This window comes from Burkholderia sp. AU27893 (assembly GCF_002223205.1).
Lineage (GTDB): Bacteria > Pseudomonadota > Gammaproteobacteria > Burkholderiales > Burkholderiaceae > Burkholderia.
Window position 1 is genome coordinate 967,720 of the sequence record NZ_NKFD01000001.1, and the last position, 909,225, is coordinate 1,876,944.

Consider the following 909,225-nt stretch of genomic DNA (forward strand, 5'->3'; position numbering starts at 1 on the left):
GGATCAGGTGCGTGCAGAGCACGAACGTGTCGCCACGGAACTCGAGCACGCGAAAGCGGAGTTGCGTGCCGCAGCCGACCGGGAAGGGCGGCTCACTGCCAGCCTGGCTGACGCGCAGACGGAACTCGATCGTGTCAGGGGCACCATCTGGGGCAAGGCGGATAATCTGTACCGGCGCCTGAGCCGATAGCCCATGCCCCCGCGAATGATTCAAGATATCTAACCATGCCGCGATACCAGCATCTTCTGTACTTTGCACAACGCGTCTATCATCGCCTGCCGTTGAGCCAGGAGGCGAAGTGGCGCGTCCGCAAGGCCATTTCGCCGGTCATCACGTCGTTGCGCCACGGCACGTCGATTCGTCAGGCGCTGCGGTCTGCCGTCACGCGTGAGGTGTTGCTCGACCACGCGCGTGAGTCGCGCCTGCAACACCTGATGCTCGACCTCGCGCAGCGTGGCGTGAGAAATGTCAGCCATATCATTGCCGTGCCGTTCCTTGGAACGGGAGGCGCGGAGAATGTCGCGCTCAATTTCTCGAAAGCACTCCGCGAGCTCCATCCCGACCGTCAGATCCTGCTCGTCGTTGCCGATCGCGATCTGGTCGACGAACGCGTTGCGTGGATCGACGGTGTGCATGTGGTCGTCCTGCGCGATTTCACGCGCGACGATTCGTACGCGCTGAAGCAGGCGCTGCTGTACGACATGCTGCTGGCGATCCGGCCTGCCGTATTCCACAACATCAACAGCGAGGTTGCGTGGAACGCGATCATCGCGCAAGGGCGGCAGCTCAAGGAAATCACGCGCCTGTTCGCCAGCATTTTCGCGTTCCAGTTCGCCGAGGACGGCAAGAGCAAGATAGGCTATGCGGCCTATTTCTTGCAACCGGGGTTGCCGGCGCTGACTGCGCTGCTGTCCGACAACCAGCGCTTCGTGACCGATGCACGCGCCGAGTACAGCCTCGGGCAGCAGGGCGACAAGCTGCGCGCCGTGTACAACCCCAGCCGCATGGCGACCGCCGGGTGGAAGGCCCGGGCGCTCGCGCGCATCGCGAGCCGCGGGCAGGATCTGGCGGGGCGTCGACCGGCGTTTCTGTGGGCTGGGAGACTCGACAAGGAAAAGCGCGTCGACCTGCTGCTGGCGCTAGTGCGGGCGTGCCCGCACATCGATTTCTACGTTTACGGCCAGGCCGTAGTGAATGTCAGCGAGCAGCTTCCCGATCTCGCGAACCTGCATCTGATGGGGCCGTTCACGTCCCCGGAAGAGCTGATGCGTGATCGTGCGTACACCGGCTTCATCTTCACGTCGAAATGGGAAGGCATGCCGAACATCCTGCTTGAAATCGGGACGTTGGGCGTACCGATCATCGCACCGTCGGTCGGCGGCGTGGGCGAGCTGATATCGGATTCGACCGGATATCTGCTGTCGGAGAAGCCGGATGTCGCCGATTATCGCGCGGCGATGGAGTCAGTCATTTCGAATTCGCAGGAAGTCGAAGCGCGCGCACGCGCGCTCGTCGAGCTGATCGACGGGCGACATACGTGGCAGCGGTTCGTCGAGCACGTCAAGGAGTTGGAAGGTTATGGGATCTGACCGGAAGGAATCGGGCACGGACGACTCGCGTGATTTGTCGTTGCCGCTCGTATCGGTGGTAATCCCCTGTTTCAATCAGGCGCAGTATCTGAATGAGTCTATCTCGTCGGTGCTCGACGCATACCGCGGGCCGTTGGAGATCATCGTCGTCGACGACGGCAGCACGGCATCCCGGACCGATATTCACTTGCGCGCGGCGGAAGCGCTGTCGCCCGCAGTACGGGTGATTTCGCAGCAGAACGCGGGGCTTTCGGGCGCGCGCAACACGGGTATTGCCGCTGCGAACGGCGAATTCGTGCAATTGCTGGACGCGGACGACCTCATCGTTCCGCCGAAGCTCGACTTGCAGGTTGCGCATTTCCAGGTGGCGAATGCGCTCGACGTATCGGTGTCCAACTTCCTGTTGTGTGACGATTCCCGCTCGGTCTTTTCGAAGCATGACGAGGCAATCGCACATTCGGCGCTCGTGCTGTCCGATTTTCTGTACAAATGGGAGCGAGGCTTCGCGATCCCGATTCATTGTGCACTGTTCCGCCGCGCCGTGTTGCTGGATGCGCCGTTCGATACATCCGCGCGCGCCAAGGAAGACTGGCTGTTCTGGTGCGGCCTGAGTGCGCGCGGCGCACGTATGGCCTATATCAACGCACACAACGCGATCTACCGGCAGCACGCGCAAAGCATGCGCCGGTCCTATGTGAAGATGGGCAAGAGCTGGCTGCACGCGGCTGCGAAGATCGATGCGATGGTGTCCGCGCGCGAGCCGGCGTTTTTCGAGTCTGCGGTCGACTGGTTCGAGAATTTCTATCGGAAGCACCCTGCGTACGCAGAGGAAATCGCGCAGTTGCGCGGCCACCCGCGTGCAGCCGGATCGGGCGCTGCCGCGTCGCCGGTCGTTCCAGTCGATCTGCACGCGCAGAAGCTCGCGCGCCTGCAGGCGGCTATTGCGAAGATGCCCGTGTCGGAGACGCCGCTGATCAGTGTCGTGATCCCCGCATACAACCATTTCGACTATATCGATGGTTGCCTGCTGTCCGTAATCGAGCAGCAGGACGTCGCATTCGAGATCATCTGCGTCGACGATTGTTCTCCCGATGCGCGTACGACGGCGCTGCTGCGTGCGCTGCAGGGAACTCACCCGAACGTGCGGATTGTACTCAACAGCGAGAACAAGGGTATTTCGCGTACGCAGAACGAGGCGGTCGCGCAGGCGGCCGGAGAATACATTGCGTTCGTCGATTGTGACGATGCTTTGGCGCCGGGCGCGCTGTCCCGTGTCGTGCAGGTCGTGACGCAGGGGCAGCCGTGCGATTACCTGTTCACGGACCGATTCGACATCGACGAAAGTGGCAACGAAATCCGGCGGGCCGACTACGGCGGGTATCCGGCTATTGCGTTCAGGAGCGACGAGGGCATCAAGGAAGATCTGCTCGACGGCATGGTCGCGTCGCATCTGAAGGTCATTCGACGCGATGCATATCTGCAGTCAGGTGGTTCGATCGACGCGTATTCCGGGATCCAGGATTGGGAACTGGCGCTGAAGATCGCGGAATTCGGCAGTTTCCATTACCTGCATGAGCCGCTCTATCGGCATCGGATCCATACGCGATCCGTCACGTCGTCGGACAGCGTCGGCCAGTTCAGGAAGACCAATATCGTGCGCCGGCGGTTTGCCACCAGATGGCTCTGTGGCGGGCGCGATCGAACCGGGCCGGCCGTGCAGTTTTCGAGCGACGCGAAATCGATGCCGTCGATAGCTCAACTGAAGGAAGCGTGGCGGCAGGGGCGGCGATGCGAGATGTTCGTCGCGGCGGATGCGCCGCCCCCCGTGCTCAATTTCCTGCGGGAATTCAATTCGTACTTCGACCGCATCACGTGGACGAGTGCCGAAACCTACGCAGGCTTGCTCGGATATGTGCAGCCCGGTGTAATGGTCGCTCACGGACAGGAGCGGCCTGACTGACCGGAGCGGTACGCCACGGCGTGCGCCTCGTCCGGCTCAGGCCGGACGTTTCACCATCGGTGCGGCTGGGTTGCCGACGACGGTCACGCCCGGTGGTACGTCCTTAGTCACGACGGCCCCCATACCGATCACCGCGCCCTTGCCGATCGTCAAAGGTTTGTCGGGCGTGCCCTGCTTCAGCACCGCGCCTGTGCCAATATACGCATCGTCTTCGATCACGATCCGGCCGTTGCAGGCGACGCGCGGAGCGAAAGTCACAAAATCACCGATCACACAGTCGTGGGCGACGTAGCTGTAGATGTTGCACTGGAAATGGCGGCCGATCCTGATATCCGATGTGCACATCGAGAAATCGCAGAACACCGCGCCCTCGCCGATCTCGACGTTGTCGAGCGACACATGCGAACCGGAAGTCAGCGAGCCGAACGCGAGGCCTTCGCTTTCGCAGCGCTGGACCAGCGTGCGGCGGGCCGCGGACGAACCGAGCGACACGACGACCGCGCGGTCGCGATGCGCCGGCGTGATGAGGGCATCGAAGGAAATGACTTCGACGCCGTTCTGGACGGTGCCGATTTCCGACGGCGTGTCGGAGACGAAGACGATTCCGGATGCCGAACCAGCACCGGTCCGGGCTTGATGTTGTCGTGCCAGCGGCAGGATCTCGCGCCCGAACCCGCCGCACCCGTAAATAGCGATTCGCTCCATCATTCACTCCGGTCTGAATGGGGGGCAGTCTAACGGTAGCGATACCTGGCGGGCAACCTCATTATCCGGGGTGGCGCATCCGGTTTGCTCGGTATGGCGGCGGGACGGACTGGGGATCACTTTCCTGTAAACGGCCGCATGATCGCCCGCAGCAGCGGGCCGAGTACCGGAATCCGGTGAAGGCGCAGATACGCGCGATAGATGATGAAAATCCGCGCGCGCTGAAACGCGACCCACTGGTTCGCGTACTGCCGCAGTTCGACCGACTCGTTCCTGAGGATATCGGCCTCGCGCGCATGAACGAGCAGCTTTGCGCGCGCGTCTGCGAGTTCCCGTCTCAGTCGACGCAGTTCTTCCTGGTTTTCCGCGGACGAAGCGGCTTGATTGGCGGGCACCTGGGCAGGCTGACGGGATTCTTGGTGGGAGGCGTTCATACCGAATATCCGCTGAATGTTCGCGACGTACTGTGCGTCGCCGTGCTTGTCGTGAACGTAGTCGGAAGCGCGCTTCGACAGCGCTCCGAGCAGATCGGGTTGTGCGTACAAGCGCTCGATGGCCACTCGATACGCGTCGACGGCTTCGTCGATGTCGTTGGATGCCTCGATGAGCATGCCGGTCTGACCGTCGAGCACGGCTTCGCCGATGCCGCCGATGTTCGGTGCGATGACCGGGAGTCCCGAGCCCATGGCTTCGAGAATCACGTTCGGCAATCCGTCGAACCACGACGTATAGACGAGGGCGTCGTACTCGTGCAGCGGAAGATCCGCGAATGCTGAAAACGGCCCTTTGTAATTTGCACCGGACAGGTCGATTTCGAATCCTGGCGTGATGCCGCCATACAGGTCGAGCGTGATGCCGGTGTCGCTCTGCGCGAAGTACTTGGACAGCGCGACGGCCAGTTGCGGCCGCTTCTGGCCGTCCAGCCGCGACGCCCACAGCAGGCGTCGTCGCGGCGTCGCATGAATCGTCGGCTCCTTGATGCCGTGCAGCAGCGCGGGAAGATTGATCCAGCGGGACGCGCTGGCACCGAAGATGAACTTGTCGTCGATGACCGTCTGTTCGTTGTCGGTGACGATCCGTGTGATGTGCTGGATGTTGTTCGTCAGAAACTCGACCGCGCCGCCCGAAATGATCGAGACGTCGTCTTCGTAGACGCGCGTGTCGCAGAAACGGTAGTACGTGACATCGCGTCCGCTGAATTGCGCGAAATGGCGGCTCAGCATGCGATGAGAAAACACGCACGCGCGAATGTGCAGCCGGGCGTCGGGCGCCGCCGCGCGAATCAGGCGTGCGGTGATGCGATCGCGTTGACGATCGTCGAGATCCTTGCCGAGCACCGCGACGTCGATGAAGATCGCTGCGTCGGGAAGGCGCGACAGCCACGCATGCTTTTCCATCGGCTCGCCGGACAGCACGAGGATCCGTTTCGACGCGCCGCATGCCAGCAGGCCGTTCATCACGTCGAGAACGTAGCGCTCCGCGCCGCCGGCGGGCAGAAACGGAATCAGGAACACGTCCGTGATCGGTCCGGCGTCGCGAATGGCTTCGCACATTTCGTAGTAGACCGCGGAGGGCTCGGGCGTCGACCAAATAGCGCTCGTCTGGCTGCCGTGCCGCAGCGACAGCGTATCGACGGCAGGATCGATCCGGTTGGCGGCTTCAGTCATATCCGACAGCATCCGGCTGCCGAGGAACTTCTGCTTGACGTCGTACCACGGCGGCAACGCACGTTCGCCGGCGCGATACGCACGATAGTCGTCGGCAAACACACGAAGGTAGACGTCCGGGTCGAACAGGTCGGTGTCCGGCGTCTCGAGTTCGACGCTCTGATTACGCGCGGCAGCCATGATGCTTTGCTGCCGCTGACGGTAGTACAGAACCGTATCGGGGATGTAGTGCGCCTTCATCCCGAGCGCGATCGCACATGAATTGAAGTGCCAGTCTTCGAATGCGTGGCCGCGTTGCGTGTCGCAGTGAACGTACTTGAGACGATCGAATGTCGAGCGATGGAAGAATACGCGCGACACGTACGGATGGATGTCAGCAAGCAGGAACGGCATCAGGTCCGCTTCGCCATACTCGGTAATGAAGTACATCGAACCGAATGCGATCAGGTACTGCGGGAACAGTAGTGCGTCATTGCCGTACCGCTTGGCAGCTGCCAGCGCTTCGACGAAGAAATTGAACGACACGAGATCGTCGGCGTCGGCCGTGGCGAAATATTCGCCTTGTGCAATTGCGCAACCGGAGTTTCGGCTCAAGCCCAGCGACCGGTTCGATACCTCGATCGTCTGGACTCCATCGAAACTGGAGAAGTCCGCCGACGCGATGACGGAACGGGTTGCTTCGTTCGGGTTATCGAGGACGACGACAATTTCCAGGGTGATACCGCGGGCTCTTGCGAAGTCTGCCGCTTCAGTCAGGGACCGCAACGTCCGGTTGATGATGCCGCCCTCATTGTGGGCGTTGAGAATCACCGAAATATCAAACATAGGGTGCAACTGGCCGGATGCGTATCGAGGTCACGCATTATATACAGAAGCATTTGGCGTTTCGGCGCCCGCCGGGGCGGCGGGCAGCGCACGCGATGGCTGCCCGCACCGTGCGGACGAGCCCCTACCTTGTACCCCTTTTTCCATTCATGGCCCCGTGGTGCGCGCCGCCACGTCATAATTGCTACAAATGGCAATCTCGGTTGCACGCGCTGGCCTGCCTGCGCACACTAGTAACGCGCCTTACGCGCCAAATGTAAACAATAGTCAGCTCGTGACTTCTCATCCGCAAGCATCCACTCGCTCACCGCACCCCGTCGACGAAATACTGTCGATTTCCATCGTGACGTACCATCCGGACGAGGCACTTCTCGCTCGTACGTTCTCCAGCCTCCGTGCGGCGTGCGCGCGTCTCCGGGCCGTGCGCGGCGGCGGTGTCGTCAGCGTTACCCTTGTCGACAACGGCGGCTTGCCGGATTTCGCAGCCGATCTTGCCGCACTCGAGCAGGCTGGCATCTCCTGCAGCGTGCTGTCCGGTCACGGCAACGTCGGCTACGGACGCGGCCACAACCTTGCGATCGAAGCAGCACGCAGCCGCTATCACCTGATCCTGAATCCCGATATCGACCTCGAGCCGGATGCACTCGTGCACGCGCTCGACTTTCTCGACGCACATCCTGAAGCAGGTTTGCTGTCGCCTCGAATCGGTGACGAATCGGGCCGGATCCAGTATCTGTGCCGCCGCTATCCGGCGCTGGTGGATCTTCTGGTCAGGGGATTCCTGCCCACGGCGTTGCGGCCGCCGTTCGAGCGCCGGCTGGCAAGTTACGAGATGCGCGACCGTATCAACGAAACCGACGTCGTATGGGATCCGCCTATCGTCAGCGGCTGTTTCATGCTGTTCCGCACCGACGTGCTCGCGCGTCTGCGGGGCTTCGATCCACGCTATTTTCTCTACTTCGAGGACTACGACCTCAGCTTGCGGACTGGCGAGTGCGCACGCACGGTCTACCTGCCGCTGGCGCGCGTGATTCATCACGGCGGCGGCGCATCCCGCAAGGGTGCCGCGCACATCCGCATGTTCGCGGCGTCGGCGCTCAAGTTCTATAACCGCTTCGGCTGGAGGCTGTGGTGACCCGCATCGTCGTGACAGGCGCAAACGGCTTCGTCGGCCGCGCGGTCTGCCGACTGGCGCTCGCGGCAGGACATACGGTCACGGCGCTGGTACGCCGTCCCGGCGGATGCGTCGACGGCGTTCGCGAGTGGGTGCATGACGCGCCGGATTTCGCCGGGCTCGCACACGCGTGGCCCGATGATCTGGAGGCCGATTGCGTGATCCACCTGGCCGCGCGAGTCCACGTGATGCGCGACGAGTCGCCCGATCCGGATGCCGCGTTCGAGGCGACCAACGTCGCAGGGACGCTGCGCGTTGCCGAAGCGGCGCATGCGCACGGCGCACGCCGCTTCGTGTTTGCCAGCAGCATCAAAGCGATTGCCGAGGGCGATCGCGGCGTGCCGCTCGCGGAGGACGTCGTAGCCGCACCGCAGGATCCATACGGGCGTTCGAAACTGCACGCGGAGCAGGCACTCGCGCAATTCGGGCGGCAGGCGGGCATCGATGTAGTCACCGTCCGTCCGCCGCTCGTCTACGGCCCCGGCGTGCGGGCCAACTTCCTGCGAATGATGGACGCCGTCGCGCGAGGATTGCCGCTCCCGCTCGGCGCGATCGAGGCACGCCGCAGCCTCGTCTATGTCGACAATCTCGCTGACGCGCTGCTGCGGTGCGCAACCGATCCAAGGGCAGCGGGCGAGTGCTTTCATGTCGCAGACGACGACGCGCCGGCGGTGGCCGGGTTGCTGAGGCTGGTCGGCGACGCGCTCGGCAGGCCGGCACGGCTGTTCCCGGTACCGGCCGCGATGCTGAGCACGCTCGGCAGGCTGACCGGCCGCAGCGCCGCCGTCGACCGCCTGACGGGCAGCCTGCAGCTCGACACCGGCCGCATGAAGCGCATGCTCGACTGGAGACCGCCGTATACGACGAGACAGGGCCTCGAGGCGACCGCCGCGTGGTATCGTTCGCGCGACAAACAGAAATAGACAATATGCATCCCGCGATTACCACGTGGCTCACGGTGGCCGGCGTCGCAATAGCCGCTGCCTTCGCCTCGACTCTTATCCTGAGGACGCTGCTCGCGACGGGGCTGGCCTGGCGCCTCGCGACCGATATTCCGAACGACCGTTCGCTGCATGCACTGCCGACGCCGCGTGTCGGCGGCTGGGGCGTCGTGCCGGTCTCCGTGATCGCAATGCTGTGGCTCGCGCCGTCGATGTGGCTGGTGGCCGTGGCCGCCGCGGGCCTCGCAGCGCTGTCGCAGCTCGACGATCGGCGCGGGCTGCCCGCGCGGGTCCGGTTCGCGGCACACCTTGCCGCGGTCGTCGCGCTGATCGCCGTCTATCCGGCCGCCGCGCCGTGGTGGCTACTGGTCGCCATCGGTTTCGGAATGGCTTGGCTGACCAATCTGTACAACTTCATGGATGGTGCGGACGGCCTTGCCGGCGGCATGGCGCTATTCGGCTTCAGCGCGTATGCGGCCGCCGCCTTGGCGGGCGTGCAGCCGGAGCCGGATCTCGTGGCGGGCGGCGCGGCCATCGCAGGTGCCGCGTTCGGCTTCCTGCTGCTGAATTTCCATCCAGCGAAGCTGTTTCTCGGTGACGCGGGCTCGATTCCGCTCGGGTTCATGGCGGGTGCGCTCGGCTACTGGGGCTGGCGAGGCGGGGTTTGGCCGATTTGGTTTCCGGCGATGGTGTTCTCGCCCTTTATTGCGGATGCATCTGTAACACTTGTGAGACGTTTGTTACGCGGCGAAAAGTTCTGGCAGGCGCACCGGGAGCATTATTATCAGCGCATGGTGCGCTCCGGCTCCGGCCATCGGCGCACTGCCATCTACTGGTACCTCGTGATGCTCGCGGGCATAATTGTAGCTCTGTGGGCGTTGGGCCGTCCCACACTGCAGCAGTGGGGGCTGTTTGTCGCCTGGTATGGCGTTCTTGCGTGCATCGGTTGCGTGATCGACGCCCGCTGGCGCCGTGTCGGCATGGCCACCGAAAACAAATCTTGAGGTCTCCCGCCGATGTTGCGATCCAAAGCATCTTGGCTGTCATTGAGTGCTTTCCTGTTCGACCTGCTGGCGGTGCTTGCAGCGTGGTTGTTCGCCTATCTCGTCCGCTTCAACGGTAGTGTCCCGACCGATTTCCTGAGCGGCGCGCTGATGGCGCTGACGTGGGTGCTGCCCGTGTACGCGCTGATGTTCCACGTGTTCGGCCTCTATCGCGGGCTGTGGGTGTTCGCGAGCCTGCCAGACCTGATGCGTATCGCGAAGGCAGTGGGCGGCGGTGGCGTGATCGTGATGATCGGCGCCGTGATGTTCCAGCCGGTGCCGATCATTCCACGCTCGGTGCTGCTCGTGTCGCCCCTGATGCTGTTCCTGGCGATGGGCGGCGCGCGCGCGCTCTATCGCGCGACGAAGGAGTATTACCTGTACGGCGGGCTCGTAGGCAAGGGCAAGCCGGTGCTGGTGCTCGGCGCCGGCACGGCAGGCGCGAGCCTCGCGCGCGAACTGTCCCGCTCAGGCGAATGGCGCCTCGTCGGCCTGCTCGACGACGACGTCAAGAAGCAGGGCCGCGAAATCTACGGCTACAAGGTGCTGGGCTCCTTCAATGATCTCAAGCACTGGACCGACGCACTGAAGGTCGAATACGCGATCATCGCGATTCCGTCAGCGTCGGTCGAGACGCAGCGCCGCGTCGCGACGCTGTGCGTGCGGGCCGGTGTGAAGGCGATGGTGCTGCCGTCGCTGACCGCGTTGATGCCGGGGCAGGGTTTCCTGTCGCAGGTCCGGAACATCGATCTCGAGGATCTGCTCGGCCGCGATGCCGTGACGATCGACACGCCGCACGTCGAGGCGCTGCTGCGCGGCCGCGTCGTGATGGTGACGGGCGCGGGCGGGTCGATCGGCTCCGAGCTGTGTCGGCAGATCCTGCGCTTCGCGCCGGCGCAACTCGTCGCATTCGACCTGTCCGAGTACGCGATGTACCGGCTAACCGAGGAACTGCGCGAGCGCTTCCCGGACCTCCCGGTCGTGCCGATCATCGGCGATGCGAAGGATTCGCTGCTGCTCGACCAGGTGATGTCGCGCCACGCGCCGCACATCGTGTTCCACGCAGCCGCCTACAAGCACGTGCCGCTGATGGAGGAGCACAACGCGTGGCAGGCGCTGCGCAACAATGTGCTCGGCACCTATCGCGTGGCCCGCGCGGCGATTCGCCACGATGTGCGTCACTTCGTGCTGATCTCGACCGACAAGGCCGTCAATCCGACCAACGTGATGGGCGCGAGCAAGCGCCTCGCCGAAATGACCTGCCAGGCGTTGCAGCAGACGAGCGGGCGCACGCAGTTCGAGACGGTGCGTTTCGGTAACGTGCTCGGCAGCGCGGGCAGCGTGATCCCGAAGTTCCAGCAGCAGATCGCGAAGGGCGGCCCGGTCACGGTCACGCACCCGGAGATCACGCGTTTCTTCATGACGATCCCGGAAGCGTCGCAACTCGTGCTGCAGGCATCGAGCATGGGGCATGGCGGCGAGATTTTCATTCTCGACATGGGCGAGCCGGTGAAGATCGTCGATCTGGCGTGCGACCTGATCCGCCTGTATGGTTTCTCGGAAGAGCAGATCCGGATCGAGTTCACCGGGCTGCGGCCCGGCGAGAAGCTCTACGAGGAGTTGCTGGCGGACGACGAGGCGACGACGCGCACGCCGCATCCGAAGCTGCGGATCGCGCGGGCGCGGGAAGTGCCGGACAATTTCCTCGACGAACTGCTGCCGTGGCTGATGCAGCATCGTGTCCTGCCCGACGACGAAGTGCGGCGCGACTTGCGCCGCTGGGTGCCCGAGTATCAAACGGCTGCCGTTCCGGCGCTGAAGAGCGTACGGGTCGCGTCGAACCGCTGAACACCGAGGGCCGTGTGGGTCGCGCCACGCAGCGGCCAGCCGACCGGTCAAAAAGAAAAGCGCCCCGCGGGGCGCTTTTTTCATGCCGGGCCGAGACCAGCTCAGCGACTGGGCCGGTGTTTGCGCACCACCATCCACCGCGGCGCCTTGAACCGCACGATGCTGAGGTACAGCCACACGTAAGTCAGCGCAAACAGCACGACGAACACGAACAGGTGCACCGTATGCCGCCAGAACAGCGTCGCGGGTATCACCGCGACGAGGCACAGCAGCCACAGGTATGGCGACGTCAGCGAATTGCGGCGCGTCAGGTCGTGCGCGTGCTTCGTGCCGACTGCCCAGCGCATCAGCCGCTTGTACACGAGCATGTGCAGGTGCACGCCGTCCGGAATGCCGGGTGACATCCCGCGGATGAACTTCTTCCGGTAGATCGAGAAGCAGGTCTCGAAGATCGGGTACATGAACAGCAGCACCGGATACCACGCGGACACCTCGCGATTGCGCATCACGAGCATGATCGCGAGTTCGGCGAGCATGAAGCCGATGAAATACGCGCCGCCGTCGCCGAGGAAGATCAGCCCGGCCGGGAAATTCCACAGGAAGAAGCCGAGCACGGCGCCCATCATGATGATCGAAGCGGACATCACGACCGGGTCGTTCACGTGGAACGCGACATACGCGAGCGACGCGAACATCATGAAGCTGACCATCGACGCGAGCCCGTTGAAGCCGTCGATGATGTTGATCGCATTCGCGAGTGCCGCGACCGCCAGCACCGTGATGAACGCCGAAATGACCACGTAGCCGAGCAGGAAATCGAGCGGCGGCACGCTGATGCGCTTGACCGCGATGCCCAGCAGCCAGAACGCGAGCGCGGCCGCGCCCATCGTGCACAGCAGCCGCGCGCGCGGCGACACGCGCTTGGTGAGGTCCTCGACGAGGCCGGACAGGAAGGCCGGCAGCCCGCAGGCGGTGATGCCCAGGATGCTGCCGGCGATCGTCGGATAGCGTCGGGACAGGATCAGCGCCGCAACGACGACGCCCGCGAGGATCCCGATGCCCCCGACCCGCGGCACGGGCCGCACGTGGAATTTCTGCACGCCGGCCAGGTCGCTGTCGATCGAGAATTTCTCGTGAAGGTGCGCATAGCGCACGATGAACAGCGTGACGAGCAGGGAGACGATGAAGCCGGACGCGAAGCTGAGCATGGGATCGCTCGAAAAATGGACAGCGGATTATACAAAACCGCGCGGGTTCCCCTCCTGCCATCGCCAGTGATCGGCACACATTTCTTCGATGCCGAGCGCGGCACGCCAGCCGATGATGTCGGCCGCGGCCTGTGGGTTCGCGTAGCACTCGCCGATGTCGCCCGGGCGGCGTGCGACGAGCTCGTACGGCACCGGGCGGCCCGACGCCTTCTCGAACGCACGCACGACTTCCAGCACGCTGTAGCCCTGGCCGGTGCCGAGGTTGACGACGAAGCTCGCGTCGCGCTTCGCGAGCGCGTCGAGCGCGGCGATGTGCCCCTTCGCGAGATCGACGACGTGGATGTAGTCGCGCACGCCGGTGCCGTCCGGCGTCGGGTAGTCGGAGCCGAACACGCGCAGCTTTTCCAGCTTGCCGACCGCGACCTGCGCGACATACGGCATCAGGTTGTTCGGGATGCCGGCCGGATCCTCACCGATCAGCCCGCTCGCGTGCGCGCCGACCGGGTTGAAGTAGCGCAGCGTGGCGATGCGCCACGACGGGTCGGAAACTTCGAGATCGCGCAGGATTTGCTCGGCGATCAGCTTCGACTGGCCGTACGGGTTCGTCGCGGACAGCGGGAACGATTCGTCGATCGGCGAGCGCTCTGGCACGCCGTATACGGTCGCGGACGAGCTGAACACGAACTGCCTGACGTTGCGCTCGCGCATCACCTTGAGCACGGCAAGTAGGCCGCCGATGTTGTTCTGGTAGTACTCGAGCGGCTTCGCGACCGATTCGCCGACGGCCTTGAGCGCCGCGAAATGGATCGTGCCGGTGATCGGGTGTGCATCGAATACCTTGGCGAGCGCGGCTTCGTCGCACACGTCGACCTGATGGAACGCGGGCGTCTTGCCCGTGATCCGTTCGACGCGGCGCACGGATTCGGCCTTGCTGTTGACGAGGTTGTCGACGATCACGACGTCGTAGCCGTTGTCGAGCAGCTCGACGGTCGTGTGCGAGCCGATATAGCCCGCTCCGCCCGTGACGAGGATGGTGCCTTTAGCGGTCATTGCTGATGCGCTCCTTCAGAGGGTGATACCGGTTAACGAATGGATAGTACGCCGGTAGCGTTCGACGACCTGCTGTTCGTCGAATTCCGCCGTGACCTTTTGCCGGCCGCGTGCACCCATCGCGTCGCGTCCGGCCGTTCCGAGTTCGATCATGCGGAGCAACTGCTCCGCGAGGCTCGCGCTGTCGCGCACGCGGCACAGGAAGCCGGTTTCACCGTCGGCGACGACGTCGCGGCAGCCCGGCACGTCGGTCGCGACGATCGGGCGGCCCATCGCCGACGCTTCCATCAGCGTGCGCGGCACGCCTTCGCGGTACGACGGCAGCACGATGCAGTCGGCCGCCGCGATATGCGGGCGCACGTCGTGCGCCTCGCCAAGATACTCGACGACGCCTTCGCCGACCCACGCATCGACATCCGCGCGGCCGATCGCGCTTGGATTGTCGACGCCGAGCGGCCCGAGCAGCTGGAAGCGCGCATTCGGGAAGCGCGCGTGCACGATGCGCGCGGCCTCCACGTATTCGCGCACGCCCTTGTCCCACAACAGCCGGCCGATCAGGATGAAGACGGGCGCGTCGCCGGCGGGCAGCGGCACGGGTGCGAACTGTTCGAGATCGACGCCTTCGCCGTGCAGCAGCCGCGCGCGATCGGGATGCGCGAGCAACTGCTCGTCGGTGAAGGTCGCGAGATCGTCGCGGTTCAGGAACCACACTTCACGCGGGAAGCGGAACGCGAACCGGTACAGGCGCTTCGCGACGCTTGCCGCGCGGCTCTTCTGGATGAAGACGTAGCCGAGCCCGGTCGTCACCGCGATCGACGGCACGCGCGCGAGCCACGCGGCGACCGAGCCGTAGATGTTCGGCTTGATCGTGTAATGGAACACGAGATCGGGTTTCAGCGCACGGTAGTGACGCACCAGCGCGGCGAGCGTGCCGAGATCCTCGCGTGGGCTCGTGCCTTTCGAGGCAACCGCGAGCGCCACGTAGCGGCAGCCCATCTGCTCGAGCAAGGGCACCGTGCGGTCGTGCGGCGCAATGACGATGACCTCGGCGCCGCGCGCGACGAGCGTACGGATCAGCCCGTGGCGATACGTGTAGATCGCCCAGGCCGTGTTGCAGACGAGCGCGATGCGCAGCGGGGAGGTGGCGGACATGAAAAAAAGAATAAATAAAGCGTCGAAATTGCCGAAAGGGCCGGATGCGCGTCAGGCTGACGGCCGCGCGGCGAACAGCGTCTGCTTGATCCGCTGCAACGTCCGGTACGGCGTCACGAAATGCAGCAGGTTCTTGGCGAGGCCGGCCCAGTCGTACGGGTTCAGCGCGTTGAAGTGGCTCAACAGCAGCGTGAGCGTCGACACCAGCTGGCGCCGGCGCTTGGTCGCACTGATCCCGCCCTCGTTCAGTTCGTAATAGAGACCGAGTTCCGGCAGGTTCGCGCAATCGTAGCGTTGCATTAACCGTAAAAAAAGATCGAGATCCTCGGCCGCACGGTATTTGGCGCGATAGTTCCCCACTTCCCGCACCGCGTCGATGCGCAGCATCACCGACGGATGCACGAGCGGCGAGCGCAGGAAGCGCGTGCGGCGCAGCGTGCGGGGATCGGCCGGCGGGGTCAGCATGAAGCGCGGCTCGCCGGCGCGGGACACGACCTGCGTCCACATGCCTACACAGGCCACGCGCGGGTGGGCGCCGAGATAGGCACGCTCCTTCGCGAGGCGCTGCGGCGCGGCGAGATCGCCCGCGTCGATGCGCGCCGCATAGCGGAAGCCGCGTGCGGCGAGCGCATCGATGCCGGCCGCGAGCGCACGCTCGATGCCGCCGTTCTGCGGCATGCGCAGCACGTCGATCGTGAGGCCGGGCAGGTCGGGCGCGACGATCGGCGGCGTGCTGCCGTCATCGACGATCAGCACATGCACGGGCGTGTCCTCGCGAAACGAGGCTAGGGTCCGGACGACGTCGTCGTGCCCGTTGTAGGCCGGCATCAGCACGGCCACGTCGTCGAGCGGGGTCGGGCAATCAGGGGACGTCATGGTCGCAGCTTGAAACGGATGTAATAAAAATTGACGGCGGCGGCGGCCAGGTAGCCGGCCGCCAGCCCGACGAGCGCGCCGTACAGGCCGAGCCGCGGGATCGCGAACAGGTTGACGAGTGCGGCGATCGCGAGCGCGAGCAGCCATTTCGACAGCAACACGAATTTTGCTTGATATTTGAGAACGATAAGATTGCCTATCGCCTCGATGCCGGCGGGCACCGACAGCCAGACCGCCCAGCGGAAGATGTCGACCGAGGCCTCGTAGCCGTGGCCGAACACCTTGCCGACGATCAGCGGGGCGGCGGCGTCGAGCACGAGCGCGCCGGCCGTCATCAGGCAGGCCGTCATCGCGATCAGCCGGACGATGTTGCGGCGCAGCCGCGCGACGTCCTGCACGCGGTAGACGAACGCGGGCGCGATCGTCTGCGCGAGCATCAGCGCGAGCGTGATCCAGTTCTCGTTGAGCTGCTGCGCGGCCGAGTAACGGCCGAGATCGGCGAACGACACGTGACGCTCGAGCATCAGGCGGTCGAGCTTCAGGAACAGGTACATGCAGATGAGGCCGAGCCAGAACACGGTGCCGGCCGTTGCAAAGTGCCTGAACAGCGGTTTGTCGAACGTCCAGCGGAGCGCGCCACCGTTACGATGCCGGTAGTACAGCAGCAGCGCGAAGCCGATGGCGGCGGCCTCGAGCGCCCACAGCCACGCGAAGCGGGCGGGGCCCGCGGCCGCGCGGACCAGCAGCCAGACGAGCAGCGCCTTCACCAGCGCGGTGACCATGCTGGTGACGAGCTGCGGCTTGCTGTAGGTCATGCTTTGCAGCCACGCGTTGATGACGCCGACGAACGGCTCGCGGAACACCATCGTGACCGCGAGGCCCGCGAGCATCGCGCCGACCAGCGGATCGAAGGCGCCCGCGGCGATCGCGATCCACGTCGCGACGAGCGCGGCGACGGAGACGGCGATGCGCAGCGCGAATGCGCTGCCGAGTACCGCGCCGAGCTGGGCGGGCGGGCGCTGGACGATGGTCGGGACGAGGATTTCCGCGCCGCACACCCAGGTGAGCGGCGCCAGTACCAGGAGGAGCGTATTCGCATACTGCCATTTGCCGAACACATCTGGCCCGAAATAACGGGCCAGCAGGCCGCTGATCGCGATCGCGACGCCGATCTGCGTGAGCCGTTCGAGCCCCAGCCAGACGAGATTCGCGACGGCCTTCGCGACGTCCGGGTTGCCGAAGCGCTTCAGCATGCGCGGCGGCGGCGAGCGCGCAAGCTGGCCGGCAGGGCGCCCGGGGGCTGCAGGTTGGCGGCGACGGGACGGCTAGGCATTAAAATGGGCGGTATGCGCGTCATCAAAACCCTCGATTATAAGTGGGATCGCGGTCGCTCCCGCCGTTCCGCGCCAGCGGTTTCACGCCGTGCCGGGCCGCATGTATCATGCGCGGCACCGGCGAGCGGCGGCCAGGCAAGCCAGACAATTTTCCATGCACGCAACTGAGAGAAGAGAATCGATGATCTCCCAATCCATCTTCAAGGCATATGACATTCGTGGCGTGGTCGGCAAGACGCTCGACAACGACACCGCGCGCGGGATCGGCCGGGCGTTCGGCAGCGAAGTGCGTGCGCAGGGCGGCGATGCGGTCGTCGTCGCGCGCGACGGCCGCCTGTCCGGGCCGGACCTCGTCGGCGCGCTGGCCGACGGCCTGCGTGCGGCGGGCGTCGACGTCGTCGACGTCGGCATGGTGCCCACGCCGGTCGGTTATTTCGCGGCGAATGTCCCGCTCGCGCTGAAGGGCGGCGAGCGCCGCGTCGATTCGTGCATCGTCGTCACGGGCAGCCACAACCCGCCCGACTACAACGGCTTCAAGATGGTGCTGCGCGGCGCCGCGATCTACGGCGAGCAGATCCAGGCGCTGTACCGGCGCATCGTCGACGAGCGATTCGAGACGGGCAACGGCTCGTACGAGCAGTTCGACGTGGCCGATCAGTACATCGCGCGCATCGTCGGCGACATCAAGCCGGCCCGCCCGATGAAGCTCGTCGTCGACGCCGGCAACGGCGTGGCCGGCCCGCTCGCGACGCGCCTGTTCAAGGCGCTCGGCTGCGAGCTCGTCGAGCGCTTCACCGACATCGACGGCACGTTCCCGAACCACCACCCGGATCCCGCCCACCCGGAAAACCTGCAGGACGTGATCCAGGCGCTGAAGGACACCGACGCCGAGATCGGCTTCGCGTTCGACGGCGACGGCGACCGCCTCGGCGTCGTCACGAAGGACGGCAAGATCATCTATCCGGACCGCCAGCTGATGCTGTTCGCGGAAGAAGTGCTGTCGCGCAACCCGGGCGCGCAGATCATCTATGACGTGAAGTGCACGCGCCACCTCGCGCAATGGGTGAAGTCGAAGGGCGGCGAGCCGCTGATGTGGAAGACGGGCCACTCGCTCGTGAAGGCAAAGCTGCGCGAGACGGGTGCGCCGCTCGCCGGTGAAATGAGCGGCCACGTGTTCTTCAAGGATCGCTGGTACGGCTTCGACGACGGTCTCTATACGGGCGCGCGCCTGCTCGAGATCCTCGCGAAGACGGCCGACCCGAGCGCGCTGCTGAACGGGCTGCCGGACGCGATGAGCACGCCCGAACTGCAGCTGTGGCTCGACGAAGGCGAGAACTTCCGCCTGATCGACAAGCTGCAGAAAGAGGCGAAGTTCGACGGCGCCGAGGAAGTCGTGACGATCGACGGCCTGCGTGTCGAGTACCCGGACGGCTTCGGCCTCGCGCGTTCGTCGAACACGACGCCGGTCGTCGTGATGCGTTTCGAGTCGGAGACGCAGGAAGGGCTCAAGCGCATCCAGGAGGACTTCCGCCGCGTGCTGACGGCCGCGAAGCCGGACGTCAAGCTGCCGTTCTGAGCGTGGGCGGCCTCGGGCCGCCACCGGCGCGACGGTGAGTCCGATCGTCGCGCCATCCCCGAAAAGCGGCGCACGCCAAGGGCGTGCGGCCGCTTTTTGTCTGTGTGACTCGCCGGGCGGGATAAAATCCCCCCTTTATGCTTGTCGCCGGCTGCCTGCCGGCGTTTTTTCAGCGTGCAAAAGATCCTGATCGTACGCGTGTCGTCGCTGGGCGACGTCGTGCACAACATGCCGGTGATCGCCGATATCCGGCGGCGCCACCCCGATGCGCAGATCGACTGGCTCGTCGAGGAAAGCTTCGTCGACCTGGTCAAGCTCGTCGACGGCGTGCGCAACGTGCTGCCGTTCTCGCTGCGCCGCTGGCGCAAGAAGCCGTTCTCGGGCACCACGTGGCGCGAGATCCGGGCCTTCCGCCAGCGCCTCGCGGCCGAGCAGTACGACCTCGTGATCGACTGCCAGGGTCTCATCAAGACGGCCTGGGTCGCCAGTTGGGCGCGCGGCTCGCTCGTCGGGCTCGGCAACCGCACCGACGGCGCCGGCTACGAGTGGCCGGTGCGCTTCTTCTATCGCAAGCGCGTGCCGATCGCGCCGCGCACGCACGTCGTCGAGCGCTCGCGGCAACTCGTCGCGGCCGCGCTGGGCGACCCGGCGCCGACGCCGGCCGATCCGGTCGAGTTCGGCCTCGATACGCGCGCGGCGGCGCTCGCGGTGGCCGCGCTCGGGCTGAACCTGCCGGTGCCGTACGTGGTGTTCGTCCATGCGACGTCGCGTGCCGACAAGCAATGGCCGGACGCCGCGTGGATCGAGCTCGGCCAGGCGCTCGTGCGGCGCGGTGCGTCGCTCGTGCTGCCGTGGGGCAACGACGCGGAGCGCGCGACCAGCGAGCGGCTGGCGCAGGCATTCGGCGCGGCGGCGATCGTGCCGCCGAAGCTGTCGCTGCCGGCCGTGGTCGGCCTGATCGACGGCGCGGATGCGATCGTCGGGGTTGATACAGGTCTGGTTCACATCGCGGCCGCGCTGAAGCGTCCGACGGTCGAACTGTACAATTTCGCGACGGCCTGGCGGACCGGCGGCTACTGGTCGCCGAACGTCGTCAATCTCGGCACGGCGGGGCAGCCCCCGTCGATCGCGCAGGTGAAGTCGGCGCTCGCGGGCTTCGGTCTCCTGTAACGCAGTCACACGCGCGAACCCACGCGAACCGAACATGAGCGAATCCCAGATCATCGAAGTCCCGTCCGCCGACTGGAGCGGACACAACCTGTCGGCGCCGCGCGAGCAACTGCTGGCCGCCGTCGAGGAAGGCAAGGTGCTGTATTTTCCGCACCTGCGTTTCGCGATCGAAGGCGGCGAGGAAGCGCTGCTCGATCCGGCGCTCGCCGACCCGAAACGCAAGAACATCAGCCTCGCGCCGAACGGCGGCGCGCTCGCCGGCGTGCTCGGCGACAGCGTCACGCAGTCGGCGGTGCGCGCGCTCGTCGCGCGCTTCCAGCAGCAGGCCGGCACGCTCGTCGACGGCCTCTTTCCCGAATACCGCGGCAAGCTGCGCGTCGCGCCGACGAGCCTGCGGTTGATGCAGGTCGAGACGCGCCAGACGTCGTGGCGCAAGGACGACAGCCGGCTGCACGTCGACGCGTTCCCGTCGCGGCCCAATTACGGCGAGCGGATCCTGCGCGTGTTCACGAACGTGAACCCGGCCGGCGTGCCGCGCGTGTGGCGCGTCGGCGAGCCGTTCGAGGACGTCGCGAAGCGTTTCCTGCCGCACATCAAGCCGCAGTTGCCGGGCGCCGCATGGCTGCTGAACCTGATGCACGTGACGAAGTCGCCGCGCAGCGCGTACGACCACCTGATGCTGAACCTGCACGACAGCATGAAGGCCGATCTCGACTACCAGAAGACTTGTCCACAGCAAACGATGCCGTTTCCGCCGGGCAGCGTGTGGATATGTTTCTCCGATCAGACTTCGCACGCTGTGATGTCCGGCCAGTTCATGCTCGAACAGACCTTCTTCCTGCCGGTCGATGCGATGGTGCGCCGCGAATGCGCGCCGCTCGGCATCCTCGAACGCCTGACGGGCAGGGCGCTGGTTTGAGCGCGCATTTTCGTCGCAGCAAGACCAGGGGCGCGGCATGCTGAGGGTGATCTATCGCGCGCTGTGGTGGCTCGTCGCCCCGATCGCCGTCATCCGGCTATACGTGCGCTCGCGCAAGGAACGCGGCTATCGCGAACACATCGGCGAACGCTTCGGCCACGTGGCCGGCCGCTCGCGCGACGACCGTGCGCCGCTGATCTGGGTGCACGCGGTTTCGGTCGGCGAGACGCGCGCGGCGCAGCCGCTGATCGACGCGCTGATGCACGCGCGGCCCGACGCGCGGATCCTGCTCACGCACATGACGCCGAGCGGCCGCGCGACCGGCGAACAGATCTTCGGCGATCGCGTGCAGCGCTGCTACCTGCCGTACGACATGCCCGGCGCGGTGCGGCGTTTCGTGCGCGCGTGGCGGCCGACGCTCGGCCTCGTGATGGAAACCGAGGTGTGGCCCACGCTGATCGACGAGTGCCGCCGTGCGGACGTGCCGCTGGTGCTGACCAATGCGCGCATGTCCGCGCGTTCGTTCCGGCGGGCATCGAAGTTCGGCGCGGCGACGCACGACGTGTTCGGCGGCTTCTCGCGCGTGCTCGCGCAGAGCCCGGCCGATGCGGAGCGGCTGACGTCGCTCGGCGCGCGCAACGTGACCGTGCTCGGCAACCTGAAGTTCGACATGACGACGCCCCCGGAACTCGCGGCGCGCGGCCATGCGTGGCGCGAGGCGATCGGCACGCGGCCCGTGTGGGTGGCCGCGAGCACGCGCGAGAACGAGGAGGCGCTGGTGCTCGACGCATTCGCGGCGATGCGCACGCCCGGCGCGCTGCTGGTGCTCGTGCCGCGTCATCCGCAGCGTTTCGCGGAGGTCGAGGCGCTCGTCGAGCGCAGCGGGCTCAAGTGTGTGCGACGCTCGGTGTGGGCGGCCGACAAGGCCGCGCTCGCGTCTGGCAGGCCGGCTGCCGAGCCGCTGCCGGACGACGTGACGGTGCTGCTCGGCGATTCGATGGGCGAGCTCGGCGCGTATTACGCGGCGGCCGACATCGCGTTCATCGGCGGCAGCCTGCTGCCGCTCGGCGGCCAGAACCTGATCGAAGCGTGCGCGGTCGGCGTGCCGGTGCTGATCGGCAAGCACGTGTTCAACTTCACGCAGGCGACCGCCGACGCCGTCGCGGCCGGCGCGGCGTTGCAGGTCGAGGATCCGCTCGATCTCGCACACGTGCTCGACGCGCTGTTCGCCGACAAGGCGCGGCGCATCGCAATGGGCGCGGCCGGCGCGGCGTTCGCATCGCGTCATCGCGGCGCGACCGCACGTACGGTCGACGTGCTCGCGGCACTGTTGCCGCCCGCTGAACGCGGCGTGCGCTCGCTGCCGGACGCGCAGGACCCGTCCGACGACTAGACGATGGCGGCGCAATGCCGCCGGAAGCCGATGTGGCGGCACCGTGAGGCGCCGCCACGTCGCTCAGACCGTCAGCAAACCCTTTTTCTCGATGAACGCGATCACGTCCGCGACGCCTTCGAGCGCCTTCAGGTTCGTCATCACGTAAGGCCGCTCGCCGCGCATCTTCTTCGTGTCGGACGCCATTACGTCGAGGTTCGCGCCGACCAGCGGCGCGAGATCCGTCTTGTTGATCACGAGCAGGTCGGACTTCGTGATGCCGGGGCCGCCCTTGCGCGGAATCTTCTCGCCGCCCGCCACGTCGATCACGTAGATCGTCAGGTCCGACAGCTCGGGGCTGAAGGTCGCCGCGAGGTTGTCGCCGCCCGATTCGATGAACACGATGTCGGCGTCGGGAAAGCGCGACAGCATCCGGTCGACGGCCTCGAGGTTGATCGACGCGTCCTCGCGAATCGCCGTGTGCGGGCAGCCGCCCGTCTCGACGCCCATGATGCGTTCCTCGGGCAGCGCGCCCGCGACCGTCAGCAGCCGCTGGTCTTCCTTCGTATAGATGTCGTTGGTGATCGCGACGAGGTCGTATTGGTCGCGCATCGCCTTGCACAGCATTTCGAGCAGCGTGGTCTTGCCGGAGCCGACGGGGCCGCCGATGCCGACGCGCAGCGGCGGCAGTTTCTTCGTGCGGCGGGCGGTGGAGGGAGCAAGTGCGTTCATGGCGGATAAGCGTCGGGTTCAGGAGCGGAACAACCGCGAATACTGGGTTTCGTGCCGCGCGGACAGGATGCCGAGTTGCGGCGCGAACGTGTTGACGGCGTCGGATGGCGTCGCGAGCGCGCGGCGCACGGCCGCGTCGATCGCACCGCGCAGCGCGACGATGATGCGTTGCCCGGCGAGCTGGCCGAGCGGCACGGCCTTCAGCGCGGCGGACGTCTGGTTCTCGACCCAGCCGAATGCATAAGCGGCGAGCACCGCATCGGCGCTCGCGTCGTGCGCGGCAGCGGCGTACGCGAATGCGGTGGGCAGCGCGATCGGCGCAATCGCCGCGAGCGTCGCGCGGCGCGCGCCATCGCCCCATTCGAGCGACGCGCAGAGCCGCGCGAGCGACCAGCCCATCTGTTCGGTCTCGCGGCGCAGTTCCGCCGATTCGCGGCTCGCGATGAACCACGCATTCTCGGCGGCGAGCGCCGGCGCGTCGTGCGCGTGCCAGCGCGCGAGCTGGTGCGCGAGGAACGGCAGCTCGCCGTGCGCGAGCACGTCGGTCAGGCCGCTCGCGATCCAGTCGCGCGCGGTATCCGCGTCGTGGATCAGGTTCGCGTCGAGTGCCGCTTCGAGCCCCTGCGAATAGCTGAACGCGCCGATCGGCAGTGCAGGCGATGCAAGATGCAGCAGCGCGACGAGTTCAGTGGTGGTCATGGCCGTGGCCGTGCGCGCAACCGGGACCATGCTGATGGTCGTGGTCGTGGTCGTGGTCGTGGTCGTGGTCGTGGTCGTGTGAATGGGAATGCGAGTGGCCGTGATGCTCGCCGAACACCTGCTGCGCGAGCGCGTAGTCCTCGGCGAAGGTCGCATCGTGCCCGTGCTTGTGGCCGCCGCCGTACGCGCCGGCTTCCGGCTGGAACGGTGCAACGGTCTCCTCGACCTGCGTGCCGAGCCGGCGCAGCATGTCCGCGAGCACCGGGTCGGCTTCGAGTTTCAGGTAGCCGTCGCCGATCTCGACCGGCGTGTGGCGGTTGCCGAGGTGGTACGCGGCGCGCATCAGCGTGAGCGGGTCGGCCGCGCGCACGCGCAGCACGGTCTCGGGCGCCGCGGCAACGCGCACGAGGGCGCCGTCGTCGGCGACGAGCACGTCGCCGTCGCGCAGGATCGTGCCGCGCGGCAGCACGACCGCGACGTCCTCGCCGGTGTCGAGCGTCGCCGCGAGGCGGCTCTTGCAGCGGGCGTCGTAGGTGAGCGTGAGCGTCGGCGCGCGCGCGACGAGCGACGCGGCGAGTTTCACGTTCGGGGCAATGCGTTTGTCGAGGGTGCGCATGAATCGAAAGCCGGCAATCAGGTCAGAACAGGAAATAGCGCTGCGCCATCGGCAGCACCGTGGCTGGCTCGCAGGTGAGCAACTGGCCGTCGGCGATCACGTCGTAGGTTTCGGGGTCGACGCTGATCGACGGGCGCCACGCGTTGTGGATCATGTCGGCCTTCGTCACGTTGCGGCAGTTGCGCACCGGCACGATCTGCTTCGCGAGCCCGTAGCGTTCCGCGATGCCCGCATCGGCGGCCATCTGCGACACGAAGGTCAGCGACGTGCGCGCGAGCGCACCGCCGCGGGTGGCGAACATCTCGCGATAGTGGACCGGCTGCGGCGTCGGGATCGACGCATTCGGGTCCCCCATCTGCGCCATCGCGATCATCCCGCCCTTCAAAATCATCGACGGCTTGATCCCGAAGAACGCCGGCTCCCACAGCACGAGGTCGGCCCACTTGCCCGGCTCGATCGAGCCGACTTCGTGCGCGATGCCGTGCGTGAGCGCCGGGTTGATCGTGTACTTCGCGACGTAGCGCTTCGCACGGAAGTTGTCGTTGCGCGTGCTGTCTTCCGGCAGCGCGCCGCGCTGCACCTTCATCTTGTGCGCGGTCTGCCAGGTGCGGATGATCACCTCGCCGACGCGGCCCATCGCCTGCGAGTCGGACGACAGCATCGACAGCGCGCCGAGATCGTGCAGGATGTCCTCGGCCGCGATCGTCTCGCGGCGAATGCGCGATTCGGCGAACGCGAGATCCTCGGCGATCGACGGATCGAGGTGATGGCACACCATCAGCATGTCGAGGTGCTCGTCGAGCGTGTTGATCGTGTACGGGCGTGTCGGGTTGGTCGACGACGGCAGCACGTTCGACTCGCCGCACACCTTCAGGATGTCGGGCGCATGGCCGCCGCCCGCGCCTTCGGTGTGGTACGTGTGGATCGTGCGGCCCTTGAACGCGGCGACCGTCGATTCGACGAAGCCGCCTTCGTTCAGCGTGTCGGTGTGGATCGCGACCTGCGTGTCGGTGTCGTCGGCGACGGACAGGCAGTTGTCGATCGCCGCGGGCGTCGTGCCCCAGTCCTCGTGCAGCTTCAGCCCGATCGCGCCGGCCGCGATCTGCTCGACGAGCGGCTGCGGCAGGCTCGCATTGCCCTTGCCGAGAAAGCCGAGGTTGATCGGCCAGCCGTCGGCGGCCTGCAGCATCCGTTCCATGTGCCACGGCCCCGGCGTGCAGGTCGTCGCGTTGGTGCCGGTGGCCGGCCCCGTGCCGCCGCCGAGCATCGTCGTGACGCCCGACGCGAGCGCCTCGTCGATCTGCTGCGGGCTGATGAAGTGGATGTGCGTGTCGATGCCGCCGGCCGTCACGATCAGCCCTTCGCCGGCGATCACTTCGGTCGCGGCGCCGATCGCGATCGTCACGCCCGGCTGGATGTCCGGGTTGCCGGCCTTGCCGATCGCGGCGATGCGGCCGTGCTTGATCGCGATGTCGGCCTTCACGATGCCCCAGTGATCGAGGATCACCGCGTTCGTGATGATCGTGTCGGGCACGTCGGCGGCCACGCGCTGCGACTGGCCCATTCCGTCGCGGATCACTTTCCCGCCGCCGAATTTCACTTCCTCGCCGTAGGTCGTGTAGTCGCGTTCGATCTCGATCAGCAGCTCGGTATCGGCGAGCCGGACGCGGTCGCCCGTCGTCGGCCCGAACATTTCCGCGTACGCGCGGCGGCTCAAGCGTAGTGTCATGTGTTGTTCCTGAAGAGCGGGGCGCGGCTTACAGCGGCCCCATCACCTTGCCTTGAAAACCGTAGACGGCGCGATCGCCCGCGAGCGCGACCAGTTCGACGGTGCGCGTCTGGCCCGGCTCGAAGCGCACGGCGGTGCCGGCCGCGATGTTCAGGCGAAAGCCGCGCGCGGCCGCGCGATCGAACGACAGTGCGTCGTTGACTTCGAAGAAGTGGTAGTGCGAGCCGACCTGCACCGGGCGGTCGCCGGTGTTCGCGACGACGAGCGTCAGCGTCGCGCGGCCCGCGTTCAGTTCGTGTTCGCCGTCGTCGGTGAGGATTTCGCCGGGGATCATGCGGGGCCTCACGGAATCGGGTGATGGACGGTCACGAGCTTCGTGCCGTCGGGGAAGGTCGCCTCGACCTGGATGTCGGGAATCATCTCCGGCACGCCGTCCATCACGTCGTCGCGCGTGAGCAGCGTCGTGCCGTAGTGCATCACCTCGGCGACCGTCTTGCCGTCGCGCGCGGCTTCCATCAGCGCGGCGGTGATGAAGGCGACCGCCTCCGGATAGTTGAGCTTCAGGCCGCGTGCGCGACGGCGCTCGGCCAGCAGCGCCGCCGTGAAGATCAGCAGCTTGTCCTTCTCGCGGGGAGTCAGTTTCATGAAGGCAAACGTTCAGTAAAACGTAATTTTTATCGGTGCGCGCGCAACGGGGCGGACGCGCGGTTCATCGTAGCACCGCGCTGTTTTGCGTGCGTCGTGTATCGGTTATGTAAGGAGCAAGGCGCGTGCCATGTGCATGGAACGCAGTGGAATGCGCGCTTGTGGTGCGCGATGCATGGGCAACGTGCAGCGCCGGCCGCGACGCTGCGCCGAAACGGTGCGTGGTATGACCGCGCTCAGGTTTGCCAGAGGCGCAGCGGCCGTGCATCGACGCCGTGCACGATCGGCCGCAGATGCAGCCAGCACTCGATGAAGTGGCGTTGCAGCGCTTCCATCGACGTCGACAGCGCACGAACCAGCACGACGCCCGGCGTCACGCAGGTCGCGCCCGCGCGCAGCGTGCCATCGAACGGCATCCGTGCGGCGAGCGATTCGGCGAGCGCGGCGTCGCACGCGGCGCCAGTGGCCCACAGCGTGCCGTACGCGGGAAAGCCGGCGAGACCCTGCAGCGCGCCTCGCAGCGGGTCGTGTGCATCGAGCAGCGCGCGTTCGGTCCACAGCGGCCGGCCGTCGGCAGCGACGAGCGCCGAAGTTGACGCGATGCGGCCCGCCGACCAGGTTTCGCCGGCCGCCTGCCGGCCGAGCTGCGTTGCATCCCAGCCGATCGCGCTGGCGCCTGTGCCGAGCTTGACCGTGAAATCGAGCGACGCATGCGCCGAATCGAAGAACAGGTTGTTCTGCGGCAGCCAGTCGAGCTTCGCGTGTTCGCCGACCGTGATGCCGATGCGCTGCGTCGCGTCCAGCCCGTTCGACTTGTACCACTTGGTCGCGCCGGGCGTCGTCAGCACCGCGTGCGTGCCGTCGCCGAGCGCGATGTCGATGTCGAGCCGGTCGCCGCCCGCGACGCCGCCCGGCGGGTGGACGATCACCGCGTGGCAGATCGCATCGCCTTCCGGATACAGCGGCCGCTGCACACGCAGCGGGCCGTCGTGCAGTCGGTGCGCGAGCGTCGTGCGCGCGCCGTGCCGCTCGAAGCCGAGTTCGAGGCGGCCGCGCCACGACTTGGCGACGGCGGGGCGGGACAGCGGGGCGTGGGAATCGGGGGCGGACATCGGCGGGAAGCAGGGGACGGGCGCGGGGAACGAGGATGCTACCGCAACAATAATGCAGATGCCGCGCGCCGTGAAAGCAGCAGATTCGGCAGAGCCGCGATTCCGCTCCGTGCGCGCCCGGGGAGGTGGTGCGGAAATGACGCCACGTTGCTGGCGCCGCTACACCTGGTTTGTTGGCGTGGTGTCGGTCACCGCGTCAGCCGGCGCATGTTCCCGGTCGGATACGCGTTGAGTGTTTGCGGAAAATAGCGACTTCATTTGATGTTCTGCAAATAATCAGCGCAAGGATCACGAGGTCGGAATCTCCGCACGTCACACCGCGATCAGTTCGCGCACGCCGTTCGCTTCCATCTCGTGCGCGTCGCCGCCCGCGACGATCTCGCCGCGGCTCATCACCCAGTAGCGGTCGGCGATCGACTGGGCGAAGTCGTAATACTGCTCGACGAGCAGCACGGTCATCTTCGATTCGTCGACGAGCTGGCGCAGCGTGCGGCCGATGTCCTGGATGATCGACGGCTGGATGCCTTCGGTCGGCTCGTCGAGGATCAGCAGCTGCGGCTCGCTCATCAGCGCGCGGCCAATCGCGAGCTGTTGCTGCTGGCCGCCCGACAGGTCGCCGCCGCGTCGCGCGCGCATGTCCTTCAGCACCGGGAACAGGTCGTAGATGCGGTCGGGCACCTTCGATGGCGCCTTGCGGCTCGCCGCGCCGACGAGCAGGTTTTCCTCGACGGTCAGCCGCGGAAAGATGTCGCGGCCCTGCGGCACGTAGGCGAGCCCGGCCGCGACGCGCGCATACGGCGGCATCGCGCCGAGCGTGGTGCCGCGCCACGACACGCTGCCGCTCTTCGCGGCGACGACGCCCATCAGGCAGCGCAGCAGCGTGCTCTTGCCGACCCCGTTGCGGCCGAGCAGCACGGTGAGCTTGCCGTCGTCGGCGGTGAGGCTCACGTTGCGCAGGATATGGCTGCCGCCGTAGTACTGGTTCAGTGCATCGATCTTCAGCATCGCATCATCGTCCAAGGTAAGACTCGATCACCGCGTCGTCGCGCTTGACCTGGTCGAGCGTGCCTTGCGCGAGCACCGCGCCTTCGGCCATCACCGTCACGCGGCCGGTGTCGCCCGCGAGCGCCGCGACGAATTCCATGTCGTGCTCGACGACCATCATCGAGCAGGTGCCGCGCAACGTGTTCAGCAGCTCGGCGAGTTCCATCGTTTCGTGGTCGGTCATCCCGGCTGCGGGCTCGTCGAGCAGCAGCAGCGCGGGGCGCTGCATCAGCAGCATGCCGATCTCGAGCCGCTGCTTCTGCCCGTGCGACAGCTCGCCGGCCGCGCGAAACGCCTGGCTTTCGAGGCCGATCAGCGCGAGCGTCTCCTCGATCTTCGCCTGCGCGGCACGGTCGAGCCGGGCCCGCAGCGACGCGAGCCAGCCCTTGTCGGTCTGCATCGCGAGCTCGAGGTTCTCCCACACCGGATGCTGTTCGAACACGGTCGGCTTCTGGAACTTGCGGCCGATGCCCGCGCGTGCGATCTCGGGCTCGTTCATCCGCGCGAGGTCGATCGTCTGGCCGAGAAACACCTTGCCCGCGTCGGGACGTGTCTTGCCGGTGATCACGTCCATCATCGTCGTCTTGCCCGCGCCGTTCGGGCCGATCACGCAGCGCAGCTCGCCCGCGTCGATCGCGAGCGACAGCTTCTTCAGCGCGCGGAAGCCGTCGAAGCTCACCTCGATATCCTCGAGGTAGAGGATCGTGCCGTGCGACGTGTCGATGCCGGCCGGCACCACGCGCCCCATCGACGCGGTGCCGCTGACGGCCCGCCCTTCGTCCTCGGGCGGCGGCGTGAATTGGTAGAGGGCCGTTCCGTTCATGCGCGTTTCCCCTTCGCGAGCACGGTTTCGACGAGGCCCATGATCCCGCGCGGCAGCAGCAGCGGCACCAGCACGAAGATCAGGCCGAGGAAGAACAGCCAGTATTCGGCGAAGTAGGCGGTAAACAGGCTCTTCGCGCCGTTCACGGCGAACGCGCCGACGATCGGCCCGATCAGCGTGCCGCGTCCGCCCACCGCGACCCAGATCGCCATCTCGATCGAGTTGCCGGGCGACATCTCGCCGGGGTTGATGATGCCGACCTGCGGCACGTACAGCGCGCCCGCGATGCCGCACAGCACGGCCGACACGGTCCACACGAACAGCTTGTACGCGAGCGGGCTGTAGCCGAGGAACATCAGCCGCGTCTCGCCGTCGCGCACCGCAGTGACGACACGCCCGAGCTTGCTGGTGACGATCGCGCGCGCGGCGATGAACGCGAGCACGAGCGTGGCGAACGTCAGCAGCAACAGCACCGTGCGCGTGCCGGGCGACGTGATCGCGAAGCCGGCGATGCGCTTGAAGTCGGTGAAGCCGTTGTTGCCGCCGAAGCCGGTCTCGTTGCGATAGAACAGCAGCATCGCCGCGAACGTCATGGCCTGCGTGATGATCGACAGATACACGCCCTTCACGCGCGAACGGAACGTGAAGAAGCCGAACACCCACGCGAGCACGGCCGGCACGAGCACGACGAGCGCGAGCGCCCACGCGAGGTGCTGCGTGCCGCTCCAGTACCACGGCAACTGGTGCCAGTCGAGGAACACCATGAAGTCGGGCAGGTCGCTGCCGTACTTGCCGTCGCGGCCGATCTCGCGCATCAGGTACATGCCGATCGCATAGCCGCCGAGCGCGAAGAACAGCCCATGACCGAGGCTCAGGATCCCGCAGTAGCCCCACACGAGATCGAGCGCGAGCGCGGCGATCGCGTAGCACATCAGCTTGCCGGTGAGCGTCATCGCGTACGCGGACAGATGGAACGCGCTCGACTCGGGCGCGACGAGCGCGGCGAGCGGCACGCCGATGCCGATCGCGACGCACAGCGCGATCAGCGCGAGCCACGCGCGCCGCGACAACAGTGCGGGGCGGGGCGGCAGGCCGAGCGCGAAGCGCTCTTCCGCGCGTGCGGCGGCAGCCGGCTGCGGCGAGTCGGCTGCCGGGTTCGACAGGGAGGGGGTGAGTGAAGTCACGTCAAGCCTCCGCACTGCGGCCCTTCGGGGCGAACATGCCCTGCGGACGTTTCTGGATGAACAGCACGATCATTACGAGCACCGCGATCTTCGCGAGCACGGCGCCCCAGAACGGCTCGATTGCCTTGCTCGCGAGGCCGAGCCCGAAGCCGCCGAGCACGGTGCCGGCGATCTGACCGACGCCGCCGAGCACGACCGCCATGAACGAATCGATGATGTAGTTCTGGCCGAGGTCGGGGCCCACGTTGCCGATCTGCGACAGCGCGCAGCCGCCGAGGCCCGCGATGCCCGCGCCGAACGCGAACGCATACGCGTCGACGCGCGCGGTCTTCACGCCGACGCACGCGGCCATCCGGCGGTTCTGCGTGACCGCGCGCACGAACAGGCCGAGCCGCGTCTTGGTCAGCACGGCCCACGCGACGAATACGACGGCGAGCGCGAACGCGAGGATCGCGAGCCGGTTGTACGGCAGGATCAGGTTCTGCATCACGGTCACGCCGCCGCTCATCCACGACGGGTTCACGACCTGCACGTTCTGCGCGCCGAACAGCATCCGCGTCGCCTGGATCAGGATCAGGCTCACGCCGAAGGTGGCGAGCAGCGTCTCGAGCGGGCGGCCGTACAGGTGCCGCAGCACGAGCCGTTCGAGCACGATGCCGACGAGCGCGGCCGTCACGAAGGACACCGGCACCGCGACGAGCGGATACCAGTCGAACGCGCCGGGCGCGTAGCGCTGGATCAGCGTCTGCACGACATAGGTTGCGTACGCACCGATCATCAGGAATTCGCCGTGCGCCATGTTGATCACGCCGATCAGCCCATACGTGATCGCGAGGCCGAGCGCGGCGAGCAGCAGCACGCTGCCGAGCGACAGGCCCGCGAACAGCGTGCCGACGATCTCGCCGCGGCGCTGCAACGCGTGCAGCGTGTCGAGACCCTGCTGCGCGGCGTCGCGCACGCGCGCGTCGGGCTCCGCATAGCTGCCGTCGGCGTTCTTCGCGACGAGCGGGCGCAACTGCTCGATCATGTCGAGGTCGTGGCGCGCGGCCACTACCTGCACGGCTTCGAGGCGCTTCGCCGGATCGGCATCGTGCAGCGCGGCGATCGCCCACAACGCATCGAGGCGGCGCTTCAGCGCGGGGTCGGTTTCCTTCGCACGCGCGCGGTCGATCATCGGCTTGAGCGCCGGGTCGGGCGATTTCAGCAACGCATCGATCGCGTCGCGGCGTGCGGCGACGTCGGGCGACGCGAGCGCGAGCCCCGACAGCGCGCCCGCGATCTTCGTGCGCAGCAGGTTGTTCAGCATCACGGGTTGCGCGTCGCCGGCCGGCGTCGCAGCCTGCGTGAGCGCGTCGTGCGCGGTGTCGCCGGTCTGGATCAGCAGGCGGCCGTCGCCGGTCGCGAGCGCGTCGCCGGTCGACAGCGCGTTGAGCAGCGCGACGGCGCGCGGATCGGCGTCGGCGGCGAGCCGTTCGATCGCGGCCGTCTTCGCGTCGAAATCGTCGCCGGCGAGCGCGGCGGTATCGGCGGCCGTCAACGCGAACGCGGCGTGCGGCAGCCCGCCCGCGAGGGCGGCGCACGCGACGAACGCGACGGCGGCTCGGCGAAAGCGTGTAGGCATCGGGAAATCCTGTCGGGCGTGGGAAAGCGGATGCGTGCGGCGATGCGCGGGCGCGTGCGGTTCATCACGGCAAGCGCGGCCCGCGCAGCGGGGGCGGCATCGGCGTGCGAGCAGTACGTCGCGCGTGACACGCGACGTACTGCGCTGCATCAGGCGAGCGCCGCGCGCTGCCGGCGCAGGAAGGCCGGGATCGACGTGACGATGTCCGGCTTGCCCTGGTTGCCCGCGATGAACGGGCTCCACGGTTGCGCGCGCACCGCGGTCTTGGTCTTCCACACCACGTTGAACTGCCCGTCGCCGCGAATTTCGCCGATCATCACCGGCTTGTGCAGGTGATGGTTGCCGTCCATCGCGAGCGTGAAGCCCGACGGCGCGGCGACGGTCTGGCCGATCATCGCGACGCGCACCTTGTCGACGTCGGTGCTCTTCGCCTTCTCGACGGCCTGCTTCCACATGTGGATGCCGACGTAGGTCGCTTCCATCGGGTCGTTGGTCACGCGCTTCGCGCCGCCTGGCAGGTTGTTCGCCTTCACCCACGCGGCGAACTGGTCCTTGAACTTCGTGTTGGTCGGGTTCTTCACCGACATGAAGTAGTTCCACGCGGCGAGGTGGCCGACGAGCGGCTTCGTGTCGATCCCGCGCAGCTCTTCCTCGCCGACCGAGAACGCGACGACCGGCACGTCGGTCGCCTTGATCCCCTGGTTGCCGAGCTCCTTGTAGAACGGCACGTTGGAGTCGCCGTTGATCGTCGAGATCACGGTCGTCTTGCCGCCTTGCGAGAAGTTCTTGATGTTCGCGACGATGGTCTGATAGTCGCTATGGCCGAACGGCGTGTAGACCTCCTGAATATCCGCATCCTTCACGCCCTTCGATTTCAGGAACGCACGCAGGATCTTGTTGGTCGTGCGCGGATACACGTAGTCGGTGCCGAGCAGGAAGAAGCGCTTCGCGCCGCCGCCTTCCGCGCCCATCAGGTACTCGACGGCCGGGATCGCCTGCTGGTTCGGCGCGGCGCCCGTATAGAACACGTTGCGCGACATTTCCTCGCCTTCGTACTGCACCGGGTAGTAGAGGAGGCCGTTCAGTTCCTCGAACACCGGCAGCACCGACTTGCGCGACACCGACGTCCAGCAGCCGAACACGCACGCGACCTTGTCCTGCGTGAGCAGCTGGCGCGCCTTCTCCGCGAACAGCGGCCAGTTGGACGCGGGATCGACCACCACGGGCTCGAGCTGGCGGCCCATCACGCCGCCGCTCTTGTTGATGTCGGCGATCGTCATCAACGCGGTGTCCTTCAGCGACGTCTCCGAGATCGCCATCGTGCCCGACAGCGAGTGCAGGATGCCGACCTTGATCGGGCCGGTGCCCGCGTCAGCCGCGTGAGCGAACGGGCTCTTGCCCGCGAGCGCGAGTGCGCCGGCCATCGAACCGAACTTCAACAGACTGCGACGTTTCATCGGGATCCCCTTGTCGTGTTGGATATGCGTGCGCCGTGAAGGCGTCGGCCAACGAGTAACGCAAGGCATGTGCCAGTCGTGCGGATGCACGTCCGGCGTGCCTGCGCGGGACGATATGAGGCGTCGGGACGGTGCGGATGACGCGTCGTGCAGCATGCGCGGTCCGTCGCGGTGCAGGTTCACGGGCGCAAATGGTGCACGGTCGGGGTTCCGCGTTCCGGTGCCTGCACCTGCACGCGGTGCGGGAACCGTCGTGCACCACGACTTCACATCACGCGGGCAGGGCGAGGACGCAGCGCGGTGCCGTTGAAGTGATGAACCGGAGCGGAAAAGAGAAACGGGCACGCGATGCGTGCCCGTTCGGGGGATCAGTGCGGCCGGCGCCAGGGTGCCGATCGGCGACGCGGCGCGTGATGCGCCGCGGGCAGGATCAGTAGCGCGGCACGGCCGGATCGACGTCGCGCGACCACGCGTCGATCCCGCCTTGCAGGTTGTACAGCTTCGTGAAACCACGCGATTCGAGGAACATCGCGACCTGCGCGCTGCGCATCCCGTGATGGCACACGCAGACGATTTCCGCGTCGTCGTCGAGCTCTTCGCTGCGCGCGGGAATCTGCTGCATCGGGATCGATACGCTGCCGGCGATATGCGCGGTCGCGATTTCCCACGGTTCGCGCACGTCGAGCACGACCGGCGCGGGGCGCGCCTTGTCGCCGAGCCATTCCGCGAGCATCGCGGCCGTCAGGATCTGCATGGTGGCTCCGCCGCTCAGAACTTGAAGCGCGACGGCTCGATCGCGTTGACGAGGTGGTCGATGTACGTTTCGAACACGTCGGCGACGCGGTACTGCTTGTCGTCGATGCGCGTGATGATCTGCGCCTTCATCACCGGACGGCCGCCGACGAATGCCGCGAGGCGGCCGCCGACCTTCAGCTGTTCGAGCATTTCCTGCGGCACGACGGGCAGGCCGCCCGCGACGCAGATCACGTCATACGGCGCCTTGCCGGCCCAGCCGCGCGAACCGTCGCCGAGGACGACTTCCGCGTTGGTCACGCCGTCGTTGCGCAGGTTGTCTTCCGCGAACTTCGCGTTGGTCGGATCGATCTCGACGGCCGTCACGTGCTGCGCGCGGTGCGCGAACAGCGCAGCCAGGTAGCCCGAGCCGGCGCCGATCACGAGCACGTTCTCGTGCTTCTTGACCGTCAGCTCCTGCAGCACGCGCGCTTCGACGCGCGGGAACAGCATCTTGCTGTTGCCGCCGGGCAGCGGCAGTTCGAGGTCGGCGAACGCGAGATCGCGGTATTCGGCCTGAACGTAGTTTTCACGCTTGACGATCGACAGCAGGCCCAGGACGTCGAGATCCAGCACGTCCCACGGCCGGATCTGTTGTTCGATCATGTTGAAACGCGCGTTTTCGATATTCATGGTGTGGTCACGCAGCCTGATCGGCTATCAGCGGGGATAGAGAAACTTCGTGATTGTACCAAACGGGGCGGCCGCGAAGCCTTCAGGCGGCCTGCAACAGACCTTTACCCCTTGCTCTTCTTGATCTGCGCCTCGAACGCGAGGTCGAGCTTGCTCGCCTTGCGCGGTTTTTTGGGGCCGAATTCGTCGACGAACTTGACGAACTCGTCGAGCGGCAGCGGCTCGCAGCGCTTCTCGGCGGTGCCGCCGGAGCGGTCGACGAGATAGAACAGGCCGCCCGCCATTGCGACGGCCGCGAATTGCGGGTTGCCGGAGCGGGTCTTCAGGCGTTCGACCGCGTGGGTCGCTTTGGTGGTGCGCATCGTGCGGATTCTGGCGGGGCGTAAGCCCCACACTGTATCAAACCGGCCACCCACGTGCGGTCGGCCGGGCGCGTCGGGCTCAGACCGTGCGCGAGTAGCGCTGCTGCGGCGTCTGGCCGAGATACGCGTCGAATGCCATAGCGATGTTGCGCACGACCATCCGGCCGGCCGGATGGATCGTCAGGCGGTCGGCCGCGACCGTCAGCAGCCCGTCGCGCTCGAACGGGCGCAGCGCGTCGAGTTCGCGCGCGAAATGATCGGCGAAGCGGATGCCGTGCGCGGCCTCGACGTGCGAGAACGGCAGGTCGAGATTGCACATCAGCTGCGTGATCACGTCGCGGCGCAGCCGGTCGTCGGGCGTGAGCCGCACGCCGCGCGCGATCGGCAGCCGGCCCGCGTCGAGCGCGGCGCCGTACGCGGGCAGGTCCTTCGCGTTCTGCGCGTAGACGTCGCCGACCTTGCCGATCGACGACACGCCGAACCCGACGAGGTCGGTATCCGCGCGCGTGCTGTAGCCCTGGAAATTGCGCTGCAGCGTGCCGTTCTTCTGCGCCCGCACGAGTTCGTCGGACGGCCGCGCGAAGTGGTCCATCCCGATGTACACGTAGCCGGCCGACGTCAGCATGTCGATCGCGAGGCCGAGCAGCGCGATGCGCGTTTCCGGCGGCGGCAGCGTCGCGTCGTCGATCTGGCGCTGCATCTTGAACAGGTGCGGCATGTGCGCGTAGCCGAACACCGACAGCCGGTCGGGTGCGAGTTCGATGATCGTTTCCAGCGTGCGCGCGAACACGGACACGGTCTGGTGCGGCAGCCCGTAGATCAGGTCGACGCTCACCGAATGAAAGCCCGTCGTGCGCGCGGCGGAGAGCAGGTCGGCCGTCATCGCGAGCGGCTGGATGCGGTTGATCGCCTGCTGCACGACCGGATCGAAATCCTGCACGCCGAGGCTCAGCCGGTTGAAGCCGATGTTGCGCAGGTGGACGAGCGTCGCGGGCGTGACCGTGCGCGGGTCGATCTCGATCGAGAATTCGGCGTCGGCATCCGGCGCGAGCGCGAAATGCTCGCGGGTGGCCGCCATCAGCTCGGCCGTTTCGTCGTCCGACAGGAAGGTGGGCGTGCCGCCGCCCCAGTGCAATTGCGTGACCGGGCGCGCGGGATCGAACAGCGCGGCCTGCAGCGCCATCTCGCGCTTGAGCTGGTCGAGATACGGGCGCGCGCGGCGGTGGTTGTTGGTCGCGATCTTGTTGCAGCCGCAGTAGAAGCACGCGGTGTTGCAGAACGGGATGTGGAAGTACAGCGACAGCTCGCTCGACGATGCACCGGGGTCGGTTGCCGCGCGCACGTAGTCGGCCGGGTCGAAATCGTCGCGGAACTGCAGCGCGGTGGGGTACGACGTATAGCGCGGCCCGTTCGCGCCGTATTTCGCGAGCAAATCGGGACGGAACAGTGTGTCGGCAGAACCAGCATGCATGACGGTCTCGCGCTTTTTTAGATGCTTTCGAGTATATAAACGCGCGATTCGGCTGCATTGTGTAATAACGTCGCAGCCGGCGATGGCACAATGCGGGGTAGGGCTGCCGGCACCGCGTCCGGTTGCCGCACCGTTTTTTGTTGTTCGTTCGAGAGAGCCGAGTGTCCGTCGAATTGCCTGTCCGCCCGGCGTCAGCCGTCCCGCCGCCGCATGCGTGCCGCGAGGGCTGCGGCGCGTGCTGCATCGCGCCGTCGATTTCCAGCCCGATTCCGGGCATGCCGGACGGCAAGCCGGCCGGCGTGCGCTGCGTGCAGCTCGGCGACGATCTGCGCTGCCGGATCTTCGGCCGCCCCGAGCGGCCCGCGTGCTGTTCCGGGCTGCAGCCGGCCGCGGACATGTGCGGCGCGTCGCGCGACGACGCGCTCGCATGGCTCACGCGTCTCGAGGCCGCGACGCGGCCGTCGCAACCAGGAGAGTGTTCAGCATGACCGCACCTTGCGCGCCCGGCCGGCGCCGTTTTCTCGCCGCAACCGTCGGCGCCATCGGCGTGACGCTGTCGCTCGCCGCGTGCGCGTCGACGTTCCCGTTCATCCCCGATCACTACACCTTCTCGCGCGGTGACGTGCAGAAAGCCGTCGCGCGCAAGTTCCCGTACCAGAAGACGGTCGCGCAGGTCGTCGACGTGTCGCTCGCGAACCCCGCCGTCAACCTGCTGCCCGACCAGAACCGCGTGGCCGTGCAGCTCGATGCGCACTTCGTGAGCCCGTTCCTGCGTGCGCCCGTCAGCGGCAAGTTCACCGTGTCGGGCCAACTGGCGTACGACGCGCCGAGCCGCTCGGTCGTGCTGAAGTCGCCGGCCGTCGACAGCCTCGCGCTCGACGGCGACGCGCAGATGTACGCGCAGCAAGTCGGCGCGGCCGCCGGCCTGCTCGCGACGCAGTTGCTGACCAACTATCCGATCTACACGTTCAAGCCCGAACAGCTGCAATTTGCCGGGGTGAACTACGAACCCGGTACAATTACGATTCTTACAAACGGCATACGCGTGGCGATCGTCGAAAAATGACGACGCATCGCGCTCGGCCGGAGGGGGGCCGCGCGCGGAAGAGTGGCTCATTCATTCGACCATTTCGGAGTTGGGCCACGGATGGACTGGATCCTGATCTGCAAGGCTTTGATCCTCGGCGTCGTCGAGGGGCTGACGGAATTCCTGCCGGTGTCGAGCACCGGTCACCTGATCGTCGCGGGCAGCTTCCTGAATTTCAACGATTCACACGCGAAGACGTTCGACGTCGTGATCCAGTTCGGCGCGATCCTCGCGGTGTGCTGGGAATACCGGCAACGGATCGCGTCCATCGTGTCCGGGCTGCCGAGCCGGCCCGACGCGCGGCGCTTCACGCTGAACGTCGTGATCGCGACGATTCCCGCCATTGCGCTCGGCCTCCTGTTCGAGAAGAAGATCAAGGCCGTGCTGTTCTCGCCGGTCCCCGTTGCGTTCGCGCTCGTCGTGGGCGGCGCGATCATCCTGTGGGCCGAGGCGCGGCAGCGCGAACGCAGCGAGCCGCCGCGCGTGGTGTCGGTCGATGCGCTGACGCCGCTCGACGCGCTCAAGGTCGGCATCGCGCAGTGTTTTGCGCTGATCCCCGGCATGTCGCGCTCGGGCTCGACGATCATCGGCGGGATGCTGTTCGGCCTCGACCGGCGCGTCGCCACCGAATTCTCGTTCTTCCTCGCGATCCCGATCATCTTCGGCGCGACGCTCTATGAAACCGTCAAGGACTGGCAGGCGTTCACCGTCGATTCGCTCGGCCTGTTCGTGCTGGGCGCCGTCGCAGCATTCGTCAGCGCGTTCGTGTGCGTGCGCTGGCTGCTGCGCTATGTCGCGTCGCACGACTTCACCGTGTTCGCGTGGTACCGGATCGCGTTCGGGCTGTTCGTGCTGCTGGTCGGGTACAGCGGCTGGCTGAACTGGGCGTGACGCGAACACGAAGGCCGGCGCGTCTCGCATGAAAAGAAAAAGCCCGATCGGCATAGGCCGGTCGGGCTTTTTCTTGTCCGGAGCGGGGCGCCGTGCGCCCGACTCAGCGGGAGGGCTCAGCCTGCGCGCTTGCGGAACACCAGGTCCCACACGCCGTGGCCGAGCCGCAGCCCGCGCCGTTCGAACTTCGTCACCGGGCGGTAGTCGGGGCGGGGCGCGTAGTCGGCGGCCGTGTTTTCGAGCGTCGGCTCCGCGCCGAGCACCTCGAGCATCTGTTCCGCGTAGTTCTGCCAGTCGGTCGCGCAGTGAATGTACGCGCCGGGCTTCAGGCGCGACGCGAGATGCGCGACGAGCGGCGGCTGGATCAGCCGGCGCTTGTGGTGGCGCGCCTTGTGCCACGGATCGGGGAAGAAGATGTGCACGCCGTCGAGGCTTTCCGGCGCGAGCATGTGCTCGAGCACTTCGACCGCGTCGTGCTGGATGATGCGGATGTTCGCCAGATCCTGCTCGCCGATCAGCTTCAGCAGCGCGCCGACGCCCGGCTCGTGCACCTCGACGCCGAGGAAATCGTCGCCGGGGCGGCTCGCGGCGATTTCCGCAGTCGATGCGCCCATGCCGAAGCCGATCTCGAGGATGCGCGGTGCGCTGCGGCCGAACACGACGTCCCAGTCGGGCAACGCCGGCGCATACGGCACCACGAAGCGCGGGCCGAGCTCGTCCATCGCGCGGCGCTGGCCGGTCGATACGCGGCCGGCACGCGTCACGAAGCTGCGGATACGGCGGTGGTGCAGCGGATTGACTGCGTCGGCGCCTTCGGCGGCTTCGTCAGGAATGGCGTCGTCGTGCGGCGGCAGGCCGGCTTCGTTCGGATCGTCGTGCATCATCGGTGACAGAGAAAGGCTCGGTTGCGGGCGAGGGCCCGTTGCGCAGCAGTGCGCCGGGGGAACCGGCACATGGTACAAAAAAGCCGCCTTCGACGAGGCGGCTCATGCGCAGGCTGCGATGCAGCCGGAAAGTGGAGCGGGCGATGGGAATCGAACCCACGTCATCAGCTTGGGAAGCTGAGGTAATGGCCATTATACGACGCCCGCAGAACGCGCAATTCTACAGGGGTTCGGGTGGGGATGGCAAGGGGGAGGTTTTAGGGCGGTGGCGCTGGCTTGGGTGAGCGGGGTGCGAGGCCGGGAAACTCCCGGCTTCAGCAGGGTTGGCGCGGTCGGTGACAATTGCGTTCCGATCGCTTCAATCGGCCGGTGCCCAAGCGGCCAAGACGAACAGGGCTTGCGGCGGGATAGCCGGAATAAATCGGGAGGTGTGCATGGCCCGCCTGAGAAAGACAATGGCATCGCTCCGGATCATAGGTGACGATCTCGTGCCGAGCGAAATCACGCGACTGCTCGGTTGCGCTCCAACTGATGCGCATGCGAAGGGAGAAGCGCTCGTTAGCAGGAAGACCGGACAACGCCGCATTGCCAGATTCGGGAAGTGGTCGCTGAGGGCGGCGTCACGTGAACCGGGAAATCTTGATGCCCAGATTGCAGAGCTGGTCACCGCAATGACCGACGACCTCAACGTGTGGCTGGCAATCACGACTCGCTACAAGGCCGATATATTTTGCGGCCTCTTCATGGGCCGATGGAACGATGGCGATTCGATTTCGGCTGCATCTCTGCTCGCATTAGGATCGAGGGGCATTAGTCTCGATCTCGACATGTATGGACCTGTCGAAGACGAGTCTTCCGATATGGCTCCGGAGACGTCTCATGCGTAATGAATGACCGTTCGCACGAAGGAGCGACATGAATCCGAGGCGTGTTCATTCGCTGGTTCTCAAGCACTATCCGCAGATCGATCTCGTCAAGTGCGAATGGATACACCTCTTTCGGCATGGCGTCGTCGATCGAGACTTGCTGCGAAAAATGCTCTCCACGATCGGGGCCGATGATTTCGTCATCCACGTCCACCCGAAGGTCGGCGATTTCTTGCCGATGGAGCCAGCGCTCGATTTCATAGCCGAGAACGTCGGGAACGGCTATATCCGGATCGCGGGTCGTGCCTTCACCGGATTTGTCTTCATCGTAAACAACGGTGTCGCGGCAACCTGGCCGCGATGCCTGACGCGTAGCCAGATCGATCTGCCTGAGAACCGAAAATGAACCGCCCACTGTCAGCTTTCGAGATGTCGCTTGCTCGCTGGATGCTGGTGCATGGCGAACCGGAGGCGCAAGCGTTTCTTGAGCAACTCGCGGAAGCCGAGGTCATGCCATGGCGCTGTCCATGTGGTTGCGCGAGCAGCTTTCATCGACTGCATCCTGCTACTTCTCGAAGACATTCCGGGAGTCAAGGCAGGTAACGTGGAGGAGAGGCTTATCGAATTGGCGTAGGCGATTTACATTGGCCTCCCGCTCGAATCCAGCGACTTCCACTCCCGCGCCGCCGCTCGATCAAGCAGCGGTAGCCGACGCAGACAAACAATCGATGGAAAAACAGAACCCACGATGCTGAATACCCTCACCATGACCTCCGAGCAGGAGCTGGATGCGCGCGCCAAAGCGTTTTACCTGCTCAAGAAATGGACAAGCGTTACGTTCCTGGATCATGCCGTTGATCTGTTCAGGGATTTTCTTCACGCGTATGCCAGGCAATTGGACACACCGAGCCCCAACCAGGCGGAATTGGAGGCTGCGTATGCCTGCGATTTCCTGAATGCGTTGGTGAGGATGGGGCAAGGCGTGGAGACTTTGCGGCAAGGTGCCGACAAGCGATCGGCTTACGATGCGCTCATCACCGGTAGCGAGAAGGGCGGCGAGCTTTTGTTCGGGCGGAGTGCGCACGAGATCGGTCGAACCTACGACCCGTTTTTCCACGCGCTTGGCGTGAGGGATGCGAGATATTCGGATTTCGAATATGCAACGGGGTATGCGGAAGGGGCATGGATTGAAGAGTTGAGCTGTCTGGCGCTCAAGTGTACGGTCGGATTCGGTTATACCGGGATGCTTGCATACGGAACACGCGAGGATGGCGGAACCCGCGTTTTCGAGCACTGGACCTATGAATCCATGTTCGAAAATGCGCCCCTTCCGGCTTGGCGGTATTGGCCGCCCGGTCGCAGCTACCCCGCAACGCTTCCGCCCTGTCCCCCGAAGAACGAATCGGCAAGCGGCGAGATTTACAGCGATCAGGAGATTCCGGTCGAGGGTATCTGGGAGCCATGGTTGCCGTCCGGCAAGGTGGGCTGTCCGAGCTACTTCCTCGGAGGCAGTGTTGCCCACAAGTACCTGCTGGAAGGGTCCAACAACGAAGAGGTGGTGCGCTGGCGGCTGTTGTGGGAAGACAAGCGTTACCGGGACGGCAGCATTCCGGCGGAGGAGGAAACTTACCTCCCCAAGCCCGTCGCACAACCGAGGCTACGGGTGCTGCCCGGCGAGCCTTGCCCGCGCACCGGTTACTGGCAAAGCCCGGCGGTGAAGGATTCGGTTCATGTCGAGGCCGGAGCGCCCATGCCGGGGCCGCAGCGCACAGCGTGGGGGATGGTCATTTGGCATTATGCCGATCCTCAACCGGACAATTGAATAACTGCCGAAGCGGCGCACCCGCTCGCAGGCCGGTGTCGAAAATAGACGAGTCCGCGTCGGACGCATACAAGTCCCCACGGCGCTTTCGAACTAACGTGACAGGCCTCTTACACGATCGTTAGTCTGGAGCCGACATGTCCGATTTCATCACCGTTCTGCGCGAAACCTGCCCGACCCCCGTCCTCGATGCGACCAAGTGGAAGCGCATCGGCGGCGATCCGCACACCGTGAACCTGAACGCCTATCTCTCGAAGGACGGCAGCAAGATCATGGGTACCTGGATCTGCACGCCGGGCAAGTTCGAGGTGAACTACGAAAAATGGGAGTACTGCCACTTTCTCGACGGCTACTGCATCATCACGCCGGAAGGCGAGGAGGCGGTGCACCTGAAGGCCGGCGACGTGTTCGTGATCGAACCCGGCATGAAAGGCACGTGGGAAGTGGTGGAAACGGTGCGCAAGTACTTCGTCTTTGCCTGAGCGGGCCGGTCGATTCGATCGACGCATCCCGTCGTCGCCCGAACCCTTCCCGGTTCCCGGAGCCGGGCAAGCAAGCGGATGATGCCGGCTCAATGGAACGCGTTCCGGATCGGAATGCCGCGCTCACGCAGCGGCTGCAGCACGATCGTCCGCCACGGTAACGCTCGCCTGCAGCGTGCTGCGACAGCGCCTATGATGCAGCGGTCCGCCCATCGTTCCGGCCGCATCGCGTGCCTCATGCGCCAGCGCGTCGGCTGCCACCTTCGGAACCCCGATCATGCGCATCACCGCGATCCACGAACGAGCGATTCCCGTGTCCCGCTATGCCGATCCGGCGATCCCGTCCGGGAGCCTGACGACGAGCGTTGTCGCGGTCACCACCGACGTCGTGCGCGATGGCCGCCCGGTGACAGGCTACGGCTACGCGTCGATCGGCCGTTTCGCGCAGGGCGGCCTGATTCGCGAACGATTCGCACCGCGCCTGCTGGCCGCCGCCGACTCACTCGCCGACGAAGCCGGCACGAACCTCGACCCGTTCCGTGCATGGCGCGCGATGATGGCCGGCGAGAAGCCCGGTGGGCACGGAGAACGATGCGTTGCAGTCGGCACGCTCGACATGGCGATCTGGGATGCCGCCGCGAAGATCGCTGACCTGCCGCTCCATCGCTTTCTCGCCGATCGACTTGAGCGCACGGCGGCACCGCGCGTGCGTGTGTACGCGGGCGGCGGCTACCGCTATCCGCATGACGATCTCGCGCGTCTGTCGGACGAAATACGCCGTATCGCCGATCTCGGCTACACGCACGCGAAGATCAAGATCGGCGGCGCGGATCTCGATCAGGACCGCAGGCGCATCGAAGCGGCCGCAAGGCAATTGGCGGACAGTTCGCACCTCGCGGTCGACGCGATGAACACGTACGACGCGACGACCGTCGACTCGGCCGCCGCGATGCTCGCACCGTTCGATCTCTGGTGGTTCGAGGACATCTGCGATCCGCTCGACCTGCCGCTCCAGGCGGACATCGCCACGCGCTATGCACCGCCGATCGCGGCCGGCGAGGCGCTGTTCTCGCTCGCGGAAGCGAAGCTGCTCGACCGCTACGGCGGCCTGCGCCCCGAGCGCGACGTGCTCGTATTCGATCCGGTGCATGGCTACGGGCTGCCGGGCTATCTGCAGATCGTCGAACACTTCGCATCGCGGGGCTGGCGGCGCGATGCGTTCTGGCCGCACGGCGGCCACCTGTTTTCGCTGCACGTCGTCGCGGCGCTCGGGCTCGGCGGTGCGGAAGTCAGCCCGTTCGCGTTCCATCCGTTCAGCGGACTGGCCGATGGCGCAAGCGTCGACGCCGGATACGCACGCGTGCCGCAAGCGCCGGGCATCGGCTTCGAGCTGCATGCCGGCGCGCACGACGTGTTTCGCACGTTATCGGGCCGCTGACGCCCGCAGCGCATCGATCGCGAAACGCACCGCGAAGCCCAGCATCATCACCGCGACGAAGCAATCGAGCATGCGCCATGCGAGCGTGCGGGCGAACCACGCGCGGCATGCGCGGGCGCCATACGCAAGCATCAGGAACCACGCGAGCGAAGCCGTCATCGCGCCGATCGCAAACGGCGCGCGAGCCGCGGGCGTGTGGCTCACGATCACGGTGCCGAGCAGCAGTACGGTGTCGATCCATGCATACGGATTGAGCAGCGAGACGGCGGCGGTCGCGAGCACCGTGCGCGAGCGCGTGGGTTCGCGGCCCGTGCGTGGACCGTCGACGTGCTCCGGCTGTCGTCGCCGGATCGCCGAGCGCAGCGCGAGCAGGCCATAGCCGGCGAGATACGCGATGCCGGCCCACAGCGCGGCCGACACCACGCCAGGATGTCGCAACAGCAACGACGACAACCCGTGCGCGCCGAGCGCGATCAGCAGCGCGTCGCTGCCTGCACAGACGAGGGCGATGGAAAGCAGATGGGGGCTCGAGATCGAGCGCTTGATGACGAAAGCGTCCTTGGGGCCGACGGACGTGAACAGTCCGGCGCCAAGCAGCAGGCCTTCGAGGAAGGCAGAGGTGTCGAGCACGAGCGGGCCGACAACCTCTTAAGCTGAACCGGTGATGGTTACGATGCGAGCAACGTTAAGGGGCGCCGGGGGAGGTTGTCAATGCCCCCGGCGCCCGTGTGCCGTCAACCGGCGGCGGTCACGATCAGTGCGTAGCCGCTTCCCCGAGATTGAGCGCGACCAGCGCACAGACGGTCAGCGCGATGCCGGCGAGCTTCAGCGACGACACCGATTCATTGAAGCAGACGATACCGATCACGGCCGTGGCCGCGGTGCTGGCGGCGGCCCAGCTCGCATAGGCCAGCCCCAGTTCGAGGCGCTTCGTCGCGAGCGCCATCAGCCAGACCGCGCATGCGTAACAGACGACGGTGAGTGCGGAGGGGAGCGGGCGGGAAAATCCGGCGGAGTATTTCAGTCCGACGGAGCCGAGCACTTCGGCGAAAACACTGGCGCCCAGCAGAAGCCAGGCAGACTGGAGCGGGGACACGAACGGCCTCCTTCCCCCGACGCTTATACCGAGCGGCGAGGAGAAGTGAGGGTGTCAGCGGTACCCAGGATGGACTGAGTTTAGTACGCGCGCCTTGGCAGCACAAGGAAGGCACAAGACACGCGGCGCCCCGGTCACGCACCGTCGGCCTGCCCGGTTGCCCACTCCGGCCGCTGCCCGAGCGCATCGAACAGCCGGACGATCTCCGCTTTCACCTTCTGCACCGCGTTGCTGACGAGCGCCGTATCGTGCCAGCACAGCGACAGGTCGCGCGCGAACAGTCGGTGCGCGACCGTCGACAGCTTGAGCTTGCGCTCCTCGATCTCCACGTGCGCGGCCGTCCACGGCAGGATCGTCACGCCGAGCTGCGCCATCACGGCCGCGAACAGCAGCCCGGTCGAGCTTGCCTCGAAGCTGATCTCGTATGACAGCCCGGCCTCGCGCATCGCCCAGTCGACGCGGTTGCGGATCGTGTTCGGCGCGCTCGGCAGCACGAGCGGCATCCGCGCGATCGCGTCGAGCGGCACGGGATCGTCCGGCACCGGGAACCCGGGCCACGTGATCAGGTACAGCGTTTCCGTCAGCAGCCGGTGGACCGCGATGCCGCGCGTGTCGACCGCGTCGACGACGATCGCGAGATCGAGCCGCGTGCGTTCGAGCAGCGTGTCGAGATCGGCGCTCGGCGCCTCGATCAGCTCCAGCATGATGCCGGGAAAGCGGTCGCGCACCGCGCGGGCGAGCGGAATGGCCAGCACGCGCGCGGTGCTCGACGGCATGCCGACCGTCACGCGGCCCTGCGGCGTGTCGGCATCGCGGCGCAGCAGCTCGCGCGTGCCGTCGGCCTGGCGCAGCAGCTCGAGCGCGTGCTGGTACAGCGTGCGGCCGGCGGCGGTCGGCGCGACGCCGCGCACGCTGCGCTCGAGCAGCTGCATCCCCAGATCCCGTTCGAGATTGCGCATTTGCTGGCTGACCGCCGGCTGCGCGACATGCAGCGCCTCGCTCGCATGCGTGACGTTGCCGCATTCGACGACCTTCACGAAATAGCGCAACTGCCTCAAGTCCATCGTCGCCCCTCCCGATTCGAGCCATAAGCGAATCCGATCGAGCAAGATGAATATCATATTTTTCCCCGATCGATGGTGTTTCTATACTCGTCTCACAAAAGAGCCAGCCTCCCGGCCATCCCGGACCGGACGCGGCAAAAGCGCCGGCCCCGCCGGCAAGGAGACGAAGATGTTCAAGGCGATCGACGCGCCGGCGGCCGGCGCGAAGCCGCGGCGCACGCCGCTCACGCGCGAGCAGGTCAAGGGTTTCTGGGCCGTGTATGCGGGCTGGGTGCTCGACGGCGTGGATTCGGTGATCTACGCGCTGGTGCTGATTCCGGCGCTGACCGAGCTGCTGCCGGCATCCGGCATTGCGGCGACGCCCGCGAATCTCGGGATGTACGGCTCGATCCTGTTCGCGCTGTTCCTGATCGGCTGGGGGCTGTCGTTCGTCTGGGGGCCGCTCGCCGACCGCTTCGGCCGTGTGCGCACGCTCGCCGCAAGCATCCTGATCTACTCGGTGTTCACCGGCGCGGCCGCGTTCGTGCACGACGTGTGGGCGCTGGCCGCGTGCCGGCTGATCGCCGGGATCGGCGTCGGCGGCGAGTGGGCGCTCGCGGGCACCTACGTTGCCGAGAGCTGGCCGGAAGACCGCCGCAAGATGGGCGCAGGCTATCTGCAGACGGGCTACTACTTCGGCTTCTTCATCGCGGCGTGCCTGAATTACACGATCGGTGCGACCTACGGCTGGCGCGCGATGTTCCTGTGCGGCCTCGCGCCCGCGCTGCTCGCGGTGTTCACCGTGATGCGCGTGAAGGAGCCCGGCCAGTGGCGCCGGCATGACGCACGCGACGGCGACGTGGCCGACGCACGACGCGCCCATCCGCTGCGCGAGATCTTCGCGCCGGCCTTCCTGCGCCGCACGGTGACGAGCGCGAGCCTCGTCGGCGTCGCGATCGTCGGGCTGTGGGCCGGCTCCGTGTACGAGGCGAGCGCGGTCAGCACGCTGGCGGCGCGTGCGGGTATCGACCACATCGGCGCGATGCGGCTTGCATCGATCGGCGCGGCGATCCTGTCGTGCGCGACGATCGCCGGCTGCCTGGTGGCGCCCTGGCTGTCCGAGCGGCTCGGCCGGCGCACCGCGCTCGGCGTGTATTTCGCGGGCATGGCCGCATCGATCGTGTTCGCGTTCGGCTGGGCGTTCTACCAGCCGAACGGCCTCGCGGCGTTCATGGTGTCGCTGGTGTTCCTCGGTTTCTTCGGCGGTAATTTCGCGATTTTCTCGCTGTGGCTGCCCGAGCAGTACCCGACGCGCGTACGGGCCACCGCGTTCGCGTTCAACGCGTCGGTCGGCCGCTTCATCGGCGCGGGCGTGAATTTCCTGCTCGGCGCCGCGATACACGGCTACGGCTCGCTCGGCGTGCCGGTTGCATGGACCGCGGCCGTGTTCGGGCTCGGCATCCTGATCCTGCCGTTCGCGGTCGAAACGCGTCACCAGACGCTGCCCGAATGAGCGGCGCGCCGCGAACGCTCGGCATCTAGCCACACCCCCTCATCAATATCAGGAGTCCAGAATGCAGGCATTACAAGGAATCAGGGTCGTCGATCTGAGCCGCGCGCTGTCGGGGCCGTTCTGCTCGATGGTGCTCGCCGATCTCGGCGCCGACGTGATCAAGGTCGAGTCGGGGCCGCACGGCGACATGAGCCGCGCATGGGGGCCGTTCGATCGCGGCGTGAGCACGTACTACCTGTCCTGCAACCGCAACAAGCGCGGCATCTGCGTGGATTTCCGGCAGCCGGCCGGCCTCGACGTCGTGCGTCGGTTGATCGCGCAGGCCGACGTCGTGATCGAGAATTTCAAGGCGGGCACGATGGACGCGATGGGGCTCGGCTATGCCGCGTTGAGTGCGCGCGATCCGCGGCTCGTGATGGGCAGCGTCACCGCGTTCGGCCCGCGCGGCCCGTTGCGTGACTGGCCGGGCTTCGACCAGATCGCGCAGGGCTATGCGGGGCTGATGAGCCTCACCGGTTTTCCCGACGGCGAGCCGACCCGCACGGGCACCGCGATCGGCGATCTCAGCTCGGGGATGTGGGTCGCGACCGGCGTGATGGCCGCGCTCTACGAGCGTGAGCGCACCGGGCGCGGGCAGCATGTCGGCACGTCGCTGCTCGAGAGCCTCGTGTCGCTGCTGAGCGTGCACGGGCAACGCTACCTGAGCCTCGGCGACGTGCCGCGCCGCACCGGCAACGCGCATGCGGTGATCGCGCCGTATGGCGTGTTCGAGACGGCCGACGGGCCGCTCAACCTCGCGCCGATCACGACCGACATGTGGCTGCGGCTGTGCCAGCTGCTGGACCTACCCGAGCTGCCGAGCGATCCGCGCTTCGCGACCAACGATGCGCGCGTCGCGCACCGCGACGCACTGAAAGCGTTGCTCGAAAGCCGGCTGCGCACGCGCGGCAAGCGTGAATGGACGCAGCGTTTCGTCGACGCCGGGCTGCCGGCCGGGCCGATCAACACGCTCGACGAAGTGTTCGACGATCCGCAGCTCGCCCATTGCGGGCTGGTCGAGCCGGTCGCGCATCCGACGCTCGGCACGCTGCGCCAGGTCGTCACGCCGCTCGGCGGGATGGGCGACGAGGCGCCGGCGCCGCGCACGCGCCATGCGCCGCCGCTGCTCGGCGAGCATACGGTCGACGTGCTGCGCGAAGCGGGCTACGGCGACGACGCTATCGACGCGCTGCTGGCCGAGCGCGCGATCTTCCAGGCGGAAGCGCTGGCGGAGGCCGTGCAATGAGCGACATGACGAAACGCAAAGGGGCGTCGAACGTGACGGTCGACAGGGTCGGCGAGCGGATCGCGCGCGTGCGGTTCGCGAATCCGGCGCGACGGCATGCGCTCGACGCACCGTTGCTCGATGCGCTCGTCGCGCGCCTCGACGCGCTGGCCGAACATCGTCCGCCGCCGGTCGTGATCCTGTCGAACGATGGCAGCGGCGACGTGTGGAGCGCGGGGCATGACCTGCGCGAACTGGCCGACGATCGCGACCCGCTCGCCTACGGCAAGCCGCTCGAACGGGCGCTGCGGCGCGTGCGGACCTATCCGGGCGCGGTGATCGCGGCGGTGTCGGGTTCGGCGTGGGGCGGGGCGGTCGATCTCGTGATGAGCTGCGACCTGGTGGTCGCGGCGCGCGACGCGCGTTTCGCGATGACGCCCGCGAACATCGGCCTGCCGTATTCGACGAGCGGCCTGCTGCGCTTCTACGACAACCTGCCGATCCACGTGCTGAAGGAGATGTTCTTCTGCGCGCAGCCGCTCGATGCGGAGCGCGCCGCGCATCACGGGCTCGTGAACCGGCTGGCCGACGCGGGCGGCGTCGACGATGCGGCGCTCGACATCGCGCGCACGATCGCCGCGAAGGCGCCGCTCGCGGTGTACGCGGTGAAGGAGCAATTGCGTGTGCTGCAGGACGCGCGGCCGTTGCCGGCCGATGCGTTCGAACGGATTGCCGAGCTTCGCCGGCAAGCGTGCGAAGGCGCGGATTTCGACGAAGGGCTGCGTGCGTTTTCGGAACGCCGCGCGCCGGTGTTTCGTGGCGTCTAGGCGATGGGGTGTGCGAGCGGGGCGCGCAAGCGGTGAAAAGCGTGCGGACGTGCTCGTGTCGTTGTGCCGGTAGCGGTTGCGTCGTGCGCGGCCGCCGTCGCGTGCCGCGTCACCGTGCATCACATGCCGAGCGCGTGCACGCCGACGAGCAACAGCGCGCCGATCGCGATCAGCAGCAGCGCGTGAATGCGCGTGTAAATCACGCACAGCGTCGACGCAACCGCGATCGCGCGCGCGGCCCAGCCGCCGTCGAGCGCCTGCAGCAGCACCCACACCGACGCGAGGATCATGCCGGCCGCGACCGGGCGCAGGCCGGCCTCGAGCGCGATCTGCCAGCGCGCGCCCTGGTGCCGTCGCCACAGATGCGCGACGCCGTAGATCAGGAACGCGGTCGGTCCGAACAGCGCGAGCGTCGCGACCACCGCACCCCAGAAGCCGGCCACCTGCCAGCCGATCAATGTCGCCAGCAGCGAGCCGGGGCCGGGCGCCATCCGCGCGATCGCGAAGTCGTTCACGAATTGCGTGGCGGTCATCCAGTGATGCACATCGACCACCTGCCGCTGGATGTCGGCGATGATCGCCTGTCCGCCGCCGATCGTCGCGATCGACAGCGGTGCGAACACGCCGAACAGCGCGGCGTAGCGTTGCGATGCGGTCATCGCGTGTCGCTCCCGGCTGGTGTTGCAGCCGCGCGCCGGTATTCGAGCGCGACGCTCAGCGTGCCGCCGACCAGCACGGTCCACACGAGCGGCCAGTGCAGCACGGCGACCGACACGAACGTGAGCGCCATCACCGCAAACGGCAGCGCGCGGCGCGGCAGCCGGCGCACCGCCGTGATCGCCATCGAGATCGACAGCCCGATCGCCGCGGCTGCCGCGCCGGCGAGCGCGACATGCGTGAGCGGAAAGCGCGTGAGGGTCGAGAACACTATGCCGAACAGCACGATCAGCACGGCGGGCGGCGCGATGATGCCGGTGAAGCCGGCCACCGCGCCGCGCCATCCGGCGAGCCGGTAGCCGATCCAGATCGCGAGGTTCTTCACGTTGACGCCCGGCAGCGCCTGCGACAGCGCAAGACCGTTGAGGAACGCCTCCTCGTCGAGCCAGCGCCGCTCGTAGACGAAGTCGCGCATCATCCGCCCGCTGAGCCCGCCACCGAAGCTGGTCAGGCCGATCTGCGAGAACGCGATGAACAGCGCGAAGACGCCGGGCGGCGATGCGTCGCCTGCCGGCGGTGCAGTTGAGGTGGCGGAGGAGGGCGGGGGCATCGGGCGGGCGGCGCGTGGCGGTTGGGCGGTCGCCCATGTTAGCAAGCGGACCCTGTCAGCACGCTGACATGGGCTCGGTGGTGACACGATCCGCGCTTGAGGCCGAGTCGACGGGTGTGTTCCGGCACGATCGATGTACCCGCGCATCCGATGCGCTCCGGCGTCCCGGCACAGCCACATATCCACCACATTCGCGCATCCGGGACATCCGGCACATCCGATGCATTCCTTCAGCACACCCGGCACCGCCGTACATCCGCACCCCGTCGCCGCTACGCGCGTACGATCGTCACCCCTGCCGCCTTGATCTGCTTCGTCAACCTGGCGTCGGTTTCCTTTTCTACCGCCACGGTATGCGTCAGCGTGATCCGGAACTCCGTCGCGGGTGCAACCCGTCGCCGCTACGCGCGCACGACCGTCACCCCCGCCGCCTCGATCGGCTTCGTCAGCGCAGCGTCGGTTTCCTTCTCGACCACGACGGTATGCGCCAGCGTGAGCTCGCCGATCACGAATTGCGACGCCGCGCGCAGCTTCGACTGCGACGCGAGCACGACCGTCTCGGCCGCGCGTTCGGCGAGCGCGCGCTTGATCGCCGCTTCCTCGAAATCGCCGGTGCTGAGCCCCGCGACCGGATGCACGCCCGTGACACCCATGAAGTACAGGTCCGCGTGGATGCGCGCGATGCCCTCCATCGCCGCCGCGCCGACAGCCACGATCGAATGCTTGTAGAGCCGCCCGCCGATCAGGATCACGTCGATCGACGGATGCGCGGCGAGCGCCACCGCGACACTCGGGCTGTGCGTGACGATCGTCGCGCGCAGGTCGGCCGGCAACTGGCTGACGAGCAGCGCCGAGGTGGTGCCGCCGTCGACGATCGCCACCTGGCCGGGCGCGATCATCTCCGCGGCCCGCCGCGCGATGCGCCGCTTTTCCGCCGTCTCGAGCGCCTCGCGCTGCGCGAACGGCGCAACGGCGGGCGATGCCGGCAGCGCACCGCCATGCACGCGCTGCAGCAGGCCGTCGGCCGCAAGCTCGCGCAGGTCGCGGCGGACGGTATCTTCGGACACGCCGAATTGCGCGCTCAGTTCGACCGCCAGCACCTGGCCGTCGCGCGCGAGTGCGTCGAGGATCGCTTTCTTGCGTTGAGTCGTCAGCATCGTGGTTGCACGAATTTTCTTGGAATTGCACGAATATGCACGTTACCATGGGCGCCGTCTTTTGTCGAACCGGAGGCCGGGATGGCTGCAACGCGGGACCGTGTCCGCATCGTCGATACGACGGTGCTGTCCGATGACTGGTATGTGCTGAAGAAGGTGACGTTCGATTTCCTGCGCCGCGACGGAACGTGGCAGCGCCTGAGCCGCGAGACCTACGATCGCGGCCATGGCGCGACCATCCTGCTGCGCAATGCCGGGACGGGCGACGTGCTGCTGACGCGGCAGTTCCGGATGCCGGCGTTCGTCAGCGGGCATGACGGCATGATGCTCGAGGCCGCCGCCGGCCTGCTCGACGACGCGACGCCCGAAGCACGCATCCGCGCGGAGGCCGAGGAGGAAACCGGCTACCGCGTGCGCGGCGTGCGCAAGGTGTTCGAGGCGTTCATGAGCCCCGGCTCGGTGACGGAGAAGCTGCATTTCTTCGTCGGCGAATACGATGCGTCGCTGCGCACCGGCGACGGCGGCGGCGTCGCGGAAGAGGGCGAGGATCTCGAGGTCGTCGAGATGCCGCTGCAGGCGGCGCTCGACGCGATCGAGCGCGGCGAGATCGTCGATGCGAAGACGATCATGCTGCTCCAGTACGTCGCGCTGCGGGAAACCGCCGGCGCGCGCACGGCATGACGCCGCTGCTCGTGCTGGTCGCCGGCCCCTATCGCAGCGGCACGGACGGCGACCCCACGCGCATCGCCGCGAACCTGCACCACCTGGAGGCGGCGGCGCTTGCCGTGTATCGCCGCGGACACGTGCCGATGATCGGCGAATGGGTGTCGCTGCCGCTCGCCGTTGCGGCCGGGTCGCGACAGGTCGGCGACGCGATCAGCGAGACGTTCCTGTATCCGGCCGCGCACCGGCTGCTGCGCCGCTGCGATGCGGTGCTGCGCATCGACGGCGCGTCGCGCGGGGCGGACATGGACGTCGGTCTCGCACGGCAGCTCGGCAAGGCGGTCTATTTCGCGGCCGACGACATTCCGGCCGCGCAGGACGATTCGGATCGCTGAACAGGCGGGGAGGCGGCCAGCCGGAGCGCCGCCCGCCGCCCTCAGCGCTGGCCGGCTGACTGTATCCGTCGCGGCGGGGCGAGCAGCAGGTCAAGCCGTTCATTGCGCATGCCGCGCCGCACGCGAACCGGCGTATGATCGCGACGCCACCCGCGCACCGTCCGACGCCACCGCCACTCCACCATGCCGTTCTCCGATTCCGCTGACGCCACCGCTGCTGCCGCCGCCGCGCAACTGCCCGCCGATCTCGTCGCTGCCGCCGTCGCCGCGCTCGCGCGTGCCGACGCCTTGCTCGTGACGGCCGGCGCCGGCATCGGCGTCGATTCCGGGCTGCCCGATTTTCGCGGCACGGACGGCTTCTGGCGTGCGTATCCGGCGCTGCGCCACGAGCGTTTCGAATTCCACGAGATCGCCTCGCCGCACGCATTCCGCGCACGCGCGCCGCTCGCGTGGGGCTTCTACGGGCACCGTCTCGCGCTTTACCGCGCGACGGAGCCGCATGCGGGCTTCGCAATCCTGCGTCGCTGGATCGACGCGATGCCGAACGGCGGCTTCGTGCTGACGAGCAACGTCGACGGCCAGTTCCAGAAAGCCGGCTTCGATCCGGCGCGGATCGTCGAGATCCACGGTTCGATTCACGCGATGCAGTGCCTGCGCCCCTGTTCGGCCGACACGTGGGAAGCGGCGCCGTTCGTGCCGGACGTCGACGAAGCCACCTGCCGCCTCGTCGGTGACATGCCGCGCTGTCCGCACTGCGGTGGCCTTGCGCGGCCGAACATCCTGATGTTCGGCGACACCGGCTGGCTCGGGGCGCGCTACGACGCGCAGGAGCGTGCGCTGGAAGACTGGCTCGCGCAGGCCGGGCGCGTCGCGGTGGTCGAGATCGGCGCGGGCACCGCGATCCCGACCGTCCGCCTGCTGAGCGAACGTCTCGGCGCCGACGTGATCCGCATCAACGCACGCGAAGCGCATGCGCGCCGTGCGGACGTGATCGGCCTGAAGGGCGGTGCGCTGGCGACGCTGAGCGCGCTCGACGCAGCCTGGCAGCGCGCGTGAGCCTGCGGGTGGACTAACGGCCCGAACGCCCCGGACGGGCCGGCATCCCGCAGGCGATCGCCGTTGCAGGTGCGCGGCGAATCCGCATACAGTTCAGCGTGTGCCGCCCGCGCCCGCGCCATCTGCGTCCGGGAACGGGCCTCGCCCCCCGGCAACCGGGGGCCAGCGGCTGACGCCAGCCGCATCCTCGACCGGAGCGCCCTTGTTCTATTCGATCGTCGCGATCTTCGTCGGCGCCGGGCTCGGCGCGTTGCTGCGCTGGTTCCTGAGTCTCGTGCTCAACGAATTCTTTCCCGCCGTGCCGCTCGGCACGCTCGCCGCGAACCTGATCGGCGGCTACGTGATCGGCATCGCCGCCGTGGTGTTCACGACCCGCATGGGGTTGCCGCCCGAGTGGCGGCTATTCGTGATCACGGGCTTTCTCGGCGGCCTCACGACGTTCTCGACCTATTCGGTCGAAGTGATGACGCATGCGGTGCAGGGCGAATTCGGATGGGCGTTGGCGGTGGCTGCCCTACACTTGACTGGATCGTTCGCGCTGACGGCGCTCGGCATGTGGACCGCGCGCGCGTGGCTCGCGGCGGCCTGAGCGTGCCGCCATCGGAGGGTGCGATGGACAAGGTCTTCCTGCGCTTCTACGTGCACGAGAAACATCGGCTGCACTGGAAGCCGCTGTGGGAATGGCTGCTGGAGGAAGCGAACCGGATGGGCGTCGCGGGCGGTTCCGCGTTTCGCGCGATGGCCGGGTTCGGCCAGCATCGCGTGCTGCACGAGGACCGCTTCTTCGAACTGCAGGGGTCGCTCGCGATCGAGATCGAATTCATCGTCACCGAGGACGAGGCGCAGCGCTTGCTCGAGCGGCTGTCGCACGAGAAGGTGCGTGTGTGCTACGCGATGATGCCGGCGCGCTTCGGCGTGATCGACACGCTCGGCGAACCGCCGGCGCAGGGGCCGGCGGCGTAGGGGGGCGACGCTAGCGTTCGCGTCAGATGCCGAACATCGTCAGCGACACGGCGGCGCGCGTGACGATCATCAGCAGCACCTGCACGATCACGAACAGCAGGATCGGCGACAGGTCGATGCCACCGAGGTTCGGAATGACGCGGCGCAGCGGGTTCAGGAACGGCGCGGTGAGCTGGTAAAGGATCGGCATCGCCGGCGAGCGCGGGTTGAGCCACGACAGCAGCGCCATCAGGATCGTCATCCAGATCACGAGATTGAGCGCCCACTTCACGACGGTGAGCAGCGCGACCACGACGAGCGTCGCGATCACCGCCGCCGGATCGAAGCCGGCCATCACCACCATCAGCACGACGTAGACGAGCGCGGTGAGCAGTGCGGCGACGACGCTGGCCCAGTCGATGCCGCGCACGCCCGCGATGACGCGGCGCAGTGGCAGCACGAGCCAGTTGGTCGCCTGCAGCACGGCCTGCGTGACGGGGTTGTACGGTGGCACGCGGACGGCCTGCATCCAGACGCGCAGGATCAGCGCGGCGCCGAACAGCGTGAAGACGGTATTGAGCAGAAAACGGGCGATCTCGCCGAACATCGTTGGCATCCTTTTTAGTCAGTAGCGTGCGGCCGCCAACGCCGGATGGCGGCGCATCGGCCGACACATTATCACGCCTCGTCTTGCGACGGGGAGGGGGGTGCGGCGGTGCGCGCGAGCGACGTTTCGACGGCTTCGGCGAGCGCCGGCAGCGATGCCGGCGGCGTGGCGCGCTGCGCCGCGAGCGCGATCGCGCGGCGGGTCAGCAGCGCGTACAGCGTCGCGTGATCGCCGCCGCGTGTTTCAAGCAGGGCCAACTGGCGTTCGACGATGCCTGTGTCGCCGCGCGATACCGGGCCGGAGAGCGCGTTCGCGAGCCCCTTGTCGCGCGCGGTTTCGATCGTGCCGGCCAGCATCGGCAGCAGTGCGCGCAGCGCGGCGTCTTCGTCGAAACCGAGGCCCCGCCACAGCTCGACGGCTTCCGCGAGCCCGCACAGCGCGAAGCTCGCCGCGTAGTGCGCGGCCGCGTGATAGAGCATCCGGCCGCCGGCCGGAATCGACAGCGGATGGCAGCGGAGTGCGGCAGCAAGTCGCAGCAGCGTCGCGTGCAACGCGCCGTCGGCTTCGATCGTGACCGAGCAGCCGTCGATGCGGGCGAGGTCGGCGTCGGTGCCGCCGAACAGGTAGAGCGGATGGAAGCCGCCGGTGGCCGCGCCTTGCCGCTTCGCCGGATCGAGCAGGGCGACCGCCGACGCGCCGCTGCAGTGAACGACGGCCTGCTGCGCGGCGCGCGATGCGTCGAAGCGCAGCGCCGCGGCGGCCGACGCGAGATGGTCGTCGGGTACCGTCAGGAAGATCAGGTCGGCGATGTCGGCGACTTGCTGCGGCGAGTCGACTGCAAGGCAGCCGTCGATGCGCGCGGCGAGCGCCGCGGCCGACGCTGGCGTGCGGCTCGCGATCGCGACGACCGGAAAGCCGGCCTGCGCGAAGCGCTGCGCGACGCAGCGCGCGAGACGGCCGGCGCCGATGAAGCCGAGGCGGGGTGTGTCGGGAGCGGACATGGCGGCGGGTGTAAGCGAAAACGAAGCAGCCGCCAGTATCGCAGGAATGACAGCCGGGCCGCGAAAGGGCAGTTTCTGTGCGGGCACGTGGCTGGCGTAACGGCATGCGCGCAATATCGGCAAGTATTTCACCGCCCGGCACACCGTGGATTCAAGATCGCGGACCCTGACCCCGAAACATATCGCCCCCGTATCCGGCTTGAAATGTCGGCATCTTGTCTCAAATTTGTAATCGTTCATTACGGTTGCGTGCCTGCTGCGCGCGCCGTATCCGGTAAGACTGACCGGTCATGAGGTGGCGACCCGACTCGTCGGACGGAGTTGCGCGACCGGCAAGGGTCGCCGCAGGCGCTGCGAGCCGCGCCGCGCGGCGGCTTCGCCCGCATGCAATTGCAATTTGCAACAAATGCACGACACGCGAGGGGCGGGTTTTCGCTACATTGCTTCCATGCGACGTGCACGCCCGCCGTTGCCGACAGGGGCGCATAAATTACCGCTCCAGCAGGAGAATCGAAGTGAAAAAGCTCATTCCGTTCATCGCCGCCGCCGCGCTGGGCCTGGGTGCCGCAAGCGTTGCGCAGGCTCACGTGTCGATCGGGGTCGGCATCGGTATCCCGGTCGCGCCCGCGTATCCCGTCTATGCACCGCCGCCGCCCGTGTACTACGCGCCGCCGCCTCCGCCCGTCTATTACGCTCCGGCGCCGGCCTACTACGCGCCGCCGCCCGCCGTGGTCGTCGGCGGCTACTATGGCCGACCGTACTGGCACCATGGCTACTATGGTGGCGGCTGGGGCCATCACGGCTACTGGCGTCGCTGATTCGTGCCGCGCGGCCTTGGCCGCGCGTGGCAAAACGGCGCAACGTCCCGCAAGGGGCGCTGCGCCGTTTTTTCTGGGGAGCCGCCGTTTGACCGTGGTGAGTGGCCCGTGCGGGCCGACTCCGATTACACCGCGTGCACGATCAGGTCGCGGTAGCCGCCGACGATCACGCTGTACGAGAAATACGCGAACAGCAGCGCCGACGCGACATGGCACGCGCGCATCAGCCCGGCGCCCGCGCGCTTGCGGCCCTGGCTCGCGAGCGTACACATGAAGAGTGTCCACGCGAGGCCGCCGAGGAAAAAGCCCGACAGGAACACCGACGCGGTGGCCGGCGTGGTCGCGCCGGCTTTCGCGATCAGCGCGCCGCCGACCGCCGCGAACCACAGGATCGCGCTCGGCGACGACATCGCGAGCAGCATCCCGCGCAGGAAACTGCGCCGTGCGCTGGCGCGCGGCGGCGGCGCGTCCTCGGCATCGTTGCCGGTCACCTTGGCCGGGGCGAGCGCTTCGCGCGCCATCTTCCACGTGAGGAACAGCAGCACGGCGCCGCCGCCGATCCACACGATCCAGCGCACCGGCTCGAACTGCAGCAGCACGGCCATCCCGCCAAGCGCGAGCGCCGCATAGACGAGATCGCCGACGCACGAGCCGATGCCGAGCCAGAAGCCCGGCCGGAAGCCGTGCGACAGCGTCAGCGACAGCATCGCGACATTGACGAGGCCGATGTCGAGGCACAGCGACAGCGACAGAAAGAAGCCGTCGGACAGCATGGAGGCGGGCGGAAAGGTCATCTTCGTTGTTCTTGTAGCGGCGACAGTCCACGGGCCGGCAGGCGCCGGCCGCATGGCATCAGAGGCCGATCTCCTGCCAGAGCCGGTCGACGCGCGCCTTCACGGCCGCATCCATCTCGATCGGGCGGCCCCATTCTCGGCTGGTCTCGCCGGGCCACTTGTTGGTCGCGTCGAGGCCCATCTTCGAACCGAGACCGGCCACCGGCGACGCGAAGTCGAGATAGTCGATCGGCGTGCTGTCGACCATCACGGTGTCGCGCACGGGGTCGACGCGCGTCGTGATCGCCCAGATCACTTCCTTCCAGTCGCGGATGTTCACGTCCTCGTCGACGACCACGATGAACTTCGTATACATGAACTGCCGCAGGAAGCTCCACACGCCGAACATCACGCGCTTCGCGTGGCCCGCGTAGCTCTTCTTCATCTGGACGATGGCCATCCGGTAGCTGCAGCCTTCGGGCGGCAGGTAGAAGTCGGTGATCTCGGTGAACTGCTTCTGCAGCAGCGGCACGAACACCTCGTTGAGCGCGACGCCGAGCACGGCCGGCTCGTCAGGCGGCTTGCCCGTGTAGGTCGAGTGGTAGATCGCGTCACGGCGCATCGTGATGCGCTCGACGGTGAACACCGGGAACCACTCCTGCTCGTTGTAATAGCCGGTGTGGTCGCCGTACGGGCCTTCGAGCGCGTGCTCGTACGTGGCGGACGCATTGCCGGCCGGGCGCGGCGGTGCGCCGGCCGGAGCCGGGGCAGGGGTACCTTCCTGCGGATAAATGAAGCCTTCGAGCACGATCTCCGCGCGTGCGGGCACCTGCAGCGTGTCGACGCCGGGCGTCAGGCACTTCGCGAGCTCGGTGCGGCTGCCGCGCAGCAGGCCGGCGAACTGGTATTCGGACAGCGAATCGGGCACCGGCGTCACCGCGCCGAGCGTCGTGGCCGGATCGGCGCCGAGCACGACCGCGACCGGGTACGGCTTGCCGGGGTTCCGCAGCGCGAATTCGCGGAAGTCGAGCGCGCCGCCGCGATGCGCGAGCCAGCGCATGATCAGCTTGTTGCGGCCGATCAGCTGCTGGCGGTAGATCCCGAGGTTCTGCCGCGACTTGTTCGGCCCGCGCGTGACCGTCAGGCCCCACGTGACGAGCGGCCCGGCGTCGCCCGGCCAGCAGGTCTGGATCGGCAGCCGGTTCAGGTCGACGTCGGCGCCTTCCCAGACAATCTCCTGGCACGGCGGCGACGACACCGATTTCGGCGCCATGTCCCACACGGCCTTCGCGAGCGACAGCAGCTTGCCGGCGTCCTTCAGGCTCTTTGGCGGATCGGGTTCCTTCAATGCGGACAGCAGGCGCCCGAGATCGCGCAGCGAGTCGAGCGCGGCGTCGTCGCCCGCATCGACGCCCATCCCGAGCGCGACGCGGCGCGGCGTGCCGAACAGGTTGCCGAGCACCGGGAAGTCGTAGCCGGTCGGCGCGTTGAACAGCAGCGCAGGGCCGCCGGCGCGCAGCACGCGGTCGCACAGCTCGGTCATTTCGAGCACGGGCGACACGGGCTGCGTGACGCGCCGCAGTTCGCCGAGCGCCTCGAGGCGCTGGATGAAATCGCGTAAGTCTTTGTATTTCATGAAGAGGGTCCGGGCCACCCGCCAGGCGGGCAGCGATGGGTGGGCGCAGCGGCCGGCTGCGACCCCGAATCGACCGACGATTTTACCCGCGCCGCCGCATGCCCGCCCGGCGGAGAAAAAAGTCGACTGCGCGCAAACCCCCTACGGCACGGGGATTGCGTTCTGAAGAGTACTGTTAAATTACTTTTTGTTATGATTTCAATGTTTTATAGTGTTGACGATCTATAAAACCCTGCTAGAATCCGCTCACATTGGCTGCAGGGTAAAAGGCTTCGAGCCGCCAATCACCGATCTTTGACGCAGCGCGTCACCGTCCGCCGAATCCTGCACGGCGTATCCGACGGCTTTAGTCGTAGTCTCAGCCAGCGCCACCAGACGCTGGTTTTTTGCGTGGGTGCCACCGCGTATGCCCGCCTCGCCCAGTGTGCGAAGGTGCCGGCCCTCTTACACCGTGGCCTCGAACGGTACTTATACCGTTTCCCCGATGTCTGCACGCCCCAACCAAAGCGTGCGGCGTCGTGATTCCGCGGCGCGTTACCTGTCTCGCCATCGAGCTGAGCGAGCCGCACGAGTCATGTTCATGGGAGATGATCTGAATGAACGCTTGGTTATCGTGGCGTCCTAGTGAGCAGCATGCGCAATTCGTGCGCAGCATGCTGCGTCGCGGGACGCGTGTCAGTCACCATCTATTCAGCGTTGTCGGCTGTCTCGCGGTCGCAGTGGCGCTTGCACTGTGGCTGCTGCCAACCGTCCGCGGCACGCTGGCCGCGAAGCTGATGCCGGTCGTATCCGCGGCCGTGCAAGCCGGCCCGGCCCGTCTGCTGACCGGCCATCCGCTGCCGAACTTCGCGCCCGCCGGCGCGCAGCCGCAGCAGGAAGAGAACAGTCCCGAAACGGACGCGCTTGCGGTCGGCCTCGATGTCGCACCGGAAGCTGCCGCCGCGCAGGGCGATGCGTCCGACCCGGCCCGCAACGGCCCGTCGCCCGTCGCGCTGGCGAAGCTCATCCCGACCCAGCGCGTGGCCGCCGATGCGCGTGACGACCGTGCGCTCGCATCGAATCGCGAACAGGCGCTCGTCGCGACCTACCTGTCGCGCCGTTACCGCGTCGCGCAGGAGCCGCTCGGCCAGCTCGTCAAGGCTGCGTTCCAGACCGGCCGGGACGTCGGCCTCGATCCGCTGCTGCTGCTGTCCGTGATGGCGATCGAATCGGGCTTCAACCCGTACGCCGAGAGCGGCGTCGGCGCGAAGGGGCTGATGCAGGTCATGTCGAAGGTCCATTCCGACAAGTTCGAGTATTTCGGCGGCACCGATACCGCACTGCAGCCGCTCGCGAACCTCCAGGTCGGCGCGCTCGTACTGAAGGACTGCATCGCACGCGGCGGTTCGCTCGCGAACGGCCTGCGCCTGTACAACGGCTCGACGAACCCCGACGACAACGGCTACGGTTCGAAGGTGATGGCCGAGCGCGGTCGCCTGCGTGACGTCGCGCGGGGTCGTAGCGTGCCGGTCAATGCGCCGCAGGCGCTGGCGAAGCCGATCGTCACGGCCGCCGCCGTGACGGCAGCCGCAGGCGGCGCGAAGCGCGTGCATGCGACGCTCGAAACGTCGGCGAAGTCGGCGGCATCGAAGGAAGCCACGTCGCAGGACGACGCGAGCGTCGACACCGCGAAGCAGTCGCACGGCGATCGCTCGGAGCTTGGCGCGTAACTTGCGCACGGCTTCAGCCAGCAGGATGTGAAAAAGGCACCCGGATCGGGTGCCTTTTTGCTTTTGCGGGGTGCGGAATTGGCCGCCGCGCCGGCCGCGTGTCAGTACTGCCCGAACAGTGTCGCGAGCCGGTCGACCGCTTCCTCGAGCCGCGAGTAGGCCGTCGCATAGGACAAGCGGATATAGTCACGCGGCGCATGGACACCGAAGTCCATGCCGGGCACCAGCACGACGCCCGCGTCGTGCAGCATCGCCGTCGTGAGCGCGGCGCTGTCGCCGGCCGCCGGGTGGTCGACGCCGCCGCAGTGCGCATACACGTAGAACGCGCCGTCCGGCATCACGGGCACCGTGAAGCCGAGCCGTTCGAGCGCCGGTGCGATGAAATCACGCCGGCGCTTGAATTCGAGCCGGCGGGCTTCGTAGATGTCGAGCGCGGCCGGCTCGAAGCACGCGAGCGCCGCGTGTTGCGCGAGCGCGGACGGGCAGATGAACAGATTCTGCGCGAGCTTCTCGAACGTGCCGACCAGCGCGGGCGGCACCACCAGCCAGCCGAGCCGCCAGCCCGTCATGCTGAAATACTTGGAGAAGCTGTTCACGGTGACGACGTCGTCGCCGAACGACAGCGCCGACACGGGGGCCGCGTCGTAGCTGAGCCCCTGGTAGATCTCGTCGACGATCGTGAAGCCGCCGCGTGCGCGCACGGCTTCGACGATCCGCTTCAGTTCGTCGGGTTCGAGCGACGTGCCGGTCGGGTTCGACGGCGACGCGAGCAGCACGCCGCGCGTGCGGTCGCCCCAGCGTGTGCGGACGTCGTCCTCGGTAAGCTGGAAGCGCGCATCCGGGCCGCTCGGCACGAGTACCGCGCGGCCTTCGGCCGCGGCGACGAAGTGCCGGTTACACGGATACGACGGGTCGGGCATCAGCACCTCGTCGTCGCGCCCGACGAGCGCGAGGCACGCGAGCAGCAGCGCGGCCGACGCGCCGGCCGTCACGACGATCCGTTCCGGGCTGATCGTGAGGCCGTACGCGCGTGCGTAGTGCGCGGCGATCGCCTCGCGCAGCGGTGCGATGCCGAGCGCGCTCGTATATTGGGTGACGCCACGGCGCAGCGCGGCCGCGGCCGCTTCGACGACCGGCTCCGGTGCAGTGAAATCCGGCTCCCCGATGCCCATGTGGATAACATCGCGCCCGGAGGACTCGAGACGCTGTGCCTCCTTCATCAGTTCCATCACGTAGAAGGGCTGGATCGCGTCGACGCGTGCGGCGAGTCTGACGAGCGAATCGGTGGCGGTATTCATCGGGCGGGCAGGGCGAGGGGGGCGGGGCAAAAGAAAAAACGGGCGCATGCGCGCCCGTTCCGGATCAACGGGTTCAGCCGTTGCGGCGCGCCTGCGTTTCGGCGGGGCGCAGCTTCGCGGCGAGCTTGTCGAGCACGCCGTTCACGTACTTGTAGCCGTCGGAGCCGCCGAACGTCTTCGCGAGTTCGACAGCTTCGTTGATGATCACGCGGTACGGCGTTTCGACGTGGTGCGTGAGCTCGAACGTGGCGATCAGCAGCACGGCGCGTTCGACCGGCGACAGCTGGTCGATCGGGCGGTCGAGCGACGGCGTCAGCGCTTCGACGAGCGTGGCGTGCTCGCGGATCACGCCGTGCAGGATCGCGTCGAGCAGCTCCTTGTCGGCCTTGTCGTAACCGAGCGCGCCGCGCAGTTGCGCGTCGATCTCGCCGGAGGATGCGTTCGACAGCAGCCACTGGTACAGCCCCTGCGTCGCCAGCTCGCGCGATTGTCGGCGGGCGCTCTTCTTCATGCGCGCTCCTCTTCGTCGTCTTCCTCTTCTTCGTCCTCGTCGTCATCGCCGAGCTGGTCGAGGGCCATCGTCAGGTTGGCCATCTCGACGGCGACGCGTGCGGCGTCACGACCCTTTTCGGTCATGCGCGCGACGGCCTGCTCGTCGTTTTCGGTGGTCAGGACCGCGTTCGCGATCGGCAGGTTGAAGTCGAGGCCGATGCGGGTGATGCCCGCGCCGCTCTCGTTCGACACGAGTTCGAAGTGGTAGGTCTCGCCGCGGATCACCGCGCCGAGCGCGATCAGCGCGTCGAACTGGCCGCTTTCGGCGAGCTTCTGCAGCGCGAGCGGGATTTCCAGCGCGCCGGGCACCGACACGAGCAGCACGTCTTCACCGGTGACGCCGAGGCGTTCCAGTTCCTCGACGCACGCGTCGGCGAGGCCGTTGCACACGGGCTCGTTGAAGCGCGATTGCACGATGCCGATACGCAGGCCGTCGCCTTCGAGATTCGGTTGGTATTGTCCGATTTCCATGATCTTGTCCGTGGTGTGGATGAACGGTTATAGGGCGAAAGCGCCGTGGCGGGTTACGCGTTGGACGCCGGGCAGGACTTGGCTTCGCCGCCGGGCATCGGAATGAAGCCCGTGACTTCCAGTCCGTAGCCGGACATGCTGCCCAGCTTGCGCGGATTCGACAGCACCTGCATCTTGCTGACCCCGACATCGCGCAGGATCTGCGCGCCGATGCCGAACGTCTTGAAATCAACCGGCCGGCGCTTGAGCACAGCGGCCTTTTCTTCCTCGTCGAACGCCTTGAAGACGTCGATCAGGTGTTCCTTCGTGTCGCCGCAGTTGAGCAGCACGATCACGCCGAGGTCGCGCTCCGCGATCTCGCGCATCGCGGCGTCGAGCGTCCACGAGTGCGTCGACACGCCCGTCTCGAGCAGGTCGAGCACCGACAGCGGCTCGTGCACGCGCACCGGCGTATCGACGTCCGGCGACGGCGTGCCGCGCACCAGCGCGATGTGCGGCGAGCCGCTCGGCTGGTCGCGGTACAGCACCGCGCGGAACGTGCCGTGCGCGGTCTGCATCGTGCGCTCGGCGATCCGCTCGATGATCGATTCGGTGCGGCTGCGGTACTGGATCAGGTCGGCGATCGTGCCGATCTTCAGGTTGTGTTCCTGCGCGAACTCGATCAGGTCGGGCAGGCGCGCCATCGTGCCGTCGTCCTTGATGATCTCGCAGATCACCGCGGCCGGCGTGAGGCCCGCCAGCGCGGTGAAGTCGCAACCGGCCTCGGTGTGGCCCGCGCGCACGAGCACGCCGCCCGGCTGCGCCATGATCGGGAACACGTGGCCCGGCTGCACGATGTGCTCGGGGCGCACGTCATGTGCGACCGCCGTGGCGATCGTGTGCGCGCGGTCGGCGGCCGAGATGCCGGTCGTCACGCCTTCGGCCGCTTCGATGCTGACCGTGAACGCGGTGCCGTACTGCGTGCCGTTGCGGTAGGTCATCAGCGGCAGGTGCAGCTGCTTGCAGCGTTCCTGCGTCAACGTCAGACAAACCAGGCCGCGGCCGTACTTGGCCATGAAGTTGATCGCTTCCGGCGTGACGAATTCGGCGGCGATCACGAGGTCGCCCTCGTTTTCGCGGTCTTCTTCGTCGACCAGGATCACCATCCGGCCGGCTTTCAGCTCGGCGATGATGTCGAGCGTGGAGGCGAGCGTCATAAGGGGGCGTGAAAGAGGAAAGTGCGTATTTTACGCCAGCCGGACGACGTTTCGGCTGGCGCGGACCGCGCGCGCCCGGCGAGCGCTCCGGAAAGCGCTGCGGCCGGCCTGCGCGGCAGGCCTGGCGGGGCCGCCGCGCATTGGCGCACGTGCGTGCGGACGGTGGCGGGCCGGGCTTGCCCGGCCGCGCGTCACGCGTGCTGGTCGCGCCCGCCCAGGTAGTCGAGCTTGCCGAGCTCGACGCCGCTGTGGCGCAGGATGTCGTACGCGGTCGTCACGTGGAAGAAGAAATTGGGCAGCACGAAGTTCAGCAGGTACGACTGGCCGGTGAACTCGATCGGGCCGACGCGCATCTTCAGCACGATCTGGCGCGCCTCGCTGCCGTCGATCTGCGCGGCGTCGAAGCTTTTCAGATAGTCGATCGTCTTCTGGATGCGGGCGTGCAGTTCGTCGAAGGTCTGCTCGACGTCCGGGTAGCTCGGGATTTCGACGTCGGCGAGGCGCGCGGCGCAGCCCTTGGCCGTGTCGGTCGCGATATAGACCTGGCGGACGAGCGGCAGCATGTCCGGGTACAGGCGGGCGCCGACGAACACCGACGGATCGATCTGCTTTTCGGCCGCATGGGCCTGCGCCTTGCCGAGAATGTGCTGAAGATTGGTCAGGCCACGGATCAGGACAGGCACCGAGGCCTGATACATCGAAATGGACATGGGGACGACTCCTTGAGGAAGAGGGTGACCAATACGCGGCGCGCCGTGCGTTGCGGCGCTGGAACCGCTGTCGACGCATCTTAGCGCGGCGGCATGACCCGTGCGCGTCGTTGGCCATTCGGCCAGCTGTCGGGGCAGGTGGGCGAGCGACGAGCGCACGCGTCGTGGCGTCGGCCGGCGACGCGCGGCGCGAAATGGGATCGGAGATCAGGTGGATCGAGAACGCGCAGCTGCCCGCGCGATCCTCGACCGTGTCGACGGTCAGGCTCACGCCGTTGAGCGCGACCGACCCCGTTCAGTGCGCGGCGTCGGCCGGCGCGAAGCGCGCGAGGATCCGCAGGTCGTCGCCGACCCGCTCGAATCCGTGGAACGACAGCCGCGTACGCGCGTCGAGGTTCGCCGGCGCGGCGAGGTCGAACATGCCGGCCGCATCGGCGCCCAGCAGGCTCGGTGCGAGGTAGACGAGCAATTCGTCGACGCACTGCTCGCGCAGCAGCGAGCCGTTCAGCTTGTGGCCGGCCTCGACGTGCAGCTCGTTGACGCCGCGCGCGCCGAGCGCCGCCAGCATCGCGGGCAGGTCGACCTTGCCTTGCGCGTTCGCGATCGGCACGATTTCCGCGCCACGGGACTTCAGCACGTTCGCGCGCACTTCGCCGGCGGCGTCGAGCCGGCCGCAGAAGATCAGCAGCGGCGCGCCTTCGAGCAGCCGCGCGTCGAGCGGCAGGTCGAGGCGGCTGTCCACCAGGATGCGCTGCGGCTGGCGCGGCGTGTCGATGCCGCGCACGGTCAGCAGCGGGTTGTCTTCACGCACGGTGCCGATGCCGGTGAGGATCGCGCAGGCGCGCGCACGCCATGCATGCCCGTCGAGGCGCGCGGCCTCGCCGGTGATCCACTGGCTTTCGCCGGACGGCAGTGCGGTGCGGCCGTCGAGCGACGCGGCGGTCTTCATCCGCACCCACGGGCGGCCGCGCGTCATGCGCGACACGAAGCCGATGTTCAGTTCGCCCGCTTCATGCGCGAGCAGCCCGCAGCGCACGTCGATGCCCGCGTCGCGCAGCATGCCGAGACCGCGCCCCGACACCTGCGGGTTCGGGTCTTCCATCGCGGCGACGACCTTCGCGACGCGCGCTTCAATCAGCGCGTTCGCGCACGGCGGCGTGCGGCCGAAGTGGCTGCACGGCTCGAGCGTCACGTAGACGGTCGAGCCCGCGACGTCGTGGCCGCGTGCGCGCGCATCTTTCAGCGCCTGCACTTCCGCGTGATCCTGGCCGGCCGGCTGCGTGAAGCCTTCGCCGATCACGTCGCCGTCCTTGACGATCACGCAGCCGACACGCGGGTTCGGCGCCGTCGTATACATGCCGCGCGCGGCGAGCGCGAGCGCGCGCTGCATGTGGGCGAAATCGATGTCCGAGAACATGCGCGCGGCCCCGGGTCAGGCAGCGAGTGCCGCGAATGCGCGGCGCGCGGCCGCGAGCGTCGCGTCGATCACCGCATCGTCGTGCGTGCTCGACACGAAGCCGGCTTCATACGCGGACGGCGCGAAGTACACGCCTTCGTCGAGCATCAGGTGGAAGAAGCGGTTGAAGCGCTCGGTGTCGCTCTTCGTCACTTCGGCGAAGCTGGTCGGCACGCGTTCGGCGAAGTAGAGGCCGAACATCGCGCCGATCGAGTCGGCCGCGAACGGCACGCCGGACGCACGCGCTTCGGCCGCGAGGCCGTCGGCGAGACGCTTCGTCTGCGCGGTGAGCGCGTCGTAGAAGCCGGGCGCCTGGATCAGCTGCAGCGTCTTCAGGCCCGCGGCGACCGCGATCGGGTTGCCCGACAGCGTGCCGGCCTGGTAGACGCCGCCGAGCGGCGCGAGGTGGGCCATGATGTCGCGGCGGCCGCCGAACGCGGCAGCCGGCATCCCGCCGCCGATCACCTTGCCGAGGCAGGTGAGGTCGGCCGTGATCCCGTAGTACGCCTGTGCGCCGCCGAGCGCGACGCGGAACCCGCACATCACTTCGTCGAAGATCAGCACGGCGCCGTGCTTCGTGCACAGCGCGCGCAGCGCGTTCAGGAATTCCGGCGTGCCGCGCACGAGGTTCATGTTGCCCGCGACCGGCTCGACGATCACGGCGGCGATCTCGTCGCCGAACGCGCCGAACGCTTCCTCGAGCGCGGCGACGTTGTTGTATTCGAGGACGGTCGTGTGCTTTGCGATGTCGGCGGGCACGCCGGCCGACGTCGGGTTGCCGAACGTCAGCAGGCCCGAGCCGGCCTTCACGAGCAGGCTGTCCGCGTGGCCGTGGTAGCAGCCCTCGAACTTGACGATGCGGCTGCGGCCCGTGAAGCCGCGCGCGAGACGCAGCGCGCTCATCGTGGCCTCGGTGCCGCTCGACACCATCCGCACCTGCTCGATCGACGGCACGAGCTTGCAGATTTCCTCGGCGATCTCGATCTCGGCTTCGGTCGGCGCGCCGAACGAGAAGCCGTCGGCGAGCACGTTCTGCACGGCCGACAGCACTTCCGGATGGACGTGGCCGACGATCATCGGGCCCCACGAGCCGATGTAGTCGATGTACTGCTTGCCGTCGGCATCCCAGAAATACGGGCCTTGCGCGCGTGCGACGAAGCGCGGCGTGCCGCCGACCGAACGGAATGCGCGCACCGGCGAGTTGACGCCGCCGGGAATGGTCTTCTGGGCGCGTTCGAAGAGGATCTGATTGTTGGACATGGACGAAACCTGCGAGAGAAGGGCGCGGGGGCCTGTGCACGGGCCGCGGCGCCTGGGCGGAACGATCGTCCGATTGTACCGGAGACGCGCGCGGCCGGCCCGCGGCGCGGTCTGCGGCGTATCGGCGCGCGAGGGGGCGCGCGGGCCGGGAAGGGCGAGCGGTCGATTCGGCCCCGTTTATCGATCCGGCAACGGGGGCGGCTTGCGCTTGCCGGTCAGCTCGGCCCAGCGCTTCTCGAGCGGGCCTTCGACCATCGGCTTGATCACCGTGCCGGAGCTTTGCGCGTCCCAGGTCTGCACCGAGTACGGATGGACCCGTAGCGCGTCGCGCGCGATCACGACGTCCTGGTGCGCGTCGACCAGCCAGTCGTACACGAAGTCGATGCACAGCCGGTAGCCGCGCTTCGTCGACGGATCGGGTACCTCGTACGGCGCGCGCGTCACGTAACCGGAGCCGAACACGCCCTTGGGCTCCTTCGCGACGCGATGCAGGAACACGCGGTCGCCCGGCAGGATGCCGCGCGCGAAGCCGCAGCCCCACACGTCATGCACGGCCTCGCCGGCCTTCACGCGCGCGGCGACGTCGGGCAGTTCGGGCCACGGCCACTTCTTGGGGCTCCAGATCAGCAGGAAAGCGGTCATCGATTCGGTCGTGCGCTGTATTGGTCAGACAAGAAGGGGTGAGTCGCTGCAAGCTTAATCGAATCCGGCGCTCGATCCCGCGCGGCGGGTACCGTGCAGTGCCTTTCGGGCCCACTGCGCACTCGGCAGCCTGCACGAAAAAAAGTTGCGCGTACAATCATGGGCCTGGGCGTGCCGTTCGCGGCGCGGCCTCCCGTCTTCACCGCCACGCGCGCCCCGATGCGCGCGGGCTCCATTCCGGATACCCATGTCTCACGTCATCCGACGCCGGCCCGATGCCCGGCTGATCCTGTTGCTCGGCGCGCTCGCCGCCTGCGGGCCGATCGCTACCGACATGTACCTGCCGAGCCTGCCGTCGATCGCCGCCGGCTTCTCCGTCAGCGCCGGCGCCGCGCAGCGCACGCTGACGAGCTTCATGGCCGGCTTCTCGATCGGCATGCTGCTGTACGGCCCGCTGTCCGACACGTGGGGCCGCCGGCCGGTACTGCTCGGCGGCATCGCGCTGTTCACGCTTGCGAGCATCGGCTGCTTCGTGTCGACGTCGATCGACATGCTGATCCTCGTACGCTTCCTGCAGGCGCTCGGCGCCGGCGCGGCGTCGGTGCTGTCGCGTGCGATCGCGCGCGACGCGCACGAGCCGACCGACGCGGCGAAGGTGCTGTCGATGGTGGCGATCGTCACCGCGGTCGGGCCGCTGCTCGCGCCGCTGATCGGCGGCCAGATCCTGCGCTTCTCCGGCTGGCGCGGCGTGTTCGTCGTGCTGGCCGTATTCGGCGCGGTATGCGCGGCGACCGCGTACCTGCGCGTGCCCGAAACCTGGCCGAAGGAGCGGCGCAAGAGCGCGGCCGTGCTCGCGTCGTTCGCGTCGTACGGGCGCATCCTGTCCGATCCTGTCGCCTGGGGGCACATGCTGTGCGGCGGGATGGCGTTCGCGTCGATGTTCTCGTACATCACCGCCACGCCGTTCGTGTACATCGAGTATTTCCACGTGTCGCCGCAACACTACGGGCTGCTGTTCGGCCTGAACGTCGTCGGCATCATGATCGGCAACTTCGCGAACACGCGGCTCGTCGGCCGCCTCGGCTCGCTGCGCATCATCGCGGCCGCGTCGCTCGTGAGCTGCATCGCGTCGCTCGCGGTCGCGCTCGTCGCGTTGACGGGGTGGGGCGGGTTGTGGTCGATCGTCGTGTGCCTGTTCTTCGTCGTCGGCGTGGTCGGGATCCTGTCGGCAAACTGCACGACCGACCTCATGCATCGCTATCCGCACAACGCCGGCGCGTCGGCGGCCGTGTTCGGCGCGATGCAGCTGGCGCTCGGCGCGCTCGCGAGCGTCGCGATCGGCGCACTCGCGGACGGCACGCCGTTCGCGATGGGCGTGACGATCGGCGTGTCGGGGGTGCTGTGTTTCGCCGGCCGCTTCCTCGTGCTGCGCTGGCACGGGCGGCCCGTCAAGGCGGGCGCCTGATCCGCGGCCTGACGACAGCATGAAAAACGCCACCGCGCGCGCTGCGCCGGTGGCGTTTTTGTTTCGAACGCGGGAAGCGGCTGCCGCCGCGCCGCGTCAATCCCGTGCGACGTCCTTCGCCGCCGGCGACGCACCGTGGCTCAGCCAGTCGAGCACGTCGGCCGTTTCGTCGTCGCTCGCGCGTGCCCGCGCCTGCGCGACGGCCTCGGGCAGTTCGCCGTTCGTCGACGCACGGCGGATCGCGACGCCGACCGCGAGGATGTCGATCATCAGCAGATGCAGGATCCGCGAGATCATCGACAGCTGCGACTCGCGCATCTCGATGTGGTCGGTTTCGAGCGCGACGGTCGCGCGCTTCGCGAGCGGCGTGTTGCTCGACGTGATCGCGATCACCTTCGCGCCGGCCTGCATCGCGACGTCGAGCACGCGCAGCAGCTCGGGCGCGCGTCCCGACTTCGACACCGCGACGATCACGTCGCCCTTGCCGAGCAGCGCGGCCGATGCGGCCTGCATGTACAGGTCGCCGTACGCGATCGTCGGGATCCCGAAGCGGAAGAACTTGTAATGCGCGTCCTGCGCGACGATGTTCGAGTTGCCGAGCCCGTAGAACTCGATGCGCCGCGCGCCGTTCAGGATCTCGATCGCGTTCTCGACATGCTCGAAATTCAGGTGCTCGCGCAACTGCAGGATCGCGGACACCGTGTTGTCGAGCACCTTCGCGCCGAAGTCGGTGGCCGTGTCGCCGAGATGCACCTGGCTGTGGCTCATCGGGATCGTGCCGGTGAGGCCGGTGGCGAGCTTCAGCTTGAAGTCGGACAGCCCCTGGCAGCCGAGCGAGCGGCAGAAGCGGATCACGGTCGGCTGGCTCACGTCGGCCTTGCGCGCGATGTCGACGATCGGATCGTTGATGATCGAGCGCGGATGGTTCAGCGCGAGATCGGCGACGCGGCGCTCGGCCGGCGTCAGCGCGTCGCGCATCTGGCGGATCCGTTCGAACACGGCCGACGACGCGCCGCCCGAGCGGTTCGACAGTTGCTCCGCGAGGATCGCCGATACGCCGAGGAACGCCGGGTATTCGGCGGTGATCAGGTAGGTCGGGATGTTCTCGAGGTAGTGCGTGAAGCGGCCCTTCGCCTCGAAGCGCGCGCGGAACGACGAGCGCGTGAACAGTTCGCCGAGCTTCAGCGCGACCCCGCCGCCGATGTACACGCCGCCGAGCGCACCGAGCGTCAGCGCGACGCTGCCCGCGAACGCGCCGAGAATCCCGCAGAAGCATTCGACCGTCTCGAGCGCGAGTGCGTCGCCCGCATGCGCGCGCTCGACGATCTCGACCGTGTCGACGGTCGCGGCCACGCGCTTCTTGTCGCGCGCGGCGAGCGCGCGATAGATGATCTCCATGCCGGGGCCCGCGCACACGCGTTCGAACGACACATGCGGAAACTTCTTGCGCGCGTACTGCAGCACCAGGTCCTCGCGCTCGTCCTGCGGCGCGAACGATGCATGGCCGCCTTCGCTGCCGAGCGCGATCCAGCGGTCGTCGGCCGGAATCAGCCCCGACACGCCGAGCCCGGTGCCGGGCCCGAGCAGCCCGATCACGCTGTTCTGGCGGCGCGCGCCGCCGCCGACCTGCACGCGCTGCGCGTCGGTCAGCCCCGGCAGCGCCATCGCGAGCGCGGTGAAATCGTTGACGACGAGCAGCGTGTCGAAGCCGAGCGCGCGGCGCGTCGCCTCGATCGAGAAGCTCCAGTCGTGGTTGGTCATCGTGACCTGGTCGCCGTCGACCGGGTTCGCGATCGCGATCGCCGCGTGGTTCACGCGGCTGATCTTCACGTCCTTCAGATACTTGCGGATCGCGTCGGTGATCGTCGGATAGTCGGCGCCGGGATAGACGCGAATCTGCGTGATCTCGCCCGGGCCGGTTTCCAGCGCGAAGCGCGCGTTGGTGCCGCCGACGTCCGCGAGCAGGCGTGGGCCGTCGGCATGCTGACCCGCGACGACCGCCTTACTTTGCGCACCAGTAGACATCGAGCTGGGTCCCCTTGTCGTTGGCCAGTTGGGAAATCGCGTTCTTCTGCAGCGACGCGGCCGCGGCGTCGAGCACCGCGCGTTTGCGTTCGCCCGCGATCAGCAGGAACAGCCGGTCGACGCGCTTGAGCGCATCGAGCGAGAAGCTCACGCGCGCATGCGGCGCGGCGCCGGGATGGACGGCGACGAAACGCTCGGGCGTCGTGATCGCGTGCTCCCATTCGGGCGCATCGGCGAAGATCGACGCGGTATGGCCGTCCTCGCCCATGCCGAGCACCGCGACGCTCGGCACGCGGTAGTCGGCGTTCGCGTTCAGCGCGGCGACGTGAGCGTCGAGCGCGGCGCGCGTGTCGACGAGCGGCAGGAAGCGGGCAGGGGCGGCGGCGTGCTGCAGCAGCGTGTCGCGCACGAGCTGCGCGTTGCTGGCTGCGTCGTCCTCCGGCACCCAGCGGTCGTCGACCAGCGTCACGTCCACGCCGGCCCAGTCGAGCGTCGCGTGCGACAGCGTTTGCAGGAACGGGCGCGGGCTCGTGCCGCCGGACACCGCGAGCGTCGGGCGCGCGGGGCCGGCGAGCGCGGCGCGCAGCGCATCGCCGACGGCGCGCGCGAGCGCTTCGCTTTGCGCTTCCTGGGTGTCGAAAGCGTGAATCTCGATCACATCTCCTCCGGACTGCTTTGTCTGTTCAAATCGTACGAATCGTGGGGCACGTTGCCGCGTACGGTGGCGTGCGCGGCAACGGTTTGCATCAGTTCTCTTCTTCGAGCCAGCAGGTGTCGTGCTGCGCGAGCATCGCGCTCGCCGCGGCCGGCCCCCACGTGCCCGCCGCATACGGCTTGGGCGGCTTCAGCGTGCGTGCCCATTCGTTCAGGATAGGCTCGACCCAGCGCCATGCGGCTTCCTGTTCGTCGCGTCGCACGAAGAGGGCGAGACGGCCGTTGATCACGTCGAGCAGCAGGCGCTGGTACGCCTCCATCTGCCCTTCCTTGAAGAACTGGTCGAACGCGAGGTCGAGGTGCACGCTCGCGAGGTTCATCCCTTCGCCGGGCTGCTTCGCGAGGCAGTACAGGCGGATCGTCTCGTTCGGCTGCAGCCGGATCACGAGGCGGTTCGAACCGGGACGCAGCGCGGTCGGCCCGAGCGCCGAATGCGGCACCGGGCGGAAATTGACGACGATCTCCGCGACGCGATCGGCCAGCCGCTTGCCGGTGCGCAGGAAGAACGGCACGCCGGCCCAGCGCCAGTTCTCGATCTCGACCTTCAATGCGACGAAGGTTTCGGTCTGGCTGTCGGGCTTCACGCCCGGTTCGGTCGCGTAGGCCGGCACCTGCGCGCCCTTGATCACGCCCGCATGATACTGGCCGCGCACGGCCACCTTGCCGATGTCGCGCGGATCGACGGGCTTCAGCGCGCGCAGCACGCGCAGCTTTTCGTCGCGCACCGAATCCGAATCCATCGAATGCGGCGGCTCCATCGCGACGATCGACAGCAACTGCAGCAGGTGGTTCTGCACCATGTCGCGCAGCGCGCCCGTATTGTCGTAGAAATCGCCGCGTGCCTCGACGCCGAGCTCCTCGGCGATCGTGATCTGGATGCTCTCGACCCATTCGCGGCGCCACAGCGGCTCGAACAGCGCATTGCCGAAGCGCAGCGCGAGCAGGTTCTGCACGGGTTCTTTACCGAGGTAGTGGTCGATCCGGTAGATCTGGTCTTCCGCGAAGATTTCGCCGACCGCGTCGTTGATCGCGTTCGACGACTTCAGGTCGTAGCCGAGCGGCTTCTCGAGCACGATGCGCGAGCCTTCGCTCAGGCCGACCGACGCGAGCGCCTTGCAGATCGGCACGAACAGCGACGGGCCCGTCGCGAGATAGAACACGCGGATGCCGGGCAGCGATGCCACCGCGTCGCGCAGCACGACGTAGTCTTCCGCGCGGCCGAGATCGAGATGCACGTACTCGATGCGATCGAGGAAGGACTTCCACGCAGCTTCGTCGAACGCGTTGCCGGCGGCCTTGGCCGCGTGCGGCTTCACGTGCGTGTCGACCCATTCGAGATAGGACGCCCGATCCGATTCATGACGCGCCACGGCGACGATCCGGCCGCTCTCCGCCAGCATGTTCGCACGGTGCGCCTCGAACAGCGCTGGCAGGATCTTGCGCATCGACAGATCGCCGGTGCCGCCGAAAAGTACGAAGGTAAAGCTGGAATCGGTATGCATGTGTCTCCGCCGTGTTGGGGGTGCTCGGAAGCGATCCGTAGTGCGATAAAAATATTTTTGACACTGAATTGTAGTTTAACTACAATCCGCCGCAAGGGGTAGCACCTGGGTGAAGAAAAAAAGAAGTGCGGTCGATGAACCGCGCGAGCTTCGCCTTAGGGAACGCCATGTGCCGAATGTTATCGGACATTGACGGCGCGCATCGTCAGCGCGGCGTCGGCCCCGGGCTCGCGCCGCATCATCGCGGCGGGCCAGAAACACAAAGAGGAGACACGCCGTTGAATCTCGATTCACGCTTTCTGTAAGAGCCCGGCCGGTCATCGGCCCCGTACGCTGCATGCGTCCCGCGGCTCGATTTCCCCGTCGTTATCAAGAAGCCGGTTCCCCGTCGGGGAACCTCACGAGTTGATTCAGTCTGGAGGAGATAAGTAATGAAAGTTCGCTCGATCATGGGTGCGCTCTGCGCTGCAGGTCTGATGGCCGGCGCCGTGGCGGCGCAGGCAGCCGAGAATGTGACGGTGCTGCACTGGTGGACCTCGGGTGGCGAGTCGAAGGCCGTCGGCGTGCTGAAGGACGACGTGCAGAAGCAGGGCTACGTGTGGAAGGATTTTGCGGTCGCGGGCGGCGCCGGCGCCGCGGCCATGACCGCGCTGAAGACCAAGGTGATCAGCGGCGACGCACCGTCGGCCGCGCAGATCAAGGGCCCGCTGATCCAGGACTGGGCCGACCAGGGCGTACTCGTCAACATCGATTCCGCTGCCGGCGACTGGAAGCAGAACCTGCCGCCGGAAATCGACAAGATCATCAAGTACAAGGGCCACACCGTCGCGGCGCCGTTCTCGGTGCACCGCGTGAACTGGCTGTACATCAACAAGGCCGCGCTCGACAAGGTCGGCGCGAAGGTGCCGACCACCTGGCCTGAATTCTTCGCGGTGGCCGACAAGCTGAAGGCCGCGGGCATCCAGCCGGTCGCGATGGGCGGCCAGCCGTGGCAGGACCTGACGCTGTGGGAAGACGTCGTGCTGTCGCAGGGCCCGGCGTTCTACAAGAAGGCGCTGGTCGACCTCGACCAGGCGACGCTGACTTCGCCGCAGATGCTGTCCGTGTTCGATACGGTGCGCAAGATCCAGGGCTACTTTGATACCGGCCGCAACGGCCGCGACTGGAACCTCGCGACCGCGATGGTGATCAACGGCAAGGCCGGCATGCAGTTCATGGGCGACTGGGCGAAGGGCGAGTTCGAGAACGCCGGCAAGAAGGCGGGCAAGGACTACATCTGCGCGGCAGTGCCGGGCACGGCGAATGCCTATACGTTCAACGTCGATTCGTTCGTGTTCTTCCAGCAGAAGGGCGAGAAGAACGCGACGCCGGGCCAGCTCGCGCTCGCGAAGACGATCATGACGCCGGACTTCCAGGAGCAGTTCAGCCTGCTGAAGGGTTCGGTGCCGGTCCGCCTCGGCGTGAAGATGGACAAGTTCGACGACTGCGCGAAGAAGTCGTATGCCGACGAGCAGACCGCGATCAAGTCGGGCGGCTTCGTCCCGTCGCTCGCGCACGGGATGGCGCAGAGCGACGCGACCGCCGGCGCGATCACGGACGTCGTGACGAAGTTCATGAACTCGCAGCAGGATTCGAAGAGCGCGGTCGCCGCGCTCGCGAAGGCCGCGAAGGTCAAGTAACGCGCGACAGGCGCCCGGCCGGAAACGCTTCATCGGCCGGGCGTTTTTGCATGTGCAGCAAACGGGCTCGCCCGCGAAGCCCGTGCCGTACCCGGCGCCGGCCCGGCCTGCGTCGCCCTCGTTCCAGGAGTCGAATCAAGTGGCTGCCCCTCTTAGCGGAAACGGATCCGGCGCTGCCGCCGCACGGCGTACGTCGCCGATGTCGGCCTTCGCCGATCGCTGGATCCCGAAGCTCGTGCTTGCGCCGAGCGTCGCGATCGCCGTGGTGTTCATCTACGGCTTCATCCTGATTACCGGCTATCTGTCGCTGACCCGTTCGCGGCTGTTGCCGAACTACGAATTCGACGGCTTCGGCCGTTACTCGGACCTGTTCCAGAACGACGTGTGGTGGACCTCCGCCGCGAACCTCGGCTGGTTCGGGATTCCGTTCATCGTGATCTGCGTCGCGCTCGGGCTGTTCCTCGCGATCCTGCTCGACCAGCGGATCCGCAACGAAGGCGCGCTGCGCGCGGTCTTCCTGTACCCGATGGCGCTGTCGTTCATCGTCACCGGCACCGCGTGGCAGTGGATCCTGAACCCGGGCCTCGGCCTCGAGAAGGTGATGCACGACTGGGGCTGGACGAGCTTCTCGTTCGGCTGGCTCGACGATCCGGACAAGGCGATCTTCTGCGTGGTGATCGCGGCCGTGTGGCAGTCGACCGGCTTCGTGATGGCGCTGTTCCTCGCGGGGCTGCGCGGGGTCGACGCGGAGATCTTCAAGGCCGCGCAGGTCGATGGCGCGACGCTGCCGACCATCTACCGCAAGATCGTGATCCCGAGCATGCGCCCGGTGTTCTTCTCGGTGCTGCTGATCCTCTGCCACATCACGATCAAGACCTTCGACCTCGTCGTCGCGCTGACGGCGGGCGGCCCGGGCACGTCGTCGTCGCTGCCGGCCATGTTCATGTACACGTTTTCGTTCAACCGCGGCCAGCTCGGGCTCGGCGCGGCGTCCTCGGTGATGATGCTCGCGACCGTGGTCGCGGTGCTGGTGCCGCTGATGTATATGGAATCGAGGAGCACCCGCAATGCAGCCTAAGATGACGATCAGCCGGGCAGTGATCTATGCGGCACTGATCCTGTTCGCGCTGTATTTCCTGTTCCCGATCTACGTGATGCTGTCGACGTCGTTCAAGGATCTCGACCAGCTGCGCACCGGCAACCTGCTGACGCCGCCCACCACGTGGACCGTCGACCCGTGGGTGAAGGCCTGGAGCGGCGCGTGCACCGGCGTGCGCTGCGACGGCATGAAGCCGTTCTTCCTGAACTCGCTGCAGATGGTGATCCCGGCCGTGCTGATCTCGTCGCTGATCGGCGCGTTCAACGGCTACGTGCTCACGCACTGGCGCTTTCGCGGCGCTGACGCGCTGTTCACGATGATGCTGGTCGGCTGCTTCATCCCGTTCCAGGTGATCCTGCTGCCGATGGCGCGCCTGCAGGGGATGCTCGGCCTCGCCAACACGATTCCGGGCCTCGTGTTCGTGCACGTCGTGTACGGCATCGCGTTCACGACGATGTTCTTCCGCAACTTCTACGTGAGCGTGCCGGCCGAGCTCGTGAAGGCCGCGCGCATCGACGGCGCGGGCTTCTTCACGATCTTCACGAAGATCCTGCTGCCGGTGTCGCTGCCGATCTTCATGGTGTGCCTGATCTGGCAATTCACGCAGATCTGGAACGACTTCCTGTTCGGGATCGTGTTCTCCGGCGTCGATTCGATGCCGATCACGGTTGCGCTGAACAACCTCGTCAACACGTCGACGGGCGTGAAGGAATACAACGTCGACATGGCCGGCGCGATCATCGCCGCGCTGCCGACGCTGCTCGTCTACATCGTCGCCGGCCGCTACTTCGTGCGCGGCCTGACGGCGGGCGCGGTGAAGGGGTAAGCGCGGCTTCATCCGATACGACGAACCGGCCGCGCCTTGCGCGCGGCGCATCGAAACGAACCCGACGCGGCGCCGGAGTGTGCCGCGCGAGACGAGACAGAGGATTCACAGCATGGCAAGCCTTTCCATCCGTGACGTGTACAAGACCTACCCGAACGGGGTGCCGGTCCTGAAGGGTGTCGACATCGAGATCGAGGACGGACAGTTCCTGATCCTGGTCGGCGGGTCGGGCTGCGGGAAGTCGACGCTGCTCAACATGATCGCCGGGCTCGAGACCGTGACGAGCGGCGAGATCTGCATCGACGGCAAGGTCGTCAACGACCTGTCGCCGAAGGATCGCGACATCGCGATGGTGTTCCAGTCGTACGCGCTGTATCCGTCGATGACGGTGCGCGAGAACATCTCGTTCGGCCTGAACATCCGCAAGGTGCCGAAGAGCGAACAGCAGCAGATCGTCGAGCGCGTGTCGCAGATGCTGCAGATCCAGCACCTGCTCGACCGCAAGCCGGGCCAGCTGTCGGGCGGCCAGCGCCAGCGGGTCGCGATGGGTCGTGCGCTCGCGCGCGATCCGTCGCTGTTCCTGTTCGACGAGCCGCTGTCGAACCTCGACGCGAAGCTGCGCATCGAGATGCGCGCGGAAATCAAGCTGCTGCACCAGCGCCTCGGCACGACGATCGTCTACGTGACACACGACCAGATCGAGGCGATGACGCTCGGCGACCGGATCGCGGTGATGAAGGACGGCGTGGTCCAGCAGTTCGGCGCGCCGCAGGAGATCTACGATTCGCCGTCGAACCTGTTCGTCGCGGGCTTCATCGGCGCGCCGCCGATGAACTTCATCAACGGCAAGTTGGTCGAGCAGGGCAGCGGGATCGCGCTTGAAGTCGACACGGGCGTGAAGCGCGGCGTGCTGAACCTGCCGTTCGATGCGGCGAAGCTGAAGTCGCACGTCGGCCGCGAGGTGATCCTCGGCCTGCGCCCGGAGCGCATCACCGACGTGCGCCATGCGCACAACGGCGACGCGTCGCATCTGCAACCGTTCGACGTGCGCGTCGACGTGACCGAGCCGACCGGGCCGGACACGCACGTGTTCGCGCAGGTAAACGGCAAGCGCATCGTGAGCCGCGTGCATCCGGCCGCGAACCCGCAGCCCGACCAGACGCTGTCGCTGCTGTTCGACGTGTCGAAGGCGGTGCTGTTCGATCCGGCGTCGGAGGAGCGGATCGCGTAAGGTCGCGCGAGCGCTGAACGAAGAAAAAAGGGCCGTCTTCGGACGGCCCTTTGGTTTTTTGGCGTGGCGGATGATGCCGCGGCGGCGCTCAGTGCGGCAGCCTTACGTCGAACTTGAACGTCGCGAGCCGCGCGACGAGGATGAAGCCGGTCGCGAGCAGCACGCTGTAGACGGAATCGAACTGCAGCCATACGAGCAGCAGGTAGAACCAGCAGCCGACGAACGCGCAGGTCGCGTAGGGCCGCGAATCGCGCAGGATCAGCGGGATGTCGTTGCACAGCACGTCGCGGATGATCCCGCCGACCACGCCCGTGATCACGCCCATCATCACCGCGATGAAGCGCGGCATCTCGGCATCGAGCGCGATCGCCGTGCCCGAGATGCTGAAGATCCCGAGCCCGATCGCATCGGCGACGAGCAGCAGCCGCTCGGCCGATATTCGCGACAGCATCCGCAGCACGAACGGCGCGAACAGCGCGAGCACGAAGATCACGATCACGTAGTCGTCATGCACGACCCAGTAGAACGGCCGGCGCTCGAGCAGGATGTCGCGCAGCGTGCCGCCGCCGAACGCGGTGGCGAGCGCCACCACGAACGTGCCGACCGAGTCGAGGCGGTTCTTGCGTGCCTCGATGAAGCCCGAGATCGCAAAGGCCAGCGTGGCGATCGCCTCCAGTACCGCGATCGCGAGCGTCAGCCTAGGATGCGGCACGCGGCCCCCGGTCGCCCGGCGCCGCGAACGGCTGCAGCAGCACCAGCACCGCGCCCGCGCCGCCGTCGTGGCCGCGCGCCTCGCAGAACGCGATCACTTCTTCCTTCTGCACGAGCCACGCGCGCACCTTGCCTTTCAGCACCGGTTCCTTGCCGATCGAGCCGAGCCCCTTGCCGTGGATCACGCGCAGGCAGCGCAGCCCCTTCTTGCCGGCTTCGCGGATGAACTCGGCGAGCGCGTCGCGCGCCTCGTCGCGCCGCATCCCGTGCAGGTCGATCTGCGCCTGCACGATCCATGCGCCGCTGCGCAGCTTGCGCACGACGTCGCGGCTGATGCCGGGGCGGTGGTAGTACAGCGAGTCGTCGCTGTCGAGCAGCGTCTCGGGATCGAATTCGTCGGACAGCGTCGCGTTCAGCACGGCTTCCTCGTCGCGCTGCGTCTGCTTCGGCACCGGGTCGGGCGGCGTGCGGCCGGCCGCCGCGCGCGGCGGCGCGTTCAGCGGGCGGATCGCGCCGATCTCGTTGCGGAACAGGTTCGCGTCGGCTTCCGCCTTGCGCTCGGCCTTGGCCGTTTCGATGCGCTCGCGGTCGCGGCGATCGGCTTCGCCTTGCAGCGACTTGCGCAGCGCGCCGAGGCCCGCGAGCCCCTGGCCGCGCAACGCGGCGGGATCGGGCGCGGGCGCCGGCGCGACGGGCGCGGGGTTCGCGGGACGGGCGGCGATCTGGCGCTTTGCGGGATCGCTCGGATGGGGCTGGTTCTTCGCCATGATTCGGTACGCAGGGCAGGCGCGTTCGGGCGCGCGGGCAAAAAAAAGCCGCTGCACGGCGGCAGCGGCTTGTCCGGCCAGACCCGCTTCGCGGCAGCGGACGCCATTGTAGCGCCCGGCGCGACAGGTCTCGCGGCTTACTTCTTGTCGTGCAGGCTTTCGAGGTAGCGCTGCGCGTCGAGCGCGGCCATGCAGCCCGTGCCGGCGCTGGTGATCGCCTGGCGGTACACGTTGTCCTGCACGTCGCCCGCGGCAAACACGCCCGGCACGCTCGTCGACGTCGCGTTGCCGTGCAGGCCGCTCTTCGTCAGGATGTAGCCGTCCTTCATCTCGAGCTGACCCTGGAACAGGTCGGTGTTCGGCTTGTGGCCGATCGCGACGAACACGCCCTGCACGGCGAGATCTTCCGTCGAGCCGGTCTTCACGTTCTTGATGCGCAGGCCGGTGACGCCCGAATCCTCGCCGGTCACTTCGTCGAGCACGTGATCCCACTTGATCACGACCGCGCCTTCCTTTTCCTTCTCCAGCAGGCGGTCGATCAGGATCGGCTCCGCGCGGAACTTGTCGCGGCGATGGATCACCGTGACCTTCTTCGCGATGCCGGTCAGGTAGAGCGCTTCCTCGACGGCCGTGTTGCCGCCGCCGATCACCGCGACTTCCTGGTTGCGATAGAAGAAGCCGTCGCAGGTCGCGCAGGCCGACACGCCCTTGCCCATGAACGCTTCTTCGGACGGCAGACCGAGATACTGCGCGGACGCGCCGGTCGCGATGATCAGCGAGTCGCACGTGTATTCGCCCGAGTCGCCGATCAGGCGGATCGGCTGCTCGTGCAGCTTCGCGGTGTGGATGTGGTCGAACACGATTTCGGTGTTGAAGCGTTCCGCGTGCTCCTGGAAGCGCGCCATCAGCTCCGGACCCTGCACGCCTTTCGCGTCTGCCGGCCAGTTTTCGACGTCGGTCGTGGTCATCAGCTGGCCGCCCTGCGCGATGCCGGTGATCAGCACCGGGGACAGGTTGGCGCGTGCCGCGTAGACGGCAGCCGTGTAGCCGGCAGGGCCGGAACCGAGAATCAGGACTTTGGCGTGTTTGGGCGTGGACATGTGCGAATCCGTAAAAGGCGGCCGCGGCGGGCGGGGTAGGGCTCGCCGTACGATCCGGGTTGACCGGGATGCCGTCATAGATGGGTATCAGACGCGCATTATAAAGGCCCCGTTGCCGCGTTGCCGAACGAGAGTTTCAATCGTCGCGATAGTGTCGGGCGGCGCAACGGACGCGCACGCGGGTGGGCGAGGCGCGCGGCGGCGCGCTGCCGCACGGGGGCGGCGGGGCCTGGCGCCGGGGCGGGGAGCGTGACAGCGGTGCCCGACGGAGCCGGACGGCCGGGGTGAAAGGGCGCTGCGGCGCGCGTCCGACGGGCCGTCCGTACCCCGGCCCCGTTATGTAACCGTCATTTACACTTGGCGGCCCGGTGCAGCGTTTACAATAAGCGGGATCGAACGACAGGCGGGCGCATGGCTCGTCCTCTAAATACGGATTCATGGCAAAAGCTCCTTATTCCGCCCAGGCACAGGCGTTGCCGCACCGGATGTCGAAGCTCCTCACGGAGATCCGCTGGATTCTCCAGGTCGCGCTCTGCGCATTTCTGGTGATGGCCCTGCTGAGCTACAGCCGGCGCGATCCGAGCTGGACGCACGCCGCCCAGGTGGACCACATCACGAACTGGGCCGGCCGCGTCGGCGCGTGGACGGCCGACATCATCCTGCTGCTGTTCGGCCTGTCGGCCTACTGGCTGATCGTGCCGCTCGCGCGGCGCATCGCCGTCAACTACCGCCGCATCACGCGCCACGAGGCGGTCTCGGACGAACCCGAGCGGCCGATCGGCTGGCTCACCGAAATCCTCGCGTTCGTGCTCGTCGTGCTGGCGTGCGACGGCATCGAGGCGCTGCGCATGTGGTCGCTGAAGGTGCAGTTGCCGCGTGCGCCGGGCGGTGTCGTCGGCGAGGCCGTCGCGGGCGCGATGTCGCACGCGTTCGGCTTCACGGGTGGCACGCTGCTGCTGCTGATCGCGCTCGCGATCGGCCTGTCGCTGTATTTCCGCTTCTCGTGGCTGTCGGTCGCCGAGCGCGTCGGCGGCGCGATTCTGTCCGCCGTCAACGTCGCGAAGCTGCGTCGCGAGGCCGAGCGCGACCGCAAGCTCGGCGAGGCCGCGGCCGTGCGCCGCGAAGGCAAGGTCGAGGAGGAGCGCGTGCGCATCGAGGATCACGAGCCCGTGACGATCGTGCCGCCGGTCGTCACGCCGGCGAAGTCCGAGCGCGTCGAGCGCGAGCGCCAGGTGCCGCTCTTCACCGACCTGCCGGGCGATTCGACGTTGCCGCCGGTATCGCTGCTCGACTCCGCGCCGAAGGCGCAGGAGGCGATCTCCGCCGATACGCTCGAATTCACGTCGCGCCTGATCGAGAAGAAGCTGAAGGACTTCGGCGTCGAGGCGAGCGTCGTCGCCGCGTATCCGGGCCCGGTCGTCACGCGCTACGAGATCGAGCCGGCCACCGGCGTGAAGGGCAGCCAGATCGTCAACCTCGCGAAGGATATCGCGCGCTCGCTGTCGCTCGTGTCGATCCGCGTCGTCGAGACGATTCCCGGCAAGAACTACATGGCGCTCGAACTGCCGAACCAGCGCCGCCAGACGGTCCACCTGTCCGAGATCATCGGCTCCGAGGTGTACGCGGCCGCGTCGTCGGCGCTGACGCTGAGCCTCGGCAAGGACATCGGCGGCAAGCCGGTGTGCGCGGATCTCGCCAAGATGCCGCACCTGCTGGTGGCCGGCACGACCGGCTCGGGCAAGTCGGTCGGGATCAACGCGATGATCCTGTCGCTGCTATATAAAGCGACCGCCGATCAGGTGCGCCTGATCCTGATCGATCCGAAGATGCTCGAAATGAGCGTCTACGAAGGGATTCCGCACTTGCTGTGCCCGGTCGTCACCGACATGCGTCAGGCCGGCCATGCGCTGAACTGGACGGTCGCGGAGATGGAGCGCCGCTACAAGCTGATGAGCAAGCTCGGCGTGCGTAACCTCGCGGGCTACAACAACAAGATCGACGAAGCCGCGAAGCGTGAGGAGAAGCTGCCGAATCCGTTCAGCCTGACGCCGGAAGATCCCGAGCCGCTCGGCCGCCTGCCGAACATCGTCGTGGTGATCGACGAGCTGGCCGACCTGATGATGGTCGTCGGCAAGAAGGTCGAGGAACTGATTGCACGGATCGCGCAGAAGGCGCGCGCGGCCGGCATCCACCTGATCCTCGCGACGCAGCGTCCGTCGGTCGACGTGATCACCGGCCTGATCAAGGCGAACGTGCCGACCCGGATCGCGTTCCAGGTGTCGTCGAAGATCGACTCGCGCACGATTCTCGACCAGATGGGCGCCGAATCGCTGCTCGGGATGGGCGACATGCTGTACCTGGCGCCGGGCACCGGGCTGCCGGTGCGCGTGCATGGCGCGTTCGTCGCGGATGACGAAGTGCACCGCGTCGTCGAGAAGCTCAAGGAGCAGGGCGAGCCGAACTACGTCGAGGGCCTGCTCGAAGGCGGCACGGCCGACGGCGACGAGGGCTCGGCCGGCGCGGGAACCGGCGAAGGCGGCGAGGAGTCTGATCCGCTGTACGACCAGGCGGTCGAGATCGTCATCAAGAACCGCCGCGCATCGATCTCGCTCGTGCAGCGCCACCTGCGGATCGGCTACAACCGCGCGGCGCGGCTGCTCGAGCAGATGGAGCAGTCGGGGCTCGTGTCGGCGATGTCGTCGAGCGGCAACCGCGAAATTCTTGTGCCGGCGCGCGACGCGGAATGAGTCCGCGGCGTTCGCAGCGCCGGCCACCCAGGGAGAAAACCGCAATATGCAGCAACATTCGTTCGCAATGTCCCTTCGTTCGACGCGGCGCTGGCTCGGCGCGGCGCTCGCCGGCGCGTCGCTGATGCTCGCGGCGACGCACGCGTTCGCGGGCGGCACCGAGCAACTGAAGGCGTTCGTGTCGCAGGTGCGTTCGGCGAAGGGCGACTTCACGCAGCAGATCGTCAAGGCCCCGGCGAAGGGTGCGAGCGCCGCGCAGGCCGTGCCGAAGCCCACCGACAATTCGAGCGGCACGTTCGTGTTCGCGCGTCCGGGCAAGTTCATCTGGACGTACCAGAAGCCGTACCAGCAGGTGCTGCAGGCCGACGGCGACAAGCTCTACGTGTACGACCGCGACCTGAACCAGGTCACCGAGCGCAAGCTGAACGGCGCGCTGGGCGCGAGCCCCGCCGCGATCCTGTTCGGCAGCAACGATCTGGAGAAGAACTACACGCTGCGCGATGCCGGCGAAAAGGGCGGCATCGAGTGGCTCGAAATGCTGCCGAAGGCGCAGGACACGCAGTTCCAGCGGATCGGCATCGGCTTCAAGAACGGCACGCTCGCCGCGATGGAACTGCACGACGTGTTCGGCAACGTCACGCTGCTGACGTTCACGAACATCCAGACGAATCCGGCGCTGAAGGGCGATACGTTCAAGTTCGTCGTGCCGAAGGGCGCCGACGTGATCACCGGCTGACCGGCGCCCGCGCGCTGCTGTTTCACCGAAGGGCCTGCCGGCGACGGCAGGCCCTTGTTGTTTCTGGGCGCCGGGCGCTGGACGCGAGCACCCGGCACCAGGCGCGGCGGTGCTTTCGTGCGGCTGTCATAATGTCGGGTCCGGCGGCCGGTTCGGCCGCCATTGTTTGATGTGGAGCCAGGGTTCATGTCCGACCTGTTTCAAGTCGAGCCGCGCCGCCCGCTCGCCGAGGCGCTGCGGCCGAAGACGCTCGCCGAGGTGATCGGCCAGACGCATTTGCTGGGCGAAGGCAAGCCGCTGCGGCTCGCGTTCGAATCGGGCAAGCCGCATTCGATGATCCTGTGGGGGCCGCCCGGCGTCGGCAAGACGACGCTCGCCCGGCTTACCGCGCTCGCGTTCGACTGCGAGTTCATTGCGCTGTCCGCGGTGCTTGGCGGCGTGAAGGACATCCGCGAGTCGATGGAGCAGGCAAAGGACACGCTGAACCGCACCGGCCGCCACACGATCCTGTTCGTCGACGAAATCCACCGCTTCAACAAGGGGCAGCAGGATGCGTTGCTGCCGTTCGTCGAGTCGGGGCTCGTGACCTTCATCGGCGCGACGACCGAGAACCCGAGCTTCGAGGTCAACTCGGCGTTGCTGTCGCGAGCGCAGGTGTACGTGCTGAAGTCGCTGGACGACGACGAGATGCGCCAGTTGCTGAGGCGCGCACGGGAAATCGCGCTCGACGGCCTGTCGTTCGACGACAAGGCGGTCGATACGCTGGTCGGCTATGCGGACGGCGATGCGCGGCGCTTCCTGAACCTGCTCGAGCAGGCGCAGACGGCGGCCACCTCGGCCGGCACCACGACGATCGATGCCGAATTCGTCAGCAGCGCGATGACGCTGAACGCACGGCGCTTCGACAAGGGCGGCGACAACTTCTACGACCAGATCTCGGCGCTGCACAAGTCGGTGCGCGGTTCGAGCCCGGACGGCGCACTGTACTGGTTCTGCCGGATGATCGACGGCGGCGCGGATCCGAAGTATCTCGCGCGGCGGATCGTGCGGATGGCGTGGGAAGACATCGGCCTCGCCGATCCGCGCGCGCTGCAGGTGGCGAACGACGCGGCCGAAACCTACGAGCGGCTCGGCTCGCCCGAAGGCGAGCTCGCGCTCGGGCAGGCGGTGATCTATCTCGCATGCGCGGCGAAGAGCAACGCGGGCTACAACGCGTTCAACCAGGCGATGGCGTTCGTGAAGCAGGACAAGTCGCGCGAGGTGCCCGTGCATCTGCGCAACGCGCCGACCAAGCTGATGAAGGAACTCGGCTACGGTCATGCGTACCGTTACGCACACGACGAGCCGAATGCGTATGCCGCCGGCGAGACGTACCTGCCGGACGGGATGCGCGAGCCGCGCTGGTACAAGCCGGTGCCGCGCGGGCTCGAATCGAAGATCGCCGACAAGCTCGCGTGGCTGCGCGAACTCGACCGCGAGGCCGGCAAGAAGGACTGAGCCGGGCACCGTCCGGCGCGGCCTGCGCCGATGCGGCCGCAAACGCGTCAGCGCTTGCGGGCCGGCTGCTTCTTCCAGTAGCCGAACGGCTCCTGATGGCACTCGATGTCGAGTTCGGTGACGCGGGCGTGCAGGCTCTGCTGCGCATCCGCGATCGCGAGGTTGTAGATCGCGGGCGCGATTTCCTCGACGAAGAAGTTCAGCAGGGCACCCGCCTGGATATTGCCGATCGGCTCATCCATGTTTTCCGTGAAATAGCGTTGCAGCGACGCGATCGCGCGGTCGCGTACGTCCTTCTCCAGTTCGATGGCCATCGGGTTCCTTGAGTCGTTGTGACGGGGGCGCGTGCCGCGTTCGATGCGTTGCGGCGGGCACGCCCGGGTGTTTCGCGATCCGCGGCGCGTCGATGCCGCGCGATTTCGCGGGTGCCGGCGGGCGGACCGGCAATGCGATACTGCCATGGCCGTCGCGCCACGGTCATCGCCCGTTTGCAGCATTGTCCGTCCGGCCAGTGCCGTGTCGGCCCCGCGGTGCGTTAGAATTCCCGTCTTACACAACGATTCTCCAAGTCCTCCCATGCTCGACATCCAGTTGCTGCGCAAAGACCTCGACGGCGTCGCCCAGCGCCTCGCCGATCGCGGCTACACCCTCGACATCGCCGCCTTCTCCGCGCTCGAAGCGGAACGCCGCGCGATCCAGACCCGTACCGAAGAGCTCCAGGCGCGCCGCAACAGCCTGTCGAAGCAGATTGGCGCGATGAAGGGGAAGGGCGAGGACACGTCGGCCGTGATGGCCGAGGTCGGCGGGATCGGCGACGAAATGAAGGCGGGGGAAGCCAAGCTCGGCGAGATCCAGGCGCGCCTGTCCGACCTGATGCTGGGCATGCCGAACGTCGCACATGAAAGCGTGCCGGTCGGCAAGGACGAAGCCGACAACGTCGAGGTGCGCCGTTGGGGCACGCCGCGCCAGTTCGATTTCGCGGTGAAGGATCACGTCGACGTCGGCACGCCGCTCGGCCTCGATTTCGAGACCGGCGCGAAGCTCGCCGGCGCGCGCTTCACGATGCTGCGCGGCCCGATCGCACGCCTGCACCGCGCGCTCGCGCAGTTCATGATCGACACGCACACGCAGCAGCACGGCTATACCGAGACGTATACGCCGTACATCGTGAACCCCGAGATCCTGTACGGCACGGGCCAGCTGCCGAAGTTCGCGGACGACATGTTCCGCGTCGAGAAGGGCGGCGAGGATAACAAGGTCACGCAATACCTGATCTCCACGTCGGAAATCTCGCTGACCAACACCGTGCGCGAGTCGATCGTCGACGCGTCCGCACTGCCGATCAAGCTGACCGCGCATTCCCCGTGCTTCCGCTCGGAAGCCGGTTCGTACGGCCGCGACACGCGCGGCATGATCCGCCAGCACCAGTTCGACAAGGTCGAGATGGTGCAGGTCGTCGCGCCGGAAACGTCGTACGCCGCGCTCGACGAGATGGTTGGCCATGCGGAAGCGATCCTGCAGAAGCTCGGCCTGCCGTACCGCGTGATCACGCTGTGCACGGGCGACATGGGCTTCTCGGCCGCGAAGACGTTCGACCTCGAAGTGTGGCTGCCTGCGCAGAACACCTATCGCGAGATCTCGAGCTGCTCGAATACCGAAGCGTTCCAGGCGCGCCGGATGCAGGCGCGTTTCCGCAACGCGCAAGGCAAGCCGGAGCTCGTGCATACGCTGAACGGTTCGGGTCTCGCCGTCGGCCGTACGCTCGTCGCGGTGCTGGAGAACTACCAGAACGCGGACGGCTCGGTCACGGTGCCGGAAGCGCTGCGTCCGTACATGGGCGGCATCGAGCGTATCGACGCGCCGGCACAGGCGTCGTAACGCGGCCTTCAAAGCCCTCGCAAAAAAATTTGCAGAAAGGGCTTGTCAGCTGCGAAGCGCTCGTCTTATAATCTTTTTCTCGCGGAAACGACCAACCGCGAGATGCAGCAAGGAAGGAGAGGTGGCAGAGTGGTCGAATGTACCTGACTCGAAATCAGGCGTACGGTTTCCCCGTACCGTGGGTTCGAATCCCACCCTCTCCGCCAAAATACGAAGCCCCTTGATCCGGAAGGATCAAGGGGTTTTTCGTTTTGGGTTCGCGGTGCGTACGTCGAGTCGCAAGCCGTTGTCGTGACAACAGCTCGACCTTCGGCAATTCGGATCGTGCAAATGAGGGGCGCCCACCGCAGGCATGATCGTGCCGCGTCCTCGATACAGCCGCGCTGAATGGCAAACGCAGCATCGATCGTGCTGAACGCCGCGATGATCGTGCCGACGCCGGCCCAAGGTGGCCGCTCCACTACCTGTCCCACGTGATCGCGAGGATCGTACTCGGCGTGCCGTCGATCGTCGTCGTGCGCCGCTGGATGGCGGGCCCGCGCAGGGGCGCGACAATCGGGCCGCGCGCCACGCATCTCAGCGCACTGGCCGGCCACGATACGTGCGTCCGGCCTTTGCCGCTTTCCTCTGCTTTAAGCCCGCGCTTGCCGCGCCGTTAACACGGTGCGGCGGCCGGCGCTCGTGCCGGATCGCATCGTTCCCCGTCGATTCAAGGTTCCATGAAGCTGAGCTACAAGATTCCCCTCGCATTCGCCGTCGCGCTGCTGCTGATGTTCGGTGGCGCGCTGTACGGTATCCACATTCTCAATCGGTCGATCGATACGTTCGCCCAAGACGTGCAGACGAACGTCGGCGACGAACGGCTCGTGTCGGCCACGCTCGTGCAGTTCAAGCTGCAGGTTCAGGAATGGAAGGACACGCTGTTGCGCGGCAAGCAACCCGACAAGCTCGACAAGTATTGGCAGGCTTTCCAGACGCGCGAGCGGACGGTCGACACGCTCGCCGCGCAGCTCGTTCACCAGTTGCCGCCCGGCGAGAGCCGCTCGCTCGTCGAGCAGTTCATGCGCGCGCACACGGCGATGGGCGAGGGCTACCGGCGCGGGTTCGACGCGTTCAAGGCGGCTGGCTTCGAGCCGTCGGCGGGCGATGCCGCGGTGGCGGGCGTGGACCGCGAGCCGGCAGCGCTGCTGGAGCGGGCCGCGAAGTCGATCGCCGACGAGAGCGCCGCGGTGTCGGCGCAGGCAAGCCGCGATGCGCAGCACGCCACGACCGCGAGCCTCGTGCTGATGCTGGTCGTGCTCGGCGTCGCGATGGTGGGCGCGTTCCTGTTCAGCCGCGCGATCCTGCGTCCGCTCGACCGTGCGGTGGCGTGCGCGCAGGCCGTCGCCGAAGGCGACCTGACGCGCGACGTCGACGCGGCCGGCCGCGACGAGATCGCCGATCTGCTGCGCGCGTTGCAGACGATGCAGACGAGCCTGTCGGGCGTCGTGCTCGAAGTGCGTACGCACGCCGAAGCCGTCGCGACGGCGAGCGCACAGATCGCGTCGGGCAATCACGACCTGTCGGCGCGGACCGAGGCGCAGGCCGCGTCGCTCGAGGAGACGGCCGCCAGCATGACCGAACTCACCGGCATCGTCCGCCAGTCGGCCGAGCACGCGCAGCACGCGGCGCAGCTGGCGCACGACGCGTCGAACATCGCGGCGGCGGGCGGCGGCGTGATGACCGATGCCGTCGGCACGATGAACGGCATCGCCGACAGCTCCGCCAAGGTCGGCGAGATCATCGCGGTGATCGACGGCATCGCGTTCCAGACCAACATCCTCGCGCTGAACGCAGCGGTCGAGGCGGCTCGCGCGGGCGAACAGGGGCGCGGCTTCGCGGTCGTCGCGGCGGAAGTGCGCACGCTCGCGCAGCGCAGCGCAGCCGCGGCGAAGGAGATCAAGGGGCTCATCGAGCAGTCGACGAGGCGGGTCGACGAGGGCGCCGTGCTGATCGGTCGAGCGGGCGAATCGATTCACGAGATCGTTGGCGCCGTGCAGCGCGTCACGACGATCGTCGGCGAGATCTCGTCCGCGTCGCAGGAGCAGAGCGGCGGCATCCAGCAGGTGAACATCGCGGTGACGCAGATGGACGAAGCGACGCAGCGCAATGCGGCGCTCGTCGAGCAGGCTTCGGCCGCGACGCAGGCGCTGGCCGAGCAGGCGAGCGCGCTGCGGCATGCGGTGGCCGTGTTCAGGCTGCCGGAACTGGCGTGACGGCGGCCGCCGTCGCGCCGGACTTCGATGGAGCCGGGGCCGCCGCAGCGTCGGCTTTCCGCGACGCATCTGCGCCGATCGACCCCGGCCCGTCCCCCGCGATCACGCCGCGGCCGGATATTGCGCGAGCACGCGGGCGCGGATCGACGGCTTGATGTTCGACTGCGCCATGTTGCCGCCGTAGTGCGCGACGACGCGCGGATTCATCACGCGATACCAGAGCGGCGGCACGTACGCGAACAGGATCATCGTCGCGTAGCCGGCCGGCAGTTGCGGCGCATCGTCGAAGTGGCGCAGCGCCTGGTACGAGCGCGTCGGATTCGCATGATGGTCGGCGTGCCGCTGCAACTGGTACAGGAACAGGTTGGTGACGACGTGATTGCTGTTCCACGAATGCTGCGGCGAGCAGCGTTCGTAGCGGCCGTTCGGCAACTTGCGGCGGCCGAGCCCGTAATGCTCGACGTAGTTCACGACTTCCAGCAGCGACGCGCCGTAGACGGCCTGGATCACGAGGAACGGAATCACGACCTTGCCGGCCATCGCGATCGCGATGCCCCACACGACGACGGTCATCGCCCACGCGTGCAGCACCTCGTTGCGCCAGGTCCACGGCGAATGCCCGAGCCGTTCGAGGCGCGCCTTCTCGAGCCGCCACGCCGAGCGGATGCTGCCGGTCACGGTGCGCGGCAGGAAGGCCCAGAACGATTCGCCGTAGCGCGCGCTCGCCGGGTCCTCCGCCGTCGCGACGCGCACGTGGTGTCCGCGGTTGTGCTCGACATAGAAGTGGCCGTATGCCACCGGCGCGAGCGTGATCTTTGCGAGCCAGCGCTCGAAGCGGTTGGTCTTGTGCCCGAGTTCGTGCGCGGTATTGATCGAGATGCCCGTCGCGGCGCCGAGCGACAGCGCGAAGCCGACGTAGTCGTACCAGGCGAGCGCATGCGTGCCGACGATCCAGACGCACGCGAAGAACGCGACGTATTCGACGAGCGTCGCGAGATAGACGATCAACCGGTAGTAACGCTCCCGTTCGAGATGCGGCACGACGTCCTCGGGCGGGTTGTCGCGGTCGTCGCCGATCAGCGTGTCGAGGATCGGGATCACGCCGAACGCGAACAGCGGGCCGAACCACCAGAACACGTGCAGGCCCGTCGACAGCGCGAGCTGGGCGGCGAGGATCGGCAACGTGATCGTCAGCGCGCCGAGCAGCCACAGGTAACGCTTGCCATCCGACCAGCCCGAGGCCGATCCGTGGGTCATTGCCATTGTCTCCCTCCTGCCGGCCGGCCCGAGGGCGGCCGCCTGTACGGTTGTTCGAATTCTCGTTGGTCCGCGAAGCACGCGCGGCGAGCCGGATCGTCACCCGGTTCTGCCTGTTATACGACCCACGCGCACGCTTGCCAAACTCCGGCACTAGGCGCGCGGCTCCAAACGGACGGGCGTGTGCGGCGCAGGCAGGGAAGGGCCCGCGCACGCTGATTGAAACATGCGGGGAACGCTGGTTCGACCCGTACGGGCGACCGGTTTGTCAGACGGATGGCGTGTCATGACGCGTGCGGATGGCGGCGTGACTGGCTCGCAACAAATGTTGCGATGCAATATGCGGATGGCAGCAGGTACCCGTGATACCGATTTTCCGGGCGCCAATCTTACGGATCATTACGATATCCGTGCTGAAATCCGCGGGGCCCGACGGGCGACTGCCCGATGTCGCAAGGCGACGGGGGGGCCATGCGTCGGACGAGGCCGCCGCAACCGTCTTTCGGCCGCACGCATCAGCACGGCGATGCTGCACCTGCACATGAACGGGCCGACCGGCCGCGGGCGGTGCGTGCTGCCTTTCGATTCGCGCTGTCATTTGAAAATAACGATTTGACTCATGCCCCGCTTTCGGTTGAAGCTAGTAGCTTGCTGTCCGAAGGGGGCTGTGCCTGCATGAGTTCGACCTTGACCGTTCGTCGTATCGTTGCCGACCAGGGCGGCGTGTATCGCGAACTCCGCGCCGCATCGCTGCGCGAGCCCTACGCGCCCGGCGAAGCGCCGGAGGCCGAATTGCTGAACGTCGAAACGGACGCGGCGTCGGCGATTGCCGCGCAGCGCGCCGTGTCCGACGAGTCGACGACTTTCCTGCTGTATACCGAAGGCCATCCGGCCGGCATGATCGGCGCGTATTTCGACAATACGCCCGATCGGCGCGCGTTCGTCAGCGAGCTGTGGGTGGCGCACGCGGTGCGTCATCTGCGCGGCGGCGTGCTGCTGCTGGAGACGGCCACCGCCTGGCTCGCCGAGCGCGGCGCCCAGGACGTCTATGCGTGGATTGCCGATGCGAACCGCAACGCGATCCGCTTCTACGAGCGGGCGGGGTTCGGCAATACCGGCGAACACGCGCCGATCGCACGGATGCCCGGCGCGATGAAATCGCTGTACGTATCGCAGGTGAAGCACTGACGTGACGTCGGAACTCGGGCCGCACGGCGCGATGAGGATCGGGTCGCCCGCTTGCCTGCCCGCCTGCCGGTTGCGCGCCCGCCCGGGCTGTCGCCACCCGGTTCCCCAAAAATAATGGCCGCGCGCGTGGACGCCTGTAAAATACGCAAAAAATTTTTGCAGAGTGTCCATGTCGCTTAAAAAATCGCCATTCTTCGAGCTGCGCAGCGGATCGGTCGATACGTTGCTGTTCACCGTGAAGACGACCGATCTCGATGCGTTGCGTACCGAACTGGTCAAGCGCTTCGAAGCGACTCCCGAGTTTTTCGCCGACGATGTCGTCGCGATCGACGTCCGCCGCCTGGCTGACGGCGAGCGCGTCGCGCTCGCGGACATCCGCCAGATGCTGAACGACGTGCGGATGCGTCCGGTGGGCGTCGTCGCACTGGCAACGCAGGGCTGGGCGGGGGAAGCCGGCCTGCCGTTGCTGGAGGCGCGCGATCGCCGCGCGCCGGCCGCGAAACCTGCCGACGAAGCGGAACCGGCGGCAGTGCCAGCCGTCGCGCCCGCCACCGCTGCGGCAGCCGCAGCGGCGCCCGAACAGCCGTCGGAGCCCGTGCCGACGCCGGTGCAGGCCGGCGGCCAGACGCTCGTGATCGACCGGCCGTTGCGTTCGGGGCAGCAGATTTACGCGAAAGGAGACCTCGTGGTGCTCGCGCCGGTCAGTCACGGCGCGGAGATCATCGCGGAAGGCAACATCCACATCTACGCGCCGTTGCGCGGCCGCGCACTCGCGGGCGTGCACGGCAATCACGACGCGCGCATTTTCTGCACGTGTCTCGAACCGGAACTGATTTCGATCGCGGGTATCTATCGAACAACCGAGAACCCGTTGCCCGCCGAAGTACTGGGCAAATCGGTGCAGATCCGGCTCGAAGAGGAAAAACTGATGATCGAACCGCTGCGCCTGACGTAACACACGCGGTGCGCTCCGGATCGATCGGCTCTCATTGACGAACACAGGGTATTGGGTAAATGGCAAAAATCATCGTGGTGACCTCGGGCAAGGGCGGCGTGGGCAAGACGACGACCAGCGCGAGCTTTGCGTCCGGTCTCGCGCTGCGCGGCCACAAGACGGCCGTGATCGACTTCGACGTCGGCCTGCGCAACCTCGATCTCATCATGGGCTGCGAGCGCCGCGTGGTGTACGACCTCGTGAACGTGATCCAGGGCGAAGCGAACCTGAACCAGGCGCTGATCAAGGACAAGAAGTGCGAGAACCTGTTCATCCTGCCGGCGTCGCAGACGCGCGACAAGGACGCGCTCACGCGTGACGGCGTCGAGAAGGTGCTGAACGACCTGGTCGCGATGGACTTCGAATACATCGTCTGCGATTCGCCGGCCGGTATCGAGGCGGGCGCACTGCACGCGATGTACTTCGCGGACGAAGCGCTGATCGTCACGAACCCGGAAGTGTCGTCGGTGCGTGACTCGGATCGCATTCTCGGCATCCTGTCGTCGAAGACGAAGCGCGCGACCGAAGGCAAGGATCCGATCAAGGAACACCTGCTGATCACGCGTTACAGCCCGAAGCGCGTCAGCGAAGGCGAGATGCTGTCGCTCGAGGACATCAGCGAGATCCTGCGCATCAAGCTGATCGGCGTGGTGCCCGAGTCGGAAGCCGTGCTGCATGCATCGAACCAGGGTCTGCCGGCCGTGCATATCGACGGTACCGACGTGGCGGAAGCGTACAAGGACGTCGTCGCGCGTTTCCTCGGCGAAGACAAGCCGCTGCGCTTCACCGATTACCAGAAGCCGGGCCTGCTGCAGCGCCTCTTCGGCAGCAAGTAACGGAGGCCGCCCATGTCCATCCTTTCGTTTCTCCTCGGCGAGAAGAAAAAGTCCGCATCGGTCGCGAAGGAGCGCCTGCAGCTCATCATCGCGCACGAGCGCGTCGGCGGCCGGCCGCCGGCCGATTACCTGCCGGCGCTGCAGAAGGAGCTGGTCGCGGTCATCTCGAAGTACGTCCATATTTCGGACGATGACATCCGCGTGAGCCTCGAGCGCCAGGACGATCTCGAAGTCCTCGAAGTGAAGATCGAGATCCCGCAAGCCTGACCGTTGCAGGTATCCCTCCGCACGGCGGCACTTGCCGCCGTGCGCGTCTTACGCCCTGTTGCACTTTCGGGCATGCCGTAACACGGCGTCTGTCGGCCGTTCGCGCCCCTCCCGCATTGAACGAATACGCTCGCGTAACTTGTTCAACCAGGAGGTTGTGATGGCTGTCTCTACCGTTCAACGTCGTATCGTTTCGCTCGCCTTGCTTGCCGCGAGCCTGTCAGCCGTCGTCGCGCCGCTTGCCGCGCATGCGGACGAGATTCTCGTCGGCACCCCCGTGATCGTGCCGCAGGGCCGCATGGTCGTCGCCGAGCCGGTCGCCGTGCGCACCGAGGAAGTCGTGATCGTCGCGCCGAACGCCCCGCCGCCGGTGCGCTACGAGGTCGTGCCGGCCTCGCGCGTGGGCTATGTGTGGGATCGCGGGCACTGGCACTGGGAGCATGGCCGTTACGTGTGGATCGGCGGCCACTGGGAAGCCGAGCGCGTCGGCATGCAATGGGTGCCGGGCCACTGGGACCAGCGCGGTCCGAACTGGTTCTGGACCCGTGGTCACTGGGCATGATGGAGGCGGGCGATGAAAAGAACCGCAATCGCCATCGCGCTCGTCGCGATCACGCTGGCCGGATGTATCGTCGTGCCGGCGCGGCCCGTGTACTACCGACCGGCGCCCGTCGTGATCTATTGAGCGTCGCGCGGGCCGGGCTGTGCCGGGTCGTGCGCCCCGGCTGCGGCCGGCTCGTCGTCGTGCGGCGCTGGGGCATGTGCTGCGTCCTCGGCCGGCGCGGTGGCGGGGGACGCTTCGTCGCCCGTGCCGCCTTCGTCGCGCAACGTGTCGAGCGGATCGGCGGGCGCCGCGGCCGCATCCTGCGGCTCGGTGATGCCGGTTGCCGCCGTCGCGCTCGCCGCGGTTGCCGCAGCCGGTTCGGCGGCTGTGACGGGCGGCGCGAGATAGCGCAGCGCGAGCGTTTCGTAGAGCGGCGGCGCGAAGAAGCGCGACACGCGGCTCGACACCAGCGCGGTGGCCATCAGCGAAATCACGAGCGCGTGACCGTTGATCATCTCCATCACGATCACGAACGACGTGATCGGCGACTGCGTGACGGCCGCCATGTAGCCGACCATCGCGAGCGCGATCAGCATCGGCAGGCTCATGTTGCCGAACACGATATGCAACAGGTTGCCGAACCCGGCGCCGATCGACAGCGACGGCGCGAAGATCCCGCCCGGGATGCCCGGCAGGTACGACGCCACCATCGAAATCATCTTCAGGAACGGATAGAACACCGACAGGTGCTGGCTGCCGTCGAGCAGGCCGCGCGCCTCGGCATAGCCGCTTCCGAAGGTCGTGCCGCCCGATACGAGGCCGACGACGGCGATCGCGAAGCCGCACAGTGCGGCGAACGTGATCGGCCGCTCGCGATACAGGCCCAGCAGCTGCGCGGGCAGCCAGCGTCCCGTATTGAGCAGCAGCCAGCAGAACACGCCGCCTGCGATCCCCGTGACGATCGCGGTGACCAGCACGGCGAGCGCGAGCAGTTTCGGGAAATGGGGGCCGGCATCGATCGTGCCGAAATACGTGTAGTTGCCGTTCAGGCCGAGCGCAACGACGCCGGCGAGGATGATCGCGGTGATCAGCACGCCGCTCGCGCGCGCGGAGAAGCTGCGCGTCAGCTCCTCGATCGCGAACACGATTCCGGCGAGCGGCGTATTGAACGCGGCCGACAGCCCGGCCGCCGCACCGGCGAGCACCAGTTGGCGTTCGATCTGCGCGTTCGAGCGCGGGTAGAAGCGTCGCAGGTTGAACATCAGCGCCGCGCCGACCTGTACGGTCGGCCCTTCGCGACCGATCGTGAAGCCGCCCAGGATCCCGAGGAACGACACCAGCACCTTGCCGAACAGGATGCGCAGCGTCAGCAGCCGGGAGCCGAACGCGCTCGGGCGCGCATGCAGCGTCGCGATCACCTGCGGGATGCCGCTGCCCTCGGCGCCGCGGAAGAAGCGGCGCGTGATCCATACCGACAGCGCGGCGATGGCCGGCGTCAGCAGCAGCGGCAGCCACGCGGCGTGATCGCGTATCGTGCGGAAGGTTTCGTAACCCCAGTCGATCAGACGCGCGTAAAGTACGGCCGCGAGGCCGACGACGATCGCACCGAGCCAGAAAACGCCGTACTGGCGCCAGATCCTCAGCGAACGACGGGTGAGGGCGGGAAACAGGGCGGGAAGAGCGGGGCGTGGCATCGGCGCGGGCCGGCAGGCAAAGATCGAATTATAAAAAGATCCGGATGCGGGCGGGGAGCGAGAATGTTCCTGAAAGGAGATGCATTTTGTTGCAAAAGTAATTTCACGTAATGTCTGCGCATGTAACCATCGTGAGCACGCCAAATTGACTGGCTTATTCCACACATCGTGAAACGTATCCTCATCGTGAAAGTGACGTCGCTTGGCGACGTTGTCCAGACGCTACCCGTCGTCGCGGATCTGCATCGCGCCTTTCCCGGCGTAACGGTCGACTGGGCAGTGGATGAATCGTGCGCGGAGGTCGTGCGCTGGCATCCGGGCGTCAGCCGTGTCCTGGGCGCGCCGCTGCGCCGTTTCAAGAAGATGCGCAATCGTGGCGACCTGAAGGCGATCACGGCGTCGATCGGCGCGCTGCGGGCGCACCGCTACGATGCGGTGATCGATCTGCACGGCGTCTACAAGAGCGCCATCATTTCGGCGCTCGCGCGCGCCGCGCGCCGCGTCGGCTACCAGACGCAGGATCTCGGCGAAACGGGCGCACGCTTCGCGTATTCGCATCGTTTCGGCCCGCGGCCGGACTGCGACGCGTGGCACGGGATGCGCGTGAGCGCGGGCGAGGCGCTTGGCTACGTGCCCGAGGGTATCGCCACGTACGGCATCGTCCCGCCGCGGAACGTGAACCTGCCGGCCGCCGTGACCGATGGCGCCCCATTCATGCTGCTGTTCCATGCGACGTCCAACCCCGACAAGAAATGGCCGGCCGACCACTGGGCCGCGCTCGCCACGCAGATGATGGCGCGCGGCGTACGCGTGCTGTTGCCGTGGGGATCGCCTGCCGAGCATGGCGATGCGCAGGACATCGCCGCACGCGCGCCGGGTTCGGTCGTGCTGCCCGCGATGACGGTGCGCGAGCTCGGTGCGGCGCTTGGCCGGGCTGCGCTCGTGGTGGGGGTCGATACGGGGTTCGTACACATGGCGCACGCGCTGCAGCGGCCGACCGTGATGATTTTCGTCGCGACGTCGCGCCATCATTGCGGCATCGGCGGCGCGCCGAATGCACTGTCGATCGGCGAGCCGGGCACGGTGCCGTCGGTCGACGAGGCGCTGGACGCGATCGATACGGTCAGCCCGGCCTACGGCGCGCTGCGCGCGCGGCTGACCGCCTGACGAGGGGGTGGGGCGAAGCGGTTCAGGCGAGCAGCGCCTCGACCGTGAGGACGGCGGCGACGGCCGCCAGATTCGCCAGCAGCGCCTCGAACACGAGGCCGCGCCAGGTCTGCGGCCGGAAGCGCATCGCGAGCAGGATCGCGCCACCCAGCGCGAGTGCGAGGATCAGGACGAGATCGGCATTGCCGAGGCGGATGTTCATGGCGGCGGCTCCTTCGGGGCGGGATCCCGGGGGCGCGCAGCGGCGCCCCCGGGATCGAGTATAGGCAGCGCCGGCCTGCGCACAACCCGGGTCGCCCCGGAGTCTCAGACGAGCGATGCGTCGCGTGTCTCGCGCATCAGCAGCACGCCGATCAGGCTGATGGCCGCCGCAACCGACACATAACCGCCGACCCACGACAGCCCGCCGCGCGCCGCCAGCAGTTGCGCGATATACGGCGCGATCGACGCGCCGAGGATCCCGCCGAGGTTGTACGCGACGCCCGCGCCCGTGTAGCGGACGTTGGTCGGGAACAGCTCCGGCAGCAGCGCGCCCATCGGCGCGAACGTCACGCCCATCAGGAACAGCTCGATCGTCAGGAACAGCGCGACGAGCGGCATCGAGCCGCTGCCGAGCAGCGGCTCCATCGCGAAACCCGACAGCAGCGCGGCGATCGCGCCCGCGACGAGCACCGGCTTGCGGCCGAAGCGGTCCGATGCCCACGCGGACAGCGGCGTCGCGAGTCCCATGAACACGACCGCGAAACACAGCAGGCCGAGGAAACTCTGGCGCGGAATATGCAGCGCCGACACGCCATACGACAGCGAGAACACCGTCGAGATGTAGAACAGCGTGTAGCAGACGACCATGGCGAGCGCACCGAGCAGCGTCGGCCGCCAGTGTTGCGTGATCAGCGTCGCGACCGGCACGCGCACGCGCTCGTTGCGATCAAGCGCGGCCTGGAACGCGGGTGTTTCGGTGATCTTGAGCCGCACGTACAGGCCGAGCGCGACGAGCACCGCACTGACCAGGAACGGGATGCGCCAGCCCCAGCTGCGGAACTGCTCGTCCGACAGCGACAGCGCGAGCGCGAAGAACAGCCCGTTCGACATCAGGAAGCCGACCGATGGCCCGAGCTGCGGGAACATCCCGAACCAGCCGCGCTTGCCCTGCGGCGCGTGCTCGGTCGCGAGCAGCGCGGCGCCGCCCCATTCGCCGCCGAGGCCGATCCCCTGGCCGAAGCGCAGCACGCACAGCAGCACCGGCGCGAGCGCGCCGATCGCGTCGTAGCCGGGCACGAAGCCGATGGCGGTGGTGGATACGCCCATCACGAGCAGCGATGCGACGAGCGTCGACTTGCGGCCGATGCGGTCGCCGAAGTGCCCGAACAGGAACGAGCCGATCGGGCGAGCGATGAACGCGATGCCGAACGTGACGAAGGCGGACAGCGCCTGTGCGGTCGCGGACCCGTGCGGAAAGAACACGGGGCCGATGACGAGCGCGGCGGCCGTTGCGTACACGTAGAAATCGTAGAACTCGATCGCGGTGCCGATGAAACTGGCGAACACGATGCGCCGGTGGCTGACGGCGCCGGCCGAACCGGTTGCGTGTGCAACGGTCGGGGGGGATGCGGACATGGATGTCTCCGTTTTGTCGTTGGGGCGGTCGGCTGGGCGTGCGGCCGGGCAGGCGGATGCCTGCCGGGGGCAGCCGAGCGGATGATGCGGTGGCGGCGTGGACGCGCGCCGTGGCGCGGACGTCACCCGCCGGTCGACGAGGGAGACGGGTATGTCGCCGCCGCCCGGTGCCGGCGTGGTCGGCTCGCATGCCGGGTGGGGCGCGCGAACGCGCGCGCGGCGTGATGACCGCGCGATTGCGGAAAATTATAGCCAGCGCCGCCGCGCACCGGCAATCGCGGGGCCGCCGCCGCTTGACTTCGAAGACGGTTACTCAGTCGATCGATTGCGCCTGCGCCGACGCGGTGCTTTGCAACTGGAAGTGGCCGTCGTCGTTGAAGAGCCAGCCCTCCATCAATTCGAGCCGGCCGTTGCCGTCGAGCAGTCGTGACGGTGGCGGCGGCAGCGGCGCCGAGCGGCGCAGCGACGCGAGCGCGAGTGCTTCCGCTTCGCTGTCGCCGTTGCTGCGATAGACGGACGCGTTGACGAGCCGGCCGCTGCCATCGACGGTGAAGGCCACGACGACGAGCGAGCGGAGCATGGCCTGGGGTACGCCGTGCAGCATGCCGGACGGATTGCGTTCGGCGACGCGCTGCGCGACTTCGACGCGGTACTGGTCGAGGCTGCCGCTGCGGGTGATCGACGGAATCGTCAGGATCGAGTGCAGCGACGGAGGCGGCGTGATCGTGCACGCCGCGAGCATGGCGACGACGGCCAGTGCAACTGCACGCAGCCGGTCGACATGCAAACGGGGAAGAGGGCACATGGGAGGCTAGCCGGAAGTGACTATAAAAAAATGATAGGCGCACGGACGCGGGCCGATATCGGGAGAAACGCATAAGGGGCGATGCCGGATGTTGCGATCGCCGATGACGCGAAGGCGTGCGCTCGCGCAGCGCGGTGTGACGTGACATATGACAGCGCGCTCGCGTGGCTGCCGCACGTGTGCATCCCGGCGTGCGTGTTGCAAGGTTGAAAGAAACGCGAGGCACGCGAGTGGCACGCAGGCGCGTGGCGAGTGGCCGGCGCAAGTGGAGCGGGTCGTCGCAGGCAGCACCACGAGCGCGCCCGCGCCATCTTCGGCGATGCGTGCGGCCCGGTTCAGAAGCCGTGCGTGACGAGCGACAGGATCGACAAGTCGGGGTGCGTGCCGTCGATGATGCTCTTGCCGACGTGCACGGCTTCGTGGACAGCCTCATCGAGGCTCGCGAAGCTTTCCTCGCCGTCCGCATGGAAGGGCACCGCGTGGTCGGGCAAGGCGGGATTCGCGCCCGGATGGCACACGTAACCGGTGTAGGTGTAGCGCGTGTCGCTGCCGGGCACGACGGCCGGCACGACATGGACCTCGAAGCCTTCGTAATCGACGTGTTCCGTCGGTGTCGACAGTTCGGTCATGGCGATCTCCGTGTACCGCACGCAGGGGTGGCGCGCGCGGCATCGAGTACGCGGCGGCGGTCGTGTCGCCGTGTTGATCGAATTCTAGGTGATCGAGCGGCCGCCGGGGAGGATGGCTTCCGGCGCGGTGCGATGCAATGCGATGGCGGGCCGCTGCCGACGCCCGCAGCTCAGGTGCTGCGCGAGAGCCGGCGCGAACGCCCGTGCCGTTTCGGCGGACGGGTTCGCGCGCGGCGCTGCATCATTGCTTGCAGCGCGCGTCCTTGCGCTGCACGACGATGATCACCGGGTATTTCTGGCCGTGGTCGAGCTCCACGCGCGCCACGACGGTCAGCGTCGCCGGATCGGAATCGTCGTACACGCTGACCTGCTCGTTCCGGAGATAGGTCACGCCGGTGCAGTTCGACGTGCGTCCGTCGTCGCCCACCTTGCACTGGAGGTCGTTGTCCTTCACGTAGTTGTACGGCGACGGGCTCGCGAGGTATTCGCTCAGGCCGCGCGGCGAGCCGCCGACGCCCGTCACGTAGGCGATCGCGCACGACGCTTGCGCGTCGCTGCCGGCGGCAGTGTCGGCCGTCGCCGGCGAGCTGACGGCAACCAGCAGGGCAGCGAGCGACGAGACGATGAAGGGCTTCATGACGTGGGTTTCCCGTTTCGCGAATCGGAGCGCCGGATTGTAACGGCATCCGGCGTGACACGTCGGAACGTGAGGGAAGGGCGTGTGCGGACCAACAAAAAACCCCGTCATTCGGTGAATGGACGGGGTTTGGCGAACTTTCTGGCGGAAGCGGTGAGATTCGAACTCACGGACAGTTTCCCGTCGCCGGTTTTCAAGACCGGTGCCTTAAACCGCTCGGCCACGCTTCCACACGAGGCGGCATTGTAACCGAAATGCCGCGTGGTTCACCCCTTCAATCGTCGCGCAGGAACAATTCCTGCAGGTCGTTGAGGAAACGCTGGCCCAGCGGCGTCGGCGCGATCTGCGCGAAATCGCGCGCGATCAGCCCGCGCCGTTCCGCTTCCTGCAGCGCCGGCTCGATGGTGCTCATCGGCAGGCCCGTGCGTTCGGCGAAGCTGTGCACGGGGAAGCCCTCGACGAGCCGCAGCGTGTTCAGCATGAACTCGAACGGCAGGTCGCGTGCGCCGACTTCACGCTCTTCCTGCACGGCCGTGCCGGCCATCGCCTGCTCGATGAAGGTCGCCGGATGCTTGTAGCGTGCCTGCCGCAGGATCCGGTTCGGGAACGACAGCTTCGTGTGTGCGCCCGCACCGATCCCGAGATAGTCGCCGAAGCGCCAGTAGTTCAGGTTGTGCTTGCACTGATGATTCGGCTTCGCATACGCGGACACTTCGTAGCGTCCGTAACCCGCCTCGGCCGTGCGCGCGTGAATCCATTCCTGCATGTCGGCCGACGCGTCGTCGTCGGGCACGACCGGCGGGAACTTCGCGAACAGCGTATTCGGCTCGAGCGTCAGGTGATACAGCGACAGATGCGGTGGCGCGTACGACAGCGCGGTCTCGATGTCGGTGCGGCATTCGTCGAGCGTCTGGTTCGGCAGCGCGAACATCAGGTCGAGGTTGAAGTTGTCGAAGTTCTTCGCGGCGATCTCGACCGCGGCGCGTGCCTGCGTCGTGTCGTGAATCCGGCCGAGCGCCTTCAGGTGCGTTTCGTTGAAGCTCTGGATGCCGACCGACAGGCGATTCACGCCACTCGCGCGAAACTGCGCGAACTTCGCGGCCTCGAACGTTCCGGGATTCGCTTCGAGCGTGATCTCGGCATCGGCGTCGAGCGGCAGCAGCGCGCGCACGTCGGACAGCATCCGGTCGAGGCCGGCCGCCGACAGCAGGCTCGGCGTGCCGCCGCCGATGAATACCGTATGCACCTGGCGGCCCCACACGAGCGGCAGCGCCTGCTCGAGATCGGCGCGCAGCGCGTCGAGATACTCGGTTTCCGGAAACCGTTCGCCCTTCCACTCGTGCGAATTGAAATCGCAGTACGGGCACTTGCGCACGCACCACGGGAAATGCACGTACAGCGCGAGCGGCGGCAGCGACGTGAGCCGCACCTGGCCGGGCGACGTGAAGGTCGCGACGACGCGCGCGCCGGTTTGCGCGGCCTGGCTCATGCGACCTCCGCTGGCGAACGGGTATCGGGCATGCTCATGCTTCCTCCGCGAGCCGCGCCAGCAGCGCCTTCAGTGCCAGCGCGCGATGGCTGTGCGTGTTCTTCACGGCCGGCTCGAGTTCGGCGGCCGTCGCGCCGAGCGACGGCAGGTAGAAATACGGGTCGTAGCCGAATCCGTGCTCGCCGCGCGGCGTGTCGACGATTTCGCCGGCCCAGCGTCCTTCGGCGAACAGCGGCTCCGGGTCGTCCGCATGGCGCACGAGCGCGAGCACGCAGCAATAGTATGCGCGCCGGTCGTCGACGCCGCGCAGCTGCTCGACGAGATACGCATTGTTCGCCGCGTCGCCCTTGTCGCGGCCCGCGCGCTGCGCGTAGCGCGCCGAATAGACGCCCGGCGCGCCGCGCAGCACGCGCACGCACAGGCCCGAATCGTCGGCGATCGCCGGCAGCCCGGTGAGCCGCGACGCGTGGCGTGCCTTCGTCAGCGCATTCTCGATGAAGGTGCCGAACGGCTCTTCCGCTTCCGGCACCGCAAGGTCGCCCTGCGGGACGATCTCGATGCCGACCGTCGAGAACAGCGCGGTGAATTCGCGCAGCTTGCCGGCGTTGTTCGACGCGAGAACGATGCGCGACAGCGGCGCGGTGGTGTGGTCGTCCGGCATGTCAGGCGCCCAGCACGTCTTTCTGAAGCTGCACGAGCTCGGCGATCCCGCCTTGCGCGAGGTCGAGCAGCGCGTTCATCTCGGCGCGCGAGAACGGCACGCCTTCGGCCGTGCCCTGGACTTCGACGAAACCGCCGGCGCCCGTCATCACGACGTTCATGTCGGTGTCGCATTGCGAATCTTCCGCGTAATCGAGATCGAGCACGGGCGCGCCCTGGTACACGCCGACCGAGATCGCGGCGACGTGGTCGGTGATCGGCGAGCGCGTGAGCTTGCCGGCCGCGATCAGCTTCGACACGGCGTCGTGCGCGGCGACGAACGCGCCGGTGATGCTCGCCGTACGCGTGCCGCCGTCGGCCTGGATCACGTCGCAGTCGATGTGGATCGTGCGCGGGCCGAGCGCTTCGAGGTCGAACACCGCGCGCAGCGCGCGGCCGATCAGGCGCTGAATTTCCTGCGTGCGGCCGGTCTGCTTGCCGCGGGCGGCTTCGCGGTCGCTGCGCGTATGCGTCGCGCGCGGCAGCATCCCGTATTCGGCGGTCAGCCAGCCTTGCCCGCGGTCGCGCAGGAAGTCGGGCACGCGTTCGGAGACGCTCGCGGTGCAGAGCACCTTGGTGTCGCCGAATTCGACCAGCACCGAGCCTTCGGCATGTTTCGTGTAGTGGCGCGTAAGGGCGACCTTGCGCAGTGCGTCGGCGCGGCGGCCGCTCGGGCGGGAAACGGAGGACGTCATGTGGGAATCGCGGAACGAGAGGAAACCCCGATTTTAGCGCCGAACGGCGGGCGTGCCCGGCGGGGTGGTCCGCAAAAATGGGATAATGCGCGCTTCCCGCCCCGCGCTTTCCGATGCGCCGGGCGCCTCGACATATCCCCGCCCGCGAGGGCACCCAGACGGCGAGACGAACCATGATCTACAGCATGACGGGCTACGCGAGCGCGACGCGCGAACTCGCGACGGCCACCGGCAACGGCGGCACCAGCGTGTCGGTCGAACTGCGCACCGTGAACTCGCGCTTCCTCGACCTGAATTTCCGGATGCCGGACGACGTGCGCGCGTGCGAACCCGCGCTGCGCGAAATGCTGATGAACAAGCTGTCGCGCGGCAAGGTCGACATCCGTATCAACCTGCAGCGCGGCGAGCAGAGCATCGGCGCGGGCGCGCTGAACCAGTCCGCGCTCGGCCAGCTCGCCGAGCTCGAGCGCTCGGTGCTCGACGCGTTCCCGGGCGTCGGCCGCCTGCGCGCGGGCGAGATCCTGCGCTGGCCCGGCGTGATCGCCGAGAGCGGCGTGTCGGCTGACGCGATCCGCGAGGCGGTGCTCGCGTGCGGCAAGGAAGCGATCGGCGAGCTCGTCGTCGTGCGTTCGCGCGAAGGCGCGCAACTGGCGACGATGCTGCTGTCGAACGTCACCGAGATGGAGGCGATCGTCGCGCGCATCACGCCGCTCGTGCCGGAGCTGATCGCGAAGCACCAGCAGAAGATCGTCGAACGGCTGCAGGAGGCGCTCGGCATCGCGGCGCCCGAAGGCAGCTCGACGATCGTCACGCGCGAGGAAGCCGCGGAGCGCATTCGTCAGGAAGTGACGATGTACGGGATCCGGATCGACATCGCGGAAGAGTTGTCGCGACTCACCGCGCACCTGAACGAAACGCGCCATGTGATCGAGAAGGGCGGCCGCGTCGGCAAGCGTCTCGACTTCATGATGCAGGAACTGAATCGCGAAGCGAACACGCTCGGCTCGAAGGCGGCGGCGAAGGAACTCGCCGACGCGTCGATGGCGCTCAAGCTGTTGATCGAGCAGATGCGCGAGCAAGTGCAAAACCTGGAGTAAAGCAACATGACGGAATCTACCCGCGACGCGCACGCGTCGCATTCGCTGCACGGCGGCGTCTATCCCGGCAACCTGTTCATGGTCGTCGCGCCGTCGGGCGCCGGCAAGTCGACGCTCGTGAATGCGCTGCTGTCGAAGGACAGCGACATCTGCCTGTCGATCTCGTACACGACGCGCAAGCCGCGCCCGGGCGAGCAGGACGGGCAGCACTATCACTTCACGACGGTCGAGGATTTCCGCGCGCGTCACGCGGCGCACGAATTCCTCGAGAGCGCGGAAGTGCACGGCAACTACTACGGCACGTCGCGCGTCTGGATCGAAGAGCAGATGAAGAACGGCCACGACGTGCTGCTCGAGATCGACTGGCAAGGCGCGCTGCAGGTGAAGAAGCAGTTCCGCAACGCGGTGGGCATCTTCATCCTGCCGCCGTCGCTCGACGCGCTCGAGGAGCGCCTGAAGAAGCGCGGCCAGGACGAGCCGAACGTGATCACGCGCCGCCTGCTTGCCGCGGGTAGCGAGATCGCGCACGCGTCCGAAGCGGAATACGTGGTGATCAACGAGAACTTCGAGCGTGCGCTCGCGGAGCTCGAATGCATCGTCGCGGCCACGCGCCTGCGCTTTGCTTCGCAGTACGCGCGACACACGGAGCTGTTCATCGAGCTCGGCATCCATCTGCCCCACGCGGAATGACGCGGGGGACGAGGGACATAAGGTAGAATAAGGACTATATTCAGAAGGAATTACCAACATGGCTCGCATTACCGTCGAAGACTGCCTGAAGCAAATCCCGAATCGCTTCGAACTGGCGCTCGCCGCCACCTATCGCGCGCGGCAGCTCGCGCAAGGCCATACGCCGAAGATCGAAAGCCGCGACAAGCCGACCGTCGTCGCGCTGCGCGAAATCGCTGCCGGCCAGGTCGGCGTCGAGATGCTGAAGAAGGTGCCGGTGTAACGCGCATCCGGCCCGTTCCAGCCATGTAATCCACGCGCGCAACGACTCGACCTGGAGGCGAATATGAGCACCACCCCATCGTCCGCCTCCGCGGATTCGACCACCGAAGCCACGGCCCAGTCGCCTGCGCGCCAGTACATCGACGCGGTCCTCGAACAGTCCTTCCGGCATCTGTTCGGGCCGACCGCCACACCGGAGCAGCCGCGCAAGCACGGCGTCGTTTCGATCGCGAAACTGACGGGCGTGCTTGCCGAGTATCTTCCTCCGGAAGAAATCAAAGAGGTCAAGGCGGCGTTCCACTTCAGTGACGAAGCCCACCTCGGTCAATATCGCCAGAGCGGCGAACCCTACATCACCCATCCCGTCGCCGTTGCAGAAATCTGCGCCGGCTGGAAGCTCGACGCGCAGGCCGTCATGGCCGCGCTGCTGCATGACGTGATGGAAGACCAGGGCGTGACCAAGAGCGAGCTGGCCGAACGGTTCGGCCCGAAGGTCGCCGAACTGGTCGATGGGCTGTCGAAGCTCGACAAGATGGAATTCCGCAGCCGCGAGGAAGCGCAGGCGGAAAACTTCCGCAAGATGCTGCTCGCGATGGCACGCGACGTGCGCGTCATTCTCGTCAAGCTCGCCGATCGTCTGCACAACATGCGCACGCTCGGCGCGGTGCCGATGGAAAAGCGCCGCCGCGTCGCGCGGGAAACACTCGACATCTACGCGCCGATCGCGCACCGCCTCGGGTTGAACAACACGTATCGCGAGCTGCAGGACATGAGCTTCGCGAATTTCAACCCGCATCGCTACGCGACGCTCGAGAAGGCCGTGAAGGCCGCGCGCGGCAACCGCCGCGAAGTGATCAGCAAGATCCTCGAAGCCGCGCAGCGCGCGATGGCCGATGCGAAGATCGACGCCGAGATCACCGGCCGCGAAAAGACCATCTACAGCGTGTACCGCAAGATGCGCGACAAGCAGCTGTCGTTCTCGCAGGTGCTCGACGTGTACGGCTTTCGCGTCGTCGTCGACAGCCCGCTCGACTGCTACACGTGCATCGGCGCGCTGCACGCGCTGTACAAGCCCGTACCCGGCAAGTTCAAGGACTACATCGCGATCCCGAAGATCAACGGCTATCAGTCGCTGCACACCACGCTGGTCGGCCCGTTCGGCGCGCCGATCGAGTTCCAGGTGCGCACGCGCAAGATGCACGAGATCGCCGAGGCAGGGGTCGCCGCGCACTGGCTGTACAAGAACGGCAGCGCGGATCTCAGCGACGTGCAGAAACGCGCGCACCAGTGGCTGAAGTCGCTGCTCGACATCCAGAGCGAAGCCGGCGATTCGAGCGAATTCCTCGAGCACGTGAAGATCGACCTGTTCCCGGATGCGGTCTACGTGTTCACGCCGAAGTCGAAGATCATGGCGCTGCCGCGCGGCGCGACGGCACTCGATTTCGCGTATTCGATCCACAGCGATCTCGGCAACCAGTGCGTGGCCGTGAAGATCAACAACGAGTTGCTGCCGCTGCGCACCGAGCTGAAGAGCGGCGATATCGTCGAGGTGATCACGGCGCCGTATTCGAAGCCGAACCCTGCGTGGCTCGGCTTCGTGCGTACCGGCAAGGCGCGCTCGGCGATCCGGCACTACCTGAAGACGATGCGCCTGAACGAGTCGGTGCAGCTGGGCGAGCGGCTGGTCGACCAGAGCCTGAAGGGCTACGGTCTCGCGCTGGCCGATGTCGAGCCGGAAGTGTGGGAGAAGCTCGTGCAGTGGACGGGCAACAAGAGCCGTCAGGAAATCTTCGCGGACATCGGCCTCGGCCGCCGCGTGGCCGCGGTGATGGCCAAGCGCATCGAGGTGCTGATGAGCGGCCGCGATGCGGACGACGATCTGCCGAAGTCCGAGCGGCATCCCGCGCACCACGCGCCGCCGGTCGTGATCACCGGCACCGAAGGGATGTCCGTGCAGTTGTCCGCATGCTGCCGGCCGATTCCCGGCGACGCGATCATGGGCTACATCGGCATCGGCCTGGGGATGGCGATTCATACGACCGATTGCCGCGTGGCGCAGCGTATCCATCGCCGTGATCCGGGCCGCTGGATCGACGTCGAATGGGCGCCGCAACCGGGCCGCCTGTTCGATGTCGCGGTGAAGGCGCTCGTGAAGAACACGAAGGGCATCTTTGCGCGCGTGGCGGCGGACATCACGTCGGCCGACGCGAATATCGTGCATATCGCGATGGACGAGGATCTGACGCACGAGTCGACGGTGCTGCGCTTCGTGATCCAGGTCAGCGACCGCGTGCATCTCGCGAACGTGATGCGACGCGTGCGAACCAATCCGGACGTGATGCGGATCATGCGCGAGCGTTCGACCGACGACGGTGCGCATGCGCGCCACGACGGAGGCATGCGCATCGAGCGCGAGCGTCAGGATTATTGATGCGTGGCCCGCAGGGGCGATCGATGGACGGCGGCCAATGGCCGCCGTTTTCATATGGGCTGCCGGAGAGGTGAACGTGCGGTGTGGTCGACGCTCTTCCGAAAAGGGACGCTACGCAACCGGAGGTTGCCGTGCGTCGAGCAAGGGAAGGAAGGGGAGGCGGAAAAGAAAAAGGGCTTTCCCGGAGGAAAGCCCTTTTAAGGTGGCGCGGCTGGCAGGATTCGAACCCACGACCCCTTGGTTCGTAGCCAAGTACTCTATCCAACTGAGCTACAGCCGCACGCAAAACGGTACTGCTTGACTGTCGGAACCTTCTGCGATGGGAAGGCCCCCAAAAAAGTGGCGCGGCTGGCAGGATTCGAACCCACGACCCCTTGGTTCGTAGCCAAGTACTCTATCCAACTGAGCTACAGCCGCACGCAAAACAAAACTTCTACTGCTTCGAACTGAAAGGGCCTTCGGTTCAGAAGGCCCTCGAAAAAAGTGGCGCGGCTGGCAGGATTCGAACCCACGACCCCTTGGTTCGTAGCCAAGTACTCTATCCAACTGAGCTACAGCCGCACGCAGAAGCGAAATTATAGCAGGGTTGTATAAAAAGGGAAGCCTTATTCGCAAATTGGGTGCATGGCCTTGCCGGGGCGCCCTTCGTGTACCCTTGGAGCATCAGTCATCCATGTTGAATTCGCATCATGAACAAGGCGTTTGTCAAAGAGTCGGACGGCGACGACGACGATCTGGACCAGGCCCAGCCCGCGATTCCGGCGGGCTCGAAGAACTACATCACGCCCGCCGGCCACAAGCGGCTGAGGGACGAACTGCTGAACCTGATCGACGTCGAGCGTCCCGAGGTCGTGCGGCTCGTGTCGTGGGCCGCGTCGAATGGTGACCGGTCGGAGAATGGCGACTACATCTACGGCAAGCGGCGGCTTCGCGAGATCGATCGCCGCATCCGCTTCCTGACGAAGCGGCTCGATCTGGCCGAAGTCGTCGATGCGAGCCGGCAGGAGAATGTCGACCAGGTGTTTTTCGGCGCAACGGTCGATTACGAGACACCGGACGGCGAGGTTCACACGATCACGATCGTCGGGATCGACGAGGTCGATCTCGATCGCGGCTGCGTCAGCTGGATTTCGCCGGTCGCGCGCGCACTGATCAAGGCGAAGATCGGCGATACCGTCATGCTGATGACGCCGGCCGGCCCGCAGCCGATCGACGTGCTCGACGTCCGTTACCCGGCACCGGGCAACGCCTGAGCGGCGCACGGCGCGGCCCGGCAAAGAAAAAGCGCCCCGATGGGGCGCTTCGTCATCCGGCGTGCGGCGGAATGCCGGTCGCTCAGAAGCGATGGCGCAGGCCGGCCGTGACCGCGATCTGCTTGTTGGTCGATGAAGCGCCACCGAGGCCATTGACATAGGCGCCGATGCCCAGGCCGTCCGTGCTGACGCGCTGATACACGCCTTGCACATACACGTCGGTCCGCTTGGACAGGGCATAGTCGGTCTGCAGGTTGAACTGGTTCCAGCCCGGATGGCGGCCGTCCAGGAAGCCGGCAGTGTACGTGTACGACCCGGCCAGCGACAACGCCGGCGTGAGCGCGTAGCGCGCGTTCACTTCGTAGTTGTTGAAGCGGGCAAACGTGCCGTCGAGACCCAGCCCGTTCGACACGCCCGAGGCACCCGCGGAGATACCGAGCGCCCGGTTCACGCGCGATTGCGTGAACACGAAGCCGGCCGTTGCCGGACCGAACGTGTAGTTCAGGCCGCCGCCGAATACGCGCTGACGCTTGCCGACGAACGTATTGTCGCCCGCCACCGCGCCGCCGCTGTTGGTGACTGCCGCCGACGTGAGGCCCGAGATGTCATTGTTCAACTGCAGGTAGCCGGCGCCGATATTGAAGCCGGCATAGGTGTACGACACGCCCGCGCTGTATGCGCGATTGTTCGAGAACTGGTTGCTGTTCGAGAAACCGTACAACGCGCCGAACTTCAGACCGCCGAAATTGATGCTCGTGTACTTGACGGCGTTATTGATCCGGAACGAATTGTTCAGGTTGTCGTTGTCGAACGGGTGGGCAAACTGGGTGCCGCCGAATTGCGTGCCGGTCAGCGACAGCGGCCCGATGTAGTCGACGACGCTATCGTATTGGCGACCGAGGGTGACGGCGCCGAACTGGTCATGAGACAGACCGACGAACGCCTGGCGGCCGAATTCGCGGCCATTCTGGCCGAGCGTGCCGTTGGCGATGTTGAAGCCGTTTTCCAACACGAAGATTGCTTTCAGGCCGCCACCGAGATCTTCCGTGCCGCGCAGGCCCCAGCGGCTGCCGTTGATCTGGCCGCTGCGTTCCGACCATGAGCTGTGGCCGCCCTGGTTGTTCGTATAGGTGATGCCTGCATCGATCAGGCCATAGAGCGTCACGCTGCTTTGGGCGTGAGCCGCCGTAACGAATACACCCGACAACGCGGTGACGATCAGGGTTTTTTTCATGGATCTGTCTCCAAACAGGAAGATGTCGATCGAACCTGCTGCGGACTGGCGTGTTGTGCTTGACATTGCGGCCGGTCCGGCAGAGCGGCGGTGCGCTTATCAAAAGCCATTTGCAGTGTACGGAGAGCGTGGAGTGGGGGAGCGATGCGCTTTAAGCAATAATATATTTTGGAATCCGCAAAGATCGGCGATATGGCGCAAACGATTGACCATCAAGGATTTGCGGCGGTGCAGCGAAGAAAAATGGCGATCAGGACTACGTAGCGAGCGTTGCGCGATCGCGACAGATGGTCAGCCGGAGACGCGGACCGTCGTCATCCGATTATTGACACATCGGCAATAGAGGTTTGTGCGGAGCATGGCTAATGAAAGGTTGTTCTCTCGCTATACTGCGATCTCTGCTTTCCGAAGCAGACTTTTTCGTTGACGGAAAAGATCTCCAAACCTTTGTCGGCGCGACTTCCCAGTCGCGCTTTTTTTTTGCCCCCTCGATTCGCGCGTTATTGCGCGAACGAGCGCCGTTTGCGCTTGGCCGCGGGTGCGGCCTCCTTGGCTTCGTTGGGGGGCGGCGTGTATGTCCAGTCTTCCATCACGTAGTGACGGGCATCGAGAGGCGACGAGAGCAGGTTCTGCCAGTGATCGCCATGCCAGGTCGTATCGAATTCGGTGTCGCACGGCGCTTCGCGCGAGGACTCGGCCAGGGCGCGGGACTTGCGGTGTACGCGTCCGAGCCGGCTCGCGAAGCGCTTGATTCCGTCCAGCCACATGACCTTCTCCTTCCTTCCGACGTTAAGTGAGCATCGCAATGTCCCCGGGTTTCCGCAACCCGGAAAAAACCCGAGGAATTTACCGAGCCGATTTGTCCCCGGTAGGAATTTCACGGCCACGATTATTAATGTTCTGATCCCGGTAATATTGACAGGTTTTTGATGCGAATCAATTAATCAAAGGTGCCGGTGTACCGATTCCAGTGGTATTAGCGCTTTTTTGATAAAACTATCGTCAAAAATTTTCTTGACGCGCCCGGATTGTCCAATTTATAAAGTCAGCACTCCGTCCTCGGGCGGCGTGCTGGTGCTGGTGTGGGTGCTGGCGCAATGTTTCGGGATTTCGGGAAACGGCTATAAAAATAGCTTTTTTGGATCTAATCGAGTGGGGAACGAAGACATGGATACCGGTATCGTGAAATGGTTTAACGATGCTAAAGGTTTCGGCTTTATTACGTCGGACAATGGCGGTGAAGATTTGTTTGCACACTTTTCCGAAATCAAGATGGACGGCTTCAAGACGCTGAAGGAAAACCAGCGTGTTTCGTTCGACGTGAAAGTCGGGCCGAAAGGCAAGCAGGCAGCGAATATCCAGGCGGTCTGACGCGCCACGCATTGCCGATCACGTCCGGCCCCCGCATTGCGGGGGCTTTTTGTTTTACGGGGGCGGAACATTCGGCTTCAGGCTGGCCGCGAACCCGAATGCCGGTGCATACTCACGGAAGCATCGTTTCCCAGTCTTTTCATGTCTGATTCCCCCCGACCGTCCGATCCCGCCAGCGAACAGCCGCTCGTTTTCGTCGACCTTGAAACCACTGGCGGCTCGCCCGCCGAACACCGCATCACCGAAATCGGCGTGGTCGAAATCGGCCCGTTCGGCGTGTCGACGTGGACGACGCTCGTCGATCCGGGGCAGCCCATTCCGCCGTTCATCCAGCAACTGACGGGCATTTCGGACGAGATGGTGCGCGATGCGCCGTCATTTGCGTCGCTGGCGCCGGGTTTGTTCGAGCGGCTCGACGGCAAGCTTTTCGTCGCGCATAACGCGAGCTTCGACCGCGGCTTCCTGCGGGCCGAATTCGAGCGCGCCGGCTTCGCGTTCAACCCCGATGTGCTGTGTACGGTGCGGCTGTCGAAGGCGCTGTTCCCGCGTGAATCGCGGCACGGCCTCGACGCGTTGATCGAACGTCACGGCCTTGTGCCGGCCGCGCGCCACCGGGCGCTGGCGGACGCCGACCTGCTGTGGCAGTTCTGGCGCCTGTTGCACGACATCGTGCCGCTCGAGCGGCTGCGCGAGCAGATCGCGCGCACGACGCGCCACTTCCGTCTGGGCGGCGACCTGACCGAAGCCTGGCTCGATACCGCGCCGCCCGGCTGCGGTGCGTACGCGCTGTTCGGGGAGGAGGATGTGCCGCTGTATGTGGGCCGCAGCGTGCGTGTGCGGCAGCGGCTGCGCGCGCTGCTGACGGGCGAGCGCCGTTCGTCGAAGGAAATGCGACTGGCGCAGCAGGTGCGGCGGGTCGAATGGCGCGAGACCGGCAACGAGTTGGGGGCGATGCTGGCCGAAGCGCAATGGATTGCCAAGCTGCGGCCGGCATACAACCGGCGCCCCGCGGCCGACGCCCGTGCCGGCGCTGCGCCCTGGCCGTTCGAAGGCGCGGTCGCATTCGAGGCGAGCGGTGAGCGCAACCTGTTTCATGTGATCGACGGCTGGCGCTATCTCGGCGCGGCGGAGTCGCTCGACGCGGCCGCCCAGCTCGCGGCCGACGGGACGGACGGTGCGTTCGAGCCCTTCACCCACCGGCTGCTGCAGACGCACCTTGCCCGCGGCCTGCAGCTGATTCCGCTCGCCGCGCTCACGCCTGCGGGGCAGGCGGGTTAATCAGGGCGAGCTCGCGCGACCCGCGCCCGCGGTCGTCAGCCGATCGCGCTTGCGCCGCCGGCCGAGCAGACGTGCGAAAGCGCGATGTCGAGCGCCTGCGTTTGCGTGGCGTCGTAGCGCGTGAGCGTCTTCCAGTTGGCGATGCTGCGCGCGAGCCGCGCCTGGCAATCAGGCGCATCTCGCAGCGGTGCAACCTGCGCGAGCCCCGCGAGCATTTTCTGCGTCAGCCGGTCGAGCGCCGGGCGCGTGCTGGTCGCGAGGTCGGGCGGCGTGCCTTCCGGCGGCCGCGTCGCGCGCCAGGTCGCGAACAGCGCATTCTGCACATCCTTGCTCGCGGTGATCTGATCCTCGAAGAACGTCCGTGCGAACGCGGGATCGACGCCGGCCTGTGCCGCGCGCTTCTCGACCGACACGAGCAGTTCCGCTTCGCGCGGCCGGTCCTCGATGGCCTTGTGATTCGCCCATTTCCATCGCGCGACCGGTTCGGCGAGCGCGAGCCGCTGCGACGCGAGCGCGACGATATTGGTGAGGGCAGTGTCGTCACCGTCTGCATTGGCGAGGCGCGGGGACGAAAGGAGGGCGACGCCGAGCGCGGCGACAGCGAGGCTGGCACGAATGGCTTGCTTCATCGGAACGATCGGGAGAGCCGCGCGGGCCGGAAGTGGAAAACCAGAAGGATAGACGAAGACAGTCGCGCGGCGTAGCGCAGCGACCGGAGAATCAGCAGGCGAGCTGATCCAGCACCGTCAGGCTGTTACGGCCCGGGTGCGAGGCGAATTGCGCGCGATGCGCATTGATGAACCGCACGATAGCGAGGATCGGCACGTGGCGGTTACAGAACCGAACAGGCGTTCACTTCGGCGAGTACAGCTTGTGCTGCTCGTCGAAGAATGCCCGCACGTGGTCGGGCAATTCGGCGAGGAATTCCACGCCGACGGGTTCCGGATCCGGGCTCATCACTTGCTCGGGCGGTGGCATGCGGGTTGGTCTTTCGTCCATGGTCATTTCTCCAGCAGGTTCGATGATTATCAACCTCGTGCTTGGATTTATGCCAGTGGCGAATCGTTAGATTTTGTCTCTGTTGTATTAACGGCACATGCGCTCTGACGCGCGCTGCGATGCCGACTATTGCATCGTGCGGAATCGGCAACAATCGGGCCGCTTGTTATACTTGCGCGCACTTTTTCTGGACCGCGATGAAACGAACGACGCGATGGATCGGCCTCGTATGGCTGGCGCTGGTACTGAACGTACTGTCGCCCGTCCTCGGCTATGCGCGTCTTGCATCGAGCGGCTCCGGCGAGCTCACGCTCGAGTTGTGCAGTGCAGCGGGCGGCCGCCAGGTCGTGCTCGCGCAGGCGGGCGGCGAGCACGATACGTCGTCGTTCGATCATGTCGGCGTGCCGCACTGCGTGTACTGCCCCGGCTTCGCGGCGAACGTGGCGTTCGGATCGAGCCTGCCGGCCCTGCCGGGCTTCGTGCGGACGTTCGCCTATCGCGCGGCCGCGCCCGCCATTGCCGATTTTCCCCGCCCGGGCATCCGTCTCGCGCAGCCTCGCGCCCCGCCTGAAAACGCTCCGATCTGACTGATGTCGTTCGCGCGCGCCGGTGGCGCGCGTGCCGTCCGCGGCCGGGCCGCGTGCCGCGCCGTCCGTGCGCGGCGCGTGCTCGTGTCCGGCGGCGTCCGATCACGTTTTCAGGAATTCACTCATGTCCTCTCCCTTCGCCGCGCGGCCGTCGCGCGGTCGGCTCGCGCTCGCATGCGCGGCCGCTTTCGCGTGGCCCGCCGCCCATGCGGCCTCGACCGACGCTGCACGCAGCGCAACCACGCGCGGTGGCGTCGAGCGTGCCGCCGATGCCGCCGCTCCCGCTTCGGCCGTCGCAATCGCGCCGCCGGCGGCCGGCGAGACGCTGACCGCCGTCAGCGTGACAGCGCAGCGGCAATCGGTCGATCCGGATACACCGGCCGTCGTCACGTCGATCACGCGCGAGCAGATCGAGTCCCACACCAACGTCACCACCGAGGACGCGCTGAAGTACGCGCCGAACCTGATGGTCCGCAAGCGCTATATCGGCGACCGCAACAGCGTGTTCGCCGGTCGCGACTTCAACGAACTGCAGAGCGCGCGCGGGCTCGTCTACGCCGACGGCGTACTGCTGTCGAACCTGCTCGGGTCGAGCTACGCGTATCCGCCGCGCTGGTCGCTGATTCCGCCGGACGATATCGCGCGCGTCGACGTGCTCTATGGTCCCTTTTCAGCGCTGTATCCCGGTAACTCGATCGGCTCGACCGTGCTGCTCACGACGCGCCGCCCGGAAAAGCTCGAGGCGTCGCTGTCGACGCAGTTCTTCACGCAGCGCTACCACGACGGCTACGGATTCGCGGACAGCTTCGGCGGCAATCACCAGACCGCGCGGATCGCGAACCGGGTCGGCCGGTTCTGGTTCGCGCTGTCGCTCGACCGGCTCGAGAACAACGGGCAGCCGATGCAGTATGCGAGCCCCAATTCGGCATACAACCCGAAGCTCGGCGCGGCCGAGCCCGTGACGGGCGCCGCGACCGACATCGGGCCCAATGGCAAGCCGCGGACGATCGTCGGCGCGCAGACGATCGAGCGGACCGAGCAGCTCAACGAGACGGTGCGGATGGGCTATGCGTTCACCGACCACGTCGATGCGACGCTCACGCTCGGGCATTGGGAGAACCATTACCGGCAGCACGGCGAAACCTTCCTGCGCGATGCGGCAGGCGGCCCGGTCTATGGCGGCAACGTGTCGATCGGCGGCCGGAACATGACCGTCGCGCCGAACGCGTTCGCGCCGCAGCGCGGCGACCAGGAGAACTGGCTGTATGCGCTCGGCCTGAATGGCCGGCTCGATTCCGGCTGGCGGCTGTCGGGCGTCGTGTCCGCGTTCGACGTGTCGCGCGACGTGCAACGCTCGGCGTCGACCGTGCAGGGCGGTGCAGGCACGCTGTTTCAGGGCGACGGCACCGGCTGGCGCACGCTCGACCTGAAGGCCGAGGCGCCGGAAGCGAGGGGCCACACGTTCACGTTCGGCTATCACTACGACAACTACTTCCTGCGCAACGTCACGTACAACACGGCCGACTGGCTGGCCGGGCCGACCACGTCGCTGTCGAGCGTCTATCGCGGCGACACGCGCACGCAGGCGCTGTTCGGGCAGGACGCGTGGCGTTTCGCGCCGGGCTGGCTCGCGACGCTGGGGCTGCGCTACGAGCGCTGGGATGCGTACGGCGGAGCGCTCGGCAATGCAACGGGCACGCTCGGCTATGCGGACCGCGGCGCGAATGCGCTGTCGCCGAAGGTCGCGTTGCAATGGGATGCGACCGACGTCTGGCGCTTCAGGCTGTCGTTCGCGACCGGCACGCGTTTCCCGACGGTCGGCGAACTGTTCCAGGGCACGATCTCGAACAACGCGATCGTCAACAACAACCCGAACCTGCGGCCGGAAAAGGCGATCGACTGGGACTTCACGGCCGAGCGCGACGTGGGTGTCGGCGTCGTGCGTGCCAGCGTGTTCCAGAGCGACCTGCGCGATTCGATCTACAGCCAGACGACGGTGTCGGGCGCGACGACGGTGACCAACGTCTCGAACGTCGATCGCGTGCGCGTGCGCGGCGTCGAACTCGCATTCAGCGGCGAGAACGTCGGTTTGAAGGGCCTCGCGATCGACGCGAACGTGTCGGCGAGCAACGCGCAGATCCTCGCCGACGCCGCGAATCCCGCGTATGTCGGCTCGCGTTTTCCGCGGATTCCGCGCATGCGTGCGAACCTTCTCGCGTCGTATCGCTTCGACGAGCACTGGCTCGCGAGCGTCGGCGTACGCTACTCGGGCCGTCAGTTCAACACGCTCGACAACAGCGACGTGAACCCGGACGTCTACGGCGGCACGAGCTCGTTCACGGTCGTCGACCTGAAGGCGCGCTACCGCTTCGACCGTCACTGGACTGCGTCGCTCGGCATCGACAACCTGACGGACCGCCGCTATTACGTGTTCCACCCGTATCCGGGCCGTACTTTCTATGGAGAACTGAAATGGACGCTGTGAGATCGCTCGCGGCAGGCGGTGCGCTGTGGTGCGCGTTGCTGTCGTCAGCCGATGCCCGAGCGTTTGCGCGCGGCGCTCGATGCGGGATGGTGAGGGGAGATGCCGCGCACCCTATGGATCGGGCGCGATGATGCACGCGTAGCGCGCAGTGGACTGCTGGCGGCCGACATACCCGACGGCTGGTTGCAGCGCGCGAAGCACTGAACGGGCCGGCGGCGCGCGGCGAGCGTGCCGCGCGCCGGCCTGAGGCGAAAACGCGCCCGAAGGCGCGTGGAGAGAAGCGTCAGGCCGCTCGCTTGAATAGCCGGATCACGAACAGCAGGATCACCGCGCCGACGACCGCGACGATCACCGAACCGATGAAGCCGCTGCCGACGCTGATGCCGAGTATCCCGGCGAGCCAGCCGCCGATCACTGCGCCGACGATCCCCACGATGATGTCGACGATCAGCCCGAAGCCGCCGCCCTTGACGAGCAAGCCGGCAAGCCAGCCGGCGATCGCACCGATGATGAGCCACATAATCAAGCCATGAGCCATGGTTGTCCTCTCCTTGAGTTGTGTCGATTGACCGGACGTCGGGCTGCGCTGCCGCAAGCTGAATGAAGGCGGCATCGCGACCCGCCGCGCCGCCCACGCAATGTAACGCGATAGACGGGTCGGAATCGTTAAGTAATGTTATGCATCCTTCACCGGATTTTCCAGGGAATTTGTCTACATAGGGCATGGCTTGCGCACGGGCAATGCGTGACGAAATGAATTTGTAAGAAAGGCTGCCGGTGAAATCGGTTGGCCATCGGCGTCATCGTTCGTGCATCGATGCCTGCATGCCCGTGTCGGGCAATCCGTCGCCTGCGTCGGCGATCAGCCGTGCGACGATCGCGGGCTCGCCGATCGCTTCTATCGACAGCAGGGCGAAGCGGGCAAGAAAGAGCGACGCATCGGCTTCGCCGATACGCGTCATCGTGCGGCACAGGTCGGTGTAGAGCATGTCGCGTTCGGTGTCCGTCATCATGCGGTCTCCTGAGGATCGGTTGATGCGCTCGGTCGAAGTGCGCGTTCGAGCGCGGCGGCCACGTCGCCGGCGCGAGCGTCGTGCCAGCGGCCGAGTACGTGACCGTCCGGACGCACGAGATAGACGGTGCCGTCGCGCGCGCCGTACATGTCGAACAGCCGGCCGTCGTCGTGTCCGCCGCAGGCCGGTTGCCGCGGCGCCGCATGCCGCGCGAGCGTGACGAGCGCGAACGGTATCCGCGCTGCGTGCAGGCGCTGTTCAAGATCGACGAGCGTCGGATCGGGCACGCCGTCGGACGTGAAGCAGAACGCGGTGAAGCGCGGGGCGACGAGATCGGTCAGGTGGCCGCGGCGTGTGTCGCTGCCGTGCGCCGTGTACAGCATCAGCGGACATTCGACGAGCACCGTGCCGGGCGCGGGGCCGGCTGAAAACGTGTCGCGTTCGGCTGCGTTGAGCGACGACGTCGCATACGCGATGGCGGTCGTCTGGCGCGGATTGATCAGCGAGCGCAGCGCCGGATGCCGGACCGCGAGCGACAGCACGGCCTTGCGCATCAGTTCGAACGCAAACGACGGCGGCGCCATGAACTCGGTGCTCTTCGTGCCGTAGCGCAGGTTCTCGTGCGTCGCGAACACGCGTTCGTCCGAATAGTTGTCGAGCAGCGTGTCCGATGCGAGCCCGCGAGTCACGTACGCGAGTTTCCATGCAAGGTTGTCGGCATCGTCGATGCCCGAATTCGCGCCGCGCACGCCGAAGATCGGCACGAGATGCGCGGCGTCGCCGCAGAACAGCACGCGGCCGTGCCGATAGCGTTCGAGCGTCAGCGCATTCGCCTTGTAGATCGTGATCCAGATCGGCGACCAGTCGCCGTGCTCGCCCATCGTGTCGAGCAGGTTCTGCACGCGCGGGATCACGTTCTCCGGCTTGATGGCCGTTTCGGGATCCTCATCGTCGCGCAACTGGTAGTCGATTCGCCACACGTTGTCGGGCTGCTTGTGGATGAGTACCGTCGAGCCCGGGTTCGACGACGGGTCGAAGTACGCGAGCCGTTCGGCCGGCCGGTCGCTGTCGAGCGCGATGTCGACGATCACGTAGCGGCCCTCGTAGCTCGTGCCCTGCAGCGACAGGCCGAGCGCTTCGCGCATCGTGCTGCGCCCGCCGTCGCATGCGACGACCCAGTCGGCGTCGAGTGCGTAGCTGCCGAGCGGTGTGTCGACGTCCAGGCGCGCACCGCCCGGTTGCCGGGCCACGCCGGTGACTTTCGTCTGCCAGCGGATCTCGATGAGTTCTGGGCGGCGCAGCGCGGCGTCGAGCAGGAACTGCTCGATGTGATATTGCGCGAGATTGATCATCGGCGGCAGCTTCTGGTTTTCGTCCTGCGGCATCGTGAAATGCAGCACTTCGTCGCGACGGTAGAAGCTGCGTCCGCCGGTCCACGGCAACCCCGTGCGCAGGAAGTCGTCGAGCGCGCCGAGCCGCTCGATGATTTCGAGGCTGCGCCGCGAGATGCAGATCGCGCGGCTGCCGTGGCAGACCGCATCGTCGGCCTCGAGCAGCACGCTGCGGATGCCATGGTTCGCGAGGCCGAGCGCGACGGCGAGGCCGACGGGGCCACCGCCGACGATCGCTACGCGATGCCGGTGCGTATCGATACCGTCGTCGCAGGCCGGCAGATACGCGGGATGGCGCTCGGCGACGAACGGGTAGGGCTTGAAGTCGATATTCATCGTTGGCTTCCGGGGGAGGGCGGTTCGACGTGCACGCGCGCCGGGGCAAACGCGTGCAGGCAGTCGAAGCAGTATGGAAGCCGGACGGAAGTCCGCTGTCCCCATTCCGGGTACAGCAAGCCGACCGGGATTTACCCCGATTCGGTCACCGCAAGCCCGTTCGGTTCAGGGCTGCAGGCAGAGCGCGAACAACTGGCGCTGGCTCGAGATGCCCAGGCGCCGGTACGCGCGTTTCTGGTACGTGACGACGCTCGACGCCTTCACGCCGATCGTGTCGCTGATCTCTTGTGCGGTCTGGCCTTCGAGCACACCGCGCAGCACGTCGAGTTCACGCTTGGACAGCGCCGGACAGGCGCTGCGTAACCGCGCGAGCATCCGTTGCGGGATGCCGATCTGCGCGGCACCGGCGAGCGCGTAGTGATGCTTCGCGGCCTGCGCGATCAGCGGCGCGAGCGCTTCGATCTCCGCGATCTCGCGCGGCTGGAACGCGCCGCTGCGATGCGCGCGGTACAAATTGATCGACAGCCAGCTCGCATCGTCGGGCTGCATCAGCAACGACAGCCGGTCGGACACGTCGGGGCCGCGGTAGCAGGCCGCTCGATACGCTTCATGATCGATCTCGTCGCCGGCCTGCTGGTGCAGCAGCAGGTCATGGCGGCGCGTGCCGCGGGGTGCGCTCGACACGATCTTCTGGTTGCCGTCGAGCGCGTAGAAGTGTCGCGCGTAGGTGTCGGCGACGTCGCGCAGGTAGCGGCCGCCGCGACGATCGGCGACGGATAGCGTGCGCGGACGGTTGCCGAACTCGTACGCGAAGATCGTGCATTGCGTGACCGACAGCGCATCGTCGAACAGCTTCAGCACTTCGGCTGCGAATGCGTTGGGCTCGTTGCCGCCGATCGCGGCAACAAGGCGCGTCGCACGTGATACGTCCAGTTGCCCGGTGAGGTTCGGTCGCTCGAGACGCCAGGTGCGCATGATGCTCGGAAAGGGCGGAGTGGTCCGGCGATTGTAATCGGCTGCGTGCGGCGCGGGAGTCGGGTGATGCCCGCAGCCCGCAGGCGGAGCGGAAGCGGAGAGAAGAAGGGCAGCGCACGATTGGGTGCCCGGAATGAGAAAAGGGCTGACAAGCATCGCTTGTCAGCCCTTTATAACTTGGTGCCGGAGATAGGAGTCGAACCTACGACCTTCGCATTACGAATGCGCTGCTCTACCAACTGAGCTACACCGGCATCAGAGAAACGAAATTATAAGGTGAAATCTGAGACCTTGGCAATAGGTTTTGCGAAATTTTTTCAGCTTGCTGCTGCTGTTTCGCGAAACGCATCGACTCGGCAAACTTCCCCGCTTCGGTTCACTGCGATGCGACCCGTTGGGGTCACATCGAGAGCCGCGATTCTACGTACGTCGCGCGACACTGTCTAGTGCTGCAGTGCAAATTTATTGCTTTTCTTGATGGTAGCCCGTCACGCGCTCGACTTCGTTCTTCGAACCGAGGAACACCGGGACGCGCTGATGCAGGCCGGTCGGCTGCACTTCCATGATGCGCTGCGTGCCGGTCGTCGCGGCGCCGCCCGCCTGTTCGACGATGAACGACATCGGGTTCGCTTCGTACATCAGGCGCAGCTTGCCCGGACGATCGGGCGTGCGCTTGTCGGCCGGGTACATGAAGATGCCGCCGCGGTTCAGGATCCGGTGCACGTCGGCCACCATCGACGCGATCCAGCGCATGTTGAAGTTGTCGCCGCGCGGGCCGTCCTTGCCGGCGTTCAGTTCGTCGACGTAGCGCTTGACCGGGTCGTACCAGTGGCGCGCGTTCGATGCGTTGATCGCGTACTCGCGCGTGTCGGCCGGGATCTGCATGTTGCTCTGCGTGAGCACCCACGAGCCGACTTCGCGGTCGAGCGTGAAGCAGTTCACACCGTTGCCGGTGGTCAGCACGAACACCGTCTGCGGGCCGTACACGGCGTAGCCGGCCGCGACCTGCTGCGTGCCGGGTTGCAGGAACGATTCCTCGGTCGCCTGCTTGCCGTCCGGGCAGCGCAGCACCGAGAAGATCGTGCCGATCGACACGTTCACGTCGATGTTCGACGAGCCGTCGAGCGGATCGAACACGAGCAGGTATTCGCCGCGCGGGTAGTTCGCCGGGATCGGGAAGAACGTTTCCATTTCTTCCGATGCCATCGCGGCGAGGTTGCCGCCCCATTCGTTCGCGTCGAGCAGGATTTCGTTCGACAGGATGTCGAGCTTCTTCTGCACTTCGCCCTGGACGTTCTCGCTGCCGGCGGTGCCGAGCGCTTCGCCGAGCGCACCCTTCGACACGTTGTAGCTGATCGCCTTGCATGCGCGTGCGACGACTTCGATCAGCAGGCGCAGGTCGGCGGGGAGGTTGTTGGTCTCACGTTGCTGTTCGATCAGGAACTTCGACAGCGTGGTGCGGCGGGCAATGGACATGACAGACTCCGGAAGGCCAAAAGAATCCTTGAATAGCCGCAATTTTACCCGCCGCGCCTCCCGTGCCACCGGCTTTTTTCGTCCGGTTACATGGCCGGGCGGGCGGCCCGGCCCGGTTTTCCGGTGGTGGAAACCGGCGGGACGCGCTTGACGCCAGCGGCAGGCGGCGCGGTCGACCCCTGCGATTGCGCGCGGTTCCAGCAGTCTTCACACCAAAAAAAGCCGGTGCCGCGATGGGCGGCACCGGCTGTATCGCGCAGGCGCGATGCGGGCGATGGCGTTACGCGAGCGCCTTCTCGACGATCTCGCGCACGTCACGCGATTTCGCACCGGCGGCGACCTGCTCGAGCGCTTCGCGCATCCGGTCGCGCAGCGCCGGCGTGAAGCGGCGCCACAGTTCCAGCGAGCGCGCGAGGCGTGCGGCGACCTGCGGGTTGATCGCGTCGAGCGCGAGCACCTGTTCGGCCCAGAACGCGTAACCCGAACCGTCCGCCGCGTGGAATTGCGCGGGGTTGGCCGCGCAGAAGCTGAAGATCAGCGAGCGCGCGCGGTTCGGATTCTTCAGGTTGAACGCCGGATGCGCGAGCAGCTTGCGAACCTTTGCGAGCGTCGGCTGCGCGGGCGTGCCGCGTTGCGCGGCCTGCATCGCGAACCACTTGTCGATCACGAGCGCTTCCTTCTCGAAGCGGCGGTAGAAATCGTCGAGCGCGTGCTCGGCCGGTTCGGTCGCGCCGGCGGCCGCGGCGGACAGCAGCGCGCCGAGCGCGGCCGCGCGATCGGTCATGTTGTTCGCCGCATCGTATTGCGCGCTCGCGAGGCGCACCGCATCGGCCGGATCCTCGAGTTCGGCGAGATACGCGAGCGCGAGGTTCTTCAGCGCGCGGCGGCCCGAGGCCTCCGGCGTCGGTTCGTAGGCGCCGGGCGTCTGGTGCTGCTCGTAGGCGGCGAGCCATTCCGCGCGCAGCGCGGTCGCGAGCTGGCGGCGCACGAACTGGCGTGCGCGATGCACGGCGGCCGGATCGGCTTCGGCCATCTGGTCGGCGAGGTAGGTTTCCGACGGCAGCGTCAGCGCGAGTTCGCGGAACGCCGGCGACAGGCTTTCATCGGTCAGCACGCGGCGGAATGCGGCGACGAAGTTCTCGCCGAGCGTGAGCGGCTCGTTCGCGGCCGCACGCGCGGCGAGCGTCAGCAGCGCGCGTGTCGCGAGGCGCTGGCCGGCCTCCCAGCGGTTGAACGGATCGCTGTCGTGCGCGAGCAGGAACGCGAGGTCATCGTCGCTGTAGTCGTATTCGACGATCACCGGCGACGAGAAATTGCGCAGCAGCGACGGCAGCGGCTGTTCCGGCACGTCGACGAACGTGAAAGTCTGCTCGGTGTCGGTGAAGTCGAGCACGCGCGTCGTGCCTGCGGCGGCGGCTTCGCCGTCGAGACGCAGCGGCAGGTCGCGGCCGTCGCGCCCGATCAGGCCGATCGCGAACGGAATCAGCAGCGGCCCTTGCTGCGTTTCTCGCGCGGCCGGCGACGCGTCGCCGTAGCCCTGCGCGAGCGTCACCGTGTAGCGGCGTGCGGCCGCGTCGTACGCGGTGCGCACCGACACGCGCGGCGTGCCGGCCTGGCTGTACCAACGCTCGAACTGCGCGAGGTCGCGCCCGTTCGCGTCGGCCATCGCGTGACGGAAGTCGTCGCAGGTCACCGCGTGCCCGTCGTGGCGCTTGAAGTACAGGTCCATCCCCTTGCGGAAGCCGTCGCGGCCGAACAGCGTCTGGTACATCCGCACGACTTCCGAGCCTTTCTCGTAGACCGTCATCGTGTAGAAGTTGTTGATCTCGACGTAGCTCTCCGGGCGCACCGGATGCGCCATCGGGCCCGCGTCCTCGGCGAACTGCAGCTGGCGCAGCACGCGCACGTCCTCGATGCGCTTGACCGCGCGGGCCGCCGATTCGAGGTCGTCGCCCGCGGCCATGTCGGCCGAGAACTCCTGGTCGCGGAATACCGTCAGGCCTTCCTTCAGGCTCAGCTGGAACCAGTCGCGGCAGGTCACGCGGTTGCCGGTCCAGTTGTGGAAGTACTCGTGGCCGACCACCGATTCGATGTTCGCGAAGTCGGTGTCGGTCGCGGTCTCGGGATTCGCCAGCACGTACTTCGTGTTGAAGATGTTGAGCCCCTTGTTCTCCATTGCGCCCATGTTGAAGTCGCCCACCGCGACGATCATGAAGCGGTCGAGATCGAGCTCGAGGCCGAAGCGTCGCTCGTCCCAGCGGATCGAGTGGATCAGCGAATCCATCGCATGACGCGTCTTATCGAGATCGGCCGGCTCGACCCACACCTGCAGCAGCTTCTCCTTGCCCGAGCCGGACGTGATCTTCTCCTCGATCGCGACGAGCTTGCCCGCGACCAGTGCGAACAGGTAGCTCGGCTTGCGGAACGGGTCTTCCCATTTCGCGAAGTGGCGCCCGTCGGGCAGGTCGCCCGAATCGACGAGGTTGCCGTTCGACAGCAGCACCGGGTACGCGGCCTTGTCGGCGCGCAGCGTCACCGTGTACGACGCCATCACGTCCGGGCGATCGAGGAAATAGGTGATGCGGCGAAAGCCTTCAGCTTCGCACTGCGTGAAGAAGTTGCCGCTCGACACATAGAGGCCCGACAGCGTCGTATTCTGGTCGGGTGCGCAGGCACTTTCGAGCGTCAGCTCGAACGTATCGGGGACGTTCTCGACCGTCAGCCCGTGTTCGTGCGCACGCACGGCGCCATGCGGCGCGCCGTCCAGCCAGGCGCCGACGAATTCGAGCGCTTCGCCCATCAGCTCCAGGTGCGGTGCGGGCGCGGCGTCCGGATTGCGGCGCACGCGCATCGTATTCCTGACGATCGTACGGGCCGGCGCGAGATCGAATTCGAGCGCGACGGCATCGATGAGGAAGGCCGGCGGCGTGTAGTCGGCGCGGCGGATCACGGTGGAGGAGGCGTTGTCGGACATGGTCGTCGAGATCGGTGGAGTGGGGGACGGGCCCGTGGCACGGGCCGGGCGAACCGGGCCATTGTACAAAGGCTGGCGGCCGCGTGCCGGGCGAACTTTTTACCGGTTCCGGGAGTCCGCGTATTATCGGCATCCCGTTACGGTTCGCGCGGTGCGACGAACGGGTGACGGATCGAAGAGGATCAACATGAAACGCGAATGGATTCAACGCGGGGCGGGCTGGGCGGCAGTGCTGTGCGTGGCGCTGCTGACCGGCTGCACCAGCTATGTGACGACCCAGGTCACGGCCTTCTCCGACTGGAGCGGCAGCGACGCGACACGCACCTATGCGTTCACGCGTACCGAGGCGCAGAAGAACAGCATCGAGCAGTCGACCTACGAGCCGATCGTCGCGAACGAGTTGTCGACGTATGCGTTCCGGCAGGTGCCGCAGGCGCAGGCGCGGTACCTCGTCGGGCTGACCTATGCGGTCGGCAGCGATCTCGTGACGGTGCCGCAGCCGGTCTATTACGATCCGTGGTTCGCGCCGGGGCCGTACTGGCGGCGCGGGCCGTGGGGCCCGTGGGGTCCCTGGGGGCCGATGCCGGCCGGCTACGTCGCGCAGACGTACCAGGTGTTCGACTACACGCTCGGCATCCGCATCACCGAGCGCGCGACGGGCAAGGAGGTGTACAACGTGTCCGCGCGCACGACCGGCGACAACGGCACGCTGCTGTACGCGATGCCGTTCCTCGCGCGCAGTGCGCTCGCCGACTTCCCGCTGTCCAACGGCGCGGTTCGTTCGGTCCGGCTGCCGGTCGACAAGCGCGGCGGCCCGGCGGCGCCGGCTGCCAACGAACGCGTGGTGCCGGCCGCGCCCGCGTCGGGTGCTGCCGCCGCGAAGTAACGCGGGATCCCGCTCGGCGCGGCCGTCCGGCCGCGCCGGCCATGCCTTCCGTCACACCCCGATACCCAGCAGCGCCAGCGCGCCGAGCACGACGAACAGCACGGCCGCGATCGCGTGTACGAGCTTCGTCGGCAGGTGGTGCGCGAAGCGGTCGCCGAGCAGGATCGCGGGCACGTTCGCGAGCATCATCCCGAACGTCGTGCCGGCCACGACACCGATGTAGTCCTGGAAGCGCGCGGCCAGCGCGACGGTTGCGATCTGCGTCTTGTCGCCCATTTCCGCGAGGAAGAATGCGACGAGGGTCGCACCGAACACGCCGAGCCGCGAGCGGTTGGCATTGGCTTCGTCGGCATCGAGCTTGTCCGGCACGAGGATCCACAACCCCATCGCGATGAACGAGAACGCGAGCGCCCAGCGCATGATCGACGGCGTGACGAGCACGCCGAGCCACTCGCCGAGCGCGCCGGCGAAACCGTGGTTTACGAGCGTCGCGACGAGCACGCCGAGAATGATCGGCACCGGCTTGCGATAGCGCGCGGCCAGTACGAGGGAAAGCAGTTGGGTCTTGTCGCCGATTTCAGCGAGGGCGACGGCGCCGGTGGAGATCAGGAAGGCTTGGGACACGGATGGGGTTCCACGGGCCGATGTTGTGCGTGCGAGCGACGATCCACCGCGCGCCGGGCCCTGATGCGGCGCGCTGTGAACCATCGGTCTCGCCAGGCCTAGGTGGCTGCGTCCGCCATGGCCGTACGGCCAAGTCTGTTGACGGACGCCTCCGTCACGATGCGCGCCGGGAGCGCGGGACATCGAGCGGAGCGGCTACTCCCCAATGAGCGGCGAATTCTAGCACGGCGCGTTGCGCGCGGGAAAGCGGTTGGCGGGCGCAGCGCCCCGGGGTCGGGGCGGGGTTGGCCTACGGTAATTTCGGCGGCGCGCGGCCCGGCGCGCGCGGCGGTGGAGGCCCGCGCGTGCCGAGGCGAACCCCGGCAGGTCGTTACGCGGCAGGGCGGCGTGCCGCGCCGCGCTCGTGGACGAGTTGGCCGGCCGCATAGGTGCGATACACCGCACGGTCGTCGCCGAGCAGCGCGAACGCGAACAGCAGTTCCTCGAGCGAATCCGCGCGCTTCGTGCGGCGCGCGAGCAGCGGCGTGGCCTGCGGATCGAGCACGACGAAGTCGGCCTCGGTGCGCGGGGCGAGCGTGCCGACCGTGTCGGCGAGGTCGAGCGCCTGCGCGGCGCCGGCGGTTGCGAGCCAGAACATCCGCGTCGCGGTCAGGTGGTGGCCCGACAACCGCGCGACCTTGTGCGCTTCGTTCATCGTCTGCAGCATCGAGAACGACGTGCCGCCGCCGACGTCGGTCGCGAGCGTGACCGGCACGTCGTATTCGCCGGCCTTGTCGAAATCGAACAGCCCGCTGCCGAGGAAGAAGTTCGACGTCGGGCAGTGCGCGACGACGGTGCGCGTCTCGGCCATCCGGCGGCGGTCCTCGTCGTCGAGGTGGATGCAGTGGCCGTACACCGCGCGCGGGCGCAGCAGCCCGTAGCGGTCGTAGATGTCGAGATAGCTGCGATGGCCGGGGAATAGCTCGGCCACCCATTTCACCTCGTCGACGTTTTCCGCGACGTGGCTCTGCACGAACACGTCCGGATGGCGGCGCGCGAGTTCGCTGCACGCCTCGAGCTGCGCCTCGGTCGACGTCGGCGCGAAGCGCGGCGTGAGCGCGTACATCTGGCGGCCCTTGCCGTGCCAGCGGTCGATCAGCTCGGCACTGTCGTCATAACCCGATTGCGCGGTATCGCGCAGGAATTCGGGGCAGTTGCGGTCCATCAGCACCTTGCCCGCGATCATCCGCAGGTCGCGCGCATCGCTCGCCGCGAACAGCGCGTCGGCCGACTGCTTGTGCACCGTGCAATAGACGAGCGCGCTCGTCGTGCCGCACGCGAGCAGTTCGTCGACGAAGAAGTCGGCGACTTCGCGCGCATGCTCGGGATCGCCGAACTGGCGCTCGGTCGGGAACGTGTACTTGTCCAGCCATGGCAGCAGGCCCGGCGCCGGCGACGCGATCATGTCGGTCTGCGGATAGTGGATGTGCGTGTCGATGAAGCCGGGCACGATCAGCTTGTCGCGCAGGTCATGGACGATCGCGTCGCGCGCGAGCGTCGCGGCGAGCTGCGCGTACGGGCCGGCCGCGACGACCTTGCCGTCGTCGACGATCAGGAGGCCATCGGTCTCGTAATTCGCGGCCTGGCTCGATTGCGCCGGGTCGCCGTTGAAGGTCAGCAGCTGGGAACGGAAAGCGGTTTGCGTCATGACGAATGGTCCTGCATCAAGGTAAGGCGAACAGAAGAAAACGGGCGACGCCGCACGAGGGCAAGGCGGTGCCTGGCGAGCGGGTGCGGCACGCTGCGTGCGGCACGACCGGAAGCGATTGCGCGGGCGAACGTGGCGGCCGAAGCCGCCGGCGAGTGGTTGCCGGCGGGCCTCGCAGCCGTTGCGCCCACGACCGATGCGGTGGCGAGCGAAACGGCAAATCGCGACGGCAGGCACGCGCGAGCGCCGACGCACAGCGCCGCGGCCGCACGCTCACGCACGCGGTCGTCCCGGCGCAAGGCCGGGCCGGTGGTCGCGAAGCGGATGCCGTTGCCGTGTTTCATCTGTCAGCGTTCCTCGATGCGGGCCGTCACGCGGCCTGCCAGTACGCGTCGAGGCGCGCGTACAGTGCGTCGCGCTGCGCCGGTTCGATGAACGACGCCTCGAAGCCGTTGCGGATCACCGCATGGACTTCGGCATCCGTGAGTTGCAGCCCTTCGGCCGTCGCGAAGTAGTTTTCATTGACGTAGCCGCCGAAATAGGCCGGATCGTCGGAGTTGATCGTCACCGCGACGCCGCGATCGAGCAGCGCCTTCAGCGTGTGCTTCGCCATGTCGTCGAACACGCACAGCTTCAGGTTCGACAGCGGGCAGACGGTGAGCGCCGTGCGGGATTTCGCAAGGCGCTCGACGAGCGCCGGATCCTCGATGCTGCGCACGCCGTGGTCGATCCGGTCGACCTTCAGCACGTCGAGCGCTTCGTAGATGTACGCGGGCGGGCCTTCCTCGCCAGCGTGTGCGACGAGCTTCAGCCCGAGCGCGCGCGCCTTCTCGAACACGCGTGCGAACTTCGTCGGCGGATGGCCAAGCTCGGACGAGTCGAGACCGACGCCGATCAGGCGATGGCGATAGCGCTCGAACAGCGGCAGCGCGGATTCGAACGTCGCGAGCGCGTCCTCTTCGGACAGGTGGCGCAGGAAGCACAGGATCAGCTTGCTCGACAGCCCGCGTTGTTGGGCATCGGCGAGTGCACGCTCGATGCCCGCGACCACCGTCTCGATCGGCACGCCGCGCTCGGTGTGCGTCTGCGGATCGAAGAACAGCTCGGTGTGGACGACGTTGTCGGCGAGCGCGCGTTCGCAGTACGCGGCCGTCATGTCGTAGAAATCCTGCTCGGTCAGCAGCACGCTCGCGCCGGCGTAATAGATGTCGAGGAACGACTGCAGGTCGGTGAACGCGTATGCGGCACGCAGCGCGTCGATCGACTCGTACGCGAGCTTCACGCCGTTGCGCTGCGCGAGTGCGAAAATCAGTTCGGGCTCGAGCGAGCCTTCGATATGGATGTGCAGCTCCGCTTTCGGCGCGCGGGCAATCTTGTCCTTGAATGTCGGGGTCATGGCGTCGTTCTTGGTCGGTCAGTAGGTAGGGGAAGCCTGCGTGGACGCGTTCGCATTCGCGTTTGCCTCGACGGCCTGCAGCAATTGCGCAGCCACCGAGATCGCGATCACTTCGGGCGCCTTGTCGATGATGCCTTCGACACCGATCGGGCAGCGCATCCGCGCGACCTGGGCCGGGTCGATGCCGATGGCTGCAAGGCGATGATCGAACTGCGCGCGCTTCGCGTGCGAGCCGGTCATCCCGAAATACGCATAGTCGCCACGTCGCAGGATGCGCTCGGCCAGCACGAAATCGAGTGCGTGGTCGTGCGTCATCACGACGAAGTAGGACTGCGGCGGTGCGGCGTCGACCGCGTCGGCCGGGGCAGCGGCCGCTTCGATCGCGAGGTTGCCGATGCCGGCGAGCGCGTCGGCCGGCGGGAACACCGCATCGGGCCCGTCGATCCAGCGCACGTGGCACGGCAGCGTCGCCAGCACCTTCACGAGCGCGGTGCCGATGTGCCCGGCGCCGAACAGCACGACGGGGAACGCATACGGCGCGATCGTTTCGGTCATCAGCGACACGCCGCCGGTTTCCCACAGCAGGCAGTCGGCACGCGCGGCTTCCGATTCGGGCTCGCTCAACAGCGGCGCGCCCGGCGAGGGGCCGAATGATACGCTACGCACGGTCGCGACGCCGGCCGCGACACGCTTCGCGAGCGACATGATCCAGCCGAGATCGCCCACGTCGAGCCGCTCGAACGCGAGTACCACGGCGCCGCCGCAGCACTGGCCGAGACTCGGGCCGAGCGCGAGCCGTTCGAGCCGGCGTGCATGCGGCACGTGCGCGCCATCCTTGAGCAGATGCCGCGCGATCTCGATCGCCTTCCATTCCAGATGACCGCCGCCGATCGTATGGCGGGCCGTGTCGCGCGTGACGAGCATCTTGGTGCCGGCTTCGCGCGGCGCGGAGCCGTCGGTGTGCGCGACCGTCACGAGCACGGCCGCTTCGCCATGCGCGAGCAGTTGCTGCAGATCGCCGAGCCAGGCTTCCATCAGCACGCTCCGTTCGGGACGACGCGGCACGACACGCGGCGCGGGCTGGCGGGCGTGGCGGCAACGATGACGGACGGGAGCGAGGCGGGCCGGCCGCACGGCCGATGCAGTGCGGCGGCAGCGCGCGAACGGCGTGCGCGGACGGCCCCGCCGGATACGCGGACGCCATGAGGGTGACGGATGCGGATGGTTTGCGTTGTCATGATGAATCCAGTCGACATTGCGGATCGGGCGCGCGTTACGCAGGGGTGGTGAGACCGCCTGGCCTCGCGCACGTAGATCGCCATCCAGTCACGAAGATAGCACCGCAAGGCGACGGGAACATCGCCAGGCGGTGATCCGGGCTATCAGGAGGCGATCATGTCGATCATAGGCCCGCCGCGCGGGATCGGGGCGCCAATGCGTGCACATCGGGCCGAAACGCAGGCGTGGCGGGGCTGCGCGCGGAAGTCGCGCGATGCGCGTTCGCCCGGAGACCCGGGCGGCGGCGGGGTAGGTGTTTACGCGTGACGGGCCGGATGCGGCTCGTCGGGCTGGGCCGGCGGGCGCTCCGCAGCCGGGCGGTCACCGACCGGCGGTCGTGTGCGGCCCGCGCGAACGGGCCGCGCGCAGGCCGGTGCGAAACCGGCCGGTCAGGCCGCGAGCTTGCGGCGATGGCGCCAGAGGCTCGCGGCGACCGCGACCAGGATCACGGCGAAGGCGATCAGCGACCAGCCGGGCAGCAGGATGCCGAAGATCGGCGGGTAGACCGTCTCGCACAGCCCGGCGACCTTGAACATGCCCGGGAACCACTGCGCGGGCGGCAGGCTGTCGACGATCGGCTGCAGCGTGTCGAAACCGCAGCTGAAGCCCGGATTCATCTGGATCGACAGATGCCGGGCGGCCGTGCCGACGCCGCCGGCCGCGGCGATCGCGATCAGCAGCTCGAGCACCCAGACCCCGCGCCAGTTACGGATCCCGGCGGCCAGGAACGCGAAGATCCCGATCGCGCAGAAGAAGTAGCGCTGGATGATGCACAGCGGGCACGGATCTTCGTTCTTCACGTACTGCAGGTAGAGCGCACCGGCCAGCAGGGCGATGCACACCCATCCGAGCAGCATCAGCAGGCGGCGTTCGCGGCGGATGGCGAGCGTGTAGTCGTTCATGTCGGCGGGGTTCCTCGTGGGTCGGTCCGGAAAACAATCGCGCGATTTTAGCGCGAACGGTCTGGCACGAAACTGACAGCGCGCGTGCGGCAACCTGCCGCACCGCGCGTCGTGCCCGCCGACGCCCGCTCGGCGGCGCTCAGCGGATCGTGTTCAGCACGGCCTCGACCGCCTGGCCGATCGCGAGCAGCGCGTCGTCGCGATGCGGCGCGGCCGCGAGCATCAGGCCGACCGGCGCCGCGTCGCGCGGATGGCAGGGCAGCGACAACGCGCATGCGTCGAGGAAGTTGAACGCGCTCGGGTTGCGCAGGATCAGCGCGTTGGTGCGCGTGAAGGCATCGTCGTCCGCTTCGAGTTCGGCGATGCGCGGCGGCACGACCGGCACCGTCGGCGCGACGAGCGCATCGAAGCGCGACCAGACCGTGTGGGCCGCTTCGTCGAGCATCGCCATGCGCGCGGCGAGCAGGTCGAGATAGTCGGCCGCGCTCGCGGGTTCGCCCTTCAGGATCCGCGTGAGCACGCGCGGGTCGTACTGGTCGCGGTGCTTGGCGAGCAGCGGGCGATGCCACGCGTAGGCCTCGATCGGCGAGAAGCCGAAGCGGTTGACGTCCGGCAGCCGGTCGAGCGCGGGGAAGCGCACTTCCGTGACGATCGCGCCGGCGGCTTCGAGATGCTTGAGCGCGGCGTCGAGCGCGGCCGCGACGTCGGCATCGACGCCGTCCGTCACGTAGTTCGTCAGCACGCCGAGCCGCACGCCTTCGAGCGGCCGGGCGGCCGGCACGTGCGGTTCGAGGCCCGCGAGCATCCGGTCGACGAGCGCGCAGCAGGCGACCGTCAGCCCGATCGGGCCGAACGAGTCGAGCGTCGTCGACAGCGGCACGCCGCCTTGCGTCGGGATCCGGCTCGCGGTCGGCTTGAAGCCCGTCAGTCCGCACAGGGCGGCCGGAATGCGGATCGAGCCGCCCGTGTCGGTGCCGAGCGCGACGGCGGCCATCCCGTCGGCGACGGACGCGGCCGCGCCGGACGACGAACCGCCGGAAATCCGCGCGTCGCCCGGCACATCGCGGTGGTACGGCGAGCGCGGATGGCCGAAGTGCGGGTTCAGCCCGAGCCCCGAGAACGCGAACTCGCTCATGTTGGTGCGGCCGACCAGCACCGCGCCCGCGCGCTTGAGCCGCGCGACCGCGACCGCGTCGGTGCGCGCGGCCGGCGTGCCGTCCAGCACGCGCGAACCCGCGCGCGTCACCTGGCCCGCGACGTCGAACAGGTCCTTGACCGACACCGGAATGCCCGCGAGCGGCGACAGCACGGTGCCCGCCGCGCGCAGCCGGTCGTGGGCGTCGGCGGCCGCGCGCGCGTTGTCGGCATCGACTTCGGTGAAGACGACCGCGCCCTGGCCCGACGGATCGGCGATCCGGTCGAGCGCGGTGTCGACGAGCGCGCGGCTCGTGGTCCGGCCGGCGGCGAGGTCGGCGGCGAGCTGGGCGAGCGGGGGGAAGGGCGTGAAAGTGGTCATGGCGGCTCAGGGGCGAAGATGTTGAAGAAGCGTGGAGCGGAACGAATCGATATGACTTTCGACGGCCGCGCGTGCGCCGGCGGCGTCACGCGCGGACAGCCGATCGAACAGTTCGCGATGCTCGTGCTGGACGTCGGCGAGATGGTGAGGTTCGGACAGCGTGACGAACCAGAAGCGCAGCGAGCGCTCATGCAGCCCGCGCAGGATGTCGGCGAGGACCGCATTGCGCGCGGCCGCGGCGATCGCCTGGTGGAAGGCGCGGTCGAGTTCCATCATGCCTTCGACGTCGTGCGTGTCGACGCAGGCCTGCCCGTCGTCGAGCAGCGCGGCCAGGCGCGCGAGATCGTCGGGCGTTGCATGGCGCGCGGCGAGTTCCGCGCAGTGCGCTTCGTTGATGCGCCGCACGTCGATTACCGCGACGATGTCGTCGAGCGACAGCGGCTGCACCATCAATCCCTTGCGCGGCATCACGGACAGCAGCCCTTCGAGCACGAGCCGATGCACGGCCTGGTGCACCGGCGTGCGGCCGATGCCGGTGCGGGCGACGAGATCGGCTTCGTTGAGGGCGGCGCCGGGCTTCAGGCGCATCGTGATGATGTCGCGCTGGATCAGCGCATACGCGCGGTCGGCGAGGCTGGCCGTCGGTGCGGCCAGGTGCTCGCGGGTGACGTCGGTCAGGGCATTCATGCGGGATGCGGCGCGGCGGCTGGGCGGAGCGCGATCATGGCGCTGGCGGTCGGGAAGCGTGGACGATCCGTGGATATTATTGTGATATATCACTGGTGTCCAGTACTGGTGGTGCCGTATCAGCGTGGCCGGCGCGCGGGCGGGGACGCTCCCCGACGCAGTTCGCCGCCGATTTGCAACAATATCGACAGGATGTTGCAGGTTTGCCGCTCGATCGTGCGCTGAAGCATAATGAATCCTCGTTATCCATACGCGTGAGCGACGTACCAGACCATCGTCATGAGCGAAAACACGCCTTCCCCGGCCGGTCTGCCCGGCACCTCCTCCGTTTCTTCCGATTCACCCCGTACCGATCCGGCGAAAGCGCCCGATGCGCCGGCCGCCCAGGCCGCCGCGCAGAACGTCGCTGCTGACGGTGCGTCACCGGTTACGGCCGCGTCCGAGCCGGGCGCGCCCGGGGCGACAGGCGCCGCCATCGATGGCGCTGCCGCCGCCGCGCCGCCGAAGGCGGGAACGCCGCCCCCCGGATTCGGCGCGCAGCCTGATTTCGACACGCCGCGCCCGCCGCCCGCGAGCGCGCAGAATGCGCCGCCGGCCTATCTGAAGCAGAGCGACACGCCGTGGTCGGTATTCGGCCGGATCGTGGCCGCGCGCGCCCGCCGGCTGTTCGACCGTGCCGGCCAGCGCATCACGCAGCGCACGCTGCGCATCGGCGTGTCGGCGCGGATCTTCCATCCGGAACCGGGGGCGAAGGGGCTGCGAGGCAAGACGCTCCAGTACCTCGAGGAATCGATCGCGCACTGGGTCATGTCGCGCGACGTGCTCGTGTTCATGATTCCGACCGTCGGCCATCAGGGCATGATTCACCCGAGCAACATCCGCCTGCGCGACTACGCGAAGCATCTCGACGGCCTGCTGCTGCAGGGGGGCGCCGACGTATCGCCGCAAACCTATGCCGCGTCCGACGCCCGCCCCGAATGGCCGGGCGATCGCGTGCGCGACATGTACGAGCTCGAGCTGCTGCACGAGTTCGTTGAATCCGGCAAACCCGTTCTCGGCGTGTGCCGCGGCTGCCAGCTGATCAACGTCGCGTTCGGCGGTTCGCTGTACCAGGACATCGCCACCGACGTGCCGACCGCGAATGCGCACGTGAGCGAGCATTACGACCAGCATCGTCACGCGATCCGCTTCCCGGATTCGTCGACGCTTGCGAGCATGTTCCCGGGGCGCAGCGAAGCGATCGTCAACTCGATCCACCATCAGGCGATCCGCGATCTCGGCCGCGATCTGAACATCGAGGCCGTGTCGGCCGGCGACGGGATCATCGAAGGCATTCGCCATCGCCGTTCGCCGTTCGTCGTCGGCGTGCAGTGGCACCCGGAGTTCCATCGTGCCGGCGGGTCGGAGCTGCTCGACTGCACGCCGCTGCTCGATGCATTCCTGCGCGCGGCGCGCGAAACCCGCCTGTAGCAAGCCGCATGCTTCGCGTCGTACGACGGCCGGCCGCATCCCGACAAATTCGAGATGCGGCCGTTTCGTTTTGAACGATAATCGCGAGTTCCGATTCGTTTGCCGGAGTCTGACGTTGGCTTTCCGAAATTTTTCCCCTGCACGATGCGCGACGTGGATCGTTGCGCTGGCTGCCTGCGCGCAAGCGGGCGTGGCCTGGTCCGCTGACGCGACGGCGCCCACCGCCGGTACGCGTCCGGCGGTCACGAGCCTGCGTGGCGACACGGCGGCATCCGCCACGGCTGCGACGGATGCCGCCGCACGAGGCAACGTCGCGGAGCTGACGCAGATGCTGCACGACGGCCGGATCGTCGAGATGCGCACGACGTACAACGGCAGCTACGGTGCGAGCCTGATGTTCGACCCGCGCGAGATGACGTACTACGTCGCGCTGTTCCAGGACAAGCATCTGTGGCGCGTGATCCGGTCGCAGGAAAAGACCCGCGCCGAGATGGTCTATGCGAACTTCGTTCAGCAGACCGTACAACTCGCCGATATCGAGATCCGCCGTACCGAGCTGGACGCGCAGAAGGCGTTTCTCGAGCGCGTGATCGCGCTGCAGGCGAATCGTGCGCAGCAGTTGCAGGCCGACCTGAGCGTAGCGCGTAGCCAGCAGGCTGAAGTCGCGCAGCGGCAGCGCTCGGCGCAGGAGCAGGCGCAGGCGCTGCAGGTCGAGAAGCGGGCTGCACAGATGCAGCTGCGCGATCTGCAGGAGCAGGTGCGACAGCTCGAGAAGCAGACCGAGACGGGGCTGCCCGCGCACAAGTAACGAGTCGTCAGACGGACGCAGAGACGAGCAAAACCCGGCGAAGCAAGCTTCGCCGGGTTTTTTCATGGCCGGCCGTTAGCGCGCGAATGCGCCCGGCGTATCGGTCAGGCGGCGGTGGGACAGCTGTGCCGTCCAGTCCACGCCGGTGGCGGGCGCGTGCGTTGCAGGGACAGGCTCGGTAGCGCGCAGCGCGCTCGCCATCGCGATCAGCGTGAGCGGATCGTCGAGCGTGTCGCGCATGTCGCCAGTTGCACGCGGCAATGCGGCGAGCCGATCGCGGGTGCGGGTGTCGACCGTGCTGCCGCTGATCGGCGGTCGCGTGGCCATCCGCATCACGGTTGGTGTTCGGACCGGCGCCGCCGCCATGCGCGTGCCGCTGGAACGAGGCGATGCGGCAGTGGCGGTCGGCGGTACGCTGGACGTTGCCGTTGGACGAAGCGAGGCGGGAGGACGCGCAACCTGGTGCATGGCCGGCAGGGGCTCGGCCGTTGTCGCGACAGGCGCTGCCATCTTGCGCGGCGAAGGCGCGCTCGTCGACGTACTCGGCTGAACTGCAGCGACCCGCACGGCAGCGGAGGACGACGTCGCGTGATCCGGTACGCCACCGGCCGCGTGAATCGCGTAGGCAGGCCCGAACCCTGCAATCGGTTCATACGTGGCAATCAGCCAGCCGATGATGCCGAGCGCGCCGATACTCCAGCAGATCGCGTACTTCGCACGCCGGTCGCGAAAGCCGCCGGCGATACGGGGGAAGCTCGGGGCCGCAGCGGCAGGCCGTGCAACCGGCGACCCGGCACGCGTCGGTGCCGACGCCGTGATCGGCAGCGGCTGCCAGTGGCATGCGCGGTGCGGCCGGTCCACGTCGATGCAGGACGTCGTCAGTGTCGCGAGGCAGTGCTTGCCGGGCCGCGCACCGGGGGCGCCGCGAAAGGTCCAGTCGCGGCCGAGCGACGGCACGTGATCGAGCGGAGCGACGCGGGGGCGGGCGAGTGCGCCTGCAACGGGGACGAGGGACGATGGAGTCATGAGGGCGGGGCGCCATGCGACACGGGCATCCGTGCCGGTGCGGCGCGGATATGTCGTCGCAAATCGAGACATTGTCGTCAGCCGGCGAAGGCTGGTCGATCAGATCAATCTGATTTTTGCTGCCGTTTCGGGGCGACTTGTACGAGGAGAACGTCGCGACCGCACCGGCAGGGGCGACACAAGGCAAATGTCGGCTTGGCGTGGCATGATGCGTGAACCATGCCGGTGCGCGCGTCGTTGCGCGGTGCGCCGCCGGCGGGCAGCGATGCCCGTGCGCGCCGGCCCGGCGCCGCGTGCGTCGTCGGATCCATGCGGCGCGGATTCGCGCCATCCGAGCTGAGCGAGAAAAACATGTCCACAGCGTCACCCGCCATCGCGCAGGAATCGAAAGTCCGCACCGTGTTCCGGGTCGTCAGCGGCAACTTCCTGGAAATGTACGACTTCATGGTCTACGGCTATTACGCGTCGGCCATCGCGAAAACCTACTTTCCGAGCGGCAATGCATTCGCGTCGCTGATGCTGTCGCTGTCGGTGTTCGGCGCGGGCTTCCTGATGCGGCCGGTCGGCGCAATCGTGCTCGGCGCGTACATCGACCATCACGGCCGCCGCAAGGGGCTGATCCTGACGCTCGGCCTGATGGCGATCGGCACGCTCGCGGTGGCCGCGATACCCGGCTATGCGACGATCGGCGTGCTCGCGCCGGTGCTCGTGCTGCTCGGCCGGCTGCTGCAGGGCTTCTCGGCCGGCGTCGAACTCGGCGGCGTGTCGGTCTACCTGTCGGAGATCGCGACGAAGGGGCACAAGGGGTTCTATACGTCGTGGCAGTCGGGCAGCCAGCAGGTGGCCGTCGTGTTCGCCGCGCTCGTCGGCGTGCTGCTGAACCGCGCACTGCCGGCCGAGGAGATGACCGCGTGGGGCTGGCGCATTCCGTTCCTGATCGGCTGCCTGATCGTGCCGTTCCTGTTCCTGATCCGTCGTTCGCTGAAGGAGACCGACGAGTTCCTCGCGAAGCGTCATCGTCCGACGATGGGCGAGATCATGCGTTCGATGCTCGATAACTGGGGCGTCGTGGTGGCGGGCATGGGGATGGTGATCATGACGACGGTGTCGTTCTACATGATCACCGCCTATACGCCGACGTTCGGCAAGGAGGTGCTGCACCTGTCGTCGCTCGATGCACTCGTCGTGACCGTCTGCGTGGGGGTCTCCAATCTCGTGTGGCTGCCGCTGTCCGGTGCGTTGTCCGACCGCGTCGGTCGCCGCCCGGTGCTGATCGCGTTCACGGTGCTGACGCTGTTGACGGCGTACCCGGCCGTGCTGTGGCTCGTCGGCGATCCGTCGTTCCTGCGGCTGCTCGCGGTCGAGCTGTGGCTGTCGTTCCTGTACGCGTCGTACAACGGGGCGATGGTCGTTGCGCTGACCGAAGTGATGCCGGCCGACGTGCGCACGGCCGGTTTCTCGCTGGCATACAGCCTGGCGACGACGATCGGCGGCTTCACGCCCGCGATCTCGACGCTGCTGATTCATCAGACCGGAAACAAGGCGGCGCCGGGGTTGTGGCTGAGCGTTGCCGCGATTTGCGGGCTGATCGCGACACTCGTGCTGTATCGCACGTCCGAGGCGCGCAACCAGTACAAGGCGGCCTGACCGGCAGCGGTATGACGCGCGGCGCCGGCCGCACACCATGCAATGAAAAAGGGAGCGCGGCGCGCTCCCTTTTTTCGTGTGCGTTCAGGCTTCGCGCAGCATGCCGGCGACCGCGGCCGCCACGTCGTGCCATTCGCCCGGCGCCGGCTGGCGCGCGAGCCTGGCCTGCGGATACCACGGGCAGTCGTCGCCGGTGAACCAGCGCCAGTCGGGCGCGAACGGCAGCATCACCCACAGCGGCTTGCCGAGCGCGCCGGCGAGGTGCGCGACCGCCGTATCGATCGTGACGACGCCGTCGAGCCGATCGATCAGCGCGGCCGTGTCGGCAAAGTCGTTCAGCCGGCCGTCGAGCCGATGCACGCGCGGATGCGCGTCGACGCGCGCGCGTTCGTCGTCGTCGAGTGCGGGCTGCAGCACGATCCAGTCGATGTCCGGCAGCGCGAGCAGCGGTGCGAGCGCGTCGAACGGCATCGAACGGTTTTCCTGCGCCTGCCGGCGCCCCGACCACGCCAGGCCGAACTTGCGCTTCGATTGCCCGCCGAGCGAGCCGCGAAAGCGCCGGCCGGCGCCGTCGGGGGCGTCGAGGTAGCGCGAGCCCGCGACGATGTCCTCCTTCGTCTGAAGCCCGAGCAGGAACGGCAGGCTCATCAGCGTGCACGCGACATCCGCGGCAGGCGGTCTTGCCGCGCCCAGCGCGACGAGCGTCACGCGCCAGCGCGCCGCGGCCGGCGCCAGCAGCGTAACCAGTTCCGGCTGGACTTCGAGCACGACGCGCGCGCAGCGTGCGCGGGCGAGCGGCACGAAGCGGACGAACTGCAGCGTGTCGCCGAAGCCCTGTTCCGCGCGGATCAGCAGCGTGCGCGACGCAATCGGCTCGCCTTGCCAGCGCGGCAGCGTGCCGAGCGGCGTCGCGCCGGGCGTGTCGTGGCGGGCTTCGTACGCGGGCAGGCCGCGCGTGAAGTCGCCGAGCGTCAGCAGCGTGACCGCGCGGTGCAGCCGTGCCAGCGTGAGATCGGGCGCGACGCGCAGTGCCTGGTCGAAAGCGCGCAGCGCCATCTCGTGCGCACCGAGCGCGTGATGGGCGTTGCCGAGATTCAGCCACGCCAGGCTGAACGACGGATCGAGACCGACCGCACGCTCGTAGTAGGGCAGCGCGTCGCGGTGGCGGCCCTGCGCGCTCAGTGCGTTCGCGAGCCCGAACAGTGCGAGCGGAAACGACGGATGCAGTGCGAGCGCGGCTTCGAACGCGGCGGCCGCCTCCGCATGCCGGCCGACCGCATCGAACGTGTTGCCGAGATTGAAATGGGCGGCGACGAAGCGCGGCTGCGCGGCGATCGCCGCCTGGAAATGCGCGATTGCGTCGTCGGCACGGCCCATCGCGTTCAGCGCCATCGCGAGGTTGTTGTGCGCGCCCGCATGCCCGGGCCGCAGCTCGAGCGCGCGATGGAACGCGGCGAGCGCGTCGTCGTGGCGGCCGAGCGCGTTCAGCGCGTTGCCGAGATTGTTGTGGATCGATGCATCGTCGGGCGTGAGCCGCAGCGCGCGGCCGAATGCATCGATCGCATCGTCGTGGCGCTGCAGCGCCGCATACGCGTTGCCGAGGTTGTAGTGCGCGAGCGGAAATTCGGGCGCGAGCGTCAGCGCGTTGCGAAAGCGGTCGACTGCTTCGTCGAGCCGGCCGAGCGCCTTCAGCGCGTTGCCGAGATTGAGCTGCAGCGCGGCGTCGCCCGGCCGCAGCGCGACGGCGCGGCCGACGAGATCGGCCGCCTCGGCGTGCTGGCCCTGCTGGTGCCGCAGCACGCCGAACAGATGCAGCGCGTCGGCGTCGGCGGGATTGGAGGCGAGCGCGTTGCGATAGCCGTGCTCGGCCTCGGCGAGGCGGCCCGCGCGGTGTGCGGCATACGCCCGGTCGAATGCGGAATCCATAACGCGATAACTGACGGAAAGCGCGTATTTTCCCACACCGCGCGGGGGGGCCGCGCGTCGGCCGATCGGCATATGGCCCCGTCACGCGGAGCGGCGTAGACTTGCAGGATCGCGTGTCATCGAGGTTCTCATGGCTGACACACTGCCCGATATCCCGCCCGTGCTGATCGTCGGCGCGGGGCCGACCGGCCTTGCCGCGGCGATGAGCCTCGCGCGAGCCCGCGTGCCGGTGCGCATCATCGATCGGCTCGCCGCACCAGCGCCGTATTCGCGCGCGATCGGCATCCAGGCGCGCACGCTCGAATTGCTCGAGCAGCATCGCGCGGTCGAACCATTTCTCGCGCTCGGTCATCGTGCCCATGCGGCCGCGCTGCATGCCGACGGCCGCGTGATCGCGCGGCTCGATTTCGATCCGTTGCAAACGCGCTATCCCTACCTGCTGTTTCTCGACCAGACCGTCACCGAGCGCCTGCTTGCCGACCATCTGGCCCGGCTCGGCGTGACGGTCGAGCGCGGCGCGACGCTGACCGCGTGCGAGGCGGGTGGTGCGTCGCTCGACGTGTCGATCCGCTGCGCCGACGGCCGCGACGAATCGTTCGCGCCGTCGTACCTGATCGCTGCCGACGGCGCACACAGCACGGTCAGGCATCTGCTCGGCCTGGGCTTTGCCGGGCATGCGTTCGAGCAGACCTTCCTGCTCGCCGATTTCGCGGCCATACCCGACTGGCCGGACGAAGAGATCCACCTGTTCACGACATCCGACGGCATCGCCGGCCTGTTTCCGATGGGCGGTGGACGTTACCGGCTCGTGGCCGACCGGCCGCCCGGCAGCGACGCGTCGCCCGATGCGCCGACCCCGTCGCTCGCGGAATGCGACGCGATCGTGCGTGCCCGTGCCGGCGTGTCGATCTCGCCGAGCGATCTCGCGTGGTCGTCGTATTTTCATCTGCACAGCCGGATGGTCGACCGGCTGCGTCACGGCCGCGTGTTCTTCGCGGGCGACGCCGCGCACGTCCACAGCCCGGCCGGCGCGCAGGGCATGAACACCGGCATCCAGGAGGCGTTCAATCTCGGCTGGAAGCTCGCGCGCGTGCTGGGCGCGGGCACGCCCGAGCGGTTGCTCGACACGTATCACGCGGAGCGTCATCCGATCGAGCGCGACGTGTTGCGGCAGACCGGTTTCGTCACGCAGATCGTCGAAGCCGAGCGTGGCGCGATGAAGCTGCTGCGCGATCACGTCGTGCCGGTGCTGGCGTCGTTCGGGCCGATGCGCGACGCGGTGCGGCGCACGGTCAGCGAGCTCGGCGTGCAGTACCGGAAGAGTCCGCTGACGCTCGAGCGCGTGCTCGATGGCGGGCCGCGCGCAGGCGAGCGGGCACCCGACGCGCACGTGCGGGTGCTCGACGGGCCGCTCGGTCAGGCGCCCGGAACGGCGCGACTATACGATCTGCACGATCCAGCGAGCTTCACGTTGCTGCTGCTGGAAGAGCCGGTGAATGCCGACACCGGCGCGGTGCCGCCGATGCCGGCCGATGCGCAGGCGCTCGTGCAGGGGCTCGACCGGATCATGCCGGATGCGGTGCGCGTCTGGCGCGTCACCGATGCCGAAGGCGGCGATACCGGGCTCGCGCAGGAATACGGCCGCTCGCGGCCGTCGTTTTACCTGCTGCGCCCGGATGGTTACGTCGCCGCGCGCGGGCGCACGGCGACCGACGCAAACGCGCTGCTGCGCCATTGCGAAAGCTGGTTCGCGGGCATGTCGCGGTCCGCGTAGCGGTGCCGTCAGGCGCTCGCCGCGGCGGGTACGAGCGACGCGCGGTGCGCGGCGATCGCGTCGCGCACGATCGGTGCCGCACGTTGCCCGGCCTCGCTCGACGGATCGTCGAGCGCCGCGAGCAACGCGCGGCGCATGCGCGGTTCCCAGAAGCGCCGGATATGGTCGGCGATGCCGGTCAGCGCTTCGTCCCGATCGGGCATCGATTCGAAGAACGCGCCGATCTGGTTGGCCATGTCGACCAGGTGTCCGTTGTCCATCGCTTCCTCACTTGCCTGTCGACACGCCGGCGGTCGCGGCTTCGCGGCGCTCGAGCAGGTCGAGCTGCTCCGCGTTGAAGCGCGCATACGCTTGCTGCCAGTCGGACGGCTGCGCGACGGGCAGCACCTGCACGGCCGTCACCTTGTACTCGGGGCAGTTCGTCGCCCAGTCCGAGCTGTCCGTCGTGATCACGTTCGCGCCCGATTCGGGGAAGTGGAACGTCGTATAAACGACACCCGGCTGCATGCGTTCAGTCACGAGCGCGCGCAGCACCGTCTGCCCCGCACGCGACTCGATGCCCACCCAGTCGCCGCTGTGGATACCGCGGTCCTGCGCGTCGTGCGGATGAATCTCGAGGCGATCCTCTTCGTGCCACCGCACGTTCTCGGTGCGGCGGGTCTGCGCGCCGACGTTGTACTGCGACAGGATGCGGCCCGTCGTCAGGATCAGCGGATAGCGCTGCGTGACTTTCTCCGGCGACGCGATGAACTGCGTGATCACGAACTTGCCCTTGCCGCGCACGAATGCGTCGATGTGCATCGTCGGCGTGCCTTCCGGCGCGTGCTCATTGCACGGCCACTGAATGCTGCCGAGCGTGTCGAGCTTCGCGTAGGACACACCCGAGAAGGTCGGCGTGAGCCGCGCGATTTCGTCCATGATTTCCGACGGATGCGCATAGTCCATCTCGTAGCCGAGCGCGCGCGACAGCATCAGCGTGACTTCCCAGTCCGCGTAGCCCGCGAGCGGCGGCATCACCTTGCGCACGCGCGAGATGCGGCGTTCCGCGTTCGTGAACGTGCCGTCCTTCTCGAGGAACGACGAGCCGGGCAGCAGCACGTGCGCGTATTTCGCGGTCTCGTTCAGGAAGATGTCCTGCACGACGATGCATTCCATTGCCGACAGCGCGGCCGCGACGTGCTGTGTATTCGGATCCGACTGGACGATGTCCTCGCCCTGGCAGTAAAGCCCCTTGAAGCTGCCGTCGAGCGCCGCGTCGAACATGTTCGGGATGCGCAGCCCCGGTTCCGGTTGCAGCTTCGCCGACCACGCCGCTTCGAACTGCGTGCGCACGACCTCGTCGCCGATGTGCCGGTAGCCGGGCAGTTCGTGCGGGAACGAGCCCATGTCGCACGAGCCCTGCACGTTGTTCTGGCCGCGCAGCGGATTGACGCCGACGCCTTCGCGGCCGATGTTGCCGGTCGCCATCGCGAGGTTCGCGATGCCCATCACCGTCGTCGAGCCCTGTGCGTGTTCGGTCACGCCCAAGCCGTAATAGATCGCCGCATTGCCGCCCGTCGCATAGAGGCGCGCGGCTTCGCGTACCAACTCGGCCGGCACGCCCGTCACGTCGGCGGTCGCTTCGGGCGAGTTGTCGGCTCGCGAGACGAACTCGCGCCATTGCTCGAATGCACGCGTCTCGCAGCGCTCGGCGACGAATGCGTCGGCGACGAGCCCTTCGGTGACGATCACGTGCGCGAACGCGTTGACGATCGCGACGTTGGTGCCGGGACGCAGTTGCAGGTGGTGCGTGGCCTTTACATGCGGGCCGTCGACGACGTCGATGCGGCGCGGATCGATCACGATCAGCTTCGCGCCTTCACGTACGCGCCGCTTCAGCCGGGAGCCGAACACCGGGTGGCCGTCGGTCGGGTTCGCGCCCATCACGACGATCACGTCGGCCTGGCCGACCGATGCGAACGTCTGCGTGCCGGCCGATTCGCCGAGCGTTGTCTTGAGGCCATAGCCCGTCGGCGAGTGGCACACGCGTGCGCAGGTGTCGACGTTGTTGTTGCCGAACGCGGCGCGCACCAGCTTCTGCACGAGGTAGGTTTCCTCGTTCGTGCAGCGCGACGACGTGATGCCGCCGATGGAATCGCGGCCGTACTTGTCCTGCAGCTTGCGGAATTGCGTTGCCGCGTAGGTGAGCGCTTCGTCCCAACTGACTTCGCGCCACGGGTCGGTGATCTTCTCGCGGATCATCGGCTTCGTGATGCGGTCCTTGTGCGTCGCATAGCCCCACGCGAAGCGTCCCTTCACGCACGCGTGACCCTCGTTCGCGAGGCCGTTCTTGTGCGGCGTCATGCGCACGACCTGCGTGCCCTTCATCTCGGCCTTGAACGAGCAGCCGACGCCGCAGTATGCGCAGGTCGTGACGACCGAGTGTTCGGCCTGCCCGAGTTGCACGACGGATTTTTCCTGCAGCGTGGCGGTCGGGCAGGCGGCGACGCACGCGCCGCACGACACGCATTCCGACGCCATGAACGATTCGCTTTCGCCGGCGGCCACGCGCGATTCGAAGCCGCGTGCGGCGATCGTCAGCGCGAACGTGCCCTGCGTTTCCTCGCAGGCGCGCACGCAGCGGTTGCAGACGATGCACTTCGACGGGTCGTACGTGAAGTACGGATTCGATTCGTCCTTTTTGTCGCGCAGGTGATTCGCACCGTCGAAGCCGTAACGCACCTCGCGCAGCCCGACCACACCGGCCATGTCCTGCAGCTCGCAGTCGCCGTTGGCTGGGCAGGTGAGGCAGTCGAGCGGATGGTCGGAGATGTACAGCTCCATCACGTTGCGACGCAGCGACTGCAGCCGGTCCGACTGCGTGCGCACCTTCATGCCCGCTTCCGCAGGTGTCGTGCACGACGCCGGATAACCGCGCCGGCCTTCGATCTCGACGAGGCACAGCCGGCACGAGCCGAACGGTTCGAGCGAATCGGTCGCACAGAGCTTCGGGACGTTGACGCCGGCTTCGATCGCCGCACGCATCACCGACGTGCCGGCCGGCACCGTGACCGGCTGGCCGTCGATTTCGAGCGTGACGTCGGTATCGGCATGCCGTTGCGGCGTGCCGTAGTCGGTATCGTCGAACGGATCGAGGGCACGCGCCTGCGCAGCGCTCTTGCACGCGCATTGGCCCGAGCCGCAGCCGCCTTGGCGGACGTTGTTCGTGTCGAGGGACATGCAGGGCTCCTTCTGGGTCAGGCCGCAGCCTTGACCGGACCCGACGCGGCAGGTTTGCCGGCAGCGAGCCCGAAATCTTCGGGGAAATGGTCGAGCGCGGACAGCACCGGGTAGGGTGTCATGCCGCCCATGGCGCACAGCGAACCGGCCAGCATCGTGTCGCACAGGTCGCGCAGCAGCGTGACCTGCCGCTCAGACGTATCGCCGTGGCGAATGCGTGCGATGGTCTCGACGCCGCGCGTCGAACCGATCCGGCACGGCGTGCACTTGCCGCACGACTCGATCGCACAGAACTTCATCGCGTATTCGGCGAGCTCGGCGAGGTTCGACGTGTCGTCGTGCAGCACGATGCCGCCGTGGCCGACCACCGCGCCGATCGCCGTATACGCTTCGTAGTCGAGCGGCACGTCCCACTGGTGGTCGGGCAGGTAGGTGCCGAGCGGGCCGCCCACCTGCGCGGCACGTGCGGGCCGGCCGCTGGCCGTGCCGCCGCCGAAATCGAACAGCAGTTCGCGCAGCGTGACCCCGAACGCGAGTTCGACGAGGCCGCCGTGGCGGATGTTGCCGGCGAGCTGGAACGGCAGCGTGCCGCGCGAGCGGCCCATCCCGTAATCGCGATAGAACGCGGCGCCGCGCGCGAAGATCACGGGCGCCGTTGCGAGCGTGATCACGTTGTTGATGACGGTCGGCTGGCCGTACAGGCCGGCGAGCGCGGGCAGCGGCGGTTTCGCGCGCACGACGCCGCGCTTGCCTTCGAGCGATTCGAGCAGCGCCGTTTCCTCGCCGCACACGTACGAGCCCGCGCCTTTCGCGACGTGCAGCTCGAACGCGTGCGCGGAGCCGAGCACGTGCTCGCCGAGCCAGCCGGCTTCGCGTGCACGGACGATCGCGGCTTCGAGCGTGGCGATCGCGTGCGGGTATTCGCTGCGTACGTAGATGTAGCCGACCGTCGCGCCGGTCGCGACGCCCGCGATGATCATCCCTTCGATCAGGCAGTACGGGTCGCACTCCATGAGCAGGCGGTCGGAGAAGGTGCCCGAATCGCCTTCGTCCGCATTGCAGACGATGTATTTCTGCGTGGCGCGTGCTTGTCGCACCGTGCGCCACTTGATGCCGGCCGGGAACGCCGCACCGCCGCGGCCGCGCAGCCCCGATTCGATCAATGTTTCGCACGCGGCATCGCCGTCGAGCGCGAGCGCGTTCTTCAGGCCGGCGAGGCCTTCGTATCGCAGGTAGTCGTCGATCGACAGCGGGTCGGTCAGGCCGATGCGGGCGAACGTGAGACGCTGCTGGCGCGCGAGATAGGGCAGCGCGTCGACGAGGCCGACGCCGCTCGGATGCGTGCCGCCTTCGAGCCAGTTTGCGTCGAACAGGGCCGGCACGTCGGCGGCCGACAGGTTCGCATAGCCGACGCGGCCGGCGGCCGTGCCGACCTCGACGAGCGGCTCGAGCCACAGCAGCCCGCGCGAACCGTTGCGGACCAGTTCGATGGCGATGCCGCGGCGTTCGGCTTCCGCCTCGATCGCGGCGGCGAGCGCGTCGGCGCCGAGCGCCAGCGCGGACGAATCGCGCGGGACATGGACGCGGGTCGTCATGCGGCCTCCGGGGTGCGGGCGACGGCGTCGGCAAGCAGCGCGTCGAATTTTTCCGGCGTGACCTTGGCATGCAGCACGCCATTGACCGTCAGCGACGGCGACTGCGCACACAGTCCGAGGCAGTAGACCGATTCGAGTGCGACGTCACCGGGGGCATGCGCATCGGCGGCATCGCCGTGCGCCGTATCGAACCGGCAACCCGTGCGGGCTTCCGCATGCGCGGCCAGCGCTTCGCAGCCCATGCTGCGGCACGCTTCGGCGCGGCACATCTGGATCGTCACGCGGGCGGGCGGCGCGGTGCGGAAGTGGTGGTAGTAGGTCAGGACGCCATGCACTTCGGCGCGCGACAGGTTGAGTGCGCGGGCGAGCGGCGCGACGCAGCCTGGCGGCACGTAACCCGCGTCGTCCTGGATCGCGTGCAGGATCGCCACGAGCGACCGGCCGGCGCGTGCATGGCGCTCGACGAGCGCGTCGGGCGCTTGGGAATTCGGGGACATCTTGTGCTCCTCCAAAGTCTCATATGCGCTCGATGTTCATATAGTGCGCATCGCAACTTCGTTCTGATTGATTTTAACCAACGATAAGCGGAAGATTTGGCGGTCGCAATAGGAAATCGGAGTGCATAATTGATTCGCATCGAATGCGACGCGTATCTGACCGTACGCGACACGGAAGGCCGTGCGGCCAGCCTGTCGGATGTTGCGCCGTTGCTCGAACTCGTGGCCGACACGGGCAGCATTGCGCAGGCCGCGCAAGCGAAAGGGCTGTCCTACCGGCACGCATGGGGCATGCTGCGTGCGCTGGAGGCGTGCATCGGCGGGGAACTGATCGAAACCGCGCGCGGCAAGGGCTCGACGCTGTCGGCGCTCGGGCAGGCCGTCGTCGAAGCGCAGCGCCTCGCGCGCAGCCGGCTCGACGGGAACCTGCGCACGCTGGCCGCCGAAGTGGCGAGCGACCTGAACCGGCGGCTCGCGCAGCGCGACGGCGCCGTGCGGATCCATGCGTCGCACGGCTACGCGGTCGCGACGCTCGTCTCCGCGCTGGTCGATGCGCAGGCGGCTGTCGACATCAAGTATCGCGAGAGCGTCGAGGCCGTGCAGGCGCTTGCCCGCGGCGAATGCGACCTGGCCGGCTTCCATCTGCCGCGCGGCGCGTTTCGCGCGCAGTGCGCGCAGATCTACCGGCCGTGGCTCGACGATACGCGCCACGTGCTGATCCACCTGACGCGGCGCCAGCAGGGGCTGTTCATTCCGCGCGGCAACCCGAAGCAGGTTCGCGGGCTCGCGGATCTCGCGCGCCATGACATCCGCTTCGTCAACCGTCAGCCGGGGTCGGGCACGCGCATGCTGCTGGATCTCGCGCTGCGCGCGATCGGCATCGATCCCGAGCGCATCGACGGCTACGCGTCGGCCGAGCTCACGCATTCGGCGATCGCGGCGTTCGTCGCGAGCGGGATGGCCGATCTCGGTTTCGGCGTCGAGCCGGCCGCCCATCATTTCGGGCTCGATTTCATCCCGGTCGTCGATGAAGACTATTACTTCGCATGTGAGCGCGCGCGGCTCGACGCGCGGCCGCTCGCCGGTGTGCTGGCGCTGCTGCGCGATGCGCGCTTTGTCGAGCGCGTCGCGCATCTCGACGGCTACGATCCGGCTGCGTGCGGAACGCTGACGAGCATCGCGTCGGGGCTGGCCGGCGGCGACGGCGCGGGCGTGCCGGCGGGCAATTCCCGGTAACGCGGACGCACTCGAACCGCGATGCAGCAGCAAGGGATTTGCGCTACGCTTGCCGCTTGACCAACGTTCCAACAAGTACGCCGTTCAAGCGTCATCCCGCCATGAAATTTTCCGTTCCCCTCACCGCGGCAGTGTTGACCGCGGGGCTGCTGGCCGCTGTTTCGCCGTTTGCGCTCGCGCAGAATTCGCCCGGTGTGCCCGGCGGTATCCTGAGCGAACAGTTTCGCCTGAACGAGCATCCGCAGATGCCGTTCGCGGCGTCCGCGCCGTCGCAGAAATACCAGAGCGGCAAGAAGTCGGCCTTGCGCCGCAAGGGTGACCTGGGGGACCCCAACGGCTGCAATCTGAAGTGTCCGATGGATAGCCGGTAACCTGGCCGACGGGCGCGTCCGAACGAGAGGGCCGCCTGCAGTGCCGATTCGATCGGCGGGTGTTGCGCGCGCATGTCGACCTGGCTGTGCGATTGGTGATGGCAGGAGTCCCGTACGATTCCGATTTTGTCCGAGCCCCGCGAAGCGTTGCCGCTTAGCGGGGCTTTTGCTTTCCGTCGAATCGTCATGCGATGCGATACCGGGCGATGAAGAGGAGGTGCGTTGCCGGCCTGGCGGCTGATTTAGGGTTAACCCGTAAATCAGGAAGGATGTCTTCCAGAAACCTGCCTTATTCTTAAGCATCCGCCTACATAAACTTCGGGTTGTCAGCGATGAACAAGGTGTTCACCGCGAACACGGACAAATCTGGAGGTAGGTCATCATGAAATCGCTCGTTCAAGCTGTTGTCGTTGCTGCCGCTCTCGTTGCCCCGGTCGTGTCGTTCGCCCAGTCGGGTTCGGCGATCACCCGCGCGCAGGTCCGTGCCGAACTGGTCCAGCTGCAGCAGGCTGGTTACAACTCCGCTCGCGGTGAAGATCCGCACTACCCGGAGGCGATCCAGGCTGCCACCGCGCGTGTTGCGGAGCAGCAGCGTGCCGCGCTGGCGCAAGCGCAAGGCGCCGACGCGAGCGGTTACGGCGCACAGGCACAGGGCGCATCGGCATCGGGTTCGCGTGCGATGGGCGTGCGTCCGGCCACCGCTGAAGAAATGAAGTCGCTGTATCGCGGCAGCTAAACCGCGTATTGCCCGGTGTGCGTGAATGCCGGGTGCGACGACGCGTCGCGCCTGGAGCCGCAGCACCCGGGCGGGCCGCTGCCTGGCGCGATCGATGAGTGCGCGGGCACGGCAGGCTATCCGTCACCTCCTGTCGCCGGAAGTCCGGTGGCATTCCGCCCGGCCCACCCGTGGCTGGGCGCTTTTTCGGAAGGAGCGGGTGCGTGCGTTTCGCCGGCAACAAAAAACCCCGCAGACTTGCGTCATGCGGGGTTCGTGCGGCGAGCGCGGAATTTGGTGGAGGCGGCGGGAATCGAACCCGCGTCCAGAAGCGCTCCACGACTAGTTCTACATGTTTAGTTCTGTCATTTGATTTAACCGCAGCGACGCGGACGAACACGCTGCACTACGGCGATTCGCTAGGTTTTCGACCCTGGCGTCGCGACGCCGACAGGGCTTAACTGACGTAAATGACCTCTGGCGGTATTGCTACCGGTCTTGCGACACTAGCCCGTCAGTGAACTAGGCAGAGGACGGCGGCCGTTAGGCTGCCAGTGCGAACGTATCGTCGTTTGCAGTTACGATTTTCCCATTGATTAACGAGGTGACGGGTCCTCGACATGCCCTAGCCGCTTCACAACCCCTGTCGAAACCAGGTCGCCCCCGCGGATAAGATCGATCATTATAGCCCAACATCGCGCAGCAGTTCGCGCAGTTGCAGCGTCGTGTCGACGAGATGCTGCGCTTGCCAGTCGGCCGGCGCGGCGCCATCCCCGCAATAGCCGTACGCCGCCGCGACCGTCGCCATGCCGGCGGCACTCCCGGCTTGAATGTCGCGCAGGTCGTCGCCGACGTAGACGATGCGCGCAGGCGCGAGCGTCAGCTGGTCGGCCGCATGCAGCAGCGGGGCCGGGTGCGGCTTCGGGTGCGGCGTTGTGTCGCCCCCGACGACGCAGGCGGCGCGCCGCGCGAGGCCGAGCAGGTCAACGAGCGGCGCCGTGAGCCGCATGGCCTTGTTCGTGACGATGCCCCAGCGCACGCCGCGCGCGTCGAGTTCGTCGAGCACGTCGTCGATACCGGGGAACAGCGTCGTATGCACGCACAGATCCGTCGCGTAGTTGGCCAGGAACTCGTCGCGCATCGCTTCATAACCGGGCGTGTGCGGATCGATGCCGAACGCGCCGCCGAGCAGGCCGCGCGCGCCGGCCGAGGCTAGCGGCCGCAGCACGTCGAGCGGTGTCTCGGGCAGGTCGCGCACGCGTTGCATCTTGTTGACGGCGGCCGCGAGATCGGGGGCCGTGTCGGCGAGCGTGCCGTCCAGGTCGAACAGCACGGCATCGCAGTGCAGCAGGCGCGGTTCGTCGAGTGCCGCCCGCGCGGTCGAGAGGGGAGTCGTCATGCCGGTTGGAAGGTCACGCGCCGCGACGGCACGCGACGAGGTAGTTGATGTCGGCGTCGTTCGACAGCGCGAAGCGCTTGCCGATCGGGTGATACGTGATGCCCTTGATCTCCACGATGTGCAGATCCGTTGCCCGCACGAAGCTGGCCAGTTCCGACGGACGGATGAAGCGCGCGTAGTCGTGCGTGCCCTTCGGCAGCATTTGTGCGATGTACTCCGCGCCGATCACGGCGAACAGGTATGCCTTCAGGTTGCGGTTCAGCGTCGAGAAGAACACCCAGCCACCCGGCTTCACGAGCGTCGCGCAGGCGGCGACGATATCGCCGGGCGACGGCACGTGCTCGAGCATTTCCATGCACGTGACGACATCGTAGGTGCCCGGTTCGCGCGCGGCAATTGCTTCGGCCGCGATGGCCTCGTAATCGACCGAGATACCGCTTTCGAGACTGTGCAGGTCGGCGACGCCGAGTGCTTCGGTCGACAGATCGATGCCTTTCACCTGCGCGCCCAGTCCGGCCATCGATTCGGACAGGATGCCGCCGCCGCAGCCGATGTCGAGTGCGCGCTTGCCGGCGAGGTGCGCATGCGCATCGATCCAGCCGAGCCGGACCGGGTTCAGGTCGTGCAGCGGCTTGAATTCGGCATTCGGATCCCACCACCGATGGGCGAGGTCGCTGAATTTCTGGAGTTCGTGCGGATCGGCGTTGGTCATGTCGGCAAACGGGCTACGGAAGGAGGGCGGTGCTGCGATTCGTCAGCCCCGAGTATATAAGAAGCGGACGAGCGGCGAAGCGGAGAGCGCCTGGGCGGGCGTCAAAGAAAAAGCCCCGCCGGAGCGGGGCTTTGAAGCAGTCGAAAACCGCGGCTTAGTTTGCCGGAACGGTCGTCTTCTGGACTTCTTGCGTACCAACCACTTCGACTTCCACGCGGCGGTCCGGTGCGAGGCAGGCGATGAGTTGCTTGCGGTTCTTCTGGTTGCAGCCAGTCGTAACCGGGTTGCGCTTGCCCTTGCCTTCCGTGTAGATCTTGTTGGCCGGCACACCCTTGCTGACCAGGTACGACTTCACGGCTTGCGCACGGCGCAGCGACAGACGGTCGTTGTACTTGTCCGAACCGATGCGGTCCGTGTAGCCCGTTGCGACGACCACTTCCGTGTTCATGCCCTGGATCTTCGACGACAGTTCGTCCAGCTTTTGCTTGCCCAGCGGCTTGAGCGTTGCCTTGTCGAAGTCGAACAGTGCGTCAGCTTGATACGTGATCTTCTGGCTCGTGATGGCCGGAGCGACCGGAGCGACCGGAGCCGGTGCCGGTGCCTGGGCGACCAGTGCGCCATCGCACTTCGCGTTGGCGGTGGCCGGCGTCCAGAACGCATCGCGCCAGCAGAGCTCGTTCGTACCGTTCATCCACACCCATTCGCCCGTGCCGTTGACCCAGTTGTCATTGACGGCTTGGCGCGACGCCGGCACCGACTGTGCCGAAGCGGATGCAGCCATAACTGCGGTAGCTGCAATGAACGCGAGCTTTGAAAGTTTATTCATATTTCTCCTCTCGAAATTGAGATTACCGCAGGTTTACTGCGAGCCTGTTGACGGTGACAAGTCATACATTGCTCGAAGTATAACATTGGTGCGGCACAAAAAACGCGGCGCCGCCTCTGTGTAGACTTCGAGCAGCGTCTAACTTTCAGTGCGTTGGCATTTTGCCATATCGTTCCCTTCCTACGAAAAAAAATCCTCCCCACCCCAAGATCGCTTCAACTTTGTGGTGCATGCGCAACACTGACCTGCCGTAACTTTTAGGAATTGTCAAGAGTGTGGCGGCGAAATTGCGCCGATGGAGGCAGTTGTTTACTCGTGCGCGAGGAACACGTGACGCGGCATTCATCTGTGATGACGAGCCGGGTGCGATTGCGGTGTGCAATGGCGGCCGATTCGTCGACGCCGCGATTTTTGCTATTCATATATAGAGGGGGCGAATTGGCGGCTGATGGGCGCATGTTAGAATCTCGCGTTGCGTTGCGCATGCAGCGCCCACGCGAAAGGCGTTCGCCGTCTTCGCTCCGAAACGATACGGATACATGGATCAATTCGCCAAAGAGACCCTGCCCACCTCCCTAGAAGAGGAAATGCGCCGTTCGTATCTCGATTACGCGATGAGCGTGATCGTCGGACGTGCCCTCCCGGATGTCCGCGATGGCCTGAAACCCGTGCACCGGCGCGTGTTGTTCGCGATGCACGAACTGAACAACGACTGGAACCGCGCGTACAAGAAGTCGGCGCGTATCGTCGGTGACGTGATCGGTAAGTACCACCCTCACGGCGACACCGCGGTCTACGACACGATCGTGCGGATGGCGCAGGACTTCTCGCTGCGCTACATGCTGATCGACGGGCAGGGCAACTTCGGCTCGATCGACGGCGACAATGCCGCGGCGATGCGTTACACCGAAATTCGCATGGCGAAGATCGGTCACGAGCTGCTCGCCGACATCGACAAGGAAACGGTCGATTTCGAGCCGAACTACGACGGCAACGAAATGCAGCCGTCGGTCCTGCCGTCGCGCATCCCGAACCTGCTGATCAACGGCTCGTCGGGTATTGCGGTCGGCATGGCGACCAACATCCCCCCGCACAACCTGAACGAAGTCGTCGACGCGTGCCAGCACCTGCTGGGCAACCCGGAAGCGACGATCGACGAGCTGATCGAGATCATCCCGGCGCCGGATTTCCCGACGGCCGGCATCATCTACGGCGTCGCCGGCGTGCGCGACGGCTATCGCACCGGGCGCGGCCGCGTCGTGATGCGCGCGGCCACGCACTTCGAGGAGATCGACCGCGGCCAGCGGATGGCGATCATCGTCGACGAGCTGCCGTACCAGGTGAACAAGCGCTCGCTGCTCGAGCGGATCGCCGAGCTCGTCAACGAGAAGAAGCTCGAAGGCATCTCCGACATCCGCGACGAGTCCGACAAGAGCGGCATGCGCGTCGTGATCGAGCTCAAGCGCGGTGAAGTGCCGGAAGTGGTGCTGAACAACCTGTACAAGGCGACGCAGCTCCAGGATACGTTCGGCATGAACATGGTCGCGCTCGTCGACGGCCAGCCGAAGCTGCTGAACCTGAAGGAAATCCTGCAGTGCTTCCTGTCGCATCGACGCGAAGTGCTGACGCGCCGCACGATCTACGAACTGCGCAAGGCCCGCGAACGCGGCCACGTGCTCGAAGGTCTCGCGGTCGCGCTCGCGAACATCGACGAGTTCATCGCGATCATCAAGGCCGCGCCGACGCCGCCGATCGCGAAGGCGGAGTTGATGGCGAAGCCGTGGGATTCGTCGCTCGTGCGCGAGATGCTCACGCGTGCCGAGAGCGAGAACGCGGCGGCCGGCGGCCGCTCCGCGTACCGCCCGGAAGGCCTGAACCCGGCGTTCGGCATGCAGGCCGACGGGCTGTACCGCCTGTCCGACACGCAGGCCCAGGAAATCCTGCAGATGCGTCTGCAGCGCCTGACCGGCCTCGAGCAGGACAAGATCATCGGCGAGTACCGCGAAGTGATGGCCCAGATCGCCGACCTGCTGGACATCCTCGCGCGCCCCGAGCGGATCACGACGATGATCGGCGAGGAGCTGACCTCGGTGAAGGCCGAGTTCGGCGACGCGCGCCGCTCGAAGATCGAGCTGAACGCGACCGAGCTGAACACCGAAGACCTGATCACGCCGCAGGACATGGTCGTCACGATGTCGCATGCGGGCTATGTGAAGTCGCAGCCGCTGTCCGAGTACCGTGCGCAGAAGCGCGGCGGTCGCGGCAAGCAGGCGACGCAGATGAAGGAAGACGACTGGATCGAGACGCTGTTCATCGCGAACACGCACGATTACATCCTGTGCTTCTCGAACCGCGGCCGCGTGTACTGGGTCAAGGTCTATGAAGTGCCGCAGGGCTCGCGCAACTCGCGCGGCCGCCCGATCGTCAACATGTTCCCGCTGCAGGAAGGCGAGAAGATCAACGTCGTGCTGCCGGTCAAGGAGTTCTCGGCCGACAAGTTCATCTTCATGGCAACGTCGCTCGGCACCGTGAAGAAGACGCCGCTCGAGGCATTCAGCCGTCCGATGAAGAAGGGCATCATCGCGGTCGGCCTCGACGAAGGCGACTTCCTGATCGGCGCGTCGATCACCGACGGCGCGCACGACGTGATGCTGTTCTCGGACTCCGGCAAGGCCGTGCGTTTCGACGAGAACGACGTGCGTCCGATGGGTCGCGAGGCGCGCGGCGTGCGCGGCATGCAGCTGGAAGACGGGCAGCAGGTCATCGCGATGCTGGTTGCCGGCAGCGAGGAGCAGACGGTGCTCACCGCGACCGAGAACGGTTACGGCAAGCGCACGCCGATCACCGAGTACACGCGTCACGGCCGCGGCACGAAGGGTATGATCGCGATCCAGACGTCCGAGCGTAACGGCAAGGTCGTGGCGGCAACGCTCGTCGACGCCGAGGATCAGATCATGCTGATCACGACGGCCGGCGTGTTGATTCGCACCCGTGTCTCGGAGATTCGCGAGATGGGGCGTGCCACGCAAGGTGTTACACTCATCAGTCTCGATGAGGGTACCAAGCTCTCTGGCCTGCAGCAGATCGCGGAGGCCGAAGAGGGAGAGGGCGAAGCCGACGAGGCGTCGGACGGCGAAGCCTGAAGAACGGATGAGACTCTAGCCGCCGCAGGCGCGAAGCGCCGCGGCCGGCGAGCAACCATTCATATTTCCAAAAGGGAGTGATGATGCAAAAGCAATTCAAGCAACTGGTTCTGCTGGCTGCACTGGTGCCGACGTTCGCGATGGCGCAAGCGCTGTCGAATTCCGCACCGGCAGCCCCGGCAGCAGCTGCGCCGATCGACGCCGACAAGAAGGCAGCGATCAAGGATCTGCTCGACGCGATCGACGCGCCGAAGCTCGTGTCGGCAATCGGCAACAGCGCCGAAATGCAGGCCAAGCAACTCGTCCCGGCGATCCTGTCGGACGCGCTGTCGGAAAACAAGACGCTGAACGACAAGCAGAAGCAGGCTGCCGTTCCGACGCTGCAGAAGAACGCGGTGCCGAAGCTGGTTGACGGCGCAGGCAAGGTGTTCGGTACGCAACAGTTCCAGAACGACGCGATGTCGGCTCAGTACGACGCCTACGCGAAGTACTACAGCACGTCGGAGATCAAGGATCTGACGACGTTCTACAAGAGCCCGACGGGCCGCAAGTTCATCCAGGTTCAGGATCAGGTCGGTCGCGACGTGGTCAACGGCCTGATGCAGAAGTACATGCCGCAAGCTATCCAGGCAACGCGCACGCAGGCTGACAAGGAAGTCGCTGCAGTCAAGCCGGGCAAGTAAAGCCGTCCGGGCACGCCCCCGGCCGTTCGGCCGGGTTTGGCGGGAGCCTGACGACAGTGCGATAATGGCCGTTTGCGCGCGAGCGCAAGCGGCCATTTCTTTTCTGGCGCGTTCTGCCGGCGGCGAGCCGGTCGCGTCCCTCCGAGGTTTTCACGATGCGCGTCTTTAATTTCTCCGCCGGCCCTGCGGCGATGCCCGAGGAAGTGCTGCGGCAAGCGGCCGACGAAATGCTCGACTGGCATGGCAGCGGCATGAGCGTGATGGAAATGAGCCATCGCGGCAAGGAATTCATGTCGATCCACGAGGCCGCGCTGACCGACCTGCGCGACCTGCTCGGCGTGCCGGCCAGTCACCGGATCCTGTTCCTGCAGGGCGGCGGTATCGCGGAAAACGCGATCGTGCCGATGAACCTGCTCGGGTCGCGCAAGACGGCCGACTTCGTCGTCACGGGCTCGTGGTCGCAGAAGTCGTTCAGCGAAGCGAAGAAATACGGCACGCCGCATCTCGCCGCCACCGGCAAGACGGAAGACGGCTTCACGCGTGCGCCCGCGCGCGCCGAATGGCAGCTGTCGGACGATCCGGCCTACGTGCATCTGTGTACCAACGAGACGATCGACGGCGTCGAGACGTTCGAGATTCCCGATCTCGGCGACGTGCCGCTGGTCGCGGATGTCTCGTCGCACATCCTGTCGCGTCCGATGGACGTCGCGAAGTACGGCGTGCTGTTCGGCGGCGCGCAGAAGAACATCGGGATGGCCGGCGTGACGCTCGTGATCGTACGCGAGGATCTGCTCGACCGCGCGCTGTCGATCTGCCCGTCCGCGTTCGAATGGAAGACCATCGCCGCGAACAACTCGCTGTACAACACGCCGCCCACCTACGCGATCTACATCGCGGGCCTGGTGTTCCAGTGGCTGAAGCGGCAGGGTGGCCTCGAAGCGATCGAGGCCCGCAATATCGAAAAGGCGAAGCTGCTCTACGACACGATCGACGCGAGCAGTTTCTATCTGAACAAGGTCGAGCCGGCAGCACGTTCGCGGATGAACGTGCCGTTTTTCCTGGCCGACGAAACGCGCAACGAAGACTTCCTTGCCGGCGCAAAGGCGCGCGGGCTGCTGCAGCTGAAGGGCCACAAGTCCGTCGGCGGCATGCGGGCGTCGATCTACAACGCGGTGCCGCTCGAGGGCGTGAAAGCGCTCGTCGAGTACATGAAGGATTTCGAGCAGCGCGGCGCCTGACGGCGGCGCTGTTCAAACAGCACGGCAAAACGCATGGACGACGAACTGAATTCCCGCCTGAAACCGCTGCGCGATCGCATCGATGCGATCGACGCGCAGCTGATCGCGCTCCTGAACCAGCGCGCCGCGGTGGCGCTGGAGGTGGGCGAGGTCAAGAAGCATTTCAACGCGCCGGTGTTCCGGCCGGAGCGCGAGCTGCAAGTGATCGCCCGGCTGCAGGACATGAGCGCGGGGCCGCTCGCGAGCGAGCACATCAGCGCCATCTGGCGCGAGATCATGGCCGCGAGCCGCGCGCTCGAGCAGACGATCCACGTCGCGTTCCTCGGGCCGGTCGGCACGTATAGCGAGCAGGCGATGCTCGAGTATTTCGGCCAGTCGATCGAAGGGCTGCCGTGCCCGTCGATCGACGAGGTGTTCCGCTCGGTCGAGGCCGGCGCGTCCGCGTTCGGTATCGCGCCGGTCGAGAATTCGACCGAAGGCGCCGTGTCGCGCACGCTCGACCTGTTGCTGCAGACGCAATTGCTGATCAGCGGCGAACTCGCGCTGCCGATCCATCACAACCTGCTGACGCAGAGCGGCACGCTCGACGGCGTGAAGCGCGTCTGCGCACACGCGCAGGCGCTTGCGCAATGCCAGCAGTGGCTCGCGGCGAATGCGCCGCAGCTCGAGCGGCAGGCGGTGGCGAGCAACGCGGAGGCTGCGCGTCTCGCGGCGGCCGATCCGACCGTCGCGGCGATCGCGGGCGACCGCGCGGCCGCACATTACGGCTTGCAGATCGCGTTCTCGCTGATCCAGGACGATCCGCACAACCGCACGCGCTTCGTGATCGTCGGCAAGCAGCCGGCCGGGCAGAGCGGTCACGACCAGACATCGCTGATCGTGTCGGTGAAGAACGAACCGGGCGCCGTGTTCAAGCTGCTCGAGCCGCTCGCGCGGCACGGCGTGTCGATGACGCGCTTCGAGTCGCGTCCGGCGCGCGTCGGCACGTGGGAGTACTACTTCTACATCGACATCGAAGGGCACCGGGACGATGCGTCGGTTGCGGCCGCGCTCGCGGAACTCGGCCAGAAGGCCGCGTTCCTGAAGATACTCGGTTCGTATCCGCGCGCACGCTGATGCGTGGCGCCCCGTCGCCTGTTTGCGCAGGCGTTGGGGCCACGCGGGCAGGGCAGGCCGATCGGTGCTGCCGAAGGCGGGTTCGGGCGGCATCCGGCGCAGGTTGCGCCGGATGCGGTCCCGTGGCCCTGAATCTGGAATTCCGTGTGCGGGGCGTCGTCCTGTGCGCGTAACTTGGCTCTTGTCGTGTCAGGCTTTGCATTCAATAAACTGGTCATCTTCGGCGTCGGCCTGATCGGCGGATCGCTGGCCCGCGCGCTGCGCGAGCGCGCGCCGGGCGGCGCGGGCGAGGTTGTCGGCGTGGGCCGTTCGCGTGCTTCGGTCGAGCGTGCGCTCGCACTCGGCGTGATCGACCGCGCGGCGGCGCTCGACGACGACGCGCAATTGCGCGACGCGTTGACTGGCGCCGATCTGGTGCTGCTGGCGGCACCTGTCGCGCAGACGGGCCCGTTGCTCGCGCGCATCGCGCCGTGGCTTGAAGCGGCGACGATCGTCACCGATGCGGGCAGCACCAAGTCCGATGTCGTTGCGGCCGCGCGCGAAGCGCTCGGCGCGCGGATCGCGCAGTTCGTGCCGGGTCACCCGATCGCCGGCCGCGAGTCGAGCGGCGTCGAGGCCGCATTGCCGGATCTGTACGTCGGCCGCAACGTCGTGCTGTGCCCGCTGCCGGAGAACGCCCCCGAATCGGTCGCGCGAATCGACGCGATGTGGCGTGCGACCGGCGCCGACGTGCGCACGATGAGCACGGAGCAGCACGATCGCGTATTTGCGTCGATCAGCCACCTGCCGCACGTGCTGTCGTTCGCGCTCGTCGAGCAGATCCTCGGCGAGGCCGACGCGGAACTGAAATTTTCGTACGCGGCAGGCGGCTTCCGCGATTTCACGCGCATCGCGGCGTCGAGCCCGGAGATGTGGCGCGACGTGTGCGTCGCGAACCGCGCGGCGCTGCTCGATGAGCTCGATGGCTACACGCGGGTGCTCACGCGGCTGCGCGCGGCGATCGATGCCGGCGACGGCGCGGCGCTCGAAGCGGTGTTCACGCGCTCGCGCGCTGCGCGCAAGGCATGGCAGGAGCGCGGCGGTACGCCCGCTGCCGAACCGGTCAAGAAATAACAGGACGATTCCCATGGACTATCTCGATCTCGGCCCGTACTCCAGTGCATCGGGCACCGTGCGCCTGCCCGGCTCGAAAAGCATTTCGAACCGCGTGCTGCTGCTCGCGGCGCTTGCCGAAGGCGAAACCACGATCACCAACCTGCTCGACTCCGACGATACGCGCGTGATGCTCGACGCACTCGGCAAGCTCGGCGTGAAGCTCGCGCGCGATGGCGACACCTGCGTCGTGACGGGCACACGCGGCGCATTCACCGCGAAGACGGCCGACCTGTTCCTCGGCAACGCGGGCACGGCCGTGCGGCCGCTGACCGCCGCGCTCGCGGTGAACGGCGGCGACTATCGCGTGCACGGCGTGCCGCGCATGCACGAGCGGCCGATCGGCGATCTCGTCGACGGTCTGAGGCAAATCGGCGCGCAGATCGACTACGAGCTGAACGAAGGCTACCCGCCGCTGCGGATCAAGCCGGCGAGCATTTCCGTCGACGCGCCGATCCGCGTGCGCGGCGACGTGTCGAGCCAGTTCCTCACGGCGCTGCTGATGACGCTGCCGCTCGTGAAGGCGAAGGACGGCAAGATCGTCGTCGAGGTCGATGGCGAGCTGATCTCGAAGCCGTACATCGACATCACGATCCGGCTGATGGAGCGCTTCGGCGTGACCGTCGAGCGCGACGGCTGGCAGCGCTTCGTCGTGCCGGCCGGCGTCCGCTACCGCTCGCCGGGGCGGATCATGGTCGAGGGCGATGCGTCGTCCGCGTCGTACTTCCTCGCGGCCGGCGCGCTCGGCGGCGGCCCGCTGCGCGTCGAAGGCGTGGGGCGGGCGAGCATCCAGGGCGATGTCGGCTTCGCGAACGCGCTGATGCAGATGGGCGCGAACGTGACGATGGGCGACGACTGGATCGACGTGCGCGGCATCGGCCACGACCACGGCAAGCTCGAGCCGATCGACATGGACTTCAACCTGATCCCCGATGCGGCGATGACCATCGCGGTCGCGGCGCTGTTCGCGAACGGCACGAGCACGCTGCGCAACATCGCGAGCTGGCGCGTGAAGGAAACCGACCGCATCGCCGCGATGGCGACCGAGCTGCGCAAGGTCGGCGCGATCGTCGAGGAAGGCCCGGACTACCTCGTCGTCACGCCGCCGGAAAAGCTCACGCGGAACGCGGCGATCGATACGTACGACGATCACCGGATGGCGATGTGCTTCTCGCTCGTCAGCCTGGGCGGCGTGCCCGTGCGGATCAACGATCCGAAGTGCGTCGGCAAGACGTTCCCCGACTATTTCGACCGCTTCGCCGCGCTCGCCAAAGCCTGACCCCACTGTTCTGATGAAATCGACCCGACCCTTTCACCCGACTCCCGTCATCACGATCGACGGCCCGACTGCTTCCGGCAAGGGCACCGTCGCCGCGCTCGTCGCCGCGCATCTTGGTTTCCATCTGCTCGACAGCGGCGCGCTGTACCGGCTCGCCGCGCTCGCGAGCGTGCGCTACGGCATCGAGGCCGAGGACATCGACGCGCTGGTGAAGCTGATCGACGATCTCCACATCACGTTTCGCGAAGGCTGCGCGCAGCTCGACGGCGTCGATGTGTCGAACGACATCCGCGCCGAAGCGGTCGGCAACCGCGCGTCGGCGATCGCCGTACACGGGCCGGTGCGCACCGCGCTCGTCGCGCGCCAGCGCGCGTTCCGCAAGACGCCGGGCCTCGTCGCGGACGGGCGCGACATGGGTACCGTGATCTTCCCGGACGCCGTGCTGAAGGTGTTCCTGACGGCCAGCGCCGAGGCGCGCGCGACCAGACGGCATAAGCAATTGATGCAAAAAGGTTTTTCTGCTAATATTGATGACTTGCTCCGGGATCTCCGTGAACGTGATGCGCGCGACAGCAATCGCGCGGCCGCGCCGCTCAAGCCCGCAGCAGATGCCAAGCTGCTCGATACGTCGGCGCTGTCGGTCGACGAAGCGGTCGACCAGGTGCTGCAGTGGTACCGGGCGCTCGGCCAGCCGGCCTGAGAAGGCGGGCAGCGGTAGGTGCTCAGCGCGTAAGTGCGGAGCGTGTTTCGAACCCTTAACCCCGTGTGGACCTCGATCTGGCCCTTTCAGCCTGCCATTCCGGCCGGCGTGGCGCAGCGATCCATGCACAATCAGATTTTTATGTCCGACCTGCAAACCTCTACCCCGAATACTGAATCTTTCGCGGCTCTGTTCGAAGAGTCGCTGACCCGCCAAGACATGCGCGCCGGCGAAGTGATTTCCGCCGAAGTCGTGCGCGTCGACCACAACTTCGTGGTCGTCAATGCAGGCCTGAAGTCCGAGGCTTACATTCCGATCGAGGAATTCCTGAACGATCAGGGCGAGGTTGAGGTGCAGTCGGGCGATTTCGTGTCCGTCGCGATCGACGCACTCGAAAACGGCTACGGCGACACGATCCTGTCGCGCGACAAGGCGAAGCGCCTTGCATCGTGGCTGTCGCTGGAAAAGGCGCTCGACAACAACGAACTCGTCACCGGCACGATCACCGGCAAGGTGAAGGGCGGCATGACCGTGATGGTCAACGGCATCCGCGCGTTCCTGCCGGGTTCGCTGGTCGACACGCGTCCGGTCAAGGACACGACCCCGTACGAAGGCAAGACGCTCGAGTTCCGCGTGATCAAGCTCGATCGCAAGCGTAACAACGTCGTGCTGTCGCGTCGTGCAGTGATCGAAGCAACCCAGGGCGAAGAGCGCGCGAAGCTGCTCGAGACGCTGAAGGAAGGCGCGATCGTCAACGGCGTGGTCAAGAACATCACCGACTACGGCGCGTTCGTCGACCTCGGCGGCATCGACGGCCTGCTGCACATCACCGACATCGCATGGCGTCGTGTGCGTCACCCGAGCGAAGTCCTGTCGGTTGGCCAGGAAGTCACCGCGAAGATCCTCAAGTTCGACCAAGAGAAGAACCGCGTCTCGCTGGGCATCAAGCAACTGGGCGACGATCCGTGGGAAGGCATCTCGCGCCGTTACCCGTCGGGCACGCGCCTGTTCGGCAAGGTCACGAACATCACCGACTACGGCGCATTCGTCGAAGTGGAATCGGGCATCGAAGGCCTCGTCCACGTGTCGGAAATGGACTGGACCAACAAGAACGTTGCTCCGTCGAAGGTTGTCCAGCTGGGCGACGAAGTCGAAGTCATGGTCCTCGAGATCGACGAAGACCGTCGTCGTATCAGCCTCGGCATGAAGCAGTGCAAGCCGAATCCGTGGGATGACTTCAGCCGCAACTTCAAGAAGGGCGACAAGATCACGGGCGCAATCAAGTCGATCACCGACTTCGGCGTGTTCATCGGTCTGCCGGGCGGCATCGACGGCCTGGTTCACCTGTCGGACCTGTCGTGGAGCGAAGCTGGCGAAGAAGCTGTTCGCAAGTACAAGAAGGGCGACGAAGTCGAAGCAATCGTGCTCGGTATCGACGTCGAGAAGGAACGTATTTCGCTGGGCATCAAGCAGCTCGAAGGCGACCCGTTCAGCAACTACGTTGCAATGAACGACAAGGGCTCGATCGTCGACGGCGTCGTGAAGACGGTCGATGCGAAGGGTGCGGTCGTTACGCTGACGGGTGACATCGAAGGCTACCTGCGCGCGTCGGAAATCTCGCAGGATCGCGTCGAAGACGCACGCAACGTGCTGAAGGAAGGCGACAAGGTCAACGCGATGGTGATCAACATCGATCGCAAGTCGCGCGGCATCAACCTGTCGATCAAGGCGAAGGATTCGGCTGAACAACAGGAAGCGATCCGCGGCCTGCAGTCGGACTCCAGCGCTGCTGCGACCGGTACGACCAACCTCGGCGCGCTGCTGAAGGCGAAGCTCGACGGCCAGAACCAGTAAGCCTCACGAGGTCTGCTGAAGTATGACCAAATCCGAGTTGGTCGCGCAGCTGGCATCGCGATTTCCGCAACTTGTCCTCAAGGATGCGGATTTCGCGGTGAAAACGATGCTCGATGCGATGTCTGACGCCCTGGCGAAAGGGCATCGCATTGAAATTCGGGGTTTCGGCAGCTTTGGCCTCAACCGTCGCCCGGCGCGCGTCGGACGCAACCCGAAGTCAGGGGAGAAAGTGCAGGTGCCCGAGAAGTTCGTGCCGCACTTCAAGCCTGGCAAGGAATTGCGCGAACGCGTCGACGGCCGCGCCGGTGAGCCGCTGAAGGCTGATGATCCGGACGACGAGCGTTGAGCGTCATCCGGTTTGCCCGGAACCCATCCGGCGAAGGCTGAAAAGAAAAGCGCCCCTTGCGGGCGCTTTTTTCATTTCCGGCGATCGCCGCGCAACGGCGGCGCGCAGGATCTGCGCAGCCGCGGAAACGCATCCTTTACAATACGGGTCGATTCGGCGCGACGAAGGGGAGTCGCGCGCCGCGGCAAACCTCAACAAAGAGAGGGCTTCATGAAGTTTATCGTCTGGCTGATCCGGGTATTGGTGTTCGTACTGCTGCTGGTGCTTGCGCTGGCCAATACGCAAACCGCGACGCTGAATTTCGTTGCCGGCTATTCATGGCAAGCGCCGCTGATCCTGATCGGCCTGGCGTTCTTCGCCGTTGGGCTGCTGGCCGGCTTGCTGTCCGCGCTGCCTTCGATCTTCCGCCTGCGTCTCGAGAACGGGCGCCTGAAGCGCGATCTGCGTGCGGCGCGCGAAACGCCGGCCGTCATCGACCAGCCGCCGATGCCGCCCGTCATTTAACACGGACGCCGCGCGATCATCGCGCGGTTTTCGTCTCTGCTTCGATATTTCGCATGGATCTGGATTTTTGGTGGTTGCTCGCGATTCCGGTCGCATTCGCGCTGGGTTGGGCGGCGTCACGCTATGACCTGAAGAATCTCCTGTCGGAGAGTGCCAACCTGCCGCGATCGTATTTTCGCGGCCTGAATTTTCTGTTGAACGAACAACCCGACAAGGCGATCGATGCGTTCATCGAGGTCGCCAAGCTCGATCCCGAGACGGTCGAGCTGCACTTCGCGCTCGGCAACCTGTTTCGCCGCCGCGGCGAGACCGATCGTGCGATCCGCGTGCACCAGAACCTGCTGAGCCGCACGGACCTGCCGGTCAACGAGCGTGACCACGCGCTGTACGAGCTCGGCCAGGATTTCCTGAAGGCCGGGCTACTCGATCGTGCCGAAGAGGCGTTTCACAAGCTCGCCGACGGCGATTACGCGCTCGGCGCGCAGCGGGCGCTGCTGACGATCTACGAGATCGAGAAGGACTGGAACAAGTCGATCGATACGGCAAAGCGCATCGAGTCGATGAGCGACAAGCCGCTTGGCGTCGAAATCGCCCAGTTCCACTGCGAACTCGCGCAGGATGCGCTACAGCGCAAGAACGCGGCAGCGGCCGCCGAGCAGCTGCGCCTGGCGCTGGCCGTGAACCCGCAGAACGTGCGCGCGACGGTGCTGTCCGGTGACGCGGCGGAAGCCGAGGGCAACCACGCGGCCGCGATCGAGCACTGGAAGCGCGTCGAGGCGCAGAATCCCGCGTATCTGCCGCTCGTCGCCGACAAGCTGATGAAGGCGTATGTCGCGCTCGGCAAGCATGCCGAAGGCGCCGAGCTGCTGATGGGGTATATCGACCGCTATCCGTCGAACGACCTGCTCGACATCGCGTACCAGCACATCGCGGGGTTGCGCGGCCAGGAGGCGGCGCACACGCTCGCGCGCACGCAGATGGAGAAGTCACCGAACCTGTCGGGGATGCTGCATCTGCTCGACGCGCAAATCGCCGCGGCCGACGAACCGCGCCGTAAGGAACTTGAAATGATGCGTGCGCTGATCAAGCAGCGCACGAAGAATCTGCCACGGTATACGTGCCAGAATTGCGGTTTCCGGGCACGGCTCTTCTATTGGCAGTGCCCCGGATGCAGCGGCTGGGAAACCTATGCGCCGCGCCGCGTCGAACCTGCGATGCCGGGCTGATCCCGGCACGCGGAGCCAACGCGCTGCGGTTGTCGCCGGGCTCGTCCCGGCGGCCAAGTTAGTCAATTACCGGGAAGTACCGGAACATCTATGAAAATCACCATCATCGGCACCGGCTATGTCGGTCTCGTCACGGGCGCGTGCCTCGCGGAGATCGGTCACGACGTCTTCTGTCTCGACGTCGATCAGCGCAAGATCGACATCCTGAACAACGGCGGGATGCCGATTCACGAACCGGGGCTGCTGGACATCATCGCGCGCAACCGCGCGGCGGGGCGCCTGCGCTTCTCGATCGATATCGAGGCGAGCGTCGCGCACGGCGAGATCCAGTTCATCGCCGTCGGCACGCCGCCCGACGAGGACGGCTCGGCCGACCTGCAGTACGTGCTCGAAGCCGCACGCAACATCGGCCGCCACATGACGGGCTTCAAGGTGATCGTCGACAAGTCGACGGTGCCGGTCGGCACCGCGCAGCGCGTGCGCGGCGTGGTCGACGAGGCGCTTGCCGCCCGCGGTCTGGCAGGCAGCGTCGCGCATCGCTTCTCGGTCGTGTCGAACCCGGAGTTCCTGAAGGAAGGCGCCGCGGTCGAAGACTTCATGCGTCCGGACCGGATCATCATCGGCGTCGACGACGACGAGACGGGCACGATCGCGCGCGAGAAGATGAAGAAGCTTTACGCGCCGTTCAATCGCAACCACGAGCGCACGATCTACATGGACGTGCGTTCGGCCGAATTCGCGAAATATGCGGCGAACGCGATGCTTGCCACGCGCATCTCGTTCATGAACGAGATGTCGAATCTGGCCGACAAGGTCGGCGCCGACATCGAGGCCGTGCGCCGCGGGATCGGCTCCGATCCGCGCATCGGCTATCACTTCCTGTACGCCGGCGTCGGCTACGGCGGCTCGTGCTTTCCGAAGGACGTCCAGGCGCTGATTCGCACGGCCGGTGAGAACGGCCAGCCGCTGCGTATCCTCGAGGCCGTCGAGGCGGCCAACTATGCGCAGAAGGACGTGCTGATCAGCAAGATCGAGCAGCGCTTCGGCGCCGACCTGAGCGGCCGCGAGTTCGCGGTCTGGGGCCTGGCGTTCAAGCCGAACACCGACGACATGCGCGAGGCGCCGAGCCGTCGCCTGATCGCCGCGCTGCTCGAACGCGGCGCGACCGTGCGTGCGTACGATCCGGTCGCGGTCGACGAGGCGCGGCGCGTGTTTGCGCTCGATTTCGGCACCGATCCGGACGCGCTGGCGCGGCTGCATCTCGTCGAGACGCAGGACATCGCCGTGACGGGGGCGGACGCGCTCGTGATCGTGACCGAATGGAAGGAATTCCGGAGCCCCGACTTCACGCGCCTGAAGGCCGAACTGAAGGCACCGGTGATCTTCGACGGTCGCAATCTCTATGAGCCGGATGCGATGGCCGAACTGGGCATCGACTACTACGCGATCGGCCGGCCGTATGTCGATCCCCAGTCGTCCACCCGTGGCTGACCACACGATGAATACTCTTCGCGAAGTCGTTCCGGTGCCGCGCGAGCAGCTCGCGCGCTCGCGTGTGCTTGTCGTCGGCGACGTGATGCTCGACCGTTACTGGTTCGGCAACGTCGATCGCATTTCGCCTGAAGCGCCGGTGCCGGTCGTGCACGTGCAGCGTCAGGAAGAGCGCCTCGGCGGTGCGGCCAACGTCGCGCGCAACGCCGTGACACTCGGCGGCCAGGCCGGGTTGCTGTGCGTCGTCGGGTGCGACGAACCCGGCGAGCGGATCGTCGAGCTGCTCGGCAGCAGCGGCGTGACGCCGCATCTCGAGCGCGACCCGGCGCTGCCGACCACGATCAAGTTGCGCGTGCTCGCGCGCCAGCAGCAACTGCTGCGCGTCGACTTCGAGGCCATGCCGACGCACGAGGTGCTGCTCGCGGGGCTCGCGCGCTTCGATGCGCTGCTGCCTCAGCACGACGTCGTGCTGATGTCGGATTACGCGAAAGGCGGCCTGACGCACGTCACGACGATGATCGAGAAGGCGCGTGCGGCCGGCAAGTCCGTCCTCGTCGACCCGAAGGGTGACGACTGGGCACGCTATCGCGGCGCGTCGCTGATCACGCCGAATCGCGCTGAACTGCGCGAAGTGGTCGGGCAGTGGAAGTCGGAAGACGATCTGCGCGCGCGCGTCGCGAAGCTGCGCGCGGAACTCGGCATCGACGCGCTGCTGCTCACGCGTTCGGAAGAAGGGATGACGCTGTTTTCCGCCAGCGGCGAACTGCACGCACCGGCGCTCGCGCGCGAGGTGTTCGACGTGTCGGGCGCGGGCGATACCGTGATTGCAACGGTCGCGACGATGCTCGGCGCGGGCGTGCCGCTCGTCGACGCCGTCGTGCTCGCGAATCGTGCGGCAGGCATCGTGGTCGGCAAGCTCGGCACGGCCACGGTGGACTACGACGAACTGTTTCACTGAGCGCATGCGGTGGCGCGACGAGCGCGCCGCACGCATGGCTCGCACTTTTCAGGCAGGACGATCATGACCCTCATCGTCACCGGCGCAGCCGGTTTTATCGGCGCGAACATCGTCAAGGCGCTCAACGAGCGCGGCGAAACGCGCATCATCGCAGTCGACAACCTGACGCGTGCGGACAAGTTCCGGAATCTCGTCGATTGCGAGATCGACGACTATCTGGACAAGACGGAATTCGTCGAACGTTTCGCACGTGGTGATTTCGGCAAGGTACGCGCGATTTTCCACGAAGGCGCCTGTTCGGACACGATGGAAACCGACGGCCGCTACATGATGGACAACAACTTCCGCTACAGCCGCGCGGTGCTCGACGCCTGCCTCGCGCAGGGCACGCAGTTCCTGTACGCATCGTCGGCCGCGACCTATGGCGGATCGACGCGCTTCGTCGAGGAGCGCGAGGTCGAGGCGCCGCTGAACATCTACGGCTATTCGAAGTTCCTGTTCGACCAGGTGATCCGTCGCGTGCTGCCGACCGCGAAGAGCCAGATCGCCGGCTTCCGCTATTTCAACGTGTACGGCCCGCGCGAGACGCACAAGGGGCGCATGGCGTCGGTCGCGTTCCACAACTTCAACCAGTTCCGTGCGGAAGGCAAGGTGAAGCTGTTCGGCGAGTACAACGGCTATGCACCGGGCGAGCAGACGCGCGACTTCGTGTCGGTCGAGGACGTGACGAAGGTGAACCTGTTCTTCTTCGATCATCCTGAGAAGTCGGGCATCTTCAACCTCGGCACGGGCCGTGCGCAGCCGTTCAACGATATCGCGTCGACGGTCGTGAACACGCTGCGTGCGCTCGACAACCAGCCGCCGCTGACGCTCGCGCAGCAGGTCGAGCAAGGGCTAATCGAATACGTGCCGTTCCCCGATGCACTGCGCGGCAAGTACCAGTGCTTCACGCAGGCCGATCAGACGAAGCTTCGCGCGGCCGGCTACGACGCACCGTTCCTGACCGTGCAGGAAGGAGTCGACCGCTATGTGCGTTGGCTATCTGGCCAGGTTTAAGCGGAAGCGTTGCATCGATAGACTGGGTCTCACGGTCGGCAGCCGCCGGCCGTTTTTCATCGGAGATCCAGCACATGATCAGGAAATGGTTGGCCGCAGCGGCAATGCTCGGCACGATCGCGTCGGCCTGGGCGGCCGTTGACGTCAACACCGCGAACGAGGATGCACTCGTCGGCATCAAGGGCATCGGCCCGGCTCGGGCGAAGGCGATTCTCGACGAACGCGGCGCACGCGGTCCGTTCAAGAATGCGGAAGATCTCGCGTCGCGCGTGAAAGGCATGGGCGGCCATACCGTCGAGCGGCTTCAGCAGGAAGGCCTGACGATCGGCGCGGCCGGCACGGGTGCCACGCCGCCGGCACCGGGCAAGCCGCTCGGCAAGCCCGCGGCACCGCCTGCCCGCACGGCACAGAAGTAACGCGACGCGCGCGACCGACAACGAGCTCCTTCAGTCGCCATCATTGCGACGGCTTCCCGCGGCATGCCGCGGGTTTTTTGCGTGGGCGCGGTGTCTGCGGTGGCGGGTTGCACGGCACGCGTATTCCATCGTCGCAATGGGGTTGCCGGCGTGAGCAGCGGTGCTGGTTTACAATCGATCGATTGATCGGCCTCGTACTCACGGTATATCCATGGCTTACAAAACTATCGAAGACACGATCGGCAATACGCCGCTCGTCCAACTGGTCCGCTTGCCGGACGATGAAATTCGCGCGCGCAACAACGTGCTGCTCGCGAAGCTCGAAGGCAACAATCCGGCTGGTTCCGTGAAGGATCGTCCGGCACTGTCGATGATCAGCAAGGCCGAGGCGCGCGGGCGCATCAAGCCGGGCGATACGCTGATCGAGGCGACGAGCGGCAATACGGGTATCGCACTGGCGATGGCGGCGGCGATCCGCGGCTACAAGATGGTGCTGATCATGCCGGAGGACCTGTCGGTCGAGCGCCGCCAGAGCATGGCTGCCTACGGCGCCGAAATCATCCTGACGCCGGTGAAGGGCGGGATGGAGCTGGCGCGCGATCTCGCGGACCAGATGCAGCGCGAAGGCAAGGGCGTGATCCTCGACCAGTTCGCGAACCCCGACAATCCGATTGCGCACTACGAAGCGACCGGCCCGGAAATCTGGCGCGATACCGAAGGGCGCATCACGCACTTCGTGTCGGCCATGGGCACGACGGGCACGATCATGGGCACGTCGCACTATCTGAAGGAACAGAATCCGGCGATCGAGATCGTCGGTGCGCAGCCGGAAGACGGTTCGCGCATTCCCGGCATCCGCAAGTGGCCGGAAGCGTACATGCCGACCATCTTCGATCGCAGCCGGGTCGACCGCGTCGAGAACGTGAGCCAAGCCGCGGCGGAAACGATGGCGCGCCGGCTCGCGTCGGTCGAAGGCATCTTCGCGGGCATTTCGTCGGGCGGCGCATGTGAAGTCGCGATGCGCATCGCGCGTCAGGTCGAGAATGCGACGATCGTGTTCATCATCTGCGATCGCGGCGACCGCTACCTGTCCACGGGCGTGTTCCCTGCCTGAACGCGGGCAGGTGCGCGCAACCCGCGTGCGATAAAAAAAGCGCCGCTTGTGCGGCGCTTTTTCTTTGAGCGGCTGGTACTTATTGCGACTCGGTGTCGACGGTGGCCGGCTGAAGTGCGCCGCTCGCTTCCATCTGCGCCTTCACCGCCTCGCCAAGCTGGTACACGGTGAGCGCATAGAAGAAGCTGCGGTTGTAGCGCGTCAGCACATAGAAATTCTTGAGGCCGAGCATGTACTCGGTCGCACGCCCCGGCGACGGCAGGTCGACCACCGTCACCGGGGTACCGCCTTCGGTCGTGATGTTGACCGTCGGCTCGTTCAGCGTCATGCCTGCGCGCAGCAGTTGCGACAGCGCCCAGTGCGGCTCGGGCTGGCCGTCGGCCGCGGCTTGGGCGATCCCCAGGCTGCCCGTATCGGGCGTGATCTGCCAGACTACCGGGCGGTCGGTTTCCCAGCCGTGCTGCTTCAGGTAGTTCGCGACGCTGCCGATCGCATCGACAGGACTGCTGCGTAGGTCGACATGGCCCGTGCCGTCGAAGTCGACCGCATACTCGCGGATGCTGCTCGGCAGGAACTGCGGAATCCCGATCGCGCCCGTATATGAGCCGAGCACGGTGGTCGGGTCGAGCTGGTTGTCGCGCGTCCAGACCAGGAAGTCCTCGAGGTTCTTGCGGAACGTCGCCTGGCGGCTGTCGCGATTCGGCGTGTCCGGATAGTCGAACGTGAGCGTCGTCAGCGCGTCGAGCACGCGGAAATTGCCCATGTAGCGGCCGTAGATCGTCTCGACGCCGATGATGCCGACGATCACCTCGGGCGGCACGCCAAACTGCTCGGATGCGCGCTGCAGCGTTGCCTGGTTCGCCTTCCAGAATTTCACGCCCGCGTTGATGCGGATCGGCTCGATGAAGCGCGAGCGATAGACGCGCCAGTTCTTGACCGTCGGCGACGGCGCCGGCTTCACGAGCTTGACCGCTGTCGCCGAATAGCTGATGCGCGAGAACAGCGCATGCAGGCTCGCGGAGTCGAAGCCGTTGCGGCTGACCATCTCGTCGATGAACGCATCGACCTTCGCGTTGTTCGCGTAACGCTGCGGAACAATTTCCTCTTCGAAGGTCTGGCCTGGTGGCGTCGGCTGCTGCGGCTGGGCCTGTGCGACGAGCTTGCCCGCGGACTTCGCGGGTTGCGTCTGCGCGCCGGCAGGCGCGGTGCCGAGGGCCGCGACCATAGCGGCCGCGACGAGCGGCACGCGAGCACGGAACAGCGCGGAGAGAAGGGCGGCAGGCTTGCTGGAATTCATGTCGAAGCGGGCGGACAAGGCGATTGGGTTCGGCGCAGTATACCCGACGGATCCGGCGCGCCGGGGCGTGGCGGGCCCCCGTTGTGGTAAGTTAGCGGCGAATTCGCGGCAGACGATGGACATCATTGATGGAGACCTGCGGTGCACCGTGCGCCGCGGATGACAGCTTATGGCAACCGCTTTCTATACGCACCCCGACTGCATGCTGCACGAGATGGGGGAATGGCATCCGGAATGCCCGGCCCGCCTGTCGGCGATCCAGGATCAACTGATCGCGAGCCGCATCGACGACCTGATCGTGCACGAAACCGCGCCGTTCGCGAGCGAGGTGGCGCTCGGCCGGGTGCATACGCAGGCGCACATCGACTACATCCGGAGCATGACGCCGGTCGACGGCTACGTCGAGATCGATCCCGATACGTTGATGAACCGCGATACGTGGCGTGCGGCGCTGCGCGCGGCCGGTGCCGCGATCGCGGCGACCGACGCGGTGATCGAAGGCCGCTATGCGAATGCGTTCTGCGGCGTGCGCCCGCCCGGCCACCACGCGGAGCCCGCGCGCGCGATGGGTTTCTGCTTCTTCAACAACGTCGCGATCGCCGCGCGGCACGCGCTCGACGTACACGGTCTGGAGCGCGTGGCGATCATCGATTTCGACGTGCATCACGGCAACGGCACCGAGGCCGCATTCGCGAACGACGAGCGCGTGCTGATGTGCAGCTTCTTCCAGCATCCGCTGTACCCGTTCTCGGGCGTCGATCATCAGGCGCCGAACATGGTCAACCTGCCGATGCCCGCGCGCAGCAACGGGATGGCGATCCGCGAAGCCGTCGACATGTTCTGGCTGCCGCGCCTCGATGCGTTCAAGCCGCAGATGCTGTTCGTGTCGGCGGGTTTCGATGCGCATCGCGAGGACGATATCGGCAACCTCGGCCTCGTCGAAGCCGACTTCGAATGGCTGACCGCTCAGATCGTCGACGTGGCCCGCCGGCATGCGCAGGGCCGCATCGTGAGCTGCCTCGAAGGCGGCTACAACCTGTCCGCGCTCGGGCGCAGCGTCGTTGCGCACCTGCGCGTGCTGGCCGGGATCTGATTACCGATTAACCGGCCGGGCCGGGCGCGCTCAGCGCGCCGGCACGCGCGCGTGAATCCACGCGATCAGCGCGTCGATCACGCGATCGCGTTCGAGATCGTTCATCGTTTCGTGAAAGCCACCTTCGTAGAGCGTCAGCGTGCGATCGGGCGAGCCGACGCGCGCGCCGAACGCCCGGCTGCCGTCGGGCTCGGTCAGCTTGTCCTCGGTCCCGTGATAGACGAGCACCGGAACGCGTAGCCCACCGCGGCCGCTTTCGATGCGCGCCATCGCGTCGAGAATCTCCGCACCAGTGCGCGCGGGCACCGCGCCGTGATGCACGAGCGGATCGGCACGATTGGCCGCGACGATGGCCGGATCGCGCGACAGCAGTGCCGCATCGATCCTGATGGCAGGGAAGGTCGGCCAGACGCGGCTGATGACGCGGCTCACCGCGAGCATCCAGCGCGGCACGTCGCGCCCTGGCGCGAGCGCCGGGCTCGACAGCACGAGGCCCGTCAGCAGGTGGCCGCGCGTCGGCGCGCGTTCGATCACGTACAGCGCCGCGACCGCGCCACCCATGCTGTGCCCCATCAGGAACAGCGGCGAATTGCCGCGCGCGGCTTCGGCGACAAGCGCATCCGCATCGTTCAGGTAGCCGTCGAAGCGCTCGACCCACGCGCGCTTGCCGGCAGACTGGCCGTGCCCGCGCAGGTCGATCGCGAGCACGTCTATGCCGGCCGCATTCAGCCGGCCGGCGAGCGCAGCATAGCGGCCCGCGTGTTCGGCAAGACCGTGAACGAGCGCGATCGTCGCGCGCGGCGGCGTGGAGCCATCGCCGGCGGACCACCGGTACGACGCCAGTTCGAGCCCGTCCGCGGTACGCAGCCGGCCCATGGTGGGCGCCGGCGGCGACGAAGGCGCCGGTCCGGCGGTGGCGGGCGTGGCGGCCGGCGTCGTGGTGGCGGTCATCTGGTATGTCCCCTGTCGGTTGGCATATGTGTTCCGGATCATAGTCGCGGCACCGTCGCGGCGCGCCAGCGGGGCTCCTCTAATTTCGTGTGGTTATGAAAAGATCGAAATCAATTATTAAGGGGAATGAGGGGTTTGCGGTAAAATCGGCGGCTATTCCAGATGCATCGGCGGCCGACTGGCGGGCCAACTCGCCAGCCGGGCCGCCGTTTTGTTTACATGATCGAATTACGCAATCTTTCGCAGCGATTTCCCGGGCCGGGTGGCTGGGTCGAGGCGCTGCGCAACATCAACCTGACGATTCCGCAGGGTGAGGTGTTCGGCATCATCGGCCGAAGCGGCGCCGGCAAGAGCACGCTCGTGCGCACCATCAACCTGCTCACGCGGCCGACCGAAGGCAATGTCGTCGTCGGCGGGCGCGATCTCACGCTGCTGCCGGCTGGCGCGCTGCGCGAGGCGCGTCGCGAGATCGGCATGATCTTCCAGCACTTCAACCTGCTGTCGTCGCGCACGGTGTTCGACAACGTCGCGCTGCCGCTCGAACTGGCCGGCGCCAGCCGTGCCGAGATCGAGGCCGCCGTGCTGCCGCTGCTCGACCTCGTCGGGTTGTCCGCGCAGAAGGATCGCTATCCGTCGCAGATCAGCGGCGGGCAGAAGCAGCGCGTCGGCATCGCCCGCGCGCTCGCGAGCCAGCCGAAGGTGCTGCTGTCGGACGAAGCGACGTCCGCGCTCGATCCCGAGACCACGCGTTCGATTCTCGACCTGCTCAAGCGCATCAACCGTGAGCTCGGCCTGACGATCGTGCTGATCACGCACCAGATGGAAGTAATCAAGCAGGTGTGCGATCGCGTCGCGGTGCTCGATGCGGGGCGCGTGGTCGAGGAAGGCCGCGTGATCGACGTGTTCCTGCAGCCGCATCACGAAGTGACGCGCGCGCTGATCGGCGACGTGATCGCGCAGGAGTTGCCGCCCGCGTTGAAGGCGCGCGTGGCCGAGCGGCTGAAGACGGGCAGCGGGCATTTGCTGCGGCTCGCGTTCACGGGCTCGGGTGTCGACCAGCCGATCCTGTCGGAGACGATTCGCCGGTACGAACTCGATTTCAACATCCTGCATGGCCAGATCGACGAGATCCAGGGGCAGGCGTTCGGTTCGCTCGCGGTGCTCGCGGGAGGGGAGCCAGGCAAGGTCGGGCAGGCGCTCGCGTTCCTGCGCGAGCAAGGTGTGGTGGTAGAGGAGCTTTCGTATGTTGAGTGAGATGTTCGATATGTTCGTGCAGTCGTTCTGGGAGACGCTGATCATGGTCGGCATCTCCGGGGTGGTCGGCGCGCTCGTCGGCCTGCCGCTCGGCGTGCTGCTCTACCTGACCGACCGCCAGGGCGTGCTGCAGAACCTCGCGGTGAATCGCGTGCTCGGCGGCATCGTGAATGCCGTCCGCTCGACGCCGTTCATCATCCTGCTGGTCGCGGTGATTCCGTTTACGCGGCTCGTCACGGGTTCGTCGATCGGCACGGCCGCGGCGGTCGTGCCGCTGACGCTGGCGGCCGCGCCGTTCATCGCGCGTCTCGTCGAGACGGCGTTGCGCGAAGTCGACCGCGGGCTGATCGAAGCTGCGCAATCGATGGGCGCGACCACGTCGCAGATCGTCTTCAAGGTGCTGCTGCCCGAATCGCTGCCGGGCGTCGTCGCGGGCCTGACGATCACGTTCGTGTCGCTGGTCGGCTATTCGGCGATGGCGGGCGCGATCGGCGGTGGCGGCCTCGGCGATCTCGGGATCCGCTACGGCTACCAGCGCTATCTGCCCGAAGTGATGTGGACGGTGGTCGCGATCCTGATCGTGTTCGTGCAGATCGTGCAGTCGTTCGGCGACTGGCTCGTCCGCCGGCTGAGCCACAAGTAAAACAAGATTGATCCGTCAGGGGACACTCGATGCAACGACGCTTCATGCTGAAATTCGCGGCGGCACTGGGCGCGGCCGCGCTGTTTGCGGGCGCACACGCGCAGGCCGAAACCATCAAGGTGGGCGTGACGGGCGGGCCGCACGCGCAGATCATGGAAGTGGTGAAGAAGGTCGCGGCGAAGAGCGGCCTCGACATCCGCATCGTCGAATTCTCCGATTACGTGCAGCCGAACGCCGCGCTTGCGTCGGGCGACCTCGATGCGAACAGCTACCAGCACGATCCGTATCTGCAGGCGCAGGTGAAGGACCGCGGCTACAAGCTGGTCAAGGTCGCGGATACCGTCACGTTCCCGATGGGCATCTATTCGAAGCGTGTGAAGTCGCTGGCCGAACTGAAGCCGGGCGCGCGCATCGCGGTCCCGAACGACCCGACCAACGGCGGCCGCGCGCTGCTGTTGCTGCAGAAGCAGGGCCTGCTGAAGCTGCGCGCGGACGCGGGGCTGAAGGCGACGCCGCTCGATATCGTCGACAATCCGCGCAAGCTGAAGATCGTCGAACTCGATGCGGCGCAGATTCCGCGCTCGCTCGGTGACGTCGATGCGGCTGCGATCAATACCAACTACGCGATGGAAGCGGGGTTGAAACCGAAACAGGACGCGATCGCGATCGAGGGCCCGAACGGCCCGTACGCGAACATCCTCGCGATCCGCGAGGCCGACCGGAACAAGCCGTGGGTCGCGAAACTGGTCGCGGCCTATCATTCGGCCGACGTGAAGCAGTTCATCGAAGGCAAGTTCGGCGGCGCGGTCATTGCCGCCTGGTAACAGGTGAAGCACGCGGGCGCCCGGCGAGATTAGAGTCGATGATCGAAAGCCCGGGCTTTGCGTCCGGGTTTTTTCTCTTTTAAAATAGAACGACCGTTCGATATCATTGGCGCGTCGCCAAGAAGCGGTATCCTCGACAACCACGAAGGTTGGGTCCGCTTGGCCGCGCAGTCATGAGGCCTCGCTATAGAATGGCCTCTGGTCGTATTCGTAACTTTGGAGCGTGTGCATGAAAATCCTGGTGCCAGTGAAAAGAGTGGTCGATTACAACGTGAAGGTCCGCGTGAAGTCGGACAACACGGGTGTCGACATCGCGAACGTGAAGATGTCGATGAACCCGTTCGACGAAATCGCGGTTGAAGAAGCCGTGCGCCTGAAGGAAGCGGGCGTGGCGACCGAAGTGATCGCCGTGTCGGTCGGTGTCGCACAGGCGCAGGAAACGCTTCGTACGGCGCTGGCGATCGGCGCGGATCGCGCGATCCTCGTCGAATCGAACGATGGCGTCGAGCCGCTGGGCGTCGCGAAGATCCTGAAGGCGCTGGTCGACAAGGAACAACCGCAACTGGTGATCCTCGGCAAGCAGGCGATCGACGACGATTCGAACCAGACCGGCCAGATGCTGGCCGCGCTGGCAGGCCTGCCGCAAGCGACGTTCGCCTCGAAGGTCACGGTGGCCGACGATAAAGCAACGGTCGCACGCGAAGTCGATGGTGGCGCGGAAACGCTGTCGCTGTCGCTGCCGGCCGTCATCACGACCGACCTGCGCCTGAACGAGCCGCGCTACGTGACGCTGCCGAACATCATGAAGGCGAAGAAGAAGCCGCTCGAAACCGTGAAGCCGGAAGACCTGGGCGTCGACGTTACGCCGCGTCTGAAGACGCTGAAGGTGGTCGAGCCGCCGAAGCGCGCAGCCGGCGTGAAGGTGCCGGACGTGAAGACGCTGGTCGAGAAGCTGAAGACCGAAGCCAAGGTGCTGTAAGAGGGAGCGGAAAGAAATGACGATTCTGGTGATTGCAGAACACGACAACGCGTCGATCAAGGCCGCGACGCTGAACACGGTGGCGGCGGCAGCGAAGATCGGCGGTGACATTCACGTGCTGATCGCGGGCCACAACGCGCAAGCGGCTGCGGACGCAGCAGCGAAGATCGCGGGTGTGTCGAAGGTCCTCCTGGCCGACGCGCCGCAACTCGAAGCAGGCCTCGCGGAAAACGTCGAAGCGACCGCGCTGAACATCGCGAAGGACTACTCGCACATCCTCGCGCCGGCGACGGCCTACGGCAAGAACATCGCGCCGCGCATCGCCGCGAAGCTGGACGTCGCACAGATCTCGGACATCACGGCAGTCGATTCGGCCGACACGTTCGAGCGCCCGATCTACGCGGGCAACGCGATCGCGACGGTGCAGTCGAGCGATCCGATCAAGGTCATCACGGTACGTGCGACGGGTTTCGATCCGGTGGCAGCGGAAGGCGGCAGCGGGTCGGTCGAGAAGATCGAAGCGGCAGCCGATGCCGGCAAGTCGCAGTTCGTGAGCCGTGAGGTGACGAAGCTGGACCGTCCTGAACTGACGTCGGCAAGCATCATCGTGTCGGGCGGTCGTGGCCTCGGCAGCGGGGAGAACTACACGAAGGTGCTGGAGCCGCTGGCGGACAAGCTGTCGGCAGCACTGGGCGCTTCGCGCGCGGCAGTCGACGCCGGCTACGTGCCGAACGACTACCAGGTCGGCCAGACCGGCAAGATCGTCGCACCGCAGCTGTACATCGCGGTCGGTATCTCGGGTGCAATTCAGCATCTGGCCGGCATGAAGGATTCGAAGGTGATCGTTGCGATCAACAAGGATCCGGAAGCGCCGATCTTCAGCGTGGCCGATTACGGCCTCGTCGGCGATCTGTTCGCGCTCGTGCCGGAGCTCGTAGCCGAGCTCAGCTAAAGCAGTGTGACGCTTCAGCGGTAAGCACACGAGAAGAGGGGCGCGACGAGCGCCCCTTTTTTTCGCCGTCTGCAGAAGGGGAAGAGGGTGACACCTCGTGAACCATCACGCCGCTGACCGGCATGACAACGCGATTCGATGAAATGAAAACGGCGCCCCGAAAGGGCGCCGTTCTTTTTGATGCCGGCCGTTCGCACGGCCGCGGGCGTGTCAGCTTATGCGTATGCCGGGCGCGTCTGGCCGGCCACGTCCTTCAGGTAACGATGCACCGACAGGTCGTCAGCCTGGATCGCGGGCATCTTGCCCGAGATCAGGTCCGCGAGCAGCTGGCCCGAGCCGCACGACATCGTCCAGCCGAGCGTGCCGTGGCCGGTGTTCAGGAACAGGTTCGACACCGGCGTGCGGCCGACGATCGGCGTGCCGTCCGGCGTCATCGGGCGCAGGCCCGTCCAGAACGTTGCCTTCGACGTGTCGCCACCGCCCGGGAACAGGTCGTTCACGCACATTTCGAGCGTTTCACGGCGCGCGGCACGCAGCTTCTTGTCGAAGCCGACGATTTCCGCCATGCCGCCGACGCGGATGCGCTGGTCGAAACGCGTGATCGCGATCTTGTAGGTCTCGTCGAGCACGGTCGACACGGGCGCGGCCGCTTCGTTGACGATCGGCGCGGTGATCGAATAGCCCTTCAGCGGATAGACGGGGATCTTCATCAGGTTCGAGATGAAGCTCGTCGAGTACGAGCCGAGCGCGACGACATACGCGTCGGCGCGCACCGTCTCGCTGCCGCACTGCACGCCGGCGATCTTGCCGCCCGCGATCGCGAGTGCATCGATCGGCGTGTTGTAGCGGAACTTCACGCCAAGCGATTCGGCGAGCGCCGCGAGGCGCGTCGTGAACAGCTGGCAGTCGCCCGTTTCGTCACCCGGCAGGCGCAGGCCGCCCGTCAGCTTGTGCGAGACGGCGGCAAGCGCCGGCTCGGCTTTCTTCAGGTCGGCCGGGGACAGCAGTTCGAACGGCACGTTCGCTTCCTGCAGGACGGCGATGTCCTTCGCCGCGCCGTCGAGTTGCTGCTGCGTGCGGAACAGTTGCAGCGTGCCGCCCGTGCGGCCTTCGTACTGGATGCCGGTATCGGCGCGCAATGCCTGCAGGCAGTCGCGGCTGTATTCGGCGAGGCGAACCATGCGGCCCTTGTTGACCGCGTAGCGCTCGGCCGTGCAGTTGCGCAGCATCTGATACATCCACTGGAGCTGGAAACGCGTGCCGTCGAGGCGGATCGCGAGCGGCGCATGCTTTTCGAACATCCACTTGACGGCCTTCAGCGGCACGCCGGGTGCGGCCCACGGCGCGGCATAGCCGGGGGAGATCTGGCCTGCGTTCGCGAAGCTCGTCTCGAGCGCCGGGCCGGCTTCCCGGTCGATCACCGTGACTTCATGGCCGGCGCGCGCGAGGTAATACGCGCTTGCCACGCCCACCACACCGCTGCCCAGAATGACGACTCGCATAGCTGCTCCAGATGGAAGGGACCAGATCGAGGCCGGGCGCACCTGCGTCTCCGTGTAACCTCTAGCTGATCTAGTTTTTTGCGCTATGGTATTGTCGAATGTGTAGGTTTTGTTATCGTATTTTTCAGGTTTTCAGCATAAACAAATGAGAACGCAACGTCAGCCCGTACGCTCGCTCGACAAGCTCGACCGACGCATCCTGAAACTGCTCCAGGACGACGGCCGGATGGCGATGAAAGACCTTGCGGAACAGGTTGGACTGACCGTCACGCCGTGTATCGAGCGTGTGCGGCGCATGGAGCGCGATGGCGTGATCACCGGTTATCACGCACGGGTCGACCCCCACCAGCTGGATGCCGCGCTGCTGGTGTTCGTCGAGATCACGCTCGGCCACAAGGGCGGCAACATGTTCGAGCAGTTCCGCCGCGAAGTGATGAAGATCGACGAGGTGCTCGAGTGCCATCTCGTATCCGGTGATTTCGACTATCTGATCAAGGCGCGGATCGGCGAAATGGCCGACTACCGGAAGCTGCTCGGCGACATCCTGCTGCAGTTGCCCGGCGCCGTGCAGTCGAAGAGCTATGTCGTGATGGAAGAAATCAAGGAGACGCTGACGATCGCGGTGGGTGACTGACGCGCCTGAGGCGGCCCGTCAGGCCCTTTATCCCGCCCTTGGCATGCTGCACCCAATACTGTATAAATATACAGTATTGGGTGCAGGCGAATGGGTGGGCACATGGACGATCGATCCGACAACGAATTTCCGATAGCGCCGCCCGTGCCCCGCAAGGGGCGCGGTGCGGTCGACAACCTGCAAGGGCGATACGAGATCGCGCAGCGCGAAGCGGTCGACGACGGCTGGACCCACGAGTCGGACGATACCGATTTCTCCGCGCCGCTGCGCACGCAGGTCTTCGAGGAGCGTGCGAAGAGCATCCTGACGCGCAACCAGTCGCCCGACATTCCATTCAGCGTATCGCTCAATCCGTATCGCGGCTGCGAGCACGGTTGCATCTATTGCTTCGCGCGGCCGACACACAGTTATCTCGGCCTGTCGCCGGGGCTCGATTTCGAAAGCCGCATCTATGCGAAGGTCAATGCGGCCGAACTGCTCGAGCGCGAGATTTCACGCAAGCGCTACGTGCCGGAGCCGATCGCGCTCGGTGTCAACACCGACGCCTACCAGCCGGTCGAGCGCGACCTGCGCATCACGCGCAGCGTGATCCAGGTGATGCACGATCGCGGGTTGCCGTTCGCCGCGATCACGAAGTCGTCGCTGATCGAGCGCGATCTCGACCTGCTCGCACCGATGGCCGAACGCGGGCAGGTGATGGCGGCGGTCACGATCACGACACTCGATGCCGATCTCGCGCGCACGCTCGAGCCGCGCGCGGCAACACCGGCGCGCCGGTTGCGTACGATTCGTGCGCTGAGCGAGGCGGGCGTGCCGGTCGGCGTGAGCATTGCGCCGATGATCCCGTTCGTCACAGAGCCCGACATGGAGCGTGTGCTCGAGGCGTGCGCGGAAGCCGGCGCGACGCATGCGAGCTACATCATCCTGAGGCTGCCGTGGGAAGTCGCTCCGCTGTTCAAGAACTGGCTTGCCGCGCATTTTCCCGATCGCGCGGAGCGCGTGATGAACCGCGTGCGCGACATGCGCGGCGGGAAGGACTACGACTCGGAATTCTCGAAACGGATGAAGGGCGAGGGGATCTGGGCCGACCTGCTGCGGCAGCGTTTCCGCCAGGCCGTCAAGCGGCTCGGGTTGAACGAGCGCACGAACGGAATTCTCGATCTGTCGCAGTTTCGCGGTGCGCCGGCCACCGCGGCGCCGCGCGTTGCTGTTCGTTCAGCCGCAGCGCGGTCGACGCAGTCGCGTGACGACTCGCAATTGAACCTGTTCTGACCGGTGTGCCAAACCGGCACCGGGCGCCGGTGCGTAGCGGCCGTTACGCTTACTGTGAAATCTGCTTGGCCGCTTCGACCTGCGACTCGAAGTACGTCTGGAACGACAGCGCGAGTGCGGTCATCAGGAGGAAGGCACCGATCAGCAGCGAGAAGATCACCACGAAGATCACGGTCCAGCCCGACTTGCTGTGCTTGCCTGTCTCCGCGTTGAATTGCGCGTCCCATTTTTCGTCGGGGCGCAGCCCGTAGACGAGCGCGGCAAGGAACGCCGCCAGCAGCGAGATCGCGCCGGGAACGGCAAGCCACCAACCGAGGCCCGCGCTGCGCTGGGTTGCGGCGAGCAGGAGGAAGCCCGGAATGCCGACGATCGTCGCGAGCAGATGCGCCCAGCCGAACACGTCGCGAAAGCCATACAGATAGAAGCGGTGCGCGCCGAGCGATCCGAACAGGAACGCGAGGGCGGCGGTGAGCGTCTTGGAGCGAAAGCGGCGGGACGGAGCGGTGCTGCTGGACATGGATGGCGGCGTATTGTCGTTGGCATGGGCGGCCGGCGGGCCGGCGCGGGCGCGCGGCCCGGCACGCATTCTACGATGCCCGGTCGGGCCCGGTCACCCCTGTCCTGCGTCAAGGTGCCGCATAGGTCACGCGGTAGATCGCACCCGCATAGTCGTCGCTGACGAGCAGCGAGCCGTCCGGCAGCGGCAGTACGTCGGCGGGGCGCCCCCATACCGTGCCGTCGGGTCGCAGCCAGCCCGTGACAAACGGGGTCTGGCGCGCCTGGCTGCCATCCGCCGAGACGACGACGCGCATCACGCGGTAGCCGACCTTCGTGCTGCGATTCCACGAGCCGTGTTCGGCGATGAAGACGTTATTGCGATACGACGCCGGAAACATCGACCCTGTATAGAACCGCATGCCGAGTGCCGCGACGTGCGCACCGAGTTTCAATACGGGCGGTACATAGCGGCGGCATACGTCGGCGCTGCCGAATTCGGGGTCGGGCGTGTCGCCGCCATGGCAGTACGGGAAGCCGAAGTCGAGGCCGGCGCGCGGTTCGCGGTTCAGCTTGTCGTCGGGCACGTCGTCGCCCATCATGTCGCGCCCGTTGTCGGTAAACCAAAGCTCGCCAGAATCGGGGTGCCACGCGAAGCCGACCGTATTACGTACGCCGCGGGCAACGACCTCGTTCCCGCTGCCGTCCGCCCTCATGCGTGCGATGATCGCGTAGCGGTTGCGATCGGCGAGACAGACGTTGCACGGTGCGCCGGTCGGCACATACAGCTTGCCGTCGGGGCCGAACGCGATGAATTTCCAGCCGTGATGGTGTTCGGTCGGCAGCGCGTCGGTGACGACGGCAGGTGCGGGCGGCGTGGCCAGCCGGTCGTCGATACGATCCAGACGCAGAATGCGTGAGACGGCGGATATATAGAGTGCGCCGCCACGGTAGGCGACGCCGACGGGCATGTCGAGCCCGGACGCTACCACGTAGCGCGCACTGATCCGGCCCTCGTGCATGACGAATGCGTGAACGCGGCCTTCCCGGGTGCCGACATACAGGATGCCGCGCGGCGACCACGCCATTTCGCGCGCGGTCGGTACCGCGTCGACCAGCACTTCGACGTGGAAGCCGGGTGGCACGACGAGTTCGCCCACCGGCAACGGCGCGGCAAACGCCAGTGCGGACGCGAGGCAGGCAAGGCCGGCAAGCAGCGCCGCGAAACGGTGCTGCGCGCGGCGCATCGAGGCGGCGCGAAGGGGCGGCATGACGGTGTGGAACGTCGCGGACACGACGATTGTATGCCCGGCGGACAGGCTGCCTCCCGATTTTTTACGCGTAAGTGTTTGTTGTACCTCTGGTTTCCGGCTATAATCGCGTGTTTCAGTAGTTTCGAACCCGGTTTTCCCGAAGGACATCATATGGTTATCATCCGTCTGGCTCGTGGCGGCTCGAAGAAGCGCCCGTTCTACAACATCGTTGCTACCGATTCGCGCAACCGTCGTGACGGCCGCTTCATCGAGCGCGTCGGCTTCTACAACCCGGTCGCTACGAAGGGCGAATCGCTGCGTATCGCTCAGGATCGCCTGACGTACTGGCAAGGTGTTGGCGCGCAACTGTCGCCGACCGTCCAGCGTCTCGTGAAGGAAGCGCAAAAGGCGCAACCGGCTGCCTAACATGGCACGGTGTGCCGGTCGTGCCGGCTGTGAGGTGCATTGATGGCGGGTCACGATTCCGGTAATGCAAGGCGCGGGCGTGCGTCGTTTGGCGCATTCGTCCGCAAGCCGGTCGAGCGCGACGCTGTCGCGAACGCCGGTCAGGCTGCCGAGCAGCAAGGCAGTCTCGAAGTGGCGCAAGCCTGGCCCGACGATGCCGTCGAGGTCGGGGCGGTGGTCGACGCCTATGGCCTGAAGGGTTGGGTCAAGGTGGCGACGCATGCCGACGCCGGCCGCGGTGGCGATGCGCTGCTCAAGGCGCGCCACTGGTGGCTGGAACGCGGAGCGGAGCGGCTTTCCGTCCGCATCGTGCAGTCAAAGGCGCACAGCGACACCGTCGTTGCGCAACCCGCGGGCGTCAGCGACCGCGATGCCGCGTACGCGATGCGCGGCTTTCGCGTGTTCGTGCGCCGGGAAGATTTCCCGGCATTGGCCGCGGACGAATTCTATTGGGTCGACCTGATCGGTCTCGACGTCGTCAACGAGCAATCGGTGGCACTCGGGAAGGTGAGCGGGATGATCGACAATGGCGTGCATTCGATCATGCGTGTCGAGTATCCGGCGACCGGCAAAGACGGTCAGCCGACCACCGACGAGCGGTTGATTCCGTTCGTCGGCGTATACGTCAAAACGGTGGATCAGGCGGCGCGTCGTATCGTCGTCGACTGGGAAGCCGATTACTGAAATGAACCAGGTTACCGAGAGCGCGGTGCAGTTCGACGTCGTCACGCTCTTTCCCGAGATGTTCCGTGCACTGACCGACTGGGGGATCACCAGCCGGGCCGTCAAGCAAGGGCGCTTCGGGCTGCGCACCTGGAACCCGCGTGATTTCACGACGGACAACTACCGCACGGTCGACGATCGTCCGTACGGCGGCGGTCCGGGCATGGTGATGCTGGCCAGGCCGCTCGAAGCCGCGATCGATGCCGCGAAAGCGGCGCAGGCGGAGCAGGGCATCGCGAGCACGCGTGTCGTGATGATGTCGCCGCAGGGCGCACCGCTCACGCACGATCGTGCGGTGCGGATGGCGCAGGAGCCTGGTGTCGTCGTGCTGTGCGGCCGCTATGAAGCGATCGACCAGCGCCTGCTCGATCGTTGCGTCGACGAGGAAATCAGCCTCGGCGATTTCGTCCTGTCCGGCGGAGAATTGCCGGCGATGGCGATGATGGATGCAGTCGTGCGGTTGCTGCCCGGCGTGCTGAACGATTCGCTGTCGGCCGTGCAGGACAGCTTCGCTGATGGCCTGCTCGATTGTCCGCACTACACGCGCCCCGAGGAGTATGACGGCGTGCGCGTGCCGGACGTGCTGCTCGGCGGGCATCATGCCGAGATCGAGAAGTGGCGGCGTCAGGAAGCATTGAGGAATACGTTGCGGAAGCGGCCGGATCTGATCGTCCGGGCGCGCCGCGAGAAGTTGTTGAGTCGCGCCGACGAGGCGTGGCTTGCGAACCTCGCACGCGAAGCGAAGGACGCCTCCTGAGGCGGCTGCGCGAGCGGGAATTGGCGGTGCCGTACATGCGTGTGCGGCGCCTGATGTGAATCCATCCTCTATCGGGGCCAGGCCTGGAAGCAGGCGGGTGTGAACGCCGACACGATGGCATAAGGAGTCAGTAATGAATCTGATCGCAAAACTTGAGCAGGAAGAAATCGAGCGCGCGCTCGCCGGCAAGACGATCCCCGAATTCGCCCCGGGCGACACGGTAATCGTGAACGTGAACGTGGTTGAAGGTAACCGCAAGCGCGTTCAGGCTTACGAAGGCGTCGTGATCGCGATTCGCAACCGTGGTCTGAACTCGAACTTCATCGTCCGCAAGATCTCGTCGGGCGAAGGCGTCGAGCGTACGTTCCAGACGTACTCGCCGCTGCTGGCAAGCATCGTCGTGAAGCGCCGCGGTGATGTGCGTCGTGCGAAGCTGTACTACCTGCGCGAGCGTTCGGGCAAGTCGGCTCGTATCAAGGAAAAGCTGGTGTCGAAGGATCGCGCCGCAGCAGCTTCCCAAGAGTAAGAGCTGTAAGGAAAAAGCACCCAACCGGGTGCTTTTTTCATTCTGGCGCGAGAATATGCTCGATACGACACGAACCCGAGAGCCCCATTGAATCGCCGCCCCATCATCGATCCCGAAGTCCTGCCGGTCGAAGGCACCGGCGCCGGCCTGCCGGCCATCGATTCCCGCCTGATGACGCCGTCCGGCCTGCGCGACCGTTTCGCGCGCACGCTCGAATGGAGCGTCGAGCCCGGCGAGGCGAGGCTGCAGGAGGGCGTCGATCCACGCAGCGCGGCCGTCCTGGTGCCGCTCGTCGTCCGTGAGTCCGGTCTCACCATGCTGCTGACCCAGCGCGCCGATCACCTGAACGACCACGCCGGGCAGATCAGCTTCCCCGGCGGTCGTCGCGAACCGTTCGATCGCGATGCAACCGCTACCGCGTTGCGCGAGGCGAAGGAAGAGATCGGTCTGGCAGACGAGCGTGTCGAGATCCTCGGCGCGCTGCCCGACTACCTCACCGGTACGGGCTTTTGCGTGACACCGGTGGTCGGCCTCGTGCATCCGCCGTTCACCGTGCAGGCCGACACGTTCGAAGTGGCCGAGATTTTCGAGGTCCCGCTCGCGTTCCTGATGAATCCCGCGAACCATCAGGTGCGTGTGTTCCGCTGGGAAGGTGGCGAGCGTCGTTTTTTTGCGATGCCCTATCCGAATGGCGAACCCGGCGGGCATTACTTCATCTGGGGCGCAACTGCCGGCATGTTGCGCAATCTGTACCGCTTCTTGGCCGCCGGCTAGGCGTGCACGATTGTCGGCGTGCGTGGCCGGCTGGCGGGCGACTGCACCGGCAGCCATCCGGTGCTTACGCTGTGCTATCGTTATGCAAAAAATGACATAACTCCGAAGACGGCGCCACGCATGACTTTCTTTTCGGTTCTCCTCGCTCTCATCATCGAACAGGTCCGCGCGTTGTCGCCGAACAATCCGGTGTTCGCGCTGTTCCAGTTTCATGCGGAAACCGTCGCGCATGGTCTCGACGCGGGCAAGCAGAAGCACGGCATCCTCGCCTGGCTCGCGGTCGTGCTGCCGTGGGTGCTGATCGTCGCGCTGATCTATTTCCTGCTGTTCAAGGTGAGCTTCGTGCTCGCATTCATCTGGAACGTCGTCGTCGTGTATTTCACGCTCGGCTTCCGTCAGTTCAGCCATTACTTCACCGACATCCACCTCGCGCTCAATAACGACGACGTGCCGCGCGCGCGCGAAATCCTGCACGAGTGGACAGGCATCGACACGGTCGATATGCCGGTCGGCGAAATCGTCCGCCATACGCTGATTCACGCCGTGGTCGCATCGCATCGCCACGTGTTCGGCGTGTTCTTCTGGTACGTGCTGCCGATAGGGCCGGCCGGTGCCGTGCTGTACCGGATTTCCGAATACCTCGCGCGCAGCTGGTCGACGCCGGGCGACGATCGCACGGCGGCCTTCTCTACGTTCGCGCAGCGCGCGTTCTTCGTGATCGACTGGATTCCCGCGCGATTGACCGCGCTCGGCTTCGCGATCGTCGGCAATTTCGAGGACGCGATCTATGCGTGGCGCAACCACACGCGCCAGTGGCCCGATCCGAACGATGGCGTCCTGCTGGCAGCCGGCAGCGGCGCGCTCGGCGCACGCCTCGCGGGGCCGCTCGCGGAACCGTCGAGCCTCGATGCGCTGGCCGTCGGCGACAGCGGTCCGTTGACGGTCGGTGACGATTGCACGCCGCGTACGCTGCAATCCGCGGTGGGCCTCGTCTGGCGTGCGGTGATCCTGTGGATGATTCTGCTGCTGATGCTGACGCTCGCCGTCTGGGTGTCGTGACGGGGCAGTGCGGTACCCGATGAAAGGCAGAAGGCCGGCTTGAAGCCGGCCTTTTTGCTGTGGATCACACGTCAAGCGGATCGCGCACGGCGCCGCATTGCCAGCACGCGGTGAACTGGGCTTCGAGCGCCTCACCGCACTGCCGGCAGCGCCACGGCGCGGCGCCGGCCGCCGGGCCGTGCGACGCGGCATCGAGGAGCTTGCGCGCGAGCGCGTCGTCGCGATCGTCGTCGAGCCACAGTTCGGGCGTGCACGCGTCGGCGGGCAGGCCGCCGAGCGCGCCGGTCGCGTAGCAGTTATGCAGCTCGCAACCGATGCCGGCTACCTGAAGCACGTTGGCCCAATGCTGCGCCGTCGCGAGATCGGGTGCCTTGAAACGCATCGCGGCTCCTGTCGGTGAACGCCGGCCCGCACGGCACCGGCTGGCCGCCGCGCGCGTGCCGCGCGGTCAGCGGACGATCTGGCTCGCCTCGTGCACGAGCTGCGCATACAGCGCATGCCGCGACGGGGCGATGCGGCCGTCGGCGACAGCGTCGAGAATCGCGCAGCCGGGTTCGTGCAGATGATGGCAATTATAGAAACGGCAGTCGGCCAGCAGCGGCCGGAACTCCGGAAAGGCGCGCTCGAGACGGCCTTCCGTCAGGTGGTAGAGGCCGAATTCCTGGAAGCCGGGCGAATCGATCAGCGCGCCGCCGCCGGCCAATGGGTACAGGCGCGTGAACGTCGTCGTGTGACGCCCGCTGTTGAGCGCGGCCGAAATCTCGCGCGTGGCGGCTTCGGCATCGGGAACGAGCAGGTTCACGAGCGTCGACTTGCCCATCCCGGACTGGCCGAGCAGGATCGTCGAATGCCCGGCGAGGTGCGGCATCAGTTGCGCGCGCGCGTCGTCGGGCGAACCCTTCACCGACAGCTCGAGCACGTCGTAGCCAAGGGCGCGGTAGGGCGCGAGGCGCTCGCGCGCGACCGGCAGCGCGGCTTCGACGTCGATCTTGTTCAGCACGACGAGCGGCTTCAGCTCGTTCGCCTCGGCGGCGATCAGCGCGCGGCCGAGCAGGTCCTCGCTGAAGTAGGGCTCGGTCGCGAGCACGATCAGCAATTGATCGAGGTTGGCCGCGAACAGCTTCGACTTGAACTGGTCGGAGCGGTACAGCAGGTTGCGCCGTTCGCCGATCTCGACGATGACGCCCTGGTCGGCCGACGCAAGTTCGTACGCGACACGGTCGCCGACCGCGATCTCGCTCTTCTTGCCGCGCGGGAAGCACTGCAGCATCGGGCCGCCGTCGTCGGGCGCGACGATGTAGTGGCGCCCGTGTGCCGCGATCACGCGGCCTTCGGCACGTTGCGCGCCCGACGCGCGCGGGGCCGGCTTGCGGGAGGTCGGCCGGCTCATGCGTGCTGCATCAGGCGGTCGATCCGCTGCGATGCAGGCGGATGCGAGTAGTAGAAGGCCGTGTAGACGGGGTCGGGCGTCAGCGTCGACGCGTTGTCCTCATAGAGCTTCACGAGCGCGCTGACGAGATCCTGCGCGTCGGTCTGGCTGGCCGCGAATGCGTCGGCCTCGAATTCGTGCTTGCGCGACGTGAGGCTGCCGAACGGCGTCGCGAAGAACAGGAACACGGGAATCGCGAGGAAGAACAGTACGAGCGCGGCGCCCGCGTTGCTCGTGTCGAGCGACGGCGTGACGCCGAGCCCCGTGTAGAACCACGTGCGTTGCGCCAGCCAGCCGAGCAGCGCAAGCAGCACGAGGCTCAGCACGAACGACACGAGCATCCGCTTCATCACGTGGCGGCGCTTGAAGTGGCCGAGTTCGTGCGCGAGCACGGCTTCGATTTCCTGGCCGGACAGGCGCGCGAGCAGCGTGTCGAAGAACACGATCCGCTTCGACGCGCCGAAGCCCGTGAAGTACGCGTTGCCGTGCGCGGAGCGGCGGCTGCCGTCCATCACGAACAGCCCCTTCGCCGCAAAGCCGCAGCGCTTCATCAGCGACTCGATGCGCGCGCGCAGCGCGTCGTCCTTCAGCGGTTCGAACTTGTTGAAGATCGGTGCGATGAAAGTCGGGTAGATCAGCAGCACGAGCATCTGGAACGCGACCCAGACGATCCAGGTCCACAGCCACCACAGGCTCCCGGCCTGGTTCATCAGCCACAGCACGACGAACAGCAGCGGCAGGCCGAGCGCGCCGCCGAGCAGCGAGTTTTTCAGCATGTCGGTGAAGAACAGCCGCTTCGTCATCCGGTTGAAGCCGAAACGCTGTTCGATCCCGAACTGGCGGTAATACTCGAACGGGACGTCGATGACGCTCGTGATCACGAGTACTGCCGCGACGAGCGCGACCTGCTGCCCGTAGCCGCGGCCGAGCCAGCCGGTGAGCAGCGTGTCGAGTGCGCCGACGCCGCCGAGCAGCGTCAGGCCGACCAGCACGGCCGCGCTGACGACGATTTCGAGCATCGTCAACCGGGTGCGCTCGACCGTATAGTCGGCCGCGCGCTGGTGGGCCGTCAGCGGGATGGTTGCGCTGAACTGCGCGGGGACGCTGTTGCGGTGCGCCGCGACGAAGCGGATCTGCCGCGACGCGAGCCACAGCTTGGTGACGACCATCGCGAGCACGGCGAGCGCGAACAGCAGGGTGAACGAAAAGGGTGACATCGAAGGCGCCAAAGGGTTCTATGCGAGAATTATATGTTCTTGCGGACCGGCCCCGCTGATGCGATGCCGGCCGCCCGGGCGGCGCCGCGCGCCGTCCGCCATTTTCCAGGATGACTCATGACCGATACCGCCGCTTCCGCCAGCCAGCCCGCGCTCGTGCGCAACGAGTTGAACCTCGTCTGGCTCGACATGGAGATGACGGGCCTCGACCCGGATAACGACCGCATCATCGAGATCGCGGTCGTCGTGACCAATTCCACGCTCGACATCGCCGTCGAAGGCCCCGTGTTCGCGATCCACCAGAGCGACGAAACGCTCGCGAAGATGGACGACTGGAACAAGTCGACGCACGGCCGCTCGGGCCTGATCGACCGCGTGCGCGCGTCGACCGTGACCGAGGCGGAAGCCGCCGGGCAATTGCAGGCCTTCCTCGCGCAGTACGTGTCGCCCGGCAAATCGCCGATGTGCGGCAACTCGATCTGCCAGGACCGCCGCTTCATGGCGCGCTGGATGCCCGAATTCGAGCGGTTCTTCCACTACCGCAACCTCGACGTCAGCACGCTCAAGGAGTTGTGCCGCCGCTGGCAGCCCGCGATCTACAAGGGCTTCCAGAAGCGGGCGATGCACACGGCGCTCGCGGACATCCACGAGTCGATCGACGAGCTGAAGTACTACCGCGAGCATTTCCTGATTCCGGCCGCGTCCGCTTCGGCAGGCGAGTCCGCGCCGGCCGCCTGAGCGGGCCGGCACGCGCCTAGCGCGGTGCGCGCTGAGCGCTTTTCGGCCGGAACGCCGCGACCACCGCGGCGTCGGTCTCGATGTACGGGCCGCCGATCAGGTCGATGCAGTAGGGCACCGCGGCGAAGATGCCGGGCACGGTCGACTTGCCGTCGGCGTCGCGGAGCCCTTCGAGCGTTTCCCGGATCGACTTCGGCTGGCCGGGCAGGTTGACGATCAGCGCCGCATGGTCGGCCGTCTCGCGGATCACCGCGACCTGCCGCGACAGGATCGCGGTCGGCACGAAATTCAGGCTGATCTGCCGCATCTGTTCGCCGAATCCCGGCATTTCCTTCGTCGCCACGGCCAGCGTGGCCTCGGGCGTCACGTCGCGGCGCGCCGGGCCCGTGCCGCCCGTCGTCAGCACGAGGTCGCACCCCGCGACATCGACGAGTTCGGCGAGCGTGGCGGAGATCGTCGGCGCGTCGTCCTGGATCAGGCGCGTTTCGGCGCGCCACGGCGACACCAGCGCGCCGGCGAGCCACTCCTGCAGCGCCGGAATGCCCTTGTCTTCGTAGACCCCCTTGCTTGCGCGGTCGCTGATCGACACGAGGCCGACGACGAGCTCGTCCGGGTGGTTACGCTTCGTCGTCGTCATGGTCGTCTCCGGCGTCGTCCGCCGCTTCGTCGTCCGCATGGGACGTGCCGCCGGCGGTCTTGATCCACTGGAACAGCTCGCGGAAATAGCGCGGCGGCTTGCCTTGCTGCGCTTCCTTGCGTGCGTTGCGAATCAGCGTGCGGCCTTCCTGGATGTCGGCTTCCGGGTGCTGGCGCAGGAATTCGGTCAGCGCGTCGTCGCTCGCGAGCAACTGTTCGCGGGTGCGTTCGATCCAGTGCAGGCGGGCCGTCGCGGCCTTGTTCACGCCGCGCTGCGCGTCGAGCGCGGTGCGCAGCGCGGCCGTCTCGTCGTCGGTCAGCGAGCGCATCACGCGGCCGACGTACTGGAGCTGGCGGCGCTTGCCTTCGTGATCGGTGATCCGGCGCGCCTCGCGCACGGCGTCGCCGAGGCTTTCGGGCATCGGCATGCGTTTCAGCGCGTCTTTCGGCAGATCGACGAGTGCCTGGCCGAGCACCTGCAGCTCGTGCATCTCGCGCTTCAACTGGGATTTGCTGGGGCGATCGTAGCCATTGTCGTCGTCTTCGGCGGCATGCTCGATCGGCTGGATTCGGGTTTTGCGTGTCATGGACGGCATTGTATCGCGCCGCGGACACCCCAAGCTTGTCGGTGTCCGGCCCCGGACCTTGCTATGATCGCAGGATACGCAACATTTTGAACATGCGGGCGCCCGCCCGCCACCGGATATCAAGACGATGGCAGCCAATCTCGACGTACAAGCGCGCTATTTCCCGCACACGCAGGACCAGCTCAAGGAAATCGCCTCGGACATCCTTCGCCATGCGAAGGCGCTCGGCGCGACCGACGCCGCGACCGAAATCTCCGAGGGCGACGGCCTGTCGGTGTCGGTGCGCCGCGGCGAAGTCGAAACGATCGAGCACAACCGCGACAAGATGGTCGGCGTGACCGTGTTCATCGGCAAGAAGCGCGGCAACGCGAGCACGTCGGATTTTTCGCCGGGCGCGATCAAGGATACCGTCGCCGCCGCGTACAACATCGCGCGCTTCACGGCCGAGGACGAGGCGGCCGGCCTGGCCGAAGCCGAGCTTCTCGAAACTGACCCGCGTGACCTCGACCTCTACCACCCGTGGGCGCTGTCGGCCGACGAGGCCGTCGAGCTCGCCCGCCGCGCGGAAGACGCCGCATTCGCGGTCAGCCCGCAGATCCGCAACTCGGAAGGCGCGAGCGTGTCGGCCCAGCATTCGCAGTTCGTGCTGGCCACGTCGCGCGGCTTCCTGTCCGGCTACCCATACTCGCGTCATTACATCGCATGCGCGCCGATCGCGGGCAGCGGCCGCCACATGCAGCGCGACGACTGGTATACGTCGAAACGCAGCGCGATCGATCTCGCGGCACCCGAAGCGGTGGGCCGTTACGCGGCCGAGCGTGCGCTCGCTCGGATGGGCGCACGCCGCCTCGATACCCGCAAGGTGCCCGTGCTGTTCGAGGCGCCGCTCGCGGCCGGCCTGCTCGGCGCGTTCGTGCAGGCGGTGAGCGGCGGTGCGTTGTACCGCAAGACGTCGTTCCTCGTCGACAGCCTCGGCAAGCCGGTGTTCGCGCCGCACATCCAGGTCGTCGAGGATCCGCACGTGCCGCGCGCGATGGGCAGCGCGCCGTTCGACGAGGAAGGCGTGCGCACGCGTGCGCGCAGCGTCGTCAAGGACGGCGTCGTCGAAGGCTACTTCCTGTCGACCTATTCGGCGCGCAAGCTCGGCACGCAGACCACCGGCAACGCAGGCGGCTCGCACAACCTTGCGCTGCGCAGCTCGAACACGCAGGCGGGCGACGATTTCGACGCGATGCTGAAGAAGCTCGGCACGGGCCTGTTGCTGACCGAGCTGATGGGGCAGGGCGTGAACTACGTGACGGGCGACTATTCGCGCGGTGCGGCGGGCTTCTGGGTCGAGAACGGCGTGATCCAGTATCCGGTCGAGGAAATTACCGTCGCGAGCACGCTGCAGGAAATGTTCCGGCATATCGTCGCGATCGGTGCCGATTCGATCGTGCGCGGCACGAAGGAAACGGGCTCGGTGCTGATCGAGCAGATGACGATCGCCGGGCAGTAAGCGGCGCACGGCATCGGCCGCCATCGAACGAAAAAGCCCGACCGGCGTGAACCGGTCGGGCTTTTTTCATGGTGCGTGACGCGTCAGCCGCGCTTGCGCTCGTAGACGACGAACGCATAGCCGAACGTATTCGGCGCGGCCGCCTGGTGCGCATCGCGCGACACTTCCTGCCACTGCGCGGCGTCGGGCGCCGGGAACGAGGCGTCACCGTCGAAGTCGGCATCGATCTCGGTGACGACCAGCTTGTCGGCGAGTGCGAGCCCTTCGGTGTAGAGTTGCGCGCCGCCGATCAGGAACGCCTCGGGCACGCCGTCGCGTGCGGCGAGCGCCAGCGCATCGGCGAGCGACGTGACCGTGTCGCAGCCGTCGAAGCGGCGCGTCGCGTCGCGCGTGACCACGATATTGCGGCGGCCCGGCAGCGGCCGGCCGATCGACTCGTGGGTCTTGCGGCCCATCACGATCGGCGCACCCATCGTCGTGCGCTTGAAGAACGCGAGATCCTCGGGAAGTTTCCAGGGTAACTGGTTGTCGCGGCCGATGATGCCGTTGCGGGCACGCGCGACGATCAGGGTCAACGTCGTCATGAAGGTCGGGGAAAGGAAAACCGGAATGGCGCCGATTCTACCGGAACGGCGGCACGCGCCGGTTCCGGGTACGCGCATCCGCCTTTCCGCACTGCGCGCCGCGACGCTCGAGGCAAGGCGTCGCGGCGACGGAATGAATAAAAAGAGTGCCCGCCGGGGGACGGAGCACAAGAACCGTTTCGTGTTGCAAGCGTGACGATGCCGACGTCGTCGCGCTCAAATCAATACGTCATCCTGATCAAATGAATCGGCTCGTGCATCACTGATGGGTACTGCCTTGCGTGGTGCCTTCCATCGCGTGCTGCAAATCGCCCTGCTGCGGTGCCGGACGTGGCGTCGGCAATTGAGGCGGTGGCGGGATCTCGTCCCACAGGGTCACCGACGTCCGGCCGGCCGGCAGCGGTTGCGGTGACGACACCGTCACGATGCCGAACCCGTTGCCGTGCTGCATGCTCGGTGCGTTTTCCGCAAGCAGCATGACGCGAGCCGGATTCGTGCCTTCGTCTGCGCGTACGGGGGTGGGCGGGCCGGCGGCCGCGACTGCAATGGCCATCGGCACGAAAGAAAGTAAAGGATGTTTTCGCATGGTCGCTGTCTCCGACGGTTTTCATGTTCAGCGAAATGCATGCCATCGCGCCGGGACCGTTGTCGAGACTGCGATTCGTGCTCAAGCGTTGCGAATTGTCTCGAAAAACCGCTGAAAATGTTTCAGGCGTGAAACGAGGGGGCTCGGGAATACTGCTGATTCAATCGATACGCTTCAAGGATGAAAATCGTCGCAAGTGTTGATGACGGAGAGTATCGCTGCGCCGGGGCTATGTGCAGACGATTGACATGCATCGACCTCCTGAGCGATACGGCCGCATCGCTCACCGCGCTGAAATCGGATTGTCGTATTCAGTGCCTATAACTAAGCTGTCTTGATCAAAATAACTGGACGCGAGATAAGCGCCATCATGCGAGGCTTTGTCGTCGCCACGCATCGGCATGGCGAATCGAGCCGCCTTCGGCTGACCCGATTCGATCCTTTTGGCACGTGACCTGACGTGCACGGCAATCGTTAGACGGTTGATGAACGGGGTGAGCATATGGGCGCCGATCTGCGGCACGTGATCTACTATTCGCGCGAACCGAACGACGCGTTGCGCGGCCATTTCGACGAATGCGGTTGGCGTGTCGATCTCGCGGAGACCGTGCGAGACGTTCGACGTGTCGTGCAGCATGGTGTCGCAACGGCCGGGCTGCTCGATTTTTCGCCGGGCTTCAAGCCTTCCGACCTGCGTGAACTCGAATCCTGTCTGAGCATTCAGCACATCGGCTGGATCGCGGCGACGCGCCGCGGCCAGTTGCAGGACGCTACGCTGCGCCATCTCATTCGCGACTACTGTTTCGACTACGTGACGATGCCATACGAGACCGCGCGGATCGTCGAGACCGTCGGCCATGCACACGGGATGATCGCGCTGACCGAAACCGTTGCGCCGCCCGTCGGCGCCGGACGCAGCGAAGGCGAAATGGTCGGGACCTGCGATGCGATGCTCGGGCTCTTCAGGACGATACGCCGCGTCGCGGCGACCGACGCGCCGGTGTTCATCTCCGGCGAATCGGGTACGGGCAAGGAACTGACGGCGGTCGCGATTCATGAACGTTCGTCGCGCGCGCAGGCGCCTTTCATCGCGATCAATTGCGGTGCGATTCCGTCGACGCTGCTGCAGGCCGAACTGTTCGGCTACGAGCGCGGCGCGTTCACCGGCGCGAACCAGCGCAAGATCGGCCGTGTCGAGGCTGCCAACGGCGGCACGCTGTTTCTCGACGAAATCGGCGACTTGCCGCTCGAAAGCCAGGCGAGCCTGCTGCGCTTCCTGCAGGAAGGCAAGATCGAGCGGTTGGGTGCCCATGTGTCGGTGCCCGTCGACGTGCGCGTGATCTGCGCGACGCACGTGGACATGGAAGCGGCGCTGCGCGAAGGGCGGTTCCGCGAGGACCTGTTCCATCGCCTGTGCGTGCTGAAGATCGAGGAGCCGCCGCTGCGCGCGCGCGGCAAGGACATCGAGGTGCTCGCGCGCCACATGCTCGAGCGTTTCAAGGGCGACGCGCATCGTCGCCTGCGCGGCTTTTCCCCCGATGCGGTCGCGTCGCTGTACGGCTATTCGTGGCCGGGTAACGTGCGCGAACTGATCAATCGCGTGCGCCGCGCGATCGTCATGTCGGAAGGCCGGATGATCACCGCGGCCGATCTCGAGCTGAACGAGTTCGCGACGCTCGCGCCCGTGTCGCTGCTGGAGGCGCGCGAGGCGGCCGAACGGCAGGCGATCGAGCAGGCGCTGTTGCGCCATCGCGGCCGTTTCGCGGATGCCGCACGCGAACTCGGCGTGTCGCGCGTCACGCTCTACCGGCTGATGTGCGCACACGGCATGCGCGATCGCGGCGACACGCTGGCAGGGTTTTCGGCGCCGTTGCCGGAGCTTCCTCACCACGCTTGCTAAAATTGGCGGGTACGGCCGCCCTCGCGGCCGAAGGAACCCGCATGAAACAGTATCTCGATCTCGTTCGTACCATTCTCGATACCGGCACCTGGCAGGAGAACCGCACGGGGATCCGCACCATCAGCATGCCGGGCGCGATGCTGCGCTTCGACCTGCAGCAAGGCTTCCCGGCCGTGACGACCAAGAAGCTGGCCTTCAAGTCCGCGATCGGCGAACTGGTCGGCTTCCTGCGCGCGACGCGCAGCGCGGCCGATTTCCGTGCGCTCGGCTGCAAGGTGTGGGATGCGAACGCGAACGAGAACGCGCAATGGCTCGCGAACCCGTATCGCCAGGGCGTCGACGATCTCGGTGACGTGTACGGCGTGCAATGGCGCCAGTGGCCGGGCTACAAGGTGCTCGACGCGGGCGCCGACGCGCAGATCGCCGATGCGACGCGCCGCGGCTTCCGGATCGTCACGCGTTTCGACGAAGACGGCGCGCCGAAGGTGCTGCTGTACAAGGCGATCGACCAGTTGCGCCAGTGTCTGGATACGATCATGGAGAATCCGTCCGACCGCCGCATCCTGTTTCACGCGTGGAATCCGGCCGTGCTCGACCAGATCGCGCTACCCGCGTGCCACCTGCTGTACCAGTTCCTGCCGAATGCGACGAAGCGCGAAATCTCGCTGTGCCTGTACATCCGCAGCAACGACGTCGGCCTCGGTACGCCGTTCAACCTGACGGAAGGGGCGGCGTTGCTGGAACTCGTCGGCCGGCTGACGGGCTACACGCCGCGCTGGTTCACGTACTTCATCGGCGACGCGCACATCTTTACGGAACCTAAAAAAGTACCAACCTACCACTGACATTGGGTTACAGCCCAATTCCTCTCGGTACTTTCTCAAAAAGTACCAGCCTACTGGGTCAGCGGTCCGGTCTGTCCATTACTCTGTCCCCAGATATTTGCTCGTTGGGATTGACCCAAAAGTCAGCTCTCAGCATGAGCGCCCAGCTTACCTTCGGTCGGTAGACCCCTTGGACGAGTGACGCGCAGCATAGTCGGCACCGAAGCCCGATGCGCCACGCTGACGCTTAAGCGTCTATCTAAAATTTAAGCTCAGTCGCTAGATGTGGGATGCCAGATACCACCACTCTTGAGGTTTATCGTTACGTCGACGCCAGCGACTTGGCAGACGTTCTGGGTATTTCCTTGCGCGCGGTTGTTTTTCGAGCACGTCACCACCCTTGGCTGCTTCCGCCGCGTGCTCCGCTGTACGACCGAGAGCTCTTGCGCTGGCGCGCCGATGTCGTTGACAGTTGGATGACCGGCACTCGGTTTTAGATGTTTCCCCGTGGTCTTAGGGGGCGCCTCTGACATCAGTTCTTTTCTTTCGGCCGACCTTGATAGGTACCGGTTGCTCAGTAGGTTCTACAAGCAAGAGCGATTCTTGGACTCCGAGCGCATTGGCGAGCGAGACCAAATTGTCCAAAGTTACGTTCGCCGACCCTCGTTCAATCTGGCCTAGATGATTCCGGTGCAATCCCACGCGGTCCGCGAGCACCTCTTGCGATAGCCCAAGTTTGCCTCGCAGCAGCTTTAGATTTGTAGCAAGCCGCAGCCGCGCGGCCTTCTGCTGGGGTGTTGTGGTGTCTTCCATATGCGACAGGAGCATCGCCTATCGCATGCCGTGAATCCACCCTGTATAAAGTGGCAATTTATAAATTGCCAATCTTTACATTGCATATATTTCGTTTTAGACTTTAGGCGATGGGCGCACATGCCTGAATAGACGACTTGCATGTGGGACGGCTCAACAATTCGCGCTCTGCCTTTGCGAGGCAGGGCAGAGCGCGCTTTTTTGCAGGAATGACGTGCCATCGACGTCGCGCAATCGTTTGAGGATGCTAGGCAGGATGCTGAAGCTGTTAGTGAAGGTCCCGAATGCCAACCGGCGCCTATTCCATTGTGGCGGACAGGCTGGGCTCCGACTCTCTCCACGACGGTGTCGCTCGGTGTCAGCGGCCGCCTCACTTTCGCGGCAGCAAGCTGTGGGCGCTAGCAATGAAAACTCAGTCCCGCGGGTGGTCGCACGAGGCCACAAATGCAGGTGACGGAAATCCTCCCCGACCAGACGAAGATTGATGCGACCCAACGACGTGGCCAGTGCCTCGAATGCATACGTCCTCGCCTTCTTGCGTGCGGGGCACTTCTGCGCGACGCCAGAACGGATTCGCTATCTCTGCACGCGCGCTTTTGCCTTGCGTTCGAGTGCATATATTTTTGCTGCCTTGAGCTAGCAGCCGCTAGTGGGGTGACGCTTGAAACGCTTACACATCCGAGCTTCGACATTCTTGATGCCGCAATTCCGACTCTAGAGGTCTCCGCTCAAGACAGCGTAACAATCGATTTGCTGCTTTTTTGGACGGAGCGCGGGACGCCTTTCTTGCCGGCAGTTTCGGTAACGGAGGTATGCGATGTGGCAGCACGGGTTCTCGACGCTACCTTCCGCCGGTTTGGGCGCACGTGATGATATGGGCCGGAAGGCTACAAGTAAGTCCCTGCTAAAGGACCGAGTGACGCGCTCCATCCGGCGACGGACAGGTGTCGTCGTACTCCGGTCAGAACTCGCGAAGTTGGGAAGTTCATCTCAACTAACGCGAGTGCTGCGCATCTTGGTCGACACTGGGCGCCTTGTGCGCGTAGGGCATGGAATATACGCGAAAACGAGGACGAATCGATTTACAGGCCGTTACGCGCCTGCGGCCCCATTTGAGGCCATAGCTGCCGAGGTTTTCAGAAAGCTCGGCATTGATGTCGGTCCGGGCACCCTCGCCAGAGATTACAACTCTGGCGTCTCCACGCAGATACCGATGGTGGCAGTCGTGACCACTGGCCGACGACGTATTACCAGGCGAATTCAGGTGGGTAGCAAAAGTGTCACATATGAGCGCGTCGGCAAGGGCACGCCATGAGGCGAATCGAGAGCCGAGAGGACTATTGATGTGTGATGCCCCGGGCTTGTCGCAACATAGCTCTCCCGTGCAGACGGACGTCGCGGTGTATCTGGGCGACTGCAGTGGTGATAGCGTGCTCGTGGTGTGCGATGGCACTTGCGTCGAACCGGGCGGGTCGACGTCGCAGCGTGCTCTGCGGGCGCTCGCCCATCCGACACCGCGTGGCCCATACCCGGTGTCGGAGCGCTTCACGATTTTCGTTCACGAGACTTCCTGCCGCGCGGCCGCGGGCGCGCGACTAGTGGCCACCTTTCGAATTGACGTTCTATGCAAAGGAAGTTTCGCTTACGCCAGCGCACGAACGGCTCAATCGGTTGCGCAGCTTCCGCCAACCGCGTATGTGATTGGCGACGACGTGGTCACCACAGCTCGTCGCCTGTTGGAGGCTTGGCCAGTGGTGCTTCAGACAGACGACGATAGGCAATGCTAAAAGAATTTTCCGGGCCGACTTACGAGATACCGCGCCCGCGACACACCGGCGGGCGCCTGCTCTTTCTCGATTACGATGGGGTGCTACATCCGGAGAACGTATTTTTGCTTCACAGGCGCGGTCCAACTTTGCAGAACTCTCCGGGTCACCAACTTTTTGAGCATTGCGAACTTCTTGAAGAACTGCTTGCATCGTACAGTGATGTTCGCATTGTCCTTTCGACATCGTGGGTGCGTCGCTACCGCGGAAGCATCCGCCGCGTGTCTTATAGATTGACGCCGGGCTTGCAGGCAAGAGTGATTGGTGCCACGTACCACTCGAGGATGGACCCAGCCGAGTTTGCGCAGGCACCGAGAGGCATGCAGATATGGGGCGACGTGCTGCGGCGCAAACCCTCGGCGTGGCTCGCACTCGACGACGATTATTTGCATTGGCCCGCATGGTGCCGTGAACAGCTTGTGCGCACCGACCCTATGTTCGGCATCGCCGAGCCGAGCGTGCTTGCGGAGCTGAAAACAAAGCTGGACAAGGCCTTTGGCGGGTACGGGCTCAAAAGTCACGGTTGAGTTGTGGGCCGGTGGGCACGGCTCGGTGCGCCGAGTCATTGCGACGGCAGAGATTGGCCGAATACGTGATGGTGCGTTTCGAGGAACAGTTCCTCAATCCGGGCGGTGACGAAGTCGTCGCGGCGGACTGCCTGCGATGGTCGGCGAGGGTGCGGCACCTTGTTGCACGCTGTCTTGCTGCCGCGCTAAATGACGGTGGGGAGGAACTGCCGCCGCGACCGACGCTCCCGATGCTACCCGTGCATGACAGCGACGGACCTAGTTACGTCAGACTGAGCGGGTACCCGAACCCCCTCAGACTTTTTTCCGTCGGCGCATTGCAAACGGTAGCCGCCCTCACGTAGCGGACGACCCTCAACCAATGGATTGCGCTTACGTTGAAGACTGTAATGACTTCCTGCGCGGGCGGCTGTAGTCGTAGTTCTCAAGACTTCTCAACAAAATTGAGAAACCTACAAGGCGCGCTTGCCCTACCGCGTGAGCCTCGTCGAATAAGGTGTGGCCGGAAGGACATCATTCGCGGCGGTCTCTATGACCGCCGCAGGGCGCATGTGGTTGGCGACCTTCGCGCCTGTCAGCATCGCTCGACATGGCAGACGGAAGGTCCGCTAGCTATCGCACGCGCTGCAACGTCACGCATCCAGAAGGTTTCCGATAAGGCTTTGTATGCTGCGGCCGACCCGAGTGTTAGTCACCTAGGCGACCTCTTGACTGCAATCTACGAAAGTGACTTTTCGACGTGGCCGCCCCAACCGCTAAAGGACCGGCTGCTCCATCCGAGTTCCGACTTGTACAGCCAAAACAAGGTCCGTTTCCTGAGCGACAAGGAGACGGCAGCACTGCAAAACAAGCTTAACCGGCGACAGCTCGCTTGGGTGCAGGTCGAGCATTGCGGGGCCTTACGTTCTCGGGTCAAACGTATTGCGTCTACTGTTGACGAGGAGGGATTCGACGACTTCCCGCTCATCGGGCGGGAAATCCCGAATTGCCCGGGGGAATCAACAAATATACAGGCTTGTAGCCAACGGACCACGGCGATACGTAGCGACCGTCGTCCTCTGTCCGCAGTCGGTGTATGCATTGCATCGCATCGTCCCAGGCGAAGGTCCGGGCGCGTACGGAAACGTATTCTGCGATGTCGTCGACGGACATCGTCGGCACGGGATTGCCATCGGTGTCTATCAAAGCTTGTTCTGGGTTTGATGAGAGGTCAACGAAGAATTCGCTCGCTCGTAAGCCTTCGATATGGAGCCAAAAGACTCGTGGGTCCGAGTGCAACTCCATAACAGATTTCACTGCTGGAAATCCTGCAATAGTCGGAATTCCCAACTGACGTGCAAAACTCGCGAAGCGAAATAATTCCGAATTCACCTTGCCCGCTAGAATAGTGTCAGACGGCGTCACCTTCGGACGTCTCGCGAACATGGCTAGAATTCTGACCGAGAGCCCATTGTGCATCTCGGCGGACGTGCGGTTTCCCTCCCTTGTTTTCCAGTATGACATTGGGATAGCCCATCCGAACTCTCGGACGAGCGCGCGCTGTAGTAGTGGGACAAGGGCGTACTCAGCAGTACGCTCTCCAAAAAAACTTGCCATCTCGCTTTGGGCTCTTTGCTTTTGGGGAGTTGTTTTTCCTGCAGGGTTCCGGATGTCTATCGCATCAACTGTGGTTGCTGTGGTTGTCTACCCAGGCGCGGCACCAGTCGAGGCCAGCCAGTTGCGCCTCGTCTTCGCTTTCAAAGCTACCAAGCACCCCCGATGTTTCAACGAGCTTGTTGTTTCGCGTGACAGTGTCGCTGGCGGCGTATTCGTGGCCTTGCCGGATAACATGTCCCCAAAGCAAATAGCCCTTGTAGACTTTTGCTTCCATCAGCGAACGACCTCCGCCCCGGCACCGTTCGAGTCGACGCGCAGCACATTGCCTTTGTGCGTCAACGGAGGCGGTAGGTTCTGCACGCGCGGCCCGGCGTTCACGCGTACAGCGCGGCCAGTATGCTCTCGCTTGGTCGGCGTCGGGAGGTAGGCAGCCACGCGGGATGGCTTCATCTTCGTTGACCGCTTTGCCGACAGTCGACGCGCTGCTGGCTTGTGGTGGGCGGCATGACTGCCGTGCAGCGCATGCCTTGCCTCCGGTGGATTCCATACTTCGCGATAGTGTTCGCCCGCGTGGGCAACGGAAGCCGCCGCAAGCAACATCACACTTAGAACACGCAACACCTCATCCTCCGACGTTCAAGGCGAACTGAACCATTTCGCTGCAGCCGGTTTCCCGGCCGGCACATTCGCCATCGCCGGCATCGGGTGACCAACCGATTTGCAAATTCGGGCGCCCATGGCTCGGGACTTCCAAGAACTGCTTAGCCGAAAACAGCGCGTCGAACAAATGATACTGTGTATGCGTACAGGTTGTCGTAGTTTGCTCGCGTTCCGGGTTTCTCCTCGGCTAAGAGTCTCAGCCGCCCCGTGGCGACCGGCGCGCATGGCCGACAACCGGCGCTTTATATGTCGCGAAAGCCCGAATACGGCTACTTGGTCGACCTTCGGCCAATCCCCTAAAATGACCGGAAAAAGGCGTATATTTCAGATGCTCCGGGAACCCAACAGCGCGACTTTCATGCGATTCGCATCGGTAACTCGCCGCCGCACTCCCTGCATAGAAGAACAGGCAACAGAGCAATCGATATGACGGCTCGACTCGAATAACGTTATCGACCACGACGGCGATTCAGTTGAGGTCGATGAGAATAGTGGGGAACGGGGTGATGACGCACTTGCAGGCAGATGAAACCGAAGACTCAACGACCGATACGGACGTAAAGCTACCGAGCGTTCAGGTATTCGCGGACCTTACGATAGGTTACGCGGCGATTCAAAACAACGTTCCGGTCATCCGTGAAATTATGGTCACGAACGACGGGGGAGCGGTACTCTCTGATGTCGAACTGCTTGTCAAATGTGTACCGGCCTTTGCCGAGAGCGCACGTTTCCGCTTCGAAGCATTGGCGCCAGGCGAAAGCCGCCGTCTAGCACCTGTCGACCTGCGTCCCGACCACCAGTATTTCAGTCAGCTAGACGAATCTGAGCGGGCGGTCATCACGGCATCACTGCGTGTTCAGGAAACGGACCTCGTAACGGAAACACACAATATTGACGTACTGGCCTACGACCAGTGGGCCGGCGCGCGGTCGCTGCCCGAACTGCTGGCTGCGTTTTGCATGCCGAACTCGCGGGTCGTGGACAAACTTCTCGCGCGGGCATCCGGGCTTCTGCGGCAGACGTCGGCCGACCTGTCCATGGACGGCTACCGGTCCAAAAATCGCGAGAAGGTCTGGAAGCAGGTGTCAGCTATCTACAGCACGATAGTTGCCGAGGATATCCAATACTCCAATCCACCGGCGTCGTTCGGAAACGACGGCCAGAAAATCCGAACCCCAGAGCGTATTCTCGATGGCAAGCTGGCGACATGTCTGGACCTTGCCATGCTGTTCGCGTCCTGCTTGGAACAGGCTGGGCTGCACCCTGCCGTGTTGTTCAAAGAAGGCCACGCGTGGGTGGGCGTTTGGCTGATAGAGAGTAGCTTCCCCACCGCCTTGGTGGACGATGTTCAGGCGATTCGCAAGCGGGTGAAATCTGGCGAGTTCATGGTCTTCGAGACCACCGGAGTGGCGAGCGGCCAGAAGCCATCCCTCAGGTGGGCCTGCACTCGTGGCGAAGAACACTTAAACGACGAAGACCAGTTCGCGTATGCAGTGGACATTCGTCGCGCACGAGAAGTCCGGATTCGTCCACTGCCGTCCCGTTCGTCGCCGGTCGAAGAGCCTGCTGTCCCGATTGCGAAAGCCGAGACGCCCGTCATTGAAGACGTACCGCAACTGCCACCGCTCGACCCGGTCGTCGTACCATTGCGCGACGACGCGACACCCGACACACCAGAGGGTCGCCTAGCGAAATGGAAGAGCAAGCTGCTCGACCTGACGCTCCGAAACAAGCTCCTGAATTTTAAACCCACCAAATCCACACTACGGGTCATCTGCCCGGACCCGGGTGCACTGGAAGACCGACTGGCAGAGGGAAACGAATTCCGCGTTCGTGCGAGACCGAAGTTGATGTCCGGTTCGGATGGTCGCGATGCCAATGTGTACGCCGGCCGCAATGGTACGGCTGCATTGGATGACTTGGCGACTGACGCCCTTAGCCGAAACGAAATCGTTACAGACATCGAAGAAGAGGCGCTGGACGGCAGGCTGCTGGAAATATTCCGCGCGGCCAGCACGGGCATGGAGGAAGGCGGGGCCAATACCCTGTTTCTGGCTTTCGGGATGCTCGAATGGCAAGAAAGCAAAGACGCCGAATCCAGCCACCTTGCTCCGATTTTGCTCATCCCGGTAACGCTGTCCCGCCAGTCTGTGAGAAGTGGCTTCCGCTTGACGCGTCACGATGACGACGCGCTCGTGAATCCGACGCTGCTGCAAAAGTTGCAGCAAGATTTCAGCCTGAAGCTACCGTCGTTCGACGTTTTGCCGACCGATGACCGTGGCATCGATGTCAACCGGATTCTGCAGTCCTTCCGGCTACATGTGGGCGAACTGAAGGGGTGGGAGGTCAAGGAGCAGGTCAATCTGGGTATCTTTTCCTTTACGAAGTACCTGATGTGGAAGGACCTCCAAGACCGCCAAAAACAGCTCCAGGAAAACAGCGTTGTCGCTCATTTGATTAACAATCCCGGCAAGGCATTTGCCGACAGCGCGACTGGCTTCGAGCCCAGTACTCTGGATGAGAAGTTCCGGCCTCAAGACCTATTTACGCCATTGCTGTCGGACTCGTCGCAGTTGCGTGCCGTTTGCGTCGCTGCCGAAGGCAAGAATCTTGTCATCGAAGGCCCGCCAGGGACGGGTAAGAGCCAGACTATCTCGAACCTGATTGCCCATCTGTTGGCCACCGGGAAGACGGTGTTGTTCGTTTCGGAGAAGATGGCGGCGCTGGAGGTGGTGCATCGCCGGCTCAGCAGTCTGGGCTTGGGACCATTTTGTCTCGAGTTGCATTCGTCCAAGGCAAAGAAAGCGGACGTCCTGAAACAGCTGGGCATCGCGCTTGATGCCGCCGGCGCTCGCGCTGTGAAGGACTGGGAGCGAGAGTCCGAAAGACTCCTGAGGCTCCGCACAGACCTCAATGGCGTAGCGCGTGCGCTCCATCGCACTCATCCGAACGACCTGACCGTGTACGAGGCTATCGGAACCAGTCTGCAGCACGCGGAAATGCGGCCTGGCGCGATGCCATGGACCGATGCGGATGCGCATGACCGCGCCCAGCTAGAAGCTCTGCGCGAGACCTGTCGCCAGATGGGCGCTCTGGCCGGCCAGTTGACTGGCTTGCAGAATCATCCGTTGGCAGTCGTCAACAAGACCGAATGGATGCCGTCCTGGCAACAAGAGTTTCTCGATGCGGTTTCGGCGTTTGAAGCCTACATCAAGAAACTGGATGAGGCCACATCGAACCTGCTGAATCAGCTGGGCCTTCCCAAGGTTGCTTTCTCCCTGAACGGGCTTGGCAAATTCGATGTACTGGCCGACGTGCTTTCCGCCGCGCCCACAGTTCCGGTCGAGGTGGCCAGGGCGGCGCATGACGAGTCCGTGCGCAACCGGCTCGCCGCCCTTCGTCAGCATGGTGTGGCGCGCAATCAGGCGTGGGAGCCGTTGAGCAAACACTACGTCGACGACGTTGCCACTCTGAATGCGTCCGAGCTCAGACTGCATTGGGCCGCCGCGACCAATACCTGGTGGCCGAAGAGCCTGTTTGCGCAGCGCGCGGTTACCGGACGACTGCGCTTGTACCGACAGGACCAGCGTCGGCCGCAAACCGGGGATGTTCCGGCCGTCATCGCCGCATTGACCGCCGTCAATGCCGAGGACAAGGTCATCGAGTCCATGTCTCATGACGCGTCGCAACTGCTGCATGAAGCATTCGCTGCGTCGAAGACGGACTGGAACGCCGTTGAGGCGGCCGAGCGATGGGCGACGTCATTCGCGGACGCCGTAACGGCAATCGCGGGCAATGACATCGAATTGGCCCAGACGCTCCGCGCAAAGCTGCAGCCATTTGTTTCCGACAACCGGGGCATGCTGAAGGCAGACACGCCTCTCGGCTCCGGTTTGTTGTCGTATCGCGATTGCTGCCGAGACGTGATGGTTCAACTCCGCGCGGTCATTGAGCTTGGCCATTGTCAGGCAGACCTCGGACTTGACCCAGCTGCCGCCGGCGTGGTTCCTCGACTATTGAGCCTGCTTCAAGGATGGCAATCTGCTTCGAGGCAGCTGCAGCCGTGGTGCCTATGGAGGAAATCCCGCGCCCATGCAATCAGCAGCGGGTTGCAAGGCATTGTGGACGCACTGGAGGCTGGCCAAGCGCCTTTGTCCAGCGTGGCGACGTTCTTCGAGTACAGCTACCAGAGCTGGTGGCTGCGCAAAGCGATTGACCGGGAGCCGGTGCTCTGCAATTTCTCGAGTGCCGAGCATGACCGCAAGATTGCTGAGTTCAAGGAGGCAGATGAGCGTTTTCAGAGGCTGACCCAGCAATACATTGCGGCCAAACTGGCGGGCCAGATTCCCGCGAGCGTCGAGGTTGTGCCTGGTGCCGATTCCGAACTTGGAAAACTACGCCGCGAACTGCAAAAGCAGCGAAAGCACATGCCGATTCGCCTGCTGGTACAAAGCCTGCCGAGCCTGATGACCCGTTTGAAGCCATGCTTGCTGATGTCGCCTTTGTCGGTCGCCCAGTATCTGGACGCGTCGCACGCCCAGTTCGACGTGGTCATCTTCGATGAGGCGTCCCAAATTCCGGTGTGGGATGCCGTCGGCGCCATCGCTCGCGGCAAGCAGCTTGTCTGCGTCGGCGACCCAAAGCAACTGCCGCCGACCAGTTTCTTCTCTCGGTCAGATGACTCGGAAGACGCTGCGGATAGCGATGATGTGCAGGACCTGGAGAGCATTTTGGACGAGTGCCTCAGTATCGGCCTGCCTGAGCTGCGGCTGAATTGGCACTACCGAAGCAAGCATGAGGGGCTGATTACCTTCAGCAATGTGACGTACTACGACAACGAACTTGTCACGTTCCCGTCGCCGGTGACAAACGACCAGAGCGTGCGTTTTGAACGCGTACCGGGTGTCTACGACCGCGGTGGCTCGCGAACCAATCGGGCGGAAGCCGATGCCATCGTCAAGGCGATTGAGCGGCACTATCTGGATTCGGCGAAGCGGCATCTGACGCTCGGCGTAGTGACATTCAATCAGGCGCAGCAAAGCCTGATTGAGCGCATGCTGGATGAACGCCGCCGCGCGTCTCAGCAGCTAGACCAGGCAATTTCACAGGCTGTGCAGGAGCCGCTGTTCATCAAGAACCTCGAGAACGTTCAAGGTGACGAGCGGGACATCATCTTCTTTTCCATCACCTATGGTCCGGATGCATCGGGCAAGGTAAGTCTCAACCTTGGGCCGTTGAACTTGGAGGGTGGCCATCGGCGTCTCAACGTGGCCGTATCGCGTGCCCGCGTCGGTGTCGTGATTTTTAGTACGCTGCTTCCGGAGCAGATTGACCTGTCGCGTGTCCGGGCTGCCGGCGTACGAGACCTGAAGAACTACATGGAGTTCGCCATTCGCGGCCCTCGTGCCTTGGTTGAGCAAAGTGTGCCGACCGGACGGGAGCCCGATAGCCCGTTCGAGCGTCAGGTGATATCCGCTCTTCGTGAGAAAGGGTGGACAGTCCATCCGCAGGTAGGCGTGTCCGGATACCGGATTGATATTGGCGTGGTCGACCCGCGTGCGCCGGGCCGCTATCTGCTGGGTGTCGAATGCGACGGCGCCATGTATCACTCGGGCGCAACTGCCCGCGACCGTGACCGGCTTCGACAGCAAGTCCTTGAAGGCCTTGGTTGGGAGCTGTACCGAATCTGGTCTACCGACTGGTGGCTGAATCCAGAAGAGCCAATGCGAAAACTTGTTGCCCGACTGGAGGAATTGGTGGAGACGGTGCCGACGGAGGATGAGCCGGTTGTTGAGCTGCCAGAAGAAACTGCACCCGAGGAAGAGTCGCACGCCTTGTATGCCGGGGCCGAATCGGTCGTAGGGTCGATTGCGCCTGCTACTCAGTCGCTCGAATACGAACTAGCCAGTCTTGATAAAGGCAATCCGGACCTCTTCTATGAGCGCGGCTCGATTTCGACTTTGACAAGCCAGCTACTCAAGGTAATCGAAACAGAAGGTCCGGTATCGCAGGCGATAGTGTTCAGGCGCGTGACGCGCGCTTGGGGGCTGTCTCGCGTCGGAAGCCGCATCGAGGCTCATCTGAGCGCATTGGTGCCCCGGCAGATAACTCGAACAACGGACGACGGTGTCGCCTTCTACTGGCCGGAGCATGCCAATCCGAGTACTTGGGAAGGTATTCGAGTGCCGGGAAGCGACCCGGAAACGCGACGCGGCATTGACGAGATTAGCCTCGAAGAATTGGGCAATGCGGCCGCGTACATCCTGTCGCAGCAAGGTGGCACATCGCACGATGGACTGGCAAAAGCGGTTTGCCGGTTGCTGGGCGTGGCCCGGACAACTTCCGAGGCTGGAGCGCGGATTTCACGAGCATTGACCCATGGACGAGTTAAGACGGTAGTGGCCATCGAGGACGGTTCTGTCCGTTTACGGAAATGAGCTGTTGCGTGCGCGGCATGGCATCGGCGCTGAAGGCGTATATTTATAAAGGGAAGTCATGAGCTTGGCGGTTCATCAATACCACATGGCGGATGTCCAGATTCAAAATGTTGCCGGGGAACGTGGCCTCGGCATACATGCATTGAGATTCAGTGTTAACTTCTCAATCACCAACCAGTATCCCGGCGACCCGCCGGGTATGTTCATCGATTGCCTGCGTGCAAACGTGTTGGTTCATGCATCCAATAGAGGGCGCCTCCTTCTGGGAACCGGAGAGTTCGAGAAACCACTGGTTATCCGCAGGCTGATGAATTCCTCAACGCAGTCGTCGCTGCTCCGCGTGACGTTCGGCGATGCGCAATTGCTGGCACTGGAAGAGCTACGGGGCGGTGGTGGCGTGGTGTTCGAAGTCGAGGTCATAGGCCTGGCCCATGCTCCTAATGACACCCACCCGACAGAGCATAGTGTCCGCGTCGAGATGAATCTCAGCCATTGGGTGAAAGTCTTGGAATCCTTGGGGGCAGCCGATTCAATTGTAGTTGGGGTAGACATTCCCCTGAACGCTCCCACGCGGATGGTTCATGTAGTGACGTGCCTGAAAAAGGCGCGTGATGCACTGGTCGCTGGAGAATATCATCACGCTGTCGGCTCCTGCCGGCTCGCTCTGGACAGCCTAAAGGAAGCATCGCCAGTCCTTCAGGAATTGAGCAAATCTGTCTGGGGAGGGAGGAGTAGCGAGTTCTCAAAACCGCAACGTGCGGCTGCGATTTACAACGCGCTCCGCAACTACACCCATCTCAGTCATCACGTAGGTGGCGAGGGCCAGCCCGAGGTCTTTAGTCGCCGGGACGCCGCAATGGTCTTGACCACGACGGCTTCGCTAGTCGGCATGGTGTTTGAGCTGGAGGAGTCGACCGACCCCGTCACTGGGGAGTAGGGCGAATCTGATGCAGCTCCGCCCGAGCGGCGCAGGGGCGCGAATAAGAGGTCAGAGCTCTTCACTACATTCGGTGTGAGCCAGAGCGTAATGCGCGTGCCCTTCGAGACCAACCCAAACAGGAAAATGCAGCATGGCACTGTTAAAGAATTTCCTTGGAATTTTGGGGCTGAAATCCCGGACGGCACCCGAGCCGACGTTTCGACCAGAGGCCAGTGCGTCGATTTCCAACGCGACAGGCGAGCCGCCTGTTGCGTCCGCTCGCGAGCCCATTCGGCTACCGTCAAAATTTGACGACCTTGTGGATTTTGGTTTAGCGGAACACTCGCCCAACAAGCATTGGTCTGTCGGCTACTGGGACCCGGGCCCGGACCCTTCGCAACAGAGACAAAGAAGTGTCCGGCTTCGAGATAACACCACCGGCAAGATTGTTGCTGTGCTCAACACACTGGAGCGTCCGTTCGCAGTCGACGTTGCTGACACCGGCGTTTTTGGGGTACATGACGCTGGGCAGGCTTCCGAACTGTCCTCCAAGTTGATTGTTTTTGATGTCACAGGTGCGCAGCTCTACGAACGCGCTTATAGGGCGAATCTTTTCGGGTTCGGTATCTCGTCTTGTGGCAGGTATGTAGCAAGTCAAACCTGCAATTCTGGCAACGAAGACAGCAACCTGTTCGAGGTACACGACGTCGCACAGCGTCGGGTGCTCGCCTCGTGTGCGCCTGTTGCAGGTTGGAGTTCGGAGTACACATTCGAGACAGAGGATGGTGAGCTCAAGCGCGTCGTCGCAAGAATCAATCACTTGGGGAAGTTCGCATACTCTCCGACAGGGGCGTTTCTGGATGCAAAGAAGTTTATGACGGCGCGGCTCTCAAAGGGCGACCCGTGGACCCGCATCCGTGCTGCAGGAGAGCTAGTCCAGACCGACGGGTCCGCTACGACACTGAAACGCGCCTTCGATGTCGTCGACGCAACTATTTCGGCATTCAAGCCTGGCGAGGATGCAAGATGGCTGGCAGGCGGCTATCGTCTTAAGGGGGAGTTGCTGGAAAGAATGAACATGTCGGTTGCGGCGATTGAGGCTTATCGTGCCGCATTGGGCATCGATGCAAAAATTGGTGTCAAAAAACGATTGACTGCCCTCGAGAAGGGACTTGCGAATGGAACGTTGCTTGGTAAGGGGGCGGAGTAATGCCGAAACCGCGACTTCGCACTTTTCGACTAAAGATGGCAGTTATACTTCGCTCGAGCAACAACCAGATTGCTCAGATATGCAAATTTTTTCAAAACGGGAGAGTTACAGAATGGCGGAAAACTATAAAGCACTGAAGGCGCAGCTCGACGCGCTCCATGAGCGTACCGAAGCAGCACGCCTCGCCGAGCTTGAAGCAGTTGTTGCGCAGGTTCGCGAACTTGTCGCCGAGTACGGCATCACCGAAGACCAGATTTTTGGTCGCAAGCGTGCGAAGAAGGCGGAGAGCCCAGCAGCGGCTGCTGAGCCGAAGTACCAGAATCCGAAGACTGGCGAGACGTGGTCTGGCCGCGGTCGCGCCCCGCTATGGATTCGAGACGTAAAGAACCGGGACCGTTTCCTCATCGCAAAGTAAGGCATCGAATTCGGCAAGACCGCGCGCGTCGGAGTTTGAGCGTGCGGCTTGGAGAACGTGCCTTTACGTCAGGCCTTGCGTTCAAACTCCCATAGCGCCGGTTGCGACCGGTACGCGCCGGAACGGTCAGGAGCGAACACGTCTGGCATGCGCTCGCCCTGTTGCACCATCACGCCAGGCACATGGTGGCCCTGTGCTTTCCAGATACCGGTCTCCGGGCATACCTGACCGGTGCGCACTGTCTTCGGTCCGTTGTTCGGAAGTGCCGGCGGATTCCCCTTCGCGGGGTCGAAGTTGCGCGCGAATTCAGCTAGGTCCTTCGGATACAGCAGATGGTCCCGGAAGGGACTGTCGTCCAGCTCCAGCAGATAGGCAACCGCTGCGGCTTCGATGGCCCAATAGCCAACGTACGTCCCCTTGCCGCCCTTCTGTGCTTCGAGGTGGCCGTCATGCCACACCGCCGCGGCCATGCCCGGGTACCAGGCTTCGAGATATTGCGTGATGTCGTCGACACACTCCTGTTGCGCTTCGCGGTAAAGGCTGAAGACGAGCGGCCGATACGGAACATCGTGAAACCAGCTGTCGACGTCAACACGCCCCTCGAGTTCATACGCGAGCAGGTCTTCGTAGAGTGTGTCCTTCCCGCGGTAGGCCGGGTCGAACATCGCGACGATGCGCGGCAGCAAGTCACGCCGATGCAGCAGGTAGCAAAAGCCAATCAGCTGCATCGCGGTCTCATAATCGCCGATTTCACTGAACGCGAGCGGCGGCTGCCGGGCATCTGCTTGATGCACGCGCTCGGCTATCGTGAGTTGTTCGAATGCGGAGACCACCGAATCGAATTCGTCTCTTAGCAGGCTGATGTCCGCGCCGCCCGTATACATGAGCAGAAAGCGACGATAGCTGTCCGAGGCAACAATGCCTCTGGTCAGCGCCTTCCTCTCGTTTTCCGTGTCACCGATAGGAGTCAGCCTGTCGGCCCAACTCGCGATGTTTTCAGAAAACGAAGCCAGCAGCCACTTGAAGTAGTCCTCGCCCAGAAAACGCTGTCGTCGCTTCGAATCAAAATCGCTCATTTCAAATATCTCGTGTCAGGTACGCGATTTTAGCCGCTCGGCTTTGCGCTTGACCGCTTCAGCCACCTCGCCGTCCTTGTAGTGGTGAGTGAATGGTAGGTCGTGGTCGACGTGCCCATGTTCGTCCCCCGTCGCAAGTGCTTCGACGTGTTGCGCAGCTGAGGGGAGGTAGAACGGCACATACAACAAATGTCGCGAGTAGCCTGCATTCAGAATAGATAGCTCGATATCTCGCGACACGGCCTCCGGCAGATTCTTCAGAATCCAGGCGTTGCTCATCTGGACGATGCTGGCTTTCGGGTCCTTCGGAGCCACTGGCTCAGTTGTCGGAACCGCTTCGCCTGGCGCAGCAGCCCCCTCGTTTTGCGGCTTCCGTTGGGCCTTGACGTCGCTACTGGCGGCAGGCTTTCCTCCCCCGGTGCTCGGAGGTTTTCCACCTCCTCCGCCAGACGTGGGTTTGCCGGACCCTGGCTTACCTGAGCCACCACCAGCGGGAACAGTGGGACCCTCGTCATCGGGCGGTTCGAGAAGGTCGTCTGCGGCGGGCCGCACCTCATCCTTAATTGTCCCGAGTTTGCTCCAGATACTATGCTTTGCATTCGGGTCCTTCAGCTTGCGCTTCGTCGTCGATGCCTTCATTTCGACGATGGCGTAGTCCTTCATCTGGTTGCTGAATGGTGCCGCACGCCATACGCCGTCGATGCCATGACCGCGTGCCTTGAGTTCGAACAGTTTGTTGAGCTTGCCTTTGTCATTGAGCTTGCCCATGACCCGCAGGCCAGGCTGCTCGCTCCACTTGCCGCTCAGGCCTTTGTCGTGAGTCTGCCAGCCATTGCCCCACTTGAGCTTTTCATAGCAGTAGTAGTCCCCGATATGTTCGCCCAGGATGCCAGTGATTTCGGTCGTGATATCGGTCACCGCGAGCTTGGCGTTCACCACTCCCCTGGAGGGCGTTGGCACCGGGCGGTCATGACCCGCCTTCGCCTCTTCACCCCTCGCGCCAGGTTTTTCGGTGGTCCGATGCTCCTCCAGGGTGCTGACTGCGGATGAATTCGGCTGCTTCTTGCGCCAGTGGAGCAGCTTGCGCTGGACGAACTGGGCGAGCCAGTAAGGCAGGTTCGTTTCGACGAAGGTCAGCGCCTGCATAAACGTGACTTGCATTGCGGACGGCATCTCGCGATACAGCCAAGACTTCTGGATGTGTTCGCGCGCCTCGGTCAGATACTTCTTGACCCCGGTGGCATCGAACAGCTTGTCAATCAACGCATCCGGGCTGGTCTGGATGTGCGCTTGCTGGAGCACCAGGCGCAGAATGTCGAACAGCAGCGGGCCGTAAATTTCTGACTTGTGGTTGACGAGACGAAACGTACGCTTGACCCCAGCGCCGACGACCGGGACCCAGCCTACGACGGCAAACACCAAGTCGATGCCGGCCTCGATTTTCGTCATCTCGTCCGCACTTTCGCGTGCGTTCCATACGGTCCAGACGCTCTCCGTGGTGTCGTAGACGTTTTGCGCGACGTAGAACAGCGGGACAGCGTTGGTTGCCATCGACCATCCAATCTCTTTGACCGCGTCTTCTATCGCTTGTTGGTCGCTTTCGTTCATTTCGCGTCCGGCCGTCCAGAAAATTTGTTGAACAGGCTGTAGAGGTTTTCCTCAGTAATGCCCTCGTGCCCGGCTGCATGCAGTTCTTTGAGAACATCAGGCTGCGCGAGCTCCGTGGGCACGGGGACTGGCTGGGGCGTGAATGGGCGGGCGTCCTCCCCGAAGAAGACCTTTGCGGTGCCGTCTGGTACGTCGCGCAGGACCGCGTGGCCGTTTCCATCAAGCTTGCCGGCCAGAGTCGTCCCGTTCTCAAACACGACTTTGTAGGGAGCTTGAGGCACAGCCTTGAGGTTGTCGTCCGTGAGATTCAGTTCGAGCTTGTTGTGCAGGTCGCCCTTGGGCAGGGCCGGTAAATCGTAGGGTGCGCTCGTGGGGCCGGCGAAAGCATGCTGCGCTCCCTTGATGTCTATCTTGCCCGGAGCGTGAATCTCGATATCGCCGCCCTGAATGCGGATATACGCGCCACCTGAGGTCAGCAGGATGCCCTGGTTCGCGGCCACTTCGACCTTCTCGGTCGCCGATAGCACCTTTACCGTTTTTTGCGCGGTCACTTCGATGTTGTCCGACTGCGCCTGGATTTCCACCTTGCCCTTCGCAGCGAAGAGCTTCATCCCGGCGTTCTGGGCGAACAGGCTGATGCGTTCGGCGACACTCGCGAGCAGCGATTTTCCGGCCGCGATGTGGGTGCTCTGGCCGCTGACCACGTTCACGTGTTCGTCCGCCCCCAAGTGCACCGACCGCTGCGTCGACAGTGCAATGCCCACCGGGCTTGCGGCCAGAAGAATAGGTTTTTTGAACGCGTTGGCTGCGCCCGTGCCGCCTCCCGCCGTGCGGCCGCCGCTCCCCTGGTCTTGCCCCTGAACGTTGTCTGTCGTGGCGTCCGTGAAAGCCTTGAGCGCGTCGTGACCAGCTTTCAGGCTTTCGGCCTGGTGCAGGGTGCTGACATCGGAAAGCGACTCGACCAAGTTGTGAGCGCTGGTGAGTTGCTGCTGGGCTTGTCGGACCTCCAATTGCTGGTGCGCCGCACCCGAACCAGGATGGGTCGTGAGGAAAAGCCCCCGATTGGCGCGAATCGCGCCGTAGGCATCGGTGCGAAGGTCGAAGCCGCTGCCGAGATAGCTGCCGCGGACATTGCCGTCCTGGGCAATCAGGTATCCCAGATGAAGCATGGAACTGCCTTGCGACGAGAACAGTTGCAGCCTGTTCTGCCCGGTCGCATCGTCCATCACGAGATGGTTGTAACCGTTGCCGCCGTATTCCTTAGAGCTGAAGCCTGACAGGATGCCGTTCGAATGCCAGCGCGGCTGCGTTGCGCCGTTGTAGACGCGGCCTATTGCAATGGGGCGGTCACAATCACCACCAAGCCATTCGATAGTCACTTCTTCGCCAACGCGCGGCACGTGCACGCTGCCGTAGCCGCCGCCAGTATCGGAATAGGAAACGCGCACCCAGCATGTCGCTCCGACGCCCTCACGCCGGTCCCAGTGCATACGCACTAGGATTCGGTTCAGCGCATCGGTATAGACCTCTTCGTTGCCAGGGCCGACGACCGTCGCCGTCTGAAGATGCATGACGGGCTTACGGTGTTCGAACGGGCTGCGAAACGGCACCTTCTGGCGCTGGGCCTCGACCTCTACGAGGAAGAAGCCCTCGCTGCCGGAAGCATCTTTAACCGCGAACGCGGGTGCCGACTCCTCGTAAGCGTCACGAACCTCGGCAAGACGTGCGTCCAGACTATGCGGATAGGGGCGAGTTTCCCCAATTGGAAGATTGTTGCGGATGTACCAAGTGGCCTCGACCACCGCAAACTTGCGGTCCTCGGCGCTATCTCCGTCGTGCTCGGGGTGGTCTAGCAAACTGAACCAGCCGCCGACGTCGATACTCGGTGCGCTAGCTATGCCGTGGAATCGCTTCGCGCGCGACTCCCATTCCTCGAGCTTGAGCTTGGTTAACCGGTCTCCGCGGTCATCATCGAGGTACGTGTATGGCCCCGTGTATTCGTAGACCTCAGCCTGCTGCGGAAGCTCGCCCTGGTTCGCGACGGTCGGAAACGATTTCTCCTTGCGCGCTTCGGGGTTCTTATAGTCGAACGTACTCGTCGAGTACGACGTGCTCTGTAAGGTCCGCGTGCCCGACCAGTGCACGAACGCGTCGGGCTGGCGCGTGACGCCGGCCCGATAGAACCGGACCTGTTCCGGCTCAAGCGGCTTGAGTGAATACAGGTCGTCTGTGACGACGAGGGTGTGAGATTTACCGTCGTCGGCATGCTCGAAGTAATAGAACCAGCCTTCTGACTCCATCAGCCGGTGCACGAAGTTCCAATCGTCTTCGTACTGCACGCAGAACGAGCGTGCAGGCGACGGTTTGCTCACCTCGATTCGGTACGCTCCAACTGCCTGAGGATGCCCTTGGAACACTGTTTCGAGAATCGCTTCGACGGTCTGGTCCTGGAATATGCGCGCGTCCTTGCGGAACTTCAGGAAATGAAGCCAAGACGAGAAAATCAGTTGCAGGCTGACCAGTCGCCCGTCGGCGCCCAAGCGTTTTGCCGTATGCACGTAGCCGTGCTTCGGCCGGTAGGTCTTGTCGGCCTGCTGAGTCCAAAGTGTGACGGGCTGCGCAATGAGCGACTTCAGTTCGATTGAATCCTGCAGCGAAACAACATCGACAGCAATCTCGAAATTGCCACCCAGCCGAGCAGTACCCACCACGATATGTGGCAGCAGCACATCCGGCCCGGCGGGGGTATCCAATTTCGCAATCCGGTCGGACTGGAGTAACCCCGAATTTATCAACGCGATAAGGTCCTGCGCTCCCATTTGATTTTCCTTGTGTCGGCGTCTCTCAGAGCCGAGCAAAATCATATAGGGAAGACCCTACGCAGGCAATATGACAGACACTATCTTGTACCCGTAACGGGTTGGGATGGCGATATTCTCTCGAAACTGTTCCTTATCTCGAAATAATCTGGCTCCGGGGCCCCTCTCCTGTAGCGCTACTTTTATGGCTACCTCCTTGCGTAGCGCTTCGGCGGAGACAGATGCCTGTTCGAGTGTGCCGGAGCGAGCGCCCGGCACTATGTCAAAGAGGGCCGGCTCGGGTTATGTAATTTTCCCTGTCAGATTATTATCGAGTTGAGTGTTTGTGTTTTTAAAATAAGCCATCAAGATTGGAGTGAAAAATAAACAATAAATGAGATGAGCCCAAAAAGAAATCGCAGCATGGGTACTTTGAAGATACCATCGATGGCGCCGGACTGCTGAGTTGATTGCTCTGGATTCGCGCCGATACTAAGCAAGCTAAAAAATACTGCGATTAAATTTCCACTCAAAAATATTACGATGGCGAGTCCAAGGCCGCTAATGAAGTTCATCTCGCTGAAACCTTCGCCGATGCCTATAGGCACAGCGGCCCCAGCAAGCAATGCAAAAGAATGGATGATAAGTCCCAGCCATGGTTTGACAATGTATCGGTATGCGCGTGCCTCTAGAAACCAACCGGACAGCATGAATAGTATGCCTGTCGTGGCAAGCCCGGAAAGTATAAATTCGCTATCTACAGATGACAGATGTTCAAAGAAATGAAGGCCGATATTTTTATGAAATAATCTTGACGCTAAGAAATGAACCAGCAGCATACACAAACCAACGGCACACCCCGAAATCTCCATGGAGATAATATGCTTAAGCGCCAGCCACTCAGCGTCGCTGCACTTAGACCGGATGGTCTTTTTGATGTGGTCGTAAACTGCCTTTATATGCTCAGTTTGTTTCATCTATTTGTATATCCTTTTTTCTCGACTAAGAGTTTTCTTGATGCAACTTTCTTGGTCAAAATGATTTGCGGAATGCTGTGCTTCGGCATGATGTTGTGGCGGCACTACGCCCGCCAACGGGCCTGGTTGGCCGCGACCAACAGACAATCTTCCCAAGCCATCGAACGGGTTAACGGAGCAGACACTGAAAACTTGACCACGAACGAGTAGATTGTCTGCATCGCGGAAGGGCTTTCAGAACCCATGCTCTACGTACCGCCATCCCGATGCACGGAGGGAGCGTGCCCTAGTCGTCGGAAATTGCAAGTTGTCGCGCATGCTGCCGTGACCTCGGAACCCACAAGAGCGCTCCTGGCAACAATAATCAGCCCCCCGTACGCGCGGGTTTTGTCGCGCGCTACAAAAAACATGAGATGCACGAACTGACAAAGCTTAAGTGCGCTGCATACGGAGCATTGTTCCCGGGAATCGGTATGTCTCCCTCTCAATATTGAGATATTCTCGGTCTGCTCGACGGAATCTAAGTACTCCACTTCCGTCTGGGCAAGAAGCACCCGCAAGTGCTTGAAGGATGTGCCGAGCCGAATAGTCCAGACCTCGCGCGCCTGCGTTTGAGGACCTTGCGCCAGGAGGCCAGCTTGAACCCAAAACAAGGCGACCGGGAAACCAGATGGCAGCGACGTCGATTGCCAGGTCGCCAGTTCTACGAGGTTTGTCGATGACGCAGTGGTTCTTACAACTCTGGGATAGCTTCCTGGCTTTTCTTGGACTCGCAAGAGCGAGCAAGCGCAAGGCTGTTCCGCAGAGGCCCGTTCAGCAGCCCCCAGCAGTGAGGCCGCAACAGCCGAAACCAACGGTGACTTCTCCTGTAGCGACTATCAAGGAAGTCTATGCTGGCGATGCGTTCGATATCAAACCTAGCACTCAGCGGAATGCTCGGGAACATATGTATCGGGAAAAGAAACCCGGTAGCGGAGAACGCATTGGCCCGACAGACAACCAACTGAAGCTGATTTTCTCGACACGGGCCGCGCTTCCGGTACTAGCGGGCGCTGGCTCAGGCAAGTCGACGTCACTCGTGAATCGCTTCCTATTGGCGACTAACTACCTGAACGTACACTTGCGTCACATCACTGTGTTCACGTTCACGCGGAAGTCACGTCGCGACTTTATCGAGAAATTGGTCGAGGAGTCTCAGTTTTGGCCGACGCCGATTACTCTGAAAGAAGCAGAAGCATCGGTTCGAACCTTTCATTCAAAGGCTTTGCAGCTGTTTCGTGCAAAGAGGGGGCGAGATGTCGCCGTATTCGAGTTCCTGAAAGATGACGTTCCTGCGGTAACGAAGAGCGCGGAAGTCGTTACCGCGCCTTCTGATGTTACTCCTTCGAGCGACGATTTGCTCAGCGAGGAGGAGAATAGTGCGAACAACGTTGATAGCCTGATGCCCGGCGACCTGTCGCGCCCCCAGCTGCGCTTGTTGCACGACGCTTATACGGTTCGTTTCTCCCAAAGCGGTACGTTTCGTGACGTTGTGAAGGAGCTCTTGAAATCATCGTTCCTTTCGCCTCCAATCGATAAGGATGACAAAGATGCTATCGAAGCTGTTCGTTTTGAGAAAAATATTCTTCGCCGAGATGAACAGTTTTCTGCTTATGTGGAGGCCGATTGGCGCCAACGCGGTTTGTGGCCTTTGCCGGGCGTTAGGGAGCTCAAGTTGCCCGCCGAACGCTGCGCTCTGACTGTTGACAATGGGCAATATGTGGCTCACGGCTACATCCCCTCGGTCGATACCTACGTGGTGCTGGGCGTGCATAGTGAGATACGTGACACGATGAACGGGTTCGGACGGACGACCCCAGTTAAGAACTTTCTCGCCTCGAAAAACAAGCAGGCTCTGCTCCTGGCGCAATGTGAGCAGAAGATTCGGTACGTCACGGACGAGGAGGACTTGACGGCACTGAAGAAGCAGCTCCACTGGGCGGCACTGCCAGAAACGAACACCGCTCCGAAGTTCAAAATTCGTATTCCCGGCGAGCGCAAACTGGTCCCCGTGTTTTACGCGCTCTTTACGTTTGGGCAGTTTGCGGAAAATCTTTCTGTTGACCCTCGCTCGCTGGACCAGCTTCCCCTTCTTGGCACAGACTCGGTTGAGGAGCAGTTCGGGCGTGCTTGCGCTGAATACTACTCGTCCTTTTACGAAGCGCTGGAGGCTCGCAGGGTCTGGACGTTCAATCAGATATTCCGAGCCCTCGCCGATGAGCGAGATGTGCTTGGGGAAATGGATGCCGCTGACCTATCACCTGTACAGCATTTGCTCATTGATGAATTCCAGGACATCTCCCCGGCAATCGTCAAATTCGTGACGGCCGCGCAGACAAGCCTGTGGAAGAAATCCGGACACGCCATTCAGCCAACCCTGATAGCAGTCGGGGATGATTGGCAATCAATCTATGGATGGCGCGGAAGCTCGCCGAAATTTTTTATGGATTTCCACAAATATTTCCGTGGCGCGCCGAAGCAAGCGCTGCAACTGAATCAAAACTTTCGCTCGTCGGCAAACATCATCCGTGCAGCAGAGGATGCGCTAATAGACTTGCGGGAAAGAATGGAGGACAAACTGCGCGGAGTGGCCGAATCACAGTATAAGGACTTGCCAACCCCGGTTTGCCAGGTGACCGAGTTCAAGAGTGACGACGTCGTGCGAGTGGTTCGCACTCTGCTGCGGAAGAAACAGAACGGTGAGCGCGTGTTCGTCTTGAGTCGAGCGAAACTGGATGCAACGGCGAAGGCTGTCCGGAATGCATTTCGCGGGGTCGACGAGAGTGACCTGCTGGTGACAACCCTGCATCAAAGTAAAGGGCTGGAAGCGGATTATGTCGTACTGCTTGGTGAAATACGCTACGTTGGTCGCAACGTATTGCGGAACAGCGTGTATCTCAAGGCAGAACTGGCTAGCAGTGCTCACGGACGTGAGCGGGCCTATGATTTAGCCCAACAGGATGAGGCGTTGCGCCTTGCCTATGTGGGTATCACTCGAGCAAAGCAGTTTTGTATTTGGTTCGCGGAGCCCAAGAGCGAAGGGGTGTTCGAGCGCCTCCCGCGTCGGTCGGACTACTCTACTCGAGCAAGCGTGGCGGACGTCGCCTCGCTGGCGGAGCAGGTCGCGTCAAAGGAAAGCGTTCCGGCCCAATAGAAAACGACGGTTAATAATCCACCCGCAGCGCGGGTCTTGCTAGATACACGTACCTATGAAGAAAATGGAACAGTTTCCGTCATTTCAACAGCGGTTTGCCTTTGACCGCAACCAGCTAGACCGCATCAATCAGCTTATGCTGCTGAAAGGTCTCTGTCTGGAGTATCAAAATAAGCTGGAGCTCTGCTATGAAGTCCCTTCTGGTTCGGGGCTGACATCCTTCTATTGCGGTATCTCAGACGAGGTGGACGCACTAGTCTACAACTTTGTGAATGATGAGATTGCGACTTGTCTCGATGGCCGTGGACCATCGAGGCAAGTGTTTCGCCAAATCGCTGGTAACACGGACGCAGAAAATATAAATAAACTTAACGCAGCTTTCATAGATTTCGAAAGGATGACGGCTGAATACAGAGACCACTATGTAGGTCGATGCTATCTGGACTTCATGGTTGGGACCTACTCGGTTTTCGAGACGTGGATGACGAGGATTCGTAACGCTCTCATGGAGAGGAATCCACGAGCGCCGAGCCAACGGATGCGAAAACTGAGGGAGCTGGTCGAGCAGTATCCGACTGCTTTGGACGCGCCGCAGCGAGACGCGATTCTCGAGAGAATTGCGAAGTTGATGAGAGGGCAGCAGTCTAGTGCTGGAATAGTTGATTTTGTCTTCTCGAAGATATCGACGTATTCGAGGCCAAACGCAGAACAAGACCGTAGCCTCATCAGAGGGTATGCGGCGTTGAGAAACTCTGTTCACAACATGGGTGTCAGCGAATCCAAAGATGATCACGAGCTTGTTGGAGAGGGATTCGAAATCACTTTGCCGAAGGGGTTGTCATCTTATACGCAGGACCATAGCGACCGGACGCGCGCGTGTGCCGAGCTCGTCAAAATCTACACGGCTGTCGTCGACTCTTTGGACCTCGCTGGTCATCCTTGCTGTATGGATGTTCAACCCTGCAATCCGTAAGACTCGAGTCTCAGAACGTTACCGGAAATAAAAGGAAGTTGACACCGAGCCGAGCTTCCACCAGTTGTGTGTGTTACGGGAGACGTCAATTTGTCAGCATGTTCCCCCACAATCGCTTGTACGCTCCCGCGTTACTCGGTGGCAAATCGACGTTGCAAGCCGGCGGAAGCGGGCGTTGTCGGAGTTACGCCCAACTCCGATGTTCCGGGTCGTGGTTTGCCGCCCCGCGTGTACGTTGTTACGGCTGCCGTGCAGCTGTTCGCAGCATGTTCGACCAGTTGCGTGTCCGGTTGGCGGACCGAGTTCTCAGGCGACTTGCTTTGCATTGAACTGCCGTAGACTTATCCTCTGCTCCCAAAAATCGAAGCAAAAATGCCACATTCAGTCCTTTTCACAAAAGTGTTGATGGTAATCGGGAAGGTGTGGGAAGCCGTCAAGCCTAAAGTCCTAGCGCGCTACACCGTGTTAAAGGCAGAACGAGATGCCTACGAGAGCGGAACGGACCTCACCCCGGAGATGCAGAAGTCGTTTTCTGAGACGTACGGGCGGTTGCTCGGTGGAGCCACTGACGACTCGGAGTTGAACAAGCGCGTAGCGATTGTGGAGCGAACGTTTTCCGTCCCTCCGTTCCTTAAAACGCCAGCCATAAGGGAATGGTTATCGGGAAGTGACGTACGTGCGGCGTTCTTCGGCGTAGCGAAAGGGAAGTGTCTTCAAAGACTGGAGGATACGTCGCTACGTGAAGGTCTCGCCGAGTCATATTCAGTACGGACCGGGGAGCGGCGAGAATTGGCCGACGGTGCGATAAATATCGTAGTCGATGGGCTAGTTGCAGGATATCGGGCGCGGTTTGAAGACCAGAGCAAGCTCGTGGTCGAGACCGTCAGCGCGAAGGTCGAGGACGTACAGCAGGGGCTGAGTCAGGGATTTGCAGGCGTTCACGAGCACTTGAATGCGTTGTCTCAGGACGTCGCGGGTAACCTAGGACAGGCCGTTGAGCCACTCGCGACTGGTGCGGTCGAGCAGGAATTAGACAGAATCATTCAAGCGCGAATATATGACCCGGCGGCGCATCAAAGAATTCGTGCACTGGCCGAACGGGTGCGCGTTGGGGACTTGGTGGGTGCATCTCACGGTGCCAAACAACAAGTTTACCTCTGGGCTGCGAAGATTTTGTCCGGCCGAGACGAAATGCGCAGCGAGGCAAATACCTACTTCGAACTTGTCGACAAGGCGCACTGCAAGAGCGACGTTTCCGTCGTCTCCGCAATATTGCAGGCGCACGATGGCCAAGGAGACGCTGCAATACAAACTTTGAGGGATATCTCGTCACCCGACGCGCGCGCAGCAATGATTTTCGTGTTGTCCAAGAGCCGGGGGTTTGAGTCCGCGGTGTCGTGGTATGAAAGCCTCGAGCCGGCGGCGGCTTTGCATGACATAACTCCTGTTGGGTGGTGCAGTCTCGCGACCGCTTACAGTGAGCTTGGGAGATGGGAATCCGCAATTGAAGTACTCGAAAATGCGCGTCCTCTTGCCGGACAGTACGCGGATTTGCTGTTTATCGAGGGCATGTACCGTGCAGCGATGACCGTGCCAGCTGAACTCCGTCAGCAGGCTCTCGAAGGCAGTCTCATGCTTGGCAGCGTGCCGCAGCACGAAGACGATGCCAGTGAAGTTTGGCGGTCTGGCAGCATCGAACTGCTCCGCAAGGCAGAGATTGAAATTGCCCCCATTAACGAACGTAGGGCGGAATTTGCGTTCTTCACGAGAATGTCGCTGGCTCTGAGAAGCAAAAACGATGCGGTGCGTTTACAAGCAGAGGAAGAACTGTCGCGTCTGGCCGTTGATAAGTCGCAGGCGGTTAAGCTGTACCCTGTTCTACGGCAATATGACAGGCAAGCCGACAAGGAATCTCTCATGTCTTACCTTGATGTCAGGGAGACGCTCGGAGGGCTCTCTGAGGACGAATGGGTCGCTCGATTCTTTCTGGCGCTCGATATCTTAGGTCGACCAGAAGATGCCCCAAAGCTATTGGATTTCCTTGAACGCCATCGCAGCGGCTTGAGCGGTGTGATACAACCTCGTGCTCTGACGAGTGTCAGAATAAAAGCGTTGCTGGCATCCGATGGTCAAGCGATTCGTGCGCGCGAGGAACTAGAGTCCAATCGAAGCGTGTTTTCTGCCGACCATGCTGCTCAGTTAGAGGCCGAAATCGCGGCGACGGAGGGCGAGGATATTCGACCCAGGTTGGAGCGCATCTATACAGAATCTCCAACGATTGTGAATCTCCATTTGCTCGTTGAGCACTTGCTGAAGGTTCAAGACTTCGTTGCGTTGGAGCCAAAGGCCCGGGAGCTTTACCAACTGGAGCGTGCGTTACCAAACGCTAGAATCGTCGTTGCATGTCTTTCTCACCGAACGAATCTGGACCCCAGAGAAATGGTTGAGTTCCTTGAAGCAGAGCACGACGTGGTCGGAAATGACCTAGAGTTGAAATCGCAGCTTGCCTGGAGTCTCCTGCAGTGCGGTGAGTGGAAAAAAGCGCGTGCACTGAACGACGAGCTTTTGGTAGCGCAGCCAAATGCCGAAAGTCACGTCGGTCTCGATATCAACATCGCAATCAAATCGGGTGACTGGGAGCACTTCGCCGCAATATTCGACCGAGAATGGCCGCGGAAGAATAACCATTCTCCACGTACGCTGCTCTTGTTAGCCCAATTAGCCAACGATGGGCACGTGCCCACCGAGAAGGCATTTGAACTTGTTCGACTTGCAGCGGAAAAGGCATCCGATAGTGCACCAGCACTCGTCGCGGCTTATAACGCTGCGGTGACCTTGGGCCGTGAGGATGAGCTCAGTGCAGCTTGGCTGCATCACGCAGCGGCGACAGACACATCCGGTGTTATCAAGCGAATCCCAGTTCGGGAACTGACCGAGGAGATTTTGCCCTCTTTACAGAAGAGGAATGAAAGCTTGTTGGACCACCTGCAAAAGAGCACGGCCCCAATACAGTTGATTGCATCGGTGCTCAAAATGCCGATTGCCAGGCTCTATTGCGCTATTCCTTCAGCAAACGAGAGGCAAACCGATGCACGTAAACGTGTCGTTCTTCCGTTCTTCGGCGCCAGACTGGAGAAATCGACACTCGCTAACTGTGACCCAATTGGTTTCGATATCACGAGTATTCTGACGCTCACAACACTAGGGCTGTTCGATAGGGCGTTGGAGTTCTTTCAGCGTGTCCATATCGCGCCTGACACCCTGGAGTTACTTCTCGTCGAGAGCCGCCACATGCGATTTCGGCAGCCGTCGGAGTTGCAGCTTGCTCACAGCATACTTGCGGCGCTGCGACGCTTGACTCTCCGCACCGTCGAGGATGGGAATCAACCGCCAGACTGGCTCATTCAGGAGGTCGGGCCGAGATTGGCGCAGCTATTGGAGTCCGCGAAAACCACCCAAGGTTTCGTCATTACTGCGTTTCCGGTATTTCGTGCCGGTTCGCTCAATGAGGCTCCGGCCAACTTGAGGGAATATCAGGGTTATGTGGTCTCCTGCCAGACGTACATCGATTTGCTGTTGCGAACTGGAAAGATTGCTCAGGCGGTTGCGGAGAATGCCGCCTCGAAGATTACCTTGATGGATTCGGGGCCCAAAACCCAACTCCCAACTGCATCGCACGACACTCTGTTCTACGTCGACGACGTAGCCATTCGCTATTTTCATCGGTCTGGCACTTTAGATGCGGTAGCGCAGGCTGGTCTTACGCTCAGGTGTTCTCCTGGTTTGAAAGACGACCACGAGCAGTTGGAGGCTGAGGCGGATGAGCGAGAAAGTCTCGTGGAGGTAATTGATTCTGCGCGCTCGGCGCTTAGACGTGCGCTGGAGGCAGGTAAAGTCCATTTGATAGCGGAACGTCCACGAAGTGAGAAGCTTAGAGCGCTTCGGGACGGAGAGGCCGAAACGCTGCCTACGCTGCTAGCTTTTCTGCAGGCAGGACATCCCGTTGAGAATCTTGTTATCGATGACCGGTATTTCACCCGAATACCCGGTTTCGAGGATGAACTCGGAAAGCTCATTCATACTTACTCGACGCTTGACGTCATTGACTCCATGATTTCGGAGGGTTTTTTAAGCCCGGCGGAAGGCGCGCATGCGAGGCATCGCCTGCGCTTGAGAGGCGCGACGTATATCAACGTCGATGGCGGAGAGCTTGCTGGCATGCTTGACGCCTGTGGAGTGGACAGCTCCAGTCTCCTTCGAGAGAGTTATGAAGTACGGACCCTTCGTCAATCTCTAACGCATGCCTGTGCGCTTGACACTGGGAGCGTTCAGGACCGTCAGTTCCTTCAGTCAATTTCCACGGCTCTTGTCGACACAATCGCTCGCTCGTGGGAAACAGCTGATGTCGCTCCGGACAGAGCCATTGCGCTCACGAGGTGGGCATTGGACGCGCTTGGTAGGCCCCTCTGGACAGCCGTCGGTAACGGTCAAAACAATCCTCGGGCCGCTGCCCTCGAGATGGCCGCTGTAACCATATCCGGTTTGTTACTCAAGGCGACGTTTTGGCAACGTGACCGCCGGATGAAGTTCCAGGAACTGCTGGACGATGAGCTGCTGCAGCCTGCGGTGTACGCAAATCGTGACCTTCTGGGAAGGATTACCGCCCTTATCCAAGTGCAATTGGATGCATTCAAGGCACTGAAGGATGAACTGGACGCAGACTCGAAGCAGCAACTTCACATCTTCGTTGCGCTGCTTCCCAGCCGAATTCGCGACTACTTGCAGAACGAACCCTCGATGAGCGACCTCGTCAGCGAGACCGTCGAACATGCGGTGCAGTTCGGTACGCATTCATTCACGGTCAGTGCTCTATATCAAGCAGCAAGGCGTACGGCTGAGGACGGCCTGAATGAATTCGACGGTTGTCGCATGCGTTTGGAAAGCGAAACGATTCTGGCTGAGCTCCTCGAAGATGGTACTTGGATGGGACTTCCGTTCCCAGAGCTCGCTGGGTTGATGAAGGATGACGCTGCCCGTCTGGCCGCAGTACGCCAAGCGGTAAGCGAGCTTGGTCCAACATTTACTGATGGCGAGCGCATCATTGCCTCCGTAAGCAACGATATCTTAGCGGAGAGGGACTTCGACCTACTGCTCGAGGAGCGCATTAACGGCGTGAAAGCCAGATGGCTGAGGATACGGGGTGAGCGAGAGCGGCCCCCGGAGCTGAACACTCTCGTGCCTGATAGCACCAGGTACTACGCTGCGCTTCTAGGTCCCGTAGAAAGGAGTCTCGGCTTCCCGGAGTATGCGGCCGAAACCCTGCTTCCGTACCGAACTCGGCTAATTGAGCGTGACCTCATTGAAGGTTTGCGTATCGCATGCTTGGGGTTCTTCGACATCATTTTGGCTCCGTCGCGGCTAGTTCAGCATGTTGAGAACGACGAGCTCTGGTTCGCCGTTCAGAGCTTGAAGGAACTTGGAGACCCATACACACTGCTTGGATTAGCGGAAATTGGGATTGTCCGTGCAAGCGACCCTCGGTTCGTACAGTTGGCGCGGGATTGCATCGAACGCCTCTGTAAAGAACACATGGCCGGCGCTCACTTATTCGCCGCAGCGGCTTTGTTCAATAGGTTGGCACTTTCCGAGATACAGACACTGGATGATGCAGCTCTAGTACAGCCCCATTGGAAGCGCATGGCCGCCCGGATGCAGGCCGGCGTGATTTTGCAGGGCTATGGCAATCAAAATTTCATCATGCCGGCGTTGGAGTCATGGGTCGCGGAACATTTGCAGCCCACGCGAGTTGCCGCAGAGGTTATGGACCTCCACGTAGACCCCTACTACGCGGCGTCGTTGAACACCGCAGAGGCCATATGGGACAACGTATTCAAATTGCTCGTTACCGTGGGCGGAAATGCTGCAGGTGGTGTGTTGAGCGATAAGCTGGAGAATCGAATAAAAGAGCTCGTGAATAGGCGTCTAAGTCAGAACTTCGCATCGTTTCACACCGCTGGCCCTTGCGGGAACATGCGCAATCGTCAGGAGGCGAAGCTGACCCCAGCAGAGACATCGAACGCCCGGGAGCGATTGGCTGAGTCTCCGTTCTCGCCAGTATGGAGCGCACTCGTTGCAACCTCACAAGTCATACATGTTGAGTCTGGAATATACGAAGCGGGAATGAATGGGCTTAGGGAGCTTACGTTGGCGGCGGACGATGTCGATTGGGACAACAAGCTTCGCTGTGTCGCCGATGTCGCTCTGCTGGCGCTTATAGAGGCGGATGTAAAATTGGCGGAGGTGGTACGCGACTTCCTGTTTCGCGTCGCGGGCACTACGACCAACGACATGAGGTTGATGCCGATTCTGCACGCCCTATTTATAGCAGCGGGGGCGTTCCGAGAGACTGAGAAGCGCGCTACAGTGATAGAGGATGCTACGAAGACCCTTTCGCTTCTCTTGCCTGCGGGAGAGCTATCTCGCACCGCTGCGGAAGTGCTCCGAGCTTGCTCGAATCTCAGGCGCTGGTATTCTGGGCCCGCTTCTTGGGCCGAACTCTATGCTTTGAGCGCGGGCTGACTTGCGCCCTTTCCGGTCCGTGCATGGCAAGGACTGGAAGGACTCGCCAGTCACATCGCATGCGTGGCATACCGTCGAGGCACGCCACGTGTCCCTGGTTAGCAGAAAGCGAATTTGCGAATCGAGAGTTCATGATTTCCTTTTCTCAAGCCGTCAGCCTCAAAGAGATAGAGGCAGCCTATTCTGAGTTTCAAGTCGAGGAGACACTGCGTTTACCCACGACGCTGAAATTCGGTGGTGGCGCCGGAGTTCCCGGCTCGCTAATACAGCTGACCGCAGCATGGTCGCGCAACGTCTCACAACCCACTCTCCGCTTGTACAGCAAACATATCGGAGAAGCTGCGGAAGCATTGTCTAAAGAACCGCATGGCATAGCGGCAGCGTACTTCGCAGATGCTATTGAGACTGCAGCGGGAGAAGTGATGTCGACGCGGGCCGCGCTTGCTAACGCCGTCGCACGGATTGAAGCCATGCAGTCGAGCAGCTTTAGAGAAACAATGCATGGGAGAGGGGTATTTCTCGGTTGCTTTTCACGTGCGAAGAATGAGTTCCTGATTCCCTTGTACTCGCGAGCTGAGGTTGGCGCCATACGGTCCCGAGACGAGTTCGTCACGCTCACTTCTCGAATAATTGCGGCGTGTGCTCCATCAGCGGAACAGCAGATGACCGAGACAAGACGAATCTGGCTCGGAACGCTTATCTACGAACTCTTCAAAAATACGGACGAGCACGCTACAACTGATGAGCAAGGTCGACCGTACCCGAAGAATCTTCGCGCAGTTATGGCGAAGTTCATCACCTACGACGCGGAAACTGCTGCCGCTCATCTAGGCGAGGGTGACCCCAGACTTTCGTTTTACCTGTTGCACAATATCGCCAACCGGCGCACATCGAAGGGCTCTGATGAGCGCTGGCAGAACCGGCAATCTGCTCTGCTCGAGCTTACAGTACTTGACACTGGTCCTGGACTCGCGCGTCGTTGGCTTTCGCGCCACGGTGACCCGGGCGACAAGATAGAGCAATTGTCGATTGCTGACGAGGTGGCCCTCGTCAAGAAGTGCTTTGAGCTTCATGCGACGACCAAGACAACAGCAGGTAGCGGTGGAGGGCTTTCGTACGTGCTTCAGACGCTGCAACGGCTGAACGCCTACCTTCGATTGCGGACCGGTCGCGTCTGCCTCGTACAAGACTTCTCCGCCCCGAAGGCAGAAGCCTTGTTTGCACCAACGCACTGGCTCAAAGAGCAGCCAGTATTACCGATGACGGCTGGCGCTTGCTATTCGATTGTGGTGCCGCTCTCGAAGGTGCTGCTATGAAGGGATATTTCGCATTCGATTGGACATTTGCGGATGGCGTCCCGACAAGGAATTTTCACTTCCTCTTTAAACCGCCGGGCAAACTCAATGAGGCAAACCTTGCTGACGCCATCGAGACTGGCCTTCAAAGTGTAAATCCGCCCGACGTGGTCGCAATCATCTGCGAAGCAACTGATGCGGGCCTAATCGTCTCTGCTTTTGGGGACCGGCTCCTCACGCAAGCGGCGAACCGTGCATCGACCAAAGTCTGCATATGCGTTTGCTCCTTTAAACGCGATGGAGCTGTCCGCCTACACCGTCAGCTTCGGAACCCAGTCGACAAGCTTGATGACATCCTACAAAGCCAGTCAAAAGCGATTCGCAAGGCAGGGCTAGAGAAGCTCTTCGATGCGCGGCGCGTGTTCGTGGTGGCACCGCCTGGTTTCACATTCGTGAAGCCATCGCAAAAGCGGTCGACTCACTTCCTACGAGCCGAGGAGGCCCTGACGGAAGTCGAGAGCGCACAGTTCCTCGCGTTCGCACTGCTGGAGAAGTTGAACAAGCGAGCGTTGGCAGTTGGCGCAAAGCTGGACGTCATATTCGTGGATACGATGGCAATCGCGTCCGTTGCCTACGCGCTTCGAGAAATCTATTGTGCGCTTTACGACCTTCCGCGCCCGCGCGTCGTAAGCTTCCATTCGCACGATGGGCTGGATGAGGTTGATGCCCCCTTGTACGGGACGTCGTTCACAATGATTTCAGCTTCGTCGTCGATGAATCTTGAGCAGGAGTGGAAAAAGAGGACGCGTTGTCATCCTGACGAAGTTGTCACGCTCCTAACGCTGGATTGCGCAAGGCATCATGGAGATGCCCTTTACGCGCTGGAAACGCCAGATGGCATAGAGGATGACCAGCAACAGCGCTACGGGCAGCTCAAGGACCTATCAATTGTTGGTGAAAGGTTTGCGCCGGAGGACCTCCTCCCAAAGTCGGTGCTTTTGAAAAAGGCTAAACACCGTGTTGAGGCGGTCGCGCGATTTTGCGAAGCATTCGCAAAGACCGGCCGGCTCGCGGTCCAGTCACGCGGAAGTGTCCCTACAGCCAAGGTGCGGCCCGTCTATCTCGACGGGTGTGCCCTACTGGAAAACGGCGAATTTGCGAAGTTCACTGATAACGTCCTGTGCCAGAAGACGCCGGCATCGGTCAAAACCATCGTCTACCAGAGCGATGCTGCTTCGCACGAAATCGCAAAGCGTTGTGCGAAGCGTTTGCAGGAGGTCATGAATCGGGCAGAGCCACTGCGTGTAGTGTCGGACGTCGAAATCGAGGCGCAGACATCGATGCCGGACCCCATAGGGGCAATGCTCATCGTCGCTGCTGTGGTTGGGCGCGGTACAAAGCTTCTCTCAATCAGTCGCGATTTGCGGGATATCCATCGCGGTGCGAGGACCTATCTCATCGGCGCTCAGATTGCCGAGACGGCTACGCAAGTGAATGCACTTACTCCCAATCTCAAGCACTCTGCGAGCCAAGCCACTATCAATGTTGAGCGCTTCATGGGTATCGCGATTGGCCCAGGGATATCGGAGTCTTTTCTGAACGAAGCGGACATCTTCAAGAATGTACAGCAGGAGTTTGGAGCTTCTTTCCAAGACAGGATAGGTAACCTTCGCGGTTCGGAATGTGGTCTGGCGGGATGCGCGTTCATCGCATCCGACGACGAACTTACCGAACGCCTGAAGCTTCGAGCGGATTTTGCGTACTGGACACCGTTCTATAAGGAGGACGACGAGACGAGTGCTGGCGTCCTCGCGACGGTCGGGGCGCTGCTCCAGAACGCCAGAGAAGGCAAGTTCGATGACGAAGCGAACCGTCTTTCCACCGATGCATTTCAGCAGGTAATTTTGCATCCAGAGAACTTCACTCGATACAACGACGGTGCCATCCAGGCGGCATTGCTTCGGTGTGCTCGTGTCGGCGAGTTGGATTATTCTCGGGAGCGAAACTCAAGCCAGTTCATGTTGGATTTCCTCTCAAATGTCTTCGAGCAATACGGGAGAAGACAGGGAGAAGCGGCTGGGGAATTTGCTCTTGCTTTGCATACGGGGCGATTGCGCCTCGACGCGCGCCATTTTAGGGAATTGCAGGAGCGTATCGAGCCAAAGCTTGCTGGTGACGCTCCGCGACTGAAGTTGCTACGCGTGCTGCTGGGGCTGGAGGAGATGCCAAGGAACGCCAGCATGCCGGATGAATTCTAAGTGGACACGCTGGCCTCTGATGTGTCTCGCTGGGTCAGCGTGCTATTACCGGCGATAGTCAAGTTTCGACCCGGCATGCCGTTATCCAAGGTGTCGCCTTCTCGTCATGCCTTTCTGTGACTACGGCTGTCTGGTGTTACAAATTTCTATATGTCAAACGTATGTCAGAAAATCTAAAAGTGGTGGTTGTTGATTCGCTGAGTGCATATATCGACGTAGTGTCGGCAATCAACAGCGCGGAAAATGACACGGCTTGGTTTCGGGGGCATTCGAGCGCGACCTACCGATTGACGCCGGGGGCGCTTCGAGACTTGGTTGCGTTTCGCGATGCATACGGACGGCCTTTAGATGGTACTGAGGTACTAAGGGCGAGCGGATATGAGCTAACTGGAGTTAGCCCGGAGCGAATGCTAAGTGATTTCAAGCGTCGTTCGATACCATTTTTGGATTTCGTTCCGCGCAATGATTTCGAATGGTTGTTTTTGATGCAGCACCATGGTGTACCAACGAGGCTTCTCGACTGGACCACAAACGCGTTGGTCGCTTTGTATTTTGCGATTGAAGACTCGCAGTCTTCGGGCGTAGCTTCTGATGAAGACCGCGAAGAAGAGATTGACGAATTCGCCAAAAATGCAGCGGCAGTCTTCGCGATGAATCCGCACAAGGTGAATCACGCGATGCACGCAGACATTGATGAGGTTGTAGATGTGGCCGCAGACTACGGCTACTGGGAGGCGTACACGCGACCTACTATGTTGTCGTCCGAGCACTTCGATAACTACGCGCCGCTCTGTATTACAGCGCCCCAGCTATCGCCGCGAATTCGGGCTCAGTCCGGGCTGTTTACAATCCATGGCAGAGACGTGAACCCGCTCGATTGGTTCTCCGCAGTTAGGCCACTTATTACTAAGATTTTGATTCCACAGGAAAAGACTCCGATTATCTGGCAGCAGCTTCGACATTTTGGGTTTACCAAGTCATTCATATATCCCGGCCTCGATAGTGTTGCTCATGACGTGCGTTTCGATGAGCAGCGGCGGTGGGGGCACGAGCGTAAGGCCTATCTTGAAAAGCTGGAGCGTGAAAGAAGTTCGAAGGAAAAGCGTGCGAAGAAAAAGCGAGACGCTCGCAAGAAATCAACTGCGGCGACGCGTGGAGGAAAAATGACTAGGGAGAAGAAAAATTGAAGGCATATAAATTCAGGCCTGCAAGTCAAATTCAGTATGCGTTTGACATCATGCTCAACAGCCGTTTGTTTTGTGCGGACTGGCGGCAGCTGAATGACCCGATGGAGGGCATGTTCGCCTATTCTTATAAGAGCTCGCGCGAAGACGACATTAAGGAACAGGTTGCCCGAGTCGTAGAGCAGAAGAAGGGGCTCAAGGTTTGCTCGCTGGCGAAGACCTTCGACTGTCACCTGCTTTGGGCTCACTACGCCTCTGGCTTCGAGGGTCTGGCAATCGAAGTCGAGTTGCCGGACGATGCCCCTGAAATCAAAGAGGTCAGCTATCGTGGCGTCTTCGCGTCGCTAACGTTTGGGGACGACTTCTCGCCTGAGCAGGCCGCCGAACAGGTGTTGTCGTCGAAGTACCGCGAATGGGAATACGAACAGGAGGTTCGCGTGTTGCAACGAGACGCGTACTTCTATCTGCCGAGCCCCGTGAAACGGGTCATTGCTGGGCATCGAATGGAGCCCGCGCTGTTCAAGGCTTTGCAAATCGTATGCGAAAGGAAAGACATCGAGCTGAGTCGCGTGGGCATCGGCGATGATGGGATAGATGCTGACTACGTGGAGCCCTTGAACATCTGAGATGGACAGAGACCGCGCGATGCCCGCTGATGGAAGGGTGAGACGACGTCCTAGCGTAGGGTGGGCTCACCGCGGTCTCGTTGTTTCGTACGCGCACGAGGCAGCCTGTGCCCACCGTGCGCTTGACCGATGGTTCAGATGGCAATTGGAGCGGAAATGCTCGGATGCGGGTTGTAGCCGACGATTTCGAAATCTTCGAACTTATAGTCGTAAATTGATTCCGGACGTCGCTTGATGTTCAACTGAGGCAACTCACGAACCTCGCGCTCCAACTGCGTATGAATCTGGTCCATATGGTTCGAGTAAGCATGCAGGTCACCGATGCTGACCACGATTTCGTGCGGCGTCAAATCACACTGCTGAGCGAGCATGTGCGTGAGCAATGCCAGGGAGGCGATGTTGTATGGTAGCCCGAGGAAGCTGTCCGAACTTCTGATGTACAACAACGAGGACAGCTTACCTTCCGCGACGTAGAACTGATACAGCAGATGGCAAGGCGGCAGAGCCATCCGACCTTGTCGGGCGTTTTCTTGCGGACTGATTGACTCGTCGGGCAAGTATTCCGGATTCCAGCCGTGGAACAGGATGCGCCGACTGTTCGGGTTATTGCGAAGCGTGTTGACTACGTAGTCAATCTGGTTGATGGTACGACCGTCTTTGGTCGGCCATGCCGTCCATTGCTTGCCGTAGACGGGACCGAGCTCATTGTCTTCGGTGGCCCACTCGTTCCAGATTGAGACTCCGTTTTCCTTCAACCAACTGACATTCGTGCTCCCGCTAAGGAACCAGATTAGCTCGTTGGCGATGCTCTTGAAGTGCAACTTCTTCGTCGTCAGCAGAGGAAAGCCCTTCGACAGGTTATGTCTAATCTGCCTCCCGAACACGGACTTGGTCCCAGTGCCAGTACGGTCACCTTTGGCGACACCGTTCTCCAAAATATCTTGAAGAAGTTCCAAATATTGCTTCATGTCGACATCCGATTATTCGGTTTCCCGGCCGGTGGGCGGGACGATGGAAAAATTGTTCCGAGCTTTGAGCGCGGCAATCTCGCTGTCTTTCTTGGCGATTGTGCTTTGGAGGGACAGGATTTCCTCGTATAGCAACGCGTTTTGCTCGAGGATACGTCTGATTCGCTTCCTCAGGTCATCGAGGGTGGGTTCAGCAGTTTGCTCGGACGTTGACTGGGCCGCGGCCGGCGTTACCGCACCAGCTTTGAGCTTCCGCTTTAAGGTTTGAATCCTATCGCAGGCCCACTGCCTGTTGCGTATAGTATTCCGGGATAGGCCCGTCAACTCGCATATGGCGGCGACCGTCGCCTTGCGCTTCCCGCGCTTGGTAGGGTCCTCGAGCAGCCCGAGGGCATTCAGGATGAGTGTATCATTTTTCGTCGAAGTGTCTGCCTGATGCTCGGTGAGCTCCTCGGGGCGGCCATCAGTCATCTACGGTCTCCAGGTCCAGGGTGGCGATGTGCTTGTCCAATGTTTGAACAAGGCCCAGCCAGATAGTCTTGTAGCCCGGATTGGTCTCACGCTCCGCCTCACCATGGGCGTGTTCCCTGCGCATAGTGAGCACCTGCGCTGCCCGTTGCGTAATCACGTGACTCGGGCATTCGGGGTCACACTGATAGTCGCCGTAGCAGGGCGGCACTTCTGCGTTCGGAATAGCAAAGTTTCTGCCGCAAGCTCCGATGCTTGTCGGCATCAGCTTGACGCCGCGCTTGGCCATATCCTTGATGTACTGTTCGCGCTCGTTGCCGAACAGGCCTAGACCCGCAAAGAACGTGTCGATACGCGCCTTGTGAGCAGCGCCGCCGCCTCCGGCGAACTTCGCGTCCTCGCCAAAGAGGTCTAGGAGAGCGGTCTCACGAGCCTCGGCGATGCGGGTCGTAACGCTTGTCATCAACTGCTGCCGGTAGTTCCCGTAACCCGCCGTTACTTCGTTGGGCATGGCGTTGAACTGGCTGTGAAAATGCTTGAGCTGCATGCTGATGAACGGTAAGCCGACCTCTTGGTTCGCAAGCTGTGCCACGAGTGTTTCGCGACATTGATGAACTGAAAATGTCCAATCGATGAAGAGTCCATCTACGTCAATTCGTGCTAGCCATCGTTCAAACTTCGTATTGAGCGCACTACCCCTGTACCCGAATCCAGTCTCGGCCTTTCCAGGGACCGATGACGAAAAAAGATACGGATTGCCGGTTTGTTCCGTAATGAACATGAGGACGTCGTACGCGTCTCTTGTTAGGTCGACGGCCAGCCAACCTTCACAGATTGGAACATCTTTCGGACGATGCTTTACCTGTTTGGAGACAAGGAACCAGTAGCCGTGTTCAAACGTGAGACAGTCGCGCATCAGGAAATGAGTCTCGGTGGCGCGCATCCCTGTGAACAACAGGATAAGAAGCAGGGATGCGAGATGCCCCTCGCTGATGATGTCGTTGACCACGGTCAGGGGGATGCGATGTTTCCTTCGGAACCGTTGGCTTTTACCTTTTTCTACGAAATCGTAATATTCCGTCATCGCCGATGCCAAGGTTTCGCTTTCGGGGAGAGTAATCGAGCTAGCTAAGGATTGACATTCCTTATCGTGGATGACCAGCGCGGCGGCACTCTTGAAGCGTGTCATAGCATGCTTGCAGTAGTTCAGCAGGAATAGGAACTGGGCATCCGGCAAGGTTGGGATGCCGCCTTCATATTTAGACTCACCCCATGCAATTGACGATTTTTCGATGTCGAGCAAGCCCCACTGGAGCGGGGCGCTGAGATTTCTCTGAACCATTGGGTCGGAAATCAGCTTCAGCGCGCGGCGAAGATGCTCGGAGCGGCCCGGATACTGTGGAATAGTCTCTTTAAGAAGGGCGAACGGAATATCACTCAGACGAGTGATTTGAATGTGTAGTCTACGTTTCCCTTCGTTGATGACCATCGAGAGGAATTTAGCCAGTTCATCAATACGCCCTCTCACCGTCTTCGGGTCGAGTTGCTCTTTCCGCGCTCGCGCGTGCTTGATGAGCTGTGGAAAATACCCATGAATTACTGCGGAAATCTTCAGGTCTGCGACTATTGCATCGGTTAGACAATACTCATACGTGGTCTTTGAAAATGAGCTGGGATGCCGCAGAGTGGCGCCTTTGCCATCGACGTAATCGCGCCACACAAAGCTTGAACTGGCGGGACCTGTATAGAGAGGCGAAGTTGTTTCGATGAAGGGCCAGATATCGTCGCCAAAGCGTCCAAGCCAGACTGGCATGTCGTTTCGAAAGACCGCTTGCCCAGCGGTGACATCGGACAAGGCAGGAAGTCGAGCGGAGGTCCTCACGTTTCAGAATCCCTGGTAAATCAAGTGGTCAACGAGCAAATCGTCCATCGTCGCTGCAACGTGCTCGGCGGTTCGAATTACTGCTGCCGGAAACACCATATCTTCTGCGAGGATGCCGTCGATGAGCTTTACTGCGTCTTCAAAAAGCGATTTTCGACCTCGGATGGCCGGTGAGTCTGATTCAAGCGCCACATTCACACGCCTGCGGTATACGATGAGTTTTGGAAGGGTGCGTTCCGTGACGATAGAACGGTCACATCGTATGCACATGTTCCAGAATCGACACGGGGTGCCATCCACATGCTTCGTGACAGCCCGGACGTTCTCGCTCGGGTTGTACGGGTTCTTGCATCCGCATCCCGACAGTGTTTCGTGAAAGCAATCAAGTTCAGGACTCGGGGATGTCGGTGCGCGAGGTACCCGCGCTTGTTCCGTTTTTTGAAATTCTCTAGAGCGTTGCGCAATGCGCTCGAGCGCCTCGGAAACGGTGCGATTGAAGGTCGGCTTTAAGCCTTGCTCATCGAGGTACGTGGCGGTAGTCTGAATGCTCTCATGCCCGAGCGCGACTTGTACGTCGAACAACGTGGCGCCGGCCAGTACCATATTGGTGGCGAGCGTTGGACGGCAGCGAGCGAGACTGAAGTTAAAGTTCTTCCCGAAGAGGCTATAAAGCCCTTCGTCGGTGCAAAACCGACGGTACCATTTTCCGGCTTTCCTTTTGGGGTCTATCGCGACGATGACGCGTTTGCCTTCTCTGTGCGAGCATTCGACGTCTTCGAATATGAAAAGGCGGCGAGCAATCTCCGGGGGAGCGTCTTCCCTGATACGCGACGTCAGCCCTAGAACCAAGCCAACCAGCTTCCCAAGCTTTTGAACTACGGACTCGTCAAGATACAGCTCTTCCATGTCAAGTAACGGAAGATGAAGTTCTCTGTCCTCTGAGCGGGTCGAACTGCCGGCCCGTCGTTTCCGATACGTAATGACAGGCTGTCCGGTGAGCCGGTGTTCGCGCTGGTAGGAGTCGATTTCAAGCTCTTTGAGCGCCTCGACGTTCAGGCCAGCGAGCATACTGAATTCGGCCGCCAACGGCATGATTAGGCGGTCATCGACATGCGGCCAGACACCCCAGCGGATGAATAGCTTTGACAGGCGTTGCATCGTGCAGACGGCGACAAGATTCTGCCGCCGGTCATAGAAGTCCTCATACATCGCGAGAGCGTTACACGCGTATTGATTCTCGAACAACCAGAGTAAGGCACGCTCGTCGCGTTGCAGCACATGAATTGGGTCAATGCCGACGCTTTGCTCCGGGGTGTGTCCCATCCGCAACCTTTGGGCGACTACCGCTGGGTCCACGGCATAGGCTCTGGCGGCAGCACCTACGCTCGAATAGCTGATGCCTTCAACCGAAATTTGAATTGAAGTAAAGCGTGGCGAGGGCGGGGGCGCGAGGCCCACGGCCTGTTCCGGCGTCCAGCCCGTTCGAATTCGCTGGGAAATTACCCCGTGCTTAACACCATATCGTTTCGCCGCTTCAGAAACGGTGCATAGTTGGCCGTCTATCGAAATCGGAGGAAGAGTATTCTGGCGACGATACGGGATGCCCTGGCCAGTCGGAGTGTAGCCATTGAGGACGCTATTGGCCAAGTCAATCCAACGGGCGATGGCTGCGTTAACGACTTCTTGTTCGCTTTCAGTGTACGCGGACCGCTCCTTAGTTTCTGAGGCGCCCTTGAACACCGGCGGGTGGTAGACCACGGTGTCGACAATGCGAAGCGCGTAAGCCATATCCATGACCTGACGAACCGATTTGTACACGCCATATCGAGATTTGCTCTTGAGGTCTTGGCCGACTAGCCATCTGTTGAAGCGAATCAGTGCGTCGGCTTCCCAGTGTATTGTCAAGTAAAAACGCTTGTTGCTCTCGAGTTCGGGGTAGTAGGCGCTCGTCTCCGCGACGAACTGCAAGTACTTGTTGCGCGCATAACGGAAACGCTCAGCGCTCAAGCCTTCGTACTCGGCCTCCACTTGGAAAAACATCCACTTGATTTGGGCGTATGGGTCTGCGAGAGTTGGCTTGGGTGGCTTGTAGAGGCGGACTGGTTCGTTACGCATGGTGCCCCCGCTTTTCATTGTGCTGTAGCGGCCCGAGGTAGGTTTGCTCGCGGATAGATTCAGCCTCGTCGAGGCGATTCATTTCTTTGCCGGCTTTGGTTAGCCTCTGCAACAGGTCGGGCGGAATTTGCGTGTAAATCTCGGTTGTCTTCAAATGGGCATGCCCAAGCATTTGCTGAACCAACAACATCCTGTCTTGGTAGGTCTTCCCGATGTCCGAGCACAATACTGAAAAGGCAGTGCCGTGACGCATCCAATGGGTCGCCATAGCATCGATGAGGCGAACTCTTCTGACAGCTTTCTTGAATTGCTTCGACGCGTTTCTGGGGCTCCACCGCAGTTGATTTGCGGTCAGAAACACCGGCTTGTTGGGGTCATTGATATCCCAATCTGAAGCGAGCTTGTACTCGCGACTACTGTGATAGCGCTTGATGCGCCTGAGGACAGCCCGCGACATCAGGGTGATTTTTTCGGGTTTCTGGCCTCCACGCCCCTTGACACGCCGGGCGCAGATTGGAATGAATTGAAAGGCGGGGTCGTACATCGAGTCATCGGGAATGTCGCTAGCCACGAGATTCACCAACTCAGAGATTCTGAGGCCCATGTCGTACTGTGCGTGGAACATGCACCGCTCGCACTCGTTGTGCATGCCATTCAGGAGCTGCACAACGATTTCTGCAGAGACATACCTCGGACTACGGGCATTCGGTGGTGCGACCACGTAGCGAAGCGTGCCGGCACGGCCATATGGGGAATTCTCTGGGTCCCGCAGATTGCCGGCTTCTTGCGTTGCCATCCAGTCCAAGAATTGCTTCACGCAGGCCTCTCGTGAATGCAAGGTGTTATGGCTTTCGGCTCCTCGCGTTTTCATGTCGCGAGTCCACGCTTGGATGTCTTGGCGACTGAGCAGCACGAGATTTTCGTCGACGCTCAGGTTCGGATACGGCCCATCCCGCTCAATCCAACGACAGAGATAAGAAAGGGTACGGGCGTACTGCTCGACAGTGCTCATGCTGATGCTCAAACCAGCTTCGGCTCTTAGCTTGCGCAGCCAGAGATGGACGCTTTTTACGACGACCCCGTAGCTGTCCAGCACGCTGTAGAGCGGGTAGGTGCTCGAATTGACCGACAACTGAAGAACGTCGCCGCTGGACAGTACGACGACTTCGGAGGAAGCACTGCCGGTCACTTTCACCAATTGAGGTACAAGGCTGTTGGCAAGCGGCACTTATGAGCCTCCCGGTAGGAATGTCTTTCCGTAAACCGCACGTCTCTGAGTCTGATGGGCAACTGGCAAGAGCGCCGGCGGAATGATACCTGGAGATTGATGAAGTGGTAAAAGAATATGGTTCCATGAAATTTCTTGCTTGGGATGACTAGATAGTCCGGTTTTCCGTGGGAGATGCGCCGGATTGGTATAAAAAATTTGGTTCCAGAAACATATCTACGAGAACCAGCTCGACATGCTGCAGCGCCAGCTCACGCGCGAGCCTTACGAGAGCCCGCGGCTCGAGATTGCCGAGCGTGTGCCGGAATACGCGAAGACGGGCGTCTACGCGCCCGAGTGGCTGGAACAGATCGAGCCGTCCGATTTCTCGCTCGTCGGCTACCGCCACCATGAGCCGCTGACCGCACCGATGGCGGTCTGATCGAGCAACCTGGGCCGCGCGGTTGCATCTAGCCGCGCCCCGTAGAAGAAAGGCCCGACCGGTTGATCCCGGTCGGGCTTTTTTGTTTCACGTTTGCGGCGCTTACTGGCGATGCCGCTCTTCGTGACCGCCTTGTGGCGGCGAGTTGCTCGGGTGAGGCGCCTCGACGTGCGGCGCCGGTTGCGGCCGCGGTTCCATGTGCGGTGCGGGCATCGACGGCCGCGGTTCCATGCGTGGCGCCGGCTGCGGTCGCGGCTCCATGCGCGGCGCCTGTGGTTGCGGGCGCGGCATGTCATGCACGGCGGGGGCCGGCGGACGGTACTCGTTCACACGGGGCGGCGCGACTTCGCGATGCGGCGCCGGTTGTGTGAATTCGGCGTGCGGTTGCGGCGCGGGTGCGGCCCGTTCCGGTTGCGATTGCCCATGCTGGGCCGGCGACTGGAAATCGGGGCGTGGACGCGGCTGCGGAATCTGCGCGGTGTTGTCGAGCCGCGGTTGCGGCAGGGCGCGTGGTGCTTCGTTCCGGCTGCCGGGCTGCGCGCCCTGCGGCGCCGGCACGCCTTCCGGATGCGGCACTGCCGCGCTTCGCACGGGCGGCAGCGCATTCTGGCCCGCCGCGTGAAGCGCGGTCGGCGGCGCAGGGCGTTGACGTTCCATCGGTGTGTGCGGCTGCATCCACATGGGTGACGGCGTTTCGGCCGCGTGGGCATTGCCGATGCCCGCCGGAGCGTTGTTCGCGACCGGCGGATGCGGGACGCCGCTACCGGGCCCGAATGCCTGATGTGGCACCGGGTTGCCGGGCGCCTGCGGCATGCCGCCGTTGGCGAAACGCGCTGCGTTGGAGGTTTCGCCGTTCGCCGGCCGGGCGCCATTCGGCATGCCCGGCGTCGGTGTGCCCGGACGCCCGGCCTGCACGGTGGCCGGCTGGCCTTCGCGAGGCGCGCGAGCCGGTTGCACGACAGGGCCGTGCGGATTCACGAGCTGCACGTTGTGCATCGCCCATGCGCCGCCGTCCGGCTTGCCCGGAATGCGGACCGGGCGAGCCGTATAGTCGGCCGGCACGTTCGTCTTCACGACAGGTGCGCCGGCACCCGGTACGCGCCCGCCTTCCTGCGCGAGGTGGGCCGCCGCCTGATCGCGATACGCGGCCGGGACGGCGGGATTGCGCGTCGCGACGTACGGGTGCTGGGCAATCGCGGCAGGCGGGCGGTAGCTCGCATTGCGCAGCCCGCCCGTGAAGCTCTGGCGCACCGGTGCAATGCCAGGCGTCCCCGGCGTGACGTGCGCGTTGCGCCATTGTTGCGGATCGACGTGCTGCGAGAAGTGCGCGACCGGCTGGCCGTGCACGAACGCGGAGGCCGGTACGGCCGTGATCGCGTGCGGCGCGCGGAAGTTCACGTACGTCTTGTTGATGTTGGTGATATTGGTGACATTGGTGATGTTCGTCACGTTCACGGTCTTGTTCACGTTGACGTTGTTCACCACGATGTTGCGGTTCACGCGGTCGTAGTAGTGCGGGCTCCAGCCGCCCCAGCCGGGATGCCACGGTTCGCCCGGGCCGAGCGCGAACCACGCGCAGCCGGCCGCGGCGACGCCGCCCACCGTGAGCGCGACACTCCAGTCGGGCCCGCCGCCACCGCCGACGAACGCGACCAGTGCCGGCGCATAGACCGGCGGCTGGCTGACGACCAGCGGGCCCGGCACCCAGGCCCAGCTATCGTCCACGTATGCCCAGCGGCCGTAGTGATACGGAGCGAAACCCCACGGCGCGTCGTCGACCCATGTCCAGCCCCACGGTGCCTGCCAGATCCAGTGGCCGTCGTGATACGGCGCCCAGTCGGCAGGCGTGTCGTTCGGTACCCAGACCTGGCCGTAGTTCGGGGTTTCGCGCCACGTGCCGTTCGCGTCGAGATCCTGGTAGCCGGGGATGTCGCGGGACACATAGCGGGCCGATACCGAGCGCTCCTCGGCCGCGTCGCGGCTGGCGGCCCACTGGTCGAGCGGATCGGGGCCCGGAGCCGCGGATTGCTGCGCGACCTGGAGGTCGGTGCCCGTGAACACGACCTGCTGCCCGGGCGACAGCGGGTACTGGCCGTTGCTGCCGTAGACGGTCGCGCTGCCGCTGCGCACCGTGACCGTCGTGCTCGCACCGTTCGGCGCGACGTCGACGCGATAGTCGCCGGGGCCGGTGATGCCGAGCGCGAGATTAGGCGTGTCGATTTCGTACGATCCGCCTGCGGGCAAATCGCGCACGTGCGTCGATACGGTGCCGAGCCCCACTTTCAGCTGGGTCGTCGTGTCGTCGAGGTTCAGCACCGACAGGCTCGTCGACTCGCCGAGCCGGACTGCGGTCGAGCCGATGTGCAGTTCCGAGCGCGCACCGGCATCGTTCCAGAGCTGGTCGCCGGTCGTCAGCGGCCGGTTCACGGCAGCATACGACCACGTATCGGTGCCGGCCGGTTCGGTCGTCACGGCGCCCGACAGGTAATTGAGCCGCGCGACACGGCTGGGTGGATCGCCGCCCGGTTGCCGTGCCGCGGCCGCATAGGGCGGCGCGCCGGCCGATTGCGCGAATGCGGGGGGCAGTGCCGCAAGCGCGACGAACGCGACCAGCGTGCAGCGGGCGGTTCGCTTGAGCGTGAACAGGGTGGCCATGGTGAGCGTCTTCGTCATCATTGTCGCGGCGCGTCGATTCGTGCCGCTGAGTTCACAATATCCGTTCGGCCTGTTTCAATGCTCGGTGTTTTGTAAGTCGAATGGCACGCGGTGTAACAAAACCTGTCCATCGCGCGCCGTTGTCGTGCAGACGCAATCCAGACGTCAAGCGGACGTAAGCCACTCGTCGAAAACCTGCTGTCCGGGCACCGTGACGCGCAGCACGCGCGGCCGTGCGGCGCGCTCGATCCAGCCGTGCGCGCAGAAGCGCTCGAGCAGCGCCGCACCGAGTGCGCCGCCGAGATGCGAGCGCCGTTCGCTCCAGTCGAGGCAGCCGCATGCGAAGCGCCGCCGGCGCGTGCGCTGCTGAGCGACGTCGATGCCCCATTGCGCGAGCGCCTGGGTGCCGAGTTCGGTAGTCTCGATCGCATCGCCGTCGGCAAGCAGCCAGCCGCGCGCGGTGAGCCCGTCGAAGATGCGCACCGCGAGTTCGCCGGCCATGTGGTCGTAGCAGGTGCGCGCATAGCGCAACTCGGCCGGGACCGTGCGGGACGGCGCCGGTACCGGGCGATGCGGCGCGGCTGCGCGAGCGACGTTCGCAAGCGCCTCGAGCGATGCCGCGATGTCGGCCGATGCGATCCGGTAGTAGCGGTGCCGGCCACGCACGTCGAGCGCGAGCAGGCCGCCCTCGGTCAAGCGCGCGAGATGGGCGCTGGCAGCGGACGGCGACAGCCCCGCGATCATCGTCAGCTCGCCAGCCGGTCGCGCGCTGCCGTCCATCAGCACCCACAGCATCGCGGCGCGGCCCGGGTCGGCGATCAGCGAGCCGATGCGGCTCAGGCCCGGAAAGTGGTGGTCGTCTTGGTCGGTCATCGTCGTGTCTCGTCAGGCGGGATGATCTTCAGTGTAGTGGGCGTGCGCATTCGATGTTTCGCTTTTGGCTGAAATGTGGGATGCACTGGCGCAGGCGTCGTCGATGCGGCGGAACCGGGCCGCGGCCGCTTGCGGGGCGCGCGTAGAATGGCCGAAAGCGGCCGCAGCGGGCGGCCGCACGTGACACGATGCAATGATGAAGACGATTTTCTGTTTGCTGGCGGCCGCGCTCGTCTGCGCGGCCTGTGTGCAAGGCGGTGCGGGCGCGTCCGGCGAGCGCGGCGGCAGCATCGAGATGTACGGAACGATCGATCAGGGCATCACGGTGCGCCGCTGACCGAGGCGGCCGTGCACGCCTGGGCATATCGCCGGAAGCCGCGCCACACGGGGCGCCCCGCGACGCGTTGCCGCAGTGCAACGTATAATGGCCCGATTACAGCGCCCCTGCCGCCTGGAGCCAACAAGATGTCCCAACCGTCCCCCGTACCGGCCGCCCTCGACCGCACCGAAACCGTATTCCGCTTCCTCGCCGAGCCGTCGTCCGTGAACTTCGGCGGCAAGGTGCACGGCGGCGCGCTGATGAAGTGGATCGACGAGGTCGCATATGCATGCGCGGCCGTCTGGTCGAGCCGCTATTGCGTGACGGTCAGCGTCGGCAACATCCGTTTCCAGCGTCCGATCATGGTCGGCAATCTGGTCGAGCTGAAGGCGCGCGTCGTCGCGACGGGCCGCACCAGCATGCACATCCATGTGTCCGTGCATGCCGGCGATCCGAAGGGCGGCATGCTGCGCCAGACGACCGATTGTCTCGTCGTGTTCGTCGCGGTCGACGAGAACGGCAACCCGGTGCCGGTGCCGCCGTTCGTGCCCGAGACCGACGAGCAGAAAGTGCTCGCGAAATATGCGGCCGACGTGCGGGCCGCGCTCGACAAGATCGTCGAGATGAAACCGGAAGAGGTCGCGAAGGGCGCGGTCTGACCGCAGCGGGCGCCGCGCATCGCGCCGCGCCCGTCATCCTGCCTCTTCCGCCGTTCCTGCCGTTACTGCCGTTACTGCCGTTACTGTGACCCGATCATCTGCTCGGGACGTACCCACGCATCGAATTCCGCCTCGGTCAGGTAGCCGAGCGCGAGCGCGGCCGCCTTCAGCGTCGTGCCTTCCTTGTGCGCCTTCTTCGCGATCTGCGCCGACTTGTCGTAGCCGATGTGCGGATTGAGCGCCGTCACCAGCATCAGCGATTCGTTCAGCAGCAGGTCGATCCGCGAGCGGTTCGGCTCGATGCCCACCGCGCAATGGTCGTTGAAGCTTTGCGCGCCGTCGGCGAGCAGCCGCACCGACTGCAGCACGTTGTGCGCGATCATCGGCCGGAACACGTTCAGCTCGAAATTGCCGCTTGCGCCGCCGACGTTGACCGCGACGTCGTTGCCGAACACCTGACAGCAGAGCATCGTTACGGCTTCGGACTGCGTCGGGTTCACCTTGCCCGGCATGATCGAGCTGCCCGGCTCGTTTTCAGGAATCGACAGTTCGCCGAGCCCGCAGCGCGGCCCGCTCGCGAGCCAGCGGACATCGTTCGCGATCTTCATCAGGCCGGCCGCGACCGTCTTCAGCGCGCCGTGTGCGAACACCAGCGCATCGGCCGCTGCCATCACCTCGAACTTGCTCGGCGCCGTCACGAACGGCAGCTTCGCGAGCCGGCCGATTTCATCGGCGACGCGCACCGCGAACTCCGGATGCGCGTTCAGCCCCGTGCCGACCGCGGTGCCGCCGAGCGCGAGTTCGTACAGGTGCGGCAATGCCGATTCGACGTGACGGATGCCCTGGTCGAGCTGCGCGACGTAACCGGAAAACTCCTGGCCGAGCGTGAGCGGCGTCGCGTCCTGCAGGTGCGTGCGGCCGATCTTCACGATGTCGGCGAACGCCTTCGACTTCGCGTCGAGCGTCGTGCGCAGCGTGCGCAGCGCCGGCAGCAGGTGGTTGACGATCGCGTACGCGGCCGCGACGTGCATCGCGGTCGGGAAGACGTCGTTCGACGACTGGCCGCGGTTCACGTCGTCGTTCGGATGAACCTTGCGCGCTTCGCCGCGCTCGCCGCCCATCAGTTCGCTCGCGCGATTCGCGATCACCTCGTTGAGGTTCATGTTGGTCTGCGTACCGGAGCCCGTCTGCCACACGGCGAGCGGGAATTCGCGCGGATGCTTGCCGGCGATGATCTCGTCGGCCGCGTCGATGATCGCGCGCGCCTTGTCGTCGGCCAGCACGCCGAGCGACTGGTTCACGGCCGCCGCGGCGCGCTTGACGATCGCGAGCGCGTGGATCAGCTCGGGCGACTGCTTCTCGGTCGAGATCCGGAAATTCTGCAGCGAGCGCTCGGTCTGCGCGCCCCAGAGCCGGTCGGCCGGCACGGCGATCTCGCCGAACGTATCGCGTTCCATCCGAACTGCTTCGTTCATGATCCACTCCTCCAGAAAAGGGGAAAGGCCGCGCGTGGTCGCGCGGCATCAGACGTAATCAGACGTATCGTGAGGCAGTCGCGCCGCTTGCGCGGCGTCTCGGGATCTTCAGCCGACTAGCATAGCGCCGGCCCGGATTTCGCGTCTTGTCGCGTTCAGTGCGGCGACGTCACGAGCGACGCGCTCTTCAGATGGAAGCGCCACGCCATCAGCACGGCCACGCTGGCGAGTCCGGCCGCGAGGCCCCACCAGAGGCCGCGGGCGCCGAGGCCCACGTGGAACGCGAACCAGTAGCCGGTCGGAAAGCCGATGCCCCAGTAGCCGAGGGTGGCCGCGAGCATCGGGATGCGCGTGTCCTTCAGGCCGCGCAGCGCACCCGACCCGACGGTCTGCGCGCCGTCGACGATCTGGAACACCGCGGCGATGCCGAGCAGCGACGCGGCGAGCGACACGGTGGCCGCGTTGGCCGGATCGTCGAGGTTCAGGTACAGGCCGACGATCGCATGCGGCGCGACGATCAGCACGATGCCCGACAGCGTCATGAACGCGACACCGAGGCCGAGTGCGACGAAGCCGGCATGCCGCGCGGCGACGGGCGCCCCTGCGCCGACCCAGTAACCGACCCGCACGTTGGCGGCCTGGCCGATCGCGAGCGGCACCATGAACGCCACCGACGCGACGTTCAGCGCGATCTGGTGCGCGGCCAGCGACGTCGCGCCAAGCACGCCGACCGTCAGGCCGGTCGCGAGGAATAGTGTCGACTCGACCCCGTAAGTGATCGCGACGGGCCAGCCGATGCCGATCAACTCGCCCATCAGCGGCAGCTTCGGGCGGGCGGCGGTGACGAAATGACGGAAGCGCTGCCGGCCGTGCAGCAGCCAGATCAGGGCGAATGCGGTGAGCCAGATCGTGATCGTCGTTGCGACGGCCGAACCGAGGAAGCCGAGGCGTGGCAGCCCGAACGCGCCGTGGATCAGCCCGTAGTTCAGCACGCCGTTCACGCCGACGCCGCCGATCGACACCCACAGCAGCCGGCGCGCCGCGCCGATCGCGGGCAGGAACGCGCGCATCAGCCCGACGCCGATCAGGCTGCCGAGCGCGGCGAAGCGCAGGATGCCCGTGTATTCGCCGACGTGATGCGCGAGCAGCGGCGGCTCGTGGAACATCAGCAGGATCGGTTCGGACAGCGACAGCGCGATGATGGCCGGAATCGCGAGCAGCACGGACAGCGCGAAGCCGGTCCAGTAGATGTGCGGGACGCGCTCGTCGGCCTTGGCGCCGCGCGCATGCGCGACGCTGACGCTGACCGACGACAGCACGCCTTGCAGCACGGTCACGATGACGAAGAAGAAGTTTGCGCCGAGCCCGCCCGCCGCGAGCGAATCGGGGCCGAGCGAGCCGAGCAGCACCGTGTCGGTGACGCTCATCGCCATCTGCGAGAGCTGCGCGATCGCGAGCGGCGCAGCGAGGCGCGCGGTATCTGCGGCATGACTGGACAGGGACGGCGGCGCGGCGGCCGTCCGCGTAAGACCGGAATGCGACATGGAATGGGCGCTCGCGCGGGTGCGGGCCCGCGCTATATGTATTTATTTTGAGAGACGGCTAGCTTACGGCTTTATTCGAACGGTGTCGAACGCGCGCGCCGATGGCCATGTCGCAGGCAGGGGGAACCGTCGACCCTAGGCTTCGCGCACGGCAATGCGCGTGTCGCCGAGCAGGACGACCTGGCCCGCGCGGATCTTGCAGGTCTTGCGCAGTTCGACCGCGCCGTCGACTTTCACCGCGCCGGACGCGACGATCAGCTTCGCGGTGCCGCCGCTGTCCGCGAGGCCGGTGATCTTGAGGAGGTTGTGCAGCTCGACGTATTCGCCGGTCAGCGTGAAATCCAGATTGGGCATGACGAAGGAGGTGCGCATTGCGCGGGAGGAATCGCCTCGCATCATACGGCACCGCGGGCCGGCGCGCGAGCGCGGCCGGCTGCTGCCCGCAGTTGTTAGGGAGTGTGAGCCATTCGTCAGTAAATGAAACGGTGGGTAACAGTCTGAGAGATTCGAGAACCGGCCGCGCGGGCTGCGGGTCTTTTGTCGTACCTGCTGCGTGTTGCGGCGGGGGACGCAACGGACCGCATCGCTGCGGTTCGGGCGCACAACTTCCTGAGGAGAATTGCCATGTCCAAGATTCGTACGATGCTGATCGGTGCCGCGTTGACGGCGTTCGCCACCTCGGCCGCATTTGCCCAGACGGGTACGGCGGTGCAGGGCGCAGCCGGTGCCGGCGTGCAGGCGCAGACGCCGGCGGCCGGTGCCGGCATGCAGGGCGGTGCGGGCGCGAATGCGTCGGGCAATGCCGCCGGCGGTGCAACCGATGCAGTCGGCGCCGCAGCCGATGGCGCGAAGGAGTCGACATCGTCGGCCGTCCACTCGGCCAAAAAGCACACGAAGCATGCGGCGAAGTCGGCCAAGAGCCATGTCGGCTCGGCCAAGGCGAAGGCCGGCGAAGCAACCGAAGGCGGTGCGTCGGTCGGCGCGGAAGGCGGCGCATCGGCCCAGGGCGCCACGCAGTAAGCGGTGGCAGGCGCCGCGCGGCGCTCGCCCTCGACGGCGCGTCGCGACGGCGGCCGTCCGGCGGCCCGGTTCGCGTTGCGCGAACCGGGCTGCTTTCATGGGTCGATGCGATCGGGCGCGCCGTTACGGCCGCCGTTGGCTTTGCCCTTGGCCCGGCTGACCCGGTGCCGGCCGCACGGCAGCCGGGGTGAATACGCTGCGCAGCCACGCGGCGAGCCGGGCGAAGACGTCGTACGGTTCCTCGACGAAGATCTCCGGCTTCAGCAGCCGCAGGTACTCCATGATCTGCTGCGCTTCCTGCTTCTGGAACGAGCCGTGCGCGAGCCCGAGCCGCAGCAGCCCGCGCAGTTCGCCGAGCTTGTCGCGCGCGGTGCTGCCGATGCTCATCTCGCATGCGAGCTTGGCCTCGTAGACCCGTTGTCGCAGCGATTCCGCGAGCCGCCACGCAGGTGTCTGCATCAGTTCCTCGAGCGTCTGGATGTCTTGCGCGGCCCCCTTGATCTGCGAGGCGAGCGGATCGATCAGCGACGGGTCGGCCTGCGCTTCGGCGACGATCGCTTTCGCCCAGTCGCGGCAAGCCTTCGCGAGTTCGTCGGGGGTCCATTCGGAGCGCGACGCGAAGCCGAAGCCGAATTCGCCGGCCTGTCGCATCAGGATCGCGACTACGTCCGGAAATTCCTTGTCGAGCGTGCGTTTTGCCCACGCGTACTGGCCGCCCTGCAGCATCCGCTGCACCGCGTGTTCGGTCAGCGGCACCATGTTGTCGAGCAGCTTGGCGCGCAGGAAATCCTCGAACGACGGCGTCGCGAACTGCGGGTCGAGTTTCAGCGACACGCGGACGAACGCGTCGTAGTCCTTGCGCAGCGACTCGAGTGTGTCGTCCTTGAGGGAAAGGGTGATCTGGCCCATGAATCGTCTCGATGGCGGCCCGTGCAAGCCGGCGGCCGGCACGGCGCACCGGGACGGGCGCAGCGTCGACTGACCGGTGCGCGCCGAGGCCGGTGGCGGGTATTCATTCCCTATATCGGCGCGCCGGGCGGAAACTTGAGCGCGCGCGACCGAGCGTTTGCTCAGGCGGGCAGCCAGTGGGGCAGCACGACCCCTTGCCAGAAAAAGAACACCGCGAGCCCCACCGCGATCGTCACGAGCGGGCGGCGGGTGGCGGCCGACACGAGCACGGCGGCGAGCGCGCCGACGAGCTGTGGATTGCGCCAGGTCAGCTCGGCGGTGCCGCCGTGCGGCGAGACGACCATCGGCACGATGATCGCGGTGAGCACGGTGACGGGCACGAAGCCGAGCGCGGTCCGCACGAGCGGCGGGAAGGTCAGCCGTTCGCCGAACAGGAACAGCGTCGAGCGGATCGCGTACGTGATGACGGCCATCCCGAGGATCAGCAGCGCGTAGCTCACGATGCAGCCTCCGTGCGCGAGCCGGCGCGTGTGCGTTCGTGCCGCAACGTGAGCGCGACGCCGACCGCGACGCCGGCGGCGACCGCGCCGAGCAGCCCGAGCTTGTACGGCCAGCCCTGCCAGAAGTAGGCGAGCGTGCCGGCCGTCACGGCTGCCGCGAAATAGCGCAGCGTGCCGAGTTGCGGGACGACGATCGCGATGAAGGTTGCCGCCATCGCGAAATCGAGGCCAAGCGACTGCAGGCCCGGGAATGCCGCGCCGAAGCCGATGCCTGCGAGCGTCCAGACCTGCCAGTTCAGGTACATCGCGAGCCCCGAGCCGAAGAAGTAGTGGGGGCCGATCGCGCCCGGCGGGAAATGCCGGTAGTGCGCGTAGGCGACCGCGAACACCTCGTCGGTCATCAGTGCGCCGAGCGTCGCACGCCAGCGCAGCGGCAGGTGGGCGACATAGGGCGCGAGCGTCGCGCTGTACAGCAGGTGACGCAGGTTCACGATCAGCGTGGTCGCGAGCACGACGACGAAGCTCGCGCTGCCCGCGATCAGGCCGAGCGCGATGAACTGCGCGGAGCCCGCGAACACGGCGAGCGACATCAGCGCGCCATGCCATGCGGCGAGCGGGCCGCCGCTCACGAGCGTGCCGAAAATCACGCCGAACGGGGCGGCGCCGATCATCATCGGGATCGTGTCGCGCGCACCGTCGAGCCATTCGTTCAATGGGCGGCGGGCAGGCGATGCGGGTATCGGATTCAAAGGGTGCTCCTCCATGAACGGGAGGATAGCGGGCAAGGGGGGGGCCGGCTTGTATGTTCTTGCGCTTGCGGGACGGCGGTATCGCGATGGCGTTCCGGACGCTGCGCGTCAGCTCGCCTGCCAGCGCCCGGGCGGCACGCCGAACATGCGTTTGAAATGCCGGGTGAAGTGGCTTTGGTCGACGAAGCCGCTGGCCGCCGCGACGTCGGCGACGGGCACGCCCGCGCGCAGCGGTGCCAACGCGCGCTGCAAGCGCAACTGGTTGCGCCACGCATGCGGCGGCATGCCGGTCGTGCGGGTGAACAGGCGCGCCGCGTGAAATGGGGACAGGCCAACCGCCTGCGCGACTTCGTCGAGCGTCACCGTGCACACGAGGTCGGCGGCGAGCCGCTCGCGCATGACGTCGACGCGCGGTTCGTCCGCCGCGAGCGGCGCCGGTCGCGGCTGTGCGTCGGCATGGCGCACGATCAGCGTCGACAACGCATCGAGCATCGCCGTTTCGGCGGCGAGCGGATCGTATGCGCGCGGTGCGCCGCTCGCCGGATCATGCGCCGGCTGCCCGTGCGTCTGCAAGGTCAGTGCGCGTTCGCTGCCGGCCTCCATCATCCGGTGCGCCAGCGTGAGCCGGGCCGCAAGATCGGCGTCGCGAATCACGTCGGGCGCGAACCACGGCGGGTCCTGCGGGCGGCCGGCGATCGCATTGGCGAGTTCGTGGATGAATTCGACCGGTATGTAGCTGACGCGATAGCACCAGCCTTCCTCGGCCGCGCGCGACCCCGTATGCACCTCGCCGGGATTGATGACGGGCACGGAGCCGGTTTCGGCGACATAGCCGCTGCCGCGATACGTGTAGCGCTCCGCACCTTCGAGAATCACGGGGATCGTGTACGCGTCGTGCCAGTGGGGGGCGAACGCATGATCGCGATAGGTGGCCGTGAGGAGGTCCGCGTCCGGCAGCAGCGGCGTGCGCCAGTAGCGTGCGGAGTCGGGAAGGCGGGTGGCGGACATGATCGGGCGCGGGAGCGGTCGAATCGACAGTGTATCGCTCGCGCGCCCGGCAGGCGCGGGCTTTACTTGACCGGAATCGTCGTGCCGGCCGGCATCGGTACCGCGGTGACGGCATTCTTCGGGCTGCCGCTGACGATGCGGTCGCTGTAGGTCAGGTAGACGATCGTGTTGCGCTTGGTGTCGACCACGCGCACGACGTGCAGGGTCTTGAAGATGAACGACATGCGCTCGCTGAACACGTCGGTCTGCTGCTTGAGCGGCTCCTTGAAGCTGATCGGGCCGACCTGCCGGCATGCGATCGACGCTTCGCTCGGATCCTCGGCGACGCCGAGCGTGCCCTTGATCCCGCCGGTGCGGGCGCGCGACACGTAGCAGGTCACGCCGTTCACGATCGGATCGTCATACGCCTCGACGACCACGCGATCGGAGCCCGTGACGCGGAAATGGGTGTTGACGCTGCCGACTTCCTCCGCGTGCGCGAGCGGCGCCGCGGCGAACGCGGAAAGCAGGAGGGCGAAGGGGGCTGAGCGGAGGAGGCGGTGCTTCATCGACGGAACCGGATGCGAATGCGGGACAGAGACTCTAGCATGCGCGCGCGACCGGACGACGAAAGCCGAATGGTGGGCCGGAAAAACAAAAGGCCCGTCGAATGACGGGCCTTTCGCTATTTGGCTCCCCGACCTGGGCTCGAACCAGGGACCTACGGATTAACAGTCCGGCGCTCTACCGACTGAGCTATCGGGGAATAAATCGGTACATCTGCATGCGTGTTTGTCTACCAGCAAAAAGCCCGTCCACTTTCAACGGGCCTTTGCGTTTTTGGCTCCCCGACCTGGGCTCGAACCAGGGACCTACGGATTAACAGTCCGGCGCTCTACCGACTGAGCTATCGGGGAACAAACAACAACAGCAGAGAAACGAGATTATATGGGGCGTTGATCAGGTCGTCAATACTTTTGAGCCGCGGCGCACAAAAAAATTTCTGCGGCCGCCGCGCGATCAGCGCTCGAGCAGGTGCAGCTTGTCCTGCACGTCCTTCCACTCGTCCGCGTCGGCGGGTGCCGGCTTGGTCTTCGTGATCGACGGCCAGTCCTTCGCCAGCTCGGCGTTCAGCGCGGTGAACTGCTGCTGGTCGCCCGGAACGTCTTCTTCGGCATAGATCGCATTGGTCGGGCACTCGGCGACGCACACGGCGCAGTCGATGCACTCGTCCGGATCGATGGCGAGAAAGTTGGGACCTTCACGGAAGCAATCCACCGGGCACACATCCACGCAGTCCGTGTATTTGCACTTGATGCAGCCTTCGGTCACAACGTGAGTCATTAAAACGCTCCTGCTTGGCGGTATATATGGGGTGGCGTTTGCGCCAAAACCGGCATTGTAACTGAAGCGCAAAACCCGCATGGCGTGGTCGGCTATCCGGCTTATATCGTTTCGTGATTAGTTTATGGGGCCGTCCAGCGGGCGCCGAAGGGACGCCCCAGCGGCAGTGCGTGCCCGATACGCCGGAACGGGCAGTGCGGTCGGAGCGGGGCGGCAGGCGGTTTCACGATGGTCGGGCCCGCATTCGGGTAACATGGCCGGCAGACCGGGCGGCGCGCGGTGCGCCGGGGCCCGGTCACGATATTGGCGCTGCCGTCATCATGATCATCACTTCGCTGCTCGACACGGATCTCTACAAGTTCACGATGATGCAGGTCGTCCTGCATCACTTCCCCGCTGCAAGCGTCGAATACCGTTTCCGGTGCCGCACGCCCGGCGTCGATCTCGTGCCGTACATCGACGAGATTCGCGACGAGGTGCGCGGCCTGTGCGCGCTGCGCTTTTCCGACGTCGAACTCGACTACCTGCGGCGGATGCGCTTCATCAAGAGCGATTTCGTCGACTTCCTCGCGCTGTTCCACCTGAACGAGAAGTACATTTCGATCACGCCGTCGCCGAAGGGCAACGGTGAAATCGACATCGAGATCACGGGGCCGTGGCTGCACACGATCCTGTTCGAGATCCCGGTGCTCGCGATCGTCAACGAAGTGTATTTCCGCAATACCCAGCGCGAGCCCGACTATCGCGAAGGCCGCGAACGGCTGCGCGAGAAGATCAAGCTGCTCGGTGCGAAGCCCGAGTTCGCCGACTGCAAGATCGCCGACTACGGCACGCGCCGGCGCTTCTCGAAGGTCTGGCACGAGGAGGTCGCGCTTACGCTGCGCGACGGCCTCGGCCCGCAGTTCGCGGGCACCAGCAACGTGCTGTATGCGATGAAGCACGGCATCACGCCGCTCGGCACGATGGCGCACGAGTATCTGCAGGCCTGCCAGGCACTCGGCCCGCGGCTGCGCGATTCGCAGATCTACGGCTTCGAGATGTGGGCGAAGGAATATCGCGGCGACCTCGGGATCGCGCTGTCGGACGTCTACGGGATGGATGCGTTCCTGAACGACTTCGACATGTACTTCTGCAAGCTGTTCGACGGCGCGCGCCACGATTCGGGCGATCCGTTCGAATGGGGCGAGCGGATGCTGCGTCATTACGAGATGAACCGTTGCGACCCGCGGACCAAGGTGCTCGTGTTCTCGGATGCACTCGACATCCCGAAGGTCATGCAGTTGTACGAACGTTTCCGCGGCCGCTGCAAGCTCGCGTTCGGCGTCGGCACGAACCTCACCAACGATCTCGGCTACGTGCCGCTGCAGATCGTGATCAAGATGGTCCGCTGCAATGGCCAGCCGGTCGCGAAGCTGTCGGATTCGCCGGGCAAGAGCATGTGCGACGACAAGGCGTATCTGGCTTACCTGCGCCAGGTGTTCGGCATCGCGCAGCCGGTCGAGGAAGACGCGTCGAAGTAAGCATCGGCCGAACGGCCAAAACTGCGTGGCGGCGAGGTCGGCCGGTATAATCCGACGGTATCGCCCGCCAACGTCACGAGGACCGTTCATGGACACTTCCGCTGCCCGTCGCCAGATCCTCGCGCGCATCCGCGCGGCGCAGGGGCGTGCGGCCGAACCCGATGCGGCCGAGCGCGACGGCGTTGCCGATTATCTCGCCCGTCATCCGGAGGGCCCGCGCCCGCCGGCGCCGGCCGATCTCGTCGCGGCATTCGTCGACGAAGCGGCACGCCTGTCGACGACGGTCGACGAAGTCGCGACGCTTGCCGACGTACCGGCCGCCGCGGCTCGCTACCTTTGCGCTCACGGCCTGCCGACGCAGGCCGTCGCGTGGCGCACGCTGGCCGATTTCGACTGGGCGGGCGCAGGCCTGTCGGTCGAATGCCGCAAGCCGCGCGACGGCGATCTGGTCGGCCTTACCGGCTGCTTTTGCGCGACTGCGGAAACGGGCTCGCTGGTGCTGCTGTCCGGCCCGGACACCTATGCGTCGGCCGGCCTGTTGCCGGAAACGCACATCGCGATCGTTCCCGCGTCGCGGATCGTCGCCGGTCATGAAGACGCCTTTGCGCTGATCCGCTCGGAGCGCGGCGAATTGCCGCGCGCGGTCAACTTCGTCTCGGGCCCGTCGCGCACGGGCGATATCGAGCAGACCATCGTCCTGGGCGCGCACGGCCCGTACCGCGTTCACGCGATCGTCGTACGGGGCGCATGACGCACCCGCTGCATCCACTACCACTCGAACAAGGAAGTTCTGCATGAAACGACATGCCGCCTGGGCGGGCATGGCGTCGGGGATCGCGCTTGGCGCCGTCCCTGCGCTTGCATCGGCCGCAACGCTCGACGGTGCCACGCTGTCTGCTTTCTGGGGCATCCCGTTCGCCGGGATCCTGCTGTCCATCGCACTGTTCCCGCTCGTCGCCCCCGTGTTCTGGCATCACCACTTCGGCAAGATCGCGGCCGGGTGGGCGGTCGTGTTCCTGGTCCCGTTCGCGTTCGCGTTCGGCGCGGGCACCGCGTTCGGCACGCTCGTGCACGCGCTGCTCGAGGAATACATCCCCTTCATCGTGCTGCTCACCGCGCTCTATACGGTCGCGGGCGGCATCTGCGTGAACGGCAACCTGCACGGCACGCCGAAGCTGAACACGGCGATCCTCGCGCTCGGCACGCTGCTCGCGAGCGTGATGGGCACGACGGGTGCCGCGATGCTGCTGATCCGGCCGCTGCTGCGCGCCAACGACAACCGCAAGCATGTCGTGCACGTCGTGATCTTCTTCATCTTCCTCGTCGCGAACGCGGGCGGCTCGCTGTCGCCGCTCGGCGATCCGCCGCTGTTCCTCGGTTTCCTGAATGGCGTGAGCTTCTTCTGGACGACCACGCACCTTGCGCTGCCGATGCTGTTCATCTGCGTGGTGCTGCTGACGCTGTTCTTCGTGCTCGATACGTACTTCTACCGGAAGGGCGGCGAGGAGCGGCCGGCCACGCTCGACCCGACGCCCGACAGCGACCGGCTGTCGATCGACGGCAAGATCAATTTCGTGCTGCTCGCGGCCGTGATCGGCCTGGTGCTGATGAGCGGCGTGTGGAAGCCGGGCGTCACGTTCGACGTGCGGGGCACGCACGTCGCGCTGCAGAATCTCGTGCGCGACGTCGCGCTCGTGGGCGTGACGCTCGCCTCGCTCGCGCTGACGCCGCGCTCCGCGCGCGAGGGCAACGCGTTCAACTGGGCGCCGATCGAGGAAGTCGCGAAGCTGTTCGCCGGGATCTTCGTGACGATCGCGCCGGTGATCGTGATCCTGCGTGCCGGTGCCGACGGCGCGTTCGCGCAGATCGTCCATCTCGTCACGGGGCCGGACGGCAAGCCGATCGACGCGATGTACTTCTGGGCGACCGGCATCCTGTCGTCGTTCCTCGACAACGCGCCGACCTACCTCGTGTTCTTCAACCTCGCGGGCGGCGATGCGCAGTCGCTGATGACGACCGGTGCGTCGACGCTGGCCGCGATTTCCGCGGGCGCGGTATTCATGGGCGCGAACAGCTACATCGGCAACGCGCCGAACTTCATGGTGAAGGCGATCGCCGAATCGCGCGGCGTGAAGATGCCGAGCTTCTTCGCGTATCTCGGCTGGGCGCTGGTCGTGCTGATACCGGTATTCCTGCTGACGTCGTGGATCTTCTTCTCGGCGTAAGCTGACGATTTTCAACCTAGAGCGGGCGGTCCCGGCGGCGCATGGCGCGCGGCGATCCGTCCGTGGCATGCGGAGATGGCGATGCAGAAGATCCTGGTCGCGCGTCCGATCTTTCCGGACGTGATCGAGCGGCTCAAGCAGTATTTCGACGTCGACTGGAACAACGGCGACGCACTCGCGCCCGACGCGCTCGCCGCGCGTCTGGCCGACAAGGACGGCGCGCTGACGGCCGGCGATCCGGTCGGCGCGGCGGAGCTCGCGGCAGCGCCGCGCCTGCGCGTCGTGGCGAACATGGCGGTCGGCTACAACAATTTCGACATGGCCGCGTTCAACGCGGCAAACGTGCTCGGCACCAACACGCCCGACGTGCTGAACGAGTCGACCGCCGATTTCGGCTGGGCGCTGATGATGGCCGCGGCCCGCCGGATCGCCGAGTCCGAGCACTGGCTGCGCGCCGGCCACTGGCAGAAGTGGGCGTACGACGGTTTCCTCGGCAGCGACATCTACGGCTCGACGCTCGGCGTCATCGGGATGGGGCGCATCGGCCAGGCGCTCGCGCGCCGCGCGCGCGGCTTCGGGATGCAGGTGATCTATCACAACCGGTCGCGGGTCGCGCCCGAGATCGAAGCCGAGCTCAATGCCGAATACGTGTCGAAGGACGCGCTGCTTGCCCGCGCCGATCACGTCGTGCTCGTGCTGCCGTACACGAAGGAGAACCATCACACGATCGGCGCGGCCGAGCTCGCGAAGATGAAGCCCACCGCGACGCTGACCAACATCGCGCGCGGCGGGATCGTCGACGACGCGGCGCTGGCCGTCGCGCTGCGCGACGGGACGATCGCCGCGGCCGGCCTCGACGTGTACGAGGGCGAGCCGACGGTCCATCCGGCACTGCTCGAGGTGCCGAACGTCGTGCTGACGCCGCATATCGCAAGCGCGACCGAAAAGACGCGCCGCGCGATGGCGAACCTTGCCGCCGACAACCTGATCGCCGCGCTGGGCGAGGGGCCGCGCGCGGGGCAGCCGCCGAATCCGATCAACCCTGACGTGATCGGGAAGCCGCGCGCATGACGATGACGTTGTTGCTTGCGGCGGTCGTCGTGCTGGCCGTCGCGCTTGCGGTGGCGATCGTCGCGCTCGTGCGTGGCGGTGGCCGCCACGACGATGCGGCGATACTCGGCGACCAGATCGAGGACGCCGCGCATGCGCAGGCGCGCGCAGTCGAGCGGCTCGAACGCGAATTGCGCGGCGAGATCGTCGAGAACGCGCGCGGTTCGCGCACCGAGCTGGCCGGCAGCTTCGCGCAGCTTCAGCAGACGCTCGCCGCGCAACTGACGAGCGTGGCCACTGTGCAGAACAACCAGATCGAGGGGTTTGCCCAGCAGCTCGGCAAGCTCGTCGCCGGCAATGCGCAGCAGTTCGACGCGATGCGCGAAAGCGTGCAGCGCCAGGCGCAGCAGGCGCGCGAGGAGCAGACGGGCGCGCTCAGGCTGTTCGGCGACACGTTGAACCGGCAGCTCACGCAACTGACCGAAGCGAACGACCGCCGGATCGGCGAGGTGCGCGCGACGCTCGAGCAGCGGCTGAAGGAAATCGAGACGAACAACGCGGCGAAGCTCGAGGAGATGCGCCGCACCGTCGACGAGAAACTGCACGCGACGCTCGAGCAGCGGCTCGGCGAATCGTTCAAGCTCGTGTCGGACCGGCTCGAGCAGGTGCATCGCGGGCTCGGCGAGATGCAGACGCTCGCGGCAGGCGTTGGCGACCTGAAGAAGGTGCTGACCAACGTGAAGACGCGCGGCACCTGGGGCGAAGTGCAGCTCGAGGCGCTGCTCGAACAGATGCTGACGCCCGAGCAGTACGCGAAGAACGTCGCGACGGTGCCGAAGAGCAGCGAACGCGTCGAGTTCGCAATCCGGCTACCGGGGCGCGAGGCCGGCACGCGTGACGCGCCGCCCGTGTGGCTGCCGATCGACGCGAAATTCCCGCGCGAGGACTACGAGCGACTGATCGACGCGCAGGAGCGTGCCGATGCGGTGGCGGTCGAGGAAGCGGCTCGCGCGCTCGAGGCACGCGTGCGGCTGGAGGCGCGCACGATCGCCGAGAAGTATGTGGCGCCGCCGCACACGACCGATTTCGCGCTGCTGTTCCTGCCGACCGAGGGGCTCTATGCGGAGATCCTGCGTCGTCCGGGGCTGACCGACCTGCTGCAGCGCGACTATCGCGTGACGGTCGCCGGCCCGACGACGCTCACCGCACTGTTGAACAGCCTGCAGATGGGTTTCCGTACGCTCGCGATCGAGCAGCGGTCGAGCGAGGTGTGGCAGGTGCTCGGGGCGGTGAAGACGGAGTTCGGCAAGTTCGGCGACGTGCTCGCGCGCACGAAGTTGCAGCTCGAAACGGTCACGCGCTCGATCGAGGCCGCCGAGCAGCGCACGCGCGTGATGAACCGCAAGCTGAAGCAGGTCGAGGCGCTGCCGGGCGATACGGCGGCAGGGCTGCTGGGTGCGGAAGGGGCCGACGGTGCCGATGCGGACGATGCATGACGCACATGGCCGACATCGGCCGGAAAGCAAAAACGGGCGCCGCGGCGCCCGTTTTCTTTTGACGCGATGGCCGGCGTGGCCGGCTCGCCGTCAATGCCCGGCGAGCGTATCCAGTGCGTCGCCCGTGACACGAACGATGCGCCAGTCGGGCAGCACGGTTGCGCCCATCTTTTCGTAGAAATCGATCGCCGGCTGGTTCCAGTCGAGGACCGACCATTCGAAGCGTCCGCAACGGCGCTCGACGGCCAGGGCGGCGAGGTGGCGCAGCATCGCGGTGCCGAGGCCCGTGCCGCGCTGCGACGGCTGCACGTACAGGTCCTCGAGATAGAGGCCGCGACGGCCGAGGAACGTCGAATAATTGTGGAAGAACAGCGCATACGCGACGATCGCGCCGTCGTGCTCGGCCACCCTTGCCTCGGCGGAGGGGTGCTCGCCGAACAGCGCGTCGGCGAGATCGGCCTCGGTCGCGACGAACAGGTGCGCGAGCTTCTCGAACTCGGCCAGTTCGCGCATCAGCGCGAGGATCGCGCCGACGTCGCCTGCGTGGGCCGCGCGGATCAGCGGTGCGCCGCTCACGCTTCTTCCGGCGGGTCGGACAGCACGATCTCGATGCCGCCGAAGCGCGATGCGACCCAGTTGTACGCGTGGCATGCGATCCACAGCAGCACGAAGCCGAGGATGGCGTTCAGCAGCAGCGCGCTCAGGATCGTGCTCAGTTCGACCATCCCGTAGCGGACGTAGGCGACGAGAATGCCGAGCAGCACGATCGGGACGCTGAACGTCAGGTAGACGAGGATCAGCGCTTTTGCGGTCTGCCCCGCGGCGATCGACGAAATTTGTTTCTTCATGTGCGGATTGCCCCCGTAGAGATATACCGATAGTGGAATTCAGATCAGGCCGTCGAGCGGCAGGATGTCGACCGGGGTGCCCGCGTCGACTGCCGCGGTATCGTGGCCCAGGACGATGAAACAGTTGGCGGCCGAAAGGCCGCTCAGCGACGCGGAACTCTGCGAGCCGGCCGGCGCGACGTGCCAGCGGCCGTCGGCGGCGCGCGTCGCGATGCCGCGCAGGTAGTCGGTGCGGCCCGGGCGGGTCTTCAGCGCTTGCGTGCTGAGTGCGGTATGCATCGCCGGCGGCTGCGCTTGCGCGCCGGCCAGCGTCAGCAGCGCGGGGCGCACGATCGCGTAGAACGTCACGGCAGACGCGACCGGATTGCCGGGCAGCCCGAAGAACAGCGTGTGACCGGCGCCGTCGGCGGCCCCAGCGAGCGTGCCGCACGCGAGCGGCCGGCCTGGGCGCAGCGCGAGGCTGGCGAACGTCACGTCGCCGAGCCGTGCCATGACGTCGCGCGTGAAGTCGGCTTCGCCGACCGATACGCCCCCCGACGTGATCACCGCGTCGGCCTGCGCGGCGACCGCGCTGCGCAAGGCGGCTTCGAGCGCGGCCGGGTCGTCACGGACGATCCCGAGATCGACCGCGTCGACATGCAGCCTTTCGAGCATCGCGATCAGCATCCCGCGGTTGCTGTCATACAGTGCGCCAGGGCTGAGCGGCTCGCCGGGCTCGCGCAGTTCGTCGCCGGTGGAGAACACGGCGACGCGCACGCGCCGGCGCACCGAAACGTCGGTAATGCCGAACGACGCGAGCAGGCCGAGATCGGACGGCCGCAGGATGCGGCCGGCGGCAAGTGCGCACGCGCCGCGCGCGAGATCCTCGCCGGCCTTGCGGCAGTTCGCGCCGCGCGCGATGTCGTGGGCGGCGAAGTAGATCGTGTCGCCGTCGACGCGTACGCGTTCCTGCGGAATCACCGTGTCGCAGCCTGCCGGCATCGACGCGCCCGTCATGATGCGCACGCATGATCCGGCCGCCGCGGTGCCGTCGAACGGATGGCCGGCGAGCGCGGTGCCGGTGACCGCCAGCGTGACCTCCGCTTGCGGCGATGCGTGCGTGCCCATACTGCCGTCGAACGCATAGCCGTCCATCGCCGAGTTGTCGTACGCGGGAATGTCGAACGGGGCGTTCACGTCGGCCGCGAGCACGCGGTCGAGTGCATCGCGCAGCGTCACCGTGTCACACGCGTCGACCGGCACCGCGAAGCGGCACGCGAGCGCCTGCGCGTCGGCGAGCGACAGCGGGCCATCGGAATCGGGTGCGGTTCGGGGGGCGGGCGAGGATTGCGTGATCATCAGTCGGACTGCGCCGCAAGGCGTATCGGGTTCGTGGCCGGTGGCGCGAGGAGGGTGCCTGGGCGCGGGTTGCGCGGGCGGCGGGCGGGAACTGCACGGATGCCGTCAGCGGCGGGCCAGCGCGGCGAGTTCCTGCCAGGAGTTGGCATTGTAAAACGCACGCCCGTCGTGAAACTCGACTTCGACCGTCTTGTGGCGTGCGTACCACGCACGCACCTTGCGGTCGCCGGCGGCGAGCCGGGCGGCGAGATCGTCGGCCAGCGACGTGCGCAGCAGCGCGAACGTCGGCTGCGGCGAGCGCACGTGTTGCGCGTCGACGGTCACCGCCATGGCGATGTCGGCCTGCCGCGCGTCGAGCGCCGCCTGCAACCGTGCGACAAGGTCGGCCGGCAGATAGGGTGTATCGCATGGCGAGCACGCGACGAGCGGCGCGCGTGCCGCCCGCATGCCGGCAAGCAGGCCCGCGAGCGGGCCGGGGAAGTCGGGTGTTTCGTCCGCGACGATGCGCGCGTCGAATGGCGCACCGAGTTCGGCGTAGCGATCGGCATGGCGATTCGCGCTGATCAGCGTCTCGTCGACCTGCGGCGAGAGCCGGCGCAGCACGTGCAGCGCGAGCGGCGTACCGTCGAGCAACTGCAGGCCCTTGTCGACGCCGTCCATGCGTGTGGCACGTCCCCCTGCGAGCAGCAGGCCGGCGATCGAGGGAGAGGCGGAAGCGGGCATGGTAAGCGGGTGGGATGGGCAGCGTGCGTCAGCCGCCGATATACGACATCTCGACCCGCTTGCCGGCGCCGTCGGGCACGGCGTCGGCCGACGCGCTGCCGCGCAGCTGCGAATAACGGTCGGTGCGGGCCTGCCAGATGCGGGCGATCGCGGTCGCGATCTCGGCATCGCTCGCGCCGCCGCGCACGAGCGCGCGCAGGTCGTGGCCGGTCGACGCGAACAGGCACAGGTACAGCTTGCCTTCAGTCGACAGCCGCGCGCGCGTGCAGTCGCCGCAGAAGGCCTGCGTGACGCTGGAAATCACGCCGATCTCGCCGCCGCCGTCCGCATAACCCCAGCGCTGCGCGGTTTCTGCCGCCGTGTGCGGATCGAGCGGCACAAGCGGGAAGTGTTCGGCGATTCGTGCGATGACGTCGGCCGATGGCAGCACCTCGGTCATGTTCCAGCCGTTCGACGTGCCGACGTCCATGTATTCGATGAAGCGCAGGATGACGCCGGTGCCGCGGAAACGCTCGGCCATCGGCAGGATCTCGCTGTCGTTGGTGCCGCGCTTCACGACCATGTTGACCTTGACCGGCGCGAGACCCACGGCCTGGGCCGCGAAGATGCCGTCGAGCACGTCGGCGCTCGCGAACTCGGCATCGTTCATGCGCTTGAACAACGTATCGTCGAGCGCATCGAGGCTGACCGTCACGCGCGTGAGCCCGGCGTCCTTCAGCGCGCGCGCCTTGCGGGCGAGCAGCGAACCGTTGGTCGTGAGCGTCAGGTCGAGCGGGCGGCCGTCGTGCGTGGTCAGGCGGGCGAGGCGCTCGATCAGGAATTCGAGATTCTTGCGCAGCAGCGGCTCGCCGCCCGTGATGCGGATCTTCTCGACGCCGTGTGCGACAAAGAGTCGCGCCACGCGTTCGATTTCCTCGTGCGTGAGCAGCGCGCTGTGCGGCAGGAACGGGTAGTCCTTGTCGAAGACGGCGCGCGGCATGCAATACACGCAGCGGAAGTTGCAGCGATCCGTCACCGAAATGCGCAGGTCGCGCAGCGGCCTGGCGAACGTGTCGGCCAGCGTGCCGTCCGGGGCGTGCGCGACGCCGGAGACGTCCGGCATCCCGCTGACGTCGGCGAGAGGAATGATGCGTCGGGACATGTTGAAAGAAGTGCGAACCAGACCTCTATTTTAGCCGTAAGCGGCGGACGGGTCCGGTGGGCGGAAACCCGCAGCGCGGACATGAAAAAGCCCGCCGGAGGCGGGCTTTTCCTGGTCGGACGATGCGTCGATCAGTGTTGCGTCGTTTCGACCTGCTGCATCGGGGCCGTATCGACCGGCGGCAGCGCCTTGCGTTCGCGCGGCACGCGAGCCGGACGCGGGAGGCGCGACGCGGCTTCCTGCGCAGCGGCGAACTTGTCGGCGTCCGTGTTCACCCAGACGAGACCAGCCTGCTCCAGCACGGTATCCAGGCTCGCCGAAGCGGGCGCGGCTGCCGGTTGGGCGGAGGCCGGAGTCGGGGCCGGTGCCGGTGCGGCGACGGCCTCGACCGGCGCGGCTTCGACATGGGCCGGCTCCCCAGCCACCGGAGCGGCTTCGGTCGTCACGGCCGGTGCGGCTTGCTCGACGGGGGCCGGCTGCGGCGCCTCGACGGCGGCAGGTGCTGCCGGCACTTCGAACGCGTCGGTCGGCGAGACCGCGACCGGAGCCGGACCGGCTTCCGTATCGACGGCCGGTGCGGCCGGTGCCGGTTCTGCTGCCTGGGCGGCCACTGCTGCTTCGACCGGCGCTGCTTCGACGTGTACCGGTGCCGGCTGCGGCTCGACAGCGGCCGGTGCTGCCGGTTCGGCATGGTGCTCGACCACGGCTTCGGCGACGACTGCGCTTGCCGCGGCGGCTGCCACGACGACTGCCGGTGCGGCCGGGTGGGCCGGTTCGGCAGCAGCCGGTGCTTCCGGCGTCACGGCTTGCACCGTCACTTCGCCTTCTGCGCCTGGCTCGGCGTGGTCGACGACTGCACCGTCTTCCTCGCGCTCGCGACGACCGCCGCGGCGGCCGCGACGGCGGCGGCGACGCTCCTCGCCATCACGCGCGCCGGCTTCCGCATCGGCTGCCAGCTCGGCGCCGGGCAGGGCTTCCGTGACGGCCTTGTCGGCTTCCGGTTCCGGATGGGTTTCGCCACGGGTCACGGTTTCCAGCGTGGCCGCATGCTGCGTCGGCTTGCGGCGCTCGCCGCGCTCGCGACGTTCCTGGCGTTCGCCACGACCGGCTGCTTCGACGCCTTCCGGCTGCTCGACACGCTCGCGCGGTTCGCGGTTCTCACGCGGTTCGCGCGGCTCACGGCTTTCACGCGGCTCGCGGCCTTCGCGCGGGCTACGGCCCTCGCGACCTTCGCGGTTCTCGCGACCTTCACGCGGTTCACGACCCTCGCGCGGTTCGCGGCCTTCACGCGGCTCACGACCCTCACGCGGTTCGCGCACTTCCTTGGCTTCGCGCTCCTGGCGTTGCGACTGGCCACGGCCTGCCGCGACCTGGTCGCGGCCGCCTTGTGCCTGCTGGGCGCCGCCGCGACGGTTGCGGTTGCGATCGCCGCCGCGTTCGCCGCGTTGCTCGGACTTCTCGGCGCGTTCGCCGCGAGCCGGACGGGCTGCCTGCTCCTTCGCCGGGGCCGGAGCAACCGGTGCGGGTGCGGGCGCCGGCGAGACGCCGAACAGACCCTTCAGCCAGCCGATGAAGCCGCCGGTAGCCGGCGCGACAGGCGCGGGCGCGGCAACGGGTTCGACCGGGCGCTGCGGGGCCGGGCTCGGGGCCGGACGCTCGGGCGTGATGCCCTTGACCGCGGCTTCCTGCTTCGGCTTCACTTCCGCCGCGCGCTTGCTGTAGCCGGTTTCCGACTCGAGTTCGCGGGCGGCTTCCTCGGCCATCTTCCAGGACGCGCGCGGGTCGTCGAGACGTGCATCGTCGTGGCGCAGGCGCTCGAGCTTGTAGTGCGGCGTATCGAGGTGCTTGTTCGGGATCAGCACGATGCCGACCTTGAAGCGCGACTCGATCTTGTTGATTTCCTGACGCTTTTCGTTGAGCAGGAAGGCGGTCACCTCGACCGGCACCTGGCAGTGGATCGCCGCGGTGTTTTCCTTCATCGCTTCTTCCTGAATGATCCGCAGGACCTGCAGCGCGGACGATTCGGTATCGCGGATGTGACCGGTGCCGTTACAACGCGGGCAGGTCACGTGGCTGCCTTCCGACAGGGCCGGACGCAGGCGCTGGCGCGACAGTTCCATCAGGCCGAAGCGGGAGATCTTGCCCATCTGGACGCGCGCGCGGTCATGCTTGAGCGCGTCTTTCAGGCGCTGCTCGACTTCGCGCTGGCTCTTCGCCGATTCCATGTCGATGAAATCGATCACGATCAGGCCGCCGAGGTCGCGCAGGCGGAGCTGGCGGGCGACTTCGTCGGCCGCTTCAAGGTTCGTGCGGGTCGCCGTTTCCTCGATGTCCGCGCCCTTGGTCGCCCGCGCCGAGTTCACGTCGATCGCGACGAGCGCTTCGGTGTGGTCGATCACGATCGCGCCGCCCGACGGCAGCGGCACCGTGCGCGAGTACGCGGTTTCGATCTGGTGTTCGATCTGGAAGCGGGAGAACAGCGGCACGTCGTCGTGGTAGCGCTTCACCTTCGCGACGTTGTCCGGCATCACGATGTCCATGAATGCGCGGGCCTGATCGTGGATTTCGTTCGTGTCGATCAGGATTTCGCCGATGTCGGGCTGGAAATAGTCCCGGATCGCGCGGATCACGAGGCTCGATTCCAGATAGATCAGCATCGGCTGGCCGGGGTTGCCGCTTTGCGACGCCGCTTCGATCGCGCGCCACAGTTGCAGCAGGTAGTTCAGGTCCCACTGCAGTTCCTCGGCGCTGCGGCCGATGCCCGCGGTACGGGCGATCATGCTCATGCCGTCCGGGATCTGCAGTTGCGCCATCGTCTCACGCAGTTCCTGACGCTCGTCGCCTTCGATCCGGCGCGACACGCCACCACCGCGCGGATTGTTCGGCATCAGCACCAGGTAGCGGCCGGCGAGCGAGATGAACGTGGTGAGGGCAGCGCCCTTGTTGCCGCGCTCTTCCTTCTCGACCTGGACGATCAGTTCCTGGCCTTCGCGCAGGGCATCCTGGATGCGCGCGGAGCGCATGTCGATGCCTTCCTTGAAGTACTGGCGGGCGACTTCCTTGAACGGCAGGAAGCCGTGGCGGTCTTCGCCGTAGTTGACGAAGCACGCTTCGAGCGACGGCTCGATACGGGTGATGACACCTTTGTAGATATTGCCTTTGCGCTGTTCGCGCCCGGCTGTCTCGATGTCGATGTCGATGAGCTTCTGCCCATCGACGATGGCGACGCGCAGCTCCTCCTGCTGCGTCGCATTGAACAGCATGCGTTTCATGAACGACTCCAGGCGGCTCTGCTGGCGGCGCCTCGCGGTTGTCAGTCGCGAGGGCGGGAACGACGGCAGGCCGCGCCTTGTTGTGTTGTCACGAGCACGCTGGAGCGGGAACGATGGCGGGGAGAATTGCCTGAAGAGGCGCTTGGGCCCGAAAGACGGGGCCGGCGGCCATAGGGCACCTGCGAACACGGCTTCAAAGCACGGCGTCCACACACCGCACGCTGTCAAAGCGCGCTAAGCCTGAGGCCGGGCACTGCCGCGGGGCGCGTCGTCGTGCGACGCGCGTGCCAACGGGCGGCAGATGCTGCGGCTCGGGCCGCAGCGGGGAGTATCGAATCCAGCCCGACTTTCCCGCCTGGGGTGTACTTCCCTGGTTTGACGTCGCCAGGCTCCGCACGCTTCGCGGAGCCAAATCGGGCGCAACGCCGTAATTTTCGCAACCGGCAGCCTGCGCGGACGCACTTCGCGCCGTCGGGCTGCCGATCAAATTCTTTTCAACCAACTTTCCGTTACCGCGGCGCCTTGCCGACCGAATCCGCCTGTGGGCGCGATCCTTGCCGACGGGCGGCGCCGTGCGTGCAACTTGCTGCATCTCTTTGATTAGGGGCGAGCAGCAGACCCCCGGCGCAAGTAAAATAACGGTTTGCGCTTGCGCCTTGCCCGGTTGATCCGGGTCGGCCGGTGAGGCCGCCCGCAACGTCAGGCTGGGCAAAATTATATTCAGTATGAACGAGTTAGGCAAAATATCCCAGAATTCGGTCGCAAGCGGCCAGGTATCGATGATCGAGATCGACGAAAACTCGGCCGGTCAGCGTATCGACAACTTCCTGTTGCGCGTCTGTAAAGGCGTGCCGAAAAGCCATATTTACCGGATCCTGCGCAGCGGCGAAGTGCGCGTGAATAAGGGCCGGGTTGATGCGCAGTACCGGCTCGCGTTCGGCGACATCGTCCGCGTGCCGCCCGTGCGCGTGGCCGCCGCCGACCTCGCGCGTGCCGAAGCCACCATCGTGCCGCCCGCGCACTTCGACGTGCTGTTCGAGGACGACGCGATGCTCGTCATCAACAAGCCGGCCGGGGTGGCGGTCCACGGCGGCAGCGGCGTCGCGTTCGGCGTGATCGAGCAGATGCGCCAGGCGCGCCCGCGCGCGAAATTCCTCGAACTCGTGCACCGGCTCGACCGCGAGACGTCCGGGATCCTGATGCTCGCGAAGAAGCGCACGGCGCTGGTGGGCCTGCACGAACAGATTCGCGAGAACAAGATGGACAAGCGCTATTTCGCGTGCGTCCATGGTGAATGGCAGTCGGACTGGGGGCGTCGCCGCGCGGTGAAGGCGCCGCTGTTCAAGTATTCGACCCCGGAAGGGGAGCGCCGCGTGCGGGTGCAGGACGACGGGCTGCCGTCGCATACGGTGTTCAACCTCGTCGACCTGTGGCCCGAGTACGCGCTTCTCGAAGCGGAACTCAAAACGGGTCGGACCCATCAGATCCGGGTGCACCTCGCGCATCTCGGCCTGCCGATCGCCGGCGACGCCAAGTATGGCGATTTCGCACTGAACAAGGCGCTGGCGCGCGCGAATGCGCAGCCGTCGTTGAAACGGATGTTCCTGCATGCTTACCGGTTGCGGCTCGCCCACCCGCTGACCGGCGAGGCACTGCAGTTCGATGCGCCGCTGCCGGACGAATGCCGGCGCTTCCTCGATCAACTCAGCGCACTGCGCGATACCGCCTGAACCGCATGGCTCGACAGCAATTTGACCTGATCGTCTTCGACTGGGACGGCACGCTGATGGATTCGACTGCGCACATCGCGCACAGCATCCAGGCCGCATGCCGCGATCTCGGCTTGCCCACGCCGTCCGACGAGGCGTCACGCTACGTGATCGGCCTCGGCTTGCGCGATGCGCTGCAGATTACGGCTCCGACCCTCGATCCGTCCGACTATTCGCGGCTCGCCGAGCGCTACCGCTATCACTATCTGCTCGACGACCAGCGCATCGAATTGTTCGCCGGCGTGCGCGAACTGCTCGCCGAGCTGCGCGACACGGGCTATCTGCTCGCCGTTGCAACCGGCAAGGGTCGGGTCGGGTTGAACCGCGTGCTCGACCAGTCGAAGCTGACGAGCCTGTTCGATGCGACGCGCTGCGCCGACGAAACCTTCTCGAAACCGCATCCGGCGATGCTGCACGAACTGTCCCGGGAACTGGGGCAGGACCTGGCGCGCACCGTGATGATCGGCGACACGACCCACGACCTGCAGATGGCCGCGAGTGCCGGGGCCGCCGGCGTCGGCGTCGCGTATGGCGCGCACACGGCCGACGCACTGGCCGCGCTCGCGCCGCGCTTCGTCGCGCCGGACGTCGGCGCGCTGGCCGCGTGGCTGCGGGAGCACGCATGAGCGCGGCGCCGGATGCCGTGCGCGTGTGCGCATCGGAGGCGCTGGCAGACGGCGGCGCCGGCGTGCGCGTCGATGCGACGCTGCGCGGCGAGCAGGCCGTCGTGTTCTTCGTGCGCTACGAGGGCCAGGCATACGGTTACCTGAATCGCTGCGCGCATGTGCCGATGGAGCTCGACTGGGCCGAAGGGCAGTTCTTCGAATCGTCGGGCCTCTACCTGATGTGCGCGACGCATGGCGCGATCTACGAGCCGAACACCGGCAAGTGCGTCGGCGGCCCGTGCCGCGGCGGCCGCCTGCGGCCGGTCGAGGTCGACGAGCGCGACACGTCCGACGGGCGTGCGGTATTCTGGGTGCCCGACGCCGACCTGCGTCCCGCCGTTCCCGCCACGACCGACTAACGACAATCCTGCATGGCCGACCAACCGAATTCCCCGGATTCTTCCTCCCGTCCCGAAAGCCGTGAACCGAACTGGGAGCGTGCCGCGCTCGAGAGGATCGCGCTCGCGGCCGTCAAGGAGCAGCGCGCGGCGCGGCGCTGGAAGATCTTCTTCCGCTTCGCGTTCCTCGCCGTATTCGTGCTGTTCGCGTTCGCGCTGATCGATTTCTCGAGCGATTCGAAGTTCTCGTCGAGCGGGCGGCATACGGCGCTCGTGACGATCGACGGCGAGATCGCGGCCGGCGTCAATGCAAACGCCGACGACATCAACACGGCGCTCGACGCCGCGTTCGACGACGACGGCACGGTCGGTGTCGTGCTGCGGATCAACAGCCCGGGCGGCAGTCCGGTGCAGGCCGGGATGGTCTACGACGAGATCCGCCGGCTGCGCGCGAAGCATCCGGATAAACCGTTGTATGTCGTCGTGACCGACATGTGCGCATCGGGCGGCTATTACATCGCGTCCGCGGCCGACAAGATCTTCGTCGACAAGGCGAGCATCGTCGGGTCGATCGGCGTGCTGATGGACGGGTTCGGCTTTACCGGGCTGATGGGCAAGCTCGGCGTCGAGCGGCGCCTGCATACGTCGGGTGAAAACAAGGGCTTCTACGACCCGTTCTCGCCGGAAACGCCGAAGATGGACGCGCATGCGCAGGCATTGCTCGACCAGGTGCACGCGCAGTTCATCAAGGCCGTGAAGGATGGCCGCGGCAAGCGGCTGCACGAGACGCCCGACATGTTCTCGGGGCTGTTCTGGACCGGCGAAAAGAGCGTCGAGCTCGGGCTGGCGGATGGTTACGGCACGACCGACACGGTCGCGCGCGACGTGCTGAAGGCGCCGGATCTCGTCGACTATACGGTGAAGGAAAGCCTGACGAACCGCGTCGCGCGCAAGTTCGGCGCGGCCGTCGGCGGCGCCGCGATGAAGGCGCTGACGGCCGGCGGCGCGTCGGTCAGCCTGCGCTGACCGGAGGCAGGCGGGCCGCGATGGCCCGCCGTTCATCTGGCTCTGGCGGATCGCCTGCCGCGTTCAGTTCGCCAGCAGCAGGAAGATCGCAGGGCGCTTGTGCAGATTCGGCGCAGGCGCCTTTTTCCAGTCCGCGACGGTACGGCTCGCGATCGTCTCGGTCGCGAGGGTCAGGTCGGCCGCGACGCAGATCTGCGTCGACGGTGCGCAGGTCGCGACGAGCGTGTCGAGCATCGCCTGATTCCGGTACGGCGTTTCGATGAAGATCTGCGTCTGGCGCGCCTTGCGTGACAGTTGTTCGAGTTCGCGGAGGCGTTTGGCGCGCGCGGCCGCGTCGACCGGCAGGTAGCCGTTGAACGCGAAGCTCTGGCCGTTCAGGCCCGATGCCATCAGCGCAAGCAGGATCGAACTCGGCCCGACGAGCGGCACCACCTTCACGCCGCGCTCGTGCGCGCGGCGCACCAGCAACGCACCGGGATCGGCGACGGCCGGGCAGCCGGCTTCGGACACGAGGCCGGCGTCCGCACCGGCCAGTATGGGCGCGAGGAGGCGATCGATGGCGCCGGCCGGCGTGTTGACGTTCAGTTCGCTGATCTCGATTTCCTGGATCGGGCGCGTCGTGCCGATCTTCTTCAGAAATGCACGCGTCGTCTTCGCGTTCTCGCCGATGTAGTAGCCGAGCGTGCCGGCGCGCGCCTGCACGGCCGCGGGCAGGACCGCTGCGAGCATCGATTCGTCGCCTTCGCCGAGCGTGTTCGGGACGAGGTAAAGCGTGCCGGCGGTCATGCGCGGTCTCCACGGGTGGTTGCAAACAACGGATAGTCGGCGGCGCGCAGCATGCGCGTGAGCGCGATCAGCGGCAGGCCGACGAGCGCGGTCGGATCGTTCGAGTCGATCGCGTCGAGCAGCGCGATGCCGAGCCCTTCGGACTTCGCGCTGCCGGCGACGTCGTACGGCGTTTCGGCGCGCAGGTACGCATCGAGTTCGGCCTCGGGCAGCGAGCGGAAACGCACGTGCGTGACGACGTCCTCGACCTGCGCTTCGCCCGTCCGGCTGTCGTACAGGCACAGCGCGCTGTGGAATTCGACTTCGCGGCCCTGCATCGACACGAGTTGCGCGAGCGCGCGCTCATGGGTGCCGGGCTTGCCGATCTGGAGCCCGTCGAAGGTCGCGACCTGATCCGACCCGATCACGAGCACGCCGTCGGGAGCGTCGATCGTCGCGGCGACGGCGCGCGCTTTCGCGCCGGCGAGCCGCAGGGCGGTCGCGGCCGGCGTTTCGCCGTCGTGCGGGGTTTCGTCGAGGTCGGGCGACACGACGTCGAAGGGGATGCCGAGGCGCTCGAGGAGCGCGCGGCGGTAGCGTGAACTGGAGGCAAGAATCAGCCGCGGCGGGCGGCAAACGGTATCCGGCATGGTCGGTTGGATCGGTGAGTCGTCAGGTGTTGGGCGGCGTTGCGCGGACGCAAGCTTAAGTGATTGACCGCAAAAGGTAAAACAGGTATGCTTTCCCGCTTTTCGTCGGCAGGCTTCCGTTGTGGTGGCGCCTGTCGGGTCTTCGGAAGTAAAGTACGTCATCCGTGGATGAGCCGTACGCGAGCGGTACCAAGCCGGATTCGCAAGTCAGCCTGTAGGCAGGAGCGCATATGAACACTTCTTCTGGCAAACCGGCTGCGGCGCTTGATCCGCATGCAATCGACCTGTTCGAGTTCGCCCGCAGCGGGCGGCAGGCAGCGGGTGCGGTGCGCCTCTCGCAACTGCCGCGCATGTTAAACGAAGTGCCTGCGGACGCGCCAGATCGCGACACGGTCTTCACATGGCAGGCGGAAGGGTTCACCCAGAAGGAGTTGCAGGACGACGGCGCCGATGGGCAGCAGCCGTATCTGCGCCTTGCGGTGCACGGCGATGCGTGGCTCACGTGCCAGCGCTGCATGACCCCGTACGACCAGGCGTTCGACGTCGACATGACGTACCGGGTCGTCGCGACCGAAGAAGAAGCTGAAGAATTTCCGCTCGACGACGATGAAGCCGATGTGATCGTGGGCTCACGCCAGTTCGATCTCGTCGACTTGATCGAAGAGGAATTGCTGCTTTCGTTGCCGCTCGTGCCCAAGCACGAGGTTTGCCCGGCAGTTCACGAAAGCCTCGTGTCGGGTGCGAGCGGTCCCGCGGCAGAGGCGGACGAAGAGTCCGACGAAGCCGGGGACGAAGGCAAACGGCCGAATCCGTTCGCAGCGCTGGAAGCGCTGAAGAAGGACGGTGACGGCACCAAGAAACACTAAGCAGTTGTGGCGCGGGAAGGCGTAAAGGCTTTGGGCCAGGGTAGTTAAGCGCCGGATCGGGCTGTGTTAGAATCCGGAAAATTATTTAGGAGTTAGTCATGGCAGTCCAGCAAAACAAGAAGTCGCCGTCGAAGCGCGGCATGCATCGTTCGCACGATTTCCTGACGGCAGCGCCGCTGGCAGTCGAGCCGAGCACGGGTGAAGTGCATCTGCGTCACCACGTCAGCCCGAACGGCTACTACCGCGGCAAGAAAGTCGTCAAGACGAAGAACGACTAAGCGTCAAGTCACGCGTTGCGCGCTACGCTTGCCGTTCGCGTGACAACTGGTTCGCTTGACACTTTCCTGGCTCAACAAAAAGGCGGCATTCAACTGCCGCTTTTTTGTGCCTGAAATTCGTCGCATTCCATGACCGTAAAGCTCACAATCGATTGCATGGGAGGCGACCACGGCCCGTCCGTGACCGTTCCCGCGGCAGTCAAGTTCGTCCGCGCGCATCCCGATGCGCACCTGATGCTCGTCGGCATCGAAAGCGCGATCCGCGCTCAGCTGAAAAAGCTGAAAGCCCTCGACGATCCCGCGCTGACCATCGTTCCCGCCACCGAAGTCGTGGCGATGGACGACCCTGTCGAAGTGGCGCTGCGCAAGAAGAAGGATTCTTCGATGCGCGTCGCACTCAACCACGTCAAGGAAGGCGCGGCGCAGGCCTGCATCTCCGCCGGCAATACCGGCGCGCTGATGGCCGTTTCCCGTTACGTACTCAAGACGCTGCCCGGCATCGAGCGGCCCGCGATCGCGTTCGCACTGCCGAACCCGACCGGCTACACGATGATGCTGGACCTCGGCGCGAACGTCGACTGCGAGCCGCAGCACCTGCTGCAGTTCGCGGAAATGGGGCACGCACTCGTGGCGGCGCTCGAAGGCAAGGAGCGTCCGACGATCGGCCTGCTGAACATCGGCGAAGAGGTGATCAAGGGCAACGAGACGATCAAGCGCGCAGGCGAACTGCTGCGCGCCAGCACGCTCAATTTCCGCGGTAACGTCGAAGGCAACGACATCTACAAGGGCACGGTCGACGTGATCGTGTGCGACGGCTTCGTCGGCAACGTCGCGCTGAAGACGTCCGAGGGGCTCGCGCAGATGCTGTCGGACATCATCCGCGAGGAGTTCGGTCGTTCGCTGATGTCGAAGCTGATGGCGCTGCTTGCACTGCCTGTCCTGATGCGTTTCAAGAAGCGCGTCGACCACCGCCAGTACAATGGCGCGGCGCTGCTGGGGCTGAAAAGCCTCGTGATCAAGAGCCACGGTTCGGCCGATGCCTACGCGTTTGAGTGGGCGATCAAACGCGGGTATGATGCCGTCAAAAACGGCGTGCTGGAGCGCCTCACGCGCGCGATGGCGGATAATTCAGTGTCGCTCGGCGAAGGCGAGCACGACGCGGGCGGTGCGGGCCATGCAAGCCCCGCCGCAGGCCATCACGCCGAACCTCCCGCTGCGCAATCCTCTAAAGCATAAATGGCCCAATCGACTCTCTATTCCCGCGTGCTCGGCACGGGCAGCTACCTGCCGCCTGACCGCGTCACGAACCAGCAGTTGACCGATCGCCTTGCGAAGGAAGGCATCGAGACGAGCGATGAATGGATCGTTGCGCGCACGGGTATCCATGCGCGCCATTTCGCCGCACCCGACGTCACGACCAGCGATCTCGCGCTCGAGGCGTCGCGTCGCGCGATCGAAGCCGCCGGCATCGATCCGCAGTCGATCGACCTGATCATCGTCGCGACTTCGACCCCCGATTTCGTGTTTCCGAGCACCGCGTGCCTGCTGCAGAACAAGCTCGGCATCAAGAACGGCGGCGCGGCATTCGACGTGCAGGCCGTGTGTTCGGGCTTCGCGTATGCGATGGCGACGGCCGACAGCTTCATCCGCAGCGGCCAGCACCGCACGGCGCTCGTCGTCGGCGCGGAGACGTTCTCGCGCATTCTCGACTTCAAGGACCGCACGACCTGCGTGCTGTTCGGCGACGGCGCGGGCGCGGTGATCCTGTCCGCGTCGGAAGAGCCGGGCGTGCTCGGCAGCGCGCTGCACGCGGACGGCAGCTATTCGCACATCCTCTGCACGCCGGGCAACGTCAATCGCGGCGTGATCGAAGGCAGCGCGTTCCTGTACATGGACGGGCAGGCCGTGTTCAAGCTCGCGGTCAACGTGCTCGAGAAGGTCGCGATCGAGGCGCTCGCGAAGGCGAATCTCGCGCCCGAGCAGATCGACTGGCTGATTCCGCACCAGGCCAACATCCGCATCATGACCAGCACCTGCCGCAAGCTCGGCCTGCCGCAGGAGCGCATGGTCGTGACGGTCGACCAGCACGGCAACACGTCGGCCGCGTCGATCCCGCTGGCGCTCGATACCGCGGTGCGCGACGGTCGCATCCAGCGCGGCCAGCACGTGCTGATCGAAGGCGTCGGCGGCGGCTTCACCTGGGGCGCGTCGGTCTTCCGCTACTGATCCGCGGCGCGCGACGGCTGCGCGCGGATCCCATCGGCGCGCCATTCGCGCGCGCCGTCCGAATCGATTCAATTGGGGACGATATGAAATTTGCATTCGTATTTCCGGGGCAGGGCTCGCAGGCGGTCGGCATGCTCAACGCATTCGCCGATCTGGCCGTCGTGCGCGAGACGCTCCAGGAAGCGTCCGATGCACTCAATCAGGATCTCGGCAAGCTGATCGCCGAAGGCCCGGCCGAAGAGCTGAACCTCACCACCAACACGCAGCCCGTGATGCTGACCGCAGCCTATGCGTGCTACCGCGCGTGGCAGCAGGCGGGCGGCCCGGCGCCGTCGATCGTCGCCGGCCACAGCCTCGGTGAATACACGGCGCTCGTCGCTGCAGGCGCGCTCGCGTTCAAGGACGCGGTGCCGCTCGTGCGCTTCCGTGCGCAGGCGATGCAGACGGCCGTGCCGGTCGGCCAGGGCGGCATGGCCGCGATCCTCGGCCTCGATGACGACACGGTGCGCGCGGTCTGCGCCGAAGCCGCGGAAGCGGGCGTCGTCGAAGCGGTGAACTTCAATGCCCCCGCGCAGGTCGTTATCGCAGGCAACAAGGCCGCGGTCGAAAAGGCCTGCGAGATCGCGAAGGCGAAGGGCGCGAAGCGCGCACTGCCGCTGCCGGTGTCGGCGCCGTTCCATTCGTCGCTGCTCAAGCCGGCATCGGATCAACTGCGCGACTATCTTGCGAACGTCGACGTCAAGGCGCCGCAGATTCCGGTCGTCAACAACATCGACGTCGCCGTGGTCAGCGATCCGGCTGCGATCAAGGATGCACTGGTGCGCCAGGCCGCGGGCCCGGTGCGCTGGGTCGAGTGCGTGCAGCACATCGCCGGCACGGGCGTCACGCACGTGATCGAATGCGGTCCGGGCAAGGTGCTCGCCGGCCTGACGAAGCGCATCGACGGCAACCTGACGGGCGCGTCGGTATTCGATCCGGCTTCGCTCGACGAAGCGCTCAAGCTGGTGACCGCCTGACGCGGCGCCTTTTCTCAAGAGACGGATATTCGATTCATGGACAAGACTCTCGATAAACAGGTTGCGATCGTCACCGGCGCATCGCGCGGCATCGGCCGTTCGATCGCGCTCGAGCTCGCGCGCCTGGGTGCGACGGTGATCGGCACGGCGACGAGCGAATCGGGCGCCGCTGCGATTACCGCGGCGTTCGCGGAAGCGGGCGTCACGGGCCGCGGTGCGGTGCTGAACGTCAACGACGCGGCAGCCGCCGAGGCGCTGATCGACGCGACCGTGAAGGAATTCGGCGCGCTGAACGTGCTCGTCAACAACGCGGGCATCACGCAGGATCAGCTCGCGATGCGCATGAAGGACGAGGACTGGGACGCGGTGATCGACACCAACCTGAAGTCGGTGTTCCGCCTGTCGCGCGCCGTGCTGCGCCCGATGATGAAGGCGCGTGGTGGCCGCATCATCAACATCACGTCGGTGGTCGGCTCGGCCGGCAACCCGGGTCAGGTCAACTACGCGGCTGCGAAGGCCGGCGTGGCGGGCATGACGCGTGCGCTTGCGCGTGAAATCGGCAGCCGCGGCATCACCGTGAACTGCGTGGCGCCGGGCTTCATCGACACCGACATGACGAAGACGCTGCCGGAAGAACAGCAGGCCGCGCTCAAGACCCAGATTCCGCTCGGCCGCCTCGGCAGCCCGGAAGACATCGCCCATGCCGTCGCGTTCCTTGCATCGCCGCAAGCCGGTTACATCACCGGTACGACGCTGCACGTGAACGGCGGCATGTACATGTCGTAACGATTTTCGTTTACCATCCGCGCCGTATCCCGTTTTTCAGGCGGATCGGCGCTTGATCGACCATCAAGCCAACGCGCGTTTTGGCGTCAGCAAACCTGATAAAATGCGCGCACTTGTAAATCTGAACTTTCCCTCGGAGGGGTAATGGACAACATCGAACAACGTGTCAAGAAGATCGTCGCTGAACAACTGGGCGTCGCGGAAGCCGAGATCAAGAACGAAGCTTCGTTCGTGAACGACCTGGGCGCCGACTCGCTCGACACGGTCGAACTGGTGATGGCTCTGGAAGACGAGTTCGGCATGGAAATCCCGGACGAAGAAGCAGAGAAGATCACGACCGTTCAGCAAGCGATCGACTACGCTCGCGCAAACGTCAAGGCGTAAGCGCCTTTCGCGCTTGTCCGCCTCGTCGCCGCGATCTTCGCGATTGACGCGCCATCCTGCCGGCTTCGCGCCGGACGGACTAACAGCCACAGGGCTCGCAGGGCTGGTTCCTGTGGCCACTGTGGCTTTTGTTTTTGTCATCCAATAATGGAAAAGAGGTTACCGTGAGCCGCCGTCGTGTTGTTGTTACAGGCCTGGGGCTGATTTCGCCTGTTGGCAATAATGTTGCCGACGGCTGGGCCAATCTCGTCGCCGGCAAGTCCGGTATCGCCACCGTCACGAAGTTCGATGCGTCGAACCTCGCCTGCCATTTCGCGGGCGAAGTGAAGGGTTTCAGCGCCGAGGAGTACATCCCGGCGAAGGAAGCCCGGAACATGGATACGTTCATCCATTACGGCATCGCCGCCGGCGTCCAGGCCATCAAGGACAGCGGGCTGGAAGTGAACGAAGCCAATGCGGAACGCATCGGCGTGCTGGTCGGCTCCGGCATCGGCGGCCTGCCGATGATCGAAGATACCCACCAGACCTACGTCGATCGCGGCGCGCGCCGGATTTCGCCGTTCTTCGTGCCGGGTTCGATCATCAACATGATCTCGGGCCACCTGAGCATCATGTTCGGCCTGAAGGGCCCGAACCTCGCGGCCGTGACGGCCTGCACGACCGGCCTGCACAGCATCGGCCTCGCAGCGCGCCTGATCCAGGCCGGCGACGCCGACGTGATGGTTGCGGGCGGCGCCGAATCGACCGTGTCGCCGCTCGGCATCGGCGGTTTCGCGGCAGCGCGTGCGCTGTCGACCCGCAACGACGATCCGGCCAGCGCATCCCGTCCGTGGGACAAGGACCGCGACGGCTTCGTGCTGGGCGAGGGTGCCGGCGTGATGGTGCTCGAGGAGTACGAAGCGGCGAAGGCGCGCGGCGCGAAGATCTACGCGGAAGTCTCGGGCTTCGGCATGACGGGCGACGCGTACCACATGACCGCGCCGAACATGGACGGCCCGCGCCGCTGCATGGTCGCGGCACTGCGCGACGCCGGCGTGAACGCGGACGAGGTCCAGTACCTGAACGCGCACGGCACGTCGACGCCGCTGGGCGACAAGAACGAGTCCGACGCGGTGAAGGCGGCCTTCGGCGAGCATGCGTACAAGATCGTCGTGAACTCGACGAAGTCGATGACGGGCCACCTGCTGGGCGGCGCGGGCGGCCTCGAATCGGTGTTCACGGTGCTGGCGCTGCACAACAACGTGTCGCCGCCGACCATCAACATCTTCAACCAGGACCCGGAGTGCGATCTCGACTACTGCGCGAACACCGCGCGTGACATGAAGATCGACGTTGCCGTGAAGAACAACTTCGGCTTCGGCGGTACCAACGGCACGCTGGTGTTCAAGCGCGTCTGACGCCGCAATCGCTTGACGAGTCCATTCGATGCTCCGGCCGGGCGCCCGCAACGCTTTGCGTTGCGGGCCTCGGCCGTGTCGTATTTCGTGCTGGCCGTGTTCGTCGCGTCGGCTACCGCGTCGGCCTACCTGTTCTGGGCGCCGCGCGCGGGCGCGGCCGCCGGCGCAGGCGTGTCGGCCGTGACGGCCGCGCTGCTGGCCGTGTGCGCTGCGCGGGCCTGTGGCCGCCGGCTGCCGGCCGAGTTGCAGATCGACGCATTCGGGGAAGTCGCGGCGTTTGGCCGCACCGGGCGCCTGCTGGCCCGCGGCCGCGTGACGGGGCATGCGCACTGGAGCAGCCTGCTGCTGGTGCTGTCGGTCGGGCAGGGCGCCCGGCGGGCCCGGCCGCTGCTGATTCCGGCCGATGCGCTCGACGCCGCATCGTTCAGCGCGCTGTCCGTGCTGGCGAGAACGGCGGGCGCGGCGGGGCGGGTTTGACGGCGGCACGGTTACCTACCGTAACCAGCGGCCGGCGCGGGAACGCTACAATAGCGCTCCGCGTTGCATCCCTAGTTAACGGATTTGTCAGGTGAGTGAAAAAGAAATCGATCAGGCTCTGGTCGAGCGCGTACAGAAGGGCGACAAGGCAGCGTTCGAACTCCTGGTCTCCAAATACCACCGCAAGATCATTCGGCTGATTTCGCGCCTCGTGCGGGATCCCGCCGAGGTCGAGGATGTGGCCCAGGACGCGTTCATCAAGGCGTATCGTGCGCTGCCGCAATTCCGCGGCGAGTCGGCGTTCTATACGTGGTTGTACCGAATTGCCGTCAACACGGCGAAGAACTACCTTGCGACGCAAGGCCGCCGGGCGCCGACCTCGACGGAGGCCGATGCGGAGGAAGCGGAAACTTTCTCCGACGCAGACCAACTAAGGGATATCAACACGCCTGAGTCGATGTTGATGAGCAAGCAGATTGCCGAGACGGTCAACGCTGCCATGGCTCTGCTGCCCGAAGAACTGCGCCAGGCAATTACGTTGCGCGAGATCGAGGGCCTGAGCTACGAAGAGATCGCGGAAATGATGGGCTGTCCGATCGGGACGGTTCGGTCGCGGATCTTCCGCGCACGCGAGGCAATCGCTGCCAAATTGCGTCCGCTGCTCGATACGCCCGAAGGCAAGCGCTGGTAAGCGCGACAGGCGGAGCGACGCGGGTCGGGGTCTAGTTACGGTTAGAGTCGTGAAGTCACGACGGGGTGTGCAAGATGGGGAGCATCATGGGGTCGGTCAATACGCAGTCGCAGGCGTGCTCGCGCGGCGAGCGCCTTTCCGCGCTGGTCGACGGCGAAATGTTCGAGGGCCCGGACAACGGGCAGTTTCTGGCTGAGCTCAACCGCGCGGATCGCGCTGCGTGGGCCCATTACCACCTGATCGGCGATGCGCTGCGCTCGGACGAGCTCGCGCTGTCGCCTGCGCTGAGCGTTGCGTTCACCGCGCGCATGTCGGCTGCGCTCGAAAGCGAGCCGCACCTGCTCGCGCCGGCGGCCGCACCCGTCGCGCGCAAGCTGCTGTCGCTGCGCCGGCGCGTCGTGCCCGCGTTCGCGGTCGCTGCCGCGGCGGCCACGCTGACGTGGATCGTCGTCCCGCAAATGCAGACGGCCGGGGTCCAGGTCGCATCGGCCGGTGCGCCGCAAGGCGGCAACCTGCAGCGCGTGACGGTTGCGCAGGCATCGGCCCAGCCGGGCCTGCAGGACGTCAACATCATCCGCGACGCCAGCCTCGACCAATATCTTGAAGCGCACCAGCAATTCGCGCAGCAGCCCGTCGTCACGGGTTCGATGCCGCTGATCCGCGCTGCCGTGACCACCACGCCAGGCCAATAAACCCGATGCGGACATTGCAGTTGAATCACGCCATCTCCGGATGGAAGCGGCTGCCGGCCCTCCTGCTTTGCGCAGCCGCCCTGTTGTCCGTTCAATCCCTTCCTGCCAGCGCCCAGCAACCGGACGATCCCGTCGCGACCCGCAAGGGTGCCGCCGACTGGCTCGACCGCGTCCAGCAAGCGGCGCAGCAGCAGAGCTACGAAGGCACGTTCGTCTACCAGCGCGGCGGGTATGTGCAGTCGTCGCGCATCGCGCACGTCGCGTCCCGCGACGGCGAGTTCGAGCGCATCGAGACGCTCGACGGCAAGCCGCGCAAGCTGCTGCGACATAACGACGAGCTGTACACGTTCGTGCCCGAGCGCAAGCTGTGCGTGGTCGAGCGCCGTCAGACGCGCGACTCGTTCCCCGCGCTGCTCGGTGCGAGCGGCGAGCATGTGATGTCCGTCTACGACGCGAAGTTGCTCGGCAAGGACCGCGTGGCAGGGATCGACGCGCAGGTCGTCGAACTCGTGCCGAAGGATGCGTACCGCTTCACGTACAAGCTGTGGGCCGACGCGCGCACGGGGCTGCTGCTGCGCTCGCAGACGCTCGATGCGAACGATCATGTGCTCGAGCAGATCGCGTTCTCGCAACTGCAGACGGGCGGTGCAAGCGGCGACAAGGCCGCGATCGCGGCCGGCATGCGCAACCTGAGCGGCTGGACGGTCGTGCGGCCGCCGGTCGCGACGGTCGACATGGAAGCGCAGGGCTGGCAGCTCGCCCCGAGCGTGGCCGGTTTCCAGAAGATTCGTGAAGTGCGCCGGCCGATGGCCGCGCGCGACGCGGGCGAGCCGCCGATCCCGGTCGATCAGGCCGTCTTCACCGACGGTCTCGCGACGATCTCGGTTTTCATCGAGCCGGCCGAAAAGAATACGCGCAAGGAAGGCGCGGGCAGCACCGGTGCAACGAACGTTCTCGTGAAGCGCCGCGGCGACTACTGGATCACCGTACTCGGAGAAGTGCCGCCGGCTACGTTGCAGCAGTTCGCGTCTGCCATAGAATACAAGGCTTCCAAGTAACGCTACGGCTTCCGACATGATGAAACTCACGCTGCGCAAATGGCTCGCAGCGGCGGCGCTGTCTGCCTGCCTGCCGCTCGTGCCGCATACCGCATTTGCGGTGACGGCTCCCGCTGCCAGTCTGCCCGACTTCGCCGACCTGGTCGAAAAGGTCGGGCCGGCCGTCGTGAACATTCGGACCACCGCCAACGTGCCGACGAGCAGCGGCCCGCGCGGCATGCTCCCGCCGGGCTTCGACAACGGCGACATGTCGGAATTCTTCCGCCGCTTCTTCGGCATTCCGCTGCCGCAGGCGCCGGGCAACGGTAGCGGCAATGGCGGCGGCAATCCGAAGAACGCGCCGACGCCGGACAATCCGCCCGACACCGAGCAGAATCGCGGCGTCGGCTCGGGCTTCATCGTGTCGGCCGACGGCTACGTGATGACCAATGCGCACGTCGTCGACGACGCGGACACCATCTACGTGACGCTGACCGACAAGCGCGAATTCAAGGCGAAGCTGATCGGCGTCGACGATCGCACGGACGTCGCGGTCGTCAAGATCCAGGCGTCGAACCTGCCGGTCGTCGCGATCGGCGATTCGAACAAGGTGCGCGTCGGCGAGTGGGTCGTCGCGATCGGTTCGCCGTTCGGCCTCGACAACACGGTCACGGCCGGCATCGTCAGCTCGAAGAGCCGCAATACGGGCGACTACCTGCCGTTCATCCAGACCGACGTCGCCGTGAACCCCGGCAACTCGGGCGGCCCGCTGATCAACATGCAGGGCGAGGTGATCGGCATCAACTCGCAGATCTACAGCCGTACCGGCGGCTTCATGGGCATCTCGTTCGCGATTCCGATCGACGAGGCGATGCGCGTGGCCGACCAGCTGAAGGCGACGGGCAAGGTCACGCGCGGCCGGATCGCGGTGGCGATCGGCGAGGTGACGAAGGACGTGGCCGATTCGATCGGGTTGCCGAAGGCCGAGGGCGCGCTCGTCAGCAGCGTCGAGCCGGGTGGCCCGGCCGACAAGGCGGGCATCCAGCCGGGCGACATCATCCTGAAGTTCAATGGCCGTTCGGTCGATGCGGCGTCGGATCTGCCGCGCATGGTCGGTGACACGAAGCCCGGTACGAAGGCGACGGTCAGCGTATGGCGCAAGGGTCAGGCACGCGATCTGCCGATCACGATCGCGGAAACGCCGGCCGAAACGACCGCAAAGGCCGAGCAGCGCAAGAATGCGCCGCAGAAGCCGCGCCAGACCAATTCGCTCGGTCTGACGGTCAGCGACCTGACGGCGGAGCAGATGAAGACGCTGAAGCTGAAGAACGGCGTGCAGATCGACGGCGTCGACGGCCCGGCCGCCCGGGCGGGGCTGCAGCGCGGCGACATCGTGCTGCGCGTCGGCGACACCGACATCACGAACGCGAAGCAGTTCGCCGACGTGACCGCGCAGCTCGATCCGCAAAAGGCGGTCGCGGTGCTGGTGCGGCGTGGCGACAACACGCAGTTCGTGCCCGTGCGGCCGCGCCAGAAGTAACGCGCCGATGTTCACGCTCTACGGCCGCGGCTGGTGCCACCTGTGCGACGACCTGCGCGACGCACTGGCGCCGGTGGCGGCCGAATTCGGCATCGCGGTCGAATACGTGGACATCGACACGGATCCGACACTCGTTGCCCGCTACGACGAGGATGTGCCCGTACTGCTGCTGGACGGGGCGGAGGTATGCCGCCACCGGTTCGACGACGCACGGGTGCGCGACGCGCTGGCGGCCCGGCGCCGAGCCTGACCTGCCGCCGACGGGCGTCGTTTCGCACAGGGCTTGGCCCGGCGTTGGAAATACCGCCCGGCAAAGGCCTTTTCGGCTAAAATAAGCTGTTTTTTCACCGACTTACACAAGGCGTGCTCTGCAGTCGTCGAGCGCGCCTTTTTCGCTTGATCGGCACTGAATGGATCATATTCGCAATTTCTCGATCATCGCGCACATCGACCATGGCAAGTCGACGCTCGCGGATCGCATCATCCAGGTATGCGGCGGCCTCGCCGACCGTGAAATGGAAGCGCAGGTGCTCGACTCGATGGACATCGAGCGCGAGCGCGGCATCACGATCAAGGCGCAGACTGCCGCGCTGTCCTATCGCGCGCGCGACGGCAAGGTCTACAACCTGAACCTGATCGACACGCCGGGGCACGTCGACTTCTCGTACGAAGTCAGCCGTTCGCTGTCCGCGTGCGAAGGCGCACTGCTGGTCGTCGATGCGAGCCAGGGCGTCGAGGCGCAAACCGTCGCGAACTGCTATACGGCGATCGAGCTCGGCGTCGAGGTCGTTCCCGTGCTGAACAAGATCGACCTGCCGGCCGCGAACCCCGAGAACGCGATCGAGGAGATCGAGGACGTGATCGGCATCGACGCGACCGACGCGACGCGTTGCAGCGCGAAGACGGGCCTCGGCGTCGAGGACGTGCTCGAGTCGCTGATCGCGAAGGTGCCGCCGCCGAAGGGCGACCCGGCCGCGCCGCTGCAGGCGCTCATCATCGACTCGTGGTTCGACAACTACGTCGGCGTCGTGATGCTGGTGCGCATCGTCAACGGCACGCTGCGCCCGAAGGACAAAATCAAGATGATGGCGACCGGCGCGCAGTACCCGGTCGAGCACGTTGGCGTGTTCACGCCGAAGTCGCGCAATCTCGAATCGCTGTCGGCAGGGCAGGTGGGCTTCATCATCGCCGGCATCAAGGAGCTGACGGCCGCGAAGGTGGGCGACACCGTCACGCACGCAACCAAGGCCGCCGCCGAGCCGCTGCCGGGCTTCAAGGAAGTGAAGCCGCAGGTGTTCGCGGGGCTGTATCCGGTCGAGGCGAACCAGTACGACGCGCTGCGCGAATCGCTCGAGAAGCTGAAGCTGAACGACGCATCGCTGCAGTACGAGCCGGAAGTGTCGCAGGCGCTCGGTTTCGGTTTCCGTTGCGGCTTCCTCGGGCTGCTGCACATGGAAATCGTGCAGGAGCGGCTCGAGCGCGAGTTCGACATGGATCTCATCACGACCGCACCGACGGTCGTCTACGAGGTCGTGCAGAGCGACGGCTCGACGATCATGGTCGAGAACCCGGCGAAGATGCCGGATCCGGGCCGCATCGCCGAAGTCCGCGAGCCGATCGTCACCGTGAACCTGTACATGCCGCAGGACTACGTGGGCTCGGTGATCACGCTGTGCGAGCAGAAGCGCGGCTCGCAGATCAACATGCAGTATCACGGCCGCCAGGTGCAGCTCACGTACGAGATCCCGATGGCCGAGATCGTGCTCGACTTCTTCGATCGCCTGAAGTCGGTGTCGCGCGGCTATGCGTCGATGGACTACGAGTTCAAGGAATACCGTTCGTCGGACGTCGTGAAGGTCGACATGCTGATCAACGGCGACAAGGTCGATGCGCTGTCGATCATCGTGCACCGTTCGCAGTCGCAATATCGCGGCCGTGAAGTAGCGGCAAAGATGCGCGAGATCATTCCGCGCCAGATGTACGACGTGGCGATCCAGGCCGCGATCGGCGCGCACATCGTCGCGCGCGAGAACATCAAGGCGCTGCGCAAGAACGTGCTCGCGAAGTGCTACGGCGGCGACATCTCGCGAAAGAAGAAGCTGCTCGAGAAGCAGAAAGAAGGTAAGAAACGCATGAAGCAGGTGGGTTCGGTCGAGATCCCGCAGGAAGCGTTCCTCGCGATCTTGCGCGTCGAAGACAAATAACAGGACTGATCCTTTTATGAATTTTGCGCTGATTCTTTTTGTGCTCGTCATCTTGACTGGCGTAGCGTGGGTGCTGGACAAACTGGTGTTCCTGCCGAAGCGTCGCAAGGCGGCCGACTCGGCGATCGAGGAGTTCGATCGCCAGCAGTCGCGCATCGACAAGCGCTTCGCGGATGAAAACGCGGCGCAGACGCGTTCGAAGCTGCGCGACGAGAAGCTGCGCCAGCCGTGGTGGCTCGAGTACACGGCGAGCTTCTTCCCGGTGATCCTGGCGGTGTTCGTCGTGCGTTCGTTCGTCGTCGAGCCGTTCAAGATTCCGTCGGGCTCGATGGTGCCGACGCTGCTCGTCGGCGATTTCATCCTCGTCAACAAGTTCGAATACGGGCTGCGCCTGCCGGTCACGAACACGAAGATCACGCAGGGCAGCCCGCTGTCGCGCGGCGACGTCGTCGTGTTCCGTTATCCGAAGGACGAGTCGGTCGACTACATCAAGCGTGTGATCGGCCTGCCGGGCGATACCGTCGCGTACCAGGACAAGCAGCTCACGATCAACGGCCAGCCGGTGCCCGAAACGCCGCTGCCCGATTTCTTCGACGACGAGCGCCAGAATTACGCGAAGCAGTTCGAGGAAACGATCGGCAACAAGAAGAACGCGATCCTCAACAACCCGGCCGTGCCGCCGTTCGTGATGGGCGCATACGACTATCCGTTTCGCGACAACTGCACGTACAACAGCCGCGGCGTGATCTGCAAGGTGCCGCCCGGTCACTACTTCATGATGGGCGACAACCGCGACAACAGTGCGGACAGCCGCTACTGGGGTTTCGTGCCGGACCAGAACATCGTTGGCCGCGCGTTCTTCATCTGGATGAACTTCAGCGACCTGAAGCGCATCGGTTCCTTCAACTGATCGCAATCGACTCACTCGCACTACGCGACGCACGGGCCGCGTCGCGTAGTGCCGAACTACTTTAAGAACCGGCGGTAACACCGCCTCGTCACGCCTTTTCGCGTCCGGCCGTGCCGTTTCGGCCCGACCGGGCGCCCGCGTTATACTCCTGCACATGCCCTCATCCCAGTTGGAAAGCCGGCTGCGCTACGAATTTCGCAATGCGGAATTGTTGCGCCAGGCTTTGACCCATCGCAGTCACAGTGCCACGCACAACGAACGGCTCGAGTTTCTCGGCGATTCCGTTCTGAATTGCGCGGTGGCCGCCCTTTTGTTCCAGCGTTTCGGCAAGCTGGACGAAGGCGATCTGTCGCGCGTACGCGCCAACCTCGTCAAACAGCAGTCGCTGTACGAAATTGCTCAGGCCCTGAATATCTCGGACGGACTGCGGCTCGGCGAGGGCGAGCTGCGCAGCGGCGGGTTCCGCCGCCCGTCGATCCTCGCGGACGCGTTCGAAGCCATCATCGGGGCCGTGTTCCTCGATGGCGGCTTCGAAGCCGCCCAAGGGGTCATCAAGCGCCTCTATATCCCGATTCTCGACCACATCGATCCGCGCACGCTCGGCAAGGACGCGAAGACGCTGCTGCAGGAATACCTGCAGGGGCACAAGATCGCGCTGCCGACCTACACGGTGGTCGCGACGCATGGTGCGGCGCACAATCAGCAATTCGAAGTCGAATGCACGGTGCCGAAGCTCGATGTGAAGGTGTCGGGCTCCGGTGCGAGCCGGCGCGCAGCCGAGCAGGCTGCCGCGAAGAAGGCGCTCGATGAAGTGATGGCGGCCGCGCCGATGCTGGCCGCGAAGCCGAAGCGCTCGAAAAACGCGCGCGGGTCGAAACACGTCGAACCCGAAATCGTGCCGGGCGTGAAGGGCGTGCAGGAAGCGCTCGACCTGCGCTCGCCGGAGCGGAAGGAACGCGCGGCGGCGCGCGAGGCGAGAGCGGCCGGTGCGGCGCCTGCGGCTACCGCTACTTCCGGTACCGAGCCGGCCGCGGCGCCGATGGCCGCGATTCGCGCGGCCCATGTCGATGCGGCGGCGGAAAAGGGCGAACGCGAACGGGCGGCGAAGCCGGCGGCCGACAAGTCTGTCGACAAGCCGGCCGAGCGAGCCGACAAGGCCGCGGAGAAGCCCGCGGAAGCCGTGCCCGCCGCACGCGCTGCCGACAAGCCGGCTGGCCAGGCCGCCGACCCGGCATCGTCGTCCGCCGACAAGTCTTCCGCCGGTACCGACCCCGCTTCGCGTGCGGCTGCGCGCACACGCGACGCCGCGGCACCGGATGCCGAGACGCCGCCGGGCGGCGCGAGCCTCGCCGCCGCGCAGGCGCGCGTGGCCGATGCCGACCACTGAATTGCCCATCGATCGTGCCGCGCGCCGCGCGGCCGTTTCCGAACCTGTCTCCCAAACGATATGAACACTCCCGCTCCTACCGGTTTCCGTTGCGGCATGATCGCGATCGTGGGCCGCCCGAACGTCGGCAAGTCGACGTTGATGAACGCACTCGTCGGCCAGAAGATCAGCATCACGTCGCGCAAGGCGCAGACGACCCGCCACCGCATCACCGGCATCAATACGTTCGACGACGCGCAATTCGTGTTCGTCGACACGCCGGGTTTCCAGACCCGCCACAGCACCGCGCTGAACCGTTCGCTGAACCGCGCGGTCACGTCGACGCTCACGTCGGTCGACGTGATCCTGTTCGTGATCGAGGCCGGCCGCTTCGGCCCCGACGACCAGAAGGTGCTGGACCTGATCCCGCCCGGCATGCCGACGCTGCTGATCGCGAACAAGATCGACCGCGTGAACGACAAGGCGACGCTGTTCCCGTTCATGCAGAAGGTGAGCGAGCTGCGCGAATTCACCGAGCTCGTGCCGCTGTCGGCGCAGAAGCCGGAAGACATCAAGCGCCTGCTGGACACGATCAAGCCGTACCTGCCGGAAGGCGAGCCGATCTACGGCGAGGACGAGCTGACCGACCGCAGCTCGCGTTTCCTCGCAGCCGAAATCCTGCGCGAGAAGGTGTTCCGCTGGACCGGCGACGAACTGCCGTACACGAGCACCGTGCTGATCGACAAGTTCGAGGAGGAAGGGCGCCTGAAGCGCATCTTCGCGACGATCCTCGTCGAGCGCGATTCGCACAAGGCGATGGTGATCGGCAAGAAGGGCGAGAAGCTCAAGCAGATCAGCACCGAGGCGCGGATGGACATGGAGAAGCTGTTCGACGGCCCCGTGTACCTCGAGACCTTCGTGAAGGTGAAGAGCGGCTGGGCCGACAACGAGGCAGGGCTGCGCGCCTATGGGTACGAATGACACGCTGACGTCGACTGAAGACGCGGTGACGGCCGGCGCGAACGACGCGCCGCTGCCGGCACCGCCTGAACCGCCGCGCAAGGCGCGGCGCGCGACGTCACGCACGTCCGATTTCCGTGTCGCCGAGCAACCGGCGTATGTGCTGCACAGTTATCCGTATCGGGAAACGAGCCTGATCATCGACGTGCTGACGCGTGATCATGGCCGGCTCGCGCTCGTCGCGAAGGGCGCGAAGCGTCCGCACTCCGCGCTGCGCGGCGTACTGCAGACCTTCCAGCCGCTGCTGCTGTCCTGGTCCGGCAAATCCGAGGTGCGCACGCTGACGGGCGCCGAGTGGGTAGGCGGGATGCTGCCGCTCGGCGGCGACGGGCTCTTGTGCGGCTTCTACGCGAACGAGCTGCTCGTGAAATTCTGCGCACGCGAGGATCCCCAGCCGCCGCTCTTCAATCATTACGTGCTGACCCTCACGCGCCTTGCGCACGGCGAACCCGCGGTGCAGGTGCTGCGCTCGTTCGAGCGCGTGCTGCTGCGCGAGACCGGCTACGCGATGGCGCTGAACCGCACGGTCGCGCGCCGCGCGGTCGAGCCTGATCGTCGCTACGTGTTCGATCCCGAGCGTGGCGTGCGCAATGCGGACGACGAAGTCCCATCGCACTGGCCGGTCATTTCCGGACAGACGTTGCTCGATATGGAGCAGGACGATTACCATCGAGCCCAGACGGTTGCGCAAAGCAAGACGCTGATGCGCTTCCTGCTGAACACCTACCTCGGCGGTACGCCGCTTGCCACGCGTCAGATCCTGATCGACCTGCAAAACCTATGAGCTTCTTCCTGACCACGCCCACCGCCATCGACCTCGGCGTCAACATCGACCACGTCGCGACGCTGCGCAATGTGCGCGGCACGACCTATCCCGATCCGATCCGCGCGGCGCTCGCCGCCGAAGAAGCCGGTGCGGATGCGATCACGCTGCATCTGCGCGAGGATCGCCGCCACATCGTCGATGCGGATGTGCGCAAGCTGCGTCCGCTGCTGAAGACGCGCATGAACCTCGAATGCGCGGTGACGGCCGAGATGCTCGATATCGCCTGCGAAGTGCGTCCGCACGACGCGTGCCTCGTGCCCGAAAAGCGCGAGGAACTGACGACCGAAGGCGGTCTCGATGTCGCCGGCCACTTCGAGGCCGTGCGTGCGGCATGCAAGCAGCTTGCCGACGTGGGTGTGCGCGTGTCGCTGTTCATCGACCCGGACGAGACGCAGATCCGTGCCGCGCACGAAGCGGGCGCGCCGGTGATCGAGCTGCATACGGGCCGTTACGCCGAAGCGCACGACGAAGCCGAACAGCAGCGCGAATACGAGCGCATCGTCGCGGGCGTTCAGGCCGGCGCGCAGCTCGGCCTGAAGGTCAATGCCGGCCACGGCCTGCACTACACGAACGTGCAGCAGATCGCCGCGATCGACGGCATCGTCGAACTGAACATCGGCCACGCGATCGTCGCGCACGCGATTTTCGCGGGCTGGGACAACGCGGTGCGCGAAATGAAGGCGATCATGGTCGCCGCACGCGTTGCCGCGCTGCATGGCGGCGCGCGCTGAACATGGCATGCCGCCGCACGTCGCGCGTCATGCCTGACCCGGCCCGGCCGGGTCGTACCGGCGCGTACTGACATGGCGATCTACGGTATCGGCACCGACATCGCCCAGGTGAGCCGCATCGCGGCCGTGCTCGAACGCACGGGCGGCCGGTTTGCCGAGAAGGTGCTGGGCCCCGACGAGCTGCGCGTGTTCCATGCGCGCCGTGCCCGCTCCGAGGCGCGCGGCATCGCGTTCCTCGCGACGCGCTTTTCCGCGAAGGAAGCGTTCTCGAAGGCGATCGGGCTCGGCATGCACTGGCCGATGACGTGGCGTGCGCTGCAGACCCTCAACCATCCGAGCGGCGAGCCGTACGTGGTCGCGTCGGGCGAGCTGGCCGACTGGCTGGCGGCCCGCGGCATCACGGCGCGCGTGACGGTCAGCGACGAACGCGACTATGCGGTGTCGTTCGTGGTCGCCGAGACGGACGCGGCGCCTGCACCTGTTTCCCGAACCTCCTCCTGACGGAATTCCCGATTCGATGAAAACGACTCCCGGCCCGGTCATGCTCGACGTCGTCGGCACGGCCCTGTCGCGCGACGATGCGCGGCGCCTCGCGCATCCGAATACCGGCGGCGTGATCCTGTTCTCCCGGCACTTCCAGAACCGCGCGCAACTGACCGCGCTGACCGACTCGATCCGCGCGGTGCGTGAAGACATCCTGATCGCCGTCGATCACGAAGGCGGGCGCGTGCAGCGTTTCCGCACCGACGGCTTCACGGTGCTGCCCGCGATGCGCCGCCTGGGCGAGCTGTGGGATCGCGACGTGCTGCTCGCGACGAAGGTCGCCACGGCCGTCGGCTACATCCTGGCTGCCGAACTGCGTGCATGCGGCATCGACATGAGCTTCACGCCCGTGCTCGACCTCGACTACGGGCACTCGAAAGTGATCGGCGATCGCGCGTTCCATCGTGATCCGCGCGTCGTGACGCTGCTCGCGAAGAGCCTGAACCACGGGCTGTCGCTCGCCGGGATGGCGAACTGCGGCAAGCATTTCCCGGGGCACGGCTTCGCGGAGGCCGACTCACACGTCGCGCTGCCGACCGACGACCGTACGCTCGACGCGATCCTCAAGCAGGACGTCGCACCGTACGACTGGCTCGGTTTGTCGCTGTCCGCGGTGATTCCCGCGCACGTGATCTACACGCAGGTCGACAAGCGGCCGGCCGGTTTCTCGCGCGTGTGGCTGCAGGACATCCTGCGCGGACGGCTCGGCTTCACGGGCGCGATCTTCAGCGACGACCTGTCGATGGAAGCCGCGCGCGAGGGTGGCACGCTCACGCAGGCGGCCGACGCCGCACTCGCGGCCGGTTGCGACATGGTGCTCGTCTGCAACCAGCCGGACGCGGCCGAGGTCGTGCTGAACGGGCTGAAAGCGCGGGCCACGGACGAGTCGGTGCGACGCATCAAGCGGATGCGCGGGCGCGGCAAGGCGCTCAAGTGGGACAAGCTGGTCGCGCAGCCCGAGTATCGGCAGGCGCAGGCGCTGTTGAGCAGCGCACTGGCCTGAGCGGGGAGGGGACGGCGCGACCCGCGCCGTTCCGGTTGCCGAAACAGAAAGCCGCGCAATCGCGCGGCTGTTTTATGCCTGACAGCTGGTGCGAACCCGGCAGCCTCAGGAGCCACGCAGGTTGAAGTCGTGTGCTTTGACGCAACTAACGGTCAAACCCTGCCAGCGCCCTCGAGCACCGCCACCTGCTCAGTTCACCTTCATCCGCTGCAGCTTGTTGTACAGCGTCTTCGGACTGATGCCGAGCAGCGTTGCCGCACGGTGGCGCGTGCCGCCGACGGCGTCGAGCGTCGCACGGATCAGCAGATCCTCGACGTCGGACAGCGGCGTGCCGACCTTGATCTGCACGCTGCTGCCGTTCAGTGCGGCGCCGGCCGAGAAGCTCGGCTCGCCCGCGCGCAGCGTCTCGATGAAATCGCCCGATGCGTCGTACGCGAAGCGCACGCGCTCCTGCAGCTCGCGCACGTTGCCCGGCCATTCGTAGGACAGGCATTCACGGACGAAGCCCGGCGCCGCGCGCTTGTCGGTCGTGCTGCGGCCGGTTGCGCGCGCGTCGCGGTTCAGTTCGTCGATCAGCGCATCCGCGATCGCGAGCGCGTCGCCGTCGCGATCGCGCAGCGGCGGCATCGTGATCGATGCCGCATCGAGGCGCAGCCACAGATCTTCGCGCAGCGTGCCGTTCGCGACCGCTTCGCGTGCCGGGCGTCGCGTGGCCGCGATCAGCCGGAAATCGCTCGTGATCGAACTCGTGCCGCCGATCCGCATGAAGTTCTGCGAATCGAGCGCATGCAGCAGGGCTTCCTGCAGCACGAGCGGCAGTGCGGTGATTTCGTCGAGGAACAGCGTGCCGCCGCCGGCCTGTTCGAACAGGCCCGATTCGCGGCGCTCGGCGCCATCGAACGCACCGCGCTCATGGCCGAACAGCACGCTGTCGAGCGACGCACCGTGCCGGCCGGCCTGGGCGATCGTCCGGCAGTCGAACGACACGAACGGCCCCTTGCGGCGCCGGCTCAGGTCGTGCAGCGTGCGCGCGGCCAGCTTCTTGCCGGTACCGGCTTCGCCCGAGAACAGCACCGCCGTTTCGGTGCGCGCGTTGTGCTCGATCATGTCGTACACGTGCTGCATCGCGTCGCTGCGGCCGACCAGCGCGCCGAAGCGGCCGAGATGGCGCAGCGACGCGCGCAACGACTGCACTTCGTCGATCAGTTCGTACGGACGCGGGATCCGTGCAAGCAGGCTGCGCAGGCGCGGGATGTTGATCGGCTTCAGCAGGTAGTCCCAGATGCCGTGACGCAGCCCCTCGATGGCGCTCTCGACCGTCGCATTGCCGGTCAGCACGATGACGGGCAGCGAGCCGTTCGGCTGTTGCTGCGGCAGGTGCTGGAGCAGGTCGAACCCGCTGCCGTCCGGCAGGTTCAGGTCGACCAGAACGACATCGGGAATCGAGCGGCCGAGCGCCGTGCGCGCTTCCGCGAGCGACGTGGCCGTGTCGACCGAGAAGCCGTCCGCGGCGAGCAGCGCGGTGAGACCGGACAGACTGTTGGGATCGTCTTCGACAATCAGGGCGTGTGGCATGGTGGACGCGAGTCGAGTCAAGAGAGGCGGGCTGTCGGTCATCGTGGCCGCAGCCGCATGTCAGATTAAAAACTGATTTTATGCCCCGCTGAACGCGTAACGAGCAATATTTCTCCGGCGCTATAAAACAGTTACCGATGATACAAATTGAATATCTTTACTGGTGGCTTTTGTGCTTTACATGAGCCTGACTCTCGCCGGTTGTTGGCGCCGGACAAACAAAAAGCGCCCCGAAGGGCGCTTTGTTCGATGCGGGTATCGCTGGCGATTACGCGCGGCTGCGGTATTCGTTCGTACGCGTATCGATTTCGATCTTGTCGCCGGTGTTGCAGAACAGCGGCACTTGCAGTTCGAAGCCCGTTGCGAGCTTCGCGTTCTTCAGCACCTTGCCCGACGACGTGTCACCCTTGACTGCCGGTTCCGTGTAGGTGATCTCGCGAACCAGGACCGTCGGCAGTTCGACCGAGATCGCCTTCTCGTTGTAGAACACGACTTCGCAAGCCATGCCGTCTTCGAGGTAGTTCAGCGCTTCGCCCATCATTTCCGCTTCGACTTCGAACTGGTTGTAGTCGGCGTCCATGAACACGTACATCGGATCGGCGAAGTACGAGTACGTCACTTCCTTGCGGTCGAGCACGACGACGTCGAACTTGTCGTCCGCCTTGTAGACCGCTTCCTGGCCTGCGTTCGTCAGCAGGTTCTTCATCTTCATCTTGACGACGGCGGAGTTGCGGCCCGACTTGTTGTATTCAGCCTTGGCGATGACCCATGCGTCGCTGCCGATCTGCACGACGTTGCCTACGCGGAGTTCCTGTGCGGTTTTCATAAAAAACTGTCCTGATCAAATCAAATAAATAGGTGCCTGAGCGTTGCGCAACGGCTGACGGCGCAAGCGGTGCGTTCCGGTGGACGCCAAAAGCGAGCGCTTGCCTGGTCAGCCGTCGGATAACCGCTTATTTTAACTGAGATTTTGCGTATTCCGCCAGCTTTCCGGCGAGATCGCCGACGGCCGCGAGCGCATCGGCCCAGCGGGCCGCGTTGGCGTCCAGTGCGGCGCGGTGCTGCCAGAAATCGGCCCAGTCGGGTGTGCCGACGCCGTTCCATGCATGCCAGAACCGCTCGAGCGCCGCGCGCGGCGCGGCGGCGAGGCCGGCCGACAGGTGCGCGAGCGCGGCGTCGAGCTTCGGCAGATGGACGTCGTCGGCCTGCGGGTAAATGTGCCACACGAACGGCTTGCGGGCCCACTGCGCCCGGACGAACGAATCCTCGCCGCGCACGAAATTGAGGTCGGCCACCCACAGCAACGGATCGTAGTCTGCCTGGGGGACGAACGCGAGCCCGTGAGCAGCCAGGTTGCCGCTGCGCGCATGCGTGCCCGCGCCGAACGACTCGACCCCAAAAAAACGCGCAACGGCAGGCGATACGCGGCCGGCAGGCACGAGTGCGACGACCGGTGTCGGGCCGTCGCGCCACTGCGCGAGCAGCGTGTCGACGGCCGGATTCTCGTACGCGAACAGGCTGACGACCGTCGTACCGGGGGCCGGCGGCGCGCCGCTGGTCGCGCGCTGCCACCAGGCATCGCGCGCCGCCGCATCGGCTTCGAAGGCCGTGCGGCGCGCATCGAGGTCGTGTTCCTTCAGGACGCCGCCGGTGCCGGCCGACAGGCCGGGGAAGAAAAACGTCTTCAGCAGCGGGTAGCGCGGATGCGGCGACGGCCGCAGATGGAAATCGGCGACCCAGTCCTCGGCGCTCAGGTATTCGAGGTTGATCCACACGGGGCGCCGTTCGCGCCGCGCCATCGCCGCGAGATACGCGCCGGGCAGCTCGCACGCGAACGCTTCGATCACGACATCGGCGATCTCCAGCGCGTCGCCGGCTTCCGCATGCCAGTGCTCGATCACGATCGCGTCGACCGTCTGCCGCCCCGCGTCGGGATCGACCCCGGGCAGCAGGCGTGCGAACGTGCGCAGGTCGTCGACGAACAGGCGAACCTGCCAGCCGTGCTCGTGCGCGAGCTGGCGCGCGACGCGCCAGCAGACGCCGATGTCGCCGAAATTGTCGACCACCGTGCAGAAGAGGTCGCAGGCGATCGGTTCGCCCGGCGCGAGCGGCGCGGCGGGCAGGGGGGCAGCGGTGGTGCGGGGCATCGAAGCGGGCCGGTGAATGCTCTAAACTGGCGATTCTAATAGACCCGTTCCGCGTTACAAGGCGCCCGGATCACGCATGACATCCCCTGAAGCTTCCGATACCCCGTTCGAACCGAAGAAGATCCTTGCGCAGTTGCCGCACATGCCGGGCGTCTATCGCTACTACGACACGGCGGGCGCCGTGCTCTATGTCGGCAAGGCCCGCGACCTGAAGAAGCGCGTATCGAGCTATTTCACGAAGACGCAGCTGTCGCCGCGCATCGCGATGATGGTCACGCGCATCGCGCGCATCGAGACGACCGTCACGCGCTCGGAGGCCGAGGCGCTGCTGCTCGAGAACAACCTGATCAAGGCGCTCGCGCCGCGCTACAACATCCTGTTTCGCGACGACAAGTCGTATCCGTACCTGAAGCTCACCGCGCACCGTTTTCCGCGGATGGCCTACTACCGCGGCTCGGTCGACAAGCAGAACCAGTATTTCGGGCCGTTCCCGAGCGCCTGGGCCGTGCGCGAGAGCATCCAGATCCTGCAGCGCGTGTTCCAGCTGCGCACCTGCGAGGATTCGGTCTTCAACAACCGCACGCGGCCGTGCCTGCTGCACCAGATCGGGCGCTGCACGGCGCCGTGCGTCGGCGCGATCTCCGGCGAGGATTACGCGATCGACGTCTCGAACGCCGCGCGTTTCCTGCTCGGCCGGCAGTCCGAAGTGATGAAGGAGCTCGAGCAGAAGATGCATGCGTTCGCGGCCGAACTGAAATTCGAGCAGGCGGCGGCCGTGCGCAACCAGATGAGCTCGCTCGCGACGGTGCTGCATCAGCAGGCGATCGAGGTCGGCAGCGACAGCGACGTCGACATCCTGGCCGTCGTCGCGCAGGGCGGGCGCGTGTGCGTGAACCTCGCGATGGTGCGCGGCGGCCGGCATCTCGGCGACAAGGCGTATTTCCCGACGCACGTCGAAAGCGCGCTGACGCTCGCCGAGGGCGGGATCGGCGACGAGTCCGAGCTGGCGGAGGCGGCCGATGTGTCCGCCGATGTATTGCCCGACCTCCCCGCGGAAGAACCCGGCCGCACGCGCGGTGACGCAGTGGCGTCGGTCGAGGCCGAAGTGCTCGACGCGTTCATCGCGCAGCACTATCTCGGCAACCGCGTGCCGCCGGTGCTGGTCGTGAGCCATGCGCCCGCGAGCCGCGACCTGCTCGAACTGCTGTCCGAGCAGGCCGGCCACAAGGTGTCGCTGGTGCGGCAGCCGCAGGGGCAGCGGCGTGCGTGGCTGTCGATGGCCGAACAGAATGCGCAGATCGCGCTCATGCGGTTGCTGTCCGAGCAGGGCTCGCAGCAGGCGCGCACGCGTGCGCTCGCGGAGACGCTCAGCTACGAATGCGACGATCTCGCGACGCTGCGGATCGAATGCTTCGACATCAGCCACACGATGGGCGAGGCAACGCAGGCGTCGTGCGTGGTCTACCACCATCACAAGATGCAGTCGGGCGAATACCGTCGCTACAACATCACCGGGATCACGCCGGGCGACGACTACGCGGCGATGCGGCAGGTGCTCACGCGCCGCTACGAGAAGATGGTCGAGCAGGCCGCACAGGCGGCAGCCGCCGACGATGCGGCCGGCATCGACGGCGAGTCGACGCGCCAGGCCGAGGCGTCGAGCCTGCTGCCGAACATCGTGCTGATCGACGGCGGCAAGGGTCAGGTCGAAATCGCGCGCCAGGTGTTCACCGAGCTCGGTCTCGACACGTCGATGCTGGTTGGCGTCGCGAAAGGCGAGGGGCGCAAGGTCGGCCTCGAGACGCTCGTTTTCGCGGACGGCCGCACGCCGCTCGAACTCGGCAAGGAAAGCGCCGCGCTGATGCTCGTCGCGCAGATCCGCGACGAGGCGCACCGCTTCGCGATCACCGGCATGCGTGCCAAGCGGGCGAAGGCGCGCCAGACATCGCGGCTCGAGGAACTCGAGGGCGTCGGCGCGAAGCGCCGGCAGCGGCTGCTCGCGCGGTTCGGCGGATTGCGCGGCGTGGTGGCCGCGAGCGTCGAGGAACTCGCGAGCGTCGAGGGCATCTCGCACGCGCTCGCCGAGCAGATCTACAAGCAGCTTCACTGACGCGGCCGTGCGGCCGGCCGCCTTGCCAGCGTTCTTGTGGCAGGCCGGTCGACACGGCACAATTGCGAATCCTTTACTGTCCCGCATGCCATGCCGTTCAATTTCCCGATTTTCCTGACGTGGGTACGGATCGTGCTGATTCCGCTCGTCGTCGGCGTGTTCTATCTGCCGGACACGGTGATGGGCGGCGCGCACCGCAATCTCGCGGCGGCGGCGATCTTCATTCTTGCGGCGCTGACCGACTGGTTCGACGGCTATCTGGCCCGCAAGTGGAACCAGACGTCGTCGTTCGGTGCATTTCTCGATCCGGTGGCGGACAAGCTGATGGTGACGGCCGCGCTGCTGATCCTCGTGCAGATTTCGCGGGTCGACGCGGCAATCGCACTCGTGATCGTCGGCCGTGAGATCGCGATTTCGGCGCTGCGCGAGTGGATGGCGCAGATCGGCGCGTCGAAGAGCGTCGCGGTGAACCAGCTCGGCAAGTTCAAGACCGCCTGCCAGATGGTCGCGATTCCGATGCTGCTGTTCTACGGGCCGCTGCCGCTCGGCGTCGCGACGATCGACACGCGCGTGTGGGGCGAATGGCTGATGTATCTCGCCGCGGTGCTGACGATCTGGTCGATGCTGTACTACATGAAGCTCGCATGGCCACAGATTCGCGAGCGCGGCGGCGCGTGATGCGTCCGGTCGAGCAGGTTTTTGTAAAAAGGGCTGGAAAAGCCCTTGACACACGAATGTGCCTTCGACATAATCTCGCTTCTCCGCTGCACGACGAAGTAAGTGTGTGACGGGGAAGCAGTAGCGCAGCAATACGCGGGAGTAGCTCAGTTGGTAGAGCGCAACCTTGCCAAGGTTGAGGTCGCGAGTTCGAGACTCGTCTCCCGCTCCAGATTTTTTCTGGCAGCGTGTTGGTCGGCAAAGCGCTGCGGATGCAGGACACATGCGGGAGTAGCTCAGTTGGTAGAGCGCAACCTTGCCAAGGTTGAGGTCGCGAGTTCGAGACTCGTCTCCCGCTCCAGATTTTTCTGGCAGCGTGTTGGTCGGCGAAGCGCTGCAGATGCAGGACAATGCGGGAGTAGCTCAGTTGGTAGAGCGCAACCTTGCCAAGGTTGAGGTCGCGAGTTCGAGACTCGTCTCCCGCTCCAAGTAATGGGGAAGCCACGCTTCCCTTTTTATTTGATGGACTTTCAGTCCTCGAATAAAAAATCTGTCGCTTGCCTCACGGCATGCGCACAGTCCGCTTTTGGCGCGATAGCAAAGCGGTTATGCAGCGGCCTGCAAAGCCGTTTAGGCCGGTTCGACTCCGGCTCGCGCCTCCAGATAAAGCCCCGCTTCGGCGGGGCTTTTCTTTTTTCTGCGCCCAAAGCCACTTTCCCCGACTCCCCGACGTTGCAACCGCCACGCGTCCGACGTGCGATGCGCGGATTGAACAGGAGTCGTCTGGAACGAAATTCACGTATGCGTTACGAGACTGAAACGGAAGCACGCGTTGATGCGACGAATGACCCGTCGCACGCGAGATTGTCTGCGACAGTGCGCATCGTACCGATGGTATTGCGCAACCTCGATTGAGTGCCTTGCGCGAAGCAGGCAGGTGGCCGTATCCGATCGACGTCAGCTTGGAAGAACGTCCGCATGACGCGTCGTGCCCGACACGTTCGTCACGATGTCGACGGTAGCGTTGCAGGTCTGAAACACTTCATGCGGTCAACACGGAGGCGTTTTTTTCGCATACGCCTGGCGTGTAACGACAGCGGGCGCCTGCTTCACATGGCACGCCGCTTGCGTTATCGAATTCAGAAATCGAAAGGCTCAATGCGCGCCATGCGACTTCGGCGCCACCTGGCCAATCGACCGGGCGGGGGACAGTTCAATGAAGTCAAATCGACGAGTGGACAGTGCGCGCGTATCGATCCGCAGCACGATCGTCATCGCAAACGGCTGCCGGATCCCGGCGGCCGGTTTCGAACGCGCGCCGTCCCGAGAACCGTCCAGGGCAGGGCCGCATCGTGCCGACGACGATTGTCCGGTTGCCGCGGCTCGCTTCGGCTAAGATCCACCCACCGTTCCGATGCCGCTCATCATGACCGCACGTTCCCGCAATCGTCTGACAGCGTGGCTTGGCATGTTTGCCATGCTGCTCGTCGTCATTGCGCCGCTCGTGAGCCATGGCCTGGTCTCCCATGACCAGAATGCGCCAGTCGCATCGATCTGTTCGGCCGACGGACAGCCCGACGCAGACAATCACGCCCCTGCCGCTGACCATTTCGCGGCTTGCGGGTATTGCGACCTGCTCGTGCATCATGCGCCTGCACCGTCACCGTCCTTGCCGCAATGGCTGGCGGTTCCCGGCTACGCCGTCGCACATCCACCGGCTTCACGCCCGTTCGTCCTTCGGGATATCCCCAGCGCGGGCCGGCCCCGCGATTCGCCGTTCTACCTCTGACGTAGTCACTTCAGCAGTTGATCCGGGCAGGCTCCCCCGCGGCGCATGAAACGCCCGCGGCCACGAGCCGGCAATCGGGTCATCTCGCACCGCGCGTCCGTCACGTTGCGGATCACGCGCGTGCATGCACACGACATGAGAGGGGAACGAAATGCGAATCGAATCGAAGCAGACCGTCGACGCGGCGCTGGCCGCGCTCGCCTGTCTGACGGGCTTGACCCTGCCGGTTGCCGCCCACGCCTGCGCGACCTGTGGCTGCTCGCTGAGCACGGATGCCGCGACCGGGTATTCGGCCATGCCGGGCTGGCGTATCAGCCTGGACTACACCTTCATCCCGCAGAACCAGTTGCGCAGCGGAACGCATGCGGTTTCGAACGTCGTACCGGCGGCGATCAATGCGGCAGGCGGCAGCCAGGAAGTCGAGAACCAGACGATCAATCGCTACTGGAACCTGGGCATCAGCTACAGCCCGAACCCCAAGTGGAATTTCAGCGCGATCGTGCCGTTCGTCGATCGGGGCCACTCGACGTACGGGAATGCCACGCCGGACCAGCTCACATCCGACAATCTGAGCGGCGTCACCAGCAAGGGGCTGGGCGACATCAAGCTGATCGCCAGCTATCAGGGCTTCCTGCCGACCCGCAATCTCGGCGTGCAACTGGGGGTCAAGCTGCCGACGGGAAAGTACGGCGGCCAGAACGTGCTGACGGGCGCCAACGTCGGGCGTAGCCCGGTGTTCTTCTCGTCAGGCCCGAACAGCGCGAACGGCCAGGCCCTCGATACGAGCCTGCAGCCCGGGACGGGCAGTACCGATCTGATCGTCGGTGCGTACTACTATCAGCCAATCAGCCAGAATTTCGACGCGTTCGTCAACGGTCAATTCCAGGTTGCGGTGGTCGAGAATCTGCGCGGCCTCGGCGAGGACTTCCGGCCCGGTAACCAGGCGACGGTCAGCGTCGGCCTGCGTTACGAGGAGAACCCGAGGATCGTGCCGCAGCTCCAGATCAACGTGACGCGCAAGAGTTCGGACCAGGGGGCGCTCGCCGACACCGGCAACACGGCCGGCACGGTCGTTTATCTGTCGCCCGGCGTGACGGTGAACGTCGTGAAGAACCTGAACGTCTATGCGTTCGTCCAGAAGGCGCTGTACAGCAGGCTCAGCGGCTATCAGCTGTTTCCGCGCTGGTCGGGCACGGTGGGGGCGAGCTATGCGTTCTGACGGTTTTGGCGGAAGCAGCGGACGTCGCCGGGCGAGGCGCGACTGGCTGCGCATGGCTGGAGGGCTTGCACTGGGCGCCGGCGTCGGCGGATGGCTGCCGGCGGCGCAGGCCGGCAGCCTGACGGTCGGCCGTCCGGCGCCCGGCCTCGTCCTGCATACGCTCGACGGACAAAGCATCGCCAGCGAGGATTGGCGGGGTTATGTCGTCATCCTGACCTTCTGGGCCACATGGTGCGAGCCCTGCCGGACCGAACTGCCGCTGTTGTCCGCGTATGCCGCGCGCCATGCGGCGGACGGCCTGCGCGTGCTCGGCTTCAGCCTGGACGGGGCGGACAACCTCGCGGAGGTGCGGCAGGTGGCGGCCGGCCTGAGCTTTCCGGTGGGGCTGTTGGGCAGTGCCTATGCCGGAGGCTACGGGCGCATGTGGCGGATCCCGGTGAACTTCACGATCGACCCGAACGGGCTCCTCGTCGACAATGGCTGGGACGATCCGCAACCGTCGTGGACTGCCGATCGTCTCGAGCGCGTCGTTGCGCCGCTCTTGCGGAAATAGCGGGCACACGGTCCGGCAGCGTGCGAATGAAGTGAACGCCGCTGTCGGTCCGGCCGAACGGCGGCATGGCGCGCACACGGGTTGTGCGCGACTTCATTCGGCTCAACCATCCACCGGCTGCGCCGGCGTGTCGAGCGTCAGCTGATAGAACGCCGCATCGAGCCAGCGGCCGAACTTGAAGCCCGCCTGCGTGATCGTGCCCGAGTGCACGAATCCGAGCTTCGTATGCAGTGCGATGCTTCCCGCATTGGTCGCATCGATACAGCCGACCACCACGTGCACCTGCGCTTCACGCGCGCGCCGGACCACTTCGCGCAGCAGCACCTCGCCCAGCCCGCGGCCGCGCTGGTCGCGATGCACGTACACACTGTGTTCGACCGTGTACTTGAAGGCGGGAAACGCGCGGAACGTGCCCCAGCTCGCAAAGCCCAGCAGCGTGCCCGCTGCGTCGACCGCGCCGATGACCGGGAAGCCGCCCGCGCGCTTCGCCGCGAACCACGCGACCATCGCTTCCGGCGGACGCGGCTTGTAGTCGTACAGTGCGGTCGAGTTCGCGATCGCGTCGTTCAGGATCTCGAGGATGGCCGGCGCATGCTCGGCTTCGCTGCAATCGATCAGGCGCACGTCGTCGCGCTGTTTCGGGGAATTCATACCGGCTCCTGTAGGCAATAAATAGGGCGCGCGCATCGCTGCTGCGATGACGCGCTCATCAGGGGTTCCACACGCCGGCGGCGGCAGACGCATCGCAGATCGCGACGACATAGCGCGCGGCATGCGACGACGGATTGCTGAAAATCAGCGGCTGGTCGAGCCGCATGGCCAGGCAGTCGCCTTCGTGAAGTTCGTGAAGCGCGTCGCCGAACGTGACGTCGACGCGGCCACTGATGACCCATACCTGCTGATGCAGCGCGCTTTCGCGTCCGCCGCTGTCGTACGCGACGCGTGCACCGGGCGGGAAATCCACCTCGACGAGCTGGATCGGCGACGGCCAGCCGGCCGGGGAGAGGTTGCGCCGCACATAGCCGGACGCGGGATCTCGCCATTCGGCCTGCTGCGCGCGGCGGGCCAGCGGCTGCGCGGGCGTATCGTCCGGGTCGCCGCCGAACAGGCCGGCCAGCGACACGCCGAGCCCGGCCGCGAGCTTGTCGAGCACGACCGCCGTCGGGCTCGCCGAAGCGCGTTCGATGAGCGAGATCATCGAACGACTGACGCCGGAGCGCGCGGCCAGCGCATCGAGCGTGTAGCCTCGCACGGTGCGCAGGTCGCGTACGCGCCGGGCAATGCGTTCGTTGATGCCGGTGTCGTCGGCAACGGTGGTCGCTGATTCTTTCATGATGGATTTATTTTCCAGCAAACTGGAATTCGATGTCAACGGGATCGACCTCAGTCGGTTCGACGGAATTCGAATGGCTTGCCCGGCGGTCGTGCGCGGCGTAATATACGAATCGACTACGTTTCGCTTAATTGGGGATATATGGGCATCATCAAGATTTCCGAGCACATGCACGAGCGGCTGCGCTCGACCAGCACGGCGCTGAGCCGCTCGATCAATGCACAGGCCGAACACTGGTTGCGCGTCGGGATGCTGGCGGAACTCAATCCGGCGCTGTCCTACGGCGACATCTGCCGGATGCTGATCGAGGCCGAAGCACGGGGCGGCGAGACGGGGCCGGCGGAACCGGTCGAGCACGGTATCGAGCAGGTGGCGTAATGGCGAAACGAGAAATCCCGATCCGCGGCGGCGCGGAAATCGCCAAGTCGCGTGAAGCCGCGAAGCTCGCGTCGCAGGTGCTGACGATGATCACCGAGCACGTGAAGCCGGGCGTCACCACCGACGAGCTGGACGTGCTCTGCCGCAACTACATCGTCGACGTGCTCGGCGCGATCCCGGCGAACATCGGCTATCACGGCTATCCGAAAACCGTGTGCGCGTCGGTCAATCACGTGGTGTGCCACGGCATTCCGACGTCGCGGCCGCTGCGCGACGGCGATATCGTGAACCTCGACATCGCGGTGATCAAGGACGGCTGGTTCGGCGATACGAGCCGCATGTATTTCGTCGGCGAACCGAACGAACTCGCGCGGCGCCTCGTCGCGACGACCTATGAGGCGATGCACGCGGGCATCCGCGCGGTGCGTCCGGGTGCGACGCTCGGCGACGTCGGATACGCGATCCAGCAGGTCGCGCATCGCGAAGGATTCAGCGTGGTTCGCGAATATTGCGGGCACGGCATCGGCGATGTCTATCACGATGAGCCGCAGGTGCTGCACTACGGCCGCCCGGGCACCGGCGTGCCGCTCCGGCCGGGGATGATCTTCACGATCGAGCCGATGCTCAACGCGGGCAAGCGCGACACGCGCATGCTGGCGGACGGCTGGACGGTGGTCACGAAGGACCATTCGCTGTCGGCCCAATGGGAGCACATGGTCGTGGTGACAGAAACGGGCTTCGAGGTGCTGACCGAGGACGCGAAGCCTCAGGCGTTCCCGGTGTTGTCGGGCACGCACGCCGCCTGATACCTGCAGTGCGCCACGAACGGTGGTGCGGTGGCACAGTGGAACGGGCCCCTTTGCGGGGCCCGTTTCGTTTTCGTTCGAGGCCGCGAAGCGCGGCGCGATTTACGCGTGAACGCGGGGACCAGTTGCTCGGTGGCGGAGCGCGGCCCGGCCTGGGCTCAACCGCGTGCCTTCTGCCACGCGGATTCGACGAACACGCGGCACAGCGCTTCCATCCCCTTGCGGTCTTCGTCGTCGAAGCGCGCGGCGACCGGGCTGTCGACGTCCCACACGCCGATCAGCGTGCCGTCGGCGGCCACCAGCGGCACGACGATTTCCGATTCCGAGGCGGCGTCGCACGCGATATGGCCGGGGAAGTCATGCACGTCGCGCACGACTTGCGTCTCGCGCGTCTGCGCCGCCGTGCCGCACACGCCCTTGCCGAGCGCGATCCGCACGCAGGCGGGCTTGCCCTGGAACGGCCCGACCACGAGTTCCGTCCCGTCGAAAAAGTAGAAGCCGGCCCAGTTGAGACGGTCGAGCGAGTGGTAGACCAGCGCGGAGAAGTTGGCCGCATTCGCGGTCAGGTCGCGTTCGGACTCGACGAGCGCGCGTGCCTGCTCGACGAGCGTTGCGTATTGGTCGGCCTTGGAGGCGTTGGGGTCGTTGGACAGCGTGAACATGGCGGGAAAGCAATCAGGGTTGTGGAATGCGCGATGCGCGTACCGCAGTCTACGGCACGCGCGCAGGGTTTGCAGCGCCCGGTCGCGCATGAAGCGGCGCGCTCAATCGGGCTCGAGTTCGGCAAACCGCTCCGCGAGAAAATCCAGCAGGGCACGCACCGCGGGCAGCAACCCCCGGCGCGACGCGAACACCGCGTGCACGATTTCGCGGCGCGGCGCCCAGTCGGGCAGCACGGTCACCAGCTCGCCGCGCGCGACCTCGTCGCGCACCATCATCGTCGGCAACTGCACGATGCCGACGCCCGCGACGGCCGCCGCGCGCAGCGCGAGCATGCCGCCCGTCACGAAGCGCGGCTGGTGATGAATTTCCGCGTGAGCGCCGTCGGGCCCGCGCAGCCGCCACACGTGCGCGGACTGCGGGGCGCCGTGATCGAGGCTCGGCAGGCGCGCGAGATCGGCGGGAACGGCCGGTGCGCCGTGCTCGCGCAGCAGCGCCGGGCTTGCGACGAGGCACTGGCCGCGCTCGGCCAGCACGCGCAGCGCGAGATCGCTGTCTTCGAGCGGCGGCGGGCGTACACGGATCGCGACGTCGATCCCTTCGCCGACCACGTCGACGCGCCGGTTGGTCGCTTCCAGATGAATCTCGACGCGCGGGCATGCGACCATGAACGCGGCGATCATCGTGCCGACCAGTGAATCGAGCAGCACGATCGGGCAACTGACGCGCACGATGCCGCGTGGTTCCTCGTGCAGCAGCGCGATCGCCTCGTCGGCGGCGTCGGCCTCGACGAGCATCGCGCGGCAATGCGCGTAATAGGTCTGGCCGACGTCGGTGACCGTGAAACGGCGTGTCGAGCGCTGGATCAGCCGCATCCCGAGCCGCGCCTCGAGCAGCGCGATGCGGCGGCTCAGCTTCGATTTCGGCATGTCCAGCGCCCGCCCGGCCGGTGCGAAGCCACCGTGTTCGACGACCTGTACAAAGTAATAGAGATCGTTCAGATCCCGCGCTTTATCGTTCATGAAATGAAACGCTGCGTGCGATTTTGGGAGTCTACCGGATCGATCGTTCCATCACTATATTTCTACCCAGGATGCGAAACACGTGTTTCGCCGCAATTCGGAGAAGGCAATGAAGAAGATCCAGGGTGTGTACAGTGCGCCGCGCGGCCATTGGGTCGGCGACGGTTTCCCGGTGCGTTCGATGTTCAGCTACCAGTCCCACGGTGCGCACCTGAGCCCGTTCCTGCTGCTCGATTACGCCGGCCCGACCACGTTCGAGCCGGGCTCGGCCTCGGCACCGCGCGGTGTCGGCCAGCATCCGCACCGCGGGTTCGAGACGGTGACGATCGTCTATGACGGCGAGGTCGCGCACCGCGACTCGACCGGCGCGGGCGGCGTGATCGGCCCGGGCGACGTGCAGTGGATGACGGCCGCGAGCGGGATCCTGCATGAGGAATTCCACTCGGAAGGGTTCACGCAGCGGGGCGGCCCGCTCGAGATGGTGCAGCTGTGGGTGAACCTGCCCGCCGCGGACAAGATGGGCGCGCCCGGCTACCAGACGCTGCTGAACGCCGACATCCCCGTGGTCGAGCTGCCGGACGGCGCGGGGCGTGCGCGGATCATCGCGGGTGAGTTCGACGGGCGGCGTGGGCCGGCCCGCACGCATACGCCGATCGACGTGTGGGACGTGCGGCTCGTGGCCGGCGGCCATGCGCGGTTCCCGATCGCCGAAGGGCGTACGCTCGCGGTGGTCGTGCTGAGCGGCACCGTGCAGGTGAACGGCGAGACGGTCGCCCGCGAAGCGCAGTTCGTGCAACTCGGCCGCGACGGCAGCGATGTCGAGATCGAAGCGAACGGCGACGCGAAGCTGCTGATCCTGAGCGGCGAACCGATCGACGAACCCGTCGTCGGTTACGGGCCGTTCGTGATGAACTCGCAAGCGGAGATTCGTACCGCGATCGACGACTTCAACAGCGGCCGCTTCGGCCAGATGCCGGCATGACGGACAGGCCCCGCGCAATGCGGGGCCTTTTTTGTGCGCGGGCAGTCGGTCGCGCCGCGGGTGCGCTTCGAGGCATAATCGTCGATTGCCGCGCGCCGGCCGGCGCGCCCGAATCAGGACCGACCATGAACGCATCCGCTGCATCCCCGAGCGCCGCCGATCTCGACTGGCGCTGGAAGTCCTTCGACGCGCTGACGGCGCGCGAAGTCTATTCGATCCTCGAAGCGCGCAGCGCGGTATTCGTCGTCGAGCAGAACTGCGTGTATCGCGACATCGACGATGCGGATCAGGCCGCATGGCACCTGGCCGCCTTCGATCCGGCAGGCCGCCTGGCCGGCTATCTGCGCGTGCTGCTGCCCGATGCGCAGCACACCGACGTCCGCATCGGCCGCGTGCTGACGACCGCCGCGTTTCGCGGCGCAGGTCTCGGCAACGGGCTGCTGTCGCGCGCGCTCGAGCATATCCGTGCGCAGTGGCCGGATACGCCGGTGAGCCTGCATGCGCAGGCCCACTTGCAGCGTTTTTACGGGGCATTCGGCTTCGCGCCGAGTTCGGACGTGCACGACGAGGACGGCATCCCGCACGTGTGGATGAGCAGCGCACGCGCGTAATGCGATGCGCCGCGCCGCGCGGCAGTCAGTGCGCGGCGTGCGCGACCGGCGGCCGGGCTGCGCGCTGTGCCGCGGCCCGTTCATCGATCAGGCGGCCGCGCGCGGACAGCCGCAGCCAGTGGCGCAGCGCGATCAGCGCGCCGATCACGCTCATCATCGAGCCGGGAATCCACAGCAGCAGGCCGCCGATCTGCTGGTCACGCAGCGGGTTCAGCCATGTGAACGCACGGCCGCAGATCGAATAGATCGGATACAGCTCGTGCGGCGTGAAGAAGATCAGCGCGCCGAGCGCGATCTGCGGCGGAATCGCCGCGACGACGATCAGGATCCGGCGGCCCGGCGACAACCGCGCGGGCGGCGCGGGACGCGGATCGACGACGAGCCACCAGAACAGCAGCCCGTCGATCACCATGCTCCAGTTCATCACGCGATAGAGACGCCAGTCGAGCATCGCGATGAAGTGAATCGGCGACAGCAGCCAGAAATAGATCAGCCCGACGAACAGCACGACCGCGACGACGGGATGGAACACCACGTCGAGCGTCGCGCGCACGGGCGCCCACGCGAGCGCGGGGCGCACGAAACGCTGCCGCCAGCGGAACGGAATGCCCGCGCGCATCGCGGCGCCCGGATACGACAGCGCGATGAAGAACGGCCCGAGGTGGTGCAGCACCAGATGCTGCGCGCGGTGCAGGAAGAATTCGTGCTCGAAGAAATAGTCGAGCCGCGTATGCAGCGCGATGTAGAGCGCCGTCAGCCCGAACCAGAACGATAACTGCCGCAGCGGCGACACCTTCGCCTTCTTCACGCCGCGTGCGAACAGCACGGCGGCGGTCAGCACCGCGATCACCACGGTGGGCGACGGTTCCCACGGATCGAGCCAGTACAGGAGGTTCATCGCGCGCGCATCACTTCGCCTGGGCCGGCGATTTCACGGCGAACGGCGCATCGATCGTTTCGCCGTCGGAGAACTTCAGGCGCAGGTGTACGGTGTCGCCCGGCTTGATCGCGTGCTTCGGCTCCTCGAGCATGAAGTGGTAGCCGCCCGGCGCGATGTCGACCTTGCCGCGCGCGGGGATCGTCAGCTTGTCGACCATTTCCATTTTCTGCGTCGAGCCGTTCGAGACGGTCTGGTGCAGCATCGCCATCCCGTAGTCGGGGCTGTCGACGTCGACGAGATCGACCGGCTTGTCGCTCGTATTCACGAGCGTCACGTAGCCGCCGGCCGGCAGCTTGTTCGGCAGCCAGCGCACCCAGGCGTTCTGCGCGGTGATCGCGCCGGCGGCATACGCATGGGCGCCTGCGCACAGCGCGGCGAGGAGGGCGAGCGTCTTGAGGGGCGTTGTCGTTTTCATGTCGGGATGCATTCAGGTAGTGGGGGCGGTGTCGATGATCCGGCGCAGATCGGCGGCGATGGCGTCGGGCGAGTCGCGGTCGGTCGCAAGCAGGCGGGCGCGGCCGCGCGCGTCGAAGATGTAGACGGCCGAGCTGTGCGTGACTTCGTAGCCGCCGGACGGATCGCGTTTTTCCATCTGGTAGGCGACGCGATAGCGCTTCGCGAGCGATTCGATCTGGCGGTCGGTGCCGGTCAGGCCGCGCGCATGCGCGGCGTCGAACGCGGCGACATACGATTGCATTGCCTGCGGCGTGTCGCGGGCAGGGTCGACCGAGACGAACAGGATGCGCACGTTGTCGGCCTGCGGGCCGAGCTTCGCCAGCACTTCCATCAGCCGCGCCATCGTTTCGGGGCAGACATCGGGGCAGTGCGTGTAGCCGAAGTAGACGAGCGCGACCTGGCCGTGGAACGCATCGGCGTCGACGGGGTGGCCGTCGCCGCCCGTCAGCGTGAACGACAGGTCGGGCAGGTGGCCGGTAACGTTGGTCAGGTTCCAGCGCGGCTCGTCGTGCGTGCACGCGGCGAGCGCCACGGCGGCGGCGAGGGCCGCGGCCGTGCGGATGAGGCGGGAGAAGCGCCGGTGCGGCGTGGTGCAGGCAGACGACATCCTGGGGCTCGATCGGACGGAATGGTGGCCGGCCGGCGCGGCGCCATGCGTCGCGCGGCAGGCGGTTGCGACTGTAGCGCAATTCGCGCGCCCGCGTCCTTTCGAAACCCGTACGCCGCGAACGAGCGGGGCAATATGTCGCAGTTGACGCGCGCGGCGGCGTGACGCCAGCGCCGCACCGGTTTCGCCCATCTCGATGCGCAGGCGCGGTAAGATGCGCACAATTCCATTCGCGCAGCGGCCGCCCGGCGTTTGCCGGCCGGCCCTCATACTATCGAATCGATGCAATCCGTTCCGGCTTCCCTGTCCCTGACCGACACCGCGTTCTTCTTCGACTTCGACGGCACGCTCGTCGAACTGGCGCCGACGCCCGACAGCATTCATGTTCCGCCGTCGCTGTTGACGCTGCTCGACGCGTTGCAGCGCCGCTCGCACGGCGCGGTCGCGATCGTGTCCGGGCGCGGCATCGACAACATCGACACGTTCCTGAAGATGCCCGGCATGCCGATCGCCGGCCTGCACGGCGCGGAGCGCCGCGATGCGAACGGCGACACGCAGCGCATCGGCTTCAACGACGAACGCCTGCTGCGCATCGAGCGCGAGCTGGCGGCCGTCGTCGACCGTCATCCGGGCATGCTGCTCGAAATCAAGGGCGCGGCCGTCGCGCTGCACTACCGCAACGCGCCCGAGCGCGAGGCGACGGCGCGCGCGGCCACCGAGCGCCTCGTCGCCGACTATGCCGATGCGTATGTGCTGCAGCCGGGCAAGATGGTGTTCGAGATCAAGCCGAAAGGCGTCGACAAGGGGCGCGCGCTCGCCGCGTTCCTCGACGAGCCGCCGTTTGCCGGCCGTGTGCCGGTGTTCGCGGGCGACGACCTGACCGACGAGAAGGGCTTCGCGGTGGTCAACGCGCGCGGGGGGCTGTCGATCAAGATCGGCGCGGGCGAGACGTCCGCCCGCACGCGGCTCGATTCGGTCGACGCGCTGCATGAGCAAATCGCGCGCTGGCTCGGTGCGGAGCAGCCGGACGCATGAGTCGCCTCATCATTGTTTCAAACCGCGTCGCGCCGATTTCGGAAGGCGAACCGGCGGCGGGCGGTCTTGCGATCGGTGTCTACGATGCGCTGAAGGAGACGGGCGGCATGTGGTTCGGCTGGAGCGGCGAGGTCGTCGCGTCCGGCGCACCGCAGATCCGCGTCGAGGAGCACGGGCCGGTCACGTTCGCGACCATCGGCCTGTCGCGGCGCGATTACGACCAGTATTACCGCGGCTTCTCGAACGCGACGCTGTGGCCCGCGTTTCACTACCGCACCGACCTGATCCAGTACGACCGTCACGAGTTCGAAGGCTATGGCCGCGTGAACGTGTGGCTCGCCCAGCAGCTCGTGCCGCTGCTGCAGGACGACGACGTGATCTGGGTGCACGACTATCACCTGATCCCGTTCGCGCGCGCGCTGCGCGCGGCCGGCGTGAAGAACCGCATCGGCTTCTTCCTGCACATCCCGTTTCCGGCTGCGCAGGTGCTCGTCAGCGTGCCGCCGCATCGCGACCTCGTCGAGTCGCTGTGCGCGTTCGACCTGCTCGGCTTCCAGACCGAGCCCGACCTGCGCGCGTTCTGCGACTACGTCGAGTCGGAAGCGGACGGCGCGATCGAGCGCAACGGCCACCTGGCGACGGTGCGCGCATTCGGCCGGACGCTGCGCGCGGCCGCCTATCCGATCGGCGTGCATCCGGACGAGATCGCATCGCTCGCGCAGGCCGGCGAGCACGGCAAGGCGGTGCGCACGCTCGCGACGTCGCTGCGCGGCCGCAAGCTGATCATGAGCGTCGACCGGCTCGATTACTCGAAGGGGCTCGTCGAGCGCTTCCGCGCGTTCGAGAAGCTGCTCGAGCACGAGCCGTCGCATCGCAATCGCGTGTCGTTCCTGCAGATCGCGCCGTCGACGCGCGCGGAGCTGCGCGCGTACCAGGACATTCGCCTGCAGCTCGAAGGGGAGTCGGGGCGCATCAACGGACGCTTCGCCGAGCTCGACTGGGCGCCGATCCTCTATATCCATCGCCAGTACGACCGCCAGCTGCTCGCTGCGCTGTACCGGCTCGCGCGGGTCGGCTACGTGACGCCGCTGCGCGACGGGATGAACCTCGTCGCGAAGGAATACGTATCCGCGCAGAACCCGGAGGACCCGGGCGTGCTCGTGCTGTCGCGCTTCGCCGGCGCCGCACGCGAGCTGACGGGGGCGCTGATCGTCAATCCGATCGATATCGACGGGATGGCCGATGCGCTGTCGCAGGCGCTGACGATGCCGCTCGCCGAGCGGCGCGCGCGTTATACGGACATGATCGCGCAGCTTCGCGAGAACAACGTGTCGGTGTGGCGCGACAACTTCCTGCGCGATCTGCAGCACGCGTAAACGGCGGGTCATCGAGCAATAAAAAAGCCGCAGTGCGTGAAGCACTGCGGCTTTTTTTTGTCGGCTGCAGCCGAGGTGTCAGGCCACGCGTTCGCCGGTCGGCGTGCTGCCGTCCGGTGCGGGGTGATGGCGGCCGTGCTGTTTCGCGAGCAGGTCGCGGTACAGGCCCGGGCGGTTGCGCAGCACGTCGGGCGGGCCGTCGTCGATCACCTTGCCGTTGTTCATCACGATGATCCGGTCGAAGTTGCGCAGTGTCGACAGGCGGTGGGCGATCGCGATCACCGTGCGGCCGACCATCAGGCGGTCGAGCGCGCTCTGGATCGCTTCCTCGGATGCGCTGTCGAGCGCGGAGGTCGCTTCGTCGAGCAGCAGGATCGGCGCATCCTTCAGGATCGCGCGCGCGATCGCGATGCGCTGGCGCTGGCCGCCCGACAGCTTGACGCCGCGGTCGCCGACGATCGTGTCATAGCCTTCGGGCATCGCTTCGATGAATTCCGCGCAGCGCGCGTCGCGCGCGGCCGCGAGCACTTCGTCGCGGGTCGCGTCGGGGCGGCCGTACGCGATGTTGTCGTAGATCGTCCGGTGCAGCAGCGAGATGTCCTGCGGCACGAGCGCGATCGCCTGGCGCAGGCTGTCCTGCGTGATCGTCTTCACGTCCTGGCCGTCGACCTGCACGGCGCCGTCCTGCGTGTCGTAGAAGCGCTGCAGCAGCGCGAGCACGGTCGACTTGCCGGCGCCCGACTTGCCGATCAGGCCGACGCGCTGGCCCGGCTCGATATGGAGGTCGAAGTGGTCGAGGATCGCGCGGCGGTGCGGATACGCGAACGTCACGCGCTCGAAATCGACGCGGCCGCCCTTGGCCGACAGCGGCTGCGCGTCGGAGCGGTCAGGCATCCCGTGCGGCTCGAGCAGCGTCTTGACGGCTTCGGACAGGCGCGCGATGTGCTGCGTGACGTCGACGAGCGCGACCGCGAGATCGCGCGTGCCGTGCAGGATCGTGAAGCCGAGCGAGCTGACGAGCACGATGTCGCCCGACGTTGCGCGGCCCTGGTCCCACAGCCACAGCGCCCAGCCGAGCAGGCCGGCGGACAACATCGCGGTGATCACCGCGTGCAGCAGGCGCAGCTTCTCGAGATAGAGCAGGCTCTGCTGGCGCGCATCCATCTCGGCCTTGACCGTCGCGCCGAAGCGCTTCTGCTCGCGCAGCGTCATCCCGAACGCCCGCACGAGGCCCATGTTGCCGATCACGTCGACGAGCTCGCCGTCGACCGCCGCGGCCTTCGCCGCGAACGCGTGGTGGCGGGCCGAGCCGCGCCCGGCGAGCTTGAACAGGATGACGGACAGCACGGCCGAACAGCCGAGCAGGCCGGCGGCCATCATCGGATTGACGACGATGATCATCAGGATCGCGCCCATCACCGCGATGCACGGCGGCAGCACGTTCCACGCCATCGTGTTCTCCGACGTGTAGACGGCGTTCGACGTGGCCGTGATGCGGCTCGCCAGCGTGCCGGGCTGCTTTTCGGCGTAGTAGGTGGGCGAATGGCCGATCAGGTACTGGAACAGGTCGCGCCGCAGGTCGCCGGTGACCGCGACGAACGTGTGCGCGGCGAACCAGCCGCCGACGCGCCACAGCAGGTTGTCGGCCGCAATCAGCCCGACGAGCAGCGCGAACGCGCTCCACAGCGGGCCGGGGTGATGCCGCCCGGTCGCCAGCACGTCGATCAGGTGCTTGATCGCGTATTGCGAGCCGAGCGCGCAGCCGACGGCGGCCAGCACGCTGAAGAGCACGATCAGGTGGGCGACGGGGTGCAGGCGGATGTAGCGGAACAGGAACGCGATCGGTCGATGCGCGTAGCTCGACAGCTTCGCGTTGTGGGCGTTGCGCTGGGCAGGGGTGAGAGATTCCAAAATATGCGTGCGGTGATTCGGTGAGTGAGCGTGGCGGCTGGATCGCAGGCCGGCGTTCGCCCGGACTGAATAATCCGGCATTGTAAACAAGCCCGCGTGTCGCGCTGCGCGAATCTTGCCTTGGCCAGGGGCTCGCGGTCGATTTTGAGATAAAATCCGGCATCCCGTCCTGCCTCATGTGCCGGAATCACGCTGCCGGCGGTCACGGGGTCAAGGAATGCCAAAAGGGCCTTCCACTCTAGAACGGACACCCAAGTCCGCGGGTTGCAAAGTGTTGCACCTTTGTAACAAAGTAAAGTGTTTGAAATGTTGTGCGCCGTATCGGGATTAACCCTAGATAATCGGCTCCGGGTTCGATTCCAGGTTTTTACGAACCCCTGTCAACGGGTCTTCGTTTCAAACGTTCTATGCCTGTCGCGTCGCCGACGCTCCTTGAGCAGCGCGGGTTCGACGCCCCCGGCAGGCTGATTCGTCCGATCTTCGGACGACACGCATCCAGCCCGGACCGCCGGCAGGTTGCCGACCCATACCTGGTTTTTAGCCGATTTTTTAGGAGTTACGCATGCGAATCGCCCAAATCGCTCCGTTGCACGAAGCGGTGCCCCCGAAACTGTACGGTGGTACCGAGCGAGTGGTGTCCTACCTCACCGAAGCACTCGTCGAGATGGGGCATGACGTCACGCTCTTCGCGAGCGGCGATTCGCAGACCTCCGCGAAGCTCGAAGCCTGCTGGCCGCAGGCGCTGCGCCTCGACCCGACGATCCGCGACGTGATGGCCCCGCACATGCTGCTCCTCGAGCAGGTGCGCCGCCGCGCGGAAGAGTTCGATGTCCTGCACTGCCACATCGACTACTACCCGTTCTCGCTGTTCTCGCGCCAGCCGGTCCCGCATCTGACGACGATGCACGGCCGTCTCGACCTGCCGGAACTGCAGCCGATCTTCAACGCATTCAGCGACGTGCCGGTCGTGTCGATCTCCGACAACCAGCGCATCCCGCTGCCGCAGGCGAACTGGCTGTCGACCGTCTACCACGGCCTGCCGGAAAACCTGCTGACGCCGATCCCGAACGTCAAGCCGAGCTACCTCGCGTTCCTGGGCCGCATCTCGCCGGAGAAGCGCGTCGACACGGCGATCCGCATCGCCGAGCAGGCCGGCCTGCCGATCAAGATCGCCGCGAAGCTCGACAAGGCTGACCGCGCGTACTACGAAGAGAAGATCAAGCCGCTGTTCGCGCTGCCGCACGTCGAGTACATCGGTGAAATCAGCGAGTCCGAAAAGACCGAATTCCTCGGCAACGCGCACGCGCTGCTGTTCCCGATCGACTGGCCGGAGCCCTTCGGCCTGGTGATGATCGAGGCGATGGCTTGCGGCACGCCGGTGATCGCATTCAAGCGCGGCTCGGTGCCGGAAGTGATCGACAACGGCGTGTCGGGCTTCGTCGTCGAAGACGAGCTGTCGGCCGTTGCCGCGCTCAAGCGCCTCGATACGCTGCCGCGCGAGAAGGTCCGCGCCGCGTTCGAAGCCCGCTTCTCGTCGAAGGTGATGGCGCAGAACTACGTGAAGGGCTACGAGGAGCTGCTGCGCCAGAAGCGCCGCACGGTGCTCCGCGAAGTCAACGCAAGCTGATTGCGGGCCGCCGCCGCGCTGCGGCGCGCGGCTTGCCATCGACGCCCCGTCCGGGTTCCCGGCGGGGCGTTGTCACATCCACGGCGCGGATCTGTTGTATTCTCGCCGCGCCCGACGCCGCGAACGGCCCCCGAAGCGGCCCGGCAGGGCATCCGTCCGTCTGTCCAGACGGTAATGTCCCTATAATGGCCGTGCCGTGAAATCCGGCCCCGCACGAATATCCAGAGGAGAGCAGTCTTGGCGAGAACGAAATCCACGCGCGCAGCGCCGGCCCCCGGCGCCGGTGTGATCTTCGCGTTGCGTGCGATCGGTCTCGTGCTGCTCGCGCGCTGGCTGTTCTCGATGTCCCAGATGGGCTATCGCTCGTCGCTGTCGGCGATGGTGTCGTCGCCCTGGGCGTTCATCTACCTGCTGCTGATCTTCCTGCTGCTCGCATTGCCGGGCGCCGTCGCGCGCGCCGAACGGCCGTTCCATCCGCTGCCGCAATGGCTGCGCCAGGCGCTACGCGTCTTCGCGCTGATCGGTTTCCTGTTCGCGGTCTGGTCGATCGGCATGTTCGTCTGGGTGGACGGCTGGCGCCTCGCGCTGCATGCGGTGACGGCGACCAACGGCTGGCTCGTCGCCGCACCGGCGCTTTATGCGGCGATCGTCTGGATCTGCCGCCCGCGGCCGCTGTGGCGGACCAACGTGGCCGCCCGCCGCTTCGCGGTCGGCCGTTATGCGATTTCGCTCGACGTGCTGACGCGCACCGCGATCGTGTGGATGGAAAGCCGCAAGGTCGGCCAGTACGATGCGCGCGAGCTGTCGGTGCGCTGGCCCGGCCGCGCGGCGCCTGCCGCAGGCGACGTTGCAGCGGACGCGCAGCCGGCCGTCGTGCCGCCGCGCCGCGGCAGCTTCTTCAATCGGCCGAAGGTCGAACTGCTGTGGGATTCGCCGGCGGCCGTCGGCCATAACCGGCAGATCGTCATGCGTGCGCCGCTCGCGACCGAAGGCGATCGCGTCGCGGTGCTCGCGCTCGACGCCGCGCTCAAGCAGATCGTCTGACAAGTCCCGCGCACGGCATGCGGGCGACAAGGAGGCGTGATGATCGTCCGCTGGTTGCTGGCTGCCATTCACCTGAGTGCGTTCGGCGTCGCGTTTGCCGCGATTGCGGGGCGTAACCGCGCGTTGCGCCGGCTCATCGCGTCGGCGCAGGCGGCCGACTTGCCGGGCGTATTCAAGGCGGATGCCGCGTGGGGGCTATCGGCACTCATGCTGATCGCGACGGGCCTGATGCGCGCGTTCGGCGGTTTCGAGAAGGGCGCCGCGTACTACCTGCACGAACCGCTCTTTCACCTGAAGATGACCGCGCTCGTGGTGCTCCTGCTGCTCGAGGTCGTGCCGATGCTCGGGCTGATCCGGTGGCGCATTGCAACGCGTCAGCAGCGGATGCCCGATCTCGGCCGTGGGCGCACCTATGTGCGGATCGGCCATTGGCAGGCGGTGCTGGTGATCGTCATCGTGTTCGCCGCGTCGGGGATGGCGCGGGGGATTGGGGCGGCCGGCTAGGCCTGGCCGGGTAGGTGCGGCCGGCTAGGTCCGGCCCAGGCTCGACCGGGCGACCCTGCCGCCCGGCCGCACCCGCACTCAGCGCACGAGGCAGGGGCGCTTGTTGTTGAAGGTCCAGCCCGGAATCAGATACTGCATCGCCGCCGCGTCATCGCGGGCGCCGAGCCCGTGCTGCTTGTACAGCTCGTGTGCGACCGCGACGGCATCCATGTCGATATCGATGCCGAGCCCCGGCCGTTTCGGCACTTCCACCAGTCCGTTCTCGATCTTCAGCGGTTCGCGCGTCAGCCGCTCGCCGTCCTGCCAGATCCAGTGCGTGTCGATCGCGGTGACCTGGCCGGGTGCCGCGGCCGCGACGTGCGTGAACATCGCGAGCGACACGTCGAAGTGGTTGTTCGAATGCGAACCCCACGTGAGGCCCCAGTCGCGGCACATCTGCGCGACGCGCACCGAACCCTGCATCGTCCAGAAGTGCGGGTCGGCGAGCGGGATGTCGACGGCCTGCAACTGCACCGCGTGACCCATTTGCCGCCAGTCGGTCGCAATCATGTTGGTGGCGGTCGGCAGCCCGGTCGCGCGGCGGAATTCGGCCATCACCTCGCGGCCCGAGTAGCCGTTCTCCGCGCCGCACGGATCTTCCGCGTACGCGAGCACGTGATGCTGGTCGCGGCACAGCCGCACGGCCTCGTCGAGCGACCACGCGCCGTTCGGGTCGAGCGTCACGCGCGCGTCGGGGAAGCGCTCGGCGAGCGCCGTCACGGCCTCGATCTCGCTCGCGCCTTCGAATACGCCGCCCTTCAGCTTGAAGTCGTTGAAACCGTAGCGCGCATGCGCGGCCTCGGCCAGCCGCACGACGGCCTCGGGCGTCAGCGCGGCTTCGTCGCGCACGCGCGTCCAGTCGTCGGTCGCGCCGCTGCCGTCGCGGTAGGCGAGCGCGGTCTTCGTGCGGTCGCCGATGTAGAACAGGTAGCCGAGCATTTCGACGCGCTCGCGCTGCTGGCCCTCGCCGAGCAGCGCGGCGACCGGCACGCCGAGATGCTGGCCGAGCAGGTCGAGCAGCGCGGCTTCGAGCGCGGTGACCGCGTGGATCGTCGTGCGCAGGTCGAAGGTCTGCAGCCCGCGGCCGCTCGCGTCACGATCGGCGAAGGTGCGCCGCACGTCGTTGAGCACCGCGTGGTAATTGCCGACCGGCTGGCCGACGACGAGCGCGCGCGCATCGTCGAGCGTGCGGCGGATGCTTTCGCCGCCCGGGACTTCGCCGACGCCGGTGCGGCCCGCGCTGTCCTTCAGGATCACGAGGTTGCGGGTGAAGAACGGGCCGTGTGCGCCGCTCAGGTTGAGCAGCATGCTGTCGTGGCCGGCGACCGGAATCGCTTGCAGGTCGACGATGCGCGGCGTGTCGTGGGAGGGCGAGGCAGTGACGGCGTTCATGGGCGGCGATGGCGAAAGGGTGGGCAATGCCGTGCGGCAAAAGCTTTGCCGCGCGCGACGGGAGGTGCGATCATTCGACAACCGACATGCGCGGCGCGCAAGCCCCGCAGGTCGACGCAACCCGAAACGGGGTGGGAGCGACAACCTGACCAGTGCAGCGCGGAACGCGAACGCTGGCTGATCGTCAAGCATGGGACCAGGCGTTGCAGGCGTGCTCGCTTGAGTCGACAGGAGATCCGTGTTTCGATCATCAGTCGTCGGATGACTTGTGACGCAGTATAATGAATCATCGGCTTTCGCTCAAACCCCGCGTAAACCCTCGGCTCACATTACGATCATTCAAAAAGGAACCGGCCTCATGTCCGTGCCTACGCTTCCCGCAGCGCCGCGCCGTCGCGCACGCAGCCTCGCACAAGATGTCGTCGACGCGCTGACCGCGCAGATCGAAAACGGCACGCTGCGTCCCGGCGACAAGCTGCCGACCGAAACCGAAGTCATGGCGGCGCAGGGGGTGAGCCGGACGGTCGTGCGCGAGGCGATCTCGCGGATGCAGGCGAGCGGCCTCATCGAGACGCGCCACGGCATCGGCAGCTTCGTGCTGGAGCCCTCGCGCCGCCAGACGCTCGGCATCGACCCGGCGACGATCACGACGCTGCGCGACGTGCTCGCGGTGCTGGAACTGCGCATCAGCCTCGAGAGCGAATGCGCGAGCCTGGCCGCGCAGCGCGCGAACGATACCGACCTGGCCGCGCTGCGGCGCGCGCTCGACGCGATCGCATCGGGGGCGGGCGGCGGCCGCGACACGGCGCAGCTCGACTTCCAGTTCCACCTGCAGATCGCGCAGTCCACCGGCAACCGCTATTTCGTCGACATCATGACGCAGCTCGGCACGTCGATCATTCCGCGCACGCGCGTGAATTCGGCCCGCTTTGCCGGCGACGATCTGGAGCGCTACGTCGGCCGGCTGAACCACGAGCACGAGGATATCTACGAGGCGATCGCACGCCACGACCCGGAAGCGGCACGTGCCGCGATGCGCACGCACCTCACCAACAGCCGCGAGCGGCTGCGCCGCGCGCACGAGGCGGCCGAGGCCGAGGCCGGCTGACGCACCGGGCGGCGCGGTCCACGGTGCCGCCGGCCCGGTCGAATCTCCTCAACATCAGTCGTCATACAAGATCGATCTCCATTCGTCGATCGCCGGGGCCGGGCGGCGTGGCCGCCGCCGGCCGCCGGCCGCCGGCACCGCCGATCAGCCTCCCTTCGTCGTGATCGTCTTCCACGCGCCGCTCTTCACCTGGTACAGCGTCGACATCCCGCTCTTCAGCGAGCCGTCGCTCGCGAACGAGATGCGGCCGGTGACACCTTCGAAGTCGATCTTCTTCAGCGCCGGGCGATAGACCTTCGGGTCGGTCGAGCCGGCCGCCTGCATCGCCTTGATCGCCGCCCACGCCGCGTCGTAGCCGAACTGCGCGTACGACAGCACGTCGACGCCGAAGCGCTTCTTGAAGCGCGCCTCGAAATCCTTCCCTTGCGGCAGCTCGTCGAGCGGCCGGCCGTATTCCCACGCCATCGCGCCTTCGGCGGCCGGGCCCGCGATCTTGATGAACTCGTTGTCCTTCACGCCGCCGCCGCCGACGAACTGCGCGTTCAGCCCAAGCTGGCGCATCTGCTTGATGAAGTTCGCGGCGAGCGAATCGAGGCCGCCGAAGAAGATCAGGTCGGGGTTCTTCGCCTTCAGGCTCGTGATCTGCGCGCGGAAGTCGACCGCCTGGTTGCTGGTGAATTCGCGGCCGATGAGGTTGCCGCCCGCGGCCTTCACGGCCTTCTCGAACTCGTCGGCTTCGCCCTGGCCGAACGCGGTGCGGTCGTCGATGATCGCGATGCGCTTCGCCTTCGTCACGTCGACCGCATACTTGCCCGCGTTGCCGGCGTTCTGGCCGTCGGTCGCGATCACCATGAACATGTTCGCGAGCCCGCGCGCGGTGAGCGTCGGGTTGGTCGCGGCCGGGTCGATCACCGGGATGCCGGCCTTGTCGTAGACGACCGACGCCGGAATCGTCGTCCCCGAGTTGAAGTGGCCGACCACGACCGACACATTCTGGTCGACGAGCGCCTGCGCGGCCTGCACGCCGATGCGCGGGTCGGCCTGGTCGTCCTGCACGACGAGGTTGAAGTGGGCAGGCTTGCCGGCGATCTGCACCTTCTGCGCGGCGGCGTCATCGAGCGCGAGCTGCACGCCGTTCTGCAGGTCCTTGCCGTAACCGGCGTTCACGCCGGTGAGCGGCGCGGCGAAGCCGACCTTCACGTCGGTCGTATCGGCGGCCTGGGCGGCCTGTTGCGAGAGGAGGGCAAGCGCGGATGCAATCGACACCGACAGCAGGGAATGACGGAATTTCATGTTGTTCCTCTTGTTCGACACCTGCGAGTAAGTACCGCATGCGCCCGGGCGGGCCGGGTGCGTGCGACGGGCGGGCGGTTCGACCGCTTCTCGGAATCGGGCGGGGAGGTCGGCATCGTTATCCTCGGAAGAATCTCCCGTCAGGCGCCGCGAAGAAGCGCCCCGATCGCCTCGATTTATAGGTCGCCGATATGCCCGGGTCTTGGCAATTCGCCGCGCATTCGGTGCGGATTTGCGCATAGCTTCCGCGCGTGCGGCGGCAGCCGGTATCGGGAGTTTCCCGTCGCGAACGGAGCGGGCGGAGAGGAGGGGGAAACAGGGAGGCGGCGCGGCCCGCCGGGGCCGCGCCGCGCACGCGACGCCGTCAGTCGGACAGGGCGTCCGATGCGGCTTCGGCTTCGGCATCGTCGTGCGATGCGTGCGTGCGGATCAGCGGATCGCTGGTGCTCGGGCGGCCGGTTTCGACGTGACCCGCGAAGCGACGCAGGAAGCCGAGCAGGCGGCCGTCGCTGACGGTCAGGTCGTACCAGCCGTGGCTGCCGCGCAGATCCCAGTAGTCGTCGACCTGCTGGCCCGGCGCGAGGTCGAACGTGCGCGCGCGGCCGTGGCCGTACGCGTTCGTGACCTTGAGCCGCACGGCCTTGTGGCCGCGGTTCATCAGGCGCAGCGTGATGTTGCCGTTCGCGACGTCGTAGCCGTAGATCACCTCGGGGTTCACGTTCGCGCTGCCGACGCCGGTCGCGAACGGGCCGCGGAAATGGCAGTAGAAGCCGTTCGGGCCGTACACGTCGAGGTCGTACAGGCCGAGCGACGCCGCGGCGCTCCACGTGTCGGCGATCCGCTTGCCGGCTTCGACGGTGTACGCCCACGGGCCGTCGAGGCGATTGCGCGACTGCACCTGGAACGCGGCGCCTGCCCGACCCGTGTTCGCGAAGGTCAGCCGGAACAGGCCGTTCACCGATTCGACGCGGCCGTGCACGAACAGCTCGTACGGCAGCGCGCGTGCCGGACGCAGCCCGGCCTCCTGCTTCGGCAGCTTCTGCAGCACCGGCGGCACGGGGATGTAGTCGGGATGGCGCAGGCGGTCGGGCGGCGCATAGCCGCTCGTGTCCGGCAGCGTCGGCCAGCCGGCGTCGGCCGTCGCGAAATCGAACGCGGCGGTCAGGTCGCCGCACACCGCGCGGCGCCACGGCGAGATGTTGCCGGCCTTGACCGGGTATTGCGCGCCGAAACGTGCCTCGATGAATTGCAGCAGCGACGTGTGATCGTACGTCTGCGAGCAGACCCAGCCGCCCTTCGTCCACGGCGACACGACGAGCATCGGCACGCGCGGCCCGAGCCCGTACGGGCCGGCCATGTGCGATGCGTTGCCGGGGAACACCTCGTTGGTGGTCGCGACCGTCGACAGCCCGTTGTCGCGCGACTGCGGCGCGAACGGCGGCGGCACGTGGTCGAAGAAGCCGTCGTTTTCGTCGTACGTGATGAAGAGCGCGGTCTTGCTCCATACCTCCGGATTCGACACGAGTGCCTGCAGCACCTGCTCGATGTACCACGCGCCGTAGTTCGCCGGCCAGTTCGGATGCTCGGAATACGCTTCCGGCGCGCAGATCCACGACACCTGCGGCAGCGTGCCGTTCTTCACGTCCTGCTGCAGGATGTCGAACAGCGTGCCGCCCGCGCTGATGTTGGTGCCGGTGCGTGCCTTGTCGTACAGCGGCGTGCCGGGCAGCGCGTTGCGGTACTGGTTGAAGTAGAGCAGCGAGTTGTCGCCGTAGTTGCCGATGTACGGGTTCTGCGTCCAGCCCCACGACCCGGCGGCGTTCAGTCCGGTGCCGACGTCCTGGTAGATCTTCCACGACACGCCGGCGTTTTCCAGCACTTCCGGATAGGTCGTCCAGCCGTAGCCCGCTTCCTCGTTGCCGAGCACCGGGCCGCCGCCCGTGCCGTCGTTGCCGACGTAACCCGTCCACATGTAGTAGCGGTTCGGGTCGGTCGAGCTCGGGATCGCGCAGTGGTACGCGTCGCAGATCGTGAACGCGTCGGCGAGCTGGTAGTGGAACGGGATGTCGTCGCGCTTCAGGTACGCCATCGTCGTGGTGCCCTTGTTCGGCACCCACTGGTCGTAGCGGCCCTTGTTCCACGCGGCGTGCATGTCCTGCCAGCCGTGCGGCAGGTCCTGCAGGAACTGCAGGCCGAGCTTGTCCGCGCCCGGGTGGAACGGCAGCAACTCGGCCGGGCCGACCGGCTGGTGGAACACCGACTTGCCGTTCGCGAGGCGCAGCGGACGCGGGTCACCGAAGCCGCGGACACCGCGCATCGTGCCGAAGTAGTGGTCGAACGAGCGGTTCTCCTGCATCAGGATCACGATGTGTTCGATATCGCGGATGGTGCCGGTGCGGCGGTTCGCGGGAATCGCAAGCGCATCGCGAATCACGGGGGGGAACAGGTTCAGCGCGGCGGCACCGGCAGTGCCGGCAGCGACGCGCAGGAAGTCACGACGGTTCGATCGGGTCATGGTCGTTATCGTGCGGTAAAGGGGGGAGCCGATTGGCAGGACCTGCTGGAAGGGCGCGCCCGGGTCGCAGGATGCGGCTGCGCCGGGTGGTGCCGCCGCGAGCATAGCGGGGAATCGGTGTCATTCATGTGAAGTCCGGAAACGTTTGCATCCGCATCAAAGCGATATCGAAGCGGCGTCGGGGTGCAGGTCGCGGGCGGTCGCGGTGCGGCAGGGATGACGCGGGAAAGCGATGCGGCGCGGGATGCGCGCCGGTGAAGCGGAGGGCGATGCGGGCGTGTCAGGCGTCCGTGACCCACGCGCCGAACCATTCGCTCGGGCGCGCGATTTCGTCCTGCGCGGCGACGAGTTCGAGCTCGTAGCGGCGCGCATCGTAGGTCGCCTTCACGACCGCATGCACGGCCGCGAGCGTGTGCTCGAACGCCGCGCGCACGGAGTCGCCGCGCAGCCGGCAGGCGACGAAGATCGCGCTGGTCAGGTCGCCGACGCCGACTGGATGGCGCGGAAACGCGTACAGCGGGCGCTGGCCGATCCACGCTTCGGTTTCGGTGACCGCGAGCATGTTGAAACGATCGGCGGGGCTGTTGCGGTCGTGCAGGTGCTTGACGAGGATGATCTGCGGGCCGCGACGGATCAGCCAGCGGCAGGCTTCGACGGCTTCGGCGACGGTTTCGATGCGCCGCCCCGCGAGCTTCTGCAGTTCGGTGTGGTTCGGCGACATGCCGTCCGCGAGCGCCGGCATCTCCTGGACGATGAATTCCTCGACGCCGGGCTCGGGCCGGATGCCGCCCGTCTGGCCCATCGCCGGATCGCAGAAGTACCACGCGTTCGGATTCATCGCCTTCACCGAGCGGACGATCTCGACGGCCGCACGTGCCTGCGGCGGTGAACCGAGGAAGCCGGACAGCACGGCGTCGCAGCGCTTGAGTGCGCCGATCGCGGCGATGCCGTCGACGAGCTGCTCCATCTTCGCGGCATCGATCGCGCTGCCGGCCCAGTGACCGTACTGCATGTGATTCGACAACTGGACGGTATTGAGCGGCCAGACGTTGACGCCGAGGCGCTGCATCGGGAACACGGCCGCACTGTTGCCGGCATGGCCGTAGATGACGTGCGACTGAATGCTGAGGACGTTTTTCATGGGAAGCGCCTGCACGCGTTTCAGGGTCACGTCACACGATACCCGAGTTCGTCGCGCGCGCGGAAGTCGCGCGGCCCCGGAGTGTTGCGCGCCGTCGTCAGCGCGACCGCGTAGAATCGCGGGGCGCGAGACGGCCCGGCCGCCCGCGTGCGTCTCCAATCACCGTGATCGCCATGCTTTCGATTCGCAAGATGTTGTTTGCCGTGCGCGCCGCCGTGCTCGGCGCGGGTGTCGCCGTCGCGTGCGCCGCGCCTGCCGTCGCGGCCGCCGCATCGCCCGCCGGCAACGACGGGCCCGTGTATGGCCCGCGCCTGGAAGGGTTCACCTATCCGGCGCCCGTGCATCTCTACACGTTCGTGTCGCAGCGCGAAACCCTCGAGATGGCCTACCTCGACGTGCAGCCGGCCCACCCGAACGGCCGCACCGTCGTGCTGCTGCACGGGAAGAACTTCTGCGCGGCGACCTGGGAGGACACGATCGGCGTGCTGAGCCGCGCCGGCTATCGCGTGATCGCGCCGGACCAGATCGGCTTCTGCAAGTCGTCGAAGCCCGATCGCTACCAGTACAGCTTCCAGCAGCTCGCACGCAATACGCATGCGCTGCTCGAATCGATGGGGGTGAGGTCGGCGACGGTCGTCGGCCACTCGACGGGCGGGATGCTCGCGATGCGCTACGCGCTGATGTATCCGAAGGCGACCGACCAGCTCGTGCTCGTGAACCCGATCGGCCTCGAGGACTGGAAGGCGCTCGGCGTGCCGCCGCTGCCGGTCGACTACTGGTATGCGCGCGAGCTGAAGACCACGGCCGACGGCATTCGCCGCTACGAGCAGGGCACGTACTACGCGGGCAAGTGGTCGCCGTCGTACGAGCGCTGGGTGCAGATGCTGGCCGGGATGTACCGGGGCGCCGGTCGCGACGCGGTCGCGTGGAACTCCGCGCTGATCTACGACATGATCCTCACGCAACCGGTGGTCTATGAACTCGGCGCGATCCGCGTGCCGACGCTGCTGATGATCGGCGACAAGGATACGACCGCGATCGGCAAGGACGTCTCGCCGCCCGACGTGCATGCGAAGCTCGGCCGCTACCCGGAACTCGCGAAGCGCACGCAGGCGGCGATCCCCGGCGCGCAGCTCGTCGAGTTCCCGGCGCTCGGCCATGCGCCGCAGATCCAGGATCCGGACGCGTTCCACAAGGCGCTGCTCGACGGGCTGGAGGCCGTGCACCCGCAGTGATGCGGGGCCGGCCGCGGGCGGCCCGGGCGTGCGCCGTCAGTGCGCTTCGCCCGCGAGCTCGTCGCGGATCTGCGCGGTCAATTCGAACGAGCGCAGCCGTGCCGCGTGATCGTAGATCTGCGCGGTGACGATCAGCTCGTCGGCTCCCGTCTGCGCGATGCGGTCGCGCAGCTTGTCGCGCACCGTGTCTCGCGAGCCGACGGCCGCGAACGACAGCGAATGCGCAACGGTCGCGAGTTCGAGCTCGTTCGCCTCGAGCACGTCGACCGGCGGCGGCAGCTTGCCCGGCGTGCCGCGCCGCAGATTGATGAACTGCTGCTGCAGCGACGTGAACAGGCGCCGCGCCTCGTCGTCGGTATCGGCGACGAACACGTTGACGCCGACCATCGCATGCGGCTTCGGCCATGCGGCCGACGGCCGGTACTGCGCACGATAGATCTCGAGCGCGCGCATCAGGTAATCCGGCGCGAAGTGCGACGCGAACGCGAACGGCAGCCCGAGCATCGCGGCGAGCTGGGCGCTGAACAGGCTCGAGCCGAGCAGCCACACGGGCACGTCGAGCCCTGCGCCGGGCACCGCGCGCACGCGCTGGCCGGGCACCGGCTCCGCGAAGTAGCGCTGCAGCTCGGCGACATCATCCGGAAACGAGTCGGCGCTGCCGATCAGGTCACGGCGCAGCGCGCGCGACGTGGTCTGGTCGGTGCCGGGCGCGCGGCCGAGGCCGAGGTCGATGCGCCCCGGATACAGCGACGCGAGCGTGCCGAACTGCTCGGCGATCACCAGCGGCGCGTGGTTCGGCAGCATGATGCCGCCCGACCCGACCCGGATCGTCCGCGTGGCGCCCGCGACATGGCCGATCACGACGGCCGTTGCCGCGCTCGCGATGCCGGGCATGTTGTGATGCTCGGCGAGCCAGTAGCGCTGGTAACCCCAGCGTTCCGCGTGCTGCGCGAGATCGACGGTGTTGCGGAATGCCTGGGAGGCGTCGGCGCCGGCCGGAATGGGGGCGAGATCGAGTACGGAAAACGGAGTCATCGGATGGCCTTCGAAAGGGGCGCGCGCGGTGATGCGCTGACGCAACAAATGCCAACGATTTTGCCAAAGGGTTCCGGAACGTGCTGGAGGCGGCCCGATACCCATGCGCGGCTCAGGGGTGCAGGGTCGAATTCGGTGGTCGTTGCAAAAATCAGTCTAATCGCCGATTAATTACCGATCTTTACGTCGATTGGACGTGAATCCGCATCGACGTACAAATTTGCACGAAACGTACGATTTTCAAGACTGCAATACGCCTGCAAACCGCTTACGCTAACGTGAACGCGGGTGCGCCCAAATGGTTCGCCGACTGCACAGCTTTGCCGGAATTGCACCAGTCCGTTTCTCGTAGTGCCAAGCGCGGGGTGCCGCAGGCTGCTAAAATCCGGCGCCTACCCATGTTGTGCCGAAGGTAGCCATACGAATCTTCCCGCATCCCGTCCGGGCGTCGCGCGGAGATGCACCACGCGAAGCCGGGCATGGCCGTATCCGAAGGATGGGTCGAGCCTCCCCCTATATACAGGCGCTGCTGGAACAAGGAGTCGGGTCGTGCCCGCGTTCGTCGTTGTCGGAATACCGAATCACGCTCAATCATGCGCAAGCGTTCTCCATGGCGTTCAGTTCGCCGGGAGGCGTCGCGCATGACGGCCACCGCAACGATGCTCGACTGGCTCCTGATCGTCTTCACGCTGGCCGCCGCCGGCTATGCGCTCGTCGCCGCGTTCGCGCCGCGGCCGCGCACGCCGCGCACGGCCGTGCGCGACGGCTTCGAGCCGGTCAGCGTGCTCAAGCCGCTGTGCGGCGCGGAGCCGCATCTGTACGAAAACCTCGCGACGTTCTGCGAGCAGCGCCATCCGCGGTATGAAGTGCTGTTCGGCGTCGCGTCGGCGGTCGATCCGGCGATTGCCGTGGTCGAACGGCTGCGCGCCGATTATCCCGAGTGCGACATCACGCTCGTGATCGACGCGCGCGTGCATGGCAAGAACCTGAAGGTCAGCAACCTGATCAACCTCGCCGAGCGCGCGAAGTACGGCCGCATCGTGATCGCGGACAGCGACATCGCGGTGAAGCCCGACTACCTGGAGCGCGTGACGGCGCCGCTCGCCGACGTGTCGGTCGGTGTCGTCACGTGCCTGTATCATGCGCGCAGCGTCGGCGGGTTCTGGACGCGGATCGGCGCGCAATTCGTCGACGCATGGTTCGCCCCGTCGGTGCGGATCACGCACCTCGGCCGCTCGAGCCGCTTCGGCTTCGGCGCGACGCTCGCGCTGACGCGCGACACGCTCGACCGGATCGGCGGCTTTCCCGCGCTAAAGGACGAACTGGCCGACGATTTCTGGCTGGCCGAGTTGCCGCGCCGCCTCGGGCGACGCACCGTGCTGTCGGAGGTCGAGGTCGCGACCGACGTGATCGAGCCGTCGTTCGGGCCGCTGTGGCACCGCGAGACGCGCTGGCTGCGCACGATCCGTTCGCTGAACCCGGCCGGCTTCGCGTTCCTGTTCATTACGTTTACCGTGCCGTGGCTCGCGATCGGCGCGGCGCTCGCGCTGCGCCTCGACGGCACCTTCGCCGGCGCGCTGGCGGGCTGGGCGGCCGTGGTGGGCGCGTTCGGGCGGCTGGTGCTGCACGCGCGCGGCGAGGACGGCTGGCGCGCGTTCTGGCGCGACCTGCCGCTCGTCGCGGTGCGCGACACGCTGCTCGCGCTCGAATGGCTCGCGGCCGCGTTCGGCACGCACGTGGTGTGGCGCGGCGCGAGGATGACGGTCGTCGGTGGCGAACGCGCGACGGCGGCAGTGGAAGCAGTGGACGGCCGCTAGGGCCGTTCCGACCGAACCCGGCCCGAGGGCCGAGACGCGCTGCGCGGCGAGGCCGCGCGGCGCGACATGACAGAGAGGCGGGCGCCGGCAGGGCGGCCCGCGGTTTTTTGACTGAATCGTTGTGACGAATCGAACTATGCAGGCTACCGGAGCATTCATGAAAACGCTGTTCTTGCAGGCCCCTTCGTATGACGGCTTCGACGGCGGAGCCGGTTCGCGCTACCAGGCGAAGCGCGAAATCCGTTCCTTCTGGTATCCGACGTGGCTCGCGCAGCCGGCCGCGCTCGTGCCGGGCAGCCGCGTCGTCGACGCACCGGCCGACGGCCTGTCGGTCGAGGAAACGCTGAAGATCGCCAACGACTACGACCTGGTGATCATCCACACGAGCACGCCGTCGTTCCCGACCGACGCGATGTTCGCGCAGGACCTGAAGAAGATGAAGCCGTCGATGCTGGTCGGCATGGTCGGCGCGAAGGTGATGGTCGATCCGCACAACTCGCTCACCGCGAGCGAGGCCATCGACTTCGTGTGCCGCGAGGAATTCGACTACACCTGCAAGGAAATCGCCGAAGGCAAGCCGTTCCCGGAGATCAAGGGCTTGAGCTGGCGCGCGAAGGACGGCTCGATCGAGCACAACGAAGCGCGTCCGATCCTCGAGAACATGGACGAACTGCCGTTCGTCGCGCCCGTCTACAAGCGCGACCTGAAGATCGACAACTACTTCATCGGCTACCTCAACTATCCGTACGTGTCGATCTACACGGGCCGCGGCTGCAAGTCGCGCTGCACCTTCTGCCTGTGGCCGCAGACGGTCAGCGGCCATCGCTACCGCACGCGTTCGGTCGAGAACGTGCTCGCGGAAGCGAAGTGGATCCGCGACAACATGCCGGAAGTGAAGGAACTGATGTTCGACGACGACACCTTCACCGACGACCTGCCGCGCGCGGAAGCCATCGCCATCGGCCTGGGCAAGCTCGGCATCACGTGGTCGTGCAACGCGAAGGCGAACGTGCCGTACAAGACGCTGAAGGTCATGAAGGAAAACGGCCTGCGCCTGCTTTTGGTCGGTTTCGAATCCGGCGACGACCAGATCCTCGTGAACATCAAGAAGGGCGTGCGCACCGATTTCGCGCGCCGCTTCAGCGCGGACTGCAAGAAGCTCGGCATCAAGATCCACGGCACCTTCATCCTCGGCCTGCCGGGCGAGACGCAGGAGACCATCAAGAAGACGATCGAGTACGCGAAGGAAATCAATCCGCACACGATCCAGGTCTCGCTCGCCGCACCGTATCCGGGCACGACGCTCTACAAGCAGGCCGTGGAAAACGGCTGGATGGAAGAGAACAAGACCATCAACCTGGTGAGCAAGGAAGGCGTGCAGCTCGCGGCGATCGGCTATGCGCACCTGTCGCGCGACGAGATCTATCACCACCTCGAGCAGTTCTATCGCCAGTTCTACTTCCGTCCGTCGAAGATCTGGGAGATCGTCCGCGAGATGCTGACGAGCTGGGACATGATGAAGCGCCGCCTGCGCGAAGGTGTCGAGTTCTTCCGCTTCCTGCGCGCACACGAGGCCTGATGCATGGGGACGCAGCCGGCGGCGCGGGCGCTGATCTTCACCGCGGACGACTTCGGGCTGCACCCGCGTGTCAACGCGGCGGTCGAGCGCGCGCACCGCGACGGCGTGCTGAATGCCGCCAGCCTGATGGTCGGCGCGCCCGCCGCGCAAGATGCGATCGAGCGCGCGCGGCGGCTGCCGTCGCTCGCGGTCGGCCTGCATCTGGTGCTCGCGGATGGGCCGGCCACGCTGCCCGCGCATGAGATTCCCGCGCTCGTCGGCCCCGACGGGCGGTTCGGCGATGCGATGGCGAAGGACGGCTGCCGCTTCTTCTTCCTCCCGCATGTGCGAGCGCAGCTGCGCCGCGAGATTCGCGCGCAGTTCGATGCGTTCGCGGCGAGCGGCCTGCCGCTCGACCACGTGAACGCGCACAAGCATTTCCACCTGCATCCGACCGTCCTGTCGCTGATCATCGAGATCGGCCGCGACTACGGGTTGCGCGCGGTGCGGCTGCCCTACGAGACGAGCGCGCCCGCGCTGCTCAAGCCGTGGATCGCGCTCGTGCGCGCGCGGCTCGACCGCGCGGGGCTTGCGCACAACGACTACGTGGTCGGCATCGAGCATACGGGCGCGATGGACGAGGCCGTGTTGCTCGATGCGCTCGCCACGCTGCCGCCGGGCGTCGGCGAGATCTACTGCCATCCGGCCGAGGCCGGCGACGGCCCGATCACGCCGACGATGGCCGGCTACCGCCCGGTGGACGAACTCGATGCGCTGCTGTCGCCGCGCGTCGCGGCCGCGCTGAAGGCGGCGGGTGTCGCGACCGGCGGCTTTGCCGACGTGTTCGGCCAGCCCGCCGCACGGCGCGCCGCGCCGGCGTCGCGCGCACCGGGAGCGCAGCCGTCATGACCAAGTGGATCAAATGGCTCGGCTGGCCGCTCGGCATCGGCATCCTGCTCGCGCTGGGGCTGCACGAAGGCATCGGCGACGTATCGCAGATGCTCGCGCGCGCCGGTTATGCGTTGCTGTGGCTCGTGCCGTTCCATGCGCTGCCGCTGCTGCTCGACGCCTACGCGTGGCACCTGCTGCTCGACAAGCGCTCGTCGCTGCCCTTCCTCTGGTGGATCGCGACCGTGCGCGAGGCCGTGAACCGGCTGCTGCCGGTGGTCGGGATCGGCGGCGAGATCGTCGGCATCCGCCTCGCGCGCTGGCAGGTGCCCGATGCGAGCCGCGTGACGGCATCGGTGATCGTCGAGTTGCTCGTGACGATCGTCGTCCAGTATGCGTTCGCCGCGCTCGGCCTCGTGCTGCTGCTCGCGACGACGAACAGCATGGGCGGCGGCACGATCGGTCTCGCGTTGCTGCTCACGCTGCCGCTGCCGGTGCTCGGCGTCGTGCTGATGCGCCGTGGCGGCGTCTTCCATGCGATCGAGCGTTTCGCGGGCCGCCTGCTCGGCGATTCGCACCGGTTGCTGCAGGGCGTCGACGGCAAGCGGCTCGACGCCGATATCGACGGGCTGATGTCGCGCACGGGGCTGCTGTTCAGCGCATTCTTCTGGCAGCTGGCCGGCTACGTGCTCGGCGCGCTCGAGATTTACTGGGCGCTCGCGCTGCTCGGCCATCCGGTGTCGATCGGCGGCGCAATCGCAATCGAGGCGATGGCGCAGGCCGTGCGCCATGCGGCGTTCATGGTGCCGGGCGGCCTTGGCGTACAGGAGGCGACCGTCGTGCTGCTCGCCCAGATGTTCGGCGTCGATCGCGAGACGGCGCTGTCGCTCGCGCTGGTCAAGCGCGGCCGCGAGGTGCTGTTCGGCTGCCTGGCGCTCGGTTCGTGGCAACTGGCCGAACTCGTGCGCACGCGGCGCCGTATCGGCGTGCCGCCGGCCGTGCCGCGCGCGCCGCAAGCGACGAGCCGCACGACCCGGGCCGAGACTGAAACCGAAACGATGCACTGAATACGAGACGGGCCGCGCGCCCGTCTCGCGCTTTTGGCGTTGCGCGGGTATCCTTGCCGCGTGTTTTCTCGACGCGCATTTCTTCCGATGAATTTCCGTTTCCGGCTGCTTCCCGTGACGATGCTGGCCGCCGCGCTGGCGCTGACCGGCTGCGACGACAAGCAAGGCAATCTCGACGTGCAACGTATCAGGGATTTCTTCAACGCGATCAAGCCCGCGCCGCTGCTGCTGAAGGGGCTGAAGGTCGGCGAATCGACCGAGGCCGACGTGCGCGGCACGATGGGCAAGCCCGAGACCGAGCGCGACTTCACCGACGGCTCGAAGCGGCTCGAATACCCGCGCGGCCCGATGGGCAACCAGACGTGGTTCGTCGATCTCGATGCGAACGGCCGCTACACGGGCGCGACGCAGGTGCTGACCGCCGAGAATTTCGCGAAGGTGCGCCCCGGGATGAACGAGGACGAAGTGCGGCGCCTGCTCGGCAAGCCCGGCGACATCGCGCAATATCCGCTCAAGCCCGAGATCGTCTGGAGCTGGCGCTGGCTCGAGGACGGCGTCAACACCGACGCATTCTTCAACGTCCATTTCGGCCCGGACGGGCTTGTCTATACGACTTCGCGCTCCGACATCCTGAAGGGACGGTAGGCGCAGCCGCAGCCCCCTTCGGCGCTATATCGAAAAAGCGACCGGAAAATTGCAAAAAGTCCGCTTCCCTGCCGGTTATCCGGTTGTCAGGGAGCGGCTTTTTTCCTTTTGAAACAGCGGTGTAGGCCGCAGTTGCAAATGACGGGACGGATTGTTGCGACGCAGCAATCGCGTGCAAGGTGGTTTGAGGCAATCAATTTCGCTTGCGACTATCCGCGTCAGCCCGGCGCGGGACAGGCAGACGCGTCGGCATCCATTCCAACTCTGGAGACGCGCGTGTTCCTTTACGGCTTTGGTCCCGTCCTCTGGGCCGGCACCGTGCAGACCATCGAGCTGTCGGTGCTGTCGCTCGCCACTGCGGTGGCGCTGGGGCTGATCGGCGCGGTGGCGAAGCTGTCGCACAACCGGGTGCTGCGAGCGATCGCGACCGGCTATACGACGCTGATCCGCTCGGTGCCCGATCTCGTCCTGATGCTGCTGTTGTTCTACAGCATCCAGATCTGGCTGAACCAGTTCACCGACTTCGTCGGCTGGAACCAGATCGACATCGACCCGTTCGTGGCCGGCGTGCTGACGCTCGGTTTCATCTACGGCGCGTACTTCACCGAGACGTTCCGCGGCGCGTTCCTGTCGGTGCCGCGCGGCCAGCTCGAAGCCGGCGCGGCGTACGGGATGAGCGGCGCGCGCGTGTTCGCGCGGATCATGTTTCCGCAGATGATGCGCTTTGCGCTGCCGGGCATCGGCAACAACTGGCAGGTGCTCGTGAAGGCCACCGCGCTGGTGTCGATCATCGGCCTCGCGGACGTCGTGAAGGCCGCGCAGGACGCCGGCAAGAGCACGTTCAACATGTTCTTCTTCATCCTCGTCGCGGCGCTGATCTATCTCGCGATCACGACCGTTTCCAACCTCGTGCTGATCCAGCTCGAGAAGCGTTATTCCATGGGCGTGCGGCACGCAGATCTATGATCGAAATTCTCCAGGAATTCGGCCAGGCGTTCCTTTACTGGGACGGCCAGCGACTCTCCGGCCTCGCGGTGACGCTGTGGCTGCTCGTTGCGTCGATTTCGCTCGGCTTCGTGTGCGCGGTGCCGCTCGCGGTCGCACGCGTGTCGAAGAACAAGTGGGTGTCGACGCCGGTGCGGTTCTACACGTACGTGTTCCGCGGCACGCCGCTCTACGTGCAGTTGCTGCTGCTGTACACGGGCATGTACAGCCTCGAGTTCGTGCGTTCGCACTCGCTGCTCGACGCGTTCTTCCGCAGCGGCTTCAACTGTGCGATTCTCGCGTTCGCGCTGAACACCTGCGCGTACACCACGGAGATCTTCGCGGGTGCGATCCGTGCGATTCCGCACGGTGAAGTGGAGGCGGCGCGGGCGTACGGGATGTCGCCGTTCACGATGTACCGCCGCGTGATCCTGCCGTCGGCGCTGCGCCGCGCGCTGCCGCTGTACAGCAACGAGGTGATCCTGATGCTGCACGCGACGACCGTCGCGTTCACCGCGACCGTGCCGGACATCCTCAAGGTCGCGCGCGATGCGAATTCGGCGACCTACATGGCGTTCCAGTCGTTCGGGATCGCCGCGCTGATCTATCTTGCGGTATCGTTCGCACTCGTCGCGGCGTTTCGCCGCGCGGAGCGCCACTGGCTTGCGTATCTCGCGGCCGCCCGTCATTGAATTACTTCGAGGAGAGCCAGTTGGCCGAGATCACTCAAACGAGCGCTGCCGCTTCCACCAAGCTTGCCGCGGTCGACATTCACAAGCGCTACGGTGACAACGAAGTGCTCAAGGGCGTGTCGCTGAACGCGAAGGCCGGCGACGTCATCAGCATCATCGGCGCGAGCGGCTCGGGCAAGAGCACGTTCCTGCGCTGCATCAATTTTCTCGAGCGGCCGAATGCGGGGCAGATCGTCGTCGACGGCGAGGCCGTGCGCACGAAGACCGACCGCGCCGGCGCGCTCGAAGTCGCCGATCACAAGCAGCTGCAGCGCATCCGCACCAAGCTCGCGATGGTGTTCCAGCACTTCAACCTCTGGGCGCACATGAACGTGCTCGAGAACGTGATGGAAGCGCCGGTGCACGTGCTCGGCATTTCGAAGAAGGAAGCCGAGGAGCGGGCCCGCGAGTACCTGGAGAAGGTCGGCTTGCCGCCGCGCGTCGAGAAGCAGTATCCGTCGCATCTGTCGGGTGGCCAGCAGCAGCGCGTGGCGATTGCGCGGGCGCTCGCGATGCATCCGGACGTGATGCTGTTCGACGAGCCGACGTCGGCGCTCGACCCGGAGCTGGTGGGCGAAGTGCTGAAGGTGATGCAGAAGCTGGCCGAGGAAGGCCGCACGATGATCGTCGTCACGCACGAGATGGGGTTCGCGCGCAACGTGTCGAACCACGTGATGTTCCTGCATCAGGGGCGGACCGAGGAAGAGGGCGATCCGAAGGAAGTGCTGGTCCGCCCGCAGAGCGAGCGGCTGAAGCAGTTCCTGTCGGGCAGTCTCAAGTAACGCGACAGGGCAGGTTTCAACCGTGGTACCGGTGTCTCGTCCCGCAGGCGCCACCCGCACGACGCAGGTGGCGATCGTTGCATTGCCGCCCGTGTCGATGTCGGGCGTGGGTCCGATCGTCGATGCGCTGAACCTCGCGAACGAGATCGACGGGCGGCTGCTGTATCGCTGGCAGGTGTGTTCGTGGGACGGGCGGCCGGTGCCGCTCGCCGGCGGCGCGCAGTGGCATGCCGATGCGGCGTTCAACGATGCGATCGCGTGTGACTGGGTCATCGTCGTGTCGGAGCGGTTTCAGCAGTTTGCCGACTATCGGTTGTTTCTCGCGAGCCTCGCGAGGGTGGGGCAGCGCACGCCTGTCGTCACCGGGATTCATCATGGCGTGTGGTGGCTTGCGATGGCCGGGCAGCTTTCCGGGTATCGCGTGAGCGTGAACTGGGAGACGTATCAGCAGTTCGCCGAACAGTTCGAGCGGTCGATCGTCACGCAGCAGATCTTCGAGATCGATCGCGATCGGGCGACCTGTGCCGGAGGGCAGGCTACCGTTGATTTCATGCTGGCCATGATTGGCCGGGAACATGGGCCGGATCTCGCTGAGAGGATCGCCGATGCGCTCGGCGCCGGGACTTTGCGCAGCGGCGAGGAACGGCAGCGGATTCCTTTCGTGACGGCGCCGGGCGAGCGGCATCCTCGGTTGAATGATGCTTTGCTGCTCATGGAAGCCAATGTCGAGGATCCGTTGACCACCGATGAAATCGCCGAGCTCGTGGGCGTTTCACGCCGGCAACTGGAACGGCTCTTTCGGCAGTATCTCGGGGCGATGCCCTCCAAGTATTACCTCAATCTTCGGTTGCTCAAGGCTCGGACCCAGTTGCAGCGGACCAGCAAGTCGGTTGTTCAAGTCAGTCTCGCCTGTGGGTTTTCTTCTGCTGCGCACTTTTCTAATGCTTACCGCGAAAGGTTTGGGGTCACGCCTCGGGAAGATCGGCGAGCCTGGCTCGAGAAGCAGACCGGCGGCGGCGGAGAGCCTCGCGGGGGCGCGCTTGTCGAGCGCGCGGGGAAGGATTGATTTTGTTTTTTTTGGCGGTTCGCTTGCGTTGGGCGTGAAGCACCTGTTGTCTTAGCGGTCTATTTGCGTCGCCCCTGCGCGGGGCGGCGGTTACTTTTCTTTGTCTTGCCAAAGAAAAGTAACCAAAAGAAAGGCGCTGTGAAAACGCAAGACCTCCCGGTGCCATGGCACTCGGAGTGGACCGCGCCTAAGTGTCCGCGCCAGTCCAGAACACGGAGTGGTGCGAGCAATGGTTCTGACATCCTCCACTGCCCAACAGAGCGGTATACCGCCCGCCAGCTCCATCCTCGCTACGCTCGGCTGCAAGGTACTTCACGTCGCGTTGCATGCGCTCACTTGCTTCTGCCAGCGCTGCATCAGCAAAGCACGCAACCCTCTTTTCTCACACCATTCGGACCCGATCGGACTGCTTGCCATCGGTGAATGTTGGATAACGGCGTGAGCACGTAAGTGCGTGCTGCGTCCCTTTTTCGTGGTGAATGAGGGCATGCCTTGATTCGCTGAATTCGGGGTGCTCGCAGCGATTGCTGGAACTGATTGACCTGGAGCGTTACTGGCGGGGGTGTCCCTGTCGGCCGAGCGTAGCGAGGGCGGAGCTAGCGGGCGGTATACCGCTCTGTTGGGTAGTGGGAGGTGTCAGAACCATTGCTCGAACCACTCCGTGTTCTGGACTGGCGCGGACACTTAGGCGCGGTCCACTCCGAGTGCCATGGCACCGGGAGGTCTTGCGTTTTCACAGCGCCTTTCTTTTGGTTACTTTTCTTTGGCAAGACAAAGAAAAGTAACCGCCGCCCCGCGCAGGGGCGACGCAAATAGACCGCTAAGACAACAGGTGCTTCACGCCCAGCGCAAGCGAACCGCCAAAAAAGCCTCAAAATACGCCCACCGAAACCGAACCCCCGCCCGCCCGGAAGGGCAAAACCAAACCGCACTATCCGCTTCCGATAGAACCCGTCGCAATTCCGCAAGACGCTTGCGTCACCCTTACCTAAACTTGATCCTGTTGAACCCTCTTACGAAACCGAAAGGAACGACCATGACGACCTCGACCGTGACCCGCCAGACATTCGACGAAGTGATGGTGCCGGTATTTTCCCCCGCGCCGTTCGTGCCGGATCGCGCAGAGGGCTCCCGCGTGTGGGACACGGCCGGCCGCGAGTACATCGACTTCGCGTGCGGCATCGCGGTCACGTCGCTGGGCCACGGCCACCCGGAACTGCTGAAAGTCCTGGACGAACAAGGCCGCAAGCTCTGGCACATCGGCAACGGCTACACGAACGAGCCGGTGCTGCGCCTCGCGAAGCGCCTCGAATCGCTGACCTTCGCCGACCGCGCGTTCTTCGCGAACTCCGGCGCGGAAGCGAACGAAGCCGCCCTGAAACTCGCACGCCGCGTCGCATTCGACCGCCACGGCGCCGACAAATATGAAATCGTGTCGTTCGTCCAGTCGTTCCACGGCCGCACGTTCTTCACGGTCAGCGTCGGCGGCCAGCCGAAATACTCGGAAGGCTTCGGCCCCGTGCCGGAAGGCATCAAGCACCTGCCGTTCAACGACATCGAAGCCGCGAAGGCCGCGATCGGCCCGCAAACCTGCGCGGTGATCGTCGAGCCGGTGCAAGGCGAAGGCGGCGTGATCCCGGCCGATCCTGCCTTCCTGAAGGCACTGCGCGAAGCGTGCGATGCGCACGGCGCGCTGCTGATTTTCGACGAAGTGCAAACGGGCGTCGGCCGCACGGGCCAGTTCTACGCATACATGGATACCGGCGTCACGCCGGACATCCTGACGACCGCCAAGGCGCTCGGCAACGGCTTCCCGATCGGCGCGATGCTGACGACGAACGAACTCGCCGCGCACTTCAAGGTCGGCGTGCACGGCACGACGTACGGCGGCAACCCGCTCGCATCGGCGATCGGCGACAAGGTCGTCGAACTGATCAGCGATCCGGCACTGCTCGAAGGCGTGCGTGAACGCAGCGTGCGCCTGAAAGGCGCGCTCGAGCGCATCAACGCACGCTTCGGCATCTTCAAGGACGTGCGCGGCAAGGGCCTGCTCGTCGGCGCGGAACTGACCGCCGCATTCGACGGCCGTGCGAAGGACTTCGTCACCGCCGCCGCGGAAAACGGCCTGATCATGCTGATCGCCGGCCCGAACGTGCTGCGTTTCGTGCCGTCGCTGGTGATCCCGTTCGACCTGCTCGACGAAGGCATGAAGCGCTTCGAGAAGGCAGTCGAGCAGGTGCTCGCCGCCCAGGAAGCCACCGCGCGCTGATCGGCGCACCCATCGCAGACAGGAACGACGATGCTATTTGTTCGCCCCGGCAAACTCACGGATCTCGATGCGCTCGCGCACATGGCGCGCACCGCGCAGCCGGTCCTGCACTCGCTGCCGCACGACCGCGCGGCGCTCGAAGCGCGTGTGGCGCTCTCCGAGGATTCGTTTCGCGCGGACGTCGACTTCGCCGGCGAGGAGTTCTACCTCTTCGTGCTCGAGGATTCGTCGACCGGCAAGTTGCTCGGCACGGCGAGCATCGTGGCCGCAGCCGGTTACTCGGAGCCGTTCTATGCGTTCCGCAACGACGCATTGATCCACGCGTCGCGCGAGCTGCACGTGAACCGCAAGATCCACGCGCTCACGATGTCGCACGAGCTGACCGGCAAGAGCCGGCTGGCGGGCTTCTACGTCGATCCGTCGCTGCGCGGCGACGCGGCCGCGCACCTGATCTCGCGTGCGCGGATGATGTACATCGCCGCGAACCGCCGCCGCTTCACGCCGGAAGTGTTCACGCTGCTGCTCGGCGTGAGCGACGGCAATGGCGCATCGCCGTTCTGGGAAGCGGTGGGCCGCAAGTTCTTCGGCCGCGACTTCACCGACGTCGACATCGCGTCGGGCGGCCGCAGCCGGACCTTCATCGCGGAAGTGATGCCGGCGTATCCGCTCTACGTGCCGCTGCTGCCGGAAGCCGCGCAGCGCGTGCTCGGCGAGCCGAACGAATCGGCGCTGCTCGCGTACGACATCCATCTCGAGGAAGGCTTCGAGCCCGACCGCTTCGTCGACATCTTCGACGCGGGCCCGGTGCTGACCGCGCAGGTCGACCGCACCGCGTGCGTGAAGCACGGCGCCGAGCGCACCGTGCGCGAGGCCGCGCACCAGCAGGGCGATGTCGCCTACATGGTGTCGACGGGCAGCGGCGAATCGTTCCGCTGCGTGCTGGCCGACCTGCCGGGCGAGGCGGGTGACGCGCCGCTGGCCGGCGACGTGCGCGTGGCGCTCGATGTGAAGGATGGCGATGTCGTGCGCTGCGTGCCGCTGCATCGCCGCGACGATGAAGATTTGAAGGGAGACGCAGCATGATCGTCGTTCGGGTCGTACAAACGGGCGACGTCGACGCGCTCGTGTCGCTCGCGAAGGAAACCGGGCCGGGCCTGACCACGTTCAAGCCCGACCGCGACGCGCTCGCCGCGCGCATCGAGCGCACGCGCCGCACGCTCGCGGGCGAGGCGGCGGCCGGCGAGGCCGGCTACTTCTTCGTGATGGAAGAATCGAAGACGGGCGACATCGCGGGCGTGTGCGGGATCGAGACGCAGGTCGGCCTCGAACAGCCGTTCTACAACTATCGCGTGAGCACGGTCGTGCACGCGAGCCAGGAGCTCGGCGTGTGGACGCGGATGTCCGCGCTGAACATCTCGCACGACCTGACCGGTTACGCGGAAGTGTGCTCGCTGTTCCTGAGCCCGCGCTATCGCACGGGCGGCGTGGGCGGCCTGCTGTCGCGCTCGCGCTTCATGTTCATCGCGCAGTTCCGCGAGCGCTTCCCGGAACGCATCTGCGCGGAACTGCGCGGCCACTTCGACGAGGACGGCACGTCGCCGTTCTGGCGCGCAGTCGGTTCGCACTTCTACCAGATCGATTTCAACGCGGCCGACTATCTGAGCTCGCACGGCCGCAAGTCGTTCCTCGCGGAGCTGATGCCGCGCTATCCGGTGTACGTCGACCTGCTGCCGCAGGACGCGCAGGACGCGGTCGGCCTCACGCACCGCGACACGCTGCCGGCCCGCAAGATGCTCGAGGCGGAAGGGTTGCGTTACCAGAATCACGTCGACATCTTCGACGCGGGCCCCGTGCTCGAATGCCACGTCAACGACCTGCGCACGGTGCGCGAGAGCGTCGTCGTGCCGGTCGCGATCGGTGTGCCGGATGCGCGGGATGATGCGCGGGGCGGCCATCCGCCGAAGTCGCTCGTGTCGAACACGTCGCTCACCGATTTCCGCGTCGGTGTCGCGCCGGGCGTGGTCGCGAACGGCGCGTTCGTGCTGTCGGCCGACGACGCCGTCGCGCTCGACGTGAAGGCCGGCGATCCGGTGCGCGTGCTGCCGCTCAAAGTCAAACAGGGATAAACGAATCATGACGGAACTCTTCATCGACGGCGCCTGGGTCGCAGGCTCGGGCCCCGTGTTCGCTTCGCGCAACCCCGGCACCGACGAGATCGCATGGCAGGGTGAAAGCGCGTCGGCGGCCGACGTCGATCGTGCGGTCGCCAGCGCGCGCCGCGCATTCGCCGGCTGGTCGGCGCTCGACTTCGAATCGCGCTGCGCGATCGTCAAGCGTTTCGCCGCGTTGCTCACCGAACGCAAGGAAGCGATCGCGACCGCGATCGGCCGCGAGACGGGCAAGCCGCTGTGGGAAGCGCGCACGGAAGTCGCGTCGATGGCCGCGAAGGTCGGCATCTCGATCCAGGCTTACCAGGAACGCACCGGCGAGAAACGCCAGGACATGGCCGACGGCGTCGCGGTGCTGCGTCATCGCCCGCATGGCGTGGTCGCGGTGTTCGGCCCGTACAACTTCCCCGGCCACTTGCCGAACGGCCATATCGTGCCCGCGCTGATCGCCGGCAATGCGGTCGTGTTCAAGCCGTCGGAGCTCGCACCGGGCGTCGCGCGTGCGACGGTCGAAGTGTGGAAGGAAGCGGGGCTGCCGGACGGCGTGCTGAACCTCGTGCAGGGCGAGAAGGACACGGGCATCGCGCTCGCGAACCATCGGCAGATCGACGGGCTGTTCTTCACCGGCAGCTCGGATACCGGCACGCTGCTGCACAAGCAGTTCGGCGGCCGTCCTGAAATCGTGCTCGCGCTCGAGATGGGCGGCAACAACCCGCTCGTGATCGGCGAAGTCGAGGATATCGACGCGGCCGTCCATCACACCATTCAGTCGGCGTTCCTGTCGGCCGGCCAGCGCTGCACGTGCGCGCGCCGCATCTTCGTGCCGCAGGGCGCGTTCGGCGACCGCTTCCTCGCGCGCTTCGCCGACGTCACGTCGAAGATCACGGCCGACGTGTTCGACGCCGATCCGCAGCCGTTCATGGGCGCGGTGATCTCGGCGCGCGCCGCGGCGAAACTCGTCGACGCACAGTCGCGCCTGATCGAGCAGGGCGCGAAGGCGATCATCGCGATGACGCAGCGCGATCCGCGCCTCGGCTTCGTGAACGCTGCGATCGTCGACGTGACGGGCGTCGCGAACCTGCCGGACGAAGAGCACTTCGGCCCGCTCGCGCAGATCGTCCGCTATGCGACGTTCGACGAAGCGATCGAGCGCGCGAACGACACGGCGTTCGGCCTGTCCGCCGGCCTGCTGGCCGACGACGCGAATGCATGGGAACACTTCCGCCGCACGATTCGCGCCGGGATCGTCAACTGGAACCGGCCGACCAACGGCGCGTCGTCCGCCGCGCCGTTCGGCGGCACCGGCCGCTCGGGCAACCATCGCCCGAGCGCGTACTACGCGGCCGACTATTGCGCGTATCCGATGGCGTCGGTGGAAAGCACGCAACTGACCTTGCCCGCGAGCCTGTCGCCGGGCCTGCATTTCTGATCGAGGGAACGACGATGAACGCACAAGAAGCCAATTTCGACGGGCTCGTCGGCCCGACCCACAACTACGCCGGGCTGTCGTTCGGCAACGTGGCGTCGCTCAACAACGAAAAGTCGGCCGCGAACCCGAAGGCCGCCGCGAAGCAGGGGCTGCGCAAGATGAAGCAGCTCGCGGATCTCGGCTTCGCGCAAGGCGTGCTGCCGCCGCAGGAGCGGCCGTCGCTGCGCCTGCTGCGCGAGCTCGGCTTCTCCGGCAAGGACGCGGACGTGATCGCGAAGGCCGCGAAGCAGGCGCCCGAACTGCTCGCCGCGGCGAGCTCGGCATCGGCGATGTGGACCGCGAACGCGGCCACCGTCAGCCCGTCCGCCGACACGAGCGACGGCCGCGTGCACTTCACGCCGGCGAACCTGTGCAGCAAGCTGCATCGCGCGATCGAGCACGAAGCGACGCGCCGCACGCTGTCGACGCTGTTCGCCGACCCCGCGCATTTCGCGGTGCACGAAGCGCTGACCGGCACGCCGGCACTCGGCGACGAAGGCGCGGCGAACCACACGCGCTTTTGCGCCGAATACGGCAAGCCGGGCATCGAGTTCTTCGTGTACGGCCGTGCGGAATACCGCCGCGGGCCGGAGCCGAAGCGCTTCCCGGCGCGCCAGACCTTCGAGGCGAGCCGCGCGGTCGCGCATCGCCACGGGCTCGCGGAAGAAGCGACGGTCTATGCGCAGCAGGATCCGGACGTGATCGACGCGGGCGTGTTCCACAACGACGTGATCTCGGTCGGCAACCGCGACACGCTGTTCACGCACGAGCGCGCGTTCGTCAACAAGCAGGCGATCTACGACACGCTGACCGCCGCGCTCGACGCACGCGGTGCACGCCTGAACGTGATCGAGGTGCCCGAGGCTGCCGTGAGCGTGAACGACGCGGTGACGTCGTACCTGTTCAACAGCCAGCTGCTGTCGCGCGCGGACGGCTCGCAGGTGCTCGTCGTGCCGCAGGAGTGCCGCGAGAACGGCAACGTCGCGGCCTATCTCGACGAACTCGCGGCCGGCAACGGCCCGATCCACGACGTGCTCGTGTTCGACCTGCGCGAAAGCATGAAGAACGGCGGCGGCCCTGCGTGCCTGCGCCTGCGCGTCGTGCTGAACGAAGCGGAGCGCGCGGCCGTCACGTCGAACGTGTGGATCAACGACACGCTGTTCGCGTCGCTCGACACGTGGATCGACCGGCACTATCGCGACCGCCTCGCACCGGAAGACCTCGCCGATCCGGCACTGCTCGACGAATCGCGCACCGCGCTCGACGAGCTCACGCAGATCCTGCGCGTCGGTTCGCTGTATGACTTCCAGCGCTGATTCCCGCATGGCCGACGCGTTGCTCGACGACTTCCTCGCGTTCACGCTGGCCGGCAGCGCACCGACCGCGACGGACGGTACCTGCGCCGCCGGCGCCGTGCGCTGGCAGTGGCGCGGCGACGGGCTGCTCGCGCTCGAACCGGTGGCGGCCGAGGCCGCCGGCGCGGCGCGCGCGAGCGTGCTCGTGTCGGCCGGCGTGCACGGCGACGAGACGGCGCCGATCGAGCTGCTGTCGATGCTCGTGCGCGATCTCGCATCGGGCGCGCTGCCGCTCGCGTGCCGGTTGCTCGTCGTGCTCGGCAACGTGCCGGCGATGCGTGCCGGCGAACGCTATCTCGACGACGACCTGAACCGCCTGTTCAGCGGCCGTCACGCGCAGGTGCCCGACAGCCGCGAAGCGCCGCGCGCCGTGCAGCTCGAAGCCGCCGCCGCCGCGTTCTTCGCGGCCGCACCGGCCGGCGCCGCGCGCTGGCACATCGACATGCATACGGCGATCCGCGCATCGGTGTTCGAGCAGTTCGCGCTGCTGCCGCACACGGGCATGCCGCCGACGCGCACGATGTTCGAATGGCTCGGCGACGCGCGCATCGCGGCCGTGCTGCTGCATACCGCGAAGGGCAACACGTACTCGCATTTCACGGCCGAGCATTGCGGTGCGCTTGCGTGCACGCTGGAGCTCGGCAAGGTGCGCCCGTTCGGCCAGAACGACCTGGCGCGCTTCGCGCCAGCCGACCGCGCGGTGCGCAAGCTCGTGTCGGGCGCGTCTCGTGAGGCTGACGTTCCGTTGCCGCGCGTGTTTACGGTGATCGACCAGATCACGAAGCAGAGCAATGCGCTCGAGCTGTTCGTCGCGGCCGACGTCGCGAACTTCACCGCGTTCGCACGCGGCACGGTGCTCGCGCAGGACGGCGATTACCGCTACACGGTGACGCACGACGAGGAGCGCATCGTGTTCCCGAATCCGTCGGTGAAGCCGGGTTTGCGCGCGGGCCTGCTCGTCGTCGATACGACCCGCGAGACGGTCGCCGCGCTCGTCTGACGGTGGCCGGTTGCGCGTGGCCGCGGCAACCCGCGGCCCGCGCCTCGCCCGGCTGCCATTCCTGTTTAGAGATAGCGTCCAACCGCCGCGCGGAAGGCCCGCGGTTCGCGCTTGCGTATTTGCGACATCGTCTTGCAAGTTCGACGGGTCGCCAGGCTGACGTCGGCGCCCGCAGCGCAGCATCACGTGCCGGCGGCTGCTTTGCCATATCGGGCCGCGCGGATTGGTACAATCGCGGCCTTGCGGCTGTTGCGCCGCATCACGGCGCGGCGGCAGCGTTGCGGTGGTCATCCGACCCTGCAATGATGCATGCGCCCGTAGTTCCGGAACATTCGAGTATCGAGGAGAACACCTGATGAAGTTGGATTGGCGTAAAGTGGCCGCGCATGCGGTGGTGGCGGCATCGGCCGTGGCGGCAGGCAGCGCGATGGCAGCGGATCTGAAAGAGATCCGTTTCGGCGTCGAAGCCTCGTACGCGCCGTTCGAATACAAGACGCCCGACGGCAAGCTGACCGGCTTCGACATCGATATCGGCAACGCGGTGTGCGCGAAGCTGAAGACGAAGTGCGTGTGGGTCGAGAACGACTTCGACGGCCTGATCCCGGCGCTGCAGGCCCGCAAGTTCGACGCGATCAACTCGGACATGACGATCACCGACCAGCGCAAGCACGCGATCGCATTCACCGATGCGATCTACACGATCCCGAACCAGCTGATCGCGAAGCAGGGCAGCGGCCTGCTGCCGACCCCGCAATCGCTGAAGGGCAAGCGCGTGGGCGTGCTGCAAGGCACGATCCAGGAAGCGTACGCGAAGAAGAAGTGGGCGCCGGCCGGCGTCGAAGTCGTGCCGTACCAGACGCAGGACCTGGCCTACGCCGACCTGAAGTCGGGCCGTCTCGACGCGACGTTCCAGGACGCGGAAGCCGGTTCGAAGGGCTTCCTGACGAAGCCGCAAGGCCAGGGCTTCGCGTTCGCGGGCGGTACCGTAAGCGACGCCGAGATCCTCGGCTCGGGCGTCGGCTTCGGCCTGCGCAAGAACGACGCGGCGTTGAAGACCGCGCTCGATCAGGCGCTGAAGGAACTGAAGGCCGACGGCACGATCGACAACCTCGCGAAGAAGTACTTCAGCGTGCCCGTGACGCTCAAGTAAGCGCGGCGTTCGATCGCACGATGCAAGCAAACCGGCCGCTGATGCGGCCGGTTTGTTTTTTGGGGGGCGGAAATTGGCGGGAAACCGCGGACGGGAAACCGCGCAGCAGCGGCCGGCGGCGGCGTCAGGCCGGAAAGAATCGGCCCAGTTCGCGCGCCAGCTCGTTGAGCACGGCCATCTCCTGCTGCGTGATCTTGCGCGCGGGCTGCGCGCCGGCCCAGTCGCCGTACAGCAGCGCGACGGTCGTCGTGCCGACGCGCACCGGCAGCAGCACGAACGCGCGCGTGTCGTCGAAGGCGTCGAGATACCACGCGGGCAGCCGCTTGAGCATCTTCGGCTCCTGCGCCTGCTCGATGAAGATGCCGACCGAGTTCGAGATCGCGAGATGAAACACGTCCGGCTCGAAGCGCTCGTCGAAGCGCAGCCGGTCGAGCGTCGTATCGACGCCCGGGCCGAAGCCGAGGCGCGCGGCGAACATGCCGTCGTCGTGGCGCACGAACATCACGGTGCGCGTGAACGCGAGGCCGGCCAGCAGGCTTTCCGACGCGAGCGCGAGCACCGGCGTCAGCACGTGCTCGGACGGCAGCGCACGCAGGTCCGCGAGGCCGGCTTCGAGGCACGCCTCGGGCGCGGCCTGGGCGCGCGCGATCGCATCGGCGTTCGCGCGCAGCTCGACGATCTCGCGCATCACGGTGTCGCTCGCTTCCTCGCGCGCGAGCCGCTCGGCGATCTCGACGAGCGCGTCGGATTCCATGTCGAGTTCCGCGCCGTAGTGCTGCGCGAGCGCCGCGATACGCGCGTCGCGCTGCGGGCTCGCGGGCATCACCAGCGCGCCCGCGACGTCGGTCGAGCAGCGGCTGATCGCGCGCAGCCAGCGGACGCGGTCGGCCGGGCCGTCATCGGTCGCACGGCCCGCATCGCGGTCGTCATCGTCGTTGCCGAACGCATCGGCGTGGACCACGTGGTCGTGATCGGCCATCCCCGCGCGGATCACGTCGGGCAAGCGCCAGCGCGCGGCCGCCTCGAGCCCGATCTCGTCGAAGCCGACGCCGAGCACATCGATGCAGGCGGCCGCTTCGTCGCCGTTCAGCTCGGCCGCGCGGCGGCGGATCCGGTCCCATTCGCTGTCGAGGTAGCAAACCACGAGCAGCTTGCCGACCTGGCGCATCAGCGTGCAGACGACAGCTTCCTCGCCCGAGCGCAGCTCGGCGCGCTCGGTGAGCTTGCGCGCGACGCAGCCGGACAGCAGCGCGCGGTTCAGCTCGAGCTTCGCGTCGATGCGCCGCGGTGTGCTGTGGTGGAAATGGTCGACGAGCTTGAGCCCGACGACCAGGTGGCCGACGGCGTCCATGCCGAGCACCATCAGGGCGCGGGTCACGGTCGTGATGTTGCCGCCGAACGCCATGTACATCGCGGAGTTCGCGAGCCGCAGCACTTTCTGCGTGAGCGCGAAGTCCGACAGCACGACGCGCACGAGCGCGGTGAAGTCGAGGTCGTCGTTCTTCATCGCGGCCATCGTCGCGCGCAGCGATTCCGACAGCAGCGGGAAATCGCCCCGTTCGTTCATCCGCGCCCACAGCTTGTCGAGCAATGCGGTGCGGGGCAGGTGTTCGGTGATTGACATACGGATCTGTCCGGTTCGCCGCGCGCGTCAGGCGGCGGCGTGCAGGTGCAACTGCTGCGCCTCGAAGCGCCGCGCGAGCTCCTCGGACGGCAGCGCCTGGCAGACGAGCCAGCCCTGGATATGATTGCAGCCCATCTCCGTCAGCAATTCGCGCTGCGCCTCGGTCTCGACGCCTTCGGCGACGAGTTCGAGATCGAGCGTCTGCGCGAGGCCGACCACCGCCGACACGATCGCGCGGTCATTGCGCGAGGTCAGCAGGTTCTCGACGAAACTGCGGTCGATCTTCAGCTTCGCGAGCGGGAAGCGCTGCAGGTACGCGAGGCTCGAATAGCCGGTGCCGAAATCGTCGATCGCGAAGCGGATGCCGAGATCGGTCAGCTCCTCGAGCAGCCCCTTGGCCTGCGCGGGATCGTGCATCAGCAGGCTTTCGGTGATTTCGAGCACGATGCGGCGCGGGTCGATGCCCGTCAGCGCGATCGCCTCGCGCACGCTCTGCGTGAAGCGCGGGTCACGGAACTGCTGCGGCGACACGTTGACCGCCACGTACTGCAGCGCAAGCCCCTGGCGGTCCCAGGCGACGAGCTGCATGCACGCGGCCTTGAGTACCCAGTTGCCGAGATAGTTGATCAGGCCGATCGATTCGGCGAGCGGAATGAAGGTCGCCGGCGGCACGAGGCCGTGCACTGGATGACGCCAGCGGATCAGCGCCTCGACCCCGACCACCGCGCCCGACTGGCTGCGCGTGATCGGCTGGAAATGGAGCGAAAACTCGCCGTTGCGCACGCCGTCGTACAGGTCGGCCTCGAGCTTCAGCCGTTCGGCGTCGGCCGGATCGTCGACGGGGGCGTGGAACGCGAGCGCATTGCCGCCCGACGCCTTCGCCTGCGCGAGCGCGTGGTCGGCGCGGCGCAGCAGCGGGCTGTGGTGCTGCGCGCGGTGCGGCGCCGAGCGCTCGTCGGGGTAAAGCGCGATGCCGATGCTCGCGGAAAGGTGCACGGTCTGCCCCTGGTACACGTAGGGCTCGCGCACCGCGGCCTGCAGCCGGCGGGCGAGTGCGTCCGCCGCATTGCTCGCCTGCGTGCGGTCCGGTGCGCCGAGCACGACCGCGAACTTGTCGCTCGCGACGCGCGCGAGCTGCTCGTTCGGCGTGACGAGCGCCTTCAGCCGCTGCGCGGTCTCGCGCAGCAGCGTGTCACCCGCGTCGTAGCCGAGCGCGCGGTTGATCCGCTGGTAGTCGTCGAGGTCGAGCAGCAGCAGCGCCGCGCACGAGCCGTCCCCGTCGGCGGCCTGCTGCGCGCGCATCAGCGCGGGCACGAGCGCGGACAGGTTGCCGAGCCCCGTCATCGGGTCGTGGTGCATCTCGTAAGTCAGGCGCGCCTCGAGCGCGCGCCACGACGACACGTCGAACGCCGCGATCGCGAACCCGTCGACCCCGTGGTGGCGGCTCTTGAACGCGCGGATCTCGACGTCCAGCGGGTAGGTGAGCGACTTGACGATGCACATCGTCGCCTTCTCCACTTGGCCCGAACGCGCGGCGCGTGCAAGCAGGCCTTCGAGCGCCGCGGTATCCTGTTCGGCGATCAGGTCGCGCAGCGTCAGCGTGTGCAGGTAGTCGCGGTGGTAGCCGATGAAGCGCAGGCTCGCGTCGGACACGTACAGAAAGCGCAGCTCGCGGTCGACATGGGCGAGGAAATCCACCGTGCCGACCGTCTGTTCCAGCCAGTTGCGCACGGAGTCGTCGCGTCGCGGCGCGCCGGCGCGCGCGGGCATCAGCGCGCCGCCCGACCAGGCGAAGCGGCGCAGCGTATGCAAGGCGCTGCGCCAGGAGCCCTTGCGTGACGTCTGTTTCCTGTTGGCTTCCATGTTTCTCGCTGACGTGAAGGGCTGGAACCGGTTGTCCGGAAGGAATAACGGCAGACTGTGCGGAATCTTTAACGGACCGGCCGCGGACGGCGTTGCCGCTGGACCGGATCGGTCACGCGGGTGTTCGGCAGGCGAACGCCGGCGGGGCCTACATTGAGGCTGACTTTATAAGAAATGAGGACGCAGATGAAGCGAAAACTGTTGCTGGGCGCCGCCGTGGCGGCGCTGGTGGCCGGCCATGCGCTGACGGCGCAGGCGGAATTGAAGCCGGGTGCCGCGGCGCCCGATTTCACGACGCAGGCGTCGCTGGGCGGCAAGACTTACACGTACTCGCTCGCGGACGCGCTGAAGCAGGGGCCGGTCGTGCTGTATTTCTACCCAGCCGCGTTCACGACGGGCTGCACGATCGAGGCGCATGCGTTCGCGGACGCGGTCGACCGTTACAAGGCTTACGGCGCGACGGTGATCGGCGTGTCGGCTGACAAGATCGACACGCTGACGAAGTTCTCGGTGAGCGAGTGCCGGAGCAAGTTCCCGGTCGCGGCCGATCCGGACGCGAAGATCATCCGGGAATACGATGCGAAGCTGCCGGCGATCGACAAGGCGAACCGCGTGTCCTACGTGATTTCGCCGGAAGGGAAGGTGCTCTACGAATACACGAGCCTGTCGCCGGACAAGCACGTCGAGAACACGCTCGCCGCCGTGAAGGCGTGGGCTGACGCGCATCCGAAGCAGTAAGCGGGCGCCCCGCACGGCAAAGCGGCCCGTCGTGCGGGCCGCCGGTACCGAGCGACGCAGCCGCCGCGCGTGAGAGGCTGTTATGCGCGCAATGCCTGCTCGATCGGCACGCTGCCGCCGACGAAGCCGACAATCTTGCGCGAGATGCCGAGCTTGATCGCCTCGATCGCGGCCCAGGCGACATCCTGGCGCGACACGGGGGGGGCGCCATCGAACCATGCGTCGGTGAGCGCGATCTTGCCGACGCCCGGATCGTCCGTAAGCGGGCCGGGGCGCAGGATCGTGTAGTCGACGCCCGACGCGATCACGCGATCGTCGCCTTCGCGTTTCATCTGCGAATAGTGGCGCAGCGCGTCCGGGCCGAGTTCGGGCCGGTACGCGGACAGCGAGCTGATCACCACCAGCTTCTGCGCGTTGTAAGCCAGCGCGTATTCGGCCGCGCGGGCGACCGCGTCGCGGTCGACCTGCTCCTCTTCGGCCGCGCCTTCCGATTCGGCCGAGCCGGCCGCGTAGATCACGTGCGAGATGCCCTGGAATGCGTGCGAGAAATCGTTCGTCAGGTCGGCCTCGACCACCCGTGCGCCTGCGAGCGCATAGCCGTGGCGGCGCACGAGCGCCGTGACCTCGAACTCCGGCTGCTTGAGCAGCAGATCCGCGCAGGCCTGACCCGTTCGGCCGGTCGCGCCAATCAGCAGTACCTTCGTCGTCATGAAACCGCTCCTTGCTCGATGCGTCGTCCTTCCAGATAGGGACGGACGACCGATAACTCAAGTGTAATGTCGATTTGCCGCGGCGGCGGGGGTGTATTAAGGGGCATACCGGCAACGGGCATACCGGCATCGGGCATACCGGCTGCGCGCGACCGACATCGACATTCCGGCCGCCAATCGTTCACAGGGATGCGGGAATGACGCGCCGACCGGCTATCATGTGCGCGATGCTTTTTTCGCCGTTACGTCCTACAACGCATCGGCCCACTGGTTGGAGTACACATGGCATTACCCCTGGACAACGTCAGCATGGCCGTGTTCTGCGACTTCGAGAACGTCGCGCTCGGCGTGCGCGACGCGAAGTACGAGAAGTTCGACATCAAGCCCGTGCTGGAGCGCCTGCTGCTGAAGGGCAGCATCGTCGTGAAGAAGGCCTATTGCGACTGGGATCGCTACAAGGGCTTCAAGGCGTCGATGCACGAGGCGAGCTTCGAGCTGATCGAGATTCCGCACGTGCGCCAGTCGGGCAAGAACTCGGCCGACATCCGGCTCGTCGTCGACGCGCTCGACCTCTGCTACACGAAGTCGCACGTCGATACGTTCGTGATCATCAGCGGCGACTCGGATTTTTCGCCGCTGGTGTCGAAGCTGCGCGAGAACGCGAAGAAGGTGATCGGCGTCGGCGTGAAGAAATCGACGTCGGACCTGCTGGTCGCGAACTGCGACGAATTCATCTTCTACGACGATCTGGTGCGCGAGCAGCAACGCGCGCTCGCGAAGCGCGAACAGCAGCAGCGCGCGGGCAACGGCGGCGCGAAGCGGCCGGACGAGCCGTCGTCGCGCAAGCACGACATGGACGCGCGCAAGGCCGAGGCAATCGCGCTGGCCGTCGAGACGTTCGACGCGCTCGCGTCGGAGCGGGACGACGTCGGCAAGATCTGGGCGTCGGTGCTCAAGAGCGCGATCAAGCGCCGCAAGCCGGATTTCAACGAGTCGTATTACGGATTCCGCGCGTTCGGCAACCTGCTCGACGAGGCGCAGGCGCGCGGCCTGCTCGAAGTGGGGCGTGACGACAAGTCGGGCGCGTTCGTGTCGCGGGCACGCCAGCAGGCGGCCGCGGAGCACGTCACGGCGGGCGGCGAAGGCGGCGGGCACGGCGGCGGACACGGCGGCGCGCACCACGGTACGCGCGCGGCCGAGCCGGCGCGGGCCGGGCGCAATGCGCAACGTCGCGGGCAGCGGGCGGAAGCGGTCACGCACGAAAGCGTGCAGGTCGAAGCGGACGAGACGGAAGTGGCCGACGTCGCCGAGGTGGCTGAGGCGGCACCGATGAGGTCGCCGGCGGAAACGGTCGAAGTGGCCGAAGTGGCCGACGCGCATGGCGATGCGAAGGATGGCCGCAAGCGCGCGCGCAAGACCGCGGCGAAGAAGGCCGGCGCGAAGAAGGGTGCCGCCGCGAAGAGCACAGCCCGTCAGGCAGCCGGGACGCCGGACGACGCCGGGCACGGCGCGCCGAAGCACGGCGACAGCAAGCACGCGCACGGCAAGCATGCCGACGACGCGCATCGCGACGCGGAGCAGGGCGACGAGCAGCATGTCACGATGACCCACGCCGGGCCGGCGGCAGGCGATGCCGGCAGCGAGCGTGCCGCCGCCCAGCCATCGCACGACGCGGCGCCGGCTGATGCCCATGCCGACGCGGTTGCGCAAGCGCCGGCCGCTGCCAAGCCGAAGAAGCCGGCCCGCAAGGCCGCCCCGCGCGCGCGTCGTCCGCGCAAGACGGCGGTGGACGCTGCCGAGTAACGTCGGTCGGCCGGACGCCGTCCCGAGCGGGGCGGCATCCGCGTCACGGTACGGGCCGGTGCAACACCGGCCGGTCGAACTAGCCGTTCAGCACGTAAGGCTGCGTCATCACTTCGAGGAAGTGGCCGTCCGGATCGTCGAAGTACACGCCTCGGCCGCCGTTGTGGCGGTAGATGTCATCGGGTTGCCGCTTGGCCGGATCGGCCCAGTGCGGCAGCCCGCGCTCGCGAATGCGCGCGAGCACGCGATCGAAGCCTGCTTCGTCGAGCAGGAACGCGTAGTGCTGCGACGCGATCGCTCCCGACCGTTCATAGAAATCGAGCGACACGCCGTTGCCGAGCGGGACGACCAGCATCGCGCCGAACGGCGTCGGCGGCGGCAATTCCAGCAGCTCGGTGAGGAAGCGGCTCGACGCGTGCTTGTCGCGGCACCAGACGATCGTATGGTTGAGCTGGACGTTCATGGTGGGTCCCCGTGAAGGGCGCAGCGGTGGGCATGGACTCACGATAGCCGATCGTCGCCGCGGTTCAAGCGCAAAAAAACGGCCGCACAAGGCGGCCGCTTCATCACTCCCCGGCAATGGCCGGCCCGCCGTTATTCCCGCGGCGGTTGCGCCGTTTCTCGGCCCACACGCGGAAGCGATCCATATACAGGTAGACGACCGGCGTCGTATAGAGCGTCAGCACCTGCGACACGATCAGGCCGCCGGCGATCGCGATCCCGAGCGGCGCGCGCAGCTCGGCGCCGTCGCCGTGGCCGAACGCGAGCGGCAGCGCGCCGAGCAGCGCGGCCATCGTCGTCATCATGATCGGGCGGAAGCGCAGCAGGCACGCCTCGTGGATCGCGTCGAACGACGACTTTCCGTTGTTGCGCGTCTGGTCGATCGCGAAGTCGACCATCATGATCGCGTTCTTCTTCACGATCCCGATCAGCAGGATCACGCCGATCAGCGCGATGATGCTGAACTCGGTCTTGCACAGCAGCAGCGCGAGCAGCGCGCCGACGCCGGCCGACGGCAACGTCGACAGGATCGTGATCGGGTGGATGTAGCTCTCGTACAGGATCCCGAGCACGATATAGACGGCCAGCAACGCCGCGAGGATCAGGATCGGCTGGTCGTTCATCGACTGCTGGAACGCCTGCGCGGTGCCCTGGAAGCTGCCGACGATGGTCGGCGGGACGCCGACCTGCGCCATCGTCTGGTAGATCACCTGCGTCGCCTGCGACAGCGACACGCCGGGCGGCAGGTTGAACGAGATCGTCGTCGCGACGAACAGCCCCTGGTGGTTGACCGACAGCGGCGTCGTGCTCGGCCCGAACGTCGCGATCGCCGACAGCGGGATCATCGTCGACTTCGACGTCGACACCGACGCACCCGACGACGCGCTCGACTTGCCGCTCGCCGCGATCGAGTTGAGCGCCTGGTTGCGCGCGGAGTCGGACGCGATCGCCGCGGCGCTCTGCGTGGCGGTGCCGGCGCTCGACGTGCCGGCGGCCGTCGCGACGTAGGTGCCGGCCGCTGCGTTGGTGGTCTGCGAGCCGTTCGCGCTGCCGCCCGACGTGCTGACCCACACCTGGTTCAGCATCTCGGGGCTCTGCCAGTACTTCGGCGCGACTTCCATCACCACGTGGTACTGGTTCAGCGGGTTGTAGATCGTCGAGACCTGGCGCTGGCCGAATGCGTCGTACAGCGTATTGTCGATCTGCGCGGGCTTGATGCCGAACCGCGCGGCCGTCGCCCGGTCGATCGTCACCATGGCTTCCATGCCGCCTTGCTGCTGGTCGGAGTTCACGTCGGTCAGCTCGGGGCGCTTCTGCAGCGCCTCGGTCAGGATCGGCCCCCACTTGTACAGGTCGGCGCTCGAATCGCCGAGCAGCGTGAACTGGTACTGCGCGTTGCTCTGCCGGCCCCCGACGCGAATGTCCTGCGCGGCCTGCAGGAACGTGCTCGCGCCGGCGACATCCGACAGCGGGACGCGCAGTTGCTGGATCACCTGGTCGGCCGACAGCTTGCGCTCGGTGCGATCCTTCAGCGTGACGAACATGAAGCCCGAGTTGGTCTGCGTGCCGCCGGTGAAGCCCGCGACGCTCTTCACGTTCGGGTTGCCCTGCACGATCCGCATCATCTCGGAGAACTTCAGCTTCATCGCCTGGAATGACGTCGACTGGTCGGCCCGGATGCCGCCGATCATCAGCCCGGTGTCCTGCTGCGGGAAGAAACCCTTCGGCACGACGATGTACAGGTACACGTTCAGCCCGATCGTCGCGAACAGGGTCAGCAGGATCAGGAGCGGCCGGCGCAGCGCCCACGACAGCGAGCGCTCGTAGCCGCGCTGCATGCGGCTGAAACAGCGTTCCAGGAAACGCCCGAAGCGGCCTTCGTTTTGCGGGTCGTGCGACTCGGGCAGCAGGCGCGCGCACATCATCGGCGTGACCGTGAGCGACACCGCGAGCGAGACGGCGATCGCGAGCGACAGCGTCAGTGCGAACTCGCGGAACAGCCGCCCGACGATGCCGCCCATCAGCAGGATCGGCAGGAACACCGCGACGAGCGAAATGCTCATCGACAACACCGTGAAGCCGACCTCGCGCGCGCCGTCGAACGCGGCCTGCATGCGCGACTTGCCGTTCTCGATATGCCGCGAGATGTTCTCGAGCACGACGATCGCATCGTCGACGACGAAGCCGGTCGCGACGATCAGCGCCATCAGCGACAGGTTGTCGATCGAGAAGCCGAGCAGGTACATCGCACCGAACGTGCCGATGATCGAGATCGGCACCGCGACGCTCGGGATCAGCGTCGCGCGCCAGTTGCGCAGGAACAGGAACACGACCATCACGACGAGGCTGACCGCGATCAGCAGCGTGTGCTCGGTGTCCTTCAGCGACGCGCGAATCGTGGTCGAGCGGTCGAGCACGGGCGTGACGGTGATGTCGGCCGGCAGCGACGCGGTGAGCTGCGGCAGCGCCGCGCGCACGCGGTCGATCGTGTCGATGATGTTCGCGCCGGGCGAGCGGTAGAGGATCACGAGCACCGCGCGCTTGCCGTTCGACAGGCCGAGGTTGCGGAGATCCTCGACCGAATCGACGACGTCCGACAGGTCGGACAGCCGCACGGCCGAACCGTTGCGGTAAGCCACGACGAGGTCGCGGTATTGCGACGCCTCGGATGCCTGGTCGTTCGTATAGAGCTGGTAGCGCTGCGGGCCGAATTCGATCGCGCCCTTCGGCGCGTTGGCGTTCGCGGAGGCCAGCGCCGCGCGCACGTCCTCGAGGCCGATCCCGTAGTGGAACAGCGCCTGCGGCTCGAGCTCGACGCGCACGGCCGGGTTCGCGGAGCCGCTCACCGACACCTGGCCGATCCCGTCGATCTGCGACAGCGACTGCTGCAGCACCGTCGACGCGGCGTCGTACAGCTTCGCGGGCGACGAGGTCTCCGACGTCAGCGACACGATCATGATCGGCGAATCGGCCGGGTTGACCTTGCGGTAGGTCGGGTTGCTTTTCAGCGCGGCGGGCAGGTCGGCGCGCGCCGCGTTGATCGCGGCCTGCACGTCGCGCGCGGCGCCGTCGATGTCGCGGTTCAGCCCGAACTGCAGGATGATCCGCGCGTTGCCGACCGTGCTCGTCGACGTCATTTCGGACACGTCGGCGATCGAGCCGAGGTGCCGCTCGAGCGGGCTCGTCACGCTGGTCGCGACCGTTTCCGGGCTCGCGCCCGGCAGCGACGCCTGCACCGAGATGGTCGGGAAGTCGACCTGCGGCAGCGGCGACACCGGCAGCTTGACGAACGCGAACAGGCCCGCGAGCGCGACGCCGATCGCGAGCAGCGTCGTCGCGACGGGGCGGGTGATGAAGGGGCGCGACAGGTTCATCGATTACGCATCCGTGCGCGGGCCGGCTTGCGGGCCGTGGCGTTCGAACCAGCCGCGCACGCGGCGTGCGAGCGAGTCGAAGCCGAGGTAGATCACGGGCGTCGTGAACAGCGTCAGCACCTGCGACACGATCAGGCCGCCGGCGATCGCGATCCCGAGCGGCTGGCGCAGCTCGGAGCCCGCGCCGGAGCCGACGATCAGCGGCACCGCGCCGAGCAGCGCGGCGAGCGTCGTCATCAGGATCGGCCGGAAGCGCAGCAGGCACGCCTGGTAGATCGCCTCGCGCGGCGGCTTGCCTTCGACGCGCTCGGCCTCGAGCGCGAAGTCGATCATCATGATCGCGTTCTTCTTCACGATGCCGATCAGCAGCACGATGCCGATGATCCCGATGATGTCGAGGTCGTGCCCGGTGATCATCAGCGCGAGCAGCGCGCCGACGCCGGCCGACGGCAGCGTCGACAGGATCGTGATCGGGTGGATGTAGCTCTCGTACAGCACGCCGAGCACGATGTACATCGTGACGACCGCGGCGAGGATCAGGAACAGCTGGTTCGACAGCGATGCCTGGAACGCGAGCGCCGCGCCCTGGAAGCGCGTCTGGAACGACGCGGGCAGCCCGATGTCCTTCTCGGCGGCGTCGATCGCCTTGACCGCCTCGCCGAGCGACGCGCCCGGCGCGAGGTTGAACGAGATGGTGGTCGACGGGAACTGCGACAGGTGCGCGACCAAGAGCGGCGACGGCCGCTCGTGGAACGACGCGATCGACGCCAGCGGCACCTGGCCGCCGCCCGCCGACGGCAGGTAGATGTCGTTCAGCGATTGCGCGTAGTGCTGGTCCTTCGGCTCGGACTCGAGAATCACGCGGTACTGGTTCGACTGCGTGAAGATCGTCGACACGATGCGCTGGCCGAATGCGTCGTACAGCGCGTTGTCGACGGTCGCCGGCGTGATGCCGAAGCGCGCGGCGCTCGGGCGGTCGATCTCGATGTAGACCGACTGGCCGTTGCTTTGCAGGTCGGTCGCGACGTCGGCGAGCGACGGCTCCTGCTGCAGCCGGGCCACGAGCTTCGGCACCCAGGTCGCGAATTCCTCCGAGTTCGGGCTCGTCAGCATGAACTGGTACTGCGTCGGGCTGACGGTCGAGTCGATCGTCAGGTCCTGCACCGACTGCATGAACAGCGAGATGCCGGTGATGTTCGCGACGCGGTGCTGCAGGTCGCGGATGATCTGCGCGGCCGACTCGGAGCGTTCGTCGCGCGCCTTCAGGTTGATCAGCATCCGGCCGCTGTTCAGCGTGATGTTGCTGCCGTCGACGCCGATGAACGACGTGAGGCTCTCGACGTTCGGATCCTTCAGGATCTCGGCCGCGAGCGCCTGCTGGCGTTCGGCCATCGCGCCGTACGAGATCGACTGCGGCGCCTGCGTGATCGCCTGGATCACGCCGGTATCCTGCGCGGGGAAGAAGCCCTTCGGCACGTAGACGTACAGCAGGCCGGTCAGCGCGAGCGTCAGCAGCGCGACGACGAGCGTCGAGCGCTGGCGGTTCAGCACCCATTCGAGCGCGACCGCGTAGCGCGCGATCACCCAGTCGATCGCCCGGTGCACGCGCGCCTCGAAGCGGTGGCTCTCGGGCGGCGGCGAATGGCGCAGCAGCTTCGCGCACATCATCGGCACGAGCGTGAGCGACACGATCGCCGAGATCACGATCGTCACCGCGAGCGTGATCGCGAATTCATGGAACAGGCGCCCGACCACGTCGCCCATGAACAGCAGCGGGATCAGCACCGCGATCAGCGACACCGTCAGCGAGATGATCGTGAAGCCGATCTGCCGCGAGCCCTTCAGCGCGGCTTCGAGCCCCGTTTCGCCTTCCTCGACGTAGCGCGCGATGTTCTCGATCATCACGATCGCGTCGTCGACGACGAAGCCGGTCGCGATGGTGAGCGCCATCAGCGACAGGTTGTTCAGCGAGAAGCCGGCCATGTACATCACCGCGAGCGTGCCGATCAGCGACAGCGGCACCGACAGGCTCGGGATGATCGTCGCGTAGACGTTCGCGAGGAACAGGTACATCACGAGCACGACCAGCGCGACCGCGAGCATCAGTTCGAACTGCACGTCGCGCACGGCGGCGCGGATCATCGTCGTGCGGTCGGTGACGATCTCCACGTCGAGCGCGGCCGGCAGCGTTTCCTGCAGCTTCGGCAATTGCGCCTTGATCGCGTCGACGGTCGCGATCACGTTCGCGCCCGGCTGGCGCTGCACGTTCAGGATGATGGCCGGGTCCGAATTCACCCACGCGCCGAGCTTGGTGTTCTCCGAGCCGGCGACGACCGTCGCGACGTCGGTGAGCATCACCGGGCGACCGTTCTTGTAGGCGACGACCGCGCTGTTGTACTGGTCGGCGCTCGTCAGCTGGTCGTTCGCGTTGATCGTGTACGCGCGCGTCGGGCCGTCGAAGTTGCCCTTCGGCGTGTTCACGTTCAGGTTCGAGATCGTCGTGCGCAGGTCGTCGAGGTTCATCCCGTATTTCGCGAGCGCGGTCGGGTTCGCCTGGATCCGCACGGCCGGGCGGTTGCCGCCCGACAGGCTGACGAGACCGACGCCCGCGACCTGCGAGATCTTCATCGCGAGGCGCGTGTCGGCGAGATCCTGCACCTGCGTGAGCGGCAGCGTCTTCGACTTGACGGCGAGCGTCAGCACCGGTGCGTCGGCCGGGTTGACCTTCGCGTAGATCGGCGGGGCAGGGAGGTCGGACGGCAGCAGGTTGCCGGCCGCGTTGATCGCGGCCTGCACTTCCTGTTCGGCGATGTCGAGCGGCAGGTCGAGCGAGAACTGCAGCGTGATCACGGACGAGCCGGCCGAACTCTGCGACGACATCTGGTTCAGCGACGGCATCTGCCCGAACTGACGTTCGAGCGGCGCGGTGACCGACGAGGTCATCACCTCCGGGCTCGCGCCCGGGTAGAAGGTCTGGACCTGGATCGTCGGATAGTCGACTTCCGGCAGCGCGGCGAGCGGCAGGAAGCGCAGCGCGACGAGACCGGCCAGCATGATCGCCGCCATCAGGAGGGCGGTGCCGACCGGCCGGAGAATGAAGAGGCGGGATGGATTCATCGAGCGGCCCGCGCGTTACTGGGCCGCGGGGGCCGCTGCCTGCGACGCGCCGTGCTTGTGTCCGCCGCGATGGCCGCCGGCATCCGATGCGCCCGACGCGCCTTTCGGCTTGTCGGCCGGGATCGAGATCTTCGCGCCTTCGCGCAGGCGGTCGGAGCCGTCGGTCACCACGCGCTCGCCGACCGACACGCCGCTGACGATGCTCGTGCGTTCGCCGTCGACCGGGCCGATCGTGACCTTGCGCACGGTCACCGTGTTGTCGGGTTTCACGACGTAGACGAACTGGCCGATCGAGCCGGTCAGCACGGCCGAGGTCGGCACGATCGTCGCGTTGCGCAGCACGTCGACGAGCAGGCGCGTGTTCACGAACTGATTCGGGAACAGCATGCCTTCCTTGTTATCGAAGTTCGCGCGCAGCTTGACCGTGCCCGTGCTCGTGTCGATCTGGTTGTCGAGCGTCGCGAGCGAGCCCGTCTCGAGCGGCACCGTGTTGTTGCGGTTGTACGCGGTGACCGACAGTTTCTGGCCCGCGTTCACCTGCTTGAGGATCTGCGGCAGGTTGTCTTCCGACGTCGTGAAGATCACGCTCATTGGCTGCAGCTGCGTGATCACGACGAGGCCGTTGGTATCGCCCGGCGTCACGTAGTTGCCGGGGTCGACCTGGCGCAGGCCGACGCGGCCCGACACCGGCGCGGTGATGCGCGCATACGTGAGGTTCAGCTTCGCGGAATCGATCGCGGCCTGGTCGGTCTTCACCGCGCCTTCGTATTGCTTGACGAGGGAGGCCTGCGTATCGACGGTCTGCGACGCGATCGAGTCCTGCGACAGCAGCGTCTGGTAGCGCTTCAGGTCGAGGCGGGCGGTTGCGAGCAGCGCCGAGTCGCGCGCGTGCGTGCCTTCGGCGTTCTCGAGCGCGACCTGGTACGGGCGCGGGTCGATCTGCGCGAGCAGGTCGCCCTTCTTGACGATCTGGCCTTCCTGGAACGCGACCGACTGCAGGTAGCCGGACAACTGGGTCTTGACCGTCACGTTCGCGAGCGGCGTGACGGTGCCGAGCGCGGACAGCACGATCGGCATTTCGCCCTGGGTCGCGGTCGCGACCTGCACGGGCTGCGGAACGTTCGCCATCGCGGCGGGGCCGCCACGGCCGCGCTTTGCGCCGCCGGCGCTGGCCGCCGTGCCTTGCGCCGTGCTGCCGGCCGCCGGCGTGCGGTTCCACGGATGCCACCAGAGCAGGCCGCCGATGACGACGACCGCGAGTGCGCCGGCCATCAGCGTGCGGCGCGGGCGCCGCGCGGCGGGGGACGCGGGGTCTTTCGAAGGAGGCGTGGGCTTTTGTTCGTTATCCATCGTGATCTGTCAGGAAGACGGCGCGGCGGGCCGGAAATCGGACTGCTGGGCTGCGCGTGGGCAAGCGGTGCCGGGGAGGGGGCGCCCGGCTCGGTCCGGGCCCCCGCCGGTGTGCGCGGGAAAAGAGCGGTGCGCACCGCGAGTGCGGCGCGACGATGGGCATGATCCTACGTCCCGTCCCCGTTACAGTCCAGTGGTCTATCTTTCAACGGGTTACGGTCGTTACAGAACGCGACAGTGCGATGACGAAACGCTTACACGCCGATGCGACGGGCCGGTGCGCCGCCGATCTCGCGGGTGATTTTCGCGATGCATTCGTGCAGCGCGGGCACCACGTGTTCGTGCAGCCATTCGGGCGGGCACTGGTGCGATGCGCCACCGCAATTCACCGAATAGCGCTGGCCCGACGGGCCGACGAAACCGGCCGCGACGGCATTCAGGCCCTCGCGCCATTCGCCGATCGCGATCGCGTGGCCGTCGCGCATCGCATCGTCCAGCGCGGGGGTCAGGCGGGCGGACACATGCGGCCAGTCGTCGCCCGCCGTGGTGCGCAGCGACTCGAGCAGCAGGCGGCGTTCGTCGTCCTCGAGTGCGGCGAGATACGCGCGGCCGACCGCGGTGCGCGCGATGTCCATCCGCGAGCCGATCTCGAGGCGCGTGACGAGCACGGCCGAGCGTGGACGGATCACGTCGATCGCGACCATGTCGAGCCGGTCGCGCACCGCGAGGTGCACGGACAGCGACGTGCGTTCGGCCAGCTCGATCATGAACGGCCGCGAACGCGCGCGGATGTCGAAGTTGCGCAGGAAGCCGTGGCTCAGTTCGAGCACTGACGCGGTGAGCACGAAGCGCTCGCTGTCGGGCAACTGGAACAGGAAGCCGGCGCTGACGAGCGTCGCGGTGATGCGCGAGACGGTCGGCTTCGGGATGCCGGTCAGTTCGGTCAGCTCGCGGTTGCTGACGGGCGCGTCGGCCGCCGCGATGCGGCGCAGCACGGCGAGGCCGCGGGCGAGGGCGGTGATCTCGTCGGGCGACGATTCACGGTCCCGCGACGCGGGAGGGGTTACAGTTGTCGACACGAGGGATTCTCTCTAATTCCGAAACTCGATTTCAATTTTGTTGGTATTGTAGGACTATTGTCAAAGGATGCATGTTCTGCGGGCGAACCGGTCATCGGATGAGATTTTACGGGTTCACCCTTGGTTTATTAGGAAAACGCTCAAATGAGCGTTGCCAGAAAGTGCATGAACCGGTGCAAATACCGCTTGACTTGTCGGGCGGAAACGGAAAGAATGTCTCACGTTTTCGAAACATCGTTTCAAGAGTTTAACCGGCAACGATGTTTCGCGCAGTCTCTCAGGTTCTAGCACGGCCCTCGGAATGGCTAGAACTTTTTTAGCGCCACGGTCTCCGTGGCGCTTTTTTTTGCCCGTTTTCCGGCAACCGCCCGGTTTGCCGCGATCGAAGATCCGCTTCGTTGCAGCGGGGCCGGCACCGCTTGCCGCGTCCTGCACGATCCACCGCCACCCCCGCGATTTTAATTAATTTCTGCTATCGGGAAAATTCCGGCAATACGTCGACGGTCGTCGTGCGCGTTGCATCGGACAAATCCTGGGCCACGACGCGTCTGCCCGAATGTCGCACGTCCCCTTCGTGCGGAGCATGTCGCCCCTTCGCGTGCCGGAGCCCCCCTATGCAAAAGTAGGGGGGTGACCCATCCCGGCCAGCCGCGCACCTCTGCAGAATCCAGATACGGGCCGATGCGAAGACTTCGTCGGCCCGCGTCCGCAGCACAGCATGACGTCCAGCCCGTATCGCTGGTTGACCCCTTGGATGGAGGTCATATGTTCCGTACCCGCGCGTGTTGCAGCAGTGTGGCGGCACTGTTGCTCCTGATGTGCGCCGTTCCCTCGTTCGCCCAGTCGTTCCGGGTCCAGTGCCCGTTCACCACGCCGTCGCACCCGACCGCGCTGGCGCCCGGTGTCGGCGAACCCGCTTACACGAAGCCGACCTATACCGGCCAGAATTCCACGTCGACCGGCGCGGTGAACGGCGCGATCAAGTGCCAGCAGATCTCGGGCGGCGACGGCTACGCCACGATGGCCAACGGCGTGCAGACCTATCTGTTCGCGTTCGGCCCGCTGTCCGGGCTCGCGGACATCAAGGCCGGGCTGCCCGGCACGGAGCTCGCGTCGGTGTTCAACACCGTCGGCGACCCCAGGACGGACCCGACCTACAACGGCGCGGTCGGTCTCGCGCCCGATCCGGATGCCGGCGGCGCGCTGACCGGCCACGTCGATCCGCGCCCGATCATGGACATCGGCGTGATGAACGGCAACCAGCCCGCGCCGATGATGGCGATCGACGAGGACGACGAGTTCTTCCTCACGCTCACGAACGTCGGGATGATCATGCGCCCCGACCTGTTCGAGAAGCACACGGTGCACTTCCACGGCTATCCGAACGCGTCGTCGTTCTATGACGGCGTGCCGGACGCGTCGGTCGCGATCAATATCGGCGCGAGCTTCACGTACTACTATCTCGCGCCGGATGCGGGTACCTATTTCTGGCACTGCCACATCACGCCGCCGGAGCACCTGCAGATGGGCATGGTCGGCCAGATCTACGTGCGGCCGCGCCAGGACCGGGTGCCGAAGGGCGTGTCGCTGTACGACGCGCTGATGACGCAGCAGTCGGACCTGCGCACGCGCTGCGGCAACGACATTCTGTGCTCGACGCCGCTGCCGCCGCAGAACAACGGCCTCGTGCGGGCGGCCAACGTCAACATTCCGCCGACCACGCCGGAGACGCTGTCGCTCTACGCATACAACGACGGCGACGGCTCGACCGCGTACGACGTCGAGTATCCGATCCAGATCCATGGCTTCGATCCGAACTTCCACTTCGTCGGCATGACGTTCAATCCCGAACCGTTCACCGACATGAAGGACAAGTTCTTCCTGCTGAACGGCCGCAGCTATCCGGACACGGTGACCCAAGGCGCGATGTCGACGCCCGCGTCCGACAGTGCGATGCATCCGTCGCAACCGCTGCCGACGCTGGTCAACATTCCGGCCGGCGGCCGCGCGCTGTTGCGGATCTCGGATCTCGACGTGACCGAATACCAGACGCTGGCGTCGCTCGGCATCCCGATGCACGTGATCGCGCTGAATGCCCGCATGTTGCGCGACATGGCCGGCAACAACATGGCCTACGACACGAACTCGATCACGCTCGGAGGCGGCGAGTCGCTCGACCTGATTCTCGACGCCAGCGACAAGACGAAGTACCACTCGGGCCAGATTTTCTACCTGTACACGCCGAACCTCGATCACCTGTCGAACGATCAGGAGAACTTCGGCGGCCTGATGACCGAGGTCCACATCTGCAGCGCCGTGGATCCGGTCACGAAGCATTGCACTCTTTGATGACCAGGGGCCGCCCGCATCATCGGGCGGGCCCCCGGCCGGGAAGTCCTGCCCTGAGGAGAAAAGCCGTGGGACACATCACTCATCATGCGTGGACCGCGACGCTCGCCCGTCTCGGACGGCTCGCACGCGTCGGTGTCGCGACGCTCGCCGCGTTGCTGTCGGTGCACGCGCACGCCGCCGCGCCGGGCATCACCGGCAAGGTCTTCAACCTCACGGCCCAGGAAGCGCGCATCACCCAGCCGGACGGCACGAGCGTCTATTCGTGGGGCTACGGCTGCGCGGCGACCAGCGCGACGCCGCTCGTCTTCTCGCCGTCGACGATCACCGGCGCGACCTGTCCGACGATGCAGATCCCCGGTCCGACGCTGATCGTCAGGCAGGGCGACGTCATCACCGTGACACTCACCAACAACCTGCCGGCGGCAGCCGGCAACACGTCGATGCTGTTTCCCGGCTTCGTCGTGTGCACGGGCACCCTGAGCCCGGACGGCAAGACCTGCACCGGCACCTCCGGCGTTGCCGGGCTGCTCGCGCAGGAGGCGCAGCACGGCGCGACGGTCACCTACACGTTCGTCGCGGCGACGCCGGGCACGCATGCGTACTACAGCGGCACGCAGGGCGATCTGCAGATCGAGATGGGGATGTACGGCGCGATCATCGTGCTGCCGAATACGGCGGTCAACACGGCGGGCTGCATGGCGCTGCCGGATTCGGGCCGGCCGTTCGGCCAGCGCGATTTCCGCAACGCGGCGGCGGCATTCGACAACAGCGCCGCGTGCTATGACCGTGAGTATCTTTTTCAGTTCTCCGAAATGGATCCGCGCATCCATCAGCAGGCGGAGCAGCAGGTCGCGGCGAATACGTCGTGCACCAGGCCGACCGGCTGCATGACGGTCGAGACCGAGCCTTATCACCCGGCCTATTTCATGGTCAACGGCCGCTCGATGCCGGACGATATGGATCCGAACTACGCGCCGCAGTACCCGCACCAGCCGTACAACGGCAACCCGCACATGCATCCGGGCGAACTGGTGCTGCTGCGGATCATCGGCACCGGCCGCTGGCAGCATCCGTTCCACGAGCACGGCAACCACGTGCGCGTGCTGGCGCGCGACGGCAACCTGTTGCTCAGCCCGGTCGACCCGAGCCATCCGGCGAACCCGCGGCTGCCGGCCGGCCCGCTGCTGTTCACGACCACCACGACGCCGGGCGCGACGATGGACGGGATTTTCTACTGGACCGGCAAGGGCCTGAACTGGGACGTCTACGCGCACTACCCGGGCGACGGCTCCGTCTGCGTGCCCGACGCGAACGGCTACTACACGACGGCGTCGAACCCGCCGGCGCCGCGCAACGCGCCGAACTACTACGAGTGGTGCCAGGACCACGGCAAGGCGCTCGAGAAGGCGCCGTTCGGCAAGGTCGCCAGCGGCGGGCCGGTCACGTTGCCGGACTCGAACATCCTGACGAACGGCTTCTGGTATGGCGGCAGTCCCTATCTCGGGCCGGACGCGACCGTGCGTGCGACGGCGCCGACCGGCACGTCGCCACCCAGCAACACGATCCTGAACCCGCCGGCGACGGAAGCAGGCTTCGCGTTCATGTGGCACTCGCATAACGAGCGCGAGATCACGACGAACAACATCTTCCCGGGCGGAATGATGATGATGATGCTCGTTGATCCTCCGGTATTTCCGATCGACGAATCCAATTAGGGGTGGGGAGAAAGACGATGAGATCCACCAAGCTCACGGCGACGCTCCTTGATCTGTTCAAGGCGGGGGTCGCGGCATCCATCTTGCTGACGGCAGGCGAAGCCTGTTTCGCGCAAGCGGTCGTCAATCTGACGGCGAAAGCGTCCACGGCGTTGATGCCGGACGGGCAGGCCGTGCCGATGTGGGGCTACAGCTGCACGCCGGCTGCCGTGGCGACGGTGCCGGCCGCGAATGCGACCTGCGCGGCGGCGAATCCGGCCGCCGGCGCGAACTGGTCGCCGGTGGTCGTCACCGTGCCGGCCGGGCAGCTGCAGATCAACCTGACGAACAACCTGCCTGCGCCCGTGCCGACCTCGCTCGTCATCGTCGGCCAGCTGGGCGGCGGTCTGGGCGACAAGCCGACGACCACGCCGAGCCCGGTCCATCCGACGCAGACCGCCACGACCTGGCCGATCGTCACGGCGACCTCGACCGCGCCGATGGCGTCGTTCGTGCCGCCCGCGCAAGGGCCGCGCGTCCAGTCGTTCGGGACCGAGGTGGCGGCATCGACCGATCCGAAATCGCACACGACGCTCACCTGGACCAATCTCAAGCCCGGCACCTACCTGCTCGAGTCGGGCACGCACCCGTCGATCCAGGGGCCGATGGGCCTCTACGGGGTGTTGGTGGTGAAGAGCCCGAGCGTCCCCAGCTCGACGTGCGCATCGACGAAACAGGCCTATCCGAATTCGGTGTCCTGCTATGACGCCGACGTGCCGCTCGTGATGAGCGAGATCGATCCGGTGCAGAACGCTGCTGTTGCCGCGGCAGTCGCGACCAAGGGCTTCAGCGAAACCGCCGCGTGGTCGGGGCAGCCCGGCGGATGCGGCGACTCGAAGTCGGTCACGTTCGGCACCTGCTATCCGCCGGTGGTGAACTACGATCCGCGCTACTACCTGATCAACGGCGTGGCCTTCGATCGCACCAACCCGAACGCGTCGGCTTTCCCGCCGAGCGCGATGGTGCCGCCGTCGACCGGGCAGGTGCTCGTGCGCCTGGTGAACGCCGGGCTGCGCATGCACGTTCCGGCCGTGGTCGGCGCGCAAACGGGCAATCCGTCCGTTCCGGGCTTCACGCTGATCGCCGAGGACGGCAACGTGATTCCCGGCGCCGCGCGCATCCAGAACGCCGTGTTCATGGCGGCCGGCAAGAGCTACGACGTGATGCTGAACGCGCCGGCCGCCGGTGCGATGCCGGTATACGACCGCGAGTTGAGCCTGTCGACCAACAACATGCGCGATGGCGGGATGCAAGGCTACATCGCGGTCAACAACGCCCAACCGTCGGCGACTGCCGGCATCGGCGAAACGCCGACCGCCGCGGGTGCGAACTATTACTTCGTGCCGGGCACGACGCTTGCCGTGTCGGATCCGGCCAAGGGCGTGATCGCGAGCGACTCCGGCGTGTACGGCGTGAAGGTCAAGACGCCGCCCGCGAGCGGCACGCTCACGTTGAACACCGACGGTACGTTCACGTATCTATCGAGTAGCAGTGCGAACGACAGTTTCGTCTATCAGTCGACCAACGGCACGCCGCCGGTGACGGCGAAGGTGACGTTGACCGCCTGCACCACGAGCAACAAGTGCCTGTCGGTCCCGACGGCCGGCAATGCGAGTTTCGCGAGCAACATCGCGTCGCAGATCCAGGTCGGCGCACCGGGCGTGCTCGCCAGCGCGAACGATCCGGCCGGGTTGCCGCTCACCGCGCAAATCGTCGCGTCGAGCGCGACGAACGGCACCGTGACGCTGAATCCGGACGGCTCGTTTACCGCGGTGCCGTCGACGCCGCGGGTCGGCAACGGCGCGGCCGCGCAGACGATGACGTTCCAGTACAAGGTCACCAATACGCAGATGCAGACGAGCGCGAATGCAGGGACGGTGACCGTGACCTTCAATCCCGGCAGCGGGCTGGTCGTGAACGTGATGGACGCGCCGAGCATGGCGCCGGATGCGACCGCGCCGAACAAGGCGGTCAAGCTCACCGACTATCGCTGGATCATCGAGGAAGACCGCACGATGCAGATCGATCCGGCCTGCCAGGTGAATTCCGCGACGGGGCGGCCGGCGAACTGCCCGCCGCTGCCGGTCCCGAGCCTCGGCACGAACTTCCACACGAGCTACATGCCGGTGGTGGCGTCGGGCTGCGTCGGCACCGTCGCATGCGAATCCGGCCAGACCGTGTACGACCCGGTGTCCAACACGCACGTGGCGACCGTATGCGACGTCGGCAACGGCGTGTGCCGCACGGGCCCGAACGTCTCGCAACAGGCGCCGGTCGATCCGAAGTACGTGGCGCTCGATCCGACCAAGCATTACTACATCTCGATCCTGCCGGGCGATGCCGGTAACACGTTCACGAACGGCGGCGGCGTGTCGCCGGACGGCAAGCGGCCATTCAGCATCGCGCTCGACTGCCCGTCGGGCCCGAGCGGCGCGGATTTCGCGCCGGGCACCGGCAAGTGCGGCCACAGCATGGGCGGCGCGCCGATTGCGCCCGCGCAGGTCGCGGCGGCGAAGGCCGGACAGACCGGTGCGGGACAGGCCGGGCAGCTCAACGTGCTGTTGACGGAAACGCCGTACCAGACCGCGAAGCTGTCGGTGTTCGTGTTCGAGGACGATGCGCCGCTGAACGGCGAAGTGGACGTCAGCGGCGGGTCCGACGGATTCGGCACCGCACGCGAGCCGGGGCTCGGCGGATTCGAGATCAAGCTCTGGGACGATGCGGGCGGCACCGGCGACCCGACCGGACAGATGACCTACGACATGTTCAACATGCCGCTGTCGAATTCGCTGCAAGGCACCGTCGATCCGCTCACCGGGCTCAATGCGTGCCCGATCTCGACGGCGACCGACGGCCTGGTCGGCATGATTCCGACCTGCCCGAAATACGAATCGGACGGCAAGACGCTGTCGCCGCTCGTCGGCCAGGCCATCATCGCCAACCTGATGCCGGGCCGCTACGGCGTGATCGCGACACCGGCTGCCGACCGGATCGGCCGCGGCGAGGAGTGGCTGCAGACCAACACGCTCGACGGACAGAAGGCGCACGACGCGTTCATCAAGGTCGGCGGCCCCGCGTACTTCCAGGAGTTCGGGCCGGCCGGCTATCACGTGTCGATCGGCTTCGCGAATCCGAAGATCATCAACGCGCGCAGGACCAACGCGGCCAAGACCGGGATATGCGACACCGGTCCGTGCCCGAACACGCTCACGGGCCGCGTGACGAACCTGCACTACAGCCGCCCGCCGAACGAGAACCTGTACAGCAGCGGTTCGCGCGACTCGCTGGCGTTCTCGCAATGCTATGTGAGCGTCGGCGATCCGGACAGCGAGGACTACGGCTTCACCAAATGCGACAGCCAGGGCCGGTTCACGATCAGCGGCTTGCCGAGCGGCACGACCCGCATCACCGTGTTCGATCAATGGAACGACCAGATCGTCGACGGGCTGGCCAAGGCGGTCCAGTTGCCCGCGGCCAACGGAAGCACGACGGTCGACGTCGGCGACCTGTCCGTGCTGCAGTGGCATACGAACCTCTATACGCGGACCTTCATCGACCTGCACGGCGACGGCGTCTCGCATCCTGACGACCCCGGCATCGCGCTGGCATCGGTCAACATGCGGTTCCGCGACGGCAGCTTCTCGAACTTCAACGCGACCGACGGCAATGGTTACGCGCCGTTCAACGAAGTGTTTCCGCTGTTCAACTGGTATGTGGTCGACGACGACCTGACGCGCTTCAAGTCGACCGGCACGCACGTGGTGTACGATGCGGGCGGTCCGGTGGACGGCACCGGCGCTGCCGGCAGCGGGCACTCGACGGTGGCCGCGTACTTCGCGAACACGGCCGAAACCGTGCCGCTGCCGTCGAACCTGCATGTGCCGGGCGCCCGGTATTGCGCGGACGCGGACTGCGCGTCGACCGGCAGCGGCTCGACCGGGCGGGTCGATCCGCCCTGGACGGGCACGGAGGCATGGCAGGGCTTCTCCGGCCAGAACTCGTTCATCGAGTACGGCAAGACGCCGTTCGCGAAGGGCGAGAACGGCGGGATACGCGGCGAGGTGATCTACGCGTCGACGCGGCCGTTCGACGATCCGACGCTGCTGATCCACACGAAGTGGACCCCCGACGTGCCGAACGTCACGGTCAACCTGTACCAGGAGGGCACGGCCACGGACGGCACGACCAACCTGACGCTGGTGGACACGACCAAGACGGCGAGCTGGGACGACTGGGCGCAGGGCTTCCGCGCGGACGGCGTGACGCCGAACATGAACTGCCCGGGCCAGGATCCGAACGACCCGTTCTACTTCACGCTGAAGAACAGCACCAACTGGCTCGATCCGCAACATCGCCAGCTGCCCGCGAACGCACAGTACAAGTGCTACGACGGCATGCACGCGTTCAACCAGATCCAGCCGGCGCCGTATGACGGGATGTACAAGTTCCCGAGCGTGACCGCGACGGATGCGAACGGCAAGCCGGTCGCGTCGAACTGCACGATCTGCGTCGGGAAGAACCCCGTCGACGGCACGCCGATGCTGCCGGCCGGCAAATACGTGGTCGAGATCATCGTGCCGCCGGGCTACGAACTGGTGAAGGAGGAAGACAAGAACATCCTGATCGGCGACAACTACATCGCTCCGGTGACGCAGCAGTTCGCCGGCATCGGCGCGGTCTTCATCCTGCCCGACCAGGCCGCGGTGAACTCGACGTACAACAAGAACAACCCGCAGAACCCGACCACGAACCTCGGTTCGACGCCCCATGCCGAAGGCGACACCGGCAGCGTCGAGCGGTTCTGGCCGTGCGTCGGCGAGCTGCGCATCGTGCCGGACTACATGAGCCTGTTCCCGGGATCGAAGGAAGTCGCGCCGTTCGCGGGTGCATCGCGGCATCTGTGCGATCGCAAGGAGGTGATGCTGACCGACGAGGAATCGGTGCTCGCGAAGTTCTGGATTTTCAGCTCGACGCACGTCGCGGCGCACTACACGGGCTTCATGCTCGACGACTTCTCGTCGGAGTTCGACCCGTATTCGCCGCAGTTCGGCGAGAAGTTCGCCGTGCCGAACGTGCCGATCTCGTTCAAGGATTTCTCCGGCAACGAAACCTCGCGCACCTATACGGACCAATGGGGCATCTACAACGGGCTGACGTTCTCGACCTGGGAAGTGAACCCCCCGAACCCGACCGGGTATGCGCCGACGATGATGGTCGCGTGCATGAACGATCCGGGCCCGATCCCCGATCCGCAGCACCCCGGCAAGACGATTGCCGACCCGCTGTACAACCCGGCATACAGCCAGTTCTGTTACGAGATTCCGTTCATGCCCGGACAGACGCAGTACATGGATACGCCGGTGGTGCCGGTGCAGTCCTTCGCGGACGGCTATAACCAGCCCGACTGCGCGTATCCGGATGCGACGCCGGCGATCTCGAGCGTGACCGGCGATGCGATCGGCGCCGGCGCGGGCCCGTGGGTCAGCGCGCCCGGCAAGCAACTGACGATCAACGCGCTGGGCGACCAGCAGGTGGTGAACCACGCGTATACCGGACCGAGCCAGACCACGGCGCCGTTCAACCAGAAGTTCATCACGCGCCACTACGGCTTCGGCGCGACGCAGGGCACCGGCTCGGTCACGATCGCGGGCGTCAATGCGACGGTCGTGTCGTGGAGCGACTCGAAGATCGTGGTGCTTGCGCCCGACCTGAGCCTTCCGTCGCTCCCGTCGCTGAAGGTGCCGTCGACCTGCACGATCCAGCAGATGGGCGCACCCGCGACGCAGTGCGGCGAGCTCGTGATCACGGCCGGCAACGGCAAGCGGTCGATCGATGCGGTCACGGTGACGATCGGCGGCAAGGCGCCGACCTACGTGAGCGGCGAGAACGGCGCGAGCAATGCGCTCCAGACGGCGATCAACAATGCGAGCGCGGGCGACATGATCGTCGTCGGTCCGGGCACGTACAACGAGATGCTGGTGATGTGGAAGCCGGTGCGGCTGCAAGGCGTGGGCGCAGCGTCGGTGACGATCAATGCGAATACGCATCCGTCCGGCAAGCTCGATCCGTGGCGCAGGCTCATCGCGTGCCTGTTCGGCACGTCGCTGAACGGCGGGGTGATTTCGGCCACGTACGACCCGACGAAGCCGATCTCGTCGACCAACAACCCGTACGATCCGTCAGGCACCTACCAGTGCCCGGTGCAGATGCAGGGGCACGTGGATCCGATTCCGTTCGAGCCGACCGTCGGCTGGGACAGCAATCAGAACGGCAATCTGGGCGAGCTGCTGATCGAGCCGTCGCTGCTGGGCGCGTATGAAGGCGCGGGCATCACGGTGCTGGCCAAGGGGGTGCAGCCGAGCACGAACTGCACCGCGAACGGCATCTGCACGATGCTCACGGCGCACGACTGCACGACGGACCCGAACAACCCGAACTACGGCAACTTCCTGTGCAACCCGTCGCGCATCGACGGGGTCACGGTCACCAACAGCTCGCAGGGCGGCGGCGGGATCTTCCTGCACGGCTGGAACCATTACACGGAGGTATCGAACAACCGCGTGACCGGGAATGCCGGCACGCTGTCGGGCGGCATCACGGTCGGCCAGGTGGAAGTGCCGGACGGCAACATCGCCGCGGATGGCGTGACGCAGTTGCCGTTCATGTACAACACGTTCGTCAACGTTCACCACAACGCCGTCACGGCAAACGCGTCGTATGGCGACGAGATCAACTCGACCACGCCATCTTCGGCCGGCGGCGTGACGCTGTGCTCGGGCGCCGACTACTACCGCTTCAACTACAACTGGGTCTGCGGCAACATGAGCAGCGGTGACGGCGGCGGCGTCTCGCACTTCGGGTTCAGCTACAACGGCGACCTGTCGCACAACGTGGTGTTGTTCAACCAGAGCAACAACCCGACGTTGCCGACGTACGGCGGCGGGATCATCGCGCAGGGGGTGCCGCCCGACGGCACGTTCTGCGAGAACTCGACCGTCGACGTCGATTGCGCGCCGCAGCTGTCCGACGGCATCGGCCCGAATCTCGTGATCGACGGCAACCTGATCATGGGCAACACGGCGGAAAGCGGGAAGGGCGGCGGGCTGCGGCTGCAGAACGTCAACGGCACGGACGTGCAACGCAATCTCGGCAATCCGAACAACTGGTACCAGGTGCGCGTGATCAACAACATCATCGCGAACAACGTGGCCGGCTGGTCGGGCGGCGGCGTGTCGCTGCAGGATGCGGTGCGCGTCAGCTTCATCAACAACACGGTGATCGCGAACGATGCGACGGCGTCGGCGGGCGTGCTCTTCAATACGCCGGCCGCGTCGCAGTCGAACGTGGCGCCGCCGGGATGCACGAGCAGCACGACCAGTGCGGACTCGACCTGCACGAGTTTCATCGAGACATCGACGCAGCAGCCGGCAGGACTGGAGACGACGACGCATACGCAGAACCTGATGGCGGCGTTCGTTCCGCCCGCGGGCTTCACGGGGCAAGTCACCTGTCCCGCGAACGCGCCGAACTGCACGAAGTTCTCGAATCCGGTGCTGAGCAACAACCTGTTCTGGCAAAACCGCTCGTTCTATATCTCGGTGAGTGCGCAGCCGAACCCGAACATACCCGGCGTGCAGAACGCGGTCACGCTGAACCCGGTCCTCAACCAGAAGGGGCAATCGACAGGCTTTTGCGTGACGGGCGGCGCGACTCCGCCGTTCTACTGGGACATCGGCGCGTACGGCGACACCGGGCCGGCCAATCACCAGTCCGGGCTGACCATGAACCCGCAGTACTCGATCATGACCAGCACGGCCGGCTACGCCGCGACCAACAAGGCAGCGGACCCGCAGACGACCAGCCAGTACTGCAACGGCTCGCGGGTGCCGCCGGAAGCCGGCGGGAACGGCTTTGCCGTACCGCCCGGGATCGCCGACGCGGTGTTGCCGAACCCGTTGTTCGGGCTGATGCCGTCGGCCACGCCCGATGAAGGCAACCAGTGGATCAACATGTCGTACGGGCCGCTGTCGCTGTCCAACGAGGCGCTCCAGCCGGGCAGTGCCGGCTACAACGTGATGATGGGCAACTACTCGATCAAGGGCACGTCGCCGGCGATCGGGGCAGCCACCGCGAACGGCGCGCCGAATCACGACATCTTCGGCACGCCGCGGCCGCAAGCCAACGGCTACGACATCGGCGCGGTCGAGTACGTCGCGCCTGGCCTGCTCGGCGGCCTGCTCGGCGGCGGTACGCCGATCGACCCGCTCGCATTGGGGAGCCAGCCGACCGGCCTGGCCGCGCTGATCCCCGGAGGCGGCGGAATTCCGGGCGGCGGTGGCATCCCGGGTGTCGGCGGTATTCCGGGCGGCGGTGGCATCCCGGGCGGCGGTGGAATCCCGGGTGTCGGTGGCATCCCGGGCGGCGGCGGCATCCCTGGCGGTGGTGGCATCCCGGGCGGCGGCGGCATCCCGGGCGGCGGTGGAATTCCGGGTGTCGGTGGCATCCCGGGCGGTGGTGGAATTCCGGGCGGTGGAGGCATCCCGGGCATCGGCGGCATCCCGGGGATCGGCGGAATCCCGGCCATCTTCAGCCGTAACGTGCCGCTGCCGCCGATCAAGGCGCCGGCGCTGCGGCGGCCGCTGGCAGGGGCGCGGCTGGCTCCGCCGGTGACCCGGCCGCTGCCGGCCGGCGCGTTGGCGCAGTCTCCGGCGCTGGCGCGGCCGCAATCGGCTGCGCTGCTGCAGGCCCCGGCCCGGACGCCGCCGCGTGCCCGCACGCAGACGCCTGGGCAGTCGCCGGCGCAGACACGCGCGCAGCCGTCCGTGCGGCTTCCGGCGCCGACCCCGGCGCAGGCGCTACCCGCGCCGCTCACGGGAGCGATGCAATGAAACGGGCGGCCGTCCGTGCGGCATCGATGCTGCTCGCGGGCGCTGCCTGCCTCGCCGCGGTCCGGCCTCAGCCGGCCGCGGCCGGGCAGGATGCGCCGGCCGGACCCGCGGCCATCCGGCACTCGCCGTACCTGCCGGTGAGCCTGCCGCGGCAGGCGAAGGCCTATTACCAGATGGCGAAGGGCATCGACAACTTGCACGTGCGCAGCACCGCGTCCGGCAACCTGATCCGTTTCAGCTACCGCGTGACCGATCCCGACAAGGCGCGGCTGCTCGGCGACACGAAAGCGACCGTCTATCTGTACGGCGAAACGAGCCACGCAATGCTCGTGATTCCGGTGATGGACCAGATCGGCGCGCTGCGGCAGACCGGTCAGCTCGAGACCGGACGCGAATACTGGATGGTGTTTTCCAACAAGGGAGGGCCGATCAAGCGCGGCGAACGGGTCAGCATCCTGATCGATTCGCTGCACATCGACGGGCTGGTGGTCGAGTAATCACATACATGCGCATGCCGCCGCGCATCGGCAACGGGCGGCCTGCATGCGGGGAGAGCAGTCATGAACCGGTTTCTTTTCAAGTCGATTTCGGCGGCGTGTGCCGCCGGCTTGTTGACTTGCGGCCAGGTCGCATCCGCGGCCTCGGCGGCGGGGAATGCGCAGGAGGCGTCGGCGTCGCACATGGATGCGGCGCAGATCGCCGAGCGCAATGCGGCGGCCCGTGGCGGGCTGCAGGCGTGGCGGGCGGTGTCGTCGATCAGGATGACGGGGCAGCTCGATGCGGGCGGCACGAAGAACGTCAGGCTGCCGTTCACGCTGACGTTGAAGCGCCCGCGCAAGAGCCGGCTCGAAATCCAGTTCGAGCAGCAAACGGCGCTGCAGGTGTACGACGGCTCGCAGGGCTGGCTGGTCCGGCCGTACCTCGGCCGCAACGACGTCGAGCCGTATACGCCGGCGCAACTCAAGTCCGCCGCGTCATCGGCCGAACTCGACGGGCCGCTGATCGACTACGCGGCCAAGGGCACCACGATCCAGGCGCTCGGCACGGAGCAGGTGGAAGGGCATCGCGCGTATGTGCTGAAGCTGACGTCGAAGGAGGGCGCGACGCGCCGCCTGTGGGTCGACGCGTCGAGCTTTCTCGAACTGAAGATCGACGGCGAGCCGCGCGTGCTGGACGGCAAGACGCACAGCGTCGCCGTGTTCTATCGCGACTACCGGAAGGAGAACGGCCTCGTCATGCCGCACACGCTCGAGACCGTCGTGAGCGGCGTCAAGGGCGCGCACCGGATCACGATCGAGCATGTCGCGCTCAACGAGCCGGCCGACGACGGGATGTTCGGCAAGCCGCCGCTCACCTTCGCGAAGGCGCCGAGTCACCCGGCCGAGACCCGGACGAGGTGACCACCATGGGACGGATCGGATCGTGGGTGCTCGCCGGCTGCGCGATGGCGGCCGTGTGCGGGTGCGAGCAATTGCCGGGGCAGGGCCTCGGCGTGGACCAGATCGTCGAGAAGAACATCGCGGCGAGAGGCGGGCTCGACGCGTGGCGCAAGGTCCAGACGATGGTCTGGTCGGGCCATGTGGACAGCCCGAACGCGCCCGTGCGCAACATGCCGTTCGTCCTGGCGATGAAGCGCCCGAACAAGACGCGCTTCGAGATCACCGTGCTCAACCAGAAGGCCGTGCGCGTGTTCGATGGCCGCGAAGGCTGGAAACAGGCCGCGAGCGGCAGCGCCGGCGTGCGGCCGTATACCCCGGGCGAGCTGCTGTCCGCGCGCGACGAGCAGGTGATCGACGGCCCGCTGTTCGACCACGATGCGAAGGGCATCGGCGTGACGCTGGAGGGCGTCGACCCGATCGGCGGGCACGATGCATACCGCCTGGCGGTGAAGTTGCCGTCCGGCGCGGTCCGGCATGTGTGGATCGACGGGCGGAGCTTCCTGGACGTGAAGGCCGACCGCCAGGTGCGCGGGCCGAGCGGCCCGCTCACGGTGGAGGTGAACTACGGCAACTTCAAGCTCATCGACGGCCTGCAAATTCCGCTCAGGATCGAGAGCGGAACGGCAGCCGCGCCGACCAAGGACACGCTGATCATCGACAAGGTGTCGCTGAATCCGCCGCTCGACGATGCGCTCTTCGGCCGGCCCGTATCGCCGGGCGGACGCCGTGCGGCGTCGATCGATGCGCGCGTGTCGGCGGCCCCGCCGGGCGTGGCCCGGCCGACGGTACGGCCATGAACGGCATCCGGGGGCGAGCGCGCGCCCTCGCGGCGGCGTGGCCGCCGGTCTCGCGCGGGCGGCTGGCGCGGTGGGCGGTGCTGGCCGCGCTGTGCGCAAGCGCGGGCCACGCGATCGGCGGCGAGCCGGCGGCGCCCGTCGTGCCCGCGGACGCGGGAGAAGCCCTCTTCCAGCGGGGCATCCTCGGTTCCGGTGCGCCGCTCGAAGCGGTGCATCAGGACGGCGTGCGCCTGCAAGGCGCCGCTGCCGCCTGCGTCAATTGCCATCGGCGCAGCGGGCTGGGCTCGAAGGAGGGCAACACCACCATCCCGCCGATCACGTGGCGCTACCTGGTGCATCCGCGCGCGCAGACCGCCGAGGATCTCGACATCCCGTACGTTCCGGGCATGCGCACCGATCGCGAGCCGTACACGGAAGAGCGGCTCGCGCGCGCCGTGCGCGACGGAATCGACCCGGAGGGCAGGCCGCTCGGCAGACTGATGCCGCAATATGCGCTCGGCGACGCCGACATGGCCGCGCTGACCGGCTATCTGCAGCGTCTCGATCGCCGCCCGCCGTCGGGCGTGACGGACACGGTGCTGCATTTCGCGACGATCGTCACGCCGGACGCGGACCCGGTGAAGCGGGCGGGCATGCTCGACGTCCTGCAGCACTACTTCGCGGACAAGAACGCGTTTCCGTTCGGCACGACGCCGCCGCTGCGTTCCACGCGAAAAATGATGTTCATGGTCAATCGCCGCTGGGAACTGCACGTGTGGGAACTGAACGGGCCGCCGGACACGTGGCGCGCGCAGTTGACGCAGTTTCTCGCCCGACAGCCGGTGCTGGCCGTGGTGTCGGGGCTCGGCGGCAGGAACTGGGCGCCCGTTCACGACTTCTGCGAGGCGCAGGCCGTGCCCTGCCTCTTTCCGAACGTCGAGGTGCCGGTCGAAGCCGATCACGATTTCTATTCGGTGTACTTCTCGCGCGGCGTGCTGCTCGAGTCGGACCTGATCGCGAAGCGCGTGCTGGACGAAGTCGGCGCGCGGCCGGTGAAGACGGTCAGGCAAGTCTATCGCGCGGGCGACAACGGCGAGCGCGGCGCACAGGCGCTCGCCGACGCGCTGAAGGCGCGCGGCATCGCGGTGTCGAATCATGCGCTCGCACCGCACGACGGCGTCGCGCGCGCGTTGCGCGGGATGCCGCGCGACGATGTGCTCGTGCTGTGGCTGAGGCCGCCCGATCTCGCGGCGCTCGAGCATGTGCCGCCGACGGTGGACACCGTGTTCATGTCGGGGCTGCTCGGCGGGCTCGACAGCACGCCGCTGCCGACGAGCTGGCGCGCCGTCACACGTGTTGCCTATCCGTTCGACTTGCCCGAAGGGCGGCGCGTGCGCGTCGACTACGCGTTCGGCTGGTTCACGATCCGGAAGATTCCGATGGTCGCGCCGCAGGTGCAGGCGGATACCTATCTCGCGTGCGGCCTGCTCGCCGAGACGCTGAGCCACATGGTCGACGCGTTCGTGCGCGAGTATCTCGTCGAGCGCATCCAGGACATGCTCGAACGCCGCATCCTGACCGGCTACTACCCGCGCCTGACACTCGCGACCGGGCAGCGCTTCGCGTCGAAGGGCGGCTATATCGTCCGGTTCGCCGGGCCGGACCGCACGAAGATCGCCGCCGACGGAGACTGGATCGTTCCCTGAGCCGTCGCGCGCCTTCGGATGGAGTAGGAAACAGGCTGCGTATGGAGGGAGTCGCCCCATGTCGGTTTCGATGCGCGCATCGCACACTGAAGACATCGTGCGACATGGCGATGTCGCGCCGGAGCATCGCGGCATACGATGCGGGGAGGGAAACCGTCATGACTACGTTCCTGGCCGGCCATGATGTTCGACATCGCCGGGCACGTCGCGGCTGGCTGGCCGCGCTCGCGGTGCTCGCGTTGCTGCAATTGCCGGTCGCGCACGCGTTGCCGATCTTCGCGCGCCAGACCGGGCAGAGCTGCGTCGCGTGCCATGCCGGCGGACAGTTTCCGGAACTCACGCCGTACGGGCGCGAGTTCAAGCTGAACGGCTACACGTTCGGCGAACGCACGATTCCGCTTGCCGCGATGGCGATCGGCGACCTGAGCAAGACGCGCTACAACAGCGATTCCAGCGGCGCGCCGATCAACCCCAAGGACGGCCTGCCGATCTTCGACTTCGCGAGCGTGTTCCTCGCCGGGAAGATCACCGACCATCTCGGCGGCTTCGCGCAGTTCACCTACATCGCCCACGATCATCAGGACGGGGACGGGCGATGGAAAGGCCACTGGACGTCCGACAATACCGACTTCCGCTTCGTCGACCGGATCATGTCGTCGGCGAACGACCTGATCGTCGGCCTGACGGTGCACAACAACCCGACCGTGCAGGACGTATTCAACACCGCGCCGGCATGGGGTTACCCGTACATTTCGTCGACCATCAGCCCGGTGGCGAAGATCCCGAACCTGCCCGTGCTCGAAAGCGGGTCGCTCGCGACTCAGGCGGTCGGCACCGGCGCCTACCTGTACTGGAACAGCCTGCTGTACGCGGAGCTGACCACCTACAGCACCGCGGACGGCATCTGGTCGTTCCTGAGCCACGGGAACAACGAAGGGAATCCGAATCACCCGCAGATCTATCTGCGCGGCTACAACCCGTATGCGCGCATCGCGCTGACCCACGATTGGGGCCCGCATAGCGTGATGGTCGGCGCATTCGGCTTCAGCGTCGACGTCTACCCGAACGACGCGAACAATTTCCCGATTTTCGGGACCGGCGTCACGCGTTTTCGCGACTATGGTCTCGACGCGCAATACGAATACCTGCTCGAGCCGCACACGATCACCGCGCAGGCGCGCTACGTGAGGGAGAACATTCACGATCCGAACAATTTCATCGTGAGCGACAACACGTCCGCGAACCTGAATTCGCTGCGGCTCAAGGCGTCGTACGTCTACCAGGCCAAGTACGGCGTCAGCCTGTCGTTCTTCAACACGACGGGCACCGCGGACAGTACCGCCTATGCGGCGAGTGCGAACTTCCATCCGAATACGCAGGGCTGGACGCCGGAAATATTCTGGATGCCGGATCAACACGTGCGCGTCGGCATCCAGTACACGCACTTCACCAAGTACCTCGGCGCGACGACCAACTACGACGGCAACGGACGCAATGCGAGGGACAACGATACGTTGTTCGTCTATCTATGGCTCGCTTCGTTCTGACATTCGGCGGGGCGGCGGATATTACGGCAGGGAGAGCGCTGACATGAACAAGGTGACCCATTTCGCTTGGCTTGCGCTGGTGCTGGCGGCATCGGGTTGTCACGACCTGGAGCGGTCGCGGGAAGTCGATAATCCGGCCGTATCGGGCAGGACCATCGCGCTGCAGGTGTGCTCGAACTGCCACGGCGCGACCGGCGTGTCGGTGTCGCCGATGTTTCCGAAGCTCGCCGGACAGCGCAAGGAATACCTCGTCGACCAGTTGACCGACTTCAAGCATCACGCGCGTGCCGATCCGAATGCGAAGCGCTACATGTGGGGATTCACGCATCTCACCGATGCGCAGATCGACGAGATCGCCGACTATTTTTCGGGCCAGCCGCCGGTCCTCGGCGCGTCCGACGATCACGCGCTGCTCGATGCGGGCAAGGCGATCTTCGTGTCGGGGTTGCCCGACAAGGGCGTGTCGGCGTGTGTCGGGTGTCATGGCCAGCATGGCGAGGGCATGAGCCGGTTCCCGCGGCTCGCCGGCCAGCACGCGGACTACGTGCTGAAGCAACTGAGGGTGTTCCGGGAAACCGATTCGCGGCCGCGCGGCGCTGTCATGAAGTCGGTGTGCGCGAACATGACCGAGCAGGACATGCGTGCCGTCGCGGCGTACGTCGAGGCGTTTCCGCTGGAAGCCGACGCACCGGCGAGCCCGGCGGCCGAGCAATGAACACGCGCCGCTGAATCGGCGTCGCGTGCGGCGGGTGCCGCGCAGCGGACAGACGAACGGCGACGGCGGCGACCATTTGGGTGTCTCGTCTTCCCCGGGGCGGGGCACCTTCTTTTAAAACGGGCAGTTCCACTCCGGTGAAGCACATGAAGGCCATTCAATCCCCACGCGGCGGCATGGCGTCCGTCGCCGCGTCGCTGCAGCGGCGACTTCGTGCGCCGGCCGCGATGCGCTCGCGCGAGCCGGATCACGACCGTGCGTTCCTCGCGCGCCTGTCGGTCATCGACTGGCTGTTCGCCCTGGCGCTCGTGGTGGGCGCGGCCCATGCGCTCGTGCACTACAACGCGCACATGGATGACTACGACAAGGCGGTGATGATCGGCACCGTGCCGGCGCTCATCGCGCTCGGCTGGCGCTGGAAGCCCGCGCGACTGATGATGGCGTCGATCGCCGTGCTGGCGCTGCTGTCGATCCAGATCTACCAGGGCGATCTCGCGCGCGCCGATTCGGCGTTCTTCCTCAAATACTTCCTGTCGAGCCAGTCGGCGATCCTGTGGATGAGCGCGCTGTTCGTGCTCGCGACGATCTTCTACTGGATCGGCTTGCTCGCGCGCTCGGAGTCGGGCTCCGCGATCGGCCAGAAGCTTACGTGGGTCGCCGTGCTGATGGGCTTCACCGGCCTGATGGTGCGCTGGTACGAGTCCTACCTGATCGGTTCGGACGTCGGGCACATTCCGGTATCGAACCTGTATGAAGTGTTCGTGCTGTTCAGCCTGATCACCGCGCTGCTCTATCTGTATTACGAAGGCCACTACGGCACGCGCGCGCTCGGCGCGTTCGTGCTGCTGGTGATCAGCGCGGCCGTGGGCTTCCTGATGTGGTACTCGGTCGCGCGTGACGCGCAGCAGATCCAGCCGCTCGTGCCGGCGCTGCAAAGCTGGTGGATGAAGATCCACGTGCCGGCGAACTTCATCGGCTACGGCAGCTTCGCGCTGTCGGCGATGGTGTCGGTCGCGTACCTGATGAAGGAGCGCGGCGTGCTCGCCGATCGCCTGCCGACGCTCGACGTGCTTCACGACGTGATGTACAAGTCGATCGCGGTCGGTTTCGCGTTCTTCACGATCGCGACGATCCTCGGCGCGCTGTGGGCCGCCGAAGCATGGGGCGGCTACTGGAGCTGGGACCCGAAGGAAACCTGGGCGCTGATCGTTTGGCTCAACTACGCGGCGTGGCTGCACATGCGCCTGATGAAGGGCCTGCGCGGCACGGTGGCCGCATGGTGGGCGCTGACGGGCCTGCTCGTGACGACCTTCGCGTTCCTCGGCGTCAACATGTTCCTGTCCGGGCTGCACAGCTACGGGCGGCTCTGAGGCGCGCGCGGCGGCGCCTACCGTGTTCTACCCATGCAGTTTGGCGAGCATTACCACTACAAGCCGGATGCGCGCCGAGCCAGAATGGTTCAAGGGCGTATCGCCGCATTGCGCGGTGACGTAGGAGGAGCCATGAGACGCGTCTATTTCCTGTTGCCGACGACGCAATGCGCGCAGTCGGTCGTCGGCGAGCTGCTGTCGCTGCGAGTCGAGTGGCGACATATCCATTGCCTCGCGAATCACGCCGTGATGCGCGACGGGTTGCCGGAGGCGACGCTCGCGCAGCGCAGCGACCTGCTGCCGTCGCTCGCGCGCGGCACCGCCGTCGGCTTCGGGACCGGCATGCTGCTCGGGCTGCTCCTGCTGGCGTTCCCGCCCGATGGCTTGCGGATCGGCGGCGGCGTCGTCGTGGCGATCACGCTGTTCGGCGCGGCCTTCGGCGCATGGGTGTCGACGATGATCGGCGTCGACGTGCCGAGCACGCGCCTGAAGCGCTTCGAGGACGGCATCGAGCACGGCGAATTGCTGATGATGATCGACGTTCCGACCGACCGCGTTCACGAGATCGAAGACGCGATCAAGCTTCACCACACGGATGCGCACCTGCAAGGCGAAGATCCGACCATCCCGGCGTTTCCCTGATCGCCACTCGACCCGCCGGCCGGTGTCGCGCCGGCCGACGCCGGCGTTTCAACTCGCGGCGAGCAGCCGTTTGTAGCGCGCCAGGACGCGCGGCACGTACTCGCGCGTCTGCGGCATCGACGGAATGCGATAGCCTGCCCGAATCACGGCGTTCTCCCCGGCATTGTAGGCAGCGAGCGTGAGCTCGACGTTCTCCTTGAACAGGTCGAGCAGGAAGCGCAGATACCGCGCGCCGGTCAGCACGTTGTCGCGCGGATCGAACATGTCGACGCCGGCGAAGCGCCGCGCCGTTTCCGGCATCAATTGCATGAGCCCGAGCGCGCCTTTGTCCGAGACTGCCTTCGGGTTGTATCCCGATTCGACGTCGATCACCGCGCGAAGGAGTTCGGGCGGAATATTGAACGACCGGCTTGCCTCGGCGATGACGTCCGCCAACGACGACGCGATCGCCGCTTTCGGCGCGGCGCGCTTCGCTTCCGCTGCGCTCGGCCTTTCGGCGGCGACGATCACTTTCAGATTGGCCGTGCCGGGCTCGTTGGTCAGGACGATGGCGCCGTTGCTCGTCACCGTGCCGAAGATCTGCGCGTGCGCGGTGCACGACCACACCGAGCCGAATCCCGCGCATGCGGCAACGAGCGCTGTTCCCAATACGGATGAAGGGCGGCTGTGCATCTTTCTGGCCTCCTGCATCTGCATTGTCGTTGCGGGTACATCGGATCGGCAATGGGGCGACCTCCTACACTTCGATACCGCCAGCGACACGCCGCGCGGCGATGCAGAACTGTTACAAAAGAAATCGCCGGTAATCTCCGGTCCGCGGGCGAAGTTGACGATTCTTACGCGGAACAGTTGGTTTCTGCTCAATGCGCGCGCCGTTGCGGAATGATTTGTTTCCTGCGCGCAGGAAACGATCGGGTAGTCCCGCCATCCGTAGTCCTACTGATGGGACGCACGGAATCAATTCGATTCAGCCCTGAAACATTCCGGCCCGTGCGCCACGTTTCGGCGAGGGCGTGTCCGTCGCGGACGCGCGCGCGCGGCGCGCTGGCCCGAACCTTGCACGGAGCACAAGTGTGACCTGTTGGTCGCGAGACAGGTCGCCAGACCGGACAAGGCAACAAGAACACATCCGGCACCGTGCAAACGAGGCGTCGAGATCCGACGTGGTGCAAGCGCGGAAAACTTGGGGGAAGCCGTGAATACAAAATGTCGCGTGATGATTGCGGAAGATCATGATCTTCTGCGAAACGGGCTACGGTCGATGCTTTCCGCGCAAGGCGACTACGAAGTCGTCGGCGAAGCGCGCGACGGCAAGGAAGCGTGCCATCTGGCCATGACGCTCGCGCCGGACCTGATCCTGATGGATCTGTCGATGCGCGGGATGAACGGTATCGATGCGAGTGCGACGATCAAGCGGCGTGTACCGACGATCCGCATCGTCGTGCTCACCGTGCACCAGAACGAGGAGTACGTGCGCGAGGCGCTGCGTGCCGGCGTCGAAGGCTACGTGCTCAAGGACGTTTCGTTTGACGAATTGCTGCTCGCGATGCGCATGGTCATGCAGGGAAAGCGGCACCTGAGCGCGGATGTGTACGGCTACATGGTCGACTCGTTCGTGACCGGCCGCGAAACGCCCGCGCCCAAAAAGGCGTGGGACATCCTGACCGCGCGCGAACGCAGCGTGTTGAAGCTGATCGCGGAAGGGCGCACGAACCGGCAGGTCGGCCTGTACCTGAGCCTGAGCCCGAAGACGATCGAGAAGTACCGGGCGAGCATGATGCACAAGCTCCATCTCGCGAATCTGACGGAACTGGTGCTCGTCGCGATGAACATGGGTCTGTTGACCACGCTCGCGGCGAAATGCGCGGAAACGGATGTGGCCGACGTGCCGGCCCGGCCGGTCGACGACGACGTGCAGGTGCCCGACGCCGTCGCGCGGCTGGACGACTATCCCGCTGGCGGCGCGAAGCGCTGAGCGTCGCCGGTATCAGAGCGGCCAGGTTGCCGAGACGCGCGTGCCCGTCGTGGCGGACGACTGGATCCCGAACGTGCCGCCGTGCGACTCGATGCGGTGCTGCATGCCGATCAGCCCGAGCCCCGCTGCGCGTGCGTCGTCCGTCGCAAGCGGATGGCGCTCGTAGCCGACGCCGTTGTCGTCGATCGTCAGCCGCAGCCCACCGGCATCGTGTTGCAGGCCGAGCATGATTTCGGTGGCCTGCGCATGCTTGACGACGTTGTGCAGCGCCTCCTGCGCGACCCGGAACATGTCCGCTTTCAGATGCTCGGGAATCTCGTCGTCGTCGACGTCGCAATTGAACTCGACCGACAGCGGGCTCGCGTCACGCTCGATGCGGTGGCACAGCGACGCGAGCGCGGCCGGCAGCCCGAGCCTGTCGAGCATCGGCGGCTTCAGTTCGCCGCAGATCTGGCGCACTTCGCCGATCGTTTCGCGAATCCGCAGCACGGCGACGTCGAGCAGCGCCGTCGCGTCGGCGATCTCGCCGCGACGAAGCCGCATGAGCGCGTCCTCATTCATCAGCTTGATGAGCGTCAGCGCCTGGCCGAGCCCGTCGTGCAATTCCGCGGCGAGCCGATGCCGCTCCTTCTGCTGGCCCATCAGCAGATACGTGTGGCACGCATGCACGCCCGCATCGTTGGCCGCGTCGCCGCGTCGTGCGGGCTCGGGCATCGGCGATTCCTCGAACAGCGTCAGCCACAGCCGGGTGCCGGGCAGTGCCTGCCGATAGATGACGAATTGCGCGGGATGGCCGCTTCGCCCGCCGAGCATCGCCGTGAACGAATGATGCTCGAGCGCGGCGCTCGCGGAGAGTGCGTCCGCGAGCCCGACGTGGGCGTCGTCGGGCGCCAGGTCGCGCAGCGGCCGGCCGACGAGTTCGGCGCCGCTGTATCCGAACAGCGCGACGGTGCTGCGATTGACCGATACGAACGCGCCGTCGTCGGCGAGAATGGCGAGCGCCGCGCCCCGTGCGTCGGTGACGATGGCGCGGCGGCGATCGTCGTGACGAAGCGCACTGCGCAGCTTGCGCATCGCGTCGATCAGATCGAGCAGCCGGATCCTTGGTCCTTCGGGCTGGCGTTCAGTCATGGTGGCTCCCGAGGCGCGTCTTCAGGAAAACGTAAGGTTTCGACCATTCTAGGACGTGACCGAGGCGGGCCGCAACATGGGGATTGCGCGCGTTCGTCATAGGGAAACGCCTGCCGCGCGCATTGCGGGATCGTGCCGGGCGGGCATGTCCTACCGGCCTTTGGGGGGCGTCATCCCATGACGCTCTCCGGCAAATTCATGACACTGCATGGGCGGGGCACGGAATTGTCCGCTGCCTCGCTCGTGTCATGGAGGCCGGTATGAACAGGATCGCCAGATCGACAATGGGCGCATGCGTGGTGGCGGGCATTGCCCTCGCCGCGGCGCCCGCGTGGTGCGCGTCCGACGGCGGCGCGATGGAGAACGCCGGCGCGGCGGCGGTCGAAAGCGCGGCGGCGGCCGGGAGCGCCACGGAAAACCCGGCGCCGGAAGCCGTCGACAGTTCGATGGACAAGGACATGCAGAACGGTGTCGAACACGCTGCCGGAAGCGCAGCGGACGGCACCGACGGGAATGCCGCCGGCGGCGCGGCGATGCCCGCGCCGGAGCACCCGATGGAGCACGCGATGGAGCCGGCGAGTGACCCTGCCGCGGCGCCCGCAGCGCCCACCGCAGGACCCGCGATGGCGCCCGCGACCGACGCCCCCGCGCAGCCTGTACCGGCCGCGCCTGCCGGTAACGCGGTCGACAAAGCCGGCATGACCGACGGCGCGACGGAAGCCGCGGGCATGCACATGCATCACGCGATGATGCCGGGGACCGTGCACACGATGGTCCAGTATGCGGCGCCGACGGTTCAGCTCGTGCGAGACGACGGTCGGACCGTCTTGCTGGCCAAGGAGCTCGACGACGGCCGGCCGGTGATCCTGACGTTCATCTACACCAGCTGCACGACCATCTGCCCGATGATCAGCCAGACGCTCGAGCAATTGCAGGGCGAACTCGGCGCCGACCGCGACAAGGTCCACATCATGTCGATCTCGATCGATCCGGAGGCCGACACGCCGGAGCGGCTCAGGGCTTACGCGGCCCGCTTCGATGCCGGTCCCGAATGGCAGCATTACACCGGGACCGTCGAGGCGAGCGTGGCCGCGCAGCGCGCGTTCAACGTCCTTCGCGGCGACAAGATGAACCACACGCCGGTGACGTTCGTGCGGGCCGCGCCGGGCCAGCCGTGGCTGAGGATCGACGGTTTCGCGACGCCCACCGAGCTGCTCGCTGCCTATCGCGACGTCGTCGCGTCCAACTAGTGCCTGTTCCCGCCGACAGCGGGCCGTGGGTGCCACGTTTCTGCGAGGGAGCGTCGAAATTGGACAACAAGCATCGTGTGCTGATCGTCGAGGACCAGCATCTGTTGCGCGTCGGCCTGAGTCATCTGGTTTCCGAGCTGGCCGACTACTGCATCGTCGGCGCGGCGAGCGGCGGGGTCGAGGCGTGTCATCTCGCCGAGAAGACCCGGCCCGACCTGGTCCTGATGGATCTGTCGATGCCGGGCGGCAGCGGCTTCGAGGCAATCGCGTCGATCAAGCGCAACGTGCCGCATGCGCGGATCATCGTCCTCACGGTTCATCACGGCGAAGACGACGTGAGCGACGCTTTCGCCGCGGGTGCGGACGGCTACGTGCTCAAGGACTCGCCGTTCGCCGACCTGGTGCGCGAGATGCGCTTCGTGATGCAGGGCAAGTGCGTGGTCAGCCTCGACGCCTATCGCGCCCGCGTCGGCCTGCATGGGTTGCGCGACGCGAACGCGCACAAGGCGCGCTTGTGGAGCGCGCTGACCAATCGCGAGCGCACCGTGTTGCGCCTCGTCGTCGAGGGGCACACGAGCCGGCAGGTCGGCGAGTGCCTCAAGGTCAGTCCTAAAACCGTGGACAAGCACCGCGCCAATCTGATGCGCAAGCTCGGCATCGCCAACCTGACCGGCCTGGTTCATTTCGCGATCGACATCGGCGTGCTCGCGCTGAACGACGACGACCGTGTGTGAATTCCCTCCATTGGCGCATCGCCCAACTGGGGGGGATCTACCCATGGGGATGGACGGCACTCCCTACTTCTGGCGCGTACCCGCGTGAACAAGAATGCAATCAACGGCATCCGCGGCGCCGACGCCGCGGGTTGATACAGGGAGGGAAGCCGTGAGCCATGGATCGTCCTCGATACCGGCCGGCGGGCCGGACCGGCGGCCGCGCGACGAACGAAGCGTGTGCCGCGCACGCGCGAGCCGCGGCTTCACGTTGCTCGAACTGCTCGTCGTGATGGTCATCATCGGGTTGCTGGCGGGGCTCGTCGCGCCACGGTATTTCGAACAGGTCGGCAAGTCGAACGTGAAGGTCGCGCGCGCGCAGATCGTGTCGCTCGGCCAGGCACTGGATCAGTACCGGCTCGACGTCGGTTCGTATCCGACCACCGAGGAAGGGCTCGATGCGCTCGTGAACAAGCCGCAAAGCGCGTCGCGGTGGAGCGGCCCCTATCTGCAGAAGGCCGTCCCGGTGGATCCGTGGGATCGGCCCTATCAGTATCGTTCACCGGGCGAACACGGCGACTACGACCTGTTTTCGCTCGGCAAGGACGGACGCGGGGGCGGGACCGGCGAGAACGTGACGATCTCGTCGTGGTAGCGGCGCGGTCAGGGTGCGCGGCGTGAGCAACCGCAAGGAGAGTCGACGTGAAATTCGTGCTGCGGGTATTCGATACGAGCGGGTCGGTGCAGACGCTGCGGATCGACAGCGATTCGCCGGCGAACGCCGCATCGCTCGCTCGCGCGCGCGGCCTGCGCGTCGTGTCGGTCAGCGCGGATGCCGCCCGGCAGCGGCGCGGCACGAACCGGTTCGGGATGCCGCGCGCGCGCTTCGACGTCGACATGTTCGCGCGCGAGCTGGCGGCGCTGCTCGATGCGGGCGTCGGCCTCGTCGACGCACTGCGCACGCTCGGCGGCAGCACCCGGCGCGAAGCGTCCGTCCAGGTGTATCACGACCTGCTGCGGCATCTCGAGGAAGGGCAGGCGCTGTCGATGGCGCTCGAGCACGCGAGCCCGATCTTTCCGCCGGTGCTGGTGGCGTGCGTGAAGGCGAGCGAGCAGACCGGCGGGCTGGCCGACAGCCTCACGCGTTATTCGGTCAACAGCGCGACGCTGCGTGAGCTGCGCGCACGCGTCGTGTCGGCGGCGATCTATCCGACGGTGCTGCTGTTCGTCGGCGCGGCCGTCGTGCTGTTCCTGCTCGGCTTCGTGGTGCCGCGGTTCGCGACGCTCCTCGAACACAGCGGGCGCGAACTGCCGCTGATGTCCCGGCTGCTGATGGCGTGGGGCGGCATGGTGCACGCGCATGGCACCGGGCTGGCGGTTGGCCTGGCCGTGCTGGCGGTCGCCGCCGGGCTCGCGCTGCGGCGGCCGGCCCTGCGGATCTGGCTCGCCGATCGCCTGCTGGCGCTGCCCGGCATCGGGCAACACTTCCGCGTGTTCCGCCAGTCGCAGTTCTATCGCACGACCGCGATGCTGGTCGACGGCGGCATTCCCGCGATTCGCGCGTTCGACCTCGCGCGCGGCCTGGTGGGCCGTGCCGATCAGGCAGCGCTCGCAGCCGCGCTCCAGCAGATCCGCAACGGCGCGAAGATGTCCGATGCGTTCCAGCAGGCCGGCCTCGCGGACGCGATCGGCTATCGCCTGCTGACGGTGGCCGAAAAGACCGGCGCGCTCGGGCCCGTCCTCGACCGGATCGCCGGATTCCAGGAAGCGCAGGTTTCGCGCACGATCGACCTGATCTCGCGACTGATCGAACCCGCGATGATGATCGTGATCGGCGTGGTGATCGGCGGCATCGTCGTGTTGATGTACATGCCGATCTTCGAGATCGCGTCGAGCATCCAGTAGGCCGCCCCGGAGATTCGCATGGACACCGTCACTTCTCCCGTCGATCCCGATCCCGACGCGGATGCCGGCCGGCGCGACCTGCGCGACTTGCTTCGCACGCTCGGCGAACGCCACGGGTCCGGTATTCGCGCGCTCGAGGCATTGACCGCGCACACGGCGCTCGGCGCCGACGAAATACGCGAGCGGCTCGCCGCGCAGTTCAGGATGAAACCGATCGGCATACGCGAGCTGAACCGCCTGGAGCCGGATTTCGAGCGGGTGCCGTTCGTCGAGGCGATGGCGCGTCTCTGCGTGTGCCTGCGCGATCCCGACAGCGGCGCGCTGCTGTTCGCGATTGCCGATCCGCTCGATGCCCGCACGCGCGGCTGGGTCGAACACCGGATGCGCGCGCACCCGACGCTGCCGTACCGATGGGCGCTCGCGAGTGCGGGCGACCTGAGCGCGTATCTTGCGGTGCGCGAGAAGGACATCCGCGCGATGGATTCGCTCGCGTTCGACGACCCGATCCAGTGCGCGCCCGATCCGGCGTCGCTCGCGTTGACGCTGCAGGGCATCAGCAGCGACGACAGCCCCGTGGTGCGCCTGCTCAATTCGACGATCTACGATGCGCTCAAGATGCTGGCGAGCGACATCCACCTCGAATGCAGGGCGGCCGGCTTGATGATCAAGTGCCGCGTCGACGGCGTGCTCACGGTGGTGGGGCGGGTGGAGGGCCGCGACGTCGCGGATCAGGTGCTGTCGCGCGTGAAGGTGATTTCCGAACTCGACATCGCGGAGCGCCGCATCCCGCAGGACGGGCGCTTCAAGGCGATGTACGCGGGACGCGAAATCGATTTCCGCGTGTCGATCATGCCGAACCAGTTCGGCGAGGATGCCGTGTTGCGGATTCTCGACCGCTATCAGCTCTCCCAGGCGTCGGGCGGCCTGACGCTCGAGGCGCTGGGGTTCCAGCCGGCCGACACGCGCTTCATGCGGTCGGTCGCGTCGATGCCGTACGGCATGCTGCTCGTCACGGGGCCGACCGGCAGCGGCAAGACCACGACGCTTTACGCGATCCTCACCGAAATCAACAACGGGCTCGAGAAGATCGTGACGATCGAGGATCCGGTCGAGTACCAGCTGGGCGAGATCCTGCAGATTCCGGTCAACGAGGCGAAGGGCCTGACGTTCGCGCGCGGCTTGCGGTCGATCCTGCGGCACGACCCGGACAAGATCATGGTCGGCGAGATCCGCGATCCCGAAACCGCGCAGATCGCCGTGCAGGCGGCGCTGACCGGCCACCAGGTGTTCACCACCGTGCACGCGAACAACGTGTTCGACGTGATCGGCCGGTTCACGAACATGGAGGTCGATCCGTACAGCTTCGTATCGGCGCTGAACGGCGTCATCGCGCAGCGGCTGCTGCGCCAGTGCTGCACGGACTGCCTCGACGAGGACACGGTGGACGCCGATGCGCTCGCCCGTTCGGGCATCGACCCGGATACGGCCGGCAGCTACCTGTTTCGACGCGGCACCGGGTGCGCGATGTGCCGCGGCAGCGGCTATCGCGGCCGGCGGGCGATCGCGGAGGCGCTGCGCATGAACGACGAACTGCGGCAACTGCTGTCCGAGCGCGCGCCGCTCGGGCACATCAAGGCCGCGGCGCTGCGCTACGGGATGACGACGTTGCGGGCGTCGGCGCTCGACCTGGTCAGGCGCGGCGAAACGACGCTCGAGGAGATCAATCGTGTCACCATGGTCGAATGATCGTCTTGCCGTCGGTGTCGGGACGCGCGAGATCGCCGTCGGCATCCGCACGCGCGCACTGTGGCGGCCGGACCGGCGCGGGTTCGTCGCCGATCCGCTCAGCGTCGCCATTCCCGATGAGCAGTTCGGCAGCGAGGCGGGGCTGCTCGATGCGCTGCGCGCCGCGCTGGCCGCGATGCACGATGCCGATGCCGGCGCGAAGCGGGCGCCGGTGCGCGGCGCGCATGTCGTGCTCGACGATTTCTGGTGTTGTCATGCGATCCTGCGCGGAGACTTCCGCGCGCTGCATGCACGCGAGCTGGAGGAAATCGCAGTCGCGCATTTCTCCGACACGTACGGCGTTGCCGCGGAGTCGCTGGTTGCGCGCTTCGACGTGCGGCGCGGTGGCAGGGTGCTCTTTGCCAGCGCGCTGCCGCGTACGCTGTACGACGGCATCCTCGGTGCCGGTGCGTCCGGCGACGTGCCGATCCGCGGCCTGCGCGCGGCCCTTCCGGAGACGCTCGACCGGTTCGCGGTGAAGCCGGACGGCGATGCGATGCTGCTCGTCGTCGACGAGGCGCTGCTGCAAGCGGTCATGATCGAGCACGGCGAGTGGGCCGCGTACGACACGCAGCGCCTCTTTCCGGGCGAGTCCGGCGACGCGTCGCGGCTCGCCGAGCTCGCCGAGCAGCTGTTCGAGCGCTCGGCGCTGCGCACGGGCCTGAAGCTCGACGCCTGCAAGGTCTATCTGTTCGGCACCGACCTCGACGTAACGCCGTTCGGCGCGCGTTGCGCCGCGGTCGCGCTGCCGGGCCGCGCGGGGCACGACGGTTCGCCCGCGCGCCGATTGCTGGAGTACGCGCCATGATCCGCACGCTCGACATCGATTTTTGCCGGCGCCGCGCGCGCATCGGCGCCGGCGGAATGATCCTCCTCGGTGTCGCCGCGCTGCTGTGGAGCGCGTGCGCCGTCCGGCTCTGGCACACGTACGCGGAAAACGATCGCATTAGGGAGAGCCTGACGGTCGTCCAGCATCGCCTGCTCGCGCAGCAACACGTCGCGAAGCCGCCGCCGACCGCGGCTGCCCGGCTTGCGGAAAAGCAGAGCCAGGCCGTGCTGCGCGAGCTGACCGTGCCGTGGCAGACGCTCTTCTCGATCGTCGAGGACTATCCGGGCCATGACGTCGCGCTCATCGGCATCGACCAGAACCCGGCGCAAGGCCAGATTCGCATCACGGCCGAAGCGAAGGACCCGGACGCGATGATCGCGTACCTGAAGTACTTGCAGACGAGCGTCGTGCTGCGCGAGGCGACGCTCAACGGTCATCTCGTCGAGGAGAACGTGGCGGGCAAGCCGGTGCGTTTCCAGATCACGGCCGTCTGGAGGAAATCATGAAAGCCGATCGTTTCGCGGACCGCCTGCTCACGCTTCGCTTCGAGTGGCGACGCGCCTTCGGTCTGCCGGGGCTCGCCGGCGTGCTGATGCTCGGCGCGGCCGCCATCACGTACGCGGCGATCGCGGGTGTCGAGTCCGACACGCGCGCGATGCTTGCGCCGGCCAGTGTGGTGCGCGCCGCACCCGGCCATCGTCGCGTGGATGTGCGCGGCACGGCGGCGGACGCGACCCCGCTCGACGCGCTGCCCGCGCTCTTTCCGGCTTCTTCGCAAAGCGCGGAAGACATCGCGTCGATCTTCGAGCAGGCGCGCGACAGTCACCTGACACTCGGGTCGGCCGAGTACCAGATGACGACCGAGTCGGGCGGGCGCTTCGCGCGCTACCAGGTGCTGCTGCCCGTGAAGGACCAGTACGGCGCGATCCGGCATTTTCTTGCATCGGTGCTGAACAACGTGCCGAACGCGGCGCTGCAGGAGATCCACGTCGAGCGTCCGGCAGTGGGCAGCAGCATTCTCGACGCGCGGGTGCGTTTCGAGCTCGTCTACCGGAGCGCCCAGCCATGATCTCCGCCGCCATGAAGCCCGCTTCGCGCCATCGGCTCGCACTCGCGCTGGCTTGCCTCGTCGTCGCCGGTGCCGGATATCGCGTGCTGGTGGCGGCGATGCAGCAGCCGGCGCCGGCTGCCGCAAGCATCGTGGTGCGTCACGACGGGGGGCGGGCGGCGCTCGCGCCGGCCCGTGCGCGCGTCGCGCCGGCCTCTCAGGCCGCAGCGCCCGCGCCCGCGTCGCATGCAGCGGCGGCGACCCCGCGCGAGCAGCTCGCCGCATTGCGTGCGCCCGTGTCCGTCGAAGCCGCACACGATCCGTTCACGGCGTCGTCATGGCTGCCGCCGCCGCCCGTCGTGCCGCCTCCGCCCGAGACGCGTCCGGCGCCGCCGACCGCGCCGCCGGTGCCGTTCGTCTATCTCGGCCAGCAGGATGCCAAGTCGGCGAAGCCGCAGGTGTTCCTCGGCAACGGAGATCAGTTGCTGATTGTTTCGCCGGGTGACGTGATCGGCGGCCAGTATCGGGTGGAGTCGGTGTCCGCGTCGAACGTGGTGCTCACCTATCTGCCGCTGAACCAGGTCCAGACGGTGCTCATTCCAGTGGAAGGAAAGTAAATGAAAACCATACGTACACGGGATGCGCGCCGCGATGGGGACGACGGCCGGTCGACATGCCTTGGCTCCGCCCCCCGGGCCGCTGCGCGCTTGGCACTGCCGACCAGCCGGTGCGCGACGAAACGCGCGCTGGCGATCGCCGTGGCGCTGCTCGCATGCGGTGGATGTGCGCATGTGCCGAACCTTCACGACGATCCGACCAATGCACAGGTGAAGATCGACGCAATGCACGACCGCAAGGAGGCCGTCGACGATCTGCTCGACAACGCGGACGCGTTTCGCCAGAAGAACGAGTTCGACGACGCGGCCCGCTCCGTCTACATGGCGATGCAACTCGATCCGACCAGCGAGCGCGCGCGCCGGATCGGCACCATGATCGACCAGGACCGCAAGCATCTTGCGATTCTGCAGGAAGCGGACCGCATGATGAAGCGCGGTTCGTACGCGCAGGCGGCCGAGCGCGTGCATCGCGTGCTGGTCGAGGATCCGGCCAATGCGATGGCGGCAAGCATGCAGGCGGAGCTGAGCGAGAAGCGCCGCCAGCAACACGCGGAGCGCGACGACAAGCTCGCGGCGTCGTCGATCATGCGCACGCCGGTGTCGCTGCAGTTCCGCGACGCGAACGTGCGGATGGTGTTCGAGGCCTTGTCGCGGACATCCGGGCTGAACGTCATTTTCGATCGCGACGTGCGCGCCGATCTGAAGACGACGATCTTCGTGCAGAACGCGTCGCTGCAGGACACGGTCGACATGATCCTGTTGCAGAACCAGCTCGACAAGAAGCAGATGAACGCGAACACGCTGTTCATCTATCCGGCGACGCCGGCCAAGGAGCTCGAGTACCAGGAGCTCAAGGTGCGGACGTTCCAGTTGTCGAACGTCGACGCGAAGCAGGTGCAGTCGCTGCTGAAGAGCCTGTTGAAGGTGAAGGAAGCGGTGATCGACGAGCGCTCGAACACGGTGACGATCCGCGGCACGCCCGACATGATCAAGGTCGCCGAGGAGATGATCGCCGCCCAGGACTTGCCGGAGCCGGAAGTGATGCTCGAGGTCGAGGTACTGGAGGTGTCGCACGACCGGATGTCGCAGTTGGGCATCAACTGGCCCAGCTCGTTTACGGTGTCGACGCCGAGCTCGGCCGATACCTGGGGCGTGCTGCACCATCTGCCGATCAATGCGCTGAACGTCAGCAGCCTGTCGGCCACCGCGGACTTCAAGCTGACCGATACCGACGCGAACCTGCTCGCGAGCCCGCGCATCCGCGCGCGCAACAAGGAGAAGGCGCGCATCATGATCGGCGACAAGGTCCCGGTGATCTCGAGCTCGAGCACGCCGAGCACCAGCGGCCCGTCGTTTACGCAGATGATCCAGTACCTCGACGTGGGCATCAAGCTCGAGGTCGAGCCGCAGGTCTATCGCGACGGCGACGTCGGCATCAAGCTGAATCTCGAGGTCAGCAACATCACCAACACGATCTCGAGCGGCAACTCGCAGGGGCTGAGTTCGCTCGCTTACCAGATCGGTACGCGCAGTGCGTCGACCAGCCTGCGGCTGCGCGACGGCGAAACGCAGATCATGGGCGGCCTGATTTCGGACGAGGATCGCCGCAACGCGAACAAGGTGCCGGGTCTCGGGCAGTTGCCGGTGCTCGGCCGCCTGTTCTCCGATCACGGCGGCGATCACAAGAAGACCGAGATCGTGCTGCAGATCACGCCGCATATCGTCCGGCCGCAAGTGGCGGCGGATGCGGACACCCAGGAAGTATGGTCGGGCACCGACGTCAACGTGCACGCCGACCAGCTGCGACTCGATCCGGTTGCGCTGAACGCGGAGGCGCAGAACGCGGAGGCGCCCGCCGCGCCGGCGGCGAGGGTCGTTCCGGGCAGCGTGGGGGGCGGGACGTCGGGCGGCAGGGCGCCGACCCCCCTGGAGGCTGCCGCGATCCGCGCGCAGCCGTCGCCCGAGAGCGGCGCGTTCGGACAGATGCCGGCCGCACCGCGTACGACGCCGCCCCCCGAACCTTACGGCGGGCGGTTCTCGAGGCCGCAAGCGGCATTGCCGGCACCGGCCGGCGGGAGCGGCGGGGCAGCCGCGGCGGAGCCGCCGCCCGCGGGCAACGAAGTCGCGCCCGCGCCGGGCACCACCGTGACGCCGGTTGCGTCGCCCACGCCGGCCGAGCAGGCTGCCCCGGCCGTCAATGCACCCGCCGCCGCACCGGCGGCCCCGCCCCCGACGCTGCAGATGCCGGCGGGCGACATTCCGAGCGAAAACCCGCTTCGCCCGGTCGGGAAGTGAGCCGTGGCCGCGCGCAATGCAGCGACTTGCGTCGGCCGCGGCAGCCGCATCGGCCTGCGCGGCTTCACGTTGATCGAGATGGTCATCACGCTCGCGCTCGTGGCGATCCTCGCGCTCGCGGTCATGCCGTTCTCCGAACTGCTCGTGCAGCGGCAGAAGGAACAGGCGTTGAGTGCCGCGTTGCGCGAGATCCGCACCGCGCTCGATGCGTACAAGGAGGCGAGCGACGCGGGGAAGATCGACAAGGAGGCCGAATCGTCCGGCTATCCGCCGTCGCTGACCGTGCTCGTGACGGGCGTGAAAAACGCCCGCGACCCGAAGGGCGGCCTGGTGATGTTCCTGCGCCGCGTGCCGCGCGATCCGTTCTTCACCGGCGACCCCGATACGCCGGACGAGGACACCTGGGACGTGCGTGCATACGGCACGCCGCCGCAACCGGCGGCGGACGGGCCTCCGGGAGGCTTCGAGCCCGGCAAGGACGTGTTCGACGTGACGTCGAAATCGGCACGTATCGGCATCAACGGCATTCCGTACAAACAGTGGTGACCGGCCATCATGAAACTCGCTCGCATCCGCAGGATCCGCGGCTTTACGCTGATCGAAATCGTGGTCGTGATGGCGCTCATCGGACTGCTTCTGACGTTGGCCGTGCCGCGCTACATGCACAGCATCGAGCATGGCAAGGAGCAGGTGAGGCTGCAGAACCTGGCGGTGATGCGCAATGCGATCGACCAGTATTACGGCGACAACGGGCAGTATCCCGAGACGCTCGACGAGCTGGTCGCGAAGCACTATCTGCGGGCGGTGCCGGTCGATCCGGTCAACGGCGACGACAAATGGGCGACGCTTGCCTCGCCGGACGAGAACAAGCCCGGCGTGTACGACGTCGGGCCCGCGAGCGCCGCGCAGGGCGTGCTGCCCGGCGTCGCGGCAACGGCTGCGCCTGTGGCGGGGGCAGCGAAATGAAGCGGGCCGGGCGCCGCGTCGCGCGCGCGCCGCAGGCCCGCTGCCGGCGGCAGCGCGGGCTCGTGCTGCTTGCCTTGCTGATCGCGCTGATGCTGATGTCGATCGCACTGGCCGGCGCGCTGGACGTCTGGTCGCTGCAGCGGCGTCGCGAGCAGGAGCGGCAACTGCTGTTCGTCGGCGACCAGTACCGCAAGGCCATCGTCAGCTATTACCGGCTCGCGCGCGCGTACCCGCAGACGGTCGACGATCTGCTGGAAGACACCCGCTTCGCGAAGCCCATGCACCACCTGCGCCGCGCGTATCCGGATCCGGTCAGCGGCAAGAACGACTGGTCCTTCTTGTGGCGGGGCGACCGCTTCTACGGCGTGTTCAGCAGCTCGGACGGCGCGACGATCAAGCGCGCGGGATTTCCGGATCGGTACATGGATTTCGAAGGGGCCGAGACGTATCGGCAATGGAAGTTCCTGTACCTCGCGCCGGGGCTGTCCGCGCCGCCCGCCGACGCGCCGGCGACTGCCCCGGCGATGCCGGCCAGTGCGCCGAGCCTGTCCGGTTTTCCGGGAGGCACGCTGCCGGGACAGGGCCTGGCCGGCCGGCATTGACGCGCTCGCCGCACAAAAAAAAGCGCGACGCCCGCAACGGGCATCGCGCATCAAACGGCGTGGAGCGCCGACGAATGAACGTGATGAAGAAACGGGCCCGCCGGCGATGGCGGGCCTTCTCGCGTGACCCGGTCAGGCCTTCGCGAGCTGGATGCTGGTCTGCTCGGCCGTCAGGTAGCCGACGCTGGCGCCGAAGCGGTCCTTGAAGTTCGCACGCACGAGCGGATCGAGCGTCGGCTTCACCTTGTCGTGCAGCGGCGATTCCCAGTCGCCCGCGTGCTGGAAGTTGCTCATGATGTAGGTCCAGCCGTTGATCTCGTCGACCGCGTGCAGGCCCGTCGATTCGGCGCCGGCCGGACACGACAGCACGCGTACCAGCGACTTCGTGTCGACGTTGTACGCCCACAGGAAGTTGTTCACGTGCATGCCCGAGTCTTCGCCGATGAACAGCGTGCGCAGCTTTTCGGAGAACTTCAGGTTGTCCGGGTTCGCGATCTTGTCCGGGTTCGCGAGGTTGCCGAGCCCGTCGGCCGCGGCGAGATCCTCGCCGACGAGCGCGGCCGGCGCGCCCATGTCGACCGGCACCCATTCGCTGTCGATCGCGCTGCCCGTCGTGTCGCGCTGGCTGCCCTTCAGGTTCAGCGCATAGACGGCGCCCGCGGCGATCTTCTTGTCGAGCGCGACGTCGCGCGACACCGCATTGCCCTTGACCATCGACGTCTCGATCCGCGACATCGCCGTGTAGACGATCTTGTCCTTCGCGTTCACGGTCGTGCCTTCGAGCTTCGTGAAGCCCATGCTGCCGCCGAGCAGCGCCGCGTAGCGGTGCGTCTCGAGGAAGGCGGCCGCCTTTTCCATCCCCGGCTTCACGCGCATCCAGTTGAACTTGCCGCCGAAGTGGATCTTCGTGTAGCTCGCATCGTTCGGGTCGGTGGTCGCGAGGTCCATGATGTCCGACGCCTTCAGCGTGTTCGCGAGCGCTTCGATCTCGCCGCTGGTTGCGTGGCCGATCCTGATCCACGTGAGGGTCGCGGTGCCCGCGCCGGCGGACGACGTCTGCGTCCACTTCGCGACGTACAGCGTGCCGGCCGACAGGTCGGCCGCCTTGTCGGCGACGAACATGAACAGGCCGCCGTTGGTGGCGTCGTCACCCATCATCACGGTGCGCTGGTCCGGCATCACCTGGATCAGCTCGTGCGAGATGCGGCCGAGGCAGTAGTGCTTCTTCACGGTGCCCGTGCCGTCCGGATTCACGGTGATCTCGGGCAGGTGGCCGTAGTGGTAGGGGTTCGCCTTCGTCTCGTCGCCGAACGTGTTCTTGCTGAACGCCTTGAACTGCGCGTCGGTCGCAACCTTCGTCGCGTCCGGCTCGTACTCCTCGCTCGACAGGTGCGTGCCCCACGGCGACAGGCTCGCGCCGCACGTGATCCACAGGCCGTGCGCCTTCGACGTGTCGACGTTGTGGTACTTGACGACCTTCAGCGCGCCGTTGGCCGGATCCTGGTCGAGCGTGAGCACCGCGATCGGCGACGGCAGCTGGCCGTACTGCGAGGCGCTCGCCTGGTCGCGCGTCGTGTATTCGAACTGCACGACGGCGAACACCGTGTTGCCCTTCACGCCGGGCACGTTCGCGTTCTTCAGCGTCAGCAGCGAGCTGCCGTCCGGGCAGTCGGAATAGAACTGGCGCTCCTTGCCGGCCACCGAGCGATCGATGATCGGCTGGTTGTTGATGTCGTAGTAGCCGCCCGCGAGCGTGGTGCCGCCCTTGCCGTCCGGCACCTGGTCGCCCGTCACGAAGAACGGCCGGTACGCGAGCTTGAAGTTGCGCGCCGAGCCGTCCGAGAACGACACCGACAGCGTCGAGCCGACCGTCGTCGTGGCCATCGCGGCCGCGTTGTCGAGCGTCGGGGCGGCCATCGCCGAGAACGTCGCCGACGTGTACGCGGCGGCGACCGGGGCCGGCGTCGACGCGGGATTGTCGTCGCCGCCGCAACCCGTCAGCAGGGCCGGCAGCGCGAGGCCGGAAAGGGGAAGCATCGGCGCGCCGGCGAGGATCTTCAGGGCCTGACGACGGGCAGCATTGGGCAACGCGGGCATGTGGAGTCCAGTTTCAGTTGTTGGAAGAATGGCCTTCGCGAAGCAGGCGCTCGACAAGCTTGGCGAAGGCAAATTGAAAACTGGACGGAAGTGTAAGGACGCTCGATGAAAGTTTTTTGAATTGAAAACGTAATGTGGCGTCGGGCGTTCGTCAGGCGCTCAATCGCGTTCGGGCGTCGCCGAGATGCGATGGATCGACAGGTCCGCGCCGTCGAACTCGGCTTCGCGATCGAGGCGCAGCCCGACGGTCGCTTTCAGCGCGCCGTAGACGAGCGTGCCGCCGGCGGTCGCTATCGCGATGCCGCCGAGCGTGCCGACGAGTTGCGACAGGAACGACACGCCGCCGAGACCGCCGAGCGCGGGCACGCCGAACACGCCAGCCGCGAGGCCGCCGAGCGCGCCGCACATGCCGTGCAGCGGCCACACGCCGAGCACGTCGTCGATGCGCCACTTGTTCTGCACGCAGGTGAACATCGCGACGAACAGCGCACCGGCCGCGGCGCCCGTGACGAGCGCGCCGATCGGGTGCATCACGTCGGAGCCCGCGCACACCGCGACGAGGCCCGCAAGCGGCCCGTTGTACGTGAAGCCCGGGTCGTTGCGGCCGGCCATCCACGCGGCGAGCGTGCCGCCGACCATCGCCATCAGCGAGTTCACGGCGACGAGGCCGCTGATCTTGTCGAGCGTCTGCGCGCTCATCACGTTGAAGCCGAACCAGCCGACCGCGAGCACCCACGCGCCGAGCGCGAGGAACGGGATGTTCGACGGCGGGTGCGCGGCGATCCGGCCGTCCTTCGCATAGCGGCCGTGGCGCGCGCCGAGCAGCAGCACGGCGGGCAGCGCGACCCAGCCGCCGAACGCGTGCACGACGACGGAGCCCGCGAAATCATGGAACGGCGCACCGAACGCGTGCGTGAGCCAGGCCTGCACGCCGAAGCGCTCGTTCCAGGCGATCCCTTCGAAGAACGGATAGATGAAGCCGACGATGATCAGCGTCGCGACGAGCTGCGGATTGAACTTCGCGCGCTCGGCGATACCGCCGGACACGATCGCGGGGATCGCCGCCGCGAAGGTCAGCAGGAAGAAGAAGCGCACGAGCGCGTAGCCGCTGTGCTGCGACAGCGTGCCGATGTCGTCGAAGAACTCGACGCCGTACGCGATCGTGTAGCCGAAGAAGAAATACGCGAGCGTCGACACCGAGAAGTCGACCAGGATCTTCACGAGCGCGTTGACCTGGTTCTTCTTGCGGACCGTGCCGAGTTCGAGAAAAGCAAAGCCCGCGTGCATTGCGAGCACCATGACGGCGCCGATCAACAGGAACAGGGTGTCGACGCCGGATTTCAGACCAACCATGCCGTGGCTTCCTTGCGCAAAAAACGGGCAAGGAACGCAAGTATCGAGCCAACTTGGTGAACGACTGCGTGGAGTTGGTGCTTCAACACCGTGCGGTGCGGCAATCCGGTGAATCGTGCACGGGAAGGGGGCGTGGTCGATGCGGATGCGATGCGAGGCCGGGTGCACGCGTGTGGTGCGACGTGTGCGGAACTGGTGCGCTCGATATGTCGATTGACGCGGCGTGGTGCGTGATGGTGCGTTGCCGCGCACCGTTGCGGCGCGTCAGTGGCGCGGGAACAGCAGCGGCGGCCGGCGCAGCCGCAGCGCGCACGCCGACCAGTAGGCGGCGACGGTCGTCAACCCAAGCGCGGCAAACGCGAGTGCCGCGAAGCCCGCCAGCGACTGACCGTCGGCGGTGGGGCCAAGGATGCCTTCCGCGACGATCAGCGCGGCCGTCCAGAAGCCGATCACGGCCTGCGTGAGCAGGCGCGCGGACGCGACGCGGCGCGGGCGCCCGGATTCGGCCAGGCGGCGCGTCGACGGCGGGCGCAGGGACAGGAACAGGGTGGCGGCAAGCACGGCGGCCAGGGCGATGAGCCAGTCGACGAGGAAATCCATGAGAAAAAGGGGGCGCGTCCAAAGCGGATTGAAGCGTGCCCACTTTAATGTTCTCGCGTGTGCGATTAAATCAGACGAGTCCGAAATTGAAAGCCATTTTTAAACACGGCGCGTGATTGGCCCTGTTCCACAGGCGGTATCATCGACGTCGGTCCAACCACGAGGCCGCGCGACGTGCGGCCGGAGATTGCTGATGAACAAGAAGACATCGCGGGCGCGTCGCGTGCCCGGGTCCGTACTGGCGGCCGTGGCCGCCGGTGCGCTGCTGTTGCTCGCGGGCTGCGAGAAGTCCGGCGCGCCGGCCACGCAACCCGACACGGCCGCGAGCGCGGCCGCCGATGCCGCGAACAATGCGGCCAAGGCGCTCGACCAGGTCGCGAGCACCGTCGACCAGCAGCTCAACGCCGCGAAGGCCGGCATCGCGTCCGCGGCGTCGGCCGTGCCGCCGCTGTCCGCGAGCGGCCTCGCCTCCGCCGCGCAGGCGCAGATCGACGCGGCCGCGTCCGCGGTCGTCGCGCATGCGGCTTCCGAAGCCGGCGCGAAAATCGCCGAAGCCGGCAAGAAGCTCCAGCAGTGGAGCCAGCAGAATGCGCCGGGCGCCAAGCCCGCGAGCGGAGAGTGACGCGGGCTTGCATGATCTGCGAAATGTAATTATGATGGTTACACATGTCGCCGGCTGCGGAATGGGCCGGCGTCGTCAAGTGAGTCAGGAATGAATACCAGCAGCCGGTTCGCGTTTGCCGTCCACGTGCTTGCCTTGCTGTCGATGCAGGAGGGCGTGCCGTTGTCGTCCGACATCATCGCGGGCAGCGTGAACACGAATCCGGCGCTGATCCGCCGGTTGTTGTCGATGCTCGCGGCCGCGGGGCTGACCACGTCGCAACTGGGCGCGGGCGGCGGTGCGCTGCTGGCGCGCGAGCCCGGCGCGATCACGCTGCTCGACGTCTATCGCGCGGTCGACGATGCGCAACTGTTCGCGCTGCACCGTGAGGCGCCGAATCCCGCGTGTCTCGTCGGGCGGCACATCCAGGGCGCGCTGGTCGACTACATCGGCGACGCGCAGCGGGCGATGGAAGCGTCGCTGGGCACGCGCACGCTGGCTGACGTGACGGCCGACGTGCTGGAGCTGGAGCAGCGCACGCAGCAGGCGACACGCGCCGGCGGGTGAGCGGCGGCAGGGCAGGAGGCCGGGCGGCGCGAGAGGCGCGGCGACCGGCGCGACGGGGGCTTTGCCCCGTTTTTTTCGGTCTTATATGTAATTAACTACGTTACATATTTTTCTTACTGGAGAATCGATATGACGCAACGTACCTTGAATATCGCGCTGTTCGGCGCCACCGGCACGATCGGCTCGCGCATTGCCGCTGAAGCCGCGCGACGCGGCCATCGCGTGACCGCGCTGTCGCGCAATCCGGGCGCAGCCGGCGACGGCATCACCGCGAAGGCGGCCGACCTGTTCGACGCGGCCAGCATTGCGGCCGCGCTGCCGGGCCATGACGTCGTCGCGAGCGCGTACGGCCCGAAACAGGACGATGCGGCGAAGGTCGTCGCAGCGGCGAAGGCGCTGGTCGCCGGCACGCGCCAGGCGGGGCTGAAGCGGCTCGTCGTGGTGGGCGGCGCCGGGTCGCTCGAAGTTGCGCCGGGCAAGCAGCTCGTCGACAGCGAAGGTTTCCCGGAAGCGTACAAGGCGGTCGCACTCGCGCACCGCGATGCACTCGACTACCTGAAGACGGTCGGCGATCTCGACTGGACGTTCTTCGCGCCGGCCGCGCTGATCGCCCCGGGCGAGCGCACGGGTACGTTCCGCACGGGCGTCGGCAAGCTGATCGCGGACGCACAAGGCAACAGCAAGATCTCGGCGGAAGACTACGCGGTCGCGTTCGTCGACGCGCTCGAGCAAGGCAGCTTCGTGCACGAGATCGCGACGGTCGCGTATTGAGCGGTGCGCTGACGCTGGCCGGCGGCGCGTGAGCGCCCGGCGGGCCGCACTGTGCAGGAACGCCAGGCGATTCCCCTTTCACGGGCGGAATCGCCTGTTTCATTTGGCGCATGCGGTGTGGCGGAGATTCGCTCGCTGCGCGCGCATACCGGATCGGTATTTATACCGGTCGACGCGGCGAAGCCGTTTTCATATTGTTCCCCGTTGTGCAGGATGCATAGAATAAATTTCTATCTACGAGGGACTGGAGAAATGGACGCCATCGATCGCAAGCTGCTGGAGCTGTTGCAGGCGGACGCCACGCTACCGATCGCGGAACTGGCGCAGCGCGTGAACCTGTCGCAGACGCCGTGCTGGAAGCGCGTGCAGCGGCTCAAGGAAACCGGCGCGATTCGCGCGCAGGTTGCGCTGTGCGATCCGCGCAAGCTCGGGGTCGGCACGACCGTGTTCGTCGCGATCCGCACGAACCAGCACACCGAGGAATGGGCGCAGCGTTTCACGCAGGCCGTGCGCGACATGCCGGAAGTGGTCGAGGTGTACCGGATGAGCGGCGAGACCGATTACCTGCTGCGCGTCGTGGTAACCGGCATCGACGATTACGACCGCGTCTACAAGCAGCTGATTCGCGCGGTGCCGCTGTTCGACGTCAGCTCGTCGTTCGCGATGGAGCAGATCAAATATTCGACCGCGTTGCCCGTGCGCGATCTTGCCGAGCCGGCCTGACGCGGCAACGAAACGCAGCGATGAAACGGCGCGGGCGCGCATCGCGCCCGCGGGTTCAGCGGCCGCGCGCCAGTGCGCGCGCGCGTTCGTCGGCCAGCGCGTCGCGGCGCACGAAATCCGCGACGAACGGGCTGGCCGGATGGTGATGCAGCGCGTACGGCGTATCCCATTGCGCGAGCTGGCCGTCCTTCATCACGCCGATCCGGTCGGCGATCGCGAACGCTTCGGCCTGGTTGTGCGTGACGAGGATCGCGGTGTGGCCCGTGCGTTTCAGGATGTCGCGCAGCTCGAACGCGAGCCGCTCGCGCGTATCGACGTCGAGATTCGAGAACGGCTCGTCGAGCAGCAGTAGCTCCGGCGACGGTGCGAGCGCACGCGCGAGTGCGACGCGCTGCTGCTGGCCGCCCGACAGCTCGTGCGGATACGCGCCGCCGGCATCGGCGAGGCCGACGAGTTCGAGCATTTCCGCGACACGCACGCGCCGTTCGGCCTTCGGCATGCGCCGCAGCCCGAACGCGACGTTGTCCGCCGCGCTCAGGTGCGGGAACAGCGCGTAATCCTGGAACATCATGCCGATGCGCCGCCGCTCGGGCGGCACGTCGAGCGATGGCGCCGCGACGGGCACGCCGTCGAGCACGATGCGCCCCATGCGCACCGGCTCGAAGCCGGCGATCGCGCGCAGCACGGTGGTCTTGCCGCAGCCGGACGCGCCAAGCAGGCAGCCGATGTCGCCGCGCGGCAGCGCGAGGCTCAGCCCGTCGACCACGGTGCGGCGGCCGTGCGGCGTGTCGTAGGCGAGGCAGAGGTCATCGAGTTCGAGCAGGTTCACGGTGTCAGGCTCCGATCTTGTGGCGGGTGCGGGCGAGCAGGATCACGGGCACGAGCCCGGCCAGCACGATCGCGAGCGCGGCGACCGCGCCTTCCTCGTAGGTGCCGCGCGCGGCTTCCGCATACAGCCAGGTCGCGAGCGTGTCGAAGTTCAGCGGGCGCAGCAGCAGCGTCGCCGGCAATTCCTTCATCGCGTCGACGAACACCAGCAGCGCGCTCGTCGTGAGCGCGGGCCGCAGCAGCGGCAGGTGCACGCGGCGCAGCGTGCCGCCGGCCGTCTCGCCGAGCGAGCGCGCCGCCTGTTCGAGCGACGGCGGGATGCGCGCGAGGCCGGCCTCGATGCTGCCGGCCGGGATCGCGAGAAAGCGCACGGTATAGGCGATCACGAGCGCGGCCGACGAGCCCATCAGCAGCAGCCCGTCGCGGCCGAGCACCGCGCCGAACAGCCGGTCGGCCGCCGCGAACGGGATCAGCAGGCCGATCGCGAGCACGGTGCCGGGCACCGCGTAGCCGAGGCTGGCGATGCGCGCACCCACGCGGGCCGGGCCCGCGCGGGCGCTGTCGCGTTGCGCGCGCGCGGCCCATGCGACGACGAGCCCGCACGCGAGCGTCGCGACGGTGGTGGCGGTGGCGATCGTCAGCGTGTTCGCGAGCCCCGTCATCAGTTGTGCGGATACGCCGCCGACCAGATGCAGCCGCTTGGCCGTCTCGACCGCGAGGTACGCGGCCGGTGCGCCGAAGCCGAGCAGCACGGGCAGCCAGCCGAGCACGGCGGCGCCCAACGCGGCCGTGCCCGTCAGGCGGCGCGGCGCGATCGGCCGCATGCGCCGGCCATGCGCATAGCGCTGGCGGCGGCGCCCGTAGCGTTCGAGCACGATCATGCCGACGACGATCGCGAGCATCGCAAGGGCGATTTGCGCGGCACTGGCGAGGTCGGAGCGCGTGATCCACGTCGTGTAGACGGACACGGTCAGCGTTTGCACGCCGAGGAATTCCGACGCGCCGATATCGTTCAGCGTTTCGAGCAGCGCGAGGCTCACGCCCACCGCGATCGCGGGCCGCGCGAGCGGCACGACGACGCGCCAGAACGTGGCGATGCGTCCCGCGCCGAGCGTGCGCGCGGCTTCGAGCAGGCTCGCGGACTGCGTGACGAACATCGCGCGCGTGCTCAGGTAAACATACGGATACAGCACGAAGCCGAGCACGAAGATCGCGCCGGGCAGCGAGCGCAGGTCGGGCAGGCGGAACTGGCGCGGGCTGTCGAAGCCGAGCAGCCAGCGGATCGCGCCCTGCACCGGGCCGATCGGGTGCAGCAGGTCGAGATACGCGAACGCGACGATGTAGGTGGGAACCGCGAGCGGCAGCAGCAGCGCCCACGTCAGCATCCGGCGGCCGGGAAAGTCGTACGCGGTGACGAGCCACGCGCAGCCGGTGCCGACGATCGACACGATCGCGCCGACGCCCGCGAGCAGCAGCAACGTATTGACGAGCGCCTGCGGCAGCACGAATTCGGCGAGATGGCGCCAGTGCGCGAGATCGGCGTCGAACGCGGCGGCCACGAGCACCACGAGCGGCGCCGCGACCGCCGCGGCGATCGCCAGCGCCGCGAGCAGCCACAGGCTGCCCGCGCGCGGCAGCAGGCGCGGCCGGCAGGGCGCGCGGCGCGCGGCGCCGGCGGGGGGGGCGTCAGTTGTCAAAACCGACCTTGTCGACCAACTGGCTCGCCTGCTTGCGATGCTTCGCGATGTCCGCCAGCGGCAGCGGGTCGATCTTCAGCGTGCCGAAGCTGGCGATCACCGGGTCGAGCTTCACGTTCGCGCGCACCGGGTATTCGTAGTTCGCCTGCGCATACAGCGCCTGCGCTTCCGGCGACACGAGGTACTCGAGCAGTTTCACCGCGTTGGCCTTGTGCGGCGCATGCTTCGCGACCGTCGCGCCGCTGATGTTCACGTGCGTGCCGCCGCTCTTCGCGTTCGCGAACGTCGGTCGCACGACCTTGATCGCGTCGCCCCACTTGCGCGCGTCGCTGCCGCGCTCCGCATTCTTCATGTGACCGACGTAGTACGCGTTCGCGAGGCCGACGTCGCAGATGCCGCCAAGGATGTCGCGCGCGACGTCGCGGTCGCCGCCCGTTGCCTTGCGCGCGAGGTTCGCCTTCACGCCGCGCAGCCACTTCTCGGTCGCCGCTTCGCCGTCGTGCGCGATCATCGCCGCGACGAGCGCCGTGTTGTACGGGTGCTGGCCCGAGCGGATGCAGACCTTGCCCTTCCATTTCGGATCGGCGAGATCCTCGTAGCGGAACGCGTCGACCTTCAGGTCCTTCTCGACGTACAGCACGCGGTCGCGCAGCGACAGCGCGTACCAGTCGCCGTTCGCGCCGCGCAGGTTCGCCGGAATCGCGTCGTCGAGCGCCTTCGAGCGCACCGGCTGCGTGAGCCCGCCGTCGACGAGATCGAGCAGGTTGCCGACGTCGACCGTCATCAGCACGTCGGCCGGCGACTGCGCGCCTTCCGCCTTCACGCGCTCGAGCAGGCCGTCCTTCACGAACACCGTGTTGACCTTGACGCCGCTCTGCTTCGTGAAGGCGTCGATGAGCGGCTGGATCAGCTTCGGTTCGCGAGTCGTGTACAGGCTCACTTCCTCGGCCGCGTGGGCCAGCGGCGCGAATGCGGCGGCGGCAAGGGCGAGGGCGCCGGCAAGCGGCAGCAGGCGGGTGCGCGGATTCGACATGAAGACTCCGGGAGGGGCAGGTGGACGATGGGAGCGTTCCGGGGCGCGCCTGCCGCCCGAGCGACCCGAAACATTACAAAATGAAAGACTCGAGATTCTAGATCGAAATGGGAACGATTATCAAATGAAAGCTTGCGGCGGCCGGAGGAAGGACGGAGAAGGGGGATCGGAACGGCGCGTCGCAGCGGGCGCGCAAGCGCGTAGAATGCCCGCTTCGATGAATTTGACGGAGTCGCCCCGACCATGAACGATCAGCGCAAGAAGAACCCTGTCCGCAACGTGAGCATCCTGATCGTCGTGGCCGTGCTGCTCGTGATCGGGACGATCCTGTACAACGCGATTTCGCAGAAGCACGCGTACGACGAGGCCCATCCGGCCGAGGCCGCGAGCGCGGCGTCGCACTGACGTGCCGAAGCGCGGCCCGCGGGGCCGCGCACGCAGGTGCAGGCGAAGGGGATGAATCCCCGGCTGTTGGCGCGCGGGATGCCGCGCGGAGCCGGGAGAGAAGCGGGCGCCGGAACCGGCGCGCCGCGCAGGCAGGTCAGTCGTGCGTCAACGTGACGCAGGGGCGAACTTCGGGCGGATCCGTGCGTAGAACACGGCCGCGAGCAGCGCGAGCCAGGCCGCGCCGACATACAGCGCGACGCGCGTGTCCTCGAACCAGCCGAGCATCACGATCACGAAGCCCATGAACGCGATCGTCAGTGCCGGCGCGACCGGCCACAACGGCACCTTGAACTTCAGCGCCGCGACTTCGGCGCTCGACAGCCGGCGGCGCATCGCGACCTGCGACAGCAGGATCATCAGCCACACCCACACGGTGGCGAACGTCGCGATCGCGGCGATCATCAGGAACACGTCCTTCGGCATCAGGTAGTTGAGCAGCACGCCGACGAGCAGCGCGACCGCCATCACGAGCACCGTGACCCACGGCACACCGTGCCGCGACGTCGTCATCAGCACGGCCGGCGCCTGGCCCTGGCGCGCCATCCCGAACATCATCCGGCCCGCGCCGAAGATGTCGCTGTTGATCGCGGAGATCGCCGCGCTGATCACGACCAGGTTGAGGATCGTCGCGGCCGACTTCACGCCGAGCGCCGAGAAGATCTGCACGAACGGGCTGCCGTCGTTGCCGACACCCGTCCACGGGCTGATCGACATCAGCACGACCATCGTCAGCACGTAGAACAGCAGGATGCGCGCGGGCACCGCGTTGATCGCGCGCGGAATCACGCGCTCCGGATCCTTCGCCTCGCCGGCGCTCATCCCGATCACCTCGATCCCGCCGTACGCGAAGATCACGACCGACAGCGACGCGATCAGCCCGCCGACGCCGTTCGGCAGGAAGCCGCCATGGTTCCACAGGTTCGCGAACGTCGGCACGTCGGCCGAATGGCCGAAGTGCATGCCGGTCAGCAGGATCGCGACGCCGCCGCCGATCATCGCGATGATCGCGCCGACCTTGATGATCGACAGCCAGAACTCGAGCTCGCCGAACACCTTCACGTGGCACAGGTTCAGCCCGCAGATGATCGCGACCACGCCGAGCACCCAGATCCATTGCGGGACATCCGGAAACCAGAATCCCATGTAGATGCCGAACGCGGTGATGTCGGCGATCGCGACGATCACCATTTCGAGCGTGTAGGTCCAGCCGGTGACGAATCCGGCGAACGGGCCGAGGTTTTCGGTCGCGTAGTGGCCGAACGAGCCGGCGACAGGTTCGCGCACGGCCATCTCGCCGAGCGCGCGCATCACCATATAGACGGCCGCGCCGCCCAGGATGTACGCCAGGATCACGGCCGGGCCCGCGAGCTGGATCGCGGATGCCGACCCGTAGAACAGGCCCGTGCCGATCGCCGAACCCAGCGCGAGAAAGCGGATGTGCCGCGCGCTCAGGTGGCGCTGCAAGTTTTTCATCGTGTCTCCGATATCGTTATGCGACGGACCGGGCGAGCGGGGCCGGTCCGATTGGCTCAAGTTGTATAGACAACTTAAATGTGAACGAATGATAACAAGCCGGGCCGGGTGACCGGAATCGGGTATTCCCTGACTGGCGCGCCGGGCGCAATGGGGGGGGCGGTCGCGCTTCGAGCGCGCAGGCCGCGTGGAACGGGCGGGTCATGCTTCAGGGATCGCTGAATCGGGGAGCGCCGGGGCCGAGCCGCGGCATGCGCGGGCTGGCCACCGGCGGGGTCAAGCCTGGGTCAGGCGGGCAGGCGGATCACGCTCGCATCCTTGCGGATCAGCAGCGACGACGCGAGCATCTGCTTGCACTGGTGCGCGAGCACCTTCAGGTCGTGCGTGAGCTCGGCCCCCACCGCATCGGATTGCTCCGCGGACACGACCATCGCGTCGAGGTCGCGCGTGATCTGCTTCGACGCGTCGAGCTGGTCGGCGGGCGGCGGCTCGCCCGCTTCGGCCTTCTCGAGATTGTCGAGCACGGCGGCGAGGCCGCGATGCAGCGCGTCGTCGTGGAGGATGCTGCCGTCGGCCGCGCAGGCTGCGCGGATCAGCGGCGCGGCGGCCGTGATCTGCGCGCCGAGCACGTGCGTCTGCACGAGCAGGTCGTTCAGTTCGGGCACGAAGCGCTGGTGCGCCTTCGGCTCGATCATCATCCGCTGGAACGCCTGCCCGAGATTCGCGAACGCGATGTGTACGTCCTTGCGCGCGAGGCGGTAGCGGTAGTCGTCGTCGAGGGCCGTGGTCGGCGTCTCGATGGCTGCGGCGACGACCGGCACGACGGCCGCGCCGTCGGCGGCCGGCATCGGCGGCGGCGACATGCCGCGCCCGGCGCGCCACACGGCTTCGAAATACTTGCGGGTGGCGGTGAGCATGTCGGCGACCTGCTTGCCCATCAGCCGGTATTCCCAGTACGGGAACAGCCGGCTCGCGGCGATCGCGATCATGCAGCCGACCACCGTGTCGATCGCGCGCTCGCCGATGATCCGCATGCTGCCCGGCGCGAGCAGGTGGAACATCAGCAGCACGTACGACGACGTGAACACGACGCTCGCCGCGTAGTTGAACAGCAGCAGGCTGTAGCTCATCACCATCGACCCGAACATGATCGCGATCAGCAGATGCGTATCCTTGACCGTGTAGATCAGCGCGACGCTCGCCGCGCAGCCGATCAGCGTACCGACGATACGCGCCGCGTTGCGCTGCTTGGTGAGCGAGTAGCCGGGCTTCAGGATGATGATGGTCGTCATCACGATCCAGTACGCGTTCGTGAGCGGCAGCAGCCGGCCGAGCCAGAACCCGACCGCGACCGCGATCGTCACGCGCAGCGCGTGGCGGAAGCTCGGCGAGCGCATGTTCAGGTTCGAGAAGATCAGGAGCGGCGACATCCGGCGGCGCTGCAGGAAGCGCGTGAGCGCCTTGTCGATCTTCAGTTCGGTTTGCTGCGGATCGGCGTGGCCCGACAGGTTGCGGCGCATCCGGTCGATCAGGCGCGTCGCGCTCCAGATGCGCCGGAACGTGGCCAGCACGGCCGCATAGGCCTCCGCGTTGGTGGCCGGGAAGTTCTTCTTGCGCATCAGCTCGATCTCGTACTCGATCGCGCGCAGCTCGGCCTTCACGCTGATCCGCGAATGCGGTGCGCGGTTCTCGAGCACCGCGAGGCCGATTTCCTCGAGATCGGCAGCCGCCTTGCGGATCAGGTCGCGGTAGAAAATGATCAGGTCGGAGCCGCCGAACGTGTTGCGCACCAGCGGGTAGTCGGTGTGGGCGCCGACGAACAGCTCGTGCAGGTCGACGCTGTTGATGAACAGGTTGTACATCGTCGTGCGGCCGGGGTCGAGCTTGCCGCGGCGCAGCTTCGGCAGGTTGCGCAGCACGATGTCGCGCGCGGTTTCCTGCGTTTCGACCGCCGTGATCTGCTTGGCGACGAGATTGCGGTAGCACTCGTCGAGATCGGCATCGAGATCGTAGAACTGCGCACGCGCGAGCAGGTAGTCGGCGCACGCGAACAGGCTCTCGGCCAGCGCCTGCTGCTCGATGCGGCGCGCCTGCCATTGCGACACGAGCGTGGCCCAGTACGTGTACCAGAGGCCGCCCGCGAGAATCCAGCCGGCATTGATGAACGCCTGCAGCGGCGTGAACTTCTCCTCGAGCGTCATCACCATCATGAACAGCGTCGCGAAGCTGATCTGCGGCCAGCGGTTGCCGTAGACGACGATCAGCGACAGCACGAAGGTGAGCGGCACGATGGTGAGCCACAGCACGAAGATGTTCGGTGTCGCGAGGCCGGTGGCGAGCGCGGCCAGAAAACCGATCACGCTGCAAGCGAGCATTTCGTTGTGCTTGTACTTGAGCGGGCCGGGCATGTCGACGACACAGGCGCCGAGCGCGCCCGTCGAGATCGTGAAGCCGAGCTCCCGGTTGTGAAACACGATCAGGCACAGCACGGCCGGCAGCGAGACGCCGACCGCGATCCGCAGGCCGCCGAAAAAGTACTGGCTGTAGAAAAACTTTCTGATTTCGACCGAATAGCGCATCGATGGGCTGAATAGCAGACGAAGACGCCCGGGGGCGGCATCTTGACTGGCGACGAGTCTATCGTATTTCGCGATCCGTAAAACCTGGCCGTCCGGACGAGGTTCGCGACGGCGGCCCATTTGCTATCCTTGGTGATCCTGTTCGCCCGGCCCGGCCGGCGCGAGGTTCCGACGCCCGCTTCATGCTCCATCTCTTCTATTCGAATCGTCACGAAACGCTGGCCGACGCGCTGCTCGAGGATCTGGCCGCGTTCCCGGCCCGCAATGGCCCGTGGGCGCCGCAACAGGTCATCGTGCCGAGCGCGGCGCTGCGCCGCCGTCTCGAGCTCGACATCGCCGCGCGCAACGGCGTGTGCGCGAACGTCGAGTTCACCTATCTCGCGCAATGGCTGTGGGCGCAGATCGGCCGCGTGCTGACGGTTCCTGCGCGTTCGCCGTTCGCACCCGATCGCCTCGTGTGGCGCTGCTACCGGCTGTTCGCGCAGGCGGCCGACGGCGCGCCGTGGCTCGCGTCGCCGCGGCTGGCCGCGTATCTGTCCGCGTCCGACGATGCGATGCGCTACGAGCTGGCACACCGCGTCGCGGCCGTGCTCGATCATTACCTGACCTATCGTCCCGAATGGCTGGCCGCATGGCAGGCCGGCGAGTCCGTGCTCGCCAGCGACGGCGCGCCGCGCGGGATCAGCGACGCCGCGCGCGACGACGAGCGCTGGCAGGCCGCGCTGTGGCGCGCACTGCTCGCGGAACTGAGCGACAGCGGCACGCCGCCGGCGCACCGTTTCCTCGTCGAGGCGCGCCATCTCGATCCAGAAGCCATCGCGCGCGCGGACTGGCCGGAATCGGTCAGCGTGTTCGCGCTGCCGACGATGCCGCCGCTGCACGTCGCGTTGTTGCGCGAACTGTCGCGCTGGATCGACGTGCGCGTCTATGCGCTGAACCCGTGCCGCGAATTCTGGTTCGACATCGTGACCGCCGCGCATGCCGAGGCGCTCGATGCGGCCGGGCGGCTCGATTACCAGGAAGTCGGCCATCCGCTGCTCGCCGAATGGGGCCGGCAGACCCAGGCGCAGCTGCACATGCTGCACGAGCTGACTGAAAGCGCCGCATCGGGCGACGCGTCGCGTTTCGTCGAGAATCCCGCGCCGACGTGGCTCGCGCGCGTGCAGAACGCGATCCTCGAACTGCAGCCGGAGGCCGAAATCGGCGACACGCCGGCCGAGCGCGGGATCGAGGTGCACGTGTGCCACAGCCTCGCGCGCCAGCTCGAGGTGCTGCACGACCGGCTGCTCGCATGGTTCGACGCCGACGCGAGCCTGCAACCGTCCGACGTGCTCGTCGCGGTGGCCGATCTCGCGGCCGCCGGGCCGCTGATCGACGCCGTGTTCGGCACGGCCGGCGCCGGCGGCTCGCGTGTGCCTTACCGGATCACCGGCTTGCCGCCGTCGCAGGCGAACCCGGTCGCGCGCGTGCTGCTCGACTGGCTCGCGTTGCCGGAGCGGCAGGTCGGCGCGCCCGAGCTGGTCGAATGGCTGCGTGTCGACGCGGTGGCGGCGCGCTACGGCATCGATGCGGCGGCGCTGGAGACGGTGCAGACCTGGCTCGCGGCGGCCGGTGCGCGGCGCGGGCTGTCGCCGCTCGTGAGCGACGATGCCGCCGTGCCGTCGCCGCGCCATACGTTCTCCGATGCGCTCGCGCGGCTCTTTCTCGGTTATGCGATGCCGGAAGGCGCGGCGCCGGTCGGCGCGTGGCTGCCGATCGAGGCGGCCACCGGCAGCGAGGCCGAACTGCTCGGCCGGCTCGCGCGCTTCACCGACGATCTCGACGGCTTCGCGCGGCGGCTGGCCGAATCGCATACGCCGCAAGGCTGGAGCGAGCTGTTCGCCGATACGCTCGCGCGGTTCTTCGATTCGGGCGCCGCGTATGCGGACGCGCTCGCGGGCGTGCGCGACGCGCTCGACGCGATGCTGGCCGCGATGACGGAGGGGGCGCCCGATGAGGCGTTGCCGGCGGCCGTCGTCCGGGCGGGGCTGGCCGCCGCGCTCGACGATCCGGCGCGCGGCGGCGTGCCGTGGGGCGGCGTCACGTTCTCGTCGCTGACGAGCCTGCGCGGCCTGCCGTATCGCGTCGTCTGCCTGCTCGGGATGGACGATGGCGTGCTGCCGAGCCTCGCGCGTGCCGACGAATTCGACCTGATGGCCGTGTTGCCGAAGCTCGGCGACCGCCAGCGCCGCGACGACGAGCGCAACCTGTTTCTCGACCTGCTGCTCGCCGCGCGCGACCGGTTGATGATTGCCTACACGGGCCGCAGCATTCGCGACAACGCGCCGTTGCCGCCCGCGGCACTCGTCGACGAACTGCTCGACCATCTCGCGCTCGTCACGGCCGGGCCCGACGCGGCGCCGGACGCGGTCGATGCCGCGCGGCGTTCATTCGTCGTCGAGCATCCGCTGCAACCGTTCGCGGCCGCGTATTTCCAGCCCGGCAGCGAACTCGTTTCCTTCGACGCCGAGCGTGCGACGCTCGCGTCGCTGCTGGCCGCCGAGGCGTCGCGCGACGGGCCGCGCGAGCTGCCGTTCTTCGCGCAGCCGCTGCCGGCCGAACCGGTCGAGCCTGTCGCATTCAGCGAATTCGAACGCTTCTGGCGCCATCCCGCGCGTGCGCTGCTGCGCGCGCGGCTCGGCATCGTGCTCGCCGACGCGCAAGCCGAACTGCTCGACACCGAGCCGTTCGCGCTCGACTTCGCCGGCAGCGATGCGCTCGCCGAGCGCGTGCTGCCGTTGCTGATCGAGTCGGACGCGGGCGGCGTGCTCGATCACGCGCTGCGCATCGCGGACGCGAGCCCCGAACTGCCGGGCGGTGCGACGGGCGCCGTGTGGCGCGACCAGGCGCTCGGTTCGATGACGCAACTTGCGTCGAACGTGCGCCGCGCGCTGGCCGACGGGATGGAGCGGCGGCCGTTCACGCTTACCGTGGTGCCGGCCTGGCCGGATACCGAACAGGCGCTGTTCGGCGCCGACGACGCGCGGCTGTCGGCCGACGCGGTGAGCGCGCCGCTCGACCTGCACGGCACGCTGAACCGGCTCACGCCGGCCGGGCAGATCATCTATCGCTATGCCCGGCCGAGCGCGCGCGACTACCTGTCCGCGTGGCTCGCGCATCTCGTCTACTGCGCGGCGGAGCCTGGCGGCCCGCGCCGCACGCTGTGGTTCGGCAGCGGCGGCGCATTCGAGCTGACGCCCGTCGCGGCGCCGCTCGAGCAGCTCGCGCCGCTGGCCGCGCTGTTTCGCGCGGGGCGGCGCATGCCGCTGCGGTTTTTCCCGCGCAGCGCGTGGGCGAGGGTGTCCGATGGCGAGGCGAAGGCTGCGAGCGTCTGGATCAACGAGCGGGTCGTGAGCGAAGCCGACGATCCGGCCATCGCGATCGCGTGGCGCGGTGCGCATGCGTCGCTCGACGAGCCGTTCGGCACCCTTGCGCGGCTCGTGTTCGATCCGCTCGTCGCCCATCTGAAGGAGGTCGCATGAGCGCCGTGTCGCAGCCGCAGCAGGCGCTCGAACTCGATGTGTTCGCGTGCCCGCTCGACGGTGTCAACCAGATCGAGGCGTCGGCCGGCACCGGCAAGACCTGGAACATCTGCGCGTTGTATGTGCGCCTGCTGCTGGAGAAGGATCTCGGTGCGGATCAAATCCTCGTCGTGACCTTCACGAAAGCGGCGACCGCCGAGCTGCACGAACGGATTCGCGGCCGGCTCGCGCAGCTCGCGCATGCGCTCGACACCGGTGACGACGGCGGTGATCCGTTCATCGAGCGTCTGCTGGAAACCACGCTCGGCGAAGACGGCGCGCTCGATCCCGAAACGGCCGCGAAGCGGATCCGGCGTGCGCTGCGCGCGTTCGACCAGGCCGCGATCCATACGATCCATGCGTTCTGCCAGCGCGCGCTGCAGGAAGCGCCGTTCGCGGCGGCAATGCCGTTCGCGTTCGACATGGAGGCCGACGATGCGTCGCTGCGCTTCGAACTGGCAGCGGATTTCTGGCGCACGCGTGTCGAGCCGGCAGCCGCGCGCTGGCCGGGCTTCGCGACCTGGCTCGTCGAGTCGGGCGCCGGCCCGGCCGCGCTCGATGCGCAGCTCGCGCGCCGGCTGAAGAAGCCGCTCGCCGCGCTGCGCTGGGACGGCGTGACCGAGCCGGACGAATCGGCCGAGGCGGCGGCCGCCGAATGCTTCGCCGAGGCCGAGCGGATGTGGGCCGCCGAGCGCGACGCGATCGATGCGTTGCTGCGCACCGCGCAACCCGCGCTCAACCAACGCTCGCACAAACCCGAGGCCGTGGCCGATGCGCTGGCTGCATGGACCGCGCATTTCACGCAGGGCGACGCGACGGTTGCGCTGCCGAAGGCCGCGCTGAAGCTCACGCGCACCGCGCTCGTGAAGGCCACGAAAAAAGGCGGCGCGACGCCCGAACACGCATTCTTCGACGTGGCCGACGCGCTCGAAGCGGCCGTGGCCGCGGCCGAGGCCGCGCATCGTGCGCGCTGGCTCGCGCTGATCGCCGAATGGCTCGACATGGCGCCGGGCGAGCTGGCCGAGCGCAAGCGCACGCGGCGGGTCGTCTCGTTCGACGATCTGCTCGCGAACCTGTACCACGCGCTGCATGCGCATCCGTGGCTCGCCGAGACGCTGCGCGCGCGCTATCCGGCCGCGCTGATCGACGAGTTCCAGGATACCGACCCGCTGCAGTTCGCGATCTTCGACCGGATCTTCGCGCCGGGCGGGCCGCTGTTCCTGGTCGGCGATCCGAAGCAGGCGATCTACAGCTTCCGCGCGGCCGATCTGCATACCTATCTCGCCGCGCGCGCGCGGGCGAGCGCGTGCTACACGCTCGCGGTCAACCAGCGTTCGACGCCCGCGATCGTCGATGCATGCAACCGCTTCTTCATGTCGAATCCGCGCGCGTTCGTGCTCGACGGGCTCGACTATTACGCGGTACGTGCCGGCACACGCGTGCGTGCGCCGTTCGTCGACGCAACCGATCCGGGCCCGGCCGGCGACTTCCGGGTGTGGGCGTTGCCGGGCGGCGAAGGCACGTTGCTCAAGCGCGACGCGCAGGCGCAGGCCGCTCAGGCCTGCGCGGCCGAGATCGCACGGCTGATGCGCGGCGCGCGCGAAGGGCGCGTGCGGCTCGGCGAGACACCGCTGTCGCCGGGCGACATCGCGGTGCTGGTGCAGACGCACCGGCAGGGCAGTCTCGTGAAGCGCGTGCTGGCCACGTGGGGCATCGGCAGCGTCGAACTGGCGCAGGCTTCGGTGTTCTCGACCCATGACGCCGAGCAGCTCGAACGTGTGCTGGCAGCGATCGATGCGCCAGGCGACCTGCGGCGCTTGCGCGCGGCGCTCGCATCCGACTGGTTCGGCCTCGATGCCGGCGCGCTGTGGCGGATGGAGCAGGGCGACGGCGACGCGCAACGGGAAGCATCGGCGGCGGACAGCGCCGACGCGATGAGCTGGGTCGAGCGCTTCTCGCGGTATCGGCTGTTGTGGCGCGAACGCGGCTTCGCGGTGATGTGGCGCACGTTCACGCGGGAGCTGCGGATTGCCGAGCGCCTGATGGCCGGCGCGGACGGCGAGCGTCGCGTGACCGACATCAACCATCTGGCCGAACTGACGCAGGCACGCGCGTCCGCGCAGCCGGGCATCGCGCCGACGCTGCGCTGGCTCGCCGCGCAACGGCTCGACGGCGGCGGCGAGGAAGCGCAGCTGCGGCTCGAATCCGATCGCAACCTCGTGCAGATCGTCACCGTGCACAAGTCGAAAGGCCTCGAATACGCGATCGTGTTCTGTCCGTTCCTGAACGACGGCGGGTTGCGCGAGCTGCCCGCGTCCGCATTGCCCGATGCGCGCGAGTATCACGACGATGCGGGCGACGCGGTGCTGCATTACGGGTGCGACGAGGAGGCAGCCGAGCATGCGGCGCGGCAGGCGCTGCGCGAGCAGGCGGCGGAACGCGCGCGGCTCGTCTACGTGGCGCTCACGCGCGCGGTCTATCGCTGCTACGTCGTCGCCGGGCCGTACCTGTCGTCGCGTTCGACGCGTGAATCACGACGCAGCGTGCTGAACTGGCTCGTCGCGGGCGCCGGCCAGTCGTTCGATGCGTGGCTCGACGAGCCGCCCGACGAAGCCGCGCTCGATACGGCGTGGCAGGCGCTCGCGGGTGGCCCCGTGAGCGTCGCGCCGCTGCCGGCGCCTGTGCGCCCCGAGCGCCTCGCGGCCGGGCACGACGCATCGCAGACGCTCGCGGCGCGCCATGCGACGCGCGTGCTGCGCGATGCGTGGCGGATGGCCAGCTTCAGTTCGCTGACCGCGTCGATGGCGCGCGAGGAGGCGGGCGTCGCTGCCGTGCCCGATGACGAGCTGCGGCCCGATCACGATGCGCTTGCCGCGGTGGCGCCGGATGGCGAATGGCTGTTGGCCGATACGGTTGCGCCCGAGCCGCCGGACGACGATATCCTCGTGTTCCCGCGCGGCGCGGCGGCCGGCGAGTGCCTGCACCGCCTGTTCGAGCTCAGCCGCTTCACGGATCCCGAGTCGTGGCCCAGGGCCGCGCTCGGCGCGCTGCACGACCGGCCGGTCGAGGCCGTGCCCGAGCTGGCCGCACGCCTGCCGGCGATGATGGTGCAGCTGGTCGACGATGTCGTGCACACCGAGCTCGTGCCGGGCATGCGGCTCGCCGATCTCGATCCCGCGAAGCGGCTCGACGAAATGGGTTTCCTGTTCCCGGCGCCCGCGCTCGACCTGATGGCGCTGCGCCGGCTGCTGGTCGCGCACGGCTATCCGGACGTTGCACTGGAGGCGGGCATGCTCGCCGGTTTCATCAAGGGTTTCATCGACATGATCGTCGAACACGACGGCCGCTTCTGGATCGTCGACTGGAAGTCGAACCATCTCGGCACGACGCCGGACGCCTATGGTCCGCGCGCGCTCGACGTCGCGATGGCCGATCACGCGTATCACCTGCAGGCGCTGCTCTATACGGTCGCACTGCACCGCTATCTGCGCGGGCGGCTGCCCGACTATGACTACGACACGCATATCGCGGGCTACCTGTACCTGTTCGTGCGCGGTGTACGGCCCGACTGGCGCAGCGGCGGCGAACCGGCCGGCGTGCATGCGCGGCGGCCCGAGCGCGCGCTCGTCGACGCACTCGACCGGATGATGGAAGGGGGCCGCGCATGAACGTGAACGCGCAGGACGACACGCTCGAATTTACCGGCGGCCTCGTCGCGCGGCTGCCCGAACCCGCCGATTTCGGCATCGCGCTCGCGGAAGGGTTTGCGCGCCGCATCGGCGATCTGGCTCGTCGCGCCGGTGCGCCGGCCGCGGCCGCGCGCTGGGCGGCGCGTGCCGCGTTCGCGACGAGTCGTGCGACCGCGGGCGGCCACGTGTGCGTCGCGCTCGGCGCGCTCGCGCAGCGCTACGAAGCCCCGCTCGACGAAGTCCGCGCGGCGCTTGCCGCGAGCGGCGTGGTCGCGTTCGGCACGCTCGCACGCGGTGACGAGCGGCCGCTGATCGTCGACCGCCACGACCACCTGTACCTGTCGCGCTATTTCGACTACGAGCGGCGGCTTGCCGATGCGCTCGTCGCGCAGGCCGGCGTGGCCGCGCCGGACGAAGGTCTCGCGCCCGACCGGTTGCGCGACAGCCTCGCGCGTTACTTCGGGCCGGCAACCGGCGAAGTCGACTGGCAGCGCGTCGCGGCGATCGTCGCGCTGACGGGCCGCGTGACGATCGTCAGCGGCGGCCCGGGCACGGGCAAGACGACGACCGTCGTCGGCGTGCTGGCCTGTCTGCTCGACGCGCATCCGGGGCTGCGCGTTGCGCTGGCCGCACCGACCGGCAAGGCCGCGCAACGGATGCAGGAAGCGCTGCACGCGCGGGCCGGCGACCTGCCGCCCGAACTTGCGGCGCGCCTGCCGGAGACGTCGTTCACGCTGCATCGGTTGCTGGGCGGCGGCGGGGCGGCCGGGTTCCGGCATCATCGCGACAATCCGTTGCCGTACGACCTGATCGTCGTGGACGAGGCGTCGATGATCGACGTCGCGCTCGCCGCGCATCTGCTCGATGCGCTCGCGCCGGGTGCGCGGCTCGTGCTGCTCGGCGACAAGGACCAACTGGCCGCGGTCGAGGCGGGCGCCGTGTTCGCGGAGTTGAGCGCGCGACCGGCGTTTACCGCCGCGGCGCGCACGCGCATCGCGCGGGCGCTCGGCATCGACGAGGCGGCATTCGTCGCGGCGCTGCCGGTGCAGGACGCCGCCGCGACCGCCGCCGCTCCCGCTGCGCATCCGGCTTCCGCCGCGGTCGAGGCGCCGGCGCGTGCTGCGGCCGCTATGCGCAAACCAGCTTCGCGACGGAAGGTCGACGTGCGACAGGCATCGCTTTTCGACGACGAGCCGCAGGATGACGACAGTTCGCCGTCCAGCGTCGCGCCGCCGCCGGCCGTAGATCCGGCGCTGACCGAAACCGGTGAGCCGGGTGAGGCCGGCGAGCCAGGCGACGCCCCCGCGTGGATCGAGGTCGACGAACTTGCGTGGCTCGACGCCGTCGAGCTGCCGCCGTTCGACGCGGGCGACGTGGCGCTTGCATCGATCACATCGATACCGCCGGGCGAACCCGCCGCCGCGCCCGCCACGCCCGCACCTGCACCTGCACCCGCACCGCTCGCCGACTGCGTGGTCTGGCTCGAACGCAATTACCGCTTCGGTCTCGATTCGCCGATCGGCCGGCTGTCGCTCGCGATCCGCAGCGGCGACGTGCAGGCCGCGCTCGACGCGCTGCCCGCCGACGATTCGGCCGCCGCGTCATTCCATGACGATGCGGGCGAGTCGCTCGCGTCGTCGACGGTCGAGCGGCTCGCGCGGCGCTTCGGCGCTTACCTCGACGCGTTGCGCGACACACTGGCCGCGCCGGCGCCCGATCCGCTGCCGCTGTTCGACGCGCTCAACCGGTTCCGGATCCTGTGCGCGACCCGTAGCGGCTTGCGCGGCGCGGAGCACGTCAATGCGCTCGTGGCCGCGCACGTGCGCCACGCGGCGCGCGTGCCGCTGGCGGTCGGCGCGCACTGGTTCACGGGGCGGCCGATCATGGTGACGCGCAACGACTATGCGCTCGGGCTGTTCAACGGCGATATCGGCATTGCGCTGCCCGACGCGCACGGCGTGCTGCGCGTGTGGTTCAAGCGTGCGGACGGCACCGCGCGCGCGGTGTCGCCGGCCGCGCTGCCGCCGCATGAAACCGCGTTCGCGCTGACGGTCCACAAGTCGCAGGGCTCGGAATTCGACGAAGCCGCGCTCGTGCTGCCGGCTTCGTTCGGCCGCGTGCTCACGCGTGAGCTCGTCTATACGGCCGTCACGCGTGCCCGCACACGTGTGCAGGTGATCGGGTCTCGGCGCGTACTCGCGCAGGCGGTCGCGACGCGCACGCAGCGCGATTCGGGGCTCGCGGCACGCGTCGACGAGGCGCTTGCACGGCGCCGCGGGGAGGCTGCGCGATGATGATCCGCTATACGCTCGATCCGGCCGAAGTCGAATGGACGGCCGTGCGCGCGCAGGGCGCGGGCGGGCAGAACGTGAACAAGGTGTCGAGCGCGATCCACCTGCGCTTCGATATCCGCGCGTCGTCGTTGCCGCCCGTCATCAAGGAGCGGCTCCTCGCGCTGTCCGACCAGCGCATCACGCGTGACGGCATCGTCGTGATCAAGTCGCAGGAATATCGCACCCAGGAGAAGAATCGCGAAGCCGCGCTGGCGCGACTCGATGCGTTGATCAGCGGCGTTGCATTCACGCCGCGTGCGCGGGTCGCCACGCGGCCCACGCGTGCGTCGAAGGAGCGACGGCTCGAGCACAAGTCGCGCCGCAGCGTGGTGAAGTCGGGACGAGGGAAGGTGACCGACTGACGAATGGATGCGCCGACGAACGGCGGGCGCGACAGCCGAACGCTTGCCATCGCACCGATTAGCGCATGACGGTCCCGGCGCTGTCGAGCACGAAGTCGACGCAGAACACGACCAGCCGGCTCTGCGCGCGGATCGCGACGGCGGCCGTATAGCAGTCGCGGCCTTCCGTCAGCGAGAAGTGCGGGCCCATCAGCGCGACGCGTCCGGGCGCGGCGATCGCGCGCTGGAAATACGGGCGCCGCGACCAGTTGCTGTGGGTTTCCGGGAAGAGCGGTGAAAGGCGGGTGACGCCCGCCTGGCCGTCGTCGGCGCGCGCGCCGATCGACGGCAGGAACTGCTCGCCGGTTTCGTCGGTGACGAACACGCGGCGCGCGGCCGGCACCGCGAACACGCGTTGCGCGGCGTCCTGCAGGTTGCCGCTTGCGGAAAATGCCGCCGCCCCCGACAGCACGAGCCGCTCGATCGCGTCGAAGCCGGGCTGCTCGGCGGCAACCGGCGTGTGCCGGCGCGCGATGAAGCGCTGCCACGCGGCGTCGAGCATCGCGGGTGCTGCCGCGCTGGCATGGGCGATCGATGCATCGGGCTGGCCGAACTGGAAACCCTGGACGAAATCGATATCGGCTTCCATCAGCGCCTGCAGCGAGTCGTCGCTCTCGACACCCTCGGCGAGCACCATCGCACCGGCCTGATGCAGCATCGACACGAGGTGATGCATGATGCGGCGATCGTCGGCCGAACCGGTCGAGCGTACGACGAGCGAGCGATCGAGCTTGACGATGTCGGGGCGCGCGCGCCACACGCGGTCGAAGTTCGAGAATCCCGTGCCGAAGTCGTCGATCGCGATCAGGAAGTCGCGATGCTGGATCATGTCGATCGTGCGGGCGAGCTCGGCTTCGTCGCGCGACGGCTGTTCGACGACTTCCAGCACGATGCGGTTCGGCGGCAGCGCGAAATGCCGGCACAGCGCTTCGACGAATTCGCGCTGCACGAGGCCCGAGTCGAGCACGCGCGGGTTGACGTTCAGGAACAGCCAGCCGTCGCCGATACCCTGCGCGATGAAGTTGGCCGTGTGCAGGCAGCGCGCGAGCCGGTCGAGCAGCAGCGCGTCGGCGTCGGCGCGCGTCTTGTCGAACAGCGCGGCGGGCGAGATCAGTGCGCCGTTCGGATCGACGACGCGCAGCAGCGCCTCGTAGCCGACGACCCGCTTGTGCGTGATCGACAGCACGGGCTGGAACACGCTGCGCAATGTCGTGGTGCGATAGGTGGCGACCCAGCCGCCGGGCGTCGGCGTGAGGCGTTCGAGCAGGGAGTCGAGCGAGAGGTCGCGGGCGGGCTTCATGTCAACGGTGCCCGGGGCCAAGCGGCGCAACGGCAGCGCGCCGCCACGCTGAAGCAGTCGCACGCGCCGGCGGACGCGAAAGGACGTGGGACATCGAGACCGCCTTCTGCGGGTAAGTGTCCGAAGTGTAACGGGAATGCGGCGGCTCGCGTATCAGGGAAACTCCAGACACACGCGGGAACGGCACTGCGGCCGGCGCCGCTCCCATGCGCGCAGCGCATGACCGCCGCGTCGCGTCGGGCGTCGCCGCCGCACATGACAATCGGGCAGCATGGCATGCGCGGCAAGGCGAGGCGGGAAATGCAGACAGCCGCCAAATGGCGAACGAAGCTCGCCGTCAGCGGAATGCCGGCTGCGCCGCGGCACTATTCGAGGGCGCGGCGATGAATAGCCGGCGCCCGGTCGTCACGCATCACGGCCGGAACGATGGCGGCGCGTGCACCCGAATGTATCGTCAGGTCGCTTCGCCGCTGCGCGGCCGGATCCCGGGAATCCGCTTGATCGCGCCGGTCGCGAGCGCGGTGCCGACGAGCACGATCACGCAGCCTTCGATCATCACGGCCGACACGTGTTCGCCGAGGAACAGCGCGCCCCACAGCAGGCCGAACACGGGAATCACGAACGTCACGGTAATCGCCCGCGCGGGGCCGATGTGCGCGATCAGGTGGAAGAAGATGAAATACGCGATGCCGGTGCAGGCGACGCCCAGCGCGAGCACCGAGCCCCATGCGTGCGCGCTGACCGGCGCGGCAGGCCACGTGGCGATCGCGAACGGCAGCAGCAGGACGGTCGAGCCGATCATGCTGCCGGTCGCGTTGACGAGCGGATCGACGCCGGTCAACTTGCGCTTCGTGTAGTTGGCCGCGATGCCGTACAGCAGCGTCGCGCCGAGCGCTGCAGCGGCGGCGAGCGCGGTCGCGGCGGCGCCCGTTTCGCCGTGCGCATTCGCGATCTGGTTCCACACGAGCGTGAGCACGCCGGCGAAACCGATCACGAGCCCGAGCGCGCGCGGCAGCGACAGCTTGTCCTTCAGCCACAGGTAGGCGACGAGCGCGCCCCACAGCGGCGTCGTCGCGTTGATCACCGACGTCACGCCGGCCGACAGCGTCAGTTCGGCGAACGCGAACAGGCAGAACGGGATGCCCGAGTTCAGCGCGCCGACGACGAACAACGGCCACGCATGCCGGCGCAGCCGGGCGCCGAGATCGGCGGGTTTGAAGCGCGTCAGCGCGAAGCCGGCGAGAAACAGCGCGCCGATGCCCACGCGCAACGCCATCAGCGGCGCGACGCCGAAATCGACCACGCCGACGCGGATGAACAGGAAGGACGCGCCCCACAGGGCGGCGAGCACGGTCAGCAGGAAAGCGTTCTTGGGTGACATCGATCGGCGAGGGCGGGGACGGGATGCGAGGAATCTTACACCGCGTTACTGCCCGTCGTTTCACGATCGGATGAAACGACAAGAAACGGTCATTCCGCCGGTTTGCCGCCGGGCCGCAGACGCTCCGCCTCGTGCGGCGCGGCCGGTCAGATTAGTGATGGCGCCAGCCGCCGCGTCCGCCGAAGCCGAAATTGAGCGACAGCGCCGGGCCCCAATAACCGCCCCATGCTGGCGCATAGGCCGGCGCCGGATAGTAGTAGGCGGGGGCCGGATCGACATACACGGGCGCGGGCTGCACCGGCACCGGCGCCGCCGTGTAATAGCCGCCCGGATAATAGCCGTACGGGTAATAGCAGCCGGCAAGCGTCGTGCAGGCAAGCGCCGCGGCGACGAGGGTCCTGTTCATGATGTGTCTCCGGCGGAGCCGGCGATCGGCAGATGCTTGAAGCTTAGGCCGAGTCCCGATGACACGGTATGAGAAACGGTAACCGATCATTTCCGGGGGGAGCGGCCGCGCCTGTTGCGGCACCACAGACGAAAACGGCGCTTCCGCACCGCGAAAACGCCGTTGAACCACCGGCCTGCGGCTGGGCGGCGACGCCCGGCCGGCCGATCTCGGACTGCTTACTTGCCGACCTGGTTACCGATGATGCCGCCGGCCGCCGCGCCGCCCAGCGTCGACAGCGCGTTGCCGCCGATCGCCGCGCCGGCGACGCCGCCGACACCCGCACCGATTGCCGTATCGCGCTGGCGTCGCGACATCGAATCGCAGGCCGACAAGCTGGCCACTGTCGCGACGAGGAGAGCGCATACCCCAAAACGCCGAATCGAATTCATGATCGTTGTCCTTGTGGTAGTGAACGGGAAGGCGCACGACCGGCTGGCGGCCGCGCATGAACCCAATCTACGCGCCGTCCCGCGCGGCTGCTGTAAGGACTTGTTAAGGCTCGCGCGGTTTCGTAATCAATTGTTTCGCATGCGCCGGCGGGCACGCGACATGCGCAAAAAAGCCCGCTCGAAAGCGGGCTTCGTGCGTGGCGAGGCGATCCGGCGGGAATCGCCGGACCGCGCATTCGCTTACTGACGGTGATAGATTTCGGCGCCGGTCTTGACGAACTCGACCGCCTTCACTTCCATCCCCTTCTTCAGCGCTTCGGTTTCCGACACACCCTGCTGCGCCGCGAACTCGCGCACGTCCTGCGTGATCTTCATCGAGCAGAAGTGCGGGCCGCACATCGAGCAGAAGTGCGCGACCTTCGCCGAATCCTTCGGCAGCGTTTCGTCGTGGAATTCGCGCGCCTTGTCCGGATCGAGGCCGATGTTGAACTGGTCTTCCCAGCGGAACTCGAAGCGCGCCTTCGACAGCGCGTTGTCGCGCACCTGCGCGCCCGGGTGGCCCTTCGCGAGGTCGGCGGCGTGCGCGGCGAGCTTGTACGTGATGATGCCTTCCTTCACGTCGTCCTTGTTCGGCAGGCCCAGGTGCTCCTTCGGCGTCACGTAGCAGAGCATCGCGGTGCCGAACCAGCCGATCATCGCGGCGCCGATGCCGGACGTGATGTGGTCGTAGCCCGGAGCGATGTCGGTGGTCAGCGGCCCGAGCGTGTAGAACGGCGCTTCCTTGCACCAGTCGAGCTGGAGATCCATGTTCTCCTTGATCAGCTGCATCGGCACGTGGCCGGGGCCTTCGATCATCACTTGCACGTCGTGCTTCCACGCGATCTGCGTGAGTTCGCCGAGCGTCTTCAGCTCGCCGAGCTGCGCTTCGTCGTTCGCGTCGTAGATCGAGCCGGGGCGCAGGCCGTCGCCGAGCGAGAAGCTCACGTCGTACGCTTTCATGATCTCGCAGATCTCTTCGAAGTGTTCGTACAGGAAGCTTTCCTTGTGATGCGCGAGGCACCACTTCGCCATGATCGAGCCGCCGCGCGACACGATGCCGGTCATCCGGTTCGCGGTGAGCGGCACGTACTGCAGGCGCACGCCCGCGTGGATCGTGAAGTAGTCGACGCCTTGCTCGGCCTGTTCGATCAGCGTGTCGCGGAAGATTTCCCAGGTGAGATCCTCGGCCTTGCCGTTGACCTTTTCCAGCGCCTGGTAGATCGGCACCGTGCCGATCGGCACCGGGCTGTTGCGGATGATCCACTCGCGCGTTTCATGGATGTGCTTGCCGGTCGACAGGTCCATCACCGTGTCGCCGCCCCAGCGGATCGCCCAGGTCATCTTGTCGACTTCCTCGCCGATCGACGACGTGACGGCCGAGTTGCCGATGTTCGCGTTGATCTTGACGAGGAAGTTGCGGCCGATGATCATCGGCTCGGATTCCGGGTGGTTGATGTTCGCGGGGATGATCGCGCGGCCGCACGCCACTTCCGAGCGCACGAATTCCGGCGTGATCTCGGCCGGCGCATTCGCGCCGAAGGCCGCTGCGCCGAACGCCTGGCCCGGGTGCTGGCGGCCCATCATCGCGGCGAGCTTCGCGCCGTTCGGGCCGCTCGCCTTCAGGCTCTCGAGGTACTCGGCGCGGCGCTGGTTCTCGCGGATCGCGATGTATTCCATTTCCGGCGTGATGATGCCCTGGCGCGCATAGTGCATCTGCGTGACGTTCTTGCCGGCCTGGGCGCGGCGCGGGTTGCGGTGCAGGCCCGGGAACCGCAGGTCGGCGGTGGCCGGGTCGGCCGCGCGCTCGAGACCGTACTGGCTCGACAAGCCGTCGAGCACTTTCGTGTCGCCGCGCGCTTCGATCCAGCCCTGACGCAGCGCGGCCAGGCCCGCGCGGATGTCGATCTTCACGTCCGGATCGGTATAGGGGCCCGACGTGTCGTACACGTAGATCGGCGGATTCTTTTCGCCGCCGAAGCCGGTCGGCGTGTCGGCCTGCGTGATCTCGCGCATCGGCACGCGGATGTCGGGCCGGGAGCCGGTGACATAAACCTTGCGGGAATTCGGCAGCGGGGCGACGGCCGCGGCATCGACATGAGCGTCGGCGGACAGAAACTTCGGATTGGCGTTCATGCAATCTCCTGTGTGAGCGCCGGACAGGCGCTTCGGCGCTTGCCCGGAGCCCTTGACGTATGTGGGGCTCGAGCTAAGCAGGAGACGAGGCTTGGTGAGGCGGCGGATTTCGTCAGAAGGATGGCGGCGAAATCCGTACGCTTCCCTGCGCTGGCATTATCCAGATCAGGTTCAAAGGGTATTTCTCACCCGCAATGCCGGTTGTTTGACCGGGCGCATTGCAGGACCCCCGCGTTAGCAGGGCACACGATACACTGGCTTGGCGGCGGTTTCAACCGGGAGAGGATCGGCTGTCCCGGTGCGGCCGCAGCATGGCGGGCGGCACGGTGGCCCGTCGAAATGGCAGCGCGCGTCGCCGCCGCATGGCCTCCCGGCCCGGCCGGCCACGGCAATGCGGTGCAGCACGGCGCGCTTTCGCGCAACCTCAAAAAAAATTTTCGCAGCGGCTGTCATTTCCCGCGACGTCGTCCGTCTATTCGGCTCCTTAAACCCATGTTGTTCTGGAGAGATGTCATGAAAAAAGTACTGATTGCCGCTTGCGTCGCCGCTTTCGCCACGATCGCCACGGGCGCGTATGCGCAGAACGATGCGATGTCGCAGCCGGGTTCGTCGATGTCGAAAGACGCGATGGGCCACGACGCGATGGCCAAGGATGCAATGGGCCACGACGCGATGAAGAAGGACGGCATGAAGAAGCATGCGATGAAGAAAGACGCGATGAAGAAGGACGCGATGTCGCACGACGAGATGGGCAAGCCGTCGGGCGACAAGATGGCGCCGTCGAACTGACGAAAGGCGGACGCGGCGCGGCCGGCGCGTGCGTCGCACGGCGGCCGCCCGCATCGCATCGCGTCCCGTCGACTCATTCCGGGAGTCTTCATCATGCAAACCGTTCCCGCCACCGGCCGCGCGGCCGCCACGCCGCCCGCGCGCCCGATCCATCCGCTGTGGGTGCGCGCGAGCCACTGGCTCAACGCGCTCGCGGCGATCCTGATGGTGCTGTCCGGCTGGCGCATCTACGACGCGTCGCCGATCTATCCGCCGTTCACGTTCCCGCACGGGCTCACGATCGGCGGCTGGCTCGGCGGCGCGCTGCAATGGCATTTCGCGGCGATGTGGCTGCTCGTCTTCAACGGCCTGTTCTACCTGACGATGTCGATCGCGACGGGGCGCCTCGCGCGCAAGATGCTGCCCGTCACGCCGGCGTCGATCTGGCGCGACATCCGTGCCGCAGTGGGCGGGCGGCTGTCGCACGCCGACCTGAGCGTGTACAACGCGGTGCAGCGCGCCGCGTACCTGACCGCGATCGTCGATCTCGTCGTGCTGGTGCTGTCGGGGCTCACGATCTGGAAATCCGTGCAATTCCCGCTGCTGCGCGAATTGTTCGGCGGCTACGACAACGCGCGTGTCGTGCACTTCTGGGCGATGTCGCTGCTCGTCGGATTCATTGTCGTTCACGTCGCGATGGCGCTGCTGGTGCCGCGCTCGCTGCTCGCGATGCTGCGCGGGCGCTGACCCGTCAACCTCGGGTGAAGGAAATCATCATGTCGGAATCCGAAACCAAGCGCGACGGTTCGCGCTGGACGCTCGACCGGAAGTCGCTCGAACTCGACGTGCGCCGCGAGCTCGAGATGCCGTCGCGGCGGCTGTTCAACCGGCGCGTGCTGACGCTCGGCGGCCTGACGATGCTGACCGGCTGCACGCTGAAGGACGACGCGTCGGTCAACACGTTCCTCGAGACGGTGTCGCGCATGAACGATCGCGTGCAGGCCTGGCTGTTCAGCGGCGAGCGGCTCGCGCCGACCTACACCGAAGCCGACATCACGCGACCGTTCCCGTTCAACGCGTACTACGGGATCGACGACGTGCCGCACGTCGACGCGTCGACGTACCGGCTCGTGCTGTCCGGCCGCGTGACGGGCAAGCGCGTGTGGACGCTCGACGAACTGTATGCGCTGCCGCACGCGGAGCAGATCACGCGGCATATCTGCGTGGAAGGGTGGAGTGCGATCGGCCGCTGGGGCGGTACGCCGTTCGGCGCGTTTCTCGCGCGCGCCGGCGCCGACACGCGGGCGAAGTACGTCGGCTTCAAGTGCGCGGACGATTACTACGAAAGCATCGACATGCCGACCGCGCTGCATCCGCAGACGCTGCTCGCGTTCGACTACGACGGCCAGCGGCTGCCGCCGGAGTTCGGCTTCCCGATGAAGCTGCGGATGCCGACCAAGCTCGGCTACAAGAATCCGAAGCACATCATGGAGATCTTCGTGACCGATACGTTTCCGGGCGGCTACTGGGTCGACCAGGGGTACAACTGGTTCGGCGGATCGTGAGCGGGGCGTTGCGAGCGGTGGCGGCGCGTGCGCGTGCCGCGATGCGTCGGGCATCGCGGCATCGCACGTGACGCGTCACGCGGATTCGCGCACCTGGAGGTCGACGCGCAGGCCGACGGCCGCCGCCATGTTCACGAGCGCGTCGAGCCCGAACAGGTTGATCTTGCCGCGCATCAGGTCGGAGACGCGCGGCTGCGTGACGCCCAGTCGTTCCGCAGCCTGGGCCTGACTGAGCTCGAGCTGCGCGATGCGCTGCTTGAGCGCGATCATCAGCTCGGATCGCAGCTTCATGTTCTCGGCTTCGGCCGGCTGGCCCTCGATTGCGTCCCAGACGCTCGAATAATGGTTGGTGGTCATCGTTTCCTCTCCATCGTCAGCGCGCGATAGCGCCGGGCGGCCAGTTCGATATCGGCTCGGGTGGTGCGCGTCGCTTGCTTGCGGAAGCAGTGCAGCACGTAGACGGCGTCGGCGAACGTCGCGACGTAAATGATCCGGAACGCGCCGCTCGCATCGCGCAGGCGAATTTCCCGCACGCCGACGCCGACGGTGCGCATCGGCTTCCAGTCGTCGGGCGCGAACCCGCGTTGTACCTGGTCGATCTGGTGGCCGGCTTCGCGTCGCGCAGGCAGCGGAAAGCCGCGCAGATCCGCGAGCGCGCTGCCGACGAAAACAACAGGCTTCGGCGGGAGAATGGTCGAATTATACAAAATTTTGTATGGGCGGTGCAGGTGTCGAAGGAAGGTCGTTCCGCGCATGCGGCGCGTGAGCCGACCGTCACGATAAGGGGGAAGTGCTGGCTGGCGCGCAGGACTGGCCGTTCGGCCGATGGCTGACTCGATCGCGACGGATGGCGTGAATGGCGTGAATGGCGGGTCGGATCGACACCGTGGCAACGCACGCGTGTCGCGTATCCGGCCCCCGATTTCAGCCGCCCGCCGGCAGGGAAATGTCGCGCGGAAACATCATTCGCGATCCTTTCAGACTGGTCCGACGATGCTTTCGAATCCTTGATGCCATAATGCCGAGCGTGCGCAGCCGAAGCGGTTGCGCGCGTTTTTTTGTCCCTCTGCCGCCGCTTGCCGGTTCTCTTTCGTCGCCGTTCGCACTGCCATGTCGTTCCGCACGTTCGCTCTGCCTTCCCGGTCCCGCCAGGGCCGTTTGCCGGCATCGCCGGTGTCTTTCAGCGGAGCACGCGGCGTGACGTGCGGGCAGGCTGCTCGATGACGCCGCTCGACCGTCTCCTCGATTTCTTCGCCCGCTTCTCGTTCCGGATCCGCCTGCCGCAAAGCCGCGGCGGCCGCGTCGCGCTGGCGCTCGTCTTCATCTATTTCGTGTGGGGTTCGACCTACAGCGGCCTGCATTTCGCGCTGCAGTCGTTTCCGCCGCTGCTGCTGTCGGGGCTGCGCAACCTGCTCGGCGGGATCGGCCTGTTCATCTTCGCGCTGCGGCGCAAGCCCGAATGGCCGACGCTGCTCGAAATCCGCAATGCGGGGATCGTCGGCACGATGCTCGTCGCGCTGTCGTCCGGCACGATCGCGCTCGGGATCAGTCTGGTCAGTAGCGGCTCGGCCGCGGTGATGGTGGCCACGGTGCCGCTGTTCGCGACCGTGATCGCCGCGGTTGCCGGGCGGCCGGTCACGAAAGGCGAGTGGTCGGCCGTGGCGCTCGGGATGGTCGGCATCGTCGTGCTGAATTCGGGCGGCGCGGCCGCGCAGAGCTCGGCGCTCGGCACGATCTGCGTGCTGGCCGGCGCCCTGTTCTGGGCCGGCGGCGCGCATCTCGCGACGCGGCTCAAGCTGCCGTCCGACCTGTTCCTGTCCACCTCGCTGCAGATCGGCCTCGGCGGCATGATCTCGACGCTCGTCGCATGGCTGGTCGGCGAACGCGTCGAGCACCTGATGGTGGGGCCGGTGTTCGCGTTCCTGTACCTGATGGTGTTCTGCACGATGGCCGCGTATGTCGCGTACGGCTACCTGATCCGCCACACGAGCCCGATCATCGCGAGCAGCTGCATGTACGTGAACCCGATCGTCGCGGTCGCGCTCGGTGCGCTGCTGCTTGGCGAGCCGGTGACGATGGCGACCGTGGTCGCGACCGTCGCGATCCTCGGCAGCGTCGGGCTGTCGTTCGTGTTCGATCCGGCGCGCCGGCCCGCGGCGCGCGCGGCGGCTGCCAGTTCGGCGGCCGCGGCAGCCGCATCGACGGTGGAGGCGGCAGCGGCGCCCGAACCGATCGCGGTGCCGGATGCGGCGCCGATCCTGGCGCCTTCCGCCGTTCAGTTGGCCGTGCCGGCGCCGGGCGCCGTGATGGATCCAGCCGCGGTCATTGAACCGGCACCGGCATTCGCCACGCCGCCCAGCGCCGAACCAGCACCGGCGTTCGCGCCGTCGCCCGCCGCTGAACCGGCACCCGCGTTCGCTACGCCGCCCGCCGTCGAACCGGCCGCACCGCGCGCCGACGCGTGACGCGGCCGTGGCCGGTCGCGCTCAGTCGCGCCGGCCGCCGCGATGGTGGAACCAGCCCCCGAACGCGGTGAACACCAGCCCGGTTGCACACATCCCGATCCAGCCGAATGCGTGCCATGCGGCGACGCCGGCCGACGAGCCGAGTGCGCCGCCGATGAAATAGCACACCATGTACACCGTGTTGACGCGGCTGCGTGCCTCGGGCTTCAGCGCATAGATGCGCGACTGGTTCGAGATCTGCGCGGCCTGCACGCCGACGTCCAGCACGATCACGCCGATCACGAGCCCGACGAGGCTCGAGCCCGACAGCGCGAAGATCACGAACGACAGCGCGAGCAGCGCGATCGCGAGCGAGATGATCGCGCGCGGGCCGCGCTTGTCCGCGAAGCGGCCCGCGTACGGTGCCGCGAGCGCACCCGCCGCGCCGACGATCCCGAACAGGCCGGCTGCCTGCGGGCCGAGATGAAACGGCGCACCGGCGAGCAGCAGCGTCAGCACGGGCCAGAACGCGCTGAATGCCGCGAACAGCGCGGCACCCGTCAGCGAGGCTTCGCGCAGCCCGCGCAATTCGACCGCCAGATGCCACATCGAGCCGAGCAGCTTGCCGTACGACAGCGTCGACGTCGGCGAGCTGCGCGGCAGCCGCAGCACGATCACGGCGGCGAGTGCGACGAGCGCCGCGACCGACGCGGCGAACACCGCGCGCCAGCCGAAATACTCGGCGACGAAGCCGGCGGCCGTCCGCGCGAGCAGGATGCCGAGCAGCAGGCCGCTCATCACGGTGCCGACCGCATGCCCGCGCTCGGCCGGCGGCGCGATCTCGGCGGCGAACGGCACGGCCTGCTGCGCGATGGTCGCGAGAATACCGATCGCGAGGCTCGCGACGGCGAGCACGGCCAGCGACGGCGCGGTGGCCGCGACGATCAGCGCGACCGACAGGCCGGCGATCTGCATCAGGATCAGCCCGCGGCGGTCGAAGCGATCGCCGAGCGGCGCGAGCAGGAACATGCCGGCCGCGTAGCCGAGCTGCGTCGCGGTGGGCACCGCGCCGATCCACGAAGCGCCGTCGGGAAACGCCGAGCGGAAGCTGTCGAGCAGCGGCTGGTTGTAGTAGATGTTCGCGACGGACACCCCCGCGATCGTTGCCAGCAGCAACAGCAGGCTGCGCGAATAGTGGGGCGAGGCGGCGTCGGTCGGACGGTCGGTGGAGGCGGTGGACATGGCGGCGCGAACGGAAGTGGGGCGGCGCGGCGCGCGGCGCACGCGGCGGGTGCGCAGGCCGGCGGGGCGCCGTCGAGGCTGCCGATCATACCGGAGCGACGGGAATCCTGCCGGACGAGGGCAGACCGGCCAACCCGGCCGAACCTGCGTAACCGACCGGCCGTTGCCCGTCAGCGTGCGTCAACCCGTCAGTCGACCAGCTCACCCGTCGGTTCATAGAACGGATAAGGCCCGGCGCCTTCATCGATATATACGTGATGCGACGTCATCCCCGCATCGGGCACGTAGTGATGGACCGCGAACGCCGGCGGTTCGAGCCGGAACGCGGAGGGCCCATCGGGCCGCAGGTCGAATGCGACCTGATGCGCGGGCGACGGCACCGCGGCGGCGAGCGTGCCGCCGAAGCGCGTGAACATCGTCCGATGCACGTGGCCGCACAGCACGCGCTCGACGTTCGGATGGCCGCGCAGCAGCGCGTCGAGTTTCGCGGAAGCCGCGGGCGCGAGGCGCAGCTTGTCCATGTGGCCGATGCCCGATGCGAACGGCGGGTGATGTAGTGCGACGATCACCGGACGGTCGCGCGCCGCGTCGAGCTGCGCGGCGAGCCAGGCGAGCCGTGCATCGCACAGGTCGCCGTAGCTGGCGCCCGGCACCTGCGAATCGAGCGCGAGCACGCGCACCGCGCCGACGTCGAGCGCGTATTGCACGAATTCGCCCGCCTGCAGTTCGGCGCGATCGGCGAACTCGCGGCGCAGCCCGGCGCGGTCGTCGTGATTGCCGATCATCAGGTAGTACGGAATCTCGAGCGCGGCCAGCAGCCCGCGCAGGTTGCCGTACTCCTCGTCGTGGCCGAAATCGGTCAGGTCGCCGGTGACGAGCACCGCATCCGGGCGCGGCACGAGCGCGTTCAGTTTTTCGATGCAGCGCGTGAGCGCGGCCGCGGTGTCGACGCGCCGGTATGCGAGCTGTCCCGGACGCTTGATGTGGAGATCGCTGATTTGAGCAAGCAGCATCGTCGTTCCTCGGAATTGTGTGATTGTTGTCGCGGCGTCGTGCGCCGCGGTGGGGTGTTGCTTGAATGATGCCGGAAGGACGGATCAGGCGCCGAGCGCGATCAGGCCTTCCGGCGCGACCGTGAGGCCGACCGCCGTGCCGCGTGCGAGCGCGATGCGGCCCGGCACGTCGATGACGAGCGCGTCCGGAGCCGCGTGCTCGATCGTGAGCCGTGTGCGCTCGCCGAGGAATGCGCATGCGCTCACGGCACCGCGCAGCGGCGCATGCGCGGGATCGGCGAGTTGCGCATCCTCGGGGCGGAAGAACCACTCGTCGGCGGCGTGCGGCGTCGCGATCGCGCCGCCCGTGGTCACCAGCGTGCCGTCGCGCCATTGCCCGGCGAGCCGGTTCAGCGTGCCGATGAACTGCGCGACCGTGCGGTTGGCCGGGTGGTAGTAGATGTCGCGCGGCGTGCCGATCTGTTCGATGCGGCCCGCGCCCATCACGACGATCCGGTCGCCGAGCTCCATCGCTTCGGCCTGGTCGTGCGTCACGTAGACCGTCGTCACGCCGAGCTCGCGCAGCAGCGCATTCATCTCGCGACGCAGCGTGTCGCGCAGCTTCGCGTCGAGCGCGGTCAGCGGCTCGTCGAGCAGCAGCACGCGCGGCCGCACCGCCAGTGCGCGGGCCAGTGCGACGCGCTGGCGCTGGCCGCCCGACAGCTGGTCGATCGGCTTGTCCGCATGCGCGTCGAGCCGCATCATCGCGAGCAGCTCGTCGACGCGCTCGCGCAGCGCGCGCGGCTCGGTCTTGCGGATCTTCAGCCCGTAGCCGACGTTGCCGCGCACCGTCAGGTTCGGAAACAGCGCGTAGTTCTGGAACACCATGCCGACCTGCCGGCGCTCGATCGGCAGCGCGGTGACGTCGTCGTTGCCGAATGCGATTGTGCCGCCGGCGTCCGGCGTGTCGAGGCCCGCGATCAGGCGCAGCGTCGTGGTCTTGCCGCAGCCCGACGGGCCGAGCAGCACGAGCGTTTCGCCCGCGCCGATCGACAGGTCGAGCGGTTCGAGCACGCGCGTGCCGCGGAACGTCTTCGCGCAGCGGGTCAGGGTGATGGGAGTGGAATCGAGTTTCATGTCTGCGAGAAATTCAGCGCGGGCGCTTCTTGAGTGCCCGCGTGCCGGACGGATCGACGCCGAGCCACTGCATCGCGACGAGCAGCGGCAGCGTCATCAGCAGGAACAGGATCGTGTACGCGCTGCCGACTTCGAGGCGCAGCGACGCATACGTATCGGCGAGCCCGACCGGCAGCGTCTTGGTGTCGGGCGTATGCAGCATCCACGTGAGGTTGAATTCGCCGATCGACAGCGTGAGCACCGCGAGCGCACCCGCGACGATGCCGGGGCGCAGGTTCGGCAGCACGATCGTGACGAAGCGCGTGACGAACGATGCACCGAGGCTCGCCGCGCCTTCCTCGAGCGTGCGCAGGTCGGCGCCGGCCGCGACGGCCGCCACCGCACGCACCATGAACGGCAGCGTGAACACGACGTGGCCGACGACGATGAACCACAGGCTCATGCGGAACGCGGTGAAGCCGCCGTACACGACCAGCAGCGCGAGCGCCGACGCGAGGCCGGGCAGCGCGACCGGCAGCACGAGCGCCTCCTCGATCGCGCGCGCGGCGCGGCTCTTGCTGCGCGCGAGCGCATAGCCGGCCGGCACGCCGACCGCGAGCACGATCGCGAGCGTCGCGAACGCCACGTAAAGCGACAGCGCGACCGAGCCGTGATACTGCTGCCACACTTGTTCGAGCCAGCGCAGCGTGAGGCCGCTCGACAGGCCGCGGAAATAGTTGACGGTGAGGCCCGCGAGCACCGACATCACGACGGGCACGATCAGGAACGCGCACAGCAGCAGCGTGACGCCCCATTGCAGCGCGGCGATCGCGCGCGCGCCGGTGACGCGCGGCGCGCGGCGGGCGACGCCGTTCGCCTGCGCGGGAGCGGGAGCCGGGGCCGGCGACGGCCCGGAAGAGCCGGAAAGCGATTGCATGCGGAAATCCTCAGGCCGCGGCGGCGGCGGTGTGGCCGGTGAAGCGGCGCGCGAGCGCGAGCACGGCCCAGGTGACGATGCCGAGCACGATCGACAGGCCGGCCGCCGTCGCGATGTTCGCGTTCAGCGTGAACTCGGTATAGATCGTCATCGGCAGCACGTTCAGGTCGGTGGCGAGCGTGAACGCGGTGCCGAACGCGCCCATCGCGGTCGCGAAGCAGATCGCGCCGGCCGCGATCAGGCCCGGCGCGAGCGCGGGCAGCACGATGTCGACGAAGATGCGCCACGGTGATGCGCCGAGCGAACGCGCGGCTTCCTCGAGCGACGCGTCGAGCTTGGACGCGGCCGCGATCACGGTGACGATCACGCGCGGAATCGAGAAGTACAGGTAGCCGATGAACAGCCCGGCGACCGAGTACGCGAACACCCACTTGTCACCGGTGAGCTTCGCGGACAGCATGCCGATCAGCCCCTGCCGGCCGGCGAGCATGATCACCATGAACCCGACGACGACGCCCGGGAACGCGAGCGGGAACGTGAGCAGTGCGAGCAGCACGCGCTTGCCCGCGAATTCGCGGCGAGCGAGCAGCAGGCCCGAGATCGTCGACAGCGCGAGCGTCGCGAGCGTGACGCCCGCGGACAGCGCGATGGTTTCGCCGAGGCTCTTCATGTAGCGCGCATTGCCGAGCAGCGCCGCGTAGTGCGAGAAGAACGCGCCGTCGGCGGACACCTGCACGAGCGCCGCCATCGGCAGCAGCCAGAACGCGGCGAACACCGCGAGCGCCGGCGCGACGAGCGCGACGCGCCAGCGCAGCGGGAAAGTCAGGTCAAGCATCGATGAGGTCCGCCGCTTACTGCATGACCTGCAGGTATTGCTGGCCGAATGCCTGCTGGCCGGCTGCCATCTTGCCGAAGTCGACCGGTTTCGCACGCGCATATTCGCTCGCCGGCAGGAACTTCGATGCGATGTCGGCGCCGAGCGCTTGCGCGCGCACCGGGCGCAGGTACGCGTTGGCCCACAGCTTCTGGCCTTCGTCGGACAACACGAAGTCGAGCACCTTCTTGCCGTTCGCGTCGTGCGGGGCGCCCTTCACGAGACTCATCACGTACGGCACCGCGATCGTGCCTTCCTTCGGAATCACGAACTCGACGTTCGCGCTGTCCTTGTACTTCGCGCGATACGCGTCGAAGTCGTAGTCGAGCAGGATCGGAATTTCACCCGACAGCACGCGCGCATACGCGGTCTGCTTCGGCACGATCGGTGCGTTCGCCTTCAGCTTCCTGAACCAGTCGAGCGCCGGCTTGAAGTTGTCGAGGCTGCCGCCGAGCGCCTGGTTCACGGCGACCGCGCCCGCATAGCCGACGAACGCGCTCGACGGATCGAGATAGCCGACCATGCCCTTGTATTCCGGCTTCAGCAGGTCGGCCCACGAGCGCGGCACCGGCTTGCCGTCGAGCGCATCCTTGTTCACGAAGAAGCCGAGCGTGCCCGAATGGATCGCGAACCAGTAGCCTTGCGGGTCCTTCAGGTTCGCGGGGATGTCGTTCCAGTGCGCGGGCTTGTACGGCGCGATCACGCCCTTGTCCTTCGCCTGGAACGCCGACGACACGCCGAGGTAGACCACGTCGGCGACCGGGCTCTTCTGCTCGGCGATCAGCTGCGCGATCGACTGGCCCGAGTTCTTGTTGTCGAACGGCACGCGGATGCCGGTCTTCTGCTTGATCGCCGCGATCTGCGCGGCCCAGTCGGCCCATTCGGGCGGGCAGTTGTAGCAGATCGCCGTTTCGTCGGCGTGGGCGGCGGGCGCGCCGGCGATGAGCGCGGCAAGGGCTACGGGAGCGGCAAGCGCGCGCAGCAGCGAGGTCAGGCGAAAGGACACGGTGGGTCTCCGGGCGAGGGTGAGGCGCTGGGGTGGCGTGGTGGTGTGCAGGGTGTGCGGCGCGGGCTCAGGCCTTGCGCAATTGCAGGTCGGTGGCCGGCGGCGCCACGGTCGCGCCGTCGCGCACCACGTGCGGCAGGATCAGCGACGTGCGTTCGATCGCTGCGCCGCCGATGCATTCGACGAGACGCTGCCATGCGTGGCGGCCGATGTCGCGGTTCGGTGTCGCGACGCTCGCGAGCGGCGGCGCGAGCAGTTCGCCGAGCGCGATCCCGTCGAAGCCGAGCACCGACAGGTCGTCGGGAATCGAGAAGCCTGCGCGGCGCAAGCCGCGCATCACGACCATCGCGAGCAGGTCGTTGCTGCAGAAGAGGGCGGTCGGGCGCGTCGCGTGCGCGGTGAGATGCGCGAGCACCGCATCGGGCAGCTCGGGCGCGTTGAAGTCGACTTCGACCGGCGGCAGCGGGGCGACGCCGATTTCCTCGAGGGCCTGCGCATAGCCGAGATGACGCTGCCGTGCGCGATCCGACGCGGCGAGCGAGCCGGCCAGCATCAGCACGCGGCGGTGGCCGCGCGCGGTCAGCAGCCGCACGCCGTCATACGCGGCACGGCGGTTGTCGACCGACACCGACGGGCGGCGCTGCGTGTCGTTGTGCATCAGCACGTAGTGCGGGCCGTCGTGGTCGAGCATGTCGAGCAGCGGGTGGGTATCCGCATCGGCGACGGTGAGGATCAGCCCTTCGACGCGCTGCTCGCGCAGCGTCTCGATCGCGTGGCGCTCGCGCGCCGCGTCGTATTCGGTCGTCATCAGGATCAGCTTGAAGCCGGCCGCGGTCGCGAGTTCGTCGATGCCTTGCAGGCAGTCGGCGAACACGGGGTTCGACAACGTCGGCACGACGACGCCGACGAGCCGCGTGCGCTCGCCGCGCAGCTGCCGGCCGAGCGGGCTCGGGCGGAACTGCAGTGTGTCGATCGCGGTGCGGATCGTTTGCAGCGTGGCGGGGCTGACGGTATGCGGGGCGTTGATCGCGCGCGAGACGGTGGCGATCGAGAAGCCCGCGAGGGCAGCGACGTCCTTGATGGTCGAGGTCATGAAAGCTTGCGATGTAAACGTTTTCGGCCGGGAAATTATCGAAAACGTTTGTGACTTCGCGATGACGCACGCGACGCTTGTTTCGCAAAAGGTACGACACAAACGTCAGACGGATAGGGCCGTCGGACGACGCGGATTCGATTGTATCGGGGATGGTGCGGCGCGGGAGGAAATCGTTGGCGGCGGTGTGGCGGGCGGCGATTACGCGTGATGATGCCGCGCGACGGTGGGGGGCATCGCGATGCGGCGCCGCGGAATAAGGGAACGCATGGGCAAGCAATGGTAGAATCGCGTCCGCCCTCTTGCCGGGGTGATGAAATTGGTAAACATAGCGGACTTAAACGATTGAGTGCCCGGTCGGAAACGGTCGGTGCAGAACCCTTCAAATTCGGCGAAACCCCTGATGCGCGCATCGAGGCAACGCCGAGCCAAGCCTCGCGGCCGCCGCGAGGAAGGTGTAGAGACTAGACGGGGGGCGCCTAAGGCGCATGGGCAGCAGGCAAGCCCGCGCGCGACGGCGAAGGCATAGTCCAGCGCACGAACGGCATCGCGCACGCGACGCCGGCTTTGAAAGAAGCAGTGTGACGAAAATCCGCCGCCTTAACTGGCTTGCCGGTTCGAGTCCGGTCCCCGGCACCACGACACTTCAACATGAACTTTGCTGACTTGTTGAACCGTGTAGAAACAACGGGTTAGCGACCCGACACTGTTGATACATACAGGGTATTTTCCCCACATTGTGGGGAGGGTTGTAGAATGGATTCCCCATTTCCTACGCACGGCTCTCCCCACAATGGCATCGATCACCCCACACAAGAACGGCTTCCGCGTGCAGGTCTATGTCGGCGGCGCGCGCGATTCGAAAGTGCTGCGCACACGGCGCGAGGCAACGGCATGGGGAGCGCAGCGCGAGGCGGAACTGAAGCGCCTGAGTGATACGCCCGCCGCTGACCTTCACACGCTCGGCGAAATGCTCACTGAGTATTCGAGCCGTGTGTCGACGAAGAAGGGCGGCACGAAGTGGGAACAGAGTCGCATCGCGTCCTTCATCAAGCAGTTCCCCGAATACGCTGAGCGGCCACTGTCGCAGGCTGACACCCCGATGTGGGCCGAATGGCGAGACCGGCGGCTGTCAGGCTACGTCGGGCCGGATGGTAAGAAGGTGCGCGGCATCACGAACGGCGCTGTGCTGCGCGAGATCAATCTCTATCGAAACGCGTACACGATCGCACGCCGGGAATGGAAGTGGATCGACACGAACGCGTTCAGCGATCTCGGCGCGCCGCCGGACAACCCGCCGCGCACGCGTCGCGTCGCCCCCTGGAAAGAGGTTCGCCCTATCGTTCGCTGGCTCGGTTATCGAACCGGGCAGGAACCGACGACGAAGAGTCAGGAGGTAGCGCTCGCGTGGCTCGTCGCACTACGCAGCGGCATGCGTGCAAAGGAACTGCGTGGGCTCGGAAAGGATACGCTGAACATGAAGACTGGCGTCGCGCGGCTCGATCACAAGATGCAATACCTGACTGGAAAGCCGCGCGAGATTCCGCTCCCTCGCGCCGCGTTGCGGCTGCTGAAAGCGGTAGCGCATCGTGACCGGTGTTTTACGGTCGAGGCGGGGTCGATGGATACGTTGTTTCGCAAGGCGAAGAAGGCGCTGTTGATCACTGGGATGACGTTTCACGACTCGCGAGGCGAGGCGCTAACGCGCCTGGCTCGCAAGGTCGACGTGCTGACGCTGTCGCGCATCAGCGGGATCAAGGATCTGAAGCTGCTGCAGGAGCACTACTATCGCGAGACGTCCGAGCAGATCGCCGCGCGGCTTTAAACATGCGCCTCGCGCGCCTTGTCAATTTCCTCGATCGGGATCAGGCCGCACCGGTTCAGCTTCAGGTCGCCGGCCTTCACCATTTTGCTGACCGTCCAGCGGCTGATCCCGAGCATTTCGGCCGCTTGCATCTGCGTGACGTGCGTCGGGCGCGGGTGCGTCTCCGCGTAGAGCTGCACCGCGCGGCGGGCCACGTTCATTACTTCGTTCGTTTCCATCATCGTGTCCTCGTGGTCATGGCAAGCTCGACGCGGCGACTGATCTCTCGATCGTATCCGGCGAGCGTGGATTGCAGGTTGGGTGCGAGACGCGGCCCGGCGGACGGCGTATCGAGCGGCGCGCGCGGTGCGGCGACCGGTGTCAGCTGGTACGCAGTGTCCGTCGTGACGCGCTGATCGATCCGGATGCGGCCGGCGTAGAACAGCGTGTCGAGGAAGCACTGCACGAACGCCGTCGACGTCTGGAGTTCGGCCGCTATCTCGCGCGCGGTGTGCGTGCCGCTCGCGAGAACGCCGACCACGGCTGCGCTGTTGATGCGGCGGCTAGACATGGTCTTCCCCTTGTCGTTGCGCGAGGGCGGCGTCGATAGGGAACTCGGGGCGTGCCATCCAGTGTGACGGCACAACCTGCTGGACAGGTGCGCACGAAAACGACTGATTCACCCACATTCCGTAGTTCTCCAGCCACGATGCGACCACTACAATCGACGCAGTCGCATGGACGTAGCGGGCGAACATCACGAGTGGCGTCCCGTCCTTCGGCGCAGTCTCGATCGGCTGCCATCCCGTCACCTCGGCGCGCGGCTCCGGCTGGCAGACCTCGCATCCGTCACCGAGAACCCGTGTGCGCATATCGCAGGTGCATTGCGGCTCCGGCTGCTGAGCGGCGAGGAGGGCGGTCAAGCGCCCGAGCAGGCGAAGTTCGGCGTCGTAGAACGCTTTGTCATCTGCATCGGGCCACTCGCCGTCGATCGAGCATCCGGCTTTCAGTGCATCGGCGCTTCGCGAAATGCTCTGGCAGGCGTCCATGATCGTGGCGCGGTCGGCCGCCGTCAGCGTCTTATTCATGCTTGGCTCCTTCGCCACACGATGCATCGCGCGCGGCCTCGAATGCATGACGTTTTATGCTGACGACGAAAACCACGTTCTCCCATTCACCGGTGGCGATGTCGCGCATCGAGACGCAATCCGTGCCGAATGAAACTTCCACGTAGCCGCGCTTTTGTTTTCCACCCGTGATCGAATCGGCCAGGAATTGCACGCCGACGTTATTCACGCCGACCCTCTGGATCAGTTCGTCGAGCTTCATGACTTGTCTCCTTCGAGAAGGGCGCGGTCGAGCCGCTCGATTGCAGCCTGGATCAGTGCACCGGCCTTTATGAGGTTTCTGCGTTTTGTCGTCGGCTTCCACCATTCAGACGGCCACGGCCACATGAACTCATTGTGTTGTCCACGCTCGGAGGCGTGAATCGCATAACAGGCGGCGGCCAGTTCCAGATCTCCACTGCAATGCTCGTCGTCGTGCTCCGCTGTCCAGCCTTCCTGCTCGACCTGTCGGCGTCGCTCGGCGAGAACATCGCGCGCCGCGTCCGTCATTTCCTGCCGAGTGGCGACCTGCGCGGGCGGGGCGGCGTTCTCGATCACCTCCAACGCTTCGTCCCATGGGCAGTTCAAGTTCGAGTGCTCGCCGATGCCCACGCCAAAATGCTTGGCAATGGCTGCGGCCAGCTTGTCGGCCGTCTCTTGATACTCGTCGCGTTCGCGCAGCGTCTGGTCCCACAGTTCGTCATCGCTCGGGCGCGCTGCCGCTGCGGGCTGCGATGCTGCCGCGCGCTCGTTCCAGGCAGCGCGCGCGGCCGCTTCCGGCGTGTCGAGCCGTTCGGCGCGCAGTCCGAATGCTTCGCGCTCGTACCACCACGCCTCGAACGACGCCCGCTCGTCTGCCGGCGCTGCCGCTGCATCTGCGGCTTGCGCCCGGTAAAGGTCAAGTTCGAGGCGAAGTTTCGCGGCTTCCTCTGGCAGCTTCTGGAGCGTTTCAGCGGCAGGGCGGTCAGCTTCCTCGCCGAGTAGCGCCGCTGCGACCCCCGCGAGCACCGTGCTCAGGCGCTCGATGACGTACTTGTCCTCTGCCGCTGCATCTGCGGAGGGTTCGCCGTCGCCAGATTCGAGATAGAAGCAGCCCCGGTCATTGCATGTCTGAGCCGTCGTCGCACCGCAGTGCTTACACGCTCCCGCCACCTCAGTGCGAGGGGCGCGAGACAGGGCATCGCATGCTTGCCGCCGAGCTTCGTCCAGTTCGTACAGCGCATCGCGCATGCCGGGAATCGCTTCCGCAGCCAAATAGGCGTCGCGGGTGAGAAGTTCTGCGCGCTTGTCGCAGGCGTTTTCAAGACGGTCGAGTGCAGCTCGCAGCACCCCCTCCGCTCCCGCCACCTCTGTGCGAGGGGCGCGGGCACCTGCAACGAAACCGTCACGATAGGCGAGCGCTTCTTTGATCGGCGTATCCGACGTGGCCCACTGGCCGGCCGCGAGCATCGCGCGCTCGTTCAGATCGGCCACATCAGCAGGAATGCGGGATTCCAGCTCTCGGTCAATGCAGGTCAGGCAGACGTAGCCGCCCATCCAGTCGATACGGAGCGGCGTGTGCTTGTACTCGCCGCAGCATGCGCAGTTGGTCGCCTGCACGCTGGAATAAGTGTATGCCCCAGAAACTTCCGCCCCATTGCCCGTGCCTTCGAGCGGGGCGGATGGTGCAGCGAGTGCACGCTCTGCCTGAGCCTTCATGCGACCAAGCACGTCGATCTGGTGCAGCCAGTACGAGGCATCGCTCCCGTTGCCGTCGTCGCTCGCAGCGTCCTTCAGTGCTCGGCAGGCTTTCTCGAAGTCGCCGTGATGGCTTACGACGTCCATCAGGCATTCGCGCGCGTCATCGGCCGGCGCTGCTTCGTGCTGCTCGACAGGGCGCCCCGTTATGAGTTTCGCGTGCTGGTCCGCCAATGCGCTTACGAACTCGCCGTCGTTGGCGTCGACCTGATCATCGTTCAGGTAGCGGGACGGGTTTTCGTCGCGGTACTTCTTCATCGCGGCCCGCACGATGTCATAGAACGCATCGCGCGAGATCGTAGGTACCGTCAGCGCATCAGCGCTCTTGTCGGTGGTGTCGCTCATCGTCATCCTCAATCAGTAGAACAGTATCAATGTCGTCCGCGCGGTTCGCATGTGGCATGCGTTGACATGAATAAGCCGGCGTGACGGCGCCCACCCATCACCCACGCGGACGGCATTGAAGCCGGGTTGCCGCGCGTGTGGGGCGCGCGGCGGGTGGGTCACTGTTCTTGCGCGTCTCGGGCCAGGTCGCTGCCTTCGAACGGATCTCGGTCGTCGTCGTCCTGCGCATCGCCGAACAGTCCCGGGTCGACGTAGTTGTCCGGCGGCGTCAGCGTGATGCCGATCTCCTGCTGCAGCCGCGTCGCGATCTTCCCGTGGTCGACCTCGTCCTTCGGATGCGCGGTGATCTTGAAGTGCACACCCACCGAGCCGCCTTCCTGCGTGGTGAAACGGATATCCTTCAGGCCGCATTCGGCGAGTAGCACGTCTTCTGTGCCAGTCGCGCCGATGTGGAAGCGCAACAGATAGCCTTCGTACTTCCGGTCCCACGCGAGGTTGCGCATGAACGGATAGCGCAGCTCGGTCAGGCCGTCGTGTTCCATCGGCAGCTCGCCGGGCTTCGGCTGCGGCTTGCGGTACAGCGCGTTGCGCAGGCCCGCATCGAACATTTCAAGCACTTCGCCGCCTTGAACGACGTAGAGGCCGATCGAGATAGCGGCGACGCGCTCGGCGCCATGTTTCTCGCTGACGTTCGTGCACGAGACGATCTTCGCGAGGGTGTTGTCGAGGTTGAACATGCTGGCTCCTGTCGGGTAGGGGAAGGGTTACGCGTCGAGCAGTGCTTCGCGCCGGCGGTTGTACGCTTCGATCAGGCGCTCGCGGACGTCGCCAGGGTAGTAGCGGAAGCTATCGAGGCAGACTGCGAGCGCATCGACGTCGGCACATGCTTCCAGTTGCGCGAGCGCCGTGGTTTCGTCGTCGCCCGGTCCGGGTTGCGGATCCGCCGGCTTGCGCGCCGCCGCGCCGCGCAGCTCGCGCATGCGCGCGTTGTATGCGTCCTGCGCGGCCTGCGCTTGATCGCCCGGGGGCAGCTTCATCGCCAGCGCGCGGGCCGCGTTCATGGCGTTGCGATCGGTGGCCGTCGCGATCGCCTTCAGCACGTCGTCGAGGCGCACGACTTCGAGCGGCAGCACCGTGTGCAGTGCCTTCTTGCCCTTCGTCGCAGTCAGCGACAGCGAGATCTCGCGTTCGATGTGGCTCAGGTGGCTGATGCGAATGCCGCCCACGACCATGCCGCCGAAGCGCACCGCCTGGTCGTTGTAGAGTGTCATCGACTTGCCGGTCCAATTGCGGCCGTCCTCGCCCCACGCGAAGATCAGCAGCTTCCGCATGGTCTTGCACGGCTTGTACGGCCGGCCCTCGTCGTTCTCGTAGTGCAGGATCACGGGCTGATCTTCGCTGCCCATGCGCACATCGGTCACGGTTATGGTCATGTCGCCGGCCAGCAGCTGCTCTGCGTTCAGCTGGTCGGATTTCGGCACGATGGTGCCGCGGAGGTCGGTGATGTCAGACATATGCGATCTCAATCTCTTGTGAAGTGAAGGCGTAAGGGGGCAGGTCAATCTGCGTGGTCTTGTTCGAGTAGCCGGGCCAGCGCTTCAGGCGCACGCATTCCTCGTACAGGTCGAGCAGCCGGCGGCACTCCATGAATCCTTCCTCACGGCTTTCAGGTCCGAGCGTGTACGAGGCGGCCGCGTAGGGCCACTCGGTCTCGACGGCTATGAACGTGAATTTCTCGACGGTGACGCCGGCCGCTGCGCTGTAGCCGGCCGAGTAGAACGCGTCCTGCACGTGGTAGCGCTTGCGCGCGATCTGGCGGCGGAACTCGTCGGCGGCCGCGCAGCTGAACGTCTTCAGGTCGAGCAGCTCGACCGACTTGCGCGACAGCGCATGCACCCAGTCCGGCCGGCAGCGGCATTCGACGCCGGTCATTTCGTCCGTCCAGAACGCTGAAACTTCGGCGCGGCCCTGAGACAGCGCGTCCTGAATCTCCGGCAGCGCGCGCACGGATTCCGCCTGGCGCATCGCGACGTCGTACTGCTCGACCGTGATCACGCGCTTGTCGCCGCATGCGTCGAGGAATTCGCGCCACCATTCCATCGCCGCGACGCTGTCGGGCGACGGCTTCTTTGCGTTCCACTGCGCGTCCGTCGGCTTGCGCGGCGCGCCCTTCGGTGCCCAGACGTAGCGCGCGTCGAACTGGTCGGGCTCGAACACTGCGCAGTGCGCGAGGTGCCCTTCGAGCTGGCCGGCCTTCTCGACGCGCGGCGGCCGCAGCGGATTGCGATGCCGGCTGTAGAAGTGGAACGGCGACAGCGCGAGGTCATCGAGTTGCGACTTCGAAACGGGCGACAGCGCGTGATACGCGTCGATCGACAGGTTGTAGTCGAGCATCACGCCCCCCACACGCCGCGCGGCGCTTCCGGCGTGGTGCTGAGGTATGCGATGCCGACCGCGCACAGGAACGCGACCACGATCGCGACGATGATCCCGGCGACCGGGCTGCGTTCGAACAGGCGGTCGAGCGCGTCGCAGAGGTAGGTGATCGGGTTCATCGCGCAATCCCCGCGAGCAGTTCATAAGCCGGCGCAATGCCCGATGCGATCAGCCAGAGCGCGCCGAGCACCGCGAGCCAAAACCAGTCGGGGAGGCGGGTGAGAGGGGCGCGCATGTCAGTCCTCCCGGTGCTGATAGGCGGTCAGCGCGTCGGTCGCAAGCTGCTGATCAGCGACGCTCGCCATGATCCGGTCATAGTTCCACGTCGTATCGCGGAACACGCGGCCGTCGCAGAAGTCGTGCATGCACGAGATCACGTCGTTCGCGATTTCCTTGTCCTCGTCGGTGACGATCGTGAATCGGTCGATCGCGTCCCGCACGCGGTAGGGGCCTTCCGACCAGTCGCCACGCGTTGCCATCATCGCGAGTGCCAGGTCGATGCGCTGATCCTTGCCGCGCAGCGCTTCGATCACGTCGTCCCATGTCGACTCGTCCGACAGTTCGTAGCGCAGTACGATTCGGGCGAGTTCGATGTTCGCTTTCCGCGCTTCGCGCTCAGCCTCTGCGGCACGCTGACGCTGCAGTTCAGCTTGCTCGGTCTCGCGCGCCGCCGTCGCGGCGTATTCGTCGTATCGGGCCTTGAGCGTCTCGTACGTGTGTGTCGCGTAAGCGAATCCGTCGTCCGTCTTGATAAAGCGCGCAATGTCGCTGATCCAGCCCGCGTCGCGCGTGACGTTCTTCGGGTAGCGCGAACGCGATTTCGTGTCGCGCTCGGTCCATGACTTCGGCATGCCGATTTCTTCCATGAACGCCCGGACGCGATCAGCCGTGCCCTTGTTTCGCTCGATGGCTTCGAGGTTCGCTTCGTGCAGCGCAACGTCCTTCGCTCGGGCAGCTTCCAGCTGCGCCAGCGCATGATCGGCGGTCGCCTTCGATGTCGGCGTGCGGCAGTTCGACAGCGAACTTGCATAGCTTTGCGGGCTCGCCATGCAATTGGCGACGAAGCCGCACTGCGCGACGGGCATGATCTTGCGGTCGGTGCTCACAGCGCACCTCCTGCAATCGTCACGTGCCGCACCGGCTCCGGCGCAGCCTCGGGTGCCGTCGTCGCGAGTGAGATCACGGCGTCGATGGTTTGGCGCAGTTCGGCTGGGCTGTTTGCCTCGGTCAGCCATTCCGCAGCCGCACGAAGGCGATCGAGCATCTTCGGCGCGGCCGCGAACAGCCGCGCGTATTCCTTCCCGTGCGGCGACGTCGAGCAGTCGGCGACGAGCCAGCCGGCCGCGTCGGCATCAGTGCGTTTCGTGCGCACGTACCAGCAGCACGCTTCGAGTTCCGGCGCTTGCTTGGCTTCTTCCGCCTCGCGGTAGAAGCGGTTTTCGCTCTTGTCCATGTGGTCCCTCGGTGTGGTGTGCGGCCGGTGTTACGCGCGCGACGTGGCGAGCCACGCGGCGAGGCGCGTCATGGCGCTGTGTTCGACGTACGTCTCGGGATTCTTCTTCTGGATCGCACCCGGCAACGCGTCGAGGAACGCGTGAATTTGATCGCGCTCGGATTGCGCCGAGTCGCGACCTTCACGCGCCCACTTCGCTTGGTTCTTTTCCGATTCGAGCTGCTTTTCCAACTCCACGATTCGGGCTTGTGCTGCCTTCAGGAGCGTCGAAACTGCGGGCTTGCGTTGGGCCATGATGGTCTCCAGGTGGTTGCGGTAGGTGCGCGGCTCAGCCGCGGTGGTGGTCGTCGTCGTTGACGCGTGCGATCTCGCGCACGATCACGACCAGGGCGAGGATCAGCACAGCAGCGGCGCCGATCAGGAGGCGGGTGGTGGTCATGTCACTCACCGTCCGCGTAGAGATGGGCCATGCCGGCCGCCGCGGCGATCTCTTTCGCGAGATCAAGAAAGCCGGGCTGGATCGAACCGCAGAAGTGCGCGACGAAGATGCGCGCGCGCGTTTCGGCCGGCTCGTTTTCCAGCGCCTTCGCCGTACGGCGTGCAGCTGCAATCAGCTCTGCGACCGCGATCTCGGTGCCGCGGTCGCGCGCGGCTTCCATCGCTTCGGCAATAGCCTCATCGCGCGCGATCTCGTGGTCGACGCGATACTCGTGCAGGGCCGCGATGCGCCGCGGGGTGATTGTGGTGAGGGGTTGGTGGCGCAGCATTTCAGCCGCCCACGCGTACGAACGAACCGGCAGCGAAAACCTCTCCCGTCGCGTCGAACAACTCACGGCACATCGCGTTCTGCATGCGCGCGCCGCTGTCGTCGAACGCGACGGCCAGACGTGCGCCGTTCGCCAAGATTCGCTGCTTCAGCTCGAACGCGAAGACGTCAGCAGCCGACGGCAGCGCGCGCGGGGTGATCGGGTGGTGGTGGAGCATGGTGGCCTCTCTAAAAGCGTTGCTTCTGGAGGCTATAGTAGCAGCGCTGCTTTTAATGTCAAGAGCATTGCTACTATTTGTGGGGCAAAGAAATCCCGCGATTGCGGGCTATTGGGTCAGTCTTCGCCGTATTCGCCGCTCGGCAGCGGCAATCCATCAAACGCGAGATAGGTCGTGCTGCCGTAGAACAGCGCGAAAAAACAGATCAAGCCGATCCACCATCGCCCGGTCTTTCGGCCGATCCAGACGCTTGCGTAACCGGACGCGGCCATTAGGACCGCAAAGATTACGAACGAACCGATGTGGAAGGCGAGCGCACGCATCGGTCAACTGCAGGGATAGTCGCGCGCGAGCGCCGCGCGCACCGCGAGCACGGCCGGCATCCGCTTCAGCTCCGGCCGCTCGTTGAGCATGCGGGCGACGGACTGCTGCAGCTCGGGCCCCTTTGCTTTGCCCGATGCGCAGAGGTGGCGCGGTGCTTGATCTGGCTTCATGAGCCCCTTCATTTCGGCTGCCTGCAGCACGCCGTCATCATCGAGGACGCCGACGATATACATGGTCGCAGCCAGGTGCAGAGCACCGTCGTTGGACGACAGCCACTCCTGCAGCTTCGCGCCGGTCGTGATTTCGGCGTGTGCGCCGATCGTCGTCGCGAAAAGGAACGCGGCAGCGGCCGCCTTGTAGCGTGTGCGCATGGTCTACTCCAGTCCGCCCGATCCGCTGCGATCGCGCACGCGGCCGAGAATGGTTATGAACTGCGCCGCCTGCTCGGCGCTGATGGTTTCTTCTGGGTATTTCTTGTTGTCGCTCACCAGCACAAGCGACCCATCGTATTTCTTCAGAATGCGCTTCACGCGGAAGCCGTCGCCATACCGCAGAGCGTAGACCTTGCCGTCACGGATCGCGACGTCGGCGCAGTCGATCAGAACCGACTCGCCGTCGTATAGGTGCGGCTCCATGCTGTCGCCGACGATCTTCACGCGCCGCGCGTTCTCGGGCTTGATACCCATTTCTCGGAGGAACCGTAGAGAGTACGTATGCGGTTCGCTCTCTCGTTCGATTTCCCATTGGATATGGCCGTTTCCGGCCTCGCACTGGAGGTTGTATCGGGGAATTGCCACGTAGCCGTCGGGCGTCTCGGCGCCGCTTTCGATTGGAATGATGGGAGTGCCCGGCGACTCGTCGCTCGCGCGCACGAGGCTCGCGAGCGTCGGGCTGATGTCGGACGGCTTTACCCCAAGCACGCGGGCGAACGACAGCAGAGCCGGCAGATTCAGCGGGATAACGCCGCGCAGATACTGGCCCACGGCACCCTGAGACCCGATACCGGTCTCGCGTCCGAGCCATTCCTGCGTCGCACCTTCGTTGCGATCCTTGTACGCCAGCCACGCGGCCTTCAGCCGCGCTACATCCTGCAGTTCATTCGCCGTGAGTTCGCGGCGCTTGGGGTTCTTTTCCATGATCCGATTCTATTAGCGCGGCTACTTTTCTTACGGGATACTTGAAAAGCATCGCTTCTTAGTTACAATAGGAGCATTGCTACTACGGAGGCGCTATGCGACTCGATGCGTACATGCGCGAGCACAAGCTCACTCAGGGCGCGCTCGGCGCGATGCTCAACCCGCCTGTCAGCCAGTCCCAGGTCAGCCAGTGGTTCCGCGGCCGCACGAGCATCACGCTCGACCAGGCGCTGCAGATCCAGACCATTACCAACGGGCTCGTCACGCCGGCCGACTGCGCTCGCGTGAACGAACCCGAACCCGCCCAGGTGGCCGCATGAAAACCACGAAGGCGACCCGGGCCGAGTACCGGAACGAGGTCAAGACGCGTCTGCGCGACGCCGCGTACGAGGCATTGCAGACGTGGAAGGCTCTGCACGGCATCGACAGCGATTCGGCTGCGCTGGCGCGGCTCACCGAGCTGATGCTGTTCGGCGCAGTCGGAACTTTGCCGGCGCAGCTGGTGGCCGTCAGTGCCGGTGTGGGACAGATCGGCCCGCAGGTGCGCGCATGAGCGGCGACCGCGTAGAGCAGCCGGTGCTGCTGCCGCTGGCCGCAGCGGCCGACCTTGCGACGCAAGCGGCGAAGCAGGGCGTGTCGACGCCCGATTACCTCGGCTACCACGTGCTCAAGAGCGCGTACGGCGTGATGCACCCGGCCGTGATCGAGTTCGAGACGCGGCCCAAAGCGGGACAGTCGGGGACGGATGACGAGGTCGCGCCATGAATTTCTACAAGCGCCACATCGGCGACTACCTGAAGGACACCGCGCACCTTTCGCTGCTCGAACACGGCGTCTACACGCGGCTGCTGGACGTGTACTACACGCGCGAGGCCGGCATTCCCGATGACCAGGCAGCGCGCCTGATCGGCGCCCGCGCGCGCGACGAGCTGTCCGCGCTGAAGGTCGTGCTCGGCGAGTTCTTCGAGCTGGTCGACGGGACATGGGTGCAGCAGCGCTGCGAACGCGAGATCCACGCCGCAGGCGGCCAGCAGGAGGGCGATGGAGAAGCGCCGCGCTCCGGCAAGGCGATGCGCCAGAAGCAGTACCGCGAGCGGCGCAAGGCGATGTTCGACCGTCTCCGTGATCTCGGCGTGACGATGCGTTTCGACGCCTCGATGGACGAATTGCACGACGCACTGTTACGCGCAACTGAGACGTCACGCGTTACGCCTGAAGCGTCACGCGTTACGGATGGCATAACGGGCGTGACGCATAACGTTACGGCTACCAACAGCCAGACTCCAGAAACCATAAGCCAGACACCACAGGGGGAACACAGCGCGCGTTATGCCGACACCCTCGCACGCGAGCGCGTGAAACCCGGCGAACTGTCCGCTGCGATGCGTGAGCATTCGATCGAGGCATCCCCGCACGACCCGCGCATCATCGCCGCCGCCGAGCGCGGCGTGACGCCCGCAACGATCCGCGCTGCATGCGTCGAGGCGAAAACCTCGAAGCCGAACGAGCGCATTCCGCCCGCCTACGTGCTGTCGATCGCGACGCGCTGGCATGCCGACGCTGCGCAACCGCCGCGGCCCGGCGGCGGCAACGCGCGACCCGTGCGCCAGAGCGCCGCCGAACAGCGCAACGCGATCAGCGACCGCAACGCCGAAGCGTGGTTGAACGGCCACGCCGAACCCGATCCTACCGTCATCGACATGGAGCCCTGACCCATGACCCCGAACGACAAACGCACCTTCGTCGACGCGCTGAAGCTCGCGCACAAGACCGCGCGCCAGCCGCTGCCCGAGCCCGACGTCATGGGCGTTTTCTGGAAGCAGCTCGAACCGTATCCGCTCGACGCGGTGCTGCGTGCGATCTCGTGCCACGTCGCGACGAGCGAGTTCGCGCCGACGCCCGCCGCGTTGCTGAAGCACCTGCCGCGCGAATCCGACGGCCGGCCCGACGCCAACGAGGCATGGGCGATCGCACTGCGCAGCCGCGATGAGCGCGACACCGTCGTGTGGACGCAGGAATGCGCCGAGGCATTCGCGGTCGCGCTGCCCGTGCTCGAAGGCGGTGACGAGGTCGGCGCGCGCATGGCGTTCAAGGCCGCGTACGAACGCACCGTCGAGCGCGCCCGCGCGGAATGCCGGCCGGCGCAGTGGATCACGTCGCTCGGCCACGATCCGGACCTGCGCGAAGCCGTCGTGACCGAGGCCGTGCGCTCCGGACGCCTGGCGCTGACGCATGCGCAGGCGATCGTTCCCGCGCTCGCCGCGCCCGTCGATTCGTTCGATGCGAAGGTGGCCGAGAGCAACCTCGCTCGCCTGCGCGCGCTGGTCGGCGGCATCCCGAGCGCGCGCGAGAAGCTCGACCGTATCCGCGCAGCGCACGTCGCGCGCGACGCCGCCGCAACGGCCGATGCGAAGGATCTCGCGGCCGCACGCGTCGCCGACTACCTGACGGCGCACGCATGAGCATGGACGGCGTGACCGGCGAAACCTGCGCGGCCCAAGGCTGCCCGATGCTCGGCTCGTTCGGCGTGTCCGGAAAGTGGTTCTGCTGCTGCCACTTCCGCGGCTCGTCTGCGAGCAGCATCGCCGTCACGTCCGTCCTCAACCAACACGCCGCGATCGTCGACCGCGTGAAGCTGCTGCGCCGCACTGGCGGCAGCTACGCCGACATCCTCGCGGCGGAGAACCAGCTGATCGAGCTGACGCGCGAGGTCGGCAAGCAGTACGAGATTGGAGGGAGCGGGGAATGACATACCACACGAACGACGCGCGCGCGTGCGCGCATTTGGGGCAGGAGGCCGGATGCTGACCCTCGGAATCGACCCGGGCATTTCCGGCGCGCTCGCCGCGCTCGACCACAACGGCGCACTGCGCATCGCGGACATGCCGACGCGCAAGAAGCAGGGCACTGGCAAGGTGCGCAACGAGGTCGACCCGCATGTACTGCAGCGCACGTTGCGCGACCTGATCCCCGCGAGCGACAGCGTGATCGTCGTCATGGAGGCGCTGAACACTTTCGCGGGCGGATCCGTGCAGACCATGGCATCCCTCGAAGCGACGAAGGCAGTGATCATGACCGTGTGCGAGCTGACGGGCTACGCGGTCGAGGTCGTCGCGCCGCGCACGTGGCAGGGCTTCTACGGCATCAAGCGCACCGATACCGAGGACACGAAGCGCCAAAGCCTGCGCATCGCGCGCGAACTGTACGGGCAGGCGTTCTGCCCTTTGGCGAAACACGACGGCCGCGCCGACGCGATCCTGATCGCGCGCTGGGCGCAGAGGAATCTGACGTGAAAATCATCTTTCTCGCAACGATCCTGGGTGCATGCTCATCATCAATCGCGCATGCCGAATCCTTCCGATTTCTTGACGGTCGCGAGCATCCCCCGCTTCCGGAGGTCGTGCTTTCCTTGAGCCCTGACTATTCGCGGATTGATCTCTATCCGGAAAGCATCAAGGCCGACGAAATGCGCGCTGTGATGCATTGCCGCGGCACCGTCAAGATCATCGACGAATCGACGATCGTCTGCTGGAGAGCTGGTGCGAAATGAACCTCGTCCAACTCGCCGGAATGCTGACGCGCGATGCCCAGTTCCGCGCCTGGGTCGGCGGCTTCGTCAACGGCGATCCGGTCACGGTCGACCAGGCCGCGCAGTTCATCCGCATCGTCTGCAAGGTCGAGTCGCGCCGCGAGCTGGCGACCGACACGCACGCGGCTGACCGCTTCAACCACTTCCTGCGCCGGCCGTTCCTCGACTGGCGCGACAACCAGCAGCACCAACGGAGAGCAGCATGAGCGACATCAACGCAGCACCGAGCAGCACCGAGCCCTCGAACGAGGCGGCAAAAACGGACATGCAGGGGGCTGGCACGGCCGCGGTGGGGGAGCCGGCAGGGAGTGGATCCGACAGTTCCGTGCTGCTTTCGACGAGCGATGCGAGCGAAACGCTTTCGACGTCAGCGTCGACATCATCGCCCGCGGCTTCGGATGCCTCCACGTCTGCTACGACGAGCACGGGCGACTCGTCGTCGAGCGCATCGACCCTCGCGAACTCCGCTGATGCGGGAAACGCCAGCGCTGCCGACACGGGTTCGTCGGCCGATGCAGGCGCTGCAATCGACACTGGTGACGCGCAGGCGGTCGCGGCATCGGGGGAGTCGAGTGCTGCCCCGGATGCGGCCGCTTCGACGCCCGCGAATGCGACGGGCAGCGCGGATGCCTCGCTGAACCCGACGGCGAGTGGCGTAGCCCTCGATGGTGGTGACGCGGGAAACGCCGGTGCGTCGCCTGCGGCTGGACAATCCTCAAGCGACACTGCATCGTCTGCGCAGGATGCATCGCAAGGCGGCGACACCGCGGCGGCTGCCTTGCGCGCTGAACTCGATGCTGCAAATTCGCGGATCGCCGCGCTCCAGCAACAGGTGATGGACGAGCAGGAGCGCGTCATCAAGTGGCAGGGGCTGTACAACTCGGCCACGGAAGCGAAGCCGCACGCCGAGTCGATCCTGCAGAAGCTCGAAGCCGGCGAGGCTATCGTGCTCGGCGACCTGCAATCGCGCCTGCGCGCCTTCGTGGACGCCCTGTAACGCATGACCCGAGTCGAGCCCGCCCGCGCCGTCGATTGGTTCCGCGTCCTTGAGGACGTGCGGCGGGCCGACTTCACTCTCGCTGAGATCGCGCAGTACACGCAGATCCCGCGCACGACCCTGCTCGGCTATCGCAACCTCGGCGCCGAGCCGAAGCACTACGCGGGCGTCACGCTGCTGAAGCTATGGGCCCAGGTCACGGGAAACGCGCCCGACGACGCGCCCACCGTTCAGCGCATGCCGTCCGTATCCGAATCCCTGCGATAGACGGGAATCCGACACCCCGCGCGCCCGATACTCGCCTGCACCATCCATGGAGGTGCAGGAATGTCCACCAAACGAACCTACGCAACGCAGGTGCCCGGCGCGGCCGCAGTCATGCCGACCGACGACGGCCCCGCGCCCATCGTTGGCGCCGACACCGATGCGGTGCTGACCATCGCCGGCCGCGAAGTGCCGCTCGCCGAGATCGTGATCGGCGCATTCGAGACGAGTGGCATGTCGGCCGAGGAATGGGCCGCGGTCGATCCGCAGGTGCGCGACAACCTGGTCGGCAAGAAGCGCAAGGAACTGGAGCAATCGCTCGCGGGTGCGGGCGAACTGCCGTCGCAGGAGACGGCGCGCAAGGCTGCTCTCGCCGCCGTCACCGCGCGCCGCGAGCAGCGCGAGGCTGTCGCAGCAGGTATGGCCGCCACCGGCAAGCCGGCCGAGCGCAAGCTTCCGCACCGCGACGAGATCGACCCGATGGAAATCGCAGGCCCGGTGCTCACGCAGCAGGGCTGGATCGTTCCGTCGAAGCCGCGCGAACTGCCGCGCAACTTCAAGTAACGGGGGCGGACATGTGCGACATCCTCGGCGCAATCGGTAGCCTTTTCGGCGGCGGCAACCGCGGTTCCATCGTTCCCTCTGCCTCGACCACGACATCCGCATCGAGTGCGGGCAGTACGGCTGACGCGCAGGCAGCGCAGGCCGCACAGGAACAGGCGGCGGCCGACAAGAAGCGGCGCGCGTCGCAGAGCCTGCTGTCGACCGGCGCAGGCACGGGCACCGGCGGCACCGGCTCGTCGTCCGTCCTCGCTTCCGCGAAATCCTCTCTCGGCCAGTAAGCCATGATCGACAGCCTCGGCGAAACCCTCGCGAAGCGTCTCGAAACCCTGAAGTCGAAGCGCCAGGTTCACGAGCTGGTCTGGCGCAACTGCTTCATGCTCACCGATCCGGTGCGTGCATCCGGGCTCGACGGCCCGATGATGGACGCGAACCAGATCGCGCAGGCCGTGTCGCTGATCTTCGACTCGACGGCGACCGATGCGAAACGCACGCTGGAGGCGTCGATCATGTCTGGCATGACGCCTGCGAACTCGCTCTGGTTCACGATGACCGTGAACGGGACCGATGACGACGGCGAGCGCTGGCTCGATGAGGCAAGCGAAGTGCTGTGGCAGAACATCCACAGCGCGAACTTCGACAGCGAGGCGGCCGACGGCATCGCCGACTGCATGGCCGGCTGGTTCGCGCTGTACGTCGACGAGAACCGCGACACCGGCGGCTTGTACTTCGAGCACTGGCCGATGGCCGGCGTGTACTGCGCAGCATCGAAGCAGGGCGGCCCGGTCGACATCGTGTTCCGCTGCTACCAACTGACCGCCGAGCAGTGCGTGACCGACTTCAAGCAGCGCGGTGACTCGCTGCCGCCCGAGATCATCGACAAGGCGAAGACGAAGCCCGACGAGCTGATCGACCTGTGCCAGGCGATCTACCCGCGCGACGTGTACATCGTCGGTGCGCTGCGCGCGAAGAACATGCCGATCGCGTCGGTGACGTTCGCATGCAACCACAAGTACGTCATCCGCGAGTCGGGCTATCACGAAATGCCGGTCGTGGTCGCGCGCTGGAAGAAGATCCCGAACAGTGTCTACGGCGTCGGGCCGCTGCTCGACGCGCTGCCCGACATCCGCACGCTCAACGACATCGTCAAGCTCGAATACGCGAACCTCGACCTCGCCGTGTCGGGCATGTGGATCGCCGAGGACGACGGCGTGCTGAATCCGCGCACCGTGAAGGTCGGCCCGCGCAAGGTGATCGTCGCGAACAGCGTCGACAGCATGAAGCCGCTGCAGCCGTCATCGAACTTCCAGCTCGCCGAGACGCGCATCGAGAAACTGCAGGGGCAGATTCGAAAGACGCTGATGGCTGACCAGTTGCAGCCGCAGGACGGCCCGGCCATGACCGCGACCGAAGTGCATGTGCGCGTCGACCTGATCCGGCAACTGCTCGGGCCGATCTACGGTCGCCTGCAGGCCGAGTACCTGCAGCCGCTGATCGCGCGCTGCTTCGGCCTCGCGTACCGGGCCGGCGTGTTCCCGCCGCCGCCGCCGTCGCTTGGCGGCCAGAACTTTGCGGTGCAGTACCAGTCGCCGCTGGCGCGCGCACAGAAGCTGGAGGAAGTCTCCGCGATCGAGCGCCTGATGGGCGACCTGACCGTGATTGCGCAGGTCGACCAGAGCGCGATCGACAACGTCGACACCGACGAAGCCGTGCGCCAGACCGCGAAGAACCTCGGCGTGCCGGACGCGATCATGCGGCCGGTCAAGGACGTCGCCACGTTCCGCCAGAAGAAGCAGCAGGCCGCCGCGCAGCAAGCGCAGCAGCAGATGGGCATGGAAGTGCAGGGCGACGTCATGAAGTCGATGGGTAGCGCGGCCGCCGGCCGCATGGTGGCGAACCAATGAAAGCGCAGATCGAAGGGGCACCCGTCGAGCAGCGCGCGACGCCGGACGACTATCGGGTCGTTTTCGAGAGCCCGGTCGGCGCGCTCGTGCTCGACGACCTCGTGCGGCGCTTCACCGGAGCCGTGTTCGTTTCCGGCGGCCAGGACGGCGAGCGCGAGACCACATTCCGCCTCGGCCGCCGCGAGACCGTCGAGCACATTTTGCGAATGATCAACCGCGCCAACGGCGCAGAACCCGAAGGAGAGTGACATGTCCGGCACCTCGCAACTTACCGGCAGCGGCTGGATCGCCTACGGCGCGCCGCGCACCGATGACAAACCGTACGGCGTGCCGTACTACAGCGGCAAGCCGCAGGATCAGGTCGGCGAGAACGGCGACGTGACGATCGATCCCGTGACGCTCGTCGTCTACAAGAAGACGGCGGGCGCATGGGCCGCGCTCGCGCCGAGCGGTGCCGTCACCGTGCAGAACTCGGCCGGCACGGTCACGCGAAACCTGACCGCGACGAACGGCGTGGTGACGCTGGCCGCCACCGATGCCATCGTCGCGAACGGCGTCACGATGACGCTGCAGAAGTCGGACGGCACGACGTCGTCCGGAAACGCAACCCTCAACAGCCCGGCCACCGCGATCGTATCGGCCGGTGCGCTCACCGCCGTGAAGGCCGCGGCATAACGGAGGTCTCATGTTCTTCAGGAAATTCGTGCTGATGGACGCTGCCGGCGGCGACGGCGGTAGCGCAGGCGGTGGTGCTGCTGCGGCCGGCGGCGAAGGTGGGGGCGGAGCATCAGCTTCCGGCGGCGGTTCAGCGCTTGCGGCCGGGGCCGGCGCTGGCGCCGAAGGAGCGGGTGCAGGAGCGGGCGCGGCTGGCGGTGCTTCCGCGGCTGGCGCAGGTGGCTTCGACTGGCTGCCCGAGAAATACCGCGTGAACGGCGCCGACGGCGCGCTCGATCTCACTGCGTCCGCGCAGAAGCTGGCCGGCGGCTACGGCGAGCTGTCGAAACGCATGGTCGACGGTGGCGCGCCGCCGGCCGCCGCCACCGAGTACCAGGTGACGATTCCGGAACAGTTCAAGGATGCGGTCGGCGACCTGAATAACGACAAGCTGTTCACCGAGTTTCGCGCGGACATGCACGCGCTCGGGCTGTCGCAGAAACAGTTCGACGGCGTCATGGCGAAATACTTCTCGGTCGTCCCGGGCCTCGTGGCCGGCGGCCAGCAGTACAGCAGCGAATCGGCGACGGCGGACCTGCGCAAGACGTGGGGCGACGATGCGACGTTCCAGAAGAACGTGGGCCTCGCGTTCCGCGCAAGCAGCGCAGTCGCGAAGGCCGCGGACATGTCGTTCGACGATCTCGAAAAGGCTGGTCTCGCGAACAATCCGACGTTCATCCGGATCATGGCTGCGCTCGGCCCCGAGTTCGCCGAGGACGCGCCGACCAACGGCAGCGCGGGCGGCTTCATGTCCGAAGACGATGTGAAGAAGCTGATGATCTCCGAGGCGAACACGAACCCGAAACACCCGGACCACAAGGCGACGCGGGCGCGGATCGACGCGTTCTACAACCGCAAATATGGCAACACGCCGATCGTCTGACGACAAATTGCAGCAGCCAACTTGCCCCGCTTCGGCGGGGCTTTTTTATGCGCGCTCGATTTGGTCGGGATTCCGACAGGCACGTCGGCCGAAGATGCAACGCATTCGGCCCGCGGTGGCGCGCGGAACACCCGATGAGCCCGGAAGCGCACGTTCGCCGACGTGAGCCCGTAACAGGCCCGCGACACGCGGAACACCCTGAAGGCGGAAAGACGACATCGAACCTTTTGGGAGTTCTCTCACCATGAGCACGAACAACGAAACGATCACCCAAGCCTTCGTGCAGCAGTTCGCCGACGGCTACATCATGGCCGCGCAGCAGAAGGAATCGCGGCTGCAGGCTACCGTCAGCAACTACGGCGACGTCACGGGCTCCAGCTTCACCGCGAACAACATGGGCGCGACCGAGGCAAACGACGTTACGTCGCGTCTGTCGGATACTGTCTGGAACGACAACCCGAACGACACGCGCGTCGCCCTCATGCAGGACAAGGACTGGTCGACGCCGATCGACAAGTACGACCTGCCGAAGCTGAAGGCGAACCCGCAGGGCACGTACATGCAGAACGGCCTGGCCGCGCTCAACCGCAAGAAGGACGCCGTGATCTACCAGTCGCTGATCGGCACCTCGATCACGCGCGCGGGCGAAGCGCTGCCGTACGGCTCGATCGCGCTGCCGTCCTCGCAAAAGATCCTCGACGGTGGCGTCGGCATGACGAAGGCGAAGCTGATCACGGCGAAGAAGCTGTTCCGCAAGAACGAGGCCGACGAGCAGAACGGCGAAGATCTGTACATGCTGTACGACGCCGAAATGCTGGAGGACATCCTGAGCGATACGACGCTCACCTCCGCCGACTTCATGGCCGTGCAGATGCTGCAGGACGGCAAACTGTCGGGGCACTGGCTCGGCTTCACGTGGGTTCCGTACGAAGCGCTCAACACGTCGGGCACGGTGAAAACGACCGTCGCATACGCGAAGTCGTCGACTCAGTTCGGCGTCGGCCTGAACCGCGACATCGACATCGGGCCGCGCCGTGACAAGCGCAACGCGATCCAGATCTACATCGGCGAGTCGTACGGCGCCGTGCGCACCGACGAAAAGAAGGTCGTGACGATCGACTACCAGTTCTGAGCGTGATGTGACGGGTGGCGCACCGCGCCACTCCGCATCGATCTCGACACGAAACAGGAGCACATCATGGCAGAAACCAACTCGGTACAGATGGCGAAGGTGCTCGGCGCACCGAACGCGAAGCTGCAGCCGAACGAAACTGGCGGCCGCTCGCGGATCATGTTCGGCCAGGTCACGTCGATCGCGGGCGCGATCGGCGACACGATCTACTTCGGGCGCATTCCGGGCGGCTCGCGCATCACGGGCGTGACGATCAACAACGCGGCGGGCACGGCGTCGTCCACGCTCGCGATCGGCGTGCGCAAGACGAGCGACAAGTCGGGCGCGGTGCCCGCGGGCCTGTCGGCGGCGACGGCGATCAACGCGGCGCAGGGCGTGTCGGCGCTGACGGGCTCGCTCGTGAACGCTGGTCAGTCGTACGTGACGCCGTACGAGAGCGATGTCTACGGCACGATCGCTGGTGCAGCGACGCCGGCATCGCCGGGCCAGTTGATTTCGGTCACGGTCCATTACGTGAACGACTGATCCGCGCCATCCCGGCGCGGTGTAGGACGTATGCCGGGGGCGCTTGCTCCCGGCTTTTTTGTTTGAGGACCGACCATGACCAGCAGCATTTCGATCTGCTCGAACGCACTGCTTCAGCTCGGCGACAAGCCGATCGCCTCGTTTAACGAACCGACGGACCGTGCGAGAGTGTGCTCGAACCTCTATTCGGAAGTGCGCGATGCGATGCTGCGCGCGCATCCGTGGAATTCCTGCACGAAACGCGTCGTGCTGGCACCACTCGTCGATGCTCCAGCATTCGACTATCCGTACCAGTTCCAGCTGCCGGCCGACTGGATCAAGACGATCCAGGTCGGCAGCGCGCGCTGCCCGCTCAACTTCGCAGCGGAGGGACAGCGCATCCTCGCGTTCGTGCAGGCGCTTCCGCTGGTCTACATTTTCAGGAACGAGGTCGAGGCGACCTGGGAATCGACGCTCGTCGACGTCGTCACGGCGGCGATGAAAATGCGCCTTGCGTATCCGATCACGCAGTCGGCCGCGATGGCGCAGACCGCGACGGCCGAGTTCACCACGTTGCTGAAGCAGGCCAAGGCGATCAACGGTCAGGACGACGACACCGAGACGATCGGCGACTTCCCGCTACTGGAGTCGCGCCTGTCCAGCTACACGACTGCGCCTGGTCGCGCGCCGGGGCGGTAAGCCATGGCGAAAGTCACCACGATCCAGTCGAATTTCAACGCGGGCGAGCTGTCGCCGCCGCTCGAAGGGCACATCGACCTCGACCGATATGCGAACGGCGTGAAGACCATGCTGAACGCGGTCCCGCAGATCGAGGGCGGCGGCCGGCGCAGATTCGGATTTCGGCAGATGGCGGCGACGAAGACGACAGGCGCGACGCGGCTCATCCCGTTCGTGTTCAGCAAGTCGCAGGCATATTTCGTCGAACTCGGCGACTCGTACGCTCGCTTCTATTCGGTCGACGGCCAGATCCAGCAAAGCGGCACGCCGATCGAAATCGCGACGCCTTGGACCGCCGACAAGCTGTTCGAGCTGGAATACGCGCAGGGTAGCGATACGATGTTCGTCGCGCATCCGTCTATGCCGATGAAACGGCTAGTACGCATCCTGCAGACCGCATGGACAATCAGCGACGCGCCGTTCGATCCGGGGCCGATTGACGAGATCGGCACGCGGCCGCCGACGTCGATCATCCTGTCATCGACGTCACCTGGTGCGGCTACTGTCACGGCCAGCGCGGATACCTTCCTGCGCGGCGATGTCGGCCGCAATATTCTCGCCGGTCCCGGCGTGGCCGCGATTACCGCCATCACGAGCTTGACGACCGCAACCGTGATGATCACGAGCGCTTTTACGGCTTCGTCGTTTGGGGTGAACGGGTGGAAGATCGACGGATCGCCGCAGGCGCCGATCACGCCGAGCAATGCAAAACCGGTGGACGGCGCCGTGACGCTCGTCGCCGACGGACCGGCAATCGGCGTACAGAGCATTTCGCAGACCGGTACGACGATGACCCTTGAGAGCGTGAATCCGCACGGGCTGTCGGTGGGTCAGGAAATCGTTCTGTCGGGCTTCGAGTCGGCCGGGCTGGACGGACTGTATCGCGTTGCTACCGTACCTGACGCTACGCACATCACGTTCAATTTCTCGGGCACGCTCCTGGAAGGCAGCGTGCTTGGCGCGATGTATCTGCATGGCGGCGGTGAAGCGTGGCGCACGACCGACGTCGGCTCATATGTCGCCATCAATGGCGGCCTCGTCGAACTCACCGAAGTCGTCAATCCGTCGAAGGCGTATGGGCGCATCGTCCGGATCTTGTCGGCGACGATCACCGCGCCGTCGAATGGCTGGTCGCTGAAGTCGTTCATGTGGAACCCGACGGACGGCTATCCGTGTGCGGTGAGCCTCTACCAACAGCGGTTGTACTCGGCCGGCTCAAGCGGCTTCCCTGAGCGCATCTGGGCGAGCGGAATCGGCCTCTACTACGACTACACGCCGGGCACGAACGATAGCGACGGGTTCTCGTACGACGTCGCGTCCGATCAGGTGAACCAGATCATGCACCTTGCCTCGTCGCGCATCCTCACGGTGCTGACGCAGGGCGAGGAATTCACCATCGACGGCGGCTCGGCCGGCGCCATCACGCCGACGAATATCAACGTGCGCAGTCAGTCGATCTATGGATGCGCGCGGCCGCGCCCGGTGCGCGTCGGCAATGAGCTGATCTTCCCGCAGCGCGCCGCGAAGAAGCTCCGGTCGATGGCTTACGACTTCAACACCGATTCGTTCCGCTCGCAGAATCTCACGCGCCTCGCCGCGCACATCACCGAGTCGGGCATCGTCGATCTGGCGTTTCAGGCTGAGCCGACGCCGGTCGTGTGGATGGTGCGCGCCGACGGCGTGCTCGTGTCGATGACCTATGACCGCGATGAGAACGTGTGCGGGTTCGCGCGTCACACGACGGACGGCCTGTTTAAGTCGGTGTGCTGCATTCCGGGCGACGAGGGCGATGTGCTGTTCGCGGTCGTGCAGCGCACCGTGAACGGCAACACGGTGCAGTACGTAGAACGGCTCGACGCGAGCGTGCAGACCGATGCAGCGATCGTCGGCACAAGCGACGCGGGCGGCACGGTATGGGTGAATCTCGGCTCGCTGGAAGGCAAGACGTGCGACGTGAAGGCCGATGGCGTCTACATGGGCGAGTTCACGGTAACGGGCGGCCAGGTGACTCTGCCGCGGCCGGCGAAGAAATTCGAGATCGGCCTGCACTACGAGAGCACGATCGTCGCGCTGACGCCGAACCTGTCCGGCGGCCTCGGCACGTCGCAGGGCAACCAGCAACGCACGGGCCGCGTGATCCTGCGCGTGCTGAACACGATCCGATGTCTGGTCAACGACCAGATCATCCCTTTCCGCGAGTTCGGCGAGAACGTGCTCAACAAGCCGCCTGAGCCATTCACGGGCGACAAGGACATCACCGAATTCGGATGGGATTCGTCGTCCGAAATCACCATCACGCAGGACCAGCCGTACGACTGGTACGTGCTCGCGCTCCTGCGTCAGTTCACCGTCAACACGGGCTGACCATGATCCGCAACGCTACTCCTGACGATGTGCCCGCGCTGGTCGAACTCGGCGCGCTGATGGCCGCCGAGTCGCCGCGCTACCGGCGTTACCGCTTCTCCGCGCCGAAGCTCGTTGCGCTGTTCGAGCGGCTGATTGCGAGCGAGGACGGCTTCCTGATGATGGCCGAGCGCGACGGCCGACCGATCGCCGTTATGGCTGCGATGGTCATGGAGCACTGGATGTCCGAGGACAGAATCGCGTGCGACTTCGGCCTGTTCATCGATCCGGCGCACCGCGGCGGAATGCTTGCCGCGCGCTTCGTGCGCACCTATCGCGAGTGGGCGTGCGAGCGCGGCGCTATCGACACGTTCCTCGGCATTTCCACTGGCGTGCACGTCGAGCAGACGGCACGCTTCTACAAAACGCTCGGTCTCATCGAGGCCGTCATCACTTTCGAGGTGCCGCATGTGTGACCCGATTTCGATCATGGGTGCTGTGACCACTGGGGCGAAGTATCTGCCCGCCGCCGCGTCCGTGCTGACGTCCGCGAGCGGCGCGGCGCAGCAGGGCACGGCTGCCGAGCAGGCCGCGCAGTTCAACGCGCAGCAGCAGCTGATGCAGGCGGACCAGACGCAGGCCGCCGGCTACCAGCAGGCGAAGCGCATCCGCGAGCAGGGACAGACGACGACGGGGCAGGCGACGGCCGCGCTCGCCGCGTCGGGCGTGAACGTCGGCACCGGCACCTCGAACGACGTGCGCGAGCGCATCGGCCAGAATACCGAGACCGACGCGCTGAACACGATCCTGAGCGCCGACACAAAGGCGCAGGCGATGCGCGGGCAGGCGCAGATGACGTTGGCGGCCGGCCAGCAGCAGCAGCGCGCCGGCAACATGGGTGCGCTCGGCTCGGTGCTGTCCGGCGCGTCGAAGTTCATCACCGGCTGGAAGTCGCTCGCCAGCTCGTAATCCGGAGGAAACATGGCACGAATCCCACTCGGCGATCCGGCAAGCGCAGTTGCGCAGCCCGCGCCGGCGGTCCAGGCTGACCCGAACGCGTTCGGCGCGGCTACCGGCCGCGCGATGCAGGGTATCGGCGATGCCGGCACGCAGATCGCGGCCGGCCTGTTCCAGCAGAAACAGAAGCTCGACGAAGACCTCGCGCGCACCAACGCGGCTGTCGCCTACCAGTCGCACGCGACGAACGTGCAGTCGGCGATGAAGACGGCCGGTGAGCAGCTGGCAAGCGGTGCGATCGATCAGCCGACCTACCAGCAGCAGGTGGCCGACGCGCAGAAGCAGTCGTTCGAGTCGACGATCGGCGCGCTGCCGGGTGGCCACTACAAAAACATCGCGACGACGCAGTCGGCCGGCCTCGATCGCACGGTCGCTCTCGGCATGCAGGAGGCGCTGACGAAGAACACGCAGCAGCTCATCGCGACGAACGCGGCGACGCTGCTCGACACCGCCGGCAAGAGCATCGCGACGAATCCGGCCAGCATCGACGGGACCGTCGCGAGCACGAAGCAGGCATACCTGAGCGCGGCTGCGTCCGCCGGCATCCCACAGCCGCGCGCGGCGCAGGTCGCGCAGGACTGGGCCGACAGCCAATATGCGGCGCACGCGCAGTCGGCGGCGATCGCGGCGCGCGGCACGGGCGACCTCGCCGCACTCACGCAGTTGGAGAAGGACCTGACCTCCCCGGACGGCTACTACGCGGGCAAGCTCGACGCTGGCAAGCGCAATCAGGTGCTCGCGTCCGTCGTGTCGAACCGGTTGTCGCTGGAAAACCAGATGAACAGCGAGCAGCAGGCGCGCGAGCGCGAGGCTGTGACGGCTTTCAATCAGGGCACCGACTTGATGACGCAGGGCAAGCGCTTCAGCCCCGAATACATCCAGCAGCTCACGGCGGCGACCCGCGGCACGGAACTGGAAGGCCAGACGCAGCAGCTGATCGCGCGCGCGGCGGCCGGCGCCGGTTTCTCGACGCTGTCGGTGCCGCAGATGCGCGCCGCTGTGCAGGCGAACGAGGGACGGCAGGTCACCGCCGGCACCGATCCTGTCGAGGCGGCCGCGATCAAGCAACAGAAGCAGATCCTCACGGCGACCGATGAAGCGTACAAGCGCGACCCATGGAATGCGGCGCTGGAGCGCGGTGCGATTGCCGGCGTGCCCGCGATCGACACGTCTGGCATTACGCAGCTCGCGTCGTCGCTCGCGGCGCGCGCGCAGCTCGCGCCAGTCGTCGAGGACAAGGCCGGCCGCCGCGTGTCGTTGCTGACGCCAGACGAAGCGCGCAGCGTGCTCCAGACTGTCGACGCGCTGCCGACGAACACGAAGGCGCAGGCGCTCGCGATGCTCGGTCGCTCGATGGGGAACGCCGCGCGCATCAACGACCTGGCTGAGCAGTGGAAGGACAAGAGCCCGGCGGCGGCGCTCGCGATGAAGGCCGGTGCGGCCGATCCGTCGGGCGGCCCGCTGATGATGCAGAGCGGTATGCCGGTTGCGCAGTACATCCTCGACGGGCAGGACGCGTTGGCGAACAAGCTGGTGAAGGTCGATCCGGCGGCCGCGACCGGCATGCAGGCCACGATCGCGAAGCAGATCGGTGACGCGCTGCCGCCGCAGCAGCTCGGCGATGCGCGCGAGACCGCGTACTTCGCGGCGGTCGCGAGCGCGCGGAAGAACGGCCGCGACGTGCCGAACTCGACCGACATCCTGACCGGCGTCAACGTGGCGACCGGCGGCCTGTCGAAGACTGGCGGCGTCGATCCTCGCGGCGACCGGTACATGGCCGCGAAGCCGTGGGGATGGTCCGATGACGATTTCGACGGCGGCGTCAAGGCGGCCTCGGTCTCGAACATCGAGAACCAGCCTGGCGGCCGGCCGGTCGACAGCGTCATCGCGAACGGCACGAAAATTCCCGTCGACCAGTTCATGCAGCAGTTCGCGAGCTACCGCCTGCAGCGGGTCGGCATCGGCGGCACCTACACGGTGCTGACCGGCGCGCGGCCCGTGACCGACGCGAGCGGCGCACCGCTGCTCATCCACCTGACGAAGCCAGTACCGAAGCGCTGACATGCCAATCGATCCCCTCTACGAAGACACGACGAGCGCCTACCTGACCGGGCAGGGCAACGTGCAACTGCCGCCCGAACCGAAGCCGCAGTCGTCGACAGGGCTTGGCTCGGTCGGGCTGGCGGTCAGCCTCGGCGCCGTGCAGGGTGCAGCGCGCCTCGCGGGCGCCGCAGCGGACCTGACGTCCGGCGCGAGCCAGATCCTGACCGACCCGAGCGAATCGCTGCTCAATCCGCAGCTTCAGGAGGAAACCGACCGTCGGCTCGGCGAGACCTTCAGGAAACAGCGCGAGGGCACGCTATTCACGTCGGCCGCAGGGCAGCGACTGTACAGCCTGTCCGACATGCTGCGGCCCGACCCGAACAACACGACGACCACGGACCAGATCGTGCAAGGCGCCGTCAGCAGTCTGACCCAGATCGTGCCGGCCGCAGTCCTCGGTGGTCCTGTGGCCGGCGCGGCGGTGGGCGGTACGTCTATCGGGCTCGGCCGCGCGGAGGAACTGAAGCGCGAAGGCGTCGACGTCGGCACGCGGTCCGCCGCTGGTGCAGTAGAAGGTGCGTTCGGTGCAGTCGGTGCAGTGCTGCCTGCCGGTGGCTCGACGATTGCGCGGACACTCGGGCTTGTCGCTGTCGGTGGTCCCGGCATGGCGATAGCGCAGGCTGCCGCAGAAAAATCGATACTGAAAAACGCCGGCTATGACCACCTCGCCGACCAGATTGACCCGCTCGACCCGATGAACCTGAAAGCGTCGCTTTTCGTATCGGGTATCTTCGGCGCCGGTCATATCGGGGGCATCGCGATGAATGCACGCGCGGCGCGCGCCGCCGACCCGGCCACGCCGCTACCGACGCTCGACGTCGCCGTGCGCAAGCAGCTGCCATACGACTCGCCGATCCTTTCCTCATACATCACGTCCGCCGCGCAGCGCGAGGGCGTGCCGCCGGGCCTCATGCTGGCGCTGATCCACGCGGGCGAGAAATCGAACTCGAATCAGGTTTCGCCGAAGGGCGCGGCGGGCGTCGCGCAGATGATGCCGGACAACCTGAAGAAGTTCGGCGTGACCGACCCGAAAGACCCGCTGCAGTCGATCGACGGCATGGCGCGCTACCTGAAGGCGACGCAGGACCAGTACGACGGCAACGTGCAGGCGATGATCGCCGACTACAACGGTGGCCCGCGGCAGGCTGCTGCAGTGTTGCGCGGTGAGCGGCCGCCGGCCGCCGAGACGGCAGCGTACATGGATCGCGTGAACGACTACCTGACGAACCGCGTCGGCGACGATCTCCGCTTCAACCCATCGCCGCAGGAGGTCGACGCCGCGCTGATGGCGCGAGGGCAGCGCATCGTCGACGACGCATACGTGTTCGGCACGCCGGACGACGTGAACGGCATGGCCGCGCATCAGGACGCATTCGAACTCGCCGCGCGCCAGATGGACGAGGGCGGCTATCCGGACGTCTCGCGCTACTTCACGCCGGACGACGTGACGCGCGCGAACGCGCTCGAAGGGCTGATCGCTGACGCCGAGTCGTACCGCGGCGATCTCGCGTCGACGGCGGCCAATCTGGCAGATCCCGGCGCCGTGGCACAGGCGCGCGCCGAACTCGACCAGCTGCGCGCGAACGCACCGGACACGTCGCCTGAAAGCGTGAAGGAACTGACACGCCAGCTGCAGGACCAGGGTGCGAAGTACAAGGCAGCGGCTGCCGAGGCGCAGCGCCGCATCGACGCCGCGCAGGCTGACCACGAGGCGCAGGTCGCGCGGCTGGAAGGGATGATCCGGCAGAACGCTGAAGCGCAGCGCGCGAGCGACCAGCTGCCGACGCTCGACTCTCAGATCGAGCAGATGCGCACCGCGCGCGCCGGCATCGACGTGCCGGCCACGCGTCGCACGCAGATCGCTGACTTCGTGTCGAGTCTCGCCCGCGCGCAGCGCGAGGCAGACCGCGCGCCGGCCGTGCGCCGCGCCGAGGCAGCGCAGCGCGGCGCCGACGTGACGGCTTCCTCTGCCGAGCAGACGCCCAGCGGCGCGAGCGGCGTGGCCGCCGCGCGTGCGCCGTCGAGCGCCGATGTTCTGGCGGCCGCAGTGCGCGACCTGACTGGTGCGGGCGAGCCGGCCGCACGGCCGACGTCCGCTGTCGAGTCGAACTTGCGCGAAGCCGCGGCGGCGACGCCCGACGCACAGGTCGAATTCGACGCCACGGCGGGCGAGTTCCGCGGCTCGCTGCGCGACGCGCTCGACACGATCGACGCCGAGCACGCCGCGACGATGGCTGACGCCAAGCTGTTCGAGGTGGCGGCGAACTGTTTCATTCGGACGATGGGGTAATTCATGCACGCAAAATGCGCAGCGGCCGTCACGCAGGCGGCCGGCCGAGACCTGACGAAGGCCGAACTCGACGGCATCGAGAACCGCGTGCGCGCCGGCATGCGCGCCGTGTCGCGGCAGGACCGCGCCGCGTGGAACTCGATGACCGAAGCCGAGCGCGTTCAGGCCGGCGCCGACTGGGCGCGGCAGCAGTTGGAGGGCGAGGCTAACCTCGACAAGGCCCGCAAGCAGCTGCAGATCGCGAAGCAGATCGAGACGACCGACCGGATTCAGGAAGCGCTGTATGCCGATCCGGAGCGCGCGCATGCGAAGCGCGCCCGCGAGAAGGCGGTGAAATCGGACATCGAGCGCACCTACGAGCTGGCGGGCGGCATCAAAGCCGACTACATGCGGCAGACGATGGGCGCGATCGAGGGGATGAAGCACGGGCAGAACTTCCTCGCGCGCGCGTTCGACGTCGACAATCCGGCGATGGAACGCGACATCATTCGCGAGATCTACCGCGGCGCCGATGGTTCAACCGGAAACGAGGTGGCGAAGGCGGCCGCCGAGCAGATCAGCGGCACTTCGAATGCGATGCGCGAGCGCTTCAACCGGGCGGGCGGCAACATCGGCCAGCTCGACTACGGCTACGTGCCGATCCGCCACTCCCAGGCGAAGATCCTCGGCAACGGCTCCGATGCCGCCAGGCACGCATGGGCCGACTTCGTGCTGCCCCGGCTCGACCGCTCGCAGTATCTGGACGATGCAGGAAATCCGCTCGACGATGCCGCGCTGCGCCGCGTGCTGACCGGCGAGGACCGCGAAGCATGGGAAGCGCGCAACATCGCCGCACGCGGCATGGGCGTTGAGCCGCGCAAGCAGGGCGTCTGGGACACGATCGCGTACGGCGGCGTCAACAAGATCGTGCCCGGCGAGACGACCAGCGGCGCCGCGCGCGCGAATGCCGGCTCGCAGCACCGCGTCCTTCACTTCCTGAACGCCGACGCGCACATCGAGTACAACCGCACGTACGGCGAGGGCTCGCTCCTGAATGCACTGATCGACCACGTCGGCGGCATGTCGAAGAACATCGCTCTCGTCGAGCGCTACGGCCCGAACCCGACGCGCAACATGCGCACGCAGATGCAGCTGACCGCGCTGCACGACAACACTGAAATGCGTACGCTCGAAGGCGGCATGACGTCGGTCGGCGCCTACTGGAACTACGTGACGGGCGCGACCAACACGCCCGTCAATCCGGCGCTCGCGAGGCGCTTCGAGACGCTTCGTACGACGGTCAGCGCAATCAAGCTGCAGGGCACGATCCTCGCCGCTCTCGGCGACGTTGGCACGATGTTCGTGACGGCCGGCTACAACCGTGTGCCATTTTTCAAGACGCTCGGCACGGCAACACGGCTGATGGCGCCCGGCTCGAAGGATTACCGCAGCTGGCTCACGTCGCAGGGGCTGATCGCGGAAACGCTGGAGCACGGCCTGAACCGGTGGGGAACCGATCACCTCGCGACGACGTGGGCGAAATGGCTGTCGGCGCAGACGATGAAATTCGGCGGCGTCACGGGCTGGACGGATGCGCTGCGCACCGCGTTCCAGGCGCAGATGATGCGCGGCCTCGCCGAGATCGGCGGTACGGAGTGGGGCAAGCTCACCGAGTGGGACCGCCGCTCGCTGACGCGCTCGGGCATCACCGCCGACGACTGGGCGCTTGTGAACCGCGCCACGCCCGGCGAGTACAACGGCTCGAAATACCTGACGCCAGACGCGCTATATGGGACCGGCGACGCGCGCGCCGCTGACGTCGTGCCGAAGCTGCTCGGCATGATCCGCGACGAAGGCGAATTCGCTGTGCTGAATCCCGACCTGCGCACGAAGGTGCTCGCCGCGGCGACACCGGGCACGTGGCAGGGCGAGCTGCAGAAGACGTTCATGCAGTTCAAGTCGTTCCCACTCGCGATGATCTCGCGGCACTGGGGGCGTATCGGCGAAATGCGGCGCTCCGGTGACTTCCGCGTCGAGGGCGCGCCGACGCTCGCGAGCCCGATGGCGTACGCGGCCGCGCTCGTCGTCAGCACGACGCTGATCGGCGCGCTGTCGACGCAGATCAAGAACCTGATCGCCGGCAAAGATCCGGAGCCTATGGCCGACAACGTGAAGCATGCGGCCGGCTTCTGGACGCGCGCTTTCTCGGTGGGCGGTGGCGCGGGTTTCGCGGGTGACATGCTCACGGCCGCGTTCCAGAGTGCCGACTACGGTTCGCTGTTGAGCAGTGCAGTCGGCGGCCCGGTTCTGTCGACGCTGTTCCAGCCGCTGCGCGCGATCTCGACGAACGTGCAGGACGCCGCGCAGGGCAAGGATACGCACGTGGGAGCTGACCTGCTGAAGGTCGCGCAGTCGAATATGCCGCTCGTGAATCTCTGGTTCTGGAAAACGGTGTGGAACCGGCTGATCTGGGACAACATCGCCGAGAACCTGTCGCCGGGCGTGACATCGCGGAACGTGGCGAAGTCGCGCCAGCAATACCACAATGACTACTTCTGGGAACCGGGAACGAGCGCGCCGCAGCGCGCGCCGGATCTCAGCAACGCGTTCCAGGGGGAGTGATGCGCATCGATCAATACGAGCGCCTGCAGGCGCTGTCCGAGAAGCTGACCGACGTGTTTCTCGACGAAGCCGATCCGGACGGCTGGCCGGGCGCTGGGATTGCGCTCGCGACGATGGATAAGGCGACGCGCGGCGACCGCTACTGGTCGAAGAAGAACGCGGCCGCGACGGTGATGCTGATAGGCCGCGTGCACTCGCTGGTGAGCGTGATCCAGCTCGCGAGCAAGGGTGGCGACGGCGCGGCCGCTGGCGGGGTGAGCGAGACCGAGGCCGAACTCGACGCGGAGGTTGCTGCTGCCGAGAAGGAGGCCGAGCGGCTGCTCGACCAGGTGCAGCAGCGCGCGCGGAAGGCCGAGTTCGACAAGCGCGCACATGGAAAATCGTAAGGTCGGGTTCCTCGCCTTTTTCCTGATGTGGGCGAAGCAGCAGGGCTGGAAGGTTCCCCTGCTGCACGTCCGGGTCTGCCATTGGCTGGAGACCTGTGACGAGCCCATGCGCGTGCTGCAGGTGTTCCGCGGCGCGGCGAAGTCGACCATCTACGCCGTGTTCAAGGCGTGGTGCCTGTACTGCAATCCGAATCTGCGCTCGCTGATCTGGTCGGCCGACGGCCCGCTGTCGAAGAAGCTCACGCGCGACGTCATCAACGTGCTGCGCCGGCACCCGCTCTGCGCGGGCATCCTGCCGACGAAGCCAGGTGCGCAGATGTTCTGGGTGAACGGCGCGAATGATCCGCGCAATGCCAGCATGACGGCCGTCGGTGTCGACCAGAACGTGACGTCTGCGCGCGCGGACAGCATCGACTACGACGACGTCGAGGTGCCGAAGAACATCCGCACGCCCGAGGCGCGCGAGAACCTGCGGCTGAAGATTCAGGAGGCGACCTTCATCCTCGTGCCCGGTGGCCAGGAGACGTACATCGGCACGCCGCACACGCACGACTCGATCTATCCCGAGCTGATCGCGGCCGGCGCCGCGTCACTGAAGATCCCGCTGTTCGAGGCCGGCGTGCGGTACGAGGACACGTCATCGGAGACGCGCTACCGATTCGATTTCACGCCCGGCGACGACGGTCTGTACGTAATGGCCGGCATCTTCAAGCACGCACGGCTGTTGCGCGAGGGCGTCGACTATCGTGTCGAGGGGCGCGAGGTCGTATTCTCGCGGCCGCCGGGCATGGTGATCGATATCTACGCGCACTGCGCGTGGCCCGAGCGCTTCACGCGCGACGACATCGAGAAGCGCCGCAAGAAGTGCCGCACGCTGAACTACTGGGATTCGCAGTACCAGCTCGAAGCGAAGCCACTCACCGAGGTCCGGCTCGATCCCGAAAAGCTTCGACCGTACAACGTGCACCCGATCGTCGAACGTGCGAACCGCGAAATGCGCATGATGCTCGGAGACACGCGCATCGTCAGCGCGCGCGCGTACTGGGATTGCGCGACTGGCAAGGTCGGCAGCGACGACTCGGCGTTTTCTCTGGTGCTCGACGATGCGGCCGGAAACTATTACTGGCACGTCGCTCAGGCGATGCTCGGTGAGTTCGCCGAATTTTCGAGCGGCGAGAACTCGAAGATCACCGGCGGCCAGGTCATGCAGGTATGTGATCTGGTCGAGCGCTTCGCTATCCCGCTGATCTACGTCGAGACGAATGGTGTCGGCTCGTTCGTGCCGCAGCTGCTGCGCAAGGCTCTGCGCCAGCGAAAGCTTGTGTGCGGCGTGAAGGATATCGCGGCGACCGTCAACAAGAACGAGAAGATCCTCGCGGGCATCGAGCCGCCGCTGAAGTCGGGCGTCCTCTGGGCGCACGTCGACGTCCTCGACAGCCCAGTGTGGGACCAGATGCAGTCCTTCAACCCGTTAGTGAAGCGGCAGCCCGACGATTTCATCGATTCGGGAGCCTCTGCGATCCTCGAAACGCCTGTCAGGATTGGCAGGATAGTCGGGAATCCGACAGCCGCAGAGGGGCACGATTGGCGTCCATCAGTGGGCGTCCATGAGGTGACGCTCGAAATGTAGCGCCGCGCCGCGGCGCCTTTCGCAGAGAGGTTGCCGCGTGACCGTCCCCGTCCAGAATCCCATCGTTGCGTACGTCGGAAACGGCATCACCACGGTGTTCGCTTTCCCGTTTCGCCTCCTGACTGAAGATGACCTCACGGTCACAATTAACGGTTCGCCGTCGCCGATCGCATACACGATCTCAGGCATCGGCGAGGACCAAGGTTCGGTGGTATTCGCCTCCGCACCGACAGCTGGCACGCGCATTCTGTTGTACCGAAACGTCGCGCTGATGCGCAGCGAAGACTACCAGGACAACGGCGACCTGCTGGCCGACACGGTGAACGCCGACTTCGATCGAATCTGGATGGCGCTTCAGGGTCAGGGATACCTCGTCGGCAGTGGGGACCCGTCGCTTTCGCGCGTGCTGATGCTCGGTCGAGACGATACGAACGGATCAGGCGCATATCGTGCGAACAGCAATCGCATCTCGAATCTCGCTGATCCGATCGACAACAAAGACGCTGTGAACGTCGATGCGGCACGCGCGATCGCTGAATCCTTTGTCCCACCGGGTAATGGTGGTGGCGCTGCGATGACCTCCGGCTTTGTCAGGCCGATTGTCCCCTTCGTAAATCAACTGTTTCTGGACAGGAATCTAGGCCCGTTCGGAATGCCGATCTATTGCTATCAGGTGTTTCCCGAAATTATTTGGTGCAGCTTTGCTGGAGTGCCGGTATGAAATTCTACGAAAAACTGTTGCTTGCGTTCGCTTGGGGCATTGCCGCGATTGGCATGTCGGTATTCGGCATTACGCATGCTCGTGCGCAAAATTTCCCCGTCTACAACCTGATCGCGAAACCGCTTGTCGGCGCACCGACGGTGGACCTTACCGCTTCGATGGATGGCGGCACGTACATTTCTGGCTCGGGGGTGTTCAGCTTCTATCCGACCGTCGGCCACGATGCGGGCGATCATCAGCGCGCGCAGGCGTACTTCAGCTTCGTACCGACGAAGCCCGCGACGATCAGCGAGACCGGCATATCGATCAACGCCAACATGAATTCTGGGTTCGCGAAGACATGGTCGCCGTCGACCGCCTACAGCGTCGGCGACTATCTCGACGTCAACGGGAACGTCTATCTGAACACGACGGCCGGGACGTCTGCATCCTCTGGTAGCGGGCCGAGCGGTAGCGGCTCCAGCATTGCGGACGGCTCGGCTGTGTGGGCATGGCAATGTCATGATCAATGCAACGCGAAAATGCCGCTGTTTATATCGGCGGTCGCCGGCAGCAACGCCGGTCACGTGTGGGCGGCCGACGTCGATCTCGTGCTGAACTCTGGCTGGCGCGGGCAATTCGCCGCTGCATTCGAATCGGATATCACCAACAACTCCGGTGCTGAATGCCCTGGGTGCCAGAATTTTTTCGCGACGGGTGATCCTGGGCCAAACCCTGTTCAGGCGGCGTACTCCGCATATGGGCCGTCCGACACGCTTTACTCGTGGGTGAACGGCGTGCAGGTCGTTGGAACCAAGGCGTACAGGAATGCGGCCTTCTACGACTTCTCGTTCGGCGGCCAGTATGGCATTCAGCTGGCGGGCAGCTACGGAACCGCCGGCATCATGATGTCGCACGACTTCGCGCAGATTCGATTCGGCGCGGGCGACAGCTCGAACCTGAACCGCTGGCGGATCATCTCGAACATCAATCACGGGAGCGACGGCGCGCTGACCTTCCAGCACTCGACCGACAATTTCGCCTCGAATTTTACGAACCCGCTGATCCTCGGTAACGAGGGCACCGTAACCTTTACGACGGGTCCGGTTCTCACGCCTACGGTTGTGAGCAGCCTGCCGACGTGCACACCTTCATTCGCCGGATACACGCGCGTTGTGCGCGACGCTGCGTCTCCGACCTATGGTGGCGCACTCGCTGGCGGGGGCACTTCGTACGCGATCGCTTTGTGCACCGGCACTGCTTGGACTTCTCACTGAAAACGACAACAACGACGAGGGAAACGCATGCAGAACGGACAGCCCGGCTGGCTCGATTGGAAGGTCAACGTGCAGACGCTCGTCACGGGGGTGATCGGCGCAGCAATCGCACTGACGGTCGCGTACTTCACCCTTGTGGGTCGCGTTTCGAAATTGGAGGACCACGTCGCTGCGATCGAAACCGCTGCAGCAACCCAGAAGCAGGACGTTCGTGAAGCGCTCAACGAGATCAAGGTGAGCGTGAAGGACACAAACTCGAAGGTCGACCGCCTCAATGAACAGCTGTTCGTGAGCAGTGCAGGCGCTCGGCCCGACACGCGCAGATGGAGCAAGCCGTGAGAAAGATCCTCATCGATGACCTGAACCAGATCGGCAAGTGGTGGTCGGTTCGCGTGAGCGCGCTGATGCTCATCCTGCTCGCTGCAATTCCGCCGCTTGCCGATCAGTATCCGCAGCTTGCGCCGTCGCTGCTCTCGCTGTTCCCGAAGCACGGGCAACAGTGGGTGCCGATCGTCGGCGTGCTGTTGACGGTCGCCGCGCGTGTCGTCAGCCAAGCCGGCCTGATCAGCAGCATCAGGGCACTATTCCGCAAGGGGAGCGACGATGGCTCGCATTGACGTGTATGCGGCAGGAGGGCGAAACCGTGTCGCCTTCCTCGATATGATCGCGGCGAGCGAGATTGGCGCCATGCTGCTTGCGAAGTCGGATGACGGGTATAACGTGCTCGTCGGCTCGACGCCAGCGCGGCCGTTGCTGTTCGCCAGTTATGCGACGCATCCCAACGTGCTCAACCGCAATATCCCGGTTCCGTCGACGGCGGCGGGCCGCTATCAGATCCTGAACCGCTGGTGGCGCATCTACCAGGCGCAGTTGAAACTACCCGACTTCGGCCCGGTGTCGCAGGATCGCTATGCGCTGCAGCAGCTGCGCGAGCACGGCGCGCTTCCGCTGATCGACGCCGGCCGGTTCCGCGAGGCTGTAGCGAAGGTGTCGAACGTCTGGGCCAGCCTGCCGGGCGCCGGCTATGGGCAGCACGAGAACGACGTCGAACGGTTGCTGGCCGCGTATCAGGCTGCCGGCGGGGAGATTCAATCGTGACAGCAATCCTACCCATCCTGGTGAAATTCGGCCCGTGGCTGCTCGCGGCGGCTGGCGTGCTGTTCGGCATGTTCCGGCATCAGCAGGCCGCTACGGCCACGGCCAAGGCGGCGGCCACCGTCGCGCAGGCCCAGGCTACCGTTGATGCCGGCAACGCCGCGGCAGCGCAGGTCGGACAGCAGGCGGTGGCGACAGCGGCCGTCGCTCAGCAGCAGGCAGCGGCGACGCCGGATTCAAACCTCGACGCGCGGCTCGCCGACCTCGGTGCGCTGCGGAAGGATTGACAATGCGATCACTCAACATTTTTCTCGGCGCTCTCTGTGCGATTGCGCTGATCGAATCAGCACACGCGGAGCCTAATATCGTGCGGCGTCATGGCCCATCGATACAAATGAACCATATCGTCGTGTGCGAAGACCTGAACGCCCCGAACCCATCTGGCCGGGGTTTCCCGGCTATACCTGAGACGGGTGAACTTACGCCTGAAGGCTATGCTGAATTTCAGAGCATGCTGAAAGCGCGGTTTCCTGACTGCCCGGCCACAGACAACCCGACATCGGAGGCGCGATGAATGGGCAAGCTGTCTTCGTCATCGGCTGTGGTTTGCTACTGGCCGGCTGCCAGACCTGTCCGACGGTGCCGCCGGCGCGCATCGTCGATACCGCTTGCCTGTGGGTCAAGCCTATGACGGCATCGCCAGCTGACACGCCCGAGACGAAGCGCGAAATCCTCGAGTACGAGCTCGCGCGGCGAGTGAACTGTCGGACGTCTGCCCCAACTCAAAAATAGCGCTGTGCGAGCGCGTCGCAGGTCTCATCGTCCAGCTCATCGAGGCCCGTCGCTCGCACCCAGCATGAGCATCCGTGGTTCGGTCGTACGCGCATGGGCGAGCACCGCGGGTGCGTGCAGTGCGCAATACCGGCGCCGGGCTCCGCGGTTCCGGCCCAATGCTCGCAGGTCCAACACGTGCGCATGACCGTGCGGATGTGCAGTCCGATATATGGGGTCGCTTTGGTTTCCACGATGCAAGTCAGCACTGTATGGCCGTACAGTGTAGCGCTCCGGTTCGGTTCCGGATGAAAAGCGACGAAATTCTCCCCATTCATTACGCACGCCGCGCTCGCTCCCTTGCAAATAAAGGGAAGGCCGTTTCCGGTCCCCGGCACCATCGATTGCATTGACGCGATTCGATTTGACGAAGGTGTAAAAAACCCGCGAGAAATGAAGCCCTCGCGGGTTTTTTTGTGGGTGTGACGCGTGACGCCTTCATCGTCCGTGCCGCTTCGCTGCGGCGAAAACGGCGCCATGTGATACTGGCACGCACGTCGCGCCGCACGCGTTCGCCGCCCCCGGCGAACGCAGCGCGCCGGCCGATTCCGCCATCGCTTGCGCCTCGCCACACCACCTGTCATGAACGACTCGACCCACCACTATTACGAACCCTCGCAAGGCCACGGCCTGCCGCACGATCCGCTGAACGCGATCATCGGCCCGCGCCCGATTGGCTGGATCGCTTCCCGCGGTGGCGACGGCACGCTCAATCTCGCGCCCTACAGTTTCTTCAACGCGTTCAACTATCGTCCGCCGATCATCGGCTTTTCGAGTACCGGCGCGAAGGACAGCCTGCGCAACGTGCAGGAGACCGGCGAGTTCGTGTGGAATCTAGCGACGCGCGATCTCGCCGAGCGGATGAACCAGACCTGCGCCGCCGTGCCGTACGAGGTCAACGAATTCGAACTCGGCGGCCTGACCGCGGTGCCCTCGCGGGTCGTCAACGTGCCGCGCGTCGCGGAAAGCGGCGTGAACTTCGAATGCAAGGTGACCGACGTGATCCGGCTGCGCGATCATCATGGCGTCGAGACGCCGGCCACGCTGGTGCTGGGCGAGGTCGTCGCGGTCCATATCCGTCATGACCTGCTGAAGGACGGCATCTTCGACACGTTCGGCGCCGGCATCATTCTTCGTGCGGGCGGCCCGTCGGCCTACGTGCACGTGAAGCCCGACAGCCGCTTCGACATCTTCCGCCCCGACGCGTGACCGGTCGCGTGCCGGAGTAAGCCGGCAAGGCGGGCCGCCGGCCCGGCCGCACCCGCCCCCGAAAGACCCCGCCGAGATCGACGATTTCGCGGGGTCTTTTGCGTCTTACCTTCGCATGACCGCCGCGCGCCGACCCGTGCGCGGCCCGATGCCCGATCGCCGTCTACCCGTCTACCCGGCGACCCTGCGCCGCAGCAAACCCATGCTGCGCCGATGCCGCCGGTCGCCCCGATGCGCCGCAGCGATTCCCCATGGCAAATCTGCTCACCGCAATCGAGCGGCTTGGGCATCGACGTGCGCTGCCGCAAGGCATAAATTTCCAAGGTTGACGTGCCTATCCGCACGCCAGCTCGCGCGCAGGCCGGCAACCGGCCTGCGCGTTCCCAAACAGCGTGAGACACAATCGAGCGTGGAGACGACACGATGAGCCTGTCAGAGCCATTGCGTCTGCATGTGCCGGAGCCCACCGGGCGCCCGGGCTGCAAGACGGACTTTTCCTATCTGCATCTATCGCCGGCCGGCGCCGTTCGCCGCCCGCCGATCGACGTTGCCGCGGCGGACACCGCCGATCTCGCCCGCAGCCTCGTGCGCGTGCTCGACGACAGCGGCAAGGCCGTCGGCCCGTGGGCACCGGATCTCGACGATGCGCGGTTGATCGCCGGCCTGCGCGCGATGCTCAAGACCCGCATTTTCGACGCGCGCATGATGATCGCGCAGCGTCAGAAGAAAATCTCCTTCTACATGTTGAGCCTCGGCGAAGAGGCGATCGGCACCGCGCACACGATGGCGCTGCGCGACGGCGACATGTGCTTCCCGACCTACCGGCAGCAAAGCATCCTGATCACGCGCGACGTCCCGCTCGAACGGATGATCTGCCAGCTGATGTCGAACGAAGGCGACCCGCTGAAAGGCCGCCAGCTCCCCGTGATGTACTCGGATCGCGAAGCGGGCTTCTTCTCCATCTCCGGCAACCTCGCGACGCAGTTCATCCAGGCGGTCGGCTGGGCGATGGCGTCGGCGATCAAGGGCGACACGAAGATCGCGTCCGCGTGGATCGGCGACGGCGCGACGGCCGAATCCGACTTCCATACCGCGCTCACGTTCGCGCACGTGTACCGCGCGCCGGTCGTGCTGAACGTCGTCAACAACCAGTGGGCGATCTCGACGTTCCAGGCGATCGCGGGCGGCGAAGGCACGACCTTCGCCGGGCGCGGCGTCGGCTGCGGGATCGCGTCGCTGCGCGTCGACGGCAACGACTTCCTCGCGATCTACGCGGCGTCGAGCTGGGCGGCCGAACGCGCGCGCCGCAATCTCGGCCCGACGCTGATCGAGTGGGTGACCTACCGTGCGGGCGCGCACTCGACGTCGGACGATCCGACCAAGTACCGGCCGAGCGACGACTGGTCCCATTTCCCGCTCGGCGATCCGATCGAGCGCTTCAAGCGCCACCTGATCGTCAAGGGCATCTGGTCCGACAGCGCGCACGAAGCGTTGACGGCCGAGCTCGAGGCCGAGGTGATCGCCGCGCAGAAGGAAGCGGAGAAATACGGCACGCTGGCCGACGACCGGATTCCGTCGCCGGCGTCGATGTTCGACGACGTGTACAAGGAGCTGCCCGCGCACCTGCGCCGTCAGCGCCAGGAACTGGGAGCGTGATCATGGCGCAACAAGAGGCAGGCACGGCAACGCAGCCGATGACGATGATCCAGGCGCTGCGCTCGGCGATGGACGTGATGCTCGGGCGCGACAGCGACGTGGTCGTGTTCGGGCAGGACGTCGGTTATTTCGGCGGCGTGTTCCGCTGCACCGAAGGACTGCAGAACAAATACGGCAAGTCGCGCGTGTTCGACGCACCGATCTCCGAAAGCGGGATCGTCGGCGCGGCGGTGGGGATGGGCGCGTACGGGCTGCGCCCGGTGTGCGAGATCCAGTTCGCCGACTATTTCTACCCGGCGTCCGACCAGATCGTGTCGGAAGGCGCGCGGCTGCGCTACCGCTCGGCCGGCCAGTTCATCGCGCCGATGACGATCCGCATGCCCTGCGGCGGCGGCATCTACGGCGGCCAGACGCACAGCCAGAGCCCGGAGGCGATGTTTACGCAGGTGTGCGGGCTGCGCACCGTGATGCCGTCGAATCCGTACGACGCGAAGGGGCTGCTGATCGCGTCGATCGAGAACGACGATCCGGTGATCTTCCTCGAGCCGAAACGGCTGTACAACGGGCCGTTCGACGGCCATCACGACCGGCCGGTCACGTCGTGGCTCAAGCATCCGGCGAGCGCGGTGCCCGAGGGCTACTACACGGTGCCGCTCGATACGGCCGCCGTAGTGCGCCCCGGCAACGACGTGACGGTGCTGACCTACGGCACGACGGTGCACGTGTCGCTCGCCGCGGCCGAGGAGACGGGCATCGACGCGGAGGTGATCGACCTGCGCACGCTGTGGCCGCTCGACCTCGACACGATCGTCGCGTCGGTGCGCAAGACCGGGCGCTGCGTCGTCGTGCACGAGGCGACGCGCACCTGCGGTTACGGTGCGGAACTGGTGTCGCTGGTCCAGGAACATTGCTTCTACCACCTCGAGGCGCCGGTCGAGCGCACGACGGGCTGGGATACGCCGTATCCGCATGCGCAGGAGTGGGCGTACTTTCCGGGCCCGGCCCGGGTCGGTGAAGCGTTGCGACGCGTGATGGAGGCGTGAGATGGGGATTCATGTCATCAAGATGCCGGATATCGGCGAAGGGATTGCCGAGGTCGAGCTGGTGGCCTGGCACGTGGAAGTCGGGCAGACGATCAAGGAAGACCAGCCGCTCGCCGATGTGATGACCGACAAGGCGGCGGTCGAGATTCCGTCGCCGGTGACGGGCAAGGTGATCGAGCTCGGCGGCCGGATCGGCGAGATGATGGCGGTCGGCAGCGAGCTGATTCGCCTCGAGGTCGAAGGCGACGGCAACCTGAAGGCCGGCGCACCGGTGCGGGAATCAAAGGTAGCAACCGCACCGGTCGCTTCGGCGCCGTCGAAGTCGGTGGCCGACGCGCCGGCGGAATCGTCCGCCAAGTCGGCGGCGAAGCACGGACCCGCGGAGCCGCGTCGTGCGAAGCAGGCCGAGCACGCGGAGCGCGTCGAGTCGCCGCGCGCGGCGCTCGCGCCGGGTGAACGGCCGCTCGCGTCGCCGGCCGTGCGCCAGCGCGCGTGGGACATGGGCATCGAGCTGCGCTATGTGCGCGGCACAGGTGAAGCAGGGCGGATCCTGCATGCGGACCTCGATGCGTATGCGGGTACCGGCAGCGATGCGGCGCGCGGATCGCACGCGTATGGCTACGCCGAACGCAACGACGAAACCGACGTGCCGGTGATCGGCCTGCGGCGCGCGATCGCGCGCAAGATGCAGGAAGCGAAGCGCCGCATTCCGCACTTCAGCTACGTCGAGGAGATCGACGTCACCGAGCTCGAATCGTTGCGCACGGAACTGAATCGCCGCCACGGCGACACGCGCGGCAAGCTCACGCCGCTGCCGCTGCTGATCCGCGCGATGGTGATCGCGTTGCGCGACTTCCCGCAGATCAATGCGCGTTTCGACGACGAAGCGGGTGTCGTCACGCGCTACGGCGCGGTGCACATGGGCGTTGCGACGCAGACGGACGGCGGCCTCACGGTGCCCGTGCTGCGTCATGCGGAAGCGCGCGACGTGTGGTCGATTTCCGCCGAGATCGCGCGGCTTGCCGACGCGGTGCGCGCGAACCGCGCGCAGCGCGACGAGCTGAGCGGCTCGACGATCACGATCTCGAGCCTCGGCGCGCTTGGCGGCATCGTGTCGACACCGGTCATCAATCATCCTGAAGTGGGCATCGTCGGCGTGAACCGCATCGTCGAGCGGCCGATGATCCGCGACGGCGCGGTTGTCGCGCGCAAGATGATGAACCTGTCGTCGTCGTTCGACCATCGCGTCGTCGATGGCGCGGATGCGGCCGAATTCATCCAGGCCGTGCGCGCGGTGCTCGAGCGCCCGGCACTGCTGTTCGTGGAGTGATCACGCAATGAAGAACGAACACACCACGCTGCTCGTGATCGGCGGTGGCCCGGGCGGCTACGTCGCCGCGATTCGCGCCGGCCAGCTCGGCATTCCGACCGTGCTCGTCGAGCGCGACCGGCTCGGCGGCACCTGCCTGAACATCGGCTGCATTCCGTCGAAGGCGCTGATCCACGTGGCCGATGCATTCGAACAGGCCCGCGGCCACGCGGGCGAGGGCGCACTCGGGATCCGCGTGCGCACGCCCGAGATCGACATCGCGAAAAGCGTCGCCTGGAAGGACGGCATCGTCGACCGGCTGACGCGCGGGGTCGGCGCGCTGCTCAAGAAGAACGGCGTGCGCGTGCTGCACGGCGATGCGCAGGTGGTCGACGGCAAGACCGTCGACGTCGTCGGCGGCGGCCATACGACGCGCATCAGCTGCGAGCACCTGTTGCTCGCGACCGGCTCCGAGCCGGTCGCGCTGCCGTCGATGCCGTTCGGCGGGCATGTCGTGTCGTCCACCGAGGCGCTGTCGCCCGAGACGTTGCCGAAGCGGCTGGTCGTCGTCGGGGCCGGGTATATCGGGCTCGAACTCGGGATCGTCTATCGCAAGCTCGGCGTCGACGTGAGCGTGGTCGAAGCGGCGGAGCGCGTGTTGCCCGCGTACGATGCCGAACTCGCGCGGCCGGTTGCCGATTCGCTCGCGCGGCTGGGCGTGCGGCTGTTGCTCGGCCACAAGGTGCTCGGGCTCGCGGAGCACGGCGCGGTGCGCGTGCAGGCCGCCGATGGCGCGGAGCAGACGCTGCAGGCCGATCGCGTGCTGGTGGCGGTCGGCCGCCGGCCGCGCGTCGACGGCTTCGGGCTCGAGTCGCTGCCGCTCGATCGCAACGGTCGCGCGCTGTGGATCGACGACGAATGCCGGACGTCGATGCGCAACGTCTGGGCGATCGGCGACGTCGCCGGCGAGCCGATGCTCGCGCATCGTGCGATGGCGCAGGGCGAGATGGTGGCCGAGCTGATCGCCGGCAAGCGCCGCAAGTTCATGCCCGCGTCGATCCCGGCCGTGTGCTTCACCGATCCGGAGATCGTCACGGCCGGCTGGTCGCCGGACGACGCGCGGGCGGCCGATGTCGACTGCGTGAGCGCGTCGTTCCCGTTCGCGGCGAACGGGCGCGCGATGACGCTGCAGGCGACCGACGGCTTCGTGCGCGTCGTCGCGCGGCGCGACAACCACCTGATCGTCGGCTGGCAGGCGGTCGGGCGCGGCGTGTCGGAGCTGGCTGCCGCGTTCTCGCAGTCGCTGGAGATGGGCGCGCGGCTGGAGGATATCGGCGGCACGATCCATGCGCACCCGACGCTCGGCGAAGCGCTGCAGGAGGCCGCGCTGCGTGCGCTTGGGCACGCGGTGCATGTGTGACCGGCGAGCCTCCTGAAAAAGCGCCGCGGATGCGCAACGCGCGTATCCGCGGCGATATTTACGACAGGTAGACGGCAGACACGTTCATTCGATATCCGGCACGCTGCGATGCCGGTGCTCCGGGTTTCGCCTAGTCCTCCGGATCGTATTGACCGTCGTCCGTCCTGCTGCGGCCGGCGGATGCCGCCCGCATCCTCAATTCCCGCGGCGTTACGCCGAAGTGCCGCCGAATCGCGGTCGACAGGTAGCTTTGCGTGCCGAATCCGCAGTCCAGTGCGATCGACAGGATGCTGTCCGACGTATGTTCGAGCAGCAGGCGTGCGCGTTCCAGCCGCCGCTCGATGATGTATTGCGCCGGCGTGCGGGAAAACTGCATCCTGAATGCGTCGATCGTCGCGCGCTCGCTCATGCCAACCAGTCGGCAGAGGTCGGCCGTGTCGATACGGCTTTCCAGCGACGCATCGATGAACCGGTTGATCGTCTGTGCGCACAGCGGCGCGCTGGCGGCGTCGGCTGTCAACGGCTGATCGGCGGCGTGCGGGTTTCGCCGGTAGGTGGCGCCGGGCGGTTCGCCGAAGCGACGGTAGTACTCCCGAATGAAGCGCGCCGTGATCGAGAATCCATGCGCATGCAACGTCGCATCGAAATCCGGCCCGTCGCCTCGCGCGAGCGCGCGGTTCACGTGGCGAAAGCGCGCTTCGTTGCGCAGCTCGGTCGATGACCGGCCTGTCAGGCGGCGGATGCCGTGCTCCAGCGCCTCGGTCGCGCAGCCGAGCACGTGCGCGATCGCGCCGAGCGTTTTCCACCGCAGCGGCGCGTCCTCGAGCATGTGGATTGCCATGCGAGTCTGGTGTTCGGGCGTGCAATGGTCGCGGTCGAACAGCGCGCCGTGGTTGTTCGCGTGGCCGGCCACCATGATCTTCAGCATGTGTTCGAGCAACGCGTCGACGGCGACGCCGGGAATGGGCGACATCCTGATCATCCGGCGCAGGCAACCGGCCGCGGCATTCCATTGCATCCGCAGCTCGGGCGAGACCGGTGTCAGCCCGAACTCGACCGGCTCGAGCCCCGGCCGGCCAATCCATTGTGCGAGAAAGCGGTTGACCCGGTCCGCATCGATGATGACCGACAGATGGCCGAATCCGTCGCCCCCCGTCGTGCAGAACGAGTGGCCAGTCGACGAAATCGGCATGACGTCACCCGTCGTGCAGGCCGCATCGTCACCGTTGCTTTCGTAACGAGCGTGGCCACGACGGCAGGACAGGAACAGGTAGTTCGGACGCGCATCGTTCGAGCGGAAGTGAAAAGGCATCAGGTAGTCGACGTCGTAGACGCCGATGCCGTTCCATTCATGTCCCGTCATGCTGACATTCCGACGAACCGCGTGCTGCGCCGTGAACTGGTTGTCGGCATAGATCGTGCCGATGAAATCGGACACTTCGTCGGGGTCGTCGCTGTGAAACCGGTGCGTCCTGCGAAGCGGGTCGCTCATGCTGGTTTCCACTCCGAACGGATGCCGGCGCGACTCGATGCCGGCGGCGGTGTGACGGGACGCACGCAACCGGCGTGCGTGCCCACTATTGCACCTTGCCGGCGCACCGTGCGTCAAGAATTGTCAAACGGGCGGCTGCACGCGGAAGGCCCGTGTTGTCTGATGAAACACCGCGCGGCAACGTCGATGTGTCCGCTCGGCCGGCTTCCGGATTTTCATTTTTCCGGTACGCATTCTTGAAAGAACCGGCACGGTCGGAACGCTAATATGGTTGAACCGATTGTTAGTCAATCGTGGATAGTGCATCTCGACGCGCCCCGTTCATTCGCGCCATCGGCTCGACTACACTCGATCCATCCCAATATTTTCAGTGATCCGGAGTTTTCGAATGAACACAGCATCGATGGCAGACAAGGTCGTATTGATCACTGGCGTCTCGTCCGGTCTCGGTCGCGAACTGGCGCAACGGCTGCTCGCAGAAGGCGCGCGGGTCGCGGGCACCGTACGCGGAGCGGAGCAGGTCGCCGAATTCGAACGGCTTGCGCCCGGGCGTGCGCTCGGTGTCCTGATGGACATCACGCAGCCCGACACGGTAGCGGCGGGCGTGCAGCGTGTGATCGAGCAGTTCGGCCGGATCGACGTGCTCGCCAACAATGCTGGCGTCGGCACGGTCGGCGCGGTCGAGGAGACGACCGAAGCCGATGCGCAGCAGATCTTCGACGTGAATTTTTTCGGCGGGTTGCGCCTGATCCATGCGGTCTTGCCCACCATGCGCCGCCAGCGCTCGGGGCACATCGTGCAGTTCTCGTCGATCGCCGGGTTCGCGGGCTACCCGGGGCTGGGCGTGTACGCCGCGGCCAAGGCCGCGACCGGCGTGCTCGGCGAGGCGTTGGCCGGCGAGCTCGCACCGCTCGGCATTCATGTGACGGTGCTGACGATCGGCATTTTCGAAACCCAGTTCGCCGGACGTTCGCTGGCGTATACGTCGAACCGGATCGACGACTACGCGGACACGCCGGCCGGCCAGTTCCGCGGATTCATCGGCCAACTGCAAGGCAAGCAGCCCAATGTGCCGGAAAAGGGCGCACAGGCGATCGTCGATATCCTCAAGGCGGAGAAGCCGCCGGTCCATCTCGCGCTTGGTGCCGATGCGGTGGGAACGATGCTCGGCCGAGCCGAATCGATCGAGCGTGATATCCGTGCATGGGAAACCGTGTCGCGATCGACTCAGCGCGACTGAGCGGGTATCCGGTTCGTTCGGGTAAGGTCCGGATCAATAGTATCGGTGTGCTAAGTAACGGGAAGGAATCGTCGTGAATCGGCCCTCGTCGCGATCGATATCGCGCGGGCCAGGCATGCGTCCGGATGCGCTGGACGCGAAACCGTGGAGAAGCAGACATGAACAATCGAACAAGCGTGGCGATCGTGACCGGCGCATCGCGAGGTATCGGCGCGGCAATCGCGCGGCGCCTGGTGGACGACGGGCTGGCCGTCGTCATCAATTACGCAGGCAAGGCGAGCGAGGCCGAGGAACTGGCGAGCGATCTCGCGGGCGAGGGCGGGCGGGCGGTCGCGGTCCAGGCGGACGTCAGCGATCCGGCTGCCGTGGCGCGGCTGTTCGATGTGGCCGAAGCGAAGTTCGGCGGCGTCGACGTGCTGGTGAACAACGCCGGAATCATGAAGCTGGCGCCACTGGTCGATAGCGACGACGCGCTGTTCGACACGCAGATCGCCATCAACCTGAAGGGGACGTTCAACACGCTGCGCGCGGCGGCGCGCCGGCTGCGCAACGGCGGGCGCATCGTCAACCTGTCGAGCAGCGTGGTCGGACTGAGGCCCGAGACGTACGGCGTCTATACGGCCACCAAGGCAGCGGTCGAAGCGATGACGGGCATCCTGTCCAAGGAGCTGCGCGGTCGCTCGATCACCGTCAACGCCGTCGCGCCGGGGCCGACCGCGACCGACCTGTTCCTGAACGGCAAGTCGGCGGAGCTGATCGAGCGCCTGTCGAAGATGAATCCGCTGGAGCGTCTCGGTACACCGGCCGATATCGCGAACGTGGTCGCGTTCCTCGTTGGTCCGGACGGCGGCTGGATCAACGGGCAGGTGCTGCGCAGCAACGGCGGGATGGTTTGAGTCCGCACGGTTCGTATCGAAGGATCGCAGTCGTCAATCAAGGAGCATCGTCATGGGCAAAACCATTCTCATTACCGGTGCGTCGAGCGGCTTCGGCCGCCTGACGGCCGAAGCGCTGGCGGCGGCCGGCCACACCGTGTTCGCGTCGATGCGCGATACGGCCGGACGCAATGCGCCGGTCGTCGCGCAGATGGCCGCGCAGTCGAAAGCGCAGGGCATCGATCTGCGCACCGTCGAGATCGACGTGCAGTCGCAGGATTCCGTCGACGCCGGCGTCGCCAGCGTGATCGCCGAGGCCGGCCGCATCGACGTGCTGGTGCACAACGCGGGGCACATGGTGTTCGGTCCCGCCGAAGCGTTTACGCCGGAGCAGTATGCGCACCTGTACGACGTGAACGTGCTGAGCACGCAGCGCGTGAACCGCGCGGTGTTGCCGCATATGCGGAAAAGCGCCCGAGGCCTGCTGCTCTGGGTCTCCAGCAGCAGCTCGGCGGGCGGCACGCCGCCGTACCTGGCGCCGTATTTCGCGGCGAAGGCCGCAATGGATGCGATCGCGGTGCAGTATGCGCGCGAGCTGTCGCGCTGGGGCATCGAGACGTCGATCGTCGTGCCGGGCGCATTTACCGGCGGCACCAACCATTTCGCGCATGCGGGCGCGCCGGCCGACGCGTCGCGTGCGGCCGAATACGATGCGGGGCCGTATGCGGGCTTCGGCGAGCAGGTGCTGAAGGCGTTTGCGGACATCGTGCCGGCCGACGCCGATGCAAGCGAGGTGGCACGTGCGATCGTCGACATCGTGGGCATGCCGTTCGGCAAGCGTCCGTTCCGCGTGCACATCGATCCGACGCAGGACGGCGCGGCTGTCGGCTTCGCGGTGCTCGACCGCGTGCGTGCGGAGATGCTGCATCGCGTCGGCCTGTCCGACCTGCTGCAGCCGAAAGCGAATGCGTGACGCGCCGGGCGGCCGGCCGCAGCCGGCGCGTGGCCACTGATCCGGAACGTCATCCCGGACGTGGATCGAACAGGAAATGAATCAGGAGAGCGAAATGGCAAATCATGAAATCAAGGGCAAGACCGTACTGATCGCCGGCGGCGCGAAGAACCTGGGTGGCCTGATCGCACGCGATCTGGCCGCGCATGGCGCGAAGGCCGTCGCGATTCACTACAACAGCGCAGGCTCGAAGGCGGACGCGGAGACGACGGTCGCGGCGATCAAGGCGGCCGGCGCCGAGGCGGTCGCATTCCAGGCGGACCTGACGAGCGCGGCGGCCGTCGAGAAGCTGTTCGCCGATGCGGTTGCGGCGGTCGGCCGCCCGGACATCGCGATCAACACGGTCGGCAAGGTGCTGAAAAAGCCGTTCACCGAAATCAGCGAAGCGGAATACGACCAGATGAGCGCGGTGAACGCGAAGTCGGCGTTCTTTTTCCTGCGCGAAGCGGGGCGGCACGTGAACGACAACGGCAAGATCGTCTCGCTGGTTACGGCGCTGCTCGGCGCATTCACGCCTTATTACGCCGCGTATGCGGGTACGAAGGCGCCCGTCGAGCACTACACGCGCGCGGCGGCGAAGGAGTTCGGTGAGCGCGGCATTTCGGTGACGGCAGTGGGGCCCGGCCCGATGGACACGCCGTTCTTCTATCCGGAGGAGGGGGCGGACGCGGTCGCGTATCACAAGACGGCCGCCGCGCTGTCGAAGTATTCGAAGACGGGGCTGACCGACATCGAGGACGTCGTGCCGTTCATTCGTCACCTGGTCAGCGACGGCTGGTGGATCACCGGCCAGACGATCCTGATCAACGGCGGCTATACGACCAAGTAACACACCTCGGCTGCCCGTGTTTTGCCCGGCACGCGTTGCCTGCCCGTCACGCGTCGGGGCAGGACGACGGGCGGCCGTCTTTCATCGAGGATCGGCATCGTGAACACCGACATACTCCACCATCCGGTCGTGCGGCGCGCGATCGACGCGCTCCAGCAAGGCGATGGCGCGGCATGGGCCGCGCTGTTCGAGCCCGATGCGACGCTGTACGACGACGGCCGGCCACGAGACCTGCACGCATTCAACCGGGACGCGATCGGGACCGAGCGCTTCACGACGATCGATCGCGTCGACAACGACGGGCTCGAGATCCACGGCCGGTTTCATTCGGATCGCTGGGGCACGTTCCGTACGTACTTCAAGTTCCGGGTCGACGCCGATGGCCGGATTACCCGGCTCGACATCGGGCAGGCCTGAGCCGTCCGCATGCCGCCCGTTGCCGCTCCGGCCGGCGGCTTCCCCAAGGAGAACGCGACCATGTCGAACCCCTACCAGTCCGTGCTCGACGCGCAACGTGCGCGTTTCGACTCGGACGTCACGAAAACCCTTGCATGGCGCATCGCGCAGCTCGACCGGATGGAGCGGATGCTGCACGATCACCAGGACGCGCTGTGCGCGGCGCTGTACGAGGATTTCGGCAAGCCGCCGTTCGAGCAACTGTTCGAAATCTCCGTGCCGACCGGTGTCATCCGCTACTACCGCGAGCATCTGCACGAACTGATGGCGCCGCAGACAGTGGCGATTCCGCCGGCGCTGGAGGCGGCCGGCAACGCCGGCATGATCTACAAGGAGCCGTACGGCGTGACGCTCGTGATCGGCCCGTTCAACGCGCCGATTCTGTTGCTGCTGGATCCGGCGATCGCGGCATTGGCAGCCGGCAATACGGTGGTGCTGAAGCCGGCGAACACCACGCCCGCGACGGCCGCGCTGCTGAGCCGGCTCGTGCCGCAGTACTTCTCACCGGAGGACGTCGCCGTCGTCACGGGCGGTCGCCAGGAAATCGGCGCATTGCTGGAGTTGCCGTTCGACTTCATCTTCTTCACCGGCAGCTCGGCGGTCGGCAAGGTCGTGATGCGCGCCGCCGCCGAGCATTTGACACCGGTCTTGCTGGAACTCGGCGGGCAGAACCCATGCATCGTCGACGAAACCGCGAATCTCGACATCGCGGCCGACCGTGTCGCGTGGGGGCACAACGCGATCTCGGGACAATGGTGCATCGCGCCCGGCTATGTGTACGTGCATGAATCGGTGGCCGAGGCCTTCATCGCGAAGCTCAAGGCGTCGATCACCGCGATGTACGGCGACGATCCGCAACAACGCCCCGATTTCGCGCGAATGATCAGCGAACACGATGCCGAACGCGTCGCGTCTTACATCGTCGCCGACAAGGTCGTGCACGGCGGCCGCCACGACATCGCGGCACGCTATGTCGAGCCGACCGTGCTGTACCCGTCGACCTGGGACGATCCGGCGATGCAACAGGAAGTGTTCGGCCCGGTGCTGCCCGTGCTGCCGTACCGCGAACTGCGCGAGATCGTCGGCATCATGAAGCGCAAGCCGAAGCCGCTCGCGTGCTACGTGTTCAGCAAGCGGCAGGCGAGCATCGACTGCGTGCTCAACAGCCTGTCGTTCGGCGGCGGATGCGTGAACCAGACCAACCTGCATTGCTGGATCGACAGTTTGCCGTTCGGCGGCGTCGGCAACAGCGGGATGGGGAAGTACTACGGCAAGGCCGGCTTCGACGCGTTGAGCAATACCAAAGCGATGCTGATCGGCAATCCCGACGCGGTGCTCGACGTGTTCCCGCCGTATGCGGGAAAGGACATCGGCAAGATGCTCGGCGTCTTCGCGTAACCGGGGGCACGATGCATACACTTTGGACGATCGTCGCCGGCGTGCTGTTGCTGACCGTGTTCCTGTTGTTCGGGCAATTGTGGGGCACGCACGCGGCATCGCTGGCGTTTGCCGCCCAGGCGTTCGTGCCGGTCTGGCTCGTTGTCTCGCTGGCCAACCTGTGGGTTGGCGTGCATCGGGCCGGCTACGGCGTACGCGAGGAGCTGCCGATCCTCGCGATCGTATTCGGCGTGCCGGCCGTGGTTGCGGTGGCTGCCACGCTGCTGTTCCAACGCACCTGAATGGCAGGAGGACGACGGGCCGGGTGCGGGCACGGCCGTCGTCGACGTGCCGCTTCCATTCACCCGTCGTTCATCTCTTCGCCATGAAGATCGATATGCCATTGTTTGCCGCGCCGCCGGCGCAGGCCGTCATCACGTTCTGGATCGATGCCGGGCCCGCGCAATGGTTCGCAAAACATCCCGATTTCGATCGCCGCTTTCGCGAGCGCTTTCTCGATACGCACCTGGCCGCTGCAAGGCGCGAGCTGGACGGCTGGTTGTCGACGCCATACGGGACGCTCGCGCTGCTGTTGCTCACCGACCAGTTTCCGCGCAATGCGTTTCGCGGCACCGCGCGCATGTATGCGACCGACGCGCTCGCACGGCAGTTCGCGATGCACGCGTACGAGCACGATCAGATGGCGCAGGTCGAGCGGCCGCTGCGCCTGTTCTTCTGTTTGCCGTTCGCCCATTCCGAAGACCTCGACGACCAGCGGATTTCCGTCGAACTGAACGGCAGGCTCGGCCAGCCGTGGCTGTCGCATGCGATCGGGCACCGGGAGATCGTCGCGCGCTTCGGCCGCTTCCCGCATCGCAACGCGCTGCTCGGCCGCGAGACGACGCGCGACGAGGCGCGCTTTCTCGCATCCGGCGGCTTCGCCGGATGAGCCCACCGGTTCGCGCGGCATGGCCGCCGTGGCGGCCATGCGTGCGTCAGCGCAGGAACTCGATGCCGAACGTGCCGGCCGTATCGACGATATGCCCCGCGTGCGGTGCCTCGAAATGACCGGGCAGCAGCAGTGCGCCGTGCTCGACGCAATGCGCGAGCAGCTCGAAGCGGCTCTTCGCGGCGAGCGTGCGATCGTCGCAGACCTTGCTGCTCCATTGCCAGAACGGGATCTGGATCGGCGAGTGCAGCATGTCGCCGCTGAACACGCCGCGCGAGCCTTGCGACGTCAGCTCGATGCGCACGTGACCCGGAGAATGGCCCGGCGCGTGGCGGATCAGGAACGTGTCGTCGAGCTCGTAGGTGTCGTCGAACATCGTGGCCTGGCCGGCCTCGATCACGGGCAGCACGCTGTCGTTGTACATCGGGCTGAACCACGCGGGGCCGGCGGGGCCTTCGCCCCGGATCGCGCGGACCAGGTGATCGTGCTCGACCTGCGAGATCACGTAGCGCGCGTTCGGGAAGGTCGGCACCCACACACCATTGACGAGCTGCGTGTTCCAGCCGACGTGATCGGCGTGAAGGTGGCTGCACATCACGTAGTCGATCTCCTCGGGCTGGATGCCGAGTGCGCGCATCCGGTCGAGATAGCGCGTCGACAGCCGGTGCATTTCCGGCAGCCCCGGCCGCTCCTTGTGGTTGCCGATACAACTGTCGATCAGCACCGTATGCCGGCCGGTCCGCACGATCCAGCTGTGCACGGGCATCGGGATGCGGCCGCTTTCGGGATCGTAGTGTGTCGGCGCGAGCCAGTGCTCGTGTTCCGCCACGCGTGCGCGGTCGAAGTCCGGCAGCCAGCTCTGCGCGGTTTCGCCGAGCAGCGTCGTGTCGTACAGCCGGATGATTTCGACGTTGCCGAGCGCGAGGGAAAAAGCATGCGGTTCGGCATTCGTGATGTGCGCATGGCAATGCGCATGCCCGCAGGAATGGGTCATCGGTGTCTCCTGAATGAATTGGAATGAATCGAAGCGGGGCGTGGTGCGCTGCCCCGCGCGCGACTGTCTATATCCGTGCCGTGGCGCGTGCCTGCGCCTGCGGCACCGGCACGGCTTTCCCGGTCATGAAATCCGCCGCGCGTTCGGCCATCATCATGATCAGCGCGTTGGTCGGCCCGCGGATGATGCGCGGGATCGCGGAGCCGTCGACCACCCGCAAGCCGGCCACGCCGCGCACGCGCATCTGCGTATCCACCACGGCCGCCGGATCGTCGTCGCGGCCCATGCGGCACGTGCCGACCGGGTGATGAAGGGTGATCGCGATGCGACGAATGAACGCGTCGACATCTGCATCGCTCTGGACTTGCGGGCCCGGTGCGATCTCTGCGTCGATGAACGGGCGCAGTCCGGCCTGCGCGCCGATTTCCCGCATGCGCCGGAACATCTCCCGCGCAGCGATGCGATCATTCTCGGTGGCGAGGAAGTTTTGTTCGATCCGCGCATGCTCGGCCGGATCGGCCGACTTCAGCGACACGCGTCCGCGACTTTCGGGCGTGAGGAAAATGCCCTTGATCGCGAACGAATCGGCATACGCATGCTTGAACGGCTCGAAATACGGCGCGGCGTTCATCGCGCCGGCCGCGAGGATCAGCTGCACGTCCGGCAGCGGCAGGTGAGGCTGGCTCCTGACCAGGCCAAGCGCGGCGGCGGGGATCGTGCTCGAGAAGCCGTTGCCGCCGGCAAACGTGCGCACGACGTCGAACGCGATGCGATCGGCACGCATCATCCGGTGCAGCGGGCCGGGTTCCTTGCGGCTCCAGCGCAGGTCGAACACGATGTGATCGTGAAGGTTCGTGCCCACGCCGGGCAATTCGACCGTCGACGCGATGCCGTGCGTGCGCAGGCTGTCGGCCGCGCCGATGCCGGAGAGCATCAGCAGTTGCGGCGAATTGATCACGCCGCCGCAGAGGATGACTTCGCGGCGCGCATCGGCGCGGTAGTCGGATTCGCCCCGGCGATACTCGATCGCGATGGCGCGCGGCGCGCCCCGGTCGGTATCGAGCACGATGCGCTTCGCGAGGGCGCCCGTCACCAGCGTGACGTTGCCGCGCGCGAGCGCCGGGCGCAGGTAGGCGACCGCGGCGCTGCAGCGCAGGCCGTTGCGGATCGTGGCCTGCATCGGCCCGAAGCCTTCGACGGATGCGCCGTTGTAGTCGTCGTTCTCGGGATAGCCGCAGGCACGTGTCGCGTCGAGGAAGCCACCCACCAACGGGTCGCGATAGTCGAGCCGGATCACGGTGAGCGGGCCGCGGCCGCCGCGCAGCGCCGATTCGCCGCGCTCCCACGATTCGGAGCGCTTGAAGTACGGCAGCACCGCGTCGTAGGACCAGTCGGTCAGGCCGAATTCGTCGGCCCAGCCTTCGTAGTCTTCCCGCGCGCCGCGTGCGTAGGCCATGCCGTTGATCGACGACGAGCCGCCCACTACCTTGCCGCGCGCGCATTCGATCCGGCGGCCGTCCATGCCGGCTTCCGGCTCGGTGAAATAGCCCCAGTCGAACAGCCGGTTCTTCAGGATCTGGCCCCACGTCAGCGGCACCTTGATGTACGGCGAGCGATCCTGCTCGCCGGCCTCGATCACGAGGATGCGGACGTTCGGGGCCTCGCCGAGCCGGTAGGCGAGTGCGCAACCGGCCGAGCCGGCGCCGACGATCACGTAGTCGTACGTATCGGTTTTCATCGACGCACCTCGCGGTGCCGGGCGGCAGGGCAGGCCGGCGCGACCCGCGAACGCGGGGCGCGGCGACCGGCCGGAACAGACGTCGAACGAACCATGATGTCTCCAGGTGGGCCTGAACGCAGGCCTCTCGGTTGTGGGTTCATTCGATTGTGCGTAACCTGAAACATATCTTCCAATACGTATTACGGTGCCATCCGATACCCGGATGGCTATGGGCGAGGGGACTGTGCGCGGATTCGATTCGTATCTCACTTTTCAGAAGCTCGAGGTGTTCTGCACGGTGGTCGAGCTCGGCAGCGTCACGCGCGCGGCCGACCGCCTGTGCATCGCGCAGCCGGTCGTGACTGCGCACGTGCGCAGCATGGAGAAGCGGCTCGGCTACGCGCTCGTGAAGCGCGCCGGCCGCAACATCGCACTCACGGAAGCCGGCGAGCGCATCTATCGCTGGGCGACCGAGGTGATCACGCGCACTCGCGAGGTCGAGCGCGAACTCGCCGGTCTCGAACAGGGCGAAATGGGCACCGCGGTGGTGGCGACGTCGATGTCGATCGGCTCGTACGCGTTGCCGCCGCTGTTCGCCGAGTTCCACCGGCGGCAGCCCGACGGGCTCGTGACCGTGCAGATCCTGACGCCGCAGGCGGCCGTCGATGCGACCCGTGTCGGCGGTTGCGATTTCGCGGTCATCCTGATCGCGGCCAATCAGGATCTCGAAGGGTTGGCGACCATTCCCGTGTGGGAGGACGAACTGCTGCTCGTGTGCGGCGCGTCGAGCCCGTGGGCCGCGCAGCCGGCCGGCGATCTCGACCTGCGCCGCGTGCCGTTCGTGAGCACGCCGCGCAACCAGCCGCGCCGCGAGCTCGAAGAGGCGCTGCTGCGCGAGCGCGGCCTCGAACAGCGCAAGGTCGTGATGGAACTCGGGCATCCGGAGGCGATGAAACACGTGGTGCGCGAGAACCTCGGCGTGAGCTTCATGTTCGCGTCGGCGGTGCGTGCGGAGGTCGAGCGCGGCGAGCTGGTCGTGCTCGATCGCCCGGAGCTGTCGATGAAGGTGCCGATCTATCTCGTGCATCGCGACGACAAGCGCTTCTCGGCGTTCCAGGCCGAACTCGTGCAGTTCATCGTCGATTCCGCGTCGCCGGGCGCGGCAGCGGGCGTCCCGAATTCATAGTCATCGGGCTATCTGTTTGGCGATCAATAGCTAATAGACCTATGGTCGGCGCGGTCCTAAGCTGGCCGGGTGCTTGACGGTCCGCCTCGCGACGCGAAGCGGGCGTGCGCACTGCCAGTCAACCCGAAAACAGGCCGACCCATGTGTACTCTTCATCTTCAATCCGGCGGCGCAGCCGCGTATGCGGACGATGCCGGGCGTCCCGCCGATGCGCCGGATCCCGCGCTCGTCGAGGATCTCGTCTGCGCGAACCGCATCCTGTTCGACCAGGGCATCGTCGATGCCTTCGGTCACGTCAGCGTCCGTCACGACAAGGATCCGCAGCGCTTCCTGCTGGCGCGCAACATGGCGCCGGGCACCGTCGGCATCGACGACATCGTCGAATTCACGCTGGACGGCGTGCCGGTCAATGCCGGCGGGCGCGCCGTCTATCTGGAGCGTTTCATCCACGGCGAGATCTATAAAGCGCGTCCGGACGTGCAGGCGATCGTCCACAGCCATTCGCCGACCGTGCTGCCGTTCAGCGTGACGCAACGCACGCCGCTGCGGCCGGTGTGCCACATGAGCGGATTTCTCGGCGCGGGTACGCCGGTGTTCGAGATTCGCGATACCGCCGGCGATGCGACGGACCTGCTCGTGCGCGACAACGCGCTCGGCGCGGCGCTGGCGCAGCGGCTCGGCAGTGCGGCGTTCGTACTGATGCGCGGTCACGGTTCGACCGTGGTCGCGCCGACGCTCAAGCAGGCCGTGTATCGCGCGGTCTACGCGGAAGTGAACGCGCGGATGCAGATCGAGGCGCTGCAACTGGGTGACGTGGTTTATCTGAGCGAGCAGGAAGCCGCAACCGCGTGCGCGAACATCGAAACGCAGGTCGAGCGCCCGTGGGCGCTGTGGAAGCGGCGCGTGCAGCACGAGCAACACACGGGCGCGCGTTGACCGGCGATCGAATCATCGAGGAGACGAGTATGGACGAGCAGTGGATAACCGGCCGTTTGCTGATCGACGGCGAACTGGTGGAAAGCGAGACCGGCGAGTGGGCGGCGTCGATCAACCCGGCTACCGAGGAAGTGATCGGCCGCGCGCCAGCCGGCTCGCGCAAGGACGTCGCGCGGGCCGTGGATGCGGCCCAGCGCGCGTGGCCCGCGTGGGCCGAACGCACCGGCGAGGAGCGCGGCGAACTGTTGCGCGGGTTTGGCGAGCGCTTGCTCGAACGCGCGGAGGCGTTGTCACGCATCGAGGTGCTCGATTCAGGCAACACCTACGTGCCGACGCTTGCGAGCATGCACGAGACGGTGCGCAGCCTGCGCTATTACGCGGGGCTCGTGCACGGGCTGCACGGCGAGACGATCCCGGCCACCGGCCGCCATCTGCACATGACCGTGTACGAGCCGTATGGCGTCGTCGGCCGGATTGCCGCGTTCAATCATCCGGCGATGTTCTCCGCGGCGCGTACCGCATCCGCGCTCGTGACCGGCAACACGGTGGTGGTGAAGCCGCCCGAAACGTCGCCGTTGTCCGTGCTCGTGCTCGGTGAGGTCGCGCGCGAGACATTGCCGGCCGGCGTGTTCAACATCGTCAACGGAACGGGCGCGGAAGTCGGCGATGCGTTGGTGCGCCATCCGGACGTGAAGCGTCTTGCGCTGATCGGGTCCGTGCCGACCGGGCAGGCGATCCAGCGCAGCGCGGCGGAGGTGGGCGTCAAGCACGTGACGCTCGAGCTGGGCGGCAAGAATCCGATGATCGTGTTTCCGGACGCGGATCCGGACGCGGCCGCCGAGAGCGCGGTGCGCGGGATGAATTTCTCATGGCAAGGCCAGTCGTGCGGATCCAATTCGCGGCTGCTGGTGCACGACGACATTTACGACGACGTGCTCGCGCGTGTCGTCGAGCGCGTGGCCGCGATCCGCGTCGGCGATCCGATGTTGCCCGACACGGGCATGGGCCCGATCAATTCGCGCAAGAGCTACGAACACGTGATGAGCTTTCTCGACCCGGCGCAGACGCATGGCGCGCGGCTGATGACGGGTGGCCGCCGCCCGCCCGGGCACGCTTTCGAAAAAGGCTTCTGGGTCGAGCCGACCGTCTATGCCGATGTCACGCCCGAGATGCGGCTGTGGCGCGAGGAAGTCTTCGGCCCGATTCTGTCGGTCGCACGATGGCGTGATGTCGACGAAGTGGTCGCGATGGCCAACGACACGGAATACGGGCTCTCGGCCGCGATCTGGACCAACGACATCCGGCAGGCGCTCAACACCGCGCGTCGCATCCGTGCGGGCAGCGTGTTCGTCAACGGCAGCAACACGCACTTCCTCGGCGTGCCATGGGGCGGCTTCAAGAACAGCGGCGTCGACCGGGAAGAGGGGATCGAGGAAATGTATAGCTATGTCGAGAAGAAGGTCATCAACGTGATGCTGTAACACGCGCGACTCGCCGCCGGTCGTTCCCGTCATCGACGGGTTCGGCCGGCGACGGCGCGCGCGATCCATCAGTCGACGCCGGGTAACCCGGCCCACGGCGGCGCATCGAGCGGGGAACACATATCCCGCACGCGCCAATTAGATAGTTTTACTAATAAAAATGACAGTCCGACGTGCGGTTCGCTCGTATGCGAACGGTGCGTCGGACACTGACGGTTTGGAGACAGCATCCGTGAGAATGAAGACAATGGCCGTCGCGCTGGCGATGGTGTCGTGCCACGTGCACGCGCAGAGTTCGGTCACGCTGTTCGGTCTGGTCGACAACGGCATTTCGTACGTGAGCAATTCGGGCGGCAAGGCGCTGGTTCAGGCGATGTCCGGCATCCAGGCGCCCAACCTGATCGGGATCCGCACGGTCGAGGATCTCGGCGGCGGGTTCCAGGCGCTCGTCTTCATGGCGTCGCAGCCCGATATCAACAGCGGCACGGTGCGCGGCGGCGCACTGTCCGGACGCGAGTCCTATGTCGGCATCGTCACGCCGTACGGCACCGTGACGCTTGGCAGGCAGTTCGACTACATGTTCGACAACCTGTCGCTGCATCGCTGGGGGCACGAGATTTCGTATGTCAGCCTGTACCAGCTGCCGGGCGGCCCGTTCTCGAAACTGGGCGCGGCGCTCGGCACCTTCGACTACACGCGTACGGCGGGCGGGGGCGCAACACCGAACGCGATCAAGTTCACGTCCGCGTATTACGGCGGGTTCCGGTTCGGCGCGTTGTATGGCTTCAGCAACATCGCCGGGCAGACCGGCAGCAACAGCCTGTCGAGCTTCGGCGTGTCCTACGACAACGGGCCGTTGCGGCTGGATGCGGCGTACACGTATTCGAAAGAAGAGGGAATCGACAACGGGCACCTCGGCATCCGCAATGCCGGCGCGGGCGGACGCTATACATTCGGCGACTTCGCGCTCGACGCGCTGTACGTGAATACGCGCAACACGCTGACGGGCGCGCACGTCGACACCTACGAGATCGGCGGGCTGTACCGGTTCGCGCCGGATTTCTTCGCGTATGCGAACTACCTGTACGCGAAGGGCAACCGGCAACTGACCGGCAATCATTCGAACCAGGCCGGCATCACGCTCGATTACCTGTTGTCGAAGAAGACCGACGTCTACATGAGTGCCGTGTATCAACAGGCGAGCGGCGGCGAGGACGTGATCGCATCGGTGTGCGGTACGTTCACCGCATCGTCGGGCGCGCGGCAGGGCGTGTTGCGGGTCGGCGTTCGAACGGTGTTCTAGGCGATCCGCGCCCGGCATTCACTTTTCCGTCACCTCCCGATAGAACGCATCGATCGCCTCGACCATCTGCGACAGCCCCGGCTGTTCGAGCGGATAGTGGCCCGCATTGTCCAGCATGACGACCTTCACCGGCACTTTCCGCACGCGCTGCAGGAACGGTTCGCTCAGGTGCAACGGCGTCCAGCGGTCCGCGGCCGGTTGCGTGAGCAGGATCGGGCACACGGCGAAATCCTCCGGCTCGACCGCCGGCCGGTACGACATGTAGGAATCGAGAAACGCGATCGTCATCGCGTTGCCGGCGGAGGTGCGATCAGACAGCCATACTTTCAGCGCATCCCGATCGTTGACGAGCGCGGACATCTTGCTGGCGAGCGTCATCGGCACCCGCATCGATTTCAGCGGCGTCATCGCGGTGAGATGCATCAACGGGCCGCCGACGCGGCTCATTAACACGTTGCGCGCGGTTTCGTCGCGCACCTGCTGAAGGCGCTGGTCGAGGAAGGTCATCCCGACGATGCCCTTGACCTTGCCGTTCAGCGCAGCCACGTGATACGTGAGCATGCCGCCGGCGCTGAGTCCGTAGAGCACGATCGGCCGGCCGTCCTTCGCGCGCTCCGCGTCGATCAGGTCGCTGCCCGCGCGCACCCAGTCGTCATAGCGGACCCGTTTGCCCGTGGCGACTTCGGTCATCCCGTACTCGGGCATGTCGACCGCGATCGCTTCGTAGCCGCGGCGCGCGAGCTGCTCGCCGAGGATCATCGACATCTGCCGGCCGTTGGTGCCCACGCCATGGAACAGGATCACCTTCACCCGCGCCTGGCGGTTGCGGTACGTGTCGAGATGCATGCGATGGCCGTGCCAGGACCACCATTCCTCCGTCGGTTGCCGGCCGTCCTTCCACTGGAAGTCGGTCGGAAGGAATGTCTGCATGTCGCGCCAGACGGGCTGGTCGGCGTAGGTCTTGGGCATGGTGGCGGACTCCGGTGGATGGGGCGAAACGGCGGCGTGGGCCAGTGCCGGTACGAGCGGTGCGCTCGACAGGCCGGCGGCCAGCAGCAGCGCGCGGGCAGCACGAAAGAGCGACGGACGCTTCATGGTGATCGACGCCGTGCGGGTTGCGATGGCGTTCATCATCGGCGCGCGGGCTCGCGCGATCCATGCTGGGGCGGGCCAACCGCTTTAGAATCTAGGCCAACCCACGTCGCGAGGCGTCTGATGAATGTCTGGAACTTTGCCCGCAGCCCGGCTTCCGTCCTGCTGATGATCGATTTCGGCCGCGACCGCAAGATCGCGCCGCAGGCGTTGCTCAAGGGGTCGCAGCTCACGCTGAAGCAGCTTGCCGACCCGGACTTCACGGTGCTGGCCGCGCAGGAGCTGGCCGTTGCGTCGAACCTGCTCGACCTGACCGCCGGGGAGGCCGGCGTCGGCCTCGAGGTCGGCCTGTCGTACCAGCTTTCGGCATACGGGCTGCTCGGCTACGGGCTGCTGAGCAGCGCGACCGGCATGGACGCGGTCGCGCTCGCGGGCCGCTACCTGGCGCTGACCTATACCTTCGTCGGGATGACGTTCCGCCGGGCCGGGCCGCGCGACGTGATTCAGTTCGACGCGTCGCCGGAGCTCGCCGCGAACGTGCAGCGCTTCTTCGTCGAACGCGCGATGGGCGCGACGTGCCGCGTGCTGCGCGACGTGATCGGCAGCGCGTTCGAACTCGCGACGTTCGATCTTGCGTATGGTGCCGGCCCCGGCGCTGGCGCGCAGCAGCCGGTGCTCGGCGCGACGATCCGGCACGGCCAGCCCGCCAGCACGCTCACGTTCGAGCATGCGCATCTCGAGCGACCGTTGCCGCAGGCGAATGCCGCGACCGCGGCGATGTGCGAGCGCATGTGTGCCGAGCTGATCACGCGCAGGCGGACGCGCGTCGACCTCGTATCGTTCCTGAACGAGTACCTGGCCACGCGCCCGTTCGACCGGCCGCCGCAGCTGAAGGACATCGCGACGTTGCTCAACACCAGCGAGCGCACGTTGAAGCGCCGGCTCCAGGAAGAGGGCGCATGCTTCCGGGACATTTCGAGCGCCGTGCGCAAGACCCGCGCGCAGGCGTTGATCGCGGAAGGGCGCCGGTCGATCAAGGAAATCGCGCAGGAACTGGGATTCAGCGACATGTCGTCGTTCTCGCAGGCGTACAAGCGCTGGACGGGTGTCGCGCCGAGCGTGTCGCGACAGGCGGCGGGTTTGTAGCGCACCCTGTAACTTTTGGAGATGTTGGAGGGTTGTCGGCGCCGAGTCGGCCGACGATCATGGGGGAAGCCGTAAGCCGGGCCGTTCCCGGCTCGCCAACGCAGGCTCTACTCGGAAGGATCGGACATGAAATTGCTGCTCGTCGGCGCGACCGGACTCGTCGGGCGTCACGTCCTCGAAGTCGCGCTCGCCGATGCGCGGGTCGATCAGGTGATCGTCGTCGCGCGCCGCCCGTTGTCGCCGCACCCGAAGATGCGCGCGCTCGAGGTCGATTTCGATCATCTGCCCGACACGGCCGACTGGTGGCACGCCGACGCCGTGATCTGCACGCTCGGCACCACGATGCGCGCTGCGGGCTCCCAGGCGGCATTCCGGCGCGTCGACCACGACTATCCGCTCGCGGTCGCGCGGCTCGCACACCGCCACGGCACACCGGCTTACGTGCTGAATTCCGCACTCGGCGCGGATCCGGCGTCGCGCATCTTCTACAACCGCGTGAAGGGCGAGGTCGAGCAGGCGCTCGCCGGCGTCGGGTTCGCGTCGCTCACTTACGTGCGGCCCGGCCTGATCGGCGGCAGCCGCGACGAATTCAGGTTCGGCGAGCGGCTGTTGGTGTCGGCGTTGAACGCGGCCCGGCCTGTTTTGCCGGCGAAGTGGCGCGTGAATCCCGCGTCGCGGATTGCCCGCGCGATGCTCGACGCGGCAGTCGCTGCGCGGCCGGGCGTGCAGGTCATCGCGTCGGACCGGCTCGCCTGACGCAACACGGGCGGCGTGCGCCGGTCACTGATCGGCGAAGCCGTCGAGCCCGCCGAACTGTTCGGCAAGCGCCGCCGTAAACGCCGCCAGCGCTTCGCTGCCGTCGCAGTTCCTTGGCGTTGCGAGCTGGAATTCGACCGTATGGCTCAGCTTGCTCGCGAGCAGCCGGCGCATCTTGCCCGCGGCAACCCACGGCGCCGCGACGTGGTCGGGCAGGAAGCCGACATGCGCACCGGACAGGATGAAGATCACGTCGGCGTCGACGTTTTCGGAGAACGCGGTCGGTTGCGCGTTGCGCGGCGCCGCACCCGACGTATTCGTCTTGTAGAGCCGCGCGACGTTGCTCGCGTTCGCAATGTCGTTGACCGACACGGTCTTCTTCGCGAACAGCGGATGCCGCGCGCCGCAGTACAGCGACTGGTGCTCGACGAACAGCGGTGCGTAGTGCAGGCCGGCCTGATGGCCGGAAAAGTAGCCGATCGCGAGCTGCAGTTCGCCTTTCAGCAACCGGCGCTCCAGTTCGTCGGGCGGCACCGCGATCATCTCGATCAGTACATCCGGCGCCCGTTCGCGGAAGCGGCCGACGCTCGCCGCGATCGATTCGACGACGTCCGGTGCGAGCCGCTCGGACAGCCCGATGCGCAGTTCGCCGAGCAACGTGCCCGACACGTGCTGCGTATCGCGCGTGAACACGTCCATCGCGTGCAGGAGCCGCCGCGTCGACTGCAGCACGCGCTCGCCCTTCGGCGTCAGCCGGAAGCCGCTCTTGCCGCGATCGCACAGCCGGAACCCGAGGCGCGTCTCGAGCTTGGCCATCTGCGTGCTGATCGTCGAAGGCGCCATGCCGAGCGTGCCTTGCGCGGCGCTGAAGCCGCCGCTTTCGACGATCGTCAGAAAGAGCCGCAGCAGCTGCAAATCCATGTCTCTCAATCGGGTCAGCATGGCGATACATCGCGTTTCGTGAAGTTGGCTTATGTTAGTTCATATTTTTCGTCGGATGCCGTGACGGCAGAATCGGGCACGAGGTCGCCAGCCGCGCGGCCGTTTCCCACCAGACAGGAATCCGACGATGAGCCAGAACGATTTCGCGTTCACGCGCGACAGCCTCTACGGCACGCAGGCCGAACCGACCTTCGCGGGCGCGACGAGCTTCATGCGCCGGCGTTTCAGCCGCGATCTCGACGGCGTCGACCTCGCGATCACCGGCGTGCCGTTCGACTCCGCCGCGTCGCACCGGCCCGGCACGCGCTTCGGCCCGCGCGGGTTGCGGATCGCGTCGACGGGCATCGCGTGGGAGCGCCCGTGGCCGTGGTCGTTCGATCCGTTCGACGTGCTGGCCGCGGTCGACTACGGCGATTGCGCATTCGATCTCGGGCAACCCGAATCGGTGCCGGGTGCGATCGAGCGGCATGCGGACGCGATCCTCGCGCGCGGCTGCGCGATGCTGACGCTCGGCGGCGATCACTTCATCACGTATCCGCTGTTGAAGGCGCATGCGAAGGTGCACGGGCCGCTGTCGCTCGTGCACTTCGACGCGCATACCGACACGTGGCCCGACCGCGACGTGAAGCGCATCGATCACGGCACGATGTTCTATCACGCGGCGCGGGAAGGGTGGGTCGTGCCTGAACGATCGGCGCAGATCGGCATCCGGACGACCAACGACGAGCCGATGGGCTTCGACATCCAGGATGCGCGCCAGGTGCATGCGTCGACGCCCGCCGCGACCGCCGCGCGCATTCGCGAGCGGGTCGGCGACCATCCCGTGTACCTGACGTTCGACATCGACTGTCTCGATCCGGCGTTCGCGCCGGGCACGGGTACGCCGGTCTCGGGCGGGCTGTCGAGCCATCAGGCGTTCGAGATCCTGCGGCATCTGGACGGCATCAACCTGGTCGGCATGGATGTGGTCGAAGTGTCGCCGCCGTACGATCATGCGGAAATCACGTCGCTGGCCGGCGCGACGATCGCGCTGGAACTGATCTGCCTGTACGCATCGCGCCGGCGGCGAGCGACGGGAAAATAGATTCGTAAAACTGTTTCGTCATACCAAACAATAGCGCGACCGCGGCCGCTGCGCTGATCTACGATGGAGACATTGCATCCATCGTCCGCCGAGCCGTGTGCACTCACTACCGCGCCCCCGACGAAGACCCGGGCATCAGCGAACTGAAGATCGGCATCGGCGATCTGTATCGCCGCGACCCGTGGGCCCCCGACGTGTATCCCGACTACGCGGCGCCGATCGCGCGCGCCGATGGCGACGGCCTCGAAGTCGTCGCGGCCGTGTTCGGCTTCTGGCCGAAATTCATGCAGCCCGAGCGGCTCGACGAGAACGGCCGTAAAAAGAAGAAGCTCGACACGGTGAACGCGCGCGCGGAAACGGTCGGCTCGTCGCGGCTCTACGGCAACGCGTGGCGCAACGGCCAGCGCTGCCTGATTCCGGTGCGCTGGATCTTCGAACCCTGCTACGAAACCGGTCGCAACGTGTGGCAGCGGATCGGCGTCGACGGCTGGCAGCCGTACTGTGTCGCCGGCATCTGGCGGCGCTACGAAGGTGACGACGGCCGCGAGCGCGTGGGTATGGCGATGCTCACGGTCAACGCGGATACGCACCCGCTGTTCGCGCGGATGCATCGGCCCGGCGAAGAGAAGCGGGGCGTCGTGATGCTGCGCCGCGACGACTACGACGAATGGCTGCACGTGCGCGACATCGAGGCCGCCCGGCGCATGCTGAAGCTCCTGCCCGCCGCCGACATGACGGCCGAGCCCGATCAGGCATCGCCCGCACGCGCCTGAGCTTTCATTATTCCGACATCCGACTTTCGACTGGACACGTCGAACGGAGCCCGTTTATTCGGACATTTTCGAAAATCGGCGGATTCCGGGTAATCACCGATACCTCGCAAGTTGTATATACAAGATCATCCGCTGGCAATGTCGGCACACGTCGTGCCGCTTGCGCGCCAGTGCGCAGACCGTGCGTGCGTGGCGCATGCCGGCGATCCACGGCGCCCCGCACCCACCGAGCCGAAAGGGCGGCTCGCAGCTTCCCGACTCGTTCAAACCATTTGTGATCCTGAGTATTTTGGAGATTTCCCCGTGTCAACGAATCCCAGTGGAAAAGCCGGCGGCCTGATCGAAGTCCGTTCGATCGACTTCATTCCCGATGCCGAGCGCCACGGCGGCTTGCTGAGCCAGTTCACGCTGTGGCTGTCGGCGAACATGCAGATCACGGCCATCGTCACGGGCGCACTCGCCGTGGTGCTCGGCGGCGACGTGTTCTGGTCGCTGGTCGCGCTGTTGCTCGGCCAGTTCATCGGCGGCGCGGTGATGGCGCTGCATGGCGCGCAGGGGCCGCAGCTCGGGCTGCCGCAGATGATCTCGAGCCGCGTGCAGTTCGGCGTCTACGGCGCGATGATCCCGATCGTGCTCGTGTGCCTGATGTACATCGGCTTTTCCGCGAGCGGCTCGGTGCTGGCCGGGCAGGCCGTCGCGCAGCTGCTGCACATCGACGACGCGGCCGGCATCCTGCTGTTCGCGGCCGTGATCGTCGTGCTGACCGTGTTCGGCTATCGCGCGATCCACGCCGTCGGCCGGATCGCCAGCGTGGTCGGCATCGCTGCGTTCGTCTACATGTTCACGCAGCTGTTCGCGAACCACGACATCGGCGCGCTGCTCGCGAACAAGCATTTCTCGCTCGCGAGCTTCCTGCTGTCGATGTCGCTGTCCGCGTCGTGGCAGATCGCGTTCGGCCCGTACGTCGCCGACTATTCGCGCTACCTGCCGCGCTCGACGTCGTCGGTCGCGACGTTCGTCGCGGTCGGCCTCGGCTCGGTGATCGGCGCGCAGGCAGCGATGGTGTTCGGCGTGTTTGCGGCCGCGCTGGCCGGCGGGCAGTTCGCGCACCATGAGGTCGCGTATATCGTCGGTCTCGGCTCGACGGGCGCCGTGGCTGCGCTGCTGTACTTCAGCATCGCGTTCGGCAAGGTGACGGTGACGGCGCTCAACGCGTACGGCAGCTTCATGTCGATGGCGACGATCGTCAGCGGCTTTCGCGGCAAGCACGCCGTGTCGTCGCGCAGCCGCCTCGTGTACATCTTCGGGATGATCTGCGTCTCCACGCTCATCGCGCTCGCGGGTCGCCACTCGTTCCTGAAGGAATTCACCGCGTTCATCCTGTTCCTGCTCGCGTTCTTTACGCCGTGGAGCGCGATCAACCTGGTCGATTACTACTGCTTCACGCGCTCGCGCTACGACGTGCCGGCGCTGTCCGATCCGGACGGCCGCTACGGACGCTGGAACATGATGGCGATCACGATCTACGTGGTCGGCATCCTCGTGCAGTTGCCGTTCATGTCGACGCACATCTACACGGGGCCGCTCGTCGACGCGCTCGGCGGCACCGACATCTCGTGGATCCTCGGCCTGCTCGTGCCGGCCGTGCTGTACTACATCGGCGCACGCGCATCGCGCCGCAGCATTCCCGAGCGCCTGATCCTGCCGCTCGAGCGCAGCGAAGTTCACCACTGACGACACGTCACGCGCATCGGGCCGGCCGGCTGCCGGCCTGACTGTCGCGCGAGCCGGGCGCCGCCTGCGCCCTGTTCTCCCCCAGGTTTTCTTTCCCGCGATGCCGGTGCGGCGCGACTGCCGCGCCCGGTGTCGTTTCATTCTCTGACCATTGAATAGTATGACTAAACAAATGACAGCGCGCGGAAGCGATTCCCGGGCGCGGATGGTGCACGCCGGTTTCCGCATGACGATCGCGATGGCGTGCGTCGCCGGACCGGGCGTCGCGTTCGCGCAGGACGGCGTCACGCTGTACGGCGTGATCGACGAATTCGCGCAGTACGTGAATACGGGCAACGGCTACACGGCGGCGATCAATTCGGGCGGCCAGTGGGGCAGCCGGTTCGGGCTGAAGGGCGGCGAGGATCTCGGCGGCGGGCAGGAGATCGAGTTCGCGCTGGAGAACGGCTTCAATCCGAACGACGGTTCGCTCGCGAGTGCGGGCAGCCTGTTCAACCGGCAGGCATGGGTCGGCATCGCGGGGCAGTGGGGCAAGGTGCGCGCGGGCCGCCAGAATTCGCCGCTGTTCAACGACCAGGGCGGCCAGGACGCGTTCGGCGGCGTCACGCAGGCGTCCGGCATGGACAACCTGACCGTGTTCGCGTTCCGCACCAGCAATACGCTGTCGTACCAGAGCCCGGAGATTGCCGGCTTCCAGGGCGGGCTGTACTTCGGGTTCGGCGATGCGGGCGGCGTGCGCTCGGCAGGCTCGAGCCAGCAGTTCGACCTGACCTACGAACACGGGCCGTTCGGCGCGTTCGTCGCGGGCCAGTGGCTGAAGAACGCGACGGCGACCACGACCGATCGCACGATCATGGCCGGCGCGTCGTACGAGATCGGCAAGGCAACCGTGTACGGCGGCTTCTCCGCGGTGAAGTGGGCCGATCTCGGCATCGATTCGCGCGTGTATGGGCTGTCGGTCAAATACCAGTTCAATCCGGCGAACTACGTGGCGCTCGGCTACGCATATCTGCACGACCAGTCGTCGCAGGGCAACCATGCGGACCAGGTCGGGCTGATGTACGAGTACGACCTGTCGAAGCGCACGAGCTTCTACGGTGCGCTGTCGTACCTGCGCAACCGCAAGCAGGCCAGCTATACGCTCGCCGGTGCGGCGAACCCCGGCCTGCCGCTCGCGTATCCGGGGGCGAATGCACGGGGTGTGCAGCTGGGGATCGTGCATCGGTTCTGACGATGCCGACGCGCCGGGCCGTGTGTGCCCGGCGTTTTTCCCCGCGCATTCGCGTCGTTACTTCCCCAACCGCTCCGCCAGCGAATAGCGCTGCATGCAGCGCTCCATCGCGTCGAGAAACGCGTGCTCGGCCGCGTTCATCTTGCGATCGCGATGCCACAGCAGGAACACGTCGACATCGACGAGCCCGTCGTCGGGCGGCAGCCGCCACAGCCGCTGCTGGGCGATGTCGTCGCGCACGATGTGCTCGGGCAGGCAGCCGATCCCGTAGCCGGCGAAGATCAGCCGCCGCACTTCCTCGAGGCTCGGCGACGACGCGACGATGCGCCCCGTGAAGCCCTTCTGGTCGCGAAACACGGTGAGCGGCGACAGGCTGTCGCCGATCTGGTCGCTCGTGAACGACACGAAATTCTCGGCGAGCAGATCCTCCATCCGCAGTTGCGTCTGCCCGAACAGCCGGTGATGGCGGCCGCAGTAGATCGCATAGCGCTGGCGCAGGAAGCAGCGCATCTCCAGCTTGTCGTGCGGCGTGCGGCACAGGCCGAGCCCGGCCGTGGCCGTTTTCTGCAGCAGCGAAGACAGGATGTCCGACGAGCGCATCACCTCGATCTGCAGGTCGATGCGCGGATACGCGCGATGGAAGTCCGCGAGGAATTCATCGTAGACGGGCGACTCGATGCGGCTCACCGTCAGCAGCCGGATCGATCCGGTCAGGTCGGCGGTGCTGTCGTCGATTTCGGTTTCGAGGCGCGAGATGCCGCCGTAGATGTCGCTCGCGATCCGATAGACGGCTTCGCCGGCAGGCGTCGGCGCGAAATGCGTGCCGCGCCGCTCGATCAGCTTGCGTTCGAGCGTGTCCTCGAGCCGCCGCAAGGCCTGGCTCACCGCGGGCTGCGTGACGTGCAGGCGCGCGGCCGCGCGGCTCACGCTGCGCTCCTGGATGATCACCAGATAGGTGCGCAACAGGTTCCAGTCGAGGCGGTCGTTCAGGAACGGGGCGAGGTCGGGGCGCATCGGGTCTCCGGGCGAGCCGTCAAGGTGTGCATTAGTCAAATTTATACAGCGAATAATAACTTGAAATTTGACTAATGATTTGCGGTCGCCGATAAAGGAGGGGTGCCGCAGCGTGCGGCGCAAGGCCGCGACAGACGGCCGTCACACGATTTTGCGCATCGCCCGCAGCGGTGCGCATCAGGAGCCCGCATGACCCAGTCCCTTTCTTCCGCCCGCCAGCCGGCGCGCGCCGCGACGGCCGCATTCATCGGCACGATGATCGAGTGGTACGACTTCTACATCTACGCGACCGCCGCCGCGCTCGTGTTCGGCGAACTCTATTTCCCGTCGCATGACCGCTTCGTCAGCACGATGGCGTCGTTCGCGACGTTCGCGGTCGGCTTCTTCGCGCGGCCGCTCGGCGGCGTGATCTTCGGTCATCTTGGCGACCGCATCGGCCGCAAGAAGGCGTTGATGACGACGCTGATGATGATGGGCGTCGCGACCGTCTGCGTCGGGCTGCTGCCCGACTATTCGAAGGTCGGCGTGCTCGCGCCGGTACTGCTCGTTGCACTGCGCGTGGTGCAGGGGATCGCGGTCGGCGGCGAATGGGGCGGTGCGGTGCTGATGGCGGGCGAGCATGCGCCGCAGGGGCGCCGCACGTTCTTCGCGTCGTTCGCGCAGCTCGGCAGCCCGGCCGGGCTGATCCTGTCGCTGATCGCGTTTCGCGCAGTTACGTCGATGGACAAGGCGGACTTCCTCGCGTGGGGCTGGCGTCTGCCGTTTCTCGCGAGTTCGGTGCTGCTCGTGGTCGGCATCCTGATCCGGCTCGGCGTGAACGAGTCGCCGGAATTCGCGCGCGTGAAGGAATCCCACCGCACGGTGAAGCTGCCGGTCGCAGAAGTGTTCCGCTCCGCATCGGGGCTCGTCGCGCTCTGCATCGGCGCGAACACGATCGGCATCGCAGGCGTCTATTTCACGAACACGTTCATGATCGCGTACACGACGCAGTACGTCGGCGTGTCGCGCTCGCTGATCCTCGACAGCCTGTTCGCGGTCGCGATCATCCAGTTCGTCGCGCAGCCGATCGCCGCGTGGATCGCCGAGCGCATCGGCAGCGCGCGCTTCCTGAAGCTCGCGGCGCTGCTCGCGATGCTGTCGCCGTATCCGATGTTCATGCTCGTGCAGGGCGGCACGTCCGCGTCGCTGATCGCGGGCATCGCGCTCGCGGTGGTCTGCATGGCCGGCTTCTATTCGGTGATCGCGGGCTTCGTGAGCGACGTGTTCCCTGCGCACGTGCGCTATTCGGCGATCTCGCTCGCCTACCAGATCTGCGGTGCGATCGCGGGCGGGCTGACGCCGCTCGTCGGCACGTGGCTCGCCCATCGCTTCGCGGGCCAGTGGTGGCCGCTCGCGGTGTTCTACACGGGTCTCGCCGGCATCTCGCTGCTGTGCATCGTCGCGCTCGACGCCCGCCGCGCGGCACGGCCGGCCGCCGCCGAAGCGCTCGGCTCGCAGTGACCCTCATCAAAAGAATTCATCCGGAGTACACATGAAAGACCTGCTGGAAATCAACGGCGCGCGTTTGTGGCAAAGCCTGGTGGACATGGCGCGTGTCGGCGCGACGCCGCGCGGCGGCGTGCGGCGCCTCGCGCTCACCGACGACGATCGTCGCGGGCGCGACCTGTTCGCGCAGTGGTGCCGCGACGCGGGAATGACGGTGAGCGTCGACGCCGTCGGCAACCTGTTCGCGCGGCGCGACGGCACCGATGCGCAGGCGGCTCCCGTGCTGATCGGCAGCCATCTCGACACGCAGCCCGAAGGCGGCCGCTTCGATGGCGTCTATGGCGTGCTCGCCGCGCTCGAACTCGTGCGCACGCTGAACGACGCGGGCATCGCGACCGACAAACCGCTGGAGATCGTGTCCTGGACCAACGAGGAGGGCGCGCGCTTCGCGCCGGCGATGCTCGGCTCGGCCGTCTTCACGGACGCGTTGCCGCTCGACGAAGCGCTCGCGAAGCAGGACGCCGACGGCGTCACGCTCGGCGCGGCGCTCGACGCATGCGGCTATCGCGGCACGCGTGCGATGGGCGGCGCGGTCGATGCGTACTTCGAGGCCCATATCGAGCAGGGCCCCGTGCTCGAGGCGAACGGCACGACGATCGGCATCGTCACGGGCGGGCAGGCGATCCGCTGGCTCGACGTGACGGTGACGGGCGTGGCCGCGCATGCGGGCACGACGCCGATGCCATATCGCAAGGACGCGTATTTCGCGAGCGCGCAGATGGCGCTCGAACTCGAACGGATCGTCGCCGGTCATGCACCGCGCGGGCTCGCGACGATCGGTCAGGTCGGCATCCGCAACGCATCGCGCAACACCATTGCCGGCGACGTGACGTTCACGGTCGACCTGCGCCATCACGACGATGCGCAGGTCGATGCAATGGAGCGCGATTTGCGCGACGCGTGCACGCGCGTCGCCGCCGCGCGCGGCGTGCAGGTCGCGATTGAAACCTGCTGGCGCAGCCCGGCGACGCCGTTCGATCGCGACTGCGTCGAGCAGGTCGCGCAGGCGGCGGCAGCGTTCGGCTATACGAACGAACGGATCGTCAGCGGCGCCGGGCACGACGCGATCCTGCTCGCGCGTTGCGTGCCGACCGCGATGGTGTTCATCCCGTGCGTCGACGGCCTGTCGCACAACGAAGCCGAGGATGCGCTGCCGGATGACGTGACGCGCGGCTCGAACGTGCTGCTGCATGCGGTGCTCGCGCGCGCCGGCGTCGCGGCGGGCGTGGCCGTGGCGGCCGCCGCGCAGCACGCATGACGCGGCGAGCCGGCAAGCCGACCAATCGAAACACCGACGAGGGCGAACGATGAAAACCTATTTCCATCCCGAGCAGTTGCTGCACCATCCTCGCAGCTACCTGTCGCGCGGCCAGATGCGCGAGCCGCAGGAAGTCCCCGAGCGCGCGGCGCGGCTCGTCGCGGCCGTCCGGTCGCTCGACTTCGACGTGCGCGAGCCGGCCGACCGCGGCACCGCGCCGATCGCGGCCGTGCACGACATGAACTACCTGCGCTTCCTGGAAGAAGCGCATCGCGACTGGAAGCAGATGCCCGACGACTGGGGCGACGAAGTGATGTCGAACGTGTTCGTGCGCGACCCGAACCCGCTGCGCGGCGTGCTCGCGAAAGCCGCGCGCTACCTCGCCGACGGCAGCTGCCCGGTCGGCGCGAACACGTGGCGCGCCGCATACTGGTCCGCGCAGGGCGCGCTGGCGGCCGCGGCCGACGTCAACGACGGCGCGCGCGAGGCGTACGCGCTCTGCCGGCCGCCCGGCCATCACGCACGTCGCGACGCGGCCGGCGGCTTCTGCTACCTGAACAATGCGGCGATCGCCGCGCAGTCGCTGCTCGGCCGTCACCGCCGGGTCGCGATCCTCGACACCGACATGCATCACGGGCAGGGCGTGCAGGAGATCTTCTACGGCCGCGACGACGTGCTGTACGTGTCGATCCACGGCGACCCGACCAACTTCTACCCGGTCGTCGCGGGCTATGAGGAAGAGACGGGCACAGGGGCCGGCGACGGTTTCAACCTCAACCTGCCGATGCCGCACGGCGCGCCGGAGTCGGCGTTCTTCGAGCGGCTCGACGATGCGCTGCGCGCGCTCGCGCGGTTCCAGCCCGATGCACTGGTGCTCGCGCTCGGCTTCGATATCTACAAGGACGATCCGCAATCGCAGGTGGCCGTCACGACCGACGGTTTCGGGCGGCTCGGCGGCGCGATCGGTGCGCTTGGGTTGCCGACGGTGATCGTGCAGGAAGGCGGCTATCACCTCGCCAGCCTCGACGCGAACGCGCGGGCGTTTTTCGGCGGATTCGCCGCCGCGCGCTGACCGGCGCGACGGGGTACGGCCACGTGCGTGCGGGTTCAGGTTTTCCGCCCGCACGCCGATAATTCGTGCATATGCTGAATGGATGCACGAAGGAGAGCCGCACGATGACAGCCGACCCAATCAGACGCGGTGCGATCGCGATCGCGCTCGCGCTGGCCGCGCCCGGCGTAGGGTCCCTCGCGAACGCGACGGAGCCCTCGATTCCGCTGCGCGTCAGTCTCACCATTCCGGAAACGTGCACGATCGGCACCGGCGCGCCGCAGGGCGTCGCCGATACCGGCATCCCGAGTGTCAGTTGCGCGCACGGCACGCCGTTCATGCTCAGCCACGCGCCGCTGCCCGATGCGCGGTCGGCGTCGCGCGGCGCGGGTGCGGGCGCGCCGTCCGCATGGACCGTCATGTTTTGAGCGGGCGGCGCGACGCGTGCGCCCGCGCCCGCTCATGCCCCTGAGCGCTAGAAACTGATCGTTGCGGTAATCGTGTCGCTGTAGTTGCCGGGCGCGGGCGTCGTTTGCGCCGGCACCGCGCCGTACACGGTCACGACCTGCGACGTGCCCGTGCCGACACCCGTGACCGTCGAACTGCCGCCCGTGCCGTCGCCCCACGCGATCGAGCGCGCGGCGTCCGTGTAAAGCCCGTAGTCGATCGCGCCGCCACCGCCGCTGCGCTGCATCTGGCGCGCCGTCACGCTGCCGCTGCCGCCGCCGTTCAGCGCGATTTGCCATGCGTCGCCATTGGTGCACTGCGCGGTGATCGAACCGCTCGCCGTCAGCGAGCCCGACAGCAGGCTCGCGGTGCCGAAGCTCACATTGGTCGCGCTGATGTTGCAGTTGTTGACGACATTTGCCGTCGCGCTGAACGGGAAGGTCCCGTTCGACGTCGTCAGCGACGCGCAGGTCGGCGCGCCGAGCAGGTAGAACCCGGTGTTGATCGACGTCGTGTTGCCGCCGAAGGTCTGCGAGTAGGTCGTGGTGCTGTTGCCGGTCGTCGGGACGGTCGGCTGGTTCCCGGTGATCTGTCCGTACACGGTGACCGTCGCGGACGCGCTCGTGCCGAGCGCAGGCTTGACCAGCGTGACGGACGCCGGTGTCGTGCCGGAATACACCGAGCCCCATGCGACGGAATGCCCGCCGTCGAGATAGAGGTCGTATTGCATCGCGTTGCTGCCGTTGACGAGGCTGCGCGGGCTCGTGCCGCCGAGGTTCAGGCACACGAGCACGTTCGGCGTCAGCGAGACGGCCGACCACGTGCAGGTGATGCTGACCGTGCCGGTCGCGGCCACCGGCGCGTTCGAGATCGGGCTGACCGAGCCGAAGCTCACGGTCGATGCGGTCGCCGTGCAGCTTTCGGCCTGTGCGTGACGGGGCGAGCCGCACCACGCGATAAAGGCGACGAGAACCAGCAGCGCGATCCTCACGGCGCGGCCCGGCACGTGAGGGGCCCGATGGTCGGCAGCGTGCCGTTGCCGGGCGCGGTGAACGCGAATGCCGCGACACAGTGCTGCGTGCCGTAGTCGATCGCGAGGTGGTTGTCGTCCTTCAGTCCGTCGATGAACGTGAGCCCGTCGTAGCCGACGATCGTATCCGCGCCGCTTTCGGCGTGATGCACGCGCGCGCCGGCCGGCAGCGGGCGGCCGGTATCGTCATGCAGGATCACCGATGCCGCGCGATAGCGTGACACGCCGAAATGCGTGAATACGCCCGATTGCGCCTGCGGCACGACCGTCATCGACGTGCGGGCGATCCGCGCATCGGCGGGCAGCTTCATCGCATCGATCGCGATCCGGTTGTTCTGGTACGCATTCAGGTCGGGCACAAGCAGGTGCCCGGCACGATCGGTCGTGCCGATCACGCGGTTTTCGTGCAGCACCGGGATGCCCGCGACGCCGTCGGTCGACACAAGCGCGAAGCCGTCGGTGATGCGGCGCGACAACAGGAGGCTGCCGTCCATGAACACGAGCGCGCCGCTGACGTCGAGCGACGCGCCGGTCCGGCGGTCGATGTTCTGCGTGGCCGCGATGACTTCGCCCGCATGACCGAGATAGCGGACTTGCGCCTGCCGGTACGGCACCGCGCCCGTGCCGCCGGCCTGTACGCCCCAGCCCCAGCCGCCGTCGTAGTCGGGCGGGCGGCTCGCGTCGACGGTGTAGTTCGACTGGCCGCGCTGGCGCCCGACGGTCGTGTTGATCGACGTGTTGCGACCGAGCCCGACGTTCAGCGACACGAACGCGCCACTCGCGCCCTGTTGCGCGAAATCGCGGTACGCGCTCACGGTCAGCGACGCGAGATCGCCGAGGCCCAGCGTGTACGACACGGTGCCGATCCGCGCGCTCGGGCCTTGCGGCATCCGGAAGCCGATGTAGCTGAGCGACAGTGTCTGGCGGCGGATGAAGGGCAGCGCGAGCGTCGCCTGGTCGGTGGCCGCCGGCACGGTCGCGCCGTCGCGCGAGGCGAGATCGCCGTAGCGGCCGAACGCGCGGATCGTCTGCGCGTTGATCGAGAAGCGCGGTTCGATCAACTGGTAGCCGGCGCTCACCTGCGTGCCCGGAAAGCGGCCGGCGCTGCCCGCGACCGCACCGCTCACGACGCCCGCGTAGCCGAGGCGCAGCAGCGCGCCGACACCCGCGTTGACCACGCCGCCGGTTGCTTCCGCATGCCCTTCGACCGTCAGCGCTTGGCTGATCCCGCGTCGCAGCGAGCCGCTGACGGCCGGCCGCGCGTCGTAGTCGAACGACTGCAGCCCGTAGTTACGGCGCAGGAAGCCGGCCTCGAACGAATAGCTCGACAGCCCGGCGGACAGCATCCGCGTATCGACATAGAGCGGCACGGACGTCGCGACGGTGCGCCCGAGCGCGTCGCGCGTGATGACGGTCGCCTGGCCGGCGCCCGTGATGCCCGGCACGTCGTGAATGATGAACGGGCCGCTCGGCACGTTGCCGGTGTACTGGCGCACGTTGTTGATGTACAGGTCGACGGCCGACGGCACGGCCGCGGAGCCCGCGAGCGACGGGATCGGGAACGTCACGAGATCGGGGCGCAGCGCGAAATTGCTGCGCCACTGGAAGCCACCGAGGCGCACCGAGCGCGTCCACGCGAGCGACCCCGAGATCGCGTCGCCGATCTGCGTCGTGCTCGGCCGCGCCGGGTCCGAGTGGCTCCATGACGTATCGAAGCGCGTGTAGCGCCGCTGGCCGTTGTAGAAGGTCGCGACGCCCGTGGTGTCGAACACGCCGCCCGGATCGAAGTAGCGCACGTCGGTGTAGAGCGAGTACTGCCGGTCGCCGAGCGTCTGCGCGTACGCCTCGTAGTTGATCGCGAGGCCGCGCGACGCGCTGGCCGCCTGCGTCGGCGGCAATGCGCGGCTGTCGATCGCGTAGGGGCGGCGCAGCGTATCGGGCATCTGCAGTTCGACGCGCTGGCGTGCCGCGTCGTAGCGGTAGTGCAGGCCGGGAATCGTGTCGAGGTCGACCGTCGCCGCGTCGGCGATGCCGAGCCGGTCGGTTGCGACGCCGATCGTGTGCAGGTCGGCGCCGCTCGCCGACAGGTGGCCGTCGCGTTCGCGGAAGTGCGCGAGCAGCGTCGTGTTCTCGCCGTTGACGCTGACTTCGAGGATCACGTCGTGCGTGCTGTCGGTCATCACGAGCGCCGAGGGTTCGTCCGCATGCGCCCAGCCGAGCGCGAAGAGGCCGCCCGCCACGATGGCCGCGACCGCGGTGCGCGGGGAGCGTCGCGGCGCGCCGCGTCCGCTGGCCGGGACCGAGCCGGTGTGCGGCGAAGGGGGACGGGCCGGGCGGCGCACCGGCGGACTAGCCCGGCGGCTCCACCGCGACGACCGCGCTGGCCGGCTGCGAATTGACGGCTGCCCGCACCGTGACCTTGCCGCCGAGCGTGACGCCGGCCGGCAGCGGCACGCTCCACTGGCCCGTGCGGCCCGCGAGTGCATAGCCGAGCAGGCCGCGCGTGAGCGGGACCGTATGACCGTCGCCGGTCACGAGTTCGACGGACGCCAGTTGCGCGCGCCGCGTGCCGCTGTTGCGGACCCGCAGCACCCAGCCGCCGTTGTTGCGCAGCAGCGCCCAGTCGAGTCGCGGCGCGCCGTCGGTGGCAGGCTCGACGAACACCGGAATCGAATAGCGCAGCCGGATCGACACGCCGTTGGCCGGCGTTTCGCCGGGCGGCGGCAATTCGTCGATCAGCAGCCGGTAGGCCTGCTCGGTGCCGGATGGCACGCGCGACGCGCGCACCACGCGGATCAGTTGCTCGGCCTGTGTGCCGACCTCGATCAGCGGTGGGCTGGCCAGCAGGTCCTGCGTGGGCGTCAAGGTGTCCTGGCCATCGGTCTGGTTCCAGACGAACACGCGCACCTGTCCGTACACCGGGCGTTCGCCCGGATTGCGCAGCGTGATGCCGCTGGCCGTGTCGTCGGCGCCGAATTCGATCGTGACGGGGGAAATCTGCAGCGACGCGGCGTGCGCGGCGCTGGCCGCGCACAGCAGCGCGACGAGCGTTCGACGGAATGCGGTCATGCGTTGCGGCGCCGGTCAGAAGTAGACGGTTGCGGTGACGGTCGTCTGATAGGTGTCCGGTTTCGGCGTCGCTTGCGCGGGCACCTGGCCATAGACGGTCAGCGATTGCGCGGCGCCCGTGCCGGTGCCGGCCACGGTGTTCGTGCCTTGCGTGTTGCCCCAGATCGTCGTGCGCCCGGCGTCCTGGTAGAGCTGGAAACCGACGGTCGTCGTCGTGTTGCCGGTGGCCGTGCCGGCCATCAGGCGGCTCGCGACGGTCGAGCCCGTGACCGTGCCGGCGTCGAGGCCGACGTTGTACGGCGTCGTATTGGTGCAGGTGACGCTGACGGTCGTCTGCTGGTTGATCGCGGTGGCCAGCACCCCGTTGGTGCCGAACGCGAGCGGGTTCGCGGCGATCGTGCAGTTCGGCTGCAGCGTGAGCGTGACGTTGAAGGTTGCGGTGGCGGTGCCGTTCGAATAGGTGGCTGCGTCGGCGGCGGGTGTCGACAGGCCGATGGACAGCGCGAGCGACAATGTCATGGAAGCGATGGCGATTTTCACACTGATCCCTCATCGATCGATTTTTCGTTGGATTTATGCCGCGCTTGATCGTGCTGCTTTATCGCAAATCCTGATACGAATCGGCAATTCTTTCAATCTTTAATTTCGCTCTGTTTCATTTTGTTACATTTAATCGGACTATTGATTGAATAAAGGTGAAGAGCGTTTCGTTTTTCGGTTTTTCGAATATGATTCGCATACGTCATTACCTTGCATCGCAGCAAAAACGGGTAATTCATGCGGGTTTCGAGACTATTTGGCGGACTGATTGGGCCGGTTGAGTCGGCCTGCGGCGAATGGGATAAGTAATGGGCCGGATGCGGTGAAGAAGAAATGAAAGTGAATCATTTGATCGAATTGATTCGTTTTTTTCATTCCGCAAACGTATTGAATAGGGAGCGCCGATAGATTGCTGGAGATTCGGGATTTTTCACGATTGAGGAGCGTTGGGTCGAAATCGACCGTTGAAAACGAAAACGGCCGCATTGCGCGGCCGTGAGCGTGTGTCGGTACGGATCGGCGGTCCGGCATGCCTCGCCGGTGCGCGACATGTCGCGCTTACGAATTCGCGGCGGCCGGTGCGCGGCGCTGCTGCGCGATCTGCAGGAAGACGAGCGCGAGTCCGGCCGCGGCGATCAGTCCGCCGACGAGCGGCACGGCCGCATAACCGAAGCCCGCCGACAGCGCCGCGCCGCCGGCCGCCGCGCCGAGCGCGTTGCCGAGGTTGAATGCGCCGATGTTGACGGCCGACGCGAGCCCCGGCGCTTCGTGGGCCGCCCGCATCACGCGCATCTGCAGCGGCGGCACGACCGCGAACGTCGCCACACCCCATACGAGCAGCGTGGCGGCGGCGCCCGCATGCGTGCGGCCGAGCACCGGGAACGCGGCCATCGTCGCGATCAGCAACAGCAGGAACCCGATCAGCGTGCCGTCGAGCGAGCGGTCGGCGAGGCGCCCGCCCGCGATGTTGCCGATCGAGAATCCGACGCCGATCAGCACCAGCATCGCGGTCACGAAGCCGGGCGTCGCGCCGGTCAGGTGTTCGAGCGTCGGCGCGACATACGTGTAGAGCGTGAACATCGCGCCGGCGCCGAGCACGGTCGTCCCGAGCGCGCCGAGCACGACGGGGCGCGTCAGCACCGAGAGTTCCGCGCGCAGGTCGGGCATCTTGCCGGCTTCGCCCTTCGGCAGCGCGGCGAACAGCCCGGCGATCGCAACCAGGCCGAGGCCCGCGGTCGCCGCGAACGACATGCGCCAGCCGATGATCTGGCCGAGCCAGGTCGCGGCCGGCACGCCGCCGACGTTCGCGATCGTGAGACCCATGAACATCGTCGCGACCGCGCTCGCCTGCTTTTCGCGCGGCACGAGGCTGGCCGCGACTACCGAGCCGAGTCCGAAGAAGGCGCCGTGGTTGAGGCTCGTCACGAGGCGGGCGAGCAGCAGCGTCGTGTAGTCCGGCGCGAACGCCGACAGCAGGTTGCCGATCGTGAAGATCGACATCAGCGCGATCAGTGCCGAACGGCGCGACCAGCGCGCGAGCAGCAGCGTCATCAGCGGCGCACCGACCATCACGCCGATCGCATAGGCGCTGATCAGCATGCCGGCTTGCGGAATCGACACGTGCACGCCGTCGGCGATCACGGGCAGCAGGCCCATCGGCGAGAACTCGGTCGTGCCGATGCCGAACGCACCGGCGGCGAGTGCCAGCAGCGGCAGCGCGGCGCTGCCCCCGGGGCGGGAAGGAGAGGAAGTCGTGGGGTTCACGCAATGGGCTCCTGTAGTCGAGAAACAACGAACGGCACGGACCGTTGAGGACAGGAAGAAGTGTGCCTGCATGACTTTTGCGGAAAAAGCCGTGTCCGGACGAAATTATCTTGATTTCATGTCAATAATGCAGGGGGCGCTTGAAGCCGGGTGGCGCGGCGGGTGGAAGCGCTGCTTTTGTGAAAGATATTTGTAAAGTCAGGCGGGTGGCTTCAGGCCGGAAGATCGCGATCCATCGGCGCTTCGACGCGGACTGACGGCCGCTCCCACCGGATGATCGGGAAGCCGCTCATCGACTGACCGGCGATGGGCGGCCGCGCGGATCGGACGGGCCGGGCAGGCGGCCGGCAGCACGCCGGGCGAATCGCGTATCGTCGCCGAAAACCCTTTGCAGACAAGGCCCGCGGGCAAAAAAAGCCCCGATCACAGGGGGACCGTGACCGGGGCGGAAACGCATCCTCTCTTTGGCACGAGGGTTGGATGCGCGCGCAGTATATTTCGGGTCATGACAATTCGAAGCGACGTTAAACGGCCGTTTTTGGTGCCAATTTAAAAACACCGGTGCTGCGGCGTCCGGTGTCGTCGTTTTGTAAGAATTTGCGCAAAAAAGATGCAGTTGTTTAGCGTGTTTCGGCAGCCGAAGCGACGGTTGGGGGGAAGGGGATTGCGCCCGTCACTCGGCACCGCGAATCGGCTCGCTCGAGTGCCGGGCGAGGCCGCCGCACCTGCTGGACATTCAGCCCGCTCAGCCCGCTTCGCCGGTCGCGTCACGCACGGCTTCGAGAAACCGCGCAACGACGGGCGACGGGGGCACGGCTGCGCCGTCGAACACGAACTCGATGTCGAAGCGGCTCGCGAGTTCGTCGAGCGCGACGAGCCGGACCGTGGCCGGGCAGGTCGGCGACGCGCTTTCCGGCACGAAAGCACAGCCCATCCCGGCCGCGACGAGGCCGATCAACGTGGGAATGTCGCTGCCGACCTGCGCGATGCGCGGCGTGAAGCCGGCTTGCTGGCACTGCGCCATCAGGAACCGGTGGTGCGCGGCGGAGCGCTGCGCGTCGAACCAGACGAACGGTTCGTTCGCGACGTCGGTCAGCGTGCGCGGCGCGGTGACGCGTCCGCCCGGCGGCGCGGGCATCGCGAGCACGAAGCGGTCGCTCAGCAGCCGCACGCCCGACAGGTGCGGCGCCTCGTCCCGACGCCACGCCATGATCCCGCCGTCGAGCTGGCCGCGCATCAGCGCGTTCGCCTGTTCGGCCGACAGCATCGGCGCGATCGACAGCTTCACGTCCGGGCACGCGTCCCGAAACGCCTTGAGGACGGTGCCGACGACGGGCAGCGGCAGGCAGTTCGGCAACGCACCGAGCCGCAGCTCGCCCAGCTGGCCGGCCGCGCAGCGCAGCGCGCGCTCCCGGCTGTCCTGCAGCGTCGCGAGCAGGCCGGTCGCGTCCTGCAGGAAGCTGGCGCCGGCCGCCGTGAGCGTGACGCCCGTTGCGCGGCGCACCAGCAGCGGCGTGCCGATCGCGTCCTCGAGTTCGCGGATCTGTCGCGACAGCGCGGGCTGGACGATGCCGGCCGCGCGGGCGCCGGCCATCACGCTGCCGGCTCGCGCGACGGCCACGAAGTAGCGCAGGTGACGCAATTCGATCTGGCGCATGCCGCATCCATTCAGGTTCATTGATATACCTGTGGAGCATATCAAATGCCATTCGATGGTATTGGAAAGCATGGCAGGCGTGCCGTACGATGACCGCCATCGCCGCTCGCCGTTGCACGCCGCGTGCGTTCCCCCCGTTCCCATTGGTCCCGCCCCATGCCGCTTCATATCCCGACCCCTTATCTCCGCTCGCCAATCGCCTCCCGCCGGCTCGGCAGGAACATCCGGCTGAAGCTCGATGCGCTGCAGCCGTCGGGCTCGTTCAAGCTGCGCGGCATCGGCGCCGTCTGCGAAGCGCGGCACGCGGCCGGCGCGCGGCGGTTCGTATCGTCGTCGGGCGGCAACGCGGGCATCGCGGTCGCGTATTGCGGCCGCGAACTCGGCGTGCCGGTGCTCGTCGTCGTACCGGAAAGCGCGTCGGCCCGCGCACGCGAGCTGATCCGCGTCGAGGGCGCCGAGTTCGTCGTGCACGGGGCGAGTTGGGCCGAGGCGAATGCGTTCGCGCAGGCGGCGCTCGGCGAGCATGACGCGTTCGTGCATCCGTTCGACGATCGCGTGCTGTGGCAGGGCCACGCGACGATGATCGACGAGATGGCGGCGGCCGGCCCGAAGCCCGACGCGATCGTGGTCGCGGTGGGCGGCGGCGGGCTGCTGTGCGGCGTGCTCGAAGGGCTGGCGCGCAACGGCTGGCACGACGTGCCGGTGGTCGCGGCCGAAACGGAAGGCGCCGACTGCTATGCGCGCTCGCTCGCGCAGGGGCATGCGGTCGAATTGCCGGCGATCACGAGCATCGCGACGTCGCTCGGCGCGAAGCGGCCGTGCGACGCGGCGGTCGAATGGGCGGCGCGACACGCGATTCACCCGGTCGTCGTGTCCGATGCCGAGGCGGTGGCCGCATCGCTGCGTTTCCTCGACGAGCACCGGATCGTCGTCGAGCCCGCGTGCGGTGCCGCGCTGGCCGCGCTCGAGCGGCCGGTGGCCGTGCTGGCGGCGGCGAAGGAGATCGCCGTGATCGTCTGCGGCGGCGTGACGGCGACCGTCGAGCAGATGCAGGCGTTGCGTTCGACGTTGCGGTAGGTGGGGCGGTCGGCGCCAGGCGGTTTGTCATGGGACGGCCGGATGGTGGTCGACGACGAATATCTCTGCGATCGTCTGCGATGACGCGACGGCCACCGTCGAGCCGATGCAGACGCTGCGTGCGGCGATGCAGAAGGCGAGAGAGGCCGGCGGCAAGCAGGTCTGTCGTGGGATGGCCGGATGGCGGTCGACGGCGGAGATCGCCGCGATCGTCTGCGGCGGCGTCACATTGAGCATCGAGCCGATGCAGACGCTGCGTGCGTGCGGCGATGCAGAAGGCAGGGCGGCAGGAACTAGCTGGCCTGTCGGATGACGGCCGGACGGCAGTCGATCCCGGCGGACGTCGGCATCGGCTGCGCATACCCCGTCGCGAAGCATCGAAGCAACGGACATGCAGCCCGAAGCGCAGAAATTCCCGTGATGAATGACGGAGAAGGGGGCGTATCGTCGCGCGGCGCCCGATGGAGCCGGGCGCGACGATACGGACGCCCGGGGTCAGTGCACGGCCGGTGCGCTCGCGCCGGACGGTGCGGACGACGCGACGGGGTTGGCGGCGGCAGGCGCGGGCGATGCGCTCGGGGGCGCCGATGCCGATACGGGGGCGGAAGCGGTGGACGCAGGCGCCGGTGCGACCGGTGTCAGTGTTGCAGCGGCCGGTGCCGAAGCGGCGGGTGACGATGCCGGACCGGAAGCGGATGCAGGCGCGGAAGCCGGCACGGGAGCCGAAACGGGCGCGGATGCCGGCCCGGACGCCGGTGCGGGCATCGACGGCGCGGCCGCTGCAGGCGTCCCACCCGAAGCCGACCCCGACCCCGCACCCGACGCCGCCACCGGCGCGGCAGCCCGCATCGCCGCCGGCGCAACCACGGCCGACGCGGCGGCCGGCACGGCGTTCGCCCCCGACTCGGGCGCGACCGCCGGCAACGAAAGCGGCACCGGCGCCGCGGGCGGCGTCGGCACGACCGGGGTCGTCATCTTCATCGGCTCGCCTTGCGGCGTCGGCGCGGGTTCGGGCAGCGGCGCGACGGGTTCCTTCTCGGCGGCCTTGACGGTCGCGCGGTCGCGGCGGGCCGGGTCGATCTTCAGGAAATGCTCGACGAGATTGAAGAAGCGCTCATAGAACACGCCGGCGGGAATCGTCTCGCTGGCGGTCTTGACCAGCGCATCGTCGCTCGACCCGATCGGCAGCGACAGCGAGCCGAACACGCTCAACCCCACGCTGGCCGACGTATTCGACTTCTTCAGCGTGTAGCGATCCTGCACCGCGTTCACGTACGCGATGCTCGACGTGCCGTCCGCGTTCGCGTCCGCGCACACGACGTGAAACTCGATCACGACGTGCATGTCGTTGTTCGGCTGGAAATTCTTGCTGCCGTCGACCGCATCGTTGCGCGACGACGACACCACATAGCCCTGGCTCAGCAGCGCGCGCCGCGCGGCCTCGCAGGCCGCGTCGGATTTCGAGTGGAACGTGTGCGCGTACGGGCTGCTGGTCGCGTCGAACTGTTCCTGCTGGTAGATCGGCTTGGGCGGCGACGAGCACGCCGCCAGCACGGTCGCGGCCGCGAGCGCGCACGAAACGGAAAACAGGCGAAATCGGTTGTGCATGGCGTCTTTCAGAAGGCTTGGCGAGAGGCCGCGCAACGGCGGTGCCTGGATGAAGCGCGCGGCAATCTCGTAAGGCCGGGGCGTCATTATAGTTTCGTTTGATGTCGCGCTCGCTTCAGTCGGCCGACGCGCCGCGTGCCGCGGCCAGCAATTGCGACGTCAGCGGATGGTGTTCGCCGCGCCGCGAGCGGATCGCGTGGATCTCCTCGGTCACGTCGCCGGCACGCCCGAGCCGCCGCAATCCGCGCAGCAGCGACGCGTCGTTCGCGCCGAGTTCGCTCAGCGGGAACACGCCGAGGCCGCGCGCGGCGAACACGGCCATCAGCGCGCTGTCCTCGAATTCGCCGGCCACGCGCGGCACGATCCGTTCACCCTCCAGCCACCGGTCGAGGCGCGCGCGCAGCGCCGAATGGGCGGTCGGCAACAGCACGGGCAGGTCGGCGAGGCACGCCGGAAAGTGCTGCCGCGCGGCCGGCGTGACGAGCGCCGCGGAGCCATACCAGTCGACCGGCGACGCGACGAGCCGCTCGCTCGTCACCCGCAGGTTCGAGCCGGACGGCGCGCCCTGGCCGGCCAGCACCAGATCGAGATGATGCAGCGCCAGCTCCGCGAGCAGCGCATCGTGCTCGCCTTCATGGCACAGCAGCCGCAGCGTGGGGGTAGCCAGCACGGGGGCCAGGATCGCGTGCGCGGCGAGCTTGGAGATGCCGTCCGCGAGGCCGACCGCGAGCCGCACGGTCGGCTGGCTGGCCGCCGCGCGCACTTCGTCGGGAATCAGCCGGCCCATCTCGAAGATCGCCTCCGCGCGCGCAAACGCGGCCTGGCCGGCGTCGGTCATCGTGACGCCGCGCCCGGCCGGGCGCAATAACTGGTGCCCGAGCGCTTTTTCGAGCTCGCGCACCTGCGCGCTGATGGTCTGCACGGCCATGTCGAGCCGCGCGGCCGCGCGCGCGAAGCCGCCTTCCTTCACGACGACCCAGAAGTAGTACAGATGTCGGAAATTGAGCATCGGATCGATATTTCGGAAAAACCGAACCAAAAATCAGATTCTCTCTGATTTTTTAGAAGTTCGGGGCGGCCTATGATCGGGCTTTCCACTTTCGTATCGGCCCATTTCATGGACTACCTGCTGACGCTTGCCGTTGACCCCGCCGTCTGGGCGGCGCTCCTGACGCTCGTCGTGATGGAAGTCGTGCTCGGCATCGACAACCTGATCTTCATCTCGATCCTCAGCAACAAGCTGCCCGAGGCGCAGCGCGCCCGCACGCAGCGCCTCGGCATCGCGCTCGCGCTGGTGATGCGCCTCGCGTTGCTCGGCAGCGTCGCATGGATCGCGAGCCTCACCGAGCCCGTGTTCACGCTGTTCGACCATGCGTTCTCGTGGCGTGACCTGATCCTGCTGTCGGGCGGCCTGTTCCTCGTGTGGAAGGCGACCACCGAGATCCATCACCACGTGTCGCGCGACGGTGAAGGCGCGGGCGGTTCGGGCGGGGCGGTCGGCCTGACGATGTGGGCCGCGATCGGCCAGATCGTGATGCTCGACATCGTGTTCTCGATCGACAGCATCGTGACCGCGATCGGCATGACCGAGCACGTGCCGATCATGTTCGTCGCGGTGATCGTCGCCGTCGCCGTGATGCTGTTCGCTGCACAGCCGCTCGCGCGCTTCATCGACCGCAACCCGACCATCGTGATGCTCGCGCTGTCGTTCCTGGTCGTGATCGGCATGACGCTGATCGCCGAAGGTTTCGGTTCGCATGTGCCGAAGGGCTACATCTACGCGGCAATGGCGTTCTCGGCCTTCGTCGAAGGGATGAACATGCTGGCGCGGCGCGCGAAGGCGAAGCGCTCGGCGCCGACGGATGGCCACTGAGCCGGCGCGCGTGACCTGGCTGCTGCTGCAGCGGCCGGCGTCACGCGCGTCATATGGAGTCCGGATGAAATTCGCACGGAAAGGAGAAGCGCGATGAAATGCCCAGTCTGCAAGACGCCCGACCTGCTGATGGCCGAGCGCCAGTCGATCGAGATCGACTACTGTCCGACCTGCCGCGGCGTGTGGCTCGATCGCGGCGAACTCGACAAGCTGATCGCGCGCGAGGCCGGCGATGCGCCAGCGCGCCGCGATGAAGCCGCCGTGCGGCGCGATGCGCAAGCACCGCGCGGCCACGATGGCGGCTGGGGCCGCGACGCTCCCTCGCACGACGATCGCTACAAGCACGATAGCCAGCGTCGGAAGAAATCGGTGTTCGACCTGTTCGACTTCGACTGATCGCACCGCACGTCGTAAAAGAAAGCCCCGCCGGGCGCGTACCCGGCGGGGCTTCTTCATGCGTGCGGGATAACGGCACGCACCAATGCTTACGCGTTGCCGGCCGTCACGTCGATGCGGCGCGGACGCATTTCCTCGCGGCGCGGAATCGTCAGCGTCAGCACGCCGTCGCGCAGGCTCGCGTCGATCTTCGACGTATCGAGATCCGGGCTCAGAACGAAGCTGCGCGCATAGCGCGTCGCACGGATTTCGGCGTGTCGCACGCGCAGGTCGGCCGGCGTCTCGAGACGCGTGTCGGCTTCGATCGTCAGCGTGTTGTCGTGCACCTTCACGTCGAGGTTCTCGCGCGGCACGCCGGGCAGGTCGGCCCGCAGCGTGACGCCGAGATGATTCTCGACGATGTCGACGGCCGGCGTGATCGCGGGACGGCGGGCCGCTTCGGCGGCAGCGGGGTGGACGGTGTTGGTCTGACGCTCGGCCAGGGTCGGGTTCGCATTCATGTCGGTATCCTGACTATTATTGAACGGTGATCGCACGCGGCTTCGATGCCTCGCGCCGGCCGACGCGAATCAGCAGGCAGCCGTTTTCGTAGCGGGCGCTGACCTGGTCGGGGTCCGCATCCCGCGGCAGCTCGACGACACGGCGGAATGCGCCGTGAAAGCGTTCCTGCGCATAGGTGCGCAGATCGGCGCCTTCGCCGCGCGGCGCCGGCTTGCGCTCGCCGCTGATCGTCAGCAGGTCCTTGTCGATCGACACGTCGAAATCGGCCGCGGCCATGCCGGGTGCGAACGCGACGATCTCGATCGTGCCGTCGGTGGCGCCGACGTTGAGCGCCGGAAAGGCGCCGGGCCGTACCGCGCGAATGCCGGCCGGACGATCGCCGAGCAGGTTGGCCACTTGCCGCTGCACGCGGGCGAATTCGTCGAACAGGTCGCTGCCGAAATGGATACCGCTCATGTTGGTCCTCCTGAACAGGGAACGCGGGAGACGTGACGGCGCGACGCCTGCGGCGGGCGCGTCGTGGAAGCTCCACTGGGTCGAAACGGGGGCGGTGCGCTGCATGTTGCACTGCCCGACGACGCGTAATTAGTGGCAGCTGAAGCGCATTTCAAGAGGGAATCTGCAATCTGCGTCAATGCAGGCCCGCGCGATTCGATGCGACAATCGCCGCGATGTTTTTGCAGACCAACGACACGGGACAATCATGGACATTCGACGCATCGCGATCGTCGGCGCCGGCGTGATCGGCGCGAGCTGGGCCGCCTTCTATCTGACGCAAGGCTTCGACGTCGTCGCGACCGATCCGGCGCCGCACGCCGACACGCGGTTGCGCGACGCGCTGGCTGCGTTTCTCGGCGACCGGGCCGCCGAACTTTCCGCGCGGCTGTCGTTCGACGCCGATCTCGTGCGTGCGCTCGACGGCGTCGACTTCGTGCAGGAGAATGGTCCGGAACGGCTCGACCTCAAGCGCGCGCTGTACCGGCAGATGGACGACGTGCTGCCTGCGCACGTGCCGATCGCGTCGAGCTCATCGGGCCTGAAGATGTCGGACATCCAGACCGCGTGCGACAAGCATCCGGAGCGTTGCCTGATCGCGCATCCGTTCAATCCGCCGCACCTGATTCCGCTCGTCGAGCTGGTCGGCGGCGATGCCACCAGCCAGGAGGTGATCGCGCGCGTGAAGGCTTTCTACGACGCGCTCGGCAAGCAGACGATCGTCCTCAACAAGGAAATGACCGGCCACGTCGCGAACCGGCTCGCGGCCGCGCTGTTCCGCGAGGTGTATCACCTCGTCGGCGAAGGCGTGGTGAGCGTCGCCGATGCGGACAAGGCCGTCGCGTGGGGGCCCGGCCTGCGCTGGGGGCTGATGGGGCAATGCCTGACCTATCACCTCGGCGGCGGCGCGGGCGGGATCGCGCACTTTCTCGAACACCTGTCGGGGCCGATCACGAGCTGGTGGGACGATCTCGGCACGCCTTCGTTCGATCCGGACGTCGATCGCAAGCTGAACGATGAATTGCGCGCGATCCAGGGCGAGCGCTCGATGCAGGAACTGGCGGCCGAACGCGACCGCCTGCTCGTCGAGCTGATCGACGCGCGGCGCCGCAGCTTCCTGCCGTGACCGCGCCGCGGCGTCGCGTCCGGGCCGCGGCCGGCTACTGCTGCGCGGCGGTTTGCGGTGCCTGCGGCGTCTGTGCGAGCCATGCCGGGCTCGCGGCCTGCACGAGTTCGCGGTTGCGCGCGCGGGTCGCGGCGTTCGGCGGGTAGTTGCCGTCGTTCGTCGGCAGTTCGCCGTCGAGATAGGCCTGCTTGAGTTGTGCAACGACTTCCGCGCGGGTCAGCCCCTGCGCGGGCGCCGCGGTATCGGACGTCTGGGCAAAGGCGGGGGGCAGCAGGGCGGCAGCGGCGGTCGCGACGGCGAATCGCAAGAATTTCATGGCGTGCTCCGATCAAGGGGACGGGACACCGGATGCGCGCGGCGGCTGGCCGTGCGTTCCGATGGGTCCCATTGTCGCGAGCGGGTGCTGCGTGGACGATGACGCGTTCCGGGCAAAGCTGTCAGGTGCGGGTGCGGGTGCGCTTGCGTGCGGCGCGCCTGGTACGGTTACAACTCCGACGCCGCCGTGATCAGCGTCGCTTCGAGTGCAAGCGTCGAACGCGATGCAGCCGCCGGCCGGTCGATCACGTATTCGAGTTCGCCGAGTTCAGGTAGCCCCGCGTCGAGCCGCGCGAGCCCGGCCGGAATCACGTAGCCGGCGAATGCGCTGACGCCGAGCCCCGCGCTCGCGGCCGCGCGCAGCACTGCGATGCTGCTGCTCACGACGGCGATCCGGTACGGCCGCCCGACGGCCTCGAGCGATTCGAGCACGCGGCGGCGCGACACGCTCGGCTCCGGATGCATCGCGAGCGGCAGCACGGCCTCGTGGCCGGTGATCCGCGAATCGGGGCCGGTGCACCAGTACAGCGGTTCGCTGCGGATCACGCGGCCGCGCCGGCTGCCGGCGATGCGCTTCGCGAACACGAGATCGTGCCGCCCTTCGTCGAGCGCGTCGAACAGGTCGCCCGACAGCCCGGTCGAGATCGCGAGCTCGACTTCCGGATTGCGCTGCACGAAGCTCGCGAGCGCGGCCGTCAGGTGCGCCGACGCGAAATCCTCCGACATCGCGAGCCGCACCTTGCCCGACAGCGGCGGCCCGCACACCGACGTGACGGCCTCGTCCATCAGTTCGAGAATGCGCACCGCGTAGCGGAACAGCGCATCGCCGTGCTGCGACAGGTGCACGTTGCGCGTGTCGCGCTCGAACAGCGGCCGGTCGAGCAGCTCCTCGAGGCGGCGGATATGCTGGCTGACGGTCGACTGCGACAGGCTCACGCGCTCGGACGCGGCGGTGAAGCTGCCGGACTGGGCGACGGCGACGAAGCTGCGCAGCAGCTCGGGCGGTAACGGACGCATTGCTAAATCCACTGAATCAGTTTCGACAACTTCATAAATGGCCGGATATTGCGGCGCTAGTATCGGATCACGCCCCGGTGCGGCCCGCAACGGGGCGCACCGGACGCGTAGCCCGCGTCGGGCCGGCGGCTGCTTCATTCAGTCTACGGCATCCGGCGTCCGGCCCGAAACCGCATCATCCCATCGACCGCCCGAGAACGTGCCCGCATGACGGGCCGCCGGGCCGCGGCGCACCGCCGCAGGAGACACGCCCGGCATGGGATCGGCGGGCAAGATTCGGCTCCTGCTGGCGGCCATGCGCCCGTCACGAAGAGACTGGAGACGACTCATGATCATCTACGGAACCGCGCTGCTGGCGTTCTGCCACCTGGCCGGACTGTTCCTCGGCGACCTGCTCGGCAGTGCAATCGGCGTGAAGACCAACGTCGGCGGCGTCGGCATCGCGATGCTGCTGCTGATCTGCCTGCGCCTCTGGCTGCACCGCCGCGGCTGGCTGCCGAAGGAGACCGAGGCCGGCGTCGGTTTCTGGGGCGCGATGTACATCCCCGTCGTCGTCGCGATGGCCGCGAACCAGAACGTCGTCGCCGCGCTGAAGGGCGGCCCGGTCGCGCTGCTGGCGGCCGTCGGCGCGGTCGCGATCTGCGCATGCTGCATCGCGGTACTCGTGCGCACCGGGCGCGACGACACGGCCTTCGCGGGCGTGCCGCAGTTCGAAGAACAGTAACGGAGGCCGCCATGCTGCAGATGCTCGAAAAAACCGTCGCCCACAACGGGCTCGTCGCGTCGTTCGCGCTGGTCGGCCTGATCATGTGGCTGTCGTCGATCGCGTCGCGCAAGCTCACGTTCGGCCGCGTGCACGGCTCGGCGATCGCGATCGTGATCGGTCTCGTGCTGGCCTATGTCGGCGGCGCATTCACCGGCGGCGAGAAGGGGCTGGCCGACGTCAAGCTGTTCGCCGGCATCGGCCTGATGGGCGGCGCGATGCTGCGCGATTTCGCGATCGTCGCGACCGCGTTCGAAGTGCAGCCCGCCGAGGCGCGCAAGGCCGGGCTCGTCGGTGTCGTGTCGCTGCTGCTCGGCACCGTGCTGCCGTTCATCGTCGGCGCGTGCATCGCGCGCGCCTTCGGCTATACCGACGCGGTCAGCATGACGACGATCGGCGCGGGCGCCGTCACCTACATCGTCGGCCCCGTCACGGGCGCGGCGATCGGTGCAAGCTCCGACGTGATCGCACTCAGCATCGCGACGGGGCTGGTCAAGGCGATCATCGTGATGGTCGGCACGCCGGTCGCGGCCAACTTCATGGGCCTGAAGACGCCGCGCTCCGCGATGATCTTCGGCGGCCTGGCCGGCACCGTCAGCGGCGTGAGCGCGGGGCTCGCTGCAACTGACCGACGGCTCGTGCCGTATGGCGCGCTCGTCGCGACGTTCCATACCGGCGTGGGTTGCCTGCTCGGCCCGTCGCTGCTGTTCTTCACGACGCGCGCGCTGGTCGGCGCGTAGGCCCCACGATGGGCGGCCCGTGCGCGGGCCGCATCCATCGCCGCGTCCTCTGAGTCGCATTCGTCAACATCATCAATCGGCGGCGGCGCCAGGCTTAGAATGCCGCTGAACCATCGAAGCGGAGAACTGTTCATGACCGGATGGAATCACGCGCGGCAGGCGCGCGATGCACGCCTCGCGGCCGGCGCGGCTTACGCGCAGGGCAAGCGGGTCGATGCGCGCGACACCGTGGCGTTGCTCGAAGCGGTGCTGCGGCCCGGCGATCGCGTGTGCCTCGAAGGCGACAACCAGAAGCAGGCCGACCTGCTCGCCACCGCGCTGGCCGACGTCGACAGCGCGAAGATCCACGACCTGCACATGGTGCAGTCGGGCGTCGTGCTGCCCGAGCATCTCGACGTGTTCGAGCGCGGCATCGCGAAGCGTCTCGACTTCGCGTATTCGGGCCCGCAGTCGCAGCGCATCGCGAAGCTGCTGTTCGGCGGCAAGATCGCGCTCGGCGCGGTGCACACCTATCTCGAGCTGTTCGCGCGTTACTTCATCGACCTCACGCCGCAGGTCGCGCTGATCGCCGCGGTCAGCGCCGATCGCGACGGCAATCTCTACACCGGCCCGAACACCGAAGACACGCCGACCGTCGTCGAAGCCACGGCATTCAAGGACGGCATCGTGATCGCGCAGGTCGACCGCATCGTCGACAAGGTGCCGCGCGTCGACATCCCCGGCGATCGCGTGCACTTCGTCGTCGAGGCCGGCCGGCCGTTCTACGTCGAGCCGCTGTTCACGCGCGATCCGGCGGCGATCACCGAAACGCAGATCCTCACCGCGATGCTCGCGATCAAGGGCATCTACGCGCCGTACGGCATCAAGCGCCTGAACCACGGGATCGGCTTCAACACGGCCGCGATCGAGCTGCTGCTGCCGACCTACGGCGAGAAGCTCGGGCTGAAGGGCAAGGTCTGCTCGCACTGGGCGCTCAACCCGCACCCGACGCTGATTCCCGCGATCGAGTCGGGCTGGGTCGAGCAGATCCACTGTTTCGGCTCGGAAGTCGGGATGGACGACTACATTCGCGCGCGCTCCGACATCTGGTTCACGGGCCCCGACGGGTCGCTGCGCTCGAACCGCGCGTTCTGCCAGACCGCGGGCCTCTATGCGTGCGACATGTTCATCGGCTCGACGCTGCAGATCGACCTGTCTGGCCATTCGTCGACGGTCACGGCCGAGCGCATCGCCGGTTTCGGCGGCGCGCCGAACATGGGCAGCGACGCGCGCGGCCGGCGCCATCCGAGCGAGCCGTGGCTGAAGGCCGGAGCGGAGGCCGACCCCGACACGCCGGCGGCGCTCAGGCGCGGCCGCAAGCTCGTCGTGCAGATCGGCGAGACGTTCGGCGACAAGAACGTGCCGATGTTCGTCGAGAAGCTCGACGCGCTGAAGCTCGCCGACAAGCTGCAGCTCGATCTCGCGCCGATCATGGTCTACGGCGACGACGTCACGCACATCGTCACCGAGGAAGGGATCGCGAACCTGCTGATGTGCCGCGACAAGGACGAACGCGAGCACGCGATCCGCGGCGTCGCCGGCTATACGGAAGTCGGCCGCGGCCGCGACCGGAGGATGGTCGAGCGGCTGCGCGAACGCGGCGTGATCCGTCGCCCGGAAGATCTCGGCATCGATCCGCTCGACGCCGACCGCCGCTGGCTCGCCGCGCGTTCGATCAAGGATCTCGTGCACTGGTCGGGCGGCCTGTATGCGCCGCCGGCCCGGTTCCGCAACTGGTAAGGACAACGGCATGGAACAGTTGAACTATCGCTTCACCGCGCGCGAGCGCGCAAAGGGCGAGCAGGCCGCGGCGCTCGTCGGCGTGGTGGCGTCCGGCAATCTCGAAGTGCTCGTCGAGCGCGTGCTGCCGGACAACGAATGCGAGATCGACATCCGCACGGCGGCGGTCGGGTTCGGCGCGGTGTGGCAGGCCGTCGTCGCGGATTTCGTCGAGCGGCGCACGCCGGGCGGCCTGAAGCTGTCGATCAACGACGGCGGCGCGCGGCCCGACATGGTGTCGCTGCGGCTCGCGCAAGCCGTGCGGGCGATCGAGGGGGATGCATGATGAACGACGCGATCCACGATACGCACGATACGCCCGCGTTCGTCGCGAATGCCGCGAGCTGGTACGAAGCATCGGCGCGGCAGCGCATCGACGGGCTGCTCGACGCCGGCAGTTTCAGCGAATTCCTCGGCCCGGCCGAGCGCGTGACCAGCCCGCACCTGCCGCTGTTCGACCTGCCGCAGCAATTCGACGACGGGATGGTGGTCGGCCACGGCCGGCTCGACGGCCAGCCGGTGTTCGTCGCCGCGCAGGAAGGCCGCTTCATGGGCGGCGCGTTCGGCGAAGTGCATGGCGCGAAGCTCACCGGGCTGCTGCGGGCCGCGCGCGACACCGGCAAGCCGGTGCTGATCCTGTTCGATACGGGCGGCGTGCGGCTGCAGGAGGCGAACGCGGGCGAACTCGCGATCGCCGAGATCATGCGCGCACTCGTCGAAGCGCGCGTGGCCGGCGTGCCGGTGATCGGGCTGATCGGCGGGCGCGCGGGCTGCTATGGCGGCGGCGGGTTGCTCGCCGCGTGCTGCTCGGCGCTCGCGGTATCGGAGCAGGGCCGCATCAGCGTGTCGGGCCCCGAAGTGATCGAGACCAATCGCGGCGTCGAGGAATTCGATGCGAAGGACCGCGCGCTGATCTGGCGCACGATGGGCGGCAAGCACCGACGGCTGATCGGCGGCGCGGATCGCTACGTGGCCGACACGCCCGCTGCGTTCCGCGCGGCGGCGCTCGCGCTGATCGGCCGTGCGCCGACGTTCGATGCGGCGATGCTGCGCGCGGAGCAGGCCCGCCTCGAAGCGCGGGTCGAACGGTTCGGCGCGTGCAAGGATGCGCTCGACGTGTGGCGTGCGCTGGGTGCATCGGCGCCGGAAGCGATCCCGGGGATGCCCGACGAAGCCTTCGCCGCGCTCGCGGACCAACTGCAGGAGAGCCCGCATGACGCTCGATGAAGTTCTGAATTCACTGTTCCCGCAAGGCCACTCGATCGCCCGTCACGGCGGCCTGCTGACTGGCCACGCGGAACTGGCCGGCACGCGCGTCGACGTGATCGGCGTTGCCGACCGTCTGCCGTTCGGCATCGACGAGGCGCTGACGCTCGCGTCGCACGTGCTCGACACGATCGAACGTGGTGGCGACACGCCGATCCTCGTGCTGGTCGACAGCGACAGCCAGCGGATGAGCAAGCGCGACGAACTGCTCGGCCTGAACGAAGGGCTGTCGCATCTCGCGAAGTGCCTGATGCACGCGGATCTCGCCGGGCACCGGACGATCGGCGTGCTGTATGGCCACACGGCCGCCGGTGCGTTCATCGCGACCGCGCTCGCGACCCGCACGCTGCTCGCGGTGCCGGGCGCGGAGCCGGAGGTGATGGACCTGCCGTCGATGTCGCGCGTGACCAAGCTGTCGATCGACGTGCTGAAGGAGATGTCGCGCTCGACGCCGGTGTTCGCGCCGGGGCTCGACAATCTCGTGAAGATGGGCGCCGTCGACGCCGTGCTCGATCCGGCCCGCGCGCTCGACGCGCAGGTCGGCGAATGGTTCGGCAAGCCGGCCGACCGCGTCGACCGGCGTGCGTCACGCGGCCGGCCGGTTGCCGCCGATGTCGCCCGGCGCGTCGAGGCACTCGCGCGTGCCGCACGTTGAGCTGCCGCTGCGCCGCCACACGCTCGTCACGCTGACGGCGGCGGGGTGGGGCGCGGCATTCGCGCGCGATCCCGCGCTCGCGGCCGATCCGCTCGTGCGCGCGTGGGCCGAACGCGGCTGGCCGCTGATCGTGCGCCGCGCGTCGCCCGACGAGGCCGATGCCGGCCGCGTGCCGCTCGGCCTGCCGCTGCCGCCTTCCGCGGGCAAGCGGCGCATCGCGCTGAACGCGGCGGCCGACGCGCTCGCGACGGTCGGCCCGCTACCGGCGTTGTCCGACGTGCTCGCCGCCGCGCCCAACGCATGGCGCACGGCGTTGCGCGAACTCGATGCGCTCGGTGAGCGTTGCGGCGTGCAGGGCCGCGTGTTCGGCAGCCTCGCGTGGCAGGCACTGACGGGCGAACGTTACCTGGGGGCGTCGTCCGATCTCGACGTCGTGTTCCCGCTGCCGGACCCTGCGTCGCGCGCGCCGCTGCTCGACGGCCTTGCGGCGATCGACGCGCGCGCGCCGATGCGCATCGACGGCGAACTGCTGCGCGACGACGGCGCCGGCGTCAACTGGCGCGAACTGCACGCGCGGCAGCCTGAAGTCGCGGTCAAGACCGCGATCACCGTCGAACTGATGCCGGCCGACGCGTTCCTCGGAGGGGCACGATGAGCGCATGGGCTGCCTGCCGCGTACCGGCGCCGTCCGAAGCCGAGCGCATCGCCGACCTGGCCGAGCGCAGCCTCGTGCTGGAAATCGAGACCTATCCGAAGCCGGGGCTCGTCAGCCACGTCGACACCGGCAGCCACACCGACATGGATGCCGCGACGTTCGCCCGCAGCGCCGCCGTGCTGCGGCCGTACTTCGCCGAGTTGGCCGACGCGGGCGCACGCGATGCGGACATGGCCGTGCTGCGCAAGATCGGCCTGCGTGCCGAGCACGCGATGCTCGCCGCGACCGGTGGCGTCAACACGCATCGCGGCGCAATTTTCGGGCTCGGGCTGCTGTGTGCGGCTGCCGGTCGGCGCGCGATGCCGGGAACGATGCCGGCAGGAATGACGCTCGGTGCGTTCGTCTCCCGCCGCTGGGGAGCCGATATCCTCGGCGGCCCGCGCTTGCCCGACAGCCACGGCGAACGCGCGAGCCGCCGCTACGGCGTCGGCGGCGCACGTCGCGAGGCGGCCGACGGTTTCACGACCGTCTATGCGGTCGGGCTGCCCGCGCTGCGTCGCGCGCAGCGTGACCTGCCGGGCGACCCGGAAGCCGCGCGCGTCGATGCATGCTTCGCGCTGATCGCCGCGCTCGACGATACGAACCTGCTGCACCGGGGCGGGCAGGCCGGCCTCGCGTTCGCGCGGGCGACCGCACGTGCGTTCGTGGCACGGGGCGGCGTGCGGGCGCGTGACTGGCGGCCGCGCGCGGCCGCTGCCCATCGTGCGTTCGTGGCGCGGCGGCTGAGCCCGGGCGGTGCCGCCGACCTGCTCGCGATGAGCGTCTTCGTCGATGCGCTCGAAGTTGACGAGGGCGCGCGATGACGCTGGCCATCCTCTGTTCGGGGCAGGGCGCGCAGCGCGCCGACATGTTCGACCTGACCGGCGCCGCGCCGCAGGCCGACGCGCTGTTTGCGCACGCTGGCCGGCTCCTCGGCGACGATCCGCGCGCGTGGGTCCGGCAGGCCGGGCCGGACGCGTTGCGCGAGAACCGTGCCGCGCAGATTCTCTGCACGGTCCAGGCGCTCGCCGCCGCCGCGCTGCTGGACGCGGTGTGGCCGCGCCGGCGCTGCGTCGCCGGCTACAGCGTCGGCGAAGTCGCGTCGTGGAGCGTTGCCGGGATGATCGAGCCGGACGCCGCGCTCGACCTGGCCGATGCGCGTGCGCGCGCGATGGATGCCGCGAGCGGCGGCGACGAGCGGATGGTGTTCGTACGCGGCTTGGCGCGCGCGCAACTCGCACGATTGTGCGACGGCCGCGACGCGGCGATCGCGATCGCGAATCCCGGCGACGCGTTCGTGGTCGCGGGGCGGCAGGCCGATGTCGACGCGGTGGCCGACGAGGCGTCGCGCGCCGGCGTGCTGCGCGTCGCGCCCGTCTGCGTGCGGATCGCATCGCACACGCGCCGGCTCGCCGCGGCCGTGCCGGTGTTTCGCACGTCGCTCGCCGCGACTCACGTACGGCGGCCGCTGCCCGGCACGCGGCTGTTTTCGGGGATCGATGGCGCATCGGTGCTGGACGTCGACGCCGGCCTCGACAAGCTTGCGCGGCAGATCGCGGAGCCGGTCGAGTGGGCGGCCTGTCTGGCCGCGTGCGTGGAGGCCGGTGCGACCGCGTTCCTCGAACTCGGTCCCGGCCGCGCGCTGGCCGAGATGGCAGGGGGGGCCTATCCGGCGCTGCCGGCGCGCAGTCTCGCGGATTTCCGTTCCGTCGACGGCGTGGCGAGCTGGCTCTCGCGCGTCGCGACGGGCTGATCGGTCGCATGAAAGACGGGCGCTAACCTGTTCGCCGGAGACCGGTTTTGCGCTGTGTGTTGCGCCGGCGCAGCAGCCTCTCAGGTGGGGCTTGCCACGCGAATTGGCATCGCTAAAATGGCGCCCGCCATGAGACCAGCCGCCTTCCTTCTCGCCGCGCTTTGCTGCGCGGCGAGCGCCCACGCCGCCCAGATTCCGTCCGATGCCGCATCGGTCGGCACATACTTTTCGTATGACAATGCAGCGGCCGACGCGACCGTCGACCTGATCGGGCAGGCGCAGCGCCGCGTGCTGCTGGCCGGCTACACGCACGTGCCGCCGGCGGTCGCGAGCGCGCTGCGCGCGGCCCGTGCGCGCGGGGTCGAGGTGCGTGTCGTGCTCGTGCGTTCGCCGCGCGCGGGCAGATACAGCGGCGCGGGCTATCTGAAATCTTCCGGCATCGACGTGGCGATCGATTCGCGGCACGGCGATCCCGCCCCGCGTTTCGTGATCGTCGACGACAGCGTCGCGCTGACCACGCTGTCCGAAGGCGCGGCCGCCCATGCGGAAACGGTGAACGTGTTCCAGCGTGCGCCGGAGCTCGCGCAATCCTATGCCCAGTCGTTCTGGCGGCTGTACCGGCAGGCCGGCGGCCTCTGACCTTTTCCGTCGGCCCGCGCGGGCCGGTGTGACCCTGCTTGCATCGGCGCGACCGATGAACCATGCTCGTTGACAGGCGCCGACGCGGGTTTCGCGCATCCGGCGCAACGGCAGGGAGTCGATCGTGTTCGAGTGTTTTGCCGATCGCGCCGATGCCGGCCGCCAGCTGGCCGGTGCATTGCGCGATTACGCGGGGCGTGGCGATGTCGTCGTGCTCGCGTTGCCGCGCGGCGGTGTACCCGTCGCCTATCCGGTCGCTTGTGCGCTGCATGCGCCGCTCGACGTGCTGGTCGTGCGCAAGCTCGGCGTGCCGTACGATCCCGAGCTCGCGATGGGCGCGATCGCGACGGGCGGGGCGATTCATCTGCAGCGTTCGGTGCTGCGTTCGATGAAGGTGTCCGACGCGCAGCTCGCCGACGTGATCGCGCGCGAGACGGCCGAACTGCATCGCCGTGAAGCGCTGTATCGCGGCGCCGAGCCGCCGCTGCCGGTCGAAGGGCGCATTGCGATCGTCGTCGACGACGGCGTCGCTACCGGCGCATCGATGCGCGTCGCGCTGCAGGCGTTACGCGAGCGTCATCCGGCGCGGATCATCGCGGCTGCACCGGTCGCGCCGGCGGGTACACGGCATGGGTTCGACGACCTGGCCGACGCGTTCGTCACCGTGACGCTGCCGCTGCCGTTTTTCGGGATCAGCCAGTTCTACGCGCGCTTCGAGCAGACGAGTGACGACGAGGTGCGCGCGTTGCTCGACGCGGCGCGGCGCTGATCCGGTGTCACGTCCGCCGGATGCGGCGCGGGCGAGGGCGGCGGGCTTCGGCCCACGCGAACACGCGCTGCAGCATCGGATGCACGTCCCCGTGCCAGCGTGCCCCCGTGAACAGCCCGTAGTGATCGCAGTCGTCGATGTCGATGCGAAAGCGCTCGTCGTCGGCGAGGCCGCTGCACAGGTCGAGCGCCGCGTGCGTCTGGCCGGCGCCCGTGACCTTGTCGCATGCGCCTTCGACGGTCAGCAGGACGAGGCCGCGCAACGCCGCCGGCTCGACGCGCCGGCCGCCCACGTCCCAGGTGCCGAGCGCCAGGCTCATGCGCTGGAACACGATGTCGACCGTATCGAGGAAATACTCGGCCGGCATGTCGAGCAGCGCCGTGTATTCGAGCAGCGCGCGCCGCGCGCCGGCGAGTCCGGTCATGTCGAAGCGCGACGCGGCCAGCGCGTACGCTTCGATCAGCGACAGGAAGCGCTGCGGGTACACGAGCGCGATCTCGCCCTGTTGCAGATAGGTGGGAAACACGTGGCGGCCGTGCCCCGCGAAGCCGGGCGGCACGACGTCGATCAGGTGGCGGCGGCACCAGGCGAGCGAATGGGCGGCAGCGGCGGTGCCGAGCGCACTCGGATTCCGGCGCGCGTCGAGCGGGCCGCCGATCAGCGTGACGCTCGCGGGCGACGGGAGACCGCGCGCCGCCCGCAGCGCGAGCGCGCCGAGCGCCGGCACGGTCGCCTGGCACACGGCGACGACATGCAGCGGCCGGTCGTCGTGTGCGAGTCCGTCGACGAAGCCGTCGAGCGTCGCGACGTACTCGTCGAGCCCGAAACGGCCCGACGCGAGCGGTACGTCGCGCGCATTGCGCCAGTCAGTCACGCAGACATCGCCGTCCGCGAGCAGCGTCTCGACGGTTTCCCGCATCATCACGGCCGCATGCCCGGCGAGCGGCGCGCACAGCAGCACCGTGCGCTGCGCGTCGGCCCGCGTGAAGCGCCGCAGGTCGCAGAACGGCGTGCGCGCGACGACGCGCTCGCCGAGCGCCGGCCATCCGATGTCGAAGTGCGGGGGCCCGTCCGGTGGCCCGAGCAGCGGCTCGAACAGGTCGTCGTAGCACGACGCCGCCGCCTGCGGCAGCGTGGCCGCGGGCCACGCGTCGAACGCATGCCGCGTCGCCGCGCGCCAGGCGCGCATCCATTCCCGCTGCTGCTCGACGAGGGCATACCACATGGCGAACCTTGGGGCGGAAGGTGGTGAACTTGCATTATGGTCACTGTGGCCGGACATCGTGAGTCCCGCGCGCGGCGGGTTGATGTGCATCAGGCGCACGGGCGCGAAGGCTGGCCGAGCACGGTCCGCTATTTCGGCAAACGCGGTCGCGGCGCCGGCCCCCGCTCGTTGCGGGCGGGAACGGGCCCGAGCCCTAGGCGATGCCGCGCGACGCTGCTACAGTCGTCGCTCCCATTCTTCTGAAGCGGAGCGTTCGCGATGAAGCTGATCGGCATGCTGGATTCCCCGTTCGTGCGTCGGGTCGCCATTTCGGCGAAACTGCTCGACCTCCCGTTCGAACACGAGTCGATCTCGGTGTTCCGTCATTTCGAGCAGTTCAGGGCGACCAACCCGGTCGTCAAGGCGCCGACGCTCGTGACCGACGACGGCGCGACGCTGCTCGATTCGTCATTGATCGTCGACTATCTCGATCATCGGGTCGCGCCCGAGCGGCGCTTGCTGCCCGATACCGCCGATGCGCGGCTGCGCGCGCTCGTGCCGGTCGGTTTCGCGCTGGCGGCCGCCGAGAAGACCGTGCAGGTCGTCTACGAGCAGGCGCTGCGTCCGGCCGACAAGCAGCATGCGCCGTGGCTCGAGCGCGTACTGAGCCAGATCGAGGGCGCATACGGCGCCCTGGAGCCGCTCGTCGCGGCCGCGAACGGCTGGTTCGGCGGCGCGCGCCTGCTGCAGTCCGACGTGACGGTCGCGGTCGCATGGCGCTTCACGCAGTTCATGGCGGCCGACTACCCGACGCTCGCGCGGATCGATCCGGCCCGTTATCCGGCACTGGCCGCGCATTCGGCGCGGGCGGAGGCGCTGCCGGCGTTCGTCGAAACACCGCTCGTCTAGGCGTCGCGGCGACAGGGAGGGGCCCCCGCGCCGCTGCCCGTCGCCCGCTCAGCCTTGTCAGGCATGCCGTTGTCGATTGTTCTCGGCGGCTGACAAGTGACTTCGCATTCGCGCTGTTTATCCGGATGCGGCCGGTCCCTAGAATCCACTCCATCGAATGACGCCTTGCCTGATGGAGCCGCAGATGAAAGCCCTGATCGAATCGAGCCTGTACCACCCGTCCCTCGTGTTGCCGCTTGCCGCGCTGACGCAGTTGATGGTCGAGCGCGATTTCAATCTCGGTCAGGTCGGGCTGATCGTCGCGGCACGCGGTGCGCAGGCCGCCGTGTCGCGCTCGCGAGCGCTGATTTTCTGCCGCCACTGCGAAGCGCAGGCATGAGCGCGCCGGCGTCGAATGGATGAAAAAAAGCCCGGCCGGCGCAAGCCGGTCGGGCGGATCGGGTTCGATCGGGCCCCGGCTTCGGCCGGGGCTTTTTCATGGGTGACGCTCAGGCGCGTGCCGGCGACCCGACACTGTAGATATCCGCTTCGTCGTCTTCGCGCATCTGGCGCACGAGCTGATGAGCTTCGCGGCGCGACGCGACGGCCGGCGGCGAGCCCTTGAGCGGCTGGCGCGCGGTTTCGGCGAGCGCGACGACCGACACGATGCCGATCACGGCGGCGCCCATCATGTAATACGCGGGCATCATCAGGTTGTGCGTGACGTCGACCAGCCAGGCGGTCACGAGCGGCGTCGTGCCGCCGAACAGCGACACCGACACGTTGAAGCCGATCGCGAGCGCGCCGTAGCGGATCTCGGTCGGGAACAGCGCCGGCAGCGCCGACGGCATCACGCCGGTAAAGCACGACAGCAGCACGCCGAGGATCAGCAGCCCGCCGAACACCGACGCCGTGGTGCCCGCATGGATCAGCATCATCGCCGGGATCGACAGCACGAGCAGGCCGACGCAGCCGGCGAGCATCACGGGCTTGCGGCCGACCTTGTCCGACAGGCGGCCGGCGGCGAGCGTGAGCGGCATCATCAGCACCATCACGATCAGCACGAGCACGAGGCTGTGCGATTCGTCGAAGTGCAGCGTCGACGACATGAAGCTCGGCAGGTACGACAGCACCATGTAGTCGGTCACGTTGAAGATCAGCACGAGGCCGACGCACAGCAGCAGGGCGCGCCAGTTGCGCATCAGCGTTTCGCGGAAGCGCGCCTTCGGCACGGCCTTGTCCTGCGCTTCGCGCTCTTCGGCCTGGCGCTTGAACGCGGGCGTTTCCTCGAGCTTCATCCGGATGTAGAGACCGATCAGGCCGAGCGGGCCGGCGATCAGGAACGGCACGCGCCAGCCCCACGACAGCAGCGCTTCCTGCGACAGCGACGCGGTGAGCAGCGCGACGACGCCCGCGCCCATCACGTAACCGATCAGCGTGCCGAACTCGAGGAAGCTGCCCATGAAGCCGCGGCGCTTGTCGGTCGAGAATTCGGCGATGAAGGTGGCGGCGCCGCCGTACTCGCCGCCGGTCGAGAAGCCCTGCACGAGGCGGGCGACGAGCAGCAGCACGGGCGCCATGATGCCGATCGACGCGTAGCTGGGGATCAGGCCGATCGCAAACGTGCCGACAGCCATCATGATCATCGTGGCGGCGAGCACGCGCTGGCGGCCGATGCGGTCGCCGAGCGGGCCGAACACCATGCCGCCGAGCGGACGCACGAGGAACGCGGCCGCGAACGTGCCGAAGGTCGCGAGCAGCTGCGCGGACGGGCTGCTGGACGGGAAGAACACCTTGCCGAGCGTGACGGCGATGTAGCTGTAGACGCCGAAGTCGAACCATTCCATCGCGTTGCCGATGGCCATGGCGCTGACGGCGCGCTTGAGGAGGCTCTGGTCGACGACGGTGATGTCGTCCGCGACGAGCGGGGCTTCGCCGGACGACGAAGCGGTGGAAGAAGCAGCGGTCGGGCTGACGTGTGTTGCGGTCAAGGTCATGCACTCCTTTGACTGCGCCGAACGGGCGGGCCGTCCGACACGGTTTGCCGGCGAGCGCGGTGTCTGATGCGGCGCGTCGGGGCAGACCTTTAAGCACTTACTGCATTGCAGGCGGTAAAGGGCCGTAAGGGGCTGCTTCGACGCGAGCCCGATGGGCCGTCGCGACAGTGCGCTCATGAAGAATGGGCCGCGTGATGCTGGCGGCAGATGCCGGTGCGGACGGTGTCCAGCGTTCCGGCAAGCGCCCCGGAGGGGCAACGAAACGAGAAAAGCGGGCCTGTCGGGCGGGCTTTCCTGTGGGTGCAATTTCGGTCGAAGCGCCGGCCCGCAACGCGCGGACGGACTTCTTGCGAAATCGAATAGACAGAGATTGAATGTTGAAACAGGCGACATGATAGCACGATGACGGATGATCATGCAAATTGCCGGGAAGCGCCCGCCTGGCGGGGCGTCCGGCGAGGGTGGCTCGGGTATGATCGGCGGCGCACGGCGGGGCCGTGCGGCCTCGGGTGACGGGGCCGAATTCACGAGGAACCGGATGACCGAACTGATGAGGATCGCGGCGCTGTTTGCCGCCACCGCGCTGGCCGAAATCGTCGGCTGTTACCTGCCGTGGCTCGTGCTGAAGGAGGGGCGGCCGCTGTGGCTGCTGGTGCCGGCCGCGCTGTCGCTCGCGCTGTTCGCGTGGCTGCTGACGCTGCACCCGAGTGCGGCGGGGCGCACCTATGCCGCGTACGGCGGCGTGTATATCGCGGTGGCGCTGGTCTGGCTGCGGGTGGTCGACGGTGTCGCGCTGACCCGCTGGGACGTGGCCGGCGCGGTGCTCGCGCTCGGCGGAATGGCGGTCATCGCGCTGCAGCCGCGCGCGTGAGCGCGGCGGCGGCGCGTGCCGCCGGCCGCCTGCTTCAAGCCGCTTCGGCGGCGCCGGCTTCGGCGGACGTGCGCCACACGCAGGTGCCCTTGACCGACTTGTCGAGTTCGTCGAGCTGCGCCTGGTGCGCGGCGAGTTCGTCGTCGCTCGCGGTCACCACGACCAGATCGAGCGCGGCGAGCGACACGCGCTGGCCGTTGCCCGTACCGCCGTCGGCGCCCATGTCGTCGAGCATGTCGATCACGAGGCTGTCCTGGCCGCGCGTCATCGCCAGATACACCTCGGCGAGCAGCTCGGAGTCGAGCAGTGCGCCGTGCAGCGTACGGTGCGCGTTGCTGATGCCGAAGCGGTCGCACAGCGCGTCGAGCGAGTTGCGCTTGCCCGGGAACATCTGCTTGGCCTGCACCAGCGTGTCGATCACGCCGCCGCAATGCTCGGTGAACGGCGGCAGGCCGAGCCGCGCGAATTCCGCGTCGAGGAAGCCAAGGTCGAACGGCGCGTTGTGGATGATCAGCTCGGCATCCTTCACGAAGTCGAGGATCTGGTGGGCGACTTCCGCGAATTTCGGCTTGTCGCTCAAGAATTCGGTCGTGAGCCCGTGCACCGCCAGCGCGCCCGGATCGCTGTCGCGCTCCGGGTTCACGTAGAAGTGCAGGTTGTTGCCGGTGAGCCGCCGGTTCAGCAGCTCGACGCAGCCGATTTCGATGAGGCGGTCGCCCGTGCGGGCGTTCAGGCCGGTGGTTTCGGTATCGAGAATGATCTGGCGCATGTCGGGAAATACGTAGGAAACAGGGGAGCGGCCCGCGTTCAGGCCGTGAGCGATTCGACGCCGCGATTCGCGAGTGCGTCCGCACGCTCGTTTTCGGGATGGCCCGCGTGACCCTTGACCCAGCGCCACTCGACCTCGTGCTGCGCGACGAGCGCGTCGAGCCGCTTCCACAGGTCGGCGTTCTTCACGGGCGTTTTCGCCGCGGTGACCCAGCCTTTCTTCTTCCAGCCGTGGATCCACTCGCTGATGCCTTTCTGCACGTATTGCGAGTCGGTGTGCACGATCACCTGGCACGGCCGCTTCAGCGCTTCGAGCGCGGCGATCACGCCCATCAGCTCCATGCGGTTGTTGGTCGTGTTGGGCTCGCCGCCGAACAGCTCCTTTTCCTTGTCGCCGTAGCGCATCAGTGCGCCCCAGCCGCCGGGGCCGGGGTTGCCCTTGCAGGCGCCGTCGGTATAGATGTCGATGGTATCGGTAGTCATGAATGTTCTTGATGGGTGGTCGGGGAGGCCGCCGGCGTGAGGCCCGGTGCGAGCACGGGCTTCTTCATCCGGATCTGGCCGACGAGGCGCATGCCGCGCACGCGCTTGACGGCCGTCACCATGTAGACGGCGCCGAAGATCGGCCACCAGCGGTCGCCGGCGGCTTCCATGAAGCCGTAGCGGGCCAGCCACTGGTCGGTGACGAGCGGCGGCCGGTAGCAGCCGAAGCGGCCGCGTTCGAGGTCGAAGCCGAGCAGCTTGATCCAGTCCTTGAGCCGGATGAACGCGATCTGGTCGCGCGTGGCCGGCACGAACGGGCGGTTCGCCATGCGCCCGAACGATTGCCGCATGCCCCACAGGCTGAGCGAATTGAAGCCGGTGATCACGAGCTGGCCTTCCGGCATCAGCACGCGTTCGGCCTCGCGCAGCAGCCGGTGCGGATCGGACGTGAATTCGAGCGTGTGCGGCATCACGATCAGGTCGACGCTCTGCGACTCGAACGGCAGGTCGAGCAGGTCGCACCAGGTCGTGCTGCGGCCGTCGGGCGCGTGCTCGGGCGCATGCGCTTCGCGCGCCCACGGATACTGGTACGGCGCGCTCGCGCCGCTCGCCGGATCGAGCACGAGGCCGCGATACGGCATGCGGTTCTCGCGCAGCGCGTCGAGCTGCGGCAGGCCGAGCTGCAGCGCGTGGAACCCGAAGACGTCGGACACGATCCGGTCGAGCTGCGCCTGCTCCCAGCCCAGCACGTAGCGGCCGGGTGGTGAGTCGGTCCAGGCGGGCCAGTCTATAATTTGACGGTCAGACATAACGATGATTGCGCGCCCATGAACGAGCTGGAATACGTGCCGGTTCCGGCATTCGATGACAACTATATCTGGCTCGTCTCGGACGGCCGCGATGCGATTGCCGTCGATCCGGGGGAAGCCGCGCCGGTGCGCCGGGTTCTAGCCGAACGAGGCTGGCGGTTGACCGCTATTTTACTCACGCACCATCACGCCGACCACGTCGGCGGTGTCGCGGCCCTGCGCGATAGCCAACCGGACGATGTTCCGCTCGTCGTTTACGGCCCCGCGGCCGAGGCGATCGGCGTGGTCACGCAGCCGCTTTCGGGCGGCGCGCGCGTGACGCTCGAGGCGCCGGCCGCCACGTTCGACGTGCTCGACGTGCCGGGCCATACGCGCGGCCACATCGCCTATTTCCAGGCGGCCGGGCAGCGCAACGCGGCGCCGCACGTGTTCTGCGGCGACACGCTGTTCTCGTGCGGTTGCGGGCGCCTGTTCGAGGGCACGCCCGCGCAGATGCTCGCGTCGCTCGACGCGCTCGCGGCGTTGCCGGGCGACACCCACGTGCATTGCGCACACGAATACACGCTGTCCAACATCCGCTTCGCGCTCGCGTGCGAGCCCGGCAATGCGGCGCTCGCCGCGTGGCGCGACGACGCACAGGCGCTGCGCGCGCGCGGCGTGCCGACACTGCCCACTACGATCGCGCACGAGCGTGCCGTTAACCCGTTCATGCGTGCGGACAGCGAGGCGATCCGCGCGACGCTCGAAGCGGAACTGCACGAAACGGTGCCGGATCGTCTGACGGCGTTCACGCTGATGCGCGAGTGGAAAAACCGGTTCCGATGATGATTTTCGGAGGACTCCAAAGCTCAAGCGGAGTCTGTAAAAATTGCTCCAAATGTAGGATTTCGCTGAGTTTTCGGTGTTTTTATTGACGTGAAGCACGCACTTCCGTAGTATCGCCTGCAATTTCCAGCCGTCGGAAGCAGAGATTTTCATGCGACTTATATTGAGTGCGATGGTGGTTCTGCTGCTCGCCGCTTGTGCGAGCCAGGCCCCTGTCGCCAACAACGCCGCCGATTCGCAGGCGACGTCCACCTACCTCCGTAAATCCGCCACCGCCAAAGAAACTGTCGACGTCGACAAGCAATCCGTCGGCGATCTGACCAGTGCGGACTCCGATCTCTGGGGTCGCATCCGCCGCGGTTTCCAGATGCCCGACCTGCAGACCGACCTCGTCGACATGCAGACCACGTGGTACACGCAGCGCCCGGACTACGTGCAGCGCATGACCGAGCGCTCGCAGAAGTACCTGTACCACATCGTCGAGGAACTCGAGGCGCGTCACATGCCGACCGAGCTCGCGCTGCTGCCGTTCATCGAGTCTGCGTACAACCCGCAGGCGCTGTCGGTTGCGAAGGCGGCCGGCATGTGGCAGTTCATGCCCGGCACCGGCCGCACGTACAACCTGAAGCGCAACATGTGGCAGGACGAGCGCCGCGACGTGCTCGCGTCGACGAGCGCCGCGCTCGACTACCTGTCGCGCCTTCATGACATGTTCGGCGACTGGTATCTCGCGCTGGCCGCGTACAACTGGGGCGAGGGCAACGTGCAGCGCGCGATCGCCCGCAACCAGGCGGCCGGCCTGCCGACCGACTACCTGAGCCTGCGGATGCCGAACGAGACGCGCAACTACGTGCCGAAGCTGCAGGCGGTGAAGAACATCATCGCGAATCCGCAGCAGTACGGCCTTGCGCTGCCGGATATCCCGAACCACCCGTATTTCGTGACGGTCACGACGTCGCGCGACATCGACGTGGCGGTGGCCGCGAAGCTCGCGAACCTGTCGCTCGACGAATTCCGCTCGCTGAACCCGTCGTTCTCGAAGCCGGTGATCCTCGGTGCGACCGAGCCGCAGATCCTGCTGCCGTTCGACAACGCGTCGGCGTTCGAGAAGAACCTGAAGGCGTACAACGGCCAGCTTTCGTCTTGGACCACCTATACGGTCAGCGAGCGGGCACGGCCGGCCGCGATCGCCGAGAAGATCGGCGTGGACGCCGATACGCTGATGTCGATCAACAAGATTCCGGCCGGCATGCGCCTGAAGCCGGGCTCGACGATCGTCGTGCCGCGCGGCGATGACGACGACGAGGACATCAGCGCCGACGTCGCCGAAAACGGCGCGCTCGCGATGGAACCCGACGTACCCGACACGCGCAAGATGCTGATCCGCGTGCGCCGCAAGCAGTCGATGGCGGCGATCGCCGGCCGCTACGGCGTGTCGGTCGGCCAGCTCAAGGCGTGGAACCGTACGCACCGCGATCTCGCGATGCCGGGCCAGGCGCTCGTGCTGCACGTGCCGGTCGGCCGTTCGGTGCCGGCGGAACCGGGCCCGGAGCGGATCGCGACGTCGGCCGGCGGCGCGCACATCGAGCGCGCGAGCCTCGCGGTCGGCGGCAAGTCGCACGGCGCAAAGCGCGGCGCGGCGAAGCCGGCGGCCAAATCGACGAAGGCGGCGCCGGCCAAGGCTGCCGCGCACAAGGGCAAGAAGAAGTAACACAGTAGCGCGCGCATCGTGCGGCCGGCCCGGTTCGCGCGGTTGCGGTATCATCCGACGAAATGCAAGGAAACGCCGTCACCGAGGTGACGGCGTTTTTGTTTGTGCGCGGCGCGTGGCGCTGCCTCGATGGTCTTCATATAAGAAGGGGGAGTGATGTCGTCGGTGCAGGTGAGGGTGCTCGCGCTGTTTTCGGTCGGGTATTTCGTGTCGTACGTGTTTCGCGGTGTCAATCTGGGCTTCGCGCCGTTCGTCACGCGCGAGCTCGGGTTGTCGGCCGCCGATCTCGGCCTGCTCACCAGTCTCTATTTCCTCGGCTTCGCGGGCGCGCAGATCCCGGCGGGCGTGATGCTCGACCACTTCGGCCCGCGCCGCGTGACGGCCGGCATGCTGCTGTTCGCGGCGGCCGGCGCGGCCGTGTTCGGCGCCGCGCACAGTCTCGGCACGATGATGGTCGGCCGGCTGCTGATCGGCGTCGGCGTCTCGGTGTGTCTCGGCGCGGCGTTCAAGGCGCTCGCGCAGCATTTCCCGGTCGGCCGGCTGCCGCTCGTCAACGGCCTCGTGATGGCCGTGGGCGGCCTCGGCGGCGTGATGGTCGGCTCGCCGCTGACCTGGCTGCTCGGCTGGACGAGCTGGCGCGCGATCTGTTTCGGCCTCGCGGTGCTGACCGTGATCGTCGCGGCGTCGATCGGGCTGGGCGCACCCGAAGCGCAGCAGGTGCGCCACCAGGGCGGGCTCGTCAGCCAGTTCAAGGGCACGTGGCACATCCTGAGCAGCCGTGCGTTCTGGAAGATCTCGTCGTTCTCCGTCGTCACGCAGGGCGTGTTCTACGCGATGCAGTCGCTGTGGGTCGGGCCGTACCTGCGCGACGTCGCGGGGTTCGATGCGCCGCATGCCGCGCGCCTCGTGTCGGTGCTCGGCTTCGCGATGATGGCCGGCTGCGTCGGCTTCGGCGCCGCGGCGCGGGTGCTCGAGCGGCGCGGCGTGTCCGTGTACGCATTCTGCGGCGTCGGCATGGCGCTGTTCGTCGCGACGCAGGCCGCGATCGTCGCGCGCGTGCCGTTGCCGCCGGCCGTGCTGTGGGCCGCTTACGGGATGTTCGGCGGCGTCGGCATCCTGACCTACGCGGTGATGGCCGGGCATTTTCCCGCTCACCTGATCGGCCGCGCGAACACGACGCTCACGCTCGTGATCTTCCTGCTGATCTTTGCGTTCCAGATCGGGGTCGGCGCGGTGCTGTCGCACTGGCCGGCGGTCGACGGCCGCTATCCGGCCGCCGCGCACTTCACCGCGTGGGGTGTGCTGCTCGCGCTGCAGCTCGCGAGTGCGGTCTGGTACGTCTGGCCCGCGCGCGGCGCTGGTCAAGCGCACTGATCCGGCGGTACGCTGGCGGGTAGGGCGGCCGCGTAAAAGGGGCCGCAGCGCGTTGCGCCGCGTCGCCGGACGCGGCGCGCGCACGATCGGACGGCCATATCAATTGAAGATAGGGCTATTTTCAGGCTATAATTTGAAAGTTTGTGCTGATCAACCTCGCACCCTAGCGCCTACCTCATTCATCCCGTTCATCCGCCGCACGCCGCCTGCCGGGCGATGCCGCGAAGCCTCGTGCGCCACGCGCCGGGTTCGCGTCTCGACAACGCAGGCCGCGTCCAGCAAGCGACCACGCGCGCCCACGCAGCGCGGCGCTCGCGCGGCAGGGTAAACAGGTCGGCAGCAGGGTGTTCCCCAAGGAGCCTCCCGTGTTGCCGTCTTTTACTCCCGCCTTGCTTGCACTCGCCGACGGCACGGTCTTTCGTGGTTATTCGATCGGGGCCGAAGGCCACACGATCGGCGAAGTCGTGTTCAATACCGCGATCACCGGCTATCAGGAAATCCTGACTGACCCGAGCTACTCGCGCCAGATCGTCACGCTGACCTACCCGCATATCGGCAACGTCGGCGTCAACGCCGAAGACGTCGAAGCCACGAAAGTCCATGCCGCCGGCCTGATCATCCGTGATCTGCCGTCGCTCGCATCCAACTTCCGCATGGATCGCACGCTCGGTGATTACCTGCGCGACGAAGGCGTCGTCGCGATCGCCGGCATCGACACCCGCAAGCTGACCCGTATCCTGCGCGACAAGGGCGCGCAGAACGGCTGCATCCTGACGGGCTCGGACGACGAAGCGAAGGCGATCGAACTCGCGCGCTCGTTCCCGGGTCTCGCGGGCATGGATCTCGCGAAGGTCGTGTCGACCACGAAGCCGTTCGAATGGAAGCAGACCGAATGGCGCCTCGAAGGCGGCTACGGCATGCAGGAAGCGCCGAAGTACCGCGTCGTCGCGTACGATTTCGGCGTCAAGTACAACATCCTGCGCATGCTCGCGGAGCGCGGCTGCCACGTGACGGTGCTGCCGGCACAGGCGAGCGCGGAAGATGCGCTCGCGCTGAATCCGGACGGCGTGTTCCTGTCGAACGGCCCCGGCGATCCGGAACCGTGCGACTACGCGATCGCGGCCACGAAGCAGTTCATCGAGCGCGGCGTGCCGACCTTCGGCATTTGCTTGGGTCACCAGATCATGGGCCTCGCGGTCGGCGCGAAGACGCTGAAGATGAAGACGGGCCACCACGGCGCGAACCACCCGGTGAAGGATCTCGGCGACGGTCGCGTGGTGATCACGTCGCAGAACCACGGCTTCGCGGTCGATGCGGATTCGCTGCCGGCCAACGCGCGCGTGACGCACGTGTCGCTGTTCGACGGCACGCTGCAGGGCTTCGAGCTGACCGACAAGCCGGCATTCTGCTTCCAGGGCCACCCGGAAGCGTCGCCCGGCCCGCACGACATCGGCTACCTGTTCGACCGTTTCACCGCGCTGATGGACGCGGCGAAGCAGCGCAACGCCTGACGTCAACGACGCAACCGAAGAACGGGAGATTCGCATCATGTTCGGCCACGCACTCGGCATCACGGATATCTGGACCTACGTGTTCGGCGTGATCTTCATCATCCTGCTGCCGGGGCCGAACTCGATGTACGTGCTGTCGCTCGCGGCGCAGCGCGGCGTGAAGGCCGGCTATCGCGCGGCGTGCGGGGTGTTCGTCGGCGACACGGTGCTGATGGTGCTGTCCGCCGCCGGCGTCGCGTCGCTGCTGAAGGCGAACCCGCTGCTGTTCTCGGTCGTCAAGTACGGCGGCGCCGCGTATCTGCTCTACATCGGCACCGGCATGCTGCGCAGCGCGTGGCAGAAGCTGCGCGCGCCGGCGAATGCGCCGGCCGATGCACCGCCTGCGGTCGACGGCGAGCGGCCGTTCCGCAAGGCGCTGATCGTGAGCCTGCTGAATCCGAAGGCGATCCTGTTCTTCATCTCGTTCTTCATCCAGTTCGTCGCCCCGGCATTCCCGCATCCCGCGCTGTCGTTCGTCGTGCTCGGGGCGATCGCGCAATGCGCGAGCTTCCTGTACCTGAGCACGCTGATCTTCGCGGGTGCGCGGCTTGCCGAGCACTTCCGCCGCCGCCGCAAGCTTGCAGCAGGCGCGGCGAGCAGCGTGGGCGGCCTGTTCATCGGATTCTCGGTGAAGCTCGCGCTCGCCACGATGAGCTGAGCGCAGCCGGCCGACCCACGACAACGATTACTTATTGAATTCACAAGCCATGCCAAAACGCACAGACATCAAGAGCATCCTCATCATCGGCGCCGGCCCGATCATCATCGGCCAGGCGTGCGAGTTCGACTATTCGGGCGCGCAGGCTTGCAAGGCGTTGCGTGAGGAGGGCTACAAGGTCGTTCTCGTCAACAGCAACCCTGCGACGATCATGACCGACCCGAACACGGCCGACGTGACCTACATCGAGCCGATCACGTGGGAAGTCGTCGCGCGCATCATCGAGAAGGAGCGCCCGGACGCGATCCTGCCGACGATGGGCGGCCAGACCGCGCTGAACTGCGCGCTCGACCTGCACCACCACGGCGTGCTCGAGAAGTTCGGCGTCGAGCTGATCGGCGCGTCGCCGGAAGCGATCGACAAGGCGGAAGACCGCCAGAAGTTCAAGGAAGCGATGACCAAGATCGGTCTCGGTTCCGCGAAGTCGGGCATCGCGCATTCGATGGAAGAAGCGACCCAGGTGCACGCCGAGATCATGGCGCTCACCGGCGGCAGCGGCTACCCGGTCGTGATCCGTCCGTCGTTCACGCTCGGCGGCTCGGGCGGCGGCATCGCCTACAACCGCGAAGAGTTCGAAGAGATCTGCAAGCGCGGCCTGGACCTCTCGCCCACGCGCGAGCTGCTGATCGAAGAATCGCTGCTCGGCTGGAAGGAATACGAGATGGAAGTCGTGCGCGACCGCGCCGACAACTGCATCATCGTCTGCTCGATCGAGAACCTCGACCCGATGGGCGTGCACACCGGCGACTCGATCACGGTCGCGCCGGCGCAGACGCTCACCGACAAGGAATACCAGATCCTGCGTAACGCATCGCTTGCGGTGCTGCGCGAGATCGGCGTCGACACGGGCGGCTCGAACGTGCAGTTCTCGATCAACCCGAAGGACGGCCGCATGGTCGTCATCGAGATGAACCCGCGCGTGTCGCGTTCGTCGGCGCTCGCGTCGAAGGCAACGGGCTTCCCGATCGCGAAGGTCGCGGCGAAGCTGGCGGTCGGCTACACGCTCGACGAGCTGAAGAACGAAATCACCGGCGGCCAGACCCCGGCGTCGTTCGAGCCGACGATCGACTACGTCGTCACGAAGATCCCGCGCTTCGCGTTCGAGAAATTCCGCGAAGCCGATTCGCGCCTGACCACGCAGATGAAGTCGGTCGGCGAAGTGATGGCGATCGGCCGCACGTTCCAGGAATCGTTCCAGAAGGCGCTGCGCGGCCTCGAAGTGGGCGTCGACGGTCTCGACGAGAAGTCGACCAACCGCGACGAGATCGCGATCGAGATCCACGAGCCGGGCCCGGACCGCATCTGGTACGTCGGCGATGCGTTCCGGATCGGCATGACGGCCCAGGAAATCTACGCGGAAACCGCGATCGACCCGTGGTTCCTCGAGCAGATCGAGCAGATCATCCTGAAGGAAAAGGCGCTCGGCGGCCGCACGCTCGCGTCGCTGTCGTTCGACGAACTGCGCTACCTGAAGCAGAGCGGCTTCTCCGACCGCCGCCTCGCGAAGCTGCTCGGCGCGACGCCGGAAGACGTCCGCAAGCGCCGCGTCGAACTCAACGTGCGCCCGGTCTACAAGCGCGTCGACACCTGCGCGGCCGAGTTCGCGACGAAAACCGCGTACATGTACTCGACCTATGAGGAAGAGTGCGAGGCGCAGCCGACCACCAACAAGAAGATCATGGTGCTGGGCGGCGGCCCGAACCGGATCGGCCAGGGCATCGAGTTCGACTACTGCTGCGTGCACGCGGCCCTCGCGATGCGCGAGGACGGTTACGAAACGATCATGGTCAACTGCAACCCGGAAACGGTGTCGACCGACTATGACACGTCCGACCGCCTGTACTTCGAGCCGCTGACGCTGGAAGACGTGCTCGAGATCGTCGACAAGGAAAAGCCGGTCGGCGTGATCGTCCAGTACGGCGGCCAGACGCCGCTGAAGCTCGCGCTCGACCTCGAGGCGCACGGTGTACCGATCGTCGGCACGTCGCCGGACATGATCGACGCAGCCGAAGACCGCGAACGCTTCCAGAAGCTGCTGCAGGACCTCGGCCTGCGCCAGCCGCCGAACCGCACCGCACGCGCCGAAGACGAAGCGCTCGCGCTCGCGGAAGAGATCGGCTATCCGCTGGTCGTGCGCCCGTCGTACGTGCTGGGCGGCCGCGCGATGGAAATCGTCCACGAGCCGCGCGACCTCGAGCGCTACATGCGCGAGGCCGTGAAGGTGTCGAACGATTCGCCGGTGCTGCTCGACCGCTTCCTGAACGACGCGATCGAGTGCGACGTCGACTGCATCTGCGACGGCGAAGCCGTGTTCATTGGCGGCGTGATGGAGCACATCGAGCAGGCGGGTGTCCACTCGGGCGACTCGGCATGCTCGCTGCCGCCGTACTCGCTGTCGAAGGAAACCGTGGCCGAGCTGAAGCGCCAGACTGGCGCGATGGCGAAGGCGCTGAACGTGGTCGGCCTGATGAACGTGCAGTTCGCGATCCAGCAGGTGCCGCAGGCGGACGGTTCGAAGCAGGACATCATCTACGTGCTGGAAGTGAACCCGCGCGCCTCGCGCACGGTGCCGTACGTGTCGAAGGCGACCAGCCTGCCGCTCGCGAAGATCGCGGCGCGTGCGATGGTCGGCCAGAAGCTCGCGCAGCAGGGCGTGACGAAGGAAGTCGAGCCGCCGTACTTCAGTGTGAAGGAAGCGGTGTTCCCGTTCGTCAAGTTCCCGACCGTCGATCCGGTCCTCGGGCCTGAAATGCGTTCGACCGGCGAAGTGATGGGTGTCGGCCAGACGTTCGGCGAAGCGCTGTTCAAGTCGCAGCTCGCGGCCGGCTCGCGCCTGCCGGAGTCGGGCACGGTGCTGCTGACCGTGATGGACGCCGACAAGCCGAAGGCGGTCGAAGTCGCGCGCATGCTGCACGACCTCGGCTACCCGATCGTCGCGACCAAGGGCACGGCTGCCGCGATCGAAGCGGCCGGCGTGCCGGTGAAGGTCGTGAACAAGGTGAAGGACGGCCGTCCGCACATCGTCGACATGATCAAGAACGGCGAGATCGCACTCGTGTTCACGACGGTCGACGAAACGCGCCAGGCGATCGCCGATTCGCGTTCGATCCGCATGAGCGCGCAGGCGCACAAGGTCACGTACTACACGACGATGTCGGGCGCGCGCGCGGCGGTTGAAGGCTTGCGCTACCTGAAGGATCTGGAAGTCTATGATTTACAAGGTCTTCACGCTCGCCTAAACTAAGCAGTCAGTTACCTGTCGAAGCAACACGTGCCGCGATTAGGCGGTGTTTCCAGTGCATCGGAAGCGCGCTTAATCGCGGTGATTTTTTTTAAAGCCGTTTTTAGCGATTGAGCCGTTTATGAGCACCATTCCGTTGACAAAGCGTGGCGCGGAACTCCTGCGCGATGAATTGCAGCGCCTCAAGTCCGTCGAGCGGCCGGCCGTGATCAACGCGATCGCGGAGGCCCGCGCACAGGGCGACCTGTCCGAAAACGCCGAATACGATGCCGCGAAGGAAAAGCAGGGCTTCATCGAGGGTCGTATCGCGGAACTCGAATCGAAGCTGTCGGCCGCGCAGGTTATCGATCCCACCGTGCTCGATGCCGAAGGCCGCGTGGTTTTCGCATCGACCGTCGAACTCGAGGATCTCGAGTCGGGCGACACCGTCAAGTACCAGATCGTCGGTGACGACGAAGCCGATATCGACCACGGCCTGATCTCGGTCAGCTCGCCGATCGCGCGCGCACTGATCGGCAAGTCCGAAGGCGACGTCGCGGCCGTGCAGGCGCCGAGCGGCGTGCGCGAGTACGAAATCATCTCGGTCAGCTACATCTGAAGCGGGGCGACGTGATGCCGCATCGCGTGTTCCGTCTGCTGTCGGCCGTGTGGGTCGGCAGCCTGCTGACGATCGGGTATGCGGTCGCGCCCGTGCTGTTCAAGACGCTGGAGCGGATGACGGCCGGTTCGGTCGCCGCCCAGCTGTTCCGTATCGAGGCGATCCTCGGTGTCGTGTGCGGCGTGCTGCTGCTCGCGTTGTCGAACCAGCAGGTGCGGCGCGGCAGCAGCGAATATCGCCGCGTGCGCTGGGTCGTCGCCGCGATGGTCGTGTGCGTGCTGGTCGGGTATTTCGCACTGCAGCCGTTCATGAATGCGCTGCGGGTGGCCGCGATGGACGCGGGCACCGATATCGCGAACTCGCCGTATGCGAGCCGTTTCGGGATGCTGCACGGCGTCTCGAGCGTGTTCTACCTCGTCGAGAGTGTGCTGGGGCTGATGCTGATCTGGCGTCTGCCGGCGCGCGACGCCTGACGCGAATGCCGCGCGGGCCCGGTCAAGGCCGGGCCCCCGGGCAGGGAGGCGGCACGGTGAGCCGTGCCGCCTCGATGCTTACTTGTCCTGGAACGGACGCTTCGTGCTGGCCTGGCGCTTCTTGGCGCGCTTCACGTTACCGCCGGCCGTCACGCGCTCGTTGCCGCGCACCGTGACCTTGACCGGCCGCGGGCGACGCACGGGGCTCGCGTTCGGCGATACCTTGACGACCTTGACGGTGCGCGGTGCACGGCCTTTCTTGTCGTCGACGGCTTCGGCCGCGCTGGGCACGGTGCCGGCACGACGACCGCGAGCCGGAGCCGCTGCGGCGGCTTCGGGCTTCCAGATCACCAGCAGCTTGCCGATGTGCTGGATCGGCGCCGCGCTCAGGCGGTCGCAGATCTCGTCGTAGATCGCGATGCGCTCGTCGCGCTCGTCGCCGAACACGCGGATCTTGATCAGCTGGTGCGCGTCGAGGTGCACCTTGATTTCCTTCAGCACGGCGTCGGTGAGCCCTTCGGCCCCGATCAGCACGACGGGCTTGAGCGCATGGGCCTGGGAGCGCAGCGCGGAGCGCTCGGCGGGAGAAAGCGAAAGGGCGGGCATGGAAATGTCGAAATCTAAATAAGGGCGCGCTGACTGAATAGCGATCGCGGGAAGTTACCGCGTCAGCCGTGCGCCGAAACCACGTAAAATCGCGGCTTGGGCCTGAAAAGGGGCCGCAGCCGCGCGAAGAAGACGCGTATTATCCGCTAAAAGCGCGGCTTCACGAAGCAATGGGCAGCAATCTCTCTCTCGAATGGCAAAAAACCGCTTCAACCAGCACTGGCTGCACGACCACATCAACGACCCGTACGTCAAAATGGCGCAGCGGGAGGGCTATCGCGCGCGCGCCGCGTACAAGCTGAAGGAAATCGACGAGCAGGACAAGCTGATCCGTCCGGGCCAGGTGATCGTCGACCTCGGCGCGACGCCGGGCAGCTGGAGCCAGTATGCCCGCAACAAGCTCGCGCAGGGCAAGAAGCGTGACGCGGAACGCGAAGGCGGCATCGACGGCACGATCGTGGCGCTCGACATCCTGCCGATGGAGCCGATCGCCGACGTTCACTTCCTGCAGGGCGACTTCCGCGAGGACGAAGTCCTTCACCAGCTCGAAGAAGTGCTCGAAGGGCGCGCGGTGGACCTTGTTATTTCCGACATGGCCCCCAACCTCTCTGGCGTGGCCTCGGCAGACGCGGCGCGCATCGAGCATCTGTGCGATCTGGCGCTCGAATTTGCGCAGAATCATCTGAAGCCGGATGGTGCGCTGCTCGTGAAATGCTTTCACGGCAGCGGCTACAGCCAGATCGTCGAGAAATTCAAACAGCAGTTTAAGACCGTCGCGCCGCGCAAGCCGAAGGCGTCCCGCGACAAATCGTCCGAAACGTTCATTTTGGGTCGGCATCTGAAACGTCCGCGCTGATGCGCAGCGAGGTGCCGCAAACGGGCTCCGGCCCTTGCCAGACAAGCGAAGCGCTATCGCGGCGGTTGTCAATGCTTATGGCGAGGGTGGTCGGACTGGATTAGAATGACCGAGGGGCGCCGCAAGGAAAATGTAGGCGCTCGTCTACGAGTGAAGGAGTGGTGCTTTGAACAACAATATGTTTTCGAAGGCAGCGGTGTGGCTGGTGATCGCACTGGTGCTGTTTACGGTGTTCAAGCAGTTCGACAAGCCCCGCGTCCAGGAAGGCGTGTCCTATTCGCAGTTCATGGACGACGCCAAGAACGGCAAGGTCAAGAACGTCATCGTTCAGGGGCGCAACCTCACCGTCACTCCGGCTGATGGCCAGAAATACCAGATCGTGTCGCCCGGCGACATCTGGATGGTTGGCGATCTGATGAAGTACGGCGTGCAGGTCAGCGGCAAGGCCGACGACGAGCCGAACGCGCTGATGTCCGCGTTGTACTACCTCGGGCCGACGATCCTGATCATCGTGTTCTGGTTCTACATGATGAGGCAGATGCAGGGGGGCGGCAAAGGCGGCGCATTCTCGTTCGGGAAATCGCGCGCGCGGCTGATCGACGAGAACAACAACGCGGTGAACTTCTCCGACGTCGCGGGCTGCGACGAAGCGAAGGAGGAAGTGTCCGAGCTCGTCGACTTCCTGCGCGATCCGCAGAAATTCCAGAAGCTGGGCGGCCGCATTCCGCGTGGCGTGCTGCTGGTCGGCCCTCCGGGTACCGGCAAGACGCTGCTGGCCCGCGCGATCGCGGGTGAAGCGAAGGTCCCGTTCTTCAGCATCTCGGGTTCGGACTTCGTCGAAATGTTCGTCGGTGTCGGCGCGGCGCGTGTGCGCGACATGTTCGAGCAGGCGAAGAAGCATGCACCGTGTATCGTGTTCATCGACGAAATCGACGCGGTCGGCCGTCATCGCGGCGCCGGCATGGGCGGCGGTAACGACGAGCGCGAACAGACGCTGAACCAGATGCTCGTCGAGATGGACGGCTTCGAGGCGAACTCGGGCGTGATCGTGATCGCCGCGACCAACCGTTCCGACGTGCTCGACAAGGCGCTGCTGCGTCCGGGCCGTTTCGACCGCCAGGTCTACGTCGGTCTGCCGGACATCCGCGGCCGCGAACAGATCATGCGTGTGCACCTGCGCAAGGTGCCGATCGCGAACGACGTCGATGCGGCAGTCATCGCACGCGGCACGCCGGGCTTCTCGGGCGCCGATCTCGCGAACCTCGTGAACGAGGCTGCGCTGTTCGCCGCACGTCGCGGCAAGCGCATCGTCGAGATGCAGGATTTCGAAGACGCGAAGGACAAGATCTTCATGGGTCCGGAGCGCAAGTCGGCCGTGATCCGCGAAGAAGCGAAGCGTGCGACCGCTTATCACGAGTCGGGCCACGCGGTGATCGCGAAGCTGCTGCCGAAGGCGGACCCCGTGCACAAGGTCACGATCATCCCGCGCGGTCGCGCGCTGGGTGTCACGTGGCAGTTGCCGGAGCATGACAACGAAACGTACTCGAAGGACTACCTGATGGACCGCCTTGCGATCCTGTTCGGTGGCCGGGTGGCGGAAGAGCTGTTCATGAACCTCGTCAGCACCGGCGCATCGGACGACTTCAACAAGGCGACGCAGACGGCGCGTGCGATGGTGGCCCGTTTCGGCATGACCGACGCGCTCGGGCCGATGGTCTACGTCGACGACGAAAACGATGCATCGCCGTTCGGCCGCGGCTTCACGCGCACGATCTCGGAAGCGACGCAGCAGAAGGTCGATTCGGAAATCCGCCGTGTGCTCGACGAACAGTACGGCCTTGCGCGCCGCCTGCTCGAAGAGAACCGCGACAAGGTCGAAGCGATGACCGCCGCGCTGATGGAGTGGGAGACGATCGATGCCGATCAGATCAACGACATCATGGAAGGCCGTCCGCCGCGCTCCCCGAAGAGCTCGCCGGCTGTCGGCGGCGATTCGTCGGGTGGTGGCAGCAGCGCCGAGGTGAAGCCCGCCAACGCGCCGGCGCCTGCTTCGCCGGCGGCATAATCTCCGCTTTAGCGCCGTTCACGGGCTGGTGTGGCTTCACACCGGCCCGTTTTGCATTCAATCACGCCAGTTGCTCGTGTCCGATTCCGCTGTTTCCCCATTCATTCCCGCGCCGCTCCGGTGCGGCCGCTTCGAACTGACGTTCGAACGCCCGCTCGTGATGGGCATCCTCAACGCCACGCCCGATTCGTTCTCCGACGGCGGCCGCTTCCTCGCGCGCGACGATGCGCTGCGCCAGGCCGAGCGAATGATTGCCGAAGGCGTCGACCTTCTCGATATCGGCGGCGAATCGACGCGCCCCGGCGCGCCGCCCGTGCCGCTCGACGAGGAACTCGCACGCGTGATCCCGCTCGTCGAAGCGCTGCGGCCGCTGAACGTGCCGCTGTCGATCGATACCTACAAGCCGGCCGTGATGCGAGCCGCGCTGGCCGCCGGCGCCGACCTGATCAACGACATCTGGGGGTTCCGCCAGCCCGGCGCGATCGACGCGGTGCGCGACGGCAACTGCGGGCTGTGTGCGATGCACATGCTGGGTGAGCCGCAGACGATGCAGGTTGGCGAACCCGATTACGGCGACGTCGTGACCGACGTGCGCGATTTTCTCGCCGAGCGCGCGCAGGCGCTGCGCGATGCGGGGATTGCGCCGGAGCGGATCTGCGTCGATCCCGGTTTCGGATTCGGCAAGGCGGTCGTCGACGACAACTATGCGTTGCTGGCCGCGTTGCCGGACACGGCACCCGTGCGGCCCGACGGCCGCGCGTATCCGATCCTCGCGGGCATGTCGCGCAAGTCGATGCTCGGCGCGGTGATCGGCGGCAAGCCGCCGATGGAGCGCGTCGCGGCGAGCGTGGCGGCCGCGGTGTGCGCGGTCGAGCGTGGGGCGGCGATCGTGCGCGTGCACGACGTCGCGGCAACGGTCGACGCGCTGAAAATCTTGAATGCCGTGCGCGAAGCCGCGCGGCAACGATAAAGCAGAAGACGAAGGAGGAAGGTTCACCATGGGACGTCGATATTTCGGCACGGACGGCATTCGCGGTACGGTGGGCGAGGCGCCCATCACGCCGGATTTCGTGTTGCGTCTCGGCTACGCAGCCGGCAAGGTACTGGCCAGCTCGGCCGATGTCGCGGCAGGCTCGCGCCCGACCGTGCTGATCGGCAAGGACACGCGCGTATCCGGCTACATGCTCGAAGCCGCGCTCGAGGCCGGGTTCTCGGCGGCCGGCGTCGACGTGATGCTGGCCGGCCCGATGCCGACGCCGGGCGTCGCGTACCTGACGCGCGCGCTGCGCCTGTCGGCGGGCGTCGTGATCAGCGCATCGCACAATCCCTATCACGACAACGGGATCAAGTTTTTCTCCGCCGACGGCAACAAGCTGCCCGACGACACCGAAGCCGCGATCGAAGCGTGGCTCGACAAGCCGCTCGAGTGCGCATCGTCCGACGGTCTCGGCAAGGCGCGCCGCCTTGACGACGCGGCCGGCCGCTACATCGAGTTCTGCAAGAGCACGTTCCCTGCCGCGTTCAACCTGCGCGGGCTGAAGCTCGTGATCGACTGCGCACACGGTGCCGCGTACCAGATCGCGCCGCACGTGTTCCACGAACTCGGCGCGGACGTGATTCCGATCGGGGTCGCGCCGAACGGCTTCAACATCAACGATGGTGTCGGTGCGACCGCGCCGGACGCGCTGGTGCGCGCGGTGCGTGCGAACCACGCCGATCTCGGCATTGCGCTCGACGGCGATGCCGACCGCCTGCAAGTGGTCGACGCCACCGGTCGCCTGTACAACGGCGACGAGCTGCTCTACGTGCTCGTGAAGGACCGGATCGCGACCGACGGCAAGGTCGAAGGCGCGGTCGGCACGCTGATGACGAACCTCGCGGTCGAAGTCGCGCTGCAGCGCGAGGGCGTGAAGTTCGTCCGCGCGGCGGTCGGCGATCGCTACGTGCTCGAGCAGCTGCGCGAGCACGGCTGGCAGCTCGGCGCGGAAGGCTCGGGCCACATCCTGTCGCTCGACCGCCACTCGACCGGCGACGGCATCGTGTCGGCACTGCTCGTGCTGGCCGCGCTGAAGCGCAGCGGCAAGACCCTCGCGCAGATGCTCGACGGCGTCACGCTGTTCCCGCAGAAGCTGATCAACGTGCGGATGAAGCCGGGTGCCGACTGGAAGGGCAGCACGTCGATTCGCGCCGCGATCGACGCGGCCGAAGCCGCGCTCGCCGGCAGCGGCCGCGTGCTGATCCGCGCATCGGGCACGGAGCCCGTGCTGCGTGTGATGGTCGAAGCACAGCAGGCGGCCGACGCGGTGCGCCATGCGGAGACGATCGCCGACGCGGTGCGCGCGGCCACGACCTGACGCGCGGGCCCGGCGTGTCAGGTCAAACACCTGCGCGCCGGTGTTCCGGTGAACCCGCACACGGCGCCTTCCGGGCGCCGTGATTTCGTCAGACGCAAAGGTTTGCGATACCTATAAAGAGAAGGGCGCGTCGCCCCCGCAATCCAGGATCGAAAAATCGTCAGACCCCTGATATCGGGCCAGTCACAAGCGGGCTTTCCGTGGCGCAGACACTGCGCTACGATCCGCTCGCACCGATGTAAATCGGGAAGTCTCCCGTCCCTGCCAGGCAGGCAATTCTTGCCGCCGCCACCGTTCCGGCGCCGTCCGGGCGCCGTGCCCGCCGCACCCGATACTCCCTTTCAACCAGTCATGTTACTGTCACGCCAGTTTCATCGATTGTCACATTACCGTCATGAGGAGCCCCTAACCTTCGCGGTGCCGTAGTCATCCGCTCACACACTGGAGGTCTCATGAAATTGATGCAAACCGCGATTGCCGGCCTGGCTGGCGCGCTTTTCGCCGTCGCCGCCCACGCTGCCGACATCACGGGCGCAGGCAGCACGTTCGCGATGCCGATCTATACGAAATGGGCTGCTGACTACCAGCAGACCGGCGGCGCGAAGGTCAACTATCAAGGCATCGGCTCGTCGGGCGGCCTGAAGCAGATCGTCGCGAAGACGGTCGATTTTGCCGGCTCGGACGCTCCGCTGAAGGATGAAGAGCTCGCGAAGGAAGGCCTGTTCCAGTTCCCGACGGTGGTCGGCGGCGTGGTGCCGGTCATCAACGTGCCGGGCGTGAAGCCGGGTGAACTGACGCTGTCGGGCCCGGTGCTCGGCGACATCTACCTCGGCAAGATCAAGAAGTGGAACGACCCGGCGATCGCCGCGCTGAACCCGAAGGTCAAGCTGCCGGACACGGACATCGCCGTGGTTCGCCGCGCTGACGGCTCGGGCACGAGCTTCATCTGGACGAACTACCTGTCGAAGGTGAACGACGAGTGGAAGTCGAAGGTCGGCGAAGGCACGACGGTCAACTGGCCGACGGGCACGGGCGGCAAGGGCAACGACGGCGTCGCAGCGTTCGTGCAACGCCTGCCGGGCGCGGTCGGCTACGTCGAATGGGCGTACGCGAAGAAGAACAACATGGTCTACACGGCCCTGAAGAACTCGACGGGCACGGTGGTCGAGCCGAAGACGGAAACGTTCAAGGCCGCTGCTGCTGGCGCGAACTGGTCGAAATCGTTCTACCAGATCCTGACGAACCAGCCGGGCAAGGAAGCATGGCCGGTCGTCGGCGCGACGTTCGTGCTGCTGCACGCGAAGCAGGACAAGCCGGAGCAGGGCGTGGAAACGCTGAAGTTCTTCAGCTGGGCGTTCAAGAACGGCGAGAAGGCTGCTGACAGCCTCGACTACATCTCGCTGCCGCCGGCAGTCGAAGCGGAAATCCGCAAGCAGTGGAAGGTCAAGGTGACGGACGCTTCGGGCAAGCCGGTCGCCGCGGAGTAAGCATTGCAGCGGTTCGCTGCCCGGCCGTGCCGGTCGGGCAGTGTGTGCGGTAAAGCCGGGCGTTACGGCGCCCGGCAATCAAAAGCAGGCACCCATGTCTGATATTTCCTATACGTCCTCACGGTCCGCCGACGTTGCGCAGCAACGCGCGCCGAGCCGCCTCGGGGATGTCGTATTCGGCGGTCTTGCACGGCTTGCCGCCATCGTGACCCTGCTGCTGCTCGGCGGGATCATCGTTTCCCTGATCATCGCGTCGCTGCCGACCATCCAGAAGTTCGGCCTCGGCTTCCTGTGGCAATCCGAGTGGGATCCCAACTCGGACATCTACGGCGCGCTCGTACCGATCTACGGCACGATCGTGACGTCGGTCATCGCGCTCGTCATCGCCGTGCCGGTCAGCTTCGGCATCGCCCTGTTCCTCACCGAGCTGTCGCCCGTGTGGCTGCGCCGCCCGCTCGGCATCGCGATCGAGCTGCTCGCCGCGATTCCGTCGATCGTGTACGGCATGTGGGGCCTGCTCGTGTTCGCGCCGATCTTCGCGGAGTATTTCCAGAAGCCGATCGGCCGCCTGTTCAAGGACGTGTGGGTGCTCGGCCCGCTGACCTCGGGCCCGCCGATCGGTATCGGCATCCTGGCCGCCGGCGTGATCCTCGCGATCATGATCATCCCGTACATCGCATCGGTGATGCGTGACGTGTTCGAAGTCACGCCCGTGCTGCTGAAGGAATCGGCGTACGGGATCGGCTGCACGACCTGGGAAGTAATGTGGAAAGTCGTGCTGCCCTATACGAAGACCGGCGTGATCGGCGGCGTGATGCTCGGCCTCGGCCGCGCGCTCGGCGAGACGATGGCCGTGACTTTCGTGATCGGCAATACGAACCTGCTCGACAGCGTGTCGCTGTTCGCACCGGGCAACAGCATCACGTCGGCGCTCGCGAACGAATTCGCGGAAGCGCAACCGGGCCTGCATACGTCCGCGCTGATGGAACTGGGCCTGATCCTGTTCGTGATCACGTTCATCGTACTGTCCATCTCCAAACTGCTGCTGCTTCGTCTCGAGAAGGGAGAGGGCAAGAAATGAGCGAGCCCATCATGAATTTCCCGGGTCCGGACGGCGCCGTGCTCGACGCGATGCGCAACCGCCTGCAGCGCAAGCGCAAGGCCGTCAACGCGATCGCGCTCACCGCGTCGCTCGGTGCGATGGCATTCGGCCTCTTGTGGCTCGTGTGGATTCTCTACACGACGGTGCATCTCGGCGTCGGCGGCCTGTCGCTGCAACTGTTCACGGAATCGACGCCGGCACCGAACACGGAAGGCGGCGGTCTCGCGAACGCGATCGTCGGCAGCTTGCTGCTGTGCGGTTTCGGCACGCTGGTCGGCACGCCGATCGGCATCCTCGCCGGTGTCTACCTTGCCGAATACGGCCAGAAGAACCTGCTGGCGAGCACGATCCGCTTCATCAACGACATCCTGCTGTCCGCGCCGTCGATCGTCATCGGCCTGTTCGTGTACGCGATCGTCGTTGCAAAGTCGGGGCGCTTCTCGGGCTGGGCCGGCGTGATCGCGCTCGCGCTGCTGCAGATTCCGATCGTGATCCGCACGACCGAGAACATGCTGAAGCTCGTGCCGAACGCGCTGCGCGAAGCGGCCTTCGCGCTCGGCACGCCGAAGTGGCGCATGGTGCTGAAGATCACGCTGCGCGCGTCGGTCGGCGGGATCATCACGGGCGTGCTGCTCGCCGTCGCGCGGATCGCCGGCGAAACGGCGCCGCTGCTGTTCACCGCGCTGTCGAACCAGTTCTTCTCGGTCGACATGAGCCAGCCGATGGCGAATCTGCCCGTCACGATCTACAAGTTCGCGATGAGCCCGTTCGCGGAATGGCAGTCGCTCGCCTGGGCGGGCGTGTTCCTGATCACGCTCGGGGTGCTCGGACTCAACATCCTGGCGCGCTCGATCTTCTCGAAAAAGTAACGGCGGAGCAATCCGATGAATATGGCAGAAAGCCACCTGAATCCCGTCGAGCGCACCGCTGCGCCCGCCGGCACGCACGACGCGGCGCACGGCCGTCCGCTCGAGCCGCTGAACGCGAAGATCGAGGTCAACAACCTCAACTTCTTCTACAACAAGTTCCACGCGCTGAAGAACATCAACCTGAGCATTCCCGAAGGGAAAGTGACGGCGTTCATCGGCCCGTCGGGCTGCGGCAAGTCGACGCTGCTGCGCACGTTCAACAAGATGTTCGCGCTCTATCCGGAGCAGCGCGCCGAAGGCGAAATCCTGATGGACGGCGAGAACCTGCTGACGACGAAGCGCGACATCTCGCTGCTGCGCGCGCGGATCGGCATGGTGTTCCAGAAGCCGACCCCGTTCCCGATGTCGATCTACGACAACATCGCGTTCGGCGTGAAGATGTTCGAAAAGCTCACGCGCTCGGAAATGGACGATCGCGTCGAGTGGGCGCTCACGAAGGCCGCGCTGTGGAACGAAGTGAAGGACAAGCTGAGCCAGAGCGGCTACGGCCTCTCGGGCGGCCAGCAGCAGCGTCTGTGCATCGCGCGCGGCATCGCGATCCGTCCGGAAGTGCTGCTGCTCGATGAACCGTGCTCGGCGCTCGACCCGATTTCGACGGGCCGCATCGAAGAGCTGATCGCGGAGCTCAAGAGCGACTACACGGTCGTGATCGTCACGCACAACATGCAGCAGGCCGCACGCTGCTCGGATTTCACGGCTTACATGTACCTGGGCGAGCTGATCGAATTCGGCGAGACCGAAAAGATCTTCATCAAGCCGGTGCGCAAGGAAACGGAAGACTACATCACCGGCCGCTTCGGCTGATGACGGAGAACAACAGCCATGTCGGATAAACATCTGTCGAGCCAGTTCGACGCCGATCTCAACGCGGTGTCGTCGAAAGTGCTGGAAATGGGCGGGCTCGTCGAGTCGCAGATCGTCGGCGCGATGCACGCGCTGAACGAATTCGATCGCGATGCGGCCGAGAAGGTCATCACGGCCGAGGAAACGCTGAACGCGATGGAAGTCGACATCGACCAGGAGTGCGGCAACATCATCGCGCGGAGGCAGCCTGCCGCGCGTGACCTGCGCCTTTTGATGTCGATTTCGAAAACGATTACGAACCTCGAGCGCGCAGGCGACGAGGCCGAGAAGATCGCGAAGCGCGTGCGCCGCCTGGTCGACGAGCCGGCCGCGCGCACGGTCAACATCGCCGAGATCAAGGTGTCGGGCGAGATGGCCGTGACGATCCTGCGCCGCGCGCTCGACGCGTTCGCGCGTCTCGATACGGTCGCCGCCGCGCAGATCGTCAAGGACGACAAGGAAATCGACCAGGAATTCCGTGCGTTCGTGCGCAAGCTCGTGTCGTACATGCAGGAAGATCCGCGCACGATTTCGGTGGGCCTCGAGTACCTGTTCATCGCGAAGGCGATCGAGCGGATCGGCGACCACGCGAAGAACATCGCCGAATTCATCATCTACATCGTGAAGGGCACCGACGTGCGGCACCAGCCGCGCGACACGCTCGATCGCGAAGCCAACAGTTAATCGACTCCGTAAGGAAGAACAGAGGTGCCGATGCCCAGCAACATTCTCGTCGTTGAAGATGAGCCCGCGATTTCCGAACTGATCTCGGTGAATCTCCAGCACGCCGGTCACTGCCCGATTCGGGCGTACAACGCCGAACAGGCGCAGAACCTGATCAGCGACGTGCTGCCCGATCTCGTGCTGCTCGACTGGATGCTGCCGGGCAAGTCCGGTATTGCGTTCGCGCGCGACCTGCGCAACAACGAACGGACCAAGCACATCCCGATCATCATGCTGACTGCCCGAGGTGACGAGCAGGACAAGGTGCTCGGCCTCGAAATCGGCGCGGACGACTACGTGACGAAGCCGTTCTCGCCGAAGGAGCTGATGGCGCGGATCAAGGCCGTGCTGCGTCGTCGCGCGCCGCAGCTGACCGAGGACGTCGTGTCGATCAACGGGCTGCGCCTCGACCCGGCCACGCATCGCGTCGCCGCGCATGCGGAAGGCAGCGAGATCAAGCTCGATCTCGGCCCGACCGAGTTCCGCCTGCTGCATTTCTTCATGACGCATCCGGAGCGCGTGCACAGCCGCACGCAACTGCTCGACCAGGTGTGGGGCGACCATGTATTCGTCGAGGAGCGTACCGTCGACGTGCACATCAAACGATTGCGCGCGGCCTTGAAACCGGCCGGCTGCGATGCGATGATCGAGACCGTGCGCGGCAGCGGCTACCGGCTCGCCAAGCACGCGTAACGTATCCACGCATGCCGTGTGCCACGGCATGCCGTTCATTCTTTCGGGCGCTGAATCATGAACATCATCTGGGCGCGCTTTCTGGTGTCGCTCGTGCTGCTCGTGCTGATCGGCGTATTGGTCGGCGTCTTCGCCGGCCCGACCGCGGGCCTCGTGTTCGTGGTCGTGATGCTGGTCGCGCAGGGCTTTTTCAGTACCTTTCATACGCAGCGTCTGTGGCGGCTGCTCGATGCACCGGTCTATGGCGAGGTGCCGAGCGCGCCGGGCATCTGGGGCGAGATCTACTATCGCCTGCACAAGCTCGCGAAGCAGTGGCATGCGCAGGTGCGTCAGGTCGAGCAGCAGCATTCGCGCTTCATCCAGGCGATCCAGGCGTCGCCGAACGGCGTCGCGATGCTCGACGATCACGACCAGATCGAGTGGTGCAACGCGATCGCCGAGGTCCATTTCGGCCTCGACGCGAAGCGCGACCTGCGCCAGCACATCACCAACCTGGTTCGCCATCCGGAGTTCGTCCGCTACCTGAACGCGCAGCATTACGAGGAGACGCTCGTGATGCGCGGCATGGGCGAGTCGCGGCAGAACGTGCTGGAAGTGCAGGTGTTTCCGTACGGCGAGAATCGCAAGCTGCTGCTCACGCAGGACATCACCGAGCTCGAGCGGACCGATGCGATGCGGCGTGACTTCGTCGCGAACGTATCGCACGAGTTGAAGACGCCGCTCACCGTGCTGTCGGGGTTCCTCGAGACGATGCGCGAGCTGCCGCTGAACGAGGAGGATCGCGCGCGCTATCTCGACATGATGGAGCAGCAGGCCTCGCGGATGCGGCACATCGTGACCGACCTGCTGGTGCTCGCGAAGCTGGAGGGCGAGAGCAAGCCGCCGCTCGATCGCGCGATCGACATGCGGGCCGTGTTCGACCATCTGAAGGAGGACGCGCAGACGCTGTCGAACGGGCATCACGACATCGCGTTCTCGATCGACGAGACGCTCGGCGTCACCGGTGCGCAGACGGAGCTGTTCAGCGCGTTCGCGAATCTCGTCACGAACGCGATCCGCTATACGCCGGAAGGCGGCAAGATCGTCGTGACGTGGCGGCGCGAAGGCGCGCAGGGTGTGTTTTCCGTGACGGACAGCGGCTTCGGGATTCCGGCCGCCGACCTGCCGCGGCTCACCGAACGCTTCTACCGCGTCGACCGCAGCCGTTCGCGCGACACCGGCGGCACGGGGCTCGGCCTTGCGATCGTCAAGCACGTGCTGCAGCGGCATGACGCGCACCTGTACGTGCAGAGCGAGGAAGGGCGCGGCAGCACGTTCACCGCGCGCTTCCCGGGCTCGCGCATCATCGCGATCCGGCCGGCCGCTTACGAGGCATGATCGCGTAACGGCAGCCGTCGCTCGTTCGGTGAGCGATGTTATGCCGGCTCCCAATAAAAAACGCAGCCAGTCGGCTGCGTTTTTTATTGGGAGCGACGCGGCGCGCGACTTGAGCCGCACGGCCGATTCTTCAGGAGCAGAACTTCGCGAGCAACCCGAGTTGCGCGTTGCGGATCGTCTTGCCGGCGCGGCGGCGGCGATAGTGGCCGTCGCTGTGCATCTGCCACGCCGACTGGTTGTCGCCGAGGCACACCGACAGGCCCTCGGCGATCACGCGCCGCTTGAGCTTGCGATCGCGGATCGGGAACGCGACTTCGACGCGGCGGAACAGGTTGCGGTCCATCCAGTCGGCGCTCGACAGATAAACCTCCTCGGCGCCGTTCGCGTGGAAGTAGTAGATCCGGTGGTGCTCGAGGAAGCGGCCGACGATCGAGCGCACGGTGATGTTTTCCGACAGCCCCGGCACGCCGGGTTTCAGCGCGCAGACACCGCGCACGATCAGGTCGACCTTGACGCCGGCCTGCGACGCTTCGTACAGCGCCGCAATCACCGTCGGCTCCAGCAGCGCGTTCATTTTCGCGACGACGCGTGCGCGCTTGCCGGCGCGTGCATTGTCGATCTCCGCGCGGATCGAATCGATGATGCGCGGATGCAGCGTGAACGGCGACTGCCACAGCTCGTGCAGCGTGAGTTCGCCGCCGATGCCGGTCAGTTGCTGGAACACGTGATGGACGTCCTCGCAGATCTTCTGGTCGGCCGTCATCAGCCCGAAGTCGGTGTAGAGGCGTGCCGTGCGCGGATGGTAGTTGCCGGTGCCGAGGTGCACGTAGCGGCGCAGCGACGCCTTGCCGGCCTGCACGACGCGCCGCACGATCAGCATCATCTTCGCGTGGCACTTGTGGCCGACCACGCCGTACACGACATGCGCGCCGACGGCTTCGAGCTGCGACGCCCAGTTGATGTTGGTTTCCTCGTCGAAGCGCGCGAGCAGTTCGACGACGACGGTCACTTCCTTGCCGTTGCGCGCGGCTTCCATCAGCGCGTCCATCAGCGGCGAATCGGTGCCGGTGCGGTAGATCGTCTGCTTGATCGCGACGACGCTCGGATCCCTCGCGGCCTGCTGCAGCAGTTCGAGCACCGGCTGGAAGCTCTCGTACGGGTGGTGCAGCAGGATGTCGCCGTTGTCGATCGCGTCGAACATCGTCGGCGCGTTCGTGATCGCGGACGGGGTCGACGCGGTGAACGGCGTGAACTTCAGGTCGGGACGGTCGACGAGATCGGGAATCTGCATCAGCCGCACGAGGTTCACCGAACCGGCCACGCGATAGCAGTCCTTCTCGCCGAGTTCGCTTTCCACGAGCAGGCGGCGCACGATGTGCGGCGGCGAGTCGGCCGACACTTCGAGGCGCACTGCATTGCCGAGGTGGCGCGCGGGCAGTTCACCCTGCAGCGCGACGCGCAGGTTCGTGATTTCGTCTTCGTCGACGAACAGCTCGCTGTTGCGCGTGATGCGGAACTGGTTGCAGCTCTTCACCGTCAGTTGCGGGAAGAGCTCGCCGACGAAGCGCTGCATGAACGAGCTCAGCAGCACGAAGCCGTGCTCGAAACCCGACAGCGCGTGCGGCATGCGCACGACGCGCGGCAGCGCACGCGGCGCCTGCACGATGCCCATCACGGCCTGGCGTCCGAACGCGTCGCGGCCTTCGAGCTCGACGACGAAATTCAGGCTCTTGTTCAGCACGCGCGGGAACGGATGCGCGGGATCGAGGCCGATCGGCGTCAGCACCGGCAGCAGCTCGTCGAGGAAGTAGCGCCGCGCCCATTCGAGCTGCTCGTCGTTCCACGTGTCGCTCGCATGGAAGTAGATGCCTTCCTGTTCGAGCGCGGGCAGCACGGTTTCGTGCAGCATCGTGTACTGTCGATGGACGAGACGCTGCGCGCGTTCGACGACGAGATCGTAAGCATGTTGTAACGACATGCCGTCGGGCGTCAGTGCGCCGGGGTTGTCGCGGATCTGTTCCTGCAGGCCGGCCATCCGGACTTCGAAGAATTCGTCGAGGTTGCTGCTGGTGATGCAGATGAAGCGGAGGCGCTCGAGCAAAGGGACTTGCGGATCGGCTGCCTGGGCCAGCACGCGCTCGTTGAAACCGAGGATGCCGAGTTCACGATTGAGAAGCGGATAACGGACGGACATCGGCAGAGTAGGGGGTGATTCAGGCGATGATTCGAAAGGACGCTCGGAAACTCTCACGGTACGATGACGTGCGAATGACAATAATGTATTTATATCGGGAAATTCTACGCTGTAACCGTTTCGTCTCATAAATGTTTCGGCTATATGCAATCGAGCAGGATGCATGCCCGTGAAGCGTGGCAATGGCAAGCGTTCCACGCTTAAAATGTTGCCTTTGATTGATCGCCCGCGGTTGCCGCACCGGCCGCCGCGGGTGAACGCGCACGGAGCCCCCTTCTGATGGTTACAACCCCCCACTTGCTGGCTGCCGTGGATCTCGGCTCGAACAGCTTCCGGCTGATCGTCGGTCGCGTCGAGGAAACGCCGGCGGGCAGCCAGATCTATCCCGTCGACGCGCTGCGCGAGCCCGTCCGGCTGGCCGCGGGCCTGTCGAGCGACAAGATGCTCGATCGCGCGTCGCAGGAGCGTGGCTGGGAAGCGCTCAAGCGGTTCGGCGAGCGCCTGCGCGATTTCCATCCCGATCACGTGCGCGCGGTGGCGACCAACACGCTGCGCGTCGCGAAGAACGCGGCCGAGTTTCTCGGCGAAGCCGAAGCGGCACTGGGTTTCCCGATCGAAGTGATCGCGGGCCGCGAAGAAGCACGGCTGATCTATGCGGGCGCCGCGCACTCGGTGCCGGCGAGCGCGGGCAAGCGGCTCGTCGTCGACATCGGCGGCGGCTCCACCGAATTCATCATCGGCTCCCACTACACGCCGATCGTGATGGAGAGCCTCTATATCGGCTGCGTGAGCCACAGCCGCACCTTCTTCCCGGCCGGCAACGTCGACGAATACACGATGCGGCAGGCCGAACTCGCGGCCAAGCGCGAGATCCAGATCATTTCGAGCGAGTACAAGAAGGCCGGCTGGGACCAGGCGATCGGCTCGTCGGGCACCGCGCGTGCGCTCGCGGAACTCGTCGAAGCAAACGGCTTTAACGATCCGGGCATCACGCACGGCATTTCGCGCGGCGGCCTCGAGCGGCTCAAGCGTGCGCTGATCAAGTCGGAGAACGTCAACCGGCTGAAGCTGATCGCGCTGAAGCCCGATCGCGTGCCGGTGCTCGCGGGCGGCCTCGCGATCATGCTCGCGGTGTTCGAGGAACTCGGTGTCGACTACGTCGATACGACCGACGGCGCGTTGCGCCTCGGTGTGCTGTACGACCTGCTCGGCCGGACGCAGCACGAGGACATGCGTGCGGTGACCGTCGAGGGCTTCACGCGCCGCTACGGTGTCGATCGTGCGCAGGCCGAGCGGATCGGCGCGCTGGCGGGGCGTTTCTACGACGAACTCGAGGAAGCCGACGAAGAAGCGCGCGAGGAAGGACGGATGTTCCTCGGCTGGGCGGCCGCATTGCACGAGATCGGTTTGTCGATCTCGCACAGCGCGTATCACAAGCACTCGGCTTATATCGCGAGCAACGCGGACATGCCGGGTTTTTCGCGCACCGACCAGGCGCGCCTTGCCGCGCTCGTGCTCGGTCACGCGGGCAAGCTCGGCAAGCTGTCGCAGGCGCGCGAGGTCGAGTGGCCGCTGCTGTTCTGCCTGCGACTCGCGGCGCTGCTGTGTCGGCGCCGGACCGATGCCGGGCTGCCGGACATTTCCGTTTCGCAGATGAAGAAGGGCGGGTATGAAGTGCGCCTGCCGAGCGCGTGGGTCGAGCAGAACCCGTTGACCGACTATAGCCTCAGCCAGGAGGCGGCCGAGTGGGAGAAGGTCGGTATCCCGTATCGCGTGGTGTATACCGGCGCGTAACTGGCCGAAGCGAGGCCGCAGCGAGGTCGATAGCGGGGCTGGGAGGGGCCGGGCAGCAGGCAGGCTTGGTGCCCCTCAGGCTTGCCGCGTGATCGTCGTGGCAGCTGCTCAGTCCGACGAGCAGACGATCGCAGTCAGGAACGGAAACGCCTGCTTGACGGTCGCGTCGCTGCCGGCCTTGCGCACGGCTTCTTCCACCGCGCTTTTCGTGCCCCGCACCACGACGCCATAGGCCCAGTCGCCGATCGGCGTGCCGTCGCCCGGGCGGAAGATCGGGTCGTTCGCCTGGTATCCGAGCACGACGTAGACGCCGAAGCCGTACGCCGTCAGCGCGTGGCTCGTGCGGAATGCATTGACCGAGTTCGATTCGACGTGCATCGGCTCCGACTGGATGTCGCCGGCGGCGAGCAGCGGCGCGACGAATTTGTGGCCGGTCGAGTGGCAGTCGAGTGCGTCGTCGAGCGCCTTGGCCGACGCAGTGCCGGCAGTCGCGAGCGCGAGCAGCGATGTGCAGAGGGCGGTCTTGAGAATGTTGTTTTTCATGCGCGGATGCAGGTTGTCCCATGCGCATTATCGCGTGTTCTGGCAAGTGCCGTATGGGGGCTGCGGATGGCGCGTTGGCCCGTATGGCGTCGATGTGATTCGACGGGCCGGGCGGGCGCTCGATTCTTTCCAGTCAGCCTTTCCTGCAATGAAAGCGCAAGGTCGTCAGCCCTTTGCTTTGTGCCGACCTTCGAAATAGGGCGGCCGGGGGCTGCGTGGATCGTTGTAGCGTCGATGCCCCAATTGATCCCTACAATGAATCGAGGCGCCGCGAACCGGGAATCCCGGTTGACGCTCGAAGGGCCCAGAAACGGAAAAGGGGCTACGGTATGAACCGTAACCCCTTGATTCCTTGGTCGGAGCGATAGGATTCGAACCTACGACCCTCTGATCCCAAAGCAGCACTTACAGGATGCCTGCATCGCTTATCCAGTAAGGCATTCGCCGCTGTTGCCCCCAAATTATTGCACATAAAACGAGCAAGTTCCGGCGCGGGTTTGCTGGCAACTGTAGGGGAATTTTTGGGGACGATCAAGCGCTCGCGCGCAGTGGTACATGTAGACGAATTTCGCTCGTAGGCACATTTCTGGACTTTATGTAATCGAGGGTTTGCTTCTCATTCGTGTGCGCTGCCGTTTCCTTCAGCGCCTCGATGTCGTAGCCCGCGTTCTCCGCGTCCGTGAGCGCCATCGCGCGGATGTCCTTGATCGTGTACTTGACGTCCTCCAGGCCGGCCCGTTTCTTCGCGACTTTCCATGCCTTTAGGGCCGTGTTCGCCGCGTAGGGCGTTCCCTGCTTCGTGTGGATCACGTAGACACCTTTCACGCGGCCGATGCCGCGGGCGCGCTCGAGCACCGCTTCGATCTCTGGAGTGATCTTGAAATCGACGGCGACGCCGCTCGAATCCTCGGTTTTCGAGGGCCGGAAGTGAATCACGCCGGCGGCGCGATCAACCCAGGAACACCCGTCCGGATCCTTCGGATCGACGGTCCAGCGCAGATTGCGGATCTCGGTGGAGCGCTGCGCGGTCAGGTAGCAAAGGTCGATGAAGCACTGCATCATCGGGCCGGTTGGCACCTTGGCAGTGAGCTGGCGGCCGCCGCGCTCGTACGTGAACGTCAGCATGCATTCCCGTATCGCCGCGAAGTGGTCGCCGCTGATCAACGTCGTGCGCGGCTTCGGCTTCTTCAGCTTCACGTCGCGGCACGGGTTCGTCGTCATCAGGCGCTGGTCGATGCACCAGTCGAAGAAGCCGGACAGGAACGCCCGCATCACGCGCTGCATGTGCGGCTTGTCCTTCCAGTTGTCTTTCAGGAACTGGCGCACGTAGGGCACGTCCATCTGGTCGATATCGACGTCCGCGAACCCGCGCTTCACGTAGCGGCCGTAGGCCGGCCACGCCCTTTCCTTGTGGTCCTTCTGGTGCAGCCTAACGTACTTGTCGACCAGGTGCGGGATGTTGCCCGTACCGTCGATTTTCTCGACCTTCGCCTTTTCGGCTGCCAGGCGCTCGAGCATGCGCACCTCGCCGTCCTCGACGCGGCACAGTTTCTTCCAGCGCTCGGTGTAGGGCTGCACCCAGTAGTACGACCCGTCGCGTATGTAGACGCGGCGGACCGGTGGCTTTCGCTTCGTCATGCGGCTCGGTGAACAGAACGGAGGGCCGGGCGCTCGCGCGTGCCGGGCGCGTCGCCGGCGAGGCCGGCTTTCTTCGCCTGGAGCGACTCGAAGGTCGACCAGGTCATGATCACGGCACCGTTCGCGGCCGTGATGACGTCGATACCGAACGTCGCCTTGAACCAGTCGGCCTGTTTGCCGTATCGCTTCTTGCCGGTCACGCGGACGAGATCGGCCTCGTTCATCAGGCGCTCGCTCATGATTCGATCCTCCGAAATTCAACAACCCACACCCAGGGGTTCGCATCCCAGCCGTGACCGCGCGCGGCATTCAGCCCGTCCCAGAGCTGGCGGAACTGCGCGACGCAGCCCTCGACCGGATCGACGCGCCGGGCGGCGCGCCGCGGATCGCGGATACCTTCCGCGATCGCGTCCTCCCAGCTGATCGACTGCAGCCGTTCGGCGCGCACCGCAGTGATCTCGAGCGTGATGCGCGATGCCCAGCGCGGCATGTGGATCGACGGCACCCATCGCCCCTTGATTGCGGCGTCGGGCATCGTCCATTCCTCGTCTATTTCGCGTTCCGCAAAATAGACGCCGTCGCCGGCTGCCTGGTAGTCGACCCATATGTCTGAGCAGTCGCAGGTGTCGAGCGAGCACGAATGTGAAGTGCGTGGCTTCCATGTCTCGCGCACCCACAGCCGATCACCGGGATTTCCGTGCGGGTAGGGAAGCTGATTGCATTGCTCATCGCCGCGGAGCGCCCACCAGAATCCGGTGTTCGGATCTTCGAAGCCCCAGCATGCCGGGTCATTCCAGTCCGGGCCGTCCTTCGGCCCACCGCCGATGAAATCGACATAGCTGCGTTTCGGGATCGCTACGCGGCGCGTCTGCGTCTTGCGGCCTTCGAGGATGGCGCGCACCATCGGGCCGCTGAAAAGGATCGGGCGCTCTTTCATCGTGCCTCCGGGAATTCGTCGTGCATGCGGCCGTCGAGCTGTCGGCCGGCGGCGCGCTTGCCTGCGTTGCCCATGATCGTTCCGTCACGGTGCGTGAACTTGGGGCCGCGCACGGGCACGCCCTCGACGTGACCCATCATCGGAATCCATTCGCCCCATTGCTTGAACAGGAACGGAACGCCGTATGCCGTGCACTGGTCGCGAAGATCGCGAGCCCATTCTGGGTGCATCGGCCGCGCGCCGTGGCCGCTTTCGCCGCCTACAATCACCCAGTCGATTTCGGGCGAGCTGTAGCCCGTCCCGTCCTCCGCGTATTCGGTGGTCGGCCCATGAATCCATGGCGCATCAGCAGGGCAATCCTCGCAGGACTGCATTTCCCGCATGCAGCACACGCCAGTCGGATCGAACCAGGCTCGAAGATCTACCGGGCCGAGCAGCGGCTCCAGGGACAGGAACCGGCGGCGCGCCGGCGTCATGAGTAGCTTTTCGATGTCGCGGTCGGCCTCGACCTGGCCGACGATCGTCGCGCCGAGCCAGACGTTCGACCACGGCCACGGTGTATTGACGCCGCGGCCGGCGAGCTCGAGCGCCCGCGTGATCATCGATCCGGCATTGCCGATGCGTTTCGTGAGCAGCAGCCAGTCGAGGTGAGGCGTGTTCCAGATCAGGTCGATCAGGTCCGCGCGCCATGCGTCCGGAACTGCGTTATCGAACACGTCGGCGAGCGATGCGCAGAACACGCGCTGGCGCCGGCCGTGCGCGGCGAAGAACTCGGCATGCGCCGCTTCCCATGCGAGCGGCTTCCGCCAGTTCGCCGGCGATGTGCGGCGGCGCGGGGCGCCGGACCCCCAGTTCACGGCGGTGCCTCCGCCGAAGCGCGCATTCCGCGTCTCGGCGTAGCAGTGATCGCAGCCCGGCCCGACTTTCTGGCAGCCTTCCCATGGGTTGAACGTGTGGTCGCACCACTCGATCTTCGTGTTCTCGCTCATGCTACGATCCCTCGCTCAAAATAATGTGGGGTAGGTATGGGGAAGCTTTCGCTCGGCGCATGCGCGCTCATCGTGGTCATGTTCGGGATCGCAGTCGCTGCGTGGATGTTGCGGTACACGCCGGTGAACAATGCGATGGTCTGGGATCGCTGGACGCACGATATGTGCTTCGTCGAGTTCGCGTCGCAGGGGAAGCACATCAAGTGCATGGGTGACGAATAGCGGATGCTCATCGCCGCACCATCATGCAAAGGTCGGCGCGACGCCGAATCTCGGACATGTACGAGTCGAGGTCGCCCGTCATGACGAAGTGCGTGCGCGGCGCGGCCGGCGTGCCGACGTACTTCTCGCGCGGCGCGGCGGCGCGCGGCTCGGTGCCGGCGATGCAGAAGCTGTCGTGGCCCGACTTCGGCACGCGCATGCGCGAGAGCTGCCCGGCAATCGCCATGCCCTCGAGAATCGGCCGCATGCGGCCGGCCTCCATGTTGAACTGGATCGCGAGGTTATACGGGGCGTAGATCACGCCGGGCTTCATGACGGCGAGCACGTCGGCGGCCGTCGGCTTGTTGTTGCGGCGCATTATTGTGCCCCCTGCAGCGGTTCCGGATTCATGTAGACGTGGAGGGCGGCCGGCAGCACGAGCGGCCCGGCGGCGCGCTGGTGGAGCATCATCGCGAAGTTGCCGACGTCGACCGGATCGCCCTTGGCGACGTGCTCGACCAGGTAGCGTGCGAGCGTCGTGACGTCGCACTGCTTCGGGTCGTCCCAGCCGCCGCGGCCGGCGGCGCGCTTTTCGGCGAGTTTCGCCTTCATCACCGCCGCGAACCGATCGACGGCCAGGTCATCGGGATGTTGCGCCGCCGCGCGAGCCTCGTTGATACGGTCTTCCAGTTCCTGCGGCAGTGGGTTGCGGCGGCCGCCATAGTCGAGCAGCGTGATCTCCGCAGTGCGCTGGCCGCAGCAGTCGTCCCAACGCTCGAACCGGATGCGGCCGTAACCGGTCGCGACGAACACGTCGCCTGGTTTGATCGTTGCGATGCTAAATTTTTCCTGGACTCGTGCGCTGTCGCGCGCGGCAACGAGTTTCGGGTGCAGCTCGAGCGTGTCGGCGGCCGGGTCGAGCAGCTCGTTGCGCGGGTCGAGGACGACGGTCATACCGAACGTGACGCGGAACAGATTTCCCGTCGAGGCCGCATCGAGGATCGCGGCGAGAGCGCGCTGGCACTGTTTGGCGTCATCGCGATCGAACCGTTCGAGTTTGTCGGAATCGTCGGCGTACGGCATCCAGCCTTTCTCGAGCTGCTCGATGACGTTCGAGACGTCGAGCGCCGCGTCGAGATCGGCTTTCGAAGCACGGGCCATTTTCATGATGCGTCTCCCTTGCGGGCTGCTTCGATCGCGAAATCGATGGCCTCGTGGATCTGCCAATCGAAGTGATCGGCATCGGTTTCGAAGTTCGGCTCTTCGCCGTCCGGCCCGTACACTTCGACCCAGCCGGCGTCGCGCTCCATGCACGCATTGACGCCCCAGCCATCGGGCAGCTCGGCGCAGGCGCGCTGCACGGGATCAGTGTTGTAGACGGGGTTCCAGTGATACGGCGCCGTCGCTGGGGAGTGCTCCTCCGCCTCGCGCTTCAGGCGGTCGCGCATTGATTCGCGCTTCTTCTCGCGCACGTACAGCGCGACCGGGCCGTCCTCGGTGTCGTAGATCTCGAGCAGCAGCCAGCCGTCGCCGGCCGGCGCGCTCGGCATCCAGAAGCTGCAGTTCGCGCTGTTGGATGCGAAGTACTGGTCGTACGTGTCGCAATCAACGTCGTTCTCCATATGGATGAACGCGGCTTCGATGCCGAAGGCAGCGAAGAATGTCTCGTAGTTCACGTCCTCGTCGAGATAGGGGACTGCCGGGTTCGACAGCATGCCGTCTTCGTCGCGCATGATCTCGCGCGGCGTGAGGATCGCGCGTCGCAGCCCTTCGAGGCTCAGCGGCGCGATGGGCTTCCCGCTGGCGAGGGATGTGATGCCGTGAACGATGCCGATCGCGAACATGCTATTCGCCTGCACGGCATCCCGAAGCACATCGGCCGCGTCGAGAATGGACGGCCGCACGCACGCCGCTGCGTGTTGCTCGAGCGTTGCGACCGTCTTGCCGACGAGGTTGCGCAGCTCGGCTTTCTCGTGCTCAGCGGTTTCCAGCGCGTTCCCATGGTCGAATACGCCGCCGATCAGCGACCAGGCGGACGCGTAGACTTGCGCCTGTTCCATGATGGTGGCGATGAGCGCGGCAGCGCTCGGCGTGTTGGTGGAGGTTATGGTGTGTCCTATCGTGGTTATCGCGGCATCCATTGCGCGCCGCGCACGATCCGGCCGACCGGTTCGAGCACGAGCACTTCGGATTCCCTTTCGCTGCGCACGAGCGCGGTGCCGCGCCTCTGCGCCTTCTCAAGCGACGTATGTCGCTGCGGCTTGCTGTTGCTGCCGATCGTCACGAACAGCGGCGCGCGTGCGCCGACCGGGCCAAGCGTCAGCTCATCGATCCGCGCCTCGAGCGTTGCGGCGTTCGCGCGCCAGGTGTCGGCCTTCAACTGCGCGGCGTCACGCTCGGCGGTGAGGCGCTCGACCTCGGCGCGCAGATCTGCGACGACGCGCGGCGTGCTGTCTGCAGCGACGGCCGAGGCCGGAAGCGCGGCGATGGCGTCGGCTAGCGACGGCATCGCGGCGGCCACTGGCGTATCGTTGGCTGCGGGCACCAGCGCGGCGCCGCGCGCGAGCCAGTACACGTATTCGTTGCCGCCGCCGGCGCGCTTCTCGCGCTCGACCAGGCCGCCCGCGTGCATCTTGTTGATCGCCTTCACGACGTCCAGGTGCGGCAGTCCGATCCCGGTCGCGACCGTCTTGGCTGTCGCCTCGGCGACGGTGCCGAGGAAGGTTTCGATGTCTTCCGTCATGTGGTCCTCACCAGTTCGGGAAAGCTGCAAGGGTGGGTGCTCGGCTCGCATATGGCAGCGGGTAGCATGAATCGCCGGCGCTGCACGCCTGGTTGTGACGGCGCCCACCCGTCACACCGAGCACCCACCGTTGAAGCCGGTGGAAAAAAGCGGGGCGAGACGTCCGCCCCGGAAGTGCCGAGCGCTATGAGGGCGCGCGCGGCAGGCCACGGGGAAAGCGGTTATTCGGGGGAGCCGAGCAGGATCTTCGTTTCGGTCTGGGCTTCGATGTCCGACCAGATAGCGCGGAACGCGTCTTCGAGAACCTTGTGCGGGCGGATGAGCTCGTACCAGATCGTCAGGCCGCCATCCTTCACGCGGTACTTCAAGCGCGCGGCGAGCGGATATTTCGCGCCGTTTTCGAAGACCGGAATCTCGAGCGCGATTTCGGTCGGCATCTTCACCTTGTTGCCGGTCGCGTTCACGTCTTCGCGCCATACGAAATCGACGCTGCCGTCCTGCAGGCGCGTCGCCGACACGAAGTTGCCGCCCTTGCTGGCTTCGAAGTTCAGTGCGATCGACAGCATGTCGCTGCCCGACGGGCTGACGATGTCCGGCAGGTTGTCCTCGATCAGCTCGGCGAACTCGAGCTGCGTTGTTGGCTTGCGGTCCTTCGCCGTCCACGTTTTCCACTCGCGCGATGCCGGCACAGCGAATTGCACGCGGTATTCACGCCAGTTGGCACCGCCGTTGTCGAGCGCGTCGCTTGCTGGAAAGTGGTCGTCGATGACGCCGAGGATGTGCGCCGGGTCGAGCGATGCGTAGATCATGCTGTTGCCGGTCTTCTGGCGGTTGAAGTAGGCGATGAAGCTCGCCGCGTCGCGCAGCTTCACGATTCCGATCGGGCGGTGCGGAACTTCGTCGCGCTCGTCGAGGGTGCGCACCTCGTAGCCGGCCGGGACAACAACGAACGGCCGGCCGTCGGCGAGCGGGGACTTCTTCGGGTCGGCGAGGGCCGTGCCGGCGTTGAGGGCAGCGCTGATATCGGGTGCGTCGTGGTCGAACATGTGGATCTCCTGATGGTGTGGTGGATGCGGCGATTACCGGCCGGTGCCGGTGTCGGCGAGCTGGATGCCCGGCAGATCGGGCTGTCGCTCGCTGTTGCGGGAAAGGTTGTTTTCGACGGTCGGGAAGAACACCTCGGCGGCGCGCTTCTCTTTCGGAAGCGTGGTCGAAACCTCGCCGGACACTTCGAGCGCGTCCGCGACCTTCGCGAACGGCTTGATCTCGATCGTCACGCTGATCTTCCCGGCTTTGCCGGTGTCGCGGACGAGCGCAACGAGCTGGTTGAGCTGCTCGGTTGCTTCCTCGACGAGCATGCCGCCGCGGATGTCGACGAGCGTCGACGTGTAGGACTTCATCATGGCTGGCTCCTATGGGTCAGTCGTTGTCGTTGGCGGCGCGGGACTTCGCGTCGCGGTGGGAAAGGGGCGGCGCGGCTTGTTCGCGCGCGGCGCGCGCTTCGGCGCCGAGCGCGAGGCAACGCCGGATGAGGGGATTCGTGATCGCGTCGACGGCCGAGCCGGGCACACGCTGCAGGCGGAATTCGCGGGCGACCATCGCGTCGGTGACGGGGATGCGGGCGGCCATGATCAGCGTCTCCGCGCGGCGGCGCGGATGTGCGCCTTCAGCATTGCGAACGCCTGGCGACGCGTGATGCTGCCGCTCGCGAGGTCTTCGACGATTTGCCAGAGGGTGAGGAGCATGTCAGGCGCTCCGCGTCATGCCGGCCCGAACGTGCGCCGTCTCGGCCACATCCCACTGCTTCGCAGCGGCCAGCACGATGACGACGGCGAGCAGGGCGGCGAACGATTTCGCCCAGAAAACGAGCAGGGCCTTCATGACCACAACCCCATGAGGCGCTCGACGGGCGGCGCGATGGCGCTGGCGAGCAGCAGGCATGCGGCCAGCTCGACGAGGGGCAGCCAGTCGCGGGGCTTCACGCGGCACGCTCGCCAAGCAGGTCATGCACCCGGCGCGCTTCTTCCGCGACAGCTGCATCGCGGGTCACGTAGTAGGTGCAGCTCTGGATGAAGGTATCGCGCTCGAGCTTCGCTGCACGCCGATCGCGCTTGAGCTGCGCGCGCGTGATCGCTTCGAAGTCGCCGGTGGTACGCGGCTTCTTCAGGCGCGGTGCGCTGGCAGCGCGCCGGATGGTGGAGACTGCTTTCTTGAACATGGGCCTCTCCCGACAACGGTGTGAGGCAAGTCTACAAATAGATTTGTAGAAAAACAAGCGCTGAATACAAAAATATTTGTAGCGTTGGGCGTGAAAAATCCCGCCTCGGCGGGATCGTGCGCCTCTACGACTTTGACGGCGAAGCGAATCCGTCAAGTATCCAGGCTAGCGCGAAGGCTGAAAGGGCTCCCGCAATACCGATCGCAAAACATCCGAATGCGATATGTGCCGTTTCGCGGGAGTACCAGGGCGACATATTGATCGGAGGCCTGTTGGGATCAGCTGTCGCCAATGCAGCCAATAGCTCAGCGTCGCTCATTTTTTCGAGTCGCGCTTGGACGGCTGCAGAGGTTTCCTGTGCAGCGGATGCTTCTTTGACGGCATGTGCAATGCCGGATGCTGCCGCGATCCACAATGCGACGACCCACACAAGGCCGGCAATGCGGATTACCGTTCCAACGCGTCGCAGTCCCTCGGCCCGGCTCATCGAGAAATCTGAAGGTCGTACAGCTGATTATCGTCTGTCAGACACGTTCCCGTGCCCGCCTGGCTCCATCCACTGAAGGAGAAGACGCAGCGCAGATTGCGCCCATCGGCTGATTGAGCGAGGACGTTTCCGTTACCGACAGCACTGAACGATGTCGCACTTCCAGTCGCTGTTTGGCCGCCGGCGAATGCCGTGCCAAGGGTGAACGAGCCACCCTGAACATATGCAAATTTGCCGTTGTAGGTGCGATCGTCGATGGTGATCGAGACCGACTTGTCGAGCTGCTTCGCAGTGCCTTGCGCCATCTTGCCCGGGCCGCGAGGCATGAGGGCAAGATCGTATGTCGCGCAACCCTGTAGCGCGATGATGGCGGCCATAGCCGCGGCGAGTGTGATGCGCATTGCGCCCCCGAGATTTTTTACGTTGGTCTTCGCCGCACGATGGCGGCGTTTGTGGTCAGTCTGATGCGAGTTGCACGAGCTGCCGCCCGAGCATAAAAATTGGTTCAAGCAGCCCGATCGCATTCCCGCCATCGGCCCCGATAACACCGAATCGCGTTTCCCCATCCGAGCAGATGTCGATGTAAAGGTGGGCCTCCACTTCGAAATTCGCATTGTGCTTCTGGAGAGACTGTCGTCTGACGATGGGACATCGCAGTTTGTTTTGCCGGTATGCATCCAGACTCACTACGTTATCCGGTACCGGACTTCCCTCGTTTTGTCGCTCGTGGGCCATGGCCGCCCCGTGTCGCAATTTGTTGTGTCTCGATGCTCGTCCCCAGGATCTCTGTCCCTTCGCGGAGTAGCTCCCGCAGTAGAAAAAAACGGCGTGAGGTTAGACGGCCGTCAGTCGACCTCGCCCTCAGATCCGCGATGAATTCCTCTAACTGCTTGGGATTAACTTTCTCCCGCTCACTTACAGATGGATAACTAGCGTTTACCCGAGAATTGTTGTCGTTTACCGACACTTTCCCGCGTATTGAATCGTCGGATGCAGGAATCAGCTCGGCTGTTGGTATTTCGTCCGCTGGCCACGGCTCCGGCCTCTTCCCGACTCCCTCCGCCAGCCACAGTGAATTGCACCGGAGAACATCTGCGATCCGTGGCGTGTATTTGCTCGATTTCGCGTTTTTATTCGGGTCCAGCAGGTGCTGGATGTTCTGCGGCTTGCACGGCGCACCAACGAGCTTTGCGAGCGTCGATTGATCAGTGTGGGGCGAGAGCCGTGCGCATTCCATCGCCCAGGCCAGCCGCTCAGCATAGGTATTCATACAAAGTATTTTGTAGAACCGCGTTGCAAAATTGCTTGTAGGGTGCTACAAACACGTTTGTAGATATTCCCCGGTCGCCCTATGAGCAAAGAGCACATCGAACGCGCCATCAGCATCGCCACGTCCCAATCAGCGCTCGCCAAGGCAATCGGCGTGACGCAGCAGACGATTTCCAACTGGAAAGAGGGCGGCGCGATCCGGCCCGAGCATTGCAGCGCGATTGAGCGCTTCACTGGCGGCGCGGTCACGCGTCCCGAACTTCGCCCCAACGACTGGCGCGAGATCTGGCCCGAGCTCGTCACTGATCAGGCATCGCCTGTTGACGCTTCGCATTCTCCGCGCGCGGCGGCCAACGCGTAACCATCGAACGAGAGGCAAATGACTATGGGTCTGAGGAAAGCCTACCAAGCCATGTGCCGGGCGTTCCCCGGCGGCGCGGAAGCGATGGCGGCGGCGCTCGGCATGTCGGCCGCGAGCCTGCAAAACCGAATCTACGAAGTGAAGGGGCAGGTGCTGCATACCGAGCACGCGCTCGCCATGCAGACGCTGTCCGGCCGCACCGATTTCGCTGAAGCGATCGCCCGCATCACGGGCGGCATGTTCGTGCAGCTGCCGGGCCTCGACGACGAGTGCGACAACCAGGAACTACTGACGAAGTTCACGTTGATCCTCGACCAGCTCGGTGTCTTGGCCCGCACGCATGCGCAGGCGATTGCCGATGGCGTTGTCGATGACCACGAGAAGGCTGAGCTTGAGCGCATCGCACACGACGCGCACCGCCACATCCAGGAGCTGCTCCAGCTCACGTTCCGCATCTATCGCTCGAGCGAGCCGGCCGACGATGCGCCGGCGCGCGCGCTGCGCACTGCGTAATCGCTGCCGTATTGCACATGCGGTCCGCGCAAGCGGGCTTTGGAGCCCGGCCTCGGCCGGTAACCCCGAGCGGCAGGGAAATGTGCTGCGCCGATGACACCCCGGAAAGCCACGGGGAAGAACACCGAGAACCGCCCCATAGGGCGCTACCTAAACGGGATGAATGACATGACCGAATCGGGGAAAGGCGCGCCGAAATGCCGCGACTGCCAGCATGTGAAGCCGGACACCGGTCCGATCTCGCTGTTCGGTCTGCTTCCGTGGAAATGGGAATTCGCACGGTGCGGCCGCACGATGCATCCCGAGCCCCTCAACCCGGGTAGCACGCCGGACGCCGTGATTCATCGTCATCCGCTGGTCGGCGTCGAGCGCGCGATCACCTTTCACGCGTGCGGCCCGGCGGCGCGTCACTTCGAACCGCGGCGTGCCTCGTGATGGACGCCGACATCCTGATCTTCGGCATGGCGGCGTGTATCGCCGCGTCGATCCTTTTCTGTCTGAGGAACCCCCGATGAGCCTCCACCACGAAAACCTTGCGTGGGAGATCGAGCTACCCGCCTTGAAGAAGGTCGTACTGCTCGCGATCGCGCGTCTCGCGCACCTGACGAATCGCGAATGCTGGCCCAGCGTGCAGTCGCTCGCGTTTCGCTGCGGCATGAGCGAGAGCGCCGTGCGCGGCGCAATCAAGGATCTGATCGAGGCCGGTTACATCGAGACGATGAAGGTTCCAGGGAAGCGCACGGTCTACCGAGTACTGCTTGGCGTCGAGGTTGCAGCATGAGCCGGCTGACCGCAGAAGCAATCGCGGCGCGCGCGACCGCGATGGCCGGCGAAGACGCCGGCGTGCATGTCCGCGTTCTCGAAGCGCCGGGCGGCGCGCGGTTGCGCATGAAAGTCGACGGGCGCCTCGTCGCGCAGCACGTGCCCGAAGCTGACATGCACGTGACGATCGACGAGTTTGCGGACCGGTATATCCGCGCTGCGCTGATGGTCGGCATGCGCTGTCTGTCGTGCGGCGTGCAGGTGGCGGGCGCATCGATGCCCTGCGGCCACTGACGGAGGGAGCCATGCGTATCTATGTCGCCGGCCCGATGACAGGGCACCCCCAACTGAATTTTCCGGTCTTCCATGCCGAAGCGGCGCGGCTGCGCGCCCTCGGCTACGAGGTGGTCAATCCGGCCGAGTTGAACGCCGACCCGGCGGCCGACTGGCTGCAGTGCATGCGGACGGACATCAAGCACCTGGTCGACTGCGACGCGATCGCCATGCTGGAAGGCTGGCAACACTCTCGCGGCGCGCGGCTCGAATACACGATCGCGCTGATGCTCGGGCACGCCGTGTTCCGCGCGGTCGACATCGTCGAGAGGCTCGCGGCATGAGCATCCACCTGATGAACCAGGCGTGGCGCACGACGCTCGCAACTGGCGCGAAGTTCGTCCTCGTCGCCGTGTGCGACACAGCGAACGACGAGGGCGTGTGCTGGCCGTCCGTAGAGACGATCCGCCGCAAGTGCTCGATGGGCGAGCGGACCGTACAGCGGCACCTCGACGATCTCGAGCAGGCCGGCATCATTTCGCGCTCGTTCCGCAAGGGACGCAGCACGACATACCAGGTGCACGAATCGAAGTTCCCAATCGAAACTGCCCCCGCCAAACTGACACCCCCGCAAGAACGGCACCCCCGCCAAATTGGCACCCCCGCCAAATTGGCACCTACCCCCGCCAAAAACGACGGGGCACCCCCGCCAAATTCGACGGAAACCCCCGCCAAATTGGCACCCAGAACCACCAATAACCTTAAAGAGAATCCACAGGGAACCGGTCGCACTCCGGAATCGACGCCTGTGGACAACTCGGGGCCGAAAGCATCCGCGCAGGGTGCGCGGCTGCCGGACGACTGGGTGTTGACGAAGAAGCTTGCCCTCTGGGCGCTGCAGGAACAGCCGACCTGGACCGAGGAGCATGTGCGCAAGGTCGCGGCAGCGTTTCGGGACCATTGGATCGCTCAGCCGGGCGCGAAAGGGCGCCGGACCGACTGGGAGGCGACGTGGCGCAACTGGGTGCGCAGGGAACCGGCGCTGAAGGGCGGCGCGGGCACACCGCAATCGGGCGGCGACGTTCGCTGGTTCGAGACGCCTCAGGGCGTCGAAGCGCAGGCGAAGCTGCACAACATGCGTGACCGGAAGCCGGATGAGGACTGGCGCTCGTACCGCGTGCTGGTCGTGCGCGCGGCGAATGATCGCAAGGCCGCCGAGTTCGTTCTCGCCGATGCGCAGCGCTTTAACTCCGTCGATCTCTACCAGTTCGCGCGCACGACGTTCGGGGACGCGCTGATGCCAGTGGACGACTACGCATCATGAGCAAGAACGCACTTCGCTATCCCGAGAGCGCGATCGCCGGCGGCATGTTCGGCACCGCCCGCGTGCGCGGCTTGGTCGCGGATACGGCGGCGCGGCTCGCTGCGCCAGGCCCGATTGAACTCGACGGTGCACTGGCTCGGCTGATTGGATGCGCGCCGGAAATCGCGCCGACGCCGCTGCAGTGCATGCAGGCACTTGGCCGGCTGCCGGCGGGCCGCATGAACAAGACCGAAGCCGCATATGCCGAGCTGCTCGCCGCGCGCGTGCATCTTGGCGAGATCCTCGAATTCAAGTTCGAATCGCTGAAGCTGCGGCTCGCCGATCGCACCTGGTACACGCCTGACTTTGCACTCGTGCTCGCCGACGGCACGCGCGAGATTCACGAAGTGAAGGGTCATTGGACCGACGACGCGCGCGTGAAGATCAAGGTCGCGGCCGAACTGTATCCGTACTACCGGTTCAGCGCCGTGCGTCGCGTGAAAGGTGAGTGGGTTCGGGAGGCATTCCGTTGAGTCACCGCCCAAACAAGCGCGAGCGTGAGCACATGGGGCGCATTGCCCGCATGGAATGCATCTGCTGCTACCTGCTCGGCCGGAAGCAGACGAGCAAGACGGACGTGCATCACGTGCGTGTCGGCCACGGCGGCGCGCAGCGTGCGGGCGACTTCTGCACCGTGCCGCTTTGTCACGACGACTGCCATCAGGGCAAGAACGGCGTGCACGGCGACCAGCACTACCTGCACATCCTGAAGATGACGCAGATCGACCTGCTCAACGCGACGCTCGAAAGGCTCTACGGATGAGGTTGCTTGTGCGCATGACGCTTCCGTTCGCATCGGCGGACGGATACGAAAAGTTCGAATGCCTCGCGCGGCGCGTGATTGGGCCGGTGGTCGAGCCCGGGAAGGGCGGCGCGTTCATCTTCGTTGACGTCGACCTACCCGAGAAGTACCGGATCTTCGCGACGGCGCGCGGCTGGAATGCCGACGGAACCTATCGCGTCGAGGCGACGGTGGGAGAGAACAGGAGATCGCTTGCCGCGTTCCTCGCGAGCGGCGATCTCGAATGGGACGTGAGTCCCTCACATGTGCGGCGCGGATGACGTCGCGGCAGCATTTTTAGGAGATCGGCATGCATTCGTTCAAACGTATCCAGCAGGCCCGCCAGGCGCTTCGCGACGAGCACTCGCCGGGCGGCCTCACCAACAACGCCGGCCACGCCTCGGGCGATTTCGGTTTCGCCCTCAACTGGCTGCGGCACGGCCGGCGTGTCGCCCGCACTGGTTGGAACGGATCGGGCCAGTTCGTGTACCTCGTACCGCCGGCGGCATATCCGGTGCAGACGGGCGCCGCGAAAGAGCATTTCGGTGCCGGTTCGCTCGTTCCGTACAACGCCTATTTCGCGCTGAAGGGCGTCGACGACAGGATCAGCACATGGGTGCCGAGTGTGACGGACTGCCTCGCGCAAGACTGGTACGTCATCGAGTAACCGGTGCGCGCTGCGATGGCGGCGCGAGTTATTTCAACCAGGAGAACCTTATGAACATGGCAACTCAATCGGCCGCCCGCGGAGACGACGAAACGATCGAGCAGGAGATCCAGCGGAAGGGGAAGACGGCGCCCCGCATCACACCGGCCGATATCGAAGCTGCTGTCAGGAGCGAGTGGTATTTCACGGCTGGTGAAGGCGTCGCTGGTGCGACCGGTGCTTTCCCCTTCGACGGCCATCCCGGATCGCCGCTCTCGCTTCTCACCTTCTGCGTGCTGGTGCTTCGCAACGGGTTCACCGTGACCGGCGAGAGCGCATGTGCGTCGCCCGAGAACTTCGACGCGGAGATCGGCCGCAAGATCGCGCGGCAGAACGCGATCGCTAAGATCTGGCCGCTCGAGGGCTATATGTTGAAGCAGCGGCTGCACGACGCAGCATAACGCACGACACGAACCCCTTCACCACTTGGAGCACACCATGAGCGACATCAACGCAGCACCGAGCAGCACCGAGCCGGCCGACAACCCGAACTGGACGCCGGAGCAGTTGGCCGAGATTCAGGCTCGCAACGTCGTGCCGATGCAGATCAATCAGATCGCGGAGGCTGGCACGGCCACGGGGGGGGAGTCTGCAAGCGGTGCCGGGGAGGAGGACTTTACGTCAGCCTCTTCAGGCTCGGCGGACTCGACGTCTGCGGATGCACCGCTGGACAGCGCGTCCTCGACGAATACCGGAAGCGCCTCGGTGGCTGACGCGGGAAACGTCGTTGCGTCGCCTGCGGGCGGCCAATCCGCAAGCGACACTGCATCGTCTGTGCAGGATGCATTGCTCGACGCCGACATCGCGGCGGATGTCTCACCCGTTGAGCCATCGACCGCGCATTGCTGGTTGTCGCTGCTCGAGCGGAAGCTCGCGGCGCTCGAACACGAAGCGCGCGACGAACTGGTCGATGTCGCGCGTCAGCTGCGCGAAGCACTCTGACGGGAGCGACCACGATGCATGCCGCCATGATTGATCTGCGAATCGACTGGTTCCGCGTCCTCGCCGACCTGTGTCATGGCGGCTCGTCGCTCTACAAGCTGTCGATGACGACGCGGATCCCCCGCAGCTCGCTTCAGAGCTATCGCGACGGCGTCGAGCCGTCGCATTCCGTCGGCTCGCTCCTGCTGATCGCTTGGTCGGTGAAAACCGGCCGTGATCCGATCGAAGCGCCGACGATGCTCGAGCGGCCCATCGAGGCAGCCGAGATATCGGCTACTTCGAATTCAATTTAGCTGAAATCTCGGCTACGTAAACCGCTATTTAGCCAAGATTTCGTCTAGCACTTTGTCGGATACTTCACATGCCTAACGATTTGCATTCGAACGTCTGTCGGGACCATGGCTGCTAAGAAAGACCTCACCCCGAAGCAGGCACTTTTCGTCGATGAATACCTGCGCGACATGAACGCCACACAAGCGGCGATCCGCGCGGGCTACAGCGCGAAGACTGCCGAGACGCAAGGGCCGAGACTGTTGGGGAATGTGCGGGTTCAGCAAGCTATCTCTGCGGCGCGCGAGCGGCTCGCGAAGAAGTTCGAGATCACCCGTGAACGAGTCATGTTGGAGTACGCCCGACTCGCGTTCGCTGACCCGCGCAGCTTCTTCAACGCGGATGGAACGCTAAAACGCGTTCCGGAACTCGATGACGATGCAGCCGCATCGCTCGCTGCGTTCGAAGTGCTAGAGGAGTTCGAGGGGAGCGGCAAGGATCGCTTTCAGATCGGCGTGACGAGCAAGGTGAAGTGGGCTGACAAACGCGCGGCGCTCGACAGCATCGCGAAGATCATGGGCTGGAGCGTCGAACGAGTGAGGGGCGAAATTTCCGGGCCGGACGGTGGCCCAATCGAAGTGAACAACACCGTCGACATGAGCAAGCTGACGACCGAACAACTCCGCATACTGGCATCGATCAAGATCTGAATGGGCGCACGGGAATTCACCATCGCAGACGTACAGGAAGCACGGCGCGAGCTTGCCCGCCGTAGCCTTCCTGACTTCGCCTGCCTGGTCGACATCCCGACCGTGCCGCTCACCGACGCCGAGGACGAAGACCGCTTCTCGGTGATGCGCCTCGGCTCGCTCGCCGCGCATCACCAACTGCTCTGCGAGAAGCTGCAGGGCATCGACGACGGCACGATCCCGAACCTCATGGTGCTCATGCCGCCGGGCTCGGCGAAGAGCACGTACAGCGACATCGTGTTCATTCCATGGTTCATGGCGCGCAAGGTGCGCCGGAACGTAATTCTCGCCAGCTACGCAACCGAGATCGCGATGAAGCAGGGGCGCCGCGCGCGGCAGCTCGTGCGATCGGAGTCGTTCGCGCGCCTGATCGATGTTGGCCTGATGGGCGACAACCGTGCCGCGCACCAGTGGACGCTGACGAACGGCTCGGAATTCATGGCCGGCGGTCTGCTTTCTGGCCTGACCGGCAACCGCGGTGCGCTCGGCGTGCTCGACGACCCGATCGCGGGCCGCGCCGAGGCGGAATCGGAAACGATCCGCAAGCGGACGTGGGAAGCGTACGTCGACGACTTCTGCTCGCGCCTGATCCCGGGCGCGCCACAGGTTCTCATCCAGACGCGCTGGCACGAAGACGACGTCGCGGGCCGCATCCTGCCGGAAGGCTGGGATGGCGAGTCAGGATGGATCGACGGCCGCGACGGCCGGCGCTGGTACGTCATCTGCCTGCCGGCGATCGCCGACCGTCTCGACGATCCGCTCGGCCGCCAAATCGGCGAGACGCTGTGGCCGGAATGGTTCAGCCTCGCGCACTGGGAGCCGTTCAAGAAGAACCCGCGCACCTGGTCGTCGCTGTATCAGCAGAAGCCGGCGCCCGCCGAGGGCACGTATTTCCAGCGTGGATGGTTCCGTCGGTACCGACACGGAAATTTGCCCGCGCGCCTCAACTACTACATCACGAGCGACCACGCGCCGGCCGGCAAGTCGTCGTCCGACTTTGCCTGTGTGCGGGTGTGGGGCGTCGATGCGCAGAGCAACGTCTACATGGTCGACGGGTTCCGCGAGCAGATGACGATGGACAAGCTGACGGCCGAGATCGTCGGCAACGTCGAAGCCGCCAAGCGCCGCGAGATCGAGCCGAAGGATCGCCGCACTGGCTTGATTCGGAAGTATCGCCCACTCGCCTGGTTTCCCGAGGACGACAACAACTGGAAGTCGGTCGAGGGCTTCGTGACCGCCGCAATGCGCATGGAGAAGCAATTCGTGCGCATTGAGCCGATCACGCCGCATGGCGCGGACAAGCTGATCAAAGCCCAGTCGTACCAGGGGATGGCGTCGAGCCGGTGTGTGTGGATCCCGGAGGGCCCGGAGGGTGACGACGTGATCGAGCAGTACGTGAAGTTCCCGAGCGGGAAGAACGACGATGAGGTCGACGCTGGCAGCCTGATCGGCCGCGCGATCGCCGACGCGCATCCGGCGGTCGTGCCGGTGAAGGCCGATCCGAAACCGGTCGATCGCTGGGATCGCGCGTTCAACAAGCTCGACAGCGATGCGGAGGGGTCATGGCGGACAGCATGACGGCCGCTCCGGTCGCAATCGTCGAGGTGCAGGAATACCGCGTGCCGGATGTGTCGGTGCTTTGCCGCCGCTTCGAAGAAGCCGAGGACATGACATACGACGCGCGGAAGCGCTCCGAGCGTGATCGCGATTACTACGACGGGCAGCAGTGGACGCGTGCCGAGCTCGACACGTTGGCGAAGCGCGGCCAGCCCGCGCTCACCGTCAACTACGTCAAGCGCAAGGTCGAATACCTCCGCGGCTTCGAGCGCCGGATGCGCAGCGACCCGAAGGCATTCCCGCGTACGCCGCATGAAGACCAGCTCGCCGAGGCCGCGACGGATTCGCTCCGCTACGTGGCCGACCAGAACGACTTCGACGTGACTCGCTCGGACGTCTACGAAGACATGCTGATCGAAGGTTACGGGGGCGCCGACGTGACAGTCGTCGAAGGCCCGGAAGGCTACGACGTCGACATCACGCGAATTCCCTGGGATCGCATCTGGTTCGATCCGTACAGCCGGCAGAAGGATTTCAGCGACGCGCGCTATCTCGGCGTCGTGATCTGGATGGACCGCGACGAGGCGCTCGATACCTTCCCGGACCGACAGGAAGAGATCGAGTACACGCTCTCGTCGGTATCGATCTCCGATACGTACGACGACCGACCGAAATATCTGCGCTGGGCCGACAACCGGCGCACGCGCGTGCGCATCGTGCAATGCCACTGGATTCAGGACGGCGTCTGGTTCATCGCGACGTTCACGAAGGGCGGCTATCTCACCGACCCGATGCCGTCGCCGTACATCGGCCGCGACGGCAAACCGGCGTGCTCGCTGATTCTGCGCTCTGCCTACGTGGACCGCGAGAACCAGCGCTACGGCCACGTGCGCGACATGATCTCGCTGCAGGACGAGGTGAACAAGCGCCGGTCGAAGGCGCTGCACCTCATGTCCGTGCGGCAGACGTTCGGCAATGCGCAGGCGATCAACGACGTCGACGCGGCGAAGCGCCAGCTCGCGCGCCCCGACGGGCACCTCGAAGTGCAGGCCGCCGGCAAGTTCGGCGAGGACTTCGGCATTCTGCCGACGGGCGACATGGCGGCGTCGCAGATGCAGCTAATGCAGCACGCGACGGCCGAGCTGCAGGCCAGCGGCCCGAATGCGGCAATGGCCGGCAAGGATCCGCGCATCCAGTCGGGACGCGCAATCCAGGCGCAGCAGGCGGGCGGTGCGATCGAGGTCGAGCCGATCATCGACGACCTGCGCCAGTGGACGAAGCAGGTCTACGAGGCGACGTGGCTGCGCATCCGCCAGTTCTGGACGAGCGAGAAGTGGATCCGCGTCACCGACGACGAGAAGAACACGCGGTGGGTTGGGCTGAATCGCCAAGTGACGCTTGCCGACGCGCTCGGCGAGCTGGCTCCGGACGAAGCCACCGCAATGGCGCAGCAGCTCGGGCTGCAGCCGGGCGATCCGCGGCTGAATCAGGTCGTCCGCGTCGACAACGACATCGGCGGCCTCGACGTCGACATCACGATCGAGGAAGGTCCGGACGTCGCGAACGTGCAGGCCGAGCAGTTCCAGATGCTGGCGCAGCTCGCGCCGGCTCTCGCGCAGGCCGGCGATCCGATTCCGCCGGAGGTGCTCATCGCGGCGTCGCAGCTCCGGAACAAAGACGAATTGCTCGAGAAGCTCGAGCAAGGTCGCGCTGCTCGTGCTCAGGGGCAGCAGCAGGCGCAACAGATCGGTATGGCGCAGCAGCAAGCGAACGTACAGAAGACGACCGCGCAGGCCAACAAGGCGAACGCCGAGGCGCAGCGCACGATGGTCGAAGCCGGACAGCCGAGCGGCGCCGCACCCGCAGCACCGGACAGCCCGTCGACGCTCGACCAGCTCGAGCAGGCCGCGAAGATCCGCAAGCTCGACGCGGAGACGGGGCGAATTCAAACGGAGGCCGTGCGCAACATCGCTGACGCGCAGCGGCCGCCGATGGTTACGGATTACGCATGACCTGCCGCCGGGGATACGGGCGTTACGACTGCCGCCGGGTCGAATCGGGCGTGTTGGAGAGCTGAAGATGGGAACGAGTTTGGATCAGGTTCTGAGCGGGGAATCCGCCGATACGCCGCCGAGTGATGCGCAGCAGCCGCAAGTCGCCGCGCCGGCAGACGGTGATCAGCCTCGCACGGGCGAGCCGACCGACCAGACGCCGCCGGCTGATGTTGCTGGCGATGCTGGTGCGGCCGCGCAAACCGATGCGCCGCCGGCATCCGAACAGGCTCCGATGGTCCCGTTGAAGGCGCTGGAGGAAGAGCGAAAGGGCCGCCAGGACTGGAAGGAAAAGGCGATCCGCTTCGAGGAGGAACTGAAGCACCTGCGCGCATCGAATGGTCAGCAGCAGTCGAGCCAGCAACAGCAGCAACCGGCGCCGGCCACGCTGACCTATGAGAACGCGCTGCTCAACGAGCGCATGAACATGTCGGAAATGATGGTCCGCCAGCAGCACGGCGACGCCGACGTCGACAGCGCGCTCGAGGTGTTCCAGAAGGCCGTGCAGGAAAACCCCGCGCTCGGTGCGCAGCTCGCTCAACAGCGGCACCCGTGGCAATTCATGTTCGACCAGGCGAAGCGGATTCAGGCAATGAGCGAGATCGGCAGCGACCCGGCGGCGTACCGCCAGAAGGTTCGCGACGAGATCCTCGCCGAGCTGCAGCAGCAGGGCGCGGCATCGTCTGCACAACCTGTCGCCGCGGCCGCGCCGGCCGCCCCCGTGATTCCGAAATCCCTTGCGACGGCTCGATCCGCCGCGCCGCGCACCGCGCAGGCGTGGACCGGCCCGACCGCGCTCACTGACATTCTGAAACGATGAGGCTGAAAAATGGCTGAAACCACTGCCCGCGCAGGGCTTACCCCCCAGCAATGGGACGACCAGTTCTTCATGGAGTACGTCCGCCAATCGCGCTTCCTGCGCTACATGGGCACGGACGAAAACTCGATCATCCAGCTCAAGGATGACCTGACCCGCAAGCCGGGCGACCGCGTGACGTTCGCGAACGTGCGCAAGCTGCGCGGCCAAGGCGTTACCGGCAACCAGGTGCTCGAGGGCAACGAAGAAGAGCTCGACTCGCGCTCGATGGCCGTCACCGTCAACCCGGTGCGAAACGCTGTCGTCGTCACCGACTGGGATGACCAGAAGTCGGCGATCGACCTGCGCAACGCCGGCAAGACCGCGCTGAAGCTGTGGGCCATGGAAAAGATGCGCAACCAGACGATCGACGCGCTGTATTCGATCAATGGCGTGATGTATGCCGCGGCGACGGAAGCCCAAAAGGATGCGTGGCTCGCCGATAACGCTGATCGCGTGCTGTTCGGCGCCGCCGTCGGCAACAACGTGGGCAATGACCATTCCGCGTCGCTGGCGAACATCGACAACACGGCCGACAAGCTGTCGACTGCGATGATCAGCCTGGCGAAGCGCCGCGCGCAGCTCGCGTCGCCCGCAATCAAGCCGATCCGCCTGAACGAGGACGAGGAGTGGTACGTGATGTTCGCGAACTCGCTCGCATTCCGCGATCTGCAAAACGATCCGGCGATGCAACAAGCGAACCGCGAAGCGCGCGCGCGCGAAGGCAACGGCATGAACAGCAATCCACTGTTCACGGGCGGTTCGCTGGTATGGGACGGTGTGATCATCCGCGAGATCCCGGAAATCGGCGTGCTGTCGGGCGTCGGCGCGGGCGGCATCGACGTCGGTGCGAACTTCCTCTGCGGTGCGCAGGCTGTTGGCGTCGCATGGGCACAGCGCACGAAATCCACGACGGACGTGCGCGATTACGGGTTCCGGACCGGCGTCGGCGTGCAGGAGATTCGCGGCATCGAAAAGCTGCTGTTCGGCAAGGGCCCCGACGACACGGCCGACCTCGTGCAGCACGGCCTGGTCACGGTCTACGCCGCGGCTGTCGCCGACGCATAACGCGCTGATCGCATCTGGGTGGCGCCGCCCGCGCGGCGCTTCCTCCTGAACCGATAGGGGAACGACATGGCAACCAAACTGATGAGCCCGCTCGCCGGGCGATCGAACACGAAGGTAGGCGTCGGTGACGCATCGAGCCTGAAGTGCGCGACCGCGCAGTACGCGCTGACTGCCGCTCTTGCGCTGAACGACGTCCTGCAAGGGCCGCTGCTGTCGAAGGGCTCGACCGTCATCGACGTGATGCTCGTGACGACCGATCTCGACACGAATGCAGCACCGACGATCACGCTCGACGTCGGGACCGGCGACGACGTGCAGCACTTCATCGCAGCATCGACCGTCGCGCAGGCTGGCGGCGTCGCGCGTGCTTCGGCAGCGACTGCGCAGCCGCTGACGCTCACGCAGGACGACACGATCGACGTGAACGTCCGCGCGGCACCGGCAACCGGCGCGACGGCCGGGATGGTGACGCTGCACGTGCTCTTCCTGCCGCCGAACGCGTAAGCGGCTCATGGGGCGGCCGCGGTGGTCGCCCCGAACTGACGAGGCTGATATGGCGAAGGTGAGATTTATCGGGGATCCGAGCGGCGAAGAGCACCGGCGCGGCACGCATTTCGCAGGCGTCGCGCTGGCGCTGGGCGAGTGGGTCGACATGGACGATGCGCCGGCGCGAAAGCTGCTCGCGAATCCGCACTTCGAGGTCGAAGGCGTCGAGCCGGTCGAAATAGCGGCGCGCGCGCCCGCGCCGGTCGCATCGCTGACACAGACGATCGATGCGCATGCCGCGCTGCAGACCGCGCATGGCGATTTGATCGAGGCATACGCGGCGCGCGGCGCCGAGCTGAACGAAGCATATGCGCGAATCGCCGAACTCGAAGCGGCGCTCGCGAACGCGGCACCGGCCGCACAAGGGGAAGGTGATGGCCGCGACGCAGACGGATCTGGCAAACCGGGTGCTGAAGAAGATCAGGGTGCTCGGGACGGGGCAGGTGGCCGACGCCGAGGATCTGCTGGTCGCTAAGCAGAAACTGCGCGCCGTGCATGCATCGGTGCGCAAGGACGACCGGGTTCGCTGGACGATCCAGACCATCCCGGAGGGTGCTGAGGAACCGTATGTTCTGATGGCTTCGTTCCTGACGGCACCGGAGTTCGGGAAGGCGGCTGATCCGATGTGGTGGACGTGGGGTGAGCGCGAAATTACCGCGCTGACGAAGGCGCCGACCTCTGGCGAGCCGGTCAAACAGGAGTATTTCTGATGGACATGAAATTCGCAGTAGCACTGGATCAACCCGCACAGGAACGCGATTTCGCGGTCGCTGCGGGGGATGATTTCCGCGTGCTGCTCGATGTCTATCAGACCGATTCCGAAGATTCGGTCGATCCGGTCGACCTGACTGGCTACACGTTGACGTTCAAGGTCGCCGAATGCGCGTATCCGCCGCTCGCCATCGCGGCGCCCGGCGAGCCGGAATCGGCGTTCGTGTTCGTGCCTGACAGCACGAAGGACGCGTGCGGCCGCCTGCCGTATCGCATCTACATGGACGACGCGACTGGGAAGCGCACCACGCTCGCGCACGGTGTGATGGTCGTGCACAACGACCGCCGTTGCGGATGGCCGGATGGCAATGATTACGGCTGGCGATACGGCCAAGGGTGGCCGGCATGAAGGGCGCACTCACGACCGGTGCATATCAGTCGCGCAGCGTCATCGCGGCGAATCAGCGATGCGTGAATCTGTACGCCGAGCAGAACCCGGCGGACTCCGAATTCCCGGTCACGCACTACCCGACGCCTGGCTTGATTCGCCGCGGTGTCGCACCCCTGCGCGGGTTCCGCGGCCTCTATTCGGCCTCGAACGGAGAACTGTACGCCGTCGTCGCGTCGAAGTTGTATACGGTGGACGTCGACTGGTCGTTCACTGAGCGAGGGACGCTGCAGACCGATGTCGGCCCGGTGAGCATGCGCGACAACAGCCTGTTCCTCGTGATCGTCGACGGCTCGTCGATCGGCTACCAGCTTGACCTGTCGAATCACGATTTCAGCAAAATCGGCGGCGAGGCGTTCTACGGATCGAACCGCGTTGCGCTGATTGACGATTTCCTCCTATTCAACCAACCGGGAACCCGTCAATTCTATGCGAGCGGCGCCCTGTCCGAGACGTTCGATCCGCTCGATATCGCAGCCAAGAACGGTTCTTCCGACAAGACGGTAGCGGTCGAAGTCGCGAATCGCACTATCTGGGTATTCGGAGAGAAGACGACGGAGGTCTGGTACAACGCTGGCGCGTCGGATTTCGCGTTCGCGCGGTATCCCGGCACGTTCATCGAATACGGGTGCAAGTCTGCCGCGTCGATCGCTTCGGCTGACACGTCGGTGTACTGGCTTGGCGCCGGCGACCGCGGCGAGGGCATTGTGTTCCGCAGCGATCAGATGAGTGCGCTGGCGATCTCGACACCGGCCCTGTCGGACGAGCTGCGCACGTATCCGCGTCTCGACGATGCGATTGCCTACACGCATCAGGCGGACGGCCACATGTTCTATGTGCTGACATTCCCGACCGCCGACAAGACGTGGTGCTACGACCTTTCGACGAAGCAATGGCATGAGCGCCTGTGGATGGACGACGAAGGCGATCTGCATCGGCATCGCAGCTCATGCTTCGCACAATGGCGCGGCCGCCAGCTTGTCGGTGACTGGGAGAACGGCAATCTCTATGAGCTGTCGCTCGACGCGTTCGACGACGACGGAAAGGACAGGCTGCACCTTCGGTCATGGCCGAACATCGGTAATGAGGGCGATCTGATCACCTACGACCGGTTGATCATGGATATGGAAGTCGGGCACGCCGGCGTGAATGATCCGGAGCCGCAGGTGCGACTGCGCTGGTCCGATACCCGTGGCCGGACATGGGGCACGCCGGTATCGCGCGGCCTCGGCGCGCGCGGCGAGTTCGGTCGTCGTGCGCAGTTCAACGCTCTCGGGACCGACAAGGGCATGGGGCGCATTTTCGAGGTGTCGTGGTCGACGAAGGTGAAGACCGCCCTGAATGGCTTCTACCTCAAAGCGGTCGGGGAGGCGTGATGGCGAAGAAACTCGACATGCGCTCACCATTTCCGAGCGCCGACGTATTACCGCTGCAACCCGATGGGCGCTGGAACCGGGCATGGCTTGAATTCATGCTCACGCAGTATCGGCGCACGGGGGACGCACCCGGCATCGATACGGCGGCGCTGAAGGCCAGGGTCGACGAGCTCGAAATGCTGCTCAATTCGGATACGACCACGGCGGTGCTCGCAGCGCTGCTGCAGCGCGTTGCGATGCTCGAAGCGTTTGTGATCAGCATGCCCGTCCCGATGCCCGCACGCGCGGCTGCCGGTGTGCTGCCTGACCCCGTCGCGGTACCCACACGTGCCGCGTCGCAACTACCTGAACCTGTGCCTGCCGCGCCGCGCGCGCCGGACGATATTCGCAAACTCATCGAGGCGTGACCATGGCCGTCAACTGGAAGACTCTCACCCAATCCGTGCTCGCTGGCGCTGCAGCATCCGTATATGCGCCAGCGGCCGGCAAGCAGGGCGCGGTGCATTCCGCGAATGCCTGGAACCCGACCGCGGCGCCGGTCGTCGTGAACATCTATCTCGTGCCGAACGCTGGTGCTGCCGGCGACACGACGCGCGTGCACCAGGTATCGGTACCGGCCGGAAAGTCGCTGCCGCTTACCGATATTTTGAATCTGAAGATCGTCAACCCGTCTTCGCTGTTCGCTGACGGAAACGGCGTCACGCTGACGGTCACCGGCGCGGAGGCTGACGCATCGTGAGCGATTGCGGCCATCTCGAATCGATCGTGCTGGAGGTGCTACGCGAGCAGTTTCCAGTGGACCATGCTGCGGTTTCGGAGCTGATGGCGCGCTTCGATCTGCATCCGGTTCTGCACGACGATGAAATCGTCGGGGTGGTTGCGATCGATGGCCCGGAAATCCATATCTCGGTGCTGCCCGCCGGCCGCCGACTCTGGGCCTCGCGTTCGTTTATCCGTCAGGAGCTTGGCGGTGTGATCGAGCGATATGGCCGAGCCGAGACGACCGTCAGGGCGTCGAATTTGGCCGGGTTGAATTTCTGCGCGCGGCTTGGGTTTCGCCGGACGTCGGAAGTGGATGGAGTGGTACACATGACCTGTGAGGCAACGGTATGAGATACCGCGCATGGATGATCGAGCACCCGATGGGTGATCCGTTTGGCGGCCCCGCGAATGGGCGCTTCGAGGACATCGGTAGTCTGGTTGGAGGTGCGGTATCGCTTGTTGGAGGCGTTCTGGGAAGCGATGCAGCTGGCGATGCAGCTCAGACGCAGGCCGATGCCGCGAATCGCGCTGCAGATCTCCAGTGGAAGCAGTACCAGCAGACGCGTGACGATCTCGCGCCGTATCGGGATCTCGGTTCCAGCTTCATTCCGCAGTTGCGCACGGCGCTGCAGAATCCGCTTCTGTCCTCGGTCTTCAGCTACGGCGACTTCACGGCGCCGACAGCCGCCGAGGCAGCCGCGACGCCTGGCTACCAGTTCACGCTTGACCAAGGGTTGAAGGCAGCGCAGAACAGCGCATCTGCCCGCGGACTCGGCGCGTCCGGTGCCGCGATGAAGGGAGCCGAGGCGTATGCGACCGGTCTGGCGGATTCGACGTACGGTGACACCTTCAATCGCAGTCTCGCGACGTACAACACGAATCGCGGCAACGCGCTGAGCAATTTCGGCACGAACTACGGGATCGCGAGCGATGCGGTAAATCGACTGCTGGGCGTCGTCGGGAACGGTCAGAACGCATCGGCCATGACGGGCGCGATGGGCGCCCAGGCGGCAGGCAACGTTGCTAACGCGATTACGTCAGGCGCGGCGGCGTCGGCGGCCGGCACCGTTGGTTCGGCCAACGCAATCAACAGCGGACTTTCCGGGGCCGTGAATGGGCTTCAAAGCGGCTACCTGCTCAACAAGCTGTTTCCGACAGCGGCCGCGCCGAGTGGCGGATCTACGTTGTATGGCGCACCGAGCGCTTCGACTGCGTCCGGCTACAACATCGGAAACAACTCGTATAACTTCCAGATGCCGAGCTGATCATGGCCCTCGATCCGAACGTTGCTCTTCAGGTCCAGCCGGTTCAGATCCAGAACCCGCTGACCACATATGCGCAGGCGGCGGCGCTGCAGGGCGTGCAGCGCCAGAACCAGCTATACGACCTTGCGATTCAGGACAAACAGCGCGAGGTCGACCAGGCGCAAGCTCTGAACGCTGCATTCAAGGCGCCGGGCGCGATGAACGCGGACGGTACGCTGAACGCGAGCGGGATCGTCGGCAATGTCGCACAAAGCGGGTACGGTGCTGCTGTGCCGGCCCTCGCGAAGTCGCTGGCCGAGACGCAATCGGCGCAGCTGGCGCAGCAGAAGGCGAGTGTCGACGGTGCACTGCAGAAGCTCGGCGCAATCGGGCAGGTACTCAATGGTGTGACGGATCAGGGCAGCTACGACCTCGCGCGGCAGTGGGCGGTGAACCACCTCGGGCCGGATTCGGTCGCGAGCATGCCGGCGACCTATGACCCGACGCTCGTCGCGAATAAGCAGCGCGAGGCACTCACGGTAATGCAGCAGCTCGACCAGCATAGCAAGGCGCTCGATCAGCAGCTCGCACAGGCCCAGTTCGGAGAAACGCAGCGGCACAATCTCGCAAGCGAAGGGATCGAGACACGCGCGCAGAACATGCGTGCACTCGATTACGACCCGAAGAACGGCGTCGTCGTGAACAAGCTGACCGGCCAGTCTACGCCAGTGCTCGGCGCCGACGGGAAGCCGATCAGCTCGTCGATCGGCAACCTGTCCGGCGAGCAGTCGAACGCCGTCGCGTTCGGCGCGCGTGCGCTCGATGCGCAGAATATGCTGCGTCAGCTCGAGGCCGCTGGCACCACGAACACGAATCCGGTGTACCGGGCCGCGAGCGGCATGCCGGTGATCGGTGGTGCACTTGGCGGCGCAACGAACTGGTTGAATAGCGACCAGCAGCAGTCGTACGAGCAGGCGAAGCGCAACTTCGTCAGCGCGATCCTGCGGAAAGAGTCGGGCGCGGCGATTGCCGATTCCGAATTCGTCAACGAAGACAAAAAATACTTTCCGCAGACCGGCGACTCGCCGGCCACGATCGAGCAGAAGGCGCGCGCGCGCGACTTGGCGATCGAGGCATTGAAGGCGCAGGCCGGCCCGGGCGCTGCGCTGATCCCTTCCATCGTCGCTAACGCGAACCAGGACTATGCGAGCCAACCGCGCCCGGGCGCGCCGGCGGCCCAACAATCGGCGGCGCCGCAGCAGGCTGCGGGTGCCGTAGCCGCGGCGCCCGATGCCGCGCTTGCCGAGCTGCGCCGCCGCGCGGCGGCCAATCCGCAACTCGCGGCACGTCTGAAGGCGATGGGGTATTGAAATGGCCGATCTGAGCGCACTGTCCGACGATCAGTTGATCGGGTCCATCAAGCCGACGTCCTACACTCCGTCGTCGTTCGCCGCGCAATATGGCGGCGTAGCGGATGCTGTTGGCCAGAAGCTCGGCGTCGATCGCAATGTCCTGCTCGCGCAGTGGGGGCATGAAACGGGCTGGGGCAAGTCCGTCATCCCGGGCACGAACAACCTCGGGAACATCAAGGATTTCTCGGGCGCCGGTGTCGCCGCGCGCGACAACATGACGGGCAGCACCGATGCGTATCGCGCCTATGCGAGTCCGAGCGACTTCGCATCCGACTACGCCAGCCTGATCTCGCGCAAGTATCCCGGCGCCGTTGGCGCAGGCGCGGATATGAGCCGCTTCGCGTCGGCCCTGAAGGCAGCGGGCTACGCCGAGGATCCGCAGTACGTCGCGAAACTTCAGGGGGCAATGCAGACCGTGCAGCGCGCGCAGTCGCCCCAGACCGCTGCACCGGCGGCCGCTCAGCCCGGCATGCTGGCCCGTGTCGGGAACGCAGTAGCGACCGCTATCTCGGGCACTGCGAACGCGGCAACGCCGCAGGAGCTGGCCGGGATCAGCGACGACGACCTTCTCGCGGCGCTGGCAGCGCGCAGAAAGGGACCGGCGGCCGTCCCGCAGTCATCGTCATGGACAATCGACAACCTCGGTCGGCAGGCCGGCCTTGCGGCGCGCGCGGTTGGTCACGGGGTGGCTGATGCAGTCGGCCTGGTCGCAAACCCCGTGAACGCGACGATCAACGCGATCGGTGGTGCATTCGGGCACGATCCGCAGCTGCAGGACGTCGACACGCTGATCAAACGGGGAGTCGACGCAATCACGCCTGCGCCGGCGAACAGCACTGAGCAGATGGCTGGTGAGATCGGCGGCGCGATCGCAAACCCCGTCAACCTGATCGGTGGCCCGATTGTCGGGGGCGCCCGCTCCCTCGCCGGAATGGTCGGGCGCGGCGCGGTCGCAGGAGCGGTTACCGGCGCGGCGCAGCCGATGCACCAAGGTGATACAGTCGGAACGATGGCGGAACGCGCTGGTGTCGGTGCGCTGGGCGGTGCCATCGGCGGCGCCGCAGGTTCCACACTCGGCGCCATCGCTGACCGTCTCGCGACGGGCGTTAGCCGCGTGATGTCGAGCGTTGGTGCGCGGCTTCCATCGACGCAAGCCGCAGCATCGCAAAACGCCGATGCGATGATCCGGCAGGCAGCGCAAGAGCAGGGCATCGACCTTTCGGTGATTCCAGACAGCATCCTGAACAACGTGCGCGCACGGGTGACCGACGCGCTCGCGACCAATCGGACTCTCGATCCGGCGGCCGCGCTTCGCCAGGCGGAAGGAGCGGCCGTGCTTGGCCCGGAGAATGGGCTGACTCTGGGGCAGGTGACGCGCGACCCGCGGCAGTTCACGACCGAACGTAACCTGCGTGGCATCCAAGGCGCCGGCGAGCCACTGATGCAGCGGTACGCGGACCAAAATAACGCGCTGATCGGATCATTGAACCGTCAGGGCGCGAACGAGGCGCTCGGCGAATATCAGACCGGTCGGCAGCTCATGGACGCGCTGGGGCGCCAGGATGCAGCTTCGCAAGCTCACGTCGCTGGCATGTATGCCCAGGCCCACGCGATCAACGGCAACGACATCCCATTGGATGCGACCCAGTTCGTGACCACGGCGCGGGAGCAACTCCAACAGCAGATGCGCGATCTGCATCTGCCAGGCGCGATCGATCGGCAGCTCGAGCGCTTCGCAAGCGGGGATACGCCGCTCAACGTCAGTACCGCCGAGCAGTTCAAGACGATTCTGTCGCAGGGCATCGCGGACAACGACGGGAAGAACGGGAACATCGTTCGGGCGCTGGGTATCGTGCGCGATGCCCTCGACAACACCGAGCCTCTACTCGGCGGAGAAGCTGCTCAAGGCGCTGCTGCGATCGCTGCATTCAACCGCGCGCGCGATGCGGCTGCCGCCCGTTTCGGCACGATCGAATCGACGCCGGCGCTCCGGGCAATCGTCAGCGGTCGCGCGGTACCCGACAACTTCTTCAGCCGATACGTGCTGAATGGCACAGCGGATGACGTCAATGCGCTGATGGGGATGGTTCCGGATCAGGGCCGCGCGCTGCAGATGCAGGCGCTCGAGTATCTGAAGGGCAAGGCCCTTGGCGGTGCGAGCGATGAGGTCGGGACGTTCTCACAGGCCGCATTCAACAAGGCGCTGAACTCGATCGGGAATGTGAAGCTGAACGCGCTGTTCGGGCCGCAGCAGGCTGCGCAGCTCCGGCAGATCGGGCGCGTGGCGGCCAACGTGCAGGCCGAGCCGGCCGGCGCCGCGGTGAATCACTCGAATACGGCGGCCGCCGGCGCGTCGATGGCGCTGAACGCGCTTACGTCGCTGGCGGACAAGATGAAGTTACCGGGGCTGAACATTGCCCGTAATTCGATCAATCAGTTCGTCAACGAACGAGCGGCGCAGACCGCGCTTGGCGGCGAGCTTCCAATGGCGGTCCAGCGGCGTTCGCTCGATTCGCTGAATCAGCTTTTGCCGTTCGTGCCCGGGGTCGCTGGGGCGGCGGCTGTACCAGCGAGCCGCTAGCGCGAGAAAGAACGTCCAGGACGCAGAGACGATGATGCCGATCCAGAATTTTTCCATGACGCTCGCCTTTTCGATGAGGGGATTCTAAACCATGGCTTCGATTCTCCCCAACGGAAAAAACCAGTTCACCGATTCGAACGGGCGCCCGCTCATCGGTGGAAAAGTTTTTTTTTACGTACCGAACACCGAGACGAAGAAGGACACGTGGCAGGACTCGGCAATGACGGTGCCGAATACAAACCCGATCATCCTTGACGGCCGCGGCGAAGCTGCGATTTGGGGAACCGGAAAATACCGACAGGTTCTGTACGACGCTAAATCGAACCTCATTTGGGACACGATTGTTTCTGCGCCGGTTACATATACCGATTCCTCGGGGAGCACGATCAATCGTCCGTCGGAGGTTTATGTCGGAATGCCTTTCTTCGATACCACACTGAATGAACCTATTTGGTGTGCTTCGATTTCGCCGATCACTTGGGTAAACGCAGCTGGGGTTTCTGTATGAAAAAATTATTCGCATGCCTTATTGCGTGGGCGTTTCCCATTGCCGTGCTGTCACAAACTTTCCCAGTCAATAATCTGATCGTACAGGGCTCCGCTACCTACAATGGCGGCGCACAGAAGGTCGACGTGACGGGATCGACATCGACCGGCACGTATATTTCTGGCGCCGGAATTTACAGCTTCTATCCTACGGTCGGCCATGACGTTGGCGACCATCAGCGCGCACAAGCCTATTTCAGCTTCGTTCCTGCGCAAGACGCGACAATCAGTGAAACCGGCATCGCGATCAACGCCAATATGAATACTGGATTCGCGAAACCGTGGACACCATCGACTTCCTATAACCGCGGCGATTACCTCGACGCGAACGGGAATGTCTATTTGAATACGACGTCCGGAACATCGGCTTCGTCCGGAAGCGGGCCGAGCGGTAATGGTTCCAGTATTGCCGATGGATCGGCGGTGTGGGCGTGGCAATGTCACGACCAGTGCAACGCGAAGATGCCGCTCTTCGTTTCGGCTGTTGCTGGCAGCAATGCAGGTCATGTATGGGCAGGCGACGTCGACCTGGTGCTGAATCCGGGTTGGCGTGGCCAGTTTGCCGCGGCATGGGAATCGGACATGACCAACAACTCTGGTGCGGACTGCCCCGGGTGTCAGAATTTCTTCGCTACCGGTGATGCTGGTCCGAATCCCGTACAGGCAGCGTATTCGGCCTATGGCCCGTCATCGACCCTGTACTCGTGGGTCAACGGCGTGCAGGTCGTCGGCACGAGGGCATACAGGAACGCAGCCTATTACGACTTCTCGTTCGGTGGTCAATACGGTCTTCAGCTGTCCGGCAGCTATGGCACCGCCGGGATCATGATGTCGCACGACTTCGCGCAGATGCGGTTCGGTGCCGGCACGTCGTCGAACCTGAACCGGTGGCGAATTTATTCTGGCATCAACAGCACGAGCGACGGCGCGCTGACCTTCCAGCATTCGACCGACAACTTCGCTTCGAACTTCACGAACGGCCTGATTCTCTCCAACGTCGGCGACGCGACGTTCACCGGCAGCGTAATCCTGCCCGGGCTTCCGACGAACAGCTTGCCGACCTGTAACGCCGCCCAGAACGGGGCCGTGCGATACGTGACCGACGCGAACTCGCCGACGTACAACGGCCCGTTGGTGGGCGGCGGTACCACGAAAACACTCGCTTTCTGCAACGGTACGACCTGGACGACACATTGAGGCTCAAATGACCAAAGAAACGATCGCTAACGGGGCGAGTGCGGTTGCGAATGCCACGTCACCAATTGCGGTACCGACAGGGGGGGTCGTTACGTGGTGGACCTGGCTGACCGGCCATGACATCTCATGGTTTGTGGGCGCACTGACGATCGTGCTGCTGCTGTTGCAAATTCGTGACCGCCTGTTTCCGCGGCGCACTCAGGGAGGAGCGCAATGAAGCTTTTTGTCGAAGACTGGAAGGAGGTTCATCGGTGGTGGTCGGTGCGCGTGAGCGCGCTGATGCTGATCTTGCTTGCTGCGATCCCGGCGCTCGACGAGCAGTATCCCAAGCTCGCCCCGTCTTTGCTCGCGCTGTTTCCGAAGCACGGGCAACAATGGGTGCCGATCGTTGGCGTGCTGCTGACTGTCGCCGCGCGCGTCGTCAGCCAGGCTGGCTTGATCGACAGCATCAAGCGGCTATTCGGGAAGGGCGGCAACGATGGCGCTCAATGATCTCATCCGCGCCATCCTCGCACTGTTCGGGCACGCGCCGGCCGCTGCGCCGGCGCCCTCGGTTTCGCCAAGTAGCACGCCGGCCGCTGCGCAAAAGCCGGCAATCGCTGCGCCGGCGGCGGCCATCGTGCCGGTGGTTCCGGTTCATGTAACACCCTCGGAATCGGTCGGAAAACCGGAAGTCGCGGTGCCCGCGATGCAAGCATCCTCCCCGCAAAGCCTTACGGATCAAGGCGAGCGAGCCGCCATGGTCGCCGACGATGAGGCGTGGCTATCACTCGCGCGGCCGTTGTCGCAGCATTTCGAGAATTGCTACCTGACGGCTTATCCGGATCCAGCGTCGCCGCTTGGGAAGGCGCTGCAGGCGCGCGGCCTCTGGTACAGGGTACTCGGCGGCGAGCCGATCCCGAATGACCCGGTGCTGCGTGCGCTCAGCGGCGCGCCGTGGACGTGCGGATGGGGATCGACCGGGCCGGACGTGAAGCAGGGCACGCGGTGGACGCAGGAGCTGGCCGACCTGCGGCACGACGAGAACCTGCGCACATCTGCGGTGCTCGTCGAGGCGGCCGCACGCGTGCCGCTGTCGGCGCAGCAAAAAGCCGCAATGGTCTGCATCGTGAACAACGTCGGCGCGGGCCGTGCGGCACGTGCAGGCGAACCGGGTCGCGACGGCATCATCACGCTGGCGAGCGGCCAGCCGTCGACGCTGCTGCGCCACCTTAACATCGGCGATTATGCAGGCGCGGCCGACCAGTTTCCGGCATGGAACAAAGCCGGTGGCGTCGTGGTGCCTGGTCTCGTGCGCCGGCGCGCGGCCGAGCGCGATCTCTTCCTCAATGGCAAATGGAGCACCTCATGACGATCATCTCCATCCTGCTGAAATTCGGCCCGTGGCTGCTCGCGGCGGCTGGCGTGCTGTTCGGCATGTTCCGGCATCAGCAGGCCGCTACGGCCACGGCCAAGGCGGCGGCCACCGTCGCGCAGGCCCAGGCTACCGTTGATGCCGGCAACGCCGCGGCAGCGCAGGTCGGACAGCAGGCGGTGGCGACAGCGGCCGTCGCTCAGCAGCAGGCAGCGGCGACGCCGGATTCAAACCTCGACGCGCGGCTCGCCGACCTCGGTGCGCTGCGGAAGGATTGACAATGCGATCACTCAACATTTTTCTCGGCGCTCTCTGTGCGATTGCGCTGATCGAATCAGCACACGCGGAGCCTAATATCGTGCGGCGTCATGGCCCATCGATACAAATGAACCATATCGTCGTGTGCGAAGACCTGAACGCCCCGAACCCATCTGGCCGGGGTTTCCCGGCTATACCTGAGACGGGTGAACTTACGCCTGAAGGCTATGCTGAATTTCAGAGCATGCTGAAAGCGCGGTTTCCTGACTGCCCGGCCACAGACAACCCGACATCGGAGGCGCGATGAATGGGCAAGCTGTCTTCGTCATCGGCTGTGGTTTGCTACTGGCCGGCTGCCAGACCTGTCCGACGGTGCCGCCGGCGCGCATCGTCGATACCGCTTGCCTGTGGGTCAAGCCCATGACGGCATCGCCAGCTGACACGCCCGAGACGAAGCGCGAAATCCTCGAGTACGAGCTCGCGCGGCGAGTGAACTGCCGGACGTCTGCCCCAACTCAAAAATAGCGCTGTGCGAGCGCGTCGCAGGTCTCATCGTCCAGTTCATCGAGGCCCGTCGCTCGCACCCAGCAGGAGCATCCGTGGTTCGGTCTCACGCGCATGGGCGAGCATCGCGGGTGCGTGCAGTGTGCGATACCGGCGCCGGGCTCTGCAGTTCCGGCCCAATGCTCGCAGGTCCAGCACGTGTGCATCACCGTGCGGATATGCAGGCCAATGTATCTGCCACTTTTCGATTCCATGATGCGATCAACAACTGTATGGATATACAGTCTATCGCCCGGTAAGATGGTCCCGTCAAGAACGAAATTTGGGGACGGTCTATGTGTACCAATTACCGCGCGCCGGGCGAGGAATCGGGCCTGAGCGAGTTGAAGATCGACAATTTCAGCGACCTGTACCGACGCGCTCCTTGGAAGGACGAGATCTGGCCTGACTATCTTGCACCGATTGTGCGTGCGGCCGGCGACGGCGCGGAAGCCGTCGTCGCCAATTTCGGGATGATGCCGAAGGCGTTCCAGCCAGCCGGTAAGAGGTTCATGACCGTCAACGCACGGGCGGAGACGGTGGGCGAGAAGCCGGCGTATCGAACAGCGTGGCGCGCCGGCCAGCGCTGCCTGATTCCGGTGAAATGGGTCTACGAGCCGAACTGGGAGACGGGCAAGCACGTGCGCTACCGGATCGGGGTCGGCGACTGGCACCCGTATTGCGTCGCGGGTGTCTGGCGTGCGTGGCGTGGGGCAGACGGCGTCGAAACGCTCGCGATGGCGATGCTGACGGTGAATGCTGACGAGCACCCCGTGATGAAGCACATGCACCGGCTCGACGACGAAAAGCGGTCTGTCGTGATCGTGCGGCCGGCCGACTATGACGAATGGCTGCACACGCCGAATGTGGACGTCGCGCGCGCAATGCTGCAGTTGTACCCGGCCGACGACATGGCGGCCGAGCCGGCGCAAGCGTAGGTGTGCCGGGCGCCGCAGGGCACACTGGAGATTCGATTTTGGAGAAGGGGGATTTTTGAATTTGGAGACGGTTTGCGGTGGGTTTATGAACCCCCCCGCAAACCGTTGTACCGCTTGGGTGTTTGTGGTCGGAGCGATAGGATTCGAACCTACGACCCTCTGATCCCAAATCAGATGCGCTACCAGGCTGCGCTACGCTCCGACGAGCCAAAGATTGTATCGTTGAATATCCGATCCGGTCAATCCCTATATGCGGGCAAATGCCGCGGCGGCAAACGCCCGAAATTTGCGACAATTCGCCCGATCATCGGCGGCCCGCTTGCCGAAGCAAGGAGAACATCATGATGAACCTGATCCTGTGGCGCCACGCCGAAGCCGAAGACTACGCGACGAGCGATCTCGCGCGCCAGTTGACCGTCCGGGGCCGCAAGGACGCGCAGGCGATGGCCAAATGGCTGCGTGGCCGGCTCGAGACGAACGCCGTGATCCTCGCGAGCCCGGCGGCCCGCACCGTGCAGACGGTCGAGGCGCTGACCGACCAGTACCGGACGGTCGACACGCTCGCGCCGGGCGGCGGCGTCGACGACGTGCTGGCGGCGGCCGGCTGGCCGGAGGGCATCGCGCCGACGGTCGTGATCGTCGGTCATCAGCCGACGCTCGGCAGCGTTGCCGCGCAGCTGATCGCCGGCGGCGACGACAGCTGGAGCGTCAAGAAGGGCGGAATCGTGTGGCTGGCGAGCCGCACGCGTGACGGCAGCCGGCAGGCCGTATTGCGTGCGGTATTGACGCCCGACCTGCTCTGAGGCCCGCCTGAAGAGCTTTGAAGGGATTGATCATACGGTTTCGCAAGCTTTCTGCTAAAGTCAATTCGGCGACACGTCATTGAAAGGACACGGTCGTGCCACATAACGGTCACGGCCGATTACTACATTGGCGGGCATGTCGTCCTATTCCTTACGACCAGGAAAGCCTAATGCGAGAACTGCCGACGCCTACGCTCCCTTTTGCCTCGCTGCCCCTCGACACGTCGCGGCGCCATCTGCCGCGCGCTGCTGAAACCGTCACATCGGAGTATCGCCTGCGCGCCGCGTGGGCGCGTACGGAAGACGAATTGCGCGAAGCCCAGCGCCTGCGTTACAGCGTGTTCGCCGAAGAGATGGGCGCGCAGGTGAGCGGCCCCTCCGGTCTCGACGTCGATCCGTTCGATGCGTACTGCGACCACCTGCTGGTTCGCGATCTCGACACCCTGAAGGTCGTCGGCACGTATCGCGTGCTGCCGCCGCACCAGGCGGCGCGCGTCGGCCGCCTGTATGCCGAAGGCGAATTCGACCTGTCGCGCCTCACGCATCTGCGCGGCAAGATGGTCGAGGTGGGCCGCTCGTGCGTGCACAGCGACTACCGCAGCGGCGCCGTCATCATGGCGCTGTGGGGCGGCCTTGGCGCGTACATGATGCAGAACGGCTACGAGACGATGCTCGGCTGCGCGAGCGTGTCGATGGCCGACGGCGGCCACTACGCGGCGAACCTGTACCAGTCGCTGTCGGCAGGCTCGCTGACGGCGCCGGAATATCGCGCGTTCCCGCACACGGCCCTGCCGGTCGACGAACTGCAGACGGGCACCGTCGTGGCGCCGCCGCCGCTGATCAAGGGTTACCTGCGTCTTGGCGCGAAGATCTGCGGTGCGCCGGCCTGGGATCCCGACTTCAACTGCGCGGATTTCCTGACGCTGTTCCGCCTGTCCGACATCAACGCGCGCTACGCCCGCCACTTCCTGGGCTGAGCCGTCGGAATCGCGTCGCGCCCGCGGGGGCGCGCGCAAGCGAACGCCGTCGCGTGGCACGTGCCGCGCGACGGCGTTCGTCCATCTGATCGACGAGTGCGACCGGACCCTGTTAATTTCGGCGATACGCAATCCCCAGCGTGCCGCGGGACGGCACGTTCGAGAACGGCCCGGGGAAGGGCCGGACGGCAGCGGCGCGCTTAGTGCTTGCGCCGCCAGTCGAGCAGGTGGTGTTCGGCCATCCAGTGGTGGATCATCCCTTCGCCTTCATGGCTGCGCTTGTATTCGCGCGACTCGAAGAACGACAGGGCGACTAGCACCATCAGACCGACGAACAGCCCGATCAGGCCGGCAATTTCTTCAGACGACATGGCAGCCTCCTTTCCGCGGCACAGCGCCATGCGTACATAGTAGGACATGCGCGGCGCGACTCCGAAGCGAGATTTCCGCTAGACTCGGCGCGGTCCCGGCGTGCGATGGGCGCGCCGATTTCCGGAGCCCTACCCGATGAACCGTTTCATGCTGGCCGTGCTGGCCGCATCCTTGCTCGCCGGCTGTACCAGCGATCCGCATCAGGCCCGTCGCGGCCATCCGCCGGAAGATCCAGCCGACTATCACGGCGTGCCGACCGACATGACGCCGCCGTCGATGCTCGACGCGCCGCCGCCGAAACCCACGCAATAACGGCCGGGTCGGCCCGCCGTCAGGCGTGGGCCGCGGGCGCGTCGGCGCCGATGTGCCGCAACAGCGCCGGCAGGTAGCGCGCCAGCGTCGCGCCGCGTGCGGCCATGAACAGCAGCAGCGCGAACCAGAGGCCGTGATTGCCGAACGTGCCGACGGCGGCAAGCGTGGCCACCACGAAGATCGAGAACGACGCGACCATTGCACGCATCAGCGATTGCGTCTGCGTGGCGCCGATGAACACGCCGTCGAGCAGGAAGCCCCAGACCGACACGATCGGCGAAAGCGCGGCCCACGGCAGGTAGCGCAGCGCCATTTCGCGGATCTCGGCCTGGTCGGTCAGGCGCGCGACGATCCAGCCGCCGGCGGCCCAGTACACGAGCGTGAACAGCAGCGCGCCGAGCGCCGACCAGAACAGCGTGACGCGTACGGCCTGCCGGAACGCGCTGCGGTCGCGCGCGCCGGCCGCCGCGCCGACGAGCGCCTCGGCCGCATGTGCGAAGCCGTCGAGGCCGTACGCCATGAACGTCTGGAAATTCAGCAGCAGCGCGTTCGCCGCGAGCGTCGCATCGCCCTGTTTTGCACCGAGGTGCGCGAACCAGCCGAATGCGCCGAGCAGGCACAGCGTGCGCAGGAAGATGTCGCGATTGAGCACGATCAGCCGCTTGAGCGCGGCGCGGTCGGCGAGTGCTCGTACCGCGATCGGCGCAAGGCCGCGCGGCCACAGCCGCCACAGCATCCATGCGCCGAGCGCGAAACCGCATGCGTCCGCGGTGGCCGTCGCGGCGCCGATACCGGCAATACCCCAGCCGAAGCCATACACGTAGAGCAGCACGGCGCCGATGTTCACCGCATTGATGAACACCTGCGCGACGAGCGCGAGCCGCACGCGCTGCATGCCGAGCAGGTAGCCGAGCACGACGTAGTTCGCGAGCGCGAACGGGGCGCTCCAGATTCGCGCCTGGCTGTAGGCGAGCGCCGTGGTGCGGACGGCATCGCTGCCGCCGAGCGCGGACAGCGCAAAAGACAGCAGCGGCACCTGCAGCGCCAGTACCGCGGCGCCGAGTGCGAACGCGACGATCAACGCGCGCAGCAGGTTCAGGCGGATCCCGGCGGCGTCGCCGGCGCCATGCGCTTGCGCGACGAGGCCGGTCGTCCCCATCCGCAGGAAACCGAACCCCCAGAACACGAAATTGAAGAACAGCCCGCCGAGCGCGACGCCGCCCAGGTACTGCGTGCCGTCGAGGTGGCCCGCGACGGCCGTGTCGACGGCACCGAGGATCGGCTGGGTCAGGTTCGCGAGGACGATCGGGAACGCGAGCGCGAGGACACGCCGATGCGTGACGGCGGCCGCGCCGGCCCCGTGCGGTAACGCGGCTTCGGACATGGCGGACGCGTCAGGCGCGTTCCTGCACGCAGACCCAAGGCGAGACGACGACCGCCCACAGCTCCGGGTTGCGCGCCGCGTAATCGGCAGCGGTTTCGGCCGGCATGCGCGCGACGAGGCCCGACGACAGCCAGCGCGTGACCTGCTCGGCATCGTCGTCGGCAACGGCTTCCGCCACGCTGACGAGATCGAGGTCGCGTGCCACGGACAGCAGCTTGCCCTGCGCGAAGAAGCGTTCGAGATCGCACCAGTCGATCTTGGCGGTTTCGCCGAGGAGTTTGGCGTAGAGCGGGCTGTGCGACGCGCCCGCGCCGGAGTGGTGATCAGAGGACATCGTTTTCTAGGAAAGACTGCGTAGTGGCGCCACTATAAACCATCCGGCCAAGCCGGCGGCACGGCGGGCGGCCGGCCTACGCGTCGCGCAGCGCGCGGCGCACGATCTTGCCGGTCGCGGTCATCGGCAGGCTGTCGACGAACGCGATCGCGCGTGGATACTCGTGCGCGGCAAGGCGCGTGCGCACATGTGCCTGCAGCGCCTGCACGAGCGCCTCGTCGCCGGCGTGGCCGGGATTCAGCACCACGAACGCCTTGACGATCTCGGTGCGCGTCGCGTCGGGCACGCCGACCACGGCGGCCATCCGCACCGCCGGATGCGTGAGCAGGCAGTCCTCGATCGGGCCCGGGCCGATCCGGTAGCCGGCGCTCGTGATCACGTCGTCGTCGCGGCCGACGAAGCGCACGAAACCGTCGGCGTCGATCGTGCCCGTGTCGCCGGTGAGCAGGTAGTCGCCGGCGAACTTGTCGCGCGTGGCGTCGGGGTTGCGCCAGTATTCGAGGAACATCACCGGGTCGGGGCGGTGCACCGCGATGCGCCCTTCGACGCCGGGCGGCAGCGGCGTGCCGTCCGCGTCGACGATCGCGACCGCATGGCCGGGCACCGCCTTGCCGATCGCCCCGGGCTGCGCATCGAACAGCGCCGCGCACGACGACAGCACCATGTTGCACTCGGTTTGCCCGTAGAACTCGTTGATCGTCACGCCGAGCGCGTCGCGCCCCCAGGCCGTCAGCTCGGTGCCGAGCGATTCCCCGCCGCTCGCGACGGATTTCAGCGACAACGCGTAGCGTTCGCGCGGTGCCGGGACGGTGCGCATCAGCTTCAGCGCGGTGGGCGGCAGGAATGCATGGGTGACACCGTGCCGCGCCATCAGTGCGAACGCCGCGTCGCCGTCGAATTTCTCGAAGCGACGCGCAAGCACGGGCACGCCGTGATGCCACGACGGCAGCAGCACGTCGAGCAGGCCGCCGATCCATGCCCAGTCGGCGGGCGTCCAGAACAGGCGCGCGTCGCGCGGGAAGCACTGCTGCGACATCTCGACGCCCGGCAGGTGGCCCAGCAGCACGCGATGCGCGTGCAGCGCACCTTTCGGTTTGCCCGTCGTGCCGGACGTGTAGATGATGACCGCCGGATCATCGGCGGCCGTATCGGCCGGCACGAAGTCGGGTGTTTCGGCGGCGAGCGCCGCGTCGTAGCGCAACACGCCCGGCTGATCGGGCTGATCGGGCGCATCGTCGCCGATGCAGTAGACGGTATGCAGTGCCGGCAGCCGGGCGCGCAGCGGCGCGATTTTCGCGTAGCCGGCCGCATCGGTGACGAGCGCAGCCGCGTCGCTGTTCGCGAGCCGGTATTCGAGCGCATCGACGCCGAACAACGTGAAGAGCGGCACCGCGATGGCGCCGAGCTTGTACGCGGCGAGGTGCGCGACCGCCGTTTCGGGGCCCTGCGCGAGAAAGATGCCGATCCGGTCGCCGCGCCGCAGGCCGGCGCGCGCAAAGCTGTTCGCGAGCCGGTTAGAAGCATTCTTCAAGTCGTCGAACGTGAAGCGAACAACCTCGCCTTGCGCCGTTTCGTGGATCAGCGCGAGGCGTCCGCTGCCGTCCGCCCATTTGTCGCAGACGTCCACGCCGATGTTGTAACGCGCCGGAACGTCCCACCCGAAGCGGGAGAGCAGGTCGTCGTAGCGGTCGGCGGCGGGCAGCATCGAGGTGTCTCCTGGGGGCGAACGTGATGTCGGCCGATTGGATTACATCAGGATTTCACGCAGACGAATCCACAATGGCGTCTGAGGGTAGGGAATCTTCGTACTCGTCCAATAGCCTCGGCTCAGTGCACGATTCCACAATGACGCATAAGATCACGAAAAAATCAGTGTGTGACCATGGATTTGCTTCTGATAGCTGCGGGGTTCAGCCTGATCGGAATCGGCGTACTGGTAGCGTTTGCCCGTCACGTCGATCCGTTGTCCGGCCGGTTCACCGGACGTCTGCGCAAGCGCTGACATCACCTTTCCCGGTTTTCACCGCGACGACACGCGATGCGTGCCGGCATCGCGTGTCGTCCATCGGGTGCTCAGCGCGCCGGCAGGTAGCGTGACGGGTCGATCGATCGGCCGCCGTAGCGCAACTCGAAATGCAGCGCGACGCGATCGCTGTCGCTGTTGCCCATTTCGGCGATCGATTGCCCTTGCGTGACCGACTGGCCTTCCTTCACCAGCAGCGCGCGGTTGTGCGCGTAGGCGGTCAGGTAGTCGGCGTTGTGCTTGAGGATGATCAGGTTGCCGTAGCCGCGCAGCCCGTTACCCGCATAGACCACCACACCCGGCGCAGCCGCGACCACCGGCGTGCCCGGCGAGTTCGCGATGTCGATGCCCTTCGATTTCGAGCCGTCGAACGTGCGGACCACGTTGCCGGCGGCCGGCCAGATCAGCGCGATGCTCGAGGCCGGCTTGACGGCCGATTCGACCGGAGCGGACGGCGCGGGGCGGGCCCGGCCGGCACTGCCGGTGCCGGTGGTCGACGGCGTCGATGCGGTGGTCGTGCCGGGCGGCGGCGCGACGCGCAGCACCTGGCCGACTTCGATCGCATCGGGGTTCGTCATCTGGTTCCAGCGCACGATGTTCGATACCGACGTGCGGTTGTCGCGCGCGATCTTGTAGAGCGTATCGCCGCGCTCGACGCGATAGAACCCGGGGCCGACGGGCGCGGAGCCGCACGCGACGAGCAGGGCGGCGCAGGCGGCTGCGAAGAGTCGCTTCGTTGTTGTTCCGAACATTGAACCTCGCAAAACCCTGCCGCGCGTGACGCGACAGGCAACACAAAACGTCCGATTTTAACGGGTTCGACCCGTGCACCGCAGTTTGGGCCGTTATCGGGGCTGCGGCGCGCCGGTTCCACGCGTGGCCTGACGGCGTTTCAGCCTGCGTATCAAGCCCGTGTATCAGCCGGCGAGCGGGAGGACGCGAATCCGCAGCGTGGCCGTTTCGGTCGCGCCCGGGGCAAGCAGGCGCAGCCCCTGGCCGTTGTGGATCGCATCCGGCAGCCCGAGCCACGGCTCGACGCAATAGAAGTCCGAATCCGGCTTCTCGGTCCAGGTCGTCACCGCGTACCACGGGATCGAGCCCGGCACGTCGAGCGCGATCTCGATCCTGCGGCGGCGGCCCGGCATCACGATGCGCACCGGCGTGGCCGGCACGCTGTCGAGGCAGTGGAAGCGGTCGAGGATGTCCGGGTTGTCGAGGCGATAGCGGGCCTCGCCCGGCTCGGGCGTGCTGATCGCCCCGTCGGCCTGCTGCGCGCAACGATGCGTGGGCGGCAGCTCGAGCGTGGTGTCGGCGCGTTCGCCGTGCGGCAGCGCGAAATAGAAATGATGGCCGGCGTAGTAGGGCAGCGGCGTGTCGCCGCGATTGGTCGTCGTCAGCGCGACTTCGAGCGTGTGCGAGTCGGCCAGCCGGTAGGTCGCCTCGAACCGGAAGTCGAACGGGTAACTGGCGCGCAGCGCGTCGGTCGCGTCGAGCGTCATCGACAGTGCGGTGCCGTCGGCCGACGGGCGCGCGGCGAACGGCAGGTCGCGCGCGAAGCCGTGCATCGGCAGGTCGCGCACCACGCCGGCGGCGTCGCGCCAGCGGCCGAGTTCGCCGTCGACGCGGTGACGGCCGAGGAACGGGAACAGCAGCGGGTTGCCGCCGCGCACGCGTGCGAGGTTGCTCCAGTCGGCCGAATCCGGCCAGAAGATCACCGGTTCGCCGTCGACATCCCATGACAGCAGGCGGCCGCCGAATTGCGGCGCGATCCGGACGAGCGACGGGCCGGCGTGAAGTTCGTGAATGTCGTGTTGCTGGAAGGTCGGCATGGCGAATCGGGTTGGGCGGGTGGACGGGAACGGCGCGCTCCATTATCGGGCCGTGGCGGCTCGGGGAAAACCCTTCTCGGGAAATTGCGAGTTTTTCAGACTGTCATCGGTCGGGATAATGCCTCTAAACCGGTGATGTTGCCGGGTCATGACACTTCGTGGAGGGGGCCATGGATCTGGCAATGGCAATGGGTATCGCACTGTTCGGCATGTTCACCGGCAGCACGGTATTATTTTTCTATCAGCTCGGCCGCTGACGGCAATTCCTGCCGAAGTCGAAAGGCCCGCCATGCAAATGGCGGGCTTTTTGCTTTCTGAGTGCTTACAAATTGCAAGCGTTTGTGTGCATTGCCGCAATATCCAGCCAAATGCCTTGGCGCAGTAATCCGGGCTCGGCATAATCGGGGCGCGTTTTTACGGACGCGCATCGCGTCGTCCGCTTCTCTTTCCGCTTAATTTTCACTAAAAGGACCGACGCGTGAGTCTCTGGTTTCTGGTATTCCTGAGCGTCCTGCAGGGCGTCACCGAACTGTTCCCCGTCAGCAGCCTTGGCCACACGCTGCTTGTGCCGGCGCTGTTCGGCATGCACATCGACAAGCACGCACCGCAACTGCTGCCGTTCCTCGTCGCGCTGCACCTCGGCACCGCGCTGGCGCTGCTGTGGTATTTCCGCGCGCGCTGGATCGCGCTGATCAGCGGCTTCTTCGCGCAGCTCGGCGGCCGCAAGAACGACGATGGGCACCTGATGTGGGCGCTCATCATCGGCACGATCCCGACCGGCATCGTGGGGCTGCTCCTCGAGAAGCGCATCGAACGCGTGTTCCACGACCTGCGGATCGTCGCGGTCGCGCTGATCGTGAACGGCGTGCTGCTGTGGCTCGGCGATCGCATCCAGCGCAGCCGCGCGCATCAGGCACCGGAGAAGATGACGTTCAAGCAGGCGTTCTTCGTGGGTCTCGCGCAGATCGGCGCGCTGATTCCGGGCTTCTCGCGCAGCGGGCTGACGATGATCGCCGGCAATGCCGCGGGGCTGACGGCGGAGAAGGCCGCGGAATTCTCGTTCCTGCTCGGTACGCCGATCATTTTCGCGGCGGGGGTGCTTGAGCTGCCGAAGCTGTTCCATGCGCGCGACCAGCTCGCCGATGCGCTGCTCGGCGGCGTGCTGACGGCGATCGCCGCGTATCTGAGCGTGCGGTTCCTGATGCGCTACTTCGAAGGGCGTGGCCGGCTGGCTTCGTTCGGCGTGTATTGCGTGATCGCCGGTGTGTTCTGCCTCGGCTGGTTCATGCTGCATCCGCAGCCGGTTTGACGCTGCGAAGGTCGATCTCGCGTGATGCGGCGCGATGATCGGGTATAATTTCGGGCTCGGCTTCATGCCGGGCCCGTTTTGTTTCGGGGCTTCGAGGTTGGCGGTTTTGCTGCCGCTTGAAGCTTTGTGTCAAATGCGGCCCGCGCAAGCCGTGTCTTTTCTTCCCGACCGCCCTTAGCTCAGTTGGATAGAGCAACGGCCTTCTAAGCCGTAGGTCACACGTTCGAATCGTGTAGGGCGGGCCAGCTAGAAGCCTTATGCAGCAAGGGATTGCGCCGCTTCCGACAGCGGCGCTTTTTGTTTCTGCTCGACCGACATTGACAGAAACTTGACGTTGCCGGCGTGCTGAGCCAGATGGCTCGGCGCGAGGTGCGCGTACTTCTGCACCATGGCAACGGTCTCCCAGCCGCCCAGTTCCTTCAGCACCATCAACGGCGTGCCGCGCTGCACGTGCCAGCTCGCCCAGGTGTGCCGCAGGTCGTGCCAGTTGAAGTCGACCATCCCGGCCGCCTTGCACGCCTGCGCGAAGTCCCGCTTGTCGATCTGCCCGATCAGCTTCGGCGGCCCGTCGCCGCGCGTGTACCCGCGCGTGAAAACGAGATCCGTCGCCGTCTCGGCCCGCCGCGCGAGCACGCTCATCGCATCCTCGTTCAGCGGCACTGACCGCGCGCGTTTCGACTTCGCGCCCTCGTGCGTGATCCACGCGTTGCACTGCGCGAGATCGAGCTGCGAGACGCGCAGGCCGAACAGCTCGGACTCACGCATCCCGGTCGCCACGGCCACGATCGCGGCGTCGCGCATCCACGGCAGGCGCAACGCATTGATCATCGCCATGATGACCGCCGGCGGCTCCCAGCGCACCCGCACGTCGGGCTCCTCGAACCGCTGGAGCTTCGGCACGCGATCCAGCCACTCCCACTCGACGCACAGGTTCAGCATGCGCCGGATGGTGTTGACGTAGCGGTTGCGCGTGCCAGGCGCGAGCAGCTTTCTGGGTTCACCGTCTACCAGCTTGTGCGTCGGCAGCGCGTCGAAGATCCTGTCGGCCGTCAGCAGCCGCACCGGCGTCGCGCCGAACTGCGCACGCCAGTACCGCACGTGCCGTATCTTGCCGGCGTAGTCGCGCTGCCCGGCGCACTGCTGAAGGAACCGCACGGCCGCGTCCTCGAACGTACGGTCGGCCTTCTCCCCGAGCTTGTCCTGCCGCCAGAGGTCGGCCTTCAACCGGTCGTGGTACTCCTGCGCGGCTTTCTTGTCGCGGGTTTCAGCAGAGCGTCTAATTCGCGTGCCGTCTGGCGCGCTGATGTCGAGATGGTAGAACCCGGACTTTTTATCTTTGCGGATTGACATTTATCCTCCATACCGACCCGCAGCGATAGCCGGTGCGGATTGTCACGCGTTTCCGTCAGCTCGGCAAGCCGGGCCGGCCAGACCCGCCACAGGCGGGAGCCCGGCAGCCGGAATCCGATCTTCTTGCGCATCGCGAATACGGTGCTGTACGAGAGCTGGAGGCGGTCCGCGACCTGCTGCAGGGTGAGGGCGGTTTCGGGGTCGTCGGTCACACCTCACCTCGTTGCTTCAGAGCTTCATTGGTGAAGCCCCATGCAAGACGCACGCGGTCTTCAATGCTCGATATGGACTTTCCGCTGCGCGTCCATCCCTGCGCGGCTAATGCGACCGGCAATGTGGCAAGGAACGCACGATCGCGAAACGCCTGGCGCTCGCGCGCTTCATGTTGCCGCTGACGGTCGGACTTCCTCTTTCGCTGGCCGGCGGCGTAGCCGCGCTGGTACGCACGCGCCTCGGCCTGCTTGATTTCGTCGTCGCTTGCCATTTCTAGTCCTAATCGATAGCAGGATGAGAACGCTTCATCGCCGAGAGCAGCAGGTCCTGCACTTCCCGCTTGCTCTCGCGTCGCTCGAGTACCAGCTCGTCGATCGTGTCGTGCGCGATGATGTGGTGGATGAACACGGGCCGGTCGTGGCCGGCTTGCTTCTGGCGCGTCGGGCCGATCCGCTCGACGATCTGCAAGTACTGCTCCAGATCCCACCAGTGGCCGAACACGGCAAGGATGTTGCCCCCGTCCTGCAGGTTCAGGCCGTGGCCGGCGCTGGCGGGGTGGGCGAACATGATCGGGATCTTGCCGGCGTTCCAGTCGCGGATCGTCTGCGGGTCCTGATCGAGCGCGCGGCCGCGCGGGAACGCGCGCATCAGCCGCGCGAGGTCGGATTTGAAGTGGTACGCGACGAGCACCGGCATGCCGGCGGCTTCCTCGACGATCGATTCCAGCGCCTGGAGTTTCCCGTCGTGAACCTCGGCCCACTGCTCGCCGCGCTCGTCGGTGTACACCGCGCCGTTGGCGAGCTGCAGGCACTTCATCGTGCGGCTCGCTGCGCTGAATGCCTCGATCTTGTGGCCCGTGTCGAGCGCGAGGAACATTTCGCGCTCCATCGCGCGGTACATCGCGCGGGCCTTGGGGGGCAGCTCGACGCGGATCACGTTGACGATCGGCTCATCAATGTCGAAGTAGTCGCGCGCATCGAGCGACAGACAGAGGTCGCGCATGCGCTCCTCGATCTCGGCCTGCGCGTGTGGCAGCGGCTTGAGCTGCGTCGCGTTGCGATCGGCGCCGACCTGAATCGTCTGAAACCAGCGCTGCCGGAACGCATCGAAGCTGCGGCCGAGCCGCACGCCGCGGTCGAGGAACCACGACTGGCCCCAGAGATCCTGCAGGCCGTTCGGGCTGGGCGTGCCGGTGAGCTCGATGAAGCGGTTTGCGCGCGAGTGCGCGACGCGCGCGAGCTGCTGCGCGCGCTTGCCGCCTTGGCGCAACCGAAACGACTTCAGCTTCGTCGACTCGTCGGCGACGATCTTGCGGAACGGCCAGCGCTCGCCGTACGTCTCGACCAGCCACGGCAGGTTGTCGTAGTTCGTCGTGTAGACGGACGCCGGTCGCGCGAGCGCGGCGCGGCGCTGGTCGGGCGTGCCGACCACGGCCGATACCTCGATGTTCCGAAGGTGGTCCCACTTTGCGGCCTCGTCCGGCCAGGTGCTCGCCGCGACGCGCAGCGGCGCGAGCACGAGCGTCGGGCCCGGCTCGACCAGTTCGAGGATGTCGAGCGCGGTCAGCGTCGACACGCTCTTGCCCATCCCCATGCCGGCCCACGCAGCGCCGCGCGGCGTGTCGAGCAAGTGGTCGATGATCGCGTGCTGGTACGCGCGCGGGGTGAACGGCCGGCGGCTCATGTGCCGTACCCCACTGCATGGCACTCGATCGGCGTCAGGCCGTGGTACAGGCGGAAATGGCCGATACCGAGAGTGCTGGCGAGGCAAAGCGTCATGGCGACCGCGCCGACGCAGGCGAGCAGATAGAGGAGCGGCTTCACGCGCACACCTCCGCAAGGATTTGCTCGACCTGGGCGAACGTGTCGATCACCTCGACGCGATGCCCCATCTTGCGGAGCAGCTCCAGCACCGCCGGCTGCGTGCGGCGCAGCGGCATGTTCGGCGCCTTGCACTCGATGAAGAACACGCGGCCGTCGGCCGTCAGGACGATGCGGTCGGGCACGCCCGGGAAGCCGGGCGAGATGAACTTCAGGCAGAGGTGGCCGGCCTGCGCAAGGCCGAGTACGAGGCGGTCCTCGATCTCGTGTTCGAGCGTGCTGAGCTTCTTCATGCCAGCACCTCGTCGACCCGCGAGAAGGAATCCACGACCTCGACGTACTGGCCGGCGGCGCGCATGCGCTCGTGCTCGCGCACCTGGTGCGCTTCCGGCGGCACGCCGGGCGCCTTCAGCTCGACCCAGACAGTCAGCGGCGCGCGGCGCTGATCGAGCGCGCGCTTCGCGTCCTCCATCCGGCAGCAGTGCTCGTCACGGTATCGCAAGACTTCAGCGGCCGTCGGGCACTTGCCGCGCGCTGGCAGCATCACGATCCGATCCGGCGCGCCGCGCCGGCCGATCCACTTCACCTTGCGGACCTCGCCGCCGAGCGCTTTCACGCGCGCGACGAGGTAATTTTCGATGTCGCTTTCGCGCATGATCAGTCCTTCCTGTAGCGGTAAGCCTCGAAGCCGGCGGCCGCGAGCGGCAAGCCGGCCGCCCACGCCGGCGCGACGACCATCAGGTCGGCGAGGCGATCGGAGTTGAATTCGGGGGCGTCGGGGGTCTCGGTGATCAGCTCGTCGTGCACCGACAGGACGATGTCGTAGCCCGAGAGCTCGATCGTCGGCATGGGCGCGGCCAGCACGTCGCGCGCGATCGCCTGCGTGACGTTTTCCGCGAGCTTCCCGCCGTAGGTCTTCAGCCGCGACCACTTCCGGCTGTACTGGTTGACGCCCATGTAGCTGAGCTTCCCGGAGCCATCGACCTGCGGGCCCGGGTAGCAGAGGAACCGGCCGGACGGCAGACGGATGCGCAGCCATGCGCCGTCGCGGCGCAGCTTCAGCGTGCGGCACGTCAGCGTGCGGCCCGGTATCTGCGTGGCGGCGACTGCCGCGTCCTGCAGATCAGCCCAAAACGATGTGATCTCGGGATGCGCACGGCGCCAGAGCCGCTTCAGCGCGTCGCAGACGATGAAGGTCTTGTCGGCGAGACCGAACTGGCCGAGATTCTTCAGGCGGCGCCATTCGAGGAAGTCGCGCGCCTCCTCGAGCACGTCGTCGGGGATGCTCGGCCACGCGGCCTCGGCCATCGCGTCGAGATCGATGCCGTATGTCGCTGCGCCCGTCAGGAATGCGCCGACGCCGCCCTCATAGCCGAGCATCAGCTCCATGACCTTGCCGATCTGGCGCATCAGGCCATCGCCGGACTTCTTGTTCTCCATCACGACTTCGGGCGTCGTGGCGAACGCGGCCGCGTACGAGACTGCGTAGAGGTCGTGCCCGGTGCCCGCGTCGAAGTCGCGGAACTTGTCGAGCTTCCAGCGCTCGCCAGCGATCCACGCGATGACGCGGCCTTCGATGTTCGACAGGTCGGCCACGACCAGCTTGCGGCCGCGCGGCGCGACAATGCAGCCGCGGATCGCGTTGCTGGTGATCTGCATCACGTCATCGAAGACCAGATCGGCGCAGCCGGCGAGCAGCGCGTCGATGCCGCTGTCGATCTGCTTTTGCTTGAGCGACGGGCGCGGCAGGTTCTGCGGCTGGAACAGCCGGCCCGCCCACCGACCCGTGCGCGACGCGCCGTCGAACTGGAGCGTGCCGCGCAGTCGGCCGTCGCGGCTCACGCCCTTGGCGAGCGTCTTGTACTTGCTCGTGCTGGTCGTGCTGGCCTGCAGGCGGATCGCGAGCAGCTCGCGCAGCTCGATCGGCAGACTGGCGTCGTTGATGCGCCGCTCGAGCGTGCTCTGCTGCAGATCGGGCAGATCAACGCCGTGTGCCTCCAGCAGATGCCGGAGCAGGGCGTCGCGCTGCGTCGCGGCCTGCACTGCACCGTCGGTGAGGTGCTGCGTACGCGCGGCGAGCACCTTCTTCGCAGCTTCGACGGCGTCGATCGCCGCGTGCGTCAAGTCCACGTCGACCTGTACGCCGCGGTCGTTGATCTGCTGGTCGAGATGCCAGAGTGCGAGCTCGTCGCCGGTGTAGTTCCACTCCGGCAGACGCATGTGCACCTCACGCATCGCTTCGATGTCGAGGCCTGCATACTCGACGAACTTCGCCCAGTCGGCCGGCCGCGTGTGGCGGTCGTGACGGCGGATCGTCTGGTTTGCCGGCTGCGGCTTGCAGAACAGCAGGATCAGCCGGCGGCCGTCCTTGTCCTTCGCCTTGTCGACCGGCACCTTCAGGATCTCGCACAGGTCGCCCAGCGCGCCGGGCAGCGAATGTGCGTAGGCCTGCACCATGGTGTCGCGCCAGCGTTCGATCGGCAGGTCGTAGCCGGCGTGGCGCAGGACGGTGCGGTCGAAGTGCGAGTTGTGCGCGAAAAGCAGCACGTCGGGATCGTCGAGCGCCGCGCGCAGTGCGGGCGGTATGGGCGCGCCGGTCGTGCAGTCCCACACGGACACCGGGCCATCGTCGATCGCCCAGGCGAAGAGCAGGATCTCGACGCCCTCGGCGTACGCGTGCGTGCCGTTCTGGATCGGCACTTCGCTGTAGGTTTCGAGGTCAACCCAAAGGCGATTCACTGAATCACCTCGAAGTCATCAAGCGCCGCGCGGCCCATATCGCATTTGTGAACCTTGCACTTTCCTTCGAGGAGCACCCAGTTTCCGTCGCCGTCGTCTTCCCAGCGCAATCCGGTCTTCCCGCACCGATTGCACGATGTCGACCTCGGACCAACCGACCGACCGCGCCCGTGGATAATCGCGTCTTCGTTATCGTCGAAAAATGACATGGAAGTAGGTAGGAATCCGAAATGAACGTGCGTCACCGCGCCAGCGGCGACGCACGTCGGGTTACACGAGGTCGCCGGCGTCCGCGCCGTCGGTGATTTCGTCGAACTCGTCTTCGCTGGCCGCGCCGCCGCCCGCGAACGCGTCACCGTCGCGCAGGAACTGCACGCCGCGCAGGCTCGCGTTCACGCGCTTGCCGAACGAGTTGTCTTGCGCCCAGAGTTCGACGCTCGCGTTCACGTAGCAGCCGGCGTACGGCTTGCCGTCCTGCTCGGTGAGCGGGGTCTTGTCCTTGTCGATGACGAGCGGGCGCGTGGCCGAGCGCGACGATACGAACAGGTTGCCCGGGAAGCCGTCGTAGTTGGACTTCAGGTCGCCGTCGTGCAGCGCGATTTTGTCCTGCGCGCGCATCTGCTTCAGGATCGCGTCGGCCTTGGCGCCCCACTTGTCCTTCGCGACCTGGTCGATCGCGGCGTTCAGTTCCTTCACCTGCGGGTCGGCCGGATCGATGAGGAAGGCGGCCGAGAATGCCGGCTTGCCTTCGCCGTTGACGGTCTTTGCCTCGAACAGTTGCGGGAATGCGAGGCGGACGTTGCTGAGCTTGATTTTCATGCGGTTTCACTCCGGAAGTAATGGGGGTACTGCTCCTTGACCCGCGCGACCGCGCTATCGACGGCGCGCGCGCGAGCGCACTCCGGCGAGTACGGCCGGCAGGACATGGAACGGGGGGTTTGCGCTGCCCGCTGCAGCAATTCGGCAGCGTCGTCGGGCAGCACGCGGGCGCGGACCTGTTTCATACGAGATCCTCTGCACTCGATTCGTCGTGGAACTCGCCCGCGTCGGCCTGCACGACGAGCGCAGGGCGCTTGTCGGACTCCGGCGCCACGCTCGGCGAGCCCTCCGACTGGGTGATGAGCTGCTGAAGCTTCGGCCATTGGCGCGGGCCGATCGCGCCGGCCTTGTGCAGCTTCTCGGCGGACGTCGGCGAGATCAGCTTCAGGTCGTACATCTCCTCGACCTTCAGCCGCATGCCCTTCAGCGCCTGCTCGGCGTCGTCTTCGTTCGACCAGCGGCGCGCGCCGCGGCGCCCCTCGACGAGCTTGAACCCCGGCACCGGCCGGCCGGCGAGCAGCTCCGTCTCCGCGCGAGCCCGCACGGCCTTGCACCAGCCTTCGATGAGGTCGAGCGCGCGCATCGCGGTGCCGAGATCCTCGGCGGTGGTCGGCGTCAGCGCCTTCAGTGTCATGGCGTGCTGCTCGGGGCTCTGCGTGAACGTGGCGATGTTCTCGAAGTCGCTGCCGACCTCGGCCTGTACGCGCGCCGCGAGTGCCGGGCAGGTCGCCTCCGCCTTGCAGAACCGGCACTGATCGGCGCCAGGCGCGAGGTAGTGCTCGTGGATCTCGTTGTACTTACGGAAGTACTCGAGCCCGGCCATGCAACGGTCGGCGCGCGGCTTCACGTCCTGCGCAAAGCTGCGCAGGTCGCGCACCGAGATCGTCCACTCCGAGATGTGGTCGAGCCGCGGCTGGATGATCGCGAGCCGCACCTGCTCAAAATCCGCAACGATCTCGAATTCCTGCAACGCGGCAGCCGCGTACAGCATCAGCTGCTCGTTGTGATCGGCGTCGACTTTCACACCCCGGCCGTATTTCAGGTCGGCGACGATCAGCTCGGTGCCCGCCAGAATGACGGCGTCCGAAGTGCCGTGCGCGTCGAGCTCGCCGGTGAACGTCGAAATGTCGAGGCGCTGCTCGATCATCAGCTCGCCGCCGATGGATCGGACGAACGCGAGGTATTTGCCGACCTGCAGGGCCATCTCGTCGTCGACCTCGAAAAGGCGCACGTTCTGCTCGTTGTCGTGCCAAAACGCGCCTTCTTCGCCGACGGCAATCACGCGGCCGATCGACTCAGTCGGGTTCTCGTCGAGCGCCAAGCACTCGGCTGCGAGAAAGTGCGCGGCCGTGCCTTCGTCGGCGAACTCGCTGGACGTGTCCGGCATTACGGATTCGAGCGCGACACTGCCCGAGCACGCGAGCCAGCGATGCGCCGCGCTGGGGGAGAGGAGGGCGTGCGCGCTCATTCCGACACCTCGACGAACTGGCCGGCGCTGTCGACGCGATACCAGGTGTCGGCCACCAGACCTTCGCCTTCGTAGCCGACGGCGAAACGCACGCGTTCGTTCGCGTCCTGATACGCGATCGACACCGAACCGCCCTTGGCAACCTTGAACTTCGCGCCGAGACCTGCGACCGCGACAACGCAGTTTTCACCCGTCGCGTCGATCCGCGCGTAGTTGCCGCTGGAGCCGATCCGCGCGGAGTAGCCGCTGGAGCCGATCCGCGCGGAGTTGCCGCTGGAGCCGATCCGCGCGGAGTTGCCGCTGGAGCCGATCTGCGCGTAGTTGCCGCTGGAGCCGATCTGCGCGTAGTTGCCGCTGGAGCCGATCTGCGCGGAGTTGCCGCTGGAGCCGATCCGCGCGGAGTAGCCGCTGGAGCCGATCTGCGCGGAGTTGCCGCTGGAGCCGATCCGCGCGGAGTTGCCGCTGGAGCCGATCTGCGCGTAGTTGCCGCTGGAGCCGATCCGCGCGGAGTAGCCGCTGGAGCCGATCTGCGCGTAGTTGCCGCTGGAGCCGATCTGCGCGTAGTTGCCGCTGGAGCCGATCTGCGCGTAGTTGCCGCTGGAGCCGATCTGCGCGGAGTCGCCGCTGGAGCCGATCTGCGCGGAGTAGCCGCTGGAGCCGATCTGCGCGGAGTCGCCGCTGGAGCCGATCTGCGCGGAGTAGCCGCTGGCATCGCCCTCGGTCGGAGCATCCACCTCCGACGGCGTCGCGAACGCGTCCTTTACCAGACCTAGCATGTACTGCACGGCAGCCGTGATGATGCCCGGCATGCCGATCTCAGCGTCGAGCGTGATCTTCGCGGCTGCGACCTTGCTGTCGTCGCCATCGCGGCTCACGCTGCCCGACAGCGTGACCCTGCAGAAACGCGACTGGTGAACGGGGTAGTACGCCCAGGTGTCGAGCGGGTTCTCGCATGCATGGAAGCCCGACGAGCACGCTTCGACGCGTCCTTCGTGCTCGTACGTCTTGCCGACCTCGTACTGGAAGTCGCGGCAGCGCAGGTCCTTGTCGAAGCCCTTGTAGGCGTGGATGGTCGTGTCGTCCATGTCAGGCCTCCGCGCACGCTTTGATCAGCGCGGCGAACTGCTCCGGCTTCACTTCAGGCAGCTTCGACGCGCCGAACTTCTTCAGCACGTCGATCGCGACCGCGCGGCCCTTCGTCTTCGCCAAGCTGGTCACTGCAGCCGATGCCTGCTCGTACGTGACCGGAGCCTCGTCAGCATCCGACGCGGTCTGCGCCGCCGGTTCGTCCGCAGGCGACGCACCGCCGTCGGAGTTCGCGTCCTTCTTGTCGGACGCATCGCCAGCCACCGCAGTACGCGGGGTACGCGCAGCAGCCTCCGTCGACGCATCCGGCTTTTTTGCGGCTTCGCCCTCCGGCTGCGCGGCGGCCGGTTGCAAGTTCAGCGCGAGCAGCGTCTCCGTCAGCTTGATGACGGCGGCGGTATTCTCGGCGATGGTTTTCTCGATACTCATGGATCAGGACTCCTGATTGGTAGGCTGCAAGAAAGCAGCGAGGCGGGTGAACACTTCACCCGCGTCTTCGACGAGGGCAAAGAACTTGCGAGTGAATTCGAGGTCGTGACGCAGCTGCAGCGCGTTCTCGATGCCGTGCTCGCCGATCTCCTTCAGCAGCCCGATCGTCGTTTCCGTATCGGTGATCCCGGCGTCGAGCAGGTTCTTGACGTCCGCGGCGCTGGCGCCGAACTCGTCGAGCACGGGCTCGAGGTCCAGCAGGCCCGAATCGACGATGGCTTCGAGGCGCGCGAACAGCGCGAGCTCGGCGGGCGTGACGGTGAGCGAGTCGCGCTCGGTGTGGAGCACGGTCAGGAGTTCGCGGTCGCTGAGCCGCGACAGGTAGTCAACGGTCAGCATACGGATCCCCCAAGGTGGGCCTTGCGTTCTGCAGCGGTACCCCAATACGTGACCCAACGCGCAAAGGCCCCATACGGAGTGTTATCAAAAGGGTTGAAGCACGTGAGCTTGCCGCGCGTGCAGCGCCAAAAGCCCCGGCTGTAGAAGATGTGCCACGTCATGGTCAGCACCAGACGATGTCGGCGTACTCGATGGTCTCGAAACGCTCATGGATGCGATGGCCCGTCGACGTGACGTAGTCAACACAGTGGACGACGCCGTATTGGAAGTCGTGGTAGGTGTGTTGGCGCATGATCACTCCTCGTTCGCGTGCAGGCCGCGCATCGCGAGCAGCACGACAGCGGTCAGCACGCAGAGCGTCGTGCCGACGCCAGCGAGGAAGCCGTACATGAAGTGGGTGGTGATCATGCCGCGCTCCCGAGCAGTTCGAGAGCGATGCAGATGGCGTCGCACGGATTGCCGGCGATCACGGTGATCTTGCCGGCGGTGCAGCGGACGCTATACAGGCGTCCGGGGAGGATGGGGGTTGCGCTCATTGGCTGGTCTCCGCCTGCGTTATGCAGGTGAAACGCATAATACGTAGCTGCATTATGCAAAGCAATGCGCTAACGCATAATTTGAGGCGCAAAAAAGCCCGCGTAAAGCGGGCCTGAATCACTCAGCTAGGTCATCTCCTAGGTCTAGGAAATCCGGATCGATGAGATCCAGACCCAGCTCAATGTCTTCGATCAACGGAGCAGCGAGGGCTGGCTCCTGAAAAACAAGATGAATGCCGTGCAGTGTCGCTTGTCGTTGGAGGGCGGTCAGGATTCTTTTCGCTGACGGGTCCGCACCAACATCGGCAACTATCTCACCCGTCTTGCGATCCTCGAAATGAACCAGCACGTAGTACTGGCGAGAAGCGTGTGAGTCCCGTGTAAGAAGACGAAGTGTCGACAGGTTCCACAATCGTCGGGTCAACAACGGAAACATCGGAATACTCTGTTGAACATTGTGAGAATCAACAGTAAGCCTGGATAGGTCTACGGCCAACGTATCTGATAGGTAATCGACACGCGTGGGCCTCCCACACAAGTCTATCCGTTGGTTTAAGTGAACCGAAAGTTCGGGCCTCAGCCCCTCGATTTCAGGCAATGGCAGGAACGGGTGCTGACCTGGCCGCCTAACTGGGGCGGCGATAAATGAGGAAAGAGCCTGAGCGGAATCGATGCTGGCGAAGGGCTGTCCGTCGCCAGACCCCGCAGCATCGCGAGCCTGCAGGTCCTCGTTAAGTAGATCGTGAAGCGACACGCCGAAATACTTCGCCAACGGCTCTATCGTGTCGAGACGGGGCTGCTTGGTCGTTCCGCGCAACGCACGTTGGATCGTTGACTGCGGCACATTGGTCTTCTGCGACAACGCGTTTGGGTTCGTGTCGGCCTTCGCGATGAGGTACGCGAGATTGAGCTGGAGTCGGTTCATACGCAAATAATACGGCAGCGCATAATACGTTGCAAGGGCTTACCCGAATATTGCATTGCTATGCGATATCGCATAGGATGGTTTCGACACTGTTATGCGCCGGAGCCAGCAATGCATCAGATCCCCGCCGTCTATTCCCAGACCCCCGAACAACTCGTTCGCAGCCTGATGAAGGCGGGCTGGTCGCAGCTCAAAATCGCCGCGACGATTGAGACGACGCAACCGACCGTCTGCCGTATCTTGAACGGTCAGCACAAAGACCCGCGCTACAGCCTGGTCGAGCGTCTGCGCCGCGCAGTCATCGAACTGAACGAATTCCAGTCGGTGGCGTGATGCGCCTGCGTCGAACCGTCGGAACTGCACATTACCCGCGGTCGCCGCCCGCTGTTCGCAGAGCCGCGGCGATGATCTTGGCGTGCAGACTGAGCGCCTTGATCAACAGTTCGGTGTCTTTTGATCGAGCGTGATCCGCCAGCGACTCTAAATCGCTTATCAAGGCCCACATCGGCGGTTCGGCCGTCCGTTGGGTTCCATCTTCGAAATTCATACCTACCTCCTTTCATGTCGTCGATGCGCAATCTTGCCATGGGCGGGGGGTAGTTTTTCGCTTAAACGCAAGGAGAACCCGCAATGGGCGCACTCCACATGTGGACTGACGAGGAAGTCGAATATCTGCGTCAGCACTACCCCTATCAGCGATCCGACGATGTTGCAGCAGCGCTCGGCATTCCATTGCGTCTGGTGTACAGCAAAGCACACCGGCTCGATTTGAAGAAGTCCTCGGCCTTCCTCGAATCCGATGCGAGCGGCCGGTTGAAGCACGGCACGTCGATTTCACCTGAAACGCGGTTCAAACCCGGACACCAGACCTGGAACAAGGGGAAGAAGGGCGCCACTGGCCACCACCCGAACTGTCGCGCCACCCAGTTCAGGAAAGGCGATCGCAACGGGATCGCTGCGTCGCGCTATCAGCCGATTGGAACCGAGCGAATCAACAGCGAAGGCTATCTCGAACGGAAGGTCAATGATGACAACCCGGCACAACGGCGCTGGGTCACGGTCCATCGGCTCGTTTGGCAATCCGCATACGGATCGATCCCGAAAGGCTATGTCGTCTGTTTTCTTCCGGGACGGCGTACCGCTGTCGCTGCGGAGATCGTCCCCGAGATTCTCGAACTCGTTCACCGCGCTGATCTTGCGCGGCGCAATCACTGGTCCAACCAGCATCCTGAGCTTGGCAAGCTCGTACAACTGAAAGGTGCGATCACGCGCCAAGTCAACCGTATCGCCCGTGAGGCAAAGGAGAAGCAATCATGAGCACGAACAACATCACAACCGTTCGGCAACATCTGCTCGACACCTTGGCGGATCTCCGTGATCGGCAAAATCCGATGGACGTTGATCGTGCGCGGGCAGTCGCGGATGTCGCCCGTGTTCTCGTCGATTCGGCCAAAGTTGAGGTCGACTTCATCAAGGCATCCGGCGCAGCCGGTTCGGAGTTTCTGCAGCCGGCCGATGAGACGCCGCAGTTACCTAACGGTATCACCGGTATCCATCGCCATACGATGAAGTAGGAGGCGGTTTGGACGCCCATCAAGTTGAGGACCGCTGCGGCGCGACTCCGGCCGACTGGCTGCACTTCGATCTCGTACTCGGCCTCGGGCTCGACCTGCTGCCGGTCGTCTCCAACACCGCGGCCGAGGTCTCGCCCGACAGCAAGCTGCGCGATCTCGGCAAGACGCCGAGCCGGTACAACGCTGCGCGCCAGGTCGTTGGCATCGCCGGCTGGACGGGCTACGCGGCGAGCGACGACGAGCTCGCGCGCTGGGCCGATGAGCCGGACTATGGCATCTGCATCCAGACGCGCGCGGCGCGCGCGCTGGACATCGACGTGCCGGACGATGCGGCCGCGCGCGCGATCACCGACTTCATCGCGCTCTGGCTCGGCTACGACCTGCCGACGCGGTTCCGCGCGAACTCGGGCAAGGTGCTGCTGGCTTTCCACATGCCGGGTGGATTCGCGAAGCGCAAGCTCGTCGTCGAGGGCGGGGTGATCGAGTTCCTCGCGACCGGCCAGCAGTTCGTCGCGGCCGGCCTGCATCCCAGCGGCGCGCGGTACGAGTGGCGCGGCGGCCTGCCGGCCGCGCTGCCCGAGCTGAGCGTCGACGAGTTCGAGGCGCTCTGGTCGGCGCTGGCCGCGCAGTTCGCGGTCGAGCCGGTGGCGCAGGGCGACGCGCTCGCGCCGCGGCAGCGCGGGCCCAGCGTCGCGACACCGGATCCGGTTGCCGACTGGCTGCGGAGCGAGGGGCTCGTGCTCGGCGAGGACCGCGACGGCGCGCTGCAGCTGGCGTGCCCGTGGCAGCACGAGCACACGACGGGCGAGGCCGGTGACGGATCGACGGTCTGGTTCCCGGCGGGCACGAACGGCTACGACCGCGGGCACTTCAAATGCCTGCACGGGCACTGCACCGGGCGCGGCGACGGCGAGTTCCTTGAGGCGGTCGGCTACGCCGAGACTGCGGCCGAGGAGTTCGACGTCGTCGTGGCGCCTGCCGGGAGCGCGGCGGAGCACGAGCGGCCGCGCTACGTGCGGGACAAGCAGGGCAAGATCGAGGCGACCCTGGACAACGCGGCGAAGGCGGTGCGCGATCCGTACGAGATCGGCTTCGACATCCGCTACGACACGTTCCGCGCCGAGATGATGCTGGCCGAGCGCGGGACGGGCGGCTGGCGCGCATTCGAGGACCAGGATGTCTCCGCGATCCGCATCCAGATGGAGCGGTGCGGGTTCAAGCGCCTGAGCAAGGAGCTCGCGCGCGACGCGATCGCGCTGATCGCCAAGGAGAACCGGTTCGACACGGCGATCACGTGGCTCGAGACGCTCCGGCACGACGGCGCGCCGCGCATCGATACGTTCCTGCGCGACTACCTCGGCGCGGCCGACACGCCATACACCCGGGCCGTCAGCCGGTACCTCTGGACGGCGCTCGCAGGCCGCGTGCTGGAGCCCGGGTGCGAGGCGCCCATGGTGCCCGTGCTGATCGGCGGGCAGGGCGTCGGCAAGACGCGCAGCGTGAAGGCGATCAGCCCGGCGCGCGAGTTCTTCTCCGAGATGAACCTCGCCGACCGTGACGCGGACACCAGCCGACAGATGCGCGGCAAGCTGGTGATCGAACTGGGCGAGCTGCGCGGCCTGCACTCGCGCGACGCCGAGGCGATCAAGGCGTTCATCAGCCGGACGGATGAGAGCTGGATTCCGAAGTACGAGGAGTTCGGCACGACGTTCCCGCGCCGCTCCGTGTTCATCGGCACCTCCAACCAGCTGCAGTTCCTCGACGATGACACCGGCGAGCGCCGGTGGCTGCCGGTGGAGGTAGGGCAGTGCGACGCCGACGCGGTCGCGCGCGACCGGCTGCAGCTCTGGGCGGAGGCGCGTGACGCATTCATCGTCGAGGGCATCGCCTGGCAGGACGCCGAGCGGCTGGCGCGCGAGGTGCACGGCAGGCACAAGATTCAGGACGAGTGGACGCAGCTCATTAGCGACTGGCTCGATGCCCCGCAGGACTTCGCAGAGAGCGGCGAGACGAATGCAACGTGCGATTTTTTGCGCATTTGTGACGTGGCGCGCGGTGCGTTGAAGATCGAAGCACGCTCGTTAGGAAGGCGCGAAGAAATGCGAATTGGTAAATGTCTGCGTGCTTTGGGTTACGAGCGGGTATCGAAGTGGATTGAGAAGCGTAGTGCTTGGGTGTGGGCGCGTATCTCCTCACCACCTCCTCACCACCTCTCACTACCTCTCACCACCTAGGTAGTGAGGCGTAGAGGCTTGAGCGGCGGTACTTTCCGTGATTCCTCACTACCTCTCCACTGATTTAGTAACTAATAACAGGTGCGATAAAAGGTCGTATTTGGAGAAACAGAGGAAATAGGTAGTGAGGGGTGGTGAGGTTGGAGAGGGTTGTGAGTCCGCAGTTTTTCGCAGGTTGGTGCGTTCGAGGTTAGACGCAATTTTTTACATGTTCGTTCAGGAGTGCAAAATGAAAACTGGAATTTCCCCCGCCCTCTACGCCCGGCTTCAACGCGAAGCGCGTGCGCTGGGGCTAACTGTCGAGGCGCTCGTCGAGCGCTCCTTGCTTGCGCTGGCCGACGAGATCGACGCCCAGCGCCATCCGGTACGCGAGGTGAGCCATGGCCAAGGGCGACCTGCGCAAGGCCGCTGACGAGTTCTGCGCGGCGCTGGAAGCCCGCGCACTGCTCGTCGCGATCGAATGGGCTGGGAGCGCCTCTGCGCTCGCCAGGAGCATCGGCGAGTCGCACCACAACGGAACGAAATGGGCGCAGCGCGGCCGGATCCCGGTGCGCGCGGCCATCAAGCTGGCGAAGCTGCCGGGCTTCCCGCTGACGGTGGGCGACATGCGCCCGGGCGATGACCTGCGGCGGTACAAGCTTCAGGAGTGTCCGCGATGCGGGCGTCGCTCGAGGTATTGGGTGAGTGGAGGTGGGTCTCTCGCTATGTTAAACGACCATTTAAAAGAGCCCTGCGAGAAGGGCTGATTTCGGGCCGCGCGGCGTGCTTTTCGTCAGACGATTAGGCCGCCTCGCGCACCCATTTTCGACTGCGATTTGCCTGTTGCTGCATTGCACAAATGCTGATAACTCCCCCTCTGAATCGCGAAACGCACGTACCTCATTGATTTTGTTGAGTTGGTGCGGCGCACAATCATTTGACATAATGGACATGATCGCATTCCGGTCGCGTGTGCCGCCGGTTTCATCCCGCATTGCGGGATTTCGTAAGGTTTGTAATTGTTTCCCGACCGGGAGGGGGTAAATCGCGGCGTAAGGTAACGGTTACTACCCTGTTTCCGACGCGCGCTCAGGCTCAAAGGGACCTGCAAAGGGCATACGCGCAATATTTTACGCGTTCAGCCCAATCCGCAGCGCGCAGTGTCCAACGATCCGCCCGCGAGATTCATCCCTAGGAAAAACGGCGACGCGCGTGCTAGATTTTCCTCGTGAGAGTGAATGCGCAGGCTGATGCGCTACGAGGGCGTCACGGACCCACGAGCCCCTGTAATCGACATGAGTCCATGCCGGAGATCAGCACCGGTCACTCTCACATACTTGGGGATGAAATGGCATCTGTCATCATATTTTGGTCGACGTGGTACATCGTCGGGCTGATTTACTGGCTGGTGGTTGCCTGCGACGGCCAAACAATCACTGTTGGGGACGTAATTTTTGCGTTGGTTATCGCAATTGCGTCACCGGTATTTCTAGCGGCCCACCTCGGCATTTTTCTTTTCAAAATTCGCATCAGAAAAAGATAAGCCCCTTTCGGGGCTTTCTCGTTTTTTGGCTGCGATCTCGCCCCGCCGAAGCGGGGCCGACACCGACGCGCAACGCGCGATCAGAGCTTCGCGGCTAGCGCCTCCTTCAAACCCGCCAGCTTCACCAGGCCGAGGCTGATCGACACGTCGACGAGCTCGGTCTCGACGTGCGACAGGATCGCGTGCACGACGCCGACCACTTCGGCCGGCAGTTGCTCGAGGAGGTCGAGCGTCGAGTGCGGCGCCTCGTCGGCCGGCGGCGCGTCACTTTGGGCGGCCGCGGTGTCGGAGTCGGGCGAGGCAGGGCTCGCAGACGAGGCCGTATCGCTTGCGGCAGCGCCGTCCGCAGGCGGCGCAGCGTCTTCCCCCAGCGCGACCGCCTCGGCTGCCATGTCGGGCGTGTCGACGGGCCGCACGAACTGCGCGGCGTCGACCGGCTCACCAGGGCCAGCCGCGGGGATCGTCTCGGGTGCCGCCGGCGTCGAGGGGAGGGAATCCGTCGCGCCGCCAGTCGAGACAGCATCGGCAGCAGTAGGCGAAGAGGCCAGCGTCGAGGGCGCCGCCGCATCGGCGGCAACTGCGTTTCCCGCGTCGGGCGCGATCGGGGAGGCGGAGGTATCGGGGGTCAAGAGGTCGGACATTGTGGGCTCCTGGGGTGAACGCCGCGCACGGCGGCAAGGAAAGTGCGGTACGCGTCGCCAACGGTTTCGCCGGTGCCGACAACCGCGAACTGCGTGTGCTCGCAATGCCAGAGGCCGTCGTGCAGACGGAAGTGGCAGTGCGAGATGTCTTTGGGCTGATCCATGAAAAATCGAAAGCTTGGGTTTGGGGTACGCGTGTGCTTATGATGTTTCGCAATCCTAAGAAAGTCCATGAATAAACCACGCAACGCCATCGCAGGTCAGCCGATCGATACCGAGCCCGACGAGGAACGGCGCGACGCGTTCGTCGCCGCGTACTTCGAGACCGGCAAGCAGAACGAGTCCGCCGCGATCGCGGGCGTACATCGGATCACGGCGCAGAAGTGGGTGAAGGCCGCGTGGTTCGAGAAGGCAATTCGGCAGTTGCGCCGGGACCGCGACAAGGGGCTCGATGCGCGCATCACGAAGATCCTCGATCGGTCGCTTGAACAGCTCGAGGAACGGATCGAGCACGGCGACCGAAAGGTGATCGTGGTCGGCCGCGGCGAGCACGCGCGCACCGAGGTGGAGAACGTGCCCGTGCCCGCGCGCGACCTCGCGATCATCACCGGCGTGCTCTTCGACAAGCGCGCGGCGCTGCGCAAGGCGCCCGAGGAGGACGAGAACCCGGAGATGTCGGCGCTGGAGCGCATCGCGGACAAGCTGCGCGAGGCGGCGATCCAGCAGAAGGCGATGCGCAACGACGAGGCAGTCGACGTCGATGCGCACGAGGTGGTCGGCGGCGCGCCGGCCGATGACGTGTCGGACCTGGTGTGAGGTTTGGGATGAACGGCTACGAATTCATGGACGCCCACCCGATCTTGACGGTTCTGCTCGCGCTCATCGCGACGCAGATCGTTTCGCGCTTGTACCGCGTGGTCATGGTTTCGACGCGCGGCTGGCCGCCGGCGCACCTTGACGCCGACGGGGATTGGAAAAATGAGGACTGACCATGCCCGCTAACTCCCGAGCCCACAAGCAGCAGAAGCGCGCCGCCGGCAACGCGCCGATGAAGCGCGCAACGCCGACCGAGAAGGGCGACGCGGCACCCCCGAAGCGGCCGGCGCGTAAGCGCACGCCGCGCGAGCGCTAGGAGGTCGCCATGCCGATGAAATCGAAGGCGCAGAACCGTGCCATGCACGCGGCGGCCGAGGGCCGCTCGAAGATCGGCATCCCGAAAAAGGTCGGGAAGGAGTTCGTGCGGGCGGAGCACGGCAAGTCTACGAAGAAGCTGCCGGAGCGCAAGGGCCGGAAATGAGGCTTTCGTGCCAGCACCCCCGACTCGGCAAGCCGCACCTCGCGATGGTGTGCGGCCGCTGGATCGTCGTGTTCGATTCGGTCTGCTCGCGCTCGGATTCTGATCTGGCGCGCGCGTGGGCGCTCGGCCGGAACCTCGGGGCCTGACATGCCGCAGCTCGCGCGCTCACCGACTCAGACCGTCCGCGTCACGCGGCCGAACCTGAAGCCTGCGCGCACGAAGCTCGACGCCGCGCTGATCGAGGGCTTCCAGAAGGTCTATCTGTTCGACAAATTCGACTCGCCGGCGCCGACCGCGGCTTTCCACCGGACGATGTGGGACGAGGCGGCGAACGACGACAACATGTACTGCGCCTGGGCGGCGCCGCGCGGACATTCGAAGAGCACGTCGATCACGCTGACGTTTGCGCTGGCCGCGATCGTGTTCCGGATGCGCGATCACATCATGATCGTGTCCGACTCCGAGACGCAGGCGGTGCACCAGCTCAAGGAGATCAAGACCGAGTTCTATGAGAACGAGGATCTCTGCGCTGACTTCCGCGTGAAGCAGTTGCTGAAGGACACTGAAACGGAGCTGATCATCGAATTCGCTGACGGGCACCTGGTGCGCGTCATCGCGAAGGGCTCCGAGCAGCGTTTGCGCGGCCTGAAGTGGCGCGGCAAGCGACCGAACCTGATCCTCGGCGACGACCTTGAATTCGACGAGATCGTGACGAACCCGGAGCGCCTGAAAAAATTCAAGGGCTGGTTCTTCAAGCAGCTCTTGCCGGCCGGGTCAAAGGACTGCCTGATCCGTATCGTCGGCACGATCCTCGCGTTCAACTCGTTGCTCGCCGAGCTGATGGACGACCCGGGCTGGGTCACGCACCTCTGGGCCGCGCACGAGGCATTCGACGACTTCACGAACATCCTCTGGCCGGAAGCATGGACGGAGGAGCGGCTGCGCGCGGTGCGCCAGACGTTCGTCAACCAGGGACAGGCCGACGCGTATTCGCAGGAGTATCTGAACCGGCCGATCGCCGAGGGCAATGCCTTCTTCGAGCGTGAGCACCTGCTCGACCTGCCGGACGAGTGCTACCGGGACTGGGAACTGGCGCCGGGGCGCCGGCTGGTCAACTTCTACGCGTCCGTCGATCTCGCGGTGTCGACCCGGCAGTCGGCCGACCGCTCCGTTATCAGCGTCGCGACGCTCGACGCCGCGCAATACCTCGACATCGTCGACTGCCGCAAGGGCCGGTGGGATCCGAAAACGCTGGTCGACCACATTTTTGCCGTGCAGGAGGAGTACGAGCCCGTGCTCTGGTTCGTCGAGTCCGGCGCCATCCTGAAAGCGCTCGGCCCGTATCTGAACGAGGAGATGGCGCGCAGGAACACGTTCCTTTCGCTGCACCTGATGGTGCCGGGCAAGGACAAGGTAACGCGGGCCCGCTCGATCCAGGCGCGGATGAAGGCCGGCCGCGTGCGCTTCGACAAGGGCGCGGACTGGTATGACGACGTCGAACAGGAACTGCTGCAGTTCCCTCGCGGCGCGCACGACGACATCGTCGACACGCTCAGCCAGCTCGGTCTCGCGCTCGACGAGGTGATTGCGCCGCCGACCGAGGACGAGCTCGAGGAGCAGGAATACGCCGAGGAGCTGGCCGAGGCGAACCAGAGCGGCCGCAACCGCACAACCGGATACTGAGATGCAGATCGCACACCCCGTCAAGTTCGAGACGATCGTCGGATCGAACAATCTCGTCGAGCATATGCACGAGGACGACGTCGCGCTCGTCGGCGAGACCGTTCGCCGCCAGTACGACGCTGACAAACAGAGCCGGTCGCAGTGGGAGGACCGGTACGCCGAGGCCGAGAAGCGCGTGATGCAACTGGCCGAGGAGAAGACGTGGCCGTGGCCGAAGGCGTCGAACATCAAGTTCCCGCTGATCACGATCGCCACGCTCCAGTATCACGCCCGCGCCTACCCGGCGCTGGTGCCGAGCGGCTACCCGGTGAAGTGCCGTGTGATCGGTGACGACCCGGATGGGAAGAAGGCGCAGCGCGCGAAGCGCGTGTCGGAGCACATGAGCTTCCAGGTCATGGAAGAGGACGCCCAGTGGGAGGACTCGACCGACAAGGCGCTGATCGTCCAGGCGATCATGGGCTGCGCGTTCAAGAAGACGTATAACAGCTCCAGCCGGCGCTGCGTTGTGTCCGAGCTCGTGATGCCGAAGGACCTCGTCGTCAACTACTGGGCGAAGTCGCTCGAAACCGCGCCGCGCATCACGCACGTGATCGGCCTGTCGCGCGATGAAATCGAAGAGCGCGTGCGCCGCGGGCTGTTCGCGCGCGTCGCGTCGCCGTCGGCACCGGACGACGCGTCCGATGAGGAGACGCCGCGCAGCATGCCAGCGTCAAGCGTGATCACCGAGGCCGAGAACGAGATTTCCGGCATCCAGCCGCCCGCCGCGGATGACGACATGCCGATCATGTTGCTCGAGCAGCACTGCTGGATCGACCTGGACGGCGACGGAATGCGCGAGCCGTACATCGCGTCGGTCCGTGCGGACGACAGCACGCTATATCGGCTCGTCGCGCGCTTCGAGGAGGATCGAGTCGAACGCAACGAGGCCGGCGAAATCGTGCGCATCGAACCGGAGCAGTATTTTTCGAAGCTCGAATTCATCCCTGCGCCGGACGGCTCGATCTACGGCATGGGCTTCGGCATGCTGCTCGGCGCGGTGAACGACGCCGTCGACACGGCGATGAACCAGATGTTCGACGCCGGCACGATGTCGAACCTCGGCGGCGGCTTCCTCGCGCGCGGCATCCGCCTGAAGGGCACCGGCGAGTACAGCTTCAAGCCACAGGAGTGGAAGCGGACCGACTCGACGGCCGAGGACCTGCACAAGGGCATCTACCCGCTGCCGGTGCGCGAGCCGTCGGGCGTCCTGTTCCAGTTGCTGAACCTGCTGATCGAGTGGGGCGCGCGCATCGGCATGGCGACCGACGCAGCGACCGGCGAGAACCCCGGGCAGAACCAGAAGGTCGGGACGACGGAGGCCGTCATCGAGCAGGGCGAGAAGGTCTTCAACGGCATCTACAAACGCACGTACCGCGCGATGAAGCGCGAGTTCCGCCTGATCTACCGCCTGAACTACCTCGCGAAGCCGCTATCGGGCCGCTTCGACTACGCCGATGACACCGGCAACGGCGGGTACGCGCTCTGGGAAGACTATTTCGAGTCCAACAAATCCGTGCTGCCCAGCGCGGACCCCACGATCGCGTCGCGCGAGAAGCTCGTGCAGCGGAACATGACGATCCGCCAGCTGGCCGGCTCCATGCCGGGGTACAACCGGTACGCGGTCGAGCGCCGGCTGCTCGAAAGCATGGAAGTGCCGAACATCGACGAGATTTTTCCGAAACCCGGCACGCCGGGCGCGCAGCAGCCGTCGCCGCCGCCGAACGTCATGGTCGCGCAGATCAAGGCGAGCGTCGAGAAGGCCAAGATCGAGGCCGCCGACCGCCGTCACCAGCTCGAGCTGATGGAAAACGCACGCCTGAATCAGGCCAAGATCATGCAGCTCGAGGCGCAGGCGCTGAAGCTGCGCACGGAAGCCGGCGTCGCCGAGAACGGCCAGATCCTCGCCCTGATGGATCAGGAACTGCGCGCCGCCAAGCAATTCCAGGATCAACTGACCGGGGCCATCGCCGGTTATTCGCAGATTTTCGACCAGATGGCGCAAACGCAACCAGGAGCAAGCAATGGGAACACCCCTCAGCAGGGAGCAGTGGGAGGCATGGCAAACCCAGCCGGAAACGCTGGCGTTCAAGGCGTACCTCAAGGCTGAAATCGCGCTCGCGAAGGATGGCTGGGCGGCCGGCGAGCTGACCGCAGGCCGTAACGCGCAGGACATCGCCGTCGCGAACCTCGCCGCGGTCGAGAACGTCCGGTTCGCGCAGCGGATCATCGACCTCGAGTACGACGACGTCGTGCGCACCACCGAGGAGGCCGTGTCGTGAAGAACACATCGGGATTCCAACCGCTGGGGCACCGCCTGCTCGTCAAGCCGGACTCGGTCGAGAGGCAGACGCCGAGCGGCATCGTGCTGCCGGAGGAAACGACCGGCCGCGACGAGATGGCGCAGGTGAAGGGTACGGTCGTCGCTGTCGGCGATGGCTGCTGGAAGGACACGACCGTCGGTGACTGGTGCAAGCCGGGCGACCGTATCGTGTTCGGTAAATACTCCGGCCTGGTATGGGCCGGCCACGATGGCGCCAAGTACCGGATCCTGAACGATCTGGATGTGGTCGGCCTCGAAACGGAGGTGGAAAATGCAGGTTGACGAGCAAGTCGACGATCAGAACGTTGACACCCAAGATATTCAGGACTACCGTTCAACTGCGACGGACCCCGGCGACGACACGACGGCGGGCGACGTAGAGGAGCAGGCGCGAGCGCTGGGCTGGGTACCCGAAGAGGAGTACACCGGACGGGCCCCGTGGTCGGACGCCGAGTTGTTCCTCGAGAATCACTCGAAGCACAACGGCCAGCTGCGCAAGGCGCTGGACCGTCAGGCGAAAGAGCTCGACGCTCTGAAAAAGCAGATGCAGGGTATGGATGCCGCTCACAAGCGCATCTTCGACCTGCAGATCAAAAAGCAGAAGGAAGAGTTCGATCAGCAGATCGCCTTCTTGAAGGCGCAGAAGCGCGAAGCGATCCGAGCCGGCGAGCATGACCAGGCGGCGGAGATCGACGAGCAGATCGACACGCTCCGCGAGCGCGGCCCGGACCTCCCGGAAGCCCCCGAAAGCACTGCATCGAAACCCAGCACTCCGCAGCAGGACTGGCGCAAGAACCCCGTGCTCGTCGAATGGGCCGAGCGTAATCCGTGGTTCGAGCGCGACGAGGATCTGTCGGCGTACGCCGGCGGGATGGGGCAGCAGATCCGGCAGCAGAACCCGAACATGCCGTTCCCCGAACTCCTCGAGGAAGTCTCGCGCCGCGTGAAGCGCGCATTTCCGCACAAGTTCACCCGTCGCGGTAGCCCGGTCGAGGAAACGACGCCTGGTGCGACGTCGGGATCGGCGGGCAAGGGCACGTATGCCTCGCTGCCGAAGGACGCGCGAGAGATGTGCGACGAGGCTGTCGCGGAAGGCGGGATCACCCGCCAGCAATGGGTCGAGCTGTACTACGGGTACGAAGAACGGAGGAAACGCTGATGCGCGCTCGTGAACGATTGGACGCCCTGGCCGCCACGGCGGATGCGAAGGGCTCGACGGAGGCGGCCGACCTGGTCGCGCAGGAAGTGTCGCGCGAAGTGCGCGCGACCCGCGAACAGGCCGACCGGAACGTGAATGAGGTGCGCGCGCGGCAGCGCGGCGTGTTCAACGGCACGAACAAGAAACTGGACGTGCTGACGGAGATCCCGGGCTTTCACCTGCACTGGATCAACGACACGCCGGGCCGCCTGCAGCGCGCCGTGTCGGGCGGCTACGAGTTCGTCAAGAAGGACGAGGTCGAGCTGACCGAAAGCAACAAGGTCGTCGAGCGCAATTCGGATATTGGCGACAAAATCCGCGCGATCGTCGGCACGACGGACCGGAACGAACCGTTGTACGCCTACCTGATGAAGATCCGCCAGGAGTGGTACGACGAGGACCAGAACGATGCGATGACGAAGGTCAAGCAGACGGAGGCCGACATGGTTCGTCAAGGCGGCATGAACGCTGATCGGATCGGCGAGAAATACTTGCCGGACAACCGCCGATCGGCACTGGTGCGACGCGAAGGCGAATTCACGCGCACCGTGACGTGATCTGAACAGGGAGAGAAGCAATGGCGAACGTGGTTGCCCCGATGGGCTTTGTTCCGGTGCGCGGCATCAACACGTACCAAGGTCAGACCAACATCTACTACATCCCGTCGAGCGATGCGAACCAGTACTCGATTGGCGACGCGGTGAAGTCGGTGGTCGGCGCCGACACCGCGAACGGATTTCCGTGCGTGACGAAGTCGACGGGCGCCGCGTCCGAATATCAGCGCGGCGTAATCGTCGGCGTCCTGCCGGTTCCCGCTGTCGGCACGCCGTCGCTGATCGGCACGCCGCTCGCGCTGGAGAACATCGGCATTCCGGCGACGAAGACGCAGGGCTACTACGTCGAGGTCGCCGACGACCCGAACCAGCTCTTCGAGCTGCAGGATGACGGCCTGTCGGCACTCACCGCGACGGCCGCGAGCAAGAACGCCGGCTTCACGCCGACGAATCCGACCTCGCCGCTCGCGATCTCGGCCACCGTGCTGACGACGTCGACGGTCGCGACCACGGCCACGCTCCCGCTCAAGATGATGGGGCTGTCCCAGCGCCCGGCGCCGGGCGGCGGCAATTCGCTGGGCGCGAATGCGCGCTGGATCGTGAAGTTCAACCTGCACGAGCTCGCGGGCTCGGGCGTGGCTGGCGCGTAACAACTCAGGCTATCAGGGAGAAAAGAGATGGCAGGTGTGATCACCACCGGCAATTTGCCGAAACTGCTCTGGCCGGGGTTGTTTGCGACCTTCGGCCGTGGCTACAACGAGACCGCGCAGGAATGGAAGCCGCTGGTCGAGGTCTTCAGCTCGAAGAAGGCGTACGAAGAGATCGTCCAGGTCGTCGGTTACGGCGCCGCGCCGGCGAAGCCGGAAGGCACGCCGACGATGTACGACAGCGAATGGCAGGGCTTCATCACGCGCTTCATCCATATCGCGTATGGCCTCGGCTACATCGTGACGCAGGAAGAAATCGACGACAACCTGTATCCGCAGGTCGCGTCGGAACGTGCTGAAGCGCTCGGCTTCTCGTTCCGCCAGACGAAGGAAACGATCGTCGGCAACTTCTACAACACGATGTTCACGCGCAACGGCTCGGACGGCGTGCCCGTGATCAGCGCCTCGCACCCGCTGCAAGGCGGCGGCACCGGCACGAACACCCTGACGGTGGCGGCCGACCTGTCGGAAGCCGCGCTCGAGGATCTGAGCATCCAGATGTGGCTGACCACGGACGACCGCGGCAACCGCATTTCGCTGATGCCGCGCTCGCTGCACGTGCATCCGTCGGAAATGTTCAACGCGCAGCGCATCCTGAAGTCGACGTTTCAAAGCGGTAGCGCGAACAACGACATCAACGCGCTGAAGTACCTGAACATGTTCCCGGAAGGCGTGAAGATGAACCGCTACTTCACGGCGCCGCACGCGTTCTTCATCCGCACGAACATCATGGCCAAGCAAGGCCCGATTCTGTTCGAGCGGAACAAGATCAAGTACGCGGACGACGGCGATTTCGATTCGGGGAACATCAAGTACAAGGCGTACGAGCGCTACTCGGTCGGTATGGCCGACTGGCGCGGCGTGTTCGGCTCGAACGGCCCGTAATCGACGCTGACCGGGCAACGGGGCCTCGCGCCCCGTTGCCTTAGTGAGGACCCAGATGAACAAGAAATCCCGTTCCGGCGTGCTCTCGAAAACCGATCACAAGTCGAAAGCGCGCGTGCCCGTGAAGGGCTCGGCGTCGATGAGTGGTCCGGAGAAGCTGCTCAGCGTGTCGAAGCCGGCGCGCGGCGTCGCGCGTAGCACGACGAGTGCGCGCGTGAAGCACCGGAAAACGATGTACTGATAGGAGCGCTTCATGAGCGTCATTGCATCCCCGCCGCCCACCGCGTTGCCCGCTGGCCTGAGCACGGATCAAACGTTCCAGCCGCTGCATGCGTGCGGCGTGCCGAACCCGTTTTTCTATCACCAGTTCTTCGACGACTTCGACGGACGCGTACCCGCGGCCGCGTACACGGTGAGCGGCACCGGAGCGGCGCTTGCGAACGCCGCCGGCGACGGCGGCGTGGCGACGCTCTCGACGGGCGCGGCCGCCAGCGACATCGCGCAGATCCAGACCACGGCGAGCTTTACCGTGAATTCGACGCCGAAGAAGGTGTTCTGCGAAGCGCGCGTGTCGTCGGCCGCAGCAGTATCGACCGATGCATGGGTGCTGGGCCTGACGAACGTCAACACGACGCCGTTCTCCGGCGGCATCACCGACGGCATCTGGTTCAGCAAGGCTGCCGGCTCGAGCCAGATCGTGCTGAATGTAGCGTCGGGCGGTACGGTCGCATCGGTCAATCTGCCAACCGCGGCCTATACGCTGGCAAACGCGACGCCGCTCGATCTCGCCTTCGAGGTGTCCCGGACCGGTAACGTACGCGCTTACATCGACAAGCAACTGGTCGGCTACGTGCCGCAGTCGCTTCTGGGCACGTCGAACGGTCCGCAGAATGTGGGCGCTGTCGCTGCGCTGACGAGCCCGGCTTTGCCGACTGCCAATCTCGCGCTCACGGCGGCAATTAACACTGGCACGAACGCGGCGGGCACGTCGATGACGCTCGACTTCATCGGCGCGTTCAAGGAGCGTTGATATGCCCGCAACCGTCAGTACTCGGGTACTCGAGGACGGCCCGCGCAACGCCGTGCTGCTGGTGCAAGGCGATAACGGTGGCGCGGGCGGTGGCGATCTCGCATACCAGAAACTGATCCTGCCGTCCGCTCTCGGCTATATCGACCAGGCGCGAAATCAGCGCGCGGCGCAGCTGCGCGTCGACTCGATCGAGTGGGATATTCAGGCCGAAGTGCAGATGCAGGTTCTGCTGTACTGGGACGCGACGACGCCGCAGCAGTTCTACGACTGCATCGGTCGCGCGAACAAGTACTTCCGGGACTTCGGCGGCCTGTACGTGCCCTCGGGCCTTACCGGCGCCACGGGCGGTATCGGCATCGCGACGAAAGGAGCGAGCACGACGGTCGACAACGGCTACACGCTGCTGCTGCGCCTGGTGAAGCAGTAAGGAGGCGGCGATGGGCCGCGCGGATTTCTGGAAGCGAGGGCAGTGGAAGGCGATCTGCGACGTCTGCGGGCAGGCCTACCACTCGAACCAGTTGAAGGAGCGGTGGGACGGCCTGATGTGTTGCCCGCAGGATTGGAACCCGCGGCAGCCGCAGGATTTCGTGCGTGGCGTCATCGATCGGCAGTACGTGCCCTGGTCGCGTCCTGATGTGCAGCCGCCGTTCGTGCCCACTATCAGTGAGATTCTGCTCGACACGAACGGATGCCCGATCCTCGATCTTTTCGGCACCCCCATCTTGGCGACTTCCTAGATGAAACAAGGCAGCTACCCGATCGGTAACCGCTCGCTTCAGCCTACTGACACGCTGACCGGCGTCGTCGCGGGCGCGACGGCGGATGTGCCGCTATCGCTGCTTACGCAGTACATCAACGAAAACTTTTTCCCCGCTCTGGTGGGCTCGGTGCGACCGGCCGCGCCAGCTCTCGGACAACTATTCATTGACCTCACGCTGGGCCCATACGGACAGCTCATTTATTGCGCGCAGGTCGTACCGACCGTGTGGTGCAACACGGCAGGAGTTCAAGTATGAAACGAATCTTTGCGGGCGTCGCGGCGCTGCTGGTATCGCTGATCGCGCTCGGCCAGACGTATCAAGTCCAAAACCTCCAAGTCAACGGCTCCGCGACAATCCCGGCAGGAGCGATCAACGGCACGACGATCGGTAGCAGCGCACCGAGCAGCGGTGCGTTTACGACGCTTAATGCGTCTGGTCTATCGAGTCTCAATAGCGTCGCCATTTCTACCAACGGGGCGTCAGGGCCGGTGACCGATTTGACTGGGTCGAGCGTCAATGGGGTCTACGGGAACGGTGCCGGGTCGAACCTGAGCTTCTACCCGACCGTCGGTTTTAACGCTGGTGACCATCAACGCGCGCAGGGATTGTACCGATTCACCACCGCACAGGACGCGACGATCTCCGAGACGGGGATTTCGATCAATGCGACCATGAATACCGGTTTCGCAGCAGCGTGGGCGCAGAGCACCGCCTACGCTACGGGCGCGCTGATCGACAACGCGGGAAACGTATACAAGGCGACGACTGGCGGCACTTCGGCGAGTAGCGGCTCTGGTCCGAGCGGCACCGGCTCCGCAATCACGGATGGCTCTGTTACCTGGGCGTACCAGTGCGTGAATCAGTGCAACGCGAAAATGCCGTTTTTCGTGTCTGCCGTGGCCGGACCCGGAGCTGGAAAGGTATGGGCTGGGGATGTTGATCTCGTACTGAATTCCGGCTGGGCCGGCGGCTTCGCGCCGGCGTTCGAAATCGACATGACGAACAACTCGGGAAGCAATTGCGCGACCTGTCAAAACTTGTTCATCTCGGGCGACGCAGGCACCAACACGATTCAAGCAGGCATTTCAGTCTATACGCCCAGTGCGACGACTTACCAATGGGTGAATGGGTATCAGGTCACTGGTTCGAAGTCCGTCCAGAATGCCAGCTACTACGATGCCGCAGCGGGCACCTACTCGTATCAGGACACCGGCGCGCACACGTATGGGCTCTACCTCAACGGGGTATATGGTACGGGCGCGCTCTGGAGTAATCAGTCACTCACGATGCAGTACGACCACGCACGCCTGAATCTCTTTCCGGCGAGCACATGCAACCAGTGGCGCTTGATCTCGAACGTCACCAGTTCGGCCGATGGCTCGATCGTGCTGCAGCACTCGACAGATTGCTTCGCGTCGAATTTCACGAATGCCGTCGTCGGCAACACAGACGGATCCGTGCAGGTTGGTAAGGGCGTGCAGGTTTCGAACACGACCTACGCGGCTCTGCCGACCTGCAATACGGGCACGGCAGGGTACATCGCGCACATCACGGACGCGTCGGCCGCGATTACGGCATGGCACCAACAGGTCACGGCCGGCGGCGGTACGAACGGCGCATTCGTCACGTGCAACGGTTCTACCTGGAACGCGTTCAGCTACTGAAATGACGCTCCTCTACGCCAACAACGCCGCAGGGACTCTCGCCGCAGGCATCAGCTCCGCAGCGACATCGCTCGCGCTGAACGCAGGGCAGGCCGGACTCTTTCCCGCGCCGGTTGCGCCGGACTCGTTCTACGCGACAATCACCGACGCGGCCACACGGACGATCATCGAGATCGTGCTCGTGACACAGGTCGCAGGCAACGTATTCACGATTCAGCGCGGCCAGGACGGAACGAGCGCGCGCGCGTGGTCGGCCGGCGACATCGTCTCGCAACGGACGGTTGCGGCCGAGTTGCGACAGTTCAACGGGGTCGTGCCGATCGGCGGGATCATCCTTTGGTCCGGAGCAGCGAATAACATCCCGGAAAACTGGGCGCTCTGTAATGGTTCGAACGGCACGCCGAACCTCGAAGATAAATTTGTCGTCGGCGCCGGCAACAGTTATACGGTCGGCGCCACCGGTGGCGCGACAACGGCGACGCTGTCGGTCGCCAATTTGCCCCCGCACAATCACGGCATCACGGACACCGGGCACTCGCACGGTGTTTCGCAATCCGCACACAGCCACGGACTGAACGACCCCGGCCACTCCCACTACACAGCGATCAACAACGCGGCTAACGGTTTCGGCGGCGCGTCGGGCCCGACGGTCACGACGCTCTCAGGCACCGGTGTCGCGGGCTCTGCAACACCGCCGACTTCCGTGAGCGGTACGGGTATGTCCGTTCAGGGAGCGAACGCGAACGTGAGCATCAACGCTGCTGGAACCGGCATTACGATCCAGAATACCGGGTCCGGCACTGCGTTCTCTACGTTGCCGCCGTACTACGCCCTCTGCTACATCATGCGGGTGGCGTGATGACGACCTACACCTACTCGATCCAGCGCGACACGCTCATCCAGGCAGCATTCCGCCTGATGGGCACTTTCAACGATGACGCACCCCCGCCGCAGTCGGACATCACGAATGCCGCGCAGGCGTTGAACTTGATGATTAAGCAGTGGATGACGCGCGACTATCCGCTGTGGTGTGTAACTGACGTACCGTTCACCGTGCAACAGGGCGTCACCAGCTACCAGCTCGGGCCGACGTCGACAAACGCGCAGTTGCAGGCCTTCCGGCCGCTGCGGATCCCAATGGCGCGCTTGCAATACGCCAACACGAACCCGGCGCTTGAAGTGCCGCTCGTGAAGCTGTCGCGGCAGGAATACGACCTGATGGGGAACAAGACGGCGCAGGGCACGCCGAACTCGTTCTACTACGACCCGCAACTCGGCAACGGGGTGCTTTACCTGTTCCTGACGCCGGACAGCAACCCGAACGTGTGCATCCTGACGTGCCAGCGGCCGATCGCGGACGTGATCAACAGCACCGACAACTTCGACTTCCCGATCGAGTGGCAGAACGCGCTGAAATACGGGCTGGCGAACGAGTTGCTGACGGAATACTTCGTGCCGGAGCGCGTCGCGAACCGGATCGAGCGCCGCGCGGAGCAGTACCTGAACGACATGCTCGATTGGGATCAGGAAGAAGCGCCGATGTACCTGCAGCCTGATATGCGGAGGATGTGATGGCAGAGGTGCCGCGCATCCAGCTCGCGAATACCATCTCGTCGCGCGATTCGACGCTGCTGAAGGACGCGCTGCTCTGGAACTACGGCGCGTCGAAGAACACGGACGGCCGGATCTTCGCGATCCCCCGGTTCGGCGTCCAGCTCGCGAGCGCGATCCCTGCGATGGCGGCGGGCGCGGCGCTGGGCTTCTTCGCGTTCGGCACGCACCTGCTCGCGATCGTGGGCAGCACGTTCTACGTCGACGGTATTTCGCAGGGGACGGTCGATTCGACCAGCCCATACCAGTTCACGCTGACCGGTGCGGGCGGGACTGCGGTGTTCCTGAAGAACAACGCGAAGGCCTACACCTGGAACGGCACGACGTTGGCGCAGGTCACGGACGCGAACTACCCGGCGGTGACGGCTCCGGGCGTCGCCTACATGGATGGCTACGTGTTCGTCGAGGATCCGGCCGGGAATATCTGGAACAGCAACCTGAACACCCCGGCGACGTGGAACGCGCTGAATTCGATTGTGGCGAGCAGCTCGGCCGACCCGGGGGCGGCTATCTCGCGGCTATACAACTACGTGATCGGCTTCGGCCAGTTCAGCATCGGTTTTTTTCAGGACGCTGGCAATACGCCGCCCGGCAGCCCGCTGTTGCCGAACCTCTCCGCCGCCGCGAACGTCGGCTGCGCGTGCGGTGCTTCAGTCGTTGCGACGGAAAACACGATCTTCTGGATCGGCCAGACGCACCAGAAGGGCCGCAGCGTCTACATCATGAACGGTCTGGTCCCGACGCCCATCTCGGACGAGCGAGTCGATCGCGTGCTTAACGCCGATCCGCTGACCAACGTCTTTGCATACTTCATCAAGACGAACGGGCACGCCTACTACGTGCTGACGCTCACGGTCAGCAACGTCACGCTCGTCTACGACGTGACGATGGGGCTCTGGAGCCGCTGGTCGTCGACCGCGCTCAGCTCGCAGTCGATGAATGCGGTGGTTTCATACCTGAACGGGACGACGGTCACGCTGGTGATTCCGAACCACGGCCTGACGGCCGGGGCGGTCATCAACGTGTCGAGCCCCAATACTTCGCAATCCTTTCTAGGTACGTTCGTTCCGTCTATAATCGACGCGAACACGATCAGCTATACGGTCGGCCAGCCGATGGTGGGCGGGATCAACACCGACACCATCAACACGACGGACATCAACGCGGATACCGTGCTGAACTCTGCCGCCGGCCTCGGGCAACTGATCGTGACGCCGTACGTGCAGAACGTTTTCGCGCAGGTGATGTATGCCTACGCGAACAACACCGACTACCTGCTTGGGAAGTCGGACGGCAGGGTGTACAGCATGCTGGAGAGTGTGTCGAGCGATAACGGCACCTTCATCTACGGCCTGCTGCGTACGAACGCGGGGGACTTCGGGTCCGACAACACGAAATTCTGCCAACGCATTGAAGTCATCGGCGACAAGGTCGCTGACACCGCGTACGTCGGATACTCCGATGACGACTTCAATACCTGGAGCGCATTCCGTCCTGTCAATCTGGGAGCCGCACGAGCAATGCTGCGGCGAGCGGGAGCGTTCCGGCGTCGAGCCTTCGCTTTGCTCTATATCGGTGGTTTCCAGGTGCGGTTTTACCAACTGGAACTCGGTATAGAGGAAGGCGATCAGTGACGACCGACCAGCTCACCTTCGCAGTCGAGCCCTACGCGCAGGCGATCGACGAGATGCGCTTGCTGTATCCGGCGCACTGGGCCGAGATCGCCCTCAACAAGGACGTGATCAAGCTCGACCCCGACTACGAGCGCTACGACGCGCTCGACCGCGCCGGCATGGTGCACGTCGCCACTGCGCGCGCTGACGGGCAGCTGGTCGGCTATCACATCTTCATCCTGATGACGCATCTGCACTATCGGCAGAGCTACACCGCGACCAGCGACATCACCTACCTTCGCCCGCAACACCGCCGAGGCTTCAATGGCGTGCGCTTTCTGCGCTTCGCATTCGACAGCCTGAAGCCGCTCGGCGTGCAGCGGGTCTATACCAACTGCAAGATGCACCACGACTTCGGTCGGGTGCTCGAGCGGCTCGGCTTCGTTGAGGCCGAGCGCATCTACACGAAGGTGATCTGATGGGCGGGATCGTCGGAGCAGTCGCCGGGCCGGTCATCGGCGCAATCACAGGGGGCGGTGGCGGGGGCTCACAGGTCGCGCAGGGCGCTGCGAACATCGCAGGCGGGATGCTGTCCGCGCAGGAGGCACAACAGCTCGGCAACCAGCTCGCCGGCATCGCGAACCCGTTCGGCCAGTACAACGCGCAGTTCGGCAAGACGCTCGCCGACGCGGCGACCGCCGGCACGTACGGCAATGCCTCGCCGCAGAGCGTCACGGCGATGGGGAACTACGTCAACAGCAACACGATGCCGCTCACGGGCGCGCTGAATGGCGTGTCGTTCGGGCAGCAGCTGAACAACCTCGTCGCAAACCCGAGCAGCGTGTTCTCGTCGCCGCTGTACCAGGCGTCGTTCCAGCAAGGCCAGAACGCGGTGAACGCGACGCTGGCAGCGCAAGGGTTGAACGCGTCCGGCAACCAGCTCGCGGCGCTTCAGAACTACGGCCAGTCGTTCGGCGCGAACTACTACAGCACGATGCTCTCGCAACTGTCCGGCCTCTACGGGCAGGCGCTGGGCGCCAACAACCAGGGCTTCGGCCAGCTCGCCAGCAGCGCGAGCGCGGACCTCGCGGCCAACAACCAGGCATTCGGCCAACTGGCGCTGCTGTCCGGCGCATCGAGCGGCTCGCCGGCAGCCGCTGCGCAAGCCGTATCGAACGTGTACGGCAACGTGAACTCCGCGTACGGCAGCGTCGGACAGGGTGTCGGGCAGGTTGCGAACGGCATCGGCAATCTGCTGAACGGCCTGAGCGGAAGCACGGGCGGCTTCAACTTCGATACTGGGCTCGGCACGACGACGGGCGGCTTTGGCGACGTCAGCGGTAGCGGCGCGCTGTTTGGCCCGTCGGCTGGCTTCGGCGGCGATGGCTACACGTACGGCGGCAGCAACTCGTGGGGGTTCACGTCATGAAGCTCTGGGGACCGATGCTGACGGGCCTCTCGCAGGGGTTCGAGAACTATCAGCGGCAGCAGGAAGACCTCGCGTACACGCGTCAAGAGCGCGCGAACCAGCTCGCCGCGCAGCAGCTCGCGAATCAGGCTGCGTCGACGCAGAACCAGATGAGCGCGCTGCAGCTTGCCGATCTCGATGCGCAAAACCGCTACTTCAGCCAGGCGGCGGACCCGACGGCCGCGGGGGATGCCGTTGCGGCTCAAGCTGTACCGGCGACGCGCGGCCAGCCTGCCGGCGCGACGCAGCTCGCCGCTGCGGGCGGCATCAAGAATTTCAGCGGGGACATGGTCAAGCCGTACACGCCGCAGCGGATCCAGCAGATCGCGCAGCAGGTGAGTGCGCCGTCGCCGTACGACGACATGTTCAAAGCCGCTGCGCAGAAGTACGGCGTCGACTGGCACGAGCTGAAGATGCGCGCCGCCGTCGAGTCTGGTATGAAGGCGGACGCTGTCGGTCCGGCGACCGCGAACGGGCAATCGATCGGCTTGATGCAGGTCGAGAAGGGCAACGCCGCGCGCGCGGGCTTCGACCCGCGCAACCCGCAGGCATCGATCGATTGGGCTGCGCAGCAGCTCGCCGGTTACGCGCGCGCCGCCGACGGCGACCAGTCTGTCGTCGACAAGACCTACTACGGCGGCCCGAACCGCAAGATGTGGGGGAAGAACACGAACCAGTACGCCGCGAACCTCGCGGCGGTGCGCTCGGCAATGGGCAACCAGTCGGCCGGCGCTGCTGCGCTGGACCAGGCGCAGAGCCAGCCGTCGCCGGCCGCGCAGCTCGACGCGCGCGTGAACGCGGGCGTCGAGACGCCCGTAACCGCGTACCAAGGCGCGACGTCAGCGCAGCAGCGCATGATCAGCATGTACACGCAGATGGGTCAGCGGGCGCAGCGCGACGGCAACGGCCGGCTCGCGATGCAGTTCTACGCGCAGGCCGACAAGCTGCAAGGCGAGCAGATCGACCTGCAGCGCAAAACGCTGGACGTGCAGAAGAGCGCGAACGACGAGACCGCGAAGCTGGCGGCGAGCGTCAACGACCAGACCAGCTACGACGGCTTCATCGCGCAGTTGCGGCAGAACCCGGCAATGCAGGCGGCCGCGCGCGGCCTGAACCTGACCGGCGACTACACGGCCGACCGACAGAAGCTCGCGACGCTGGCCGACCGCGCGCTGACGATCAAGGATCAGGCGGACCTTGCGGACCGTCGGGCGCGCCTGCAGCTCGACCAGCAGCGCGAGCAACGCGAGCAGGCGAAGTTCGACGCGCCGCGGATCGCCCATGCGCAGGCTCAGGCGGCCGACCAGCAGCGCCAGCAGGCACTCGCCGGCAGAGGCATTCCGTTTGCACCGTCGATTCAGGCCACGGCGCCGGTCGGCATGTCGCCTGAGCAGGTGGACGCGGCGCGCAAGAAAATCCAGACGGCGAACAACACGGTGCTGCAGAAGGACGCACTCGGGGCGTCGTCGGACCGCGACATCATGGGCCTGACGACGCAGCTCCTCGGCCTGCTCGACAAGCAGAATCCGGTCACGACCGGCGGCTGGTCGAGCATCCCGGGCGTGAGCCAGGTGCTGACGAAGTTCGGTGACGATCGCCAGTTGTTCGAGAAGATCTCGAACAACCTGATCTCGCGCATGCAGCAGTCGCAGGGCGCCGCCGGCGGCGGCCGCTCGTCGTTCACCGCGGCGATGTACGCGAACCTGAAGACCCAGAAGCCGAACGTCGACCTGTCGCCCGCGACCAACCGGCAGATGGCGATGGAGCTGTACGCCGGCGCGGCGATGGAGACGAACCGGCGCGAGTTCGTGCGCGAGTACATGCAGGCGAACCCCGACGCACCCGTGCAGAACGCACAGATGCTGTGGGCCGCATATGAGCAGTCGCTCGGCCCGGCCTTTGTCGTCGATCCGCAGTCGCCGACGGGCTTCTCGCCGAACTACGCGGGCATCCCGACGCGGCCGGACGGTCAGAAGAACGCCGGGTATCGCGACTGGCGTGAGTTCTTCAAGCACTACGAGGCGCAGTGATGGCGAACTACGATCCCAAGCTCGACGCGGACTTCGGCGGCGCACCGGCGGGCGTCAACGCACCATCCGCGCCAGACGCATCGGACGCCCCAGCCGCCACGAAGCTCGTCGGCGAGCAGCCGGCGAAGCGCACGATCGGCGCTCTCGACTTCGACGCGCTCGGCGCGAAGGCGTACCAAGCGGCTACGTTCGGCTTCGGCGCGGATCTCGACCGCATGCTGTTCGGCAAGCAGGCGGAGCACGCCACGCGGCAGCTGTCGAACCTGTACGACCAGCAGCATCCACTGGCCGCGTTCGGCGTCGATCTGGCGATGGCAGCGGCCGAGAGCGCGATTCTGCCCGGCGCCGGCAAGGCGCAGGTTGCGAAGTCCGGCGCCGCGCTGCTCGGCCGACAGGTGGCGGGCGGCGCTGCAGCGGGCGCGGCGATGGGAGCCGGTGCCGGTGGCGACATGTCGACGCGCGCGAAGCATGCGGCCGAGGGTGCGGTGGAGGGCGCGGTGGCCGCGCTCGGCCTCGGCGCCGCAGGCGCGGTCCTGCGCCCGCTGCTCGATCGGTTGGGGCCGGCCGGGTTCAACCAGGTGAAGGCGGCGGCCGACAAGATTAAGCGCGCCCTCGCGACCGAGGGCAAGACGCCGCAGCAGCTCGCGTCGTTTCTGCAAAGCAACCCGGGCGCACGCGTCGTTGACTTCTCGCCGAAGGTCGCGGACCTCGTTACGAAGGCGGCGGACGTGTCGAATTCGACGTCGCGACAGCTCGCGGAGAGCTTGCGCAGCGACGCGGAGGGGCAGGCGGCGCGCCTGTACAACCCGTCTCAGCCACTGCAACACATCAGGCAACAGCTTGCTGACAATCTCGGTGGGTTGCAGCAACAGATGGCTACGGCATACGACAGGGCACGCTTTACTGAAACCGTGCCGGTCACGCCAGAGATGCGGCGGATTTTCGAGAATCCCGCTCTCGAACCGTTTATGCAGCAGGTTCGTGAAGAGGCGCAGGCCGCACGCGCGGCTGGCCGACTGGATCGGCTGCCAGCGTTCGATCAGGAAACCCACGTGCCGGTGTACGCGCTCGATGAGCTGCAGCGAAAACTGGGAACGGCGGCGGAAGACGCTGTCGGGACCGGGCACGCCGGCACGCTGCGCGACTTGCAGACGGAGCTCAAGAACATGTCGGGCGATACGGCGCGCCAGGCCCGTACGCTCGCGGCCCGGATCGGCGGTGAAGGGCCGGGGTCGAGCGGCGGCACTGGCATGCTTGGCGCGCAGCAGTGGGGCGCGCAGTTCGCATTCGGCATGAAGAGTGCGCCGATCGAGCAGTGGCGCGCGATGAATCCGCTCGAGCGCGAGTACGCGCGGCTCGGGATGACGGACGGCCTGGAACGGTACATCCGCGAGCACCCGCGCATGCCCGAGGGCGTGCTGAACAAGATCGGCGACAAAATGAACGATCCGCAGATCCGCGAGGTGCTCGGTGACCGCACGGCGAACCAGATCAAGAAGGCCTTTCGCACCGAGGCGGCCCGCGCGCGCGTAAGCGACCAGATGGCCCGCGGCGGCTCGCGCCGCGCGGCCTTCGAAGAGGAGAACACCGAGCGCATCGTCGGCCATGGGCTGAATGTCGTCGGAGGCGGTGCGATCGGCTCGTGGCTGCGGCTCGCGAAGGCGAAGAGCCTGACCGAGCCGCAGGCGCGGCAAATCATTGACATCGCGACGAAGCCGGGCGGCATGCAGCGCTTGCGCATGGCCGGTCTCGACAAAAACCTGCTCGACAGCCTTGCGACGGCGATGCGGAATCAGGGCTTCGTGGCGGGCGCCATGACCCAGCAAGGTCGGCCGCAGATCACGGAGGATTGATGCGCATTCTGGTAATCGACCAGATCGGGCTGTCGCTCGATTTCATCATGCGGTGCAAGGACTGCGGGCACGAGGTGCGTGCGTGGTTTGCGCCGCGCGAGGACGGCAAGCGCAACGACATCGCCGACGGGTTCGTGACCAAAGTCTCGGACTGGCGCGCGGCGATGGGCTGGGCCGACCTGATCGTGCTGACCGACAACTCCAGCCTGATGAAAGCGCTGGCGCCGTACCACAAGAAGGGCTACCCGATCTTCGGGCCGAACGCGGCAGGCGCCGAGCTGGAGCTGAACCGGCAGAAGGGGCAGGACGTGTTCAAGCGCGCCGGCATCAAAGTGATGGATTCGGTCGAGTTCAACGACTACGACAAGGCGAAGGACTACGTGCAGCGCAACATGCTCCGCTACGTCTCGAAGCCGAACGGCGACGTCGACAAGGCGCTGTCGTACGTGTCGAAGTCGCCGCGCGACATGGTGCTGATGCTCGATCGCTGGAAGGTCGAGAACCCACAGAACCAGGGCTTCATCCTGCAGCAATTCCGCGCCGGCATCGAAATGGCGGTGGGCGGCTGGTTCGGGCCGAAGGGCTGGAGCCGGCACTTCCTCGAGAACTTCGAATTCAAGAAGCTGATGCCCGGCGACAGCGGCCCGAACACTGGCGAGCAGGGCACGGTAATGCGCTACACCGAGAAATCGAAGCTGGCCGACAAGCTGCTGCTACCACTGACCGCGCATCTGCACTCGATCGACTACCGCGGGTACTTCGACATGGCCGCGATCATCGACGAGGACGGCGTACCCTGGCCGCTCGAGGCGACCAGCCGGCCGGGTTGGCCGTGTCGGATCATCCAGGACGCGCTGCACGTCGGCGACCCGGCGCAGTGGATGCTCGACCTGTTGCACGGCGAGGACACGCTCGAAGTGCTCGACGAGATCGCTGTCGGCGTCGTGATTTCGATCCCGGACTACCCGTTCACGAAGTACACCGGACGCGACACGACAGGCTACCCGGTCTACGGCACCGAGCGGCTCGCGACCGAGGACATTCACCTCTGTGAGGTGAAGATGGGGCAAGCCCCGAACGAGCGCGACGGCAAGATCGTGTACGAAAAGATGCCGGTGACGGCTGGCGACTACGTCTGCATCGCGACCGGCACGGACTACAGCGTGACAGGCGCGCAGATGCGCGCGAAGCGCGCGATCAAGAAGATCGAGATCCCGAACAGCCCCGGGTGGCGGGATGACATCGGCGAGCGGCTGAAGGCCCAGATCCCTGAGCTGCAGGACATGGGCTACGCCGACGGATGGAAATATTGACATGGGCGTAAAACTTAGCACTCCTCCTGATCCGCGTACTCCGTTCGAGGCTCCTGCCTGGCAGACGTGGTTCGCGCTGCTTTGGCGCCAGTTCGGACAGGGTGACCTCGGCGCATTCGCGGTCGGCAGCCTGCCGAATGGCGCACTGGAGGGGCAAACAGCCTGGGCGAAGAACGGGCGAAAAGTGGGCGAGGGAGCCGGTGCCGGTACGGGCGTGCCGGTGTACTGGAGCAACGGTGCGTGGCGCGTCTACAGCACGGACGCGGCCGTGTCCGCATAACGGGGAGCGGAATGGACAAGGAAATGGCGGGCAACGCAGTGAGCGGCGCGCTGGCCGCGTCGTCCTCGGCGACGACGGCCGGTGGGGGCGTGGTTGCAATCTGGACGTGGTTCAACGGTCACGACATCTCATGGTGGGTGGGCGTGTTCACGATCGTGCTGCTGCTGTTGCAGATCCGTGACCGCCTGTTTCCACGCCGCACGCGCGGAGGCGCACGATGAACTTCAGGACTTGGCTTGCCGTTAGCGCGGCGCTGGTCGTCGTTTGCCCGTTGCGCGCTGCGCCACAAGTCGTTGAGCGAGACGTTGGCGTGATCCAGAGTGCGCCTGGCGTGCTCTGTGAAAACCTGAGCGCGCCGAACCCGTTCGAGTACCTCTTTTTCTCTAGTCCGGAAGGGCGAGAGGAGTTTCAGCGGATGTTGGAAGCACGGTATCCGAAGTGTCCGCAGCATACAGAGCAACAAGGGGAAACACGATGAAAAAGCTCCTGATCGACGATCTGAACGAGATCGGCAAATGGTGGTCGGTGCGCATCAGCGCGCTGATGCTGATCTTGCTGGCGGCCATCCCGCCGCTCGCGGACCAATATCCGCAGCTCGCGCCGTCGCTGCTCTCGCTGTTCCCGAAGCACGGGCAGCAGTGGGTGCCGATCGTTGGCGTGCTGTTGACGGTCGCCGCGCGCGTCGTCAGCCAAAGCGCGCTGATCGGCAGCATCAAGGCGCTCTTCGGAAAAGGTGGCAGCGATGGGACTCAGTAACCTGATTCGCGCGATCTTCGCGCTCTTCGGTCGTGCCCCTGCGCCCACTCAACCTGACCCGCGAGCCGCTGCGCCGGCGGAGCCGCCTGGTACGCCTCCCGCGCCGGTTGTCGTCACGCCGCAGGCTGCGGCGCCCGCTCCGCCGATCCCCGCCGCGCCGGTGGTTCCGGTTCCTGTAACGCCGCCGGTCGTCGCGCCGGCGCCCGACATCTCGACGCCCGCCGGCTTCATCGCCGCGATCTCGCCGGCGGCGCAAGCGTGCGCGAAGCGCACCGGAGTGCCGGCCAGCGTGACCGTCGCGCAGGCGGCGCTCGAATCGAGCTGGGGCAAGCGCGCGCCGGGCATGAACCTGTTCGGGATCAAGGCTGATGCGTCGTGGCGCGGCCCGATGACGTCGCAGGTCACGCACGAAGTCGTCAACGGCGAGACGATCACGATCACCGCCAATTTCCGCGCGTACAGCACCTGGCAGGGCAGCATCGATGACCACGCAGCCTTTCTGACCGGCAACCCGCGCTACCGGCCGGCGTTCGCGTTCAAGGACGGCCCGAACTTCGCCCGCGCGATCGCGGCGGCCGGCTACGCGACGGATCCGCAATACGCGGAGAAGCTGATCTCGATCATGAACGCACGCAACCTCTGCGCGCTCGATTCCATGGAGGTGTCGGCATGACCTTCCTCGATCCTCGCGTCTGGCTGGCGGTCATGGTGGCTGTATTCATCGGCTCAGCGACCGGCTACTTCAAAGGGCACGCCGACGGCGTGCGCACAACGACCATCGCGGCGCAAAAGGCCCAGATCGCGGCAGTCGATGCCGCGCGCGCCGAGGAGCAACGCCGCACCGCGGCACAACAGGAGAGCGCAGACCATGCTGCGAAAGAACGTGACCAGGCGGTGGCCGATGCTGCTGCTGCTTCCGCTGCTGCTGACGGGCTGCGCAAGCAACTCGCCGTGTACGTCGAGCGGGCCCGCCATCCCGCCGCTACCGCTCGAAGCGCGCCAGCCGGCGACCCCATCGGTGTGCTCGCCGACGTGCTCAGCGGCGTTGACGACCGCGCGGGCGAACTGGCAGCGTACGCTGACGCCGCCCGCATCGCCGGCCAGCAGTGCGAGCGCGACTACGACGCGCTGACGGCGGCTGCTCGCTGATCAGGTCTTGCCGCCGCTTTCTAGCTTTCGCCGCAGGCGTATGACCTCAAGAATCAGCACTCGGATGTCACTTCGTCCGCAGTAGGCGGGGTGCGTCCACCAGTAGCGCAATTTCGAAAGGTCGGGTGAGTCGAACCGAGGCAGCGGCTTTCCAGCGTCTTGCCCGCTATATGCCGCTCCAAAATTGCCATTGCCGATCGGGATAGGCGCCTGAGCCTTTCGGTCGCGCCGCGTCTCGTCGAGCCGGCGTGCGCCCGGTTTCGTCGAGCCATGCCAATGCTTGGCCTCCTCGTCGGTCATCCAGAAGTTCGTGCGATCTGGCGGCCCGCTGTATGGCGCGTCGATGTACTCCCACTGATATTCCCAGACCGGCGGCATGATGCGTCACAAATACTGTATGGATATACAGTTTATCGCGAGGTTAGATCGGGTCGTCAAGAGCAAAAAATAGGGGACGGCTAATGTGCCCCGACTACCACGTGCTGAGGTGTTTATCGACCATCCTTTCCGATAAACTGATCGACGAGCTTCCGTACCTTAGACGCGGGCTCGACAATCCCGATTCCACCGATACTGAGAACCCTAGCAAACATCTGCGATACGTGGCCGGTTTGCGGATCGACGGCGTTCACCGGGTTCATCTGCCCGTCAAAAACCGCAGCCCTCTCGGCTGCATTTGCGACCACGATCCCGAGAAACGCGGCCGGAGAGTCAGTCATGGACATACCGCCAGACCTGGACATGCCTGAGCGCTCGTGAAATACCGGGCCGCCGCTGTTGCCGTTGACGATATTGGAGTCAATCAAAAAGCGCTTGAAAAGGGGACCGGTCGGATCGACCCACGACACCAGGCCTCCTCTCGCCAAGGGCGCGGTCAGGAAATCTTCACCGAGTATTGCCGGGTAGCCAAAGACCATCACGGACGCCCCCGGATACAGATCATCGTCTGTTGCAAAGTCGTCTACGCTGATCGCGTAGGTAACTCGTCCGTACTTGGACAGGTTCGGGAGAGGAACAGCAGCAATGTCGCTTCCGTCAGGCAACGACTGCCACACGTTCTTATGGTTAGCGATGAGCTGTACCGGAATGCCGAGATCATCGGCCGACGCCGAATCGCCGTGCGGAATTCGGATGTTCACGACGTCGGGAATGTTTCCGGAGCGAGGGTCGAAAACCACATGTTTGGCCGTAATCAGGACCGCGTGACGGGGATCGGTGCTGACGATAACCCCCGATCCGATGGTCGAGAATTTTGGACCATTGCCCGCGTCGATCACACGGCCAATAGAAATGGTTGCGCGCCGATAAGTTTCGAAACGGTCCGGCTGCCGTTGCGATTGTGCGTGGGCGAGTGTGGATACCAAAATAGCTGCGGCAAGTGCAAATCTGCGCATGGTGTTCCCCGGAGGCGGTGGGCCTTCTATCGTTTTGGAGGTAGCTCGCGGCCTGATTTTTTGAGGAAACCAGATCGGGCGCGACGCGCAGCCATTACACCACATGGCTGGCTGCCCGGCGACCTTGACGAAATCTTGACGTGAATTGACGAAAACAGGTCAAATTAGGCACCGGAAGTGCAATCGCAAGGGGGTGGCGATCGCTGCAAGTCATTGATTTGATTGCACTTCCGTTCCCGTCTATTTTCAAACTACCGTTCTTCTAAGCCGTAGGTCACACGTTCGAATCGTGTAGGGCGGGCCAGTGAAATCAGTTCGTCAGCTGATATTTTCAAATTTCCCATCCTTTGTCGGCATGCTCGTGTACGCAGCATGCAGGTGTTTGCATTCAACCGGATCGCAACCCATCCATGCGAGGCCGGCTGCTCTCACTGACAAACACTTTGATGGCGTCGTACGCTGAAATGCCAAGCTGGCCGCACGAGAAGATCGAGGCGGCGGTGCTTGGTTGGCTGACCTCCAACACTTCTCGATGTAACCGCAGATGCCAAGACGCTCCAAGTCTTGGCTTTTTTATACCGCTGACCAGCGTATTCCGTCGGAGATAGCTGGCTTGTGCCGGAATCGAAGTCCGGACGAGGGCCGCAATCCTGACCTTCAAACCGTCGCGCAAACGAAGGTTTGGCACCCTGGAGGCGTCCAGGCGTGCTCGACGGAGGGCGAGCAGGACCTCAAGGCCGCACGGACGGCGCAAGCGCCAAGGCGGTTTCGAGCACGGCCCGTCCGAATGTGCGGGCGTATGCGGTCGCATCGGCGTCGTCGCGCGGTCGGTCGGCGCTCTCCTTGAACGGCAATTCGATGGTCATCGCCAGCGCATCGAATTGCTCCGCCACCCACGGGATGCACTTCCTTGGGCTCGCGTGATCAGGTCGGTCTACGGAATAGCCGCGCGCCGTCTGGAATACGGGGGAGCGCCGCAGCAGGTCCTCGTCGAACGTGCGGCGCAGGGCCTGCAAGCGTGGCGTCCAGGCGGGGCTGCCGTCGGCGCCCACCGAGAAGACGTGGGGCAGGACCTCGTCGCCGTGGAAGTCGACGAGCAGGTCGAGCCCGAGCGCTCGCATGCGACGGCGCACGGCGGCCGTCTCGGGCGCATCCGGATACTCGCGGTCCCAGCAGCGGTTGAGGTTGGCGCCGTGCGCGTTCGTGCGCAGGTTGCCCAGGCGCACACCGTCCGGATTGGCATTGACGACGACATGCACGGCTGAGCCACCGTTCTCCCAAGCAGGACGCAGCTCGCCGCAAAGCCCCTGCACGAGGCCCTCGAGGCAATAACCGCCCTGCGATTCGCCCGGATGCTGGCGAGCCATGAACCAGAGGCGAGTGCGTGGCGCATTGCCCTCGAACGAGAGCATGCGGATCGGCTCGCCGAGCGCGGAGGTCCCGAGTATCTCCAGCGTTGCGCCTGCCTGCGTCGCCTGAGCGACGAGGTTATCCTCGGCGACGCGGTCGAAGGTCGGGAAATAGGCGAAGCGCAGGCGCCGGGCCGGGCCGGGCGCGTGGAAGGCGAGCACATCGCCATCGAAGTCCGTTGGCAGGCGGCGCCAGGCCGCCGCCTCGCCGCCATCGGCGCGCATGCAGACGCGATAATCGACCCAGCCTTTAGGGTAGGACGAGCCGGCCAAACCCTCGATGCGCACGTCGATGCCCTCGGGCGGCAGATCGACCAGCTCGAACGCGAACCATTGGGCGAATTCGGCGGCGTTGTCACGGCGCAGACGCAAACGCAGGGGAGAGCCGCTGGTGGGAGAGGCAACGTGATCGATGGCGGCGGCTTCGAAATCGGTGTCGATGTGCATAGGAGTGGTGTTAGGACAGTGTCAGGGGCCTGCAGGCTCACAACGCGACATTTTGCGCGCCGTTGCTGCAGGCGTTTGTGGCACGGGACGAAGGTGCCGCAGCGGACGCGAGATCCGCCAGCAGCAGATCGGCGACGCGGGCAGCATGAGCTGCGTTCAGCACGAGGTTACTGGTGAGCAAGAACACGCCTTGCGTACTGTTCCCGATCGCGAATAATCCGTGCGCGCTTCCGTGAGCGCCGATCACGCGGTTGGTATGCGGATCGACGTCGATGCCGCCGAAAGGGTGACGACGCGCGAGCCCCCCGGCGATCAGGCTCGGATAGAGCGGCCCGGCCGACGCGTCCGGGCCGCCCACCAGACCGGTGCAGTTCACGAGCACCGGCACGCGCAGATCCGGGGCCAGCGTCGGTCCCCCCGTTCCGAAGCGCAGCACGAAGGCCTCGCCGTCGTGAGTCACCTCCTTCAGGGGCCAGAGATTGGTGACGCGGCCGGCCCGCAGCAGTCCTGCCACCTTGCGGCCGTTCTCGAGCGGGATGGAGACACGGTAGCCCATGTACGCGCCGTAGGCGCCGCGCATGAGGCGGCGGCGGTCGTCATCGGGCAGGGCGTTCCAGAAATCCGCGACGAAGTCGTTGAAGGGGATCAGGGCGTCTTGCCAGGGCTTGCGTACGTTGGCTTCGCGCTCCTCGACGCAGGCTAGAAAGGCCTGCGTGGGCGAGAGTTCGGGCCGCGTGATGCTGCGCACCGGCAGGCGTCTGCCCTCGGCACGCGCCATCTCGCGCAACATCAGGCGCATGAGGCGCACCAGCGAGACCGATCCGGGACCGGCGTGGCGTGCGTATCGAGCGACCTCCAGCGTCGCCGGCGCCAACACATGATTGCCGTTACCGCCGCCCACCATGGGCAACTGACCGGTGCGCGAGGCCAGGAAGACGGGCCCGCGATGCCCCTGGTCCGTCAGCGCGATGGCCGTGTCCACCGCGCTCAGGCGACTGCCCAGCAACGCGACCGGCGCGTCGGCACCGATGCGCCGCGAGAGCCCTTCATTCGGATAAGGTAGGGCGACGTAGCCTTCCTGCCCCTCGAAGCGCCGGAACGCCGATGACGGCCCGTTGCCGGTGGCAAGCACCACGCTGCGCGCGACGAAGCTGGCGCCGTTCGATACGGTGACCCGGTATGATCCGGATTCCTCATTGATATCGATGACCATGCCACGCTCCTTGCGCACGCGCCAGCCCAGCGCCGCCAGTGCCGCCAACGTCCGGCGCACGCGGCTGACCAGGTAGTCCCCGAACAGGGGACGCGGGGCATAGCCGTCCGCCTCAAGCGGCACGTTGGCGTGCTGGGGCTCGAGCCGTCCCGCAGCGCGCTCCTCGGCGAACCAGCGGAAGAACTCGCCGAGATCGTCGGCGCGCACCGAGATGGCGGCGTTCGCGCGATTGAGAAGGTTGCTGTTCGCGTCGCGGCCGTAGGCGATGCCGCGCCCCGGCTCCTCCGCCGGATCGACGATGACGACGCTGCCGACGAAGCCGCCGGCGTCGACTTCCAGTCTCGCGAGGAAGGACGCCCCGACCGCGCCGCAGCCGACGAGCGCAATGTCGCAGGGTTCACGCATCCCGTCCTCCGACCTGCTGTCCGTCGTGCGCATCACGAGCGCCAGATCGTGCGTTGCGCGTGCCAGTCGACAAGCTTGTCCCAGCGCGACGTGACTTCACCGACGGTGTCCGCGTGGTAGACGAAGCTCGCAACCTCGGCGTTAGTCATCGCCGGGCCGTTGTACGCGCGTCCGGGTTGACCGTAGGCCGTGTATTTGACGACCCACGGAATATCGCAGTCCTTAGGAATGGCTTCCAGCACGGCGGGCTGCGGCGGCAAGAGGATGCGAGCGGCCAGCCGCTCGCGCAGTGCGGGCCGCCACGCTTCGGCGTATCCGGGCAGGCAGCAGCAGCGCACGTATTCCATCTTCAGGTCGACGCCGGTGGCCGCCATGATCTCGTCATTGATCGCGCCGCCGCCGATGCGCGCGGCAACCTCGCACAGCATCAATCCCTCGTGCCTGTCCTGCAGCAACTGCGCATGGAACATCATGGTCGGCGCCGACGGCAGGGCGCGTCCGACCAGATGCGTGACGAACTTTTCCACCGCGAGCCGTTCGGCATCGTCCGCGGGCAGCGAATATGTGCCGACGGCTTGTCCTTTCATGAAGTCCAGCGTGGTGTTGATGTACTTGGCGACCTGCATGAACGCGGGCTCGCCGCGCAGCACGAGACCGTCGATACGGAACATCGGGCCGTCGCAGAAGGTCTCCACGAACAGTTGCGGGCGGAAATCCGTCGCGGCGATCGCACCGGACGCGAGGTAGGCCTCGAGCTCCTCATCGGTGCGCAGGACGCCAACCTGCGCCGAACCACGGCCTGAAATCGGGCGCACGATGACGGGCAGTCCGTTGGCCCGCACGAAGTGCAGCAGGTCGAAGGCGCTTTCCACGCGGGCGAACCGCGGCGTGCCGAGGCCCGCCGCACGTGCGCGTTCCTTCATCAGCAGCTTGTCGCGGAAGATCCACGCATTCGCTTCGGAGTGACCCGGGATGCCGCAGCGTTCACGAATGCGCGCGGTGCGCAGCACGTCGACCTCCGACAGCGAGACCACGTTGCGCAGCGGCGTGGCCGCGTGGATCTCGTGCGCTCGCTTCTCCGGCAGATCGTTGTGCTCGTAATTGCAGAAGGTGTGGACGCGGGAAAACGCGCCGTCCACGTGGGCCTCGATGCGCTGACGCGCGTCGTCGGTGTCCGCGCCGGTGAAGAGGATGGCATCGGGGCCGACCGATCGCCGCCACTCCGCAGCGGGGGTAGACATCAGTACCTTGGGCGTAACGAAAAGAAGGTTTCTCATAGCGGAAGCCGCAGCGGCAAGGCCCGGCGCAAAGGGGGTTGTCGAGGCCGGCAAGTCAGGCTGCGGTGGTGTCGAGGACGACTCGCAGCCGATCGCGACTATTCTCTGCAGCGGTGGCCGCTTCGCCAGGCGTCGTGCCAACGGCCAGGCAATAACCGAGTCGCTGACTGGAACTCGCGGCCGGCGCGACGCGGCTGCCCGTCTTGGCGTCGAGATGCACGGCGCGCACGCCCGGCACCGCCGTGGCGTGCTCGATGTTGTCGATACTCTTGACCGTGCCGGCGCCGGGGCTCAAGAGGAAGCGGATCGCCGCGGCCGGTGCCTGTCGCGGCAGGGGCTCGATGGCGCGCCCGCACAGGCGCGCCAGGGTTTCGCGATAGACGTTGCGGCCCGTCACGATGTGCACGAGCTCCCAGATCTGGTCGCCGCCTGGACGCGTCTGCGTCTCGATGGCCTTCGGCCCTTGCGGCGTGAGCCGGAACTCGGAATGGCAGGGCCCGTTGCGATGGGCGATTGCGGTCAGCACATCGATCGCCGCAGCACCGAGGGCTTCGAGATCGTGCACGCCGCGCGAGGCCGGGATCACGTGCCCGAGTTCGACGAAGTTCGGCGCGCCCGTGGTCAGCTTCTCCGTCACCGCCAGCACCTCATGCACGCCGTCCGCGCTGATGGTTTCGACGCTGAACTCCGGGCCGTCGACGTATTCCTCGACGATGATGGCGCCGCCCTTCGCGCCGGTGGCGTGCCGCCAGGCGGCCTCGAGCTCGGAAGCGTCGCGCACGAGACCGACACCGCGGCTCCCGCTCGCGCCCACCGGCTTGACGATGATCGGCTCGCCGATTTCCGCGAGGAAGGCCCGTGCGTCGTCCAGGTCAGCGCAGCGGCGGTAGCGCACGCCGTTGCAGCCAGCGGCGGCAAGGGCGTCGCGCGTCGCGGCCTTGTCGCACGCGGTGCGGATGGCTGCGGGCGGATTCCAGCACACGCCGAGCGCTTCGCCGACGGCCGCCGCCGCGAGGAGCCAGGGTTCCTGGAAGGTAATGACGCTCGCATAAGGCCTGCGCGCATGCTCGCGGCGGGCGAAGTCGGCGATGCGCGCGACGTCGTCGTGCTCGGCGAGAAAGACTTTGCTTGCAGCAGCGCGCTGGCGCTCGGTCAGGCCTTTCTCGCTTTGTATCAGGTCGGCGCGGCAACCGAGTTCGGTCAGCCACTCGACGCTTGAGTCGCGGCCGCCGAGGATGAGGATCTTGTCGTCTTCAGTCATGAGGAGCATTCAGGGAAAATAGGTTCGGACGGCTACGAAGGCGAGCGCGAGCGCCGGCGCAAGCAGCAGCCCGTCGTAGAAGCGGGAGATCACGAGGTACAGGGCGATGACGCCGACGAGGGTTGCCTCGCGGTGCCAGCCGCCCGAGAGCGGCGAGATGCCGGCCGGGAGCAGCAGGCCGACCACCATCGAGGCAATGCAGCAAGCCAGGAAGGCGCGGTTGAAGCGATCCATGGTCGGCGAGATCTCTCCGGTCATGCGACGCCTCGCCAGCAGCGGGAGCAGGCGCAGCGCCAGCGTGAGGCCGCCGGTAACCGCGATCACGGACCAGATGGCAAGGTGTGTCATGGCTTTTGCGAATGTGCCTGACGCCGAGGACGGCCCACGACGTCGACGATGCGCGGCGAGACCGCGAACAGCCAGGACAGCACGAACACCATCAGCAGCGTGCCGAAGGCCGGGTTCAGCGTCTTGGACAACGGGGTCAGCACCGCGCAGGCGATCGCCACGGTCACGAAGCCGGGGCCGCCCCCGGCGTTGAAGATGCGGCCCACGAGCAGCATCGCGACCATCACGTCGAGGCCATCGACCCACACCGGCGTCGCCAGGCCGCCGAGTGCGTTGCCCACGGCCGTCGACAGCACCGCAGCGACATACAGCAGCACGCAGGACACTGCGAGCTCAAGCTCCTCGCGCCACGCGTCCTCCTCCGCGTCGCTATCGCGCTGGTGCAGCTTGAAGCGCGTGAACGACAGGCCGCTCAGCATCGCGCACCAGATCGCCATGCGCCGCGCCGGCACCGTGCGCAGGCTGCTGACCACGGTGAAGGCCATGAACAGCAGGCGCAGGTTGATGATCACGACGGCCGCGCTCACCGCGCCGATGCCGACGCCCGACTTGAGCATGTCGATCATCACGAGCTGTGCGGGCGCCGCGAATACGAATGCCGTCATGGCAACGGCGTCGGGCAGGTTGAAGCCCGCGCTGCGCGCAGCCGCCCCCACCGTCATGAACGATACGACGATGGAGCCGAGCAGCGGCAGCGTAGGCGCGGCCGCCGCACGCAAGGCGGCGAGATCGAGGCGCGCGCGCGTCATCGGGCGGGAAGTTCCTGGGCGCTGTTGGATGCCGCGGTGTCGGTCCACGATTCGCCGCTCACCTCGTCGTGCGCCGATGTCAGGGAGCGGCCGGCGCACGGGCCCTTGACGCAGTGGCCCGATGCGTCGAAGAGGGCGCCGTGGACGCTGCAGACAACGTAGCCGTTTTCGGTGCAGAGCGGCGACATCGAGTCCAGACGGGCACCCGTGTGCGGGCAGGAGTTGACAAAGGTCGTCGTGCCGGCACGGCCGATGACGACGATGGTGCTGCCACCCGGCGCCGCGCCGATCGCGACGGTCCGAACGTCGCCCTCACGCAGGGAGGTCCCCCCGGGCGTGGTGGAAGGGCCGGTGACGTCGCGTGCCCGGTCGTGACCCTCGAAGCGGGCGCGGTAGTCGATGGCCTTGTCCAGAAAACGCTGGAAGTCGCAGTTGCGCACGAACTCCTCGACGATCGCTCCGCCCTCATAGCCCGCGGCGCCGAGACGGTGCAGGACTTCGTCGAGCGGGAAGTCGCCGTCGCCGATCGGTACGTGGGCATGGTTGCGCCCCTTCATATCGGCGATGTGGACGTTGGCGACGTAGGGCGCGATCTGCGTCAACGCGTCGAGGAAGTCGGCCTCGCTGTCGTAGCGTGAGCGCAGGTGGATCACGTCCAGGGTCACGCGAGCGCCCGTGGCTTGACACATGGCGATCTGTTCCTCGACTGAGTGGACGATGTAGGAAGGGCGTTCGTCGCCCATGTTCTCGAGACTGATCTGCACGCCGCGCGACTCGGCGTAGCGCACCGCCTCCACCAACGATTCGTGCAAGTGGCGGTTGAAGATCTCGCGTTCCTGGCCTTCGTGGTAGCCGGGGTGGCAGGTGACGATGCGCGCACCGATGTCGGCGCCGAAGTCAACGGCGCGCGAGAGCAGGGTGATCGAACGCGCGCGCTCGTCGGCGCTCGGCGACGCAAGGTTCGTGGCCTCCCCGAACCAGGGCGCGTGCACGCTCAGGCGCACGCCGGTGCGTTGCGCGGTTTCGCGCAGGGAGGCGACGAGTGCGTCGTAACGCTCGTGGCCGCATTCGAGGACGGCGGGCTGGGCGTCTTCCGATATCTCGATCTCCACGGCGCCGAAACGTTCGGACAGGAAGGCGACCGCAGTGGCAACATCGGCCGGCGCGAGCGCCGTGTTGGTCGGATGATTCAGGACGTTGGTGGAAAAGCCAATCGTCGGCAGGCGGGGCGTGGTTGCGGGTTGCATGGGGGAGTCCCTCTCAACAATCGGATACAAACTCGATGGGGTGGTCGCCGGATGGGCGCGGTGCAGCGCGGGTCGCGGAGGTAAGGTCCGGCTCGCAGAACGAATAGCCCACGGCCGCGAACTGGCCGAGGTATTCGCGCACGTCGGCACGGATGCGGTCGGGCGATTCGTCCGTCCTGCCCGCGCGTCGGATCAGGTCCGCGAGCGGCTTGATGTCGCGGACCCGCACGTTGCGACGCGTGAGTTCCTGGATGCCGATGCGGATCAATTCGCCGGTGCGATCGGTCCGCGCGTTGACCGACAGGCCGCACGCACGCAAGCGCGCACAGAACTCGTAGGCACGCCCGCCCTCGAAGCCGCCGATCAACAGCATGTGCGACGCCGTGGCCGCGCCGTCGGCGCGCCGACGCACCGCGAAGCCTGTCGCGCTGAGGGCATCCGCCAGCGCGAGCGCGTTAGTGACGACCTGGCGCGCATATGCCCTGGCGTGCACTTCCATCTCGAGCAGCGTCACGTACAGCGCGAGCGCGTGATGCGTGTGCTGGCTGGAGATGACGTAGTCGCACATCGTCTCGCCGATTCGCCGGCCCACGGCCTCGCGTGCCGTGAGGATCATGCCTTTCTGCGGGCCGGGGAATGTCTTGTGCGTGTTGCCCTGGAGGACGTCGGCACCTTCGCCGATCGGATCCTGGAACTGACCGCCCGCGATGAGGCCGAGCGTATGCGACGCGTCGTAGCTGATACGCACGTCGCTGCGCACGGCCGCGCGCAAAGCGGCGACGGGCTGAGGGAAACGAGGTGCGCTGTGGTCGATCAGCACGAGCGAGCCATCGGGCAGGGCCTCGACCTGGCGCGCCGCGGTCTCGGCGTCGATTATGTCGTGCGCTTTGTCCCACGCGAGGTACGCCGAGCGGCGGCCGAGCGCGGTAACGAGGCCGCGCGTTGCGAAATGTCCGTTGTGTGCGGGATCGATCGACAGCACCACGGCGCCGGGCCGCGATAGCGACAGCAGCGTCGCCAGCGTCGCATGCAGCCCGGAGAGGGGGCGCAGTTCGACGGCCTCGACTCCGTACATCGCACGCGCTGCCGCGACCGCCCGCTGCTCGAGCGCCGTCACGGCGGGAAGGCCGTCAAGCATGAGGCCGCCCTTGACGAAATCGCGGCCCTGCTCGCCGCGCTCGTCGGCCTGGCCGAGGAGATATCGGTGTGAGAGCAGGCTGGCCTGTACCGCACAGGCGAGATCCGACATGCGGTTCTCGTTGGCGGTGAGGGGAATGCAGTCGTCGACGCGACGCTCCTCGTGTGAGAGATTCTCTAGCAAGCCGCGCAATGCAGGCGGGGCCGCGGGTGCGAGTCTTAGTGTCAGCATGGCGTAGTCGAACTCCAGGCGGCCGGATCAATATCGGCAAGATCGGCATTCGCTCGGGAAGCTGTGGGGATTTGTGGTGAGATCGGCGATGCAACGCCGGATTTCAAAATGTGCACCGTGAGTTGTGTTCGAACGTCACGTATGTCCAATGGATAAATCAACACCACGTGGATATACCAACTCCACGACTCGGAAAGCACCCGCTGGCTTGTTCATCGGCATCTCCTTACCCGCCCTGACATCGGCGGAACTCGAAACGACGGATATCGACCCTTCGGAATAGTGCTGAGGGCAATTTGACCGGGTCCGGCAATAACTACCTCGACCGTTATTTGAAAGTAACCGACTTATCAATTGCTTGATGCTGATGTTCGGGAATCGAATGGCAAAAGCATTTCACGCCCGTGCCGCCTTCAATACATCTTTTCTTTCAAATTGTTTTCAATTTCCAGGAGAAGTGACGCCGATATCTCCTGACGAAATTGTGAGCAAAGTATATGTAAATTTTTAAGCGATACAACCGGGGATCTAGGGTTTTTATTAAAACATTCGACTAGAAGATTTCGTTGACCGGAAAATCTTGGCATGTTAAATCGCGGCCGTGATTCTGGATTGGTTTCCCAGTATTTGGAAATCTCTTTTTGCTGTTTATTAGCTTCGATAGATGCGCTGGGTGAAACAAATGAGTTAATTTATTAATTCATGATGATTGGATGGCTTCAGGGAATGGAACATTCCGAACTGCCGAGAAATTGAGATGGCTCTTGGGCACGCTTGCCAGGTCATTCGCGTTGATTCCCGGCTGCACAACTTGCTGGGTTGTGTCGAGCGTGTGTCTCGATGATGGATTGTCGGGATGTGGATCAATCTCGATCCGGATCCCGGATCCCGGATCCCGGATCCCGGATCCCGGACCGCGGTCGCCTAAGCCGTAGGTCACACGTTCGAATCGCGTAGGGCGGGTCGGATGGATTCCTCGAAGACCCACACAGGTCCGCCCCAGGTTACCCAGCCCCGTCACTCAACCGTCACCGATTTCGCCAGATTCCTCGGCTTGTCGATATCCGCGCCACGCAAACACGTCGCGTGATACGCAAGCAGCTGCAACGGCACCACATGCAGGATCGGCGACAACAGCCCGTAGTAATCCGGCATCCGCAGTACCGACACGCCTTCGCTGTTGTCGATCAGCGTATCGGCATCGGCGAACACGTAAAGCTGGCCGCCGCGCGCGCACTTCCTGCATGTTCGACTTCAGCTTCTCGAGCAGCGCGTCGTTCGGCGCGATCGTGGCAACAGGCATCGTATGCGTCACGAGCGCGAGTGGCCCATGCTTCAACTCGCCCGCGGGATACGCCTCCGCGTGGATGTACGAAATCTCCTTCAGCTTCAGCGCACCTTCGAGCGCGATCGGGTAGTGCAGCCCGCGCCCGAGAAACAGCGCATTCTCGTGTCGTGAGAATTCCTCCGCCCAGCGCTCGATCTGCGGCTCGAGCCCGAGCACATCCTCGAGCGCACCGGGCACCCGCCGCAATTGCTTCGTGTAGCGCGCGAGCTGCGCATCGTCGACATAGCCGCGCAGCCGGCCGAGCGTGACCGCGAGAATGAACAGCGCGACCAACTGCGTCGTGAACGCCTTGGTCGACGCGACGCCGATCTCCGGGCCGGCCCGCGTCAGGAAGCGCAGGGCGGTCTGGCGCATCATCGCGCTGGTCGGCACGTTGCAGATTGCCAGCGTGTCGACATGGCCGAGCGCCTGCGCGTACTTGAGCGCGGCGAGCGTGTCGGCGGTCTCGCCGGATTGGGACACGCTGACTACCAGCGTGTTCGGCATCGCGAGCGCATCGCTGTAACGGTATTCGCTCGCGATCTCGACCTGCGCGGGCAGGCGTGCGATCGTTTCGAGCCAGCGGCGCACGGTCAGGCCGGAATAGTGACTCGTGCCGCACGCGAGAATCAGCACGTTGTCGATCTGCTCGAACGCCCGCGCGGCGTCGGGGCCGAACACGGCCGGATCGAACAGCCCCGCATCCGGGAGGGTCGCGGCCACGGCCTGCGGTTGCTCGAAAATCTCCTTCTGCATGAAGTGCCGGTACGGCCCGAGTTTGACCGCGGCCTGCGCGGAGGAAATGGTTTGCACCGCGCGCTCGACTGGTGCGCCGCAACGATCGAGCACGCGCACGCCGCCCGGCCTCAATTCGACGATGTCGCCTTCCTCGAGAAAGATGAAGCGGTCGGTGATGCCGGCGGGCGCGAGCGCATCGGAGGCGAGAAAGCATTCGCCGTCCTTCACGCCGACGACGAGCGGTGAGCCGACTTTCGCGCCGATCAGCCGCTGCGGCTCGTGCTTGCTGAACACGGCGATCGCGTACGCGCCGTGAAGCTGAGAAGTCGCTGCACGGACGGCGGCGAGCAGATCGCCGCGGTACTGGCTGTGGATCAGGTGCGCGACGACCTCGGTGTCGGTCTGGCCATCGAATTCGTAATGCACATCGGAAAGTTGCTTGCGCAACGTTTCGTGGTTTTCGATGATGCCGTTGTGCACGAGTGCGATTTCGTCGCGCGAGAAGATCGGATGCGCGTTGCAGGTTGCCGGTGCGCCGTGCGTCGCTCAACGCGTGTGCGCGATGCCGGTGCCGCCGGCGAGGCCGGTGGTGCGCACGTGCGCGTCGAGATCGGCGACACGCGACACACTGCGTTCGCGACGCGCCTGGCCGTTCACGACCGTCGCCACGCCTCATGAATCGTCGCCGCGATACTCGAGGCGACGCAAACCTTCAATCAGAATCGGGACGATGTCCCGTTGCGCGACCGCGCCGACGATGCCACACATGACACGTCTCCTCCCTGTTAGTCATCATGGACCGCGCGCGTCGTTGCGTCAGCGCGATGCGGTTGCCGTTGCCGCTGCCGTCGTGAATCCGCATCGAGCGGCGATGACGGGCGCGGCCATCCGGCTTTCGAATGCCAGATAAAGCGACTCCTCTAGTACGTTCCAGTGCGCGCCGTGCCGGTACGGGCCCGATCGCGCTTGCCAGCAGGCGACGGTGCCCCAATCGTTCATCTTGAGCGCTACCAGCGCGATCAAGCTCCACGGATAATCGGTGTTGGCGAGTTGCGGCCAGCTCTTGCCGTACTTCCGCATCCCCTGCGCGTAGAACGTCTCGCCGGATTGTTCGGGAACCTGAATACCGGAAAGGAGCGGGAGGATCTGCACCGACGACGCAAAACTGCCGCACATCAGTTAGAGTTGGAGCCCGGGGCGATTCCGCATACGATTCTGGCGCCCCCTGAGCAATGTCGAACCCGCCGAGGCCGAACGTGGCACGCAAGTGCTGCGATCCGAGTCGCCATTTCTGGCAGTTCCGACATGATCGCGTTGCCTGAGTGACGGTTTGCATGGGGCAGAATCCGGGCTGGTGCGTGCCCGCTATCCATCCGGATCGCGGGCCCGATGGCCATCCCCAGCCAGCCGCGCCAATCACCACGCATTGACCGCCGGCCCTGCCGGCGGAGCAGTCCACAAGACGGCGCGGGACCAGCGCAGCAGAGCGCACCCGCCGCCGTTTGAATCCCCACCCGGCACCCGTGGTGCGATGCGGGCGCCTCGACCAGGAGGTGAACGATGATCACGCTGACCGTCAACGGTAGCGAGCAGCACTTCGACGGCAATCCCGACATGCCGTTGCTCTGGTATCTGCGCGATGTCCTCGGCCATACCGGCACCAAGTTCGGCTGCGGCATGGCGCTGTGCGGCGCCTGCACCGTGCACCTCGACGGCGTTGCGATCCGCTCGTGCATCACCCCGGTCGCCGCCGCTTCCGGCAAGCGCGTGACGACGATCGAGGGACTGTCGACGAACGTCGATCATCCGCTGCAGCAGGCGTGGCAGGAACTGAACGTCGCGCAGTGCGGCTACTGCCAGTCCGGGCAGATCATGCAGGCCGCGTCGCTGCTGAAGACGAATCCCCATCCGACCGACGCCGACATCGACGATGCGATGTCCGGCAACATCTGCCGCTGCGGCACCTACACGCGCATTCGTGCGGCGATCCGCCTGGCTGTGCGCCGCGGAGGTGCCGCATGAGCGCGCCCGAACTCTCCGTCCATAACGAAAGCCGTCGCGCGCTGCTGCTCGGCTTCGCATCCGGCGGGCTGCTGCTCGCGTTCGGCGTGCCGTCGCTCGTCCACGCGGCGACACCGGTGCAGCCGCCCGTCAGTGCGAATCCGCAGTATGGCGGCGCCGGGATGCCGCACGGGTTGCGCGACGATCCGCACCTGTTCGTCGCGATCGCGCCGGACGGCACGGTCACCGTGACCTGCATCCGCTCCGAGATGGGGCAGGGCGTGCGCACGAGCGTCGCGCTGGTCGTGGCGGACGAACTGGGCGCCGACTGGGCGCGCGTGATGGTCGCGCAGGCCGTGGGCGACGAGCCGCGCTACGGCAACCAGAACACCGACGGATCGCGCAGCCTGCGCCAGAGCTTCGCGGCGCTGCGCCGCGCGGGCGCGGCCGCACGCACGATGCTCGAACAGGCGGCAGCGGCGGCGTGGGGCGTCGATGCACGACAGGTCAAGGCGACGGTGCATGAGGTCGTCGACACGAAGAGCGGGCGCAAGCTCGGCTTCGGTGAACTGGCGGCGAAGGCAGCGGCGCTGCCGGTGCCGGATCCGGCTACGGTGGCGCTGAAGGCGCCGGCCGAATTCCGCTATATCGGCAAGGGTGAAACGGCGCTGATCGACGGGCGCGACATCGTCGGCGGCCGCGCGCACTACGGGATCGACACGCGGCTCGACGGGATGCTGTATGCGGTCGTCGCGAGGCCGCCCGTCTACGGTGACACGGTCGCATCGGTCGATGCATCGGCGGCGGAGAAGCTGCCGGGTGTCGTCAAGGTCGTGCAGCTTGCGCCAACACCGCTGCCGTCCGGCTTCCAGCCGCTCGGCGGCGTGGCCGTCGTCGCGCGCGATACGTGGACCGCGATCCAGGCGCGCGCGCAACTGCAGATCGACTGGAAGCGCGGGCCCAACTCGAACTACGATTCCGCCGCGTATCGCGAGACGCTCGAAGCGGCTGCCGCGCAACCGGGCGACGTGATCCGCAACGACGGCGATGCAGCGGCAGCGCTGGCCGGCGCCGCGAAGCGCGTGCGGGCGACGTACTACATCCCGCATCTCGCGCACGCGACGATGGAGCCGCCCGCGGCCGTCGCGCGCGTGGCCGACGGCCGTTGCGAAGTGTGGACCTGCACGCAGGCGCCGCAGACCACGCGCGACGAGGTCGCGAAGGCGCTCGGGTTGCCGACGGAGCGCGTGACGGTCAACGTGACGCTGCTCGGCGGCGGGTTCGGCCGCAAGTCGAAGCCCGACTACGTGGTGGAGGCGGCGCTGCTGTCGAAGGCGGTCGGCGCACCCGTCAAGCTGACGTTCACGCGCGAGGACGACATCGCGCACGACTATTTCCATGCGGTGTCGCTCGAGGCGTTCGACGGCGGGATCGATGCGTCGGGGAAAGTGGTCGCGTGGCAGCATCGCACGGTCGCGCCGTCGATCCAGTCGACGTTCAGGGCCGGTGTCGTGCATGAGCAGCCGGGCGAGCTCGCGCAGGGGATTGCCGACTTGCCGTTCGCGATTCCGAACGTGCGGATCGAGAATCCGGCCGCGCAAGCGCACACGCGGATCGGCTGGTTCCGCTCGGTCTACAACATCCCGCATGCGTTCGGCATCCAGAGCTTCGTGTCGGAGCTGGCGCACGCGGCCGGTCGCGACCCGAAGGATTTCCTGCTCGACCTGATCGGGCCCGCGCGGCGTTTCGAGCCGCACATCACGGTGAAGAACGCGAACTACGGCGAGGATCCGGCGCTGTATCCGATCGATACCGGCCGGCTGCGGCGCGTGGTCGAGACGGTCGCGCGCGGCGCCGGCTGGGGGCGCAAGGTGCCGAAGGGGCACGGGCTCGGGATCGCCGCGCATCGCAGCTTCGTGTCGTACACGGCGGTGGTGTGCGAGGTGCAGGTCGACGCCGACGGCAAGATCACGGTGCCGCGGGTCGACATCGCGATCGACTGCGGGCCGCAGGTCAATCCGGAGCGGGTACGCTCGCAACTCGAGGGCGCGGTGGTGATGGGGCTCGGCATCGCGCTGCACGGCGAGATCACGTTCAAGGATGGGCATCCGGAGCAGAGCAACTTCAACGGCTTCCAGGTGCTGCGCATGAACGAGGCGCCGCGCGAAATCCGCGTGCATCTCGTCGCGCCGGACGATTTTGCGACACCGCTCGGCGGCGTGGGCGAGCCGGGCCTGCCGCCCGTTGCGCCGGCGCTGACCAATGCGATCTTCGCGGCGACCGGCACGCGTATCCGCAGCCTGCCGATTGCCGATCAGCTCGCGAAGCCGCACGCGGGCTGACGCACACTATTCCCCACGCCGGGCCGCATCGTGCGGCCCGGTGCACATCGACCCCTGCGCAAGGAGCGTGACGTGGCCTCTTCCGAAGTCAGTGTGAAGCAGTCGGTTTCCCCCGCCGAATGGGATGCGCGAGTCAACCTCGCGGCAGCCTATCGTCTCACCGCGCTATTCGGCTGGGACGATCTCGTATTCACCCATATTTCCGCACGCGTGCCCGGCCCGGAGCACCATTTCCTCATCAACCCGTATGGGATGATGTTCGACGAGATCACGGCATCGTCGCTGGTGAAGGTCGATCTCGACGGACGCAAGGTGTCCGAATCACCTTACGAGATCAACCCGGCCGGCTTCACCATCCACAGCGCGGTGCATGCGGCCCGCGACGACGCGCTGTGCGTGATGCATACGCATTCGATCAACGGCGTCGCCGTATCGGCGCAGGAAGGGGGCTTGCTGCCGCTGTCGCAGCAGTCGCTCGGCGTGCTGGCGTCGCTCGGCTATCACGACTACGAGGGCATTGCGCTCAACGAGGGCGAGAAGGCGCGCCTCGTGCAGGACCTCGGCGCCAAGACGAACCTGATGCTGCGCAACCACGGCCTGCTGACCGTCGGCGCGACGCCGGCAGATGCGTTCGTCGCGATGTACTTCTTCGAAGCAGCCTGCATGATCCAGGTCCGCGCGCAGGCCGGCGGCGCTGCGTTGTTGCCGATCGGCCAGCCGATTCTCGACGGTATCAAGCAGCAGATCGCCGCGGTGACGCGCGGGATGGGCGCCGGGGCGCTCGTCTGGCCCGGCTTGCTGCGCCGGCTCGACCGGCGCAATTCCGGTTACGCGGACTAGCGGATCCGTCGTTGTCGTTTTAGAACGACCGTGCTAAATTCCTGCCAGCACTTTCCGTCACGGAATCCTTCATTCGGCTGACGAAGCCGGCCCCGGGAGGCAGCACGATGAGCTTGTTGATGTCGCGACGCGATCTCGCGTTCCTGCTGTACGACTGGCTCGACGCGGAAGCGCTCGTTGCGTTGCCGCGTTACGCCGAGCACAGTCGCGAGACGTTCGACGCGGTGCTCGACACCAGCGAGCGGATTGCCGAAGACCTGTTCGCGCCGCATGCGGCGCGTGGCGATCGCGAGGAGCCGCAGTTCGACGGCGAGCGCGTGACGCTGATCCCCGACGTCGCACCGGCCGTGCGCGCCTTTGCCGACGCCGGGCTGATCGCCGCGGGCCACGACGAAGCACTCGGCGGCATGCGCTTGCCGAAGCTGGTCGAAGCCGCATCGTTCCTGTTCTTCCAGGCCGCGAACATTGCCACGTCCGCCTATCCGTTCCTGACCGCCGCCAACGCGAACCTGCTGGTCGCGCACGGCAGCCCCGCGCAGATCGACGCATTTGCGCGCCCGGAGCTGGAAGGGCGCTATCTCGGCACCATGTGCCTGTCCGAGCCGCAGGCCGGTTCGTCGCTGTCCGACATCGCGACGCGCGCGGATTTCGAAGGCGATTCGCCGCTCGGCCCGCGCTACCGGCTGACCGGCAACAAGATGTGGATCTCGGGTGGCGAACACGAGCTGACGGAGAACATCGTCCACCTCGTGCTCGCGAAGATTCCCGACGAACACGGCCGGCTGCTGCCCGGCACGCGCGGCATCTCGCTGTTCATCGTGCCCAAGTACCTGCCGGGCGCCGACGGCGCGGCGCAGGGCGAGCACAACGACGTGGTGCTCGCCGGGCTGAACCACAAGATGGGCTATCGAGGTACCACCAACTGCCTGCTGAATTTCGGCGAAGGCACGCGCTACCGCCCGGAAGGGCGCGCAGGCGCGATCGGCTATCTCGTCGGCCAGCCGAACCATGGCCTCGCCTACATGTTCCACATGATGAACGAAGCGCGCATCGGTGTCGGCGCGGGCGCGGTGGCGCTCGGCTACACGGGTTACCTGCACGCGCTCGACTATGCGCGCAACCGGCCGCAAGGGCGCCCGCTCGGGCCGGCGGGCAAGAATGCCGCAGCGCCGCAGGCGCCGATCGTCGACCATCCGGATGTGCGGCGCATGCTGCTCGCGCAGAAGGCCTATGTCGAAGGCGGTCTCGCGCTGATCCTGTATTGCGCGAAACTGGTCGACGAAGCACGCGCGCATGACGATGCGGACGTGCGTGCTCAATCCACGCGCCTGCTCGACATCCTGACGCCGATCGCGAAAAGCTGGCCGTCGCAGTGGTGTCTCGCGGCGAACGACCTCGCGATCCAGGTGCACGGCGGCTATGGCTACACGCGCGATTACGCGGTCGAGCGGCTCTATCGCGACAATCGTCTCAACCCGATCCACGAAGGCACGCACGGGATCCAGGCGCTCGACCTGCTGGGCCGCAAGGTCGCCCAGGACGATGGCGCGTTGCTGCGCGCACTCGATGCGCGGATCGGCGCGACCGTCGAACGCGCGCGAGCGCTCGGTGCCGAGCTGCGCGAGCAGGCCGATGCGCTGGCACGGCGCTGGGCGCGGCTGGTCGACGTCACGCGGCAACTCGGCGCGGTCGGCGATCCGCAGGCGCGGCTCGCGAACGCGAGCGTCTATCTGGAAGCGTTCGGCCATCTCGTCGTGGCGTGGCTGTGGCTCGACGTGACGCTTGCCGCGCACGGGCACGCCGACGATTACCACGACGGCAAGCGTGCGGCGGCCCGCTATTTCTTCAACTGGGAATTGCCGAAAGTGGATGCGCAGCTCGATCTGCTCGCGCGCGTCGACACGACGACGCTCGACATGCGCGACGCGTGGTTCTGATCGTTGTTTCACCGACATTCCGGAATGCAGACGATGTCGTGGATGCCGATTCCGTCGGCTACCGCGTATTCGCCGTGAACCGGCCATGCGGGCGCGCCCCTCGGGATGATTCGATGCGCGGCCCCGCCGCTCAAGGAGAGAGACGAACATGAAAGCCCTGTTGTGTACCGCATTCGGCCCGATCGACAGCTTGCGCATCGAGGACGTGACGATTCCCGAGCCGGCCGCGGGCCAGGTCCGGGTTCAGGTGAAGGCCGCGTCGCTCAATTTCCCCGACGCGCTGATCGTCCAGGGGCTGTACCAGGTGAAGCCGGCGCTGCCGTTTTCGCCGGGTGCGGAATTCGCCGGCGTGATCGATGCGGTGGGCGAGGGCGTGACCGCGTGGCAGCCGGGGGATGCGGTGGTCGCGTTCACCGGGCACGGCGGTTTCGCGCAGCAGTGCGTGGCCGACGTGCACCAGATTGCCGCGCTGCCGCCGGGCATGACATTCGAGCAGGGCGCGGCGCTCGTGCTGGCGTACGGTACGTCGCTGCATGCGTTGCAGCAGCGCGCGCGGCTGCAAGCAGGCGAGACGTTGCTCGTGCTGGGCGCGGCGGGCGGCGTTGGCCTCGCCGCGATCGAGATCGCGAAGGCGCTCGGCGCGCGCGTGATCGCGGCGGCGTCGAGTGCGGACAAGCTGGCGCTGTGCCGTGAAGCGGGCGCGGACGAGACGATCGACTATGCGACCGAAGACCTGCGCCGCCGCGTCGACGAATTGACCGGCGGCCGCGGCGCCGACGTCGTCTACGATCCGGTGGGCGGTGCCTACAGCGAAGCGGCGCTGCGCGCGACCGCGTGGCGCGGCCGGTTCCTCGTGGTCGGCTTCGCGGCCGGCGAGATCCCGAAGCTCGCGCTGAACCTGGCGCTGCTCAAGGAGCGCGACATTCTGGGTGTGTTCTGGGGCGATGCGGTGCGCCGCGATCCGAAGCAGCATGTCGCGAACATGCGCCTGCTGGCCGAATGGTTCGCGGCCGGCAAGGTACGACCCGCGATCACCGAGCGCGTGTCGCTGGCCGATGCGGCCGATGCGATCGCGCGGATGGCGAACCGCCAGGTGAAGGGCAAGGTGGTGATCCTGCCGGACGCGTGACCGGCTTTCCGCGCGCGGCGTGCCGCGTTCCGGCACACGCCGCGCGGCTGCGGTTCGGCGCTCGTGCGCGTTACGCGATCTGCTGCAGAAGGGCCGCGACCCGCTGCCCGAGCGCACGATGCTGATCGGCCTCGAAGTGAACGCCGTCCACCGGGCTCACCTCGATGATCGCGCCGGCATCGAGAAAGTGCGCACCGGCGTCGCTTGCCACCTGTTCGTACCGCTTCGCGAGCTGCCGGGACTTCGCTGCGCCGCCCGCGAAGATCTCGCCGAGGAAGCCGACCTCGACGATCGCCGCAGGCGCCATCAGCACGAGCGTCGGTGATGCACCGGACGGGCCGGCACCGCACGCGGCGATCTCCGCAAGCAGCACGCCGACCGACGTCGCGATGTCGGCGGGCGTGACCGAGAAGCGTGTCTTCAGGTCGTTGGTCCCGAGCATCAGCACGACGACATCGACGGGCAAGTGACTTTCGAGGCATGCACGCAGATACGACAAACCGTTCTTGTGCCGGCCTTCGATCGGATCGTCATGCACGGTCGTCCGCGCGGGCAACCCTTCTTCGATGACCCGCCAGCTCGCGCCGAGCGTGTGCGCCAGCACGCCGGTCCAGCGTTCTTCGCGTGCGAACCGCTCCAGTACGCCGGCACGCGTCATCGGGCGCGTGCCATGCGTGTTCGAATCGCCGTAGCAGAGCACGGTTTTCTGCGTCATCGTCCCTTCCTCCGTCAGTCGTTCAGTCTTTCGGCAAGCGCAGCACGTCCAGCGCGTGCTGCGAGAATTCGACCCAGAACCGCTCGTTCGCGATACCGGCCTGCAGGACCAGGTGCTGAAGGCGCTTCGTGCGCGAATCGGCGCTTTCAGAAAAATCGCGTGCCTCGATCTGCAGATACAGGTCGAGCTTCTCCTGGTGCAGCGCGATGCGCCGCCTGATTTCGTCCTCGAGGCCGGCCGGGCCGAGCACCGCTTCCGCACGCAGGCGCACCATCAACGCTTCGCGCAGCGGCGTCGGGTCTTCCTGTTCGGCGATCCAGCGGCGCAACTCCTTCTTGCCGGCCGGCAGGATCCGGTACGCGCGCTTGCGGCCGCGCCCCGATTCGGCCGGCAGCGATTCGATCCAGCCCGTTTCCTCGAGACGCCCCAGCTCGCGATAGATCTGCTGGTGCGTTGCCTGCCAGAAATAGCCGATCGAGCGATCGAAACGGTCGGCGAGTTCGGAGCCTGAACCGGGGCGTTCGGCGAGCGCGGTGAGGAGTGCGTGGGGCAGGGACATGTCGGATCGGAGGAGGCCGCGGAATGAACCGCATCTTGCCATATCGGGGTCACAGTACAAGATGATGGATGCGTTTATGCAACGGGTTGCATAAACGAAAGCGGTCGACTACTATCTGTGCAACTTGTTGCATAAAAAATGGAGACACCCCATGACGTCGCGTTACCCGCATCTGACGACCCCGCTCGAGCTCGGCTTCACGTCACTCAGGAACCGCGTGCTGATGGGGTCGATGCACGTGGGCCTCGAGGAAGCGCCGAACGGCTTCGAGCGGATGGCGGCGTTCTATGCGGAGCGGGCGCGCGGCGAGGCCGGCCTGATCGTCACGGGCGGATTCGCGCCGAACGAGCGGGGCCGTCCGGCGCCCGGCGGCGCGATGCTGACGACCGAAGCGGAAGCCGAGCGTCATCGCGTCGTGACGCGCGCGGTGCACGCGGAGGGCGGCAAGATCGCGCTGCAGATCCTGCATTTCGGGCGCTACGCGTATCACCCGGCGCTCGCTGCACCGAGCGCGCTGAAGGCGCCGATCAACCCGTTCACGCCGCATGCGCTGACGAGCGATGAAGTCGACGAGACGATCGCCGATTTCGTTCGATGTGCGGCGCTCGCGCAGCATGCGGGTTACGACGGTGTCGAGATCATGGGGTCCGAAGGCTATCTGATCAACGAATTCATCGCCGCGCGGACGAACCATCGCGACGACGCATGGGGCGGCGCGTACGAGAACCGCATCCGTTTCCCGGTCGAGATCGTGCGGCGCGTGCGCGAGCGGGTCGGCACGAACTTCATCGTCATCTACCGGCTGTCGATGCTCGATCTCGTCGAAGGCGGCTCGACGCTCGACGAAGTGATCCGGCTCGCGCAGGCGATCGAAGCGGCCGGTGCGACGATCATCAACACGGGTATCGGCTGGCACGAGGCACGCATTCCGACCATCGCGACGAAGGTGCCGCGCGCCGCGTACGCCTGGGTCACGCGGCAGTTGATGGGCAAGGTCGGCATCCCGCTCGTCGCGACCAACCGGATCAACACGCCGGAGGTCGCCGAGCAACTGCTGGCCGACGGCTATTGCGACATGGTGTCGATGGCGCGGCCGTTCCTCGCCGATGCCGAGTTCGTGCGCAAGGCGCGGGAAGGGCGCGCGGACGAAATCAACACGTGCATCGGCTGCAACCAGGCCTGCCTCGACCATACGTTCAGCGGCAGGATCACGTCGTGCCTCGTGAATCCGCGCGCGTGCCATGAAACCGAGCTCGTGATTCGCCCCGCCCAGCACCGCAAGCGGATCGCCGTGGTCGGCGCCGGGCCGGCAGGCCTCGGCTTCGCGGTCACCGCGGCCGAGCGCGGCCATGCGGTGACGCTGTACGAAGCCGGCGCCGAGATCGGCGGCCAGTTCAACATCGCGAAGAAGGTGCCCGGCAAGGAAGAGTTCAACGAGACGCTGCGCTATTTCCGCCGGCAGCTCGAACTGCGCGGCGTGACGCTCCACCTCAATACGCGCGCGACCGCCGAGTTGCTGCTGCAACGCGAATTCGACGAAGTGGTGATCGCGACGGGCATCGTGCCGCGCACGCCGCCGATCGACGGTGTCGGGCACGCCAAGACGCTCGGCTATCTCGACGTGCTGCGCGACGGCAAGGCGGTGGGTCGCAATGTTGCGATCGTCGGCGCCGGCGGGATCGGCTTCGACGTCGCGGAGTATCTGGTGCATCGCGACGGCGCCGAGCACGTCGACGCCGACCGCTTCTTCGCCGAGTGGGGTGTCGACCGGTCGTATGCGAACGCAGGCGGCTTGCGTCATGCGCACCCCGAGCCGGCGGCGCGGCAAATCCACATGCTGCAGCGCAAGGCATCGAAGGTCGGCGACGGGCTCGGCAAGACCACCGGATGGATCCACCGCACGGCGCTGAAGGCGCGCGGTGTCGGGATGTCGTCGGCGGTGACCTACCGGCGTATCGACGACGAGGGATTCCACGTGACGATCGATGGTGTCGAGCAGACGCTGCCGGTGGACAACGTCGTGATCTGCGCGGGACAGGAGCCGTTGCGCGAACTGGCGGAGCGACTGGAGGCCGCCGGGCGCAAGGTCCATGTGATCGGCGGTGCGTACGAAGCGGCCGAGCTCGACGCGAAGCGCGCGATTCACCAGGGCACGACGCTTGCCGCCACCCTTTGACACTGATTCGTTTCCTTTCCGCCCGACGATACTGGAGTCTTCGATGACGAACGCAACGCTGCATCTTCAACCCGCTGTCGCGCAATCGCTCGACACGTGGCACGCGATGGTCGAACGCAAGGATTTTGGCGCACTGGAGTCGATTGTCCATCCGGACGCCGTGTTCCGTTCGCCGATGGCGTTCAAGCCGTACGGGCCGGCGCCCGCGCTATTGCTGGCGCTGCGCACGGTGATCACGATCCTCGAGGATTTCACCTATCACCGCCAGTTCGTCACCGACGACGGCGAGAGCGTGGTGCTGGAGTTCAGCGCGGCCATCGGCGAGAAGGCACTGAAGGGGATCGACATGATCCGCTTCGACGACGACGGGCGGATCGTCGAGTTCGAGGTCATGATCCGGCCGTTCAATGCGCTGCAGGCACTCGGCGCGGAAATGGGCGCGCGGCTCGCGCAGCAGTTGCCGTCGTTCAAGCTCGGCGGCTGAGTCGGGGCGATGGCGGCGCGACGGGCGCCGCGCGCTTGGCGCGCGCGGTGTGCCTGCACGCGCTCGCAGTCAGTTGCGCCCGCAGCATTTCACGTCACGACGTGGCGGATCGTGCGGCGCGCTCCGCGGGATTGAGCACGAAGTCGTATTCGAGCGTGTAGAACGGCGTGTCCATGCGCGAGCCGTCCGGCGCGATGCCGGGCGCGTGCCGGACCCAGTCGGCGACGAGCGTCGACCGTACGCCGAACACCGCATCGGAGTCGAGATAGCGGTCGCCGTCGCGGAACACGTGCGTGATCAGCGTGTCGTAGCCGCGCGCCTCGATCATGAAGTGCAGGTGCGCGGGGCGCCACGGATGACGGCCGAGCGCGTCGAGCATCGCGCCGACGGGGCCGTCGTGCGGAATCGGATACGGCTCGGCGAGAATCGAGCGGAATGCGTACCGGCCGTCGGCATCCGTGCGCAGCCGGCCGCGCGCGCGGTGCGTGACCGAGCCGTCGTCGGCCGGAAGCTGCACGTCGTAGTGCCCGTCCTCGTCGGCTTGCCAGACTTCGAGCGACGCGTGCGCGATCGGCAGGCCGTCGATGCCGCACACGTGGCCCGACACGAAGCAGGGCTCGCCGCAGGCGCCGTTCGCGATGTCGTCGAACATCCCGAAGTCGCGGCTGCCTTCGACGTAGAACGGGCCGAATACGGTCGCCTCCGTGCAGCCGGCCGGCTTCGCATGGTTCTGCGCGGTGACCAGGGTCGACAGCCCGAGCACGTCGGAGAGCAGGATGAACTCCTGGCGTTTGTCGTCGGTGATGTGGCCCACCGCCGTCAGGAAGCCGATCGCGCTTTGCCATTCGGCCTCGGTGAGCTTCGTCTCCCGTGCAAACGAATGCAGGTGCTGGACGAGGCTGGTCATCACCGTGCGCAACCGCTCGTCGCGACAGCCGCCCAGCGACGCGATCACGGCCTGTGTGATGGTGTCTTCGTCGAGATTGCGCATAGGGGGTGTCTCCTGATGTCGTTGGATAGCGCGTTGACGTAACATTAATTCCTCCCTGGATCGTAAAAAAGAGGGTTTGGGGGAGTTTTGTTCTCCGCCAGGTGGAAGAATCGAGCGCATGGACAAGTGGACGCAGATCGAATTTTTCGTGCAGGTGGCCGAGCTGGGCAGCCTGTCGAAGGCCGCCGAGCGGCTCGGGATGTCGAGCGCGGCGGCGAGCCGCTGCCTGAACGCGCTGGAGGAGCGGCTGGGGGCGCGGCTCGTCGAGCGCACCACGCGGCGCCTGTGGCTGACCGACGCCGGGCATGAATACCACCGGCGTTGTGTGGCAATCCTGATGGAACTGTCGGAGGCCGATGCGGCGGTCAACGAGGCGAGCGTCAACCCGGCCGGCACGCTGCGCGTGACCGCGTCGGTATCGTTCGCGTCGATCTATATCGCGCCCGCGTTGCCCGAGTTCCATCGGCGCTACCCGAACCTGAACGTGCAGATCGTCGCGGCGAACCGCTATCCGGATTTCATCGAGGCCGGCATCGACGTGGCGATCCGCACGCGCGAGCATGAAGCGGATTCGGGCATCACCGTGCGCAAGCTCGCCGAGACGCGGCGCGTGCTGGCCGCGTCGCCCGGGTATCTGGCGAAGCACGGCGCGCCGGCGACGCCCGATGCGCTGTGCGACCACCGGCTGCTGGTCTACAACCTCGCGAACGATCCGTACGTGCTGCATTTTCGCCACGGTGCGAAGAAGCAGTCAGTCACGATCAAGAGCGTGCTCGATGCGAACGAAGGGCAGGTGATCCGCGCCGCGGCGCTTGCCGGGCTCGGCATCCTGATCCAGCCGCTCTACATCATTCACGACGATATCGTCGCCGGGAAGCTGGTGCCGGTGCTCACCGACTGGCAACTGCCGGCGCTCACCGTCAACATCGCGTACCAGAGCCGCCGTCACCAGCCGGCGAAGATCCGCGTGTTCACCGAGTTCCTGATCGAGCGCGTCGAACGCCTCGGGTTCGCGCGCAAGTGGAAGGAAGTCGGCCGCTGATCGCAGGCCGGCGCCCAGGCCGCGTCGGAGTGCTTGCGCGGGCAAGCGCGCGCGATCGGCGTGCAACTGCGCGACATGTGGGCGCCGGCGGCGGTCGTGGCCGTGAAATACCAGCACGCGTTCGCGCTGCACAACCGTGCCGCAGGGCGACAAGCCGTGGGGCGGCTCAGTTTCCCGTTGCAGGCGTGACGGACGGCCACGGCCGCGCGCCCGACCGGGACAACCTGACAAAATCCTGACGAATCAAGATGATATATTGTATCATCTGAGGTTTGCGCCACCGGCGGCGCGCTGCCGAGCGCGGCAGCGTGCGGCGCCACCATCCGAAGATCGATACGACGTGACGAAAACCAGACACACCCCGGCGCGCGGGGAGCGGCACCCCGCCGCATCGCGCCGGAACGCCGACGCCTGGCGCGCCCGCGCGGCACGCGGCTGCACGACCCTGCTGGGCTGCGCGATGGCGACCTCCGGCGCGTGGGCCGCCGAAGCGGCCGCACCCGCACCGGACGAACGGCATGCGCTGCCGGCGATCAACGTCAGCGCACCATCCGTACCGGCCGACCCGCTGACGCAACCGCTCGAGACCGGCTCGCGACTCGGGCTCGCGAGCCTCGACACGCCCGCGAGCGTCGAGACGGTCACGGCCGACACGATCGACGCGCGCGGCGATCGCACGGTGCTCGACGCGGTGACGCGCACCGCGGGGTTCTCGAGCGCGATGGCGCCCGGCACCGGCGGCACCGCATTGAGCGTGCGCGGCTTCAGCGGACAGGAATCGGTGATGACGCTGCTCGACGGCGTGCGGCTGATGCCGGCGGCCGGCACGATCACGTTCCCGTTCGACACGTGGTCGGTCGAGCGCATCGAGGTGCTGCGCGGCCCGGCGTCGGTGCTGTACGGCGAAGGGGCGATCGGCGGCGTGGTGAACGTGGTGCCGAAGCGGCCGCAGCGCACGCGCGAGACGACGCTGCAGGTCGGTGTCGGCCTGGATGGTGCGAAACGCGCCGCGTTCGATACGACGGGCGCGCTCGGCCCGCGGCTGTCGTATCGTTTCCATGCAAGCGATGCGCGCGCGAACGGTCTCGCCGGGCGGGCCGATACGCATACGACGGCCGTCGGCGGCGCGCTGAAGTTCGACGTGAGCCCGACGCTCACGCTGACGCTCGACTTCGACTACGGCCGCCAGATGCCGGCGACTTACTATGGCGTGCCGGCGCCGAACGGCATACTCGATCCGTCGCTGCGCAAGGTCAACTACAACGTCGGCGACGCGTCGATTGCCTATTACGACCAGTGGACGCGCCTGTCGGCGACCTACCGGCCGACGGCCGGCGTGACGATCGACAACCAGCTCTACTACCTGACGTCGAACCGCCAGTGGCGCAATGCCGAATCGTATGCGCTCGATACCGCGACGGGTCGCGTCACGCGCAGCGACTATCTCGACATCGGCCACCACCAGCGGCAGATCGGCGATCGGCTGAGCGCACGCTTCGACGGCACGCTGTTCGGCCGCGCGAACCGCTTCGTCGTCGGCACGGAATTCAGCCAGATCACGTTCAGCGGCACCAACAATTCGCCGTACGGCGGCGAATCGACGGTGCCCGCGCACGGCTTCGATCCCGGCGCGTTCACGAGCCCCGACCCGACGGTGCCGCAGTTCAGCACGCGGGCGCGGCAGGCGGCGGTATTCGCCGAGAACCGGCTCGAAGTGCTGCCGCGGCTCGCGTGGGTGAGCGGTCTGCGCTACGACCACATCGCGTTCAGCCGCGAGCAGGCGGCAACCGGCGCGGGCTTCGACAAGCGTTTCGCGAACGTCGGCTGGCGCACCGGCTTCGTGTTCGAGGTCGCGCCGACGCTCAGCGCGTATGCGCAGTACACGACGGGCGCGGAGGGCCTCGGCTCGCTCGTGACGCTGTCCGCGTCGCAGGCGGGCTACCGGCTCGCGACTGGCGAACAGTGGGAAGCCGGCGTCAAGCAGACGCTGCTCGATGGCCGCGCATACTGGACGTTCGCCGTATACGACATCACGAAGCGCAACCTGCTCACCACCGACCCGTTCAATCCCGCACTGCGCCAGCAGGTCGGCCGGCAATCGTCGCGCGGCATCGAGCTGACGGGCGGCGCGCGGTTGCCGCACGGCTGGGCGGTCGATGCGAACGTCGCGCTGCTGCGCGCGCGCTATGACGCGTTCAACCAGAAGGTCGGCAGCGAGACGGTGTCGCGTGCGGGCAATGCGCCGGCCAACGTGCCGCAGCAGACGGCGAACCTGTGGCTCGGCTGGGCGTTTGCCGAGCGCTGGCAGGCGAACGCGGGCGTGCGCTACGTCGGTGCGACCTACGGCGACGACGCGAACCGCGTGCAGGTGCCGTCGTACAAGGTGTTCGACGCGTCGCTGCGCTGGCAGCCGACGTCGCGCACCGAGCTGGCGCTGATCGTGCGCAACCTCGCGAACCGCACGTATGCGGTGACGACGTCGAACGGCGGCGAGCAATGGCTGCTCGGCCCGTCGCGCTCGGCGGAGCTCGTCGCGACGATGCGCTTCTGATGCGGCACGGCTCGACTCCCGTGACGCACATGCTCGACATCGAGCGCGTGAGCTGGTCTCCCGGCGGCGCGATCACCGTGCTCGATTCGGTGACGCTGAGCGTGGCCGAAGGCGAGTTCGTCGGGCTGGTCGGCCCGAACGGCAGCGGCAAGACGAGCCTGCTGCGCTGCGTGTTCCGTTACGCGCGGCCCGATGCGGGCCGTGTCGCGCTCGATGCGCAGGACGTGTGGCGCATGCGGCCGCGCGCGGTCGCGCAGCGCATCGCGGTGCTGCAGCAGGAGACGCCGGACGATTTCGGGCTGACGGTCGACGAACTGGTCGGCATGGGGCGCACGCCGCACCAGCGGCTGCTCGATGCGGAGACGGCGGATGATCGCCGGATCGTCGACTCCGCGCTGCACGACGTCGGCCTCGTCGAGCGCCGTGCGCAACGCTTCGCGTCGCTGTCGGGCGGCGAGAAGCAGCGCGCGCTGCTGGCCCGCGCACTCGCTCAGCAACCCGAACTGCTGCTGCTCGACGAACCGACCAACCATCTCGACCTGCGCCATCAGCTCGAATTGCTCGCGCGCGTGCGGCGCCTCGGCATCGCGACGCTCGCCACGATTCACGACCTCAATCTCGCGGCCGCGTATTGCGACCGGCTCCACGTGCTGGCGCACGGCAGGGTCGTCGCATCGGGCGTGCCGGCCGACGTGCTGACCGAAGCGCTGCTGCGCGACGTGTTCGGCGTCGCCGCGCTCGTCGATCGCCATCCCGTCACGGGCCGGCCGCGCATCACGCCGCTTCATCCGGAATGACCGCCATGCCGTTTCCTGTCTTGTCCTCCGCGTTGTCCTCCGCCTTGTCCACTTCGTCGCCTGTATTCCGCCGGCTGCTTGCCGCGACCGTGCTCGGCTGCGCGGCCGCTCAAGCGTGGGCCTATCCCGTCACCGTGCGCAGCTGCGATCGCGACGTGACGTTCGAGCGCGCGCCGACGCGGGCGGTGAGCAACGACGTGAACCTGACCGAGATGATGCTCGTGCTCGGCCTGAAGGACCGGCTCGTCGGCTACACCGGGATCGGCGGCTGGAAGACGGGCACCGCGCGCGTGCGTGAAGCGCTGCGCGGCGTGCCCGAACTGGCGAGCCAGTATCCGTCGCTCGAGGTGCTGGCGGCCGCGCGCGCCGACTTCTATCTCGCGGGCTGGAACTACGGGATGCATGTCGGCGGCCCGGTGACGCCCGCGACGCTCGCGCCGTTCGGTATCCGTGCGTACGAGCTGACGGAATCGTGTTCGCACGTGATGAAGCAGGCGGCCGCGTCGTTCGACGACGTGTTCCGCGACCTGAGCAATCTCGGCCGGATCTTCGGCGTCGACGCGCGCGCCGCACAGGTCGTCGCGTCGATGCGCACGCGTCTCGCGGCGGTGTCGCATGCGATCGGGCATCCGGAGCCGCTGCGCGTGTTCGTCTACGACAGCGGCACCGACAAGCCGATGACGGCCGGCGGGCTCGCGATGCCGACCGCGCTGCTGGCGGCGGCCGGCGCGCGCAACGTGATGGCCGACCTGCCGCGCAGCTGGACGCAGGTGAGTTGGGAAAGCGTGGTCGCGCGCGATCCGCAGGTGATCGTGATCGTCGACTATTCGGCCGTGACGGCTGCGCAGAAGCAGCAATTCCTGCTGAGCCAGCCGTCGCTCGCGCGCGTGGCCGCGATCCGCGACCGGCGCTTCATCGTGATTCCGTACGATGCGGCGACGCCCGGCCCCGAGAACGTCGCGGCCGTCGAGACGCTGGCGCGCGCGCTGTATCCGGCCGCGTTCGCCGGGCCGGCGCGATGAGCATGCAAGTGCATGCAGCGCGGCCCGCCATGCGCGTGGTGCTGCCGGCGCTGGCGCTGCTGCTGATCGTGTCGATCGTCGCGTCGGCCGCGTTCGGGCCGGCGCCGATCGCGATGCCGGCGGCGGTGCGGATCGTCGCCACGCACCTCGTGTCGCCGTTCGGCGAGGCCGGCGCAGTGGCGGCGGCGGGCGACGACAGCATCGTCTGGCTGATCAGGATGCCGCGCGCGCTGCTGGCCGCGATCGTCGGCGCGACGCTGGCGGCGGTCGGCGTGGCGTTGCAGGCCGCGACCGCGAACCGCCTGGCCGATCCGCATCTGCTCGGCGTGAGTGCCGGCGCGATGCTCGGCGCCGTCGCGGTCACCGTGATGGCCGGCGCGGCATTCGGCCCGTTCACGCTGCCGGCCGCCGCGTTCGCGGGCGCGCTCGCCGCGACCGCCTGCGTCGTCGCGCTCGCTTACCGGCGCGGCCGGCTCGAATCGGACCGGCTGCTGCTCGCGGGCGTTTCGGTGTCGTTCATGATGGCCGCGTTCGGCAACCTGCTGCTGTATCTGGGCGACCAGCGCGCCGCGTCCTCGGTGTTGTTCTGGATGCTCGGCGGCGTCGGGCTCGCGCGCTGGGATCTGCTGCCGGTGCCGGCCGTGTGCGCGGCGCTCGCCGGCGGCGCGTTGTACGCGCGCCGGCGCGAACTGAATGCGCTGATGTCGGGCGATGTTGCCGCGGCTGCGCTCGGCGTGCCGAGCGCGCGGATGCGGCGCGAGGTGTTCGTCGTCGCATCGTTCGCGACGGGCGCGATGGTGGCGGTGAGCGGGGCGATCGGCTTCGTCGGGCTCGTGACGCCGCATCTGTGCCGTCGCGTCGTCGGCGCCGAGCACGGCAGGCTGCTGCCGGTGGCCGCGCTGACGGGCGCGATCCTGCTCGTCTGGGCCGATGTGGCCGCCCGCACCCTCGCGGCGCCGGAGGATCTGCCGATCGGGATCGTGACCGCGATGTTCGGCAGCCTGTTCTTCGTTGCACTGCTGCGCCGCCGCTGAGCGGCGCGCAGATCAGGCGAGGGCGGCCGGGGCGCCGCCTGCCGCGCGCGTCATTGCCGCGGGAGGGCCATGCCGGTGCTGCCGCCGAACGCGTCGGCATGCGCGAGGGGCTCCGGCAAGTCGAAGAGGTTGTCCGGCAGCGTCAGCGCGGGCAGCGTGATCACGAAGCGTGCGCCGCCGAGCGGCGAGTCCTCGAGCCGCACGTCACCGCCGTGCACCTGCGCGACGCGCCGCACGATCGCGAGCCCGAGCCCGAAGCCGCCGGTCTGCCGGTCGCGGCTGGAGTCGAGCCGCTGGAACGGTTCGAACACGCGGGCGCGTTCGGCGGCCGGAATGCCGGGGCCATCGTCGTCGACGCTCAACACGAGCGCGCCGGACGCGTTGCGCTCGGCGGCGAGCAGCACCGTGCGCGACGCGTAACGCGCGCCGTTGCGGATCAGGTTCAGCAACGCGCGCGCAACCAGCTTCGGGTCGCATACGTGGGTCGCGGGCGCGTCGAGGGCCGACACGTCGAGCGTGATGCCGCGATCGACGATGTCGTTCGCGACGTTGCCGGCGACGCTGTCGAGCAGCGCGTCGACGACGACTTCCATCGGCGCGAGCTGGCTTGCCCCCTGTTCGAGCCGGCCGATCGTCAGCAGCTCCGTGACGAGCTCGTCGAGTTCGCGCACGTCGCGCCGCAGCGCGTCGCGGCGTTCGCGCATCCGGGCCGTTTCGTCAGGCTCGGCGAGCAGAGCGAGCCCGAATTCGAGCCGCGCGAGCGGCGTCTTCAGTTCGTGCGAGATGCCGTGCATCATTTCGCGCTGCTGCTTGATCGACGCCTCGATGCGCTCGGCCATGTCGTTGAACTGCTGCGACAGCTCGTAGATGTTCGACTTGCCGGACAGCTTCACGCGCGTCGACAGCGTACCGGCGCCGAATGCGCGGGCGGCTTCCTGCAGCCTGCGCAGGTCGCGCCAGTGATAGTGAATCCACAGCACCACCGCGAACAGCGCGCTGAGCGCGAGCAGCATGTACGCATAGATCTTGATGTCGAGGCTGAATGCTTCGATCGGCCGCGCATGCAGCACCGAACCATCCGCGAGCGGCATGTAGTAATCCTTGCGGTCGTAGCTGATCGAAATCCGGCCGGCGTCGAGATCGCGCAGCGGCTCGCCGCTCAATTGCGCGCGGGCGGTGGCCATCGGCATGAAGTCGAACCGTTCGTTGCCGTATTTCGCGAGCTCGCGCAGTGCGAACTTGCGCTGCTCGCCCGGATGGCGTTCGAGATAGTCGTTGAGCACGAACGCGTAGGTCGTCAACGAGTCGCGTTCCGCCTGCGCGCTGCGATCGTAGAAGATCCGGTCGAACGACATCTGGACGAAGACGATCGACGCCGCGACGAACACGATCACGACGAGGTACAGCCGAATCAATGGGCGGAGCATTTATTCGTCCCACGCGGAAGGGCTGAACAGGTAGCCGCGGCCCCAGATCGTCTTGATCTTGTGCGGCTCCGACGACGCATCCTCGAAGCGGCGGCGCAGCTTCGAGATGCCGGAATCGACCGAACGGTCGAGTCCGTCGAACTCGATGCCGCGCAACTGCTTCAGGATGTCGTCGCGGCTCAGCACGGTGCCGGCCGCGCGCGCGAGAATCAGCAGCAGGTTGAACTCGGCGGTCTTCAGGTCGACCGGCTCGCCGCGCCACGTGACGGTGCGGTTCGGCGGCGAGATTGCCAGTTCGCCGAACACGAGCGCTTCGGGCGCGGCCACCGGCGCTTCCGCGACGGCCGGCTGCGCGCGGCGCAGCAGCGCGCGGGCGCGGGCGACCAGCACGCGCGGTTCGATCGGCTTCGTCACGTAGTCGTCGGCGCCCGTCTCGAGGCCCGCGACCTGGTCGTAGACGTCCAGGCGCGCGGTCAGGATCAGCACGGGGACGTTGGTGAACGCGCGGATGCGCCGGCAGACTTCCATCCCGTCGAGGTTCGGCAGCATCAGGTCGAGTATCACGAGGGCCGGCTGGTGCTCGCGCACCGCGGCGACGGCGAGGTCGCCGCGTCGCACGACCGTTACCGCGAATTCATAACCGTCGAGGTATTCGCGGACGAGCTGCGCCAGGCGGTCGTCGTCTTCGATCAGCAGTACACGGTATTTGAGTGGGTCTTCGTTCATAGTCTCCTCGAGGCGCACGCGCCAACGCACGCCCGGGCACGCCGGTGCGTGGCGCGGCACGCGAATTCTATCCGGCGCGCCGAAGGCCGGGGGAGCGGGGCGACAATCTCGAACAATCGAACACAATTGAGCACAGATTCCCCGAATATTCAGGACAGTCGCGGCGCAGGGCGGCACCTAGACTGCGGGCTCCGTCACTCTTATCTCAATATTGTGCGCCCAATACTTCGCCGCTACCGCTATTGCATGCCGCTCGCCGGCCTGACCCTCGCCGCCGCCGCCCACGCGGAAAACCAGTATTCGCTGTCGCTGGGTGGCGGTATCGCGCCGCGCTACCCGGGCAGCAACCAGTCTCGCGGCGTCGTCGCGCCGGGTTTCTCTGCGAAGTTCGGCAATGGCTTCTTCATCGACAGCACGCAGGGCGCCGGTTACCGGCTGGACCTGCCGCACGGCGCGTTCGTGTCGGCGGCGGTGAGCTATGACCCGGGGCGAGCCGACGAGAACCGCCTCGACTTGCCTGGCTCCGACTACCTGAAGGGCATGGGCCGCGTTCCGGGCTCGGTGCTGGTCGGCGTGCGCGCGGGCGTGACGCTGTTCAACGCGGCGGAACTGAGCGTCACGATCGACTCGCCCGTGACCCACACGTCGCGCGGCGTGTCGGGGCACATGGATCTCGCGGTGCCGGTGTTCAAGACCGCGCAGCACGAGATCATCGTGACGGGCACCGTGCATGCGGGCTCGGGGCGCTATACGCAGACGTTCTACGGCGTGACCGATGCGCAGTCGATGACGAGCCGGTTCCGGCCGTATTCGACGCGCGGCGGGATCGACAGCGCGTCGATGGCGCTCGCGTGGAACTGGACGCTGTCGCAGCACTGGTCGGTGCTCGCGACCGGCGGCGTGACGCGGCTGCTCGGCCGCTACGGCGACAGCCCGATCGTCCAGTCGCGCAGCAACTACTACGCCATCGCGGGCGCGACCTACAAGTTCTGAGCGAATCGTCGCGGCACGCATCGTGTGGCGCAGCCGGCCTGCTCGTGCCGTCACGCCGCGCGGCGTGCGGTAACATGCAGGCGGCTTCGGCGGCAGGCCGAACCCGCGGCTGCGGGCACGCGGAATCGGCGTGGCCCGGGCGCGCGGACCGAACATGCATGCCACGCCCGGTCGGCCGGGAACGCCGTACAGGTTCCGCCGGGCGCAACAGGGAGAATCCGATGAAGAAGACGATCGCGATGGTGATGGCGCTGGTTGCGGGCGCAACGTTTGCGGGATGCACGGACATGAAAACGAAGAATGCGACCGCGGGCGGCATGGTGATGAATGGCGAGCCGGCACGTACTTCGCAGGCCTGCAAGGCGGACGCGGGGCCGGACGACGCGCTGGTCGGCAAGACCGAGGCCGATGCGGCGGCGCAGCTGGACGGCTGCCTGTGGCGCGTGCTCGAGCGCGACGGCACGTCGTTGCCGGGCACGATGGATTACCGGCAGGAACGCCGCAATCTCGGTATTCGCGACGGCAAGGTGATCTGGGTGCGGCGCGGGTGAGCGGTGTGGCCGGTGGCGGCGTGCGTGCGGGTACGCGAGCGCGTGCCGTCGACGTCGCGCTATCCGAACCGGGTGGACGACATGACCGCGCCCGAGCTGCCGCCGACCGTGGCGCAATGATCGCCGCGCGACGCGTGCGACCGGCGGTGCGCTACTTCGAGATGTACCACAGCGCATCCGCGCTGGCGCGCGACGGCTGAGGCTGAGCGGCTGCAGCCGGCACCTGGGCCGGCGCGGGCGGCGGCGTGTTCGACGTGATCGCGGTCGGCAGCGTGGCCGGAACGTTCGCGGTCGACGGCGAGGCCGCCGCGGTTCCCGACGTCGAAGGCGTATTCACGTACCACAGCGCATCGGCCGACGCCGTGCGTTTTGCCGCGGTCGCGGTCGCAGCCGCCGGATTGGCCGCCGTATTCGTCGCCGCATTTGCCGCCGTATTCGCCGACTTTTTCGACCCGGCGGCCGCAGCTGCACCCCCCGTCCCTGCCTGCGCCGTCATCCCGGCGCCATTGCCCGCGCTACGCTGCGCGCGCGCCTCGAACGGCCCGAGCTGGAAGATTAACGTTTGCGCGGGACGCGTCAGGACGGCATACGGAAACTGCAGCTCCCACGACATCAGTACGCGCCCGGACGACGTCTCGGTGAAGATCGCCGGCACGTGCTTCATGTCGCTGAACTGCACGTAGATCCGCGCGCCGTCGTCGAAGACCTGGGTCGGCTTCGCCTGGTCCGCCCCCGTGACCGTCCATCCGAAGTTGTACGAGCCGGCCGGGCCGGCGGGGCCGCCTTGCGGCGGCGGAGGCGGCGGAGCCGACGAAATCGTGCGCGGACGCGTGACCTGCGGCGGGGCGGACACGCTCAGGCTCGCGAACGGGTTGTACGCCTGGGCCTGTTGCGGCGGCGTAAAGGATGGGGGAAGGATGGGCATGGGAGTATCCGGCGAATCCGGCATGGTCCGGATTGCATCATAGACCTTGCGCGCATACGCGAGGCGCTTGTCGGGCGAGGCGGAGTTGTACGCGCCGATCGCGTTCCAGTTGGCGCCGAGCTGGCGAATGTTCTGCGACAGGATCCACGCGCCGACATACGCGTTCGTGCAGGCATCGAACAGGCTCTCACGCGTGATGCCTTCGCGCGCGAGCGTCGGCAGCCAGGTGCTGTTGATCTGCATCAGGCCGATGTCGACCGTGCCGTTCGTGTTGGTGTTGACGGCGTTCGGATTCATGCCCGACTCGACCTGCGCGATGCCGCGCATCAGGCTGACGCTCACGTGCTGGAACGCGGCCGCGTCGTCGAGGCAATCGGCCCGCGCGACGCCGGTGAGCGCGCACGACAGCGCAATCGTCGCGGCGATTTTCGGCGTTGCTCGGCTGATCGAACGGGTTGTCTGACGCGGCATGGCAGGATGGGGCGGAATCCGGCCGCCCGGTGCAAGGAAATTACGCAGACGCGAAGTGTGCCATAGCGCGCACGCAAATGGCTCACGTCAAACTTTCCTTTGCATTTGCCCCAAGCATTCACCACGCATTTTTATCGTGTCCGATCACGCGATTCGGCGAAGTATTATCGGTAAAAATGGCCGGATTTTCGCGCGAATACCCGCGTCGTGGCGCTGCCGGAATACTGACGCGTCGCGTCATTTACTTGCGGAAATCGGTGCTGAATCGAACCGGATGGAAATCGCGCTGAAGTCGCTATCCGAGATGAAAAGGGAGCGCGACTCAAAAACAACGGCGGCCGCAGCCGCCATATCGGTGTATCGGTGAATGCGGATTCGACCGGCCGCGCGGCGCGCAGCCGGCCGTCTCGCATCAGAAGCGGTGACGCAGGCCGAGGTTGACCATCGTCTGCGAGCTCGTGCCCGCATAGCCGTACGAACCGATCGACGCCTGCGCGGCCATCGAGCCGCCGTTGCCGTCGCCGGTCCGGCCGCTCGCGTGCTGGTACGCGGCGGTCAGGTAGACGTCGGTGCGCTTCGACAGGTTGTAGTCCGCGCCGGCCGATACCTGGTGATAGGTGGCCGACGTGTCGCCGCCCGAGCGCGTATAGCTGTAGCCGACGCCGACCAGCAGCGCGTTGGTCGCCTGGTAGTTCACGAAGCCTTGCCCCGTGTTGTAGTGCTCGTTCGAGCCGAACACCGAGCTGCCATCGCGGCGGTACTGCGCGTTGCTGTAGCCGAGGCCGACCGTGAACGGGCCGGCGACGTACTGGCCCGCGATGCGCGCGATGCCGATCGAATGCGCGCTCGCGTAGCCGCTGTTGATCGGGCCGTCGAACGTGCCGTCCGACGAGCTGGTCCAGCCGGTGCGCTGCGCGTTCGACGCGGGGCTGTTGGTCGTGTGGAAGTAGCCGCCCGCGACGCTGAACGGCCCGTTGTTGTACGACACGGCGGCCGAATACGAATTCGCGGCGCCGGTGCTGCCGGCGATGCCGCCGAACGAATACATCGCCGAGAACTGCAGGCCCGAATAGACGGCCGACGTGTACTTCACCGCGTTGTCGACGCGGAAGCTGTTGTCGTAGTTGTCGACGTCGCCCGGCGTCGCGAACACGCTGCCCAGATAGTTGTCGGCGGTGATGCCTTGCACGAGATCGACGAGCGGATCGTACTGGCGGCCGAACGTGAGCGTGCCGTAACGGTCGCTCGTCAGGCCGACGAACGCCTGCCTGCCGAACATGCGGCCGCCCTGGCCCATCCGGCCGTTGCTCGGGTCGAAGCCGTTCTCGAGCTGGAACAGCGCCTTCAGCCCGCCGCCGAGATCCTCGGTGCCTTTCACGCCCCAGCGGCTGCCGGCCAGGTTGCCCGCGCTGCTGTTGCCGAGCATCCACGCGTTGTCCTTGCCCTGAGCATGGTTCACGTAGGTGATCGACGTGTCGATCACGCCATACAGCGTGACGCTCGACTGCGCGTGCGCGACGGGTATCGCCGCGAATGACGCGATGGAAATCAGCGAGAGGGTCGTGCGTTTCATTGTCATCTCCTTGCGCATTGGCTTGTGTGCGTGATCCGGAACGGCAGGAGACTACCGAGCCCGATTAAAACGGCAAAAATGAAATTCTCTTTTGTGGTCTGACGCAGACAGGGATGTCCTCCGATTTCCGCGATCGAGGGATTTGAATTGTTGAAAATTACGTATCAATCGATTGGCATTTCGCGATTTGGCCATTGCGGCTTGCATATCTCGCGATAATTTCGGCCAATTCAGCGAGGAATCGGGAGGGCCGGGATATTGTTATCGATCCGTCAAATAATTATTGAATGAATCGATTTGGCCGAGGGGTAGTGAATGTGTTAATTACGCGGCGCGCGCGGCCGGCGACGGCCTCACGATTGGGTGACCGATTCGTCATCATGGGCGCTGCGCGTGTGGAACGTCGTGCGCGTGTCACGCCGGCGTGACCGACGGCGTCGCGCTGCCCGCCGCAGCGCAGCCACCCCCGCGCACCGAAACGCCGGTCGCCGGTCTGGTTTTGTATATAATAATCATTCTCATTTACAAAATCGTTGACGCCTGCGCCTCCCGGAACCCGGCCATGTCTGCTGACAAGCTGTCTCTCCATCGAGAAATCGACGCCCTCTACACCGGCCACCACGCGTGGCTGCGCGGCTGGTTGAGCCGGAAGCTCGGTTGCGCGCACCGCGCGGCCGATCTCGCGCACGACACGTTCATGCGCCTGCTTGCGCGCGACGAGCCGATCGGCGCCGACGAGCCGCGCGCGTTCCTGACGACGGTCGCGCAGCGTGTGCTGAGCAACCACTGGCGGCGCGAGCAGATTGAGCGCGCGTATCTCGATGCGCTCGCGTTGCGCCCCGAAGCGCATGCGCCATCGCCGGAGGAGCGGGCCGTCGTGCTCGAGACGCTGCTCGAAATCGACCGGCTGCTCGACGGGCTGCCGCTCGCCGCGAAGCGGGCGTTCCTGCTCGCGCAGCTCGACGGGCTCACGCAGGCCGAGATCGCGCGCGAACTCGGCGTGTCGCTGGCGACGGTGAAACGCTATCTCGTGAAGGCCGGCACACAGTGCTTCTTCGCGATGGCGGCCTGACCGATGGCCGCCCCGGGAGCGAAGGCGGTGCCGCCGCAGGTGGCGCGGCGCGCGGTGGAATGGTGGGTCGACCGGCAGGCCGGCCCCACCGACGAAGCGTTCGATGCCGCGCTCGCGCGCTGGCGCGCCGAGGATCCGGCGCACGACGCGGCATGGCGTCATATCGAAACGATGCAGCGCCGGTTCGGCGGGCTGGCGGCCGGGCTCGACCCGCAGGCCGCGCAGGCGGCGCTGCTGCCGCCGCGTGCGGGCCGCCGCCGCGCGGCCGTGAAGGCGCTGGCCGTGCTGCTGTTCGCGGGCGGTGCCGCATGGATGGCCGAACCCGCGCGGCGCGCGGCGATCTGGCCGGCGGACCTGCGCACGGCGGTCGGCGAGCGGCGCACGGTGACGCTCGCGGATCGCACGGTCGTCGTCCTCGATACCGACACGGCGCTCGACGTGCGCTTCGACGATGCGACGCGCGGCCTGCGCCTGTTGCGCGGCACGATCATGGTGACGAGCGGCCACGACGATCGCGTGCCCGCGCGGCCGCTGGTCGTCGCGACGGCACAGGGTGAGCTGCGGCCGCTCGGCACGCGCTTCGCGGTGCGGCAGCGCGACGGCGCGACCCGCGTCGAGGTGTTCGCCGGTGCGGTGCGCGTGCAGCCCGACGATGCGACGGCCGACGCACGCGTGATCGCGGCCGGAGAGGGCGCGGATTTCACGCGCGACACGATCGACGCGCCGGCGCCGCTCGATGCGTATGCGTCCGCGTGGACGGGCGGCATGCTCGTCGCGTCGCGCATGCGGCTGGCCGACCTCGTCGCCGAGCTCGACCGCTATCGCCGCGGCAGCCTGCGCTGCGATGCGGCCGTGGCCGACCTGCGCGTGTCGGGCACCTATCCGCTCGACGATCCCGCGCGCGTGCTCGACACGCTGAAGGCGACGCTGCCGATCGACGTTCACTACCTGACGCGCTACTGGGCGACGGTCGTACCGGCCCGTTCGTGAGCCCGTCGAAAAAATTTTCCGCTGACCTGAGCTGTTTCTCGATGTTCGCGTGACATGGGTAATGAAAGCAGCACTGGCCCATCGTCCACCGACCTCCCGATCATGGTTTCCATCCGTCTCACGTATCGGCGCCGTCCGGCGCCTGCCCGACCTCTGCCGCGCGCGTCGCGCCCGGCCGCATCCGCCGCACCTGCCGCGCCGGGTCGCCTCGCGCGCCGGCTGGCCGGCGCCGTCCTGGTGTCGGCGCTGCTGCCGCTGCCCGCGCTGGCCGACACCGACACCGATGCGGCGCCGTCCGCGCAGCGCGCGGCACGCCGTGCGTTCGACATTCCGGCCGGCCCGCTCGAAGCGGCGCTGAACCGGTTCGGCCGCGACGCGGGCATCCTGCTCGCGTTTCCGGCGGAGCTGACCGCCGGCCTGACGAGCGGCGGCGTGCAGGGGCGCTTCGACGTCGACGGCGCGCTCGACCGCCTGCTCGCGGGCACGGGGCTCGTCGCGTTGCGGCAATCGGGCGGCGGCTACACGCTCAAGCGCGCGGACGGTTCGGTCGCACGGCCCGCGGCGGCCGGCGTCGCGGCGGGCGCCGAGTTGCCCGCGATCAACGTGCGCACCAGTGCGCTGCGCGCCGAAAGCTATCGCGCGCCGAAGGAAGCGGGCGTGCTCCGTTCCGAGATCCCGCTGCTCGACACCGCGCAGGCCGTCAACATCGTGCCCGCGCAGGTGCTGCGCGACCAGCGCCCGCGCAACCTGGACGACGCGCTCGGCAACGTCAGCGGCATCACGCAGGGCAACACGCTCGCGGGCACGCAGGACACGATCATGAAGCGCGGCTTCGGCGGCAACCGCGACGGCTCGATCATGCAGAACGGGATGCCGCTCGTGCAGGGGCGTGCGTTCAACGCGGCGGTCGACAGCGTCGAGGTGCTGAAGGGGCCGACGTCGCTGCTGTACGGGCTGATGGACCCGGGCGGCGTGGTCAACGTCGTCACCAATCAGCCGCAGCTCAAGCGCTACAACGCGATCTCGCTCGGCGCGTCGACGTTCGGGCACGGCAAGAACGGCGGCAGCGCGACCTTCGATTCGACCGGGCCGGTCGGCGATTCACGGCTCGCGTACCGGCTGATCGTCGACCAGTCGAACGAGCAGTACTGGCGCAACTTCGGCGAATACCGGCAGACCTTCGTCGCGCCGTCGCTCGCGTGGTATGGCCGCGATACGCAGGTTGCGGTGTCCTACCAGTACCGAAAATTCCATACGCCGTTCGATCGCGGCACCGCGCTCGACCCGCGCACCAACGCGCCGCTCGACATTCCCGCGCGGCGGCGCATCGACGAGCCGTTCAACAACATGGACGGCGAATCGCACCTCGCGCAGGTGAGCGTCGATCACCAGTTCAACGCGGACTGGAGCGCGCATTTCGGCTACAGCTACAACCGCGAGACCTACGACGCGAACCAGTTGCGCACGACCGGTGTCGATCCGGTGAAGGGCACGATGACGCGCAGCAACGACGCGACGCACGGCTCGCTCAGCACCGACAGCTACGGGATCGGCTACGTGAACGGCAAGCTGATGCTGGGCGGGATGCAGCACGACGTGCAGGTCGGCTTCGATACCGAATACCGCCGCATCTACCGCAAGGACATGCTGCGGCAGGCCGTGAAGACGCCGTTCAACTATCTCAACCCCGTCTACGGGCTGCTGCCGCCGTCGAGCACGGTGTCGGCGAGCGACAGCGACCAGACCGACACGCTGCACGATGCGTCCGCGTTCGTGCAGGACACGATCCACCTGACCGACAAGTGGATCGTGTCGGGCGGGTTGCGCTACATCACGTACAACCAGGTCGCCGGGCGCGGCCGGCCGTTCGTCGCGAACACCGATCTCAGCGGCTCGAAGTGGTTGCCGCGCGCGGGCGTCGTCTACAAGTGGACCGACACGTTCTCGCTGTACGGCAGCTACTCGCAATCGCTGAAGCCGTCGTCGTCGATCGCGCCGATGACGGGCTACATCATCGACGGCGCGACGCCGCCCGAGGAAGCGACCGCGTGGGAAGTGGGCGGCAAGCTCGACCTGCCGGGCGGGATGACGGGCACGCTCGCGCTCTTCAACATCGACAAGAAGAACGTGCTCGTGTCGCAGTACAACGACGCGACCAAGCTGACCGACTGGCGCACGTCGGGCAAGGCGCGCTCGCGCGGGATCGAGCTCGACGTGTCGGGCAAGCTCGGCGAGCGCGTGAACGTGATCGCGAGCTACGCGTACATCGACGCGAAGACGACCGAGGATCCGCTGTACGCGGGCAACCAGCTGTGGAACGTCGCGCGCCACACCGCGTCGCTCGCGGCCGTCTACGACTTCGGCACGGTGGCCGGCGGCGACGACCTGCGCATCGGCGCGGACCTGCGCTACGTCGGCGCGCGGCCCGGCGATTCGGCGAACAGTTTCTCGCTGCCGTCGTACGTGCTCGCCGATGCGTTCGCCACGTACGACACGCGGATCGGCAAGCAGAAGCTGTCGTTCCAGCTCAACGTGAAGAACCTCTTCAATCGCACGTACTACCCGTCGAGCGCAAACCGTTACTTCGTCGCGATCGGCGATGCGCGACAGGTGTCGCTGCTCACCACGCTGCAGTTCTGACCACGCAATCGCCGCGCGGCCGTCATGGCGGCGCGCGGCTTCGGAGAAGATCCAGATGAACCGGAACATGAAGACCGGCGCCGTGCGCGCCGTGGCCGCGAGTGCGCGGCGCCGCGCATTGCGCACGATCGCGGGCTCGGTGCTCGCGATCGGCGCGGGCCTGGGCCTCGGCGCGGGGGTGGCCGCCCCCGCGTGGGCGGCCGATGCGCCGCAGGCCGTCACGCGCGTCGCGATGCTCGTGCAGTTGCGCGGGCCGAACCTGAAGGTTGACGAACGCATCAGCCAGCATCTCGGCGAACGCGGCTACGCGGTGCGGCTGATCGACGAGTCGTCGACGCCCGATGCGGCGCGCGATGCCGACCTGGTCGTGATTTCGTCGACGGTGTCGTCGAAGAACGTGCGGCCGGGCTGGCGCACGCTCGACAAGCCGCTCGTGACCTGGGAAAACGACCTGCTCGACGATCTCGCGATGACGGGCAAGCGTCACGACGTCGACTTCGGCGAAACGGGCAAGGAGCGCTACCTGTGGCTCGTCAATGCACCGCACCCGATCTCGGCCGGGCTGCCGGCCGGCACGACGAACGTGTACGGCAAGCAGGCGCCGATGAGCTGGGGCAAGCCGGGGCTCGGCGCGATCACGATCGCGACCGTGTATGGCCAGCCCGACAAGGCCGCGATCTTCGCGTACGAGAAGGGCGCGACGATGGACTACGAAGCGCTCGCGCCCGCGCGCCGCGTGATGTTCTTCCTCGACAACGACACGTTCGTGAACCTGTCGCCGGCCGGTGTCGCGCTGTTCGACGCGGCCGTCGACTGGGCGGCCGGGCGGCGCTGATCGTCAACGTCGGCGCTACGCCGGCTGCCGCGCCGCCGCCTCGATCAGTTGCGCGAGCATTTGCGCCGGCTCCGACATCGCGCGCCGCGCGCGATGCACGAGCCCGATGTCGCGGTGGAACGTGTGATGCCCGAGGTCGATCGCGCGCACGCCGGCCGGCCAGCGGCGATACACGGCGGTCTGCGGGACGAGCGCGACGCCGACGCCGTTCTCGACCAGCTTGACGATCGCGTCGAGCTCGTCGAGCTCACATGTGTCGCGCACCGCGACATGCATTTTCCGCAGGAAACGGTCGACCTGGCGGCCGCCGAACGACGCGCGGTCGTAGCGCACGAACGGCTCGCGCGCGAGCAGCTCGGCCCAGTCCTTGCCCTTCACGCCGCGCGGCACGATCAGCCGGAACGGCTCCTGCACGAGGGTCGTCCAGTGCAGGTCGCTCTGCAGCGAAAACGGCGGCCGGATGATCGCGGCCATGTCGAGCTCGCCCGCATCGACCCGGTTGACCAGCTCGATCGACAGGCCCGGTATCACGCGCGTCCGGCACGCGGGATGCCGGCGATGGAAATCGGCGAGCGCGGCCGGCAGCAGCGCGCTCTGTACCGATGCGATCGCGCCGATCGTCACGCGCACGGCGGCGGGCGACCCGGGCGACGTCGAGCTCAGGTTCTCGTACAGGCCGATCAGCGCTTGCGCCTGGTCGAGCACGTGATGACCCATCTCGTTGAGCCGCGCCGAGCGGCCTTGCCGGTCGAACAGCGCGAAGCCGAGTTCGGCTTCGAGCCGCTGCATCTGCGCGCTCACAGCCGCCTGCGTGAGCCCGATACGATTGCCGGCCGCGGCGAACGTGCCTTCCCGGGCGACGGCGACGAGGGTTTTCAGTTCGCGGATCATTGATCAATTCTGTTTGTGAATGACGCAACTATATATTGATTTAATTTCTGCTTGACCTTGACTACCATGGTGCCGTCCTCGCGCCACGCGAGCGTTCCTTCACGAGGCCACCATGAGTCTTTCCCCGTTTCACCTGGCGATTCCCGTCTACGACCTGCCGGCCGCGCGCGATTTCTACGGCCGTGTGTTCGGGCTGGCAGAAGGGCGCTCGAGCGCGCAGTGGGTCGACTTCGACTTCTACGGGCATCAGCTCGTGATCCATGAGCATCCGAAGACCGCGTCGCAGGAAGGCGCGCATACGAACGCGGTGGATGGTCACGACGTGCCGGTGCCGCATTTCGGGATCGTGCTCGACTGGCCGAGCTGGGAGGCGCTGGCCGAGCGGCTGAAGTCGTTCGGCGTGACCTTCGTGATCGAGCCGTATGTGCGATTCCAGGGGCAGGTCGGCGAACAGGCGACGATGTTCCTGTTCGACCCGTGCGGCAATGCGCTCGAATTCAAGGCGTTCCGCGATATCGGCCAGCTGTTCGCGAAGTGACCGGCGGCGCGGTCAGCGCCGATCGACATTGGGTGCGAGAATGCGGCCTCCGGCCCGGTTGCGCGCTTGCGCACCGGCCGGCGCCGTGCCGCACGGCATCCGTCCGTGCGAGCCGTTCTCCAAGGAACCCGTATGGACAGTCACATCGCTCCGGTGGAGCTGAAGAAAGCCTACCGTCTCCTTAACCACGGCCCGACCGTGCTCGTGTCGGCCCGCCACGATGGCGTCGACAACGTGATGGCCGCCGCGTGGGCATGCGCGCTGGATTTCCTGCCGCCGAAGCTGACGGTCGTGCTGGACAAGACCGCGAAGACGCGCGAGCTCGTCGAGCGCAGCGGCACGTTCGTGATCCAGGTGCCGACGGCCGCTCAGCTGCGGCTCACGCATGCGGTCGGCAGCCACAGTCTCGCGGAGCGTCCCGACAAGCTGCGCGAAGCGGGCGTCACGCTGTTCGATGTCGAAGGGCACGACCTGCCGCTCGTCGCCGGCTGTTCGGGCTGGCTCGCGTGCAGGCTGATTCCGGAGCCGCACAACCAGCAGACCTACGACCTGTTCATCGGCGAGGTGGTCGCGGCGTGGTCCGACACGCGCGTGTTTCGCGACGGCCACTGGTATTTCGAATCGGCCGATCCGGCGCTGCGCAGCCTGCACTACATCGCGGGCGGCAATTTCTATGCGATCGGCGAATCGCTGCACGTCGATCCGGACGCGAAGTAAGCACCGCTCCGGGCGCGCGGTTCACGCGCGCTTGTTCAATGCCGCCAGCATGGTGTCGGCGAACGCCTGCGCGACGCGCGGCAGCGTGCGGCCGCGCTTCGTGACGAGCGCGATCGGCCGCACGAACGCCGGGTCGTCGATCGGCTTCGCGACCAGCTCGGGCTCGGCGCGCACCTCGCGCGCGGTCGCCGGCAGGATCGTCACGCCGAGCCCGCCGCGCACCATCGCGACGGCCGTCATCATGTAGGTCGGCTCGCACGCGATGGCGGGCGTGCAGCCGGCCGCGTCCAGCGCGGCATCGACGACGCTGCGCACGCTCGTGCCTCGTGCGGTGAGCACGAGCGGCACGGCGGCGACGTCCGCCGTGGTCAAGCGGCGTTTGCGCGCGAGCGGATGATCCTTCGGGCACACGGCGACGAGCCGGTCGGCGCCCGCATACAGCACCTCCAGCGACGCATCGAAGGTATCGCCGCCCGTCAAGCCGAGATCGGCTTCCTCGTTTCGCACGAGCGCGGTGACGAGGCTCGCGACGCCGTCGCGGATCTCGAAGCCCGCAAGCGGCACCTCGCGCCGGAACGACTGGATCAGCTCGGGCAGCACGCTGGACGCGAAGGTCGGCAGGCACGCGAGCCGCACCGTGCCGCTCGTGCCTTCGCCGAGCGCACGCGCGTCGCGCAGCACGCGCTCCATGTCGTCGAGCGAGCGTTGCAGCAGCGGCAGCAGCTCGCGCCCGGTCTGCGTGAGCGCGACGCTGCGGCTGTTGCGGTCAAACAGGCGCGCGCCGACGATCTCCTCGAGCCGACGGATCTGCACGGTCAGCGCCGGCTGCGACAGGTGCAGGCGCGCGGCCGCACGCGTGAAGTTGCCGGCCTGCGCGACGGTGACGAACGCGCGAATGTCGCGAAGATTCAGATCCATAACGGTTCGTGATTGCTGCGATCAAATCATTTCAATTGTGCTATCGCTGCGCCGACCTTACGCTCGTCTCCAACAAAAGACAAGGTAGGAGACACGGATGCTGCCGTTACTCGGGCTGGGCACGATCGTCGTGCTGCTGGCCGCGATTCTGTCGAAGCGGATGTCGCCGCTGGTCGCGCTGATCATCGTGCCGATCGTCGCGTCGCTGATCGGCGGCTTCGGGCTGCACACCAGCAAGTTCGTCATCGACGGGCTGAAGGGGCTCGCGCCCGTCGTCGGGATGTTCGTGTTCGCGATCCTCTATTTCGGGACGATCACCGACGCCGGCACGCTCGACCCGATCATCGACCGCATCCTGCGCGCGGTCGGCACGCGGCCGACGCGCATCGTGATGGGGACGACGCTGCTCGCGCTGCTGATCCACCTCGACGGCTCGGGCGCCGTCTGCTTTCTCGTGACGATTCCGGCCGTGCTGCCGCTGTACGACCGGCTGAAGATGGACCGGCGCGTGCTGGCCGCCGCGGTGTCGATGGCCGCGGGCATCAACTTCCTGCCGTGGACGGGGCCGATGATCCGCGCGTCGGCGTCGCTGCACCTGCCGGTGTCGGCGCTGTTCAATCCGCTGATCCCGGTGCAGGCGATCGGCCTCGTGTTCGTGTTCGGCGTCGCGTACTGGCTCGGGCGGCGCGAGGAGAAGCGCCTCGGCCTGTCGCGCGACGACGCGTCGATTCCGCTGCCGAAGCGCGAGCTGACGGCCGACGAGCAGGCGCTGCGCCGGCCGCACCTGTTCTGGTTCAACCTCGTGCTGACGCTCGTCGTGCTCGGCACGATGGTCGTGATGGGCGAGAAGATTCCGCCCGCGATCATGTTCATGGTCGGGCTGTGTATCGCGTTGATGGTGAACTACCCGGACGTCGACATGCAGAGAAAGCGCATCGACGCGCATGCGCGCGCCGCGCTGATGATGGCCGGCATCCTGCTCGCGGCCGGTGTGTTCACGGGGATCATGCAGGGCAGCGGGATGCTGAAGGCGATGGCGCAGGCGGCGGTCGGCTTCGTGCCGCCGTCGATGGCGGGCCACATCCCGGTGGTGCTCGGCCTCGCGTCGATGCCGCTCAGCATGCTGTTCGATCCAGATTCGTTCTACTTCGGCGTGCTGCCCGTGATCGCGGAGGTGGCCGGCCAGCTTGGCGTGCCGGCCGTGCAGGTCGGGCAGGCTGCGTTGCTCGGCCAGATGACGACCGGGTTCCCGGTCAGCCCGCTGACGCCCGCGACCTTCCTCGTCGTCGGCCTGTGCGGCATCGAGCTGGCCGAGCACCAGAAATTCACGTTTCCGCTGCTGTTCGGCGCCTCGATCGTGATGACGATCGCGTGCGTCGCGCTGGGCATCTTTTGATCTTTCCCGGCGGCGACCGCCGCCGGACGACGGTACGGACATGACAGCAAAGCAACCTGAACGGCTCGTGCGCATCGGCGCGGGCGCCGGCTACTCGGGCGACCGGATCGAGCCCGCGGTCGAACTGGCCGAACACGGGCAGCTCGACTATCTCGTCTTCGAATGCCTGGCCGAGCGCACGATCGCGATCGCGCAGCAGGCGCGGCGCCAGGACACGGCACTCGGCTACGACCCGCTGCTCGACGCGCGGATGCAGGCGGTGCTGCCGGTCGCCGTGCCGAAGGGCGTGCGCATCGTGTCGAACATGGGCGCGGCGAATCCGCGTGCGGCCGCGCGGCGTACCGCGCAGATCGCGCAATCGCTGGGTTTCACGAAGCTGAAGGTCGCGGCGGTCGAGGGCGACGACGTGCTCGACGTCGTGCTGCGCGGCGCATTCCGCTTCGAGGAATCGGGTGACGACGTCGCCGTGTATCGCGACCGCATCGTGTCCGCGAACGCGTACCTCGGCGCCGCGCCGATCGTCGATGCGCTCGCGGCCGGCGCGGACGTCGTGCTGACCGGGCGCGTCGCCGATCCGTCGCTGTTCGCCGCACCGCTGATCCACGCATTCGGCTGGCGGATGGATGACTGGGACACGCTTGGCGCCGCGACGGTCGTCGGCCACCTGCTCGAATGCGCGGGGCAGGTGACCGGCGGCTATTTCGCCGATCCCGGCTACAAGGACGTGCCGAACCTCGCGCGGCTCGGGTTTCCGATCGGCGAAGTGGCGGCGGACGGCACGGTCGTGATCACCAAGGTGCCGCACGCGGGCGGCCGCGTGAGCGCGGCGACCTGCAAGGAACAGCTGCTCTACGAGATTCACGACCCGGCGCGCTATCTGCAGCCCGATGTCGTCGCGGATTTCACGCAGGTCGCCGTCGCCGAGGAGGCGACCGATCGCGTGCGCGTGACGGGCGGGCGCGGCACCGCGCGGCCCGATACGCTGAAGGTATCGGTGGCGTACGTCGACGGCTGGATCGGTGAAGGGCAGATGTCGTACGGCGGCCCGGGTGCGCTCGAACGCGCACGTCTCGCGCTCGAGATCGTCCGCGAGCGGTTGGCGATGACCGGTGTCGCCGCGACCGAGCTGCGCTTCGACCTGATCGGTGTCGATTCGCTGTATGGCGACGCGACGCCGGCCGTGCGCGGCGAGCCGGCCGAGGTGCGCGTGCGGGTGGCCGGCCGTGCGGCGAGCGCCGCCGAAGCCGCGCGCATCGGCAACGAAGTCGAGACGCTCTATACGAACGGGCCGGCCGGCGGCGGCGGCGCGTTCAAGTCGACGCGCGAGGTGATCGCGGTGCAGTCGGTGCTGCTGCGGCGCGCGGCCGTGACGCCGTCGTTTTCATTCGTGGAGGCATGATGCAACTGCGTGAACTCGCGCATGCGCGCACCGGCGACAAGGGCAATACGCTGAACGTGTCGGTGATCTGCCACGATCCGCGTCATTACGATCACCTGCGCATGCATCTGGATGCCGACGCCGTGAAGGCGTGGCTCGCGGGCATCGTGCACGGCGACGTCGTGCGTTACGAACTGCCGGCGCTCGGCGCATTCAATTTCGTGCTGCGCGATGCGCTCGGCGGCGGCGTCACGCGCTCGCTCGCGCTCGACGCGCACGGCAAGTCGGTCAGTTCCGCGCTGCTGGCGATCGAGGTGCCCGCCCCGGCGTGACGGAGGTCGCCGCCGGGGGCGGGCCAGCGCTTACGGAATCAGCAGTTCGCGCAGGCCGTTGGCGTGCTCGATGCGTTCGCCGCCGATGTGCAGGCGCTGATCGCGGCGATAGTCGTAGACCGCGCGCGACGCGGCGAGCTGGTCGAAATCGAGTTCGACCGCGTGACGCGATTCGGTATTGCCGGCTTCGAAGATCAGGTTGCCGAACGGATCGGCCGCAAGGCTGCCGCCCGCGAACACGACGTCGTGCGCGCTGCCGCCGACGCGATTGGCGACCACCGCGAACACCTGGTTCTCCATCGCCCGCGCCGTGGCCGACGTGCGGTGGACGGGGCGGTACGGCTCCATGTTGCCGTCGGTGATGAGGATCAGCTCCGCGCCGAGCGCGGCGAGCGCGCGGCCGGTTTCGGGGAATTCGTTGTCGTAGCAGATCAGCAGGCCGATCCGCACGCCGCGCCATTCGATCGTCGCGAAACGGTCGCCGGGCAGCACGACGCCGCGCTCGCTCACCCACAGATGCGTCTTGCGATAGCGCAGCGCGATGCCGTCCGGCGTGACGAAGACGGTCGTGTTGTAGAAGCGGCCGCCGTCGTTCTCGATCAGCCCGACCACGACCGCCACATCGCGTGCGCGTGCGGCTGCGATGACGGCGCCGACGCTCGGGCCGTCGAGCGGCTCCGCGCATTCCGCGAGATTCGACGAATCGAGGAAGCCGGTGAGCTGCGCTTCCGGAAACATCACGATGTCGGTGCCCGGTGCGCAGGTGGCGATCGCGTCGAGCGTGCGTTGCAGGTTGTAGGGCGTGTCGCCGTCGCGACCGGCGAGCTGGACGATATCGAGCTTCAGTTTCATGGCGATGTCGGTATGCAGGGGCCCGTCGCCGGTGGCGCCGGAAGGGTGGGTAAGGAGGCCCCAGTATGCGCCGAAGCGGTGGATTTCCCATCCCGCCGGCGCGTTAACCCTTCGGGGGTATTGATCTGCGACGCCGCCGGTGCCGGCCCGCGATGCGCGTCAGATGCCGGTTTGCGCGTTCAGGAACAGCGAGAACAGCTCCGATTGCGAGTTGATCGCGAGCTTCCCGTAGATGTTGCGGCGATGGACCTTGACCGTTTCGGCGGAGATCGCCAGCTTGTTCGCGACTTCCTTGTTCGAGCGGCCGCTCAGGATCAGCCGGATCACGTCGAGTTCGCGCGCGGTGAGCGGCGTGCCGAGCCGCGCCATCGCGCGCTCGAAGCCGTCCTGCGCATGGCTGCCGGCCCGCGGCGGCACCGCGGCTTCGACGGCGGCCGGCTCGAACGCGAGCCGCTGCCGCATCAGCCCGGCCACCCACGGCCGGATCAGGTCGAGCAGCGCCACCTGCTCGGGGCTGAAGCGCCGCTTGCTGCCGAGCGACAGGCACAGCGTGCGCGCATCGCCGAGCACGACGTTGAACTGCACCTCGTCCTCGACGACGTTGTGCGTGAAATAGAGCGTGTAGTACTCGGTATCGCGGAAGCATTCGGGCGCGACGTCGGACAGCCGGAACAGGCCGCTCTTCGGCGCGTCGCGGTTCGCGATGTAGAACGGGTCGAGCTGGTACAGGCCCTGCACGTAGTCGCGGAACAGCGGGTCGGGGCCGCCGCCTTCGTACGGGCATTCGGCGAGCACCTGCGGGCGGCCGTCGCCGAACGTGAGCGCGACCCAGCTGTCGACCGCGACGTATTCCTCGATCAGCCGGATCAGCGCCAGCCAGAAGCCCGGCTGGTCGAGCGACTCGATGAGCCGTCCGACCGAGCGGTGCCATGCGACGTCCTGCAACGTGAGGTTCATGCGTGGGTCCATGTCGGGCAGGTGCGATGTGCGCTTGCGGTGCCGCGCCGTACGTGTACGCTACGGGCTCGCGGGCCGGTTCCCGCGCGCATCGAACGGAGCCTGGGTGAAGAACGAGATCGTAACGCCGGCCGGCGCGAATGGCGAGGCCGGATGCCGCCGCCGGTTCGCGGCGGCTGTCGCCGTGCCTGCTGCGATGGCATGCCTGGGCGCGATGGCCGTGCAAACGGCCGCCGCCATGCCGCCGGCGTCGTGCAATGAGCAACTGACCCGGTTGATCGTACCGGCACTGCGGCAGACCGGGATGAACCGGCGCGACATCCATGCCGACGTGGACGAGCGTGACGGCAACGTCTACCGCGTCAGGCTGTTCACGATGCCGGATCATCCGGGCACGCCGAATCGCGACGCGACGATCGGCTGGGTCACGCTCGATACGCAGGCGATGCGAGCGCTCGACGTCACGCGCGATCCCGACCGGCCGGACGTGCTGAAGATCGACCGGCGCGCGTTGTCGCGTTTCGTGTCGGCGTGCGATGCGCCGGCCGCACCTGCCACACCCGTGCGCGACGCCGTCGATTGCGATGCGCTGAACCGCCGCGCGCAGGCGCAGGGCGATTACGTGATGGGCAGCGACGCCGGGCGGGTCGTCACCGGCCACGGGCGCCTGCCGTTCTATTCCGCGCCGGACGACGCGTGCCGGATCGACGGGCGGTTCATCGTCGAGCACGATCACGTCGATGCGCGTGCCGACCATGGCCGGTTCACGTCGGTCGTCTACCTGAATCCGCGCACGCGCGGCATCGCCGAAGGGTGGGTGCCAACCGCGCGGCTGAAGCCGGACGGCACCGGCATCGCACCACGGCAACCGTGATCGGGTGGGCCCGCCACCATTCGCGACACTTCTTTTCGACCAGAACGAACCACGTCATGACAGTCCCGCACCGGAACACACGTCTGAAGCCGCTCGCGGCTTCGCTCGCTTCGCTCGCCGCGCTTGCGGTGCTCACTGCACTTTCCGCGCTGTCGCCCGTTCATGCGGCCGAGCCGGTCCAGCCCGATCGTCTGTTGAAGGCCTTCATCCACGACACATATGGCAAGTGGCGCGCCGACCGCAAGGGCTGGCAGGCGGACGGGGACGATCTTGTCTATGCGCCGTGCGGTTCGCTGCGCGTGGCAACGGCCGACGGCCCGCGCACGCTGCTCGCGATGTGCGGCGAGACCGAGGCGGCCGTGCAGAACGGGATGCCGGGGATGGATTCGGACGCGACGACCGGCACGATCGACCTGTATGTGCTGAAACCGGCGGCGGACGGCAAGACGCTCGAGCCGGTCATGAAGAAAACGGAGATCGCGTCGGGCGGCCGCGGCGAGCCGGGCACGGTGCGCATCGAGCGGCTCGGGCCGCACCTGTTCGGGTTCGTCATCGGCGAAAGCGACACGCGGCAAGGCTATACGCAACGCTTCCGCGCGATCTGGCTGCCGGTCGGCCATGCACTGGTGCTGGCGGCGGCACGCCTCGACGAGGCGCTCGACAACGCGGATTCGACCGAATGTGCGAACGCGCGGGCGCGCTGCGAGGAACGCCGCTTCGAAATCGCGCCGGACCTGACCGGCACCGGCGACGTCTATCCGCTGACGGTCACGGAAACCGGCACGCGCGGCAACCAGGCCATCCACGCGCGCTACACGGTGAAGTTCGACGCGGCGCGTGGCCGCTATGTCGTGCCGAAGGCCTTGCGCGAAGGGTACTGATCCTTCGCGCGCAGGAACGGGCGGCGTGGCGCCGCCCGCGCATCACACGTACAGATACCGCACGAGGTGGAAGAACACCGGCGCGGCGAAGCAGATCGAGTCGACCCGATCGAGCATCCCGCCGTGGCCCGCGATCATCGAGCCCCAGTCCTTGGTGCCGAGCGAGCGCTTGACGGCCGACAGCACGAGCCCGCCGACGAAGCCCGCGATCACGATCGCGAGCGAGATGCCGAATGCCGACCCGAAGCTGAACGGCGTCACGCGATACAGCGACGCACCGCACAGCGTGGCCAGCAGGCCGCCGCCGATGAACCCCTCGATCGTCTTCGACGGCGACAGCTGCGGCGCGATCTTGCGCGTGCCGAACAGCTTGCCGACCACGTACTGCAGCACGTCGCTGATCTGCACGACGAACAGGAAGAAGAACAGCAGCAGCGCGTTCTGCCCCGCGTAGTGCGGAATGTCGAGGATCAGCACGGCCGGCGCATGGCTCAACCCGTACACGCACACCATCAGCGCCCAGTTGATCTTCGCGTTGCGGCTCAGGAAGTCGCGCGTGTCCTGCGTGAGCGCCGACACGAGCGACATCGCGAAGAACAGGTGCACGGGCACGAAGATCGAATACATCCCGTACCAGTTGATCCCGAGCAGCAGGTATTGCACGGGGATCGCGACGAAGAACGCGATGAACAGCGTCGTATGGTCGCTCGGCGTGGTGGGCGTGAGCGTGATGAATTCGCGCAGCGTCAGGTAGGACAGCACCGCGAACACGAGATAGGTGATGTTGTTGCCGAGGCCGATCGCGATGGCCATGATCGCGATCATCGCCCACCACGCACGGATGCGCTGGTTCAGGTTGACGATGGTCGCGTTCGTGCCGCCGCTGCGCGCGCCGAGGATCGCGCCGATCACGGTCGCGACGACGAGCACGCCCGTGACGCCCGCGACCAGTTCCCAGAAAATGGTTCGCATGGTGGATATCCGGAAAAGGGAGAAGAGGGCGCCGCGTTCAGCCGGCCGGCCGCTGCGGCGGCGCGAGCGCGACGACCGCATCGCGCATGCGGGCGAGGAACGTCGGCTTGTCCTCGTCGGCGCCGCGCTGTTCGTTCGCACCGAAGTGCACCTTGCAGATCAGCGGCACCGGCCAGATCGCACCCTTCGGCATGATCCGCTGCAGGTTCTCGAGATAGACGGGCGCGAGCGCGACGTCCGGAAACTCGGTCGCGAGGTGGAACAGCCCGCTCTTGAACGGCTGCGGCAGGATCTCGGCGCCGCGCGTGCCTTCCGGGAAGATGATGATCGAGTGGCCCTGCTTGAGCGCGTCGCGCACCGGGTCCAGCGGGTCGCCGCCGGATTCGCGGTGGCGGTCGATCAGCACGACGTTCAGCAGCTTCTGCGCGATGTGGCGCTTCATGTCGCTGCTGTCCCAGTAGTCGCGCGCGGCGACCGGCCGCACGACCGCGCGCACGTTGCGCGGCAGCGCGGCGAGGATCGCGAGCGTGTCGATGTGGCTCGTGTGGTTCGAGAAGTAGATCTTCTGCGTCGGGGATGGCGGCGCCTGATGCCAGACCGGATACGCGCCGGCGACGAGCCGCACGATGGACAGCAGGAAATCGCGCTGCCAGACGTTGAGGATGTTCATCGGCGCTGCGCCTCCTGCGTGCCTGCATGGCCCGCTGCGCGTGAGCGGCGGGCGGGACCCCGGAATGCCGGCGCGGCAGGATGCGCGCCGGACGGCCCTTGTTTAAATTTTTTCAAATTCGTGGCTGCCTGTCGCAGGTCCGCGATAATCGGACGAGTCGCCGTCACACGCGGTTGCGTCGCGGCGAATGCGCCGGTCGGCGGCGTGATAATCGGCTGTTGCACGAGCGCCCGTTTGCAGTTCGAATGGATCTCGCTGCGATCGGGCCAGCGGATTATCGCGAGTTTCCGTCAAAAACGCCAGATTGGCGCCGCGCGTGCGGGCCGGGCGCGCGCTTGACGCATCGGGGCCGCTCGGCGACGATTAGGGCCGTCCATGGAAGGCCGTCCAAGGCCGTTTCGCCGCCCGGGGCATGGCGGCGGGAAATGTATCCGACTGTGCCGCGCAAATTAAAACGATGAGCCTCTACGCACTCAAACCCAAATTCCAGAACACGCTGCGCCCGTTCGCGAACGCGCTCGCCGAGCGCGGCGTGACGGCCAACCAGGTCACGCTGTTCGCGGCCGGCGGCTCGATCGTCGTCGGCGCGCTCGCCGGCCTCGGCGTGTTTGCCCGCGCGCTGTTCCTGCTGATCCCGCTGTGGCTGTTCGCGCGGATGGCGCTCAACGCGATCGACGGGATGCTCGCGCGCGAGCACGGCCAGAAGAGCACGCTCGGCGCCTACCTGAACGAGCTCGGCGACGTCGTGTCCGATGTCGCGCTGGTGCTGCCGTTTCTCGCGATTCCGGCGTTCGCTCCGGCAGACGTCTGGCTGTTCGCGCTGACGGCGGTGATCGTCGAATGCGCGGGGCTGATCGGTCCGCTGGTCGGCGTGAGCCGCCGCTACGACGGCCCGTTCGGCAAGAGCGACCGTGCGCTCGCGCTCGGCGCGTTCGCGTTGTGGATCGGGCTCGGCTTCCCGGTCGGTGGCGTCGCCGCCTGGCTGTGGCGCCTGCTGATCGTGCTGTCGATCGTGACCGTGGTGCGGCGCGTGCAGGCCGGCATCGCGGAAAAGGGCGGTTGAAAGGGCGGTTGAAACAGTCGTTAACGCAGTTGCGGTACCGGGCGCCGGAGGGCGGCGCACCAAGATTCGAATAACGAAACGAGAGAAAAACGCATGAGCGCACGCATGGCCCGCGAGGCCGACTTCATCACGCACGACGGCGAAACGCTGTTCTATCGTCACTGGCCCGCCACGGGCCCGCGCTGCCGCGGCGCCATCGTGCTGCTGCACCGCGGCCACGAACACTCGGCGCGCGTCGCGCATCTGGTCGACGAGCTCGACCTGCCCGATTTCGCATTTTTCGCGTGGGATGCGCGCGGCCACGGCCGCTCGCCCGGCGCGCGCGGCTACAGCCCGAGCGCGGCCGCGTCGGTGCGCGACCTGCAGACCTTCGTCGAACATATCCGCGACACGCACGGCATCGCGATCGAAGACATGGCGGTGGTCGGCCAGAGCGTCGGCGCGGTGCTCGCGGCCACCTGGGCGCACGATTATGCGCCGCCGATCCGCGCGCTCGTCGTCGCGTCGCCGGCGTTCCACATCAAGCTCTACGTGCCGTTCGCGCGGCCGGGCCTGCGGCTGATGCACAAGCTGCGCGGGCTGTTCTATGTGAACAGCTACGTGAAGCCGAAATTCCTCACGCACGATCCCGAGCGGATCGCGAGCTATGCGTCCGATCCGCTGATCACGCGGCCGATCGCGGTCAACATGCTGCTCGACCTGCACGACACCGCGCAGCGGATCGTCGCCGACGCGGCCGCGATCACCGTGCCGACGCAGCTGCTGATCTCGGGCGCCGACTGGGTCGTGCATCGCGGCCCGCAGGACCGCTTCTTCGAACGCCTCGGCGCCGCGCGCAAGGAGCGCATCGTGCTGCCGGGCTTCTATCACGACACGCTCGGCGAACGCGACCGCGCGCAGGCGCTCGCCCCGCTGCGCGCCTTCGTGCTGCGCGAATTCGATGCGCCGAGCCCGCGCGTGTCGCTCGCCGACGCCGACCGGCGCGGCGCGTTCCACGACGAATACGCGGCGCTCGGCCGGCCGCCCGCGAATGCGTTCGCGCGGGCGTACTGGGCGCTCACGCGCGCCGGCCTGAAGGCCGGCGGCGCGCTGTCGGACGGCATCGCGCTCGGGTTGCGGCTCGGCTTCGATTCGGGCTCGACGCTCGACTACGTGTACCGCAACCGCGCGCAAGGGCGGCTCGGCGTCGGTGCGCTGATCGACCGCACCTATCTCGATTCGCCGGGCTGGGTCGGCATCCGCCAGCGCAAGGTGCATCTGCAGGAGCTGATCGGCGCGGCGATCGGCCGCCTGCGCGGCCACGGCGCACCGGTGCGGATCGTCGACATCGCGGCCGGGCACGGGCGCTACGTGCTCGACGCGATCGCGTCGGCCGCCGAGCGTGACGGCGCGGCGCCCGACGACATCACGCTGCGCGACTACAGCCCGCCGAACGTCGAGGCCGGGCGCGTGCTGATCGCGCAGCGCGGCCTCGAGTCGATCGCACGCTTCGAGCGCGGCGACGCGTTCGACGAGGCGTCGCTCGCGACGCTCGAGCCGCGTCCGACGCTCGCGATCGTGTCGGGCCTCTACGAGCTGTTCGGCGAGAACGCGCTGATCGAGCGCTCGCTGCGCGGGCTCGCGCAGGCCGTGCCGCCGGGCGGCTATCTCGTCTACACGGGGCAGCCGTGGCATCCGCAGCTCGAATTCATCGCACGGGCGCTGAACAATCACCGCGGCGAAGCGACCTGGGTGATGCGCCGCCGCTCGCAGGCCGAGATGGACGAGCTCGTCGCGCGCGCGGGCTTCCGCAAGCTCGACCAGCGGATCGACGACATGGGCATCTTCACGGTCAGCCTCGCGCAGCGGGTCGACGCGTCATGAGCGCGCTCGGCGGCGGCGCGAGCGACCTCGCCGAACCGGCCTCGGCGGCCGATGCCGGCGCCGGCGCGCGCGACGCGTCGCTCGCGCTGCGTTTCGGCTGGCTCGCGGTGATGGGGGCCGTGTTCTTCTCGACCTACGGCTTTGCGAACTGGCTCGCCGCGCGCCGCGCGGCGGTGCCGACCTTCGCGTTCGGCTGGGAACACGCAATCCCGTTCGTGCCGTGGACGATCGTGCCGTACTGGTCGATCGACCTGCTGTATGCGCTGTCGTTCTTTTTCTGGACGCGCCGCGCCGACCTGCTCGATCACGTGAAGCGGCTGTTGACCGTGCAGCTGATCTCGGTCGCGTGCTTCATCGCGTGGCCGCTGCGCTTCGGGTTCGAGCGGCCCGACGCCGGCGGCGTGGCCGGTGCGCTGTTCACGCTGCTGATGGGCTTCGACAAGCCGTTCAACCAGGCGCCGTCGCTGCACATCGGGTTGCTCGTCGTGCTGTGGGCCGTGTATGCGAAGCACCTGCATGGCGCGCTCGCGCGCGGCGTGCTGCACCTGTGGTTCGCGGCGATCGGCGTATCGGTGCTGACCACCTACCAGCATCATGCGATCGACGTGCCGACCGGCGCGGCCGTCGGCTGTCTCGCGCTGTTCCTGTTTCCGTTGCGCGATGCCGCGGGCCGCCTGCCGGGCGCCGATGCGTCGCCGGGCGCGGCCGGCCGTGCGCTCGCGCGCCGCTATGCGCTTGGCGCGGCGGCGCTCGCGCTCGTGGCGCTCGGGTGCGTGCCGCGCGCACCCGGCTGGGCGCTGGCGGCAGGGTGGGTCGCGCTGGCGCTCGCCTGTGTCGCGTGGATCTACCGGCGCGGCGCGCCCGGCGCTTTCCAGAAGGACGCGCTCGGCCGGTTCCCGGTCGTCATGCGCTGGCTGCTCGCGCCGACGATTGCCGGCGCGTTCGTCAATTCGCGGCTATGGACGTTCCGGCAGCCGGCGCCGGTGAGGATCGACGAACGCGTGTCGATCGGCCGCACGCCGACCACGCGCGACGTGCGCCGCCACGGTTTCACCGCGCTGGTCGACCTGACCGCCGAAATGCCGCGCTGGACGTCGGTCGATGCGTCGCTCGCGTATGCGACCGTGCCGCAACTCGACCTCGTCGCGCCGACGGCTGCGCAACTCGCGCAGGCCGTCGCGGCGCTCGAACGCCTGCATGGGGAAGGGCGCGACGTGCTGGTCTGCTGTGCGCTCGGCTACGGGCGCAGCGTACTGTGCGCGGCCGCGTGGCTGGCGGCGCGACGCGGGCTCGGCGATGCGCGCGACGCGCTGGCCGCCGTGCGTGCGATGCGGCCGCATGCGGTGTGGTCGGACGACGGCGTGGCCGTGCTGCAGCAGTGGATCGATTGCCGTCGCCGCGCGGGAGGCGCGTGATGCGCGACCCGTCCGCGCCCTTCAGGATTGCCGCCGCGCGCGGCGCGCTCGATGCGGGTGCGTGGGCGATCGCGGCCGCGCTGGCCGCGGCCGGCGCCGGCTGGTGGATCGCGGCGGGCTGGGCGCCGGCGACGATCGCCCGCGTGCTGCTGGCGGTGGTCAGCACCGGGTCGGGGATCGCGGCGCTGTGGTACGCGGTGCGGATCGAGATCGACCGCCGGTTGTTCGCCGCGCTCGCGCGTGCGGCGGCGGGCGACGGATCGGTCGACGACGGCCTCGCGGCGCTCGACCGCGCGCTCGCCGATCTCGGCTGGATCGATGCGTCGAAGGCCGGACGCGCACTCGACGCCCGCGTGCGCGGCGCGGTCGGGCTGTGCCGGGCCGGTGTGCTCGTCGCGATCGTCCAGTGGGTCGTGGTCGGGCTCGCGATCGCCGTGCCGCAGATCGGCTAGCGCCCGTACAAGGCCGCCGCCGCCGGCTCGTCGCGCCGCGTTACGCGTGAGCGACCCGCTGCGACCGCGTGCGTTTCACTTCATACATCGCCTGGTCCGCATGCTCGATCAGCGCGTTCATGTCGGTGCCGTCGTCGGGCAGCAGCGCGATCCCGACGCTGACGCCGAGCCGCATCGGGCGCCCCTCGAATTCGAACGGTTCGCTCACCTGACGCGCGAGCCGCGTGCTTTGCGCATGCGCATCGTCGCGGTTGCCGATGTTCGGCAGGATCACCGCGAATTCGTCGCCGCCGATGCGCGCGACCGTGTCCGAGCGCCGCACCGCCCCCTGCATCCGCGTGGCGATCTCGCGCAGCGCCGCGTCGCCCGCGCGATGGCCGAACCCGTCGTTGATCGGTTTCAGCCCGTCCATGTCGATGTTGAGGATGCCGAGCCGGCCGTTCGCGCGCAGCGTCGTGTGCATCGACTGCCGCAGCCGGTCGTAGAACAGCGCGCGGTTGGGCAGGCCGGTGAGCGCGTCGTGCGTCGCGCGCAGGTACAGTTCGTTCGCCTCGTTGCGCGCCGCGTGGAACATCGCGGCGGCGATCAGGTCGGCCGTCAGCCGCAGCGTGCCCGCGTCGGCTGGCGAAAAGCCGTCGACTTCCGGCGACATCACTTTCAGCACGCCGACGGTCGTGTCGGCATGGGTGAGCGGCATCACGAGCATCGAGCGCAGGCCGACCCGCCGGCAGGCGTCACGATCCACGCGCGGGTCGGTTTCCGAATCGATGCAGTGCAGCAACGCGCCTTGCTGCACGCACAGGCCCGACAGGCTGCCCGAGCGCCGCAGCCGCAGGCCGAGCATCCCGGCTGCCGTGCCGGACGCCGCGCGGTACACCATGTCGTCGCCCTCGGCGAATTCGACCGCGGCGGCGCTCGCGCCGGTGAGCCGTGGCACCTGTTCGGCCACATAGGCCATCACGCTGCCGAGATCGAGGCCGAGCTTCGCGATCTCGGTCTGCACGGCAATGATGCGCAGCAGCGTATCGGGGGACGGAGTGGCAGTGTCGACGATTTGATTCAAGTCAGTTTTCCGTGAAAGAAAGCACGTCCGGCGGCGTCGGAATGCGGTAGCATACGCGCCGCCTCGCGGCCGCGCGTTCAGGCCGGGCGGTCTGCAACGGACCGCCGCCGGCCAGCCGATCCGCGCCGGCAGTATGCCGTTTGACCTGCCGGGCGACAACGGCGCAATTCTTACCATTCATCCCTCTCGCGCAGCATTTCCGACCGGATTGAGGTTTTTTCGCTTCAACTTCGCGAATCGGGGTAAGTTTTGCCCTATTTTTGAGATAGTGTGACGAATGGGCGTGTGCCGGTGCCAGGCGCGCGTCGCACGATGCCGCGCGATTAAAGAAAGCGCCGCATCGTTTCGATAAATGAATCAGGCCAGTTAGATATATGAGGGGAAGCAGTGGGGATGTTCACTCACGGGCATAACTGCTTTGCGTGCATCGATTTCGATTGCGATGCGACGGACGACCGGATGATCCTGACGAAACGGAGTGCCGCATGAAGCCGGCCGTGTCGCTGCTCGTCCTCTCGGCCGCGATGGCCGGCGCGTTTCATGCCGCCGCGCTGTCGGCCGCGCCGCTGCCGGCCGTGCCGGTCGCCGCCGCGTCCGGCGCTGCGCCGGTGCTCGCGGCCGCGCCCGCGGCGGCCAGCGCGAGCCCAGCCGGGCTGCCGGTGACGACGGTGCGCCTGCCGTTCGCGTCGCTCGGCGCGTTCGATCCGCTGCGCCTGCGCGGCGCCGACGACGCCCGCACGATCAATGCGGGCGTGCGGCTCGACCGCGTGGTCACCGGCGCGCGGCTGCGCCTGACCTACGCGTATTCGCCGTCGCTGGTGTTCCCGATGTCGCACCTGAAGGTGTCGGTGAACGGCGAGGTGATCGCGACCGTTCCGTTCGACGCCGCACAGGCGGGTCGCACGGTCACGCAAGAGATCCCGATCGATCCGCGTTACTTCTCGGATTTCAACCAGATCGGCCTGCGCCTGATCGCGCACTACACGCTCGACCATTGCGAGGATCCGGCCAACTCGGCGCTGTGGGCCGACGTGAGCCCGAAGAGCGAGCTGATCCTCGACGAATCGCCGGTCCGCCTGCCGAACGATCTCGCGCTGCTGCCCGCGCCATTCTTCGACCGGCGCGACAACGGCCGCGTGCGGCTGCCGTTCGTGCTGCCGGCGTCGCCCGATTCGGCGACGCTGCGCAGCGCGGGCGTGCTCGCGTCGTGGTTCGGCGCGCTGGCCGATTACCGGCATGCGCGCTTCCCGGTGTCGACCGGGCTGCCGGCCGACGACCAGGCGGTCGTGATCGGCACGGCCGCGATGCTGCCGGCCGGTCTCGCGCTGCCGTCGATCAACGGCCCGCTGCTCGCGGTGGCCGACAACCCGGCCGCGCCGGGGCGCAAGCTGCTCGTCGTCACGGGCCGCACGGCGGCCGAGGTCGACGATGCGGTCGCGACGCTCGTGCTGGGCCGCGCGGCGCTGTCGGGGCCGTCGGCGACGGTCGCGCACGTCGATCTCGGCGCGCCGCGCAAACCGTACGACGCGCCGCGCTGGCTGCCGGTGAACCGGCCGATCCCGTTCCGCGAACTCGTCGCCGATACGCGCGAGCTGGAAGTGCGCGGCACCACGCCCGACGCCATTCGCCTGAACCTGCGCGTGCCGTCCGACCTGCATTCGTGGAACGGCGCGGGCGTGCCGATCACGCTGCGCTACCGCTACACGGCGCCGACGGTGCAGGACAACTCGACGCTCGCCGTCGAGATCAACGACCAGCTCGTGAAGTCGTACCGGCTCGGGCCGGCCCATGCCGAGGACGCGCACGGCCGCATGCAGCTGCCGTTGCTGTCGGTGCCGGAAGGGCGCGTGACGAGCGACGTCGACATCCCGGCGTTCCGGGTCGGGAGCGGCAACCAGTTGCAGTTCCGCTTCACGCTCGATTCGCAGAAGACGGGCCTGTGCTCGAGCACGGCGACCGAGCCGCAGCGTGCGGCGATCGATCCCGATTCGACGATCGACTTCTCGCACTTCGTCCATTACGCGCAGTTGCCGAACCTCGCGTTCTTCGCGAACAGCGGCTTCCCGTTCACGCGCTTCGCCGACCTGGCGCAGACGGCCGTCGTGATGCCCGACCGGCCGTCGCCGCAGGAGCTCGAGGCCTACCTGACGATGCTCGGCCACATGGGCGAATGGACCGGCTTCCCGGCACTGCGCGTGCAGGTCGCGCGGCCCGGCGACGTCGCCGCGCTGTCGGGCAGCAAGGATCTGCTCGTGATCGACGGCTCGCCCACGTCGCCGCTGCTCGCGCACTGGCGCTCGGCGCTGCCGCTCGTGATCGGCGAGCAGGGCAGCGCGGGCGGCGCAGGCGCCGCGCGCGTCGCCTTCTCGGTGAAGGAGCGCTGGCGCAACGGCGTCGGCCTGACCGAAGGCGGCGCGCATATCGAGCAGACGGGCTCGCTCGCGGCGCTCGCCGGGTTCGAACTGCCGGGCAGCCGCGGGCGCAGCGTCGTCGCGCTGACGGCGACCGACCAGCCGCGCCTCGGCGATCTGCTCGACGTGTTCGAGAACGGCGGGCTCGTGTCGCAGCTGCAGGGCGACCTGGCGCTGGTGCGGCCGGGGCAGGTCGACAGCCTGCGCGTCGGCGAGCCTTACGTAGTCGGGTTCGTGCCGTGGTATGCGCGGGTGTGGACGCAGGCGGCGCGGCATCCCGTCGTGCTGGGCGCGGTCGGCGTCGTGGCGGGGCTGCTGCTCGCGCTCGGCGTGTTCAGCGTGCTGCAGAGAATCGCCGCGCGTCGACGGGGGATGTAACGGATGGCGCGGGCAATGGCGAAGCGACGGGCAACGCGGCCGGCGCGGCGCGTCGGCGCGGCACTCGCGCTGGCGGTGGCGATGACGTGCGCGGCGGCCGGGATGGCCACGCGTGCGCAGGCCGCGGGAGCCGCTGCGGCTGACGCGGCCGACGCGGGCTGCAACACGGCGTGGCCGCGCTGGGACGCGTTCAAGCGCGATTTCATCTCGGCCGACGGCCGCGTGATCGACGTCGGCTCGGCCGATTCACGCACGGTATCGGAGGGGCAGGCGTATGGACTGTTCTTCGCGCTGGTCGCGAACGACCGGCGCATGTTCGACACGATCCTCGCATGGACCGAGAACAATCTCGCGCAGGGCGACCTGAGCGCGCACCTGCCCGCGTGGCTGTGGGGCCGCGCGCCCGACGGCGCGTGGCGCGTGCTCGACGCGAACGCGGCGTCGGACGCCGACCTGTGGATCGCGTATGCGCTCGTCGAGGCCGGACGGATGTGGCACGAACGCAGCTACACGGCGCGCGGCGCGCTGCTCGCGAAGCGCGTGCTCGACGTCGAGACGGCGACCGTGCCGGGCCTCGGCCTCACGCTGCTGCCCGGGCCGACGGGGTTCAAGCTCGCCGACGGCCAGTGGCGCGTGAACCCGAGCTACTCGCCGCCGCAGGTGATCCGTGCGCTCGGCGCGCGCCTGCCCGACGACAAGCGCTGGGCCGCGCTCGCCGCCAGCACCGGCCGCGTGCTGCTCGACACCGCCCCGAAAGGCTTCTCGCCCGACTGGGCGCTGTATCGCGCGGGTACGGGTTTCGGGCCCGATCGCGACACGCAGGCGGAGAGCGCGTACAACGCGATCCGCGTGTATCTGTGGGCCGGCATGCTCGACCGCGCCGATCCGCTCGCCGCGCCGATGCTCGCGCGTTTTGCGCCGTTCGCCGACCATATCGCCGCGCACGGCGCGCCGCCGGAGAAGGTCGACACGACGACCGGCGTCGCCGGGCCGAACGACGGCAACGGCGGCTTCTCGGCGGCGGCCGTGCCGTTCCTCGACGCACGCGGCCAGCGCGCGCTGGCCGATGCCCAGGCGGCGCGTGTCGATACGCTCGCGCGCCAGTCGCCGCCCGGTTACTACACGAGCGTGCTGACGCTGTTCGGGCTCGGCTGGCGCGACGGGCGCTACCGGTTCGGTGCGGACGGCACGCTCGACGCCCGCTGGGGAGGCCGCGCGTGCGCCGCCCGCTGAAGCGCGCCGCGCCGCACGTCGCGGGATTCGCGTGGCTCGCGTCGTCGGTGTGCGCGGCGGCGCCGGGCACCGCCGCGCACGCGCCGCCGGCGAACCCCGCGACGCCGGCGACTGCCGCGTCCGCCGATGCGCAGCGTCTGCTCGACACCGCGCGGATGTGGGGCGTCAAGCATCGCGACGACCTCGCGCGCGACGCGCTGCGCAAGGGGCTGCTGATCGCACCGGGCGATCCCGAGCTGCTGGCCGAACAGGCGCGCGTGCTGTTGCGGCTCGGCGATGCGAAAGGCGCGCAGGCGTCGCTCGCGCGCCTGCAGGCGCAGTCGCCGAATGCGCCCGCCACGCGGCGGGTGGCTGACGAATACCGCGTCGCGACGAGCGGGCGCGGCGAGATGGCGCAGATCCGCCTGCTCGCGCGCAGCGGCCGCGCGGACGAAGCCGCCCGGCGGATCGTCGCGCTGTTTCCGAACGGCGCGCCGTCGGGTGCGCTCGGCGCCGAGTATTACCAGATCGTGTCGAATGCGCCGGGCGGACGCGAGCCGGCGATCGCCGCGCTGCGCCGCGCGGTCGCGGCCGATCCGCAGGACACGAGCGCGACGATGGCGCTCGCGCGGCTCCTGAACCAGCGCGCCGAGACGCGGCCGGAGGCGAATCGGATCGCCTGGGCGCTCGCGAAGCGCGCCGACGCCGACCATACGGAGGCGATGGCGCTGTGGCGACGCGTGCTGCAGTCGGCCGGCAGCGATCCCGCGTATCTCGACGCGCTGCATGCGTACCTCGCGCTCGTGCCGGACGATACCGAATTCGTCGACCGCGTCGCGGAACTGGATCGCCAGCGCGACGCGCAGCGCCAGCTCGAACGCAATCCCGACTACATCGCGCAGCAGCGCGGGCTGCAGGCGCTCGCGCGCGGCGACCTGGCCGGCGCCGATCCGCTGCTCGCGCGCGCCGCGCGGACGCGGGCGGACGACGCCGACGCGATCGGCGGGCTCGGCCTGCTGCGCCTGCGCGAAGGGCGGCACGACGAAGCGCGCACGTTGTTCGCGCGCGCCGCGACGCTGTCGACCGACCAGCGCGGCAAATGGCAGGGCCTCGCGCGCACCGCCCAGTTCTGGGGGCTGCTCGCGCAGGGCCGCGCGGCGGCCGCGGCAGGCCGTCCGCAGGACGAGGAGCGCACCGCACGCGCGGCACTCGCGATGCAGCCGGACAGCCCGGATGCGAAGCTGCAGCTTGCCGACGCGTTGCTCGCGCAGCGCGACTGGGCGCACGCGGAGCCGTTGCTGCGCGAGTTGCTGGCCGCACGTTCGCCGGACCTCGCGGCCGTGCGCGGCACGGCCACGCTGTACGAGAACACCGGCCGCGCGGACCAGATCGGCCCGCTGCTCGATGCGCTGCAAGGCCGCGTGACGGGTCGTGACGATCGGCGCGCGCTCGACGGCCTGCGTGCCGACCTGCTCGCGAACCAGGCGCGCGCGCTGGCGGACAAGGGCGAACGCGGGCCCGCCGCGCAGCGTTACGAGGCGGCCGTGCGCGCGGCGCCCGACGCGCCGTGGACGCGCTTCGCGCTCGCACGCCTCTATCGCGACATGGGGCTGCCGCAGCTCGGCCGCACGGTGATGGACGACGGGCTGGCGCAGAGCGCGACGCCCGAGATGCGCTACGCGAGCGCGCTGTACCGCAATTCGCTCGACGACGTCGCGGGCGCGCAGGCCGCGCTCGAGCCGGTCGACGAGGCGCATCGTTCGGACGGGATGCGCGCGCTGGCGCGCAAGCTCGATGCGCAACGCGCGCTGGCCGATGCACGCGGTGCGCTCGCGCGCGGCGACCGCACGGCGTTTGCCGCGTCGCTCGCGCAGGCGCAGGCGAGTGCGCCGGACGACCCCGACATGCTCGCCGCGATCGGCGCGCAATGGATCGACGCGGGCGAACCCGACCGCGGGCTCGCCCCGTTGCACGACTGGATCGCCGCGCACCCGCGCGAAGCCGACGCGGACGTGCGGCTGCGCTACGGCGACCTGCTCGGCAGTGCGGGGCGCGACGACGCGCTCGCCGCATGGCTCGACACGCTGCGCCGCGAACCGTCGCTGACGCCCGCACAGACGGCGCGGATCGAAGACCAGTCGCTCCGGCTCGTGCTGCGGCAGACGGACGACGCGATCGCGCAGCAGGATTACGCGCAGGCGCGCACGCTGCTCGATCGTGCGAGCCCGGCCGGCCGCGCGGACAAGCGTTATGCGCTCGAACTGGCCGATCTCGAACGGGCGCAAGGCCATTACGATGCGGCGCGCGCCGCGCTTGCGCCGGTCGTCGCGCGCACGCCGGACGATGCGGAGACGCAGCTCGCGCTGGCCCGCATCGACGAGGACAGCGGCAATCGGGCCGCGGCGCTTGCCCGCGTGCAGGCGGTGCTGGCCCGCACGCCGGACGACGACGTCGACACGCAACTGTCGGCCGTGCGTCGCCTGAATGCGTTGCGCCGTCCGGACGAAGCCGGGCAGGTGACCGACCGGCTGCATGCCGCATATCCGGCGCGCGCCGACGTGACGGTCGCGGCCGGCCGCGTGGCCGCGGCGCAGGGGCGCTATGACGATGCGGCGTCGCTGTACCGGATGTCGCAGTCGCAGGAGCGCACGACGGGCGTGAGCCCGGGCCGTGACGGATTGACGCCCGCGCAGGCCGCGTTCGCGGATCTCCAGCAGCGGCGCAATCCCGAGATCGAAACCGGCTGGACGCCCGCCTACAAGTCGGGCGACGAAGGCGTCTCGTCGTATCGCGCGCAGCAGGTGCCGATCTACATGCAGATGCCGATCCGCTACGACGGGCACGTGTTCGCGCAGATCGACACCGTGCATCTCGACCCGGGCACGCTCGACACGAGCAACCCGAACGCGTATTCGCTCAGCACGTTCGGCAGCTACGCGGCGCTCAAGGCGCAGAACGCGCTGAGCCCCGCATCGATCGCGAATCCGCCGGGCTCGCTGCACCAGACCGCCACGGGCGTCGCGCTCGGCGCCGGCTACCTGACGGACGCATGGCGCTTCGATCTCGGCACGTCGCCGCTCGGTTTCCCCGTGCATTACCTGGTCGGCGGCGTGCGCTATCGCTTCGATGCCGGCCCGGCCAGTTTCTCGGTGAATGCGTCGCGGCGCCCGGAAACGAGCAGCGTGCTGTCGTATTCGGGGATGCGCGACCCCTGGACGGGCGCGGTCTGGGGCGGCGTGCGCCGGGATGGCGTGACCCTGCGCGCGTCGGTCGACGTCGGCCGCACGAACCTGTTCGCGGAACTCGGCGCGGGCGTGCTGTCCGGCCGCAACGTCGAACGCAACGCGGAGGTCACGCTGCGCACCGGCTTCACGGTGCCCGTGTACGAGCGCGCGACGATGAAGGTCAGCACCGGGCTCGTCGGCAATGCATGGCACTACGCGGAGAACCTGCGCTACTACACGTACGGGCAGGGCGGCTACTACAGCCCGCAACGCTACCTGTCGCTCGGCGTGCCGATCGAATGGGCGGGGCGGCACGATGCGCTGTCGTGGGACCTGACCGTCACCGGCGGGATCTCGAACAGCTACGAGAAGGATTCGCTGTATTACCCGATGTCGGCGGACCAGCGGGCCGCGCAGGTGGCGGCCGGGTTCGTGTACACGGGCAGTTCGACGCGCGGCGTGTCGTTCTCGTACGGGATCAACGGGATCGTCGAGTACCGCGTGAACCCGCACCTGAGCGTGGGCGCGCAGTTGAAGGTCGACCGGTCGCACGACTACGCGCCGAGTTCGGCGCTCGTGTACCTGCGCTATGCGTTCGACGCGCGCGCACAACGCAGCTGGCTCGTCACGCCGACGCCGGTGCGGCTTTATTCGGATTACTAGGGGAACGCGCCGTGAATACGGAACTCGATGCCACCCGCTCCGCGCTCGGCGCCGCCGGCCTGGTCGATCGCCTGCGCGCGCTGCTGCACGTGGGGCCGGCCGGCGGCCGCGCCGGCGCATTGAGCCGGCTCGCGATCGACGGCTTGCCCGATACGTGGACGCAACTGGAAGCCGGCGGCCTGTACGCGATCTACGCGGCCGGCGGCACGCCGGCCTGCGACGCGCTCGTGTGGGAGAGCGCGCGACAGGCACGCACGCGCGACGTGACGGTCGTGCTCGCGCGTGACGCGACGCACGTCGCCGAACAGATGCAGGCGCGCGGCTTTGCAGGCGGCGCGCAGCCGGTCGGCTGGCCGCGCAACCTGAACGTGCTGGCGATGCCGCCCGCGGCCGAGCCGGCCAACGGTGACCACACAGGCACCGGCGCCGGCGCAACCGCGGACGCCCCCCGCCGCGCGGCACCGGGCCCGTTCGCACGGCTGACCGGCGGCCTGCGCGCGCTGAAGCGCTACGGCTTTCGCGCGCGCTCGCTGTATTTCGTCGAAGGCGCGCAGCGCTGGTTCAGCTGGGACGACCCGATCGCGCTCGCCGACGAGGCGCATGCACTCGCCGACTGGTGCCGCACGCGCCGGATCGCGCTGGTGCTGCTGCTCGATCCCGAAGCGACCCGCGCGGGCGGCGCCGCGCGCACCGACGATGCGCCGCTCGTGCGCGATGCGGATCGCACGCCGCGCAGCGGTTTCCACGGTATCTGCTCGGGCGTCGCGCAGTTGCAGCGCACGCACGGCGAGCTGCTGTGGGTCGTCGATTTCTGGCGGGCGGGCGACACGCTCGCGGCCGGCGAAGTGCGGCCGCTGCGCTTTACGCCGGGCGGCCGGCTGTCGGCGAGCATCGACGGCGGCACGACCGAGCCCGCACGCCGGATGAAGCTCGCGAGCGACGAGGATCGTGTCGTCGTCAGCCGCGCGGTGCTCGAAGGCACGAACCGCGTGCCGGACGGCTGGGAGATCGTCGAGGACAACGCGGCCGTCGTCGCCGCCTGCGCACATGCGCAGGCCGCCACCGCGGTGCTCGTGTTCCGCTCGCATGCGCAGCTCGAAGCGCTCTGCGCGGACGTGCACGCATTGCGCCGGCAGTGCGGCGGTGCGCTGAAGATCGCGGTCGTCGAGCGCGGCGAAGTGCTGCGCCAGCAGTTCGAGATGCTCGTGCTGAGCGTCGGCGCGAGCCGCGTCGTCGCGCGCGATTTGCCGGTATCGCGGATGCAGGCCGCCGTGCACGCATTGCGCGGCCAGCTCTATGCGCGGCCCGTCGCGGCCGACTATCGCGCGGCGCTCGCGGCCGCGCTCGGCGATTCGGTGCTCGGCTACCTGCCGGTCGGCGCGTTCTGCCTGCGAATTCGCGCGGTGCTCGATCGCGGCGCCGTGCTCGCGCTGCCGCACACGCTTGCGAAGATCACGCTGCTGCCGGGCGTGTCGCACGTCGACGCGCTGCGCCATTGCAAGCCGCGCCGCGCGGGCGACGTCGTGACGGCCGATGCCGCGCACCTGTACGTGTTCCTGTTCGCGTGCGAACCGGCCGATGCGGAGGACGCGCTCGCGCGCATCTTCGACGTGCCGGTCGACACGCTGTCCGACCGCGTCGTGTGCCTCGGCCACGGCAGCATCGACACCGAGCTCAATGCGCTGAAGACGGAGAACCGGCGCGCGCCGATCGCCGACTACAGCGATCTGTTCGCGGCCACGCCGCCGGCGCGCGCGACGCACAAGCCGTCCGTTCGCACCGACTTCGGCGCGGCGTTGCCCGACGCGAGCGACGTGAGCCGCGCGATCGACGCGATCGATACGATCGTCGCGCTCGAGGCGATCGGTGCGACACCGACGGCCGCGGCTGTCGGTGCATCGGCGCCGGAGCCCGTCATTCCCGCCGCGCGCAAGCGCAGCGCCGTCCGCAGCGCGATGCCGCTGCGCAAGGAGGGAGTCGCATGATTGCCGAAATCGTCATCGGTTTCATCGTCGGCATCGTGATCGCGGTGCCGGTGTGGATCGTCGCGCAGCACCTCGGCATCGGCCGCGGTTTTCATGCGCCGCGCGGCATCGACCGGCGCGACGCGGTGCCGTGCGAACTGGTGCCGGTCGCGCTGCGCGGACGGCTGCTGCCCGATGCGGCGCGCGGCGAGCATAGCGGCGAGGCGGCCCGATGAAGACGATCGCCATTGCGTCGACGACGGGCGGCGCGGGCCGCACGACGCTCACGGCCGCGCTCGCGGTGCTGCTCGCGCGTCGCGGCCGGCCGGTCGTCGCCGTCGAATTCGATGCACAGAACCTGATGGGCGCGACGCTCGGCCTCGACTCGCTGGCCGAGCATGGCCTCGCGCAGAGCCTGCTCGGTGGCGGCGAGCCGTGGCATGCCCATACGTGGCGTAACGCCGACGGCGTGCTGTTCGTCCCGTACGGGCAGGTCGACGCGGCCGGCGCCGCCGCATGCGATGCGCGGCTCGCGGCCGATCCCGCGTGGCTCGCGCGCGCGCTCGACGAGATTGCGCTGCCGGCCGACGGCGTCGTGCTGATCGACACCGCGCGCTATCCGTCGACGCAGGCCGAGCAGGCGATTCGCCGCGCGGACCTGACGCTCGTCGTCGTGCCGCCCGAGCCGACCGCGTGCGCGACGACGGCCGCGCGGCTCGGTGCGCTGCGGGCCGGCGGCGGCGAACTGCAGATCGTCGTGAACCGGCTGAATCCGGCGCGCGACATGCAGCGCGACGCGCTCGGCATGCTGCGCGCGGTCGCGGGGCCGGCGTCGATGCTCGAGCAACGCATCCACGTCGATGCGGCCGTGCCCGAAGCGCTCGCGCGCGGCAGCTGGATCTTCGACGACGCGCCGTATTCGCAGGCGTCGCACGACCTGAACGGCGTCGCGAACTGGATCGATATGTGGCTGGCGGCAGGCGCCGCCGGTCGCCGCGGAGCGGCGCGATGAACGCGGGCTTCGCGCTGCGCCTGCGTGCGGCCGGCCGTCGTGCGGCCGACTGGCTCGCACGCGGCATCGGGTTGCCGGCGCAACGCACGCTGGTCGACTGGATCGTGCGGCTGTTCTTCCACGCGCCGCCGCCGGGCCGGCCCGATCACGTGCGCCGCTGGGTGCGCGTCGCGTCGCTGCGGCTGGCGCAGGAGTGGGGCGTGCTGCAGCCGCTCAGCCCGCGCGAATGGCTGTGGCGCGCGATCGTGCGGGCGCCGCGTGCGGCGGACGGGCGGCCCGCGCGCGATCCGCTCGCGTGGTTCGACAAGTATGTCGTGCCCGTCTATCTGGCCGGGCGCGCGGTCGGCCGGCGCATCGACGCGCTGCTCGCTCGCCTGCCGTGGGTGCGCTGGGGCGGCTGGCTCGATGCGCGTGCGAACGGCGTCGGCCGGCACCGCTGGCTCGCGCCGCTGCTGCTGGTCGCCGGCGCGCTGCTGTGGGCCGCGGCCGGGATGTCGCCGCTGATGCCGGGCGCACAGTTCGCGTTCTTCGCGATCGTCGCGGTGCTGGCGCTCGCGCTGCGCCGCCTGCCGGGCCATCTGCCGACGCTCGCGCTCGCGTCGCTCGCCCTGCTCGCGACGGTGCGCTACATGTGGTGGCGCACCACGCAGACGCTCGATTTCCGCAGCCCGGTCGAGGCCGTCGCCGGCTATCTGCTGTACGGCGCGGAAGCCTATACGTGGATGATCCTGCTGCTCGGCTTCGTGCAGACCGCGTGGCCGCTCGACCGGCCGATCGTGCCGCTGCCCGACGATCCCGACACCTGGCCGACCGTCGACATCTACATCCCGACCTACAACGAGCCGCTGTCGGTCGTGAAGCCGACCGTGTTTGCCGCGCAGAGCATCGACTGGCCGACGGCCAAGCTGCGCGTGTATCTGCTCGACGACGGCAAGCGCCCCGAATTCGAGGCGTTCGCGCGCGAGGCCGGCATCGACTACGTGACGCGCGACGACAACCGCCACGCGAAGGCCGGCAACATCAACCGCGCGCTGCCGAAGACGCACGGCGAATACATCGCGATCTTCGACTGCGATCACGTGCCGACGCGCTCGTTCCTGCAGACGACGATGGGCGTGTTCCTGCGCGACCCGAAATGCGCGCTCGTGCAGACGCCGCACCATTTCTTCTCGCCCGATCCGTTCGAGCGCAACCTCGGCACGTTCCGCGAGATCCCGAACGAGGGCAACCTGTTCTACGGCCTCGTGCAGTCGGGCAACGACCTGTGGAACGCGACGTTCTTCTGCGGCTCGTGCGCGGTGCTCAAGCGCAGCGCGCTGGAAGAGGTGGGCGGCGTCGCGGTCGAGACCGTGACCGAGGATGCGCACACGGCGCTCAAGCTGCACCGGCGCGGCTATACGTCGGCATACCTGCCGACCGTGCAGGCGGCCGGCCTCGCGACCGAAAGCCTCGCGGGCCACGTGAAGCAGCGCACGCGCTGGGCGCGCGGGATGGCGCAGATCTTCCGCATCGACAACCCGTTCCTCGGGCGCGGGCTCGGCCTCATCCAGCGGATCTGCTACGGCAACGCGATGCTGCACTTCTTCTACGGGATTCCGCGGCTGGTGTTCCTGACGATCCCGCTCGCGTACCTGTTCTTCCACCTGTACTTCATCAACGCGTCGGCGCTCGCGCTCGCGAGCTACGTGATCCCGTATCTGGTGCTCGCGAACGTCGCGAACTCGCGGATGCAGGGGCGCTACCGCCATTCGTTCTGGGCCGAGGTCTACGAATCGGTGCTCGCGTGGTACATCGCGCTGCCGACCACCGTCGCGTTCTTCAGCCCGAAGCACGGCAAGTTCAACGTGACCGACAAGGGCGGCAAGATCGACGAAGGCTACGTCGACTGGTCGACGTCGAAGCCGTATCTGGTGCTGTTCGGGATGAACGTGCTCGCGATCCTCGCCGGCCTGTGGCGGCTCGTGGCCGACCAGGGCGACGAGGCGTCGACGATCCTGATCACGCTCGGCTGGACCGTGTACAACCTCGCGATGCTCGGCGCGGCGCTGGCCGTGGCGCGCGAGACCAAGCAGGTGCGCGTCACGCACCGGATCGCGATGCGCGTGCCGGCCATGTTGCTGCTTGCCGACGGCTCGACGGCCGCGTGCTTCACGAGCGACTACTCGACCGGCGGCCTCGGCCTCGAAGCGGTGCCGGGGCTCCCGCTTGCCGTCGGCGACACGCTGACGGTGTGCGTGACGCGCGGCGACCGGCCGTTCCCGTTCCCGGTGCGCGTGAGCCGCGTGACGCCGACCCACGTCGGCGTGAGCTTCGACGAACTCACGCTCGAACAGGAGCGCCAGCTCGTGCAATGCACGTTCGGCCGCGCGGACGCGTGGCTCGACTGGCACGAAGGCCAGCGGATCGACACGCCGCTGGGCGGGCTGAAGGAAGTGTTGCGGATCGGCCTGGACGGCAACGTACGGATGTGGAAGGGTGCGGCGCGCGGCCTGCTGGCCATGCTGGCGCCGAAACTCGATCGGGCGCGCGACTGACGCGGCGCTCATCATGGAGTGGGTTAGATGACGTTCTGGAATCTGTATTTCATCCTGAAGTTCGCGCTGTTCGCGACCGGGCACCTGCAGCCGTTCTGGCTCGCGAACCTCGCGTTCGCGGTGGCGCTCGCGGCGAGCGCACCGATCCGGCGGCGCGCGTGGCGCATCGTGCGGCAGGTCGTCGCGATCGCGATCGCGGTGCCGCTGCTCGCGCGCGAGATGCATGCGCCGCCGCTCGCCCGGCTCGTCGAGGCCGCGCGTGAAGTGAGCACGTTCAACCTCGACTACTGGATGGAGCTGCTGCCGCGCCTGCTGCCGCCGGTGCTGCTGCTGACGGTGGCCGGCGCGCTGATCGTCTACTTCATCGTCAACCGCTGGCTGCGCGTCGCGACGTTCGTGCTGGCCGTGCTGATCGTGATGCCGTTGTGGCAGGCCGGCAGCGGGCTGATGGCGCGCGTCGTCGCACCGCTTCCGCAGCAGGCGGCCGCGACGGGCGCGACGCTCGCCGGCCAGCCGGAGGATCACAACGCCGCGCTCGCGACATTCCGCACGCAGGAATCGCAGCGGCAGGTCGCGTTCGGCCATCTCGGCAACGATCCGGCCGCGCAGTTCGACGTGATCGTGCTGCACATCTGCTCGCTGTCGTGGGACGACCTCGACGCCGCGAAGGCGCGCAACCATCCGATGCTGAGTCACTTCGACTACCTGTTCACCAACTTCAGCACGGCCGCGAGCTACAGCGGGCCGGCGGCGATCCGCGTGCTGCGCGCGAGCTGCGGGCAGGAAGCGCACGCCGACCTGTACAAGCCGGCGCCGCAGCAGTGCTACCTGTTCTCGCAACTGGCGAGCGCGGGCTACAAGGTGCAGTCGCTGCTGAACCACGACGGCCACTTCGACAACTTCCTGCAGGTGATCCACGACAACATCGGCGTGCCCGACGCGCCGCCGGTGTCGAACGCGGCCGCGCCCGTCGCGATGCACGCGTTCGACGGCTCGGAAATCAAGAGCGACTACGCGACACTCGCGAACTGGTACGGGCAGCGCGCGTCGGTGCCGGGCCCGGTCGCGCTGTACTACAACACGATCAGCCTGCACGACGGCAACCGCGTCGTCGGCAGCGCGCTCACGAGCATCGACTCGTATCCGCAGCGCGTGACGAAGCTGATGGACGACTTCGATCACCTGGCCGACCTGATCGCGCAATCGGGCCGCCGCGCGGTGATCGTGTTCGTGCCCGAGCACGGCGCCGCGTTGCGCGGCGACAAGAACCAGGTCGCGGGGCTGCGCGAGATTCCGACGCCGCGCATCGTGCACGGGCCGGTCGGCGTGCGGCTCGTCGGCTTTACCGGCAACCACGGCGCGACGACCGTGATCGACCAGCCGACCAGCTTCCTCGCGCTCGCGCAACTGCTGTCGAACCTCGTGTCGAACAGCCCGTTCAAGCCGGGCACGACGCTCGCGCAGTACGCGGCCGACCTGCCGCGCACGCGGATGGTGGGCGAGAACGAGGGCACGGTGACGATGCAGACGGCCGCGGGCTACTCGGTGAAAACTCCGGATGGCGTATGGATCGACGAACAGTAATGCTCCCCGCCGACAGCGACGATGCGCGCCTGTCGCAACCGAACGACGTACTCGGCCTCGCGCGGCATCTGCCCGCGCTCGATCCCGAGCGTTACGTCGACGAGCAGGCGCGCCGCGCGTTCATCGAGTCGCTCGACCGCTGGCCGACGCTCGCGAAGCTGATGGGATTGAAGCGGTAAACGCACGACGGCCGGCGTGTGTGCCGGCCGTTGCGTTGCTTGCCTGCGGGCGAACCTGCTTACTGCGCGTTGTTACCTTGTTACGCCTTGCGTTCCGGCTGGCGCGTCCACTCGTTTTCTTCGCCCGGCACCTTGCCGAAGGTCTGGTCGGCCCACGCCGCGCGGGCCGCATCGATCTTCGCACGCGAGCTCGACACGAAATTCCATTCGATGAACCGCTCGCCCGGCAGATGCGCACCGCCGAGCAGCATCACGCGGGCGCCGTTCGTGCTCGCGAGCGTCACGGTCGCACCCGGTTCGAGCACGGCCATCGTCGCGGCGGTGAGCGGCGTGCCGTCGATCGAGAGGTCGCCGTCGACCAGGTACACGCCGCGTTCCTCATGTTCGGCATCGAGCGCCAGCGTGCCGTTTGCCGTGAATTGCGCGTACGCATAGAGCGTGGGCGAGAACACGGCGACCGGCGACGTGAGCCCGAACGCGGTACCCGCGATCACGCGCACGCTCGCGCCGTCGCGCGAGAACGACGGCAGCGTGTCGGCCGCATGATGGACGAACGCGGGCGCGGTGTCTTCATGCTCGACCGGCAGCGCGACCCAGGTCTGGATGCCGTGGACCGGCTGATCGCGCGGCCGGTCTTCGTCGGGCGAGCGCTCCGAATGCACGATGCCGCGGCCGGCGGTCATCCAGTTCACGTCGCCCGGCACGATCTTCTGCCGGAAGCCGAGGCTGTCGTGATGCATCAGCGAACCGTCGAACAGGTAGGTGACGGTCGCGAGGCCGATGTGCGGATGCGGCAGCACGTCGATGCCGCGGCCGGCCGGCAGCACGGCCGGCCCCATCTCGTCGAAGAAGATGAACGGGCCGACGAGGCGGGCGGCGCGCGCGGGCAGCACGCGACGCACGACGAGGTTGCCGATGTCGCTTTCGCGCGGCGTGAGCAGGGTCTTGATCGAGGCGGACATGGTGGGGATCTGGTAGTCGAGGCGGAGCGCGTCAGGCGATCGCCGTGTCGATGGTGATCGGATGCGTGAGGATCTTGTGAACCGGGCACGCGTTCGCGATCTGCAGCAGGCGTTCGCGCTGTTCGCCGGACAGGTCGCCTTCGAGCGTGATGCGGCGCACGATCGTGCTGCCCGCGCTGCCCGATTCGTGCGCGAGCTTCACGTGCACTTCGGTGAGCGGCCAGCCCTTGCGCTGCGCATACATCTTCAGCGTGATCGCCGTGCATGCGCCGAGGCTCGACAGCAGCAGCGCGACGGGCGTCGGCGCCGCATCGCCGCCGCCGAGCGAAGCGGGTTCGTCGGCGCGCCACTGGTGGACGCCGTCGCTGAAGTGGACCAGGTAATCGACCGAGCCGATGCTCGCTTCGACGGACAGTTCGCTCATTGCAGTTCCATGTGAAAAAAAGGGAGGCCGGCGGCCGGGCCGGGCGTTACGGTTCGAGCAGTCGCTGCAGCCGTAGTTCCTCGAAGTCGAGTTCCGATTCGATCCGGTGCAGCACGGTGTCGTCGACCCGGCCGTCGCGATGCAGGTCGAGCAGCGCGCGGCGCGACACGCCGACGAGGTCGAGTTCGACGCGCAGCATGCGCGAGCGCACGTTGGCCGGCTCGGCGCCCTGGCGATGCGCGCGTTCGTTGAAGGTGACGCGGTTCCGGTATTCGGCGAGCAGGCGGTCGAGCGACGGCCGCTCGAGAGTCGAGCCGCGCTGTTCGAGCGCGTCGAGTTCGGCGAGCGCCGCGCCGAACGTATGCGCGCGCACCGCATGCTCGGACATCGTGTGGCGCGCGGCCGGGCGCAGCTTCAGCACGCGGATCAGTGGCGCGAGCGTGCCGCCCTGCACGACGAGCGTGGCGATGATCAGCAGGAACGTGCTGAACAGGATCAGGTCGCGGCCGGGGAAATTGGCGGGCAGCGCGATCGCGGCCGCGAGGCTCACGACGCCGCGCATGCCCGACCAGCCGAGCACGACGGCCTCACGCCACGACCACGGTGCGTGGCCGGCGCGCGGCGCGCGCAGGCGGCCCGGCAGCCACATCGCGACGAACACCCACACGATGCGCGCGGCGATCGCGGCGGCGGTGGCAGGTAGTGCGACGCGCAGGCCGGCCAGCAGCACCGCGCCTTCGTGGTTCACGCGCGCGAGGATCGCATGCAGCGCGAGGCCGATCAGGATGAACACGAGCGCGTCGAGCACGAACACGATCGCCTCCCAGGTCGCCTTCGCCTTGATCCGCATGTCGGCGTCGAACACGCGATGCTGGCGCACGCCGAGCACGAGGCCGCAGGTGACGACCGACAGCACGCCCGAGCCGTCGACGGCTTCGGCGACACCGTAGCTGCCCCATGCCATCGCGAAGGTCACGACGATGCCGAGCATCGGATCGCGCAGGCGCGGCAGCACCCAGCTCATCGCATGGCCGCACGCGAGGCCGACCGCGATGCCGATCAGCGTGAGCGAGAAGAACAGGCCGGTGGCGCTCGCGGCCGTGATCGACACGGCGAGCGCGGCCGACACGGCCATCTGGTACAGCAGCAGGCCCGACGCATCGTTGACGAGACTTTCGCCTTCGAGCACCGCAACGAGCCGCGCGGGCAGCGGGTGGCGCTGCAGGATCGCCTTCGCGGCGACCGCATCGGGCGGCGACACGATCGCGCCGAGCGTGAAGCACGCGGCCCATGGCAGCGCGGGGTTCACCGCATGCACGGCGAACGCGACCGCGACGGTCGTGAACACCACCGCGCCGAGCGCGAGCGACGCGATCGACGCAAGCTCCTGCCGGAATTCCTTCCACGCGGTGTAGAACCCGCTCGACATCAGCAGCGGCGGCAGCACGGCCGCGAGCAGCAGCGCCGGGTCCATGTCGGGCACGCGCTTGCCGAAGACCGCGACGACACAGCCGCCGAGCAGCAGCACGACGGCCGGGGGAATCGAAATCCGTTCGGCGAGCCACGTGAGCGCGCCGGCACCGCAGATCAACAGCAGCAGGTAATGAAACAGCTCGACGTTGGTCATGCGTGATAGGTGATGAGCGATTGCATCACGACGGCTTGCGGTCGTTCGTGGTGCCGCCGGGCAGCGCGCCGAACATGTGCTGGCTGCACTTCGCGTCGCGCCATGCGGTGTTCAGCCGGTGGCCCGCGAGCATGCGCCGCGCGACCGGCAGGATCTGTTCGCCGGCGAGCATGCCGAGCAGGCCGGTGAGCGCGATGATCGGCGGCGCCGGCGAATTCACGCCGATCGTGCCGTAGATGGCGCCGGCGAGGACGCCGGCGAGCAGCGACAGGAAATACGGTTTCATGGCGGGCGTCCGGTGATGGCAGACGAGCGGCGCGGGGCGCGCCGTCAAGATTTCGAAAGCGTATCGGGTTTGCGCGAAGAATAAAAGGGCGGGCAGCCCCGAACAGGCATCGATCCGGGAATCGGATCGATTCCGTTTCTCGGGTGTTCGCGCCGCGCGTTTGCGGCTTAAATATTTCGGCCCGGATGACGATCCGGCGCTGACGTACCTCCGGCTCCTCCCGTTCTGACGGTCGAGGCAGGCCCCCCTTTTTTCGTTCACAGGACACCTTGCGCCATGAGCAATCCGAAACTTGAAGTACTGACGCCGCAGAACAGCCAGCTGATCTTCATCGACCAGCAGCCGCAAATGGCGTTCGGCGTGCAGTCGATCGATCGCCAGACGCTGAAGAACAACGTCGTCGGGCTCGCGAAGGCCGCCAAGGCGTTCAACGTGCCGACCACCATCACGACGGTCGAGACCGAGGCCTTCTCCGGCCATACCTTCCCGGAGCTGCTCGACGTGTTCCCGAACCAGAAGACGCTCGAACGCACGTCGATGAACTCGTGGGACGACCAGAAGGTGCGCGACGCGCTCGCCGCGAATGGCCGCAAGAAGGTGGTCGTGTCGGGCCTCTGGACGGAAGTCTGCAATACCACGTTCGCCCTGTGCGCGATGCTCGAAGGCGACTACGAGATCTACATGGTGGCCGACGCATCGGGCGGCACGTCGCAGGCCGCGCACGACTTCGCGATGCAGCGCATGGTGCAGGCCGGTGTCGTGCCCGTCACGTGGCAGCAGGTTTTGCTCGAATGGCAGCGCGACTGGGCGCGCCGCGACAGCTACGACGCGGTGATGGCGATCGCGAAGGAGCACTCGGGTGCGTACGGAATGGGCGTCGACTACGCATACACGATGGTTCACAAGGCCGCGCAGCGTACCGCGACGCCGCACGAGTCGATCCCGGCCGTACCGGCGAAGTAACGGGCGACCGGCCGCGATCGTGGCAACGGCCGGCCGCGGCGATCCGCTGTCGCCGGCCGCCGCCCGCTCAGGCTGCCGGCAGCGCCCACGGCGCGTGCGCGAAGTGTTCCGCGAGGAAGTCGAGCAGCACCGTCACGCGCGCGGCGCGCAGCATGCCGGGCGGCGTGACGAGGTTGACGTTGATGTCGGCGATCTTCCAGTCCGCCATCACTTCCTCGAGCTCGCCGCTCTGCATGGCTTCCCACACCAGGAACTCCGGCTGAAGGGCAAGGCCATGACCGGCGATGAGCGAGGGGACGATCACGTCGGCGTTGTTGGTGCGGATGCGTCCGTGCACGTTCACGCCGAAGTCGTCGCCCGAGGCCGGATGGCGAAAGCGCCAGTGCTCGGGTGTCGGCAGGTTGGTGTAGGTGAGGCACACGTGCTTCTCGATGTCGAGCGGATGCGTGGGCCGGCCATGACGGTCCAGATACGCCGGCGACGCGACGAGCGGGCGGCGCACCGCGCACAGGCGGCGCGAGCGCAGCGACGAATCACTCAGCTCGGCGATGCGGATCGCGACGTCGAAGCCGCCGGACACGATGTCGACGATGTGATCGGAGAGCACGAGGTCGATGTCGACGCGCGGATAGCGTTCGAGAAACGCGGGCAGCACCGGCGACAGGTGGCGCACCCCGAACGACATCGGCGCATTCACGCGCACGAGGCCATGCGGTTCGAGCGCCTGCGCGGACGCTTCGCTCTCGATCAGTTCCGCATCGGCGAGCAGCCGGATCGCACGGTCGCGCAGCAGTTCGCCGGTCGGCGTGAGCGACAGCTTGCGCGACGTGCGGTACAGCAGCATCGCGCCAAGGCGCTTTTCGAGGCGCGCGATGGCTTTCGACACCGTCGGCTGCGTGACGCCGAGCAGGTCGGCGGCTTTCGCGAACGAGCCCGTCTCCGCGACGCGCGCAAAGATGGCCCAGGCTTCGAGATCAGGAAGGTGTTGCATGGTCGGAAAGAGTGGCAGGGAAGCGAAGTGGATACGGCGCGCAGCATGCGGCCGGCGCGAAGCGACTCATTCTAATCCGGTCACGGAGAAAAAACGTTATGGAATCTTATCTATGGTCGTTGTCGGCCGGCGTGCTGGTCGGCGTCGTATACAGCGTGATCAAGGTGCGTTCGCCAGCGCCGCCACTCATTGCGCTGATCGGTCTGGCCGGCATGCTGATCGGCTCGCAGGCCATCGGCTCCATCCGTCACTGGCTCGGCTTCTGACCGCATCGAGGACATATTAATGAGCTTAACTGATAATCAACCGGATCTGATCCTGCACAACGGGCGCATCACGACGCTCGATCGTGCGAACCCCGTCGCCACCGCCGTGGCGATCAAGGATGGCCGCTTCGTCGCGGTCGGCGCCGACGCGGACGTGATGCCGCTCGCGGGCCGCGCGACGAAGGTCGTCGATCTCGAGTGCCGCAGTGTGCTGCCCGGCCTGATCGACAACCACACGCACGTGATTCGCGGCGGCCTGAACTACAACCTCGAGCTGCGCTGGGATGGCGTGCGCTCGCTCGCGGTCGCGATGGAGATGCTGAAGCACCAGGTCGCGATCACGCCGGCGCCGCAATGGGTGCGCGTGGTCGGCGGCTTCACCGAACACCAGTTCGTCGAGAAGCGCCTGCCGACGATCGACGAACTCAATGCGGTCGCACCCGATACGCCGGTGTTCATCCTGCACCTGTACGACCGCGCACTGCTGAACGCGGCCGCGCTGCGCGTGGTGGGCTACACGAAGGACACGCCGGAGCCGCCGGGCGGCACGATCCTGCGCGACGCCGCGGGCAACCCGACCGGCCTGCTGCTCGCGAACCCGAACGCGACGATCCTCTACGCGACGCTCGCGAAAGGCCCGAAGCTGCCGTTCGAGTATCAGTACAACTCGACGCGCCACTTCATGCGCGAACTCAATCGCCTGGGCGTGACGGGCGTGATCGACGCAGGCGGCGGATCGCAGAATTATCCCGACGACTACGAGGTGATCCGCAAGCTGCACGACGCGGGCGAGATGACGGTGCGCATCGCGTACAACCTGTTCACGCAGAAGCCGAATGCGGAGAAGGAGGACTTCGTGAACTGGACGAAGAGCGTCAAGTACCACGACGGCACCGACTACTTCCGCCACAACGGCGCGGGCGAGATGCTGGTGTTTTCGGCCGCCGATTTCGAGGATTTCCGCGTCGCGCGCCCCGACTTGCCGGCGCAGATGGAGGACGATCTCGAAGGCGTCGTGCGCGTGCTCGCGCAGAACCGTTGGCCGTGGCGCATGCATGCGACCTACGACGAAACGATCAGCCGTGCGCTCGACGTGTTCGAGAAGGTCAACGAGGACATTCCGCTCGACGGGCTGAACTGGTTCTTCGATCACGCGGAAACGATCTCGGAACGTTCGATGGACCGCATTGCCGCGCTCGGCGGCGGCATCGCGGTGCAGCACCGGATGGCGTACCAGGGCGAATACTTCGTCGAGCGTTACGGTGCGCAGGCGGCCGAGGCGACGCCGCCGGTCGCGAAGATGCTCGAGAAGGGGCTCAAGGTGTCGGCCGGCACCGACGCGACGCGGGTGGCGTCGTACAACCCGTGGGTGTCGCTCGCGTGGCTGGTGACGGGCAAGACGGTCGGCGGGATGCGGATGTATCCGCAGCGCAACCTGCTCGATCGCGAGACCGCGCTGCGCATGTGGACCGAGTATGTGACGTGGTTCTCGAACGAGGAAGGCAAGAAAGGGCGCATCGCGGTGGGCCAGCTCGCCGACCTGATGGTCCCGGATCGCGATTTCTTCACGTGCGCGGAGGACGATATCGTCGATACGACTGCATTGCTGACGGTAGTCGGTGGCCGGATCGTGTGGGGGGCGGGGCCGTTCGCGTCGCACGATGCGCCGATTCCGCCCGCGATGCCCGACTGGTCGCCGGTGCGCGAGTACGGCGGCTACGGCGGCTGGGGCGCGACGCAGCGCAACGGGGCGCCGCTGCAGCGCGCCGCGGCGGCCGCCGCGCAGTGCGGTTGCGCGAGCGCGTGCGGCCTGCACGGCCATGCACACGCGAACGCGTGGAGCCGTGCGCTGCCGACGTCGGACGCAAAGGGCTTCTGGGGCGCGTTCGGCTGTTCGTGCTGGGCGGTCTGACATGGCGACCCCGACCCCTCACGTCGGCGCCGGCAACCCGGCGTGGGTCCGCGCGCTGCTCGCGCAGCCGTGGATCCTGCCGCTCGCGCGGCTCGCGCTGGTGTCCGCGTACCTGATCGGCGGTGTCGCGAAGGCGCTGGACTTCCATGGCGCGGTCGCCGAGCAGGCGCATTTCGGGCTGCAGCCGGCCGCGCTGTGGGCGGCGCTCGCGATCGCAGTCGAGATCGCCGGCTCGCTGTGCATCGTGCTGGGCCGCTTCACGTGGCTCGGCGCGGGCAGCCTCGGTATGCTGACGCTGGTCGCGATGGTGGTGGCCAACGATTTCTGGAATCGTACGGGCGCCGAGCATTTCATGGCGCTCAACAGCTTTTTCGAGCATCTCGGGCTGATCGCCGCACTCGTGCTCGCGACGCTGCTCGCCGATGCGAAGTGCGTGGACGGCGACGGCCGCGCGTGACCGGTTGCACCATTCGATGACACAACAAGGAAACCTGATCATGATGACCATTCGATCCGCGCTGTGCGCACTGACGATCGCGGCCGGCTGCGTCGCGGCGCCGGCGACGTTCGCGAAACCGCCGGTGCCGCCCGCGCCGGTGCCGGTGCTGGCCGTCGGTCCGCAATACGACACGACGCACGTGTGCGTGGCACCGGAAGACTTCGACCGTTTCACCGACAGCTTCGTCGCGACGTTCGGCGGCAAGAAGTCGAAGCAGGGCGTGTTCCAGGTGACGCCGACGCCGAGCCAGACGATGTCGCAGCTCGTGCTCACGCCGGCCGGCACGATCTCGGTGTTCGGCTTCAAGACCCCGATCCCGTATCCGTTCTGCTCGGAGCGCACCGGTTATCTCGTCACCGACATGGACGTCGCGATGAAGACGGCGCGCGCACACGGCGCGGACGTGATCGTCGACACGTTTCCCGATCCGATCGGCCGCGACGCGATCATCCGCTGGACCGGCGGGCTGAACATGCAGCTTTATTGGCATACCGAAGCGCCGCGCTACGACGCGCTGGAGACGGTGCCCGAGAATCGCGTGTACGTGTCGCCGGAAAGCGTGCGCAAGCTGGTGCACGATTTCGTGAAGTTCTCGAACGGCAAGGTGGTGTCCGACACCCTCAAGGCGCCGGGCATCGAGATCGGCCGGCCGACCGACACGTATCGCCGCATCCGCATCGAATCGGGCTTCGGCAAGATGACCGTGCTCGTGACCGACGGCCACCTGCCATACCCGTTCGGGCGCGAGATGACCGGCTACGAAGTGCATGATCTCGCCGCGACGCTGGAAAAGGCCAAGGCAGCCGGCGTGACCGTGCTCGTGCCGCCGTTCACGTCGGACGGCCGTGACGCGGCGCTCGTGCAGTTCCCGGGCGGCTACGTCGCCGAGATCCACGCGAGCGCGGCGCGATGAAGCACGAGGATACGATCCTTGCCGCGGTGGCCGGCTTCGTCGACACGCTGAGCTTCGTCGCGCTGTTCGGGCTGTTCACCGCGCACGTGACCGGCAACTTCGTGCTGATCGGCGCGGGCATCGCGGGCTTTGGCCAGGGCATCGTGCTGAAGCTCAGCGTGTTTCCCGCGTTCGTGTGCGGCGTGATCGCGAGCAGCCTGATCGCGCGGGCGATGTCCGGGCGGCCCGCGTGGCAGGGCGCGCGCACGCTGCATGCGGTGCAGGCCGTGCTGCTGCTCGGCTTCTGCGCGGCCGGCGTATGGGCGACGCCGGTCACGCAGCCCGACAGCCTGCCGGCGCTCGTGGCCGGCATCGTCGGCACGTTCGCGATGGGCGTGCAGAACGCGCATCCGCGCGTGATTGCGCGTGCCGGCGGCGTGCCGAACACGGTGATGACCGGCAACGTGACGCAGGCGATCCTCGACGCGGTCGACCTGCGGTCGGCCGGCACCGCCGATGCCGCGCGCGCGGCGGCGCGGGCGCGCTTCGGCAAGATGCTGCCGGCGATCGTCGCGTTCGCGCTCGGCGCCGCATGCGGTGCGCTCGGGTTCCGCTTCGTCGGATTCCTCGCGCTGCTCGCGCCGGTCGGCGCGCTCGCGGCGCTGGCCCTGTGCGCGGCACAAACGGCGGGTACCACCACACAGGGGCGCGCATGATCGAGCGGGGAGCGAGGAGGCATCACGGTCGGCACGCCGTGCGGGCCGCGCGCGTGTCGATCGTCGCGGGGGTGCTGCTCGCGAGCGCCGACGCGGCATGCGCGCAAACGGCGGCGGCATCGACGCCGGCTGCCACGCCGGTGCAGGAACCGGCGCCGGCCGCGCCATCGGCAACGCCAACGACATCGGCAACGACAACCGCTGCTGCCGCATCGACCTGCACGGCCAAGCGCCCCGTGGTGCTGTTCAACCGCTGGCAGGAAGACTGGTCGGTGCTCGCGAATCCGTGCGTGCCGCGCGCACCGCTCGACGGCCTGAAATACCTTCCGCTCGGCAACGACCCGGCCTCCTATCTGTCGCTCGGCGTGAACCTGCGCGAGCGTCTCGAGACCAATGACGCGCCGCTGTTCGGCATCGGTTCCGCGCAATCGGATACGTACCTGATCCAGCGCATCGAAGTGCATGCCGACGCGCATCTCGGCCAGCACTGGCAGTTCTTCGTGCAGTTGCAGGACGCCCGCGCGTTCGGCAAGAACACGGTGTCGCCGGTCGACAAGAACCCGCTCGATCTCGAGCAGGCGTTCGCGACCTACACGGGCGCGCTCGGCGGCGGCACGTTCAAGTTCCGTGTGGGCCGGCAGGAGATGGCGTTCGACTTGCAGCGTTTCATCGCCACGCGCGACGGCCCGAACGTACGGCAGGCGTTCGATGCGGTCTGGGCCGTCTACGAGTACCAGAAGTGGCGCTTCATCGGCTACGCGACGCAGCCGGTGCAGAACCGCAACGCGTCCGATTTCGACGACGTGTCGAATCGCGATCTCACGTTCAGCGGCGTGCGCGTCGAGCGGCAGTCGGTCGGGCCGGGCGACCTGTCCGGCTACTGGTCGCGCTACAACCGCAACAACGCGCGGTTCCTCGACGCGAGCGGTCCCGAGCATCGCGACGTGTGGGACGTACGCTACACGGGCACGCTGGGGCGCTTCGACTGGGATCTCGAAACGATGCTGCAGACCGGCACGGTCGGCAACGCGACGATCGGGGCGTGGGCCGTCGGTTCGATCGCCGGCTACAAGCTCGATGCGCCGTGGTCGCCGCGCATCGCGCTGCAGGTCGACGCGGCATCAGGCGACCGGCATCCGCACGACGGCCGTGTCGAAACCTTCAATCCGCTGTTTCCGAACGGCTATTACTTCACGCTCGCCGGCTATACGAGTTACGCGAACCTGATCCACGTGAAGCCGTCCGTGACGCTGAAGCCGTCGGCGAACCTGTCGCTGCTCGGTGCGCTCGGCTTCCAGTGGCGCGAGACGACCGGCGACGCCGTCTATCAGCAGCCGAACATCCCGGTGCCGGGCACGGCGGGCAAGGGCGGGTTGTGGACCGGGATGTACGTGCAGCTGCGCGCGGACTGGACGATCGCCGCGAACCTGATCGGTGCGATCGAGGCCGTGCATTTCCAGGTCGGCGATGCGATCCGCCAGGCGGGCGGGCACAACGCCGACTATGTCGGCGTCGAGCTGAAGTATGGGTGGTAGCGCGCGAGCCGCCGCGCGTCCGCCGGCGAAGCGTTGCCCGATGCGTGGTGCCGGATGAGTGCGCGTGTGCAGGTGCTCGCGTATTCGGACGAGATGCTGATCGTGCGCCCGCTTGCGCCGGGCAGCGCGGAACAGCGCTGGGCGCCGGCGCGTGCGCTTCGCTCGGGCCGCTGCGCGCTGTCCGGCGAGAAGATCGTCTGCGGCGACGCCGTGTTCAGCCCGCGCGGGCGGGCGCCATTCGAATCGAAAACGATGATCCTCGCGGCCGCGCTCGACCGTCCGCGCGTGTCGACGGTGCGCCCGCACGTGCAGGTGCTCGAGCGCTCGGCGCAACTGCTGGTCGTGCGCTGGGTCGAGCCGGGGCGTGCGCATTTCGGCGAGCAGCACTGGAAACCGGGGCGCGCACGGCAGGCCGGTGTCTGCGTGCTGTCGGGCGCGCGGATCGCGTGCGGGGACGACGTGTTTCGCCCGAGTGGGCGCCCGACGCCGCCGAATGCGCGCGCGATGATCCTGGCCATCGCACTCGACACCGCCGGGCTGACGCACGGCGCGTGATGCGGCGCGCACCTGTTGACGTTCGCGTGGGTGCGTGTGCGCCATGACACAGGGCGGCCGGAGCCGCCCTTTGTCATGGGGTGGCCGGCATCGCGCCGGCCGGTTCGTTGCAGTGCCGCCGGGCCGTTACAGGTTCGGCGACAGTTGCAGTGCGTTCGTCAGGTCGCCCATCGGCTGCGCGCCGTTGGCCTTCAGCGCGTCGTCGCGCTGTTGCAGGCCCGCGAGGCGCGGCAGCGAGAAGCGGCGCGTGATGAAGCGCAGGATCGACCCGGTGTCGTACTGCGTGTGGTCGACGAAGCCCTTCTTCGCGTACGGCGACACGATCAGCGCCGGAATGCGGGTGCCGGGGCCCCAGCGGTCGGCGGTCGGCGGCGCGGCATGATCCCAGAAACCGCCGTTTTCGTCGTACGTGACGATCACGACCATGTTCTTCCACTGCGGGCTGGCCTGCAGGTGCGCGATCACGTCGGCGATGTGTTGGTCGCCCGAGGTGACGTCCGTGTAGCCCGGGTGCTCGTTCAGGTTTCCCTGCGGCTTGTAGAACGTGACCTGCGGCAGCGTGCCCGCATCGATCGCCTTGATGAACTCGGCGCCGTTCGCGCCGCCGTCGAGCAGGTGCTGCGCGCGGCTCGCGGTGCCCGGCGCCTGGTTCGCGAAGTAGTTGAACGGCTGGTGGTGCGGCTGGAAGTTCGGCGTCGACAGATCGGCACCGTAGATCACGTTCGACGTGCCGTTCTGGCTCGCCTGCAGCGCCTGGCCCCACGCGCCGCTGTACCATGCCCACGACACGCCCGCGTTGGTCATCAGGTCGCCGATGTTGGTCGCCGTCTGCGGCGGCATCGTCGACGGATTGGCCGGGTCGGCGAGCAGCGGATCGCCGCCCGTGGCCGCCTTGTTGCCGCTCGGCTGGTACGCCGGCTGCATCGTGTTGATGCCGTAGAAGTCAGGCGTCAGCGCGCCGTCGTTGACGAACTTCGGCGGCCCGCTCAGCGCCGAGGCCGGCGAGTTCGCGGCGACCTTCAGCGACTTGCCGTCGGCGTTCAGGACTGCGATCTTGCCGGCCGCCGGGCTCTTGTCCGCGTTCGCATAGAACGGCGCGCACGCGCAGATCAGGTACTGGTGGTTCAGGAACGAGCCGCCGAACGCACCCATGAAGAAGTTGTCGGCCAGCACGTACTGCTGCGCGACCTTCCACAGCGGCAGCTTCGACGGGTCGGCGGTGTAGTGGCCCATCGTCAGGCCGCCCGCATCGGTCCACGCGGCATACATGTCGTTCTTGCCGCCGTTGATCTGCATCTGGTCCTGGTAGAAGCGGTGCACGATGTCACGCGTCGCGATGCTCATCGACTGGTTGAAGCCTTTCGGATCGTCGATCGCGAACGGCGTGTTCGGCAGGTTCGCCGTCATCGCCTCGGTCACCGCCGGCGTGATGCCGGTCGCGGTCAGGCCGCCCCAGATCTTCGGCAGCGTCGCCATCGTCGAGCCGTCGCGATCCTTTTGCACCGAGTTCGCGGCCGTGGCGTTCTGCAGGCCGTTCGCGCCGGGGAAGTTGCCATACAGGTTGTCGAAGCTGCGGTTTTCCGCGTAGATCACGACCACGTTCTTGACGGCCGACAGGCCTTGCTGCGTGACATCGTCGCCGCCGCAGGCGGTCAGGCTGAGCGCGGCCGCGAGGGCGATCGGCGTATAGCGAATCCAGGCGTGCTTCTTCATGCGATGTTCTCTCTTTCGTCGTTTGTCGCGTGTGGGAACCGGGTTGAGGTACGGCCGGTGCGGGCATTGCGAGGCACCGACCGGTTGCGCGCATTATCTGGAACCGATTTGACAGGCGGGTGTAGGGCTGCTTTCAATTGACTGTCGGTGGAACGTCATGCAACGGTCATGGAACTGACATAAGCTCCGGCCGATTGCCCACCGCTACAAGAAGAACGACGATGCCCAGCCTTCTGAAACCCTGCGCGCTCGCGCGATCGTTGACCCCTGCCGCGGCCGCGCTGGCGCTGGCCGCCGGGCTTGCGGCGCTCGCCGGTTGCGATGCGCGGCCCGGCGCGACTACGCCGGCCGCGTCCGTCGTGCCGGCGGCGCAAGCGGCCCCGGCCGCGCCTGCGGTGGCGCCGGCCAGCCAGCCGCAGACGCGCGCGCAGGTATTCGAGGGCGTCAAGCAGATGACGGTGCTCGGCAAGCAGTTGTTCTTCGATCCGTCGCTGTCGGGCTCCGGCAAGCTCGCCTGCGCGTCGTGCCATAGCGCCGAGCATGCGTTCGGGCCGCCGAACGCGCTGTCGGTGCAGCTCGGCGGCGACGACATGCACCGCACGGGCTTTCGCGCCGTGCCGTCGTTGAAGTACCTGCGCGGCATTCCACCGTTCAGCGAGCACTTCCACGATTCGCCGGACGAAGGTGACGAAAGCATCGACGCGGGGCCGACCGGCGGGCTGACCTGGGACGGTCGCGTCGACACCCGCGACGCGCAGGCGCGCATTCCGCTCACGTCGCCATTCGAGATGAGCAGCTCGCCGGCGAGGGTCGCGAAGGCGGTTCGCGCCGCACCTTATGCGGACGCGTTCCGCAAGGCGTTCGGCGACCAGGTGCTCGGCGACGACCAGGCGACCTTCGACGCGGTGCTGCGCGCGCTCGACGCGTTCCAGCAGCAGCCGGCGCTGTTCGATCCGTACACGAGCAAGTACGACGCGTATCTGGCCGGTCATGCGCAACTCACGCCAGCGGAGTTGCGCGGGCTGCAGCTGTTCAACGACGAGAAGAAGGGCAACTGCGCGAGCTGCCACATCAGCCAGCGCACGCTCGAGGGCGGCCCGCCGCAGTTCAGCGATTTCGGGCTGATCGCGATCGCGGTGCCGCGCAACCGCGCGCTGCCTGTCAATCACGACCCGCGTTTCCACGATCTCGGCGCGTGCGGCCCCGAGCGGACCGACCTGAAGGGCCGCGACGAATTCTGCGGGCTGTTCCGCACGCCGTCGCTGCGCAACGTCGCGCTGCGCAAGACGTTCTTCCACAACGGCGTGTATCACTCGCTGGAGGACGTGATGCGCTTCTACGTCGAACGCGACATCCATCCGGAGAAGTTCTATCCGGTCGTGAACGGCAAGGTGCAGATCTATGACGACCTGCCCAAGCGCTACTGGCCGAACATCAACCGCGAGCCACCGTTCGATCGCAAGCGCGGCGACCAGCCGGCGCTGAACGCGGCCGAGATCAAGGACGTGATCGCGTTCCTGGGGACGCTGACTGACGGATATCAGCAAACGGCCGCGCCGGCCAAGCCGTAGAGGCATTCATTACAGCACGCATGCTATGCTCGCTCGCTGACGGGCGTGGTGCGTACCGAATGGCCGGCCCCCGGTTCGCCGGCCTGCACCACGCCGTTCGATCGAACATCCAAGGAGAAAAAACATGTCGATGCGTGCATCCCTTTCCGTCGTCACGCGCGTGCTGGCCGGCGCCGCGTGCGCAGCCGCGATGCTGCCCGCCCATGCGCAGAACAACCTGAACTTCCTGAACGACACGCCGATCAGCTATTTCAGCAAGACCGACCGCGCGTCGCTGTCGAAGGCGGTCGTGCAGGTGCGCGACGAAGGCAAGGACGGCGAAACCACGACGTGGCAGAGCAGCGGTCGCGGCACGCAGATCGACGCGAAGCTCACGCCGACCACGACCGAGACGGACGGCAAGACCTGCCGTGAAGTCGCCACCGAGATCACCGCGAAGGGCCAGACGATGACGCTCAAGCCCGTCTACTGCAAGACGGCCGCGGGCAAGTGGCAGCTGCAGAAACGCTGAGCACGCGCATGATGAAGCGGGGCGCCGCGCCGCGCACGGTGTCGTGCGGCGTCGTGATCCTCGATGCGGCCGGCCGCGTGTTCCTCGCGCACGCGACGGATACCACGCACTGGGACATCCCGAAAGGACAGGGCGAGCCGGGCGAGACGCCGGCCGAAGCGGCGCTGCGCGAACTGCTCGAGGAAACGGGCATCGTGTTCGGCGCCGATCGGCTGCTCGATCTTGGCCGCTTTGCGTACCGGCACGACAAGGATCTGCACCTGTTCGCGGTGCGCGTGGCCGACGACGAAGTCGATCTCGCGCACTGCACGTGCACGTCGCTGTTTCCGAGCCGTCGCGACGGCTCGATGATTCCCGAGATGGATGCGTATCGCTGGACCCCACCCGGCGACATCGACGCGTATGCGAGCCGCAGCCTCGCGCGGCTGTTTCGCACGAAGCTGTCGCTCGCGGATTTGCATCGGCGGTTGATGGGGGAGTGAACGGGCGCGGCGGCTTCTGCGGCTCCATGTCCCGGCTTCGCTTCGAAGCACGCAACAAAAAACCGGCCCTGGGGCCGGTTTTTTTATGGTCACGCGGCGGCGGCTTGCGAAGCCGCGAGCCGCGTGCGAAGCATGCCGTTACGCCGGCTTGCCCCAGCTGTCACGCAGCCCGACGATCCGGTTGAACACCGGCTTGCCCGGCTTCGAATCGACCCGATCGGCGACGAAGTAGCCGTGACGCTCGAACTGCAGGCGCGTCTCGGGTGCGATGTCGTCATTGCCCGGTTCGATGTAGGCCTGCACGATCTTCTTCGAGTCGGGATTCAGCGCCTCGAGGAAGTTCGCGCCGCCCGCGTCCGGATGCGGCTCCTTGAACAGACGGTCGTAGATGCGCACTTCGGCCGGCTGCGCATGCTTCGCGCTGACCCAGTGGATGTTGCCCTTGACCTTGTACGTGTTCGCGCCTTCGGTGCCCGACTTGCTGTCCGGGAAGTAGTTGCAGTGCACGGCCGTCACGTTGCCGTCGGCGTCCTTGTCGAAGCCCGTGCATTCGATCACGTAGCCGTAGCGCAGGCGCACCTTGTTGCCCGGGAACAGGCGGAAATAGCCCTTCGGCGGGTTCTCGACGAAATCCTCGCGCTCGATCCACAGCTCGCGCGAGATCGGGAACGTGCGCACGCCGCGATCCGGGTGGTGCGGGTGCACGGGCGCCGTGCACGCTTCCTCGAGGTCTTCCGGATAGTTGTCGATCACGAGCTTCAGCGGATCGAGCACGGCGACGGTACGGGCTGCCTTGTCGTCGAGGTCGTCGCGCAGCGCGCCTTCGAAGATGCTCATGTCGATCCACGAGTCGATCTTCGTCACGCCGATCCGCTCGCAGAACAGGTGAATGCTCTCCGGCGTGAAGCCGCGGCGGCGCACGCCGACGATCGTCGGCATCCGCGGGTCGTCCCAGCCGTCGACGTGGCCCTCGGTCACGAGCTGCAGCAGCTTGCGCTTGCTGGTGATCGCGTACGTGAGGTTCAGTCGCGAGAATTCGATCTGTTGCGGCAGCGGGCGCGTGAATTTGCCGGCTTCCGCGAGTTCGTTCAGCACCCAGTCGTACAGCGGGCGGTGATCCTCGAATTCGAGCGTGCACAGCGAATGCGTGATGCCTTCGAGCGCATCCGAGATGCAGTGCGTGTAGTCGTACATCGGATACACGCACCATGCGTCGCCGGTGCGGTAGTGGTGCGCGTAGCGGATCCGGTAGATCACCGGGTCGCGCATGTTCATGTTCGGCGAAGCCATGTCGATCTTCGCGCGCAGCACGTGCTCGCCTTCCTTGAACTCGCCGGCCTTCATGCGGCGGAACAGGTCGAGGTTTTCTTCCGGCGTGCGATCGCGGAACGGCGACGGCTTGCCGCCTTCCGTCAGCGAGCCCCGGTTCGCGCGCATTTCATCGGCGCTCTGGCTGTCGACATAGGCCTTGCCGCGCTGGATCAGCAGCTCGGCGAACTCGTACAGCTTGTCGTAGTAGTCGCTCGCGAAGTACTGGTGATCGACCGCGTCCTTGCGCCAGTCGAAGCCGAGCCAGCGCACCGCGTCGACGATCGAATCGACGTACTCGACGCTTTCCTTTTCCGGGTTCGTATCGTCGAAGCGCAGGTGGCACACGCCACCGTAGTCGCGCGCGACGCTGAAGTTCAGGCAGATGCTCTTGGCATGGCCGATGTGCAGATAGCCGTTCGGCTCGGGCGGAAAGCGCGTCTCGACACGTCCGCCCCATTTGCCGGTGCGGTTGTCGTCGTCGATGATGTTGCGGATGAAATTGGAAGCCGCGGGGGCGTCGTTGCGTTCGGTGCTCATGCGGATGGCGTCAGGTTGTGTCGGCGCGCGCGTCGCGCCGGTTTAATCCCGTGATTCTACCTGACCGGGGTCCGTCCCGTGCGGCGTGCGGCATGATGGGGGCGGGTTTCGACCGATTATCTCGATATTGTGTCGGCTGTAACACGACGTAAATCGGATTGCCCGGGCCGTTTGGCGTTGCCTATGATGGCTTCACCGAATCAATGCCGCCGTCCGGGATGCCGCGCGGCGGGAGGAAACTAAAAACCATGATGAAAAAGACCACGTTTATCGTTCGTACCGCCGTGATCGTCGCGGCCCTGTCGCAACTCGGCGCGTGCGCCATGACGCATACGCAGCGCAATGCCGGTATCGGCGCAGCCGCGGGCGGCGCGCTCGGCTACCTGGTCACGGGCGGCCCGCTCGGGACGGTCGCCGGCGCCGCGGCAGGCGGTATCGTCGGCGCGAACGTGCGCTGACCGACCGACATGACGCGAGCCGCCTGCAAAACGGCGGCTTGACGTCCGGTCGCGACGCTGCGCTCAGCGCGTCGCGACCCCACGCACATCCTTCCAAAATCAGACAGGCAGCATCAGGGAGGAACGGGTGTGCGACACTGCGCCGACGCACCATAACGATTTCATTCGTCGACGCACTTTCCATGAGCCGTTTACCCGTTCTCGTCCTGCCGGGCTACGCCAATTCGGGCCCGCTTCACTGGCAGAGCCGCTGGGAGCGTGCCGACGCACGCTTCTCGCGGGTCGCGATGCCGGACTGGGACCGTGCGTTCCGCAACGGCTGGTGTCTCGCGCTCGATCGCGCGGTTGAGGCCGCACGCGGGCCGGTGCTGATTGCCGGCCACAGCCTCGGTACGCTCACCACCGCGTGGTGGGCGACGCGCTATGCGCGCCCGGCCGCGCTCGCCAAAGTGCGCGGCGCGCTGCTCGTCGCGTTGCCCGATCCCGACGGTCCCGCGTTTCCGGCTGACGCGCATGGGTTCGGGCCCGTGCCGCTCGAACGGCTGCCGTTTCCGACCTGCGTCGTCGCCAGCAGCGACGATCCGTATGGCTCGCTCGCGTTCGCCCGCACCTGCGCGAACGCGTGGGGCAGCGCCTTCCACGACATCGGCCCACGCGGCCACATCAATGCGGACAGCGGGCTGGGCGACTGGCCCGAGGCGCGCGGCTGGCTCGACGCGCTCGCCCGTCGCGATTGACCGCTCGACTGACCGCCCAATCGACCGCGCGGGGCGGGGCGGCGGTTGAGGCCGCAGCCACGCCGTCCGTCCGCGCCCCCACCACGTGCCGCGTTCAGATCGCCTGTTTCGCCCGCAGCGCGGCGATCTTCGTGTCGTCGTAGCCGAGCATGTCGCGCAGCACGTCGTCGGTCTGCGCGCCGAGCAGCGGCGGGGCCGTGCGTGCTTCCGGCGGCGTCGCGCTCATCTGGATCGGGTTGCGCACGAGCTTCGCGTCCGCGCCGCACGGGTGCGGCAGCGACACCTGCATCCCGCGCGCGACGACCTGCTCGTTGTCGAACACCTCGTCGAGATCGTTGATCGGGCCGCACGGCACGCCGGCCGCTTCGAGCGCGCCGATCCAGTCGGCCTTGTCGCGCGCCTTCACCATCTCCGCGAGGATCGGCACCAGCGTGTCGCGGTGGCGCACGCGCGACGGATTCGTCGCGAAACGCTCGTCGTCCGCCAGTTCGGGCCGGCCGCCGGCCTCGACGAACTTGCGGAACTGCCCGTCGTTGCCGACCGCGACGATGATCCACCCGTCGCGCGTCTGGAACGTCTGGTACGGCACGATGTTCGGATGCGCGTTGCCCCAGCGCACCGGCGGCTTGCCGCTCGCGAGGAAGTTGGTGTTCATGTTCGCGAGCAGCGCGACCTGCACGTCGAGCAGCGCCATGTCGATGTACTGGCCTTCGCCGGTCCGGTCGCGGTGCGCGAGCGCGGCGAGCACCGCGATCGTCGAGTAGAGGCCGGTCGCGAGGTCGGCGATCGCGACGCCGGCCTTCTGCGGGCCGCCGCCCGGCTCGCCGTCGCGCTCGCCGGTGATGCTCATGAAGCCGCCGATCCCCTGGATGATGAAGTCGTAGCCCGCGCGGTGCGCGTACGGGCCGGTCTGGCCGAACCCGGTGACCGAGCAGTAGACGAGGTCGGGTTTCACCGCGCGCAGCGAATCGTAGTCGAGCCCGTATTTCTTCAGCTGGCCGACCTTGTAGTTCTCGAGCACGACGTCGCTCTGCGCGGCGAGCTCGCGCACGATCTGCTGGCCCTCGGGCGTCGCGATGTCGACCGTCACCGAGCGCTTGTTGCGGTTCGCCGCGAGGTAGTACGCGGCCTCGGCGGTATCCGCGCCGTCCGCGTCCTTCAGGTACGGCGGCCCCCAGTGGCGCGTGTCGTCGCCGGCGCCGGGGCGCTCGACCTTGATCACGTCCGCGCCGAAATCGGCAAGCGTCTGCGCGCACCACGGGCCCGCGAGCACGCGGGTGAGGTCCAGCACGCGGATATGGCTCAGGGCACCCATCGTCGAATCGTCTCCTTTCATGGCTCGCCTGGTCGGGCAAGGCCGGTTGGCATGCCGAGCATCTTAAGGCGAATCGGCTGCGCGAGTGGCCTGGAGCCTGTTTCCGCTAATAACGGGCTTGCGCTGGCCCGCAGAAGGGCCGAGCGCAAGGAATGCGACGCCGCGAATACTCGACGTATTCGCAAGGAGTATGACGCAGCGATCGGCCCTTCTGGGGGCCAGCCCCACGAGAGCATTTTTCCAAACAGGGGAACGCGCCTTTCCGCCCGCATTGCGGCGTCGTTCGTCGTTGCAATAGCTACGGCTATTGCGCCTCCTCTCTCCTTGCACTGCGGGCGGAAAGGCACGTTCGCAAGCCCGTTATTAGCGGAAACAGGCTCCTCCGGCCCGGCGCGAGGGCCGAGCCGCTTTCCGCCGCTTTGCCCGGAAGCCGGCCCCGATCCCGTATAATCGATCGTTTCCGAATCCATGCCGCCGCGCGCCCCGACAAGGGTGCCGGCGTTTGAAGCCGTCTTTGCCAGACTGTCCCCGCACGCCATGAAAGCTGCCGAAATCCGCGAGAAATTCCTCAAATTCTTCGAATCGAAGGGCCACACGATCGTCCGCTCGTCGAGCCTCGTGCCCGGTAACGACCCCACGCTGATGTTCACGAACTCGGGCATGGTCCAGTTCAAGGACGTGTTCCTCGGCACGGACCCGCGTCCGTACTCGCGCGCCACGACGGCGCAGCGCAGCGTGCGCGCGGGCGGCAAGCACAACGACCTCGAGAACGTCGGCTACACGGCGCGCCACCACACGTTCTTCGAGATGCTCGGCAACTTCTCGTTCGGCGACTACTTCAAGCACGACGCGATCAAGTTCGCGTGGGAACTGCTGACCACGGTCTACCAGCTGCCGAAAGAGAAGCTGTGGGTCACGGTCTACCAGGAAGACGACGAGGCGTACGACATCTGGGCGAAGGAAGTCGGCGTGCCGACCGAGCGCATCATCCGCATCGGCGACAACAAGGGCGCGCGCTACGCGTCGGACAACTTCTGGACGATGGGCGACACCGGCCCGTGCGGCCCGTGTACCGAAATCTTCTACGACCACGGCCCGGACGTGTGGGGCGGCCCGCCGGGATCGCCTGAAGAAGACGGCGACCGCTACATCGAGATATGGAACCTCGTGTTCATGCAGTTCAACCGCGACGCGCAGGGCAACATGACGCGCCTGCCGAAGCAGTCGGTGGACACCGGCATGGGCCTCGAGCGTCTCGCCGCGGTGCTGCAGCACGTGCACAGCAACTACGAGATCGACCTGTTCCAGAACCTGATCAAGGCCGCCGCGCGCGTGACCGAGATCAGCGACCTCACGAACAACTCGCTGAAGGTGATCGCCGATCACATCCGCGCCTGCTCGTTCCTGATCGTCGACGGCGTGATCCCCGGCAACGAAGGCCGCGGCTACGTGCTGCGCCGGATCGTGCGCCGCGCGATCCGTCACGGCTACAAGCTCGGCCGCAAGGGTTCGTTCTTCCACAAGCTGGTGGCCGACCTCGTCGCCGAGATGGGCACGGCCTATCCGGAGCTGAAGGAAGCCGAGCAGCGCGTGACCGACGTGCTGCGCCAGGAAGAAGAGCGCTTCTTCGAGACGATCGAGCACGGCATGTCGATCCTCGAAGCCGCGCTGGCCGACGTCGAGGCGAAGGGCGGCAAGGTGCTCGACGGCGAGCTCGCATTCAAGCTGCACGACACCTACGGCTTCCCGCTGGATCTGACGGCCGACGTGTGCCGCGAGCGCGGGATGACGGTCGACGAGCCGGCATTCGACGACGCGATGGCGCGCCAGCGCGAGCAGGCGCGTGCGGCCGGCAAGTTCAAGGCCGCGCAGGGCCTCGAATACACGGGCGCGAAGACCACCTTCCACGGCTATGAAGAAATCGCGTTCGACGACGCGAAGGTCGTCGCGCTGTACGTCGATGGTTCGTCGGTCAACGAAGTGAAGGCGGGCCAGGACGCGGTCGTCGTGCTCGACCACACGCCGTTCTACGCGGAATCGGGCGGCCAGGTCGGCGACCAGGGCGTGCTCGCGAACGCCGCGACGCGCTTCGCGGTGGCCGACACGCTGAAGGTGCAGGCCGACGTGATCGGCCATCACGGCACGCTGGAGCAGGGCACGCTGAAGGTCGGCGACGTGCTGCGCGCGGAAATCGACGCGCATCGCCGCGCCCGCACGCAGCGCAACCACTCGGCCACCCACCTGATGCACAAGGCGCTGCGCGAGGTGCTCGGCGCGCACGTGCAGCAGAAGGGTTCGCTGGTCGACGCGGAAAAGACCCGCTTCGACTTCGCGCACAACGCACCGATGACCGACGACGAAATCCGTCGCGTCGAGCAGATCGTCAACAACGAAATCCTCGCGAACGCGCCGGGCATCGTGCGTGTGATGCCGTACGACGAAGCGGTGAAGGGCGGCGCGATGGCGCTGTTCGGCGAGAAGTACGGCGATGAAGTGCGCGTGCTCGACCTCGGCTTCTCGCGCGAACTGTGCGGCGGTACGCACGTGCACCGCACCGGCGACATCGGCTTGTTCAAGATCGTCGTCGAAGGCGGCGTCGCGGCCGGCATCCGCCGCGTCGAGGCGATCACCGGCGACAACGCGGTGCGCTACGTGCAGGAACTCGACGCGCGCGTGAACGAAGCCGCGGCCGCGCTGAAGGCGCAGCCGTCGGAACTCACGCAGCGGATCGCGCAGGTGCAGGACCAGGTGAAGTCGCTCGAGAAGGAGCTGGGCGCGCTGAAGTCGAAGCTGGCGTCGAGCCAGGGCGACGAGCTCGCGCAGCAGGCGGTCGAAATCGGCGGCGTGTTCGTGCTGGCCGCGACGCTCGACGGCGCCGACGCGAAGACGCTGCGCGAAACGGTCGACAAGCTGAAGGACAAGCTGAAGAGCGCGGCGATCGTGCTGGCGGCCGTCGAAGGCGGCAAGGTCAGCCTGATCGCGGGTGTCACGCCCGACGCGAGCAAGAAGGTCAAGGCCGGCGAACTCGTGAACTTCGTCGCGCAGCAGGTCGGCGGCAAGGGCGGCGGCCGTCCGGACATGGCGCAGGCAGGCGGCACCGAGCCGGCGAACCTGCCGGGCGCGCTGGCTGGCGTGAAGGGCTGGGTCGAAGAGCGGCTCTGATCGTCACGGCTGATGCGATGCCGTCTCGCTGACCGCATCGCATGAATGGAACAACGACCCGATCGGCATGCGCCGGTCGGGTCGTTTTGTTGCTCCGCCGGAACGATGCGTGCCGGCCGCGCCCGACGATTCAGGCCGGCACGGTGACCGGCGGCTTCGCTGCACCATCCGCCTGCCGTGCGGCCTCGGTGAGCGCATCGCGCAACGCGGCCAACGCGGCCGACGCATACCCCTGGCGCCACGCGAGCAGCGTATCGATGCCTTCCAGTTCGGGGATCACATGCGCGGTGATGTTGCCGGTCTCGGGCTGCAGGTCGAGCACCGAACGCGGCGCGACCGCGATGCCGGCGCCGGCCGCGACGCACGCGACGATCGCGTGATACGACCCGAGTTCGAGCACGCGCGCCGGCTTGACGCCATGCGCCGCGTACCACTGCTCGACGTACTTGCGATACGTGCAGCCGCGCTCGAACGCGATCAGCGTCGGCAGGATCACGTCGCGCGGCGTGCGCACCGGCGGGTGGCCGCGCGGCGTGAGCAGCACCAGGTCCTCGCGGAAGACCGGCACCGTCTCGAACGTGTCGGGGAGCGTCTCCGGCGCGGGCGGGCGGGCGAACAGCGCGGCGTCGATCTCGAAGTCGCGCACGCGGTCGATCAGCCAGCCCGTCGTGCCCGTCAGCAGCTCGAGCGATACGTCGGGCCACGCATGGTGATAGCGCGCGAGCACGGTCGGCAGGCGGCTCGCGGCCGTGCTTTCCATCGTGCCGAGCCGCAGCCGCCCGCGCGGCGTGTCCTCGCGTATGGCGTCGCGCGCCTCGTCGGCGAGCGCGAGCAGGCGCTCCGCATACGGCAGCAGCGTATGGCCGGCCGGCGTCAGCACGAGCCGGCGGCCGTCGCGCACGAACAGCGCCGCGCCGAGTTCCTCCTCGAGCTGCTTGATGCGCGTCGTGACGTTCGACTGCACGCGATTGAGCTTGGCCGCCGCACGCGTCACGCCGTTCTCGCGCACCACGGCCCGGAAAATCGCCAGCGCCGCCAGGTCCATGATTCTCTCCGAGCGATGATTGGATTCTCAATTATTCATTTTTCGAGAACGTTTGGTCAAGCTAGGATGGAAGCATTCCGATTTCCGATCCGGCCGGCGCGTTGAACGCCGGCCCTTGCCGCCATGTCCCGCTCCGATACCCCGACCGCCGCCGCCGGCGCGCCTTTCGTCGATGATGCCGACCGCCGCGCCCGCACGGCCGCGCTGGCCTGCATGGTCGGCCTCGCGGTCGTGCTCGGCGTCGGCCGCTTTGCGTTCACGCCCTTGTTGCCGCTGATGCTCGCGGACGGCTCGATCGGCCTGAAGGCCGGCGGCTGGCTCGCGTCGGCGAACTACGCGGGCTACTTCGTCGGCGCGGTCAGTTGCGCGGCGCTGCGGGTGGCACCCGCGCGCATGGTGCGCGTCGGGCTCGTAGCCACCGTGCTGCTCACCGCCGCGATGGGTGTCGGCCACCTGCTGCCGGTGTGGCTCGCCGTGCGCTTCGTCGCGGGCGTCGTCAGCGCATGGACGTTCGTGTTCGTGTCGCAATGGGGGCTACGCCGGCTGGCCGACCTGCACGCGCCCGAGTGGAGCGGGGTGATCTATGCGGGGCCCGGCGTCGGCATCGTGGTGACGGGGCTGATCGGCAGCGCGCTGGCCGGCCAGCGCGCGGCGTCGGGCTGGCTCGGTTTTGCCGCGCTGTCCGCGGTGCTGTCGGTCGTGATCTGGCGCACGTTTGCGGCCACTCCGGCGCAAGCCGTGCCGTCGGGCGGCGCCGCACCGCAGGCGGCCGCCGCAACCGCGTCGCACCACGCGCATGAGCGCCGCCATCGCGCGGACGGCGCTTGGCTCGTCGTGCTGTACGGCATGCCGGGCTTCGGCTACATCATCACCGCGACGTTCCTGCCGGTGATCGCGCGCGCCGCGCTGCCGGCCGGTTCGCCGTGGCCAGACCTGTTCTGGCCGATGTTCGGCGCGGCGCTGATCGTCGGCGCGATCACCGCCGCGCGGCTGCCCGGGCACTGGGACAACCGGCTGCTGCTGGCGGCCGGGTGCGCCACGCAGGCGCTCGGCATTGCCGCCGGGATCGTGTGGCCGAACGCGGCCGGTTTCTCGGTCGGCAGCGCGCTGCTCGGCCTGCCGTTCACCGCGATCACGCTGTTTGCGATGCGCGAGGCGCGGCGCTTGCACGGCGAGCGGGCCGCCGGGCTGATGGGCTATGCGACCGCGTCGTACGGGGTCGGGCAGATTCTCGGCCCGCTCGTCGCGGCGCCGCTGGCCGCGCGCTTCGGGTCGTTTTCTCCCGCGCTGTGGGTTGCGGTGGCCGCGCTGCTGCTGGGCGCCGCCGGCTTCGCGGCAACCGCCGCACGCGGGCGCCGGCAACCCTGATGTCGGCGGGGCCGGATCGTCTGCGGCCCGGGCAAACTCGCTAGAATGAAGCCTTTCCCGCGCCGAGCGGGTGCGCGGGCAGCCGGCAGGCGGCCGTCCGGCGCCTGCCAGATTCCCATCGATGACCACCGCCGATTACCGCTTTTGCCCGCGCTGCGCGAGCCCGCTCACCGAGCGCGCCGATCCCGATCATGAAGGCGGCCGCATTCGCCAGGCTTGCCCCGACGACACCTGCGGCTATGTGCACTGGAACAACCCGCTGCCCGTCGTCGCCGCGATCGTCGAGCTCGACGGCAAGATCCTGCTCGCGCGCAACGCGGCCTGGCCCGAAGGCATGTTCGCGCTGATCACCGGCTTCCTCGAGAACGGCGAGACGCCCGAGGACGGCATCGCGCGCGAGGTCTTCGAGGAAACGGCGCTGAAGGCCGAGCACGTGTCGCTCGTCGGCGTCTACGAATTCATCCGCAAGAACGAGCTGATCATCGCGTACCACGTGCGTGCCTCGGGCACGGTCGCGCTGTCGCCGGAACTGCTCGAATACAAGCTCGTCGATCCGCCGCTGCTGCGCCCGTGGCGGGCCGGCACGGGCGTCGCGCTCGCCGACTGGATGCGGGCGCGCGGCCTCGATTTCGAGTTCGTCGACCGGCCGGGGCAGTGACGGGCCGGCCCGCCAGCCGCGTTGTCTCCACCGTGCCGCGCGCGATCGCGGCGCGGCGTTCCGCTTCATGCCGGTGCGCCGTGTCCCGCGGGCGCCGCGCGTCATCCCCCTCGCTTCCCTCGTCCTGACCGCCATCGCCATGTCCGACAAGCCGCAACCGCGTCCGCGCGACGCCTATCGCCACTTCCTGCCGATCACGACCCGCTGGATGGACAACGACGTCTACGGGCACGTGAACAACGTCGTCTACTACAGCTACTTCGACACGGTCGTGAACGAATACCTGATCCGCGCGGGCGTGCTCGACGTCGAGCACGGGCAGACGATCGGCCTCGTGGTCGAGACGCAATGCAACTACTTCGCGCCGCTCGTGTTCCCGCAGTCGGTCGACGCCGGGCTGCGGGTCGTGAAGCTCGGCACGTCGAGCGTGCGCTACGAGGTCGGGCTGTTCGCGCAGGGCGACGCCACGCCCGCCGCACAGGGGCACTTCGTGCACGTGTACGTCGATCGCGGCACGCGCCGGCCGGTGCCGCTGCCCGACGCGCTGCGCGCCGCGCTCGAGCCGCTCGCGGCCTGATTGCGCGGTGCACGCGTTCGCACTCCAGGCCTTCAACGGCCTCAGCTACGGCTTGCTGCTGTTCATGCTGTCGGCCGGCCTCACGCTGATCTTCAGCGTGCAGGGCGTGCTCAATTTCGCGCATGCGAGCTTCTACATGCTCGGCGCGTACGTCGGCTACAGCATCGCGGCCGGCGCGGGCTTCTGGCCCGCGCTGGTGCTCGCGCCGCTCGCGGTCGGGCTGCTCGGCGCCGGCTGCGAACGCATGCTGCTGCGCCGCGTGCAGGCGCGCGGCCATACGAGCGAACTGCTGCTGACCTTCGGCCTCGCGTACCTGATCGGCGAGGGCGCGAAACTCGTATGGGGCCTCGCGCCGTTGCCGGCGCCCGTGCCGGCGCTGTTCGACGGCGCGCCCGTCACCGTATTCGGCCTCGCGCTGCCGCGCTATCGGCTGTTCATGATGGGGATGTCCACCGCGATGCTGGTCGCGCTCGGCGCGCTGCTGCGCGCGTCGCGCATCGGGCTCGTCGTGCGCGCGGCGCTCACGCACCGCGCGGCCGTCGAGGCGCTCGGCTATGATGTGCCGCGCGTGATGACGGCGCTGTTCGGCGCGGGCACCGCGCTCGCGGCGCTGGCCGGCGTGATCGGCGCGCCGCTCGCGGTGATCGAACCCGCGCTGGCCGAAACGGTCGGGTCGGTCGTGTTCGCGGTGGTCGTGATCGGCGGGCTCGGCTCGCTCGGCGGCGCGTTCGCGGCGTCGCTCGCGGTCGGCTTCGCACAGACCTTCGCGGCCGCGAGCGACACGTCGCTGCGCGACCTCACGGAATGGGCCGGCATCGCGCTGCCCGACAGCGTGGCTGCGGTGTCGATCGCGCAGCTCGCGCCGCTGGTGCCGTACCTGCTGCTCGTCGCGGTGCTGGTCGCGCGGCCGCGCGGGCTGTTCGGCGAGCGTGCCGATGCGTAACCGCATGCTCGCCGGCGTCATGCGCTGGTCTCTGTTCGCCGCCTGCGTCGTGCTGCCCGCTTGGCTGTGGCCGCATGGCGCGATGCTCGGCTATCTCGCACAGACGGCCGCGCTCGTCGTGCTCGCACTGTCGTACAACCTGCAGCTCGGCACGACCGGGCTGCTGTCGTTCGGGCACGCGGCGTTCGCGGGCCTCGGCGCGTTCGCGGCCGCGCACTGGTTCAACCACTTTGGCGGCCCGCTGCCGCTGTTGCCGCTCGTCGGCGGCGTGGCCGGCGCCGCTTTCGGCTTTGCCGCCGGGCTGCTCGCGACGCGCCGCTCGGGCACCGCGTTCGCGATGATCACGCTCGGGCTCGGCGAGTGCGTCGCGGCCGCCGCGTGGAGCGTGCCGGCCTGGTTCGGCGGAATCGGCGGCGTGCCGATCGACCGGGCGAGCGGCACGCCGTGGGGCGGCTGGCATTTCGGCGCACCCGTCCAGGCGTATGCGGTGATCGCCGCGTGGTGCCTCGCGTCGGCGTGGGCGATGCACGCGCTGACACGCACGCCGCTCGCGCGGCTCGCGAATGCGGTGCGCGACAACCCGGTGCGCGTCGCCGCGCTCGGCTCCGATCCGCGCCGCGTGCGGCTCGCGATGGTCACCTGCGCGTCGTTCTTCGCCGGCGTCGCCGGCACGCTGACGCTGATCGACGTCGAGATCGCGACGCCCGACAGCGTATCGATGGCGCGTTCGGCGACCGTGCTGATCGCCGCGGTGATCGGCGGCACCGGCGCGTTCTTCGGGCCGGCGGCCGGTGCCGCCGTGCTCACGGTTCTGAGCATCGTCGTCGCGGGCCTGTCGCGCGCGTGGGCGCTGTATCTCGGCGTGCTGTTCGTCGTGATCGTCGTGGCCGCGCCGCGCGGCATCGCCGGGATCATGCAAGCGCTCGCGCATGCGTTGCGGCCCGGCGCGCCGGCGGCCGAGCGGTGGCGCATGCTGTGCGCGGTCGGCGCATTCGTGTTCTGGGGCGTCGCGATCGTCTGCGCGGCCGAGCTCGGCTATGCGTGGCGCTTCGCACAGGACGACGGCGCGGGCTTTGCATTCGGCGCGTGGCGCATCGACGCCGATACGCCGGCCGGCTGGGCCGTCGCGTGCTCCGCGTTCGGCATCGGTACGCTGCTGTGGGGCTGGCGCGCGCGGCTCGTGCCGGGCGGGCCAGCCGGCGAGCGGGAGGACGGGCGATGAACGGCAATGCGATCGCGCTGCACGGCGTGGTGCAGCGCTTCGGCGCGCAGACGGTGCTCGACGGCGTCGAGCTGAGCATCGCGGCCGGCGAGCGCCATGCGCTGATCGGGCCGAACGGCGCGGGCAAGTCGACGCTGTTCGGCGTGATCGCCGGTGCGGTGCGGCCGACGCGCGGGCGCGTCGTGCTGCACGGCGTCGAGCTGCGCGGGCGCGGGCCGGTCGTCGCGAGCCGGCTCGGCATCGGCCGCAGTTTCCAGCAGACGAGCGCGTTTGCGCGGCTGACCGTGTTCGACAACCTGCGCTGCGCGGCGCTGCATGCGCCGGCCGAGCGGCGGCGCTGGTGGAACCGGCTGCGCGAATCGGCGTCGGTCGATCTCGCGGCCGCTCGCGTGCTGCACGATATCGGCCTCGATGCGCACCGCGACACGCTCGCCGGCGAACTGAGCTATGCGGAACAGCGCGCGCTCGATCTCGGGATCGCACTCGCGAGCGGCGCGCGCACGCTGCTGCTCGACGAGCCGACGGCCGGCATGAGCCGCGCGCAGGCCGCGCGGATGATCGCGCTGATTCGTGCGACGACGCAGGGGCGCACGGTCCTGCTGATCGAACACGACATGGATGCGGTGTTCGGCTTCGCCGAACGCATCACGGTGCTCGTGCGCGGCACGGTGGTCGCGACCGGCGCGCCCGATGCGATCCGCGCCGATCCGGCCGTGCGGGCCGCCTATCTGGGCGAGGGCGGCCCATGAGCGCGCTGCTCGACATTCGCGACCTGCGCGCGTGGTACGGGCTGCAACCCGTGCTCGACGGTGTCGATCTCACGCTCGCGCCGGGCGAGACGCTCGCGCTGCTCGGCCGCAACGGCTCGGGGCGCTCGACGCTCGCGAAGGCCGTGATGGGGCTCGTGCGCACGGCCGGCTCGGTGCGCATTGGTGGCGCCGAATGCGTGGGGGCGCGCACGTTCGAGATTGCGCGGCGCGGCGTCGCTTACGTTGCCGAAAGCCGCGACGTGTTCCCGCTGCTGACGGTACGCGACAACCTGCGGCTCGGGCTGCGCGGCGCCGGCGGCGCGGCCGAACGCACGGCGCTCGAACGGCTGTTCGACCGCTTTCCGTTGCTGGCCGCGCGCGCGGACGTGAAAGCGGGGCGGCTGTCGGGCGGCGAGCAGCAGGTGCTCGCGCTGGTGCGGGCGCTGGCCGCCCGCCCGCGCGTGCTGATCGTCGACGAACCGGCCGAAGGGCTCGCGCCGCTGGCGGTCGACGAAGTCGGCGCATGCCTCGCCGCGCTGCAGGCCGACGGTGTCGCGATCGTGCTGATCGAGCAGCGGCTGCAGTTCGCGCCGTGGCTCGCGCGGCGCGTCGCGGTCATGGGGCGCGGACGGATCGTGTACGACGGTGCGCTCGACGGGTTGGGCGGCGAGGTGGCGAATGCATGGCTGAGCGCCGGTTAAGTGCCTCGGTCGTGCACTTCATCTCTTCATCGAACGGGCCGATCCGTAGCGCAATAAATATCGCTCTCCGTCGCCGCGCCGGTGCCGCGCGGCATACTTGAATTCGTGTGATAAATACACTATTGATTTGATTGTTGTATTCGCACGTAATGATCGATACAGGGCGCTGTCTGTCAGACGGCCGGTCGAACGCCATGGTCGGCCCTTTTAGCTACCGTGAGTGGTCTGTCCATGGAGAACGGGACCATGAGGCGAGCGGTGATTACGGGCATCGGCATCGCGTCCAGCATCGGTAGCGACGTGCGTACCGTGGTCGACGCGTTGCGCACGGGCCGCAGCGGCATCACGTCGTCGGCACTGTTCCAGGAGGTGGGGCTGCGCAGCCATGTATGGGCGCCGGTCGACATGCCGTACGCGGACCGCGTCGATCGGCGCCACCTTCGCTTCATGACGCCGGCCGCGCTGCAGGCGCATGCGTGCATGCAGCAGGCGATCGATGACTCGCGGCTCGCGGCACACGACGTATCGAACGCGCGCACGGGGGTTGTCGTCGGCAACGCGTGCGGGATTCCGAATGGCTATCTACATGCGACTCAGGCGATGCGTGAGCGTGGGCTGCGCGGCGTCGGCGTCTACGATATCGTGCAGTCGATGCCGTCAATGTACGCGGCATGTCTTGGCGTCGCATTCGGTATCCGCGGAGTCTGCTACGCGATCTGCGCCGCTTGTGCGGCATCGGCGCAATGTATCGCACATGCAGTCGATCTGGTTGCGCTCGACCGGCAGGACGTTGTGTTCGCCGGCGGCGCCGAGGAAGTCGGGTGGGAAATCGCGTGTCAGTACGACGCGATCGGCGCGCTGTCGACTCGCTACAACGACGTGCCCACGCGCGCGTCTCGCACCTACGATGCTGAACGTGACGGCTTTGTGATTTCCGGCGGTGCCGGACTTGTCGTCGTCGAGGAACTGGCACACGCGCTTGCGCGTGGTGCGCGCATCTACGCCGAGGTGATCGGGCATGGAACGACGACCGACGGTGTGGACATGGTCGCGCCGTCGGGCGAGGGAGCGGCGCGCAGCATGCGTCTCGCATTGCACGGCGTCGCGGGCCCGATCGATTATCTCAATACGCATGGCACGTCCACCCCGGTCGGCGACATTCGCGAACTGGACGCGATTCGCGAAGTCTTCGGTGCCGGCGCGCCTCCGCTGTCGTCGACGAAGACGACCACTGGCCATGCTCAGGGCGCAGCCGGCGTGCACGAATTCATCTATACGCTGCTGATGCTCGAACATGGCTTCATCGCGCCGAATGCCAACGTGGTACGGCTGGACGATGCGGCGGAAGGCTTCGATATCGTCATGCAGCCGACCGATCGGTGTCTCAAGACCGCGATGTCCAACAGCTTCGGTTTCGGCGGCGTGAACGTTACGCTCGCGATCGGTAAGCTGGATCACGTGCACGCGAGTTTGCCGTGACGCGGCATGCACGCTGTTCGCATTCTGTTTGCTTACGTTTCAGGAGGCCGTGACATGCACCGTGTTCCCGAATATCGCAGTCACCACTATTCGCTGCGTGTACCGTTCGCAGACATCGATCTCGGCGGCGTCGTTTATCACGCTCACTACCTGCGTTACTTCGATCAAGCAAGGATGGAATGGTATCGCGCAAAGGGTGTCGATCTGGCCGAGATGATGAGCGTGCAGCGGCGCGGCCTCATTGTGTGCGGCATCGAGACCGAATTCATGTCGCCGGCAGGCCACGATGAACTGCTCACGATTCACACCACCCTTGAGGAGTTCACTGGCGTGAGGCTCGCGTTTCGTCAAGATGTATACCGCGAGGACAGGTTGATTGCGCGGGGCCGCACCAAGCTTGCCGGAGTCAGCATGGATACGCTACGACCGGCGCGGATTCCGTTCTCATTTGCACTTGAGTAGGCCGTCAGGGGCTTACCTGCGGTCAGCGAATTACACCGTGCCGTATCAAAGCGCGTGCGGGTGCCCATCTTCGTCGATACGAACACTCCGTAGAGGAATGCCATGTTGCGCTCAGCGGGTTGCGCCGCGCGATCGCTGATCCGTGGCTGAGCGTCGTCCGACATGACGACGATAACGGCGCACGAACGATTGTTCGGAAAACGCTGCCAGTCAATTCGCGTCGAGCCGCTTTATCGTCGCCATGCCGCACCGTAAATTGCCGGTCATACCGGTTGCATATCGATGCGGCAACGCGGCAACCGGCACCCTCCATCGAAAGTCTTCTGACTGAGGAATGAAATCATGAGCAAGCTGGCAAACAAGGTCGCGATCGTCACGGGCGGATCGAAGGGCATTGGCGCGGCGATCGCGAAGGCACTGGCCGCGGAAGGCGCGTCGGTCGTCGTCAACTACGCGAGCAGCAAGGCGGGCGCCGACGCGGTCGTGAGCGCGATCGTCGAAGCCGGCGGCCGTGCGGTCGCGGTGGGCGGCGACGTGTCGAAGGCGGCGGATGCGCAGCGCATCGTCGATACCGCGATCGAGTCGTACGGACGTCTCGACGTGCTCGTCAACAATTCCGGCGTGTATGAATTCGCACCGATCGAAGCGATCACCGAAGAGCACTACCGCCGGCAGTTCGACACGAACGTGTTCGGCGTGCTGCTGACCACGCAGGCCGCGGTCAAGCATCTCGGCGAAGGCGCGAGCATTATCAACATCAGCTCGGTGGTGACCAGCATCACGCCGCCCGCGAGCGCCGTGTACAGCGGCACCAAGGGCGCGGTCGATGCGATCACCGGCGTGCTCGCGCTCGAACTCGGCCCGCGCAAGATCCGCGTGAACGCGATCAACCCAGGGATGATCGTGACCGAGGGCGCGCACAGCGCAGGCATCATCGGCTCCGATCTCGAAAAGCAGGTGCGCAACGAGACGCCGCTCGGCCGCCTCGGCGAGCCGCACGACATTGCGTCGGTGGCCGTGTTCCTCGCATCGGACGATGCACGCTGGATGACCGGCGAGCACCTCGTCGTGAGCGGCGGGTTGAACTGATCGGATCGTGCCGCCCCGACGGCACGCGTGGTGAAATCCGGCGGACGCTGCGTCGGGTCTGCTTCGGCCGATCGCGCTGCGTGCCGCCGGTTGTCGTGCGACCCACGACAGTCGATGTGCGGATGCGGGATGAGCACGATTCCTAGAGGCCGCACTCTGATCCCGCGTCGCATTGCGGCATAAATCCGTCATGCGGCGCGCGCGGCGACGATGCGTGCGGCCTGCCGCGCGTGCCTGAAGTCATCCCCCCGAATTCTCCTCGACTGCCCGTCGCGCAAGGCTGACGGGCGTTTCCCGTGTATCGCCGCCGTCTCGACGGGGCCGGTTCGGTGCGCGCCGCGTATGCCACCCATTCAAGTTGCGAATGTGTGCATCGCAACAATCCATTTCATTCGCGGCGCCCGGAGCGGTATGGTGAACGCACGTTCGATACGCATCGACCGATGCACATTCCTCTCGCGAAGGCGCCATGAAAACGACTCACGATCGATCCGGGCACGCGGCACGTCCGACTGCCGGCGGCCCGTCCGAAGGCGGCGACGACCGACGCAACGCAGGGTTGCGCCTGCCGGCGAAGCTGGTCGGCCCGATCGTGCTCGGCACGCTGCTCAACGCGCTGAACTCGTCGATGATCGCCGTCGCGCTCGTCAGCATCCAGCAGGCATTCGCGCCGCACGGCGCCGCGCAGGAACGCATCGATACGCTGTGGCTCGTGTCGGGTCTCTATCTCGCGACGGCCGCCGGCCAGCCGACGATGGGGCGGCTCGCCGATCGCTTTGGCGCGAAGCGGATCTTCTGTATCGGCCTCGCGATCGTGCTGGTCGCATCGTCGCTCGCGCCGTTCGCGCCGACGCTGGGCTGGCTGATCGCATCGCGCGTCGCGCTCGGCATCGGCACGTCCGCCGCCTATCCGGCCGGCATGGCGATGATTCGTGCGTGGTCGCAGCGGCACGCGAACGGCGCGACGCCGACGGGCGGCCTCGGCGCGATCTCGATCGCGGCGCAGGTGGCCGTCGCGTTCGGCCCGCCGCTCGGCGGCGCGCTCGTGCAGTTCGCCGGCTGGCGCGCGATCTTCTGGATCAACGTGCCGATCGTGCTGGCCGCCTTCCTGTTCGCGTGGCTGTGGATCCCGGCCGATCCCGTCCGTCGCGGCGCGCGGGCACGCGACACGCTGAAGGAACTGGATCTGCCGGGCGTCGTGCTGTTCGTGCTGACGCTGGCGAGCCTGCTGCTGTTCCTGCAATCGGTGACACGCGAACCCGACTGGCGGCTGCTGGCCGCGACGCTCGTGCTGGTGCCCCTCCTGATTCACCGTGAGCGCCAGGCCGCGGCGCCGCTGATCGACATTCGCATGCTGGCGGACAACCGTCCGCTGCTCGGCACGTACCTGCGCTGCGTCGGCACCTATGCGGTGTTCTACGCGATCTTCTACGCGCTGCCGATGTGGCTGCAGGAAGCGAGGGGGCTGTCGGCCGCCGATGCCGGCCTCGTGATGCTGCCGGTCGCCGGTATCGGTACGGTCACGACGCTGCTCGCGACCCGCATCGTGCACCGTCACGGCCCGCGCCCGGTACTGGTCATCGGTTCCGCGATGCTCTGCATCGGCAGCGTCGTGATGAGCCTGATGACGAGCAGCCTGCCGATCGCGGCGATCGTCCTGCTGTCCATCATGTTTGGTATTCCTAATGGTTTCAACAATCTCGGCAATCAGGCCACGCTCTACCAGAGCACGCCGCACGACCGGATCGGTACGGCCTCGGGGCTGTACCGCACCGCGCAGTACGTCGGCGGCAGCCTGTCGTTCGCACTCGTCGGTCTCGCGCTCGGTCATCCGGCGAGCGATCACGGCCTGCGCGAGCTTGCCGTCGTCCTGGCGGTCATCAGCGTGCTGCTGTTGCTCAATGCCGTCTCGAGCCGGCACCTCGACGCCGCCGTTTCTTCCGTCCCACAACAAAAGTGAGGGTTTTACATGTCCATTCCGACGCTCAATCGCACCGCCGCGCTCGTCGCCATCGATCTGCAGAACGGGATCGTCTCGCTGCCGGTCGCGCCCTATACCGGCGCACAGGTGGTCGCGAAGACAGTCGAGCTGGCGGCAGCTTTCCGCGCGCTGGGGCTGCCCGTCATCTACGTGCACACGAGCTACCGGCCGGATGGCGGCGTCGCGCTGAAGGTGAAGACGGACGCGCCGTCGTCGCCGCCGAATCTCGATCCCGAATGGAGCGCGTTCGCGCCGGCGCTCGGCGTGCAGCCGTCCGACATCGTCGTGACGAAGCATCAGTGGGGCGCGTTCACCGGCACCGACCTGGACGTGCAGCTGCGCCGCCGCGGCATCACCGACATCGTGCTGACGGGGATCGCGACCAACATCGGCGTCGAATCGACGGCGCGCCAGGGATACGAAAACAACTACAACGTCGTCATCGTGAGCGACGCGGTCAGCACCTCGTCGGCGGATGCGCAGACGTTCGCGCTGACCCAGATCTTCCCGAAGCTCGGGCAGGTCGCCGCGGCGGCGGACGTGGAGGCGGCACTGGAGCAGGCCCAGTCGCGCTGAAGCCGGCGAATCGTTCGGCGCGCTTTTGCAAACATCAATCGTTTACCGAGGAATGGCGATGATCAAGACCGATGCATGGGTTCTCTACGCGGGACCGGAACCGACCCGGCAGCAGCCGCCCGTAGCGGGCGAGCTGCGCCGCGAAACCTTCGAATTTTCCAGTCTCGAGGCCGACGAGGTGCTCGTCGAGCCGTTGTACGGATCGTGGGAAGCGAACCTCGACCATGCGCTGTCGCGCAATCCGGTCGATATCTGCCGCCAGCGCCGCGAGGACAAGATCGTGCTGGGCAACGGCGCGCTGGTGCGCGTGCTGGAGCGCGGCAGCGCGGTCGGTACGGTGAAGGACGGCGAGATCTGCATGGTGATGCCGTTCGGCAAGCGCGACGAATACGGGTTCGCCGAACTCGTCTACGCGTACGACGCGCCGGGCACGATCGGCGTGATGGCGCAGCGTACCAAGATGCGCGCCGACAACCTGGTGCCGGTGCCGACCGACAGCCGCCACTCGCTGCTGCAATGGGCGACCTACGGCCGCTACTTCACCGCATGGGACAACTGGAAGGTCGCTTCGGCGTGCTGGCGCTCGCAATTGCCGGACGTCGACCCGGCCGACAACCTGGTGTTCGGCTGGGGCGGCGGCACGACGCTGGCCGAGCTGCAGCTCGCGAAGCGCGAGGGCTTTCGCGTCGCGATGACGGCGAGCAACGATCGCCGGCTCGAAGAGCTTGCGAAGCTCGGCATCACGCCGGTCGACCGCCGGAAATTTCCGGATCTCGCGTATGACGAGGCGCGCTACCGGGCCGATCCGGAATATCAGGCCCGCTACCGGGAGTCGGAGCGCGTCTTCGCGGAGACGATCGCCGAGCTGAGCGGCGGCCGAGGGGTCGCGATCTTCCTCGACAATCTCGGCGGCGCACTGTATCGCGCGACGATGCGCGTGACGGGCCGCACCGGCATCGTCGCGACGGTCGGCTGGAAAACCGGGATGCGCCTGTGGAACCTGCGCGCGACGGAGTGCATCAACCGCCGCCTGCACATCCACACGCACGCGTGGCGTTACGACGACAGCATCACGATCCGCGACTTCCAGGAGTCGACCGGCTGGATCGGCCAGGAACCGACCGAGATCTTCGATTTCGACGACGTGCCGAAGCTGGCGTCCGATTACCTGAACGGCAAGATCGAGACGTATTTCCCGATCTACCGGATCAACGCGGTGTAAGCCGCAGGTCGCGCGCTGCGCCGGTATCGCCGCATGATGATTAGTCATGCAGATGATGCCGGTGCGCGGCGCGCCGTGCAATCTGTCTCGCAGGAGAACGCCATGGCCTCTGTGGAAACCGGGGAGGTCGACGCCGGCACGGCGTCGGACAGCTCCAGCCGCGCGCCGCTCGGCGGCATTCGCGTGATCGACGCCGCGACGCTGTTCGCCGGCCCGCTCGCGGCGACGATGCTCGCCGACTACGGCGCCGACGTGATCAAGGTGGAGCATCCGACGGGCGATCCGGCGCGCAAGTACGGCGCGCGCCGCGATGACGTCCCGTTGTGGTGGAAGGTAGTCGCGCGCAACAAGCGGGCGGTCACGCTGAATCTCGGCACGGCCGACGGCCAGCGGATCTTCCGCGAGCTGGCGGCGCAGGCCGACGTCGTGGTCGAGAATTTTCGGCCCGGCACGCTCGAGCGTTGGGGGCTCGGCTACGACGTGCTGTCCGCGATCAATCCGCGGCTCGTGCTCGTCCGGGTGACGGGCTTCGGCCAGTTCGGTCCGTATGCCCGCCGCCCCGGCTTCGGCACGCTCGCGGAGGCGATGAGCGGGCTGGCGGCGGCGACCGGCGAGGCGGACGGGCCGCCGCTGTTGCCGTCGTTTCCGCTGGCGGACACGGTGGCGGGGCTGACCGCCGCGTTCGCGATCATGACGGCGCTGAAGGCGCGCGATCGCACCGGGCGCGGGCAGGTGGTCGATCTCGCGATCATCGAGACGATGCTCGCGGCGATGGGCGCGCAGGTCGCGAGCTACGACCAGACGGGGCGCGTGCCCGAGCGCACCGGCAACCGCTCGCCGAACAATTCGCCGCGCGGCGTGTATCGCACGTCGGACGGCAAGTGGGTCGCGCTGTCGACGTCGGCTCACAGCATCGCCGAGCGCGTGATGCGGCTCGTCGGCCGCGCCGACCTGATCGACCAGCCGTGGTTCGCGAACGGCGTCGAGCGCGCGAAGCATGCGGACGAGCTGGACGCGGCGGTAGGCGGCTGGATCGGGCAGCGCACCCGCGCCGAGGTGCTCGACGAGTTCGAACGCGCGGAGGCGGCCGTCGCGCCGATCTACGACGTGGCCGACGTGCTCGACGATCCGCAGTATGCGGCGCTCGGCTCGGTCGTATCGGTGCCCGACGCCGAGCTGGGCGCGTTCCGCACGCACAACGTGCCGTTCCGGCTGTCCGACACCCCCGGCGCGATCCGCTGGGGCGGGCCGTCGCGCGGTGCGCACAACGATGAAGTATTCGGCGCATTGGGACTGGAGCCGCAGGACCTTGCCGACCTGACCGAACGAGGTGTGATTTGAAACAGAGCGCAACCTGCCGCAGCTATCTGTACGTGCCTGCGCACAAGACACAGGTGGTCGAGAAGGCCTACGCGAGCGACGCCGATGCGATCGTGCTGGATCTCGAGGACGCCGTGCCGGCGAGCCACAAGATCGACGCCCGCAAGGCCGCCGCCGCGATCCTCGCGGGCGGCCCGCCGAAGCCGACCTACGTGCGCGTGAACCCGATCGGGAGTCCATGGTGCCGCGACGACGTCGAGGCGATCGCCTTGCCCGCGCTGCAGGCGCTGCGTCTGCCGAAGTGCGATTTTCCCGCGCATGTCCAGGAAGTCGCGGGCTGGCTCGATGCGCTCGGCAGCGAAGCCGGCATCCAGATCCTGATCGAATCGGCGTACGGCGTGGAGACGGCTTACCAGCTCGCGACCGCGTCGCCGCGGCTGGAGCGGATCGGGCTCGGCGAAAGCGACCTGCGCGCCGACCTGCGGATCGGCGTCGACAACTTCACGCTCGAAGTGTGTCGCGCGCGCTGCGTGGTGGTGTCGCGCGCGGCGGGGCTGAACGGGCCGATTCAGACCGTCTATCACACGCTGAACGATCTCGACGGCTTGAAGGAGTCGACGCTGCGCGCGAAATCGATGGGGTTCGTCGGCCGCTTCGCGATTCACCCGTCGCAGATTCCGGTCATCAACGCGGTCTTCACGCCGTCCGACGAAGAAATCCGCGCGGCCGAGCGCGTGCTGGAGGCGGTCGATGCGGCGGATGGCGAATCATCGGTGTTCGTGCTGCCCGACGGCCGCGTGGTGGCGCCGCCGCTGATCGCGAACGCGCGCGTGACGCTCGCGCTGGCGACCCATCTACGGCGCGATGGAGTACCGGCATGAGTACCCCCGACACGCTTTCCGCGCCGGCCGCGGTCGCCAGGCCGGCGAGTCCGGACGGCATCATCGGCGCGCTCGGCCGCTTCGCGGCGGCGGCGCGCGCCGACGGCCTCGACCGCACGCTGCGCGTCGAGGCCGCCGCGCGCGTGCTCGACCTGGTCGGCAACAGCCTGATCGCGCACGACGAACCCGTCGCGCAGTCTGTCTTGCAGGTCGCGCGGCGCTGGGCCGGCAACGGCCCCGCGACCGTGATCGGCGCGGCCGACCGGCTGCCCGCCGCGAGCGCCGCGCTCGTCAACGGCACGCTTGCGCACGCGATGGATTTCGACGACTCGCACATGCTGTCGGTGCTGCATCCGAGCGCGTCGGTGATTCCGGCCGCGCTCGCCGCCGCACAGGCGAGCGGCGCGTCGGGCGCGGCGTTGCTCGATGCGATCACGATCGGCACCGAGATCTGCATCCGGCTCGGCGTGGCCGCCTACAACCCGCAGATCGGCAATTCGGTGTTCTTCGAGCGCGGCCAGCATGCGACGTCGATCTGCGGGACGGTCGGCGCGGCCGCGGCCGCGGCGATGCTGTTCGGCCTCGACGCCGCGCAAATCGCCGCCGCGCTCGGCATTGCCGCGAGCATGGGCGCGGGCCTGCTCGAAGCCAATCGCACCGGCGGCTCCGTGAAGCGGATCCACTGCGGCTGGGCCGCGCATGCGGGCGTGAGTGCGGCGGAACTGGCGGGCGCGGGCGTGACCGCGCCGCCGACCGCGCTCGAAGGCCGCTTCGGCTTCTTTCGCGCATGGTGCGGCGAGCTGGCCGACGTCGACGCGGTGCTGCGCGAACTCGGTGTCGACTGGGAGACGAGCCGGATCATCTTCAAGCCGTATCCGTGCAACCACTTCACGCATCCGGGCATCGACGCGGCATTGCAGTTGAAGGCGCAGGGCGTGACGGCCGACGACGTGGTGTCCGCCGAGTTGCGGGTCGCGGCATCGACGCTGCGCACGATCGGCGAGCCCGCCGCGCTGAAGGCCAACCCGCCGGACGGTTATGCGGCGGCGTTCTCGGGGCCGTACACCGTCGCGGCGGCGCTGCTCGGCGGCGGCGGGCTCGGTGTCTGGTTCGACGATTTCGACGACAAGCTCGTGCGGGATCCCGCGCGCCGTGCGCTGGCCGCGAAGGTGCGCTGCATCGGCGATCCGTGGTGCGACGAGCGGTTCCCGCATTTCCTGCCCGCCGTGCTGCGGGTGGAACTGCGCGACGGACAGGTGCGCGAGGCACGGGTCGAATCGAGCAAGGGCACCAATGCGCGGCCGCTGACCGAACAGGAACTCGTCGCGAAGTTCGTGCTCGCGGCGAGTTCGACGATCGGCTTGCCGCGTGCGCTCGAACTGCGCGACGCGGTGCAGGCGCTCGCCGACGACGCGCCGCTCGGCGGGCTGGCGGCGTTGACGTCCGGCCCGCATGCGAACCCGAAAGGAGGAGATCCATCTTGAGCACACCCCGTTGGAACAAGCGGCCGCCCGGCTCGAACTGGGGCGATTTCGGTCCTGACGACCAGAAAGGACGGTTGAACTGGCTGACCCCGGACAACGTGCGGCGGGGCGTCGCCGAGGTGCGCGAAGGCCTGTCGTTCTCGCTGAGCCTGCCGCTCGACGTGCCGCGCGGCGGCGGCCTGAACGCGCGCCGCCGGCCGCCAGCGATCATGCCGGCGCTGCTGGGCGGCAAGCCGTACTTCGGCTATCGCGCGGACGAGCAGGTGGCGAACGCCACCGACGTGGTCTGCGACGATGCCTTCTGCATGCATTCGCAGTTCTCGACGCAATGGGACGGTCTCGCGCATGTCGGCGGCGTATTCGATGCCGACGGCGACGGCCTGCCCGAAATCGTGTTCTACAACGGCTTCCGGATGGGCGAGCATCTGCGGGTGCCGCAGGAAGGCGACGCCACCGGCGGCGCGCTCGCGCTCGGCATCGAGGTGATGGCACAGACGGGCGTGCAGGGGCGGGGCGTACTGATCGACCTGCGGCATCACTTCGGCGATGCCCGCACGAAAGTCGGCTACGCGCAGCTGATGCGCGTGATGGAAGCGGATGACGTGCGCGTCGAACAGGGCGACATCGTCTGCATTCACACCGGTTTTGCCGATCTCCTGCTGAACGACGAGAACGGGTCGCCCGCGACCGTCGCGAGTGCGTGCGTGCTGGACAGCAGCGACACCCGCCTGCTGCAGTGGATCGACGAGTCGCGGCTCGCCGCGCTCGTGGCCGACAACCATGCGATCGAGGAGCGGCCGCAGCAGGCGCAGCCGCTCGCGCAGCCGGGTGCGCTGATGCCGCTGCACGAGCTGTGCCTGTTCAAGCTCGGCATCCACCTCGGCGAGCTGTGGCATCTGACGCCGCTCGCGAACTGGCTGCGTGCGCATCGGCGCAACCGGTTCCTGCTGACCGCGCCCCCGCTGCATATCCGGGGCCTGGTCGGTGCGCCGGTGAATCCGGTCGCGACGGTCTGACGCGCGGGCGGACGGCAGCCCGTACGCGCGTGCCGGAGCGAACCGTTTCCACCCTCGGTGGCTGATTTCGATTGACTCGTTTTTCAGAAAAATTCCTGGAAAACGGGTCATTTAAATCAAAAACCGAACCAATTGCGGCAGGTATATAAAAAATATTGAAACGTCAAGATTGGACTATTCTCGTTTATTGCACTAAATATCAGGGGATTTCCCCATTGCGATAATCGTGAACCGGGGACGGCGATTAACCCGTTTAGTGGATGGTCACAATCATGAATCTACGTTCGATCGACCTGAACCTGCTGGTCATACTCGATGCGCTGCTGACCGAGAAACAGGTGACGCGGGCCGGCCTGAAGGTCGGCCTGACGCAGCCGGCCGTCAGCAATGCGCTGTCGCGCCTGCGGTATCTGTTCAACGACGAGATCCTCGCGCGCGGCGCGATAGGCCTGGAGTTGACCCCGCGCGCGCAGGCGCTGATCTCGCCGGTCCGGCAAATCATGCAACAAATAGAAGAATTATTTGAATCCGATTATCAATTCAATCCTTTTACGTCGGAGCGTCATTTCACGGTCCGGATGTCGGATCTCACCGAACTGCTTTTGCTGCCCGCCTTGCTGCGGCGCATGCGCACGGCGGCGCCGAATATCAGCGTGGACGTCGTGCATCCGAGCGCGGCCAAGACGGCCGAAGCGCTCGAAGCGGGGCGGCTCGACATGGCGATCAGCGCGGGCCTCGAGCATTCCGGCACGCTGTCGTCGGAAACCGTATTTCACGACCGGCTGGTCTGCATGCTGAGCCGCACCCATCCCGACGCGGACAAGCCGCTGACGCTCGAACGGTTTCTCGCGCTCGACTTCCTCAACGTATCGATCAACCCGGTCGACCACAGCCTGATCGACAACCTGCTCGCGAACATGGGCTGCAAGCGCCGCATCGTGCTCAACGTGCCGCACTGGCTCGTCGTGCCGAACATGCTCGATGCGCTGCCGTACGCGGTGATCATGTCGGAGCGGCACGCGCTGAGCCTCGGCGATCCGCGTCTCGTGATCCGCGAACTGCCGCTCGCGATGGAGCCGGTCACGTGGTCGCTGTACTGGCATCACCGGTACGATGCGAGCAACGCGCACGGCTGGATGCGTCGCATGATCATGGCGGTTGCGGAGTCGCTCGAGGACGACGTCGCGGCGGACGCGTTCAGCGTCGGCTGAGTGTGACGTCGCGTGGGGCCGACCGTGCACGGGTCAGCCCATGACGAACAGCGGCGGCAGCGTCGCGACGTCGGGCTGTTCATCGAGCCGCCACAGATAATCGAGCGCGGCACGCATCCGCGCCGCGCTCCAGTGCGGCCGGCAATTCTTCATGAACTTCGCTTCGTAGTCGTCGCGCTGCATCGGTTGTGTCGGCGAACCCGGCAGGTCGTCCACCTGCTTCGCGTGAATCGCGCCGTCGTCGCACACGGCCGTCACGCGATTCGGCGCATGCGCGGGATAGCGGGCCGTCAGCGCCGGATCGGCACTGACCGTGATCTTCCCCACCAGCGCGCGCAATGCCGGGTCGCGCAGCGCGGCGCTCGCGTAGCTTCGGGTCGTGATGTCGCCGTCGAGCATCGCCCGCGCGACGATGTAAGGCAGGCTGTGATCGGCGGTCTCGTGGGTCGACGGCGCCCATTTCTCCGGATCGCGGCCGGCCGTCACGTAGCCGACTTCGGTCGTGTGGATCTCGATGCGGCGGATGCGCCGCAGGTCGCCGATCTCGGCGGCGACCGCGAGCGCGGCCGGAATCGCCGTTTGCGTGAGCCCTTGCGCCGGATAGAACTTCACGAAGCACTGACCGATCCGGAACGTGCCGCCGCGCCCGCCGAATGCGCCCGTATCGAGCGTGAACGGCCCGGATACCCGCTCGAAGAACCCGGCCGTCCCTTCGAAGATCGGCGCGGGGCCGGTGAGGCCGGCGCGGGCGAGTTCGGTCGAAAACACCGCGTTGCGCGCCGCGTCCGCGTCGGCGAGCGCCTTCCAGTTGGACAGCTGCTGCACCCGTGTCTGGTTCAGCGCGAGATGGCTGTTGATCGACAGGTTGACCGCCTGCACGAGTTGCGGCGCGGGCAGGCGCATCAGCTTGCCCGCGGCGAGCGCGACGGCGGGCAGGCTGTAGCAGGTGTGGTCCCAGCCGCGCGGGCTGATGGCGGCGGCGTCCATCAGCCGGCACGCGATTTCGTACGCGATCGCGATCGACAGGATCAGGTCGCGGCCGGTGGCGTGCTGCGCTTCGGCGACCGCGAGGCACGCGGCGACGTTGTCGCTGGGATGGCCGGTCTCCTTGCCGGCATACGCGTCGTTGAAATCGAAGTAGCGCAGCGCCGTGCCGGTTGCGAATGCGGCGAGATCGGGGTTCGTGCGCCGGGTGGTCCCGATCACGGTCGCGACACCGCCGGGCGAGGCGAGCGCCGCGTTGCGCGCGATGCGCACGGGCGGCTCGTCGTACGCGGCGATCGCGCAGCCGAGTGCGTCGATCAGATGCGCCTTGATCGTCTCGACCGTCGCGGCGTCGAGGTCGCGATACTGCAGCCCGGCTGCGTAATCGGCGAGCTGCCGCGCGAGTTCGGGCCGGTCGGTGTCGCGCAGGTCGACACGCGCGGCGACGCTGGCGGCAGGTGGCGCGTCGGCACGGGCGCGAATGACGGGCAGCGTCAACGCAGCGCCGGTCAGTGCGGAAAGGAAATGGCGGCGGTTCATGGGTCTGGACTCCGAAGGTGTCGGGTGCGGGGAGAGGGCGGCGATGTCAGAACGCCTTGCGCAGGCCGAGCGCGACGCCCGTGCTGCCCGAGCGGCCGGGGGCGAGCGAGTAGTGCAGGAAGTTGTAGTTGTCGTTGTCGAAATCGAGCGCGGCGCGATGCGCGTAGCCGCCTGCCAGGTACAGCGTCACCGTCTTCGACACGAAGTAGTTCAACTGCAGCGTGACCTGCTGCGGACTGACCGGATGCGACGTCGGCGCTGGTGCGGCGGCAGGATTCTGCGCCCGGATGTTTTCGTAGTAGACGGCGCCGATCACCTGCAGGAAATCGGTGATGGCGTAGCGGACGCCGGCCCACCAGAACGTGAAGTTCGTCACGACCGACGGCGCGGCGATGTTGCTGCGCGCGTGTTCGACACCGGCCAGCAGCTGGGTGCGGCCGAGCGGCACGAGTGCGGAAGCGGCGTAGCGGCGGAAATGCGCGAAGCCGCCGGGCTGCGGCGTGTGGACGTCGTCGAACGCCGCGGCGAACGAGAGCGCGTCGCCGGCATAGTCGAAGCCCGCGCCGTACGCGGCGTTCGACTGGAACGCGCCCGCCGTGCCGCCGAATGCGTAGTGCGTTTCGAGCGTCAGCGCGCCGAGCTTCGCCAGATATTTGACGACGTTGTTCTCGCGATAGTTGATGCCGACGATCGCGCCGTCCGGCTCGTACAGCGTCGAATAGCCGCCGGTCGGCGAGTAGCGCTCCATGATGTCGAACAGCGTCGTGTACTGGCGGCCGAGCCGGAGTGCGCCCCAGCGGTCGTGCTGCAGTGCGACCCATGCGGAGCGGTCGAAGCCGCCCGAGCCGGCGCCGGTGCCGTTGGTCAGGTTGATGCTGCTTTCGACACGAAACGCCGCCTGCCAGCCGTCGCCGAGATCCTCGACGCCCTTCAGGCCCCAGCGCGAACCACTCTTGCCGCCCGACGCCATTCGTACGAGCGAGGCCGACGATCTGCCGTCAGGTGCGACCTGGCCGGTGAGAAATTCGGTATAGACGTCGGCGACGCCATACAGCGTGAGGCTGGTTTGCGCGCAGGCGCCGGCCGATACGAGGCCCAGTCCGCACAATGCGGACATTCGCTTGCCCATGGGGCTGTCTCCTTGTTGGGGGTTGTTGTTCTTCATGCGCCGCGCGGGTCGAGAGGCGCAGCGTTGCAGCGCTATCCGGGGCGGGCGGCGAACGGGGCGTGCCGCGCCGGGCCGCTCGCGCCCGTCGGGCGACGTACGCGGGCGAGGCCAGGCTGCGGGATCACGCGTCGGGGCGGGCGCATCGCAGGCTCGCGGGGGTCAGCGTGCGCGCGCCCGTACGGCGGCGTCGCGCGCGAGTACGCGCGCCGCCTGTGCGACGCCGGCGGCGTCGACCATCCGGCCGTCGATGCGCAATGCGCCGCGGCCGTTGGCGCGCGCGTCGTCGTAGGCGGCGAGCACGGCGCGCGCGTCGCGCACCGCATCGTCGTCGGGGCGGAACGCGCGGTTCAGCGCATCGACCTGCAACGGATGGATGCAGGTGGCGCCCGCATAGCCGAGTGCCGCGGATGCATGGGCGATGCGCTCGAAGGAATCGAGGTCGCGCAGTTCGTCGAGGCCGTCGATCAGGCCGAGCGGCAAGATGCCGGCCGCCCGCGCGGCGATGATCAGCAACTGCTTCGGCACGCGCAGCACGTCGGCGCCGGTGCCGCTTTCGCAGTTCAGCGCGAAGTCGCCGCCGCCGAGCATCATCGCGACGACGCGCGGCGAGGCGCGCGCGATACGGTCCATCGCCTGGAATGCGCGCGGCGTTTCGATGATCGCGACGATACGCGTGCTGCCGGGCGCGGCACCGGCTTCATCCTCGAGCGTGGCCAGCAGTTCGTCGATCGCCTCGACATGCGAGCCGCCACGCACTTTCGGCAGCACGACGCCGTGCACGCCGGCCCGTACGGCCGCACGCAGGTCCGGCACCAGCAGGTCGAGCGGGCCGTTGGCGCGGACCAGTACGTCGCAGCCGGCGCAGCGCAGCATCGGCACGGCGTCGGCGAGGCCGGCGCGGGCGTCGGGCTTGCACGCGAACGGGACGCTGTCCTCGAGGTCGAGGATCAGCGCATCGGCGGCGCTGGTCGCCGCTTTCGTGACGAAACGGGGGACGTGGGCAGGGACGTAGAGGAGCGAGCGCCAGACCGGTTGGGAAACAGAGTTCATCGTTGTTCTCGTGAAATGAAAGTCACTTTCATTTTTGTGACTGATTGGCGCATTCGTCAAGATTATCGTTAACGCCTATAAATAGCGGAAATTGAAAGAAGATGAACGATCGGTGCCGTGCGAATTCATGTTGATGTCATCTGCGCCCTGCGTATAATGAAAGTGACTTTCATTTTTATGATCCTGGGCGAGGCGGGTCACCCGGTCGCCCGGCACAGCGTGAGGCGGACATGAGCAAGGTGGAGACGAACAACCCGGCAGAAGGCGGCGTGGCCGCGGTCAATCGCGCGCTGACCGCGCTGCTGGCTTTCTCCGGCGCGCCCGGCGGGCTGATGCTCGCGCAGGTCAGCGACGCGACCGGGCTCAACATGAGCACGCTGCTGCGGATGTTCGAATCGCTCGAACAGTTCCGCTTCATCAAGCGTTTGCCCGACGGGCGCTACGTGCTGGGGCCGGCCGTATTCCAGCTCGGCGTGATGTACCGCGAGTCGTTCCAGCTGCGCGAGCACGTGATGCCGATCCTGTCGACGCTGTCGGCGCAGACGGGCGAAACCGCCGCGTTCTACGTGCGCGAGGGCGACCAGCGCGTCTGCCTGTTCCGCATCCAGGCCCAGCGCGCGGTGCGCACGCATCTGCGCGAGGGCGATCGTTTTCCGCTCGACGTCGGCGCGGCCGGGCGCGTGCTGCTCGCGTTTTCCGGCACGCGCGGCGGCGAGTACGAGAAGACGGCCGAGCAGGGCTATACGGTGTCGATTGCCGAGCGCGATCCGGAGAGCGCGGCGATCGCGTGCCCGGCGTTCGGCGTCGGCCGCGTGTTGAGCGGGGCGATCTCGCTCGGCGTGCCGCGCTATCGCTTCAACAAGAAAGTGCTGGCCGATTACCTGCCGTACGTGCAGGCCGCCGCTGCCGAGCTGACGCATGCGCTCGGCGGCGACCTGCCCGCGGCGGGGGCGCCGTTCCCGGCGGCCGACCAGCTTGGCGCGCTGCTCGAATAGCGCAGGCGCGCGGCGCGCGCATCCCTGACCCACCGACAGACACCTACGAGGAGACAGTCATGTCCGTACCCGACCCGCAGGCCGCCCGCGCGGCCGGCGCGCATCGTCGCGCGCCCACCGGTCCGATCCGTCCGAAATCGTTCGACGCAGGCGCGGGCGGACCGCTGTCCGGCGTGCGCGTGGTCGACCTGTCGCGATTGATGGCCGGCAACATGCTGAGCGTGCAGCTCGCCGACTTCGGCGCGGACGTCGTGAAGGTCGAGAGCGAGCGCGGCGATACGCTGCGCGCGGTCGGCGCGGGCGGAATCAGCACGAACTGGAAGGTCTACGGACGCAACAAGCGCAGCGTGTGCGTCGACCTGCGCACGCCGGAGGGCATCGACATCGTGCGCCGGCTGGTGCGCGACGCGGATGTCTTCGTCGAGAGCTTCAAGCCGGGCGTCGCGGAGCGGATGGGGCTCGGCCCCGACGAGCTGCTCGCGATCCGGCCGGAACTGGTGATCGCGCGGATTTCCGGCTGGGGGCAAACCGGCCCGTATCGTCACAAGCCGGGCTTCGGCACGCTCGCCGAAGGCTATGCGGGCTTCGCCGCGATCAACGGCTTCGCCGATCGCGAGCCGGTCCTTCCGCCGATGTTTCTCGCCGACATGACGGCCGGGATGTCCGGAGCGCTCGCCGTGCTGGTCGCGCTGCATGCGCGCGGGACGCAGCGGGCGGCGGGGCAGGTGATCGACGTGTCGTTGTTCGAGCCGCTGCTGTCGATCCTCGGGCCGGCCGCGGCGAACTATGTGATGACCGGCGAGATCAAGCCGCGCACCGGCAGCCGCTCGACGAACACCGCGCCGCGCAATGCGTACCGCACCCGCGACGGCAAATGGCTGTGCCTGTCGAGTTCGACGCAGGCGATGGCCGAACGGCTGTTCCGCGCGATCGGCCGCGCGGACCTGGTCGACGATCCGCGCTATGCCACCAACGTGCTGCGCGTGCGGCATGCGGAAGCGCTCGACGCGATCGTCGGCGAATTCATTGGCGCACGCGATCTCGACGCCAATCTGGCGTTCTTCGAGGAAGCGGGCGTGACGGTCGGGCCGATCCAGGACATCGCGCAGATCGTCGCGGATCGCTACGTGATCGAGCGCGAGGCGCTGGTCGAACTGCCCGACGACGATGTCGGCAGCCTGCCGATGCACAACGTCACGCCGCGCCTGTCGGGCACGCCCGGCGCGTTCCGCCGGCCGGCGCCCGCGCTCGGCGAACACAGCCGCGAGATCCTCGAACCGCTGCTCGGCGAGCACGAGTACGCGCGGCTCGCGGCGCTCGGCGTGATCCGTTCGCGGTGAGCGGACCGCGCAACGACAGATACCGGATGCACCGGACATTGCATGGAGGAGACACCATGAATCCGCGTTGGACCCATCGGCCGCCCGGCTCGAACTGGGGCGATTTCGGCCCGGACGACCAGAAAGGGCGCCTGAACTGGCTGACGCCCGACGCCGTGCTGCGCGGCGTCGCGGAAGTGCGCGAAGGCCGCGTTTTTTCGCTGAGCCTGCCGCTCGACGTGCCGCGCGGCGGCGGACTGAACGCGCGGCGGCGCCCGCCGGCGATCATGCCGGCGCTGGCGGGCGACAAACCGTACTTCGGCTATCGCGCGGATGAACAGGTTGCGAACGCAACCGATGTCGTGTGCGACGACGCGTTCTGCATGCATTCGCAGTTCTCGACCCAATGGGACGCGCTGTCGCACGTCGGCTCGCTGTTCGATTCGGCGGGCGACGGTGAAAAGACCCGGGTGTTCTACAACGGCTACCGGATGGGCGAGCATATCCGCGTGCCGGAGACCGGCGCGCCGGAAGGCGGCGCACGGGCGCTCGGCATCGAGGTGATGGCACGGACGGGCGTGCAGGGGCGCGGCGTGATGGTCGACCTGCGCCGGCACTTCGGCGACGCGCGGCGCAAGGTCGGCTTCGACGACTGGCTGGCGGTGCTGCGCGCGGATGACGTGAGCGTTGAGCGCGGCGATATCGTGTGCGTGCATACGGGCTTCGCCGACCGTCTGTTGGAAGCGGCCGCGCGCGGCGAGACCGGTGCGCCGCACGCCTGCTGCGTGCTGGACGGTGCCGACGCGCGCCTGCTGAACTGGATCGACGCGTCGGGGCTCGCGGCGCTCGCGGCCGACAACCACGCGGTCGAGGAGCGCCCGCGCGATGCGCAGCCGTTCGCTCGGCCGGGTGCGCTGATGCCGCTGCACGAGCTGTGCCTGTTCAAGCTCGGCATCCATCTCGGCGAGCTGTGGCACCTGACGCCGCTCGCCGACTGGCTGCATGCGCATCACCGCAGCCGCTTCCTGCTGACCGCGCCGCCGCTGCACCTGCGCGGGCTCGTCGGCTCGCCGGTCAATCCGGTCGCCACCGTGTGACAGGTGCGCCGCGCGGCCGGCGCCGCGCCATGACCGCCGTCCCGCGCGCCGCGCGGGCGACTACCGAGGACACGCCATGTCTGACTCCCTTGCGGCATCGCTCGCCGCGCGCATCGATCGCCTGCCCGCGACAGCCGGTATCTGGAAGCTCGTGCTGTTCCTGAGCATCGGCGGCTTTTTCGAGGTCTACGACCTGTTCCAGATGACCTATCTGCCGCCCGGGCTGATCCGAGACGGCATCTTTCACACCGGAGCACGCGGCGTGCTCGGCATGTCGGACCAGGGCGCGCTCGGCGCGGCGACGTTCATCGGGCTGTTCATCGGTGAAATGTTCGTGTCGCGCCTGGCGGACCGCTACGGGCGCCGCGCGCTGTTCACCGGTGCGCTGCTGCTCTATACCGCGGCGAGCCTGATGATGTGCGTGCAGTCGAGCGCGCTCGGCGTGCTCGTGTGCCGCTTCGTCGCGGGCTGCGGCGTCGGCGCGGAGCTGATCACGATCGGCGCGTTCCTGACCGAGCTGGTGCCGAAGGCGGTACGCGGCCGGGCGTTCGCCGTCTGCTTCGCCGTCGGCTACCTGGCGATGCCGGTGCTGGCGCTGGTGTCGTGGCTATGGGTGCCGCGCGATCCGCTCGGCTGGTCCGGATGGCGCTGGGTCGTGCTGCTCGGCGGAAGCGGGGCGGCGGTCGTCTGGTGGCTGCAGTCGCGCTTGCCGGAGTCGCCGCGCTGGCTCGTCGGCGTGGGCCGGGCAGCCGAGGCCGAACGCATCGTGCAGCAACTCGAACATCGGGTAGAGCGCGAATCCGGCCGGCCGTTGCCCGCGGTCCGGCTACCGGCTGCCGCCACGCCGCCCGCGCCGGGTGCGCCGTCGATGTGGGGGGCGCGATACCGCGGCCGCACCGCGATGCTGATCGCGTTCAACGGATTCCTGAGCATCGGCTTTTTCGGCTTCAGCCAATGGCTGCCGACGCTGCTCGCCGCCCAGGGCGCCACCGTCGCGAAGAGTCTCGGCTATGCGTTCGTGATCGCGTTCGCCTATCCGGTGTCGCCGCTCGTCGCCGGCCTGATCGCGGACCGGATCGAGCGGAAGTGGCTGATCGTCGCGTCGGCATTCGGCGTCGCGCTGTTCGGCAGTGCGTTCGCGATGGCGTCGCAAGCACCGTTCGTGATTGCGTTCGGGCTGCTCGTCACGCTGTCGAGCACGGTGCTCGCGAGCAACGGCACCGCGTACCAGTCGGAACTGTTTCCGACCGCGATCCGCGGGCGCGCGCTCGGCTTCGTGCATTCGATCGGCCGCCTGACCGGGGCCGTCAGCAGTTTCATCGTCGCGCTGCTGCTCGAGCGGGCGGGCGTGTCGGCGGTGTTCGCGCTGATCGGCGGCAGCATGCTGGTCGTGATGCTGTCGATCGGCGCGTTCGGGCCGCGCACCAACAACCGGTCGCTCGACGATATCCCGGACGAGGCGGCCGACGCCGTCGTGGCGCAACGGCCGCGGCGCGCGCTCGACGTGCCGCCGCCACGCCGTTCGTGACGGCCGACGGCATGATGGCGCGACGACGGCTACGTGCTCATCGCCAGCGCGTTCGCGCCGACGTGCCAGCGCAGACATTCGACGACGAGTGCGTGATCGCGTGCGTCGTCGAGCCCCGCGATCGTCATCGCGCCGACGATGCCGGTGCCAGCAATCCGCAGCGGCACGCCGCCGCCGTCGAGCGCATAGTCGTCATCCGACAGCCCCTGCGACTGCAGCGACCAGCCGGCGCGGCGAAACCGCTCGCCGACCGCGAGCGAACTCAGGCCGAAGCGCAACACCGTGTTCTGCCGCCGGCGGATCGCGTCGCTGTCATCGGCATGGCTGCCGTCGAGCGCGCAGTAGAACAGCGGCGCCTGCTCGCCGACGATGCTCACCGCGATCGGCAGCCCGCGGCGCGACGCAAGATTGACGGCGATTTCCCCCATCCGGCGCGCAACGGCTGCGTCGAAGCGCGGCAGCGCCGGGTTCGACGCGTCGTCGTCGAAGGGGTGGGGGTCGAGGCGAAAGAGGGTCGTCACCATGGCGGCTCCGTGGCGTCGCCGGCGCTGGGTGCGCGCGCCGGGCGTCGCATCGTCACGGGCCGCGCGCGGGCCCGTCTTTCCATCAGCGCTTCGGGACGTCGAGCATCCACTCGTGCGCGGGATCGTTCTTGAACGCCCACGCGCGGCTCGGCCCGGCCATCACGTTCAGGTAGTACAGGTTGTAGCCGTGCGGCGCGACCACCGGGTGGTAGCCGCGCGGCACCATCACGACGTCGTGGTCCTCGACCGCGCACGCTTCGTCGAGGCTGCGGTCGTCCGTGTACACGCGCTGGAACGCGAAGCCCTGCGGCGGATCGATCCGGTGGTAATAGGTTTCCTCGAGCGACGTTTCTTCCGGCGCCGCGTCGCGGTCGTGCTTGTGCGGCGGATAGCTGCTCGAATGGCTGGCCGGCGTGACGACCTCGACCACGAGCAGCCGGTCGGCCGCCGGGTTGTCGCCCATCAGGATGTCGCACACGTAGCGCGTGTTGGTGCCTTGCCCGCGCACCGAGCGGCGCATCCGCTCGCCGTCGAGGCGTTGCACGGGCTTGTTGCCGCTCGCGTAGGGCGCGGTGCACAGCGCGATTTCCGCATCGCGCGTCGCGACCAGCGTGACCGTCTTGCCGCCCGGCACGTACAGCGCGTCCGGCGACACGTCCTCGAAGACGCTGTCGCGCTTGCCGAGCGCATCGTAGGTTTTACCGTCGACATCCGCACGCACCGTGCCGGTGAGCACGACGACGCACAGTTCGCGCGCGCCGGTGTCGAGCGTCTCGGTGTCGCCGGCCTTCAGGCGCAGCGCACGGAAACCGACGTGTTTCCAGCCGGCCGACTCGGGCGTGACGTTGCAGATCTCGCGGTCGGCCGAGGCCTTGATCAGCAGGGGAGAAATCGTCATGGGGTGGGGCTCCGCAACAGGGTAGGGCTCATGCGTTCACGCGTTCATGTGTTCACGCGCTCAACCGGTCGACGATCGCGCGCAGCGATTCGTAACCCTTCTTCGCATACGTATAGCTCGGCGCGACGGCCGGATCCTGCTCGGCCTCGACGACGAGCCAGCCTTCGTAGCCGGCGTCCTTCAGCGTACGGAGCGTCGCCTCGTAGTCGAGCGCGCCGTCGCCCGGCACGGTGAAGGTGCCGTTGATCACGCCGTTCAGGAAGCTCCAGCCGTCGTTGCGCGCCTGCGTGACGACCTGCGGCCGCACGTCCTTGCAATGCACGTGAACCACGCGCGACACATGCTTCTTCAGCAGCGTGACCGGGTCGGCCGCGCCGCCGAAATACGCGTGGCCGGTGTCGAACAGCAGGAACACTTTTGCCGGGTCGGTGAGCGTCATCAGCCGGTCGACATCGTCGGGCGATTCGACGTACGCGCCCATGTGGTGATGGTACGCAAGCTTGATGCCGTACGTGTCGAGCAGGTGCGCGCCGAACGCGTCGAGGCGCGCCGCATAGCGCCGCCAGGCTGCGTCGTCGACGAAGCGCGGCCGCTTCGCGACCGGCGTGTCGATGTTGCCCTGGATCGTGCCCGCGCATTCGCCGTACACGACGACCTTCACGTCGTTGTACTGCAGCTTCGTCAGGTGCGCGCGGCAGCGCTCGATCTCGGCGGCGACCGCATCGTCGTCGCTCATGCCCGGCTCGACCTCGGCGAGGAAGCCCGAATACCAGCCCGACACGCACACGAGCCCGAACTCGGCGAGCTTCGCCTTCAGCTCGGGGCCGGTCTTCGGAAACTTGTTGCCGAGCTCGAAGCCCGCATAGCCGATTTCGGCACCTTCCTTCAGCGCCGTTTCGAGCGGCGTCTCGCCGCCGAGCGACGGCAGGTCGTCGTTCATCCACGACAGGGGATTGATACCGATGCGGACGTTCCAGCTCATGACGTGCTTCCTTGGTTCGAATGTGTTTTTCGCGGGGAGGGTGCGTGGGCAGTGCGCGCGATCAGCGCCGCTGCCGGGTCTTCGCATCGAGATACGCGCGGTGCGCTGCATCGACGCCGGCGCGTTCGGATACTTGCGGCACCGCGACTTCCCACCATGCGCCGCCGTCGTCGGTCGTGCGGCGGTGCGTGGTGTCGATCACGAGCACCTGGCTCTTCGTCGCCGCGCGGGCGCGCTTCATCTCGCTGCGCAGCTCGCCGATGTCGCGCACATGCACGGCTTCGGCGCCCATCGCGCGCGCATGCATCGCGAAGTCGATCGTCGAGCGCTCGCCGCCCTCCGGCACGCAGTCGTCGAGCATGTTGTTGAAGCTCGCGCCGCCGCAATTCAGTTGCAGCCGCTCGATGCAGCCGTAGCCGCGGTTGTCGAGGATCACGACGATGATCTTGCGGCCGAGCATCACCGACGTCGCGAGTTCCGCGTTGAGCATCATGTACGAGCCGTCGCCGACGATCACGATCACTTCGCGCCCGGGCCGCGCGAGCTTCGCGCCGAGGCCGCCCGCGACCTCGTAGCCCATGCACGAGTACGCGTAGTCCATGTGGTAGTTGCCCGGTACGCCGCTGCGCCACAGCTTGTGCAGCTCGGCCGGCAGCGTGCCGGCCGCGCACACGACGAGGTCGTCGCGCGCGCTGTCGCGGCCCGCGTCCGCTGCGGAGTCGCGCACCGCGCCGATCACTTCCGCGTCGTACGGCAGCGCGTCCTTCGGAATGCGGGTCGTGAGCTCGGTCACGCGCGCGTTCCACGCGGCGGCCTGGTCGCGGTTGCTGGCCGTCCACGCCGGATCGGCTTGCCAGCCGGCCAGCGCGGCCGACAGCTGGCCGAGGCCCGTGCGCGCATCGGCCACCAGTTGACGGCCGCGTTTCTTGCCTGCGTCGAACGGCTGCACGTTCAGGCTCAAGAGCGTTGCATGGCCGTAGAGCGCATGCGAGCCGGTCGTGAAGTCCTGCAGCCGCGTACCGACCGCGAACACCACGTCGGCCTGCGCGGCCGCGCGATTCGCGGCCGGCGAGCCCGTCACGCCGATCGACCCGAGATTCAGCGGATGGTCCCATGCGAGGCTGCCCTTGCCGGCCTGCGATTCGGCGACCGGCACGCCATGCGTATCGGCGAACGCGCGCAGCGCATCCCACGCCTGGCTGTACAGCACGCCGCCGCCCGCGACGATCAGCGGCTTCTTCGCGGCCTTCAGCACGTCGAGCGCATCGGCGAGTTCGAGCGCGTCGGCCGGCGGCCGGCGCATCCGGATCACCGGCGGCGCGAAGAAGTCCTCGGGCCAGTCGTATGCGAAGGTCTGTACGTCCTGTGGCAACGCGAGGCACACCGGGCCGCACTGCGCGGGATCGGTCATCACCTGGATCGCGCGCGGCAGCGCGACGAGCAACTGCTCGGGCGACGTGATGCGGTCGAAGTAGCGCGTCACCGGCCGGAAGCAGTCGTTCGCGCTGACGTCGCCCTGTTCGAAATCCTCGACCTGCTGCAGCACGGGGTCGGGCAGCCGCGACACGAACACGTCGCCGGGCAGCAGCAGCAGCGGCAGCCGGCCGACGTGCGCGAGCGCGGCCGACGTCAGCATGTTGGTCGCGCCGGGGCCGATGCTCGACGTCGCGGCCATCATCCGCTGGCGGAAGTTCGCTTTCGCGAACGCGATGGCCGCATTGGCCATCCCTTGCTCGTTGTGCGCGCGGAAGGTCGGCAGGCGGTCTTTTTCCGCGTGCAGCGCCTCGCCGAGCCCGGCCACGTTGCCGTGGCCGAAGATCGCGAACACGCCGCCGCAGTACGGCAGGATCTCGGTGCGGCCGTCGGGCTGGACGACTTCGGCGCGCAGGGCGGCCAGGTAGCGCACGAGCGCCTGGCTGACGGTCAGTCTCACGGTAGAGGTCATGTCGGTCGGTGAAGAGGAAGGGGTCATCGCAGGCGTCGCGTCAGGCCGCGGCGGCGCGGGCGGCCGCGGCACGGCGGCCGAGCCACGCATCGACCAGTTGCGCGAAGTTGCCGGCGACTTCGTCGATCAGCGCCTGGTCGTCGATCCGGCCGGCGAACCAGTTCAGCGATGCGTCGGCCCACAGCGTGCGCCCGACCATGAAGCCCTTGACGATCGGGTTGGTCGCCGAGCGGAAGCTGTCGACGAGGTATTGCAGCGGCTGGTTCAGCCCGAGGATCACCGCGCCTCGGCAATACGGGTCGCGCTCTGCGATCAATGCGGCGAGCCGCGTCCAGCCGTCGGCGGTGAGCGGCGTGAGCTTCCACCATTCGGGCTTCACGCCGAGGTTGTAGAAGCGCGCGATCGTGCGCAGCACCGCATCGTCCTCGGTGCCGGCCGGCGTGACCGCGCGCGGCGGAATCATTTCCAGCAGCAGTTCGTTGCCGCTGGCGCGCGTGGCTTCCCACAGTTCCAGCACGCGCTGCTCCTGTTCGACGCGCAGGTCGACCGGGTCGTCCGGGTGATAGTGCACGAGGCACTTCACGACCTGTTCGGTCGGCCAGTGCGTGAGCGACGAGCCGACCGAGCGCGTTTCGTCGAAGCGCAGCGGCCGCGAGCCGGGCAGCTCGACCGGGCGGCCGACCCACCAGCCGCGTCCGGTCGCCGACGCCAGCGCGTCGCTGCCGTAGCCGCCGCCGTCGATCAGCACGCCCACGTGGCCTTCGATCTGGCGATCGCGCTCGACCTGTTCGACGGCGCGCACGAGCAGGCGCTTCAGCGCCTTGATCCGCGCTTCGTCCGCGCCGGCCTGCACCGCGAGTTCGTAGAACTGGCTGCGATGGTCGAACGCCATCACGCACAGGTCGTCCCATTCGCGGCGCGGCACCGTCACGCGATGCAGGTGCGCGAGCGTGTGGTCGGCGTCGACCACCGGGTTGCGGCTGCCGTCGAACCAGTGCGCGAGTTCAGCCGGCGTCGGCATCGCGGCGGAGCACGCGTGGCGCGACACGACGATCGCGCCGCACGCGTTCGCGATGCGCGTCGACTCGGCCCAGTCGCGCCCGCGCAGCAGCCCCGACAGCAGGCCCGACAGGAACGCATCGCCCGCGCCGAGCACGTTGAGCACCTCGACACGTTCGCCGAGATAGGTCGGCGCATCGTCGATGCGCTCGGGAACGTCGCCTTCGATCACGCAGCAGCCGAGCGCGCCGCGCTTGACGACCAGCGTCGCGTTCGTGATCTTGCGCACCGCCTGCAACGAGCCGATCACGTCGTGCGGCACGCCGCCGGCGATCAGGAATTCCTCTTCGGTGCCGACCAGCAGGTCGAATTCGCCGAGCACCTGCTGCAATTGCCGCGTCACCTGCGCGTCCGGCACGTAGCGGTTTTCGCCCGCGCCGCGCGCGGTCAGCCCCCACAGCACCGGCCGGTAGTCGATGTCGAGTATCCGCACGACGCCATGGCGGCGCGCGTAACCGAGCGCGGTCAGCGACGCCTCGCGCGTGCCCGGCGTCGACAGGTGCGTGCCGGTGATCGCGAGCGCGCGGCAGCCGGCGATGAAGTCCTCGCTGATCTCGTCGGCGCGCACGGCCATGTCCGCGCAGTTCTCGCGCACGAACAGCAGCGGGAACGTGTCGCGGTCCTTCAGCCCGAGCAGCACCAGCGCGGTGAGGCGTTCGCGGTCGGTCTGCAGCTGGCTCGTGTCGCAGCCTTCGCGCTCGAGCGTCTCGCGCAGGAAGCGGCCCATCTGCTCGTCGCCGACGCGCGAGATCATCGCGGTCTTCAGCCCGAGCCGGGCCACGCCGAACGCGACGTTGCCGGACGAGCCGCCGAGATACATCTGGAAACTGCGCGCATCTTCCAGGCGGCTGCCGTACTGCTGCGCATAGAGATCCACGGCCACGCGGCCGAGGCAGGCGAGATCGATGGGGCGGTCACTCGGAAAGGTCAGCAGGCTCATATCACGTATCACGCTCGCGGCCGGCGTTCGGCGATGCCGGCGGATTAGGGGACCGAACCTCCGGCGACGCTGCGCACCGTGTGGGGCACGACGCGGGACTGCCTGCCGCAAGGAATCGGGCTACGGAACGGAGTCTAGACTTTTTGGAAATCCAGTTCCCTAGGTGAAATCACGTAGAAATAAATTTCCAAATTTTCGAGGAAGTGATCTACAGTTTCATCCGGATGCTTCAGTCCGTATCGGATTCGATCGGACTCGGCCCGGCGGCGCGCAACGCGCCGTCTTCCGCCCCCCGGAGATGAGGAGACAGATTGATCATGAAGACCAAGCTGATGGCCGTCGCGGCCGCCGCGATCCTGGCTGCGCCGCTCGCGCATGCCGAGAAGATCGGCGTGACGATGGCGTCGTTCGACGACACGTTCCTGACCATCCTGCGCAACAGCATTTCCGACGCAGCGAAGAAGGACGGCGCGACGGTGCAGATCGAGGACGGCGGCAACGACGTCGGCAAGCAGTTGAGCCAGGTCCAGAACATGATCGCGCAGAAGGTCGACGCGATCATCGTGAACGCAGTCGATACCGACGCGACGCCGAAGATCACCAAGATGGTGACGGCGGCGAAGATTCCGCTCGTGTACGTGAACCGCAAGCCGGTCGATTTCGACAAGCTGCCGACGGGCGTCGCGGTCGTCGCGTCCGACGAGAAGCAGTCGGGCACGCTGCAGGCGCGCCAGGTGTGCAAGCTGCTCGGCGGCAAGGGCGACCTCCTCGTGCTGATGGGCGAGCTGTCCAACGAGTCGGCGCGTGCCCGCACCAAGGACATCGAGGACGTGATCGCGACGAAGGATTGCTCGGGCATGAAGATCGTCGACAAGCGCGAAGGCAAGTGGAGCCGCACGCAGGGCCAGGACATCACGATGAACTGGCTGAGCTCCGGCACGAAGTACGACGCGATCATCTCCAACAACGACGAGATGGCGATCGGCGCGATCAACGCGCTGAAGGCCGCGCGCAAGTGGACGCCGAAGACGATCGTCGCCGGCATCGACGCGACGCCGGATGGTCTCGCATCGATGAAGAGCGGCGAGCTGAAGGTGTCGGTGTACCAGAACGCATCGGGACAGGGGCAGCAGGCCGTCGCGGCCGCGCTCAAGCTCGCGAAGAAACAGCCCGTCGACCGCTACGTGAACGTGCCGTTCGAGCTCGTGACGCCCGAGAACATGAACCAGTACGCGAAGCACTGACCGGTGATCCGTTGAATGGCGCGGGCCCGGCACGACCGGGTTCGCGCACGACTTGTCGAGGAACGTCCATGTTTACAGCCAGAGTCGCGCGCCCGATGGCCGGCGACGATGCGCGGGCCGCTTCGTCCGGCTCGACCGGCGTGTCGGCCCCGCCGGCTTCTTCCGCGGCCGACTGCGTGCTCGAGGTGCGCGGCGTCGGCAAGTCCTTTCCGGGCGTCGTCGCGCTCGACGGCGTGCAGTTCCGCGTGCGGCGCGGCACCGTCCATGCGCTGATGGGCGAGAACGGCGCGGGCAAGTCGACGCTGATGAAGATCATCGCGGGCGTCTACACGCCCGACCAGGGCGAGATCCTGATCAACGGCGAGCCGGTCGTGCTGAACGGCCCGCTCGACGCGCTCGACCGCGGCATCGCGATGATCCACCAGGAACTCAACCTGATGCCGTACATGACGGTCGCGGAGAACATCTGGATCCGCCGCGAACCGAAGAACCGTTTCGGCCTGATCGATCACGCCGCGCTGCGCCGCCAGACGGCCGCGCTGTTCGAGCGGCTGTCGATCGACATCGACCCGGAAACCGACGTGCGCACGCTGACGGTCGCGAGCCGCCAGATGGTCGAGATCGCGAAGGCCGTGTCGTTCGACTCAGACGTGCTGATCATGGACGAGCCGACCTCCGCGCTGACCGACAAGGAAGTCACGCACCTGTTCCGGATCATTCGCCAGCTGCGCGAGCAGGGCAAGGGCATCGTCTACATCACGCACAAGATGAACGAGCTGTTCGAGATCGCCGACGAGTTCTCGGTGTTCCGCGACGGCAAGTACATCGGCACGCATGCATCGAGCGACGTCACGCGCGACGACATCATCCGCATGATGGTCGGGCGCGAGATCACGCAGATGTTCCCGAAGGAAGAAGTGCCGATCGGCGACGTCGTGCTGTCGGTGCGGAACCTCGGCGTCGACGGCGTGTTCCGCGACGTGAGCTTCGAGCTGCGCGCGGGCGAGATCCTCGGCGTGGCCGGCCTCGTCGGCTCGGGGCGCTCGAACGTCGCGGAGGCGCTGTTCGGCGTCGTGCCGGCCACGTCGGGCGAGATCCGCATCGACGGCAAGCCGGTGCGCATCACGACGCCCGCGCAGGCGATGAAGCACGGGATGGCCTTCCTCACCGAAGACCGCAAGGACACCGGCTGCTTCCTGAATCTCGACCTGCTCGCGAACATGGAAGCCGCGGTGCTCAGCAACCGCTACGTGAAGTTCAACTTCGTGAGGCAGGCGCAGCTCAAGCGGGACTGCGAGGCAATGAGCCGGATGCTGCGCGTGAAGTCGCCCGGGCTGCACGAGGAAATCCAGAACCTGTCGGGCGGCAACCAGCAGAAGGTGCTGATCGGCCGCTGGCTGCTCACGCAGCCGCGCATCCTGATTCTCGACGAACCGACGCGCGGCATCGACGTCGGCGCGAAGGCCGAGATCCACCGGCTCGTCAGCGCGCTCGCGGGCAAGGGCGTCGCGGTGCTGATGATCTCGTCGGAGATGCCGGAAGTGCTGGGAATGAGCGATCGCGTGATGGTGATGCACGAAGGGCGCATGACCGGCATCGTCGATCGCAAGGACGCCGACCAGGTCCGCATCATGGATCTCGCGTCGCGCTGAGCCGAACCAAGATTGGAGACAAAGCAATGGGCAACCTGAACCCGGTCGCGGATGCGCAGACCATGACCCTCAAGACGCGGCACACGAAGTGGCCGCCCGAGCTGAGCATCTTCCTCGTGCTCGTCGGCATCAGCCTGTTCTTCGAGATCGTCGGCTGGATCGTCGTCGGCCAGAGCTTCCTGTTCAACACCGAGCGGCTCGAGATCATCGTGCTGCAGATGGCCGTGATCGGCATCATCGCGGTCGGCGTGAACCTCGTGATCATCACCAGCGGGATCGACCTGTCGTCGGGCTCGGTCGTGGCCGCCGCTGCGGTCGTCTCGGCCAGTCTCGCGCAGGTGTCCGACTTCCCGCGCGCGGTGTTTCCGCACCTGACCGACCTGCCGATCATCTGGCCCGTGCTCGCCGGCGTGTGCGTCGGGCTGCTGGTCGGCCTGCTGAACGGCTCGCTGATCGCGATGACGGGCATCCCGCCGTTCATCGCGACGCTCGGCACGATGGTCGCCGCGCGCGGCTTCGCGAAGTGGTTCACCAACGGGATGCCGGTGTCGATGCTGACCGACCCGTTCGCGGCGATCGGCGCGGGCGCCAACCCGGTGATCATCTTTCTCGTGATCGCCGCGATCTTCCACGTCGTGCTGCGCTACACGCGCTTCGGCAAGTACACGTATGCGATCGGCGCGAACCGTCATGCGGCCGTCGTGTCGGGCATCAACGTCACGCGCCACCTGATCTTCGTCTATGCGATCGCGGGTCTCCTGAGCGGGATCGCCGGCACCGTGACGGCCGCGCGCGCGATCTCGGGCCAGTCGGGCATGGGCGTGATGTACGAGCTCGATGCGATCGCAGCGGTCGTGATCGGCGGCACGTCGCTGTCGGGTGGCCTCGGCCGCGTGACGGGCACCGTGATCGGCGTGCTGATCCTCGGCGTGATGACGTCGGGCTTCACGTTCATCCGCATCGACGCGTATTACCAGGAGATGGTCAAGGGCGCGATCATCGTCGCGGCCGTGATCGCCGACCAGTACCGCAACAAGAAGAAGCGCCGCTAACCCTTCGTGCATCGCCGGGCGAGGGCGGCACGTGCCGTCGCCTGCGTCCGGCACCCGCTACCCGCCATCGTCGAGGATATTCGATGAAGATCGCGCTGGACCCCTACATGATTCGCCACCTGCCGCTCGACCGCCTGCCGCACGCGGTGGCAGAGCTCGGCTACGACCAGATCGAGCTGTCGCCGCGCAGCGACTTTCTCGACTGGTGGGTAATGCCCCGCGCCACGCGCGAGCGGATGGCCGCGTTCCGGCAGGCGATGCGCGCGAGCGGCGTCGGCCTCGCGTCGCTGCAGCCGATGTACCGCTGGGCGAGCCCGTTCGAGGACGAGCGGCAATGGGCGGTGCGCTGCTGGAAGAAGGCGATCGAGGTGGCGGTCGAGATGGAGTGTGCGCTGATGGTGTCGGAGTTCGGGCGCGGCGCATCGCCCGAGCGCTCGGTCGGCGAACGGCCGGGCGCGAATCCTAAGGAGCTGTGCGAAGCGGCGTGGTTCCGGTCGATGGACGAGTTGCTGCCGATCCTCGAGCGCGAGCGCATCGTGCTGTCGGTCGAGCCGCATCCGGAGGACTGGATCGAGCAGCTGCAGCCGGCGATCGACATCGTCACGAACCTCGGCTCGCCGTCGCTGAAGCTGTCGTACATCGCGCCGCACACGTTCTACTACGGCGACGACATGGCCGCGATGATCGCGCAGGCCGCGCCGATCCTCGCGCACGTGCGCGTGGCCGACACCTTCGACCATCGCAAGAGCAGCCAGCTGCGCTACATCGTGAACCCGCCGGGTTCGCACCAGATCCGCGTGCACCAGCATCTCGACATCGGGCAGGGCGAGATCGACTGGGACGTGTTCTTTCGCGCGCTCGGCGCGGCAGGCTTCGACGGCGTGATGTCGTCGTGCGTGTTCGCGTGGGAGGACCGCGCGGAAGCATCGTCGCGCTACATGCGCGACACGATCCAGCGCTACGTCGATCGTCATTTCGATCGCACCGCGCGCTGACGGATGACTGACCGGTGCGGCGCGTGCCGTACCGCCAATGAACGACTGGAGACTGTTAGATGACCTTGCAAATCGGCGTGATCGGCTGCGGAGCGATCGGCCAGGACCATATTCGCAGACTGACCCGCACGCTGTCCGGCGCGCGCGTCGTGGCCGTCAACGACATCGATCCGCAGCAGGCGCGCGACGCGGTGACGAAGTACGGGCTCGACGCGGAGATCTACGGCGACGGCCACGAGGTGGTCGCGGCCGCCGACGTGCAGGCCGTGCTCGTCACGTCGTGGGGGCCGACGCACGAAGCGTTCGTGCTCGACGCGATCGCGCATGGCAAGCCGGTGTTCTGCGAGAAGCCGCTCGCCGTGACGGCCGAAGGCTGCATGCGGATCGTCGAAGCCGAGGTCGCGCACGGCAAGCGGCTCGTGCAGGTCGGCTTCATGCGGCCGTACGACGAAGGCTATCGCGCGCTGAAGCGCGTGATCGACAGCGGCGAGATCGGCGCGCCGCTGATGCTGCATTGCGCGCACCGCAACCAGTCGGTCGGCGAGCGCTACACGACCGACATGGCGATCACCGACACGCTGATCCACGAGCTCGACGTGCTGCGCTGGCTGCTCGGCGAGGACTACGTGAGCACGCAGGTCGTCTATCCGAAGAAGACGCGTCATGCGTCCGCCCATCTCGCGGATCCGCAGATCGTGCTGCTGGAAACCGCGAGCGGCGTGCGCATCGACGTCGAGATCTTCGTGAACTGCCAGTACGGCTACGACATCCAGTGCGAGGTGGTCGGCGAGCAGGGCATCGCGAAACTGCCCGATCCGCCGGCCGTCGGGCTCAAGCACGCCGCGCGGCAGTCGGTCGAGATCATGACCGACTGGAAGGAGCGCTTCATCGCGTCGTACGACGTCGAGCTGCAGGCGTTCATCGACGGCGTGCGCGCACAAGCGCTCACCGGGCCGTCGGCCTGGGACGGCTACGCGGCGGCGGTCGCGGCCGACGCCTGCGTGCGCGCGCAAACGAGCGGGGCGGTCGAGCCGATCGCGATGGCCGAACGCCCCGCGTTCTATCGCGGCTGAACCGCAGCCGCTACTTGCCGGACTGACCGACATGACGATGAAGATGGGTTGCGCACCGTGCTGCTGGGGTGTCGACGACGTGAAGAACCCGCACCTGCCGCCGTGGCGGCAGGTGCTTGGCGAAGCGGCCGAGGCCGGCTACTCGGGCATCGAGTTGGGGCCGTACGGCTACATCCCGCTCGAACTCGACGTGGTGAGTGCCGAGCTCGAGCGGCAGCGCCTGAGCATCACCGCCGGCACGATCTTCGACGATCTGGTGTCGCCGGAGAACCTGCCGAACCTGTTGCGCCAGACGCGCGAGATCTGCGCGCTGATCACGCGGCTGCCGAAGCTGCCGACGCAGGACGGCCAGCGCTACGCCGCGCCGTACCTGGTCGTGATGGACTGGGGCCACGAGGAGCGCGACTACGCGGCGGGCCACGGCGATCGCGCGCCGCGGCTGTCGGACGAAAGCTGGGCGGCGATGGTCGGGCACATCCGGCAGATCGCGACGATCGCACGCGACGAATTCGGCGTGCGCACGGTGATCCATCCGCATGCGGGCGGCTACATCGAGTTCGCGGACGAGATCGACCGGATCGTCGCCGACATTCCGGCCGACACGGCCGGGCTCTGTCTCGACACGGGCCACCTGTACTACTCGGGCATGGACCCGCAGGCGTGGCTGCGCCGCCACGCGGCGCGCCTCGACTACGTGCATTTCAAGGACATCGACGCGGCCGTGTACGACGCGGTGATGGGCGAGCACATCGCGTTCTTCGCCGCGTGCGCGCGCGGCGTGATGTGCCCGATCGGCGCCGGCGTGCTCGACTACCCAGCGATCCGCCGCGCGCTCATCGACATCGGCTATGCCGGCTATATCACGATCGAGCAGGAGCGCGACCCGCGCCATGCCGGCACGAGCCTGCGCGACGTCGCGGCGAGTCGCGCGTTTCTCGCGTCGGCCGGTTTCGCATGATCCTGCACACCACGCATTCCCTGAACTGAACACGGACCAGGAACACCCTCATCATGATTGACGGACAGATTCTGCTTGGACATTCGATTCGCTGGGGCATGGTCGGCGGCGGGCTCGGCAGCCAGATCGGCTACAGCCACCGGTCGGCCGCGCTGCGCGACGGCAGCTTCCAGCTGGTCGCCGGCGCGTTCGACATCGATCCCGAACGCGGCCGCCAGTTCGGCGTGAAGCTCGGCGTCGCGGCCGAACGCTGCTATCCCGACTATGCGACGATGTTCGACGCCGAGGCGCGCCGCCCGGACGGCATCCGCGCGGTGTCGATCGCGACGCCGAACAACACGCACTTCGAGATCTGCCGCGCGGCGCTGAACGCGGGCCTGCACGTGGTCTGCGAGAAGCCGCTGTGCTTCACGACCGAGGAGGCCGAGGCGCTGGAGCGGCTGTCGGTCGAGAAGAACCGGATCGTCGGCGTCGCGTACGGTTATTCCGGACACCAGATGATCGAGCAGGCGCGCGAGATGATCGCGCGCGGCGATCTCGGCGAGATCCGCATCGTGCAGATGCAGTTCGCGCACGGCTTCCATAGCGACGGTGTCGAGGCCGCGAGCGCGGCCGCGCGCTGGCGCGTCGACCCGAAGTTCGCGGGCCCGAGCTACGTGCTCGGCGACATCGGCACGCATCCGCTGTACATCTCCGAGGTGATGGCGCCCGAGCTGAAGATCCGGCGCCTGATGTGTTCGCGGCAGAGCTTCGTGAAGAGCCGCGCGCCGCTGGAAGACAACGCGTTCACGATCATGGAATACGACACGGGTGCGGTCGGCTACGTGTGGTCGAGCGCGGTGAATGCGGGCTCGATGCACGGCCAGAAGGTGCGCGTGATCGGCTCGAAGGCGAGCGTCGAGTGGTGGGACGAGCATCCGAACCAGCTGCGCTACGAAGTGCAGGGGCAGCCCGCGCAGGTGCTCGATCGCGGGATGGGTTATCTGCATCCGCACGCGTTGCGCGAGGATCGCATCGGCGCCGGGCATCCGGAAGGGCTGTTCGAGGCCTGGTCGAACCTGTATGCGCGCTTCGCGCTCGCGATGGATGCGGCCGACCGCGGCGACGTTGCGGCCTTGAAGAACATCCGCTATCCGGACGTCCATGCGGGCGTGGAAGGCGTGCGCTGGGTCGAGAACTGCGTGCGCTCCGCCGATGCGGGCGGCGTGTGGGTCGACTATCGTTGAACCGGTCGAACCGCGCGCGACGGGCCGGCGGTGCGCCGCGCGCCCGTCGCGCAAGGCTTTGCACCGACGGCCGGCCTTGGTAGACGCCCTAATCTTTACGCCGCCGCGAGCGCGTTGGACAATCGCTTCCAGTGTTGCCGTGGAGCGTAGGCAAGTGATGATCGAGCGCGTGGGAGCGAGCACGCGGCGCGGGCCGCGTCGCAAACGTGATTAAATTCGCCCTTCATGCATGTATCCAGGTGAGCCCCGGCCCGCGTTCGTCAACATCGCGCGCACATCGGGGCCGTCAACTTCGCGCTATCCGATGAGTTCATCCGAGAAACCTCCCGCCACCGTCGAGCAGTTCCTGCAGCACCTGACGCAGGAATACGACGGCCTCAGCAATCGCCTGAAGGTGATTGCGCGCCACGTGGAAACGCATCGGGACCAGCTTGGCCTGGAGGGTATCCAGTCGCTCGCGGAAGCGTGCGGCGTCCAGCCGTCGGCCGTCGTGCGCTTCGCGAAGCATTTCGGCTTTTCCGGCTTCTCCGAGATGCAGAAGCTGTTCCGCGAAGGGCTCGCGCAGCAGATTGCGCCGGGGCGCGCGTACAACCTGCGGCTGCGCGACGTGATCGAATCGGGCTCGTCGAGCCTGCAGCCCGAGCAGATCGCCGACGAATTCATCAAGGGCAGCATTGCCGGGATGCAGCAGCTGCGGCAGACGCTCGATTCGCAGGCGCTCGCGCAGGCCGTCGACCTGCTCGCCGAGACGCAGGCGATCTGGATCGCCGGCTCGCGGCGCGCGTTTCCGATTGCCGTCTATCTCGACTACGCGCTGCAGCACACCGACAAGCGCATCGGGCTGTTCAGCGCGCTCGGCAGCATGCATCTCGGGCAGATCCGTTCGGTGCGCGAGGGCGACGTGATGATCGTCATCTCGTTCATGCCGTATGCGGAGGAAACCGTGCAGGTCGCGCAGCAGGCCGTGCAGCGCGGCGCGCGGCTGATCGCGATCACCGACAGCCGGATGAGCCCGCTGGCACGTGAGGCCGAGGTGACGCTGATGGTGCAGGACAGCGCGACGTTCGGCTTCCGCGCGTTGACGGCCACGATGGGCCTTGCACAGAGCCTGTTCGTCGCGCTCGCGTACCGGCTCGAACTGTCGTACTTGCCGACCGCCGACGGCGCGCACGGCACGCAGGCCGGCTGACGCTTCCTGCCGGTGCTGCCGGCGCACCGCCCGCGCGACGGCGCAGCGGGCGGCGTGCCGGCAGGCGGTCACTTCGCGGTCGGCATCGCAAATTCGGCGCCCTTGCCGATGCTCGACGACCAGCGCTGCATCACCGACTTCTGGCGCGTGTAGAAGCGCACGCCTTCCTCGCCGTACGCGTGCATGTCGCCGAACAGGCTCTTCTTCCAGCCGCCGAAGCCATGCCACGCCATCGGCACCGGAATCGGCACGTTGATGCCGACCATGCCGACCTGAATGCGCCGCGCGAACTCGCGCGCGATGCCGCCGTCGCTCGTGAAGCACGACACGCCGTTGCCGAATTCGTGCGCGTTGATCAGGTCGACCGCTTCGCCGAAATCCTTCACGCGCACGCAGCCGAGCACGGGCCCGAAGATTTCTTCCTTGTAGATGCGCATGTCGGGCGTCACGTGATCGAACAGCGTGCCGCCGGTGAAGAAGCCGGCCTCGCGGCCCGGCACACGCAGCCCGCGGCCGTCGACCACCAGCTGCGCGCCTTCGTTCACGCCTTGCTCGATATAGCCTTCGATGCGCTTCAGCGCGTCGCCGGTGACGATCGGGCCCATCTCGACTTCCGGCGACATGCCGTCGCCGATCACCAGCTTGCGCGCGCGTTCGGCCACCAGCGGCACGATCTGGTCCGCGATGTCGCCCACCAGCACCGCGACGCTGATCGCCATGCAGCGTTCGCCGGCCGAGCCGTACGCGGCGCCGATTAGCGCGTCGACGGCCTGCTCGAGGTTCGCGTCGGGCATCACGACGAGGTGGTTCTTCGCGCCGCCGAGTGCCTGCACGCGCTTGCCGGATTGCACGGCACGCTGCTGCACGTAGGCCGCGATCGGCGTCGAGCCGACGAAGCTGACGGCCTGCACGTCGGGGTGGTCGAGCAGCGCGTCGACCGCGCCTTTGTCGCCCTGCACGACGTTGAACACGCCGGCCGGGAGACCTGCCTGCGTGAGCAGGTCGGCGATGAACAGGGCCGCCGACGGGTCGCGCTCGCTCGGCTTCAGCACGAACGTGTTGCCCGTCGCGATCGCGACCGGGAACATCCAGCACGGCACCATGCACGGGAAGTTGAACGGCGTGATGCCCGCGACGACGCCGAGCGGCTGGCGCATCGTCCAGTTGTCGATGCCGGTGCTGACCTGGTCGGTGAAATCGCCCTTCAGGAGCTGCGGCACGCCGCACGCGAATTCGATGATGTCGATGCCGCGCGCGACTTCGCCCTGCGCATCGGAGAACACCTTGCCGTGCTCGGCCGTGATGATCGCCGCGAGGGCGTCGCGGTGCTCGTTCATCAGCTGCAGGAAGCGGTGCAGCACGCGCGCGCGGCGGATCGGCGGCGTCGCGGCCCAGGCCGGGAACGCGGCGTGGGCCGACGCGACGGCCTGCTGCACTTCGCTGTCGTCGGCGAGCGCCACGCGGCGCACCGCGCGGCCGAGTGCCGGGTTGAGGACGTCCTTGAAGCGGCCGCTGCGGCCGGCGACGGGCGCGCCGTCGACATAGTGGCCGACGTCGGCGTCGGAGGTGTACGCGGGAACCGGATTCATCGTGTCTCCTGGGGGGATCTCGGGTGAGGGTGGACAGCGCCCAGTCTAGGCAAACGCGCAGGGCGGGAGAAGGCCGCGCAGCTTGATTCACTGTTCAGAATTCTGAATAATCACCGGATGAATCAGCAAAATGTCCAGGCGCTCTGGCCGCATATCCATTCGCTGACGGTGCTGGCCGCGGCCGGCAGTTTCACGGCCGCCGCGCAGCGGCTCGGCATCAGCAAGGCCGCGATGAGCCAGCGCATCGCCGATCTCGAAAAGGCGGCCGGCGTGCCGCTCGTGCGGCGCACGACGCGCAGCGTGCGGCTCACCGACGCGGGCCAGACGCTCGTCGACAGCACGCGCGACGCGTTCGAGTCGATCGGGCAGCACTTCGCGCGCGTGAAGGACCTGGCCGGCGAGCCGCGCGGCCTGCTGCGCCTGACGGTGCCGGTTGCGCTCGGGCGCCAGCAGGTCGTGCCGCATCTGCCCGATTTCCTGCGGCAGCATCCGGGCGTGCAGATCGAGCTCGACCTGTCGGACCGGCTGCATTCGCTGACGCAGGAGGGTTTCGATCTCGCGATCCGCCATACGACCACTGCACCGCAGACCCACGTCGCGTGGAAGCTGTGCGACACGCGCTCGCTGCTCGTCGCGAGCCGCGACTACCTCGACGCGCGCGGCGCGCCGCGGCACCCGAGCGAGCTCGTCGAGCACAGCTGCCTGTGCTACCTGCGCGACAACGAGCCGGCCGCCTGGAGCTTCGAGCCGCACGGCCGGCGGCGCGAGCGCGTGAGCGTGCCGGTGCGCGGCAGCTTCGCGGCGAACAACAGCGAGGCGATGCGCGAGGCCGCGCTCGGCGGGCTCGGCATCGCGCTGCTGCCGGACTTCAGCGCGCAGCGCGATCTCGACGCCGGCCGGCTGGTCGCGTTGCTCGACGGCTGGCGGCCGTCGGGCGCGTTCGGCGACCACATCTTCGCGATCCGTCCGTACAGCCCGGTCGTGCCGAGCGCGGTGCGCGCGCTCGTGCGGCACCTGCGCGAACGGCTCGCGGGCGGCTTCTCGGGCACTTGAGCCCGGTGTCCGCGGGCGTCGGGCTGCCGGCAGCGCGGGCAGGCACGACGGCGCTGCGGTAAAATCATGCCTTCTCTCCGCGCCTTGAACGGCGCGTCATTCGAAGGTCGACAGCCGATGCAGATTCACAAGGAAGTGGACGCGCGCGGGCTCAATTGCCCGTTGCCGATCCTGCGTGCCAAGAAAGCGCTCGCCGATATGGAAAGCGGGCAAATCCTCAAGGTGCTCGCGACCGATCCCGGCTCGCAGCGCGATTTCGCCGCGTTCGCGAAGCAGACGGGCAACGAGATCGTCGAATCGACGACGCAGGACAAGACCTTCGTGTTCCTGATGCGCCGCCGCTGACGGCCCGCATCACGCCGCCGGCAGCGCCTGGCGCCGGCCACACTTTTCTGACAATTCTTAAACCTCGCTGCGTGATCGGCTGCGTATACTGACCCGGCCGGTCGTCCGCTCCCAGCGGATGCGCCGGCCACGGTACGTCGTACGGCGGGCACGGGGGCCATGCCTGACGCTACCGTCGTACAAACGGGAGAGGACATGTCCTTCAGACCAGGGACCATTCGAAGTCCGTCCGGAGCGGAACGCAGCGTATCGGGGCTGGGCCGTATCGAGCTCGACCCGCAACAGGATCGCCACGCGCGTGCCGCGCTGGAGGCCTACGCGGATTCCGCCGCGGCCGAGATGCCGTGGCTGGCCGAGTGGCTCGACGAACGGCTGCGCGATGCCGCGCAGGACGACGGCTCGGGCCTGACCTATTGCGGTGCGACGATCGAGCGCGTGTTCGATCTGGCGCAGGCGTGGGCGGCGAGCCAGCCGGACTACGCGGCGGCCGCGTGGGAGCGCGTGCGCGGCCAGCTGCAGCGGATGCTGGTACAACCGGCGCGTCCGGAGCCGCTGTTGCCACGTGCGCCGGCCGACGATGTTGCCGAGCAGGTAGCGGGCATCACGGGCGCCGATTAGGCGCCCGATTGCGCGGCAGGAAGGATTATTCGAAGAAAAGACGGTAGTCCGCGCAATTTATTGGCGAATTTCATACTACTATGATGAAATCGCCGGTTCGTCCGTGCCCCGTTTTTGAGATATTTAGCCGGGGTCGCTGGTTTGCGCAGGTGGCGCGAGCGGCGAACGACGGCTCGCCGGCCGGTATCCAGAAGCCGCGCGCATGCTGCGCGGCCGGGTTAGGGCGGGGAGCTGAACAGGACGAATCGATTTCGATTTGCGGGGTGCTATGAGAATTGCTGTACTGGATGACGATCCGGCCCAGACGGATTTCGTCAGTCAAACGCTGACGGCCGTTGGCCATACGTGCTATGCGTTCAAGGAAGGCAAGGCCCTGAAGAAGCGTCTGCAGCGCGAGACGTTCGATCTGCTGGTGCTCGACTGGAACGTGCCCGACATGTCCGGCGAGGAGGTGTTGAAGTGGGTGCGTGCCAATCAGACCGAGCACAGCCTGCCGATCATCTTCATGACGAGCCGCGACGACGAGGCGGGGATCACGCAGATCCTCAACGCCGGTGCCGACGATTACGTGGTCAAGCCGGTGTCGGGCCCGATCCTGCGCGCGCGCATCGGCTCGCTGCTGCGTCGCGCGTATCCGGTCAACGCCGAGGCCACCGTTCGCGAATTCGATCAGTTCCGTTTCGACGTGAACCTGAAGCAGGCCTACGTCGGCGACAAGGCCGTGAGCCTCACGCAGAAGGAATTCGAACTCGCGCTGCTGCTGTTCCAGCACCTCGACCGGCCGCTGTCGCGCGCGCACATTCTCGATCTCGTGTGGAAGCAGGCGACCGACATCCCGTCGCGCACGATGGATACGCACATCTCGATGCTGCGCACCAAGCTCGGCCTGCGGCCCGAAAACGGCTATCGCCTCGCGCCGATCTACGGCTACGGCTACCGGCTCGAACGGGTCGGGCAGGGAGAACCGGAGTGACCACGGGAATCACGCAGCGCACGGCGAACCTGCGCACGGTCGCGCTGCGCGCAGCCTGCGCGGTCGCGTTTGCGTTCGCCGCGCAGCATGCGGCCGCCCAGCCGCCCGCGGCGGCGGGCAAGACGGTCGTCTACCGCACGCAGGCGGGCGACACGCTGTACGACGTCGCCGCGCGCTATCTGCAGGGCGCGGACGACTGGCAACTGCTTCAACAGATCAACGGCGTGCCTGCGCCGAAGCACCTGCAGCCCGGCATCGCGCTGAAGCTGCCGGTGGCGCGCCTGCGCAAGGAAAAGCTGACCGCCCGCGTCATCGCGGTGCAGGGCACGGCCGAACGCGCGTCCGGCGATGCTTTTGTGCCGCTCGCGAACGACGCGACGCTCGCCGAGGGCGATCGCGTGCGCACGGGCCCGAACGGCTTCGTGACGCTCGAGCTCGCCGACGGCACGCACATGAGCCTGCCGCCCGACAGCCAGCTTAACCTGAAGGCGCTGCGCCGCACGGTGCTGACCGGCACGCTCGATCGTGAGTTCGAACTCACGCGCGGCTCGGTCGACAGCGAAGTCACCCATCTGAAAAAACGCGACGACCGCTTCCAGATCCGGTCGCCGTCGGTCGTGGCCGGCGTGCGCGGCACGCACTTTCGCGTGAACTACGACGCGGCCGGCAATGCGTCGACGCGCGTCGAAGTGCTCGACGGCACCGTCGGCGTCGCGGGCGGCCGGAAGCCCGCCGATCCGACGCTCGTGCATGCGAATTTCGGCAGCGTCGCGACATCGTCCGGCGCGGTCGGCGCGCCCGTCGAGCTGCTGCCCGCGCCGGCGCTCGCGCATCCCGACAAGGTGCAGGACGAGCCCGAGGTCGCCTTCGACGTCGCGCCGCTCGCCGACGCGCATGCGTACCGCGTGCAACTCGCGCACGACGCCGGGCTGCTCGACCTGTTCCGCGAAACGCGCACCGATTCGCCGCGCGCGATTTTCCGCGACGTGCCGAACGGGAACTACTTCGTGCGGATCGCCGCGATCGATGCGAACGGCCTCGAGGGCCGGCCGCGGACGTACGCGTTCGAACGCCGCGTGATGGGGCTCGACGCGAGCGCGTCGCCCGGCGCCGGCGGCTACGAGTTCCGCTGGTCGCCGAACGGATCGGGCAAGGGCGCGCGCTACCGGTTCGTGCTGTCGCGCTCGAAGGACCTGAGCGCGCCGGTCGTCGACCAGGTCGGCCTGCATACGCGCCAGATCACCGTCGCGCACCTGCCGCCGGGCGAGTATTTCTGGGCCGTGACCGTCGAGGAGTTCGAAGGCGGCAAGTTCTACGAGAAGACCAGTCCGGTCAGCGCGTTCACGCTGTCGCGCTGATCCGCGGCGCATGAAACCCGATTCCGTTTCTCCGCGGCGGCACCTCGGCCGCCGCTTCCTGATCGAATGGATCGCGATCGGCTGCCTCGGGATCGCGGTGATCCTCGCGTGCACGCTCGGCCGGCTGTCGGCGAGCGTCGACGGCCTGATCTACGACCGGCTGCTGATGCTGCGCAGCCTGCCGCTGTCACCCGACGTGGTCGTCGTCGACATCGACAACCAGAGCGTGTCCGCGCTCGGCCGCTGGCCGTGGCCGCGCGACGTGCATGCACGGCTGCTCGACACGCTGGCGCGCGCGCAGCCGGCCGCCGTCGTCTACGACGTGCTGTTTACCGAACCGTCGTCGGAAGATCGCGCGTTCGCGGACGCAATGACCCACGTGCCGACCTTCCTGCCCGTGCTGCTGAGTCCCGAGCAGGCGGACGGCACGCGCGCGGTCGATCCGCCGGTGGCCGCACTCGCGGCGCGCGCGGTCGGGCTCGGCCACATCAACCTCGAAGTCGATCGCGACGGCATCGTACGCAGCGTGGCGCTGTACGAAAGCGACGGCCGCGTGCGCTGGCCGCAGCTGATGGTGCCCGTCTACCGCGCGATCCAGGCCGGCCGGCTGCACCCGGTCGGCGGCGTGCCCGGCGCGGATGCGCACGACCTGTCGCGCGATGCGGCGGGCGAGGGCCGCTATCTGATCCCGTTCAGCCGCAACACGCCCGCGTATCCGACGCTGTCGTTCGACGACGTCCTCGAAGGGCGCGTGAAGCCCGACGCGCTGCGCGGCAAGATCGTCGTCGTCGGCGTGACGGCGTCGGGGCTGTACGACCGCTTCGCCACGCCCGTGTCCGGCGAGTTCGGGCCGCTCGCCGGCGTGTATATCCATGCCAACGTGCTCGACATGCTGGCGACCGGCAGTGCGATCTCGCCGGCGTCGCGCGCCGGGCTGTTCGTCGCGTCGCTGCTGCCGCTCGCCGTGCTGGTGGGCGGCTTCCTGATGCTGTCGCCGTGGCGCGCGCTGCTGCTCACGCTGAGCCTGGCCGCGCTGGCCGTCGTCGCGAGCATGGCGCTGCTGTTCGAGGCGCGCATCTGGCTGTCGCCGGCGCCCGCGATCTTCGGGCTGATCGCCGTCTACCCGATCTGGAACTGGCGGCGCCTGGAAATGACGATGTCGTACCTGCGTCGCGAGCTGCAGCGGCTCGCCGACGAGCCGCACCTGCTGCCTGAGGCGCCGCGCACGCGCAGCGTCGGCGGCGACGTGCTGGAGCGGCAGATGGCGCTGATGGCGCAAGCCGCGCAGCGCGTGCAGGACATGAAGCGCTTCGTGTGGGACAGCCTCGACAGCATGCCCGAGCCGATCTTCGTGACCGACCTGGCCGGCACGGTGCTGATCGCGAACCACGCGGCCAAGCGCTACGGGTCGCGCCTGTCGCTGCCGCTGCCGGAAGGGCGGCCGCTGCGCACCGCGCTCGGCGAGCTGACCTTCATGAAGACCGTCGACGGCAACGCCGAACACGACGCGACGATCCGCGAACACTGGCCGGCGGCGCTCGACCCGACGCTCGAGGCCGAGCACGACGCGATGGCGCGCGGCATCGAGGTGCGCGATCGTGACGGGCTCGACCATCTGCTACGCTACGCGGCGTGTACGAACGCGCAGGGCCGCGTGACGGGCTGGATCGCCGGCCTCGTCGACGTGACGGAACTGCATGCGGCCGAGCGGCAGCGCGAGGAAGCGCTGCACCTGCTGTCGCACGACATGCGCTCGCCGCAGTCGTCGATTCTCGCGCTCGTCGAGATCGAGCGCGACCGCGCCGAGACCGACGCGATGCGCGGGCTGCTCGCGCGGATCGAGCGCTATGCGCACCGCGCGCTGTCGCTGGCCGACGAGTTCGTGCAACTGGCGCGCGCGGAGTCGCAGGTGTACCAGCTCGAGGTGACGAGCCTCGTCGACGTGCTGATCGATGCGAGCGACGAGGTGTGGCCGCAGGCGCAGGCGAAGCGCATTCGCGTCGACACCGACGTCGGCGCCGACATGTGCTGGGTGCGCGCGGACCGCTCGCTGATCACGCGCGCGTTCGTGAACCTGCTGAACAACGCAGTCAAATACAGTCCGTCCGATACCGTGATCACGTGTACGCTGGCGGTCGAGCACGCGTCGAAACGGATGTTCTGTACGATTCGCGATCAGGGATACGGCATTGCGCCGGAAGATCAGCGGCATCTGTTCGAGCGTTTCAAGCGATTCCATGCCGGCGAGCGGCCCGAAATCTCGGGCTCCGGGCTCGGCATGGCATTCGTGAAGACGGTCGTCACGCGCCATGGGGGCAGCGTGTCGGTCGACAGCGAGGTGGGTGTCGGCACCGCGGTGACGGTGTCGCTGCCCGCGATCGACGAGCCGTCCGCCTGACAGGGCCGGGCGCGACGGCAGGCATTTGGGGAAAGCCATGAGAAAGGAATGGGCAGCGACCGCGCTGGCGGCGTCGCTGTTGACGGGTTGCGCCGGCGTGACGAGCGGCGTCAGTGCGGTCGGGCAGCCGAACGCGTTCGCATCCGGTGCGCACGGCTACGATTTCGTGCGCACGGCCGCGCAGGCCGACGATGCCGAATACCGGCAGATCGAGACGCTCGTGCGCGACGAACTCGCGCACCGCGGTTTCGATGCGAAGCCGCTCGCGGCCGCGCGCTACCGGCTGTCGATCGCGTATGCGACGCAGCCGGCCTCGGTCGCGGCGCGCGCCGACGGGTGCGGGGCCGCGAGCAGCGCATGCGTGACGGTCGACGGGCCGGCGCCGTTCGCGCTGCCGTTCATGGGCCGCGTGTATCGCCATGTGCTGACGCTGCGCTTCGTCGACGCGAAATCGGGCGCCGACGTCTACCGCGTATCGGCCGCGCTGCGCGATCGCGATCCCGGCACGCAGCAGGCCGCGCCGGCGCTCGTGAAGAGCGCACTCGCGAAGCTGCCGTTCGGCGACGGCGGCGGCTGGCTCGTCAAGACGAAAAAAGACGACGCGGGCGCGATGCCGGGCGTCGTCTCGGTGAAGCCGGCCGAAGCGCGCTGAGCGCCGGCCGGTGAGGTGAGGGCGGGCCCGCCGGAGCGGGCCGTCGTGCCCTTGCCGCGTTCAGGCGGCCGGGTGTGCGCCGTTGCGTGTGCGCAGGTACGCGTCGAACTCCGCGCCGACTTCCGCGTGGCGCAGCGCGAATTCGACCGTCGCCTTCAGGTAGCCGAGCTTGCTGCCGCAGTCGTAGCGCGTGCCCTGGTACTTGTAGGCCAGCACTTGCTCATCGGCGAGCAGCGCCTGGATCGCGTCGGTGAGCTGCAGCTCGCCGCCCGCGCCGGGCTTCAGCGCACGCAGGTGCTCGAAGATCCGCGGCTTCAGGATGTAGCGGCCGACCACGCCGAGGTTCGACGGCGCGACTTCCGGCGCCGGCTTCTCGACGATCGCCGACATCTTGACGATCGACTCTTCCCACTCCTTGCCGTCGACGATCCCGTACGACTTCGTCTCCGACGGCGGGATCTCTTCGACGCCGATCACCGAGCTGTGATAGTGGTCGAACACGTCGACCATCTGCTTCATCACGGGCGGGTTGCCGTCGAGCAGGTCGTCCGCGAGGATCACCGCGAACGGGTTGTCGGCCACCAGCTTTTCCGCGCACAGCACCGCATGGCCGAGGCCGAGCGCTTCCGGCTGGCGCACGTAGAAGCAGTCGACATGGCTCGGCTTGATGCTGCGCACCAGTTCGAGCAGCTTTTCCTTGCCGCGCGCCTCGAGTTCGGCCTCGACCTCGTACGACTTGTCGAAGTGGTCCTCGATCGCGCGCTTGCTGCGCCCGGTGACGAAGATCATCTCGGTGATGCCGGCGGCGATCGCCTCTTCAACCGCGTACTGGATCAGCGGCTTGTCGACGACCGGCAGCATTTCCTTTGGGCTCGCTTTCGTTGCCGGGAGGAACCGCGTGCCGAGACCAGCAACGGGGAACACTGCCTTGGTAACTTTCAACATGATCGAACCTTTATTCCTGTAATCGACTTGTCAGATGGTCTATGTTCACGTCCCCATTATAGTGAACGCAAACGACCTTACCCTTTGTTACGCAGGCAACCGATCGAGCTGCGCGCGCAGTTTTTCAAGCGTGCTCTGGAATTCCGCGACGCGCTTTTGCTCCTGTTCGACCACGGCCGGCGGCGCTTTCGCGACGAATGCCTCGTTGCCGAGCTTCGCATTGCACTTCGTGATCTCGTTCGTCAGGCGCGTGATTTCCTTCGACAGGCGCTCGCGTTCGGCCGCGACGTCGATCTCGACCTTCAGCACCAGCTTGTTCGGCCCGACGATCGCGATCGGCGCGCCGTGCGCTTCCTTATCGAGCGTCGCTTCGTCCGCGAGGATCTGCACTTCCGACAGGCGCGCGAGGGCCTGGACGTACGGCGCGAACGAGCGCAGGCGCTCGGCATCGCCGGCTGCGAGTAGCGGCACCTTGGTGGCCGGCGACAGGTTCATCTCGCCGCGCAGGTTGCGGCACGCGTCGACGATCGCCTTCAGGTCGGCCGCCCACTGTTCGGACACCTCGTCGATCTTCTGCAGGTTCGCGACCGGGTACGCCTGCGTCATCAGCGACGCTTCGCTTTCGGCCATGCCCTGCGGATACCGGCCCGCCAGCGGCGCGACCTTCTGCCAGAGCGCTTCGGTGATGAACGGGATGATCGGGTGCGCGAGGCGCAGCACCGTCTCGAGCACGCGCAGCAGCGTGCGGCGCGTCGCGCGCTGCTGTTCCGGCGTGCCGTTCTGGATCTGCACCTTCGCGAGTTCGAGATACCAGTCGCAGTACTCGTCCCACACGAACTTGTAGATGCTGCTGGCGATGTTGTCGAAGCGGTAATCGGCGAAGCCCTTCGCGATGTCGGCCTCCGTGCGCTGCAGCAGCGACACGATCCAGCGGTCGGCCGCCGAGAAGTCGAGGTAGCCGCCCGGGCCGCAATCGCCCGCGCCGCAGACTTCCGGCTTGTCGCTGCCGCAGTCGTGGCCTTCGCAGTTCATCAGCACGAAGCGCGTGGCGTTCCACAGCTTGTTGCAGAAGTTGCGATAGCCTTCGCAGCGCGCGAGGTCGAAGTTCACGTTGCGGCCGAGCGTCGCCATCGACGCCATCGTGAAGCGCAGCGCGTCGGTGCCGAACGCGGCGATGCCGTCCGGGAATTCCTTGCGCGTCTTCTTCTCGATCGTCGCGGCCTGCTTCGGGTTCATCAGGCCAGTCGTGCGCTTCGCGACCAGCGTGTCGAGGTCGATGCCGTCGACGATGTCGATCGGGTCGAGCGTGTTGCCCTTGCTCTTCGACATCTTCTGGCCTTCCGCGTCGCGCACGAGGCCGTGCACGTAGACGGTGTGGAACGGCACCTTGCCCGTGAAGTGCGTGGTCATCATCACCATCCGGGCGACCCAGAAGAAGATGATGTCGAAGCCCGTGACGAGCACCGACGACGGCAGGAAGTGCTTCAGTTCAGGCGTTTCGTTCGGCCAGCCGAGCGACGAGAACGGCACGAGCGCCGACGAGAACCACGTGTCGAGCACGTCTTCGTCGCGCTTCAGCGCACCCGTGTAACCCTTCGCGGCAGCCTGCGCGCGCGCTTCTTCCTCGTTGCGCGCGACGAACACCTCGCCGTTCTCGCCGTACCACGCGGGAATCTGGTGGCCCCACCACAGCTGGCGCGAGATGCACCAGTCCTGGATGTTCTCGAGCCACTGGTAGTAGGTGGTCGTCCAGTTTTCGGGGACGAACTTGATCTGGCCGCTGCGCACGACGTCGAGCGACGTTTCCGTGATCGACTTGCCCGGATTGAACGTGCCTTCCGGCGCCGGCTTCGTCATCGCGACGAACCACTGGTCGGTCAGCATCGGCTCGATCACGACGCCCGTGCGGTCGCCGCGCGGCACCATCAGCTTGTGCGGCTTCACCGAGTCGAGGAAGCCTTCCGCGTCGAGGTCGGCGACGATCGCCTTGCGCGCGTCGAAGCGGTCGAGGCCGCGATACTGCTCGGGGCCGTTGTCGTTGATCTTCGCGTCGAGCGTCAGGATCTCGATCGGCGCGAGCTTGTGGCGCTGGCCGACCTGGTAGTCGTTGAAGTCGTGCGCGGGCGTGACCTTCACGACGCCCGTGCCGAACTCGCGATCGACGTAGTCGTCGGCGATCACCGGGATCTGGCGGCCCGTCAGCGGCAGCGTGACGAGCTTGCCGATCAGGTGCGCGTAGCGCTCGTCTTCCGGGTGGACCATCAGCGCGACGTCGCCGAGCATCGTTTCCGGGCGCGTCGTGGCCACGGTCAGCGAACCCGAGCCGTCGACCAGCGGGTAGCGGATGTGCCACAGGTGGCCGTTTTCCTCTTCGCTCACGACTTCGAGGTCCGACACGGCAGTCAGCAGCACCGGATCCCAGTTCACGAGGCGCTTGCCGCGGTAGATCAGGCCCTGTTCAAAGAGCGTGACGAACACGTCGCGCACGGCGGCCGACATCTTGTCGTCCATCGTGAAGTATTCGCGCGACCAGTCGGTCGACGCGCCGAGGCGGCGCACCTGGCCGGTGATCGTCGAGCCCGATTTTTCCTTCCATTCCCACACGCGTTCGACGAACTTCTCGCGGCCGAGGTCGTGGCGCGATACGCCCTGTGCATCGAGCTGGCGCTCGACGACGATCTGGGTCGCGATCCCCGCGTGGTCGGTGCCGGGCACCCACAGCGTGTTCTCGCCGAGCATCCGGTGGTAGCGGGCGAGGCCGTCCATGATCGTCTGATTGAACGCGTGGCCCATGTGCAGCGTGCCCGTCACGTTCGGCGGCGGCAACTGGATCGCGAAATCGGGGCGGGCCGGGTCGAATGCCGGGGCGGCGTAGCCGCGTTTTTCCCACTCCGGCCCCCATTGGGACTCGATGGTGTGGGGCTCGAAGCTCTTCGCAAGCGTGTTGTCGCTCATGTTGGAAATCTGCCGAAAAATGCGTGAATTGGATGCCGAATCTGACAATTATAAATGGATGCACATCGACCAGCCATCGCCTTGCCGGCGCGGGCCTCGCGGGACGCCGCAACAGCGCGTCCGTGACGTGCCGGCGAACGGATCGGGAACGGCATCGCGCGGCCGACTTATAATGTCGGGTCCGCATTTTTCTCGCCCGTTTGCTGCCGCTCCATGCCCGATCTGCTCGCCAATCTGAACCCCGAACAACTCGCCGCCGTCACGTTGCCGAACGAACCGGCGCTGATCCTCGCAGGGGCGGGCAGCGGCAAGACCCGCGTGCTGATCACCCGCATCGCGTGGCTGATCCAGCACGGCTACGCGTCGCCGCCCACCGTGCTCGCCGTGACCTTCACGAACAAGGCCGCGCGCGAAATGATGGCGCGCCTGTCGGCGATGATGCCGATCGACACGCGCGGGATGTGGATCGGCACGTTCCACGGCCTGTGCAACCGGATGCTGCGCACGCACTGGCGTGATGCCGGCCTGCCGCAGACCTTCCAGATCCTCGATACGGCCGACCAGCTGTCCGCGATCAAGCGGCTGATGAAGTCGGCGAACGTCGATGATGAAAAGTACCCGCCGAAGAACGTGCAGTACTTCATCAACAACGCGAAGGAGCAGGGGCTGCGTCCCGACAAGGTCGACGCGTCCGACAACTTCAACCGCAAGTTCGTCGAGCTGTACCAGGCGTACGACCAGCAGTGCCAGCGCGAGGGCGTCGTCGATTTCCCCGAGCTGCTGCTGCGCTGCTACGAACTGCTCGCGTACAACGCGCCGCTGCGCGCGCACTACCAGGCGCGCTTCCGCCACATTCTCGTCGACGAGTTCCAGGACACCAACAAGCTGCAGTACGCGTGGCTCAAGATGCTCGCGGGCGGCGAAAACGCGATCTTCGCGGTCGGCGACGACGACCAGTCGATCTATGCGTTCCGCGGCGCGAACGTCGGCAACATGCGTGACTTCGAAGACGAATTCCGCGTGCGCAACCTGATCAAGCTCGAGCAGAACTACCGGTCGCACGGCAACATCCTCGACGCGGCCAACCAGCTGATCTCGAACAACGCGCACCGCCTCGGCAAGAACCTGCGCACCGACGCGGGCCACGGCGAGCCCGTGCGCGTGTACGAAGCGAGCACCGATTCGCAGGAAGCCGGCTGGATCGTCGAGGAGATCCGCTCGCTGATCAACACCGGGATGGCGCGCAGCGAAGTGGCCGTCCTGTACCGCAGCAACGCGCAGTCGCGCTCGATCGAGCACACGCTGATGTCGTCGGGCATCCCGTACCGCGTGTACGGCGGCCTGCGCTTCTTCGAGCGCCAGGAAGTCAAGCATGCGCTCGCGTACCTGCGCCTGATCGACAACCCGAACGACGACACCGCGTTCGTGCGCGTCGTGAACTTCCCGACCCGCGGCATCGGTGCGCGCTCGATCGAGCAGCTGGCCGACGCCGCGCGCCTGTACGGTTGCTCGATGGCCGCCGCGATTCCGTACGTGACGGGCAAGGCCGGCACGAGCCTCGGCGGGTTCGCGAACCTGGTCGCGAAGATGCGCGCCGACACGCAGCACATGAACCTGCCCGACACCGTCGAGCACATCGTGCGCGCCAGCGGCCTCGCCGATTTCTACCAGGGCGAGCGCGAAGGCCAGGACCGTCTCGAGAACTTGCAGGAACTCGTGAACGCGGCCACCGCGTTCATCGCCGAGGAAGGCTACGGGCTCGACACGCCGGCCCGTTCGATCCCGCTGCGCGCGGGCGCGATCGCGGCGCCCGAGCTCGGCACCGCGACGGACGATCCGGCCGTCGACGTGCTCGACCCGGTATCGCCCGCCGACCCGGCGCAGAACCCCGACACGATGACGCCGCTCGCCGGCTTCCTGTCGCATGCATCGCTGGAGGCCGGCGACAACCAGGCGCAGGCCGGGCAGGACGCCGTACAGCTGATGACGGTGCACGCGGCGAAGGGGCTCGAATTCTCGGCCGTGTTCATCACGGGGCTCGAGGAAGGGCTGTTCCCGCACGAGAACAGCGTGCTCGAATCGGACGGCCTCGAGGAAGAGCGCCGGCTGATGTACGTCGCGATCACGCGCGCGAAGGAGCGGCTCTACCTGTCGTTCGCGCAGAGCCGGATGCTGCACGGCCAGACGCGCTACAACGTGCGCTCGCGCTTCTTCGACGAACTGCCCGAGCACGTGTTGAAGTGGCTGACGCCGAAGGTCGAGGCCGGTTCGCGCTGGGGTGGCCGGTCGGACAACGCCGGATACGGGCGCGACTGGTTCGCGCGGCCGGGCGGCGGCAGTCGCGAGCAGATCGTCGACCCGGCCGTATCCGCGCCGCTGCCCGCGTTCGCGGACAAGCAGCGCGCGGCCGATGCCGGCTTCCGGGTCGGCCAGCAGGTGTTCCACACCAAGTTCGGCGAAGGCACGGTCACCGCGCTCGAAGGCAACGGCACCGATGCGAAGGCGCAGGTGAAGTTCAAGCGGCACGGCGAGAAGTGGCTCGCGCTCGCGGTCGCGAAACTGCAGGCGGTGGAATGATGGGTATCGACCTGGATGTGACGCCTGCGGCCCGCCCGCTCGGCATTCTGGCCGCGCTGCCCGAGGAACTCGGCGACCTGATCGCCGCGATGCGCGCCGACGGCGCGATGAAGACGGTCACGCTCGGCCGTCGCGATTATCACGTCGGCACCGTGCACGGCGCGGCCTGCGTCGTGACGCTCGCACGGGTCGGCAAGGTGGCGGCCGCCGCGACGGTCAGTGCGCTGATCCACGTGTTCGGCGTGGCGGGCGTCGTGTTCACCGGCGTGGCGGGCGGCGTGTCGCGCACGGTGCGGGTCGGCGATGTCGTCGTGGCCGATACGCTGCTGCAGCACGATCTCGATGCGTCGCCGCTCTTTCCGCGCTACGAGGTGCCGCTGCTCGGCATCACGCGTTTCGCAACCGACACGGCGCTGACCGCGAGCCTGCGGGCGGCATGCACGCAGTTCGTCGAGGAAGAGGGCGCGCAGTTCGCCGCGCGCTTCGGCCTGGCCGGTGCGACGCTGCATGCGGGGCTCATCATCAGCGGCGACCGCTTCGTGTCGAGCGAGCGCGAGGTCGTCGCGCTGCGCGACGCGCTGCCGGATGCGCTTGCGGTCGAGATGGAAGGCGCCGCGATTGCGCAGGTCTGTGCGGAGCACGACGTGCCGTTCGCGCTCGTGCGCACGATCTCCGATACGGCCGACGATCATGCGACACAGTCGTTCTCGCACTTCCTGTCGGCGATCGCGAGCAGCTATTCGTCGGGCATCCTCAAGCGTTTCCTGACGCTGCATGCGACGACGGCGGCCTGAAGCCGCCGCCGTTTTCTGCATTCCTTCATTCGAGCCGTTCGACCGGCCGCGGCGCGCACGCCGCGGCCGGTTCGTCACGCCGGCTTGCGCCGGCTGCTTTCGAGGTTCGGCAGGAACACCGTCAGCACGCCGATCAGCGGCAGGAACGAGCACACCTTGTAGACGAACGGGATGCTCGTTGCGTCCGCGAGCTGGCCGAGCACGGCCGCGCCGACCCCGCCGAGGCCGAATGCGAAGCCGAAGAACAGGCCCGCGACCATCCCGACCTTGCCGGGCATCAGCTCCGTCGCATAGACGAGGATCGCGGCGAACGCCGACGCGAGCACGACGCCGATGATCACGGTCAGCACGCTGGTCCAGAACAGGTTCGCGTACGGCAGCAGCAGCGTGAACGGCGCGACGCCGAGGATCGACACCCAGATCACGTACTTGCGGCCGATCCGGTCGCCCACCGGCCCGCCGATCAGCGTGCCGGCCGCCACCGCCGCGAGGAACACGAACAGGTGGATCTGCGCGGCCTGCACCGACAGGTGGAACTTGTCGATCAGGTAGAACGTGAAATAGCTGTTGATGCTCGCGAGGTAGAAGTACTTCGAGAACACGAGCAGCACCAGCACGCCGATCGCCCCCATCACGCGGCCGCGCGACAGCGTCGGGTGGCCGGCCGCGGCGGCCTTCTTCTTCATCGACGGATGCTTCTTGTACCAGTGGCCGATCTGCGTGAGCACGATCATCGCGACGAGCGCGGCCGCCGAGAACCACGCGATGCTGTGCTGGCCGTGCGGAATGATCACCAGCGCGGCGAGCAGCGGCCCGAGCGCGGAACCCGCATTGCCGCCGACCTGGAACACCGACTGCGCGAGCCCGTGCTGGCCGCCCGACGCCATCCGCGCGACGCGCGACGATTCGGGATGGAACACCGACGAGCCGCAGCCGACCAAGGCGGCGGCCACCAGCAGCATCGGGAAACTCGTCGCGACCGACATCAGCAGCAGCCCCGCGAGCGTGAAGCCCATGCCGACCGGCAGCGAATACGGCTTCGGACGCTTGTCGGTATAGAGGCCGATGAGCGGCTGCAGCAGCGACGCGGTGATCTGGTAGGTGAGCGTGATCAGGCCGATTTGCGCGAACGACAGCGCGAACTGGCTCTTGAGCATCGGATAGATCGCGAGGATCAACGACTGGATCATGTCGTTGAGCATGTGCGAGAAGCTGATCGCGCCGAGCACCGGGTACACGGTGCGGGCGACGGGCGGGGCGGATGGCTGGGCGGCGGCTGCGCCGGCGGAGCCGGTATCGAGGCTGGTTTCCATGTGAGAGCTGAACGAGTTGAGGTGGCGGGCGCGCTCTGCTGGGGATCGGCGCGTCTTGAATCGTTGCTGCGTCAAAGAAGTGTAATGTGGCGTATCGAGAATGTCAGGACAAGTTTTATCGCGAATCGGACATTCATCTGACGGATCGTCCGATACGCACTTTTTTGACCGGGTATAACGCAGGCGGCGCCCCTGCCGGTCGGCGGAGGGCGCGTCCGGGGGCCGGTGCGTGGTTTCCCGGACTCAAGAAACGGCGGTGGCGGCCGTAGAACGACCCAATGACAACAGGCGCGCCGCGCCCGGCACCGGCTATCCGCCGGTGCGGGCGCAGGACGCGCGGCAAGGCCAGCCATCGCGGGAACGCCGGGACCGACCTTTCCGGCCGCGTGATCAATACGGGGATAGTTCGATGAAAGCAGCATCTTTGCATCCACAGCCGGGTGTGGCCGCCGCCGCCCCCGACGTTGCCGCCGGCCGCGCCGCACGGCGCCCGCGCGCGGCGCGTCGCGAGCGCCGGCCGTGGACCGTCAAGGCGACGTTGCGCGCCGCCTTCGCGATCCTGCTGGTCGGCACGCTGGCGATCGGCGTGTTCTCGCTCTGGCAGATCAGCCGGCTGAACGCGTCGATCGCGTCGGTCTACGAGCAGGGCCACGTCGCGAGCCGCGCGGCCGAGGAGGTCCGGGCCGAAGTGTTGCGCGCGAGCCGTGCCCAGAAGATGCTGCTGACCGCGACCACCGCGAAGGAGCGCGACGAACTGGGCGCCGACGTGGGCGCGGGGCTCGCGTCGATCGGCCAGGCGCTCGGTACGCTGCAGCGCTATGCGGATCCGGCCGACGCCGACGATTCGGCGCGGCTGCACGCGTTCTCGACGGCGGTCGGCACATGGAGCGCGCATCTGCGAGATTTCGTCGAACTCGTGCGTGCGCAGCCGCTCGACCTGTCGCAGATGAACTGGCAGGTCGGCACGCAGGACGTGTCGCTGCTGGTCGAAACCGGCAAGCTCGAGAAACTCGTCGCCGAACTCGTGAAGACGCGCGGCGCGAAGTCGAAGGCGACGCTCGATGCGTCCGCCACCATATTCTCGTCGTCGTTCGCGATGATCGCGGCGATGACGGTTGCGCTGATCGTGCTCGCGATCGTGATCGCCGAGCGCGTCGTGCGCCGTCTCGCGTCACAGCTCGGCGGCGAGCCCGCGCACGCGAAGGCGATCGCCGCGGACATCGCGCGCGGCGACCTGACGCGACCGATCACGCTGGGCCGGCACGACCGCGACAGCATGGTGCGTGCGCTGGCCGAGATGCAGACCGGGCTCGCGGCGACCGTCGGCGAGATCGCCGTCAGCGCCGAGGCGATCGCGGCGGCGTCGGGCGAGATCTCCACCGGCAACCTCGATCTGTCGAAGCGCACCGAGCAGCAGGCCGTCGCGCTCGAGCGCACCGCGGCCAGCATGGAGCAGCTCACGTCGACCGTACGCCAGAACGCCGAGAACGCGCGGCAGGCGAGCGCGCTCGCGGCCAATGCGTCGGCCGTCGCGGAGACGGGCGGGGAAGTCGTCGGGCGGGTGGTGGCGACGATGAGCGAGATCGACGACAGCGCGAAGAACATCCGCGACATCATCGGCACGATCGAGGGGATCGCGTTCCAGACCAACATTCTCGCGTTGAATGCGGCGGTCGAGGCCGCGCGCGCCGGCGAGCAGGGGCGTGGCTTCTCGGTGGTCGCGGGCGAGGTGCGGTTGCTCGCGCAGCGCTCGGCGACCGCGGCGAAGGAGATTCGCGAGTTGATCGGTGCGTCGGTGGAGCGCGTCGCGAACGGTGCGACGCTCGCGCACGACGCGGGCCGCACGATGGGCGACGTCGTGCGCGCGGTGAAGCGCGTGACCGACATCATCGGCGAGATTTCGGCGGCATCCGACGAGCAGAGCGCCGGCATCGAAGAGATCGGCCGCGCGGTCACGCAAATGGATGCCGGCACCCAGCAGAACGCGGCGCTCGTCGAACAGGCGGCCGCGGCCGCGAATGCGCTCGACGAGCAGGCTCAGGCGCTGAAGTCGCTGGTCGGGCGTTTCCGCATCGCCGCGTAAGCGCCCCCGGCCATCCGGCGCTTACGACTTCTTCTGCTTGTCCGGATCGATGATGACCGTGCAGGTCGTGCCCGCCGACAGCACCACGTCGGCCGGCACGTCGTCGATCTTGATGCGCACCGGCACGCGCTGCGCGAGGCGCACCCAGTTGAAGGTCGGGTTCACGTCCGCGACGAGGTCGCGGCTTTGCGGGTTGTCGCGATCGTAGATGCCGCGCGAGATGCTTTCGACGTGGCCCTTCATCACGCCGCCGCTCATCAGCCGCATCTCGGCCGGCGCACCGATCTTCACGCGCGGCAGCTTGGTTTCCTCGAAGTAGCCGTAGACCCAGAACGAATGGCTGTCGACGATCGCGAGCTTCGCCTGGCCGGCCACCGCGTAGTTGCCCTTGAACGTCTGCAGGTTCGTGATGTAGCCGTCGACCGGCGCGACGACGCGCGTGCGCTCGAGGTTGAGCTTCGCGGCATCGAGCGCGGCGATCGCCTGCTGGTATTGCGCATCGGCGCTCGACGCACTGTGCGCGGCGTTCTCGCGATTTTCCTTCGACACGACGAGCGCATCGAGATCCGCGCGGCGGGCCGCGTCGTCGCGGCGCATCTGCAGTTCCGCGCGGCGGGCGGCAACGGCCGCCTGCGCCTGCTCGACCGCGATCTGGTAGTGCGACGGGTCGATCTGCATGATCAGGTCGCCTTTCTTGACGAGCTGGTTGTCATGCACGGGCAGCTCGACGATCGCGCCCGACACGTCCGGCGCGACGTTGACGATCTCGGCGCGCACGCGCCCGTCGCGCGTCCACGGATCATCCATGTAGTGCACCCACAGCGAGCGCCCGATCAGGATCGCGACGAGAAGAATGATGGCGGTCGCGACGAAGCCGAAGAGTTTTCTGAGAATCATGATGGTTCGGAATCAACGGTAAACGGCAAGACTCAGTCCGCCGCAAATGCAGACGAGAAGGCAGGCCCGGAACAGCGACGGGTGCCAGACGAGTCGGTAGAGGCCCGTGTAGGCGAGCAGGCGGTCGACGGCCCAGGTCGCGAGCGCGCCGAGGACGAACATCAGCACCACCGTGGGCATGTAGGCATCGAGAATGGCGATTTCACGCGGCATCATGACGAGGCTCCTGGTTGGGGACGCACGGGGCGGTTGCGGTTGAGCGCGGCGAGCGGCGATTCGGGATCGAGCAGGGCCGTGCGCACGAAATGCAGGTGGCTCAGGATCCGCTGCAACTGGTGGCGTTCCTCGCGCGTCGGCGTGAACGCGTCGAGCGTCTGCCGGGTCGCATCGATCGCAGCGTTGACCGCGGCGAGCGTGGCGTCGAAGCGTTCGGCGTCCGGCCGGGTGAACAGCGACGACAGCGCGGCGCGCATCGTCTCGATCGCGCGTCGCCACGGCGTCGTCGGCGCATAGCGCGGATCGGACGGCAGTGTGGCCAGCTCATGGCGCAGGTCGATGGCCGCGTTGCCGGTTTCGAGCACCGCGAACATCCAGCGCAGCGCGTCGCGCTGCACGTCGGGCTGGTCGGCCGACAGCGTGTGCGCCTGGTACATCAGGTCGCGCGCGCCGCTCTCGAAGCGCGTGCGCAAGCCGGCGAGCCGCGCATGGCAGGCCGCGACGGCCTGGTGGCGCAGGTCGGCGAGCAGCCGCTTCTTGAGCCACGGCGCGGTCGGCGGGAACAGCACGGCGAACGCGATCGCCGATACCAGCATCGACAGCAGCAGCGCGAGCGCATCGTTCATGAAGCTCGTCGGATCGTAGTGCGTGATGCTGTCCGGGCCCGCGAGGAAGCAGAAGAAGATCAGGTAGCCCATCCCGTAGCCCGCGAGCTTCGGCTTCAGCGTCATGTAGATGCCGATCGCGAGCAATGGCGCGAGCGCCGCGCACAGCAGCCAGAAGCCGTCGATCCGCGGGTAGATGCCGAACATCAGCAGGAAGCCGGTACAAACGGCCAGCGCCGTGCCCATCCCCATCTGGGCGGCCATCGCGGTCGGGCGCGGTGCCGACGACGCGAGCGCGCAGGTCGCCGCGGCGTTCAGCACCAGCATCACGCCGCTCGGCCACGCGGTCTCGATCCAGAACCAGCCCAGCGCGAGAATCACCGTCGCAGTGCGGATCCCCGCGATCGTGGCGGCCGTCCGGTTGGTGCGCGGCTCGTAGCGCTCGATCCAGCGTTCGCGCTCGTGCGTCGCGGTCGCGAGCGAGGCATAGGTCGCCGCATATTCCTGCAGGTCGGTGATGAAGCGGTACAGCAGCTCGGCGGCCGTGTCGAAGTCGAGCAGCGGGAAGCCGGGCTGCGTTTCGAGTTCCGCGCGCGTCGCGCGGATGCGGCGCGGCAGCGCGTCGCGCCACGCGAGCAGTTGCTCGGCCGAGTGCGCGGCGTCGATCGACGTGCGCACGGGTTCGCCATGGCGCGTGAGCAGCGGCGCGATTTCGCGGAAATACGGCTCGATCGCATCGATCGCGGCCTGCGCACCGGCTGCGTGCAGCCGGTTCATCAACTGATGCAGCGCGTGAAAGCGGCTCGATGCGCTCATGAATTCGCTGTTCAGGCGTGCGAGCCGGCCGCTGCGCATGCGCGTGTCCGGATTCTCGAACACGGCCATGCTGCGCGCGGCCTCGAAGCCGACCACGTCGGCGACGAAGCGCGTGTGGATCGTCTCGATGTGCGCGCGGTCGAGCTGGCCCGACAGCGCCGACGCGACGTAGTCCACGAAGCTGCCGAAGCGCTTGCGCACCGTCGTGCGCATCTGCTCGCCGGTGTACTGCGGAAACACGAGCGCGCTGACCACGCCGGCCGACACGATCCCGATGATCACTTCGGAGACGCGCGTCATCGCGCTCATGAAGGCGCCGTCCGGGTGCTGCGACGCGGGCAGGCCGATCAGCGCGGTCGTATAGCCGGCGAGCAGGAAGCCGTAGCTGCGGAAGTTGCGGTTGCGCGCCGCGCCGGCGGTGCACAGCGCGATCCAGATGGCGATCGCCAGCAGGAACAGCTGCGGCTGCTGCGGGAACAGCCCGACGAACGTGAGCGTCGCGATGAGCCCGAAGATCGTGCCGGCGACCCGGTAGAAGCTCTTCGCGAGCACGGCGCCGCTTTGCGGCTGCATCACGATGAAGACGGTCGTCATCGCCGTCTTCGGTGCCGGCAGGTCGAGCCGCATCGATACGCCGAGCGCGATGAAGGTCGCGAGCAGCGCCTTGAACAGGTAGAGCCACGCGGCGCCGTCGGTGCGGGCCCAGTCGCCGAACGCGGCGGCCCAGGCCGCGAACGGGCCGCCGGCGGGCGTGGAAGCGGGGGAGGAGGCTGACATGGCGTCGCTCCGCGTTACCGTGCGGCCGGCACGCCGGACGCGCCGGCGGCGGCCACCTGCGTGGGCCGGGCGACGGCCGCCACGGGCTTCGCGCCCGACGCGGCGGCAGGCGCGGCTGCGCCGGTGGCGGATTCGTCATGCGACGGATGGCCGCCCTGCGGATGGCCGCCCCGAACGTCCGTATCCGTCTCGACCCCACCGCCGAGCGCGGCCATCAACTGCGCGTGCGCGGCGAGGCGTTCCGCATCGATGCGGGCGGCCGTTTCCTGCGCGCGCAGCAACTGCTGCTGCGCGACCAGCACGTTCACGTAATCGGTCAGCCCGCGGCGGAAGCCTTCGCGCGACAGCTGGTAGCTGCGGTCGTTGGCGGCCACCGAGCGTGCGGCGTCCTTTTTCTGCGTATCGAGCGAACGGATCCGCACGACCTGGTCGGCGATGTCCTTGAGCGCGCCGACGATCGTCTGGTTGTAGCGCTCGACCGCCTGGTCGTAGCCGGCATTCGCGGCGCCGAGCTGCGCACGCAGCCGGCCGCCTTCGAAGATCGGCAGCGACAGCGCAGGGCCGGCCGTCCAGCCGCCGTTCATCGCGCGCAGGAAGTCGGTGAACGGTGCGGTCACGCCGAAGCCGCCGACCGTCGCGAGCAGGTCGATGTTCGGGTAGAACGACGCCTTCGCGACATCGATGCCGCGCGCCTGCGCGTCGACCGTCCAGCGCGCCGCGACGACGTCGGGGCGGCGGCCGAGCAGGTCGGCCGGCATCGCCGACGGCAGGCCGGCCGGTGCGTCGAGCGACAGCTGCGGCCGCTTGATCGCATCGCCCGCGCCCGGGCCCTTGCCGGCCAGCGCGGCGAGCTGGTGCCGCGCGAGCTGGATCGCTTCCTCATAACTGTCGATCTGGCGCTCATAATCGGGCAGCGTCGATTCCGCCTGGCTCACTTCGAGCTGCGTGCCGAGGCCGGCCTGCAGCCGCTTGCGCGCCAGATCGGCGAGCGCGCGCTGGCGTTCGAACGTTTCGTGCGCGAGGTCGAGCAGCGCATAGTTCATCGACATGCCGACGTACGCACGCACGACGTTGACTTCGAGCTCGAGCTTGGCCGCACGCGCGTCGGCGGCGGTCGCATGCGCTGTGTCGAGCGCGCGCTCGGTCGCGTTCTTGTCCTTGCCCCACAGGTCGAGGTGGTACGACAGGCCGAGCGTGCCGGTGTTGTTCCAGGTATCGGTGTTCGCGAGCGGGCCGGGGCCGTAGTACACGTTGTCCGGCCAGTGCTGGCGCATCAGCGACAGGTTGCCGTTGATCTGCGGCAGCTCGGCCGAGCGGGCCACGCGCGCCATCGCCTGCGCTTCGCGCACTCGTGCCTCGGCGGCCGCGAGCGTCGGGTTGCCGGCCTGGGCGTTGGCGATCCAGGCGTCGAGTTGCGGATCGCGGTAGGCGCGCCACCAGTCGGCCGCGGGCCAGCCCGCGTCACGGTCGGCCGCGCGAATCGCAGCGCCGGCGTCGAGCGCGTTCGCTTCGATGCGGGCCGACTGCGGCTTGTTGTCGCCCATGCTCGCGCAGCCGGCCATTATTAATGAGACTGCAAGAACCGCCAGTGCGAGCGTCCCTTTTGTCGCCGGAGACTGCACGATTTTCTCCCTTTCCGATATAGATGAGTCGGATGCGATTATATTTTTCAGTGATTCCTGAATAAATGGACAAGGGTGCAAGTCATTTTTACGAATCCTGAGACAATACTTGTTCGCCTCTGTGCAACAATCCGTCCGGATTCAAACGGGCAATGGGATGGATACGTTACAAAACATGCGGGTATTCGTCCGCGTGGTCGACGCGGGAAGTTTTACCGCGGCCGCCCAGCAGATGAATTCGACTACCGCCTACGCGTCGCGCGCGGTCTCGGATCTCGAGGCGCACCTGCGCACGCGTCTCCTGAACCGCACGACACGCCGGATCGCGCTCACCGAAGCCGGCGAGCGCTACCTGCAGCGCTGCGAGCAGATCCTCGCGTATGTCGACCAGGCCGAAGCCGAGGCGGGCGACGCGCATGCGCGCCCGTCGGGCAAGCTGAAGGTGCATTGCTTCACGAGCCTCGGCCAGCACTACCTGGTGCCGGCCATCGCGCGCTATCGCGAGCGCTACCCGGACGTGCATGTCGAGCTGACCCTCGCGCAGCGGATGCCCGATTTGCTCGACGAGGGGTATGACGTCGCGATCGTCGTCGGCCGCGACCTGCCCGATTCCGGGCTCGTGTCGCAGCGGCTCGGCGTGAGCTACAGCGTCGTGTGCGCATCGCCCGCGTATGTCGAGTCGCACGGCGTGCCGCAGCGGCCGGCCGACCTCGCGCAGCACGTGTGCCTCGGGATGATCGCGCCGGGCTTTCACTTCGACGAATGGGCGCTGTCGGGGCCGAACGGCGACGAGGTCGTGCCGGTCACGGCGCCGCCGTTTCGCGTGAACGTCGCCGAGGCGCTCGCGGTGGCCGTGCGGGAAGGGATGGGGATCGGCGGTCTGCCGCTCTATTCGGCGATCGGCTGGCTGCGCAGCGGGCACATCGTGCGCGTGATGCCCGAGTACCGGTCGCACGTGATGAACATCTACGCGCTGTATCCGTCGCGCCAGTACCTCGACGCGAAAATTCGCACCTGGGTCGATTTCCTGCGCGACGAACTGCCGGCCACGCTCGCCGCCGACGAAGCCGCGCTCGAGCAGTACACGCGTGCGACATGACAGCGCGGTTGACCGCGATCTGACGAGATTTGTCCTTCACGCAACATTTTTTTACGAACGCGTGTCAGACAGTTTGATACTGTGAGAATTAACGAGATACGCAACCCCGGAGTGGCAATGGATACGCACCTGATGATCGGCCTTGGAGTCCTGCTGGGCGCGGCCGCGGCTGCCGCGGCGACCCGCGACCTGCTGCGCGCGATGAAGGCGAAGGCGCAGATGAGGCCGGTGCCGGTGCGGGTGCGCGAGCAACGCCGTCCCGGCCGCTGATCGGGCCGTCACGCTCCGGGTCGGAAAAGGCCGCGCAACGCGGCCGCGCGGGCCGGCGTTCAGCCGAGCTCGACGACCTTGTCCCACGCGAACGCGGTATTTTCCAGTTCGCCGGTGCGCCTGTGGATGTAGCCGCGCGGGTTGCACACCACGCGCGTGCCGCCGTCCGCCACATAGTCGAATGACGTATGCGTGTGGCCGTGGAGCCACAGATTGACCGGCGGCTGCACGAGTTCCGCCATATCCGTCACGAATCCCGCCGACGCCAGATCTTCCGCATAACGCGCCGCCAGCGAGCGCCGGTGCGGCGCATGGTGGGTCACGACGATCGTCTGGCCCGCGAACGGTGTGGCGAGCTGCGCTTCGAGCCACGCGCGGCTGCGTCGATGCAGCGCGATCGCGTCCGCCGGCGAGAAATCCCGCTCCGGCGTGCCTGGCGCCGCATGCAGCGCCGCATCGTGCGGCCAGGTCACCTGGATCAATCCCTTGAAATCGAGCATCACGCGCTGCCCGGCCTCGATCGAACCGGCAACGCTGGCTTCGTCGGCGCCGAACAGCGAAAAATCGGCCCAGAGCGTCGTGCCGACCACGCGGTAGCGCTGCGCGGGATCGACGTAGACGTCGTTGTTCAGGTAATGCACGTTGTCGAGCGCCCGCGCCGCATCGCGCATCGCCGACTCCAGCGCGCCGAATTCCCCGTCGTAGTACTCGTGGTTGCCCGGCACGTAGATCACCGGCACCGCGGGATCGAACGTTTCGGCGGCCCAGCGCAGGCCTTCCGCATGATTGTGGATGTCGCCGGCGAGCACGACGAGATCCGCGTCGGCATGCGGGATCGCGTCGGGCAGGTTGCTTTCGAGATGCAGGTCGGACAGGACGCGGACTTTCACGGGCGTGGCTCCGGAGTGGACGGCTTCAGCGCAGGACCTTGCCGGGATTCATCAGGCCGCGCGGGTCGAGCGCGGTCTTCAGCGTGCGCATCAGCGTCGTTTCGACCGGCGACTTGTAGCGCTGCGCGTCGTCGATCTTCAACTGGCCGATGCCGTGCTCCGCGCTGATCGTGCCGTGGTGGCGGTGCACGTTGTCGTAGACGATCCGGTTGATCGGCGCCTGGAACGCGGCCAGGAACGCTTTCGGGTCGCCGCCTTCGGGCATCTGCACGTTGTAGTGGAGATTGCCGTCGCCGAGGTGGCCGAACGTCACCATCCGCGCGCCCGGCGCGGCTTGCTGGATCGCCGCGTCGGTCTCGTCGATGAAGCGCGCGATCGACGAAATCGGCACCGCGATGTCGTGCTTGATGTTGAGCCCCTCGTCGGCCTGCGCGAGCGGGATGTGCTCACGCAGATCCCAGAACGCGCGCGACTGCGCGAGATTCTCCGCGACCACCGCGTCGACCACGAGCCCGGCCTCGAACGCTTCTTCCATCAGTTTTTCGAACAGCGCGCGCGCATGCGCTTCGCTTTCGTTGTCGGACAGCTCCAGCAGCACCGTCTGCGCATGCGTCTGCGCGAACGGGTAGCGCAGTTGCGGGTAGTGCTTGCCGACGAGCTGCATGCAGAAGTCCGACATCAGCTCGAACCCGGTCAGCAGCGGCCCGGCCGCGCGCTGCGCGAGTGCGAGGAAATCGAGCGCCGCGTGCGGCGATTCGAGCGCGGCGAGGGCGGTGACCTGCGCGGCCGGCAGCGGATGCAGCTTCATCACGGCCGCCGTGATGATCCCGAGCGTGCCTTCCGCGCCGATGAACAGGTCGCGCAGGTCGTAGCCCGTGTTGTCCTTGCGCAGTCCGCGCAGCCCGTCCCAGATCTCGCCCTGCGGCGTCACGACCTCGAGCCCGAGGCACAGCTCGCGCGCGTTGCCGTAGCGCAGCACCGCGGTGCCGCCCGCGTTGGTCGACAGATTGCCGCCGATCGTGCAGCTGCCTTCCGCCGCGAGGCTCAGCGCGAACAGCCGGCCGCCTTCGCGGGCGCGCGCCTGCACGTCGGCGAGGATCACGCCGGCTTCGACGGTAATCGTGTTGTTGTGCGGATCGAGCGCACGCACGCGGTTCAGGCGCGTGACGCTCAGCACGGCCTGGCTGCCGCTCGCGTCGGGCGTGGCGCCGCCGGCCAGGCCCGTGTTGCCGCCTTGCGGCACGAGCGCGATGCCATGTGCGTTGGCCAGCTTGACGAGCGCGGCGACTTCGGCCGTGTTCGCGGGCTTCAGCACCGCGCACGCGGCACCCTTGTAGCGGCGGCGCCAGTCGATCAGGAACGGTTCGGTATCGTGCGGGTCGGTCAGCACATGATCGGCGCCGATCGCGTCACGGCACGCGGAAACGAAAGCTTCGGAGGACATCATCACCTTGTCGCGTAAGGGTCAGGACGCGGCGCGCGACTTTTTCGCCGCGCGCTTGAACGGCGCGACGTACGCCAGCGCCGCCACGAAGAAGCCGACGGCGAGCGCGGTCTCGCACCAGCCGAGCGTCGCGGACAGCCCGCGATCGGACATGCCGCGCACGACGCCCTCGGCGAAATAGACGAGTATCAGCATGCTCGCCCACTGCATCGTATAGATGTTACGCCGCCAGACGCCGGGCAGCGCGAGCGCGAGCGGGATCGCCTTGAGCATCAGCGCGGAGCCGCCCGGGCGCAGCGGCGCGAGCCACAGCTCCCACGCGAGCGACAGCGCGATCAGTGCGACGAGGCATGCGGTGGCGATCAGCGCGTGGCGCGGCCGGGCCGCGACGGCGGGGCGGGCGGGGGTGTTCATGCGGTCTCGGCGGCCTGGGCGCTGGACAGGGCCGCCGCTGCGCGCGCGAGCCGCACGCCGAGCGCGGACGCGAGCGCCTTTTCGTCCGCCGACAGCCCGGCGGCTGCCGAGCGATCGTGCTGCGCGACGTGCGATGCGCCGTAGGGCGTGCCGCCGGTGCGCGTCGTGGTGAGCGCGGATTCCGTGTACGGAATTCCCACGATCATCATTCCGTGATGGAGCAGCGGCAGCATCATCGACAGCAACGTGGATTCCTGGCCGCCGTGCAGGCTGCCCGTCGACGTGAACACGCAGGCCGGCTTGCCGGTCAGGGCGCCCGACAGCCATTGCGGTGTGGTGCCGTCGAGGAAATACTTGAGCGCGGCGGCCATGTTGCCGAAGCGGGTCGGCGAGCCGAGCGCCAGGCCCGCGCATTCCTCGAGATCGCGCAGCTCCGCGTACGGCGGGCCGTCGGCGGGGATGTCGGGGGCGGTGGCTTCGCAGACGGCCGACACGGGCGGCACGGTGCGGATGCGGGCCTGCATGCCCGGCACGCTGTCGATGCCGTTCGCGATCGCGAGCGCGAGATCGCGCGTGGCGCCGTGGCGGCTGTAATAGAGGACGAGGATGTCTTTCATGGGCGACGGAGCCGCGTGCGGCCGCGCGCGTGCCCGGTGCAGTCGGCCCCTGCTGGAATCGAGCGGCTATTATAGGGGCTGAAGCCGTCGCGTAGCGCGGCGGCGGCGCGCCATCGGGCGCGCGGCATCAAGAAGGAGAAGTCGTTTGCCGAAGTTGAGCGTCGATCTCGACACCATCAAGCGCCTCGCGCAGTTCGCGGCCCGGCGCAGCGCCGAGGATCGCATCCCGCAAGTGGCGGGCAGCCTCACGTTCACGACGATGCTGGCGCTCGTGCCGCTCGTGACGGTCGCGTTCGCGCTGTTCACCGCGTTCCCGATGTTCGCGTCGTTCCAGATCTCGCTGCAGGGGTTCCTCGCGGATCACCTGATGCCCGCGCAGTTCAACGTCCAGATCTTCAAGTACCTGAACCAGTTCGCGTCGAAGGCGAAGGGGTTGACGACGGCCGGCCTGATCGTGCTCGTCGTCACGTCGGTGATGACGATGATGACGATCGAGTCGGCGTTCAACCTGATCTGGCGGGTGCGCAAGCCGCGGCCGTTCGCGCAGCGCGTGCTCGCGTACTGGGCGCTGATCACGCTCGGCCCGTTGCTGTTCGGCGTGAGCCTGTCGATCTCGTCGTACCTGTTCACGCAGTCGCTGGCGTTTACCGGCGCCGCGCCGTCCACGTCGATCGTCGAGTGGCTGCTCGCGCTCGTCTCGCTGCCGTTGACGGTGCTCGCGTTCACGCTGCTGTACGTGTACCTGCCGAACTGCACGGTTGCATGGCGCGACGCGGTGATCGGCGGGCTGTTCGCGGCCGTCGCGTTCGAGCTCGCGAAGCGCGGCTTCGGCTACTACGTGCGGCGCATTCCGACCTATACGGCCGTCTATGGCGCGTTCGCGGCGCTGCCCGTGTTCCTGTTGTGGGTGTACCTGAGCTGGTTCATCGCGCTGCTCGGCGCGATGGTGGCGTCCGCGCTGCCGGCGATCCGCGTCGGCCAGTTCCACCGCATCCACTACCCGGGCAGCGACCTGCTCGACGCGCTGGAAATGCTCGCGCGGCTGGCCGAGGCGCGCGCCGCCGGCAAGCGCGGCTACACGGCGATGCGGCTCGCGACCATGTTGCGCTGCGACATGGAAACCGCGCAGCGCCTGCTGACGACGATGGAGGAGCGGGAATGGATTGCGCGGCTGGACGGCGGCGGCGAGACCACGCCGCGCTACATCCTGCTCGCGAACCCGGAGCAGTTGACGCTTGCGCAACTGTTCGACGTGCTGGTGATCGATCGCACCGAACTGACCTACCAGCTGCAGCGGCGCCGCAGCCACGTCGACGGCGCGGCGCTGCTCGCGGCGCTGTCGAGCGACCGCTTCGACGTGTCGCTCGCGTCGCTGATCGCTGCGCACCGGCTTGCGGGGGCGCAGCCGGCGGCGATTGCGGGGCAGGCACCGGGCGCCGCGCCCGATCCGCACGCGCGGCCGCCGCGCCCCGCGTGAGCGGGGCGCCCGGCCGCGTTATAACGGGATCTTGCCCGTACAGATATCCTTGAACATCACCCAGTCGCCCATCAGGCTGTAGATCGGGTGCCGAAACGTGGCCGGGCGGTTCTTTTCGAAGAAGAAGTGCCCGACCCACGCGAAGCCGTAGCCGCAGACGATCGCCGCAGGCAGCCACAGCCAGTCGCCGGTCGCGATCGCCATCGCGACGCAGCCGATCACGCCGAGCGAGCCGACGAAGTGCAGCCGCCGCGACGTCTGGTTCTGGTGTTCATTCAGGTAATACGGGTAGAAATCGGCGAAGCTGGCGAATTGCTCCGAATGCGTATGCGCCATGGACGTCTCCTCCGGCCGCTGTTCATGGGGCCATTGTGCTGCCGGCAGTCCGCTTCCGCAAGCGGGGGGCGGCCCGCCGCGCGGGCCCGCGCTTTCCTTTTGACAGGCTTTCCGATAGGATCGAAAGAGGTTTTGCATTCAAGCATGAGGGGACTACGATGCGCGTCAGCGATATTCTGAAAGTGAAGGGCAACACGCTGTTTACGGTGACGCCCGATAAGCCGCTGCGCGAAGCGGTCGATACGATGGCCGAACACGACATCGGTTCGCTCGTCGTGATGGAGTACGGCGATCTCGTCGGCATGCTGACGTTCCGCGAGATCATCCTGCGTCTGCATGTGAACGGCGGCGCGATCGGCGACGTGCAGGTGCGCAAGGTGATGGACGAGCCGCTCACGTGCACGCCGGAAACGGACGTCAACGAAGTGCGCCGGATGATGCTCGAGCGCCATGCGCGCTACATGCCGGTGCTCGACAAGAAGGTGCTGATGGGCGTCATTTCGTTCTACGACGTCGCGAAGACGGTCGTCGAGGCGCAGAGCTTCGAGAACCGGATGCTGAAGGCATACATCCGCGACTGGCCGGAATCGGAAGCCGAAGCGCACAAGTCGTGAACCCTGCCGCGCCCGTCGCCGTCATGCGCGGGCGCCGCCACCCGGCACGCGGCGGCGCAGGTGGGTCCTGCGCCGCCGTTTTTTCAATGACCACACGAGGCCCGCGCAGCACTGCCCAGACGGCGCGCGCGTATTCCGCATGAGCGATCAAACGCAAGCCACTTCCAGGCGGCCTGACGAACGGCGCGCGCACGCGTCGCAGTTCGACCTGCTGCGTGAGCGCCGTTTCGCGCCGTTCTTCACGACCCAGTTCCTCGGCGCGCTGAACGACAACGTCTTCAAGATCGGTTTCACGTCGCTCGTCACCTATCACACCGCGCGGTTCTCCGGCGTCGATGCGAAGACGGCGGCCTTCCTGATTTCCGCGATCTTCATCCTGCCGTTCGTGCTGTTCTCGGCGACGTCCGGCCAGATCGCCGACAAGTACGACAAGGCGACCCTCACGCGCTTCGTGAAGACCTTCGAGATCGTGCTGATGCTGGTCGGCGCGGCCGGTTTCGTCACGCACAGCGCGCCGCTGCTGTATCTGTGCACGTTCATGATGGGGATGCACTCGACACTGTTCGGGCCCGTCAAGTATTCGTACCTGCCGCAGCATCTCGGCGAGCACGAGCTGGTCGGCGGCAACGGCCTCGTCGAGATGGGCACGTTCATCGCGATCCTGATCGGCACGATCATCGGCGGCGCGGCCGCGGGCATCGAGGGCAACGGCGAGCGCGTGCTCGCGGTGAGCGTCGTCGTCATCGCGCTCGCGGGGCGGTTCGTCGCGCAGCGCGTGCCGCCCACGCCGGCGCCGCAGCCCGATCTCGTGATCAACTGGAATCCGGTCAGCGAGACCTGGCGCAACCTCGGGCTCGCCCGGCAGAACCGCACCGTGTTCCTGAGCCTGCTCGGTATCTCGTGGCTGTGGTTCGTCGGTGCGACGTTCCTCACGTCGTTCTTCAATTTCGCGAAGGACGTGCTGTCCGCGAGCCCCGACGTCGTCACGATCCTGCTCGCGACGTTCTCGGTCGGTATCGGCCTCGGCTCGCTGTTGTGCGAACGCCTGTCGCAGCGGCGCGTCGAGATCGGCCTCGTGCCGCTCGGTTCGATCGGCATCAGCGTGTTCGCGATCGAGCTGTATTTCGCGAGCCATGCGCTGCCGTCGCCCGGCCATCTGCTGTCGGTCGGCGAATTCCTGGCCGGCGCGCGCCACTGGCGCATCCTGGCGGACCTGTTCCTGCTCGCGATGTTCGGCGGCTTCTACAGCGTGCCGCTGTACGCGCTGATCCAGAGCCGCAGCGCACCGACGCACCGCGCGCGGATCATCGCCGCGAACAACATCCTGAACGCGCTGTTCATGATCCTGTCGGCCGTGATGGCGATGGGGCTGACCAAGGCCGGCGTCGACATCCCGGGGCTGTTCCTCGTCACCGCGCTGCTGAACGTGATCGTCGCGACGTACATCTACCTGCTCGTGCCCGAGTTCCTGCTGCGCTTCGTCGCATGGGTGCTCGTGCATACGTTCTACCGGATTCGCCTCGTGCACGCGGAGCGGATTCCGGCGGAAGGGGCGGCCGTGCTCGTGTGCAACCACGTCAGTTACGTCGATGCGCTCGTGCTGGCCGCCGCGAGCCCGCGCCCGATCCGTTTCGTGATGGACCACCGGATCTTCAAGACGCGCTTCGCGAGCTGGGTGTTCCGGCATGCGAAGGCGATCCCGATCGCGCCGCGCCACGAGGATCCCGCGATGCTCGCGCGCGCGTACGACGCATGCGAGGCCGCGCTGAAGGAAGGTGAACTCGTGTGCATCTTCCCGGAAGGCAAGCTGACGAAGACGGGCGACATCAACACGTTCCACCACGGCATCACGGAGATCCTGAGCCGCACGCCGGCGCCGGTGATCCCGATGGCGCTGCGCGGGCTGTGGGGCAGCTATTTTTCGCGGCATTCCGATGCGCGGATGCCGCGGCCCATCAAGCGCGGCGTGATGAGCCGGCTGACGCTGGCGGTCGGCGAGCCGATCCCGGCGTCGGTCGCGACACCCGAAGCGCTTCAGGCGGCAGTCACCGAACTGCGCGGCGCGCGTAAGTAGGCGGGGCGGGCCCGGCGGCATCGCCCCGGGCCGTCATGGCCGCCGTGAACGGTCCCGTTCGACCGGAACGGCGCGGGTCGGCAAGCGACGCCCGGGGCCGTTCCCGTGGCCGGCCGGTGTGGTCCGAACGGTTCACACGGCCCGCGTGCCCGGGACGGCTGGCATAATAGCGGCTTACCTCTTTTTCTCGACCGGCAAACGATCGACCTGCCTGCGGCCCGGGCAGCGCATCGGTTTGTCCATTTCTCTTTGGGCGGTTCCATCATGTCCGGCAATACCCTCGGCACGCTTTTCACTGTCACGACCTTCGGCGAATCGCACGGTCCCGCGATCGGCTGCGTGATCGACGGCTGCCCGCCGGGAATGGGGCTGACCGAAGCCGACATCCAGGTCGAACTCGATCGCCGCAAGCCCGGCACGTCGCGCCACGTGACGCAGCGGCAGGAGGCCGACGAGGTCGAGATCCTGTCGGGCGTGTTCGAAGGCGTGACGACCGGTACGCCGATCGCGCTGCTGATCCGCAACACCGACCAGCGCAGCAAGGACTACGGCAACATCGTCGAGACGTTCCGTCCCGGCCACGCCGACTATACCTACTGGCAGAAATACGGCATCCGCGACTACCGCGGCGGCGGGCGCTCGTCCGCGCGCCTGACCGCGCCGATCGTCGGCGCGGGTGCGGTCGCGAAGAAGTGGCTGCGCGAGCGCTTCGGCGTCGAGGTGCGCGGCTACATGAGCGGCCTCGGCGAGATCGACGTGCCATTCGTCGACTGGTCGCACGTCCATGAGAATCCGTTCTTCTCGCCGAATGCGGCCGTCGTGCCGGAGCTCGAGGCGTACATGGATGCGCTGCGCAAGGATGGCGATTCGATCGGCGCGCGCATCGACGTCGTCGCGTCGGGCGTGCCGGTCGGCTGGGGCGAGCCGGTGTTCGACCGTCTCGATGCGGACATCGCAAAGGCGATGATGAGCATCAACGCGGTGAAGGGCGTCGAGATCGGCGCGGGCTTCGACAGCGTCGCGCAGCGTGGCTCGGTGCACGGCGACGAGCTGACGCCGGGCGGTTTCGTCGGCAATCATGCGGGCGGCGTGCTCGGCGGGATTTCGACGGGGCAGGACATCACCGTGTCGATCGCGATCAAGCCGACGTCGAGCATCCGCACGCCGCGCCGTTCGATCACGAAGGCCGGCGAGGAAGCGACGGTGGAAACGTTCGGCCGCCACGACCCGTGCGTCGGCATTCGTGCGACGCCGATCGCGGAGTCGATGCTGGCGCTGGTGCTGATCGACCATGCATTGCGCCATCGCGCGCAGTGCGGCGATGTCGAGACGCCGACGCCGAAGATCGCGGGCAGCGCGACCTGACACAAGCGGGCGGGGCGCAGCGCGTCTCGCCGGCAGTTGCGCGGAGCATGCAAAACGGGGCGCTGCATCAAGCAGCGCCCCGTTTCGTTTGCGGCACCCGAAAAAGCGCGCCGCTCGTGGCGGCGCGTTCCGGCCATTACATGTTCGGGTAATTCGGCCCGCCACCGCCTTCCGGCGTGACCCACACGATGTTCTGCGTCGGATCCTTGATGTCGCAGGTCTTGCAGTGCACGCAGTTCTGCGCGTTGATCACCAGGCGGTCACTGCCGTCGTCGTTCTTCACGAATTCGTACACCGCCGCCGGGCAGAAACGGCCCTCCGGCCCCGCGTACGTGCGCAGGTTAACGTTCACCGGCACATTCGCATCCTTCAGCGTCAGGTGCGCCGGCTGGTTCTCCTCGTGGTTCGTGTTCGAGATGAACACCGACGACAGTCGATCGAACGTCAGCTTGCCGTCCGGCTTCGGATACTCGATCGGCTGGCATTGCGACGCCGGCTTCAGCATCTCGTGATCCGCATGCTTGTGGTGCAGCGTCCACGGCACGTTGCCGCCCATCACCTTCTGCTCGAGCCCGACCATCAGCGTGCCGAGGTACAGGCCCTTGGCCATCCACTGCTTGAAGTTGCGCGCGCGGTACAGCTCCGTGTACAGCCACGACTGCTTGAACGCATCCGGGTACGCGTTGAGCTCGTCCGACTGGCGGCCGGCCTGCACCGCGTCGAACGCGGCGTCGGCCGCCAGCATGCCGGTCTTGATCGCCGCGTGGCTGCCCTTGATCCGCGACGCATTCAGGAAGCCCGCGTCGTCGCCGATCAGCGCGCCGCCCGGGAACACCGTCTTCGGCAGCGACAGCAGCCCACCCGCGGTGATCGCACGCGCGCCGTACGACACGCGCTTGCCGCCTTCCAGGAACGCGCGGATCGACGGATGCGTCTTGTAGCGCTGGAATTCCTCGAACGGCGACAGGTACGGGTTCGTATAACCCAGGCCCACCACGAAGCCGACCACGACCTGATTGTTGTCCATGTGATACAGGAACGAGCCGCCGTACGTATCCGACTTCAGCGGCCAGCCGGCCGTATGGATCACGAGGCCCGGCTTGTGCTTGGCCGGGTCGATCTCCCACAGTTCCTTGATGCCGATCCCGTAGGCCTGCGGATCCGCGTTCGCGTCGAGCTTGAACTTCGAGATCAGCTGGCGGCCCAGATGGCCGCGGCAGCCTTCGGCGAACAGCGTGTATTTCGCATGCAGCTCCATGCCGAGCTGGAAGTTCTCGGTCGGCTCGCCGTCCTTGCCCACGCCCATGTTGCCGGTCGCGACGCCTTTGACCGAGCCATCGTCGTTGTAGAGGATCTCCGCGGCCGGAAAGCCGGGGAAGATCTCGACGCCGAGCGCTTCGGCCTGTGCGCCAAGCCAGCGCGTGACGTTGCCCAGCGAAATCACGTAGTTGCCGTGGTTCTGGAAGTTGGCGGGCAGCGCCCAGTTGGGCGTGGTGACCGCGCTCTTCTCGGACAGGAACAGGAAGCGGTCTTCCGTCACCTCGACGTCGAGCGGCGCGCCGCGTTCCTTCCAGTCGGGGAACAGCTCGGTGATCGCGCGCGGGTCCATCACCGCGCCCGACAGGATGTGCGCGCCGATCTCGGAACCCTTCTCGAGCACGCACACGCCGATCTCGGTGCCTTTCTCGGCGGCCAGCTGCTTGAGCCGGATCGCCGCCGACAGCCCGGCGGGGCCGCCGCCGACGATCACGACGTCGTATTCCATCGATTCGCGCGGGCCATATTGCTCGATGAGGCTTGCGGGGGTCATTGGCGTTCCTCTAACCGTTAGAATGCTTTTATTCGGGAGCGTATTGTCTGCGAAACGAAACGCTTGCCGCAACAGCATGCGGCTAGATTAGCACGATCGTTCTATTTTAGTGCTAGGGTAATGCGGCTCGGGCTGTGCTGCCCGTGGCGGCGAAACGACATCGAAAGGGGAAGTGCAAATGGGTCGGTCGATCAATCTGGAAGGCAAGGTTGCGCTGGTCACGGGCGCGTCGAGCGGCCTTGGGCAGCGCTTTGCGCAGGTGCTGTCGCAGGCCGGTGCGAAGGTCGTGCTCGCGAGCCGTCGCGTCGAGCGCCTGAAGGAGCTGCGTGCCGAGATCGAGGCGGCGGGCGGCGCCGCGCACGTCGTGTCGCTCGACGTCACCGATGTCCAGAGCATCAAGGCGGCGGTCGCGCACGCGGAGACGGAAGCCGGTACGATCGACATCCTCGTGAACAATTCGGGTGTCTCGACGATGCAGAAGCTCGTCGACGTGACGCCGGAGGATTTCGAGTTCGTATTCGACACCAACACGCGCGGCGCATTTTTCGTCGCGCAGGAAGTCGCGAAGCGGATGATCATGCGCGCGAACGGAAGCGGCAACGGCAAGCCGCCGTGCCGGATCATCAACATTGCGTCGGTGGCCGGCCTGCGCGTGTTTCCGCAGATCGGGCTGTACGCGATGAGCAAGGCCGCGGTCGTGCAGATGACGCGCGCGATGGCGCTCGAATGGGGGCGCCACGGGATCAACGTCAACGCGATCTGTCCGGGCTATATCGATACCGAAATCAATCATTACCTGTGGGAAACCGAGCAGGGCCAGAAGCTGCAGTCGATGCTGCCGCGCCGGCGCGTCGGCAAGCCGCAGGATCTCGACGGGCTGTTGTTGCTGCTCGCGGCCGACGAGTCGCAGTTCATCAATGGCTCGATTATCTCCGCCGACGATGGCTTCGGCCTCGCCTGAGCTGATGACATACCGCAACAAAGAAGACTGCAATGAGCGATTATTCCCCCGTTTTTGAGATGTCGATGCCGATCCGCTGGGGCGACATGGACGCATTCGGCCATGTGAACAACACGGTCTATTTCCGCTACATGGAGCAGGCGCGGATTTCGTGGTTCGAGGCGCTCGGCATTGCCGGCGGCAACGGCGAGGGGCAGGGGCCCGTCATCGTCACGGCGTCGATGGAATTTCTCAAGCAGCTGCACTATCCGGGCGACGTGATCGCGAAGATGTCGGCTGCGAAACCCGGCCGCAGCAGCTTCGACACCGGTTTCGAACTGACGCGCACCGACGATCCGCAGCATGTCTATGCGCGCGGCAATGCACGCTGCGTGTGGGTCGACTACGCGCTCGGCAAGTCGGTGCCGCTGCCCCAGTTGCTGCGCGACACGATCGAGCGCGCGCTCGCGGCGAAGGTCGGCTAAGCGTCGAGTCGGCGAGTCCGGGCCGGCACAAGGTCGCCGGGGCGGCACGCGATACCCGTTGTTTCCCGAATCGGCCGCCGTGTGCGGCCGATTGTCATCCGGGCGCCGTCACTCACTGCCCGAGCAGGCGCTGCAGCAACTCCGGCGTATTGTTGGTCCCATACTTGCGCATCAGCCGTGCGCGGTAGATGTCGACCGTGCGCGAGCTGATGTCCAGCACGCGCCCGATCTGCTTGCTGGTCTTGCCGGTCGCGAGCTGCGCGGCGATCTCACGCTCGCGCGGGGTCAGTTCGACGGCGACCCGGCGCGTCGCGCTCAAATCCTCGAAGGTCCACACACCCGCCGCAAGCGGGGCGGTGCGGTCGATCGCGCGGCCGGTGACGTGGCACCAGAACAGTTCGCCGTCCGCCCGTTTCATGATTCTGTCATCCGAGTAGATGCCGTTCGCGGCCATCACGCGCGCGATGCGCTCGCCGATGCGCTGGAATTCGTCCGTCGACGGGTAGAGCACCTCGTACGACTTCCCGATCAGGTCGGCCCGCGCGCAGCGGAAGATCGACGCGAGCGCGTCGTTGCAGTCCTCGATCACGCGGTCGCGCGACAGCACGAGGCCGAGCGGCGCGAGGTGGAAGGCAGTCTGGTAATCGAGAGCGGGCATGGCGCAGGCAAGCGGAGGCAAACGCTTATGTATTTTTGCGTATTGTGCCGCATCCGCGCCGCATCGTACCCTTTCAGGCATCTCGTGGCGGTTTGCCGCGTTATAAAAACAGCGCGCCTCGACGCAGGCATCGCCGTGCATGCATAGAATGATGCGGCGGGCTTGCGGGCCACGTGGGCGCGTGAACCGGTTTCGCTGGTTTCCATAGAGGAAGGGACAACTGATGAACAAAGTCTATCCAAGCGCGGCTGCCGCGCTGGAAGGGATCGTCCGCGACGGACAGACCTTCGCGGTGGGCGGCTTCGGCCTGTGCGGGATTCCCGAGGCGCTGATCGCGGCGTTGCGCGATACGGGCGTCAAGGGCATCACCTGCATCAGCAACAACGCGGGCGTCGACGGTTTCGGCCTCGGCCTGCTGCTGGAAACGCGCCAGATCAAGAAGATGATCTCGTCGTACGTCGGCGAGAACAAGGAGTTCGAGCGCCAGTACCTGGCCGGCGAACTCGAGCTCGAATTCACGCCGCAAGGCACGCTCGCCGAAAAGCTGCGCGCGGGCGGTGCAGGCATCCCGGCATTCTTCACGAACACGGGCTACGGCACCGTGATCGCGGAAGGCAAGGAAACGCGCCAGTTCGGCGATCGCCACTACGTGCTCGAGCCGTCGCTGACGGCCGATGTCGCGCTCGTGAAGGCCTGGAAGGCCGACAAGTCCGGCAACCTGATCTTTCGCCGCACCGCGCGCAATTTCAACCCGATGTGCGCGATGGCCGGCAAGATCACCGTCGCCGAGGTCGAGGAGATCGTCGAGAACGGCGCGCTCGATCCGGACCACATCCACACGCCGGGGATTTTCGTGCAGCGCATCGTGCTGAACGCGACGCCCGAAAAACGCATCGAACAACGCGTCGTACGCGCCAAAGGAGACTGACATGGCCTGGAATCGTGACCAGATGGCCGCGCGCGCGGCGAAGGAATTGCAGGACGGCTTCTACGTGAATCTCGGCATCGGCTTGCCGACGCTCGTTGCGAACCACGTGCCGGAAGGTGTCGAGGTGTGGCTGCAGTCGGAGAACGGCCTGCTCGGCATCGGCCCGTCGCCGACCGAAGACGAAGTCGACGCCGATCTCATCAACGCCGGCAAGCAGACCGTCACGACGCTGCCGGGTTCGTCGATCTTCTCGTCGGCCGATTCGTTCGCGATGATCCGCGGCGGCCACATCAACCTGGCGATCCTCGGCGCAATGCAGGTCAGCAAGCAGGGCGACCTCGCGAACTGGATGATCCCCGGCAAGATGATCAAGGGGATGGGCGGCGCGATGGATCTCGTCGCCGGCGTCAAGCGCGTCGTCGTGCTGATGGAGCATGTCGCGAAGGGCGACCAGCACAAGATCCTCGAGGAATGCAACCTGCCGCTGACGGGCGTCGGCGTGGTCGACCTGATCATCACCGATCTCGGCGTGATCGAAGTGACGCCGTCCGGCCTGAAGGTGCTTGAACTCGCCGACGGCGTGAGCGTCGACGAGATCCAGGCGAAGACGGGCGCGCCGCTCGACGTCAGCGCGGTCGCATAAGGTTTCGCGCGTACGCGCAGCTTCGACGCCCCGCATGCCGGACGACGGCATGCGGGGCGTTTGTCATGGTGTCATCCGTCCGGCCGATTGTCGGGTGCCCGGCGAGCGGACCCGTGCGGCTGAAGCGGTTTACAATCGTTTGCATCGGGCGTCGCATGCGTTGCCCTGCGCGTCGCCCCCGTTCGACAGGATGCCAACGATGCCAACGACCCCAGCGAATTCCCAGGTTCCTCGCCAGCGGCGCGTGCAGTGTGCGAGCGCGGCCGGCCTTCACCACGTCGCCTATACCGAGTGGGGCGATCCCGCCAACCCGCGCGTGCTGGTCTGCGTGCATGGCCTGACCCGTTCCGGGCGCGATTTCGACCGGCTCGCCGCGGCGCTGTCCGATACGTATCGCGTCGTCTGCCCCGATGTCGTCGGGCGCGGCCAGTCGGACTGGCTCGCCGATCCGCGGCTCTATGCGATCCCGCAATACGTGTCCGACATGGTGACGCTGATCGCGCGGCTCGACGTCGAATCGGTCGACTGGTTCGGCACGTCGATGGGCGGGTTGATCGGCATGGCGTTCGCGGGGCTACCGGGTTCGCCGCTGCGCCGGATGATCGTCAACGACGTCGGCCCGCGCATCGAACCCGAGTCGCTCACGCGCATCGGCGAATATCTCGGCGTGCAGCCGCGCTTTGCGACCCGGCAGGAGGGCATCGACTATCTGACGTCGCTGTCGCTGCCGTTCGGGGCGCTGACTGCCGACGAATGGCGCGAGATCAACGGGCCGCTGCTGCGCGAGCTGCCCGAGGGGGGCTGGACGGTTCGCTACGATCCGCGTATCGCCGAACCGTTCAAGGCGACGACGCCCGAATTGGCGGCGCTCGGCGAGGCCGCGCTGTGGCACGCGATCGAGACGACGAACGCGTCGTTGCTCGTCGTGCGCGGCGAGACGTCCGACCTGCTGTCGCGCGAGACGGTGGCCGAGATGGAGCGTCGCGGCCGGCATGTGACCCATGCCGAGATTCCAGGGGCGGGCCACGCGCCGGCGTTCATCGACGCAAGCCAGATTGCGCTCGCGCGGCGGTTTTTCGTCGAAGGCGGCGCATAAACGCGTCATAATATGCGGTTCGACGGCACGCGGGCCGTGCCGCCGCCCGAATCTCCATCCACTCACGACCGGAACATTCCATGGCAGTCATTCGTCACCACGTCGGGGCCCGTCTCTCCGAAACCGCGATCCACAACGGTACCGTGTATCTGGCCGGCCAGATCGCCGAAGACACCACGCAGGACATCAGGGGCCAGACGCGCGAAGTGCTCGGCCACATCGATCGCCTGCTCGCTGAAGCGAACAGCGACAAGGCGCATCTGCTGTCGGTTCAGATCTACATCTCGGATCTGGCGAACTTCGAAGGCATGAATGCGGAGTGGGATGCATGGGTCGCGCAGGGCAATACGCCGCCGCGCGCCACCGTCGAGGCGAAGCTCGCGGATCCCGCGCTGCTCGTCGAGATCGTGGTCGTCGCCGCGCAGCGGAGCTGAACTGAACGTCACCCGACGATGATCGCATTTCGCCAGGCCGAGCAATGACCGAGTCCGTTTCCGCCTCCCCCGTCGCGGCGCCGTCGTTCGACGACGTGCTCGCGTTCGTGCGCGAGCGGGCCGGCGACGTGCGCCTGTCGTCGGGCGAACTGCTCGCGGATCACTCGGCGGGCACGGCGTCGATCATGCGCACGCTGAATGTCGATCCGTCCGCGATGCAGGCGGCCGCGCTGTTCGTGCTGACGCCGCACCTGAGCGACCCCGAACGCGAGCTCACCGAGCGTTTCGGCGACGAAGTGGCGCGGCTCGTGTCCGACGTGCGCAAGCTGTTGCGGCTCGGTACCGTCAGCCTGCGTGCCGCGCAGAACGCGGGGGCCGACGCCGGGCGCGATGCGGCCGAAGAGCGGCGCACGCAGATCGAGGCGCTGCGCAAGATGCTGCTGGCGTTCGCACAGGACATCCGCGTCGTGCTGATCCGGCTCGCGTCGCGCTTGCAGTCGCTGCGCTACTACGCGGCCGCGAAGATCGACCCGCCGCCCGACGTCGCGCGCGAGACGCTCGAGATCTACGCGCCGCTCGCGAACCGTCTCGGCATCTGGCAGTTGAAGTGGGAGCTCGAGGATCTCGCGTTCCGCTTCGAGGATCCCGTCACCTACAAGCGGATCGCGAAGCTGCTCGACGAGAAACGCATCGAGCGCGAAGCGTACGTCACGCAGGCGATCGACCGGTTGCAGCAAGAGCTGGCGGATGCGCACATCCAGGCCGACGTGAGCGGCCGGCCGAAGCATATCTACAGCATCTGGCGCAAGATGCGCGGCAAGGAACTCGACTTCTCCGAGCTGTACGACGTGCGCGCGTTTCGCGTGATCGTGCCGGACATCAAGGATTGCTACGCGGTGCTCGGCATCGTGCATCACCTGTGGCAGCCGGTGCCGAAGGAATTCGACGACTACATCTCGCGACCGAAGCCGAACGGCTACAAGTCGCTGCACACGGTCGTGATCGGCGACGATGGCCGTGCGTTCGAAGTGCAGATCCGCACGCAGGAGATGCACCGTTTCGCCGAGTACGGCGTCGCCGCGCACTGGCGCTACAAGGAAGCCGGCGCGCGCGGCTACGGCGGCCAGTTCTCGGCAAGCGACAAGTACGACGAGAAGATTGCATGGCTGCGCCAGCTGCTCGCGTGGAAGGATGACGTCGAGGACGGTGCGGAAAAGTCCGGCGACAAGGCGTGGGCGCAATTGCGCGAGACGTCGCTCGACGACGATCACATCTACGTACTGACGCCGCAGGCACGCGTGATCGCGTTGCCGCAGGGCGCGACGCCGGTCGATTTCGCATACCACCTGCACAGCGAGCTGGGTCATCGCTGCCGTGGCGCCCGCGTCGACGGCGCGATGGTGCCGCTCAATACGCCGCTCGCAAACGGCCAGACGGTCGAGATCGTCGCGGTGAAGGAGGGCGGGCCGTCGCGCGACTGGCTGAACCTGCAGCTCGGCTATATGAAGAGCCCGCGCGCGCGTCAGAAAGTGCGTGCGTGGTTCAACTCGATCGAGCAGGAAGAAAACGTCGCGCATGGCCGCGCGCTCGTCGAAAAGACGCTGCAACGCGAGGGCAAGACGTCGGTCAGCCTGGATAATCTCGCCGCGAAGCTCGGCTTCAAGTCGCCCGAGGAGTTGTTCTCGGTCGTCGGCAAGGAAGAGTTCAGCCTGCGCAATGTCGAGCACGCGCTGTCCGATGCGCCGCCGCCCGAGCCGGCGCCCGAAGCGCCTGCCGATTTCGAGAAGCGCAGCAGCGGCGCGAGCGTCGCGCATGGCGCGTCGACCGGTGTGCTGGTCGTGGGCGTCGACGCGCTGCTGACCCAGCTCGCGCGCTGCTGCCGTCCGGCGCCGCCCGATCCGATCAGCGGTTTCGTCACGCGCGGCAAGGGGATGTCGATCCACCGCGCCGATTGCCCGACGTTCCGCCGTATGGTCGAGCGCGCGCCGGAGCGCGTGCTGCAGACGACCTGGTCGGCCGACGTGCTCGGCGGGCGCGGTGCGTCGGTCTATCCGGTCGACCTGATGATCGAGGCGAGCGACCGGCAAGGGTTGCTGCGCGACATCTCCGAAGTGTTTGCGCGCGAGAAGATGAACGTCGTGGGCGTGAAGACGCAGAGCCGCCGCAATGCGGCATTCATGCAGTTCACGGTCGAGGTGTCGAATTCGGCGCAGGTGCAGCGCGCGTGCACGCTGCTCGGCGAGGTGCAGGGCGTCGTGCGGGCGGGGCGGAAGGCCTGAAGTGGGGCTCGAACACCGTTATTTTGCTGCGACCGCATAAAAATACTTGCCAAGCGGGTAAGGGCTCTATATAATCTTAGCTTCACTAGGCTCGTAGCTCAGCTGGTTAGAGCACCACCTTGACATGGTGGGGGTCGTTGGTTCGAGTCCAATCGAGCCTACCAACGAATTGAGAATGCCCGCTTGCCGGGTGTTCGATGCAGCAAATAACTCAACGCGAACAAGGCGAATACGGTTATGACACCGCGAACGTTGACCGAAACTTTTTCGGAGCGACGCTAGTCGAGGAACCCTTTCGCCCTTTCAGTTTGAGTGAAGTATCGAATGCGGCCCCTCGAAAGCGGGGCCGCATTTTTTTTGTCGTGAAATTTTCCCGCGTGATTTTTATATCGCGTACCTGGTCTGCCGCCCACTGTCGGCATCACGGAGATTGCTATGGTTTCGATACGCTTGCCTGACGGCTCAGTTCGACAATACGAGCATCCGGTGACAGTTGCCGAGGTTGCAGCCTCGATCGGTCCCGGCCTTGCGAAGGCTGCGCTTGGTGGCAAGCTCGATGGCGAGCTCGTCGATACGTCGGCCGTGATCGACCGCGACGCGTCGCTCGCGATCGTGACCGACAAGGACGCCGACGGCCTCGACATCATCCGTCACTCGACGGCGCACTTGCTCGCGTACGCGGTGAAGGAACTGTATCCGGACGCGCAGGTGACGATCGGCCCGGTGATCGACAACGGTTTCTATTACGACTTCTCGTACAACCGCCCGTTTACGCCCGAAGATCTGGAAAAGATCGAAAAGCGCATGCAGGAGCTCGCGAAGAAGGACGAGCCCGTGACGCGCCGAGTCGTGTCGCGTGACGAAGCGGCGGGCTACTTCCGCAGCATCGGCGAGAAGTACAAGGCCGAGATCATCGAGTCGATTCCGCAAAGCGACGAAATCAAGCTGTATTCGCACGGCGGCTTTACCGATCTGTGCCGCGGCCCGCACGTGCCGTCCACCGGCAAGCTGAAGGTCTTCAAGCTGATGAAGGTCGCCGGCGCGTACTGGCGCGGCGATTCGAAGAATGAGCAGCTGCAGCGCATCTACGGCACGGCCTGGACGAAGAAGGAAGACCAGGACCAGTACCTGCACATGCTCGAGGAAGCGGAAAAGCGCGACCACCGCAAGCTCGGCAAGCAGCTCGACCTGTTCCACATGCAGGAAGAGTCGCCGGGCATGGTGTTCTGGCATCCGAAGGGCTGGGCGCTGTGGCAGCAGGTCGAGCAGTACATGCGCCGCCGCGTGAACGAAGCCGGCTACCTCGAGATCAAGACGCCGATGATCATGGACCGCTCGCTGTGGGAAGCGTCGGGTCACTGGCAGAACTACCGCGAGAACATGTTCACGACGGAGTCGGAGAAGCGCGACTACGCGATCAAGCCGATGAACTGCCCGGGCCACGTCCAGGTGTTCAAGCACGGCCTGCGCTCGTACCGCGACCTGCCGCTGCGTTACGCGGAATTCGGTTCGTGCCACCGCAACGAGGCATCGGGCGCGCTGCACGGCCTGATGCGCGTGCGCGGCTTCGTGCAGGACGATGCGCACATCTTCTGTACGGAAGACCAGTTCATCTCGGAATCGATCGCGTTCAACACGCTGGCGATGAGCGTGTACAAGGACTTCGGTTTCGATCACATCGACATCAAGCTGTCGCTGCGCCCGGAGCAGCGCGCGGGTACGGACGAGACCTGGGATCGCGCCGAGCAGGGCCTGCGCGACGCGCTGACGGCGTGCGGCCTCACGTGGGAAGAGCTGCCGGGTGAAGGCGCGTTCTACGGTCCGAAGATCGAGTACCACATCAAGGATGCGCTCGGCCGTTCGTGGCAGTGCGGCACGCTGCAGCTCGACATGGTGCTGCCGGAGCGCCTCGGCGCCGAGTATGTCGCGGATGACAGCAGCCGTCGCCGTCCGGTGATGCTGCACCGTGCGATCGTCGGTTCGATGGAGCGTTTCCTCGGCATTTTGATCGAGCACCACGCTGGTGCGATGCCGGCCTGGCTCGCGCCGTTACAGGCAGTTGTGCTCAATATCGCCGAAAGTCAGGCCGAATATGCGCAATCTCTGGCCCAATCGTTGCAAAAACAAGGGGTTAGAGTGACGGCCGATTTGCGCAATGAGAAGATTAGCTATAAAATACGCGAGCACACGCTGGAAAAGGTGCCTTATCTCCTCGTCGTGGGGGACAAGGAGCGTGATGCGCAAACGGTAGCCGTGCGTGCCCGTGGCGGCGTCGATCTTGGCGTGATGCCGGTCGAAGCCTTCGTTGAGCGTCTGCAGGAAGACCTGCGCTCGTTCAAGTAACCGCCCTGGCAGCGCGGCTCGTTTTTTTAATTTTTAGAGGAAACGTAACATCGCTACTGATAAGTCGTCGCACCGCATCAACGGTGAAATCACTGCGCCGGAAGTGCGCCTGGTCGGGATCGAGAACGAACCGCTCGGTATCGTAAAACTCGCTGATGCTTTCCGTAAATCGGAAGAACTGGATGTTGACCTGGTGGAAATCGCGCCGCAAGCGGTTCCCCCGGTTTGCCGTCTGATGGATTACGGCAAGTTCAAGTACCAGGAGTCGAAGAAGCAGCACGAAGCGAAGCTGAAGCAGAAGGTCATCCAGGTCAAGGAAGTCAAGTTCCGCCCGGGTACCGATGACGGTGACTACAACGTCAAGCTCCGCAATCTCGTGCGCTTCCTCGAAGAAGGCGACAAGACGAAGATCACGTTGCGTTTCCGCGGCCGCGAAATGGCTCACCAGGAAATCGGTATGCGGATGCTTGAGCGTCTGCGCACGGATCTCGAGGAAGTCGGCCAGGTCGAGCAGATGCCGAAGATGGAAGGGCGCCAGATGATCATGGTGCTCTCGCCGAAGAAAAAGAAGTAACGGGCCCGCGCGCGTCGCGCGCAGGTTCGCAGAGGTTCGGCGCGTTGCCCGGTCAGGGCGGCGCGCCAGCAATGACGGCGGCTGCGCAAGCGGTTTGCCGTACACAAGTGGACTGGGTTTCGAAGGGCGGGTCAAGGGCGCAAGCCAACCGCACACCCATCGCCATCTAATAAACTGGAGTTGTTCGTCATGCCTAAGATGAAGACCAAGAAGAGTGCTGCAAAGCGCTTCGTGGTGCGTCCGGGCGGTACCGTCAAGCGCGGTCAAGCCTTCAAGCGTCACATCCTGACCAAGAAAACCACGAAGAACAAGCGTCACCTGCGCGGCGCAACGGCAGTTCATGATTCCGATCTGAACTCCGTCCGCGCGATGCTGCCGTTCGCGTAACCCCTAACTGATACTCTAAGGAGAGAAACATGCCTCGAGTCAAACGTGGGGTAACCGCACGGGCCCGCCACAAGAAGATCATCAACCTGGCCAAGGGTTATCGCGGCCGCCGCAATAACGTCTACCGCATCGCCAAGCAGGCGGTGATGCGCGCTGGTCAGTACGCGTACCGCGATCGCCGCAACAAGAAGCGTGTGTTCCGCGCACTGTGGATCACGCGTATCAACGCGGCAGTTCGCCAGCACGACATGACCTACAGCGTGTTCATCAACGGCCTGAAGAAGGCGTCGATCGAACTCGACCGTAAGGTTCTGGCCGACATGGCGGTGTTCGACAAGGCTGCTTTTGCTGCGATCGTCAAGCAGGTGAAAGCCGCCGTTGCAGCCTAATTGCGAAATTAGCACTGCGTGGTTAGTTGCAGCGAGGTTCCGGTAGTCTCGGCCGCTGCAGCGAAAACGGGGCTCTTCCGAGCCCCTTTTTTGTTTGGTGGGCGATTTCGCTCGCCAAGACCGAATGACGTTGGAAATGATGGGATCTATGGATCTGGACCAGATTGTCGCCGACGCGCAGCAGTCCTTCGAACAGGCTGCCGACATCACCACGCTCGAAAACGAGAAAGCACGATTTCTCGGCAAGTCGGGTGCGCTGACCGAGTTGCTGAAGGGCCTCGGCAAGCTCGATCCCGAAGCACGCAAGACCGAAGGCGCACGCATCAACGTCGCGAAGCAGCAGGTTGAAGCCGCGCTGACCGCCCGTCGCCAGGCACTGGCCGACGCGCTGCTGAATCAGCGCCTCACTGCCGAAGCGATCGACGTGACGTTGCCGGGCCGCGGCGCCGGTGCAGGCAGCCTGCACCCCGTGATGCGCACGTGGGAGCGTGTCGAACAGATTTTCGGCTCGATCGGTTTCGATGTGGCCGACGGCCCCGAAATCGAGACCGACTGGTACAACTTCACGTCGCTGAACAGCCCGGAGAACCATCCGGCGCGTTCGATGCAGGACACCTTCTACGTCGAAGGCAAGGATGCCGACGGCCGCCAGCTGCTGCTGCGCACGCACACGAGCCCGATGCAGGTGCGTTACGCGCGCATGAACCGTCCGCCGATCAAGGTGATCGCGCCGGGCCGCACGTATCGCGTCGACAGCGATGCGACCCACTCGCCGATGTTCAATCAGGTCGAGGGGCTGTGGATCGACGAAAACATCAGCTTCGCCGACCTCAAGGGCGTCTATACCGACTTCCTGAAAAAATTCTTCGAGCGCGACGACATTCTCGTGCGCTTCCGTCCGTCGTATTTCCCGTTCACGGAACCGTCGGCCGAGATCGACATGATGTTCGAGCAAGGCAAGAACGCCGGCAAGTGGCTCGAGATCTCTGGTTCGGGGCAGGTGCATCCGACCGTGATTCGCAACATGGGCCTCGATCCCGAGCGCTACATCGGCTTTGCGTTCGGCAGCGGCCTCGAGCGCCTGACGATGCTGCGCTACGGCGTCCAGGATCTCCGGCTGTTCTTCGAGAACGACCTGCGTTTCCTGCGCCAGTTCGCGTAACGCCGCGCGCCGCGCCGACCTGTGCCCGTGCACGCCCCGACGGACATTTCCGAGGGGCCCGGGCGTCGATCTAACCTGTTTCGAACGTAGACATCCATGCAATTCCCTGAATCCTGGTTGAGAACCTTTGTCGACCCGCAGCTGACGACCGACGAACTGTCGCACGCGCTGACGATGGCGGGGCTCGAAGTCGAATCGCTGAGCAAGGCTGCGCCGCCGACGTCGAAGATCGTCGTCGGCCGCGTGCTCGAAGTCGTCAAGCATCCGGATGCGGACAAGCTCAATGTCTGCCAGGTCGACGCCGGCACCGGCGCGACGCTGAATATCGTCTGCGGCGCACCGAACGTCGCGCCCGGCATCAAGGTGCCGGTCGCGCTGGTCGGCGCGGAACTGCCGCCGGCAGAAGAGGGCGGCAAGCCGTTCGCGATCAAGCTGTCGAAGCTGCGCGGCGTGGAGAGCCAGGGGATGCTGTGCTCGGCACGCGAGCTGAAGCTGTCCGAGGACCACAGCGGCCTGATGGTGCTGCCGGAAGACACGCCGGTCGGCCAGGACATCCGCGAGACGCTCAATCTCGACGACACGATCTTCGAAATCAAGCTGACGCCGAACAAGGCGGATTGCCTGTCCGTGTTCGGCATCGCCCGCGAGACGGCTGCGATCACCGGCGCACCACTGACGCCGGTCGACATCCGCCCGGTGCGCGTCGAACTCGACGAAACGCTGCCGGTGCGCATTGCCGCGCCCGATCTGTGCGGCCGCTTCTCGGGTCGCGTGATCCGCGGCGTGAACGCGCATGCGAAGACCCCGCAGTGGATGGTCGAGCGCCTCGAGCGTTCCGGCCAGCGCAGCGTGTCGGCGCTCGTCGACATCTCGAACTACGTGATGTTCGAGCTCGGCCGCCCGTCGCACGTGTTCGATCTCGACAAGATCCACGGCGGCATCGAGGTGCGCTGGGGCAAGCGCGGCGAATCGCTGAAGCTGCTCAACGGCAACACGGTCGAACTCGACGAAACGGTCGGCGTGATTTCGGACGACCGTCAGGTCGAAAGCCTGGCCGGCATCATGGGCGGTGACAGCACGGCCGTCACGCTCGATACGACCAACATCTATCTGGAAGCCGCATTCTGGTGGCCGGACAGCATCCGCGGCCGCGCGCGCAAGTACAACTTCTCGACCGATGCGGCGCATCGCTTCGAGCGCGGCGTCGACTACGCGACGACCGTCGAGCACGTCGAGCGCATCACGCAACTGATTCTCGAGATCTGCGGCGGCAAGGCCGGCCCGGTCGACGATCAGTCCGTGAACCTGCCGCAGCGCGCGCCGGTGAAGATGCGCGTGTCGCGCGCGAACCGCATCATCGGCGTGCAGATCGGCGCCGACGAGATCGCCAGCATCTTCACGCGCCTCGGGCTGCCGTTCGAGCGTGAAGACGACGCATTCCTCGTCACGCCGCCGTCGCATCGCTTCGACATCGAGATCGAGGAAGACCTGATCGAGGAAGTGGCGCGCATCTACGGCTTCGAAAAGATCCCGGCGCGTCCGCCGGTCGCCACGAGCGAAATGCGCGCGACCCACGAGACGCGGCGCTCGATCCACGACATCCGTCACGCGCTCGCCGCGCGCGACTATGCGGAAACCGTCAACTTCAGTTTCGTCGATGCGGAGTGGGAGCAGGATTTCGCGGGCAACGACCATCCGATTCGCCTGCTGAACCCGATCGCGAGCCAGCTGTCGGTGATGCGCACGACGCTGTTCGGCAGCCTGATTTCCGTGCTGCGCCACAACCTGAACCGCCGCGCGGATCGCGTGCGCGTGTTCGAGGCCGGCCGCGTGTTCCTCACCGATACGGCGGCGAAGGCCGGCGAGCTGACGGTCGAGGGCTACGTGCAGCCGAAGCGCGTCGGTGCGCTTGCGTACGGTCCGGCGCTCGACGAGCAATGGGGCACGGCAACCCGCGCGGTCGATTTCTTCGACGTGAAGGGCGATCTCGAGGCACTGCTCGCGCCCGCAACCGCACGCTTCGTGAAGGCGGAGCATCCGGCCCTCCATCCGGGCCGCAGCGCGCGCATCGAAGTCGATGGCCGTGCGGTCGGCTGGATCGGCGAACTGCACCCGCGCCTGATGCAGAAGTACGAGCTGCCGCACGCGCCGGTGATGTTCGAGGTGGACGCGGACGCGCTGATTGCACGTGCGTTGCCCGCGCCGACCGACGTATCGAAATTCCCGCCGGTTCGTCGCGATATCGCCGTTGTCGTCGATCAGGCGGTCGAGGTTCAGGCACTTTTCGACGAAATGAAGAAGGCGCTTGCCGAAGAGGCCTGCCGATTCGTTCAGAAGGTTGTACTCTTCGACGAATTTCGTGCAAAATCAAATACTTCCGGTGGACTTGCCGCGCACGAGAAGAGCCTTGCCTTCCGCGTGACGCTGCAGGACGCGGCTGGCACGCTACAGGACGAGGTCGTCGATCAGGCGATCCAGACGCTGGTCGAGCGGATGGCTCGTGCCGGTGCGCGCCTGCGCGGCTAAGGAGGAGGTCCGCCCGCTCGCGGGCGGCCTTTTCCGATCGTAAGTTTTGATTTAACGCGCTGTATGGCAGATATGAACGACATGACCTCGAGTGAATTCGAAGCCCTCCTGACGGCGCAACGCAGCGCCATGAACCGCGACGCTTCGGCGCCGGCGTCTACCGAGACGCCCACGCTGACGAAGGCGGAACTGGCGGAGCTGCTGTTCGACAGCGTCGGGCTGAACAAGCGTGAAGCGAAGGACATGGTCGAGGCGTTTTTCGAGGTGATCCGTGACGCGCTCGAAAACGGCGAGAGCGTCAAGCTGTCGGGGTTCGGCAATTTCCAGTTGCGCGACAAGCCGCAGCGCCCGGGCCGCAATCCGAAGACGGGCGAGGCGATTCCGATCGCGGCCCGCCGGGTGGTAACCTTCCACGCGAGCCAGAAGCTGAAGGCGCTGGTCGAAAACGGCGCGGAGTAAGCCCCGCGCGCTGACGTCTCCGCGCGGCCGCCGCGCACCCTTTACCGACGGTTAACCGACGATGACCACTACGGTTGAGAAAGTCGTCTTGCCTCCGATTCCCGCAAAGCGCTACTTCACGATCGGTGAAGTCAGCGAGCTGTGCGGGGTCAAGCCGCATGTGCTGCGTTATTGGGAACAGGAATTCACTCAGCTGCGGCCGGTGAAGCGGCGTGGCAATCGGCGGTATTACCAGCACCACGAAGTGCTGCTGATCCGGCGGATTCGCGAGTTGCTGTACGAGCAGGGATTCACGATCAACGGTGCGCGCAACCGGCTCGATTCGCCGGCCGGCGAGCGGGCTGCGGCAGCACCCGTCGAGCCGGAGGCGCAGGCCGCCGATGCTCGTACAGCGGGCAAGCCGGGCGCGACCGTCGACGTCATTGCATTGCGGCAGGCGCTGCTCGACGTGCTCGACGGACTGAAGCACGACTGAGTGCGAAGCGCGAAGAATGAAATGAAAAGCCCGGTTGGCAGCGTGCCACCGGGCTTTTTTCATGCGTGCCGGGTGCGTTTCAGCGTGACGCCAGCGGGTTCTTCTGCCCCATGTCGACGACCAGCGTACCGTCGGGCAGCATCCGCACCGAGCCTTGTGCAACCTGGTTGCGGTAGCCGTACAGGTCGAAACGCATCGGGCCGGCCCCGGCCGAATTGCGGATCAGCGCACGTACGTTCAGTTCGAGCACGTTGAACATCTTCATGTCGCCGCCTTCCATCCACATGTAGCTCGGTGCATCGATCTGCGGCCGTTGCGGCGCGGGCGCGCCTGCCATGCGCCTGAACGTGAGGCGCAGCCCGTCGCGTTCGACCGTTGCCTGTCCGAGCTTGCCGTTCAGCACGGGGGGCGGGAACACCGTGTACTGGTCGAGCACGAGCGTGTCGCCGCGCAATTCCGCGCCGCGCCGCTGCAACGGCGTCAGCGAAGCGAGCTCGATGCCGAGCGAACGCAGCAGCTTCGCCTGCGGGATGCCGAGCACCGACACCTGGGACGGCGTGAACGCGAGATGCCGGTCGTCGAGCACGGACAGCGTGCCCTTCATGTCGGTCGGCAGCCAGACGCCCGGCACGTGGTTCCACAGCTTGATGCCGCCCTGGACGCGCAGGTTCGTGCCGTCCGCGCTCAGTTGCAGATCGTTGAGCGAGCGCGGTGAGTAGTCGAGCAGATAGTTGTTGAAGAGCGCCGACATCGCCTTCCACGACTCGACGACGGTGCCGCCGAGAATGCGGATGTCGTACTGGTTCGGATCGTCGAGATCGACGGGGTCGCCGGGCCGCTTCGATACGAGCTCGACGTCGAGGTCCTCGACGTGAAAGCCGATATCCCCGGACAGGTTGAAGTCGACGTTGCGCAGATGGATCGTCGGGTTGCGGTTCGACACGTGCCGTTCGTTGAACGGCGTGGTCGACGTGCGCCGCATCGCGACCTTCTGCATGCCGGGGTGAGCGGGGTTCGCCGCGAGTGCGTAGGCTTCCCAGTGCTGGCGTATGTCGCGCAACGCATTCTGTTGCGCGGCGAGGAAGCTGTCGTTCAGGCGCGCGGTCGCGTTGCCGAGCAACGCGCCGCTGGCCGGGCCCGCATACGACGGCATCCGGATCGCCATCGCGCCGCTTTCGTCGAAATTGAAGTAGCCGGCCGACACCTGGTCGCGATAGTGATACAGGTCGAACACGAAAGTCTGGTCATGCTTCGTGGAATCGACCGGGCCGATCAGGATGTCCGCGTTCATCGGCATCGAGCGCATGAACTTCACGTCGCCGCCGCGAATGTACATCGCTTGTTGCGGTGCGTTCGCGGGCATTGCGAAGCCGGCATGCGTGCCGTCGTCGAGCTTCAGGTCGAGCCCGGCCGGCGTCACGCGCAGCGCGGTGATCGTGAGCTTCAGGCGCGGCGGCGGCATCAGCTTGTCGACCGACATCACGAGATCGTCGCCGGCGAGTTGCGCGATCGGCGTCTGGACTTTCAGCAGGTCGGCCATCTTCACGTTGGCCGCGCGCATCACCGGCTGCGCGTTGATGCCCGATACGCGCACGCCCGTCGGATGGAACACGAGCTGGCTGCCGTCACGGATCGCGAGGGTGCCGGTCAGCGAGAAAGGTACCCAGCCGTCGCGCTGCATCTCGCCTTGCAGGTGGATCACGCCGTCGCCGGCCGACACGGCGAGCTTGCGCAGCGGCGCGTTGCGGTAGCCGAAGATGTACGTGTTGAAGAGGGCGGTGAGCTTCGCGTCGTCGAGCGTAACCGTGCCTTCATGCACGTCGATCTGGAAACTGGTCGGATCGTCGAACACGATCGGCGCGCCGGCTTGCGTCGGCACGAGCGTGGCCGACAACTGGTGGATGAAGAAGCCGAGATTGTTGACGATGCGGAAATCGACGTCGCGCAGGAACGTCATCGCGCCGTTCTGGCCGGAATCGCGCAGCGTGAACGGGCGCGGTTGCGTGAGGCTGATCGATGCGAGCGACGGCACGGTGCGTGCAACCTGCTGCTCGCGGGTGAGGCGTTCGGCCTTGGTGCGTTCGATCTTCGTCGACGCGACCGACGTGTTGCCGTCACGCTGCGCGGAGGATTCCGCGCAACCGGCGCACAGCAGCGCGAGCGCCAGCACGCCGCAGCCGAACATGCGGGACGTCGTGGGCGAGAGGGGGCGGCCCGCGCGTGGCGGGCCGGAAATCCAGTCGAAAATTGCCAAAGGCGAGCGATGGCCGCGCCGGACCGCATTCCGCATCGTCTGTCTCCATGTCTTGTCGTGATCGACGGCGGCGCGCGCCACTGCACGGCGCGAGCGTCGATGCCGTGCAGTGTGGCATAGCGTGCTAGAGCGGCGTTACCAAACAACGGGCGCCGGGGTAGGGCCGTCCGGCGGGCTGCGGGACAATGGATTCAGGGTGATTGGGCGGCCGGATCAAACGGTCGTTTGGTTTGCGCGGCCCGTCGCCGGCGAATGTCGCTGCGACCGGGAAAATCCGCCGCAGCCTTGTCCGATGCGGGTTTCGCCGGATGCGACGGGCAGCGGCCGCGGCGGTCGAAGCGGGGCTGCGATCCGGCCCCGACGCCGCGGCCTGCGGGTCGGTCAGACCAGCATGTGCCGCCGGATTGCGTTCAGCGTCGCCTGGTCGAGTTGCAGCCCGTTCGCGATATACGACGTCATCGAGCCGTACGATGCGGTGACCTGGTCGAATGCCGCCTGCAGATAGTCGGTGTGTGCGCCTTGCAGCGCGGTCATCATGTCTGCCGCATTTTGCCCGCCGGCTTTCTGCGCCTGGGCGACCGAAGTCGCGATTTCCGATGCACTGTAGACGTTCGTCAGCAGATAGTCGGCGAGTATCGTTTGTTCGGACGCGCCGAGGATCGTGTGCAGGATCGCGGTGGCCCAGCCCGTGCGATCCTTGCCGGCCGTGCAGTGGAACACGAGGTTTTCGCCTGAGCCGGCGAATCCGGTGAAGAGCGCGTGATAGCTGGCATGCGCGGTGTCCGACGTGACGAACGCGCGGTACATGCTCAACATGAATGCCGTCGCGGTGGCGCCGGTGGTCGGGAGCGGCTCGATGCTGGCCGCCCCGAGCACGTTGAGGTTTTGCCAGGTGGCCCCGGCCAGTGGCACATCCGGTTGCGTCTTGATCTCGGCGGGCGTGCGCAGGTCGCAGACCTGCCTGATGCCAAGCGTGCCGACGGTGGCGATGTCCGCGGCCGACAACGCGAGCGCGGAGGAACGATATATCACGCCTTTTTTCATCTTGGCGCCGCTCGTTGTCACGTAGCCGGTTCCGTCCGGCCCGGCCGAGTCGCGAAAATTCGATACGGAACTCAACCGCGGTGTCGTGACCGGCGCGACCGAAATCGAGTCGCCTCCGCATGCCGACAGAAGCGATGCGCTTCCCAGCGCCACGCCTATCGTACCGGCGCCCATCCGGAGAAACTGTCGACGGGAAATTTCTTTTTTCTGATGCATTCAATGCCCTGTATCGGAGACGGTTACAAGGGGTCGCGACTGCGGTGGTGACCGAGGTTGCCTCCTGTATCACGTGCTACGCGGCAAAGCCGGGCCGGATCGATCGGCATGCAGTCGGACGGTTCGCCCGTGCGCATCGATCTCGCGCCGGGTAACCGCACGGTAGCGATTTGCGGCGAACCGGCCATCGTCCTTTTCGATTAGGTCGGAATGCGGGTTGCCGGGGCCGGCTGCGCGTTGTCGACAGGTAGGATCGGCGGCGGCGGCGCGGTAAGATCGACATCAGTGGCTGTATCGACCAAAGCACAGTAGCCATCACGGGGAAACGTCATGGATCTCAAGGAAGTCGACGTATTGGGTGCGGGCGTGGGCGATCACTGGTACTACGCGTCGAAGGCGAGTGCGATCCGTCGGTTCCTTGGGGTGCCTGGTGCAAACCGGATACTCGATGTCGGTGCAGGCTCGGGCTTCTTCTCGAAGCACTTGCTGGAGCGTACGCAGGCGACGGAGGCGTGGTGTGTCGATACGAGCTATGCGGACGATACCGACGGCGAAGCGTCCGGCAAGCCCATCCATTTTCGGCGATCCGTCGACCGATTCGACGCCGATCTCGTGTTGCTGATGGATGTGCTCGAGCATGTCGACGACGATGTCGGTCTGCTCACGCAGTACGTAAAGGGTGCGCCTTCGGGGAGCCGCTTTCTGATCACGGTTCCCGCGTTCCAGTTCCTCTGGAGCGGGCACGACGATTTTCTCGAGCACAAGCGCCGATATACGCTGGGCAGTCTCGAGGACGTGGTGCGTCGCTCGGGGCTCGACGTCGAGCACGGCGCCTATTATTTCGGTCTCACGTTTCCGCTTGCGGCAGCGTTGCGGCTCGGCGAGCGGGTGCGTCGGCAGCCGAGCGAGCCGGCGTCGCAATTGCGTCGTCACCATCCGTTCGTCAACGGCTTGCTCAAGTCGATCTGTCGGATCGAGTTACCGATATTCCGTTTCAACCGCGTCGCCGGGCTCACGGTCATCTGTGTGGCGCGCAAGCGGTGAATGCGAGGCGTCGTCGTGTGGTTACTGCTGCGCAATTCGTTCATGCCACGCGCGTCGGTGCCCGCATCGCGCCTTCGCGCCAAAAAATTTCACAAGAACACTCACAAAATGCATGCGACCCGTTCTAAATCGGAAAACTGTCTGTTATAATTTTTTTCTTTCGGGGCGTAGCGCAGCCTGGTAGCGTACCTGCATGGGGTGCAGGTGGTCGGAGGTTCAAATCCTCTCGCCCCGACCAGACAAAGAACCCGCGTCAGCTCAAGCTGACGCGGGTTTTTTCTTGCCGGTCGCTTTTTTGCACATCGCGGCGCGGCCCCGGTAAAATGCAAGGTTGATCCACGGAAAGCGCCGTGATTTAGCGGAAGAGGATTCCCCGAACATGACTGATCTTCGTCTTACCATGCGGTTCGCTGCAGTGCTCGCCACCGGCGCGCTCGTCGCCGGTTGCGGTACGTCGTCGCCCACGAAAGTGGACTACAAGAGCGATTCGAAATCGAAGGAAGCGTCGCTCGCAGTGCCGCCCAACATGCTCGACGAGACGGCCGATCAGCGTTCGCTGCCGCCCCAGGGCGGCGCGACTTCCCTGTCCGCGCTTCAGCAGGTCCAGCAGGCAGCGCCTGCGCTGGACACCGTTGCTCCGGCCGTCGCCGGCATGCATATCCAGCGCGACGGCACCGAGAGCTGGCTCGTGATCGACGGCAAGCAGCCCGCCGCCGTCTGGCCGCAGGTTCGCCGCTTCTGGCAGGAGCAGGGCTTCCTGCTCGTCGTCGACCAGCGCGACAAGGGCGTGATGGAAACCGACTGGAACGAAACCCATCCGCAGATCAATGACGGCCTGATCCGTAGCGTGATCTCGAAGGCGATGGGCAACTCGTACGTGACGGCCGAGCGCAACAAGTACCGTACGCGTCTCGATTCGGCGCCGAATGGCGGCACCTACGTGTTCATCAGCCAGAAGGGGATGCGCGAAGCGATCACGGGCTCGAACAACGATTCGAGCAAGTGGGAACCGAAGCCGAATGATCCGGCGCTCGAGACCGAATACCTGAAGCGATTGATGGCGGTGCTCGCACAGAACGAGCAGCGCGCGAAGAACGGCGAGCCGCCAATCGCGAACATCAAGGACAACACGGTACCGGTGGCCAAGGACAAGAAGGCCGACGACGCATCGTCGAAGGCTGCTGCAGCGATTGCCGCGCAAAACGTTTCCCGCGCGTCGGCGCAAGGCAACGATGCGGCTGATGCTGCCGTCCCGTCGGAAGTCACGCTCGGCGAGCCGTACGACCGGTCGTGGCTGCGCGTCGGTCTCGCGCTCGATCGTGCGAACTTCACCGTCGACGATCGCGATCGCACCAAGGGCCTGTATTTTGTGCGCTATGTCGATCCGAAGGATCTGACCTCGGCCGAGCAGGGCTTCTGGAGCCAGTTGTTCCACGGCAAGAAGGAAAAGCAGGCGAAGCAGTACCGTGTCAACGTGAAGGCACTCACGGCCGACCAGACGCGCATCGCGATCGTCGACGATGCGGGCGCGATCGATACGTCGTCGCCGGCTCGCCAGATCATGGGGCTGCTCGTGAATCAGCTTCGCTGATCTCGACGTTTCTCCCATCGATGAAAAGCCCGCCACATGGCGGGCTTTTTTTATCGCCGCTCGCCGGCGCGCATGTGTGCGGAAGGTTCGGTCCCTCCTCGTGACGTTACGTAACATCCGTGCGTTACGGCGGCAAAACCCGTGTCGCATCGTCGAAGGTCAAAAATTTATCCTTTTAAATCAATAGGGTGGTCGGCCTGTGGTGGCTGGCACGCAACCTGCTTTATATGTTGGAATTGTTGAAACAGGGAGGATGGCGTCAGATGCCGGGGGTGCGCCGCGAGTGCCCGATCAACGGTATCGACGTCTTCGAATGCCGACGCGACAAGCGTCGGCGTAACTGATGACGATCCGCGCCAGCGTGCGGATCTCGATGGCCCCGTCGCCTATCCTCGTAGGGCGACGGTTTCGCCCGCGCTTCTCTGAAGCGCGGGCTATTTTTTTGGGGCCGTCGTGTGACGCCGTGCTGGCGCAGCCGCTGCACGATTCGCGTATTCTCGGACTTTTCCAGACGAAGGGGGGGAGCGGGAATGGCGGAAATTGCAGTGGTGGCGCTGATCGTGGCGAAGCCGGGCGCCGAGGAAAAGTTGCGTGCCCAGCTCGAAGGGATCGTCGAGCCGACCCGCAACGAAGCGGGAGCGTTGCAGTACGACCTGCATCGGGACTTGAAGGAGCCGGCGCGATTCGTATTTGTCGAGCGCTGGGAAAGCGAGGAGGCGCTGGCTGCTCATGCGCGTTCCGCGCACATTCTCGCTTATCGGGAAGCGGCCGCGGACTGGATCGAGCGTTCCGAAATCCGCGTGCTGTCGAAGCTCGTCTGAGCCGGGCAGGGCGACCGGACGTGTCCGGTCGCGGGATGCGTCAGTGCGACGTGTTGGGTACGTCGAGGATCAGGATGATCGTCCAGTCGGCGTCGCCGTCGTGATGGTACTGGCGCTCGGCGACGATGAACGGTTGCTGCTTGCCTTGCGGGCCGAGGAAAAGCACGTCGCCCTCCATCGGCAGGCACTCGATCGGCGGCAGCGCGAGGAACGCGTCAGCCGAGCCGCGGGGCATCAGTTGCTTGATCTGGCGAGTGGCGGCTTCGGTCCACTCGATGTCGAGTTGAATGTTGCTCATGCTGTCCTCCGCACCGGGGTGCGCACGGGTGGAAAATTTCGGTGCGCGACTTTAGCACAGCGCGCGGGCACCGCAACCAAAAAAGCCGAACCCGGTTGCCCGGATTCGGCTTTTCGCTTGTGCGGTGCCGCCGAACTTACTGGCTGGCAGCGTCTGCGGCCTTGGCAGCCTTCTTGCCGGCCTTCTTCGCAGCTGCCTTGTGGTGAGCAGCCTTCTTGCCGTGGTGATGCTCTTCCTGCACCGCCGGCTGAGCGGCTTCAGCCGCTTGCTGCTGCTGCAGCGCCTGTGCGCGCTGCTCGATCTCGGAGATCTTGGCCGGATCGGTAATCGTCTTGATTTCCGTGCTCTCTTGCGCATACGCTGCGCCAGTCAGCGCCGACATCGCTACCAGGATAGCCAGGGACGTCTTCTTCATTGCTTTACCTCCGCTAAGTGGTGATGAACCCGAGTGTTGCCGTTTTGTCTGGCGACTGCAATCGAGTGCGTGTCGAGTGTAACAAAAGTGACGGATCAATGTGCACCGGATCGTGGCGCGACGCAACGCCCCGTTGAAGTCGCGCAACACTTCGCGCGCTTCGTCACGTGCGTGCCATCGTCGTCGCCGCAGTCATTTCCGCTCCGGTTTCCCCGGAGTCGTCAGAACCACCCGAGCCGTCGATACACATGGAACTGCGCGATGCCGACCAGTTCATGAAGCGCCTGCTCGGCGTTGACTACATTGCGCCAGCGCGGCAGCCAGCCTGTTTGCGCACGCCGGCGATTCGCATAAACGGGCTGCGGATCGATCCCGAAACGGTGGAAATCGAGCAATGCGCGGCGCATCTGGTATGACGAGGTGACGAGAATGCGCGCGTCGTCATACTGTGAGCGTAGTATAGACGCAGTGAATTTCGCGTTTTCGTAGGTTGTGCGGCTTTCCGGTTCCAGAACGAGGTCCGTGGGCGCGACGCCTTCGGCGACGAGTTGGCGCCCGTATACGGCAGCCTCGGTTTCGCCGTGATGCTGCGGGTCGCCGCCCGACATCACCACGGTGCAGCGCTCGGCTTGCTGCCGGCAGGCGCGGTAGAGCGCTGCGACCTTGTGGATGCGGGCGGTTCCGTCAGGTGGCGGCCGCAGCCCGGAGTCGGTGCGCTTCGTCCCTGCGCCGATGAGAATCAGCGTGGTTCGTCCATGCATGTCCGGGTGCTCGACGGGTGCGACGCCCGCCTCGGTCCAGGCGATCAGCGGCGCGGCGAGCCAGCCTGTCGCGAGCAGCCAGAACAGCGCAACGGCGGCGATCGAGATGATTCGTCGCCGTTTGCGGCAGAGCATGAAACAGATGAAGAGAAGTACAAATGAATCGAACAGAATCAATTTGATTGGGGTATGGTGTCTTTTTATGGACGGCTGACGATCCGGCCCTGACGCGACGCCGACCGTCGGCGTCCAGAATCGGTGGCGGTATCGGCGGGCGGAGACGCCGCCCGGCGCGCCGCTTCGCATTGTCGCTGCACTTTAAGAAAGAATCGAGATGGCCACGTATTCCAACGAAGCGGTGCTCGACGCATTGAGACGAGTGCAGTACCGCCAGGTACCGTGGGCACGCCGCCCGGGTGTGTTCGAGTATCTCCGTTCGCTCGGGCTCATGGACACGGTCAGGCAGAAAACCGTTGCCCCCGCGCCGGGCTTCCATGCGCCGGTCGACATTGCCGTGTTGACCGAAAGCGGTCGAGCCGAATTCTCGCGCCTCGAGCGCGACGAGAAATTACTTTCCTGGACCGATCGCCGCATGGCCGACTACGCATTGAGCGAAGCGAGTGCCGTGGCGATTCTCGAAAGCCGTCTGTAGCGGTCGATCATCCCGTCACGCGCATCGCCGTGCGGCTGGCGATGCGCCAAAAAAAAGCCCGTATCGCGAGGATACGGGCGTACCGGATACTTTTGCTGTTGCCACGCTGTGCTCATGGCAACGTTGTGACTCGTCGCATGCGACGCAGTTCCCGACCGCGGGCATTTTCTTTGGCTAAATCCCGAAATTGGCAGGACTACGGATGACGCGGTACGTCGGTCGGCTGCGAGCCGATGCGCGCTCGCGCGTTGCTGGCGATGTCGCCGCGCAGGTCGCCGCGCGGCACGGTTTGCCGGCTGGGCGGATTGGCGGACGGCGGCTGGCGGAGGGTGTTCCGGTGATCCTGCTGGCGATGGGGCGGCTTCACGCGATCGTCGGCGTGGGCTGGGGCCGACAACGCCATGGAAATGACAATGCCGCATGCGACGAGCAGTGACATTGGTTTCATGGCGGGGCTCCCTTCAAGCCGTCGACGCGGCCTGTTGATATTTCGCTAAGGTAAGCGTGGGAGTGCAGGCTAGCTGTAAATATTGGTAAATAGATGTATCGCGACACGACAACGGTAATCGACGGCAACGCGGGCGTCGCGAACAGGTCGCGACGCTGAAAGAAACCGGGCGGCCGAAGCCGCCCGATCGAGCATTCGTTACGCCATCTTGACGGGCGCGCGCCAGGATTCCGGATTGGTCCAGAAGGCGCCGCGCAGCCGGTCGCGGCTCGGCGGTGCGGGCGGCTTCGCGGCGCTTGCGCCGATGCGCCCGCGCAGGGAAATCTGCCGGCCGCTCGTGCCGAGTCGCTTCACGATTTCGGCGAGCGTGCCGTCCGCCTGCCATTCGTCGAAGCGACGGCGGCAAGTCGGCGGCGACGGATAGCGGCCCGGCAGCTTCGACCAGCCTTCACCCGTCGACAGCACCCACAGCACGGCGTTCACCACCGAGCGGGCTTCCACGCGGGGGCGGCCACGCCGCTCACTCCGCGCGGGTTCAGAGCAAAACAGACCCTCGACCAGCGCCCACTCGTTATCTCTCAAATCGTCGAACAGCATCATGTCCTCACCTCAGCGAAGCTAACTCCGGTGCGCTGCCCTGCGCCGCGCACTCTTCAGGCACTCGATCATCGAGTGCCGGGTGGGGGCGTCCGGTTGGCCGGCAGCGGCGTTTTTGCTCTTCCGTCCGACGAAAACCTGCGCCCTGTGCGCCAGGTAATGCACGAAGCGTGCCATGTCGGAGGTAATTCCCTCGAGAGCCGCTTGGCAGCGAGCTAACGGCTAAGTCAGCTAGGGGCGTATAAGACGCCAAAATAACCCGCCAGCAAATCGGGACAATCACCAATCTTGTGCAGTTCGCCCGCACCACGTGCGTTCGCGGATGTATTGCACCGCAGCGAAACATGTGGGGCAGGTGCCTGATTCGCACATCGAAGCTGGATTCGCGCATTAAAATCGCGCATCGATATCGACGATTGATGAGGTCGGGAAATGAACGTCACGCTGCGCCAGCTTCGCGTCTTCATCGAGGTCGCGCGGCTCAAGAGCTTCAGTCGCGCGGGCGACGAGATCGGGCTCACGCAATCCGCGGTCAGTCGCTGCGTGCGCGAGCTCGAGGCCGAGCTCGGGCTGAAGCTGATCGATCGCACGACGCGCGACGTGCAGCTGACCGATGTCGGTGCAAACCTGATCGCGAGCGTGTCCCGTCTGCTCGACGATCTCGACGACACGCTGCGCGAAATTCGCGAGATCGGCGAGCAGCGCCGCGGACGCGTGATCGTCGCGGCCAGTCCGACGATCGCGTGCCGGCTGATGCCGCGTGTGGTTGCGTCGTGCGAGCGCCAGTTTCCGTTCGTGACGCTGGGTTTGCGCGACGACGTGCAGAGCGACGTGTTGCGCAAGGTGAAGTCGAGCGAGGTCGATTTCGGCGTCGTGATCGGTCCGCTCACGGTGGCCGATCTCGTCTGCGAATCGTTGATGACCGATTCGTTCTGCCTGGTCGCGCGCGCGGACCATCCGCTCGCGGCGCGTGCCGAGGTGCCCTGGACGGCGCTGGACGGCGAGCGCCTCGTGCTCCTCGATCATGCATCGGGAAGCCGGCCGCTGATCGATGCCGCGCTGGCCGCTCATCATGTCAACGCGACGGTCATGCAGGAGCTCGGGCATTCGGCGACCGTGTTCGGACTCGTCGAGGCCGGCGTCGGCGTGAGCGTGCAGCCGTGGCTGTCGCTGCCGCTACCGGCCGGCTCGACGCTCGTCGCGCGGCCGCTCACGCCACGCACCGAGCGCACGGTCGAACTCGTGCGCCGCCGCGACCGGTCGTTGTCGCCCGCTGCGCAGGCGATCTGGGAACTCGTGCGACAGATGCCGGCGAGGGCAGAGGACCTCGACTGACGCGGACCGACGTGCGCCGGCCCTGCGCGCGGGCCGGTACACTACGCGGATCGTGTTCCTCGAAGGTGGTTCTCGATGGTGCATTCCGCAGATTCTCTTCCGGTGGCGCGCGACGCCGTGCACGCGCTGCGTCCGTCGCTGATCCGGGAAGTGGCAAACGCCGGCTTTGGCGTGCCGGACATGCTGCCGTTCTGGTTCGGCGAATCCGATCGCGTGACGCCGGACTTCATCCGGGACGCCGCCGCGGCGGCGCTGCGCGATGGCGCGACCTTCTACACGCACAATCTCGGCACTGCGCCGCTGCGCGACGCGATCGCCTCCTACGTCAGCGCCCGTCACGGTGCGACGGCGGCCGACACCGTGGCCGTGACGAGCTCGGGTGTAAGCGCGCTGATGCTGGCCGCGCAGATGCTGGTCGGTCCGGGCGAACGTGTCGTCGCGGTCACGCCGCTGTGGCCGAATCTCGTCGAGATTCCGAAGATCCTTGGGGCGCAGGTCGAATGCGTACCGCTCGGCTATGGCGATGCGGGCTGGCAGCTCGATGTCGAGCGGCTGCTGGCGGCGCTGACGCCCGATACGCGGATGCTGCTGATCAACTCGCCGAACAATCCGACCGGCTGGACGATGTCGCGCGACGACCAGCGAGCGGTGCTCGCCCATTGTCGCCGCCACGGCATCTGGCTGGTCGCCGACGAGGTGTACGAGCGGCTCGCTTTCGACGCCGGCGGTGCGGACGGTGCACCATCGTTCCTCGACATCGCGTCACGCGACGAGCGGGTCGTGGTCGTGAATTCGTTTTCGAAAGCGTGGGCAATGACGGGCTGGCGCCTGGGGTGGCTCGTCGCGCCGGCAGCGGTGATGGCCGACCTGTCGAAGCTCGTCGAATACAACACGTCGTGTGCGCCGGGCTTCGTGCAGGCCGCGGGTGAGGTCGCGCTGCGCGATGGCGAGCCGTTCGTGCGGTCGTTCGTCGCGGCGCTGCACGATGCGCGCGATCACCTGGTTGCCGCGCTGCGCACGCTGCCGGGTGTCGAGGTGCCGCCTCCGCCGGGCGCGATGTACCTGTTTCTGCGCCTGCCGGGCGCGTCGGACAGCCTCGCGTTCTGCAAGACGCTGGTGCGCGAGGCGGGGCTCGGCCTCGCGCCTGGGCGCGCATTCGGCCCGGAGGGAGAAGGGTTTGTGCGCTGGTGCTACGCGTGCGATCCGGCACGCCTTGACGCGGGCGTGGAGCGGTTACGGCGGTTCCTGGCACGGGGCGTGGCCGACCGCTGAAGCGGGGCCGGAGCGGGCGCGCCGTGCTGGCGGCACCCCGTTCGGCTCATCTTTACGCACCGGGCAATTTTGCGTAATATGGCGCTCAGTCACGCGGTTCCGTCGTTGAGCCGTGCTGTTCCGTCCGGTTTGGGCCTGGCCTGAAGTTGGTTCGCCGCCCCCGGTTCGTGCTCCCATCAATATGACCGATCAGAATCGGGCGAGCGCGTCTTCCGTTCCTTTCGTCTGTTTGTTGATCCGGTTCGTTTGACCACAGGGTCTGGCCTAGCTGCATGAATACCCAAGAGGCGAAGATCGTCCTCGAGACTGCTTTGATCTGCGCGCAGGAACCGCTGAAACTCGGCGATTTGCGCAAGCTCTTTGCCGACGGCGTGTCGGCTGACACGGTCCGCACGTTGCTCGAAGATCTGAAACAGGAATGGTCCGGCCGCGGCGTCGAACTGGTGGCGCTGGCAACCGGATGGCGCTTCCAGAGCAAGCCGGCGATGCGCCACTATCTGGATCGCCTGCATCCCGAGAAGCCGCCGAAATATTCGCGCGCGGTGCTCGAAACGCTCGCGATCATCGCGTATCGGCAGCCTGTCACGCGCGGCGACATCGAAGAGATTCGCGGCGTGACGGTCAATACGCAGGTGGTCAAGCAGCTCGAGGATCGCGGCTGGATCGAGGTGATCGGTCATCGCGACGTGCCGGGACGCCCGGCGCTGTATGCGACGACCAAGCAATTCCTCGACGACCTCGGCCTGAAGGCGCTCGATGATCTGCCTGCGCTCGAAGAGCCGGCCGCGAACATCGAGGCCGCGCTGCTGGCGCAGCAGGCGATGGATTTCGACGAGGGCATGCCGGTTGCCGGCGATGCAACGGGCGACGCGCCGCAAACAGATGAGGCATCCGCCGGTCAATCGGCAGGATTGCCGGATGATCCTGCGGCGGACGGCGCGTCGACGCATGAAATCGCGAGCCGCGATACGCTCGATGCTGTTCACGGGCAAACGGAACGAATGGAACAGGCTGGCGCCGAAGCAGTGCCGGCCGGTGCGCAGCCCGAGCCGCTGCGCGCGGATTGGAGCGAGGCAGATCGCAAGCCGGCTGCCGAAGCGGTTGCCGGAGACGGAGCGGAAGCGGCCGGCGACACGCCCGGCGAGGCCGGCCAGGCCGACGCCCCCCGTTCCCGTCCTGCGGACGACGAGCTGCTGGACGACACGTCCGACAGTCTCGCCGATGCCGTGCGAAGCGCCAGTGCACCCATCGGTGCCGATGCGCTGCCGGACGACGAAGCAGAACCTGAACAGCGTCGCGCCTGATCGCGGCCAACTTCTTGCCGCGCCCGCGCCGGGCGCGAGACCTGACATTTTGAGGTTGTTTTGACAGATATCCACGATATTGAATCGTCCGCGCCTGCCGTACAGGCAGCGCGTGCCGACGATGCACCGGAGCAGGGCGCTTCGGCCGAGGGCGGCGACGAGCGTCCCCGCCGCGGTCTGCGGCGAGGCCCGCGCAGCCTGATCGCGCGGCGTCGCGCGGCAGCCAAGTCGAAGGGCGCCGAAGGCGAGCCGCAGGGCGGCGAAGGCGCTGACGCGCAGCCGGCCGAGGCCGCCGAAGCGCAGCAGCCGACGCGCGCGCCGCGCAAGGAAGGTGCGGCCAAGGGGGCTCGCAAGCCGGCGGCCAAGCGCGAAGGCGCGGCCAAGGCTCAGGGCGGCCAGGGTCGTCGCGGTAGTGCACCGAAGGCTGAAGGCGGCGCGGCAAAGGTGGAGGGCGATGCGTCCCAGGACGAACTGTTCGCCTACGTGACGTCGCCGGCATTCGACGCGGACAACTCCGCGGGCGGTAGCGGCGTGCGTGCACCGATGCTGCGTCGCGGCCGTAGCCAGCCGGCGAACAAGCGCGTGCTGTCGCCGGACGACGACGCGCCGAAGCTTCACAAGGTGCTGGCGGAAGCGGGCATGGGCTCGCGCCGCGAAATGGAAGAGCTGATCGTCGCCGGCCGCGTGTCGGTGAACGGCGAGCCCGCGCACATTGGCCAGCGCATCATGCCGACCGACCAAGTGCGGATCAACGGCAAGCCGGTCAAGCGCAAGCTGCCGAACAAGCCGCCGCGCGTGCTGCTGTACCACAAGCCGACGGGCGAGATCGTCAGCCACGCGGATCCGGAAGGCCGTCCGTCGGTGTTCGACCGCCTGCCGCCGATGAAGACGGCGAAATGGCTCGCGGTGGGCCGCCTCGACTTCAATACCGAAGGTCTGCTGATGCTGACGACTTCCGGTGACCTCGCCAACCGCTTCATGCATCCGCGCTACAGCGTCGAGCGTGAGTACGCGGTGCGTGTCGTCGGCGAACTGGCCGAAGGCATGCGGCAGAAACTGCTGCACGGCGTCGAGCTCGATGACGGCCCGGCGAACTTCCTGCGCATCCGCGACGGCGGCGGCGAAGGCACGAACCACTGGTATCACGTTGCGCTGGCCGAAGGCCGCAACCGCGAAGTGCGCCGGATGTTCGAGGCGGTCGGCCTGATGGTGAGCCGCCTGATCCGTACGCGTCACGGCCCGATTCCGCTGCCGCGTGGCCTGAAGCGCGGTCGTTGGGAAGAGCTCGACGACGCGCAGGTGCGCAAGCTGATGGCGACCGTCGGCCTGAAGGCGCCGTCCGAAGAGAAGGGCAAGCGCGCCGGTGCGGGCCAGGCGGAGCGTCGCCAGCCCGATCCGATGCAGACGTCGATGGGCTTCATCAGCCGTGAGCCGGTGCTGACGACGCATGGGCAGCTGGATCAGCCCCGTCGTGGTGGTGGTCGTCGTGGCGGGCCGGGCCTGCCGGGCCTGAGCGGCTACGGCAGCCTGCCGGTCGCGCCGTCGGGCTACGGCAATCGCACCGGCGGCGGCCGGGATGGCAACCGTGCGGGCGGGGGCGGACGCGATGGCAATCGCGCCGGCGGTGGCCGTGGCGATGTCGACGGCAATCGCGCGTCGTATGGCGCAGGCCCCAAGCGCGACGGCGCGGGCCCCAAGCGTGGCGGCAGCAAGGGCGGTAACCGCAACCCGAACGGCAATCGTGCCGAGGGTGCCGGCAATGGCGGCGGCCCGCGCGGCGGTCAGCGTCCGCAGCGCAGCCGCACGCGCAGCCGCTGAGCATTCAGTCAGGCATGCGGCGCAAGGCCGCCGGTGTGCCGGCCGGATCGGCATCCGGCCGGTCTTGTCGGCGCGAGGCATTGCGTCGATTGCTTTCGACTGTATATGTGTCGCGCGGTGCTGGATGGCCGCCGGCATGACCGATCACCGGTCTGTCGTCATGGCGCCGGTCGATCGTGCAGCCCGATTTCGCATTTTTGGGCCCGTAAAGGCAGGCGACACGCTGCTTTTACCGGCTGGCTTGGCGTTTGCGCCAAAAATCGCTATAATCGCGAAGTCGCTGGGCGTACGGATTCAATGTGCGGCTCAGGTGCGACCACCAGTAAGAAGATGGGCGTTCCGCCCATTTTTTTTTGCTGAAACGGTTAGGCATCTCGGGTAGCGCTTCCTGCGCCGGCTAAGGCGCGCGCCCGCGGGTGTAATCGCGAGCGGCGGGCGCGAACACCTGAGAGGACACAGTGCAACTGACGGAACTGATAGAAACCACGGTCACCGGGCTCGGCTACGAGCTGGTGGATCTCGAGCGCACCGGGCGCGGCATGCTTTGCATCTATATCGATCAGCCTGCCGGCATCTCGCTCGAAGATTGCGAAAAGGTCACGCGTCAGCTCCAGCACGTCTTGACGGTCGAAAACATCGATTACGAACGGCTCGAAGTCTCGTCCCCGGGGCTCGACCGCCCGTTGAAGAAGCTGGCCGACTTCGAGCGCTTCGCTGGCAGCGAAGTTTCCGTGACCTTGAAAAAGCCGCTGGACGGGCGCAAGACGTACCGGGGCATTCTGCACGCGCCGAATGGCGAAACGATCGGTTTGGAATTTGAGAGGAAGAAGGGCGAGGCGGCCATGCTGGATTTCACGCTGGCCGATATCGACAAAGCCCGCCTGATTCCGCAAGTTGACTTTAGGAGCCGCAAATAATGAGTCGCGAAGTGTTGATGCTGGTGGATGCGCTGGCGCGCGAGAAAAACGTCGACAAGGATGTGGTGCTGGGCGCCCTCGAGGCTGCGCTCGCGTCCGCTTCCAAGAAGCTGTTCGACGAAGGCGCCGAAATCCGCGTCCATATCGATCGCGAAAGCGGCGAGCACGAAACCTTCCGTCGCTGGCTCGTCGTGCCCGACGAGGCAGGCTTGCAGGAGCCGGATCGCGAGATCCTGCTGTTCGAAGCACGTGAGCAGAAGCCCGACGTCGAAGTCGGCGAGTATGTCGAGGAACCCGTTCCGTCGATCGAGTTCGGTCGCATCGGCGCGCAGGCCGCGAAGCAGGTGATCCTGCAGAAGGTGCGCGACGCCGAGCGCGAGCAGATCCTGAACGACTACCTCGAGCGGGGTGAAAAGATCATGACGGGTACGGTGAAGCGCCTCGACAAGGGCAACTTCATCGTCGAATCGGGCCGTGTCGAGGCGCTGTTGCGCCGCGATCAGCTGATCCCGAAGGAAAACCTGCGCGTGGGCGACCGCGTGCGCGCCTACATCGCGAAGGTCGACCGCACCGCGCGCGGCCCGCAGATCGAGCTGTCGCGTACGGCGCCCGAGTTCCTGATGAAGCTGTTCGAGATGGAAGTGCCGGAAATCGAGCAGGGCCTGCTCGAGATCAAGGCGGCTGCCCGCGACCCGGGCGTGCGCGCGAAGATCGGCGTCATCGCGTACGACAAGCGGATCGATCCGATCGGCACCTGCGTCGGCATCCGCGGTTCCCGCGTGCAGGCCGTGCGCAACGAGCTCGGTGGCGAAAACATCGACATCGTGCTATGGTCGGAGGATCCCGCCCAGTTCGTGATCGGCGCGCTCGCGCCGGCAGCTGTTCAGTCGATTGTCGTCGATGAAGAAAAGCACTCGATGGACGTCGTCGTCGACGAGAACGAGCTGGCTGTCGCGATCGGCCGCAGCGGTCAGAACGTTCGTCTTGCAGGCGAACTGACCGGCTGGCAGATCAACATCATGACGCCGGACGAATCCGCCCTGAAGCAGGGTGAAGAGCGCGACCGGCTGCGTGCACTGTTCATGGCGCGTCTCGACGTCGACGAAGAAGTTGCCGACATCCTGATCGACGAAGGCTTCACGAGCCTGGAAGAGATCGCGTACGTGCCGCTCAACGAAATGCTCGAAATCGAGGCGTTCGACGAGGACACCGTGCACGAGCTGCGCAATCGCGCACGCGACGCGCTGTTGACGATGGCCATCGCGAACGAAGAAAAGGTCGAGAACGCAGCGCTGGATCTCAAGAGCCTCGACGGCATCACGCCGGAGCTGCTCGCGAAGCTGGCCGAACACGGCGTGCAGACGCGCGACGATCTCGCCGAGCTGGCTGTAGATGAACTGGTCGACATGACCGGAATGGAAGAGGATGCCGCTAAGGCGTTGATCATGAAAGCACGTGAACATTGGTTCCAGTGAGAAATGACCATGGCGCACTGATTTGATGGCGGCCGTATGGCCTGACCCGATGCTAACCGCAAGGAATCGGTCCTTGCACTAAGAGGAATGAATGGCGAGTAACAACGTAGCCCAATTTGCCGCGGAACTGAAAATGCCTGCTGGTGTGCTGCTCGAACAGCTGCAGGCAGCGGGCGTCCAGAAAGCGAGTGAAGACGATGCGCTGTCCGAAACGGACAAGGCGCGTCTGCTCGATCATTTGCGCAAGTCGCACGGCGCAACCGACGGCGACAAGCGCAAGATCACGCTGACCCGCAAGCATACGTCGGAGATCAAGCAATCTGACGCGACGGGCAAGGCTCGCACCATTCAGGTCGAGGTCCGCAAGAAGCGTACGTTCGTCAAGCGCGACGACGTGAGCGAGGGTGCGGAACAGGGACAGGCGCAGGTTGCCGAGGCGGACGACGATGCGGAACTGAAGCGTCGCGAAGAAGAAGCGCGCCGTGAGGCCGAGCTGCTCGAGAAGCAGGCGCAGGAGCTTCGCGAGCGCCAGGAACGCCTCGAGCGCGAGGAAGCAGAGCGCCGCGCCCGCGAGGAAGCGGCTGAAGCCGAGCGTCGTCGCGCCGAGGAAGAGGCCGCAGTGAAGCGTGCCGCGGCCGAAGCGGCGGCGCAGCAGCAGGCGGCCGCACAGCAGGCTGCGGCAGCCGAGCAGCAGGAAACGGCCAGCACGCAGTCCGCGCAGGACGAAGCACGCGCAGCCGCCGAACGTGCGGCTCAGCGCGAAGCGGCGAAGAAGGCTGAAGACGCTGCCCGCGAGGCGGCGGACAAGGCGCGCGCCGAGCAGGAAGAGATCAGCAAGCGTCGTGCAGCGGCAGAAGCCGAAGCGCGTGCGATCCGCGAAATGATGAACACGCCGCGCAAGGCCGTGGTCAAGGCAGTCGAGCCGCCGAAGCCGGTGGAGCCGCCGAAGCCGGCCGAAGCGAAGGGCACGCTGCACAAGCCGGCGAAGCCGGAAGGTGCGCAGGCGCGTCCGGCCGTGAAGAAGCCGGCCGGTGCGGCAGCGCCGGCCACGACTGCGCCGGCAGGTGCGGGCGACCGTAACAAGAAGCCGGGCGCAGGCAAGGGCGGCTGGCAGGACGACGCATCGAAGCGTCGCGGCATCAAGACGCGCGGCGATTCCAGCGGCGGTGTCGACCGCGGCTGGCGCGGCGGTCCGAAGGGTCGCGGCCGTCACCAGGACAGCTCGACGTTCCAAGCGCCGACCGAGCCGATCGTTCGTGAAGTGCACGTGCCGGAAACCGTGTCGGTTGCCGACCTCGCGCACAAGATGTCGGTCAAGGCCTCCGAAGTCATCAAGGTGATGATGAAGATGGGCCAGATGGTCACGATCAACCAGGTGCTGGACCAGGAAACGGCGATGATCATCGTCGAAGAACTGGGCCACCGCGCGGTTGCCGCGAAGCTGGACGATCCGGAAGCGCTGCTCGTCGAAGGCGAAACCGGTACCGATGCGGAGCAACTGCCGCGTCCGCCGGTCGTCACGGTCATGGGTCACGTCGACCACGGCAAGACCTCGCTGCTCGACCACATCCGCCGCGCGAAGGTTGCAGCGGGCGAAGCGGGCGGCATTACGCAGCACATCGGCGCATACCACGTCGAAACGCCGCGCGGCGTCATCACGTTCCTCGATACGCCGGGTCACGAAGCGTTCACGGCAATGCGTGCACGCGGCGCGAAGGCGACCGACATCGTGGTGCTGGTGGTGGCAGCCGACGACGGCGTGATGCCGCAGACGAAGGAAGCCATCGCCCACGCGAAGGCAGGCGGTGTGCCGATCGTCGTCGCGATCAACAAGATCGACAAGCCGGACGCGAATCTCGATCGCGTCAAGCAGGAGCTGGTCGCGGAAGGCGTCGTGCCGGAAGAGTACGGCGGCGATTCGCCGTTCGTGCCGGTTTCGGCGAAGACGGGCGCGGGTATCGACGATCTGCTCGAGAACGTGCTGCTGCAAGCCGAAGTGCTGGAACTGAAGGCACCGGTCGAGGCGCCGGCCAAGGGCATCGTGATCGAAGCGAAGCTCGACAAGGGCAAGGGCCCGGTCGCGACGATCCTGGTGCAGTCCGGTACGCTGAACCGAGGCGACGTCGTGCTGGCGGGTACGGCCTATGGCCGCGTGCGCGCGATGCTCGACGAAAACGGCAAGCCGACGAAGGAAGCCGGCCCATCGATCCCGGTCGAAATCCAGGGTCTGTCGGAAGTGCCGGGTGCGGGCGAAGAAGTGATCGTGCTGCCGAACGAGCGCAAGGCGCGTGAAATCGCGCTGTTCCGTCAGGGCAAGTTCCGCGACGTCAAGCTGGCGAAGCAGCAGGCCGCGAAGCTGGAAAGCATGCTCGAGCAGATGGGCGAAGGCGAAGTGCAGAACCTGCCGCTCATCATCAAGGCGGACGTGCAGGGCTCGCAGGAAGCACTCGTGCAATCGCTGCTCAAGCTGTCGACCGACGAAGTGCGCGTGCAGATCGTGCACAGCGCGGTGGGTGGCATCAGCGAAAACGACGTCAACCTCGCAACGGCATCGAAGGCGGTCATCATCGGCTTCAACACGCGTGCAGATGCGCAGGCGCGCAAGCTGGCCGAGTCGAACGGCATCGACATCCGCTACTACAACATCATCTATGACGCAGTGGATGAGGTGAAGGCGGCGATGTCGGGCATGCTGGCGCCGGAGAAGCGCGAAGTCATCACCGGCATGGTCGAGGTGCGCCAGGTCTTCAAGGTACCGAAGATCGGTGCAGTCGCCGGCTGTATGGTGACGGACGGTGTCGTCAAGCGCTCGTCGTCGGTGCGCGTGCTGCGCAACAACGTCGTGATCTTCACGGGCGAACTCGAATCGCTGAAGCGCTTCAAGGACGACGTGAAGGAAGTGAAGCAAGGCTTCGAGTGCGGTATGTCGGTGAAGAACTTCAACGACATCGTCGAAGGCGACCAGTTCGAAGTCTTCGAAGTGACCGAAGTCGCGCGTACGCTGTAACCCTCGCGCATCGGCTCATGGGCGGGGCAGGCTTTGGGCCTGTCCCGCCCATTTTCATGGTGGCGTGCCAACACTGGCCGCCGCTTTATCCTGATAAACGGATCACGGATCGATCATGTCCAGGAAACGTACTTCCCCCAATCGCAACGTGCAGATCGCTGACCAGATTCAGCGCGATCTGTCCGAACTCATCATGCGCGAGGTCAAAGACCCGCGCATCGGCATCGTGACCATCCAGAGCGTGGAGCTCACACCGGATTACGCACACGCGAAGGTCTACTTCACCGCGTTGACCGGCGATCCGGACAAGACGCAGGAAGCGCTGAACCACGCGTCGGGTCACTTGCACAACCTGTTGTTCAAGCGCCTGCACATCCATACGGTGCCGACGCTGCATTTCCACTACGACCAGACGATCGAGAAGGCCGTGGAAATGTCGCGCCTGATCAAGGAAGCGAACTCGACGCGCGCGAAGGACGACGACGAGGCCGATTCGGCCGCCAAGGACGACTGAGCTCGACCGGCCTATGACGACTGCAGCACCCCAACGTCCGCGCGTGCCCCGGCGCGTGCTGGACGGTGTCCTCCTGCTCGACAAGCCGGTCGGCCTGTCGAGCAACGATGCGCTGATTCGCGCGAAGCGTCTGCTGCTCGCGAAAAAAGCCGGTCACACCGGCACGCTCGATCCATTGGCTTCCGGCCTGCTGCCGCTGTGCTTCGGCGAGGCGACGAAGTTCTCGCAGGATCTGCTCGAAGCGGACAAGACCTACGAGGCGACGATGCGTCTCGGCCAGCGTACGGCCACCGGCGACGCGGAAGGCGAAGTGATCGAGACGCGGCCCGTCGAATGCGACCACGCGGCTGTGGAAGCCGCACTCGTGCGCTTCACCGGCGAGATCGTGCAGGTGCCGCCGATGTATTCGGCGCTCAAGCGTGACGGCAAGCCGCTGTATGAATATGCGCGGGCGGGGCAGATCGTCGAGCGCGAGGGCCGCAACGTGACGATCCTCGCACTCGACCTGCTCGCGTGCGACCTGCCTGACGTGACGTTTCGCGTGACCTGCAGCAAGGGCACTTACGTGCGTACGCTGGCGGAGGATATCGGCGAGGCGCTCGGTTGCGGCGCGCATCTGACGATGCTGCGTCGCACGGGCGTCGGCGCGCTGACGCTCGAGCATGCGGTGACGCTCGATGCGCTGTCCGATGCAGACGAAGCGTCGCGCGATGCATGGCTCCAGCCGGTCGACGCGTTGCTGTCGACGTTTCCGCTGGTTCGTCTCGATGAAACCAGCGCGAAACGGTTCCTGCACGGCCAGCGCCTGCCGCTGTCGGCGCTCGATCCGATCGACGCGGCCGAAGGCGAGCGTGTGCGCGTCTATGACGCCACTCGGCTGCTCGGCGTGGCGCGCAAGGCGAACGGCGTACTGGCGCCGGAACGGCTCGTCGTCACGGCGGCCTGACGCAGCCGCGCGAACGCTCCCGCTCGAATGAAAAAGCCCGGTCGATGTCGACCGGGCTTTTTGTTTGCGTCCAGGCTGCGTGTTCAGTGTGCAGCCGATGCCGCGGCACCTGCATCGCCACCACCCGAGCGTTCGGGTTTCGTGATCCAGATCAGCCCGATCAGCAGCACGAAAATCGCCGCCGAGATGTAGAACAAGTCGTTCACGCCGAGCTGCGCGGCCTGCTGCGTGGCCATGTTGTTGATCAGCCCGTGCGCCTGGTCCTGCGTCAGCCCGAGGTTGCCCATCTGCGTGACGGCCTGGTTGAACGTTGGGTTGTAGACGTTCGCCTGCTCGACCAGTTGCGCGTGATGGAAGTTGTTGCGATGGTCCCAGGCGGTCTGGAAGATCGACGTGCCGATGCCGCCGCACATGATCCGCACGAAGTTCGACAAGCCCGATGCCGCGGGGATGCGGTGGCCGGGCAGGCCGGACAGCGTGATCGACACCAGCGGGATGAAGAAGCCGGCCATCGCGATGCCCTGCACGAGCGTCGGCAGCGTCAGCGACCATTCGTCGACGCCCGTCGTGTAGCGCGAGCGCATCCAGAAGCACAGCGCAAACGTCAGGAACGACGCAGTGGAGATGAAGCGCGGATCGGTGCGCGGCAGATACTTCCCGGTGAGCGGCGACAGCAGGATCGCGAACAGCCCGACCGGCGCCATCACGAGACCGGCGTCGGTCGCGGTGTAGCCGATCTGCGTCTGCAGCCACAGCGGCAACAGCACGAGGTTGCCGAAGTACAGGCCGTACCCGATCGACAGCGCAACCGTGCCGCCGGTGAAGTTCCGCATGCGGAACAGCGACAGGTCGACGACCGGGTGCTCGGCAGTCAATTCCCAGATGACGAAGAACGCGAACGCAATGACGGCGGTCAGCGCGAGCACGATGATGGTCGTCGACGCGAACCAGTCGAGATCCTTGCCCTTGTCGAGCATGATCTGCAGCGATCCGACCCAGACGACCAGCAGCGCGAGGCCTACGCCGTCGATCGGCGCGCGGCGCACAGCCGACTCCCGGTTGCGATAGATCGCCCACGTCGCGGCGGCCGCGGCGATGCCGACCGGGATGTTGACGTAGAAGATCCACGGCCACGAGTAGTTGTCCGAGATCCAGCCGCCGAGGATCGGGCCGGCGACGGGCGCGATCAGCGTCGTCATCGCCCATAGCGCGAGCGCCATCGGTGCCTTGGCGCGTGGATAGCTCGACAGCAGGAGCGCTTGCGACAGCGGAATCATCGGGCCGGCCACCGCGCCTTGCAGCACGCGCGAGCCGAGCAGGAACGGCAGGTTGGGCGAGAGACCGCACATCCACGACGAAATCACGAACAGGATGATCGACGCGAGGAACAGGCGCACCTGCCCGAAGCGGTCGGTCAGCCAGCCGGTCAGGGGCACCGAGATCGCGTTCGCGACCGCGAACGACGTGATGACCCACGTGCCCTGGTCGGACGACACGCCGAGGTCGCCCGAGATGGTCGGGATCGCGACGTTCGCGATGGACGTGTCGAGCACGTTCATGAACACCGCGAGCGATACCGCGATCGTCCCGATCACGAGTTGCCCGCCCTGCAAGGGCGGGTGAGAGACAGGAGCCTGTGCCATGTCGGTTGCTTTTTCCGGAGTCGGAACGGTTACATCATCTTCGCGACGGCATTCGACTTCGACGCGGCCGGCGCCGATGCGTTGCCGCCTGCGTTCTCGGCGATGATGCGGGCGATTTCGGCATCGGCTTCGTCGCCGTACTTCGCGAACACGTTGGTCTCGTAAACGGTGTTCGGCGCGTTCACGAGCTGGTCGCCGCGTTCGTCCTTGATGTCCACGTCGACCTGCATCGACAGGCCGATGCGCAGCGGGTGCTTGTCGAGATCCTTCGGATCGAGTTCGATCCGCACCGGCAGGCGCTGCACGACCTTGATCCAGTTACCCGTCGCGTTCTGCGCCGGCAACAGCGAGAACGCCGAGCCCGTACCGGCCGAGAAGCCGACCACCTTGCCGTGGTACGTGACCGACGAGCCGTAGATGTCGGCCGTCATCTCGACCGGCTGGCCGATGCGCATGTGCTTCAACTGGACTTCCTTGAAGTTCGCGTCGACCCACACGGCATTGAGCGGCACCACCGACATCAGCGGGTTGCCGGGCGACACGCGCTGGCCGACCTGCACCGAGCGCTTCGCGACATAGCCGGTGACCGGCGCGGGCAGCACGTTACGTGCGTTCGCGAGGTACGCGTCGCGCACCTTCGCGGCGGCGGCCATCACGTTCGGGTGCGATGCGATCGTCGTGTTCGCGGTCAATGCGCGATTCGATGCGAGCTGCTGCTGCGCGGCGTCGACCGACGCCTGCGCGGCCTTCACCGCGTCGCGGGCATGCGAGATCTCTTCCTGCGACACGGCGCCCGTCTGCGCGACGGCGAGGCGGCGACGCAGGTCGTCCTGCGCCTTCGACAAGTCGGACTGGCGCAGCGCGACTTGTGCGCGGTACTGGTCGTCGTTGACGAATAGGCCGCGCACCTGGCGCACCGTTTGCGCGAGATTGGCTTCCGCCTGCTGCAGCGCGACCTGCGAGTCGGCCGGGTCGAGCACGACGAGCGGATCGCCGGCCTTGACGGTCTGCGTATCGTCGGCCTTCACCGCGATCACGGTGCCGGTGACTTGCGGCGTGATCTGCACGACGTTGCCGTTCACGTACGCGTCGTCGGTTCCTTCATGGAAGCGGGCGACGAGGAAGTAATACAGGCCGTACGCAATGGCCGCGATCACGATGACCGCGACGAGCAGCGTCATCATTCGCTTGCGCTTGCCGTTGTTCTGCGGCTGCGCGCTGGCGGCGTTTTGTTGGTCGCTCATGGCGATTTTCTCCGTCCGTTATTTCGAGTGTCTGCGTAGTGGTGGCGCCGGATCAGTTGGCGGCCTGTTTTGTCGGCTTGTCGGCATCGGGTGCGGCGAGCGGCGTGCCGGTCGCATCGAACCCACCACCCAGCGCCTTGATCAGCGCGAGCTGCATGTCGCGGCGGCGCATCTTCAGGTTGGTCACCGTCTGCTCCGATGCGAGGCGGTTGCTGTCCGCGGTCAGCACCTGCAGTTGCGGCGACAGGCCGGCCTTGTAGCGGATGACCGCGAGGTCATAGGCGCGCGTCGATGCGTCGAGTGCGCGTTGCGCATCGCCCATCTGGCGATCGACCGCGCGGATCGATGCGACCTGCGTCGCGACGTCGTTCAGCGCACTGATCAGCGTCTGGTTGTAGTTCGCCACCGACAGGTCGAAGTCCGCGTAGCGGCCCTTGAGCTGCGCGCGCAGCGCGCCGGCGTCGAAAATCGGCAGGTGGATCGCCGGGCCGAACTGCGCCTGACGGCTCGCGAAGTTCAGGAATTTGCCCCAGCCGAACGCATCGAAGCCGAAGCCGGCCGCGAGGTTCACGTCGGGATAGAACTCGGCCTTCGCTTCCTTCACGTCATGCATCGCGGCTTCGACCTGCCAGCGCGCGGCGACGATGTCGGGGCGGCGCGACACGAGATCGGCCGGCAGGTTGCCGGGCAGGGCGACTTCACCGCTCGGGTTCACCACGGGCGCGGCGATCTGCAGCCCGCGGTCCGGGCCCTTGCCGAGCAGCGCGGCGAGCTGGTAGCGCACCGTCGTGATCTGGCCATCGAGATCGGACAGCGAAGCCTGGGTCGTCGCGATATTGCCGCGCGCCGTCTGGCGTTCGACGTTGGTGTCGAGGCCGGCCGACACGCGGCCGTCGGTGATCTTGCCGACCGTCTCGCGGTTGGTTATCTCGCGCTGCGCGATATCGCGCAGCGCATAGAGTTGCGCGAGCGAGTTGTAGGTGCGTGCGACCGACGACGCGAGCGTGATGCGTGCCTGCTGCATGTCGGCTTCGGCGGCTTTTTCCTGCGACACGGCGGTATGCAGGCGCTCGCGGTTCTTGCCCCACAGGTCGAGTTCCCACGACGCGCTCGCGAGCGCGTTGTTCTCGCTGTACCACTGGCCACCGTACGGGGGCGGGAACAGCGCGTTCGACGAATACAGCTCGCGCGTCCACGAATAGCTGGCTTCCGCCTTCGGCATCAGGTTCGAGCGCGACGATTCGATGTATGACGACGCCTTTGCGATGCGCGCCTGCGCCTGCGCGATCGACGGATTGCCCTGCAGGGCTTCGTCGATCAGCTTCGGCAGTTGCGGATCGCCGAACTGGCTGGCCCAGTCGAGCGCCGGCCACTGGCCGCCCTGGGCCGGCAGGCTCTGGGCGGATTCGAATTGCGACGCGGGGGCGATCTGCTTGTCGCTCTTGATGCCGATGTAGTTCGCGCAGCCCGCCAGTGCCAGTGCGGCGACCGCGGCGGCGACGGCGGCGCGGCACGACCCGGCGCGCACGGACAACGGGGAGGATTTCATCGCGCTGATCCCTGACTCGGAATGAATGATGGACACTGCAAGGATTTCCTTACATTAATCTGTCAAAAGTAATTGTTATGGCAACTATTACGTGATGCTGCCGCCGGCGGTCTCGCAGTAGTTGCTGAGAATGCGGCGCAGCATGCTCTTCAGAAACCCGACTTCCTCCGGCGTAAACCCGTCCAGCACCTGGTCGAGCACGCTGCGGAAAATCGGCGGCAGCCGTTCGGCGAGTGCACGGCCTTCGTCGGTCAGCTCGAGGCGCACGACACGCCGATCCTCGACGCTGCGGACGCGAGAAAGCAGGCCGCGTTTCTCGACCCGGTCGAGCAGGCGCGTGACCGCGCTCGCGTCGATCCCGTACTCGCGCGCGAGCTCGGCGGCCGTCGAGCATTTGCCGACCGCGATCATGAACAGCATGCTCGCCTGCGTGCCCGTGATGCCGAGCTCCTCCTGCGTGCGTTGCGTGACGAGGTTGGTCATCACGGACTTCACGCGCGACATCAGATAACCGACGCTGTCGTTCATCTGATACGAGGACAGCGGCGAGACGGGCGGTTGGGTAGAAGAATCCGACATAAAACCCTGAAGCTGCAATAGTTGACTAGGCAGCAGTATAGGCACAGTTGCTTGCCGCGGCAAATGTTAATCGAACGGCAAAGGGCGCGCTTTGTGTCCCATAAATCCACTATCCCAATAAGGTTTTTGGGGCTTGCCAATGGCGCGGGCTTCGGCCGACCGGCGGGTTCGAGGGGAGGGTGTGCGGTCGTCTGGTGTTGCGTCGCAACGTGCCGGTCAGCTCCCGACATCCGCACGTGCTATAATTTGTGGCTTTCCAAGCTGCAATGCGCGCGCCCGTGAAAAACGAGCGGGCGCTTTTGCGCGTTCAAACGATTTCCAGGTTTCTATGACCCGCGCCCTTCGCAATATCGCCATCATCGCCCACGTCGACCACGGCAAGACCACGCTCGTCGACCAACTGCTTCGCCAGTCCGGCACCTTCCGCGAGAACCAGCAGATTGCCGAGCGGGTGATGGACTCGAACGACATCGAAAAAGAGCGCGGGATCACGATTCTCGCGAAGAACTGCGCGGTCGAGTACGAAGGCACGCACATCAACATCGTCGACACGCCGGGGCACGCGGACTTCGGTGGCGAGGTGGAGCGCGTGCTGTCGATGGTCGACTCGGTGCTGCTGCTCGTCGACGCGGTCGAGGGCCCGATGCCGCAGACCCGCTTCGTCACGAAGAAGGCGCTCGCGCTCGGCCTGAAGCCGATCGTCATCGTCAACAAGATCGACCGTCCGGGTGCGCGGATCGACTGGGTCATCAACCAGACCTTCGACCTGTTCGACAAGCTCGGCGCAACCGAAGAGCAGCTCGATTTCCCGATCGTCTACGCATCGGGCCTGAACGGCTATGCGTCGCTCGACCCGGCCGCGCGCGAAGGCGACATGCGCCCGCTGTTCGAGGCAGTCCTCGAGCACGTGCCGGTCCGCCCGGCGGATCCGGACGCACCGCTGCAGCTGCAGATCACGTCGCTCGATTATTCGACGTACGTCGGCCGGATCGGCGTCGGCCGCATCACGCGCGGTCGCATCAAGCCGGGCCAGCCGGTCGCGATGCGCTTCGGCCCGGAAGGCGAAGTGCTGAACCGCAAGATCAACCAGGTGCTGTCGTTCACGGGTCTCGAGCGCGTGCAGGTCGAATCGGCCGAAGCGGGCGACATCGTGCTGATCAACGGTATTGAAGACGTCGGCATCGGCGCGACGATCTGCGCGGTGGATACGCCGGAAGCGCTGCCGATGATCACCGTCGACGAACCGACGCTGACGATGAACTTCCTCGTCAACTCGTCGCCGCTCGCCGGCCGCGAAGGCAAGTTCGTCACGAGCCGCCAGATCCGCGACCGCCTGATGAAGGAGCTGAACCACAACGTCGCGCTGCGCGTGAAGGACACCGGCGACGAAACGGTGTTCGAAGTGTCGGGTCGTGGTGAGCTGCACCTGACGATTCTCGTCGAGAACATGCGGCGTGAAGGCTACGAGCTGGCCGTGTCGCGTCCGCGCGTCGTGATGCAGGAAATCGACGGTGTGCGTCACGAGCCGTACGAACTGCTGACCGTCGACGTCGAGGACGAGCATCAGGGTGGCGTGATGGAAGAGCTCGGCCGCCGCAAGGGCGAGATGCTCGACATGGCGTCGGACGGCCGCGGTCGCACGCGTCTGGAGTACAAGATCTCGGCGCGTGGCCTGATCGGCTTCCAGAGCGAATTCCTGACGCTCACGCGCGGCACGGGCCTGATGAGCCACATCTTCGACTCGTACGCACCGGTCAAGGACGGCTCGGTGTTCGAGCGCCGCAACGGCGTGCTGATCTCGCAGGACGACGGTGCTGCCGTGGCCTACGCACTGTGGAAGCTGCAGGATCGCGGCCGCATGTTCGTGAAGCCGGGCGACGCGCTCTATGAGGGCATGATCATCGGCATCCACAGCCGCGACAACGACCTCGTCGTGAACCCGATCAAGGGCAAGCAGCTGACCAACGTGCGCGCGTCGGGTACCGACGAAGCGGTGCGCCTCGTGCCGCCGGTCCAGATGTCGCTGGAATACGCGGTCGAATTCATCGACGACGACGAGCTCGTCGAAGTGACGCCGCAATCGATCCGCCTGCGCAAGCGCTTCCTGAAGGAGCACGAGCGTCGCCGCGCGAGCCGCGAAGGCGCGGTCGACTAAGCGTTCCGGCCGTTCGCTGCGTCACGGAAAAGGCTGCCTGCGGGCAGCCTTTTTTGCATCTGCGCGAGGCGCAATCGGATTGTCTGCAAAACACTGTTCCCGCGGCTCGTGGCAATCCGGCAAAACCCCGTCGCGCGGTGCTTTCGGGCACATTTCGCCGTGAACTCCGGTATCGGTTCTGTGATATGCTGCGCGCACGCAAGTTTTAGGTCCTTCCAAGCAAGACTTGATTCGCAATCCGCTAAACGGTCAGGCCGTGTCGCGGAAGGTTGAGTAACCCGCTATTTCTCGAGAAGCTCGAAGAAAGGTGAGCGTAAAATGTCAGATGTAATGAAGCAGTTTCAGCTGAACTCCTATCTGTTCGGCGGCAATGCTTCGTACGTTGAAGAACTGTACGATGCATACCTCAACAATCCGGCATCGGTGCCGGAAAACTGGCGAGAGTATTTCGACGCGCTGCAGAATGTGCCTGCAACGGACGGTTCGAATGCCAATGACGTCGCCCATTTTCCGATCGTCGAATCGTTCGCCGAGCGCGCGAAGGCCAATGCCTTCATTCCGCGCGAAAGCACGACCAATCTGGCTGCGGCACGCAAGCAGGTGCACGTCCAGTCTCTCATCAGCGCGTATCGCTTCCTCGGCTCGCAATGGGCCAATCTGGATCCCCTGAAGCGTCGCGAACGTCCCGCCATTCCCGAGCTCGAACCCGCGTTCTACGATTTCTCCGAAGGCGACCTCGACCAGACGTACAGCGCAAGCAACCTGTACTTCGGTTTCGACCAGGCTTCGCTGCGTGACATCGTCAAGGGCCTGCGCGACACGTACTGCGGCACGATCGGCGCCGAGTACATGTACATCAGCGACCCGGAACAGAAGCGCTGGTGGCAGGAGCGCCTGGAGTCGACCCGCGCGACGCCGAACTTCTCGGCCGACGAGAAGAAGCACATCCTGAATCGCCTGACGGCCGCAGAAGGCCTCGAGCGTTACCTGCATACCAAGTACGTCGGCCAGAAGCGCTTCTCGCTCGAAGGCGGCGAAAGCTTCATCGCGGCGATGGACGAAGTCGTCCAGCACGCGGGCAAGCGCGGCGTGCAGGAAATCATCATCGGCATGGCCCACCGTGGCCGTCTGAACGTGCTGGTCAACACGCTGGGCAAGATGCCGGCCGACCTGTTCGCCGAATTCGAAGGCAAGCACGTCGACGACCTGCCGGCCGGTGACGTGAAGTACCACAAGGGCTTCTCGTCGGATGTGTCGACGGAAGGCGGCCCGGTCCACCTGTCGCTCGCGTTCAACCCGTCGCACCTCGAAATCGTGAACCCGGTGGTCGAAGGTTCCGCGAAGGCGCGGATGGACCGTCGCGGCGACGAAGACGGCCTGCAAGTGCTGCCGGTGCAGATCCACGGTGACGCGGCCTTCGCTGGCCAGGGCGTCGTGATGGAAACGCTGAACCTCGCACAGACGCGCGGCTACGGCACGCACGGCACGCTGCACATCGTCATCAACAACCAGATCGGCTTCACGACGTCCGACCCGCGCGATGCGCGCTCGACGCTGTACTGTACCGACGTCGTCAAGATGATCGAAGCGCCGGTGCTGCACGTGAACGGTGACGATCCGGAAGCTGTCGTGCTCGCGATCCAGATCGCGATCGACTACCGGATGCAGTTCCACAAGGATGTCGTGATCGACATCGTTTGCTTCCGCAAGCTGGGTCACAACGAGCAGGACACGCCGGCGGTCACGCAGCCGCTGATGTACAAGAAGATCGCGCAGCACCCGGGCACCCGTGCGCTGTACGCCGAGAAGCTCGTGCAGCAGGGCGTGATCACCGCGGAAGACGCCGACAACTACGTGAAGGCGTACCGCAAGGCGATGGACGACGGTCACCACACGGTCGACCCGGTCCTGTCGAACTACAAGAGCAAGTACGCGGTCGACTGGGTTCCGTTCCTGAACCGCAAGTGGACGGATGCAGCCGACACGGCCGTGCCGCTCGCAGAACTGAAGCGCCTCGGCGAACGCATCACGACGGTCCCGGAAAACTTCAAGGTCCACCCGCTCGTCGAGCGCGTGATCAACGACCGCCGCAACATGGCGCGTGGCGACCAGCCGCTCGACTGGGGCATGGGCGAACACCTCGCGTTCGCGTCGCTCGTCGCATCGGGTTACTCGGTGCGGCTGACCGGCCAGGACTCGGGCCGCGGCACGTTCACGCACCGTCACGCGGTGCTGCACGACCAGAACCGCGAGCGCTGGAACGACGGCACGTACGTGCCGCTGCAGAACATCGCCGAAGGCCAGGCGAAGTTCACGGTGATCGACTCGGTGCTGTCGGAAGAAGCGGTGCTGGGCTTCGAATACGGTTACTCGACCGCCGAGCCGAACACGCTCGTGCTGTGGGAAGCGCAGTTCGGCGACTTCGTCAACGGCGCGCAGGTCGTGATCGACCAGTTCATCTCGTCGGGCGAAGTGAAGTGGGGCCGCGTGTCGGGTCTGACGATGCTGCTGCCGCACGGCTACGAAGGCCAGGGTCCGGAGCACTCGTCGACGCGTATCGAGCGTTTCCTGCAACTGTGCGCGGATCACAACATGCAGGTCGTTCAACCGACGACGCCGGCGCAGATCTTCCACCTGCTGCGTCGCCAGATGATCCGCCTGTTCCGCAAGCCGCTGATCGTCGCAACGCCGAAGTCGCTGCTGCGTCACAAGGAAGCGGTGTCGGACCTGTCGGAACTCGCGAAGGGTTCGTTCCAGCCGGTGCTGGGCGAAACCGACGGCGGCATCGACGCGAAGAAGGTCAAGCGCGTGCTGGCATGCTCGGGCCGCGTGTATTACGACCTCGTCGCCCATCGCCGCGAAGCGAAGGCGAACGACGTCGCGATCATCCGTATCGAGCAGTTGTATCCGTTCGCGCACAAGCAGTTCGAAGCCGAAATGAAGAAGTACGAGAACGCGACTGAAGTGGTCTGGGTGCAGGACGAGCCGCAGAACCAGGGCCCCTGGTTCTACGTCGAGCACCATCTGAAGGAAGGCATGAAGGAAGGGCAGAAGCTGGCATACAGCGGCCGTCCGGCTTCGGCCTCGCCGGCGGTTGGCTACTACGCGAAGCACTACGAGCAGCAGAAGGCCCTCATCGAAGGTGCTTTCGGCCGCCTGAAGAGCGCATCGATCGCGAAATAACCGACGGAAGCGAAACGGGAAGGCGCCATGCGCTTTCCCGTCTCTTTTGGCCCGCCGGGCGCGTTGCGCGCCGCACCGGCCGAAGGAATCGCACGAACCTCGTCACACCCCAGATTAAGCATCCAGGAAAATCACATGGCTATCGTAGAAGTCAAAGTCCCCCAGCTTTCGGAGTCGGTTTCGGAAGCCACCATGCTGCAGTGGAAGAAGAAGCCGGGCGAAGCAGTTGCTCAAGACGAAATCCTGATCGAACTCGAGACCGACAAGGTCGTGCTCGAAGTGCCGGCACCGGCCGCGGGCGTGCTCGCGCAAGTGCTGCAGAACGACGGTGACACCGTCGTTGCCGATCAGCTGATCGCAACGATCGACACCGAAGCGAAGGCAGGTGCAGCCGAAGCCGCGGCAGGCGCCGCCGAAGTCAAGCCGGCAGCAGCGCCTGCTGCAGCTGCACCGGCAGCACAGCCGGTCGCTGCAGCCGCATCGTCGACCACCGCATCGCCGGCCGCATCGAAGCTGCTGGCCGAGAAGGGCCTGTCGGCAGGCGACGTCGCGGGTTCGGGCCGCGACGGCCGCGTCACGAAGGGCGACGCGCTGGCAGCAGGCAGCGCACCGAAGGCCGCTCCGGCTGCCGCACCGGCGAAGACCGCCGCTGCGAAGCCGTCGCTGCCGGAAGTGAAGGTGCCGGCATCGGCCGCGACCTGGCTGAACGACCGTCCGGAACAGCGCGTGCCGATGTCGCGCCTGCGCGCGCGTATCGCCGAGCGTCTGCTCGAGTCGCAGCAGACCAACGCGATCCTGACCACGTTCAACGAAGTGAACATGGCCCCGGTCATGGAGCTGCGCAACAAGTACAAGGACAAGTTCGAGAAGGAACATGGCGTGAAGCTCGGCTTCATGTCGTTCTTCGTGAAGGCGGCCGTCCACGCGCTGAAGAAGTTTCCGCTCGTGAACGCGTCGATCGACGGTAACGACATCGTCTACCACGGCTACTTCGACATCGGTATCGCTGTCGGCTCGCCGCGCGGCCTCGTCGTGCCGATCCTGCGCAACGCGGATCAACTGAGCCTCGCCGAGATCGAAAAGAAGATCGCCGAGTTCGGCCAGAAGGCGAAGGACGGCAAGCTGTCGATCGAGGAAATGACGGGCGGTACGTTCTCGATCTCGAACGGCGGCGTGTTCGGCTCGATGCTGTCGACCCCGATCATCAACCCGCCGCAATCGGCAATCCTCGGCGTGCACGCGACGAAGGAGCGTCCGGTCGTCGAAAACGGCCAGATCGTGATCCGTCCGATCAACTACCTCGCGCTGTCGTACGACCACCGCATCATCGACGGCCGCGAAGCCGTGCTGTCGCTCGTCGCGATGAAGGATGCGCTGGAAGATCCGGCACGCCTGCTGCTCGACCTGTAAGCCGAGTTTCACCGCATTGACCCGCACCGCACGGGCGCGCGACACGCGCGGCCCGTGCGGCTGCACAAGAAGAAAGGATTGTCATGTCCAAGGAATTTGACGTCGTCGTGATCGGCGCCGGCCCCGGCGGCTACATCGCCGCGATCCGCGCCGCGCAGCTCGGCAAGACCGTTGCCTGTATCGAGAAGTGGAAGAACCCGGCCGGCGCGCTGAAGCTCGGCGGTACGTGCCTGAACGTCGGCTGCATCCCGTCGAAGGCGCTGCTCGCATCGTCGGAAGAGTTCGAGAACACGTCGCACCACCTGGCCGACCACGGCATCACGGTCGACGGCGTGAAGATCGACGTCGCGAAGATGCTCGGCCGCAAGGACGCGATCGTCGAGAAGATGACGAGCGGGATCGAGTTCCTGTTCAAGAAGAACAAGATCACCTGGCTGAAGGGCCATGGCAAGTTCACCGGCAAGACCGACGCCGGCGTGCAGATCGAAGTGAGCGGCGAAGGTGAAACCGAAGTCGTCACCGCAAAGAACGTGATCATCGCGACGGGCTCGAAGGCGCGTCACCTGCCGGGCATCCCGGTCGACAACAAGATCGTGTCGGACAACGAAGGTGCGCTGACGTTCGACTCGGTGCCGAAGAAGCTCGCCGTGATCGGCGCAGGCGTGATCGGCCTCGAGCTCGGCTCGGTGTGGCGTCGCCTCGGTGCCGAAGTGACGGTGCTCGAAGCGCTGCCGGCCTTCCTCGGCGCAGCCGACGAAGCGCTCGCGAAGGAAGCGGCCAAGCTGTTCAAGAAGCAGGGCCTCGACATCAACCTCGGCGTGAAGATCGGCGAAGTGAAGACGACCGCGAATGGCGTGTCGATCGCCTACACGGACAAGGACGGCAACGCGCAGACGCTCGACGCCGACCGCCTGATCGTGTCGGTCGGCCGCGTGCCGAACACCGACAACCTCGGCCTCGAGGCAATCGGCCTGAAGGCGAACGAGCGCGGCTTCATCGACGTGGACGACCACTGCCGCACGGCGGTGCCGAACGTGTACGCGATCGGCGACGTGGTGCGTGGCCCGATGCTCGCGCACAAGGCGGAAGACGAAGGCGTGCTGGTCGCGGAAGTGATCGACGGCCAGAAGCCGCACATCGACTACAACTGCATTCCGTGGGTGATCTACACGTACCCGGAAATCGCATGGGTCGGCAAGACGGAGCAGCAGCTGAAGGCGGAAGGCCGCGAGATCAAGTCGGGCAAGTTCCCGTTCTCGATCAACGGCCGCGCGCTCGGCATGAACGCGCCGGACGGCTTCGTGAAGATGATCGCGGACGCGAAGACCGACGAACTGCTCGGCGTGCACGTGATCGCGGCGAACGCGTCGGACCTGATCGCGGAAGCCGTGGTGGCGATGGAATTCAAGGCGGCGTCGGAAGACATCGCCCGTATCTGCCATCCGCACCCGTCGATGTCGGAAGTGATGCGCGAAGCGGCGCTCGCCGTCGACAAGCGCTCGCTGAACAGCTGAGCGCGGTATAGCGCCGGCCGGCCATCGGCCGGCGCAGCCGTCTCATGACGAGGGCGGGCGGGGTTTTCCCGTCCGCCTTCGTTTTTTCCGGTTTGCCCGATGAACGTCACCGAATACTACACGCGCGAACTGACCACGCGCGGCTATCAGTCCGATCCCGCACAGCGCGCGGCCGTCGATCGCCTGCAGCAATGTTTCGACGAATGGGTCGAGTACAAGGCGCGCCGCTCGAACGCATTCAAGAAGCTCATCAATCATCCCGACCTCCCGCGCGGCGTGTACATGTGGGGCGGCGTCGGTCGCGGCAAGAGCTTCCTGATGGACAGCTTCTACGCGGTCGTGCCTGTGCAGCGCAAGACGCGGCTGCATTTCCATGAGTTCATGCGCGAAGTGCACCGCGAGCTCGAGGAGCTGAAAGGGCAGGCCGATCCGCTCGACGAACTCGCGCGGCGCATCGCGAAGCGCTACCGGTTGATCTGCTTCGACGAGTTCCACGTGTCGGACATTGCCGATGCGATGATCCTGTACCGTCTCCTCGACCGCCTGTTCAACAACGGCGTGCAGTTCGTGATGACGTCCAACTACGATCCCGACGACCTGTATCCGGACGGCCTGCATCGCGACCGCATGCTGCCGGCAATCGCGCTGATCAAGTCCAAGCTCGACGTACTCAATGTCGACGCGGGCGTCGATTATCGCCAGCGCACGCTCGCGCAGGTGAAGATGTATCACACGCCGCTCGGCGCGGATGCCGATCGCGAATTGCGGCATGCGTTCCAGAAGCTCGCGGCCGTTCCCGACGAAAGCCCGCTCCTGCATATCGAGAAGCGCGAACTGAAGGCACTGCGCAAGGCGGACGGCGTCGTATGGTTCGACTTCGCGACGCTGTGCGGCGGCCCGCGCTCGCAGAACGACTATCTCGAGCTGGCGAGCCGCTTCCACGCGATCGTGCTGTCCGAAGTACCGCAGATGTCGCCGCGCATGGCGTCCGAGGCGCGGCGCTTCACGTGGCTCATCGACGTGCTGTACGACCACAAGGTCAAGCTGCTGATGTCCGCGGCGGTGCCGGCGGAGCAGTTGTATATCGAAGGCCCGATGGCCAACGAGTTTGCGCGTACGGTCTCGCGAATCGTCGAGATGCAGTCGAAGGAATACATCGAAACGCCGCGCCGCATCGTCGATACGTCGCTGACCTGAGTGCGATTTCCGGCAATTGACGGGATTCAATCGTCAATTCCGGTCAAATTAAAGCAATCTCGGGGTAATTTCGGATTTGTCTTATATTCATTGTTGAGGTGAGCCGATATCGTTGTGTCATGGTTACTAAGGCTGGAGATGTCCATGACACCGTATCGCGATCTGACCGATCAAGAGTGGCGCTGCGTTGCGTCGCTTCTGCCCGAAATGCAGCCGCGCACCGAGTTGCGCGGCCGCCCGTTGGCCAATACGCGTGCCGTCCTGAACGGCGTGCTCTGGGTGATCTACAGCGGCGCAACGTGGTCGGCCATGCCGCGTCGTTACCCTTCGTACCAGACTTGCCATCGTCGCTTCAAGGTCTGGCACGAGACGGGCACGTTGATGAGTGTCATGCGTGAACTCTATGGCGACGCAGGCGTGAATTTGTGCAACGAGTTGTCCACGCGGATGCGCAAGCACACGCAATCGAAGGCGGCGGAAGCACGCAGCAATGCGGCGCCCGCATATCGCGCACCTGGCAGCTATGCGTCGGACACGCTGAAGCATGCAGCGTGATGTTCATCAGTTCCCGCCACGCATGCACCAAAACAAAATCGGCCTGACGACTTCGTCGCAGGCCGATTTTTTCATTGAGCCGCGCGTTTAAGCGCGAGCCGCATTATTGCTGGCGAACCCAGGTCTGCGAACGACCGAGCAGCGACACGCCGATGTAACCGCGCACGACGAGTTTCTGGCCGCCGTCTTCAAGCGTCATCTTGCACTTGTAGACCTTGCCGTTCTCCGGGTCGAGAATGTTGCCGCCGTCCCAGTGGTCGCCATCCTTCTTCATGGCCTTGATGATCGTCATGCCCTTGATGAGCTGATCCTTGCGCTCGTCCGTGCAGGCGGTGCAGCGGCGATCAGGCGTATCGTTCGCGCCGAGGCCCTTCACGACCTTGCCGGTCAGCGCACCGTCACCGTCCTCGGCGATCTGCACGAGTGCCTTGGGCTGATGCGTGTTGTCGTCGATCGTTTGCCACATGCCGATGGGGCTGTCTGCTTGTGCGAACGTGGGCGCGGCGCAAGCGAGCAGTACGCCGGCGACGGCGATGGCACGAAACGGGTGGGTCAGTTGAATCATTGTCGTCCTCCTTGTTTTGCATGTCGTGTTCGATTTGCCCGCACGACCGTCTGCATGGGGCGGGCATGTTGCGAGCTTCGCCAGAATACGTGAAACCGCGTGTCACGTTTGATAGAGGGGACTCTAATCGAAACAGCCCGCTGGCGCGGGCTGTTGGGTGCCCGATCAGTTGAGCTGATACGAGAATGCGGCGTTGATGCGCGGGCTGCGTGACGCACTTTCGACGGGAGCGTCACCCACCGGCTTCGCAACGTTCAGGTCGAGGCTGTAGAAGCGGCTGTCGGTGAAACGCACGCCGATACCGACCGACGACATGCGGTTCGGCGACGGTGTGCCCGCGTGCAGGTACACGCGCGCCATGTCGTAGGCGATGTACGGCGTTACGGATTTCATGTACGTCCAGCCCGGCGTGAAGCCGCGGTTGACCTCCAGCGAAATCCCCCATCCCGAGTCACCCGACGCTTCGCCCGGCTGATAGCCGAGCGCGTAACGCGTCGAGCCGAACGAGATCTGCTCGGATGTCGGCAGCGAGTCGGGGCTGTATTGTCCGGTCAGCGAAACCGACGTGCCGATCCGGAACGGCCACTCGTTGGTTTGCGTGAAGGTCGCGCCGGTACGGACGAAGGTCAGTGATGTCGGGTCGGCGTATGTGATCGTCGAGCCGTTGGCCTGGGCGACCTGCGATTTCGACGCGCCGAGGATGTCGAACGCCTTGGCTACGTTGACGCTCAACTTTCGCACTTGCTTCGGTTGGACGTTGGTGTAGTCAAGTTGCAGTTGCAGCACGCGGACCTGCGACCGATTGTTGAGCGTCGCGCCATTGATCTGATTCTGGTAGTTGTCCTCGTTGTGCGCCGCGTAGCCCGACACCGTGCCGAGCAGGCTGCGCTGGTTGTTCAACAGTATCGGATAGGATGCCGAAAGACCCAGCTTCTCGTTCTTGACCGTGCGCTGCACGTACGATGGCAGCCCCGGGTTGTCGGTCGGCTTGCCGCGATAGGTGCTCGCGTCGAGGCGCGTGATCAGGCCGCTGCTGCCCACGGGTACCGCACCGCTGAATGCGAAATAGGTTTGCTTGTCGCGCCCCGGCGGCGCCAGCGCGGAAATGCTCAGTTGCTCGCCGAACGACGTGAGGCCGTTTTCGGTCGCGGTGATGAGACCCTGGACGCCCGGATGGTTGAAGTCGATACCGGTGCTGACGTTGAACGGCTTGCGGTCGACCGCAAGTTCGAGCGTCGTGGCACCGTCGGTGGTTTGCGGCGGCGGTACGTTCGCCTTGACCG

Annotated in this window: 859 protein-coding genes, 18 tRNA genes, 1 other RNA gene, 6 pseudogenes and 2 riboswitches (2 of these 886 cut by a window edge); of the genes and pseudogenes, 541 read left to right on the top strand and 343 right to left on the bottom strand. The window is 66.4% G+C overall.

What is annotated here, in order from left to right:
* Positions 1-190, top strand: the final stretch of a protein-coding gene (locus CFB47_RS04475; RefSeq protein ID WP_089455713.1) for a glycosyltransferase. Its footprint begins 1,121 nt before the window's first position; 190 of the gene's 1,311 nt are visible here — the last part of the coding sequence; its start codon lies beyond the left edge, outside the window; the stop codon is at positions 188-190.
* 29 nt (positions 191-219) lie between these two features.
* On the opposite strand, the gene CFB47_RS41635 is transcribed toward CFB47_RS04475, so the two are convergent.
* On the bottom strand, positions 220-636 hold the full coding sequence (locus CFB47_RS41635) for a hypothetical protein (RefSeq protein WP_256946647.1): 417 nt from the start codon (positions 634-636) through the stop codon (positions 220-222).
* Between CFB47_RS41635 and CFB47_RS04480 the strand changes: the two genes are divergently transcribed.
* Both CFB47_RS04480 and CFB47_RS04485 read left to right on the top strand, forming a co-directional pair.
* Entirely contained in the window at positions 631-1,590 is a 960-nt protein-coding gene (locus tag CFB47_RS04480; protein WP_256940842.1) for a glycosyltransferase family 4 protein, read from the top strand. The genes CFB47_RS41635 and CFB47_RS04480 overlap by 6 nt on opposite strands.
* Positions 1,580-3,550 carry a glycosyltransferase family 2 protein gene (locus CFB47_RS04485; protein WP_089460518.1) on the top strand — a complete coding sequence of 657 codons (1,971 nt, stop codon included), beginning with the start codon at positions 1,580-1,582 and terminating at the stop codon, positions 3,548-3,550. The genes CFB47_RS04480 and CFB47_RS04485 overlap by 11 nt, the downstream gene beginning before the upstream one ends.
* 36 nt (positions 3,551-3,586) lie before the next feature.
* Here the strand turns inward: CFB47_RS04485 and CFB47_RS04490 are convergent, their stop codons facing one another.
* Positions 3,587-4,255 (bottom strand): acetyltransferase, encoded by a 669-nt coding sequence (locus tag CFB47_RS04490; protein ID WP_089455716.1) that lies wholly within the window; start codon positions 4,253-4,255, stop codon positions 3,587-3,589.
* A gap of 116 nt (positions 4,256-4,371) precedes the next feature.
* Complete coding sequence (locus tag CFB47_RS04495) at positions 4,372-6,747, bottom strand: glycosyltransferase (protein WP_089455717.1); 2,376 nt, start codon at positions 6,745-6,747, stop codon at positions 4,372-4,374.
* Positions 6,748-7,021: 274 nt separating this feature from the next.
* Between CFB47_RS04495 and CFB47_RS04500 the strand changes: the two genes are divergently transcribed.
* From CFB47_RS04500 to CFB47_RS04515, 4 genes are read left to right on the top strand one after another with little or no spacing between them, the layout of a single operon-like run.
* Positions 7,022-7,882, top strand: a complete 861-nt coding sequence (locus CFB47_RS04500; protein ID WP_306426901.1) for a glycosyltransferase family 2 protein — start codon at positions 7,022-7,024, stop codon at positions 7,880-7,882.
* On the top strand, positions 7,879-8,844 hold the full coding sequence (locus CFB47_RS04505) for an SDR family oxidoreductase (RefSeq protein ID WP_089461350.1): 966 nt from the start codon (positions 7,879-7,881) through the stop codon (positions 8,842-8,844). The genes CFB47_RS04500 and CFB47_RS04505 overlap by 4 nt, the downstream gene beginning before the upstream one ends.
* Positions 8,845-8,849: 5 nt before the next feature.
* Entirely contained in the window at positions 8,850-9,866 is a 1,017-nt protein-coding gene (locus CFB47_RS04510; RefSeq protein ID WP_089460519.1) for a glycosyltransferase family 4 protein, read from the top strand.
* A 12-nt stretch (positions 9,867-9,878) separates the two neighbouring features.
* Positions 9,879-11,753 carry a nucleoside-diphosphate sugar epimerase/dehydratase gene (locus CFB47_RS04515; RefSeq protein WP_089460520.1) on the top strand — a complete coding sequence of 625 codons (1,875 nt, stop codon included), beginning with the start codon at positions 9,879-9,881 and terminating at the stop codon, positions 11,751-11,753.
* A 101-nt stretch (positions 11,754-11,854) separates the two neighbouring features.
* Here CFB47_RS04515 and CFB47_RS04520 read toward each other — a convergent pair whose 3' ends face one another.
* From CFB47_RS04520 to CFB47_RS04540, 5 genes are read right to left on the bottom strand one after another with little or no spacing between them, the layout of a single operon-like run.
* Positions 11,855-12,961: a glycosyltransferase gene (locus CFB47_RS04520; protein ID WP_089460521.1), complete on the bottom strand. Its 1,107-nt coding sequence runs from the start codon at positions 12,959-12,961 to the stop codon at positions 11,855-11,857.
* A 27-nt stretch (positions 12,962-12,988) separates the two neighbouring features.
* Positions 12,989-14,011 (bottom strand): UDP-glucose 4-epimerase GalE, encoded by a 1,023-nt coding sequence (galE, locus tag CFB47_RS04525; protein WP_089460522.1) that lies wholly within the window; start codon positions 14,009-14,011, stop codon positions 12,989-12,991.
* A gap of 15 nt (positions 14,012-14,026) precedes the next feature.
* Entirely contained in the window at positions 14,027-15,163 is a 1,137-nt protein-coding gene (locus tag CFB47_RS04530) for a glycosyltransferase family 4 protein (RefSeq protein WP_089460523.1), read from the bottom strand.
* Positions 15,164-15,214: 51 nt separating this feature from the next.
* Positions 15,215-16,039, bottom strand: a complete 825-nt coding sequence (locus CFB47_RS04535; protein ID WP_089445076.1) for a glycosyltransferase — start codon at positions 16,037-16,039, stop codon at positions 15,215-15,217.
* Positions 16,036-17,292, bottom strand: coding sequence for a lipopolysaccharide biosynthesis protein (locus CFB47_RS04540; protein ID WP_089460524.1), 1,257 nt, complete (start codon positions 17,290-17,292; stop codon positions 16,036-16,038). Before CFB47_RS04540 ends, CFB47_RS04535 begins: the two co-directional genes overlap by 4 nt.
* Before the next feature lie 262 nt (positions 17,293-17,554).
* Here CFB47_RS04540 and CFB47_RS04545 point away from each other — a divergent pair, with 262 nt between their 5' ends.
* From CFB47_RS04545 to waaA, 4 genes are all read left to right on the top strand, one after another.
* Complete coding sequence (locus tag CFB47_RS04545) at positions 17,555-18,949, top strand: phosphomannomutase/phosphoglucomutase (RefSeq protein ID WP_089455726.1); 1,395 nt, start codon at positions 17,555-17,557, stop codon at positions 18,947-18,949.
* A gap of 174 nt (positions 18,950-19,123) precedes the next feature.
* A complete protein-coding gene (gene waaC / locus CFB47_RS04550) occupies positions 19,124-20,119 on the top strand; it encodes a lipopolysaccharide heptosyltransferase I (RefSeq protein WP_089461351.1) in 996 nt (331 codons plus the stop codon).
* Between the two features lie 34 nt (positions 20,120-20,153).
* On the top strand, positions 20,154-21,038 hold the full coding sequence (locus CFB47_RS04555; protein ID WP_089460525.1) for a Kdo hydroxylase family protein: 885 nt from the start codon (positions 20,154-20,156) through the stop codon (positions 21,036-21,038).
* A gap of 37 nt (positions 21,039-21,075) precedes the next feature.
* The gene (gene waaA, locus CFB47_RS04560) at positions 21,076-22,431 is read left to right on the top strand and encodes a lipid IV(A) 3-deoxy-D-manno-octulosonic acid transferase (protein WP_089460526.1); all 1,356 of its coding nucleotides are present in this window, start codon (positions 21,076-21,078) and stop codon (positions 22,429-22,431) included.
* Between the two features lie 63 nt (positions 22,432-22,494).
* On the opposite strand, the gene ureG is transcribed toward waaA, so the two are convergent.
* The 16 genes from ureG to hemN all read right to left on the bottom strand — a co-directional run bounded on the left by ureG (position 22,495) and on the right by hemN (position 37,330).
* Positions 22,495-23,142, bottom strand: a complete 648-nt coding sequence (gene ureG, locus CFB47_RS04565) for an urease accessory protein UreG (RefSeq protein WP_089460527.1) — start codon at positions 23,140-23,142, stop codon at positions 22,495-22,497.
* Between the two features lie 18 nt (positions 23,143-23,160).
* On the bottom strand, positions 23,161-23,841 hold the full coding sequence (locus tag CFB47_RS04570) for an urease accessory protein UreF (protein ID WP_089460528.1): 681 nt from the start codon (positions 23,839-23,841) through the stop codon (positions 23,161-23,163).
* Positions 23,828-24,457 carry an urease accessory protein UreE gene (ureE, locus tag CFB47_RS04575; protein ID WP_089460529.1) on the bottom strand — a complete coding sequence of 210 codons (630 nt, stop codon included), beginning with the start codon at positions 24,455-24,457 and terminating at the stop codon, positions 23,828-23,830. Before ureE ends, CFB47_RS04570 begins: the two co-directional genes overlap by 14 nt.
* Positions 24,458-24,479: 22 nt before the next feature.
* A complete protein-coding gene (gene ureC / locus CFB47_RS04580) occupies positions 24,480-26,186 on the bottom strand; it encodes an urease subunit alpha (RefSeq protein WP_089439400.1) in 1,707 nt (568 codons plus the stop codon).
* 28 nt (positions 26,187-26,214) lie between these two features.
* Positions 26,215-26,520: an urease subunit beta gene (locus CFB47_RS04585; RefSeq protein ID WP_046545089.1), complete on the bottom strand. Its 306-nt coding sequence runs from the start codon at positions 26,518-26,520 to the stop codon at positions 26,215-26,217.
* 8 nt (positions 26,521-26,528) lie between these two features.
* Complete coding sequence (ureA, locus tag CFB47_RS04590; protein WP_006406310.1) at positions 26,529-26,831, bottom strand: urease subunit gamma; 303 nt, start codon at positions 26,829-26,831, stop codon at positions 26,529-26,531.
* A 236-nt stretch (positions 26,832-27,067) separates the two neighbouring features.
* Entirely contained in the window at positions 27,068-27,943 is an 876-nt protein-coding gene (locus tag CFB47_RS04595; RefSeq protein ID WP_089460530.1) for an urease accessory protein UreD, read from the bottom strand.
* Between the two features lie 312 nt (positions 27,944-28,255).
* Positions 28,256-28,948 carry an urea ABC transporter ATP-binding subunit UrtE gene (gene urtE, locus CFB47_RS04600; protein ID WP_089461352.1) on the bottom strand — a complete coding sequence of 231 codons (693 nt, stop codon included), beginning with the start codon at positions 28,946-28,948 and terminating at the stop codon, positions 28,256-28,258.
* A gap of 4 nt (positions 28,949-28,952) precedes the next feature.
* Entirely contained in the window at positions 28,953-29,810 is an 858-nt protein-coding gene (gene urtD / locus CFB47_RS04605) for an urea ABC transporter ATP-binding protein UrtD (protein ID WP_089455735.1), read from the bottom strand.
* Positions 29,807-30,994 (bottom strand): urea ABC transporter permease subunit UrtC, encoded by a 1,188-nt coding sequence (gene urtC / locus CFB47_RS04610; protein WP_089460531.1) that lies wholly within the window; start codon positions 30,992-30,994, stop codon positions 29,807-29,809. The genes urtD and urtC overlap by 4 nt, the downstream gene beginning before the upstream one ends.
* A 1-nt stretch (position 30,995) precedes the next feature.
* Positions 30,996-32,615, bottom strand: coding sequence for an urea ABC transporter permease subunit UrtB (urtB, locus tag CFB47_RS04615; RefSeq protein ID WP_089460532.1), 1,620 nt, complete (start codon positions 32,613-32,615; stop codon positions 30,996-30,998).
* A gap of 149 nt (positions 32,616-32,764) precedes the next feature.
* Complete coding sequence (gene urtA, locus CFB47_RS04620; protein ID WP_089439406.1) at positions 32,765-34,072, bottom strand: urea ABC transporter substrate-binding protein; 1,308 nt, start codon at positions 34,070-34,072, stop codon at positions 32,765-32,767.
* Between the two features lie 430 nt (positions 34,073-34,502).
* Positions 34,503-34,826, bottom strand: a complete 324-nt coding sequence (locus CFB47_RS04625) for a rhodanese-like domain-containing protein (protein WP_089455739.1) — start codon at positions 34,824-34,826, stop codon at positions 34,503-34,505.
* A gap of 14 nt (positions 34,827-34,840) precedes the next feature.
* The gene (locus CFB47_RS04630) at positions 34,841-35,497 is read right to left on the bottom strand and encodes a protein-L-isoaspartate O-methyltransferase (RefSeq protein ID WP_089460533.1); all 657 of its coding nucleotides are present in this window, start codon (positions 35,495-35,497) and stop codon (positions 34,841-34,843) included.
* 104 nt (positions 35,498-35,601) lie between these two features.
* Positions 35,602-35,859 carry a hypothetical protein gene (locus CFB47_RS04635; RefSeq protein ID WP_006488573.1) on the bottom strand — a complete coding sequence of 86 codons (258 nt, stop codon included), beginning with the start codon at positions 35,857-35,859 and terminating at the stop codon, positions 35,602-35,604.
* Positions 35,860-35,938: 79 nt separating this feature from the next.
* Positions 35,939-37,330, bottom strand: a complete 1,392-nt coding sequence (gene hemN / locus CFB47_RS04640; RefSeq protein ID WP_089460534.1) for an oxygen-independent coproporphyrinogen III oxidase — start codon at positions 37,328-37,330, stop codon at positions 35,939-35,941.
* A 161-nt stretch (positions 37,331-37,491) separates the two neighbouring features.
* Here hemN and CFB47_RS04645 point away from each other — a divergent pair, with 161 nt between their 5' ends.
* From CFB47_RS04645 to CFB47_RS04655, 3 genes are all read left to right on the top strand, one after another.
* Complete coding sequence (locus CFB47_RS04645) at positions 37,492-37,818, top strand: YkgJ family cysteine cluster protein (protein ID WP_242808683.1); 327 nt, start codon at positions 37,492-37,494, stop codon at positions 37,816-37,818.
* On the top strand, positions 37,815-38,396 hold the full coding sequence (locus tag CFB47_RS04650) for a DUF1439 domain-containing protein (protein WP_011351198.1): 582 nt from the start codon (positions 37,815-37,817) through the stop codon (positions 38,394-38,396). Before CFB47_RS04645 ends, CFB47_RS04650 begins: the two co-directional genes overlap by 4 nt.
* Positions 38,397-38,477: 81 nt before the next feature.
* Positions 38,478-39,308, top strand: coding sequence for an undecaprenyl-diphosphate phosphatase (locus tag CFB47_RS04655; RefSeq protein ID WP_039367732.1), 831 nt, complete (start codon positions 38,478-38,480; stop codon positions 39,306-39,308).
* Between the two features lie 116 nt (positions 39,309-39,424).
* On the opposite strand, the gene trmB is transcribed toward CFB47_RS04655, so the two are convergent.
* Together trmB and CFB47_RS04665 are read right to left on the bottom strand one after the other, a co-directional pair.
* Positions 39,425-40,192 carry a tRNA (guanosine(46)-N7)-methyltransferase TrmB gene (gene trmB / locus CFB47_RS04660; protein ID WP_089460535.1) on the bottom strand — a complete coding sequence of 256 codons (768 nt, stop codon included), beginning with the start codon at positions 40,190-40,192 and terminating at the stop codon, positions 39,425-39,427.
* A 132-nt stretch (positions 40,193-40,324) separates the two neighbouring features.
* A tRNA-Gly gene (locus CFB47_RS04665) sits at positions 40,325-40,399 on the bottom strand.
* 227 nt (positions 40,400-40,626) lie between these two features.
* Between CFB47_RS04665 and CFB47_RS04670 the strand changes: the two genes are divergently transcribed.
* From CFB47_RS04670 to CFB47_RS04690, 5 genes are all read left to right on the top strand, one after another.
* Positions 40,627-41,079 carry a DUF4279 domain-containing protein gene (locus tag CFB47_RS04670; RefSeq protein WP_089455742.1) on the top strand — a complete coding sequence of 151 codons (453 nt, stop codon included), beginning with the start codon at positions 40,627-40,629 and terminating at the stop codon, positions 41,077-41,079.
* Positions 41,080-41,107: 28 nt separating this feature from the next.
* Positions 41,108-41,464 carry a hypothetical protein gene (locus tag CFB47_RS04675; RefSeq protein ID WP_089455743.1) on the top strand — a complete coding sequence of 119 codons (357 nt, stop codon included), beginning with the start codon at positions 41,108-41,110 and terminating at the stop codon, positions 41,462-41,464.
* Positions 41,465-41,806: 342 nt separating this feature from the next.
* On the top strand, positions 41,807-42,880 hold the full coding sequence (locus tag CFB47_RS04680) for an Imm72 family immunity protein (RefSeq protein ID WP_089460536.1): 1,074 nt from the start codon (positions 41,807-41,809) through the stop codon (positions 42,878-42,880).
* Positions 42,881-43,017: 137 nt separating this feature from the next.
* Positions 43,018-43,362 (top strand): cupin domain-containing protein, encoded by a 345-nt coding sequence (locus CFB47_RS04685; RefSeq protein ID WP_006752094.1) that lies wholly within the window; start codon positions 43,018-43,020, stop codon positions 43,360-43,362.
* Positions 43,363-43,639: 277 nt separating this feature from the next.
* Positions 43,640-44,800, top strand: a complete 1,161-nt coding sequence (locus CFB47_RS04690) for a mandelate racemase/muconate lactonizing enzyme family protein (RefSeq protein WP_089460537.1) — start codon at positions 43,640-43,642, stop codon at positions 44,798-44,800.
* On the opposite strand, the gene CFB47_RS04695 is transcribed toward CFB47_RS04690, so the two are convergent.
* The 3 genes from CFB47_RS04695 to CFB47_RS04705 form a co-directional block, all read right to left on the bottom strand.
* Positions 44,786-45,430, bottom strand: a complete 645-nt coding sequence (locus CFB47_RS04695) for a LysE/ArgO family amino acid transporter (protein WP_089455746.1) — start codon at positions 45,428-45,430, stop codon at positions 44,786-44,788. The genes CFB47_RS04690 and CFB47_RS04695 overlap by 15 nt on opposite strands.
* Positions 45,431-45,554: 124 nt before the next feature.
* A complete protein-coding gene (locus tag CFB47_RS04700) occupies positions 45,555-45,896 on the bottom strand; it encodes a multidrug efflux SMR transporter (protein WP_089455747.1) in 342 nt (113 codons plus the stop codon).
* Between the two features lie 134 nt (positions 45,897-46,030).
* Positions 46,031-46,960 (bottom strand): LysR substrate-binding domain-containing protein, encoded by a 930-nt coding sequence (locus tag CFB47_RS04705; RefSeq protein ID WP_089460538.1) that lies wholly within the window; start codon positions 46,958-46,960, stop codon positions 46,031-46,033.
* 169 nt (positions 46,961-47,129) lie between these two features.
* Between CFB47_RS04705 and CFB47_RS04710 the strand changes: the two genes are divergently transcribed.
* The 3 genes from CFB47_RS04710 to scpB (CFB47_RS04720) all read left to right on the top strand — a co-directional run bounded on the left by CFB47_RS04710 (position 47,130) and on the right by scpB (CFB47_RS04720) (position 50,543).
* Positions 47,130-48,452, top strand: a complete 1,323-nt coding sequence (locus tag CFB47_RS04710; RefSeq protein WP_089455749.1) for an MFS transporter — start codon at positions 47,130-47,132, stop codon at positions 48,450-48,452.
* Positions 48,453-48,513: 61 nt separating this feature from the next.
* Positions 48,514-49,737, top strand: coding sequence for a CaiB/BaiF CoA-transferase family protein (locus tag CFB47_RS04715; protein ID WP_089460539.1), 1,224 nt, complete (start codon positions 48,514-48,516; stop codon positions 49,735-49,737).
* Entirely contained in the window at positions 49,734-50,543 is an 810-nt protein-coding gene (gene scpB, locus CFB47_RS04720) for a methylmalonyl-CoA decarboxylase (RefSeq protein ID WP_089460540.1), read from the top strand. Before CFB47_RS04715 ends, scpB (CFB47_RS04720) begins: the two co-directional genes overlap by 4 nt.
* Before the next feature lie 119 nt (positions 50,544-50,662).
* On the opposite strand, the gene CFB47_RS04725 is transcribed toward scpB (CFB47_RS04720), so the two are convergent.
* From CFB47_RS04725 to CFB47_RS04735, 3 genes are all read right to left on the bottom strand, one after another.
* Positions 50,663-51,202, bottom strand: a complete 540-nt coding sequence (locus CFB47_RS04725) for a chromate transporter (RefSeq protein ID WP_089455752.1) — start codon at positions 51,200-51,202, stop codon at positions 50,663-50,665.
* Positions 51,199-51,810 (bottom strand): chromate transporter, encoded by a 612-nt coding sequence (locus tag CFB47_RS04730; RefSeq protein WP_089460541.1) that lies wholly within the window; start codon positions 51,808-51,810, stop codon positions 51,199-51,201. Before CFB47_RS04730 ends, CFB47_RS04725 begins: the two co-directional genes overlap by 4 nt.
* 401 nt (positions 51,811-52,211) lie before the next feature.
* Positions 52,212-52,967 carry a DeoR/GlpR family DNA-binding transcription regulator gene (locus CFB47_RS04735; protein WP_089460542.1) on the bottom strand — a complete coding sequence of 252 codons (756 nt, stop codon included), beginning with the start codon at positions 52,965-52,967 and terminating at the stop codon, positions 52,212-52,214.
* 81 nt (positions 52,968-53,048) lie between these two features.
* Here CFB47_RS04735 and CFB47_RS04740 point away from each other — a divergent pair, with 81 nt between their 5' ends.
* The 5 genes from CFB47_RS04740 (at position 53,049) to CFB47_RS04760 (ending at position 56,044) form a co-directional block, all read left to right on the top strand.
* Positions 53,049-53,648, top strand: a complete 600-nt coding sequence (locus CFB47_RS04740; protein ID WP_089460543.1) for an NUDIX domain-containing protein — start codon at positions 53,049-53,051, stop codon at positions 53,646-53,648.
* Positions 53,645-54,025, top strand: coding sequence for a DUF4406 domain-containing protein (locus tag CFB47_RS04745; protein WP_089460544.1), 381 nt, complete (start codon positions 53,645-53,647; stop codon positions 54,023-54,025). The genes CFB47_RS04740 and CFB47_RS04745 overlap by 4 nt, the downstream gene beginning before the upstream one ends.
* 183 nt (positions 54,026-54,208) lie before the next feature.
* Positions 54,209-55,081 carry a Sir2 family NAD-dependent protein deacetylase gene (locus tag CFB47_RS04750; protein WP_089460545.1) on the top strand — a complete coding sequence of 291 codons (873 nt, stop codon included), beginning with the start codon at positions 54,209-54,211 and terminating at the stop codon, positions 55,079-55,081.
* 202 nt (positions 55,082-55,283) lie between these two features.
* Complete coding sequence (gene crcB / locus CFB47_RS04755; protein ID WP_089460546.1) at positions 55,284-55,670, top strand: fluoride efflux transporter CrcB; 387 nt, start codon at positions 55,284-55,286, stop codon at positions 55,668-55,670.
* Between the two features lie 23 nt (positions 55,671-55,693).
* On the top strand, positions 55,694-56,044 hold the full coding sequence (locus tag CFB47_RS04760) for a DUF190 domain-containing protein (protein WP_089461353.1): 351 nt from the start codon (positions 55,694-55,696) through the stop codon (positions 56,042-56,044).
* 22 nt (positions 56,045-56,066) lie between these two features.
* Here the strand turns inward: CFB47_RS04760 and CFB47_RS04765 are convergent, their stop codons facing one another.
* Both CFB47_RS04765 and CFB47_RS04770 read right to left on the bottom strand, forming a co-directional pair.
* Complete coding sequence (locus CFB47_RS04765; protein ID WP_006488584.1) at positions 56,067-56,630, bottom strand: YggT family protein; 564 nt, start codon at positions 56,628-56,630, stop codon at positions 56,067-56,069.
* A 71-nt stretch (positions 56,631-56,701) separates the two neighbouring features.
* Positions 56,702-57,631, bottom strand: coding sequence for a Rossmann-like and DUF2520 domain-containing protein (locus CFB47_RS04770; protein WP_089460547.1), 930 nt, complete (start codon positions 57,629-57,631; stop codon positions 56,702-56,704).
* A gap of 515 nt (positions 57,632-58,146) precedes the next feature.
* On the opposite strand from CFB47_RS04770, the gene CFB47_RS04780 reads away from it, so the two are divergent.
* Positions 58,147-58,449, top strand: coding sequence for a hypothetical protein (locus CFB47_RS04780; RefSeq protein ID WP_089439427.1), 303 nt, complete (start codon positions 58,147-58,149; stop codon positions 58,447-58,449).
* A gap of 125 nt (positions 58,450-58,574) precedes the next feature.
* Here the strand turns inward: CFB47_RS04780 and CFB47_RS04785 are convergent, their stop codons facing one another.
* Together CFB47_RS04785 and CFB47_RS04790 are read right to left on the bottom strand one after the other, a co-directional pair.
* A complete protein-coding gene (locus CFB47_RS04785; protein WP_089460549.1) occupies positions 58,575-59,243 on the bottom strand; it encodes a LysE family translocator in 669 nt (222 codons plus the stop codon).
* Between the two features lie 58 nt (positions 59,244-59,301).
* Positions 59,302-60,858, bottom strand: a complete 1,557-nt coding sequence (locus CFB47_RS04790; RefSeq protein ID WP_089460550.1) for a UbiD family decarboxylase — start codon at positions 60,856-60,858, stop codon at positions 59,302-59,304.
* A 596-nt stretch (positions 60,859-61,454) separates the two neighbouring features.
* On the opposite strand from CFB47_RS04790, the gene CFB47_RS04795 reads away from it, so the two are divergent.
* Positions 61,455-62,567 (top strand): transglycosylase SLT domain-containing protein, encoded by a 1,113-nt coding sequence (locus CFB47_RS04795; protein WP_089460551.1) that lies wholly within the window; start codon positions 61,455-61,457, stop codon positions 62,565-62,567.
* Between the two features lie 101 nt (positions 62,568-62,668).
* On the opposite strand, the gene CFB47_RS04800 is transcribed toward CFB47_RS04795, so the two are convergent.
* From CFB47_RS04800 to CFB47_RS04835, 8 genes are all read right to left on the bottom strand, one after another.
* Complete coding sequence (locus CFB47_RS04800) at positions 62,669-63,865, bottom strand: pyridoxal phosphate-dependent aminotransferase (protein ID WP_089460552.1); 1,197 nt, start codon at positions 63,863-63,865, stop codon at positions 62,669-62,671.
* 73 nt (positions 63,866-63,938) lie between these two features.
* On the bottom strand, positions 63,939-64,376 hold the full coding sequence (gene nusB, locus CFB47_RS04805; RefSeq protein WP_021157083.1) for a transcription antitermination factor NusB: 438 nt from the start codon (positions 64,374-64,376) through the stop codon (positions 63,939-63,941).
* Positions 64,373-64,888, bottom strand: coding sequence for a 6,7-dimethyl-8-ribityllumazine synthase (ribH, locus tag CFB47_RS04810; RefSeq protein ID WP_039371042.1), 516 nt, complete (start codon positions 64,886-64,888; stop codon positions 64,373-64,375). The genes nusB and ribH overlap by 4 nt, the downstream gene beginning before the upstream one ends.
* Positions 64,889-64,941: 53 nt before the next feature.
* Positions 64,942-66,084, bottom strand: coding sequence for a bifunctional 3,4-dihydroxy-2-butanone-4-phosphate synthase/GTP cyclohydrolase II (gene ribBA, locus CFB47_RS04815; protein ID WP_089439431.1), 1,143 nt, complete (start codon positions 66,082-66,084; stop codon positions 64,942-64,944).
* Positions 66,085-66,275: 191 nt separating this feature from the next.
* A complete protein-coding gene (locus tag CFB47_RS04820; RefSeq protein ID WP_069247362.1) occupies positions 66,276-66,794 on the bottom strand; it encodes a DUF1993 family protein in 519 nt (172 codons plus the stop codon).
* A 295-nt stretch (positions 66,795-67,089) separates the two neighbouring features.
* Positions 67,090-68,211, bottom strand: coding sequence for a bifunctional diaminohydroxyphosphoribosylaminopyrimidine deaminase/5-amino-6-(5-phosphoribosylamino)uracil reductase RibD (ribD, locus tag CFB47_RS04825; protein WP_089455762.1), 1,122 nt, complete (start codon positions 68,209-68,211; stop codon positions 67,090-67,092).
* A gap of 15 nt (positions 68,212-68,226) precedes the next feature.
* Positions 68,227-69,510 (bottom strand): glutamate-1-semialdehyde 2,1-aminomutase, encoded by a 1,284-nt coding sequence (gene hemL / locus CFB47_RS04830; RefSeq protein WP_089460553.1) that lies wholly within the window; start codon positions 69,508-69,510, stop codon positions 68,227-68,229.
* A 177-nt stretch (positions 69,511-69,687) separates the two neighbouring features.
* The gene (locus tag CFB47_RS04835; protein ID WP_011351244.1) at positions 69,688-70,152 is read right to left on the bottom strand and encodes a hypothetical protein; all 465 of its coding nucleotides are present in this window, start codon (positions 70,150-70,152) and stop codon (positions 69,688-69,690) included.
* Positions 70,153-70,399: 247 nt separating this feature from the next.
* On the opposite strand from CFB47_RS04835, the gene CFB47_RS04840 reads away from it, so the two are divergent.
* On the top strand, positions 70,400-71,617 hold the full coding sequence (locus CFB47_RS04840) for a Bcr/CflA family multidrug efflux MFS transporter (RefSeq protein WP_089439433.1): 1,218 nt from the start codon (positions 70,400-70,402) through the stop codon (positions 71,615-71,617).
* A 96-nt stretch (positions 71,618-71,713) separates the two neighbouring features.
* On the opposite strand, the gene CFB47_RS04845 is transcribed toward CFB47_RS04840, so the two are convergent.
* From CFB47_RS04845 to zwf, 3 genes are all read right to left on the bottom strand, one after another.
* Positions 71,714-73,642: a bifunctional transcriptional regulator/glucokinase gene (locus tag CFB47_RS04845; RefSeq protein ID WP_089439434.1), complete on the bottom strand. Its 1,929-nt coding sequence runs from the start codon at positions 73,640-73,642 to the stop codon at positions 71,714-71,716.
* Positions 73,620-74,300: a 6-phosphogluconolactonase gene (gene pgl / locus CFB47_RS04850; protein ID WP_089460554.1), complete on the bottom strand. Its 681-nt coding sequence runs from the start codon at positions 74,298-74,300 to the stop codon at positions 73,620-73,622. The genes CFB47_RS04845 and pgl overlap by 23 nt, the downstream gene beginning before the upstream one ends.
* An 88-nt stretch (positions 74,301-74,388) precedes the next feature.
* Positions 74,389-75,858, bottom strand: a complete 1,470-nt coding sequence (gene zwf / locus CFB47_RS04855) for a glucose-6-phosphate dehydrogenase (protein ID WP_089439436.1) — start codon at positions 75,856-75,858, stop codon at positions 74,389-74,391.
* Between the two features lie 431 nt (positions 75,859-76,289).
* Here zwf and CFB47_RS04860 point away from each other — a divergent pair, with 431 nt between their 5' ends.
* From CFB47_RS04860 to CFB47_RS04875, 4 genes are all read left to right on the top strand, one after another.
* Complete coding sequence (locus tag CFB47_RS04860; RefSeq protein ID WP_059485260.1) at positions 76,290-77,537, top strand: ABC transporter substrate-binding protein; 1,248 nt, start codon at positions 76,290-76,292, stop codon at positions 77,535-77,537.
* A 139-nt stretch (positions 77,538-77,676) separates the two neighbouring features.
* The gene (locus CFB47_RS04865) at positions 77,677-78,615 is read left to right on the top strand and encodes a carbohydrate ABC transporter permease (RefSeq protein ID WP_089439437.1); all 939 of its coding nucleotides are present in this window, start codon (positions 77,677-77,679) and stop codon (positions 78,613-78,615) included.
* On the top strand, positions 78,605-79,462 hold the full coding sequence (locus CFB47_RS04870; protein ID WP_011544828.1) for a carbohydrate ABC transporter permease: 858 nt from the start codon (positions 78,605-78,607) through the stop codon (positions 79,460-79,462). Before CFB47_RS04865 ends, CFB47_RS04870 begins: the two co-directional genes overlap by 11 nt.
* A 112-nt stretch (positions 79,463-79,574) precedes the next feature.
* Positions 79,575-80,693: an ABC transporter ATP-binding protein gene (locus CFB47_RS04875; RefSeq protein WP_089439438.1), complete on the top strand. Its 1,119-nt coding sequence runs from the start codon at positions 79,575-79,577 to the stop codon at positions 80,691-80,693.
* An 88-nt stretch (positions 80,694-80,781) separates the two neighbouring features.
* Here the strand turns inward: CFB47_RS04875 and CFB47_RS04880 are convergent, their stop codons facing one another.
* The 3 genes from CFB47_RS04880 to trxB all read right to left on the bottom strand — a co-directional run bounded on the left by CFB47_RS04880 (position 80,782) and on the right by trxB (position 83,271).
* Positions 80,782-81,405 carry a trimeric intracellular cation channel family protein gene (locus CFB47_RS04880; protein ID WP_089439439.1) on the bottom strand — a complete coding sequence of 208 codons (624 nt, stop codon included), beginning with the start codon at positions 81,403-81,405 and terminating at the stop codon, positions 80,782-80,784.
* The gene (locus CFB47_RS04885) at positions 81,392-82,171 is read right to left on the bottom strand and encodes a Smr/MutS family protein (protein WP_089439440.1); all 780 of its coding nucleotides are present in this window, start codon (positions 82,169-82,171) and stop codon (positions 81,392-81,394) included. Before CFB47_RS04885 ends, CFB47_RS04880 begins: the two co-directional genes overlap by 14 nt.
* Before the next feature lie 137 nt (positions 82,172-82,308).
* Positions 82,309-83,271 (bottom strand): thioredoxin-disulfide reductase, encoded by a 963-nt coding sequence (trxB, locus tag CFB47_RS04890; protein ID WP_089439441.1) that lies wholly within the window; start codon positions 83,269-83,271, stop codon positions 82,309-82,311.
* Positions 83,272-83,708: 437 nt separating this feature from the next.
* Between trxB and CFB47_RS04895 the strand changes: the two genes are divergently transcribed.
* The 3 genes from CFB47_RS04895 to CFB47_RS04905 all read left to right on the top strand — a co-directional run bounded on the left by CFB47_RS04895 (position 83,709) and on the right by CFB47_RS04905 (position 88,251).
* Positions 83,709-86,018: a DNA translocase FtsK gene (locus tag CFB47_RS04895; RefSeq protein ID WP_089460555.1), complete on the top strand. Its 2,310-nt coding sequence runs from the start codon at positions 83,709-83,711 to the stop codon at positions 86,016-86,018.
* 46 nt (positions 86,019-86,064) lie between these two features.
* A complete protein-coding gene (lolA, locus tag CFB47_RS04900) occupies positions 86,065-86,754 on the top strand; it encodes an outer membrane lipoprotein chaperone LolA (RefSeq protein ID WP_089439443.1) in 690 nt (229 codons plus the stop codon).
* Between the two features lie 186 nt (positions 86,755-86,940).
* Positions 86,941-88,251 (top strand): replication-associated recombination protein A, encoded by a 1,311-nt coding sequence (locus CFB47_RS04905; protein ID WP_089460556.1) that lies wholly within the window; start codon positions 86,941-86,943, stop codon positions 88,249-88,251.
* A 47-nt stretch (positions 88,252-88,298) separates the two neighbouring features.
* On the opposite strand, the gene CFB47_RS04910 is transcribed toward CFB47_RS04905, so the two are convergent.
* The gene (locus CFB47_RS04910) at positions 88,299-88,565 is read right to left on the bottom strand and encodes a DUF2164 domain-containing protein (RefSeq protein ID WP_089455768.1); all 267 of its coding nucleotides are present in this window, start codon (positions 88,563-88,565) and stop codon (positions 88,299-88,301) included.
* 262 nt (positions 88,566-88,827) lie between these two features.
* Between CFB47_RS04910 and serS the strand changes: the two genes are divergently transcribed.
* The 3 genes from serS to CFB47_RS04930 all read left to right on the top strand — a co-directional run bounded on the left by serS (position 88,828) and on the right by CFB47_RS04930 (position 92,384).
* On the top strand, positions 88,828-90,129 hold the full coding sequence (gene serS / locus CFB47_RS04915; RefSeq protein WP_089460557.1) for a serine--tRNA ligase: 1,302 nt from the start codon (positions 88,828-88,830) through the stop codon (positions 90,127-90,129).
* A 115-nt stretch (positions 90,130-90,244) separates the two neighbouring features.
* Positions 90,245-90,335, top strand: a tRNA-Ser gene (locus tag CFB47_RS04920).
* A 513-nt stretch (positions 90,336-90,848) separates the two neighbouring features.
* Complete coding sequence (locus tag CFB47_RS04930; protein ID WP_089460558.1) at positions 90,849-92,384, top strand: methyl-accepting chemotaxis protein; 1,536 nt, start codon at positions 90,849-90,851, stop codon at positions 92,382-92,384.
* Positions 92,385-92,486: 102 nt separating this feature from the next.
* Here the strand turns inward: CFB47_RS04930 and CFB47_RS04935 are convergent, their stop codons facing one another.
* Complete coding sequence (locus CFB47_RS04935) at positions 92,487-93,647, bottom strand: alkane 1-monooxygenase (RefSeq protein ID WP_089439449.1); 1,161 nt, start codon at positions 93,645-93,647, stop codon at positions 92,487-92,489.
* 669 nt (positions 93,648-94,316) lie between these two features.
* On the opposite strand from CFB47_RS04935, the gene CFB47_RS04940 reads away from it, so the two are divergent.
* From CFB47_RS04940 to CFB47_RS04960, 5 genes are all read left to right on the top strand, one after another.
* On the top strand, positions 94,317-94,829 hold the full coding sequence (locus CFB47_RS04940; RefSeq protein WP_027788116.1) for a GNAT family N-acetyltransferase: 513 nt from the start codon (positions 94,317-94,319) through the stop codon (positions 94,827-94,829).
* 169 nt (positions 94,830-94,998) lie between these two features.
* Positions 94,999-95,784: a septum site-determining protein MinC gene (minC, locus tag CFB47_RS04945; RefSeq protein WP_089439450.1), complete on the top strand. Its 786-nt coding sequence runs from the start codon at positions 94,999-95,001 to the stop codon at positions 95,782-95,784.
* Positions 95,785-95,843: 59 nt separating this feature from the next.
* The gene (minD, locus tag CFB47_RS04950) at positions 95,844-96,659 is read left to right on the top strand and encodes a septum site-determining protein MinD (RefSeq protein WP_046545140.1); all 816 of its coding nucleotides are present in this window, start codon (positions 95,844-95,846) and stop codon (positions 96,657-96,659) included.
* 12 nt (positions 96,660-96,671) lie between these two features.
* Positions 96,672-96,926 carry a cell division topological specificity factor MinE gene (minE, locus tag CFB47_RS04955; protein ID WP_006476634.1) on the top strand — a complete coding sequence of 85 codons (255 nt, stop codon included), beginning with the start codon at positions 96,672-96,674 and terminating at the stop codon, positions 96,924-96,926.
* 160 nt (positions 96,927-97,086) lie between these two features.
* Entirely contained in the window at positions 97,087-97,488 is a 402-nt protein-coding gene (locus tag CFB47_RS04960; protein ID WP_089460559.1) for a YXWGXW repeat-containing protein, read from the top strand.
* Between the two features lie 116 nt (positions 97,489-97,604).
* Here the strand turns inward: CFB47_RS04960 and CFB47_RS04965 are convergent, their stop codons facing one another.
* Positions 97,605-99,164 carry a chloride channel protein gene (locus tag CFB47_RS04965; protein ID WP_089460560.1) on the bottom strand — a complete coding sequence of 520 codons (1,560 nt, stop codon included), beginning with the start codon at positions 99,162-99,164 and terminating at the stop codon, positions 97,605-97,607.
* A 168-nt stretch (positions 99,165-99,332) separates the two neighbouring features.
* Between CFB47_RS04965 and waaC (CFB47_RS04970) the strand changes: the two genes are divergently transcribed.
* Complete coding sequence (waaC, locus tag CFB47_RS04970; protein ID WP_089460561.1) at positions 99,333-100,331, top strand: lipopolysaccharide heptosyltransferase I; 999 nt, start codon at positions 99,333-99,335, stop codon at positions 100,329-100,331.
* A gap of 22 nt (positions 100,332-100,353) precedes the next feature.
* On the opposite strand, the gene CFB47_RS04975 is transcribed toward waaC (CFB47_RS04970), so the two are convergent.
* The 9 genes from CFB47_RS04975 to rph form a co-directional block, all read right to left on the bottom strand.
* Positions 100,354-100,533, bottom strand: coding sequence for a hypothetical protein (locus CFB47_RS04975; RefSeq protein ID WP_089430744.1), 180 nt, complete (start codon positions 100,531-100,533; stop codon positions 100,354-100,356).
* A 104-nt stretch (positions 100,534-100,637) separates the two neighbouring features.
* On the bottom strand, positions 100,638-101,948 hold the full coding sequence (locus CFB47_RS04980; protein WP_089439454.1) for an MFS transporter: 1,311 nt from the start codon (positions 101,946-101,948) through the stop codon (positions 100,638-100,640).
* Between the two features lie 313 nt (positions 101,949-102,261).
* The gene (locus tag CFB47_RS04990; protein WP_089460562.1) at positions 102,262-102,753 is read right to left on the bottom strand and encodes an energy transducer TonB; all 492 of its coding nucleotides are present in this window, start codon (positions 102,751-102,753) and stop codon (positions 102,262-102,264) included.
* Positions 102,754-103,088: 335 nt separating this feature from the next.
* Entirely contained in the window at positions 103,089-103,382 is a 294-nt protein-coding gene (locus tag CFB47_RS04995) for a hypothetical protein (RefSeq protein WP_089460563.1), read from the bottom strand.
* A gap of 241 nt (positions 103,383-103,623) precedes the next feature.
* Entirely contained in the window at positions 103,624-104,019 is a 396-nt protein-coding gene (locus tag CFB47_RS05000; RefSeq protein WP_089455779.1) for a hypothetical protein, read from the bottom strand.
* 142 nt (positions 104,020-104,161) lie between these two features.
* Positions 104,162-104,249 (bottom strand) — tRNA-Ser (locus tag CFB47_RS05005).
* 44 nt (positions 104,250-104,293) lie between these two features.
* Complete coding sequence (gene hemW / locus CFB47_RS05010) at positions 104,294-105,508, bottom strand: radical SAM family heme chaperone HemW (RefSeq protein ID WP_089455780.1); 1,215 nt, start codon at positions 105,506-105,508, stop codon at positions 104,294-104,296.
* Between the two features lie 34 nt (positions 105,509-105,542).
* A complete protein-coding gene (gene rdgB, locus CFB47_RS05015; RefSeq protein ID WP_039343391.1) occupies positions 105,543-106,169 on the bottom strand; it encodes an RdgB/HAM1 family non-canonical purine NTP pyrophosphatase in 627 nt (208 codons plus the stop codon).
* Between the two features lies 1 nt (position 106,170).
* Entirely contained in the window at positions 106,171-106,902 is a 732-nt protein-coding gene (rph, locus tag CFB47_RS05020) for a ribonuclease PH (protein ID WP_039343387.1), read from the bottom strand.
* 173 nt (positions 106,903-107,075) lie between these two features.
* On the opposite strand from rph, the gene CFB47_RS05025 reads away from it, so the two are divergent.
* The 4 genes from CFB47_RS05025 (at position 107,076) to CFB47_RS05040 (ending at position 111,381) form a co-directional block, all read left to right on the top strand.
* The gene (locus CFB47_RS05025) at positions 107,076-107,999 is read left to right on the top strand and encodes a YicC/YloC family endoribonuclease (protein ID WP_089439458.1); all 924 of its coding nucleotides are present in this window, start codon (positions 107,076-107,078) and stop codon (positions 107,997-107,999) included.
* Positions 108,000-108,005: 6 nt separating this feature from the next.
* Positions 108,006-108,689 carry a guanylate kinase gene (gene gmk / locus CFB47_RS05030; RefSeq protein WP_089439459.1) on the top strand — a complete coding sequence of 228 codons (684 nt, stop codon included), beginning with the start codon at positions 108,006-108,008 and terminating at the stop codon, positions 108,687-108,689.
* A gap of 58 nt (positions 108,690-108,747) precedes the next feature.
* Positions 108,748-108,951: a DNA-directed RNA polymerase subunit omega gene (gene rpoZ / locus CFB47_RS05035; protein WP_006025620.1), complete on the top strand. Its 204-nt coding sequence runs from the start codon at positions 108,748-108,750 to the stop codon at positions 108,949-108,951.
* A 63-nt stretch (positions 108,952-109,014) separates the two neighbouring features.
* Positions 109,015-111,381, top strand: coding sequence for a bifunctional (p)ppGpp synthetase/guanosine-3',5'-bis(diphosphate) 3'-pyrophosphohydrolase (locus CFB47_RS05040; RefSeq protein ID WP_089424747.1), 2,367 nt, complete (start codon positions 109,015-109,017; stop codon positions 111,379-111,381).
* 203 nt (positions 111,382-111,584) lie between these two features.
* Here CFB47_RS05040 and CFB47_RS05045 read toward each other — a convergent pair.
* From CFB47_RS05045 to CFB47_RS05055, 3 genes are all read right to left on the bottom strand, one after another.
* Positions 111,585-111,661 (bottom strand) — tRNA-Arg (locus CFB47_RS05045).
* Positions 111,662-111,721: 60 nt separating this feature from the next.
* Positions 111,722-111,798 (bottom strand) — tRNA-Arg (locus tag CFB47_RS05050).
* A gap of 67 nt (positions 111,799-111,865) precedes the next feature.
* Positions 111,866-111,942: transfer RNA gene (locus tag CFB47_RS05055), tRNA-Arg, on the bottom strand.
* A gap of 128 nt (positions 111,943-112,070) precedes the next feature.
* On the opposite strand from CFB47_RS05055, the gene greB reads away from it, so the two are divergent.
* Complete coding sequence (gene greB / locus CFB47_RS05060; protein WP_089455781.1) at positions 112,071-112,634, top strand: transcription elongation factor GreB; 564 nt, start codon at positions 112,071-112,073, stop codon at positions 112,632-112,634.
* An 82-nt stretch (positions 112,635-112,716) separates the two neighbouring features.
* On the opposite strand, the gene CFB47_RS05065 is transcribed toward greB, so the two are convergent.
* Positions 112,717-113,868 (bottom strand): porin, encoded by a 1,152-nt coding sequence (locus CFB47_RS05065; protein ID WP_089439461.1) that lies wholly within the window; start codon positions 113,866-113,868, stop codon positions 112,717-112,719.
* Between the two features lie 500 nt (positions 113,869-114,368).
* Positions 114,369-114,635: a hypothetical protein gene (locus tag CFB47_RS05070; protein WP_089439462.1), complete on the bottom strand. Its 267-nt coding sequence runs from the start codon at positions 114,633-114,635 to the stop codon at positions 114,369-114,371.
* A gap of 400 nt (positions 114,636-115,035) precedes the next feature.
* Between CFB47_RS05070 and CFB47_RS05075 the strand changes: the two genes are divergently transcribed.
* Both CFB47_RS05075 and CFB47_RS05080 read left to right on the top strand, forming a co-directional pair.
* Positions 115,036-115,239 carry a cold-shock protein gene (locus tag CFB47_RS05075; protein WP_011351289.1) on the top strand — a complete coding sequence of 68 codons (204 nt, stop codon included), beginning with the start codon at positions 115,036-115,038 and terminating at the stop codon, positions 115,237-115,239.
* 141 nt (positions 115,240-115,380) lie between these two features.
* Positions 115,381-116,517 (top strand): exonuclease domain-containing protein, encoded by a 1,137-nt coding sequence (locus CFB47_RS05080; RefSeq protein ID WP_089460564.1) that lies wholly within the window; start codon positions 115,381-115,383, stop codon positions 116,515-116,517.
* 35 nt (positions 116,518-116,552) lie between these two features.
* On the opposite strand, the gene CFB47_RS05085 is transcribed toward CFB47_RS05080, so the two are convergent.
* Positions 116,553-117,146 (bottom strand): chorismate mutase, encoded by a 594-nt coding sequence (locus CFB47_RS05085; protein ID WP_089460565.1) that lies wholly within the window; start codon positions 117,144-117,146, stop codon positions 116,553-116,555.
* A gap of 223 nt (positions 117,147-117,369) precedes the next feature.
* On the bottom strand, positions 117,370-117,516 hold the full coding sequence (locus tag CFB47_RS41080; RefSeq protein WP_006756195.1) for a hypothetical protein: 147 nt from the start codon (positions 117,514-117,516) through the stop codon (positions 117,370-117,372).
* Between the two features lie 197 nt (positions 117,517-117,713).
* Between CFB47_RS41080 and CFB47_RS05090 the strand changes: the two genes are divergently transcribed.
* The 3 genes and pseudogenes from CFB47_RS05090 to CFB47_RS41640 form a co-directional block, all read left to right on the top strand.
* Positions 117,714-118,103, top strand: a complete 390-nt coding sequence (locus CFB47_RS05090; protein WP_089460566.1) for a DUF2946 domain-containing protein — start codon at positions 117,714-117,716, stop codon at positions 118,101-118,103.
* Positions 118,104-118,227: 124 nt separating this feature from the next.
* Positions 118,228-120,588, top strand: coding sequence for a TonB-dependent receptor (locus CFB47_RS05095; RefSeq protein ID WP_089460567.1), 2,361 nt, complete (start codon positions 118,228-118,230; stop codon positions 120,586-120,588).
* A 45-nt stretch (positions 120,589-120,633) separates the two neighbouring features.
* A pseudogene (locus tag CFB47_RS41640) lies at positions 120,634-120,792 on the top strand (TlpA family protein disulfide reductase); the annotation flags it as partial.
* Between the two features lie 79 nt (positions 120,793-120,871).
* Here the strand turns inward: CFB47_RS41640 and CFB47_RS05105 are convergent.
* From CFB47_RS05105 to pepN, 7 genes are all read right to left on the bottom strand, one after another.
* Positions 120,872-121,126 carry a GlsB/YeaQ/YmgE family stress response membrane protein gene (locus CFB47_RS05105; protein WP_089439467.1) on the bottom strand — a complete coding sequence of 85 codons (255 nt, stop codon included), beginning with the start codon at positions 121,124-121,126 and terminating at the stop codon, positions 120,872-120,874.
* Between the two features lie 262 nt (positions 121,127-121,388).
* Positions 121,389-121,601, bottom strand: a complete 213-nt coding sequence (locus tag CFB47_RS05110; protein WP_089439468.1) for a hypothetical protein — start codon at positions 121,599-121,601, stop codon at positions 121,389-121,391.
* Positions 121,598-123,328 carry an FAD-dependent oxidoreductase gene (locus CFB47_RS05115; protein WP_089460568.1) on the bottom strand — a complete coding sequence of 577 codons (1,731 nt, stop codon included), beginning with the start codon at positions 123,326-123,328 and terminating at the stop codon, positions 121,598-121,600. The genes CFB47_RS05110 and CFB47_RS05115 overlap by 4 nt, the downstream gene beginning before the upstream one ends.
* Before the next feature lie 165 nt (positions 123,329-123,493).
* Positions 123,494-124,303, bottom strand: coding sequence for a LuxR C-terminal-related transcriptional regulator (locus CFB47_RS05120; protein WP_089460569.1), 810 nt, complete (start codon positions 124,301-124,303; stop codon positions 123,494-123,496).
* A 178-nt stretch (positions 124,304-124,481) separates the two neighbouring features.
* A tRNA-Thr gene (locus tag CFB47_RS05125) sits at positions 124,482-124,557 on the bottom strand.
* 208 nt (positions 124,558-124,765) lie between these two features.
* Positions 124,766-125,779, bottom strand: coding sequence for a class 1 fructose-bisphosphatase (locus CFB47_RS05130; protein ID WP_089439471.1), 1,014 nt, complete (start codon positions 125,777-125,779; stop codon positions 124,766-124,768).
* 280 nt (positions 125,780-126,059) lie between these two features.
* Positions 126,060-128,753, bottom strand: coding sequence for an aminopeptidase N (gene pepN, locus CFB47_RS05135; RefSeq protein WP_089460570.1), 2,694 nt, complete (start codon positions 128,751-128,753; stop codon positions 126,060-126,062).
* A 187-nt stretch (positions 128,754-128,940) separates the two neighbouring features.
* On the opposite strand from pepN, the gene CFB47_RS05140 reads away from it, so the two are divergent.
* Entirely contained in the window at positions 128,941-129,639 is a 699-nt protein-coding gene (locus CFB47_RS05140; RefSeq protein WP_089424759.1) for a DUF4136 domain-containing protein, read from the top strand.
* Positions 129,640-129,690: 51 nt separating this feature from the next.
* On the opposite strand, the gene CFB47_RS05145 is transcribed toward CFB47_RS05140, so the two are convergent.
* From CFB47_RS05145 to CFB47_RS05190, 8 genes are all read right to left on the bottom strand, one after another.
* Complete coding sequence (locus CFB47_RS05145) at positions 129,691-130,263, bottom strand: TMEM165/GDT1 family protein (RefSeq protein ID WP_089460571.1); 573 nt, start codon at positions 130,261-130,263, stop codon at positions 129,691-129,693.
* A 78-nt stretch (positions 130,264-130,341) separates the two neighbouring features.
* Positions 130,342-130,479, bottom strand: a riboswitch (yybP-ykoY riboswitch).
* 154 nt (positions 130,480-130,633) lie between these two features.
* The gene (gene guaD, locus CFB47_RS05155) at positions 130,634-131,950 is read right to left on the bottom strand and encodes a guanine deaminase (protein WP_089460572.1); all 1,317 of its coding nucleotides are present in this window, start codon (positions 131,948-131,950) and stop codon (positions 130,634-130,636) included.
* Positions 131,947-132,294 (bottom strand): hypothetical protein, encoded by a 348-nt coding sequence (locus CFB47_RS05160; RefSeq protein WP_089460573.1) that lies wholly within the window; start codon positions 132,292-132,294, stop codon positions 131,947-131,949. The genes guaD and CFB47_RS05160 overlap by 4 nt, the downstream gene beginning before the upstream one ends.
* A 26-nt stretch (positions 132,295-132,320) precedes the next feature.
* Positions 132,321-133,346, bottom strand: coding sequence for an adenosine deaminase (locus CFB47_RS05165; RefSeq protein WP_089460574.1), 1,026 nt, complete (start codon positions 133,344-133,346; stop codon positions 132,321-132,323).
* Positions 133,347-133,364: 18 nt separating this feature from the next.
* Positions 133,365-134,381, bottom strand: coding sequence for a xanthine dehydrogenase accessory protein XdhC (xdhC, locus tag CFB47_RS05170; protein ID WP_089460575.1), 1,017 nt, complete (start codon positions 134,379-134,381; stop codon positions 133,365-133,367).
* 632 nt (positions 134,382-135,013) lie between these two features.
* Positions 135,014-135,526: a disulfide bond formation protein B gene (locus CFB47_RS05180; RefSeq protein ID WP_089460577.1), complete on the bottom strand. Its 513-nt coding sequence runs from the start codon at positions 135,524-135,526 to the stop codon at positions 135,014-135,016.
* 139 nt (positions 135,527-135,665) lie between these two features.
* Positions 135,666-137,042: an amidase gene (locus CFB47_RS05185; RefSeq protein WP_089460578.1), complete on the bottom strand. Its 1,377-nt coding sequence runs from the start codon at positions 137,040-137,042 to the stop codon at positions 135,666-135,668.
* Positions 137,043-137,048: 6 nt separating this feature from the next.
* Positions 137,049-137,729, bottom strand: a complete 681-nt coding sequence (locus CFB47_RS05190; RefSeq protein ID WP_089460579.1) for a GntR family transcriptional regulator — start codon at positions 137,727-137,729, stop codon at positions 137,049-137,051.
* A gap of 279 nt (positions 137,730-138,008) precedes the next feature.
* Between CFB47_RS05190 and CFB47_RS05200 the strand changes: the two genes are divergently transcribed.
* Positions 138,009-139,199, top strand: a complete 1,191-nt coding sequence (locus tag CFB47_RS05200; protein WP_089455796.1) for a gamma-glutamyl-gamma-aminobutyrate hydrolase family protein — start codon at positions 138,009-138,011, stop codon at positions 139,197-139,199.
* A gap of 115 nt (positions 139,200-139,314) precedes the next feature.
* A complete protein-coding gene (locus CFB47_RS05205; RefSeq protein WP_089455797.1) occupies positions 139,315-140,007 on the top strand; it encodes a DUF2968 domain-containing protein in 693 nt (230 codons plus the stop codon).
* A gap of 75 nt (positions 140,008-140,082) precedes the next feature.
* Here the strand turns inward: CFB47_RS05205 and CFB47_RS05210 are convergent, their stop codons facing one another.
* Positions 140,083-141,033, bottom strand: coding sequence for a hypothetical protein (locus CFB47_RS05210; protein ID WP_089460580.1), 951 nt, complete (start codon positions 141,031-141,033; stop codon positions 140,083-140,085).
* Positions 141,034-141,384: 351 nt separating this feature from the next.
* On the opposite strand from CFB47_RS05210, the gene CFB47_RS05215 reads away from it, so the two are divergent.
* Positions 141,385-142,680: an MFS transporter gene (locus CFB47_RS05215; RefSeq protein WP_089440365.1), complete on the top strand. Its 1,296-nt coding sequence runs from the start codon at positions 141,385-141,387 to the stop codon at positions 142,678-142,680.
* Between the two features lie 84 nt (positions 142,681-142,764).
* Here the strand turns inward: CFB47_RS05215 and CFB47_RS05220 are convergent, their stop codons facing one another.
* Complete coding sequence (locus CFB47_RS05220; RefSeq protein WP_089455799.1) at positions 142,765-144,678, bottom strand: tetratricopeptide repeat protein; 1,914 nt, start codon at positions 144,676-144,678, stop codon at positions 142,765-142,767.
* Positions 144,679-144,736: 58 nt separating this feature from the next.
* On the opposite strand from CFB47_RS05220, the gene CFB47_RS05225 reads away from it, so the two are divergent.
* The gene (locus CFB47_RS05225; protein WP_089455800.1) at positions 144,737-146,380 is read left to right on the top strand and encodes an FAD-dependent monooxygenase; all 1,644 of its coding nucleotides are present in this window, start codon (positions 144,737-144,739) and stop codon (positions 146,378-146,380) included.
* A gap of 8 nt (positions 146,381-146,388) precedes the next feature.
* Here CFB47_RS05225 and CFB47_RS05230 read toward each other — a convergent pair whose 3' ends face one another.
* From CFB47_RS05230 to CFB47_RS05245, 4 genes are read right to left on the bottom strand one after another with little or no spacing between them, the layout of a single operon-like run.
* Entirely contained in the window at positions 146,389-146,640 is a 252-nt protein-coding gene (locus CFB47_RS05230) for a formate dehydrogenase subunit delta (RefSeq protein WP_089439486.1), read from the bottom strand.
* A 7-nt stretch (positions 146,641-146,647) separates the two neighbouring features.
* Complete coding sequence (gene fdhF, locus CFB47_RS05235; RefSeq protein WP_089460581.1) at positions 146,648-149,599, bottom strand: formate dehydrogenase subunit alpha; 2,952 nt, start codon at positions 149,597-149,599, stop codon at positions 146,648-146,650.
* A gap of 17 nt (positions 149,600-149,616) precedes the next feature.
* Positions 149,617-151,194, bottom strand: a complete 1,578-nt coding sequence (locus CFB47_RS05240; protein WP_089460582.1) for an NADH-quinone oxidoreductase subunit NuoF — start codon at positions 151,192-151,194, stop codon at positions 149,617-149,619.
* A complete protein-coding gene (locus CFB47_RS05245) occupies positions 151,191-151,691 on the bottom strand; it encodes an NAD(P)H-dependent oxidoreductase subunit E (protein WP_089461354.1) in 501 nt (166 codons plus the stop codon). The genes CFB47_RS05240 and CFB47_RS05245 overlap by 4 nt, the downstream gene beginning before the upstream one ends.
* 129 nt (positions 151,692-151,820) lie before the next feature.
* Here CFB47_RS05245 and CFB47_RS05250 point away from each other — a divergent pair, with 129 nt between their 5' ends.
* The 3 genes from CFB47_RS05250 (at position 151,821) to CFB47_RS05260 (ending at position 154,034) form a co-directional block, all read left to right on the top strand.
* The gene (locus CFB47_RS05250; RefSeq protein WP_089460583.1) at positions 151,821-152,927 is read left to right on the top strand and encodes a substrate-binding domain-containing protein; all 1,107 of its coding nucleotides are present in this window, start codon (positions 151,821-151,823) and stop codon (positions 152,925-152,927) included.
* A 101-nt stretch (positions 152,928-153,028) separates the two neighbouring features.
* A complete protein-coding gene (locus tag CFB47_RS05255; RefSeq protein WP_089460584.1) occupies positions 153,029-153,298 on the top strand; it encodes a hypothetical protein in 270 nt (89 codons plus the stop codon).
* Between the two features lie 382 nt (positions 153,299-153,680).
* Positions 153,681-154,034 carry a DUF4148 domain-containing protein gene (locus tag CFB47_RS05260; protein WP_089460585.1) on the top strand — a complete coding sequence of 118 codons (354 nt, stop codon included), beginning with the start codon at positions 153,681-153,683 and terminating at the stop codon, positions 154,032-154,034.
* A 274-nt stretch (positions 154,035-154,308) separates the two neighbouring features.
* On the opposite strand, the gene ssrA is transcribed toward CFB47_RS05260, so the two are convergent.
* The 4 genes from ssrA to ompA form a co-directional block, all read right to left on the bottom strand.
* Positions 154,309-154,678: a transfer-messenger RNA gene (gene ssrA / locus CFB47_RS05265) on the bottom strand.
* A 17-nt stretch (positions 154,679-154,695) separates the two neighbouring features.
* Positions 154,696-155,412 (bottom strand): phosphoglycolate phosphatase, encoded by a 717-nt coding sequence (gene gph, locus CFB47_RS05270; RefSeq protein ID WP_089455806.1) that lies wholly within the window; start codon positions 155,410-155,412, stop codon positions 154,696-154,698.
* Positions 155,413-155,425: 13 nt separating this feature from the next.
* Complete coding sequence (ubiG, locus tag CFB47_RS05275) at positions 155,426-156,124, bottom strand: bifunctional 2-polyprenyl-6-hydroxyphenol methylase/3-demethylubiquinol 3-O-methyltransferase UbiG (protein ID WP_089424797.1); 699 nt, start codon at positions 156,122-156,124, stop codon at positions 155,426-155,428.
* A 154-nt stretch (positions 156,125-156,278) separates the two neighbouring features.
* The gene (gene ompA, locus CFB47_RS05280; RefSeq protein WP_039343284.1) at positions 156,279-156,950 is read right to left on the bottom strand and encodes an outer membrane protein OmpA; all 672 of its coding nucleotides are present in this window, start codon (positions 156,948-156,950) and stop codon (positions 156,279-156,281) included.
* A 539-nt stretch (positions 156,951-157,489) separates the two neighbouring features.
* Here ompA and gyrA point away from each other — a divergent pair.
* From gyrA to cysM, 16 genes are all read left to right on the top strand, one after another.
* Positions 157,490-160,093 carry a DNA gyrase subunit A gene (gene gyrA / locus CFB47_RS05285; protein WP_089439493.1) on the top strand — a complete coding sequence of 868 codons (2,604 nt, stop codon included), beginning with the start codon at positions 157,490-157,492 and terminating at the stop codon, positions 160,091-160,093.
* A gap of 83 nt (positions 160,094-160,176) precedes the next feature.
* Positions 160,177-160,776, top strand: a complete 600-nt coding sequence (locus CFB47_RS05290) for a DUF2059 domain-containing protein (protein WP_011351329.1) — start codon at positions 160,177-160,179, stop codon at positions 160,774-160,776.
* Between the two features lie 155 nt (positions 160,777-160,931).
* Positions 160,932-162,014, top strand: coding sequence for a 3-phosphoserine/phosphohydroxythreonine transaminase (gene serC / locus CFB47_RS05295; RefSeq protein ID WP_089460586.1), 1,083 nt, complete (start codon positions 160,932-160,934; stop codon positions 162,012-162,014).
* 33 nt (positions 162,015-162,047) lie between these two features.
* A complete protein-coding gene (gene pheA, locus CFB47_RS05300; protein WP_011351331.1) occupies positions 162,048-163,130 on the top strand; it encodes a prephenate dehydratase in 1,083 nt (360 codons plus the stop codon).
* Positions 163,131-163,316: 186 nt separating this feature from the next.
* Entirely contained in the window at positions 163,317-164,243 is a 927-nt protein-coding gene (locus CFB47_RS05305) for a prephenate dehydrogenase/arogenate dehydrogenase family protein (protein WP_089424800.1), read from the top strand.
* 13 nt (positions 164,244-164,256) lie between these two features.
* Positions 164,257-165,561, top strand: coding sequence for a 3-phosphoshikimate 1-carboxyvinyltransferase (gene aroA / locus CFB47_RS05310; protein ID WP_089460587.1), 1,305 nt, complete (start codon positions 164,257-164,259; stop codon positions 165,559-165,561).
* Between the two features lie 13 nt (positions 165,562-165,574).
* The gene (gene cmk, locus CFB47_RS05315; protein WP_039343267.1) at positions 165,575-166,261 is read left to right on the top strand and encodes a (d)CMP kinase; all 687 of its coding nucleotides are present in this window, start codon (positions 165,575-165,577) and stop codon (positions 166,259-166,261) included.
* Positions 166,262-166,402: 141 nt separating this feature from the next.
* On the top strand, positions 166,403-168,115 hold the full coding sequence (gene rpsA / locus CFB47_RS05320; protein ID WP_011544885.1) for a 30S ribosomal protein S1: 1,713 nt from the start codon (positions 166,403-166,405) through the stop codon (positions 168,113-168,115).
* A 22-nt stretch (positions 168,116-168,137) separates the two neighbouring features.
* On the top strand, positions 168,138-168,461 hold the full coding sequence (locus tag CFB47_RS05325) for an integration host factor subunit beta (protein ID WP_006486894.1): 324 nt from the start codon (positions 168,138-168,140) through the stop codon (positions 168,459-168,461).
* Positions 168,462-168,671: 210 nt separating this feature from the next.
* Positions 168,672-168,965 carry a lipopolysaccharide assembly protein LapA domain-containing protein gene (locus tag CFB47_RS05330; RefSeq protein WP_021157458.1) on the top strand — a complete coding sequence of 98 codons (294 nt, stop codon included), beginning with the start codon at positions 168,672-168,674 and terminating at the stop codon, positions 168,963-168,965.
* 53 nt (positions 168,966-169,018) lie between these two features.
* Positions 169,019-170,191, top strand: a complete 1,173-nt coding sequence (gene lapB, locus CFB47_RS05335; protein ID WP_089439497.1) for a lipopolysaccharide assembly protein LapB — start codon at positions 169,019-169,021, stop codon at positions 170,189-170,191.
* Positions 170,192-170,281: 90 nt separating this feature from the next.
* Positions 170,282-171,682, top strand: coding sequence for a UDP-glucose/GDP-mannose dehydrogenase family protein (locus tag CFB47_RS05340; RefSeq protein ID WP_089455809.1), 1,401 nt, complete (start codon positions 170,282-170,284; stop codon positions 171,680-171,682).
* 7 nt (positions 171,683-171,689) lie between these two features.
* Complete coding sequence (gene rfaE1, locus CFB47_RS05345; RefSeq protein ID WP_069247435.1) at positions 171,690-172,640, top strand: D-glycero-beta-D-manno-heptose-7-phosphate kinase; 951 nt, start codon at positions 171,690-171,692, stop codon at positions 172,638-172,640.
* Positions 172,641-172,703: 63 nt separating this feature from the next.
* Positions 172,704-173,696, top strand: coding sequence for an ADP-glyceromanno-heptose 6-epimerase (rfaD, locus tag CFB47_RS05350; RefSeq protein WP_039343257.1), 993 nt, complete (start codon positions 172,704-172,706; stop codon positions 173,694-173,696).
* 74 nt (positions 173,697-173,770) lie between these two features.
* Positions 173,771-174,112: a helix-hairpin-helix domain-containing protein gene (locus tag CFB47_RS05355; RefSeq protein ID WP_089439500.1), complete on the top strand. Its 342-nt coding sequence runs from the start codon at positions 173,771-173,773 to the stop codon at positions 174,110-174,112.
* Between the two features lie 211 nt (positions 174,113-174,323).
* Positions 174,324-175,226, top strand: a complete 903-nt coding sequence (gene cysM, locus CFB47_RS05360) for a cysteine synthase CysM (RefSeq protein WP_089439501.1) — start codon at positions 174,324-174,326, stop codon at positions 175,224-175,226.
* A 79-nt stretch (positions 175,227-175,305) separates the two neighbouring features.
* Here cysM and mltB read toward each other — a convergent pair whose 3' ends face one another.
* Positions 175,306-176,649, bottom strand: a complete 1,344-nt coding sequence (gene mltB, locus CFB47_RS05365) for a lytic murein transglycosylase B (protein ID WP_089460588.1) — start codon at positions 176,647-176,649, stop codon at positions 175,306-175,308.
* 43 nt (positions 176,650-176,692) lie between these two features.
* On the opposite strand from mltB, the gene CFB47_RS05370 reads away from it, so the two are divergent.
* Complete coding sequence (locus CFB47_RS05370) at positions 176,693-177,616, top strand: histone deacetylase family protein (protein WP_011351344.1); 924 nt, start codon at positions 176,693-176,695, stop codon at positions 177,614-177,616.
* A 30-nt stretch (positions 177,617-177,646) separates the two neighbouring features.
* On the opposite strand, the gene CFB47_RS05375 is transcribed toward CFB47_RS05370, so the two are convergent.
* A complete protein-coding gene (locus tag CFB47_RS05375; protein WP_089460589.1) occupies positions 177,647-178,567 on the bottom strand; it encodes an alpha/beta hydrolase in 921 nt (306 codons plus the stop codon).
* A gap of 219 nt (positions 178,568-178,786) precedes the next feature.
* On the opposite strand from CFB47_RS05375, the gene CFB47_RS05380 reads away from it, so the two are divergent.
* The 5 genes from CFB47_RS05380 to CFB47_RS05400 all read left to right on the top strand — a co-directional run bounded on the left by CFB47_RS05380 (position 178,787) and on the right by CFB47_RS05400 (position 183,219).
* Entirely contained in the window at positions 178,787-179,821 is a 1,035-nt protein-coding gene (locus tag CFB47_RS05380; protein WP_089439505.1) for a methionine ABC transporter ATP-binding protein, read from the top strand.
* Complete coding sequence (locus tag CFB47_RS05385; RefSeq protein ID WP_011351347.1) at positions 179,811-180,464, top strand: methionine ABC transporter permease; 654 nt, start codon at positions 179,811-179,813, stop codon at positions 180,462-180,464. The genes CFB47_RS05380 and CFB47_RS05385 overlap by 11 nt, the downstream gene beginning before the upstream one ends.
* 29 nt (positions 180,465-180,493) lie before the next feature.
* Positions 180,494-181,288: a MetQ/NlpA family ABC transporter substrate-binding protein gene (locus tag CFB47_RS05390; protein ID WP_089455813.1), complete on the top strand. Its 795-nt coding sequence runs from the start codon at positions 180,494-180,496 to the stop codon at positions 181,286-181,288.
* A gap of 229 nt (positions 181,289-181,517) precedes the next feature.
* The gene (locus CFB47_RS05395) at positions 181,518-182,267 is read left to right on the top strand and encodes an electron transfer flavoprotein subunit beta/FixA family protein (RefSeq protein ID WP_089460590.1); all 750 of its coding nucleotides are present in this window, start codon (positions 181,518-181,520) and stop codon (positions 182,265-182,267) included.
* Positions 182,268-182,283: 16 nt separating this feature from the next.
* Positions 182,284-183,219, top strand: coding sequence for an electron transfer flavoprotein subunit alpha/FixB family protein (locus CFB47_RS05400; RefSeq protein ID WP_089460591.1), 936 nt, complete (start codon positions 182,284-182,286; stop codon positions 183,217-183,219).
* A gap of 215 nt (positions 183,220-183,434) precedes the next feature.
* Here CFB47_RS05400 and CFB47_RS05405 read toward each other — a convergent pair whose 3' ends face one another.
* Positions 183,435-184,721, bottom strand: a complete 1,287-nt coding sequence (locus CFB47_RS05405; RefSeq protein WP_011351352.1) for a D-amino acid dehydrogenase — start codon at positions 184,719-184,721, stop codon at positions 183,435-183,437.
* Between the two features lie 145 nt (positions 184,722-184,866).
* Here CFB47_RS05405 and CFB47_RS05410 point away from each other — a divergent pair, with 145 nt between their 5' ends.
* On the top strand, positions 184,867-185,355 hold the full coding sequence (locus CFB47_RS05410) for an Lrp/AsnC ligand binding domain-containing protein (protein ID WP_011351353.1): 489 nt from the start codon (positions 184,867-184,869) through the stop codon (positions 185,353-185,355).
* 90 nt (positions 185,356-185,445) lie between these two features.
* Positions 185,446-186,627 carry a PA0069 family radical SAM protein gene (locus CFB47_RS05415; RefSeq protein ID WP_089460592.1) on the top strand — a complete coding sequence of 394 codons (1,182 nt, stop codon included), beginning with the start codon at positions 185,446-185,448 and terminating at the stop codon, positions 186,625-186,627.
* A 49-nt stretch (positions 186,628-186,676) separates the two neighbouring features.
* On the opposite strand, the gene CFB47_RS05420 is transcribed toward CFB47_RS05415, so the two are convergent.
* Together CFB47_RS05420 and CFB47_RS05425 are read right to left on the bottom strand one after the other, a co-directional pair.
* A complete protein-coding gene (locus CFB47_RS05420; protein WP_039370986.1) occupies positions 186,677-187,144 on the bottom strand; it encodes an NINE protein in 468 nt (155 codons plus the stop codon).
* 109 nt (positions 187,145-187,253) lie between these two features.
* Positions 187,254-188,393 (bottom strand): sorbosone dehydrogenase family protein, encoded by a 1,140-nt coding sequence (locus tag CFB47_RS05425; protein ID WP_089461355.1) that lies wholly within the window; start codon positions 188,391-188,393, stop codon positions 187,254-187,256.
* Between the two features lie 153 nt (positions 188,394-188,546).
* Here CFB47_RS05425 and rpsP point away from each other — a divergent pair, with 153 nt between their 5' ends.
* The 6 genes from rpsP (at position 188,547) to CFB47_RS05455 (ending at position 192,679) form a co-directional block, all read left to right on the top strand.
* On the top strand, positions 188,547-188,801 hold the full coding sequence (gene rpsP, locus CFB47_RS05430) for a 30S ribosomal protein S16 (RefSeq protein ID WP_006476550.1): 255 nt from the start codon (positions 188,547-188,549) through the stop codon (positions 188,799-188,801).
* Between the two features lie 42 nt (positions 188,802-188,843).
* Positions 188,844-189,524: a ribosome maturation factor RimM gene (gene rimM, locus CFB47_RS05435; protein ID WP_089424816.1), complete on the top strand. Its 681-nt coding sequence runs from the start codon at positions 188,844-188,846 to the stop codon at positions 189,522-189,524.
* Between the two features lies 1 nt (position 189,525).
* Positions 189,526-190,320, top strand: a complete 795-nt coding sequence (gene trmD / locus CFB47_RS05440; protein ID WP_006476548.1) for a tRNA (guanosine(37)-N1)-methyltransferase TrmD — start codon at positions 189,526-189,528, stop codon at positions 190,318-190,320.
* Positions 190,321-190,453: 133 nt separating this feature from the next.
* Complete coding sequence (rplS, locus tag CFB47_RS05445) at positions 190,454-190,846, top strand: 50S ribosomal protein L19 (protein WP_006753174.1); 393 nt, start codon at positions 190,454-190,456, stop codon at positions 190,844-190,846.
* Positions 190,847-190,933: 87 nt separating this feature from the next.
* Entirely contained in the window at positions 190,934-191,620 is a 687-nt protein-coding gene (locus CFB47_RS05450) for a CoA pyrophosphatase (protein ID WP_069247448.1), read from the top strand.
* A gap of 120 nt (positions 191,621-191,740) precedes the next feature.
* Complete coding sequence (locus CFB47_RS05455) at positions 191,741-192,679, top strand: CobD/CbiB family protein (protein ID WP_011351361.1); 939 nt, start codon at positions 191,741-191,743, stop codon at positions 192,677-192,679.
* Between the two features lie 64 nt (positions 192,680-192,743).
* Here the strand turns inward: CFB47_RS05455 and CFB47_RS05460 are convergent, their stop codons facing one another.
* From CFB47_RS05460 to CFB47_RS05470, 3 genes are all read right to left on the bottom strand, one after another.
* Entirely contained in the window at positions 192,744-193,061 is a 318-nt protein-coding gene (locus CFB47_RS05460) for a putative signal transducing protein (RefSeq protein WP_089460593.1), read from the bottom strand.
* A gap of 66 nt (positions 193,062-193,127) precedes the next feature.
* Positions 193,128-194,069, bottom strand: coding sequence for a ribosome small subunit-dependent GTPase A (gene rsgA / locus CFB47_RS05465; RefSeq protein ID WP_069247449.1), 942 nt, complete (start codon positions 194,067-194,069; stop codon positions 193,128-193,130).
* Positions 194,066-195,325, bottom strand: coding sequence for a M48 family metallopeptidase (locus CFB47_RS05470; protein ID WP_089460594.1), 1,260 nt, complete (start codon positions 195,323-195,325; stop codon positions 194,066-194,068). Before CFB47_RS05470 ends, rsgA begins: the two co-directional genes overlap by 4 nt.
* Before the next feature lie 117 nt (positions 195,326-195,442).
* Here CFB47_RS05470 and orn point away from each other — a divergent pair, with 117 nt between their 5' ends.
* On the top strand, positions 195,443-196,063 hold the full coding sequence (gene orn, locus CFB47_RS05475; RefSeq protein ID WP_089455820.1) for an oligoribonuclease: 621 nt from the start codon (positions 195,443-195,445) through the stop codon (positions 196,061-196,063).
* Positions 196,064-196,079: 16 nt separating this feature from the next.
* Here the strand turns inward: orn and mog are convergent, their stop codons facing one another.
* Together mog and yjgA are read right to left on the bottom strand one after the other, a co-directional pair.
* Positions 196,080-196,700 carry a molybdopterin adenylyltransferase gene (gene mog, locus CFB47_RS05480; RefSeq protein ID WP_089461356.1) on the bottom strand — a complete coding sequence of 207 codons (621 nt, stop codon included), beginning with the start codon at positions 196,698-196,700 and terminating at the stop codon, positions 196,080-196,082.
* Positions 196,681-197,286, bottom strand: a complete 606-nt coding sequence (yjgA, locus tag CFB47_RS05485; protein ID WP_272482667.1) for a ribosome biogenesis factor YjgA — start codon at positions 197,284-197,286, stop codon at positions 196,681-196,683. The genes mog and yjgA overlap by 20 nt, the downstream gene beginning before the upstream one ends.
* 127 nt (positions 197,287-197,413) lie before the next feature.
* On the opposite strand from yjgA, the gene pmbA reads away from it, so the two are divergent.
* Complete coding sequence (pmbA, locus tag CFB47_RS05490; protein WP_089460595.1) at positions 197,414-198,784, top strand: metalloprotease PmbA; 1,371 nt, start codon at positions 197,414-197,416, stop codon at positions 198,782-198,784.
* Between the two features lie 83 nt (positions 198,785-198,867).
* Here the strand turns inward: pmbA and CFB47_RS05495 are convergent, their stop codons facing one another.
* From CFB47_RS05495 to CFB47_RS41645, 3 genes are all read right to left on the bottom strand, one after another.
* The gene (locus tag CFB47_RS05495) at positions 198,868-199,368 is read right to left on the bottom strand and encodes a dihydrofolate reductase (protein WP_069247452.1); all 501 of its coding nucleotides are present in this window, start codon (positions 199,366-199,368) and stop codon (positions 198,868-198,870) included.
* 259 nt (positions 199,369-199,627) lie between these two features.
* Entirely contained in the window at positions 199,628-199,954 is a 327-nt protein-coding gene (locus tag CFB47_RS05500; RefSeq protein WP_089460596.1) for a hypothetical protein, read from the bottom strand.
* Positions 199,955-200,237: 283 nt separating this feature from the next.
* A complete protein-coding gene (locus CFB47_RS41645) occupies positions 200,238-200,591 on the bottom strand; it encodes a hypothetical protein (RefSeq protein WP_256946691.1) in 354 nt (117 codons plus the stop codon).
* On the opposite strand from CFB47_RS41645, the gene CFB47_RS05510 reads away from it, so the two are divergent.
* Complete coding sequence (locus CFB47_RS05510; RefSeq protein WP_256946685.1) at positions 200,478-201,854, top strand: sigma-54 dependent transcriptional regulator; 1,377 nt, start codon at positions 200,478-200,480, stop codon at positions 201,852-201,854. The two genes, CFB47_RS41645 and CFB47_RS05510, sit on opposite strands and share 114 nt — an antisense overlap.
* Positions 201,855-201,895: 41 nt before the next feature.
* Positions 201,896-202,666, top strand: a pseudogene (locus CFB47_RS05515) (thymidylate synthase); the annotation flags it as partial.
* Between the two features lie 525 nt (positions 202,667-203,191).
* Here the strand turns inward: CFB47_RS05515 and CFB47_RS05520 are convergent.
* A complete protein-coding gene (locus CFB47_RS05520; protein WP_089460597.1) occupies positions 203,192-203,506 on the bottom strand; it encodes a helix-turn-helix domain-containing protein in 315 nt (104 codons plus the stop codon).
* Positions 203,507-204,365: 859 nt separating this feature from the next.
* Here CFB47_RS05520 and CFB47_RS41650 point away from each other — a divergent pair.
* Both CFB47_RS41650 and CFB47_RS05530 read left to right on the top strand, forming a co-directional pair.
* Positions 204,366-204,806, top strand: a complete 441-nt coding sequence (locus CFB47_RS41650) for a DUF6088 family protein (RefSeq protein WP_089461357.1) — start codon at positions 204,366-204,368, stop codon at positions 204,804-204,806.
* A gap of 465 nt (positions 204,807-205,271) precedes the next feature.
* Entirely contained in the window at positions 205,272-205,844 is a 573-nt protein-coding gene (locus tag CFB47_RS05530; protein ID WP_089460598.1) for an HAD domain-containing protein, read from the top strand.
* Between the two features lie 963 nt (positions 205,845-206,807).
* Here CFB47_RS05530 and CFB47_RS40190 read toward each other — a convergent pair.
* Positions 206,808-207,269, bottom strand: coding sequence for a hypothetical protein (locus CFB47_RS40190; RefSeq protein ID WP_124475518.1), 462 nt, complete (start codon positions 207,267-207,269; stop codon positions 206,808-206,810).
* Positions 207,270-207,504: 235 nt separating this feature from the next.
* Complete coding sequence (locus tag CFB47_RS05540) at positions 207,505-207,714, bottom strand: hypothetical protein (RefSeq protein ID WP_089460599.1); 210 nt, start codon at positions 207,712-207,714, stop codon at positions 207,505-207,507.
* Positions 207,715-208,606: 892 nt separating this feature from the next.
* Between CFB47_RS05540 and CFB47_RS05545 the strand changes: the two genes are divergently transcribed.
* From CFB47_RS05545 to CFB47_RS05560, 4 genes are all read left to right on the top strand, one after another.
* A complete protein-coding gene (locus CFB47_RS05545) occupies positions 208,607-214,537 on the top strand; it encodes a DUF3320 domain-containing protein (protein WP_089461358.1) in 5,931 nt (1,976 codons plus the stop codon).
* A 58-nt stretch (positions 214,538-214,595) separates the two neighbouring features.
* Entirely contained in the window at positions 214,596-215,474 is an 879-nt protein-coding gene (locus tag CFB47_RS05550; RefSeq protein WP_089460600.1) for a hypothetical protein, read from the top strand.
* A 133-nt stretch (positions 215,475-215,607) separates the two neighbouring features.
* A complete protein-coding gene (locus CFB47_RS05555) occupies positions 215,608-216,666 on the top strand; it encodes a hypothetical protein (RefSeq protein WP_143330794.1) in 1,059 nt (352 codons plus the stop codon).
* 112 nt (positions 216,667-216,778) lie between these two features.
* Positions 216,779-217,081, top strand: coding sequence for an H-NS histone family protein (locus CFB47_RS05560; protein WP_089460602.1), 303 nt, complete (start codon positions 216,779-216,781; stop codon positions 217,079-217,081).
* 68 nt (positions 217,082-217,149) lie between these two features.
* On the opposite strand, the gene CFB47_RS05565 is transcribed toward CFB47_RS05560, so the two are convergent.
* From CFB47_RS05565 to CFB47_RS40195, 4 genes are all read right to left on the bottom strand, one after another.
* The gene (locus CFB47_RS05565) at positions 217,150-218,157 is read right to left on the bottom strand and encodes a PoNe immunity protein domain-containing protein (protein ID WP_089460603.1); all 1,008 of its coding nucleotides are present in this window, start codon (positions 218,155-218,157) and stop codon (positions 217,150-217,152) included.
* 15 nt (positions 218,158-218,172) lie between these two features.
* Positions 218,173-219,765: a hypothetical protein gene (locus CFB47_RS05570; RefSeq protein ID WP_089460604.1), complete on the bottom strand. Its 1,593-nt coding sequence runs from the start codon at positions 219,763-219,765 to the stop codon at positions 218,173-218,175.
* On the bottom strand, positions 219,762-222,584 hold the full coding sequence (locus CFB47_RS05575) for a type VI secretion system Vgr family protein (protein WP_089460605.1): 2,823 nt from the start codon (positions 222,582-222,584) through the stop codon (positions 219,762-219,764). Before CFB47_RS05575 ends, CFB47_RS05570 begins: the two co-directional genes overlap by 4 nt.
* A gap of 344 nt (positions 222,585-222,928) precedes the next feature.
* Positions 222,929-223,540 carry a hypothetical protein gene (locus CFB47_RS40195; RefSeq protein ID WP_105749897.1) on the bottom strand — a complete coding sequence of 204 codons (612 nt, stop codon included), beginning with the start codon at positions 223,538-223,540 and terminating at the stop codon, positions 222,929-222,931.
* A gap of 718 nt (positions 223,541-224,258) precedes the next feature.
* On the opposite strand from CFB47_RS40195, the gene CFB47_RS05580 reads away from it, so the two are divergent.
* From CFB47_RS05580 to CFB47_RS05610, 7 genes are all read left to right on the top strand, one after another.
* Positions 224,259-226,733 (top strand): UvrD-helicase domain-containing protein, encoded by a 2,475-nt coding sequence (locus CFB47_RS05580; RefSeq protein ID WP_179258919.1) that lies wholly within the window; start codon positions 224,259-224,261, stop codon positions 226,731-226,733.
* A 55-nt stretch (positions 226,734-226,788) separates the two neighbouring features.
* Complete coding sequence (locus tag CFB47_RS05585; RefSeq protein ID WP_089460607.1) at positions 226,789-227,706, top strand: flagellar basal body-associated FliL family protein; 918 nt, start codon at positions 226,789-226,791, stop codon at positions 227,704-227,706.
* A gap of 372 nt (positions 227,707-228,078) precedes the next feature.
* Positions 228,079-234,285, top strand: coding sequence for a hypothetical protein (locus tag CFB47_RS05590; RefSeq protein ID WP_143330795.1), 6,207 nt, complete (start codon positions 228,079-228,081; stop codon positions 234,283-234,285).
* 131 nt (positions 234,286-234,416) lie between these two features.
* Positions 234,417-235,601 carry a hypothetical protein gene (locus CFB47_RS40200; RefSeq protein ID WP_124475529.1) on the top strand — a complete coding sequence of 395 codons (1,185 nt, stop codon included), beginning with the start codon at positions 234,417-234,419 and terminating at the stop codon, positions 235,599-235,601.
* Positions 235,598-237,838, top strand: coding sequence for a hypothetical protein (locus tag CFB47_RS05600; protein WP_089460610.1), 2,241 nt, complete (start codon positions 235,598-235,600; stop codon positions 237,836-237,838). The genes CFB47_RS40200 and CFB47_RS05600 overlap by 4 nt, the downstream gene beginning before the upstream one ends.
* A 161-nt stretch (positions 237,839-237,999) precedes the next feature.
* Positions 238,000-239,025 (top strand): FRG domain-containing protein, encoded by a 1,026-nt coding sequence (locus CFB47_RS05605; RefSeq protein WP_089460611.1) that lies wholly within the window; start codon positions 238,000-238,002, stop codon positions 239,023-239,025.
* Positions 239,022-239,648, top strand: a complete 627-nt coding sequence (locus CFB47_RS05610) for a hypothetical protein (protein WP_089460612.1) — start codon at positions 239,022-239,024, stop codon at positions 239,646-239,648. The genes CFB47_RS05605 and CFB47_RS05610 overlap by 4 nt, the downstream gene beginning before the upstream one ends.
* A 134-nt stretch (positions 239,649-239,782) precedes the next feature.
* On the opposite strand, the gene CFB47_RS05615 is transcribed toward CFB47_RS05610, so the two are convergent.
* The 5 genes from CFB47_RS05615 to CFB47_RS05635 form a co-directional block, all read right to left on the bottom strand.
* Entirely contained in the window at positions 239,783-240,616 is an 834-nt protein-coding gene (locus CFB47_RS05615; protein ID WP_089460613.1) for a thymidylate synthase, read from the bottom strand.
* A 12-nt stretch (positions 240,617-240,628) separates the two neighbouring features.
* Entirely contained in the window at positions 240,629-241,087 is a 459-nt protein-coding gene (locus tag CFB47_RS05620) for a hypothetical protein (RefSeq protein ID WP_089460614.1), read from the bottom strand.
* Positions 241,080-242,897 (bottom strand): tyrosine-type recombinase/integrase, encoded by a 1,818-nt coding sequence (locus CFB47_RS05625; protein WP_089460615.1) that lies wholly within the window; start codon positions 242,895-242,897, stop codon positions 241,080-241,082. Before CFB47_RS05625 ends, CFB47_RS05620 begins: the two co-directional genes overlap by 8 nt.
* Before the next feature lie 72 nt (positions 242,898-242,969).
* Positions 242,970-245,006, bottom strand: coding sequence for a site-specific integrase (locus CFB47_RS05630; RefSeq protein ID WP_089460616.1), 2,037 nt, complete (start codon positions 245,004-245,006; stop codon positions 242,970-242,972).
* 67 nt (positions 245,007-245,073) lie between these two features.
* Positions 245,074-246,309: a tyrosine-type recombinase/integrase gene (locus CFB47_RS05635; protein WP_089460617.1), complete on the bottom strand. Its 1,236-nt coding sequence runs from the start codon at positions 246,307-246,309 to the stop codon at positions 245,074-245,076.
* Between the two features lie 211 nt (positions 246,310-246,520).
* Here CFB47_RS05635 and CFB47_RS05640 point away from each other — a divergent pair.
* A pseudogene (locus CFB47_RS05640) lies at positions 246,521-246,730 on the top strand (thymidylate synthase); the annotation flags it as partial.
* 102 nt (positions 246,731-246,832) lie between these two features.
* Here CFB47_RS05640 and CFB47_RS05645 read toward each other — a convergent pair.
* Both CFB47_RS05645 and CFB47_RS05650 read right to left on the bottom strand, forming a co-directional pair.
* Positions 246,833-249,385 carry a DUF6600 domain-containing protein gene (locus CFB47_RS05645; RefSeq protein ID WP_089461359.1) on the bottom strand — a complete coding sequence of 851 codons (2,553 nt, stop codon included), beginning with the start codon at positions 249,383-249,385 and terminating at the stop codon, positions 246,833-246,835.
* A 165-nt stretch (positions 249,386-249,550) separates the two neighbouring features.
* A complete protein-coding gene (locus CFB47_RS05650) occupies positions 249,551-250,258 on the bottom strand; it encodes a helix-turn-helix transcriptional regulator (RefSeq protein WP_089439520.1) in 708 nt (235 codons plus the stop codon).
* Positions 250,259-250,451: 193 nt separating this feature from the next.
* Between CFB47_RS05650 and CFB47_RS41085 the strand changes: the two genes are divergently transcribed.
* Together CFB47_RS41085 and CFB47_RS05660 are read left to right on the top strand one after the other, a co-directional pair.
* Entirely contained in the window at positions 250,452-250,595 is a 144-nt protein-coding gene (locus tag CFB47_RS41085) for a hypothetical protein (RefSeq protein WP_179254789.1), read from the top strand.
* Positions 250,596-250,723: 128 nt separating this feature from the next.
* Entirely contained in the window at positions 250,724-251,236 is a 513-nt protein-coding gene (locus CFB47_RS05660) for an acyl-CoA thioesterase (protein WP_039370920.1), read from the top strand.
* Between the two features lie 80 nt (positions 251,237-251,316).
* On the opposite strand, the gene fumC is transcribed toward CFB47_RS05660, so the two are convergent.
* The 3 genes from fumC to CFB47_RS05675 all read right to left on the bottom strand — a co-directional run bounded on the left by fumC (position 251,317) and on the right by CFB47_RS05675 (position 254,609).
* Positions 251,317-252,711, bottom strand: a complete 1,395-nt coding sequence (gene fumC, locus CFB47_RS05665) for a class II fumarate hydratase (protein WP_047850516.1) — start codon at positions 252,709-252,711, stop codon at positions 251,317-251,319.
* A 155-nt stretch (positions 252,712-252,866) separates the two neighbouring features.
* Complete coding sequence (norM, locus tag CFB47_RS05670) at positions 252,867-254,255, bottom strand: multidrug efflux MATE transporter NorM (RefSeq protein WP_089455822.1); 1,389 nt, start codon at positions 254,253-254,255, stop codon at positions 252,867-252,869.
* 135 nt (positions 254,256-254,390) lie between these two features.
* Positions 254,391-254,609, bottom strand: coding sequence for an RNA-binding S4 domain-containing protein (locus tag CFB47_RS05675; RefSeq protein WP_006486208.1), 219 nt, complete (start codon positions 254,607-254,609; stop codon positions 254,391-254,393).
* 270 nt (positions 254,610-254,879) lie between these two features.
* Between CFB47_RS05675 and CFB47_RS05680 the strand changes: the two genes are divergently transcribed.
* On the top strand, positions 254,880-255,275 hold the full coding sequence (locus CFB47_RS05680; RefSeq protein ID WP_089439522.1) for a hypothetical protein: 396 nt from the start codon (positions 254,880-254,882) through the stop codon (positions 255,273-255,275).
* A 123-nt stretch (positions 255,276-255,398) separates the two neighbouring features.
* Here the strand turns inward: CFB47_RS05680 and CFB47_RS05685 are convergent, their stop codons facing one another.
* The 8 genes from CFB47_RS05685 to fdxA form a co-directional block, all read right to left on the bottom strand.
* The gene (locus CFB47_RS05685; RefSeq protein WP_089460618.1) at positions 255,399-256,184 is read right to left on the bottom strand and encodes a DUF4088 family protein; all 786 of its coding nucleotides are present in this window, start codon (positions 256,182-256,184) and stop codon (positions 255,399-255,401) included.
* Positions 256,185-256,345: 161 nt separating this feature from the next.
* Positions 256,346-256,684: an AzlD domain-containing protein gene (locus CFB47_RS05690; protein ID WP_089424828.1), complete on the bottom strand. Its 339-nt coding sequence runs from the start codon at positions 256,682-256,684 to the stop codon at positions 256,346-256,348.
* Positions 256,681-257,448 (bottom strand): AzlC family ABC transporter permease, encoded by a 768-nt coding sequence (locus tag CFB47_RS05695; RefSeq protein ID WP_089455825.1) that lies wholly within the window; start codon positions 257,446-257,448, stop codon positions 256,681-256,683. Before CFB47_RS05695 ends, CFB47_RS05690 begins: the two co-directional genes overlap by 4 nt.
* A gap of 93 nt (positions 257,449-257,541) precedes the next feature.
* Complete coding sequence (locus tag CFB47_RS05700) at positions 257,542-258,441, bottom strand: AraC family transcriptional regulator (RefSeq protein ID WP_089439525.1); 900 nt, start codon at positions 258,439-258,441, stop codon at positions 257,542-257,544.
* Positions 258,442-258,503: 62 nt separating this feature from the next.
* Positions 258,504-258,989, bottom strand: coding sequence for a CreA family protein (locus CFB47_RS05705; protein WP_089455827.1), 486 nt, complete (start codon positions 258,987-258,989; stop codon positions 258,504-258,506).
* 121 nt (positions 258,990-259,110) lie between these two features.
* Positions 259,111-259,186: transfer RNA gene (locus CFB47_RS05710), tRNA-Asn, on the bottom strand.
* A gap of 75 nt (positions 259,187-259,261) precedes the next feature.
* Positions 259,262-259,337: transfer RNA gene (locus tag CFB47_RS05715), tRNA-Asn, on the bottom strand.
* A 103-nt stretch (positions 259,338-259,440) separates the two neighbouring features.
* Positions 259,441-259,764 (bottom strand): ferredoxin FdxA, encoded by a 324-nt coding sequence (gene fdxA / locus CFB47_RS05720; RefSeq protein WP_011351384.1) that lies wholly within the window; start codon positions 259,762-259,764, stop codon positions 259,441-259,443.
* 320 nt (positions 259,765-260,084) lie between these two features.
* On the opposite strand from fdxA, the gene pncB reads away from it, so the two are divergent.
* The 5 genes from pncB (at position 260,085) to rmuC (ending at position 266,055) form a co-directional block, all read left to right on the top strand.
* Positions 260,085-261,284: a nicotinate phosphoribosyltransferase gene (gene pncB / locus CFB47_RS05730; protein ID WP_089424832.1), complete on the top strand. Its 1,200-nt coding sequence runs from the start codon at positions 260,085-260,087 to the stop codon at positions 261,282-261,284.
* An 88-nt stretch (positions 261,285-261,372) separates the two neighbouring features.
* The gene (locus CFB47_RS05735; RefSeq protein ID WP_089455828.1) at positions 261,373-262,035 is read left to right on the top strand and encodes a lactate utilization protein C; all 663 of its coding nucleotides are present in this window, start codon (positions 261,373-261,375) and stop codon (positions 262,033-262,035) included.
* Between the two features lie 43 nt (positions 262,036-262,078).
* Complete coding sequence (locus tag CFB47_RS05740; RefSeq protein ID WP_089460619.1) at positions 262,079-263,509, top strand: sodium:proton antiporter; 1,431 nt, start codon at positions 262,079-262,081, stop codon at positions 263,507-263,509.
* Between the two features lie 81 nt (positions 263,510-263,590).
* Positions 263,591-264,580 (top strand): D-glycerate dehydrogenase, encoded by a 990-nt coding sequence (locus CFB47_RS05745; RefSeq protein ID WP_043183100.1) that lies wholly within the window; start codon positions 263,591-263,593, stop codon positions 264,578-264,580.
* A complete protein-coding gene (gene rmuC, locus CFB47_RS05750; protein WP_089460620.1) occupies positions 264,577-266,055 on the top strand; it encodes a DNA recombination protein RmuC in 1,479 nt (492 codons plus the stop codon). The genes CFB47_RS05745 and rmuC overlap by 4 nt, the downstream gene beginning before the upstream one ends.
* 90 nt (positions 266,056-266,145) lie before the next feature.
* Here the strand turns inward: rmuC and CFB47_RS05755 are convergent, their stop codons facing one another.
* From CFB47_RS05755 to CFB47_RS05780, 6 genes are all read right to left on the bottom strand, one after another.
* A complete protein-coding gene (locus CFB47_RS05755; protein WP_089460621.1) occupies positions 266,146-266,631 on the bottom strand; it encodes a GNAT family N-acetyltransferase in 486 nt (161 codons plus the stop codon).
* Positions 266,628-266,903 carry a hypothetical protein gene (locus tag CFB47_RS05760; RefSeq protein WP_006401288.1) on the bottom strand — a complete coding sequence of 92 codons (276 nt, stop codon included), beginning with the start codon at positions 266,901-266,903 and terminating at the stop codon, positions 266,628-266,630. The genes CFB47_RS05755 and CFB47_RS05760 overlap by 4 nt, the downstream gene beginning before the upstream one ends.
* 39 nt (positions 266,904-266,942) lie before the next feature.
* Positions 266,943-268,241, bottom strand: coding sequence for a gephyrin-like molybdotransferase Glp (gene glp / locus CFB47_RS05765; RefSeq protein ID WP_089460622.1), 1,299 nt, complete (start codon positions 268,239-268,241; stop codon positions 266,943-266,945).
* A 105-nt stretch (positions 268,242-268,346) separates the two neighbouring features.
* Positions 268,347-268,964, bottom strand: coding sequence for a molybdenum cofactor guanylyltransferase MobA (gene mobA, locus CFB47_RS05770; RefSeq protein ID WP_089460623.1), 618 nt, complete (start codon positions 268,962-268,964; stop codon positions 268,347-268,349).
* 28 nt (positions 268,965-268,992) lie between these two features.
* The gene (gene moaA, locus CFB47_RS05775) at positions 268,993-270,105 is read right to left on the bottom strand and encodes a GTP 3',8-cyclase MoaA (RefSeq protein ID WP_089424839.1); all 1,113 of its coding nucleotides are present in this window, start codon (positions 270,103-270,105) and stop codon (positions 268,993-268,995) included.
* A 131-nt stretch (positions 270,106-270,236) separates the two neighbouring features.
* Positions 270,237-273,377, bottom strand: a complete 3,141-nt coding sequence (locus CFB47_RS05780; protein WP_089460624.1) for an Rne/Rng family ribonuclease — start codon at positions 273,375-273,377, stop codon at positions 270,237-270,239.
* Between the two features lie 725 nt (positions 273,378-274,102).
* Here CFB47_RS05780 and CFB47_RS05790 point away from each other — a divergent pair.
* The 4 genes from CFB47_RS05790 to CFB47_RS05805 are packed head-to-tail and all read left to right on the top strand — an operon-like array spanning position 274,103 to position 277,175.
* Entirely contained in the window at positions 274,103-275,107 is a 1,005-nt protein-coding gene (locus CFB47_RS05790; RefSeq protein ID WP_039348433.1) for an RluA family pseudouridine synthase, read from the top strand.
* A 5-nt stretch (positions 275,108-275,112) separates the two neighbouring features.
* Entirely contained in the window at positions 275,113-275,772 is a 660-nt protein-coding gene (locus CFB47_RS05795) for an HAD-IA family hydrolase (protein ID WP_089439537.1), read from the top strand.
* Complete coding sequence (locus CFB47_RS05800) at positions 275,769-276,170, top strand: Rieske 2Fe-2S domain-containing protein (RefSeq protein ID WP_089455833.1); 402 nt, start codon at positions 275,769-275,771, stop codon at positions 276,168-276,170. Before CFB47_RS05795 ends, CFB47_RS05800 begins: the two co-directional genes overlap by 4 nt.
* 12 nt (positions 276,171-276,182) lie before the next feature.
* A complete protein-coding gene (locus tag CFB47_RS05805) occupies positions 276,183-277,175 on the top strand; it encodes a S49 family peptidase (RefSeq protein WP_089460625.1) in 993 nt (330 codons plus the stop codon).
* 63 nt (positions 277,176-277,238) lie between these two features.
* On the opposite strand, the gene CFB47_RS05810 is transcribed toward CFB47_RS05805, so the two are convergent.
* On the bottom strand, positions 277,239-277,961 hold the full coding sequence (locus CFB47_RS05810) for an SAM-dependent methyltransferase (protein ID WP_089455834.1): 723 nt from the start codon (positions 277,959-277,961) through the stop codon (positions 277,239-277,241).
* Positions 277,958-278,590 carry a Maf-like protein gene (locus CFB47_RS05815; protein ID WP_089460626.1) on the bottom strand — a complete coding sequence of 211 codons (633 nt, stop codon included), beginning with the start codon at positions 278,588-278,590 and terminating at the stop codon, positions 277,958-277,960. Before CFB47_RS05815 ends, CFB47_RS05810 begins: the two co-directional genes overlap by 4 nt.
* 230 nt (positions 278,591-278,820) lie before the next feature.
* On the opposite strand from CFB47_RS05815, the gene CFB47_RS05820 reads away from it, so the two are divergent.
* The 22 genes from CFB47_RS05820 (at position 278,821) to nagZ (ending at position 298,583) form a co-directional block, all read left to right on the top strand.
* The gene (locus CFB47_RS05820) at positions 278,821-279,456 is read left to right on the top strand and encodes a DUF177 domain-containing protein (protein WP_089460627.1); all 636 of its coding nucleotides are present in this window, start codon (positions 278,821-278,823) and stop codon (positions 279,454-279,456) included.
* Between the two features lie 98 nt (positions 279,457-279,554).
* The gene (gene rpmF, locus CFB47_RS05825) at positions 279,555-279,734 is read left to right on the top strand and encodes a 50S ribosomal protein L32 (RefSeq protein WP_006051932.1); all 180 of its coding nucleotides are present in this window, start codon (positions 279,555-279,557) and stop codon (positions 279,732-279,734) included.
* A gap of 129 nt (positions 279,735-279,863) precedes the next feature.
* The gene (gene plsX, locus CFB47_RS05830; RefSeq protein ID WP_089439543.1) at positions 279,864-280,970 is read left to right on the top strand and encodes a phosphate acyltransferase PlsX; all 1,107 of its coding nucleotides are present in this window, start codon (positions 279,864-279,866) and stop codon (positions 280,968-280,970) included.
* Positions 280,971-281,960 carry a beta-ketoacyl-ACP synthase III gene (locus CFB47_RS05835; RefSeq protein ID WP_027788011.1) on the top strand — a complete coding sequence of 330 codons (990 nt, stop codon included), beginning with the start codon at positions 280,971-280,973 and terminating at the stop codon, positions 281,958-281,960.
* Positions 281,961-282,043: 83 nt separating this feature from the next.
* Positions 282,044-282,976, top strand: a complete 933-nt coding sequence (gene fabD / locus CFB47_RS05840) for an ACP S-malonyltransferase (RefSeq protein ID WP_059695440.1) — start codon at positions 282,044-282,046, stop codon at positions 282,974-282,976.
* Positions 282,977-283,012: 36 nt separating this feature from the next.
* Positions 283,013-283,762 (top strand): 3-oxoacyl-ACP reductase FabG, encoded by a 750-nt coding sequence (gene fabG, locus CFB47_RS05845; RefSeq protein ID WP_006476504.1) that lies wholly within the window; start codon positions 283,013-283,015, stop codon positions 283,760-283,762.
* 144 nt (positions 283,763-283,906) lie between these two features.
* The gene (gene acpP, locus CFB47_RS05850) at positions 283,907-284,146 is read left to right on the top strand and encodes an acyl carrier protein (RefSeq protein WP_004197638.1); all 240 of its coding nucleotides are present in this window, start codon (positions 283,907-283,909) and stop codon (positions 284,144-284,146) included.
* 164 nt (positions 284,147-284,310) lie between these two features.
* Positions 284,311-285,543, top strand: coding sequence for a beta-ketoacyl-ACP synthase II (gene fabF, locus CFB47_RS05855; protein ID WP_089439545.1), 1,233 nt, complete (start codon positions 284,311-284,313; stop codon positions 285,541-285,543).
* A gap of 12 nt (positions 285,544-285,555) precedes the next feature.
* Positions 285,556-286,020, top strand: coding sequence for a hypothetical protein (locus CFB47_RS05860; RefSeq protein ID WP_089439546.1), 465 nt, complete (start codon positions 285,556-285,558; stop codon positions 286,018-286,020).
* A 91-nt stretch (positions 286,021-286,111) separates the two neighbouring features.
* Entirely contained in the window at positions 286,112-286,711 is a 600-nt protein-coding gene (gene rpoE / locus CFB47_RS05865) for an RNA polymerase sigma factor RpoE (RefSeq protein ID WP_006490873.1), read from the top strand.
* An 86-nt stretch (positions 286,712-286,797) separates the two neighbouring features.
* Positions 286,798-287,403, top strand: a complete 606-nt coding sequence (locus tag CFB47_RS05870; protein ID WP_089460628.1) for a sigma-E factor negative regulatory protein — start codon at positions 286,798-286,800, stop codon at positions 287,401-287,403.
* Between the two features lie 5 nt (positions 287,404-287,408).
* On the top strand, positions 287,409-288,461 hold the full coding sequence (locus CFB47_RS05875) for a MucB/RseB C-terminal domain-containing protein (protein ID WP_089439548.1): 1,053 nt from the start codon (positions 287,409-287,411) through the stop codon (positions 288,459-288,461).
* Positions 288,462-288,477: 16 nt separating this feature from the next.
* The gene (locus CFB47_RS05880) at positions 288,478-289,980 is read left to right on the top strand and encodes a DegQ family serine endoprotease (protein ID WP_089460629.1); all 1,503 of its coding nucleotides are present in this window, start codon (positions 288,478-288,480) and stop codon (positions 289,978-289,980) included.
* Positions 289,981-289,987: 7 nt separating this feature from the next.
* Positions 289,988-290,230, top strand: coding sequence for a glutaredoxin family protein (locus tag CFB47_RS05885; protein WP_089460630.1), 243 nt, complete (start codon positions 289,988-289,990; stop codon positions 290,228-290,230).
* A gap of 160 nt (positions 290,231-290,390) precedes the next feature.
* Complete coding sequence (gene lepA / locus CFB47_RS05890) at positions 290,391-292,184, top strand: translation elongation factor 4 (RefSeq protein WP_089455841.1); 1,794 nt, start codon at positions 290,391-290,393, stop codon at positions 292,182-292,184.
* A gap of 16 nt (positions 292,185-292,200) precedes the next feature.
* Positions 292,201-293,094 carry a signal peptidase I gene (gene lepB, locus CFB47_RS05895; protein ID WP_089439551.1) on the top strand — a complete coding sequence of 298 codons (894 nt, stop codon included), beginning with the start codon at positions 292,201-292,203 and terminating at the stop codon, positions 293,092-293,094.
* Between the two features lie 154 nt (positions 293,095-293,248).
* Positions 293,249-294,481: a ribonuclease III gene (gene rnc, locus CFB47_RS05900; RefSeq protein ID WP_089460631.1), complete on the top strand. Its 1,233-nt coding sequence runs from the start codon at positions 293,249-293,251 to the stop codon at positions 294,479-294,481.
* 60 nt (positions 294,482-294,541) lie between these two features.
* Positions 294,542-295,441, top strand: coding sequence for a GTPase Era (gene era, locus CFB47_RS05905; RefSeq protein ID WP_006476493.1), 900 nt, complete (start codon positions 294,542-294,544; stop codon positions 295,439-295,441).
* On the top strand, positions 295,428-296,264 hold the full coding sequence (gene recO / locus CFB47_RS05910; protein WP_089460632.1) for a DNA repair protein RecO: 837 nt from the start codon (positions 295,428-295,430) through the stop codon (positions 296,262-296,264). Before era ends, recO begins: the two co-directional genes overlap by 14 nt.
* Positions 296,261-297,037, top strand: coding sequence for a pyridoxine 5'-phosphate synthase (pdxJ, locus tag CFB47_RS05915; RefSeq protein ID WP_046545252.1), 777 nt, complete (start codon positions 296,261-296,263; stop codon positions 297,035-297,037). Before recO ends, pdxJ begins: the two co-directional genes overlap by 4 nt.
* A 72-nt stretch (positions 297,038-297,109) precedes the next feature.
* A complete protein-coding gene (gene acpS / locus CFB47_RS05920; protein WP_011351418.1) occupies positions 297,110-297,538 on the top strand; it encodes a holo-ACP synthase in 429 nt (142 codons plus the stop codon).
* A gap of 16 nt (positions 297,539-297,554) precedes the next feature.
* A complete protein-coding gene (gene nagZ / locus CFB47_RS05925; protein WP_089460633.1) occupies positions 297,555-298,583 on the top strand; it encodes a beta-N-acetylhexosaminidase in 1,029 nt (342 codons plus the stop codon).
* A gap of 189 nt (positions 298,584-298,772) precedes the next feature.
* Here the strand turns inward: nagZ and CFB47_RS05930 are convergent, their stop codons facing one another.
* The 3 genes from CFB47_RS05930 to earP form a co-directional block, all read right to left on the bottom strand.
* Entirely contained in the window at positions 298,773-300,158 is a 1,386-nt protein-coding gene (locus tag CFB47_RS05930; RefSeq protein WP_089439554.1) for a sigma-54 dependent transcriptional regulator, read from the bottom strand.
* A gap of 268 nt (positions 300,159-300,426) precedes the next feature.
* On the bottom strand, positions 300,427-300,984 hold the full coding sequence (efp, locus tag CFB47_RS05935) for an elongation factor P (RefSeq protein ID WP_011351421.1): 558 nt from the start codon (positions 300,982-300,984) through the stop codon (positions 300,427-300,429).
* A gap of 127 nt (positions 300,985-301,111) precedes the next feature.
* A complete protein-coding gene (earP, locus tag CFB47_RS05940; protein ID WP_089460634.1) occupies positions 301,112-302,305 on the bottom strand; it encodes an elongation factor P maturation arginine rhamnosyltransferase EarP in 1,194 nt (397 codons plus the stop codon).
* 76 nt (positions 302,306-302,381) lie between these two features.
* Between earP and uvrC the strand changes: the two genes are divergently transcribed.
* The 9 genes from uvrC to CFB47_RS05985 all read left to right on the top strand — a co-directional run bounded on the left by uvrC (position 302,382) and on the right by CFB47_RS05985 (position 308,633).
* Positions 302,382-304,415, top strand: coding sequence for an excinuclease ABC subunit UvrC (uvrC, locus tag CFB47_RS05945; protein WP_089460635.1), 2,034 nt, complete (start codon positions 302,382-302,384; stop codon positions 304,413-304,415).
* A 90-nt stretch (positions 304,416-304,505) separates the two neighbouring features.
* The gene (pgsA, locus tag CFB47_RS05950) at positions 304,506-305,093 is read left to right on the top strand and encodes a CDP-diacylglycerol--glycerol-3-phosphate 3-phosphatidyltransferase (protein ID WP_011351424.1); all 588 of its coding nucleotides are present in this window, start codon (positions 304,506-304,508) and stop codon (positions 305,091-305,093) included.
* Positions 305,094-305,228: 135 nt separating this feature from the next.
* A tRNA-Gly gene (locus CFB47_RS05955) sits at positions 305,229-305,304 on the top strand.
* A 53-nt stretch (positions 305,305-305,357) separates the two neighbouring features.
* Positions 305,358-305,433 (top strand) — tRNA-Gly (locus CFB47_RS05960).
* Positions 305,434-305,484: 51 nt separating this feature from the next.
* A tRNA-Gly gene (locus CFB47_RS05965) sits at positions 305,485-305,560 on the top strand.
* A 100-nt stretch (positions 305,561-305,660) separates the two neighbouring features.
* A tRNA-Cys gene (locus tag CFB47_RS05970) sits at positions 305,661-305,734 on the top strand.
* A gap of 764 nt (positions 305,735-306,498) precedes the next feature.
* Entirely contained in the window at positions 306,499-306,861 is a 363-nt protein-coding gene (locus tag CFB47_RS05975) for a DUF2946 domain-containing protein (RefSeq protein WP_105749908.1), read from the top strand.
* Between the two features lie 151 nt (positions 306,862-307,012).
* The gene (locus CFB47_RS05980; RefSeq protein WP_089460636.1) at positions 307,013-308,080 is read left to right on the top strand and encodes a hypothetical protein; all 1,068 of its coding nucleotides are present in this window, start codon (positions 307,013-307,015) and stop codon (positions 308,078-308,080) included.
* On the top strand, positions 308,070-308,633 hold the full coding sequence (locus CFB47_RS05985) for a TlpA disulfide reductase family protein (RefSeq protein ID WP_089460637.1): 564 nt from the start codon (positions 308,070-308,072) through the stop codon (positions 308,631-308,633). The genes CFB47_RS05980 and CFB47_RS05985 overlap by 11 nt, the downstream gene beginning before the upstream one ends.
* A gap of 102 nt (positions 308,634-308,735) precedes the next feature.
* Here CFB47_RS05985 and CFB47_RS05990 read toward each other — a convergent pair whose 3' ends face one another.
* Both CFB47_RS05990 and CFB47_RS05995 read right to left on the bottom strand, forming a co-directional pair.
* The gene (locus tag CFB47_RS05990; RefSeq protein ID WP_089460638.1) at positions 308,736-309,284 is read right to left on the bottom strand and encodes a GNAT family N-acetyltransferase; all 549 of its coding nucleotides are present in this window, start codon (positions 309,282-309,284) and stop codon (positions 308,736-308,738) included.
* A 58-nt stretch (positions 309,285-309,342) separates the two neighbouring features.
* Positions 309,343-309,966: a helix-turn-helix domain-containing protein gene (locus tag CFB47_RS05995; RefSeq protein ID WP_089460639.1), complete on the bottom strand. Its 624-nt coding sequence runs from the start codon at positions 309,964-309,966 to the stop codon at positions 309,343-309,345.
* Between the two features lie 141 nt (positions 309,967-310,107).
* Between CFB47_RS05995 and CFB47_RS06000 the strand changes: the two genes are divergently transcribed.
* Positions 310,108-310,344, top strand: coding sequence for a ParD-like family protein (locus CFB47_RS06000; protein ID WP_039348336.1), 237 nt, complete (start codon positions 310,108-310,110; stop codon positions 310,342-310,344).
* Positions 310,344-311,150, top strand: a complete 807-nt coding sequence (gene map, locus CFB47_RS06005; RefSeq protein ID WP_089460640.1) for a type I methionyl aminopeptidase — start codon at positions 310,344-310,346, stop codon at positions 311,148-311,150. The genes CFB47_RS06000 and map overlap by 1 nt, the downstream gene beginning before the upstream one ends.
* Before the next feature lie 158 nt (positions 311,151-311,308).
* Here map and CFB47_RS06010 read toward each other — a convergent pair whose 3' ends face one another.
* Together CFB47_RS06010 and CFB47_RS06015 are read right to left on the bottom strand one after the other, a co-directional pair.
* Positions 311,309-311,812, bottom strand: coding sequence for a GAF domain-containing protein (locus tag CFB47_RS06010; RefSeq protein WP_011351430.1), 504 nt, complete (start codon positions 311,810-311,812; stop codon positions 311,309-311,311).
* Positions 311,813-311,914: 102 nt separating this feature from the next.
* Positions 311,915-312,832 carry a LysR family transcriptional regulator gene (locus CFB47_RS06015; protein ID WP_069247501.1) on the bottom strand — a complete coding sequence of 306 codons (918 nt, stop codon included), beginning with the start codon at positions 312,830-312,832 and terminating at the stop codon, positions 311,915-311,917.
* Positions 312,833-312,941: 109 nt separating this feature from the next.
* Between CFB47_RS06015 and CFB47_RS06020 the strand changes: the two genes are divergently transcribed.
* On the top strand, positions 312,942-313,814 hold the full coding sequence (locus CFB47_RS06020; RefSeq protein ID WP_089460641.1) for a pirin family protein: 873 nt from the start codon (positions 312,942-312,944) through the stop codon (positions 313,812-313,814).
* Between the two features lie 125 nt (positions 313,815-313,939).
* Positions 313,940-314,425, top strand: a complete 486-nt coding sequence (locus CFB47_RS06025) for a GNAT family N-acetyltransferase (protein WP_089455854.1) — start codon at positions 313,940-313,942, stop codon at positions 314,423-314,425.
* Positions 314,426-314,450: 25 nt separating this feature from the next.
* On the opposite strand, the gene CFB47_RS06030 is transcribed toward CFB47_RS06025, so the two are convergent.
* Genes CFB47_RS06030 through CFB47_RS06040 form a run of 3 tightly spaced genes read right to left on the bottom strand, consistent with a single transcriptional unit; the run spans position 314,451 to position 316,428 of the window.
* On the bottom strand, positions 314,451-315,323 hold the full coding sequence (locus tag CFB47_RS06030; RefSeq protein ID WP_089460642.1) for a cytochrome c oxidase assembly protein: 873 nt from the start codon (positions 315,321-315,323) through the stop codon (positions 314,451-314,453).
* A gap of 10 nt (positions 315,324-315,333) precedes the next feature.
* A complete protein-coding gene (locus CFB47_RS06035; RefSeq protein WP_089461361.1) occupies positions 315,334-315,780 on the bottom strand; it encodes a copper chaperone PCu(A)C in 447 nt (148 codons plus the stop codon).
* A gap of 12 nt (positions 315,781-315,792) precedes the next feature.
* Positions 315,793-316,428, bottom strand: a complete 636-nt coding sequence (locus CFB47_RS06040) for an SCO family protein (RefSeq protein WP_089439566.1) — start codon at positions 316,426-316,428, stop codon at positions 315,793-315,795.
* Positions 316,429-316,710: 282 nt separating this feature from the next.
* On the opposite strand from CFB47_RS06040, the gene otsB reads away from it, so the two are divergent.
* On the top strand, positions 316,711-317,463 hold the full coding sequence (gene otsB, locus CFB47_RS06045) for a trehalose-phosphatase (RefSeq protein ID WP_089439567.1): 753 nt from the start codon (positions 316,711-316,713) through the stop codon (positions 317,461-317,463).
* Positions 317,460-318,839: an alpha,alpha-trehalose-phosphate synthase (UDP-forming) gene (otsA, locus tag CFB47_RS06050; protein ID WP_089439568.1), complete on the top strand. Its 1,380-nt coding sequence runs from the start codon at positions 317,460-317,462 to the stop codon at positions 318,837-318,839. Before otsB ends, otsA begins: the two co-directional genes overlap by 4 nt.
* 78 nt (positions 318,840-318,917) lie before the next feature.
* On the opposite strand, the gene CFB47_RS06055 is transcribed toward otsA, so the two are convergent.
* On the bottom strand, positions 318,918-320,750 hold the full coding sequence (locus CFB47_RS06055) for an ABC transporter ATP-binding protein (protein ID WP_089439569.1): 1,833 nt from the start codon (positions 320,748-320,750) through the stop codon (positions 318,918-318,920).
* A gap of 562 nt (positions 320,751-321,312) precedes the next feature.
* Between CFB47_RS06055 and CFB47_RS06060 the strand changes: the two genes are divergently transcribed.
* From CFB47_RS06060 to CFB47_RS06070, 3 genes are all read left to right on the top strand, one after another.
* Complete coding sequence (locus CFB47_RS06060; protein WP_006476459.1) at positions 321,313-322,377, top strand: glycosyltransferase family 4 protein; 1,065 nt, start codon at positions 321,313-321,315, stop codon at positions 322,375-322,377.
* Positions 322,378-322,614: 237 nt separating this feature from the next.
* Positions 322,615-323,421, top strand: coding sequence for a hypothetical protein (locus CFB47_RS06065; protein ID WP_089460643.1), 807 nt, complete (start codon positions 322,615-322,617; stop codon positions 323,419-323,421).
* Positions 323,422-323,460: 39 nt separating this feature from the next.
* Entirely contained in the window at positions 323,461-323,925 is a 465-nt protein-coding gene (locus CFB47_RS06070) for a DUF2214 family protein (protein WP_089460644.1), read from the top strand.
* A 78-nt stretch (positions 323,926-324,003) separates the two neighbouring features.
* Here CFB47_RS06070 and gudD read toward each other — a convergent pair whose 3' ends face one another.
* Positions 324,004-325,356 (bottom strand): glucarate dehydratase, encoded by a 1,353-nt coding sequence (gene gudD / locus CFB47_RS06075; protein ID WP_039348297.1) that lies wholly within the window; start codon positions 325,354-325,356, stop codon positions 324,004-324,006.
* Positions 325,357-325,714: 358 nt separating this feature from the next.
* On the opposite strand from gudD, the gene CFB47_RS06085 reads away from it, so the two are divergent.
* On the top strand, positions 325,715-326,464 hold the full coding sequence (locus CFB47_RS06085; protein WP_069247513.1) for a FadR/GntR family transcriptional regulator: 750 nt from the start codon (positions 325,715-325,717) through the stop codon (positions 326,462-326,464).
* Between the two features lie 144 nt (positions 326,465-326,608).
* Here CFB47_RS06085 and CFB47_RS06090 read toward each other — a convergent pair whose 3' ends face one another.
* From CFB47_RS06090 to pdxY, 3 genes are all read right to left on the bottom strand, one after another.
* Positions 326,609-327,757 (bottom strand): branched-chain amino acid ABC transporter substrate-binding protein, encoded by a 1,149-nt coding sequence (locus CFB47_RS06090; protein WP_089439573.1) that lies wholly within the window; start codon positions 327,755-327,757, stop codon positions 326,609-326,611.
* Positions 327,758-328,121: 364 nt separating this feature from the next.
* The gene (locus CFB47_RS06100; protein ID WP_089460645.1) at positions 328,122-330,272 is read right to left on the bottom strand and encodes a phosphocholine-specific phospholipase C; all 2,151 of its coding nucleotides are present in this window, start codon (positions 330,270-330,272) and stop codon (positions 328,122-328,124) included.
* 280 nt (positions 330,273-330,552) lie between these two features.
* Entirely contained in the window at positions 330,553-331,413 is an 861-nt protein-coding gene (pdxY, locus tag CFB47_RS06105) for a pyridoxal kinase PdxY (RefSeq protein WP_089461362.1), read from the bottom strand.
* 173 nt (positions 331,414-331,586) lie between these two features.
* Between pdxY and CFB47_RS06110 the strand changes: the two genes are divergently transcribed.
* On the top strand, positions 331,587-332,648 hold the full coding sequence (locus tag CFB47_RS06110) for an alpha/beta fold hydrolase (protein ID WP_089460646.1): 1,062 nt from the start codon (positions 331,587-331,589) through the stop codon (positions 332,646-332,648).
* A 36-nt stretch (positions 332,649-332,684) separates the two neighbouring features.
* Here CFB47_RS06110 and CFB47_RS41090 read toward each other — a convergent pair whose 3' ends face one another.
* A complete protein-coding gene (locus CFB47_RS41090) occupies positions 332,685-332,831 on the bottom strand; it encodes a hypothetical protein (RefSeq protein WP_179258920.1) in 147 nt (48 codons plus the stop codon).
* Between CFB47_RS41090 and CFB47_RS41095 the strand changes: the two genes are divergently transcribed.
* The 18 genes from CFB47_RS41095 (at position 332,805) to CFB47_RS06210 (ending at position 352,631) form a co-directional block, all read left to right on the top strand.
* Positions 332,805-332,904: transfer RNA gene (locus CFB47_RS41095), tRNA-OTHER, on the top strand. The genes CFB47_RS41090 and CFB47_RS41095 overlap by 27 nt on opposite strands.
* A complete protein-coding gene (locus tag CFB47_RS41100) occupies positions 332,868-333,854 on the top strand; it encodes a hypothetical protein (protein ID WP_179258921.1) in 987 nt (328 codons plus the stop codon). Before CFB47_RS41095 ends, CFB47_RS41100 begins: the two co-directional genes overlap by 37 nt.
* Positions 333,855-334,324: 470 nt before the next feature.
* Positions 334,325-335,500 (top strand): bacteriohopanetetrol glucosamine biosynthesis glycosyltransferase HpnI, encoded by a 1,176-nt coding sequence (gene hpnI / locus CFB47_RS06120; RefSeq protein ID WP_089460647.1) that lies wholly within the window; start codon positions 334,325-334,327, stop codon positions 335,498-335,500.
* A gap of 136 nt (positions 335,501-335,636) precedes the next feature.
* A complete protein-coding gene (gene hpnJ, locus CFB47_RS06125) occupies positions 335,637-337,079 on the top strand; it encodes a hopanoid biosynthesis associated radical SAM protein HpnJ (RefSeq protein WP_306426902.1) in 1,443 nt (480 codons plus the stop codon).
* Positions 337,080-337,082: 3 nt separating this feature from the next.
* Positions 337,083-337,967 (top strand): hopanoid biosynthesis-associated protein HpnK, encoded by an 885-nt coding sequence (hpnK, locus tag CFB47_RS06130; RefSeq protein WP_089455865.1) that lies wholly within the window; start codon positions 337,083-337,085, stop codon positions 337,965-337,967.
* On the top strand, positions 337,964-339,013 hold the full coding sequence (locus tag CFB47_RS06135) for a lysylphosphatidylglycerol synthase domain-containing protein (RefSeq protein ID WP_089460648.1): 1,050 nt from the start codon (positions 337,964-337,966) through the stop codon (positions 339,011-339,013). Before hpnK ends, CFB47_RS06135 begins: the two co-directional genes overlap by 4 nt.
* A gap of 87 nt (positions 339,014-339,100) precedes the next feature.
* Positions 339,101-339,658: a hypothetical protein gene (locus tag CFB47_RS06140; protein WP_011351454.1), complete on the top strand. Its 558-nt coding sequence runs from the start codon at positions 339,101-339,103 to the stop codon at positions 339,656-339,658.
* A gap of 276 nt (positions 339,659-339,934) precedes the next feature.
* Positions 339,935-340,624, top strand: a complete 690-nt coding sequence (locus tag CFB47_RS06145; RefSeq protein WP_089439580.1) for an ABC transporter permease — start codon at positions 339,935-339,937, stop codon at positions 340,622-340,624.
* Positions 340,621-341,334: an ABC transporter permease gene (locus CFB47_RS06150; RefSeq protein WP_011351456.1), complete on the top strand. Its 714-nt coding sequence runs from the start codon at positions 340,621-340,623 to the stop codon at positions 341,332-341,334. Before CFB47_RS06145 ends, CFB47_RS06150 begins: the two co-directional genes overlap by 4 nt.
* Positions 341,335-341,354: 20 nt before the next feature.
* Positions 341,355-342,155 (top strand): ABC transporter ATP-binding protein, encoded by an 801-nt coding sequence (locus tag CFB47_RS06155; RefSeq protein WP_039348269.1) that lies wholly within the window; start codon positions 341,355-341,357, stop codon positions 342,153-342,155.
* 22 nt (positions 342,156-342,177) lie between these two features.
* Entirely contained in the window at positions 342,178-343,221 is a 1,044-nt protein-coding gene (locus CFB47_RS06160) for a GlxA family transcriptional regulator (RefSeq protein WP_089455867.1), read from the top strand.
* A 1,036-nt stretch (positions 343,222-344,257) separates the two neighbouring features.
* The gene (locus CFB47_RS06175; RefSeq protein ID WP_089460649.1) at positions 344,258-345,490 is read left to right on the top strand and encodes an aspartate aminotransferase family protein; all 1,233 of its coding nucleotides are present in this window, start codon (positions 344,258-344,260) and stop codon (positions 345,488-345,490) included.
* Positions 345,491-345,520: 30 nt separating this feature from the next.
* Complete coding sequence (gene aruF, locus CFB47_RS06180; protein ID WP_089460650.1) at positions 345,521-346,573, top strand: arginine/ornithine succinyltransferase subunit alpha; 1,053 nt, start codon at positions 345,521-345,523, stop codon at positions 346,571-346,573.
* The gene (gene astA / locus CFB47_RS06185) at positions 346,570-347,616 is read left to right on the top strand and encodes an arginine N-succinyltransferase (RefSeq protein WP_089455868.1); all 1,047 of its coding nucleotides are present in this window, start codon (positions 346,570-346,572) and stop codon (positions 347,614-347,616) included. The genes aruF and astA overlap by 4 nt, the downstream gene beginning before the upstream one ends.
* Positions 347,617-347,623: 7 nt before the next feature.
* The gene (gene astD, locus CFB47_RS06190) at positions 347,624-349,087 is read left to right on the top strand and encodes a succinylglutamate-semialdehyde dehydrogenase (protein ID WP_089460651.1); all 1,464 of its coding nucleotides are present in this window, start codon (positions 347,624-347,626) and stop codon (positions 349,085-349,087) included.
* Between the two features lie 14 nt (positions 349,088-349,101).
* On the top strand, positions 349,102-350,442 hold the full coding sequence (astB, locus tag CFB47_RS06195) for an N-succinylarginine dihydrolase (RefSeq protein WP_047850485.1): 1,341 nt from the start codon (positions 349,102-349,104) through the stop codon (positions 350,440-350,442).
* Complete coding sequence (gene astE, locus CFB47_RS06200) at positions 350,426-351,481, top strand: succinylglutamate desuccinylase (RefSeq protein ID WP_089460652.1); 1,056 nt, start codon at positions 350,426-350,428, stop codon at positions 351,479-351,481. The genes astB and astE overlap by 17 nt, the downstream gene beginning before the upstream one ends.
* Positions 351,482-351,836: 355 nt before the next feature.
* Positions 351,837-352,631, top strand: a complete 795-nt coding sequence (locus tag CFB47_RS06210; protein ID WP_043182082.1) for an ABC transporter substrate-binding protein — start codon at positions 351,837-351,839, stop codon at positions 352,629-352,631.
* Positions 352,632-352,755: 124 nt separating this feature from the next.
* Here the strand turns inward: CFB47_RS06210 and CFB47_RS06215 are convergent, their stop codons facing one another.
* Both CFB47_RS06215 and cdpA read right to left on the bottom strand, forming a co-directional pair.
* Complete coding sequence (locus tag CFB47_RS06215) at positions 352,756-354,255, bottom strand: HDOD domain-containing protein (protein WP_089460653.1); 1,500 nt, start codon at positions 354,253-354,255, stop codon at positions 352,756-352,758.
* A 27-nt stretch (positions 354,256-354,282) separates the two neighbouring features.
* Positions 354,283-356,025: a bifunctional diguanylate cyclase/phosphodiesterase gene (cdpA, locus tag CFB47_RS06220; RefSeq protein WP_218828635.1), complete on the bottom strand. Its 1,743-nt coding sequence runs from the start codon at positions 356,023-356,025 to the stop codon at positions 354,283-354,285.
* A 279-nt stretch (positions 356,026-356,304) separates the two neighbouring features.
* On the opposite strand from cdpA, the gene CFB47_RS06225 reads away from it, so the two are divergent.
* The gene (locus tag CFB47_RS06225; protein WP_089460654.1) at positions 356,305-356,856 is read left to right on the top strand and encodes a peroxiredoxin; all 552 of its coding nucleotides are present in this window, start codon (positions 356,305-356,307) and stop codon (positions 356,854-356,856) included.
* Between the two features lie 80 nt (positions 356,857-356,936).
* Here CFB47_RS06225 and CFB47_RS06230 read toward each other — a convergent pair whose 3' ends face one another.
* Positions 356,937-357,566, bottom strand: coding sequence for an NAD(P)H-binding protein (locus tag CFB47_RS06230; RefSeq protein WP_089460655.1), 630 nt, complete (start codon positions 357,564-357,566; stop codon positions 356,937-356,939).
* 282 nt (positions 357,567-357,848) lie between these two features.
* Here CFB47_RS06230 and CFB47_RS06235 point away from each other — a divergent pair, with 282 nt between their 5' ends.
* Positions 357,849-359,369, top strand: a complete 1,521-nt coding sequence (locus CFB47_RS06235; RefSeq protein WP_089460656.1) for an NYN domain-containing protein — start codon at positions 357,849-357,851, stop codon at positions 359,367-359,369.
* Positions 359,370-359,448: 79 nt separating this feature from the next.
* Here CFB47_RS06235 and CFB47_RS06240 read toward each other — a convergent pair whose 3' ends face one another.
* From CFB47_RS06240 to CFB47_RS06260, 5 genes are all read right to left on the bottom strand, one after another.
* Positions 359,449-359,832: a VOC family protein gene (locus CFB47_RS06240; protein WP_089455873.1), complete on the bottom strand. Its 384-nt coding sequence runs from the start codon at positions 359,830-359,832 to the stop codon at positions 359,449-359,451.
* A gap of 103 nt (positions 359,833-359,935) precedes the next feature.
* The gene (locus CFB47_RS06245) at positions 359,936-363,244 is read right to left on the bottom strand and encodes an efflux RND transporter permease subunit (protein ID WP_089460657.1); all 3,309 of its coding nucleotides are present in this window, start codon (positions 363,242-363,244) and stop codon (positions 359,936-359,938) included.
* 3 nt (positions 363,245-363,247) lie between these two features.
* The gene (locus CFB47_RS06250; protein ID WP_089439595.1) at positions 363,248-366,361 is read right to left on the bottom strand and encodes an MdtB/MuxB family multidrug efflux RND transporter permease subunit; all 3,114 of its coding nucleotides are present in this window, start codon (positions 366,359-366,361) and stop codon (positions 363,248-363,250) included.
* Positions 366,362-366,376: 15 nt separating this feature from the next.
* Positions 366,377-367,711, bottom strand: coding sequence for an MdtA/MuxA family multidrug efflux RND transporter periplasmic adaptor subunit (locus tag CFB47_RS06255; protein WP_089460658.1), 1,335 nt, complete (start codon positions 367,709-367,711; stop codon positions 366,377-366,379).
* Between the two features lie 254 nt (positions 367,712-367,965).
* Positions 367,966-368,790, bottom strand: a complete 825-nt coding sequence (locus CFB47_RS06260; RefSeq protein ID WP_089460659.1) for an IclR family transcriptional regulator — start codon at positions 368,788-368,790, stop codon at positions 367,966-367,968.
* Between the two features lie 765 nt (positions 368,791-369,555).
* On the opposite strand from CFB47_RS06260, the gene CFB47_RS06265 reads away from it, so the two are divergent.
* The 11 genes from CFB47_RS06265 (at position 369,556) to CFB47_RS06320 (ending at position 389,979) form a co-directional block, all read left to right on the top strand.
* Positions 369,556-371,139, top strand: a complete 1,584-nt coding sequence (locus CFB47_RS06265) for a multicopper oxidase domain-containing protein (protein ID WP_089460660.1) — start codon at positions 369,556-369,558, stop codon at positions 371,137-371,139.
* A 68-nt stretch (positions 371,140-371,207) separates the two neighbouring features.
* The gene (locus tag CFB47_RS06270; protein WP_089460661.1) at positions 371,208-372,857 is read left to right on the top strand and encodes a multicopper oxidase domain-containing protein; all 1,650 of its coding nucleotides are present in this window, start codon (positions 371,208-371,210) and stop codon (positions 372,855-372,857) included.
* Positions 372,858-372,874: 17 nt separating this feature from the next.
* The gene (locus tag CFB47_RS06275; RefSeq protein ID WP_256946649.1) at positions 372,875-381,784 is read left to right on the top strand and encodes a choice-of-anchor Q domain-containing protein; all 8,910 of its coding nucleotides are present in this window, start codon (positions 372,875-372,877) and stop codon (positions 381,782-381,784) included.
* Positions 381,781-382,281, top strand: coding sequence for a hypothetical protein (locus CFB47_RS06285; protein WP_089455877.1), 501 nt, complete (start codon positions 381,781-381,783; stop codon positions 382,279-382,281). The genes CFB47_RS06275 and CFB47_RS06285 overlap by 4 nt, the downstream gene beginning before the upstream one ends.
* Before the next feature lie 63 nt (positions 382,282-382,344).
* Complete coding sequence (locus tag CFB47_RS06290) at positions 382,345-383,184, top strand: outer membrane lipoprotein-sorting protein (RefSeq protein WP_089439601.1); 840 nt, start codon at positions 382,345-382,347, stop codon at positions 383,182-383,184.
* Positions 383,185-383,189: 5 nt separating this feature from the next.
* Entirely contained in the window at positions 383,190-384,020 is an 831-nt protein-coding gene (locus CFB47_RS06295) for a hypothetical protein (RefSeq protein ID WP_089460662.1), read from the top strand.
* Complete coding sequence (locus CFB47_RS06300) at positions 384,017-385,705, top strand: c-type cytochrome (RefSeq protein ID WP_089460663.1); 1,689 nt, start codon at positions 384,017-384,019, stop codon at positions 385,703-385,705. Before CFB47_RS06295 ends, CFB47_RS06300 begins: the two co-directional genes overlap by 4 nt.
* A gap of 158 nt (positions 385,706-385,863) precedes the next feature.
* Positions 385,864-387,252, top strand: coding sequence for a cytochrome C (locus CFB47_RS06305; RefSeq protein ID WP_089461364.1), 1,389 nt, complete (start codon positions 385,864-385,866; stop codon positions 387,250-387,252).
* Between the two features lie 43 nt (positions 387,253-387,295).
* Positions 387,296-387,967, top strand: coding sequence for a cytochrome c (locus CFB47_RS06310; protein ID WP_089439604.1), 672 nt, complete (start codon positions 387,296-387,298; stop codon positions 387,965-387,967).
* 227 nt (positions 387,968-388,194) lie between these two features.
* Complete coding sequence (gene ccsB / locus CFB47_RS06315; RefSeq protein ID WP_089461365.1) at positions 388,195-389,337, top strand: c-type cytochrome biogenesis protein CcsB; 1,143 nt, start codon at positions 388,195-388,197, stop codon at positions 389,335-389,337.
* 132 nt (positions 389,338-389,469) lie between these two features.
* Positions 389,470-389,979: a DUF1269 domain-containing protein gene (locus CFB47_RS06320; RefSeq protein ID WP_089455880.1), complete on the top strand. Its 510-nt coding sequence runs from the start codon at positions 389,470-389,472 to the stop codon at positions 389,977-389,979.
* A 48-nt stretch (positions 389,980-390,027) separates the two neighbouring features.
* Here CFB47_RS06320 and CFB47_RS06325 read toward each other — a convergent pair whose 3' ends face one another.
* On the bottom strand, positions 390,028-390,651 hold the full coding sequence (locus CFB47_RS06325) for a lytic transglycosylase domain-containing protein (protein WP_089461366.1): 624 nt from the start codon (positions 390,649-390,651) through the stop codon (positions 390,028-390,030).
* Positions 390,652-391,174: 523 nt separating this feature from the next.
* Here CFB47_RS06325 and CFB47_RS06330 point away from each other — a divergent pair.
* Entirely contained in the window at positions 391,175-391,954 is a 780-nt protein-coding gene (locus CFB47_RS06330) for a response regulator transcription factor (RefSeq protein ID WP_089460664.1), read from the top strand.
* Between the two features lie 12 nt (positions 391,955-391,966).
* Here the strand turns inward: CFB47_RS06330 and CFB47_RS06335 are convergent, their stop codons facing one another.
* On the bottom strand, positions 391,967-393,085 hold the full coding sequence (locus CFB47_RS06335; protein ID WP_089460665.1) for a PAS domain-containing sensor histidine kinase: 1,119 nt from the start codon (positions 393,083-393,085) through the stop codon (positions 391,967-391,969).
* 623 nt (positions 393,086-393,708) lie between these two features.
* Between CFB47_RS06335 and CFB47_RS42040 the strand changes: the two genes are divergently transcribed.
* The 13 genes from CFB47_RS42040 (at position 393,709) to CFB47_RS06400 (ending at position 405,095) form a co-directional block, all read left to right on the top strand.
* The gene (locus tag CFB47_RS42040) at positions 393,709-394,335 is read left to right on the top strand and encodes an SCO family protein (RefSeq protein ID WP_373453139.1); all 627 of its coding nucleotides are present in this window, start codon (positions 393,709-393,711) and stop codon (positions 394,333-394,335) included.
* 59 nt (positions 394,336-394,394) lie between these two features.
* A complete protein-coding gene (locus CFB47_RS06345; RefSeq protein WP_089439609.1) occupies positions 394,395-395,069 on the top strand; it encodes a response regulator transcription factor in 675 nt (224 codons plus the stop codon).
* Positions 395,070-395,220: 151 nt separating this feature from the next.
* On the top strand, positions 395,221-395,703 hold the full coding sequence (gspG, locus tag CFB47_RS06350; protein ID WP_089455882.1) for a type II secretion system major pseudopilin GspG: 483 nt from the start codon (positions 395,221-395,223) through the stop codon (positions 395,701-395,703).
* A gap of 47 nt (positions 395,704-395,750) precedes the next feature.
* Complete coding sequence (locus CFB47_RS06355) at positions 395,751-396,953, top strand: type II secretion system F family protein (RefSeq protein WP_089460666.1); 1,203 nt, start codon at positions 395,751-395,753, stop codon at positions 396,951-396,953.
* 18 nt (positions 396,954-396,971) lie between these two features.
* The gene (locus tag CFB47_RS06360; protein ID WP_089460667.1) at positions 396,972-398,699 is read left to right on the top strand and encodes a GspE/PulE family protein; all 1,728 of its coding nucleotides are present in this window, start codon (positions 396,972-396,974) and stop codon (positions 398,697-398,699) included.
* Complete coding sequence (locus CFB47_RS06365; protein ID WP_089460668.1) at positions 398,680-399,546, top strand: hypothetical protein; 867 nt, start codon at positions 398,680-398,682, stop codon at positions 399,544-399,546. Before CFB47_RS06360 ends, CFB47_RS06365 begins: the two co-directional genes overlap by 20 nt.
* Positions 399,543-400,073, top strand: a complete 531-nt coding sequence (locus CFB47_RS06370) for a hypothetical protein (RefSeq protein WP_089439614.1) — start codon at positions 399,543-399,545, stop codon at positions 400,071-400,073. Before CFB47_RS06365 ends, CFB47_RS06370 begins: the two co-directional genes overlap by 4 nt.
* Positions 400,070-400,636, top strand: coding sequence for a hypothetical protein (locus CFB47_RS06375; RefSeq protein ID WP_089439615.1), 567 nt, complete (start codon positions 400,070-400,072; stop codon positions 400,634-400,636). Before CFB47_RS06370 ends, CFB47_RS06375 begins: the two co-directional genes overlap by 4 nt.
* Positions 400,633-401,232, top strand: a complete 600-nt coding sequence (locus CFB47_RS06380) for a hypothetical protein (protein WP_089460669.1) — start codon at positions 400,633-400,635, stop codon at positions 401,230-401,232. The genes CFB47_RS06375 and CFB47_RS06380 overlap by 4 nt, the downstream gene beginning before the upstream one ends.
* Positions 401,233-401,322: 90 nt before the next feature.
* Positions 401,323-403,527: a secretin N-terminal domain-containing protein gene (locus tag CFB47_RS06385; protein WP_373453132.1), complete on the top strand. Its 2,205-nt coding sequence runs from the start codon at positions 401,323-401,325 to the stop codon at positions 403,525-403,527.
* A gap of 3 nt (positions 403,528-403,530) precedes the next feature.
* Positions 403,531-404,073 carry a type II secretion system protein gene (locus CFB47_RS06390; protein WP_089460671.1) on the top strand — a complete coding sequence of 181 codons (543 nt, stop codon included), beginning with the start codon at positions 403,531-403,533 and terminating at the stop codon, positions 404,071-404,073.
* A gap of 9 nt (positions 404,074-404,082) precedes the next feature.
* Positions 404,083-404,493, top strand: coding sequence for a type II secretion system protein (locus tag CFB47_RS06395; protein ID WP_089460672.1), 411 nt, complete (start codon positions 404,083-404,085; stop codon positions 404,491-404,493).
* Positions 404,490-405,095, top strand: a complete 606-nt coding sequence (locus tag CFB47_RS06400) for a type II secretion system protein (protein WP_089460673.1) — start codon at positions 404,490-404,492, stop codon at positions 405,093-405,095. The genes CFB47_RS06395 and CFB47_RS06400 overlap by 4 nt, the downstream gene beginning before the upstream one ends.
* Positions 405,096-405,227: 132 nt before the next feature.
* Here CFB47_RS06400 and CFB47_RS06405 read toward each other — a convergent pair whose 3' ends face one another.
* The 3 genes from CFB47_RS06405 to CFB47_RS06415 form a co-directional block, all read right to left on the bottom strand.
* Positions 405,228-407,192, bottom strand: a complete 1,965-nt coding sequence (locus CFB47_RS06405; protein ID WP_089439621.1) for a PhoX family phosphatase — start codon at positions 407,190-407,192, stop codon at positions 405,228-405,230.
* A 159-nt stretch (positions 407,193-407,351) separates the two neighbouring features.
* Positions 407,352-408,545 (bottom strand): ammonium transporter, encoded by a 1,194-nt coding sequence (locus CFB47_RS06410; protein WP_089460674.1) that lies wholly within the window; start codon positions 408,543-408,545, stop codon positions 407,352-407,354.
* Positions 408,546-408,809: 264 nt separating this feature from the next.
* The gene (locus tag CFB47_RS06415; protein WP_089460675.1) at positions 408,810-409,145 is read right to left on the bottom strand and encodes a hypothetical protein; all 336 of its coding nucleotides are present in this window, start codon (positions 409,143-409,145) and stop codon (positions 408,810-408,812) included.
* Between the two features lie 193 nt (positions 409,146-409,338).
* Between CFB47_RS06415 and CFB47_RS06420 the strand changes: the two genes are divergently transcribed.
* The 4 genes from CFB47_RS06420 to CFB47_RS06435 all read left to right on the top strand — a co-directional run bounded on the left by CFB47_RS06420 (position 409,339) and on the right by CFB47_RS06435 (position 411,807).
* Entirely contained in the window at positions 409,339-409,767 is a 429-nt protein-coding gene (locus CFB47_RS06420) for a hypothetical protein (RefSeq protein ID WP_089460676.1), read from the top strand.
* 90 nt (positions 409,768-409,857) lie between these two features.
* The gene (locus tag CFB47_RS06425) at positions 409,858-410,313 is read left to right on the top strand and encodes an Rrf2 family transcriptional regulator (RefSeq protein WP_089439623.1); all 456 of its coding nucleotides are present in this window, start codon (positions 409,858-409,860) and stop codon (positions 410,311-410,313) included.
* Positions 410,314-410,442: 129 nt separating this feature from the next.
* A complete protein-coding gene (locus CFB47_RS06430; RefSeq protein ID WP_089455895.1) occupies positions 410,443-411,084 on the top strand; it encodes an NAD(P)-dependent oxidoreductase in 642 nt (213 codons plus the stop codon).
* Positions 411,085-411,336: 252 nt separating this feature from the next.
* Complete coding sequence (locus CFB47_RS06435; RefSeq protein ID WP_069247564.1) at positions 411,337-411,807, top strand: Lrp/AsnC family transcriptional regulator; 471 nt, start codon at positions 411,337-411,339, stop codon at positions 411,805-411,807.
* Between the two features lie 55 nt (positions 411,808-411,862).
* On the opposite strand, the gene CFB47_RS06440 is transcribed toward CFB47_RS06435, so the two are convergent.
* From CFB47_RS06440 to CFB47_RS06450, 3 genes are read right to left on the bottom strand one after another with little or no spacing between them, the layout of a single operon-like run.
* The gene (locus CFB47_RS06440) at positions 411,863-412,636 is read right to left on the bottom strand and encodes an ABC transporter ATP-binding protein (RefSeq protein WP_089460677.1); all 774 of its coding nucleotides are present in this window, start codon (positions 412,634-412,636) and stop codon (positions 411,863-411,865) included.
* A 4-nt stretch (positions 412,637-412,640) separates the two neighbouring features.
* Positions 412,641-414,332 (bottom strand): iron ABC transporter permease, encoded by a 1,692-nt coding sequence (locus CFB47_RS06445; RefSeq protein WP_089460678.1) that lies wholly within the window; start codon positions 414,330-414,332, stop codon positions 412,641-412,643.
* Positions 414,322-415,365 (bottom strand): Fe(3+) ABC transporter substrate-binding protein, encoded by a 1,044-nt coding sequence (locus CFB47_RS06450; protein WP_089460679.1) that lies wholly within the window; start codon positions 415,363-415,365, stop codon positions 414,322-414,324. The genes CFB47_RS06445 and CFB47_RS06450 overlap by 11 nt, the downstream gene beginning before the upstream one ends.
* A 243-nt stretch (positions 415,366-415,608) precedes the next feature.
* On the opposite strand from CFB47_RS06450, the gene CFB47_RS06460 reads away from it, so the two are divergent.
* Positions 415,609-415,770: a hypothetical protein gene (locus tag CFB47_RS06460; protein ID WP_006476417.1), complete on the top strand. Its 162-nt coding sequence runs from the start codon at positions 415,609-415,611 to the stop codon at positions 415,768-415,770.
* 147 nt (positions 415,771-415,917) lie between these two features.
* Here the strand turns inward: CFB47_RS06460 and CFB47_RS06465 are convergent, their stop codons facing one another.
* Together CFB47_RS06465 and CFB47_RS06470 are read right to left on the bottom strand one after the other, a co-directional pair.
* The gene (locus CFB47_RS06465; protein WP_089460680.1) at positions 415,918-417,285 is read right to left on the bottom strand and encodes an amino acid permease; all 1,368 of its coding nucleotides are present in this window, start codon (positions 417,283-417,285) and stop codon (positions 415,918-415,920) included.
* 287 nt (positions 417,286-417,572) lie between these two features.
* A complete protein-coding gene (locus tag CFB47_RS06470) occupies positions 417,573-419,864 on the bottom strand; it encodes an FUSC family membrane protein (protein WP_089460681.1) in 2,292 nt (763 codons plus the stop codon).
* A 182-nt stretch (positions 419,865-420,046) separates the two neighbouring features.
* Here CFB47_RS06470 and recC point away from each other — a divergent pair, with 182 nt between their 5' ends.
* Genes recC through arfB form a run of 4 tightly spaced genes read left to right on the top strand, consistent with a single transcriptional unit; the run spans position 420,047 to position 429,808 of the window.
* Complete coding sequence (gene recC, locus CFB47_RS06475; RefSeq protein WP_089460682.1) at positions 420,047-423,385, top strand: exodeoxyribonuclease V subunit gamma; 3,339 nt, start codon at positions 420,047-420,049, stop codon at positions 423,383-423,385.
* Positions 423,382-427,092: an exodeoxyribonuclease V subunit beta gene (gene recB, locus CFB47_RS06480; RefSeq protein ID WP_089460683.1), complete on the top strand. Its 3,711-nt coding sequence runs from the start codon at positions 423,382-423,384 to the stop codon at positions 427,090-427,092. The genes recC and recB overlap by 4 nt, the downstream gene beginning before the upstream one ends.
* 2 nt (positions 427,093-427,094) lie before the next feature.
* Positions 427,095-429,407, top strand: coding sequence for an AAA family ATPase (locus tag CFB47_RS06485; protein WP_089461368.1), 2,313 nt, complete (start codon positions 427,095-427,097; stop codon positions 429,405-429,407).
* Complete coding sequence (arfB, locus tag CFB47_RS06490) at positions 429,404-429,808, top strand: alternative ribosome rescue aminoacyl-tRNA hydrolase ArfB (RefSeq protein ID WP_011351491.1); 405 nt, start codon at positions 429,404-429,406, stop codon at positions 429,806-429,808. Before CFB47_RS06485 ends, arfB begins: the two co-directional genes overlap by 4 nt.
* 58 nt (positions 429,809-429,866) lie before the next feature.
* Here the strand turns inward: arfB and CFB47_RS06495 are convergent, their stop codons facing one another.
* From CFB47_RS06495 to CFB47_RS06510, 4 genes are all read right to left on the bottom strand, one after another.
* The gene (locus CFB47_RS06495; protein WP_089456570.1) at positions 429,867-431,147 is read right to left on the bottom strand and encodes an EAL domain-containing protein; all 1,281 of its coding nucleotides are present in this window, start codon (positions 431,145-431,147) and stop codon (positions 429,867-429,869) included.
* 454 nt (positions 431,148-431,601) lie between these two features.
* Complete coding sequence (locus CFB47_RS06500) at positions 431,602-432,528, bottom strand: DMT family transporter (RefSeq protein WP_089439633.1); 927 nt, start codon at positions 432,526-432,528, stop codon at positions 431,602-431,604.
* A 151-nt stretch (positions 432,529-432,679) separates the two neighbouring features.
* On the bottom strand, positions 432,680-432,934 hold the full coding sequence (locus CFB47_RS06505; protein WP_089424922.1) for a hypothetical protein: 255 nt from the start codon (positions 432,932-432,934) through the stop codon (positions 432,680-432,682).
* A gap of 218 nt (positions 432,935-433,152) precedes the next feature.
* Complete coding sequence (locus CFB47_RS06510; protein WP_011545020.1) at positions 433,153-433,365, bottom strand: glycine zipper 2TM domain-containing protein; 213 nt, start codon at positions 433,363-433,365, stop codon at positions 433,153-433,155.
* On the opposite strand from CFB47_RS06510, the gene CFB47_RS40230 reads away from it, so the two are divergent.
* Positions 433,364-433,612: a hypothetical protein gene (locus tag CFB47_RS40230; protein ID WP_105771328.1), complete on the top strand. Its 249-nt coding sequence runs from the start codon at positions 433,364-433,366 to the stop codon at positions 433,610-433,612. The genes CFB47_RS06510 and CFB47_RS40230 overlap by 2 nt on opposite strands.
* Here CFB47_RS40230 and thiC read toward each other — a convergent pair.
* Positions 433,606-435,537: a phosphomethylpyrimidine synthase ThiC gene (gene thiC, locus CFB47_RS06515; RefSeq protein WP_089460684.1), complete on the bottom strand. Its 1,932-nt coding sequence runs from the start codon at positions 435,535-435,537 to the stop codon at positions 433,606-433,608. The genes CFB47_RS40230 and thiC overlap by 7 nt on opposite strands.
* Before the next feature lie 124 nt (positions 435,538-435,661).
* Positions 435,662-435,778, bottom strand: a riboswitch (TPP riboswitch).
* Between the two features lie 272 nt (positions 435,779-436,050).
* On the opposite strand from thiC, the gene CFB47_RS06520 reads away from it, so the two are divergent.
* The 3 genes from CFB47_RS06520 (at position 436,051) to CFB47_RS06530 (ending at position 437,870) form a co-directional block, all read left to right on the top strand.
* On the top strand, positions 436,051-436,326 hold the full coding sequence (locus CFB47_RS06520) for a pentapeptide MXKDX repeat protein (RefSeq protein ID WP_011351498.1): 276 nt from the start codon (positions 436,051-436,053) through the stop codon (positions 436,324-436,326).
* 93 nt (positions 436,327-436,419) lie between these two features.
* Positions 436,420-437,052, top strand: coding sequence for a cytochrome b/b6 domain-containing protein (locus tag CFB47_RS06525; protein WP_089460685.1), 633 nt, complete (start codon positions 436,420-436,422; stop codon positions 437,050-437,052).
* Between the two features lie 29 nt (positions 437,053-437,081).
* Positions 437,082-437,870, top strand: a complete 789-nt coding sequence (locus CFB47_RS06530; protein WP_089425873.1) for a molybdopterin-dependent oxidoreductase — start codon at positions 437,082-437,084, stop codon at positions 437,868-437,870.
* Positions 437,871-437,945: 75 nt separating this feature from the next.
* Here CFB47_RS06530 and CFB47_RS06535 read toward each other — a convergent pair whose 3' ends face one another.
* Both CFB47_RS06535 and CFB47_RS06540 read right to left on the bottom strand, forming a co-directional pair.
* Complete coding sequence (locus CFB47_RS06535; protein WP_089460686.1) at positions 437,946-438,227, bottom strand: helix-turn-helix domain-containing protein; 282 nt, start codon at positions 438,225-438,227, stop codon at positions 437,946-437,948.
* Positions 438,224-438,577, bottom strand: coding sequence for a type II toxin-antitoxin system RelE/ParE family toxin (locus CFB47_RS06540; protein ID WP_089439638.1), 354 nt, complete (start codon positions 438,575-438,577; stop codon positions 438,224-438,226). The genes CFB47_RS06535 and CFB47_RS06540 overlap by 4 nt, the downstream gene beginning before the upstream one ends.
* A 513-nt stretch (positions 438,578-439,090) precedes the next feature.
* On the opposite strand from CFB47_RS06540, the gene CFB47_RS06550 reads away from it, so the two are divergent.
* A complete protein-coding gene (locus CFB47_RS06550; protein WP_089456571.1) occupies positions 439,091-440,335 on the top strand; it encodes an EamA family transporter in 1,245 nt (414 codons plus the stop codon).
* 21 nt (positions 440,336-440,356) lie between these two features.
* Here the strand turns inward: CFB47_RS06550 and CFB47_RS06555 are convergent, their stop codons facing one another.
* The 7 genes from CFB47_RS06555 to CFB47_RS06585 form a co-directional block, all read right to left on the bottom strand.
* Positions 440,357-441,556 carry an MFS transporter gene (locus CFB47_RS06555; RefSeq protein ID WP_089460687.1) on the bottom strand — a complete coding sequence of 400 codons (1,200 nt, stop codon included), beginning with the start codon at positions 441,554-441,556 and terminating at the stop codon, positions 440,357-440,359.
* A gap of 188 nt (positions 441,557-441,744) precedes the next feature.
* Entirely contained in the window at positions 441,745-442,569 is an 825-nt protein-coding gene (locus CFB47_RS06560) for a phosphodiesterase (protein ID WP_089460688.1), read from the bottom strand.
* Between the two features lie 84 nt (positions 442,570-442,653).
* Complete coding sequence (locus CFB47_RS06565) at positions 442,654-443,685, bottom strand: ABC transporter ATP-binding protein (protein ID WP_089460689.1); 1,032 nt, start codon at positions 443,683-443,685, stop codon at positions 442,654-442,656.
* A 13-nt stretch (positions 443,686-443,698) separates the two neighbouring features.
* Entirely contained in the window at positions 443,699-444,601 is a 903-nt protein-coding gene (locus CFB47_RS06570) for an ABC transporter permease (protein ID WP_089460690.1), read from the bottom strand.
* Positions 444,602-444,611: 10 nt separating this feature from the next.
* A complete protein-coding gene (locus tag CFB47_RS06575; RefSeq protein WP_069247587.1) occupies positions 444,612-445,436 on the bottom strand; it encodes an ABC transporter permease in 825 nt (274 codons plus the stop codon).
* Between the two features lie 16 nt (positions 445,437-445,452).
* Positions 445,453-446,481 (bottom strand): ABC transporter substrate-binding protein, encoded by a 1,029-nt coding sequence (locus CFB47_RS06580; protein WP_039352324.1) that lies wholly within the window; start codon positions 446,479-446,481, stop codon positions 445,453-445,455.
* A gap of 67 nt (positions 446,482-446,548) precedes the next feature.
* Positions 446,549-447,574, bottom strand: a complete 1,026-nt coding sequence (locus CFB47_RS06585; protein ID WP_089439644.1) for a substrate-binding domain-containing protein — start codon at positions 447,572-447,574, stop codon at positions 446,549-446,551.
* Between the two features lie 793 nt (positions 447,575-448,367).
* On the opposite strand from CFB47_RS06585, the gene CFB47_RS06600 reads away from it, so the two are divergent.
* Positions 448,368-449,399 (top strand): tyrosine-type recombinase/integrase, encoded by a 1,032-nt coding sequence (locus CFB47_RS06600; RefSeq protein ID WP_089460692.1) that lies wholly within the window; start codon positions 448,368-448,370, stop codon positions 449,397-449,399.
* Here CFB47_RS06600 and CFB47_RS06605 read toward each other — a convergent pair.
* From CFB47_RS06605 to CFB47_RS06680, 17 genes are all read right to left on the bottom strand, one after another.
* A complete protein-coding gene (locus CFB47_RS06605) occupies positions 449,396-449,620 on the bottom strand; it encodes a helix-turn-helix domain-containing protein (protein WP_226221925.1) in 225 nt (74 codons plus the stop codon). The genes CFB47_RS06600 and CFB47_RS06605 overlap by 4 nt on opposite strands.
* The gene (locus tag CFB47_RS06610) at positions 449,617-449,949 is read right to left on the bottom strand and encodes a DNA-binding protein (protein WP_089460693.1); all 333 of its coding nucleotides are present in this window, start codon (positions 449,947-449,949) and stop codon (positions 449,617-449,619) included. Before CFB47_RS06610 ends, CFB47_RS06605 begins: the two co-directional genes overlap by 4 nt.
* The gene (locus CFB47_RS06615) at positions 449,942-450,466 is read right to left on the bottom strand and encodes a hypothetical protein (protein ID WP_089460694.1); all 525 of its coding nucleotides are present in this window, start codon (positions 450,464-450,466) and stop codon (positions 449,942-449,944) included. The genes CFB47_RS06610 and CFB47_RS06615 overlap by 8 nt, the downstream gene beginning before the upstream one ends.
* A complete protein-coding gene (locus CFB47_RS06620; protein ID WP_089460695.1) occupies positions 450,459-450,707 on the bottom strand; it encodes a hypothetical protein in 249 nt (82 codons plus the stop codon). Before CFB47_RS06620 ends, CFB47_RS06615 begins: the two co-directional genes overlap by 8 nt.
* A complete protein-coding gene (locus CFB47_RS06625) occupies positions 450,704-452,566 on the bottom strand; it encodes a hypothetical protein (protein WP_143330797.1) in 1,863 nt (620 codons plus the stop codon). The genes CFB47_RS06620 and CFB47_RS06625 overlap by 4 nt, the downstream gene beginning before the upstream one ends.
* 158 nt (positions 452,567-452,724) lie before the next feature.
* On the bottom strand, positions 452,725-453,303 hold the full coding sequence (locus tag CFB47_RS06630) for a hypothetical protein (protein ID WP_089460697.1): 579 nt from the start codon (positions 453,301-453,303) through the stop codon (positions 452,725-452,727).
* A 27-nt stretch (positions 453,304-453,330) separates the two neighbouring features.
* Complete coding sequence (locus CFB47_RS06635) at positions 453,331-454,080, bottom strand: hypothetical protein (RefSeq protein WP_089460698.1); 750 nt, start codon at positions 454,078-454,080, stop codon at positions 453,331-453,333.
* Complete coding sequence (locus CFB47_RS06640) at positions 454,073-454,960, bottom strand: PD-(D/E)XK nuclease-like domain-containing protein (RefSeq protein ID WP_089460699.1); 888 nt, start codon at positions 454,958-454,960, stop codon at positions 454,073-454,075. Before CFB47_RS06640 ends, CFB47_RS06635 begins: the two co-directional genes overlap by 8 nt.
* Positions 454,960-455,121 (bottom strand): hypothetical protein, encoded by a 162-nt coding sequence (locus CFB47_RS41105; protein WP_179258922.1) that lies wholly within the window; start codon positions 455,119-455,121, stop codon positions 454,960-454,962. Before CFB47_RS41105 ends, CFB47_RS06640 begins: the two co-directional genes overlap by 1 nt.
* A 117-nt stretch (positions 455,122-455,238) precedes the next feature.
* Complete coding sequence (locus tag CFB47_RS06645) at positions 455,239-456,108, bottom strand: hypothetical protein (RefSeq protein WP_089460700.1); 870 nt, start codon at positions 456,106-456,108, stop codon at positions 455,239-455,241.
* The gene (locus CFB47_RS06650) at positions 456,105-456,455 is read right to left on the bottom strand and encodes a hypothetical protein (protein ID WP_089460701.1); all 351 of its coding nucleotides are present in this window, start codon (positions 456,453-456,455) and stop codon (positions 456,105-456,107) included. The genes CFB47_RS06645 and CFB47_RS06650 overlap by 4 nt, the downstream gene beginning before the upstream one ends.
* A gap of 30 nt (positions 456,456-456,485) precedes the next feature.
* Positions 456,486-456,749 carry a hypothetical protein gene (locus CFB47_RS06655; protein WP_143330798.1) on the bottom strand — a complete coding sequence of 88 codons (264 nt, stop codon included), beginning with the start codon at positions 456,747-456,749 and terminating at the stop codon, positions 456,486-456,488.
* Between the two features lie 146 nt (positions 456,750-456,895).
* Complete coding sequence (locus CFB47_RS06660) at positions 456,896-457,222, bottom strand: hypothetical protein (RefSeq protein ID WP_089460703.1); 327 nt, start codon at positions 457,220-457,222, stop codon at positions 456,896-456,898.
* 1 nt (position 457,223) lies between these two features.
* Entirely contained in the window at positions 457,224-457,439 is a 216-nt protein-coding gene (locus CFB47_RS06665; protein ID WP_089460704.1) for a hypothetical protein, read from the bottom strand.
* A 116-nt stretch (positions 457,440-457,555) separates the two neighbouring features.
* Entirely contained in the window at positions 457,556-457,762 is a 207-nt protein-coding gene (locus CFB47_RS06670; protein ID WP_089460705.1) for a hypothetical protein, read from the bottom strand.
* A 3-nt stretch (positions 457,763-457,765) separates the two neighbouring features.
* Positions 457,766-458,134, bottom strand: coding sequence for a Rap1a/Tai family immunity protein (locus tag CFB47_RS06675; RefSeq protein WP_089460706.1), 369 nt, complete (start codon positions 458,132-458,134; stop codon positions 457,766-457,768).
* Positions 458,135-458,137: 3 nt separating this feature from the next.
* Positions 458,138-458,899 carry a LexA family transcriptional regulator gene (locus tag CFB47_RS06680; RefSeq protein WP_089460707.1) on the bottom strand — a complete coding sequence of 254 codons (762 nt, stop codon included), beginning with the start codon at positions 458,897-458,899 and terminating at the stop codon, positions 458,138-458,140.
* Between the two features lie 95 nt (positions 458,900-458,994).
* Here CFB47_RS06680 and CFB47_RS06685 point away from each other — a divergent pair, with 95 nt between their 5' ends.
* The 40 genes from CFB47_RS06685 to lpdA (CFB47_RS06875) all read left to right on the top strand — a co-directional run bounded on the left by CFB47_RS06685 (position 458,995) and on the right by lpdA (CFB47_RS06875) (position 493,095).
* A complete protein-coding gene (locus tag CFB47_RS06685) occupies positions 458,995-459,219 on the top strand; it encodes a helix-turn-helix transcriptional regulator (RefSeq protein ID WP_089460708.1) in 225 nt (74 codons plus the stop codon).
* Positions 459,216-459,452, top strand: coding sequence for a hypothetical protein (locus CFB47_RS06690; RefSeq protein ID WP_089460709.1), 237 nt, complete (start codon positions 459,216-459,218; stop codon positions 459,450-459,452). Before CFB47_RS06685 ends, CFB47_RS06690 begins: the two co-directional genes overlap by 4 nt.
* Complete coding sequence (locus CFB47_RS06695; RefSeq protein ID WP_089460710.1) at positions 459,449-459,664, top strand: hypothetical protein; 216 nt, start codon at positions 459,449-459,451, stop codon at positions 459,662-459,664. Before CFB47_RS06690 ends, CFB47_RS06695 begins: the two co-directional genes overlap by 4 nt.
* Entirely contained in the window at positions 459,661-460,611 is a 951-nt protein-coding gene (locus CFB47_RS06700; RefSeq protein WP_256946651.1) for a YdaU family protein, read from the top strand. Before CFB47_RS06695 ends, CFB47_RS06700 begins: the two co-directional genes overlap by 4 nt.
* 3 nt (positions 460,612-460,614) lie before the next feature.
* Positions 460,615-461,361: a hypothetical protein gene (locus CFB47_RS06705; RefSeq protein WP_089460711.1), complete on the top strand. Its 747-nt coding sequence runs from the start codon at positions 460,615-460,617 to the stop codon at positions 461,359-461,361.
* Positions 461,358-461,648, top strand: a complete 291-nt coding sequence (locus CFB47_RS06710; protein WP_143330799.1) for a hypothetical protein — start codon at positions 461,358-461,360, stop codon at positions 461,646-461,648. Before CFB47_RS06705 ends, CFB47_RS06710 begins: the two co-directional genes overlap by 4 nt.
* Positions 461,649-461,700: 52 nt before the next feature.
* Positions 461,701-462,192 carry a hypothetical protein gene (locus CFB47_RS06715; RefSeq protein ID WP_089460713.1) on the top strand — a complete coding sequence of 164 codons (492 nt, stop codon included), beginning with the start codon at positions 461,701-461,703 and terminating at the stop codon, positions 462,190-462,192.
* Positions 462,189-462,449, top strand: coding sequence for a hypothetical protein (locus CFB47_RS40235; RefSeq protein WP_143330800.1), 261 nt, complete (start codon positions 462,189-462,191; stop codon positions 462,447-462,449). Before CFB47_RS06715 ends, CFB47_RS40235 begins: the two co-directional genes overlap by 4 nt.
* Positions 462,446-462,694, top strand: coding sequence for a hypothetical protein (locus CFB47_RS06720; protein ID WP_089460714.1), 249 nt, complete (start codon positions 462,446-462,448; stop codon positions 462,692-462,694). Before CFB47_RS40235 ends, CFB47_RS06720 begins: the two co-directional genes overlap by 4 nt.
* Positions 462,691-463,485, top strand: a complete 795-nt coding sequence (locus CFB47_RS40240; RefSeq protein ID WP_143330801.1) for a hypothetical protein — start codon at positions 462,691-462,693, stop codon at positions 463,483-463,485. Before CFB47_RS06720 ends, CFB47_RS40240 begins: the two co-directional genes overlap by 4 nt.
* A gap of 3 nt (positions 463,486-463,488) precedes the next feature.
* Positions 463,489-463,752: a hypothetical protein gene (locus tag CFB47_RS06730; protein WP_089460716.1), complete on the top strand. Its 264-nt coding sequence runs from the start codon at positions 463,489-463,491 to the stop codon at positions 463,750-463,752.
* 60 nt (positions 463,753-463,812) lie between these two features.
* A complete protein-coding gene (locus CFB47_RS06735) occupies positions 463,813-464,313 on the top strand; it encodes a hypothetical protein (RefSeq protein ID WP_089460717.1) in 501 nt (166 codons plus the stop codon).
* A gap of 11 nt (positions 464,314-464,324) precedes the next feature.
* On the top strand, positions 464,325-464,591 hold the full coding sequence (locus tag CFB47_RS06740) for a hypothetical protein (RefSeq protein ID WP_089460718.1): 267 nt from the start codon (positions 464,325-464,327) through the stop codon (positions 464,589-464,591).
* Between the two features lie 3 nt (positions 464,592-464,594).
* Positions 464,595-466,214 carry a portal protein gene (locus tag CFB47_RS06745; RefSeq protein WP_089460719.1) on the top strand — a complete coding sequence of 540 codons (1,620 nt, stop codon included), beginning with the start codon at positions 464,595-464,597 and terminating at the stop codon, positions 466,212-466,214.
* Positions 466,211-466,462, top strand: coding sequence for a hypothetical protein (locus tag CFB47_RS06750; protein ID WP_089460720.1), 252 nt, complete (start codon positions 466,211-466,213; stop codon positions 466,460-466,462). Before CFB47_RS06745 ends, CFB47_RS06750 begins: the two co-directional genes overlap by 4 nt.
* A gap of 1 nt (position 466,463) precedes the next feature.
* Positions 466,464-466,889 (top strand): hypothetical protein, encoded by a 426-nt coding sequence (locus CFB47_RS41655; RefSeq protein WP_226287442.1) that lies wholly within the window; start codon positions 466,464-466,466, stop codon positions 466,887-466,889.
* A 10-nt stretch (positions 466,890-466,899) separates the two neighbouring features.
* Positions 466,900-467,811 (top strand): hypothetical protein, encoded by a 912-nt coding sequence (locus CFB47_RS06760; protein WP_143330802.1) that lies wholly within the window; start codon positions 466,900-466,902, stop codon positions 467,809-467,811.
* 244 nt (positions 467,812-468,055) lie between these two features.
* Complete coding sequence (locus CFB47_RS06765) at positions 468,056-468,943, top strand: phage capsid protein (protein ID WP_089460722.1); 888 nt, start codon at positions 468,056-468,058, stop codon at positions 468,941-468,943.
* A 66-nt stretch (positions 468,944-469,009) separates the two neighbouring features.
* A complete protein-coding gene (locus tag CFB47_RS06770) occupies positions 469,010-469,468 on the top strand; it encodes a hypothetical protein (RefSeq protein WP_256946652.1) in 459 nt (152 codons plus the stop codon).
* 75 nt (positions 469,469-469,543) lie between these two features.
* Positions 469,544-470,146, top strand: coding sequence for a hypothetical protein (locus tag CFB47_RS06775; RefSeq protein WP_089460724.1), 603 nt, complete (start codon positions 469,544-469,546; stop codon positions 470,144-470,146).
* A 3-nt stretch (positions 470,147-470,149) separates the two neighbouring features.
* Positions 470,150-472,549, top strand: a complete 2,400-nt coding sequence (locus CFB47_RS06785; RefSeq protein WP_256946653.1) for a hypothetical protein — start codon at positions 470,150-470,152, stop codon at positions 472,547-472,549.
* Positions 472,550-472,608: 59 nt separating this feature from the next.
* The gene (locus CFB47_RS06790; protein WP_219846201.1) at positions 472,609-473,004 is read left to right on the top strand and encodes a GNAT family N-acetyltransferase; all 396 of its coding nucleotides are present in this window, start codon (positions 472,609-472,611) and stop codon (positions 473,002-473,004) included.
* A 13-nt stretch (positions 473,005-473,017) separates the two neighbouring features.
* A complete protein-coding gene (locus tag CFB47_RS06795) occupies positions 473,018-473,497 on the top strand; it encodes a hypothetical protein (protein WP_089460726.1) in 480 nt (159 codons plus the stop codon).
* A 12-nt stretch (positions 473,498-473,509) separates the two neighbouring features.
* Positions 473,510-475,606, top strand: coding sequence for a hypothetical protein (locus CFB47_RS06800; protein WP_089460727.1), 2,097 nt, complete (start codon positions 473,510-473,512; stop codon positions 475,604-475,606).
* A 1-nt stretch (position 475,607) separates the two neighbouring features.
* Positions 475,608-477,938: a lytic transglycosylase domain-containing protein gene (locus CFB47_RS06805; RefSeq protein ID WP_089460728.1), complete on the top strand. Its 2,331-nt coding sequence runs from the start codon at positions 475,608-475,610 to the stop codon at positions 477,936-477,938.
* A gap of 3 nt (positions 477,939-477,941) precedes the next feature.
* Positions 477,942-480,539: a hypothetical protein gene (locus CFB47_RS06810; RefSeq protein WP_089460729.1), complete on the top strand. Its 2,598-nt coding sequence runs from the start codon at positions 477,942-477,944 to the stop codon at positions 480,537-480,539.
* A complete protein-coding gene (locus tag CFB47_RS06815) occupies positions 480,539-480,925 on the top strand; it encodes a hypothetical protein (RefSeq protein WP_089460730.1) in 387 nt (128 codons plus the stop codon). Before CFB47_RS06810 ends, CFB47_RS06815 begins: the two co-directional genes overlap by 1 nt.
* The gene (gene terL, locus CFB47_RS06820) at positions 480,912-482,555 is read left to right on the top strand and encodes a phage terminase large subunit (protein WP_089460731.1); all 1,644 of its coding nucleotides are present in this window, start codon (positions 480,912-480,914) and stop codon (positions 482,553-482,555) included. The genes CFB47_RS06815 and terL (CFB47_RS06820) overlap by 14 nt, the downstream gene beginning before the upstream one ends.
* A 37-nt stretch (positions 482,556-482,592) precedes the next feature.
* Positions 482,593-483,276 (top strand): hypothetical protein, encoded by a 684-nt coding sequence (locus tag CFB47_RS06825; RefSeq protein WP_089460732.1) that lies wholly within the window; start codon positions 482,593-482,595, stop codon positions 483,274-483,276.
* Positions 483,273-484,532, top strand: coding sequence for a hypothetical protein (locus CFB47_RS06830; protein WP_089460733.1), 1,260 nt, complete (start codon positions 483,273-483,275; stop codon positions 484,530-484,532). The genes CFB47_RS06825 and CFB47_RS06830 overlap by 4 nt, the downstream gene beginning before the upstream one ends.
* A 27-nt stretch (positions 484,533-484,559) precedes the next feature.
* Positions 484,560-484,871 (top strand): hypothetical protein, encoded by a 312-nt coding sequence (locus CFB47_RS06835; RefSeq protein WP_089460734.1) that lies wholly within the window; start codon positions 484,560-484,562, stop codon positions 484,869-484,871.
* Complete coding sequence (locus CFB47_RS06840) at positions 484,868-485,149, top strand: hypothetical protein (protein ID WP_143330803.1); 282 nt, start codon at positions 484,868-484,870, stop codon at positions 485,147-485,149. The genes CFB47_RS06835 and CFB47_RS06840 overlap by 4 nt, the downstream gene beginning before the upstream one ends.
* Positions 485,136-485,630, top strand: a complete 495-nt coding sequence (locus CFB47_RS06845) for a glycoside hydrolase family protein (RefSeq protein WP_089460736.1) — start codon at positions 485,136-485,138, stop codon at positions 485,628-485,630. Before CFB47_RS06840 ends, CFB47_RS06845 begins: the two co-directional genes overlap by 14 nt.
* Positions 485,627-485,914 (top strand): hypothetical protein, encoded by a 288-nt coding sequence (locus CFB47_RS06850; RefSeq protein ID WP_256946654.1) that lies wholly within the window; start codon positions 485,627-485,629, stop codon positions 485,912-485,914. Before CFB47_RS06845 ends, CFB47_RS06850 begins: the two co-directional genes overlap by 4 nt.
* A gap of 2 nt (positions 485,915-485,916) precedes the next feature.
* A complete protein-coding gene (locus CFB47_RS40245) occupies positions 485,917-486,201 on the top strand; it encodes a hypothetical protein (protein WP_143330804.1) in 285 nt (94 codons plus the stop codon).
* An 839-nt stretch (positions 486,202-487,040) separates the two neighbouring features.
* Positions 487,041-487,667, top strand: coding sequence for a flavin reductase family protein (locus tag CFB47_RS06855; RefSeq protein ID WP_089439646.1), 627 nt, complete (start codon positions 487,041-487,043; stop codon positions 487,665-487,667).
* A 423-nt stretch (positions 487,668-488,090) separates the two neighbouring features.
* Positions 488,091-489,323 carry a 3-methyl-2-oxobutanoate dehydrogenase (2-methylpropanoyl-transferring) subunit alpha gene (locus CFB47_RS06860; RefSeq protein WP_069247605.1) on the top strand — a complete coding sequence of 411 codons (1,233 nt, stop codon included), beginning with the start codon at positions 488,091-488,093 and terminating at the stop codon, positions 489,321-489,323.
* Between the two features lie 2 nt (positions 489,324-489,325).
* Complete coding sequence (locus CFB47_RS06865; RefSeq protein ID WP_089439648.1) at positions 489,326-490,366, top strand: alpha-ketoacid dehydrogenase subunit beta; 1,041 nt, start codon at positions 489,326-489,328, stop codon at positions 490,364-490,366.
* A gap of 1 nt (position 490,367) precedes the next feature.
* Positions 490,368-491,696, top strand: a complete 1,329-nt coding sequence (locus CFB47_RS06870; RefSeq protein ID WP_089460737.1) for a dihydrolipoamide acetyltransferase family protein — start codon at positions 490,368-490,370, stop codon at positions 491,694-491,696.
* Positions 491,697-491,703: 7 nt separating this feature from the next.
* The gene (gene lpdA / locus CFB47_RS06875) at positions 491,704-493,095 is read left to right on the top strand and encodes a dihydrolipoyl dehydrogenase (protein ID WP_089460738.1); all 1,392 of its coding nucleotides are present in this window, start codon (positions 491,704-491,706) and stop codon (positions 493,093-493,095) included.
* A 130-nt stretch (positions 493,096-493,225) separates the two neighbouring features.
* On the opposite strand, the gene CFB47_RS06880 is transcribed toward lpdA (CFB47_RS06875), so the two are convergent.
* Positions 493,226-494,587, bottom strand: a complete 1,362-nt coding sequence (locus tag CFB47_RS06880) for a helix-turn-helix domain-containing protein (protein ID WP_089424950.1) — start codon at positions 494,585-494,587, stop codon at positions 493,226-493,228.
* A gap of 388 nt (positions 494,588-494,975) precedes the next feature.
* Between CFB47_RS06880 and CFB47_RS06885 the strand changes: the two genes are divergently transcribed.
* From CFB47_RS06885 to CFB47_RS06920, 8 genes are all read left to right on the top strand, one after another.
* Entirely contained in the window at positions 494,976-495,827 is an 852-nt protein-coding gene (locus tag CFB47_RS06885; protein ID WP_174975752.1) for an oxidoreductase, read from the top strand.
* 158 nt (positions 495,828-495,985) lie between these two features.
* Positions 495,986-496,723: an SDR family oxidoreductase gene (locus tag CFB47_RS06890; protein ID WP_089460739.1), complete on the top strand. Its 738-nt coding sequence runs from the start codon at positions 495,986-495,988 to the stop codon at positions 496,721-496,723.
* A 52-nt stretch (positions 496,724-496,775) separates the two neighbouring features.
* Positions 496,776-497,675 carry an SDR family oxidoreductase gene (locus CFB47_RS06895; protein ID WP_069353672.1) on the top strand — a complete coding sequence of 300 codons (900 nt, stop codon included), beginning with the start codon at positions 496,776-496,778 and terminating at the stop codon, positions 497,673-497,675.
* A gap of 94 nt (positions 497,676-497,769) precedes the next feature.
* On the top strand, positions 497,770-498,543 hold the full coding sequence (locus tag CFB47_RS06900) for an SDR family oxidoreductase (protein ID WP_089425877.1): 774 nt from the start codon (positions 497,770-497,772) through the stop codon (positions 498,541-498,543).
* Between the two features lie 99 nt (positions 498,544-498,642).
* Complete coding sequence (locus tag CFB47_RS06905) at positions 498,643-498,960, top strand: nuclear transport factor 2 family protein (protein ID WP_089460740.1); 318 nt, start codon at positions 498,643-498,645, stop codon at positions 498,958-498,960.
* A gap of 60 nt (positions 498,961-499,020) precedes the next feature.
* A complete protein-coding gene (locus CFB47_RS06910; protein ID WP_089461371.1) occupies positions 499,021-500,397 on the top strand; it encodes an aldehyde dehydrogenase family protein in 1,377 nt (458 codons plus the stop codon).
* A gap of 11 nt (positions 500,398-500,408) precedes the next feature.
* Positions 500,409-500,678: a hypothetical protein gene (locus CFB47_RS06915; protein ID WP_089430850.1), complete on the top strand. Its 270-nt coding sequence runs from the start codon at positions 500,409-500,411 to the stop codon at positions 500,676-500,678.
* 83 nt (positions 500,679-500,761) lie between these two features.
* Positions 500,762-501,325, top strand: a complete 564-nt coding sequence (locus tag CFB47_RS06920) for a DUF924 family protein (protein WP_089424953.1) — start codon at positions 500,762-500,764, stop codon at positions 501,323-501,325.
* Positions 501,326-501,371: 46 nt separating this feature from the next.
* Here the strand turns inward: CFB47_RS06920 and CFB47_RS06925 are convergent, their stop codons facing one another.
* Together CFB47_RS06925 and CFB47_RS06930 are read right to left on the bottom strand one after the other, a co-directional pair.
* On the bottom strand, positions 501,372-502,319 hold the full coding sequence (locus CFB47_RS06925) for an MBL fold metallo-hydrolase (protein ID WP_089430852.1): 948 nt from the start codon (positions 502,317-502,319) through the stop codon (positions 501,372-501,374).
* Positions 502,320-502,386: 67 nt separating this feature from the next.
* Positions 502,387-504,057 (bottom strand): GMC family oxidoreductase, encoded by a 1,671-nt coding sequence (locus tag CFB47_RS06930; protein ID WP_089460741.1) that lies wholly within the window; start codon positions 504,055-504,057, stop codon positions 502,387-502,389.
* Positions 504,058-504,268: 211 nt separating this feature from the next.
* Here CFB47_RS06930 and CFB47_RS06935 point away from each other — a divergent pair, with 211 nt between their 5' ends.
* From CFB47_RS06935 to CFB47_RS06950, 4 genes are all read left to right on the top strand, one after another.
* Positions 504,269-505,225, top strand: a complete 957-nt coding sequence (locus CFB47_RS06935) for a LysR family transcriptional regulator (protein WP_241025879.1) — start codon at positions 504,269-504,271, stop codon at positions 505,223-505,225.
* 141 nt (positions 505,226-505,366) lie between these two features.
* The gene (locus CFB47_RS06940) at positions 505,367-506,161 is read left to right on the top strand and encodes a class II aldolase/adducin family protein (RefSeq protein ID WP_089430853.1); all 795 of its coding nucleotides are present in this window, start codon (positions 505,367-505,369) and stop codon (positions 506,159-506,161) included.
* 29 nt (positions 506,162-506,190) lie between these two features.
* Positions 506,191-507,642 (top strand): aldehyde dehydrogenase family protein, encoded by a 1,452-nt coding sequence (locus CFB47_RS06945; RefSeq protein ID WP_069353680.1) that lies wholly within the window; start codon positions 506,191-506,193, stop codon positions 507,640-507,642.
* 238 nt (positions 507,643-507,880) lie between these two features.
* Positions 507,881-508,945, top strand: coding sequence for a porin (locus CFB47_RS06950; RefSeq protein WP_226273644.1), 1,065 nt, complete (start codon positions 507,881-507,883; stop codon positions 508,943-508,945).
* Between the two features lie 18 nt (positions 508,946-508,963).
* Here the strand turns inward: CFB47_RS06950 and CFB47_RS06955 are convergent, their stop codons facing one another.
* Positions 508,964-509,914, bottom strand: a complete 951-nt coding sequence (locus tag CFB47_RS06955; protein WP_089461372.1) for an alpha/beta fold hydrolase — start codon at positions 509,912-509,914, stop codon at positions 508,964-508,966.
* A 246-nt stretch (positions 509,915-510,160) separates the two neighbouring features.
* Between CFB47_RS06955 and CFB47_RS06960 the strand changes: the two genes are divergently transcribed.
* Positions 510,161-511,183, top strand: coding sequence for an AraC family transcriptional regulator (locus tag CFB47_RS06960; RefSeq protein ID WP_089430855.1), 1,023 nt, complete (start codon positions 510,161-510,163; stop codon positions 511,181-511,183).
* A gap of 126 nt (positions 511,184-511,309) precedes the next feature.
* On the top strand, positions 511,310-511,939 hold the full coding sequence (locus CFB47_RS06965) for an NAD(P)H-binding protein (protein WP_089460742.1): 630 nt from the start codon (positions 511,310-511,312) through the stop codon (positions 511,937-511,939).
* Between the two features lie 24 nt (positions 511,940-511,963).
* On the opposite strand, the gene CFB47_RS06970 is transcribed toward CFB47_RS06965, so the two are convergent.
* Positions 511,964-512,881, bottom strand: coding sequence for a LysR family transcriptional regulator (locus tag CFB47_RS06970; RefSeq protein WP_089460743.1), 918 nt, complete (start codon positions 512,879-512,881; stop codon positions 511,964-511,966).
* A gap of 127 nt (positions 512,882-513,008) precedes the next feature.
* Here CFB47_RS06970 and speB point away from each other — a divergent pair, with 127 nt between their 5' ends.
* The 4 genes from speB (at position 513,009) to CFB47_RS06995 (ending at position 517,703) form a co-directional block, all read left to right on the top strand.
* Positions 513,009-513,965: an agmatinase gene (gene speB / locus CFB47_RS06975; protein ID WP_089460744.1), complete on the top strand. Its 957-nt coding sequence runs from the start codon at positions 513,009-513,011 to the stop codon at positions 513,963-513,965.
* 95 nt (positions 513,966-514,060) lie between these two features.
* Positions 514,061-514,738 carry an SOS response-associated peptidase family protein gene (locus CFB47_RS06980; RefSeq protein ID WP_089460745.1) on the top strand — a complete coding sequence of 226 codons (678 nt, stop codon included), beginning with the start codon at positions 514,061-514,063 and terminating at the stop codon, positions 514,736-514,738.
* Between the two features lie 303 nt (positions 514,739-515,041).
* Positions 515,042-516,472, top strand: a complete 1,431-nt coding sequence (locus CFB47_RS06990; protein ID WP_089455932.1) for a cytosine permease — start codon at positions 515,042-515,044, stop codon at positions 516,470-516,472.
* A gap of 160 nt (positions 516,473-516,632) precedes the next feature.
* Positions 516,633-517,703, top strand: coding sequence for a porin (locus CFB47_RS06995; RefSeq protein ID WP_089460746.1), 1,071 nt, complete (start codon positions 516,633-516,635; stop codon positions 517,701-517,703).
* A 57-nt stretch (positions 517,704-517,760) separates the two neighbouring features.
* Here the strand turns inward: CFB47_RS06995 and CFB47_RS07000 are convergent, their stop codons facing one another.
* The gene (locus CFB47_RS07000) at positions 517,761-518,717 is read right to left on the bottom strand and encodes a LysR family transcriptional regulator (protein WP_089455934.1); all 957 of its coding nucleotides are present in this window, start codon (positions 518,715-518,717) and stop codon (positions 517,761-517,763) included.
* Positions 518,718-518,906: 189 nt separating this feature from the next.
* Here CFB47_RS07000 and CFB47_RS07005 point away from each other — a divergent pair, with 189 nt between their 5' ends.
* From CFB47_RS07005 to CFB47_RS07020, 4 genes are all read left to right on the top strand, one after another.
* A complete protein-coding gene (locus CFB47_RS07005; protein ID WP_089460747.1) occupies positions 518,907-520,217 on the top strand; it encodes an MFS transporter in 1,311 nt (436 codons plus the stop codon).
* Positions 520,218-520,248: 31 nt separating this feature from the next.
* A complete protein-coding gene (locus CFB47_RS07010; RefSeq protein WP_089460748.1) occupies positions 520,249-521,520 on the top strand; it encodes a Zn-dependent hydrolase in 1,272 nt (423 codons plus the stop codon).
* 49 nt (positions 521,521-521,569) lie between these two features.
* On the top strand, positions 521,570-522,592 hold the full coding sequence (locus CFB47_RS07015; protein ID WP_089440376.1) for a histone deacetylase family protein: 1,023 nt from the start codon (positions 521,570-521,572) through the stop codon (positions 522,590-522,592).
* A 104-nt stretch (positions 522,593-522,696) separates the two neighbouring features.
* Positions 522,697-522,999 carry a hypothetical protein gene (locus tag CFB47_RS07020; protein WP_143330807.1) on the top strand — a complete coding sequence of 101 codons (303 nt, stop codon included), beginning with the start codon at positions 522,697-522,699 and terminating at the stop codon, positions 522,997-522,999.
* Between the two features lie 47 nt (positions 523,000-523,046).
* On the opposite strand, the gene CFB47_RS07025 is transcribed toward CFB47_RS07020, so the two are convergent.
* The 6 genes from CFB47_RS07025 to CFB47_RS07050 form a co-directional block, all read right to left on the bottom strand.
* Positions 523,047-524,009 (bottom strand): spore coat U domain-containing protein, encoded by a 963-nt coding sequence (locus tag CFB47_RS07025; RefSeq protein WP_089456572.1) that lies wholly within the window; start codon positions 524,007-524,009, stop codon positions 523,047-523,049.
* A complete protein-coding gene (locus CFB47_RS07030; RefSeq protein WP_373453133.1) occupies positions 524,006-526,288 on the bottom strand; it encodes a fimbria/pilus outer membrane usher protein in 2,283 nt (760 codons plus the stop codon). The genes CFB47_RS07025 and CFB47_RS07030 overlap by 4 nt, the downstream gene beginning before the upstream one ends.
* A gap of 109 nt (positions 526,289-526,397) precedes the next feature.
* Positions 526,398-527,117: a molecular chaperone gene (locus CFB47_RS07035; RefSeq protein ID WP_089460751.1), complete on the bottom strand. Its 720-nt coding sequence runs from the start codon at positions 527,115-527,117 to the stop codon at positions 526,398-526,400.
* Between the two features lie 15 nt (positions 527,118-527,132).
* Positions 527,133-527,636 carry a spore coat U domain-containing protein gene (locus CFB47_RS07040; protein WP_089455941.1) on the bottom strand — a complete coding sequence of 168 codons (504 nt, stop codon included), beginning with the start codon at positions 527,634-527,636 and terminating at the stop codon, positions 527,133-527,135.
* Positions 527,637-528,215: 579 nt separating this feature from the next.
* Entirely contained in the window at positions 528,216-529,421 is a 1,206-nt protein-coding gene (locus CFB47_RS07045; RefSeq protein WP_089460752.1) for an MFS transporter, read from the bottom strand.
* A gap of 745 nt (positions 529,422-530,166) precedes the next feature.
* Positions 530,167-531,078: a LysR family transcriptional regulator gene (locus CFB47_RS07050; protein ID WP_089456573.1), complete on the bottom strand. Its 912-nt coding sequence runs from the start codon at positions 531,076-531,078 to the stop codon at positions 530,167-530,169.
* 156 nt (positions 531,079-531,234) lie between these two features.
* Between CFB47_RS07050 and CFB47_RS07055 the strand changes: the two genes are divergently transcribed.
* On the top strand, positions 531,235-532,155 hold the full coding sequence (locus CFB47_RS07055; RefSeq protein ID WP_089460753.1) for a pyridoxal-phosphate dependent enzyme: 921 nt from the start codon (positions 531,235-531,237) through the stop codon (positions 532,153-532,155).
* A 27-nt stretch (positions 532,156-532,182) separates the two neighbouring features.
* Here CFB47_RS07055 and CFB47_RS40260 read toward each other — a convergent pair whose 3' ends face one another.
* The 3 genes from CFB47_RS40260 to CFB47_RS07070 all read right to left on the bottom strand — a co-directional run bounded on the left by CFB47_RS40260 (position 532,183) and on the right by CFB47_RS07070 (position 534,772).
* Entirely contained in the window at positions 532,183-532,548 is a 366-nt protein-coding gene (locus tag CFB47_RS40260; protein WP_143330808.1) for a hypothetical protein, read from the bottom strand.
* Between the two features lie 102 nt (positions 532,549-532,650).
* Positions 532,651-533,763 carry a DUF2242 domain-containing protein gene (locus tag CFB47_RS07065; protein ID WP_089461373.1) on the bottom strand — a complete coding sequence of 371 codons (1,113 nt, stop codon included), beginning with the start codon at positions 533,761-533,763 and terminating at the stop codon, positions 532,651-532,653.
* A gap of 115 nt (positions 533,764-533,878) precedes the next feature.
* Entirely contained in the window at positions 533,879-534,772 is an 894-nt protein-coding gene (locus CFB47_RS07070) for a LysR family transcriptional regulator (RefSeq protein WP_089460755.1), read from the bottom strand.
* Between the two features lie 108 nt (positions 534,773-534,880).
* On the opposite strand from CFB47_RS07070, the gene CFB47_RS07075 reads away from it, so the two are divergent.
* Positions 534,881-535,636 (top strand): TerC family protein, encoded by a 756-nt coding sequence (locus tag CFB47_RS07075; protein WP_089460756.1) that lies wholly within the window; start codon positions 534,881-534,883, stop codon positions 535,634-535,636.
* Between the two features lie 93 nt (positions 535,637-535,729).
* The gene (locus tag CFB47_RS07080; protein ID WP_089460757.1) at positions 535,730-536,032 is read left to right on the top strand and encodes a zf-TFIIB domain-containing protein; all 303 of its coding nucleotides are present in this window, start codon (positions 535,730-535,732) and stop codon (positions 536,030-536,032) included.
* A gap of 89 nt (positions 536,033-536,121) precedes the next feature.
* Here CFB47_RS07080 and CFB47_RS07085 read toward each other — a convergent pair whose 3' ends face one another.
* Together CFB47_RS07085 and CFB47_RS07090 are read right to left on the bottom strand one after the other, a co-directional pair.
* Positions 536,122-536,532 carry an Hsp20/alpha crystallin family protein gene (locus CFB47_RS07085; RefSeq protein ID WP_089460758.1) on the bottom strand — a complete coding sequence of 137 codons (411 nt, stop codon included), beginning with the start codon at positions 536,530-536,532 and terminating at the stop codon, positions 536,122-536,124.
* 16 nt (positions 536,533-536,548) lie between these two features.
* Positions 536,549-536,989: an Hsp20/alpha crystallin family protein gene (locus tag CFB47_RS07090; RefSeq protein WP_089460759.1), complete on the bottom strand. Its 441-nt coding sequence runs from the start codon at positions 536,987-536,989 to the stop codon at positions 536,549-536,551.
* Positions 536,990-537,236: 247 nt separating this feature from the next.
* Here CFB47_RS07090 and CFB47_RS07095 point away from each other — a divergent pair, with 247 nt between their 5' ends.
* A complete protein-coding gene (locus tag CFB47_RS07095; RefSeq protein ID WP_089460760.1) occupies positions 537,237-538,154 on the top strand; it encodes a 3-hydroxyacyl-CoA dehydrogenase NAD-binding domain-containing protein in 918 nt (305 codons plus the stop codon).
* Between the two features lie 34 nt (positions 538,155-538,188).
* Here the strand turns inward: CFB47_RS07095 and CFB47_RS07100 are convergent, their stop codons facing one another.
* Both CFB47_RS07100 and CFB47_RS07105 read right to left on the bottom strand, forming a co-directional pair.
* A complete protein-coding gene (locus tag CFB47_RS07100; RefSeq protein WP_089460761.1) occupies positions 538,189-538,470 on the bottom strand; it encodes a DUF4148 domain-containing protein in 282 nt (93 codons plus the stop codon).
* 167 nt (positions 538,471-538,637) lie between these two features.
* Positions 538,638-539,486 (bottom strand): LysR substrate-binding domain-containing protein, encoded by an 849-nt coding sequence (locus CFB47_RS07105; protein WP_089455951.1) that lies wholly within the window; start codon positions 539,484-539,486, stop codon positions 538,638-538,640.
* A 328-nt stretch (positions 539,487-539,814) separates the two neighbouring features.
* On the opposite strand from CFB47_RS07105, the gene madL reads away from it, so the two are divergent.
* The 11 genes from madL (at position 539,815) to CFB47_RS07160 (ending at position 548,583) form a co-directional block, all read left to right on the top strand.
* Positions 539,815-540,210 (top strand): malonate transporter subunit MadL, encoded by a 396-nt coding sequence (gene madL, locus CFB47_RS07110; RefSeq protein WP_034186756.1) that lies wholly within the window; start codon positions 539,815-539,817, stop codon positions 540,208-540,210.
* An 11-nt stretch (positions 540,211-540,221) separates the two neighbouring features.
* A complete protein-coding gene (gene madM / locus CFB47_RS07115) occupies positions 540,222-540,989 on the top strand; it encodes a malonate transporter subunit MadM (protein WP_089439681.1) in 768 nt (255 codons plus the stop codon).
* Positions 540,990-541,121: 132 nt separating this feature from the next.
* A complete protein-coding gene (mdcA, locus tag CFB47_RS07120; RefSeq protein WP_089461374.1) occupies positions 541,122-542,768 on the top strand; it encodes a malonate decarboxylase subunit alpha in 1,647 nt (548 codons plus the stop codon).
* A 10-nt stretch (positions 542,769-542,778) separates the two neighbouring features.
* Positions 542,779-543,093, top strand: coding sequence for a malonate decarboxylase acyl carrier protein (gene mdcC, locus CFB47_RS07125; RefSeq protein ID WP_089439683.1), 315 nt, complete (start codon positions 542,779-542,781; stop codon positions 543,091-543,093).
* Positions 543,090-544,034, top strand: coding sequence for a biotin-independent malonate decarboxylase subunit beta (locus CFB47_RS07130; RefSeq protein WP_089460762.1), 945 nt, complete (start codon positions 543,090-543,092; stop codon positions 544,032-544,034). Before mdcC ends, CFB47_RS07130 begins: the two co-directional genes overlap by 4 nt.
* Positions 544,021-544,728 carry a biotin-independent malonate decarboxylase subunit gamma gene (gene mdcE / locus CFB47_RS07135; RefSeq protein ID WP_089460763.1) on the top strand — a complete coding sequence of 236 codons (708 nt, stop codon included), beginning with the start codon at positions 544,021-544,023 and terminating at the stop codon, positions 544,726-544,728. The genes CFB47_RS07130 and mdcE overlap by 14 nt, the downstream gene beginning before the upstream one ends.
* Entirely contained in the window at positions 544,715-545,383 is a 669-nt protein-coding gene (mdcG, locus tag CFB47_RS07140) for a malonate decarboxylase holo-[acyl-carrier-protein] synthase (RefSeq protein WP_089461375.1), read from the top strand. Before mdcE ends, mdcG begins: the two co-directional genes overlap by 14 nt.
* Positions 545,380-546,246, top strand: coding sequence for a triphosphoribosyl-dephospho-CoA synthase MdcB (gene mdcB, locus CFB47_RS07145; RefSeq protein ID WP_089460764.1), 867 nt, complete (start codon positions 545,380-545,382; stop codon positions 546,244-546,246). Before mdcG ends, mdcB begins: the two co-directional genes overlap by 4 nt.
* Complete coding sequence (locus CFB47_RS07150) at positions 546,243-547,175, top strand: acyltransferase domain-containing protein (protein ID WP_089460765.1); 933 nt, start codon at positions 546,243-546,245, stop codon at positions 547,173-547,175. The genes mdcB and CFB47_RS07150 overlap by 4 nt, the downstream gene beginning before the upstream one ends.
* Positions 547,176-547,292: 117 nt before the next feature.
* Positions 547,293-547,814 carry a phospholipase D-like domain-containing protein gene (locus tag CFB47_RS07155; RefSeq protein WP_069247634.1) on the top strand — a complete coding sequence of 174 codons (522 nt, stop codon included), beginning with the start codon at positions 547,293-547,295 and terminating at the stop codon, positions 547,812-547,814.
* A gap of 124 nt (positions 547,815-547,938) precedes the next feature.
* Positions 547,939-548,583: a phosphoribosyltransferase gene (locus tag CFB47_RS07160; protein WP_089460766.1), complete on the top strand. Its 645-nt coding sequence runs from the start codon at positions 547,939-547,941 to the stop codon at positions 548,581-548,583.
* Between the two features lie 7 nt (positions 548,584-548,590).
* Here CFB47_RS07160 and CFB47_RS07165 read toward each other — a convergent pair whose 3' ends face one another.
* The gene (locus CFB47_RS07165) at positions 548,591-549,808 is read right to left on the bottom strand and encodes a polyhydroxyalkanoate depolymerase (protein ID WP_089460767.1); all 1,218 of its coding nucleotides are present in this window, start codon (positions 549,806-549,808) and stop codon (positions 548,591-548,593) included.
* 258 nt (positions 549,809-550,066) lie between these two features.
* Here CFB47_RS07165 and CFB47_RS07170 point away from each other — a divergent pair, with 258 nt between their 5' ends.
* Entirely contained in the window at positions 550,067-550,696 is a 630-nt protein-coding gene (locus CFB47_RS07170) for a glutathione S-transferase family protein (RefSeq protein WP_089439692.1), read from the top strand.
* Positions 550,697-550,880: 184 nt separating this feature from the next.
* Positions 550,881-551,075 (top strand): hypothetical protein, encoded by a 195-nt coding sequence (locus CFB47_RS07175; RefSeq protein WP_069249260.1) that lies wholly within the window; start codon positions 550,881-550,883, stop codon positions 551,073-551,075.
* Between the two features lie 109 nt (positions 551,076-551,184).
* On the opposite strand, the gene proP is transcribed toward CFB47_RS07175, so the two are convergent.
* Positions 551,185-552,672 carry a glycine betaine/L-proline transporter ProP gene (gene proP / locus CFB47_RS07180; RefSeq protein ID WP_089439693.1) on the bottom strand — a complete coding sequence of 496 codons (1,488 nt, stop codon included), beginning with the start codon at positions 552,670-552,672 and terminating at the stop codon, positions 551,185-551,187.
* Positions 552,673-553,210: 538 nt separating this feature from the next.
* On the opposite strand from proP, the gene CFB47_RS07190 reads away from it, so the two are divergent.
* On the top strand, positions 553,211-553,543 hold the full coding sequence (locus tag CFB47_RS07190) for a YnfA family protein (protein WP_089460768.1): 333 nt from the start codon (positions 553,211-553,213) through the stop codon (positions 553,541-553,543).
* 34 nt (positions 553,544-553,577) lie between these two features.
* Here CFB47_RS07190 and dnaQ read toward each other — a convergent pair whose 3' ends face one another.
* Genes dnaQ through CFB47_RS07205 form a run of 3 tightly spaced genes read right to left on the bottom strand, consistent with a single transcriptional unit; the run spans position 553,578 to position 555,603 of the window.
* Positions 553,578-554,312 carry a DNA polymerase III subunit epsilon gene (gene dnaQ, locus CFB47_RS07195; RefSeq protein ID WP_089460769.1) on the bottom strand — a complete coding sequence of 245 codons (735 nt, stop codon included), beginning with the start codon at positions 554,310-554,312 and terminating at the stop codon, positions 553,578-553,580.
* A 38-nt stretch (positions 554,313-554,350) separates the two neighbouring features.
* Positions 554,351-554,794, bottom strand: coding sequence for a ribonuclease HI (rnhA, locus tag CFB47_RS07200; protein WP_039347704.1), 444 nt, complete (start codon positions 554,792-554,794; stop codon positions 554,351-554,353).
* Positions 554,791-555,603, bottom strand: coding sequence for a class I SAM-dependent methyltransferase (locus CFB47_RS07205; RefSeq protein ID WP_089439696.1), 813 nt, complete (start codon positions 555,601-555,603; stop codon positions 554,791-554,793). The genes rnhA and CFB47_RS07205 overlap by 4 nt, the downstream gene beginning before the upstream one ends.
* An 18-nt stretch (positions 555,604-555,621) precedes the next feature.
* On the opposite strand from CFB47_RS07205, the gene gloB reads away from it, so the two are divergent.
* The 8 genes from gloB (at position 555,622) to CFB47_RS07250 (ending at position 566,093) form a co-directional block, all read left to right on the top strand.
* Positions 555,622-556,428 (top strand): hydroxyacylglutathione hydrolase, encoded by an 807-nt coding sequence (gene gloB, locus CFB47_RS07210; RefSeq protein ID WP_089455960.1) that lies wholly within the window; start codon positions 555,622-555,624, stop codon positions 556,426-556,428.
* 151 nt (positions 556,429-556,579) lie between these two features.
* Positions 556,580-558,139, top strand: a complete 1,560-nt coding sequence (locus CFB47_RS07215) for a transglycosylase SLT domain-containing protein (RefSeq protein ID WP_089460770.1) — start codon at positions 556,580-556,582, stop codon at positions 558,137-558,139.
* 156 nt (positions 558,140-558,295) lie between these two features.
* On the top strand, positions 558,296-559,513 hold the full coding sequence (locus CFB47_RS07220; protein WP_089460771.1) for a nitrate/nitrite transporter: 1,218 nt from the start codon (positions 558,296-558,298) through the stop codon (positions 559,511-559,513).
* A gap of 365 nt (positions 559,514-559,878) precedes the next feature.
* Positions 559,879-561,024 (top strand): glutamine-hydrolyzing carbamoyl-phosphate synthase small subunit, encoded by a 1,146-nt coding sequence (gene carA / locus CFB47_RS07230; RefSeq protein ID WP_041492797.1) that lies wholly within the window; start codon positions 559,879-559,881, stop codon positions 561,022-561,024.
* A gap of 37 nt (positions 561,025-561,061) precedes the next feature.
* Positions 561,062-561,721: a leucine efflux protein LeuE gene (gene leuE, locus CFB47_RS07235; protein WP_089460772.1), complete on the top strand. Its 660-nt coding sequence runs from the start codon at positions 561,062-561,064 to the stop codon at positions 561,719-561,721.
* 49 nt (positions 561,722-561,770) lie between these two features.
* Entirely contained in the window at positions 561,771-565,025 is a 3,255-nt protein-coding gene (gene carB / locus CFB47_RS07240) for a carbamoyl-phosphate synthase large subunit (RefSeq protein WP_089439702.1), read from the top strand.
* Between the two features lie 118 nt (positions 565,026-565,143).
* Positions 565,144-565,620 (top strand): transcription elongation factor GreA, encoded by a 477-nt coding sequence (gene greA / locus CFB47_RS07245; protein ID WP_057927897.1) that lies wholly within the window; start codon positions 565,144-565,146, stop codon positions 565,618-565,620.
* Positions 565,621-565,634: 14 nt separating this feature from the next.
* Entirely contained in the window at positions 565,635-566,093 is a 459-nt protein-coding gene (locus tag CFB47_RS07250; protein ID WP_021163361.1) for a DUF4149 domain-containing protein, read from the top strand.
* A 78-nt stretch (positions 566,094-566,171) separates the two neighbouring features.
* Here the strand turns inward: CFB47_RS07250 and CFB47_RS07255 are convergent, their stop codons facing one another.
* A complete protein-coding gene (locus CFB47_RS07255) occupies positions 566,172-566,699 on the bottom strand; it encodes a YhbY family RNA-binding protein (RefSeq protein WP_089439703.1) in 528 nt (175 codons plus the stop codon).
* Positions 566,700-566,892: 193 nt separating this feature from the next.
* On the opposite strand from CFB47_RS07255, the gene CFB47_RS07260 reads away from it, so the two are divergent.
* From CFB47_RS07260 to phoR, 11 genes are all read left to right on the top strand, one after another.
* The gene (locus CFB47_RS07260) at positions 566,893-567,555 is read left to right on the top strand and encodes an RlmE family RNA methyltransferase (RefSeq protein WP_046545366.1); all 663 of its coding nucleotides are present in this window, start codon (positions 566,893-566,895) and stop codon (positions 567,553-567,555) included.
* Between the two features lie 166 nt (positions 567,556-567,721).
* On the top strand, positions 567,722-569,620 hold the full coding sequence (gene ftsH, locus CFB47_RS07265; protein WP_039347669.1) for an ATP-dependent zinc metalloprotease FtsH: 1,899 nt from the start codon (positions 567,722-567,724) through the stop codon (positions 569,618-569,620).
* 28 nt (positions 569,621-569,648) lie between these two features.
* Positions 569,649-570,590: a dihydropteroate synthase gene (gene folP / locus CFB47_RS07270; protein WP_089439704.1), complete on the top strand. Its 942-nt coding sequence runs from the start codon at positions 569,649-569,651 to the stop codon at positions 570,588-570,590.
* Between the two features lie 28 nt (positions 570,591-570,618).
* Complete coding sequence (gene glmM / locus CFB47_RS07275; RefSeq protein WP_089439705.1) at positions 570,619-571,974, top strand: phosphoglucosamine mutase; 1,356 nt, start codon at positions 570,619-570,621, stop codon at positions 571,972-571,974.
* Between the two features lie 452 nt (positions 571,975-572,426).
* Positions 572,427-573,461, top strand: a complete 1,035-nt coding sequence (pstS, locus tag CFB47_RS07285) for a phosphate ABC transporter substrate-binding protein PstS (protein WP_089455968.1) — start codon at positions 572,427-572,429, stop codon at positions 573,459-573,461.
* 94 nt (positions 573,462-573,555) lie between these two features.
* Positions 573,556-574,542 carry a phosphate ABC transporter permease PstC gene (pstC, locus tag CFB47_RS07290; protein WP_089460773.1) on the top strand — a complete coding sequence of 329 codons (987 nt, stop codon included), beginning with the start codon at positions 573,556-573,558 and terminating at the stop codon, positions 574,540-574,542.
* The gene (gene pstA / locus CFB47_RS07295) at positions 574,539-575,432 is read left to right on the top strand and encodes a phosphate ABC transporter permease PstA (protein WP_089460774.1); all 894 of its coding nucleotides are present in this window, start codon (positions 574,539-574,541) and stop codon (positions 575,430-575,432) included. Before pstC ends, pstA begins: the two co-directional genes overlap by 4 nt.
* 15 nt (positions 575,433-575,447) lie before the next feature.
* Positions 575,448-576,296, top strand: coding sequence for a phosphate ABC transporter ATP-binding protein PstB (gene pstB / locus CFB47_RS07300; protein ID WP_089425006.1), 849 nt, complete (start codon positions 575,448-575,450; stop codon positions 576,294-576,296).
* A gap of 18 nt (positions 576,297-576,314) precedes the next feature.
* Positions 576,315-577,019, top strand: coding sequence for a phosphate signaling complex protein PhoU (gene phoU, locus CFB47_RS07305; RefSeq protein ID WP_039347650.1), 705 nt, complete (start codon positions 576,315-576,317; stop codon positions 577,017-577,019).
* A 30-nt stretch (positions 577,020-577,049) separates the two neighbouring features.
* A complete protein-coding gene (phoB, locus tag CFB47_RS07310) occupies positions 577,050-577,751 on the top strand; it encodes a phosphate regulon transcriptional regulator PhoB (protein ID WP_027787869.1) in 702 nt (233 codons plus the stop codon).
* 57 nt (positions 577,752-577,808) lie between these two features.
* Entirely contained in the window at positions 577,809-579,128 is a 1,320-nt protein-coding gene (gene phoR, locus CFB47_RS07315) for a phosphate regulon sensor histidine kinase PhoR (protein WP_089460775.1), read from the top strand.
* A 130-nt stretch (positions 579,129-579,258) separates the two neighbouring features.
* Here the strand turns inward: phoR and ppk1 are convergent, their stop codons facing one another.
* Positions 579,259-581,322 (bottom strand): polyphosphate kinase 1, encoded by a 2,064-nt coding sequence (gene ppk1 / locus CFB47_RS07320; RefSeq protein WP_089439710.1) that lies wholly within the window; start codon positions 581,320-581,322, stop codon positions 579,259-579,261.
* 279 nt (positions 581,323-581,601) lie between these two features.
* Between ppk1 and ppx the strand changes: the two genes are divergently transcribed.
* Complete coding sequence (ppx, locus tag CFB47_RS07325; RefSeq protein WP_089455972.1) at positions 581,602-583,116, top strand: exopolyphosphatase; 1,515 nt, start codon at positions 581,602-581,604, stop codon at positions 583,114-583,116.
* A gap of 108 nt (positions 583,117-583,224) precedes the next feature.
* On the opposite strand, the gene CFB47_RS07330 is transcribed toward ppx, so the two are convergent.
* The 5 genes from CFB47_RS07330 to CFB47_RS07350 all read right to left on the bottom strand — a co-directional run bounded on the left by CFB47_RS07330 (position 583,225) and on the right by CFB47_RS07350 (position 587,223).
* The gene (locus CFB47_RS07330) at positions 583,225-583,659 is read right to left on the bottom strand and encodes a hypothetical protein (RefSeq protein WP_089455973.1); all 435 of its coding nucleotides are present in this window, start codon (positions 583,657-583,659) and stop codon (positions 583,225-583,227) included.
* Positions 583,660-584,190: 531 nt separating this feature from the next.
* On the bottom strand, positions 584,191-585,297 hold the full coding sequence (locus CFB47_RS07335) for a tyrosine-type recombinase/integrase (protein ID WP_089460776.1): 1,107 nt from the start codon (positions 585,295-585,297) through the stop codon (positions 584,191-584,193).
* Positions 585,294-585,536 (bottom strand): DUF4224 domain-containing protein, encoded by a 243-nt coding sequence (locus CFB47_RS07340; RefSeq protein ID WP_089460777.1) that lies wholly within the window; start codon positions 585,534-585,536, stop codon positions 585,294-585,296. The genes CFB47_RS07335 and CFB47_RS07340 overlap by 4 nt, the downstream gene beginning before the upstream one ends.
* Positions 585,533-586,234, bottom strand: a complete 702-nt coding sequence (locus tag CFB47_RS07345) for a hypothetical protein (protein ID WP_089460778.1) — start codon at positions 586,232-586,234, stop codon at positions 585,533-585,535. Before CFB47_RS07345 ends, CFB47_RS07340 begins: the two co-directional genes overlap by 4 nt.
* Positions 586,231-587,223, bottom strand: coding sequence for a phage Gp37/Gp68 family protein (locus CFB47_RS07350; RefSeq protein ID WP_089460779.1), 993 nt, complete (start codon positions 587,221-587,223; stop codon positions 586,231-586,233). Before CFB47_RS07350 ends, CFB47_RS07345 begins: the two co-directional genes overlap by 4 nt.
* A gap of 36 nt (positions 587,224-587,259) precedes the next feature.
* Between CFB47_RS07350 and CFB47_RS07355 the strand changes: the two genes are divergently transcribed.
* Entirely contained in the window at positions 587,260-587,445 is a 186-nt protein-coding gene (locus CFB47_RS07355; RefSeq protein ID WP_089460780.1) for a hypothetical protein, read from the top strand.
* A gap of 7 nt (positions 587,446-587,452) precedes the next feature.
* On the opposite strand, the gene CFB47_RS07360 is transcribed toward CFB47_RS07355, so the two are convergent.
* From CFB47_RS07360 to CFB47_RS41670, 10 genes are all read right to left on the bottom strand, one after another.
* Entirely contained in the window at positions 587,453-587,803 is a 351-nt protein-coding gene (locus tag CFB47_RS07360; RefSeq protein ID WP_089460781.1) for a hypothetical protein, read from the bottom strand.
* Positions 587,803-588,591, bottom strand: a complete 789-nt coding sequence (locus tag CFB47_RS41660) for a hypothetical protein (protein WP_256946656.1) — start codon at positions 588,589-588,591, stop codon at positions 587,803-587,805. Before CFB47_RS41660 ends, CFB47_RS07360 begins: the two co-directional genes overlap by 1 nt.
* Complete coding sequence (locus tag CFB47_RS07370; RefSeq protein ID WP_089460782.1) at positions 588,588-589,484, bottom strand: hypothetical protein; 897 nt, start codon at positions 589,482-589,484, stop codon at positions 588,588-588,590. The genes CFB47_RS41660 and CFB47_RS07370 overlap by 4 nt, the downstream gene beginning before the upstream one ends.
* 65 nt (positions 589,485-589,549) lie before the next feature.
* Positions 589,550-590,275 carry a 1-pyrroline-5-carboxylate dehydrogenase gene (locus CFB47_RS07375; RefSeq protein ID WP_256946657.1) on the bottom strand — a complete coding sequence of 242 codons (726 nt, stop codon included), beginning with the start codon at positions 590,273-590,275 and terminating at the stop codon, positions 589,550-589,552.
* A gap of 113 nt (positions 590,276-590,388) precedes the next feature.
* Entirely contained in the window at positions 590,389-591,213 is an 825-nt protein-coding gene (locus tag CFB47_RS07380; protein WP_089460784.1) for a DUF2303 family protein, read from the bottom strand.
* A 33-nt stretch (positions 591,214-591,246) separates the two neighbouring features.
* The gene (locus CFB47_RS07385) at positions 591,247-591,570 is read right to left on the bottom strand and encodes a hypothetical protein (protein ID WP_089460785.1); all 324 of its coding nucleotides are present in this window, start codon (positions 591,568-591,570) and stop codon (positions 591,247-591,249) included.
* Between the two features lie 16 nt (positions 591,571-591,586).
* Positions 591,587-591,796, bottom strand: a complete 210-nt coding sequence (locus tag CFB47_RS07390; RefSeq protein WP_089460786.1) for a hypothetical protein — start codon at positions 591,794-591,796, stop codon at positions 591,587-591,589.
* A gap of 117 nt (positions 591,797-591,913) precedes the next feature.
* On the bottom strand, positions 591,914-592,048 hold the full coding sequence (locus CFB47_RS41665) for a hypothetical protein (protein WP_256946658.1): 135 nt from the start codon (positions 592,046-592,048) through the stop codon (positions 591,914-591,916).
* A gap of 97 nt (positions 592,049-592,145) precedes the next feature.
* On the bottom strand, positions 592,146-592,385 hold the full coding sequence (locus CFB47_RS07395) for a hypothetical protein (protein ID WP_089460787.1): 240 nt from the start codon (positions 592,383-592,385) through the stop codon (positions 592,146-592,148).
* Positions 592,386-592,868: 483 nt separating this feature from the next.
* Positions 592,869-593,381, bottom strand: coding sequence for a hypothetical protein (locus CFB47_RS41670; protein WP_256946659.1), 513 nt, complete (start codon positions 593,379-593,381; stop codon positions 592,869-592,871).
* An 842-nt stretch (positions 593,382-594,223) separates the two neighbouring features.
* On the opposite strand from CFB47_RS41670, the gene CFB47_RS07405 reads away from it, so the two are divergent.
* The 37 genes from CFB47_RS07405 (at position 594,224) to CFB47_RS07575 (ending at position 620,309) form a co-directional block, all read left to right on the top strand.
* Positions 594,224-594,502: a Cro/CI family transcriptional regulator gene (locus CFB47_RS07405; RefSeq protein ID WP_089460788.1), complete on the top strand. Its 279-nt coding sequence runs from the start codon at positions 594,224-594,226 to the stop codon at positions 594,500-594,502.
* Positions 594,503-594,526: 24 nt separating this feature from the next.
* A complete protein-coding gene (locus CFB47_RS07410) occupies positions 594,527-595,015 on the top strand; it encodes a YmfL family putative regulatory protein (RefSeq protein WP_089460789.1) in 489 nt (162 codons plus the stop codon).
* 511 nt (positions 595,016-595,526) lie between these two features.
* A complete protein-coding gene (locus tag CFB47_RS07420) occupies positions 595,527-595,796 on the top strand; it encodes a helix-turn-helix domain-containing protein (protein WP_089460791.1) in 270 nt (89 codons plus the stop codon).
* Positions 595,793-596,071 (top strand): hypothetical protein, encoded by a 279-nt coding sequence (locus CFB47_RS07425; protein ID WP_089460792.1) that lies wholly within the window; start codon positions 595,793-595,795, stop codon positions 596,069-596,071. The genes CFB47_RS07420 and CFB47_RS07425 overlap by 4 nt, the downstream gene beginning before the upstream one ends.
* 11 nt (positions 596,072-596,082) lie before the next feature.
* On the top strand, positions 596,083-596,394 hold the full coding sequence (locus tag CFB47_RS07430; RefSeq protein ID WP_089460793.1) for a DUF4406 domain-containing protein: 312 nt from the start codon (positions 596,083-596,085) through the stop codon (positions 596,392-596,394).
* The gene (locus tag CFB47_RS07435) at positions 596,391-597,374 is read left to right on the top strand and encodes a helix-turn-helix domain-containing protein (protein ID WP_089460794.1); all 984 of its coding nucleotides are present in this window, start codon (positions 596,391-596,393) and stop codon (positions 597,372-597,374) included. The genes CFB47_RS07430 and CFB47_RS07435 overlap by 4 nt, the downstream gene beginning before the upstream one ends.
* Complete coding sequence (locus tag CFB47_RS41675) at positions 597,371-597,886, top strand: hypothetical protein (RefSeq protein WP_256946661.1); 516 nt, start codon at positions 597,371-597,373, stop codon at positions 597,884-597,886. The genes CFB47_RS07435 and CFB47_RS41675 overlap by 4 nt, the downstream gene beginning before the upstream one ends.
* Positions 597,883-598,176 (top strand): hypothetical protein, encoded by a 294-nt coding sequence (locus CFB47_RS07445; RefSeq protein ID WP_143330809.1) that lies wholly within the window; start codon positions 597,883-597,885, stop codon positions 598,174-598,176. Before CFB47_RS41675 ends, CFB47_RS07445 begins: the two co-directional genes overlap by 4 nt.
* Positions 598,177-598,190: 14 nt before the next feature.
* Entirely contained in the window at positions 598,191-598,475 is a 285-nt protein-coding gene (locus tag CFB47_RS07450) for a hypothetical protein (RefSeq protein WP_143330810.1), read from the top strand.
* Between the two features lie 29 nt (positions 598,476-598,504).
* Positions 598,505-598,861 (top strand): DUF2829 domain-containing protein, encoded by a 357-nt coding sequence (locus tag CFB47_RS07455; RefSeq protein ID WP_089460797.1) that lies wholly within the window; start codon positions 598,505-598,507, stop codon positions 598,859-598,861.
* Between the two features lie 50 nt (positions 598,862-598,911).
* Positions 598,912-599,301 (top strand): Gp49 family protein, encoded by a 390-nt coding sequence (locus CFB47_RS07460; RefSeq protein WP_089460798.1) that lies wholly within the window; start codon positions 598,912-598,914, stop codon positions 599,299-599,301.
* A gap of 37 nt (positions 599,302-599,338) precedes the next feature.
* Positions 599,339-599,842: a hypothetical protein gene (locus tag CFB47_RS07465; protein WP_089460799.1), complete on the top strand. Its 504-nt coding sequence runs from the start codon at positions 599,339-599,341 to the stop codon at positions 599,840-599,842.
* 14 nt (positions 599,843-599,856) lie between these two features.
* Positions 599,857-600,135 (top strand): hypothetical protein, encoded by a 279-nt coding sequence (locus tag CFB47_RS07470; RefSeq protein ID WP_089460800.1) that lies wholly within the window; start codon positions 599,857-599,859, stop codon positions 600,133-600,135.
* Positions 600,136-600,240: 105 nt separating this feature from the next.
* Positions 600,241-600,822, top strand: coding sequence for a terminase small subunit (locus tag CFB47_RS07475; protein ID WP_089460801.1), 582 nt, complete (start codon positions 600,241-600,243; stop codon positions 600,820-600,822).
* Positions 600,823-602,439 (top strand): hypothetical protein, encoded by a 1,617-nt coding sequence (locus CFB47_RS07480; protein ID WP_089460802.1) that lies wholly within the window; start codon positions 600,823-600,825, stop codon positions 602,437-602,439.
* Complete coding sequence (locus tag CFB47_RS07485; RefSeq protein WP_089460803.1) at positions 602,424-604,430, top strand: hypothetical protein; 2,007 nt, start codon at positions 602,424-602,426, stop codon at positions 604,428-604,430. The genes CFB47_RS07480 and CFB47_RS07485 overlap by 16 nt, the downstream gene beginning before the upstream one ends.
* Positions 604,431-604,497: 67 nt before the next feature.
* Complete coding sequence (locus CFB47_RS07490; protein WP_143330811.1) at positions 604,498-605,289, top strand: hypothetical protein; 792 nt, start codon at positions 604,498-604,500, stop codon at positions 605,287-605,289.
* Between the two features lie 9 nt (positions 605,290-605,298).
* On the top strand, positions 605,299-606,393 hold the full coding sequence (locus CFB47_RS07495) for a N4-gp56 family major capsid protein (protein WP_089460805.1): 1,095 nt from the start codon (positions 605,299-605,301) through the stop codon (positions 606,391-606,393).
* 66 nt (positions 606,394-606,459) lie between these two features.
* On the top strand, positions 606,460-606,897 hold the full coding sequence (locus CFB47_RS07500; RefSeq protein ID WP_089460806.1) for a hypothetical protein: 438 nt from the start codon (positions 606,460-606,462) through the stop codon (positions 606,895-606,897).
* A 416-nt stretch (positions 606,898-607,313) separates the two neighbouring features.
* Positions 607,314-607,649, top strand: a complete 336-nt coding sequence (locus CFB47_RS07510; RefSeq protein WP_179258924.1) for a hypothetical protein — start codon at positions 607,314-607,316, stop codon at positions 607,647-607,649.
* A complete protein-coding gene (locus CFB47_RS07515) occupies positions 607,649-608,059 on the top strand; it encodes a hypothetical protein (RefSeq protein ID WP_089460809.1) in 411 nt (136 codons plus the stop codon). The genes CFB47_RS07510 and CFB47_RS07515 overlap by 1 nt, the downstream gene beginning before the upstream one ends.
* Entirely contained in the window at positions 608,056-609,474 is a 1,419-nt protein-coding gene (locus CFB47_RS07520; RefSeq protein WP_143330812.1) for a hypothetical protein, read from the top strand. Before CFB47_RS07515 ends, CFB47_RS07520 begins: the two co-directional genes overlap by 4 nt.
* Positions 609,474-609,881 (top strand): hypothetical protein, encoded by a 408-nt coding sequence (locus CFB47_RS07525; protein WP_089460811.1) that lies wholly within the window; start codon positions 609,474-609,476, stop codon positions 609,879-609,881. Before CFB47_RS07520 ends, CFB47_RS07525 begins: the two co-directional genes overlap by 1 nt.
* Before the next feature lie 2 nt (positions 609,882-609,883).
* Positions 609,884-610,213, top strand: a complete 330-nt coding sequence (locus CFB47_RS07530; RefSeq protein ID WP_089460812.1) for a hypothetical protein — start codon at positions 609,884-609,886, stop codon at positions 610,211-610,213.
* Positions 610,210-610,587, top strand: a complete 378-nt coding sequence (locus CFB47_RS40265; RefSeq protein WP_143330813.1) for a GNAT family N-acetyltransferase — start codon at positions 610,210-610,212, stop codon at positions 610,585-610,587. Before CFB47_RS07530 ends, CFB47_RS40265 begins: the two co-directional genes overlap by 4 nt.
* On the top strand, positions 610,584-611,501 hold the full coding sequence (locus tag CFB47_RS07535; protein WP_143330814.1) for a hypothetical protein: 918 nt from the start codon (positions 610,584-610,586) through the stop codon (positions 611,499-611,501). The genes CFB47_RS40265 and CFB47_RS07535 overlap by 4 nt, the downstream gene beginning before the upstream one ends.
* A gap of 2 nt (positions 611,502-611,503) precedes the next feature.
* Positions 611,504-612,850, top strand: coding sequence for a hypothetical protein (locus CFB47_RS07540; RefSeq protein WP_089460814.1), 1,347 nt, complete (start codon positions 611,504-611,506; stop codon positions 612,848-612,850).
* Position 612,851: 1 nt separating this feature from the next.
* Complete coding sequence (locus tag CFB47_RS07545) at positions 612,852-615,473, top strand: glucosaminidase domain-containing protein (protein WP_089460815.1); 2,622 nt, start codon at positions 612,852-612,854, stop codon at positions 615,471-615,473.
* A gap of 91 nt (positions 615,474-615,564) precedes the next feature.
* Entirely contained in the window at positions 615,565-615,981 is a 417-nt protein-coding gene (locus tag CFB47_RS40270) for a hypothetical protein (RefSeq protein ID WP_143330815.1), read from the top strand.
* A complete protein-coding gene (locus CFB47_RS40275; RefSeq protein WP_143330816.1) occupies positions 615,978-617,216 on the top strand; it encodes a hypothetical protein in 1,239 nt (412 codons plus the stop codon). The genes CFB47_RS40270 and CFB47_RS40275 overlap by 4 nt, the downstream gene beginning before the upstream one ends.
* Before the next feature lie 7 nt (positions 617,217-617,223).
* Positions 617,224-617,433, top strand: a complete 210-nt coding sequence (locus CFB47_RS07555) for a hypothetical protein (RefSeq protein ID WP_089460817.1) — start codon at positions 617,224-617,226, stop codon at positions 617,431-617,433.
* The gene (locus tag CFB47_RS07560; RefSeq protein ID WP_089460818.1) at positions 617,430-617,708 is read left to right on the top strand and encodes a hypothetical protein; all 279 of its coding nucleotides are present in this window, start codon (positions 617,430-617,432) and stop codon (positions 617,706-617,708) included. The genes CFB47_RS07555 and CFB47_RS07560 overlap by 4 nt, the downstream gene beginning before the upstream one ends.
* Complete coding sequence (locus tag CFB47_RS07565; RefSeq protein ID WP_089460819.1) at positions 617,695-618,567, top strand: lysozyme; 873 nt, start codon at positions 617,695-617,697, stop codon at positions 618,565-618,567. Before CFB47_RS07560 ends, CFB47_RS07565 begins: the two co-directional genes overlap by 14 nt.
* Positions 618,564-618,848 carry a hypothetical protein gene (locus CFB47_RS07570; protein ID WP_089460820.1) on the top strand — a complete coding sequence of 95 codons (285 nt, stop codon included), beginning with the start codon at positions 618,564-618,566 and terminating at the stop codon, positions 618,846-618,848. Before CFB47_RS07565 ends, CFB47_RS07570 begins: the two co-directional genes overlap by 4 nt.
* A 2-nt stretch (positions 618,849-618,850) precedes the next feature.
* Entirely contained in the window at positions 618,851-619,135 is a 285-nt protein-coding gene (locus tag CFB47_RS40280; protein WP_143330804.1) for a hypothetical protein, read from the top strand.
* Positions 619,132-619,353, top strand: a complete 222-nt coding sequence (locus tag CFB47_RS40285; RefSeq protein ID WP_143330805.1) for a hypothetical protein — start codon at positions 619,132-619,134, stop codon at positions 619,351-619,353. Before CFB47_RS40280 ends, CFB47_RS40285 begins: the two co-directional genes overlap by 4 nt.
* 314 nt (positions 619,354-619,667) lie before the next feature.
* The gene (locus tag CFB47_RS07575) at positions 619,668-620,309 is read left to right on the top strand and encodes an SOS response-associated peptidase (RefSeq protein WP_089460821.1); all 642 of its coding nucleotides are present in this window, start codon (positions 619,668-619,670) and stop codon (positions 620,307-620,309) included.
* Between the two features lie 125 nt (positions 620,310-620,434).
* Here the strand turns inward: CFB47_RS07575 and CFB47_RS07580 are convergent.
* Positions 620,435-620,511 (bottom strand) — tRNA-Pro (locus CFB47_RS07580).
* Between the two features lie 139 nt (positions 620,512-620,650).
* Here CFB47_RS07580 and sixA point away from each other — a divergent pair.
* Together sixA and CFB47_RS07590 are read left to right on the top strand one after the other, a co-directional pair.
* Complete coding sequence (gene sixA, locus CFB47_RS07585; RefSeq protein ID WP_089461378.1) at positions 620,651-621,112, top strand: phosphohistidine phosphatase SixA; 462 nt, start codon at positions 620,651-620,653, stop codon at positions 621,110-621,112.
* Between the two features lie 170 nt (positions 621,113-621,282).
* Positions 621,283-622,089, top strand: a complete 807-nt coding sequence (locus CFB47_RS07590; RefSeq protein ID WP_011351620.1) for a GNAT family N-acetyltransferase — start codon at positions 621,283-621,285, stop codon at positions 622,087-622,089.
* A 200-nt stretch (positions 622,090-622,289) separates the two neighbouring features.
* Here the strand turns inward: CFB47_RS07590 and CFB47_RS07595 are convergent, their stop codons facing one another.
* The gene (locus CFB47_RS07595; RefSeq protein WP_011351621.1) at positions 622,290-622,460 is read right to left on the bottom strand and encodes a hypothetical protein; all 171 of its coding nucleotides are present in this window, start codon (positions 622,458-622,460) and stop codon (positions 622,290-622,292) included.
* A gap of 136 nt (positions 622,461-622,596) precedes the next feature.
* On the opposite strand from CFB47_RS07595, the gene CFB47_RS41110 reads away from it, so the two are divergent.
* Positions 622,597-622,773: a hypothetical protein gene (locus tag CFB47_RS41110; RefSeq protein WP_089439761.1), complete on the top strand. Its 177-nt coding sequence runs from the start codon at positions 622,597-622,599 to the stop codon at positions 622,771-622,773.
* 19 nt (positions 622,774-622,792) lie between these two features.
* Here the strand turns inward: CFB47_RS41110 and CFB47_RS07605 are convergent, their stop codons facing one another.
* The 6 genes from CFB47_RS07605 to CFB47_RS07625 all read right to left on the bottom strand — a co-directional run bounded on the left by CFB47_RS07605 (position 622,793) and on the right by CFB47_RS07625 (position 628,343).
* Positions 622,793-624,157, bottom strand: coding sequence for an MATE family efflux transporter (locus CFB47_RS07605; protein ID WP_089460822.1), 1,365 nt, complete (start codon positions 624,155-624,157; stop codon positions 622,793-622,795).
* Positions 624,158-624,167: 10 nt separating this feature from the next.
* Complete coding sequence (locus CFB47_RS07610; protein WP_089439763.1) at positions 624,168-624,491, bottom strand: DUF2288 domain-containing protein; 324 nt, start codon at positions 624,489-624,491, stop codon at positions 624,168-624,170.
* Positions 624,492-624,567: 76 nt separating this feature from the next.
* The gene (locus tag CFB47_RS07615; RefSeq protein WP_089460823.1) at positions 624,568-626,196 is read right to left on the bottom strand and encodes an acyl-CoA synthetase; all 1,629 of its coding nucleotides are present in this window, start codon (positions 626,194-626,196) and stop codon (positions 624,568-624,570) included.
* A gap of 153 nt (positions 626,197-626,349) precedes the next feature.
* Entirely contained in the window at positions 626,350-626,496 is a 147-nt protein-coding gene (locus CFB47_RS41115; RefSeq protein WP_174935323.1) for a hypothetical protein, read from the bottom strand.
* 68 nt (positions 626,497-626,564) lie between these two features.
* Positions 626,565-627,266 carry a peptidoglycan DD-metalloendopeptidase family protein gene (locus CFB47_RS07620; protein WP_039347625.1) on the bottom strand — a complete coding sequence of 234 codons (702 nt, stop codon included), beginning with the start codon at positions 627,264-627,266 and terminating at the stop codon, positions 626,565-626,567.
* 165 nt (positions 627,267-627,431) lie between these two features.
* Positions 627,432-628,343 carry an aldose epimerase gene (locus tag CFB47_RS07625; protein WP_089460824.1) on the bottom strand — a complete coding sequence of 304 codons (912 nt, stop codon included), beginning with the start codon at positions 628,341-628,343 and terminating at the stop codon, positions 627,432-627,434.
* A 478-nt stretch (positions 628,344-628,821) separates the two neighbouring features.
* Here CFB47_RS07625 and CFB47_RS07630 point away from each other — a divergent pair, with 478 nt between their 5' ends.
* Positions 628,822-629,652, top strand: a complete 831-nt coding sequence (locus CFB47_RS07630) for an undecaprenyl-diphosphate phosphatase (protein ID WP_039347620.1) — start codon at positions 628,822-628,824, stop codon at positions 629,650-629,652.
* 168 nt (positions 629,653-629,820) lie between these two features.
* Positions 629,821-629,897 (top strand) — tRNA-Arg (locus CFB47_RS07635).
* Between the two features lie 10 nt (positions 629,898-629,907).
* Here the strand turns inward: CFB47_RS07635 and CFB47_RS07640 are convergent.
* From CFB47_RS07640 to CFB47_RS07705, 16 genes are all read right to left on the bottom strand, one after another.
* Positions 629,908-631,002, bottom strand: a complete 1,095-nt coding sequence (locus CFB47_RS07640) for a site-specific integrase (RefSeq protein WP_089460825.1) — start codon at positions 631,000-631,002, stop codon at positions 629,908-629,910.
* Between the two features lie 208 nt (positions 631,003-631,210).
* Entirely contained in the window at positions 631,211-631,486 is a 276-nt protein-coding gene (locus CFB47_RS07645; protein ID WP_089460826.1) for a hypothetical protein, read from the bottom strand.
* 8 nt (positions 631,487-631,494) lie between these two features.
* A complete protein-coding gene (locus CFB47_RS07650; protein WP_089460827.1) occupies positions 631,495-632,898 on the bottom strand; it encodes a DEAD/DEAH box helicase in 1,404 nt (467 codons plus the stop codon).
* Positions 632,895-633,038, bottom strand: a complete 144-nt coding sequence (locus CFB47_RS41120; RefSeq protein ID WP_179258909.1) for a hypothetical protein — start codon at positions 633,036-633,038, stop codon at positions 632,895-632,897. The genes CFB47_RS07650 and CFB47_RS41120 overlap by 4 nt, the downstream gene beginning before the upstream one ends.
* A complete protein-coding gene (locus tag CFB47_RS07655) occupies positions 633,035-633,328 on the bottom strand; it encodes a VRR-NUC domain-containing protein (protein ID WP_089460828.1) in 294 nt (97 codons plus the stop codon). The genes CFB47_RS41120 and CFB47_RS07655 overlap by 4 nt, the downstream gene beginning before the upstream one ends.
* On the bottom strand, positions 633,325-633,690 hold the full coding sequence (locus CFB47_RS07660) for a hypothetical protein (protein WP_089460829.1): 366 nt from the start codon (positions 633,688-633,690) through the stop codon (positions 633,325-633,327). Before CFB47_RS07660 ends, CFB47_RS07655 begins: the two co-directional genes overlap by 4 nt.
* A gap of 2 nt (positions 633,691-633,692) precedes the next feature.
* Positions 633,693-635,774, bottom strand: coding sequence for a hypothetical protein (locus CFB47_RS07665; protein ID WP_089460830.1), 2,082 nt, complete (start codon positions 635,772-635,774; stop codon positions 633,693-633,695).
* Positions 635,775-636,044: 270 nt separating this feature from the next.
* Positions 636,045-636,593, bottom strand: coding sequence for a DUF2815 family protein (locus CFB47_RS07675; RefSeq protein WP_089460832.1), 549 nt, complete (start codon positions 636,591-636,593; stop codon positions 636,045-636,047).
* The gene (locus tag CFB47_RS07680; protein WP_089460833.1) at positions 636,590-636,778 is read right to left on the bottom strand and encodes a hypothetical protein; all 189 of its coding nucleotides are present in this window, start codon (positions 636,776-636,778) and stop codon (positions 636,590-636,592) included. Before CFB47_RS07680 ends, CFB47_RS07675 begins: the two co-directional genes overlap by 4 nt.
* Positions 636,775-638,061, bottom strand: coding sequence for a DUF2800 domain-containing protein (locus tag CFB47_RS07685; RefSeq protein WP_089460834.1), 1,287 nt, complete (start codon positions 638,059-638,061; stop codon positions 636,775-636,777). Before CFB47_RS07685 ends, CFB47_RS07680 begins: the two co-directional genes overlap by 4 nt.
* Entirely contained in the window at positions 638,058-639,146 is a 1,089-nt protein-coding gene (locus CFB47_RS07690; protein WP_089460835.1) for a hypothetical protein, read from the bottom strand. Before CFB47_RS07690 ends, CFB47_RS07685 begins: the two co-directional genes overlap by 4 nt.
* Position 639,147: 1 nt before the next feature.
* A complete protein-coding gene (locus tag CFB47_RS07695) occupies positions 639,148-639,576 on the bottom strand; it encodes a hypothetical protein (protein ID WP_089460836.1) in 429 nt (142 codons plus the stop codon).
* Positions 639,577-639,579: 3 nt separating this feature from the next.
* Positions 639,580-639,975, bottom strand: coding sequence for a hypothetical protein (locus tag CFB47_RS07700; protein ID WP_089460837.1), 396 nt, complete (start codon positions 639,973-639,975; stop codon positions 639,580-639,582).
* A gap of 163 nt (positions 639,976-640,138) precedes the next feature.
* A complete protein-coding gene (locus CFB47_RS41680; protein ID WP_256946662.1) occupies positions 640,139-640,267 on the bottom strand; it encodes a hypothetical protein in 129 nt (42 codons plus the stop codon).
* Between the two features lie 112 nt (positions 640,268-640,379).
* Positions 640,380-640,511 (bottom strand): hypothetical protein, encoded by a 132-nt coding sequence (locus tag CFB47_RS41685; protein WP_256946663.1) that lies wholly within the window; start codon positions 640,509-640,511, stop codon positions 640,380-640,382.
* Between the two features lie 118 nt (positions 640,512-640,629).
* Positions 640,630-641,436 (bottom strand): helix-turn-helix transcriptional regulator, encoded by an 807-nt coding sequence (locus CFB47_RS07705; RefSeq protein WP_089460838.1) that lies wholly within the window; start codon positions 641,434-641,436, stop codon positions 640,630-640,632.
* 111 nt (positions 641,437-641,547) lie between these two features.
* Here CFB47_RS07705 and CFB47_RS07710 point away from each other — a divergent pair, with 111 nt between their 5' ends.
* Positions 641,548-641,769: a Cro/Cl family transcriptional regulator gene (locus tag CFB47_RS07710; RefSeq protein WP_089460839.1), complete on the top strand. Its 222-nt coding sequence runs from the start codon at positions 641,548-641,550 to the stop codon at positions 641,767-641,769.
* 31 nt (positions 641,770-641,800) lie between these two features.
* Here CFB47_RS07710 and CFB47_RS40290 read toward each other — a convergent pair whose 3' ends face one another.
* The gene (locus tag CFB47_RS40290) at positions 641,801-641,983 is read right to left on the bottom strand and encodes a hypothetical protein (RefSeq protein WP_105749865.1); all 183 of its coding nucleotides are present in this window, start codon (positions 641,981-641,983) and stop codon (positions 641,801-641,803) included.
* Positions 641,984-642,066: 83 nt separating this feature from the next.
* Between CFB47_RS40290 and CFB47_RS07715 the strand changes: the two genes are divergently transcribed.
* The 5 genes from CFB47_RS07715 (at position 642,067) to CFB47_RS07735 (ending at position 646,766) form a co-directional block, all read left to right on the top strand.
* Positions 642,067-642,753 carry an HNH endonuclease gene (locus CFB47_RS07715; RefSeq protein WP_179258925.1) on the top strand — a complete coding sequence of 229 codons (687 nt, stop codon included), beginning with the start codon at positions 642,067-642,069 and terminating at the stop codon, positions 642,751-642,753.
* Positions 642,750-643,010 (top strand): hypothetical protein, encoded by a 261-nt coding sequence (locus tag CFB47_RS07720; protein WP_089460840.1) that lies wholly within the window; start codon positions 642,750-642,752, stop codon positions 643,008-643,010. The genes CFB47_RS07715 and CFB47_RS07720 overlap by 4 nt, the downstream gene beginning before the upstream one ends.
* An 8-nt stretch (positions 643,011-643,018) precedes the next feature.
* Positions 643,019-645,244 (top strand): VapE domain-containing protein, encoded by a 2,226-nt coding sequence (locus CFB47_RS07725; protein WP_089460841.1) that lies wholly within the window; start codon positions 643,019-643,021, stop codon positions 645,242-645,244.
* A 380-nt stretch (positions 645,245-645,624) separates the two neighbouring features.
* On the top strand, positions 645,625-645,990 hold the full coding sequence (locus CFB47_RS07730) for a hypothetical protein (RefSeq protein WP_089460842.1): 366 nt from the start codon (positions 645,625-645,627) through the stop codon (positions 645,988-645,990).
* A gap of 536 nt (positions 645,991-646,526) precedes the next feature.
* On the top strand, positions 646,527-646,766 hold the full coding sequence (locus CFB47_RS07735; RefSeq protein ID WP_089460843.1) for a hypothetical protein: 240 nt from the start codon (positions 646,527-646,529) through the stop codon (positions 646,764-646,766).
* Positions 646,767-646,846: 80 nt separating this feature from the next.
* Here CFB47_RS07735 and CFB47_RS07740 read toward each other — a convergent pair whose 3' ends face one another.
* Entirely contained in the window at positions 646,847-647,407 is a 561-nt protein-coding gene (locus CFB47_RS07740) for a hypothetical protein (protein ID WP_089460844.1), read from the bottom strand.
* A gap of 14 nt (positions 647,408-647,421) precedes the next feature.
* Here CFB47_RS07740 and CFB47_RS40295 point away from each other — a divergent pair, with 14 nt between their 5' ends.
* The 32 genes from CFB47_RS40295 to CFB47_RS07875 all read left to right on the top strand — a co-directional run bounded on the left by CFB47_RS40295 (position 647,422) and on the right by CFB47_RS07875 (position 671,618).
* Positions 647,422-647,646 carry a hypothetical protein gene (locus tag CFB47_RS40295; RefSeq protein ID WP_143330817.1) on the top strand — a complete coding sequence of 75 codons (225 nt, stop codon included), beginning with the start codon at positions 647,422-647,424 and terminating at the stop codon, positions 647,644-647,646.
* Positions 647,639-648,223: a hypothetical protein gene (locus tag CFB47_RS07745; RefSeq protein ID WP_089460845.1), complete on the top strand. Its 585-nt coding sequence runs from the start codon at positions 647,639-647,641 to the stop codon at positions 648,221-648,223. The genes CFB47_RS40295 and CFB47_RS07745 overlap by 8 nt, the downstream gene beginning before the upstream one ends.
* An 8-nt stretch (positions 648,224-648,231) precedes the next feature.
* Positions 648,232-648,396, top strand: a complete 165-nt coding sequence (locus CFB47_RS41125) for a hypothetical protein (protein WP_179258926.1) — start codon at positions 648,232-648,234, stop codon at positions 648,394-648,396.
* 2 nt (positions 648,397-648,398) lie between these two features.
* On the top strand, positions 648,399-648,539 hold the full coding sequence (locus CFB47_RS41130; RefSeq protein WP_179258927.1) for a hypothetical protein: 141 nt from the start codon (positions 648,399-648,401) through the stop codon (positions 648,537-648,539).
* Positions 648,540-648,548: 9 nt separating this feature from the next.
* Entirely contained in the window at positions 648,549-648,704 is a 156-nt protein-coding gene (locus CFB47_RS41135) for a hypothetical protein (protein WP_179258928.1), read from the top strand.
* Between the two features lie 147 nt (positions 648,705-648,851).
* Positions 648,852-650,387, top strand: coding sequence for a phage terminase large subunit (gene terL / locus CFB47_RS07750; RefSeq protein ID WP_089460846.1), 1,536 nt, complete (start codon positions 648,852-648,854; stop codon positions 650,385-650,387).
* Between the two features lies 1 nt (position 650,388).
* The gene (locus CFB47_RS07755) at positions 650,389-652,533 is read left to right on the top strand and encodes a hypothetical protein (protein ID WP_089460847.1); all 2,145 of its coding nucleotides are present in this window, start codon (positions 650,389-650,391) and stop codon (positions 652,531-652,533) included.
* Entirely contained in the window at positions 652,448-652,705 is a 258-nt protein-coding gene (locus CFB47_RS07760) for a hypothetical protein (protein ID WP_089460848.1), read from the top strand. Before CFB47_RS07755 ends, CFB47_RS07760 begins: the two co-directional genes overlap by 86 nt.
* Complete coding sequence (locus CFB47_RS07765) at positions 652,702-653,028, top strand: hypothetical protein (RefSeq protein WP_089460849.1); 327 nt, start codon at positions 652,702-652,704, stop codon at positions 653,026-653,028. The genes CFB47_RS07760 and CFB47_RS07765 overlap by 4 nt, the downstream gene beginning before the upstream one ends.
* Positions 653,018-653,905: a hypothetical protein gene (locus tag CFB47_RS07770; RefSeq protein WP_089460850.1), complete on the top strand. Its 888-nt coding sequence runs from the start codon at positions 653,018-653,020 to the stop codon at positions 653,903-653,905. The genes CFB47_RS07765 and CFB47_RS07770 overlap by 11 nt, the downstream gene beginning before the upstream one ends.
* On the top strand, positions 653,905-654,501 hold the full coding sequence (locus CFB47_RS07775) for a hypothetical protein (RefSeq protein ID WP_143330818.1): 597 nt from the start codon (positions 653,905-653,907) through the stop codon (positions 654,499-654,501). Before CFB47_RS07770 ends, CFB47_RS07775 begins: the two co-directional genes overlap by 1 nt.
* Before the next feature lie 20 nt (positions 654,502-654,521).
* Positions 654,522-655,148 carry a hypothetical protein gene (locus CFB47_RS07780; protein WP_143330819.1) on the top strand — a complete coding sequence of 209 codons (627 nt, stop codon included), beginning with the start codon at positions 654,522-654,524 and terminating at the stop codon, positions 655,146-655,148.
* Between the two features lie 27 nt (positions 655,149-655,175).
* The gene (locus tag CFB47_RS07785; RefSeq protein ID WP_089460853.1) at positions 655,176-656,090 is read left to right on the top strand and encodes a hypothetical protein; all 915 of its coding nucleotides are present in this window, start codon (positions 655,176-655,178) and stop codon (positions 656,088-656,090) included.
* A gap of 55 nt (positions 656,091-656,145) precedes the next feature.
* Positions 656,146-656,331: a hypothetical protein gene (locus tag CFB47_RS07790; protein WP_089460854.1), complete on the top strand. Its 186-nt coding sequence runs from the start codon at positions 656,146-656,148 to the stop codon at positions 656,329-656,331.
* 12 nt (positions 656,332-656,343) lie between these two features.
* Positions 656,344-657,120 (top strand): hypothetical protein, encoded by a 777-nt coding sequence (locus CFB47_RS07795; protein WP_143330820.1) that lies wholly within the window; start codon positions 656,344-656,346, stop codon positions 657,118-657,120.
* Position 657,121: 1 nt separating this feature from the next.
* Positions 657,122-657,547, top strand: a complete 426-nt coding sequence (locus tag CFB47_RS07800) for a hypothetical protein (protein WP_089460856.1) — start codon at positions 657,122-657,124, stop codon at positions 657,545-657,547.
* A gap of 10 nt (positions 657,548-657,557) precedes the next feature.
* Positions 657,558-657,857, top strand: a complete 300-nt coding sequence (locus CFB47_RS07805; protein ID WP_089460857.1) for a hypothetical protein — start codon at positions 657,558-657,560, stop codon at positions 657,855-657,857.
* Entirely contained in the window at positions 657,858-658,136 is a 279-nt protein-coding gene (locus tag CFB47_RS07810; protein ID WP_089460858.1) for a hypothetical protein, read from the top strand.
* Positions 658,133-659,545, top strand: a complete 1,413-nt coding sequence (locus CFB47_RS07815; protein WP_105749866.1) for a hypothetical protein — start codon at positions 658,133-658,135, stop codon at positions 659,543-659,545. Before CFB47_RS07810 ends, CFB47_RS07815 begins: the two co-directional genes overlap by 4 nt.
* Position 659,546: 1 nt before the next feature.
* Positions 659,547-660,404: a hypothetical protein gene (locus CFB47_RS07820; protein ID WP_089460860.1), complete on the top strand. Its 858-nt coding sequence runs from the start codon at positions 659,547-659,549 to the stop codon at positions 660,402-660,404.
* The gene (locus CFB47_RS07825) at positions 660,404-661,117 is read left to right on the top strand and encodes a hypothetical protein (protein WP_089460861.1); all 714 of its coding nucleotides are present in this window, start codon (positions 660,404-660,406) and stop codon (positions 661,115-661,117) included. The genes CFB47_RS07820 and CFB47_RS07825 overlap by 1 nt, the downstream gene beginning before the upstream one ends.
* Positions 661,117-662,790, top strand: a complete 1,674-nt coding sequence (locus CFB47_RS07830; RefSeq protein WP_089460862.1) for a hypothetical protein — start codon at positions 661,117-661,119, stop codon at positions 662,788-662,790. The genes CFB47_RS07825 and CFB47_RS07830 overlap by 1 nt, the downstream gene beginning before the upstream one ends.
* The gene (locus CFB47_RS07835; RefSeq protein WP_089460863.1) at positions 662,787-663,248 is read left to right on the top strand and encodes a hypothetical protein; all 462 of its coding nucleotides are present in this window, start codon (positions 662,787-662,789) and stop codon (positions 663,246-663,248) included. Before CFB47_RS07830 ends, CFB47_RS07835 begins: the two co-directional genes overlap by 4 nt.
* Positions 663,249-663,355: 107 nt before the next feature.
* The gene (locus CFB47_RS07840) at positions 663,356-664,198 is read left to right on the top strand and encodes a hypothetical protein (RefSeq protein ID WP_143330821.1); all 843 of its coding nucleotides are present in this window, start codon (positions 663,356-663,358) and stop codon (positions 664,196-664,198) included.
* A complete protein-coding gene (locus tag CFB47_RS07845) occupies positions 664,195-666,267 on the top strand; it encodes a transglycosylase SLT domain-containing protein (protein ID WP_089460865.1) in 2,073 nt (690 codons plus the stop codon). Before CFB47_RS07840 ends, CFB47_RS07845 begins: the two co-directional genes overlap by 4 nt.
* Positions 666,267-668,120 carry a hypothetical protein gene (locus tag CFB47_RS07850; RefSeq protein ID WP_089460866.1) on the top strand — a complete coding sequence of 618 codons (1,854 nt, stop codon included), beginning with the start codon at positions 666,267-666,269 and terminating at the stop codon, positions 668,118-668,120. The genes CFB47_RS07845 and CFB47_RS07850 overlap by 1 nt, the downstream gene beginning before the upstream one ends.
* Positions 668,120-669,433: a hypothetical protein gene (locus CFB47_RS07855; RefSeq protein ID WP_089460867.1), complete on the top strand. Its 1,314-nt coding sequence runs from the start codon at positions 668,120-668,122 to the stop codon at positions 669,431-669,433. Before CFB47_RS07850 ends, CFB47_RS07855 begins: the two co-directional genes overlap by 1 nt.
* Before the next feature lies 1 nt (position 669,434).
* On the top strand, positions 669,435-669,713 hold the full coding sequence (locus CFB47_RS40300) for a hypothetical protein (RefSeq protein ID WP_105749867.1): 279 nt from the start codon (positions 669,435-669,437) through the stop codon (positions 669,711-669,713).
* An 11-nt stretch (positions 669,714-669,724) separates the two neighbouring features.
* A complete protein-coding gene (locus CFB47_RS07860) occupies positions 669,725-669,934 on the top strand; it encodes a hypothetical protein (RefSeq protein WP_089460868.1) in 210 nt (69 codons plus the stop codon).
* A gap of 253 nt (positions 669,935-670,187) precedes the next feature.
* Positions 670,188-670,469: a hypothetical protein gene (locus CFB47_RS07865; protein ID WP_089460869.1), complete on the top strand. Its 282-nt coding sequence runs from the start codon at positions 670,188-670,190 to the stop codon at positions 670,467-670,469.
* Positions 670,456-671,142: a glycoside hydrolase family 73 protein gene (locus CFB47_RS07870; RefSeq protein ID WP_089460870.1), complete on the top strand. Its 687-nt coding sequence runs from the start codon at positions 670,456-670,458 to the stop codon at positions 671,140-671,142. Before CFB47_RS07865 ends, CFB47_RS07870 begins: the two co-directional genes overlap by 14 nt.
* Complete coding sequence (locus CFB47_RS07875; RefSeq protein ID WP_089460871.1) at positions 671,139-671,618, top strand: DUF2514 family protein; 480 nt, start codon at positions 671,139-671,141, stop codon at positions 671,616-671,618. The genes CFB47_RS07870 and CFB47_RS07875 overlap by 4 nt, the downstream gene beginning before the upstream one ends.
* On the opposite strand, the gene CFB47_RS07880 is transcribed toward CFB47_RS07875, so the two are convergent.
* From CFB47_RS07880 to CFB47_RS07935, 12 genes and pseudogenes are all read right to left on the bottom strand, one after another.
* The gene (locus CFB47_RS07880) at positions 671,619-671,996 is read right to left on the bottom strand and encodes a hypothetical protein (RefSeq protein ID WP_089460872.1); all 378 of its coding nucleotides are present in this window, start codon (positions 671,994-671,996) and stop codon (positions 671,619-671,621) included.
* A gap of 113 nt (positions 671,997-672,109) precedes the next feature.
* Positions 672,110-673,012 (bottom strand): serine protease, encoded by a 903-nt coding sequence (locus tag CFB47_RS07885; RefSeq protein WP_179258929.1) that lies wholly within the window; start codon positions 673,010-673,012, stop codon positions 672,110-672,112.
* Between the two features lie 731 nt (positions 673,013-673,743).
* Entirely contained in the window at positions 673,744-674,868 is a 1,125-nt protein-coding gene (locus tag CFB47_RS07890; protein ID WP_089455980.1) for a M14-type cytosolic carboxypeptidase, read from the bottom strand.
* 37 nt (positions 674,869-674,905) lie between these two features.
* Positions 674,906-676,486 (bottom strand): FAD/NAD(P)-binding protein, encoded by a 1,581-nt coding sequence (locus CFB47_RS07895; RefSeq protein ID WP_179249970.1) that lies wholly within the window; start codon positions 676,484-676,486, stop codon positions 674,906-674,908.
* Positions 676,487-676,518: 32 nt separating this feature from the next.
* Positions 676,519-677,727, bottom strand: a complete 1,209-nt coding sequence (locus tag CFB47_RS07900; RefSeq protein ID WP_089455982.1) for an acetyl-CoA carboxylase biotin carboxylase subunit family protein — start codon at positions 677,725-677,727, stop codon at positions 676,519-676,521.
* A gap of 91 nt (positions 677,728-677,818) precedes the next feature.
* Positions 677,819-679,024, bottom strand: coding sequence for an ATP-grasp domain-containing protein (locus CFB47_RS07905; RefSeq protein ID WP_179258930.1), 1,206 nt, complete (start codon positions 679,022-679,024; stop codon positions 677,819-677,821).
* A gap of 9 nt (positions 679,025-679,033) precedes the next feature.
* Entirely contained in the window at positions 679,034-679,372 is a 339-nt protein-coding gene (locus tag CFB47_RS07910) for a hypothetical protein (RefSeq protein ID WP_089460875.1), read from the bottom strand.
* Positions 679,369-680,121: an AzlC family ABC transporter permease gene (locus tag CFB47_RS07915; RefSeq protein WP_089460876.1), complete on the bottom strand. Its 753-nt coding sequence runs from the start codon at positions 680,119-680,121 to the stop codon at positions 679,369-679,371. Before CFB47_RS07915 ends, CFB47_RS07910 begins: the two co-directional genes overlap by 4 nt.
* Positions 680,118-681,368, bottom strand: coding sequence for a TIM barrel protein (locus CFB47_RS07920; protein WP_089460877.1), 1,251 nt, complete (start codon positions 681,366-681,368; stop codon positions 680,118-680,120). The genes CFB47_RS07915 and CFB47_RS07920 overlap by 4 nt, the downstream gene beginning before the upstream one ends.
* A gap of 13 nt (positions 681,369-681,381) precedes the next feature.
* Entirely contained in the window at positions 681,382-682,737 is a 1,356-nt protein-coding gene (locus CFB47_RS07925; protein WP_089460878.1) for a hypothetical protein, read from the bottom strand.
* A 1,017-nt stretch (positions 682,738-683,754) separates the two neighbouring features.
* Positions 683,755-685,471: pseudogene (gene glmS, locus CFB47_RS07930) on the bottom strand (glutamine--fructose-6-phosphate transaminase (isomerizing)).
* Between the two features lie 147 nt (positions 685,472-685,618).
* A pseudogene (locus tag CFB47_RS07935) lies at positions 685,619-685,951 on the bottom strand (hypothetical protein); the annotation flags it as partial.
* Between the two features lie 411 nt (positions 685,952-686,362).
* On the opposite strand from CFB47_RS07935, the gene CFB47_RS07940 reads away from it, so the two are divergent.
* The 5 genes from CFB47_RS07940 (at position 686,363) to CFB47_RS07960 (ending at position 693,051) form a co-directional block, all read left to right on the top strand.
* Positions 686,363-686,824, top strand: a complete 462-nt coding sequence (locus CFB47_RS07940; RefSeq protein WP_089460879.1) for a (2Fe-2S)-binding protein — start codon at positions 686,363-686,365, stop codon at positions 686,822-686,824.
* Positions 686,821-689,145: a xanthine dehydrogenase family protein molybdopterin-binding subunit gene (locus CFB47_RS07945; protein WP_089460880.1), complete on the top strand. Its 2,325-nt coding sequence runs from the start codon at positions 686,821-686,823 to the stop codon at positions 689,143-689,145. The genes CFB47_RS07940 and CFB47_RS07945 overlap by 4 nt, the downstream gene beginning before the upstream one ends.
* Before the next feature lie 72 nt (positions 689,146-689,217).
* Complete coding sequence (locus CFB47_RS07950) at positions 689,218-689,985, top strand: class II aldolase/adducin family protein (protein WP_089455990.1); 768 nt, start codon at positions 689,218-689,220, stop codon at positions 689,983-689,985.
* 107 nt (positions 689,986-690,092) lie between these two features.
* Positions 690,093-691,922, top strand: a complete 1,830-nt coding sequence (locus CFB47_RS07955) for an acyl-CoA dehydrogenase (RefSeq protein ID WP_089460881.1) — start codon at positions 690,093-690,095, stop codon at positions 691,920-691,922.
* A 148-nt stretch (positions 691,923-692,070) separates the two neighbouring features.
* Positions 692,071-693,051 carry an NADPH:quinone oxidoreductase family protein gene (locus tag CFB47_RS07960; protein ID WP_089460882.1) on the top strand — a complete coding sequence of 327 codons (981 nt, stop codon included), beginning with the start codon at positions 692,071-692,073 and terminating at the stop codon, positions 693,049-693,051.
* A gap of 70 nt (positions 693,052-693,121) precedes the next feature.
* On the opposite strand, the gene CFB47_RS07965 is transcribed toward CFB47_RS07960, so the two are convergent.
* Together CFB47_RS07965 and CFB47_RS07970 are read right to left on the bottom strand one after the other, a co-directional pair.
* Positions 693,122-693,766 (bottom strand): SGNH/GDSL hydrolase family protein, encoded by a 645-nt coding sequence (locus tag CFB47_RS07965; RefSeq protein ID WP_089460883.1) that lies wholly within the window; start codon positions 693,764-693,766, stop codon positions 693,122-693,124.
* Positions 693,767-693,788: 22 nt separating this feature from the next.
* Positions 693,789-694,325, bottom strand: a complete 537-nt coding sequence (locus tag CFB47_RS07970; protein WP_069247687.1) for a PadR family transcriptional regulator — start codon at positions 694,323-694,325, stop codon at positions 693,789-693,791.
* A 151-nt stretch (positions 694,326-694,476) separates the two neighbouring features.
* On the opposite strand from CFB47_RS07970, the gene CFB47_RS07975 reads away from it, so the two are divergent.
* Both CFB47_RS07975 and CFB47_RS07980 read left to right on the top strand, forming a co-directional pair.
* Complete coding sequence (locus CFB47_RS07975; protein ID WP_089460884.1) at positions 694,477-696,501, top strand: NADPH-dependent 2,4-dienoyl-CoA reductase; 2,025 nt, start codon at positions 694,477-694,479, stop codon at positions 696,499-696,501.
* A 43-nt stretch (positions 696,502-696,544) separates the two neighbouring features.
* Positions 696,545-696,985 carry a nuclear transport factor 2 family protein gene (locus tag CFB47_RS07980; RefSeq protein WP_089460885.1) on the top strand — a complete coding sequence of 147 codons (441 nt, stop codon included), beginning with the start codon at positions 696,545-696,547 and terminating at the stop codon, positions 696,983-696,985.
* A 94-nt stretch (positions 696,986-697,079) separates the two neighbouring features.
* On the opposite strand, the gene CFB47_RS07985 is transcribed toward CFB47_RS07980, so the two are convergent.
* On the bottom strand, positions 697,080-697,976 hold the full coding sequence (locus CFB47_RS07985) for an intradiol ring-cleavage dioxygenase (protein ID WP_089460886.1): 897 nt from the start codon (positions 697,974-697,976) through the stop codon (positions 697,080-697,082).
* Between the two features lie 118 nt (positions 697,977-698,094).
* On the opposite strand from CFB47_RS07985, the gene CFB47_RS07990 reads away from it, so the two are divergent.
* The 5 genes from CFB47_RS07990 (at position 698,095) to CFB47_RS08010 (ending at position 704,422) form a co-directional block, all read left to right on the top strand.
* Entirely contained in the window at positions 698,095-699,018 is a 924-nt protein-coding gene (locus CFB47_RS07990; RefSeq protein WP_089460887.1) for a LysR family transcriptional regulator, read from the top strand.
* Positions 699,019-699,478: 460 nt separating this feature from the next.
* On the top strand, positions 699,479-701,569 hold the full coding sequence (locus CFB47_RS07995; RefSeq protein ID WP_089461380.1) for a TonB-dependent siderophore receptor: 2,091 nt from the start codon (positions 699,479-699,481) through the stop codon (positions 701,567-701,569).
* Positions 701,569-702,366 carry an ABC transporter ATP-binding protein gene (locus CFB47_RS08000; protein ID WP_089461381.1) on the top strand — a complete coding sequence of 266 codons (798 nt, stop codon included), beginning with the start codon at positions 701,569-701,571 and terminating at the stop codon, positions 702,364-702,366. Before CFB47_RS07995 ends, CFB47_RS08000 begins: the two co-directional genes overlap by 1 nt.
* Complete coding sequence (locus CFB47_RS08005) at positions 702,363-703,388, top strand: ABC transporter substrate-binding protein (RefSeq protein WP_373453134.1); 1,026 nt, start codon at positions 702,363-702,365, stop codon at positions 703,386-703,388. Before CFB47_RS08000 ends, CFB47_RS08005 begins: the two co-directional genes overlap by 4 nt.
* On the top strand, positions 703,385-704,422 hold the full coding sequence (locus CFB47_RS08010; RefSeq protein WP_179258931.1) for an iron ABC transporter permease: 1,038 nt from the start codon (positions 703,385-703,387) through the stop codon (positions 704,420-704,422). The genes CFB47_RS08005 and CFB47_RS08010 overlap by 4 nt, the downstream gene beginning before the upstream one ends.
* Before the next feature lie 50 nt (positions 704,423-704,472).
* Here CFB47_RS08010 and CFB47_RS08015 read toward each other — a convergent pair whose 3' ends face one another.
* Together CFB47_RS08015 and CFB47_RS08020 are read right to left on the bottom strand one after the other, a co-directional pair.
* Positions 704,473-705,849 carry an ATP-binding protein gene (locus CFB47_RS08015; RefSeq protein ID WP_089460889.1) on the bottom strand — a complete coding sequence of 459 codons (1,377 nt, stop codon included), beginning with the start codon at positions 705,847-705,849 and terminating at the stop codon, positions 704,473-704,475.
* Positions 705,850-706,575 carry a response regulator gene (locus tag CFB47_RS08020; RefSeq protein WP_089425887.1) on the bottom strand — a complete coding sequence of 242 codons (726 nt, stop codon included), beginning with the start codon at positions 706,573-706,575 and terminating at the stop codon, positions 705,850-705,852.
* 246 nt (positions 706,576-706,821) lie between these two features.
* Here CFB47_RS08020 and CFB47_RS08025 point away from each other — a divergent pair, with 246 nt between their 5' ends.
* Both CFB47_RS08025 and CFB47_RS08030 read left to right on the top strand, forming a co-directional pair.
* Positions 706,822-707,568, top strand: coding sequence for a MipA/OmpV family protein (locus tag CFB47_RS08025; RefSeq protein ID WP_089425103.1), 747 nt, complete (start codon positions 706,822-706,824; stop codon positions 707,566-707,568).
* A gap of 221 nt (positions 707,569-707,789) precedes the next feature.
* Positions 707,790-708,119, top strand: a complete 330-nt coding sequence (locus CFB47_RS08030; protein WP_089439784.1) for a hypothetical protein — start codon at positions 707,790-707,792, stop codon at positions 708,117-708,119.
* 151 nt (positions 708,120-708,270) lie between these two features.
* On the opposite strand, the gene CFB47_RS08035 is transcribed toward CFB47_RS08030, so the two are convergent.
* Entirely contained in the window at positions 708,271-709,515 is a 1,245-nt protein-coding gene (locus CFB47_RS08035) for a transglycosylase SLT domain-containing protein (protein ID WP_089460890.1), read from the bottom strand.
* 412 nt (positions 709,516-709,927) lie between these two features.
* On the bottom strand, positions 709,928-711,088 hold the full coding sequence (locus tag CFB47_RS08040; RefSeq protein ID WP_089456579.1) for a porin: 1,161 nt from the start codon (positions 711,086-711,088) through the stop codon (positions 709,928-709,930).
* Positions 711,089-711,650: 562 nt separating this feature from the next.
* Here CFB47_RS08040 and CFB47_RS08045 point away from each other — a divergent pair.
* The 4 genes from CFB47_RS08045 to CFB47_RS08060 are packed head-to-tail and all read left to right on the top strand — an operon-like array spanning position 711,651 to position 716,625.
* Complete coding sequence (locus CFB47_RS08045; RefSeq protein WP_089425105.1) at positions 711,651-712,160, top strand: sigma-70 family RNA polymerase sigma factor; 510 nt, start codon at positions 711,651-711,653, stop codon at positions 712,158-712,160.
* A 3-nt stretch (positions 712,161-712,163) separates the two neighbouring features.
* Positions 712,164-713,150 (top strand): FecR domain-containing protein, encoded by a 987-nt coding sequence (locus CFB47_RS08050; protein ID WP_089460891.1) that lies wholly within the window; start codon positions 712,164-712,166, stop codon positions 713,148-713,150.
* 54 nt (positions 713,151-713,204) lie between these two features.
* The gene (locus tag CFB47_RS08055; protein ID WP_089460892.1) at positions 713,205-715,790 is read left to right on the top strand and encodes a TonB-dependent receptor; all 2,586 of its coding nucleotides are present in this window, start codon (positions 713,205-713,207) and stop codon (positions 715,788-715,790) included.
* Positions 715,791-715,845: 55 nt separating this feature from the next.
* Positions 715,846-716,625 carry a hypothetical protein gene (locus tag CFB47_RS08060; RefSeq protein WP_089456013.1) on the top strand — a complete coding sequence of 260 codons (780 nt, stop codon included), beginning with the start codon at positions 715,846-715,848 and terminating at the stop codon, positions 716,623-716,625.
* Between the two features lie 15 nt (positions 716,626-716,640).
* On the opposite strand, the gene CFB47_RS08065 is transcribed toward CFB47_RS08060, so the two are convergent.
* On the bottom strand, positions 716,641-717,516 hold the full coding sequence (locus CFB47_RS08065; protein WP_089460893.1) for a LysR family transcriptional regulator: 876 nt from the start codon (positions 717,514-717,516) through the stop codon (positions 716,641-716,643).
* A gap of 112 nt (positions 717,517-717,628) precedes the next feature.
* Here CFB47_RS08065 and CFB47_RS08070 point away from each other — a divergent pair, with 112 nt between their 5' ends.
* Both CFB47_RS08070 and CFB47_RS08075 read left to right on the top strand, forming a co-directional pair.
* The gene (locus CFB47_RS08070; RefSeq protein ID WP_011351673.1) at positions 717,629-718,054 is read left to right on the top strand and encodes a VOC family protein; all 426 of its coding nucleotides are present in this window, start codon (positions 717,629-717,631) and stop codon (positions 718,052-718,054) included.
* A 132-nt stretch (positions 718,055-718,186) separates the two neighbouring features.
* On the top strand, positions 718,187-718,771 hold the full coding sequence (locus CFB47_RS08075) for a flavin reductase family protein (protein ID WP_089460894.1): 585 nt from the start codon (positions 718,187-718,189) through the stop codon (positions 718,769-718,771).
* 21 nt (positions 718,772-718,792) lie between these two features.
* Here CFB47_RS08075 and CFB47_RS08080 read toward each other — a convergent pair whose 3' ends face one another.
* Positions 718,793-719,689, bottom strand: a complete 897-nt coding sequence (locus CFB47_RS08080) for a LysR family transcriptional regulator (RefSeq protein ID WP_089460895.1) — start codon at positions 719,687-719,689, stop codon at positions 718,793-718,795.
* 97 nt (positions 719,690-719,786) lie between these two features.
* Between CFB47_RS08080 and CFB47_RS08085 the strand changes: the two genes are divergently transcribed.
* Genes CFB47_RS08085 through CFB47_RS08095 form a run of 3 tightly spaced genes read left to right on the top strand, consistent with a single transcriptional unit; the run spans position 719,787 to position 722,795 of the window.
* Positions 719,787-721,085 (top strand): CitMHS family transporter, encoded by a 1,299-nt coding sequence (locus CFB47_RS08085; RefSeq protein ID WP_089460896.1) that lies wholly within the window; start codon positions 719,787-719,789, stop codon positions 721,083-721,085.
* 40 nt (positions 721,086-721,125) lie between these two features.
* On the top strand, positions 721,126-722,484 hold the full coding sequence (locus tag CFB47_RS08090) for an acyclic terpene utilization AtuA family protein (RefSeq protein ID WP_089460897.1): 1,359 nt from the start codon (positions 721,126-721,128) through the stop codon (positions 722,482-722,484).
* Positions 722,484-722,795 (top strand): hypothetical protein, encoded by a 312-nt coding sequence (locus CFB47_RS08095; RefSeq protein ID WP_089461383.1) that lies wholly within the window; start codon positions 722,484-722,486, stop codon positions 722,793-722,795. Before CFB47_RS08090 ends, CFB47_RS08095 begins: the two co-directional genes overlap by 1 nt.
* 30 nt (positions 722,796-722,825) lie before the next feature.
* On the opposite strand, the gene CFB47_RS08100 is transcribed toward CFB47_RS08095, so the two are convergent.
* Together CFB47_RS08100 and CFB47_RS08105 are read right to left on the bottom strand one after the other, a co-directional pair.
* Positions 722,826-723,647 carry a carbon-nitrogen hydrolase family protein gene (locus CFB47_RS08100; RefSeq protein WP_089439796.1) on the bottom strand — a complete coding sequence of 274 codons (822 nt, stop codon included), beginning with the start codon at positions 723,645-723,647 and terminating at the stop codon, positions 722,826-722,828.
* Positions 723,648-723,806: 159 nt separating this feature from the next.
* Positions 723,807-724,604: a response regulator transcription factor gene (locus CFB47_RS08105; RefSeq protein WP_089460898.1), complete on the bottom strand. Its 798-nt coding sequence runs from the start codon at positions 724,602-724,604 to the stop codon at positions 723,807-723,809.
* Between the two features lie 106 nt (positions 724,605-724,710).
* Between CFB47_RS08105 and CFB47_RS08110 the strand changes: the two genes are divergently transcribed.
* Positions 724,711-725,478, top strand: coding sequence for a hypothetical protein (locus CFB47_RS08110; protein ID WP_256946666.1), 768 nt, complete (start codon positions 724,711-724,713; stop codon positions 725,476-725,478).
* A 56-nt stretch (positions 725,479-725,534) separates the two neighbouring features.
* Positions 725,535-726,359: a topoisomerase IV gene (locus CFB47_RS08115; RefSeq protein ID WP_089460899.1), complete on the top strand. Its 825-nt coding sequence runs from the start codon at positions 725,535-725,537 to the stop codon at positions 726,357-726,359.
* A 42-nt stretch (positions 726,360-726,401) separates the two neighbouring features.
* Here the strand turns inward: CFB47_RS08115 and CFB47_RS08120 are convergent, their stop codons facing one another.
* Together CFB47_RS08120 and CFB47_RS08125 are read right to left on the bottom strand one after the other, a co-directional pair.
* Complete coding sequence (locus CFB47_RS08120; protein ID WP_089460900.1) at positions 726,402-727,331, bottom strand: phosphatidate cytidylyltransferase; 930 nt, start codon at positions 727,329-727,331, stop codon at positions 726,402-726,404.
* Between the two features lie 37 nt (positions 727,332-727,368).
* Entirely contained in the window at positions 727,369-728,001 is a 633-nt protein-coding gene (locus CFB47_RS08125) for a lysophospholipid acyltransferase family protein (RefSeq protein ID WP_071334306.1), read from the bottom strand.
* 457 nt (positions 728,002-728,458) lie between these two features.
* Between CFB47_RS08125 and CFB47_RS08135 the strand changes: the two genes are divergently transcribed.
* The 4 genes from CFB47_RS08135 to CFB47_RS08150 all read left to right on the top strand — a co-directional run bounded on the left by CFB47_RS08135 (position 728,459) and on the right by CFB47_RS08150 (position 732,794).
* Entirely contained in the window at positions 728,459-729,064 is a 606-nt protein-coding gene (locus CFB47_RS08135) for a CDP-alcohol phosphatidyltransferase family protein (protein WP_089456023.1), read from the top strand.
* A 93-nt stretch (positions 729,065-729,157) separates the two neighbouring features.
* Positions 729,158-730,927 carry a bifunctional alpha/beta hydrolase/class I SAM-dependent methyltransferase gene (locus CFB47_RS08140; protein WP_089460901.1) on the top strand — a complete coding sequence of 590 codons (1,770 nt, stop codon included), beginning with the start codon at positions 729,158-729,160 and terminating at the stop codon, positions 730,925-730,927.
* Positions 730,924-732,342, top strand: a complete 1,419-nt coding sequence (locus CFB47_RS08145) for a phosphatase PAP2/dual specificity phosphatase family protein (RefSeq protein ID WP_089460902.1) — start codon at positions 730,924-730,926, stop codon at positions 732,340-732,342. The genes CFB47_RS08140 and CFB47_RS08145 overlap by 4 nt, the downstream gene beginning before the upstream one ends.
* Complete coding sequence (locus CFB47_RS08150; protein ID WP_089439803.1) at positions 732,342-732,794, top strand: hypothetical protein; 453 nt, start codon at positions 732,342-732,344, stop codon at positions 732,792-732,794. Before CFB47_RS08145 ends, CFB47_RS08150 begins: the two co-directional genes overlap by 1 nt.
* 40 nt (positions 732,795-732,834) lie before the next feature.
* Here CFB47_RS08150 and CFB47_RS08155 read toward each other — a convergent pair whose 3' ends face one another.
* The gene (locus tag CFB47_RS08155) at positions 732,835-733,857 is read right to left on the bottom strand and encodes a diguanylate cyclase domain-containing protein (protein WP_373453135.1); all 1,023 of its coding nucleotides are present in this window, start codon (positions 733,855-733,857) and stop codon (positions 732,835-732,837) included.
* A 485-nt stretch (positions 733,858-734,342) separates the two neighbouring features.
* Here CFB47_RS08155 and bcsB point away from each other — a divergent pair, with 485 nt between their 5' ends.
* From bcsB to CFB47_RS08200, 9 genes are read left to right on the top strand one after another with little or no spacing between them, the layout of a single operon-like run.
* A complete protein-coding gene (gene bcsB / locus CFB47_RS08160; RefSeq protein ID WP_089460904.1) occupies positions 734,343-736,646 on the top strand; it encodes a cellulose biosynthesis cyclic di-GMP-binding regulatory protein BcsB in 2,304 nt (767 codons plus the stop codon).
* Between the two features lie 3 nt (positions 736,647-736,649).
* Positions 736,650-737,879 (top strand): cellulose synthase complex periplasmic endoglucanase BcsZ, encoded by a 1,230-nt coding sequence (gene bcsZ / locus CFB47_RS08165; RefSeq protein WP_089460905.1) that lies wholly within the window; start codon positions 736,650-736,652, stop codon positions 737,877-737,879.
* Entirely contained in the window at positions 737,864-741,745 is a 3,882-nt protein-coding gene (locus CFB47_RS08170) for a cellulose synthase subunit BcsC-related outer membrane protein (protein WP_089460906.1), read from the top strand. The genes bcsZ and CFB47_RS08170 overlap by 16 nt, the downstream gene beginning before the upstream one ends.
* 11 nt (positions 741,746-741,756) lie before the next feature.
* A complete protein-coding gene (gene bcsE / locus CFB47_RS08175; RefSeq protein WP_089460907.1) occupies positions 741,757-743,730 on the top strand; it encodes a cellulose biosynthesis protein BcsE in 1,974 nt (657 codons plus the stop codon).
* Positions 743,727-743,945 carry a hypothetical protein gene (locus CFB47_RS08180; RefSeq protein WP_089439809.1) on the top strand — a complete coding sequence of 73 codons (219 nt, stop codon included), beginning with the start codon at positions 743,727-743,729 and terminating at the stop codon, positions 743,943-743,945. Before bcsE ends, CFB47_RS08180 begins: the two co-directional genes overlap by 4 nt.
* Positions 743,942-744,721 (top strand): cellulose biosynthesis protein BcsQ, encoded by a 780-nt coding sequence (bcsQ, locus tag CFB47_RS08185; RefSeq protein ID WP_089460908.1) that lies wholly within the window; start codon positions 743,942-743,944, stop codon positions 744,719-744,721. Before CFB47_RS08180 ends, bcsQ begins: the two co-directional genes overlap by 4 nt.
* Positions 744,718-747,255, top strand: coding sequence for a UDP-forming cellulose synthase catalytic subunit (bcsA, locus tag CFB47_RS08190; RefSeq protein WP_089456582.1), 2,538 nt, complete (start codon positions 744,718-744,720; stop codon positions 747,253-747,255). Before bcsQ ends, bcsA begins: the two co-directional genes overlap by 4 nt.
* A gap of 27 nt (positions 747,256-747,282) precedes the next feature.
* Entirely contained in the window at positions 747,283-748,839 is a 1,557-nt protein-coding gene (gene bcsG / locus CFB47_RS08195; protein ID WP_089460909.1) for a cellulose biosynthesis protein BcsG, read from the top strand.
* On the top strand, positions 748,821-749,018 hold the full coding sequence (locus tag CFB47_RS08200) for a hypothetical protein (protein ID WP_089456034.1): 198 nt from the start codon (positions 748,821-748,823) through the stop codon (positions 749,016-749,018). Before bcsG ends, CFB47_RS08200 begins: the two co-directional genes overlap by 19 nt.
* A gap of 80 nt (positions 749,019-749,098) precedes the next feature.
* Here the strand turns inward: CFB47_RS08200 and CFB47_RS08205 are convergent, their stop codons facing one another.
* Genes CFB47_RS08205 through CFB47_RS08220 form a run of 4 tightly spaced genes read right to left on the bottom strand, consistent with a single transcriptional unit; the run spans position 749,099 to position 752,317 of the window.
* Positions 749,099-749,980 carry a pirin family protein gene (locus CFB47_RS08205; protein ID WP_089460910.1) on the bottom strand — a complete coding sequence of 294 codons (882 nt, stop codon included), beginning with the start codon at positions 749,978-749,980 and terminating at the stop codon, positions 749,099-749,101.
* Between the two features lie 31 nt (positions 749,981-750,011).
* On the bottom strand, positions 750,012-750,404 hold the full coding sequence (locus CFB47_RS08210; protein ID WP_069247730.1) for an OsmC family protein: 393 nt from the start codon (positions 750,402-750,404) through the stop codon (positions 750,012-750,014).
* Between the two features lie 46 nt (positions 750,405-750,450).
* Positions 750,451-752,031 carry a Na+/H+ antiporter gene (locus tag CFB47_RS08215; protein ID WP_089460911.1) on the bottom strand — a complete coding sequence of 527 codons (1,581 nt, stop codon included), beginning with the start codon at positions 752,029-752,031 and terminating at the stop codon, positions 750,451-750,453.
* 25 nt (positions 752,032-752,056) lie between these two features.
* Complete coding sequence (locus tag CFB47_RS08220) at positions 752,057-752,317, bottom strand: XapX domain-containing protein (RefSeq protein ID WP_089440387.1); 261 nt, start codon at positions 752,315-752,317, stop codon at positions 752,057-752,059.
* 276 nt (positions 752,318-752,593) lie between these two features.
* On the opposite strand from CFB47_RS08220, the gene CFB47_RS08225 reads away from it, so the two are divergent.
* Positions 752,594-753,280 (top strand): hydrolase, encoded by a 687-nt coding sequence (locus CFB47_RS08225; RefSeq protein WP_089439814.1) that lies wholly within the window; start codon positions 752,594-752,596, stop codon positions 753,278-753,280.
* 67 nt (positions 753,281-753,347) lie between these two features.
* On the opposite strand, the gene CFB47_RS08230 is transcribed toward CFB47_RS08225, so the two are convergent.
* A complete protein-coding gene (locus CFB47_RS08230) occupies positions 753,348-754,271 on the bottom strand; it encodes a LysR family transcriptional regulator (RefSeq protein WP_089460912.1) in 924 nt (307 codons plus the stop codon).
* A 98-nt stretch (positions 754,272-754,369) separates the two neighbouring features.
* On the opposite strand from CFB47_RS08230, the gene CFB47_RS08235 reads away from it, so the two are divergent.
* From CFB47_RS08235 to CFB47_RS41695, 7 genes are all read left to right on the top strand, one after another.
* Positions 754,370-754,537 (top strand): DUF1427 family protein, encoded by a 168-nt coding sequence (locus tag CFB47_RS08235; RefSeq protein ID WP_089456038.1) that lies wholly within the window; start codon positions 754,370-754,372, stop codon positions 754,535-754,537.
* 19 nt (positions 754,538-754,556) lie between these two features.
* A complete protein-coding gene (locus CFB47_RS08240; protein WP_089460913.1) occupies positions 754,557-756,449 on the top strand; it encodes an amidohydrolase in 1,893 nt (630 codons plus the stop codon).
* Between the two features lies 1 nt (position 756,450).
* Complete coding sequence (locus CFB47_RS08245; protein WP_089460914.1) at positions 756,451-756,906, top strand: DoxX family protein; 456 nt, start codon at positions 756,451-756,453, stop codon at positions 756,904-756,906.
* A gap of 40 nt (positions 756,907-756,946) precedes the next feature.
* Positions 756,947-757,861: a VOC family protein gene (locus CFB47_RS08250; RefSeq protein ID WP_089460915.1), complete on the top strand. Its 915-nt coding sequence runs from the start codon at positions 756,947-756,949 to the stop codon at positions 757,859-757,861.
* Positions 757,858-758,556 (top strand): YoaK family protein, encoded by a 699-nt coding sequence (locus tag CFB47_RS08255; protein WP_089460916.1) that lies wholly within the window; start codon positions 757,858-757,860, stop codon positions 758,554-758,556. The genes CFB47_RS08250 and CFB47_RS08255 overlap by 4 nt, the downstream gene beginning before the upstream one ends.
* Entirely contained in the window at positions 758,553-760,091 is a 1,539-nt protein-coding gene (locus CFB47_RS08260) for an alginate export family protein (RefSeq protein ID WP_089460917.1), read from the top strand. Before CFB47_RS08255 ends, CFB47_RS08260 begins: the two co-directional genes overlap by 4 nt.
* 93 nt (positions 760,092-760,184) lie before the next feature.
* Positions 760,185-760,646 carry a DUF3331 domain-containing protein gene (locus CFB47_RS41695; protein ID WP_373453140.1) on the top strand — a complete coding sequence of 154 codons (462 nt, stop codon included), beginning with the start codon at positions 760,185-760,187 and terminating at the stop codon, positions 760,644-760,646.
* A 126-nt stretch (positions 760,647-760,772) separates the two neighbouring features.
* Here the strand turns inward: CFB47_RS41695 and CFB47_RS08270 are convergent, their stop codons facing one another.
* Positions 760,773-762,359 (bottom strand): acid phosphatase, encoded by a 1,587-nt coding sequence (locus CFB47_RS08270; protein WP_089456043.1) that lies wholly within the window; start codon positions 762,357-762,359, stop codon positions 760,773-760,775.
* Between the two features lie 221 nt (positions 762,360-762,580).
* On the opposite strand from CFB47_RS08270, the gene CFB47_RS08275 reads away from it, so the two are divergent.
* From CFB47_RS08275 to CFB47_RS08285, 3 genes are all read left to right on the top strand, one after another.
* A complete protein-coding gene (locus CFB47_RS08275; protein WP_089460919.1) occupies positions 762,581-763,930 on the top strand; it encodes a cytochrome-c peroxidase in 1,350 nt (449 codons plus the stop codon).
* A 124-nt stretch (positions 763,931-764,054) separates the two neighbouring features.
* Positions 764,055-764,441, top strand: coding sequence for a hypothetical protein (locus CFB47_RS08280; RefSeq protein WP_089439824.1), 387 nt, complete (start codon positions 764,055-764,057; stop codon positions 764,439-764,441).
* Positions 764,442-764,452: 11 nt separating this feature from the next.
* A complete protein-coding gene (locus CFB47_RS08285) occupies positions 764,453-764,923 on the top strand; it encodes an NUDIX hydrolase (protein ID WP_089461385.1) in 471 nt (156 codons plus the stop codon).
* A 138-nt stretch (positions 764,924-765,061) separates the two neighbouring features.
* On the opposite strand, the gene CFB47_RS08290 is transcribed toward CFB47_RS08285, so the two are convergent.
* Positions 765,062-766,771 (bottom strand): glutamine--tRNA ligase/YqeY domain fusion protein, encoded by a 1,710-nt coding sequence (locus CFB47_RS08290; RefSeq protein WP_039347445.1) that lies wholly within the window; start codon positions 766,769-766,771, stop codon positions 765,062-765,064.
* A gap of 248 nt (positions 766,772-767,019) precedes the next feature.
* Between CFB47_RS08290 and CFB47_RS08295 the strand changes: the two genes are divergently transcribed.
* Together CFB47_RS08295 and CFB47_RS08300 are read left to right on the top strand one after the other, a co-directional pair.
* A complete protein-coding gene (locus CFB47_RS08295) occupies positions 767,020-767,229 on the top strand; it encodes an ornithine acetyltransferase (protein ID WP_011351716.1) in 210 nt (69 codons plus the stop codon).
* Positions 767,230-767,411: 182 nt separating this feature from the next.
* A complete protein-coding gene (locus tag CFB47_RS08300) occupies positions 767,412-767,966 on the top strand; it encodes an alpha/beta hydrolase (RefSeq protein WP_089456045.1) in 555 nt (184 codons plus the stop codon).
* A 94-nt stretch (positions 767,967-768,060) separates the two neighbouring features.
* Here the strand turns inward: CFB47_RS08300 and CFB47_RS08305 are convergent, their stop codons facing one another.
* Positions 768,061-769,281 carry a CaiB/BaiF CoA-transferase family protein gene (locus tag CFB47_RS08305; protein WP_089460920.1) on the bottom strand — a complete coding sequence of 407 codons (1,221 nt, stop codon included), beginning with the start codon at positions 769,279-769,281 and terminating at the stop codon, positions 768,061-768,063.
* A gap of 537 nt (positions 769,282-769,818) precedes the next feature.
* Between CFB47_RS08305 and alaS the strand changes: the two genes are divergently transcribed.
* Entirely contained in the window at positions 769,819-772,443 is a 2,625-nt protein-coding gene (gene alaS / locus CFB47_RS08310; RefSeq protein WP_089456047.1) for an alanine--tRNA ligase, read from the top strand.
* A 130-nt stretch (positions 772,444-772,573) separates the two neighbouring features.
* Here alaS and CFB47_RS08315 read toward each other — a convergent pair whose 3' ends face one another.
* Positions 772,574-773,488 carry a LysR family transcriptional regulator gene (locus tag CFB47_RS08315; protein WP_089460921.1) on the bottom strand — a complete coding sequence of 305 codons (915 nt, stop codon included), beginning with the start codon at positions 773,486-773,488 and terminating at the stop codon, positions 772,574-772,576.
* A gap of 123 nt (positions 773,489-773,611) precedes the next feature.
* Between CFB47_RS08315 and CFB47_RS08320 the strand changes: the two genes are divergently transcribed.
* The 18 genes from CFB47_RS08320 to CFB47_RS08405 all read left to right on the top strand — a co-directional run bounded on the left by CFB47_RS08320 (position 773,612) and on the right by CFB47_RS08405 (position 792,427).
* Positions 773,612-774,856, top strand: coding sequence for a YbfB/YjiJ family MFS transporter (locus tag CFB47_RS08320; RefSeq protein WP_089460922.1), 1,245 nt, complete (start codon positions 773,612-773,614; stop codon positions 774,854-774,856).
* 121 nt (positions 774,857-774,977) lie between these two features.
* On the top strand, positions 774,978-775,514 hold the full coding sequence (locus CFB47_RS08325; protein WP_039347430.1) for an NUDIX domain-containing protein: 537 nt from the start codon (positions 774,978-774,980) through the stop codon (positions 775,512-775,514).
* Between the two features lie 139 nt (positions 775,515-775,653).
* Complete coding sequence (locus CFB47_RS08330; RefSeq protein ID WP_089425894.1) at positions 775,654-776,091, top strand: thioesterase family protein; 438 nt, start codon at positions 775,654-775,656, stop codon at positions 776,089-776,091.
* A gap of 7 nt (positions 776,092-776,098) precedes the next feature.
* Entirely contained in the window at positions 776,099-777,034 is a 936-nt protein-coding gene (locus CFB47_RS08335) for a branched-chain amino acid ABC transporter permease (protein ID WP_089456051.1), read from the top strand.
* Positions 777,027-778,256: a branched-chain amino acid ABC transporter permease gene (locus CFB47_RS08340; protein ID WP_089460923.1), complete on the top strand. Its 1,230-nt coding sequence runs from the start codon at positions 777,027-777,029 to the stop codon at positions 778,254-778,256. The genes CFB47_RS08335 and CFB47_RS08340 overlap by 8 nt, the downstream gene beginning before the upstream one ends.
* Entirely contained in the window at positions 778,253-779,005 is a 753-nt protein-coding gene (locus CFB47_RS08345; RefSeq protein WP_089460924.1) for an ABC transporter ATP-binding protein, read from the top strand. Before CFB47_RS08340 ends, CFB47_RS08345 begins: the two co-directional genes overlap by 4 nt.
* Positions 779,002-779,706, top strand: coding sequence for an ABC transporter ATP-binding protein (locus CFB47_RS08350; protein ID WP_089460925.1), 705 nt, complete (start codon positions 779,002-779,004; stop codon positions 779,704-779,706). The genes CFB47_RS08345 and CFB47_RS08350 overlap by 4 nt, the downstream gene beginning before the upstream one ends.
* A 246-nt stretch (positions 779,707-779,952) precedes the next feature.
* Positions 779,953-781,185, top strand: a complete 1,233-nt coding sequence (locus CFB47_RS08355) for a beta-ketoacyl synthase N-terminal-like domain-containing protein (protein ID WP_089460926.1) — start codon at positions 779,953-779,955, stop codon at positions 781,183-781,185.
* A 54-nt stretch (positions 781,186-781,239) separates the two neighbouring features.
* Positions 781,240-781,647: a thioesterase family protein gene (locus CFB47_RS08360; RefSeq protein WP_179258932.1), complete on the top strand. Its 408-nt coding sequence runs from the start codon at positions 781,240-781,242 to the stop codon at positions 781,645-781,647.
* A 342-nt stretch (positions 781,648-781,989) separates the two neighbouring features.
* Positions 781,990-782,736 (top strand): glucose 1-dehydrogenase, encoded by a 747-nt coding sequence (locus CFB47_RS08365; protein WP_089460928.1) that lies wholly within the window; start codon positions 781,990-781,992, stop codon positions 782,734-782,736.
* A 469-nt stretch (positions 782,737-783,205) separates the two neighbouring features.
* On the top strand, positions 783,206-784,696 hold the full coding sequence (locus CFB47_RS08370) for an MFS transporter (protein ID WP_089460929.1): 1,491 nt from the start codon (positions 783,206-783,208) through the stop codon (positions 784,694-784,696).
* Between the two features lie 9 nt (positions 784,697-784,705).
* Positions 784,706-785,293, top strand: a complete 588-nt coding sequence (locus CFB47_RS08375) for a hydrolase (protein WP_089460930.1) — start codon at positions 784,706-784,708, stop codon at positions 785,291-785,293.
* 58 nt (positions 785,294-785,351) lie between these two features.
* A complete protein-coding gene (locus CFB47_RS08380; RefSeq protein ID WP_089461386.1) occupies positions 785,352-786,515 on the top strand; it encodes a zinc-binding alcohol dehydrogenase family protein in 1,164 nt (387 codons plus the stop codon).
* A gap of 102 nt (positions 786,516-786,617) precedes the next feature.
* Positions 786,618-787,856: a CaiB/BaiF CoA-transferase family protein gene (locus CFB47_RS08385; protein WP_179258933.1), complete on the top strand. Its 1,239-nt coding sequence runs from the start codon at positions 786,618-786,620 to the stop codon at positions 787,854-787,856.
* Positions 787,853-788,716 carry a CoA ester lyase gene (locus tag CFB47_RS08390; RefSeq protein WP_089460931.1) on the top strand — a complete coding sequence of 288 codons (864 nt, stop codon included), beginning with the start codon at positions 787,853-787,855 and terminating at the stop codon, positions 788,714-788,716. The genes CFB47_RS08385 and CFB47_RS08390 overlap by 4 nt, the downstream gene beginning before the upstream one ends.
* A complete protein-coding gene (locus tag CFB47_RS08395; RefSeq protein WP_089460932.1) occupies positions 788,713-790,200 on the top strand; it encodes an MmgE/PrpD family protein in 1,488 nt (495 codons plus the stop codon). The genes CFB47_RS08390 and CFB47_RS08395 overlap by 4 nt, the downstream gene beginning before the upstream one ends.
* Positions 790,197-791,216 (top strand): cyclase family protein, encoded by a 1,020-nt coding sequence (locus CFB47_RS08400; protein ID WP_089460933.1) that lies wholly within the window; start codon positions 790,197-790,199, stop codon positions 791,214-791,216. Before CFB47_RS08395 ends, CFB47_RS08400 begins: the two co-directional genes overlap by 4 nt.
* 272 nt (positions 791,217-791,488) lie before the next feature.
* The gene (locus tag CFB47_RS08405) at positions 791,489-792,427 is read left to right on the top strand and encodes a LysR family transcriptional regulator (RefSeq protein ID WP_089461388.1); all 939 of its coding nucleotides are present in this window, start codon (positions 791,489-791,491) and stop codon (positions 792,425-792,427) included.
* A gap of 33 nt (positions 792,428-792,460) precedes the next feature.
* Here CFB47_RS08405 and CFB47_RS08410 read toward each other — a convergent pair whose 3' ends face one another.
* From CFB47_RS08410 to CFB47_RS08420, 3 genes are all read right to left on the bottom strand, one after another.
* Positions 792,461-793,951 (bottom strand): MmgE/PrpD family protein, encoded by a 1,491-nt coding sequence (locus tag CFB47_RS08410; RefSeq protein ID WP_089460934.1) that lies wholly within the window; start codon positions 793,949-793,951, stop codon positions 792,461-792,463.
* 46 nt (positions 793,952-793,997) lie between these two features.
* The gene (locus CFB47_RS08415; RefSeq protein WP_089460935.1) at positions 793,998-795,080 is read right to left on the bottom strand and encodes a porin; all 1,083 of its coding nucleotides are present in this window, start codon (positions 795,078-795,080) and stop codon (positions 793,998-794,000) included.
* Positions 795,081-795,278: 198 nt separating this feature from the next.
* Entirely contained in the window at positions 795,279-796,169 is an 891-nt protein-coding gene (locus tag CFB47_RS08420; protein ID WP_089460936.1) for a CoA ester lyase, read from the bottom strand.
* A 230-nt stretch (positions 796,170-796,399) separates the two neighbouring features.
* Between CFB47_RS08420 and CFB47_RS08425 the strand changes: the two genes are divergently transcribed.
* From CFB47_RS08425 to CFB47_RS08440, 4 genes are all read left to right on the top strand, one after another.
* On the top strand, positions 796,400-797,164 hold the full coding sequence (locus CFB47_RS08425; RefSeq protein ID WP_089460937.1) for an IclR family transcriptional regulator: 765 nt from the start codon (positions 796,400-796,402) through the stop codon (positions 797,162-797,164).
* Positions 797,165-797,223: 59 nt separating this feature from the next.
* Positions 797,224-798,504: a CaiB/BaiF CoA-transferase family protein gene (locus CFB47_RS08430; protein ID WP_089460938.1), complete on the top strand. Its 1,281-nt coding sequence runs from the start codon at positions 797,224-797,226 to the stop codon at positions 798,502-798,504.
* 56 nt (positions 798,505-798,560) lie between these two features.
* Positions 798,561-799,580, top strand: coding sequence for a cyclase family protein (locus CFB47_RS08435; RefSeq protein ID WP_089460939.1), 1,020 nt, complete (start codon positions 798,561-798,563; stop codon positions 799,578-799,580).
* A gap of 76 nt (positions 799,581-799,656) precedes the next feature.
* On the top strand, positions 799,657-801,108 hold the full coding sequence (locus tag CFB47_RS08440) for an MFS transporter (RefSeq protein WP_089460940.1): 1,452 nt from the start codon (positions 799,657-799,659) through the stop codon (positions 801,106-801,108).
* A 29-nt stretch (positions 801,109-801,137) separates the two neighbouring features.
* On the opposite strand, the gene CFB47_RS08445 is transcribed toward CFB47_RS08440, so the two are convergent.
* The 5 genes from CFB47_RS08445 to iolC form a co-directional block, all read right to left on the bottom strand.
* A complete protein-coding gene (locus tag CFB47_RS08445) occupies positions 801,138-801,632 on the bottom strand; it encodes a heme-degrading domain-containing protein (RefSeq protein WP_089460941.1) in 495 nt (164 codons plus the stop codon).
* Positions 801,633-801,714: 82 nt separating this feature from the next.
* Positions 801,715-802,530 carry a 5-deoxy-glucuronate isomerase gene (gene iolB / locus CFB47_RS08450; protein ID WP_089460942.1) on the bottom strand — a complete coding sequence of 272 codons (816 nt, stop codon included), beginning with the start codon at positions 802,528-802,530 and terminating at the stop codon, positions 801,715-801,717.
* A gap of 52 nt (positions 802,531-802,582) precedes the next feature.
* The gene (gene iolE / locus CFB47_RS08455; RefSeq protein ID WP_089460943.1) at positions 802,583-803,512 is read right to left on the bottom strand and encodes a myo-inosose-2 dehydratase; all 930 of its coding nucleotides are present in this window, start codon (positions 803,510-803,512) and stop codon (positions 802,583-802,585) included.
* A gap of 61 nt (positions 803,513-803,573) precedes the next feature.
* Positions 803,574-805,457: a 3D-(3,5/4)-trihydroxycyclohexane-1,2-dione acylhydrolase (decyclizing) gene (iolD, locus tag CFB47_RS08460; RefSeq protein ID WP_089461389.1), complete on the bottom strand. Its 1,884-nt coding sequence runs from the start codon at positions 805,455-805,457 to the stop codon at positions 803,574-803,576.
* 40 nt (positions 805,458-805,497) lie between these two features.
* Complete coding sequence (gene iolC, locus CFB47_RS08465) at positions 805,498-807,456, bottom strand: 5-dehydro-2-deoxygluconokinase (protein WP_089460944.1); 1,959 nt, start codon at positions 807,454-807,456, stop codon at positions 805,498-805,500.
* A gap of 317 nt (positions 807,457-807,773) precedes the next feature.
* Between iolC and CFB47_RS08470 the strand changes: the two genes are divergently transcribed.
* The 8 genes from CFB47_RS08470 to CFB47_RS08505 all read left to right on the top strand — a co-directional run bounded on the left by CFB47_RS08470 (position 807,774) and on the right by CFB47_RS08505 (position 816,845).
* On the top strand, positions 807,774-808,700 hold the full coding sequence (locus CFB47_RS08470) for a sugar ABC transporter substrate-binding protein (RefSeq protein WP_089439842.1): 927 nt from the start codon (positions 807,774-807,776) through the stop codon (positions 808,698-808,700).
* A 68-nt stretch (positions 808,701-808,768) separates the two neighbouring features.
* The gene (locus CFB47_RS08475; RefSeq protein ID WP_089460945.1) at positions 808,769-810,352 is read left to right on the top strand and encodes a sugar ABC transporter ATP-binding protein; all 1,584 of its coding nucleotides are present in this window, start codon (positions 808,769-808,771) and stop codon (positions 810,350-810,352) included.
* A gap of 26 nt (positions 810,353-810,378) precedes the next feature.
* Positions 810,379-811,404 (top strand): ABC transporter permease, encoded by a 1,026-nt coding sequence (locus tag CFB47_RS08480; protein ID WP_089460946.1) that lies wholly within the window; start codon positions 810,379-810,381, stop codon positions 811,402-811,404.
* A gap of 83 nt (positions 811,405-811,487) precedes the next feature.
* Entirely contained in the window at positions 811,488-812,399 is a 912-nt protein-coding gene (locus tag CFB47_RS08485) for a sugar phosphate isomerase/epimerase family protein (protein WP_089456061.1), read from the top strand.
* A 59-nt stretch (positions 812,400-812,458) separates the two neighbouring features.
* Positions 812,459-813,472, top strand: a complete 1,014-nt coding sequence (locus tag CFB47_RS08490; protein ID WP_089460947.1) for a Gfo/Idh/MocA family protein — start codon at positions 812,459-812,461, stop codon at positions 813,470-813,472.
* Between the two features lie 31 nt (positions 813,473-813,503).
* A complete protein-coding gene (locus CFB47_RS08495; protein ID WP_089460948.1) occupies positions 813,504-814,430 on the top strand; it encodes a TIM barrel protein in 927 nt (308 codons plus the stop codon).
* A gap of 53 nt (positions 814,431-814,483) precedes the next feature.
* Positions 814,484-815,656 carry a Gfo/Idh/MocA family protein gene (locus CFB47_RS08500; protein ID WP_089460949.1) on the top strand — a complete coding sequence of 391 codons (1,173 nt, stop codon included), beginning with the start codon at positions 814,484-814,486 and terminating at the stop codon, positions 815,654-815,656.
* Between the two features lie 304 nt (positions 815,657-815,960).
* The gene (locus tag CFB47_RS08505; protein ID WP_089439847.1) at positions 815,961-816,845 is read left to right on the top strand and encodes a MurR/RpiR family transcriptional regulator; all 885 of its coding nucleotides are present in this window, start codon (positions 815,961-815,963) and stop codon (positions 816,843-816,845) included.
* A 68-nt stretch (positions 816,846-816,913) separates the two neighbouring features.
* On the opposite strand, the gene CFB47_RS08510 is transcribed toward CFB47_RS08505, so the two are convergent.
* Complete coding sequence (locus CFB47_RS08510) at positions 816,914-818,434, bottom strand: CoA-acylating methylmalonate-semialdehyde dehydrogenase (RefSeq protein WP_089460950.1); 1,521 nt, start codon at positions 818,432-818,434, stop codon at positions 816,914-816,916.
* Positions 818,435-818,551: 117 nt separating this feature from the next.
* On the opposite strand from CFB47_RS08510, the gene CFB47_RS08515 reads away from it, so the two are divergent.
* The 7 genes from CFB47_RS08515 to CFB47_RS08545 all read left to right on the top strand — a co-directional run bounded on the left by CFB47_RS08515 (position 818,552) and on the right by CFB47_RS08545 (position 825,831).
* Positions 818,552-819,487, top strand: coding sequence for a LysR family transcriptional regulator (locus tag CFB47_RS08515; RefSeq protein WP_089439849.1), 936 nt, complete (start codon positions 818,552-818,554; stop codon positions 819,485-819,487).
* A 117-nt stretch (positions 819,488-819,604) separates the two neighbouring features.
* A complete protein-coding gene (locus CFB47_RS08520; protein ID WP_006402122.1) occupies positions 819,605-819,832 on the top strand; it encodes a sulfurtransferase TusA family protein in 228 nt (75 codons plus the stop codon).
* Positions 819,833-820,027: 195 nt separating this feature from the next.
* Positions 820,028-820,450 carry a peptidase gene (locus tag CFB47_RS08525; RefSeq protein WP_089460951.1) on the top strand — a complete coding sequence of 141 codons (423 nt, stop codon included), beginning with the start codon at positions 820,028-820,030 and terminating at the stop codon, positions 820,448-820,450.
* A 268-nt stretch (positions 820,451-820,718) separates the two neighbouring features.
* Complete coding sequence (locus tag CFB47_RS08530; RefSeq protein WP_006490421.1) at positions 820,719-821,423, top strand: response regulator transcription factor; 705 nt, start codon at positions 820,719-820,721, stop codon at positions 821,421-821,423.
* Positions 821,420-822,781, top strand: coding sequence for a FecR domain-containing protein (locus tag CFB47_RS08535; RefSeq protein WP_089460952.1), 1,362 nt, complete (start codon positions 821,420-821,422; stop codon positions 822,779-822,781). Before CFB47_RS08530 ends, CFB47_RS08535 begins: the two co-directional genes overlap by 4 nt.
* Positions 822,782-822,791: 10 nt before the next feature.
* The gene (locus tag CFB47_RS08540; protein WP_089460953.1) at positions 822,792-825,179 is read left to right on the top strand and encodes a CHASE2 domain-containing protein; all 2,388 of its coding nucleotides are present in this window, start codon (positions 822,792-822,794) and stop codon (positions 825,177-825,179) included.
* A gap of 37 nt (positions 825,180-825,216) precedes the next feature.
* Entirely contained in the window at positions 825,217-825,831 is a 615-nt protein-coding gene (locus CFB47_RS08545) for a DUF4136 domain-containing protein (RefSeq protein ID WP_089456069.1), read from the top strand.
* A gap of 60 nt (positions 825,832-825,891) precedes the next feature.
* On the opposite strand, the gene galU is transcribed toward CFB47_RS08545, so the two are convergent.
* Together galU and CFB47_RS08555 are read right to left on the bottom strand one after the other, a co-directional pair.
* Positions 825,892-826,776 (bottom strand): UTP--glucose-1-phosphate uridylyltransferase GalU, encoded by an 885-nt coding sequence (gene galU / locus CFB47_RS08550; protein ID WP_089456070.1) that lies wholly within the window; start codon positions 826,774-826,776, stop codon positions 825,892-825,894.
* A gap of 87 nt (positions 826,777-826,863) precedes the next feature.
* Positions 826,864-829,731, bottom strand: a complete 2,868-nt coding sequence (locus CFB47_RS08555) for a valine--tRNA ligase (RefSeq protein WP_089460954.1) — start codon at positions 829,729-829,731, stop codon at positions 826,864-826,866.
* A 213-nt stretch (positions 829,732-829,944) separates the two neighbouring features.
* Between CFB47_RS08555 and CFB47_RS08565 the strand changes: the two genes are divergently transcribed.
* Positions 829,945-832,308, top strand: a complete 2,364-nt coding sequence (locus tag CFB47_RS08565; protein WP_089460955.1) for a UvrD-helicase domain-containing protein — start codon at positions 829,945-829,947, stop codon at positions 832,306-832,308.
* On the top strand, positions 832,305-833,102 hold the full coding sequence (locus CFB47_RS08570; RefSeq protein WP_089456073.1) for a 5'-methylthioadenosine/adenosylhomocysteine nucleosidase: 798 nt from the start codon (positions 832,305-832,307) through the stop codon (positions 833,100-833,102). Before CFB47_RS08565 ends, CFB47_RS08570 begins: the two co-directional genes overlap by 4 nt.
* Before the next feature lie 74 nt (positions 833,103-833,176).
* Here the strand turns inward: CFB47_RS08570 and CFB47_RS08575 are convergent, their stop codons facing one another.
* Positions 833,177-834,415: an MFS transporter gene (locus tag CFB47_RS08575; protein WP_089456074.1), complete on the bottom strand. Its 1,239-nt coding sequence runs from the start codon at positions 834,413-834,415 to the stop codon at positions 833,177-833,179.
* A 409-nt stretch (positions 834,416-834,824) separates the two neighbouring features.
* On the opposite strand from CFB47_RS08575, the gene CFB47_RS08580 reads away from it, so the two are divergent.
* Positions 834,825-836,498, top strand: coding sequence for a methyl-accepting chemotaxis protein (locus tag CFB47_RS08580; RefSeq protein WP_089460956.1), 1,674 nt, complete (start codon positions 834,825-834,827; stop codon positions 836,496-836,498).
* Between the two features lie 21 nt (positions 836,499-836,519).
* Here CFB47_RS08580 and CFB47_RS08585 read toward each other — a convergent pair whose 3' ends face one another.
* The 4 genes from CFB47_RS08585 to CFB47_RS08600 are packed head-to-tail and all read right to left on the bottom strand — an operon-like array spanning position 836,520 to position 841,431.
* Positions 836,520-837,395: an HlyD family secretion protein gene (locus CFB47_RS08585; RefSeq protein ID WP_089439860.1), complete on the bottom strand. Its 876-nt coding sequence runs from the start codon at positions 837,393-837,395 to the stop codon at positions 836,520-836,522.
* A 12-nt stretch (positions 837,396-837,407) separates the two neighbouring features.
* Complete coding sequence (locus CFB47_RS08590; protein ID WP_011351756.1) at positions 837,408-837,611, bottom strand: DUF1656 domain-containing protein; 204 nt, start codon at positions 837,609-837,611, stop codon at positions 837,408-837,410.
* Positions 837,608-839,809 (bottom strand): FUSC family protein, encoded by a 2,202-nt coding sequence (locus tag CFB47_RS08595; RefSeq protein ID WP_089439861.1) that lies wholly within the window; start codon positions 839,807-839,809, stop codon positions 837,608-837,610. Before CFB47_RS08595 ends, CFB47_RS08590 begins: the two co-directional genes overlap by 4 nt.
* A 14-nt stretch (positions 839,810-839,823) precedes the next feature.
* Positions 839,824-841,431, bottom strand: a complete 1,608-nt coding sequence (locus CFB47_RS08600) for an efflux transporter outer membrane subunit (RefSeq protein ID WP_089456077.1) — start codon at positions 841,429-841,431, stop codon at positions 839,824-839,826.
* A 157-nt stretch (positions 841,432-841,588) separates the two neighbouring features.
* On the opposite strand from CFB47_RS08600, the gene CFB47_RS08605 reads away from it, so the two are divergent.
* Entirely contained in the window at positions 841,589-842,530 is a 942-nt protein-coding gene (locus CFB47_RS08605; protein ID WP_089460957.1) for a LysR family transcriptional regulator, read from the top strand.
* Positions 842,531-842,647: 117 nt separating this feature from the next.
* Entirely contained in the window at positions 842,648-842,800 is a 153-nt protein-coding gene (locus CFB47_RS41140) for a hypothetical protein (RefSeq protein WP_179249978.1), read from the top strand.
* Positions 842,801-842,859: 59 nt separating this feature from the next.
* On the opposite strand, the gene CFB47_RS08610 is transcribed toward CFB47_RS41140, so the two are convergent.
* The 4 genes from CFB47_RS08610 to wrbA are packed head-to-tail and all read right to left on the bottom strand — an operon-like array spanning position 842,860 to position 846,165.
* Positions 842,860-843,690, bottom strand: coding sequence for a metallophosphoesterase (locus CFB47_RS08610; protein WP_089460958.1), 831 nt, complete (start codon positions 843,688-843,690; stop codon positions 842,860-842,862).
* Positions 843,691-843,715: 25 nt separating this feature from the next.
* The gene (locus CFB47_RS08615; RefSeq protein ID WP_089460959.1) at positions 843,716-845,137 is read right to left on the bottom strand and encodes an FAD-binding oxidoreductase; all 1,422 of its coding nucleotides are present in this window, start codon (positions 845,135-845,137) and stop codon (positions 843,716-843,718) included.
* A gap of 18 nt (positions 845,138-845,155) precedes the next feature.
* Positions 845,156-845,548, bottom strand: coding sequence for a DUF2069 domain-containing protein (locus CFB47_RS08620; RefSeq protein ID WP_089460960.1), 393 nt, complete (start codon positions 845,546-845,548; stop codon positions 845,156-845,158).
* The gene (gene wrbA / locus CFB47_RS08625) at positions 845,545-846,165 is read right to left on the bottom strand and encodes an NAD(P)H:quinone oxidoreductase (RefSeq protein WP_089456080.1); all 621 of its coding nucleotides are present in this window, start codon (positions 846,163-846,165) and stop codon (positions 845,545-845,547) included. Before wrbA ends, CFB47_RS08620 begins: the two co-directional genes overlap by 4 nt.
* A 145-nt stretch (positions 846,166-846,310) precedes the next feature.
* Between wrbA and CFB47_RS08630 the strand changes: the two genes are divergently transcribed.
* Entirely contained in the window at positions 846,311-847,642 is a 1,332-nt protein-coding gene (locus CFB47_RS08630) for a YihY family inner membrane protein (RefSeq protein WP_089460961.1), read from the top strand.
* Between the two features lie 18 nt (positions 847,643-847,660).
* Here the strand turns inward: CFB47_RS08630 and CFB47_RS08635 are convergent, their stop codons facing one another.
* Positions 847,661-847,978, bottom strand: coding sequence for an Mpo1-like protein (locus CFB47_RS08635; protein WP_089439869.1), 318 nt, complete (start codon positions 847,976-847,978; stop codon positions 847,661-847,663).
* 158 nt (positions 847,979-848,136) lie between these two features.
* On the opposite strand from CFB47_RS08635, the gene CFB47_RS08640 reads away from it, so the two are divergent.
* The 3 genes from CFB47_RS08640 to aroC all read left to right on the top strand — a co-directional run bounded on the left by CFB47_RS08640 (position 848,137) and on the right by aroC (position 852,031).
* Positions 848,137-848,592 (top strand): CBS domain-containing protein, encoded by a 456-nt coding sequence (locus CFB47_RS08640; RefSeq protein WP_006755543.1) that lies wholly within the window; start codon positions 848,137-848,139, stop codon positions 848,590-848,592.
* A 139-nt stretch (positions 848,593-848,731) separates the two neighbouring features.
* Positions 848,732-850,666 carry an MFS transporter gene (locus tag CFB47_RS08645; RefSeq protein ID WP_089460962.1) on the top strand — a complete coding sequence of 645 codons (1,935 nt, stop codon included), beginning with the start codon at positions 848,732-848,734 and terminating at the stop codon, positions 850,664-850,666.
* Positions 850,667-850,930: 264 nt separating this feature from the next.
* Complete coding sequence (gene aroC, locus CFB47_RS08650; protein WP_089425194.1) at positions 850,931-852,031, top strand: chorismate synthase; 1,101 nt, start codon at positions 850,931-850,933, stop codon at positions 852,029-852,031.
* Positions 852,032-852,167: 136 nt separating this feature from the next.
* On the opposite strand, the gene CFB47_RS08655 is transcribed toward aroC, so the two are convergent.
* Positions 852,168-853,841 carry an electron transfer flavoprotein-ubiquinone oxidoreductase gene (locus CFB47_RS08655; protein ID WP_089460963.1) on the bottom strand — a complete coding sequence of 558 codons (1,674 nt, stop codon included), beginning with the start codon at positions 853,839-853,841 and terminating at the stop codon, positions 852,168-852,170.
* Between the two features lie 178 nt (positions 853,842-854,019).
* Here CFB47_RS08655 and CFB47_RS08660 point away from each other — a divergent pair, with 178 nt between their 5' ends.
* Together CFB47_RS08660 and CFB47_RS08665 are read left to right on the top strand one after the other, a co-directional pair.
* Positions 854,020-854,802 (top strand): SDR family oxidoreductase, encoded by a 783-nt coding sequence (locus CFB47_RS08660; RefSeq protein WP_089439872.1) that lies wholly within the window; start codon positions 854,020-854,022, stop codon positions 854,800-854,802.
* 32 nt (positions 854,803-854,834) lie between these two features.
* Positions 854,835-855,266, top strand: a complete 432-nt coding sequence (locus tag CFB47_RS08665; protein WP_089460964.1) for a thioesterase family protein — start codon at positions 854,835-854,837, stop codon at positions 855,264-855,266.
* Positions 855,267-855,378: 112 nt separating this feature from the next.
* Here CFB47_RS08665 and CFB47_RS08670 read toward each other — a convergent pair whose 3' ends face one another.
* Entirely contained in the window at positions 855,379-855,924 is a 546-nt protein-coding gene (locus CFB47_RS08670) for a LuxR C-terminal-related transcriptional regulator (protein ID WP_089425197.1), read from the bottom strand.
* Positions 855,925-856,147: 223 nt separating this feature from the next.
* Between CFB47_RS08670 and CFB47_RS08675 the strand changes: the two genes are divergently transcribed.
* From CFB47_RS08675 to CFB47_RS08745, 14 genes are all read left to right on the top strand, one after another.
* The gene (locus CFB47_RS08675; protein WP_089439874.1) at positions 856,148-856,852 is read left to right on the top strand and encodes a CoA transferase subunit A; all 705 of its coding nucleotides are present in this window, start codon (positions 856,148-856,150) and stop codon (positions 856,850-856,852) included.
* A 1-nt stretch (position 856,853) separates the two neighbouring features.
* Positions 856,854-857,495, top strand: coding sequence for a CoA transferase subunit B (locus CFB47_RS08680; RefSeq protein WP_089439875.1), 642 nt, complete (start codon positions 856,854-856,856; stop codon positions 857,493-857,495).
* Between the two features lie 199 nt (positions 857,496-857,694).
* Positions 857,695-858,591, top strand: coding sequence for an alpha/beta fold hydrolase (locus CFB47_RS08685; RefSeq protein WP_089430982.1), 897 nt, complete (start codon positions 857,695-857,697; stop codon positions 858,589-858,591).
* Between the two features lie 80 nt (positions 858,592-858,671).
* Positions 858,672-859,025, top strand: a complete 354-nt coding sequence (locus CFB47_RS08690) for a RidA family protein (protein WP_027784253.1) — start codon at positions 858,672-858,674, stop codon at positions 859,023-859,025.
* A 44-nt stretch (positions 859,026-859,069) separates the two neighbouring features.
* A complete protein-coding gene (locus tag CFB47_RS08695; protein WP_089460965.1) occupies positions 859,070-861,304 on the top strand; it encodes a bifunctional (p)ppGpp synthetase/guanosine-3',5'-bis(diphosphate) 3'-pyrophosphohydrolase in 2,235 nt (744 codons plus the stop codon).
* Positions 861,305-861,391: 87 nt separating this feature from the next.
* A tRNA-Val gene (locus CFB47_RS08700) sits at positions 861,392-861,468 on the top strand.
* 271 nt (positions 861,469-861,739) lie between these two features.
* A complete protein-coding gene (gene thrS, locus CFB47_RS08710) occupies positions 861,740-863,647 on the top strand; it encodes a threonine--tRNA ligase (protein ID WP_089460966.1) in 1,908 nt (635 codons plus the stop codon).
* Positions 863,648-863,696: 49 nt separating this feature from the next.
* Positions 863,697-864,221, top strand: coding sequence for a translation initiation factor IF-3 (gene infC / locus CFB47_RS08715; protein WP_071734130.1), 525 nt, complete (start codon positions 863,697-863,699; stop codon positions 864,219-864,221).
* Between the two features lie 189 nt (positions 864,222-864,410).
* Positions 864,411-864,608 (top strand): 50S ribosomal protein L35, encoded by a 198-nt coding sequence (gene rpmI, locus CFB47_RS08720; RefSeq protein ID WP_004191477.1) that lies wholly within the window; start codon positions 864,411-864,413, stop codon positions 864,606-864,608.
* Between the two features lie 29 nt (positions 864,609-864,637).
* Positions 864,638-864,997, top strand: coding sequence for a 50S ribosomal protein L20 (gene rplT / locus CFB47_RS08725; protein WP_004192938.1), 360 nt, complete (start codon positions 864,638-864,640; stop codon positions 864,995-864,997).
* A gap of 148 nt (positions 864,998-865,145) precedes the next feature.
* On the top strand, positions 865,146-866,159 hold the full coding sequence (gene pheS / locus CFB47_RS08730) for a phenylalanine--tRNA ligase subunit alpha (RefSeq protein WP_006486107.1): 1,014 nt from the start codon (positions 865,146-865,148) through the stop codon (positions 866,157-866,159).
* A 96-nt stretch (positions 866,160-866,255) separates the two neighbouring features.
* Positions 866,256-868,685: a phenylalanine--tRNA ligase subunit beta gene (gene pheT, locus CFB47_RS08735; protein ID WP_089460967.1), complete on the top strand. Its 2,430-nt coding sequence runs from the start codon at positions 866,256-866,258 to the stop codon at positions 868,683-868,685.
* Positions 868,686-868,757: 72 nt separating this feature from the next.
* The gene (locus tag CFB47_RS08740; protein ID WP_006486093.1) at positions 868,758-869,144 is read left to right on the top strand and encodes an integration host factor subunit alpha; all 387 of its coding nucleotides are present in this window, start codon (positions 868,758-868,760) and stop codon (positions 869,142-869,144) included.
* Between the two features lie 61 nt (positions 869,145-869,205).
* Positions 869,206-869,619 carry a MerR family transcriptional regulator gene (locus CFB47_RS08745; RefSeq protein ID WP_089439880.1) on the top strand — a complete coding sequence of 138 codons (414 nt, stop codon included), beginning with the start codon at positions 869,206-869,208 and terminating at the stop codon, positions 869,617-869,619.
* A gap of 79 nt (positions 869,620-869,698) precedes the next feature.
* Here the strand turns inward: CFB47_RS08745 and CFB47_RS08750 are convergent, their stop codons facing one another.
* Positions 869,699-871,909, bottom strand: coding sequence for a hypothetical protein (locus CFB47_RS08750; RefSeq protein ID WP_089461390.1), 2,211 nt, complete (start codon positions 871,907-871,909; stop codon positions 869,699-869,701).
* Between the two features lie 345 nt (positions 871,910-872,254).
* Positions 872,255-873,133: a tyrosine-protein phosphatase gene (locus CFB47_RS08760; protein ID WP_089460968.1), complete on the bottom strand. Its 879-nt coding sequence runs from the start codon at positions 873,131-873,133 to the stop codon at positions 872,255-872,257.
* A 330-nt stretch (positions 873,134-873,463) separates the two neighbouring features.
* Between CFB47_RS08760 and CFB47_RS08765 the strand changes: the two genes are divergently transcribed.
* The 4 genes from CFB47_RS08765 (at position 873,464) to CFB47_RS08780 (ending at position 876,589) form a co-directional block, all read left to right on the top strand.
* Positions 873,464-874,177 carry a bifunctional 2-polyprenyl-6-hydroxyphenol methylase/3-demethylubiquinol 3-O-methyltransferase UbiG gene (locus CFB47_RS08765; RefSeq protein WP_089456089.1) on the top strand — a complete coding sequence of 238 codons (714 nt, stop codon included), beginning with the start codon at positions 873,464-873,466 and terminating at the stop codon, positions 874,175-874,177.
* Between the two features lie 161 nt (positions 874,178-874,338).
* Positions 874,339-874,415: transfer RNA gene (locus CFB47_RS08770), tRNA-Pro, on the top strand.
* A gap of 141 nt (positions 874,416-874,556) precedes the next feature.
* Positions 874,557-875,768, top strand: coding sequence for an outer membrane protein assembly factor BamC (bamC, locus tag CFB47_RS08775; RefSeq protein WP_089456090.1), 1,212 nt, complete (start codon positions 874,557-874,559; stop codon positions 875,766-875,768).
* 530 nt (positions 875,769-876,298) lie between these two features.
* On the top strand, positions 876,299-876,589 hold the full coding sequence (locus CFB47_RS08780) for a putative quinol monooxygenase (protein WP_039339313.1): 291 nt from the start codon (positions 876,299-876,301) through the stop codon (positions 876,587-876,589).
* Between the two features lie 40 nt (positions 876,590-876,629).
* Here the strand turns inward: CFB47_RS08780 and CFB47_RS08785 are convergent, their stop codons facing one another.
* From CFB47_RS08785 to CFB47_RS08795, 3 genes are all read right to left on the bottom strand, one after another.
* Positions 876,630-876,887, bottom strand: a complete 258-nt coding sequence (locus tag CFB47_RS08785; protein WP_021162409.1) for a hypothetical protein — start codon at positions 876,885-876,887, stop codon at positions 876,630-876,632.
* Between the two features lie 136 nt (positions 876,888-877,023).
* Positions 877,024-877,302 carry a hypothetical protein gene (locus CFB47_RS08790; RefSeq protein WP_039339310.1) on the bottom strand — a complete coding sequence of 93 codons (279 nt, stop codon included), beginning with the start codon at positions 877,300-877,302 and terminating at the stop codon, positions 877,024-877,026.
* 221 nt (positions 877,303-877,523) lie between these two features.
* On the bottom strand, positions 877,524-878,240 hold the full coding sequence (locus CFB47_RS08795; RefSeq protein ID WP_089456092.1) for a YdcF family protein: 717 nt from the start codon (positions 878,238-878,240) through the stop codon (positions 877,524-877,526).
* A gap of 157 nt (positions 878,241-878,397) precedes the next feature.
* On the opposite strand from CFB47_RS08795, the gene CFB47_RS08800 reads away from it, so the two are divergent.
* Complete coding sequence (locus CFB47_RS08800; RefSeq protein WP_011351791.1) at positions 878,398-878,715, top strand: hypothetical protein; 318 nt, start codon at positions 878,398-878,400, stop codon at positions 878,713-878,715.
* A 196-nt stretch (positions 878,716-878,911) separates the two neighbouring features.
* Here CFB47_RS08800 and CFB47_RS08805 read toward each other — a convergent pair whose 3' ends face one another.
* Both CFB47_RS08805 and CFB47_RS08810 read right to left on the bottom strand, forming a co-directional pair.
* Positions 878,912-879,163 carry a hypothetical protein gene (locus CFB47_RS08805; protein ID WP_089439945.1) on the bottom strand — a complete coding sequence of 84 codons (252 nt, stop codon included), beginning with the start codon at positions 879,161-879,163 and terminating at the stop codon, positions 878,912-878,914.
* Between the two features lie 201 nt (positions 879,164-879,364).
* Positions 879,365-879,760, bottom strand: a pseudogene (locus tag CFB47_RS08810) (transposase); the annotation flags it as partial.
* Positions 879,761-880,192: 432 nt separating this feature from the next.
* On the opposite strand from CFB47_RS08810, the gene CFB47_RS08815 reads away from it, so the two are divergent.
* The 9 genes from CFB47_RS08815 to truB all read left to right on the top strand — a co-directional run bounded on the left by CFB47_RS08815 (position 880,193) and on the right by truB (position 892,348).
* On the top strand, positions 880,193-881,095 hold the full coding sequence (locus tag CFB47_RS08815; RefSeq protein ID WP_071334368.1) for a LysR family transcriptional regulator: 903 nt from the start codon (positions 880,193-880,195) through the stop codon (positions 881,093-881,095).
* A gap of 75 nt (positions 881,096-881,170) precedes the next feature.
* On the top strand, positions 881,171-882,367 hold the full coding sequence (locus tag CFB47_RS08820) for a pyridoxal phosphate-dependent aminotransferase (RefSeq protein WP_089460969.1): 1,197 nt from the start codon (positions 881,171-881,173) through the stop codon (positions 882,365-882,367).
* Between the two features lie 272 nt (positions 882,368-882,639).
* A complete protein-coding gene (gene scpB, locus CFB47_RS08825) occupies positions 882,640-883,671 on the top strand; it encodes an SMC-Scp complex subunit ScpB (protein ID WP_089460970.1) in 1,032 nt (343 codons plus the stop codon).
* Positions 883,672-883,731: 60 nt separating this feature from the next.
* Positions 883,732-885,489, top strand: coding sequence for a 23S rRNA pseudouridine(2605) synthase RluB (rluB, locus tag CFB47_RS08830; RefSeq protein ID WP_089460971.1), 1,758 nt, complete (start codon positions 883,732-883,734; stop codon positions 885,487-885,489).
* Between the two features lie 458 nt (positions 885,490-885,947).
* Complete coding sequence (rimP, locus tag CFB47_RS08835; protein WP_014897219.1) at positions 885,948-886,406, top strand: ribosome maturation factor RimP; 459 nt, start codon at positions 885,948-885,950, stop codon at positions 886,404-886,406.
* The gene (gene nusA, locus CFB47_RS08840) at positions 886,406-887,881 is read left to right on the top strand and encodes a transcription termination factor NusA (RefSeq protein ID WP_006476166.1); all 1,476 of its coding nucleotides are present in this window, start codon (positions 886,406-886,408) and stop codon (positions 887,879-887,881) included. The genes rimP and nusA overlap by 1 nt, the downstream gene beginning before the upstream one ends.
* Before the next feature lie 91 nt (positions 887,882-887,972).
* A complete protein-coding gene (infB, locus tag CFB47_RS08845; RefSeq protein WP_089460972.1) occupies positions 887,973-890,888 on the top strand; it encodes a translation initiation factor IF-2 in 2,916 nt (971 codons plus the stop codon).
* Between the two features lie 115 nt (positions 890,889-891,003).
* Positions 891,004-891,402 carry a 30S ribosome-binding factor RbfA gene (gene rbfA / locus CFB47_RS08850; protein WP_089425212.1) on the top strand — a complete coding sequence of 133 codons (399 nt, stop codon included), beginning with the start codon at positions 891,004-891,006 and terminating at the stop codon, positions 891,400-891,402.
* Positions 891,403-891,415: 13 nt separating this feature from the next.
* Positions 891,416-892,348 (top strand): tRNA pseudouridine(55) synthase TruB, encoded by a 933-nt coding sequence (gene truB, locus CFB47_RS08855; protein WP_089460973.1) that lies wholly within the window; start codon positions 891,416-891,418, stop codon positions 892,346-892,348.
* A gap of 83 nt (positions 892,349-892,431) precedes the next feature.
* Here the strand turns inward: truB and CFB47_RS08860 are convergent, their stop codons facing one another.
* From CFB47_RS08860 to CFB47_RS08875, 4 genes are all read right to left on the bottom strand, one after another.
* Complete coding sequence (locus CFB47_RS08860; RefSeq protein ID WP_071334374.1) at positions 892,432-893,991, bottom strand: DHA2 family efflux MFS transporter permease subunit; 1,560 nt, start codon at positions 893,989-893,991, stop codon at positions 892,432-892,434.
* 29 nt (positions 893,992-894,020) lie between these two features.
* Positions 894,021-895,235 (bottom strand): HlyD family secretion protein, encoded by a 1,215-nt coding sequence (locus tag CFB47_RS08865; protein WP_089460974.1) that lies wholly within the window; start codon positions 895,233-895,235, stop codon positions 894,021-894,023.
* A gap of 52 nt (positions 895,236-895,287) precedes the next feature.
* The gene (locus CFB47_RS08870; protein ID WP_089425216.1) at positions 895,288-896,784 is read right to left on the bottom strand and encodes an efflux transporter outer membrane subunit; all 1,497 of its coding nucleotides are present in this window, start codon (positions 896,782-896,784) and stop codon (positions 895,288-895,290) included.
* An 87-nt stretch (positions 896,785-896,871) separates the two neighbouring features.
* On the bottom strand, positions 896,872-897,363 hold the full coding sequence (locus CFB47_RS08875) for a MarR family winged helix-turn-helix transcriptional regulator (RefSeq protein WP_069247824.1): 492 nt from the start codon (positions 897,361-897,363) through the stop codon (positions 896,872-896,874).
* A 328-nt stretch (positions 897,364-897,691) separates the two neighbouring features.
* Between CFB47_RS08875 and typA the strand changes: the two genes are divergently transcribed.
* The 6 genes from typA (at position 897,692) to CFB47_RS08905 (ending at position 907,377) form a co-directional block, all read left to right on the top strand.
* Positions 897,692-899,518 carry a translational GTPase TypA gene (typA, locus tag CFB47_RS08880; protein ID WP_021162397.1) on the top strand — a complete coding sequence of 609 codons (1,827 nt, stop codon included), beginning with the start codon at positions 897,692-897,694 and terminating at the stop codon, positions 899,516-899,518.
* Between the two features lie 318 nt (positions 899,519-899,836).
* Complete coding sequence (locus CFB47_RS08885; protein ID WP_069247825.1) at positions 899,837-902,701, top strand: 2-oxoglutarate dehydrogenase E1 component; 2,865 nt, start codon at positions 899,837-899,839, stop codon at positions 902,699-902,701.
* Between the two features lie 135 nt (positions 902,702-902,836).
* Positions 902,837-904,111 (top strand): 2-oxoglutarate dehydrogenase complex dihydrolipoyllysine-residue succinyltransferase, encoded by a 1,275-nt coding sequence (gene odhB / locus CFB47_RS08890; RefSeq protein ID WP_089456100.1) that lies wholly within the window; start codon positions 902,837-902,839, stop codon positions 904,109-904,111.
* A gap of 83 nt (positions 904,112-904,194) precedes the next feature.
* Positions 904,195-905,625: a dihydrolipoyl dehydrogenase gene (gene lpdA / locus CFB47_RS08895; RefSeq protein WP_089425219.1), complete on the top strand. Its 1,431-nt coding sequence runs from the start codon at positions 904,195-904,197 to the stop codon at positions 905,623-905,625.
* Between the two features lie 99 nt (positions 905,626-905,724).
* Positions 905,725-906,822 carry a cell division protein ZapE gene (gene zapE / locus CFB47_RS08900; RefSeq protein WP_089439955.1) on the top strand — a complete coding sequence of 366 codons (1,098 nt, stop codon included), beginning with the start codon at positions 905,725-905,727 and terminating at the stop codon, positions 906,820-906,822.
* A 144-nt stretch (positions 906,823-906,966) separates the two neighbouring features.
* Positions 906,967-907,377: a transposase gene (locus CFB47_RS08905; protein WP_089494720.1), complete on the top strand. Its 411-nt coding sequence runs from the start codon at positions 906,967-906,969 to the stop codon at positions 907,375-907,377.
* A gap of 103 nt (positions 907,378-907,480) precedes the next feature.
* Here the strand turns inward: CFB47_RS08905 and CFB47_RS08910 are convergent, their stop codons facing one another.
* Entirely contained in the window at positions 907,481-907,942 is a 462-nt protein-coding gene (locus CFB47_RS08910; protein WP_089439957.1) for a DUF2147 domain-containing protein, read from the bottom strand.
* 165 nt (positions 907,943-908,107) lie between these two features.
* Positions 908,108-909,225, bottom strand: the 3' portion of a protein-coding gene (locus CFB47_RS08915; RefSeq protein ID WP_089460975.1) for a ShlB/FhaC/HecB family hemolysin secretion/activation protein. 568 nt of this gene lie beyond the right edge of the window; the window shows 1,118 of its 1,686 coding nt (coding positions 569-1,686); the start codon falls outside the window, past its right edge; it ends in the stop codon at positions 908,108-908,110.

Bases quoted from the DNA above. Each gene is read 5' to 3' on its own strand.
- CFB47_RS05220 (WP_089455799.1), bottom strand. From the start codon at position 144,678: ATGCCGATCGGCCGACGCGCGGCCCCCCCGCGCGGTGTGGGAAAATAC.
- CFB47_RS06560 (WP_089460688.1), bottom strand. From the start codon at position 442,569: ATGCTGCTTGCTCAAATCAGCGATCTCCACATCAAGCGTCCGGGACAG.
- fabD (WP_059695440.1), top strand. From the start codon at position 282,044: ATGAAATTTGCATTCGTATTTCCGGGGCAGGGCTCGCAGGCGGTCGGC.
- CFB47_RS08200 (WP_089456034.1), top strand. From the start codon at position 748,821: ATGGATCGACGAACAGTAATGCTCCCCGCCGACAGCGACGATGCGCGC.
- CFB47_RS06025 (WP_089455854.1), top strand. From the start codon at position 313,940: ATGAACGCATCCGCTGCATCCCCGAGCGCCGCCGATCTCGACTGGCGC.
- bcsZ (WP_089460905.1), top strand. From the start codon at position 736,650: ATGGCGCGGGCAATGGCGAAGCGACGGGCAACGCGGCCGGCGCGGCGC.
- CFB47_RS06770 (WP_256946652.1), top strand. From the start codon at position 469,010: ATGGCAGAAACCAACTCGGTACAGATGGCGAAGGTGCTCGGCGCACCG.
- CFB47_RS05075 (WP_011351289.1), top strand. From the start codon at position 115,036: ATGGATACCGGTATCGTGAAATGGTTTAACGATGCTAAAGGTTTCGGC.
- CFB47_RS07615 (WP_089460823.1), bottom strand. From the start codon at position 626,196: ATGCTGCCCGCCGCCGACCGCTACGACGACCTGCTCTCCCGCTTCGGG.
- CFB47_RS05985 (WP_089460637.1), top strand. From the start codon at position 308,070: ATGCGTTCTGACGGTTTTGGCGGAAGCAGCGGACGTCGCCGGGCGAGG.
- CFB47_RS07350 (WP_089460779.1), bottom strand. From the start codon at position 587,223: ATGAGCGAGAACACGAAGATCGAGTGGTGCGACCACACGTTCAACCCA.
- CFB47_RS08085 (WP_089460896.1), top strand. From the start codon at position 719,787: ATGCTGCCGTTACTCGGGCTGGGCACGATCGTCGTGCTGCTGGCCGCG.
- CFB47_RS06915 (WP_089430850.1), top strand. From the start codon at position 500,409: ATGCATACACTTTGGACGATCGTCGCCGGCGTGCTGTTGCTGACCGTG.
- CFB47_RS06060 (WP_006476459.1), top strand. From the start codon at position 321,313: ATGCGAATCGCCCAAATCGCTCCGTTGCACGAAGCGGTGCCCCCGAAA.
- pheA (WP_011351331.1), top strand. From the start codon at position 162,048: ATGGACGACGAACTGAATTCCCGCCTGAAACCGCTGCGCGATCGCATC.
- CFB47_RS07895 (WP_179249970.1), bottom strand. From the start codon at position 676,486: ATGCGTGAACCCTGCGACATTGCGCTCGTCGGCTGCGGCGCGGTCGGG.
- CFB47_RS08405 (WP_089461388.1), top strand. From the start codon at position 791,489: ATGAATCTACGTTCGATCGACCTGAACCTGCTGGTCATACTCGATGCG.
- CFB47_RS06625 (WP_143330797.1), bottom strand. From the start codon at position 452,566: ATGAGCGACACCACCGACAAGAGCGCTGATGCGCTGACGGTACCTACG.
- CFB47_RS06100 (WP_089460645.1), bottom strand. From the start codon at position 330,272: ATGACCCGATCGAACCGTCGTGACTTCCTGCGCGTCGCTGCCGGCACT.
- CFB47_RS04910 (WP_089455768.1), bottom strand. From the start codon at position 88,565: ATGGCCATCGAACTGGAGAAGGACGTACGCGACCGCGCGATCGCGTCG.
- CFB47_RS06930 (WP_089460741.1), bottom strand. From the start codon at position 504,057: ATGAAAACCGATACGTACGACTACGTGATCGTCGGCGCCGGCTCGGCC.
- CFB47_RS07610 (WP_089439763.1), bottom strand. From the start codon at position 624,491: ATGTCCTCTGATCACCACTCCGGCGCGGGCGCGTCGCACAGCCCGCTC.
- pstA (WP_089460774.1), top strand. From the start codon at position 574,539: ATGAGCGAGCCCATCATGAATTTCCCGGGTCCGGACGGCGCCGTGCTC.
- CFB47_RS05000 (WP_089455779.1), bottom strand. From the start codon at position 104,019: ATGAAGCCCTTCATCGTCTCGTCGCTCGCTGCCCTGCTGGTTGCCGTC.
- CFB47_RS07545 (WP_089460815.1), top strand. From the start codon at position 612,852: ATGGCCGATCTGAGCGCACTGTCCGACGATCAGTTGATCGGGTCCATC.
- urtB (WP_089460532.1), bottom strand. From the start codon at position 32,615: ATGCCTACACGCTTTCGCCGAGCCGCCGTCGCGTTCGTCGCGTGCGCC.
- CFB47_RS04520 (WP_089460521.1), bottom strand. From the start codon at position 12,961: ATGCTCAGCTTCGCGTCCGGCTTCATCGTCTCCCTGCTCGTCACGCTG.
- gudD (WP_039348297.1), bottom strand. From the start codon at position 325,356: ATGAACGCCGTCACTGCCTCGCCCTCCCACGACACGCCGCGCATCGTC.
- CFB47_RS08145 (WP_089460902.1), top strand. From the start codon at position 730,924: ATGAGCGCGCTCGGCGGCGGCGCGAGCGACCTCGCCGAACCGGCCTCG.
- CFB47_RS06945 (WP_069353680.1), top strand. From the start codon at position 506,191: ATGGACGAGCAGTGGATAACCGGCCGTTTGCTGATCGACGGCGAACTG.
- CFB47_RS05370 (WP_011351344.1), top strand. From the start codon at position 176,693: ATGGCAACCGCTTTCTATACGCACCCCGACTGCATGCTGCACGAGATG.
- CFB47_RS07170 (WP_089439692.1), top strand. From the start codon at position 550,067: ATGAAGCTGATCGGCATGCTGGATTCCCCGTTCGTGCGTCGGGTCGCC.
- CFB47_RS04840 (WP_089439433.1), top strand. From the start codon at position 70,400: ATGTCTCACGTCATCCGACGCCGGCCCGATGCCCGGCTGATCCTGTTG.
- lepA (WP_089455841.1), top strand. From the start codon at position 290,391: ATGGATCATATTCGCAATTTCTCGATCATCGCGCACATCGACCATGGC.
- efp (WP_011351421.1), bottom strand. From the start codon at position 300,984: ATGAAAACCGCACAGGAACTCCGCGTAGGCAACGTCGTGCAGATCGGC.
- CFB47_RS04875 (WP_089439438.1), top strand. From the start codon at position 79,575: ATGGCAAGCCTTTCCATCCGTGACGTGTACAAGACCTACCCGAACGGG.
- lepB (WP_089439551.1), top strand. From the start codon at position 292,201: ATGAATTTTGCGCTGATTCTTTTTGTGCTCGTCATCTTGACTGGCGTA.
- CFB47_RS04490 (WP_089455716.1), bottom strand. From the start codon at position 4,255: ATGGAGCGAATCGCTATTTACGGGTGCGGCGGGTTCGGGCGCGAGATC.
- CFB47_RS07565 (WP_089460819.1), top strand. From the start codon at position 617,695: ATGGCGCTCAATGATCTCATCCGCGCCATCCTCGCACTGTTCGGGCAC.
- CFB47_RS07825 (WP_089460861.1), top strand. From the start codon at position 660,404: ATGACGACCTACACCTACTCGATCCAGCGCGACACGCTCATCCAGGCA.
- CFB47_RS08415 (WP_089460935.1), bottom strand. From the start codon at position 795,080: ATGGGCAAGCGAATGTCCGCATTGTGCGGACTGGGCCTCGTATCGGCC.
- CFB47_RS08660 (WP_089439872.1), top strand. From the start codon at position 854,020: ATGGGTCGGTCGATCAATCTGGAAGGCAAGGTTGCGCTGGTCACGGGC.
- CFB47_RS06225 (WP_089460654.1), top strand. From the start codon at position 356,305: ATGAAGCGAAAACTGTTGCTGGGCGCCGCCGTGGCGGCGCTGGTGGCC.
- CFB47_RS04685 (WP_006752094.1), top strand. From the start codon at position 43,018: ATGTCCGATTTCATCACCGTTCTGCGCGAAACCTGCCCGACCCCCGTC.
- CFB47_RS05550 (WP_089460600.1), top strand. From the start codon at position 214,596: ATGAGCTTGGCGGTTCATCAATACCACATGGCGGATGTCCAGATTCAA.
- CFB47_RS05180 (WP_089460577.1), bottom strand. From the start codon at position 135,526: ATGAACGACTACACGCTCGCCATCCGCCGCGAACGCCGCCTGCTGATG.
- CFB47_RS08355 (WP_089460926.1), top strand. From the start codon at position 779,953: ATGAGGCGAGCGGTGATTACGGGCATCGGCATCGCGTCCAGCATCGGT.
- pdxY (WP_089461362.1), bottom strand. From the start codon at position 331,413: ATGAAAAACGTCCTCAGCATTCAGTCGCACGTCATCTACGGCCATGCC.
- CFB47_RS06800 (WP_089460727.1), top strand. From the start codon at position 473,510: ATGGCACGAATCCCACTCGGCGATCCGGCAAGCGCAGTTGCGCAGCCC.
- CFB47_RS08905 (WP_089494720.1), top strand. From the start codon at position 906,967: ATGACACCGTATCGCGATCTGACCGATCAAGAGTGGCGCTGCGTTGCG.
- fdhF (WP_089460581.1), bottom strand. From the start codon at position 149,599: ATGTCCCTCGACACGAACAACGTCCGCCAAGGCGGCTGCGGCTCGGGC.
- CFB47_RS07405 (WP_089460788.1), top strand. From the start codon at position 594,224: ATGAGCAAAGAGCACATCGAACGCGCCATCAGCATCGCCACGTCCCAA.
- CFB47_RS06960 (WP_089430855.1), top strand. From the start codon at position 510,161: ATGAATGTCTGGAACTTTGCCCGCAGCCCGGCTTCCGTCCTGCTGATG.
- CFB47_RS07015 (WP_089440376.1), top strand. From the start codon at position 521,570: ATGAAAACCTATTTCCATCCCGAGCAGTTGCTGCACCATCCTCGCAGC.
- CFB47_RS08475 (WP_089460945.1), top strand. From the start codon at position 808,769: ATGTTTACAGCCAGAGTCGCGCGCCCGATGGCCGGCGACGATGCGCGG.
- CFB47_RS06765 (WP_089460722.1), top strand. From the start codon at position 468,056: ATGAGCACGAACAACGAAACGATCACCCAAGCCTTCGTGCAGCAGTTC.
- CFB47_RS04710 (WP_089455749.1), top strand. From the start codon at position 47,130: ATGTTCAAGGCGATCGACGCGCCGGCGGCCGGCGCGAAGCCGCGGCGC.
- CFB47_RS41100 (WP_179258921.1), top strand. From the start codon at position 332,868: ATGCGCAACGGTCGCGAGTTCGAGCTCGTTCGCCTCGAGCACGTCGAC.
- CFB47_RS06665 (WP_089460704.1), bottom strand. From the start codon at position 457,439: ATGCTCCACCACCACCCGATCACCCCGCGCGCGCTGCCGTCGGCTGCT.
- CFB47_RS06795 (WP_089460726.1), top strand. From the start codon at position 473,018: ATGGGTGCTGTGACCACTGGGGCGAAGTATCTGCCCGCCGCCGCGTCC.
- CFB47_RS08295 (WP_011351716.1), top strand. From the start codon at position 767,020: ATGATGAAAAAGACCACGTTTATCGTTCGTACCGCCGTGATCGTCGCG.
- CFB47_RS08010 (WP_179258931.1), top strand. From the start codon at position 703,385: ATGAGCATGCAAGTGCATGCAGCGCGGCCCGCCATGCGCGTGGTGCTG.
- CFB47_RS08515 (WP_089439849.1), top strand. From the start codon at position 818,552: ATGAATCAGCAAAATGTCCAGGCGCTCTGGCCGCATATCCATTCGCTG.
- earP (WP_089460634.1), bottom strand. From the start codon at position 302,305: ATGCCCCGCACCACCGCTGCCCCCCTGCCCGCCGCGCCGCTCGCGCCG.
- wrbA (WP_089456080.1), bottom strand. From the start codon at position 846,165: ATGAAAGACATCCTCGTCCTCTATTACAGCCGCCACGGCGCCACGCGC.
- cdpA (WP_218828635.1), bottom strand. From the start codon at position 356,025: ATGCCCGCGCGCGCCGGCGCGCCGCGACGCGACGACTCCGTGCGCAAC.
- CFB47_RS04935 (WP_089439449.1), bottom strand. From the start codon at position 93,647: ATGGCAATGACCCACGGATCGGCCTCGGGCTGGTCGGATGGCAAGCGT.
- CFB47_RS08060 (WP_089456013.1), top strand. From the start codon at position 715,846: ATGAACCGGAACATGAAGACCGGCGCCGTGCGCGCCGTGGCCGCGAGT.
- CFB47_RS05540 (WP_089460599.1), bottom strand. From the start codon at position 207,714: ATGGAAGCAAAAGTCTACAAGGGCTATTTGCTTTGGGGACATGTTATC.
- mdcE (WP_089460763.1), top strand. From the start codon at position 544,021: ATGACGCTCGATGAAGTTCTGAATTCACTGTTCCCGCAAGGCCACTCG.
- CFB47_RS06680 (WP_089460707.1), bottom strand. From the start codon at position 458,899: ATGGAAAAGAACCCCAAGCGCCGCGAACTCACGGCGAATGAACTGCAG.
- CFB47_RS04835 (WP_011351244.1), bottom strand. From the start codon at position 70,152: ATGACCGCTTTCCTGCTGATCTGGAGCCCCAAGAAGTGGCCGTGGCCC.
- CFB47_RS08260 (WP_089460917.1), top strand. From the start codon at position 758,553: ATGATCGAGCGGGGAGCGAGGAGGCATCACGGTCGGCACGCCGTGCGG.
- CFB47_RS04870 (WP_011544828.1), top strand. From the start codon at position 78,605: ATGCAGCCTAAGATGACGATCAGCCGGGCAGTGATCTATGCGGCACTG.
- acpP (WP_004197638.1), top strand. From the start codon at position 283,907: ATGGACAACATCGAACAACGTGTCAAGAAGATCGTCGCTGAACAACTG.
- CFB47_RS08615 (WP_089460959.1), bottom strand. From the start codon at position 845,137: ATGATGTCCTCCGAAGCTTTCGTTTCCGCGTGCCGTGACGCGATCGGC.
- CFB47_RS07080 (WP_089460757.1), top strand. From the start codon at position 535,730: ATGAAATGCCCAGTCTGCAAGACGCCCGACCTGCTGATGGCCGAGCGC.
- CFB47_RS05495 (WP_069247452.1), bottom strand. From the start codon at position 199,368: ATGACGACGTTGACCCTGATCGTCGCGCGTGCCCGCAACGGCATCATC.
- CFB47_RS07570 (WP_089460820.1), top strand. From the start codon at position 618,564: ATGACGATCATCTCCATCCTGCTGAAATTCGGCCCGTGGCTGCTCGCG.
- CFB47_RS08435 (WP_089460939.1), top strand. From the start codon at position 798,561: ATGAATCCGCGTTGGACCCATCGGCCGCCCGGCTCGAACTGGGGCGAT.
- CFB47_RS07425 (WP_089460792.1), top strand. From the start codon at position 595,793: ATGAGCCGGCTGACCGCAGAAGCAATCGCGGCGCGCGCGACCGCGATG.
- mltB (WP_089460588.1), bottom strand. From the start codon at position 176,649: ATGATGTCCATCGTCTGCCGCGAATTCGCCGCTAACTTACCACAACGG.
- CFB47_RS04790 (WP_089460550.1), bottom strand. From the start codon at position 60,858: ATGAAATACAAAGACTTACGCGATTTCATCCAGCGCCTCGAGGCGCTC.
- rsgA (WP_069247449.1), bottom strand. From the start codon at position 194,069: ATGAGCCGGCCGACCTCCCGCAAGCCGGCCCCGCGCGCGTCGGGCGCG.
- CFB47_RS08815 (WP_071334368.1), top strand. From the start codon at position 880,193: ATGAACGTCACGCTGCGCCAGCTTCGCGTCTTCATCGAGGTCGCGCGG.
- CFB47_RS08360 (WP_179258932.1), top strand. From the start codon at position 781,240: ATGCACCGTGTTCCCGAATATCGCAGTCACCACTATTCGCTGCGTGTA.
- CFB47_RS07340 (WP_089460777.1), bottom strand. From the start codon at position 585,536: ATGAGCGAGCGCCTGATGAACGAGGCCGATCTCGTCCGCGTGACCGGC.
- CFB47_RS05085 (WP_089460565.1), bottom strand. From the start codon at position 117,146: ATGAAGCAAGCCATTCGTGCCAGCCTCGCTGTCGCCGCGCTCGGCGTC.
- CFB47_RS07500 (WP_089460806.1), top strand. From the start codon at position 606,460: ATGGCAACCAAACTGATGAGCCCGCTCGCCGGGCGATCGAACACGAAG.
- CFB47_RS07680 (WP_089460833.1), bottom strand. From the start codon at position 636,778: ATGAAACAGGTCCGCGCCCGCGTGCTGCCCGACGACGCTGCCGAATTG.
- CFB47_RS07420 (WP_089460791.1), top strand. From the start codon at position 595,527: ATGAGCCTCCACCACGAAAACCTTGCGTGGGAGATCGAGCTACCCGCC.
- CFB47_RS07075 (WP_089460756.1), top strand. From the start codon at position 534,881: ATGGACTACCTGCTGACGCTTGCCGTTGACCCCGCCGTCTGGGCGGCG.
- CFB47_RS05140 (WP_089424759.1), top strand. From the start codon at position 128,941: ATGAAACGCGAATGGATTCAACGCGGGGCGGGCTGGGCGGCAGTGCTG.
- CFB47_RS06870 (WP_089460737.1), top strand. From the start codon at position 490,368: ATGGGGATTCATGTCATCAAGATGCCGGATATCGGCGAAGGGATTGCC.
- CFB47_RS06735 (WP_089460717.1), top strand. From the start codon at position 463,813: ATGTCCACCAAACGAACCTACGCAACGCAGGTGCCCGGCGCGGCCGCA.
- CFB47_RS05070 (WP_089439462.1), bottom strand. From the start codon at position 114,635: ATGTGGCTGGACGGAATCAAGCGCTTCGCGAGCCGGCTCGGACGCGTA.
- CFB47_RS06740 (WP_089460718.1), top strand. From the start codon at position 464,325: ATGTGCGACATCCTCGGCGCAATCGGTAGCCTTTTCGGCGGCGGCAAC.
- infB (WP_089460972.1), top strand. From the start codon at position 887,973: ATGGCGAGTAACAACGTAGCCCAATTTGCCGCGGAACTGAAAATGCCT.
- CFB47_RS08305 (WP_089460920.1), bottom strand. From the start codon at position 769,281: ATGGGTGCCCTGAGCCATATCCGCGTGCTGGACCTCACCCGCGTGCTC.
- CFB47_RS08595 (WP_089439861.1), bottom strand. From the start codon at position 839,809: ATGTCAGCCTCCTCCCCCGCTTCCACGCCCGCCGGCGGCCCGTTCGCG.
- CFB47_RS41645 (WP_256946691.1), bottom strand. From the start codon at position 200,591: ATGCTGCACGACACGTCGAACGTCTCGCACGGTCTCCGCGAGATCGAC.
- ureA (WP_006406310.1), bottom strand. From the start codon at position 26,831: ATGAAACTGACTCCCCGCGAGAAGGACAAGCTGCTGATCTTCACGGCG.
- bcsQ (WP_089460908.1), top strand. From the start codon at position 743,942: ATGAAGACGATCGCCATTGCGTCGACGACGGGCGGCGCGGGCCGCACG.
- CFB47_RS41085 (WP_179254789.1), top strand. From the start codon at position 250,452: ATGATGAAGACGATTTTCTGTTTGCTGGCGGCCGCGCTCGTCTGCGCG.
- glp (WP_089460622.1), bottom strand. From the start codon at position 268,241: ATGATCACGCAATCCTCGCCCGCCCCCCGAACCGCACCCGATTCCGAT.
- CFB47_RS07660 (WP_089460829.1), bottom strand. From the start codon at position 633,690: ATGCGCGAAAGCGACATCGAAAATTACCTCGTCGCGCGCGTGAAAGCG.
- CFB47_RS06965 (WP_089460742.1), top strand. From the start codon at position 511,310: ATGAAATTGCTGCTCGTCGGCGCGACCGGACTCGTCGGGCGTCACGTC.
- CFB47_RS04495 (WP_089455717.1), bottom strand. From the start codon at position 6,747: ATGTTTGATATTTCGGTGATTCTCAACGCCCACAATGAGGGCGGCATC.
- CFB47_RS08495 (WP_089460948.1), top strand. From the start codon at position 813,504: ATGACGATGAAGATGGGTTGCGCACCGTGCTGCTGGGGTGTCGACGAC.
- CFB47_RS07360 (WP_089460781.1), bottom strand. From the start codon at position 587,803: ATGCGCCGCAACAACAAGCCGACGGCCGCCGACGTGCTCGCCGTCATG.
- CFB47_RS05245 (WP_089461354.1), bottom strand. From the start codon at position 151,691: ATGTCCCCGAATTCCCAAGCGCCCGACGCGCTCGTCGAGCGCCATGCA.
- CFB47_RS06505 (WP_089424922.1), bottom strand. From the start codon at position 432,934: ATGAACAGGACCCTCGTCGCCGCGGCGCTTGCCTGCACGACGCTTGCC.
- terL (WP_089460846.1), top strand. From the start codon at position 648,852: ATGCCGCAGCTCGCGCGCTCACCGACTCAGACCGTCCGCGTCACGCGG.
- CFB47_RS06090 (WP_089439573.1), bottom strand. From the start codon at position 327,757: ATGAAATTCCGTCATTCCCTGCTGTCGGTGTCGATTGCATCCGCGCTT.
- CFB47_RS07010 (WP_089460748.1), top strand. From the start codon at position 520,249: ATGAAAGACCTGCTGGAAATCAACGGCGCGCGTTTGTGGCAAAGCCTG.
- CFB47_RS07335 (WP_089460776.1), bottom strand. From the start codon at position 585,297: ATGACGAAGCGAAAGCCACCGGTCCGCCGCGTCTACATACGCGACGGG.
- gyrA (WP_089439493.1), top strand. From the start codon at position 157,490: ATGGATCAATTCGCCAAAGAGACCCTGCCCACCTCCCTAGAAGAGGAA.
- CFB47_RS04725 (WP_089455752.1), bottom strand. From the start codon at position 51,202: ATGACCGCATCGCAACGCTACGCCGCGCTGTTCGGCGTGTTCGCACCG.
- CFB47_RS06420 (WP_089460676.1), top strand. From the start codon at position 409,339: ATGAACAAGAAGACATCGCGGGCGCGTCGCGTGCCCGGGTCCGTACTG.
- rdgB (WP_039343391.1), bottom strand. From the start codon at position 106,169: ATGCCGGACGACCACACCACCGCGCCGCTGTCGCGCATCGTTCTCGCG.
- CFB47_RS04540 (WP_089460524.1), bottom strand. From the start codon at position 17,292: ATGCTGAAGCGCTTCGGCAACCCGGACGTCGCGAAGGCCGTCGCGAAT.
- CFB47_RS06785 (WP_256946653.1), top strand. From the start codon at position 470,150: ATGGCGAAAGTCACCACGATCCAGTCGAATTTCAACGCGGGCGAGCTG.
- CFB47_RS08020 (WP_089425887.1), bottom strand. From the start codon at position 706,575: ATGAACGAAGACCCACTCAAATACCGTGTACTGCTGATCGAAGACGAC.
- CFB47_RS06650 (WP_089460701.1), bottom strand. From the start codon at position 456,455: ATGGACAAGAGCGAAAACCGCTTCTACCGCGAGGCGGAAGAAGCCAAG.
- CFB47_RS06320 (WP_089455880.1), top strand. From the start codon at position 389,470: ATGAGACGCGTCTATTTCCTGTTGCCGACGACGCAATGCGCGCAGTCG.
- CFB47_RS06235 (WP_089460656.1), top strand. From the start codon at position 357,849: ATGGCATTACCCCTGGACAACGTCAGCATGGCCGTGTTCTGCGACTTC.
- speB (WP_089460744.1), top strand. From the start codon at position 513,009: ATGAGCCAGAACGATTTCGCGTTCACGCGCGACAGCCTCTACGGCACG.
- CFB47_RS06520 (WP_011351498.1), top strand. From the start codon at position 436,051: ATGAAAAAAGTACTGATTGCCGCTTGCGTCGCCGCTTTCGCCACGATC.
- CFB47_RS08665 (WP_089460964.1), top strand. From the start codon at position 854,835: ATGAGCGATTATTCCCCCGTTTTTGAGATGTCGATGCCGATCCGCTGG.
- CFB47_RS07820 (WP_089460860.1), top strand. From the start codon at position 659,547: ATGACGCTCCTCTACGCCAACAACGCCGCAGGGACTCTCGCCGCAGGC.
- CFB47_RS05390 (WP_089455813.1), top strand. From the start codon at position 180,494: ATGCAACGACGCTTCATGCTGAAATTCGCGGCGGCACTGGGCGCGGCC.
- CFB47_RS07925 (WP_089460878.1), bottom strand. From the start codon at position 682,737: ATGCTGACACTAAGACTCGCACCCGCGGCCCCGCCTGCATTGCGCGGC.
- CFB47_RS07830 (WP_089460862.1), top strand. From the start codon at position 661,117: ATGGCAGAGGTGCCGCGCATCCAGCTCGCGAATACCATCTCGTCGCGC.
- CFB47_RS08440 (WP_089460940.1), top strand. From the start codon at position 799,657: ATGTCTGACTCCCTTGCGGCATCGCTCGCCGCGCGCATCGATCGCCTG.
- CFB47_RS06460 (WP_006476417.1), top strand. From the start codon at position 415,609: ATGAACGATCAGCGCAAGAAGAACCCTGTCCGCAACGTGAGCATCCTG.
- CFB47_RS05705 (WP_089455827.1), bottom strand. From the start codon at position 258,989: ATGAAGCACCGCCTCCTCCGCTCAGCCCCCTTCGCCCTCCTGCTTTCC.
- CFB47_RS05160 (WP_089460573.1), bottom strand. From the start codon at position 132,294: ATGAAACACGGCAACGGCATCCGCTTCGCGACCACCGGCCCGGCCTTG.
- CFB47_RS08375 (WP_089460930.1), top strand. From the start codon at position 784,706: ATGTCCATTCCGACGCTCAATCGCACCGCCGCGCTCGTCGCCATCGAT.
- CFB47_RS06640 (WP_089460699.1), bottom strand. From the start codon at position 454,960: ATGCTCGACTACAACCTGTCGATCGACGCGTATCACGCGCTGTCGCCC.
- CFB47_RS06860 (WP_069247605.1), top strand. From the start codon at position 488,091: ATGAGCCTGTCAGAGCCATTGCGTCTGCATGTGCCGGAGCCCACCGGG.
- CFB47_RS06500 (WP_089439633.1), bottom strand. From the start codon at position 432,528: ATGTCACCCAAGAACGCTTTCCTGCTGACCGTGCTCGCCGCCCTGTGG.
- CFB47_RS07465 (WP_089460799.1), top strand. From the start codon at position 599,339: ATGAGCGACATCAACGCAGCACCGAGCAGCACCGAGCCGGCCGACAAC.
- CFB47_RS06955 (WP_089461372.1), bottom strand. From the start codon at position 509,914: ATGCCCAAGACCTACGCCGACCAGCCCGTCTGGCGCGACATGCAGACA.
- CFB47_RS06865 (WP_089439648.1), top strand. From the start codon at position 489,326: ATGGCGCAACAAGAGGCAGGCACGGCAACGCAGCCGATGACGATGATC.
- CFB47_RS05395 (WP_089460590.1), top strand. From the start codon at position 181,518: ATGAAAATCCTGGTGCCAGTGAAAAGAGTGGTCGATTACAACGTGAAG.
- CFB47_RS06415 (WP_089460675.1), bottom strand. From the start codon at position 409,145: ATGGATTTCCTCGTCGACTGGCTCATCGCCCTGGCCGCCGTGCTTGCC.
- CFB47_RS08215 (WP_089460911.1), bottom strand. From the start codon at position 752,031: ATGACCAACGTCGAGCTGTTTCATTACCTGCTGCTGTTGATCTGCGGT.
- CFB47_RS08225 (WP_089439814.1), top strand. From the start codon at position 752,594: ATGAGCAATCCGAAACTTGAAGTACTGACGCCGCAGAACAGCCAGCTG.
- CFB47_RS04530 (WP_089460523.1), bottom strand. From the start codon at position 15,163: ATGTCCGCCACCTCCCCGCTGCGCATCGCGCTCGTCTGCAACACGGCC.
- CFB47_RS07355 (WP_089460780.1), top strand. From the start codon at position 587,260: ATGGGGAAGCTTTCGCTCGGCGCATGCGCGCTCATCGTGGTCATGTTC.
- CFB47_RS07495 (WP_089460805.1), top strand. From the start codon at position 605,299: ATGGCTGAAACCACTGCCCGCGCAGGGCTTACCCCCCAGCAATGGGAC.
- uvrC (WP_089460635.1), top strand. From the start codon at position 302,382: ATGACATCCCCTGAAGCTTCCGATACCCCGTTCGAACCGAAGAAGATC.
- CFB47_RS07260 (WP_046545366.1), top strand. From the start codon at position 566,893: ATGGCAAAAAACCGCTTCAACCAGCACTGGCTGCACGACCACATCAAC.
- CFB47_RS05805 (WP_089460625.1), top strand. From the start codon at position 276,183: ATGGCCGACCAACCGAATTCCCCGGATTCTTCCTCCCGTCCCGAAAGC.
- CFB47_RS06895 (WP_069353672.1), top strand. From the start codon at position 496,776: ATGGGCAAAACCATTCTCATTACCGGTGCGTCGAGCGGCTTCGGCCGC.
- CFB47_RS05165 (WP_089460574.1), bottom strand. From the start codon at position 133,346: ATGACCCCGACATTCAAGGACAAGATTGCCCGCGCGCCGAAAGCGGAG.
- CFB47_RS08025 (WP_089425103.1), top strand. From the start codon at position 706,822: ATGCCGCTCGCCGGCCTGACCCTCGCCGCCGCCGCCCACGCGGAAAAC.
- CFB47_RS41695 (WP_373453140.1), top strand. From the start codon at position 760,185: ATGCTGATCGTGCGCCCGCTTGCGCCGGGCAGCGCGGAACAGCGCTGG.
- rmuC (WP_089460620.1), top strand. From the start codon at position 264,577: ATGACGATGACGTTGTTGCTTGCGGCGGTCGTCGTGCTGGCCGTCGCG.
- nagZ (WP_089460633.1), top strand. From the start codon at position 297,555: ATGAAAACGACTCCCGGCCCGGTCATGCTCGACGTCGTCGGCACGGCC.
- CFB47_RS08740 (WP_006486093.1), top strand. From the start codon at position 868,758: ATGAACGACATGACCTCGAGTGAATTCGAAGCCCTCCTGACGGCGCAA.
- CFB47_RS08275 (WP_089460919.1), top strand. From the start codon at position 762,581: ATGCCCAGCCTTCTGAAACCCTGCGCGCTCGCGCGATCGTTGACCCCT.
- CFB47_RS08525 (WP_089460951.1), top strand. From the start codon at position 820,028: ATGTCCTTCAGACCAGGGACCATTCGAAGTCCGTCCGGAGCGGAACGC.
- CFB47_RS08270 (WP_089456043.1), bottom strand. From the start codon at position 762,359: ATGAAGAAGCACGCCTGGATTCGCTATACGCCGATCGCCCTCGCGGCC.
- CFB47_RS05600 (WP_089460610.1), top strand. From the start codon at position 235,598: ATGAAGGGATATTTCGCATTCGATTGGACATTTGCGGATGGCGTCCCG.
- ribBA (WP_089439431.1), bottom strand. From the start codon at position 66,084: ATGACGCTCGCCTCCACGCTCGACATCATCGCCGAGCTGAAAGCCGGC.
- CFB47_RS04770 (WP_089460547.1), bottom strand. From the start codon at position 57,631: ATGTCCGCTCCCGACACACCCCGCCTCGGCTTCATCGGCGCCGGCCGT.
- CFB47_RS07675 (WP_089460832.1), bottom strand. From the start codon at position 636,593: ATGAAAATCAAGCTCAGCAACGTCCGCCTCGCATTCCCGCAACTGTTC.
- CFB47_RS05870 (WP_089460628.1), top strand. From the start codon at position 286,798: ATGGGGTCGGTCAATACGCAGTCGCAGGCGTGCTCGCGCGGCGAGCGC.
- CFB47_RS06710 (WP_143330799.1), top strand. From the start codon at position 461,358: ATGAGCATGGACGGCGTGACCGGCGAAACCTGCGCGGCCCAAGGCTGC.
- CFB47_RS41115 (WP_174935323.1), bottom strand. From the start codon at position 626,496: ATGTCAGCGCTTGCGCAGACGTCCGGTGAACCGGCCGGACAACGGATC.
- CFB47_RS04800 (WP_089460552.1), bottom strand. From the start codon at position 63,865: ATGAATACCGCCACCGATTCGCTCGTCAGACTCGCCGCACGCGTCGAC.
- CFB47_RS07815 (WP_105749866.1), top strand. From the start codon at position 658,133: ATGAAACGAATCTTTGCGGGCGTCGCGGCGCTGCTGGTATCGCTGATC.
- CFB47_RS04995 (WP_089460563.1), bottom strand. From the start codon at position 103,382: ATGACCGAACTGTCGACACCGACGGAACACGTCGATTACGAAGGCTTC.
- CFB47_RS05790 (WP_039348433.1), top strand. From the start codon at position 274,103: ATGAACGAGTTAGGCAAAATATCCCAGAATTCGGTCGCAAGCGGCCAG.
- CFB47_RS06070 (WP_089460644.1), top strand. From the start codon at position 323,461: ATGATCGTCCGCTGGTTGCTGGCTGCCATTCACCTGAGTGCGTTCGGC.
- CFB47_RS08690 (WP_027784253.1), top strand. From the start codon at position 858,672: ATGGCAGTCATTCGTCACCACGTCGGGGCCCGTCTCTCCGAAACCGCG.
- CFB47_RS40270 (WP_143330815.1), top strand. From the start codon at position 615,565: ATGGCTTCGATTCTCCCCAACGGAAAAAACCAGTTCACCGATTCGAAC.
- CFB47_RS08235 (WP_089456038.1), top strand. From the start codon at position 754,370: ATGGAATCTTATCTATGGTCGTTGTCGGCCGGCGTGCTGGTCGGCGTC.
- CFB47_RS07800 (WP_089460856.1), top strand. From the start codon at position 657,122: ATGCCCGCAACCGTCAGTACTCGGGTACTCGAGGACGGCCCGCGCAAC.
- CFB47_RS06405 (WP_089439621.1), bottom strand. From the start codon at position 407,192: ATGCCCGCGTTGCCCAATGCTGCCCGTCGTCAGGCCCTGAAGATCCTC.
- CFB47_RS07165 (WP_089460767.1), bottom strand. From the start codon at position 549,808: ATGTGGTATGCCCTCGTCGAGCAGCAGCGGGAATGGATGCGCGCCTGG.
- rpsA (WP_011544885.1), top strand. From the start codon at position 166,403: ATGTCCGACCTGCAAACCTCTACCCCGAATACTGAATCTTTCGCGGCT.
- CFB47_RS08430 (WP_089460938.1), top strand. From the start codon at position 797,224: ATGTCCGTACCCGACCCGCAGGCCGCCCGCGCGGCCGGCGCGCATCGT.
- CFB47_RS07255 (WP_089439703.1), bottom strand. From the start codon at position 566,699: ATGCCCGCCCTTTCGCTTTCTCCCGCCGAGCGCTCCGCGCTGCGCTCC.
- CFB47_RS06830 (WP_089460733.1), top strand. From the start codon at position 483,273: ATGAAATTCTACGAAAAACTGTTGCTTGCGTTCGCTTGGGGCATTGCC.
- arfB (WP_011351491.1), top strand. From the start codon at position 429,404: ATGATGATCCGCTATACGCTCGATCCGGCCGAAGTCGAATGGACGGCC.
- CFB47_RS07555 (WP_089460817.1), top strand. From the start codon at position 617,224: ATGACCAAAGAAACGATCGCTAACGGGGCGAGTGCGGTTGCGAATGCC.
- CFB47_RS07865 (WP_089460869.1), top strand. From the start codon at position 670,188: ATGAAAAAGCTCCTGATCGACGATCTGAACGAGATCGGCAAATGGTGG.
- CFB47_RS04650 (WP_011351198.1), top strand. From the start codon at position 37,815: ATGACCGCACCTTGCGCGCCCGGCCGGCGCCGTTTTCTCGCCGCAACC.
- CFB47_RS08675 (WP_089439874.1), top strand. From the start codon at position 856,148: ATGAACAAAGTCTATCCAAGCGCGGCTGCCGCGCTGGAAGGGATCGTC.
- CFB47_RS08505 (WP_089439847.1), top strand. From the start codon at position 815,961: ATGAGTTCATCCGAGAAACCTCCCGCCACCGTCGAGCAGTTCCTGCAG.
- CFB47_RS40190 (WP_124475518.1), bottom strand. From the start codon at position 207,269: ATGTTCGCGAGACGTCCGAAGGTGACGCCGTCTGACACTATTCTAGCG.
- CFB47_RS08220 (WP_089440387.1), bottom strand. From the start codon at position 752,317: ATGAAACCGTATTTCCTGTCGCTGCTCGCCGGCGTCCTCGCCGGCGCC.
- CFB47_RS05795 (WP_089439537.1), top strand. From the start codon at position 275,113: ATGGCTCGACAGCAATTTGACCTGATCGTCTTCGACTGGGACGGCACG.
- lolA (WP_089439443.1), top strand. From the start codon at position 86,065: ATGCAGCAACATTCGTTCGCAATGTCCCTTCGTTCGACGCGGCGCTGG.
- CFB47_RS40195 (WP_105749897.1), bottom strand. From the start codon at position 223,540: ATGAAACAAACTGAGCATATAAAGGCAGTTTACGACCACATCAAAAAG.
- CFB47_RS05225 (WP_089455800.1), top strand. From the start codon at position 144,737: ATGGCTGACACACTGCCCGATATCCCGCCCGTGCTGATCGTCGGCGCG.
- astB (WP_047850485.1), top strand. From the start codon at position 349,102: ATGAACGCACAAGAAGCCAATTTCGACGGGCTCGTCGGCCCGACCCAC.
- CFB47_RS08860 (WP_071334374.1), bottom strand. From the start codon at position 893,991: ATGGCACAGGCTCCTGTCTCTCACCCGCCCTTGCAGGGCGGGCAACTC.
- pstB (WP_089425006.1), top strand. From the start codon at position 575,448: ATGAATATGGCAGAAAGCCACCTGAATCCCGTCGAGCGCACCGCTGCG.
- CFB47_RS08655 (WP_089460963.1), bottom strand. From the start codon at position 853,841: ATGACCCCCGCAAGCCTCATCGAGCAATATGGCCCGCGCGAATCGATG.
- glmM (WP_089439705.1), top strand. From the start codon at position 570,619: ATGGGACGTCGATATTTCGGCACGGACGGCATTCGCGGTACGGTGGGC.
- CFB47_RS41135 (WP_179258928.1), top strand. From the start codon at position 648,549: ATGCCGATGAAATCGAAGGCGCAGAACCGTGCCATGCACGCGGCGGCC.
- CFB47_RS06370 (WP_089439614.1), top strand. From the start codon at position 399,543: ATGATCCGCACGCTCGACATCGATTTTTGCCGGCGCCGCGCGCGCATC.
- CFB47_RS08500 (WP_089460949.1), top strand. From the start codon at position 814,484: ATGATTGACGGACAGATTCTGCTTGGACATTCGATTCGCTGGGGCATG.
- madM (WP_089439681.1), top strand. From the start codon at position 540,222: ATGCTGCAGATGCTCGAAAAAACCGTCGCCCACAACGGGCTCGTCGCG.
- CFB47_RS08785 (WP_021162409.1), bottom strand. From the start codon at position 876,887: ATGAGCAACATTCAACTCGACATCGAGTGGACCGAAGCCGCCACTCGC.
- aroC (WP_089425194.1), top strand. From the start codon at position 850,931: ATGTCCGGCAATACCCTCGGCACGCTTTTCACTGTCACGACCTTCGGC.
- CFB47_RS07515 (WP_089460809.1), top strand. From the start codon at position 607,649: ATGGACATGAAATTCGCAGTAGCACTGGATCAACCCGCACAGGAACGC.
- rpoZ (WP_006025620.1), top strand. From the start codon at position 108,748: ATGGCTCGCATTACCGTCGAAGACTGCCTGAAGCAAATCCCGAATCGC.
- CFB47_RS08605 (WP_089460957.1), top strand. From the start codon at position 841,589: ATGGATACGTTACAAAACATGCGGGTATTCGTCCGCGTGGTCGACGCG.
- CFB47_RS06550 (WP_089456571.1), top strand. From the start codon at position 439,091: ATGACGCCGCTCGACCGTCTCCTCGATTTCTTCGCCCGCTTCTCGTTC.
- CFB47_RS07090 (WP_089460759.1), bottom strand. From the start codon at position 536,989: ATGAGCGGTATCCATTTCGGCAGCGACCTGTTCGACGAATTCGCCCGC.
- CFB47_RS04765 (WP_006488584.1), bottom strand. From the start codon at position 56,630: ATGTTCGGCGAGATCGCCCGTTTTCTGCTCAATACCGTCTTCACGCTG.
- CFB47_RS41140 (WP_179249978.1), top strand. From the start codon at position 842,648: ATGGATACGCACCTGATGATCGGCCTTGGAGTCCTGCTGGGCGCGGCC.
- scpB (WP_089460540.1), top strand. From the start codon at position 49,734: ATGAGCGACATGACGAAACGCAAAGGGGCGTCGAACGTGACGGTCGAC.
- waaA (WP_089460526.1), top strand. From the start codon at position 21,076: ATGCTGAGGGTGATCTATCGCGCGCTGTGGTGGCTCGTCGCCCCGATC.
- CFB47_RS05810 (WP_089455834.1), bottom strand. From the start codon at position 277,961: ATGACCGCCGGCACGCTTTACCTCGTCCCGAACACGCTCGGCGAAGGC.
- CFB47_RS07910 (WP_089460875.1), bottom strand. From the start codon at position 679,372: ATGACACACCTTGCCATCTGGTCCGTGATCGCGGTTACCGGCGGCCTC.
- phoR (WP_089460775.1), top strand. From the start codon at position 577,809: ATGAACATCATCTGGGCGCGCTTTCTGGTGTCGCTCGTGCTGCTCGTG.
- CFB47_RS05745 (WP_043183100.1), top strand. From the start codon at position 263,591: ATGCAGAAGATCCTGGTCGCGCGTCCGATCTTTCCGGACGTGATCGAG.
- CFB47_RS08385 (WP_179258933.1), top strand. From the start codon at position 786,618: ATGGCCTCTGTGGAAACCGGGGAGGTCGACGCCGGCACGGCGTCGGAC.
- CFB47_RS06600 (WP_089460692.1), top strand. From the start codon at position 448,368: ATGGCATCGATCACCCCACACAAGAACGGCTTCCGCGTGCAGGTCTAT.
- CFB47_RS08230 (WP_089460912.1), bottom strand. From the start codon at position 754,271: ATGCAACACCTTCCTGATCTCGAAGCCTGGGCCATCTTTGCGCGCGTC.
- bcsA (WP_089456582.1), top strand. From the start codon at position 744,718: ATGAACGCGGGCTTCGCGCTGCGCCTGCGTGCGGCCGGCCGTCGTGCG.
- mdcC (WP_089439683.1), top strand. From the start codon at position 542,779: ATGGAACAGTTGAACTATCGCTTCACCGCGCGCGAGCGCGCAAAGGGC.
- CFB47_RS06425 (WP_089439623.1), top strand. From the start codon at position 409,858: ATGAATACCAGCAGCCGGTTCGCGTTTGCCGTCCACGTGCTTGCCTTG.
- CFB47_RS07885 (WP_179258929.1), bottom strand. From the start codon at position 673,012: ATGCGCAGATTTGCACTTGCCGCAGCTATTTTGGTATCCACACTCGCC.
- CFB47_RS40230 (WP_105771328.1), top strand. From the start codon at position 433,364: ATGATCGTTGTCCTTGTGGTAGTGAACGGGAAGGCGCACGACCGGCTG.
- map (WP_089460640.1), top strand. From the start codon at position 310,344: ATGGCGAAACGAGAAATCCCGATCCGCGGCGGCGCGGAAATCGCCAAG.
- CFB47_RS08395 (WP_089460932.1), top strand. From the start codon at position 788,713: ATGAGTACCCCCGACACGCTTTCCGCGCCGGCCGCGGTCGCCAGGCCG.
- CFB47_RS06465 (WP_089460680.1), bottom strand. From the start codon at position 417,285: ATGAAAAACTTGCAGCGCCACCTGAGCGCGCGGCACATCCGCTTTCTC.
- CFB47_RS05405 (WP_011351352.1), bottom strand. From the start codon at position 184,721: ATGCGAGTCGTCATTCTGGGCAGCGGTGTGGTGGGCGTGGCAAGCGCG.
- CFB47_RS05685 (WP_089460618.1), bottom strand. From the start codon at position 256,184: ATGGGCCAGATCACCCTTTCCCTCAAGGACGACACACTCGAGTCGCTG.
- CFB47_RS06995 (WP_089460746.1), top strand. From the start codon at position 516,633: ATGACTAAACAAATGACAGCGCGCGGAAGCGATTCCCGGGCGCGGATG.
- CFB47_RS41680 (WP_256946662.1), bottom strand. From the start codon at position 640,267: ATGCGCCAACACACCTACCACGACTTCCAATACGGCGTCGTCCACTGT.
- aruF (WP_089460650.1), top strand. From the start codon at position 345,521: ATGCTATTTGTTCGCCCCGGCAAACTCACGGATCTCGATGCGCTCGCG.
- CFB47_RS04930 (WP_089460558.1), top strand. From the start codon at position 90,849: ATGAAGCTGAGCTACAAGATTCCCCTCGCATTCGCCGTCGCGCTGCTG.
- CFB47_RS07450 (WP_143330810.1), top strand. From the start codon at position 598,191: ATGACGCTTCCGTTCGCATCGGCGGACGGATACGAAAAGTTCGAATGC.
- CFB47_RS08105 (WP_089460898.1), bottom strand. From the start codon at position 724,604: ATGAACCTCACGTTGCAGGACGTCGCATGGCACCGCTCGGTCGGACGG.
- CFB47_RS04760 (WP_089461353.1), top strand. From the start codon at position 55,694: ATGGACAAGGTCTTCCTGCGCTTCTACGTGCACGAGAAACATCGGCTG.
- CFB47_RS07880 (WP_089460872.1), bottom strand. From the start codon at position 671,996: ATGCCGCCGGTCTGGGAATATCAGTGGGAGTACATCGACGCGCCATAC.
- rnc (WP_089460631.1), top strand. From the start codon at position 293,249: ATGCCCTCATCCCAGTTGGAAAGCCGGCTGCGCTACGAATTTCGCAAT.
- CFB47_RS04895 (WP_089460555.1), top strand. From the start codon at position 83,709: ATGGCAAAAGCTCCTTATTCCGCCCAGGCACAGGCGTTGCCGCACCGG.
- CFB47_RS07520 (WP_143330812.1), top strand. From the start codon at position 608,056: ATGAAGGGCGCACTCACGACCGGTGCATATCAGTCGCGCAGCGTCATC.
- rpmI (WP_004191477.1), top strand. From the start codon at position 864,411: ATGCCTAAGATGAAGACCAAGAAGAGTGCTGCAAAGCGCTTCGTGGTG.
- CFB47_RS07040 (WP_089455941.1), bottom strand. From the start codon at position 527,636: ATGACATTGTCGCTCGCGCTGTCCATCGGCCTGTCGACACCCGCCGCC.
- CFB47_RS05400 (WP_089460591.1), top strand. From the start codon at position 182,284: ATGACGATTCTGGTGATTGCAGAACACGACAACGCGTCGATCAAGGCC.
- CFB47_RS06910 (WP_089461371.1), top strand. From the start codon at position 499,021: ATGTCGAACCCCTACCAGTCCGTGCTCGACGCGCAACGTGCGCGTTTC.
- CFB47_RS07980 (WP_089460885.1), top strand. From the start codon at position 696,545: ATGACGAACGCAACGCTGCATCTTCAACCCGCTGTCGCGCAATCGCTC.
- CFB47_RS07220 (WP_089460771.1), top strand. From the start codon at position 558,296: ATGTCGTCGGTGCAGGTGAGGGTGCTCGCGCTGTTTTCGGTCGGGTAT.
- CFB47_RS40280 (WP_143330804.1), top strand. From the start codon at position 618,851: ATGCGATCACTCAACATTTTTCTCGGCGCTCTCTGTGCGATTGCGCTG.
- CFB47_RS06690 (WP_089460709.1), top strand. From the start codon at position 459,216: ATGAAAACCACGAAGGCGACCCGGGCCGAGTACCGGAACGAGGTCAAG.
- CFB47_RS06470 (WP_089460681.1), bottom strand. From the start codon at position 419,864: ATGCGCTATTCGGTCGAAATCAGAAAGTTTTTCTACAGCCAGTACTTT.
- CFB47_RS06255 (WP_089460658.1), bottom strand. From the start codon at position 367,711: ATGGATAACGAACAAAAGCCCACGCCTCCTTCGAAAGACCCCGCGTCC.
- CFB47_RS05625 (WP_089460615.1), bottom strand. From the start codon at position 242,897: ATGCCAGTCTGGCTTGGACGCTTTGGCGACGATATCTGGCCCTTCATC.
- CFB47_RS07205 (WP_089439696.1), bottom strand. From the start codon at position 555,603: ATGTCTGACCGTCAAATTATAGACTGGCCCGCCTGGACCGACTCACCA.
- CFB47_RS08315 (WP_089460921.1), bottom strand. From the start codon at position 773,488: ATGGACCTGGCGGCGCTGGCGATTTTCCGGGCCGTGGTGCGCGAGAAC.
- CFB47_RS05680 (WP_089439522.1), top strand. From the start codon at position 254,880: ATGTCCAAGATTCGTACGATGCTGATCGGTGCCGCGTTGACGGCGTTC.
- CFB47_RS06325 (WP_089461366.1), bottom strand. From the start codon at position 390,651: ATGCACAGCCGCCCTTCATCCGTATTGGGAACAGCGCTCGTTGCCGCA.
- CFB47_RS07410 (WP_089460789.1), top strand. From the start codon at position 594,527: ATGGGTCTGAGGAAAGCCTACCAAGCCATGTGCCGGGCGTTCCCCGGC.
- rpsP (WP_006476550.1), top strand. From the start codon at position 188,547: ATGGTTATCATCCGTCTGGCTCGTGGCGGCTCGAAGAAGCGCCCGTTC.
- CFB47_RS07915 (WP_089460876.1), bottom strand. From the start codon at position 680,121: ATGACGCGCGCGCGCCTCGATCTCGCCGCCTTGCGTGCGGCGGCCGCG.
- CFB47_RS04705 (WP_089460538.1), bottom strand. From the start codon at position 46,960: ATGGACTTGAGGCAGTTGCGCTATTTCGTGAAGGTCGTCGAATGCGGC.
- CFB47_RS05700 (WP_089439525.1), bottom strand. From the start codon at position 258,441: ATGTCCGCCACCCGCCTTCCCGACTCCGCACGCTACTGGCGCACGCCG.
- CFB47_RS04980 (WP_089439454.1), bottom strand. From the start codon at position 101,948: ATGTCCGCATCCCCCCCGACCGTTGCACACGCAACCGGTTCGGCCGGC.
- CFB47_RS04745 (WP_089460544.1), top strand. From the start codon at position 53,645: ATGACGCCGCTGCTCGTGCTGGTCGCCGGCCCCTATCGCAGCGGCACG.
- CFB47_RS07790 (WP_089460854.1), top strand. From the start codon at position 656,146: ATGAACAAGAAATCCCGTTCCGGCGTGCTCTCGAAAACCGATCACAAG.
- urtE (WP_089461352.1), bottom strand. From the start codon at position 28,948: ATGCTGAAGATCGATGCACTGAACCAGTACTACGGCGGCAGCCATATC.
- CFB47_RS05585 (WP_089460607.1), top strand. From the start codon at position 226,789: ATGAAGAAAATGGAACAGTTTCCGTCATTTCAACAGCGGTTTGCCTTT.
- serC (WP_089460586.1), top strand. From the start codon at position 160,932: ATGCGCGTCTTTAATTTCTCCGCCGGCCCTGCGGCGATGCCCGAGGAA.
- CFB47_RS04570 (WP_089460528.1), bottom strand. From the start codon at position 23,841: ATGACCACCACTGAACTCGTCGCGCTGCTGCATCTTGCATCGCCTGCA.
- CFB47_RS07805 (WP_089460857.1), top strand. From the start codon at position 657,558: ATGGGCCGCGCGGATTTCTGGAAGCGAGGGCAGTGGAAGGCGATCTGC.
- CFB47_RS04960 (WP_089460559.1), top strand. From the start codon at position 97,087: ATGGCTGTCTCTACCGTTCAACGTCGTATCGTTTCGCTCGCCTTGCTT.
- proP (WP_089439693.1), bottom strand. From the start codon at position 552,672: ATGACCTTGACCGCAACACACGTCAGCCCGACCGCTGCTTCTTCCACC.
- CFB47_RS07190 (WP_089460768.1), top strand. From the start codon at position 553,211: ATGACCGAACTGATGAGGATCGCGGCGCTGTTTGCCGCCACCGCGCTG.
- CFB47_RS06525 (WP_089460685.1), top strand. From the start codon at position 436,420: ATGCAAACCGTTCCCGCCACCGGCCGCGCGGCCGCCACGCCGCCCGCG.
- CFB47_RS07175 (WP_069249260.1), top strand. From the start codon at position 550,881: ATGAAAGCCCTGATCGAATCGAGCCTGTACCACCCGTCCCTCGTGTTG.
- CFB47_RS07775 (WP_143330818.1), top strand. From the start codon at position 653,905: ATGCGCGCTCGTGAACGATTGGACGCCCTGGCCGCCACGGCGGATGCG.
- CFB47_RS08350 (WP_089460925.1), top strand. From the start codon at position 779,002: ATGAGCGCGCTGCTCGACATTCGCGACCTGCGCGCGTGGTACGGGCTG.
- cmk (WP_039343267.1), top strand. From the start codon at position 165,575: ATGAAATCGACCCGACCCTTTCACCCGACTCCCGTCATCACGATCGAC.
- CFB47_RS08035 (WP_089460890.1), bottom strand. From the start codon at position 709,515: ATGCCGCGTCAGACAACCCGTTCGATCAGCCGAGCAACGCCGAAAATC.
- CFB47_RS40285 (WP_143330805.1), top strand. From the start codon at position 619,132: ATGAATGGGCAAGCTGTCTTCGTCATCGGCTGTGGTTTGCTACTGGCC.
- CFB47_RS07395 (WP_089460787.1), bottom strand. From the start codon at position 592,385: ATGTTCAAGAAAGCAGTCTCCACCATCCGGCGCGCTGCCAGCGCACCG.
- CFB47_RS08000 (WP_089461381.1), top strand. From the start codon at position 701,569: ATGCGGCACGGCTCGACTCCCGTGACGCACATGCTCGACATCGAGCGC.
- CFB47_RS04630 (WP_089460533.1), bottom strand. From the start codon at position 35,497: ATGAATATCGAAAACGCGCGTTTCAACATGATCGAACAACAGATCCGG.
- CFB47_RS08640 (WP_006755543.1), top strand. From the start codon at position 848,137: ATGCGCGTCAGCGATATTCTGAAAGTGAAGGGCAACACGCTGTTTACG.
- CFB47_RS06620 (WP_089460695.1), bottom strand. From the start codon at position 450,707: ATGAAGCTCGACGAACTGATCCAGAGGGTCGGCGTGAATAACGTCGGC.
- aroA (WP_089460587.1), top strand. From the start codon at position 164,257: ATGGACTATCTCGATCTCGGCCCGTACTCCAGTGCATCGGGCACCGTG.
- CFB47_RS07730 (WP_089460842.1), top strand. From the start codon at position 645,625: ATGGCCAAGGGCGACCTGCGCAAGGCCGCTGACGAGTTCTGCGCGGCG.
- CFB47_RS06585 (WP_089439644.1), bottom strand. From the start codon at position 447,574: ATGACCTCGACCATCAAGGACGTCGCTGCCCTCGCGGGCTTCTCGATC.
- recC (WP_089460682.1), top strand. From the start codon at position 420,047: ATGCTCCATCTCTTCTATTCGAATCGTCACGAAACGCTGGCCGACGCG.
- CFB47_RS05120 (WP_089460569.1), bottom strand. From the start codon at position 124,303: ATGCGCACCTGGCGTCTCGAGCGACCGAACCTCACCGGGCAACTGGAC.
- gmk (WP_089439459.1), top strand. From the start codon at position 108,006: ATGACGGAATCTACCCGCGACGCGCACGCGTCGCATTCGCTGCACGGC.
- CFB47_RS07330 (WP_089455973.1), bottom strand. From the start codon at position 583,659: ATGAAAAACAACATTCTCAAGACCGCCCTCTGCACATCGCTGCTCGCG.
- CFB47_RS07070 (WP_089460755.1), bottom strand. From the start codon at position 534,772: ATGCTCAATTTCCGACATCTGTACTACTTCTGGGTCGTCGTGAAGGAA.
- CFB47_RS07740 (WP_089460844.1), bottom strand. From the start codon at position 647,407: ATGTCCGACCTCTTGACCCCCGATACCTCCGCCTCCCCGATCGCGCCC.
- CFB47_RS08100 (WP_089439796.1), bottom strand. From the start codon at position 723,647: ATGAAACTGAAGCTCGATATCGTCCAGCTCGCCGGTCGCGACGGCGAC.
- CFB47_RS08695 (WP_089460965.1), top strand. From the start codon at position 859,070: ATGACCGAGTCCGTTTCCGCCTCCCCCGTCGCGGCGCCGTCGTTCGAC.
- CFB47_RS07250 (WP_021163361.1), top strand. From the start codon at position 565,635: ATGCCGCATCGCGTGTTCCGTCTGCTGTCGGCCGTGTGGGTCGGCAGC.
- CFB47_RS08645 (WP_089460962.1), top strand. From the start codon at position 848,732: ATGAGCGATCAAACGCAAGCCACTTCCAGGCGGCCTGACGAACGGCGC.
- CFB47_RS07770 (WP_089460850.1), top strand. From the start codon at position 653,018: ATGCAGGTTGACGAGCAAGTCGACGATCAGAACGTTGACACCCAAGAT.
- CFB47_RS42040 (WP_373453139.1), top strand. From the start codon at position 393,709: ATGGCGCCCGCGACCGACGCCCCCGCGCAGCCTGTACCGGCCGCGCCT.
- CFB47_RS07900 (WP_089455982.1), bottom strand. From the start codon at position 677,727: ATGTCTACCCCCGCTGCGGAGTGGCGGCGATCGGTCGGCCCCGATGCC.
- CFB47_RS04655 (WP_039367732.1), top strand. From the start codon at position 38,478: ATGGACTGGATCCTGATCTGCAAGGCTTTGATCCTCGGCGTCGTCGAG.
- CFB47_RS08490 (WP_089460947.1), top strand. From the start codon at position 812,459: ATGACCTTGCAAATCGGCGTGATCGGCTGCGGAGCGATCGGCCAGGAC.
- CFB47_RS07705 (WP_089460838.1), bottom strand. From the start codon at position 641,436: ATGAACCGACTCCAGCTCAATCTCGCGTACCTCATCGCGAAGGCCGAC.
- fabG (WP_006476504.1), top strand. From the start codon at position 283,013: ATGGACAAGACTCTCGATAAACAGGTTGCGATCGTCACCGGCGCATCG.
- CFB47_RS07795 (WP_143330820.1), top strand. From the start codon at position 656,344: ATGAGCGTCATTGCATCCCCGCCGCCCACCGCGTTGCCCGCTGGCCTG.
- CFB47_RS05185 (WP_089460578.1), bottom strand. From the start codon at position 137,042: ATGACCACTTTCACGCCCTTCCCCCCGCTCGCCCAGCTCGCCGCCGAC.
- mdcA (WP_089461374.1), top strand. From the start codon at position 541,122: ATGACCGGATGGAATCACGCGCGGCAGGCGCGCGATGCACGCCTCGCG.
- CFB47_RS04975 (WP_089430744.1), bottom strand. From the start codon at position 100,533: ATGAACATCCGCCTCGGCAATGCCGATCTCGTCCTGATCCTCGCACTC.
- CFB47_RS06290 (WP_089439601.1), top strand. From the start codon at position 382,345: ATGAACCGGTTTCTTTTCAAGTCGATTTCGGCGGCGTGTGCCGCCGGC.
- CFB47_RS08620 (WP_089460960.1), bottom strand. From the start codon at position 845,548: ATGAACACCCCCGCCCGCCCCGCCGTCGCGGCCCGGCCGCGCCACGCG.
- CFB47_RS06395 (WP_089460672.1), top strand. From the start codon at position 404,083: ATGAAACTCGCTCGCATCCGCAGGATCCGCGGCTTTACGCTGATCGAA.
- CFB47_RS06900 (WP_089425877.1), top strand. From the start codon at position 497,770: ATGGCAAATCATGAAATCAAGGGCAAGACCGTACTGATCGCCGGCGGC.
- CFB47_RS04585 (WP_046545089.1), bottom strand. From the start codon at position 26,520: ATGATCCCCGGCGAAATCCTCACCGACGACGGCGAACACGAACTGAAC.
- CFB47_RS08485 (WP_089456061.1), top strand. From the start codon at position 811,488: ATGAAGATCGCGCTGGACCCCTACATGATTCGCCACCTGCCGCTCGAC.
- CFB47_RS06805 (WP_089460728.1), top strand. From the start codon at position 475,608: ATGCCAATCGATCCCCTCTACGAAGACACGACGAGCGCCTACCTGACC.
- CFB47_RS05080 (WP_089460564.1), top strand. From the start codon at position 115,381: ATGTCTGATTCCCCCCGACCGTCCGATCCCGCCAGCGAACAGCCGCTC.
- CFB47_RS06575 (WP_069247587.1), bottom strand. From the start codon at position 445,436: ATGCTTGACCTGACTTTCCCGCTGCGCTGGCGCGTCGCGCTCGTCGCG.
- CFB47_RS05065 (WP_089439461.1), bottom strand. From the start codon at position 113,868: ATGAAAAAAACCCTGATCGTCACCGCGTTGTCGGGTGTATTCGTTACG.
- CFB47_RS05800 (WP_089455833.1), top strand. From the start codon at position 275,769: ATGAGCGCGGCGCCGGATGCCGTGCGCGTGTGCGCATCGGAGGCGCTG.
- CFB47_RS05575 (WP_089460605.1), bottom strand. From the start codon at position 222,584: ATGGGAGCGCAGGACCTTATCGCGTTGATAAATTCGGGGTTACTCCAG.
- CFB47_RS08780 (WP_039339313.1), top strand. From the start codon at position 876,299: ATGGCGGAAATTGCAGTGGTGGCGCTGATCGTGGCGAAGCCGGGCGCC.
- ccsB (WP_089461365.1), top strand. From the start codon at position 388,195: ATGCGCTCGCGCGAGCCGGATCACGACCGTGCGTTCCTCGCGCGCCTG.
- CFB47_RS07535 (WP_143330814.1), top strand. From the start codon at position 610,584: ATGAGATACCGCGCATGGATGATCGAGCACCCGATGGGTGATCCGTTT.
- CFB47_RS06775 (WP_089460724.1), top strand. From the start codon at position 469,544: ATGACCAGCAGCATTTCGATCTGCTCGAACGCACTGCTTCAGCTCGGC.
- CFB47_RS40260 (WP_143330808.1), bottom strand. From the start codon at position 532,548: ATGTCCGTTGCTTCGATGCTTCGCGACGGGGTATGCGCAGCCGATGCC.
- CFB47_RS41655 (WP_226287442.1), top strand. From the start codon at position 466,464: ATGTCCGGCACCTCGCAACTTACCGGCAGCGGCTGGATCGCCTACGGC.
- rpmF (WP_006051932.1), top strand. From the start codon at position 279,555: ATGGCAGTCCAGCAAAACAAGAAGTCGCCGTCGAAGCGCGGCATGCAT.
- CFB47_RS07785 (WP_089460853.1), top strand. From the start codon at position 655,176: ATGGCAGGTGTGATCACCACCGGCAATTTGCCGAAACTGCTCTGGCCG.
- CFB47_RS05325 (WP_006486894.1), top strand. From the start codon at position 168,138: ATGACCAAATCCGAGTTGGTCGCGCAGCTGGCATCGCGATTTCCGCAA.
- CFB47_RS06110 (WP_089460646.1), top strand. From the start codon at position 331,587: ATGCTTTCGATTCGCAAGATGTTGTTTGCCGTGCGCGCCGCCGTGCTC.
- CFB47_RS04885 (WP_089439440.1), bottom strand. From the start codon at position 82,171: ATGGCGAAGAACCAGCCCCATCCGAGCGATCCCGCAAAGCGCCAGATC.
- CFB47_RS07380 (WP_089460784.1), bottom strand. From the start codon at position 591,213: ATGTTCGACCACGACGCACCCGATATCAGCGCTGCCCTCAACGCCGGC.
- CFB47_RS05230 (WP_089439486.1), bottom strand. From the start codon at position 146,640: ATGGACAACGGACACCTGGTCGACATGGCCAACCAGATCGGCGCGTTC.
- CFB47_RS08865 (WP_089460974.1), bottom strand. From the start codon at position 895,235: ATGAGCGACCAACAAAACGCCGCCAGCGCGCAGCCGCAGAACAACGGC.
- CFB47_RS04905 (WP_089460556.1), top strand. From the start codon at position 86,941: ATGTCCGACCTGTTTCAAGTCGAGCCGCGCCGCCCGCTCGCCGAGGCG.
- CFB47_RS07945 (WP_089460880.1), top strand. From the start codon at position 686,821: ATGAGCGCGCCCGAACTCTCCGTCCATAACGAAAGCCGTCGCGCGCTG.
- CFB47_RS06210 (WP_043182082.1), top strand. From the start codon at position 351,837: ATGAAGTTGGATTGGCGTAAAGTGGCCGCGCATGCGGTGGTGGCGGCA.
- hemW (WP_089455780.1), bottom strand. From the start codon at position 105,508: ATGAGCCAGGCCGCGCAAACCGGCGCGCGCGTCGTCGCGACCTTCACG.
- CFB47_RS07385 (WP_089460785.1), bottom strand. From the start codon at position 591,570: ATGATGAAGTCCTACACGTCGACGCTCGTCGACATCCGCGGCGGCATG.
- CFB47_RS06020 (WP_089460641.1), top strand. From the start codon at position 312,942: ATGAAGAAGATCCAGGGTGTGTACAGTGCGCCGCGCGGCCATTGGGTC.
- CFB47_RS08555 (WP_089460954.1), bottom strand. From the start codon at position 829,731: ATGAGCGACAACACGCTTGCGAAGAGCTTCGAGCCCCACACCATCGAG.
- CFB47_RS04965 (WP_089460560.1), bottom strand. From the start codon at position 99,164: ATGCCACGCCCCGCTCTTCCCGCCCTGTTTCCCGCCCTCACCCGTCGT.
- ubiG (WP_089424797.1), bottom strand. From the start codon at position 156,124: ATGACCAACGCCGATCCGCACGAACTCCAGAAATTCAGCGACCTCGCC.
- CFB47_RS08325 (WP_039347430.1), top strand. From the start codon at position 774,978: ATGACCACCGCCGATTACCGCTTTTGCCCGCGCTGCGCGAGCCCGCTC.
- CFB47_RS07625 (WP_089460824.1), bottom strand. From the start codon at position 628,343: ATGCCGACCTTCCAGCAACACGACATTCACGAACTTCACGCCGGCCCG.
- CFB47_RS07540 (WP_089460814.1), top strand. From the start codon at position 611,504: ATGGCCCTCGATCCGAACGTTGCTCTTCAGGTCCAGCCGGTTCAGATC.
- zwf (WP_089439436.1), bottom strand. From the start codon at position 75,858: ATGCATACCGATTCCAGCTTTACCTTCGTACTTTTCGGCGGCACCGGC.
- CFB47_RS06375 (WP_089439615.1), top strand. From the start codon at position 400,070: ATGAAAGCCGATCGTTTCGCGGACCGCCTGCTCACGCTTCGCTTCGAG.
- CFB47_RS06700 (WP_256946651.1), top strand. From the start codon at position 459,661: ATGAATTTCTACAAGCGCCACATCGGCGACTACCTGAAGGACACCGCG.
- CFB47_RS05260 (WP_089460585.1), top strand. From the start codon at position 153,681: ATGAAATCGCTCGTTCAAGCTGTTGTCGTTGCTGCCGCTCTCGTTGCC.
- fdxA (WP_011351384.1), bottom strand. From the start codon at position 259,764: ATGACTCACGTTGTGACCGAAGGCTGCATCAAGTGCAAATACACGGAC.
- recO (WP_089460632.1), top strand. From the start codon at position 295,428: ATGGGTACGAATGACACGCTGACGTCGACTGAAGACGCGGTGACGGCC.
- CFB47_RS04485 (WP_089460518.1), top strand. From the start codon at position 1,580: ATGGGATCTGACCGGAAGGAATCGGGCACGGACGACTCGCGTGATTTG.
- CFB47_RS06530 (WP_089425873.1), top strand. From the start codon at position 437,082: ATGTCGGAATCCGAAACCAAGCGCGACGGTTCGCGCTGGACGCTCGAC.
- CFB47_RS05590 (WP_143330795.1), top strand. From the start codon at position 228,079: ATGCCACATTCAGTCCTTTTCACAAAAGTGTTGATGGTAATCGGGAAG.
- CFB47_RS06015 (WP_069247501.1), bottom strand. From the start codon at position 312,832: ATGAACGATAAAGCGCGGGATCTGAACGATCTCTATTACTTTGTACAG.
- CFB47_RS08015 (WP_089460889.1), bottom strand. From the start codon at position 705,849: ATGCTCCGCCCATTGATTCGGCTGTACCTCGTCGTGATCGTGTTCGTC.
- CFB47_RS07475 (WP_089460801.1), top strand. From the start codon at position 600,241: ATGGCTGCTAAGAAAGACCTCACCCCGAAGCAGGCACTTTTCGTCGAT.
- CFB47_RS08245 (WP_089460914.1), top strand. From the start codon at position 756,451: ATGGCGACCCCGACCCCTCACGTCGGCGCCGGCAACCCGGCGTGGGTC.
- CFB47_RS06175 (WP_089460649.1), top strand. From the start codon at position 344,258: ATGACGACCTCGACCGTGACCCGCCAGACATTCGACGAAGTGATGGTG.
- hpnJ (WP_306426902.1), top strand. From the start codon at position 335,637: ATGCAGGCTACCGGAGCATTCATGAAAACGCTGTTCTTGCAGGCCCCT.
- CFB47_RS08150 (WP_089439803.1), top strand. From the start codon at position 732,342: ATGCGCGACCCGTCCGCGCCCTTCAGGATTGCCGCCGCGCGCGGCGCG.
- CFB47_RS05530 (WP_089460598.1), top strand. From the start codon at position 205,272: ATGCTAAAAGAATTTTCCGGGCCGACTTACGAGATACCGCGCCCGCGA.
- CFB47_RS07640 (WP_089460825.1), bottom strand. From the start codon at position 631,002: ATGTCAATCCGCAAAGATAAAAAGTCCGGGTTCTACCATCTCGACATC.
- era (WP_006476493.1), top strand. From the start codon at position 294,542: ATGAACACTCCCGCTCCTACCGGTTTCCGTTGCGGCATGATCGCGATC.
- pmbA (WP_089460595.1), top strand. From the start codon at position 197,414: ATGGCAGCCAATCTCGACGTACAAGCGCGCTATTTCCCGCACACGCAG.
- CFB47_RS06430 (WP_089455895.1), top strand. From the start codon at position 410,443: ATGACGCAACGTACCTTGAATATCGCGCTGTTCGGCGCCACCGGCACG.
- rfaE1 (WP_069247435.1), top strand. From the start codon at position 171,690: ATGAATACTCTTCGCGAAGTCGTTCCGGTGCCGCGCGAGCAGCTCGCG.
- CFB47_RS08910 (WP_089439957.1), bottom strand. From the start codon at position 907,942: ATGATTCAACTGACCCACCCGTTTCGTGCCATCGCCGTCGCCGGCGTA.
- CFB47_RS05780 (WP_089460624.1), bottom strand. From the start codon at position 273,377: ATGAAACGCATGCTGTTCAATGCGACGCAGCAGGAGGAGCTGCGCGTC.
- CFB47_RS04670 (WP_089455742.1), top strand. From the start codon at position 40,627: ATGGCCCGCCTGAGAAAGACAATGGCATCGCTCCGGATCATAGGTGAC.
- norM (WP_089455822.1), bottom strand. From the start codon at position 254,255: ATGTCGCATTCCGGTCTTACGCGGACGGCCGCCGCGCCGCCGTCCCTG.
- CFB47_RS08380 (WP_089461386.1), top strand. From the start codon at position 785,352: ATGATCAAGACCGATGCATGGGTTCTCTACGCGGGACCGGAACCGACC.
- phoU (WP_039347650.1), top strand. From the start codon at position 576,315: ATGTCGGATAAACATCTGTCGAGCCAGTTCGACGCCGATCTCAACGCG.
- trmD (WP_006476548.1), top strand. From the start codon at position 189,526: ATGAACCAGGTTACCGAGAGCGCGGTGCAGTTCGACGTCGTCACGCTC.
- CFB47_RS04690 (WP_089460537.1), top strand. From the start codon at position 43,640: ATGCGCATCACCGCGATCCACGAACGAGCGATTCCCGTGTCCCGCTAT.
- CFB47_RS41080 (WP_006756195.1), bottom strand. From the start codon at position 117,516: ATGGACGAAAGACCAACCCGCATGCCACCGCCCGAGCAAGTGATGAGC.
- CFB47_RS06040 (WP_089439566.1), bottom strand. From the start codon at position 316,428: ATGTCGTCTGCCTGCACCACGCCGCACCGGCGCTTCTCCCGCCTCATC.
- CFB47_RS07840 (WP_143330821.1), top strand. From the start codon at position 663,356: ATGCTGTCCGCGCAGGAGGCACAACAGCTCGGCAACCAGCTCGCCGGC.
- CFB47_RS41110 (WP_089439761.1), top strand. From the start codon at position 622,597: ATGAACCGTTTCATGCTGGCCGTGCTGGCCGCATCCTTGCTCGCCGGC.
- CFB47_RS07695 (WP_089460836.1), bottom strand. From the start codon at position 639,576: ATGAGTATCGAGAAAACCATCGCCGAGAATACCGCCGCCGTCATCAAG.
- CFB47_RS05460 (WP_089460593.1), bottom strand. From the start codon at position 193,061: ATGCGTTTCAAGGCACCCGATCTCGCGACGGCGCAGCATTGGGCCAAC.
- CFB47_RS06790 (WP_219846201.1), top strand. From the start codon at position 472,609: ATGGCCGCCGAGTCGCCGCGCTACCGGCGTTACCGCTTCTCCGCGCCG.
- CFB47_RS07620 (WP_039347625.1), bottom strand. From the start codon at position 627,266: ATGTTCGGAACAACAACGAAGCGACTCTTCGCAGCCGCCTGCGCCGCC.
- CFB47_RS41685 (WP_256946663.1), bottom strand. From the start codon at position 640,511: ATGAGCGCAACCCCCATCCTCCCCGGACGCCTGTATAGCGTCCGCTGC.
- CFB47_RS08420 (WP_089460936.1), bottom strand. From the start codon at position 796,169: ATGAACTCTGTTTCCCAACCGGTCTGGCGCTCGCTCCTCTACGTCCCT.
- hemL (WP_089460553.1), bottom strand. From the start codon at position 69,510: ATGTCCAACAATCAGATCCTCTTCGAACGCGCCCAGAAGACCATTCCC.
- CFB47_RS06855 (WP_089439646.1), top strand. From the start codon at position 487,041: ATGAACGACTCGACCCACCACTATTACGAACCCTCGCAAGGCCACGGC.
- CFB47_RS07390 (WP_089460786.1), bottom strand. From the start codon at position 591,796: ATGGCCGCCCGCATCCCCGTCACCGACGCGATGGTCGCCCGCGAATTC.
- CFB47_RS06750 (WP_089460720.1), top strand. From the start codon at position 466,211: ATGAAAGCGCAGATCGAAGGGGCACCCGTCGAGCAGCGCGCGACGCCG.
- lapB (WP_089439497.1), top strand. From the start codon at position 169,019: ATGGATCTGGATTTTTGGTGGTTGCTCGCGATTCCGGTCGCATTCGCG.
- ompA (WP_039343284.1), bottom strand. From the start codon at position 156,950: ATGAATAAACTTTCAAAGCTCGCGTTCATTGCAGCTACCGCAGTTATG.
- CFB47_RS06565 (WP_089460689.1), bottom strand. From the start codon at position 443,685: ATGAAACTCGATTCCACTCCCATCACCCTGACCCGCTGCGCGAAGACG.
- CFB47_RS08790 (WP_039339310.1), bottom strand. From the start codon at position 877,302: ATGAAGAAGACGTCCCTGGCTATCCTGGTAGCGATGTCGGCGCTGACT.
- CFB47_RS08680 (WP_089439875.1), top strand. From the start codon at position 856,854: ATGGCCTGGAATCGTGACCAGATGGCCGCGCGCGCGGCGAAGGAATTG.
- CFB47_RS08125 (WP_071334306.1), bottom strand. From the start codon at position 728,001: ATGAACATCCTCAACGTCTGGCAGCGCGATTTCCTGCTGTCCATCGTG.
- CFB47_RS05605 (WP_089460611.1), top strand. From the start codon at position 238,000: ATGTCAGAAAATCTAAAAGTGGTGGTTGTTGATTCGCTGAGTGCATAT.
- CFB47_RS05025 (WP_089439458.1), top strand. From the start codon at position 107,076: ATGATCTACAGCATGACGGGCTACGCGAGCGCGACGCGCGAACTCGCG.
- CFB47_RS08205 (WP_089460910.1), bottom strand. From the start codon at position 749,980: ATGTCCGCCTCGATCAAGACCCTGCTCACGCCGCGCGAAAGCGACATC.
- CFB47_RS06705 (WP_089460711.1), top strand. From the start codon at position 460,615: ATGACCCCGAACGACAAACGCACCTTCGTCGACGCGCTGAAGCTCGCG.
- CFB47_RS41130 (WP_179258927.1), top strand. From the start codon at position 648,399: ATGCCCGCTAACTCCCGAGCCCACAAGCAGCAGAAGCGCGCCGCCGGC.
- CFB47_RS05240 (WP_089460582.1), bottom strand. From the start codon at position 151,194: ATGACGACCCGCGTCCATGTCCCGCGCGATTCGTCCGCGCTGGCGCTC.
- CFB47_RS05980 (WP_089460636.1), top strand. From the start codon at position 307,013: ATGCGAATCGAATCGAAGCAGACCGTCGACGCGGCGCTGGCCGCGCTC.
- thrS (WP_089460966.1), top strand. From the start codon at position 861,740: ATGGTTTCGATACGCTTGCCTGACGGCTCAGTTCGACAATACGAGCAT.
- CFB47_RS07960 (WP_089460882.1), top strand. From the start codon at position 692,071: ATGAAAGCCCTGTTGTGTACCGCATTCGGCCCGATCGACAGCTTGCGC.
- CFB47_RS05570 (WP_089460604.1), bottom strand. From the start codon at position 219,765: ATGAACGAAAGCGACCAACAAGCGATAGAAGACGCGGTCAAAGAGATT.
- CFB47_RS05095 (WP_089460567.1), top strand. From the start codon at position 118,228: ATGTCCTCTCCCTTCGCCGCGCGGCCGTCGCGCGGTCGGCTCGCGCTC.
- CFB47_RS41660 (WP_256946656.1), bottom strand. From the start codon at position 588,591: ATGAAAATGGCCCGTGCTTCGAAAGCCGATCTCGACGCGGCGCTCGAC.
- CFB47_RS40240 (WP_143330801.1), top strand. From the start codon at position 462,691: ATGAGCGACATCAACGCAGCACCGAGCAGCACCGAGCCCTCGAACGAG.
- ureE (WP_089460529.1), bottom strand. From the start codon at position 24,457: ATGCGCACCCTCGACAAACGCATTGCCCCGAACGTGAAACTCGCCGCG.
- CFB47_RS07715 (WP_179258925.1), top strand. From the start codon at position 642,067: ATGGGCGCACTCCACATGTGGACTGACGAGGAAGTCGAATATCTGCGT.
- CFB47_RS06300 (WP_089460663.1), top strand. From the start codon at position 384,017: ATGAACGGCATCCGGGGGCGAGCGCGCGCCCTCGCGGCGGCGTGGCCG.
- CFB47_RS04940 (WP_027788116.1), top strand. From the start codon at position 94,317: ATGAGTTCGACCTTGACCGTTCGTCGTATCGTTGCCGACCAGGGCGGC.
- gloB (WP_089455960.1), top strand. From the start codon at position 555,622: ATGAACGAGCTGGAATACGTGCCGGTTCCGGCATTCGATGACAACTAT.
- CFB47_RS06835 (WP_089460734.1), top strand. From the start codon at position 484,560: ATGCAGAACGGACAGCCCGGCTGGCTCGATTGGAAGGTCAACGTGCAG.
- CFB47_RS41125 (WP_179258926.1), top strand. From the start codon at position 648,232: ATGAACGGCTACGAATTCATGGACGCCCACCCGATCTTGACGGTTCTG.
- CFB47_RS05255 (WP_089460584.1), top strand. From the start codon at position 153,029: ATGAAATTTTCCGTTCCCCTCACCGCGGCAGTGTTGACCGCGGGGCTG.
- CFB47_RS04555 (WP_089460525.1), top strand. From the start codon at position 20,154: ATGAGCGAATCCCAGATCATCGAAGTCCCGTCCGCCGACTGGAGCGGA.
- ureG (WP_089460527.1), bottom strand. From the start codon at position 23,142: ATGAACGCACTTGCTCCCTCCACCGCCCGCCGCACGAAGAAACTGCCG.
- minE (WP_006476634.1), top strand. From the start codon at position 96,672: ATGTCCATCCTTTCGTTTCTCCTCGGCGAGAAGAAAAAGTCCGCATCG.
- bamC (WP_089456090.1), top strand. From the start codon at position 874,557: ATGACTGATCTTCGTCTTACCATGCGGTTCGCTGCAGTGCTCGCCACC.
- CFB47_RS07100 (WP_089460761.1), bottom strand. From the start codon at position 538,470: ATGAAATTCTTGCGATTCGCCGTCGCGACCGCCGCTGCCGCCCTGCTG.
- CFB47_RS07645 (WP_089460826.1), bottom strand. From the start codon at position 631,486: ATGGCAAGCGACGACGAAATCAAGCAGGCCGAGGCGCGTGCGTACCAG.
- CFB47_RS08570 (WP_089456073.1), top strand. From the start codon at position 832,305: ATGATGGGTATCGACCTGGATGTGACGCCTGCGGCCCGCCCGCTCGGC.
- mobA (WP_089460623.1), bottom strand. From the start codon at position 268,964: ATGCCCGCTTCCGCCTCTCCCTCGATCGCCGGCCTGCTGCTCGCAGGG.
- CFB47_RS06950 (WP_226273644.1), top strand. From the start codon at position 507,881: ATGAAGACAATGGCCGTCGCGCTGGCGATGGTGTCGTGCCACGTGCAC.
- CFB47_RS07480 (WP_089460802.1), top strand. From the start codon at position 600,823: ATGGGCGCACGGGAATTCACCATCGCAGACGTACAGGAAGCACGGCGC.
- rph (WP_039343387.1), bottom strand. From the start codon at position 106,902: ATGACGTCCTCCGTTTCCCGCCCGAGCGGCCGCCGCGCCGACGCACTG.
- CFB47_RS06230 (WP_089460655.1), bottom strand. From the start codon at position 357,566: ATGACGACGAAGGTACTGCTGATTGGCGCGACCGGCCGAACGGGTCAG.
- CFB47_RS04675 (WP_089455743.1), top strand. From the start codon at position 41,108: ATGAATCCGAGGCGTGTTCATTCGCTGGTTCTCAAGCACTATCCGCAG.
- CFB47_RS04845 (WP_089439434.1), bottom strand. From the start codon at position 73,642: ATGTCTACTGGTGCGCAAAGTAAGGCGGTCGTCGCGGGTCAGCATGCC.
- minD (WP_046545140.1), top strand. From the start codon at position 95,844: ATGGCAAAAATCATCGTGGTGACCTCGGGCAAGGGCGGCGTGGGCAAG.
- CFB47_RS05215 (WP_089440365.1), top strand. From the start codon at position 141,385: ATGTCCACAGCGTCACCCGCCATCGCGCAGGAATCGAAAGTCCGCACC.
- CFB47_RS08285 (WP_089461385.1), top strand. From the start codon at position 764,453: ATGAAGCGGGGCGCCGCGCCGCGCACGGTGTCGTGCGGCGTCGTGATC.
- pheS (WP_006486107.1), top strand. From the start codon at position 865,146: ATGGATCTGGACCAGATTGTCGCCGACGCGCAGCAGTCCTTCGAACAG.
- CFB47_RS06335 (WP_089460665.1), bottom strand. From the start codon at position 393,085: ATGACTGAACGCCAGCCCGAAGGACCAAGGATCCGGCTGCTCGATCTG.
- pepN (WP_089460570.1), bottom strand. From the start codon at position 128,753: ATGTCCGACAACGCCTCCTCCACCGTGATCCGCCGCGCCGACTACACG.
- CFB47_RS06085 (WP_069247513.1), top strand. From the start codon at position 325,715: ATGTCCGTGCCTACGCTTCCCGCAGCGCCGCGCCGTCGCGCACGCAGC.
- CFB47_RS05660 (WP_039370920.1), top strand. From the start codon at position 250,724: ATGTCCCAACCGTCCCCCGTACCGGCCGCCCTCGACCGCACCGAAACC.
- CFB47_RS08670 (WP_089425197.1), bottom strand. From the start codon at position 855,924: ATGCCCGCTCTCGATTACCAGACTGCCTTCCACCTCGCGCCGCTCGGC.
- CFB47_RS06925 (WP_089430852.1), bottom strand. From the start codon at position 502,319: ATGACCCATTCCTGCGGGCATGCGCATTGCCATGCGCACATCACGAAT.
- carB (WP_089439702.1), top strand. From the start codon at position 561,771: ATGCCAAAACGCACAGACATCAAGAGCATCCTCATCATCGGCGCCGGC.
- nusB (WP_021157083.1), bottom strand. From the start codon at position 64,376: ATGAAGAAGAGCGCCCGCCGACAATCGCGCGAGCTGGCGACGCAGGGG.
- CFB47_RS06685 (WP_089460708.1), top strand. From the start codon at position 458,995: ATGCGACTCGATGCGTACATGCGCGAGCACAAGCTCACTCAGGGCGCG.
- CFB47_RS41665 (WP_256946658.1), bottom strand. From the start codon at position 592,048: ATGAAGGCCCTGCTCGTTTTCTGGGCGAAATCGTTCGCCGCCCTGCTC.
- CFB47_RS04990 (WP_089460562.1), bottom strand. From the start codon at position 102,753: ATGTGCCCTCTTCCCCGTTTGCATGTCGACCGGCTGCGTGCAGTTGCA.
- CFB47_RS08365 (WP_089460928.1), top strand. From the start codon at position 781,990: ATGAGCAAGCTGGCAAACAAGGTCGCGATCGTCACGGGCGGATCGAAG.
- CFB47_RS04795 (WP_089460551.1), top strand. From the start codon at position 61,455: ATGAACGCTTGGTTATCGTGGCGTCCTAGTGAGCAGCATGCGCAATTC.
- CFB47_RS06630 (WP_089460697.1), bottom strand. From the start codon at position 453,303: ATGTTCAACCTCGACAACACCCTCGCGAAGATCGTCTCGTGCACGAAC.
- CFB47_RS41675 (WP_256946661.1), top strand. From the start codon at position 597,371: ATGAGCAAGAACGCACTTCGCTATCCCGAGAGCGCGATCGCCGGCGGC.
- CFB47_RS05880 (WP_089460629.1), top strand. From the start codon at position 288,478: ATGATGAAACTCACGCTGCGCAAATGGCTCGCAGCGGCGGCGCTGTCT.
- CFB47_RS05420 (WP_039370986.1), bottom strand. From the start codon at position 187,144: ATGTCCAGCAGCACCGCTCCGTCCCGCCGCTTTCGCTCCAAGACGCTC.
- nusA (WP_006476166.1), top strand. From the start codon at position 886,406: ATGAGTCGCGAAGTGTTGATGCTGGTGGATGCGCTGGCGCGCGAGAAA.
- CFB47_RS08410 (WP_089460934.1), bottom strand. From the start codon at position 793,951: ATGAACCGCCGCCATTTCCTTTCCGCACTGACCGGCGCTGCGTTGACG.
- greA (WP_057927897.1), top strand. From the start codon at position 565,144: ATGAGCACCATTCCGTTGACAAAGCGTGGCGCGGAACTCCTGCGCGAT.
- CFB47_RS05425 (WP_089461355.1), bottom strand. From the start codon at position 188,393: ATGCCGCCCCTTCGCGCCGCCTCGATGCGCCGCGCGCAGCACCGTTTC.
- CFB47_RS06760 (WP_143330802.1), top strand. From the start codon at position 466,900: ATGTTCTTCAGGAAATTCGTGCTGATGGACGCTGCCGGCGGCGACGGC.
- CFB47_RS08040 (WP_089456579.1), bottom strand. From the start codon at position 711,088: ATGAAACGCACGACCCTCTCGCTGATTTCCATCGCGTCATTCGCGGCG.
- terL (WP_089460731.1), top strand. From the start codon at position 480,912: ATGGAAAATCGTAAGGTCGGGTTCCTCGCCTTTTTCCTGATGTGGGCG.
- CFB47_RS04635 (WP_006488573.1), bottom strand. From the start codon at position 35,859: ATGCGCACCACCAAAGCGACCCACGCGGTCGAACGCCTGAAGACCCGC.
- CFB47_RS08470 (WP_089439842.1), top strand. From the start codon at position 807,774: ATGAAGACCAAGCTGATGGCCGTCGCGGCCGCCGCGATCCTGGCTGCG.
- CFB47_RS06720 (WP_089460714.1), top strand. From the start codon at position 462,446: ATGAACCTCGTCCAACTCGCCGGAATGCTGACGCGCGATGCCCAGTTC.
- hpnK (WP_089455865.1), top strand. From the start codon at position 337,083: ATGGGGACGCAGCCGGCGGCGCGGGCGCTGATCTTCACCGCGGACGAC.
- CFB47_RS08290 (WP_039347445.1), bottom strand. From the start codon at position 766,771: ATGAGCACCGAACGCAACGACGCCCCCGCGGCTTCCAATTTCATCCGC.
- CFB47_RS08180 (WP_089439809.1), top strand. From the start codon at position 743,727: ATGATTGCCGAAATCGTCATCGGTTTCATCGTCGGCATCGTGATCGCG.
- pheT (WP_089460967.1), top strand. From the start codon at position 866,256: ATGCAATTCCCTGAATCCTGGTTGAGAACCTTTGTCGACCCGCAGCTG.
- greB (WP_089455781.1), top strand. From the start codon at position 112,071: ATGAACAAGGCGTTTGTCAAAGAGTCGGACGGCGACGACGACGATCTG.
- CFB47_RS07525 (WP_089460811.1), top strand. From the start codon at position 609,474: ATGGCGAAGAAACTCGACATGCGCTCACCATTTCCGAGCGCCGACGTA.
- CFB47_RS06615 (WP_089460694.1), bottom strand. From the start codon at position 450,466: ATGAATAAGACGCTGACGGCGGCCGACCGCGCCACGATCATGGACGCC.
- CFB47_RS07690 (WP_089460835.1), bottom strand. From the start codon at position 639,146: ATGGACGACACGACCATCCACGCCTACAAGGGCTTCGACAAGGACCTG.
- CFB47_RS08370 (WP_089460929.1), top strand. From the start codon at position 783,206: ATGAAAACGACTCACGATCGATCCGGGCACGCGGCACGTCCGACTGCC.
- CFB47_RS07940 (WP_089460879.1), top strand. From the start codon at position 686,363: ATGATCACGCTGACCGTCAACGGTAGCGAGCAGCACTTCGACGGCAAT.
- CFB47_RS05200 (WP_089455796.1), top strand. From the start codon at position 138,009: ATGAGCGAAAACACGCCTTCCCCGGCCGGTCTGCCCGGCACCTCCTCC.
- madL (WP_034186756.1), top strand. From the start codon at position 539,815: ATGATCATCTACGGAACCGCGCTGCTGGCGTTCTGCCACCTGGCCGGA.
- CFB47_RS05885 (WP_089460630.1), top strand. From the start codon at position 289,988: ATGTTCACGCTCTACGGCCGCGGCTGGTGCCACCTGTGCGACGACCTG.
- otsB (WP_089439567.1), top strand. From the start codon at position 316,711: ATGCAATCCGTTCCGGCTTCCCTGTCCCTGACCGACACCGCGTTCTTC.
- CFB47_RS05650 (WP_089439520.1), bottom strand. From the start codon at position 250,258: ATGACCGACCAAGACGACCACCACTTTCCGGGCCTGAGCCGCATCGGC.
- serS (WP_089460557.1), top strand. From the start codon at position 88,828: ATGCTCGACATCCAGTTGCTGCGCAAAGACCTCGACGGCGTCGCCCAG.
- CFB47_RS06635 (WP_089460698.1), bottom strand. From the start codon at position 454,080: ATGTCTGACATCACCGACCTCCGCGGCACCATCGTGCCGAAATCCGAC.
- iolD (WP_089461389.1), bottom strand. From the start codon at position 805,457: ATGACCTCTACCGTGAGACTGACCGTCAGCCAGGCGCTCGTGCGCTAC.
- CFB47_RS05500 (WP_089460596.1), bottom strand. From the start codon at position 199,954: ATGCGAAAACATCCTTTACTTTCTTTCGTGCCGATGGCCATTGCAGTC.
- CFB47_RS08005 (WP_373453134.1), top strand. From the start codon at position 702,363: ATGACCGCCATGCCGTTTCCTGTCTTGTCCTCCGCGTTGTCCTCCGCC.
- CFB47_RS05645 (WP_089461359.1), bottom strand. From the start codon at position 249,385: ATGGCCACCCTGTTCACGCTCAAGCGAACCGCCCGCTGCACGCTGGTC.
- CFB47_RS06035 (WP_089461361.1), bottom strand. From the start codon at position 315,780: ATGAAAACGACAACGCCCCTCAAGACGCTCGCCCTCCTCGCCGCGCTG.
- astE (WP_089460652.1), top strand. From the start codon at position 350,426: ATGACTTCCAGCGCTGATTCCCGCATGGCCGACGCGTTGCTCGACGAC.
- cysM (WP_089439501.1), top strand. From the start codon at position 174,324: ATGGCTTACAAAACTATCGAAGACACGATCGGCAATACGCCGCTCGTC.
- CFB47_RS07455 (WP_089460797.1), top strand. From the start codon at position 598,505: ATGCATTCGTTCAAACGTATCCAGCAGGCCCGCCAGGCGCTTCGCGAC.
- CFB47_RS06715 (WP_089460713.1), top strand. From the start codon at position 461,701: ATGCTGACCCTCGGAATCGACCCGGGCATTTCCGGCGCGCTCGCCGCG.
- otsA (WP_089439568.1), top strand. From the start codon at position 317,460: ATGAGTCGCCTCATCATTGTTTCAAACCGCGTCGCGCCGATTTCGGAA.
- trmB (WP_089460535.1), bottom strand. From the start codon at position 40,192: ATGATGCACGACGATCCGAACGAAGCCGGCCTGCCGCCGCACGACGAC.
- CFB47_RS07955 (WP_089460881.1), top strand. From the start codon at position 690,093: ATGAGCTTGTTGATGTCGCGACGCGATCTCGCGTTCCTGCTGTACGAC.
- gph (WP_089455806.1), bottom strand. From the start codon at position 155,412: ATGACGACTCCCCTCTCGACCGCGCGGGCGGCACTCGACGAACCGCGC.
- CFB47_RS05385 (WP_011351347.1), top strand. From the start codon at position 179,811: ATGTTGAGTGAGATGTTCGATATGTTCGTGCAGTCGTTCTGGGAGACG.
- CFB47_RS07345 (WP_089460778.1), bottom strand. From the start codon at position 586,234: ATGAAAGAGCGCCCGATCCTTTTCAGCGGCCCGATGGTGCGCGCCATC.
- CFB47_RS06935 (WP_241025879.1), top strand. From the start codon at position 504,269: ATGGGCGAGGGGACTGTGCGCGGATTCGATTCGTATCTCACTTTTCAG.
- CFB47_RS07460 (WP_089460798.1), top strand. From the start codon at position 598,912: ATGAACATGGCAACTCAATCGGCCGCCCGCGGAGACGACGAAACGATC.
- CFB47_RS08090 (WP_089460897.1), top strand. From the start codon at position 721,126: ATGACAGCAAAGCAACCTGAACGGCTCGTGCGCATCGGCGCGGGCGCC.
- CFB47_RS08540 (WP_089460953.1), top strand. From the start codon at position 822,792: ATGAAACCCGATTCCGTTTCTCCGCGGCGGCACCTCGGCCGCCGCTTC.
- phoB (WP_027787869.1), top strand. From the start codon at position 577,050: ATGCCCAGCAACATTCTCGTCGTTGAAGATGAGCCCGCGATTTCCGAA.
- bcsG (WP_089460909.1), top strand. From the start codon at position 747,283: ATGACGTTCTGGAATCTGTATTTCATCCTGAAGTTCGCGCTGTTCGCG.
- CFB47_RS06920 (WP_089424953.1), top strand. From the start codon at position 500,762: ATGAAGATCGATATGCCATTGTTTGCCGCGCCGCCGGCGCAGGCCGTC.
- bcsB (WP_089460904.1), top strand. From the start codon at position 734,343: ATGAAGCCGGCCGTGTCGCTGCTCGTCCTCTCGGCCGCGATGGCCGGC.
- CFB47_RS07855 (WP_089460867.1), top strand. From the start codon at position 668,120: ATGCGCATTCTGGTAATCGACCAGATCGGGCTGTCGCTCGATTTCATC.
- CFB47_RS08050 (WP_089460891.1), top strand. From the start codon at position 712,164: ATGGCCGCCCCGGGAGCGAAGGCGGTGCCGCCGCAGGTGGCGCGGCGC.
- CFB47_RS05735 (WP_089455828.1), top strand. From the start codon at position 261,373: ATGGACACTTCCGCTGCCCGTCGCCAGATCCTCGCGCGCATCCGCGCG.
- CFB47_RS08590 (WP_011351756.1), bottom strand. From the start codon at position 837,611: ATGATGCCGCGTGAAATCGCCATTCTCGATGCCTACATGCCCACGGTG.
- CFB47_RS40290 (WP_105749865.1), bottom strand. From the start codon at position 641,983: ATGAATTTCGAAGATGGAACCCAACGGACGGCCGAACCGCCGATGTGG.
- CFB47_RS06610 (WP_089460693.1), bottom strand. From the start codon at position 449,949: ATGTCTAGCCGCCGCATCAACAGCGCAGCCGTGGTCGGCGTTCTCGCG.
- CFB47_RS04715 (WP_089460539.1), top strand. From the start codon at position 48,514: ATGCAGGCATTACAAGGAATCAGGGTCGTCGATCTGAGCCGCGCGCTG.
- CFB47_RS08300 (WP_089456045.1), top strand. From the start codon at position 767,412: ATGAGCCGTTTACCCGTTCTCGTCCTGCCGGGCTACGCCAATTCGGGC.
- CFB47_RS07055 (WP_089460753.1), top strand. From the start codon at position 531,235: ATGCCGCTTCATATCCCGACCCCTTATCTCCGCTCGCCAATCGCCTCC.
- CFB47_RS04820 (WP_069247362.1), bottom strand. From the start codon at position 66,794: ATGTCCATTTCGATGTATCAGGCCTCGGTGCCTGTCCTGATCCGTGGC.
- pncB (WP_089424832.1), top strand. From the start codon at position 260,085: ATGATCATCACTTCGCTGCTCGACACGGATCTCTACAAGTTCACGATG.
- ppk1 (WP_089439710.1), bottom strand. From the start codon at position 581,322: ATGTCCGTCCGTTATCCGCTTCTCAATCGTGAACTCGGCATCCTCGGT.
- CFB47_RS05875 (WP_089439548.1), top strand. From the start codon at position 287,409: ATGCGGACATTGCAGTTGAATCACGCCATCTCCGGATGGAAGCGGCTG.
- CFB47_RS05930 (WP_089439554.1), bottom strand. From the start codon at position 300,158: ATGCCACACGCCCTGATTGTCGAAGACGATCCCAACAGTCTGTCCGGT.
- CFB47_RS08545 (WP_089456069.1), top strand. From the start codon at position 825,217: ATGAGAAAGGAATGGGCAGCGACCGCGCTGGCGGCGTCGCTGTTGACG.
- CFB47_RS06810 (WP_089460729.1), top strand. From the start codon at position 477,942: ATGCACGCAAAATGCGCAGCGGCCGTCACGCAGGCGGCCGGCCGAGAC.
- CFB47_RS07710 (WP_089460839.1), top strand. From the start codon at position 641,548: ATGCATCAGATCCCCGCCGTCTATTCCCAGACCCCCGAACAACTCGTT.
- CFB47_RS07105 (WP_089455951.1), bottom strand. From the start codon at position 539,486: ATGCGTCCGTTACCGCCCGAGCTGCTGCGCAGCTTCGTCGCCGTCGCC.
- CFB47_RS08875 (WP_069247824.1), bottom strand. From the start codon at position 897,363: ATGTCGGATTCTTCTACCCAACCGCCCGTCTCGCCGCTGTCCTCGTAT.
- CFB47_RS06215 (WP_089460653.1), bottom strand. From the start codon at position 354,255: ATGTCAATCACCGAACACCTGCCCCGCACCGCATTGCTCGACAAGCTG.
- CFB47_RS07875 (WP_089460871.1), top strand. From the start codon at position 671,139: ATGACCTTCCTCGATCCTCGCGTCTGGCTGGCGGTCATGGTGGCTGTA.
- CFB47_RS08210 (WP_069247730.1), bottom strand. From the start codon at position 750,404: ATGAGCGAACTGTCCGTCGAAGCGAGCATCGGCTCGGTCGATTACCTG.
- rbfA (WP_089425212.1), top strand. From the start codon at position 891,004: ATGTCCAGGAAACGTACTTCCCCCAATCGCAACGTGCAGATCGCTGAC.
- CFB47_RS07745 (WP_089460845.1), top strand. From the start codon at position 647,639: ATGAATAAACCACGCAACGCCATCGCAGGTCAGCCGATCGATACCGAG.
- CFB47_RS06140 (WP_011351454.1), top strand. From the start codon at position 339,101: ATGAATTTCCGTTTCCGGCTGCTTCCCGTGACGATGCTGGCCGCCGCG.
- CFB47_RS04785 (WP_089460549.1), bottom strand. From the start codon at position 59,243: ATGACCTTTCCGCCCGCCTCCATGCTGTCCGACGGCTTCTTTCTGTCG.
- CFB47_RS05555 (WP_143330794.1), top strand. From the start codon at position 215,608: ATGGCACTGTTAAAGAATTTCCTTGGAATTTTGGGGCTGAAATCCCGG.
- CFB47_RS05380 (WP_089439505.1), top strand. From the start codon at position 178,787: ATGATCGAATTACGCAATCTTTCGCAGCGATTTCCCGGGCCGGGTGGC.
- CFB47_RS05290 (WP_011351329.1), top strand. From the start codon at position 160,177: ATGCAAAAGCAATTCAAGCAACTGGTTCTGCTGGCTGCACTGGTGCCG.
- CFB47_RS07150 (WP_089460765.1), top strand. From the start codon at position 546,243: ATGACGCTGGCCATCCTCTGTTCGGGGCAGGGCGCGCAGCGCGCCGAC.
- CFB47_RS08510 (WP_089460950.1), bottom strand. From the start codon at position 818,434: ATGAATCCGGTTCCCGCGTACACCTCCGACGCCGACGTCGGCCACTAT.
- pstC (WP_089460773.1), top strand. From the start codon at position 573,556: ATGTCTGATATTTCCTATACGTCCTCACGGTCCGCCGACGTTGCGCAG.
- CFB47_RS05375 (WP_089460589.1), bottom strand. From the start codon at position 178,567: ATGACCGCCACCACGACGCCGGCCGCCACGCCCGCCACCGCCGGACCG.
- CFB47_RS08750 (WP_089461390.1), bottom strand. From the start codon at position 871,909: ATGCGGAATGCGGTCCGGCGCGGCCATCGCTCGCCTTTGGCAATTTTC.
- CFB47_RS08340 (WP_089460923.1), top strand. From the start codon at position 777,027: ATGCGTAACCGCATGCTCGCCGGCGTCATGCGCTGGTCTCTGTTCGCC.
- lpdA (WP_089425219.1), top strand. From the start codon at position 904,195: ATGTCCAAGGAATTTGACGTCGTCGTGATCGGCGCCGGCCCCGGCGGC.
- CFB47_RS07470 (WP_089460800.1), top strand. From the start codon at position 599,857: ATGCATGCCGCCATGATTGATCTGCGAATCGACTGGTTCCGCGTCCTC.
- iolC (WP_089460944.1), bottom strand. From the start codon at position 807,456: ATGAGCCTGCTGACCTTTCCGAGTGACCGCCCCATCGATCTCGCCTGC.
- CFB47_RS06265 (WP_089460660.1), top strand. From the start codon at position 369,556: ATGTTCCGTACCCGCGCGTGTTGCAGCAGTGTGGCGGCACTGTTGCTC.
- guaD (WP_089460572.1), bottom strand. From the start codon at position 131,950: ATGACGCAAACCGCTTTCCGTTCCCAGCTGCTGACCTTCAACGGCGAC.
- yjgA (WP_272482667.1), bottom strand. From the start codon at position 197,286: ATGACACGCAAAACCCGAATCCAGCCGATCGAGCATGCCGCCGAAGAC.
- CFB47_RS08045 (WP_089425105.1), top strand. From the start codon at position 711,651: ATGTCTGCTGACAAGCTGTCTCTCCATCGAGAAATCGACGCCCTCTAC.
- CFB47_RS08800 (WP_011351791.1), top strand. From the start codon at position 878,398: ATGGCCACGTATTCCAACGAAGCGGTGCTCGACGCATTGAGACGAGTG.
- CFB47_RS06880 (WP_089424950.1), bottom strand. From the start codon at position 494,587: ATGAGCGACCCGCTTCGCAGGACGCACCGGTTTCACAGCGACGACCCC.
- CFB47_RS07005 (WP_089460747.1), top strand. From the start codon at position 518,907: ATGACCCAGTCCCTTTCTTCCGCCCGCCAGCCGGCGCGCGCCGCGACG.
- rimM (WP_089424816.1), top strand. From the start codon at position 188,844: ATGGCGGGTCACGATTCCGGTAATGCAAGGCGCGGGCGTGCGTCGTTT.
- CFB47_RS08425 (WP_089460937.1), top strand. From the start codon at position 796,400: ATGAGCAAGGTGGAGACGAACAACCCGGCAGAAGGCGGCGTGGCCGCG.
- CFB47_RS41650 (WP_089461357.1), top strand. From the start codon at position 204,366: ATGGGCCGGAAGGCTACAAGTAAGTCCCTGCTAAAGGACCGAGTGACG.
- CFB47_RS04750 (WP_089460545.1), top strand. From the start codon at position 54,209: ATGCCGTTCTCCGATTCCGCTGACGCCACCGCTGCTGCCGCCGCCGCG.
- CFB47_RS08115 (WP_089460899.1), top strand. From the start codon at position 725,535: ATGACAGTCCCGCACCGGAACACACGTCTGAAGCCGCTCGCGGCTTCG.
- CFB47_RS06745 (WP_089460719.1), top strand. From the start codon at position 464,595: ATGATCGACAGCCTCGGCGAAACCCTCGCGAAGCGTCTCGAAACCCTG.
- CFB47_RS07130 (WP_089460762.1), top strand. From the start codon at position 543,090: ATGATGAACGACGCGATCCACGATACGCACGATACGCCCGCGTTCGTC.
- iolE (WP_089460943.1), bottom strand. From the start codon at position 803,512: ATGAGCTGGAACGTCCGCATCGGTATCAATCCCCTGTCGTGGATGAAC.
- CFB47_RS40245 (WP_143330804.1), top strand. From the start codon at position 485,917: ATGCGATCACTCAACATTTTTCTCGGCGCTCTCTGTGCGATTGCGCTG.
- CFB47_RS05105 (WP_089439467.1), bottom strand. From the start codon at position 121,126: ATGGCTCATGGCTTGATTATGTGGCTCATCATCGGTGCGATCGCCGGC.
- CFB47_RS07995 (WP_089461380.1), top strand. From the start codon at position 699,479: ATGGCGACCTCCGGCGCGTGGGCCGCCGAAGCGGCCGCACCCGCACCG.
- CFB47_RS05815 (WP_089460626.1), bottom strand. From the start codon at position 278,590: ATGCCGGATACCGTTTGCCGCCCGCCGCGGCTGATTCTTGCCTCCAGT.
- CFB47_RS07035 (WP_089460751.1), bottom strand. From the start codon at position 527,117: ATGACCGCATTCCGTCGAACGCTCGTCGCGCTGCTGTGCGCGGCCAGC.
- CFB47_RS05820 (WP_089460627.1), top strand. From the start codon at position 278,821: ATGAACACTTCTTCTGGCAAACCGGCTGCGGCGCTTGATCCGCATGCA.
- CFB47_RS08585 (WP_089439860.1), bottom strand. From the start codon at position 837,395: ATGATTCTCAGAAAACTCTTCGGCTTCGTCGCGACCGCCATCATTCTT.
- CFB47_RS06510 (WP_011545020.1), bottom strand. From the start codon at position 433,365: ATGAATTCGATTCGGCGTTTTGGGGTATGCGCTCTCCTCGTCGCGACA.
- ribD (WP_089455762.1), bottom strand. From the start codon at position 68,211: ATGTTCTCGGACATCGATTTCGCCCACATGCAGCGCGCGCTCGCGCTC.
- CFB47_RS06410 (WP_089460674.1), bottom strand. From the start codon at position 408,545: ATGGTTGGTCTGAAATCCGGCGTCGACACCCTGTTCCTGTTGATCGGC.
- plsX (WP_089439543.1), top strand. From the start codon at position 279,864: ATGACCGTAAAGCTCACAATCGATTGCATGGGAGGCGACCACGGCCCG.
- rplT (WP_004192938.1), top strand. From the start codon at position 864,638: ATGCCTCGAGTCAAACGTGGGGTAACCGCACGGGCCCGCCACAAGAAG.
- CFB47_RS08870 (WP_089425216.1), bottom strand. From the start codon at position 896,784: ATGAAATCCTCCCCGTTGTCCGTGCGCGCCGGGTCGTGCCGCGCCGCC.
- CFB47_RS06000 (WP_039348336.1), top strand. From the start codon at position 310,108: ATGGGCATCATCAAGATTTCCGAGCACATGCACGAGCGGCTGCGCTCG.
- CFB47_RS08070 (WP_011351673.1), top strand. From the start codon at position 717,629: ATGAGTCTTTCCCCGTTTCACCTGGCGATTCCCGTCTACGACCTGCCG.
- CFB47_RS06135 (WP_089460648.1), top strand. From the start codon at position 337,964: ATGACCAAGTGGATCAAATGGCTCGGCTGGCCGCTCGGCATCGGCATC.
- CFB47_RS05130 (WP_089439471.1), bottom strand. From the start codon at position 125,779: ATGTCCATTGCCCGCCGCACCACGCTGTCGAAGTTCCTGATCGAACAG.
- ureC (WP_089439400.1), bottom strand. From the start codon at position 26,186: ATGACACTACGCTTGAGCCGCCGCGCGTACGCGGAAATGTTCGGGCCG.
- CFB47_RS05415 (WP_089460592.1), top strand. From the start codon at position 185,446: ATGGGTGGGCACATGGACGATCGATCCGACAACGAATTTCCGATAGCG.
- xdhC (WP_089460575.1), bottom strand. From the start codon at position 134,381: ATGGAAGCCTGGCTCGGCGATCTGCAGCAACTGCTCGCGCATGGCGAA.
- CFB47_RS07850 (WP_089460866.1), top strand. From the start codon at position 666,267: ATGGCGAACTACGATCCCAAGCTCGACGCGGACTTCGGCGGCGCACCG.
- CFB47_RS05560 (WP_089460602.1), top strand. From the start codon at position 216,779: ATGGCGGAAAACTATAAAGCACTGAAGGCGCAGCTCGACGCGCTCCAT.
- CFB47_RS06670 (WP_089460705.1), bottom strand. From the start codon at position 457,762: ATGCGTGCGCTCGCCTTCCACATCGGTTCGTTCGTAATCTTTGCGGTC.
- CFB47_RS07000 (WP_089455934.1), bottom strand. From the start codon at position 518,717: ATGCGCCCCGACCTCGCCCCGTTCCTGAACGACCGCCTCGACTGGAAC.
- CFB47_RS08565 (WP_089460955.1), top strand. From the start codon at position 829,945: ATGCCCGATCTGCTCGCCAATCTGAACCCCGAACAACTCGCCGCCGTC.
- CFB47_RS08530 (WP_006490421.1), top strand. From the start codon at position 820,719: ATGAGAATTGCTGTACTGGATGACGATCCGGCCCAGACGGATTTCGTC.
- CFB47_RS08445 (WP_089460941.1), bottom strand. From the start codon at position 801,632: ATGGTGACGACCCTCTTTCGCCTCGACCCCCACCCCTTCGACGACGAC.
- CFB47_RS07050 (WP_089456573.1), bottom strand. From the start codon at position 531,078: ATGCGCCAGATCGAATTGCGTCACCTGCGCTACTTCGTGGCCGTCGCG.
- CFB47_RS07920 (WP_089460877.1), bottom strand. From the start codon at position 681,368: ATGCAACCCGCAACCACGCCCCGCCTGCCGACGATTGGCTTTTCCACC.
- CFB47_RS08580 (WP_089460956.1), top strand. From the start codon at position 834,825: ATGAAAGCAGCATCTTTGCATCCACAGCCGGGTGTGGCCGCCGCCGCC.
- CFB47_RS08280 (WP_089439824.1), top strand. From the start codon at position 764,055: ATGTCGATGCGTGCATCCCTTTCCGTCGTCACGCGCGTGCTGGCCGGC.
- lpdA (WP_089460738.1), top strand. From the start codon at position 491,704: ATGAAGAACGAACACACCACGCTGCTCGTGATCGGCGGTGGCCCGGGC.
- CFB47_RS05565 (WP_089460603.1), bottom strand. From the start codon at position 218,157: ATGAGCGATTTTGATTCGAAGCGACGACAGCGTTTTCTGGGCGAGGAC.
- CFB47_RS05760 (WP_006401288.1), bottom strand. From the start codon at position 266,903: ATGAAGAAACAAATTTCGTCGATCGCCGCGGGGCAGACCGCAAAAGCG.
- CFB47_RS08330 (WP_089425894.1), top strand. From the start codon at position 775,654: ATGTCCGACAAGCCGCAACCGCGTCCGCGCGACGCCTATCGCCACTTC.
- acpS (WP_011351418.1), top strand. From the start codon at position 297,110: ATGGCGATCTACGGTATCGGCACCGACATCGCCCAGGTGAGCCGCATC.
- CFB47_RS07985 (WP_089460886.1), bottom strand. From the start codon at position 697,976: ATGCGCAATCTCGACGAAGACACCATCACACAGGCCGTGATCGCGTCG.
- CFB47_RS06310 (WP_089439604.1), top strand. From the start codon at position 387,296: ATGAACAAGGTGACCCATTTCGCTTGGCTTGCGCTGGTGCTGGCGGCA.
- sixA (WP_089461378.1), top strand. From the start codon at position 620,651: ATGATGAACCTGATCCTGTGGCGCCACGCCGAAGCCGAAGACTACGCG.
- CFB47_RS08135 (WP_089456023.1), top strand. From the start codon at position 728,459: ATGAGCCTCTACGCACTCAAACCCAAATTCCAGAACACGCTGCGCCCG.
- CFB47_RS05975 (WP_105749908.1), top strand. From the start codon at position 306,499: ATGACCGCACGTTCCCGCAATCGTCTGACAGCGTGGCTTGGCATGTTT.
- thiC (WP_089460684.1), bottom strand. From the start codon at position 435,537: ATGAACGCCAATCCGAAGTTTCTGTCCGCCGACGCTCATGTCGATGCC.
- CFB47_RS07990 (WP_089460887.1), top strand. From the start codon at position 698,095: ATGGACAAGTGGACGCAGATCGAATTTTTCGTGCAGGTGGCCGAGCTG.
- CFB47_RS06885 (WP_174975752.1), top strand. From the start codon at position 494,976: ATGAACACAGCATCGATGGCAGACAAGGTCGTATTGATCACTGGCGTC.
- CFB47_RS08635 (WP_089439869.1), bottom strand. From the start codon at position 847,978: ATGGCGCATACGCATTCGGAGCAATTCGCCAGCTTCGCCGATTTCTAC.
- CFB47_RS07095 (WP_089460760.1), top strand. From the start codon at position 537,237: ATGGACATTCGACGCATCGCGATCGTCGGCGCCGGCGTGATCGGCGCG.
- CFB47_RS05470 (WP_089460594.1), bottom strand. From the start codon at position 195,325: ATGTCACCCTTTTCGTTCACCCTGCTGTTCGCGCTCGCCGTGCTCGCG.
- CFB47_RS06295 (WP_089460662.1), top strand. From the start codon at position 383,190: ATGGGACGGATCGGATCGTGGGTGCTCGCCGGCTGCGCGATGGCGGCC.
- CFB47_RS07780 (WP_143330819.1), top strand. From the start codon at position 654,522: ATGGCGAACGTGGTTGCCCCGATGGGCTTTGTTCCGGTGCGCGGCATC.
- minC (WP_089439450.1), top strand. From the start codon at position 94,999: ATGTCGCTTAAAAAATCGCCATTCTTCGAGCTGCGCAGCGGATCGGTC.
- CFB47_RS05520 (WP_089460597.1), bottom strand. From the start codon at position 203,506: ATGCTCCTGTCGCATATGGAAGACACCACAACACCCCAGCAGAAGGCC.
- CFB47_RS08805 (WP_089439945.1), bottom strand. From the start codon at position 879,163: ATGAAACCAATGTCACTGCTCGTCGCATGCGGCATTGTCATTTCCATG.
- CFB47_RS40275 (WP_143330816.1), top strand. From the start codon at position 615,978: ATGAAAAAATTATTCGCATGCCTTATTGCGTGGGCGTTTCCCATTGCC.
- CFB47_RS07860 (WP_089460868.1), top strand. From the start codon at position 669,725: ATGGACAAGGAAATGGCGGGCAACGCAGTGAGCGGCGCGCTGGCCGCG.
- CFB47_RS06660 (WP_089460703.1), bottom strand. From the start codon at position 457,222: ATGCTGCGCCACCAACCCCTCACCACAATCACCCCGCGGCGCATCGCG.
- CFB47_RS06305 (WP_089461364.1), top strand. From the start codon at position 385,864: ATGACTACGTTCCTGGCCGGCCATGATGTTCGACATCGCCGGGCACGT.
- CFB47_RS08575 (WP_089456074.1), bottom strand. From the start codon at position 834,415: ATGGAAACCAGCCTCGATACCGGCTCCGCCGGCGCAGCCGCCGCCCAG.
- hpnI (WP_089460647.1), top strand. From the start codon at position 334,325: ATGACGGCCACCGCAACGATGCTCGACTGGCTCCTGATCGTCTTCACG.
- CFB47_RS07720 (WP_089460840.1), top strand. From the start codon at position 642,750: ATGAGCACGAACAACATCACAACCGTTCGGCAACATCTGCTCGACACC.
- pgsA (WP_011351424.1), top strand. From the start codon at position 304,506: ATGCCGTTCAATTTCCCGATTTTCCTGACGTGGGTACGGATCGTGCTG.
- ribH (WP_039371042.1), bottom strand. From the start codon at position 64,888: ATGGAAATCGGACAATACCAACCGAATCTCGAAGGCGACGGCCTGCGT.
- alaS (WP_089456047.1), top strand. From the start codon at position 769,819: ATGAAAGCTGCCGAAATCCGCGAGAAATTCCTCAAATTCTTCGAATCG.
- fumC (WP_047850516.1), bottom strand. From the start codon at position 252,711: ATGAACGAAGCAGTTCGGATGGAACGCGATACGTTCGGCGAGATCGCC.
- CFB47_RS07590 (WP_011351620.1), top strand. From the start codon at position 621,283: ATGCGAGAACTGCCGACGCCTACGCTCCCTTTTGCCTCGCTGCCCCTC.
- CFB47_RS08745 (WP_089439880.1), top strand. From the start codon at position 869,206: ATGACCACTACGGTTGAGAAAGTCGTCTTGCCTCCGATTCCCGCAAAG.
- recB (WP_089460683.1), top strand. From the start codon at position 423,382: ATGAGCGCCGTGTCGCAGCCGCAGCAGGCGCTCGAACTCGATGTGTTC.
- dnaQ (WP_089460769.1), bottom strand. From the start codon at position 554,312: ATGCGCCAGATCATTCTCGATACCGAAACCACCGGCCTGAACGCCCGC.
- CFB47_RS06010 (WP_011351430.1), bottom strand. From the start codon at position 311,812: ATGTTCACGCTGTCCAACGACCCCAACGCCTCCAAGGCCGACCAATAC.
- CFB47_RS07735 (WP_089460843.1), top strand. From the start codon at position 646,527: ATGCCGGAGATCAGCACCGGTCACTCTCACATACTTGGGGATGAAATG.
- CFB47_RS07085 (WP_089460758.1), bottom strand. From the start codon at position 536,532: ATGAATGCGAACCCGACCCTGGCCGAGCGTCAGACCAACACCGTCCAC.
- CFB47_RS06380 (WP_089460669.1), top strand. From the start codon at position 400,633: ATGATCTCCGCCGCCATGAAGCCCGCTTCGCGCCATCGGCTCGCACTC.
- odhB (WP_089456100.1), top strand. From the start codon at position 902,837: ATGGCTATCGTAGAAGTCAAAGTCCCCCAGCTTTCGGAGTCGGTTTCG.
- CFB47_RS08820 (WP_089460969.1), top strand. From the start codon at position 881,171: ATGGTGCATTCCGCAGATTCTCTTCCGGTGGCGCGCGACGCCGTGCAC.
- CFB47_RS08075 (WP_089460894.1), top strand. From the start codon at position 718,187: ATGGACAGTCACATCGCTCCGGTGGAGCTGAAGAAAGCCTACCGTCTC.
- rfaD (WP_039343257.1), top strand. From the start codon at position 172,704: ATGACCCTCATCGTCACCGGCGCAGCCGGTTTTATCGGCGCGAACATC.
- CFB47_RS07370 (WP_089460782.1), bottom strand. From the start codon at position 589,484: ATGGAACAGGCGCAAGTCTACGCGTCCGCCTGGTCGCTGATCGGCGGC.
- CFB47_RS07810 (WP_089460858.1), top strand. From the start codon at position 657,858: ATGAAACAAGGCAGCTACCCGATCGGTAACCGCTCGCTTCAGCCTACT.
- CFB47_RS06675 (WP_089460706.1), bottom strand. From the start codon at position 458,134: ATGCGCACACGCTACAAGGCGGCCGCTGCCGCGTTCCTTTTCGCGACG.
- CFB47_RS07685 (WP_089460834.1), bottom strand. From the start codon at position 638,061: ATGAGCGCGCACGCCCTCCTCTCCCCCAGCGCGGCGCATCGCTGGCTC.
- CFB47_RS07700 (WP_089460837.1), bottom strand. From the start codon at position 639,975: ATGCTGACCGTTGACTACCTGTCGCGGCTCAGCGACCGCGAACTCCTG.
- CFB47_RS07870 (WP_089460870.1), top strand. From the start codon at position 670,456: ATGGGACTCAGTAACCTGATTCGCGCGATCTTCGCGCTCTTCGGTCGT.
- CFB47_RS05620 (WP_089460614.1), bottom strand. From the start codon at position 241,087: ATGACTGATGGCCGCCCCGAGGAGCTCACCGAGCATCAGGCAGACACT.
- CFB47_RS04510 (WP_089460519.1), top strand. From the start codon at position 8,850: ATGCATCCCGCGATTACCACGTGGCTCACGGTGGCCGGCGTCGCAATA.
- CFB47_RS07760 (WP_089460848.1), top strand. From the start codon at position 652,448: ATGGGAACACCCCTCAGCAGGGAGCAGTGGGAGGCATGGCAAACCCAG.
- CFB47_RS04535 (WP_089445076.1), bottom strand. From the start codon at position 16,039: ATGACGTCCCCTGATTGCCCGACCCCGCTCGACGACGTGGCCGTGCTG.
- CFB47_RS07655 (WP_089460828.1), bottom strand. From the start codon at position 633,328: ATGAAGAAGCTCAGCACGCTCGAACACGAGATCGAGGACCGCCTCGTA.
- mog (WP_089461356.1), bottom strand. From the start codon at position 196,700: ATGACGACGACGAAGCGTAACCACCCGGACGAGCTCGTCGTCGGCCTC.
- CFB47_RS05190 (WP_089460579.1), bottom strand. From the start codon at position 137,729: ATGAATGCCCTGACCGACGTCACCCGCGAGCACCTGGCCGCACCGACG.
- CFB47_RS06605 (WP_226221925.1), bottom strand. From the start codon at position 449,620: ATGATGGAAACGAACGAAGTAATGAACGTGGCCCGCCGCGCGGTGCAG.
- zapE (WP_089439955.1), top strand. From the start codon at position 905,725: ATGAACGTCACCGAATACTACACGCGCGAACTGACCACGCGCGGCTAT.
- CFB47_RS07490 (WP_143330811.1), top strand. From the start codon at position 604,498: ATGGGAACGAGTTTGGATCAGGTTCTGAGCGGGGAATCCGCCGATACG.
- CFB47_RS08080 (WP_089460895.1), bottom strand. From the start codon at position 719,689: ATGGATCTGAATCTTCGCGACATTCGCGCGTTCGTCACCGTCGCGCAG.
- CFB47_RS08885 (WP_069247825.1), top strand. From the start codon at position 899,837: ATGTCAGATGTAATGAAGCAGTTTCAGCTGAACTCCTATCTGTTCGGC.
- CFB47_RS05740 (WP_089460619.1), top strand. From the start codon at position 262,079: ATGAAACGACATGCCGCCTGGGCGGGCATGGCGTCGGGGATCGCGCTT.
- CFB47_RS07755 (WP_089460847.1), top strand. From the start codon at position 650,389: ATGCAGATCGCACACCCCGTCAAGTTCGAGACGATCGTCGGATCGAAC.
- pdxJ (WP_046545252.1), top strand. From the start codon at position 296,261: ATGAGCTTCTTCCTGACCACGCCCACCGCCATCGACCTCGGCGTCAAC.
- orn (WP_089455820.1), top strand. From the start codon at position 195,443: ATGACCGATACCGCCGCTTCCGCCAGCCAGCCCGCGCTCGTGCGCAAC.
- CFB47_RS06555 (WP_089460687.1), bottom strand. From the start codon at position 441,556: ATGTCCACCGCCTCCACCGACCGTCCGACCGACGCCGCCTCGCCCCAC.
- CFB47_RS05110 (WP_089439468.1), bottom strand. From the start codon at position 121,601: ATGATGACGGACACCGAACGCGACATGCTCTACACCGACCTGTGCCGC.
- CFB47_RS05455 (WP_011351361.1), top strand. From the start codon at position 191,741: ATGACTTTCTTTTCGGTTCTCCTCGCTCTCATCATCGAACAGGTCCGC.
- CFB47_RS05355 (WP_089439500.1), top strand. From the start codon at position 173,771: ATGATCAGGAAATGGTTGGCCGCAGCGGCAATGCTCGGCACGATCGCG.
- urtD (WP_089455735.1), bottom strand. From the start codon at position 29,810: ATGAACGGAACGGCCCTCTACCAATTCACGCCGCCGCCCGAGGACGAA.
- CFB47_RS05340 (WP_089455809.1), top strand. From the start codon at position 170,282: ATGAAAATCACCATCATCGGCACCGGCTATGTCGGTCTCGTCACGGGC.
- CFB47_RS08030 (WP_089439784.1), top strand. From the start codon at position 707,790: ATGAAGAAGACGATCGCGATGGTGATGGCGCTGGTTGCGGGCGCAACG.
- CFB47_RS07605 (WP_089460822.1), bottom strand. From the start codon at position 624,157: ATGTCCGAAGCCGCGTTACCGCACGGGGCCGGCGCGGCCGCCGTCACG.
- CFB47_RS08055 (WP_089460892.1), top strand. From the start codon at position 713,205: ATGGGTAATGAAAGCAGCACTGGCCCATCGTCCACCGACCTCCCGATC.
- CFB47_RS06535 (WP_089460686.1), bottom strand. From the start codon at position 438,227: ATGACCACCAACCATTATTCGAGCGTCTGGGACGCAATCGAGGGCCAG.
- truB (WP_089460973.1), top strand. From the start codon at position 891,416: ATGACGACTGCAGCACCCCAACGTCCGCGCGTGCCCCGGCGCGTGCTG.
- iolB (WP_089460942.1), bottom strand. From the start codon at position 802,530: ATGACGATTTCTCCCCTGCTGATCAAGGCCTCGGCCGACCGCGAGATC.
- CFB47_RS06435 (WP_069247564.1), top strand. From the start codon at position 411,337: ATGGACGCCATCGATCGCAAGCTGCTGGAGCTGTTGCAGGCGGACGCC.
- CFB47_RS06245 (WP_089460657.1), bottom strand. From the start codon at position 363,244: ATGAACCTGTCGCGCCCCTTCATCACCCGCCCCGTCGCGACGACGCTG.
- CFB47_RS05090 (WP_089460566.1), top strand. From the start codon at position 117,714: ATGAAACGAACGACGCGATGGATCGGCCTCGTATGGCTGGCGCTGGTA.
- ppx (WP_089455972.1), top strand. From the start codon at position 581,602: ATGGTTACAACCCCCCACTTGCTGGCTGCCGTGGATCTCGGCTCGAAC.
- CFB47_RS05695 (WP_089455825.1), bottom strand. From the start codon at position 257,448: ATGGAGGAGCACCCTTTGAATCCGATACCCGCATCGCCTGCCCGCCGC.
- mdcB (WP_089460764.1), top strand. From the start codon at position 545,380: ATGAGCGCATGGGCTGCCTGCCGCGTACCGGCGCCGTCCGAAGCCGAG.
- CFB47_RS08685 (WP_089430982.1), top strand. From the start codon at position 857,695: ATGCCAACGACCCCAGCGAATTCCCAGGTTCCTCGCCAGCGGCGCGTG.
- CFB47_RS07890 (WP_089455980.1), bottom strand. From the start codon at position 674,868: ATGCACATCGACACCGATTTCGAAGCCGCCGCCATCGATCACGTTGCC.
- CFB47_RS04595 (WP_089460530.1), bottom strand. From the start codon at position 27,943: ATGTCCGCCCCCGATTCCCACGCCCCGCTGTCCCGCCCCGCCGTCGCC.
- typA (WP_021162397.1), top strand. From the start codon at position 897,692: ATGACCCGCGCCCTTCGCAATATCGCCATCATCGCCCACGTCGACCAC.
- CFB47_RS05115 (WP_089460568.1), bottom strand. From the start codon at position 123,328: ATGAATATCGACTTCAAGCCCTACCCGTTCGTCGCCGAGCGCCATCCC.
- CFB47_RS06285 (WP_089455877.1), top strand. From the start codon at position 381,781: ATGAAACGGGCGGCCGTCCGTGCGGCATCGATGCTGCTCGCGGGCGCT.
- astD (WP_089460651.1), top strand. From the start codon at position 347,624: ATGACGGAACTCTTCATCGACGGCGCCTGGGTCGCAGGCTCGGGCCCC.
- CFB47_RS06450 (WP_089460679.1), bottom strand. From the start codon at position 415,365: ATGTCGAATCCGCGCACCCGCCTGCTGCCGCTTGCCGGCGCCCTCGCC.
- CFB47_RS08240 (WP_089460913.1), top strand. From the start codon at position 754,557: ATGAGCTTAACTGATAATCAACCGGATCTGATCCTGCACAACGGGCGC.
- hemN (WP_089460534.1), bottom strand. From the start codon at position 37,330: ATGCATGCTGGTTCTGCCGACACACTGTTCCGTCCCGATTTGCTCGCG.
- CFB47_RS06730 (WP_089460716.1), top strand. From the start codon at position 463,489: ATGACCCGAGTCGAGCCCGCCCGCGCCGTCGATTGGTTCCGCGTCCTT.
- galE (WP_089460522.1), bottom strand. From the start codon at position 14,011: ATGACCGCTAAAGGCACCATCCTCGTCACGGGCGGAGCGGGCTATATC.
- CFB47_RS04735 (WP_089460542.1), bottom strand. From the start codon at position 52,967: ATGCTGACGACTCAACGCAAGAAAGCGATCCTCGACGCACTCGCGCGC.
- scpB (WP_089460970.1), top strand. From the start codon at position 882,640: ATGAATACCCAAGAGGCGAAGATCGTCCTCGAGACTGCTTTGATCTGC.
- CFB47_RS40300 (WP_105749867.1), top strand. From the start codon at position 669,435: ATGGGCGTAAAACTTAGCACTCCTCCTGATCCGCGTACTCCGTTCGAG.
- CFB47_RS07215 (WP_089460770.1), top strand. From the start codon at position 556,580: ATGCGACTTATATTGAGTGCGATGGTGGTTCTGCTGCTCGCCGCTTGT.
- CFB47_RS08095 (WP_089461383.1), top strand. From the start codon at position 722,484: ATGCAACTGCGTGAACTCGCGCATGCGCGCACCGGCGACAAGGGCAAT.
- CFB47_RS05675 (WP_006486208.1), bottom strand. From the start codon at position 254,609: ATGCCCAATCTGGATTTCACGCTGACCGGCGAATACGTCGAGCTGCAC.
- rnhA (WP_039347704.1), bottom strand. From the start codon at position 554,794: ATGACTACCGATACCATCGACATCTATACCGACGGCGCCTGCAAGGGC.
- CFB47_RS05410 (WP_011351353.1), top strand. From the start codon at position 184,867: ATGAGAACGCAACGTCAGCCCGTACGCTCGCTCGACAAGCTCGACCGA.
- pstS (WP_089455968.1), top strand. From the start codon at position 572,427: ATGAAATTGATGCAAACCGCGATTGCCGGCCTGGCTGGCGCGCTTTTC.
- CFB47_RS07485 (WP_089460803.1), top strand. From the start codon at position 602,424: ATGGCGGACAGCATGACGGCCGCTCCGGTCGCAATCGTCGAGGTGCAG.
- CFB47_RS04730 (WP_089460541.1), bottom strand. From the start codon at position 51,810: ATGCCCCCGCCCTCCTCCGCCACCTCAACTGCACCGCCGGCAGGCGAC.
- CFB47_RS04680 (WP_089460536.1), top strand. From the start codon at position 41,807: ATGCTGAATACCCTCACCATGACCTCCGAGCAGGAGCTGGATGCGCGC.
- CFB47_RS05615 (WP_089460613.1), bottom strand. From the start codon at position 240,616: ATGAAGCAATATTTGGAACTTCTTCAAGATATTTTGGAGAACGGTGTC.
- CFB47_RS07650 (WP_089460827.1), bottom strand. From the start codon at position 632,898: ATGAGCCGCCGGCCGTTCACCCCGCGCGCGTACCAGCACGCGATCATC.
- CFB47_RS04515 (WP_089460520.1), top strand. From the start codon at position 9,879: ATGTTGCGATCCAAAGCATCTTGGCTGTCATTGAGTGCTTTCCTGTTC.
- CFB47_RS07020 (WP_143330807.1), top strand. From the start codon at position 522,697: ATGACAGCCGACCCAATCAGACGCGGTGCGATCGCGATCGCGCTCGCG.
- CFB47_RS07595 (WP_011351621.1), bottom strand. From the start codon at position 622,460: ATGTCGTCTGAAGAAATTGCCGGCCTGATCGGGCTGTTCGTCGGTCTG.
- CFB47_RS05580 (WP_179258919.1), top strand. From the start codon at position 224,259: ATGACGCAGTGGTTCTTACAACTCTGGGATAGCTTCCTGGCTTTTCTT.
- CFB47_RS05995 (WP_089460639.1), bottom strand. From the start codon at position 309,966: ATGAAAGAATCAGCGACCACCGTTGCCGACGACACCGGCATCAACGAA.
- CFB47_RS06970 (WP_089460743.1), bottom strand. From the start codon at position 512,881: ATGCTGACCCGATTGAGAGACATGGATTTGCAGCTGCTGCGGCTCTTT.
- CFB47_RS07530 (WP_089460812.1), top strand. From the start codon at position 609,884: ATGGCCGTCAACTGGAAGACTCTCACCCAATCCGTGCTCGCTGGCGCT.
- CFB47_RS07155 (WP_069247634.1), top strand. From the start codon at position 547,293: ATGGCGCCCGCCATGAGACCAGCCGCCTTCCTTCTCGCCGCGCTTTGC.
- CFB47_RS08065 (WP_089460893.1), bottom strand. From the start codon at position 717,516: ATGATCCGCGAACTGAAAACCCTCGTCGCCGTCGCCCGGGAAGGCACG.
- CFB47_RS06655 (WP_143330798.1), bottom strand. From the start codon at position 456,749: ATGGCCCAACGCAAGCCCGCAGTTTCGACGCTCCTGAAGGCAGCACAA.
- CFB47_RS05040 (WP_089424747.1), top strand. From the start codon at position 109,015: ATGAGCACCACCCCATCGTCCGCCTCCGCGGATTCGACCACCGAAGCC.
- CFB47_RS05990 (WP_089460638.1), bottom strand. From the start codon at position 309,284: ATGAATTCCCCGAAACAGCGCGACGACGTGCGCCTGATCGATTGCAGC.
- CFB47_RS06150 (WP_011351456.1), top strand. From the start codon at position 340,621: ATGATCGAAATTCTCCAGGAATTCGGCCAGGCGTTCCTTTACTGGGAC.
- moaA (WP_089424839.1), bottom strand. From the start codon at position 270,105: ATGTCCCGACGCATCATTCCTCTCGCCGACGTCAGCGGGATGCCGGAC.
- CFB47_RS08480 (WP_089460946.1), top strand. From the start codon at position 810,379: ATGGGCAACCTGAACCCGGTCGCGGATGCGCAGACCATGACCCTCAAG.
- CFB47_RS08345 (WP_089460924.1), top strand. From the start codon at position 778,253: ATGAACGGCAATGCGATCGCGCTGCACGGCGTGGTGCAGCGCTTCGGC.
- CFB47_RS08140 (WP_089460901.1), top strand. From the start codon at position 729,158: ATGAGCGCACGCATGGCCCGCGAGGCCGACTTCATCACGCACGACGGC.
- CFB47_RS06890 (WP_089460739.1), top strand. From the start codon at position 495,986: ATGAACAATCGAACAAGCGTGGCGATCGTGACCGGCGCATCGCGAGGT.
- CFB47_RS06400 (WP_089460673.1), top strand. From the start codon at position 404,490: ATGAAGCGGGCCGGGCGCCGCGTCGCGCGCGCGCCGCAGGCCCGCTGC.
- CFB47_RS08520 (WP_006402122.1), top strand. From the start codon at position 819,605: ATGCAGATTCACAAGGAAGTGGACGCGCGCGGGCTCAATTGCCCGTTG.
- rplS (WP_006753174.1), top strand. From the start codon at position 190,454: ATGAATCTGATCGCAAAACTTGAGCAGGAAGAAATCGAGCGCGCGCTC.
- CFB47_RS07845 (WP_089460865.1), top strand. From the start codon at position 664,195: ATGAAGCTCTGGGGACCGATGCTGACGGGCCTCTCGCAGGGGTTCGAG.
- CFB47_RS07430 (WP_089460793.1), top strand. From the start codon at position 596,083: ATGCGTATCTATGTCGCCGGCCCGATGACAGGGCACCCCCAACTGAAT.
- CFB47_RS07970 (WP_069247687.1), bottom strand. From the start codon at position 694,325: ATGTCCCTGCCCCACGCACTCCTCACCGCGCTCGCCGAACGCCCCGGT.
- CFB47_RS04545 (WP_089455726.1), top strand. From the start codon at position 17,555: ATGATCTCCCAATCCATCTTCAAGGCATATGACATTCGTGGCGTGGTC.
- trxB (WP_089439441.1), bottom strand. From the start codon at position 83,271: ATGTCCACGCCCAAACACGCCAAAGTCCTGATTCTCGGTTCCGGCCCT.
- CFB47_RS07575 (WP_089460821.1), top strand. From the start codon at position 619,668: ATGTGTACCAATTACCGCGCGCCGGGCGAGGAATCGGGCCTGAGCGAG.
- CFB47_RS06030 (WP_089460642.1), bottom strand. From the start codon at position 315,323: ATGAACCTCCTGTACTGGCTCGATCCGTGGGAACCGTCGCCCACCGTG.
- CFB47_RS04625 (WP_089455739.1), bottom strand. From the start codon at position 34,826: ATGCAGATCCTGACGGCCGCGATGCTCGCGGAATGGCTCGGCGACAAG.
- CFB47_RS41105 (WP_179258922.1), bottom strand. From the start codon at position 455,121: ATGAACCCGATCACCTACCTCTGCGACGCGCTCGACCGCCTGTTCGAA.
- leuE (WP_089460772.1), top strand. From the start codon at position 561,062: ATGTTCGGCCACGCACTCGGCATCACGGATATCTGGACCTACGTGTTC.
- CFB47_RS08320 (WP_089460922.1), top strand. From the start codon at position 773,612: ATGTCCCGCTCCGATACCCCGACCGCCGCCGCCGGCGCGCCTTTCGTC.
- CFB47_RS06360 (WP_089460667.1), top strand. From the start codon at position 396,972: ATGGACACCGTCACTTCTCCCGTCGATCCCGATCCCGACGCGGATGCC.
- astA (WP_089455868.1), top strand. From the start codon at position 346,570: ATGATCGTCGTTCGGGTCGTACAAACGGGCGACGTCGACGCGCTCGTG.
- CFB47_RS06275 (WP_256946649.1), top strand. From the start codon at position 372,875: ATGAGATCCACCAAGCTCACGGCGACGCTCCTTGATCTGTTCAAGGCG.
- urtA (WP_089439406.1), bottom strand. From the start codon at position 34,072: ATGAAACGTCGCAGTCTGTTGAAGTTCGGTTCGATGGCCGGCGCACTC.
- CFB47_RS07975 (WP_089460884.1), top strand. From the start codon at position 694,477: ATGACGTCGCGTTACCCGCATCTGACGACCCCGCTCGAGCTCGGCTTC.
- CFB47_RS07065 (WP_089461373.1), bottom strand. From the start codon at position 533,763: ATGCACAACCGATTTCGCCTGTTTTCCGTTTCGTGCGCGCTCGCGGCC.
- CFB47_RS08255 (WP_089460916.1), top strand. From the start codon at position 757,858: ATGAAGCACGAGGATACGATCCTTGCCGCGGTGGCCGGCTTCGTCGAC.
- CFB47_RS07510 (WP_179258924.1), top strand. From the start codon at position 607,314: ATGGCCGCGACGCAGACGGATCTGGCAAACCGGGTGCTGAAGAAGATC.
- CFB47_RS05210 (WP_089460580.1), bottom strand. From the start codon at position 141,033: ATGACTCCATCGTCCCTCGTCCCCGTTGCAGGCGCACTCGCCCGCCCC.
- CFB47_RS40200 (WP_124475529.1), top strand. From the start codon at position 234,417: ATGATTTCCTTTTCTCAAGCCGTCAGCCTCAAAGAGATAGAGGCAGCC.
- CFB47_RS06940 (WP_089430853.1), top strand. From the start codon at position 505,367: ATGTGTACTCTTCATCTTCAATCCGGCGGCGCAGCCGCGTATGCGGAC.
- CFB47_RS06495 (WP_089456570.1), bottom strand. From the start codon at position 431,147: ATGAAGCCCGCCCGCGACCTCTCGCTCGACTCCCTGCTCGAACGCCTC.
- CFB47_RS08765 (WP_089456089.1), top strand. From the start codon at position 873,464: ATGGATCTCAAGGAAGTCGACGTATTGGGTGCGGGCGTGGGCGATCAC.
- CFB47_RS07905 (WP_179258930.1), bottom strand. From the start codon at position 679,024: ATGACTGAAGACGACAAGATCCTCATCCTCGGCGGCCGCGACTCAAGC.
- CFB47_RS04740 (WP_089460543.1), top strand. From the start codon at position 53,049: ATGGCTGCAACGCGGGACCGTGTCCGCATCGTCGATACGACGGTGCTG.
- CFB47_RS07965 (WP_089460883.1), bottom strand. From the start codon at position 693,766: ATGACGCAGAAAACCGTGCTCTGCTACGGCGATTCGAACACGCATGGC.
- CFB47_RS08120 (WP_089460900.1), bottom strand. From the start codon at position 727,331: ATGCGAACCATTTTCTGGGAACTGGTCGCGGGCGTCACGGGCGTGCTC.
- CFB47_RS41635 (WP_256946647.1), bottom strand. From the start codon at position 636: ATGCACACCGTCGATCCACGCAACGCGTTCGTCGACCAGATCGCGATC.
- CFB47_RS08760 (WP_089460968.1), bottom strand. From the start codon at position 873,133: ATGCATCAGAAAAAAGAAATTTCCCGTCGACAGTTTCTCCGGATGGGC.
- galU (WP_089456070.1), bottom strand. From the start codon at position 826,776: ATGTTGAAAGTTACCAAGGCAGTGTTCCCCGTTGCTGGTCTCGGCACG.
- CFB47_RS06250 (WP_089439595.1), bottom strand. From the start codon at position 366,361: ATGAATCCATCCCGCCTCTTCATTCTCCGGCCGGTCGGCACCGCCCTC.
- CFB47_RS06570 (WP_089460690.1), bottom strand. From the start codon at position 444,601: ATGCAATCGCTTTCCGGCTCTTCCGGGCCGTCGCCGGCCCCGGCTCCC.
- CFB47_RS04860 (WP_059485260.1), top strand. From the start codon at position 76,290: ATGAAAGTTCGCTCGATCATGGGTGCGCTCTGCGCTGCAGGTCTGATG.
- CFB47_RS05835 (WP_027788011.1), top strand. From the start codon at position 280,971: ATGGCCCAATCGACTCTCTATTCCCGCGTGCTCGGCACGGGCAGCTAC.
- CFB47_RS05630 (WP_089460616.1), bottom strand. From the start codon at position 245,006: ATGTTTTTCCAAGTGGAGGCCGAGTACGAAGGCTTGAGCGCTGAGCGT.
- CFB47_RS06815 (WP_089460730.1), top strand. From the start codon at position 480,539: ATGCGCATCGATCAATACGAGCGCCTGCAGGCGCTGTCCGAGAAGCTG.
- CFB47_RS05545 (WP_089461358.1), top strand. From the start codon at position 208,607: ATGACGCACTTGCAGGCAGATGAAACCGAAGACTCAACGACCGATACG.
- CFB47_RS06845 (WP_089460736.1), top strand. From the start codon at position 485,136: ATGGCTCGCATTGACGTGTATGCGGCAGGAGGGCGAAACCGTGTCGCC.
- CFB47_RS07560 (WP_089460818.1), top strand. From the start codon at position 617,430: ATGAAGCTTTTTGTCGAAGACTGGAAGGAGGTTCATCGGTGGTGGTCG.
- CFB47_RS06695 (WP_089460710.1), top strand. From the start codon at position 459,449: ATGAGCGGCGACCGCGTAGAGCAGCCGGTGCTGCTGCCGCTGGCCGCA.
- CFB47_RS08250 (WP_089460915.1), top strand. From the start codon at position 756,947: ATGATGACCATTCGATCCGCGCTGTGCGCACTGACGATCGCGGCCGGC.
- CFB47_RS07435 (WP_089460794.1), top strand. From the start codon at position 596,391: ATGAGCATCCACCTGATGAACCAGGCGTGGCGCACGACGCTCGCAACT.
- CFB47_RS06240 (WP_089455873.1), bottom strand. From the start codon at position 359,832: ATGAACGTCCAGCTCAACCATACGATCGTCTGGTGCCGCGACAAGCAC.
- CFB47_RS05330 (WP_021157458.1), top strand. From the start codon at position 168,672: ATGAAGTTTATCGTCTGGCTGATCCGGGTATTGGTGTTCGTACTGCTG.